General features: G+C 71.3%; 510 protein-coding genes, 14 tRNA genes, 1 other RNA gene, 6 pseudogenes and 1 riboswitch (1 of these 532 running past the window's edge). Of the genes and pseudogenes, 232 read left to right on the top strand and 299 right to left on the bottom strand.

Translation table 11 applies throughout. The annotated features are described in order from the left end of the window. Window positions 1-232 (top strand): annotated as a pseudogene (locus AB0I83_RS06250) (4-hydroxy-3-methylbut-2-enyl diphosphate reductase); the annotation flags it as partial. A gap of 498 nt (window positions 233-730) precedes the next feature. Here AB0I83_RS06250 and AB0I83_RS06245 read toward each other — a convergent pair. The 3 genes from AB0I83_RS06245 to AB0I83_RS06235 all read right to left on the bottom strand — a co-directional run bounded on the left by AB0I83_RS06245 (window position 731) and on the right by AB0I83_RS06235 (window position 1,169). Then, window positions 731-807: transfer RNA gene (locus AB0I83_RS06245), tRNA-Ile, on the bottom strand. 211 nt (window positions 808-1,018) lie between these two features. Next, window positions 1,019-1,091 (bottom strand) — tRNA-Asn (locus tag AB0I83_RS06240). Between the two features lie 5 nt (window positions 1,092-1,096). Continuing rightward, window positions 1,097-1,169: transfer RNA gene (locus AB0I83_RS06235), tRNA-Asn, on the bottom strand. A 181-nt stretch (window positions 1,170-1,350) separates the two neighbouring features. Here AB0I83_RS06235 and AB0I83_RS06230 point away from each other — a divergent pair. From AB0I83_RS06230 to AB0I83_RS06215, 4 genes are all read left to right on the top strand, one after another. Further along, a complete protein-coding gene (locus AB0I83_RS06230; protein ID WP_356533466.1) occupies window positions 1,351-1,653 on the top strand; it encodes a YtxH domain-containing protein in 303 nt (100 codons plus the stop codon). Window positions 1,654-1,769: 116 nt separating this feature from the next. Continuing rightward, entirely contained in the window at window positions 1,770-3,206 is a 1,437-nt protein-coding gene (locus tag AB0I83_RS06225; RefSeq protein ID WP_363303789.1) for an FGGY family carbohydrate kinase, read from the top strand. Window positions 3,207-3,330: 124 nt separating this feature from the next. Beyond that, a complete protein-coding gene (locus AB0I83_RS06220; RefSeq protein ID WP_363303788.1) occupies window positions 3,331-5,064 on the top strand; it encodes an ABC transporter ATP-binding protein in 1,734 nt (577 codons plus the stop codon). After that, window positions 5,064-6,989 (top strand): ABC transporter ATP-binding protein, encoded by a 1,926-nt coding sequence (locus AB0I83_RS06215; protein ID WP_363303787.1) that lies wholly within the window; start codon window positions 5,064-5,066, stop codon window positions 6,987-6,989. Before AB0I83_RS06220 ends, AB0I83_RS06215 begins: the two co-directional genes overlap by 1 nt. 54 nt (window positions 6,990-7,043) lie before the next feature. Here the strand turns inward: AB0I83_RS06215 and AB0I83_RS06210 are convergent, their stop codons facing one another. The 4 genes from AB0I83_RS06210 to AB0I83_RS06195 form a co-directional block, all read right to left on the bottom strand. Then, a complete protein-coding gene (locus AB0I83_RS06210; RefSeq protein ID WP_356533458.1) occupies window positions 7,044-8,120 on the bottom strand; it encodes an RNA polymerase sigma factor in 1,077 nt (358 codons plus the stop codon). Window positions 8,121-8,280: 160 nt separating this feature from the next. Then, window positions 8,281-10,188 (bottom strand): DNA primase, encoded by a 1,908-nt coding sequence (gene dnaG / locus AB0I83_RS06205; protein WP_363303786.1) that lies wholly within the window; start codon window positions 10,186-10,188, stop codon window positions 8,281-8,283. 98 nt (window positions 10,189-10,286) lie between these two features. Next, window positions 10,287-11,546 (bottom strand): FAD-dependent oxidoreductase, encoded by a 1,260-nt coding sequence (locus AB0I83_RS06200; RefSeq protein WP_356533454.1) that lies wholly within the window; start codon window positions 11,544-11,546, stop codon window positions 10,287-10,289. A gap of 118 nt (window positions 11,547-11,664) precedes the next feature. Continuing rightward, window positions 11,665-12,996 carry a deoxyguanosinetriphosphate triphosphohydrolase gene (locus AB0I83_RS06195; RefSeq protein ID WP_363303785.1) on the bottom strand — a complete coding sequence of 444 codons (1,332 nt, stop codon included), beginning with the start codon at window positions 12,994-12,996 and terminating at the stop codon, window positions 11,665-11,667. Window positions 12,997-13,269: 273 nt separating this feature from the next. On the opposite strand from AB0I83_RS06195, the gene AB0I83_RS06190 reads away from it, so the two are divergent. Both AB0I83_RS06190 and AB0I83_RS06185 read left to right on the top strand, forming a co-directional pair. Then, a complete protein-coding gene (locus AB0I83_RS06190) occupies window positions 13,270-14,055 on the top strand; it encodes an ElyC/SanA/YdcF family protein (RefSeq protein ID WP_363303784.1) in 786 nt (261 codons plus the stop codon). A 67-nt stretch (window positions 14,056-14,122) separates the two neighbouring features. After that, entirely contained in the window at window positions 14,123-16,198 is a 2,076-nt protein-coding gene (locus tag AB0I83_RS06185; protein ID WP_363303783.1) for a molybdopterin oxidoreductase family protein, read from the top strand. Here AB0I83_RS06185 and AB0I83_RS06180 read toward each other — a convergent pair. Both AB0I83_RS06180 and cutA read right to left on the bottom strand, forming a co-directional pair. Further along, entirely contained in the window at window positions 16,161-16,709 is a 549-nt protein-coding gene (locus AB0I83_RS06180) for a gamma-glutamylcyclotransferase (RefSeq protein WP_356533446.1), read from the bottom strand. The genes AB0I83_RS06185 and AB0I83_RS06180 overlap by 38 nt on opposite strands. Further along, window positions 16,706-17,044, bottom strand: a complete 339-nt coding sequence (cutA, locus tag AB0I83_RS06175) for a divalent-cation tolerance protein CutA (RefSeq protein ID WP_363303782.1) — start codon at window positions 17,042-17,044, stop codon at window positions 16,706-16,708. The genes AB0I83_RS06180 and cutA overlap by 4 nt, the downstream gene beginning before the upstream one ends. 89 nt (window positions 17,045-17,133) lie before the next feature. On the opposite strand from cutA, the gene AB0I83_RS06170 reads away from it, so the two are divergent. The 4 genes from AB0I83_RS06170 (at window position 17,134) to AB0I83_RS06155 (ending at window position 20,150) form a co-directional block, all read left to right on the top strand. Beyond that, entirely contained in the window at window positions 17,134-17,928 is a 795-nt protein-coding gene (locus AB0I83_RS06170) for an aminotransferase class IV (RefSeq protein ID WP_363303781.1), read from the top strand. A 56-nt stretch (window positions 17,929-17,984) separates the two neighbouring features. Next, the gene (locus tag AB0I83_RS06165; RefSeq protein ID WP_363303780.1) at window positions 17,985-18,446 is read left to right on the top strand and encodes a DUF5990 family protein; all 462 of its coding nucleotides are present in this window, start codon (window positions 17,985-17,987) and stop codon (window positions 18,444-18,446) included. A 363-nt stretch (window positions 18,447-18,809) separates the two neighbouring features. Continuing rightward, entirely contained in the window at window positions 18,810-19,493 is a 684-nt protein-coding gene (locus AB0I83_RS06160; protein WP_363303779.1) for a hypothetical protein, read from the top strand. 24 nt (window positions 19,494-19,517) lie between these two features. After that, on the top strand, window positions 19,518-20,150 hold the full coding sequence (locus tag AB0I83_RS06155; RefSeq protein ID WP_356842827.1) for a class F sortase: 633 nt from the start codon (window positions 19,518-19,520) through the stop codon (window positions 20,148-20,150). Here the strand turns inward: AB0I83_RS06155 and AB0I83_RS06150 are convergent, their stop codons facing one another. Then, entirely contained in the window at window positions 20,151-20,942 is a 792-nt protein-coding gene (locus tag AB0I83_RS06150; RefSeq protein ID WP_356533433.1) for a TSUP family transporter, read from the bottom strand. Window positions 20,943-21,090: 148 nt separating this feature from the next. Between AB0I83_RS06150 and AB0I83_RS06145 the strand changes: the two genes are divergently transcribed. From AB0I83_RS06145 to AB0I83_RS06130, 4 genes are all read left to right on the top strand, one after another. Next, on the top strand, window positions 21,091-22,335 hold the full coding sequence (locus AB0I83_RS06145) for an FAD-dependent oxidoreductase (RefSeq protein WP_363303778.1): 1,245 nt from the start codon (window positions 21,091-21,093) through the stop codon (window positions 22,333-22,335). Then, window positions 22,335-24,917, top strand: coding sequence for a nitrite reductase large subunit NirB (gene nirB, locus AB0I83_RS06140; protein WP_363303777.1), 2,583 nt, complete (start codon window positions 22,335-22,337; stop codon window positions 24,915-24,917). Before AB0I83_RS06145 ends, nirB begins: the two co-directional genes overlap by 1 nt. Next, a complete protein-coding gene (gene nirD / locus AB0I83_RS06135; protein ID WP_363303776.1) occupies window positions 24,917-25,276 on the top strand; it encodes a nitrite reductase small subunit NirD in 360 nt (119 codons plus the stop codon). The genes nirB and nirD overlap by 1 nt, the downstream gene beginning before the upstream one ends. A 117-nt stretch (window positions 25,277-25,393) precedes the next feature. Continuing rightward, on the top strand, window positions 25,394-26,560 hold the full coding sequence (locus AB0I83_RS06130; protein WP_363303775.1) for an alkaline phosphatase PhoX: 1,167 nt from the start codon (window positions 25,394-25,396) through the stop codon (window positions 26,558-26,560). Window positions 26,561-26,612: 52 nt separating this feature from the next. Here AB0I83_RS06130 and AB0I83_RS06125 read toward each other — a convergent pair whose 3' ends face one another. The 7 genes from AB0I83_RS06125 to AB0I83_RS06095 form a co-directional block, all read right to left on the bottom strand. Continuing rightward, window positions 26,613-27,029: a VOC family protein gene (locus AB0I83_RS06125; RefSeq protein WP_356533423.1), complete on the bottom strand. Its 417-nt coding sequence runs from the start codon at window positions 27,027-27,029 to the stop codon at window positions 26,613-26,615. A gap of 137 nt (window positions 27,030-27,166) precedes the next feature. After that, a complete protein-coding gene (locus tag AB0I83_RS06120) occupies window positions 27,167-28,180 on the bottom strand; it encodes a winged helix-turn-helix domain-containing protein (protein ID WP_363303774.1) in 1,014 nt (337 codons plus the stop codon). Window positions 28,181-28,658: 478 nt separating this feature from the next. Then, window positions 28,659-31,370, bottom strand: a complete 2,712-nt coding sequence (ppdK, locus tag AB0I83_RS06115; RefSeq protein WP_363303773.1) for a pyruvate, phosphate dikinase — start codon at window positions 31,368-31,370, stop codon at window positions 28,659-28,661. A gap of 575 nt (window positions 31,371-31,945) precedes the next feature. Beyond that, on the bottom strand, window positions 31,946-33,094 hold the full coding sequence (gene dusB, locus AB0I83_RS06110) for a tRNA dihydrouridine synthase DusB (protein WP_356533417.1): 1,149 nt from the start codon (window positions 33,092-33,094) through the stop codon (window positions 31,946-31,948). 225 nt (window positions 33,095-33,319) lie between these two features. Next, window positions 33,320-33,523 (bottom strand): DUF6243 family protein, encoded by a 204-nt coding sequence (locus AB0I83_RS06105; protein ID WP_363303772.1) that lies wholly within the window; start codon window positions 33,521-33,523, stop codon window positions 33,320-33,322. A gap of 193 nt (window positions 33,524-33,716) precedes the next feature. Further along, window positions 33,717-33,920 carry a hypothetical protein gene (locus AB0I83_RS06100; protein ID WP_356533413.1) on the bottom strand — a complete coding sequence of 68 codons (204 nt, stop codon included), beginning with the start codon at window positions 33,918-33,920 and terminating at the stop codon, window positions 33,717-33,719. A gap of 93 nt (window positions 33,921-34,013) precedes the next feature. Continuing rightward, window positions 34,014-35,396, bottom strand: coding sequence for a glycine--tRNA ligase (locus AB0I83_RS06095; protein ID WP_356533411.1), 1,383 nt, complete (start codon window positions 35,394-35,396; stop codon window positions 34,014-34,016). Between the two features lie 193 nt (window positions 35,397-35,589). On the opposite strand from AB0I83_RS06095, the gene AB0I83_RS06090 reads away from it, so the two are divergent. The 4 genes from AB0I83_RS06090 to AB0I83_RS06075 all read left to right on the top strand — a co-directional run bounded on the left by AB0I83_RS06090 (window position 35,590) and on the right by AB0I83_RS06075 (window position 38,790). Then, a complete protein-coding gene (locus AB0I83_RS06090) occupies window positions 35,590-36,570 on the top strand; it encodes a metal ABC transporter substrate-binding protein (protein WP_363303771.1) in 981 nt (326 codons plus the stop codon). An 80-nt stretch (window positions 36,571-36,650) separates the two neighbouring features. Beyond that, on the top strand, window positions 36,651-37,391 hold the full coding sequence (locus AB0I83_RS06085; protein WP_356533576.1) for a metal ABC transporter ATP-binding protein: 741 nt from the start codon (window positions 36,651-36,653) through the stop codon (window positions 37,389-37,391). Next, a complete protein-coding gene (locus AB0I83_RS06080) occupies window positions 37,391-38,290 on the top strand; it encodes a metal ABC transporter permease (RefSeq protein ID WP_363303805.1) in 900 nt (299 codons plus the stop codon). The genes AB0I83_RS06085 and AB0I83_RS06080 overlap by 1 nt, the downstream gene beginning before the upstream one ends. A gap of 65 nt (window positions 38,291-38,355) precedes the next feature. Beyond that, on the top strand, window positions 38,356-38,790 hold the full coding sequence (locus tag AB0I83_RS06075; protein WP_356533407.1) for a Fur family transcriptional regulator: 435 nt from the start codon (window positions 38,356-38,358) through the stop codon (window positions 38,788-38,790). 70 nt (window positions 38,791-38,860) lie between these two features. Here the strand turns inward: AB0I83_RS06075 and AB0I83_RS06070 are convergent, their stop codons facing one another. The 4 genes from AB0I83_RS06070 to leuA all read right to left on the bottom strand — a co-directional run bounded on the left by AB0I83_RS06070 (window position 38,861) and on the right by leuA (window position 43,248). After that, a complete protein-coding gene (locus AB0I83_RS06070) occupies window positions 38,861-39,673 on the bottom strand; it encodes an isoprenyl transferase (RefSeq protein ID WP_363303770.1) in 813 nt (270 codons plus the stop codon). Window positions 39,674-39,695: 22 nt separating this feature from the next. Further along, on the bottom strand, window positions 39,696-40,442 hold the full coding sequence (gene recO, locus AB0I83_RS06065) for a DNA repair protein RecO (RefSeq protein WP_356533403.1): 747 nt from the start codon (window positions 40,440-40,442) through the stop codon (window positions 39,696-39,698). 102 nt (window positions 40,443-40,544) lie between these two features. Then, the gene (locus AB0I83_RS06060; RefSeq protein ID WP_356533401.1) at window positions 40,545-41,246 is read right to left on the bottom strand and encodes a TerB family tellurite resistance protein; all 702 of its coding nucleotides are present in this window, start codon (window positions 41,244-41,246) and stop codon (window positions 40,545-40,547) included. 202 nt (window positions 41,247-41,448) lie between these two features. Further along, complete coding sequence (gene leuA / locus AB0I83_RS06055) at window positions 41,449-43,248, bottom strand: 2-isopropylmalate synthase (protein WP_363303769.1); 1,800 nt, start codon at window positions 43,246-43,248, stop codon at window positions 41,449-41,451. Window positions 43,249-43,540: 292 nt separating this feature from the next. Here leuA and AB0I83_RS06050 point away from each other — a divergent pair, with 292 nt between their 5' ends. Both AB0I83_RS06050 and AB0I83_RS06045 read left to right on the top strand, forming a co-directional pair. Further along, the gene (locus AB0I83_RS06050) at window positions 43,541-44,617 is read left to right on the top strand and encodes a M4 family metallopeptidase (protein ID WP_356533397.1); all 1,077 of its coding nucleotides are present in this window, start codon (window positions 43,541-43,543) and stop codon (window positions 44,615-44,617) included. Between the two features lie 55 nt (window positions 44,618-44,672). Beyond that, complete coding sequence (locus AB0I83_RS06045) at window positions 44,673-44,939, top strand: protealysin inhibitor emfourin (protein WP_356842822.1); 267 nt, start codon at window positions 44,673-44,675, stop codon at window positions 44,937-44,939. A gap of 121 nt (window positions 44,940-45,060) precedes the next feature. Here AB0I83_RS06045 and AB0I83_RS06040 read toward each other — a convergent pair whose 3' ends face one another. From AB0I83_RS06040 to AB0I83_RS06010, 7 genes are all read right to left on the bottom strand, one after another. Beyond that, a complete protein-coding gene (locus AB0I83_RS06040) occupies window positions 45,061-46,089 on the bottom strand; it encodes a GTPase Era (RefSeq protein ID WP_356842821.1) in 1,029 nt (342 codons plus the stop codon). A 52-nt stretch (window positions 46,090-46,141) separates the two neighbouring features. Further along, window positions 46,142-46,495 carry a cytidine deaminase gene (locus AB0I83_RS06035; protein WP_356533391.1) on the bottom strand — a complete coding sequence of 118 codons (354 nt, stop codon included), beginning with the start codon at window positions 46,493-46,495 and terminating at the stop codon, window positions 46,142-46,144. A gap of 79 nt (window positions 46,496-46,574) precedes the next feature. Beyond that, window positions 46,575-46,928 (bottom strand): MmcQ/YjbR family DNA-binding protein, encoded by a 354-nt coding sequence (locus AB0I83_RS06030; protein ID WP_363303768.1) that lies wholly within the window; start codon window positions 46,926-46,928, stop codon window positions 46,575-46,577. Continuing rightward, window positions 46,925-48,208: a hemolysin family protein gene (locus AB0I83_RS06025; RefSeq protein ID WP_356533387.1), complete on the bottom strand. Its 1,284-nt coding sequence runs from the start codon at window positions 48,206-48,208 to the stop codon at window positions 46,925-46,927. Before AB0I83_RS06025 ends, AB0I83_RS06030 begins: the two co-directional genes overlap by 4 nt. Then, complete coding sequence (ybeY, locus tag AB0I83_RS06020; protein ID WP_356533385.1) at window positions 48,205-48,702, bottom strand: rRNA maturation RNase YbeY; 498 nt, start codon at window positions 48,700-48,702, stop codon at window positions 48,205-48,207. The genes AB0I83_RS06025 and ybeY overlap by 4 nt, the downstream gene beginning before the upstream one ends. 12 nt (window positions 48,703-48,714) lie before the next feature. After that, entirely contained in the window at window positions 48,715-50,817 is a 2,103-nt protein-coding gene (locus AB0I83_RS06015) for a PhoH family protein (protein WP_356533383.1), read from the bottom strand. 126 nt (window positions 50,818-50,943) lie between these two features. After that, on the bottom strand, window positions 50,944-52,047 hold the full coding sequence (locus AB0I83_RS06010; RefSeq protein ID WP_356533381.1) for a PfkB family carbohydrate kinase: 1,104 nt from the start codon (window positions 52,045-52,047) through the stop codon (window positions 50,944-50,946). 360 nt (window positions 52,048-52,407) lie between these two features. Here AB0I83_RS06010 and AB0I83_RS06005 point away from each other — a divergent pair, with 360 nt between their 5' ends. Next, the gene (locus tag AB0I83_RS06005; RefSeq protein ID WP_363303767.1) at window positions 52,408-53,766 is read left to right on the top strand and encodes an MFS transporter; all 1,359 of its coding nucleotides are present in this window, start codon (window positions 52,408-52,410) and stop codon (window positions 53,764-53,766) included. On the opposite strand, the gene AB0I83_RS06000 is transcribed toward AB0I83_RS06005, so the two are convergent. From AB0I83_RS06000 to hrcA, 6 genes are all read right to left on the bottom strand, one after another. Continuing rightward, window positions 53,730-54,722, bottom strand: coding sequence for an adenosine deaminase (locus tag AB0I83_RS06000; protein WP_363303766.1), 993 nt, complete (start codon window positions 54,720-54,722; stop codon window positions 53,730-53,732). The genes AB0I83_RS06005 and AB0I83_RS06000 overlap by 37 nt on opposite strands. A 10-nt stretch (window positions 54,723-54,732) precedes the next feature. Further along, entirely contained in the window at window positions 54,733-55,641 is a 909-nt protein-coding gene (locus tag AB0I83_RS05995) for a ribonuclease Z (RefSeq protein ID WP_363303765.1), read from the bottom strand. A gap of 16 nt (window positions 55,642-55,657) precedes the next feature. Beyond that, entirely contained in the window at window positions 55,658-56,017 is a 360-nt protein-coding gene (locus AB0I83_RS05990; RefSeq protein WP_356533574.1) for a histidine triad nucleotide-binding protein, read from the bottom strand. A gap of 94 nt (window positions 56,018-56,111) precedes the next feature. After that, the gene (locus tag AB0I83_RS05985; RefSeq protein ID WP_363303764.1) at window positions 56,112-56,858 is read right to left on the bottom strand and encodes a 16S rRNA (uracil(1498)-N(3))-methyltransferase; all 747 of its coding nucleotides are present in this window, start codon (window positions 56,856-56,858) and stop codon (window positions 56,112-56,114) included. Window positions 56,859-57,168: 310 nt separating this feature from the next. Next, window positions 57,169-58,308 (bottom strand): molecular chaperone DnaJ, encoded by a 1,140-nt coding sequence (gene dnaJ, locus AB0I83_RS05980; RefSeq protein WP_356533372.1) that lies wholly within the window; start codon window positions 58,306-58,308, stop codon window positions 57,169-57,171. Beyond that, window positions 58,309-59,325, bottom strand: a complete 1,017-nt coding sequence (gene hrcA, locus AB0I83_RS05975; RefSeq protein WP_356533370.1) for a heat-inducible transcriptional repressor HrcA — start codon at window positions 59,323-59,325, stop codon at window positions 58,309-58,311. A 165-nt stretch (window positions 59,326-59,490) separates the two neighbouring features. Here hrcA and AB0I83_RS05970 point away from each other — a divergent pair, with 165 nt between their 5' ends. Together AB0I83_RS05970 and AB0I83_RS05965 are read left to right on the top strand one after the other, a co-directional pair. After that, on the top strand, window positions 59,491-60,216 hold the full coding sequence (locus tag AB0I83_RS05970; protein ID WP_363303763.1) for an MBL fold metallo-hydrolase: 726 nt from the start codon (window positions 59,491-59,493) through the stop codon (window positions 60,214-60,216). A gap of 25 nt (window positions 60,217-60,241) precedes the next feature. Continuing rightward, window positions 60,242-61,060: a DUF3097 domain-containing protein gene (locus AB0I83_RS05965; RefSeq protein ID WP_363303761.1), complete on the top strand. Its 819-nt coding sequence runs from the start codon at window positions 60,242-60,244 to the stop codon at window positions 61,058-61,060. Window positions 61,061-61,096: 36 nt separating this feature from the next. On the opposite strand, the gene hemW is transcribed toward AB0I83_RS05965, so the two are convergent. The 4 genes from hemW to lepA all read right to left on the bottom strand — a co-directional run bounded on the left by hemW (window position 61,097) and on the right by lepA (window position 68,553). After that, window positions 61,097-62,329 carry a radical SAM family heme chaperone HemW gene (gene hemW / locus AB0I83_RS05960; protein WP_356533366.1) on the bottom strand — a complete coding sequence of 411 codons (1,233 nt, stop codon included), beginning with the start codon at window positions 62,327-62,329 and terminating at the stop codon, window positions 61,097-61,099. Window positions 62,330-62,386: 57 nt separating this feature from the next. Continuing rightward, window positions 62,387-64,306 carry an ATP-binding SpoIIE family protein phosphatase gene (locus tag AB0I83_RS05955; RefSeq protein ID WP_363303760.1) on the bottom strand — a complete coding sequence of 640 codons (1,920 nt, stop codon included), beginning with the start codon at window positions 64,304-64,306 and terminating at the stop codon, window positions 62,387-62,389. A 174-nt stretch (window positions 64,307-64,480) separates the two neighbouring features. After that, a complete protein-coding gene (locus AB0I83_RS05950; protein ID WP_356533362.1) occupies window positions 64,481-66,370 on the bottom strand; it encodes a long-chain fatty acid--CoA ligase in 1,890 nt (629 codons plus the stop codon). Window positions 66,371-66,678: 308 nt separating this feature from the next. After that, window positions 66,679-68,553, bottom strand: a complete 1,875-nt coding sequence (gene lepA / locus AB0I83_RS05945) for a translation elongation factor 4 (RefSeq protein WP_356533360.1) — start codon at window positions 68,551-68,553, stop codon at window positions 66,679-66,681. 215 nt (window positions 68,554-68,768) lie between these two features. On the opposite strand from lepA, the gene rpsT reads away from it, so the two are divergent. Next, window positions 68,769-69,035, top strand: coding sequence for a 30S ribosomal protein S20 (rpsT, locus tag AB0I83_RS05940; protein ID WP_356533358.1), 267 nt, complete (start codon window positions 68,769-68,771; stop codon window positions 69,033-69,035). 532 nt (window positions 69,036-69,567) lie between these two features. Here rpsT and holA read toward each other — a convergent pair. Next, window positions 69,568-70,557, bottom strand: coding sequence for a DNA polymerase III subunit delta (gene holA / locus AB0I83_RS05935; protein WP_356533356.1), 990 nt, complete (start codon window positions 70,555-70,557; stop codon window positions 69,568-69,570). Window positions 70,558-70,660: 103 nt separating this feature from the next. On the opposite strand from holA, the gene AB0I83_RS05930 reads away from it, so the two are divergent. Continuing rightward, window positions 70,661-70,906, top strand: a complete 246-nt coding sequence (locus AB0I83_RS05930) for a hypothetical protein (RefSeq protein WP_356533355.1) — start codon at window positions 70,661-70,663, stop codon at window positions 70,904-70,906. A 254-nt stretch (window positions 70,907-71,160) separates the two neighbouring features. Here AB0I83_RS05930 and AB0I83_RS05925 read toward each other — a convergent pair whose 3' ends face one another. From AB0I83_RS05925 to leuS, 7 genes are all read right to left on the bottom strand, one after another. Beyond that, window positions 71,161-72,045: a YceI family protein gene (locus tag AB0I83_RS05925; RefSeq protein ID WP_363303759.1), complete on the bottom strand. Its 885-nt coding sequence runs from the start codon at window positions 72,043-72,045 to the stop codon at window positions 71,161-71,163. Between the two features lie 226 nt (window positions 72,046-72,271). Next, complete coding sequence (locus AB0I83_RS05920; RefSeq protein ID WP_363303758.1) at window positions 72,272-73,144, bottom strand: arylamine N-acetyltransferase; 873 nt, start codon at window positions 73,142-73,144, stop codon at window positions 72,272-72,274. Between the two features lie 218 nt (window positions 73,145-73,362). Next, window positions 73,363-75,963 carry a ComEC/Rec2 family competence protein gene (locus AB0I83_RS05915; protein ID WP_363303757.1) on the bottom strand — a complete coding sequence of 867 codons (2,601 nt, stop codon included), beginning with the start codon at window positions 75,961-75,963 and terminating at the stop codon, window positions 73,363-73,365. Continuing rightward, window positions 75,960-76,982 carry a ComEA family DNA-binding protein gene (locus tag AB0I83_RS05910; protein WP_363303804.1) on the bottom strand — a complete coding sequence of 341 codons (1,023 nt, stop codon included), beginning with the start codon at window positions 76,980-76,982 and terminating at the stop codon, window positions 75,960-75,962. Before AB0I83_RS05910 ends, AB0I83_RS05915 begins: the two co-directional genes overlap by 4 nt. Before the next feature lie 573 nt (window positions 76,983-77,555). Continuing rightward, complete coding sequence (locus tag AB0I83_RS05905) at window positions 77,556-78,401, bottom strand: DegV family protein (protein WP_363303755.1); 846 nt, start codon at window positions 78,399-78,401, stop codon at window positions 77,556-77,558. 239 nt (window positions 78,402-78,640) lie between these two features. After that, the gene (locus AB0I83_RS05900; RefSeq protein ID WP_363303754.1) at window positions 78,641-79,336 is read right to left on the bottom strand and encodes a hypothetical protein; all 696 of its coding nucleotides are present in this window, start codon (window positions 79,334-79,336) and stop codon (window positions 78,641-78,643) included. Window positions 79,337-79,564: 228 nt separating this feature from the next. Further along, window positions 79,565-82,438, bottom strand: a complete 2,874-nt coding sequence (gene leuS, locus AB0I83_RS05895) for a leucine--tRNA ligase (RefSeq protein WP_363303753.1) — start codon at window positions 82,436-82,438, stop codon at window positions 79,565-79,567. A gap of 500 nt (window positions 82,439-82,938) precedes the next feature. Here leuS and AB0I83_RS05890 point away from each other — a divergent pair, with 500 nt between their 5' ends. Both AB0I83_RS05890 and AB0I83_RS05885 read left to right on the top strand, forming a co-directional pair. Continuing rightward, a complete protein-coding gene (locus AB0I83_RS05890) occupies window positions 82,939-84,261 on the top strand; it encodes a hypothetical protein (RefSeq protein ID WP_363303752.1) in 1,323 nt (440 codons plus the stop codon). Then, window positions 84,258-85,838, top strand: coding sequence for an NADH-ubiquinone oxidoreductase-F iron-sulfur binding region domain-containing protein (locus AB0I83_RS05885; RefSeq protein ID WP_363303750.1), 1,581 nt, complete (start codon window positions 84,258-84,260; stop codon window positions 85,836-85,838). The genes AB0I83_RS05890 and AB0I83_RS05885 overlap by 4 nt, the downstream gene beginning before the upstream one ends. Before the next feature lie 84 nt (window positions 85,839-85,922). Here the strand turns inward: AB0I83_RS05885 and AB0I83_RS05880 are convergent. From AB0I83_RS05880 to AB0I83_RS05840, 9 genes are all read right to left on the bottom strand, one after another. Then, window positions 85,923-85,995: transfer RNA gene (locus tag AB0I83_RS05880), tRNA-Ala, on the bottom strand. Window positions 85,996-86,142: 147 nt separating this feature from the next. Beyond that, window positions 86,143-86,376: a hypothetical protein gene (locus AB0I83_RS05875; protein ID WP_356534792.1), complete on the bottom strand. Its 234-nt coding sequence runs from the start codon at window positions 86,374-86,376 to the stop codon at window positions 86,143-86,145. Between the two features lie 424 nt (window positions 86,377-86,800). After that, window positions 86,801-86,873 (bottom strand) — tRNA-Ala (locus AB0I83_RS05870). Between the two features lie 116 nt (window positions 86,874-86,989). Next, window positions 86,990-87,643 carry a histidine phosphatase family protein gene (locus AB0I83_RS05865; protein WP_356534796.1) on the bottom strand — a complete coding sequence of 218 codons (654 nt, stop codon included), beginning with the start codon at window positions 87,641-87,643 and terminating at the stop codon, window positions 86,990-86,992. Beyond that, entirely contained in the window at window positions 87,640-88,071 is a 432-nt protein-coding gene (gene rsfS, locus AB0I83_RS05860) for a ribosome silencing factor (protein ID WP_356534790.1), read from the bottom strand. Before rsfS ends, AB0I83_RS05865 begins: the two co-directional genes overlap by 4 nt. Window positions 88,072-88,140: 69 nt before the next feature. Continuing rightward, window positions 88,141-89,898, bottom strand: a complete 1,758-nt coding sequence (locus AB0I83_RS05855; RefSeq protein ID WP_363303749.1) for an LCP family protein — start codon at window positions 89,896-89,898, stop codon at window positions 88,141-88,143. A 19-nt stretch (window positions 89,899-89,917) separates the two neighbouring features. After that, on the bottom strand, window positions 89,918-90,535 hold the full coding sequence (gene nadD, locus AB0I83_RS05850; protein ID WP_356842118.1) for a nicotinate-nucleotide adenylyltransferase: 618 nt from the start codon (window positions 90,533-90,535) through the stop codon (window positions 89,918-89,920). 38 nt (window positions 90,536-90,573) lie between these two features. Beyond that, window positions 90,574-90,735 carry a hypothetical protein gene (locus AB0I83_RS05845; protein ID WP_329228767.1) on the bottom strand — a complete coding sequence of 54 codons (162 nt, stop codon included), beginning with the start codon at window positions 90,733-90,735 and terminating at the stop codon, window positions 90,574-90,576. Window positions 90,736-90,819: 84 nt separating this feature from the next. Then, on the bottom strand, window positions 90,820-90,972 hold the full coding sequence (locus AB0I83_RS05840) for a hypothetical protein (RefSeq protein ID WP_356534783.1): 153 nt from the start codon (window positions 90,970-90,972) through the stop codon (window positions 90,820-90,822). A 111-nt stretch (window positions 90,973-91,083) separates the two neighbouring features. Between AB0I83_RS05840 and AB0I83_RS05835 the strand changes: the two genes are divergently transcribed. Then, window positions 91,084-92,232, top strand: a complete 1,149-nt coding sequence (locus tag AB0I83_RS05835) for a M48 family metallopeptidase (protein WP_356534781.1) — start codon at window positions 91,084-91,086, stop codon at window positions 92,230-92,232. Here AB0I83_RS05835 and AB0I83_RS05830 read toward each other — a convergent pair. The 5 genes from AB0I83_RS05830 to proB all read right to left on the bottom strand — a co-directional run bounded on the left by AB0I83_RS05830 (window position 92,165) and on the right by proB (window position 97,642). Next, window positions 92,165-93,286 carry a hypothetical protein gene (locus tag AB0I83_RS05830; RefSeq protein ID WP_363303747.1) on the bottom strand — a complete coding sequence of 374 codons (1,122 nt, stop codon included), beginning with the start codon at window positions 93,284-93,286 and terminating at the stop codon, window positions 92,165-92,167. The genes AB0I83_RS05835 and AB0I83_RS05830 overlap by 68 nt on opposite strands. Window positions 93,287-93,808: 522 nt before the next feature. After that, the gene (locus tag AB0I83_RS05825) at window positions 93,809-94,450 is read right to left on the bottom strand and encodes a hypothetical protein (RefSeq protein ID WP_363303746.1); all 642 of its coding nucleotides are present in this window, start codon (window positions 94,448-94,450) and stop codon (window positions 93,809-93,811) included. Between the two features lie 76 nt (window positions 94,451-94,526). Further along, complete coding sequence (locus AB0I83_RS05820) at window positions 94,527-95,810, bottom strand: glutamate-5-semialdehyde dehydrogenase (RefSeq protein ID WP_363303745.1); 1,284 nt, start codon at window positions 95,808-95,810, stop codon at window positions 94,527-94,529. 97 nt (window positions 95,811-95,907) lie between these two features. Continuing rightward, on the bottom strand, window positions 95,908-96,393 hold the full coding sequence (locus AB0I83_RS05815) for a hypothetical protein (RefSeq protein WP_363303744.1): 486 nt from the start codon (window positions 96,391-96,393) through the stop codon (window positions 95,908-95,910). Window positions 96,394-96,523: 130 nt separating this feature from the next. Continuing rightward, the gene (gene proB, locus AB0I83_RS05810) at window positions 96,524-97,642 is read right to left on the bottom strand and encodes a glutamate 5-kinase (protein ID WP_356534772.1); all 1,119 of its coding nucleotides are present in this window, start codon (window positions 97,640-97,642) and stop codon (window positions 96,524-96,526) included. A gap of 272 nt (window positions 97,643-97,914) precedes the next feature. Between proB and AB0I83_RS05805 the strand changes: the two genes are divergently transcribed. Next, window positions 97,915-99,339 carry a polysaccharide pyruvyl transferase family protein gene (locus tag AB0I83_RS05805; protein ID WP_356842127.1) on the top strand — a complete coding sequence of 475 codons (1,425 nt, stop codon included), beginning with the start codon at window positions 97,915-97,917 and terminating at the stop codon, window positions 99,337-99,339. A 34-nt stretch (window positions 99,340-99,373) separates the two neighbouring features. On the opposite strand, the gene AB0I83_RS05800 is transcribed toward AB0I83_RS05805, so the two are convergent. From AB0I83_RS05800 to rplU, 6 genes are all read right to left on the bottom strand, one after another. Next, window positions 99,374-100,609, bottom strand: a complete 1,236-nt coding sequence (locus tag AB0I83_RS05800) for a glycosyltransferase family A protein (protein ID WP_363303743.1) — start codon at window positions 100,607-100,609, stop codon at window positions 99,374-99,376. 229 nt (window positions 100,610-100,838) lie between these two features. After that, window positions 100,839-102,941: a hypothetical protein gene (locus AB0I83_RS05795; protein WP_356534767.1), complete on the bottom strand. Its 2,103-nt coding sequence runs from the start codon at window positions 102,939-102,941 to the stop codon at window positions 100,839-100,841. Between the two features lie 227 nt (window positions 102,942-103,168). After that, on the bottom strand, window positions 103,169-104,668 hold the full coding sequence (locus AB0I83_RS05790; RefSeq protein WP_363303742.1) for a bifunctional cytidylyltransferase/SDR family oxidoreductase: 1,500 nt from the start codon (window positions 104,666-104,668) through the stop codon (window positions 103,169-103,171). A gap of 291 nt (window positions 104,669-104,959) precedes the next feature. Continuing rightward, a complete protein-coding gene (obgE, locus tag AB0I83_RS05785) occupies window positions 104,960-106,396 on the bottom strand; it encodes a GTPase ObgE (RefSeq protein ID WP_363303741.1) in 1,437 nt (478 codons plus the stop codon). A gap of 139 nt (window positions 106,397-106,535) precedes the next feature. Then, complete coding sequence (gene rpmA, locus AB0I83_RS05780; protein WP_014045902.1) at window positions 106,536-106,793, bottom strand: 50S ribosomal protein L27; 258 nt, start codon at window positions 106,791-106,793, stop codon at window positions 106,536-106,538. Between the two features lie 14 nt (window positions 106,794-106,807). Further along, on the bottom strand, window positions 106,808-107,128 hold the full coding sequence (gene rplU, locus AB0I83_RS05775) for a 50S ribosomal protein L21 (protein WP_015577124.1): 321 nt from the start codon (window positions 107,126-107,128) through the stop codon (window positions 106,808-106,810). A gap of 362 nt (window positions 107,129-107,490) precedes the next feature. On the opposite strand from rplU, the gene AB0I83_RS05770 reads away from it, so the two are divergent. From AB0I83_RS05770 to AB0I83_RS05760, 3 genes are all read left to right on the top strand, one after another. After that, window positions 107,491-108,102: an acyltransferase gene (locus tag AB0I83_RS05770; protein ID WP_356534761.1), complete on the top strand. Its 612-nt coding sequence runs from the start codon at window positions 107,491-107,493 to the stop codon at window positions 108,100-108,102. 159 nt (window positions 108,103-108,261) lie between these two features. Further along, window positions 108,262-109,860: a hypothetical protein gene (locus AB0I83_RS05765; protein WP_363303740.1), complete on the top strand. Its 1,599-nt coding sequence runs from the start codon at window positions 108,262-108,264 to the stop codon at window positions 109,858-109,860. Window positions 109,861-109,972: 112 nt separating this feature from the next. Further along, a complete protein-coding gene (locus AB0I83_RS05760; protein WP_356534758.1) occupies window positions 109,973-111,145 on the top strand; it encodes an acyltransferase in 1,173 nt (390 codons plus the stop codon). Between the two features lie 74 nt (window positions 111,146-111,219). Here AB0I83_RS05760 and AB0I83_RS05755 read toward each other — a convergent pair whose 3' ends face one another. The 19 genes from AB0I83_RS05755 to AB0I83_RS05665 all read right to left on the bottom strand — a co-directional run bounded on the left by AB0I83_RS05755 (window position 111,220) and on the right by AB0I83_RS05665 (window position 141,375). Further along, window positions 111,220-112,503 (bottom strand): nucleotide sugar dehydrogenase, encoded by a 1,284-nt coding sequence (locus AB0I83_RS05755; RefSeq protein WP_356534757.1) that lies wholly within the window; start codon window positions 112,501-112,503, stop codon window positions 111,220-111,222. Beyond that, the gene (locus tag AB0I83_RS05750) at window positions 112,500-114,131 is read right to left on the bottom strand and encodes a glycosyltransferase family 2 protein (RefSeq protein WP_356534755.1); all 1,632 of its coding nucleotides are present in this window, start codon (window positions 114,129-114,131) and stop codon (window positions 112,500-112,502) included. Before AB0I83_RS05750 ends, AB0I83_RS05755 begins: the two co-directional genes overlap by 4 nt. Further along, window positions 114,128-115,714: a glycosyltransferase family 4 protein gene (locus AB0I83_RS05745; RefSeq protein ID WP_356534753.1), complete on the bottom strand. Its 1,587-nt coding sequence runs from the start codon at window positions 115,712-115,714 to the stop codon at window positions 114,128-114,130. Before AB0I83_RS05745 ends, AB0I83_RS05750 begins: the two co-directional genes overlap by 4 nt. 23 nt (window positions 115,715-115,737) lie before the next feature. Further along, window positions 115,738-118,326 (bottom strand): glycosyltransferase, encoded by a 2,589-nt coding sequence (locus AB0I83_RS05740; protein ID WP_363303739.1) that lies wholly within the window; start codon window positions 118,324-118,326, stop codon window positions 115,738-115,740. A 105-nt stretch (window positions 118,327-118,431) separates the two neighbouring features. Next, window positions 118,432-119,445: a Gfo/Idh/MocA family oxidoreductase gene (locus AB0I83_RS05735; protein WP_356534750.1), complete on the bottom strand. Its 1,014-nt coding sequence runs from the start codon at window positions 119,443-119,445 to the stop codon at window positions 118,432-118,434. Continuing rightward, the gene (locus AB0I83_RS05730; protein WP_363303738.1) at window positions 119,442-120,560 is read right to left on the bottom strand and encodes a DegT/DnrJ/EryC1/StrS family aminotransferase; all 1,119 of its coding nucleotides are present in this window, start codon (window positions 120,558-120,560) and stop codon (window positions 119,442-119,444) included. The genes AB0I83_RS05735 and AB0I83_RS05730 overlap by 4 nt, the downstream gene beginning before the upstream one ends. A 331-nt stretch (window positions 120,561-120,891) precedes the next feature. Continuing rightward, window positions 120,892-124,623: an Rne/Rng family ribonuclease gene (locus AB0I83_RS05725; protein WP_363303737.1), complete on the bottom strand. Its 3,732-nt coding sequence runs from the start codon at window positions 124,621-124,623 to the stop codon at window positions 120,892-120,894. 229 nt (window positions 124,624-124,852) lie between these two features. Continuing rightward, a complete protein-coding gene (locus AB0I83_RS05720) occupies window positions 124,853-125,632 on the bottom strand; it encodes a TIGR03936 family radical SAM-associated protein (protein ID WP_356842143.1) in 780 nt (259 codons plus the stop codon). A 475-nt stretch (window positions 125,633-126,107) separates the two neighbouring features. Continuing rightward, window positions 126,108-128,033, bottom strand: a complete 1,926-nt coding sequence (locus AB0I83_RS05715; RefSeq protein WP_356534744.1) for a TIGR03960 family B12-binding radical SAM protein — start codon at window positions 128,031-128,033, stop codon at window positions 126,108-126,110. A 50-nt stretch (window positions 128,034-128,083) separates the two neighbouring features. Continuing rightward, complete coding sequence (locus tag AB0I83_RS05710; RefSeq protein ID WP_363303736.1) at window positions 128,084-129,610, bottom strand: CYTH and CHAD domain-containing protein; 1,527 nt, start codon at window positions 129,608-129,610, stop codon at window positions 128,084-128,086. A gap of 52 nt (window positions 129,611-129,662) precedes the next feature. Then, entirely contained in the window at window positions 129,663-130,853 is a 1,191-nt protein-coding gene (gene rodA / locus AB0I83_RS05705; protein ID WP_356534741.1) for a rod shape-determining protein RodA, read from the bottom strand. Beyond that, window positions 130,853-133,030 carry a penicillin-binding protein 2 gene (mrdA, locus tag AB0I83_RS05700; RefSeq protein ID WP_356534739.1) on the bottom strand — a complete coding sequence of 726 codons (2,178 nt, stop codon included), beginning with the start codon at window positions 133,028-133,030 and terminating at the stop codon, window positions 130,853-130,855. Before mrdA ends, rodA begins: the two co-directional genes overlap by 1 nt. 73 nt (window positions 133,031-133,103) lie before the next feature. After that, window positions 133,104-133,766, bottom strand: a complete 663-nt coding sequence (gene mreD / locus AB0I83_RS05695) for a rod shape-determining protein MreD (protein WP_356842145.1) — start codon at window positions 133,764-133,766, stop codon at window positions 133,104-133,106. An 11-nt stretch (window positions 133,767-133,777) separates the two neighbouring features. Further along, entirely contained in the window at window positions 133,778-134,824 is a 1,047-nt protein-coding gene (gene mreC / locus AB0I83_RS05690) for a rod shape-determining protein MreC (protein ID WP_356534735.1), read from the bottom strand. A 99-nt stretch (window positions 134,825-134,923) separates the two neighbouring features. Continuing rightward, window positions 134,924-135,943, bottom strand: coding sequence for a rod shape-determining protein (locus AB0I83_RS05685; RefSeq protein WP_073746922.1), 1,020 nt, complete (start codon window positions 135,941-135,943; stop codon window positions 134,924-134,926). Window positions 135,944-136,234: 291 nt separating this feature from the next. After that, entirely contained in the window at window positions 136,235-136,648 is a 414-nt protein-coding gene (gene ndk / locus AB0I83_RS05680; protein WP_014156293.1) for a nucleoside-diphosphate kinase, read from the bottom strand. Between the two features lie 84 nt (window positions 136,649-136,732). Beyond that, window positions 136,733-137,101, bottom strand: a complete 369-nt coding sequence (locus tag AB0I83_RS05675) for a DUF4233 domain-containing protein (protein WP_363303735.1) — start codon at window positions 137,099-137,101, stop codon at window positions 136,733-136,735. A gap of 3 nt (window positions 137,102-137,104) precedes the next feature. Next, window positions 137,105-138,628 carry a folylpolyglutamate synthase/dihydrofolate synthase family protein gene (locus tag AB0I83_RS05670; RefSeq protein WP_356534729.1) on the bottom strand — a complete coding sequence of 508 codons (1,524 nt, stop codon included), beginning with the start codon at window positions 138,626-138,628 and terminating at the stop codon, window positions 137,105-137,107. Window positions 138,629-138,753: 125 nt separating this feature from the next. Then, on the bottom strand, window positions 138,754-141,375 hold the full coding sequence (locus AB0I83_RS05665) for a valine--tRNA ligase (protein WP_363303734.1): 2,622 nt from the start codon (window positions 141,373-141,375) through the stop codon (window positions 138,754-138,756). A 137-nt stretch (window positions 141,376-141,512) separates the two neighbouring features. Between AB0I83_RS05665 and AB0I83_RS05660 the strand changes: the two genes are divergently transcribed. Then, window positions 141,513-142,514: a hypothetical protein gene (locus AB0I83_RS05660; RefSeq protein WP_363303733.1), complete on the top strand. Its 1,002-nt coding sequence runs from the start codon at window positions 141,513-141,515 to the stop codon at window positions 142,512-142,514. Window positions 142,515-142,606: 92 nt separating this feature from the next. Here AB0I83_RS05660 and AB0I83_RS05655 read toward each other — a convergent pair whose 3' ends face one another. The 7 genes from AB0I83_RS05655 to AB0I83_RS05625 all read right to left on the bottom strand — a co-directional run bounded on the left by AB0I83_RS05655 (window position 142,607) and on the right by AB0I83_RS05625 (window position 148,125). Further along, on the bottom strand, window positions 142,607-142,912 hold the full coding sequence (locus AB0I83_RS05655) for a helix-turn-helix transcriptional regulator (protein WP_363303732.1): 306 nt from the start codon (window positions 142,910-142,912) through the stop codon (window positions 142,607-142,609). After that, a complete protein-coding gene (locus tag AB0I83_RS05650; protein ID WP_363303731.1) occupies window positions 142,909-143,313 on the bottom strand; it encodes a type II toxin-antitoxin system RelE/ParE family toxin in 405 nt (134 codons plus the stop codon). The genes AB0I83_RS05655 and AB0I83_RS05650 overlap by 4 nt, the downstream gene beginning before the upstream one ends. Window positions 143,314-143,392: 79 nt before the next feature. Then, on the bottom strand, window positions 143,393-144,691 hold the full coding sequence (clpX, locus tag AB0I83_RS05645; protein WP_356534724.1) for an ATP-dependent Clp protease ATP-binding subunit ClpX: 1,299 nt from the start codon (window positions 144,689-144,691) through the stop codon (window positions 143,393-143,395). A gap of 156 nt (window positions 144,692-144,847) precedes the next feature. Next, entirely contained in the window at window positions 144,848-145,531 is a 684-nt protein-coding gene (locus AB0I83_RS05640; RefSeq protein WP_019992624.1) for an ATP-dependent Clp protease proteolytic subunit, read from the bottom strand. Window positions 145,532-145,598: 67 nt separating this feature from the next. After that, window positions 145,599-146,204 carry an ATP-dependent Clp protease proteolytic subunit gene (locus tag AB0I83_RS05635; protein ID WP_327122356.1) on the bottom strand — a complete coding sequence of 202 codons (606 nt, stop codon included), beginning with the start codon at window positions 146,202-146,204 and terminating at the stop codon, window positions 145,599-145,601. Between the two features lie 273 nt (window positions 146,205-146,477). Beyond that, window positions 146,478-147,896 carry a trigger factor gene (gene tig / locus AB0I83_RS05630; protein WP_363303730.1) on the bottom strand — a complete coding sequence of 473 codons (1,419 nt, stop codon included), beginning with the start codon at window positions 147,894-147,896 and terminating at the stop codon, window positions 146,478-146,480. A 152-nt stretch (window positions 147,897-148,048) separates the two neighbouring features. Beyond that, window positions 148,049-148,125 (bottom strand) — tRNA-Pro (locus tag AB0I83_RS05625). 168 nt (window positions 148,126-148,293) lie between these two features. Between AB0I83_RS05625 and AB0I83_RS05620 the strand changes: the two genes are divergently transcribed. Then, window positions 148,294-148,367 (top strand) — tRNA-Gly (locus tag AB0I83_RS05620). 115 nt (window positions 148,368-148,482) lie between these two features. On the opposite strand, the gene AB0I83_RS05615 is transcribed toward AB0I83_RS05620, so the two are convergent. After that, on the bottom strand, window positions 148,483-148,677 hold the full coding sequence (locus AB0I83_RS05615; RefSeq protein ID WP_205020323.1) for a hypothetical protein: 195 nt from the start codon (window positions 148,675-148,677) through the stop codon (window positions 148,483-148,485). 494 nt (window positions 148,678-149,171) lie between these two features. Between AB0I83_RS05615 and AB0I83_RS05610 the strand changes: the two genes are divergently transcribed. After that, complete coding sequence (locus AB0I83_RS05610) at window positions 149,172-150,335, top strand: acyltransferase family protein (RefSeq protein ID WP_363303728.1); 1,164 nt, start codon at window positions 149,172-149,174, stop codon at window positions 150,333-150,335. Between the two features lie 48 nt (window positions 150,336-150,383). Here AB0I83_RS05610 and AB0I83_RS05605 read toward each other — a convergent pair whose 3' ends face one another. Further along, entirely contained in the window at window positions 150,384-150,884 is a 501-nt protein-coding gene (locus AB0I83_RS05605) for an HD domain-containing protein (RefSeq protein WP_363303727.1), read from the bottom strand. Between the two features lie 151 nt (window positions 150,885-151,035). Between AB0I83_RS05605 and AB0I83_RS05600 the strand changes: the two genes are divergently transcribed. Next, the gene (locus AB0I83_RS05600; RefSeq protein ID WP_363303726.1) at window positions 151,036-152,214 is read left to right on the top strand and encodes a cation:proton antiporter; all 1,179 of its coding nucleotides are present in this window, start codon (window positions 151,036-151,038) and stop codon (window positions 152,212-152,214) included. Window positions 152,215-152,333: 119 nt separating this feature from the next. On the opposite strand, the gene AB0I83_RS05595 is transcribed toward AB0I83_RS05600, so the two are convergent. Next, a complete protein-coding gene (locus AB0I83_RS05595; protein WP_356534715.1) occupies window positions 152,334-153,479 on the bottom strand; it encodes a PP2C family protein-serine/threonine phosphatase in 1,146 nt (381 codons plus the stop codon). A 105-nt stretch (window positions 153,480-153,584) separates the two neighbouring features. Here AB0I83_RS05595 and AB0I83_RS05590 point away from each other — a divergent pair, with 105 nt between their 5' ends. Then, window positions 153,585-154,817, top strand: a complete 1,233-nt coding sequence (locus AB0I83_RS05590; protein WP_363303725.1) for a GNAT family N-acetyltransferase — start codon at window positions 153,585-153,587, stop codon at window positions 154,815-154,817. A 25-nt stretch (window positions 154,818-154,842) separates the two neighbouring features. On the opposite strand, the gene AB0I83_RS05585 is transcribed toward AB0I83_RS05590, so the two are convergent. Next, window positions 154,843-155,664, bottom strand: coding sequence for a DNA-formamidopyrimidine glycosylase family protein (locus AB0I83_RS05585; protein WP_363303724.1), 822 nt, complete (start codon window positions 155,662-155,664; stop codon window positions 154,843-154,845). 80 nt (window positions 155,665-155,744) lie between these two features. Next, window positions 155,745-156,233, bottom strand: a complete 489-nt coding sequence (locus AB0I83_RS05580; RefSeq protein ID WP_356534710.1) for a ribose-5-phosphate isomerase — start codon at window positions 156,231-156,233, stop codon at window positions 155,745-155,747. Between the two features lie 248 nt (window positions 156,234-156,481). Here AB0I83_RS05580 and AB0I83_RS05575 point away from each other — a divergent pair, with 248 nt between their 5' ends. Further along, window positions 156,482-157,921 (top strand): amino acid permease, encoded by a 1,440-nt coding sequence (locus tag AB0I83_RS05575; RefSeq protein ID WP_356534708.1) that lies wholly within the window; start codon window positions 156,482-156,484, stop codon window positions 157,919-157,921. A gap of 197 nt (window positions 157,922-158,118) precedes the next feature. Here AB0I83_RS05575 and AB0I83_RS05570 read toward each other — a convergent pair whose 3' ends face one another. Further along, entirely contained in the window at window positions 158,119-158,712 is a 594-nt protein-coding gene (locus AB0I83_RS05570; RefSeq protein ID WP_356534707.1) for a biotin transporter BioY, read from the bottom strand. Between the two features lie 259 nt (window positions 158,713-158,971). Between AB0I83_RS05570 and AB0I83_RS05565 the strand changes: the two genes are divergently transcribed. From AB0I83_RS05565 to AB0I83_RS05555, 3 genes are all read left to right on the top strand, one after another. Then, complete coding sequence (locus AB0I83_RS05565; protein ID WP_363303722.1) at window positions 158,972-160,369, top strand: amino acid permease; 1,398 nt, start codon at window positions 158,972-158,974, stop codon at window positions 160,367-160,369. Between the two features lie 118 nt (window positions 160,370-160,487). Then, window positions 160,488-161,903 (top strand): amino acid permease, encoded by a 1,416-nt coding sequence (locus tag AB0I83_RS05560; RefSeq protein WP_356534704.1) that lies wholly within the window; start codon window positions 160,488-160,490, stop codon window positions 161,901-161,903. A gap of 36 nt (window positions 161,904-161,939) precedes the next feature. Beyond that, complete coding sequence (locus tag AB0I83_RS05555; protein WP_356534703.1) at window positions 161,940-162,587, top strand: CatB-related O-acetyltransferase; 648 nt, start codon at window positions 161,940-161,942, stop codon at window positions 162,585-162,587. Here AB0I83_RS05555 and AB0I83_RS05550 read toward each other — a convergent pair. Beyond that, a complete protein-coding gene (locus tag AB0I83_RS05550) occupies window positions 162,575-163,540 on the bottom strand; it encodes a helix-turn-helix domain-containing protein (protein WP_363303721.1) in 966 nt (321 codons plus the stop codon). The genes AB0I83_RS05555 and AB0I83_RS05550 overlap by 13 nt on opposite strands. 59 nt (window positions 163,541-163,599) lie before the next feature. On the opposite strand from AB0I83_RS05550, the pseudogene AB0I83_RS05545 reads away from it, so the two are divergent. Next, window positions 163,600-164,748: pseudogene (locus AB0I83_RS05545) on the top strand (MFS transporter); the annotation flags it as partial. A 37-nt stretch (window positions 164,749-164,785) separates the two neighbouring features. On the opposite strand, the gene AB0I83_RS05540 reads toward AB0I83_RS05545, so the two are convergent. Next, on the bottom strand, window positions 164,786-165,241 hold the full coding sequence (locus tag AB0I83_RS05540; RefSeq protein WP_363303720.1) for a GNAT family N-acetyltransferase: 456 nt from the start codon (window positions 165,239-165,241) through the stop codon (window positions 164,786-164,788). Between the two features lie 155 nt (window positions 165,242-165,396). Between AB0I83_RS05540 and AB0I83_RS05535 the strand changes: the two genes are divergently transcribed. Continuing rightward, the gene (locus AB0I83_RS05535; RefSeq protein ID WP_363303719.1) at window positions 165,397-166,038 is read left to right on the top strand and encodes a superoxide dismutase; all 642 of its coding nucleotides are present in this window, start codon (window positions 165,397-165,399) and stop codon (window positions 166,036-166,038) included. 124 nt (window positions 166,039-166,162) lie between these two features. On the opposite strand, the gene AB0I83_RS05530 is transcribed toward AB0I83_RS05535, so the two are convergent. The 3 genes from AB0I83_RS05530 to AB0I83_RS05520 all read right to left on the bottom strand — a co-directional run bounded on the left by AB0I83_RS05530 (window position 166,163) and on the right by AB0I83_RS05520 (window position 169,768). After that, window positions 166,163-167,635 carry an aminotransferase class V-fold PLP-dependent enzyme gene (locus tag AB0I83_RS05530; RefSeq protein ID WP_363303718.1) on the bottom strand — a complete coding sequence of 491 codons (1,473 nt, stop codon included), beginning with the start codon at window positions 167,633-167,635 and terminating at the stop codon, window positions 166,163-166,165. After that, window positions 167,625-168,998: an MFS transporter gene (locus tag AB0I83_RS05525; protein WP_363303717.1), complete on the bottom strand. Its 1,374-nt coding sequence runs from the start codon at window positions 168,996-168,998 to the stop codon at window positions 167,625-167,627. The genes AB0I83_RS05530 and AB0I83_RS05525 overlap by 11 nt, the downstream gene beginning before the upstream one ends. Before the next feature lie 119 nt (window positions 168,999-169,117). After that, window positions 169,118-169,768 (bottom strand): DsbA family protein, encoded by a 651-nt coding sequence (locus AB0I83_RS05520; RefSeq protein WP_356534692.1) that lies wholly within the window; start codon window positions 169,766-169,768, stop codon window positions 169,118-169,120. Between the two features lie 133 nt (window positions 169,769-169,901). On the opposite strand from AB0I83_RS05520, the gene pepN (AB0I83_RS05515) reads away from it, so the two are divergent. The 5 genes from pepN (AB0I83_RS05515) (at window position 169,902) to pepN (AB0I83_RS05495) (ending at window position 181,072) form a co-directional block, all read left to right on the top strand. After that, a complete protein-coding gene (gene pepN / locus AB0I83_RS05515) occupies window positions 169,902-172,493 on the top strand; it encodes an aminopeptidase N (RefSeq protein WP_363303716.1) in 2,592 nt (863 codons plus the stop codon). A gap of 169 nt (window positions 172,494-172,662) precedes the next feature. Further along, window positions 172,663-173,673, top strand: coding sequence for a hypothetical protein (locus AB0I83_RS05510; RefSeq protein WP_363303715.1), 1,011 nt, complete (start codon window positions 172,663-172,665; stop codon window positions 173,671-173,673). Between the two features lie 145 nt (window positions 173,674-173,818). After that, window positions 173,819-177,127 carry a S8 family serine peptidase gene (locus tag AB0I83_RS05505; RefSeq protein WP_363303713.1) on the top strand — a complete coding sequence of 1,103 codons (3,309 nt, stop codon included), beginning with the start codon at window positions 173,819-173,821 and terminating at the stop codon, window positions 177,125-177,127. 183 nt (window positions 177,128-177,310) lie between these two features. After that, entirely contained in the window at window positions 177,311-178,339 is a 1,029-nt protein-coding gene (locus tag AB0I83_RS05500; RefSeq protein ID WP_363303712.1) for an aspartate-semialdehyde dehydrogenase, read from the top strand. 156 nt (window positions 178,340-178,495) lie between these two features. Beyond that, window positions 178,496-181,072 carry an aminopeptidase N gene (pepN, locus tag AB0I83_RS05495; RefSeq protein ID WP_363303711.1) on the top strand — a complete coding sequence of 859 codons (2,577 nt, stop codon included), beginning with the start codon at window positions 178,496-178,498 and terminating at the stop codon, window positions 181,070-181,072. A 197-nt stretch (window positions 181,073-181,269) separates the two neighbouring features. Here pepN (AB0I83_RS05495) and alc read toward each other — a convergent pair whose 3' ends face one another. The 5 genes from alc to AB0I83_RS05470 form a co-directional block, all read right to left on the bottom strand. Then, complete coding sequence (gene alc, locus AB0I83_RS05490; protein WP_363303710.1) at window positions 181,270-182,418, bottom strand: allantoicase; 1,149 nt, start codon at window positions 182,416-182,418, stop codon at window positions 181,270-181,272. 93 nt (window positions 182,419-182,511) lie between these two features. After that, the gene (locus AB0I83_RS05485) at window positions 182,512-183,480 is read right to left on the bottom strand and encodes a LysR family transcriptional regulator (protein WP_363303709.1); all 969 of its coding nucleotides are present in this window, start codon (window positions 183,478-183,480) and stop codon (window positions 182,512-182,514) included. A gap of 77 nt (window positions 183,481-183,557) precedes the next feature. Then, a complete protein-coding gene (locus tag AB0I83_RS05480; protein ID WP_363303803.1) occupies window positions 183,558-183,770 on the bottom strand; it encodes a hypothetical protein in 213 nt (70 codons plus the stop codon). Window positions 183,771-183,808: 38 nt separating this feature from the next. Further along, a complete protein-coding gene (gene malQ / locus AB0I83_RS05475; RefSeq protein ID WP_363303708.1) occupies window positions 183,809-186,001 on the bottom strand; it encodes a 4-alpha-glucanotransferase in 2,193 nt (730 codons plus the stop codon). Then, window positions 186,002-186,313, bottom strand: coding sequence for a hypothetical protein (locus AB0I83_RS05470; RefSeq protein ID WP_363303707.1), 312 nt, complete (start codon window positions 186,311-186,313; stop codon window positions 186,002-186,004). 297 nt (window positions 186,314-186,610) lie between these two features. Between AB0I83_RS05470 and AB0I83_RS05465 the strand changes: the two genes are divergently transcribed. Beyond that, on the top strand, window positions 186,611-189,598 hold the full coding sequence (locus AB0I83_RS05465) for a beta-N-acetylglucosaminidase domain-containing protein (RefSeq protein WP_363303706.1): 2,988 nt from the start codon (window positions 186,611-186,613) through the stop codon (window positions 189,596-189,598). An 88-nt stretch (window positions 189,599-189,686) separates the two neighbouring features. Here AB0I83_RS05465 and AB0I83_RS05460 read toward each other — a convergent pair whose 3' ends face one another. Then, entirely contained in the window at window positions 189,687-190,223 is a 537-nt protein-coding gene (locus AB0I83_RS05460; RefSeq protein ID WP_356534674.1) for an HNH endonuclease, read from the bottom strand. Between the two features lie 318 nt (window positions 190,224-190,541). On the opposite strand from AB0I83_RS05460, the gene AB0I83_RS05455 reads away from it, so the two are divergent. From AB0I83_RS05455 to AB0I83_RS05370, 18 genes are all read left to right on the top strand, one after another. Further along, the gene (locus AB0I83_RS05455; RefSeq protein WP_356842177.1) at window positions 190,542-191,606 is read left to right on the top strand and encodes a mechanosensitive ion channel family protein; all 1,065 of its coding nucleotides are present in this window, start codon (window positions 190,542-190,544) and stop codon (window positions 191,604-191,606) included. A 205-nt stretch (window positions 191,607-191,811) separates the two neighbouring features. Continuing rightward, window positions 191,812-192,972 carry an ROK family transcriptional regulator gene (locus AB0I83_RS05450; protein WP_356534671.1) on the top strand — a complete coding sequence of 387 codons (1,161 nt, stop codon included), beginning with the start codon at window positions 191,812-191,814 and terminating at the stop codon, window positions 192,970-192,972. A gap of 108 nt (window positions 192,973-193,080) precedes the next feature. Then, window positions 193,081-194,421: an ABC transporter substrate-binding protein gene (locus AB0I83_RS05445; protein WP_363303705.1), complete on the top strand. Its 1,341-nt coding sequence runs from the start codon at window positions 193,081-193,083 to the stop codon at window positions 194,419-194,421. Window positions 194,422-194,432: 11 nt separating this feature from the next. Further along, window positions 194,433-195,431 (top strand): sugar ABC transporter permease, encoded by a 999-nt coding sequence (locus tag AB0I83_RS05440; protein WP_363303704.1) that lies wholly within the window; start codon window positions 194,433-194,435, stop codon window positions 195,429-195,431. 1 nt (window position 195,432) lies between these two features. Further along, on the top strand, window positions 195,433-196,332 hold the full coding sequence (locus AB0I83_RS05435) for a carbohydrate ABC transporter permease (RefSeq protein WP_363303703.1): 900 nt from the start codon (window positions 195,433-195,435) through the stop codon (window positions 196,330-196,332). Between the two features lies 1 nt (window position 196,333). Continuing rightward, window positions 196,334-197,599, top strand: a complete 1,266-nt coding sequence (locus tag AB0I83_RS05430; protein WP_363303701.1) for a 6-phospho-beta-glucosidase — start codon at window positions 196,334-196,336, stop codon at window positions 197,597-197,599. Next, complete coding sequence (locus AB0I83_RS05425; protein ID WP_363303700.1) at window positions 197,590-198,564, top strand: BadF/BadG/BcrA/BcrD ATPase family protein; 975 nt, start codon at window positions 197,590-197,592, stop codon at window positions 198,562-198,564. Before AB0I83_RS05430 ends, AB0I83_RS05425 begins: the two co-directional genes overlap by 10 nt. A 220-nt stretch (window positions 198,565-198,784) precedes the next feature. After that, entirely contained in the window at window positions 198,785-200,173 is a 1,389-nt protein-coding gene (locus AB0I83_RS05420) for a hypothetical protein (protein WP_363303699.1), read from the top strand. 11 nt (window positions 200,174-200,184) lie between these two features. Further along, window positions 200,185-201,219, top strand: coding sequence for a glutamate ABC transporter substrate-binding protein (locus tag AB0I83_RS05415; protein ID WP_363303698.1), 1,035 nt, complete (start codon window positions 200,185-200,187; stop codon window positions 201,217-201,219). Window positions 201,220-201,268: 49 nt separating this feature from the next. Then, on the top strand, window positions 201,269-202,606 hold the full coding sequence (locus tag AB0I83_RS05410) for a hypothetical protein (protein ID WP_356534658.1): 1,338 nt from the start codon (window positions 201,269-201,271) through the stop codon (window positions 202,604-202,606). After that, window positions 202,603-205,362, top strand: a complete 2,760-nt coding sequence (locus AB0I83_RS05405; protein ID WP_363303697.1) for a tetratricopeptide repeat protein — start codon at window positions 202,603-202,605, stop codon at window positions 205,360-205,362. The genes AB0I83_RS05410 and AB0I83_RS05405 overlap by 4 nt, the downstream gene beginning before the upstream one ends. Window positions 205,363-205,364: 2 nt before the next feature. After that, entirely contained in the window at window positions 205,365-206,729 is a 1,365-nt protein-coding gene (locus tag AB0I83_RS05400) for a PP2C family serine/threonine-protein phosphatase (protein WP_363303696.1), read from the top strand. A gap of 139 nt (window positions 206,730-206,868) precedes the next feature. Then, a complete protein-coding gene (locus tag AB0I83_RS05395) occupies window positions 206,869-208,230 on the top strand; it encodes a VWA domain-containing protein (protein WP_356534653.1) in 1,362 nt (453 codons plus the stop codon). Between the two features lie 108 nt (window positions 208,231-208,338). Continuing rightward, window positions 208,339-209,649 (top strand): FHA domain-containing protein, encoded by a 1,311-nt coding sequence (locus AB0I83_RS05390; RefSeq protein ID WP_363303695.1) that lies wholly within the window; start codon window positions 208,339-208,341, stop codon window positions 209,647-209,649. A gap of 79 nt (window positions 209,650-209,728) precedes the next feature. Beyond that, entirely contained in the window at window positions 209,729-210,133 is a 405-nt protein-coding gene (locus tag AB0I83_RS05385; protein WP_356536294.1) for a globin, read from the top strand. A 153-nt stretch (window positions 210,134-210,286) separates the two neighbouring features. Further along, window positions 210,287-213,613 carry an FtsX-like permease family protein gene (locus AB0I83_RS05380; RefSeq protein WP_363303694.1) on the top strand — a complete coding sequence of 1,109 codons (3,327 nt, stop codon included), beginning with the start codon at window positions 210,287-210,289 and terminating at the stop codon, window positions 213,611-213,613. 1 nt (window position 213,614) lies between these two features. Next, window positions 213,615-216,386, top strand: a complete 2,772-nt coding sequence (locus AB0I83_RS05375) for an ABC transporter permease (protein WP_363303693.1) — start codon at window positions 213,615-213,617, stop codon at window positions 216,384-216,386. Then, window positions 216,383-217,339, top strand: coding sequence for an ATP-binding cassette domain-containing protein (locus AB0I83_RS05370; protein WP_356536291.1), 957 nt, complete (start codon window positions 216,383-216,385; stop codon window positions 217,337-217,339). Before AB0I83_RS05375 ends, AB0I83_RS05370 begins: the two co-directional genes overlap by 4 nt. A 41-nt stretch (window positions 217,340-217,380) precedes the next feature. Here AB0I83_RS05370 and AB0I83_RS05365 read toward each other — a convergent pair whose 3' ends face one another. The 7 genes from AB0I83_RS05365 to AB0I83_RS05335 all read right to left on the bottom strand — a co-directional run bounded on the left by AB0I83_RS05365 (window position 217,381) and on the right by AB0I83_RS05335 (window position 226,295). Next, on the bottom strand, window positions 217,381-218,076 hold the full coding sequence (locus AB0I83_RS05365; protein ID WP_356843868.1) for a hypothetical protein: 696 nt from the start codon (window positions 218,074-218,076) through the stop codon (window positions 217,381-217,383). Next, complete coding sequence (locus AB0I83_RS05360) at window positions 218,073-218,495, bottom strand: thioesterase family protein (protein ID WP_363303692.1); 423 nt, start codon at window positions 218,493-218,495, stop codon at window positions 218,073-218,075. Before AB0I83_RS05360 ends, AB0I83_RS05365 begins: the two co-directional genes overlap by 4 nt. Window positions 218,496-218,500: 5 nt before the next feature. Continuing rightward, a complete protein-coding gene (ettA, locus tag AB0I83_RS05355) occupies window positions 218,501-220,165 on the bottom strand; it encodes an energy-dependent translational throttle protein EttA (protein WP_356536289.1) in 1,665 nt (554 codons plus the stop codon). A 196-nt stretch (window positions 220,166-220,361) separates the two neighbouring features. Continuing rightward, window positions 220,362-221,858: an LAETG motif-containing sortase-dependent surface protein gene (locus AB0I83_RS05350; protein ID WP_363303691.1), complete on the bottom strand. Its 1,497-nt coding sequence runs from the start codon at window positions 221,856-221,858 to the stop codon at window positions 220,362-220,364. 224 nt (window positions 221,859-222,082) lie between these two features. Continuing rightward, entirely contained in the window at window positions 222,083-222,508 is a 426-nt protein-coding gene (locus AB0I83_RS05345) for a single-stranded DNA-binding protein (protein ID WP_356843864.1), read from the bottom strand. Between the two features lie 98 nt (window positions 222,509-222,606). Then, window positions 222,607-224,655 carry a GTPase gene (locus tag AB0I83_RS05340; protein ID WP_363303689.1) on the bottom strand — a complete coding sequence of 683 codons (2,049 nt, stop codon included), beginning with the start codon at window positions 224,653-224,655 and terminating at the stop codon, window positions 222,607-222,609. After that, entirely contained in the window at window positions 224,652-226,295 is a 1,644-nt protein-coding gene (locus AB0I83_RS05335) for an ATP-binding protein (protein WP_363303687.1), read from the bottom strand. Before AB0I83_RS05335 ends, AB0I83_RS05340 begins: the two co-directional genes overlap by 4 nt. Before the next feature lie 318 nt (window positions 226,296-226,613). On the opposite strand from AB0I83_RS05335, the gene AB0I83_RS05330 reads away from it, so the two are divergent. Continuing rightward, window positions 226,614-226,686, top strand: a tRNA-Arg gene (locus tag AB0I83_RS05330). Between the two features lie 645 nt (window positions 226,687-227,331). Here AB0I83_RS05330 and AB0I83_RS05325 read toward each other — a convergent pair. The 5 genes from AB0I83_RS05325 to AB0I83_RS05305 form a co-directional block, all read right to left on the bottom strand. Then, complete coding sequence (locus AB0I83_RS05325; RefSeq protein ID WP_363303686.1) at window positions 227,332-228,450, bottom strand: 3-deoxy-7-phosphoheptulonate synthase; 1,119 nt, start codon at window positions 228,448-228,450, stop codon at window positions 227,332-227,334. 569 nt (window positions 228,451-229,019) lie between these two features. Continuing rightward, entirely contained in the window at window positions 229,020-230,045 is a 1,026-nt protein-coding gene (locus AB0I83_RS05320) for a HAMP domain-containing sensor histidine kinase (RefSeq protein WP_363303685.1), read from the bottom strand. 3 nt (window positions 230,046-230,048) lie between these two features. Then, on the bottom strand, window positions 230,049-230,729 hold the full coding sequence (locus tag AB0I83_RS05315; RefSeq protein WP_356536277.1) for a response regulator transcription factor: 681 nt from the start codon (window positions 230,727-230,729) through the stop codon (window positions 230,049-230,051). Between the two features lie 154 nt (window positions 230,730-230,883). Continuing rightward, window positions 230,884-231,615 carry a LuxR C-terminal-related transcriptional regulator gene (locus tag AB0I83_RS05310; protein WP_356536276.1) on the bottom strand — a complete coding sequence of 244 codons (732 nt, stop codon included), beginning with the start codon at window positions 231,613-231,615 and terminating at the stop codon, window positions 230,884-230,886. 539 nt (window positions 231,616-232,154) lie between these two features. Further along, window positions 232,155-234,914 carry an AAA family ATPase gene (locus AB0I83_RS05305; protein WP_363303684.1) on the bottom strand — a complete coding sequence of 920 codons (2,760 nt, stop codon included), beginning with the start codon at window positions 234,912-234,914 and terminating at the stop codon, window positions 232,155-232,157. Between the two features lie 276 nt (window positions 234,915-235,190). On the opposite strand from AB0I83_RS05305, the gene AB0I83_RS05300 reads away from it, so the two are divergent. Further along, window positions 235,191-237,605 carry a LuxR C-terminal-related transcriptional regulator gene (locus tag AB0I83_RS05300; protein WP_363303683.1) on the top strand — a complete coding sequence of 805 codons (2,415 nt, stop codon included), beginning with the start codon at window positions 235,191-235,193 and terminating at the stop codon, window positions 237,603-237,605. A 190-nt stretch (window positions 237,606-237,795) separates the two neighbouring features. Here AB0I83_RS05300 and AB0I83_RS05295 read toward each other — a convergent pair whose 3' ends face one another. Then, on the bottom strand, window positions 237,796-238,497 hold the full coding sequence (locus tag AB0I83_RS05295; RefSeq protein WP_363303681.1) for a response regulator transcription factor: 702 nt from the start codon (window positions 238,495-238,497) through the stop codon (window positions 237,796-237,798). A gap of 379 nt (window positions 238,498-238,876) precedes the next feature. After that, entirely contained in the window at window positions 238,877-240,124 is a 1,248-nt protein-coding gene (locus tag AB0I83_RS05290; RefSeq protein ID WP_363303680.1) for a macrolide family glycosyltransferase, read from the bottom strand. A 193-nt stretch (window positions 240,125-240,317) separates the two neighbouring features. Between AB0I83_RS05290 and AB0I83_RS05285 the strand changes: the two genes are divergently transcribed. After that, on the top strand, window positions 240,318-240,962 hold the full coding sequence (locus AB0I83_RS05285; protein ID WP_363303679.1) for a class I SAM-dependent methyltransferase: 645 nt from the start codon (window positions 240,318-240,320) through the stop codon (window positions 240,960-240,962). Window positions 240,963-240,991: 29 nt separating this feature from the next. Next, on the top strand, window positions 240,992-241,855 hold the full coding sequence (locus tag AB0I83_RS05280; protein WP_363303678.1) for a 1,4-dihydroxy-6-naphthoate synthase: 864 nt from the start codon (window positions 240,992-240,994) through the stop codon (window positions 241,853-241,855). 46 nt (window positions 241,856-241,901) lie between these two features. Here AB0I83_RS05280 and AB0I83_RS05275 read toward each other — a convergent pair whose 3' ends face one another. Together AB0I83_RS05275 and AB0I83_RS05270 are read right to left on the bottom strand one after the other, a co-directional pair. Further along, window positions 241,902-243,230, bottom strand: a complete 1,329-nt coding sequence (locus AB0I83_RS05275; RefSeq protein WP_363303677.1) for a macrolide family glycosyltransferase — start codon at window positions 243,228-243,230, stop codon at window positions 241,902-241,904. Continuing rightward, window positions 243,227-244,252, bottom strand: a complete 1,026-nt coding sequence (locus tag AB0I83_RS05270) for a Gfo/Idh/MocA family oxidoreductase (RefSeq protein ID WP_363303676.1) — start codon at window positions 244,250-244,252, stop codon at window positions 243,227-243,229. Before AB0I83_RS05270 ends, AB0I83_RS05275 begins: the two co-directional genes overlap by 4 nt. Window positions 244,253-244,653: 401 nt before the next feature. On the opposite strand from AB0I83_RS05270, the gene AB0I83_RS05265 reads away from it, so the two are divergent. Continuing rightward, on the top strand, window positions 244,654-245,874 hold the full coding sequence (locus AB0I83_RS05265; protein WP_363303675.1) for a nucleotide disphospho-sugar-binding domain-containing protein: 1,221 nt from the start codon (window positions 244,654-244,656) through the stop codon (window positions 245,872-245,874). Window positions 245,875-245,967: 93 nt separating this feature from the next. Here the strand turns inward: AB0I83_RS05265 and rfbH are convergent, their stop codons facing one another. After that, complete coding sequence (gene rfbH / locus AB0I83_RS05260; RefSeq protein ID WP_363303674.1) at window positions 245,968-247,278, bottom strand: lipopolysaccharide biosynthesis protein RfbH; 1,311 nt, start codon at window positions 247,276-247,278, stop codon at window positions 245,968-245,970. Then, on the bottom strand, window positions 247,271-248,272 hold the full coding sequence (locus AB0I83_RS05255; protein ID WP_363303673.1) for an NAD(P)-dependent oxidoreductase: 1,002 nt from the start codon (window positions 248,270-248,272) through the stop codon (window positions 247,271-247,273). The genes rfbH and AB0I83_RS05255 overlap by 8 nt, the downstream gene beginning before the upstream one ends. Window positions 248,273-248,486: 214 nt before the next feature. Here AB0I83_RS05255 and AB0I83_RS05250 point away from each other — a divergent pair, with 214 nt between their 5' ends. Continuing rightward, complete coding sequence (locus AB0I83_RS05250; RefSeq protein ID WP_356843844.1) at window positions 248,487-249,758, top strand: activator-dependent family glycosyltransferase; 1,272 nt, start codon at window positions 248,487-248,489, stop codon at window positions 249,756-249,758. Between the two features lie 61 nt (window positions 249,759-249,819). On the opposite strand, the gene AB0I83_RS05245 is transcribed toward AB0I83_RS05250, so the two are convergent. Together AB0I83_RS05245 and AB0I83_RS05240 are read right to left on the bottom strand one after the other, a co-directional pair. Continuing rightward, on the bottom strand, window positions 249,820-250,470 hold the full coding sequence (locus AB0I83_RS05245) for a response regulator transcription factor (protein ID WP_363303672.1): 651 nt from the start codon (window positions 250,468-250,470) through the stop codon (window positions 249,820-249,822). Window positions 250,471-250,472: 2 nt separating this feature from the next. After that, the gene (locus tag AB0I83_RS05240) at window positions 250,473-251,672 is read right to left on the bottom strand and encodes a histidine kinase (protein WP_363303671.1); all 1,200 of its coding nucleotides are present in this window, start codon (window positions 251,670-251,672) and stop codon (window positions 250,473-250,475) included. A gap of 179 nt (window positions 251,673-251,851) precedes the next feature. On the opposite strand from AB0I83_RS05240, the gene AB0I83_RS05235 reads away from it, so the two are divergent. Genes AB0I83_RS05235 through AB0I83_RS05225 form a run of 3 tightly spaced genes read left to right on the top strand, consistent with a single transcriptional unit; the run spans window position 251,852 to window position 254,145 of the window. Continuing rightward, window positions 251,852-252,364: a YceI family protein gene (locus AB0I83_RS05235; protein ID WP_356536261.1), complete on the top strand. Its 513-nt coding sequence runs from the start codon at window positions 251,852-251,854 to the stop codon at window positions 252,362-252,364. A 33-nt stretch (window positions 252,365-252,397) separates the two neighbouring features. Then, entirely contained in the window at window positions 252,398-253,339 is a 942-nt protein-coding gene (locus AB0I83_RS05230; protein WP_363303670.1) for an ABC transporter ATP-binding protein, read from the top strand. Then, a complete protein-coding gene (locus AB0I83_RS05225) occupies window positions 253,336-254,145 on the top strand; it encodes an ABC transporter permease (protein WP_356536259.1) in 810 nt (269 codons plus the stop codon). The genes AB0I83_RS05230 and AB0I83_RS05225 overlap by 4 nt, the downstream gene beginning before the upstream one ends. 107 nt (window positions 254,146-254,252) lie before the next feature. Here AB0I83_RS05225 and AB0I83_RS05220 read toward each other — a convergent pair whose 3' ends face one another. The 9 genes from AB0I83_RS05220 to AB0I83_RS05180 form a co-directional block, all read right to left on the bottom strand. Further along, the gene (locus AB0I83_RS05220; protein WP_363303669.1) at window positions 254,253-265,694 is read right to left on the bottom strand and encodes a type I polyketide synthase; all 11,442 of its coding nucleotides are present in this window, start codon (window positions 265,692-265,694) and stop codon (window positions 254,253-254,255) included. A 5-nt stretch (window positions 265,695-265,699) separates the two neighbouring features. Next, window positions 265,700-274,933 carry a type I polyketide synthase gene (locus AB0I83_RS05215; RefSeq protein ID WP_363303668.1) on the bottom strand — a complete coding sequence of 3,078 codons (9,234 nt, stop codon included), beginning with the start codon at window positions 274,931-274,933 and terminating at the stop codon, window positions 265,700-265,702. Next, a complete protein-coding gene (locus AB0I83_RS05210) occupies window positions 274,930-299,064 on the bottom strand; it encodes a type I polyketide synthase (RefSeq protein WP_363303667.1) in 24,135 nt (8,044 codons plus the stop codon). Before AB0I83_RS05210 ends, AB0I83_RS05215 begins: the two co-directional genes overlap by 4 nt. A 54-nt stretch (window positions 299,065-299,118) precedes the next feature. Then, window positions 299,119-313,047, bottom strand: a complete 13,929-nt coding sequence (locus tag AB0I83_RS05205) for a type I polyketide synthase (protein WP_363303666.1) — start codon at window positions 313,045-313,047, stop codon at window positions 299,119-299,121. Between the two features lies 1 nt (window position 313,048). Then, the gene (locus AB0I83_RS05200; RefSeq protein WP_363303665.1) at window positions 313,049-322,990 is read right to left on the bottom strand and encodes a type I polyketide synthase; all 9,942 of its coding nucleotides are present in this window, start codon (window positions 322,988-322,990) and stop codon (window positions 313,049-313,051) included. A gap of 59 nt (window positions 322,991-323,049) precedes the next feature. Further along, complete coding sequence (locus tag AB0I83_RS05195; protein ID WP_363303664.1) at window positions 323,050-342,378, bottom strand: type I polyketide synthase; 19,329 nt, start codon at window positions 342,376-342,378, stop codon at window positions 323,050-323,052. Further along, window positions 342,375-354,437 (bottom strand): SDR family NAD(P)-dependent oxidoreductase, encoded by a 12,063-nt coding sequence (locus AB0I83_RS05190; RefSeq protein ID WP_363303663.1) that lies wholly within the window; start codon window positions 354,435-354,437, stop codon window positions 342,375-342,377. Before AB0I83_RS05190 ends, AB0I83_RS05195 begins: the two co-directional genes overlap by 4 nt. An 18-nt stretch (window positions 354,438-354,455) precedes the next feature. Further along, window positions 354,456-354,698, bottom strand: coding sequence for a DUF5988 family protein (locus AB0I83_RS05185; RefSeq protein WP_356535952.1), 243 nt, complete (start codon window positions 354,696-354,698; stop codon window positions 354,456-354,458). A 197-nt stretch (window positions 354,699-354,895) separates the two neighbouring features. After that, window positions 354,896-356,275 (bottom strand): NDP-hexose 2,3-dehydratase family protein, encoded by a 1,380-nt coding sequence (locus tag AB0I83_RS05180; RefSeq protein WP_356535953.1) that lies wholly within the window; start codon window positions 356,273-356,275, stop codon window positions 354,896-354,898. Window positions 356,276-356,528: 253 nt separating this feature from the next. Here AB0I83_RS05180 and AB0I83_RS05175 point away from each other — a divergent pair, with 253 nt between their 5' ends. The 7 genes from AB0I83_RS05175 (at window position 356,529) to AB0I83_RS05145 (ending at window position 363,310) form a co-directional block, all read left to right on the top strand. Further along, entirely contained in the window at window positions 356,529-357,278 is a 750-nt protein-coding gene (locus tag AB0I83_RS05175; protein ID WP_356843641.1) for an alpha/beta fold hydrolase, read from the top strand. 82 nt (window positions 357,279-357,360) lie between these two features. Beyond that, on the top strand, window positions 357,361-358,611 hold the full coding sequence (locus AB0I83_RS05170) for a macrolide family glycosyltransferase (RefSeq protein ID WP_363303662.1): 1,251 nt from the start codon (window positions 357,361-357,363) through the stop codon (window positions 358,609-358,611). Further along, complete coding sequence (locus tag AB0I83_RS05165; RefSeq protein WP_363303661.1) at window positions 358,608-359,615, top strand: ATP-binding cassette domain-containing protein; 1,008 nt, start codon at window positions 358,608-358,610, stop codon at window positions 359,613-359,615. Before AB0I83_RS05170 ends, AB0I83_RS05165 begins: the two co-directional genes overlap by 4 nt. Continuing rightward, on the top strand, window positions 359,612-360,415 hold the full coding sequence (locus AB0I83_RS05160; RefSeq protein ID WP_363303660.1) for an ABC transporter permease: 804 nt from the start codon (window positions 359,612-359,614) through the stop codon (window positions 360,413-360,415). Before AB0I83_RS05165 ends, AB0I83_RS05160 begins: the two co-directional genes overlap by 4 nt. A 30-nt stretch (window positions 360,416-360,445) precedes the next feature. Continuing rightward, the gene (locus tag AB0I83_RS05155; RefSeq protein WP_363303659.1) at window positions 360,446-361,672 is read left to right on the top strand and encodes an aminotransferase class I/II-fold pyridoxal phosphate-dependent enzyme; all 1,227 of its coding nucleotides are present in this window, start codon (window positions 360,446-360,448) and stop codon (window positions 361,670-361,672) included. Window positions 361,673-361,736: 64 nt separating this feature from the next. After that, window positions 361,737-362,180: an FdtA/QdtA family cupin domain-containing protein gene (locus tag AB0I83_RS05150; protein ID WP_363303658.1), complete on the top strand. Its 444-nt coding sequence runs from the start codon at window positions 361,737-361,739 to the stop codon at window positions 362,178-362,180. After that, window positions 362,177-363,310: a DegT/DnrJ/EryC1/StrS family aminotransferase gene (locus tag AB0I83_RS05145; RefSeq protein ID WP_363303657.1), complete on the top strand. Its 1,134-nt coding sequence runs from the start codon at window positions 362,177-362,179 to the stop codon at window positions 363,308-363,310. The genes AB0I83_RS05150 and AB0I83_RS05145 overlap by 4 nt, the downstream gene beginning before the upstream one ends. 8 nt (window positions 363,311-363,318) lie before the next feature. Here the strand turns inward: AB0I83_RS05145 and AB0I83_RS05140 are convergent, their stop codons facing one another. Then, on the bottom strand, window positions 363,319-364,503 hold the full coding sequence (locus tag AB0I83_RS05140) for an alpha/beta hydrolase (RefSeq protein WP_363303656.1): 1,185 nt from the start codon (window positions 364,501-364,503) through the stop codon (window positions 363,319-363,321). A 135-nt stretch (window positions 364,504-364,638) separates the two neighbouring features. Here AB0I83_RS05140 and AB0I83_RS05135 point away from each other — a divergent pair, with 135 nt between their 5' ends. Beyond that, window positions 364,639-365,379 (top strand): FkbM family methyltransferase, encoded by a 741-nt coding sequence (locus AB0I83_RS05135; protein WP_363303655.1) that lies wholly within the window; start codon window positions 364,639-364,641, stop codon window positions 365,377-365,379. Window positions 365,380-365,508: 129 nt separating this feature from the next. Further along, entirely contained in the window at window positions 365,509-366,468 is a 960-nt protein-coding gene (locus tag AB0I83_RS05130) for an acyltransferase domain-containing protein (RefSeq protein WP_363303654.1), read from the top strand. Between the two features lie 79 nt (window positions 366,469-366,547). On the opposite strand, the gene AB0I83_RS05125 is transcribed toward AB0I83_RS05130, so the two are convergent. Then, complete coding sequence (locus AB0I83_RS05125; protein WP_356535964.1) at window positions 366,548-367,633, bottom strand: arylcarboxylate reductase; 1,086 nt, start codon at window positions 367,631-367,633, stop codon at window positions 366,548-366,550. A 274-nt stretch (window positions 367,634-367,907) separates the two neighbouring features. Here AB0I83_RS05125 and AB0I83_RS05120 point away from each other — a divergent pair, with 274 nt between their 5' ends. Further along, the gene (locus AB0I83_RS05120) at window positions 367,908-371,123 is read left to right on the top strand and encodes an FG-GAP-like repeat-containing protein (protein WP_363303653.1); all 3,216 of its coding nucleotides are present in this window, start codon (window positions 367,908-367,910) and stop codon (window positions 371,121-371,123) included. Window positions 371,124-371,258: 135 nt separating this feature from the next. Here AB0I83_RS05120 and AB0I83_RS05115 read toward each other — a convergent pair whose 3' ends face one another. Next, window positions 371,259-372,911, bottom strand: a complete 1,653-nt coding sequence (locus AB0I83_RS05115) for a beta-N-acetylhexosaminidase (RefSeq protein ID WP_363303652.1) — start codon at window positions 372,909-372,911, stop codon at window positions 371,259-371,261. Window positions 372,912-373,078: 167 nt separating this feature from the next. Here AB0I83_RS05115 and AB0I83_RS05110 point away from each other — a divergent pair, with 167 nt between their 5' ends. Genes AB0I83_RS05110 through AB0I83_RS05090 form a run of 5 tightly spaced genes read left to right on the top strand, consistent with a single transcriptional unit; the run spans window position 373,079 to window position 379,011 of the window. After that, window positions 373,079-374,446 (top strand): macrolide family glycosyltransferase, encoded by a 1,368-nt coding sequence (locus tag AB0I83_RS05110; protein ID WP_363303651.1) that lies wholly within the window; start codon window positions 373,079-373,081, stop codon window positions 374,444-374,446. Next, complete coding sequence (gene rfbA, locus AB0I83_RS05105) at window positions 374,443-375,324, top strand: glucose-1-phosphate thymidylyltransferase RfbA (RefSeq protein ID WP_356535968.1); 882 nt, start codon at window positions 374,443-374,445, stop codon at window positions 375,322-375,324. The genes AB0I83_RS05110 and rfbA overlap by 4 nt, the downstream gene beginning before the upstream one ends. After that, on the top strand, window positions 375,321-376,538 hold the full coding sequence (locus AB0I83_RS05100) for a macrolide family glycosyltransferase (RefSeq protein WP_363303650.1): 1,218 nt from the start codon (window positions 375,321-375,323) through the stop codon (window positions 376,536-376,538). The genes rfbA and AB0I83_RS05100 overlap by 4 nt, the downstream gene beginning before the upstream one ends. Continuing rightward, window positions 376,535-377,776 (top strand): macrolide family glycosyltransferase, encoded by a 1,242-nt coding sequence (locus AB0I83_RS05095; RefSeq protein ID WP_363303649.1) that lies wholly within the window; start codon window positions 376,535-376,537, stop codon window positions 377,774-377,776. Before AB0I83_RS05100 ends, AB0I83_RS05095 begins: the two co-directional genes overlap by 4 nt. Continuing rightward, a complete protein-coding gene (locus AB0I83_RS05090; protein ID WP_363303648.1) occupies window positions 377,773-379,011 on the top strand; it encodes a cytochrome P450 in 1,239 nt (412 codons plus the stop codon). The genes AB0I83_RS05095 and AB0I83_RS05090 overlap by 4 nt, the downstream gene beginning before the upstream one ends. An 86-nt stretch (window positions 379,012-379,097) precedes the next feature. Here AB0I83_RS05090 and rfbB read toward each other — a convergent pair whose 3' ends face one another. From rfbB to mqnE, 5 genes are read right to left on the bottom strand one after another with little or no spacing between them, the layout of a single operon-like run. Next, entirely contained in the window at window positions 379,098-380,048 is a 951-nt protein-coding gene (gene rfbB, locus AB0I83_RS05085; protein ID WP_363303647.1) for a dTDP-glucose 4,6-dehydratase, read from the bottom strand. Between the two features lie 15 nt (window positions 380,049-380,063). Further along, a complete protein-coding gene (gene mqnC, locus AB0I83_RS05080) occupies window positions 380,064-381,269 on the bottom strand; it encodes a cyclic dehypoxanthinyl futalosine synthase (RefSeq protein ID WP_363303645.1) in 1,206 nt (401 codons plus the stop codon). Window positions 381,270-381,312: 43 nt separating this feature from the next. Continuing rightward, window positions 381,313-382,218 carry a menaquinone biosynthesis protein gene (locus AB0I83_RS05075; protein WP_363303644.1) on the bottom strand — a complete coding sequence of 302 codons (906 nt, stop codon included), beginning with the start codon at window positions 382,216-382,218 and terminating at the stop codon, window positions 381,313-381,315. Further along, complete coding sequence (locus AB0I83_RS05070; RefSeq protein WP_356537828.1) at window positions 382,218-382,511, bottom strand: ferredoxin; 294 nt, start codon at window positions 382,509-382,511, stop codon at window positions 382,218-382,220. The genes AB0I83_RS05075 and AB0I83_RS05070 overlap by 1 nt, the downstream gene beginning before the upstream one ends. A 41-nt stretch (window positions 382,512-382,552) precedes the next feature. Beyond that, window positions 382,553-383,719, bottom strand: a complete 1,167-nt coding sequence (gene mqnE, locus AB0I83_RS05065) for an aminofutalosine synthase MqnE (protein WP_356537830.1) — start codon at window positions 383,717-383,719, stop codon at window positions 382,553-382,555. Between the two features lie 230 nt (window positions 383,720-383,949). Here mqnE and AB0I83_RS05060 point away from each other — a divergent pair, with 230 nt between their 5' ends. Both AB0I83_RS05060 and AB0I83_RS05055 read left to right on the top strand, forming a co-directional pair. Then, window positions 383,950-384,366: a DUF6069 family protein gene (locus tag AB0I83_RS05060; protein ID WP_363303643.1), complete on the top strand. Its 417-nt coding sequence runs from the start codon at window positions 383,950-383,952 to the stop codon at window positions 384,364-384,366. A 4-nt stretch (window positions 384,367-384,370) separates the two neighbouring features. Then, the gene (locus tag AB0I83_RS05055) at window positions 384,371-384,856 is read left to right on the top strand and encodes a hypothetical protein (RefSeq protein WP_363303642.1); all 486 of its coding nucleotides are present in this window, start codon (window positions 384,371-384,373) and stop codon (window positions 384,854-384,856) included. A gap of 66 nt (window positions 384,857-384,922) precedes the next feature. Here AB0I83_RS05055 and AB0I83_RS05050 read toward each other — a convergent pair whose 3' ends face one another. From AB0I83_RS05050 to AB0I83_RS05035, 4 genes are read right to left on the bottom strand one after another with little or no spacing between them, the layout of a single operon-like run. Beyond that, window positions 384,923-386,245, bottom strand: coding sequence for an aminotransferase class III-fold pyridoxal phosphate-dependent enzyme (locus AB0I83_RS05050; RefSeq protein ID WP_356537835.1), 1,323 nt, complete (start codon window positions 386,243-386,245; stop codon window positions 384,923-384,925). A gap of 47 nt (window positions 386,246-386,292) precedes the next feature. Further along, a complete protein-coding gene (locus AB0I83_RS05045) occupies window positions 386,293-387,291 on the bottom strand; it encodes a 3-oxoacyl-[acyl-carrier-protein] synthase III C-terminal domain-containing protein (protein ID WP_356537836.1) in 999 nt (332 codons plus the stop codon). Then, on the bottom strand, window positions 387,288-387,941 hold the full coding sequence (locus AB0I83_RS05040) for an SRPBCC family protein (RefSeq protein WP_356537838.1): 654 nt from the start codon (window positions 387,939-387,941) through the stop codon (window positions 387,288-387,290). Before AB0I83_RS05040 ends, AB0I83_RS05045 begins: the two co-directional genes overlap by 4 nt. Beyond that, the gene (locus AB0I83_RS05035; RefSeq protein ID WP_363303641.1) at window positions 387,913-389,664 is read right to left on the bottom strand and encodes a thiamine pyrophosphate-binding protein; all 1,752 of its coding nucleotides are present in this window, start codon (window positions 389,662-389,664) and stop codon (window positions 387,913-387,915) included. The genes AB0I83_RS05040 and AB0I83_RS05035 overlap by 29 nt, the downstream gene beginning before the upstream one ends. A 314-nt stretch (window positions 389,665-389,978) precedes the next feature. Here AB0I83_RS05035 and AB0I83_RS05030 point away from each other — a divergent pair, with 314 nt between their 5' ends. The 8 genes from AB0I83_RS05030 to AB0I83_RS04995 all read left to right on the top strand — a co-directional run bounded on the left by AB0I83_RS05030 (window position 389,979) and on the right by AB0I83_RS04995 (window position 398,758). Further along, the gene (locus tag AB0I83_RS05030) at window positions 389,979-390,899 is read left to right on the top strand and encodes a carboxyl transferase domain-containing protein (RefSeq protein WP_363303640.1); all 921 of its coding nucleotides are present in this window, start codon (window positions 389,979-389,981) and stop codon (window positions 390,897-390,899) included. 128 nt (window positions 390,900-391,027) lie between these two features. Further along, window positions 391,028-391,750 carry a futalosine hydrolase gene (locus tag AB0I83_RS05025; RefSeq protein WP_363303802.1) on the top strand — a complete coding sequence of 241 codons (723 nt, stop codon included), beginning with the start codon at window positions 391,028-391,030 and terminating at the stop codon, window positions 391,748-391,750. Between the two features lie 308 nt (window positions 391,751-392,058). Then, complete coding sequence (locus AB0I83_RS05020) at window positions 392,059-393,345, top strand: phosphoribosyltransferase family protein (RefSeq protein WP_356840863.1); 1,287 nt, start codon at window positions 392,059-392,061, stop codon at window positions 393,343-393,345. Between the two features lie 331 nt (window positions 393,346-393,676). Next, window positions 393,677-395,200, top strand: a complete 1,524-nt coding sequence (locus AB0I83_RS05015) for a sugar ABC transporter ATP-binding protein (RefSeq protein ID WP_363303639.1) — start codon at window positions 393,677-393,679, stop codon at window positions 395,198-395,200. Beyond that, window positions 395,197-396,249, top strand: a complete 1,053-nt coding sequence (locus tag AB0I83_RS05010) for an ABC transporter permease (RefSeq protein ID WP_363303638.1) — start codon at window positions 395,197-395,199, stop codon at window positions 396,247-396,249. Before AB0I83_RS05015 ends, AB0I83_RS05010 begins: the two co-directional genes overlap by 4 nt. Then, complete coding sequence (locus AB0I83_RS05005) at window positions 396,233-397,267, top strand: ABC transporter permease (RefSeq protein ID WP_363303637.1); 1,035 nt, start codon at window positions 396,233-396,235, stop codon at window positions 397,265-397,267. Before AB0I83_RS05010 ends, AB0I83_RS05005 begins: the two co-directional genes overlap by 17 nt. A 73-nt stretch (window positions 397,268-397,340) precedes the next feature. Then, window positions 397,341-398,426 carry a rhamnose ABC transporter substrate-binding protein gene (gene rhaS / locus AB0I83_RS05000; protein ID WP_356537852.1) on the top strand — a complete coding sequence of 362 codons (1,086 nt, stop codon included), beginning with the start codon at window positions 397,341-397,343 and terminating at the stop codon, window positions 398,424-398,426. Between the two features lie 17 nt (window positions 398,427-398,443). Next, window positions 398,444-398,758: an L-rhamnose mutarotase gene (locus AB0I83_RS04995; RefSeq protein WP_363303635.1), complete on the top strand. Its 315-nt coding sequence runs from the start codon at window positions 398,444-398,446 to the stop codon at window positions 398,756-398,758. A gap of 127 nt (window positions 398,759-398,885) precedes the next feature. Here AB0I83_RS04995 and AB0I83_RS04990 read toward each other — a convergent pair whose 3' ends face one another. From AB0I83_RS04990 to iolC, 9 genes are all read right to left on the bottom strand, one after another. Further along, window positions 398,886-400,484, bottom strand: a complete 1,599-nt coding sequence (locus AB0I83_RS04990; RefSeq protein WP_363303634.1) for a von Willebrand factor type A domain-containing protein — start codon at window positions 400,482-400,484, stop codon at window positions 398,886-398,888. 126 nt (window positions 400,485-400,610) lie between these two features. Further along, the gene (locus AB0I83_RS04985; RefSeq protein WP_356537858.1) at window positions 400,611-401,498 is read right to left on the bottom strand and encodes an ABC transporter permease; all 888 of its coding nucleotides are present in this window, start codon (window positions 401,496-401,498) and stop codon (window positions 400,611-400,613) included. Continuing rightward, on the bottom strand, window positions 401,495-404,236 hold the full coding sequence (locus AB0I83_RS04980; protein ID WP_363303633.1) for an alpha/beta fold hydrolase: 2,742 nt from the start codon (window positions 404,234-404,236) through the stop codon (window positions 401,495-401,497). Before AB0I83_RS04980 ends, AB0I83_RS04985 begins: the two co-directional genes overlap by 4 nt. Before the next feature lie 114 nt (window positions 404,237-404,350). Then, window positions 404,351-405,001 (bottom strand): DUF4291 domain-containing protein, encoded by a 651-nt coding sequence (locus AB0I83_RS04975; protein ID WP_363303632.1) that lies wholly within the window; start codon window positions 404,999-405,001, stop codon window positions 404,351-404,353. 114 nt (window positions 405,002-405,115) lie between these two features. Further along, on the bottom strand, window positions 405,116-406,624 hold the full coding sequence (locus tag AB0I83_RS04970; protein WP_356533790.1) for a CoA-acylating methylmalonate-semialdehyde dehydrogenase: 1,509 nt from the start codon (window positions 406,622-406,624) through the stop codon (window positions 405,116-405,118). 13 nt (window positions 406,625-406,637) lie between these two features. Then, entirely contained in the window at window positions 406,638-408,551 is a 1,914-nt protein-coding gene (iolD, locus tag AB0I83_RS04965; RefSeq protein WP_363303631.1) for a 3D-(3,5/4)-trihydroxycyclohexane-1,2-dione acylhydrolase (decyclizing), read from the bottom strand. After that, entirely contained in the window at window positions 408,548-409,432 is an 885-nt protein-coding gene (iolB, locus tag AB0I83_RS04960; protein ID WP_363303630.1) for a 5-deoxy-glucuronate isomerase, read from the bottom strand. The genes iolD and iolB overlap by 4 nt, the downstream gene beginning before the upstream one ends. Window positions 409,433-409,463: 31 nt before the next feature. Beyond that, window positions 409,464-410,321 (bottom strand): deoxyribose-phosphate aldolase, encoded by an 858-nt coding sequence (locus AB0I83_RS04955; protein ID WP_363303801.1) that lies wholly within the window; start codon window positions 410,319-410,321, stop codon window positions 409,464-409,466. 182 nt (window positions 410,322-410,503) lie between these two features. Next, on the bottom strand, window positions 410,504-411,559 hold the full coding sequence (iolC, locus tag AB0I83_RS04950) for a 5-dehydro-2-deoxygluconokinase (protein WP_363303629.1): 1,056 nt from the start codon (window positions 411,557-411,559) through the stop codon (window positions 410,504-410,506). Window positions 411,560-411,891: 332 nt separating this feature from the next. On the opposite strand from iolC, the gene AB0I83_RS04945 reads away from it, so the two are divergent. Together AB0I83_RS04945 and AB0I83_RS04940 are read left to right on the top strand one after the other, a co-directional pair. Next, a complete protein-coding gene (locus AB0I83_RS04945; RefSeq protein WP_356533795.1) occupies window positions 411,892-412,818 on the top strand; it encodes a sugar phosphate isomerase/epimerase in 927 nt (308 codons plus the stop codon). Between the two features lie 179 nt (window positions 412,819-412,997). After that, window positions 412,998-413,189 (top strand): MerR family transcriptional regulator, encoded by a 192-nt coding sequence (locus tag AB0I83_RS04940; protein WP_356533796.1) that lies wholly within the window; start codon window positions 412,998-413,000, stop codon window positions 413,187-413,189. Window positions 413,190-413,214: 25 nt separating this feature from the next. On the opposite strand, the gene AB0I83_RS04935 is transcribed toward AB0I83_RS04940, so the two are convergent. Both AB0I83_RS04935 and AB0I83_RS04930 read right to left on the bottom strand, forming a co-directional pair. Continuing rightward, window positions 413,215-414,267: a zinc-dependent alcohol dehydrogenase family protein gene (locus tag AB0I83_RS04935; RefSeq protein WP_363303628.1), complete on the bottom strand. Its 1,053-nt coding sequence runs from the start codon at window positions 414,265-414,267 to the stop codon at window positions 413,215-413,217. Window positions 414,268-414,490: 223 nt separating this feature from the next. Further along, on the bottom strand, window positions 414,491-416,731 hold the full coding sequence (locus tag AB0I83_RS04930) for an MMPL family transporter (RefSeq protein WP_363303627.1): 2,241 nt from the start codon (window positions 416,729-416,731) through the stop codon (window positions 414,491-414,493). Window positions 416,732-416,924: 193 nt separating this feature from the next. Here AB0I83_RS04930 and AB0I83_RS04925 point away from each other — a divergent pair, with 193 nt between their 5' ends. The 3 genes from AB0I83_RS04925 (at window position 416,925) to AB0I83_RS04915 (ending at window position 420,889) form a co-directional block, all read left to right on the top strand. Continuing rightward, window positions 416,925-417,617, top strand: a complete 693-nt coding sequence (locus AB0I83_RS04925) for a TetR/AcrR family transcriptional regulator (RefSeq protein ID WP_363303800.1) — start codon at window positions 416,925-416,927, stop codon at window positions 417,615-417,617. A 119-nt stretch (window positions 417,618-417,736) separates the two neighbouring features. Further along, on the top strand, window positions 417,737-418,042 hold the full coding sequence (locus AB0I83_RS04920) for a heavy-metal-associated domain-containing protein (RefSeq protein WP_363303799.1): 306 nt from the start codon (window positions 417,737-417,739) through the stop codon (window positions 418,040-418,042). Between the two features lie 330 nt (window positions 418,043-418,372). Then, window positions 418,373-420,889, top strand: coding sequence for a heavy metal translocating P-type ATPase (locus tag AB0I83_RS04915; RefSeq protein WP_363303626.1), 2,517 nt, complete (start codon window positions 418,373-418,375; stop codon window positions 420,887-420,889). 526 nt (window positions 420,890-421,415) lie between these two features. Here the strand turns inward: AB0I83_RS04915 and AB0I83_RS04910 are convergent. Both AB0I83_RS04910 and AB0I83_RS04905 read right to left on the bottom strand, forming a co-directional pair. Beyond that, the gene (locus AB0I83_RS04910) at window positions 421,416-422,714 is read right to left on the bottom strand and encodes a citrate synthase (protein WP_073746777.1); all 1,299 of its coding nucleotides are present in this window, start codon (window positions 422,712-422,714) and stop codon (window positions 421,416-421,418) included. Window positions 422,715-422,911: 197 nt separating this feature from the next. Further along, window positions 422,912-425,143, bottom strand: coding sequence for an ATP-dependent RecD-like DNA helicase (locus AB0I83_RS04905; RefSeq protein WP_356533804.1), 2,232 nt, complete (start codon window positions 425,141-425,143; stop codon window positions 422,912-422,914). 186 nt (window positions 425,144-425,329) lie between these two features. Between AB0I83_RS04905 and AB0I83_RS04900 the strand changes: the two genes are divergently transcribed. The 3 genes from AB0I83_RS04900 to AB0I83_RS04890 all read left to right on the top strand — a co-directional run bounded on the left by AB0I83_RS04900 (window position 425,330) and on the right by AB0I83_RS04890 (window position 427,732). Next, a complete protein-coding gene (locus AB0I83_RS04900) occupies window positions 425,330-426,349 on the top strand; it encodes a MarR family transcriptional regulator (RefSeq protein WP_363303625.1) in 1,020 nt (339 codons plus the stop codon). Window positions 426,350-426,393: 44 nt separating this feature from the next. Continuing rightward, window positions 426,394-427,128: a class I SAM-dependent methyltransferase gene (locus tag AB0I83_RS04895; protein WP_363303624.1), complete on the top strand. Its 735-nt coding sequence runs from the start codon at window positions 426,394-426,396 to the stop codon at window positions 427,126-427,128. 172 nt (window positions 427,129-427,300) lie between these two features. Then, window positions 427,301-427,732: a hypothetical protein gene (locus tag AB0I83_RS04890; RefSeq protein ID WP_363303623.1), complete on the top strand. Its 432-nt coding sequence runs from the start codon at window positions 427,301-427,303 to the stop codon at window positions 427,730-427,732. Window positions 427,733-427,992: 260 nt separating this feature from the next. On the opposite strand, the gene AB0I83_RS04885 is transcribed toward AB0I83_RS04890, so the two are convergent. Genes AB0I83_RS04885 through AB0I83_RS04875 form a run of 3 tightly spaced genes read right to left on the bottom strand, consistent with a single transcriptional unit; the run spans window position 427,993 to window position 431,131 of the window. Beyond that, window positions 427,993-428,844 carry a sugar phosphate isomerase/epimerase family protein gene (locus AB0I83_RS04885; protein ID WP_363303622.1) on the bottom strand — a complete coding sequence of 284 codons (852 nt, stop codon included), beginning with the start codon at window positions 428,842-428,844 and terminating at the stop codon, window positions 427,993-427,995. Beyond that, window positions 428,841-429,983 carry a dihydrodipicolinate synthase family protein gene (locus AB0I83_RS04880; RefSeq protein ID WP_363303621.1) on the bottom strand — a complete coding sequence of 381 codons (1,143 nt, stop codon included), beginning with the start codon at window positions 429,981-429,983 and terminating at the stop codon, window positions 428,841-428,843. The genes AB0I83_RS04885 and AB0I83_RS04880 overlap by 4 nt, the downstream gene beginning before the upstream one ends. After that, complete coding sequence (locus AB0I83_RS04875) at window positions 429,980-431,131, bottom strand: Gfo/Idh/MocA family oxidoreductase (RefSeq protein ID WP_363303620.1); 1,152 nt, start codon at window positions 431,129-431,131, stop codon at window positions 429,980-429,982. The genes AB0I83_RS04880 and AB0I83_RS04875 overlap by 4 nt, the downstream gene beginning before the upstream one ends. Window positions 431,132-431,241: 110 nt before the next feature. Between AB0I83_RS04875 and AB0I83_RS04870 the strand changes: the two genes are divergently transcribed. The 8 genes from AB0I83_RS04870 (at window position 431,242) to AB0I83_RS04835 (ending at window position 446,573) form a co-directional block, all read left to right on the top strand. Next, window positions 431,242-432,306 carry a LacI family DNA-binding transcriptional regulator gene (locus tag AB0I83_RS04870; RefSeq protein ID WP_363303619.1) on the top strand — a complete coding sequence of 355 codons (1,065 nt, stop codon included), beginning with the start codon at window positions 431,242-431,244 and terminating at the stop codon, window positions 432,304-432,306. Window positions 432,307-432,461: 155 nt separating this feature from the next. Further along, entirely contained in the window at window positions 432,462-435,578 is a 3,117-nt protein-coding gene (locus tag AB0I83_RS04865) for a type 2 lanthipeptide synthetase LanM family protein (protein WP_363303618.1), read from the top strand. An 11-nt stretch (window positions 435,579-435,589) separates the two neighbouring features. Then, entirely contained in the window at window positions 435,590-435,781 is a 192-nt protein-coding gene (locus AB0I83_RS04860; protein ID WP_363303617.1) for a hypothetical protein, read from the top strand. A 71-nt stretch (window positions 435,782-435,852) separates the two neighbouring features. Beyond that, the gene (locus tag AB0I83_RS04855; protein ID WP_363303616.1) at window positions 435,853-438,768 is read left to right on the top strand and encodes an AAA family ATPase; all 2,916 of its coding nucleotides are present in this window, start codon (window positions 435,853-435,855) and stop codon (window positions 438,766-438,768) included. A 185-nt stretch (window positions 438,769-438,953) separates the two neighbouring features. Beyond that, window positions 438,954-440,855: a BTAD domain-containing putative transcriptional regulator gene (locus AB0I83_RS04850; protein ID WP_363303615.1), complete on the top strand. Its 1,902-nt coding sequence runs from the start codon at window positions 438,954-438,956 to the stop codon at window positions 440,853-440,855. Between the two features lie 151 nt (window positions 440,856-441,006). Further along, entirely contained in the window at window positions 441,007-443,712 is a 2,706-nt protein-coding gene (locus AB0I83_RS04845) for an AAA family ATPase (RefSeq protein ID WP_363303614.1), read from the top strand. Between the two features lie 75 nt (window positions 443,713-443,787). Beyond that, window positions 443,788-444,576: a sugar phosphate isomerase/epimerase family protein gene (locus AB0I83_RS04840; protein ID WP_363303613.1), complete on the top strand. Its 789-nt coding sequence runs from the start codon at window positions 443,788-443,790 to the stop codon at window positions 444,574-444,576. Window positions 444,577-444,716: 140 nt separating this feature from the next. After that, window positions 444,717-446,573, top strand: a complete 1,857-nt coding sequence (locus AB0I83_RS04835; protein ID WP_363303612.1) for a glycoside hydrolase family 3 protein — start codon at window positions 444,717-444,719, stop codon at window positions 446,571-446,573. An 89-nt stretch (window positions 446,574-446,662) separates the two neighbouring features. Here AB0I83_RS04835 and AB0I83_RS04830 read toward each other — a convergent pair whose 3' ends face one another. The 7 genes from AB0I83_RS04830 to AB0I83_RS04800 form a co-directional block, all read right to left on the bottom strand. Then, on the bottom strand, window positions 446,663-448,135 hold the full coding sequence (locus AB0I83_RS04830; protein ID WP_356533824.1) for a S28 family serine protease: 1,473 nt from the start codon (window positions 448,133-448,135) through the stop codon (window positions 446,663-446,665). A 76-nt stretch (window positions 448,136-448,211) separates the two neighbouring features. Further along, entirely contained in the window at window positions 448,212-448,619 is a 408-nt protein-coding gene (locus AB0I83_RS04825) for a hypothetical protein (protein ID WP_363303798.1), read from the bottom strand. Window positions 448,620-448,763: 144 nt separating this feature from the next. Further along, window positions 448,764-452,456 (bottom strand): ABC transporter ATP-binding protein, encoded by a 3,693-nt coding sequence (locus tag AB0I83_RS04820; protein ID WP_363303797.1) that lies wholly within the window; start codon window positions 452,454-452,456, stop codon window positions 448,764-448,766. A gap of 282 nt (window positions 452,457-452,738) precedes the next feature. Beyond that, window positions 452,739-453,614 carry a serine hydrolase gene (locus AB0I83_RS04815; protein ID WP_363303611.1) on the bottom strand — a complete coding sequence of 292 codons (876 nt, stop codon included), beginning with the start codon at window positions 453,612-453,614 and terminating at the stop codon, window positions 452,739-452,741. Window positions 453,615-453,852: 238 nt separating this feature from the next. Further along, complete coding sequence (locus AB0I83_RS04810; protein WP_363303610.1) at window positions 453,853-455,535, bottom strand: thiamine pyrophosphate-binding protein; 1,683 nt, start codon at window positions 455,533-455,535, stop codon at window positions 453,853-453,855. Continuing rightward, window positions 455,532-456,500, bottom strand: a complete 969-nt coding sequence (gene speB, locus AB0I83_RS04805; RefSeq protein ID WP_356533829.1) for an agmatinase — start codon at window positions 456,498-456,500, stop codon at window positions 455,532-455,534. The genes AB0I83_RS04810 and speB overlap by 4 nt, the downstream gene beginning before the upstream one ends. A gap of 102 nt (window positions 456,501-456,602) precedes the next feature. Next, window positions 456,603-458,066: a sodium:solute symporter gene (locus tag AB0I83_RS04800; protein WP_363303609.1), complete on the bottom strand. Its 1,464-nt coding sequence runs from the start codon at window positions 458,064-458,066 to the stop codon at window positions 456,603-456,605. Window positions 458,067-458,199: 133 nt separating this feature from the next. Between AB0I83_RS04800 and AB0I83_RS04795 the strand changes: the two genes are divergently transcribed. From AB0I83_RS04795 to AB0I83_RS04745, 11 genes are all read left to right on the top strand, one after another. Then, window positions 458,200-459,708, top strand: coding sequence for a PucR family transcriptional regulator (locus AB0I83_RS04795; protein WP_363303608.1), 1,509 nt, complete (start codon window positions 458,200-458,202; stop codon window positions 459,706-459,708). Between the two features lie 106 nt (window positions 459,709-459,814). Continuing rightward, the gene (locus tag AB0I83_RS04790) at window positions 459,815-460,141 is read left to right on the top strand and encodes a hypothetical protein (RefSeq protein ID WP_363303607.1); all 327 of its coding nucleotides are present in this window, start codon (window positions 459,815-459,817) and stop codon (window positions 460,139-460,141) included. Between the two features lie 91 nt (window positions 460,142-460,232). Further along, window positions 460,233-461,573, top strand: coding sequence for a type VII secretion integral membrane protein EccD (gene eccD, locus AB0I83_RS04785; RefSeq protein WP_363303796.1), 1,341 nt, complete (start codon window positions 460,233-460,235; stop codon window positions 461,571-461,573). A gap of 48 nt (window positions 461,574-461,621) precedes the next feature. Beyond that, window positions 461,622-462,776 carry a MinD/ParA family protein gene (locus AB0I83_RS04780; protein WP_363303606.1) on the top strand — a complete coding sequence of 385 codons (1,155 nt, stop codon included), beginning with the start codon at window positions 461,622-461,624 and terminating at the stop codon, window positions 462,774-462,776. A gap of 77 nt (window positions 462,777-462,853) precedes the next feature. Continuing rightward, window positions 462,854-466,828 (top strand): type VII secretion protein EccCa, encoded by a 3,975-nt coding sequence (eccCa, locus tag AB0I83_RS04775; RefSeq protein WP_363303605.1) that lies wholly within the window; start codon window positions 462,854-462,856, stop codon window positions 466,826-466,828. Between the two features lie 43 nt (window positions 466,829-466,871). Beyond that, the gene (locus tag AB0I83_RS04770) at window positions 466,872-468,290 is read left to right on the top strand and encodes a DUF6177 family protein (protein WP_363303604.1); all 1,419 of its coding nucleotides are present in this window, start codon (window positions 466,872-466,874) and stop codon (window positions 468,288-468,290) included. Between the two features lie 120 nt (window positions 468,291-468,410). Then, a complete protein-coding gene (locus AB0I83_RS04765) occupies window positions 468,411-468,746 on the top strand; it encodes a hypothetical protein (RefSeq protein ID WP_322985134.1) in 336 nt (111 codons plus the stop codon). A 64-nt stretch (window positions 468,747-468,810) separates the two neighbouring features. Next, on the top strand, window positions 468,811-469,122 hold the full coding sequence (locus AB0I83_RS04760; protein WP_322985133.1) for a pore-forming ESAT-6 family protein: 312 nt from the start codon (window positions 468,811-468,813) through the stop codon (window positions 469,120-469,122). Between the two features lie 95 nt (window positions 469,123-469,217). Beyond that, complete coding sequence (locus tag AB0I83_RS04755) at window positions 469,218-469,646, top strand: DUF6507 family protein (RefSeq protein ID WP_322985132.1); 429 nt, start codon at window positions 469,218-469,220, stop codon at window positions 469,644-469,646. Continuing rightward, window positions 469,643-472,363 carry a hypothetical protein gene (locus tag AB0I83_RS04750; protein ID WP_363303603.1) on the top strand — a complete coding sequence of 907 codons (2,721 nt, stop codon included), beginning with the start codon at window positions 469,643-469,645 and terminating at the stop codon, window positions 472,361-472,363. Before AB0I83_RS04755 ends, AB0I83_RS04750 begins: the two co-directional genes overlap by 4 nt. A gap of 81 nt (window positions 472,364-472,444) precedes the next feature. Continuing rightward, a complete protein-coding gene (locus AB0I83_RS04745; RefSeq protein ID WP_363303602.1) occupies window positions 472,445-473,242 on the top strand; it encodes an immunity 49 family protein in 798 nt (265 codons plus the stop codon). Between the two features lie 250 nt (window positions 473,243-473,492). On the opposite strand, the gene AB0I83_RS04740 is transcribed toward AB0I83_RS04745, so the two are convergent. The 4 genes from AB0I83_RS04740 to AB0I83_RS04725 form a co-directional block, all read right to left on the bottom strand. After that, complete coding sequence (locus AB0I83_RS04740; protein WP_363303601.1) at window positions 473,493-474,620, bottom strand: tetratricopeptide repeat protein; 1,128 nt, start codon at window positions 474,618-474,620, stop codon at window positions 473,493-473,495. Further along, window positions 474,617-475,870, bottom strand: a complete 1,254-nt coding sequence (locus AB0I83_RS04735) for an ATP-binding protein (RefSeq protein WP_363303600.1) — start codon at window positions 475,868-475,870, stop codon at window positions 474,617-474,619. The genes AB0I83_RS04740 and AB0I83_RS04735 overlap by 4 nt, the downstream gene beginning before the upstream one ends. 59 nt (window positions 475,871-475,929) lie before the next feature. Then, on the bottom strand, window positions 475,930-476,265 hold the full coding sequence (locus AB0I83_RS04730; protein WP_363303599.1) for a hypothetical protein: 336 nt from the start codon (window positions 476,263-476,265) through the stop codon (window positions 475,930-475,932). A gap of 125 nt (window positions 476,266-476,390) precedes the next feature. Continuing rightward, the gene (locus AB0I83_RS04725; protein ID WP_363303598.1) at window positions 476,391-476,966 is read right to left on the bottom strand and encodes a CGNR zinc finger domain-containing protein; all 576 of its coding nucleotides are present in this window, start codon (window positions 476,964-476,966) and stop codon (window positions 476,391-476,393) included. 101 nt (window positions 476,967-477,067) lie between these two features. Here AB0I83_RS04725 and AB0I83_RS04720 point away from each other — a divergent pair, with 101 nt between their 5' ends. Both AB0I83_RS04720 and AB0I83_RS04715 read left to right on the top strand, forming a co-directional pair. Then, window positions 477,068-478,240 (top strand): epoxide hydrolase, encoded by a 1,173-nt coding sequence (locus AB0I83_RS04720; protein ID WP_363303597.1) that lies wholly within the window; start codon window positions 477,068-477,070, stop codon window positions 478,238-478,240. Between the two features lie 190 nt (window positions 478,241-478,430). Then, on the top strand, window positions 478,431-479,006 hold the full coding sequence (locus tag AB0I83_RS04715) for a M23 family metallopeptidase (RefSeq protein WP_363303596.1): 576 nt from the start codon (window positions 478,431-478,433) through the stop codon (window positions 479,004-479,006). A 105-nt stretch (window positions 479,007-479,111) separates the two neighbouring features. Here the strand turns inward: AB0I83_RS04715 and AB0I83_RS04710 are convergent, their stop codons facing one another. Then, window positions 479,112-482,006: a BTAD domain-containing putative transcriptional regulator gene (locus AB0I83_RS04710; RefSeq protein WP_363303595.1), complete on the bottom strand. Its 2,895-nt coding sequence runs from the start codon at window positions 482,004-482,006 to the stop codon at window positions 479,112-479,114. Window positions 482,007-482,245: 239 nt separating this feature from the next. Further along, entirely contained in the window at window positions 482,246-482,866 is a 621-nt protein-coding gene (locus AB0I83_RS04705; RefSeq protein WP_363303594.1) for a hypothetical protein, read from the bottom strand. A 130-nt stretch (window positions 482,867-482,996) separates the two neighbouring features. Here AB0I83_RS04705 and AB0I83_RS04700 point away from each other — a divergent pair, with 130 nt between their 5' ends. Next, entirely contained in the window at window positions 482,997-483,407 is a 411-nt protein-coding gene (locus AB0I83_RS04700) for a Rid family hydrolase (RefSeq protein ID WP_363303593.1), read from the top strand. A 276-nt stretch (window positions 483,408-483,683) separates the two neighbouring features. On the opposite strand, the gene AB0I83_RS04695 is transcribed toward AB0I83_RS04700, so the two are convergent. From AB0I83_RS04695 to AB0I83_RS04685, 3 genes are all read right to left on the bottom strand, one after another. Continuing rightward, window positions 483,684-483,926 carry a helix-turn-helix domain-containing protein gene (locus AB0I83_RS04695; protein WP_363303592.1) on the bottom strand — a complete coding sequence of 81 codons (243 nt, stop codon included), beginning with the start codon at window positions 483,924-483,926 and terminating at the stop codon, window positions 483,684-483,686. A 146-nt stretch (window positions 483,927-484,072) separates the two neighbouring features. Further along, complete coding sequence (locus AB0I83_RS04690) at window positions 484,073-484,420, bottom strand: hypothetical protein (protein WP_363303591.1); 348 nt, start codon at window positions 484,418-484,420, stop codon at window positions 484,073-484,075. A 407-nt stretch (window positions 484,421-484,827) separates the two neighbouring features. Beyond that, window positions 484,828-486,570: an endo-1,4-beta-xylanase gene (locus AB0I83_RS04685; RefSeq protein WP_363303590.1), complete on the bottom strand. Its 1,743-nt coding sequence runs from the start codon at window positions 486,568-486,570 to the stop codon at window positions 484,828-484,830. A gap of 91 nt (window positions 486,571-486,661) precedes the next feature. Between AB0I83_RS04685 and AB0I83_RS04680 the strand changes: the two genes are divergently transcribed. The 8 genes and pseudogenes from AB0I83_RS04680 to AB0I83_RS04645 all read left to right on the top strand — a co-directional run bounded on the left by AB0I83_RS04680 (window position 486,662) and on the right by AB0I83_RS04645 (window position 496,695). After that, a complete protein-coding gene (locus AB0I83_RS04680; protein ID WP_363303589.1) occupies window positions 486,662-487,489 on the top strand; it encodes a hypothetical protein in 828 nt (275 codons plus the stop codon). A gap of 83 nt (window positions 487,490-487,572) precedes the next feature. After that, a pseudogene (locus AB0I83_RS04675) lies at window positions 487,573-487,926 on the top strand (Scr1 family TA system antitoxin-like transcriptional regulator); the annotation flags it as partial. Between the two features lie 249 nt (window positions 487,927-488,175). After that, on the top strand, window positions 488,176-489,468 hold the full coding sequence (locus AB0I83_RS04670; RefSeq protein ID WP_363303588.1) for an ABC transporter substrate-binding protein: 1,293 nt from the start codon (window positions 488,176-488,178) through the stop codon (window positions 489,466-489,468). Between the two features lie 31 nt (window positions 489,469-489,499). Further along, the gene (locus AB0I83_RS04665) at window positions 489,500-490,444 is read left to right on the top strand and encodes a sugar ABC transporter permease (protein WP_363303587.1); all 945 of its coding nucleotides are present in this window, start codon (window positions 489,500-489,502) and stop codon (window positions 490,442-490,444) included. A gap of 14 nt (window positions 490,445-490,458) precedes the next feature. Beyond that, on the top strand, window positions 490,459-491,286 hold the full coding sequence (locus tag AB0I83_RS04660; RefSeq protein ID WP_363303586.1) for a carbohydrate ABC transporter permease: 828 nt from the start codon (window positions 490,459-490,461) through the stop codon (window positions 491,284-491,286). Then, window positions 491,283-492,335, top strand: coding sequence for a LacI family DNA-binding transcriptional regulator (locus AB0I83_RS04655; RefSeq protein ID WP_363303585.1), 1,053 nt, complete (start codon window positions 491,283-491,285; stop codon window positions 492,333-492,335). Before AB0I83_RS04660 ends, AB0I83_RS04655 begins: the two co-directional genes overlap by 4 nt. Window positions 492,336-492,387: 52 nt before the next feature. Beyond that, window positions 492,388-494,322, top strand: coding sequence for a cellulase family glycosylhydrolase (locus AB0I83_RS04650; RefSeq protein ID WP_363303584.1), 1,935 nt, complete (start codon window positions 492,388-492,390; stop codon window positions 494,320-494,322). 39 nt (window positions 494,323-494,361) lie between these two features. Beyond that, the gene (locus AB0I83_RS04645; protein WP_363303583.1) at window positions 494,362-496,695 is read left to right on the top strand and encodes a glycoside hydrolase family 3 N-terminal domain-containing protein; all 2,334 of its coding nucleotides are present in this window, start codon (window positions 494,362-494,364) and stop codon (window positions 496,693-496,695) included. Between the two features lie 64 nt (window positions 496,696-496,759). Here AB0I83_RS04645 and AB0I83_RS04640 read toward each other — a convergent pair whose 3' ends face one another. After that, the gene (locus AB0I83_RS04640; protein WP_356533884.1) at window positions 496,760-497,212 is read right to left on the bottom strand and encodes an Asp23/Gls24 family envelope stress response protein; all 453 of its coding nucleotides are present in this window, start codon (window positions 497,210-497,212) and stop codon (window positions 496,760-496,762) included. 541 nt (window positions 497,213-497,753) lie between these two features. Between AB0I83_RS04640 and AB0I83_RS04635 the strand changes: the two genes are divergently transcribed. Genes AB0I83_RS04635 through AB0I83_RS04625 form a run of 3 tightly spaced genes read left to right on the top strand, consistent with a single transcriptional unit; the run spans window position 497,754 to window position 500,797 of the window. Further along, a complete protein-coding gene (locus AB0I83_RS04635) occupies window positions 497,754-498,911 on the top strand; it encodes an acyl-CoA dehydrogenase family protein (protein ID WP_031092198.1) in 1,158 nt (385 codons plus the stop codon). A gap of 21 nt (window positions 498,912-498,932) precedes the next feature. Then, complete coding sequence (locus tag AB0I83_RS04630) at window positions 498,933-499,808, top strand: acyl-CoA thioesterase II (protein WP_363303582.1); 876 nt, start codon at window positions 498,933-498,935, stop codon at window positions 499,806-499,808. Between the two features lie 29 nt (window positions 499,809-499,837). Next, a complete protein-coding gene (locus AB0I83_RS04625; RefSeq protein ID WP_363303581.1) occupies window positions 499,838-500,797 on the top strand; it encodes a cation diffusion facilitator family transporter in 960 nt (319 codons plus the stop codon). A gap of 63 nt (window positions 500,798-500,860) precedes the next feature. On the opposite strand, the gene AB0I83_RS04620 is transcribed toward AB0I83_RS04625, so the two are convergent. After that, window positions 500,861-502,009 carry an epoxide hydrolase family protein gene (locus AB0I83_RS04620; protein ID WP_356840957.1) on the bottom strand — a complete coding sequence of 383 codons (1,149 nt, stop codon included), beginning with the start codon at window positions 502,007-502,009 and terminating at the stop codon, window positions 500,861-500,863. Between the two features lie 64 nt (window positions 502,010-502,073). On the opposite strand from AB0I83_RS04620, the gene AB0I83_RS04615 reads away from it, so the two are divergent. Then, window positions 502,074-503,036 (top strand): YafY family protein, encoded by a 963-nt coding sequence (locus tag AB0I83_RS04615; protein ID WP_356533892.1) that lies wholly within the window; start codon window positions 502,074-502,076, stop codon window positions 503,034-503,036. A gap of 17 nt (window positions 503,037-503,053) precedes the next feature. Here the strand turns inward: AB0I83_RS04615 and AB0I83_RS04610 are convergent, their stop codons facing one another. Next, window positions 503,054-503,848: a phosphatase gene (locus AB0I83_RS04610; protein ID WP_363303580.1), complete on the bottom strand. Its 795-nt coding sequence runs from the start codon at window positions 503,846-503,848 to the stop codon at window positions 503,054-503,056. A gap of 91 nt (window positions 503,849-503,939) precedes the next feature. Further along, window positions 503,940-504,554, bottom strand: coding sequence for a TetR/AcrR family transcriptional regulator (locus tag AB0I83_RS04605; RefSeq protein WP_356533896.1), 615 nt, complete (start codon window positions 504,552-504,554; stop codon window positions 503,940-503,942). Between the two features lie 110 nt (window positions 504,555-504,664). Between AB0I83_RS04605 and AB0I83_RS04600 the strand changes: the two genes are divergently transcribed. The 8 genes and pseudogenes from AB0I83_RS04600 (at window position 504,665) to glmS (ending at window position 514,627) form a co-directional block, all read left to right on the top strand. Continuing rightward, a complete protein-coding gene (locus AB0I83_RS04600; protein ID WP_356533898.1) occupies window positions 504,665-506,281 on the top strand; it encodes a carboxyl transferase domain-containing protein in 1,617 nt (538 codons plus the stop codon). Window positions 506,282-506,294: 13 nt separating this feature from the next. Beyond that, the gene (locus tag AB0I83_RS04595) at window positions 506,295-508,340 is read left to right on the top strand and encodes a biotin carboxylase N-terminal domain-containing protein (RefSeq protein ID WP_363303579.1); all 2,046 of its coding nucleotides are present in this window, start codon (window positions 506,295-506,297) and stop codon (window positions 508,338-508,340) included. Further along, complete coding sequence (locus AB0I83_RS04590; RefSeq protein WP_363303578.1) at window positions 508,337-509,287, top strand: hydroxymethylglutaryl-CoA lyase; 951 nt, start codon at window positions 508,337-508,339, stop codon at window positions 509,285-509,287. The genes AB0I83_RS04595 and AB0I83_RS04590 overlap by 4 nt, the downstream gene beginning before the upstream one ends. Window positions 509,288-509,295: 8 nt before the next feature. Next, window positions 509,296-510,462: an acyl-CoA dehydrogenase family protein gene (locus AB0I83_RS04585; RefSeq protein WP_356533902.1), complete on the top strand. Its 1,167-nt coding sequence runs from the start codon at window positions 509,296-509,298 to the stop codon at window positions 510,460-510,462. A gap of 164 nt (window positions 510,463-510,626) precedes the next feature. After that, entirely contained in the window at window positions 510,627-511,655 is a 1,029-nt protein-coding gene (locus AB0I83_RS04580) for an ABC transporter substrate-binding protein (protein ID WP_363303577.1), read from the top strand. Window positions 511,656-511,955: 300 nt separating this feature from the next. Then, window positions 511,956-512,291, top strand: a pseudogene (locus AB0I83_RS04575) (IucA/IucC family protein); the annotation flags it as partial. Window positions 512,292-512,465: 174 nt separating this feature from the next. Beyond that, window positions 512,466-512,741, top strand: a complete 276-nt coding sequence (locus tag AB0I83_RS04570; RefSeq protein WP_356533905.1) for a hypothetical protein — start codon at window positions 512,466-512,468, stop codon at window positions 512,739-512,741. 56 nt (window positions 512,742-512,797) lie between these two features. Continuing rightward, window positions 512,798-514,627, top strand: a complete 1,830-nt coding sequence (gene glmS / locus AB0I83_RS04565; RefSeq protein WP_356533966.1) for a glutamine--fructose-6-phosphate transaminase (isomerizing) — start codon at window positions 512,798-512,800, stop codon at window positions 514,625-514,627. Between the two features lie 72 nt (window positions 514,628-514,699). On the opposite strand, the gene AB0I83_RS04560 is transcribed toward glmS, so the two are convergent. Further along, window positions 514,700-515,221 carry a universal stress protein gene (locus tag AB0I83_RS04560; RefSeq protein WP_356533906.1) on the bottom strand — a complete coding sequence of 174 codons (522 nt, stop codon included), beginning with the start codon at window positions 515,219-515,221 and terminating at the stop codon, window positions 514,700-514,702. 825 nt (window positions 515,222-516,046) lie between these two features. Here AB0I83_RS04560 and AB0I83_RS04555 point away from each other — a divergent pair. The 3 genes from AB0I83_RS04555 to AB0I83_RS04545 all read left to right on the top strand — a co-directional run bounded on the left by AB0I83_RS04555 (window position 516,047) and on the right by AB0I83_RS04545 (window position 518,091). Next, on the top strand, window positions 516,047-517,276 hold the full coding sequence (locus AB0I83_RS04555) for a helix-turn-helix domain-containing protein (protein ID WP_363303576.1): 1,230 nt from the start codon (window positions 516,047-516,049) through the stop codon (window positions 517,274-517,276). 10 nt (window positions 517,277-517,286) lie between these two features. Beyond that, entirely contained in the window at window positions 517,287-517,898 is a 612-nt protein-coding gene (gene orn, locus AB0I83_RS04550) for an oligoribonuclease (RefSeq protein ID WP_363303575.1), read from the top strand. A 120-nt stretch (window positions 517,899-518,018) separates the two neighbouring features. Beyond that, window positions 518,019-518,091 (top strand) — tRNA-His (locus AB0I83_RS04545). 116 nt (window positions 518,092-518,207) lie between these two features. Here the strand turns inward: AB0I83_RS04545 and AB0I83_RS04540 are convergent. The 9 genes from AB0I83_RS04540 to AB0I83_RS04500 all read right to left on the bottom strand — a co-directional run bounded on the left by AB0I83_RS04540 (window position 518,208) and on the right by AB0I83_RS04500 (window position 531,188). Continuing rightward, the gene (locus AB0I83_RS04540; protein WP_363303574.1) at window positions 518,208-520,256 is read right to left on the bottom strand and encodes a TerD family protein; all 2,049 of its coding nucleotides are present in this window, start codon (window positions 520,254-520,256) and stop codon (window positions 518,208-518,210) included. 183 nt (window positions 520,257-520,439) lie between these two features. Then, window positions 520,440-521,489, bottom strand: coding sequence for a LacI family DNA-binding transcriptional regulator (locus AB0I83_RS04535; RefSeq protein WP_363303573.1), 1,050 nt, complete (start codon window positions 521,487-521,489; stop codon window positions 520,440-520,442). A 225-nt stretch (window positions 521,490-521,714) separates the two neighbouring features. Next, on the bottom strand, window positions 521,715-523,175 hold the full coding sequence (locus AB0I83_RS04530; RefSeq protein WP_356840966.1) for a GH1 family beta-glucosidase: 1,461 nt from the start codon (window positions 523,173-523,175) through the stop codon (window positions 521,715-521,717). Window positions 523,176-523,342: 167 nt separating this feature from the next. Next, window positions 523,343-524,263 (bottom strand): carbohydrate ABC transporter permease, encoded by a 921-nt coding sequence (locus AB0I83_RS04525; protein WP_363303572.1) that lies wholly within the window; start codon window positions 524,261-524,263, stop codon window positions 523,343-523,345. Window positions 524,264-524,277: 14 nt separating this feature from the next. Continuing rightward, on the bottom strand, window positions 524,278-525,279 hold the full coding sequence (locus AB0I83_RS04520) for a sugar ABC transporter permease (protein WP_356533916.1): 1,002 nt from the start codon (window positions 525,277-525,279) through the stop codon (window positions 524,278-524,280). A 169-nt stretch (window positions 525,280-525,448) separates the two neighbouring features. Continuing rightward, on the bottom strand, window positions 525,449-526,771 hold the full coding sequence (locus AB0I83_RS04515) for an ABC transporter substrate-binding protein (protein WP_363303571.1): 1,323 nt from the start codon (window positions 526,769-526,771) through the stop codon (window positions 525,449-525,451). A 654-nt stretch (window positions 526,772-527,425) separates the two neighbouring features. Beyond that, complete coding sequence (locus AB0I83_RS04510; protein ID WP_363303570.1) at window positions 527,426-528,892, bottom strand: cellulose binding domain-containing protein; 1,467 nt, start codon at window positions 528,890-528,892, stop codon at window positions 527,426-527,428. Between the two features lie 131 nt (window positions 528,893-529,023). Beyond that, window positions 529,024-530,487, bottom strand: coding sequence for a HAMP domain-containing sensor histidine kinase (locus AB0I83_RS04505; protein ID WP_363303569.1), 1,464 nt, complete (start codon window positions 530,485-530,487; stop codon window positions 529,024-529,026). Next, entirely contained in the window at window positions 530,484-531,188 is a 705-nt protein-coding gene (locus tag AB0I83_RS04500) for a response regulator transcription factor (RefSeq protein ID WP_356533922.1), read from the bottom strand. Before AB0I83_RS04500 ends, AB0I83_RS04505 begins: the two co-directional genes overlap by 4 nt. 78 nt (window positions 531,189-531,266) lie before the next feature. Here AB0I83_RS04500 and AB0I83_RS04495 point away from each other — a divergent pair, with 78 nt between their 5' ends. Continuing rightward, window positions 531,267-531,812 carry a hypothetical protein gene (locus tag AB0I83_RS04495; protein ID WP_363303568.1) on the top strand — a complete coding sequence of 182 codons (546 nt, stop codon included), beginning with the start codon at window positions 531,267-531,269 and terminating at the stop codon, window positions 531,810-531,812. A 6-nt stretch (window positions 531,813-531,818) separates the two neighbouring features. On the opposite strand, the gene AB0I83_RS04490 is transcribed toward AB0I83_RS04495, so the two are convergent. After that, window positions 531,819-532,706: a fused MFS/spermidine synthase gene (locus tag AB0I83_RS04490; protein ID WP_363303567.1), complete on the bottom strand. Its 888-nt coding sequence runs from the start codon at window positions 532,704-532,706 to the stop codon at window positions 531,819-531,821. 85 nt (window positions 532,707-532,791) lie between these two features. Next, on the bottom strand, window positions 532,792-533,154 hold the full coding sequence (locus tag AB0I83_RS04485) for a hypothetical protein (RefSeq protein ID WP_356533967.1): 363 nt from the start codon (window positions 533,152-533,154) through the stop codon (window positions 532,792-532,794). 249 nt (window positions 533,155-533,403) lie between these two features. On the opposite strand from AB0I83_RS04485, the gene AB0I83_RS04480 reads away from it, so the two are divergent. Next, complete coding sequence (locus AB0I83_RS04480) at window positions 533,404-534,759, top strand: tetratricopeptide repeat protein (protein ID WP_363303566.1); 1,356 nt, start codon at window positions 533,404-533,406, stop codon at window positions 534,757-534,759. A 77-nt stretch (window positions 534,760-534,836) separates the two neighbouring features. Here AB0I83_RS04480 and AB0I83_RS04475 read toward each other — a convergent pair whose 3' ends face one another. Next, window positions 534,837-535,433 carry a histidine phosphatase family protein gene (locus AB0I83_RS04475; RefSeq protein ID WP_363303565.1) on the bottom strand — a complete coding sequence of 199 codons (597 nt, stop codon included), beginning with the start codon at window positions 535,431-535,433 and terminating at the stop codon, window positions 534,837-534,839. 311 nt (window positions 535,434-535,744) lie between these two features. Between AB0I83_RS04475 and AB0I83_RS04470 the strand changes: the two genes are divergently transcribed. The 7 genes from AB0I83_RS04470 (at window position 535,745) to AB0I83_RS04440 (ending at window position 542,053) form a co-directional block, all read left to right on the top strand. Further along, a complete protein-coding gene (locus tag AB0I83_RS04470; protein WP_363303564.1) occupies window positions 535,745-536,692 on the top strand; it encodes a phosphatase PAP2 family protein in 948 nt (315 codons plus the stop codon). Beyond that, window positions 536,589-537,773, top strand: a complete 1,185-nt coding sequence (locus AB0I83_RS04465) for a hypothetical protein (RefSeq protein WP_363303563.1) — start codon at window positions 536,589-536,591, stop codon at window positions 537,771-537,773. Before AB0I83_RS04470 ends, AB0I83_RS04465 begins: the two co-directional genes overlap by 104 nt. Continuing rightward, on the top strand, window positions 537,764-539,368 hold the full coding sequence (locus tag AB0I83_RS04460; RefSeq protein WP_363303562.1) for a hypothetical protein: 1,605 nt from the start codon (window positions 537,764-537,766) through the stop codon (window positions 539,366-539,368). Before AB0I83_RS04465 ends, AB0I83_RS04460 begins: the two co-directional genes overlap by 10 nt. Then, the gene (locus AB0I83_RS04455) at window positions 539,365-540,699 is read left to right on the top strand and encodes an AAA family ATPase (protein ID WP_363303561.1); all 1,335 of its coding nucleotides are present in this window, start codon (window positions 539,365-539,367) and stop codon (window positions 540,697-540,699) included. Before AB0I83_RS04460 ends, AB0I83_RS04455 begins: the two co-directional genes overlap by 4 nt. Before the next feature lie 96 nt (window positions 540,700-540,795). After that, a complete protein-coding gene (locus AB0I83_RS04450) occupies window positions 540,796-541,137 on the top strand; it encodes a hypothetical protein (protein WP_356533938.1) in 342 nt (113 codons plus the stop codon). A 153-nt stretch (window positions 541,138-541,290) separates the two neighbouring features. Continuing rightward, entirely contained in the window at window positions 541,291-541,989 is a 699-nt protein-coding gene (locus tag AB0I83_RS04445; RefSeq protein ID WP_356840976.1) for a hypothetical protein, read from the top strand. Then, window positions 541,980-542,053, top strand: a tRNA-Lys gene (locus AB0I83_RS04440). The genes AB0I83_RS04445 and AB0I83_RS04440 overlap by 10 nt, the downstream gene beginning before the upstream one ends. Window positions 542,054-542,128: 75 nt before the next feature. Here AB0I83_RS04440 and AB0I83_RS04435 read toward each other — a convergent pair. From AB0I83_RS04435 to AB0I83_RS04425, 3 genes are all read right to left on the bottom strand, one after another. Next, complete coding sequence (locus AB0I83_RS04435) at window positions 542,129-543,370, bottom strand: M6 family metalloprotease domain-containing protein (protein WP_356533940.1); 1,242 nt, start codon at window positions 543,368-543,370, stop codon at window positions 542,129-542,131. A gap of 426 nt (window positions 543,371-543,796) precedes the next feature. Beyond that, window positions 543,797-544,897 (bottom strand): LLM class flavin-dependent oxidoreductase, encoded by a 1,101-nt coding sequence (locus AB0I83_RS04430; RefSeq protein ID WP_363303560.1) that lies wholly within the window; start codon window positions 544,895-544,897, stop codon window positions 543,797-543,799. Window positions 544,898-544,990: 93 nt separating this feature from the next. Next, window positions 544,991-545,755, bottom strand: coding sequence for a decarboxylase (locus tag AB0I83_RS04425; RefSeq protein ID WP_363303559.1), 765 nt, complete (start codon window positions 545,753-545,755; stop codon window positions 544,991-544,993). A gap of 236 nt (window positions 545,756-545,991) precedes the next feature. Between AB0I83_RS04425 and AB0I83_RS04420 the strand changes: the two genes are divergently transcribed. The 7 genes from AB0I83_RS04420 (at window position 545,992) to AB0I83_RS04390 (ending at window position 551,423) form a co-directional block, all read left to right on the top strand. Next, window positions 545,992-546,951, top strand: a complete 960-nt coding sequence (locus tag AB0I83_RS04420) for a D-2-hydroxyacid dehydrogenase (RefSeq protein ID WP_363303558.1) — start codon at window positions 545,992-545,994, stop codon at window positions 546,949-546,951. Window positions 546,952-547,215: 264 nt separating this feature from the next. Further along, window positions 547,216-548,118, top strand: a complete 903-nt coding sequence (ehuB, locus tag AB0I83_RS04415) for an ectoine/hydroxyectoine ABC transporter substrate-binding protein EhuB (protein WP_356533947.1) — start codon at window positions 547,216-547,218, stop codon at window positions 548,116-548,118. Window positions 548,119-548,137: 19 nt separating this feature from the next. Further along, window positions 548,138-548,872 (top strand): ectoine/hydroxyectoine ABC transporter permease subunit EhuC, encoded by a 735-nt coding sequence (gene ehuC / locus AB0I83_RS04410; RefSeq protein ID WP_363303557.1) that lies wholly within the window; start codon window positions 548,138-548,140, stop codon window positions 548,870-548,872. Next, window positions 548,869-549,513, top strand: a complete 645-nt coding sequence (gene ehuD, locus AB0I83_RS04405) for an ectoine/hydroxyectoine ABC transporter permease subunit EhuD (protein ID WP_356533950.1) — start codon at window positions 548,869-548,871, stop codon at window positions 549,511-549,513. Before ehuC ends, ehuD begins: the two co-directional genes overlap by 4 nt. After that, window positions 549,503-550,336 carry an ectoine/hydroxyectoine ABC transporter ATP-binding protein EhuA gene (gene ehuA, locus AB0I83_RS04400; protein WP_356533952.1) on the top strand — a complete coding sequence of 278 codons (834 nt, stop codon included), beginning with the start codon at window positions 549,503-549,505 and terminating at the stop codon, window positions 550,334-550,336. Before ehuD ends, ehuA begins: the two co-directional genes overlap by 11 nt. A 178-nt stretch (window positions 550,337-550,514) precedes the next feature. After that, a complete protein-coding gene (locus AB0I83_RS04395) occupies window positions 550,515-551,273 on the top strand; it encodes an IclR family transcriptional regulator C-terminal domain-containing protein (protein WP_363303556.1) in 759 nt (252 codons plus the stop codon). A gap of 76 nt (window positions 551,274-551,349) precedes the next feature. After that, a tRNA-Lys gene (locus tag AB0I83_RS04390) sits at window positions 551,350-551,423 on the top strand. 59 nt (window positions 551,424-551,482) lie between these two features. On the opposite strand, the gene AB0I83_RS04385 is transcribed toward AB0I83_RS04390, so the two are convergent. From AB0I83_RS04385 to AB0I83_RS04375, 3 genes are all read right to left on the bottom strand, one after another. Then, entirely contained in the window at window positions 551,483-552,073 is a 591-nt protein-coding gene (locus tag AB0I83_RS04385) for a lytic polysaccharide monooxygenase (RefSeq protein WP_356538218.1), read from the bottom strand. A 170-nt stretch (window positions 552,074-552,243) separates the two neighbouring features. Further along, the gene (locus AB0I83_RS04380; protein ID WP_363303795.1) at window positions 552,244-554,046 is read right to left on the bottom strand and encodes an SPFH domain-containing protein; all 1,803 of its coding nucleotides are present in this window, start codon (window positions 554,044-554,046) and stop codon (window positions 552,244-552,246) included. Window positions 554,047-554,521: 475 nt separating this feature from the next. After that, on the bottom strand, window positions 554,522-555,808 hold the full coding sequence (locus AB0I83_RS04375; protein WP_363303555.1) for a peptidoglycan-binding protein: 1,287 nt from the start codon (window positions 555,806-555,808) through the stop codon (window positions 554,522-554,524). Between the two features lie 168 nt (window positions 555,809-555,976). Here AB0I83_RS04375 and AB0I83_RS04370 point away from each other — a divergent pair. Next, window positions 555,977-556,050 (top strand) — tRNA-Lys (locus tag AB0I83_RS04370). Between the two features lie 144 nt (window positions 556,051-556,194). On the opposite strand, the pseudogene AB0I83_RS04365 reads toward AB0I83_RS04370, so the two are convergent. Then, window positions 556,195-556,602: pseudogene (locus tag AB0I83_RS04365) on the bottom strand (MarR family transcriptional regulator); the annotation flags it as partial. 117 nt (window positions 556,603-556,719) lie between these two features. Beyond that, window positions 556,720-556,923: pseudogene (locus tag AB0I83_RS04360) on the bottom strand (helix-turn-helix domain-containing protein); the annotation flags it as partial. Between the two features lie 222 nt (window positions 556,924-557,145). On the opposite strand from AB0I83_RS04360, the gene AB0I83_RS04355 reads away from it, so the two are divergent. Genes AB0I83_RS04355 through AB0I83_RS04345 form a run of 3 tightly spaced genes read left to right on the top strand, consistent with a single transcriptional unit; the run spans window position 557,146 to window position 559,576 of the window. Next, on the top strand, window positions 557,146-557,817 hold the full coding sequence (locus AB0I83_RS04355; protein ID WP_356535622.1) for a DUF4097 family beta strand repeat-containing protein: 672 nt from the start codon (window positions 557,146-557,148) through the stop codon (window positions 557,815-557,817). Window positions 557,818-557,831: 14 nt separating this feature from the next. Continuing rightward, on the top strand, window positions 557,832-558,794 hold the full coding sequence (locus AB0I83_RS04350) for an ATP-binding cassette domain-containing protein (RefSeq protein WP_363303554.1): 963 nt from the start codon (window positions 557,832-557,834) through the stop codon (window positions 558,792-558,794). Then, on the top strand, window positions 558,791-559,576 hold the full coding sequence (locus tag AB0I83_RS04345; protein WP_363303553.1) for an ABC transporter permease: 786 nt from the start codon (window positions 558,791-558,793) through the stop codon (window positions 559,574-559,576). The genes AB0I83_RS04350 and AB0I83_RS04345 overlap by 4 nt, the downstream gene beginning before the upstream one ends. A gap of 329 nt (window positions 559,577-559,905) precedes the next feature. On the opposite strand, the gene AB0I83_RS04340 is transcribed toward AB0I83_RS04345, so the two are convergent. The 5 genes from AB0I83_RS04340 to AB0I83_RS04320 form a co-directional block, all read right to left on the bottom strand. After that, a complete protein-coding gene (locus tag AB0I83_RS04340) occupies window positions 559,906-560,577 on the bottom strand; it encodes a class F sortase (RefSeq protein ID WP_363303552.1) in 672 nt (223 codons plus the stop codon). A 1-nt stretch (window position 560,578) separates the two neighbouring features. Further along, window positions 560,579-561,139, bottom strand: coding sequence for a hypothetical protein (locus AB0I83_RS04335; RefSeq protein ID WP_363303551.1), 561 nt, complete (start codon window positions 561,137-561,139; stop codon window positions 560,579-560,581). Between the two features lie 66 nt (window positions 561,140-561,205). Then, window positions 561,206-562,000 (bottom strand): HAD-IIA family hydrolase, encoded by a 795-nt coding sequence (locus tag AB0I83_RS04330; RefSeq protein WP_356535627.1) that lies wholly within the window; start codon window positions 561,998-562,000, stop codon window positions 561,206-561,208. Between the two features lie 142 nt (window positions 562,001-562,142). Further along, entirely contained in the window at window positions 562,143-563,012 is an 870-nt protein-coding gene (locus AB0I83_RS04325) for a hypothetical protein (protein WP_356840985.1), read from the bottom strand. Window positions 563,013-563,273: 261 nt separating this feature from the next. Then, window positions 563,274-564,404, bottom strand: coding sequence for an ROK family transcriptional regulator (locus tag AB0I83_RS04320; protein ID WP_363303549.1), 1,131 nt, complete (start codon window positions 564,402-564,404; stop codon window positions 563,274-563,276). A 56-nt stretch (window positions 564,405-564,460) separates the two neighbouring features. Here AB0I83_RS04320 and AB0I83_RS04315 point away from each other — a divergent pair, with 56 nt between their 5' ends. Both AB0I83_RS04315 and AB0I83_RS04310 read left to right on the top strand, forming a co-directional pair. After that, window positions 564,461-565,567, top strand: a complete 1,107-nt coding sequence (locus tag AB0I83_RS04315; protein ID WP_356535630.1) for a Gfo/Idh/MocA family oxidoreductase — start codon at window positions 564,461-564,463, stop codon at window positions 565,565-565,567. Then, a complete protein-coding gene (locus AB0I83_RS04310) occupies window positions 565,564-566,046 on the top strand; it encodes a heme-degrading domain-containing protein (RefSeq protein ID WP_356535631.1) in 483 nt (160 codons plus the stop codon). Before AB0I83_RS04315 ends, AB0I83_RS04310 begins: the two co-directional genes overlap by 4 nt. Window positions 566,047-566,123: 77 nt before the next feature. Here the strand turns inward: AB0I83_RS04310 and AB0I83_RS04305 are convergent, their stop codons facing one another. The 3 genes from AB0I83_RS04305 to AB0I83_RS04295 all read right to left on the bottom strand — a co-directional run bounded on the left by AB0I83_RS04305 (window position 566,124) and on the right by AB0I83_RS04295 (window position 568,306). After that, entirely contained in the window at window positions 566,124-566,984 is an 861-nt protein-coding gene (locus AB0I83_RS04305; protein WP_356840987.1) for a fumarylacetoacetate hydrolase family protein, read from the bottom strand. Between the two features lie 127 nt (window positions 566,985-567,111). Continuing rightward, a complete protein-coding gene (locus AB0I83_RS04300) occupies window positions 567,112-567,882 on the bottom strand; it encodes a YidC/Oxa1 family membrane protein insertase (RefSeq protein ID WP_363303548.1) in 771 nt (256 codons plus the stop codon). A gap of 88 nt (window positions 567,883-567,970) precedes the next feature. Continuing rightward, on the bottom strand, window positions 567,971-568,306 hold the full coding sequence (locus AB0I83_RS04295; RefSeq protein ID WP_356535634.1) for a DUF6412 domain-containing protein: 336 nt from the start codon (window positions 568,304-568,306) through the stop codon (window positions 567,971-567,973). Between the two features lie 252 nt (window positions 568,307-568,558). Here AB0I83_RS04295 and AB0I83_RS04290 point away from each other — a divergent pair, with 252 nt between their 5' ends. Both AB0I83_RS04290 and AB0I83_RS04285 read left to right on the top strand, forming a co-directional pair. Continuing rightward, window positions 568,559-569,566, top strand: coding sequence for an SEC-C domain-containing protein (locus tag AB0I83_RS04290; RefSeq protein ID WP_363303547.1), 1,008 nt, complete (start codon window positions 568,559-568,561; stop codon window positions 569,564-569,566). Between the two features lie 217 nt (window positions 569,567-569,783). After that, window positions 569,784-569,990, top strand: coding sequence for a DUF4287 domain-containing protein (locus AB0I83_RS04285; RefSeq protein ID WP_363303546.1), 207 nt, complete (start codon window positions 569,784-569,786; stop codon window positions 569,988-569,990). A 7-nt stretch (window positions 569,991-569,997) separates the two neighbouring features. Here AB0I83_RS04285 and AB0I83_RS04280 read toward each other — a convergent pair whose 3' ends face one another. Further along, entirely contained in the window at window positions 569,998-572,325 is a 2,328-nt protein-coding gene (locus AB0I83_RS04280) for a SpoIIE family protein phosphatase (RefSeq protein ID WP_363303545.1), read from the bottom strand. 414 nt (window positions 572,326-572,739) lie between these two features. On the opposite strand from AB0I83_RS04280, the gene AB0I83_RS04275 reads away from it, so the two are divergent. The 3 genes from AB0I83_RS04275 (at window position 572,740) to AB0I83_RS04265 (ending at window position 575,453) form a co-directional block, all read left to right on the top strand. Continuing rightward, the gene (locus AB0I83_RS04275) at window positions 572,740-573,192 is read left to right on the top strand and encodes a very short patch repair endonuclease (protein WP_363303544.1); all 453 of its coding nucleotides are present in this window, start codon (window positions 572,740-572,742) and stop codon (window positions 573,190-573,192) included. Continuing rightward, the gene (dcm, locus tag AB0I83_RS04270; protein WP_363303543.1) at window positions 573,189-574,145 is read left to right on the top strand and encodes a DNA (cytosine-5-)-methyltransferase; all 957 of its coding nucleotides are present in this window, start codon (window positions 573,189-573,191) and stop codon (window positions 574,143-574,145) included. Before AB0I83_RS04275 ends, dcm begins: the two co-directional genes overlap by 4 nt. A 66-nt stretch (window positions 574,146-574,211) precedes the next feature. After that, window positions 574,212-575,453: a DNA cytosine methyltransferase gene (locus AB0I83_RS04265; RefSeq protein WP_363303542.1), complete on the top strand. Its 1,242-nt coding sequence runs from the start codon at window positions 574,212-574,214 to the stop codon at window positions 575,451-575,453. Between the two features lie 85 nt (window positions 575,454-575,538). Here the strand turns inward: AB0I83_RS04265 and AB0I83_RS04260 are convergent, their stop codons facing one another. From AB0I83_RS04260 to AB0I83_RS04250, 3 genes are read right to left on the bottom strand one after another with little or no spacing between them, the layout of a single operon-like run. Beyond that, window positions 575,539-576,444, bottom strand: coding sequence for a DUF6339 family protein (locus AB0I83_RS04260; protein ID WP_363303541.1), 906 nt, complete (start codon window positions 576,442-576,444; stop codon window positions 575,539-575,541). Continuing rightward, complete coding sequence (locus AB0I83_RS04255; RefSeq protein WP_363303540.1) at window positions 576,441-577,418, bottom strand: hypothetical protein; 978 nt, start codon at window positions 577,416-577,418, stop codon at window positions 576,441-576,443. The genes AB0I83_RS04260 and AB0I83_RS04255 overlap by 4 nt, the downstream gene beginning before the upstream one ends. Further along, on the bottom strand, window positions 577,415-579,502 hold the full coding sequence (locus tag AB0I83_RS04250; protein ID WP_363303539.1) for a helix-turn-helix transcriptional regulator: 2,088 nt from the start codon (window positions 579,500-579,502) through the stop codon (window positions 577,415-577,417). The genes AB0I83_RS04255 and AB0I83_RS04250 overlap by 4 nt, the downstream gene beginning before the upstream one ends. Before the next feature lie 318 nt (window positions 579,503-579,820). On the opposite strand from AB0I83_RS04250, the gene AB0I83_RS04245 reads away from it, so the two are divergent. From AB0I83_RS04245 to AB0I83_RS04225, 5 genes are all read left to right on the top strand, one after another. Next, window positions 579,821-580,204, top strand: coding sequence for a hypothetical protein (locus AB0I83_RS04245; RefSeq protein ID WP_363303538.1), 384 nt, complete (start codon window positions 579,821-579,823; stop codon window positions 580,202-580,204). A 120-nt stretch (window positions 580,205-580,324) separates the two neighbouring features. Then, window positions 580,325-585,124 (top strand): DEAD/DEAH box helicase, encoded by a 4,800-nt coding sequence (locus AB0I83_RS04240; protein ID WP_363303537.1) that lies wholly within the window; start codon window positions 580,325-580,327, stop codon window positions 585,122-585,124. Continuing rightward, window positions 585,121-587,040: a UvrD-helicase domain-containing protein gene (locus AB0I83_RS04235; protein WP_363303536.1), complete on the top strand. Its 1,920-nt coding sequence runs from the start codon at window positions 585,121-585,123 to the stop codon at window positions 587,038-587,040. The genes AB0I83_RS04240 and AB0I83_RS04235 overlap by 4 nt, the downstream gene beginning before the upstream one ends. Continuing rightward, window positions 587,037-590,288 carry a helicase-related protein gene (locus tag AB0I83_RS04230; protein WP_363303535.1) on the top strand — a complete coding sequence of 1,084 codons (3,252 nt, stop codon included), beginning with the start codon at window positions 587,037-587,039 and terminating at the stop codon, window positions 590,286-590,288. The genes AB0I83_RS04235 and AB0I83_RS04230 overlap by 4 nt, the downstream gene beginning before the upstream one ends. A 3-nt stretch (window positions 590,289-590,291) precedes the next feature. Beyond that, window positions 590,292-592,148, top strand: coding sequence for a DUF1998 domain-containing protein (locus AB0I83_RS04225; protein WP_363303534.1), 1,857 nt, complete (start codon window positions 590,292-590,294; stop codon window positions 592,146-592,148). 135 nt (window positions 592,149-592,283) lie between these two features. Here AB0I83_RS04225 and AB0I83_RS04220 read toward each other — a convergent pair whose 3' ends face one another. Both AB0I83_RS04220 and AB0I83_RS04215 read right to left on the bottom strand, forming a co-directional pair. Further along, the gene (locus AB0I83_RS04220) at window positions 592,284-593,051 is read right to left on the bottom strand and encodes a glycosyl hydrolase (protein WP_363303533.1); all 768 of its coding nucleotides are present in this window, start codon (window positions 593,049-593,051) and stop codon (window positions 592,284-592,286) included. Window positions 593,052-593,716: 665 nt separating this feature from the next. Next, window positions 593,717-594,175: a MarR family transcriptional regulator gene (locus AB0I83_RS04215; RefSeq protein ID WP_363303532.1), complete on the bottom strand. Its 459-nt coding sequence runs from the start codon at window positions 594,173-594,175 to the stop codon at window positions 593,717-593,719. A gap of 63 nt (window positions 594,176-594,238) precedes the next feature. Between AB0I83_RS04215 and AB0I83_RS04210 the strand changes: the two genes are divergently transcribed. Continuing rightward, complete coding sequence (locus tag AB0I83_RS04210; protein ID WP_363303531.1) at window positions 594,239-594,607, top strand: VOC family protein; 369 nt, start codon at window positions 594,239-594,241, stop codon at window positions 594,605-594,607. Window positions 594,608-594,721: 114 nt separating this feature from the next. Here AB0I83_RS04210 and AB0I83_RS04205 read toward each other — a convergent pair whose 3' ends face one another. Both AB0I83_RS04205 and AB0I83_RS04200 read right to left on the bottom strand, forming a co-directional pair. Further along, complete coding sequence (locus AB0I83_RS04205) at window positions 594,722-594,913, bottom strand: DUF397 domain-containing protein (protein ID WP_356840999.1); 192 nt, start codon at window positions 594,911-594,913, stop codon at window positions 594,722-594,724. Further along, on the bottom strand, window positions 594,910-595,770 hold the full coding sequence (locus AB0I83_RS04200; RefSeq protein ID WP_356535653.1) for a helix-turn-helix transcriptional regulator: 861 nt from the start codon (window positions 595,768-595,770) through the stop codon (window positions 594,910-594,912). Before AB0I83_RS04200 ends, AB0I83_RS04205 begins: the two co-directional genes overlap by 4 nt. A 199-nt stretch (window positions 595,771-595,969) precedes the next feature. Here AB0I83_RS04200 and AB0I83_RS04195 point away from each other — a divergent pair, with 199 nt between their 5' ends. After that, the gene (locus AB0I83_RS04195) at window positions 595,970-596,548 is read left to right on the top strand and encodes an ATP-binding protein (protein ID WP_363303530.1); all 579 of its coding nucleotides are present in this window, start codon (window positions 595,970-595,972) and stop codon (window positions 596,546-596,548) included. Window positions 596,549-596,628: 80 nt separating this feature from the next. On the opposite strand, the gene AB0I83_RS04190 is transcribed toward AB0I83_RS04195, so the two are convergent. From AB0I83_RS04190 to AB0I83_RS04175, 4 genes are all read right to left on the bottom strand, one after another. Continuing rightward, window positions 596,629-597,234, bottom strand: coding sequence for a response regulator transcription factor (locus AB0I83_RS04190; RefSeq protein WP_356841004.1), 606 nt, complete (start codon window positions 597,232-597,234; stop codon window positions 596,629-596,631). Continuing rightward, window positions 597,231-598,448, bottom strand: coding sequence for a sensor histidine kinase (locus tag AB0I83_RS04185; protein ID WP_363303529.1), 1,218 nt, complete (start codon window positions 598,446-598,448; stop codon window positions 597,231-597,233). Before AB0I83_RS04185 ends, AB0I83_RS04190 begins: the two co-directional genes overlap by 4 nt. A gap of 76 nt (window positions 598,449-598,524) precedes the next feature. Beyond that, the gene (locus AB0I83_RS04180; RefSeq protein WP_356535657.1) at window positions 598,525-599,343 is read right to left on the bottom strand and encodes an ABC transporter permease; all 819 of its coding nucleotides are present in this window, start codon (window positions 599,341-599,343) and stop codon (window positions 598,525-598,527) included. Continuing rightward, the gene (locus AB0I83_RS04175; RefSeq protein WP_363303528.1) at window positions 599,340-600,302 is read right to left on the bottom strand and encodes an ABC transporter ATP-binding protein; all 963 of its coding nucleotides are present in this window, start codon (window positions 600,300-600,302) and stop codon (window positions 599,340-599,342) included. The genes AB0I83_RS04180 and AB0I83_RS04175 overlap by 4 nt, the downstream gene beginning before the upstream one ends. Window positions 600,303-600,590: 288 nt before the next feature. Here AB0I83_RS04175 and AB0I83_RS04170 point away from each other — a divergent pair, with 288 nt between their 5' ends. From AB0I83_RS04170 to AB0I83_RS04145, 6 genes are all read left to right on the top strand, one after another. Then, a complete protein-coding gene (locus AB0I83_RS04170; RefSeq protein WP_363303794.1) occupies window positions 600,591-602,801 on the top strand; it encodes a helicase in 2,211 nt (736 codons plus the stop codon). Between the two features lie 465 nt (window positions 602,802-603,266). Next, a complete protein-coding gene (locus AB0I83_RS04165; protein WP_363303527.1) occupies window positions 603,267-604,388 on the top strand; it encodes a MarR family transcriptional regulator in 1,122 nt (373 codons plus the stop codon). A 101-nt stretch (window positions 604,389-604,489) separates the two neighbouring features. After that, complete coding sequence (locus tag AB0I83_RS04160) at window positions 604,490-605,356, top strand: AraC family transcriptional regulator (protein WP_363303526.1); 867 nt, start codon at window positions 604,490-604,492, stop codon at window positions 605,354-605,356. A gap of 163 nt (window positions 605,357-605,519) precedes the next feature. Further along, complete coding sequence (locus AB0I83_RS04155; protein ID WP_363303525.1) at window positions 605,520-606,170, top strand: hypothetical protein; 651 nt, start codon at window positions 605,520-605,522, stop codon at window positions 606,168-606,170. Between the two features lie 199 nt (window positions 606,171-606,369). Next, entirely contained in the window at window positions 606,370-608,058 is a 1,689-nt protein-coding gene (locus tag AB0I83_RS04150) for a cellulase family glycosylhydrolase (protein WP_363303524.1), read from the top strand. Between the two features lie 104 nt (window positions 608,059-608,162). Further along, window positions 608,163-608,753 carry an isochorismatase family protein gene (locus tag AB0I83_RS04145; RefSeq protein WP_363303523.1) on the top strand — a complete coding sequence of 197 codons (591 nt, stop codon included), beginning with the start codon at window positions 608,163-608,165 and terminating at the stop codon, window positions 608,751-608,753. A 136-nt stretch (window positions 608,754-608,889) separates the two neighbouring features. Here the strand turns inward: AB0I83_RS04145 and AB0I83_RS04140 are convergent, their stop codons facing one another. Both AB0I83_RS04140 and AB0I83_RS04135 read right to left on the bottom strand, forming a co-directional pair. Continuing rightward, on the bottom strand, window positions 608,890-610,194 hold the full coding sequence (locus tag AB0I83_RS04140) for a DUF6596 domain-containing protein (RefSeq protein ID WP_363303522.1): 1,305 nt from the start codon (window positions 610,192-610,194) through the stop codon (window positions 608,890-608,892). Between the two features lie 5 nt (window positions 610,195-610,199). Continuing rightward, entirely contained in the window at window positions 610,200-610,550 is a 351-nt protein-coding gene (locus tag AB0I83_RS04135; RefSeq protein WP_363303521.1) for a YciI family protein, read from the bottom strand. 143 nt (window positions 610,551-610,693) lie between these two features. Between AB0I83_RS04135 and ligD the strand changes: the two genes are divergently transcribed. After that, complete coding sequence (gene ligD / locus AB0I83_RS04130; protein WP_363303520.1) at window positions 610,694-611,653, top strand: non-homologous end-joining DNA ligase; 960 nt, start codon at window positions 610,694-610,696, stop codon at window positions 611,651-611,653. A 183-nt stretch (window positions 611,654-611,836) separates the two neighbouring features. Here ligD and AB0I83_RS04125 read toward each other — a convergent pair whose 3' ends face one another. Together AB0I83_RS04125 and AB0I83_RS04120 are read right to left on the bottom strand one after the other, a co-directional pair. Continuing rightward, window positions 611,837-612,916: a Ku protein gene (locus AB0I83_RS04125; RefSeq protein ID WP_363303519.1), complete on the bottom strand. Its 1,080-nt coding sequence runs from the start codon at window positions 612,914-612,916 to the stop codon at window positions 611,837-611,839. Between the two features lie 185 nt (window positions 612,917-613,101). Beyond that, the gene (locus AB0I83_RS04120) at window positions 613,102-613,797 is read right to left on the bottom strand and encodes an SDR family NAD(P)-dependent oxidoreductase (protein ID WP_363303518.1); all 696 of its coding nucleotides are present in this window, start codon (window positions 613,795-613,797) and stop codon (window positions 613,102-613,104) included. Window positions 613,798-613,934: 137 nt separating this feature from the next. Between AB0I83_RS04120 and AB0I83_RS04115 the strand changes: the two genes are divergently transcribed. The 4 genes from AB0I83_RS04115 to AB0I83_RS04100 all read left to right on the top strand — a co-directional run bounded on the left by AB0I83_RS04115 (window position 613,935) and on the right by AB0I83_RS04100 (window position 617,886). Further along, entirely contained in the window at window positions 613,935-614,804 is an 870-nt protein-coding gene (locus AB0I83_RS04115; protein ID WP_363303517.1) for a helix-turn-helix transcriptional regulator, read from the top strand. A gap of 406 nt (window positions 614,805-615,210) precedes the next feature. Beyond that, on the top strand, window positions 615,211-616,062 hold the full coding sequence (locus tag AB0I83_RS04110) for an excalibur calcium-binding domain-containing protein (RefSeq protein WP_363303516.1): 852 nt from the start codon (window positions 615,211-615,213) through the stop codon (window positions 616,060-616,062). Window positions 616,063-616,237: 175 nt separating this feature from the next. Continuing rightward, window positions 616,238-617,080: a class II fructose-bisphosphate aldolase gene (locus AB0I83_RS04105; protein ID WP_363303515.1), complete on the top strand. Its 843-nt coding sequence runs from the start codon at window positions 616,238-616,240 to the stop codon at window positions 617,078-617,080. A 26-nt stretch (window positions 617,081-617,106) separates the two neighbouring features. Next, window positions 617,107-617,886, top strand: coding sequence for a DeoR/GlpR family DNA-binding transcription regulator (locus tag AB0I83_RS04100; protein ID WP_356535672.1), 780 nt, complete (start codon window positions 617,107-617,109; stop codon window positions 617,884-617,886). Window positions 617,887-617,937: 51 nt separating this feature from the next. On the opposite strand, the gene AB0I83_RS04095 is transcribed toward AB0I83_RS04100, so the two are convergent. Both AB0I83_RS04095 and AB0I83_RS04090 read right to left on the bottom strand, forming a co-directional pair. Then, a complete protein-coding gene (locus AB0I83_RS04095) occupies window positions 617,938-618,606 on the bottom strand; it encodes a TetR family transcriptional regulator (RefSeq protein WP_363303514.1) in 669 nt (222 codons plus the stop codon). After that, entirely contained in the window at window positions 618,603-620,081 is a 1,479-nt protein-coding gene (locus AB0I83_RS04090; RefSeq protein WP_356841028.1) for an MFS transporter, read from the bottom strand. Before AB0I83_RS04090 ends, AB0I83_RS04095 begins: the two co-directional genes overlap by 4 nt. A 147-nt stretch (window positions 620,082-620,228) precedes the next feature. Between AB0I83_RS04090 and argG the strand changes: the two genes are divergently transcribed. Further along, on the top strand, window positions 620,229-621,677 hold the full coding sequence (argG, locus tag AB0I83_RS04085; protein WP_356535675.1) for an argininosuccinate synthase: 1,449 nt from the start codon (window positions 620,229-620,231) through the stop codon (window positions 621,675-621,677). 140 nt (window positions 621,678-621,817) lie between these two features. After that, window positions 621,818-622,120, top strand: coding sequence for a hypothetical protein (locus tag AB0I83_RS04080; RefSeq protein WP_356535676.1), 303 nt, complete (start codon window positions 621,818-621,820; stop codon window positions 622,118-622,120). A gap of 149 nt (window positions 622,121-622,269) precedes the next feature. Here the strand turns inward: AB0I83_RS04080 and AB0I83_RS04075 are convergent, their stop codons facing one another. After that, window positions 622,270-623,787 carry a DUF445 family protein gene (locus AB0I83_RS04075; RefSeq protein ID WP_363303513.1) on the bottom strand — a complete coding sequence of 506 codons (1,518 nt, stop codon included), beginning with the start codon at window positions 623,785-623,787 and terminating at the stop codon, window positions 622,270-622,272. A gap of 189 nt (window positions 623,788-623,976) precedes the next feature. Here AB0I83_RS04075 and AB0I83_RS04070 point away from each other — a divergent pair, with 189 nt between their 5' ends. Continuing rightward, a complete protein-coding gene (locus tag AB0I83_RS04070) occupies window positions 623,977-625,239 on the top strand; it encodes an SGNH/GDSL hydrolase family protein (RefSeq protein ID WP_363303512.1) in 1,263 nt (420 codons plus the stop codon). 154 nt (window positions 625,240-625,393) lie between these two features. On the opposite strand, the gene AB0I83_RS04065 is transcribed toward AB0I83_RS04070, so the two are convergent. The 4 genes from AB0I83_RS04065 to AB0I83_RS04050 all read right to left on the bottom strand — a co-directional run bounded on the left by AB0I83_RS04065 (window position 625,394) and on the right by AB0I83_RS04050 (window position 628,856). Then, entirely contained in the window at window positions 625,394-626,110 is a 717-nt protein-coding gene (locus AB0I83_RS04065; protein WP_363303511.1) for a DUF1707 domain-containing protein, read from the bottom strand. 10 nt (window positions 626,111-626,120) lie between these two features. Further along, window positions 626,121-627,113, bottom strand: a complete 993-nt coding sequence (locus tag AB0I83_RS04060; RefSeq protein ID WP_363303793.1) for an ATP-binding cassette domain-containing protein — start codon at window positions 627,111-627,113, stop codon at window positions 626,121-626,123. A 68-nt stretch (window positions 627,114-627,181) separates the two neighbouring features. Next, window positions 627,182-628,048: an ABC transporter permease gene (locus AB0I83_RS04055; RefSeq protein WP_363303792.1), complete on the bottom strand. Its 867-nt coding sequence runs from the start codon at window positions 628,046-628,048 to the stop codon at window positions 627,182-627,184. 7 nt (window positions 628,049-628,055) lie between these two features. Next, the gene (locus AB0I83_RS04050; protein WP_363303510.1) at window positions 628,056-628,856 is read right to left on the bottom strand and encodes an ABC-2 family transporter protein; all 801 of its coding nucleotides are present in this window, start codon (window positions 628,854-628,856) and stop codon (window positions 628,056-628,058) included. A gap of 183 nt (window positions 628,857-629,039) precedes the next feature. On the opposite strand from AB0I83_RS04050, the gene AB0I83_RS04045 reads away from it, so the two are divergent. Further along, complete coding sequence (locus AB0I83_RS04045; RefSeq protein ID WP_363303509.1) at window positions 629,040-631,487, top strand: transglycosylase domain-containing protein; 2,448 nt, start codon at window positions 629,040-629,042, stop codon at window positions 631,485-631,487. Between the two features lie 19 nt (window positions 631,488-631,506). Here the strand turns inward: AB0I83_RS04045 and AB0I83_RS04040 are convergent, their stop codons facing one another. The 3 genes from AB0I83_RS04040 to AB0I83_RS04030 form a co-directional block, all read right to left on the bottom strand. Then, on the bottom strand, window positions 631,507-631,827 hold the full coding sequence (locus AB0I83_RS04040; RefSeq protein WP_356535681.1) for a multidrug efflux SMR transporter: 321 nt from the start codon (window positions 631,825-631,827) through the stop codon (window positions 631,507-631,509). Window positions 631,828-631,863: 36 nt separating this feature from the next. Beyond that, window positions 631,864-631,931: riboswitch (guanidine-III (ykkC-III) riboswitch) on the bottom strand. Between the two features lie 54 nt (window positions 631,932-631,985). Next, window positions 631,986-632,321, bottom strand: coding sequence for a co-chaperone GroES (locus tag AB0I83_RS04035; protein WP_051834804.1), 336 nt, complete (start codon window positions 632,319-632,321; stop codon window positions 631,986-631,988). A gap of 173 nt (window positions 632,322-632,494) precedes the next feature. Continuing rightward, on the bottom strand, window positions 632,495-632,815 hold the full coding sequence (locus AB0I83_RS04030) for a DUF3618 domain-containing protein (protein ID WP_356535682.1): 321 nt from the start codon (window positions 632,813-632,815) through the stop codon (window positions 632,495-632,497). 129 nt (window positions 632,816-632,944) lie between these two features. Here AB0I83_RS04030 and bcp point away from each other — a divergent pair, with 129 nt between their 5' ends. The 5 genes from bcp to AB0I83_RS04005 all read left to right on the top strand — a co-directional run bounded on the left by bcp (window position 632,945) and on the right by AB0I83_RS04005 (window position 636,741). Beyond that, window positions 632,945-633,412 (top strand): thioredoxin-dependent thiol peroxidase, encoded by a 468-nt coding sequence (gene bcp / locus AB0I83_RS04025; RefSeq protein ID WP_356535683.1) that lies wholly within the window; start codon window positions 632,945-632,947, stop codon window positions 633,410-633,412. Window positions 633,413-633,540: 128 nt separating this feature from the next. Beyond that, entirely contained in the window at window positions 633,541-635,037 is a 1,497-nt protein-coding gene (gene proP, locus AB0I83_RS04020; protein WP_356535684.1) for a glycine betaine/L-proline transporter ProP, read from the top strand. A 152-nt stretch (window positions 635,038-635,189) separates the two neighbouring features. After that, on the top strand, window positions 635,190-635,816 hold the full coding sequence (locus tag AB0I83_RS04015) for an HNH endonuclease (RefSeq protein ID WP_363303508.1): 627 nt from the start codon (window positions 635,190-635,192) through the stop codon (window positions 635,814-635,816). Further along, complete coding sequence (locus AB0I83_RS04010; protein ID WP_363303507.1) at window positions 635,813-636,658, top strand: HNH endonuclease; 846 nt, start codon at window positions 635,813-635,815, stop codon at window positions 636,656-636,658. Before AB0I83_RS04015 ends, AB0I83_RS04010 begins: the two co-directional genes overlap by 4 nt. Before the next feature lie 8 nt (window positions 636,659-636,666). Next, window positions 636,667-636,741: transfer RNA gene (locus AB0I83_RS04005), tRNA-Leu, on the top strand. A 53-nt stretch (window positions 636,742-636,794) separates the two neighbouring features. On the opposite strand, the gene rdgB is transcribed toward AB0I83_RS04005, so the two are convergent. From rdgB to AB0I83_RS03985, 4 genes are all read right to left on the bottom strand, one after another. Next, window positions 636,795-637,397: an RdgB/HAM1 family non-canonical purine NTP pyrophosphatase gene (gene rdgB, locus AB0I83_RS04000; protein WP_356535685.1), complete on the bottom strand. Its 603-nt coding sequence runs from the start codon at window positions 637,395-637,397 to the stop codon at window positions 636,795-636,797. Between the two features lie 21 nt (window positions 637,398-637,418). Next, a complete protein-coding gene (locus tag AB0I83_RS03995; RefSeq protein ID WP_356535686.1) occupies window positions 637,419-637,808 on the bottom strand; it encodes a hypothetical protein in 390 nt (129 codons plus the stop codon). A gap of 100 nt (window positions 637,809-637,908) precedes the next feature. Continuing rightward, window positions 637,909-638,646 carry a ribonuclease PH gene (gene rph / locus AB0I83_RS03990; RefSeq protein ID WP_363303506.1) on the bottom strand — a complete coding sequence of 246 codons (738 nt, stop codon included), beginning with the start codon at window positions 638,644-638,646 and terminating at the stop codon, window positions 637,909-637,911. Between the two features lie 199 nt (window positions 638,647-638,845). Further along, a complete protein-coding gene (locus AB0I83_RS03985) occupies window positions 638,846-639,118 on the bottom strand; it encodes a PTS glucose/sucrose transporter subunit IIB (RefSeq protein ID WP_356535688.1) in 273 nt (90 codons plus the stop codon). Window positions 639,119-639,300: 182 nt separating this feature from the next. Here AB0I83_RS03985 and AB0I83_RS03980 point away from each other — a divergent pair, with 182 nt between their 5' ends. Continuing rightward, complete coding sequence (locus tag AB0I83_RS03980; RefSeq protein ID WP_363303505.1) at window positions 639,301-640,560, top strand: PTS transporter subunit EIIC; 1,260 nt, start codon at window positions 639,301-639,303, stop codon at window positions 640,558-640,560. 242 nt (window positions 640,561-640,802) lie between these two features. After that, window positions 640,803-642,104: a PTS transporter subunit EIIC gene (locus AB0I83_RS03975; protein ID WP_356535690.1), complete on the top strand. Its 1,302-nt coding sequence runs from the start codon at window positions 640,803-640,805 to the stop codon at window positions 642,102-642,104. 73 nt (window positions 642,105-642,177) lie between these two features. On the opposite strand, the gene AB0I83_RS03970 is transcribed toward AB0I83_RS03975, so the two are convergent. Beyond that, window positions 642,178-642,930: an MBL fold metallo-hydrolase gene (locus AB0I83_RS03970; RefSeq protein WP_356533971.1), complete on the bottom strand. Its 753-nt coding sequence runs from the start codon at window positions 642,928-642,930 to the stop codon at window positions 642,178-642,180. 173 nt (window positions 642,931-643,103) lie between these two features. Between AB0I83_RS03970 and AB0I83_RS03965 the strand changes: the two genes are divergently transcribed. Beyond that, entirely contained in the window at window positions 643,104-643,577 is a 474-nt protein-coding gene (locus AB0I83_RS03965; RefSeq protein WP_356533973.1) for a type II toxin-antitoxin system PemK/MazF family toxin, read from the top strand. Between the two features lie 110 nt (window positions 643,578-643,687). Here AB0I83_RS03965 and AB0I83_RS03960 read toward each other — a convergent pair whose 3' ends face one another. The 7 genes from AB0I83_RS03960 to clpS all read right to left on the bottom strand — a co-directional run bounded on the left by AB0I83_RS03960 (window position 643,688) and on the right by clpS (window position 648,545). Further along, on the bottom strand, window positions 643,688-644,638 hold the full coding sequence (locus AB0I83_RS03960; protein WP_356533975.1) for a cysteine synthase: 951 nt from the start codon (window positions 644,636-644,638) through the stop codon (window positions 643,688-643,690). After that, complete coding sequence (locus AB0I83_RS03955; protein WP_356533976.1) at window positions 644,638-644,916, bottom strand: MoaD/ThiS family protein; 279 nt, start codon at window positions 644,914-644,916, stop codon at window positions 644,638-644,640. Before AB0I83_RS03955 ends, AB0I83_RS03960 begins: the two co-directional genes overlap by 1 nt. A gap of 113 nt (window positions 644,917-645,029) precedes the next feature. Then, window positions 645,030-645,143: a putative leader peptide gene (locus tag AB0I83_RS03950; protein WP_015577357.1), complete on the bottom strand. Its 114-nt coding sequence runs from the start codon at window positions 645,141-645,143 to the stop codon at window positions 645,030-645,032. Window positions 645,144-645,300: 157 nt separating this feature from the next. Further along, a complete protein-coding gene (locus AB0I83_RS03945) occupies window positions 645,301-645,735 on the bottom strand; it encodes a M67 family metallopeptidase (protein WP_356842278.1) in 435 nt (144 codons plus the stop codon). Window positions 645,736-645,846: 111 nt separating this feature from the next. After that, complete coding sequence (locus tag AB0I83_RS03940) at window positions 645,847-647,277, bottom strand: amino acid permease (RefSeq protein ID WP_363303504.1); 1,431 nt, start codon at window positions 647,275-647,277, stop codon at window positions 645,847-645,849. Window positions 647,278-647,599: 322 nt separating this feature from the next. Then, window positions 647,600-648,187 carry a DUF2017 domain-containing protein gene (locus tag AB0I83_RS03935; protein ID WP_356533981.1) on the bottom strand — a complete coding sequence of 196 codons (588 nt, stop codon included), beginning with the start codon at window positions 648,185-648,187 and terminating at the stop codon, window positions 647,600-647,602. A 49-nt stretch (window positions 648,188-648,236) separates the two neighbouring features. Next, complete coding sequence (clpS, locus tag AB0I83_RS03930; protein ID WP_356533982.1) at window positions 648,237-648,545, bottom strand: ATP-dependent Clp protease adapter ClpS; 309 nt, start codon at window positions 648,543-648,545, stop codon at window positions 648,237-648,239. 88 nt (window positions 648,546-648,633) lie between these two features. Here clpS and AB0I83_RS03925 point away from each other — a divergent pair, with 88 nt between their 5' ends. Both AB0I83_RS03925 and AB0I83_RS03920 read left to right on the top strand, forming a co-directional pair. Then, on the top strand, window positions 648,634-649,962 hold the full coding sequence (locus tag AB0I83_RS03925; protein WP_356533984.1) for a nicotinate phosphoribosyltransferase: 1,329 nt from the start codon (window positions 648,634-648,636) through the stop codon (window positions 649,960-649,962). 150 nt (window positions 649,963-650,112) lie between these two features. Then, window positions 650,113-650,697 (top strand): isochorismatase family protein, encoded by a 585-nt coding sequence (locus tag AB0I83_RS03920; protein WP_356533986.1) that lies wholly within the window; start codon window positions 650,113-650,115, stop codon window positions 650,695-650,697. Window positions 650,698-650,712: 15 nt separating this feature from the next. Here the strand turns inward: AB0I83_RS03920 and AB0I83_RS03915 are convergent, their stop codons facing one another. Together AB0I83_RS03915 and AB0I83_RS03910 are read right to left on the bottom strand one after the other, a co-directional pair. Then, entirely contained in the window at window positions 650,713-651,057 is a 345-nt protein-coding gene (locus tag AB0I83_RS03915; RefSeq protein ID WP_356533987.1) for a hypothetical protein, read from the bottom strand. A gap of 122 nt (window positions 651,058-651,179) precedes the next feature. Next, window positions 651,180-653,579, bottom strand: coding sequence for an immune inhibitor A domain-containing protein (locus AB0I83_RS03910; RefSeq protein ID WP_363303503.1), 2,400 nt, complete (start codon window positions 653,577-653,579; stop codon window positions 651,180-651,182). A gap of 381 nt (window positions 653,580-653,960) precedes the next feature. Between AB0I83_RS03910 and AB0I83_RS03905 the strand changes: the two genes are divergently transcribed. Then, window positions 653,961-654,257 carry a hypothetical protein gene (locus tag AB0I83_RS03905; protein ID WP_356533991.1) on the top strand — a complete coding sequence of 99 codons (297 nt, stop codon included), beginning with the start codon at window positions 653,961-653,963 and terminating at the stop codon, window positions 654,255-654,257. Between the two features lie 11 nt (window positions 654,258-654,268). Here AB0I83_RS03905 and AB0I83_RS03900 read toward each other — a convergent pair whose 3' ends face one another. Both AB0I83_RS03900 and AB0I83_RS03895 read right to left on the bottom strand, forming a co-directional pair. Next, a complete protein-coding gene (locus AB0I83_RS03900) occupies window positions 654,269-654,925 on the bottom strand; it encodes an RDD family protein (protein ID WP_356533993.1) in 657 nt (218 codons plus the stop codon). 114 nt (window positions 654,926-655,039) lie between these two features. Beyond that, entirely contained in the window at window positions 655,040-656,620 is a 1,581-nt protein-coding gene (locus AB0I83_RS03895) for an RDD family protein (RefSeq protein ID WP_363303502.1), read from the bottom strand. A 217-nt stretch (window positions 656,621-656,837) separates the two neighbouring features. Between AB0I83_RS03895 and AB0I83_RS03890 the strand changes: the two genes are divergently transcribed. After that, a complete protein-coding gene (locus AB0I83_RS03890) occupies window positions 656,838-657,314 on the top strand; it encodes an SsgA family sporulation/cell division regulator (protein WP_356533997.1) in 477 nt (158 codons plus the stop codon). Window positions 657,315-657,330: 16 nt separating this feature from the next. Here the strand turns inward: AB0I83_RS03890 and AB0I83_RS03885 are convergent, their stop codons facing one another. Beyond that, entirely contained in the window at window positions 657,331-658,698 is a 1,368-nt protein-coding gene (locus AB0I83_RS03885) for an FAD-linked oxidase C-terminal domain-containing protein (RefSeq protein ID WP_363303501.1), read from the bottom strand. A gap of 97 nt (window positions 658,699-658,795) precedes the next feature. Between AB0I83_RS03885 and AB0I83_RS03880 the strand changes: the two genes are divergently transcribed. Then, complete coding sequence (locus AB0I83_RS03880; protein ID WP_363303500.1) at window positions 658,796-660,469, top strand: tetratricopeptide repeat protein; 1,674 nt, start codon at window positions 658,796-658,798, stop codon at window positions 660,467-660,469. A gap of 53 nt (window positions 660,470-660,522) precedes the next feature. Here the strand turns inward: AB0I83_RS03880 and hppD are convergent, their stop codons facing one another. Next, window positions 660,523-661,668 carry a 4-hydroxyphenylpyruvate dioxygenase gene (gene hppD / locus AB0I83_RS03875; RefSeq protein WP_356534003.1) on the bottom strand — a complete coding sequence of 382 codons (1,146 nt, stop codon included), beginning with the start codon at window positions 661,666-661,668 and terminating at the stop codon, window positions 660,523-660,525. 123 nt (window positions 661,669-661,791) lie between these two features. On the opposite strand from hppD, the gene AB0I83_RS03870 reads away from it, so the two are divergent. The 8 genes from AB0I83_RS03870 to AB0I83_RS03835 all read left to right on the top strand — a co-directional run bounded on the left by AB0I83_RS03870 (window position 661,792) and on the right by AB0I83_RS03835 (window position 668,329). Next, window positions 661,792-662,265 (top strand): Lrp/AsnC family transcriptional regulator, encoded by a 474-nt coding sequence (locus tag AB0I83_RS03870; protein ID WP_031100141.1) that lies wholly within the window; start codon window positions 661,792-661,794, stop codon window positions 662,263-662,265. A gap of 16 nt (window positions 662,266-662,281) precedes the next feature. Further along, a complete protein-coding gene (locus AB0I83_RS03865) occupies window positions 662,282-662,929 on the top strand; it encodes an ABC transporter permease (RefSeq protein ID WP_356534005.1) in 648 nt (215 codons plus the stop codon). Then, window positions 662,922-664,193, top strand: a complete 1,272-nt coding sequence (locus AB0I83_RS03860) for a betaine/proline/choline family ABC transporter ATP-binding protein (protein WP_356534007.1) — start codon at window positions 662,922-662,924, stop codon at window positions 664,191-664,193. The genes AB0I83_RS03865 and AB0I83_RS03860 overlap by 8 nt, the downstream gene beginning before the upstream one ends. Then, window positions 664,190-665,044, top strand: coding sequence for an ABC transporter permease (locus tag AB0I83_RS03855; RefSeq protein WP_363303499.1), 855 nt, complete (start codon window positions 664,190-664,192; stop codon window positions 665,042-665,044). Before AB0I83_RS03860 ends, AB0I83_RS03855 begins: the two co-directional genes overlap by 4 nt. Continuing rightward, window positions 665,041-666,012: a glycine betaine ABC transporter substrate-binding protein gene (locus AB0I83_RS03850; RefSeq protein ID WP_356534011.1), complete on the top strand. Its 972-nt coding sequence runs from the start codon at window positions 665,041-665,043 to the stop codon at window positions 666,010-666,012. Before AB0I83_RS03855 ends, AB0I83_RS03850 begins: the two co-directional genes overlap by 4 nt. Before the next feature lie 187 nt (window positions 666,013-666,199). After that, complete coding sequence (locus tag AB0I83_RS03845) at window positions 666,200-666,820, top strand: winged helix-turn-helix domain-containing protein (protein ID WP_363303498.1); 621 nt, start codon at window positions 666,200-666,202, stop codon at window positions 666,818-666,820. A 14-nt stretch (window positions 666,821-666,834) separates the two neighbouring features. Continuing rightward, complete coding sequence (locus tag AB0I83_RS03840) at window positions 666,835-667,020, top strand: hypothetical protein (RefSeq protein WP_363303497.1); 186 nt, start codon at window positions 666,835-666,837, stop codon at window positions 667,018-667,020. A gap of 1 nt (window position 667,021) precedes the next feature. Beyond that, the gene (locus AB0I83_RS03835) at window positions 667,022-668,329 is read left to right on the top strand and encodes an MFS transporter (protein WP_363303496.1); all 1,308 of its coding nucleotides are present in this window, start codon (window positions 667,022-667,024) and stop codon (window positions 668,327-668,329) included. Here AB0I83_RS03835 and AB0I83_RS03830 read toward each other — a convergent pair. The 4 genes from AB0I83_RS03830 to AB0I83_RS03815 all read right to left on the bottom strand — a co-directional run bounded on the left by AB0I83_RS03830 (window position 668,259) and on the right by AB0I83_RS03815 (window position 673,694). Beyond that, window positions 668,259-669,047 carry a S16 family serine protease gene (locus AB0I83_RS03830; protein ID WP_356534019.1) on the bottom strand — a complete coding sequence of 263 codons (789 nt, stop codon included), beginning with the start codon at window positions 669,045-669,047 and terminating at the stop codon, window positions 668,259-668,261. The two genes, AB0I83_RS03835 and AB0I83_RS03830, sit on opposite strands and share 71 nt — an antisense overlap. A 65-nt stretch (window positions 669,048-669,112) precedes the next feature. Beyond that, window positions 669,113-669,754 carry a helix-turn-helix domain-containing protein gene (locus AB0I83_RS03825; RefSeq protein WP_356534021.1) on the bottom strand — a complete coding sequence of 214 codons (642 nt, stop codon included), beginning with the start codon at window positions 669,752-669,754 and terminating at the stop codon, window positions 669,113-669,115. Window positions 669,755-670,241: 487 nt separating this feature from the next. Beyond that, a complete protein-coding gene (locus tag AB0I83_RS03820) occupies window positions 670,242-672,023 on the bottom strand; it encodes a DEAD/DEAH box helicase (protein WP_356534023.1) in 1,782 nt (593 codons plus the stop codon). A 183-nt stretch (window positions 672,024-672,206) separates the two neighbouring features. Then, entirely contained in the window at window positions 672,207-673,694 is a 1,488-nt protein-coding gene (locus AB0I83_RS03815; RefSeq protein WP_363303495.1) for an MFS transporter, read from the bottom strand. A gap of 197 nt (window positions 673,695-673,891) precedes the next feature. On the opposite strand from AB0I83_RS03815, the gene AB0I83_RS03810 reads away from it, so the two are divergent. Then, window positions 673,892-673,966: transfer RNA gene (locus tag AB0I83_RS03810), tRNA-Cys, on the top strand. A gap of 117 nt (window positions 673,967-674,083) precedes the next feature. Here the strand turns inward: AB0I83_RS03810 and AB0I83_RS03805 are convergent. From AB0I83_RS03805 to AB0I83_RS03795, 3 genes are all read right to left on the bottom strand, one after another. Beyond that, window positions 674,084-674,719, bottom strand: coding sequence for a hypothetical protein (locus AB0I83_RS03805; protein ID WP_363303791.1), 636 nt, complete (start codon window positions 674,717-674,719; stop codon window positions 674,084-674,086). Window positions 674,720-674,832: 113 nt separating this feature from the next. Further along, a complete protein-coding gene (locus AB0I83_RS03800) occupies window positions 674,833-677,214 on the bottom strand; it encodes a hypothetical protein (RefSeq protein ID WP_363303494.1) in 2,382 nt (793 codons plus the stop codon). 19 nt (window positions 677,215-677,233) lie between these two features. Further along, entirely contained in the window at window positions 677,234-677,668 is a 435-nt protein-coding gene (locus AB0I83_RS03795; protein WP_363303493.1) for a hypothetical protein, read from the bottom strand. Between the two features lie 498 nt (window positions 677,669-678,166). Between AB0I83_RS03795 and AB0I83_RS03790 the strand changes: the two genes are divergently transcribed. Then, on the top strand, window positions 678,167-679,336 hold the full coding sequence (locus tag AB0I83_RS03790; protein ID WP_363303492.1) for a MarR family transcriptional regulator: 1,170 nt from the start codon (window positions 678,167-678,169) through the stop codon (window positions 679,334-679,336). Window positions 679,337-679,438: 102 nt separating this feature from the next. Next, entirely contained in the window at window positions 679,439-680,044 is a 606-nt protein-coding gene (locus tag AB0I83_RS03785; protein ID WP_363303491.1) for an RraA family protein, read from the top strand. A 45-nt stretch (window positions 680,045-680,089) separates the two neighbouring features. Here AB0I83_RS03785 and mycP (AB0I83_RS03780) read toward each other — a convergent pair whose 3' ends face one another. Together mycP (AB0I83_RS03780) and mycP (AB0I83_RS03775) are read right to left on the bottom strand one after the other, a co-directional pair. Beyond that, a complete protein-coding gene (mycP, locus tag AB0I83_RS03780; protein WP_363303490.1) occupies window positions 680,090-681,481 on the bottom strand; it encodes a type VII secretion-associated serine protease mycosin in 1,392 nt (463 codons plus the stop codon). A gap of 287 nt (window positions 681,482-681,768) precedes the next feature. Continuing rightward, window positions 681,769-683,145 carry a type VII secretion-associated serine protease mycosin gene (gene mycP, locus AB0I83_RS03775; RefSeq protein WP_363303489.1) on the bottom strand — a complete coding sequence of 459 codons (1,377 nt, stop codon included), beginning with the start codon at window positions 683,143-683,145 and terminating at the stop codon, window positions 681,769-681,771. An 841-nt stretch (window positions 683,146-683,986) separates the two neighbouring features. Here mycP (AB0I83_RS03775) and AB0I83_RS03770 point away from each other — a divergent pair. Next, entirely contained in the window at window positions 683,987-684,373 is a 387-nt protein-coding gene (locus AB0I83_RS03770) for a hypothetical protein (protein ID WP_363303488.1), read from the top strand. 296 nt (window positions 684,374-684,669) lie between these two features. On the opposite strand, the gene AB0I83_RS03765 is transcribed toward AB0I83_RS03770, so the two are convergent. The 10 genes from AB0I83_RS03765 to AB0I83_RS03720 all read right to left on the bottom strand — a co-directional run bounded on the left by AB0I83_RS03765 (window position 684,670) and on the right by AB0I83_RS03720 (window position 696,344). Then, the gene (locus AB0I83_RS03765) at window positions 684,670-685,161 is read right to left on the bottom strand and encodes a hypothetical protein (protein WP_363303487.1); all 492 of its coding nucleotides are present in this window, start codon (window positions 685,159-685,161) and stop codon (window positions 684,670-684,672) included. A 133-nt stretch (window positions 685,162-685,294) separates the two neighbouring features. Further along, window positions 685,295-687,628: a xanthine dehydrogenase family protein molybdopterin-binding subunit gene (locus AB0I83_RS03760; RefSeq protein ID WP_363303486.1), complete on the bottom strand. Its 2,334-nt coding sequence runs from the start codon at window positions 687,626-687,628 to the stop codon at window positions 685,295-685,297. 79 nt (window positions 687,629-687,707) lie between these two features. Next, the gene (locus AB0I83_RS03755) at window positions 687,708-689,243 is read right to left on the bottom strand and encodes a 2Fe-2S iron-sulfur cluster-binding protein (RefSeq protein ID WP_363303485.1); all 1,536 of its coding nucleotides are present in this window, start codon (window positions 689,241-689,243) and stop codon (window positions 687,708-687,710) included. Next, window positions 689,240-690,136, bottom strand: coding sequence for an FAD binding domain-containing protein (locus tag AB0I83_RS03750; protein ID WP_356534049.1), 897 nt, complete (start codon window positions 690,134-690,136; stop codon window positions 689,240-689,242). Before AB0I83_RS03750 ends, AB0I83_RS03755 begins: the two co-directional genes overlap by 4 nt. A gap of 249 nt (window positions 690,137-690,385) precedes the next feature. Next, window positions 690,386-692,026, bottom strand: a complete 1,641-nt coding sequence (locus tag AB0I83_RS03745; protein WP_363303484.1) for a beta-N-acetylhexosaminidase — start codon at window positions 692,024-692,026, stop codon at window positions 690,386-690,388. 1 nt (window position 692,027) lies between these two features. After that, window positions 692,028-692,876: a carbohydrate ABC transporter permease gene (locus tag AB0I83_RS03740; protein ID WP_356842247.1), complete on the bottom strand. Its 849-nt coding sequence runs from the start codon at window positions 692,874-692,876 to the stop codon at window positions 692,028-692,030. Further along, window positions 692,873-693,844 (bottom strand): sugar ABC transporter permease, encoded by a 972-nt coding sequence (locus AB0I83_RS03735; protein ID WP_363303483.1) that lies wholly within the window; start codon window positions 693,842-693,844, stop codon window positions 692,873-692,875. Before AB0I83_RS03735 ends, AB0I83_RS03740 begins: the two co-directional genes overlap by 4 nt. Window positions 693,845-693,846: 2 nt before the next feature. Next, window positions 693,847-695,151 (bottom strand): extracellular solute-binding protein, encoded by a 1,305-nt coding sequence (locus AB0I83_RS03730; protein ID WP_363303482.1) that lies wholly within the window; start codon window positions 695,149-695,151, stop codon window positions 693,847-693,849. Between the two features lie 299 nt (window positions 695,152-695,450). Next, a complete protein-coding gene (locus AB0I83_RS03725; RefSeq protein ID WP_042837321.1) occupies window positions 695,451-695,753 on the bottom strand; it encodes a DUF3039 domain-containing protein in 303 nt (100 codons plus the stop codon). 30 nt (window positions 695,754-695,783) lie between these two features. Continuing rightward, window positions 695,784-696,344, bottom strand: coding sequence for a YqgE/AlgH family protein (locus AB0I83_RS03720; RefSeq protein WP_356534056.1), 561 nt, complete (start codon window positions 696,342-696,344; stop codon window positions 695,784-695,786). A 297-nt stretch (window positions 696,345-696,641) separates the two neighbouring features. Here AB0I83_RS03720 and murA point away from each other — a divergent pair, with 297 nt between their 5' ends. Next, window positions 696,642-697,982, top strand: coding sequence for a UDP-N-acetylglucosamine 1-carboxyvinyltransferase (gene murA, locus AB0I83_RS03715; RefSeq protein ID WP_356534057.1), 1,341 nt, complete (start codon window positions 696,642-696,644; stop codon window positions 697,980-697,982). A 439-nt stretch (window positions 697,983-698,421) separates the two neighbouring features. Here murA and AB0I83_RS03710 read toward each other — a convergent pair whose 3' ends face one another. The 13 genes from AB0I83_RS03710 to AB0I83_RS03650 form a co-directional block, all read right to left on the bottom strand. Further along, complete coding sequence (locus AB0I83_RS03710; protein WP_003968811.1) at window positions 698,422-698,703, bottom strand: HU family DNA-binding protein; 282 nt, start codon at window positions 698,701-698,703, stop codon at window positions 698,422-698,424. Window positions 698,704-699,106: 403 nt separating this feature from the next. Further along, entirely contained in the window at window positions 699,107-700,540 is a 1,434-nt protein-coding gene (locus AB0I83_RS03705; protein WP_356534059.1) for an NAD-dependent malic enzyme, read from the bottom strand. Window positions 700,541-700,964: 424 nt separating this feature from the next. Beyond that, complete coding sequence (locus AB0I83_RS03700; protein WP_363303481.1) at window positions 700,965-703,337, bottom strand: UvrD-helicase domain-containing protein; 2,373 nt, start codon at window positions 703,335-703,337, stop codon at window positions 700,965-700,967. 129 nt (window positions 703,338-703,466) lie between these two features. Further along, the gene (locus AB0I83_RS03695) at window positions 703,467-704,354 is read right to left on the bottom strand and encodes a zf-HC2 domain-containing protein (protein ID WP_363303480.1); all 888 of its coding nucleotides are present in this window, start codon (window positions 704,352-704,354) and stop codon (window positions 703,467-703,469) included. Beyond that, a complete protein-coding gene (locus tag AB0I83_RS03690; RefSeq protein WP_356534063.1) occupies window positions 704,351-704,938 on the bottom strand; it encodes a sigma-70 family RNA polymerase sigma factor in 588 nt (195 codons plus the stop codon). The genes AB0I83_RS03695 and AB0I83_RS03690 overlap by 4 nt, the downstream gene beginning before the upstream one ends. 144 nt (window positions 704,939-705,082) lie before the next feature. Beyond that, on the bottom strand, window positions 705,083-705,670 hold the full coding sequence (locus tag AB0I83_RS03685; RefSeq protein ID WP_363303790.1) for a CGNR zinc finger domain-containing protein: 588 nt from the start codon (window positions 705,668-705,670) through the stop codon (window positions 705,083-705,085). Window positions 705,671-705,760: 90 nt separating this feature from the next. Beyond that, window positions 705,761-706,324, bottom strand: a complete 564-nt coding sequence (locus AB0I83_RS03680) for a GNAT family protein (RefSeq protein ID WP_356842243.1) — start codon at window positions 706,322-706,324, stop codon at window positions 705,761-705,763. Between the two features lie 73 nt (window positions 706,325-706,397). Beyond that, window positions 706,398-707,540, bottom strand: coding sequence for a uroporphyrinogen-III synthase (locus AB0I83_RS03675; protein WP_356534067.1), 1,143 nt, complete (start codon window positions 707,538-707,540; stop codon window positions 706,398-706,400). A gap of 130 nt (window positions 707,541-707,670) precedes the next feature. After that, window positions 707,671-709,002, bottom strand: coding sequence for a nitrate/nitrite transporter (locus AB0I83_RS03670; protein WP_363303479.1), 1,332 nt, complete (start codon window positions 709,000-709,002; stop codon window positions 707,671-707,673). A gap of 185 nt (window positions 709,003-709,187) precedes the next feature. Next, complete coding sequence (locus AB0I83_RS03665) at window positions 709,188-710,621, bottom strand: acyltransferase family protein (RefSeq protein ID WP_363303478.1); 1,434 nt, start codon at window positions 710,619-710,621, stop codon at window positions 709,188-709,190. Then, the gene (locus AB0I83_RS03660; protein WP_356842238.1) at window positions 710,618-712,816 is read right to left on the bottom strand and encodes a glycosyltransferase; all 2,199 of its coding nucleotides are present in this window, start codon (window positions 712,814-712,816) and stop codon (window positions 710,618-710,620) included. The genes AB0I83_RS03665 and AB0I83_RS03660 overlap by 4 nt, the downstream gene beginning before the upstream one ends. Continuing rightward, the gene (locus tag AB0I83_RS03655; RefSeq protein WP_363303477.1) at window positions 712,817-713,470 is read right to left on the bottom strand and encodes a hypothetical protein; all 654 of its coding nucleotides are present in this window, start codon (window positions 713,468-713,470) and stop codon (window positions 712,817-712,819) included. 165 nt (window positions 713,471-713,635) lie between these two features. Next, entirely contained in the window at window positions 713,636-714,607 is a 972-nt protein-coding gene (locus AB0I83_RS03650) for a LysR family transcriptional regulator (RefSeq protein ID WP_363303476.1), read from the bottom strand. 83 nt (window positions 714,608-714,690) lie between these two features. Between AB0I83_RS03650 and AB0I83_RS03645 the strand changes: the two genes are divergently transcribed. Then, entirely contained in the window at window positions 714,691-716,037 is a 1,347-nt protein-coding gene (locus AB0I83_RS03645) for an MFS transporter (RefSeq protein ID WP_363303475.1), read from the top strand. 79 nt (window positions 716,038-716,116) lie between these two features. On the opposite strand, the gene ssrA is transcribed toward AB0I83_RS03645, so the two are convergent. The 5 genes from ssrA to ftsE all read right to left on the bottom strand — a co-directional run bounded on the left by ssrA (window position 716,117) and on the right by ftsE (window position 720,172). Next, window positions 716,117-716,504: a transfer-messenger RNA gene (gene ssrA, locus AB0I83_RS03640) on the bottom strand. A gap of 262 nt (window positions 716,505-716,766) precedes the next feature. Next, window positions 716,767-717,255, bottom strand: coding sequence for an SsrA-binding protein SmpB (smpB, locus tag AB0I83_RS03635; RefSeq protein WP_356534079.1), 489 nt, complete (start codon window positions 717,253-717,255; stop codon window positions 716,767-716,769). A gap of 18 nt (window positions 717,256-717,273) precedes the next feature. Then, a complete protein-coding gene (locus tag AB0I83_RS03630) occupies window positions 717,274-718,461 on the bottom strand; it encodes a S41 family peptidase (protein WP_356534080.1) in 1,188 nt (395 codons plus the stop codon). A 68-nt stretch (window positions 718,462-718,529) separates the two neighbouring features. Beyond that, the gene (gene ftsX / locus AB0I83_RS03625; RefSeq protein WP_356534082.1) at window positions 718,530-719,447 is read right to left on the bottom strand and encodes a permease-like cell division protein FtsX; all 918 of its coding nucleotides are present in this window, start codon (window positions 719,445-719,447) and stop codon (window positions 718,530-718,532) included. 35 nt (window positions 719,448-719,482) lie between these two features. Continuing rightward, window positions 719,483-720,172 carry a cell division ATP-binding protein FtsE gene (ftsE, locus tag AB0I83_RS03620; RefSeq protein ID WP_014046319.1) on the bottom strand — a complete coding sequence of 230 codons (690 nt, stop codon included), beginning with the start codon at window positions 720,170-720,172 and terminating at the stop codon, window positions 719,483-719,485. Between the two features lie 259 nt (window positions 720,173-720,431). Between ftsE and AB0I83_RS03615 the strand changes: the two genes are divergently transcribed. Further along, window positions 720,432-720,623: a hypothetical protein gene (locus tag AB0I83_RS03615; protein WP_363303474.1), complete on the top strand. Its 192-nt coding sequence runs from the start codon at window positions 720,432-720,434 to the stop codon at window positions 720,621-720,623. 132 nt (window positions 720,624-720,755) lie between these two features. Here AB0I83_RS03615 and AB0I83_RS03610 read toward each other — a convergent pair whose 3' ends face one another. The 3 genes from AB0I83_RS03610 to AB0I83_RS03600 form a co-directional block, all read right to left on the bottom strand. Continuing rightward, window positions 720,756-721,622 (bottom strand): hypothetical protein, encoded by an 867-nt coding sequence (locus AB0I83_RS03610; protein WP_363303473.1) that lies wholly within the window; start codon window positions 721,620-721,622, stop codon window positions 720,756-720,758. Window positions 721,623-721,971: 349 nt separating this feature from the next. Beyond that, entirely contained in the window at window positions 721,972-723,078 is a 1,107-nt protein-coding gene (gene prfB / locus AB0I83_RS03605; RefSeq protein WP_356534088.1) for a peptide chain release factor 2, read from the bottom strand. A gap of 69 nt (window positions 723,079-723,147) precedes the next feature. After that, window positions 723,148-723,493, bottom strand: partial view of a serine/threonine-protein kinase gene (locus AB0I83_RS03600; RefSeq protein WP_363303472.1) — the 3' portion only. The gene runs 905 nt beyond the window's last position; 346 of the gene's 1,251 nt are visible here — the last part of the coding sequence; its start codon lies off the right edge, out of view; it ends in the stop codon at window positions 723,148-723,150.

Here is a 723,493-nt window from a genome sequence, read left to right as displayed (position 1 = left end):
CGACGAGGCATGGCTGGAGGGCGTCACCACGGTCGGCCTCACCTCGGGCGCCTCGGTGCCCGACGTCCTGGTCGACGGGGTGCTGGAGTGGCTGGCGGCACACGGATACAGCGACGTGCAGACGGTGCAAACCACCGACGAAACCATGACCTTCGCCCTACCCAAAGAGCTCCGCCGCGACCTACGCAACGAGATCACACAACGCTCCGCCCCGACCGACACGACGAACTGAACGAGCCTGCTGCCCACCGCAGCCCTCCGGCGCACAAGCCAGCCGCAACTCGCCCATCAGGAATGAAATGTTCCGGATTCGGTAGAGACGGGTCTTGGCCCCTGATCTTGATTGTCCGTCAAAAACGAACACGCTCGAGCCTCAGGCTCGACGCTCTCCAGGCGGTCCGCCACCTGCTTTCAAACCCCGCCCACCACGGTCAGGTGTCCTGACCTGCATGCCCAGAATCAGCCTGGCCAGGACGCCCTCGCGGGCCCCGACCAACACCACAGGTGCAGCGCAACCAGGAGCGTCCGGCCGGCCGTAAGCGGGAGCCGTGGGAGCAACCACAACGCGCCACTCAGGCCACCCCCGCAAAAGGCCAGGTCAGACGCGTCTAAGTGCGCTGACACGCCGCGGCAGCGGTTCAGCACCGCACGGCGCGCGGCGAATACCGCACGGAAAGCGGCCGCGAAAGCCGCGTTTCCGCAGCTCAGAACGTTTCCGCAGGATAAAAACTGGTGGGGCGGGTGGGACTCGAACCCACGGCCGACGGATTATGAGTCCGCTGCTCTAACCGGCTGAGCTACCGCCCCGTCTCGGCGTGGCGCGTACAAGTGTGCGCGCCGTCTGCCGCAGCATAGCCGGTCATACGATCTCCTGCTGCGGATGGTCGGCTTCGCGTGACCATGAAGACATCGCAGCGTGCTGCCCGGTTCCGGCCGCCGTGAAATGCCCCCGAAAGAGTCACGGGCGGCCTCGCCCGGGCACACGAAAAAGGACCCCGAAGGGTCCTCTTCCGTTCCGCTCCCCCGACTGGACTCGAACCAGTAACCCTCCGGTTAACAGCCGAATGCTCTGCCAATTGAGCTACAGGGGATCGCGCTCCCCCGACTGGACTCGAACCAGTAACCTGCCGGTTAACAGCCGGCTGCTCTGCCAATTGAGCTACAGGGGATTGCTGCGTTGCCTCGAATCGTACCTACCTGGCGGCTGCCGAGCGGCGCGCGTTCGCTGCGACACATACATTAGCGCAAGCAGGGGGGTGCTCCGCCAATCGGTATGTCCCTGGGTGATCTCGGGTGTGCGGGGGTAGGCGGGCAGCACACGTCGCACGGAGTGAAGGAAGGGTGGCAGCCATGCGGTACCGGCTCACGTTCATCGCCGGAGTGGCCCTCGGTTACGTGCTCGGCACGCGAGCCGGGCGCGAGCGTTACGAGCAGCTGAAGAAGTCGGCCCAGCGGCTCGCCGAGAATCCGGCGGTGCGCAACGCGGCGGAGTCCGCCGCGCACGGCGGCCGGGACTTCGCGGGGAAGGCGTACAACTCGGTGAGCGAGAAGGTGGGCGACAGGATGCCCGTCTCCGTCTCCGACCGCGTCCGCTCGCTGCGGGAGCGCAGTGGCCGCAACGGCAGTGACGACTGGGGCACGACCAACACCTGAGACCCCTTCCCGTACCGGGGGCACCCGGTACGGGAAACGTCCGCCGGTGCGGGTGAGGCAGCCCCGTGTCGGCACCCGGTGCGGGAAAGGCAGGCCGGTGCGGCAGACTCTTGGGTATGGGCATAGTCGCCGGCTTGGACAGTTCATCCGCCTTCACACACATCGTCGTCTGCGACGCGGACACCGGTGCGGTGCTGCGGCAGGGGTACGCCGCGCACCCCGTCGAGGCCAAGGCCTCCGAGGTGGATCCGCAGGCGTGGCTGCTCTCACTCGGTGAGGCGGCATCCGGGGGGCTGCTCGAAGGCGTGCAGGCCATCGGCGTGTCCGCGCAGCAGCACGGTCTGGTGCCGCTGGACCGCCAGGGCAACCTCGTACGTCCGGCCCTGCTCGGCAACGACCGGCGGGCGCAGGCCGCAGCGGCCGATCTGATCGACGGGCTCGGCGGGCGGCAGCCCTGGGCGGAGGCCGTCGGGTCCGTGCCGCAGGCCGCGCAGCCGGTGGCGAAGCTGCGCTGGCTGGCGCGGAGCGAGCCGGAGAACGCGCAGCGGGTCGCGGCCGTCCTGCAGCCGCACGACTGGCTGGTGTGGCAGCTGCTCGGCCGGCCCGCCCGCCGTACGACCGACCGTGGCGCCGCGTCCGGCACCGGCTACTGGTCGGCCGGCTCCGGTTCCTACCGCCCCGATCTCGTGGAGCTGGCGCTCGGTCACCAGGCCGCGCTGCCCGAGGTGCTCGGCCCGGCCGACGCCGCCGGGACCACCCCGGAGGGGCTGCTGATCTCGGCCGGCACGGGCGAGACGATGGCCGCGGCCTTCGGGCTCGGTGTCGCCGTAGGGGACGCCGTGGTCTCGCTCGGGGCCTCCGGCTCGGTGATGGCCGTGCACCACGAGGCGCTGGCCGACCCGACCGGCATGATCACCTCCTTCGCCGACGCCACTGGGATGCACCTGCCGGTGGTGCACACGTCCAACGCGGTGCGCGCGCTGCGCGGCACCGCCGAGATGCTGGACGTGGAGGGGCTGGACGAACTGTCCGCGCTGGCGATGAAGTCGACGCCCGGTGCGTCCGGGCTGGTGCTGCTGCCGTATCTGGAGGGTGAGCGCACCCCGCACCTGCCGCACACGGCGGGCACGCTGAGCGGGCTGCGGCGCGAGTCGATGAAGCCCGAGCACCTGGCACGGGCCGCATTCGAGGGGATGCTGTGCTCGCTGGCCGACGCGCTGGACGTGCTGCGCGGCCGGGGCGTCGAGGTCCGCCGGGTGTTCCTGCTCGGTGCGGCGGCGGAACTTCCCGCCGTGCAGGCGCTGGCGCCCGCGCTGTTCGGGACACAGGTCGTCGTGCCGCAGCCCGCCCAGTACGGGGCGCTGGGCGCCGCCCGGCAGGCGGCGTGGGCGCTCGGGGTCTCGCGGGGTTCGCTCGACGCCCGCACTCCCCCGGCATGGGACGGCGCCGCGGCGCAGGTGCTCGAACCCGGCGAGGAGCTCGCCGTCGGCCGCGCGGTGCGCCAGCAGTACGAGGCCACTCGGGACCAGATCCACCCGGGGGCGTTCGGCTGAGCCGTCTGAGGAGGGAGCCCGGTCCGGGATTTGACCCGGGCTTGAGCAAAAGTGTTGGCGGTCGCCGTGCGGCGTACCGGAGTATGGATCGGCCTGTGCCTTCCGCCGACACCGAGAGACTCGCGTGCTCATAAAAATCCTGCGGACCTACCTGGGCCCGTACAGACAGCCGATCCTGCTGCTGGTGCTGCTCCAGCTCCTGCAGACCTGCGCAAGCCTCTATCTGCCCAGCCTCAACGCGGACATCATCGACAACGGTGTCGTGCGCGGTGACACGGGCTACATCCTGCAGTTCGGCGCCGTGATGATCGCCGTCAGCCTCGTCCAGGTCGTCTGCAACATCGGGGCGGTCTACTTCGGTGCGAGGACCGCCTCCGCGCTCGGCCGGGACGTACGGGCGTCGGTCTTCGGCCAGGTGCAGTCGTTCTCCGCCCGCGAGGTCGGCCGGTTCGGCGCTCCTTCGCTGATCACACGTACGACCAACGACGTGCAGCAGGTCCAGATGCTCGTCCTGATGTCGTTCACCCTGATGGTGTCGGCGCCCATCATGTGCGTCGGCGGCGTGATCATGGCGCTCGGCCAGGACGTGCCGCTGTCGGCCGTGCTGCTGGCGGTGCTGCCCGTCCTCGGCATCGCGGTGACCCTGATCGTGAAGCGGATGCGGCCCCTCTACCGCACGATGCAGGTGCGGCTGGACGCGGTGAACCGGGTGCTGCGGGAGCAGATCACCGGCAACCGGGTCATCCGCGCCTTCATACGGGACGACTACGAGGAGGAGCGCTTCCGCGGCGCCAACACCGAACTGACGGGTGTCGCTCTGTCGACGGGCCGGCTGATGGCCCTGATGTTCCCGACCGTGATGACGGTGGTGAACCTGTCGTCGATCGCGGTCGTCTGGTTCGGCGCGCACCGGATCGACAGCGGCGGGATGCAGATCGGGGCACTGACCGCGTTCCTCGCGTATCTGATGCAGATCGTCATGTCGGTGATGATGGCGACCTTCATGTTCATCATGGTGCCGCGCGCCGAGGTCTGCGCCGAGCGCATCCAGGAGGTCCTGGACACCGAGTCGAGCGTGGTGCCGCCGAGCGCCCCGGTCACGAAGCTGCTGTCCCACGGCCGTCTGGAGATACGGGGCGCGGAGTTCCGCTATCCGGGCGCGGAGGAGCCGGTGCTGCGTTCGGTCGATCTCGTGGCGCGGCCCGGGGAGACGACCGCGATCATCGGGTCGACGGGCAGCGGGAAGTCGACGCTGCTCGGGCTCGTACCGCGGCTGTTCGACGCGACGGGCGGCGAGGTGCTCGTCGACGGTACGGACGTCCGGACGCTGGACCCCGTCCTGCTGGCGAGGACCGTGAGCCTGGTGCCGCAGAAGCCGTACCTGTTCTCGGGGACGGTCGCGACGAATCTGCGGTACGGAAATCCGGAGGCGACCGACGAGGAGCTGTGGCACGCGCTGGAGGTGGCGCAGGCGAAGGGTTTCGTGGAGGAGCTCGAACACGGTCTGGACGCGCCGATCTCCCAGGGCGGCACCAATGTCTCCGGCGGCCAGCGCCAGCGCCTCGCGATCGCGCGGACGCTGGTGCGGCAGCCCGAGATCTATCTCTTCGACGACTCCTTCTCGGCCCTGGACTACGCGACGGACGCCGCGCTGCGGGCCGCGCTGTCCCGGCAGACGGCGGGGGCGACAGTCGTGATCGTGGCGCAGCGGGTGTCCACGATCCGCGACGCCGACCGGATCCTGGTGCTGGACGAGGGCCGGGTCGTCGGCAACGGCAGCCACCACGAGTTGATGAGCGGCAACGAAACCTACCGGGAGATCGTGCTCTCCCAGCTGACGGAAGCGGAGGCCGCCTGATGGCAGGGCCGGGCGGACGGATGATGGCGATGGGCCCCACCGAGAGGTCCATGGACTTCAAGGGGTCCGGGAAGCGGCTGCTGAGACGGTTCAGCAGGGAGAAGTCCTCACTCGGGCTGATGCTGTGCGCCGGGACGCTGAGCGTGGCGCTCTCCGTGACGGGGCCGAAGATCCTCGGCGCGGCCACGGACCTGATCTTCGCCGGGGTCGTCGGCGGGCAGATGCCGAAGGGCGCGACGAAGGAGCAGGCCGTCGACGGCCTGCGGAAGGAAGGCAGCGACGGGCTCGCGGACATGCTGTCCGGGGTGGACTTCACCCCCGGCAGCGGTATCGACTTCGGTGCGGTGGGCAACGTCCTGCTCGCGGCGCTGGCGGTGTACGTCGGCGCGGGGCTGCTGATGCTGGTGTCGTCGCGGCTGTCGATCCGGGTGATCAACCGTGTCGTCTTCCGGTTGCGCGAGGACCTGCAGACCAAGCTGGCGCGGCTGCCGCTGTCGTACTTCGACAAGCAGCGGCGCGGCGAGGTGCTGAGCCGGGCGACGAACGACATCGACAACATATCGACGACGATGCAGCAGACGATGGGCCAGCTCATCAACTCGTTGCTGACCATCGTCGGCGTACTGATCATGATGTTCTGGATCTCGCCGCTGCTCGCGCTGGTGGCGCTGGTGACGGTCCCGCTTTCGGTGCTCGTCGCGACGCGGGTGGGCAAGCGGTCGCAGCCGCACTTCGTGGCGCAGTGGAAGGTCACGGGCAGGCTCAACGCCCACATCGAGGAGATGTACACCGGTCACACGCTGGTCACGGTGTTCGGTCGGCAGGAGGAGTCCGCCCGGGACTTCGCCGAGCAGAACGACGCACTGTACGAGGCGGGTTTCGCGGCCCAGTTCAACAGCGGGATCATGCAGCCGCTGATGATGTTCGTGTCCAACCTGAACTACGTGCTGGTCGCGGTCGTCGGCGGGCTGCGGGTGGCGTCGGGCACCCTGTCGATCGGTGACGTACAGGCGTTCATCCAGTACTCGCGGCAGTTCTCGATGCCGCTGACCCAGGTGGCCTCGATGGCGAACCTGGTGCAGTCGGGCATCGCTTCGGCCGAGCGGGTCTTCGGTCTGCTGGACGCCGAGGAGCAGGCGCCCGACCCGGATCCGGCCGAGCGGCCGGAGGAGCTGCGCGGCAGCGTGTCGCTGGAGAACGTGTCCTTCAGGTACGACCCGGAGAAGCCGCTCATCGAGGACCTCTCGCTGAGTGTGGAGCCCGGGCACACCGTCGCGATCGTGGGCCCGACGGGTGCCGGCAAGACGACGCTGGTCAACCTGCTGATGCGGTTCTACGAGGTGACGGGCGGCCGGATCACCCTCGACGGTGTCGACGCCGCGAGGATGACGCGCGACGAACTCCGCTCGGGCATAGGCATGGTGCTCCAGGACACCTGGCTGTTCGGCGGCACGATCGCGGAGAACATCGCCTACGGGGCGTCCCGCGAGGTCACTCGGGAGGAGATCGAGGAAGCGGCGCGGGCGGCCCACGCCGACCGCTTCGTCCGCACGCTGCCGGACGGCTACGACACCGTGATCGACGACGAGGGGGCCGGGGTCAGCGCGGGTGAGAAGCAGCTGATCACCATCGCGCGGGCGTTCCTGTCCGACCCGGTGATCCTGGTGCTCGACGAGGCCACCAGCTCGGTGGACACCCGGACCGAGGTGCTGATCCAGAAGGCGATGGCCCGGCTCGCGCACGGCCGTACGAGCTTCGTGATCGCGCACCGCCTCTCCACCATCCGGGACGCCGACGTGATCCTGGTGATGGAGAACGGCTCGATCGTCGAACAGGGCACGCACGACGAGCTGCTGGCCGCGGGCGGGACGTACGCCCGGCTGTACGCGGCACAGTTCGCGCAGGCGCTGGCGGAGGTCGACTGAGCCGGGGGGCCGGCCGGCCCGGAAGGCCGGTCGGCCCCCTGAGGCCCGTCCGGTTCAGTCGAGGTAGCCGCGGAGCTGGTCGGCGAAGGCGTGGTCCCGCAGCTTCGAGAGCGTCTTGGACTCGATCTGGCGGATGCGCTCGCGTGTCACGCCGAAGATCCTTCCGATCTCCTCGAGGGTGCGGGGCCTTCCGTCGGCCAGCCCGTACCGCAGCTGGACGACCTTCCGCTCCCGCTCCCCGAGCGTGGAGAGGACCGTCTCCAGGTGTTCTCGCAGCAGGAGGAAGGCCGCGGACTCGACGGGGGAAGCGGCGTCGCCGTCCTCGATGAGGTCACCGAAGGCGACGTCGTCCTCCTCACCGACGGGGGCGTGCAGCGAGACGGGCTCCTGGGCGAGCCGCAGGACCTCGCCGACGCGTTCGGGGGTCAGGTCGAGCTGGGCCGCGACCTCCTCGGGTGTCGGTTCGTAGCCCCGTTCCTGGAGCATGCGGCGCTGGACGCGCACGACCCGGTTGATCAGCTCGACGACGTGGACCGGGACCCTTATGGTCCGGGCCTGGTCCGCCAGGGCGCGGGACATCGCCTGACGGATCCACCAGGTCGCGTACGTGGAGAACTTGTAGCCCCGGGCGTAGTCGAACTTCTCGACCGCCCTGATCAGCCCGAGGTTCCCCTCCTGGACCAGGTCGAGCATGGTCAGACCGCGGCCGACGTAGCGTTTGGCCACGGAGACCACGAGGCGGAGGTTGGACTCGATGAGGCGGCGCTTCGCCATCCGGCCCATGACCACGAGCCGGTCCAGGTCGACGGCGAGCCGGGAGTCGGGGTCGGGGGTGCCGGCCAGGCGTTCCTCGGCGAACAGCCCGGCCTCGACGCAGCGGGCGAGCTCCACCTCCTCGGCGGCGCTGAGCAGGCGTATCCGTCCGATCTCGCGCAGGTACTGCCGGAAGAGGTCGGACGACGGGCCGCCTGTCTCCGGCCGGCTTCGTGACTCCGGGGCCCCGGGCGGCTCCACCGCTTCCTCCAGCACCGGTTCGGACGTGCCCGCCGTCTCCGGATGTCGTACGGCCCGGTTCTGCGCGGGAATCGCCGGGACGAGCTCGGTCGTGGGCGGCACGGTCCGGGTCTGCACGGGGGCGACCTCCAGGTGATCGCTGCCGGGTCGCGGGAAGGGGGGTTCCGCGCTCCGATGACTCAGGCACCGCCACCCAGTGTGGCGTACGACACACCACTGCCACGAGGGGCGTGCGGTGATTTTCTGCGCCCGGGGTGCGACAGGGCTCGGATCGGGCTCAGAGCGCGGCGGCGCCGTGGCTCCGCAGTGACTGGGCGTACTGCTGGAGGACCCACACCTCGTTCTGCGCGGCGGCGAGGTGGTCCGGGGCCACGTTGCTGCCGAGGCGGGCGAGGCTGCCCTGGACGTCGTCGATCCTGCGGTCGACGGCGCGCATGCGGACCTTGACCAGGTGCTCGCCCGCGTATCCCTCGTCGATGGACTTGCCGTGGAAGACCTCGACAGCGAGCTCGGTGACGAGCTTGCGCACCGTGTCGTCGGGGGTCGCGTCGAGCACCTGGACCAGGTACTCGCGGGCCTCGGCGACGCCCAGCTCCGCGCCGCCCGCCTCCGCGATGCACTGGCGCACCGCCGCGTAGGGCGGGGCGGTGAACTCGTCGACGCCGTACGCGTCGAAGGCCGGGGAGACCAGGGCGGGCTTCTGCAGGGCGAGCTTGAGCAGCTCCCGCTCCGTGCGGTGGGCCGGGCTGCGGAGGTTGAGGGCGGGGCCGGAAGGGGCGGTGGGGGCCTGGATCTGCTGGTTCGGCGCGCCGGTGCGGGAGGCGGCCGGTGCGGATCCTCGCTTGTCGCCACGCCCGCGGGACCACTGGGCGAGCTGGTTGACCCGGTGGACGACGAACTCCTGGTCGAGGATGCCGACGAAGCCGGCGAGCTGGACGGCCACCTCACGCTGGACACTGCTCGTCTTGATCTTGGCGACGACGGGCGCGGCCTCGTCGAGCGCGGCGGCGCGGCCCGCCGGGGTCTCCAGGTCGTACCGGCCGACGATCTGGCGGAGCGCGAACTCGAAGAGCGGGGTGCGGGGTTCGACCAGGTCGCGGACCGCGTCGTCGCCCTTGGCGAGCCGCAGGTCGCACGGGTCCATGTTGTCCGGGGCGATCGCGATGTAGGTCTCGGCGGCGAACTTCTGGTCGTCCTCGAAGGCGCGCAGGGCGGCCTTCTGGCCGGCCGCGTCACCGTCGAAGGTGAAGATCACGCGGGCGCTGCCGTTGTCCATCAGGAGCCGTCGGAGGATCTTGATGTGGTCGTTGCCGAACGCCGTGCCGCAGGTGGCGATGGCGGTGGTGACCCCTGCGAGGTGGCAGGCCATGACGTCGGTGTAGCCCTCGACCACGACGGCCCGGCTCGCCTTGGCGATGTCCTTCTTGGCCAGGTCGATGCCGTACAGCACCTGGGACTTCTTGTAGATCGACGTGTCGGGGGTGTTGAGGTACTTCGGACCGTTGTCGTCGTCGCGGAGCTTGCGGGCGCCGAAGCCGACGATCTCTCCGGAGGTGTCGCTGATCGGCCACATCAGCCGGCCGCGGAAGCGGTCGATCGGGCCTCGGCGGCCGTCCTGGGAGATGCCGGAGCTGATGAGCTCCTTGTCGCTGAAGCCCTTGCCGCGCAGATAGCGGGTGAGGTGGTCCCAGCCCGCCGGGCTGTAGCCCACGCCGAAGTGGGCCGCGGCGTCCTGGTCGAAGCCGCGTTCGGCGAGGAACTTCCGGCCGATCTCGGCTTCGGGGCCGTTCAGCTGCTCCCGGTAGAAGTCGGCGGCGATCTTGTGTGCCTCGACCAGTCGGATTCGCTCGCCGCGCTGGTGGGAGGGGTTGTAGCCGCCCTCCTCGTACCGCAGGGTGATGCCCGCCTTGGCGGCGAGGCGCTCGACCGTCTCCGAGAAGGTGAGGTGGTCGATCTTCATCACGAAGGCGATCGTGTCGCCGCCCTCCTGGCAGCCGAAGCAGTGGAAGAGACCCTTGCCCGGGCTGATCTGGAAGGAGGGGGACTTCTCGTCGTGGAAGGGGCACAGGCCCTTGAGGTTCCCGCCGCCCGCGCTCCGCAGTTGGAGGTACTCGGAGACGACGGCGTCGATCGGGACCGCGTCCCGGACCGCCTTCACGTCGTCGTCATTGATCCTGCCTGCCACGAGTGAAGTCTACGGGTGGGCCCGGCCATCCGGGACCGGCCGGCGGCGGGCGCCCCCGCCCGGGGGCCGGTCCTGCCGGAGGTCCGGGCCCCGCCGGGTCAGTGCAGGGAGTCCAGGGGCACGGACGGGTCGCCCAGGGCGTCCGGGTCGACCGGCCGGCCGCTCCTGATCAGCTGCTGGATGTTCTCGGTGACGTCCCACACATTCACGTTCATCCCGGCGAGGACGCGGCGGTCCTTCAGCCAGAAGGCGATGAACTCGCGCTTGCCGGCGTCGCCGCGCAGGACGACCTGGTCGTAGGAACCGGGCGGCGCCCAGCCGGAGTACTCCAGCCCCAGGTCGTACTGGTCGGAGAAGAAGTACGGCACCCGGTCGTACGTCACCTCCTGGCCGAGCATGGCCTTGGCCGCGGCCGGTCCGCTGTTGAGGGCGTTCGCCCAGTGCTCCACGCGCAGCCGGCCGCCGAAGAGCGGATGGTCCACGGACGCGATGTCCCCGGCGGCGTAGATGTGCGGGTCCGAGGTGCGCAGCGAGGCGTCGACGGCGACGCCGCCGCCCTGGGCCCGGTCGGCCATGGCGAGACCGGCGGCCTCCGCGAGGGAGGTGCGCGGTGCCGCGCCGATCGCCGCGAGCACGTCGTGGGCGAGGTGCTCCTCGCCGTCGTCGGTGCGGACGGAGAGGACCATGCCGTCCTGTCCGGTGATCTCGGTCAGGCGGGCGCCGAAGTGGAAGCGGACGCCGTGGTCGGCGTGCAGCTCGGTGAAGATCTGGCCGACCTCGGGGCCGATGACGTGGTGCAGCGGGGTCGTGGAGGGTTCGACGACGGTGACCTCGGCGCCGTAGCCCCGGGCCGCGGCGGCGACCTCGAGGCCGATCCAGCCGCCTCCGGCGATCACCAGGTGGCCGTTGTCCCGGCCGAGGGCGGCGAGGACGTTGCGGAGCCGGTCGGAGTGCGCGAGCCGGCGCAGGTGGTGCACGCCGACCAGGTCGGTGCCGGGCACGTCGAGGCGGCGGGGCTCGGCGCCGGTGGCGAGCAGGAGCTTGTCGTAGTGGACGACGGTGTTGTCACCGAGCTGGACCGACCGGGCGGCGCGGTCGACGGAGGTGACCACCTGGCCGAGGTGCAGCTCGATGTCGGCGCCCGCGTACCAGGCGGCCTTGTGGACGAAGACGGTGTCCCGCTCGTCCTTGCCCGTCAGGTACCCCTTGGACAGGGGAGGCCGCTCGTACGGATGGTCGCGCTCGTCGCCGATGAGGATCACCCGGCCGCTGAAGCCCTCCGCCCGGAGTGTCTCGGCTGCCTTCGCTCCGGCCAGTCCCCCGCCGATGATGACGAACGTCCGATGTGCGTCGACCACTTGATGCCTCCTCGGTACTGTGCTTCGCGGCGCCACCATCCGCGAGCGTCCCGCACGCGGCGTGATGGCGAAAGAGGGTGTGCCCCGATCGAGTCACAGCCGGAGGCGTGCGCCCCGATCATGGTCCAGTCTGCCCAACACCTGTGAGTGTCCGGTGAAGGGAACGCGCGGAGGCGTCCGTCAGTGCGGCGATCTGGTCGACGAGCACCCGCTTGCGTGCCCTGTCGTCGGGGGCCGTCGTGTACAGCGCGCGGAACTGCGGCTCCAGGCCCTCGGGCGCGCGGGCGGTGAGGGCGGCGGCGAGCTCGGCGATGACGATCCGCTGGTCGGCGCGGATGGCCTCCTGCTCGGCGCGCTGCATGACGTAGCGGTCGGCGACGGCCTTGAGCACGGCGCACTCGTTGCGGACCTCGCGCGGGACGACGAGCTCGGCGCCGTAACGGCCGAGCCTGCCGGGCCCGTACTCCTGGTGGGTCGCCGCCTCTGCGGCGAGGCAGAACCTGCCGATGAGCTGGCTCGTCGCGTCCTTCAGCCGGGCCTGGGCGACGGCGGTGCCGTCGTAGCCGTGCGGCCACCACTCCTGGGCGGTGAGGCGGTCGAGGGCTTCGGCGAGCTCCTGCGGGTCGGTGCCGGCCGGGACGTAGCGCCCGATCGCGACCTCCCAGATCTCCGCGCGCTCCGGCCCGGAGAAGAGGCAGCCCGGGTCGATGTGCCCGGCGTGCAGTCCGTCCTCGAAGTCGTGCACGGAGTACGCGACGTCGTCGGACCAGTCCATGACCTGCGCCTCGAAGCATCTGCCGTCCTGCGGCGCGCCCTTGCGGACCCATTCGAAGACCGGCAGGTCGTCCTCGTACACCCCGAACTTCGGTGAGCCGGGGTCCGCGGGGTGGGCGCCCCTGGGCCAGGGGTACTTGGTGGCGGCGTCCAGGGCGGCCCGGGTCAGGTTGAGCCCCACGCTGACGAGCTCGCCGCTGCGGGGGTCGCGGACGAAGCGCTTGGGTTCGAGGCGGGTCAGCAGGCGCAGCGACTGGGCGTTGCCCTCGAAGCCGCCGCAGTCGGACGCGAAGTCGTTGAGGGCCTGTTCGCCGTTGTGGCCGAAGGGCGGGTGGCCCATGTCGTGGGAGAGGCAGGCCGCCTCCACGAGGTCGGGGTCGCAGCCCAGCGCCGCACCGAGTTCCCGGCCGACCTGGGCGCACTCCAGGGAGTGGGTGAGCCGGGTGCGGGGGCTGGCGTCCCAGGCCTGTCCCCGGGTGCCGGGTGTGACGACCTGGGTCTTGCCCGCGAGCCTGCGCAGGGCGGCGGAGTGCAGCACGCGCGCGCGGTCGCGCTGGAAGGCGGTGCGCCCCGGCCGTTTGTCGGGCTCGGTGTCCCAGCGCTCGGTGTCGGCGGCGCCGTAGGGCGTCGTGCCGTGTTCCGGTGTGTCCGGGGTGTGGTGGTGCGTACCGTCCATGCTCCGACAGTAGACGGCCGGGCTGACAGGACGGCTCAGGCGGAGGCCAGGAGAGGCGCGTGGGGCGGGATGCCGTACGGCGTCCCATTCATGGACCGATCGTGCCGGGCGGACGTCGCCGGGCCGTCTCACACCCGTGACGGGTCTTCGCCTCGGCTTCACGGGGCCCGCGTCCATGGTGTCAGCACCTGTTCACACGTGGTCCGGCGAACCTTTCGCGCGCGTCGTTCGTCCCCTTCCTGAGGAGTTCGGTACGAGCGCGGGGGGCGCCGCATGCGGCTGGGGAGGACGGGGCGGTTCGCGTCCGGAGGACCGGGGCGGGTGGCGTCCGTGGGAAGGCTGGTCGCACGACCGGAGTGGCTTCGCTCGGCGCGGCCGGGGCTGCCGAGGACCCGGCGGGGGCGGCGGCGGCTGGTGCAGGCGCTGATGGTCGTCTGCGCGGTGGCCCTGGCGCCCATGGCGTGGCTGCACACCTCGGCAGACGCGCGGGTGCGGACCACGGCCGGCGCCCCCGCCCGGGAGGTCGCCGTGGTGTTCGGGGCGGGGCTGTGGGACGGCAGGCCGTCGCCCTACCTCGCGCACCGGCTGGACGCGGCGGCCGAGCTGTACCGGTCGGGGAAGGTGCGGGTCGTGCTGGTCACGGGGGACAACAGCCGCGTCGAGTACGACGAACCGGATGCGATGCGCACGTATCTCACCGCCCGCGGGGTGCCGGACCGCCGGATCGTCAGCGACTACGCGGGCTTCGACACCTGGGACTCGTGCGCACGGGCCAAGAGGATATTCGGCGTCGACCGGGCCGTCCTGGTAAGCCAGGGCTTCCACATCCGGCGGGCGATCGCCCTGTGCCGGTCGGCCGGGATCGACGCGTACGGGGTGGGCGCCGACGACGTACACGACGTGACCTGGTACTACGGCGGGACGCGGGAGGTCTTCGCCGCGGGGAAGGCGCTCCTGGACGCGGTGTTCCAGCCGGATCCGCACTTCCTGGGCCCACGTGAGGCCGGGGTCGCGGAGGCGCTCGCCGACGACCTCACGGCGGCCGGCGGGGCGGGCTGAGGGACCCGTACCGGCGGCGTAACCGGGCGCACCGGTCGGCGTAATACCCGGCTCGCACGCTGGGCGCATGGCCCGCACCGAGACGTCCACCCACTGCCCGTACTGCGCGCTCCAGTGCGGGATGAAACTGCGACCGGTCGCCGACGGCGGGGTCGTCGAGGTCGTGGAGCGTACGGAGTTCCCGGTCAACCGGGGCGCCCTGTGCGGCAAGGGGCGCACCGCGCCCGCCGTGCTGGCCGCCGGCGCGCGGCTGACCGGGCCCCTGGTGCGCGACGCCGGCGGACCGCTGGTGCCGGCCGGCTGGGACGAGGCCCTGGAGCGGATCGCCGACGGGTTGCGCGGGACACGTGCGGAGCACGGAGCGGACGCCGTGGGCGTGTTCGGCGGCGGCGGGCTCACCAACGAGAAGGCCTACTCCTTGGGGAAGTTCGCCCGGGTGGTGCTGGGTACTTCCCAGATCGACTACAACGGCCGCTTCTGCATGTCCTCGGCAGCCGCCGCGCACCAGCGGGCCTTCGGCCTCGACCGGGGGCTGCCCTTCCCGCTGGAGGACATCCCGCGGACCGGCTGCGTGATCCTGGTCGGCTCCAATCCCGCCGAGACGATGCCGCCCGCCCTGCGCTACTTCACCGAGCTGCGGGAGAACGGCGGCCGGCTGATCGTCATCGATCCGCGGCGCACCAGGACCGCCGAGCACGCCGACCTGCACCTGGCCCCCCGGCCGGGCACGGATCTGGCCCTCGCGCTCGGCATGCTGCACCTGGTCGTGGCGGACGGCCGGGTGGACGAGGAGTTCGTCCGGACCAGGACGCGTGGCTGGGACGAGGCGCGGGCGGGCGCGATGGCGCACTGGCCCGAGCTGGTGGAGCGACTCACCGGGGTGCCCGTGCCCCTGCTGCGTGAGGCCGTGGAGATGTTCTGCGGGGCGGAGGCCGGGATGGTGCTCACCGCGCGTGGGCCCGAACAGCAGGCGAAGGGCACGGACACGGTGGGGGCGTGGATCAACTTCTGCCTCGCCACCGGCCGGGCGGGCCGTCCGCTGTCCGGGTACGGCTGCCTGACCGGCCAGGGCAACGGCCAGGGCGGAAGGGAGCACGGGCAGAAGGCCGACCAGCTGCCGGGCTACCGCAGGCTGACCGATCCCGCCGCGCGCCGGCATGTGGCCGGGGTGTGGGGTGTCGACCCGGCGACCCTGCCGGGGCCGGGTCGCAGCGCGTACGAGCTGCTGGACGCGCTGGGGCGGGATGTGCGGTCGCTGCTGGTGATGGGGTCCAACCCGGTCGTGTCGGCGCCGCACGCGGGGCATGTGGAGGAGCGGCTGAGGTCCCTGGACTTCCTGGCGGTCGCGGACGTGGTGCTGTCGGAGACGGCGGCGCTGGCCGACGTGGTCCTGCCGGTGACCCAGTGGGCGGAGGAGAGCGGGACGACGACCAGTCTGGAGGGCCGCGTGCTGCTGCGGCGGCGGGCGGTGACGCCGCCGGACGGGGTGCGCAGCGACCTGGAGGTGCTGCACGCGCTCGCCGGCCTCCTGGGTCACGGGAAGGGCTTCCCCACGGACCCCGAGGAGGTCTTCGACGAGCTGCGGCGTGCCTCGGCGGGCGGTCCCGCCGACTACGCGGGTATCAGCTACGCCCGGATCGCGGCGGAGGACGGGGTGTTCTGGCCCTGTCCGGACGAGGAGCACGCCGGCACGCCCCGGCTGTTCCTGGAGCGGTTCGCGACGGACGACGGGCGGGCCCGGTTCGTCCCGGTCACGCACAGGGCCCCGGCGGAGGAGACGGACGCCGAGTACCCGGTGGTGCTGACCACCGGGCGGGTGGTGTCCCAGTACCAGTCGGGGGCGCAGACCCGCCGGGTGGCCGAACTGAACGCGGCGGCGCCGGGACCGTTCGTGGAGCTGCATCCCCGGCTGGCCGAGCGGATCGGGGTGGCCGAGGGCGAGCGGGTCGCGGTCACCTCCCGGCGGGGGCGGGCGGTGGCACCGGCCCGGATCACGTCGTCGATCCGGCAGGACACCGTGTTCATGCCGTTCCACTGGGCGGGCGAGGGCCGGGCCAACTCGCTGACGAACCCGGCGCTGGACCCGGTGTCGCGGATGCCGGAGTTCAAGGTGTGCGCGGTGCGGGTGGAGGCGGTCGGGTGAGCCAGTTCCCACCGGGCACCCGGGTGCCGCCGGTCCGCAGGGAGCGGGTGACGGCGGGGGCCGCGAGGTAGACCCAGGCACGTACGGGCTCACCGGGGGCGGATCCGCTGGACCGGGGTCCGGCGGATCGCCCGGCGCCCGGCCCGGTGGGCCCGGCGGATCGGACTGCGCCCGGCTCGGTGGGCCCGGCGCCCGGCCGTGCCTCGGGAACGACCCCGCGGGCCACCCGCTCGTACAGATTGCGCGGGTGGTCCGGCCCCAGGTACTCCTCCAGGTCGTCCAGCAGCCCGAGCAGTTCCGCGTACGCGCCGGGCCCGGCGGTGACCAGCGCGCCGTGGACGGTGCCGTGGCCCTCGATCGCGTACGGATAGCCGGGGCCTTCGTACAGCAGGGCGTTCGGCAGCGCGGCCGGGCGCTCGTCGCTCGTGCGGCCCCGGAGGAAGCGGTCGTGGTTGTGACAGCCCGGCAGCAGGGTGCCGTACACGAAGAACGGCAGCCGCACCTCCGTCACAGGTCCGCCTCGGGGGCCGTCTCCGCGCTCACCCAGGCGAGGTAGCGGCTGCTGCCGCGGACGACGGGTGTCGCGATGACCTCGGGCGTCGCGTAGTCGTGCGCGTCGACGAGGTGGGCCTCCAACTCGGCGTAGCGTTCCGCCGTCGTCTTGAACAGCACCTGCCACTCCTGCTCCGTCTCGACGGCGCCCCGCCACCGGTAGACCGAGGTGACGGGCGCGGAGATCTGGGCGCAGGCGGCGAGCCGTGCGGCCACCGCACCCCTGGCCAGGGCTCCTGCCTTCTCCTCGCTGTCCGTCGTGGTCATCACGGTCAGCCAAGCGGGCTCGGTCATCGTCGGCCTCCTCGTCGGGGTTCGCGGCCCCTCGATTGTCGGCCCCGGGACACGGCCGGGGTACGCCGTGGGGCGCCTACCGTGGGGCCATGACGACTCCCGCCGCTTTCCCGTACGCCGAGTTCGACGGCCGCCCCGCCACCGCGGACGATCTGCGCATCCCGGCCTTCGCCGGCTACGGCCACTTCACCGCGATGCAGGTCAGGGACCGTTCGGTGCGCGGCCTCGCCCTGCATCTGGGGAGGCTGGACTCCGCGAACCGGGAGCTCTTCGCGACACCGCTGGCCGGCGGGCGCGTACGGGACCTGATCGGGCACGCACTCGACGGTGCCGGGATACGGGACGCCTCCGTCCGGGTGCACGGCTTCATGCCACCGGGCAGCCAGGAGACGGTGACCATGGTGACGGTGCGGGAGCCCGCGCGCATGGGCGGCGGGCCGCGCGGCCTGATGTCGGTCCCCTACGCGCGCTCCGTGCCGCACGTCAAGCGCCCGGGCGAGTTCGGCCAGACCTACTACAGGGAGCTGGCCGGGCGTTCGGGCTTCGACGAGGCGCTGCTGACGATGCCCGGTGGCGTGGTCACCGAGGGCTCCGTCACCAACATCGGCTTCTGGGACGGCACTTCGGTGGTCTGGCCGGACGCCCCCGCGCTGACCGGCATCACCATGGCCCTGCTGGAGAGCGGACTGGCGGGGACGGACCGGCCGTCGGTGCGGCGGGCGGTGACGCTGGACGGACTGGGCGCCTACCGTGCCGCGTTCCTGACCAACTCGCAGGGCATCGCACCGGTGCGGCGGATCGACGGCACGTCCTTCGACGTCGACGAGGAACTGATGAAGCGGCTCGGGCAGGTCCTCGAGGACGCCCCGCGCGAGACCGTCTGACCCCGCCGCCCCGCGAGGCCCGCGGGGCCCGCTCCTCATGCGGGACCATGGGACCCATGCAGATCCACATCGAAGCCTCAGAACTCCCGGGCCGCACCTGCGGTCCCGGCACCGACTTCGCCGGTTTCGACGACATCCACGTCGGCGTGCAGCGCAAGGACCGGCCGGGCGAGCTGCTCGGTCCGCATCCGGGTGACGCGCCGCGCGCCGGATGGACCCTGGACTGCACCGCCGTGTCGACGGCGGAGGGCATCGAGGTCTCGGGGCCGTACATCCAGAACCGGCTCGGCGGGCGCTTCGTCTACCTGTCCTGGGGGACGGTGGACGGGTCCGGCGCCTTCACCATGTTCCGGCGCGCCAAACTGATGATCGCCGACATCGCCCCCGAGGTCGTCGAGGCGGCAGCACGGACGGGGCACCTCACCGCGCGGCTGCGTCTGACCGACGACAAGGGAGGGCCCCGATGCGGGCGTGTGCGTCCCCCGGACATCACGTGGTCGGCGACGGACGGTACGTGAGTCGGGTACCGGTGGCGGCACGACACCGCCCTCACCGGTCCCAGGGGGGTGTCGACCGGTGAGGGCGGTTGCCGGGGGGCCGGCGGGGGCTGCCGTCCCGTGGGGGGGGGTGTGATGCGTGTGCCCGACCCCCGCGAGTCCATACATGTGACGTGCGTCACACTCCGGAACCGGGGGCGTCACCCGATCGGCACCGGACGGACGGCACAACCACCGGCAGCGCCACGACCTGCACCGGGTGGGCGAGCAGGCCGCGCCACCCGGGCCCGTACGGGTGAAAGCTGACTACACGTCAGCAAGCAGCCGGCGTGCGCGACCCGTTACCTCGGAGGGAGGACACATCCGTCTGCCCGGAGGATTCCCATGCTCAGCCCCGCCCGTCTCGTGACCGGTACCGCAGCCGCGGCGCTCGCCGCCGCCGCGCTCGGCCTCTCCGCCGCCCCGTCCGCACACGCGGACGTGAACGGTTTCGGCAGAGAGCGCACGGCCGCCGTCTCGGTGGCCGGCAGCACCGCGGAGTGCGGGCCCGGGACCACCGAGACCTTCGAGGACTCCGGGAGCCCGGATCCCACGGCACCCTGCACCGGCGACGGGACGACGGCGGGTGGTCCGGCAGCGGCCGGAGACCTCTACGCGGAGGGGCAGCCGGAACCCACCGAGGGCCTGGACGCGGCCGGTGAGGCGCAGGCACCCGATCCCCTGGACGACGCCGACCAGCCGGCGGCGCTCTCCGGGTCCCTCTGGCCGGAGACCGATGAGGACCCGGCGGCCGAGGACCTCGGCGCCGGAACGGCGAAGCAGCCGGGCGACCGCCCCGTGCCCCCGCCCATCACCGACCCCGGACACGCGAAGCCGCCCACGGGCAGGCCATCGACGCCGCCCGCCACCCGGCCCGGCGAGCCCTCCGGGCACGTCAGGACAGGGGTCGGCGGAAGCGCCGCCCCCGACACCGCACAGATCGCCGCGGGCGCCGGCCTCGTCGCGGCGGCGGCCGTCGGCGGCGCCCTGCTCCTGCGCCGCCGGCGCGCGGACGGCGCGCACGGCTGAGGTCGGCGGGCGGAGGAAGACGACGTGGACAGGGCGTCGCTGAGAGCCAGGGCCTGGCTGGTGGGCATCGTCGCGCTGTGCGGCGTATGGCTGGTGCAGGAAGGTGCGGTCACCCGCGTCGTCGCCCCCCAGCCGTCCACCGGGGAGGCGTTCGCCGCGGGCCCCGAGGTGCGGCCCGGGACACGGGTCGCCGCGCCGCTGCGCCCTGCCGCGCCGGTCAGGATCCGCGTCCCGGACATCGGTGTGGACGCGCCCATGACGGGGCTCGGCCTGGGCGCGGACGGCAGCCTCGACGCCCCGCCGGCGGACCGCCGCAACCTCGCGGGCTGGTACGAGGACGGCACACCGCCCGGCGCCACGGGGACCGCGATCGTCGCCGGTCATGTCGACAACGCCCAGGGGCCGTCCGTCTTCTACTCCCTCGGGTCCCTGAAGAAGGGCGCCCGCGTCGAGATCGACCGAGGTGACCGCCGTACCGCGGTCTTCTCGGTCGACGCGGTCGAGCTGTACGAGAACGACGACTTCCCCGACAAGCGGGTCTACGGCGCCACGTCGCACGCGTCACTGCGGCTGATCACCTGCGGCGGCGGCTTCACCCGCGAGACCGGTTACCAGGGCAACGTGGTGGCGTACGCCCACCTCACCGGAGTGCGGTGATCACGCCGTCCACTGGTCGAAGCCGAGCTTGGCGACCAGCGAGAACACCACGACCAGCAGGACCCCGCGGACGAAACCGCTGCCCTTCCTGAGAGCCATGTGCGCCCCGAACATGCCGCCGGCCAGATTGAACACGGCCATGAGCGCGGCCAGTTGCCACAGGACGGTGCCCTGGTAGGCGAACATGGCGAGCGCACCGGCGTTGGTGCAGACGTTCACGATCTTGGCGGTCGCGGACGCGGTGACCAGGTCGAGGTGGAGCACGGCGGTCAGGGCCAGCACCAGGAAGGTGCCCGTGCCCGGCCCGAACAGCCCGTCGTAGAAGCCGATACCGCCTCCGACCAGCACCACGGCGGTGACCGCGCGCGCCCTGGTCACCTTCCGGCCCGTGCCGTCACCGGCCGCCGCCGTGCCGAAGGTCGGCCGCAGCATCACGAAGGCGGCGACCCCGAGCAGCACCACCATGATCACCGGGCGCAGTACGTCGCTGCTGATCCCGGCGGCGAAGAAGGCACCGGTCATGGAACCCGCGAGCGCCATGAGCCCGATGCGTACGGCGGTCGCGACCTGGACCGGCGCCTTGCGGACGTAGGTGACGGCGGCGCCCGAGGTGCCGACGACGGCGACCGCCTTGTTGGTGCCGAGGATGTGCGCGGCCGGGACGTGCGGCAGCCCGAGCAGCAGGGCGGGCAGCAGGAGCAGCCCGCCGCCGCCCACCACGGCGTCGATCCAGCCGGCCGCCGCGGCGGCGAGGCACAGCAGGACGAGGGTGGTCAGCGTTATGTCGGGCATGTACGCGACTTTAGGCAGGCGGTACGTGCCCCGTCCAACCAGTCGGCCGCGCCCTCACAGGCGCCGTACGCCGGTGCTGAGCGCAAGGTTCCTCCCGGGAAACAGGAGGGATCCGGCCGGGTAACACCGGCCCCGCAGTCTCTGCGTCATGAGGACACGGAGCGGGAACGCGGCGCGGGTGGTGGTGATCGGCGCCGGGATGGCGGGCGCGCGGCTCGCCGCCCGGGTGCCGGGTGTCACGGTCGTCGGCGAGGAGGAGCACGCGCCCTACAACAGGGTGCTGTTGGCCGAGGTCCTCGCCGGCCGGTACGAACCGGACGTGATCGCGCTGCCGCCCGCGGAGGTGCGGCGCGGGGTGCGGGCCGTGCGGATCGACCGGGCGGACCGCGAGGTCCTGTGCGACGACGGCGGCGTCATCGGCTACGAGCGGCTGGTGCTGGCCACCGGCTCCAACCCGGTGCTGCCTCCGCTGCGGGGTCTCGGCCGGACCATGCCGGACGGGGTGCATCCCTTCCGGACCCTCGACGACTGCCTGGCCCTGCGGGCGGCGGTACGTCCCGGCACGCGTGCCGTCGTCATCGGCGGCGGGCTCCTCGGGGTGTCGGCCGCCCGCGCGCTGGCCGAGTGCGGCGCCCAGGTGGTGCTGGCCCAGCAGGGCGAGCACCTCATGGAGCGGCAGCTGGACGCCGAGGCGGCCGGGCTGCTGCGGCACCACCTGGAGGCGCTCGGCGTCGAGGTGCACACCGAGTGCCGGGTGCGCGGGCTGCGCTGCACGGGCGGTGCCGTCCCGGCGGTGCGGGCCGTGGAGATGGCCGACGGCTACGAGCTGGAGGCCCAGGCCACGGTGCTGGCCTGCGGGGTCCGCCCCAGGACGGGCCTGGCGCGGGCCGCCGGACTCGATGTCCGCGAGGGCGTGGTCGTGGACGACGAGCTGCGCACCTCGGACCCGTACATCCACGCCGTCGGCGACTGCGCCGAGCACGACGGGACGGTGTACGGGCTGGCGGGTGCGGCACTCGAACAGGCCGACGTGCTGGCCGAGGTCCTGGCCGGGCGGCCCGCGCGCTACGGGGGCACCCGGGCACTGACCCGCCTCACCCTGCGCTCCCCTTCGGCCTCCCCCGTCGTCGCGGGTGCGTCCGGAGCCGGCGGTCTCGACCTGGCGGCCTTCGGCGACTCCCGCCCGTTGCCGGGCGACGACGTGGTCCGGCTGGCCGACGCCACGCGGGGCGCGTACCGCACGGTCGTCGTCCGGGGCGACCGGCTCGCGGGCGGGGTGCTGTTCGGCGATCTCGCCGCGGTCGGCACCCTCGCCCGGACCTGGCAGGACGACGAGCCACTCCCCGCCGACATGTCCCTGCTCCACCTGCTCACCAACGACGGAGGCTTCTGATGCCGGTGTCCACTCCCCCGACCGGCCCCACCCCGGGCGTGCCGACGATCGTGGTCGTCGGGCACGGCATGGTCGGGCAGCGGTTCCTGGAAGCGCTCGCCGACCGCGGCCTGACCGCCGGCGCCGGCACGGCCCGCGTCGTGGTGCTCTGCGAGGAGCCCCGTCCCGCGTACGACCGGGTGCGGTTGACCTCGTACTTCTCCGGCAGGTCGGCGGAGGACCTCTCCCTCGTCGAGCCGGGCTTCATGTCCGGGCACGGCATCGAACTGTTCGTCGGCGACCCGGCGGAGAGCATCGACCGGGAGGCGCACACCGTCACCGCGCGCTCCGGGCGGCGCTTCACCTACGACACCCTGGTGCTGGCCACCGGCTCGTACCCCTTCGTGCCGCCGGTTCCCGGCAAGGACGCCGAGGGCTGCTTCGTCTACCGCACCATCGAGGACCTGCTCGCGATCGAGGAGTACGCGAAGGGCGCGCGGACCGGCGCCGTGGTCGGCGGCGGGCTGCTGGGCCTGGAGGCCGCGGGCGCGCTGAAGGGCCTCGGACTCACCACGCACGTCGTGGAGTTCGCGCCCCGGCTGATGCCGGTCCAGGTCGACGAGGGCGGCGGCGCGGCCCTGCTGCGCACCATCGAGGACATGGGCCTCTCCGTCCGCACGGGCGTCGGCACCCAGGAGGTCACCGCGGGCCGGGACGGCCGGGTGAACGGCATGGCGCTCTCGGACGGCTCCTCGCTCACCACCGACCTCGTCGTCTTCTCCGCCGGTGTACGCCCCCGGGACCAGCTGGCCCGCGACTGCGGTCTGGCGGTCGGTCCGCGCGGCGGCGTCGTCGTGGACGAGGAGTGCCGGACCTCCGACAGCGACGTGTTCGCGATAGGCGAGTGCGCGCTGGCCTCGGACGGCCGGGTGTACGGCCTGGTGGCGCCGGGTTACGAGATGGCACTGACGGTCGCCGAGGTGATCGCGGGCCGCACGGCCGCCTTCACGGGCGCCGACCTGTCGACGAAGCTGAAGCTGCTCGGTGTGGACGTGGCCTCCTTCGGTGACGCGCACGGCGCGGCCGAGGGCAGTCTCGACGTGGTCTACTCCGACTCCCGCTCGGGCGTGTACAAGAAGCTGGTGATCGGCCGGGACCGCACGCTGCTCGGCGGGATCCTGGTCGGGGACGCCGACCAGTACGGGACCCTGCGGCCGATGACCGGCACGGTGCTGCCGGTCGCCCCGGAGCAGCTGGTGCTGCCGACCGGCGCGGGCGGTCCGGTCGCGCTCGGCCCGTCGTCCCTGCCCGACGAGGCCGTGGTCTGCTCCTGCCACAACGTGACCAAGGGTGCGATCTGCGAGCACACCACGCTGCCCGAGGTGAAGAAGTGCACCAAGGCAGGTACGGGCTGCGGCAGTTGCGTCAAGGTCATCGGGCAGTTGCTTCCGCAGCCGGAGGACCAGGGGCTGTGCGGCTGCTTCGAGTACTCCCGCAGCGAGCTGTACGAGATCGTCCGCACCCTCGGCGTCACGTCGTACGCCGAGCTGCTCGACTCGCACGGCCGTGCGGAGGCGCGCGGCGGTGACGGCTGCGAGGTCTGCAAGCCGACGGTCGGCTCGGTCATCGCCTCGCTGGCCCCGACGGTCGGCGCGAGCGGCTACGTCCTGGACGGCGAGCAGGCCGCCCTTCAGGACACCAACGACCACTTCCTGGCCAATCTCCAGCGCAACGGCTCCTACTCGGTCGTGCCGCGCATCCCGGGCGGTGAGATCACCCCGGAGAAACTGATCGTGATCGGCGAGGTGGCCCGGGACTTCGGCCTCTACACGAAGATCACCGGAGGTCAGCGCATCGACCTGTTCGGCGCCCGCGTGGACCAGCTGCCGCTGATCTGGACCCGCCTGGTGGACGCGGGCTTCGAGTCCGGGCACGCCTACGGCAAGTCGCTGCGGACGGTGAAGTCCTGCGTGGGGCGGACCTGGTGCCGCTACGGGGTGCAGGACTCGGTGCGGATGGCGATCGACCTGGAGCTGCGCTACCGCGGTCTGCGGTCCCCGCACAAGCTGAAGTCCGCGGTCTCGGGCTGCGCCCGCGAGTGCGCGGAGGCCCGCGGCAAGGACTTCGGGATCATCGCCACCGCCCAGGGCTGGAACCTCTACGTCGGCGGGAACGGCGGCGCGACCCCGCGCCACGCCGACCTGCTCGCCCAGGACCTGTCCGACGCCGAACTGGTCCGCCTCATCGACCGGTTCCTGATGTTCTACATCCGTACCGCGGACCGCCTGGAACGCACCTCGACCTGGCTGGACCGGATCGAGGGCGGCCTGGACCACGTACGGGACGTCGTCGTCCACGACTCGCTGGGGCTGTGCGACGAGCTGGAGCGGCTGATGGCCGACCACGTCGCCGAATACCGCGACGAGTGGGCCGAGACCATCGACGACCCGGAGCGGCTGCGGCGCTTCGTCACCTTCGTCAACGCCCCCGACGCGCCCGACCCCTCGGTCAGGTTCGTCCCGGAGCGCGACCAGGTCAAGCCCGACCTGGACATACTCGCGGGCCCGGTGCTCGCCGTCCGTACCCTCGAAGGGACCTCCTGATGACGACCACCACGACGGCGACGGCGCGGGACACCCGGACGATCCGGCTCGCGCACGGGGACGGCTGGCTGACGGTCTGCGACCGATCGCTGCTGACCCCGGGGCGCGGAGTGGCCGCGCTCCTCCCGGACGGCAGGCAGGTCGCCCTCTTCGTGGACCGGGCGGGGCGGGCGTACGCGATCGGCAACCGCGACCCGTTCACCGGTGCGTACGTCCTCTCCCGCGGCCTGCTCGGTTCGGCGCAGGGGCGGCCGTTCGTCGCGTCGCCCCTGCTGAAGCAGCGCTTCGACCTGGAGACGGGCGCGTGCCTGGACGACGACGAGGTGTCCGTGCCGGTCTTCCCGGTCCGCGCGGACTGACTCCACCCCGTTCACGAGACGTTGGAGCCACGTCCACCACACGCCCCTACTGTGCTGACGTTCGACCCGCCGGACCAACCGGACCGGCGGGCCAGCACGTCACCCCGTGGAGTGATCGTGGAACGTCGGACCTTCTTGCGCACAGCGGTGATCGGCTCGTCGGCCGCCGCCTTCGGCGGCACCCTCTGGAGGAGTGCCGCCATCGCCGCCCCCGCCCAGCCTGCCGCCGGGCCCTACGGAGCGCTGCGGGCCGCGAACGCCGACGGCGTCCTGCTGCCGAGCGGCTTCACCAGCCGGATCGTCGCGCGTTCGGGGCAGGCCGTCCCCGGCACCTCGTACACCTGGCACAGCGCGCCCGACGGCGGTGCCACCTTCACCGACGGGAGCGGCTGGATCTACGTCTCCAACGCCGAGGTGTCGTCGGGCAGCGGCGGCGGGGCGAGCGCCCTGCGCTTCGACGCCTCGGGGACCGTCACCTCGGCGTACCGCGTCCTGTCGGGCACGAACAACAACTGCGCCGGCGGCCGGACCCCGTGGAACACCTGGCTCTCCTGCGAGGAGGTCACCCGCGGACTCGTCCACGAGACGGACCCCTGGGGCGTGAACGCCGCCGTGCCGCGTCCGGCGCTCGGCCGCTTCAAGCACGAGGCGGCGGCGGCCGACCCCGACCACGGATACGTCTACCTGACCGAGGACGAGACGGACGGCCGCTTCTACCGCTTCCGGCCCGCCACCTGGGGCGACCTCGCGTCCGGCACGTTGCAGGTCCTGGTCGCGGGCACCGGGACCTCGGGCCCGGTGACCTGGACGACGGTCCCCGACCCGGACGGCTCCCCCACGCAGACCCGCTACCAGGTCACGGGCGCCAAGGTGTTCAACGGCGGCGAGGGCTGCTTCTACGCGGCCGGGACCTGCTGGTTCACCACCAAGGGCGACAACCGGGTGTGGGCGTACGACGCGAACGCCTCGTCCCTCTCGCTCGCCTACGACGACTCGCTGGTCACGGGCGGCGGCGCCCCGCTCACCGGCGTGGACAACGTCACCCGGTCCGCCTCGGGCGACCTGTACGTCGCCGAGGACGGCGGGAACATGGAGATCTGCCTGATCACACCCGCCGACACGGTCGCGCCCTTCCTGCGGATCAGCGGCCAGTCGGGGTCGGAGATCACGGGCCCCGCGTTCTCCCCCGACGGGAAGCGGCTCTACTTCTCCTCGCAGCGCGGGACGAGTGGCAGCTCCTCGGGCGGCATCACCTACGAGGTCACGGGGCCGTTCCGCACCTGACGGGTCCGTGCGGTGGCCGGGGAGTCGCCGCCCCGGCCACCGTGCGCGGGTGTCAGGCCTGTCCGCCGACCGCGGCCGGGTCCATCCACACGACCTCCCAGATGTGGTGGTCGGGGTCCTGGAACGAACGGCCGTACATGAAGCCCTCGTCCATGGTGTCGTTGGCCGGGGAACCGCCCGAGGCGAGGGCGGCGTCGGCCATCTCGTCGACCTTGGCACGGCTCTCGGCGCTCAGGGCGATGAGCACCTCGGTCGTCGCCGACGCGTCGGCGATCTCCTTCTTGGTGAAGTCCTTGAAGCGCGGCTCACTGATGAGCATGGCGAAGATCGTGTCGCTGATGACGAGACAGGCCGTCGTGTCGTCGCTGAACTGGGGGTTGAAGCCGAAGCCGAGCTTGGAGAAGAAGTTCTTCGACGTCTCCAGGTCCTTGATCGGCAGGTTGACGAAGATCATCTGAGGCTGCGGCATGTCGATCCACTCTTCCGTCCGGCACTCTGCGGTGCTCCCGCGCGCTCCGTACGAGCGCTTACGAGAGGTAGACGGCGGGGCGCCCCGAAACTCATCGCTCCCGGCGGTGGCGTTCCGGGGCTGCGCCGCCGTGGGGGTCAGGACAGGGCGAGCGGGGCCCCGCCCCTGAGCAGCGCGGCGCCCAGCGGGGTGAGCGTGTGCAGGACCGAGCTGCCGTGGCGCAGGGTCCGCACGAGGCCCGCCTCCCGCAGCACGCAGGCGTGCTGGCTGGCCGAGGCCAGTGACACCCCGGTCCTGCGGGCCAGCTCGCTGGTCGTACAGCCGTTGTCTATGGCGCGCAGGACCGCGGAGCGGGTGTGGCCCACGAGCCGGCCGAGCCAGGGGCCGGGTTCGGCGAAGGCCGGGGCGCGGGGGTGGGTGACCGGGTAGACGAGGACGGGCGGCAGGAGCGGGTCCCGGTAGACGACGGGAGTGCCCCGGCAGAAGTACGAGGGCTGCAGGAGCAGGCCCCGCCCGTCCAGGTGCAGTTCCCGGTCGACGGGGTAGTCCGCCTCCAGCAGCGGGGCGCGCCAACGGATCATCGGGGGCAGGGTGGCCAGCAGCTCGTCCGCCCCGCCGTCCAGCAGCGCGCGACCGCGCAGGGCCCGGTCCGCCTCGACGCTCGCCCTGATGTGGGGCCAGTAGGGCTCGACCGCGGCGCGGTGGTAGGCGCGCAGCGTCGATATGAGGCGGCCCAGCGGCTCCGTACGCCCCTCGGCGAGCACCTCCGGCCGGACGGTGCCGGTGGAGCCGCCCGACGGCCATCTCGCGAGGGGTGCGTTTTCGGCCAACAGTGCGATCTCCCCGTGGATCCGGTCCGCCGGGGTGTCGCGCAGCGCCTCCATTCCCGTGTCGAATCCGAATGGCTCGGCACCTTCCTGCGAAGGCGTCAGGAAGTCGGGGAAATAGCCGCGGGGCGGAACGATCGCGGACAGCAGACGTGCTTCACCATTCAACCGGGTCCTGGATTCCTTCCGCCATTCCCCGAACACCGTGGAACCCCGCCGGTCCCTCAGCCTGTGAAAACTGAGAACGGTTTCCCACATCGCGTCCGGCCTGGCGGCCATACGCACACGCGAAAGGTCCTCCCCGGACACATGGATACGCAGCACCGAACCCCCACCTGTTGCACGCGCAATTGCCCCCGTCGAAGGGTATACACAGCGTCACGGGTGGTCACCACGGGGTTTCGGCCACAGTTGAAACGTCTCGCCCGTATCCGCTCCAGCCGAAAGGCTGTACGACGTCGGGTACGCATCCGACGTCACCGAATGAGCGGGTGGAGGCCGTGGGGGGCTTTGCCTGTTCGGCGGCGGTGAGCGACGGTGCGGCTCCGTGCCCGGCAGCGGTAAGCGGGTGCGGCCCAGGGGTGGGGATCCCTGGGCCGCACCCGGCGCACGCGCCCTCGATTTGCGCACCGAACGGTGAAAAGAAACAACTTTGAACGGTTCGCCATTCAATTGACGAAGCGGCGGCACCCCCGCACAGGGTGCCGCCGCTTCCCGGTAATCCGGCTCCGCCGTCGGACCGATGAGGGTCCGTGTGATCCGTCGTCGGCGCCGGAGTCGTGGCGATCGTTCTCCGCGGCACTCAGCGGCTGTCGCTGCCCCTGGATTCGGCGGCGGCCCGGCCGGCTTCGAGCCGGGCCACCGGAATGCGGAAGGGCGAGCACGATACGTAGTCCAGGCCGGCCTCGTGGAAGAAGTGCACCGACTCCGGGTCTCCGCCGTGCTCACCGCAGATGCCGAGCTTGAGGTCCGGACGGGTGGCCCGGCCGGCCTCGACCGCACTGCGGACGAGGGCGCCGACACCGTCCTTGTCGATCGTCTCGAACGGCGACACCCCGAAGATGCCCTTCTCCAGGTACGCGGTGAAGAACGAGGCCTCCACGTCGTCGCGGGAGAAGCCCCACACCGTCTGCGTGAGGTCGTTCGTGCCGAAGGAGAAGAACTGCGCCGCCTCGGCGATCTGGCCGGCGGTCAGCGCGGCGCGGGGCAGCTCGATCATCGTGCCGATGATCAGGTTCAGCTCGGTACCGGTGGCCGCCTCGACCTCCGCGATGACCCGGTCGGCCTCCTCGCGGACGATCTCCAGCTCCTGGACGGCGCCGACGAGCGGAATCATGATCTCGGGGCGCGGGTCGCCCTTGGCGTTCTTGCGCTCCGCCGCCGCCTCCGCGATCGCCCGTACCTGCATCGCGAACAGGCCGGGGATGACCAGGCCGAGACGGACTCCTCGCAGCCCGAGCATCGGATTCTGCTCGTGGAGCTTGTGCACGGCCTGCAACAGGCGCAGGTCGTTCTCGTTGGCGTCCTTGCGGGACTCGGCGAGCGCCACCCGTACGGAGAGCTCGGTGATGTCGGGCAGGAACTCGTGCAGCGGCGGGTCGAGGAGCCGCACGGTGACGGGCAGCCCGTCCATCGACTCGAACAGCTCGGTGAAGTCGGCCTTCTGGAGCGGCAGGAGCGCTGCCAGCGCGGCCTCGCGCTCGTCGTCGGTGTCCGCGAGGATCAGCTTCTCGACCATCTCGCGGCGCTCGCCGAGGAACATGTGCTCGGTTCGGCACAGGCCGATGCCCTGGGCACCGAAGCGACGGGCGCGCGAGGCGTCCTCGGCGTTGTCCGCGTTCGCCCGCACCCGCAGACGGCGTACCCGGTCGGCGTACGCCATGATCCGGTGCACGGCGCCGACCAGTTCGTCGGCCTCGTCGGCCCCGGCGTGCATCCGGCCCTCGAAGTACTCGACGACCGGGGACGGCACCACGGGGACCTCACCGAGGTAGACCTTGCCGGTCGAGCCGTCGACGGAGACGAGGTCGCCCTCCTCGACGACCGTGTCCCCGACCGTGAGCCGACGGCGCTTGGTGTCGACCTCGATCTCCTCGGCGCCGCAGACACAGGTCTTGCCCATGCCCCGGGCGACGACGGCGGCGTGCGAGGTCTTGCCGCCCCGTGAGGTCAGGATGCCCTCGGCGGCGATCATGCCGTCGAGGTCGTCGGGGTTGGTCTCCCGGCGGATGAGGATGACCTTCTCGCCGGACCGCGACCACTTGACGGCGGTGTACGAGTCGAAGACCGCCTTGCCCACGGCCGCGCCGGGCGACGCCGCGATGCCCCGGCCGAGCAGCACACTGGCGGCACCGTGGTCGAAGCGCGGGAACATCAGCTGCGCGAGCTGGGCGCCGTTGACCCGCTGGAGCGCCTCGGCCTCGTCGATGAGGCCCTGGTCGACGAGCTGGGTGGCGATACGGAAGGCGGCACCCGCGGTGCGCTTGCCCACACGGGTCTGGAGCATCCAGAGCTGACCGCGCTCGATGGTGAACTCGATGTCGCAGAGATCCTTGTAGTGGGTCTCCAGCGTCTCCATGATCTTCATCAGCTGGTCGTACGACGCCTTGTCGATCGACTCCAGCTCGGCGAGCGGCACCGTGTTGCGGATACCGGCGACGACGTCCTCGCCCTGCGCGTTCTGCAGGTAGTCGCCGTAGACGCCCTGGTGGCCGCTGGCCGGGTCACGGGTGAAGGCGACGCCCGTACCGGAGTCGGGGCCGAGGTTCCCGAAGACCATCGAACAGATGTTGACGGCCGTGCCGAGATCGCCCGGGATGCGTTCCTGGCGGCGGTAGAGCTTGGCCCGGTCGGTGTTCCACGAGTCGAAGACCGCCTTTATGGCCAGGTCCATCTGCTCCCGGGGGTCCTGCGGGAAGTCCCGCCCGGCGTCCCGGGTGACGATCTCCTTGAACCGCTTGACGAGCTCCTTCAGGTCGGCCGCGTCCAGGTCCACGTCGACCGTGACGCCCTTGGCCTCCTTCGCGGCCTCCAGCGCCTCCTCGAAGAGGTCTCCGTCGACCCCGAGCACGGTCTTGCCGAACATCTGGATGAGGCGGCGGTAGGAGTCCCAGGCGAAGCGCTCGTCGCCGGCCTGCGCGGTGAGGCCGACCACGGAGGCGTCCGAGAGGCCGATGTTGAGGACCGTGTCCATCATTCCGGGCATCGAGAACTTGGCGCCGGAGCGGACGGAGACCAGCAGCGGGTCGTCGGCCTGGCCGAGGGTCTTGCCCATCCGCTCCTCGAGCGCGACGAGGTGTGCACCGACCTCGTCGCGGAGCGCCGCCGGCTCGTCACCGCTGTCGAGGTAGACCTTGCAGGCCTCGGTGGTGATCGTGAAGCCGGGAGGGACGGGGAGCCCGAGATTGGTCATCTCGGCGAGGTTGGCACCCTTGCCACCCAGAAGGTCCTTCAGATCCTTGTTGCCCTCGGTGAAGTCGTAGACGAACTTCTGGGGATCTTTGTTTTCCGACACGGGTCTCGACTCCTCGAGGACGCGGTGGCTGCCCTGACGGCGAGGAACATACCCAGATCGAAGGTGCCTGGGTACGGCCACTTGCGCGTCACCAGGTCTCAACCACCCGTCCGCCAGCAGATCGAAAGTGACGCACCGGTGTGACAAGGCGAGACCGCGCGTTCGCCTCTTGAACGAACAAATACCGAGAGTGTGCGATTCAACCCTTTTCAGCTACACGGAGTGCCGGATGATTTGATCGATCAAAGTAAAGTCGCCTGGCACCCAGTGCCACCATTTGAGAAGTACAGCATAGGAAAGACCGCTCATCTGAGCCCGTGAGGCCTCAGAGGTGGCGAGAATCACGCCGTCACGTCCGCTCAGATGCCACCATCCGGACGCCTCCACCGCGAGTGACAGTCACCCTGACGTCAAACGTTGCTCACCCGGGGTGACAATCGACCTCCGGAAGGCGGCACGAGTGCGCGCCTGTCGTCGATTCCCGGCCGAACTCGCCCGGATCACGCGAAACGAGCCCGCTCAATTGAGCGGGCTCGTTTCGGGGCACTCGGTGCCGCCGCCGGGCAGGCCGGCGCTCAGCCGCCCGAGGTGTCCAGCTCCGCGTCGGCGCTCACGCCCGCGCAGTCGTACGGGTCCTTGAGCCAGCCGTCCGGCAGCGCCACCCGATTGTTGCCGGAGGTGCGCCCGCGGGGACCGTCCGCGTCCGCCGGCCACGGCTGGTCCAGGTCGAGCCGCTGGAGCTGCCCGCCCAGTTCCTCGATCGACGAGGTGACCGCCAGGCTCCTGCGCATCTCCGAACCGACCGCGAAGCCCTTGAGGTACCAGGCCACGTGCTTGCGGAAGTCGATCACGCCGCGGCTCTCGTCGCCGATCCACTCCCCCAGCAGCGTCGCGTGGCGCAGCATGACGTCGGCGACCTCGCGCAGGGTGGGCGCCTGCCTCGTCGCCGTACCTTCGAAGGCGCTGACCAGGTCGCCGAAGAGCCAGGGCCGCCCAAGGCAGCCGCGGCCCACGACCACGCCGTCGCAGCCCGTCTCCCGCATCATCCGCAGCGCGTCGTCGGCACACCAGATGTCGCCGTTGCCGAGGACGGGGATCTCCGGGACGTGCTCCTTCAGGCGCGCGATGGCATCCCAGTCGGCCGTACCGCCGTAGTGCTGGGCGGTGGTCCTGCCGTGCAGGGCGACGGCGGTCACTCCCTCCTCGACGGCGATGCGGCCCGCGTCGAGGTAGGTGGTGTGGTCGTCGTCGATGCCCTTGCGCATCTTGATGGTGACCGGGAGCTCGCCCGCCTGCCCCACGGCCTCCCGGAGGATCGCGCGCAGCAGGGGCCGCTTGTACGGGAGCGCGGAGCCGCCGCCTTTGCGGGTGACCTTGGGGACCGGGCAGCCGAAGTTCAGGTCGATGTGGTCGGCGAGGTCCTCGTCGACGATCATCCGGACCGCCTTGCCGACGGTGACCGGGTCCACTCCGTAGAGCTGGATGGAGCGCGGGGTCTCGCTCGCGTCGAAGTGGATGAGCTGCATGGTCTTCTCGTTGCGCTCGACCAGCGCCCGCGTGGTGATCATCTCGCTGACGAACAGCCCCTTGCCGCCGGAGAACTCACGGCACAGGGTGCGGAAGGGCGCGTTGGTGATGCCGGCCATGGGGGCCAGCACGACCGGCGGCCGCACGGTGTGCGGGCCGATCCGGAGCAGCGGGAGGGCGGGAGCGAGCGTGGTCATGGCCCCATTGTCCCGCACGCGGACGACGTCGCGGATACGGGCCCGTCGGGCTGTCGGGCTGTCGGGCTGTCGGGCTGTCGGGCTGTCGGGCTGTCGGGCTGTCGGGCTGTCGGGCTGTCGGGCCGGAGGATGTCCCCGTGTTCCCTGCCGGGCGCCGCACGACGGCCACGGGCCCGGATCACCGAGGTGGTCCGGGCCCGCGGTCCTACGGGTGGCGCGGGACGGTCAGCTGTCGGCCTGCGCGTCCTGCGCCGGGGCGGCGTCGGCCGCCGCGGCACGCTCACGCATCTTGCGCACCAGCTCCTGCTTCTTGTCCTCGGCGACCTTGCGGTCGCCGTCGCGCGCGGGACCGGCGCCCTGCTGTTCGGCGCGGGACAGCTTCTTGCGCTGTCCGCCCACACCGAGGAGGTTGTTGCGGCTCTTGGCCACGGAGTTCTCCCGTTCGTGGTGAGAAGTGGGGTCCGAGGTGATCGGAGACCCCGGGGATCGGTTCACTGGGCGACGGGCGGTCGGCCCGTCGCGCGCTCACTCGTAGATCTGGAAGAACGAGGACATGCCGAAAAAGGTACCCCGGTACGGACACATCGCTCACCCGGTTTTCCGCCGGGCCCCCGGGGGCGGTTCAGGCCGCCGGGTCGACCGTCGCCTGGTGGGCCCCGGTCAGATGCTCCTCGGCCTTCAGCCAGGGCAGGAACTGCGTCCCCTTGCGCCATCCGCAGGTGTCGCAGGTCAGCTGCCGCTGCATCCCCGACTTCCTTACGTGTACGACGTGTTCACGGCCGTGCTGGTCCCATCTGCTGACCTTGCTCGTGGTCATGGACGGCATCCTGGCCTCCCTGTGGACGGGTGCGCCCAGTGTGCACGAAGCCCCCGGTTCCGTACGCCGGAACCGGGGGCTTCGTTACGAGGTCGACCGCTCTCAGCAGCCCAGCAGACGGGAGCCGAGGTAGCTCTGGATCTGGTCCAGGGAGACGCGCTCCTGCTTCATGGTGTCGCGCTCGCGCACCGTCACCGCGTTGTCGTCGAGGGTGTCGAAGTCGACGGTCACGCAGAACGGCGTACCGATCTCGTCCTGACGGCGGTAGCGGCGGCCGATGGCACCGGCGTCGTCGAACTCGATGTTCCAGTTCTGCCGCAGGTCGGTGGCGAGGCCCTTGGCCTTCGGCGACAGCTGCGGGTTGCGGGACAGCGGCAGGACGGCGACCTTGACCGGCGCCAGGCGCGGGTCGAGACGCATCACGGCGCGCTTCTCCATGACGCCCTTGGCGTTGGGCGCCTCGTCCTCGCTGTAGGCGTCCAGGAGGAAGGCCAGCATCGAGCGGCCGACACCGGCCGCGGGCTCGATGACGTACGGCGTGTAGCGCTCACCCTTCTCCTGGTCGAAGTAGGAGAGGTCGGTGCCGGACGCCTTGGAGTGGGCGTTGAGGTCGTAGTCGGTGCGGTTCGCGACGCCCTCGAGCTCGCCCCACTCGCTACCGCCGAAGCGGAAGCGGTACTCGATGTCGGCGGTGCGCTTGGAGTAGTGGGAGAGCTTCTCCTTCGGGTGCTCGAACCACCGCATGTTCTCCTCGCGCAGGCCGAGGCCGGTGTACCAGTTCCAGCGCTGCTCCATCCAGTACTCCTGCCACTGCTCGTCCTCGCCCGGCTTGACGAAGAACTCCATCTCCATCTGCTCGAACTCGCGGGTGCGGAAGATGAAGTTGCCCGGAGTGATCTCGTTCCGGAAGGACTTGCCCATCTGCGCGATACCGAACGGCGGCTTCTTGCGCGAGGTCTGCTGCACCTGGCCGAAGTTGGTGAAGATGCCCTGGGCGGTCTCGGGACGCAGGTAGGCGACGGAGCCGGTGTCCTGGGTCGGGCCGAGGTGGGTGGAGAGGAGGCCCGAGAACGCCTTGGGCTCGGTGAAGGTGCCCTTGTTCCCGCAGTTGGGGCAGTTGAGGTCGGCGAGGCCGTTCACGGGCGGCTTGCCGTGCTTCTCCTCGTACGCCTCTTCCAGGTGGTCCGCGCGGTAGCGCTTGTGGCAGGAGGTGCACTCGGTGAGCGGGTCGGAGAACGTCGCGACGTGTCCGGAGGCGACCCAGACGTCGGGGGCCAGGATGACCGACGAGTCGAGACCGACCACGTCCTCGCGCGCGGTGACCATGTAGCGCCACCACTGACGCTTGAGGTTCTCCTTCAGCTCGACGCCCAGCGGCCCGTAGTCCCAGGCGGCCCGCTGGCCGCCGTAGATCTCACTGCAGGGATAGACGAAGCCACGGCGCTTGCTCAGGCTGACGATGGTGTCGATCTTGTCGGCGGCCACGGTGCTCTCTTCATTACGACAACGGAACTGGACAGGGGCGGCGCGAAGCGCCGGGCGGGCGAATGGCCCAGATTACCGGCGGGCGCACCCCCCGGATCAAATCGGTGCGGCGCATAGCGGTCCCGGGGCGGCGATCCGGGCATCTCATCAGCCTTGTTGACAATCGTTTCCACTTTTGTTGAAAATGACTGTCATGAACGTACGCCGCCTCATACCCACAGCCGCAGTCGCCGGAGCAGTAGCCCTCGGCCTCACCGCGCTCTCCGCCTGTTCCTCCTCCGACGCGGCCGAAGGAGGAGGCGGCGGCAGACTGGACGTGGTGGCGTCCTTCTACCCGATGCAGTTCCTCGCCGAGGAGATCGGCGGATCGCACGTCTCCGTCACCACGTTGACGAAGCCCGGCGTCGAGCCGCACGACCTGGAGCTCTCCCCCCGGCAGATCGGCGGACTGAGCGACGCCGACTACATCCTGTTCCTCAAGGGCGTCCAGCCCGCGGTGGACGACGCCGTCGCCCAGGCCGGCGTGAAGGACACCGTGGACGCGGCGGAGCTGACCACGCTCGAGAGCCACGGCTCCGAGGTCGACGGCCACGACCACGGCCACGAGGAGGGCGAGGAGCACGAGGGCGAGGAGCACAGCCACGAGGAGGCGGGGCTCGACCCGCACATCTGGCTGGACCCGGTGAAGTACGCGGAGGTCGCCGAGGGCGTGGGCGCGTCCCTGGAGAAGGCTGACCCCGACAACGCCTCCGACTACCGCAAGAACACGGACACCCTGGTCGCCGAACTGAACGAGCTGGACACGGCGTACAAGACCGGGCTGAAGGACTCCGCGACCAGGACGTTCATCACCACGCACTCCGCCTTCGGGTACCTCGCCGAGCGCTACGGCCTCACGCAGGAGGGGATCGCCGGCCTCGACCCCGAGACCGAGCCCAGCCCCGCCCGGATCAGCGAGATCCACGACGCCGCCGAGAAGAGCAAGGCGACCACCGTGTTCTTCGAGACGCTCGCCAGCGACAAGACCGCCAGGACCCTGGCGAAGGACCTCGGCCTGAGGACCGGCGTCCTGGATCCGCTGGAGGGAATCACGGACAAGTCCGCGGGCGCTGACTACATCGAGGTCATGAAGTCCAACCTGGCCGCGCTGCAGAAGGCACTCGGCGCGAAGTGACCCCCGAAGTACCCGAACCAGCCGCAGCAGCACCGGAGGCGATCGTGCCCGAGCCCAGTACGCCCGAACCCGTGATCAGGATGTCCGGAGCCACGGCGACGCTCGGCGCGCGCCCGGTGCTGCGCGGTGTCGACCTCACCGTCCACCGCGGTGAGGTCGTGGCACTGCTGGGTGCCAACGGATCCGGCAAGTCCACCGCCGTACGCTCCGTCATCGGCCAGGTCCCGCTCACCGGCGGTTCCGTGGAGCTGTTCGGCACGCCGCTGCGCCGCTTCCGGCAGTGGGCCCGCGTCGGCTACGTGCCGCAGCGCACCACGGCGGCCGGCGGCGTCCCCGCCACCATCCGCGAGGTCGTCGCGTCCGGGCGGCTGTCGCGGACGAAGCTCGGGCTGCCGGGCAGGGCGGACCGGGCGGCCGTGGACCGGGCCATCGAGCTCGTCGGCCTCGCCGACCGGGCCAAGGACTCCGTGGACGCCCTCTCCGGCGGCCAGCACCAGCGGGTCCTGATCGCCCGCGCGCTCGCCTCCGAGCCGGAGGTGCTGATCATGGACGAGCCGATGGCCGGCGTCGACCTGGCCAGCCAGGAGATACTCGCCACCACGCTGCGCGAGCAGGTCGCAGGCGGGGCCACGGTGCTGCTCGTCCTGCACGAGCTCGGCGCCCTGGAGCCGCTGATCGACCGTGCGATCGTCCTGCGCGACGGCTGCGTCACGCACGACGGGCCGCCCCCCGAGGCGATGGGCCAGCACGCCCTGCCCGGCCACGACCACGTACACCCCCACGCGGCCTCCGAGCCCGTCCGGACGGGACTGCTGAGCTGATCATGCTGGAATTCCTGAACCCTCCCTTCATGCAGCGGGCCCTGCTCGCGGCCGTCCTGGTCGGCGTCACCGCACCCGCCATCGGCATCTACCTCGTCCAGCGCCGCCAAGCCCTGATGGGCGACGGCATCGGGCACGTGGCCATGACCGGTGTCGGCCTCGGCTTCCTGCTCTCCACCAACCCCGTCTGGATGGCGACGCTCGTCGCGGTGGCCGGCTCGGTCGTGATGGAGCTGATCCGCTGGTACGGGCGCACCCGCGGCGACATCGCCCTGGCCATGCTGTTCTACGGCGGCATGGCGGGCGGAGTGATGCTGATCAACCTCTCGGACACCGGCTCGAACGCCAACCTGACGTCGTTCCTCTTCGGCTCCCTGTCGACGGTCTCCGAGGAGGACGTCACGGCGATCGTCGTACTGGCCGCCTTCGTGGTGCTGGTCACCGTGGGACTGCGGCGGCAGTTGTTCGCCGTCAGCCAGGACGAGGAGTTCGCCAGGGTCACCGGACTGCCGGTACGGGTGCTCAACCTGCTGGTCGCGGTCACCGCCGCGGTCACCGTCACCGTGGCGATGCGGGTCGTCGGCCTGCTGCTGGTCAGCGCCCTGATGGTGGTGCCGGTCGCCGCCGCGCAGCAGATCGCGAAGTCCTTCAAGGTGACGTTCGTGCTGGCCGTCGTCATCGGCACGGCCGTCACGCTGGCCGGCACCGTGACCTCGTACTACCAGGACGTACCGCCCGGGGCGACGATCGTACTGCTGGCCATCGCCGCGTTCGTGCTGCTCACCGCGCTCGCCACGCCGCTGGCGCACAGGCGTGCGCGGGGACGCGAGGCGGAGGCCGCCCGGTGCACCCTTGAGGTACCGGCGGCCCGGCCGGCCGGGGACGACACACGGGTGTGACCGTGGCGCCGGGGCGGGCTGGCACAATGGCCCGACGTACGTACGGGCGACACGAGGAGGCAGCTGTGGCGACGGCGCCGATCAGTGGCACGAACGCGGCTCCGGTACGCGGCCGGTCCACCCGGCAGCGCGCGGCGGTCGCGGCGGCGCTCGACGAGGTCGACGAGTTCCGCAGCGCCCAGGACCTGCACGACGTGCTGAAGCACAGGGGCGACTCGGTCGGGCTGACCACGGTCTACCGCACGCTCCAGTCCCTCGCCGACGCGGGTGAGGTCGACGTCCTGCGCACCACGGACGGCGAGGCCGTCTACCGGCGCTGCTCGACGGGCGACCACCACCACCATCTGGTGTGCCGCGTCTGCGGGAAGGCCGTCGAGGTCGAGGGCCCGGCGGTGGAGCAGTGGGCCGAGACGATCGCCTCGCAGCACGGCTACGTGAACGTGGCGCACACGGTGGAGATCTTCGGGACCTGCGCGGACTGCGCGAGCGCCGGGAACTGACCCGGCGGGGCCCGGGACGACCGGCTCCGGAAGGGGGCCCCGGTGTCCGGGGCCCCCTTCCGCGCCTTCCTCAGCCCTCGGTGATCTCCTCGGCACCGCCGAACCGCCGGTCGCGCCGGGCGAACTCCAGGCAGGCGCGCCACAGGTCGCGGCGGTCGAAGTCCGGCCACAGGACGTCCTGGAAGACCATCTCGGCGTACGCGCTCTGCCAGATCAGGTAGTTGGACGTGCGCTGCTCGCCACTGGGGCGCACGAAGAGGTCCACGTCCGGCATGTCCGGGTAGTAGGTGTACTTCGCGAACGTCTTCTCGTTGACCTTCGAGGGGTCGAGCTTCCCGGCGGCGACGTCCCGGGCGATGCGCTGCGCCGCGTCGGCGATCTCGGCCCGTCCCCCGTAGTTGACGCAGAAGTACAGCGTCATCCTGTCGTTGTCCTTGGTCTGCTCCTGGGCGACCTGGAGCTCCTGGACGACGGACTTCCACAGCTTCGGCATGCGGCCGACCCAGCGGATGCGGATGCCGAGCTCGTCCATCTCGTCACGGCGGCGGCGGATGACGTCCCGGTTGAAGTCCATCAGGAACTTCACCTCGTCCGGCGAGCGCTTCCAGTTCTCCGTGGAGAAGGCGTACAGCGAGAGGTTCTTGACGCCCATCTCGATGCAGCCCTTGAGGACGTCCATCACGACGCCCTCGCCGACCTTGTGGCCCTCGGTGCGCGGGAGGCCCCGCTCCTTGGCCCAGCGGCCGTTCCCGTCCATCACGACGGCGACGTGCCTGGGCACGAGATCGCCGGGGATCTTCGGCGGGGTGGCGCCGGAGGGGTGCGGCTCGGGGGTCTTGTGGTCACGCCGGTTACGGCCGCCGAGCATCCCGCGTACTGCCATGTGCTTCTCTCGTCTCCCTGTGTCACTTCTCCACGTACCGCAGCGAGCGCAGACCGCGCTCAAGATGCCAGTGCAGGTAGGCGGACACGAGCCCGCTTCCCTCCCTGACATGACGCGCCTCGCACGCGTCCGCCGTCTCCCAGTCACCGGTGAGCAACGCGCTCAGCAGTGCGACGGCCTCCGCCGAGGGTACGACGCTGCCGGGTACCCGGCAGTCGGCGCATATGACGCCGCCCGCCGCGACGGAGAAGAACCGGTTCGGTCCGGGCATTCCGCACTTGGCGCAGCCGTCGAAGCTCGGGGCGTAGCCGTTGACCGCGAGGGAGCGCAGCAGGAACGCGTCGAGGATGAGGTTCGGCGCGTGCTCGCCGCGGGCGAGGGTCCGCAGCCCGCCGACGAGCAGCAGGTACTGCTGGACCGCGGGCTCGCCCTCGTGGTCGGTGAACCGCTCGGCGGTCTCCAGCATCGCGGTGCCGGCGGTGTACCGGCCGTAGTCGGAGACGATGCCGCCGCCGTACGGGGCGATCGTCTCGCTCTGGGTGCACAGCGGGAGGCCCCGGCCGACGAGTTCGCCGCCGCGCGCGAAGAACTGCACGTCCACGTGGGAGAAGGGTTCGAGCCGCGCCCCGAACTTGGACTTGGTGCGGCGCACCCCGCGGGCCACGGCACGCACCCGGCCGTGGCCGCGGGTCAGGATCGTGATGATCCGGTCGGCCTCGCCCAGCTTCTGCGTGCGCAGCACGACGCCGTCGTCCCGGAACAAGCTCATGCGCCCATTGTCGCCCACGGGAGCACCGGCCGGGGAAGGGGTTCCGAGCGAGGGCGGGCGCCTGCCGGTGGCACGCGCCCTCGCCAGGGCCCTCAGGGGCCCCTAGGAGGGCGTACGAGCGGCTGCCGCCAGCAGGGCGGCCGTGTCGGCGGGGCAGAGCCTCAGGGCGCTGCCCACCGTGGTCAGCACCTCGCGCTCCGCCTTGCAGTAGGGCCCGTCGGCGAGCGCGATCCTGGCCCCTTGCAGCAGGACCGCCTCACGGCCCGGCGTGGCCAGGTGCGGCGCGAGGGGCTTCAGTACCTCGTGGAGTTCGATGGCGAGGGCCGCCCCGCACGCCTCGGCCGCCGGATCGGCGCCGCCGGCCCCGGTCTCGGCCGCGAGCACCTCGACGATGGTGAAGAGCTGTTCCTGGGTGCAGTCGTCGAGTCCCGCGTCACGGACGGTGGCCACGGCGGCGTCCAGGACCGTGCGGGAGGTGGTGCCGCCCGCGGCGAGCACGGCGAGGGTGATCGTGTGCACGGCCTCCCGCAGCATGGCGGAGAAGCGGGTGGTGGTGGGGTGGTCGAGGGCGTCGGTCCCGAAGTGCGTCCGGCAGGCGGCGCATTCGACGACGGGTCCCGCACTGCCGCGGGCCAGCACCGGCAAGCCGAGAAGGGTCAGGCGGTGGCGGCCGGTGAGCCGCCGGTAGTTGCGGTCTCCCCCGCAGCCCGGGCAGAAGAACTCGCCGTCGCCGACGGCTTCCCAGACGGTACGGGTGCCGTAGACGCGCAGGCCTACGGCGCGTCGTCCTTTGACTGTCCGCACGTCGCGCACCTCCGTAACACCGCGGCAACATTGCCGCGTTGGACGTGATGTTAGCCACATGCGTGATGTGGCGTCAGTATCCCGGAGGTCACAACACCGGGAGATGGCCGAACCCCGCCCGCCCTCGGTGGGCGGACGGGGCTCTCGGACCGGAGGATTCGGCGGCGTACGGGATGTTCGTCCGGGACGGCGCGCGGTGGTGTCAGCGGGTCGCGCGGTTGACCGCGGAGACGACCGCCTTCAGCGAGGCACGCGTGGTGTTGGCGTCGATCCCGATGCCCCACAGCACCTTGCCGTCGATCGCGCACTCGATGTAGGAGGCCGCCTGGGAGCTCGCGCCCTCGCTCATCGTGTGCTCGGTGTAGTCCAGCAGGCGGGCGTCGATGCCGATGGCCTGCAGCGCTTCGAAGAACGCGGAGATCGGTCCGTTGCCCGTGCCGGTCAGCACCGTGTCCGTGCCGTCGACCGTGGCCTCGACGGTGATGCTGTCCTGGCCGTCGGAGCCGGTCGTCGTCTGGCCGGACCGGATCTGCACGCGCCCCCAGGCGTTCTCGGGGCTGGGCAGGTACTCGTCCCTGAAGGTCGACCAGATCTGGGTCGGCGTGACCTCGCCGCCCTCGGCATCGGTCTTGGCCTGAATGATCCGGGAGAACTCGATCTGCATCCGGCGCGGCAGGTCCAGCTTGTGGTCGTTCTGCAGGACGTAGGCGATGCCGCCCTTGCCGGACTGCGAGTTGACGCGGATGACGGCCTCGTAGGAGCGGCCGACGTCCTTCGGGTCGATCGGCAGGTACGGCACGGCCCACTCGAGGTCGTCGACGGTGACGCCCTCGCCCCGGGCGGCCGCGTCGGCCTCCATGGCGTCGAAGCCCTTCTTGATGGCGTCCTGGTGGGAGCCGGAGAAGGCCGTGTAGACGAGGTCGCCGGCGTAGGGGTGGCGCGGGTGGATCTCCATCTGGTTGCAGTACTCGCTGGTGCGGCGGATCTCGTCGATCTGCGAGAAGTCGATCTGCGGGTCGACACCCTGCGAGAAGAGGTTCATGCCCAGGGTCACCAGGTCGACGTTGCCGGTGCGCTCGCCCTGGCCGAACAGGCAGCCCTCGATGCGGTCGGCGCCCGCCATGATCGCCAGCTCGGCGGCGGCGACCGCCGTACCGCGGTCGTTGTGCGGGTGGACGGACAGGCAGACGTACGGGCGGCGGGTCAGGTTGCGCGACATCCACTCGAAGCGGTCCGCGTGGGTGGACGGCGTCGAACGCTCCACCGTGGCGGGCAGGTTGAGGATGATCTCGCGGCCCTCCTCCGGCTGCCAGACGTCGCAGACGGCCTCGCAGACCTCCAGGGCGAAGTCCAGCTCGGTGTCGGTGAAGATCTCCGGGCTGTACTGGTAGCCGAAGACCGTCTCGTCGCCCAGGATCTTGTCCGCGTACTCCATGACCAGGCGGGTGCCGTCCACGGCGATCTGCTTGACCTCCTCCTTCGTGCCGCGGAAGACCACACGGCGGAAGGTGGGGGCGGTGGCGTTGTACAGGTGGACGGTGGCGCGCCGCGCACCGACCAGTGATTCGACGGTCCGCTCGATCAGTTCCTCGCGGGCCTGCGTCAGGACGGAGATCGTCACGTCCTCGGGGATCGCGCCCTCTTCGATGATGGAGCGTACGAACGCGAAGTCCGTCTCGCCGGAGGACGGGAAGCCGACCTCGATCTCCTTGTAGCCCATGCGTACGAGCAGGTCGAACATCTCGCGCTTACGGGCCGGCGACATCGGGTCGATCAGTGCCTGGTTGCCGTCACGCAGGTCGGTGGACAGCCAGCGCGGGGCCCGCGTGATGCGGTTGTCCGGCCAGGTGCGGTCGGAGATGTCCACGGCCTCGTAGCCCCGGTACTTGTGCACCGGCATCCCGGAGGGCTTCTGCAGCTGCTTCGCGTTGGTCACCGGGGTGGGGCCACCGACGGGGGTGGGGGCGGCGTCGGTGTGCACGGGGGGGTTCACTGCGGTCATGGCGTACGGCTCCTCTGAGGTCCAGCAGGGGCGGCCGACTGTGTCGCTGCAACAGCGAACTCCGCGGGGAGGGAGCCGGCCTACGACTACAGGCCCTCGCCGCGGCAGCTAAGAAGGAGCAGCCCGAAACGCATGATGCGGCAACACTAACCGAGGGGCGCCCGATACGTCGGTCCGTATCAGTATGCGGGATCGGGGCCTTGTAAAGACCGAACGGTGATACATCACTCTATTTCGTCAATCACGATCGCAACCAGTGACAGACTCGTGACGGAGTGCCACAGTCGTTTGCATGCAGCCTCGACCGAACAACGGGCCCACGCCCGTCTTCTGCACCATCGTGCCGCCCCATCTCCTCGACAAGCTGTCCCAGGCCGACGATCCGGTCCTGGCCGGTCCCGCGCGCCGCACCCTGGAGGCCGACGGGGCCAGGCGCCGTCACCGGCAGGTGACCGCGCTGGCCTGGACCCCCGGCGCCGCGCGCACCTCCGACCCGGTCCCCACCAAGCCCCACCGCACCCTGTACGACTGCCGGCACGGCACCGACCTGCCGGGGGTCGAGGTCCGTGACGAGGGCGACGAAGCCACCCAGGACGCCAGCGTCAACCGCGCGTACGCGGGCCTCGGCGCGACCTTCGACCTGCTGCTCACGGAGTACGGCCGCAGCTCGATCGACGGCAGGGGACTGCCGCTCATCGGTTCCGTGCACTACGACGAGAAGTACAACAACGCGTTCTTCGACGGCGAGCAGATGGTCTTCGGGGACGGCGACGGCGAGATCTTCCTCGACTTCACCGTCGCCATCGACGTGATCGCCCACGAACTGGCGCACGGGCTCACCCAGTACACGGCGAACCTCGCCTACGAGGGCCAGTCCGGCGCCCTCAACGAGTCCGTGTCGGACGTCTTCGGGGCCCTGGTCAAGCAGTACTCGCTGGGCCAGAGCGCCGAACAGGGAGACTGGCTGATCGGGGCGGGACTGCTCGCTCCCCGCGTCAGCGGCGTCGCGCTGCGCTCGATGAAGGCCCCCGGCACGGCGTACGACGACGACGTGCTCGGCAAGGACCCGCAGCCCGCGTCGATGGACGACTACGTCGAGACGGACGAGGACAACGGCGGCGTCCACATCAACTCCGGCATCCCCAACCGTGCCTTCTACCTGCTGGCCACGGCACTCGGCGGCAACGCCTGGGAACGGGCCGGCCGGATCTGGTTCGACGTGCTGACCGGCGGCGAGCTGGCCCAGGACGCGTCCTTCACGGACTTCGCCAAGCTGACCGTCGCGGCGGCGCAGCACAGGTTCGGGGAGGGCGACGAGGCCGAGGCGGTGCTGAAGGCCTGGTCGGAGGTGGGCGTGCCGACCAGGTGACCGGGTAGGTAGGGGCGGGGCCGTCCGAGCGGGGCCAGGGCAGGAGCCAGCACGCATGCGCATTCAGGTCAGCCGGACCGGCGGGTTCGCCGGCATCGCCCGCCGCGGCGAGGTCGAGACATCAGGACGGCCGGACGCCGCGGAGTGGGAGGCCCTGGCCGAGGCGGTCGTCGCCGACGGCCGGGGCGGCCCGCACGCGGGGGTGCCGGACGGCTTCCGCTACCGGATCACGGTGGGCGGCGTGACGGTCGACTGCGCGGACCCGCGGCTGACCGAGGCCCAGCGGACGCTGATCTCCCGGGTCCTGAAAGAGGGCGCCTGAGGCCTCGTCCGGGTCGTGCCGGGCTCGTGGAGCCCGGGAACCGAACCCTGGTCCGGACCGCCTCGCGACCGGGCTCCGGCCCCGGACCGTTTCGCGGCCGGGGCCCGACCGGGCTCCGGCCTCAGAATCCCAGCTTGCGCAGCTGCTTGGGGTCGCGCTGCCAGTCCTTGGCGACCTTCACGTGCAGGTCCAGGAAGACCGGCGTGCCGAGCAGTGCCTCGATGTGCTTGCGCGACTTCGTGCCGACGTCCTTGAGCCGCTTGCCCTTCGGGCCGATGATGATGCCCTTCTGGCTGGGCCGCTCGATGTAGACGTTCGCGTGGATGTCCAGCAGCGGCTTGTCCGCCGGACGGTCCTCGCGGGGCAGCATCTCCTCGACGACGACCGCGATGGAGTGCGGCAGCTCGTCCCGCACGCCTTCCAGCGCGGCCTCGCGGATGAGTTCCGCGACCATGACCATCTCGGGCTCGTCGGTGAGGTCGCCCTCCGGGTAGAGCGGCGGGCTCTCGGGCAGCAGCGGGGCGATGAGGTCGGCGAGCAGGCCGACCTGGCCGGCCCCCCGTCCGCCACCGCCCTTGTTCGACGACCCGCTTCCCGCTTCCCGCTCCTCCGTGACCGCCGAGACCGGCACGATCTCGGCCCACTCGAAGCCGAGCTCGTCGGCCAGCGCGGAGACGGCGATCAACTGCTCGGCGAGTGCCCTGGGCTCGACCAGGTCGGTCTTGGTGATGATCGCGATCTTCGGTGTCTTCTTGATCCCGGCGAGCTCCTTGACGATGAACTTGTCACCGGGGCCGAGCTTCTGGTCGGCGGGCAGGCAGAAGCCGATGACGTCGACCTCGGCCCAGGTGGTCCGTACGACGTCGTTCAGGCGCTCCCCGAGCAGCGTGCGCGGCTTGTGGAGGCCGGGCGTGTCCACCAGGATCAGCTGGGCGTCGGGCCGGTGCACGATGCCGCGCACCGTGTGCCGGGTGGTCTGGGGGCGGTTGGAGGTGATCGCCACCTTCTGACCGACCAGAGCGTTCGTGAGGGTGGACTTGCCCGCGTTGGGCCGGCCCACGAAGCAGGCGAAGCCGGCCCGGTGGGGGGCGTTGTTCTCAGCCTGCTGCGAAGCGGCTTCTGTGTTCGGTCGAGCGCTCATGGCGCCCATTCTCCCCGATCCCGGCGGCTCCGTTGCACAGCAGGGCGCCGCCGCCCCCGAATCAGCCCGCGGTGACGGTGGACCGGAGCACGCCGTCGGGCCCCGCGAGCAGCACGGGAGTGTCCGGTCCGCCCAGGTCACGGACAGCGGCCCGGTCGGCGTCGGAGGCGGTCCCGGCCCCGGACACGACGGCGGCGGCCTCCAGTGACGTGGCACCGCCGGCCACCGCCATCGCGACGGCGGTCTGGAGCGCGCTGAGCTTCAGCGACTCCAGGGCCACGGTGCCGGCGGCGTAGGTACGCCCCGTCTCGTCACGGACCGCCGCGCCCTCCGGCACCCCGTTGCGGGCCCGGACGCTGCGTGCCAGCGTGATGATCTTGCGGTCCTCGGCGGCGAGCTCTGTGCTGTCGGTCATGCGCCGAGCATACGAAGGCGGTGCGGGTGCGCCGGACGACGGGGTCGCCGTGCACCCGCCAGGGGCGACGGGACAGCCTTCAAGGCCGGTCCAGACGCAGCCGCTCGGCCTTCGGGAGACCGGCCACGACCAGGTCGTAGCTGTCCTCCACGAGCTCCCGGACCATGTGGTCCGGGAGCTCGGAGACCGTCACCGTGTTCCAGTGCCGCTTGTTGAGGTGCCAGCCGGGGACGATGGCGGCGTGGTCCTTCCGGAGCCGGACGGCCTCGTCGGGATCGCACTTGAGGCTGACCTTCAGAGGCATCTCGTCGAGCACTCCGATGGCGAACACCTTTCCCAGGACCTTGAAGACGGAGGCCTCGGGACCGAAGGGGAACTCCTCCGTACTCGCGTTGAACTCCAGGCAGAACGCGCGCAGTTCCTGGGGCGTCATGCCACCTCAGCTCCCTCCGGTTCCACCAGCACCGTGACGATCTTGTTCCTGCGGCCCGCCGGGGACTCCGCGGTCAGTCGGAGCTTGCGCCCGTCGGGCAGGTCCACGATCGAGGAGGCTCCGGAGATCGGGACCCGCCCGAGCGCCTTCGCCAGCAGGCCGCCGACCGTCTCCACGTCCTCGTCGTCGTACGCGTCGAGGCCGAACAGCTCACCGAGGTCGCCGATGTCGAGCCGGGCGGTCACCCGGAAGCAGCCGTTCTCCAACTCCTGGACCGGCGGGAGTTCGCGGTCGTACTCGTCGGTGATCTCTCCGACGATCTCCTCGAGGATGTCCTCGATGGTGACGATGCCGGCCGTGCCGCCGTACTCGTCGATGACGACCGCGACGTGGCTGCGGTCCTGCTGCATCTCGCGCAGCAGGTCACCGGCGTTCTTCGTGTCGGGGACGAACGCGGCCGGGCGCATCGCGGTGGAGACCAGGTCGGACTCCGCGTCCCGGTTGACGTGCGTCTTGCGGACCAGGTCCTTGAGGTAGACGACGCCGACGATGTCGTCCTCGTTCTCCCCGGTGACCGGGATGCGCGAGAAGCCGGAGCGGAGCGCCAGGGTGAGTGCCTGACGGACCGTCTTGTAGCGCTCGATGCAGACCAGGTCCGTACGCGGCACCATCACCTCGCGCACGAGGGTGTCCCCGAGCTCGAAGACGGAGTGCACCATGCGGCGTTCGTCGTCCTCGATGAGCGACTCCTGCTCGGCGAGGTCGACCATCGCGCGCAGTTCGGCCTCGCTGGCGAAGGGCCCCTTGCGGAAACCCTTGCCCGGAGTCAGCGCGTTGCCGAGGAGGATCAGCAGCTGCGGGACCGGTCCCATGATCCTGGCCAGCGGCAGCAGGACGTACGCCGCGGCCGTGGCCGTGTTCAGCGGGTGCTGGCGGCCGATGGTGCGCGGCGAGACGCCGATCGCGACGTAGCTGACGAGGACCATCACCCCCATGGCGAGGGCGAGCGCCTGCCAAGTCTCGGTGTACTCCTGGAGGCAGGCGTAGGTGACGAGCACGCCGGCCGACATCTCGCAGGCGACGCGCACGAGCAGCGCCACGTTGAGGTAGCGGGTGGGGTCGGCGGCGACCTGTTCGAGTTTGGCGCTGCCGCGGCGCCCGGCCCGCACGGCCTCGGCCGCACGGAAGCTCGACGTACGCGCGATGCCGGCCTCGGCGCAGGCTGCGAGCCAGCCGACGACGATCAGCAGGACCGCGCCGGAGATGAGGGGGACGCTCACGAGACGGTGGGGGCGGGGGACGGACCGGTCAGGCCGCGCTCGCCGCGCCAGCCGTCGACGATCGCCGCCTGGAGGCCGAACATCTCGGCCTTCTCGTCGGGCTCCTCGTGGTCGTACCCGAGGAGGTGCAGCACCCCGTGGACGGTGAGGAGCTGCAGCTCCTCGTCCATCGAGTGCTGTGTCTCGGCGTCGTCGCCCTGCTTCTTGGCGACCTCGGGGCACAGCACGATGTCACCGAGGAGCCCCTGCGGGGGCTCCTCGTCGTCCTTGACCGGCGGACGGAGTTCGTCCATCGGGAAGGACATGACGTCCGTGGGACCGGGGAGGTCCATCCACTGGATGTGGAGCTGCTCCATGGCTGCGGTGTCCACCACGATCACCGAGAGTTCGGACAGCGGGTGGATCCGCATCCGGGCGAGGGCATAGCGGGCGATGTCGAGGATCGCCTGCTCGTCGACCTCGGTTCCGGACTCGTTGTTGACGTCGATCGACATGGTGCGCTGCGACTACTTCCCGTCGGGGCCGGTGCGGCCCTCTGCGTTGTCGTACTTCTCGTACGCGTCGACGATACGGCCGACGAGCTTGTGCCGGACGACATCCTGGGAGGTGAGCCTGGAGAAGTGGACGTCCTGGACACCCTCCAGGATCTCCTGGACCTGGCGGAGTCCGCTCTTGGTGCCGCTCGGCAGGTCCACCTGGGTGACGTCGCCGGTGACGACGATCTTGGAGTCGAAGCCGAGACGGGTGAGGAACATCTTCATCTGCTCGGCGCTGGTGTTCTGCGCCTCGTCCAGGATGATGAAGGCGTCGTTGAGCGTGTTGTGTGTCAGCAGGTAGTCCTGTGTGACGTACAGCGAGTCCTCAGCCGCCACCTGAATACACACGGCTTCCTCACGGCCGGCCGGTTCGATGCTGTCGATGAAGCGCATCGGGCGGCCGCCACCCCCTGCCGCGTGGTACTTCTCGGCCTTGCGGGCGAGCCGGAAGGGCTCGATGCCTTCGGGGAGCCGGATGTCAACGACGTGCGCGTCGTAGCGGTGATGGACCTCGCGGCCCCTCGCCAACCCTGGTGCACGCCCTTGGGCGGCCCTGCGACGCGTGTACGCCACCCCGCCGAGCGACTGCACGAGCGAGATCACATCGTCACGCAACATGATCGATGCCGTCCCGTACTGGATACGGCACGTTCGGTCCGCCTGGGTAACCGGTCCGCCGTCCGCGTCCAGCAGTCCCTGAAGTACGGCAAGACGGACATCGGCGGAGTTGGACAGGTAGACGTCCGGGACGAACTTGGAGTGCGAGCGGGTACCCAACAGGTCGAGTGCACGCAAGGAACGAGTGACCGGGTTCTCCAGGGTGATCACGTCTCCTGGCGACTTCACCCGGTTCAGCATGTAGTCGGGTCCACCCCTGTGCCGCACGGAGACGCCTGTCAGCGCTCCCTCCAGCGCCTCCGCCAGTTCGGGATCCTCAGTGGCGAACGAGGGGGTCGTGGAACCCGTCAGGCACCCGTCTCCCAGCAGCAGACCCAGCGCGTACGGGTCCATCGGGACTTCACGCTCGGGAAAGCTGACCGGTGCAGTGAGCATCGGCAGCTCATACCGCCGGGCGTGTGCCGCCCGAAGATTGCCGATCATGTCCTTGGTCTCCAGGACCCGCCATGGCTTGTCCCGCCGCTTGTCCGAGGCCGTGCGGACCGTCCACAGGTGCTCACCGCAGCACAGCGTCCATGAGCCGTCCTGGGCACTGACACGGTAGATGTCCTTCTCGCCCTGCGGATAGACGCCGAGGACCGGAGTCGGCTCGCCGTTCGACCCGATGACGAGGTCACCCACGCTCAGATCACCGATCGGGCGCCACCCGTCCGGGGTGAGGACGTTGGTGAAGAGCGGTTGGGCGCGGCCCCGCATGTACGCCAGCGGCGCGACCTCGATCGTGCCCGCGGCCATCAGCCGGGGGATCGAGTCGGGGTCGAGCATGTCGTGCAGGGCGTCGTAGAGCGGACGCAGATACGGGTCGATCTTGTCGAAGAGCGTGCCGGGCAGGAAGCCGAGCCGCTCCCCCGCCTCGACGGCGGGCCTGGTCAGGATGATCCGGCTGACCTGCTTGGACTGCAGGGCCTGGACCGCCTTGGCCATGGCGAGATAGGTCTTGCCGGTGCCCGCGGGGCCGATACCGAAGACGATGGTGTGCTTGTCGATCGCGTCGACGTACCGCTTCTGGTTGAGCGTCTTGGGGCGGATCGTGCGGCCGCGGCTGGAGAGGATGTTCTGGGTGAGCACCTCGGCGGGAGTCTCGGCACCCTCCCCGTCGCCGTTTCCGCTCGCCCTGAGCATGGCGATCGAGCGTTCCACAGCGTCCTCCGTCATCGGCTGCCCGGTGCGCAGCACCAGCACCATCTCGTCGAAAAGGCGCTGGATCAGCGCGACGTCCGCCGCGCTTCCAGTCGCGCTTATCTCATTGCCCCGGACATGGATGTCGACGGCCGGGAACGCCGTTTCGATCACGCGCAGCAGTGAGTCGCCCGACCCCAGGAGCATCACCATGGGGTGTCCGGCCGGAATGCCGATCCGGGCCTTCGCCTGCGGCTGTGTAGGTGTCTGAGTCATGGGCCGGCCCTCGGGCCTGCGCATACCTCCCGTTGCAGGGCCTTCGCTGCTCGACGGCCTCTGGAGTACCAGCGTACGACTCCGCACCGACATCGCAGAGGGATTTACCGCGTGATCATCAGCCGTTCACTGCCGGAAGCCGATGGTCGGGACGGCGCGGCGCAGCGGCCACGCCCGGCTCGCGGCGGGCAGCAGCTCCTCCAGGAAGGCGTAGCGCTCCAGTGCGGCGGGATCCTGGTCGGCGCAGGTGCGCACCTGCTGCCACCAGGCGGCGATCTCCGCCCATCCGGGGGCCGAGAGCGAGCCGCCGAACTCCTGCACCGAGAGGGCCGCGGTAAGCCCGGCGAAGGCGAGGCGGTCGGCGAGCGGCCAGCCGGCCAGCGTCCCGGTGACGAAACCGGCGACGAAGACGTCACCCGCGCCGGTGGGGTCGAGGGCCGCCACGTCGATGGCGGGCACATCGGCGGCCGTGCCGGCCGACCGGTCCACGGCGTACGCGCCCTCCGCGCCCAGGGTCACGACGGCCAGGGGGACGTGCTCGGCCAGGGCGTGGGCGGCGGCGCGCGGGCAGTCGGTGCGGGTGTAGCGCATCGCCTCCTCGGCGTTGGGGAGGAAGGCCAGGCAGTGGCCGAGGTCGGGCAGCGCTCCCAGATCCCAGCGGCCGGTCTCGTCCCAGCCGACGTCGGCGAAGACCATGGCGCCGTTCCGGGCGGCACCGGCCACCCAGGGCTCGCTGCGGCCCGGGGTCAGTGAGGCGACGGCGGCGCGGGCGCGCGGCGGGCAGGAGGGGAGCGTGCGGCCGGGCACGGGGGACGGCGCGGGGGCGGGCGCCTCATGGCCGTGCGAGACCATCGTGCGTTCACCTTCGTACGCCATGGAGACGGTGACGGGCGAGTGCCAGCCGGGCACCGTGCGGGACATGGACAGGTCGATGCCCTCGCCCTGTTCGAGGGCGTCCCAGCAGTACTCGCCGTAGTGGTCGTCGCCGAAAGCGGCGGCCAGGGAGGTGCGCAGGCCCAGCCGGGCGAGTGCGGTGGCCATGTTGGCGACGCCGCCGGGACTGGAGCCCATCCCGCGGGCCCAGGACTCGGTCCCGCGGACGGGGGCGCTGTCCAGGCCGGTGAAGATGATGTCCAGGAACACCGTGCCGGTCAGGAACACGTCGCAGGCCGGGTCCTGCGGGGCGCGCAGCCCGAGCAGCGGGTCGATGCCTGGTTTTCCTGTGCTCACCGTGCGCTCCCCGGCCGTGGCGGATCTGGACAGTTTCGGCCAGTGTGCCGGATCCGCCGCCCCGTCCGGCGAGTACGCACCGTATCGCGCGCATCCTCTCCCACCTGCATAAACCTGCGCAGCTACCCAGCCCTTTCGCGCATAAACATAAAGGTGACTCAGATCACATCGAGCCATCTTTCGGTTGTCAGTGCGTGCTTGATACAAATTGCCCCGCGAGCACCGATCAGGACAGCTGACGACGAGTGCCGCTCCTCCCGCTTCTTCTCGCCCCACCCTCCCCGGCTCCGCCCTGCCCTACCCCCGCTCCACCCTCCCCTGCCTTCCGCCGCCCCTGCGGCATGTTCTCCGGGAACGCCCATGTCCTCGCGCCCTCGCGCCGCGTGGCCCCTGGTAGCCGTGTTCACCTCCGGATACCTCGCCTCCTATCTGCTTCCCACCGTCGTCGGCCGCCTCACCACCTCTCTGGGGCTGAGCCCGGCCCAGGCCGGTCTGGTCGGCAGCGCCCTCCTGCTCAGCTCGGCCTCGGCCGGCTTCACACTGGCGGGCCGCGTGGACGGATACGGTGCCCGCGGACCGGCGCGCGCCGGTCTGCTGCTCGCAGCGCTCGGTTACGGCTGCGCGGCGAGCACCGCCTCCGTGCCGCTGATCGTGCTCGGCGTGGTGGTCGGCGGCTTCGGCTCCGGCACGGCCACCGCTGTCGCGGCATCCGGCATCGCCGCGCGCAGCGATCCGCACCGGACCTCCTCGCTCGGGCTGCTCAGCGTCTCGGCGGCGGCGGGAGTCATGTATCTGACGATCCCGCACCTGGGCGGCGGCCACCGGCTGCCGTTCGCGGCGATCGCGCTGGCAGCCCTGCTCGTCTGGCCCGTCACGTCCCGGCTCGGCGGCCCCACACCCGTGGGAGCGACGCCCTCTGTCCGGGGCAGGCTGCCGCACCGGCGGTCCGGTCTGGTGCTGGCCGGCGGAATGTTCGTCTGGTCCATGGCGCAGAACGCCCTGTGGGGCGTCAGCAGCAGCATCGGAGTCGTGCAGGCCGGGCTGTCAGAGGTGACCGTCGGCGCGGTGTTCGCCGCCGCGCTGGGGGCCGGGCTGCTCGGTGTCATGGGTGCGGGCATGCTGGGCGCCCGACTCGGCCGGGCGGTGCCGATCGGGGTCGGGACGATGATCATCGCGGGGAGCATCGTGCTCAGCTCCTCGGCCGACGGCCTCGGGTCGTTCGCGGCCGGGGAGATCGCGTGGAACGCCTTCTACCCGGTGGTCCTGTCCTACCTGATCGGCCTGGCTGCCTCACTGGACGTACGCGGCCGCTGGGCCGTCCTCGCGGGCTCGGCGTCGTCGATAGGTGTGGCCTGCGGCCCCGTGCTGGGGAGTGTGCTCTCCGAGCAGGCGGGTTACGCGGTGATGGGCCTGGTCCTGGGGACCGTCACGCTCCTGGTCGCCGCCCCGGTCACCGCCGTCGCGCTGCACGCCGGCGGACGTCCGCTGGTCTCCGGCTCGGTGCGGCGCAGGGGCGGCGCGCCCGCCGCGCTGCTCGCCGCCACGACCGGCGGCCTGCCCGGCGCGGTACCCAAGCTGGGTGCGCCGGAGCAGGCGGTCACGGAGATCAGTGTGCCCGCGCTGCGGCGGAGGCGGCTGGTCAGGAGCGCGATCCGGACCGCCGGCCCCGCCGACTCGGCCGGTCAGTCGAACGCGTACGCCTCGACCTCGGACAGGTAGCGCGCCCTGCGCTCCTCGTCGTGGTCGAGGAAGGCCGCCTCGAAGGAGTTGCGGGCCAGTGTGCGCAGCTGTTCGCGGTCCAGGCCGAGCGCCTCGCGGACGGCCCGGAAGTTGTCCTCGGCGTAGCCGCCGAAGTAGGCGGGGTCGTCGGAGTTCACCGTGCAGAGCAGTCCGGCGGCCATCATGGCGGGCAGCGGGTGCTCCGCCAGTACGTCGACGGCGCGCAGCCGCACGTTGGACAGCGGGCAGAGCGTGAGCGGTACCCGCTCGGCGGCCAGCCGCTCCACCAGGTCCGGGTCCTCCATGGCGCGCAGCCCGTGGTCGATGCGCTCGACGCCCAGGACGTCGAGCGCCTCACGGATGTAGGCGGGCGGGCCCTCCTCGCCCGCGTGCGCGACCTTGCGCAACCCGAGTGCGCCGGCCGCCTCGTACACCTCGCGGAACTTCGACGGCGGGTGGCCGGCCTCGGCCGAGTCGAGGCCGACCGCGCTGATGCGGTGGAGGTACGGCTTGGCGGCGTCCAGGGTCTCCAGCGCCGACTCTGCGGACTTGTCGCGCAGGAAGCACATGATCAGCTGGGTGGATACGCCGTGCTTCTCCTCGCTGGCGTCCAGCGCCCTGCCGAGCCCCTCGATGACGGTGCCGATCGGCACCCCGCGGTCGGTGTGGGCCTGCGGGTCGAAGAAGATCTCGGCGTGCCTGACGCCTTGGGCGGCGGCGCGGGCGAGGTAGGCGTCGGCCAGCTCGGCGAAGTCCTCCTCGGTGCGCAGCACCGCCATGAGAGCGTAGTAGAGGTCGAGGAAGCTCTGCAGGTCGTGGAAGAGGTACGCGGTGCGCAGTTCCTCGGTGTCCGCGTAGGGCAGGGTCACGCCGTTGCGTGCGGCGAGAGCGAAGGCCAGCTCGGGTTCGAGGGTCCCTTCGATGTGGAGGTGGAGCTCTGCTTTGGGGAGGTGCACGGTGTTCTCGTCACTGGTGGCGGGTGGGTACGGGGACCCTGATCAGGTCCTGGGCGATGGTCAGGCCGCCCTCGAAGCCGGCTGCCCTGGCCTGTCGCTCGAAGACTTCGGGGTCGTTGTAGCGCTGGGAGAAGTGCGTCAGCACCAGGTGCCGTACGCCCGACTCCTTCGCCACGCGGGCCGCCTGCCCGGCCGTGAGATGGCCGTGGTCGGCGGCGAGCCGGCCGTCCTCGTCGAGGAACGTCGACTCGATGACCAGCATGTCGCATTCCTCCGCGAGCGCGAACGCGCCGTCGCAGAGCCGGGTGTCCATGACGAACGCGAAACGCTGTCCGCGCCGGGGTTCAGAGACCTCCTCCAGCGGAACGCCGCGCAGGACTCCGTCGCGCTGGATGCGTCCCACGTCCGGCCCCGCGATGCCGTGCTCGGCGAGCTTCCCGGGCAGTATGCGCAGCCGGTCGGGCTCGGTGAGGCGGTAGCCGTAGGACTCGACCGGGTGGGAGAGCCGGTGGCTGTCGAGGGTGTACGCCGCCGTGGTGGCGAGGACCCCGTCGGCCGCGACAGGGACCTCGGCCAGCTCGACCGACTGACGGTAGGCGGTCGCGTACCGCAGCCGGTCGAAGAAGTGCTGTCCGCTCGCCGGGAAGTGGGCGGTGACGGGATGCGGGACCCGGTCGAGGTTGATCCGCTGGATCACCCCGGCCAGGCCCAGCGAGTGGTCGCCGTGGAAGTGGGTGACACAGATCCGGTTGATGTCGTGCGCCGCGACGCCTGCCCGCAGCATCTGGCGCTGCGTCCCCTCGCCCGGGTCGAAGAGGATGCCCTCACCGTCCCAGCGCAGCAGGTAGCCGTTGTGGTTGCGGTGCCGGGTCGGGACCTGGCTGGCGGTGCCGAGGACCACGAGTTCTCGTACGGACACGGTGTGCGGAACCGTTCTAGCCGGGAGGCCACTGCATGCCGCGTCCGCCCAGGACGTGGGCGTGCGCGTGGAAGACCGTCTGCCCCGCACCGGCGCCGGTGTTGAGGACGATGCGGTAACCCGTCCCGGAGAGCTTCTCGTCCTCGGCGACCAGACCGGCCTCGCGCAGCACGTCGGCGGCGATCTGCGGCTCGGCTGCGGCGAGCGAGGCGGCGTCGGGATAGTGCGCCTTGGGGATGACCAGGACGTGGGTGGGCGCCTGGGGGTTTATGTCACGGAAGGCGACGGTCGTCCCGCTCTCGCGGACGATGGTCGCCGGGATGTCCCCTGTAACGATCTTGCAGAACAGGCAGTCGGTCTGCGGCTCTCCCGCCATGGCCCGGCCTCCTCGGTCGTCGGTCCCGGTGATCAGTACACCGGCCATGCTATCCGGCCCGGCGGGCACGCCGGTGCCCCGAACGGACGGGTCCTCAGCTCCAGCGCCCCGTACGCCCCATCAGCAGTGCGGCGGCGGCCGTCCCCGCGGTCGAGGTGCGCAGCACGCTGGGGCCGAGCCGGTAAGGGGGCGCGCCCGCGTCCGCGAACGCGGCGAGCTCCTGGGGGGAGACCCCTCCCTCCGGTCCCACGACCAGGACGATGGTGCCCTCTTCGGGGAGTTCGGCGGTCGCGAGCGGCTCGCTGCCGCTGTCCCGGTCCTCGTGCAGTACGGCCGCGAAGTCGGCACCGGCCAGCAGCGCCGCGACCTGCCCGGTCGTCATGAGGTCGGCCACCTCGGGGAAGCGGACACGGCGCGACTGCTTCCCCGCCTCGCGCGCGGTGCTGCGCCACTTGGCCAGTGACTTGAGTCCCCGGTCGCCCCGCCACTGGGTGATGCAGCGTGCGGCCTGCCAGGGCACGATCCCGTCGACGCCCGTCTCCGTCATCGTCTCGACCGCGAGCTCACCGCGGTCGCCCTTGGGGATCGCCTGGACGACGGTGATCCGGGGCGCGGCCTCCGGTTCCTCGTGGACGCTCTCCAGGTCGGTGACGACGAGCCGGTCCTTGCCCTCGGCCGCGCGTACGACGCCTTCGGCCCAGCGCCCCCTCCCGTCGGTGAGGACGACGTCCTCGCCGGGGTTCAGCCGCTTCACGGAGACGGCGTGCCGCCCCTCGGGGCCGTCCAGGACGAACTCCGGCCCGCTGGGCAGGTGTTCGACGACGAAGACCGGTGCCGTCACTGGGCACTCCTCACGTTCACTGCCGCACGCGCGGCTTCCGTCTCGGCGGCGTCCGGGCCGATGGCCGGCTCCGGGCGTGGCGCACCGCCCGTCGTCCACGCCCGCACGGCCGGGTACCGGCGGAGGCCGGTGAGGGCCGAGGACACGACCGCATCGTGCCATGTCCGGTGAACCGTGCCGAAATCAGCCGTTCCACGACGTGAGCGGTTGCCCGGAACCCTGAGCGGCTTGTCCGGAACCGTGAGCGGCCGTCCGCGACACAGCGCACCGCCCGCCGGTACGAGACCGGCGGGCGGTGCGGTGACAAGGTTCAGCGGCCGTTGAAGGCGTCCTTCAGACGGGAGAACAACCCCTGCTGCCCTGGCTGGAACTGCCCCGTGGGCCGCTCCTCACCCCGCAGCTTGGACAGTTCCCGCAGCAGACGCTCCTGCTCGGGGTCCATCTTCGTCGGGGTCATGACCTCGACGTGGACGATCAGGTCGCCGCGCCCGCCACCACGCAGATGCGTGATGCCGCGCCCGTGCAGCGGGACCGACTGGCCGGACTGGGTGCCCGGCCTGATGTCGATCTCCTCCAGTCCGTCGAGCGTCTCCAGCGGCACCTGGGTGCCGAGTGCCGCCGCCGTCATCGGGAGGGTGACCGTGCAGTGCAGGTCGTCGCCGCGCCGCTGGAAGACCGCGTGCGGCAGTTCGTGGATCTCGACGTACAGGTCGCCGGCCGGGCCGCCGCCGGGGCCGACCTCTCCCTCGCCGGCGAGCTGGATCCGGGTGCCGTTGTCGACACCTGCCGGGATCTTCACGGTGAGCGTGCGCCGCGAGCGGATGCGGCCGTCACCGGCGCACTCGGGGCACGGGGTCGGCACGACCGTGCCGAAGCCCTGGCACTGCGGGCAGGGGCGCGAGGTCATGACCTGGCCGAGGAAGGACCTGGTGACCTGCGAGACCTCACCCCGGCCGCGGCACATGTCACAGGTCTGCGCGGAGGTGCCGGGTGCGGCCCCCTCGCCACTGCAGGTCGTACAGACGACCGCGGTGTCGACCTGGATGTCCTTGGTCGTGCCGAAGGCGGACTCGGCGAGGTCGATCTCCAACCGGATCATCGCGTCCTGGCCGCGCCGGGTGCGCGAACGGGGTCCGCGCTGCGACGCCGTGCCGAAGAACGCGTCCATGATGTCGCTGAAGTTGCCGAAGCCGCCGGCTCCGAAGCCGCCCGCGCCACCGCCACCGCCCGAGGCGGACAGCGGGTCGCCGCCGAGGTCGTAGACCTGCTTCTTCTGCGGGTCCGAGAGCACCTCGTAAGCGGCGTTGATCTCCTTGAACCGCTCCTGGGTCTTCGGATCCGGGTTGACATCCGGGTGCAGCTCGCGGGCGAGCCTACGGAATGCCTTCTTGATCTCGTCCTGAGATGCGTCGCGGCGCACGCCTAGTACGGCGTAGTAGTCCGTGGCCACTTACGAATCCGCCAGGATCTGTCCGACGTAACGTGCCACTGCGCGTACCGCTCCCATCGTTCCGGGGTAGTCCATGCGGGTCGGTCCGACCACGCCGAGTTTGGCGACTGCCTCGTCGCCCGAACCGTAGCCGACCGCGACGACGGACGTGGCGTTGAGGCCCTCGTGGGCGTTCTCGTGCCCGATCCGTACGGTCATGCCCGAATCCGTTGCCTCACCGAGCAGCTTCAGGAGTACGACCTGCTCCTCCAATGCCTCCAGCACCGGCCGGATCATCACAGGGAAGTCGTGCCCGAAGCGGGTGAGGTTGGAGGTGCCGCCGATGATCAGCCGCTCCTCCGTTTCTTCGACCAGGGTCTCGAGGAGGACGGAGAGCACCGTCGAGACGGTTCCCCGGTCCTCGTTCTCGAAGGACTCCGGAAGATCCTGCACCAACTGCGGGACATCCGCGAACCGCCGTCCCACGACCCGGCTGTTGAGCCGGGCCCGCAGATCGGCGAGAGACGTGTCACCGAACGGTGCCGGACAGTCGATCATACGCTGTTCGACCCGGCCCGTGTCCGTGATCAGCACGAGCATCAGCCGGGCCGGCGCGAGCGACAGCAGCTCCACGTGCCGCACCGTCGACCGGGTCAGCGAGGGGTACTGGACGACGGCGACCTGCCTGGTCAGCTGCGCGAGCAGCCGGACCGTGCGGCCCACGACGTCGTCGAGGTCGACCGCGCCGTCGAGGAAGTTCTGGATGGCCCGGCGCTCCGGCGACGACAGGGGCTTGACACCCGCGAGTCGGTCGACGAAGAGGCGGTAGCCCTTGTCCGTCGGAATGCGCCCCGCGCTCGTGTGGGGCTGGGCGATGAAGCCCTCGTCCTCCAGCACCGCCATGTCGTTCCGGACGGTGGCCGGGGAGACCCCGAGGCTGTGCCGTTCCGTGAGCGCCTTGGAACCGACGGGTTCCTCGGTGCCGACATAGTCCTGGACGATGGCGCGCAGCACTTCGAGTCTGCGTTCGCTGAGCACCGCGCACACCTCCAGCTGTGGTTCTCCGGTTTCTGCCTGGCACTCTGTGGGGTCGAGTGCCAGCAATCCCCCCGGTCAGTGTACGGGGGGAGGGTGGGGCGGGGGCAAGGCCGACCGGCCACGCCGTCGCGGGACCGCGCAGGTGGTTGCCGATAGCGTCGCCGTATGGACGTCTGTTGGGAAGAGTTCGGCTGGGAGCGGTTGGGCAACGGTTCGGGGCGGCGACGCCTGCCCGGCTGGGACGCGACCACCGCGCTGGTGGCCGGGGCCGACGGCGTGCTGCTCCTCGACACGGGTTCGACGCTCCGGGAGGGCGTCGAACTGCGGACCCAGGCGGAGGCGCTGCTGGGCCGGAGAGTGACGCATATCGCACTGAGCCATCCGCACTTCGACCATGTGCTGGGCACCGCCGCCTTCTCCGGTGCGGAGGTCTACGGAGCGGTCGGCACGGCGGAGCTGCTGGGGCGGCACGGCGCCGAGGAGCTGCGCGCGGACGCGCTGCGGCACGGGATGGGCGAGGCGGACGCGACGGCGGCCGCGGACGCCCTGGTGGCTCCGCGGCACCAGGTCAGCGGCGAATGGACGCTGGATCTCGGAGGCGGCCTCCAGGTGCTGCTGGCGAACGTCGGGCCGGGCCACACGGGACACGACCTCGCGGTGCTGGTGCCCGGCACGCCGGTCGTGGTGCTCTGCGGGGATCTGGTCGAGGAGTCCGGGGAACCGCAGGCGGGCCGGGACTCGGTGCCCTCGCACTGGCCGGCCGCACTCGACCGGCTGCTGGAACTGGGCGGCGAGGAAGCGCTGTACGTACCGGGGCACGGGGCGGTGGTGGACGCGGCGTTCGTGAGGGCGCAGCGGGACGGGCTGGCCGCCCGGTTCGGCGTGTCGTGACGGGGGGCGCGATTATCGTCGTGCCATGCGCAGCTACCAGCCGGACCTGACTCCGCCGTGGAAGAAGTCCTCCCCCGCCCCCGAGGTGCCGGCCGAACCCGATCTGGTCGTCGAGGAGACCGTCACCGGCTTCTGCGGGGCGGTGATCCGGTGCGAGAAGACGGCCGAGGGGCCGACGGTCACGCTGGAGGACCGTTTCGGCAAGCACCGGGTGTTCCCGATGACGCCGCGCGGCTTCCTGCTGGAGGGCAAAGTGGTCACCCTCGTACGTCCGGCGGCGGGCGGCACCGTACGCCCCGCGCGTACGGCATCGGGTTCGGTGGCGGTCCCCGGGGCGCGGGCGCGTGTGGCGCGGGCGGGCCGGATCTACGTGGAGGGGCGGCACGACGCGGAGCTCGTCGAGCGGGTCTGGGGCGACGACCTGCGCATCGAGGGGGTGGTCGTGGAGTACCTGGAGGGGATCGACGACCTGCCGGCGATCGTGCGCGGTTTCGCGCCCGGACCGGACGCGAGGCTCGGTGTCCTGGTCGACCATCTGGTGCCGGGCTCCAAGGAGTCCCGGATCGCCGCTCAGGTCACCGACGGGAACGTACTCGTGGTGGGTCACCCGTACATCGATGTCTGGGAGGCCGTGAAGCCGTCGTCCGTGGGCATCCCAGGGTGGCCGGTGGTACCGCGCGGCCAGGACTGGAAGACGGGCGTGTGCCGCGCCCTGGGCTGGCCGGAGAACACCGGCGCGGCCTGGCAGCACATCCTGTCCAGGGTCGGCTCGTACAAGGACCTGGAACCGCACCTGCTGGGTCGCGTGGAGGAACTGATCGACTTCGTCACCCTGCCCGCCTGACACGCCCCGGCGGAACCGTGCGGACCGGTCGTTCGCTCAGTCCACCAGGTCCCGCACCACCGCGTCGGCGAGCAGGCGGCCCCGCAGTGTGAGGACCGCGCGCCCCTCGTCGTACGGTCCCGGCTCCAGCAGCCCGTCGGCGACCGCGCGGCCGGCCGCCGCCAGGCCCGCGGGGGCGAGCAGCGACAGCGGGCAGCCCTCGACGAGGCGCAGTTCGAGCAGGATGCGTTCGACCCGCCGATCCTCGTCGCCCAGCACCTCACGGCCGGCGCCCGGCGAGCGGCCCTCGGCCAGGGCCTGTGCGTACGCGCCGGGGTGCTTGACGTTCCACCAGCGCACCCCGCCGACGTGGCTGTGCGCACCGGGCCCGGCGCCCCACCAGTCGGCGCCGCGCCAGTACAGCTCGTTGTGCAGGCAGCGGCCCTCCGGCGTGCGGGACCAGTTCGACACCTCGTACCAGGAGAAACCCGCCGCCGCCATCGCCTCGTCGGCGATCAGGTAGCGGTCGGCGTGGACGTCGTCGTCCGTCATCGGCACCTCGCCCCGGCGGATGCGGCGGGCCAGCTGGGTGCCCTCCTCGACGATCAGCGCGTACGCCGACACGTGGTCGGGCCCGGCGCCGATCGCCGCGTCGAGGGAGGCGCGCCAGTCGTCGTCGGACTCGCCGGGGGTGCCGTAGATCAGGTCGAGGTTGACGTGCTCGAAGCCGGCCGCACGGGCCTCCGCGACACATGCCTCGGGCCTGCCGGGTGTGTGGGTGCGGTCGAGGATCTTCAGGACGTGCTGCCGTGCGCTCTGCATGCCGAAGGAGACACGGTTGAAGCCGCCTTCGCGCAGCTCCTCCAGATAGGCCGGGCCCACGGACTCCGGGTTGGCCTCCGTGGTGATCTCGGCGTCGTCGGCGAGGCCGAACTCCTCACGGATCGCGGCCAGCATCCTGACGAGGTCCGCGGCGGGCAGCAGCGTCGGGGTACCGCCGCCGACGAAGACCGTGCGGACGGGACGGGGGTCGTCGCCGAGCACCTTGCGGGCCTGGCGGACCTCCTCGACGAGATGGGCCGCGTAGTTGTCACGGGAGGCCAGGGCGCCCCCGGAGCCGCGCAGCTCGGTCGCGGTGTAGGTGTTGAAGTCGCAGTAGCCGCAGCGGGTCGCGCAGTAGGGCACGTGCAGATAGAAGCCGAGCGGACGGCCGGCGGCGCCTTCCAGGGCGTGGCGGGGCAGTGCCCCGTCGTCGGGCACGGGCTCACCATCGGGCAGTACGGAAGGCATACCGTCCATTGTCGCTCGCCGTCGGAGCTGTCCCGCACATCCGGCCCCCGGCCGGTCTCAGTCCACCTGGATGACCATGAGGGCCAGGTCGTCGTCGGGCGGGCGCTCAGCGAAGGTGTGGACGGCCCGTTTGATCCGTTCGGCTATCCCGGCGGCGGACAGCCCCGCGCACTCCGCCAGCACGTGTGCCAGACCGTCCCCGTCGTCGAACATCAGCCGACCGGAGCGCCGCTCCGTGACCCCGTCCGTGACGCAGAGCAGGCTGTCACCGGGCGCCAGGTCGAAGCTCTGGCTCTCGTACGCCACGTCGTCGACGATCCCGAGCAGGATCTGGGGCTCGGCGGCCGGACGCACGGATCCGTCCGGGCGCAGCAGCAGCGGGAGCGGGTGACCGGCGCTGGCCACGGTGCAGCGCACACCGCCGTCCGGGAGGGGCACCAGGTCGCCGTACAGCAGGGAGAGGAAGCGGGACTGGGAGCCGTCCTGCATCTGCTCGCCGTCCTTGATCTGCTGGCCGCCCGCCGCCGCGACCATGAGGGCGGCGGCCTCGGCCGCCTCCATGGCGTCGTCCAGGAGGAGGCGGTTGAGCCGGTCGAGGACCTCGCCGACACGGAACCCCTCCCGGGACAGCAGACGCAGCCAGGGCCGGGCGAGACCCGTGACGACGGCTGCTTCGGGGCCGCTGCCCTGGACGTCACCGAGCACGAACGACCAGCGGCCGCCGGGGCACGGGAAGAGGTCGTAGAAGTCCCCGCCGACGACACCGTCGTCCCCCGGCTCGTACACCAGGGCGCTGGTGACGCCGGGTATCTCGGCGACCTTGCTGGGCAGCAGACCGCGCTGGAGGATGCGGCTGATGGTGGCCTGGCGGGTGTAGGCGCGGGCGGCGCCCACGGCGAGGCCGACGCGGCGCACGAAGTCCGCGAGGAGCGCGGCGACCTCGTCGGGGATGTGGTCGACGCCCTCGCGTCCCACGAGGACCGCGCCGAACGTGCGCCCGCCCGAGATGATGCGGTGGGCCAGCGCGGCACCCGTGACGCCCTCGTGCTCCGCGGTGGCGCTGCCGGGCCAGGGCATGGGCACGGGACCGGTGCCGACGCTGCCGGGCAGTCGCAGCGGGTCCCTCTCGAGCGCGGGGCGCAGCATGGCCGCACGCGCCTCGTCGCTGTGCCAGACCCCGGCGAGGCGGGGTAAGGCCGCCGGGCCTCCGTTGTCGCCCTCCAGCCAGATGGCGCACCAGTCAGCGAGCCGGGGCACCAGGAGCGGGCCCGCTATCGAGGCCACCAGGTCCTCGTCCAGCTGGCCGGCGAGCAGGCCGGACGCCTCGGCCAGGAAGGAGAGCCCGCCGCGCCCGGCCCAGCCCGCGTCGTCGCGCTCGGCCCTTCCGGCCGTGGGGGCGAGGACCCCGGCGGTGCGCGCACCGTGCCGTCCGGTGCCTTCCCCGGCGGGCGAGGCGTCGGCCAGTCCGTAGCGGTCGTCGCCGGGAAGCCGGGCCCAGACGGTCTTGAGGCCGGTCCGGTAGGTGATGCCCCAGGACTCGGCGAGGGTGGCGACGAGTTGGAGCCCCCGGCCGTACTCGGCCGGATCGGGCCGCTCCGCGCGGCCGTCGCGCACCGAGCGTGCGGGGTGGTGGTCGGTGATCTCCAGTACGAGCGCGGCGGGCTCGGGCCCGGCCGAGTCCTCCAGCCGGAGGAGGAGCTCGACCGTCGTACCGGCGTGCACGACCGCGTTGGTGACCAGTTCGCTGGCCACGGTCAGCGCGTCGTCGGTGAGCCGCTCGCCGAATTCGCCGGCCGTGGGCAGGCCGAGCCCGGTCCAGTCGGTGAGTGCCGCGCGGACGAATCTGCGGGCCGCGGACGAGGCCTGCGGGATACCGGGCAGGCTCGTGCGCGCGACCCGACGCGGATCGTCGGCCTGACCTGCGACGACGGTTGCGGGACGGTGCACGATGTCCCGCTGCAAGGGAATGGGCCCCACGGTGCGGCTCCTGAGGGTCTCGCGAAACGCCGCTGGTGTTCTACGACAGAGTGACAGACCGGCCGTTCCCATAAGCACCGAGTGACGGAAGTGGCGTGAGACGAACAGCAACGGGCCGGGGCCGGTGGACGCCTCCGCGTCCACCGGCCCCGGCCCGGAACCACTTCCCGCCGCTCACGCCTCGCGCGAACCCGCGTACATGTCGTCGATGAGGCCCTGGTACTCACGCTCGACGACCGGCCGCTTCAGCTTGAGGCTGGGGGTCAGCTCGCCGTGTTCGATGTCCAGGTCGCGCGGCAGCAGCCGGAACTTCTTGATGGTCTGCCAGCGCTGCATGCCCTCGTTGAGCCGCGTCACGTAGCCCTGGACGAGCTCCACGGTCTGCGGGGCCGCCACCACGTCGGCGTACGACCTGCCGCCCAGGCCGTTCTCCTCCGCCCAGCTGAGGATGGTCGGCTCGTCGAGCGCGATGAGGGCGGTGCAGAAGTTACGGTCGGCGCCGTGCACCAGGATGTTGGAGACGAACGGGCACACCGCCTTGAACTGCCCCTCGACCTCAGCCGGGGCGATGTACTTGCCGCCGGACGTCTTGATCAGGTCCTTCTTGCGGTCGGTGATCTTCAGGTAGCCGTCCTGGGAGAGCTCCCCGATGTCACCGGTGTGGAACCAGCCGTCGGACTCCAGCACCTCGGCGGTCTTCTCGGGCAGCCGGTGGTAGCCCTCCATCAGACCGGGGCCGCGCAGCAGGATCTCGCCGTCGTCCGCGATCCGGACCTCGGTGCCGGGGAGCGGCTTGCCGACGGTCCCGGTGCGGTACGCCTCGCCCGGGTTGACGAAGGAGGCGGCGCTGGACTCGGTGAGGCCGTAGCCCTCCAGGATGTGGATCCCGGCGCCGGAGAAGAAGAGGCCGATGTCGGGGGCGAGCGCGGCGGAGCCGGAGACGCAGGCGCGGAGCCGGCCGCCGAAGGCCTCGCGGATCTTCGCGAAGACGAGGGTGTCGGCGACCTTGTGCTTGGCTGCGAGACCGAAGGGCACCGAGGCCTTTCCGGTGCGCCGGAAGTTGTCCTGCGAGACCGTCGCGTACTCGCGGGCCACCCCCGCCGCCCACTGGAAGATCTTGTACTTGGCGCCGCCGCCGGCCCGCGCCTTGGCGGCGACCCCGTTGTAGACCTTCTCGAAGATGCGGGGGACGGCCGCCATGTAGGTCGGCTGGACGACCGGCAGGTTCTCGATGATCTTGTCGACACGGCCGTCGACCGCGGTGACGTGACCGACCTCGATCTGGCCGGAGGTGAGGACCTTGCCGAAGACGTGCGCGAGCGGGAGCCAGAGGTACTGGACGTCGCCCGCGGTGATCAGACCGGTCGCCACGGTCGCCTTGGCCATGTACGACCAGTTGTCGTGCGGTAGCCGTACGCCCTTGGGGCGGCCGGTGGTACCCGAGGTGTAGATGAGGGTGGCCAGCTGGTCGGGGGTGATGGCGGCGACGCGGTCGGTGATCGCGTCCGGGTTCTTCACCAGGTATTCGGCACCCCTGGCCTCGAGCTCGGCCAGTGTGAGGACCCAGCCCTCCGGATCACCCTCGACGGGCTCCACGCCCGCCGGGTCGATGACGACGACGTGGGCCAGGACGGGCAGCCCGGCCCTGCTCTCCCGGGCCTTCGCCAGCTGTGCCGCGTCCTCGGCGATGAGGACGCGGCTGTCGGAGTCGGCCAGGATGAAGGCGGACTCCTCAGTGTTCGTGGACGGATAGATCGTCGTCGTCGCCGCGCCCGCGCACATCACACCGAGGTCCGCGAGGATCCACTCGACGCGGGTGGAGGAGGCCAGCGCGACCCGCTCCTCGGGCAGCACACCGAGACCGATCAGCCCGGCCGCGATGGCGTGGACCCTCTCGGCGGCCTGCGCCCAGGTCAGCGACTTCCAGTCGTCGGGGCCCTGACCCGAGGCTGCCGGTACCGGATAGCGGTAGGCCTCCCCGTGCGGGGTGGCCGCCACGCGGTCGATGAAGAGGGTCGCCACGGAGGGCGGCCGGCTATCGATCAAGGTCTGTGTGTCGCTCACGACGTCCTCCGGGCCTGCGGCATTGCTACGACCGGCTTCTTGGGGCTGCTTGTGTTCCTGCTTCTCGTTCCCGCTGGGCCCGCTTGTTTAACTGGCGAGTAACAAGCGGGTGGTGATCAGAGTAGAGCGCGCGGGACCGTGGCGTAAGGGGCAACAGGCCGCCGCTTCATAACGAACCCGGCCCTTGTGCCGCGGACGTCCGCGGCACAAGGGCCAGTTGGGCCACCCCCGGGTACCTCCAGGTCGCCGCACCCCGGTCACGACCGGGACGGCGCTCCTGGGCGCACAGGGGTGGGGAGTGACGGGGATTACTTCTTGGCCTTGCCCTCGCCCGCCGACTCGTCGGTCGACAGCACGGAGATGAACGCGTCCTGCGGCACCTCCACGTTGCCGACCATCTTCATCCGCTTCTTGCCTTCCTTCTGCTTCTCCAGCAGCTTCCGCTTACGGGAGATGTCACCGCCGTAGCACTTGGCGAGGACGTCCTTGCGGATGGCGCGGACGGTCTCACGGGCGATGACCCGGGAGCCGATGGCCGCCTGGATCGGCACCTCGAAGTTCTGCCGGGGGATCAGCTTCTGCAGCTTGGCGACGAGCCGGACACCGTACGCGTACGCCTTGTCCTTGTGCGTGACCGCGGAGAAGGCGTCGACCTTGTCGCCGTGCAGCAGGATGTCGACCTTGACCAGCTGGGCGGACTGCTCACCGGTGGGCTCGTAGTCCAGGGAGGCGTAGCCGCGGGTCTTGGACTTCAGCTGGTCGAAGAAGTCGAAGACGATCTCGGCGAGCGGCAGGGTGTAGCGGATCTCGACCCGGTCCTCGGAGAGGTAGTCCATGCCGAGCAGGGTGCCGCGCCGGTTCTGGCAGAGCTCCATGATGGCGCCGATGAACTCGCTGGGCGCGAGGACGGTGGCCCTCACGACCGGCTCGTGCACCTTGTCGATCTTGCCTTCGGGGAACTCGCTCGGGTTGGTGACGATGTGCTCCGAGCCGTCCTCCATCTCCACGCGGTAGACCACGTTGGGGGCGGTGGCGATGAGCTCGAGGCCGAATTCGCGCTCGAGGCGCTCACGGACCACGTCGAGGTGCAGCAGGCCGAGGAAGCCGACGCGGAAGCCGAAACCGAGCGCGGCGGAGGTCTCCGGCTCGTACACCAGGGCGGCGTCGTTGAGCTGGAGCTTGTCCAGTGCCTCGCGGAGGTCCGGGTAGTCCGAGCCGTCCAGCGGGTAGAGCCCCGAGAACACCATCGGCTTGGGGTCCTTGTAGCCGCCCAGCGCCTCGGTCGCCCCCTTGTTCAGGGAGGTGATGGTGTCACCGACCTTGGACTGCCGGACGTCCTTCACACCGGTGATGATGTAGCCGACCTCGCCCACGCCGATGCCGTCGGCCGGGGTCATCTCCGGGGAGGAGACACCGATCTCCAGCAGCTCGTGGGTGGCGCCCGTCGACATCATCCGGATGCGCTCGCGCTTGTTGAGCTGCCCGTCGACGACCCTGACGTAGGTGACGACACCGCGGTAGGGGTCGTAGACCGAGTCGAAGATCATCGCGCGGGCGGCGGCGTCCGCCTGGCCGACCGGAGCCGGGACGTCCCGGACGACCCTGTCGAGCAGGGCGTCCACACCGACACCCGTCTTCGCCGAGACCTTGAGCACGTCCTCCGGCTGGCAGCCGATGAGGTTGGCCAGCTCCTCGGAGAACTTCTCAGGCTGCGCGGCGGGCAGGTCGATCTTGTTGAGCACCGGGACGATGGTGAGGTCGTTCTCCATCGCCAGATAGAGGTTGGCCAGCGTCTGCGCCTCGATGCCCTGAGCGGCGTCGACCAGGAGGACCGTGCCCTCGCAGGCGGCAAGGGACCGGGAGACCTCGTAGGTGAAGTCCACGTGGCCCGGGGTGTCGATCATGTTGAGGATGTGGGTCGCACCCTTGTCCCCGCCCTCGGTGGGCGCCCACGGCAGCCGGACGGCCTGGGACTTGATGGTGATGCCGCGCTCGCGCTCGATGTCCATCCGGTCGAGGTACTGAGCGCGCATCTGCCGCACGTCGACCACGCCCGTCAGCTGGAGCATCCGGTCGGCAAGCGTCGACTTGCCGTGGTCGATGTGCGCGATGATGCAGAAGTTGCGGATCAGCGCCGGGTCGGTACGGCTCGGCGCGGGCACGTTGGTGGGAGTCGCGGGCACGCAGGGTCCTGTTTCTTGAGACGCCGAACGCCGTGTCTCGGGTCGATGTCGGGTCGGACGGATCGATACGTAGCCTCCATCGTCCCACGCCTGCGGCACCGGGACCGGTTTGGGCCGGTCCCGTGGCGACTGCTAACGTGGGCAGCTGTGCCTCGTGGCCCTCAGAAGCGGCGTGGCGCACATAGGAGATCCAACGAACCTGAAAAGGCTCTTTCGTGGCGAACATCAAGTCCCAGATCAAGCGGAACAAGACGAACGAGAAGGCGCGCCTGCGCAACAAGGCCGTCAAGTCCTCGCTCAAGACCTCGATCCGCAAGGCCCGCGAGGCTGCCGCTGCCGGTGACGTCGAGAAGGCCACTGTGGCCGTCCGTGACGCGTCGCGCCAGCTCGACAAGGCTGTCTCGAAGGGTGTCATCCACAAGAACGCCGCCGCCAACAAGAAGTCGGCGCTGGCTGTCAAGGTTGCCTCCCTCCAGGGCTGAGCTACTGATGTGATCGCCGGAACGGACCCAGCGGGCCCTCTCTCCCGCTCCTGACCGGCACCCCGCGCCGCACACCGAACCTGCGTTCGCCACGCGGGTGCGGCGCACAAAGCTTTGTCCGAAGGCCCCGACCGATGTCCTCCCCAGGACGCCGGGCGGGGCTTTCGCGCGTGTGGCCGGCTGCGGGGGCTCGCGGCCGCTCGCAGCCGCAGGGGTGCGCCGCGGCGGGGCTTGCGGCCTTGGGGTGTGTTGCGGCGAGGCTTGCGCCTTGCGGTGTGCGCTGCGGCGAGGGCGCGCTTCAGCAGGGTGCGGGCCGACCGGGCGACAGCGTCCGGCGGCGCGTCGCAGGGTTGCTGCGGCCCGGGCTGCGGCAGCCCGTCGCCGGGTTCATGCCCGGAGCGCGGCGGTGCGTCGCAGGGTTGCGGCCCGGGCGCCTCGGGGTCGTCCCCACCATGCGTCTCGGTCCCGGGCAAGGTGCCTCTGGGGCCGGTAGCTGCCGCTGGGGGGATGGGCCGCGCGTGGGCGGAAGAACTCAGCGGCCTCCGGGGCGTGCGGCGCGGGCGACGGCGACCACGGCCTTCTCCAGGGCGTACTCGGGGTCGTCCCCGCCACCCTTGACGCCCGCGTCGGCCGCCGCGACCGCGATCAGCGCCGCGGCCACTCCGTCCGGTGTCCAGCCGCGCATCTGCTGGCGCACCCGGTCGATCTTCCAGGGCGGCATCCCGAGCTCACGAGCGAGATCCGCCGGTCGTCCGCCCCGGGCGGAGGAGAGCTTGCCGATCGCCCTGACGCCCTGCGCGAGGGCGCTGGTGATCAGGACTGGGGCCACCCCGGTCGACAGTGACCACCGCAGCGCCTCAAGGGCCTCAGCCGCGCGGCCCTCGACCGCACGGTCCGCGACGGTGAAGGACGAGGCCTCCGCGCGACCCGTGTAGTAGCGCCCGACGACTGCTTCGTCGATGGTGCCTTCGACGTCCGAGGCGAGCTGTGAGACGGCGCTCGCCAGCTCCCTCAGGTCACTGCCGATGGAGTCGACCAGTGCCTGGCACGCCTCGGGGGTCGCGGAGCGCCCGACTGCCCGGAATTCCGACCGGACGAAGGACAGCCGCTCGGCCGGCTTGGTCGTCTTGGGACACGCGACCTCTCGGGCCCCGGCCTTCCGCGCCGCGTCCAGCAGCCCTTTGCCCTTGGCCCCGCCCGCGTGCAGGAGTACGAGGGTGATCTCCTCGGCCGGAGCACCCATGTACGCCTTGACGTCCTTGATGGTGTCGGCGGACAGGTCCTGGGCGTTGCGAACGACCACCACCTTGCGCTCGGCGAAGAGCGACGGACTGGTCAGCTCGGCGAGCGTGCCGGGCTGCAGTTGATCGGGCGTGAGGTCGCGGACGTCCGTGTCGGCGTCGGAAGCGCGCGCCGTCGCGACCACGTGTTGCACGGCGCGGTCCAGGAGCAGGTCCTCCTGGCCCACGGCGAGAGTGACGGGGGCGAGCGGGTCGTCGGTGGAGTTGCGTCTGGTGGCCATCGCGCTCCAGCATCCCACGCCCCTGTGACAACGATGTGGGGCAGCCACGGCAGCTGCCCGCGCCCGTGCCACGGCAACAATGGGTGTATCGGAGAATGACCGGGTGAGCGATGTGAGACATGTGCTGGTCCTGCCCGACCGAGATGCCGCCGAGGCCGTCACCGAGGAGCTGCCCGACCGGTTCGGGGTGACCGAGGAGCCGCAACTCGTCCGGGACGCCCTGGCCGGGGAGGACGACGCCGAGGACGCCCAGTGGCTGGTGATCGTCGAGGACCCGTCCGGCAGGCTGGACCCCGCGGCGCTCGACGCGTTCGCTGCGGAGTACGAGGGCTGGCTGGAGACGCCGTAGCGGGAACTGTGCTGCCGCCCGATCGACCTGGACGCGGAACTCGGGCTTACGAGCCGGTCATGGCGCTTGGACACGGGCTCGACCTTGGTACGCCCAGCCAACAGTCCTGGCAGGCCGGTCGAGTCGGTTGGGGTCGGGTCGAGTCGGGCACTGTGGAGTCGGGTCCGGTCGTCCGGTCGGGTCCGGTCGGGTCCGGTCGGGTCCGGTCGGGTCCGGTCGGGTCCGGTCGTCCGGTCGGGTCCGGTCGGGTCCGGTCAGCCCTTGGGGACGATCTGGATGTCCATCTCGATCTTGATGCTCGGCCCGACCACCGCTATGCCACGCGCCAGCATCGTCTGCCAGGTGAGCGTGAAATCCTCGCGGTGCAGTTCGGTGGTCGCCCGGCAGGCGGCACGGGTCTCCCCCTCGATGCCGTTGCCGAGGCCCAGATACCGGGTGTCCAGGGTCACGGTGCGGCTCACTCCGTGCAGGGTGAGCGCACCGGTGACGCCCCAGCGGGCACCGCCGCGGTGGACGAAACGCTCGCTGTAGAACTCGAGTGTCGGGTAGCGCTCCACGTCGAGGAAGTCGCCGGAACGCAGATGATCGTCGCGCATCCGAACGTTCGTGTCGATCGACGAGGCGTCGATGACGACGTGCATGGCGGAGTTCTCCATACGGTCCGCGATCCGTACGGCGCCGGCAAAGGTGTTGAACCGGCCGTGGATTCGGGCCATGCCGATATGACGTGCGGTGAAGCCGATCTGCGTGTGCGCGGGCTCGATCTCCCATTCACCCGGGTCGGGGAGCTGTGGAGGCTGTGCCACCCGCAGGACCACGTCGCCGAGGCTCGTGTGTCCCCCTTCGGTCACCGGGACCGAGCCGTGGGAAGGAGTGAAGCCCTCGGCAGTCACGGCCAGGCGGTATTCACCCGCCGGTACCGTGGCGACCACGTTCCCGAAGGGATCGGTCTCGCCGCCGACGGCCTTCCGGCCCGAGCTGTCGGTGACGACGAAGTCCGCCCGCCGCACGGGTTCGGCCACGGGGTCGAGCACCCGGCAGCTGAGCATTCCGGCGCCTTGCGGGACCGGAAACCCGACTGGTCCGCTGCTCTGCTGGGTTCCGGACTTCGCTCTGCTGCCTAGCCAACGGCCGAACATGCGCACGTACTCCCGGGGCGGTGGTGACCTCGGACCCCTGGCAGTTGGACATCGTTGTCGGAGCAGCGGTCCGCCGACGAAGAGACATTCGATCACCATTGTGATGTTCGAGGCAAACACAGCAGCTCAGAGGCTGTTGTCCCGGACTGTGACGAGCTGTGCGCACCTGTGGATCCGTGCCATGGATGGTCCCTTTTCGTCCGTACGCCGTGCACCGGGCGTGTCATCACGTCAGGGGCTTCCGGACCTCGGGCACACGGTCAAGGTCCAGCCCGAAGTGGCAGCGATAGGCGCCGAGTACGTCGGAGTCGGCGGCCATCTCCGACGTGTACCGCTCACCCCGCACGGTCGTGATCAGAGTTCGGCCCCGGAGTGTCACCCGACCGTCCTCGGTGCGCCGCGAGCAGATGAGCGACCGGGTGAAGTGCGAATCGGGCGAGGTTCGGTGGAACCAGGAACCGACCCTGAACTCCGAGAGCGCGCGCGGCCGCAGATCCAGTCGGAACTGCGGCGTATCGTCCCGCCAGAGATCGAGGTCTCCCTCGGGCGCTCCGCCGAAGCGGAACCTGCCGCACGGATCGTCCTGGTCCGTGCGCACGTCCAGGGCGAGGGGCCTGAGGGCGTGGTCACCGAACCCCACATCGGCGAGCCACGGGCCCGTACCGTCCTCGGTGTCCACACGCAGCGCCATGTGGTCGTACGGAATGCCCAGCTCCCCGCCGCCGCCGCCGAAGACCCTGGCCTGGAGCAGGGTGACGCGGAAGCCGAGCCCGCGCAGCAGCGCGGCGAAGGCACCGTTGAGTTCGTAGCAGAAGCCACCCCGGCGGTCCGTCACGATCTTGTCGATGAGCTTCTCCTCGTCCAGGACGATGTCCTGGCCCAGGTGGATGGAGAGGTTCTCGAAGGGCACGGTCATCAGATGCCGGAGCTGCAGCTCTCGCAGAGCCTTCGCGTCGGGCCGCACCGGGCGGGTGGCCCCGATGCGCTCCAGGTAGGCGTCCACCCGTGCAGTGGCCGGAGCCGCGGGGGAATCGGCAGCAGGGGCAGTGGTGGTGGCGCCGTTGGGGGCGGGACACGACTGGGGCGGTTCCTCGTTCATACCGAAAGTCTGTCGCGGTACGCAGGACGACGCCATGCGCCACCGGCCTTGGGTCCACCGACGGAGGCGCGGCCCCGAGGACGAGCGACGTGATCGGCGTGCACGCCTTGACGAGCAAAGCGATCGTGGTGCAAGCCGTGAACCGAACCGGAGTCGGCATACGACCCCCGAACAGCGCGGGCAGACCACCTCATCACCTCTCACCTCATCACCTCTATTCATGATCGCCCCGCCGCGCGAAGCCCTGAACCGGCGCCCGAGACCGTGATGGCACCGTGGATGTCGGTCCGCAGAACCTCCGCCCCCGCGGCCTCCAGCGCTTCGATCGTCCGGGCAGCCGGATGGCCGTAAGGATTGTCCGTGCCACAGCTGATCAGGGCGAACCGCGGGCTGACGCTGCGCAGCAGAGCCGGATCCTGGTGGGCGGAGCCGTGGTGCGCGACCTTGAGTACGTCCACCCGGGGCAGGGCCGGATAGCTGCGCAACACCCCTTGCTGTGAGGGCGGTTCGAGGTCGCCGAGGAGAAGCAGGGTCAGCCCTGCGGACCGGACCAGAAGTGTGACGCTGGAGTCGTTCGGTTCCTCGCCGACGAAGATCGGCACCGCTCCTCGCGGGTCTGCCGCCGGCCAGAGCACCTGCCAGTCGAGAGGGCCCTCACGACGTCGCTCACCCGGAACGGCACGGACCGTCGGCACGTGCGCCGCTGCGGCCGTTCGCTTCACGAAGGCCGCCTGCTCCGGAGGTTCGTCCAGAACCGTCGTCTGGATCGCACCGACCTCCCGGCCCCTCAGCACGCCAGGGAGACCCCGCACATGATCTGCGTGGAAGTGGGTCAGCAGCAGGAGGGGCACGCGGGTGATCCCCAGCTCGCGCAGACACCGGTCCACGAGCCGAGGTTCGGGGCCCGTGTCCACGACCACACCCGTACCGTCCCCCGCGGCAAGCACCATGGCATCGCCCTGCCCCACGTCGCACAGGGCTAAGGCCCAGCCCGGGGGCGGCCATCCCGTGACGAACCGAGTGAGCGGTACCGGTCTCAGGATCGCGAGCACCAGCAGCAGCGCGGCGGCGGAGCAGATCCACGGGTGACGGGCCAGGCGGCGGGCGGAGAGCACCAGCGCCAACGTGAGGGCGGCGAGGAGGGCGGCACCGCGCCAGCCGCCCGGCCAGGAGGCCTCCGCCCCCGGCAGAGCGGCTCCGGAGCGGGCCACGGTTGCGATCCAGCCGACCGGCCAGCCGGCGACCGTGGCCAGGCCTTCCGCCGCCGTCATCCATGCCGGGGCGACGGCGAGCGCGGCGAACCCGAGGACCGTCGCGGGCGCGACGGCGAACTCGGCCAGCAGGTTGCAGGGAATGGCCACCAGACTGACCCGCGAGGCGAGGACCACGACCACGGGCGCGCAGACCGCCTGGGCCGCGCCGGCGGCGGCCAGTATCTCGGCGAGCCGCGCCGGGACACCACGCCGCTGCAGAGCACCGCTCCACCGCGGGGCGAGGACGAGGAGTGCCCCGGTCGCGAGCACCGAGAGCAGAAACCCGTAACTGCGGGCCAGCCACGGGTCGTACAGCACCAGCAGCAGAACGGCCGCGGCCAGAGCCGGGATCAGCGATCTGCGACGGCCCGTACCGATCGCGAGCAGTGTGATCAGCCCGCAGGCCGCCGCGCGCAGCACACTCGGTTCGGGACGGCAGACGATCACGAAGGCGAGTGCGATCCCGCCGCCGGTCATGGCGGTCATGCGCAAGGACAGGCCCAACCTGGGCGCCAGGCCTCGGCGTTCACTTCGCAGGGCTGCTCCCGGCGGCCCGATGAGAAGAAAGAGAAGAATCGAGAGATTCGCGCCCGAAACTGCCAGCAGGTGTGTGAGATCGGTGGCTTTGAAGGCGTCGTGCAGATCGGGCGGGACTCGGGAGGTGTCTCCCACCACCAGGCCAGGCAGGAGTGCCCGCGCATCGGTGTCGAGCCCGTCGGCGGCCTCCCGCAGGCCGGCACGCAGCCGTCCCGCACCACGTTGGAGGAGGGTGGGCCGCGACACCACTTCCGGGGGCTCGTCCGCACCGGTACCGAGTACGGCGGCGATGCGCTCCCCCTCGTGCCGCGGTGGCGCAAGCCGCCCGCTGACGTGGAGAGCTGTGGAGGGCAGCAGCTTCTTCCATCTCCCCGCCGCGTCGCCGGGAGCGACCATGACGAGGACCGGGGTACGGAGTGCGGTCGTCTTCCCGTCGGGGGCGGTCAGACGCGTGATCTCGGCATCCAGAAGCAGGGATGCGGGGGTGCTGTGGTCCCCCTGCACACGAGGCCTTGTCTGCCGCGGGTCGGACGTGACGGTCACCTCCGCTTCGACCCGGGCGTACGTCTGCGCCAGTCCGGGGACCGGACCGCTGCGGGCATCCGCGCCGTGCAGCGCGCCCGCCGTCGCCCCCGCCGCCGCGCACAGCAACACCGCGGCGACGGCGGTGCACGGCCGAGCGGGCCGCACACGCCATTCCGCGCTCGACACACTTCGCGCCCCCTCGGGGCCCGCCGCCCCCGGTGGGCTCCCGCACCGTGACGCCCCGCCGGTTCGGCCATCAGCGGCCCGGCCGTCGCCCGTCCGGCCGCCAGCGGTTCGGGATACGACGATCAGGCCCAGGCCCGCGCAGAAGCAGAGAAGGGCTCCCACTGCCGCCCAGCGGCCCGGCGCACCCAGCGCCACCACGGCAGCACCCCATACCGCCAGGGCGGGAGGAACCAGCCGGAGGTCGGCCGGGCCCTCCTGCCGCGGGTCGGCGTCACCCAACCGCTGACCTGAGTCCCTGTGCACGTCCGGGCTGTTCATGGCGTGACCAGCGCCCGAAGATCCGCGAACCGGCGATCACCGATCCCGTTGACCTCACGCAGCTCGTCGACCGAGCGGTAACCACCGTGCTCCGTCCGGTAGTCGAGGATGTGCTGGGCCAGGACCGGCCCGACACCGGGCAGGGTTTCGAGTTGCTCGACGGTGGCCGTTCCGAGGCTGAGCGGCGCCGACGGCCCGGCTTGCCCCGTCCCCGGGCTACCGCCGCCAGGCGGCGGCTGCGCGGCGGGCAGCCCCACCAAGACCTGTTCGCCGTCCGTCAGGACACGCGCACGGTTGAGTCCCGTGAGATCCGCGCCCTCACGCACGCCTCCCGCCGCATTCAAGGCGTCCGCGACCCGTGAGCCCGCCGGCAGATGCTGAATGCCCGGCAGCCGCACCTTGCCGCTCACGTCGACGACGATCCGCCCGCCCTGCGCCGAGGGTGCCGAGGACCCGGCGGACGGGCCGGAGGAGGTACCCGGCCCTTGAGCGCCCGAGGCTCCCGACCCGGCTGGTTGGACCGCGGCTGCTTCCGCCACCCGCTCGGGAGCACGTACGGCCTCGGGGCGGGCGGACCAGAAGTGGGTCGTGGCGAGAACCGCGGCACCCGCCAGAACGACGGCCAGAGCGATGAGGGCGCGTGGCTCCAGACCGCAGCGGAGTTGCACCCACAGGGGTAAGCGGTCGCGCAGCGCGGTCCCGGCTTCCCGCCACCGCCCCTGACGCACGGCGGAGGTGCCGGCCGGGCGAGGTGGGGCGAAGGTACCGGCCGCTCCGATGCCCACCGAGCGAGACACCGCGGAGGTTCCGGGCTCACTGATGACCGCCGAGCGGGACGCGGCGACCGTGGGCCCCGGAGCGGTCCCCGCGTCCGGGCGGGTGCGCGTCTCCGGACCGACGGCCCAGGAGGGCGCCTCGCGGCCGCGCCCGGGCTCGGACTCGCGCCCGGGCTCAGGCTCGGCCAGTGGCGTCCCTTCGGTGTTCGTCCCCCTGCCCGTCGGCGAGCGGCCGCCTGCCATCAGCGCGTTCGCCCGAAGCCGGGAGACCGCGGCGACTTCCGCTTCTTCACCGCGCGCGAGCCGCCGCCTGCGTCCATGACGGGCGCCGAGCGCGGTGCCGGGCGAGGTACCGGCCGCTCCCCCCGGGCGGACGCCGGACCTGTGGCGGGCACGCCCGGCCGGCCCCGCCCCGCTCACCGGACGGCGAGGAGCCTGGTGTGCACTGGTGTCGGCGTACGTGCCCGTGGCGGTGTACTCGTTCGCACCGGCGTACTCGTTCGCACCGGCGTAAGTAGCCGCGCCGGCTTGCCTTCCGGCACTCGCGTCCCTGCCCACACGTGCCTCGGTGTCGGCGTTGGCATTCGTGCCGGTGCGCGCGAACGGGGCGGTCTCCCGCTCGGCGGGGCGACCGGAAGCAACGCGCTTCGCACCGCTGGTCAGTTCCTGCGGGAGGGTCGGGCGGCTTAACGTGTGAAGTGTTTCGTAGGTCATGCCTCACGACGCTAGACACTTCTGCTGAAATTCGCCGACCTGCCCCATATCCGGTGGATAACTCGCCAGTTGTGAATATCTCCGCCACCCGCCGGAGTGAATTCAGCGCGGTGAGACCACCGCTCCCAGCAGCCCCGGACCGGTGTGCGCTCCGATGACGGCTCCGACTTCGCTCACGTACAGCTCGGCGAGCCCGGGCACCCGTCCGCGCAACCGGTCCGCGAGCCGCTCGGCTCCCTCAGGCGCGGCAAGATGGTGCACGGCGATGTCCACCGCGCCCGCACCCGCCCGCGCCGCGACGATCTCCTCGAGCCGCGCGATCGCCTTCGACGCCGTCCGTACCTTCTCCAGCAGTTCGATACGACCGCCCTCCAGTTGGAGCAGCGGCTTGACCGCGAGGGCGGACCCCAGCAGCGCCTGGGCGGCACCTATACGGCCGCCCCGGCGCAGATAGTCCAGGGTGTCGACGTAGAAGAACGCGGAAGTTCCGGCCGCACGCTTCTCGGCCGCGGCGACCGCCTCGTCCAGCCCGCCCCCCGCCTCGGCGGTCTCGGCTGCGGCGAGCGCGCAGAATCCCAGGGCCATGGCCACCATGCCGGTGTCGACGACGCGCACCGGCACGGGTGCGTCCTTGGCCGCGACCAGCGCGGCGTCGTACGTGCCGGAGAGCTCGGCGGAGAGATGGAGGGAGATGACACCGGCGGCACCGGCCTCCGCAGCCGCACGGTAGGCAGCGGCGAAGATCTCCGGGCTGGGCCGTGACGTGGTGACGGAACGACGCTTCTGCAGAGCCAGGGCCAAGGACCGCGCCGAGATCTCCGTGCCTTCCTCGAGCGCCTGATCACCCAGGACGACGGTCAGCGGCACCGCGGTGATGCCGTGCCGTTCCATCGTCTGGCGCGGCAGGTAGGCCGTTGAATCGGTGACGATAGCGACATGGCGGGACATGAGCCGGAGATTACCTTCCAGGGAGCGGACACGGCAGCCCGGGACCGACCTGCTGATCATGTCCGGTCGCCCTGAAAACATTCATCGACGCGGCTCGGACATGACTCGCCAGGTGGGGACATGTCCTGTCGTGTTCCGAAGGCTGCTCGACCCGGGTCCCGTACGGCGGGTGGTGGGCCGCTGTGGACCCGGCGTCCTGGCCATCGCCGGAGCACGGTGTCGCCCGGCTTCAGGTCGGCTCAGTTCGTGGTCTCCGGCTTGGCCGACTTCTGCCACGGGTAGCCGGTGCCCAGCCGCGGATCCGGAGAGGTGATCGCCTGCGGCGACGGCTCGTCGGCCGGAGCGCTCCAGTTGTGCCCGGCCCCGTCGCCGCCCGGCGTCTGCGGCTCCTCCGTCGTCCAGTGCCGCAGGGCACCGGCCTCCACGTCGATCTGCGCGTTGAGCGCGGCGAGGTCGTCGTCGGCGAACTGCCTGGCCCGGTCACGCGCCGCCCAGCGCAGCGACTCGGCCGAGTGCGTGATGCGCTGGGTGCGTTCCTTGAGGCCGGGCAGGAGGGTGGCCACCGTCGCCCGGTCCGGTTCGCGCTCAAGCCTCTTGAGGTCCTCGTCGAGCTCGCGCCCGTGGGCGCTCAGGCGCTGGAAGAGGCTCAGGGACTCGGACAGGGAGGCGTCCTCCGCCACCCCGGCGTTCAGTGCGTCCTGTGTGGCACGCATCGACGTCCGCAGGGCGAGCCGCAGCTGTGCGAGTTCCCCGGGCACACCCGGCTGACCGTAGCTCTTCGCCCGCAGCGTGGTGTCCTCCACGGAGCGGCGTGCCTGCGAGATCGTCCGGTCCACGCCACGCTTGGCCACTCGAACCGCCTTGACGCCGGCGTACACACCGAGCGCCATGAAAGCGACGAACAGCAGCGTCAGGATCAGGATCACGGTTTCCATGAACGCCCCTCGGTCTTCGGCTCGGCTGCCGTGTGCGGCCCACCCCTCCACGGTAAACGGAACGGGCAGGTTGGGGGTTCCACAGGAACCCCCAACCTGCCCGTAGGGGAAAGCCCCCGTAGGGGAATGCCCCCTTAGGGAGCGGGGCCCCCACCGCCCGGCCCGGGTGAGTGCGACGGACCGCCAGCGGCGGCCTCGCGCCCGGCGGCGCGGCCCGCCCCGGAGTGGTTACGCGGGCACGATGTTGACCAGCTTCGGCGCCCGGACGATCACCTTGCGGATCCCGGCCCCGCCCAGTGCGGCGACGACGTTCTCGTCGGCCAGGGCCAGTGCTTCCAGCTCCTCGTCCGTGATCGACGGGGAGACCTCCAGGCGCGCCCTGACCTTGCCCTTGACCTGCACCACGCAGGTGACGGTCTCGTCGACGACGTACGCCGGGTCGGCGACGGGGAAGTCCTGGTGCACGACGGACTCGGTGTGGCCCAGCCGGCGCCACAGTTCCTCCGCCACGTGCGGCGCCAGCGGTGCGATCAGCAGCACCAGCCGCTCGGCGACCGGCCGCGACAGCGGACCGCCCGTCTTCGTCAGATGGTTGTTCAGCTCGGTGACCTTGGCGATGGCCGTGTTGAAGCGCATGCCGGCCATGTCCTGACCGACGCCGTCGATGGCCTTGTGCAGCGCACGCAGGGTGTCCTCGCCGGGCTCGGTGTCGACGACGGTCACCTCACCGGTCTCCTCGTCGACGATGTTGCGCCACAGTCGCTGCAGCAGCCGGTACTGGCCGACCACCGCGCGGGTGTCCCACGGACGGGAGACGTCCAGCGGGCCCATGGCCATCTCGTACAGCCGCAGGGTGTCGGCGCCGTACTCTCCGCAGATCTCGTCCGGCGTCACGGCGTTCTTCAGGGACTTGCCCATCTTGCCCAGGACACGGCTGACCTTCTCGCCACCGTGGTAGTAGGCCCCGTCACGCTCCTCGACCTCGGTGGCCGGGACCGCGATGCCGCGGCTGTCCCGGTAGACGAAGGCCTGGATCATGCCCTGGTTGTACAGCTTGTGGAACGGCTCGGCCGACGAGATGTGCCCCAGGTCGTGCAGCACCTTGGACCAGAAACGGGCGTACAGCAGGTGCAGCACCGCGTGTTCCGCGCCGCCGACGTACAGGTCGACACCGCCGGTGGGCTGCCCCTCCCGCGGGCCCATCCAGTACTGCTCGATCGCCGGGTCGACCAGCCGCTGGTCGTTGTTCGGGTCCAGGTAGCGCAGCTCGTACCAGCAGGAACCGGCCCAGTTGGGCATGGTGTTCGTCTCGCGTCGGTACTTTCGGGGACCGGCACCGTCGCCCAGGTCCAGCGTGACGTTGACCCAGTCGGCGTTGCGGGACAGCGGGGTCTCGGGCTGGGTGTCGGCGTCCTCCGGGTCGAAGGTGCGCGGCGAGTAGTCCTCGACCTCGGGCAGCTCCAGCGGCAGCATCGACTCGGGCAGCGGGTGGGCGACGCCCTCCTCGTCGTAGACGATCGGGAACGGCTCGCCCCAGTAGCGCTGACGGCTGAACAGCCAGTCGCGCAGCCGGAAGTTGACCGTGCCCTCACCGACGCCACGTGCCTGCAGCCACTCCGTGATCTTCGCCTTGGCCTCGACTACGCCCAGGCCGTCCAGCGAGATCTCGTCGTTGGCGGAGTTGACCAGTTTCGCCTCGTACGAGGCGAACGCGTTCTCCCACGTCGAAGCGTCCAGGCCACGGTCGTCCGACGGCTGGACGACACAGCGCATCGGCAGCTCGAAGGCGCGCGCGAACGCGAAGTCGCGCGCGTCGTGCGCCGGTACAGCCATGATCGCGCCGGTGCCGTAACCCATCAGGACGTAGTCGGCGATGAAGACGGGAACCTTCTCGCCGCTGACGGGGTTGGTCGCGTAGGCGCCGGTGAAGACGCCGGTCTTGTCCTTGGCCTCCGCCTGGCGCTCGACGTCGGACTTGGCCGCTGCCTGCTTGCGGTATGCGTTGACGGCCTCGGCCGGGTTCGCGTGGCCGCCGGTCCACACCGGGTGCGTGCCTTCGGGCCAGGAGGCGGGAATGATCCGCTCGACCAGTTCGTGTTCGGGCGCCAGCACCATGTAGGTCGCACCGAACAGGGTGTCCTGGCGGGTGGTGAAGACGGTGATGTCCCCGGCTCCGTCGACCGGGAAGTCGACGCGCGCGCCCTCGGAGCGGCCGATCCAGTTGCGTTGCTGCAGCTTGATGGCCTCCGGCCAGTCCAGCCCGTCCAGGTCGTTCAGCAGCCGGTCGGCGTAGGCGGTGATCCGCATGTTCCACTGACGCAGTTTGGCCTTGAAGACCGGGAAGTTGCCGCGCTCGGAGCGGCCGTCGGCCGTCACCTCTTCGTTGGCCAGCACGGTGCCCAGGCCGGGCGACCAGTTGACGGGTGCTTCGGACGCGTAGGCCAGGCGGTGTCGCCCCAGGACCTCGGCGCGTTCGCCGGCGGTCAGCGAACCCCACTCCTGGCCGTCCGGGAGCTGGCGCTCACCGCTCTCGAACTGGGCGACCAGTTCGGCGATCGGGCGGGCACGGTCGGCCTCCGCGTCGTACCAGGAGTTGAAGATCTGCAGGAAGATCCACTGCGTCCACTTGTAGTAGTCCGCGTCGATCGTCGCGAAGGAGCGGCGATTGTCATGGCCCAGGCCCAGCCGACGGAGCTGGACCTTCATGTTCTTCATGTTGGCCTCGGTGGAGACCCGCGGGTGCGTGCCCGTCTGCACCGCGTACTGCTCGGCCGGCAGGCCGAAGGCGTCGAAGCCCAGCGTGTGCAGGACGTTGTGCCCGGTCATCCGCTGGTGACGGGCGTACACGTCGGTGGCGATGTACCCCAGCGGGTGGCCGACGTGCAGACCGGCGCCCGAGGGGTACGGGAACATGTCCATGATGAAGCGCTTCGGCTTGGCGGCCAGCTCCGGATCGTCCGCCAGGTCACCGGTCGGGTTGGGCGCCTCGTACGTCCCCTCGGCGTCCCAGAAGTCCTGCCAGCGTGCCTCGATGTCGGCAGCCATCGCTGCCGTGTAGCGGTGCGGCGCGGCCGTCTCGGCCGCGGTGTTCGTCTCGCTCATGATCCTCAAAGCTCCATCGATCGTCATCTGCCGGGCGCCCACGTCCACGGACACACGTGTAGGGACACACGTCTACGGAAACGAAAAATCCCCTCGCACAGGAGGGGACGCCGCGCCGATTCCGACCAGGCGTTCTCACCGGTCGGGAGTTGTCAGCGCGGCTCGCTAAGCAGAAGGCCTACGGCACGCATGGCGTCAGGGTACCGCAAGGGCCCGGCGCGGGGCCCGGCAGACGGCCTGCACGGGATCCGTCCGGGAACCGCCCGCTCCAGAGTTCCGATCGCACTCGACGGCCACGAACTCTCCGCAGGACCTACACACTCCGGAGGTTACTCCGCGTACTGCCCCCTATCGGGGCAACAGTTCAAACCTCGTACCGGCCAGTATGCGGCGACCTAGCATGCGGCAACGGGACCGCTTTGCCGAGCCATTCGGAGTCGCCCCCCATGAAGCCTCATCGCAGGATCCGCTCGTCCCCCTCCCTGAGCCGCAGCCCAGGCATGAGCCGCCCTCTGCAGGGCGGGGCCACCGTCGCGGCACTGATCCTCATTCCGCTGCTCGCCGTCGCGGGAAGCGACGGCATACGCGCCGCGTTCGACTTCACCACCGGCGTACTGACGCTGGTGTCGCTCACCGCGGCGGTCGCCTGGGGCCTGCTGGCCACCGACCGGCTGTTCCTCTCGACCCGTCAGCGGCTGCTCTGCCAGGGCATCCACCGGGCCGCCGCCGTCACCTCGCTCGGCTTCCTCCTGCTGCACGGCACGGTGAAGGTCGCGCTCGGCCATGTCGGGCTCATCGGTGCGCTCATACCGTTCGGCACCGGCGTGAGCGGCACCGCCGGTCTGATCGGCTTCGGCTCACTGGCCGGGCTGCTGATGATCGTCACCGCGGCCACCGGGGCCATGCGCAGCGCGTTCGCCACCCCTGGCAGGATCGCCGGCCGTTGGCGCGCCCTGCACGCCCTGGCCTACCCGGCCTGGTGTTCCGCCCTGGTCCACGGTCTCTACGCCGGGAGGCAGCCCGCGACCTGGGTCGTCGTGATGTACATACTCTGCCTGCTGGCAGTGGCTGCCGCGCTCTGCCTGCGCCTGCTCCCCGGCCCCGCCAAGCGGCTGGTGACCGAGCTGATCACCGACCTGATCGGCTCGGACGGTCCGCCGCAGACCTCCGACACGGTCGTACGCTCCTCACCACTCCCCGGAGCGGACCACACGCCTCCGCAGCCCCGCCGCGGTCTGCCGCCCGACGCCCCGGGCTGGGGCGACGACGACTTCCACGACCGAGGCGTGCGCGGCACCCCGGTACGCCCGCGGACACTGACCGCGCCCGCACCCTCATTCCCTACCTCCGGCACGGATGGGCACGAGTCCACGGCGTACGCGGCGAAGCCCTACGGGCAGCAGCGGTACGAGCCGGAGCCCCACACGCGGGCCCCCTACACGGAGCCCCTGTACGAGCAGACCCGGCCCGAGCAGCCTCCGTACGAGCCCCTGCGGCACGAGCCCCCGCCGTACGAACCACCGCCGCGCGGCTCCGACCGGCTCGGACCGGGCCCGTCCCCCGGTGCGGCCGCGGGCCCTCGGCCCGGCATATCGGCGGCGTACCGGGCCGTCTCCCGTCCGTCGGTCCGTCCGCCGGAGGGGGCGGACGGACGCTGGCCCGCGCCCTCGCCCGCGCCCCCCGCGCAGGCCCCCGGGCCCGGCCACACCCCCTACCCGCCGCCGCCCGCATCCGGCCAGGAGACCGAGCAGCTGCCGCCGGGACCGCTCTATCCGCCCCCGCCCGGGGCGCCCTGGCACGCACCCGCAGGAGACCGACCGTGAACGTCCCCCTCCCCGATGTACCCGAGGTCCGCGTCGTCGGCCTCCCCCAGCTGACCACCGGCTTCGACCTGGTGGAACGCCTCGATCTCGCCATGCACCTGAAGGTGCACGGCCCGCTCGAACCCATGACGGGCGAGCGGCTCGCAGAGCTGGCGGAGTCCATCTCGCTGCGCGGCCGCGGCGGCGCCGGATTCCCCTTCGGGAAGAAGCTGCGCGCGGTCGCGAAGGCGTCCATTCGGCGCGGGGTCCGGCCCGTCGTCGTGATCAACGGCAGCGAGGGTGAGCCCGCCTGCCGCAAGGACACCGTGCTGCTCAACCGGGCCCCGCACCTCATCCTGGACGGCGCGCTGCTCGCGGCCGAGGCGCTCGGCGCCCGCACCCTGGTCGTGGCCGTCACGCGCAATTCGACGGAGATCTCCGTCCGGACCGCCCTGGCGGAGCGCGGCCTGTCCGACCGGCGGGGGCAACACCTGCGCGCCCGCGTGGTCCGCACCCCGGAACGCATGGTCTCCGGGGAGGCCTCGGCGGTCATCCGGGCGGTGAACGGCGGTCCCGCCCTGCCACCGGGCCGCCGCGAGCGCGCGGCGGAGTCGGGGGTGGCCGGCGCGCCGACACTCCTGTCGAACGCGGAGACCTACGCGCAGCTCGCGGTCGCCGCCCGTATCGGCTCCCGCCGCTACGGCCACACGGGGCTGCACGACGAGCCGGGCACGGTCCTGCTGACCGTCTCCGGGGCCGTGGCGCGCCCCATGGTGATAGAGGTGCCCACCGGGGTGCCCCTGCGGTACGTCCTCCAGCTGGCCGGAGCCCCTCCGCTGCCCCAGGGCGTACTCACCGGCGGCTATCACGGCAACTGGATCGACGCGGTGGCCTCGCACGACGCCGTGATCTCCAGAGCCTCCCTGGCCGCGGTGGGCGGCGCTCTCGGCGCCGGGGCCGTCCTTCCGATCGGCCCCGAGACCTGTCCGATCGGTGAGTCGCTGAGAATCGCGAACTGGCTGGCCGCCGAGACCGCCGGGCAGTGCGGCCCCTGCAAGCTCGGGCTGCCGGCCGCGGCGGGCGGACTCTCGGACGTCCTGAACGGTGGCGGTCCCGCGGCGCTGGAGGCGTTGCGCGAGGTCACCCAGGCCGTGAAGGGCCGCGGCGCCTGCAAGCATCCCGACGGATCGGCACGCTTCCTGGCATCCACCCTCTCCGCGTTCACGGACGACCTCGCCGCGCACGTCCTGGACGGGAGCTGCGGGCGGGAAACACTCGGGGTGCTGCCGCTGCCCGCCCCTGGCTACGAGAACCTGGAGGAGTCCATCCCGAGCGGTGAGAAGCTCGCCGTGGACTGGACGCTCTGCCAGGGGCACGGCCTCTGCGCGGACATCGTCCCCGAGCTGATCAGGCTGGGTGCCGACGGCTACCCCGCACTCGCGGACGCCGCCGTTCCGATGCACCTGCGGGGCCGGGCCCAGCGCGCCGTACGCCGCTGCCCGGCGCTCGCGCTGCGCATCGAACAGGCGGCCCCGGCCGAACGCCCCGCGCTGCCCCGCAGCGCACCGCGCAAGGCTCTCGGCGGCGGCCGGAACTGACCGGCGGCTCCTGCCCGGCGAGAGCGGGACGAGCGGCACGACGAGAAGCGGGTCACCCGATGAGGATGACCCGCTTCTTCACTGTGGAGCTAAGGAGAATTGAACTCCTGACCTCCTGCATGCCATGCAGGCGCTCTACCAACTGAGCTATAGCCCCGTGTTGTCCGCCACCCGGTTTCCCTGGCGACATCGAGAACATTACACGGTCCCCCCGGCCCATCAAAAATCGTTTCCGGCCGGGCTGGGGCCTCTCGTTCGGATCATGCTGGGCTCCTGGGGCCCGGTCGGCTCCGGCCGGCCCTCGTCAGGCGGTGGCGAAGGAGTAGAACCGTTTGAGGGTGCAGTGCTCCTCCAGGAGCCGCCCGTAGATGGGTTCCCCCTCGAGCTCCCGGTACGTCTCGATGGCGTCGCCTTTTATGATCAGCGCCTGCGCGCACTCCTCGCACCAGTACTGGAACTCGGCGTTGACGGGGTCCATGTCCCTGACGATGGGCGTACCGCTGCCGCACCAGTCGCACTTCCGCCTGTGTGCACCCATACGGTCAGCTCCGACTGTGGCCGCAGGCCGTGCACGCGAAGGAGTTCATCCGATGGGTGACGGATCCGCCGGCCGCGATGCGGTCACGGGTCGCGACGGGGGCAAGAGGCAGGTCCGGGACCCGTACGCGGCTCTCAGGCATCGCGCTCCCTCCCGATCGGTCCGTCGCCCCCTCCGGCGCTCCGATTCTGCCATGGCCTCGCAAGGGGGTCAGCCCGACGACGGCCCCACCGCCCGCCTTTGGCCTGAAGGAAGGGCACCGGACCGGCCGACATGTCGGCGAGGAGGACCCCGGGCGCCCTGTCGCCCCTAGTGCCCAGCCGTGCAAGGCAGTTGCGGAGTTGCCCCCGCAGGGTGCCGTCGCCGTCCCCGCGTGACGGTAAAAAAAAGATCCCGCCCCCTGCCGGGGACGAGATCTTGACTGTGGAGCTAAGGAGAATTGAACTCCTGACCTCCTGCATGCCATGCAGGCGCTCTACCAACTGAGCTATAGCCCCGCTGTCCGCTGTGTTTCCCTGCGTTTCCGCGCTGCGAACAAGAGGAACTTTAGCCTGCGACCAGCCGGAAAGTGAAATCCGGTCCCTGCCACCCGCGGATGGCTCCCCGGCACCTGCTAGTCGTCGTCCCCGAGCACCGGTTCGGGGAGCGTTCCGGCGTTGTGTTCGAGCAGGCGCCAGCCGCGCGCACCCTCGCCCAGCACGGACCAACAGCAGTTGGAGAGTCCTCCGAGCCCTTCCCAATGGAGGGCCTCGAGTCCGAGCAGACGGCCGATGGTCGTCCGGATCGTGCCACCGTGGCTCACCACGACGAGCGTGCCCGCGTCGGGCAGCTTGCCGACGTGGTCCAGGACGACGGGAGCGGCCCGGTCGGCCACCTCGGTCTCCAGTTCGCCACCGCCCCGGCGCACGGGTTCGCCGCGCTTCCACGCGGCGTACTGCTCGGCGTACTGCTCGATGATCTCCTCGTGCGTGAGCCCCTGCCAGGAGCCCGCGTACGTCTCGCGCAGTGCCGAGTCATGTGCGACGGCGAGGCCGGTGACCGAGCCGAGCTCGGCGGCCGTGGCCGCGGCACGGCGCAGGTCGGACGCCACGATCGCGTCCGGCTGGAGCGAGGCGAGCAGCCGGGCGGCCCGGCGGGCCTGCCCGACGCCGGCCTCGGTCAGCTCGATGTCCGTGGAGCCCTGGAATCGCCGCTCCAGGTTCCACGCCGTCTGACCGTGACGCCAGAGGACGATCCTGCGGCCGCGGCCGCTTCCGCTGCTGTTCAGCTCTGCTCACCTTCCGCGCGACCGTTGAGCTGGGCGTGCTCCTCGGCCTTGCCCCGGGTCTTGAGCGCGTCCTCGGGAAGGGCGATCTCGGGGCAGTCCTTCCACAGTCGCTCGAGTGCGTAGAACACGCGCTCCTCGCTGTGCTGGACGTGGATCACGATGTCGACGTAGTCGAGCAGGATCCAGCGTGCGTCGCGGTCGCCCTCGCGGCGTACCGGCTTGGCGCCGAGCTCCGCCTGCAGCCGCTCCTCGATCTCGTCGACGATCGACTTGACCTGGCGGTCGTTGGGAGCCGAGGCCACGAGGAAGGCGTCGGTGATCGACAGGACGTCGCTGACGTCGTAGGCGATGATGTCGTGCGCGAGCCGGTCGGCTGCCGCCTGGGCAGCGGCGTTGATGAGCTCGATGGAGCGGTCCGTGGCGGTCACATGCAGGCTTTCGTCGGCGGTCAGATCAACCCCTAGGGTCTCACGGACCGCCGACAGCCCTGACGACGTCTACTCCGGGATCTTGTAGTTCTGTCCGAGTACGACGGACACGTCGGCGTTCGCGGCGGGCTTGCCCTTCTGCACGGCGCTGTCGGGCAGGCCCAGGGTCTTCGCGACCTCGACCGCCTTGGCCTTTTCCTCCGGTGTCCCGTAGACCACCGAGGACGACACCGCCGTACCCGCCTTGCCGCTGTCGACGAAGGCGTAGCCGCCGTTGACCAGCTGGACCCTGGCGCTCTCCGTGCCGCGGGTGCTGCCCGTGGCGTTCTTGATCCCGACGCGTACCGCGGCGCCCTGGTCCGGGGCCTTCACCTTGCCGCCCAGGACGTCCTTGACGACGCTCTCGGTGGCACTCTCCGTGAGGGTGCCGTCCTCCTGGACCGGGAGCACCTCCGTCTTGTAGTCACCGACCTTGGCGTGTCCGGCGAGCTTCGCCAGCGAGGCGCCCAGGTCCCGCTCCGGCAGGGAGGGGTCGAGGATCTGCGCCAGCGTCTCGATGGTGAGCGTCGCGGCCTTTGGGTCCTCCGACAGCTTGCGCAGGACGCTCCGCATGACCTGACCGAAGCGGGTGAGCTGCTTGGCCTCGGACTCCCCCGGCCCCTGGTAGGTGGCGTACGCGACGGCCATCTGGCCGCTCAGGGTCTGGGCCTCGCCCTTGTTCACCAGGGGCGCGGCGCCCTTCTCGGTGGCGGGTACGGCCGTGTCGGTGTCGACCTCGATGTTGCCCACCAGCTCGACGAGGTTCTCGAGATAGGGGGTGTCGAGCCGCCAGGTCCCGCTGATGCTGGTGCCGAGCAGTGTGTCGATCGCCTCGCGGGTACCGGTGGACCCGTCGTCGTCGACGGACTTCCCGAGGGTGGTGGTGGAACCGTCGTCCCCGGCCACGGCGAGCGAGTTGGGCAGCAGGACCGTGGTCCCCTGTCCGGTGGTGACGTTGTCGACGAGCAGCGCCGTGGAGGTCCCGCCCTTCTTGGTGTTGTGCAGATGGACGACTATGACGTCCCTCTTCTGCGGACCCGTCGCCGCGGCACTCTGCTGGTCCTTGCCCGCGACTCCCGGGATCTTTCCGGCGAACCAGAGGTAGCCCGCACCGCCGACGACCACGAGGGCCACGACGACTATCAGCGCAATCATCCGGTTGTGCCCGCGCCGGCGTGCCTCCTCGCGCCGCTCGCTGCGGCTCTCGGTGAACTTCAGCCAGTCGATGACGTCCTCGGAGTCCTCGTCGGGCTCCTCGATGAACGCGAACTGCTCGGTGCCCGGCTCGCCGTCGGCGCGGCGCGGGCCCGAGACGGCTGAGGTGTCGGCCTGCGGCTCGGGCTCGCGGCGCTGCTCCGGAAACGGCGGTGCCGCAGCGGCTGCCGGGGGTGACGGGGCAGGGGTGACGGCCTGGGCGGGGGCGGCGGCCCACTGCTGGGTGGAGTCGTCGACGGCGGGCTGCCGGCCGGTGTCGTAGCCGTATGCGCCGTAGCCGTACCCGTATCCCTGCCCCTGCCCCTGCTGGGCCGGCTGCTCCTGCTGGGTGTACTGGGCGGCGTACGGGTCGTACTGCTGCTGCGTACCGGCGGCGTACGGGTCGTAGCCGTAGCCCTGCTGAGGCTGCCCGGGCTGCTGCTGGGTGTACGGGTCGTACTGCTGTTGTTCCTGCTGCCCCTGCTGCCCCTGCTGCCCCTGCTGCTGATAGACCGGCTGCCCGTACTCGTCATAGCCGATGATCTGCGGCTGTTGCTGGTAGTACGGGTCGTACGGGTTCTGTCGGTCGGTCACAGGTGCCCCTCTCCGTGGCTCATTCGCCGCGGTACAGCTGGCGCTTGTCGATGTAGCGGACGACGCCGTCCGGCACGAGATACCAGACCGGCTCGCCCTGCGCGACCCTGGCGCGGCAGTCCGTGGACGAGATCGCCAGTGCGGGCACCTCCACCAGCGAGACGCCGCCCTCGGGAAGTCCGTCGTCGGTCAGCACGTGACCCGGCCGGGTCACACCGATGAAGTGGGAGAGCGAGAAGAGCTCCTCGGCGTCCCGCCAGGTGAGGATCTGGGACAGTGCGTCGGCGCCGGTGATGAAGAAGAGGTCCGCGTCGCCGTGGACCCTGCGCAGGTCCCTCAGCGTATCGATCGTGTACGTCGGACCGCCACGGTCGATGTCGCTGCGGCTCACCGAGAACTGCGGGTTGGACGCGGTGGCGATGACCGTCATGAGGTATCGGTCCTCGGCCGGGGAGACCTGCTTGTGGCTCTTCTGCCACGGCTGTCCGGTCGGGACGAAGACGACCTCGTCGAGATGGAAATGGGCGGCCACTTCACTGGCCGCCACCAGGTGTCCGTGATGAATCGGGTCGAAAGTCCCGCCCATCACGCCGAGTCGGCGCTTGCCGCGGCCGGTAGGCACTTCCTGCTCTCCCATGCGTGCAGACCCTACTGGCACAGCTGTTCGCCTCTGCCTCAGCGGTCTCGGTTGAAGCGGGTGGTGATCCACAGCAGGAGGAGCAGCACGACGAACGCGCCGCCACCGGTGAGGTACGGGCTGAGGCTTTCGTGGTTCCCACCCTGCTCGCCTTCGGCGGCGAGGGTGACCAGCTGGTGCGCGGTGCTCGAGAGGCTCATCTTCTGCGGGACCTATCCATCGGGAATCTGGAGGGAGACGTCGCGCACATCGTATGCGGGCGCCGCGGGCACGCTCACGCCGACTCAGTCGTTGTTGTCGTCGTTGCGGTATCCGCGCAGCAGGAACCAGGCGAGCAGGGCTGCTCCGACGAGCGAGACCAGGAGCACGACACGGAGCGTGTTGCCCGGCCCCTGGTCCTCGGACACGGCGGCGAGCAGTACGGCGGTGTGCGGCATTCCGGGCGCTCCTCAAAGTTATCCACAGCCCCCCGCACACCGTAGCGCCAGCACATACGCTGGCTTTTGTCAGGGGGACGAGAGACGTCTCGTACGAAACAGGGGGCATCCATGACCGACACCGGCCACGATGACGTGCCGAGCAGGCAGCGCAAGCGATTCCCGGGCATCTCGTCCCGGGCCTACGAGCACCCGGCGGACCGCTCGGCCCTGGTGGCCCTGCGCAGGCTGAGTGGCTTCGACACGGTCTTCAAGGCACTCAGCGCCCTGCTGCCCGAGCGCAGCCTGCGGCTGCTCTTCCTGTCGGACTCCGTCCGGGTGAGCGACGCCCAGTTCGCGCACCTCAACGACATGCTGCGGGACGCCTGTTACATCCTGGACCTGAAGAAGGTCCCGCCGATGTACGTCAGCCAGGATCCGCAGCCCAACGCCATGTGCATCGGTCTAGACGAGCCGATCATCGTGGTGACGACCGGGCTGGTGGAGCTTCTCGACGAGGAGGAGATGCGCGCGGTCGTGGGCCACGAGGTGGGCCACGCCCTGTCGGGTCACGCGGTCTACCGCACGATATTGCTCTTCCTCACCAATCTCGCGCTCAAGGTGGCGTGGATCCCCCTGGGCAACGTAGCGATCATGGCGATCGTGACGGCGCTGCGCGAGTGGTTCCGCAAGTCGGAGCTGTCCGCCGACCGGGCCGGGTTGCTGGTGGGCCAGGACCTGCGTGCGTCGATGCGCGGCCTGATGAAGATCGCGGGCGGCAACCACCTCCACGAGATGAACGTGGACGCCTTCCTCGCCCAGGCCGACGAGTACGAGAAGGGCGGCGACCTGCGCGACTCCGTGCTCAAGATCCTCAACGTGCTGCCCCGGACGCACCCGTTCACCACGGTGCGGGCGGCAGAGCTCAAGAAGTGGTCGGAGACGCGGGATTACCAGCGCGTCATGGACGGCCACTACCCCCGGCGCGACGAGGACAAGGACGCCTCGGTGACGGACTCCTTCCGGGAGTCCGCCGCCCACTACGCGGACACGGTGCGCACCAGCAAGGATCCACTGATGAAGCTCGTCGGTGACATCGCGGGTGGCGCCGGCGATCTCGGCGGCAAGCTCCGGGACAGATTCACCGGAACGGCCGGTGGGGGCACGGGCGGCGCCGGTGCCGCCGGGAAGAGCGGGGGCACCGCCTCGGACACTACGGACGGCTCGGAGGGGACCTGGCGGCGTCCGGACCCCGAAGAGGGTCCGGGGACCGGGAGCTGACCACCAGAGCGCCGCAGAGTGCCGCTTTGGGCACTCCCGTGGCGTAGGGATCGGTCCCGGCCGGCCCCCGGGTGTCCGCCCGCTCGCCCGCGAGGAGCGGGCGGAAGGTCCCTGCCATGTCGGCGGAGCAGGACTGCGGGCCGGCCTGGACGTAGGCGCTGCGGACCTCGAGCCGGTGGAGCCTGATGTCCTCCCGGTCGAGAAGGAAGCGCAGCACGCGGCGCACGGTGAACATCGAGGCTTCGTCGGCCCGGTGGGGGCCGGACACGGCGGGACGCAGCATGTACGTGAAGGTGTGGTCGGACACCACCTCCAGGGTGTCCGCCCCCGCCTCCGCGTAGGCGAAGGTGCCCTGGACGCGGATCTCGGGGTCCGCCAGTGCCACCTCGGCGGGGTCGAAGCGCACCAGCCAGCCGGTCGCCATGTGCTCGCCGTCGTCGGACGGTGAGTCCACGCTCCGGTCGAACTGGGCCGTCTGGTCCGGGTCGAGGAGTCGCCCGACCGGCCGGACGACTCCGCCGGTGAGCACGTCGGGGTCGAGCGAGGATCCCACCAGGTAGTCCTTGACCGTGGTCAGGGCGATGGTCACCTGGCTCTCCGAGAAGTTCTTCGTCCGCCGTACACCCGGGAGGTTGATCCCCGAGGCACCCGTCCGGAATCCCGCGGCCGGGCCGTCGTCGAGGAGCGTCTCGGTGGTCCCGCCGGGTACCGGACCCTGGGGGGCGAGCGGGACGACGGTCGTCTGCAGTGGTTCCGCCCGCCGTGCCACGGGGGTCGGGTAGGGGTTGCGGAAGCCCATGTAGACGGCGGTGGCGAAGGCCAGGGCGATCAGCACGACGAGAGTGATGCCGGCCCTGGAGCGGTGCCGTCGGGTGACCCGGCCGGGGCGGGAGCGTACGGCGCGAGCCGGTTCGCCCATGCGCTCCCGGGCAGAGAGCTCCTGCAGCCGGGCTGCGCGCACAAACGATTCGTCGAAGACGAGGGAGCGGTACTCGTCGTCCCCGCCCGAAGGGTTCTCGGGCGGCCCTTCCGGCGGTTCTCCACGGCCTCTCATGGCTTCTCCCGATCTCCGCGCCACCGGCGGCGAGCGGTGGGGACCCGCCTCAGCCGGGCGGCTGCGGGCGGACCTGTCCGTCACGGGTTCGACGCATGGCCCTCTCCCCGGAGACGGGGACGGGAGGAGGGGTCACAGGGTCATACCTTCAGATTGGGTCGATCCTCATCAAGGTAAACGCCCCGCAGGTGGGAGCGCAGTCGGAAGCCCCGCTGTTACGCCACCGGGCTCACGGTCCGGCCGCGCGCAGGCAGACGCCCGGCTACCCCGTGCCCGGCCGGGGTGTGACCCGCGCCCGGCCGCGGTGAGCGGCGTTGGGCCGTCCCACGTATCCCGGCACACCGGCCACCGCACCGCGCTCCACACGGCAGCCCCACGCACGCCACACACAGGCTGTTCCCAGGCACCCGACATGCCGGCGGCGCGCACAGGCATCATCCCGGTCGGCCGCATCCCGGCCGCGCCGAGCGGGCCGCACCTGGTGGCGCGGCACCCGCAGACCGGTCCCGCCGCGCTCGGAGTTCAGGGGGTGGGCGGGACGGCGGAGACAGCCGCGCGGGAGCGGTCGGCGGCGGTCGAGGGCAAGGCAGACGTCGAGGGCGAGGCAGAGGCAGAGGGGCCAGGCCCCGACCCCGGTTTGTCCACGCCGCTCGTCGCCGGGGGCGGCACCTGGTCCTGCCGGTTGTTCGCCGCACCGCGGTAGACGGCGCTGAAGGCCAGCGCCACCATCCCGATGCCCATCAGCAGGGCGAGCAGCCAAGCGACCGGCCTGTGCCACCGCGCCGTACCGCGGTAGGGGCGCAGGGCGCCGCCGTGGGGCCCGTAGGGGCCACCTGGGTCTTCGTGGGCGCCGTCCGGGTCATCCGGATCACCGAATCCGCCGAAGGCCCTCTCGCGGCCGTACGCGCCGTCCGGCCCGTAGCCGTCGTCGTAGAGATCGTCGTCCATGGCGCCGCCGCCCGAACGCGCCCTGCTCGCCTCCGCCTCGGCGCGGGCCTGCGCGGCTGCGAGGAGGCGCTCCACCGCGGTGGGCTCATGGATCTCGGCGGATCGCACGAAGTCCTCGTCGAACACCACGGAGGCGAAGTCCTCGTCCGCGCCCCCGCGGTCGTCGTCTGGCTCGCGGCCGTCCGGAAACGGCCTGCCCCCCACGTCGTCCGGCACGGATTCAGCGTAGCCGCGGCGGGGCGTTTTGGGCAGAGAGCCCACAAAATCACCCGCCCCGCCGTATGGAGTGCGGCTACCTGATGTGGCCGTCGCCGGTGACGATGTACTTCGTCGACGTGAGCTCCGGCAGCCCCATGGGGCCACGGGCGTGCAGCTTCTGCGTGGAGATGCCGATCTCGGCCCCGAACCCGAACTGACCCCCGTCCGTGAACCGCGTGGACGCGTTCACGGTGACCGTCGTGGAATCCACCAATTGGGTGAACCGGCGGGCCGCCGCCTGCGAGGTGGTGACGATCGCCTCGGTATGGCCGGAGGACCAGAGCCGGATGTGCGCCACGGCCCCCTCCAGTGATTCCACGACGGCTGCCGCGATGTCGTAGGAGAGGTACTCGGTCTCCCAGTCCTCCGGGGTCGCCGGCACCACGGTGGCCTTCGATCCCTCGGCGTACGCCAGCACCCGCTCGTCGCCGTGCACCGTCACGCCGGCCGCGCCCAGCGCGTCCAGGGCCAAGGGCAGGAACTCCTCTGCGATGTCCTTGTGGACCAGGAGGGTCTCGGCGGCGTTGCACACGCTCGGGCGCTGCGCCTTGGAGTTGACCAGGATCTCGACGGCCATGGCGAGGTCGGTCTGCGCGTCGACGTACACGTGGCAGTTGCCGGTGCCGGTCTCGATGACGGGCACGGTCGACTCCTCCACGACCGTGCGGATCAGGGAGGCGCCGCCGCGCGGGATCAGCACGTCGACCAGCCCGCGGGCCCGCATCAGTTCGCGCACGGAGTCGCGGTTCTCCCCCGGCACCAGCTGCACCGCGTCCGCCGGGAGGCCGGACCCGCCCACCGCGTCACGGAGCACCCGTACGAGCGCGCTGTTCGAGGCGTACGCCGAGGACGAGCCGCGCAGGAGCACCGCGTTGCCCGACTTCAGACAGAGCGCGGCCGCGTCGACCGTCACGTTGGGCCGGGCCTCGTAGATGATGCCGACCACCCCGAGCGGCACCCGGACCTGACGCAGGTCGATGCCGTTGGGAAGGGTGGAGCCCCGGACCACTTCGCCGACCGGATCGGGCAGTGCGGCCACGTCGCGGGCGTCCGCGGCGATCGCGCGGATCCGCTCCGGGGTGAGCGTGAGCCGGTCGACGACGGACTCGCTCGTCCCGGCCTCCCGGGCCCGGGCGACGTCTTCGGCGTTGGCCTCGACGATCTCGCTGGTGCGTACCTCGAGCGCGTCCGCGATCGCCAGCAGCGCGTCGTCCTTCGCCGCGCGCGGGAGTGGCGCGATGTCGTCGGCGGCGGCGCGTGCCCGGTAGGCGGCCTGGGCGACCGGGGACATGTTGTCGTACGGCGAAAGCGTGGTCATGCCCGCAGGGTAGTGCGCACACCGAGGGCGTCCGTCACGTATCCCGTGATGCGAGACGGGCGTCCCGGTGCCCGTGCACCCGGTCCGGTATGCCCGGTCAGTACGGGTGCACCCCGACCGGAGCCGCCGGTGGCGGACCGTACCCCTCGGCGACCCGCAGGTGGTACGTCTGCCGGTCGATGACCTCCAGGCCGACGATCTCCCAGGGTGGGAGCCCGGCACTGGAACGGTGCTCGCCCCACAGCCGCAGCGCCACCGCCGCGGCGTCGTGGAGGTCCCGGGCCTCCTCCCAGTAACGGACCTCGGCGTGGTCGTTGGCATACCTGCTGGTCAGCAGAAAGGGGTGGTCGTGCGCAAGCTGTTCCAGTCCGCGTCTGACCTCGCTCAGCGGCGTCTCGCGGCCGGAGACGCTGAGGGTGATGTGCCACAGCCTGGAGACGTTCCGTCCGCCGTCCGTCACCACCGGTTCCTGCTCGGTGGTCCGGTCGGCGGGCGCGTCGGCGAAGTCGGCTCCCGCTCCGACGCTGGTCAGAGCGCGGCTGCCCGTCCCGCGGGGGAACGCCCCCGGGCGCGGTCGTCTCACCGGCGGCCTCCTGTGAATGCGTAGCTGCACTTACCCCTTTGTGTCCCCGTGACAAAGTTGACCAGCCCGGAGCGGGGTATGGGGCGGTTTTCGTGAAGGTCTCCGCCCGAAGGCTGGACTTTCAGCCGATTCAGGTGCCCGGGTGGGGCATCAGGACGACGAGATCGTCCCTGTGTACGACCTCCCGCTCGTAGGCGGGGCCCAGCTCTCGCGCGAGGTCGCGGGTGGACCTGCCGAGCAACTGGGGGATCTCCTTCGCGTCGAAGTTGACGAGGCCACGGGCGACCGCACGGCCGGCGGGGTCGCGGAGCTCGACCGGGTCACCCGCGGAGAACTCTCCCTCGACCCCGCTGATCCCGGCGGGCAGCAGGGACGTGCGGCGTTCGACGACGGCGCGCACCGCGCCTTCGTCGAGGATGAGGGCTCCCTGGGGGGTCGAGGCGTGGGCCAGCCAGAGCAGCCGGTCGGCCGAACGGCGCCCCGTGCGGTGGAAGTACGTGCCGGTGTCCCGCCCCGCGAGGGCGTCGGCCACCCGACTGGCGGACGTGAGTACCACCGGGATTCCGGCGGCAGTCGCGATCCGCGCGGCCTCGACCTTGGTGACCATCCCTCCGGTGCCGACGCCGGACCTGCCCGCGCTGCCGATGACGATGCCGTCCAGGTCTGCCGGCCCGCTCACCTCCGCGACACGGGAGGTGCCCGGCGTGCTCGGGTCCCCGTCGTAGAGGCCGTCGACGTCGGAGAGGAGGACGAGGAGGTCGGCGTGGACGAGATGGGCGACGAGCGCGGCGAGCCGGTCGTTGTCACCGAACCTGATCTCGTCGGTGGCCACCGTGTCGTTCTCGTTGACTACGGGGAGTGCGCCCATCTCCAGGAGTTGGTCGAGCGTGCTGTAGGCGTTGCGGTAGTGGGCCCGCCGGCTCGTGTCGTCGGAGGTGAGCAGTACCTGCCCGACCCGGACGCCGTAGCGGGCGAAGGACGCGGTGTAGCGGGCGACGAGCAGCCCCTGACCCACACTTGCGGCGGCCTGCTGGCGCGCCAGGTCCTTGGGCCTGCGGACGAGTCCGAGTGGGGCCAGCCCGGCCGCGATGGCGCCGCTGGAGACGAGGACGACCTCACGCTCCCCGCCGCTCCTGACCTTGGCGAGCGCGTCGACCAGCGCGTCGACCCGGTCGGCGTCGAGACCGCCCGCGGCCGTGGTGAGCGAGGACGATCCGACCTTGACGACGATCCTGCGGGCCCCCGTCACGTCCGGCCTCGGCCCCGTGTCCTCACCGGAGGGTGAACGGAGTGCGCCTTCGGATTCCCTTGCCCCTGACACGTACGCCCGTCCCCATCACGTCGTCCTGCGCGGTTCCCCTCAATCTACGCGAGGGGCGGGACCTGCACCGAGTCGTCTCAACTGCTGTCACAGCAGGGATCCACTTCGGTCCGGGGACTCGCCTTCTCGTTCCGACATGCCCACGAATAGAGTCATTTACGTAATCTCCACGGACCGTTCATCGGGCTACCCTCTTTTACGTGACTGATGAACCCACCCGCCAACGGCGCATTCTTCTCCGATCAGGCAAAAGCCCCTTCGACGTGGCCTCGCTCGAACAGTCCCTCGACAGAGACGTCTTCGCCACCAACGCGGGCAACCTGATCTTCAGCGACGCGTCGCACAAGATCCTTACAACGCCGCGGGCGGAGGTCTTCTCCAACGGCATCCGTACGGATCCGTCGGCGGCAGGTCGCATCAACGAGGAGTTCGACGTGTTCGTCGTACCCCTGGCCAACGCCTTTCGTCCGACCTTCGAGCGGCCTCTGAAGCGGATGACGCAGCTGATCAAGAAGCTGCGCATCCCCGTGGTCGTGCTGGGTGTCGGCGCGCAGGCCGATCTGAAGTACGACGCGTCCCGGTTGAAGGCGATGGAGCCGACCGTCAGGGAATTCGTCACCGAGGTGCTCAACCGCAGCGCGTCCATCGGGGTGCGGGGAGAGTTCACCGAGCAGTACCTGAAGAGCATGGGCTTCCGTGACGTGGAGGTCATCGGCTGCCCCTCCATGTTCATGAACGGCGACACGTTCCAGCTCGAGAAGAAGTCGGAGTCGCTGACCGCGGAATCCCGCATCTCGGTGAACGGCTCGCACAGCGCCGTGCGTTCGCACGGTCTCGACGCCATCATCCGGCAGGCCCACGAGCGCTATCCGCACCTGCGGTTCGTCGGGCAGAACCTCCTCGAGGCACAGCTGCTGCACTGGCGCGAGACGGGGAACCCGATCGGCGCCCAGACCTCGATGCCGACCCATCCGTCCCACCCGATGTACCGCGAGGGCAAGGTCCGGCTCTATGTGGACCCGGCCACCTGGATCGACGAGCTACGCGCGTTCGACTTCTCGTTCGGCTCGCGCATCCACGGCAACATCGCGGCGCTGCTGGCCGGTGTCCCGAGCACCGTGCTCTGCAGCGACTCCCGGACGCTGGAGCTCTGCCGGTACTTCGGCATACCGCACCGCAAGATCTCCGAGACGCCCAGGAACATCGACCCCGCGGAGCTGTACGAGGCGGCCGACTTCGGCGAACTCGTGAACGGCCACAAGGAACGGTTCCTGCGCTTCACCGGCTTCATGGAGAAGAACGGGCTGGAGAACACCTTCCACCACGGTGACGGCGGCGCGGCCTTCGACGCGCAGCTCTCCAAGCTCGCCCTCCCGCCGGCCGTGCGCCCGTGGACCGACACCGATCCCGACTCCATGAGCAGCCGCTTCAGCTGGATGCAGAGCCGGATGGACGAGCTGGCCTCGCAGAACGCGCTGCTGCGCGGCCAGCTCGAGGCGAAGGCCGGTCATGTCGCCTTCAAGGTGCAGGCCGGTGAGGGCTCGGCGGCATGGCCCTCCGCCTACCGCCGCGCCCGGCGCGTGGTGGGACGTCCGGTCCGACGGCTGCTGCGCCCCGAGCAGTAGGGAGTGACAGTCCGCTGCCGCGGCGCGCACCGCCTCAGACCTTGTGGGCCCGCCGCGGCACGTGCAGGGTGGCCCGGGCGGTCCTGCGCGCCTTGCCGACCAGGCGGCGAGCGAAGGCGGCAGTGGACTGGCGCCCCGGCACCTCGACCCGCTTGCCGCCGATCCATTCGGTCACGGTGAGCTCGTACGCGGAGTACGGCAGGCTCTCGCCGAAGTGGGGGTAGACGAGGTACAGCCGGCCCCGGAGCCCCTTGCGGACCCTCCTGGGCTTCTTCTCGTCCTTCATGAACCGCAGGATGTCCAGCAGCAGGTCGAGCCTGCCCATCGACAGGCAGATGAGGCGCAGCCGCTCGTGGACCTTGAGGCGGCGGCCCAGCCCCGCCGACCAGTAGGCCTTGACCAGAGGGGCGGCCAGTTCCATCTTCTCCTGCCGCACCTCGTCGGACTGGCGCAGCAGCACGGGACCGAACTGCGGGAGGAGGGTGATGACGAACGGCCGGACCATGAGGGCGTCCCGCTTCGGGCCGGGCGGGACGTGCGTGGCGATCAGGGCCATGAGCGCCCGGGCAGAGTCGAAGCGCAGCCGGTAGCTGCCGCTCTTCGTCACGTGCTTGCCGTCGTCCCGGCCCACCAGGTAGTAGCAGGTGTAGTCGGCCACTACGGAGACGCCCGCGCCCCTCAGGTACGCCTCCATGGTGAAGAGCGCGTCCTCACCCGTCCTGAGCTCCTCGTCGAAGCGCATCCCGAGCCGCACGAGCAGGTCGCGCCGGAACAGCTTCTGGGCGCTCAGGGTGAACTTGATGTTGGAGGAGTAGAGATCGGCCCGCTCGGCCGTCTTCTTCCACATCGACTTCGCGGCACCGCGGTTGACTCCGACGACCTTGCCCAGCACCACGTCCGTACCGGCCCGGTCGCCCATCGCGACCATCCGTTCGAGGGCCTCCTCGCCGAAGTAGTCGTCCGCGTCGAGGAAGAAGACGTACCGGCCGCGGGCGAGCCCGAGACCGACGTTGCGGGGGCCGCTGGGACCGCCGGAGTTCTCCTGGCGGACGACACGCATGTCGATGGAGGTCCGGGCCGCGAACTCCTCCAGGTACTCCCCCGTACCGTCCGTGGAGCCGTCGTCGACGGCGACGATCTCGATGCGGCCGGCCGGGAGGGTCTGCGCCGCGACCGAGTCCAGGCAGCGGATCAGGTACGGCATCGCCTCGTAGGCACCGATGACGACGGTCACATCCGGCACGTCGACGTCTACTGCGTTACTGCTCATTTCTCCCCGGTTCGCACATTTCTGCATTTGTCAGGAGAAACGATAGAACGCAGAGGTCCACCGCGTTCTGTGCACGGACACGCCGAACGGCCCGTACGTTCCCCTCCCTGAGGAGGAGACGGACGGACCGTCGGAGAGGTTGCGTCGCCAACCGGACGACTTTCGAACAACTACGTGACAGCGGGATTACATCCGGCGTTCGCCGCCGTTCAGGTGCGGCTGGCGGCCGTCAGTGGATCGTGGAGGGCCCCGCACCGATCTCGGCGTCGGCCTCCGAGGTGGCCGGTACGTCGGGGTCCACCGCCGCCTCCGCCTCGGCGACGAGCTCCGCCGCACCGTCGCCGACACCGCTGGACGCGGCCTCGGGATCGGGCAGCGGCGCGGCCTGCTGCTCCCCCACACGCTGCGCGACGCCCAGGTTGCGCGCCTCGGCCTTGGCCGCGAGCGCGTGCACCGCGGCGTTGAACTGCTCCATCGAGGTCGGCTCGTCCGGCCCCAGCAGGTAGCTCTTCAGCTCGTGACGGGCCGCAGCCAGCGGGTCGGCGGCCGGGGCGGCGACGGCGTCCAGCAGCCCGCCGATCTCCTCGGCACCGTTGGAGAGGATGACGGCGGCCCGCACGGCGGTGTTCTGCCGCCTGAACTCGTCAGCGCCGAGCTCGGCCGAGTCGGTGACCGCGTACGGCTTGCCGCTCGCGATGAAGTCGGAGACGACACTGGAGATGTCCGAAACCATCGCGTCGGACTGGTTGAAGCAGTCGTACAGCTTGGGCTGAGCACCGGTCACGGTCTTGTGCTCCCACCAGCCGAAGGAACGCCAGTAGGCGTCGTTCCACTCGGCCCGCAGGGTGGCGGTCTCCGCCTGGCGGGCCGGGTCGGCGAGCGCGACACGCGACTCCTCCGACTCGTCGCCGCCACCGCGGCCGGGCTTCGCGAGCTCGGCCAGCCTGGCCTCGACACGGGCCAGCTCCGCCTTGGCCGCGCGCTGTCCGGCCACGGCGGCCGAGGCCTCCTTGACCCAGCGCGGGTCGGCGGCACGTTCCTGCGCGGCCTTGGTGAGCAGCGCCTGGATCCGGGCGTTGACGGCCTTGGCCTTCGCGCTGCGGATGCCGGTGAAGGGGTGCGGCTTGTAGATGACCCGGACCGGGTTCTCGGCCCTGAGCAGTCCGCGGACGATGTTCTCACCGGCGAGCAGCAGCGAGGTGTTGCCCGGGTTGTCGTCCCAGCCCTCCCAGGTGGGGGCGTACAGCACCGTCGGGACGGGGTTCTTCGTGGCGCCGGTCCAGCTCTCGATGGGCGCCAGCTGCGGGCGTCCGACCTCGACGATGTCCTCGTCACGGATTCCGACGTCGGCCAGGGCGTAGCGGTCCCGGCCCGCGCGGCCGGCCGTCCACACCTCGTCGTACACCTTGGAGAACGGGTTGACGCTGGCCAGCTTGTCGCTGTCGCCGTGGCCGATGAAGACGTGCTTCATGGTCGGGACGCGGAGCATGTGGATGTTCTTGCCGACGTTGGCCGGATACAGGCAGACCCGGACGGTGGAGAGGTCGAGGTTCATCAGGTGCGTGCCCGCGGGCACGCAGACCACGGGTACGGAGGTGTCCGCGAGCTGCGCGACGAGGTTCCGCTCGCGCATGACGATCAGCGGGCGCCCCTCGACGGCGGCCATGGTGTCGAGCCACATGTTGCCCTGGTAGGCGGACTCGTTGGAGCCGGAGAAGTAGAGCACGACCGTCGGCTGGTACTCGCCCAGCCAGGTGTCCAGGGCCTTCAGCACCGCGGGTGCGGAGGGTGCCCGCCTGTTCCGGCGCAGGTAGGGGATCAGCAGGGCGTTGTAGAGGGCGGCCAGCACCAGCGTGACTCCGGCGCCGACGTACCCGATGACGTCCTCGCCGGTGCCGGCTGCGATCAGGACGCCGATCACCGCGGGCAGGTCGAGGTGGAGCATCTTCTCGCTGGAGCGGTGCAGCAGTGCGCGCGGCGGCGCGTCGGGGATGCGGACGGCGTGCAGGTCCACGTTCCGGGTGACGATCGGCAGGGTGCGGCGCAGCCGGATCAGTGTCGTCAGCGCGCCGTGCGGGGCCTGCAGGCCGTAGAAGACCAGGAAGCAGGCGACCGCGGCGAAGAAGAGCGGTTCCTCCGCGAGGTCCAACCGGGCCAGCAGCAGGATGATCATCAGCTGGCGGAGCAGGAAGCGGATGGAGAGCCCCGCCCGCACCTTGCCCAGCCTGTTGATCAGGTAGCTGCCGCGCTGGTGGAGGAAGAAGTCCGCGAGGTACGTGACAGCCGTGGCCGCCGCGAAGAACCAGATGTCGGGGAGAAGCGCGGCGATCATGACGCAGGGATATCCCAGCGTCATCAGTATTGCCGCTGCCAGTTCTGACCGGCTGCCCACACGGGCCAGGCGAATGGCTGTCGAAATCACGAAGAACCTGCTCCAGGGGGTGCCGGTTGTTTCACGTATAGAGGGAAATGTGAAGGTGCGGCTTCACGCAGTCGGGCCTTTGCGCACGCCGAATGGCGCACACAAAGGCCCGTAAAAAGTGCATTTGTCAAGAATTATTACACATCTTCTTGACGGTCCAGAACCGAGGCCAACGCCTGCTCGAATCCCGAGGCTTCGGACACGTCACGCGTCGGATCCTGCTGCCGTACGTCGATGACGTGGCCCGTCATCGCGGACAGGAGCACGTCGAGCGAGGTGCGCGCCACGGCCTCGGAGGAGAGCAGCGAGCCCTCCGGCTCCTGGCCGAACGCCTTGGTGCGCATGGGGGTCGCCGTGCGCTCCGGGTTCACACAGTTCACCCTGACGCCCTCGCCCGCCCACTCGTCGGCCAGCGCCTGCGTGAGGTTCACCATCGCGGCCTTGGTGGAGGAGTAGAGGCTGTACTCGGCGCGTCCCCGGGTGTAGCTGCTGGAGGTGTAGAGCAGCAACTGCCCCTTGGTCTCCGCCAGGTACTTGTACGAGGCGCGGGCGATCTGCACGGGGGCCAGGTAGTTGACGTTCAGCGCTTCCTGGATCGTCGCGGTGTCCGTCTCGGCCAGCTTGCCGATGCGCAGCACGCCCGCGGTGTTGATGACGTAGTCGATCCGGCCAGTCTCCGCGTACGCCTTGGAGAGCGCGTCGTCGATGTGCTCCGGGTTCTCCACGTGCGTGCCGGTGGTGGAGCGGCCCAGCGCGTACACCTTGGCGCCGTACCGCTCGGCCAGCGTCCCGATGTCGGCACCGATGCCGTACGAGCCGCCGAAGACCACCAGGGTCTTGTCCGAGAGCAGTTCGCGGTAGGCGGCCTCGTCGGCGGGGCGCGGGGCGGCGGTCGAGGCGAGCTGGAAGAGCTTGTCGGTGATGAAGACGTCGACCGGCTGCGTCACCTTCATGTTGTACTCGTCGCCCGCGACCACGTAGATCGGCACGTCGGGGAGGTAGCGGAGTACGACCGAACAGTCGTCCGTGGCCTGGAAGTTCGGGTCTCCGGCCGCGACGGCGTAGGCCTTGCGGATCGTGGAGAGCTTGAACGCCTGCGGGGTCTGGCCGCGGCGCAGCCGGGAGCGGTCCGGGACCTCGGTGATGAACTCGCCGTCGTCGCCGTGGGTGCGGGTGACGATGATCGTGTCCGCGGACGGGATGGCGACGTCGACCGCCTGGTAGCGGCCGAGGGCCTCGACACAGTCCTTGATGACCCGCTGTGACAGGAGCGGACGGACCGCGTCATGGAAGAGGACGTTGCGGTCCTCGCCCTCCGCGAGCCCTTCGCCGAGGGCCTCGATGGCTCGCTCGGTGGTCTCGTTCCGGGTGCTGCCACCCTCGATGACCCTGATGACCTTGGTCAGCCCGGCCTTGGCGACGATCTTCTCGACGTCGGGCACGAAACCGGGCGCCATCAGCACGATGACATCGTCGATGTCCTCGGCGTTCTCGAAGATGGTCAGCGTGTGCTCGATGACTGCCTTACCGGCGATCTTCAGCAGTTGCTTGGGGATCGCCAGACCCACGCGCTGACCGGTGCCACCGGCGAGCACGACAGCTGTGGTCCGGGGCTTGGCTTCAGGCGGCACAGACACAGACGACCTACCTTGCGACGACAGGGGGGAACAGCAGGATCGTCGCACTCTCCGTGACCGTCTCGCAAGGCGGACGTTTACCACCGCTCGCCTGTGGGAAACCCGCAGTTCACCGCCTGGCCAGGCAGATTGCGCCCTGCCGGGCCCGGAGCCGGAGTGACGGACTCCACAGACGAGTTACGCAATCCGCACATCATCGGCCGCCATACCGCCCGCTACCTGGCAGTTCTCTGTGAATCCGGCCGCCCCCGCCGGTGCGGGGACGGCCGTTCGGGACCTGGCCGCTTCGCCCTAGAAGGGGTCGAACTCGTCGTACTCGCGCTGTGCGTCGTCCAGGTCTGTCTCACGGTCCCTGCGGCGCTGCGCGGCGGGGCGCGGAGCCTCCAGGCGGTGGTCCTCACCGCGACGGCCCAGCATCTCGGCACCGGCTGCCATGCTCGGCTCCCAGTCGAAGACGACGGCGTTGTCCTCGGCACCGATGGCCACGCCGTCGCCGGCCTGGGCGCCCGCCTTGCGGAGCCCGTCCTCGACGCCGAGGCGGTTCAGCCGGTCGGCGAGGTAGCCCACGGCCTCGTCGTTGTTGAAGTCGGTCTGCCGGATCCAGCGCTCGGGCTTCTCGCCGCGCACGCGGTAGATGCCGTCCTCGTCCAGGGTGACCGTGAAGCCCGCGTCGTCCACGGCCTTGGGCCGGATGACGATCCGGGTCGACTCCTCCTTCGGCTTCGTGGCCCGCGCCTCGGCGATGATCCCGGCGAGGGCGTAGCTGAGGTCGTTGAGGCCCTTGTGCGCGATGGCCGAGACCTCGAAGACGCGGTAGCCGCGCGCCTCCAGGTCGGGGCGGATGATGTCGGCGAGGTCCTGGCCGTCCGGGATGTCGACCTTGTTGAGGGCGACGATGCGCGGGCGGTTCTCGAGGCCGCCGTACAGACGGAGCTCCTCCTCGATCATGTCGAGGTCGGAGACCGGGTCGCGGTCCGACTCCAGCGTCGCGGTGTCCAGGACGTGCACCAGGACGGAGCAGCGCTCGACGTGGCGCAGGAACTCGAGGCCGAGTCCCTTGCCCTGGCTGGCGCCGGGGATCAGGCCCGGGACATCGGCGATGGTGTAGACGGTGGAGCCGGCGGTGACGACCCCCAGGTTGGGGACGAGGGTGGTGAACGGGTAGTCCGCGATCTTCGGCTTCGCCGCGGAGAGCACCGAGATCAGCGAGGACTTGCCGGCGCTCGGGTAGCCGACGAGTGCGACGTCGGCGACGGTCTTCAGCTCCAGGACGATGTCCCGGCTCTCCCCCGGCTCACCGAGGAGCGCGAAGCCGGGCGCCTTGCGGCGGGCCGAGGCCAGCGCCGCGTTGCCGAGACCGCCGCGGCCACCCTGGCCGGCGACGAAGGTGGTGCCCTGACCGACCAGGTCGGCGAGGACTTCGCCGTTCTTGTCGAGGACGACGGTGCCGTCCGGGACGGGCAGGACCAGGTCCTGGCCGTCCTTGCCCGAGCGGTTGTCACCGGCGCCGGGCTGGCCGTTCGTGGCCTTGCGGTGAGGGTGGTGGTGGTAGTCGAGCAGGGTGGTGACGGACTGCTCGACGACGAGGATCACATCGCCGCCGCGTCCGCCGTTGCCCCCGTCGGGACCGCCCAGCGGCTTGAACTTCTCACGGTGCACGGAGGCCACGCCGTGGCCTCCGTTACCCGCGGCGGCATGCAGCTCGACGCGGTCCACGAAGGTGGTCATGGTTGGTGCCTCCAGGTACAGCGGAAAAATACGGAATGTCTCTAGTCGTAACGCGCCGAGGGCGGACCCGCTTCCCCGGTTACCGGGAAAGCTGAGATCCGCCCTCGGAAGGTGCTGTGCCGTCTCGCCGTTGCCTGATTCAGGCAGCGACGGGAACGATGTTCACGACCTTGCGGCCACGGTGGGTACCGAACTCCACCGCACCGGCGGTCAGCGCGAACAGCGTGTCGTCGCCGCCACGGCCGACGCCCGTGCCCGGGTGGAAGTGGGTGCCGCGCTGGCGGACCAGGATCTCACCGGCGTTGACGGCCTGACCGCCGAAGCGCTTCACGCCGAGCCGCTGAGCATTGGAATCGCGCCCGTTCCGAGTGGACGATGCGCCCTTCTTGTGTGCCATGTCTCCTCAGTCCCTTACTTCGCAGCCGCGGGGATACCGGTGACCTTGATCGCCGTGTACTGCTGGCGGTGACCCTGGCGACGGCGGTAACCCGTCTTGTTCTTGTAGCGAAGGATGTCGATCTTCGCGCCCTTGTGGTGGTCCACGATCTCGGCCTGGACCTTGATGCCGTCCAGCACCCAAGGGTCGCTTGTCACGGCGTCGCCGTCGACAACGAGCAGGGTCGAGAGCTCGACCGTGTCGCCAACCTTGGCGGTGGAAATCTTGTCAACCTCAACGATGTCGCCGACAGCAACCTTGTGCTGGCGACCACCGCTGCGCACGATGGCGTACACGCGGATCTCTCTCTCACTCGGAACGGATCCCCTGATGCCAGCCGCCCGCGCAGGCCGGAGCCCACGACAGTCCGGAAGGATGAGCGGCCTCCCCCGGGGACGGATCACCGGGAGGGATGTGCTCAGGGGGTAGGCGCACAGAAACACGCCGAGGGTCAAGATTACGGGGCGGGGGTGCGGGGGGTCAAACCGGGTCCTGGGCCACGGTCCGCGCCCGGACGGCATGCTCGGGGTACGGGTACCCGTCGCGGCAGGGTGCGAACGGCGCTCGCGGCCGTGCGGCACGGGCCACCCACGGGAGCCGTGCGCCGCCGGACTCGTATGCTCTCCTGGCAAGTCCGCCCGCCAGGAAGGCTCAGCACGTGAACTACAGGGTCCAGCCCACCGCCCAGGTCTCCGAGAGTGCCGAGATCGGGGACGGCAGCAGCGTCTGGGAGCTCGCCCAGATCCGCGAGGGCGCCAGGCTCGGCGCGGGCTGCGTGATCGGCCGTGGCGCGTACGTCGGCACCGGCGTGCAGATCGGCGACAACGTCAAGATCCAGAACTACGCCCTGGTCTACGAGCCGGCCGAGCTCGGGGACGGTGTCTTCGTCGGCCCCGCCGTGGTTCTCACCAACGACCACAACCCTCGCTCCGTCGACCCCGAGGGCAAGCAGAAGCGCGGCGGGGACTGGGAGGCCGTGGGCGTGACGGTCGCCGAGGGCGCCTCGCTCGGCGCGCGGTCCGTCTGTGTCGCCCCCGTACGCATCGGACGCTGGGCCATGGTCGCCGCCGGCGCGGTGGTGACCAAGGACGTCCCGGACTTCGGACTGGTCGTCGGCGTGCCCGCCCGCAGGATCGGCTGGGTGGGCCGCAGCGGCGTCAAGCTTGTCGAGCGGACCGACGAGCCGGGTGTCTGGGAGTGCCCGCAGACGGGCAGCCTGCACGACGAGGCGGACGGTGTGCTCGTGGAACGCACCGCCAGGGCGGTCTGAGCGACGGCTCACAGCACGTTCCGCCCCGGTGCCCGTACCCTGGGGGCGAACACGCTCGGAGGAGGGCACAAGCCCACCGAGTCGGTGGGCAGCGACTCTTCCGTTACCCGTGCCGAGCCCGTACGGTCCAGGTTCCTGACTCGAACGTGGAGCTTCGCTGTGCAGACACCTCGCCTCTCCGACACCCGCCTGGTCGGAATCGCACGCTGGGCCACCAACCGGATGGCGCACGTCAAGAACCCGGTCCTCGCGGAGCGGGTGCTAGGCGTGGCGAGTCATCGCATCCAGGACTCCAGGACCCGGGCCGACGTGCTGACCGAGGCCGCCGAGGCGAGGCTGGGCCTGGGATATGCGCCCCGCCATCTGACCCAGGCCTACGCGGCTGAACTGGTGTGCGCCGACGAGCACCACAAGGCGGGCCGGCGCAAGGCTGCCGCGGCGTCGGCTGCCAAGGCCCTGATACTCGCCTTCCACCGCGTCGCGCACCTCGACGGGACAACCTCGCCCCTCGCCACCGATCCGGCCCGCTTCACGGCTCCGATGCGCCGCAGCCGGACGCTGCGCGCCCTGCGGGCACCGCGCGGGCGCTCGGCTCCGGCGGCGGTGCCCCCGGAGAACCGGCCGCTGCGGCTCCTCTTCGTGCACAGCGGCAACGACAACTTCCTGCCGACGGTCATGGACCGTTACCGGCAGCGCCCCGATACCGAGGTCCGCGTTCTGAACACCGCGGCCGACCCGGTCACGGCCCCGCTGGCCAAGGGCATGGGCCGGATGATCGCCTGCGGCCTCGGGGTCCGGTCGGGAGGTTACGCCGACCGGACGGAAGAGGCTCTGCGTCCGCATCTGGAGTGGGCGGACGTCGTGTTCGTGGACTGGTGCACGGCCGCCGCCGCCTTCCTGACCCTCGTCGACCCCGGCACGGCCAGGGTGGTCGTACGCCTGCACAGCTTCGAGGCGTTCAGCTACTGGCCGCATCTGGTGGACTTCTCCCGCGTCGACGACCTGGTGTTCGTCAGCGAACACCTGCGGGATCTGGCCGTCGCCACGCTCCCCCGGCTGCGGGAGCCGGACGCACCGGCCACGCATGTCATCGACAACGCGGTCGACCTCACCCGCTTCGCCCTTCCGAAGAAGCCCGAAGCACGCTTCACCCTCGGCCTCGTCGGCGTCGGCCAGGTCGCCAAGGATCCCCGTTGGGCCCTGGAGGTGCTGCGCGTCCTGCGACGGAAGGACGACCGTTACCGGCTGCGCCTGATCGGCGGCCCGATGAACCCGGACGCAGGTCCTGCCCTCGCCCGCTATCACGCGGCGTACGCCGAGGAGTTGGCCCCACTGGTCGCGGCCGGGGCCGTGCACATGAGCGGGCACACGGACGACGTACCCGCCGAGCTGACCGAGGTGGGGCTGATACTCAGCACCTCCATCCGGGAGAGCTGGCATCTCGGCCTGGTGGAGGGGGCCGCGAGCGGCGCCGTCCCGGTGGTCCGGGACTGGCCGTTCTTCGCGGACAAGCCGCACGGCGCCCACTCGCTGTTTCCCCGCGACTGGGTGGTGTCCACGCCCCAGGAGGCCGCGGAACGGATCCTCGCGGTGAACGACACCGAGGAGTCCTGGCTCAAGGCCGGGCACGAGGCCTCGGAAGTGGCGATCTCCAGCTGGGACTGGGGCACCGTCGGCCCGCTCTACGACCAGCTGCTGCCGGTCGCGGAATCCGTCGGGGTCCCGGCCCAGCGGACCCAGCGGACACCCGTGGAGTGAGCGGCGACGGCCTGTCGTCCCGGGCCCTGGTCCCTGCGTCCCCGCAGGCTCCTTAGGATGTCCGGGCACGGCGCCCTCTTGAGGTGCCCGGTACGAATCTGACGAGGCCGACATGCCCCAGACCGAGGTCCAGGCGCCGAGCCGGCAGGCAACAGCCGCTCCGGCCGCGCAGGAGCCCCCCTCCAGGGCTCCCGCGCCGCGGCTGCACGCCCTGGACGCGCTGCGGGTCGTCGCGGCACTCGCCGTACTCGCCTTTCACTTCACCGGGGTTGACGCCGCTACGAAGGCGAACTGGGGCGTGAATCCCAAGGAGCTGTTCCCCTGGCTCTTCCCGGTGACCTCCTACGGCTCCTACGGCGTCCAGCTCTTCTTCCTCATCAGCGGCTTCGTGATCTGCCTGTCCGCCTGGGACCGGACCCCGGGACAGTTCGTCCGCGCGAGGTTCCTGCGGTTGTTTCCCGCGTACTGGTTCTCCGCGGCCGCTGCCTTCGTGGTCTGGCGCACGCTGCCTGACGGCTCTCGCACGGGCCCCAGCATCAGCGACTCGCTGACGAACCTGACCATGCTCCAGGTCCCGCTGTCCGCACAGCACCTGGTGGGCGCGTACTGGACGCTGTGGGCCGAGCTCACCTTCTACCTGATCTTCCTGCTGGTGGTCTGGAAGGGGCTCGACTACCGACGTGTCAGTGTGTTCTGCTGGCTCTGGCTGTTGGCGAGCGTGCTGATCCAGCAGAAGGACAACCAGGTCCCCGTCCTCGGAATCTTCGCCCAGCCGCTCAACACCGCCCTCTTCGTCGGCGGCATCGCGATGTACCTGATGTACCGCTTCGGCCCCGACCTCAAGCTGTGGGGTCTGCTCGCCGCGAGCTGGCTGGTCATGCAGAGCGATCTGGTCGAGCACGCCGACGGACTGCGCCACGATCGAGGAATGGACCGCCAGCCCTACGTCGCGCTGGCCCTGGTCACCGTCTTCTACCTGCTCGTCCTCGCCGTCGCGCTCCACAGGCTCGACCGGATCCGCTGGACCGGATTCGCCACCCTGGGCGCCCTCGTCTATCCCCTGTACCTGCTTCACGAAGAGCTCGGCTGGGCCCTGATCCGGAACCTGTACGGGCCCCTCGGTGCCTGGCCCACGCTACTGGTCACCACTGGCGCCATCCTGCTGGCGGCCTGGCTGCTGCACCGGCTGGTGGAGCGCCCCTCGCAGCGCTGGCTGCGCGCACGTCTGGAGCAGGAGGCACGCCGGGCCACGGACAGGGACCGTGCCGAGCGGGCCGCCTCCTGACGCGGGCGGCGGCGCACACGGCGGAGGCCCTCACCCCGAGCGGGTGAGGGCCTCCGGCCGTTGCTGCGAAGCGGTCAGCCGCCGATGACGACGCGGCGCACGCCCGCCCAGTTGGCCGGGTCGGTCGTACGACGTCCGTCGACCAGGACGCGGACGTCCGGCAGGTCGGCGGAGGCCAGCTCACGGTACTCGGCGTGGTCGGCCTGGAGGATCGCGGCGGTGACGGCCTGGCCCTGGTGGGGCACGAGGTGGTGCGCCGTCAGTTCGTCGGCCGTGTACATGGGGTCCGAGACGAACGGCACCGCGCCGCGCGCCTTAAGCGCCTCCACGACTCCGAAGACGCCGGAGAAGGCGGTCTCCTTGACGCCACCGCGGTAGGCGGCGCCCAGCACGAGCACCCCGACGCCGTCCAGGTCGCCGTAGGCGGCGGCCAGCAGGTCGACGGCGTACTCGGGCATCGCGGCGTTGGCCTCACGCGCGGAGCGCACGACGGTCGCCTCGGGGTCGTTCCACAGGTACATCCGGGGGTAGATCGGGATGCAGTGGCCGCCGACCGCGATACCGGGCTGGTGGATGTGGCTGTAGGGCTGGCTGTTGCAGGCCTCGATGACCTTCTTGACGTCGATGTCGTTCTTGTCGGCGAACCGGGCGAACTGGTTGGCCAGCCCGATGTTGACATCGCGGTAGGTGGTCTCGGCGAGCTTGGCCAGCTCGGAGGCCTCCGCCGTACCGAGGTCCCAGACGCCGTTCGGGCGGGGCAGGTCCTCGCGGTCGTCGAAGTCGAGCACGGACTCGTAGAACTCGACGCCGCGCTGGGCGGAAGCCTCGTCGATGCCGCCGACGAGCTTGGGGTAGCGGCGCAGGTCGGCGAAGACGCGGCCGGTCAGCACGCGCTCCGGGGAGAAGACGAGGTGGAAGTCGCGCCCGGGGGTGAGACCGGACCCCTCGGCGAGCATCGGCGCCCAGCGGGTGCGCGTGGTGCCGACCGGGAGGGTGGTCTCGTAGCTGACGAGGGTGCCGGGCTTCAGGCCTGCGGCGATGGCCTTCGTCGCCGAGTCCATCCAGCCGAAGTCCGGGGTTCCCTCGGCGTCCACGAAGAGCGGGACCACGACAACGACGGCGTCGGAGGCCGCGACAGCGGCCGTGGTGTCCGTCGTGGCGGAGAGCAGGCCGGCGCCCACGGTCTCCTTGAGCTTGACGTCCAGGTCGTGCTCGCCGGGGAACGGCTCGGTGGCCGCGTTGACCAGCTCGACGACCTTCTCGTTGACATCCGCGCCGATGACCTTGTGGCCCTTGGCTGCGAACTGCACGGCGAGCGGTAGGCCGATCTTGCCGAGCGCGACTACACAGATGTTCATCGGATTACTTTCCTCTTCAGCCTGGACAGCATGTGGCGCAGCCGCTTGCCCGCACCGGGTTCGATGTCCCACAGCGGCGCCGTCGTGATCACGAGCCGGCCCTTGGGGTTCTGGTTCGCCGCGACCCTGTACGGGACGGCCTGCCGCCACCGGCGGGCCAGGGGGAGCGGCCTTCCGCCGGTCTTCACCGGGATCTCGTACGTCGAGCCTGCCACGTCCACGTACACACGGACACCGCGCTTGGACTTCACGGCATGGACCGGAACCCGGCCCCGCACCGTCGTGGCCCGGCCGTCGTCCGTGGTCCCGTACACGAACTCCCCTTCGACGGGGGGAAGTTCGTGGTCGGCAGGAAGCCGGCGCGCACCGGGCTTGTCCGCGCTCTTGGGCATGGCCCCCTTCGCCAGGCGCACGGAGAGGGAGCCCGTGTCACCGAGAACCCCGACCCGGGCCGTGAGCACGAGGTGAAGGTCGTCGCCGCTCTGGTCCCACTCCGCGGCGAGAAGCTTCGTGCCCTGGGCCAGCCGCCCGGGCACGGCCTCGCCGATCAGCTCGAAGACGCGGTCGGGAAGACCGAGGGCCTCGTCGCGGAAACCCGGGTACCGGGCGAAGGCCCGGCCGTCTTCGAGGTGGAAGGGCGGGGCGCCGTGCTCCGCCTCCTCCGTGACGGCCCTGACCAGTTCGTCGACGGCACCGGCCTGCGCGAGACAGATCCGTACCCGGCGCTTCACGTCCAGGGAGTCCCGGAGCTCGTCGGTGAGGTACTCGTCCGCGAGGGCGGCGACACCCGCGCAGACCTGTCGCCGGGTGTCGGCGTCGAGCGCGGGGAAGTCCTCCTGGACGAGCTTGGCGAGCTCCCACGTGAAGTGCCGCTTGAACAGCGCGTCCCGGTCGGGGCCGGCGTCGACGAGCGAGGCCGTGTGCTTCATGATCGCCGCGGTGCACCGCAGCCGGGACAGATGATCGGCCCGGTAGGTGATGTTGCTGGCGTCACCGCGCTTCACCGCGTAGTAGAACGTGTAGTCCGAGAGCACCGAGATCTTCCGGGCCCGGACGCACGCCTCGATGGTGAAGGGCTGGTCGCTGCCGACCGGAAGGTCCTCGGGGAAGCGCAGGCCGTGCCTCTCGACCAACTCGCGCCGGAAGAGCTTGGTGTTGGCCAGCGTGAACGGCAGACTCGAACGGTAGAGGCTGATGTCGGGGTCGTTGTTCTTGTACAGCTTCTGGTGCACGTAGCGGCCGTTGGTCCCGACCATCTTGCCGATGACGACGTCGGACTCGTGCTCGTCCGCGTAGCCCACCATGCGCGCGAGCGCTTCCTCGCCCAGGTAGTCGTCCGACCCTATGAAGTAGACGAACCGTCCGGTCGCCACCTCCAGCGCCCTGTTGCTGGGCGCGGCGGGGCCACCGGAGTTGGCCTGGTGAATGACCTTGACCGTGCCGGGGTAACGCGCGGCGAACCGGTCGAGCTCGGCGCTGCTCTCGTCCGTCGATCCGTCGTCGACCGCGACGATCTCGAGCCGTTCGAGACCGATGCTCTGTCCGACGAGGGAGTTCAGGCATTCGGTCAGGTAGGGCATCGTGTTGTAGACCGCGACAACCACACTGACGTCAGGAGCCGTCGTCATCGTCTGTTCTCCGCCTTCTCGCGGTCAGGGAGCAGGCCGGCGTACAGCCCGTCGAGGACCTCGGCCTGTGCTTCCCAGGTCCAGGTGTCCAGCAGCCCGGGCTTGTCGTACGCGGCGCGGTACTGCTCCGGGGCGGCCAGCACCTGCTTGATCGCACGGGCCAGGTCGGCGACGTCCTCGGCGGTGCAGACCTCGCCCTGCCCGGTCGAGCGCGTCACCTCGGACATGGTCTTCACATCGCTCACGACCAGGGGCAGCCGGGCGTGCGAGTACTCGAAGAACTTGGTGATCAGGGCGATCTCGTGGTTCGGCCAGTGGTGGATCGGGATGCAGCCGGCGTTCGCCGCGGACAGGAACGGGACGACCTGCCAGTGCGGTACGTAGGGCACCGCGTGCAGACGGTCCCCGGCTCCCAGCTCCTCGGCCCGGGCCAGCAGGCCCTTTATGTAGGCCGCGGCCGGATTCGGCACCACGAACGCCATGTGTACGCCGTCGAGCTGCGGCAGCGTCTCCACCATGTCCCCGAGGCCGCGCTGCGGACCAGGAGACCCGCTGTAGACCACCAGCGGGACGTCGGGACCGATGCCGCACAGCTCGCGCAGGTCCGGCACCTCGTCCGGGTCGGCCGCGCCGGACCGCTCGACGGGCTTGTCGGGCGCGTTGAGCACGACCGTGGGCTGCTCGGTGAGGGAGTGGCGCTCACGCAACAGGTCGGCGAGCCCTTCCGAGACGGTCACGACCGCGTCGGCGTACGGGGCGTACTCGCTCTCATGCGCCGTGTTGCCCGGAATCCAGTGCGCGTTGTCCTCCCAGGGGCGGACTCCGGGCAGGAACTCGTGGGCGTCCCAGACCAGCTTGACCTGGCGGCCGGCTGCCCTGGCCCGGACGGCCGCGCGGGCACCGACACCGAGCATCCGGAAGTCGTTGGCGTGGATCAGGTCCGGCGCGAGCGCGTCGATCTCCTTGCCGTAGGTCAGTTCGTAGTCCCACAGCGCAGGCTCGAGCCTGCGCCAGGCCCTCTTCCCCTTGGTCGCCTTCCAGGTCGCGGTGAAGGCCCGGTCCAGCGGACCCTGGAGCCTTCGACCCGCCTTCTGGGCCTCGGTGGACTGGCGGGACCGGAGCTCGATCCAGCGCTGCATCGCCTTGGACGCCGGTCCTGCCAGCGCCAGGCGAACCTGTTCCGTCTTGCGGAAGGCCGGCGAACCGACCGCGTCGGGCACCACCTTGAGCGCGGCACGGCGGGTCGCCACATCGGCGCGCCACGCCTTGGCCCACTGCCGCCGGTACGCGCCGAGCGGACCGGGCGGGTAGGCAAGGGGACGGCGCAGCAGCGAGCGGTGCCGCTCGGCATGGCGCTTCGCCAGTGGCGTCTTCAGCGGCAGCAGTCGCACATCGGCGTCGCCGAGCTTCCAGCTGCGGCCGTTGCCCGAGCGGACCAGTCCGAGCAACGTCACGTCCCAGCCGGCCGCAGCCATGGACTCCGCGGCCTTCTGTACTCGCGAATCACCTTCGACCTTGTTGTCGACGAGCATGACGACCCGGCCCCTGCGGGGCCGCTCGATGCCGGCTTCCTGCGTCTCCATGAACAACCTTTCCCCCGGACGCGTCACTTGAGGAATCCGCTCAGAACCTGCGCGGTCCATCGTCCGTCGTGGTACGTGCGTGCGAACTCCACCGAGGCGCGGCCGATGGCCGCAGTGCCCTCACGATCGTCGATCAAGGAGCCCAGCACTTCACGCAGAGTGGCGGGCGTGGCACCGACGATGGGCAGTTCGCCGTTCGTCGTGGCCTTCACCGCGTCACTGATGTAACCGATCACCGGCTTGCCCGCGGCCATGGCCTCGACCGCGAACGTGCCGTAACTGCCTGTGGTGAACTGGTCCAGGACCAGGTCGCTCTCCTTGACCAGTTCCTGCATCTGCGCCCAGGGGATGTCCTCGGCGAGCCTGAAGTCGATCACACCGCTGTCGTGCAGTTCGGTGAGTACGGGCATGATCCGGTCCGTACCCTTCGTCCAGCGCTTGGACGGGGCGTGCAGCACGATGGGCCGCTTGCGCTCCATCACCGGTGCGTCGGCCGCCCACGAGGCGACGTCCACCACCAGCGGGGCCCACTTTGCCGCGGGCAGGTCGTCCAGGAGGTCGGGGGTCGTGACGAACAGCGGGAGCCCGGACTCGTCGGCGATGCGCCGGTTGGTCTCGGCCTTGCTCCGGAGCTTGTCGGCGATGCCGTCGGGAGCGTCCCGGAACAGCGAGTACTCGTGCCGCTCCAGATGACGGTCGGGGTGGCGGATGTCGCTGCCGTGCGAAAGGAGCGCCACCTTCACGCGTGCCTTGCGGAGCGCGGCGAGGTCACCTGCGACGGTCTCGCCGTTGAGCCGCCCGAAGACCGGCATGAAGGCGTCGACGATCAGGTGGCTGTACCTGCCGACGATCCGCTTGACCTGCTCCAGCTGGATGTCGAGCTCGCCGAGCCGGGAGGCGTCCACGTAGACGTCGGCCGGGTAGTCGAAGGTGTCGGAACGCTGGTTCATGACGACTTCGACGGACACATCAGGATCTGCCTGCGACAGCGCCTGGGCGAAGGCCGCTCCCTGACCGGCGTAGTTGGCCGGGCCGATGCCCAGCCTGACCGGAGTGGAACCGAGAGGGGTCCAGACCGGAACGCCGGACTTGCCGCTGCTCGAACCGATCCGCGCCGCCCCCGGGGTCTCCTGGACGGTCCACGGGATCTCGGTGGCCGGCACCGGCGGTGTCTTCTTCGACAGGGTGCGGTAGAGCTCCAGCAGTCCGGCGCTCTGCTGCTCCCAGGAGAGCTCCTTGAGCACGTCCTCGGTGATGGCTTCGGCAAGCTCACCGCGCCGCTCGAGCGCGCGGGCCGCGGCAGCGGCGAAGGTGGCGGGATCGTCCCAGGTGAAGACCTCGCCGAGCCCCTTCTCCTCCACGTAGGCCTTGATGACCCGCACATCGCTGGTGACCAGCGGAAGGCGTGCCTGAAGGTATTCGGAGACCTTCGTAGGCAGCGAGACCTCACAGTTGGGCACGCGTCGGAACGGGGTCAGGCCGACGTCTGCCGAGGACAGGTAGTCGGCGACCTCGTGCTGGGAGACGTACGGCACCAGGTGGATGCGGTCGCGTACGCCGAGCGTCACCGCCGTCGCCAGCAACTGCTCCAGCAGGGGCGTCACCCGGCTGCAGACCAGGGCGAGATGAACACCGGGCAGCTCGGGGAGACCGTCGATGACGGCGTCCACACCGCGCTCCGGGCCGAGCCATCCCGAGTAGACCATGAGCGGGACCTCGGGTCCCAGCCCGCACATCTCGCGGACCGACGCCCGCACCGAGCCGGACCCGATGACCTCGCGGACCGGGGAGTTGCCCACCACGAGAGGAAGCTCGGGGAGCTTGTGGTCGCTCTTGAGGAGCTCGGCCAGCTGCGGGGACACGGTGACCACGGCGTCGGCCCGCCCGATGAACTCGGCCTCGGCAGCGGGCAGGGCGTACGCCTGCCGCGGGTTGGGCCACTCCACGCCACGGACGTACTCGTGGGCGTCGTAGAGCCACGCGCACCGGTGACCGCTGGCCCGGAGCCGGGCGGCGCTGCGGGCAGCCGTCACGATCATGGTGGAGTCGTTGGCGTGGATGACGTCCGGCGCGAGTTCTTCGATGACCGGGCCGAACGCCAGGTCCAGGTCGACGAGCTGGGGCCAGTCGAGCCGCCAGTCGCTGACCGGCTCCGGCTCCTTCGGCACCCTGCGCTGCTCCCACTTGAATGCGCGCACCCGCAGCTTGTACACGGCTCGACGTGCGCGCAGCACGGCCTTGAGCGACGCCCGCCGGGGAGCACCGGACCAGCTCGTCTCGGCCGACGTCTGACGCACCCACGCCCGGTAGGAGGCGCGGTAATGGCTCAGCGCCGTCTGGTCCTGGATGCGGAACTGCGTCAGCGCACCGCGCAGGGGGTGGGTCCTGCGGGCCTTCACCGAGCGAACGTACTCCGTGGTCACGGGGACACGGACCACCTCGATCGGGCCCATGCGCGACCGCTGGACGCGCTTGGTGTCGCTCCTGCCGATCAGCGTCACGTCCCAGCCGTCGCGGGCCGCGGCCACAGCCGTCTTCTGGACCCGCGAATCGCCCGTGATGCCGTTGGCCACGATCACGGCGAGCCGCGGTCGGCGGGCAGGGGATTTCATCCTGTACTTCCTCCGGTGGAAGACGAACGAGCCTTGACCTGTCGCGCACTCCCCCGGAGTGCGCGACAGGCCTGGCAGTGGAGCGCTATGTCCACTGCCAGGGATTCAGCCCGCCGCACGATCGGTGTCCAGACGGACGGTGGTGCGGCTCGCTGCCGACTCGAGCACGGCCGCCGCGACCTCAACGGTACGCAGACCCTGCCGCAATGTGCAGATATCAGCAGACTCGCCCAGTACGGCGTCCCTGAACAGCTCGTGCTCGACGAGCAGCGGCTCGCGCTTCGGGATCGCGTAGCGGACCATGTCGCCCTCGGAGACACCGCGGAACGCGCGCAGCGCCTCCCATTCGGTGGTCACCGACGCGTTCGAGTGGAACGTGAGGTCGGCGGTGAGCGTGTCGGCGATGTAGCAGCCGCGCTCGCCGGTGACCGAGGTGAAGCGCTCCTTGAGCGGGCTCAGCCAGTTGACCAGGTGGTTGACCATGGTGCCGTCGGAGAGCTGGCCCACCGCGGACACCATGTCCTCGTGCGGGCGGCCCGACTTCGACACGGTGTGGGCCGCGATCGAGGTGTACGTCTGGCCGGTCACCCAGCTCGTCAGGTCGATGTCGTGCGTGGCGAGGTCCTTGACGACGCCGACGTCCGCGATGCGGTGGGGGAAGGGGCCCTGGCGGCGGGTGACGACCTGGAACACGTCGCCCAGTTCGCCGGCCTCCAGGCGGCTGCGCAGCGAGCGCAGGGCCGGGTTGCAGCGTTCGATGTGGCCGACGCCGGCCACCAGGTCGCGCGACTCGAAGGCCTCGACGAGGCGGCGGGCGCCCTCGACGGTGTCGGCGAGCGGCTTCTCGATCAGCGCGCACACGCCGGCGTCCGCCAGCTGCAGGCCGACCGTCTCGTGCAGTGCGGTCGGGCAGGCGACGACCGCGTAGTCGACGCCGAGCGCGATGAGCTCCTCGACGGTCGACAGGACGGGTGCGCCCTGTGCCCAGCCGTTCTTGTCGCCCATCGGGTCGACGACGCCGACCAGTTCCACGCCTTCGAGTCCGGCGAGGACGCGGGCGTGGTGGCGGCCCATGGAGCCGAGGCCGATGAGACCGGCCTTCAGTACGGCGGCGCTCACAGACTCTCCCCCAGTGCGTTCACGGCGTTGACGATGCGCTCCAGGTCACCCTCGCCCAGCGACGGGTGGACGGGGAGCGAGACGACCTCGGCGGCGGCCCGCTCGGTCTCGGGCAGGTCCCAGTTGCGGCCGGCCTTCTGGTCCGGCTCCCAGTACGGCTTGAGCCGGTGGATGGGGGTCGGGTAGTAGACCGCGTTGCCGATGCCGGCCTCGGTGAGCTTGGCCATGGCGGCCTCGCGGTCGCCCTGCACCCGGATCGTGTACTGGTGGTACACGTGGCGGGCGCCGTCCGCGACCGGCGGCGTCGTCACGTTCGGGGCGGAGATGTGCGCGTCGAGGTACGCGGCGTTGGCGCGGCGCTGATCGGTCCAGCCACCGATCTTGGTGAGCTGTACGCGGCCGACCGCGGCGGCGACGTCCGTCATGCGCATGTTGGCGCCGACGATCTCGTTGGCGTACCGCTGCTCCATGCCCTGGTTGCGCAGGAGGCGCAGGGTGCGGGCGAGTTCGGCGTCGGCCGTGGTGACCATGCCGCCTTCGAGCGCGTGCATGTTCTTCGTCGGGTAGAAGCTGAACGTTCCGCCTTCGCCGAACGCGCCGACGGGGGTGCCGTTCAGGGCAGCGGCGTGCGCCTGGCACGCGTCCTCGACGACGGCGAGCTTGTGCTTGGCCGCGATCGGCATGAGCTTGTCCATGGCTGCCGGGTGTCCGTAGAGGTGCACCGGCATGATGGCGGCCGTGCGCGGGGTGACCGCCGCCTCGACGGCGGCCGGGTCGAGGCCGTAGCTGCCGGGCTCGATGTCCGCGAACACGACGTCCGCGCCTACCAGTCGGACCGCGTTGGCCGAGGCCGCGAAGGAGAAGGAGGGGACGATCACCTCGTCGCCCGGACCGACACCGAGGGCGAGGAGGAGCATGTGCAACGCGGACGTACCGGAGTTGACGGCGACGCAGTGGCGGCCGTCGACCAGCTCCGAGAAGCCCTCCTCGAAGGCCGCGACCTCGGGGCCCTGCACTACGCGACCGCTGCGCAGCACACGCACCGCGGCCTCGATCTCTTCTTCACCGATGACCGGGCGGGCAGCAGGAATCGGCTGCTCGTTGATGCTCGTCATGGACGTCCTCCTTGAACACCGCAAGAGCTCTTCGTCAGGCAGAGGTCCGGGGTGCGGGACGTCTTACAAGGCCGCGCACAACCCCACCGGCACAATGCCGACGCCCCACCGAGGAATCTGGGCCCGGTCTGTCCTGAACCGGGTCGGTCACTGACTGTGATTTCCATCCTGGAACCTCACGGGCAGCGACCGCCGTCACATTATCAGGGATTTCTCAGGTGATTTCAGGCCTGTTAACCGGCTACTGCATCGGTTCTGAAACAAAGCACGTGTCCCGCCCCCAAGGTTTAGGAGCGGGACACGAACAGGTGAACAGCGGATTACGAAATGCTCAGCCTGCGGCAGAACCGGAGTCGTCGGCCGGGGCGGAAGCCGTCACGGAAGGCGACGACTGCTCGGCTGCGACCGTCTTCTTGGACGCGGCCTTCTTCGTGGTCGTCTTCTTCGCGGCGGTCTTCTTCGCGACCGTCTTGGCGGGCGCCTTCTTCGTGGCCGCCTTCTTCGCCGTGGCCTTCTTGGCGGTCTTGCGCGCGGCCGCCTTCTTTACCGGATTCTCCGGTTCCGAAACTTCGGCACCGGGGGTGTCGGGCGTGTCGGCCTCGTCGTCCGTGACCACCACGACCGCCGAGTCCTCGGCGCCGGCAGGGGACCCGGCCGGAGCGGTGGCCTTACGGGTCGCCCTGCGACGGGCGCGCGGAGCCGGAGCTGCCGGAGCCTCGGGCTCCGCCGCCTCGTCCGAGGGAGTGGACGCCGGGGCCTCCACCACCGGGTCCTCGACCGCGACGGGCTCCGCAGCGGGTTCGGACGGCTGCGCCGGCGGTGTCACGTCGGCCTGCTTGGGCGAGCCCGCGGGTGCGGTCGCCTTCCGCGTCGCCCTGCGGCGGGTACGAGCCGGCGGCGCGGCCTCCGCCGGGGTTGCCTCCACCGGGGCGGCCTCCGTGGCAACGGCCGGAGCCTCGGTCGCGGCGGCGGGCTCGGCCTGCGGCTTCGCCTCGGCGACCGGCGCCGGAGCGGGCTCCGCCACAGGGGCGGGCGCACCGGCCGGAGCGCTGACCTTGCGGGTCGCGCGACGGCGGCCACGACCGCGCGACGCAGCCGCCTCCGCCTCGGCGGGGTTGCTGTACAGCTCCTCGTCGGCGACGAACTCCGGTTCCGGCAGCGCCACCGGAGCGGCGACCTCGGCGGCGACCTCGGCCTCCGTCTCCGACTCGTTGTCCGCCAGGTGCTCGGTGTGGTCGTGGTCGTGGTCGTGGTCGTGTCCGGCACCACCGCGGCCGCGCTTCTTGGACCGCTTGCCACCGCCACCACCGCCGCCGGCGGACGTCGGCTGCTCCATGTGGACGATCACGCCGCGGCCGTTGCAGTGGACGCAGGTCTCGGAGAAGGACTCCAGCAGACCCTGGCCCACCCGCTTGCGCGTCATCTGGACCAGGCCGAGCGAGGTGACCTCCGCGACCTGGTGCTTCGTACGGTCGCGTCCCAGGCACTCCAGCAGCCGCCGCAGCACCAGGTCCCGGTTCGACTCGAGCACCATGTCGATGAAGTCGACGACGACGATGCCTCCGAGGTCGCGCAGCCGCAGCTGGCGCACGATCTCCTCGGCCGCCTCCAGGTTGTTCTTGGTGACGGTCTCCTCGAGGTTTCCGCCCTGACCGGTGAACTTGCCGGTGTTGACGTCGACGACGACCATCGCCTCGGTCTTGTCGATCACCAGCGAGCCACCGCTCGGCAGGTAGACCTTGCGGTCCAGCGCCTTCATCAGCTGCTCGTCGATCCGGTACGTCGCGAAGACGTCGACCTCGGAGGTCCAGCGCGACAGACGGTCGTTGAGGTCGGGCGCCACGTGCGAGACGTAGCCGTGGATGGTCTCCCAGGCGTCGTCACCGCTGACGATGACCTTCGAGAAGTCCTCGTTGAAGATGTCGCGGACGACTCGGACCGTCATGTCCGGCTCGCCGTAGAGCAGCGTCGGGGCGTTGGAGCTGCTGGTGTTCTTCGACTTCTTCTGGATCTCTTCCCACTGCTGCTGCAGCCGCTCGACGTCACGGCGCAGCTCGTCCTCGCTCGCGCCCTCGGCGGCGGTACGCACGATGACGCCCGCGTCCTCGGGGACGATCTTCTTGAGGATGGTCTTCAGCCGGGCGCGCTCGGTGTCGGGCAGCTTGCGGCTGATGCCGGTCATCGAGCCCTCGGGCACGTAGACCAGGTAACGGCCGGGCAGCGAGACCTGGCTGGTCAGGCGGGCGCCCTTGTGGCCGATCGGGTCCTTCGTCACCTGGACGAGGACGGACTGGCCGGACTTCAGCGCGGTCTCGATGCGGCGCGGCCCATGGGCCATGCCGAGCGCCTCGAAGTTCACCTCACCGGCGTACAGGACGGCGTTGCGGCCCTTGCCGATGTCGACGAAGGCGGCCTCCATGGACGGCAGTACGTTCTGCACCTTGCCCAGGTAGACGTTGCCGACGTAGCTGGTGGCCTGCTCCTTGTTGACGTAGTGCTCGACGAGCACGTTGTCCTCGAGGACGCCGATCTGGGTGCGCTCGCCGCTCTGGCGGACGACCATGACGCGCTCGACGGCCTCCCGGCGGGCCAGGAACTCGGCCTCGGTGATGATCGGGACGCGGCGGCGGCCCTGCTCACGGCCCTCGCGGCGGCGCTGCTTCTTGGCCTCCATACGGGTCGAGCCCTTGATGGACTGGACCTCGTCGAAGCCCGTGCCGGGCTCGCGCTCGGCCGCTTCCTTCGCACGCCGTTCACGCGGCTCGCGGACCTTGACGACCGTACGCTCCGGGTCGTCCGCGCCGGAGCCCGCGCCCGTGTCCTCGCCGGAGGCGTCCCCGCTGCGGCGGCGACGGCGGCGACGGCGACGGCTGCTGCTGGATCCGGAGGAGGACTCGTGGTCGTCCTCGTCGTCGTCGTGCTCGTCATCGGAGCGGTCCGCGGAGTCGTCCTGCTGATCCGCGTCGTCCGTGTCGTTGGCCTCGCCGCGACGGCGGCGGCGTCCACCCCGACGGCGACGGCGCGAGGGCCGGTCGCCGTACTCGTCCGACTCGTCGCCCTCGTGCTCGGCGTCGTTCTCGGGCTCGGCGTCGTGCTCGTCCTCGACGGGGGCGGCTGGCGGAGCGGCCTGCTCGGCGGGGAGCGAGACCGGCGTCGCGGCCGGCTCGGTCTCGACGGTCTCACCGCGACGGCGACGGCGACGGCGCGAGCCACCCTGCGGCGCGGCCTCGGCGGGCTCGGCGGCTTCCGCCGGAGCCGGAGCGGCCTCGGCGGCCTGCCTGCCCTCGGCCCTGCGCGGCGCGCGGTCCGTGGTCCTCCGCTCCTGGACCTCGTCGCCCTCGTCGGACGACGAGGCGGGACCGGTGGCCGCCGCTGCCGCAGCCGCGGACTCCGGCGTCTGGAACATCGGCTCGGAGAAGACCGGGGCCTGGAACACGGCCACGGCGGGGCGCGTCGCGCGACGGCCCTTGCGGGCGGGCTCCTCGGCCTTGCCGGTGAACTCGGGGCGGCCTGCGGCGGCGGTGGCCCGACGGCGCTGGCGGCCTCGGGGCGCGGCCTCCTCGACCTGCTCGGTCTCGGTGGCGAGTTCCTCGGCGACGGCGGCGGGAAGGCTCTCGCCGGTCTCGGCGGCCTCCGCGTCGGCGATCTCCTCGACGGGCTGGGGAGCGCCTGCGGGGGCGGTCGCCTTGCGGGAGGCACGACGGCGGCCACGCGGGGCCTCGACGACAGGGGCCTCTTCGGCCTCTTCCTCGGCCGGGATCTCCACGGCGGGCTCGGCGACGGTCTCCACGACCTCCGCGGCCTGCGGCGCACCCGCCGGAGCGGTCGCCTTACGGACCGCACGACGACGCGCACGCACCGGCGGCGCGGCCTCCGCCGGCTCGGGCGTCTCCTCGGCAGCGGCCGTCGGCGTGACGTCCTCGGGGGCGGTCGTACCCTGCTCGCCCGAAGGCGGGCCGGCGGGCCGGGACGCCGCGCGGCGCCTGCGGCGCGGGGGCAGCTTGTCCCCGGGGGCGTTGTTGTCTTCGGTGTTTCCGGTCGTGCCGGATGCGTTCTCGGGCATGCGGGCGGTTCTCCCGTCGCGCTCCCGGGCGCCGCGCCTGGTTCCGGTCCGACGCGATTCGCGTGATGTGCGCGATACCGCCGTCCGGGGCGCGGGCGCCGCACGGGAGCTGATGTCTGGCTCGCCGGTTCCGTACGCGCTACGCACGGCCTGGCGAAAGTCTTATGGGGCGGTGCGCGGCCCGACCCAGGTGGCTCCCGAGTCAGAGGGCTGCGCTACAACGACCGCCTTACGCGGAACCTGCACCTTCCGGCGCCGTCGCGGCGGCGGCCGGATCAGCCGTGGAAACGGCCGGGGCTGCCTCGCGGTCGGGCGCGAGCGGGTCGGTCACCGTGCCGGACTCCTCGTCGAAGAGCCCCTGCGCCAGCCTGGTCACCGCTGCGGGGACCGGCGGCGTTAGGTCGGCCACAGCTCGGAGACCGGACAGGACGTCGTCGGGTCGCACGGCAGGTGTCACGTGCCGCACTACCAGCCGCAGTATCGCACAGGGCGTGTCCCCGGACCTATCAGGCTGTGGATCAAGGGCCTGAAGATCAGCCACGGCCGCGCGGGCGTCGAAGGTCCTCATGCCGTTCTTGGCACGGCGCTGGACCTCGACGGTCTCGGCCTCCAGGAAGGCGGCCACGGCCTTTCGGGCGTCCTGCACGGCGACGCCGTCCAGCCGCATCTCCCACACGGAGGCGGTGAGCCGGTCGGCGAGGCCCGAGGTACGGGCCTCCACCGCGTCGATCACGTCGAGGCCCTCGGGCATGGACGCGTCGAGCAGCTCGCGGAGGGTGCCGGGATCCCGCGCCTCGGTGAGGGCGATCTCCAGGAACTCGGCCTCGCTGCCCGTGCCGGTGGGCGCCGCGTTGGCGTACGACACCTTGGGGTGCGGGGTGAAACCGGCCGAGTAGGCCATCGGGACCTCGGAGCGTCGCAGCGCCCGCTCGAAGGCGCGCTGGAAGTCTCTGTGACTGGTGAACCGGAGGCGGCCCCGCTTGGTGTAGCGCAGTCTGATGCGCTGCACCGCCGGTGCGGGCGGCGGGCCTTCGGGCTGTCGCTTGCCCAGTGGTTCTTCTCCTCGGTGCGGGGCGAACGCGGTGGCGTGCCGCCCACGAAGTACAGGATGCCCCGGGGTGCCGCTCCGGCTCACCCCCGCCGGACGGTTCTACCGGCCTTCGGGGAGATCTCGGGCGCGGGCGCCGCGCTGGGGACAGTCGTTGTCCTACCCAGGGTACGCGCAGCGGACCCTCAGAGTTCCCGCGCGTCCCTGACCTGCGGCGCGCCCACCGACGCCCGCCGGAAGTCACGACGCCCGCGCGCTCCGTCCCCCGGGTGGCCGACAGCGCGTCCCGGCTGCCACGGACCGCCCCGGGCCCGGCCGCTTTCGCCCGGTGGGAGGTGTGCGGTGCTTCCCGAGGCCCATGCCGTGCGGGACGCGAACGCCCGGTCCGGTAGATCCCGGACCGGGCGTTCGTCAGCGGACTCCCCGCCAGGTGTGCCTACTTCACGACCGTGAGCGGCAGGAGCTTCTTGCCGGTCGGGCCGATCTGGATGTCCAGGTCGAGCTGCGGGCAGACGCCGCAGTCGAAGCACGGCGTCCAGCGGCAGTCCTCGACCTCGGTCTCGTCGAGCGAGTCCTGCCAGTCCTCCCAGAGCCAGTCCTTGTCGAGGCCGGAGTCCAGGTGGTCCCAGGGCAGGACCTCCTCGTACGTCCGCTCCCGGGTGGTGTACCAGTCGACGTCCACGCCGAAGGCGGGCAGCGCCTTCTCGGCGCTCCTCATCCAGAGGTCGTAGCTGAAGTGCTCGCGCCAGCCGTCGAAGCGGCCGCCGGACTCGTAGACCTCGCGGATCACGGCACCGACGCGGCGGTCGCCCCGGGAGAGCAGGCCCTCGACGATGCCGGGCTTGCCGTCGTGGTACCGGAAGCCGATGGAGCGGCCGTACTTCTTGTCGTCGCGGATCTTGTCCCGGAGCTTCTTCAGCCGGGCGTCGGTGTCCTCGGCGCTGAGCTGCGGGGCCCACTGGAAGGGGGTGTGCGGCTTGGGGACGAAGCCGCCGATGGAGACGGTGCAGCGGATGTCGTTCTGCCCGGAGACCTCGCGGCCCTTGGCGATCACGTTGACCGCCATGTCGCCGATCTGGAGGACGTCCTCGTCGGTCTCGGTGGGCAGGCCGCACATGAAGTACAGCTTCACCTGCCGCCAGCCGTTGCCGTACGCGGTGGCGACCGTGCGGATCAGGTCCTCCTCCGAGACCATCTTGTTGATGACCTTGCGCATGCGCTCGGATCCGCCCTCGGGGGCGAAGGTGAGGCCCGACCTGCGGCCGTTGCGGGTCAGCTCGTTGGCCAGGTCCACGTTGAAGGCGTCGACCCGGGTGGAGGGCAGCGACAGGCCGATCTTGTCCTCGGTGTACCGGTCGGCGAGGCCCTTCGCGATGTCACCGATCTCGCTGTGGTCCGCGGAGGAGAGCGAGAGGAGACCCACCTCCTCGAAGCCGGTGGCCTTGAGCCCCTTCTCGACCATCTCGCCGATGCCGGTGATGCTCCGCTCCCGCACGGGGCGCGTGATCATGCCGGCCTGGCAGAAACGGCAGCCACGGGTGCAGCCGCGGAAGATCTCGACGGACATCCGCTCGTGGACGGTCTCGGCGAGGGGGACCAGCGGCTGCTTGGGGTACGGCCACTCGTCCAGGTCCATGACGGTGTGCTTGGACACGCGCCACGGCACCCCGGACCTGTTGGGCACGACGCGGCCGATGCGGCCGTCGGGGAGGTACTCGACGTCGTAGAAGCCCGGGACGTAGACGCCGCCGGTCCTCGCGAGGCGGAACAGCACCTCCTCGCGGCCACCGGGCCGGCCCTCCGCCTTCCAGGCGCGGATGATCTCAGTGATCTCCAGGACCGCCTGCTCGCCGTCGCCGATGACCGCGCAGTCGATGAAGTCCGCGATCGGCTCGGGGTTGAACGCGGCGTGGCCGCCCGCCAGCACGATCGGGTGGTCGACGGTGCGGTCCTTGGACTCCAGCGGGATGCCCGCGAGGTCCAGGGCGGTGAACATGTTGGTGTAGCCGAGCTCGGTGGAGAAGCTCAGCCCGAACACGTCGAAGGCGCCGACGGGCCGGTGGCTGTCCACGGTGAACTGCGGCACCTTGTGCTCGCGCATCAGCTCCTCGAGGTCCGGCCACACGCTGTACGTGCGCTCGGCGAGGACGCCCTCGCGCTCGTTGAGTACCTCGTACAGGATCATGACGCCCTGGTTGGGGAGTCCGACCTCGTAGGCGTCCGGGTACATGAGTGCCCAGCGGACGTCGCATTCGTCCCACGGTTTGACGGTGGAGTTCAGCTCACCGCCGACGTACTGGATGGGCTTCTGCACGTGCGGGAGCAGAGCTTCGAGCTGTGGGAAGACCGACTCGGCAGACATCTGAGGACCTTCGTAGCTGGCAGGGGTGACCATCAAGCGTAACCCGGTGCTCAGCCTTTCCACGCCGTGCGCGGTCGGGGGTGCGACGCCCTCGCCCACACATCGGGCAGTTCGCGTTCGCGTGCCCGTGCCGCCGACTCCTCCTGGCCGTACAGGAGCCCCCAGGTGAACGCGGACTCCCCCGCGGCGTGGGCCTGGACCGCCAGGGCGCGCAGGGCCTTCCGGGCCATGACGCTGTCCTGGTGGTCGCCGAGGACGGTCTGTACGGACTTCATCCGGCGGGAGAACCTCCTGGCGGGCTTGCCCAGCGCGGGCCTCGCCGCCTCCCCCGCGTACCGGACGCGCTTGGCGGCCTTGCGGGCCTCGTGCAGGGCGAGGTCGCGCTCGTGGCCGGGCGGCTGGTCGAGGGCTCGGCCGATGCGGGCGGCGAGCCGGTCGTAGTCCTTGAGGACCGCCCGGGGCAGGGCGTCCACCGGTTCCGCGGCGGCGCCGGGCCGCAAGGGCGGATCGGCGAGGAGCGCGTCGAGCGAGTCGAGGAGGTCGAGGTAGCGCCTCCCGTCGAGTACGGAGACGATCCGGCGCCGGGCCCCGCCGCGCCGGGCGGTGGACGCGACCTTCAGCCGTGCGCTCACCGGGCCGAGCACCAGGGTGCCGGGCAGCGCGTCGATCCTGGCCCGCAGCCTCTCGTCGAGCACTTCCCGGTCGCGGTCGACGCCGAGCTCGGCGGCGAGCCACCGCAACTCGTCGCCCAGGGGGTCGGTGACGGTCCTGTCGAGGATCCTGCGGTAGGTCCTGAAGGCGCTGCGCAGCCGCCGGGTGGCGACCCTCATGCGGTGCACGGAATCGGGCAGCTCACGGCGCACGGCCGGGTCGAGGGCGACGACGGCCGTGACCTGCCGGCGCACGTAGGCGAGTACGTGGTCGCCCGCGTCGCGCGGCGGGGCCGCGTCCTTCGGGTGCCCCGACTCCTCCGGGGCCGTCTCCTCCAGCGCCCTGGCCAGCTTGGAGGGTGCGGCGGCGGGCAGCACCCCGGCCTCGCGCAGCCCGCGTTCGACGGCGTCGAGGACGGCGGGGTCGCGGTCGTCGGCCAGCTCGACCTCGAGCTCGGTCCAGGCGGCCGTGGAGCCGCGACCGGCATCGGTGAGGCGCTCGGCACGGACCTCGTCGACGCTCAGTTCGGCGAGCAGGGCGCCGTCCTCGTCCAGGAGGTGGTGGACGTCGCGGGCGGAGCGGAGCCGCACGACGGGGATCACCGGGCTGTCCCGGACCCGGGAGCGGATCAGCCCGGCGAGGTCCTCGGGCAGGGTGTCGTTCAGCGGGGCGTGGATCTCGTCGCGGATGCCCGTGGAGACGGGGAACTTGAGGTGCCAACCCTCGTCGGACCCGCCCGTTCTGCGGCGCAGCGTGATCGAGTCCGCGGCCAGCCGTAGGTCCTCGGTGTCGTGGTAGACCGCGTCCAGCTCCATGAGGCCGCGGTGCCGCACGGCCGAGACCCCGGCCGCACGGGTCAGGTCGGGCAGCCGGGTTTCGGGGGTCGCCTCGTACTTGCGCTCGATCTCACGCTTCGAGTCCGCCATACACCGAATCTAGACGGATTGCCGTCGGATGGGCAGGGGCCCCGCTTCCCGCTCAGGCCGTTATCGGCCGTTGCACCCGGATCGACTGGAGCAGTCCGATGGCCACCCAGACGGCGAACATCGAGGATCCTCCGTACGACACGAAGGGCAGCGGGAGCCCGGCGACTGGCATGATCCCCAGCGTCATTCCGATGTTCTCGAAGGCCTGGAAGGCGAACCAGGCGATGATCCCGGCGGCCACGATCGTCCCGTACAGCTCGGTCGTCTCGCGGGCGATCCGGCAGGCGCGCCAGAGGATCACACCGAGCAGGACGATGATGAGTCCGGCTCCGAGGAAGCCGAGCTCCTCGCCCGCGACGGTGAACACGAAGTCGGTCTGCTGTTCGGGGACGAACTGGCCCGTCGTCTGGGAACCGTTGAAGAGGCCGGTGCCCGTGAGCCCGCCGGAACCGATCGCGATGCGGGCCTGGTTGGTGTTGTAGCCGACGCCGGCCGGGTCGAGCGCCGGGTTGGCGAAGGCCGCGAAGCGGGCGATCTGGTAGTCGTCGAGCACACCCAGCTGCCAGACGGCCACCGCGCCCGCGGTGCCCGCGCCCAGGAGGCCGAAGATCCAGCGGTTGGAGGCACCGGAGGCGAGGAGCACGCCGAGCACGATGACGGCCATGACCATGACGGAGCCGAGGTCGGGCATCAGCATGACGATCGCCATCGGGACGACGGCCAGGCCGAGCGCCTTGCCGACGGTCCGGTGGTCGGGGTGCTGCTGGTCGCCGGCGTCGACGCGGGCGGCGAGCAGCATCGCCATGCCGAGGATGATCGTGATCTTGGTGAACTCGGAGGGCTGGAGCGAGAAGCCGCCGGGAAGCAGGATCCAGGCGTGCGCGCCGTTGACGGTCGCGCCGAGTGGCGTGAGGACCGCGAGGACGAGCACCACCGAGAGCCCGTAGAGCACGGGCACCGCCCCTCGGAGGGTGCGGTGGCCGAGCCAGATGGTGCCGATCATCAGCGCGAGGCCGATACCGGTGTTGAGGGCGTGGCGGAAGAAGAAGTAGTACGGGTCGCCGTGGGTCAGCGACTCGCGCCCACGGGTCGCCGACCAGACCAGGAGCGAGCCGACGAACGACAGGGCGACCGCCGAGCCGAGCAGGGGCCAGTCCAGCCGCCGCACGACGGAGTCGCGTGCGGTCAGCTTGGCCCAGGTGGATCGCTCGGGGGCGTACCGCGCGACGGAGAAGCCGGCCATCAGTCCCGCCTCCCCGGGGCCCCGGCGAGCGGAGCGGCGAGAGCCTGTGTGCCGTCGTCGGCGGGCGGCTCGGGGGTGTAGGGCTTGATCTTCGGCGACTCGATCTGACCGTCGGGCTTGATCTTGGGCAGCGCCTTCTGGGGCTTGGGCAGCAGGGCCTTCTTGAGGTCCTGCTTCCCGGTGGCGTCGAGTCCGTAGAGCGCGTTGTAGATGTTGCGGACGGCGGGACCCGAGGCCCCGGAACCCGTACCACCCTGGGAGATCGTCATGACGATCGAGTAGTCCTTGGTGTACGTGGCGAACCAGGAGGTCGTCTGCTTGCCGTAGACCTCGGCCGTGCCGGTCTTGGCGTGCATCGGGATCTTGTCCTGGGGCCAACCGCCGAATCGCCAGGCGGCGCTGCCCCGGGTCGCGACTCCCGCGAGGGCTTCGTCTATCTCGTCGCGGGTGTCTCCCTTGAAGGGCAGCTTGCCGTGCGCCTGGGGCTTGATCTCCTGGACGTTCTGTCCGTCGCCGCTGACGACCGCCTTGCCGACGGTCGGGTCGTACAGGGTGCCGCCGTTGGAGATCGCGGAGTAGATGGTCGCCATCTGGATCGGGGTGACGAGGGTGTCGCCCTGGCCGATCGAGTAGTTGACGGAGTCACCGGCGCGCATCTTGTAGCCCTCGAGGCAGCCTTCGTACGCGATCTTCTCGACGTACGTGCCGTCCTTCTTGCCCTGCTTGCACCACGAGGTCTTGTTGGCGTCGTAGAAGCTCTGCTTCCACTGGCGGTCCGGGACACGGCCGGCGACCTCGTTGGGGAGGTCGATGCCCGTCTCCTTGCCGAGGCCGAACTGGTGAGCGGTCTTGTAGAACCAGTCGCCGGGGCTCTTCTTCGGCTTGTTGCCGCCGTCCTTCTGCCACTCCCTGTGCGCCAGGCCGTAGTAGACCGTGTCGCAGGAGACCTCGAGGGCGCGGCCGATGCTGATGCTGCCGTAGCCCTGGGACTCGAAGTTCTTGAAGGTCTGGCCGCCGATGGAGTACGAACTCGGGCACGGGTAGTCGCCGTCGAACGGGTACCCGGCGTTGACCGCCGCGGTCGAGGAGACGACCTTGAAGATGGAGCCGGGTGCGGCGGTGCCCTGGATGGCCCGGTTCAGCAGCGGGAAGTTCGACTTCTTCCCGGTGAGCTTGGCGTAGTCCTTGGCGGAGATCCCGCCGATCCAGGCGTTGGGGTCGTACGTCGGCAGCGACGCCATCGAGACGATGCGGCCGGTCTTGGCCTCCATGACGACGACCGCGCCGGAGTCCGCCTTGTAGAGCTCGTTGGTGTTGCGGTCCATCTCCTTGCGGGCCGTCTCCATCGCCTTGTTGAGCTCGTACTCGGCGACGGCCTGGACCCGGGCGTCGATGGAGGTGACGACGCTGGCGCCGGGCTCCGCCTCGTCGTTCTGCGCCTGCCCGATGACGCGGCCGAGGTTGTCGACCTCGTACCGGGTGACACCGGCCTTGCCGCGCAGTTCCTTGTCGTAGGTGCGCTCCAGGCCCGAGCGGCCGACCTGGTCGGAGCGCAGGTAGGGCGACTCGGTGTCCTGGGCCTTGGTGACCTCGTCGTCGGTGACTGGCGAGAGGTAGCCGAGGACCTGGGCGGTGTTGGCCTTGCCGGGTGCTGCGTACCGGCGGACGGCGGTGGGCTCGGCGGTGATGCCGGGGAAGTCCTCGGCGCGCTCACGGATCTGGAGGGCCTGCTGGGTGGTGGCCTCGTCGGTCACCGGGATCGGTTGGTAGGGCGAGCCGTTCCAGCAGGGCTGCGGGGTCTTGGCGTCGCAGAGCCGGACCTTGTCCAGGATGTCCTTGGGCTTCACGTCCAGGACATCGGCCAGCCGGGTGAGGACGCCGACGCCGTCGTCCTTCATCTTCATCAGCTCGGTGCGGCTCGCGGAGACGACGAGGCGGGTCTCGTTGTCGGCGAGCGGCACACCGCGCGCGTCGAGGATGGCTCCCCGGACGGCGGGCTGCACGACCTGCTGGACGTGGTTGTTCTTGGCCTCGTCGGTGTACTCCTGCCCGTTGCGGATCTGGAGGTACCAGAGCCGCCCGCCGAGCGTCAGGAGGAGGGAGAAGACGAGGACCTGGATGACGACGAGACGGATCTGGACCCGCTGGGTCCGTCCGGTCTCCGGAATGTTGCTCACAGGCCACCCCCGGTGGCGGTTCGGTCGAGGCCGCGGGGGTCGTCCCCGGTGCTCGTCCGGTGCCGGTACAACCTCACAGTCGCTTGACCCCCTTGATCCTTCCTGCGCGTGCGGCGCGGCCTCGGGCCGCCCGCAGGCGCATCCCGCCCCGCTGGCTGCCGATCCGCAGCCCGGTCCCGGAGGCCAGCCAGCCGGCGGCGACGTCACCGCTGCCGGAACTGTCGGCCACCGGGTCGTTCTCGGTACGTCTCGCGAGCGCCATGATCAGCGGAACGGTGAACGGCGCGAGGAGCAGGTCGTACACCGCCGCGGTGAACAGCAGGCTGCCCAGGCCCACGTGGCGGGCCGCGGTGTCGCCGACGAGGGCGCCCACCCCGGCGTACAGCAGGGTCGATCCGATCGCGGCGGCGACCACGAAGGCCATCGGGGTGAAGGCCGACTTGATCTGGCCGTTCTCCGGCCGGGCGAGTCCGGCGACGTAGCCGATGAGACAGAGCACCAGGGCGTACCGCCCGGCGGCGTGGTCGGCGGGCGGCGCGAGGTCGGCGAGGAGGCCCGCGCCGAAGCCGATCAGCGCGCCGCTGACAGGCCCGTACACGAAGGCGAGTCCGAGGACGACGAGCAGCACCAGGTCGGGTGTGGCGCCGGGCAGTTGGAGGCGTGCGAGCACGGACACCTGGATGACCAGGGCGACCACGACCAGGGCGACGGAGAGCAGCATCCGGTTGATACGCATGGGGATCAGCTCTATTCCTGGTCGTTCGCCGCGTCACCGGCGGGTGTGTCGGCGTTCGCGGAGGGGCTCCCGGAGGCGTCGGCGCCGGGCTTCTCGTTGACGTTCCCGACGACCTTCCCGCTGCCGTCGACGAGGTCGCCGTTCGGCTGCACCGTGACCGTGACGGTGGGGGTGGGCTTGGGCTTCGCCGGCTTCTTGGGCTGCTTCGGCAGGACCATGTCACGGGGGTCCTCGCGGGGCGCCTGGACGACGACGCCGACGATGTCGAGCTTGGTGAAGCCGACGAACGGGCTGACGTAGACGGTCCGGGTCAGGTCACCGCCCGACGGGTCGACGCGGACGACCTCGCCGACCGGCACGCCGGGGACGAAGGGCTTGTCCTTGCTGGACCCGAAGGTGACCAGCCGGTCGCCCTTCTTCACGTCGGCCTTGCCGTTGAGGAACTGGACCGACAGGGGCCGGGACCCCTGTCCGGTGGCGAAGCCGAGCTCGTCGGTCTTCTCCAGCCGGGTGCCGACCGTGAAGTCGGGGTCGTTGGCCAGCAGGACGGTGGCGGTGTCCGGGCCGACGGTGGTGACGCGGCCGACGAGCCCTTCGCCGTTCAGCACGGTCATGTCGCGCTTGAGCCCGTCGTTCGTTCCGGCGTCGATGGTGATCGTCCAGGAGAAGCCCTGAGCGGCTCCTATGGCGATGACCTCGGCGCCCTTGATGCCGTACTGGCCCGCTCCGGCGCTCTTGAGCATGGTGTCCAGCTGACGGACCTTGCTGGTGTTGCGGTCGTCGCTGCCGAGCCTGGTCTTCAGCGCGGCGTTCTCCTGCTCCAGGGCCGCGATCCGGTCGTGCCGGTCACCGGAGTCCCGTACGGCGCCGATGGCGTTGCCCACCGGGTCCACCGCCGCCGCGACACCGTTCTCGACCGGTCCGAAGACCGTGGCCGCGGCCTGCCGGGCTCCGTCCACCGGTGACTCCTCGCCACCGCGGATATCGACCGTGATCAGGGCGAATGCGATGGCGATCAGCAGCACCAGGAGCAGCCGGCTCTCTCGTGTGTCCCTCACGTGCGGCGGCCGTGCCTTCCTCGTCGGAATGTTCGTGCCTTGATAGCGACGTTCCGCCGTACGGGCGGCTTGCGCGCGTACGGCGGAACATCGTCGGTCCTACCTTCGGGGCTGGGCGTCGAGCACCTGCTGCAGTGCCTCGAACTCCTCGACGCACTTGCCCGATCCGAGCGCCACGGAGTCCAGCGGGTCCTCGGCGATGTGGATCGGCATGCCCGTCTCGTGGCGCAGCCGCTCGTCGAGGCCGCGCAGGAGCGCGCCGCCGCCGGTGAGGACGATGCCGCGGTCCATGACGTCGCCGGAGAGCTCCGGCGGGCACTTGTCGAGCGTCGTCTTCACGGCGTCGACGATCGCGTTGACCGGCTCCTCGATGGCCTTGCGGACCTCGGTCGCCGAGATGACGACGGTCTTGGGCAGGCCCGAGACCAGGTCGCGGCCGCGGATCTCGGTGTGCTCGTCCTTCTCCATCTCGAAGGCCGAGCCGATCGTGATCTTGATCTGTTCGGCGGTGCGCTCACCGAGGAGGAGGGAGTACTCCTTCTTGATGTGCTGGATGATCGCGTTGTCCAGTTCGTCACCGGCGACCCGGATCGACTGGGCAGTGACGATTCCGCCGAGCGAGATCACCGCGACCTCGGTGGTGCCGCCACCGATGTCGACGACCATGTTGCCGGTGGCCTCGTGGACCGGCAGGCCGGAGCCGATCGCCGCAGCCATGGGCTCTTCGATGATGTGCACCTGGCGCGCACCGGCCTGCGTCGACGCCTCGATGACGGCGCGTCGCTCGACCCCCGTGATGCCGGAGGGCACACAGACGACGACCCGCGGGCGGGCCAGGTAGCGGCGCTTGTGGATCTTGAGGATGAAGTAGCGGAGCATGCGCTCCGTGATCTCGAAGTCGGCGATCACGCCGTCCTTCAGCGGGCGCACGGCAACGATGTTGCCCGGTGTGCGCCCGATCATCTTCTTGGCCTCGGCACCGACCGCCAGGATTCCGCCGGTGTTGGTGTTGATGGCCACGACGGACGGCTCGTTCAGTACGATGCCGCGCCCCCTGACGTACACCAGCGTGTTGGCAGTCCCGAGGTCGATAGCCATGTCACGGCCGATGAACGACATTGAGTTCCCCTTGTTCCCCATGAGGATGCGTCGGGCCTTCCCAAGAAGCGGAAATGGCTTGTTCAGGTAGGCGAGGGTCGGCGCTGCGGGCGTGGAAGCTTCCATCGTAGTGCCGTATGCACGGACACAGCGCGAGGGTCCTTCGCCATAACGGGTGGAACGGCTGCCCGCTCCACCCATGCTGACGTTACGTCGGGGTGATGCGTTCCCGCGACACCTGACCCTATGCCGAAGGGCGGCCGAATTACTTCGGTCGCCCCAGGTCATGAGCGCTGTTTGGCGGAGCCGAAGTCAGGAAAGTCCGGGAAAGAAAAGCTTGAGTTCCCGCTCCGCGGACTCCTCGGAGTCCGAGGCGTGGATGAGGTTCTCCCGGGTGATCGTACCGAAGTCGCCACGGATCGAGCCGGGCGCGGCGGCGATCGGGTCGGTGGGGCCGGCCAGGGCGCGGACGCCCTCGATGACGCGCTCGCCCTCGGCCACCAGGGCGACGACGGGGCCGGAGGCCATGAACTCGACCAGCGGCTCGTAGAACGGACGGCCCTTGTGCTCACCGTAGTGCTGTTCCAGGGTCTCTTGGTCGAGGGTGCGCAGTTCCAGCGCGGTGATCGTCCAGCCCGCCTTGCGTTCGATGCGGCCGACGATCTCGCCGATCAGCCCGCGCCGGACGGCGTCGGGCTTGAGAAGGACGAGGGTGCGCTGGGTCATGTGCGGCTCCTTGCAGACTTTCGGTGCGGGTGAGGCGAGATTACAGGGGCACGCGAACGGCTCCACCGCCGGGCTCACGCTGCGTCATCCTCGGGCCGGAGCCTGAGTGCCTTCCTGCGCCCCGGCCTGGGCCGCCCACCGCGCCTTCGCCTCGTCGATCTTTCGGCCGTAGTGCACCGACGCCCACCACAGGGCGCCGAAGGCGACGCCGAGGATGTACATCATCGGGACGAAGAAACCACTCAGTACGAGCGCGACCTGGAGCGCCCAGCCGAGCTGCACCCCGCCGGGCCGGGTGATCACACCGCAGAGCAGGACGGACAGCAGCATGCCGATGCCGCAGACCGTCCACACCGTAGCCATGGACATGCCGTCCAGCTTCATCGCGACGAGCCCGGCGAAGCCGATGACGAAGAACTCACCGATCAGCGTCGATGCACAGAGCGTACGCACAGGTCAGCGCCTTCCCAGGAGCAGTCGGGCCTCGCCGACCGTGATCACGGATCCGGTCACCAGGACTCCGGCGCCCGCGTATTCGGCCTCTTCCTCCGCGAGGGTGATGGCCGCCTCCAGGGCGTCGTCCAGACGGGGTTCGACCTGGACGCGCTCGTTGCCGAAGACCTCGACGGCGACCGCGGCCAGCGCGTCCGCGTCCATGGCCCGCGGGCTGGAGTTCTGGGTGACGACGATCTCGGCGAAGATCGGCTCGAACGCTTCGAGCAGCCCGCGGACGTCCTTGCCGTCACTGGTCCCGACGACCCCGATGAGCCGCGAGAAGCTGAACGCCTCGCTGACGCCCGCGGCGGCCGCACGGGCACCGGCCGGGTTGTGCGCCGCGTCCAGGACGACCGTGGGGCTGGACCGCACCACTTCCAGGCGGCCCGGCGAGAGCACCGAGAGGAACGCCTTGCGGACCGCCTCGACGTCGAGACTGCGGGCCTGCTCCGCGCCGATACCGAAGAACGCCTCGACCGCGGCGAGCGCCACGACCGCGTTGTGCGCCTGGTGCGCGCCGTACAGCGGCAGGAAGATGTTGTCGTACTCGCCACCGAGACCGCGCAGGGTCAGCAACTGGCCGCCGACAGCGATCTCCCGCGAGACGATGCCGAACTCCATGCCCTCGCGGGCCACCGTGGCGTCCACCTCGACGGCCTTCTTCAGCATGACCTGCGCGGCGTCGACCGGCTGCTGGGCCAGGATCACCGTCGCGTCCTGCTTGACGACGCCCGCCTTCTCCTCGGCGATCTCGGCCGGGGTGGTGCCGAGCCGGTCCGTGTGGTCGAGCGAGATCGGGGTGATCACCGCGACCGAACCGTCGATGACGTTCGTCGCGTCCCAGGTCCCGCCCATGCCGACCTCCACGACCGCCACGTCGACCGGCGCGTCGGCGAAGGCCGCGTACGCCATGCCCGTCAGCACCTCGAAGAAGGAGAGCCGGTAGGGCTGCTGGGCGTCGACCATCTCGACGTACGGCTTGATGTCCTCGTACGTCTCGATGAAGCGCTCGGGGTCGATCGGGGAGCCGTCCAGGCTGATCCGCTCGGTGATCGACTGGACGTGCGGGGAGGTGTATCGGCCGGTACGGAGTTCGAAGGCGCCGAGCAGTGCCTCGATCATCCGGGCCGTGCTGGTCTTGCCGTTCGTCCCCGTGATGTGGATGGAGGGGTAGGCGCGCTGCGGCTCGCCGAGCACGTCCATCAGGGCCGCGATCCGGGTCACCGACGGCTCGAGCTTGGTCTCGCCCCAGCGGCCTGCGAGCTCCTGCTCCACGGCGCGCAGCGCCCTGTCGGTCTCGGGATCGGCGGGGCGGTCGGGGGCCGCGTCGCCCTGGGGCGCGCCCGACTGGGTGCGCAGCGTCCGGCTCCCGGCCTCGATCACCGCCAGGTCGGGGTCGCGCTTGGTCTCTTCGTCGACGATCTCCGCGAAGGTGTCGTCGGGATCTGACGCGTCGTGCCGGTCTGAAGGGCGGGGATCACTCACAGGGCCCAGTCTACGGATGGCCGCGGACATCGCGCGCAGCGCCCGCTGGGGGGTGCGCCCGCGGACACCGTGAAGCCCCCGCGCTCCCGGTCGGTCGGGGGCGCGGGGGCTCCGTACTCAGGGCATCAGCCCTTCGGCAGGTTCGCCAGCTGGGCGGTGATCCGCTCGATGTCGGTCTGCGCCTTCGCGAGCCGGCCGCGGATCTTGTCGACCACGTTGTCCGGCGCCTTGCCGAGGAACGCCTCGTTGTTCAGCTTGCCGTCGGCCTGCGCCTTCTCCTTCTCGGCGGCGCCCAGGTCCTTCGTCAGGCGCTTGCGCTCGGCCTCGATGTCGATGGTGCCGGACAGGTCGAGGGCCACGGTGGCCCCGGCCACGGGCAGGGTCGCCGTGGCGTGGAAGCCCTCCCCGGCGGGGAGCAGGCGCAGCAGCTGGCGGATGGCCGCCTCGTGCGGGGCGAGCACCGTGCCGGTGACCGTCAGCTCGGCCGGGACCTTCTGGCCGGGCTGCAGCCCCTGGTCGGAGCGGAACCGGCGGACCTCGGTGACGACCTGCTGGACGAGCTCGATCTCCTTCTCGGCCGCGTCGTCGCGGAAGCCGCTGTCCTTGGGCCAGTCCGCGACGACGACCGACTCCTGGCCGGTGAGCGTCGTCCAGAGCGCCTCGGTCACGAACGGGACGATCGGGTGCAGCAGCCGGAGGGTGACGTCGAGGACCTCGCCGAGGACCCGTGCGGAGACCTTGGCCTGCTCGCCGCCGGCGAAGAAGGTGGTCTTCGACAGCTCGACGTACCAGTCGAAGACCTCGTCCCACGCGAAGTGGTAGAGCGCGTCGCTGAGCTTGGCGAACTGGAAGTCCTCGTAGAACGCGTCGGCGTCGGCCACGGACTTGTTCAGCCGGGACAGGATCCACCGGTCGGTCGCCGAGAGCTGCTCGACGGGCGGGAGGTCGCCCTCCACCGTCGCGCCGTTCATCATCGCGAAGCGGGTGGCGTTCCAGATCTTGTTGGCGAAGTTGCGCGAGGCCTGGACCCAGTCCTCGCCGATCGGGACGTCGGTGCCGGGGTTGGCGCCCCTGGCGAGGGTGAAGCGGACCGCGTCGGAGCCGTAGGTGTCCATCCAGTCCAGCGGGTCGACGACGTTGCCGAAGGACTTCGACATCTTCTTGCCGCGCTCGTCACGGACCAGGCCCGTGAGGGCGATCGTCTTGAACGGGACCTCGCCGTCCATGACGTACAGGCCGAACATCATCATCCGGGCGACCCAGAAGAAGATGATGTCGTGGCCGGTGACCAGGACGTCGGTCGGATAGAACTTCTTGAGGTCCGGGGTCTCCTCGGGCCAGCCGAGCGTCGAGAACGGCCACAGGCCGGAGGAGAACCAGGTGTCCAGGACGTCGGTGTCCTGGGTCCAGCCCTCACCCGTGGGCGGCTGCTCGTCAGGGCCGACGCAGACGACCTCGCCGTCGGGGCCGTACCAGACGGGGATGCGGTGGCCCCACCAGAGCTGGCGCGAGATGCACCAGTCGCGGAGGTTGTCGACCCAGTCGAAGTACCGCTGCTCCATCTCCTTGGGGTGGATCGCGACCCGGCCGTCACGGACCGCGTCACCGGCGGCCTTGGCGAGGGTGTCGACCTTGACCCACCACTGGAGCGAGAGCCGCGGCTCGACCGTGGTACGGCAGCGGGAGCAGTGGCCGACCGAGTGGACGTACGGGCGCTTCTCCGCGACGATCCGGCCCTGCTCGCGCAGTGCGCCGACGATGGCGGAACGGGCCTCGAAGCGGTCGAGTCCCTCGAACGGGCCGGCGACGGTGATGACGCCGCGCTCGTCCATGACGGTCATCGACTCCAGGCCGTGACGCTGACCGATCGCGAAGTCGTTCGGGTCGTGGGCCGGCGTCACCTTGACCGCGCCGGTGCCGAACTCCGGGTCGACGTGGGCGTCCGCGACGACGGGGATGGTGCGGTCGGTCAGCGGGAGCTTGATCCGCTTGCCGAGGAGGTGCGTGTACCGGGCGTCGTCCGGGTGGACCGCGACCGCGGTGTCACCGAGCATCGTCTCGGCACGGGTGGTGGCGACGACCAGCGTCTCGTCGCCCTCGCCGTACTTGATGGAGACGAGCTCGCCGTCGTCGTCCTGGTAGTCGACCTCGATGTCCGAGATGGCCGTCAGACAGCGCGGGCACCAGTTGATGATGCGCTCGGCGCGGTAGATCAGGCCGTCGTCGTACATCTTCTTGAAGACGGTCTGGACGGCGGCGGAGAGGCCCTCGTCCATCGTGAAGCGCTCACGGGACCAGTCGACGCCGTCGCCGAGGCGGCGCATCTGCCCGAGGATCCTGCCGCCGTACTCCTCCTTCCACTGCCAGACGCGGTCGACGAACTCCTCGCGCCCCAGGTCGTGGCGGGACTTGCCCTCCTCGCCGAGCTGCTGCTCGACCTTGTTCTGGGTGGCGATGCCGGCGTGGTCCATGCCGGGCAGCCACAGCGCCTCGTAACCCTGCATCCGCTTGCGGCGGGTGAGGGCGTCCATCAGCGTGTGCTGGAAGGCGTGGCCGAGGTGGAGGGAGCCGGTGACGTTGGGCGGCGGGATGACGATCGTGTACGGAGGCTTCTCGCTCTCCGGGTCGGCCGTGAAGTAACCGCGCTCTACCCAGCGCTCGTACAGCTTCCCCTCTACCTCGGCCGGCGCGTACTGGGTCGGCAGTTCGGGGGTGCTGGCTGGCTGCTGCGCTGCGTTCTCGGTCACGGCAGACAGTTTAGGGGCGTCACAGTCCTGCACTGAAACCGGTTTGTGTCGTAACGGTCTACCTCCGGATGTCCTATGCGGACGCCGCTTCCGTCAGGATGTTCGGAACGCATAAGCATTCTGGAGGGGACAGCGCCATGAGCTACAACCAGCCGGGCCCGTACGGCGGTCAGCCGCCGCAGGGCCAGCCCGGACCGTACGGCCAGCAGCCCGGTCCGTACGGCGGCCCGCCGCCGCAGGGGCCGCCGCAGGGCCAGCCCGGCTACGGCTACCCGCAGCAGGCCCCCCAGGGCGTCCCGCCGCAGCAGCAGCCCCCACAGCCGGGCTACGGTTACCCGCAGGGCCAGCAGCCGGGCCCGTACGGCCAGCAGCCGCCCACCCCGCCGTACGGCGGTCAGCAGGCGTATCCCGGGATGCCCCCGCAGCCGGGCGCCCCGAAGAAGAAGACCGGCCTCATCGTCGGCGCGGCCGTGGTGGCGCTGGCCGTCGTCGCGGGCGGGGTGTACTTCTTCACGTCGGGCGGAGGCAGCGGCAACGGCGGTGTGGCGGACGCCACCAAGGGCTACAAGCTGACGCCCGCCGCCTCGGTGGACGACTACAAGAAGGACACCTCCGGCTCCTCGGCCAAGACCGGCCCGGTGACGGGCAAGGACAAGGCCGAAGCCGAGGCCATGGGCATCAAGAACCCGCAGCAGGCGGGCGCCCAGTACGTGAGCGGCGACATGAAGCAGAACCCGCTCACCGCGAAGATGCTGATCCTCACGGGCATGTGGGGCGAGATCGACGACCCCGCCAAGGCACTCGACAACGCGTTCGCGAGCGCTCAGCGCACGATCTCGGAAGAGGACGACAGCGAGGTGTCGCTCGTCGACAGCCCAAAGGCCGTCGAGCCTGCCGGGTTCAAGGGCGCGCTCATGAAGTGCCAGAACCTCAAGACGGTCAACAAGGAAGCCGACGGCTCTGTGCAGAAGGGGCCCAAGGAGTTCCTCACTCCGGTCTGCATCTGGTCCGACTACAGCACGGTCGGAATCGTGGTGGGCGTGGACATCGGTGCGGCGCTGACCAACAAGGCCATGCCGCAGAGCGATGTGGCCGCCCTCGCCGCCAAGCTCTACAACACCTCACGCACGAAGGCCTGACCCTGCCTCACAACATCGAAGGGGCGCCCGGCCATTGGCCGGGCGCCCCTTCGGCGTGCGTGCGCGGCTCGCGCGGGTAGTTCAGTCGTCGCTCAGAGCTTCACGGACACGTTCCCGACTGTGGCCAGTATCGTCAACTCGCCTCCGATGGCATGCAGATAGGCCGACATCGTCGATGTGTCCAACCGCACGCCGCCCCGCTCGATCTGGCTGATCCGCCCCTGCGTCACACCCATGACCTTCGCCACCTGCACCTGGGTCATCCCCTGCGCCTTCCGGAGAGAGGCAAGCTCATGACCTCGTTCCGCATCGACCATGTCGCTCTTGAGCGCGTCGATGCGCGCACGCTTGTCCGGTGTGATGTCAGCCGTCAGGTCGGCCATGCTGCCGAGATTCATCCGCTGTCCTCCTCCTTCAGGGCTTCAAGGTATGCCATGTACTTCGCGTCGGCTTCTTTGATCGCCTTGGGATACCAGGTCGCCCACTGCCGCCCGGTCGCCTTGTTTCCTGCAACGAGGAACACCGCTCGCCGCAGCGGGTCGAACACGAAGAGCATCCGGATGCTCACCGTGCTGCCGCTGCGTGGGCGGAGCTCGCGCATATTGCGGTATCCGCTGCCTTCGACAGCCCCCACCGTAGGGCGCCTCAACGCAGGACCGACTTCCTGCAAACGCTCCAAGGCGGCTATCACATGATCATGGCTGTCTGGATCCTCCTTCGCCAGCACATGGATCCACTCCAGGACATCTGCAAAGAATCTGATCTCGTACGGACCGTCCACAATGAAGAATATTAGCATTGACTAATATTCATGAGCAAAAGAAGGGGCGCCCAGCCAGTGGCCGGGCGCCCCTTCGGCGTACGCAGTATCGCCGCCGCTACGCCGACTTCTCGTGCCGGCCGCCGTCGTTCTTGCCGATCGTGCGCGGCTCGCGCGGGACCAGCGTCGGGTTGACGTTGTTGCGGACGACGTCCGGGGTGATGACGACGCGGGCCACGTCCTTGCGGGACGGCACCTCGTACATCACGGACTGGAGGACCTCTTCCATGATGGCGCGCAGACCGCGCGCGCCCGTCTGGCGGAGGATCGCCTGGTCGGCGATGGCCTCGAGGGCCTCGCGCTCGAACTCCAGCTCCACACCGTCGAGTTCGAACAGGCGCTGGTACTGCTTCACGAGTGCGTTGCGCGGCTCGACCAGGATCTGGAGCAGCGCCTCGCGGTCCAGGTTGTGGACCGAGGTCAGCACCGGGAGACGGCCGATGAACTCGGGGATCATCCCGAACTTCACCAGGTCCTCAGGCATGACCTCCTGGAACTGGTCGCTCGCCTGGATCTCCAGCTTGGAGCGGATCGTGGCGCCGAAGCCGATGCCCTTGGCGCCGGCCCGCGACTCGATGATCTTCTCCAGGCCCGAGAAGGCACCGCCCACGATGAACAGGACGTTCGTCGTGTCGATCTGGATGAACTCCTGGTGCGGGTGCTTCCGTCCGCCCTGTGGCGGGACCGAGGCGGTGGTGCCCTCCAGGATCTTCAGCAGGGCCTGCTGGACGCCCTCGCCGGAGACATCGCGGGTGATCGACGGGTTCTCGCTCTTGCGCGCGACCTTGTCGATCTCGTCGATGTAGATGATCCCGGTCTCGGCCTTCTTGACGTCGTAGTCGGCGGCCTGGATCAACTTCAGCAGGATGTTCTCGACGTCCTCGCCGACGTATCCGGCCTCCGTCAGCGCCGTCGCGTCCGCGATGGCGAACGGGACGTTGAGCATGCGGGCCAGCGTCTGCGCCAGGAGCGTCTTGCCGGAGCCCGTGGGGCCCAGCAGCAGGATGTTCGACTTGGCGAGCTCGATGGCGTCGTCGCGGTTCGAACCGCTGCCGTTCTCGCCCGCCTGGACCCGCTTGTAGTGGTTGTACACCGCGACCGAGAGGGCCTTCTTCGCGGGCTCCTGCCCGACGACGTACCCCTCGAGGAACTCGTAGATCTCGCGCGGCTTGGGGAGTTCCTCCCACCGGACCTCGGAGGTCTCCGCGAGCTCCTCCTCGATGATCTCGTTGCAGAGATCGATGCACTCGTCGCAGATGTACACACCGGGTCCCGCGATGAGCTTCTTCACCTGCTTCTGGCTCTTTCCGCAGAACGAGCACTTGAGCAGGTCGCCGCCATCACCGATGCGTGCCACGAGGTGCTTCCCCTTCGCCTGGGAGTCGCCTGGTTCAGCGGCTCCTGGTGCCTCTATCCGACGGTACCTTGCCTGGCCCCCCGTTCGGGCCCCCCTTGGCACGGTTCACACGGCCGTGGCCGTGCGGTTGGAATGTGCCAAGGGGAAAGACCGACGTCAGACGGACGCGCCTGCTGTGGTCTTACGGGTGGAGACGATCTGGTCCACAAGACCGTACGCGAGTGCGTCGTCGGCGGTAAGGATCTTGTCGCGCTCGATGTCCTCGCTGATCTTCTCCAGCGGGGTGGTGGAGTGCTTGGCCAGCATCTCTTCGAGCTGGGTGCGCATCCGCAGGATCTCGTTGGCCGCGATCTCCAGGTCGGAGAGCTGCTCACGGCCGGTCTGCGAGGAGGGCTGGTGGATCAGGACACGGGCGTGCGGGAGCGCCATGCGCTTGCCCGGGGTGCCCGCGGCCAGCAGGACGGCGGCGGCGGAGGCCGCCTGGCCCATGCAGACCGTCTGGATGTCCGGCTTCACGAACTGCATCGTGTCGTAGATCGCGGTGAGCGCGGTGAACGAGCCGCCGGGGCTGTTGATGTAGATCGAGATGTCACGGTCCGGGTCCATCGACTCCAGGCACAGCAGCTGCGCCATGACGTCGTTGGCCGAGGCGTCGTCGATCTGGACGCCGAGGAAGATCACGCGCTCCTCGAAGAGCTTCGCGTACGGGTCGTACTCACGCACACCCTGCGAGGTGCGCTCCACGAAGCGCGGGACGACGTAGCGGTTGTCCACCTGCGGGCCGGTGTAGAGGCCGCTCGCGGAGGCGCCGGGGAAGTTGTTCATGTGGGTGTTCACCATCCTGGTGGCGGATCTGTGGGCTGGAGGTCTCGGCGTACGAGAAGGTGCGGGGCCGTGCACGCCCGGATCAGGCGCCCGTGCCGCCGCCGCCAGGGATGCCCGACGCGAACGTGATGATCTCGTCGATGAGGCCGTAGTCCTTGGCCTCCTCCGCGGTGTACCAGCGGTCGCGGTCGCCGTCGCGGATGATCGTCTCCACGGTCTGCCCGGAGTGGTGGGCGGTGATCTCGGCCATCCGCGTCTTCGTCCGGAGGAGGTACTGCGCCTGGATCTTGATGTCCGAGGCGGTACCGCCGATGCCGGCCGAACCCTGGTGCATGAGGATGTCGGTGTTCGGGAGCGCGAAGCGCTTGCCCGCGGTGCCGCCGGTGAGCAGGAACTGGCCCATCGAGGCCGCCATTCCCATCCCGATGGTGACCACGTCGTTCGGGATGTACTGCATGGTGTCGTAGACCGCCATGCCCGCCGTCACCGAACCGCCGGGGCTGTTGATGTAGAGGTAGATGTCCTTGTCCGGGTCGGCGGCAAGGAGCAGGAGCTGCGCGGTGATCTTGTTGGCGATGTCATCGTCGACCTGCTGACCGAGGAAGATGATGCGCTCGCCGAGCAGTCGGCTGTAGACCTGGTCACCGAGGCCTCCACCGAGGGACGGCTCTCCGGCGGCGTAGGGCATCAGATTCGTCACGTATCCACCTGCTCGTCTCTGACGGCTCCGGCCGTCTCAGCGTCTTCGTACCGGGTGGGCCGGGACTACCCGACCCTTCCTCTTCATGGACCCTAACGCGCAGGTGGGACAACGCCATCCCGGTTCCCCAACTGTTCGCTGGGAGCGCAAGGTGGGCAGTCCGCACAAGGGTTCCCCGGCGCGGGCCGATACGACGACGGGCCCCGGACGCGGAACGTCCGGAGCCCGTCGTGCGGATCAGATCAACGATCGGAACGAGGCTCAGGCCTCGGTCTTCCCGTCCTTCTCCTCGTCCTTCTTCTCATCGGCCGCCTCGGTGTCACCCTCGGCCGCCTCGACCGTCCCGGCGGTCTCGTCCGTCACCTCTTCGTCGTCCTCGAGGTCGACGACCTCGCCGTTGGTGTCGACGACCTTGGCGGCCTCGACGACGACGGCGAGCGCCTTGCCGCGGGCGACCTCGCCGACGAGCATCGGCACCTGGCCGCCTTCGACGACGGCCTGGGCGAACTGGTCGGGGCTCATGCCGGAGGACTGCGCACGCCGCATGAGGTGCTCGGTGAGCTCCTCCTGGTTGACGTTCAGCTTCTCCTTGTTGACGAGCTCGTCAAGGATGAACTGGGTCTTGATGCCCTTGACGGCCTGCTCGGAGGTCTCGGCCTCGAACTCCTCGAGCGTCTTGCCCTGGATCTCCAGGTACTTCTCGAGGTCGAGACCCATCTGGCCGAGCTGGTGGTGCTCGAGGTTGTGCTTGCGGGTCTGGACCTCGTCCGCGAGGAGCTTCTCGGGGATCGGGACCTCGGCCAGCTTCAGGAGCTCGTCGAGGACACGCTCCTGGGCCTGGGTGGCCTGGTCGTACTGCTTGGTGTTCTCGAGGCGCTTGCGGCTGTCCTCGCGCAGCTCGGCGAGCGTGTCGAACTCGCTCGCCATCTGCGCGAAGTCGTCGTCCAGCTCAGGCAGTTCGCGGGCGGCGACGGCGGTGACCTTGACGGTGACCTCCGCTTCCTTGCCCTCGGCGGAGCCGCCCTTCAGCTCGGAGGTGAAGGTGGCCTCGCCACCGGCCTCCAGGCCGGTCACGGCGTCGTCGATGCCTTCGAGGAGCTCGCCGGAACCGATGGTGTACGAGACACCCGCGGCCACGCCGTCCTCGAGGACCTCTCCGTCGACCTTGGCCTCCAGGTCGATCGTCACGACGTCGCCGTCGGCGGCGGCGCGCTCGACCGGGTTGGTGGACGCGAAGCGCTCACGGAGCTGCTCCACCGCCTTGTCGACTTCCTCGTCGGTGACCTCGAGTGCGTCCACGGTGACCTCGATGCCGGAGTAGTCCGGGATCTCGATCTCGGGACGGACGTCCACCTCGGCGGTGAAGGCCAGCAGCTCGCCGTCCTTGAGTTCGGTGATGTCAACCTCGGGCTGGCCCAGAACGTTGAGCTCACCCTCGTTGACAGCCTCGGTGTAGAACTTCGGAAGGGCGTCGTTGACGGCCTCCTCCAGCACAGCACCACGGCCGAACCGCTGGTCGATGACGCGGTTGGGGATCTTGCCCTTACGGAAGCCCTTCACCGTGACCTGCTGGTTGATCTTCTTGTACGCCGCGTCGAGGCTGTCCTTGAGCTCCTCGAAGGGCACCTCGATGCTGAGCCGAACCCGAGTCGGGTTCAGGGTCTCCACGGCGCTCTTCACGGTTCGGTCTCCTTGGGGCTGACATCTTGGGGTTCTGCTGGGCCGCCGAGCGGCGGCTTCGCGGATCGGGCCCGGCACATCAGAAGACACACGGGCACGCAATTTGCATAGTAACGGCAAGGGGGATGACTCCCACAATGCGATCTTGCTGGTGGTCGGGGTGGCCGGATTCGAACCGACGACCTTCCGCTCCCAAAGCGGACGCGCTACCAAGCTGCGCCACACCCCGTCGGTGCGAGACGTAGGGTACATGCAGACGGGCGGCGCATCGGCCGCATTACGCGGTCCGTGACCGAGGCCGCCACGGGGGCACAGCGATACGGGTGTGCGCGCACCGGTCCGGACCGGCTACGATGCTCTCCGTACCGCGGTCCGAAAGACCTGCGGTGCGGCGCTTGCGGGCGTAGCTCAATGGTAGAGCCCTAGTCTTCCAAACTAGCTACGCGGGTTCGATTCCCGTCGCCCGCTCCACACGAAGAACCCGGTCCGGCGGTCATCCGCCGGGCCGGGTTCTCTCGTATGCCCGCAGACCCGCCGGGCCCGCTCCGAGCTTCCGGGGGCCAGGAGCCCTCGGGGCCCGGGACCCTCAGAAGCTGATCTGGTTGATCGTGTCGGCTATCGAGTTCATGAATCTGTTGATCGACGGCGCCATGCCCGTCGACGCGAGGAAGAAGCCGAAGAGCACCGCGACGATCGCCGGCCCGCCCTTGATGGAGCCGCCGCGGATCAGCACCACCAGGACGATCCCCAGCATCAGCACCACAGACAGTGAAATGGCCACGACTGATCACATCCTTGGTCGGTCCGCCTTGCCGGCCCGGTGGCGTGCGATCCCCGCACGCCTCCGTCGCGCCCATCGTGCCACCAACTCCCCCGCGGGGGCTGCCGGGTGACGGAGGGGAGTGACCGGATCGCGCCATCCTCGCGCCCGCGCGCGCCCGGGTGCGAGACGCCGGAGTGCGCGGTGCCCCCCAAGGCCGGCACGGTGATTCCGGGGAAAGCTGTGCGTCCGCTGTGCGCAAGGCGGTTCGGATATCGGCCCGATGTGATCGTTTCCGTATCCCCACACTTCATTCACCGTGATTCACCGCGATTCACCGGGTGTTCGTGCGACGAAATTCACTCCCGCCAACTACCCGCCGATATGCGCCATTTAAGATGGATGAATCATCACAGAACGGGCACCCTTCAGTGGTTTCGCTTTCGAATGTCCGGGAACACGCGTTATCTCATGGCGTTTTACGCATACCGATCGACGGGTCTAAGGTGCATGAGATGTCCAAAGCTCCGAGCGATATTCAGCGGGCCCAGTTCACCCCGGACGGCCGGGAGTCGGAGCCCGGACACGAGCAGACCCGGACGGTGGCCGGGGCGCACTCGGCCGGTTCGGCAACAGCCCCGGCCCGCGCCGCGCCGCCCGTACCGGCCAAGCGGCGGGACGCGTACTTCGACAATGTGAAGTACCTCGCCATCGTGCTCGTAGCCGTGGCCCACGCCTGGGAGCCGGTGATGGACGGCAGCCGCACGGCAAGGGCGCTGTACATGGTCGTCTACACCTTCCACATGCCGGCGTTCATCCTCGTCTCCGGTTACTTCTCCCGTTCGTTCGACATGAGCGCGCCCAAGGTGAAGCGTCTGGTCACCGGGGTCGTCGTGCCCTACGTGCTCTTCGAGACGGCGTACTCGCTCTTCAAGCGCTTCGCCGGGGGCGTGGACGACACCCCCATCACCCTGCTCGACCCGCTGTTCCTCACCTGGTTCCTGATCGCCCTCTTCATCTGGCGGGTCACCACCCCCCTGTGGCAGTCCCTGCGCCACCCGCTGCCCGTCGCACTCGCCATCGCCGTACTCGCCTCGGTGACACCCGGCATCGGTGACGACCTGGACCTGCAGCGCGTCTGCCAGCTCCTGCCGTTCTTCGTGCTCGGCCTGCTGATGAAGCCCGAGCACTTCCAGCTGGTCCGCCGGCGCGAGGTACGGCTGCTGGCCCTTCCGATGTTCGCCGGCGCCCTGGTCTTCGCCTACTGGGCCGCGCCCCGCATGCAGCTCGGCTGGTTCTACCGCAGCAGCGCCGCCCAGGAACTGGACGCTCCGTGGTGGTCCGGGGCCGTTATGACGCTGGCGATGTTCGGCTGCGCGCTGCTGCTCACGGTCGGTTTCCTGGCCTGGGTCCCGCGCCGCCACATGTGGTTCACCGTGCTGGGCGCCGGGACCATCTGCGGCTACCTGCTGCACGGCTTCCTGGTGAAGGGCGCGGGCTACTACGACCTGTTCGACCGCTACGAGTGGCTCAAGGGACCGGCCGGACTGGTCGTCGTCTCCCTCGTCGCGGCCGCCGCCGTGACCGTGCTGTGCACCCCACCGGTCCGGCGCGCCCTGCGCTTCGCCACCGAGCCGGACATGAACTGGGCGTTCCGCCGGAACCTCGTCAAGCGCTGAGCCCGTCCGGGGCGGGCCCGCCGGACCTGGGCCCGCCCCGTGGGCGCGTCAGCCCTCGGCGGGGTTGGCTTGATCCCGCCGTTCGACGGGCCCGAGTGCCCCGTCGAGCCCCAACAGCCCGCGTACCTGCGCATATTTAGCGGTCAGCCGGGTACGGGTCGCCGGCTCCAGGACCGCGAGCCGGTCCGGATCCCCGTTGTGGGCGAGGTCCGACTCCTTGATCAACAGCGCTCCGGGTGTGGCGAGAATCCGCCCGGTGTACGCGACCAGGTCCTCGCCGTCCCGCTTGGTGACGGCGAGGACCATTTCCTTGACCCGCCGGGGCAGCGGAGCGTCCTCCAGCCACCGCGCGGAGAGCACGCCGTCCTCCACCGCGTCGTGCAGCCAGGCGGCCGCTATCTGGTCCTCGCCGCCGCCCCGGACCCGTACGCCGTCGGCGACCGCGGCCAGGTGCTCGGCGTACGGCCGCCCGGCCTTGTCGGTCTGGGCCCGGTGGGCCTCGCGGGCGATCGACTCCACTTCGGACAGGGTCAGGTACGCGTTCGGCATGAGCCGAATGTACGCCGCGTCCCGGCCTCCTTCGCAGGGTTCAGAGAGACCACTCAAATCGTTCGGTAAACTAATTACTGACGATTCCTTGACGCTCTCTTGACCGAAAGAAGGAGACAGGCTCATCGGACACGCAGACACGCTCATCGCCATGGGGGGCGCGTTCCTCGCGGCCGCCGTACTCGCCCGCGTCGGCGGCCGCATCGGCCTGCCGACCATCCCCCTGTTCATCCTCGCCGGGATCCTGCTCGGCCCCCACACGCCCGGGGTCGTCCTGCTCGACGACCCCCATGACCTCGAGATGCTCTCCGCGCTCGGCCTGGTGCTGCTCCTCTTCTACCTCGGCCTCGAGTTCCACCTGGACGACCTGAAGAAGGGCGGGCGCAAGATGGCGCTCGCCGGCGGCGCCTACCTCGCCCTGAACGTCGGCGCGGGTCTCGGCTTCGGCTTCGCGCTCGGCTGGGGCACCTCGGAAGCCCTGGTGCTCGCCGGTGTGCTGGGCATCTCCTCGTCGGCCATCGTCACGAAGGTCCTGGTCGACCTCGGGCGGATCGGCAACCCGGAGACACGGCCGATCCTCGGCATCATCGTGGTCGAGGACGTCTTCCTCGCCCTCTACCTCGCCGCGCTGCAACCGATCCTGTCCGGTGCGGACAGCCTCGGTGCCGCGGTGATGGACGGCGGCAAGGCCTTCGGCTTCCTGCTGCTGCTCGCCGTGGTCGCCCGCTTCGGTACGAAACTCATCAGCAAGCTGATCAACACGAGGGACGACGAGCTGCTCGTCATCTCCTTCCTGGGTGCGGCCGTCTTCGTGGCCGGGGTCTCGGAGTGGTTCGGGGTCGCCGACGCGATCGGCGCCTTCATGGTCGGCCTGATGCTGGGCAGCACCACGTCGGGGGCCCGCATCCTGAAGCTGGTGCATCCGCTGCGGGACGCGTTCGGCGCGATCTTCTTCTTCGCCTTCGGACTGTCCATCAACCCCGGCGATCTGCCGAGCGTCGTGTGGCCGGTACTGGCAGCCGTCGCGGTGACCATGGCGATGAACGTCTTCGCGGGACTGGCCACCGCGAAGATCTACACCTTCGGGCCGAAGGCCACGGCCAACATCTCGACCACCCTGCTGGCGCGCGGCGAGTTCGCGCTGATCCTCGCCACCATGGCGGCGGGCGCGGGGCTGGACGAACGCCTCTCCCCCTTCATCGCCGGGTACGTGCTCGTGCTCGCGGTCCTCTCCCCCTTGGCGGCCGGCCGTTCGCACTGGCTCGCCCGGATCCTGCCCGGGGGCCGGACGCCGGAGCGGGAGGCCGACAAAGAGGCGGTACCGGTCTGAGGGGGCGGACGGCCCGGGTGCGCGGAGTCAGGGCCTGCGCACCCGGGATGACCTCACGTTCGGGTGACAGCGCGGGCACCCCTTTGACGTCCGTACCGTTTGGGCCGGTTGCACATGGTTCAGGGGCGGCGGGACAGCAACAGCAGCGCGCGGTCGTCGTTGACGTCCTTCGCGCAGGCCTCGATCAGATGCCAGGCCGCACCCTCGAAGCCCGTCGCCACGTAGCGGTCGGCCTCCCCGGTCAGCCGGTCGATTCCCTCGGCGATGTCCCGGTCGGAGGCCTCCACCAGTCCGTCCGTGAAGAGCATCAGGACGTCGCCGGGCGCCAGCGAACCCTTCACCGCGTCGAACTCGGCGCCGTCGTACACCCCGAGCAGCGGGCCCTCGGCGACCATCTCCTCCCACCGGCCGCTCCCGGCGTGCAGTTGCAGCGCGGGGGGATGGCCGGCCGAGAGGAGCTCGTAGTCGCCTGAGTCCAGGTCCAGGACGAGGTGGATGGATGTGGCGAAGCCCTCGTCCCAGTCCTGGCGAAGCAGGTAGCCGTTGGCCGCGGGGAGGAACCCGTGCGGTGGCAGGGATCCCAGGAGGCCGCCGAAGGCGCCGGACAGCAGCAGGGCGCGGGAGCCGGCGTCCATGCCCTTGCCCGAGACGTCGGTGAGCACCACTTCAAGGGTGCGCCCGCCGTTCGTGCGGGCGGCGACCACGAAGTCGCCGGAGAAGGACTGCCCGCCCGCCGGACGCAGTGCCATTTCGCGGTGCCAGCCCTCAGGCAGCCGTGGCAGGGCGCTCTGGACCCGGATCCGCTCGCGCAGGTCGAACAGCATCGTGCCGCCGCGCCGCCAGGGCACTCCGACCCTGGCCCTGAACTGGGCGAGGACCAGGCCGAAGAACCCGCAGGCCGCGACCACCAGGACGGTGCCGGGCGTGACCCGGGCAGGTCCCTCCGCGTAGGGGCCGAGGGCGATGGACTCCACGATCAGGGCAGCGGCGGCGGTCGCGTAGAGACTCAGCAGGCTGGCCGGCCGCAGCAGCAGCCCGCCCGCGACGATCGGCAGGGCGAGTGCGGTGGGCGAGCTCCAGACCGGGTTGAGCAGCGTGGTGCAGGTGATCACCGGAATGAGGATCAGCAGACCGGCCAGGGCTATCCAGTCGCTCCCGTCACCGCGGAAGTAGTCGACGCCGGATCTGCGCAGCGCGATGCGCGCCCGATGCATGGATCTTCGCCACCGGGCGGTGTACGTGTCTACTCCTCTGCGACTGGCCATTGCCGGGACCTTATCCACCCGGAGGCCTCCGGTGCAGGGGTACCCCTGTGCCAAGGTGTTCGAAACCCGGTCGCTCCGGGGGCACGGCCCTGGTAGGCAGGGCGCATGACCACTGAACTGCGCGTGCTGTCGGGCTCGGAGTGGGACGTCTGGTTCGGCTGCCTCGAGTCGGCGTTCGGCGGCGTCCCCATCGCGCCCGAGACCCGCGAGATGTACGCCGAGCTCACCGAGCCGGACCGCGCGCTCGGCCACTGGGACGGCGCGGACTGTGTGGGTACGGCCGGGGCTCACAGCTTCCGGGTCGCCGTGCCCGGCGGGGCGGTGGTGCCGGCCGCGGGCATCACGATGGTGAGTGTCGCGGCGACGCACCGCAGGCAGGGGCTGCTCACCGCGATGATGCGGCGCCAGCTGGACGACGTCCGCTCCTGGGGCGAACCGCTCGCGGTGCTGCTGGCCTCGGAGCCCGGTATCTACGGGCGGTTCGGCTACGGCGCGGCCACCTCGGAGATGAACCTGCGGATCGACAGCTCCCGGGTCCTCCTCTCCTCGCCGCCGGGCACCGACGGGGTCCGGCTGCGGCAGGCCTCCCCGGCACGGGCCCTCGACGCCTGCGAGGCGGTGTACGGGCGGCTGGCCGCGTCCCGGCCCGGCACTCCACTCCGGCAGCCCGGCTGGGAGCGGGTGCCGGTCAACGACCCGGAGCGCGGCAGGCAGGGCGGGTCCGCCCTGCAGTGCGTCCTCGCGGAGCGGGACGGCGAGGTCACGGGGTACGCCACCTACCACCTCAGGCCCGCCTGGGACGACGCCGGGCCCAAGGGCACGGTGGCGGTACGGGACCTGATGGCGCTGGACTCCGCCTCGTACGCGGCCCTGTGGCGTTTCCTGTTCGGGATCGACCTGATGTCGGTGGTGGAGTGCCGCAACCGGCCCGTCGACGACGCGGTGCTCCGGCTGGTCTCGGACGTGCGGCGGTGCGAGGTCCGGCTGCGGGACGGGCTGTACGTCCGGCTGGTCGAACTGGGCGCGGCGCTGGAGGCGCGGACCTACCGCACTCCGGTGGACGTGGTGATGGAGGTGGAGGACGCCTTCTGCCCCTGGAACGCGGGGCGTTGGCGGCTCACGGCGGACTCGAAGGGCGCGGCCACCTGCCGGCGCACCCACGATGATCCCGAACTGGCTCTCTCGGTGAAGGAGTTGGGGGCCGCGTATCTGGGCGGGGTGTCGCTCTCGACGCTGGCGGCGGCCGGACTCGTGCGGGAGCTGAGGCCCGGCGCGCTGGCCGGGGCCTCCTCGGCGTTCTCCTCGGACATACAGCCCTGGTGCCCGCACGGCTTCTGAGGCGGGCCGGGTACGCGCCCGGTCCCTACCGCCCGCCCGTGGACGGCTGGCAGCCCGGGCACCAGAAGAGGTTGCGGGCCGCCAGTTCGGCCGTGCGGATCCCGGTGCCGCAGACGTGGCAGGCCTGCCGGGCCCGCCGGTAGACGTAGACCTCGCCGCCGTGGTCGTCGACCCTCGGCGGCCGGCCCATCGCCTCGGGCAGGTGCTCGGGGCGGACGGTGTCGATCCGGTTGTTCCGGACGCCTTCGCGCATCAGGACGCCGAGATCGGTCCAGAGCGCGTCCCACTCGCCGCGCGTCAGGTCCTTGCCGGGCAGGTACGGGTCGATGCCGTGCCGGAAGAGGACCTCGGCGCGGTAGACGTTGCCGACTCCGGCGACGACCTTCTGGTCCATCAGCAGGGCGGCCACCGTGACACGGCTGCGGGAGACGCGTCGCCAGGCCCGCTCGCCGTCCTCGTCCGTGCGCAGCGGGTCGGGGCCCAACCGGTCGTGTATCGCGCGCTTCTCGGGCCCGGTGATCAGGGCGCACGTGGTGGGACCGCGCAGATCGGCGTGGTGGGCGTCGTTGAGCAGGCGGAGCCGGACCGTGCCGGTGGGCGGTGGGGCCGGGGTGGTACCGAAGCCGAGCTTGCCGAACAGGCCGAGGTGGATGTGGACCCAGACCGATCCCTCGAAGCCGAGGAAGAGGTGCTTGCCGTGGGCGTCCACGCCGGTGAAGGTCCGGCCGTCCAGCAACTCGGCGCTCCCGGCGAACGTGCCCTGCGGGCTGCTCACGCGCACCGGGCCGCCCGCGAAACGCTCGTGGTGGTCCGCGGCGAGGCGGTGGATCGTATGCCCCTCGGGCACGGTATGTCTCCTGGGAACGCGCGTGTGCCGCCGGGCCTGGCCCGGCGGCACACGGGAGAGCGGGCAGGGGCGGAGGCTGTTCAGCCCTGCTGGGGGTGGTGGGCCGGGACCGGGGGGAGCTCGCCGGTGTTCTCGTACGCCGAGAGCATCTCGATACGGCGGGTGTGGCGCTCCTCGCCCGAGTACGGGGTGGCCAGGAAGATCTCGACGAACTTCGTGGACTCCTCGACCGTGTGCATCCGGCCGCCGACGGCCACGACGTTGGCGTCGTTGTGCTCGCGGCCGAGGGCGGCGGTCTGCTCGCTCCAGGCGAGCGCGGCACGCACGCCCTTGACCTTGTTCGCGGCGATCTGCTCGCCGTTGCCGGAGCCGCCGATGACGATGCCGAGGCTGTCCTTGTCCGCGGCCGTCCGTTCGGCGGCGCGGAGGCAGAACGGCGGATAGTCGTCCTGGGCGTCGTAGATGTGAGGACCGCAGTCGACGGGCTCGTGGCCGTGGGCCGTGAGCCACTCGACGAGGTGGTTCTTCAGTTCGAAGCCGGCATGGTCGGAGCCGAGGTACACGCGCATGGTGCGAAGTGTGACACGTGGCGGGCGGGGTAATGGTCAGCGGGGTCGGGACCCACCGGGCCGTCCGGGGGTGTCTTTCGGCACGCGTCCTGTGGGCAACGCCACTCCGGCAACGATCGGGTCAAGGAACCGGATGAAGGGGTTCCGCTTTTGGTGCCGGGCGGGCTTGAATGCGTGGCCTTGCCTTCGCACCACCCCCGCACAGGCAACACCGACACACGTGATCAGAAAACGTAAGGATTCGATCCATGACGTCGCAGACGACTCTGGCCGGACCGGGCCAACAGCCCGGCGAGCCGGGTAAGCCGGACTCCCCGGACGGGCTCCAGGCCGGTCTCAAGAACCGTCATCTCTCGATGATCGCCATCGGCGGCGTGATCGGAGCCGGCCTCTTCGTCGGCTCCGGCGCGGGTATCGCCGCCGCGGGACCGGCCATTCTCCTGTCGTACGCGCTGGTCGGCCTGATGGTCGTCTTCGTCATGCGGATGCTCGGCGAGATGGCCGTAGCCCGGCCGAGCTCCGGCTCCTTCTCCGCCTACGCCGACCAGGCCCTGGGACGCTGGGCCGGCTTCTCCATCGGCTGGCTCTACTGGTTCTTCTGGGTCGTGGTGCTCGCCGTCGAGGCCACGGCGGGTGCCAAGATCCTGGAGAGCTGGGTCCCGGGCGTGCCGCAGTGGGCGTGGGCCCTGATAGTCATGGTGGTGCTGACGGCGACCAACCTGGTCTCCGTGGGCTCCTACGGCGAGTTCGAGTTCTGGTTCGCCGGCATCAAGGTCGTGGCCATCGGCGCGTTCGTCGTCGTCGGCCTGCTCGCGGTCTTCGGCGTGCTGCCGGGATCGGACCACGAGGGGTCCGGCCTCTCCCATCTCACGGACACCGGAGGGTTCTTCCCCGAAGGACCCGGAGCAGTGCTCACCGGTGTGCTGATGGTCGTCTTCTCCTTCATGGGCAGCGAGATCGTGACGCTGGCGGCGGGCGAGTCCGAGGACCCCCAGCGCGCCGTCTCCAAGGCAACCAACAGCGTGATCTGGCGTATCGCCATCTTCTACCTGGGCTCGATCTTCATCGTGCTGACCCTGCTGCCGTGGAACGACCCGTCGATCGTCAAGGACGGTTCGTACGTCGCCGCGCTCAACGTCATCGGCATCCCGCACGCGGGCCAGGTCATGGACGTGATCGTGCTGACGGCCGTGCTGTCCTGCCTCAACTCCGGCCTCTACACGGCCTCGCGCATGGCCTTCTCGCTGGGGCAGCGCGGGGACGCGCCCAAGGCGTTCACCAAGGTGAACAAGCGGGGCGTGCCGCAGGCGGCGATCCTCTCGTCCGTCGTGTTCGGCTTCGTCGCCGTGTTCTTCAACTACCAGTGGCCCGACACGGTGTTCGCGTTCCTGCTGAACTCCTCGGGCGCGGTCGCCCTGTTCGTCTGGCTGGTGATCTGCTTCACCCAGCTGCGGATGCGCGGCATCATCCTGCGCGAGTCGCCCGAGAAGCTCGTCGTACGGATGTGGCTCTTCCCGTACCTGACCTGGGCGACGATCGCGATGATCTCCTTCGTCCTCGTCTACATGCTGACCGACGACGCCGGACGCGAACAGGTGCTGCTCTCGCTGCTGGTGGCGGCGCTGGTGGTCGGCGTGTCGCTGATACGCGACGCCCGCAGCCGGAAGGCGGCGGCTCCGGTCGAGTGACCTGAGCCCCTGCCTGACCGCGGATCGGAATCCGGAGGCCCTCCCCCGTATCGCCCCGACGGCGAGCGGACGGAGGGCCTTCCTCGTCCGTGTACGTCTCCGCATGTCCCCGCCCGCACCCGGACACGCGAGAGGCCCGCCGGTCTGGTGTCGCGTCACGCGATCCGGCGAGCCTCCTCGGTGGTTGCCTGGCGGCGTCAGCCGCGGCGCCCCGCGAGCTTCCAGGAGGCCGGGAGCGCCCCCATGGCCAGTGCGGCCTTGAGCCCGTCGCCGATCAGGAAGGGCACCAGGCCCGCCGCGACGGCGGCGCCCAGCGACATGCCGGTGGAGAGCGCCAGGTAGGGCACGCCGACGGCGTAGATGATCAGCGAGCCGACCGCCATGGTGCCCGCGGTGCGCAGGACGGAGCGGTCACCGCCGCGGCGGGCGAGGCCGCCGACGACCGTGGCGGCGAGGAGCATGCCGAGCACGTAGCCGAAGGAGGCACCACCGGCACCGGAGCTGCCCTCGGAGAACCACGGCATTCCGGCCATGCCGACGAGCGTGTACAGGGCGAGGGAGAGGAAGCCGCGGCGGGCACCCAGGGCGGTGCCGATGAGCAGCGCGGCGAAGGTCTGTCCGGTGACGGGCACCGGGGAGCCGGGTACGGGAACGGCGATCTGGGCGGCGATGCCGGTGAGCGCGGCGCCGCCGACGACCAGCGCCGTGTCCACGGCGTAGCGGTGCCGGGCCGCGGGCAGCAGGTCGGCGAGGACCGCTCCGGATCGGACGGGGGCGGCAGCAGTACTCATCAGGACTCCGCGGGTGAGATCGGCAGGGCAGGGACTGATGGTGACGTTAGCCGACTGAATATCGCTCGATCACCATCAGCCGCCCACAAAGCGTTGGTTGAGGGTTTGGTCGGGTTCACACAAAGCCTGTTCCGCAGTCTCTCCTCGACGTGACACTGGTCACTGAGGTGAGGGTGCACCCGGTGCTCGGTTCGGGAGCAGGCGTGGCGCCGTGAGACTGTAGGTTCCCCATAAATGATCCGAGAGTGACCAGCAGCTCATGCACGACGCGCCCCCCACGCACTCCCCCGTACGGTCCGAGCCCCTGGCCCATGGCCTGAAACAGCGCCATCTGACGATGCTCGGCCTGGGCGGCGTGATCGGAGCGGGCCTCTTCGTCGGGTCGGGTGCCGGGATCGCGGTCGCCGGACCCGCCGTCGTCGTCTCGTACCTGATTGCCGGCGCGCTCGCGACGCTGGTCATGCGGATGCTCGGTGAGATGTCGGCGGCGATGCCCGCGTCCGGCTCGTTCTCCGTCCACGCGGAGCGCGCGCTCGGCCGCTGGGCCGGGTTCGGTGTGGGCTGGCTCTACTGGTTCATGCTCGTGGTGGTCCTCGCCGTCGAGGCGACGGCCGCCGCGCAGATCGCCCACGCCTGGGTGCCCGCGGTGGCCCGGTGGCTGTGGGTGCTCCTCTTCATGCTGGTGTTCACCGCGGCGAACCTGACGGCCGTGAAGAACTTCGGTGAGTTCGAGTTCTGGTTCGCCACGCTCAAGGTGGCCGCGATCGTGGCCTTCCTGGTGCTCGGGGTGCTGGCCGTGCTCGGCCTGCTCCCGGACACTGATCCGGTGGGGCTGACGAACCTCACCGGCCGGGGCGGCTTCCTGCCGAACGGCTGGAGCGGGGTCGTGTCCGGTGTGCTCACGGTGGTGTTCGCCTTCGGCGGGCTGGAGGTCGTGACGATCGCGGCGGCCGAGACCGACGACCCGGCGCGCGCGGTGGGCCGTGCGGTTCGGAGCGCCGTGGTGCGCGTCCTCTTCTTCTACGTCGGTTCGATGCTGGTCATAGTGACCGTCCTGCCGTGGACCGCGCAGCGGGCGGGACTGAGCCCGTACGTGAAGGTCCTGGACTCCGTGGGCGTGCCGTCGGCCGGACAGGTCATGAACATCGTGGTGTTCGTCGCGCTGCTCTCTGCGCTCAACGCCAACCTGTACGGAGCGTCGCGGATGGCCTTCTCCCTGGCCGAGCGCGGGGAGGCGCCGCGCGGGCTGCTCAAGGTGTCGGGCGGGCGGGGCGACGGGAGCGGTGTCCCCCGGCGGGCGGTGCTGGCCTCGGTGGCCTTCGGCTTCGTCTCCGTACTGCTCAATCTCCGGTGGCCGGACACGGTGTTCCTCTACATGCTCAACTCCGTCGGCGCGGTGCTGCTGTTCGTGTGGGGCCTGATCGCGGCTTCGCAACTGCGGCTGCGGCGACGGCTGGAGCGCGAGGCGCCCGGCGGCCTGGCACTGCGGATGTGGTGTTTCCCGTACCTGACCTGGGTGACGCTGGCCGGGCTGCTCGCCGTCCTGCTGCTGATGCTCACGGACGACGCGGCGCGCCCGCAGGTGCTGTGGTCGGCGGGAGCCACCGGTGCCGTGCTGCTGGTGGCCGCGGTGAGGGAGTCGCGGGCCCGGCGGTAGGCGCGTGCGCACGATGTGTGAACCCGGTGACCGTATAGCGGACAGCCGTTCCCCGTGGGCGGGGCTCGTGCCCAGACTGTGGGCCGTCCCCTGTCCCGACCAGTGAACAGAGCCGTCCATGTCCCGGACCTCCGCGCCGCCCCCCACGGACGACGCCGGCCCCAGCGCCGACTCCGCCCTCACCAACGGCCTCAAGCAGCGCCACCTGTCGATGATCGCCCTCGGGGGTGTCATCGGGGCCGGGTTGTTCGTCGGCTCGGGCGCGGGCATCGCGGCGGCCGGCCCGTCGATCGTCATCGCCTACGGCATCTCCGGGCTGCTGGTCATGTTCGTGATGCGGATGCTCGGCGAGATGTCGGCGGCCAATCCCGCGTCCGGCTCCTTCTCCGTCCACGCGGAACGGGCGATCGGGCCGTGGGCGGGCTTCACCGCCGGGTGGTCGTTCTGGGTGCTGCTCTGCGTCGCCGTCGGGCTGGAGGGCATCGGCGCGGCGCAGATCGTCACGGGCTGGCTGCCCGGCACCCCCGAGTGGGCATGGGTGGCCCTGTTCATGCTGATCTTCCTCGGTACGAACCTGGCCGCCGTGAAGAACTTCGGCGAGTTCGAGTTCTGGTTCGCCGCGCTCAAGGTCGTGGCGATCACGCTCTTCCTGGTGCTCGGCGTACTCGCCATCCTGGGCGTACTGCCCGGGACGGACTCTCCCGGCGCCTCCAACCTCACCGTGGACGGCGGGTTCCTGCCCAACGGGTCGAACGGGTTCATCATCGGGCTGCTCGCCTCCGTCTTCGCGTACGGCGGTCTGGAGACCGTCACCATCGCGGCGGCCGAGTCCGAGAACCCGGTGCGGGGGGTCGCCAAGGCCGTGCGTACGGCGATGTGGCGCATCGCGGTCTTCTACGTCGGCTCGATGGCGGTCATCGTCACGCTCGTCCCGTGGGACGACCCCCAGGTCGCGGAGGTCGGGCCGTTCTACGCGATGCTGGACCACCTCGGCATCAGCGGCGCGGCCGAGATCATGAACGTGGTCATCCTGGTCGCCCTGCTCTCCGCGATGAACGCCAACATCTACGGCTCCTCGCGCATGGCGTGCTCCCTCGTCGCCCGTGGCCAAGGACCGAGGATCCTCGGCAGGATCTCGTCCGGCGTCCCGCGCAACGCCGTGCTCGCCTCCTCGGTCTTCGGCTTCCTGTGCGTGCTGCTCAGCTACTGGCGCCCCGACGACGTCTTCCCTTGGCTCCTGAACATGATCGGCGCGGTCATCCTGGTCGTCTGGATCTTCATCGCCGTCTCGCAGCTGATCCTGCGCAGGCGGACGGAGCGCGAGGAGCCGGACCGGCTAGTCGTCCGGATGTGGCTCTTCCCGGTCCTGACGATCGTGGCGCTGGCGGCCATGGCGGGCATCTTCGTGCTGATGCTGCTGCAACCGGAGACGCGTGACCAACTGCTGGCGACCGGCGCACTGACCGCGGTGCTGATCGTGATCGGCCTGGTCCGCCAGAAGCGGGCGGGGCGCGGCACGCCGGCCCAAAACTGAGTGCGTGCGGCACGGCCGTTCTGCGAGGGTGCCTCCATGAGCCCCCTCCCCGCAGACCCGACCGTGCTGCACCCGATGCCCGGCCAGCCACGGGTGGTACAGCTCAAGCCGCTGGTCACGTCGCCGCTCATCGAGGTCGGGGCCTACTCCTACTACGACGACCCCGACGACGCGACGGCGTTCGAGACCCGCAACGTGCTGTACCACTACGGCCCGGAGAAGCTGGTCATCGGCCGCTTCTGTGCGCTGGGCACCGGGGTGCGGTTCATCATGAACGGCGCCAACCACCGGATGGACGGCCCGTCCACGTTCCCGTTCCCCACCATGGGCGGGTCCTGGGCCGACCACTTCGACCTGCTGACGGGGCTGCCCGGCCGGGGCGACACGGTGGTCGGCCACGACGTGTGGTTCGGCCACGGCGTGACGGTGATGCCGGGCGTACGCATCGGGAACGGCGCGATCGTCGCCACCGGGTCCGTCGTCACGGGTGACGTGCCGGACTACGGCGTCGTCGGCGGCAATCCGGCGAAGCTGATCCGCACGCGCTACGACGACGCGGACATCGCCCGCCTCCTCGCCGTCGCCTGGTGGGACTGGCCGGCCGAGCACATCACCGAGCACGTCCGCACGCTGATGTCCGGCAGCATCGACGAACTGGAGGCGGCGGCCCCTCAACCGGGCTGAGCCCGCAGGAGCGCCTCGCCCGCGTCCGTTCGGAAGTAGAGGACCGAGCGGCCCGAACGTCGTCGCCCGGCAAGGCCGGCATCCAGCAGCACCCTCAGGTGCCGGCCCACCGATCCGAGGCCCTGCCCGGTCAGTGCCACCAGCTCCGTGGTGCTCCTCGGCCTGCCGAGCAGCACGAGGACACCGGCCCGCGCGGTCCCCAGCAAGCGGCCGAGGCTGTCGGGCACCGCGGGCCGGTCCGCCTCGGACAGCACCCCTGAGCAGGCGTAGACGACTGCGTACCGTTGCGCCGGCGCGTCCCAGGAGACCCATCCCTGGCGAGGTGTGACGGGAATGAAAACCAGTCGTACGCCCGCGAGTTCGCGTGGCGGGTAGTCGCGCGGATTCACCTGGAGCCTGTTGCCGCCCAGCCAGCGCATGCCCGGGTTCAGGGCGTCCAGCGCCTCGGCCCAGCCGCCCCGGCTCAACTGACCGGCTCGCGCGACAATGTCCGCCTCGATGATCCGGCGGCGACGTGGCCAGTCGGGGTGCACCACCCGGTCCCACAACCATTCCAGCAGGTCCGCAGCCCTTTCCGACAGGTCCGCCCGGTGCAGGGCGGCCGGCAGCGGCCCTCCCCTCGACACCTCCAGATCGGCGCGCGCCTCGTCCGGCGGCGTCGCCCTCACCCGGTCCAGCTCCTGGGAGAACGTGGTGCCGCCGGCCGGTGTGGGAGTGAGGAAGTCCGCGTTCCAGTGGCCGCCGAGCCCGATCCGTACGAGCCGCGCGGCGACCGGATCTTCGGCGAGGCGCTCCCGGTAGGCCGGTCCGTACCTGGCGAACCATGCGCGTTCGGCCGGGTTCGCGGCCGTTCCGCGCTCCAGGAACTGGAGGGTCGCGGTCACCTCGGCCAGCTCCGACACGACGAACCGGCCGGCGGCCAGCGTGTCCGCGTTGACCTGCCACCACCCCATGCTTTCGCCTCCCCGCGAAACAGTAACGGCCCCACGTGGCGCCCACCGAGACTCCCGGCATGCTCACCTACCGGGATGTCTTCCGCGTGCCGCAGTTCGGGGCCCTCTTCGCGACCGGTGCTCTCCAGGGCGCGGCCTCGACGACCGGAGCCCTGGCCCTGGGAGTCCTCGTCTTCACGACGACCGGGTCCCCCCTGCTCTCCGCCCTCTCCATGTTCGGCTCCTCACTCGCCCAACTGGTCGGCGCGACACTGCTGATGTCGGCGGCCGACCGGCTCCCGCCGCGCGCGGCGCTGAGCTGGGCCGCGCTCGCCTTCGGGCTCGGAACGGCAGTGCTGGCGGTCCCCGGCCTGCCGCTGCCCGCGGTGTTCTCAGTCGTTCTGGGCGAGGGGGTGATCGCGGCGGTGATCGGTGGGGTGCGGTACGGGCTGCTCAGCGAGGTGCTGCCCAAGGACGCCTACCTGCTGGGTCGCTCCGTGCTCAACATGTGCGCGGGCACGACGCAGGTGTGCGGGTACGCGGCAGGTGGCGTCCTGATGGCCGTACTCTCCCCGCGCGGCACGCTGCTCGTCGCCGCGGCACTGTACGCGGCCGGCGCCGCGGCAGCCCGGTTCGGCCTCGCGCACCGCTCACCCCGGGTCACCGGCCGGGCATCGGTCGGCGAAACCCTGCGGACCAACGCACTGCTGTGGTCCTCGGCATCCCGGCGGCGTGTCTATCTCGCGCTGTGGCTGCCCAACGGGCTGGTCGTCGGCTGCGAGTCGCTCTTCGTCCCCTACCACCCGGAGCGGGCGGGGCTCCTGTTCGCCTGCGCGGCACTCGGGATGCTGATCGGGGACACGGCGACGGGGCGCTTCGTGCCGACGCGGTGGCGGGTCAGGCTCGGCACGCCGATGCTCCTGCTGCTCGCCGGGCCCTATCTGCTGTTCGCGCTGCGGCCGGGGCTGCCCTGGGCTCTCACGCTCGCCGCCCTGGCCTCGACCGGGTTCTCGGCGAGCCTGCTGTTCCAAGAACGCCTGATGACCCTGACACCGGACTCGATGGCCGGTCAGGCCTTGGGCCTGCATGCTTCCGGGATGCTCGCCATGCAGGGCGCCGCGGCGGCGCTCGCGGGCACGGTCGCGCAGTGGGTCTCCCCCGCGACGGCTGTCGCCGTGATGGCGGCGGCCTCCGTCGCGGTGACACTGGCCCTGGCCCCGGGCCTGCGACACGACCGGGCACGAGCCGCCGCGCCCCTGCTGCCCGTCAACCGAGACCGAGCTCCAGCAGCGGCAGTTCACGGCCCGGCACCGAGCCCGACGGCGTCACTCCGATCCGTACCGCGCCCATGGCCGTGTAGAAGGGTTCGGCGTTCGGGTCGGCGTCGATGGTGAGGCGTACGAATCCGAGCCGATGGGCCTGGGCCGTCATGTGGGCGAACAGCAGCCGGCCCACGCCACGGCCCATGGAGTCCGGGTCCACGAACATCATGCCGAGCACCCCTTCGGGCGGGCTCCCGTCGAGCATGGTGAAGCCCAGAGGCCTGCCGCCCAGCTCCGCCACCGCCGTGCGCCGGGCGGTCACATCCGCCGGCCGGACCGCCAGTTCGTCCCGGCAGACCGCCAGGAACTCCTCGTCGTAGCCCCAGTGCGCCTTCGACCGCAGGGCCAGCCCGGTCAGTGCGGCGGCCTCCTCGGGCCGCCCCGCGCGTACGAACGTCATCTTCTCCCCCTCCGTCGGTGTCGTCCCGCGTGCCCAGGATGATCCGAACGGGGCCCTAGGACCAAGGACTGATCACTTCCGCGGCTTCCTCCTGCTAGCCTGCAATTGCGAGTAGCTCGCAATAACAACCATGCAGCAGTTGGAGGGTTCGACCCATGGCCACGTACACGCTTCCGGAACTCCCGTACGACTACGCGGCGCTGGAACCGGTCATCAACCCGCAGATCGTCGAGCTCCACCACGACAAGCACCACGCGGCGTACGTCAAGGGCGCCAACGACACCCTCGAGCAGCTGGAGGAAGCCCGGGACAAGGAGGCCTGGGGTGCGATCAACGGGCTCCAGAAGAACCTCGCCTTCCATCTGTCCGGCCACATCCTGCACTCGATCTACTGGCACAACATGACCGGCGACGGCGGCGGCGAGCCCCTCGCGGCAGACGGTGTCGGCGATCTCGCGCACGCGATCGCCGAGTCGTTCGGCTCGTACGCCGGCTTCAAGTCCCAGCTGACGAAGGCCGCCGCGACCACACAGGGCTCCGGCTGGGGCGTCCTCGCCTACGAGCCGCTCAGCGGCAGGCTGATCGTCGAGCAGGTCTACGACCACCAGGGCAACGTCGGCCAGGGCTCCGTCCCGATCCTGGTCTTCGACGCCTGGGAGCACGCGTTCTACCTCCAGTACAAGAACCAGAAGGTGGACTTCATCGAGGCGATGTGGCGCGTCGTCAACTGGCAGGACGTGGCGAAGCGCTACGCCGCCGCCAAGGAGCGCGCGGACGTGCTGCTGCTGGCCCCCTGAGCCACCGGATGCGTCCTGCCTCGTGATCGTCTTCTCAACCTTCACCGGGCAGGCGGATGAAAGGAGGGCCCCCGCGAGGACATGACTCGCGGGGGCTCTCCCATGGGTCGGGCGCCGGTCGTGGTCAGATCCGGAAGACGGAACCGACGAACTCGGAGAGCAGCCGCTCCTTGAGCTCCCCGGGCAGCGCGTCCAGCAGGGCGAGTACGGGTGCCATCCGGTCCGGCAGCCCGGCGCCGTCGCCGAGTCCGGCGAAGGCGAGGACCGCGGCGATCTCCTCCGGTCCGAGGGCCAGGGGATCGAGCCCGGCCGCGAACGAGACGAGGGCCGGATCCACCGTCACCGGCTCCAGGGCGCGGGCCTTCGCCAGCGCGGCGCTGAGGTCGTCGAGCAGCGCGCCGACCTGGCCGACGGTGGCGGGCGTCAGGGTCAGGTGGAGGTTGGGCGGCAGGCCGCCGAAGGAGAGCTGCGGCTGGAGGTACCAGCCGAGTTCACGCATCTCGTCGGCGAGGTGGAGGAGCAGGCTGAGGTCCGGGGCCCTCCCTGCGCCCTCCCCCAGGACGGTGAACGCGACGAGCCCGGCGGCGGGATCGCCCAGGACCTGTACGCCGTCGATGCCCCGCAGCCCGGCGAGCAGCCGGTCCGAGGCCTCGCCGACCCGGCCGGCGAGCGCGGTGTAGCCCTCCTCGCCGACGTGCCGGAGCACCGCCCACGCCTGGGCCAGCAGACCGCCCGGCTTGGTGCCCTGCACCGTCGGGTTGACGACCGGGTACCCCGGCCAGCCGGCGTGCGCGAAGTACTGGTGGCGGCGGAGCTCGGCGTCGCGGTAGAGGACCACGGAGGCGCCCTTGTCCGCGTATCCGTACTTGTGCAGGTCCACGGAGAGCGAGGTGACACCCGGCACGGACAGGTCGAAGGGTTCCACCTCCCGCCCGGCGCGCCGCAGATACGGCAGGAGCCAGCCGCCGATGCAGGCGTCCACATGGCAGAGCACCCCGCGCTCGGCCGCCGCCGCCGCGATCTCGGCGACGGGGTCGATCACCCCGTGGGCGTACGAGGGCGTCGAGGCGACCACCAGCACGGTGCGGTCGTCGAGCGCGGCGGCCATGGCGTCGGCGTCGGCCCGGAAGGTGGCGGGGTCGACGGGTACGACGACCGCCTCGACGCCCAGGTAGGCGGCGGCCTTGTGGAAGGCCGCGTGGGCGGTGGACGGCAGCACCAGCCGGGGCTCGGTGATCCCGCGCACCGACCGGGCGTGGTCCCGGGCCGTCTTGACCGCGAGCAGGATGCTCTCCGTGCCGCCGCTGGTGAACGTGCCCTGGGCGCCGGGCGCACCGAGCAGGGCCGCGACGGCCGCGACCAGGTCGTTCTCCAGGCGGGCGACACTCGGGAAGACCGTCGGGTCGAGCGCGTTGACCGTCGCGAACGCGCTGTACGCCTCGGCGGCCAGCTCGTCCAGGCCCTCCAGCCCGGCGTCGTAGACGTAGGCGAAGGTGCGGCCTCCGCGCGTGGGCGCGTCCGCCTCGCGCAGGGCGCGCAGTTCGGCGAGCACCTCGGTGGCGGGGCGGCCCTCGGGCAGGGCGGGTTCAGTCGGCACGGGCGGGCTCTTCCTGGAGGGAGCGGGGCGCGGTCGGGGTCGCGCGGTAGCGGTGCAGCAGCAGGAGGCTCGCCGCGGCGAGCACGGCGGGCAGCACGCTCATCCCCGCGGTGATCCCGGTCAGCGCGGCCTCCGGCTGCTCCACCTGGTGCGCGGCGTCGGAGGACCGGAAACCCGTCACGGCCAGGACGAGGGCGAACACTCCGGCGCCGAGGGCGAAGGCGAGGGTCTCGGCCGCCGTCCACAGTCCGGTGAAGGTCGCGGCCCTGCGCCTGCCGGTGGCGGCGGCATCGGCGGCCAGGGTGTCCGCGAGCATGGTCAGCGGCAGCAACTGCAGCCCGGCGTAGGCGATTCCGACGAGGACGACCGCCGCGTACCCGACGGCGGGGCCCAGGACACCGGTGAGGGCTAGGAGCGCCGCGCCGGCGGTGTAGAGCAGCGACGCGCACCACTGGGCGTACGTCACGCCCTTGCGGCGGGCCAGCCTGTTCCACAGCGGCATGAAGAGGACCAGCGGGCCGATCAGGCAGACGAACAGCGGGGTGACGGCGCCCGCCGAGCCGAGGGTGTACGTCGCGAAGTACTGGACGCCCGCGAGCATCACGCCGATGGCGAGGGCCTGGAGCGTCCACATCCCGGCCAGGTGGAGGAACGGCCTGCTGGAGCGGGCCGCGGCGAGCTGCGCCCGGAGGGAGGGTTCGGCCTCGCTGCGGGCGACGGCCGGGGCACGTCGGGTGGCGGACCACGCCCCGAACATGCCGACGGCGAGCAGCACGGCGACGAGGGCTCCCATGAGCCGGTAGCTCTCCGGGGTGTCGCCGTCGGCGTGCGCGATCGCCGGGGCCAGCGCGCCGGACAGCAGGATCGCTGCGCCGAGGAATCCCACCCGCCAGCCGAGGACGCGCCCGCGTTCGTGCGGGTCCTCCGTCATCTCTGCGGGCATGGTCACGTACGGCACCTGGAAGACGGCGTACGCGGTGGCGGCCAGCAGGAACAGGACGCTGACGTATCCGGCGGCCGGGGCGCCGCGCAGGGGCGGCGCGGCGAAGACCAGCGCGAAGAGCGGCGGCAGGGTGCAGGCGCCGGCCAGCAGGAAGGGCCGGCGTGGCCCGCCGCGCAGCCGGCTGCGGTCGGAGAGCGCTCCGACGAGCGGGTTGATCAGGACGTCCCAGGCCTTGGGGAGGAAGACGGCGGCGCCGGCGACCGCGGCGGGCACGGCGAGGACGTCGGTGAGGTAGTAGAGGAGGATCAGACCGGGCACGGTCGCGAAGGTGCCCGTGCACAGGGAGCCGAGCCCGTATCCGATCCGCACGGTGCGCGGCAGGGGCGGGGCCGCGGGTGGGTCCGGGACGACAGCTGGCATGCGCAGATCATGAACGACGGTTCACGCGGTCGGCAATACCCGGGGGCGCCCACGACACGTGATCGTCGTGCCCCGGACCGGGCCGGACATGGCGGCCGGGCCCGGGGCACGGTGCGAGGTCAGTCGAAGACCGGGCCCTGTGTGCGGGTGCGCTTGATCTCGTAGAAGCCGGGGATCGACGCCACCAGCAGCGTACCGTCCCAGAGCTTCGCCGCCTCCTCGCCCTTGGGCGCGGGGGTGACGACCGGGCCGAAGAAGGCGATCTGCTCGCCGTCGGCGCCGGGCACGGCGATGACCGGGGTGCCGACGTCCTGGCCGACCTTGTCGATGCCCTCCTGGTGGGAGGCGCGCAACTCCTTGTCGTACGCGTCGGAGTCGGCGTACTCCAGGAGGTCGGCGGGCAGGCCGACGTCTGCCAGGGCGCCCGCGATCGCCTCGCGGGTGGGGCCCTCGCCGTTGTTGTGGATGCGGGTGCCGAGGGCCGTGTAGAGCGGGCCGGTGATCGCGTCCCCGTGCTTCTGCTGCGCCGCGACGACGACGCGCACCGGCGCCCACGCCTGCGTGCGCATCATGTCCTGGTACTCCTCGGGCAGCTCGTCCAGCCTGGGCTCGTTGAGTACGGCGAGGCTCATCACGTGCCAGCGGACCTCGACGTCGCGGACCTTCTCCACCTCCAGCATCCAGCGGGAGGTCATCCAGGCCCAGGGACAGAGCGGGTCGAACCAGAAGTCGGCGGGGACCTTGACGCCTGCCGTGCTGTTCTCGGGCATGTCTCTCCTCATGAGGTCGGTCTGCTCCTGGTTTCCAGAACACCGCGGGGCGCGCCCGCCATTCCCGTGCGAGGGCGCGTACGGCCGCATGCGAGGATCAAAGGTGTTCGAATGAGACACGAAGGAGTGTTCAGTGCCCGGTGAAAACCTGTCCCGCGACGAGGCCCGCGAGAGGGCCGAGCTGGTGACCGTCGACGGTTACGAGGTCGCTCTCGACCTGCGTTCCGCCGTCGGCGAGCCCGGCGGGGGCGACGGGGAGGCCGGTCCGCGCACCTTCCGCTCGCAGACCACGATCCGCTTCCGCGCCGGCCGAGCCGGGGCGTCGACGTTCGCCGATCTGCTGGCCCCGGCAGTGAGCGCCGTGACGCTGAACGGCAAGGACCTGGACCCGGCGACCGTCTTCGACGGCGCCCGGATCGCGCTGGACGACCTCGCCGAGGGTGAGAACGTCCTGGTGGTCGACGCGCGGTGCGCGTACAGCCGGACCGGCGAGGGCATGCACCGCTTCGTCGACCCGGAGGACGGCGAGGTCTACCTCTACACGCAGTACGAGCCGGCCGACGCACGGCGCGTCTACGCCAACTTCGAGCAGCCCGACCTCAAGGCGCCCTACCGCTTCGAGGTGACGGCGCCGGAGGGCTGGGAGGTCCGGAGCAACGGCGCCGAGGAGTTCCACGAGGGCGAGGTGTGGCGGTTCGCCGAGACTCAGCCCGTCTCCACGTACATCACGTCGGTCCTCGCCGGGCCGTACCACTCGGTGAGCGACGTCTACACGCGCACGCTGGACGACGGTTCGAAGCTGGAGATCCCGCTGGCGGCGCTGTGCCGCAAGGGCCTGGCGCGGCACTTCGACGCCGACGACGTCTTCCTGGTCACCAAGCAGGGGCTGGACTTCTTCCACGACCACTTCGACTACCCGTACCCCTTCGGGAAGTACGACCAGGCGTTCGTGCCGGAGTACAACCTCGGCGCGATGGAGAACCCGGGCCTGGTCACCTTCCGCGAGGAGTACATCTACCGCGGCAAGGTCACCACGGCGTCCTACGAACGGCGCGCCAACGTCATCCTGCACGAGATGGCGCACATGTGGTTCGGCGACCTGGTCACCATGCAGTGGTGGGACGACCTGTGGCTGAAGGAGTCCTTCGCCGACTTCATGGGGACGTTCTCGATGGTGGAGGCGACCCGTTTCACCAACGGCTGGATCACCTTCGCCAACAACCGCAAGGCCTGGGCCTACCGCGCCGACCAGCTGCCGTCCACCCATCCGGTCACGGCCGACATCCGTGACCTGGAGGACGCCAAGCTGAACTTCGACGGCATCACGTACGCCAAGGGCGCGTCGGTGCTGAAGCAGCTGGTGGCCTACGTGGGACGGGACGCGTTCCTGGAGGGCGCGCGCCGCTACTTCAAGCGGCACGCCTACGGGAACACCCGGCTCGGCGACCTGCTCTCGGTGCTGGCCGAGACCTCCGGGCGCGACATGACGGCTTGGTCGCGCGCGTGGCTCCAGACGGCGGGGGTCAACGTCCTGACGCCGGCCGTCACGTACGACGGCGAGGGCAGGATCGCGGAGCTCGCCGTGACCCAGGAGGCCGCCGCCTCGCACCCGGAGCTGCGACCGCACCGGGTCGCGGTGGGCCTGTACCGGCTCACCCCGGAGGGCACGCTGGTGCGGTACGCCCGCGCCGAGACCGATGTCGCGGGCGCGCGTACCGTCGTCACGGAGCTGGCCGGGGCCGAGCGGCCCGACCTGGTCCTGGTGAACGACGACGACCTGACGTTCTGCAAGATCCGCTTCGACGAGGGGTCCCTGGCAACCCTGCGCGAGCACCTCGGCGGCGTCACCGACCCGCTGGCGCGGGCGCTGTGCTGGTCCGCGCTGTGGAACCTGACCCGTGACGCGCTGCTCCCGGCCCGGGACTTCGTGTCCCTGGTGCTGTCGTTCGCAGGCCGGGAGTCGGACATCGGGGTCCTTCAGATGCTGCACACCTGGGCCCGGTCGGCCCTGGAGCACTACGCCGCGCCGGCCTGGCGCGAGGAGGGCGGCCGGGCGCTGGCGGAGGGCGCGCTGCGGGAGCTGCGGCTCGCGGAGCCGGGGAGCCAGCACCAGCTGACGTGGGCACGGTTCTTCGCCGCGGTCGCCACGTCCGACGCCGACCTGCGGCTGCTGGGAGAGCTGCTCGACGGCTCGGCCGTGATCGAGGGCCTGGAGGTCGACCAGGAGCTGCGCTGGGCGTTCCTGTCGCCACTGGTCTCGCACGGCGCGGCCGACGAGGCGGCCGTGGACGCCGAGCTCGCCCGCGACGACACGGCGTCCGGCAAGCGGCACCACGTGAGGTGTCTGGCCTCGCGCCCGTCCGCCGCGGTCAAGGCGCAGGCCTGGGCGGCGGTCGTGGAGTCGGACAAGCTGTCCAACGCCCTCGTCGGGGCGACGATCGCCGGCTTCGAGCAGCCCTCGCAGCGTGAGCTGCTGGCGCCGTACACGGCCTCCTACTTCGAGGCCATCGAGCGGGTGTGGGCCGAGCGCTCCATCCAGATCGGCATGGACGTGGTCAAGGGCCTGTTCCCGGGGCTGCAGGACGACCCGGCGACCCTCGCCGCGACGGACGCGTGGCTGACCTCGCGCCCGGACGCGGCACCCGCGCTGCGTCGCCTCGTCCTGGAGGCGCGGGACGATCTGGCCCGGGCGCTGCGGGGTCAGGCGCACGACGCGGGGGCGTGAGGACACGGCGCGCGCCCCGCAGGCACGGAGCGCGCGCCGTCCGCATACCCCGTCGTGACCACTCTTTTCGTCCATCGAACTGGCGTGCTTTGGGGCGGCCTTGTCCTGGAATGTCGACGGACGTGTAACACGAGTCATGGCCTGGCGGGCCTGCGGGAACGTCCCCGGCATGACCCACAACATCCCGCTGTCCCCCGACACCGCCCACGACGTCCGTCACCGCGTGCAGTCCGTCGCGCAGCTGCGCGCCCGGGGCGTGACCTCGGCGCAGACCGCCGCCCGGTGCCTGCCCGGCGGCCCGTGGCAGCAGCTGCTGCCCGGCGTCTACCTGCTGCACTCGGGGCGGCCGTCGGACGAGGAGCGCTTGCGCGGCGCGCTGCTCTACGCCGGGCGACCCGCCGCCGCGCCCGCCCGCCGCACCGTGCCCGTCCAGGCCGGACACGGCTACGGCGAGGCGATGGTCACCGGCCTGGCGGCCCTGGCGCTGTACGGCTTCGCGTCCGCGCCCCCGGCAATCGCGCTGCACCGCGTCGACGTACTGGTACCGCGCACCAGGCGGCTGCGCTCCACCCGGTTCGTGCAGGTGACCAGGGCCGCGGTCCTGCCCCGGCCGCAGCGCCGGCTGGGGCTGCCGCTGGCGCCGGTGGAGCGGGCCCTCGCCGACGCGGTGTCCGCGCTCGACGACGCATCGACGGTGCGCCGGCTCCTGACGGAGGCGGTGCGCGGCGGGCACTGCGAACCCGTCGCGGTCGTCCAGGAGTTGAACGCCGCCGAACTGCTGGGCCGCGCACACGTGACCGACGCCGTCGACGCACTGCTCATGGAGGGCCGGGCGGTGGCCGAGGGCCGGCTGTACGAGATGGTGCGCACCCACGGACTGCCGGAACCGCTGTGGAACGTCGAGCTGTCGCTGCCGGGCGGCCGCCTCCTGGGCGGGGTGGACGCCTACTGGCCGGAGCAGGCCGTGGCGCTCGAACTGGGCGTCCGCTCACCCCGGGAGCAGCACGTCGTCTTCGCCGCGGAACGGGAGCACCTGGAGCGCCTCGGGGTCACGGTGGTGCGGGTGGGTTCGAAGCAGTTGCGCGAGGCCATGTCCCAGCAGGCGGTGGTGGTGCGCACGGCGATGATGGCGGCCGAGGACCGTGAGCCGGCGGCGTACGTGGTGGCGCTGCCCCGTTGAGTGGCGGAATGGGGCCAGTGGCGGATCTGTGCCATGTCCGGTTCTCGTACCCGTCAACTCTCCACAAACCCCTGTCATTTACGAAAGGCTGAGCGGTCATCGGGTACCGAATTCCGGACTCTCTCTTTCTTTCACAAAAACAGGGATGCTGATGACCAAGGAATCCCCCAGCTCCATACCCGGGGCGAGACGCGCGGCGCGCATCGCGGCCGCAGCCGGCCTGGCGGCCGCACTGGCCGCCTCCGGCGCCGCCCCGGCCTTCGCCGCCGACGACCCGGCCGCCTCTCCGGTGAAGCCGGCCGCGGCGAGCGCGAAGGGCGACAAGCTGGGCGAGGCCGACGCCGGTGTACTGGCGAAGGCCGAGGCCAAGGGCGAGAAGAACATCACGATGATGGTCGCCACCGAGCCCGGTGCGACCGAGAAGGTCGCCGAGCAGCTGGACGCCGTCAAGGGGTCCGTGGTGGGGCAGACGTACGACAAGCTCGGCTACGTCCGGGCGACCGTGCCGACCGCGACCGCCGAAGCCACCATCAAGGCGGCGCAGAAGCTCTCCTCCGTCCAGGGGATCGATCTCAAGCAGGAGATCGAGCTGGACGACCCGACGCCCGCGGGCGACCGCGTCGCCGGGGTGAAGCAGCCGAAGGCCACGGGAAGTTACCCGGCGCCCGGCAAGAGCACGCCCGCGAAGAACCCGTACAACCCGTCCTTCGAGACGGGCGCGGTCGACTTCGTGAAGCAGCACCCGAAGGCCGACGGCCGCGGGATCACCATCGGCGTCCTGGACTCCGGTGTCGACCTCGGCCACCCCGCGCTGCAGAAGACCACCACCGGCGAGCGCAAGATCGTCGACTGGGTCACGGCGACCGACCCCGTGAACGACGGCGACGGCACCTGGCTGCGGATGACCGCCGCCGTGGCGGGTCCGACGTTCACCATCGGTGGCCGCACCTACTCGGCACCGGAGGGGTCCTACAAGATCCAGCTCTTCTCCGAGGCCGCCACCAAGGGTGGCGACATGGCCGGGGACCTGAACCGGGACGGCGACACCACCGACGTCTGGGCCGTGCTCTACGACCAGGTCGCCGGCACCGTGCGCGTCGACCTGGACAACGACGCGGACTTCCGCGACGACGCCGTGCTGAAGCCGTACAAGGACAAGCACCAGGTCGGGTACTTCGGGACGGACAACCCGGCGACCCAGATCGTCGAGCGCATCCCGTTCGTCGTCGAGACCCGCAAGGACGTCGTCTACAACGCGGCCGGCGCGAAGGCCGACTACGTCAACATCGGCGTCATCGAGAGCGAGCACGGCACCCACGTCGCGGGCATCACCGCGGCCAACGGCCTGTTCGGCGGCAAGATGAACGGCGCGGCGCCCGGCGCCAAGGTCGTCTCGTCACGTGCCTGCACCTGGTCCGGCGGCTGCACCAACATCGCGCTGACCGAGGGCATGATCGACCTCGTCGTCAACCGCGGCGTCGACGTCGTCAACATGTCGATCGGCGGTCTGCCGCCGCTCAACGACGGCAACAACGCGCGCGCCGAGCTCTACAAGCGGCTCATCGACATCTACGGCGTGCAGCTGGTCATCTCGGCCGGCAACGAGGGGCCCGGCCTGAACACCATCGGTGACCCCGGCCTCGCCGACCACGTCATCTCGGTGGGCGCGTCCATCTCCAAGGAGACCTGGGCCGCCAACTACGGCTCGAACGTCACCAAGAAGTACGACATGCTGCCCTTCTCCTCGCGCGGTCCGCGTGAGGACGGCGGCTTCACGCCGACCCTGACGGCACCGGGTGCGTCGATCAACACCACGCAGACCTGGTTCCCCGGTGGTCCGGTCAAGGAGTCGGGCTACTCACTCCCCGCCGGCTACTCCATGCTGCAGGGCACGTCGATGTCCTCGCCGCAGGCCGCGGGCGCGACGGCGCTGCTGCTGTCCGCCGCGAAGCAGAAGCACATCGAGCTGCCCCCGGCCGATCTGCGGACCGCGCTGACCAGCACCGCGACCCACATCGACGGTGTGCCCGCGCACGCCCAGGGCTCCGGTCTGATCGACATCGTCGGCGCCTGGAAGCAGATCGAGAAGCAGGGCGCCCCGGCGCACGAGTACACGGTGAAGGCCCCGGTCGACACCGCGATCGACTTCGCGCTGAAGGACCCGGGCTTCGGCACCGGACTGTACGACCGTGAGGGCGGCCTGAAGGCCGGCCAGAAGAAGTCGTACGACGTCACCGTCACCCGCACCACGGGACCGGACAAGGCCGTCAAGCACAAGCTGTCCTGGAAGAACAACGACGGCACCTTCTCCCTGACGGGTTCGAGCACCGTCTCGCTGCCGCTCGGCAGGCCGGTGACCGTCAAGGTCCAGGCGAAGCCGCGTACGGCGGGCGTCCACAGCGCGATCCTGCGGGTGGACGACGCGAAGACCAGCGGCGTGGACCAGCAGATCCTCTCCACGGTGGTCGTCGCCAAGGAGCTGGTGAAGCCGGGTTACGCGTTCTCGACGACCGGGTCGGTGAAGCGCAACGGCACCACGTCGTACTTCGTGAACGTGCCGGAGGGCGCCGAGACCCTCGAGGTCGCGCTCAGCGCCCTGCGCTCGGGCAGCCAGACGCGGTTCATCTCCATCCACCCCTACGGGGTCTCGGTGGAGGACAGCTCCACGATCTTCTGCTACCCGAACTACGAGAACCCGGCCAACACCTGCCGCCCGGACACGCGCTCGTACAAGGCGCCGCAGCCGGGCGTCTGGGAGATCGAGGTCGAGTCCCGCCGCACGTCGCCGCTGCTGGACAACCCGTACAAGCTGGACGTCTCGCTGCTCGGCGCCACCTTCGACCCGGCGGTGCAGACCATCCCCGAGGCGAAGATCGGCACCCCGGCGGCGGTGGACTGGACGGTCACCAACAACGCCGGCGACCTGGAGGGCAAGCTCAAGGGCGGCTCGCTGGGTTCGGCCGACGTCGAGCGTCCGTCGATCTCCACGGGCGGCGAGTACACCAAGACGATCACCATCGGTGAGGGCGTCGAGAAGCTGGACGTCGCCGTCGGCAACACGTCGGACGCCAACGCCGACATCGATCTGTACGTGTACAAGGGCGCCACCCAGGTGGGCGCCTCGACCACGGCGGGCTCCGAGGAGTCCGTCAGTCTGGTGAAGCCGGCGGCCGGCACGTACACCGTCGTCATCGACGGCTACTCGGTCCCGGCCGGGACCACCGAGTACGACTACCGGGACGTGTACTACGCCCCGTCGCTCGGCGAGATCAAGGTCGACGAGTCGAAGGCCGTGAACCTGGTCAACGGCGCGTCCGCCGAGGTCGGCGCCGAGGTCGTGGTCGCCGGAGCGGCTCCCGAGGGCCGGCAGTTCTTCGGCGAGGTCCAGCTGGTGAACGCCCGCGGCACCGCGGCGGGCACCGGCAGCGTGGTGATCGAGAAGGTCGCGCCGTAGCCGTCACGGCGGTGTGATCCGCACGACACCGCACGACCGTGGGGCGGGTGCTGTCAAGGCACCCGCCCCACAGCTCTGAGCGCACCCGGCCCACCTGCTGGACAATGGATTGGACAACGGGACCCCGGACATAAGCATCATGGACCGGCAACCGTGCCCGTTCGCATCCGTGAGGGAGTCTCTGTGAAGGTCGGAATCGTCGGCGCCACCGGTCAGGTCGGCACAGTCATGCGCAGCATCCTGGCCGAGCGGAAGTTCCCCGTCGCCGAACTGCGTCTCTTCGCCTCCGCGCGCTCCGCGGGCTCCACCATCACGTACGAGGGCACGGACATCACCGTGGAGGACGCCTCGACGGCGGACTACACCGGGCTCGACATCGTGCTGTTCTCCGCAGGGGGCGCCACGTCCAAGGCGCTGGCCGAGAAGGTCGCCGCCCAGGGCGCCGTGGTGATCGACAACTCCTCCGCCTGGCGCAAGGACCCCGAGGTCCCGCTGGTGGTCTCGGAGGTTAACGCGCACGCGATCCGCAACCGCCCCAAGGGCATCATCGCCAACCCGAACTGCACCACGATGGCCGCCATGCCCGTGCTGCGCCCCCTGCACGACGAGGCACGGCTCGACGCGCTGACCGTGGCCACCTACCAGGCGGTGTCCGGTTCCGGGGTCGCCGGTGTCGCGGAGCTGCACGGCCAGGCGTCCAAGGTCGTGGCCGACGCGGACAAGCTGACGCACGACGGTGCGGCCGTCGACTTCCCGGAGCCGGCCGTCTACAAGCGTCCGATCGCGTTCAACGTGCTGCCGCTCGCCGGCGCCATCGTCGACGACGGTTCCTTCGAGACCGACGAGGAGCAGAAGCTCCGCAACGAGTCCCGCAAGATCCTGGAGATCCCGGAGCTCAAGGTGTCAGGCACCTGTGTCCGGGTCCCGGTCTTCTCCGGTCACTCCCTCCAGATCAACGCCCGCTTCGGCCGCCCGATCAGTGTCGAGCGCGCCTACGAGCTGCTGAAGGACGCCGAGGGCGTCGAGCTCTCCGAGATCCCCACCCCGCTCCAGGCCGCCGGCAAGGACGCCTCGTACGTGGGCCGCATCCGGGCCGACGAGACCGTCGAGCACGGCCTCGCGCTGTTCGTGTCCAACGACAACCTGCGCAAGGGCGCCGCACTGAACGCGGTCCAGATCGCGGAGCTGGTCGCGGCGGAGCTCAAGGGCTGACCCCTCACCCGCTCACCCGCGAAAGGGCGGCCTCCTGCGTCAGGGGGCCGCCCTTTCGCGTGCCCGGACCCGCCGGGCCGGGCGGAAAACGGACGCGCCGCGCCTGTCCCACGTGGAAGGATGGCCAAAAACATCGCATATCAAGGAGATGACCGCGTGCCTGGCACGAATCTGACCCGCGAAGAGGCACAGGAGCGGGCGCGCCTGCTGACCGTGGACGCGTACGAGATCGATCTCGACCTCTCCGGGGCGCAGGAGGGCGGTACCTACAGGTCCGTCACCACCGTGCGCTTCGACTCCGCCGAGGCCGGTGCGGAGACCTTCATCGACCTGGTCGCCCCGGCCGTGCACGATGTGGTGCTGAACGGCAAGGACCTGGACATCGCCTCCGTCTTCCGGGACTCCCGGATCACGCTGAAGCACCTCCAGGCCGGCGCCAACGAGTTGAAGGTCGTCGCCGACTGCTCCTACACCAACACCGGCGAGGGTCTGCACCGGTTCGTCGACCCGGTCGACGAGCAGGCCTACCTCTACACCCAGTTCGAGGTGCCGGACGCCCGCCGGGTGTTCGCGAGCTTCGAGCAGCCCGACCTGAAGGCGACCTTCCGCTTCACCGTGAAGGCACCCCCGGGCTGGACCGTGATCTCCAACTCGCCGACGCCCGAGCCGAAGGACGACGTCTGGTCCTTCGAGCCGACGCCGCGCGTCTCGACGTACATCACGGCCCTGATCGCCGGCCCGTACCACGCGGTTCACAGCAGCTACGAGAAGGACGGCCAGTCCGTTCCGCTCGGCATCTACTGCCGGCCGTCGCTCGCCGAGTTCCTCGACGCGGACGAGATCTTCGCCGTCACGCGGCAGGGCTTCGAGTGGTTCCAGGAGAAGTTCGACTACGCCTACCCGTTCGCCAAGTACGACCAGCTCTTCGTCCCGGAGTTCAACGCGGGCGCGATGGAGAACGCGGGCGCGGTCACCATCCGCGACCAGTACGTCTTCCGCTCGAAGGTGACGGACGCCGCGTACGAGACGCGGGCCGAGACCATCCTCCACGAGCTGGCCCACATGTGGTTCGGCGACCTGGTCACCATGGAGTGGTGGAACGACCTGTGGCTGAACGAGTCGTTCGCCACGTACACCTCCATCGCCTGCCAGGCGGACGCCGAGGGCTCGAAGTGGCCGCACTCCTGGACCACCTTCGCCAACTCGATGAAGACCTGGGCCTACCGCCAGGACCAGCTTCCCTCGACGCACCCGATCATGGCGGACATCCAGGACCTCGACGACGTCCTGGTGAACTTCGACGGGATCACGTACGCGAAGGGCGCCTCGGTCCTCAAGCAGCTCGTGGCGTACGTCGGCAAGGACGCGTTCTTCAAGGGCGTGCAGGCGTACTTCAAGGCGCACGCCTTCGGCAACACGCGCCTCTCCGACCTGCTGGGCGCACTGGAGGAGACCTCCGGCCGTGACCTGAAGACCTGGTCGAAGGCGTGGCTGGAGACGGCGGGGATCAACGTCCTGCGCCCGGAGATCGAGACCGACGAGAACGGCCACGTCAGCTCCTTCACCGTCCTCCAGGAGGCCCCGGCCCTGCCCGCCGGCGCGAAGGGCGAGCCGACTCTGCGCCCGCACCGCATCGCGATCGGCTGCTACGACCTCGACGAGGCCGGGAAGCTGGTCCGTACGGACCGGATCGAGCTGGACGTCGACGGCGAGCGCACCACCGTGCCGTTCCCGGCAGGTACCGCCCGCCCGGCGGTCGTCCTGCTCAACGACGACGACCTGTCGTACGCGAAGGTCCGTCTCGACGAGGAGTCCCTGCGGGTCGTCACCGCGCACCTGGGAGACTTCGCCGAGTCCCTCCCCCGCGCCCTGAGCTGGGCCTCGGCGTGGGACATGACGCGTGACGGCGAGCTGGCGACGCGTGACTACCTGGCGCTGGTCCTCTCCGGCATCTCCAAGGAGACGGACATCGGCGTGGTGCAGTCGCTGCACCGCCAGGTGAAGCTGGCCCTCGACCTGTACGCGGCGCCGGAGTGGCGCGAGGCGGGTCTGAACCAGTGGACCGAGGCGACGCTGGCCCACCTGCGCGCGGCGGCGCCCGGGGGCGACCACCAGCTGGCCTGGGCACGCGCCTTCGCCACCACGGCGCGCAGCCCGCTCCACCTGGACGTGCTCCAGTCGCTGCTGAACGGCACCCAGGTGATCGAGGGGCTGGCCGTCGACACCGAGCTGCGCTGGGCGTTCGTGCAGCGCCTCGCCGCGACGGGCCTCCTGGACGAGGAGGAGATCGCCGCCGAGTACGAGCGCGACAGGACGGCGGCGGGCGAGCGCCACGCGGCGTCCGCCCGTGCGGCCCAGCCCACGGAGGGTGCGAAGGCCGAGGCGTGGGCGTCGGTCGTCGAGTCGGACAAGCTGCCGAACTCCCTCCAGGAGTCGGTCATCGGCGGTTTCGTGCAGACCGACCAGCGTGAGCTGCTGGCTCCGTACACGGAGAGGTTCTTCACGGCGGTCAAGGACGTCTGGGACACGCGGAGCCACGAGATGGCCCAGCAGATCGCGGTGGGCCTGTACCCGGCCCTCCAGGTCTCCCAGGAGACCCTGGACGCCACGGACGCCTGGCTGGCATCGGCGCAGCCGAGCGCCGCGCTGCGCCGGCTGATGTCGGAGTCCAGGGCGGGCGTGGAGCGCGCGCTGAAGGCCCAGGCGGCGGACGCGGCGGCGGCTACCGCGTAGCCTCCTCGGCCGGACCGGGAGGGGGCGCTCCCGCCGGGGGCGCCCCCTCCCGTGCGAGCGACCCGGCACACAGCACGGCCCGGCGCACCGGCACGGACAGGCCCAGCCCGCCGAGCCGCCATGGGGCGACCTCTGGAAACCGCCCGGCGGGCAGGCGCTGTTCGCGCAGCCGTCCGCCGGGCGGAGCTCGTGCGGTGCTACGCGACCGACTCCCGGAAGCGGCGCACCAGTTCGGCCGCGCCGGCCTCGGTCGGCGAGCCGTGCAGGCGCATCCGGGCGACTCCGCCGTCGGGGAAGGCGTCGAGGCGTACGTGGGTGACCACGGCCTCCGCCTCCAGGACGAAGCGGTGCGGGGTGTCGGGCTGGAGCCTGGTGCGGGGGATGATCTCGAACCACTCGCCACTGTCGCCGTCACGGCCCTGGAGGCCGATCCAGCCGGCGGAGTTGCCCTTGAGGTAGGCGGTGTCGATCTCGACGGCGCGCACCGCGCCCTGGGCGGGCAGCCGGAAGCGGACCCAGTCGTTGGTGTCTCGGACCCGGCGGCGGCGGTTCTCCCAGCCGTCGTCCATCTTCCGGGACGTGCCGGGCAGGATGATCTGGGCGGGCGAGGAGTAGAAGCGGTCCGACGCGTCCTCGTACATCCCGCCGTTCAGGATGGAGATCAGGTCGACCGTGCCCAGCGCGGCGAGCCAGGCCGGGTCCGGGACGACCTCGCCGTGGACGCGCAGCCGGGCGATGCCGCCGTCGGGGTGCTGGCAGAGGCGGACGTGGGTGTAGCGGCGGCCGCCGGTGACCTCGAAGGCGTTGGCCGCGTGGCCGCGTACGGGGGTCGGGGGGATGATCTCCTCCCACTTCACGTCGTCCGCGAGGAGCCGCTCGGGGCTGGGGGCGCCCTCGACGGCGGTCGCCTGGACGGAGACGCGCTGGGGGTAGTTGCCGCGGAAGTGGGCCGTGTCGACGACGATGCCCCGGATGATCCCGGGAACGCCGAGACGGACGATCGCCCAGTCGTGGTCCCCGGGGGCGGGGAAGGGGTGGTCCGCGTCCGCGCCACGGCGGCGGCGCGTCTCCCAGCCGTCCATGATCTTGCCCTTGTGGCCGAAGCGCTCGGGGTCGAAGACGGCGGGTTCACGGATCAGCAGGTTCTCGCGTTCGGCGAAGAACTCGTCGTTGGCGGCGATCACACCGGCGCCGAGGCGGCGGTCCGCGAGGTCGACGAGGTCGGTGAAGGAGAGACCGGTGGCGGCCCGGTAGTCGGCGTACGGGTCGCCACCGCCGTAGGGGGCGGCGTCGTTCGCGTGGGGGTCGGTGTCCTGGAATACGGTCTCGCTCGCGTCGGTGGTCATGGCACGACTGTCGCGCACGCGAACCCATCAGGTCCATCGAAAGTTTTCGTACAGTTCTTTCAGTTCTGCTTAAGAGTCAGTCCTGCTCAAGAGTCAGTCCCGCTCAGGAGTCGGACCCAACGGTTCCGGCTGGGTCCGGCGTTCGGATCCGCCCGCCGTGTCGGTCACCCGTCGCAGCGCCGCCAGCACCCGTGCGACCGCGGGACCGCCCTCGGCACCCTGCCGTACCGCCGCCACCACATGGCGGTGCGGCCGGTCCGCCTCCAGGACCCGCATGGCCACTCCGTCACCGGACCGGTCCGCGGCCGACGCCATCCGGGGTACGAGCGCCACGCCCATCCCCGCCTCCACCATGGCCAGGATCGCGGTCCAGCCCGAGGCGCTGTGAGCCTGCTCGGGCACGAACCCCGCCGCCTCGCACGCGGCCCGCGTGATCTCCGACCAGGGCCCCGAGCCGCCGAAGATCCAGGGCTCGGAGGCGAGATCGGCCAGCCGCAGGCCGGGGACGGCGGCGAGGCGGTGGTCCACGGGCAGCGCGACGTCCAGCGGGTCGGCGAGGAGCGGCACCAGGGTGAACCGCGGGTCCACGGCCGTCGGGGCGTGCGCGGCCAGGGAGAGCGCGAGGTCCACGTCCCCGGCCGAGAGCAGCTCGTACGCCTCGGCGGCCTCGGCCTCCCGCACCCGGACGTCCGGGCCGGGGCGGTCACCGTCCCGCAGGAGCCGTACGGCCGGCACGACGAGGGCGGGCACGGCCGTCGAGAAGGCGCCGATCCGGACCTGGCCCGCCTCGCCGCGCAGGTAGCCGGTCAGCTCGGCGTCGGCCCGCTCCAGCTGGGCGAAGACCGCCTCCGCGTGGCGCAGCACCAGGTGGGCCGCGTCGGTGAGACGGACCCGGCGGCCCTGGGCCTCCAGCAGCCGCACCCCGAGCTGTCCGGCGAGATTGCTCAGCTGCTGCGAGACGGCGGACGGGGTCATGAGGAGGGCCTCGGCCGTCGCGGTCACCGTGCCGCGGTCCCGGAGCGTGCGCAGGATGCGGAGCTTCTTGACGTCCCACTCGGTCATGGCCGCGACCTACCCGGGTCCGGACATGCCGGTGCGCCGCGCGGTACTCCGTACCGGCGGCGCACTCGGGAGAACCCTCAGGCCTGCTTCTTGGACTTGTCGAGGACCATGACGAGGCCCGCGATCACCAGGAAGAGGACGATCGGCAGCGCGACGTAGAGGCCGAGGGTCTCCAGCACGCTCAGGCCGGGCCCCGGGTCGTCACCGTCGTCGCGGGTGAGCGCGAGCGCGGGGGACGACATGAGCAGCATCATCAGCGTCGTACCGGCCGCGACGGCGCCGGCGCGCATAGCGTTCTTCTTGTCCACGGTGCAAACGTAGCGAACGCCTACGAGGGGCGCGCGTCCGGGGGTGCCGTACGGGCCCGGGACGCGCCCCGACGCTTCGGCGCGCCCCGGCCGTTCGGCCCGTCCGAGGCGCCCTGGGACTGCGTCAGTACGGCCATCAGCCTGTGCAGCCGGGGCGACGCGGCGATCTCCTCCAGCGTGACCGGGTGTCCCTCAGCGTCGGCGACGGGCAGGCGCCAGTTGGGGTACTGGTCCCAGGTGCCGGGGAGGTTCTGCGGGCGGCGGTCACCCACGGTGTCCGGGAGCCAGACCCCCGCCATCCGGGCCGGGGTGCGCAGCAGGAAGCGGTGGACGGCGCGGACGGCGGCCTCCTCGTCGCCCTCGCCCTCGGGCAGCAGCCGCAGCCGGGCCAGGTAGGCCAGCCACTCCGCGGTGTCGGTGGCGTCCGCGGCCAGTTCCTCCTCCAGGCTCCGGGTGAGCAGCCCGAGGCGGTGGCGGAGTGTCACATGGTCGCCCGTCAGCCGGGCTGCTGTGGACGGCAGGTCGTGGGTGGTCGCCGTGGCGACGCAGTCCGCACGCCACTTCTCGGGGGCCAGCGGCCGTCCGGTGCCGTCCCAGTCGCGCTCGAACCAGAGCACGGAGGTGCCGAGCACCCCGCGCCGGGCGAGCGCCTCCCGCACACCGGGTTCGACGGTGCCCAGGTCCTCCCCCAGGACGACGGCGCCGGCCCGGTGCGCCTCCAGGACGAGCACGGCGAGCATCGCATCGGCGTCGTAGCCGACGTAGGTGCCCTCGGTGGGCGGGCGGCCCTCGGGCACCCACCAGAGGCGGAAGAGCCCCATGACGTGGTCGATGCGCAGCGCCCCGGCGTGCGCGAGGAGGCCGCGCAGCAGGTGGCGGAACGGGGCGTAGCCGGATGCCGCGAGGGCGTCCGGGCGCCAGGGGGGCAGGCCCCAGTCCTGGCCGCGGGCGTTGAAGGTGTCGGCGGGCGCGCCGACCGACATGCCGTGCGCGAAGGCGTCCTGCCGGGACCAGACGTCGGCGCCGTCCGGGTGCACGCCGACCGCGAGGTCGTGGACGATCCCGACCGCCATGCCCGACTCCCGCGCCGCGCCCTGGGCGGTGGCGAGCTGGGAGTCCGTGAGCCAGGCGAGCCGGCAGTGGAAGTCGACCCGGTCCATGAGCTCGGAACGGGCACGGGCGCTGCGCGGGGAGCGCGGGTCACGCAGTTCCGCGGGCCAGGTGCGCCACTGCGGTCCGTGCACCTCCGCCAGGGCGCACCAGAGGGCGTGGTCCTCCAGGGCTCGTCCCTGTTCGGCGAGGAAGTCGCAGTAGGCGGCGCGCCGGCCGGGCGTCAGGGGGACCTGGTGGATCAGCTCCAGGGCCTGCCTCTTCAGCTCCCACACGGCGTCCCGGTCGATCAGGGCGCCCTTGTTCAGGACGGCCTCGCGCAGTGCGGCGGCCTGCTGCCGCAGGTCGTCCAGTGCGGCCCTGCCGGGCTCGGGGACGTGGCCGTACTCCGGGATCGACTCGATGTGCAGGTGGACGGGGTCGGGGAAGCGCCGCGAGGAGGGGCGGTACGGGGAGGGGTCCGTCGGCCGGCCGGGTACGGCGGCGTGCAGGGGGTTCACCTGTACGAACCCGCTGCGCAGGGTGCGTCCCGACCAGGCGGCGAGGTCGGCCAGATCTCCCAGGTCGCCCATGCCCCAGGAGCGGGCGGAGAGCAGGGAGTAGAGCTGGACGAGGAAGCCGTGCGTCCGCCCGGGCGGCTGCGGCACGCGGTCCGGGGCGACGACGAGGGTGACGGTTGTGTGGTGGTGGTCCGGGGTGCGGACGGTCAGCCGGTGGACGCCCAGAGGCGGTCCGGTCCACCACGAGGGCGTCGCCGTACCCGGCGCCGGGGCCGCGGTCACCCGCATCCGCAGGGGCGAGGGCGCTCCGGCGGTACCCGGCTCGGGGTCGAGCGTCAGGACCGCTCCGGGCGGCAGCGCGGTCAGCGCGGCGGGCAGCGGCTCTCCCGACCAGATCACCACCGTCGGGGGGAGCAGGCGGGAGGAGGCGGCGGATTCGGCCGCGGCGAGTGATCTCCCCACCTCCGCGGGGGTGGCGGCGTCGACGCCCAGCGCGGCGAGCACGGCCGTGACCGTGTCGTCGGGGACGGACACCGTGACGTCCGCGGACGGGGAGAAGGAGGTGGCGACGCCGTGCAGTTCGGCGAGCCGGGACAAGCCCATTCAGACTCCTGGGGACTCCATGCCCCCTGCGGTGCCAGGTGCTGTCGGCTCGCTGGTCAGAGGGGCGACGGCGGCGAGCGGAGGCTCGCTCGTGAGAGGTGTGGCGTCGGCGAGCGGAGGCTCGCTGGTGAGCGGCGCGTCGGCGAACCCGGTTTCACCCGTGAGGTCGGAGACGTAGGAGAGCGGCAGCTCGCTGATCATCGGAGGGGCGGTGGCGGTCCAGGACGTCTTGCCCGAGACGGAACCGGAGGCCTTGGGGCTCGGTACCTGTTTGGAGAGGGCGGAGAGGAGAAGTTGCGCGGAAGCGGGCATGTCGGCCTCCTGGCCGTGGACAACAGGACAGAGCAGACCTACCCAGCCGACGCGGTCACAGGCGTGGACGTGACATAGGCGTTATACCAACGAGCTCAACGTGCCGTGGGTCACATTCCGTTCCCCGCGTGCCGGGTATGGGTGGTTTTCAGCCACTCGACATCACACCACTCACAACCGGACACCTAACCGTGCGACACATTCGGCATATCCGACATAGCCCCCACGCGCATTGACACCCTCGCGCCCGGGTGGTGGGCTCGGACACCACTGGCGGGGCGGGAACGAGGAGACGGCGTGCAGCTCGGGCGTAAGAGGCACGTGACGGCGCTCACCGTCGCCGTGATCGGTGGACTGCTGAGCCCCTTCGCCCCCGCGGCGACCGCGGCTCCGGCCGAACCCGGCGGCCCGGCCGCCACGACCGCCGACCGCACCGGCACGGCCCCGCTGCCCTCGGTCTGGCCCCGGCCGCAGTCCGTCAAGGCATCCGGGCAGGCGGTCCCGCTCGGCACGGAGGTCACGCTCCTCGCCGACGCCGGGACCGATCCGTACGCCGTGGAAGCGCTTCGGGCGGTCTTGCGGGACGCCGGCGTACGCACGGTCCACGAGTCCCTGCCCGGCCGCGGTCCGGTGATCCGGCTCGGCGGTACGGACGCGGGACGGTCGCTGAGGGCCCTTCGCGCACCCGAGCGGGCAGATCTGCCGTCCGGGGGCTACCGCCTCGCCTCGGGAAGCGTCGAGAGCCGGCCCACCGTGGCCCTGGACGGTGTCGGCGAGGACGGCCTGTTCCACGCGGTCCAGACCCTGCGCCAGCTCGTCTCCGGAGGCACCGTCCCAGGAGTCCTGGTCCGGGACTGGCCGGGCACCGCCGTGCGCGGCATGGCCGAGGGCTTCTACGGACAGCCCTGGACCCGCGAGGAGCGGCTGGCACAGCTCGGATTCATGGGACGTACCAAGCAGAACCTCTACCTCTACGCGGCCGGGGACGACCCCTACCGGCAGGCCCGCTGGCGCGAGCCGTACCCGGCGGACCGGCGCGCCGACTTCCGCGCGCTGGCCGCGAAGGCGCGGGCCGAGCACGTGACGCTCGGCTGGGCCGTCTCGCCGGGGCAGGCGATGTGCATGTCGTCCGACGCGGACGTGCGGGCGCTGACCCGCAAGATCGACGCGATGTGGGCCCTGGGGGTGCGGGCGTTCCAGCTGCAGTTCCAGGACGTGAGCTACAGCGAGTGGCACTGCGACCAGGACGCGGAGACGTTCGGCAGCGGCCCCCGGGCGGCGGCGAGGGCGCAGGCCCGGGTCGCGAGCGCGGTCGCCCGGCACCTCGCGGACCGGCACCCCGGCGGGGAGCCGCTGTCGGTGATGCCGACGGAGTACTACCAGGACGGCGCCACCGACTACCGCACGGAGCTGGCGGCCTCGCTGGACGACCGGGTGCAGGTCGCCTGGACCGGTGTCGGCGTCGTACCGAAGACGATCACCGGGCGGGAGCTGGCGGGCGCACGGGCCGCCTTCCGCCGCCCCCTCGTCACCCTGGACAACTACCCGGTCAACGACTACGCGCAGGACCGGATCTTCCTCGGCCCGTACACCGGCCGCGACCCGGCGGTGGCCGGTGGTTCCGCGGCGCTGCTGGCCAACGCCATGGAGCAGCCCTCGGCCTCGCGCATCCCGCTGTTCACCGCGGCGGACTTCGCCTGGAACCCGAAGGACTACCGGCCGCAGGAGTCGTGGCAGGCGGCCCTGGACGACCTGGCGGACGGGGACGCCTCGGCGCGGGCCGCCCTGGGAGCGCTCGCGGGCAACAGCGCCACCTCCTTGCTGGGCGGCGACGAGTCCGCCTACCTCCGGCCGCTGCTGACCGCGTTCTGGGAGTCCCGCCGGGCGACGGACACGAAGGCCCGGGCCGAGGCGGTACGCGGGCTGCGGGACGCGTTCGGCGTGATGCGGCGGACACCGGAGGGACTGGAGAGCCCGGCGGGTGGACGGCTCCGGGACGAGGTGCGGCCGTGGACCGAGCAGCTGGCCCGGTACGGCCGGGCGGGCGAACTGGCCGTCGATCTGCTGGAGGCCCAGGAGCGCGGCGACGGAGCGGCCGCCTGGCAGGCCCAGCTGGCGCTGGAGCCGCTGCGTGAGGAGATCGGCGCGAGCGCGGCCACGGTCGGCGAGGGTGTCCTGGACCCGTTCCTGAAGCGGGTCGTCAAGGAGGCCGACGCCTGGAACGGCACCGACCGCGCCGCGGGCAAGGTGACCCGCAGCGCGAACAGCTACACGGTCCGGCTCGGCAGGACCCGCCCCCTGGACGCCGTCACCACGATGACCGGACCGGGCGCCGGCGCGGCGGGCACGGTCCTCCAGGCCCACGTGCCCGGCGAGGGCTGGCGATCTATCGGCTCCCTGTCGGAGACCGGCTGGACGCAGACGGAGGTGAAGGGCCTGCGCGCGGACGCGCTCCGGGTCACCGTGCCCTCGGTCCGCCCGGACCTCGTCGGCCCCCTGGCCCCGGGTGTCACCGGCGCGCCGTCGGCCGGCGGCGCGCCCGAGGTACGCGCCCTCGTCCCGTGGTTCGACGACGAGCCCGCGGCCCGCCTCGCGCTGGTGCGCGACAGGACGGACGCCGTGATCGGCGGCGGCACGCAGCGGGTCGAGGCCCGGCTGGCGGGCGGACGCCCCGCCGAGGTGGAGGGCACGCTGACGGCCAAGGCACCCGAGGGCATCGAGGTGAAGGTGCCGAAGCGGACGACGGTGCCCCGCGGCTCGCGCACCCGTGTCCCGGTCGACATCACCGTGCCGGCGGACACCCCGGCCGGCGAGTACCGGGTACCGCTGAGCTTCGGCGGTGAGGAGAGCACGCTGACCGTGCGGGCCTTCCCCGCGACGGCGGGCCCGGACCTGGTGCGTTCGGCCACCGCCTCCTCCTCGGGTGACGAGACCCCGGACTTCCCCGCGTCCGCGGCCTCGGACGGCGATCCGGCGACCCGCTGGTCCTCACCGGTCGAGGACGGCGCCTGGTGGCAGGCCGAGCTGCCCGAGCCGGTCCGGCTGGGGCAGGTCGTCCTGCGGTGGCAGGACGCCTACGCGTCGAGCTACCGCGTGCAGGTATCCGCCGACGGCCGCACCTGGCGTACGGCGGCGACGGTGCGGGACGGCGGCGGCGGGCGCGAGTCCGTGCGGATGGACGCGAAGGACACCCGCTTCATCAGGATCCAGGGCGACGGCCGCGCGACGCAGTACGGCTACTCGCTGTGGTCGGTGGAGGCCTACGCCGTCGCCGCGAAGCCCTGACCGGCGCGGACCGGCACGGCGCGGACCAGCGGGAGGACGCGAGCCCCGGCGGACGCGGGCCGAACGGGCCGGACCAGGGCCCGGCCCCTCAGGCGGAGACGCCGTCGATACGGGCCATCACGTCCTCCGCGCCGAACGGCTGCAGGTAGGGCAGCCAACGCGGGTCCCGGTGCCCGGTCCCGATGATCCGCCAGGCGAGCCCGCTGGGCGGCGCCGGCTGATGACTCAGCCGCCATCCCAGCTCGGGCAGGTGCCGGTCCGCCTTGACGTGGTTGCAGCGGCGGCAGGCCGCCACCACGTTGTCCCAGGCGTGCTGACCTCCGCGACTGCGCGGAATGACGTGGTCGACGCTGGTCGCGGCGGCCCCGCAGTACATGCAGCGGCCTCCGTCCCTCGCGAAGAGCGCCCGGCGGGTGAGGGGGACGGGCCCGCGGTAGGGAATCCGTACGAACCGCTTGAGGCGGACGACGCTGGGCGCGGGCACGGCACGGGTGGCACTGTGCATGAAGGCGCCGGACTCCTCGAGGCAGATGGCCTTGTTCTCGAGGACGAGGACGAGCGCGCGGCGCAGAGGTACGACGCCGAGCGGCTCGTACGAAGCGTTGAGAACCAGGACGTGCGGCACGTGGATGCCTCCTTGTACGCCGGCGACGCGTGGCTCGCGCCGGGACGATCCGTTTCTCAGTCTCTCCTCATGCCTGGTCCGAGCGCCACCACGTGCGGGTAACGGGCCGGAGGGATTTTTCCCGCCCCCGGGACCCCGGTGCGCCCGGGACACGCAGGAGAGCGGTGCTCCGGCAGGGCGGCCGGCCCCGTGTGGGATCGGCCACAGACCAGGTATCCCCGGGTGAGACGTGTCTCTCCCCCTTCCACGGCAACGAACCACTCCCCCGGCTTCGTTAGTGTTGTTGGTCTGCTGTCGCCCCACCTGGAGGTCCCCGCCGTGCCCCTGTCCGCCCTCCTGGCCGCGGCCTCGCCCCCCGGGACCGCCGGCTCGCTGGACGAAGCCGCCGAACGCGCCGGGAACGCCGCAGGCTGGGTCGAGGAGAACTGGTCCACCTGGCTGAACACCGGTCTGCGCATCGTCCTCATCGCGGCCATCGCGATCGTGCTGCGGTATCTGATCCGGCGCGCCCTCACCAACCTCATCGACCGGATGAACCGCAGCGCCCAGGCGGTGGCGGGCACGGCCCTCGGCGGCCTGCTGGTCAACGCCGAACGCCGCCGTCAGCGGTCGGAGGCCATCGGTTCCGTCCTCCGCTCGGTCACGTCGTTCATGATCCTCGGCACCGCGGCGCTGATGATCCTGGGCGCGTTCCAGATCAACCTGGCCCCGCTGCTGGCATCCGCCGGGGTCGCCGGTGTGGCGCTGGGCTTCGGCGCGCGCAACCTCGTCACCGACTTCCTCTCCGGCGTCTTCATGATCCTGGAGGACCAGTACGGCGTGGGTGACCAGATCGACGCGGGCGTCGCCTCCGGCGAGGTCATCGAGGTCGGCCTGCGGGTCACCAAGCTGCGTGGCGACAACGGCGAGATCTGGTACGTCCGCAACGGTGAGGTGAAGCGCATCGGCAACCTCAGCCAGGGCTGGTCCACGGCCGGGGTCGACGTCACCGTCCGTCCCTCGGAGGACCTGGACCTGGTGCGCAAGGCGATCGCCGGGGCCGCCGAGACCATGACCAAGGAGGAGCCCTGGTCGGAACGGCTGTGGGGTCCGGTGGACGTGCTCGGCCTGGACGCGGTGCTGCTCGACTCGATGACCGTGCGCGTCACGGCGAAGACGATGCCGGGCAAGTCGCTGGGCGTGGAGCGCGAGCTGCGCTGGCGGATCAAGCAGGCGCTGGACTCGGCCGGTATCCGGATGGTCGGCGTCCTGCCGCTCCAGGCGGACCCGGGCTCCGCGGCGGACCCGACGGCCGGCGTCGCGGCACCCTCGGCGTACGCGTCGGCGACGTCACCGCAGTCCCTGGCGGCGACCCCGATACCGCCGCCGAACCTGACGAAGTAGAACCGATTGAAGGGGCGCCCCGCGAGACCTGCGGGGCGCCCCTTCGGCGTTGCTGCCGAAGGCCGAGCGGTCCGCGCGCCCACCGGCCGCCGGTAAAGCTTCGGTAGAGGCCTTGCCTCACCCCATTGACGATCCGGTGACGCGGGTCCTACCTTCCTCTCAATTGATTAGGAAAGTTTCCTAACAGAAGGCGAGTGCGTCACTCATGGCCGGAACCACACCGGGTACCCCGCGCGTCCTGCGCGCCATGAACGACCGGGCCGCCCTCGACCTGCTGGTCACCCAGGGCCCCCTCACCCGTACCCGAATCGGCGAGCTGACCGGGCTCTCCAAGCCCACGGCCTCCCAGTTGCTGGCGCGGCTGGAGGAGGCGGGCCTGGTCCGCTCGACCGGCAGCCAGAGCGGGCGCCCCGGGCCGAAGGCGGTGCTCTACGAGATCGACCCGTCCGCGGCGCACGTGGCGGCGCTCTCCGTGGGGCCCACCGGCATCAGCGCCGTGGTCGCCGACATCACCGGGACCGTGGCCGGCTCCTGCCGCGTCGAGGCCGAGGCGATCGCGGAAGACGTACGCCACCGCACCGCACAGCTCGTCGCGGAGGCGGTGGACGGCGCCCTGCGTCCGACCGGCCTCGGTCACGGCGACCTCGCGGCCGTCGTGGTGGGCACACCGGGGGCCATCGACCCGCAGACCGGGCAGTTGCGTTACGCGCCCCATCTGCCGGGCTGGCACTCCCGCAGCCTGCTCGCCGACCTCGCCGAGGTGGTCGGCAGGCCCGTCGTCATCGAGAACGACGTGAACCTGGCCGCCGTCGCCGAGCAGTACGAGGGCGCCGCGCAGGACCACGACCACTTCGTGCTCGCCTGGCTCGACGAAGGCGTCGGCGCCGCGATCGTGCTGGGTGGCGCCCTGCTTCGCGGCGCCACCGGCGGCGCGGGGGAGATCGGCTACATGCCGCTGCCCGGTGCCCCGCTCGCCCGCGGCGGCGAGGCCGACCGGGCGGGCCCGGACTCGGGGGGCGGCTTCCAGAGCCAGGTCTCCTGTCACGCCGTGCGCGAGCTGGCCGGGGGCCGGGAGCTCACCGAGGCGCTCGCCGACGAGGCCGTGTGCGCCGAGGTGGCCCGCAGACTGGCCACCGGCCTGGCCGCCGTGGTCGCCGTGCTGGATCCCGAACTGGTCGTCCTGTCAGGCCTGGTGGCCCAGGCAGGCGGGGAGGAGCTCCGCAGACGGGTGGAGGCCGAACTGACCGGCCTGGCGCTGCCCAGGCCGCTCATCCGCATCAGCGACATCGACGGCGATCCGATCCTGACCGGAGCCCTGCGGACCGCACTCGCCCAGGCGCGCGACAGCGTCTTCGACACCGTCTGACCCCCGGTCGCCGCCGTGGCGACACCCCGCACCCGGTGGGCCGTACGGCACCTCCATGCCCCGCCGCACCCCCTTCCCGTCCGCCCCTCCCCGTTAAGGAAGTCCGACATGGCGCGATGGCACATCAGTACCCGTGTCCCCGTGGCACTCGGCGCAGCCGCTCTGCTGCTGGCCGGCTGCGCCAACCCGAGCACCGGCAGTGACACCGACGACCCCACGAAACCGGTCACTCTGAAGTTCTGGCACGGCTGGTCGGCGCCCGGCGAGGTCAGGGCGATCAACGAGAACATCGCCCGGTTCGAGAAGCTCCACCCGAACATCGACGTCGTCTCCACCGGCAACGTCAGCGACGAGACGATCAACCAGGCGCTGCGCGCCGGTGGCGGCGACGCACCCGACGTCGTCACGTCCTTCACCACCAACAACGTCGGCCAGTACTGCTCCTCCGGCATGTGGGTGGATCTGGACCCGTTCCTGAGGAAGAGCGGGATCGACAAGACGAAGGTCTTCCCGAAGACCCTGCTGGACTACACGCGGTACGAGGGCGTCCAGTGTGCGACGCCCCTGCTCGCCGACGCGTTCGGCATGTACTACAACAAGGACGCGTTCAGGGAGGCCGGGATCAGCCGGCCCCCGCGCACCATGTCCGAGATGAAGGCCGACGCGGTCGAGCTGACGCGGAAGAACAAGGACGGCACGCTGAAGCGGGCCGGCTTCATGCCGAACTTCCAGCTCTACCAGAACTCCCCCGACCGGATGTTCGCGCAGTGGGGACCGGAGTACTTCGACGGTGACGGCAAGGCCGCACTCGCCGAGGAGCCCAAGACCGAGGACTTCTTCACCACCATGCGCGGTATCGCCGACGCGCAGGGCGGCTACGACGCCATGGAGCGGCTCCGGTCCGGCTTCGGTGACGAGATGTCCTCCCAGAACGGCTTCCTGACCGGCAAGCTCGCGATGCATCTGGACGGCGAGTGGCGCGGGCTGATGCTCAAGGAGGCCAAGGCCGGATTCGACTGGGGTGTCGCCCCGCTGCCGGTCCCCGACGACCAGGCCGACACCTACGGGCGCGGCTATCTCACCGGCACCGTCGCCGGCATCGCACACAGCAGCCGGCACCAGAACGCGGCCTGGGAGCTGGTCAGGTACCTGACGACCGACACCGACGCGGTCGTCCACTTCGCCAACGCGATCCACAACGTGCCGTCCACCTTCGACGCGCTCAAGTCGCCCGGGCTGGATGCCGATCCGTCCTTCCTGGCCTTCCTGAAGATCGCGCAGAACCCGCACAGCCAGGCGGTTCCGCCCTCGAACAACGGCGGTCAGTACATCAACTCGTTCGGCGACTTCTCTCAGTCCGTCGAGTCGGGCAGGACCAAGGACCTGCACCGCGCCCTGCGTGAACTCGACGACCAGATCGACGCCGACAACGTCCAGTCGGAAAACTGAGGAGCCGAGTCATGGCACTTTCCCTCCCCACCTCGGCGAAGCCTGCCGGGCGGGCGGCCGAACCGGCCCCCCGCGACTCCCCCCTGCGGCGCAAGCGGAACCGCGAGCGGCTGCGCACGCTGGGATTCCTCTCGCCCTGGCTGGTCGGCTTCTCGGTCTTCTTCGGCTATCCGCTGATCGCGACCGTCTACTTCTCGTTCATGCACTACAACCAGATCAAGGCGCCCACCTACGTCGGGCTGCGGAACTGGCGGTACGTGCTGGAGCAGATGCCGCTGTTCGGCCCGGCGCTGTGGAACACGCTGTGGCTGGTCGTGGTCATGGTCGCGCTGCGTGTGGTGTTCGGCCTCGGCATCGGGCTGCTGATCACGAAGATCAAGACGGGTGTCGGGCTGTTCCGCACCGCCTTCTACATCCCGTATCTCGCTCCGCCGGTCGCGGCCACGGTCGCCTTCGTCTTCCTCCTCAACCCGTCCACGGGCCCGGTCAACGAGATGCTCTCGTGGGTCGGCCTGCACGGGCCGAGCTGGTTCAACGACCCGAACTGGTCCAAGCCCTCGCTCGTGCTGCTGTCCCTCTGGGGCATCGGCGACCTGATGGTCATCTTCATGGCCTCGCTGCTGGACGTACCGAAGGAGCAGTACGAGGCGGCCGACCTGGACGGCGCGGGCTCCTGGACGAAGTTCCGCTACGTCACCTGGCCCGCCATCACCCCGATCGTGCTGTTCGCCGTCGTCACCGGCGTCGTGCAGACGATGCAGTACTACACGCAGGCCCTCGTCGCGGGGAAGCTCGCCTCGGGCGTCTCCATCGGCCCCGGCACGGTGATCCAGCCCGGCTATCCGGACCACTCCACGCTGACGGTGCCGCAACTCGTCTACTCCATGGGCTTCCAGAACTTCAACACCGGTGCCGCGTGCGTGCTCTCACTCGTGCTCTTCGCCATCGCCATGGCCGTCACCCTTCTGCTGATGCGCAAGAGCGTCGGCCTCATTCCGGCGGAGGACTGAGATGACCACCACCCTGACCAGGCCGGAGACGGCCCTGCCGAGCCGTCCGAGCGGCGCCGACGCGGCGCGGCACCGCCGCAAGCGCGTCCTGAACTGGATCGCGGTCCACTCCGTGGCCGTCGCGCTGGCCCTCTTCTTCGTCCTGCCCTTCGTGTTCGTCCTCCTCACCTCGGTGATGAGCGACGGGCAGGCGATGAGCGGCGACCTGTGGCCGGACTCCTGGAACTGGTCGAACTACGCGACCGTCTTCCACACCCCCGGCTTCCTCGACTGGTGGCGCAACTCGCTGGTGTACGCGCTGCTGGGCACCGTCTTCACGGTGTGCTCCTCGGTACCGGTCGCCTACGCACTGGCCAAGTTCCGCTTCCGTGGCCGGCGTACGGCGATGATCCTCGTCATCTCCACGATGATGCTGCCGCCGCAGGTCATCATCATCCCGATGTACCTGGTGTGGTCGCAGCAGTTCCACCTCTCGGGCTCGCTGTGGCCGCTGATCATCCCGATGGCGTTCGGCGACGCCTACTCGATCTTCCTGCTGCGGCAGTTCCTGCTGACCATCCCGCAGGAGTACATCGAGTCCGCGAAGGTCGACGGGTGCGGTGAGTTCCGCACGCTCCTGCGGATCGTCGTACCGATGGCCAGACCGGGTATCGCCGCCGTGGCGCTCTTCCAGTTCTTCTACTGCTGGAACGACTACTTCGGACCGCAGATCTACGCCGCGCAGAACCCCGGCGCCTGGACACTGAGCTACGGCCTGGAGTCCTTCAAGAGCGCGCACGCCGTGAACTGGAACCTGACCATGGCCGCGACGCTGCTCGTCATGGCGCCGGTCATCATCGTGTTCTTCTTCGCACAGAAGGCCTTCGTCGAAGGCGTCACACTGACCGGAGTGAAGGGCTGAAATGAAGCTCGCAGTAGTGGGTGGCGGGTCCACCTACACACCCGAACTGATCGACGGTTTCGCACGCCTGCGGGACACACTGCCGGTCGAGGAGCTGGTGCTCGTCGACCCGGCCGCCGACCGGCTGGAGCTCGTCGGCGGCCTGGCCAGGCGGATCTTCGCCAAGCAGGGCCACCCGGGGCGGATCACCACCACCGCCGACCTGGACGCGGGGGTGGACGGCGCCGACGCGGTGCTGCTCCAGCTGCGCGTCGGCGGGCAGGCCGCGCGCAACCAGGACGAGACCTGGCCCCTGGAGTGCGGCTGCGTCGGCCAGGAGACCACCGGGGCCGGCGGCCTCGCCAAGGCGATGCGCACGGTGCCGGTCGTCCTGGACATCGCCGAGCGCGTCAGGCGCGCCAACCCGGACGCCTGGATCATCGACTTCACCAACCCGGTCGGCATCGTGACCCGGGCCCTCCTCCAAGCCGGGCACAAGGCCGTGGGGCTGTGCAACGTCGCGATCGGCTTCCAGCGGAAGTTCGCCCGCCTGCTCGACGTCGCGCCGCACGAGGTGCACCTGGACCACGTCGGGCTCAACCACCTCTCGTGGGAGCTGGGGGTGCGTCTCGGCGGCCCGGAGGGCGAGAACGTCCTGCCGCGGCTGCTGGCGGAGCACGGCGGCACGATCGCCGGCGACCTGCGCATGCCGCGGCAGCTCGTGGACCGGCTCGGCGTCGTCCCCTCGTACTACCTGCGGTACTTCTACGCGCACGACGAGGTCGTCCGGGAGCTCGGTACGAAGCCGTCCCGGGCGGCGGAGGTCGCCGCCATGGAGAAGGAACTCCTGGCCCTGTACGGCGATCCGGCGCTGGACGAGAAGCCCGAACTGCTCGCCAAGCGCGGTGGTGCCTTCTACTCGGAGGCGGCCGTGGACCTGGCGGCCTCCCTGCTCGCCGGGGGCGGCTCGGCGGTGCAGGTGGTCAACACGGCCAACAACGGCACGCTGCCCTTCCTGCCGGACGACGCGGTGATCGAGGTACAGGCCCGGGTGGACGGTACGGGCGCCTCCCCGCTCGCGGTCCCGGCCCTCGACCCGCTGTACGCGGGGCTGGTCGGACATGTGACGGCGTACGAGGACCTGGCGCTCGACGCGGCGCTCCGGGGCGGCCGTGACCGGGTGTTCAAGGCGCTGCTCTCGCATCCGCTCGTCGGCCAGTTCGAGTACGCCGAGGCCCTCACCGACAAGCTGATCGCGCACAACCGGGAGCACCTGCCGTGGGCGTGAACGCATCGGTCCTCGCCGTCGACGCGGGCAACAGCAAGACCGACGTGGCGCTGATCGGCGAGGACGGCTCGGTCCTTTCGACGTCCCGCGGCGGCGGCTTCCAGCCGCCGGCCGTCGGCGTGGAGACGGCCGTGGACGTCCTGGCCTCGGCGATCGGGGAGGCGTTCGCCTCGTGCGAGGCGGATCCCGGGGGCGTGATCCATGTTTCGGCCTGCCTGGCCAACGCCGATCTCCCCGTCGAGGAGGCCGAGCTGACCGAGGCTCTGCTGCGGCGCGGGTGGGGCCGCACGGTGGAGGTGCGCAACGACACCTTCGCGATCCTGCGCGCCGGGGTGGACGAGCCGCGTGGCGTGGCCGTCGTCTGCGGCGCCGGGATCAACTGCGTGGGGATGGTGCCGGACGGCCGCACCGCGCGCTTCCCCGCGATCGGGCGCATATCGGGGGACTGGGGCGGCGGTTCGGGACTGGCCGAGGAGGCGCTTTGGTTCGCCGCGCGGGCCGAGGACGGCCGTGGGGAGCCGACGGAGCTGGTCCGCACGCTGCCGGGGCACTTCGGGCTCGGCACGATGTACGAGCTGATCGAGGCGCTGCACCGGGGGCTGATCCCCGACGGGCGCAGGCACGAGCTGACCCCGGTGCTGTTCGCGACGAGCGCGGCCGGGGACCCGGTCGCGGGCGCCCTGGTGGACCGGTTGGCGGACGAGGTCGTCGCCATGGCGTCGGTGGCACTGGGCACGCTCGGGCTGCTGACCGAGGACGTCCCGGTGGTGCTGGGAGGCAGTGTGCTGGCCGCGCGGCACCCCCGGCTGGACGACCGGATCGCCGGGCTCCTCTCGGAGCGCGCCCCGAAGGCGGTCGTACGCGTGGTCGCCCAACCCCCGGTGCTGGGGGCCGCGCTGCTCGGCCTGGACCACACGGGGGCGGCCCCTGATGCCCACCGGAGGCTGCGCTCGCACTACACCTGACACACTGGGCCCGGAAGGTGGGGGCGTCGCGTGGCCCCGGCGCCGCGCGGCGCCCCTTCCGCACGGGAACCGATCAGATGCCCCGAACGTGTTCATGGTGGGGAGATCGATCCGGTGGTCGCTGGTGCATACCGGTCCCTGCCGCCATACTTCTGGCCGGGCACGCGTCCCCCTTCGGCGGGGGGCCAGGGCCGTCGTCAGTGACCGAGGGGGAGGTCAAGTGACATACCCGCCGAGCGGGTCCGCGCTGCGGGAGTCCGCGCCGGATCCGCGGGCCGCACCCGTGACCGTACCCGCGCCCCGGCGCGGTGTCCGGTCCGTCGCCGCCGAGCGGCTGCGCACCGCGGCGACGACCGAGCCGGGCCGGTTGCAGATCGCCGGCGCCGTACTGGCCCTGCTGGTGGTGGTGTTCGGAGCGGTCACGTATCTGGAGATCGCCGGACGGGCCTCGGCCGCCCATGACGTGGTGACCCGCAGTCAGCCGCTGAGCGCGGACGCGGCGAGCATCTACCGCTCGCTGGCCGACGCGGACACGATGGCGGCGAGCGGCTTCCTGGCGGGCGCGCAGGAGCCCGAGGACGTGCACGACCAGTACGAGAAGGACGTCAAGGAGGCTTCCCGGCTCCTGGTGAAGGCCGCGGCGAGCACCGACGCCTCGACCTCCTCGCACCGGGAGATCACGACGCTGGGTGAGCTGCTCCCCGAGTACACGGGACTCGTCGAGCGGGCGCGGGCCAACAACCGGCAGGGGCTTCCGCTCGGCGGCGCCTACCTCCGGTACGCCAACCAGAAGATGGCGGACGAACTCCTCCCGGCCGCCGAGCGCCTGTACACGGCGGAGACCGGCCGTCTGGCCACCGACTCGGCCGACGCCCGCCGTTGGCCCTTCCTCGCGCTGGCCGCCGGGGTCGTGGCGCTGGGCGCACTGGTGTGGATGCAGCGGCGCAACTACCGCATGACCAACCGCGTCCTCAACCAGGGGCTGCTCGCCGCGACGGCGGCGGCGACGGTGGTGCTGCTCTGGCTGGCGGTGGGACACACGGTGGCCAGGGCCGAGCTGCGTGAGGCGATGGTCCACGGGCAGGAGTCACTCGACGTCCTGAACAAGGCCCGGATCAACTCCCTGAAGGCGCGGGCCAACGAGAACCTCACCCTGGTCGCCCGTGGTGCGGTGCTCACCCCGGACGGCACACGGGACCAGTACGAGAGCGACTACACCACGGGCATGAGGGCGCTCTCCGCACAGCTCGTGAGCGCGGAGGAACTCGCCGACGACGCCCGTGGGAGCGATCCGGTGGCGAGCGCCATCAGCAGTGTGTCCGAGTGGCAGGACCGCCACAGGAAGGCCCGGGCGACGGACGACCAGGGTGACTACGACGGCGCGCTGAAGCAGATCATCGGCCCGGAGGGCTCCACGGGTGAGTCCTTCGAAGAGGTCGACGGCGCGCTCCGGCAGGCGCTCGCCCATGAGCAGGGCGAGTTCGACACCGCGGCCAGGAGCGGGCGCGGGGCGCTGGACGGGCTGCCGATCGGGGCCGCCGCCCTCGCCCTGCTGGGGGCGGTCGCCGTCGTCGTCGGGGTCAACCGCAGGCTCTCGGAGTACCGGTGAGGGGACGAGCGATGACCAGGGCGAATGGCTGGGCCGCGCGCGGCAGGCTGCGCGGCTGGGGCGGCGTGACGGGCATGGCGGTGGCCTGCGCGGTCACCGCCTCGCTCACCCTGCTGCCACTGGCGCGCGGGGACGGGACGCTCGGCGGGACGAGCACCGGGCACGGGGCCACCACGGCGGTGCCCGCGAAGGCCGACACCTGTGAGGATCCGGAGGCCAGTCTCCCGCCGTCGGGCGCCGACGGCCCGAACATCGCGAAGATCAAGGAGCGCGGCAAGCTCATCGCGGGTGTCGACCAGAACAGCTTCCGCTGGGGGTACCGGGATCCGGAGAGCGGCACCCTCGAAGGGTTCGACATCGATCTGGTCAGGGCCATCGCGAAGGACGTCCTCGGCGATCCCGACGCGGTGATCTTCCGCGCCATACCCACCAACCAGCGCATCACCGCCCTCGAACACGACAGGGTCGACGTCGTCGTGCGCACGATGACGATCAACTGCAAGCGCCTCGACCAGGTCGCGTTCTCCACGGCGTACTTCCAGGCCGGTCAGCAGGTGCTGGCCCCCGAGGACTCCGACATCACCGGGTACGACGAGTCGCTGAAGGGCAAGCGGGTCTGCACGGCGGAGGGCTCGACGGCGTTCGAGGCGCTGGAGAGGCAGTCGTACGGTGCGGTGTTCCAGGACGAGCACGAGGGCACCGACCGGGACCTGGACCAGCTGACCGTGCCGAACCAGCTGGACTGCCTGGTCCGGTTGCAGCTCGGCGAGGTCGACGCGGTGGTCACGGACAACGCGCTGGCGGCCGGCCAGGCGGCGCAGGACCCGGCGGTGGAGCTCAAGGGCGATGCTCCGTTCACCACCGAGTACTACGGCGTAGCGGCGAAGCTCGGGGCCGACGACCTGGTGGCACGGGTCAACAAGGTGCTGGTCGACTACCGCCAGGGCGGTGGGAACAGCCCCTGGATGGTGTCGTACCGCGAGTGGCTGGCGGCGGGACTGCCCGGCGTCACGGGCCCCCCGGCACCCAAGTACCGGAGCAACTGAACCTGTCCGGGCCCCAGCGGCCCGGACGACTCGAACGGAGAGGTGGTCGATGGGCGTGGCGGGATCCTTCCCCGGCTTCGCGGGGAAGCCCCCCGGCCCGGTCATGGACCGGGACGAGGCGGACCGTGCGCTGGCCCGGCTCGGCGCGGAGCACGAGGCCATCGAGACCTCGCTCCTCGCCCTGCAGGACCACGCCGGGCGCCGGCTCCTGGAGGGCGCCGATCTGACCGGTGTCACCGAGGAGCGCTGGGCCGCGGCCGAGCAGTCGATCACCCTGTTGTGGGGGTACTTCGACGCCTACGCCGGCGCGCTCGCCACCGCCCGGAAGCTCCGGTCCGGCCGCCGCAACCCGGGCCGGGACGATCTGGTCGCCCTGACCGACCTGCTGCGAGGCGACAGCGTGACGGTCGCCAACCCGGGTGCGGTCAGCCCCGGGCCGTCGACGGGCGCTCCGGCCAGGCTCTCCGAGCGGTTCACGCTGGAGGAGCTGGTCGACCGGATGAACGGTCTGTACGCACGCTCGCTGGACATGGTCGTCGCCGCGGACTCCGTGTGGTCGGCGCTGCCCGCCCGGATAGACCTGCTCGCCGCCGAACTGCGCCGCACCCGCTCGCTGGCGCACTCCGTGGGCGTGCGGCCCGGGGAGCATCCGTCCGGGGACGACCTGGAGTCGATCACCGAGGAACTGACCACGCTGCGGGTGCAGGTGATCTCGGACCCGCTGGCGTTCTGGCTGCCGGGGCCGGGCAGCGCGGCCCCCGGCGGCGGACGTCCGGACACCACGCGCTACGACCGGGCCGCCCGCGCGCTCGACGACGTACGCCGGGAGGTCGAGGCGGTGCTCCTGGTGCGGCAGGACGCCGAGCAGCGCCTGGTCCGGCTGCGTGATGTGCTGTCGCGCGCGGACCGCACGCTGGCCGAGGCCCGTTCGGCGCGCGGCGAGGTACTGGCGAAGATCGCCGCGTCGGAGGTGCCCGCGGTGAGCGGCCCGCCCACCGCCCTGCACGAGCGGCTGGCCGCGGCCTCGGAGCACCGCAGGCACGCCCGGTGGAGCCGGCTTTCGCCACTGCTGGACTCGCTGGAGCGGGAGGCCGAGGACGAGCTGATGCGCGCCCGGGACTCGCTGACGTCCGTCACGGCGCCGCTCGCGGTCCGGGCCGAGCTGCGCGGCAGGCTGGACGCCTACAAGGCCAAGGTGGCCAGGCACGGCCTGGCGGAGGACCCGCTGCTGATCGAGCGGTACGACGCGGCCCGCCGGGTCCTGTGGAGCGCCCCGTGCGATCTGCGCGTCGCCGACCAGGCGGTGCTGCGCTACCAGCGGGCCGCCACGGATCTGCTGACACCCGGCAGCCGGGGCGAGCACGACGGACAGGGGGAGACATCATGAGTACGCAGTGCCAGCGCCCCGGGTGCGAGGGCGCTTACGAGGACATGGGCGGCGGCGAGCTGTACTGCGACACCTGCGGCCTCGCGCCCGTCGTGTCGCCGACGGGCATGGTGAGTTCGCCGCCCACCGGTATCGCGGGCGGCGGCAGGACCGGCAGCCGCGGGAGCGGCAGCACCTCGCAGCAGGCAGGTTCGCGCGCGTCGTCGCGGGCCTCATCCCGCTCGTCTACCTCCCGGCGTTCGGTGTCCGGGCGGCTCTCCCACGCCCTGTCCGGATCCTCCACGTCCCGTTCGGTCTCGGTGCGCTCCTCCGGCTCCTCGACCGGTTCCACGTCCGGGCGCGGCAGGCTGGGCGTGGGGCTGGTCCTGGTCCCGGACGTGCCGAGGCCCGACCCGCGGACCGCGGTGATGGAGAACCCCGAGGTCCCCGAGCGGAAGCGGTTCTGCTCCCGGTCCGACTGCGGCGCCCCGGTGGGCCGCTCACGCGGCGCACGGCAGGGCCGCACCGAGGGGTTCTGCACCAAGTGCGGCCACCCCTACTCCTTCGTGCCCAAGCTGCGCGGCGGCGACGTCGTGCACGGGCAGTACGAGGTGGCGGGCTGCCTGGCGCACGGGGGGCTCGGCTGGGTCTATCTCGCGGTGGACCGCGCGGTCTCCGACCGCTGGGTGGTCCTCAAGGGCCTGCTGGACACCGGGGACCAGGACGCCATGGCCGCCGCGATCTCCGAGCGGCGCTTCCTCGCGGAGATCGAGCACTCCAACATCGTCCGCATCTACAACTTCGTGGAGCACCTCGACCAGCGGACAGGTTCGCTCGACGGCTACATCGTCATGGAGTACGTCGGCGGCAAGGCGCTCAAGGAGATCGCCAACGAGCGCCGGACACCGGCCGGGAAGCGGGATCCGCTACCGGTCGAGCAGGCGTGCGCGTACGGCATCGAGGCGCTGGAGGCGCTGGGTCACCTGCACAGCCGCAACCTGCTGTACTGCGACTTCAAGGTCGACAACGCCATCCAGACCGAGGACCAGCTCAAGCTCATCGACATGGGCGCGGTCCGCAGGATGGACGACGACGAGTCCGCGATCTACGGCACGGTCGGCTACCAGGCACCGGAGGTGGCCGAGACCGGCCCGTCCGTCGCGTCCGACCTGTACACGGTGGCGCGGACGCTGGCGGTGCTGACCTTCGACTTCCAGGGTTACACCAACGTCTTCGTGGACGCGCTGCCCGACCCGGACAACATCGAGGTCTTCCGGAGGTACGAGTCGTTCTACCGGCTGCTCGTGCGGGCCACGGACCCCGACCCGGCTCGCCGGTTCTCCTCGGCCGCGGAGATGGCCGAGCAGTTGACGGGTGTCCTGCGCGAGGTCGTCGCCCTGCAGACGGGACGTCCGCGCCCGGCTCTCTCGACCCTGTTCGGCACGGAACTTCGGGTGACAGATACGGAGTTGTTCGCCGAGCCGACCCACGAGGTGTCGCTGCTCGGTGCCCGGACGGAAAGGGCGGCAGGCAGGGGACGCTTCGCCGGCCGCCGTACGCGGGTGCCCGCGCTTCCGACCGCGGTTCCCGCACCGGCGTTCGCTCCCGCCACGGCTCCCGCACAGGCGTTCCCCCCGGCTGTGGCCTCCCCGGCCCCTCCGCGGGAGCCTCCGGCGGGCGCCGCTCCGTTGCACGCGCCGGACACGCACGTCCGGGGCACGGGGAGCGGCCGACCGGCCCGGACCCCGGCCGCCGTCCCGGCTCCACGCGCCCCGGTCCCGGACCCCGGGCGGATTCCCGCCGCGCACGCGGGTGCCGGGCCCCGGCTCGCCGCGTTCGACGCCCGGGCGACCTCGCTGGCCCTGCCGGTCCCACGGGTCGACCCGAACGACCCGAACGCGGGGTTCCTCGCCGGGGTGATGACGTCGGCCCCCGCGGAACTGATCGCCGCCCTGCACTCCGTGCCCGCCTCCTCGCTGGAGACGCGGCTGCGGGAACTGCGCGCCCGCCTGGAGATGGGCGAACTCGACTCCGCGGTGACGGCGTTGGGCTCGGTGGAGGGGCAGCACCCGGACGACTGGCGGGTCGTGTGGTACCGCGGGATCACCTCGCTGGTGACCGGCGACCGGGAGAACGCGGCCCTGGCCTTCGACGCGGTCTACGACGCCTTCCCGGGCGAACCCGCTCCGAAGCTGGCCCTGGGCGTCTGTGCCGAGGTGCTGGGGCAGCTGGACAACGCGGCGGAGTACTACCGCCTGGTGTGGACGACCGACCCGGGCTTCGTCAGCGCGGCGTTCGGCCTGGCCCGGGTGCAGATCGCCGCCGGGAACAGGGACGGGGCGGTGCGCACCCTGGAGTCGGTGCCCGAGTCGTCGATCCACTACACGGCGGCCCGGGTGGCGGCGGTGCGCGCGCGACTGCGCGAACGCGCCCCCGACGAGCCGCTGTTCGACGACCTGTCGGCGGCAGCCGACCAGGTGACGGCGCTGCGGGAGTACGGCCTGGACGCGGTGCGCCGTGAGCAGTTGTCGACCGAGGTGCTGGGTACGGCGCTCGACTGGGTACTCTCCGGTAGTCCCACGGCTCAGCCGGCCGCTCCGTCCTCCCCCGCGGCTGCGGGTGCGAGGTCGGTGCTGGGCAGCGAGCTGGACGAGCGGGGCCTCAGGTTCGGTCTCGAACGCTCGTACCGGATGCTCGCCCGGCTCGCGCAGCGGGGCGACGAGAGGATCGAACTGGTGGAGCGGGCCAACCGTTTCCGCCCCCGGACCTGGGTGTGAAGATGTCACAGATCCACCAGCAGGCCTCCTTGCCGGGGTGCCCGAGCTGCGAGGAACCGCTGGAGTCGGGCGACCTGTTCTGCGGGGCGTGCGGATACGACCTCTCGGCCGTGCCCGCGCCTCCCGGTGACCGTCCGACGGTAGCCATCACCGTACCGGCGCAGGGTGCGGCGACGGCCGCCGACGGTTCTGTGCGGTGGCCGGCCGCGGCGGAGACCGGCGGCTCCGACCGGCAGGTGCCCACGCACCGCCCTGCCGACGTCCCGGGCGTGGACTCGGGCGGCAGGCCCCTGTCCACCGCGGCCCCGGCGGCCGTCCGCTTCGACGAGCCGGACGGACCGGACGGACCCGCGGGCGGAGGCCCGGCCGGCGCCTCGGGCGACTTCGAGCCGGCGGCACCGGACCCGCGGACGGTCGAGCACGCCGCAGCGGGCGTGGCTGCCGGGGGCAAGGTGTGCGTGGCCTGCCGCTCGGGCCACGTGGACACCGACGGGTACTGCGAGAACTGCGGCCACGCCCAGCCACGCGAGCGGGACCACATGGAGCAGGAGCTCGGTTCCGTGGCCGCGGTCAGTGACCGGGGTCTGCGCCACCACCGCAACGAGGACTCCTTCTCGGTGTCCTCGACCGCCCTCCCGGACGGTTCGCCGGCCGTGGTGGCCATCGTGTGCGACGGGGTCTCGTCGGCGAGCCGTCCGGACGAGGCGTCGGCCGCTGCCGCGAGCGCCGCCGGCGAGGCCCTGCTGGAGTCGCTGCCCAGGGGCACGCATCCGCAGCAGGCGATGCACGAGGCGATCCTGGCCGCGTCCGAGGCCGTCAACGCGCTTGCGCAGGGCACCGGCCAGGCGCTGGAGCGCGATCAGCACCGCCATCAGAACGCCCCGGCCTGCACCCTGGTGGGCGCGATCGTGGCGGGCGGCCTGCTGTTCGTCGGCTGGGTCGGCGACAGCCGTGTCTACTGGGTGCCGGAGGACCGCTCCAGCCCGCCGGCCCGGCTCACGGAGGACGACTCCTGGGCCGCGCAGATGGTGGCGACGGGCCTGATGAACGAGGCGGAGGCGTACGCCGACGAGCGCGCCCACGCGATCACGGGCTGGCTCGGGGCCGACGCGTACGAACTCGAGCCGCACACCGCGACCTTCAAACCGGACCGGCCCGGCCTCGTGGTGGTGTGCACCGACGGTCTGTGGAACTACGCGGAGGCGGCGGCGGAGATGGCCGCCGCCCTGCCGGACGACGCGTACGAACGGCCGCTGCGCGGCGCCCAGGTGCTGGTGGGGCACGCGCTCGACGGCGGGGGCCACGACAACGTAACAGTGGCACTGCTGCCGTTCGCCGTGGTGGCCGAAGGGGCAGGATCGGCCTGAGTCCCGCCCGGTCCGTCCCGGCGGGCCCGATCCCCGGCCCCGGTCCCCGCCGCCTTCCCCGCTTCCCGTCCTCCGTCCTGAACTCTGTCCGCACGCCTGTCTTCTTCTGACATACGTGGAGCCTCAAGGAGCCGATCAGATGGCCAACTTCTCCAAGTCCAACGTGCCGCAGTTCTCCGTCGAGGTGTACCAGAACGCGTACCTGCCCGAGGGCGGACGCGAGGTCAACGCGATCGTCACCGTCACGTCCACCGGCGGAGGGACGACCGGCGGTGTGCCCCTGGGCAACGCGGTCCCCGCGCCCAGGGACTCCTCGGGCCGGGCGCCCGACGCGGCCGTGGTGCTCATGGTCGACTGCTCGGGTTCGATGGACTATCCGCCGACGAAGATGCGCAACGCGCGCGACGCGACGGCGGCGGCCATCGACACCCTCCGGGACGGCACCCGTTTCGCGGTGGTCGCGGGTACGCACGTGGCGAAGGACGTGTACCCCGGCAACGGGCGGCTGGCGACGGCCGATCCGCGGACCAAGGGGCAGGCCAAGGAGGCCCTGCGCCGGCTGAGCGCGGGAGGCGGCACGGCGATCGGCACCTGGCTGCGTCTGGCGGACCGGCTGCTGGGCGCGGCCGACGTCGACATCCGGCACGGCGTCCTCCTCACCGACGGACGCAACGAGCACGAGGCCCCGGAGGACCTGCGGGCCGCTCTGGAGTCGTGTGCGGGCCGGTTCACCTGTGACGCGAGGGGTGTGGGTACCGACTGGGAGGTGAAAGAGGTCACAGCGGTCGCCTCCGCCCTGCTCGGCACCGCGGACATCGTCGCCGATCCCGCGGGTCTGGCACAGGACTTCACGCGGATGATGGAGAACGCGATGGGGAAGGAGGTCGCGGACGTGGCTCTGCGGCTCTGGACGCCCGTCGGTGTGGAGATCGTGTTCGTCAAGCAGGTGGCGCCCTCGGTAGCCGACCTGACCGGCCGCCGCACCGAGGCGGGGCCCCGCGCGGGGGACTACCCCACCGGCTCCTGGGGCGACGAGTCCCGTGACTACCACGTGTGCGTGAGGGTCCCGGAGGCCGGGGTCGGCCAGGAGATGCTGGCGGCCAGGGTTTCGCTGATCCTGCCCTCCACGCCGGACGGCGGTGCGCCGCAGACCCTCTCGCAGGGTCTGGTGCGGGCGGTCTGGACGGACGACATGACGGCGTCCACCTCGATCAACCCCCAGGTCGCGCACTACACGGGACAGGCGGAACTGGCGCAAGTCATCCAGCAGGGACTCGATGCGCGCAAATCGGGAGACTTCGACGGCGCGACGGCGAAACTGGGCCGTGCGGTGCAGCTCGCGTCGGCCTCCGGGAACGCGGATACCGCCAAGCTGCTTTCAAAGGTGGTCGACGTCGTGGACGCGGCGACAGGTACTGTGCGACTGAAAGCGAGGGTCGCGGAAGCGGACGAGATGACACTCGAAACGCGCTCGACCAAGACAGTTCGCGTCAAGAAGTAGCCACCCGAACGACATCGACAGAACCGTACGGAGAGCCGCCCGACCGGACGGCGCACCGACAACGCATGGCGGCCTCCGGGCCGGACGAGGAGAGGGGGAAGCGCCGACATGCCGACATGCCCGAACGGACACCAGTCGGGTTCCGAGGACTGGTGCGAGGTCTGCGGACATCGCATGGCCGGGACGGGCGCGGTCCCGTCGCCGCCTCCCCCGCCGCCCGCGCCCGGTTACGGCTACCCGCAGGGTCGCGGCGGCGAAGGCCCGCCGACCGCCCAGGCGGAGCTGTGCCCGCAGTGCCGCACCCCGCGTGAGGCGATGGCGCCGTACTGCGAGGAGTGCCGCTGGAACTTCCTCACGAACACGGCGACGTCCTACACCCCGCTCGCCCCGCAGGCCGGTGCCGGTGGACCGGTGCCGGGACTGAACCTACCGCCCGGCTTCCAGGCCCAGCAGGGTCCGCCGCCCCAGCAGCGGGACCCCTTCGAGTACCAGGGCTCGCGGCCTTCGCAGATGAACCGGCCCGCCGAGCCGCTCTCGTCCGAGCAGGGGAGCCCGCCCGGACCGCCTCCCCCATCCCCCTTCCAGCAGGATCCCCCGGTACCGCCGTCCTTCCAGCAGGGACCGCCCCCGCCGCCTTTCCAGCAGGGGCCCCCGGCACCGGGGTCGTTCCAGCAGCAGTCGCCGTCCCCGTTCGAACAGCGGGGACAGGGGCAGCACGGCGGCCAGGGGCAGGGCCCGCAGAATCCGGCCGGTGCTCCGTCTCCGTTCGAGCCGCAGCGGCAGGGGCCGCCGCCCCCGCCGTCCTTCCAGCAGCAGTCGGCGCCGCCCGCTCCCGCTCAGCCGCAGTCTCCGCAGACCGGCGGGGACGACGACTGGATGCTTCCGCCGCCCTCACGGCAGCAGTCACCCCAGGGCTTCCCGCAGGCTCCGCAGCAGCCCCAGGCCCCGCAGCAGCAGTTCCCCGGCCAGGGACCTTCCCAGGGTTCCGCGCAGGGCGGCCGTGACCGGGGAACGGGCAGTTGGACGGCGGTCATCGCCCCGGACCGCGACTACTTCCTGGCGATGATGCAGCGCAGCGGACCCGAGGCGACCGGGCTCAACCTGCCCGCGTACTCCCCGGAACAGCATCTGCCGCTCACCGGAAGCCAGATCACCATCGGCCGTCGCCGGCACAGCACCGGCGAGTCCCCCGACATCGATCTCGCCGTGCCGCCCGAGGACCCGGGCGTATCGCACCAGCACGCGGTGCTGGTGCAGCAGCCGGACGGCAACTGGGCCGTGGTCGACCAGAACTCCACCAACGGCACGACCCTGAACGGCGCCGAGGACCCGATCCAGCCCTACGTCCCGGTGCCGCTCCAGGACGGCGACCAGGTGCACGTCGGGGCGTGGACGACCATCACGGTCCGCCGCGACTGATCCGGCCTCCCGGCGGCGGGCCGGGGGCCGGGGTCCTAGGACCCCGGTCCTCAGTCCGCGCGTCTGCGACGATGGACAGGTGACAGAGATTCCGCGCGACACGCTTCAGGAGCAGACCTTCTACGAGCAGGTCGGCGGCGAGGAGACCTTCCGGCGCCTGGTCCACCGCTTCTACCAGGGCGTCGCGGAGGACCCGCTGCTGCGCCCGATGTACCCGGAGGCGGATCTGGGTCCCGCCGAGGAGCGCTTCACGCTGTTCCTGATGCAGTACTGGGGCGGCCCGCGCACCTACAGCGACGAGCGGGGTCATCCCCGGCTGCGGATGCGGCACGCGCCCTTCCGTGTGGACAGGGCGGCCCACGACGCCTGGCTCGCCCACATGCGGGTGGCGCTCGACGAACTCGGCCTCGCCCCGCAGCACGAACGGCAGTTGTGGGACTACCTCACCTACGCCGCCGCGTCGATGATCAACACCGCCGGCTGACCGGCCGTGTGCGGAATTCGGCGCTCCGTAGCCGTATAGCGGTCACGATCTCATCAAGCTGCGACCACAGGCGGTTTCCAGGAGCCCGTGCAATCTGAAAGCATCCTGAGCACGCCGGGGGGGCGTGCGGCTGCTCAGGGTTCGGGGGATCAGGTGACGGGGTTCGTCCTTCTGCGGCTGCGCGCGCACCGGCTCCTGCTCACCGCAGCCCTTCTCACCGTGCTGCTCACCACCTGTGTGCTGGCCGCGCTCACCGCCTTCTCCGGTTCGACGGGCGATGCCGCCCTGCGGCACACGCTCACCGACCGCGCCGCCGCACGGTCCTCGCTCGTCGTCTCCGCCGATGTGGACCGCGAGAAGCGCGAGGACGCCGACGCCGCGGTGCGCCGGGCGGCCGGGGACACGTTCGACGGGCTTCCGGTGACCGTGCGGAAGCTGGAGAGTTCGGGTCCGTACGCGCTGCCACGCGATACTCGCACGGCGGCGGAGCGACACGGTGAGCCCGATCTGACACATCTCGCGTCGCTGGACCGCAGCCGTGTGCGCCTCACCGCCGGGCGCATGCCCCGTGCCGGAGCGGCGGGGGCGGAGGGGCCGGTGCAGGTGGCGCTGCCGCGAACCGCCGCCGAGGTCCTGAAACTGGGGCCGGGATCCCGGATCACCCTCACCGACCGGTTGAGCGACACCCGGCTCCCGATCGAGATCACCGGCCTGTACGAGGCGTCCGACCTGTCCGATCCCTACTGGCGGTTGGACCCGCTGGGCGGGCGGGGCGTCCGCGAGGTCGTCTTCACCACCTACGGCCCGTTGCTCGCGGACCCCGGCGTGGTCGGATCCGGACGGCTCAGTGCCGGTCCGGTGTCCTGGCTCGCCACCGCCGACTTCCGCACGGTGACCACGAGCCGGACCGGCGCGCTGCACCGGGCGTCGACGGACGGGCCCGAGTCCCTTGCCTCCTCCGGGCTGTTCGGGGAGGGGGCGACGGTGCGGACCTCGCTGCCGACCGTCATCGAGCAGGTCGAACGGGCGCTGCTGGTGTCGCGTTCGACCATCATGATCGTGGCCGTGCAACTGGTCCTGCTCGCCGGATACGCCCTGCTGCTCGTGGCCAGGCTGCTGAGCAGCGAACGGGGCGGCGAGACCGAACTCCTGCGGGCCAGGGGTGGTTCGCGGGGCCGGATCGCCACGCCGGCGGCGATCGAGGCCCTGCTGCTGGCGCTACCGGCCGGAGTCGTCGCGCCGCTGCTCGCCGGGCCGCTGACCGGGCTGCTGGCGCGGTGGAGCGAGCTCGGCCGGATCGGGCTGCGGCTCGACGGCGGGGTGGACGGCACGGTCTGGCTGGTGGCCGCCGCCGTGGCGCTGATGTGCGCGCTCGCGGTGGTCGCGCCCGCGCTGGCGGCGGGGGCGGGCGGAGACCGGGGCGCCCGCGCCTCCGCGCTGCCGGCCGTGGTGCGGGCCGGCGCCGACATCGGACTGCTCCTGATCGCCGGGGTGGCGTACTGGCAGCTCGACCGGCAGACCGGAGCGTCCGGCGGTGGTGCGCTCAGCGGTGACCGTGGGGGCGAGCTGGGCATCGACCCGCTGCTGGTCGCCGCCCCCGCTCTGGCCCTGCTCGCGGGCACCGTGCTGACACTACGGTTGCTCCCGCCCGCGGCCAGGCTCGCGGAGCGGCGTGCGGCGGGCGGGCGCGGCCTGTCCGCGGCTCTGGCCGGCTGGCAGTTCAGCCGTCGCCCGCTCCGGAACGCGGGGCCGGTACTGCTGCTGGTCCTCTCGGTCGCCATGGGCATGCTGGCGATCGGCCAGAGCGCGTCCTGGGACCGGTCGCAGGGCGACCAGGCGGACTTCAGGTCGGGCGCGTCGGTGCGCATGGTGGGCGGGCTGTCCGGCGACCCGGCGAAGGCAGCCCCCTACTCGGATCTGCCGGGGGTGCGGCAGGCGGCTCCGGCGTTCCGTACGACGGCCGATCTGTCCGGCGGCCGGACGTCCGAGGTGCTGGCTCTGGACACCGCGCACGCCGAGGAGCGGATGCTGTTGCGCGAGGACCTCTCGGGAGACTCACCCCGGCGGCTGTTCGAGGCGATCGCCCCGCCGAAGACCGCGCGGACCGGTGTGGTGCTGCCCGGGGGCAGCACCCGGGTGCTGTTCGATCTGCGGATCAGCGACACCTCCGCGTCCGGCGGCAGGTCGCCGTCCGGTTCGGCGCCGCTGGTGAGTGTGCTGCTGGAGGACCGTTACGGCATCGGCTACCGGACCGGTGTGGGGACGGTCCCGGTCGACGGCGGCACGCACACCGTGTCCTTCCCGGTGTCGGCGGCGGGCGAACTGTCTCTGACGGGATTCGAGTTGGACAGCGACGTACCCGAGAGCCGCCCCGAGCGGCGCCTGGTCGCCCTGACCCGGCTCCGGGCGCTCACCACGGGCGGCGCCGAGCAGCCGGTCACCGGCGCGGACGGCGTTCGCTGGCAGGCGGGGACGACCACGGCCGCGGCCGGGGAGGAGCAGGCCGGGGAGACTCCGGAGGAGGTGGCGGGCACGGGCGCGTCGCCCGCCTTCCGTTACGAGACCGGCTACACGCGCCCCGACAGCGCCTACTACGGCGACCCGGTCGACACCCTCCGGATAACCGCCGGACGTCCGCCGGCCCCCGCGCTGAAGGCGGTGGCCACGGACGCGTACCTGAAGTACTCGGGGGCGAGGCAGGGCCAGGAGGTCGACCTCGTGCTGGCGGGCAACACGGTCCGGGTGACCCTCGTGAAGTCGGTGCGGCAACTGCCCGCCACCGGACCCGGCGCGGCCACAGCCTCCACCGCGGGCGGCGTCGCGGACGTGTCGGCGAAGCCTGGCGGGGCCCTGCTGCTCGACCTCAGGGCGGTGTCCGAGGTGCTCGCCCACCGGTCGGGAGCCACGCTCGCGCCCACCGAGTGGTGGCTGAGCACGGCGCCCGGCGACGGCCCGCGGGTGGCGGCGCGGCTGCGCGGGCTGCCCGGCACGGACCCGGCCCAGGTGCGGGTACGCGACGAGGTGGCGCGGGATCTCGCGGACGATCCGCTCGGGGCCGGCCCGCAGTCCGCGCTGCTGGCGGCGGCCGTCGTGGCGACCGCCCTGGCCGCGGTCGGCTTCGCGGTGGGCCTCGTGGGCTCGCAGCGCGAGCGGTCCGCCGAATTCGCGGTGCTGCGCGCCCTGGGCGCGTCGCGTCGCCGGCTCGCCCGGATGATGGCCGCCGAGCAGGGCGTTCTGATCGCCCTCGCCCTGCTGATCGGGCTCGCCCTCGGAGCCGTGCTGACCAGGGCCGTCGTGCCGCTCGTCGTACTCACCGGGCAGGCGGCGCGGCCCGTGCCGGAGGTGTTGGTGCTGCTGCCCGCGGGGCAGGTCGGCGTCCTGCTGGCCTCGGTCGCCGCACTGCCGCTGCTGTTCGTCGCGGCGATCACGCTGCGCCGCGCCGATCCGGCGGTGTCGCTGCGCCACCAGGGGGACAACTGACATGAGGACCACCAGGGTTCCGGCCGCCTGTGCCCCCTGGGTGCGCACGAGACTGCGCACCGCCCCGGGGATCTCCGCCGCGCTCGCGGTGCTGGTGCTTCTGACCGCCTTCCTGGCAGCCGCGTTCCCGCGCGCGGTGGACGCGTACGAGACGAGGGCGCTGCGCCACGACGTCACGACCGCCCAGCCGGGGCAGAGCGTGCTGGAGGTGACCACACCGCCGCCCGCGCTCGGGCAGCCCGCCGCGGTCCGGGAGCGGGCGATGCGCGAGGACGCGCTGTCACGAGCCGGCAAGGCGCTGGTGGGGACGCTGCCCGCTCCCCTGCGTGCCGACGTGCCGCGTTCGTCGTACGGGGTGCACACCACGAAGCCCGTGGTGGCGGACGAGCCCTGGCTGCCGCGCCCCGACGCGATGCCGCCGCAGCTCGGCTACGCCGCGCCTTCGGCGCTCGCCGCGCACAGCACCCTGCGGTCGGGGCGGTGGCCGGTGGTGCGCGACGAGGTGACCCTGGAGTCCCGTGAGGTGGAGGCCGCCGTCACCGAGGAGACCGCGGCCGCGCTGCACATGAGGGCGGGCTCCACGATCACGGTCCCGACCCAGCGGGGGAAGCCGCTCACCGTTCGGATCACCGGTGTCGTCACGCCGCTGCGGCCGGAGAGCGGCTACTGGGCGGTCGAGCCGCTGTACCGCTCCCCGTCCCTGGTCCGGGACCCGGGATCGCCGACCCCGGTCTTCTACTGGACGGCCACGCTTCTGCTGCCACCGGGCGCCGGACCGGCACTGCTGGCGACCATGAGCGAACCGGAGCTCTACTGGCGTCTCGCGCCGGACGCCTCGCATCTCGCCGCCTCCGACGCCTCGCGCCTCGGGACCGCGGTGGCCGAGGTGGAGAACGGCCCCGGGCTCCTGCGGCTGCGTGACATCGCCGGACCGAACACCACGCTCACCACCGACCTGGACGCGATCCTCGACGCCCAGCTGGGGATGCGCGCCGCGATCGACCCCGTCGTCACGGTCGCCGCGGTCGGGACGGGCGCGGTGGCCGTCGTCGTCCTGCTGATGACCGGCGGGCTGATCGGCGCCCGCCGCCACCACGAGCTCGCGCTGCTGCGCTCGCGCGGCGGCTCGCTGCGGGGCATCGGCCGGCGGCTGCTCGCCGAGACCGCGGTGGCCGTACTGCCCGCGGCGGCGCTCGGGCTGCTCCTGGCCGTCCTGCTCGTCCCGGAGGCCCGGTTCCCGCCCGCCGCGGCCGGTGCCGCGGTCGTCGCCGCCCTGGTCTGCGTGGTGCTGCCGCTCCGCACCACGCTGCACCACCGCAGGCCTCTGCTGCACGGGGCCCGCGACGACGTGGCGAACGCCCGGCCCAGCCGCCGTCGTACGGTCGTCGAACTGACCCTGCTGGTCCTGGCGGTCGGCGCGGTCGCCGCGCTGCGCCGCCGCGGCACGACGACGGGGTCGGGAGCCGATCTGCTGGTCAGCGCCGCCCCGGTCCTGGTGGGTCTGATCGCGGCGCTCGTGCTGGTACGGCTGTACCCCCTGCCGCTGCGGCTGGCGTCCCGCCCCCTCGCGAGGCTGCGCGGGGCGGTCGGGTTCCTGTCGCTGGCCCGCGCCGGCCGCGCGTCGTCGAGCAGTACGCTGCCCCTGCTCGCCCTGCTGGTCGCACTGACCACGGCGGCGTTCGGCGGCTCCGTCCTCGCGGGGGTCGCCGACGCGCGTGACGACGCGTCACTGCGGGCCGTCGGCGCGGACGCCAGGATCAGTGGCGAGGGCGCTCTCTCCCCCGTCCCGGAGGACGTCATCGACCGGGTACGTGCGGTGGACGGCGTCGAGGACCTCGCAGCCGTGCGCATCGAGTACGGGACGCCGCTGGCCGCCTCCAGGGACGTCAGGTCGGACACGAAGCGCGCGACCCTGGTGGCGGTCGAGCCCGAGTCGTACGCACGGCTGGCCCGCGCCACCGGGCTGCCCGCCTTCCCCGCGGGTGCGCTGGCGGGCGGGGCCGGCCCGGACGGGGTACTTCCGGCGGTGGCGTCACCGGGCCTCGCGGAACGGCTCGGCGACGGCCGGCACACCGTGCGCTCGCAGGCCGGGGACATCACCGTGCGGATCGCGGCGGTCCTCGCGCGTACGTCCGCGGTGGGCGACCCGGGCTTCCTGATCGTGGACGCGACGGCACCCGCCCTGCGGAAACCCACGACTCTGCTGATCAGCGGGGCCGCACCCGACCCGGCCCAGCTGCACGCGGCGGCGCTCGACGCCGGTCCCGAGTACGCGGTCCGTACGCGGTCGGCGGAGCGGGGGACCTTCGCCGACACCCCGATGCAGTCGGGTGCGGAAGGGATCTACGGGGCGGCGATCGTGGCGGGCGCGGGGTACGCGCTGCTCGCCGTGCTCCTCTCCCTGCTACAGACGGCGCCGGAGCGCACCACGCTCCTCGCCGGGCTGCGCACCATGGGGCTCACCACCCGGCAGGGCAGGCGGCTGCTCGCGTTCGAGGCGATGCCCCAGGCGCTGCTGGCCGCGTTCGGCGGGCTCCTCGTCGGCTGGGCGACCATCGTCCTGCTGGCACCCGGCGTCGACCTGGCCGCCCTCGCCCTGGCCGGCGGGGACCCGGGGACACCGCGCACCGCCTCGCTGCGGGTGGACCTCAGGTCCCTGGCCCTTCCCGCACTGGGCGTGGTCGTCCTCGCAGCCGCCGTGGCCGGCACCCAGGCGTGGTGGGTGAGCCGCCGTGGCTCCATCAGAGAACTCAGGGCAGGAGACACCCGGTGACATCCTCGACAGAGACCACGCTGGCGGAGCTCGAACAACGGGCGGCGGCGCGCCGCGACCGGCCGTCGTACGGGCACGACGCCCTGATCGCCTGCGACCGGCTGGTGCGCATCTTCTCCGCCGACGGGGTGGAGGTGCAAGCACTCCAGGGGCTCGACCTACTGGTGGCCAAGGGCGAGTTGATGGCGCTGGTCGGTGCCTCCGGGAGCGGGAAGTCGACCCTGATGAACATCCTGGCGGGTCTGGACGTCCCCACCGCAGGTTCGGCGAAGGTGGCGGGCCGCGACCTGCTCGCGATGGGGCAGAAGGAGCGGCTGGGCTACCGGCGGGACGTCGTCGGCTTCGTCTGGCAGCAGACCTCGCGGAATCTCCTGTCGTATCTGACCGCCGCGCAGAACATCACGCTCCCGATGCAACTGCGAGGGGGCGGCAGGAAGCGCGAACGGGCCGCGCGTGCCGAGTCCTTGCTGGCGATGCTGGAGGTCGCGGACTGCCGCGACCGGCGGCCCGCGCAGATGTCCGGCGGACAGCAGCAGCGGGTGGCGATCGCGGTGGCCTTGGCCAACAACCCCTCGGTGCTGCTCGCGGACGAACCGACCGGGGAGCTGGACTCGGCGACGGGTGAGCAGGTGTTCGCGGCGTTCCGCAGGGCCAACGAGGAGCTCGGTACGACGATCGTGATCGTCACCCACGACCAGGCGGTGGCGGGCGAGGTTCGCCGTACGGTCGCGATCCGGGACGGCCGGACGTCCTCCGAGGTGCTGCGGCACACCGAGGTCGACGCGGCGACGGGTCAGGAGTCCCAGGTGGCGCGGGAGTACGCGATGCTCGACCGGGCGGGCCGGCTACAGCTCCCGGCGGACTACACCGAGGCACTGGGGATGGAACAGCGGGTGATGCTGGAACTGGAGCAGGACCACATCGGCGTATGGCCGGACGCCACCGGGAAGTGACCCGGTGGAGCACCGGCGGGGCGAGGGAGGAAGGCCGGTGGTCAGGCGGTCCCGACCGTCACAGCGAGCGGGCCGAGGCCGCCGCCGGCGCCCCGGAGGGCGATCGAGCCGTACGGCGTGCGCAGCCGCATCCAGGAACCGGCGGTGAGCAGCGCCACGGGGAAACCGGGCGCCGGGCGCAGGAAGCCGAGCGACTGTGCGGCGTGCACGGCACGCAGCGGAAGTTCCGTGTCCCCGACGGTGCGGGACCAGATGCCGCGGCCGATGAGATCACGTTCCGCCCTGGTGCGCCGTTGCTCCGGCAGTGCCGCGTCGCGGGATCGGAACTCCGACACGGCTTCTTCGAGTGCGGTGCCCAGGTCGACCGGTCCCGGAAGTCCGGTGCGTTCCTGCCAGCCGCCGCGCGGCGGCAGCACCCCGGTCCACGGTGGTCCGGTCACGGCCGCCGGCAGTGCGCCCACGCCGGCCGCCCCGTCCGTCGCATCCGTGTCCAGCGCTTCGAGGAGTTCCCCGGCCGACACGGTGACGTCGAGGTCGTGCGTCCCGGACAGCCGGGCGGTTCGGATCGCGAGGACGTCGAACGACGGCGGCCGGCCGAAGACCGCGAGCGCGCCGCCGCCCGCCTGGAGGCGGACGGCGGCGGCCCGGTCGTAGTGGAGCAGCCGGCCGAGGAAGGCGGCGAGGTCCGCCGCCTCCCTCGCGTCGGCGAACCGCAGCGACCGTACTGGCACTGTCATACGACGACGGGCTCCTGGTCGAGGTACTCCTGCAGGAAGAGCTTCTCCTCGGCAGTGATCCGCCGGGGCCGCTCCTCGGCCAGGTTGTAGGGCACGACGACCGTCGACGCCCGGACGTAGACCTGCTCGGGGTCCTTGACCTCGTAGGCGATGGTCAGGGACGCGGCCGTTATCTTCGTGACCCAGGACTCGATGGTCACCGGCGCGTGCCGGTGGACCAGCGGGCGCACGTAGTCGATCTCGTGCCGGGCCACGACGGAGCCGCCCGAGAAGGACGGCGAGCCGTCCCCCGGCGCCAGCCGGAACATGAAGTCGATGCGCGCCTCCTCCAGGTAGCGGAGGAAGACCACGTTGTTCACGTGGCCGAAGGCGTCCATGTCCGACCAGCGCAACGGGCAGCTGTAGATGTGACGGGCCAACTCGATCAGCCTCGCGTGAGCTTCTTGTACGTGGCACGGTGCGGGCGGGCCGCGTCGGCACCGAGACGCTCGATCTTGTTCTTCTCGTACGACTCGAAGTTGCCCTCGAACCAGTACCACTTGGAGTCGCCCTCGTACGCCAGGATGTGCGTGGCGACGCGGTCCAGGAACCAGCGGTCGTGGGAGATGACCACAGCGGCTCCGGGGAACTCCAGGAGCGCGTTCTCGAGCGAGGACAGGGTCTCGACGTCGAGGTCGTTGGTGGGCTCGTCGAGGAGCAGCAGGTTGCCGCCCTCCTTGAGGGTCAGCGCCAGGTTGAGGCGGTTGCGCTCACCACCGGACAGGACGCCGGCCGGCTTCTGCTGGTCCGGGCCCTTGAAGCCGAACGCGGAGACGTACGCCCGCGAAGGCATCTCGACCTGGCCGACGTTGATGTAGTCCAGCTCGTCCGACACGACGGCCCAGAGGGTCTTCTTCGGGTCGATGTTGGCGCGGGACTGGTCGACGTAGGAGATCTTGACCGTGTCGCCGACCTTGATGGCGCCGGAGTCCGGTGTCTCCAGGCCCTGGATCATCTTGAACAGCGTGGTCTTGCCTGCGCCGTTCGGGCCGATGATGCCGACGATGCCGTTGCGCGGCAGCGTGAACGACAGGTCGTCGATGAGGACCTTGTCGCCGAAGGCCTTGGAGAGGTTCTCGACCTCGACGACGATGGAACCGAGCCGCGGGCCCGGCGGGATCTGGATCTCCTCGAAGTCCAGCTTCCGCATCTTGTCCGCCTCGGCCGCCATCTCCTCGTAACGGGCGAGACGGGCCTTGGACTTGGTCTGACGGCCCTTGGCGTTGGAGCGGACCCACTCCAGCTCTTCCTTGAGCCGCTTCTGCCGCTTCTCGTCCTTGCGGCCCTCGACCTTCAGGCGGGCCTGCTTCTTCTCCAGGTACGTGGAGTAGTTGCCCTCGTAGGCGATGGCGCGGCCGCGGTCGAGTTCGAGGATCCACTCGGCGACGTTGTTCAGGAAGTACCGGTCGTGGGTGACGGCGATGACACAGCCGGCGTACTTCGAGAGGTGCTGCTCCAGCCAGTTCACCGACTCGGCGTCGAGGTGGTTGGTGGGCTCGTCGAGGAGGAGCAGGTCCGGTGCCTCGATGAGCAGCTTGCAGAGCGCCACACGGCGCTTCTCGCCGCCGGAGAGGTTGTTGACGGGCCAGTCGCCGGGCGGGCAGCCCAGGGCGTCCATGGCCTGCTCCAGCTGGGCGTCCAGGTCCCACGCGTTGGCGTGGTCCAGGTCCTCCTGGAGCTTGCCCATCTCGTCCATGAGCGCGTCGGAGTAGTCGGTCGCCATGAGCTCGGCGACCTCGTTGAAGCGCGTGAGCTTGCCCATGATCTCGGCGGCGCCGTCCTGGACGTTCTCCAGGACGGTCTTCGACTCGTCGAGCTTCGGCTCCTGCATGAGGATGCCGACGCTGAAGCCGGGCGAGATGTACGCCTCGCCGTTGGACGGCTGCTCGAGGCCCGCCATGATCTTCAGCACCGTGGACTTACCGGCGCCGTTGGGCCCCACGACACCGATCTTCGCGCCGGGCAGGAAGTTCAGGGTGACGTCGTCGAGAATCACCTTGTCGCCGTGCGCCTTGCGCGTCTTGCGCATGGTGTAGATGAACTCAGCCAAGAGAAACCGTCCGGCAGCAATAGAGGTGTGGGCAGATACACCCATCTTGCCTGACGTCCGCACCCGGAAGGAAACCCGTCCGGCCCCCGGTACGCTCCCGGCGCCCGCGACCGGGCACCCGGAACCCGAAGGACCCGGTACGGAATGTCCGTACCGGGTCCCCGACCGGCGCTTTCGCGCGCTGCGCCGCTATCGGTCACTCAGCGCTGTTCTGCGGCTTCCTCCGGCGGAGGAGGAAGACCGCGCCGCCGCCGACGACCACGAGGGCGATCGCGACACCCGCGATGACGGGGGTGGCGCTGGATCCGCCGGTCTCGGCGAGGTCGCCCTCGGCGCCGGCGGAGCTGGTGCCGGTCTGCGCGGGCACCGGCTCGGAGCCGCTCTGCGTACCGATGCCGTCACCCGGGGCGGGGGCGCCGGCGGTCAGGCAGTCGAGGACACCCTTGAAGTTCTTGCTGAAGCCGCCGGGGCCGGTGATCGTGAAGTCGTAGGCCTGGTCCTCGGCCACCGGGATCGTCACCGTGCGGGTCTCGCCTGCCGCGATGGTGTGCTCGGCACCGGCCAGCTCGAAGGTGAACGGCTCGTCGCCCTTGTTGGCCGCGGTGATGTCCACACCGCCCTTGGCGCAGTTCTTCTGCGCGGTGAGCGCGGGGGCCGCGCCCTTCTCCGACCAGGTGGCGCTCGCCGAGGCGGTCACGGTGGACTCGCTGGAGCCCGCGAGGATCATGGTCTGGCTCTTGGTGAGCCCGGCGAAGACACGGCCGACGGGCACCGAGGTGGTGGCCTGGACGCCCAGCGCGGCGGAGCCGTCCGCGGCGTCCGCGGGGACGTCGAAGTAGAGGGCGGCGCCGTCGGCGGCCTCGGTGACGGGCTTGCCGTCCTTGTCGGTGACCTTGACCCCGCCGGCGGCGGCGTCGGCGGGCGGGGTCACCGAGACCTGGCCCGCGTCGGTACGGACGGTGACCGGGCCGACCCGCTCACCGGCCTTGCCGGACACCGCGGCGGGCTCCAGTGCCACGGACGCCTTGGGCTCCGCGACGTTCTGCGCCTTCTTCTCCAGCCAGTCGGCCAGCTTCTCGGCCTGCTCGTCCTTGGCCTCGACCTCGGCCTTGTCCGAGAAGCGCCAGATGGCGACCTGGGTGCCGGCGGCCGCGGTCTTCGCGGTGAGCGGGCCGGTGCCCGCCTCGCCGGCCAGGGCCGCGAGGTCGTCCACCTGCGGGTAGGAGTGCTGCAGGATCCAGCGGATCCTGCCGGCGTTCCCGTTGGCACCGAGGGAGGTCTGGTCCCAGGGGGTCTCCAGGTACTTCGCCCGGTCCTGGGTGGGGTTGTGGATGTCGACGCAGTACGTCTTCAGCTGGCCGCCGCCGTCGACGTCGAGCTCGAACAGGCCGGCGGGGAGATCCTGAGTGGTGGCCGGACCCCCGTCCTTGCCGTCGACGTGGAGCACGGCGGTGTCATAGGTCTTCAGCCCGTCCAGCACGGCTGTGGCACCGCCCTGGTGGGCGCCGGTCTCGTCGGCCGTCGCCGCGGTCGCCGCCGTCGCACCGACGAGGGTGCCGGCGGCGACCAGGCCTGCGGTCAGCACCGCGGCCGCCACCCGGGCGATGCCCCGGCCCCGCCCGGAACCGGCCGGCTCCAGGTCGCGGTGCCCGCCTCCGTTCCGACTCCCTGGGGAGTGTTCCGCCGCCGTCATCGACGGCGGGGTGGACGCTGAAGAACCAGAAAACACAGAATTCCCCTCCGGGCGAGGCCTTCACGCCTGTATGCACGTGTGGGAGGTGCCTCGCCAGCAAACTCAAGTGCCGCATGAGTACTGGGGAATCGTAAGGAGCGAGCGAAGAGCAGTCCCCCGTCATACCTTCAGATAAGCATTCCGAATCGCAATCGTTACAGCTTTCACCGGCGCGCCCCCGTTGTTCAGGACATCGATGCCGCCTCCGTGGCCGGATTCTGACGATGCGTGGGCGCGGTGAGCGCCGGATCGCCTCTGACGATCCTCCGGAACGCCGCTGTTCCCCTGGTCAGGTCGTGTCCGATCGCCACGGCCTCGACGTCCACCGAGGACTTGCGGACCCCGTCGCGCTCCTCCTCGCGTACCTTCAGGCGGCCGTGCACGACGAGCGGCTCCCCCACCGAGACCGAACCCGACAGGTTCGCCGCGAGTGTCCGCCGGGCCCACACCGTGTAGAAGCTGGTGCGGCCGTCGGTCCAGCTCTGCCGCTCGCGGTCCCACCGCCTGGGGGTGACCGCCAGGCGGAATCGCGCCGTCGCCCCTGTCTCCGTCTCCCGGTAGTCCACCGCGGTCGCGGAGTTCCCCACCAGCGTCACCCAGGTCTCACTCATTCTTCCGTCCCCCGTCCACGCGACGTCCGGCCGGTGCGTCCGACCGGTCCGTGCGCACCATGGTGGCCGGAATCCTGGAATCCCGCGGGGCCTGTGGATCACCCGCCGGTTGTGGAGAACTCCGTCACCGCCACGTACCGTTCGCGCACCTCGCGGTAGCGCGCCAGTTCCGCCGCCACCGGGTCGAGGACCCTGGCCCGGCCGCAGCCCGCCGCGGCCTCGCGCAGCCGCCGCTCGGCCTCCTGCCCGTATCGGCGGGCCGGACCGCGCGCCGCGGCGAGGCAGGACCACTCCACGAGCGGCCCGCCGATCACACCGGCCAGCATGAGCAGGGCGGGAACGGTCAGGCCTGGTTCGAGTACGCCGACGATCTGCCCCAGCAGCCACAGGCCGCCGAAGATCTGAAGCAGGGTCATGGATGCCTGCGCCAGCACCGCGGCGGGCCACCAAGCGGGGCGCGGCGGCCTGGCCGCGCGGACTCCCGGCGCCCCCGCGAGTCCGCCGGCCGCCCCGGCGGACGTACCCGTCCCGCGCGGGTACGCGGCCTTCCCGCCCGGGGCCGAACCGCCGGAACCGGAACCGCCCGCCCCCGAAGTCCCGGAACCACCGGAAACCGAGCCGCTCGACGCCGTGGCAGCGGAACCCCCCTTGCCGGCGCGGCCCCGGCCGCCCGCCCCCGACTGCGCGCTCCTCGACAGCTCGTCGAGCGCCTCCGGCAGCCCGTGCGCCCCGTTGACCGCGGCCTCCCGCACCGCCTGTGCCCAGGGTGTCGGCAGGCCGTCCACCGCGTCGTCGGCCAGCGTCCGCACCGCCTGCTCCACACGCTGACGGGCCGTGAGCTCCTCCTCCGGGGGCGCGAGGGCCTGCGCCATCAGGTCGAGGCCGCCGAGCTGCCGGGTGGATTCGTACCAGCGCCACAGCCGCAACCACGGCGTTCCGCAGGCCCGGCCCGCGTTCCTGCGCCACTCCCGCTCCGCCGCCTGCCCGGCCGCAGCCGCGCCGACCGCTTCGGCCAGCCGGTCGGTGAACTCCTCGCGGGCCCGCTCGTCGAGCCCGGGGCGGCCGTCGGCGACGTACACCGGGCGGAGCCGGGCCGCCGCGGCGTCCACGTCCGCCGAGAGCCGGCGCGCAGCCGCCGTACGGTCCTGGACGAACCTGCCGAGCAGCTCGCGCAGATCGGCCACCCCGGCCCCGGTGAGGGCGGACACGGACATGACGGTGGCGCCGGGTTCGCCGTGCTCGCCCACCGCCATGCCGTCCTCGTCGAGCAGCCTGCGCAGGTCGTCGAGGACCAGGTCGGCGGCCTCGCCGGGGAGCCGGTCGATCTGGTTGAGGACGACGAAGGAGATCTCGGCGTGCCCGGCGAGCGGCCGCAGATAGCGTTCGTGCAGGGCGGCGTCGGCGTACTTCTCGGGGTCGACGACCCAGATCACCGCGTCGACCAGGGCAAGCACCCGGTCCACCTGGTCCCGGTGGCCCGTCGCCGCCGAATCGTGGTCGGGCAGGTCCACCAGGACGAGCCCCTGCAGCGCCTCGTCGGTCGCCGTGCCGCCCTGGACGGGCCTGCGACGCAGCCGGCCGGGGATGGCCAGCCGGTCGAGGAGGCCGGCGGCACCGTCGGTCCAACTGCAGGCGATCGGTGCGGAGGTGGTCGGCCTGCGCAGCCCGGTGTCGGAGATCTGGGCCCCCGCGAGCGTGTTGAACAGGGTCGACTTGCCACTGCCGGTGGCCCCGGCGATGGCGACGACGGTGTGGCGGGAGGACAGCCGCTGGCGGGCCGACGCCTCGTCGAGCACGCGCCCCGCCTCGGCGAGGGTCTCCCCGTCGAGGCGTGCGCGGGAGAGGCCGACCAGCTCACGCAGCGCGTCGAGCCGGGGCCGCAGCGGGCTGCCCGGCAGTCCGTACGCCTCGACCTGGGGCCCCGCATCGTCCTCCGGCGTACGCTCCCCCTCGCCCCGCTCCTTCGACGCCTCGGCGGCACGGCGGGCGATGAGCCCGTCGTCCCAGCGGCGCCCGTCGGTCCTCCCGGTCCCCTCGGGGCCCTCGGGGTGCTCCGGGTTCACGGGTTCCGCGGGGTCGCCGGGGCTCCCGCTCTCCGGGCCCGGTCCCTGTCCCTGCTCCCGGCCCTGGTCAGTGACGGCAGTCATCGCTGCTTCCTCTCCCTCTGCAGTACGGACAGCGCGGCGATGAGCTCGGCCTGCGGTTCGGGGGCCACTTCGAGCGCGTCGAGCGGGGCGAGCCGCCGGTCCCGTTCGCCGTGCAGGACCTGGTCCAGGCAGGTGGTGAGCAGCGCCCCGCCCTTGTCGCGGAGGCGCAGCGCGCTCTGGGCGCCGATGCGTTCGGCGAGCTGCTCGCCCGCGCCCCTGGCACGGCGACCGCCGAGCAGGGCGGCGGCAAGCAGCGCGGCGACCGTCTCGGCGTCCGGCGCGGCGTTGCGTTCGAGCAGCCGCGCCTCCTCCTCGGCCAGCTCTTCGAGGACCCTGCGCCAGCGCCGTACGGCCATGCCGATGCGGCCCTGGATGTCCTCGGCGGGGCCCCATCCACCGGCCTCCCGGCCCGCGTCCTCGAACCGGAAGCCCGCGGCGGCGGGTTCGCGCTGCCAGGTCGTGCGGACCTGCTCGTCGGCGGCCGCCACCGCGCACTGCAGAAGGGCCGTCAGGCTCTCCACGAGTGCGTCGAGCAGCTCTCCCGCCGTGCTGTAGAGGGGGTAGCCGCGCCATCGGGTGCGGGCGCCGCCCGCGAGCACCGTGCCGTTGCCGAGCCGTCGCCTGACGCGCGACAGCTCCTTGCCGTAGGCCTCCTCGACCACTCCGGTCAGCCGGACGGCGGCCGCGTACTGCGCCGCGACGGACGCCGCCAGCTCGGGCATCCGCACGTTCAGCGAGTCGATGACCCCGGACGCCGTACGCCCCACGGCCTGCTGACGGGCCGCCGGGTCCTGTGCCCGGTGGGTGAGCCAGGCCCGCAGAGGTGCGACGGCGGTGGTGGGGAGCAGTCCGCTGCCGCCGCCGGCGGACTCGGGCAGCTCCGGAATGGTGAAGCGGGGGACCTCGCCGAGGCCGGCCCGGGTGAGCAGGGCGGCGTACTGGCGTGACACCTCACCGATCACCTGGTGCGGTACCCGGTCCAGGACGATGACCAGGGACGCGTCGTACTCCTTGGCGGTACGCAGCAGATGCCAGGGGACCGCGTCGGCGTACCTGGACGCCGTGGTCACCATGATCCACACGTCGGCCGCGCAGATGAGTTCGCCCGCGAGGACCCGGTTCCGTACGACCAGGGAGTCGATGTCGGGGGCGTCCAGGAGCGCGAGCCCCCTGGGCAGGGTCGCCGCGGTCTCCACCCGCAGCACCATGTCGTCCTGGCCCCCCTCGGCTCCGAGGTGGTCGAGCCCGTCCGGGTCAGGGGCCTGCCCCGGAGGCAGCCACACCCGGGTCAGCTGCGGCAGCACGCGCACCCCTGCGAACCAGTGGTGGTCGTCCGGGTGGCAGACGAGCACCGGGGTCCTGGTCGTCGGGCGCAGCACCCCGGCCTCGCTGACCCGGCACCCCACCAGCGAGTTGACGAGTGTCGACTTGCCCGCACCGGTGGATCCCCCGATCACCGCGAGCAGCGGCGCCCCGGGATCCTTGAGGCGGGGTACGAGGTAGTCGTCGAGCTGGGCGAGCAGTTCGGTCCGCGTCTGCCGGGCGCGCGGGGCCCCCGGCAGCGGGAGTGGAAGACGCACGGCAGCGACACGGTCGCGCAGGGCGGAAAGTGCGTCGATGAGCTGGGGCCGTACATCCATGGTTACCACATGCGAAGAATGCCCAATTTTGGCGCCTTTTTGAAGCGTATAGGCCCCCCTGCGCGGCGGATCCTCTCCGGGGGACAGAGGGGACGAGTAGGGCGCAGGCATAACGAGTGCACAACACCCGGGGCGCGAGGCGCCAAAAGCGGTGCACGAATCGCACCTACCTGCGATTATCGTTTCGCTTCACCGAACCTCCACATCGTGCCACGCAGGTGAAGCAACCGGGACAGGGTGATCTGAGCCCTATCCTTGTCCCGGCAACGTCGCGGATGGCTTGAACCAACGCCTTCCGGGACACCTGGCCGACACCCGGCCCCCGTAGCTCAGTGGATAGAGCAGGCGCCTTCTAAGCGCTTGGCCGCAGGTTCGAGTCCTGCCGGGGGCACATACGGCGCACCACAGCGAGGCCCTCCGACCCGGAGGGCCTTTTCGCTGGTCAGGGGCACATTAGCGGGCAGGGCGTAGCAGGGACGTAAGCGCCGGACCGGCCCCATGTGGCCACGGGGGCGGTCCGACGCTGTCCGGTCACCCCGAGTTCCTTCGGGTGGCCGAGGAGAGGCCGGGGGGAGGTTCTCCACGCCATACCGGCCCGCGCCGAGCAGGCTCCGGGAGGTCTCCCCCGCCCCGCCCTCTCACCGAGTTCAGGGAGCCGACCGGACACACAACGGGCCTGGGTGGACAGCAGATCCGGCACTCCACTCACCCACCTGGCAGGCGGAATGCCGTCGCCGCCGCGTCGCTGACCGAGTGTGCCGCAGCTCGGCGAAGAGCGGAGTCGCGAGGAGCCCGCCCTCCCTGTACTCGAGCTCTGGAGCCCTGGACCAGCAGGTCACCCGGTCCCGCCTTCTCGGCCGCGGCGCGCCCACGCAAGATCTTCGTGCGCGACCGTCGTCCCGGGACGACTCGGACGCCGCCTGCGACTCGCCCCTTCGAGTGAGTTGTGAAGATGTCCACATGCGGCTCGGCCTCGTCGGGGGCCGTCGATCCGGGGACACCCGGCGCGGGGGCGCGAGGGTCGATGGGACGAGGGTCAGCAGGAGGCCGTACCAGGCGCGCGGCAGAGTTCCGCGACGAGGAAGGCGAGGTCCAGGGCCGCCGAGGAGTCCGGGCCCAGGGCCGTGGCCAGGCCGCCGGGGTGGGTGCCGAGCGCGTGGTGCACCTCGAAGAAGGCGGCGACCTCGGCCAGTACGTCGCCGAAGCGCCGTGTGCCCCCTCTCTCCCCTCCGGCCGGTGCGGGCGCGCAGATCCAGGCGACCCGGTGGTCCTCCGCCGTGACCTTCTCGACGAGCGCGGGCAGGGTGTCGCGCAGCGCCGCCGAGTCCATCCGCACCAGGAAGGCCGTGCGGCCGGCTTCCCTCAGCGGGTCGAGCCGGCCGAGGAGTTCCAGTACGTCGTCGGGGCCGTCCTCCGCGCCGAGCCGGACACCGACGGGGTTGCGTACGTCGGCCAGGTGGTCCACGTACCGGGTGGGCGCGCCTCCGGTCCACACGAAGTGGCCCGAGGTGTTGTAGCGGCGGCCGGTCCGCGAGTCGACCCGGGTGAGCGCGGAGTCGTAGGCGGGCGAGCGCGCCTCGTGGGCGGCGAAGAACTCGACGGTGGCCAGCTGTGCGGGGTCGGGGCCGCAGGCGCGCATGAAGGCGAGAGCCCGGCCGATCTCGTCCGCCAGCGCCGAGTAGCGGTGCCCCGCGGACGACGCTGCCACGAACTCCGTGTTCCACCGGTGTACTTGGCGCAGGTCGGCGTAGCCGCCCGTGGCGAGGGCCCGTACGAGGTTCAAGGTGGCCACGGAGAACTCGTACCGGCGCGTCATGGCCGCCGGGTCCGGTTCGGCGCCCTGCGCGGGGTCCTGTTCGTCCGGGCCGATCTGGCCGAGCTTGACCACCGGTACGGAGGCCGCGTAGGTGAGGATCGCGGACATCTGGAGGAGGGTGCGCAGACGGGCCCTGACCGCGTCGGCGGTCACCCCGTCGAAGGACCTCGTCCGGTCGGCGCCCCACAGGACCAGCGCCTCGCCGCGCGCGACGCCTGCCAGCCGTTCGGTGAGCAGGTCGCACTCCCCCGCGAACACCAGGGGCGGGACCGCGCCCAGGCGGGCGGTGCCACCCGGTGAAGCGGAGGCCGGGACGCGCCGTGCTCCGGACTCGGTCATGTCCACCACCCCGCAGCGCGGACACCTGCCGCGCGTCTCGCCTGTCGGCTGCCTGTGTTCCTGTACCTGTGCCTCAGCGTAGGCGGGCGGCCGCTCACGCAGGACGCGCACGCGAGGCGTTCTATAAGATTTCCCAGGCCTTGCGGGGGAACAGCGATCGGGTGTGCCGCCGGCCATTCATCCGCAATGGAATAGGGCTGCGGCGTTCTCCGCGTCGCCAATCCCCTTAATCGACGCGGAATCCTCCGCAATGGAAGTCGTCGGCCGACCGCCGCACCATGCCGGGAGCCGGCCGATTCGCCTGTGCGGCACCACACTTGGCGCACTCGGTGCCGAGTCGGCCGCTTGGTGTCGGAGCGGCGGGGAGATTTTTCGGAGGTATAGACCCAAGTTGTGAACGCTTCAACCAAATCCATCGGTCGTCGGATTTCACGGGTTCCGCGCACGGGCGGCCCGGCACGCGGGAACAACCCTGCCGACGGGAAAGCGAATTGTCCGGGCCCGCACCTGTCATCAGGTGCTGCCGCGTGGAAAGCGACCGGCCGCGGAACGCGGGAAACGGCGCCCGCTCACGCGTCCTGCGGCCGGGGAATACTCAACCTCACGCACAGGCCGTGCGGCCGCACGGCGGCGAACGTCAGCTGGGCGCCGATCGCGGTCGCTATCTCACGGGCGATGCTGAGCCCGAGCCCGGTGCCGGGTGCGTCCTGGGTCGCGGGGCCGCGCCAGAACCGGTCACCGAGGCGGGCGAACTCTGCCGGCTCCAGCCCCGGTCCCTCGTCCAGCACCTCGATGACCGTCGCGGGCCAGGCGTCCCGGAGGCGTACGGTGATCCGGCCGCCCTCCGGGCTGAACTTGATCGCGTTGTCCAGCACGGTGTCCAGGATCGAGCCGGCCAGGGCGGCGTCGACCCGCACGACGGCGGGTATCTCGGCGGTCACGGCGAGCTGGATCGACCGGCGCTCCGCCTGCGGCCGCCACGCGGTGACCCGGTCGCCGACCAGGCCCACCGCGTCGACGGGACCCGGCAGTGTGGGGAGGGGGCCGCGGGCGGAGGACAGCTCGAGGAGCCGGCCGAGCATGACGACGAGCCGGTTCATCTCCTCCCGGATCAGCTCCACCTCCTCCCGCCGCGTTCCCTCCAGACTCATCGAGAGCATCTCCATGCGGAGGCTCAGCACGGTCAGCGGATTACGCAGCTGATGGGAGGCGTCGACCACGAAGGCCGACTGCTTCTCCATCAGGACGCGCAGCGAGTCCGCCATGTCGTTGAACGCGGTCATCAGGCGGCGTACCTCCGCGGGCCCCTGGCCCGACGGCAGCACCTCGCCCGTCAGGTCACCGTCCGCGAACTGCCTGGCCGCCCGCTCCAGCCTGGCGAGCTGGCGCTGGAACCGCAGGTAGCGGAACGCGAGCAGCGCGACAGCGATCAGCACGCAGCCGTCCACCAGCAGGTCGCCCAGGACGTGCCGGCAGGTCGCCAGCACCGGCTCGCCCTTCGACATGACGCTGTCCAGCACGACGGACAACAGGACGAGCAGCAGCAGGGCGGAGAAGACCTCGGCGCACGTGATCGATTTGAGCAGGCGCTTCATCGGTTACGCGGATCCGGTGGTGGACAGCCGGTAACCCGCCCCGTCCGCCGCCTCCACCAGGTCCGGTACGTCGAGCCGTTCGCGCAGGGAGGCGACGTGGCGCCGCACCGACGCCTGTAGCGTGATCCGCTGGTTGCGCAGGATCTCCTCGACGAGCCGGTCGACGGCCAGGGTCTCCCCCGGGTGCAGGGCGAGCGCGACGAGGATGCCGAACTCCTCGTCCGGCAGATCCGTCGGCGCCCCGTTGACCAGGACGACCCGCTCCCGCAGGTCTATGCGCACGGGCCCGGCCAGGACCAGCCCGTCCGAGGGCAGTTCGGCCGGCTCGGGCTCGGGCGGACGCTTGCGGCGGAGCACCGCCCGCACCCGGGCCAGCACCTCAGCCAGGTTGTAGGGCTTGACGAGGTAGTCGTCGGCGCCGAGGTCGAGTCCCCGTACGCACGAGGCGTGGTCCGCCCGCGCGGTGGTGACCAGGATGGGCACGGAGCTGACCGCCCGGATCGCGGTGCACACGGCGAAGCCGTCGTAGTCCGGCAGGCCGAGGTCCAGCAGCACGGCGTCCGGGCGGGTCTCCTCGAGGAGTTCGATCGCGGCCTTGCCCGTGGTGGCACAGACCGCTTCCAACCCCTGCTGGGCCAGGGCGGCCTGTAGAGCGGCCGATACCCGCTCGTTGTCCTCAACCACCAGAAGTTTCACATTTCCCCCGCGAGTGTTACCGAGCCCCGTTGCAGGCCGACGCAGCGGTATGTCCGGTGGTCACCCGCACACTGCGCCGTCGTGGTCGTGGTCGCCGATCACTCCACAGCGTTGCCACGATAACCATCAGTACGATCAACGTCTACGAACGGCGACCTTCCGCCTTCGCCTCGCCCCGTCCACGCTCACCCGTCTGACGACCAGGGCGGATGTAGTCGGGGAGCACCTTCGGCGGCCAGCAGCCGATGCTGAACATGCCCATCGAGTACGCCTTCGCCGCGAGGGCCGTGCGGTTGGGCACCTTGAACTGCCGCAGCAGGATGCTCACGTGGTACTCGATGCCCTGACGGCTGAGGAACAGCTTGGCCGCGAGGCGGACGGTCGGGTCCCCCGCGGCGACACCCTCGAGGACCTTCGCCGTGAGCGGGGTGAGCTTCCACTGCGAACCCACCAGCGCCTGGTGGTCGTCGGTCGTCTCCTCGGGCGTGAACTGGACCAGGATCATCTTGACCTTGTCCGCCGCGTCCTCCACCGGGAACGCGGTCAGCTTGCCCGAGACCGCGGTGTCGTGGAACCACATGGTGATCGACCGGCTGACGAGGCGCGCCTGGTGCCCCTGGACGAGGCGGCAGAACTGCCGCAGCACGTACTGCCGCACGCTCGGGTGCAGGAACTCCGCGAAACCGCGCTCGCAGATCTCGTCGTGGTGCCGGCCGCACTGGGTGCTGAAGGCGCTGTTCACGGAACGCACCCGAAGTGTGGGATCGAGGATCGCGAGCCCGATACCGGAGCGTTCGAAAAGAGAGAGAACGACGTCCCCGTATTCGTCGCCCCCGATCTCCGTACGGAACAGGGAAGCGTCGATGTCGCGCAATTCCTCGGTGGAGCGGGATTGTTGTCTCGGAATTAGGGATATTCTTCCGGTCTTCTCCCGAAGCCCGTTTTCCGTAGCACTCTCTGCATGGATCATGTAAGCCACACCTTCCCCGTTGAGATTGTCGGCGGGCAGTCGGCAGCCTAATGACGCCAAACCCGGATGGGCAATGTGATCCAGTGCCGTAACCCAACACTGTGGTCGGCAGCAGAACGGTTCGGACGGAGTGACCGGATGGGCACCCGGAGTGGATCGACGCGACCTCTCACCAGCCGCGCCGACCTCCGCTACCGGCAGTAGTACGTATCACCCACCGGACATATACCCAATTACCGCGGGCGCCCGCCCCGTTTACCGACAGGTAACCCGGGTGGTGCACCGGTCGGGGTGCACCACCCGGGCACCGAAAGGGAATCCCGCAAAGGCACATGCGGGCACCGCCGGCGAAGAACGGCAAGTCCGGTAGATGCCGGATGGGCACAAATGGGGTGCGGGGACTCCGGGCGATCGACCGAACACTCAGCGTGTCCGCCGTCCGTTCAGAGTTTCGTGGAGAGCGCCCCCGAGGAGAATGCGGCCGCACCCGCCATACGGCGGACGACGGGAATGAGTTCGGCCCGGCCGGCGACGTCGAGGCGCCGGTACAACCGGGTGAGGGTCTTCTCCACGGCGCGCCGTGTGACGCCGAGTGCCTCCGCCGCCTCCTGGCTGGTGTGCCCGAGAGCGACCATCGCCGCGACCCGGCGTTCGGTGTCGGTGAGCCGACCGCTGCCGGGAGGTACCGCTCCGTGCTTGTGAGCGCCGAGCGCCCGGGACCAGCAGTGCAGCACGGGCACGCCCATCTCGTCCGCGATCCGGTCGGCCTCGGCGAGGAGCTCGTCGCCCCCCGGCCTTCCGGCGGCCCGCAGCCGGGTCCCGTACGCCGTCAACGACCGCCCCAGCTCCAGGGTGTTGGCGCTCTCCCTGAGGACGGCGACGGCCTCGGCCAGGAGGGACAGCGCGTAGCGGCCCCGTACCACCGTCCCCCACAGGCGGAGCACACGGCCGAGCGCGGTGGGCGAGCCGAAGGCGCGGGCCCTGTCGCAGGACCGGGCGAGGAGTTCGAGCGCGACCTCCGGTTCCGCGACGCGCAGCAGGAGGGGTACGCAGATCAGGTCGACCGGGAACAGGGTCTGGTTGCACCAGCCCTCCGCCTCGCCCTGCTGGGCGGCCGCGAGTATCTCGCGCACCATCTCGGGCAGGGCGTCCTCGGAGGCGGACGGGGCGTCCATGACCTTGAGGGCGAGGTCCCTCAGCGGCATGCCGGTCTCCGGTTGCGCACGCAGCAGGATTCTCAGCCGGTCCGCCTGCCAGGGGGCGTTCGTCGCCGCCGCCACGCTGGCGAGGCCCAGCAGGGACAGCCAGTCGTCGTCCCCGAGTGTGCCGGGCTCCGCAGTGCACGCCTCCAGCGCGTCCGACCAGGCCTCCGTCACCCGCCCCGAGTGCAGGGCCGCCAGCGCCCGCCAGCCCAGGATCCGGATCCGCTGCCGTTCGTCGCCGCGGCGCCGGGCCGCCTCCAGCGCCGCGTCCAGCCATGCACGCACCGGGCCGTGGGCCTCGGCGGCGATGCCGGAGGCGATCAGAAGCGCGGTCGCGCCGTACCCGGTGGTGCCGGCGACGGGTTCGTGTTCCAGCAGGCGGCACACCAGCCCGGCGGCGTCCACGGCGGGGAGGCCGCCTCCGAGGGTCCCGGCGAAGACGTGGACGACGGCGAGTTCGCGCTGTGCGGCCGTACCGGGGTCGGGGAGGTGGCGGAGCGCGGGCAGCCGTCCGATCTCGCCGGCCGGCGCGGCGCCCCCTCCGGCGCCGAACAGGAGGGCGCGGGCCTCCAGCCGCAGCCTCAGCTCCTCCGGCTCGGTTCCGGACGTCACGGCCCCGTCCGGCTCACGGACGGAGTCGAGGGCCTCGGACGCCACCTGGCGGGCGGAGACGAACAGGGCGAGCGGCATGCTCCCCACCACTTCGCGGCGTTCGCGGACGGACCGCAGCAGCGGGATCGCCTGCCGGACGTGCCGCAGCATGGCGGGGACGTCGGTGTCCTGTTCGGCGCGGGCGAGGGCGGCCAGGAACTCGCCGCGCTCGGGGCTGTCCGGGAGGAACTCCCGCAGGGCGCGGCGCAGGTAGCGGATCGCGGAGACGCTGTCCCCCCGGCGTCGCGCGCTGTCGGCGGCGGCGCGCAGCACCCAGGGTGCTCCGCTCCATTCGCCGGGCCCGATCTCCAGGAGATGGGGGGTGATGCGCTCGGCCGGGGCGCCGGCCTCGTGGAGGAGTTCGGCCGCTGCGCGGTGGAGTTCGGCGCGGCGGTCGAGGGGCATCCCGTCGTCGGCGATCTCCCGCACGCAGTCCCACAGGACAGGCGGCAGACCTCGGCCCGGTGCCCATCCGAGCCGCCTGAGCGCTCCCTCGGCGGCTTCCGCCTCTCCGGTGTCGAGCCGGGCGAGCCGGGCGAGGAGACCGGCCTCGGGCGCGCCGCCGAGGAGGGCGGCGCAGTGGGCGAAGTGCCGTACGTCCTCCGGGAGACCGCTCAGTGCCGCGGAGACCCTGGCCCGCAGGCTCCAGGGAGCGTCGTGGGAGCGGGCCACGGCGAGGAGCGTCTCGGGGGCGAGGCGCTGCGGCTCCCGCAGGCGTTCGAGCAGGGACACGATCAGCGCCGGGTTGCCGCCCGTCGCACGGGTCCAGGCGCGGGCCTGCGCGTCCGTGAGGAGCACTCCCCGTTCGCGGAGGAGGGCGCGTACGCCTCCGTTGCCGAGCGGGCCGGTCCGCACCACCGTGTCCGCCGCGTCGAGCAGGGGCCGCAGGGCGGGCCGTCCGGAGGCGCCCTCCCCCTCGCACACGGCGTACACCAGCAGGAGGGGTGCGCTCTCCTGGCCGGCCGAGAGCCGGGCCAGCCTGGCCAGGGACTCCTCGTCGGCCCACTGCAGATCGTCGAGGAGGACGGCGACCGGAGCCGTGTGCGGGGCCTGTTCGGCCGTGACGACCGCGCGTACGACATCCGCACGGGTCGCGTCGCCATCAAGTGCGGCCCCTGGCAGGAGCCGACGGGCGAGATCGAGGCCGAGTCCCTGGTCCAGGCGGCTGCCCCGGGCCCGACGGACGACGAAGCCGTCCTTCTCCACCAGGTCCCCGATCGTGTCGAGGAGGAACGAACGGCCGGTGCCCGGCGGGCCGGTGACCGCCATCTGGACCGTCGCGCCGTCCCGCACCCGAGCCGTGGCCGAGTGGAGCGCGGCGAGCCCGGACGTCCGGTCGTACAGCGGCACGGGTGTCTTCCTTCTCGCGTGAGCCGAAGCGATGCCGTCGATCGTGTCGGGCGGCCACGAGGCGCCGCCGTCAAACGGTCTCTCCATCCTCAACAAGACTCACAGGATTGTCATATCGTAAGCACTGTGAGCTCATATCGATCAGAGCACATGTGCCCAGCGGCACCGTCGGCGCTACGGTCCGCTTCCCCCCTCGGCGCCTTCTTCGATCGCTCACCACGAGCGGGCCGGCCCTCCCGGGCCTCCGTGGGCCCTGGCGGCGCACGCTGCGTCCTCGTGCTCGGATCCGCCGGTCAGGCAGCTCTGGACGGGATCCTGCGGCACATCGGAGAGGTGTGCGGACGGGACGCGAACCAGCGGCGCGTCAGCTGCCGACGCGAGGAGGCCGGTACCGAACACGCCGCCCTGCGACGGCTGCTCCCCTCCCTCGGCGAAGGACCGCCGGGCCCCGAGGAGATGCGGCGGTCCGCACTGGCGCGGGTCGAGGGCCTGCTGGAACAGGGTCCGCTCCTGCTCACCGTCACCGAGGCCCAGTGGTGCGACGAAGGAACCCTGCGGTGCGTCGACCATCTGGTCCGCCGCACGGACGGGCGACCCCTGACCGTCCTGCTGAACGTCCCGGCGGGCGGCCTCGCCGCCGCGGGGGCCTCGTTCCACGAACTGGCCTCGCGGGACTACTGCACGGTCACCGATGTCGCCGATCCGTGGCTCTCCGGCCTCGGGCGGCCGCCGGGCGAGGACCTGGACGAACTCGCCCGGCGTGACCCCGGGCTGCTCCGGGTCGCACAGGCGGCGGCGATGCTCCGCAGCGGCGACGCCGACCTCGTCGGAGCGCTCGCGGGCCTTCCCGCCGGTCCGGCGGGCCGGGCGCTGAGGTCCTCGCGGGTCCTGGGGCTGCTCCCGGAGACGATGCCGGCCGGGGGCTCCTCCGCCCAGCTGGACCGGCTCCTCGACGCCCTGCCCGCCGAGCGGGGGGCCCTGATGCGCGTACAGGCCGCCGAGATCCTCAACGACGCGGCGCGGCCCGCCGTCCAGGTGGCCGACCTGCTGCTGGGGCAGCCCGCGCCGGTCCGTCCCTGGATGGCCACCATCCTCAAGGAGGCCGCTGTCGCCGCCCGGCGGGACCGGCCCGCTTCGGTGGTCTCCTACCTGACCCCCCTCCACGAGACGGATCCGCAGGACGCCACGGTACGGACCGACCTCGCCACCGCGCTCCTGGACATCGACCCGGCGACCGCCCTGCGGCACCTGGACGGCTCGCCCTCCCGGGGCACCGATCCACGGATCCGGGCACGTGCGACCGCGTCGCTCCGGCTGGCCTCGCTCATGACGCACCGCACGCCGGCCACCCCCGACGCCCTCGGCGGCGTACTGCGCGAACTGGAGGCCGCGCACCCGGACGACGTGCCGTACGACCGGACGCGGCCCGCGCCGGTGGGATCCGCGGCCCTGTCCTCAGGGGCGTCCGGGGGTTATCTCGCCCTGACCGTCCGGGCGGTGCGGTCCGCTCTCACCGGGGCGGGGAGCGACTCACAGCCTGCCACGGTCGTCACCGACACCATGGGCGACGCCCGCCAGGTCCTGGCGGCCGAGCCGCCGCGCCCCGCCTGGGAGCGCGTCGCCGCCGCCCGGGTCCTCGGGCTGGCGGACGACACCGCCGCGGCTCTGGACCACCTGGACCGGGCCGTCGCCGACAGCCGCGGGCGGGACGAACCGTGGGCGGAGGGCCATGCCCGCTCGGCCCGTGCCCAGATGCTGCTCGAGTCCGGGCGGGCCTACGAGGCGGCCCAGGAGGCGCTGGCCGCCTCGCGTACGGCGGGGGCGCAGGGAGCCAGGCCGGCGCCGATCACCCTGGCGCTGGCCCTGCTCTCCCGCTGTGAGGTCGACCGGGCCGAGGCCGTGCTCAGGCGGCTCGACGGCCGCGACTTCGAGGACGCCGTCTGGGAGCACCACCACCACCTGGTGGCCCAGGCGCTGCTCGCACGAGGACGCGGGCACACCGAGAGGGCCCTGGAGCTCATGGAGCGGTGCGGAGCGGGTCTGACGGCAGCGGGGATCGGCAACCCGGTGTTCACCGCCTGGTGGATGGGCAGCACGGAACTGCTCATGGAACTGGGACTGACCGGCGCCGCCCACGAACGGGCCGCGCTGGGGCGGCAGCTGGCCGACCGGTGGCCGACGGCCCGCAGCACCGGTCTGAGCCTGCTGGCGGAGGCCGCGGTGGCCGAGCCGCCGGAGCGCGTGGACCTGCTCACCGAGTGCGTACGGCTGCTGGGCGCGTCCTCCGACCGCTTCAGCCACGCCCGGGCCGAACTGCAGCTCGGACGCGCCTACCTGCAGCGGGACGACGACAAGGCGGCACGCGGCCACCTGCGTGCGGCACAGGCCATGGCCATGCGGGGCGGCCTGACGGCGGTGGCCCGGCAGGCCAGGGACGCGCTCGCCGCGGCGGGCGGCCGGCCGGCCCGCGTCGTGCTCACCAGCGCGGAGCGGCCGGTGGCGGAGCTCGCGGCGGCCGGCGCGACGAACCGCGCCATCGCCGACGCCCTGTACCTGACGGTACGCACCGTGGAGTACCACCTGACGAACGTGTACCGGAAGCTCGGCGTCACCGGTCGCTCCGGACTCGCCGCGTACTTCCCGGGCCGGGGCCCGCACCCGCCCGCGCGCCCCCTCGACGAGGGGAACTGACCCCCCTGCGGCGGTCTGCGACCCGCCGGGCCGAGGGACGCACGCCGGCATCCGATTCACGCCAGAACGGCGCAACCGCGCTCCGCGGCACGGCGATCGATTCTCGCCACGCGGCGGAGCCGGGGGCGAGGGCCGGTGCGGCGCGTCCCGGGGGCCGCGTGCCTCCGCCGGAGAGCCGGTGGCCGGCCTCCTAGACGTGCGGCTCCACCCCGGCGCTCACGAGCCCCTCGCGGAGGGCGGTCACCACGGCCTGGGTGCGGTTGGGGCAGTCGAGTTTGGACATCATGACCGCCACCGCGCGCTTGGCGGCGTGTTCGGACACCCCCAGGGCGTGCCCTATCTGCTTGTTGCTCAGGCCCTCGACGAGCAGTTCGATGATCTGCCGCTCGCGCTCGGTCAGCAGACCGGCCCGGGTCCCGGCGGGGTGCGAACCCTCCGGGGCGGGCGTCCCGGCCCCCGTGCGCGCGGTCGGCTGCGGCAGGATCCGCTCCCCTCCGGACAGCCTGCGCAGGGCGTCGTCCAGACCGCGGGTGGTCAGCGCGTTCTGGTCCAGGACCCCGTCACACGGCACCCCCTCGCCGGAGGCCGCTCGCTGCACCTTGGCCCCGGGCAGGATCAGCACCACCCGGATGCCGTTGCGGCGGGCGACCGCCGCCAGTTCGTCCGCCCACGCGTCCTCCTCGGGACCCGGCCCGGTCACGCACCACAGCGCCAGTACGTCGCAGGAGAGGATGAGCAGCTGGATGGCGTCCTCGCGTGCGGAAGCCGTGAACTCCTCGGGCTCGAAGACGGAGTACTGCCGGACGTGGGAGGCGTCCTCGAGCATCCGGGCCAGCCCGCTCCGGGCCACCTCGCTCCTCGCCACGACCGCAACTCTGACCGACGCGTTCATACGTGCTCCCCCGTTCAGACCGCGCGTTCGACCGCCCGTCACGATTCAGCCACATGCAGACGCATCGCACTCATGGCGATTATCGCTCGACAACGAGTCTTCGCCACCCTTCATCAACTTCTGCCAACATCCAGCCACCACACACCTCTTGTGACGCGCGTAGAATCTCATGCGGGGCAGGAAAAGAATGTGAACATGGCGTAAAGACGTTCCCGGCACCCTTGGAAACCCGGACGAAGCGGTCCAGTACCTACCGCTGCTCCCGACCTGTCCGGCGTCCACCCCGACACCCGGTCCGGCCCCGTCGGTCCAGGACCCGTGCGGCGCGTGGGCCCAGCAGCGCTGTCCGGGCCCACGGGACGGGCATCAGCGCCCCGGATCAGGCCGGGTTCGCGGTGTCCGCCCGGCTCGCGGCACCCGCTCCGTTCGCGGCCACCTTCTCGACGTAGTCCGCGGCGAGCTCGGGGCCGCCGGCCGAACGCAGCGCGGCGCTGAGCGCGCCGACGCGCTCGCGTGTGCGCCGGTCCCCGGCGACCCGGTCCACCGCCTCGCGCAGGCCCCGGCCCGTGGCCAGGTCCGGCGGCAGGTGCACGCCGAGGCCGAGTTCCTCCAGCCGGGCCGCCACGAGCCGCTGTTCGGGCATGTGCGGCACGGCGACCACGGGCGTACCGAAGTACATGGCCTCCATCACGCTGTTCATGCCCGCGTGCGACACGAACACGTCGGCGTGGTGGAGCACGGTCAGCTGGGGCACCCAGCGCAGCAGCTGGATGTTGTCCGGGATCATCGGGAAGGCGTCGCCGTCCGCCCAGGCCCCGGCGGCGACGACCACGTGCCACTCGGTGTCGGCGAAGGTCTCGACACAGGTGCGGACGAAGTCCTTCTGGTGGTCGAAGCTGAAGCTGCCCATGGAGACCAGCAGCAGCGGACGGCCGTCGCCCGGCGGGTGCCAGGGCAGCTCGTCGGCCCGGTCACCGATGGACGCGCCGACGAAGGCGAACCGCTCGTCGAAGGTGTCCTCGGCGGGCTGGAACTCGCGCGGCAGGAAGACGAGGTTGGCGTCGTCGGCGGGAGCGTTGAACTCCTCCAGCGTCACGTCGTGCAGCCCGTGGTCACGCAGCAGCTGGGCCTGCTTCACGAAGAAGTCGACGAGCGCGGGATGCTCCCGGTCGATCTCGCCCTCGTACAGGGCACCGATCTGCTGGGTGAGCGAGTAGTGCTCGTTGGAGGCGAACGTCGCGAAGAGCTCGATCGCGGGGCGCCCCCACTTGCGGGCCAGCACCCGCCCGGCGGCGAAGGTGCTGACGTCGTAGAGCAGCACGTCCGGCAGGTCGTCGGCGAAGCCCTCCTCGTAGACCGGGACGGTGGCGATGGCCTCGTCGATCGAGCGGACCGGCTCCCGCACCATGTAGTCGGCGTCCACGGTCTCCGGCAGTTTGCGCGAGGCCAGCCAGGACTCGTACTCCAGCACCTCGGCGCCCGCCGCGGCGGCCAGTGGCGCGAAGCGGGCATTGGTCGCGAAGGTCACCCGGTGCCCTCGGCGCACCAGCTCCGCCACCACGGGCAGCGCCGTGTTGATGTGTCCGAACGCGGGAAACGGCATGAACGCCACGTGATACGCCGACATGCACGGCAGCATGCCAGCGGGCTGCCCGACCGCCCGGAACGGAGCTCGAACACTGGGTGATTCACCAGTCGATTCCGGCGGCCCGGCGCGCAGTTCGGAAGAACACCTGGTCTCTCGCGCCGGTTGTGGTTGCGCGCACGGTCCGCGTGCTCCCGTGGGGCCGACAACCGGCCCTGACCGAGAGCGAGATGCCGTGAGCAACCCAGCAGGTCGCACCGACGCGCAGGAGCAACTCCAGCACAACCCCGGCCTGGATGTGTTCTCACGGGGGTGGCCGGACCAGGCCCCCGACACCGTCTGCGGCTGGGGTTCCAGCGAGCCGCACACCCAGCTCGTACGCAAGGGGCTCACGACGATCCTCGACACGTACGGGGTGAGGACGCTGAACGACGCCGGTTGCGGCGATCTGGCGTGGATGAGCACGCTGGACCTCGACGCGATCGACTACGTCGGCTACGACGTCCACGAGCGGGCGACCTGGCCCGAACTACGCGGGCGCGGCTACCGGCTGGAGGTCGTCGACATCACGTCGGACGAACTGCGGCCGGCCGACATGCTGATCTGCCGCGACGTCTTCATCCACCTGCCCAACGACATGATCCTGCCAGCCCTGGAGCGGTTCCGCCGCGCCTGCCGACTGCTGCTCACCACCAGCTACACGAGCGATCCGACGACGGAGCGCGGCGAGTTCTCCAACCTCCAGCGGATCGGCGAACCGAGCCTTCGCCACGCGAAGCTGGACCTGTCGCTGGCGCCGTTCGGCCTGGGAGAGCCGCTGGAACGCATCCCGGAGGACTCACCGAACAAGTACCTCGGACTCTGGGACCTCTCCCGCTGAGCGCCCTCCCACCGAATCCAGGAGCCGCCATGGCAAGCCCTGTGAGCCTCGCCCACTCCCCGTGCCCCAACGACACCTTCGTCTTCCACGCGTGGACGGCCGGGCTGCTGCCCGGGAGGCCCGTGCCCGCGGTCACCATCGCCGACATCGACGTCACCAACAAGGCTGCCGTGCGCGGCGGTTCGGACGTGCTGAAGATCTCGTACGCCGCACTCCCCTACGTCCTGGACCGCTACGAGCTGCTGCCGGCCGGCGGCGCCCTCGGCCATGGCTGCGGGCCGCTGCTCCTCACCCGGCTGCCCTGCGCGCCCGAGGCCCTGGAGGGGCGGGTCGTCGCCATCCCCACGGAGCTGTCGACCGCGTACCTCCTCTTCCGGCTGTGGGCCGAGCGGGCGCTGCCGGGCGTGAAGGTGCGTACCACGGTGCTGCCCTTCGACCGGATCATGCCCGCGGTCCGGGACGGCGAGGTGGACGCGGGACTCGTGATCCACGAGGCCCGCTTCACGTTCCACGAGTACGGGCTGCACCGGCTCGTCGACCTCGGCGAGGCCTGGGAGGAGCGGACCGGTATGCCCATCCCGCTCGGTGCCATCGTCGCCCGGCGCTCTCTGGGCGCCGGGGCCGTCTCGGAGGTCACCGCCGCAGTCCGCGAGTCCGTCCGGCACGCGTGGGCCGACCCCGCGGCCTCCCGCGACCATGTGCGGTCGCACGCACAGGAGATGGCGCCCGATGTGCAGCGGCGGCACATCGATCTGTACGTCAACCGGTACACCGAGGACCTCGGTCCGCAGGGTTACGTCGCCGTCCGCACGCTCCTGGACGAGGCGGCGGGGGCCGGCATCGCCCCCGCGGTCCCCGCGGAGGCGCTGGAACCGTCGGGCTCCGCGGGTTGAACGCAGCGGCTGTCCCGGGGTGTGTCCCGGGACAGCCGCCCGCGCGCTACGCGGGCTCGGGCACCTGGCCCGCCCCGCCGGCAGGGACGTCCTCCGGCCCCGCGACACCGGTGGGCCGGGCGGCGGCTTCGGCGGCTTCGGCCATGACGGCCTCAAGCCGGTCGGCGACCGCTCCGGCGCCGGGTGCCGCCCGTACGCGGACGCTCAGCTCGGCCACCCGGCGCCGGACCCCGGCGTCGGCGGCCACCGCTTCGACTGCGGCCGACAGGGTGCGGCCGTCGAGTTCGTCGGGGCGGACCGACAGGCCGAGCCCGAGGTCGGCGACCTGCTGGGCGATGGCCCACTGGTCCTGCTGCTGCGGCACGACCACGACCGGGACCCCTTGGTGGAAGGCCTCCATGAGGCTGCCGGTGCCTCCCTGGCAGACGAACGCGTCGGCGTGTTCGAGGACGGCCAGGTGCGGAACCCACGCGTGCGCCTCGACGTTGGGCGGCAGCGGTCCCAGGGACGCCGGGTCGACGCCGCCGCCGAGTGTCATCACGACGTGCCACGGGGTGCCGGCGAAGGCCTCCGCGCACTGCCGGAAGAATCCGGGGCGGCGGTTGGCCGAGGTGCCGAGCGACACCAGCAGCAGGGGCGGCGACCCCGGCGGGGGCGACCAGGCTCCGGCGAAGTCCGCCGCGCGCAGACAGGGACCGGCGAACAGGTAGTCGTCGCCGAAGGTCTCGCCCCTGATCTGGAACTCCCGTACGACGAAGGAGATGCTGGCCGCGGCCTCGTCGCCCCCGGGCGGCCCGGCCGCGAACAGGTCGGCGACACCTGCCGCCGTGACGCGGGCGGTCAGCTCCTCGCCCAGGTCGCGCAGTCGTACGTCCGCCAGGTCCACCGGGGCGCGTGCGGGGTCGTGCTCGGTGCCGTTCTGCGGCACGTGCTCGTTGCTGCCGAATCCGGCGTAGGTACGCACGGTGGGCACTCCGTGGAGCCTGCTCACCGCCGTCGCCGTCTCGGAGGCGAGCACGTCGTGCACGACCAGGTGGGGCGGATCGCCGGCGACGGCCGCCAGGGTCGTCTCCAGCGGGGCGAAGCTCTCCCGCAGGAAGGCGAGCAGCATCGTGGTGGCGGTCTCGGCGGGGTCGATCGACGCGGGGAACACCGAGGTGTAGGTCACCACCCGGGCGCCGGTGCCCGTGGCCTGCTCCGCGAACCTGTCCGCCACGACGTAGGTGACGCGGTGGCCGCGGCGTACGAGCTCCTCGACCATGCCGAAGGTCGCCTTGACGTGCCCGTACCCGGGAAAGCCCAGCCACAGCACGTGTCTTCGCGACGGTTCGGCGTCAGCGCCGGCGGAGGCCACAGGAGGTACCCGTGTGGTCATCGGCCCTCCTCGGCGGCGTGGCCGCGGTCCGGGGCCGGGGGCCGGGTGGCGGCGTCGCGTGTCACGACCGACTCCAGCAGCGCGGCCTGGCGGACCGCGTCGTCGGTGTGCGACTCACGGGCCGCCGGATCGGCGCATGCCGAGGCGAAGGCCGTCACGGCACCGAGGAACTGGTCGGCGGCGGGCAGCACCCGCTCCTCGCGGTGGTCGGCCCGGAGCAGCCGTAGCACGGGGCGGGCGTCCGGGGGTGGGGTGAAGGCCCGGTCGAGTTCGATGCGGCCTTCGCTGCCCCAGACCGCGTACGTGTTGCGGTAGGCGTGGTCCAGGCCGAAGTCGCACTGGGCGGTGACACCGGCGGCGTCGGCGAGCAGCGCCGATCCGGCCATGTCGACCCCCAGGTCGGCGTCGAACCGCAGCCGGGAGCCGATGACTTGGACGTCGGCGCCGAGGAAGAGCTGCGCGGCGCGGACCGGATAGCAGCCGGTCTCCCGCAGGGCCCCGCCGGCCAGTCCGCGGCTGTAGCGGATGAGCCCGTCGTCGCCCCGCGGGATCCCGAAGGACGCGCTGAAGAGCTGGGGTGTGCCGATGGCGCCCTCGGCGACGAGGTCGGCGACCGTGCGGTGCTGCGTGTGGTGGAGGAAGGCGAAGTTCTCCATGAACGCGAGTCCGCGCTCCCGTGCCGTGCGGGCCAGTTTCAGGGCGGCGGCTCCGTCCGCGGAGAGCGACTTCTCCACGAGTACGTGCTTGCCCGCCCGCAGCGCGGCCTCGGCCCATTCCTCGTGCAGGGCGTTCGGCAGGGGGATGTAGACGGCCTGGACGTCCTCGCGGGCGAGGAGGCGCTCGTAGCCCGTCACGGCATCGCAGTCGAACCGCTCCGCGAAGGTGCGGGCCTTCTCGGGAGTGCGGCTCGCCACGGCCACCAGGCGCAGTCCCTGGCAGCGGCCCACGGCGGGGAGGGTGCGCCGCCAGGCGATGTCGGCGGCACCCAGGACGGCGATGCCCAGCGGTTCGGCGTCAGTCACGGCCGGCTCCGGGGGACGGTCTCGCCGCGCGGGCGGTCTCGTGCGTGCGTGGCCTTGGCTGCATGGGGTCCCCCAGCGTGGATCCGTGGGCCGGCCGCGACGGTCCGGCCCGAGGCGAATCCCATATGTCTCACAGGGAGGTGACCGCTGCGACGCGGCTGCCGGGAGTCTGCGAATTCCCCCAGTGTGCGGCCCGGGGAAGCCGGGGGCGCGCTCGCGGCCGGGGGGATGCGGCAGGATCGCCGTACGATCCGCTCCCGGCCCGTGGCCACCCGTCGGGGTGCCGGGCTGCCGTGCCGCCCGAAGCGCTGCCCGGTCGCCGTGATGCCGTGATGCCGTGATGCCGTGATGCCGTGATGCCGTGATGCCGGCAACGATCCAGCCGTCGACAGGGGTGCCCCGTGCGTGTGCTGTTCTCCGTGTCCTCCTGGCCGACGCACTACGCCTCGATGGTTCCGCTGGGCTGGGCGCTGCGCGCGAGCGGGCACGAGGTCGCGGTGCTGTGCGCGCCCTCGCAGACGGACGCGGTGATCCGCGCCGGGCTGCGGCCGGTGCCCGTACTGGACGGCATGGAGGTGGCCGTGCGGAACCGGATGTCCTATGTGCGGGAGGCACTGCGGGGCGAGTGGCCGTACCCGTGGCTGCCGCTGCACCCGCTCACCGGCGCCGTGATGACCTCGCTCGACGACTTCGACCTGGCGGAGTACCGGCGGACCACCGAGCGGGAGTTCGCGCGGCGGTCCGCCGAGGGGCACGACAGGGCGGTGGGCTTCGCCCGGCGCTGGCGGCCGGACCTCGTCGTCCACGACCCGGTGAGCACTGAGGGTCCGCTCGCCGCCCGGGTGCTGGATGTGCCGGCCGCCCTCGCGCTGTGGGGTCCGGTCGGTACGCACGAGCCCGACGGCCCGGACATCCTCCCCGAGGATCCGGGCCGGTCGTTCGAGCGGTACGGGCAAGCCCCGTTCTCCGCCGACTCCGTCGACCACGTGGTCGACCCCTGCCCCGGATCGCTGGAACCACCGGTGAGGGCGAGCCGTCTGCCGGTGCGGTTCGTCCCGTACAACGGGGGCGGTACGGCACCGGAGTGGCTCGACGCACCGGGGCCGCGGCCGCGGATCGCGGTGACGTGGTCGACGGCCCTCACCGCCATGTCTGGCCCGCGCTCCTACGTGCTGCCGGTGATCGTGTCGGCTCTCGCCGGTCTGGACGCCGAGGTGGTGCTGACCGCTACGCGGGAGGACGTCCTGGCTCTGGGTACGGTGCCGCCGTCGGTGCGGGTACTGGAGCGCTGCCCGCTGGAGGCGCTGCTCGCCCACAGCGATCTGGTCGTGCACCACGGTGGCGCGGGCAGCGCGATGACCGCCCTCGCCGCGGGGGTGACGCAGCTGGGCCTCACCTTCGCCTCCGAGCAGGCCCGGGTCGCCGGGCGGGTGTGCGAGGCCGGCGCGGGCCTGCATCTGCCGGGACACCTGGCCACGCGGGAGGCGATCCGCTCGGCGGCCGAGGACCTGCTGTCGGGGAAGGCCCGTCGTGTGGCGGCCTGGAGCATCCGCGAGGAGAACCTGCGCCGGCCCACCCCGGCCCGCCTGGTGGACCGGCTGCTGCGACTGGCCCGGGGCTGAGCCGCCGCGCTGTCCCACGGCCCGTCCACGGGCCGGGAACGGACCGTTCAGGGGCCGTTCCGGAGCCGCCGTCGCGGCTCCGGAACCCGCCGGTCAGCGGTGCTTGGCGACGAACTCCTTGATGGAGGCGACCATGTAGTCCGTCATCTCGGCCGTCACGCCCGGGTACACCCCGAGCCAGAACGTGCGCTCGGTGACGACGTCGCTGTTGGTCAGGTCTCCACTGACCCGGTGCTCGACGTCGCGGTAGGCGGGGTGGCGCAGGAGGTTGCCCGCGAACAGCAGGCGCGTGCCGATGCGGCGGGCCGTGAGGAAGTCGACGAGCTCGGGCCGCCGGAAGGGCGCGTCGTCGGTCAGGGTGATGACGAAGCCGAACCAGCTCGGGTCGCTTCCCGGTGTGGCTTCGGGCAGGAGCAGACCGGGGACTCCTTCGAGGCCTTCGCGCAGCCGAAGCCAGTTGCGCTTGCGGGCGGCCACGAAGTCGGTGAGCTTGGTGAGCTGGCTCAGCCCGAGTGCCGCCTGGATGTCGGTGGCCTTCAGGTTGTAACCGACGTGCGAGAAGATGTACTTGTGGTCGTAGCCGAGCGGCAGGTCACCCATCTGGTAGTCGAACCGCTTGAGGCACTTGTTGTCCTCGCCGGGCTCGCACCAGCAGTCGCGCCCCCAGTCCCGCATCGACTCGGTGATCCGCGCCAGCTCCAGGGTGTTGGACAGTACGCAGCCGCCCTCGCCCATGGTCAGGTGGTGGGCCGGATAGAAGCTGACCGTCGAGTAGTCGCCGAACGTGCCGGTGTTGCGGCCCTGGTAGGTCGACAGGACGGCGTCGCAGTTGTCCTCGACGAGGAACAGGTCGTTGTCCGTGGCGAGTTGGGCGATCTCGGCGGCGGGGAAGGGGTTGCCGAGTGTGTGGGCCATCATGATGGCCTTGGTACGTGGCCCGATCGCCTTCTCGACCCGCTCGACGGTGGTGTTGTACGTGGCGAGGTCGACGTCGACGAACACCGGCACCAGACCGCACTGGATGATCGGGTTGACGGTGGTGGGGAAGCCCGCCGCGACGGTGATGACCTCGTCGCCCGGGCGCAGCCGGCGCTCCTCCAGTTCCGGCACCGTGAGCGACGCGAGCGCCAGCAGGTTCGCGGACGAACCCGAGTTCGTCAGATGTGCCTTGCGCACACCGATCGTCTTCGCGAACAGCCGCTCGAAGCGCAGCGCGGCGGCGCCGGAGGCTATCCGCATCTGGAGCGCCTGCTCCACGAGCGCGGCCCGGTCGTCCTCGTCGAGGACCGCGCCCGACGGCAGGATCGGGGTGACCCCGGGGACGAACTCCTGCTCGGACGCCTCCAGGTCCCGGTGAAGTTTCCGGGTCTGTTCGAGAATGGACCGCACGTCCGTGTCAGCCATGAATGCTCTCTCCGTCCACTGCGACAGTCGATGGTGATGCTGTGGTTGGGCCCCCGACGCTGTCCCACAGGCCCCGCAGCGCCTCCGTGAGGGTGCGGGCCGGGACCCAGCCGAGCTCTCTGCGTGCCAGGCCGATGTCCAGGGGCTGTTCGCCGATGCCCGCGTCGCGGCGTTCCGACGGCTCGGGGCCGCGCGCGGCCGTGCTGACGGCCGGCCCCGCCCCGGCGACCCGGAACAGCGTGTCCACCGCGTCGACCAGGCGGACACCGGTCCCGGAGCCGATGTTGACCACGGGTGGGACCCGGTGGGCGCGGGCGGCGTCGAGTACGGCGGCCGCCACGTCGCGGACGTCGACGATGTCCCGTACGCCGCTGATCGGGGGCAGCCGCACCTCGTCGGGCCGGCCGGCGAGGTCGCGTGCGATGCCGCCGAGCAGGCTGTGCCTGGAGGCGTGGGGTCCGACCGCGAGGCCGATGCGCAGCACAACCGCGTCGATCCGGCCGGCGTCGACGGCGTCGGTGATGATCCGTGTGCCGGCGAGCTTGCTCCGGGCGTATCCGCTGACCGGGCGGCCCGGCAGCGTCTCGGCCAGTTCCCGCCGGCCGGGGTGGGGTCCGTACTCGTAGGCCGATCCGATGTGCACCAGCCGCACCCGGCCCGGCAGCGCGGACACGGCGCCGACCAGCCGCTCGACGAACGTCACGTTGGCCTCGGCGAGTTCGGTCTCGTCGACGCCCCACAGGGCGCCCACGGTGTTCACCACCACGCCGGGCCGCAGGTCCGCGAGTTCGGCCCGGATCACGTCCGGATCGGTGTGCAGAACGTCGAGGAGGACGGTTCGGCAACCGGCCGGCAGGGCCGGTTCCGGGGTGCCGCGCACCACCGCGGTCACCTGCCGGCCGGCGTCGCTCAGCGCGGTGCACACGGCGCGGCCGACGAAGCCGCCGCCGAACACGACGGCGGTCGGGCTGACCGCGGATCCAACCGGTTCCATCGGCGACTCCCTGGGTCGGGCCGAAAGGGCGAGGCCCCGTCCGGGCGCCCCTCGCCGCCACTATCCACACGCTGCGGGGATGCGCACAGCGACGGCCGGGACATGCGCGCAAACTCTGGGTGTTTCCCCCGAGACCCGGGTGCCCGCCCCCGGTGGGTGGGGGCCCGGACGAACCTGGAACGGCACCGGACCACTCGCCACCCAGGAGCCCACCGTGCGTGTGCTGTTCACGACCATCCCGGAGAAGTCCCACCTGTTCTGCCTGACACCGCTCGCGTGGGCGATGCGCGCCGCGGGTCACGAGGTGCGGGTCGCCAGTTGCGCGGAGCTGGTCGACGTCATAGCCGCCACGGGCATGACTGCGGTGGCGACCGGCAGGAACGACGGCATCAGCGAGGCGATGACCGCCAACCGCCAGTCGCAGGAGGAGTGGGAGGCGGCCAGCTGGAACGAGCTGGACCCGGCGAAGCTGACCTACGAGGGCGAGCTGGAGCGGATCCAGCTCGCCGCGTACGGCAGCGCCATGTACAACGAGCCGATGCTCGACGACCTGGTGGAGTTCGCCCGCTCGTGGCAGCCCGACCTGGTGGTCTGGGACCCCCTGACCTATGCCGGGCCGATCGCCGCAGGGGCCGTCGGGGCCGCGCACGCCAGGTCGCTGTGCTTCGCCGACGTATGGGTGATGAAGCGTCAGCTGTTCCGGAAGCTGGCCGCGGACGTGGCCGTCGAGCAGCGCAGGGACCCGCTCGCCGACTGGCTGGGGGCCCGCGCCGAGGAGCTCGGGGGGACCTTCACGGAGGAGTTCGCGACGGGGCAGCTCACCATCGACCCGCTGCCCGACAGCCTCGCCATCGCGACCGACGCGCGGCGCACGCCCATGCGGTTCGTGCCGTACAACGGCCCCGCGGTGGTGCCCGACTGGCTGCGGGCGCCGCCCGAGCGGACCAGGATCTGTATGAGCCTGGGCGCCTCCAACACCGAGCGCTACGGCGGGGACTACGTCTCCAAGGGCTCCATCCTGGAGGCGCTGGCGGAGCTCGACGCGGAGGTGGTCGCCGCGCTGCTGCCGGCCCAGACCGCCGAGCTCGGCCCGCTGCCCGACAACGTCCGCGTGGTGGAGTCGGTGCCCCTGCACGCACTGCTGCCGAGCTGCTCCCTGCTGATCCACCACGGCGGCTTCGGCTCCTACGCGAACGCCCTGGTGTACGGCGTCCCGCAGCTCACGGTCACCACACCGGTGGCCGACCAGCTCTACCGGGGTGCCGGTCTGGAGGAGCAGCGGGCGGGTCTGCTGCTGCCGCACGACCTGGCTACCCCGGACGCGGTGTTCGACCGGGTCTCCACGATCCTCGGGGACGCGGACTTCCGGCAGCAGGCGGGCCGGCTGCGCGACGAGGCGGTGGCCCGCCCGGCGCCGGCCGAGGTGGTGCCCGTACTTGAGGAGCTGGTCGAGGAGCGGCGTACGGCACCGTGGCGGACCGCCTGAACGCGCGGAGCCGGCCGCACCGCGAGGCCACGCCCGCCGGGGCCCGCGCCTTCCGTCCGGGTCAGGACCCCACGATGCCCGCGTCGTGGGCGAGGAGGCCGGCCTGGGTGCGGTTGACGCACCCCAGTTTCTCCAGGGTCCGTGACACGTAGCCCTTGATCGTGGCTTCGGAGAGGTGGAGTCCGGCCGCGATCTGCGCGTTCGCCAGGCCTTCGCCGAGACCGGCCAGGACCTGCGCCTCACGTTCGGTCAGGGAGGCGACCAGCTCACGCGCGCGGTCGCGTGCCGACAGGGTGTCCGTCGACGCGGCGATGAGCCGGCGGGCGGCGGAGGGCGAGAGGACGGTGTGGCCCTGGGCGGCGGTGCGCACCAGGCCGATGAGTTCCTCCGGCGGGGTCGACTTGACGAGGAAGCCGGTCGCGCCGGCCCGCAGGGCCCGCAGCACGTACTGGTCGGCGTCGAAGGTGGTCAGCACCACGATGTTCGGCGGGTCCGGCAGGGCGTTGATACGCTCGATGGCCGTCAGCCCGTCGGTGCCGGGCATACGCAGATCCATCAGGACGACGTCGGGCCGGCTCCGCACGACGGCCTCGACTCCGGCAGCTCCGTCGTGTGCCTCGTCGACGACCTCGATGTCCTCGGCCGAGCCGAGGATGGTGCGCAGGAACACGCAGACCATGGGCTCGTCGTCGACCACCACCACGCGGGCCATGCTCACACCATCGATTCGGAGGTCGGGACGTAGGCGGGGAGCGTCGCCTCGACGCTGAACCCGCCGTCGGGGCAGGGGCCGGCACGCAGGGTGCCGTGGACGAGTTCGATGCGCTGCCGCAGATGGGCGATGCCCAGCCCGGAGCCGGTGGCCGCGAGGGCGCCGGGCCGTCCGGCGGGCGGGGTGTTGCGGACGGTGAGCCGCACCTGTGCCTCGCCGTACTCCACGCGGACGGTCACCCGGGTGGCCGGGGCGTGCTTGTGTACGTTGGTGAGCGCCTCGCGCAGGACCCGGTAGGCGGTGCGGCCCACCACGGGTGAGGCGAGGGCAGGGTCACCGTCCTCGATCAGTTCGGCCGGCACCCCCACGGCGACCGACTCGGCGATCAGTCCGGCGAACCCGGTGACGGTCGGCGTCCGGTCGTCGCCGTGTTCGGGCGCGGTGCGCAGGATGCCGACCAGGTCCCGTAGTTCGTCGAGCGCCTGGCAGCCCGCGGCGCGCAGCTCCTCCGCCGCCTGCCGGGTCGTCTCGTCCTCGGCGGTCACGCGCAGGGCGCCGGCCTGGAGGACCATGAGGCTGACGCGGTGGGTGACCACGTCGTGCATCTCGCCGGCGAGCCGGGCGCGTTCCTCGGCTCTGGCCTGCTCGGCCAGCAGGTGGCGTTCCCGCTCGGCGCGCTCGGCACGCTCGATGAGGGCGTACACCACGCGGCGGCGGGCGTCGAAGTACAGGGCCAGCAGCGGCCCGACGGCGGTGCGCAGCAGTCCGATCGTCATGATCGTGACCGATGGGTCCCAGGGGCGCATGACGACGAGGGTGAAGGCGGCGAGCGCCAGGAACGCCGTGCGGCGGTTCTGCTGGTAGAAGAGCGGGCCGTAGGCGGCCAGGACGGTCGAGTAGGGCGCCCAGACGTTGCCGTCGTTGGCGGGGGTCAGCGCTCCGGCGGGTGAGACGAGCAGGGTGACGGCGAGCGTGAAGGCACCGAGTACGGCGACGACGGCGAGCGGCGCGACCCGGCGCACGGCGAGCGAGGCGCAGGCCAGGGCCTGTACGCCGAGCATGGTCCAGGCCAGGGTGTCCGGGTGCTCCGGCCACCAGCTGGCGCCGACGAGGGTCGCTCCGGTGTCCAGCAGCACGGCGGCGGCCGCGATGGCCGCGTCCAGGGCGACCGGGTGCCGGCGGTGCCACGGTCCGTCAGTCATGGCGCTTACCGTAGGGCATGCGGGTGACCGTACGCCCGGCACCGTGATCGTCCGCGACCTCTGCCATGGTCCGACCCTACGAAAGTCGTACGCCGCCCCCGACGGCCCACCGTTCGTCGTACGGGGTACCGCCCGCCCGCCCCTTTCGCGGCGGGGCCCCGGAGGCGTGGAATGGGGGCATGGATGCGACAGGAAACACCACCAGGACGACTCCCAGGCTCGGCCGCTGGACGATCGACACGAGCCGTTCGTCGATCACGTTCCGCAGCAGACACCTCTTCGGGCTGATGCCGGTGCGTGGCACGTTCGCGATCCGCGGGGGCACGGTCGACGTGGCCGAGCCGCTCGCCGAGTCGAGTCTGCGCGTCGAGGTCGACGCGGCGAGCATGGACACGGGCAACGACCACCGGGACGGTGACGTGCGGTCGGCGAAGTTCCTGGACACCGAGCGGTACCCGCTGTTCACCTTCGTCTCCGACCGGGTGGACACCACCGCCGTCTCCGGGACGCTCACCGCGTGCGGCGTGGACCGGCCGGCGACGCTGGAGGTGGTGGAGTCGACCGTGGCGGCCGAGGAGTTCACCGTCCGCGCGACGACCCGCGTCGACCGCACCGAGTTCGGTGTGACAGCCGCCCGCGGGATGGCCGGACGGTACCTCGACCTGACGCTGGAGGTCACATGCGTGCGCTGACGCAGCCTCCGGGCGGCTCCGCAGGGGCCTGCCATGTCTAGCGCCGTCGTGGTGGAGGACCTGGGCAAGAGCTACGGCTCGGTGCGGGCCGTGGACGGGGTGAGCTTCGCCGTCGAGCACGGGGAGATCTTCGCCCTGCTCGGCCCGAACGGCGCGGGCAAGACGACCACGATGGAGATCCTGGAGGGCTTCCGCTCCCGGGACTCGGGACACATCGACGTGCTGGGCCTCGATCCGGGCGACCGGGCCACCGAACGGGTGCTGCGCGAGCGGATCGGGCTGGTCCTGCAGGACATCGCCGTGGAGCCGTACCTCACGGTCCGCGAGACGATCGCGCGCAACGCGGGGTACTACCCGGCCCCCCGCGACGTCGACGAGGTGATCGGCCTGGTCGACCTCGGCGGGATGGAGAAGAAGAAGGTCCGCTCGCTCTCCGGCGGCCAGAAGCGCCGCCTCGACCTGGCGCTGGGCATGATCGGTGATCCGGCGCTGCTGTTCCTGGACGAGCCGACGACCGGTTTCGACCCGAACGCCCGCCGCGGCGCCTGGGAGTTGGTGCGGAACCTGCGCGATGCCGGTACGACCATCGTGCTGACCACGCACTACATGGAGGAGGCCCAGGAGCTCGCCGACCGGGTGGCGGTGATCGCCGCCGGGCGGATCGTGGCGGAGGGTACGCCCTCGACGCTGGGCGGCCGTGACACGGCCAGGACCCGGATCCGCTTCGCGCTGCCGGAGGGGTGCCCGGTCACCGATCTGCCGGTGGTCGCGACACCGCCGGAGGACGGTCTGGTGACGGTGGAGTCCGCGGAGCCGACCGGCACGCTGAACCTGCTGACGGACTGGGCGCTGAGGCGCGGCACCGTGCTGGCGGGGCTGACGGTGGAGCGGCCGAGCCTGGAGGACATGTACCTGAGTCTGACCGGCCGGGACGAGAGTGAGCCGGACCGCCCGTTGGAGAGGACCGCATCGTGAGCATCGCCAGTACCGCCGCCCCCGCCCGGCAGCTTCCGCGCCGCCCCGGACCCGCTGTGCTGTGGCACCAGATCCGGTACGAGCAGCTGACGTTCTGGCGGAACCCGCAGAGCGCATTCTTCACGTTCGTCTTCCCGGTCGTGATCATCGCGATCTTCGGGGGCCTGTTCGGCGGCATCGGGGAGAGCGAGTTCTACTTCGGCCGCTCCGCGCTCCAGTACTACGTGCCGACGATCGCCGCACTGTCCGTACTGGGCGCCTGCTACAGCCAGTTGGCGATCGTGCTCGCCTCCCGGCGGCAGACCGGCATCCTGAAGCGGGTCCGGGCGACACCGCTGCCCGCCTCGGTGTACTTCGTGGGTCTGCTGGCGCACTGCGTCCTGGTGAGCGTCATCGACGTCCTGCTGATCACCGTGGTCGGCGGCCTGTACGGGGTGCCGCTCCCCGCCGTCTCCCACCTGGCCGGGCTCGCGCTGACCCTGGTGCTGGGGGCCGCCGCGTTCTGCAGCCTGGGGGTCGCGGTGGCCTCGCTGATCCGCAACGCCGAGGCCGCGCCCTCGGTGGTGCAGTTCGTCCTGTTCCCGCTGACCTTCGTCTCGGGCACCTACATGCCGATCCACTCCGGGCTGCTGAGCGGAATCGCGGACGTGCTCCCGGTGAAGCCGTTCAACGACGCCCTGCTCGCCGTCTTCGCACCGGGCGGCACGGGAGTGCCGTGGCAGGAGTACGGCGTGCTGCTCCTGTGGGGGGCGGCCGGAGCGGTCGTCGCCGTGCGGCGGTTCCGCTGGGACCCGCGCCCCGAGTGACGTGCCCCGCCGGCCGTGGGCCGGCCCCTCAGCGCTGTGACCCTGCCCGATCCCCCGGGGCAGGGTCACAGCCTTTTCGGCGGGCGGCCTCCGGAGGGCCGGGCCGCTCAGGACCGCAGTTCGCCCAGCCAGGCGTCGACGGTCGCCGCGGTGCTGCCCGCCAGGTCCTCCATCATCGTGAAGTGGTTGCCGGGTACGTCGACGACGTGGTCCGCCTCGCTCCAGCCGGTCTGCCACAGCTCGGGGGCCAGTTCCTCCCCGCCGGGCATCGGTTCACCGGCCCGCACGAGCAGGACCGGGGCGTCGAGCTTGCCGGGCCGCCAGCCGCCGAGCAGGTTGAAGTACCAGCTCATCGCCGACAGCCGGGCGGCGTCCATGCGGGCGAAACTGGCCTCGCGTTCGAACATGCCGCCGAGCAGCTGGTCCTCGAACTGGCCGAGCGAGTCGTCCCCGGGCACGTAGGTGTCCAGGAGGACGACGCCCGCCGGGCCCCGGCCCTCCCGCTCCAGGCGGGCGGCCGTCGCGTAGGCGAGGATGCCGCCGGAGGAGGAGCCGAGCACTGCGTACGGCTCGTCACCGACCTGCTCGCGCACCATACGGGCGAGGAGGTCCAGCAGGGCCTCCTCCGTCGCCGGCAGGGGTTCGCCGGCGGCGAAGCCGGGCACCGCGAGCGCGCTCACGTCCCGGACGTCGCGGAACGCGGAGGCGAAGCGGGCGTACTGGTGCACCCCGGCGAGTGCCACCTGCGAGCTGAAGCAGACCAGCCTGACCGGTCGGGGGCCCCGGGCCAGCCGGACCGAGACGGGTGACTCGGGCACGTCGGCGGCGCCGGCGAACGTGGGCCGCAGCTGGGCGACGCTCTCCAGCAGGGCGAACCCCTCGCGCAGCCGCCGCTCCTCGCAGGCGCGCCGGAACAGCGCCCCGATCGTGTCGTCCACGCTGCCGACGGCACCCGGCGACGACGCCGCTGGGGTGTCCGGCGCGGCCTGCGCACCGAGCAGGTCGTCCAGGTGGCCGGCCAGGTCGAGCGGCGAGGCGTGGTCGAAGGCGACGGTGGCCGGCAGCCGCAGTCCGGTCGCCGCGGCCAGGGCGTTGCGCACCTCCACCGACGTGAGGGAGTCCAGGCCGAGTTCGAGGAAGGGCTGCTCGGGCCGGACGGCTTCGGCGGAGGGGTGCCCGAGCACGGACGCGGTGGCCCCGCGCACGAGGTCGAGCACCGCCTCCCTGCGGGCCTCGCCGCCCAGGGACCGCAGCCGCTCCGCCGTCGTGGCACCGGCTGCCTCGCGGGCGGCGGCCCGCCGGGTCCCCGGCCGGACGAGGCCGCGCAGCAGCGGGGCCGGGTCGGCGCCGATGGCCGCGAGGTCGAGCCGGACGGGCACCAGTGAGGCGGCGTCGACGCGCAGCGTCGCGTCCAGGAGTGCGAGCCCCTGCCCGTCGCCGAGGGCGAGGACTCCGCCGCGTGCCATGCGGTCGCGGTCCGTCTCGTCGAGGCGCCCGGCCATGCCGTGCTCCCAGGCGCCCCAGGCGAGCGAGCGGGCGGGCAGGCCGTCGGCCCGGCGCTGCTCGGCGAGTGCGTCGAGGAAGGCGTTGGCGGCGGCGTAGTTGGCCTGCCCCGGGGTGCCGAAGGTGGCGGCCGAGGAGGCGAACATCACGAAGTCGGCGAGTTCGGCGTCGCGGGTCAGCTCGTGCAGGTGCAGCGCGGCGTCGGCCTTGGCACGCAGCACCGCGTCGAACCGGTCCGGCGTCAGCGAGGTGACCACACCGTCGTCGAGTACGCCGGCCAGGTGGACCACGGCGGTGAGCGGATGCGCGGGGTCCACCGAGGCCAGGGCGGCGCCCAGTCCGGCCCGGTCGGACGCGTCGCAGGCCACCAGGTCGACCTGTGCGCCGAGTGCGGCGAGCTCGTCCCGCAGGGCGGGTGCGCCGGGCGCGCCGGGTCCGCTCCGGCTCAGCAGGAGCAGACGCCGTACGCCGTGCTCGGCGACCAGGTGCCGGACGACGAGACCGCCGAGGGCGCCCGTGGCACCGGTGACGAGGACGGTGCCGTCCGGGTCCCAGGTGGTGCCGGGGGCGTCGGGAACGGCGACGCGGGCGAGCCGGGCCGCGTGCGGACGCCCCTCGCGGACGACGAGTTGGGGCTCCCCGCTGTCGAACGCCGAGGGGAGTGCGAGGACCGAGGCGGGCGCCCGGTCGACGTCCACGAGGACGAACCGGCCCGGGTTCTCCGACTGGGCGGTACGCACCAGCCCCCACAGCGGCGCGCAGGCCAGGTCGTCGGGGCGGGTGCCGCCGTCGCCGAGCGCGGTACGCGTGACGAGGGCCAGCCGCGCCCCGGCGAAGCGGTCGTCGGCGAGCCAGGACCGTACGGTCCGCAGAGCGGCGGCGGTGACGGTGCGCAGGGCGGCGGTGGGTTCGGCGGACGGGTCCGAGCCGAAGGGGACCAGGACCAGTTCGGGCAGGGTCATACCGGCCGACACGGCGGCCGAGAGGGCGTCGAGGTCGGCGAAGGACTCGGTCCAGACATCGGCCCCGGCCAGGGTGCCGGTCAGATCGAGGGGGTCGGGCCCGACGAGCGCGCAGCGGCGGAACCCCTGGTTCGCCTCCCGCTCCGGCAGTGGCGTCCACTCCACCCGGAACAGCGGGTCGACCTGGCGTGCGGCGGGTGCGGCGCTCCTGGCGAGGGGCCGGAGCGTCAGCGCGTCGACCGTGGCCACGGCCTGCCCGGCGGGGTCGGCGGCGCTGATGGCCACCTGCCCGGATCCGGTCTCGGTCAGCCGTACCCGCAGGGTGGAGGCGCCCTGGGCGTGCAGCGTCACGCCGCCGAAGGCGAAGGGGACGAGCCGGCCGGCTGCCCCGGGGAGCAGGTACGCGACGGCGTGCAGGGCGGCGTCGAGGAGCGCGGGGTGCAGTCCGTACCGCGCGGCGTCCGTCCGGACAGGTTCCGGCAGGGCGACCTCGGCGCAGATCTCGCCGTCCAGCCGCCAGGCCCGGTCCAGGCCCTGGAAGGCGGGACCGTACGCGACCTCGCCGCCCCCGGCGCCGGGGTGTTCGGGGTGTTCGGTGTGTTCGCCGTCTTCGGCGTAGAGGCCGTCGAGCGGCACCTCCACCGCGCCGGGCGGCGGCCAGTCGGCCGTGTCGAACGGATCGGCCTCACCGCCCGCGGTCAGCGCCCCGGACGCGTGCAGGGTCCAGGGCATCCCCTCGGGCGCGTCGGCGGGCCGGGAGGAGATCCGCACGGCGCACTGCCCGGAGGTGTCGGCGGGCCCGGTCACCACCTGGAGCTGCCGCTCCCCCGCGTCGAGGGCCAGTGGCGCCGACAGGACAAGTTCCTCGACGCGCCCGAGGCCGGCGTGGTCGCCCGCGTGCACGGCCAGTTCGAGGAGCGCCGTGCCGGGCAGCAGGGGCGCCCCGCCGGCACGGTGGTCGGCGAGCCACGGCTGAGCCGCCGTGGAGAGCCGGCCGGTGCAGACGTGACCGCCGTCGGCCAGCGGCACGCAGGCGCCCAGCAGGGGGTGTTCGGCACCGGTGAGTCCGGCCGCCGTCAGGTCGGCCCGGGGCGCGCCGGCGTCCGCCCAGTACCGCTGCCGCTGGAAGGCGTACGTCGGCAGCTCGACGCGGCGCGCACCGGTGCCGGCGTAGAGCTCGGCGCCGCCCGCCGGTGTCCCGTGGGCGAGCAGCGGGGCGAGCACCGCGGCGAACGTCTCGGTCTCGGGGCGGCCACGGCGCAGTGCCGCGCCGGTGAACGGCGCCGGTTCCGGCCCGGCCGTCCCGGTGCCGTCGCCCGTGAGGTGTTCCTGGACGGCGGCCGTGAGGACGGGGTCCGGGCCGAGTTCGACGAGGACGTCGGCCCCTGCGGCCCGCAGCCGTGTCACGGCGTCGTGGAAGCGCACGGTCTCGCGGACCTGGCGCACCCAGTAGCCGGGCTGTTCGAACGCGGCGGCGTCGGCGTCCGCGCCTCCGGTCGGCACGACCGGGATGCGGGCCGGGTGGTACGTCACGGACTCGGCGACGCGGCGGAAGTCCTCAAGCATCGGGTCCATACGCGCCGAGTGGAAGGCGTGGCCTACTCGCAGCAGTTTGGCCGAGCGGCCCGGGAAGCGGTCGGCGACGGCGCGTACGGCGTCGTCCTCGCCCGACAGCACGACGGACGACGGGCCGTTGACGGCCGCGAGGTCCACGCCCTCGCCGAGCAGCGGGGCGACCTCGGCCTCGGACACCCGCAGGGCGAGCATGGCTCCGCCCTCCGGGAGCGCCTGCATGAGCCGGGCGCGGGCGGCGACCATGCGGCAGGCGTCCTCCAGCGTCCACACGCCCGCCACATGGGCGGCGGCCAGTTCGCCGACGGAGTGGCCCACCAGGTGGTCCGGGGTGACTCCGGACGACTCGAGCAGCCGGTAGAGGGCCACTTCGAGGGCGAACAGCGCGGGCTGCGCGAACCCCGTTCCGGTGAGGGCCTGTTCGCCCCCGGCCATGACCTCGCGCAGGGAGGTGCCGAGTGCGGCGTCGAGGTGTTCGCACGCGGCGTCCAGGGCTTCGGCGAAGACGGGGGCGCGGTCGTACAGCTCCTGTCCCATGCCGACGCGCTGGCTGCCCTGACCGGTGAACAGGAACGCCACACGACGCCGTGCCGCGCGGCCGTGGGCGACACCCGGGGCCGGGGTGCCGGAGGCAGCCGCGTCCAGAGCGGTGAGCAGCCCCTCCCGGTCGGCGGCGGCGACGACCAGGCGGTGGTCGAAGAGCGCGCGCGTCGTGGTGAGCGAGTGGCCCACGTCGAGCGGGTCCAGTCCGGGGTGCTTCGCCAGATGGTCGCGCAGGGCGGCGGCCTGGCCGCGTGCGGCTTCCTCCGTACGCCCCGAGACCAGCAGCGGCAGCACGGGCGGGGCGGACACGGGCCGGGCGGCGGGAGCGGACACCTCCGGGGCCGCGGCTTCCAGGATCACGTGCGCGTTGGTGCCGCTGATACCGAAGGACGAGACTCCCGCACGGCGTGGCCGGCCGGTCTCCTGCCACGGGACGGCCTCGGTGAGCAGCTCCACCTGCCCGGCGGCCCAGTCGACCTGTTCGGTGGGCCGGTCGACGTGCAGGGTCGGCGGCAGCATGCCGTGCCGCATGGCCTGCACCATCTTGATGACACCGCCGACACCGGCGGCCGCCTGTGCGTGGCCGATGTTGGACTTGATCGATCCCAGCCACAACGGCCGCCCGTCGGGCCGGTCCTGGCCGTAGGTGGCGAGCAGGGCCTGCGCCTCGATCGGATCACCGAGGACCGTGCCGGTGCCGTGTCCCTCGACGGCGTCCACATCGGCGGCTCCCAGCCCGGCACGGTCCAGCGCCTGCCGGATGACGCGCTGCTGTGCGGGACCGTTGGGCGCGGTGAGGCCGTTGGACGCACCGTCCTGGTTGACGGCCGAGCCACGCACCGTGGCGAGCACCCGGTGCCCTTTGCGGCGGGCGTCGGAGAGCCTCTCCAGGAGCAGCATGCCGACGCCCTCGGCCCAGCCGGTGCCGTCGGCCGCGGACGCGAAGGACTTGCACCGGCCGTCGGCGGCGAGCCCGCGCTGCCGGCTGAAGTCGACGAAGGTGCCCGGGGTCGCCATCACGGTGACTCCCCCGACGAGCGCCGAGTCGCACTCGCCCTCACGCAGTGACTGGGCCGCCAGGTGCATGGCCACCAGTGAGGAGGAGCACGCGGTGTCGACGGTGACCGCGGGTCCTTCGAGGCCGAGGAGGTAGGCGACCCGGCCGGTCGCGACACTGCCCGCCGAGCCGGTGCCCAGGAAGCCTTCGGCGCCCTGGGGCACGGTGTGCAGACGGGCGAGGTAGTCGTGGTACATCACACCGGCGAACACTCCGGTGCGTCCGCCGCGCAGGGTGGCGGGGTCGATGCCGGCCGACTCGACGGCCTCCCAGGACGTCTCCAGCAGCAGCCGCTGCTGCGGGTCCATGACGACCGCCTCACGCGGTGAGATTCCGAAGAAGCCGGCGTCGAACTCGGCTGCCTCGTGCAGGAATCCGCCCTCGCGTACGTAGCTCGCCCCGCCGGTGTCCGGGTCGGCGTCGTAGAGCCGCTCCAGGTCCCAGCCCCGGTCGGACGGGAACGGGGTGACCCCGTCGGCACCGGAGGCGACCAGGTCCCACAGCTCGTCGGGATTGCGTACGCCCCCGGGATACCGGCAGGCCATGCCGACGATGACGACCGGGTCGTCGGTGGTCCCGGTCCTCCGGACGGTACGGACGTCGGTCCGCTTGGGTGCCTCCCCGTCGAACAGCCGCTCCAGGAGGTGCCGGGCAACGGCCTCGGCGGAGGGGTGGTCGAAGACCAGGGTCGCGGAAAGCCGGAGGCCGGTCACGGAGTTGAGGTGGTTGCGGAGCTCGACCGCGGTCAGGGAGTCGATGCCGAGGTCGCGGAACGGCTGGTCGACGGCGAGATCCTCCGCCGTGTCGTGGCCCAGCACGGTCGCGGCGCGCTCCTGCACGAGCCGGCGCAGGGCGGCCAGACGGTCGTCCACGGACATCGGGGTCAGCCGGTCGGCAAGCGACGCGGCCGCGGCCTCGTCGGCCTGCGCGGCGCGGCGTCGCGGCGCGCGGACCAGGGAACGGAACACGGGCGGCAGATGGTCGGCGGTCTCCCGCAGCGCGGCCAGGTCGAGACGTACGGGCAGCACCGCGGCGTGCCCTGACGAGGGCGCGAGGTCGAACAGGGCGGTGCCGTCGGAGTCGGTGAGCGGCACCAGACCGCCGCGCGCCATGCGGCGCCGGTCGGCCTCACCGAGCCCGCCGGTCATCTCGCCCGGCCCGCTCCACAGGCCCCAGCCGAGTGACAGCGCGGCGAGCCCGGCGGCGCGGCGGCGTACGGCGAGCGCGTCGAGGAAGGAGTTGGCGGCGGCGTAGTTGGCCTGCCCCGGCGCGCCGAGCGCGGCCGACACCGAGGAGAACAGGACGAACGCCGACAGGGGTGCGTCGCGGGTCAGTTCGTGCAGGTTGAGCGCGGCGTCCACCTTGGGCCGCAGCACCTGCCGTACCTGTTCGGCGTCGAGGTGCGTGACGGTGGCGTCGGCCAGAACGCCCGCGGTGTGCACGACACCGGTCAGCGGGTGCTCGGCCGGGACCTCGGCGAGTACCGCCGCGAGCCCGTCGCGGTCCGCCGCGTCGCAGGCGACCAGGGTCACCCGGGCACCGAGTTCCGTCAGCTCGGCGACGAGCCCGGCCGCACCCGGCGCCTCATGACCCCGTCGGCTGAGCAGCAGCAGGCGGCGTACGCCGTGGACCGTGACCAGGTGCCGGGAGATCACTCCGCCGAGCTGCCCGGTGGCACCGGTGACGAGGACCGTGCCGTCCGGGTCCCAGCTGGGCGCCCCTGCCGTGGCCGGGGCCGCCGAGGTCAGGCGGCAGGCGAGCAGGACGCCGTCCCGTACGGCGAGCTGCGGCTCCGTGGAGCACAGCACACCGGCCGGCACATCACGCGCGTCGACGAGCTGGAGGCGATCGGGATGCTCGGACTGCGCGGACCGTACGAGGCCCCAGACCGCCGCGCCGGGCAGGTCCACGAGCTCGTCCCCGCGCCCGGTGGCCACCGCCCCGTCGGACAGCAGGATCAGGCGGCTCGTCTCGAACCGCTCGTCGGCCAGCCACTCCTGGACCAGCGCCAGAACCCGCAGCACCTCGTCATGGGTGGCCTGCGCCGACTCCGCGCCCGGCAGGCCGCAACGGGCCACCACCACGTCCGGTACGGGAGCCCCGCCGTCGACCGCTTCGCACAGGGCGGCGAGGGAGCCGTACGGGGTACCGCCGCCGGGGAGGCCGTCGGCGGATAGCCCGGCGGGTGAGCCGTGGATGTGCGAACCGGGGGCGTGTGAGCCGGCGACGTCTGCGTCTGCGTCTGCGTGACCGTCGCTGAGCACCGCCCAGTCCGGTGCGGCGGCGCCCGGCGCCGGGACCGGCATCCAGTCGAGCCGGTAGAGGGCGTCGCGGAGGGCCGGGTCGCCGTCCCCTGCCGCCAGGGCGCCGGTGGCCATCGGCCGCAGCGTCAGGGAGGCCACCTCGGCGACGGGCCGGCCGGAGACGTCGGCCACCTCCAGGGCGAGGCTCTCGGGCCCGGTGGGTGTCAGGCGCGCGCGCAGCGCGGTGGCGCCCAGAGCGTGCAGGGACACCCCGCCCCAGGAGAACGGCAGCCGTCCGGGGCCGCCGTCTCCCTCCCCGGGGCTTCCGGCCCCGGGAGCGCCGAGTGCCATGGCGTGCAGCACCGAGTCCAGGACGGCCGGGTGCAGACGGAAGGAGTCGGCGTCGGAGGCCGTGTGGTCCCCGATCAACGCCTCGACGAACAACTCGTCCCCGCGCCGCCAAGCTCGGTTCAGCCCGCGGAACACCGGCCCGTATCCAAGACCGATGGCGGCCAGACCGTCGTACAGCGCCGTGGTGTCCAGCTCGTCGGCACCGGTCGGCGGCCAGTCGGTAAGACCCTCCGACGGGTCTTCGGCCGGGTCGGGTGCGAGCAGACCGGTGGCATGGTGCGTCCACTCGTCGGCCGGGTCGTCCTCGCGTCGGGAGGACACCTCCACGGCACGGCAGCCGGTGGTGTCCGGGGCTGCTACCAGGAGCTGCAGATGCACGACGTCGGCCGCCGGGATCACCAACGGCGTGGTCAGGGTCAGTTCCTCGACCCTTTCGCAGCCGACGCGTTCGCCCGCGCAGAGGGCGAGTTCCAGGAACCCGGTACCGGGGAACACGATCCGCCCTGCGACCTGGTGGTCGGCCAGCCACGGATGCGTCTGCACCGACAGACCGCCGAGCAGCAGGACGTCACCGGTACCGGCCAGCGTGATCACACCCTGGAGGAGCGGATGCCCCGCCCTGGTGGACCCGAGCGGCAGGGTGCGGATGTCGGTGCGGGTGGTGGGCCAGTAGCGGCGGTGCTGGAAGGCGTAGGTGGGCAGGTCGGTGACACGGGCACCGGTGGGAGCGAAGAAGGCCGCCCAGTCGACGTGCCCGCCGGAAACCCAGAGCTCTGCCAGGGCGGACACGACGGCGGTGGACTCCGGACGCTTACGGTGCAGAACCGGCACCGCGAGTACGTCCTCACATGTCTCATCGATCGCCCCGACCAGACTCGCATCGGGACCCAACTCGACGAACCGGGTCACGCCCAGGGCCTTCAACCGGGTCACGGCGTCGGCGAAACGCACCGTGCCCCGCACCTGGTCCACCCAGTACGCGGCCGTGAACTCCTCGACGGATTCGCCGGTCAGCGTCGACACGATCGGGATCCGGGGACGCTCGTACGACAACTCCCCTGCTGCTGAACCGAACTCCTCCAGCATCGGATCCATCAACGCCGAGTGGAACGCGTGACTGACCTCCAGCCAACGCCCCCGGCGGTCGGAGAGCCCGGACACCACGGCTTCGACGGCCTCACGCACACCCGACAGGACCACCTGCCCCGGAGCGTTCACCGCCGCCACCGACACACCATCCACCAAGTGCGGAGCGACCTCCTCGGGGGTCGCGCGTACCGCCCACATCGCACCACCCGAAGGCAACGCCCCCATCAGCCCGGCCCGCGAGGCGACGAGCCGACAGGCGTCGTCCAACGACATCACACCAGCAACATGCGCCGCCGCCAGCTCACCCACCGAATGCCCGACCAGATAATCCGGCCGCACACCCCACGACTCCACAAGACGGAACAACGCAACCTCGACCGCGAAAATCGCAGGCTGCGCCCAACCCGTGTTCCTCAACGCGTCCGCATCACCGGACAACACCTCACGCAGAGGACGGTCCAGCAACCCGTCGAACCGCGCACACACCTCGTCCAAAGCCGCCGCGAACACCGGGAACGCGGAAGCCAACTCCACGCCCATACCGACCCGCTGACCACCCTGACCCGAGAACACGAACCCGGTCAGACCAGGCCGTGCCACCCCGGCCAGCGTCTCCTGCGTTGGCTGCCCGTCAGCGAGTGCGCCCAGTTGCCTCCGCAGTTCACTCGCGTCCGGTCCCAGCACCACCACTCGGTGTTCCAGGGGCGACCGGGTGGTCGTCAGCGACAGCCCGACGTTGGCCGCGTCCACGTCCTGTGCGACGGTCAGCAGACGCCTCGCCTGGGCGGCCGTGCCCACGGCCGACTGTGCGGAGAGTGCCCAAGGCACCACCGGCAGGTGGAGACCATTGGCGCCCGGCGTGCCTGACGGGGATTTCGCCTCCTCGGCGGGTGCTTCTTCCAGGATGACGTGCGCGTTCGTGCCGCTGATGCCGAACGACGACACGCCTGCGCGGCGGGGCCGTTCGCCGCGCGGCCACCCGCGCGCCTCGGAGAGGAGCTCCACAGCTCCGGCCGACCAGTCCACGTGCGAGGACGGACGTCCCACGTGAAGCGACTTCGGCAGCAGCCCGTGCCCCATGGCCAGGATCATCTTCATGACGCCCACGACGCCCGCAGCCGCCTGGGTATGACCGATGTTGGACTTGACCGACCCCAGCCACAACGGCCGGCCTTCGGGTCGGTCCTGCCCGTACGTCGCCAGCAGCGCCTGCGCCTCGATCGGGTCGCCCAGTCTGGTACCCGTACCGTGCGCCTCGACCGCGTCCACCTCGGACGAGGCAAGACCCGCATCGGTGAGTGCGGACCGGATCACGCGCTGCTGCGACGGGCCGTTCGGTGCCGTCAGACCGTTGGACGCGCCGTCCTGGTTCACCGCGGAACCCCGCAGCGCGGCCAGCACCCGGTGCCCCTTGCGCCGCGCGTCCGACAGCCGCTCCAGGACCAGGACGCCTACGCCCTCGCCCCAGCCCGTACCGTCCGCGTCGTCCGAGAACGCCTTGCACCGGCCGTCCCCGGCCAGGCCGCCCTGACGCTCGAACTCCACGAAGGCGCCCGGCGTGGACATCAAGGTGACGCCACCCGCGAGGGCAAGATCGCACTCACCGGAACGCAGGGAGTGCGCCGCCAGATGCATCGCGACGAGGGACGAGGAGCACGCCGTGTCGATCGTGACCGCCGGGCCTTCGAAGCCCAGCGCGTACGACACCCGGCCAGACAGCACGCTCGCGGAACTGCCTGTCCCGCCGTAACCCTCCGCAGACTCTCCCGCCAACGCCAAAGCAGTCGGATAGTCCTGCCCGTTCGTACCCGCGAAGACACCCACCGGCAACCCACGCAGGGAGGCCGGAGATATACCGGACCGCTCCAAGGACTCCCACACGACTTCGAGCAGCAACCGCTGCTGCGGGTCCATCGCCAACGCCTCACGCGGCGATATCCCGAACAGACCGGCATCGAAATCCGCCGCGCCCTCGACGAAGCCACCGGTGCCGGGACCCACGGCCCAACCACGATCCGCCGGGAAGGGGCCCATGGCGTCGACGCCTTCGGCCACCAGGCTCCACAGATCCTCGGGCGAGCCGACCCCACCGGGGAACCGGCAGCCCATGCCCACCACGACGACGGGATCGGACCCGGTCGACTCCACGTCCCGAAGCCGCTGCTTGGTCTCGTGGAGTTCGAGCGTGACCTTCTTCAAGTAACCGAGAAGCTTGTCCTCGTTGCTCATCAAGCTCACCGCGTCCCGATCTCGTTGTCAATGAGGGCAAAGATGTCGTCGGATGTTGCCGCTTCGATCTTTGCCGAGAGGTCGGCGGCATCCTCGTCGTCGGCTGCACCGTCCAGGCGTTTCATTAGCTGTTGCAGGCGTGAGGTGATCCTCAGCCGTGCGATCTCCTGCTCGGGCAGGGCGAGCAGAGCCGCTTCCAGACGGTTCAGATCTCCGTCGGCGTCTCGCACCTCATGGGGCGAGCCGTCGGAGAGCCCGCCCAGCAGGAAATCGGTGAGCGCGAGAGTGTTCGGATGGTCGAACACGAGCGTCGAGGGCAGTTTGAGTCCGGTCTGAGCCGCAAGGGCGTTCCGCAGTTCCACAGCGGTGAGCGAGTCGAAGCCGAGGTCGCGGAAGGCCTTCGACACGTCCACGGCAGTCGCATCGGTGAAACCCAGCACGGCCGCGACCTGGGTGCGTACGACGTCGGAGACCATGGCCCCGCGGGCGGCCCCTGAGACCCCGGCCAGTCGGCCCTTCAGCCCGCCTGTCTCCTGGCCGCTCTCGACCGGGGATGCACTCGGCGGGGCAAGTTCGGCCCACAGACGGTTGGCTCGGAGTGCCGTCACTGAGGGGACGAAACGCTTCCAGTCCACGTCGGCGACAGCCAGCGAACCGGAGGCGGAGGCGAGGATGCCGAGCGCGGCATCGGGATCCAGCGGTCGGACGCCGCCTCGACCGAGGCGTGCGAGGACGGCCGCGTCGTCCGCCATCCCGCCCTCGGCCCACGGACCCCACGCCACCGACGTACCCACCAGACCCTGAGCACGCCGAAACTCCACCAACGCGTCCAACGCCGCATTCGCCGCCGCATACGAACCCTGACCCGCACCACCCCACACACCCGCAGCAGACGAGAACACCACGAACGCATCCAACCGCCGACCAGCCAACGCCTCATGCAGAATCCAAGCCGCACCAGCCTTCGGACCCCACACACCACCAACCCGACCAGCCGTCAGACCACCAACAACCCCGTCATCCAACACACCCGCCGCATGAACCACAGCCGACACATCAAAACGCCCAACAAGCCGCGCCACATCAACCCGCGAACCCACATCACACGCCACCACATCAACCTCAGCACCGAGCGCACACAAACCATCACGCAACTCACGCGCACCGTCAGCCTCCAAACCCCGACGGCTCACCAACACCACACGCCCCGCGCCCCGCTCCACCACCCAACGCGCAACCCGAGCACCCAACACACCCGTTCCACCCGTGACCAACACCGTCCCCGACGGCGACCACGTCTCCACACCGGACCGCACAGGCGACCCAACCAACCGGCGCCCCAAAACCGCACCACCACGGACCGCCAACTCGTCCTCGTCACCCACACCCCCCGCCAACACCTCGACCAGCCTGCCGACAGCCGACCCCTCCGCCAGCACCGGCACGTCGACCAGACCACCCCAACGACCCGGCTCCTCCAACGCCACCACCCGGCCAAGACCCCACACACCGGCACGAACAGGCCGCGTCACCTCGTCCCCGGCCCCCACCGACACCGCACCCGACGTCACCGACCACACACGGCCCTCGAAGTCCACATCACCAAGCGCCTGCACCAACACCACAGACGCCACCAACCCACCAGGTGCACCCGAAGCGTGATCACTCTCGTCCTGACCCAGGAACGACACCACACGAACACAGCCCGCGAACTCCGCCAACCGCCCGGCGAGACCCTCCCGGTCCAGATCCCCGGCCGCCAACCGCAGACGACTCACCCGAGCCCCACGCACCGACAACTCATCAGCCAACGCATCCGCCCAAGCATCCTGGCCGGCAGCCGACTCCACCAGGAGCCAGCCACCCGAGACGCTTGGAGCACTCGGAAGTCCCAGGGGGGTCCACGTGATCTCGTACCGCAGCCGGTCGGCCGCCGCGCGGTCCAGGCGTCGGCGCTGCCATGCAGATAGCGTCGGGAGGATGTCGCGCAGAGGGGCTTCCGGGTCGACGCCGAACTCGGTGGCGAATCCGTCGGCGTCGCCACGCTCCACCACATCCCAGAACGCGGCGTCAGCATCTGCCGGTCCGGCACTGACGGCCTGTCGGCGAATGCTCGGCCAGTACCGGTTGCGCTGGAATGCGTACGTGGGCAGTTCGACGACAGCCGCACCGGTCGGGGCGTAAAACGCCGCCCAGTCGACCCGGCCGCCCTCCGCCCACAGGCCGCTCAACGCCGCAACCGCCGTACCCGGCTCCGACCGGTCACGGCGCAGCAACGACACCGCGAACACCGCGTCGTCACACGTCTCACCGATCGCCCCGACCAGACTCGCATCAGGACCCAGCTCGACGAACCGCGTCACACCCAGGGACTTGAGTCGGGCCACGGCATCCGCGAAACGGACCGTGCCCCGCACCTGGTCCACCCAGTACGCGGCCGTGAACACCTCGACGGATTCGCCCGTCAGCGTCGACACGACAGGGACCTGCGGACGGTCGTAAGCGATCCCTGCGGCAACCTCGGTGAACTGCTCAAGCATCGGGTCCATCAACGCCGAGTGGAAAGCGTGACTAACCTCCAGCCAACGCCCCTGACGCTCGGAAAGTCCGGACGCCACAGCCTCGACGGCCTCAAGCGCACCGGACAGGACCACCTGCCCCGGAGCATTCACCGCTGCCACCGACACACCATCCACCAGGTGCGGAGCGACTTCCTCAGGGGTCGCGCGTACCGCCCACATCGCACCACCTGCGGGCAACGCCTGCATCAGCGCAGCCCTGGCAGCCACCAGCCGACACGCGTCCTCCAGCGACAGCACACCAGACACATGCGCCGCCGCCAGCTCACCCACCGAATGCCCGACCAGATAATCCGGCCGCACACCCCACGACTCCACAAGACGGAACAACGCAACCTCAACCGCAAAAATCGCAGGCTGCGCCCAACCCGTGTTCCTCAAAGCCTCCGCATCATCGGACATCACCTCACGCAGAGGCCGGGACAGCAGGCCGTCGAACCGCGCACACACCTCATCGAGCGCCTCGGCGAACACAGGGAAGGCATCCGCCAACTCCACGCCCATACCGATCCGCTGACCACCCTGACCCGAGAACACGAACCCGGTCAGACCACCCCGCACCTCGACCGGCACCACATCCCCGGACACCAGCCCGGCCAACCCCTCACACAACTCACCCGCATCCGCACCCAGCACCACCGACCGGTGCTCCAGACCCGACCGAGCCGACCCCAAGGACAGACCCACATCCGCCACACCAAGACCCGCGACAGCCCGCAACAACCGACCCGCCTGAGCCGCCACCCCGGCAGCGGACCTGGCCGAGACCGGCCACGGAACCAGCGGGAGTCGCAGACCGCCTCCGACGTCCGGCACCGACGGCTGGGCCGGGGCCTCCTCGATGATCACGTGCGCGTTGGTACCGCTCACACCGAACGACGACACACCCGCCCGCCGAAGCCCATCCGCACCAGACCAGTCCCGCGCCTCGGACAGCAGCTCCACCGCACCCGCCGACCAGTCCACATGCGACGACGGCGTGTCCGCGTACAGCGTCTTCGGCAGAAGACCGTGCTCCATGGCGAGGATCATCTTCATCACGCCCGCGACACCCGCAGCCGCCTGCGTATGGCCGATGTTCGACTTGACCGACCCCAGCCACAACGGCCGCTCCTCGGGCCGGCCCTGGCCGTACGTCGCCAGCAGCGCCTGCGCCTCGATCGGGTCACCGAGCTTGGTCCCGGTACCGTGCGCCTCCACCACGTCGACCTCTGATGCGGCGACACCCGCGTTCGCCAGTGCCTGCCGGATCACGCGCTGCTGGGACGGGCCGTTCGGCGCCGTCAGACCGTTCGACGCACCGTCCTGGTTCACCGCCGAACCCCGCACCACCGCGAGCACCTGGTGCCCGTTACGACGCGCGTCCGACAGACGCTCCAGCACGAGGATGCCGACACCCTCGCCCCAGCCCGTCCCGTCCGCGTCGTCCGAGAACGCCTTGCACCGCCCGTCCCCGGCAAGACCGCTCTGACGCTCGAACTCCACGAAGGCGCCCGGTGTCGACATCACCGTCACACCACCGGCCAATGCCAGAGAGCACTCCCCCGACCTCAGCGACTGCGCAGCCATATGCATCGCGACGATCGACGCCGAACACGCCGTGTCGATCGTCACCGCCGGCCCCTCGAAGCCCAGCGCGTACGACACACGACCCGACAGCACACTGCCCGAGTTCCCGATTCCGGCGTACCCGTCCCCCGACTCACCGGCCAAGGCCAACAGTGCCGGATAGTCCTGCCCGTTGGTGCCGGCGAAGACGCCGACCGGCAGGCCGCGCAGAGACAGCGGTGCGATACCCGACCGCTCCAGCGACTCCCATGCGACTTCGAGGAGCAGCCGCTGCTGCGGGTCCATCGCCAACGCCTCACGCGGCGATATCCCGAACAGACCGGCATCGAAATCCGCGGCGCCCTCCAGGAAGCCGCCCACGCGGGCGAAGTCCTCTCCACCGTCGGCGATCACGTCCCAGCCCCGGTCGACGGGGAAGGCCCCCACCGCGTCGACACCGCCGGCGATCAGCCTCCAGAGGTCTTCGGGCGACGCAACACCCCCGGGGAAGCGGCAGCCCATGCCGACCACGACCACCGGGTCGTCGCCGGTGGACGATGCGGTGGGCACCAGCCCTTGGGCGGCGGCAGACGCGTCCTCACCGAACAGTTCAGTGACGAGGAAGTCGGCCAACACCTCGACCGACGGATAGTCGTACACAGCCGTCGAGGGCAGTTTGAGTCCGGTCTCCGCCGTAAGGGCGTTCCGCAGTTCCACGGCGGTGAGCGAGTCGAAGCCGAGGTCGCGGAAGGCCTTCGACACGTCCACGGCGGAAGCGTCCGTGAAGCCGAGTACGGCAGCAACCTGGCTACGCACGGAGGCTGTCACAGTCGAACGCCGGGCAACGCCTGAGGCGCAGGCCAGCCGTTCTCGCAGACCGCCCATCTCCGGCGCCGCACGCTGCACGGCGGCTACTCCGGGTGCGATGACGTCCCACAGCCGGTTGGTACGCAACGCGGTCATCCCTGGAACGAACCGCGCCCAGTCCACATCGACAACCGTCACACACCCGACAGCCGACCCCAGAAGCCCCACCGCAACATCCGGATCCAACGGAGACAGACCACCCCGACCGAGGCGTGCGACGACGGCCGCGTCGTCCGCCATCCCACCCTCGGCCCAAGGACCCCACGCCACCGACGTACCCACCAGACCCTGAGCACGCCGAAACTCCACCAACGCGTCCAACGCCGCATTCGCCGCCGCATACGAACCCTGACCCGCACCACCCCACACACCCGCAGCAGACGAGAACACCACGAACGCATCCAACCGCCTACCAGCCAACGCCTCATGCAGAATCCAAGCCGCACCAGCCTTCGGACCCCACACACCACCAACCCGACCAGCCGTCAGACCACCAACAACCCCGTCATCCAACACACCCGCCGCATGAACCACAGCCGACACATCAAAACGCTCAACAAGCCGCGCCACATCAGCCCGCGAGCCGACATCACACGCCACCACATCAACCTCAGCACCCAACGCACACAGGTCATCACGCAACTGCGGCGCGCCATCAGCCTCCAAACCCCGACGACTCACCAACACCACACGCCCCGCGCCCCGCTCCACCACCCAGCGCGCAACCCGAGCACCCAACACACCCGTACCACCCGTGACCAACACCGTCCCCGACGGCGACCACACCTGATCAGAGCCACTCACCCGCGCGGACACCAAGCGGCGCCCCAAGACCACACCACCACGAAGGGCGAGTTCATCCTCGTCACCCACACCCCCGGCCAACACCTCGACCAACCGGCCGACAGCACCGCTCTCCAGCAGCACAGGCACGTCAACCAGGCCACCCCAACGACCCGGCTCCTCCAACGCCACCACCCGGCCAAGACCCCACACACCGGCACGAACAGGCCGCGTCACCCCGTCCCCGGCCCCCACCGACACCGCACCCGACGTCACCGACCACACACGGCCCTCGAAGTCCACATCACCAAGCGCCTGCACCAACACCACAGACGCCACCAGCCCACCAGGTGCGCCCGAAGCGTGATCACTCTCGTCCTGACCCAGGAACGACACCACACGAACACAGTCCGCGAACTCGGCGAGCCGCGCGGCGAGACCCTCCCGGTCCAGATCCTCGGCTGCCAACCGCAGACGACCCACCCGAGCCCCACGCACCGACAACTCATCAGCCAGCGCATCCGCCCAGACGTCCTCAACAGCAGCCGACTCCATCAGGAGCCAGCCACCCGAAGTGTCGGAGACCTCGTCGGCAAGCACCGGCCGCCAGTCGAGCTCGTACCGCAGCCCGTCGCCCACGGCGCGCTCCCGTGGCTGTGGCAGCGCGCCATCGGGGTTCTGCATCCAGAAGCGTTCGCGGGCGAAGGGATACGTGGGCAGGTCGGTGAACCGTGCGTCGGTAGACCCGAAGAAGTCGTGCCAGTCCAGCGGGTAGCCGTCCGTCCACAGACGGGCCAGTGCCGTGACAGCTGTGGCCGGCTCGGCTCGGTCGCGCTGCAACAACGGGACCGCGAGCGCCGTGCTTTCGGTCGTCTCCTCGATGGCGCCGACCAGACTCGCATCGGGGCCGAGCTCGACGAAGCGAGTTACGCCCAGGTCCTTGAGCCGGGTGACCGCGTCGGCGAATCGGACCGTGCCCCGCACCTGGTCCACCCAGTACGCGCCGGTGAACTCCTCGACGGATTCGCCCGTCAGCGTCGAGACGACGGGGATCCGGGAACGCTCGTACGACAGCTGATCCGCCACGGCCCTGAACTCGTCCAGCATCGGGTCCATCAACGCCGAGTGGAAGGCGTGACTGACCTCCAGCCAACGACCCTGACGCTCGGACAGTGCGGACGCCACCTGCTCGACAGCCTCACGCACACCGGACAGAACAACCTGCCCTGGCGCGTTCACCGCTGCCACCGACACACCATCCACCAGGTGCGGAGCGACCTCCTCCGGGGTCGCCCGTACCGCCCACATCGCACCACCTGCGGGCAACGCCTGCATCAGCGCAGCCCTGGCAGCCACCAGCCGACACGCGTCCTCCAGCGACAGCACACCAGACACATGCGCCGCCGCCAGCTCACCCACCGAATGACCGACCAGATAATCCGGCCGCACACCCCACGACTCCACAAGACGGAACAACGCCACCTCAACGGCGAAAATCGCAGGCTGCGCCCATCCCGTATTCCTCAACGCCTCGGCATCACCGGACATCACTTCACGCAGAGGCCGGGACAACAGCCCGTCGAATCCCGCACACGCCTCGTCCAAAGCCGCCGCGAACACCGGGAACGAGGAAGCCAACTCCACACCCATACCGACCCGCTGACCACCCTGACCCGAGAACACGAACCCGGTCCGGTTCCTGGAGCGCCCCGCTCCCCCGCGTACCGTCCCCCGCACGACCTGGAGAGAGGGCTCGCCCGTGGCCAGTGCCGTCAGGTCGGGGAGGGCGGAGTCCACGTCCGACGCGAGGATGACGGCGCGGTGCTCGAAGGCGGCCCGGCCGTTGGCCAGGGTGTGCCCGATGTCGTGGGGCCGGGTGTCGGGGTGCGGTCCGGCGAGCTGCGCCCGCAGTCGGCCGGCGAGCTTCGGCAGGGCCTCGGGCTGCCGGGTGGACAGGGGCCAGGGTACGACCGGCGGGACCGTAGTCGGCTTCGCCGCCGGACGGGCGGGCTCCGCGTCCGGCTGCGGTTCGGCGCCCGCGGGGGCGGGCGCCTCCTCCAGGATGATGTGCGCGTTCGTGCCGCTGATGCCGAAGGACGACACCCCCGCACGGCGGGGGCGGTCCTCGCCGGACCATGCCCGCGCCTCGGACAGCAGCTCCACCGCACCCGCCGACCAGTCCACGTGCGACGACGGCGTGTCCGCGTACAGCGTCTTCGGCAGAAGACCGTGCCGCATCGCGAGCACCATCTTCATCACGCCCGCGACACCGGCGGCGGCCTGCGTGTGGCCGATGTTCGACTTGACCGAGCCGAGCCACAGGGGGCTGCCATCGGGCCGCTCCTGGCCGTACGTCGCCAGCAGGGCCTGCGCCTCGATCGGGTCGCCGAGCGTCGTACCCGTACCGTGCGCCTCCACCACGTCCACCTCGGACGGGGCCAGGCGGGCGTTCGTCAGTGCCTGCCGGATCACCCTTTGCTGCGACGGGCCGTTCGGGACGGTGAGGCCGTTCGAAGCGCCGTCCTGGTTGACCGCAGAGCCCCGCACCACCGCGAGCACCCGGTGGCCGTCGCGGAGGGCGTCCGACAGCCGGCCGAGGACGAGCAGGCCGGAGCCCTCCGACCAGCCGGTGCCGTCCGCGTCGTCCGAGAACGCCTTGCAGCGGCCGTCGGCGGCGAGGCCCTGCTGGCGGCTGAACTCGAGGAACATGCCGGGCGTCGACATAACGGTGACGCCGCCCACCAGGGCCAGTGAGCACTCGCCCGAGCGGAGCGACTGCACTGCCATGTGCATGGCCACCAGTGAGGAGGAGCAGGCGGTGTCCACCGTGACCGCCGGTCCCTTGAGGCCGAGGGTGTAGGCGATGCGCCCTGAGGCGACGGCCATCGAGTTGCCGGTCAGGAGGTAGCCCTCGACCCCCTGCGGCAGCTCGGTGAGATGGGAGCCGTACCCGGTGGAGGCCGCGCCGACGAAGACGCCGGTGTCGGTGTTCTTCAGGGTGGTGGGGTCGATACCGGCGTGCTCGAAGGCCTCCCACGACGTCTGGAGCAGCAGCCGCTGCTGCGGGTCCATGGCGAGTGCCTCGCGGGGGCTCATCCCGAAGAACGCCGGGTCGAACTCGGTCGCGTCGGGTACGAAACCGCCTTCACGGGTGTGGCTCGTGCCGGGCCGGGCGGGGTCGGAGCCGTGGAGCCGTTCCAGGTCCCAGCCGCGGTCGAAGGGGAACCCGGTCATCCCGTCGCCCTCGCCTTCGAGGAGCTCCCACAGGTCCTGCGGCGAGCGGACCCCGCCGGGGAGCCGGCAGCTCATGCCGATGATCGCGATGGGCTCGGTGCTCGCGGCCTCGATGTCGCGCAGCCGCCGGTGGGCCTGGCGGAGGTCGCCGGTGACCTTCTTGAGGTAGTCGAGCAGCTTCTGCTGCTCGCCGCCGTCAGCGCTGCGCACGATCCGGTTCTCGCTCAAGACGTCCCACCAAATTCCCCGTCGATCATTTTGAAGAGTTCGTCGGCCGTGGCCGACTCCAGCGCGTCGGCCTCGTCGTCACCGTCCGACGGTGCGCCGGGCGCGGCCCACTTGGCGGCGAGGCTCTGGAGACGCCGGTTGAGCACGTCGTCCAGCGTCCCGCCGGATGTGGCCCGCTCCAGCGCCCGTTCCAGCCGTTCGATGTCCTCCAGCGCCGCGTGTGCGGATGGCGCGGTGGCGCCACCGCCCGTACGGTCCCGGCCGCCGCCCAGGCCTCCCGTTCGGCCTTCGCCCTGGTCGTCGTCCGGTACGAGCTCGGTCAGCAGGTGCTCCGCCAGCGCGGCCGGGGTCGGATGGTCGAAGACCAGGGTGGCGGGCAGCCTTGACCCGGTCGCGGTGCCGAGCCGGTTGCGGAGTTCGATCGCGGTGAGCGAGTCGAAGCCCAGTTCGTTGAAGGCTTGTTCCGGATCGATCTCCTCGGCACCGCCGTGCCCGAGGACCGCCGCGGCCTGGGAGCAGACGAGGTCCAGCAGGTGGTCCGCCCGGTCGGCCGCCGGCAGCGCGCGCAGCTGGTCCGCCAGGGCGACGGCAGGTGCGACGGCCGCCGAGGCGGCGGTACGGCGCGGGGCGGGGCCTGCGAGGAGGCGCAGCAGCGGTGGCACGGCACCTTCGGCGAAGGTCCCGGGCGAGGTGTCGAGGCGCATCGGCAGGAGCGCCGCCTCGTCCACGGAGAGGGCGAAGTCGAGCAGGCCGAGTCCGGACTCCTCGGAGAGCGGCCTCAGTCCGGCCTGTGCCATGCGTGCCAGGTCCGTCTCGGTGAGGTGGCCTGTCATGCCTCGGTCGGCTGTCCACGGCCCCCAGGCCAGCGACACGGCGGGGACTCCGCGGTGCCTGGCCCAGCGGGCGAACTCGTCGAGGAAGGCGTTCGCCGCGGCGTAGTTGGCCTGTCCCGCACCGCCGAAGGTGCCGGCGGCGCCCGAGAAGAGGACGAAGGCGGCGAGGCCGGAGTCCTTGGTCAGCTCGTACAGGTTCAGTGCGGCGTCGGCCTTGGGACGCATCGTGTTGGCGAGGCGGTCCGGGCCGAGCGACAGGATCATCCCGTCGTCGACGACCCCTGCGACGTGGACGACCGCGGTCAGCGGGTGTGCCGCCGGGATCGTCCCCAGTGTTTGTGCGAGCGCCGCGCGGTCGGCCGCGTCGCACGCCTCGACGCGCGTGGTGGCGCCGAGGCCCTCCAGCTCGGCGACGAGTTCGGCGACGCCGTCGGCCGCCGGTCCGCGCCGGCTGGTGAGGAGCAGGTGCCGGACGCCGTGGTGCCGCACGAGGTGGCGGGCCACGTAGCGGCCCAGGCCGCCGGTGCCGCCGGTCACGAGCACGGTGCCGTCCGGGTCGGGCCGGGAGGGGACCGTGAGGACGACCTTGCCGATGTGCCTGGCCTGGCTCACCTGGCGGAAGGCCTCGGGTGAGCGGCGCACGTCCCAGCTCGTCAGCGGCAGGGGGCTCAGCGTTCCCGCTTCCACGAGGTGGAGCACCTCGGTGAGCATCTCGCCGATGCGCTCGGGTCCGGCCTCGATGAGGTCGAAGGCCCGGTATCCGACTCCCGGGTGCTGCGCGGCGACGTCGTCGGGGGTACGGACGTCCGTCTTGCCCATCTCCACGAACCGGCCGCCGGTGCCGAGCAGCCGCAGCGACGCGTCGACGTACTCGTGGGCCAGGGAGTTCAGGACCACGTCCACCCGGCCGGCCCGGGCCACCGTGCGGAAGCTGTCCTCGAAGTCGAGGTCGCGGGAGGACGCGATGTGCTCGTCGTCGAGTCCCAGTGCGCGCAGGCTGTCGTGCTTGCCCGGGCTCGCGGTACCGAACACCTCGGCGCCGAGGTGGCGGGCGAGTTGTACGGCGGCCATTCCCACGCCGCCGGCCGCCGCGTGGACGAGCACCGATTCGCCCTTCGCGACCTTCGCGAGGTCGACGAGCGCGTAGTACGCGGTGAGGAACACCACCGGTACGGACGCGGCCTGTTCGAAGGACCAGCCGTCCGGTATGCGGGCGATCATCCGCCGGTCGGCGACCGACACGGGCCCGAACGCCTTGCCGAACATGCCGAGGACGCGGTCGCCGGGTGCGAACCCGGCTGTGTCCGGGCCGACTTCGGTGACGATCCCGGCCCCTTCGACTCCCATCGGACCGGGCTCGCCCGGATACATGTCCAGGGCGTTGAGCACGTCCCGGAAGTTGAGTCCTGCGGCGCGCACCGCCACCCGGACCTGCCCGGACCCGAGCGGTTCGAGCACCTGCGGGTCGGCGGCGAGGGTCAGGTTGGCGAGGCTGCCGCGGCCGGTGCTGTCCAGCCGCCATGCCTCGGCGTCCGCCGGGGGCCGCAGCGTGCCGTCGGCGGTGAGCCTGGCGAGCCTGGCCGCGCGGACGGCACCGTCACGGACGACGGTCTGCGGTTCGCCGGAGGCGAGGATCCCCGGCAGTGCGGTGGCGGAGCTTTCGGCGTCGTCCAGGTCGACGAGGACGAAGCGACCCGGTTCCTCCGACTGGGCGGAGCGGACGAGGCCCCACACGGCGGCTGCCGCCGGGTCGTCCGGGCCGTGCGGGTCGCCGGCCGTGACCGCGCCCCGGGTGACGAGGACGAGTCGCGACGAGTCGAACCTGCGTTCGGAGAGCCACCGCTGGACCAAGTCCAGCACCTGCACGGTGAGCGCCCGTGTGTCGGCCGCCATGCGGCCGGCGGCCGTGCCGTGGTCCCCGGACGCCCCGGCGCCGAGGCACGGCACGAGCAGTACGTCCGGCGCGGGTACACCGGCGAGCGCGTCCAGGTCGGCGGCCCGGCGGGCGTCCAGCGCGTCCGCGAGTCCGAGCGGGTCGGTGCCGAGCACCGCCCATCCGCTGGTGCCGCCCTCCGGAAGGTCTCCGCCCGTCGCGGCCGGGGCCCAGTCGAGGCGGAACATGTCGTGCGGGTACTCGGCGGGCGACGGCCGCAGTTGCGCGGCGGACACCTGGCGCATCGCCAGCGAGTCGACGGAGGCGACCGGCCGGCCGGTGCCGTCCGCGATGGACAGGCCCAGCGCGTCCGGCCCCACCTGCGACAGCCGTACGCGCAGGCTCGACGCGCCCGAGGCGTACAGGGAGACTCCCGACCAGGCGAACGGCAGCCTGCTGCGTCCGCTGCCGTCGAGCGCGACGAACGTCAGGGCCTGCAGAGCGGCGTCGAGCAGCGGCGGGTGCAGCCCGTAGCCGGCGGCCTCGGTGGCGTACGGCTCGGGCAGCGTGACCTCGGCGAACACGTCGTCCCCGGCCCGCCAGACGCGGCGCAGGCCCTGGAAGGAGGGGCCGTACGCGAATCCGCCCTGGCGGTACATCTCGTAGAAGTCGGAGACGTCGACGGCCTCGGCTCCCGGCGGGGGCCAGGCGGCGAAGTCGTACGCGGGCTCCGGGCGTCCGGTGCCGACGGTGCCGGCGGCGTGCAGCGTCCACGGGGCGTCCGCAGGGGCGCTCTCGGGGCGCGCGTGGAGTCGCAGGGGCCGCAGCCCGGCCTCGTCCGGTGCGCCGACGACGACCTGGAGTTGTACGGCGCCGTCGTCGGGCAGCACCAGCGGCGCGGCCAGGGTGAGTTCCTCCACCCGGTCGCAGCCGGCCTCGTCGGCCGCGCGTACGGCCAGTTCGAGGAAGGCGGTGCCGGGGAGGAGGACCGTGCCCATCACCTCGTGGTCGGCCAGCCACGGCAGGTCCCGTACGCCGATCCGGCCCGTGAACAGGTACCCGTCGTCGCCGGCCAGCGGGACCGCGGCACCGAGCAGCGGGTGTCCTGCGTCGGACAGACCGGCCGCCGCCACGTCGCCGGGCCGGCGCACCGGCGGGGTCGGCCAGTACGGCTTCCGCTGGAAGGCGTAGGTCGGCAGCGGGGTAACCCGGGCTCCGGTGGGGACGTGGAACGCCGCCCAGTCGACGGCCGCGCCGGACACCCACAGGTGCGCGAGTGCCGTGACTGCGGAGGCGGCCTCGGGGCGCTCACGGTGCAGGACGGGCACGGCGAGCGCCTCTTCGCAGGTCTCGGAGATCGCTCCGACGAGGGTGGCGTCGGGGCCGACCTCCACGAAGCGGGTGACGCCGAGGGCGGCCAGGCGGCTGATCGCGTCGGCGAACACCACCGTGCCGCGCACCTGGTCGGCCCAGTACTCCGGGGTGAACTCCTCGACCGGCTCGCCGGTGAGCGTGGAGACGATCGGAATCCTCGGCCGCTCGTACGCCGACGATGCGGCGGCGGCGGTGAACTCGGCGAGCATCGGTTCCATCAGCGCCGAGTGGAAGGCGTGGCTGACGTCCAGCCGGCGGCCCCGCCTGCCGGGGAGCGCCGCCTCGACGGCCTCGACGCCCGCACGGGTTCCGGAGACGACCACCTGACCGGGTGCGTTGACCGCGGCCACGGAGACCTCGTCACCGAGGAGGGGTGTCACCTCCTCCAGGGACGCGCGTACGGCCCACATCGCGCCGCCGGGCGGCAGCGCGCGCATCAGGCCGGCCCGTGCGGCCACGAGACGGCACGCGTCGTCCAGGGACATGACTCCGGCGACGTGGGCGGCGGCGAGTTCACCGACCGAGTGGCCGACGAGGTAGTCCGGGGTCACGCCCCACGACTCGTACAGCCGGAAGAGGGCCACTTCGACCGCGAACAGCGCGGGTTGTGCCCAGCCGGTGTTGTCCAGCAGTTCGGCGGGGCCGGTGAGGGCGACCTCGCGCAGCGGCAGGTCGAGCAGTGCGTCGAAGTGGGCGCACACCTCGTCCAGTGCGGTCGCGAACACGGGGAAGGTGTCGGCGAGTTCGCGTCCCATGCCGACCCGTTGGCCGCCCTGCCCGGAGAACACGAAGGCGGTCGCGCCGGTGCGCGCGGTGCCGGTCGGGGTGTCGGGTGTCGGCTCCCCGGCCGCGAGGGCCGTGAGCCGGGTCCGGAGCTCGGCGGTGTCGGCCCCGAGGACGACGGCCCGGTGTTCGAGGGCTGCCCTGGTCGTGGCCAGCGAGAGTCCCACGTCCACCGGTTCGGCATCGGAGACCGCGGGCTCCAGGCGCAGGGCCTGCTCGGCCAGCGCGGCGGACGTCTTCGCGGCCACCGGCCACGGGACGAGCGGGAGGCGTACCTCGGGAGTGGCGGCGGGGGTCTCCGCGGTGGCCGGAGCCTCCTCGATGATCACGTGTGCGTTGGTGCCGCTGATGCCGAAGGACGACACACCGGCACGCCTCGGGCGGTCGCCGCGCGGCCACTGCCTCGGCTCGGAGACCAGTTCCACGGCACCGTCCGACCAGTCCACGTGTGTGGACGGCGTGCCGGCGTGCAGGGTGCGGGGCAGCAGCTCGTGCCGCATGGCCAGCACCACCTTCATCAGCCCGGCGACACCTGCGGCGGCCTGGGTGTGGCCGATGTTGGACTTCACCGAGCCGAGCCACAGCGGCCGGTCCTCGGGCCGGTCCTGGCCGTACGTCGCCAGCAGGGCCTGCGCCTCGATCGGGTCGCCGAGCGTGGTGCCGGTGCCGTGCGCCTCGACGGCGTCGACGTCCCGCGCGGACAGCCCCGCACTCGCCAGCGCCTGCCGGATGACCCGCTGCTGGGACGGCCCGTTGGGCGCCGTCAGTCCGTTGGACGCGCCGTCCTGGTTGGTGGCACTGCCGCTCACGAGCGCGAGCACCGTGTGTCCGTTGCGGCGGGCGTCGGAGAGCCGCTCCAGCACGAGGACGCCGACGCCTTCCGCCCAGCCGGTGCCGTCGGCCTCGTCCGAGAACGCCTTGCAGCGGCCGTCGACCGCGAGGCCGTGCTGGCGGCTGAAGCTCACGAACGGCGACGGTGTGGACAGCAGTGTGACGCCGCCCGCCACCGCGAGCGAGCACTCGTCGTTGCGCAGCGCCTGCGCCGCGAGGTGCAGCGCGACGAGGGAGGACGAGCAGGCCGTGTCGACCGTGACCGCGGGGCCTTCCAGCCCCAGGGCGTACGCGACGCGGCCTGACAGGACACTCGCGGCGTTGCCGGTCATGAAGTAGCCGTCCGCACCCTGTGCGGAGGCCAGCAGCAGGCCGCCGTAGTCGGATCCGTTGCTCCCGGCGAACATGCCCGTACGGCTTCCGGCCAGTGACAGCGGGTCGATGCCCGCCCGCTCGGCGGCCTCCCAGACGCTCTCCAGGAGCAGCCGCTGCTGCGGGTCCATCGACACGGCTTCACGCGGGTTGATGCCGAACAGCGTGGCGTCGAATCCTCCGATGCCGTCGACGAAGCCACCGTGCCGGGTGTACGTCGTGCCGGCCTTGTCCGGGTCCGGGTCGTACACCCCGTCCACGTCCCAGCCGCGGTCGGTCGGGAACTCGGATATCGCGTCGGTGCCGCTGGCGAGCAGGCGCCAGTACTCCTCGGGTGAGGAGACTCCGCCCGGCAGCCGGCAGCTCATACCGATGATGGCGATCCGGTCGTCGTCCGCCCCGGTGGAGCCGGGTGTCCTCCCCCGCGCCGGTGCGGCGTCCGTCGCCGGGAGCGGTTCCGCCGCGCCGACGAGTTCCTGCCGGAGCAGGCGGACCAGGGCGTTCGGGGTCGGGTGGTCGAAGATCAGTGTCGCGGGCAGCCTGAGGCCGGTGACCAGACCGAGCCGGTTGCGCAGCTCGACCGCGGTGAGCGAGTCGAAGCCGATGTCGGAGAACGCCTGGGCGGGCTCCACATCGGTGGGAGCGGCGAAGCCCAGCACCGCGGCGACGTGCCTGCGGACGAGGTCGAGCAGCTCCCGGTCCCGCTCGGCCACGGTGAGCCCGGCGAGGCGGGCCGCGAGCGAGTCGGGGCTCCCGGCGGGTCCGTCGCCTCCGTCGGCGTCGAGCGCCTCACGGGCTTCCGGGATCGCGTCGAGGAGCGTGCTGCGGCGGCTCGACGTGAAGGCGGGTGCGTAGGTACCCCAGTCGATGCCGGCCACGGTGAGCGTGGCCTCGCCGTCGCCGACGGCCTGCTGGAGCACGGTGACGGCTGATCCGGGGTCCAGCGAGCGGACACCGCCCTTGCGCTGCCGTGCCTCGATCGCGGCACTGTCCGCCATGCCCGCGTCGGACCACGGGCCCCACGCGAGGGAGGTGGCGGCGAGTCCGTCGGCCCGCCGGTTCTCGGCGAGCGCGTCGAGAACCGCGTTCGCGGCCGCGTAGTTGGCTTGGCCGGGCCCGCCCCAGACGCCGGCCGTGGAGGCGAACATGACGAACGCGTCCAGTTCCGTGCCGAGTTCGCGGGTCACCTCGTCCAGAAGGAGCGCGGCGCGCGCCTTGGGTGCCATGACACCGGCGATACGTGACGGGCTGAGCGCGTCGAGGATGCCGTCGTCCAGGACACCCGCGGCGTGCACGACTGCCGTCAGCTTCGCCGTATCGCCGGACGTCAGTCCGGAGAGGAGCGCCGCGAGCTGATCGCGGTCCGCCACGTCGCAGGCCGCGAGGGTGACTCGGCCACCGAGGGACTCCAGCTCGCGGGCGAGCTCCGGAGCGCCCGGGGCGTCCGCGCCGCGCCTGCTCGTGAGCACCACGTGCTCGGCGCCCTGCTCGACGGCCCAGCGGGCGACCCTGGCACCCAGGGCGCCCGTGCCACCGGTGATCAGGACGGTGCCGGACGGCGTCCACCGGCCGTCCGCGCCCGTCGGGCGGGGCGCGCGGACCAGGCGTCGCCCGAAGAGGCCGGAGGCGCGCAGCGCGATCTGGTCCTCGTCCGCCGCGACGATCGCGTTCACCACACGGTGTGCGGCACGCGCGTCGGCCTCCGCCGGTACGTCGACGAGACCGCCCCAGCGGTCGGGGTGCTCGAGCGCGGCAACACGGCCGAGGCCCCAGACCGCGGCCTGTCCCGGGCGGGTCACCGCGTCCCAGCGGGCGACCGACACCGCGCCGGACGTCAACGACCACACCGGCGCGACGAGTTCTCTGTCCCCGAGGGCCTGCAACAGGAGGGACGTCAGCCCGAGGCCGACGGCCAGACCGGGGAGCCCGCTCTCGTGCTCGTCCCAGGCCAGGAGGGACACGACACCGGCGAGTTCTTCGAGGTCGGCGAGCCGTTCTCCGAGCGCCGTACGGTCCAGGTCGGTCTCACCGAGCGACAGCCGGAGGGAGGTACCGCCCCTGGCGGCCAGTTCCTCGGCGACCGCCTCGGCCCAGTGCTCGGCCGCGTCGTCAAGGGGCGTCACTATGAGGTACGTACCGGTCACGGTTGCGGAGTCCGCCACGTTCAGCGGCGTCCAGTTGACGCGGTAGCGCCAGGAGTCGGTGGCGTTCTGCTCGCGCTGACGGCGACGCCAGTCCGCGAGTGCCGGGAGCAGCGGCTCGAGGACGTCCGTCCCGGTGCCCAGCGTGCCGGCCAGCGCACCGGCGTCCGCCCTCTCGACGGCTGCCCAGAACTCACTGTCCGCTGCGGTGCCCTCGTCGGCGACGGCCACGGGCGCCCAGTCGAACTCGGGCCAGTAGCTGTGCCGTTGGAAGGCGTAGGTCGGCAGGTCGACGTTGCGGGGGTGGGCACCCTCGAAGGGGACCGTCCAGTCGACCTGGACTCCGCGCACCCACAACTCGGCGGCACTGGAGAGGAACCGGTCCAGACCGCCGTCGTCACGACGCAACGACCCGGTGACGACGCCCTCACCGGACGCCTCCACGATCTCCTGCACGGCGGTGGTCAGCACCGGGTGCGACGACACCTCGACGAACGTCCCGAAACCCTCCGCAACCAGCCTCTCCACAGCCTCCGCGAACCGGACCCGCGAACGCAGATTCGTGAACCAGTACTCGGCGTCCATCCCCGAACCGTCGACGAACTCACCCGAGACGGTGGACAACAACGGCACCGAACCCGCACGCGGAGCTACATCACCCAGCGCCTCGGTCACCTCGTCACGCAGCACATCCATCGCCGCCGAATGCGACGCGTAATCCACCGCTATCCGACGCGCACGCGCCCCGGAACGCTCACACTCCGCGACCACGGCCTCCACCGCGGCGACCTCACCCGAGACCACCACCTGCGACGGACCGTTCACCGCAGCCACCGAAACCCGACCCGACCAAGGAGCCAACAACTCCTCGGCCCGCTCCACCGAAACTCCCAGCGAAGCCATCGTCCCCCGACCACCCGACAACGCCGCGATCGACGCCGAACGAGCCACCACCACCCGCACGGCGTCCTCAAGTGACAACGCACCCGCCACACACGCGGCAGCGATCTCACCCTGCGAATGACCCACCACAGCGGCAGGCTCCACACCGTACGAACGCCACAACGCCGCCAAGGCGACCATCACCACGAACGACGCCGGCTGCACCACATCCACCCGATCGAACGACGGCGCACCCGCATCACCACGCAGAACAGCCGTCACCGACCAATCCACCAACCCGGACATCGCAGCCTCGCACTCAGCCACCACACCCGCGAACACCGCCGACGACTCCAGCAAACCGGCACCCATACCGGCCCACTGAGCACCCTGACCCGGGAACACGAACACAGTCCGCCCCACCGGACCCACCACACCCGACACCACACCAACCGCCGGCTCACCCGAAGCCAACGCACCCAAACCAGACGCAAGCGCACCAGTCACCACGGCACGGTGCTCGAACCGCGCACGCGTACTCAGCAACGACCAACCCACATCAACCGGATCAGCCCGGCCCACAACCCCAGCCAACGACGCAGCCTGACCCCGCAACGCAGCACCACTACGCCCCGACACCACCCACGGCACCACCGACGGAACCCCGGACTCCACACGCACGACCGGCTCCTCAGCCGGCGCCTCCTCCAGAATCACGTGCGCGTTCGTACCACTCATCCCGAACGCCGACACCCCAGCCCGACGCGGACGCTCCCCCACCGGCCACTCACGCGCCTCGGACAGCAACTCCACCGCACCCGCCGACCAGTCCACATGCGACGACGGCGTACCCAGATGCAACGACTTCGGCACCATGCCGTGCCGCATGGCCTGCACCATCTTGATCATCCCGGCGACACCGGCCGCCGCCTGCGCGTGGCCGATGTTGGACTTGATCGAGCCGAGCCACAGCGGACGGTCCTCGGAGCGGTCCTGGCCGTACGTCGCCAGCAGCGCCTGTGCCTCGATCGGGTCGCCGAGGGACGTGCCCGTGCCGTGCGCCTCCACCACGTCCACGTCAGCAGAGCTCAGCCGCGCGTTCGCCAGCGCCTGACGGATCACCCGCTGCTGCGACGGACCGTTCGGCGCCGTCAGACCATTCGACGCACCATCCTGATTCACCGCAGAACCACGCACCACAGCAAGCACCCGATGACCGTTGCGCTGTGCGTCCGACAGACGCTCCAGCAGCAGCATTCCGGCGCCCTCGGCCCAGCTGGCCCCGTCGGCGTCGTCCGAGAAGGGCTTGGAACGGCCGTCCACGGCGAGCGCGCGCTGCCGGCTGAACTCGATGAGCGAGATCGGGGTCGACATGATCGTCACGCCGCCCGCGAGCGCCATCGTGCAGTCCCCCTCGCGCAGCGCCTGGCAGGCGGAGTGCAGTGCGACCAGGGACGACGAGCAGGCCGTGTCGATGGTGAGCGCGGGTCCTTCGAGCCCGAAGGAGTAGGCGACCCGGCCGGAGAGCACGCTGGGCGAGTTACCGGTGCCGAGGAAGCCCTCGAAGCTGTCCTTGGCCGCGGCGAGCAGACCGCCGTAGTCCTGGTAGGTCACTCCCGCGAAGACGCCGGTGCTGCTGCCGCGCAGGGTTCGCACGTCGAATCCGGCGTGCTCCATCGCCTCCCAGGAGATCTCCAGGAGCAGTCGCTGCTGCGGGTCCATCGCGACGGCCTCACGCGGGGAGATGCCGAAGAAGGTGGCGTCGAACCGGCTGGCGTCGTGCAGGAACCCGCCCTCGTGGACGTAGCAGGTGCCCGGGTTGTCCGGGTCCGGGTCGTACAGCGCGTCCAGGTCCCAGCCTCGGTCGGTCGGGAAGCCGGAGACCGCGTCGGTGCCGTCGGCGACGAGTTGCCAGAGCTCTTCCGCGGTGCTCACTCCGCCGGGGTACCGGCAGCTCATGCCGATGATGGCGATGGGCTCGTCGAGAGCCGAGGCGTCGGTGGGCCGGCCCGCCGGCGCTGCGGCGGACTCTGGTGCGCCCAGCAGTTCCTCGCGCAGGTGGTCGACCAGGGCGCGCGGGGTCGGGTAGTCGAAGACGAGTGTCGCGGGCAGCCTCAGCCCGGTCTCCTCGCTCAGTGCCTCGCGCAGTTGAACCGCGGTGAGGGAGGTGAACCCGAGTTCGCGGAAGGCGAGGTCCTCGTTCACCGCCTGTGCGGCGGGCTGCTCCAGCACGATCGCCGCCCGGCGGCTGACGATCTCCAGCAGGGCGCCGCGCTGCTCGTCCGACGGCAGCGCGGAAAGCCGGTCGCGAAGTGCCTGCCCGCCGCCCGAGACGGCGGCAGCTGCCTTGCGGCGTACGGGGCGGCGCTCCGTGGCGGTGGTGTCGTGGCCGGCCGTAACGGCGTCGGCCGGGGCGTCCGCGGTGACGGCATCCGCCGGGGCGGGGGCAACCGTGAACGGTGTGCCGTCGTACGGGCGAAGGGTCAACGCGTCGGCGGTCAGGACGGGTTCGCCGGTGGTGTCCGCGACGGTGACGACGTAGCTGCCCTCGGCCGCGCCGGGTGTGAGGGCTGCCCTCAGCATCGACGCGCCGGTGGCGTGCAGGGTGACGCCGCTCCAGACGAACGGCAGGCGTGCGGCACCGGCGGACCGTACGTCGTACGACAGGGCCTGGAGCGCGGCGTCCAGGACGGCCGGGTGGAGGCCGTACCGGTCGGCCTCGGCGCGGAACTCGTCCGGGATCGCGACCTCGGCGAAGAGCTCACCGTCCCGGTGCCACACGGCTGTGAGCCCCTGGTAGACGGCGCCGTACGCGAATCCGCGCTCGGCACGGGCCGGGTAGTGGCCCTCGATGTCGACCGGGGTGGCTCCCGCGGGCGGCCACGTGCCGAGAGCCGTGGCCCGCTGCCCGCGGGCGGCCCCGAGGACACCGCTCGCGTGTCGGCTCCACTCCGGGGTTCCCTCGGCGCGGGAGCTGATGCGGAAGGTGCGGGCGCCGGCGGCGTCCGCCGGCTCGACGAGCACCTGGACCTGGACCGCCTGCCGCTCGGGCAGCACCAGCGGTGTTTCGAGGACGAGTTCCTCGACCCGGTCGCAGGCCAGTTCGTCGCCGGCCCGGACGGCGAGTTCGATGTATCCGGTGCCGGGGAAGACGGCCTCGTCAGCGACCCGGTGTTCGGCCAGCCAGGGATGCGTGCGGGCGGATATGCGGCCGGTGAAGACGTGGCCGCCGCCGTCGGAGAGTTCCACGACGGCGCTCAGCACCGGGTGTTTGAGGGGGTCGGCGCCCATCGCGCCGGCGTGCAGCGGTCCGGTGCCTCCGTCCAGCCAGTGGCGGCTGCGCTGGAAGGCGTAGGTCGGCAGGTCGGCCGTACGCGCTCCGGTGCCCGCGAAGAGCGCTGCCCAGTCGACGTCGGCGCCGTCGCACCAGAGCCTGGCCAGGGCCGTCACGGCGGTCCTGGGCTCGGGGCGATCGCGTTGGGCCAGCGGTACGGCGACCGCGCCGTCGTGCGTCTCGCCGATCGCGCCGATGAGGCTCGCGTCCGGGCCCAGCTCGACGTAGCGGGTGACGCCGAGCGATGCGAGGTGGGTGATCGCGTCGGCGAACGCCACTGTGCCGCGCACCTGGTCGCTCCAGTACCGCGCGTCGAACCGCTCGACCGGCTCGCCGGTCAGGGTGGAGACGACCGGGATCCTGGGGCGTGCGTAGGCCACGGTCGCCGCGACTTCCGCGAACGCGTCGAGCATCGGGTCCATGAGCGCCGAGTGGAAGGCGTGGCTGACGTCCAGCCAACGGCCCTGGCGGTCGGAGAGTTCGGCGGCGACGGCTTCGACGGCCTGCCGCGTTCCGGACAGCACGACCTGGCCCGGGGCGTTCACCGCGGCCACCGACACCTCGTCGTCGAGGTACGGGGCGATCTCGTCGGCAGTCGCGCGTACGGCCCACATCGCGCCGCCGGACGGTAGCGCCCGCATCAGCTCGGCACGCGCGGCGACGAGTCGGCACGCATCCGGCAGGGTGAGGACACCGGCGACGTGCGCGGCGGCCAGTTCGCCGACCGAATGGCCGACGAGATGGTCCGGGACGATCCCCCAGGACTCCAGCAGCCGGTACGAGGCCACCTCGAACGCGAACAGCGCGGGCTGTGCCCAGCCGGTGTTCCTCAACCCGTCGGGGTCATCGGCCATCACCTCGCGGAGCCCCTCGAAGTGTGCGCACACCTCGTCCAGCGCGGTCGCGAACACCGGGAAGGCCTCTGCCAGTTCGCGGCCCATACCGGCCCGCTGACCACCCTGCCCCGAGAAGACGAACCCGGTGAGCCCGCGGCCGGTCACTCCGGACACCAGCCCCGGGGCCGGCTGTCCCGCACCCAGGGCTTCGAGCCGAGTGCGCAGCTCGTCCGTGTCGGCGCCGAGCACGACCGCCCGGTGTTCGAGGGCGGCCCGGGTCGTCGCCAGCGACCATCCGATGTCCACTGCGTCCCGGTCCGGCAGCCCGGAGGCCAGCCGCGCCGCCTGCGCGGTCAGGCCGTCCTCGGAGCGCGCCGACACCGGCCAGGGCACGACCGGCAGCACGGCGTCGACGGCCGGTTCGGCGGGTTCGCCGGAGGTGGGTTCGGTGAGGGCGGGTTCGGCGAAGGCGGGCGCCTCCTCGACGATCACGTGGGCGTTCGTACCGCTGACACCGAACGCGGAGATCCCCGCCCGGCGCGGCCGGTCCTCGCGCGGCCAGTCGCGCGCCTCGGACAGCAGCTCCACCGCACCCGCCGACCAGTCCACGTGCGACGACGGCGTACCGGCGTACAGGGTGCGGGGCATGAGCCCGTGCCGCAGTGCGAGGACCATCTTCATGACACCGGCGACACCGGCGGCGGCCTGCGTGTGCCCCAGGTTCGACTTGACCGAGCCGAGCCACAACGGACTCCCCTCCGGCCGGTCCTGCCCGTACGTCGCCAACAACGCCTGCGCCTCGATCGGGTCGCCGAGGGACGTACCCGTACCGTGCGCCTCCACCACGTCCACGTCAGCAGAACCCAACCGCGCGTTCGCCAGCGCCTGACGGATCACCCGCTGCTGCGACGGACCGTTCGGCGCCGTCAGACCATTCGACGCACCATCCTGGTTCACCGCGGAACCACGCACCACAGCGAGCACCTGGTGCCCGTTGCGCTGTGCGTCGGACAGGCGCTCCACGAGGAGCAGGCCCACGCCCTCGCCCCAGCCCGTGCCGTCGGCGTCGTCGGAGAACGCCTTGCAGCGGCCGTCGACGGCGAGGCCGCCCTGGTGCGCGAAGTCGATGAACGCGTCCGGGCTGGCGATGATCGTCGCACCGCCGGCCAGCGCGAGGGAGCACTCCCCCGAACGCAGTGCCTGCACGGCGAGGTGGAGCGCCACCAGCGAGGACGAGCAGGCCGTGTCGACGGTGACCGCCGGGCCCTCGATTCCGAGCACGTACGAGATGCGGCCCGAGAGCACACTGCCCGAGTTGCCGGTGATGAGGTGACCGCCGACGCCGTCGGGGACGTCGTGCACGTTGCTGAGGTAGCCGGAACCGCCTGCGCCGACGAAGACGCCGACCTTCTCGCCCCGCATGGAGAGCGGGGCGATGCCCGCGCGTTCCAGGGACTCCCAGGCGACCTCCAACAGCAGGCGCTGCTGCGGGTCCATCGCCAGCGCCTCACGCGAGGAGATTCCGAAGAAGCCGGCGTCGAAGCCTGCGGCGTCGTCGAGGAACCCGCCCTCCCGGCGGAACGACGAGCCGGACGCGTCGAGGCCGTCCAGTTCCCAGCCCCGGTCCTCGGGGAACGGGCTGATGGCGTCGACCGAGCCGGACAACAGCCGCCACAGGCCCTCCGCGTCGGTGACCCCACCGGGGAAGCGGCAGCCCATCGAGACGATCGCGATCGGCTCGTCCGGGACGGCGCGATCGGGCGCGAAGAGATCGGGCGCCCGCTCGGTGCCTGCCTGCCCGTCGACGAGGAAGTCGGTGAGCGCCTCCGCCGTCGGGTGGTCGAAGACCAGCGTGCTCGGGAGGGACAGTCCGGTGACCGTCTTCATCCGGTCGCGGAACTCGACCGCGGTGAGCGAGTCGAACCCGAGGTCACGGAAGGCGCGTGCCGGTTCGATCGCGGCGGTTCCGGAGTGGCCGAGAGCGGCCGCGGCCTCTCCGCGCACGAGTTCGAGGACCTTGCGGCGCCGGTCCCGGTCGTCCAGGTCGCGCAGCAGCTCGCCCAGCGCGCTGACGGTGCCGCCCCGCTCCTCTTCGTCCTGCTGTACGTCTCCGAGTCCGGCCAGCAGCGGGCTGGGCCGCCGCACGGTGAAGGTGGGCAGGAACCGGTCCCAGTCGACGTCCACCACGGTCACGCAGGGAGCGTCGCCGGTGAGGGCCAGTTCCAGCGCGGCCATCGCGTCGTCGGGCGACAGGGCGGGCAGACCACGGCGCAGGAGGTCGTCCTGGGCCCCCTCGGCCGCGGCCATGCCTCCGCCGCCCCACGGGCCCCAGGCGATCGACGTGGCCGCCTTCCCCTGGGCGCGGCGACGGGTCGCGAGGGCGTCGAGGCAGGCGTTGGCGGCGGCGTAGCCGCTCTGGCCTCCGCTGCCCCAGGTGGCGGCGATGGAGGAGTAGAGCACGAAGGCGTCGAGGTCCCGCTCGCCGAGCAGCGCGTCGAGGTTCACCGCACCGGTGACCTTCGCGCCCAGCATCGCGGCCAGGTCGTCCGCGGAGGTCTCGCGCAGGGCGACGGCCTGGGTGAGACCGGCGGTGTGGAAGACGGACCGGATCGCCGGGCCTTCGGACTCGATCATCGCGACGGCCGCCGCGAGGGCGTCCCGGTCGGTGATGTCGCAGACGGCGAAGGTGACGGTCGCACCGCGCTCCTGGAGTACGTCGCGGAGCTCGGCAGCGCCGGGCGCCTCCGCACCACGCCGACTCACCAGGGCGATATGCTCCGCGCCCCGGTCGACGGCCATCCGCGCGATCCGCGCGCCGAGGGCGCCCGTACCGCCGGTGATCAACACGGCGCCGGACGGCGTCCAGGCCGCGCCCGTGGTCCGCAGCGAGGCGGGAGCGAGCCTGCGGCCCATCACCGCACCGCCACGCAGCGCCAACTGGTCCTCGTCCCCGGCGCCCCCGGCCAGAACCTCCATCAGCCGATCGACACCGGAACCCTCGGGCTTCTCCGGTACGTCGACGAGACCGCCCCAGCGGTCCGGCTCCTCCAGGGCCGCGACCCGGCCGAGTCCCCACACGGCGGCCCGCACCGGATGCGTCAGTTCGTCACCCGGTCCGATGGACACCGCGCCCGATGTGACAGCCCATACGCGGGAGTTCAGATCGGCGTCCCCCACGGCCTGGCACAGGGCCGCCGTGGCCGTCAGGCCGAGCGCCGGTCCGGCGTGTTCCGGGTGCCCGGTCTCGTCCTGGCCGAGGAACGACACCACCCTGCCGCAGTCGGCGAACTCCGCCAGACGCCCGGCCAGGGCAGCCCGGTCCAGGTCCCCGGCACCGAGCCGCAGCCTCGTCACCCTCGCGCCGCGCGCCGCCAGTGCACCGGCGAGAGGCTCGGCCCAGGGCTCATCGCCCTCCACGGGCTCGACGATCAGCCAACCGCCCGACACGTCGACGGCGTTCGCGGGGCCGGTCGGTGTCCAGTCGGCGCGGTAGCAGAGCCGGTCGAGTCCGGCCGACGCGGACTGCCTGCGTTGCCAGGTGCCGAGCGCCGAGAGGACGTCCTCGGGTCCGGCCTGGGTGGAGACCCCCAGCGCGGTCGTGAATGTCTCGACGTCCCCGCCCGCGACGATGTCCCAGAGCGCGCCGTCGGTGGCAGGGCCGGAGATCGTGCGGCTGTCGGTGCGGGTGGTGGGCCAGTAGCGGCGGTGCTGGAAGGCGTAGGTGGGCAGGTCGGTGACACGGGCGCCGGTGGGTGCGTAGAAGGCCGCCCAGTCGACGTCACCGCCGGAGACCCACAGCTGGGCCAGGGCGGACACGACGGCGGTGGACTCCGGACGCTTACGGTGCAGAACCGGCACCGCGAGCACGTCCTCACAGGTCTCACCGATCGCCCCGACCAGACTCGCGTCGGGACCGAGCTCGACGAAGCGCGTCACGCCCAGAGACTTGAGCCGGGTCACGGCATCCGCGAAACGGACCGTACCCCGCACCTGCTCCACCCAGTACGAAGCAGTGAACTCCTCCACGTCCTCCCCGGTCAGCGTGGAGACGATCGGGACCTGCGGACGGTCGTACGAAAGCTGATCCGCCACGGCCCTGAACTCGTCCAGCATCGGGTCCATCAACGCCGAGTGGAACGCGTGACTGACCTCCAGCCAACGCCCCTGACGGTCGGAGAGTGCGGACGCCACCTGCTCGACGGTCTCACGCGCACCGGACAGGACCACCTGCCCCGGCGCGTTCACCGCCGCCACCGACACACCATCCACCAGGAACGGAGCGACCTCCTCCGGGGTCGCCCGCACAGCCCACATCGCACCGCCCGAAGGCAGCGCCCCCATCAGCCCAGCCCGCGAGGCGACGAGCCGGCACGCGTCGTCCAGCGACAGCACACCAGCCACGTGCGCAGCCGCCAGCTCACCGACGGAGTGACCGACCAGATAATCCGGCCTGACATCCCACGACTCCACCAACCGGAACAACGCCACCTCGACCGCGAAGATCGCAGGCTGCGCCCAACCCGTACCCCTCAAAGCCTCGGCATCACCGGACATCACCTCACGCAGAGGCCGGTCCAACAACCCGTCGAACCGCGCACACACCTCGTCGAGCGCCTCGGCGAACACGGGGAACACGGAGGCCAACTCCACGCCCATGCCGACCCGCTGACCACCCTGACCCGAGAACACGAACCCGGTCAGACCTGTCCCAGCGAGACCCGAGACCTGGGCGGGCCCACCTGCCGCCAGTACCGCCAGCCGCTCGCACAGTTCGTCGGAGTCCGCACCGAGGACGACCGCCCGGTGCTCCAGACCTGCCCGGGTGGTAGCCAGCGACAACCCCACGCAAGCGGGGGCGAGTTCACCGGCGGCGGGCAGCAGTCGCGCCGCCTGCGCGGACACGCCTTCACGCGACCGCGCCGAGACCAGCCACGGAACGACCGGCAGCTCCCGAACGTCCTCGGCCTCCGGCACCGACGGCTGGGCCGGTGCCTCCTCGATGATCACGTGCGCGTTGGTACCGCTCACACCGAACGACGACACACCCGCCCGCCGAAGCCGATCCGTCCCGCGCCACTCGCGCGCTTCGGACAGCAGCTCCACCGCGCCCGCCGACCAGTCCACATGCGAGGACGGCGTGTCGGCGTACAGCGTCTTCGGCAGAAGACCGTGCTCCATGGCGAGGATCATCTTCATCACGCCCGCGACACCCGCAGCCGCCTGCGTGTGACCGACGTTGGACTTGATCGACCCCAACCGCAGCGGAATGCCCTCGGGCCGGTCCTGCCCGTACGTCGCCAGCAGCGCCTGCGCCTCGATCGGATCACCGAGAGACGTACCCGTGCCGTGCGCCTCGACCGCGTCCACGTCGGCGGGGCTCAGCTGGGCGTTCGCCAGCGCGGCCCTGATCACGCGCTGCTGCGACGGGCCGTTCGGCGCCGTCAGACCGTTGGACGCACCGTCCTGGTTCACCGCGGAACCCCGCAGCGCGGCCAGCACACGATGGCCATGACGCCGCGCGTCCGACAGCCGCTCCAGGACCAGGACGCCTACGCCCTCGCCCCAGCCCGTGCCGTCGGCGTCGTCCGAGAACGCCTTGCACCGCCCGTCGCCGGCAAGACCACCCTGACGCTCGAAGTCGACGAAGGCGCCCGGCGTGGACATCACCGTCACACCACCGGCAAGCGCCAGAGAGCACTCGCCCGACCTGAGCGACTGTGCGGCCATATGCATCGCGACGAGAGACGAGGAGCAAGCCGTGTCGATCGTGACCGCCGGGCCCTCGAAGCCCAAGGCGTACGACACACGACCCGAGAGGACACTCGCGGAACTGCCTGTCCCGCCGTAACCCTCCGCAGACTCTCCCGCCAATGCCAACGCGGCCGGGTAGTCCTGCCCGTTCGTACCGGCGAAGACACCCACCGGCAACCCACGCAACGAGACAGGCGATATCCCGGACCGCTCCAGCGACTCCCACACGACTTCGAGGAGCAGCCGCTGCTGCGGGTCCATCGCGAACGCCTCACGCGGCGATATCCCGAACAGACCGGCATCGAAATCAGCCGCGCCCTCCAGGAAGCCGCCCACGCGGGCGTAGTCACCGGTGGCGGCAAGGGCCTCTATGGCCGCCCAGCCTCGGTCGGCCGGGAAGGGGCCCATGGCGTCGACGCCGCCGGCCAGCAGTCGCCACAGATCCTCGGGCGAGCCGACCCCACCGGGGAACCGGCAGCCCATGCCCACCACGACCACCGGGTCATCCGCGTCGGCCGGCGGGGCAGTCCTGTCCGGGGTGAAGGCAGCGTCCTGGGCGGTGCCGAAGAGGCGGGTCAGCAGTTCGTCGGTCAGCGCCTCCACGGACGGGTGGTCGAACACGATGGTCGAGGCGAGGGTGAGCCCGGTGACCGTGGCCAGTGCGTTGCGCAGTTCCACGGCCATCAGGGAATCGACGCCCAGCTCACGGAAAGCGGTGGCGGGCCCGATGGCCACGGGGTCGGCGAAGCCGAGTACGGCAGCCGCCTGGGCACGCACAGTCCCCAGCAGGGTGGCGCGGCGGGCGGCGCCCGTCAGTCCGGCCAACCGGTCACGCATCCCGTCACCGGGAGAGACTGCTCGGTCAGGACTCACCGCCGCGCCGGGTGCGATGACGTCCCACAGCCGGTTGGTACGCAACGCGGTCATCCCTGGAACGAACCGCGCCCAGTCCACGTCGACAACCGTCACACACCCGACAGCCGACCCCAGAAGCCCCACCGCAACATCCGGATCCAACGGAGACAGACCACCCCGACCGAGGCGTGCGACGACGGCCGCGTCGTCCGCCATCCCACCCTCGGCCCAAGGACCCCACGCCACCGACGTACCCACCAAACCCTGAGCACGCCGAAACTCCACCAACGCATCCAACGCCGCATTCGCCGCCGCATACGAACCCTGACCCGCACCACCCCACACACCCGCAGCAGACGAGAACACCACGAACGCATCCAACCGCCGACCAACCAACGCATGATGAAGATTCCAAGCAGCCCCAGCCTTCGGACCCCACACACCACCGACCCGACCAGCCGTCAGACCACCGACAACCCCGTCATCCAACACACCCGCCGCATGAACCACAGCCGACACATCAAAACGCTCAACAAGCCGCGCCACATCAGCCCGCGAGCCGACATCACACGCCACCACATCAACCTCAGCACCGAGCGCACACAAACCATCACGCAACTCACGCGCACCGTCAGCCTCCAAACCCCGACGGCTCACCAACACCACACGCCCCGCGCCCCGCTCCACGACCCAGCGCGCAACCCGAGCACCCAACACACCCGTACCACCCGTGACCAACACCGTCCCCGACGGCGACCACGTCTCCACACCGGACCGCACAGGCGACCCAACCAACCGGCGCCCCAAGACCGCACCACCACGGACCGCCAACTCGTCCTCGTCACCCACACCCCCCGCCAACACCTCGACCAACCGGCCGACAGCACCGCTCTCCAGCAGCACAGGCACGTCAACCAGGCCACCCCAACGACCCGGCTCCTCCAACGCCACCACCCGGCCAAGACCCCACACACCAGCGCGAACGGGGTACGTCACCTCATCCCCGGGCCCCACCGACACCGCACCCGACGTCACCGACCACACACGGCCCTCGACACCGGCATCAACCACCGCCTGCACCAACACCACAGACGCGACCAGCCCACCGGGTGCCCCCGAAGCGTGATCACTCTCGTCCTGGCCCAGGAACGACACGACACCAGTGCAGTCCGCGAACTCCGCCAACCGCCCGGCGAGACCCTCCCGGTCCAGATCCCCGGCCGCCAACCGCAGACGACTCACCCGAGCCCCACGCACCGACAACTCATCAGCCAGCGCATCCGCCCAAACGTCCTCAACAGCAGCCGACTCCACCAACAGCCAATGGCCGGTCACTCCGGGACCCGTGGTGAGGCCGACCGGCGTCCACGAGACCTCGTAGTGCAGTCGGTCGATGTCGGCGCGCTCCTCCCTGCGCCGGCGCCAGGCGGACAGTGCCGGGAGGGCGTCGCTGAGCGGCACCCCGGGCTCGATGCCGAGTTCGGCGGCGAGCGCGTCGGCGTCGCCACGACTGACGGCGTCCCAGAGTGCGGCGTCCGCGTCGGTCGGCGTGACCGCCGCGACCGGTACCGGCCGGGGCCAGTACCGCTCGCGCTGGAAGGCGTACGTGGGCAGCTCGACGACAGCCGCACCGGTCGGGGCGTAGAACGCCGCCCAGTCGACCCGGCCGCCCTCCGCCCACAGGCCGCTCAGCGCCGCAACCGCCGTACCCGGCTCCGACCGGTCACGGCGCAGCAACGACACCGCGAACACCCTGTCGTCACAGGTCTCACCGACCGCCCCGACCAGGCTCGCATCAGGACCCAGCTCGACGAACCGCGTCACACCCAGAGACTTGAGCCGGGTCACGGCATCCGCGAAACGGACCGTGCCCCGCACCTGGTCCACCCAGTACGCGGCCGTGAACACCTCGACGGATTCGCCCGTCAGCGTCGACACGATCGGGACCTGCGGGCGGTCGTACGAAAGCTGATCCGCCACGGCCCTGAACTCGTCCAGCATCGGGTCCATCAACGCCGAATGGAACGCGTGACTGACCTCCAGCCAACGACCCTGACGCTCAGGAAGCGCGGACGCCACGGCTTCGACGGCCTCACGCACACCGGACAGGACCACCTGCCCCGGAGCATTCACCGCCGCCACCGACACACCATCCACCAGGAACGGAGTGACCTCTTCAAGGGTCGCCCGTACCGCCCACATCGCACCACCCGAAGGCAACGCCCCCATCAGCGCGGCCCTGGCAGCCACCAGCCGGCACGCGTCCTCCAGCGACAGCACACCAGCCACATGTGCCGCCGCCAGCTCACCGACGGAGTGCCCCACGAGGTGGTCGGGGACGACGCCCCACGACTGCGCCAACCTGAACAACGCAACCTCGACCGCGAAGATCGCAGGCTGCGCCCAACCCGTGTTCCTCAAAGCCTCCGCATCATCGGACATCACCTCACGCAGAGGCCGGGACAACAGGCCGTCGAACCGCGCACACACCTCGTCCAACGCAGCCGCGAACACCGGAAAGGCATCCGCCAACTCCACACCCATACCGACCCGCTGACCACCCTGACCCGAGAACACGAACCCGGTCAGACCACCCCGCACCTCGACCGGCACCACATCCCCGGACACCAGCCCGGCCAACCCCTCACCCAACTCACCCGCATCCGCACCCAGCACCACCGACCGGTGCTCCAGACCCGACCGAGCCGACCCCAAGGACAGACCCACATCCGCCACACCAAGACCCTCGACAGCCCGCAACAACCGACCCGCCTGAGCGGACACGCCGGCAGCCGACCTGGCCGAGACCGGCCACGGAACCAGCGGGAGTCGCAGACCGCCTCCGGTGGTGTCCGCGCCGGTCTCGGAGCCCTCCCCAGGTGTCTCGTCGGGCGCTGCCTCGGGCGCCTCCACCGGGGTTTCCTCGATGATGACGTGCGCGTTCGTGCCGCTGACGCCGAAGGCTGAGACGCCCGCACGGCGGGGGCGGTCCTCGGCGGGCCAGTCGCGGGCCTCGGACAGCAGCTCCACCGCGCCCGCCGACCAGTCGACGTGCGACGACGGCGTGTCCGCGTACAGCGTCCTGGGCATCTGGCCGTGGCGCAGGGCCTGCACCATCTTCATGACGCCGGCGACACCGGCGGCGGCCTGGGTGTGCCCGATGTTCGACTTGACCGAGCCGAGCCACAAGGGCCTGTCCTCGGGCCGGTCCTGCCCGTACGTCGCCAGGAGCGCCTGCGCCTCGATGGGGTCGCCGAGCGTCGTACCCGTACCGTGCGCCTCCACCACGTCCACGTCGGCGGCGGTCAGCCGGGCGTTCGCAAGCGCGGCCTTGATCACGCGCTGCTGGGACGGGCCGTTCGGCGCCGTCAGGCCGTTCGACGCACCGTCCTGGTTGACTGCGGAACCCCGCACCACCGCGAGCACCTGGTGCCCGTTACGACGCGCGTCCGACAGACGCTCCAGCACGAGGATGCCGACACCCTCGCCCCAGCCCGTCCCGTCCGCGTCGTCCGAGAACGCCTTGCACCGCCCGTCCCCGGCAAGACCGCCCTGGCGGGCGAACTCGATGAAGGCGGCCGGGGTGGTCATGACGGTGACGCCGCCGGCCAGGGCGAGGGAGCACTCGCCTGACCTGAGCGACTGCGCGGCCATGTGCAGGGCGACGAGCGACGACGAGCACGCCGTGTCGACGGTGACGGCGGGGCCTTCGAGGCCGAGGGCGTACGACAGCCGGCCGGACAGGACACTGCCCGAACTGCCGGTCATCACATAGCCCGCGACTCCGTCCTCTCCCGCCAGGAGGGTGTCGTAGCCGGACGGGGAGCCGCCGACGAAGACGCCGACCTTCTCACCCTTCAGGGACAGCGGGGCGACGCCCGCGCGCTCCAGCGACTCCCAGGCGACCTCCAGCAGCAGGCGCTGCTGCGGGTCCATGGCCATGGCCTCGCGGGGGGCGATCCCGAACAGTGCGGCGTCGAAGTCCGCGACGTCCGGAAGGAAGCCGCCCCGGGTGTCCGCGGCGACGCCGGGCAGGTCGAGGTTCCAGCCGCGGTCCGGCGGTACGGGCCCCATGGCATCCGTACCGCCGGCCACCAGCCGCCACAGGTCGTCCGAGGACCGGACGCCGCCCGGGAAGCGGCAGTTCATCGCGACGATGGCGATGGGCTCCCGGGCCGCGTCCTCCACCTCACGGAGTCGCTGACGCGTCTCGTGAAGATCGGCCGTCGTCCACTTGAGGTAGTCGCGAAGCTTGTCCTCGTTCACTTACGGACCGTCTCCTGTTGGCGTCGCCACGGAGTCGGCAGCTTCGGCTTCCGGTCAGGAAGACTTACCGAACTCCCGGTGGATGAATTCGAACAGCTCGTCGTCGGTCGCTGTCTCCAGCTTTCGGGTCACGGGAACCTCGTCCTTAGCGGACTGCCTGTCCCCCAGACTCGACACTAGGCTCCGGAGCCGAGCCTGTACGGCGTCGAGATCGTGGTCTGGGGAAAGAGCTGAAATTCCGGCTTCGAGCTTGTCCAGTTCCTGAAGGACTGCCTGGTCCGGCGTGAGTTGACCGGGCTGGTCACCCCCGAGTCCGGCGCAGAGCAGACCGGTGAGGTCCAGTGGCGTCGGGTGGTCGAAGACCAGCGTGGCGGGCAGGCTCAGGCCTGTCGCGGCGGTGAGCCGGTTGCGTAGCTCGACCGAGGTGAGGGAGTCGAAGCCGAGGTCCTTGAAGGCCCGGCCGACTTCGACGGATTCGGTGCCGTCGTGGCCGAGTACGGCGGCCACGGCGGACCGCACCAGGTCGAGCACGGCCGCGTCGCGTTCCGCGGCGGGCATGGCCCGGAAGCGTTCGCCGGGCGCGGCGCCGTCCGTGCCCGTCTCCTCGGGGCCGTCCTCCGTCCGGGGCCTGCGAGCGGCAGGGATCTCGGCGAGGAGCGGACGGGGCCGGGCGGCGGTGAACGCGGTCGCGAAGCGCGCCCAGTCGACGTCGGCGACGGTCAGTACGGTCTCGTCGTGCTCCAGGGCCCGGCCGAGCGCGGCGAGGGCCCGCTCGGGCGGCATGGCGAGGACACCGCGTCGGCGGAGCTGCTCCTCGGCGGCCGGGTCGGCGGCCATCCCGCTGCCCGACCACGCGCCCCAGGCGACCGAGGTGGCGGTACGGCCCCGGGCCCTGCGGTCCTGGGCGAGGGCGTCGAGGTAGGCGTTGGCCGCGGCGTACGCGGCCTGGCCGCCGCTGCCCCAGACCCCGGCGTTGGAGGAGAACAGCACGAACGCCTCCAGTTCGTCCTCGTCGAGGATCTCGTCGAGGAGTTCGTCGAGGTGGGCCGCGCCCAGGGCCTTGGCCGCCAGGACGGCGGCGCATTCGGCGAGGCTCATCCCGGTGAGCGGGGTGGCCTGTACGACGCCGGCGGCGTGCACGACGGTGCGCAGGCGTTCGCCGTCCGCGCGCAGTCCGTGCAGCAGGGCAGCGACGGCGGCACGGTCGGACACGTCGCAGGCCGTGATGGTCACGCGGGCCCCGAGTGCGGTGAGTTCGGCGCGCAGTTCCTCGGCTCCCGGGGCTTCTGCCCCACGTCGGCCGGTGAGCACCAGGTGCTCGGTTCCCGCCTCCGCCAGCCAGCGCGCGATGTGGGCGCCCAGCCCGCCGGTTCCGCCGGTGACGAGTGCGGTGTCCCGGAACCGGAGGTCGCGGGCGGGGGCCTTGTCGCCGAGCGGCGCCGGAACCAGGCGCCGGACCAGGACGCCGTTGCGCCGGACCGCGATCTGGTCCTCGTCGCCGTCGTCGGCGAGTACCTGCCGCAGGCGTTCCGCCGTACGGTCGTCGAGCTCGGCCGGGAGGTCGACGAGGCCGCCCCACCGGTCGGGGTGTTCGAGTCCGAGCACCCGGCCGAGGCCCCAGACCTGCCGTCCCACCGGGCTGTCGATCCGGTCGCCGGGAGCGGCCGTCTCGGCCGCGCGGGTGGCCAGCCACAGCGGTACCGGGGCGCCGGTGTCGGCCATGGCCTGGGCGAGGAGAAGGGTTGCCGCGACGCCGCCGGGGAGTGCGGGGTGCAGCGGGTGCGGTCGTTCGTCGGTTCCCAGAAGCGAGAGGACCCCGCTGACGGCACCGGCCCGCGACAGGTGCTCCCCCAGCTGTCCCGCGAGCGTGTCGCGGGTGACCGTGGCGGTGTCGACGGGTACCGGCACGAGCTCCACGCCCGCGACGTCCAGGGCCCGTTCGACGGCGGCGCACCAGTCACGCCGCGTGGCGTCGGACGCCGTCCCGCCCGTTCGGGGGGTGAGGAGCAGCCAGGTGCCGGACAGCCGCGCGGGCCGAGCCGGGTTCAGGGGGCGCCATTCGACGCGGTAGCGCCAGGCGTCCTGCGCGGCTTCCTCGTGCCGGGTGCGGCGCCAGGCGGAGAGCGCGGGCAGCACCTCGGCGAGGGCCGAGGTGCCGACCCCGAGGGTGGCCGCGAGGTCCTGTGTGTCCTCCTGCTCGACGGCCGTCCAGAACGAGCTGTCGACGGGATCGGTCGTGACCGTGCCGGTGCCGGGAGCGGCGGCGCGGGGCCAGTAGGCGCGGCGCTGGAACGCGTACGTCGGCAGGTCGGCGGGCGAGGGCCCGGCTTCGGCGAGGACGGCCGTCCAGTCGACGTCGACTCCGGAGACGTACGCCTCGGTGAGGGACGTCGTGAAGCGGCGCGGACCGCCGTCGTCGCGCCGCAGGGAGCCGCCGACGAAGATCCGGCCCGAGGTCACCCCGAGGTCGTCCAGGGTCTCGCGCACGGGGACGGTCAGGACCGGGTGCGGGCTCATCTCGATGAACGTGCGGTGGCCCTCGCCGGCGAGGGTGCGGACCACCGGGTCGAGGGAGACCTGCCGCCGGAGGTTGTGGAACCAGTAGTCGGCGTCGAGCTCACCGTCCTCGGCCCATGTGCGGGTGACGGTGGACAGCATCGGAATGGCGGGCCGCCGGGGCCGGGTGGGGGCGAGGGCGGTGCTGAGTTCGTCGCGGATGCGGTCGACGTGGGCGCTGTGCGAGGCGTAGTCGACGGGGACGCGCCTGGCCCGGATCCCGCGGTCCTCGCAGGTGGCCATCAGGTCGTCGAGTGCGTCCGCGTCTCCGGAGACGACCACCGAGGCGGGCCCGTTGACGGCGGCCAGGGAGAGCCGCCCGTCGTGCTCCGCGACCAGTTCGGCCGCCGCGTCGGGGGCGAGCATGACGGACACCATGCCGCCGCTTCCGGCGAGCGCGGTCAGGGCGCGGCTTCGCAGGGCGACGATGCGGGCGGCGTCACGGAGGGAGAGGGCACCCGCCACACACGCGGCGGCGATCTCGCCCTGGGAGTGCCCGATCACGGCGTGCGGTCGGACTCCGCAGGCCTGCCACAGCTCGGCGAGTGCCACCATCACCGCGAACAGTGCGGGTTGGACGACGTCCACCCGGTCGTGGCCGGGGGCCCCGGGCGCGCCGCGCAGTACGTCGACGAGTGTCCAGTCCGTGAACTCGGCCAGTGCTTCACCGCATTCGTCGATCTTCGCGGCGAAGACCGGTGACACGTCCATCAGTTCGGTGGCCATGCCGACCCACTGGGCGCCCTGGCCCGGGAAGACGAAGACGGTCCTGCCGGGCGAACCCGCGGTGGCGGTGACCACGCCCGCCGCTTCCCTGCCGTCGGCGATGGCGGCCAGCCCTGCGGCCAGTTCGCCGGTGGTGGCGCCTGTGACGGCGGCGCGGTGGTCGAGGGCCGCCCGTCCGGTGGTGAGGGTCCAGGCGATGTCGGCGGGGTTCGGTGCGGAGTGCCCGCTGACCGCGGTCAGCAGGCGTGCCGCCTGCCCGGCGAGTGCCTGGGGCGACTTGCCGGAGAGCGGCCAGGACACGGTGTGCGGGACGAGGCCGGGGGCCGGCGCGGCGACCGGCTGCGGCGCCGGGGCCTGTGGGGCGGGCGCCTCCTCGATGATCGCGTGGGCGTTGGTGCCGCTGACCCCGAAGGCAGACACGGCGGCACGGCGCGGGCGTCCGTCGCCCGGCCACGGCCGTTCCTCGGTGAGCAGCCGGACGCCGCCCGTGGTCCAGTCAACGTGCGAGGTCGGGGCGGACACGTGCAGGGTCCTCGGCAGAGTGCTGTGCCGCAGCGCCAGGACCGTCTTGAGTACGCCGGCGAGACCGGCGGCGGCCTGGGTGTGGCCGATGTTGGACTTCACCGAGCCGAGCCACAGCGGCCGGTCCTCGGGCCGGTCCTGGCCATACGTGGCGAGGAGCGCCTGCGCCTCGATCGGGTCGCCGAGCGTGGTGCCGGTGCCGTGCGCCTCGACGACGTCGACGTCCCGCGCGGACAGCCCCGCACTGGCCAGCGCCTGCCGGATGACCCGCTGCTGGGCGGGCCCGCTGGGGGCGGTGAGTCCGTTGGACGCACCGTCCTGGTTGACCGCCGAGCCCCGGACCACCGCGAGCACGGGGTGCCCGTTGCGACGGGCGTCGGAGAGCCGCTCCACCATGACGACGGCGGCGCCCTCACCCCAGCCGGTGCCGTCGGCGTCGTCCGAGAACGCCTTGCAGCGGCCGTCGGCGGACAGGGCGCGCTGCCTGCTGAACTCGATGAACGCGCCCGGGGTGCTCATCACGGACGCACCGCCCACGAGCGCGGCCTCGCACTCGCCGGCCCGCAGCGCCTGGCAGGCCAGGTGCAGCGCCACCAGGGAGGCGGAGCATGCGGTGTCCACGGTCATGGCGGGCCCTTCGAGCCCGAACGTGTAGGAGATGCGGCCGGAGAACACACTGGCCGAGCTGCCGGTGGCGATGTAACCCGCCACGTTCTCGCCGGAGTTGTGCAGGGCCGCGGGATAGTCCTGGCCGTTGGTTCCGGCGAACACGCCGATCCGCCGGCCGCGCACCGCCTTCGGGTCGATACCGGCGCGTTCGAGCGCCTCCCAGGAGCACTCCAGCAGCAGCCGCTGCTGCGGGTCCATGGCGAGCGCCTCGCGCGGGTTGATGCCGAAGAGGTCGTTGTCGAACTGCCCCACACCGTGCAGGAAGCCGCCCTCGCGTGCGTACGAGGTGCCCTCGTGGTCGGGGTCGGGGTGGTGGAGCGCGGTGGTGTCCCATCCCCGGTCCTCGGGGAACGGTCCTATCGCGTCGTCGCCGTCGGTGAGCAGGCGCCACAGGTCCTCGGGGGTCTGCAGGCCGCCGGGGAAGCGGCAGCTCATGCTGACCAGGGCTATCGGCTCGTCGTCGGCGAGCGGACCGGCGGGCACCGGCAGGAGTGTGTCGTCGGTCCGCTCGCCGGACAGCTCGTCGAGCAGGTGCCGGGCGAGCGCGTCGGCCGTCGGATGGTCGAAGGCGAGGGTGGCCGGAAGGGCCAGGCCGGTGAGCGTTCCCAGCCGGGCACGCAGGTCGAGGGCGAGCAGCGAGTCGAAGCCGAGCGCGGAGAACGGGGTCTCCGGCTCGACCGGTTCGACGGACGTGTGCCCGAGCACCTCGGCGGCCTGGGCGCGCACCGCGTCCAGCAGCACCGCATGGCGTGCGTCCGCGCGCAGGGCGAGTACTTCGAGCCGCAGCGCGGCGGCACCGCCCGGGACACCGGCGGTGGCAGGATCGGCCGGTGCCGCGAGTTCCGTGAGCAGCGGGCTCGGGCGGGCGGCGGTCAGCCGGCTCCAGTCGACGTCCGAGATCACCGTGCAGGACGCGTCGCCGGTGAGGGCGGCTTCGAGTGCCCGGAGCGCGGCACCGGCCTCCATCGGGATCAGTCCGGTTTCCCGCATCCGCTCGGCCAGGTGGCCGTCGGCGGCCATACCGCCGCCGTCCCAGGGTCCCCAGGCCACCGACAGGGCGGGCAGCCCGGCCCGGTGCCGGGTCTCGGCGAGGGCGTCCAGGTAGGCGTTGGCCGCCGCGTATCCGGCCTGGCCGACGGCGCCCAGGGTGCCGGACAGCGAGGAGAACAGCACGAACGCGGACAGCTTCCGCCCGCGCAGGAGCTCGTCGAGGTGTGCGGCGGCCGTGGCCTTCGCCGCCCATACGCCGTCGAGCTGCTGCCGGGTCATGGTGTGCAGCAGCCCGTCGTCGACCACCCCGGCGGCGTGTACGACGGCGTCGATGTGGACGCCGTCGGCGTCGAGTCCCTCGATGAGCCCGGCGAGCGCGCCGCGGTCCGAGGCGTCGCACGCCGCGACCGTGACCCGGGCGCCGATGCCGGTGAGTTCGTCGTGCAGAGCGGCAGCGCCGGGCGCTTCGAGGCCTCGCCGGCCGATGAGCACGAGATGCCGGGTGCCCCCTGCGGCCAGCCAACGGCAGACGTGGGCCCCCAGGGCCCCGGTCCCGCCGGTGACCAGGACGGTACCGCCGAGCGGCCGTTCGCCGTCGGCGGGGACGGCGGGAGTCTCACCGGAAGGGGCTTCGGCCGCCCGGGCCGCGCTGGACGGGGCAGCGCTGGACGGGACCGCGCCGCGTTCCAGCCGGCGGGCGGAGAGTCCCGCGGGACGGATCGCGATCTCGGCCTCACCCGTGGTGCCGGCGAGCAGGCCGATCAGCCGGTCGATGTCCCGTGCCGCCGTCTCGGCCGGCAGGTCGACCAGACCGGCCCAGCGGTCCGGGTGCTCCATCGCGGCGACTCGCCCGAGGCCCCAGACAGCGGCCTGTTCGGGGGACGGCGCCGCGTCACCGGCGCCGGTCGAGACGGCACCCCGGGTGACGCACCACAGAGGTGCGGCCACGGAGGCGTCGCCCAGCCCCCGCACCACATCCGCGACCCACGCGGACGTGGCGGCCCCGGGACCGGCGGAGTGGGTGGGCAGGCAGATCACGCCACGCACATCGGCGTGGCCACGCAGCGTCTCGGCGAGTTCCGCGCGCTCCGTCGCCGGGACGACGACGGCGTCCGTACTCACGTCACGGGACCGGAGCGCGTCGGTGAGGGCGGTGACGACTGCGTCGTCGGCATCGGGCGCCAGCACCAGCCAGCGGCCGGACGGCCGGCCATGGCCGTCGGCGATCCGCCGCCATCCCACCCGGTACCTCCAGGGCTCCCCGGTCGTGTCCGCTCCGGCGCCGAGCCAGTAGCGGCGCCGCTGGAAGGCGTACGTCGGTAGCTCGACGGCCCGCGCGCCGGTGGGAGCGAAGAACGCAGCCCAGTCGGCCTCGGCCCCCGCAGTCCACAGGCTCGCCAGAGCGGCGACGGCGGTGACGGGCTCGGGCCGGTCCCGGCGCAACAGGGATACGGAAAGGGCCTGTTCGCAGGTCTCGCCGATGGCGCCGATGAGGCTTGAGTCGGGGCCGAGCTCGACGAACCGGGTCACGCCCAGGTCTTTGAGCCGGGTGACGGCGTCGGCGAAGCACACCGTGCCCCGCACCTGGTCCACCCAGTACGCGGCGGTGAACTCCTGGACCGGCTCACCGGTCAGCGTCGAGACGATCGGGACCTGCGGACGGTCATGGACGACCCCGGCAGCAGCCTTGTCGAACTCGTCCAACATCGGGTCCATCGAAGCCGAATGGAACGCGTGACTGACCTCCAGCCAACGCCCCCGGCGGTCGGACAGGGCGGACGCCACCTGCTCGACAGCCTCACGCGCACCGGACAGGACCACCTGGCCCGGCGCGTTCACCGCCGCCACCGACACACCGTCCACCAGGTGGGGAGTGACCTCCTCGAGGGTCGCGCGTACCGCCCACATCGCACCACCTGAAGGCAACGCCCCCATCAGCCCAGCCCGCGAGGCGACGAGCCGGCAGGCGTCGTCCAGCGACAGCACACCAGCAACATGCGCCGCCGCCAGCTCACCCACCGAATGCCCGACCAGATAATCCGGCCGCACACCCCACGACTCCACCAACCGGAACAACGCCACCTCGACCGCGAAAATCGCAGGCTGCGCCCAACCCGTGTTCCTCAACGCCTCCGCATCACCGGACATCACCTCACGCAGAGGCCGGGACAGCAGGCCGTCGAACCGCGCACACACCTCATCGAGCGCCTCGGCGAACACAGGGAAGGCATCCGCCAACTCCACGCCCATACCGACCCGCTGACCACCCTGACCCGAGAACACGAACCCGGTCAGACCCTCGCCGGCAAGACCGGACACCACACCCGGCACCGACTCACCGGCCGCCAGCGCCCCCAGCCCCGCACCCAACTCCGCCGCATCCGCCCCCAGCACCACGGACCGGTGCTCCAGACCCGACCGCGCCGTACCCAACGACAGAGCCACGTCCAGGGCGTCGAGCCCCTCCACACCGGACAGCAACCGCGCCGCCTGCGCGGCCAGTCCCTCGCGGGACCGCGCCGACACCGGCCACGGCACCACCGGCAGCACGACCTCCCGCGCAGCAACCGGCTCCCCGACCTCCTCCGGAGCCTCCTCCACGATCACGTGCGCGTTCGTACCGCTGATACCGAACGCGGACACACCGGCCCGCCTCGGCTGCTCACCCCTCGGCCACTCCCGCGCCTCGGACAACAGCTCCACCGCACCCGCCGACCAGTCCACATGCGACGACGGCGTATCCGCGTGAAGCGTCCTCGGCAGAACCTCGTGCCGCAGCGCCAGCACCATCTTGACCACGCCGGCGACACCGGCGGCGGCCTGCGTGTGCCCGATGTTCGACTTCACCGAGCCGAGGAGCAACGGCCGTTCCCCGGGCCGGTCCTGCCCGTACGTCGCCAGCAGGGCCTGCGCCTCGATCGGGTCGCCCAGCCTGGTACCCGTACCGTGCGCCTCCACCACGTCCACGTCGGACGGGGCCAGACCGGCGTTCGCCAGCGCCTGCCGGATCACCCGCTGCTGGGCCGGCCCGCTCGGGGCGCTGAGGCCGTTGGAGGCACCGTCCTGGTTGGTCGCGGTACCCCGGATAACGGCGAGCACCTCGTGCCCGTTGCGCCGGGCGTCCGACAGACGCTCCAGCACCAGAACCCCGACACCCTCACCCCAGCCCGTACCGTCCGCATCATCCGAGAACGGCTTGCAGCGGCCGTCGGCGGCCAGCCCGCCCTGGCGGCTGAACTCGGTGAAGCTGTCCGGGGTGATCAGCACCGCCACACCGCCGGCGAGTGCCATCGTGGACTCGCCGGTGCGCAGTGACTGTGCGGCCCAGTGCAGGGCCACCAGCGAGGACGAGCACGCGGTGTCGAGCGTGACCGCGGGGCCCTCCAGGCCGAGGGTGTAGGCGACGCGGCCGGACACGACACTCGTCGCGTTGCCGACGAGAAGGTGTCCCCTGACCTCCTCCGGCACGGTCGTCAGACCACTGCCGTATCCCATGCTGTTGCAGCCGATGAACACACCGGTGCGGGTGCCGTGCACCGACGACGGGGCGATGCCGGCGTTCTCGAAGGCCTCCCAGGCGGCTTCGAGCAGCAGCCGCTGCTGCGGGTCCGTCGCAAGCGCCTCACGTGGGCTCATGCCGAAGAACTGGGCGTCGAAGTCGATGGCGTCGTAGACGAATCCGCCTTCGCCGACCCCGCCGACGACGGACGGCCAGCCCCGGTCGGACGGCAGCGGCGACAGCGCGTCCGTCCCGTCGGCGAGGAGCCTCCAGAAGTCCTCCGGGGAGCGCACGTCGCCGGGGTAGCGGCAGCTCATGCCGACGATGGCGATCGGCTCGTCGTCCGCCGGGGCGTCCTGCGCCACGGTGTCCTGCCCTTGGTCGTCACCGAGCAGGAGGGCCCGCAGGTGGGCGGCGAGCAGGCGGGGCCGGGCGTGGTCGAAGACCAGAGTGGCGGGCAGCCTCAGTCCGGTCGCGGCGGTGAGCCGGTTGCGGAGTTCGAGGGCGGTGAGCGAGTCGAAGCCGAGTTCACGGAAGGCGCGGCCCTGCTCGATGGCGTCTTCGCCGTCGTGGCCGAGGACGGCGGCGGCGTGGGCGCGTACGAGGTCCAGGAGTTCCCGCTGCTGCTCGGCCGGTGTCCGGCCGGTCAGGCGACGGAGCAGGTCGGAGCCCGGCCGGCCGGACTCGGCCGCCGGGTCACCCGTGGGGCCGGCCTCCAGTGCCTGCCTGGCCTCGGGCAGTTCGGCGAGCAGGGGCCTGGGACGTGCGGCGGCGAACACCGGCGCGAAGCGCTCCCAGTCCATGTCGGCGATCACGGCGACCGTGTCGTCCGCCTCGACGGCGCCCCGGAGTGCGACCAGGGCCGAGGCCGGGCTCATCGCCCGGATACCCCGGTCCCCGAGGTGACGTGCCATGCCCGCGTCGGCGGCCATGCCGGCGCCTCCCCAGGCGCCCCAGGCGATGGAGGTGGCGACGAGACCACGGGACCGGCGTACCAGGGCCAGCGCGTCGAGGTAGGCGTTGGCCGCCGCGTACGCGGACTGACCGCCGCTGCCCCACACGCCGGCGCTGGAGGAGAAGAGCACGAACGCGTCGAGCGGCCGGTCGCCGAGCAGGTCGTCCAAGTGTGCGGCGCCCCGCGTCTTGGCGTTCAGGACGGCCGCGACGTCGTCCAGGTCGTGATCGGCCAGCGGGGCGAACTCGCCGACCCCTGCGGCGTGAATCACCCCGGTGAGCGGGTGTTCCCCCGGAACCATGTCGAGTACGGCGGCGAGGGCTGCCCGGTCCGCGACGTCGCAGGCGGCAACGGTCACGCCGACGCCCTGCGCCGTGAGTTCGGCCCGCAGGTCCTCCACCCCGGGCGCGTCGGCGCCGCGCCGCCCCGTGAGGAGCAGGTGGTCGACGCCCTCGGCGGACAGCCAGCGGGCGAGTTCCGCTCCGATGCCGCCGGTACCACCGGTGATCAGCACCGTGCCGCTCGGCCGCCAGGGGCGCACGCGTGTGCCGACGGGCCGGGCGTGGACGAGGCGGCGTACGAAGGAGCCGGATGCGCGGAGGGCGATCTGGTCCTCGCCCCCGTCGGCCAGCACGGCGGCGAGACGCTCGGCACCGCGCGCGTCGAGGAGTTCGGGCAGGTCGATCAGACCGCCCCAGCGGTCGGGGTGTTCAAGCCCTACCACCCGGCCGAGACCCCAGACGGCCGCCTGTTCCACGCTGTGCAGCGGGTCCGAGGGGCCGATACCGACAGCGCCCCGGGTGGCGATCCACAGCGGCGCGGTCACATCCGCGTCGCCGAGCGCCTGCACCAGGGAGACAGTGGACGCCAACCCGGCCGACACCGCGGGTTGTCCGGGGTGCGGACACTCGTCGAGGGCCGCGAGGGAGAGCACCCCGTCGACGGCCGCGATCCCCCGCAGCAGGCCGGCGAGTGCTTCCCGTCCGCCCGACAGCTCCAGTGTGTGCACCTGCGCACCGTGGTCGGCCAGTGCCGCGGTGACGGCGGCGGTCCGCTTCGGGTCCGCCCCGTCCTCCGGCAGGACCAGCAGCCAGGTGCCGGTAAGGGCCGGCCGCGCGTCAGTGCCGCCGCGCGGGCGCCACTTCACTTCGTAGCGCCAGGAATCGGCAGTGTCCTGCTCGCGCTGCCGGCGGCGCCAGTCCGCGAGTACGGGCAGCAGCGGATCGAGGACGGCAGTCTCCGTGCCCAACGTGTCGGCGAGCGAACCCACGTCGGCCCGTTCGACGGCCGCCCAGAACTCGTCGGCGGCGGGGCCGTCGCTGTCGGCCGTCGTGAGCTTCTCGGCGCTGGGCTCGGGCCAGTACCCCTTGTGCTGGAAGGCGTAGGTCGGCAGGTCGACAGTGCGGGGGTGGGCACCCTCGAAGGGGACCGTCCAGTCGACCTCGACACCGCGCACCCACAACTCGGCCACGCTGGAGAGGAACCGGTCCAGACCGCCGTCGTCACGACGCAACGACCCGGTGACCACACCGTCCTCGACAACCTCCAGAACCTCCTGCACCGCAGTGGTCAGCACCGGGTGCGAGGACACCTCGACGAACGTGCCGAAACCCTCCGCAACCAGCCTCTCCACAGCCTCCGCGAACCGGACCCGCGAACGCAGATTCGTGAACCAGTACGCGGCGTCCATCCCCGAACCGTCGACGAACTCACCCGAGACGGTGGACAACAACGGCACCGAACCAGCACGCGGAGCAACATCACGCAACGCAGTGGCGATGTCCTCCTCAAGCACGTCCACCGCCGCCGAATGCGACGCGTAGTCCACGGGAATCATCCGCATCCGCACATCACGCTCCGCGCAGGTACGGGCGAGGTCCTCCAGCGCGTCGCGGTCACCGGACAGCACCACCGAGGCGGGACCGTTCACGGCGGCGACGGACAGCCGCTCACCGTAAGGCGCCACCAACTCCTCGACCCGCCCGACCGGCGCAGCCACCGACGCCATACCACCCGAACCGGCCAACGCCGTGATCGCCCGACTCCGCAGACACACCACCCGCGCCGCGTCCTCAAGTGACAACGCACCCGCCACACACGCGGCAGCGATCTCACCCTGCGAATGCCCCACCACAGCCGCAGGCTCCACACCGTACGAACGCCACAACGCCGCCAACGACACCATCACCGCGAACGACGCCGGCTGCACCACATCCACCCGATCGAACGACGGCGCACCCACATCACCACGCAAAACCGCCATCAACGACCAGTCCACGAAGCGCGACAAGGCGGTCTCACACTCAGCCAGCCTGTCGGCGAACACCGACGACACCGCCGCCAACTCCACCCCCATCCCGGCCCACTGAGCACCCTGACCCGGGAAGACGAACACCGTCCGCCCCACCGGACCTGCCACCCCTGACACCACACCAACCGCAGGCTCCCCCGAGGCCAACGCACCCAACCCGGCGGCGAACCCGCCCACGACCACGGCACGGTGCTCGAACCGCGCACGCGTACCCACCAACGACCAACCCACATCAACCGGATCAGCCACCCCGGCCAAACCCGCCAACGCAGCAGCCTGACCCCGCAACGCAGCGTTCCCCCGTGCGGAGAGCACCCACGGCACCACCGACGGAACCCCGGACTCCACACGCACGACCGGCTCCTCAGCCGGCGCCTCCTCCAGAATCACGTGCGCGTTCGTACCACTCATCCCGAACGCCGACACCCCAGCCCGACGTGGACGCTCCCCCACCGGCCACTCACGCGCCTCGGAAAGCAGCTCCACCGCACCAGCCGACCAGTCCACATGCGACGACGGCGTACCCAGATGCAACGACCTCGGCATGAGGCCGTGCCGCATCGCCAGCACCATCTTCATGATGCCCGCGACGCCGGCCGCGCCCTGGGTGTGGCCCAGGTTCGACTTGATCGAGCCGAGCCACAGCGGACGGTCCTCGGAGCGGTCCTGGCCGTACGTCGCCAGCAGGGCCCGTGCCTCGATCGGGTCGCCGAGTGTCGTGCCGGTGCCGTGCGCCTCGACCGCGTCGACGTCGGCGGTGGAGAGCCCCGCGTTAGCCAGGGCCTGCCGGATCACCCGCTGCTGGGCGAGTCCGCTGGGTGCGGTCAGGCCGTTCGAGGCGCCGTCCTGGTTGACGGCGGTGCCACGGATCACGGCGAGCACACGGTGGCCGTTGCGTCGCGCGTCCGACAGGCGCTCGACGAGGACCATGCCGACGCCCTCGCTCCAGGCTGTGCCGTCCGCGTCGTCGGAGAACGGCTTGCAGCGGCCGTCCGGAGCGAGTCCGCGCTGACGGCTGAACTCCCGGAAGGTGGAGGGGCTGGCCATCAGCTGGGCGCCGCCGGCGAGGGCCAGCGAGCACTCCCCGGAACGCAGCGACTGCACGGCGAGGTGCAGGGAGACCAGTGAGGACGAGCAGGCGGTGTCCACGGTCACGGCCGGGCCCTCGAGCCCGAGGACGTAGGCGATACGGCCGGAGGCGACGCTGGTGGCGCAGCCCGTCGCGAGGTAGCCCTCGGTGTCGATGCCGCACTGGTCGACGTAGGGGCCGTAGTCCTGTCCGGTGGCTCCGGCGAAGACGCCGGTCGCGGTGGCGCGCAGGGAGTCCGGGGAGATCCGGGCGTTCTCGAAGGTCTCCCAGGCGACTTCGAGGAGCAGCCGCTGCTGCGGGTCCATCGCGAGCGCCTCGCGCGGGGAGATGCCGAAGAAGCCCGCGTCGAAACGGTCGGCGTCGTGCAGGAAGCCGCCCTGGCTGACGTATGTCGTGCCGCGCCGGTCGGGGTCCGGGTCGACGAGGGTGTCGAGTTCCCAGCCGGGCCGGTCGGGGAAGCCCGTGATCGCGTCCTCTCCGCCGGCGAGCAGTTCCCACAGCCGCTCCGGGCTGTCGACGCCGCCGGGCAGGCGGCAGCCCATACCCACGATCGCGATCGGTTCGCGTACGGCCTGCTCCAGGCGCCGACTGTGCTGCTTGAGCCGCTCGTTGTCCCGCATCGCTGCGCGCAGGGCATCGACGATCTTGTCCGAAGGTGCGGTCATGTCAGCTTTCCGTTACGTCGTTGTCGGTGCCGAGCGCCAGCTCGACCAGGTCGGCCAGGTCCATGTCGCCGATGCGGTCCGCGGTGCCGGACGCGCCGTCCGGTTCCTGCGCGGCACCCTGGTCGGGTGTGGCTGCCAGTTCCAGGAGGGTGTCGAGCAGTCCCGTCTCGCGCAGCCTGTTCAGCGGGATGGCGCGCAGGGTCGACCAGGTGGCCTCTTCCTCGGGGCTCATCGCGGGGGTGGCCGCGCCTGTTGCGGGGGCGAACAGCAGGCCGTTCAGGTGCCGGGCGAGGTCGGGGAACGTGGGATGGTCGAAGACCAGGGTGGTGGCCAGCTTGAGACCGGTGAGCGCGGACAGCCGGTTGCGTAGCGCGACGACGGTCAGCGAGTCGAAGCCGAGGTCGCGGAACGAGCGGTCGGACCGGAGTTCGCCGTCGGAGTCGTGGCCGAGGGCGACCGCCGCCTCGCGGCGGACCCGGTCGAGCATCAGCCTTTCCCGTTCGGCGGGTTCGGCGGCGGTCAGTTCGCGGACCAGGGCGGTGGGGCCGTTGTCGTGTCCGGCGGCCCCCTCGGATTCGGTCAGGGCTTGTCGTGCCTCGGGTACGCCGAGGAGCAGTGGCCTGCTGCGGGCCGCGCTGTAGGCGGGGGCGAAGTCCTGCCAGCTGATGTCGGCCACGACCAGGTTGTGCTCGGCGCCGCCGACCGCGTCGGCGAGGGCGGTGAGGGCTAGGTCCGGGGCCATCTGCCTGTTCCCCAGCCTGCTGAGGCGGGCGGCGGTGTCGGCGTCGACCATGCCGCCGCCTCCCCACGCGCCCCAGGCGATCGACAGCACCGGGTGGCCCGCCGCGCGCTGTGCCTCCGCGAACGCGTCGAGGTGGGCGTTGGCCGCGGCGTATCCGATCCGTCCGGAGTCGCCCCAGGTCCCGGCCCCGGATGAGAAGAGGAGGAACGTGTCGAGGTCGAGCCGCTCGGTGAGTTCGGCGAGGTTGCGGGTTCCGGTGACCTTGGGGGCGAGTACGGCGCCCAGTTCGGCGGTCGTCAGCTCGGCGAGGGGCACGTCGCGTCCGCTGGTTCCGGCGGCGTGCAGCAGGGCGCGGATCGGCGGGCCGTTCGATTCGATCTTGGCGAACAGGTCGCCGAGCGCGTCGAGGTCGGCGAGGTCGCAGGCGGCGACGACGACGTCGGCGCCCAGGTCGACCAGTTCGTCGCGGAGTTCGGTCATCCCGTCGGCGGCGTCGCCCCGGCGGCTCACCAGTACGACGCGGTCGGCGCCCGAGTGCGCCGCCCAGCGGGCCAGGTGGCCGCCGATCGCTCCCGTGCCGCCGGTGATGACGACGGTGTCGCGGGGCTTCCACGGGGTGGCGGGGTTGTCGGCGGGCGCCCGGACCAGTCGGCGGGCGAGCGGTCCGGACGGGCGGACGGCGAGCTGGTCCTCGTCGGTCGCGCCGCCGAGCAGGGCGGCGAGGTGCCGTGCGCTGTCGGTGTCGAGGACGGCGGGCAGGTCGATCAGGCCGCCCCATGTGCGGGGCAGGTCGAGGCCGAGCACGAGTCCGCCGCCCCACAGGAGCGCCTGGGCCGGGTTGCGGGGCGGGTCCTCGGCGCCGGTGCCGAGTGCTCCGGTCGTGGCGAACCACACCGGGGCGCCGAGGTCCAGCTCGGTCAGGCCGCGTACGACGCCGAGGCCGGTGGCGAGCCCGGTGGTCACCGAGGGGTGCTCCGGGTGGGGCGTCTCGTCGAAGCCGGTGAGGCAGAGCACGCCTGCCGGGGTACGGCCGTCGAGGAGGTCGGTGATGCGCGGGCCCAGCCGGGTCCCGTCCGGGTCGTCGGCCTCCGAGGGGAGTTCGGCGACCTCGGCGCCCGCGGCGGCGAGCGCCCGTGCCACGGCGTCGGCTAGGTCGTCGTGGGCGCCGGGGGTACGCAGCAGCAGCCAGGTGCCCGGCAGGTCGACGGCCCCGGCGACCGGCAGGTTCTCCCACCGGGTGCGGTAGCGCCAGGTGTCCAGCGTGGTCGCGACCTGGCGCCGGGTGTGCCAGCGGGACAGGGCGGGAAGGACGGGTTCCAGTTCCGCGCGTCCCAGTCCGGTGTCGCGGACGAGGGTGTCCAGGTCCTGGTGGCGTACCGCCTGCCAGAACTCGTCCGCCACCGGGTCGGCGCCGGTGCCCAGGGTGCCGGCCCCGGTCTCGGGCCAGAAGCGGCGGCGCTGGAAGGCGTACGGGGGCAGATCGGTCCGGCGGGCGCCTGTGCCCTCGAAGACGCGCTGCCAGTCGACGGTCGCACCGGCCGTGAACGCCTCCCCGAGGGAACGCAGGAACCGGGCCGGTCCGCCGTCGCCCCGGCGCAGCGAGCCGAGGGCGACGACGTCGTCGCGGTCGGCGAGGGTCTCCTCGACCGCTGTGGTCAGCACGGGGTGGGCGCTGACCTCGATCATCGGTCCGAAGCCCTGTTCCGCCAGTGCGCGCACGGAGTCCGCGAAGCGCACCGGGTGGCGCAGGTTCCGGAACCAGTAGCCGGCGTCGAACACCGGCCCTTCGGCCCAGTCGGCGGTCACGGTGGAGAGGAACGGTACGTCGGTTCCGGTGGGTGCGATCGGTGCGAGGACCTCCCCGAGGCGTGCCTCGACGGCGTCGGCGTGCGGTGAGTGGGAGGCGTAGTTGATCGGGACGACGCGGGTGCGGATGTCCTGCCCGGCGCATTCGGCGGCGAACTCCCGCAGGGCGTCGGCGTCCCCGGAGACGATCACGGCACGGGGGCTGTTGACGGCGCCGACGTGGAGCCGGTCCTCGTAGGGCCGCAGCAGTTCGTCCACGCGCGCGGGTTCGGCGGCGACCGAGAGCAGGCCGCCGAGCCCGGCGAGTGCCACGACTTCCCGGCCGCGCAGGCAGACGACGCGGGCGGCGTCGCGCAGGCTCAGGCCGCCGGCGAAGCAGGCCGCGGCGATCTCGCCCTGGGAGTGGCCGACGACGGCTGCGGGTTCCACCCCGTGGGAGCGCCACAGTTCGGCGAGGGACACGGTGACGGCGAAGGTGGCGGGCTGCACCACGTCGTCGCCGTCGAGACCGGGTGCGCCGTCCGCGCCGCGCAGGACGTCGGTGAGCCGCCAGTCCACGAACTCCGACAGGGCCTCCTCGCAGCGCGCGATGCTCTGCGCGAACAGGGGTGAGCTGTCCATGAGTTCGGCCGCCATACCGGCCCACTGGGAGCCCTGGCCGGGGAAGACGAAGACCGGCCGGCTCGCCGGTCGGGCGACGCCCTCGACGAGGTTCGAGGCGGTGTCCTCGGCGGCGAGGGCGCGCAGGCCGTCGAGCAGTTCCTCGCGGTCGGTGCCGACGACGACGGCCCGGTGGTCGAGGTGGGACCGGGTGGTGGCGAGAGTGATCCCGATGTCGGCGGGGTCCAGGGTCCCGGCGGCGGGCAGCAGTCGCGCGGCCTGGGCGCGCAGACCGGCCGCTCCGGCCGCGGACAGGGTCCACGCGACGGGGGCGGGCGGCCTCGGGTCGGTGGTCGCGGCCTCTGCGGCCGTGACCGGGGCCTGTTCCAGGATCACGTGGGCGTTGGTGCCGCTGATGCCGAAGGAGGACACGGCGGCGCGGCGCGGGCGCCCGGTGTCCGGCCAGTCCTGGTTGCGGGTCAGCAGGCGTACGGCGCCGGTGTCCCAGTCGACCCGTGAGGACGGTTCGTCCAGGTGCAGGATCTTCGGCAGGACGCCGTGGCGCATGGCGAGGACGGTCTTGATGACGCCGGCGACTCCGGCGGCGGCCTGGGTGTGCCCGAAGTTCGACTTCAGCGCGCCGACCAGCAGGGGCGCGTCGGCCGGGCGACCGCTGCCGTAGGTGGCGAGCAGTGCCTGTGCCTCGATCGGGTCGCCGAGGGCGGTGCCGGTGCCGTGTGCCTCGACGGTGTCGACCTCGGCGGCGTCCAGCCCCGCGGACGCGAGCGCCTGGCGGATGACCCGCTGCTGGGAGGGGCCGTTGGGCGCGGTGAGGCCGTTCGAGGCGCCGTCCTGGTTGACGGCGGAGCCGCGTACGACGCCCAGCACGGTGTGCCCGTTGCGGCGGGCGTCGGAGAGCCGCTCCAGCAGGAGCAGGCCGAGGCCCTCGCCCCAGCCGGTGCCGTCCGCGCCCTGTGCGAACGGCTTGCAGCGGCCGTCGGCCGCGAGCCCGCGCTGCCGGCTGAACTCGATGAACACCGTGGGTGTCGACATCACGGTGACGCCACCGGCCACGGCGAGCGAGCACTCGCCGGAGCGGAGGGCGCCCATCGCCATGTGCAGGGAGACCAGGGAGGAGGAGCAGGCGGTGTCGACGGTGACGGCCGGGCCCTCCAGGCCGTAGGTGTAGGAGATCCGGCCGGAGGCGACGCTGCCCGCGGTGCCGGTGCCGAGGTGGCCCTCCAGGTCGTGGGGGCGTCCGTGCAGCAGGGCCGAGTAGTCGGTGTACATCAGCCCGATGTAGACGCCGGTGCTGCTGCCGCGCAGTGAGCGGGGCGGGATGCCCGCCCGCTCGAAGAGCTCCCAGGAGGATTCGAGCAGCAGCCGCTGCTGGGGGTCCATGGCGAGGGCTTCGCGGGGCGATATCCCGAAGGGGGCGGGGTCGAACCGGTCGGCGCCGGTGAGGAATCCGCCCTCGCGGGCGTAGCTCGTGCCGGGCCGTTCGGGGTCCGGGTCGAACAGGGTGCCGAGGTCCCAGCCCCGATCGTCCGGCATCGGTGTGACGGCGTCGTCGCCGCGCAGCACCGACTCCCACAGCTCTTCGGGGGTCTGTACGCCGCCGGGGAGCCGGCAGGCCATGGACACGATCGCGATCGGGTCGTCGTCCCGCGCGGCGGCGGGCCGTGCGGGTGTCGCGGACCGGGCGGTGGCGGGCGCGGTGGTCTCCTCGGCCAGGGACTCCAGGTGCGCGGCGAGCGCGGCCGGGGTCGGCTGGTCGAAGATCACCGAGGCGGGCAGGCGGAGACCGGTCTCCCGGCTGAGGGTGTTGCGCAGTTCGACCGCCATGAGTGAGTCGAACCCGAGCTCCGAGAACGCCTTGTCGGGGTCGACGGCGCTCGCCGAGGAGTGCCGGAGCACGGCGGCGACCCGGGACCGGACCAGGTCGCCCATCCGGGCGGGGCGGGCGCTCCGGCGGGCCGCCGCCTGCCGGGGGTGGCGGACCAGACCGCGCAGCAGGGCGTGCAGGGCGTTCTTGCCGTCCTGGCCGCGCAGCACGGCGAAGTCGAAGGCGGAGGGCACCAGATGGGCTTCCGGGCGGCCCAGCGCGGTGTCGAAGAGTGCGAGGCCTTCGGGGCCGGTGAGGCTGAGTACGCCGATTCCGGCGGCACGCTGCAGGTCGACGTCGCTGAGGCCGCCGACCATGCCGTCCTGGCCCTCCCACAGGCCCCATGCCAGCGACAGTCCGGGCAGTCCGTCCCGTTGGCGCTGCCTGGCCAGGGCGTCGAGGCAGGCGTTGGCCGCGGAGTAGTTGCCCTGTCCGGGGCCGCCGAACGTGCCGGCGGCCGAGGCGAACAGGACGAACGCCGAAAGGTCCGCCCCCGAGGTGAGTTCGTGCAGGTTGAGCGCTCCGGCCACCTTCGGGGCGAGGACGGTGTCGATCCGGTCCGGGGTCAGCGACTGGATGATGCCGTCGTCGAGGACGCCGGCCAGGTGCACGACGGCCGTCAGGGGGTGCGCGGCGGGGACGGTGGCGAGCAGAGCGGCCAGTTCGGCCCGGTCCGCCACGTCACAGGCCGCGAGGCGTACCTCGGCGTCCAGTCCGGTGAGTTCGGCGGCGTCGGCGGAGCGCGGGCCGGACCTGCTGGTCAGCAGCAGGTGCCGGACGCCGTGCTCCTCGACGAGGTGCCGGCACAGGGCACGGCCCAGTCGGCCGGTGGCTCCGGTGACCAGGACCGTGCCGTCGGGGTCGAAGGCGCGCCGCGGCTCCTCGGTGCGGGCCGGCGGCCGGGCGAGGCGGGGCACGTACCAGCGGCCGTCCCTGAGCATCAGGCAGGGCTCGTCGCGGGGCAGGTCCGCCAGGGGTACGTCCGGGGCGTCGTCGGTGACGTCGACGAGGACGAACCGCTCGGGGTTCTCCGACTGGGCGGAGCGGACCAGCGCCTGGACGGCGGCGGCGACCGGGTCGACTGCGCCGTCCTCACCGGGCAGCCGGGCGGCGGCGCGGGTGCGCAGCACGAGTGGGGTGTGGTCCTCGGGCGCGGGTGCCGCAAGGTGTTCCTGGAGCAGCGCGAGGGTGCGGTGCAGGGCCGCGCGGACCGCCTCGTACGGGTCTTCCGGGAGGTCGGCGCGGACCGGCAGGTCGACGATCTCCGGTGCGCTGCCGGGCAGTCGGTCGGGGGCGGCGGATCCGGCGGGGGTCTCCAGCCACTCCAGGTGGAACAGGGCGTCGCGGTGGCGCGGCTGCGAACTCGGGCGGGCGCCCGGCAGGGGGCGCACCAGCAGCGAGTCGACGGAGACGACGGGCGTACCGGCGTCGTCGGTCGCGGTCAGCGTGAGTTCGTGCTGTCCGGCCCGGCTCAGCGTGACGCGCAGCCGGGTGGCGCCCGTGGTGTGGACGCCCGCACCGGTCCAGGTGAAGGGGACGGCACCGGCTGAGGCGTCCGCGTCGAGGGCAGAGGCGTGCAGGGCGGCGTCGAGCAGGGCCGGGTGCAGTTCGAAGCGCTCGGCGTCGGTGTGCAGGGAGTCGGGCAGTTCGACGTCGGCGTACACCTCGTCGCCGAGCCGCCACGCGGCCCGCAGGCCGCGCAGCAGCGGGCCGTACTCGAGTCCGGCGGTGGCCAGTCCGTCGTAGAGGTGGCGGGTCTCCAGCGGGGTGGCGCCGGGCGGCGGCCACTCGGCGGGACCGGGTTCGGGGGCGTCGCGGTGGGCGGCGAGGGTGCCGGTGAAGTGGAGGGTCCACGGCTGCCCGTCGGTGCCGGTGTCCGGCCGGGAGTAGCCGGTCACGGTCCGGTTGCCGGCGCCGTCGGCGGCTCCGACGACCAGTTGCAGCGCGACGCGGTCCGCCGGTTCCAGGACCAGGGGTTCGGTCAGGACCAGTTCGTCGGCGCGGGGGCAGCCGATCCGGGTGCCGGCGCGCAGCGCGAGGTCCAGGAAGGCGGTGCCGGGCACCAGGACGCGGCCGGCCACCCGGTGGTCGGCGATCCACGGGTGGGTGGCGACGGAGAGCTCGCCGCCGAACACGAAGCCGTCCGCGTCGGCGCGTTCCATCCGTACGCCGAGGATGGCGTGCCCGCCCGTCATGTCGCGCCGTGAGACGGTCGCGTCGAGCCAGAAGCGGCGGCGCTGGAAGGCGTGGACGGGCAGGTCGGTGCGGCGGGCGCCGGTGCCCTCGTAGAAGGCGGTCCAGTCGACCGGCACGCCGCACGCCCAGAGGTGGGCGACGGTCTCCGTCAGCGCCTCGGTCTCCGGCCGGTCCTTGGCGGTCACGGGCCGTACGAGGCAGTCCGCCGGCGCGTCCTCGGCGACGGCGGCCGACAGCGGTCCGGACGGGCCGAGTTCGACGAACCGGGTGGTGCCGAGGGCGCGGAGCCTGGTGATGCCGTCGGCGAAGCGGACGGTCTCGCGGACGTGGCGCACCCAGTGGTCGGCCGTGAACTCCTCGACGGTCTCGCCGGTCAGGTTGGACACGACCGTGATCTGCGGCCTGTGGTGCTCGACGCTCTCCGCGACGGCGCGGAACTCGTCGAGCATGCCGTCCATGTGCGAGGAGTGGAAGGCGTGGCTGACGGTGAGGCGACGGGTGCCGCGGTCGGCGAACTCGGAGGCGACGCGCAGCACGTCCTCCTCGTCGCCGGACAGCACCACGGAACGGGGGCCGTTGACCGCCGCGAGGGACACCGTGCCGCTGAGCAGCGGGACCACCTCGGCCTCGGTGGCGCGTACGGAGACCATGGCGCCGCCGCCGGGTAGCGCCTGCATGAGGCGGGCGCGCGCCGCCACGAGACGGCAGGCGTCGGGGAGGCTCAGGGCTCCCGCGACGTGCGCGGCGGCCAGTTCGCCGATGGAGTGGCCGATGAGGTGGTCGGGCCGTACGCCCCAGGACTCGAGCAGCCGGAACAGCGCCACCTCGATCGCGAACAGTGCGGGCTGGGTGTACTCGGTGCGGTCCAGCGGGCCCGTGGCGTCGGACATGACGGCCTTGAGGCCGAGGGCGGCCCCGGTGTCGAAGTGTGCGCAGATCTCGTCCAGGGCCCGCGCGAACACCGGGTGGGCCGCGTACAGCGCGGTGCCCATGCCGGCGCGCTGGGCGCCCTGGCCGCTGAACATGAAGGCGACGCGGCCGTCGAGGCCACGCCCGGTGACGACGCCGGGCGCCTCGTGGATCCCGTCGGCGAGGGCGGTGAGCGCGGCCGTGAGCTCCTCGGGGCCGGTGCCGACGGCCACGGCGCGGTGTTCGAGCTGGGCGCGCGTGGTGGCCAGCGAGAGGCCGACGTCCCGGGGTGCTCGTCCGTCCACTCCGGACAGCAGGCGCCGGGCCTGTGCGGCGAGCCCCTCGGCGGTCTTGGCGGACACCACCCAGGGCACGGCGGGCAGGTCGCGGGCGGGCAGTCCGGCGGCCTCCGTCTCCGGCTCGGGCGGGGACTGTTCCACGATGACGTGCGCGTTGGTGCCGCTGACGCCGAAGGCGGAGACACCGGCGCGGCGCGGGCGTCCGGCTTCGGGCCACGGCCGGGCCTCGGTGAGCAGCCGTACGCCGCCCGCCGACCAGTCGATGTGCCGCGAGGGCTCCGTCACGTGGAGGGTCCTGGGCAGGGCGGCGTGACGGATCGCCTGCACCATCTTGATGACGCCGGCCACCCCGGCGGCGGCCTGGGTGTGCCCCAGGTTCGACTTGAGGGAGCCCAGCCACAGCGGCCGCTCCCGCGGGCGGTCCTGGCCGTACGTGGCGATGAGCGCCTGGGCCTCGATCGGGTCGCCGAGGCGGGTCCCGGTGCCGTGCGCCTCCACGGCGTCCACGTCTGCGGGGGTGAGGCCCGCGTTCGCCAGCGCCTGCCGGATGACACGCTGCTGGGAGGGGCCGTTGGGCGCGGTGAGGCCGCTGCTGGCACCGTCCTGGTTGATGGCGGTGCCCCGGATCACCGCCAGTACCGGATGACCGTTGCGGCGGGCGTCGGACAGCCGCTCGACCGCGAGGAGGCCCACGCCCTCGGCCCATCCGGTGCCGTCGGCGCCGTCGGCGAAGGACTTGCAGCGGCCGTCCGGGGCGAGGCCCCGGTGCCGGCTGAACTGCACGAAGGTGGCGGGCGTGGACATGACGGTCACACCGCCGGCGAGTGCCAGGGTGCACTCCCCGGACCGCAGCGCCTGGCAGGCCAGGTGCAAGGCCACCAGCGAGGAGGAGCACGCGGTGTCCAGTGTGACCGCGGGCCCTTCCAGGCCCAGGGTGTAGGCGATGCGACCGGAGGCGATGCTCGGCGAACTGCCGTTGCCGATGTAGCCCTCCAGGCCGCGCGGCGGCTGGTCGACGCGGGAACCGTAGTCGCTGTACATCACGCCGACGTACACGCCGGTACGGCTGCCGCGCAGTGAGCCCGGGCTGATGCCGCCGCGCTCCAGCGCCTCCCACGAGGCCTCCAGGAGGAGCCGCTGCTGGGGGTCGGTGGCCAGCGCCTCGCGCGGGCTCAGTCCGAACAGCTCGGCGTCGAACTCGGCGGCGTCGTACAGGAACCCGCCCTGTGTCGAGTAGCAGGTGCCGGGCTGGTCCGGGTCCGGGTCGTACAGCGAGGCGAGGTCCCAGCCCCGGTCGGTGGGGAACTCGGAGACGGCGTCCCCGCCGTCCGCGAGGAGGCCCCACAGCTCGTCCGGCGAGGCGACGCCGCCGGGGAGCCGGCAGCTCATGCCGACGATCGCGATCGGCTCGGAGTCCTTCGCCTCGTGCTCGGTCAGCTGCTGCCGGGTCCGGTGCAGGTCGGCGGTCGCCTTCTTCAGGTACTCGCGCAGCCGTTCCTCGTTCATCGCTGTTCCCCTCGTCCGCGCCTGGCCATCGTTCACCGCCTGGTTCTCCCCTCGCCCGCTCATGTGTCCAGCCCGTCGAGGAACCGGAAGATGTCGTCGTCGCTGGCCTCTTCGAGGTTGTCGATCACCGAGTCGGGTGTGCCGGGCGCCGCCTCGGCCGGGGCGCCGACCTTGGCGAGCAGCTCCCGCAGCCGGGTCCCGACGCGGTCGCGCAGCACGTCGTCGGCGGTCGTGTCGGGCAGGTTGGCGCCCAGCTTCTCCAGCTCCAGGAGGATCGGGGCGAGGACGCGTTCGCTGTCCGACGGGAAGATCTCGTCCAGGTGCGCGGCGAGCCCGGCGGGCGTCGGCCGGTCGAACAGGAGCGTGGCGGGCAGGGTGAGCCCGGTCGCCCTGGCCAGCCGGTTGCGGAGCTCGACGGCGCTCAGCGAGTCGAAGCCCATCTCCAGGAAGCCCCGCTCCACGTCGACGCGAGTCGACGGCGGGTACGCGAGCACCAGGGCCGCCTCCTCGCGGACCAGGTCCAGCAGGGCGCGCCCGCGTTCGGGCCCGGTCATCCCGGCGAAGCGGTCCGCCGGTGCCGGAGCGTCCTCGCGCCTGGCGGTCGCGGCGGCCGGGCGGACCCGGCCGCGCACCAGGCCGCGCAGCAGCGGCGGCACCTGGTCGGGGTCGGTGAAGCCGGCCAGCGACAGCCGCACCGGCACGAGGACGGCCTCGTCGCGGGCGTGGGCGGCGTCGAGCAGGGCGAGTCCCTCCTCCGAGGAGAGGGACTCGATGCCGCCCCGGGCGTACCGGGCGTGGTCCGCGGCCCCGAGCTTGCCGGTCATCGTGCTGAGTTCGGCCCACGGGCCCCAGCACAGCGAGAGTCCGGCGAGCCCGAGTGCGCGCCGGTGTCCGGCGAGGGCGTCCAGGAACGCGTTGCCGGCGGCGTAGGCGGCCTGCCCCGCACCGCCGAACGTCGACGCGACCGAGGAGAACAGCACGAACGCGCCGAGGTCCATGGAGGCGGTGAGCTCGTGCAGGTTGTACGCCGCGTCCACCTTGGCCGCGAGGACGCCGTCGACGCGCTCGGCCGTGAGCCCGGTGACCACTCCGTCGTCGACGATGCCCGCCGCGTGGACCACCGCGGTGAGCGGGTGCTCGGCCGGGATGTCGTCGAGTACCCGGCGCAGTGCGTCGCGGTCGGCGGCGTCGCAGGCGGCCACGGTCACGTCGGCGCCCAGCCCGGTGAGTTCGTCGCGCAGTGCCTCGGCGCCGTCGGCGGCGAGACCGCTGCGGCTGACCAGCGCCAGCCGCCGGACGCCGTGTGCGGTGACGAGGTGGCGTGCGACCAGCCGGCCCAGGGTGCCGGTGGCGCCGGTGATCAGTGTCGTACCGGCCGGGTTCCACCCGGGGGCCGCGCCTTCGCTGTCCCGGCCGGGGGTGACCCGGGCGAGACGGGGGACGCGTACGACGCCGTCGCGGAGCGCCGACTCGGGCTCCTCGCCCGCGATCGCGGCGGTCACCTCGGCTGCCGAACCGGTGAGGCCGGTGCCGGGTTCGGTGTCGAGCAGGGCGAAGCGCCCCGGATGCTCGGTGATCGCGGCCCGGACCAGGCCGTGGACGGTGGCGCCGGGCAGGCCGGTGACCTCCGCACCGGGATCGACGGCCAGCGTGCCACGGGTGACGAAGACCAGCCGGGAACCCTCGAAGCGTTCCTCGGCGAGCCAGCTCTGCACGAGGCCGAGGGCCCGGTGCGCCGCCGCACGCGCCGCGTCGGCGGTGTCGCCCGGGAGGGTCGGTACGGCGACGACGACCCGGTCCGGGACCTCCGCCGCACCGGACGCGATGGCGTCGGCGAGCTCCCGCAGCGTCGGGTGGGTGCCGAGTGTGCCGAGACCCGACAGCGCCGCCACCAGGTCGGCCGGGGCGTCGGTTCCGACGACCGCCCAGGTCCGGCCGGCCGGGGCCGGGGCGGCCTGGACCGGTGTCCACTCGGTGTGCAGGAGCAGCTGGGAGTGCGCCGGGCGCGGACCGGCACCGGCGACCGGCCGGAAGGCCAGCGACTCGGCCGACGCCGCGAGGGCACCGGCGGCGTCCCAGGCCCGGAAGGACACGGTGTTCGCACCGATGTCGGTCAGCCGGACCCTGAGGTGCGTGGCGCCGGTGCTGTGCACGGTCACGTGCCGCCAGGAGAACGGCATCACGCTGCGCCCCGCGTCGCCGACCGCACCGAAGGTGACGGCCTGCAACGCGGCGTCGAGCAGCGCCGGATGGACACCGAAGCCGGCCGGGTCCGTGCCGTCGGGCAGGGCCACCTCGGCGTACACGTCGGTGCCGTGCCGCCAGGCGGCGTCCAGGCCCTGGAAGACGGGGCCGTAGACACTGCCCGAGTCGGCCAGCCGGGCGTAGAAGCCGTCCAGGTCGACGGGTTCCGCGTCGGCGGGCGGCCAGACGGCGGGAGCCTGTTCGGCGGTCGGCACGGCGGGCAGCAGGGTGCCGCTCGCGTGCCGCTGCCAGGGTTCGTCCGGCCCTTCGTCGGGCCGCGCGAACACCTCGACCGGACGGACACCGTCCGCGTCCTCGGCACCCACCCGCACCTGCATCCGCACCGCCTGCCGCTCGGGGACGACCAGCGGCTCCTGCAAGGTCAGTTCGCCGACGGTGTCGCAGCCGACGTGGTCGCCGGCGCGGACGGCGAGGTCGAGGAACGCCGTGCCGGGCAGCACGACCCGGCCGGCGATGGCGTGATCGCCCAGCCACGGGAGGCGCCGGCGGGAGAGCCGGGCCGTGAACAGCGCGCCGTCACCGTCCGCGAGGCTCACGGCCGCGCCGAGCAGCGGGTGCACCACGTCGTCGAGGCCCGCCTCGCGCACGTCACCCGCGTCCTGCGGGGCATCGAGCCAGTACCGCTCCCGCTGGAACGGATAGGTGGGCAGGTCGAGCGGTGCCCCGCCGGGCAGGAAGGCGGACCAGTCGCAGGACGCGCCGTGGACGTACACCTGGGTCAGCGCCCCGAGGACACCGGCCACCTCGTCGTGGCCGCGCCGCAGGGCGGGCACCACCACTCCGCGGGCGTCCTCCGCACGGCATTCGGCGGCCATGGCGGCGAGGACGGCGTCCGGGCCGAGCTCCAGGAACCGGGTCACACCGGCCCGGTCCAGGGAGCGGACACCGTCGGCGAAGCGGACGGCGCCGCGGAGCTGCGCCACCCAGTACTCAGGTGAGCACAGCTGCTCGGCGGTGGCCGTCCCACCCGTCACCCCGGAGACGACCGGGATGCGCGGCGCAGCCATCGGTACGCTCCTGGCGATCTCGGCGAAGCGGTCCAGCATGGCGTCCATGTGGGCGGAGTGGAAGGCGTGACTGACCGTCAGCCGCTTGGTCCTGCGGCCCAGTCCGGCGAAGTGCGCGGTGATCCGCTCGACCTCGTCGACATCGCCGGACACCACCGTCGCCTCGGGCCCGTTGACAGCGGCCACAGCGATCCGGTCGTCGAGGCCCGCCAGCAGGGGCAGGACCTCCTCCTCCGCGGCGGCAAGCGCGGCCATCGCGCCGCCGGTGGGCAGTCCGGCCATCAGCCGGCCGCGGGCCGCCACGAGGCGGCAGGCGTCGGGGAGGGTGAGGACGCCCGCGACGTGCGCGGCGCCGAGCTCTCCGACCGAGTGGCCGATCAGGTAGTCGGGCGTGACGCCCCAGGACTCGAACAGCCGGAACAGGGCGACCTCGACGGCGAACAGCGCCGGCTGGGTGTAGTCGGTCCGGTCGAGCAGGGCCGCCTCGGGGGTGCCGTCCACGGCGAACACCACGTCGCGCAGTGGTACGGGCAGCTCCAGGTCCACATGGGCGCAGACCTCGTCGAAGGCGTCGGCGTACACCGGGAACGCCGCGTACAGCTCCTGTCCCATGCCGGCCCGCTGGGCTCCCTGCCCGGAGAACAGGAAGGCGGTACGGCCGCCGCTGGTGGCGCCCGCTGCCGACGGCGCGGTCGTACGGCCGTCCAGCCAGGCGGTGAGCTGCTCGCGCAGCGCGTCGCGGTCGGTGCCCCAGCAGACGAGCCGGTGCTCGAACCGGGAGCGGGCCGCGAGTGTGCCGCCGACGGCGGCGGCCTCGTGATCGGGCCGCGCGTCGAGTGCGCCCAGCAGGTTCTCGGCCTGCTCGGTGAGCGCGGCGGCGGTGCGCGCGGACAGCGTCCAGGGCAGCGGACCGGTGGTGGTCCCGGAGCCCTCGGGGTACTGAGCGGCGTCGGCCGGCTCCTGCTCGATGATCACGTGGGCGTTGGTGCCGCTCACACCGAACGAGGACACGGCGGCGCGACGGGGACCCTCACCTTCCGGCCAGGCGCGCTCCTCGCCGAGCAGGCGCACGGCGCCGGACGACCAGTCGACGTGCGGTGTCGGCTCGTCGGCGTGGAGGGTGCGCGGCATGGTCGCGTTCCGCATCGCCAGTACGGCCTTGATGACCCCGGCGACGCCCGAAGCGGCCTGGGTGTGACCGATGTTGGACTTCACCGAACCCAGCCACAGGGGCCGGTCCGCGGGCCGGTCCTGGCCGTAGGTCGCGAGCAGTGCCTCGGCCTCGATGGGGTCACCGAGCGAGGTGCCCGTTCCGTGCGCCTCCATCAGGTCCACGTCGGCGGTCGTCAGCCCGCCGTTGGCCAGCGCCTGCCGGATCACCCGTTGTTGGGCGAGGCCGTTGGGCGCGGTCAGGCCGTTCGACGCGCCGTCCTGGTTGACGGCGCTGCCCCGCACCACCGCAAGTACGCGGTGGCCCTGGCGCCGCGCGTCCGACAGCCGCTCCACGAGGAGCATGCCGACGCCCTCGGCCCAGCCGGCCCCGTCCGCGTCGGCCGAGAACGCCTTGCAGCGGCCGTCGGGCGACAGGGCGCCCTGCCTGCTGAACTCCACGAAGGTGTCCTGCGTGGACATCACGGTGACACCCCCGGCGAGCGCCATGGAGCACTCACCGGACCGCACCGACTGCGCCGCCAGGTGCAGGGCGACGAGCGACGAGGAGCACGCGGTGTCGACGGTGACGGCCGGGCCCTCCAGACCGAAGGTGTACGCCACCCGGCCCGACGTGACGCTGGACGCGCTCCCGGTGGCGATCTGTCCTTCGAACTCCGCGGCGGCCCGGCCGAGCCGGTGCCCGTAGTCGTTGTAGTTGGAGCCGACGAACACGCCGACCGGACTGCCCTTCACCGCCGCGGGCTCGATACCGGCCCGTTCGAACGCCTCCCACGCGGTCTCCAGCAGCAGCCGGTGCTGCGGGTCGATGGCGGGCGCCACCCGGGGGGAGATGCCGAAGAACACCGGGTCGAAGGAGCCCGCGTCGTAGAGGAAGCCACCGCCCCGGGTGTAGTGCGTGCCCGGGTGGTCCGGGTCGGGGTGGTAGGTGCCGTCGAGGTCCCAGCCCCGGTCGGCGGGGAAGTCGGCGACCGCGTCGCCGCCCTCGGCCAGCAGGTCCCAGAACTGCTCCGGAGTGCTGATGCCGCCCGGGAGGCGGCAGCTCATCCCGACGATCACCACCGGGTCGTCGTCGGAACCGGTCGTCGCTGCCGCCGGTGCCGCGCCGGCGGGCACCAGGGCCCGGGAGTCCGGGGCACCGTGCTCGTCGAACAGCCTGGTGCACAGGTGCCGGGCCAGCGGGCCCGCCGCCGCGTGGTCGAAGACCACGGTGACGGGCAGCCGCAGTCCGGTGGCCGCGTTGAGCCGGTTGCGCAGTTCGACCGCCGTCAGCGACTCGAAGCCGAGGTCGCGCAGCGCGCGGTCGGCGTCGATCTCGTCGGGTCCGGACAGTCCGAGCACGGCGGCGGACTGCGTGCGGACGAGGTCGAGGAGTGCCTCCTCGCGCTCGGCCGGCGTCCGCCCGGCCAGACCGGCGGCGAATCCGCTGTCGGCGGTCTCGGCGGCGGGGGTGCCGGGCTCGGGGCGCGCCTCCGGCAGTCCGGCGAGCATGCGCCCGGAGCGGCCCGCGGTGGCAGCGGGGCCGAACACGGGCCAGTCGACGTCGGCGATCAGCACATGCGTGAGGTCGTGGTCGAGTGCCTGCCGCAGCGCACGGAGCGCCGATTCGGCGGGCATCCGGCGTATGCCGCTGCGCCCGAGCCGTTCGCCCATCTCGCCGGTGGCCAGGCCGACACCGGCCCAGGCACCCCAGGCCAGTGCGACGGCCGGCAGTCCCGCGGCACGGCGTTCCGCGGCCAGGGCGTCCAGATAGGCGTTGGCCGCCGCGTAGCTGCCCTGTCCCGCGCCGCCGAGCGTGCCGGCCATCGAGGACAGCAGCACGAACGCGTCGAGTTCCAGGTTCTTCGTGAGCTCGTGCAGATGGCGCGCCGCGTCGGCCTTCGGACGCAGCACGGTGCGCGCGCGTTCCGGGGTGAGCGCGTCGAGCAGGCAGTCGTCGAGGACCGCCGCCGCGTGCACGACCGCGGTCAGCGGCTGCTCCGGGTCGATGCCCGCCAGCAGCAGCTCGACCGACCGCCGGTCGGTCACGTCGCAGGCCGCGATGGTCACCTCGGCGCCGAGTGCGGTCAGCCTCTCCCTCAGCTCCGCCGCGCCCGGGGCCTGCTCGCCCCTGCGGCTGGTGAGCAGCAGGTGCGCGGCGCCGTTCGACGCCAGCCAGGCCGCGATCTCGCCGCCGATGCCGCCCGTGCCGCCCGTGACGAGCACGGTGCCGGCCGGCCGCCAGTCCCGCACCGGGGTCCGGCCGGACAGCGGCTTGCGCTCCAGTCGGGGCACGTACACGCCGCCCGCCCGGACGGCCAGCTGGTCCTCACCGTCGGGGGCGGTCAACGCCCGGACCAGCCGTTCGGCCGCCCGCGTGTCCGGCTCGGCCGGCAGGTCGACCAGGCCGCCGAACCTCTGCGGGTACTCCAGGGCGGCGATCCGCCCCATGCCCCACAGCTGGGCCTGCTCGGGGTCGACCGTCCGGTCCGAGGCCGTGACGGAGACGGCGCCCGTGGTGACCGGCCAGAGCGGCGCGTCGATGCCCGCGTCGCCGAGGGCCTGGAGCACCGTCACCGCGAGGTCGAGCGAGGCACCGTCGCCCGGCGCGGCCCTCTCGTCCAGGGCGAGGAACGACAGTACGCCGGTGGGCTCGGCGGCGATGTCACGCAGCCGCTCCGCCAGGGCGGCGCGGCCGGTGTCCGCGACCTCCAGCATCCGCACGTCCGCGCCGAGCGCGGTGAGTGCCCCGCTCGCGGCGGTCGCCCAGCCACCGCCGGCGGCCGGGACGAGCAGCAGCCAACGGGAGGCGTCGACGCGCGGCGCGGCGGCGTGCGCGAGGGGCTGCCACCGGACGTCGTACAGCCAGGAGTCCACCTCGCCGTCCTGGCGCCGGCGGCGGCGCCAGTCCGCGAGGACGGGCAGCAGCGGTTCGAGCGACGTGGCGTCCTCGACGCCCAGGGTCGCGGCGAACGTACCCGCGTCGTCGCTCGCGACGGCGGCCCAGAACTCGGCGTCCATCACGCCCGGTTCGCCGTCGCCGCTCCCGGGGGCCCCCTCCAGCCAGTAGCGGTTCCGCTGGAAGGCGTAGGTCGGCAGGTCGACGGTGCGGGGACGGGCACCGTCGAAGGGCGCCGTCCAGTCCACGTCGACTCCGCGCACCCACAACTCGGCCACGCCCGACAGGAACCGGTCCAGGCCGCCTTCGTGGCGGCGCAGCGACCCGGTGACGACGGCGTTCCCGGCCGCCGATTCGACGATCTCCTGCACGGCGGTGGTGAGCACCGGGTGCGAGGACACCTCGACGAAGACCCCGTAGCCGTCTCCGGCCAGCCTCTCCACCACCTCCGCGAACCGGACCCGGGAGCGCAGGTTCGTGAACCAGTACGCGGCGTCCATCCCGGAACCGTCCACGAACTCGCCCGTCACCGTGGACAGCAGCGGCACCTGACCCGCGCGCGGCGCGATGCCTTCCAGCGCGCCGGCGACCTCGCCCCGCAGTTCGTCCATCGCCGCCGAGTGCGAGGCGTAGTCCACCGCGATCCGCCGTGCCCGTGCGCCCGACCGTTCGCACGCCGCGACGACGTCCTCCACCGCGGCGACCTCACCCGAGACCACCACCTGGGAAGGCCCGTTCACAGCGGCCACCGACACCCGGTCCGCCCAGGGGGCCAGGAGTTCCTCGGCCCGCTCGACCGGCACGGCCAGGGACGCCATCGTGCCGCGTCCGCCGGCCAGCGCCGCGATCGCGGCCGACCGCGCCACGACCACGCGCACCGCGTCCTGGAGCGAGAGCGCCCCCGCGACGTGGGCGGCGGCGATCTCACCCTGCGAGTGCCCCACCACGGCGGCGGGCTCGACACCGTACGACCGCCACAACGCGGCCAGGGCGACCATCACCACGAACGAGGCGGGCTGCACCACGTCGACGCGCTCGAAGGACGGGGCGTCCTCGTCCCCTCGGAGCACGGCCGTCACCGACCAGTCGACCCACTGCGACATCACGGCCTCGCACTCGGCCACCACACCCGCGAACACCGGCGACGACTCCAGCAGCCCGGCGCCCATGCCGGCCCACTGCGCACCCTGCCCGGGGAAGACGAACACCGTCCGCCCCGGGGAACCCACCACACCCGAGGTCACACCGGACGCGGGCTCGCCCGAGGAGAGGGCCGACAGTCCCGGACCGAACGGGCCGGTCACCACGGCCCGGTGCTCGAACCTGGACCGCGACGTCGCCAACGACCACGCCACATCGACCGGATCGGCCGACTCGGCGATCTCCGCCAGGGCCGCGGCCTGGCCGCGCAGTGCGGCGCCGCCGCGTCCGGACAGGATCCACGGAACCACCGGGGCCGGCGCGGCGGGCTCCCGCTCCGCCGGTGCCCCGTCGGGGATCCCGGCAGGCGCCTCCTCCAGAATCACGTGCGCGTTCGTCCCGCTGATCCCGAACGCCGAGACCCCTGCCCGGCGCGGGTGCTCTCCGTCCGGCCAGTCGCGCGCCTCGGACAGCAGCTCCACCGAACCGGCGGACCAGTCCACGTGCGTGGACCTGGTCTCGGCGTGCAGCGTCCTGGGCATGAGCCCGTGCCGCATCGCCAGCACCATCTTCATGACACCGGCGGCACCGGCGGCGAGCTGGGTGTGCCCGAGGTTGGACTTGGCCGAGCCCAGCCACAGCGGCCGGTCCTCCTGCCGGTCCTGACCGTAGGTGACCAGGAGCGCCTGCGCCTCGATCGGGTCACCGAGCTTGGTCCCGGTGCCGTGCGCCTCCACCACGTCCACGTCGGCGGCGGTCAGCCGGGCGTTCGCCAGGGCCTGCCGGATCACCCGCTGCTGGGACGGGCCGTTCGGCGCCGTCAGACCGTTCGACGCACCGTCCTGGTTCACCGCCGAACCCCGCACCACCGCCAGCACCTGGTGCCCGTTGCGGCGCGCGTCCGACAGACGCTCCAGGACGAGCACGCCGACGCCCTCGGACAGCCCCATGCCGTCCGCGTCGTCGGAGAAGGCCTTGGACCGGCCGTCCTCGGCGAGACCACGCTGCCGGCTGAACCCGATGAACCCCTGGGGTACGGAGCCGATGGACGCCGCCCCGGCGAGGGCGAGCCCGCACCGGCCCGACCGCAGCGCCTGCGAGGCGAGGTCGAGGGCCACGAGCGCCGAGGAGCATCCGGTGTCGATGGTGACGGCCGGGCCTTCGAGCCCGAGGGTGTACGAGATCCGCCCTGAGGCGATGCTGGTACCCGTCCCGGTCAGGAGGTGGCCCTCCATCCCCTCCGGGAGCTCCCGGAGCTCCGAACCGTAACCGCCGTTGCCCACACCCAGGTAGACGCCGCAGGAGCTGCCGCGCAGGGTGTGCGGGTCGATCCTGCCGTGCTCGATCGCCTCCCATGAGGTCTCAAGCAGCAGTCGCTGCTGCGGGTCCATCGCCAGCGCCTCACGCGGCGAGATCCCGAAGAAGGTCGGGTCGAACGATCCCGCGTCCCGCACGAATCCGCCCGTACGGACGTAGGTGTGGCCTTCGTCGTCCGGGTCGGGGCTGTAGAGCCGCTCCAGGTCCCACCCACGGTCGTCGGGGAAGGGGCTGATCACTTCCTCGCCACCGGAGATGACCCGCCACAGGTCCTCGGGGGTCGAGATCCCGCCCGGGAAGCGGCAGCCCATGCCGATGATCGCGATCGGGTCGTCGTCGTCCGCCGTGCCGGCGAGGACCGGCCCGGTCAGCGGCTCGGCGGTGGTCGCGTCCTCGCCGAAGAGGGCACCGTGCAGGTGTTGGGCGAGCCGGGTGACGTTCGGGTAGTCGAAGACCACGGTCGTCGCGAGCTTCAGGCCCGTCGCGGCGCGCAGGGAGTTGCGCAGCGCCACCGCGAGCAGCGAGTCGAACCCGAGCTCGCGCAGCGGCCGTTCGACCTCGATGGCCTCGGGGCCTTCGTGTCCCAGCGCCGTGGAGGCGTGTGCCCGGACCAGGTCGCGCAGGGCGCTCTCACGGTCCTGCGCGGAGAGCGGACGCAGACGCGCCCGCAGGGGGTCCTCCTCACCCGCCTGTACGTCGGCCTCGCTTCCCGCGTTCCTCTCCAGGTAGGCGCGGACCTCGGGTACGCCGTCCAGCAGCGGCCGGGGCCGCATGGCGGTGAACGCCGCTGTGAAGTCTTCCCAGTTGACGTCCCCGATGGCGAGGAACGTCTCGTCGTCGGCCATGGCCTGCCGAAGTCCGGCGATGGCACGCCCCGGTTCCATGAAGGACAGGCCGCGCCAGTTGAGCGACCCGGGATCGACCTTGTCCCCCATGCCGCCGCCCTCGGCCGCCCACAGCCCCCAGGCGATCGTCGTACCGGCGAGGCCACGCGCGCGCCGGCCCCGGGTGACGGAGTCGAGGTAGGCGTTGCCCGCCGAGTAGGCGGCGTGCTCGCCGGCGCCCCAGACCGCGGCGACGGACGAGTACAGGATGAAGGCGTCCAGGCCGCCGCGGTCGAAGGCCCGGTCGAGGTTGGCGGTGCCGAGCAGCTTCGCCTCGGCCGCGGACTCGAACTCGGCCAGGTCGGTGCCGGTGAGCGCGGCGAGCCTGCCGACACCCGCGCAGTGCACCACGGTCCGGATCGGCGGGCCGTCGGACTCCACTTCAGCGACGAGCCGTTCCAGCGCGTCGTAGTCGCACACGTCGCACGCCGCGACGGTGACCTTCAGCCCCTGGGAGGTCAGCTCGTCGACCAGTGCGCGTACGCCGGGGGCATCCGCCCCGCCTCCGCGTGAGGTGAGCACCAGGTGCTCGGCACCGGCCTCCGCAAGCCAACGCGCCGTGTGCGCGCCCAGGCCCCCGGTCCCGCCGGTGATCAGCGCCGTACCGCTCGTACGCCACGGTTCGGTAGCCGGTCCGCCGGTCAGCGGGCTGCGGCTGAGGCGGCGGAGCAGCGGGGCGCCGTCGCGGATCGCGATCTGGTCGTCGGGGGCGGAGGAGGCGAGGACCGCGGTCAGGCAGTCGACGTCACCGGCCGTGAGCGTCGCGGGCAGGTCGACGAGGCCGCCCCACCACTGCGGGTACTCGAGGCCGAACACGAGGCCGAGACCCCAGGAACCGGCCTGTACCGAGTTGCGTACCGGGTCGTCGGAGCTCGCCGACACCGCGTCCTGGGTGCCCAGCCAGACGGTGACCCGACGGTCCCAGTCGGCCAGTGCCTGCATGAACAGGAGCCCGAGCGCCAGCCCCGTGGTGAGCGCGGCGCGCTCGGGGTGCGGGCTCTCGTCCAGGGCGAGGAGGGACAGGACCCCGGTCACGCCGGTCTGCTCGGCGAGCATCCCGCCGATCAGCTCCCGGTCGAGGCCGGGGGTGAGCACCATCTCGGTCACTTCCGCGCCGTGCTCGCGAAGCCCCCGCGCCACCGCCGCGACCGTGGCCTCACGGTCCGGCTGCCCCGCCGAACTCACCAGCAGCCAGTGGCCGGACAGCTCCGCCGTGCTGTGTACCTGACTCGGTGTCCACTCGATGCCGTAGCGCCAGGAGTCGAGAAGGGACTTCTCGGCCCGGCGCGCCCGCCAGGCGTTCAGTGCGGGGAGAACAGCGCTCAGCGGCGCGTCCTCGCCGACGCCCAGTTCACCGGCGAAGGCATCCGCGTCACCACGGCCGACGGCCTCCCAGAACTCGGCGTCCACCGGGTCCTGTTCACCCCCGGACTCCGTGCTCTCGTTCATCAGCCAGTAGTGCTGGCGTTGGAAGGCGTAGGTCGGCAGGTCGACGGTGCGGGGGTGGGCACCCTCGAAGGGGACCGTCCAGTCCACGTCGACACCGCGCACCCACAACTCGGCCACGCTGGAGAGGAACCGGTCCAGACCACCGTCGTCACGACGCAACGACCCGGTGACGACGCCCTCACCGGACGCCTCCACGATCTCCTGCACCGCACTGGTAAGCACCGGGTGCGACGACACCTCGACGAAAGTGCCGAAACCCTCCGCAACCAGCCTCTCCACAGCCTCCGCGAACCGGACCCGCGAACGCAGATTCGTGAACCAGTACTCAGCGTCCATCCCCGAACCGTCGACGAACTCACCCGAGACGGTGGACAACAACGGCACCGAACCAGCACGCGGAGCAACATCACGCAACGCAGTGGCGATGTCCTCCTCAAGCACGTCCACCGCCGCCGAATGCGACGCGTAGTCCACGGGAATCATCCGCATCCGCACATCACGCTCCGCGCAGACACGGGCGAGGTCCTCCAGCGCGTCGCGGTCACCGGACAGCACCACCGAACCAGGACCGTTCACGGCGGCGACGGACAGCCGCTCACCGTAAGGCGCCACCAACTCCTCGACCCGCCCGACCGGCGCAGCCACCGAAGCCATACCACCCGAACCGGTCACAGCAGTGATCGCCCGACTCCGCAGACACACCACCCGCGCCGCGTCCTCCAACGACAACGCACCCGCCACACACGCGGCAGCGATCTCACCCTGCGAATGCCCCACCACAGCAGCAGGCTCCACACCATACGAACGCCACAACGCCGCCAGGGCGACCATCACCACGAACGACGCCGGCTGCACCACATCCACCCGATCGAACGACGGCGCACCCACATCGCCACGCAACACCGCCATCAACGACCAGTCCACCAACCCGGACATCGCAGCCTCACACTCGGCCACCACACCCGCGAACACCGCCGACGACTCCAGCAAACCGGCACCCATACCGGCCCACTGCGCACCCTGACCCGGGAACACGAACACAGTCCGCCCCACCGGACCCACCACACCCGACACCACACCAACCGCCGGCCCACCCGAAGCCAACGCACCCAAACCAGAAGCAAACGCACCAGTCACCACTGCACGGTGCTCGAACCGCGCACGCGTACTCAGCAACGACCAACCCACATCAACCAGATCAGCCCGGCCCACAACCCCAGCCAACGACGCAGCCTGACCCCGCAACGCAGCGTTCCCCTGTGCGGAGAGCACCCACGGCACCACGATCGGCGTCCCGGTCTCGTCGTGCGCGGTCGGCTCGTCGGTGTCCGGCGCCTGCTCGACGATCAGGTGCGCGTTCGTGCCGCTCACGCCGAACGCGGACACGCCCGCGCGGCGGGGCCGGTCCTCGCGCGGCCAGTCTCGCGCCTCGGACAGCAGCTCCACCGCACCCGCCGACCAGTCCACGTGCGACGACGGCGTGTCCACGTGCAGCGACTTCGGCATCTCGCCGTGGTCCATCGCGAGGATCATCTTCATGACACCCGCGACACCGGCGGCGGCCTGCGTGTGCCCCAGGTTCGACTTGACCGAGCCGAGCCACAACGGACTCCCCTCCGGCCGGTCCTGCCCGTACGTCGCCAACAACGCCTGCGCCTCGATCGGGTCGCCGAGGGACGTACCCGTACCGTGCGCCTCCACCACGTCCACGTCAGCACAACCCAACCGCGCGTTCGCCAGCGCCTGACGGATCACCCGCTGCTGCGACGGACCGTTCGGCGCCGTCAGACCATTCGACGCACCATCCTGATTGACCGCCGAACCACGCACCACAGCAAGCACCCGATGCCCGTTGCGGAGGGCATCCGAGAGCCGCTCCACCACGAAGACGCCTGCGCCCTCCGAGATGCCCATGCCGTCGGCGTCGTCGGAGAAGGCCTTGGAGCGGCCGTCCTCGGCCAGACCCCGCTGCCGGCTGAACCCGATGAACCCCTGGGGCGAGGAGCCGACGGAGGCGGCACCGGCGAGGGCCAGCGAGCACTCCCCCGCTCGCAGCGCCTGAGCGGCGAGATGCAGGGCGACCAGGGCCGAGGAGCAGCCGGTGTCCACTGTGACGGCCGGACCTTCGAGTCCGAGCGTGTACGAGATCCGTCCGGAGGCGATGCTGGTGACCGTGCCGGTGAGCAGGTGCCCTTCCACGCCTTCCGGCAGCTCGCGCATTCCCGCGCCGTAGCCGCCGTGGCCGAGGCCGACGAACACACCGCAGGCGCTGCCGCGCAGGCTGTGCGGGTCGATCCGACCGTGCTCGATGGCCTCCCATGAGGTCTCCAGCAGCAGCCGCTGCTGCGGATCCATCGCCAGCGCCTCACGCGGCGAGATCCCGAAGAACGCCGGGTCGAACGATCCCGCGTCCCGCACGAAACCGCCCGTACGGACGTACGAATGGCCTTCGTCGTCCGGGTCCGGGCTGTAGAGCCGCTCCAGATCCCAACCACGGTTGTCCGGGAAGGCACTGAGCACTTCCTCGCCACCCGAGACGACCCGCCACAGGTCCTCGGGGGTCGAGATCCCGCCCGGGAAGCGGCAACCCATGCCGATGATCGCGATGGCGTCGTCGCCCTCACCAGGGCTGACGTGTGCGGCGGTGGCCTCGGCGGCGGTGTCCGCGCCGAAGACGAGTCCGTACAGGTGCTGGGCGAGCCGGGTCACGTTCGGATGGTCGAAGACCACGGTCGTCGCGAGCTTCAGCCCGGTCTCGGCACCCAGGACGTTGCGCAGCGCCACCGCGAGCAGCGAGTCGAACCCGAGCTCACGCAGCGGCCGCTCGACATCGATGGCCTCCGGACCGGAGTGTCCGAGGACGCCCGCCGCGTGTGTACGCACCAGGTCGCGCAGGGCGGCCGTACGGTCCTCGACGGAGAGCGGGCTCAACCGCTCCCGCAGAGGGTTCGCCTCGGCCGAGGGCGCGTCGCCGTCGGCCTCACGGGCCTGGTCGAGTGCGGCGCGTACCTCCGGTATGCCCTCGATCAGCGGGCGGGGGCGGGCCGCCGTGTAGGCAGGGGTGAAGGCGGACCAGTTCACGTCGCCGACGGCGAGGAATCCGTCCCCGTCCGCCATCGCCTGCCGCAGTCCGGCGAGTGCGACGTCCGGCCGCATGGATGACAGACCACGCCAGTTCAGCGAGCCGGTGTCGATCTCGGCACCCAGACCGCCGCCGTCGGCCGACCAAAGGCCCCAGGCGATCGTCGTACCGGCGAGACCGCGGGCGCGCCGGTTGTGGGTGATGGATTCGAGGTAGGCGTTACCCGCCGCGTAGGCGCCATGGCCGCCGGCGCCCCAGACGGCCGCGACCGAGGAGTACAGGATGAACGCGTCCAGCTCCGCGCGGCCGAAGACGAGGTCGAGGTTGGCGGCTCCGGCAAGCTTCGCCGCTGTGTCGGCCTGGAACGCCGCCAGGTCCGTCCCGGTCAGCGGTTCGGGCCTGCCCATGCCCGCACTGTGCACCACTGTCCGGATCGGCGGGCCGTCCGCCTCTGTCTGTTCGACGAGCCGGGCCAGGGCGTCGTGGTCGGAGACATCGCAGGCGACGACCGTCACCTCGGAGCCCAGAGCCTCCAGCTCGGCGACGAGTTCCTCGGCTCCGGGCGCGTCGGGTCCACGCCGGGAGGTCAGGACGAGACGTTCGGCGCCGGCCTTCGCCAGCCAGCGCGCCGTGTGGGCACCCAGGCCCCCGGTACCGCCGGTGATCAGCGCGGTACCGCTCGTACGCCAGGGCTGCGCGCCCGCAGCCGACGCGGGCTCGCGCCGCAGCCGGCGCAGCAGGGCGGCACCCTCGCGAATGGCCACCTGGTCCTCGTGACCGCCTGCTCCCAGCAGGACCGCGAAGCGGTCTGCGTCGGCGGTGGTGAGGGTGCGAGGCAGGTCGGCGAGACCGCCCCACATGTGGGGCAGTTCGAGGCCGAGTACCAGGCCGAGACCCCAGGTGCTCGCCTGCACGGGCCTGCTCACCAGGTCGTCCGGGACCGCCCGGACGGCGTCCTGGGTGCAGAGCCACACCGGAACGTGCCCGTCCCGGTCGGCGAGGGCCTGGGTGAGCAGGACGTTGAGGGCGAGCCCGGTCGCGAGAACGGGCTGCTCGGGGTGGGGCGCCTCGTCGAGTGCGAGCAGCGAGACGACACCGGCGGCTGCCGGCTGCTCCGCGAGCAGCGCGCCCAGACTCCGGCGGTCGAGGCCTGCCGGAAGCGTCAGTTCGGTGACCTCGGCGCCGTTCCTTCTCAGGCCTTCGCCGATCGACCGGGCAGTGGCGCAGTCCTGGCGACCGGCCGAGGTCACCAGGAGCCAGTGGCCGGTGAGCCCCGACACCGGGGCTTCCTCACTGCCCCGCGTCCATTCGATGCCGTAGCGCCAGGACTGGAGCGCGGAGCTCTCGTGGCGCCGCGTCCTCCAGTCGTTGAGCGCGGGGAGTACAGCGCCGAGCGCCTCCTCTCCGACGCCCAGTTCAGCGGCAAGAGCGTGGGCGTCCCCGATGCCCACGGCTTCCCAGAAGGCGGCGTCCGCCGGGTCGGTCTCGGGGGCGGAGGAGTCCTCGAGCCAGTAGCGCTCGCGCTGGAAGGCGTACGTCGGGAGCTCGACGGGCCGGGCACCGGTCCGGGCAAGATACGCGGCCCAGTCCACCTCGGCGCCGTCCGCCCACAGGCGCCCCAGGGCGCCCACGGCGGTCTCAGGCTCGGCACGCTTGGCCCGCAGCAGGGGCACGGCGAGCGCGTCCTCGGAGGTCTCGCCGATGGCGCCGATGAGGCTTGAGTCGGGGCCGAGCTCGACGAACCGGGTTACACCAAGGTCCTTCAACCGGGTGACGGCGTCGGCGAAACGCACCGTGCCCCGCACCTGGTCAACCCAGTACGCGGCCGTGAACTCCTCGACGGATTCGCCGGTCAGCGTCGACACGATCGGGATCCGGGGACGCTCGTAGGACAACTCCCCTGCTGCTGAACCGAACTCGGCCAGCATCGGGTCCATCAACGCCGAATGGAACGCGTGACTGACCTCCAGCCAACGCCCCCGGCGGTCGGACAGGGCGGACGCCACCTGCTCGACGGCCTCACGCGCACCCGACACCACCACCTGGCCCGGCGCGTTCACCGCCGCCACCGACACACCGTCCACCAGGTGGGGAGTGACCTCCTCGAGGGTCGCGCGTACCGCCCACATCGCACCACCTGAAGGCAACGCCCCCATCAGCCCAGCCCGCGAGGCGACGAGCCGGCAGGCGTCGTCCAGCGACAGCACACCAGCAACATGCGCCGCCGCCAGCTCACCCACCGAATGCCCGACCAGATAATCCGGCCGCACACCCCACGACTCCACAAGACGGAACAACGCAACCTCGACCGCGAAAATCGCAGGCTGCGCCCAACCCGTACCCCTCAACGCCTCCGCATCACCGGACAACACCTCACGCAGAGGACGGTCCAGCAACCCGTCGAACCGCGCACACACCTCATCCAGCGCAGCCGCGAACACCGGGAAGGCATCCGCCAACTCCACGCCCATACCGACCCGCTGACCACCCTGACCCGAGAACACGAACCCGGTCAGACCCTCACCCGCGACAGCCGACACCACACCCGGCACCGACTCACCGGCCGCCAGCGCCCCCAGCCCCGCACCCAACTCCGCCGCATCCGCCCCCAGCACCACGGACCGGTGCTCCAGACCCGACCGCGCCGTACCCAACGACAGAGCCACGTCCAGGGCGTCGAGCCCCTCCACGCCGGACAGCAACCGCGCCGCCTGCGCGGCCAGTCCCTCGCGGGACCGCGCCGACACCGGCCACGGCACCACCGGCAGCACGACCTCCCGCGCAGCAACCGGCTCCCCGACCTCCTCCGGAGCCTCCTCCACGATCACGTGCGCGTTCGTACCGCTGGCGCCGAACGCGGACACACCGGCCCGCCTCGGCTGCTCACCCCTCGGCCACTCCCGCGCCTCGGACAACAGCTCCACCGCACCCGCCGACCAGTCCACATGCGACGACGGCGTATCCGCGTGAAGCGTCCTCGGCAGAACCTCGTGCCGCAGCGCCAGCACCATCTTCATCACGCCGGCGACACCGGCGGCGGCCTGCGTGTGCCCGATGTTCGACTTGACGGTGCCCAGCCACAGCGGCCGGTCCTGCGGGCGCCCCTGGCCATACGTAGCCAGCAGGGCCTGCGCCTCGATCGGGTCGCCCAGCCTGGTGCCCGTACCGTGCGCCTCGACGGCGTCGATCTCGGGCGCGGTGAGGTCGGCCCCGGCGAGGGCCTGGCGGATCACCCGCTGCTGGGAGGGTCCGTTGGGGGCCGTCAGGCCGTTGGAGGCGCCGTCCTGGTTGGTCGCGGTGCCCCGGATGACGGCGAGCACCTCGTGCCCGTTGCGCCGGGCGTCCGACAGACGCTCCAGCACCAGAACCCCGACACCCTCACCCCAGCCCGTACCGTCCGCATCGTCCGAGAAGGCCTTGACGCGGCCGTCCCGGGCGAGCCCGGACTGCCTGCTGAACTCCGTGAAGTTGCGTGGGCTACCCATCACGGTCGCCCCGGCCGCGAGGGCGAGGGTGCACTCGCCTTCACGCAGCGACTGCACCGCGAGGTGCAGGGCGACCAGGGACGACGAGCACATGGTGTCGACCGTGACGGCCGGGCCCTCCAGGCCGAGGGTGTAGGCGATCCGCCCGGACAGGACGGCTCCGGAACCGCCGGTGAGCAGGTGCCCCTCGACGCCTTCGGGCGCCTTACGCAGGGACGCTCCGTACCCCTGGTTGCTCGCACCGACGAAGACGCCCGCCCGCTCGCCGCGCAGGTTGTCGGCGTCGATTCCGGCTCGCTCGACGGCTTCCCAGGCGGTTTCGAGCAGGAGGCGCTGCTGGGGGTCCATCGCCAGGGCCTCGCGCGGCGAGATCCCGAAGAATCCGGCGTCGAACGCGGCGGCGCCGTCGAGGAACGCACCGTGCCGCGTGTACGTCGTGCCGGGGTGGTCGGCGTCGGGGTGGTAGAGCCGCTCAGGATCCCAGCCCCGGTCGGTGGGCAGCTCTCCGACGAGATCGGCGCCGTCCGCGATCAGCTCCCAGAAGGCCTCGGGAGTGTCGGCACCCGGGAATCGGCAGCTCATCGACACGATGGCGACGGGCTCGCGCCGCTGGTCCTCCAGGTCGCGGAGTCTCCGGCGGGTCGTCTGCAGATCGGCCGTGACCCGATTCAGATAGTCCCGCAGCCGCTGTTCGTTCGCGCCACTGCTCATCGGATGCCCAACTCCCGGTCGATCAGGTCGAAGATCTCATCGTTGGTCGCCGCCGCGAGGTCCTCGCTCGGGTCGGCGGATTCTGCTGTCGGTTCGGCCCGGCGCAGTAGCGCCCGGAGCCGTTCGGCCACGTCCAGGCGGGCCCACTCCTCGTCCGGAAGAGCGGACAGGCCGGCCTCCAGCCGGTCCAGTTCGGCCAGTACGTCGTTCGTCCCGCCGGACAGTTCGTCCCGCAGACGGCGGGCGAGCGAGGCAGGGGTGGGATGGTCGAAGACGAGGGTCGCGGGCAGCCGGAGTCCGGTCGCCGCGTTGAGCCTGTTGCGGAACTCCAGGGCCGTCAGGGAGTCGAAGCCGAGTTCCTTGAAGGCACGGCGCGGGCTGATCTCCTCCGGCCGCCCGGCCTTGAGGACGGCGGCGGCCTCCCGGCGTACGACGTCCACGAGGGTCGTCTCCCGCTCCTCGGCGGACAGTCCGGCGAGCCGGCCGGCGAGTGCCGTCGTCCGTTCGGGCCCGGACTCACCGACGGCCTCGCCCAGCTGCGGCGCGGGCTGCGCAGCGGCTAGATCCGCGACGAGCCGACGGTCCCGCGTCATGGTGTAGAGCGGCAGGAACCGGGCGAGGTCGAAGGAGGCGACGGCGACGGCCGCGTCTCCGTTGCCGACCGCGAGGGCCAGGGCGCGGACGGCCGACTCCGGGCGCATCAGGCGCATGCCGCGCCGGGTGAGCAGGTCGGCGACGTCGCCCTCGACCATGCCTCCGCCGTCCCAGGCGCCCCAGGCGATCGATGTGGCGACCGCGCCGCGGGCGCGGCGGGTGTGCGCGAAGGCGTCCAGGTAGGCGTTGGCTGCGGCGTAACCGGCCTTGCCCGCGTCGCCCCAGGTGCCGGCTCCGGAGGAGAACAGGACGAAGGCGTCCAGGTCGTGGCCCGCCGTGAGGACGTCCAGGTTGCGGGCGCCCTCGGTCTTCACCCGGATGATCCGGGCGAGGTCGGAGGCGGACATCTCGCCGACCGGGATCTCCGGCTGGGTGACGCCCGCGGTGTGTACGACGGCGGTGAGCGGCTCGGTGTCGTCGAGCGACGCGAGGAGCGCGGCGAGTTGCTCCTTCTCCGCGACGTCGCAGGCGGCGATCGTCACCCGGGCACCCAGCGCGGTCAGTTCGTCGTGCAGGGCGGCTGCCTCCGGCGCCTCCGCGCCACGGCGGCTGGTCAGGACGAGGTGTGCGGCACCTCGGCTCGCGGCCCATCGGGCGACGTGGGAACCGAGGGCACCGGTGCCGCCGGTGATCAGGACGGTTCCGCGCGGGCGCCAGGGCTCGGCCTGCGGTGCCGGTGCCGGGACCAGCCGCCGGGCGGACGCGCCGCCCTCGCGCAGGGCGACCTCGTTCTCCCCGGGGGCACCCGACAGGATCAGGGCGAGGCGGGTGGCGGAGTCGTCGTCGAAGGTGTCCGGCAGGTCGATCTGCCCGCACAGCCGGCCGGGCTCGTCGAGGCCGAGCACCACGCCGAGCCCCCACACCTGGGCCTGCGCGGGGTGGCGTACGGAGTCGTCCGGCGAGGTGCCGACCGCGCCCCGTGTCGCCAGCCACAGCGGCGCTCCGGGGGCGCGCGCCGCCAGGACGCGTACGCAGGTGAGTGTGTCGGCGAGGCCGACGGTGACGTCGGGTTCCCCGCGGCCCGGCCTTTCGTCGAGGGCCGCCAGCGACAGGATGCCGTCGATCCGGTCGGGCAGGACGAAGTCCTCCCGGGCGAGTTGGTCCGCGGTCAGCGGGTGCGGGGTGGCGCCGTGCCGGGCGAGCCCGTCGAGTACGGCGCGCACGAGGTCCGGGCGTACCGCCCCGTCCGGGGTGACCACGGCCCAGTCGCCGGTGAGTTCCGGGGTGCCGGTGTCCGGTACCGGTGTCCAGGACACCCGGTAGCGCCAGCTGTCGACGAGGGCGTCCTCCTGGCGTGCCAGGGCCTCGGCGGGTGCCTCGATCCAGTGGCGGCGGCGGCGGAAGGGGTAGGTGGGCAGCTCGACCCGGTGTCCGGGGCCGCCTTCGACGGCTCGGCCGAAGTCGGCGGGGCCGCCGTGGACCCAGGCCTCGGCCAGCGACAGCAGGAAGCGGTCGTGGCCGCCGTCGTCGCGGCGCAGCGAGCCGACGGCGCAGGCGTCGTCGTGGTCGGCGAGGGTCTGCTCGGTCGCTGCGAGCAGCACCGGGTGGGGGCTGCACTCCACGAACAGTCCGTGGCCCTGGTCCGCCAGCGTCCGTACGGCTTCGGCGTAGCGGACGGGGCGGCGCAGGTTCGCGCACCAGTAGGCGGCGTCGAGGGCCGGGCCGTCGATCCACTCCCCGGTGACGGTGGACAGGTAGGGCACATCGGGACGGCGGGGCTCGACAGGGGCCAGCAGCCCGGTCAGTTGGTCGAGGATCTTCTCCACGTGGGCGGAGTGCGAGGCGTAGTCCACGGGGATCGTCCGCATCCGTACGTCACGCCGGGCGCAGGTACGGGCGAGGTCCTCCAGTGCGTCGCGGTCGCCGGACAGCACGACCGAACCGGGCCCGTTCACGGCGGCGACGGACAGCCGCTCACCGTAGGGCTCCAGCAGCGCGGTCACCTGCTCCTCGGGGAGCGTCACCGTGGCCATGCCGCCCGAGCCGGCCAACGCCGTGATCGCCTGGCTGCGCAGGCACACCACCCGCGCCGCGTCCTCCAACGACAACGCACCCGCCACACATGCGGCAGCGATCTCACCCTGCGAATGCCCCACCACAGCCGCAGGCTCCACACCGTACGAACGCCACAACGCCGCCAGGGCGACCATCACCGCGAACGACGCCGGCTGCACCACATCCACCCGATCGAACGACGGCGCACCCTCATCACCACGCAACACCGCCATCAACGACCAGTCCACGAAGCGCGACAAGGCGGTCTCACACTCAGCCAGCCTGTCGGCGAACACCGACGACACCGCCGCCAACTCCACCCCCATCCCGGCCCACTGAGCACCCTGACCCGGGAAGACGAACACCGTCCGCCCCACCGGACCTGCCACCCCTGACACCACACCAACCGCAGGCTCCCCCGAGGCCAACGCACCCAACCCGGCGGCGAACCCGCCCACGACCACGGCACGGTGCTCGAACCGCGCACGCGTGCTCAGCAGGGCGTCGGCCATGTCGTGGGGGTGTGCCAGGTCCACGAGCGGGAGCAGCGCGGCGGCCCGCTCGCGCAGGGCCTCGGGCTCGCGGGCGGAGAGGATCCACGGGACCACGCCGGTGGGCGCGGTCCCGTTCGGGGCCGCCGGTCGCGGTGCGGGGTCGGGTGCCTGCTCCAGGATCACGTGGGCGTTGGTGCCGCTGATGCCGAACGCCGATACGCCGGCGCGGCGCGGGTGGTCCGTGGGGGGCCACGGCCGGGACTCGGTCAGCAGCCGTACGGCGCCCGACTCCCAGTCCACCCGTGAGCTGGGCTCGGTGACGTGCAGGGTCCTGGGGAGGACGCCGTGCCGCAGGGCCTGGACCATCTTGATCACACCGACGACACCGGCCGCCGACTGGGTGTGCCCCAGGTTGGACTTGACCGAGCCGAGCCACAGCGGCCGGTCCTCGGGCCGGTCCTGGCCGTACGTCGCCAGCAGCGCCTGCGCCTCGATGGGATCGCCGAGCCTGGTGCCGGTGCCGTGCGCTTCCACCGCGTCCACGTCGGCGGCGGTGACGCCCGCCCGGGCCAGCGCCTGGCGGATGACGCTCTGCTGGGCGGGACCGTTCGGCGCGGTCAGGCCGTTCGAGGCACCGTCCTGGTTGACCGCGCTGCCGCGGATGACGGCCAGGACCTGGTGCCCGTTGCGCTCCGCCTCGGAGAGGCGTTCGACGAGCAGCACGCCGACGCCCTCGGCCATACCGAAGCCGTCGGCGTCCTCGGCGAACGACCGGCAACGGCCGTCGGCGGACAGTGCCCGCTGCCGGCTGAAGCTGATCAGCGGGGTGGGCGTCGACATCACGGCGGCCCCCGCGACGAGGGCCAGGCCGCACTCGCCGGACCGCAGCGCCTGGGCGGCCGTGTGCAGGGCGACGAGCGAGGACGAGCACGCGGTGTCGACGGTGAGGGAGGGCCCGGTGAAGCCGAAGTGGTACGACAGCCGTCCGGAGGCGACGCTCGGGGCGCCGCCCGTCACCTGGTAGCCCTCCAGCTCGCCGGGCATCCCGTGGGGCCGGCCGTAGTCCGGTGTCAGTACGCCGGCGAACACCCCGGTGTCGCTGCCCTTGAGGTCGGCGGCCACGAGCCCGGCGTTCTCCAGCGCCTCCCACGCGGTCTCCAGCAGCAGCCGCTGCTGCGGGTCGGTGGCCAGCGCCTCGCGGGAGGAGATACCGAAGAACTCGTGGTCGAACTCCGCCGCCCGGTACAGGAATCCACCGGCCTGTACGTAGCTGGTGCCGTGCCGGTCCGGGTCGGGGTCGTACAGGGAGTCCAGGTCCCAGCCGCGGTCGGTGGGCAGGGCGCCGGTGGCCTCGGCCTCGTCCATGAGCAGCCGCCACAGCTCCTGCGGGCCGGTGACGTCGCCGGGGAGCCGGCAGGCCATGCCGACGACGGCGAGCGGTTCGTCGGACACCGCTCGGGCCGTGTGCGGCGCGGTACCGGTGGGCTGTTCGCCGTATGCCTCGAGCCTCAGGTACTCGGCGAGCAGGGCGGGGGTGGGGTGGTCGAAGACGAGGGTGGTGGAGAGCCGTGTCCCGGTCGCGGCCGCCAGCCGGTTGCGCAGTTCGACGGCGGTCAGCGAGTCGAAGCCGAGGTCCCGGAAGGCGCGGTCGGCGGCCAGGGCCCTCGGTCCCCTGTGGCCGAGGACAGCGGCGGTGTGCTCGGCCACCAGCTCAAGCACAAGCTCGCGCTGTGCGTCCTCGGAGAGGCCGGCGAGCGTCGTGCCCAGGGCGGAGCCTGACCGTTCGGCGGGCTGCGGGGCGGCGGGGGCGGCGACGAGTTCGCGCAGCAGGGGGCTGGGCCGGGCGGCGGTGAAGACCGGGCCGAACCGCTCCCAGTCGACGTCCGCGACGGCGAGGGCCGTCTCGTCGTGGTCGAGGACGAGTCCCAGGGCGTCGAGCGCACGGTCCGGATCGAGGACCGGCAGCCCGGTGGCGGCGAGGGTCGCCCAGCGGTCCTCGTCGATCATGCCACCGCCGCCCCACGGGCCCCAGGCGATCGACGTGGCAGGGAGGCCGCGTGAGCGCCGCCGCTCGGCCAGGGCGTCCAGGAAGGCGTTGGCGGCTCCGTAGGTGGCGTGGTCCGCGACACCCCAGGTGGCCGAGATGGAGGAGAACAGCACGAAAGCGTCGAGCGGACGGTCCGCGAGGAGCGCGTCGAGGTGGGCCGCGCCGGCCGTCTTGGCGGCGAGCAGCGACGGGAGGTCCTCGGTACGTACGTCCTTCAGCGGAGCCAGCTCGCAGACACCGGCCGCGTGGAAGACGGCGGACAGGGGCAGGTCGGCGGGGATGCCGGCAAGGAGCGCGGCGAGCGCGTCCCGGTCGGTGACGTCCCCTGCGGAAACCGTCAGATCGCAGCCCAGTGCACCGAGTTCGGACCTGAGCGTCTCGGCTCCCTCGAAGTCTCCGCCCCGGCTGAGCAGGACGACGTGGCCGGCGCCGCCCTCGGCCAGCCGGCGCGCGAGCCGACGGCCGAGTACCCCGGTGCCGCCGGTGACGAGGACGGTGCCCCGCGGCTCGTACGAGCGCCGGGCGGTGGCCGGGCGCCGGGCGCGGACCAGTCGGCGGACGAACACACCGGCGGGGCGGACCGCGGCCTGGTCCTCGTCCCCGGTCAGGACGGAGGCCAGCCGGGCCCGGACACGCGCGTCCCAGCCGGCGGGCAGGTCGACGAGGCCGCCCCAGGTCCGGGGCTGCTCGACCGCCGCAGCCCGTCCCGCGCCCCAGACCGCGGCCTGCGCCGGTTCGGGCGCGGAGTCGGACGGGCCGGTGGACACGGCGCCGCGGGTGGCGCACCAGAGGGGGGCGTCGATGCCGGCCCGGTCGAGGGCGCGCAGCAGTGTGGCGGTGGCGGCGACACCCGCTGCGGGATCGGTGGTCCCGCCGACCGCGCGCAGGGACAGCACGCCGGCCACCCGGCGGCCGTCGGCCACCCGGGCGAGCGTGTCCGCGTCGCATTCGCCGTCCGGCAGCACGCACAGGACGACGTCCGCCCCGGCGGCCCGCAGCGCGTCGGCCGCCTCCCGGTGGTCGTCACCCTCGGTGGTCTCCACCACGAGCAGCCAACTACCGGACAGTGCGGCGGTGGTGGTGTCCGGCACGGGCCGCCAGACGACGTCGTGCCGCCAGCCGGCCGCCGGGTGCGCGTCGGCCTGTTCGGCCGGCGCTTCGGCCGGCGGCGTCCACCAGTACCGGCGGCGCTCGAACGGGTAGGTGGGCAGGTCCACGCGGCGGCTGTCGACACCCGCGAAGACCTCGGTCCAGTCCGGCTCGACACCGTGGGCCTGCAGCAGGGCGAGGGACGTACCGAGCCTGCCGAGACCGCCGTCACCGCGGTGCAGCGAGCCGACCGCGACACCGTCGTCGGCGCCCTCGTGCTCCAGGGTCTGCTGCACGGAGATGGTCAGGGTCGGGTGCGGGCTCGCCTCCAGGAACACCCGGTGCCCCGACGCGGCGAGGCTCCGTACGGTCTCCTCGAAGCGCACGGTCCCGCGCAGGTTGCGGTACCAGTAGGCGCCGGTCAGTTCGGTGCCCTCCAGCACGGTCCCGGTGACCGTGGAGTGGAAGGGCACGTCGCCGTGGCGGGGCGCGACCGGTGCGAGCAGCAGCGCCAGTTCCTCCTCGATGGACTCGACCTGCGCCGAGTGCGAGGCGTAGTCGACCGGAATGCCACGGGCGTGGATGTCCAGCCGGGCGCACTCCGCGAGGAGTTCCGCGACCGCCTCGGCCTCTCCGGAGACCACGACGGACCGGGGGCCGTTGATGGCCGCGACGGAGACACGGCCCTCGAAGGGCGCCACCAGCGCGGCCACCCGGTCCACGGGCTGGAAGACGGACGCCATCGTGCCGTGCCCGGACAGGACCAGCAGGGCCCGGCTGCGCAGGGCGACGACCCGCGCCGCGTCCCGCAGGCTCAGCGCACCCGCCACACAGGCCGCCGCGATCTCGCCCTGCGAGTGGCCGACCACCGCTGCGGGCCGGATGCCACGGGACCGCCAGAGCTCGGCCAGGCAGACCATCGTCGCCCAGAGCGCGGGCTGGACCACGTCGACACGGTCCAGCGACGGGGCACCTTCGGCGCCCCGCATGACGTCGGTGAGGGACCAGTCCACGAACTCCGCGAGGGCGCGTTCGCACTCCTGCGCGCGGGCCGCGAAGACCGGCGAGGTGTCGAGCAACTCCTTTGCCATACCGGCCCACTGGCCGCCCTGACCGGGGAAGACGAAGACCATGCGGTCGTCGCCCGCCGCCGACCCGCGCACCAGCCCGGCCGTCTCGCCGCCCTCGGCGAGTGCGCCCAGGGCACCGTCCAGCTCCTCCTGCCCGCCGGCGAGCAGTACGGCCCGCTCGGCGAACCGGACCCGGCCGGTGGCCAGCGTGTACGCGACGTCGGAGGGCCGCGCCGCGGTCTCGCCGCGCAGTGCGCCCCGCAGCCGTCGGGCCTGTTCGCGCAGGGCGTCCGGGGTGCGCGCGGACAGGACGTACGGCAGGACCGGACCCGTGGTCCCGGCGCCTGCCGCGTCGGTGTGCGTCGGCCCGGCGCTCGTCGCGTCGGCCGCTTCCGGCTCCGGCTCCGGCTCCGCGAGGATCACGTGTGCGTTGGTGCCGCTCACGCCGAAGGCCGACACGCCGGCGCGGCGCGGTCGGTCCCCGCGCGCCCACGGCACGGGGTCGGTCAGCAGCCGGACCCCGCCGGACGACCAGTCGACGTGCGAGGTCGGGGTGCCGGTGTGCAGGGTGGACGGCAGCAGTCCGTGCCGCATCGCCAGCACCGTCTTGATGACGCCGCCCAGCCCTGCCGCTGCCTGGGCGTGGCCGATGTTCGACTTCAACGAACCGAGCCACAGAGGCTGTTCGGGCGAACGCTCGCGCCCGTAGACCTCGATCAGCGCGGCTGCCTCGATCGGGTCGCCGAGCCTGGTGCCGGTGCCGTGCGCCTCGACGGCGTCGATGTCGTCCGGACGTACACCCGCATTGGCGAGGGCCTGCCGGATGACCCGCTGCTGGGAGGGTCCGCTCGGAGCCGTCAGGCCGTTGGAGGCACCGTCCTGGTTCACGGCGGTGCCCTCGACCACGGCCAGGACGGTGTGCCCGTTGCGGCGTGCGTCGGACAGCCGCTCGAGGACCAGGGTGCCGACGCCCTCCGCCCAGCCGGTGCCGTCGGCGTCGTCCGAGAACGCCTTGCAACGGCCGTCCGGTGCGAGCCCGCGCTGCCGGCTGAACTCCACGAAGATGCCCGGCCGGGACATCACGGTCGCCGCTCCGGCCAGGGCCAGGGTGCATTCACCGCTGCGCAGGGACTGGACCGCCAGGTGCAGTGCGACCAGTGACGCCGAGCAGGCGGTGTCGACGGTCATCGCGGGACCCTCAAGGCCCAGGACGTACGAGATCCGGCCGGACGCGGTGGAACCGGTGGTCCCGGTCAGGGCGTAGCCCTCCAGGCCGTCCGCCGCCTCGTCGAGCCTCGGCCCGTACTCCTGCTGCATCGCACCGACGAACACGCCGGTCCGGGTGCCACCGAGCCGGGACGCGTCGATTCCGGCCCGCTCCAGCGCCTCCCACGCGGTCTCCAGCAACAGGCGCTGCTGGGGGTCCATGGCCAGGGCTTCGCGCGGGCTCACGCCGAAGAACTCGGCGTCGAATTCGCCGGCGTCGTAGAGGAACCCTCCCTCCGCGACCGTGGAGCCGCCGGGTGCGTCGGGGGCGGCGAGCAGCCGGCCGAGGTCCCAGCCCCGGTCCGCGGGGAAGGGCGCGACGGCGTCCGTGCCCGAGCGCACCAGCTCCCAGAGATCCTCCGGCGAACGGACCCCGCCCGGGAACCGGCAGCCCATCCCGACGATCGCGACCGGCTCGTCGTAGGCCGGCCGGCCGTGCGGTGTGACCGTGTCCCGGGCGGTCGCGGCACCTCCGGATACCTGGAGGTGCGCAGCCAGCTTGGCCGGGGTGGGGTGGTCGAAGAGCACCGCGGTCGGCAGGTCGACGCCGAGGGCTTCGCAGAGGCGGTTGCGGAGCAGCACGGAGGACTGCGAGTCGAAGCCGAGCTCCTTGAAGGACGTCCCGGCCGGTACCGCCGCGGCCCCCTGGTGCCCGAGCACCGCTGCGGCGTGTGCCCGTACCAGCTCCAGCAGGATCCGCAGGCGCTCGCTCTCGTCCCCGGTGGCCGCCAGACGGATGGCTGCGGCGCTCGTGGCGGCCCCCGCGTCGTCGGCGTCGGAGGCGGCCAGGGTGTCGAACCAGTGGCGTCGGCGTTGGAAGGCGTAGGTCGGCAGGTCGACGGTCTGCGGACGGGCACCCTCGAAGGGGACCGTCCAGTCCACGTCGACTCCGCGCACCCACAACTCGGCGGCACTGGAGAGGAACCGGTCCATGCCACCGTCGTCACGACGCAACGACCCGGTGACGACGCCCTCACCGGACGCCTCCACGATCTCCTGCACAGCGGTGGTCAGCACCGGGTGCGACGACACCTCGACGAACGTGCCGAAACCCTCCGCAGCCAGCCTCCCCACAGCCTCCGCGAACCGGACCCGCGAACGCAGGTTCGCGGACCAGTAGGCGGCGTCCATCCCCGAACCGTCGACGAACTCACCCGACACCGTGGACAACAACGGCACCGAACCAGCACGCGGAGCAACATCACGCAGCGCAGTGGCGATGTCCTCATGCAGTACGTCCATCGCCGCCGAATGCGACGCGTAGTCCACCGCGATACGACGCGCACGTACACCCAGCCGCTCACACTCGGCGACCACCTCACCCACCGCAGCAGCCTCACCCGAGACCACCACCTGCGACGGACCGTTCACCGCAGCCACCGAAACCCGACCCGACCAGGCAGCCAGCAACTCCTCGACGCGCCCGACCGGCGCAGCCACCGACGCCATACCACCCGAACCGGCCAACGCCGTGATCGCCCGACTCCGCAGACACACCACCCGCGCCGCGTCCTCAAGTGACAACGCACCCGCCACACACGCGGCAGCGATCTCACCCTGCGAATGCCCCACCACAGCCGCAGGCTCCACACCATACGAACGCCACAACGCCGCCAACGACACCATCACCGCGAACGACGCCGGCTGCACCACATCCACCCGATCGAACGACGGCGCACCCACATCACCACGCAAAACCGCCATCAACGACCAGTCCACGAAGCGCGACAAGGCGGTCTCACACTCAGCCAGCCTGGCGGCGAACACCGACGACACCGCCGCCAACTCCACACCCATCCCGGCCCACTGCGCACCCTGACCCGGGAAAACAAACACCGTCCGCCCCACCGGACCCACCACACCCGACACCACACCAACCGCAGGCCCACCCGAAGCCAACGCACCCAAACCAGACGCAAACGCACCAGTCACCACAGCACGGTGCTCGAACCGCGCACGCGTACCCACCAACGACCAACCCACATCAACCGGATCAGCCCGGCCCACAACCCCAGCCAACGCAGCAGCCTGACCCCGCAACGCAGCGTTCCCCCGTGCGGAGAGCACCCACGGCACCACCGACGGGGCCTCGCGCGCAGTCTCGTCGTCGGCGACCATGGCGGCCGGGGCCTCGGACAGGACCAGGTGGCAGTTGGTCCCGCCCATCCCGAAGGCGCTGACCCCGGCGATACGCGGCCGGTCGGCGTCAGGCCACTCGACCGGACGGCGCGCGACCTCCAGGTTCAGCGTGGTGAGAGAGATGTCCGGGTTCGGCAGTTCGAAGTTGAGGCTCGCGGGGATACGGCCGTGCGAGAGCGCCAGGACCGTCTTGAGCAGGCCGGTGGCGCCCGCGGCGGCCTCCAGGTGGCCGACGTTCGTCTTGGCGGAGCCGACCAGGAGCGGGCTCGTGGTGTCGCGGGCGCTGCCCAGGACCGCGCCCAGCGCGGCGGCCTCGACGGGGTCGCCCACCGGGGTTCCGGTGCCGTGCAGTTCGACGTACTGGACGGCATCGGGCCGGATGCCGGCGGAGGCGTACGCCTGTCGCAGGACCTCGGACTGCGCCTCGACGCTGGGGGTGGTGAGCTGTTCGGCGGCTCCGTCGTTGTTGACGGCGCCCCCTCGGATGACGCCGTGGATGCGGTCGCCGGCGGCGACGGCGTCCCGGAGAGGCCGCAGGACGAAGACGACGCCGCCCTCGCCGCGGACGAAGCCGTTGGCCCGGTGGTCGAAGGCATAGGTGCGGCCGTCCGGGGACAGGCCGCCGAACTCCTCGGCCACGAGCCCGGTCTCGGCGGCCAGGTTGAGGTTGACGCCACCCGCGAGCGCGAGGGTGCTCTCGCCCCGGCGCAGGCTCTCCACCGCCGTGTGGACCGCGACGAGTGAGGACGCCTGGCCGGTGTCGATGACGAGGCTGGGTCCGCGCAGGCCGAGGAAGTGGGAGACGCGGTTGGCTATGACCCCGCGGCTCACGCCCGGCATGGCGTGGTGGTTGACGGCCTCGCGGCCCGCCCTGCCCAGGAGAAGGGCGTAGTCGTCACGCATCGCGCCGACGAACACCCCCGTCGCGCTGCCGTGCAGGTCGTGCGAGGGGATACGGGCGTCCTCGAAGGCCTCCCAGGCCAGTTCGAGCATGAGCCGCTGCTGCGGGTCGAGTACGCCGGCCTCCCGCGGTGTGATGCCGAAGAACCCGGCGTCGAACTCGTCCACTCCGTCGAGGAACGCGCCCCAGCGCCCGCCGGCCGCCTCGCGTCCGGCGGGCACCTGGGTGACCGCGCACTCCTCGCCGCACAGGAGCCGCCAGAAGGCGTCGGGGTCTGCGGCGCCGGGCAGCCGGCAGGACAGCCCGACGATCGCCACGGGGTCGTCGTCCGTGCCGGGGCGGGTCCGGGCGGGGAACGAACCGTTCCCGTTGCGGGGCGTGTTCTTGGGCCGCGAGCTGTCCATTGGGCGCGTTGCTCCCGTCTACTCCGCGATCTTGGTGAAGCCGGTCCAGTGGTAGATCCTCGGCTGCGTGCCGTCGGTGTCACCGGACTCGGCGGAGGGCTCGAAATGCTGGTAGCCACCCCAGTACTTGATCTTGATCTTTTCCCGCGCGCCATCCATGTCGACGCGCATGGACCGCCGGTCGTCCGGGAAGTGGTCCGGGCCGCCCACCAACCTGACGTCCACCATGCGCTCGCCGGTCTCCTCGCTGATTCCACTCATGGGATGCCCCTTCTGTGTTTCGCGGTGTGAAGCCGATGCGATGTGAAAGCCGATGCAGTCGTTGAGCCAATGCAGTCGTGAAGCCGATGCGGTCGTTGAGCCGGTGCGTTCGTGGAGTCGGTACGGGGCGCGCTGCCGCGTCGCGATCACGCACCCGGGATACGGGCGGACCGCCGGTGCCCGCGCCTCCCGACCGGTCAGAGGGTGCAGGCGCGCAGACAGGCGATGAGGCTGCGGGCCTGCACATTGAGGTAGTGCCGGTGCTGGAGCAGCCACGTGATCTGCGAAAGGCTCACCCACCGGAAGCCGGGCGGCTCCTCCTCGGGGTGGTCGTCGCCCGCCTCGATGATCATGTAGCGGCTGCGGGAGTGGTAGAAACGGCCGCCCTCCTCCGACATCTCCACGTCGAACAGCACGCGGTCGGTGTACTGGCGGCGTTCCAGGTCGTGCAGCTGCTGCTGGAGGGGGCCGGGCAGGTGGGCGTGGTTCTCGGGGGTGCCCTGGACGGTCGGGGCGAGCTCGATGGCGTCGATGTAGCCGGGTTCGATGCGGGCGCGCAGCAGGACGTGCGGCACACCGTCGAAACGCTTCACGAAGAGGGCGATCAGCCCGATTCCGTACGGCTCGATCAACGGCTGGGTCCATCCGCCGACTTCGCGGCTGTTGGCGACGATGTCGACCGCGTTGACGCTGAAGAAGAGGCCCTTCTCGTGCGAGATGGTCCAGTCGGTCTGCTGCCAGCCGGGCAGGTTCCGCAGCCCGACCACCGTGGTGTTCACGTCGTGGACGGCCTGATTGCTGGTGATCCAGCTCAGGAGTTCGGTGTCGGTGTGCAGGCCGCGCTCGCCGGTGTCGAGGCCGGGGAGGCAGGACAGCACCGTACGGGCGTCCATGTTCACCCGGTGGTCGATGCGGAGTTGCTCCTGCACCTGGCCCAGCGTCATCCAGCAGAAGTCCTCGCCGGCCTCGACCTCGGGCCCGACCTCGACGACCATGTTGCGGTTGCGCTTGCGGTAGAACCAGGCGCCGTGCTCGGACTGGAGCACGTCGGCGATGACGCTGTGCGGTTCCGCCCGTGCGAAGTGCTCGACGTAGGGCACGGTCCGGCCCTGGTGCACGCCCGTGTAGTTGCTCTTGGTGGCCTGCACGGTCGGTGACAGCTGCACGCCGTTCGGGTTGCCCGGCTCGGCCTTGGCCTGCATCAGCAGGTGCAGGACGCCGCCGATCTCGCGTACGGCGATGCCGAGCAGCCCGATCTCGGGTTGCAGGATGATCGGCTGCGCCCACTCGCGTACGGGGCCCTCGTCGACCTCCACCTTCAGCCCGGCCACGGAGAAGAAGCGGCCGCTGTCGTGCACGAGCGCGCCGGTGTCATCGGCGAACGACCAGTTGCGCAGCTGGGAGAACGGGATCCGGGTGACCTCGTGGACCTGGGCCGCGCTGCGGGCGGCGAACCACTTCTCGAACTCCTCGGGCCCGGTCGCGACGCCGCCGGTGGCGCGCGCCGACTCGGTGATCCGCTCGGCAAGACGCAGGTCCTGGCGGCGGAGAGCGCCGGCTCCGGTGGTCTGCGGCATGGTTTCTCCCCCGGATCATCAATCGGTGGGGCACTCCCGCCGGTCGGTGCGACCGGGGCCTGGCCCGTTGCGTCGCGTACCAGGTGACCACGGCGGTGGTGACTGGCCCAGCGGGGCAGGGACCGATCTAGGTGTTCACTCAGATCCCCACCACGGAACCTGCCACGGGGCCTCCCGGCGAACTTCTCTGGAGTCCTGCGGCCGACACCTCCCTTCCCCACCTGCGGCCGTGCTCGCGACCAGAGAGGCCGACATGAACGACTCCGATGTGTGGATCCGGCGCTATTTCCCGAGCGCCGGAGCGGCGGTTCAGCTGATCTGCCTGCCGCACGCGGGCGGCTCGGCGCCCTTCTACCGGCCGGTGGCCCAGGCGCTGAGCCCGCGCGTCGAGGTGCTGGCCGTCCAGTACCCGGGGCGTCAGGACCGGCGGCAGGAGCCGCTGATCGATGATCTCGGCACGCTGGCGGACCAGGTGTGCGAGGCGGTGCTGGCCTCCGTGGACCGGCCCTTCGCCCTGTTCGGCCACAGCATGGGCGCGACTCTGGCCTTCGAGGTGGCCTCCCGGCTGGAGCGGGAGCGGCGGGTGCCGCTGCGGGTGTTCGCCTCGGGCCGCAGGGCGCCGTCCCGGCACCGTGACGAGCAGGTCCACCTGCGGGACGACGACGGGCTGGTCCAGGAGCTGCGCGGACTCAGCGGGACCGACCAGCAGGTGTTCGGCGACGAGGAACTGCTGCGCATGGTCCTTCCCGCCATCCGCAACGACTACCGGGCGGCGGAGCGGTACCGGTACGCACCCGGCCCGCGACTGCGGTGCCCGGTCACCGCGCTGGTCGGCGACAACGACCCGAAGGCGACCCTCGACGAGGTCGACGCCTGGCGCGACCACACCGACGGGCCGTTCGAGCTGAAGACGTACGCGGGCGGCCACTTCTACCTCCTCGAACACGCCGCGGACGTCATACGGGTCATCGACGAGCGGCTCGGCGAGCCGGCCCTGCGATGACGGGACCGCTGGTACACGCCGGATCGCGTCCGGAGGCCCACCGAACGACGAACGTGTCCGCCGTGCCGGACGAGGAGGGGTCATGACCACGAAGCACGTGGCGATCTTTGTTTTCCCGGGGTACGGGCACGTCAACCCGACGCTCGAGTTCAGTCGGATGCTCATCTCGCAGGGACACCGGGTCACCTACGTCCTGGACGAGCGCCTCGCGGGGCCGGTGGAGGCCGCCGGGGCAAGGATGGTCGGCTACTCCTCGCGGCGCGGGCGGCTCGCCGCGGGGTCCGGCACCGTCACCGGGGAGGAGATCGGGGCCCTGGGGCTCTCGTTCCTGCGGGAGTCGATGGAGGTGATCCTGCCGCGGACCGTCGAGGCTCTCGACGACGACGTGCCGGATCTGCTCCTGTACGACCTGGAGAGCTTCTTCACGGCGCGGGTCGCCGCGAAGCGCTGGAACAGGGGCACCGCCCAGCTGTTCCCGTACATCGCCACCAACGACCACTACTCGCTGAACATGGAGGTCTTCTCCGGCGCGAGCGAGAACCTCCACAAGTGCGTCGAGCTGGTGGCCCGCTACCTGGCGGACGAGGGTGCGGAACCGGAGGCCGTCTGGCCGCTCCTGGCCAATTTCGACGACCGCAACATCGTGCTGCTGCCGCGGGAGCTGCAGCCGCTCGGCGAGACCTTCGACGAGCGGTACACCTTCACCGGGCACAGCCTTCCCGCGGACCGGAGCGGCACGGGATCGTGGTCCCGGCCTCCCGGCGACGGACCGGTCGCGCTGATCACGCTCGGCACCGAGGTGAACGACCGCCCGGAGTTCTTCGCCACCTGCGGGGAGGCGTTCGCGGACGGCGGCTGGCATCTGGTGGTGACGGTCGGACCGGGCAACCTGCCCGCCGACGGGACGGTGGCCGGGCATGTGGAGATGCACGAATGGCTGGCGTTCAACACGGTCCTCCCCCATGTGTCGGCCGTGGTGTGCCACTCCGGGATGAGCACCATGCTGGAGGCGATCTCCTTCGGCAAGCCGCTGGTCCTCATCACGTACACACCGGAGGACCGGGTGAACGGCGGGCGCATCACCGAACTCGGCCTGGGCGTCGAGGTACCCGGTGCGGAGGCCACCGCCGAGCGGATACGCACCGCCGTGGAGACCGTCGCCGGCGATCCGGACATCCTGCGCCGGGTCGCCCGGATGCGCATGGACATGTTGTCCGCGGGCGGACCGGCCCGGGCCGCGCGGCAGATCGAGGACTGGCTGAACGACCCCATCCCTACGTCTGGAGAACACATGAGGAACACGGCCCCGCCCGAGAGCGCGGGCGCCCGATGACGTACGCCATCGAGACCGAAGGCCTCGTCAAGAACTTCGGGAAGGTCGCCGCGCTCAGCGGGCTGGACCTCGCCGCGCGCACCGGGACCGTGCTCGGCGTGCTCGGCCCCAACGGCGCGGGCAAGACGACGGCGGTGCGCATCCTGGCCTCGCTGATGCGGCCGGACGGGGGCACCGCCCAGGTCTGCGGCTACGACGTGACGCGCCACCCGCACGAGGTACGCCGGATCATCGGCCTCACCGGCCAGTACGCGGCCATCGACCAGGAGCTGACCGGCTCGCAGAACATCTTCATGGTGGCCCGGCTGCTGGGCTTCAGCAGGTCCGGTGCCAGGCGCCGGGCGGCCGAGCTGCTGGAGAGGTTCGGGCTCGGCCACGCCGCCGGGCGCAAGGCGCAGACCTACTCCGGCGGGATGCGGCGCCGGCTCGACCTCGCGGTCAGCCTGGTGGGCGAGCCCCGGGTGCTGTACCTCGACGAGCCGACCACCGGGCTGGACCCGGAGAGCCGGTACGAGCTGTGGGACATCGTGCGCGGTCTGGTCACCGGCGGCTCAACGGTGCTGCTGACCACGCAGTACATGGACGAGGCCGACCGGCTCGCCGACGACATCGTGGTGATCGACGGGGGCGTGGCCATCGCGACCGGCACCCCCGAGGAGCTGAAGACCAAGATCGACCAGCAGACCCTGGAGATCCAGCCCGCCGAGGTGGGCCGGCTCGAGGACACCCTTCGGATCGCGGAGGAGCTCGGCGGGAGTCGGCCGACCGTCCACGGCAACCTGCTGCGCACCCAGGTCAACGACTCGTCGCTGCCGGCCACCCTGCTGCGCCGCCTGGACGACGCCGGTATCGAGGTCACCGAGCTGGCGCTGCGCCGGCCGAGTCTGGACGAGGTGTTCCTGTCGCTGACGGGGCGCCGGGGCAAGGAGGCCCGCGACACGTCCGCGGGCGATGACGCCGTGGGCACCTCGCGTGCGGACGAGACGGAACGGAGCAGCGCATGAGCGCGATCGCCCAACCACCGCTGAGGCACCGGCTGGGGCTCGTGACCACGGTCAGGCACTGCCTGACCCTGACGGGACGCAACCTGCTGCACCTGAAGGCGAACCCGGGCGAGATCATCGGGTTCGCCATCGTGCAGCCCCTGCTGGTGATCGCGCTGCTGGTGTACGTCTTCGGCGGCGCGATCTCCGGGGACACCGAGTCGTATCTGCAGTACGCCCTGCCGGGGCTCCTCGTGCAGTCGTCGGTCACCTCCGTGCTCGCCGCCGGCGCGGGGCTGCACCAGGACATCACCAACGGCGTGTTCGACCGGCTGCGCAGTCTGCCCATCGCGAGGATCGCACCGCTGATGGGGCACCTTCTCGGCAACATGGTGCGGGTCACGGCGGGTCTGCTGATGCTGCTGGTCGTGGGGGCCGCACAGGGCTTCGACATCCGTACCGGGTTCTGGTCCACGATGGGAGCCGTGCTGCTGGCCACGCTCTTCGGCACGGGGCTGGCCTGGATGTCGATGCTGGTGGGCCTGGCGGCGAAGTCCGCGACCACGGTGCACATGTTCAGCGGTGTCCTGCTCGTGCCGCTGACGTTCTGCAGCAACATCTTCGTGCAGACCGAGACCATGCCGGGCTGGCTCCAGGGCTGGGCCGACATCAATCCGATCTCCTACGAGGCGTCCGCGCTGCGCGCGTTGATGACGGGCGGGCCGGTCGGGGACTACGTGTGGTGGACGCTCGGCTGGACCGCCGTCCTGACCGTCGTCTTCGCCCCGCTTGCCATTCAGGCGTACCGGAGACGGGTCTGAACAGACCCGCATGGCAGAGAGAGACATGGGATGAAGAACGGCACGGGGGACCTCGCACTCTTCGGCGGGTCGCCCGCATTCCTGCAGAACCGCCGGGTGGGCCGGCCGAACCAGGGTGACCGCGAACGGTTCCTGGAGCGGATGACGAGGGTCCTGGACAACGAGTGGCTGTCCAACATGGGTCCCCTGATGTACGAGTTCGAGACCCGGGTCGCGGAGCTCGCGGGCGTCCGCCACTGCGTATCGCTCTGCAACGCGACCGTGGCCCTTCAGATGCTGGTGGGCGACACCGCCACCGGCGGGGAGCCAGGCGACGAGGTGATCATCCCGGCACTGACCTTCCCCGCCACCGCTCACGCCGTGCGCTGGCGCGGTCTGCGCCCCGTGGTCTGCGACGTCGACCCGGTGACCGGGCTGATCGACCCCGACCTGGTGGAGGCGCTGATCACCCCGCGTACCCGTGCGGTCATCGGCGTCCACCTGTGGGGTCAGGCCTGCGACGTCCGCCGCCTGGAGAAGATCACCGAGAGCAACGGGCTGCGTCTGTACTTCGACGCGGCGCCGGCCCTGGGCTGCACCTACGGCAGCACGCCGATCGGCGGTCTCGGCCACGCGGAGGTCTTCAGCTTCCACGCCACGAAGGTCGTCAACTCCTTCGAGGGCGGGGCGATCGTGACCGACGACGACGCACTGGCCGAACGGATGCGCGCGGTAAGGAACTTCGGCTTCGGCCAGGACGGCCTCGTCGAGGAGGTGGGCACCAACGGCAAGCTCAACGAGGCGGCGGCGGCGATGGGCCTCACCTCGCTGGACGGGCTGGAGGACACGATCGCCCACAACCGGGCCAACTACGAGACCTACCGGGCGGCGCTCTCCGGCATCCCCGGTGTGCGCCCGGTGGAGTACGACGAGCGGCACCGCAACAGCCACCACTACATGATGATCACCGTGGACCGGGCCGCCGCCGGCCTCCACCGCGACCTGCTGCTCGACGTACTGCGCGCGGAGAACATCCTGGCCCAGCCGTACTTCCCGCAGGCCATGCACCAACTCGCTCCGTACGCGGCCGACTCCCCCGGCCGGCTGCCCCACGCCGAGTCGCTGTGCGAGCAGTTGCTCGCCCTTCCCACCGGCCCGGGGGTCAGCGCGGCCGACGTCGGCATCATCAGCGACGTCGTCCAGGCGACCGTCGCCCACGGACAGGAGGTGACCGGGCTCTGGCACGCCCGGCCCGCCGAGACCGCGGCCACGCGGTAGCGGCACAACGACCAGCATCGCCCGTGCCGGAGAGCACGTCGGACAGGAGCAAGGAGAGGCTGCGATGGCAGCGAACACCACCGGGACGCCCGTCGGAAGGGTCAGGCCCAGTCGGCTCGTCGATCTCGAGCAGCACAAGGACGAACGCGGTCTCATCTCGGTAGTCGAGACGCAGCGGACCGTCGAGTTCCCGATCCGGCGCGTCTACTACCTGCACGACGTGACGAGCGGCTCCGCCCGGGGCGGCCACGCACACCGCGAGCTGGAGCAGCTGTTCATCGCGATCAGCGGCGGCTTCACGATTCTCATCGACGACGGTTTCCAGCAGGCCGAGCACCGGCTGGACTCCCCGGGGACCGCGCTGTACGTCGGCCCGATGGTGTGGCGGACCCTCAGCGACTTCACGCCGGGGGGAGTGTGCCTGGTCCTGGCGTCGCACCACTACGACGAGTCGGACTACTACCGCGAGTACGGCGACTTCCTGCGCGAGAGCCGGGGGCCGGCGTGAACAAGGTCCCCTTCTACGACCTGCGTGAGCTGCATGCGGCCACCGGGACACAGGAGGAGATCGACGCGGCCGTGCTGCGTGTCGCCCGCTCGGGTGTCTATCTGCTGGGACCCGAACTCGACTTTTTCGAGGGGGCGTTCGCGGAGTACTGCGAGAACTCGCACTGCGTGGCCACCGGTAGCGGCCTGGCGGCGCTGGAACTGGCCCTGACCGCGATGGGGGTGGGTCCGGGCGACGAGGTGATCGTCCCCGCTCACACCTTCGTCGCGACCTGGCTGGCCGTCTCGGCGACCGGAGCCCGTCCGGTGCCGGTGGAACCGGGCGATGATTCGTTCCTGCTCGACACGGACCGCCTGGAGGCGGTGCTGACACCGCGCACCCGCGCGGTGGTGCCGGTGCACCTCTACGGTCATCCCGTCGACCTGGACTCGGTGAACCGGTTCGCCGGCCGGCACGGCCTCGCCGTGGTGGAGGACGCGGCACAGGCGCACGGCGCCCGCTACCGGGGGCGCCGCGTCGGCAGCGCCCACGCCGTCGCGTTCAGCTTCTACCCCGGCAAGAACCTCGGCTCCCTCGGCGACGGAGGCGCCGTCGTCACGGGCGACGCGGACCTCGCCGAGCGGCTGAGACTGCTGCGCAACTACGGGGCGCGGGAGAAGTACGTGCACGAGGTGAAGGGAACCAACTCCCGCCTGGACGAGATGCGGGCCGCCGTGCTCGCGGTGAAGCTGCCCCGCCTGGACGGCTGGAACGAGCGGCGCCGCGCCGTGGCCGGGCGCTACACGGAGGCCTTCGCCGGGCTGCCCGGTCTGCGCACCCCGGACGTGGCTCCCTGGGCGGAACACGTCTGGCACCAGTACGTGCTGCGTACCCCGCACCGTGCCGCGATGCGGGACCGGCTGGCTGAGGCCGGCGTGGACACCCTGCTGCACTATCCGGTGGCCAACCACCTCACCCCGGCCTATGCGGGGCAGGGTGTCGAACCCGACGGGGGTCTGCCGCGCACGGAGCGGCTGGCCGGTGAGGTGTTGAGCCTCCCCATCGGTCCGCACCTGCCGGACGAGTCCGTCGAACTGGTCGTCGACGCCGTTCGGGCCGCCGCGCTCGACCTGGCGGCAGCGGCGGTGTGACGGGGCGCTCAGAGGTCACGGGCGTCCGTGCGGGGGCTGTTCCGAGTCGCCAGCACCCAGGCCGCGAAGGACTCGACGGCGTCGACGACCGCCTCGAAGCGCAGCGAGTGGAACAGGTCGAAGGAGTGCTGAGCGCCGGGGAGTTCCGCGTAGACGACCGGCCCGGACGAGGCGTCGGCCAGTCGGCGGGCGAAGGTGCGGGTGTCCTCGACCGGCACGAGGGTGTCCTTGTCGCCGTGCGCCAGGAGGATAGGGGGCGCGTCGGGGCGCAGGTGGTCCGCGGGCGACGACGGCCGTCGACCGTCGTCGGCGACCGGGCCGTGGTAGCCGTAGAGGGAGATGGCCGCGGTCACGCTGGTGTCCGCCTGCTCGAAACCCGGCTGGTACGCCGGGTCGTTGGGCGTCAGGGCCGCCATGCAGGACATGTGGCCGCCCGCCGAACTGCCCGCGACGAACAGGGCTGAGCCGTCCGTGCCGTAGGTCCGGCCGTGCTCCCGTACCCAGGCGATGACCTTCTTGGCGTCGACGAGGGGGGCCGGGAAGCGTGCCTGAGGGCTGAGGCGGTAGTTCGCGCTGACGCACACCCAGCCCTGGCCGGCCAGCCGGTACAGCAGGGGGAGGGCCTCCCGGTCCTTGCGGCCGCTGCGGAAGCCGCCGCCGTGGAAGTAGACGAGGACCGGGGCGCCCTCGGTGATGTCGCCCCGTCGGTAGACATCGAGCAGATTGCGCGGGCCCGCGTCTCCGTAGGGGATGTCCGGGAGGTGCTCGACGTCTCCGCCGCGCACGAGGACGGGCCCGAACAGAATCCGGCCGAGCGGCGGTCTGCGGCGCAGTCGTGCCGCGGTGTCCGGACCGAGATCGCGGCGCCAGTCGACTCCGAGACCGTCGCCCAGGGCGGCTTCCAGGACCGGTCGGGCGCGCAGGGACCGCCGGACGGACAGCACGAGCCCGGCAGTCGTCGCGGCGGCCACGGCCAGCACCACCTGCCCGCCGGCCGAGGACAGATCGTCCTGCGCCGCAGCCAGGAGGGTGGCACCGAGGGTCCAGTAGAGACCGAGGAAGGGCAGTTCGTTGAGCGCCAGGCCGAAACGGAAGCTCATCGCGGCCAGCGCCGGGGTGCCACGCGGGGCGGCAACGGCGAAGAAGGTGCACCACGCGACGAGCGTGATCGCCAGCAGGTAACCGAACGGCATGCCCGGCACTGTACCAACGCGGTCGTCCGACGGGGTTAGAGGTTTTACTAGTCGATCCGAATCGGCCGCCGGCAGGACCTTCCCGGTGGTTAGGATTCTTCAGCCATTCATCATTCGGGCGTCTGAGGGGCGATTGTGGCGGAGCTTGTCGAACTGGGCGACGGCGCCCTGACGGTCTACACGCAGAGCACGCTGGAAGCGCAGTACATCTACGACGAGATATTCGAGCAGGGATGTTACGACACGCTTCGCCTGCCCGAAAAGCCACTGGTATTCGATATCGGCGGAAACATCGGCATGTTCGCCCTGTACATAAAGAACAGGTACCCGGACGCCGAAGTGGTGTCATTCGAGCCGATGCCGGAATCGGTCGAGCTCTTCCACAGGAACGTGGCACTGCACGGCCTCGACGACGTCACTCTGCACACGAAGGCCCTGGGCAGCGAGCGGGAGTCGGATGTCTCCTTCTCGTTCTTCCCGATGCTGCCGGCGAACTCCACCCGGTATCCGGAGATAAAGGAACTGCCCAAGGCGCAGATGGCGGAGAAGGTCGACCAGGCACTGGTCGACCAGATCTACTACGCGCGGAACGTGACGGCCGACGTCGAGCGGCTCGCCGGGTTCCTGCCGGAGGACCGGGACGTCGATCTGCTCAAGGTCGACGTGGAGGGCGCGGAGGCCGACGTACTGCTCGGAGTCGACGCCTCACAGTGGCCGCGCGTCAGGCGCGCGGTCGTCGAGGTCGCCGATCTCGACGGCCAGTTGGAGCGGGTGTGCGACATCCTCCGCACGGCGGGGTTCGACGTCACTCCCGAGCGCGCTCCGCTCACCGAGGAGGAGAACCACTACTACATGGTGCACGCCGAGCGACCCTGAAATCCGGGGTTCCGGTACCGGGACGGGAACCGCACGCGGCCCATTCCCCTGCGAAAGCGCGCAGGAACAAGCACATTCGGGGCCGGCGCGGCGTCGACCGCAGGTCCTTTCCCCTATCGAGGTGACAGCGTGGCCCTGGCATCAATATTCGGAACCAATCTCTTCCACTACGAACCCGACGGTGTCGTCGAGTTCTACGAGGCGTATCCGGCGGTACGCGACTCCTTCGCCCAGGCGTCCAGGTGGACGGGGCTGGACGTCGAGCCGTTGCTGTACCAGAACGGCGCGTACGAGGACGAGTCCGAGCGCATCCAGGCGGTCTCCGTCGGCCTGGCCGCCGCCCAGCTCGGCATCCAGGACGTCCTGGTGGAGAAGGGGCTGCGTCCGGACGTCGTCGGGGGGCTCAGCCTCGGAGGACTGGTGGGCAGCTGTGTCGCCGGCTCCGTGGCGCGCGAGGACCTGATGCGGCTGCTGGTGGCGTCCGACCACAACCCCGAGCGGCCCGACGCGAACCGGGCCGAAGGTCTCGCCGCGTGCTATCTGGGCCTGGACTTCGAGCCCGACCACTACTACGGCGACGGGCGCGAAGGGGTCTTCCTCAGCGCCGACTTCGGGTGCGATGCCGAGGGCAAGGTCCGGATCGCCATGCTCAGCGGATACCGCGACGCGCTGGAGAGGCTCGCCGCCGAGGTGCCGGAGGGCCTGGTCAACGTCACCGAGGGTGCGGACCTCGCGGTGCACAGCCCGCTGCGGGAGCACTCGCGGTCGCTGCTCAGGGCCGAGGTCGCCCCGCTCACGTTCGCCGATCCGCGGCTGCCGCTCTGCTCCTGTCTGGAGCAGCGCACGCTGCGCACCGCGGAGGAGGTGCGCGAGATGTTCGCGGACAACGTGGTGAAGGCGATCAGCCTCGTGCACGTGAACGAGGAGATGCGGCTGCACGACACCGAACTCGCCCTCGTGGTGGGCCCGTCGCCCGTGATGAACGTGCTGCGGTACCCGTTCCCTACGGTCTTCGTCGACTCCCCCGCCGCGGTGCCGCAGGCCGTCGCGGCCGTCTTCGAGCACGGCGTCCGACTGCGGCGGGCCTGACACCACGGGTGTGGGGAGGGCGCCCGCGCACTCCCCACCCCGGCGCGCTCCCCGCCTCGGGGCCCTTCCCCGCTCAGGCTCAGTAGAGGCCCTCGGGCCGGTCGGCGGAGACCTTCAGGGGCTGTACGTTGGCGACGCCGTCGCAGGGCCATTCGGGCCCGGTGCGGTAGCGGATCGCCTGGTCGCGTTCGAGGACGTTGGGCAGGAACAGGTCCTCCTGGAGCACGGTCAGCCGCACCTGTCCCACCTCGCCGTACTCCACGGTCCGGGTCGGGTCGTTCCTGTCGACGACGGCCGTGGTCGTGTGCGGGAAGCCCGGCACGTAGGGAAGGGTGGCGCCGCCGTCGGGCGAGGGCAGCCCGTAGTTGTTGCCGAAGGTGTTGCCGTAGATGGCGCCGATGATGCCGTTCGGCATGGCCTCGGCGATCCTGCGGTAGCCGTCCGGGGTCAGCTGCGTGCCGCCGAGGGCGACACCCGAGAGGCGGGCCACCAGGTCGGGGCGGTGGTTGATCAGGGCCTGGACGGTGGCGGGGGTGGTGCGCAGGTAGTCGACGTGGCGGGTGTCCAGCACGTCGACGATCTGCTGGGTGACGTGGTCGACGTACTCCTGCATCTCGGCGAGGCGGCCGCCCCGGATCAGCGTCTTGATCCACCGGGGGTCCATGTCGATGGCGTACACCGTGGCGCCGAACAGCTGCGCTATGTGGTCGAGTTCCTGGCCGACGACGTGCGGGCCGCTGGGGCCGGCGTCCAGCCAGACCCGGCCGGGCCGGAAGCCGGCGGCCACCCGGTTGCGGTGGTGCCAGGCCGTCCAGTGCAGAGCCATCGCCTCGGTGTAGTGGACGCGGCAGGGCCTGCCGGTGGTGCCGCCCGACTCGAAGATCCTGCCGTTGAGCGGCCGGGGCACGGCCTGCGGCACGAGGTCGGCGGGGTCGAGGTCCCGCAGCAGCGTCAGGTCGAAGTTGCCGAAGGCCGACAGCTCGTCGTAACGGGTGATCTCCAGGGGATCGAAGTCCAGCTCCCCGCGCTGCTTGAGCCAGTACGCGGAACCGTCGTCAGGGTCGAAGTGCCGCCGCAGCACGTGCCGCGTCCAGGCGTCCAGGTCCTGCGCCAGCCAGCTATCGGTCAACGCCTTGAGCGTCTCCATGCGCATCTTCACCAACATGGGCGCCAGTATCCGCACGGCACGGTGAGGGAATCCCTAGTGTGACTCACCCGGAATCACCGGCATGGCCCGTAGTCGGCGGACAGCCCTCGGCGCCCCAGGAACACGGCACGATCCGACGGCCGGGAGCGGGCGGACGTCACGCCCTTGAACAGGTTCGAAACTGGATGTCGCCTGGTGATCCATCCTGGTAATGTCGCCCTCTCGCGCGGGGACGAGCGGCGGTTCCACGGGCGCCTCCCCCGCGTCGATCGCCTTGGGGAGGGGCTCTTTCGTGATTCGTCCGCTCTACAGACGGGCCACGCGCAGGCAGCGCGCGCTCGGTCTCGTCTCTCTCGCCGTCACGCTCGTCGTGACCTCCGGGATCGGCACCGCTGCGGGGGCGGCCGCCGCCGATCCCGTTGGCACGTCCGCCGATCCCGTGGTAATCAGTCCGGGCGCGCGTTTCGTGCCCCGTGCCACCATCGTCCTGAACGCCGGTGAGACCGGGTTCCTCACGGCCCAGGAGGGAGACGACCGCCTCCGCTGGATCGACTACGACACCGGTGCGACGGCCGTTCTGGAGAACCGGCTGCCTGAGCCCCTCACCTACGACGTGGACGAGTTCCGCTTCGGCAAGTACCCGTCGGACTTCGGCCATGGCTCAGACACCGTCGCCCTCTACGCGGAGTCCCCGGCCCCCCACGTGACGCTGCAGCAGCGGGCCGGCGGCGGACCAGTGGCCAGGGTGCCGATCCCGGAGGGCCAGACCTACGCCGCCACCTACGGCGACACCGTCATCACCCGGACCGGTGCCGAGAAATCCACCACGAGCCTGCACCTTCTGCGGCTTGAGGACGGCGAGGTGCGGGATCGGAAGCTGGAAGGTATGCCGGAGGGGTGGAATCTCACCGTCGGCGAGGGCGACGCCCGGTCCGTCGCGGTGCGTGGCATCAAGTGGGAGGACACCACGATGTCCCAGGGGTGGTGGGTCGTCGACCTCGCCACCGGCAGGACCAAGGCCCTCTCCACGCAGGGCGAGAGCGTCTCCTTCGACCGTGACAGCGTCTTCCACCTCGGTGCCCCGTCCGGCGACGCCGCACAGGTCTACCGCCGTGACGACCTGGACGCGGAGCCGACGACCCTTGACCTGCGGGACGTGGCCTCGTACGACGACGTCGTGAGGCGGCTCGGCGACGACTTCGTCACCGTCACCCCGCCCAACCCCGGCGACAGCGAGTACCGAGGCAACGACCTGGTCCTGCGCGACGCCACGGGAAGCTGGAATTCCCTGCTTGCCGTCGCCTCTCCCTCGGTGCACCGCACGCCCGACGGTTCACTGCTGGTGGCCGGCGCCGAGGCGGACACCACCTACGGCGCGCTCGAGTGGGGGTACTACCTCTTCACCCCTGCCGAGGACGGCACCGTCATCCGCAAGCGTGTGGCGGACATCGCGGACCGGGAGGCCGAGCCGGCCGGTATCTCACTGGGCAGCGGCATCCTGACCACGTCCGACGACTCGCTGCACTATGCCCCCGGCACCACCATCGGCGGCTACCGGAGCACCTGGTTGAAGACATCCGGCCGTCCTGAGGAGCTGAACTCGACCGTCGACGGCGTGGTGTCCGGCCGGGACGACGACTGCGGCTCGACGGAAAGCGCCTACTGCGTGTCGATGTTCGCCGGCGGCGACGGGCACCACGGCCGCAAGGCGGCGACCGAGCAGGACGTGACCATGCTCTACCGCAACGGCGCCGAGGACTGGGGCCCGAGGGTGAACTCCGGACTCGGCAGCCCGCAACTGATCGACCTGTCAGGCCGGTTCGGCGTTGTGAACCAGGCGTGGGGCGGCAAGCAGGCGGTCCTCCACTTCAAGGACGCCGACTCCGGGGGCGTGCTCCTCAACCGCGAGCCGGTCGCGTCCTCCGTCTGGGGCGACACCTTGTGGAGCGCCCTCGGCCGATGGGACGACACCGGTTCCGGTGTGCCCACCGGAGTGGCGACGAAGAACCTGTCGACGGGTGCCGCCGGCGAGTCCTTCGACCCGGGCTGCGTCCCCAGTGACCTCCAGGCCGTCGGCCGCTGGGTGTACTGGCGGTGCAGTGACTACTGGCATGACTTCAAGGGCGCAGGCGTCTACGACCGGCAGGCCAAGCGATCGCTGAAGCTCGGGCCCGACGAGACGCTCCTCGCCGACGGCTACCTGGTCCGCCGCTCCGACGCGGCCGGTCTCACTCTCGTCGACCTGCACAACGGTTTTCCGGCCGGCGGCAAGGAGGCCGACCTGCCCCAGCGGGTGGTCGCCACCTCCACCGACCTCGGCGACCGGACCGTGCGGCGTTCCGGGTGGACCGTCGACCGCTTCGGTGGTCACGTCGCCTACACCGGCGGGGACCGCCGGGTGAGGATCGTCCCTTCCGGCGTTCCGGCCTCCCAACTCGCCGTCATCGACGCCGATACTCCTGCTGTGGATATCAAGGCGGCTGAGTGGAAGCCGCGTTGGTGGCTGTCGAAGCCGGCTGGGTCGTGGTCACTGACGCTGAGGAACAAGGCGACGGGCGAGACCGTACGGGCCATCACCGGCGGGGAGGCCCGGGGGCTGGTCGCTCCGTCATGGGACGGGAAGGACTCGGCCGGGAGGTACGTCGTGAACGGGCCTTACACCTGGACCCTGGCCGCGAAGCCCGCCGACGGCGTCCAGCCGGACCTCTCTTCGACGGGAACGGTACAGGTGACCGGCGGTGCAGCCGTGCGCCGCGACTATGTCGGTGCCGACGGATACCCGGACCTCTACGCCCGAGGCACCGACGGCTCCCTGCTCGTCTACCGGGGCAACGCCTCCGGCACCGTGTCGGCGAAGGCCGACGGCGGGATCTGGCCCACCACCTCCACCCTCGTGCCCTTCGGCGACCTCGACGGCGACGGTGCCAACGACACCCTGGTCACGGACAAGGACGGCTTCCTGTACCGCTACTCCCCCGAGCGCGGGGCGGTCGTCACCCCGGGCACCCCGTCGGCGAAGTTCGGCGGCGGGTGGACCGCCTTCGACGGCCTGACCTACTCGGGCGACCTGACCTACGACGCCATCCCTGACCTGGTGGCCCGGCAGACCGCGACCGGTGACCTGTACCTGTTCGCAGGCACCAGGACGGGCGGCCTCACCCGCATCGGTCGGATCGGCACCAGTTGGAAGAACCTGACCATCGTCGGCGCGGGCGACCTCAACGGCGACAAGCACGGCGACCTAGTGGCCCGCACCACCAACGGCGACCTCTACCGCTACTACGGCACCGGTACGGGCACCATCTCCTCCGGCACGAAGATCGGCACCGGCTGGGGCGGCATGGCCGACTTCGTCGGCATCGGCGACCTCACCGGCGACGGCAAGGACGACATCCTCGGCCGCACGACGGGCGGCGACCTCTACCGGTACGCCGGCAACGGCACCGGTGGCATCGGCTCAGGTGCCAAGATCGGCACCGGCTGGAAGAGCTTCGCGAGCGTGCGCTAGAAAACGCGGCGTAGGGCCCGCCGGACTCCGGTGGGCCCTACGCCTTCTCATCGATCCACGACGGCTGCCCGGGCATCCCGGGCAACGTCAGCAGCACCGGCCGGGACCTCCGCCCCGGATCCGGTCCTTGGTCGCTCAGCTGCCGAGCGGCCAGGGCACGTCCGGTGCCTGGTAGTAGTTCACGCGTGCCTCACGCAGTCGCGGGCCCTGCGCGGCGAGGCGCTCCCTGAAGGTGTTCCAGTCGTGCGCGGAAGCCTTCGCCCAGCCGATCTCGGCGACCGAGAGCAGGCGCGGGAAGGCGAGGTCCTCGGCCTGGCGGATGCCGAAGATGGTCTCGGTCCACAGCGCGGACTCGACTCCGGCGATCGCGTTCTCGGGCAGACCCGCCAGCTGCTCCTCCGGCTTCCAGCCGTAGGAGTCCTCCACCGTGGAGGTGCCGGCCCAGGAGTTGCCGATCGGGTACTCGGGTGCCGTCTCGTCGTACTTCATGTCGAGGTAGGTGTGGGCCGACGGTGCCATGACGACCTTGCCGCCCGCCTCGGCCGCCGCGATGACGCGGTCGTCGTTGATCCCGGCCGCCCAGAACCCGGTCATGGAGCCGGCGGCGGGCATCGAGCCGGCCGCGTCCTGCCAGCCGTAGATCTTCTTGCCGTGCTTCTCCACCAGCTTGGCGATCTTCGTGAAGTAGGCGTCCCGGTCGGCCTCCGGGATGTCCTGCGTCTCGTCACCGCCGACGTGGATGTACGGGCCGGGTGTGAGAGCGGCGACCTGGCCGATCACGGCGTCCATGAGCTCGTACGTGTCGGGGTCGTCCAGGCAGAGGCGCCCCTCCGGGCTCGGTACGAAGCCGGTGTAGGGCTCCAGCGCCTTGCCGTCGCAGTTGAGCTTGCCGTAGGAGGCGAGCGCCGCGTGCATGTGCGCGGGACCCTCGACCTCGGGTATCACCGTGACCCCGCGCGCCCAGGCGTACCGGACGATGCTCGTGTACTGCTCCTGCGTGAAGAAGCCGCCGTTCATGCCGCCGACGCCGGACGCGCCGCCGGTCTTGGTCAGCTCCGGCCAGTCCTTGATCTCGAGGCGCCAGCCCTGGTCGTCGATCAGGTGCAGGTGCAGGTAGTTGATCTTGTAGCGGGCGATGGTGTCGATGTACTTCCTGACGTCGGGCTCCGGCAGGAAGTGCCGGGCCACGTCGAGCATCGCACCGCGGTAGCCGTAGCGCGGCTGGTCGGTGATCCGGCCGCCCTGGACACGCCAGGGACCGGCCGTCCGCTGCTGTCGCTCCACCTTCGCCGGCAGGAGCTGGCGCAGTGTGGCCACGCCGTTGAACAGGCCCGCTCGTGCGTCGGCCTGGATGGTGACCGCCTTGGAGGTCACGTCCAGCTGGTACCCCTCCGCGTGGGTGACCTTGTTGGCGCCGCCGAGCGCCAGCACGATGCCCTCGGGCTTCGCACCCCCGGTGAGGGTGCGCACCGGCAGGGCGAAGCCGGTGGGCTTGCGCAGCAGTCCGGCGACGAACTCGGCGGCGGCCTTGGCGTCGGCGGAGCCTCCGGTCGCGTACACCGCGTCGCCCCTGTCGAGGTCGAACGCGACGTTGCCCGTGGTGCGCACCGAGACGGGCTTCGGGACGACCTGGGTGAGGGGGGTGGCGCCCTCGGCCCCCGAGGAACTGCCGAACGACGCCGTCGCCACCGTGACGCTGGCCGTGATCGCGACAGCGACGCCGACGATCGTGACCTTCATGCGCCGGCTGCGGAGGCGGTGGCCCGGCGGACTCTCGCTTGCGTTCATCTCTGACCGTGTCTTTCTTCCGAGGCTGTTCCGATGTCCTGAATCCATCGCCACCCAGCTTGGTCAAGACTCTCTAGAGGGAGACCTAGTCTTCGGGGTCCAGCAAGAGACCTAGTCCTGCGTCCGGCCGCTCGATGGGGCCGACGGGGCGTGTACATACTCGCGCCGTGAATGGACGACCGGAGCAGGACGCAGCCCGAGAACCGCGACCCCGGCACGGACCGGAGCACGAGGGGGAGCGGCCGTACGCACCCCCGCACGACCGTGGTGGACGCGCCGGTCACATCGGTGTGTTCACCTTCCCCGCGTACGCGCACATCGCACCGGCGGTGCCGATGCTGGCCGAACTGGTGCGGCGCGGGCACCGGGTGACCTGCTTCGTCGCGGACCGCTTCGCCGATCTGGTGCGGGAGGCGGGTGCGGAGGCCGTCGTCTATCCGTCGGAGTTCCCCTGGTCCGACGGGGCGACCGGGTCGGTGCTGGACGGCATCCTCGACTTCTTCGCGGAGTCGATCGCCCCGCTGGAGACGGCCGTGGCCCGCTTCCGGGACGACCCGCCGGACCTGCTGGCCCACGACCTGGCGGCGTCGGAGGCGGCGCGTCTGCTGGCCAGGGCGTGGGACGTCCCGGTGGTGCAGCTGTGCCCCACCATCGCCTCGAGTCCCGGCTTCTCGATGTCGGAGTGCCAGGCGCGCGAGGTGACGGGCCCGCCGCCGGGACCGGTCGACCCGGAGAACCCGGCCATCACGGACTTCGTCGCGCGCAAGCGGCGGCTGCTCACCGGGCTCGGCATCGACGGCGCGCCGCTGGACGGCTTCGGGGCGGAGGACGGCGCCAACATCGTGTTCCTGCCGAAGGCGTTCCAGGTCGCCCCGGAGACCTTCGACGACCGGTTCGCGTTCATCGGCCCGTGCCTCGCCGAGGCGCCGGCCAAGGACGAGGGGTGGCAGCCCCCGGAGGGCCGGGAGGTGCTGCTGCTCTCGCTGGGCAGTTCGTACACCCCCGACCAGGCCGACTTCCTGCGCTCCTGCGTCCAGGCGCTCGCCGACTCGCCCTGGCACGTGGTGGTCACCCTGGGCCACCGCGTCACGCCCGACGAACTCGGCCCGCTGCCGGACAACGTCGAGGCACACCGGTGGCTGCGGCACCCCGAAGTCCTGCGCCACGCCTGCGCGTTCATCACGCACGCCGGCATGGGCAGCGTCATGGAGTCCCTGTCGTACGGGGTCCCGATGGTGCTCGTGCCCTATCACATCGACCAGCGGGTCATCGCCCGGCAGGCGGCGGACCTCATGCTCGGACGCGTCCTGCTGCGGGAGGGGGACACCGGCGCCGAGGCGCTGCGTGCCGCGGTCGGCGACGTCACGACCAGCCCCGGTGTCTCGGCCGCCGTGGCCGAGATGCGCCGGCAGGTGCGGGAGGCGGGCGGCGCGGCGCGCGGCGCCGACGCCGTCGAGTCCCTGATGCGTCTTCCCGGAACACCCACGCGCCCACGCACCCACGAAGCGCCACCTACGGAAGTGACTCACCCATGAAGGGCATCATCCTCGCCGGGGGCGCCGGAACACGCCTGCACCCCGTCACGCTCGCCGTGTCCAAGCAACTGCTCCCCGTCTACGACAAGCCGATGATCTACTACCCGCTGTCCGTGCTCATGCTCGCGGACATCCGGGACATCCTCATCATCTCGACGGCCGAGGACCAGCCTCTCTTCCAGCGCCTGCTGGGCGACGGCTCGGAGCTCGGCCTGCGTCTCTCGTACGCCGTGCAGACCGAGCCCAACGGGTTGCCCGAGGCGTTCGTCATCGGCGCCGACTTCATCGGCGACGACTCGATCGCGCTGATCCTGGGCGACAACATCTTCCACGGCCCGGGGCTGACCGACCTCCTGCGCACCAGCCGCGAGAACCTGGACGGCTGCGTGCTGTTCGGCTACCGCGTGTCCGATCCGGAGCGCTACGGCGTGGGCGAGGTCGACGACCAGGGCAGGCTGATCGCCATCGAGGAGAAGCCGACGGCGCCGCGCACCAACCGCGCCATCACCGGCCTGTACCTCTTCGACAACCGCGCCCTCGACATCGCGAAGAACCTCACCCCGTCGGCACGCGGCGAGCTGGAGATCACCGACGCGATCCGGCCCTACCAGGAGGAGGGCCGGGCCAAGGTCATCGACCTGGGCCACGGCTTCGCCTGGCTGGACACCGGGACCCACGACTCGCTGATCGACGCGGGCCAGTACGTGCAGGTCCTGGAGCGGCGCCAGGGCGTACGCATCGCCTGCATCGAGGAGATCGCGCTGCGGCGCGGGTTCATCGACGCCGACGCCTGCCACCTGCGCGGGGCGCGCCTGCCGAAGTCGGGTTACGGCGAGTACGTCATGGACATCGCCAGGAAGCACAGGGAGCTCGCATGACCGCCCCGCACATCGCCTTCTTCAACTACGCGGCGCACGGCCACGTGAACCCCACTCTGCCCGTCGTCGCCGAACTGGTGCGCCGCGGGAACCGGGTGACGTACGTGGTGGCCTCCCAGTTCGCGGACGTCGTTGCCGCGACCGGCGCCGAGGTGCTCGCCTACGAGTCCGTCGTGCCGAAGTCCTGGAGCACGGTCGCCATCCCCGCGAAGATCACCGGCGACGACATGGCCGAGGCCGCCGTGGGGCACCTCTCCGAGGCGTTCGCACCGCTCCCCCAGGCCGTACGCAGGTTCGAGGACGACCGGCCGGGCCTGATGGTGTACGACGCGTTCGGCTTCGCCGCCGGGCGGCTGCTGGCCCGCAAGTGGGAGCTGCCCTCGGTGCTGACCGCGACGACGTTCGTGGTCGGCGACCACAGCAATCCGTACGCGGAACTCGCGGCGACCATGACCCCGCCGGACCCGGGCCACCCCGCCCTCGCCAAGCACCGCGAACTGCTGCGCGCCACACTGGACGAGCACGGTCTGCGCGACCTGTCGAACGAGGACTTCCTCGGCGCGGCCGAGGAGCGGACGATCGCCTTCGTGGCACCCGAGTTCCAGCCGGGCTCCGAGACGTTCGACGAGCGGCACGTCTTCGCCGGGCCCTGCATCGGGGACCGGGCGCACCAGGGTGAGTGGCAGCGGCCCGACGACGGACGCCCGGTCGCGCTCGTCGCACTCGGCAGTTTCGGGTACGAGAACCAGGCGGCCTTCTACCGCGACGCCGTCGAGGCCCTGGGTGACCTGCCCTGGCACGTGGTGATGTCCGTCGGCGGCCTGGTCACCGCCGAGGACCTCGGCCCGCTGCCGGCCAACGTCGAGGTGCACCCCTGGGTGCCCCAGCTGTCGGTGCTCAGGCACGCGTCGGCGTTCGTCTCGCACGCCGGCATGGGCAGCACCATGGAGTCGCTCTCCTTCGGCGTGCCCCCGGTCCTGGTGCCCCGCACGGGCGAGCAGGACCTGGTGGCCGCGCGGGTGGCCGAGCTCGGTCTGGGACGCGCCATCGCACCGTCGGACCTGACCCCGCAGGGGCTGCGGTCGGCGGTGCTCGACCTCCACGCCGACGAGGCGACCCGTGGCAGGGTGCGGGAGCTGGCGGCGAGCATCGCCGCGCGTCGCGGTCCCTCGCTCGCCGCCGACACGATCGAGGCCCGGCTGGCCGCGTCATGACGCCCGCGTCCGGCGGCCCCCCGCCGGGGCGGCCCCTGCACCTGGCCTTCCTGCCCTATCCGGCGTACGGGCACATGATGCCGGTGCTGCCGGTGGTGGCCGAACTCGTCGCGCGGGGGCACCGGGTGACCTGCTTCACCACGGACGAGTTCACGGACCGGGTCCGCGCCACGGGCGCCGACGCCCGCCCGTACGAGCCGCCGCTGTCCTCGGCGCCTCCGCCGGACGTCATCGACGCCGACGAGTGCGCGCGGGCCCCGCTGAAGCTCCTCGAAGCGAGCACCGACGTGCTCCCGTCGATCGAGAAGTGCTTCGAGGACGCGTCGCCGGACGCGGTCGTCTACGACACCACGCTGTGGCTGACGGGCAGGCTGCTGGCCGCCCGTCGGCGTCGGCCGAGTGTGCAGCTGTCGCCGACCTTCATCTCCAACGAGCACTTCGACCTGTCAAGCCGGCACCAGGAGTTCGCCGGACGCATCGACCCGGCGCACCCGGCGATCGTCGAGTTCGGTCGGCGGCTGACCGAGATCGTGCGGGGCAGCGGCCTGGCTCCCGAACAGCAGGCCGAACTCTTCTACGGGCGGGAGGAGTTCACCGTGGCGTTCGTGCCGCGCGAGCTCCAGTTCGCCGGTGACACCTTCGACGGCCGGCAGGTCTTCGTGGGTCCGACCACCGGCGCGGGCGACGAGTCCTGGGAGCCCCCCGCGGACGGGCGGCCGGTCCTGCTGGTCTCCCTCGGCACCACCGTGAACAACCGGCCGGGCTTCTTCCGCCGGTGCGTCGAGGCCTTCGCCGATCTGCCCTGGCACACCGTGCTCGCCCTCGGCAACCGGGTCTCCCCCGAGGAACTCGGCCCGCTGCCCGCCCATGTGGAGGCGCACAGCTGGGTCCCGCTGCCCGCCGTACTGCCGCACACCTCGGTCTTCCTGTGCCAGTCGGGCATGGGCAGCATCCTGGACGCGCTGCGCGCCGACGTACCGATGGTCGTGGTCCCGCACCACCCCGAGCAGCACGTGAACGCGGCCCGGCTGAGCGAGCTCGGCCTGGCCAGGACGGTGCGGCGCGAGGACGTGTCGGCTCAGGCGCTGCGGGACGCCGTGCTCGGGGTCGCGGACGACACCGCGCTGCGCGAGAGGGTGCGGGCGATGGGCCGCCACGTCCGCTCGGCCGGCGGCGCGGCGAAGGCGGCGGACGCGATCGAACAGCGGCTGCTCGCCGCTCCACCGGAGGTGTCGTGAACCAGCCCCCCGCAGAGGACGAACGGATACCGGTCACCCTGCCGGTGGCCCGGACCTGCCCCTTCGATCCGCCGCCCGAGTACACGGCGCTGCGCGAGAGGTCCCCGGTGGCCCCGCTGGAGCTGACCGTCGGCCCCGGTGACGGCCGGGGCTGGCTGGTCACCCGGCTCGCCGACGCGCGGGCGGTGCTCAGCGACCGCAGGTTCAGCCACCGCAACGAGCTGATCGGCCTGCCGATCCCGCCGCCGTTCCCGATGGACGCGTACGCGCCGCCGCCCGCGGGACCGGGTGCCTTCATCAAGATGGACCAGCCGGACCACTCCCGCTACCGGCGCTTCCTCACCCGCCGGTTCACCATGCGGGCCGTCGCCGGGCTGACCCCGATGATCGAGAGGGCGACACGGGAGCACCTCGACGCGATGGCGGCCTCCGCGCCGCCCGCGGACCTGGTCGCCGTGTTCGCCGAACCGCTCCCGGTCCTCGTCATGTGCGAGATGCTCGGCGTGCCGGCCGCCGTACGTGAGCCGCTCGCCCGGCACTTCGCCGTGCTGTCCCGGATGCGGTACGGGGTGGAGGAGCTGATCACCGCCTGTACGGCCATCGCGGAGGCCCTGCGGGAGCTGGTGGAGACCAAGCGCGCCGAGCCGGGCGCGGACCTGCTGAGCGACCTGGTCTCCGGCGGTGGGCTCACCGACGAGGAGATCGTGAACATCGCCTGGGCACTGCTCGGCGGCGGCTTCGACACGACGGCGAACATGCTGGCCCTCGGCACGTTCTCGCTGCTGGAGCATCCCGATCAGCTCGCCCTGCTGCGGTCCCGCCCGGAGCTGACGGACAACGCCGTCGAGGAGCTGCTGCGCCACCTGACCATCTCCCACCTGGGGGCGAGCCGGGCCGCTCTGGAGGACGTCGAGCTGAACGGCACCCTGATCAGGGCGGGCGACACCGTCGTGGTCGCCCTGCCGTCGGCGAACCGCGACCCCGCGCACTTCGCCGACCCGGACCGGCTGGACATCACCGCTCCGACGCAGGGCCACGTGGCGTTCGGGCACGGTGAGCACCAGTGCGTCGGCCAGCACCTGGCGCGCAGCGTGCTGCGCATCGCCCTGCCGGCGCTCTTCGACCGCTTCCCGGACCTGCGGCTGGCCACCGCCGCCGAACAGGTGCCGCTGCGCTCCGACATGCTGCACTACGGCGTCCACGAACTGCCGGTCACCTGGGGCACCGGGCACTGAGTCCGGCGGGCACGCGGAAGCGGCGGTGGTGCGGACTTCCCGCACCACCGCCGCTTCCGTGTCCGGTGCCCCGGTCGGCGCTCCCGCTAGGTCCAGCGTTCCTGATGGTCGCGGTACCACTGCACGGTGGCCTCCAGACCGGTCGTGAACCCGATCGAGGGCGTGAACCCGAGATCGGTGATCCTGCCGAAGTCCAGGGAGTACCGCAGGTCGTGGCCCTTGCGGTCGGCCACGTGCCGGATCAGACCCTCGTCGGCGCCGCACAGCTCGACCAGACGTCGCGCGATGACGCTGTTGGTCACCTCGACGCCGCTGCCGATGTTGTAGACCCCGCCGGGCTCGCCCTTGTCCAGGACCAGTTGCAGCGCCGTGCAGTGATCGGCGACGTGCAGCCACTCGCGGACGTTGCCGCCGTCTCCGTAGAGCGGCACCGGCCTGCCGCGCAGCAGGTTGGTGATGAACAGCGGGATGAGCTTCTCGGGGTTCTGGTAGGGCCCGTAGTTGTTGGAGCAGCGGGTGATCCGCACGTCCAGGCCGTGGGTGCGCCAGGCGGCACGGGCGACGAGGTCGCTGCCCGCCTTGGAGGCCGCGTACGGGGAGTTGGGCAGCAGGGGTTCCTGCTCGTCCCAGGAGCCCGAGGCGATCGAGCCGTACACCTCGTCGGTGGACACGCACAGCACCGTCGGCACGTCGTGCCGCCCGCACGCGTCCAGGAGCATCTGGGTGCCGAGCACGTTCGTCGACACGAACGCCCCGGCCCCCGTCAGCGACCTGTCGACGTGCGACTCGGCGGCGAAGTGCACCACCACGTCATGGCCGGGGACCCACTTGGCGAGCGCCTCGGCGTCCCGGATGTCGCCCTGCACGAATGTCAGGCGCTCGTGCCCGAGCGGCAGGTTCGCCGTGTCACCCGCGTAGGTGAGCAGGTCGAACACCGTGACCTCGGCGTCCTCGTACCCGGCGTACTCACCGGCGAGCATCGCGCGCACGTACTGCGAGCCGATGAAGCCGGCCCCGCCTGTGACAAAGACCTTCACGTCGACCTCGTCCCCTCAGCCGACCGGCAGGACCTTGAGCGTGCGGCGCTGTACGCCGTCACCGGTGTCCGCCGTGGAGGACAGGTGCGAGACGACGCGGTCCTCGACGGGGTCGTTCGCCGGGTCGTCGTGCGACCGCAGGATCTCGTACGTGGTGCTGCGCTGTGCCGGTACGCGGTCGGCGCCCCGGATCAGGTCGAGCAGCTCCGGCAGGTTGGAGCGGTGCTTGGCGCCGGCCGAGGAGACGACGTTCTCCTCCAGCATGACCGAGCCGAGGTCGTCCGCGCCGTAGTGCAGGGACAGCTGGCCCATCTCCTTGCCGGTGGTCAGCCAGGAGCCCTGGATGTGGGCGACGTTGTCCATGAACAGCCGGGCGATGGCGATCATGCGCAGGTACTCCAGCGGCGTCGCCTGCGTCTGCCCCTTCAGCTTGTTGTTCTCCGGCTGGTAGGTGTACGGGATGAAGGCGCGGAAGCCGCCCGTACGGTCCTGGACGTCGCGGATCATCCGCAGGTGCTCGATGCGCTCGGCGTTCGTCTCGCCGGTGCCCATCAGCATCGTGGAGGTGGACTCGACACCGAGGCCGTGCGCGATCTCCATGATCTCCAGCCAGCGCTCACCGGACTCCTTGAGCGGGGCGATGGCGTTGCGGGCGCGGGCCGGGAGCAGTTCGGCACCGGCACCGGCGAAGGAGTCGAGACCGGCGGCGTGGATGCGGGTGATGGCGTCCTCGACGGACACGCCGGACACCTTGGCCATGTGCTCGACCTCGGAGGCGCCGAGCGAGTGGATCACCAGCTGCGGGAACGCCTTCTTGATCGCGGAGAAGTGCTCCTCGTAGTACTCGACGCCGTAGTCCGGGTGGTGGCCGCCCTGGAACATGATCTGCGTGCCGCCCAGCTCGACGGTCTCCGCGCAGCGGCGCAGGATGTCGTCGAGATCGCGCGTCCAGCCCTTGGCGGTGTCCTTGGGAGCCGCGTAGAAGGCGCAGAACTTGCAGGCCGTGACGCACACGTTGGTGTAGTTGATGTTGCGCTCGATGATGTACGTCGCCAGGTGCTGCGTGTCCGGGTACCGGCGTCGTCTCGCGGCGTCCGCGGCCGCGCCGAGGGCGTGCAGCGGTGCCTCCCGGTAGAGCAGCAGCGCGTCCTCGGGCGTGAGGCGGCCTCCGGCGGCGGCGAGTTCCAGTGCAGCGGTGAGGTGACTGGTCGGGTTGGCCACGTCGGGCCACCTTTCTGGTTCGAGGGGTTCGAGGCTCGCGGTCCTACGCCGCTCGCCCGGTGTCCAGCAGGCGGATCAGGACGTCCGGGGGGAACCCGGCGCCGTCGCCGCCGACCCGGCGGGCGAACTCGCTCAGGCCCGCGAGCTGCCGGTCCCCCAGGCTGAAGTCGAGCGCCGACATGTAGTAGCGCTTCAGGGTCGTGGCGTCGAACTCCGCCCAGCGGGCGGCCTTGTGGCACACCTCGTCGATCTCGGCCAGGAAGAGGGTGCGGGAGGCGAGGAATCCTTCGTGCACCTCGTGGACGAGTTCGGCGTTGGCGGCGAGGAAGTCCCGCCGGGCGGCGAACACCGCGAAGACGAAGGGCAGTCCGGTCCACTCACGCCACATCTCGCCCAGGTCGTGCACCTCGAACCCGAAGGTGCCGGCGTCGAGGAGCGAGGCACGCAGGGCAGCGTCGCCGATCACCACGGCCGCCGGGGCGCCGGCCATCATGGCGGGCAGGTCCGGCGGGCAGGCGTAGTACTCGGGCCGCACTCCGACGGCGTCGGTGAGCAGCAGCTCGGCCAGGCGCACGGAGGTGCGGCTGGTGGTGGTGCAGGCCACCGGTACCCCGTCGAGGTCGGCGAGCGGCACCTTGCTGACCAGCAGGCAGGACATCACGGGTCCGTCGGCGCCGACGGCGATGTCGGGCAGGACCACCAGGTCGTCGGCGTTGCGCAGGTACTCCATGACGCTGATCGGGCCGATGTCCAGGTCGCCGCGGACCAGGGCGTCGCTCAGCCGCTCCGGGGTGTCCTTGTGCAGATCGAGGTCGAGCAGGCTGCCCGTGCGGGCGAGCCCCCAGAACAGTGGCAGGCAGTTCAGGAAGTCGATGTGGCCGACACGTGGCCGGGTGGCCACGGGTCCGAGGCCCCGGCCGGCCGGCGGGCCCTCCGTGATCGCCGTCATCAGGCGTCGGCCGCATCCGGCCCGAAGACCTCGGTGCCGTCGTCCACCCTGCGGACGTGGATGCACTCGCCGGGGCACTCCTTGGCCGAGTCCTCGATGTCGCGCAGCGCGATCGTCGGGACGAGTACGGCGGCGCCCTCCTCCTGCCGGAGCTCGCCGTCCGCGCCCTTGACGTACGCGAGGCCGTCGACGTCCAGCTCGAAGACGTCGGGCGCGTACTGGCAGCAGATGCCGTCGCCCGTGCACAGATCCTGGTCGATCCAGACCTCTAGGGTCTCCTCCTGCGCGGTCATCGCGCACACCTACCGATCGTTGTCGTGGTTGGGGGCATGAGTCAGACGCGCATGGGCTGCGGGGACTCCCGGCGTGCCGGGTCCGGGCCGTCGTACTCACGGATGATCTCGTAGCGCGTGTTGCGCTCCTTCGGCTGGAAGCCGGCGTCACGGATCAGGTCGAGCAGGCCCTCGCGGGACATCTTGTCCGGGGTGCCGTAGCCGTCCGCGTCGTGCGTGATCTTGTACTCGACGACCGAGCCGTCGATGTCGTCGGCGCCGTGGTTGAGCGCGAGCGCGGCGGTGTCCAGGCCGTGCATCACCCAGAACACCTTGACGTGCGGGACGTTGTCGAACAGCAGCCGCGACACGGCGAACGTCTTCAGCGCCTCGGCCGGGGTCGCCATCTTGGTCCTCGCCATCAGCCGGTTGCGCACCACGCCGTCCATCGAGTCGTGGAAGTCGTGCTGGTAGCGCAGCGGGATGAAGACCTGGAAACCGCCGGTCTCGTCCTGGAGTTCACGGAGCCTGAGCACGTGGTCGACACGGTGCCGCGGCTCCTCGATGTGCCCGTACAGCATCGTGCAGGGCGTCTTGATGCCCTTGGAGTGGGCCAGCCGGTGGATGCGCGACCAGTCCTCCCAGTGGGTCTTGTGGTCGACGATCTGCTGCCGGATCTCCCAGTCGAAGATCTCCGCCCCGCCGCCGGTGAGCGACTCCATGCCGGCGTCGATGAGTTCGTCGAGGATCTCGCTCGCGCTGAGCCCGGAGATCTCCTCGAACCAGTGGATCTCGGTGGCGGTGAAGGCCTTGATGGCGACGGTCGACGGCAGCGCCTCCTTCAGCGCCCTGATGGAGCGCGGGTAGTAGCGCCACGGCAGCGTCGGGTGCAGGCCGTTGACCAGGTGGAGCTCGGTCAGCTGCTCTGCCTCCATCGCCTTGGCCAGCTTCACGGCCTCCTCGATGCGCATCGTGTAGGCGGCCTTCTCGCCCGGCTTGCGCTGGAACGAGCAGTAGGCGCACGAGGCCGTGCACACGTTGGTCATGTTGAGGTGCCGGTTGATGTTGAAGTGGACGACGTCGCCGTTCTTCCTCGTCCGCACCTGGTGTGCCAGGCCGCCGAGCCATGCCAGGTCGTCCGATGCGTACAGCGCGATGCCGTCCTCACGGCTGAGCCGCTCGCCGGCCGCGACCTTCTGCTCGATCTCGCGTTTGAATCCTGCGTCCACCCGTGCCATCTCCTCGATCGTGTTTGCGGCATGAGACCGGTCTGCTAGGCCGCCAGCACACCAGTCGCGGGTGGCGCAGGCCCATGCTGTGCGGCGTACCTGTAAGGGATTCCCTACAGCTCCGCGCGGAGTGCGCGTGCGCGTTCCCGGCCGCCGTCGGCTGGCCTAGCGTGCATTCCCCAGAGGGCTCCCGCCCCCAGACACACGTATCGGCGTAAGGAAGTTGACGCATGTCGAACACCGGGACCGCACCCCCCACACGGCGCACGGCCGTCGCGCGGTTCGTTTCCCTCCTGCTCGCGACGGTTGCGGCGGTGGCCGTCTGGTTCGTCGCGGACTCCCTCCTCGACATAGGGCTCAGAGCGAAGACCGGCGGCGACAAGGCGCAGGAGATCGGCGTGGCCTCGGTCATCGGCGCGACGGTCGTCGTGGGCCTGCTCGGCTGGGGCCTGCTGGCCGTGCTCGACCGGTCCACCGCGTCGGCGCGCACCGTCTGGACGGTGATCGCGTCGGTCGTGCTGTTGCTGTCGCTCCTGGGCCCGGTCGGTGCCGAGGGCACGTCGGCGAAGGCCGCTCTGGCGGTCATGCATCTCGTGGTCGGGCTGATACTCATCCCCGGCTACGCCCGTACGGCACGGAAGGGCTGATCACATGGCGACCACACTGACCCTGGACAAGCGGGACGGGGCCTTCGTACTCGACGGCGTCGGCACGCCGAAGGCGTCCCTGGAGTTCGGCCGCGGCATGCGCACCGGCACGATCACGGTGGCCGGGAAGCAGCTCCCGGTCGCGTCGTCGGGCAAGGTGCGCGAGACGGTGACCGTGGGCGCGGGCACACCGGTCGTGCGCCTGTCCCCCGACACCTCGTACGTCGGGAACCCGGCGGCCACCGCGGAGTGGAGCTTCAGCCGCGGCTTCCGCGACGGCTACCACGCGACGCTCATGCGGGGCAAGCACCGCCTCGACTTCGCCCTGCCCCGCATGAAGGGCAAGTCCGTCGAGGTGACCGTCACCGGTAGCTGGGACGACCTCGAACTCGTCGCCCTGACAGGCTGCTTCGCCCTGCTGGCCAGCCGCAGGGGCGACGCCTACCGCACCATCACCGTGGTCGGCGCGATAGGCCCGCACGCCCGCTGAGCGGACGTCACCGGCACGCCGGGCCGCGGGTGCCCTCCGTCCAGGAGGGCACCCGCGGCCCGTTCCTCACTCCCCCGGCATCCCGGCGGCGGCCTCCGCGCCGGAGCACACCGCGTCGACGATGCGGTCCACCTGCTCGGCGGTCACCACGAGCGGCGGGGCGACGGACATCACCGTGCCCTCGCTGCGCACCACGACCCCGAGCTCCCTGCACTCGTCGGCCACCCGCCCGGCCCGTGGGAACGAGTCGAACTCGACGCCGGCCAGCAGACCGACACCGCGGACCTCCTTCACACCGGTGACGTCCTTCAGCCGGTCCGTGAGCTGTCCGATCAGCCGCTCGCCCATCGCGGCCGCGTGGTCCACCAGCCCTTCCTCCTCGATGACCCGCAGCACCGCCAGGGCGACGGCCGCACCGAGCGCGTGACCGCTGGTCGTGTGACCGTGCCGCAGCCCTCCGAGCATCGGGTCACCGGCGAACGCGCCGGCCACCGCACCCGTGGTCGTGACGGCGGCGAAGGGCACGTACCCGGCCGCCAGGCCCTTGCCCGTGGTGACCAGGTCCGGGCTGACGCCCTCACGCTGGTGCGCGAACCACGCCCCGGTACGCCCGAGCCCGGTCGTCACCTCGTCGACGACGAGCAGGACGCCGTGCCGGTCGCAGATCTCCCGCACCTCGCGCAGGTAGCCGTGCGGCAGGGGCCTGATACCGCCCACGCCGAGCACCGGCTCCACGAAGAAGGCGGCCACGGTCTCCGGTCCGGCCGCGAGCACGGCCTTCTCCAGCTCCTGCGCACCGTGCTCCGGCCCCTGCGAGGGCCCTGGGATCTGCACGAAGCCCTCGGGCCGCGGGCCGCACCCCGCCCAGGCCAGCGGGGTCGCGGACATCCCGGCGGTGGCGAGCGTCGTGCCGTGGTAGCCGTCGGCGAGCGAGATCACGGTGGTGCGCTCCGGCCGGCCCTGAAGCGCGTGGTACATCCGGGCGATCCGGATCGCCGCCTCGGACGCCTCCGAGCCGGAGTTGCAGAACAGGGTGTGGGTCAGCGGTTCGCCGAGGAGTTCCGCGAGGCGGGCCGCCAGGCGTACGGCGGGCTCGTTCGACGATCCGAGCAGCGCGTACGTCATGAGCTTGCCGGCCTGCTCGGAGAGCGCGGCCAGGACCTTCGGGTGGCCGTAGCCGAGGGTGGCGTTGAACTGGCCGCTGCGGCCGTCGAGATAGGTGCGCCCGTAGGAGTCGGTCACCTCGCAGCCCTGTCCGGCGACCAGGACCAGCTGGTCGCCGCTCCCCACCGGGGTCCAGGGGTGCAGCAGGTGCCGGCGGTCGAGCTCGGCGAGTTCGTCGCCGGCGCTTCGCGGCGGCGCGGTCGGGTTCGATGCGGTGTCGGTCATCGGCACGGCTCCAGAGAGGGGTCGGGGCGGGCTGGGGTGATCGCCGGCTACCAGCGCACGGCGGCTGCGCCGGCGAAGTCGCCGGCGTGGGCGAAGCCGGACAGCACGACGAGGTCGCCCCGCGCGATCCGGCCCTCGTCACGGGCCTCGGCCAGGGTGACGGGGATTCCGGCGCCGAAGAGGTTGCCGTACTTGTCGAAGGTGTCGAGGTGCCGTTCCGGCTTGAGCCCGAGGGCCTCGTGCCAGTTGGACAGGAACATCCGGTTCGGCTGGTTGGTGATCAGCACGTCGATGTCGGTGCTCGGGGTGTCGAGCCGCTCGCACAGGTCCCTGGTGACCTGCGGCACCAGCTGGTTGCCGCGCTCCACGATCGCCTTGACCTTGCTGTCCGTGAAGCCGATGTCGATCTCGCCCTCGCCGGGCTCCCAGTACCTGCGGGAGTCGACCCCGAGCGTCATGTCGTTGGCGTACTCCACGCCGTGGTAGCTCACCACGTCCAGGATGGGCGACTCGTCGCCGGCCGTGAGGAAGCCGACGCCGGCGCCGTCCCCGGGCACCGCCGCGTGCTTGCGGCCGCGGACCTCGGGGCGGGCGAACAGTTGGCCGGCCATGTTCTGCACGCAGCAGATCAGGGCCGTGCGCGCCTGTCCGGAGGCGATGAGGCTGCGGCCGATCTTCATCAGGTAGACGAAGGAGGCGCAGCCGCTGTTGTGCACGTCGAGGATCCACTCCGGCGCCGGGTCGAGGCCGAGCCTGGCCACGATGTCGGCCCCGGCGCCCGTGAAGGCACGGTCCGGGAGCGCGACGTTCGTGAGGACGACGTCGACCGGACCGTCGCCGTTCGCCCGCCGGCGCTCCAGCATCGGCCGGGCCGCCTTGACGACCATGTCGGTGGCGGTCTCCCCCGGGGCGGCGTGCCGCCGCAGGGCCGGCGGCCCGAACATGGCGCCGTCGGTGCCGGGTACGGCCTCGCCGGTGTAGAAGGACGTGTCGACGCTGCGTTCGGGCAGGTAGCTGCCGACGTCGGTGAGGCTGACGGGGATCACGCGCCGGCCTCCGGGGTGGGCGCGACGCCGACCGGCAGACCCCGGCCGCTGCGGTACTCCAGGATCTTCTTGAGGTTGTCGAGCTCGATGCGGTGACCGGCGAAGAACAGCGGCCACAGGTCGCCGACCCACATCCGGTCGGGGCTCGGCGCCAGCTCCGGGTGCGGGTTCTTGTCGTAGTACGGGTGGCGGCAGTTGGTCCAGATGACCACGGAGCCGGGCTTGTCGAGGACGACCTGCGCGTCGACGATGCGGAACAGGTAGATCATCCACAGCTTGTCGCCCTGGTCCCAGGCGCAGTGGTAGTCGAGGGTGAGCGCCTCGCGGTTGGGCTCCAGCCGCGCGTAGATCCTGGTGTCGGGCGCGAGGGTGTCGTAGCCGGCGTACAGCCCGGGCGTCCCGGTCGGCTCGAAGGCGCGGGTGCTGACGGAGTACTCGTCCAGGCTGTTGATGTCGCAGAGGTAGTCGAAGACCTCTTCCGGCGGACAGTCGATGTACTCCTGGAGCGTGCAGAACTCCCCGTACACCTCGTCGTGCGGATACACCGGCCGGGTCCCGGCCGTGGCCTGCGCGAGGATCTCCTCCGTGGGGGTGGTCTCGCAGCGGATGAGGCCGGGGATGTCAGCCAACTGGTGTGCCGCGGTACTCATGGGCGTCTCCTGGGGTGCTGGAAAGGTCGTCGATCAGACGGAGGAAGGGAACGAACGGTGGTGTCTCGTCCGGGTCGGACTCCACGCAGACCAGCGCCGGTCCTGCGGTGGCGTTCGTCTCGGCGAGGGCCCTGGCCAGTTCGGCCGGGGTGCTCGCCGAGGCGGTGGTGAGCGTGGGGAACATGGCTCCGGCTCCGGCCGCGATGTCGGAGGGCCGGAAGGTGTTGTACGTCGTGGAGGCGTCGTACAGCAGGTGCTCGCGCATCACGCACATGGCGTGGGCGTTGTTGTTGAAGACCACGAAGGTGACGGGCAGGTCGTACTCGACGGCCGTGTGCACCTCCATGCCGTGGGCGTAGAAGCCGCCGTCGCCGGACAGCACGTAGCTGCGGCGGCCGGTGGCGAAGGCGGCCCCGATGCCGGCACCGAAGCTGTGCCCCATGCCGCCCATGCCGAGGGCGAGGATGAACTGCCCCTGGCGGGGCACGGCCAGGTGGTGGATGGCGGCGGAGCTGGCGTTGCCCGCGTCGGACACGACGGTGGCGCCCTCCGGCAGCGCGGCCTGGATCGTCCGGACCGCGTCGACGAGTGGCACACCGGGCCCCTGCGACGGCGGCGCGACGAGGTACTCCAGCTCACCGGCGAGGCCCTGGCCCGCGGAGGGCCCGTGGGGCAGGGCGGCCAACCGTGCGTTGAGGGAGCGGAGTTCCGCCGTGAGGTCGCCCGCCACGTGCACGGCGGGCGGCCCGTCGGCGCCCGGGCTCGTGAAGGGCGGCTCGGGGTCGTAGCCGATGACCCGGGTACGCGCGAGGGCCGGCTCCAGTCCGGTGCGGGCCATCACCGGCAGCCGGGTGCCCACCAGCACGCAGAGCTCGGCCTGTTCCAGCAGGCGCAGGACCGTGGGGTGCCCGATCGCTCCGGCCACCCCGGCGTAGCGCGGGTCGTGGTTGTCGAAGACGTCCTTGGCCTCGGGGGTCACCGCGACCGACGCACCCGACCTGCGTGCCAGTTCGGCGAGTTCGGTCCGGGCGTCGCGGCGTCCGACGCCGTCCCCGGCGATGATCACGATGCGGGCCCCGCGGGTGACGGCGGCGGTGATCAGGTCGGCGGCGGCACCACGGCCGGCCGCCGCGGGGGCGGTCCCGCCGTCCGCGAGCAGCGCGCCCAGATCGGGCAGCGGACCGGTCGGGACCTGCTGGACGTCCTTGGGCAGCAGCAGGACCGCGGGACCGCGGCAGGGCCCCTTGGTCGCGGCCACCGCTTCGGTGAGCAGCTTGCCGAGATCCGCCGGATCGTCCACACGGGCGCAGAAGCGGGAGATGTTCCGGAAGAGTCCGACGGCGTCGAAGGCACCGGCCCGGCCGCTCGAGTCCTGGAAGGCGCCGCGCCCCTCCAGGGCCCGTGGCGGCTGGCCTATCAGTGCGAGCAGGGGGAGGCGGGCGGCATGTGCCTCCGCGATCCCGGGCACCATGTTCATCGCGCCGGCCCCCGACGTGGCCATCGCGACGGCGAGCCTGCCGGTGGTGCGGTGGTATCCCTCTGCCATGGTGACGGCGGAGAATTCGTGTTTCGCGACGACCGCGGTGACGCGTCCGCCGGAATGCTGGGCGGCGTCGTAGATGTCCTCGATGTTCGCGCCGGAAACCCCGAAGAGGTGGTCCGTCCCCAATTCCGCCAAGGCGGAGACGATGCGGTCGGCGACCCGTGGCTGTCCGTTTCGCAAGTGATTCGCTCCCCTGGGTCCGCTGGTCCGTCCCCGTCAACGGATGCTGGAATTCGTCACATGTCGTCGAGTGCGGTCCGGGGCCTTCGCCGGAACCGGCCGTCGAAGGCCCCTTCCGCCGAATCCGGGGACGGGGGATTCCCCGGACTCCATGGCCCCGAAGGCCCGTTGGTCCCGGGCAGGAGGCCGCTGCGGACACAACGTAGCCTCGGCGGCTATGGGGAAGCGCCCCTCGATCCCGCCCACTGGAACCTTCACTAGTGTTGGCACCCGGCTGCGGGCCGGGCGGGAAATTCGAGGCCCACACTTCCCGTATGACATCAGTCGAGCCGACGACGTGGGCGCGTGCGGCGGAGCTGGTCGCGTTGCGGGAGCGGATCCGCCGCGGACCCGGCGCCGAGGCCGCCGAAGCCCGGTGCCCGAAGAGCGGGTCGTCGGTCCGCGACCGGACGGAACCCGTCCTCGACGAGGGGCGTTCCCCCCGGACCGGGGTACGGCGCCGGTACCGCGCGCCGGGTTTCGGCCCGAGGAGCCGCGGGCCGCACACGGGCGGTGCCGTCGTCGGACGGGGCCCGGCGCGCGTGCGGGCGGGCTCGCATAACGCGGAATCAGGTGCGGGGGCATTCCCGTACGACGCCGGGGGGACGGGCCTCGGAGAAGTCCGCCTCCCGCCGTCGACGCTTTCCCGGGAAAGGCGCGAACTGCCGCCCGCAGTAGGGTGCGATGATCCGCGGGAACGCGGTGGCGAGGCCGCGCACGATCCGGTTCCGGCGAATCCGGCGCGCGCCCGCGTGACGCACGGCGCAATCGGGGAACCGGCCTGCTCAGGCGAATACTCCGAGGTCTCCGCGGAGTGGGCGCGTGACGTCGTGGGCGTACTGGCGCGCACGGGCGGAATCACGACCGGCGTGGTCGCGAACCGGCTCCGGTATCCGGCGTACGCATCCGGCTGGGACGCCGGCCGGAAAGCCGCCCGCCCCGGCGGAAAGGCCGCTCGATTCGCCGGGTTACGCGATGCGTTCGGTATCCCGCCGGTGACCCCGGCCGGTGCTCCCGGATTCCTCGCGGGCACGGCCGGGGCACAGCACACCGGTGCCGTCCGGACCGGCGCGGAACTCCGCCACGCGCACGGCGACGCGAGGGTGCCACGGATCCGGGTGGTCGAGACGGTCGGGGCCGAAGGGGCCGAAGGGGCCGAGCCGCCGATCCGCACGCACCGCAATCCGCCTCAGTGACCGCACCGCCCGCAGGAAGGCTGAACCACGTGCCCCAAGGTGCGCCCCCGGTACGCCCGTCTCCGGACGACTCCGGGCCCCGGTCCGCGCGCCACCGCGTGCAGTGCCCCACCCGCGCTGGTCGGCGCATCCTCCTCGTCACCGCGGTGGCTGCGGAGCGGGACGCGGTGGCACGGGCCCTGGACGGGCCGGGGTTCGACATCCCCTTCGCCGCGGGGACCCTCCACCGGGTACGGACGCACCGCTGCACCGTGGACCTGCTCGCCGCCGGCGTGGGACCGGCCGCGGCCGCCGTCTCGACGGCGACCGCCCTGACCACGGCCGCTCTCACGTCGGTGGCGTACGACCTGGTGATCTGCGTGGGCATCGGGGGTGGTTTCCAGCCGGGGGCGCCGGTCGGGTCACTCGTCGTAGCGGACGAGCTGGTCGCCGCGGACCTGGGCGCGGAAACGGCGGAGGGCTTCGTACCGCTCAGCGAACTCGGCTTCGGCACGGTCGCCTACCTCCCGGACCCCGAGCTGGTCCGGGAGGTGGCCTCCGTGACGGGCGCGCGCCGGGGCTGCGTACTCACCGTCTCCACCGTGACGGGCAGCGAGCGGCGGGCCGCGGAACTGCGGTCGGCGCACCCGCTGGCCCTCGTGGAGGCCATGGAGGGATTCGGGGTCGCCGAGGCGGGCGCCGCAGCCGACTGCCCGGTCCTGGAGCTCCGCGCCGTCTCCAACCCGGTCGGCCACCGGGACCGCGCCTCGTGGCGCGTCGCGGAAGCGCTCGGCGCCCTCACCGCGGCCGTCGGGAGTCTCGCGCCCGCGCTGGAACGGCTGGCCTGCCGCGCCGCCCGGCCGGCCGGCTGAGCGGGCGGTCAGGCGGGAGCGCTCCTCCGGTTCCCCCGTGCGGGAGGTCCCCCCGGGTTGCCCGGCACCCGCCCATGCGCTTGTTTCGAAGGGTAAGGGCTGTCCCGTGATCGCTGGTGGATCAGCGCGCGGCGTCAGATGCGGTGCCTCGCAAGGCGGAGGGGCGTCCGCGTACTGGCCGTATTCGGGCGTCCCGACAGCGAGGTGCCGCAGCTGTCGTCGTGCGCCCGCCAGGGCTTACGGGACAGCCCTTGAGGAGCGCCCGGGGCGGCCGGGGCCCCTGCACCGATTCATGGAGGCGAACCGCGGTGCTGTTCTCCGACCGAACGGATGCCGGGCGGCGGCTGGCCGTGGCCCTGCGACACGTGGAACGGCGCGATCCGGTGGTCCTGGGGCTGCCCCGCGGCGGAGTTCCCGTCGCGTACGAGGTGGCGCGGGCCCTGGGGGCGCCGCTCGACGTGATCGTGGTCCGCAAGCTCGGGGTGCCGTACCGCCCGGAGCTGGGATTCGGCGCCATAGGCGAGGGCGGGGTCCGGGTCATCAGCGACGAGATCGTCCGCCACGCCGGCGTCCGGGAGACGGAGCTGAGAGCCGTCGAGCACGCCGAGGAGGCGGAACTCGTACGCCGGGCGAGGGCGTACCGGGCGGGCCGGGCTCGCCTGCCGCTGAGGGGCCGCGCGGTGATCGTGGTGGACGACGGTGTCGCCACCGGGGCCACCGCCGGAGCGGCCTGCCAGGTGGTCAGGGCACAGGGTGCCGCCCATGTCACGCTGGCCGTGCCCGTGGCGTCGCCGGATGCCGCCGCGCGGCTGGGTGAGGACGTGGACGAGCTCGTGTGCCTCTCCACGCCGAGCCTCTTCTCCGCGGTGGGTGAGTGGTACCGGGACTTCTCCCAGACCTCCGACGAGGAGGTCGTGTCGCTGCTCGCGCGGGCCCCGGCGGACGGTGCCACGGTCGAGCGGGTCGAGGTGGACGCGGGCGGGGTCCCGCTGGCGGGAGATCTCGTACTCCCCGCGGACGCGGGTGCCGTGGTGGTGTTCGCCCACGGTTCCGGCAGCAGCCGCGACAGCCCCCGCAACCGGGCGGTGGCCACGGCCCTGAACCGCGCCGGCCTGGGCACGCTGCTGTTCGACCTGCTCACGCCCGGGGAGGAGGTCTACCGTGCGAACGTCTTCGACATCGGGCTGCTGTCCACCCGGCTGGCGGACACCACCCGCTGGCTGCGGAGCCGGGTGCCGCTCCCGGTCGGTTCGTTCGGGGCGAGTACCGGGGCGGCGGCGGCGCTCCGGGCCGCGGCCGCGCCGGACTCGGGCGTCGGAGCGGTGGTCTCGCGCGGCGGCCGGCCCGACCTGGCCGGGGTGGACCTCTCCGGGGTGCGGGCGCCGACGCTGCTGATCGTCGGCGGTGAGGACACCACGGTGATCGACCTCAACCGGCAGGCGCAGGCGGCGCTGTACTGCGAGAACCGCCTGGAGGTCGTCCCGGGCGCCACCCATCTGTTCGAGGAACCCGGCGCCCTGGACAGGGTCGCGGACCTGGCACGGGAGTGGTTCACCGCTCACCTGCTCCGGGCGGAGCCGGACGGGCCGAGCTGAACAGGCCCTGCCGGACGGGCGGTTCGGTACGGGCGACCGGGAACGGCGCATCGGAACAGGAGAGCCGGCGTCCGTGGTGCGCGGTCGTGAGGGGCGCGATACCCGACCGTTGCGTGAATCGATTCAAAAACGGGAAGATAGTGGGCTCCCCCGAAGACTGTCAAGGGCGCCCGGCCATTCCCCCCACTCAGGTCGCACATCGCCCCTCCTCCGGGAACTTCTCGCCATCAACCCATTGACTGTGCCCGCAATCCCCGTTTAGCTTCCGAGCAACCTCATTGAAACCTTTCACGGCGCGTGGAGCGACCAGGTCCGCCGCTGAGGAGCTCCCATGAACCAGTCCGCCCCGGACCCGGCCCCGGTCCTGGCCCTCAAGGGCGTGAGCAAGTCCTTCGGTGCCGTACGCGCTTTGCAGGACGTCTCCCTGCGCCTGTTCCCAGGCGAGGCCCACGCACTCGCCGGTGAGAACGGCGCGGGAAAGTCGACCCTGATCAAGGCGCTCGCCGGAGTGCACCGGCCGGACAGCGGCGAGGTCCTCCTCGACGGGCAGCCCGTCGTCTTCCACGGCCCGGCCGACGCGCGTGACGCCGGCATCGCCGTCATCTACCAGGAGCCGACGCTCTTCCCCGACCTGTCCATCGCGGAGAACATCTTCATGGGCCGCCAGCCCCGGCGGTCCCTGGGCAGGATCGACCGCAGAGCGGTCCACGAGACCACCGCGGGCCTGATGCGCAGGCTCGGGGTCGACCTGGCGCCGGACCGGCCGGCCCGTGGCCTCTCGATCGCCGACCAGCAGATCGTCGAGATCGCCAAGGCGCTCTCCTTCGACGCCCGCGTCCTGATCATGGACGAGCCGACCGCCGCCCTGACCGGCAGCGAGACCGCACGGCTCTTCTCCGTCGTACGCGCGCTGCGCTCAGAGGGTGCGGCGGTGCTCTTCATCTCGCACCGCCTGGAGGAGATCTTCGCACTGTGCCAGCGCGTCACGACCCTGCGCGACGGGCGGTGGATCTCCTCCGAGCCGCTGGAAGGGCTCACCGAGGACGACCTGGTCCGCAGGATGGTCGGCCGTGACCTCGGTGACCTCTACCCGAAACAGGCCGCCGAGGTCGGCGAGGTCGCCCTGTCCGTGCACCGGCTGACCCGCGAGGGCGTCTTCCGCGACGTGTCCTTCGACGTCCGCCGGGGCGAGATCGTCGCGCTCGCCGGACTCGTCGGCGCCGGGCGGACGGAGGTCGCCCAGGCGGTGTTCGGCGTGGACCGGGCCGACGCGGGCGAGGTGAAGGTCGGCGGCACGGTGCTGCGCCCCGGCTCGCCCACCGCCGCGATGGACGCCGGGCTCGCTCTCGTACCCGAGGACCGGCGGCAGCGCGGCCTGGTCATGGATATGTCCATCGAGCGCAACATCGGCCTCACCGGCCTGGGCGAGGTCCGCAAGCGCGGGCTCGTCAGCCGTGCCCTGGAGCACGAGCGGGCCGCCGACTGGGCGGTGCGCCTCCAGCTCAAGTACAGCAGGCTGGCCGACACCGTGGGCGTGCTCTCCGGAGGCAACCAGCAGAAGGTCGTGCTGGCCAAGTGGCTGGCGACCGGCCCCGGCGTGCTCATCGTCGACGAGCCGACCCGCGGGATCGACGTCGGCACCAAGGCCGAGGTCCACCGGCTGCTGTCCTCGCTCGCGGCGGACGGCCTCGCCGTCCTGATGATCTCCTCCGACCTCCCCGAGGTCATCGGCATGGCCGACCGGGTGCTCGTGATGCACGAGGGCCGGCTGGTGGCGGAGATCCCGCGCGCGAGCGCCACCGAGGAGTCGGTCATGGCGGCGGCCACCGGACGCGACGAGAGGGCAGCGGCATGACCACCACCATCGAGAGTCCCCCGGACACCGGGAAGGCGCCGGAGCGGAGTGCCGCCTCACTCGTGGACGCGGTCTTCCGGGCCCGTGAGATCTCCATCGCGGGCGCGCTCGTCCTGCTGGTCCTCGGGACCTACCTCGCCAACCCGCGCTTCCTCTCCGACCAGGGCATCAAGGACCTGCTGCTCAACGCGTCGATCCTGGTACTGCTCGCGGTCGGCCAGTCCGCCGTCGTGATCACCCGCAACATCGACCTGTCCGTGGGCTCCGTGGTCGGGCTCTCCGCCTTCGCCTGCGGCAAGTTCGTGGCGGGCAGCGACCACGGCGTGGCGACCGTGATGCTGCTCGGTATCGCGATCGGTGTGGTCTGCGGCCTGGTCTCGGGCGCCCTGGTCAGCTTCGGCAAGGTCCCGGCGCTCGTCGTGACGCTGGGCATGCTCTACATCATCCAGGGCGTCGACTACTGGTGGGCGCAGGGCGAGCAGATCAGCGCCTCCGACGTACCGGAGGCCGTCCTGGGGCTCGGCAGCGGCAGTGTGCTGGGCGTCCCCTACCTGCCGCTGCTCGCGGTCGTCCTGCTCGCGGCGACGGCGTACTTCCTGCGCAGCTACCGCTCGGGGCGTGAGCTGTACGCCATCGGGTCGAGCCCCGAGGCCGCCCGGCTCGCCGGCATCCCGATCCGCCGCCGGGTGCTCGCCGCCTACGCCTTCTCCGGGGCCGTGGCCGGTTTCGCCGGGGCCCTGTGGCTGGCCCGCTTCGGCACCGTGGTCGCGGACAACGCGCACGGCTGGGAGCTGACCGTCGTCAGCGCCGTCGTCGTCGGCGGTGTCGCCATCACCGGCGGCACCGGCACCGTCTGGGGCGCCGCGCTCGGCGCCCTGCTGCTCACCACCATCGGCAGCGTGCTGGTCGTGCTGAAGGTGGACTCCTTCTGGCAGGGCGCCATCACCGGTGCGCTCCTGCTGCTGGCCATCAGCGTCGACCGGATCGTGAACCTGCGGATGACCGCCGCACTGAGGAAGAGGAGCGCCCGCCATGACCACGGCGCCTGACACAAAGACGGCTTCCGCGCCGCGGGCCTCGCTCGTCCGCGGCCTGGCGCTGCGCTGGGACACCGCGGTGGGCGTCCTGCTGGTGGCGGTCCTCGTCGTCGGGCTGGGCACCACGGAGGGCTTCGGCTCCGGCGAGAACCTCGCGTTCGCCTTCAACGACATCGCCGAAGTCGCGCTCATCGCCCTGCCGATGACCCTGCTCGTCGTCGCCGGACAGGTCGACCTGTCGGTGGCGTCCATGCTCGGCCTGGGCAGTGCGCTGACGGGTTCGCTGTGGGAGGCGGGCTGGGCCTTCGAGCTGATCGTGCCGGTGGTGCTCCTCGTAGGCGTGGCCGGCGGCCTCCTCAACGGCTGGCTCGTCACCCGGGTCGGCCTGCCCTCCCTGGCCGTCACCATCGGCACCCTGGCGCTCTACCGGGGGCTCGCCTCGGTGGCGCTCGGCAGCGACGCGGTGACGGACTTCCCTCAGACGTACGCGGACTGGGCCGTCGACACGACGACCGTCCCCGGCACGTTCATCACCTATCCGGTGCTGCTCTTCGCCGTCCTGGCCGTGGTCACCGCCGTGGTGCTGCACGCCACCGGGCTCGGCCGCTCGCTCTTCGCGATCGGCGCCCAGGAGGAGGCCGCGTACTTCGCCGGCATCCGGGTCAAGCGGATCAAGTTGCTGCTCTTCGTCGTGACCGGGCTGTTCTCCGCCTTCGCGGGCATCGTCTTCACCCTCAGGTACGGAAGTGCCCGCGCGGACAACGGACTCGGCTTCGAGATGCTCGTCATCGCCTCCGTCCTGCTGGGCGGCATCGACTTCGACGGCGGGAAGGGCACGCTCTTCGGCGCGGTCGCCGGTGTCCTGCTGATCGGCCTGCTGAAGAACCTGCTCACCCTCAACGACATCGCCAACGAGGTCCAGGTCATCGTGACCGGACTGCTGCTCGTGGCGTCCGTCCTCACCCCGCGGGTCATCGCCACCGTCGTCGAACGCCGGCACCGGCGGGCCGCCGGTGCTCCCGCGCCGTAGGAACCCCCGCCCCTCGTCGTCCTCGTTCCAGCCCCCGTACAGCCTCGCCCCTCCTCGAAAGGCACACGCCGCCATGATGCTCCGCAATGCCGCCGGGCGCCGCGCCGTCGCGACCGCAGCCACCGCCGTCTCCCTCGCGCTCGCCCTCACTGCCTGTTCCGGCACCACGAAGGACAGCAAGGAGAGCGGCGGCGCGAAGGCCGGCAGCTCCGCGAAGGCCGACCCGGACGCCCCGCTGAAGAAGGGGCTGAAGCTCGCCTTCCTGCCGAAGCAGATCAACAACCCGTACGAGAAGATCGTCGACGAGGCGGGCATCGCGGCCGCGAAGGAGTACGGCGGCACGGGCAAGGAGGTCGGCCCCTCCGACGCGAACGCCTCCTCTCAGGTCTCGTACATCAACACCCTCATCCAGCAGCGCCAGGACGCGATCCTCGTCGCGGCGAACGACCCGAACGCGGTGTGCGGCCCGCTCAAGCAGGCCATGAAGAAGGACATCAAGGTCGTCGCCTACGACTCCGACACGGCGAAGGACTGCCGCCAGCTCTTCATCAACCAGGCCAGCTCGGAGGAGATCGGCCGCAGCCTGGTGCAGCACCTCGGCGAGCAGATCGGCTACAAGGGCAAGGTCGCGATCCTGTCCGCCACGCAGAACGCGACGAACCAGAACACCTGGATCGAGTTCATGAAGGAGGAGCTGAAGCTCCCGAAGTACAAGAACATGCAGCTGGTGAAGGTGGCGTACGGCGACGACGCGGACCAGAAGTCCTTCCAGCAGACGCAGGGCCTGATGCAGGCCTACCCCGACCTCAAGGGCATCATCTCCCCGACGACGGTCGGTATCGCCGCCGCAGCGCGCTATCTCAGCGACTCCTCGTACAAGGGCAAGGTCGTCCTCAACGGGCTGGGCACGCCGAACCAGATGCGCAAGTACGTCAAGGACGGCACCGTCGAGCAGTTCTCGCTCTGGAACCCCGAGGAGCTCGGCTACCTCGGCTCGTACGCGGCGGCTGCCCTGGCGTCGGGGCAGATCACGGGTGCGGAGGGCGAGAAGTTCAAGGCGGGCAAGCTCGGCGAGTACACCGTCGGCAAGGACGGCGAGGTCATCCTCGGCGAGCCGACCGTCTTCGACTCCAAGAACATCGACACGTTCGACTTCTGAGCGGAGGAGCCGGCTCCATGCAGCGCGTCTGTTTTCTGCTGAAGGTCCGCGAGGACCGCAAGGACGAGTACCGCGAGCGTCACGCCACCGTATGGCCGGACATGCTGGCGGCCCTGTCGGAGTCCGGCTGGCACAACTACTCGCTGTTCCTGCGCGAGGACGGCCTGCTGGTCGGATACCTGGAGACGGAGGACTTCGGCGCCGCCCGCGAGGCGATGGCGGCGACGGAGGTCAACGCACGGTGGCAGCGGGACATGGCCGGATTCTTCGAGCAGCCGGAGGCCGCGGACGAGGCGATGGTCCCGCTGACCGAGGTGTTCCACCTGGCTTAGCGGGTGTTCGCCCCGGCCGTCGTGGGCGGCCGGGGCGAACGGCACTCGGGAGACTGCGGGCGGACCCCGGTACCCCGGGTGGAACCGCCGACTCCCCCTCCGGTGGGGAGGCGGGGTCGGCGGGCTGTCAGCCGACCTCGCCCTCGCCCTCGTCACCCGGCGGTTCGTCGCCACCGCCGTTCCTGATCCGGTCGGCCTGCTCGATCGCCGTGGCGAGCTTCTCCACCGAGCTGTCCTCGGTCGACGCGGCCAGCTTCCCCGCCCGGTCGGCGAGTTCGCCGAGCGCGGGTGTTCCCGGCAGGTCGCCGCCGCGCAGCGTGTCCGCGAAGTAGGCGGCCACCGCGGCCACCTGGAGCCGTGCACCGCTGCCGCCCCAGAGCTTCCCGTCGATCGCGCCGGTCTCCACCGAACCGGTCTCCTCGTGCGCCTTGCGCGTGCCGGGGTCCAGCCAGCGCACCGTCGCCGACGCCACGCGGCCGGAGGCGCCCTCGCGGAGTCGCACGGCGTAGAGCGCGGTCACGGTGTGGCCGGGGCCGACCTCGCCACCGTCGACGCTGTCGTCACGGAAGTCCTCGTCGGCGACCTTGCGGTTCTCGTAGCCGATGAGACGGAACTGCTTGACGGTCCTGCGGTCGAACGCGACCTGGGCCTTGGCGTCCCGGGCGCGCAGTTCGACGTGTGCGGGCAACTGGTCGACGAACACCTTCCGGGCCTGGGCCTCGTCCGCGATGTAGGTCGTGTTGCCGTCGCCCTTGTCGGTGAGGCGTTCCATCAGCTCGTCGCCGTAGTCACTGCCCACGCCGACTCCGAACAGCGTGATGCCGTACTCCTCGCGCGCGTCGCCGATCCGCTCCAGGATCGCGTCCGCGTCGGTCTCACCGGTGTTGGCGAGCGCGTCCGAGAGCAGTACGACCCGGTTGTTGGCGCCCTTGCGGTGGCCTTCGACCGCCTCGTCGTAGCCACGCTCGACGCCGGCCGCGACATTGGTGGAGTCGGCGGGTTCCATCTTCTCGATGGCGTCCCGGACCTTGGTGCGGTTGCCCTGGAGGCGGGTCATCGGCAGCCTGGTCTCGGCCTCGTCGCTGAAGGTGACCAGCGAGACGGAGTCGTCGTCGCGCAGCTCGTCGGCGAGGATGCCCAGCGAGGTCTTCGCCAGGTCCAGACGGCCGGGCTCCGCCATCGACCCGGAGATGTCGACGACGAAGGTCAGTGCGGCGGGCGGGCGTTCACCGGTGGCGGCGGCCGGCCTGGTGGCCAGCCCGACGCGTACGAGCGACCAGTCGGACGCCCCGGCTCCGGGCCGGGCACCGTCGACGGAGACCGAGAAACCGTTGCCCTCCGGGGGTTCGTAGCCCTGCCGGAAGCTGTTGACGAACTCCTCCGGGCGCACCGTGTCCGCCACGGGAAGCCGCCCGTCACCGAGAGTGCGGCGGGCGTATCCGTAGCTGGCGGTGTCCACGTCGAGCGCGAAGGTCGAGAGGTAGTCGGGCGCCACGCCCTCCCGCTCGCCGCTGTCCTTCGGCGCCCCGTCGGGGGCCTCCCGCTGCTGCGGCGCGGCGGATCCGCCGGCCGGAGGCTGCTTGCCCCCGGCCGGTCCCCCGCCTCGGGCGCTGCTGTCGGCCGACGACTTGGCGCCGTCCGAATCCGAAGCGCCGCACCCGGCGATCAGAACTCCGCCCAGGAGCAGGGCCAGCGCTCCCCGGTACGTCCTCGTCCTGTGTCCCATCCGGACCCCCCACGTAGTCGACATCTGTGGATGTGACGTGCGGGACGGCCCGGCGGAGTCGTCGGAAGCGTTGCGGAACCGTCTCGATGGCGCAACGACGGGCGTCGACGCGGCGGAACATCGGCGTCAGGACACGATGTCCTTGCGGCTGAACCCTCGGAAGGCGAGGGCGAACAGGATCAGGGCATAGGTCACCGACACGGCCGCGCCCTTCACCATCCCGCCCCATTCGAGATCGGGCTGGAGCGCGTCCGCCCAGGCGAACTGCCAGTGCGCGGGCAGGAACTCACGCCAGGAACCGAGCGCGGTGACGGCGTCGAGGACGTTGCCGACGATCGTCAGCCCGACCGCGCCTCCCACCGCGCCCAGCGGCGCGTCCGTCCTGGTCGACAGCCAGAACGCCAGCCCCGCGGTGACGAGTTGGGAGACGAAGATGAAGGCGACGACGAGTGCGAGCCGCGGCACGGTGTCCGCGGTGCCGAGCGCGCCCCCGGTGGGCAGCTTGAGCGGCCCCCAGCCGTACGCCGCCGCTCCCGCGCCCAGGGCGACGAGCGGCAGCAGCACCATCGCGGCCAGGCTGAAACCGAGCGCGACGACGAGCTTGCTCCACAGCAGCCTGGCGCGTGGCACCGGCGCCGCGAGCAGGTAGCGCAGGGAGGACCAGCTCGCCTCCGAGGCCACGGTGTCCCCGCAGAAGAGGGCCACCGGCACCACCAGCAGGAAGCCCGCGGAGACGAAGAGGCAGGTGGCCGCGAAGTTCGCCGCGGACTCCGTGGCCACGTCCATGAGGTTGATGCGCGAACCGCCCCCTCCCCCGCCGCCTTCACCACCCGGGGTGCCCCCGATCGCGAAGGCGGCGATCAGGATGAACGGCAGGGCGGCCAGCACCCCGCCCATGAGCAGGGTGCGGCGCCTGCGCAGCTGCCGCATCGCCTCCACGCGCAGCGGCAGGGTGCGACGGGCGCGGTAGCCGGGGGCTTCTGCGAGGGCCCGGATCTCTGTTGCGGAGCTCATGCGGATCCTTGGGAGATGAGGGTGAGGAAGGCGTCCTCCAGGCGGCGGTGCGGTCCGACACCCGTCACCGGTACGTCGAGGCGCACCAGGTCGGCGACCAGTTGGGCGGCGGTGGCGCCGTCGAGCCGGACCAGCAGACCGCGGCCGTCGTCCAGGCGCGCGGCGGAGCCGATGCCGGGCAGGGCCGCCACCTTGTCCACGAGCGGCTCGGCGACCTCGGACCCGGTGGTGACGAGCAGCATGTCGCCGGATCCGGTGATCTCGGCGACCGGACCGGCCTGGACGAGACGGCCGCGGTCCATGACCACGAGGTGGGTGCAGGACTGCTCGACCTCGGAGAGCAGGTGGCTGGAGACGATCACGGTCCGGCCCCCGGCCGCGTACCGGATCATCACGTCACGCATCTCACGGATCTGGGGCGGGTCCAGTCCGTTGGTCGGTTCGTCGAGGATGAGGAGGTCCGGCATGCCGAGCATGGCCTGGGCGATGGCGAGCCGCTGCCGCATGCCCTGGGAGTACGTGCGAACGGCACGGGCCAGGGCGTCGCCGAGTCCGGCGATCTCCAGGGCCCCGTCGATGTGCGCGTCCTCGGCGGGCCGCCCGGTCGCCGCCCAGTACAGCTCCAGGTTGGAGCGGCCCGACAGGTGGGGCAGGAACCCGGCGCCCTCGACGAAGGAGCCGACTCGGGACAGCACGGGCGCTCCGGGGCGGATGGCCTGCCCGAAGACCCGGATCTCTCCGGCGTCGGGGGTGATGAGCCCCATCAGCATGCGCAGGGTGGTGGTCTTTCCCGCGCCGTTCGGCCCGAGGAGGCCGAGGACCTGCCCCTTCTCGACCCGGAAGCCGAGATCCCGCACGGCGTACGCGTCACTGGACCTGGCGTACTTCTTGGACAGGCCGGTGATCTGCAGCGGTACGCCGGTCAGCTCCGGATCGGGGGCGGGGGTCGCGGTACGCCGGCGCGCGGTGAGCAGGAGCGCCGCGGCGATGGCCACGGCGGCCGCCGGGAGCCCCCAGGTCCACCAGGGCAGGGTGGCGGCGGCGGTCTTCACCGCGGGTGCGGTGGGGACGGTCAGACCCCCTTCGAGGGAGACGGTGTACGTCGCGGGCTCGGCGGGTGAGGCGTAGCCGAGGTCGGTCGCGGAGAGCACGAGGCGCAGCCGGTGCCCGGCGTCCACCTCGTGGTCGACGGCGGGCAGGGTGAGCTCGACCGGCCTGCCCTGTTCGTCGGGTGTGATGCGGTAGGGGGCGACGAGCTGGGAGGGCAGCACCTGCTGCTTGCCGTCCGGTGAGACGTCGTACACCTTGCCGAACAGCACCGCGTCGCCGTGGTCCGCCTTCACGTCCACCCGGACGGTGGGTGAGCCGGTGACGCGTACGGCGCTGCCCAGCGGGGCGGAGTCGTAGCGGGCGTACTGCCCTGGGAAGTCGACGGAGAGCCCGACGCCCAGGGTGGACAGCTGGGAGAGCCCGCCGCCGACGCCGGGGACGGCGGAGATGGACGGCGGGCCGGCCCCGGCGGGGTTGCGGAACGTCTGTGTCGCTCCGTCCGCGGCCGCCTTCCGGCCGCCCGTGGACGGGGTGCCTTGCCGGGCGCCCTGCGTGGCACCGCCCATGGCGGGCTGCTGTCCCGCGCCGGACAGCGGGATCTCGCGTCCGCCGCTGGTCAGCCCGGGATACGTCGCGCTGCTCGCACCGCGCTTGAGCGCGGCACCGTCGGTGGAGTCGACTCCGCCGGTCCGGGTCACCCGGAATCCGGGGCCGGTGTCGGCGCCCTTGTCCTCCTTCAGATACCGGTCGAACCAGGCGCCGACCCGGCTGTGGAGGCGATCGCCCTCGTCGTCACCGCCGTCGTGTCCGCCCGCGATCCAGTCGACGGACACCGGAGCGCCGTTGGCCTTGATTGCCTTGGCCATGGCGTCGGACTGGCCCAGCGGGAAGAGCGAGTCGCTCTGCCCCTGGATGATCAGGGCGGGTACGTCGATACGGTCGGCCACGGCGACGGGGGAACGTTCCGTCAGCAGTGCGCGGGCGGCCGCATCGGGCTTGCCGCTGACGGCGACCCGCTCGTACATGTCGCACAGCTGCTTCTGGAACTTCTGGCAGCCGCCGCCGGAGGTGACGAAGATGCCCGCCCAGAGCTTCTTGAAGACGCCGTCCGGGAAGAGCGCGTCGGCGAGGTTCCAATAGCTGATCACGGGTGCGACGGCGTCGACCCGCTCGTCGTACCCGGCGGCCAGCAGCGACACCGCTCCGGCGTACGAGGCGCCGGTGACACCGACCCGCGGGTCGCCCTTCGCGTCGAGCTCCACCTCGGGGCGGTCCGCCAGCCAGTCGATGAGACCGGAGACGTCCTTGACCTCGCCGTCGGGCGCGTTGAGCGTGATCTCGCCGCTGGTCCTCCCGAAGCCCCGGGCCGACCAGGTCATGACCGCGTAACCGTCCGCGGCCAGCTTCTCCGCCTGGGCGCGCACATCGTCCTTGCTGCCGCCGAAGCCGTGGCCGATGAGGACGGCCGGACGGCGTTGGGAGCCCCCGGACGTGAAGTACGACGTGTCGACCGACACCCCGTTCATCTTCATCATCCGGTCCTGCCGGTGCACGGTAGGCGCACTGTCGCCGGCGACGGCCGTCCAGGTGCCGGCGCCCACGATCACGGCGAGGGCGGCGACGACCGCGGCCCACCGGCCTGGGGTACGGGGCAGCCGGTGCCGCCACCGGGAAGTCGGTTTCTCCATGACTCGACCCTAGACGGAGCGCCCCGCCGGCCGAGGAGCCCCCGGGCGGAGCTGACCGGCATCCCTGAGAGGTACACCACGGCCCGCCGTACTCCGGATGCGGTACGACGACCGTCACGGAGCTCCGGGGGCGGGTGGGGAGCCGCCGTCACCGTAGGGCGTCTCCAGGGGCAGCAGCGCGGTGGCCTCGTCGTGACGTCCCTCCCTGACCAGGGCGCGGACGTCGTGCGCGAGCGGCGTGACGTCGCGTACGGAGACCAGCCACTCGTCCGCGTAGCGCCGTGCCGCCTCGCCGCCGAGTCCGAGCTGGAGCGAGCGGTAGGGCAGCGGGGCGAGGCGGATGTCACGTTCGGGGTCCCATTGGACACGGGCCGGGCTGCGGCTCAGGCTGCGCCGCCAGGCCGCCTGGTCGGGGTGCGCTCCCGGCACGTAGTGGGACAGTTCGGCATTCGCCAGTGCCCAGGCGAACCCGTCGCGGGTGATCTCGACGGCCAGGACGGTCTCCTGGCCCTCCTTCGTCCCCCAGCCGCAGCGGTACATCATCCAGAGGAAGCTCGGCTTGATCCAGGTCATGCGGTCGCGCTTCCAGGCCGCGGGGAAGCGTCCGTCGCGGGCGGCCGGGAGGCCGATGGCCGGCGGGTACGCCTGGTAGACGGTGACGGTCGTGGCGGTGTGCCGGGCGCGGATCTCCTGGCGCGGTGGGGTGACGGGTGCGGTCTCGCGCGGTGCGGTCGTGTGCGGTGCGCTCGCCTGTGGTGCGGTCATGTGGTCAGGATGGGGCGGGTGTTGTGCCCCGGGCCACCGGTTATCGGTCGCGTCCGCCGGTCCGCCGCCGGCCCCCGCCCGGATGGGGGCGGGGGCCGGCGGCAGGGGAGGCGGTCAGTGGTTGCGGGGGAAACCGAGGTCCACGCCGGACGGGGCGTCGGCCGGGTCGGGCCAGCGGGTGGTGACGACCTTGCCGCGCGTGTAGAAGTGCACCCCGTCGTTGCCGTAGATGTGGTGGTCGCCGAAGAGGGAGTCCTTCCAGCCACCGAAGGAGTGGTAGCCGACCGGCACCGGGATCGGCACGTTGACGCCGACCATGCCGGCCTCGATCTCCAGCTGGAAGCGGCGGGCAGCACCGCCGTCGCGGGTGAAGATCGCGGTGCCGTTGCCGAACGGCGAGGCGTTCATCAGGGCCACGCCCTCCTCGTACGTGTCGACGCGCAGGACGCACAGGACCGGGCCGAAGATCTCGTCGCGGTAGGCGTCGGAGTCGGTGGAGACGTTGTCCAGGAGGGACAGGCCGATCCAGTGGCCGTCCTCGAAGCCCTCGACGGTGTGGCCGGTGCCGTCCAGGACGACGTCGGCGCCCTGGGCCGCCGCCCCGGTGACGTAGGAGGCGACCTTGTCCCGGTGGGCGGCGGTGATCAGCGGGCCCATCTCGGACGTCGGGTCGGTACCGGGGCCGATCTTGATCTTCTCGGCGCGCTCGCGGATCTTGGTCACCAGCTCGTCCGCGACGGAACTCACCGCGACGACCGCCGAGATGGCCATGCAGCGCTCACCGGCGGAGCCGTACGCGGCCGAGACGGCGGCGTCGGCCGCGGCGTCCAGGTCGGCGTCGGGGAGGACCAGCATGTGGTTCTTGGCTCCGCCGAGCGCCTGGACACGCTTGCCGTTCGCGGAGGCGGTGGCGTGGATGTATCGGGCGATGGGGGTGGAGCCGACGAAGGAGACGGCGGCCACGTCGGGGTGGGCGAGGAGCCCGTCCACGGCGACCTTGTCACCGTGCAGGACGTTCAGCACACCGTCGGGCAGGCCGGCCTCGGTGGCCAGCTCGGCCAGCAGGTTGGCGGCCGACGGGTCCTTCTCGCTGGGCTTCAGGACGAAGGTGTTGCCGCAGGCGATGGCCAGCGGGAACATCCACATCGGCACCATGGCCGGGAAGTTGAACGGCGTGATGCCCGCGACGACGCCGATCGACTGCCGGATCGAGGCGACGTCGACCCGGCTGGAAACCTGGGTCGACAGCTCGCCCTTGAGCTGGGTGGTGATGCCGCAGGCCAGTTCGACGATCTCCAAGCCGCGGGCGACCTCGCCGAGCGCGTCGGAGTGCACCTTGCCGTGTTCGGCGGTGATCAGCGCGGCGATCTGGTCGCGGTGGGCGTCGAGCAGCGCGCGGTAGCGGAAGAGGACCGCGGTGCGGGCGGCGAGCGAGGAGGTGCCCCAGCTCTCGTAGGCGCTCTTCGCGGCCGAGACCGCGGCGTCGACCTCCTCGGTGGAGGCGAGCGCGACCCGGGTCGTGACGGCGCCGGTCGCCGGGTCGGTGACCTGACCGTAGTTGCCCGACGTGCCCGCAGCCCGCTCGAAGGTCCTGCCACCGATCCAGTGGTTGACGGTCTTCATGACGGAGTCTCCTTCACAGGTGGCGGCGTCGGGCTGCGATCTGCCGGTCGTACTCTTTCCTGGCCTCGACCGCCGGCGGGCGGGTCGCGGTTGCGGCTACGGGAACATCCCACCACGCCTGGGCCGGAGGAGGGCCCGACACAGTGTCTGCCGTTTCGGTCTCGACGTAGACACAAGTGGGACGGTCCGCCGCGCGCGCCTCGGCGAGGGCCCGGCGCAGCTCCCCCACCGAGCCGGCTCTCAGCACCCTCATGCCGAGCGAGGCGGCGTTGGCCGCGAGGTCGACGGGCAGCGGGGTTCCGGTGAACGCGCCGTCGGGGGCGCGGTGCCGGTAGGCCGTGCCGAGGCGTTCGGCGCCGACGGACTCGGAGAGGCCGCCGATGGACGCGTAACCGTGGTTCTGCAGGATGACGAGCTTGACGGGGAGGTCCTCCTGCACGGCGGTGACGATCTCGGTGGGGTTCATCAGGTACGTGCCGTCGCCGACGAGCGCCCAGACGGGCCGGTCCGGTGCCGCGAGCTGCACTCCGATGGCGGCGGGGATCTCGTATCCCATGCAGGAGTAGCCGTATTCGACGTGGTACTGGCGCGGGGAGCGGGTCCTCCACAGCTTGTGGAGGTCACCGGGGAGCGAGCCGGCCGCGTTGATCAGGATGTCGTCCCCGGTGACCAGTTCGTCGAGCAGCCCGAGGACCTGGGCCTGGGTGGGGCGGGCGTCCGGGTCGGCGGCGGCGTACGCGCTGTCGACGCGCCGCTCCCACTGCTCCTTGGCGTCGGTGTACTCGCTCTCGTACGCCTGATCGACGCGGTGCCCGCTTGTGCCGAGGGCTTCACCGAGCGCTTCGAGGGAGGTGCGGGCGTCCGCGACGAGGGGCAGGGCGGCGAGCTTGTGAGCGTCGAACCCCGTGATGTTCAGGTTGAGGAAACGGACGGCCGGGTCGGCGAACAGGGTGCCGGAGGCGGTCGTGAAGTCGGTGTAGCGGGTGCCGATCCCGATGACCAGGTCCGCCTCACGGGCGAGTGCGTCGGCCGTGGCGGTGCCGGTGTGGCCGATTCCGCCCACGTCGGCGGGGTGGTCGTGGCGCAGGGAGCCCTTGCCGGCCTGGGTGGAGGCGACGGGGATGCGGGTGGCGGTCGCGAAGGCCGCGAGGGCTTCCTCGGCGGCGCTGTGGTGGACTCCGCCACCCGCGACGACGAGCGGGCGTCGGGCGGCGCGCACCGCGCGGACGGCCTGGTCGAGTTCGTGACGGTCGGGGGCGGGCCTGCGCACGTGCCAGACGCGCGTCGCGAAGAACTCCGCCGGCCAGTCGTACGCCTCCGCCTGCACGTCCTGCGGCAGCGCGAGCGTGACGGCGCCCGTGTCCGCCGGGTCGGCGAGGGTGCGCACGGCCTGGAGCGCGGCGGGGATCAGCGCCTCGGGGCGGGTGATCCGGTCGAAGTAGCGGGAGACGGGGCGCAGGCAGTCGTTGACCGACACGTCGCCGGTGTGCGGCACTTCGAGCTGCTGGAGCACGGGGTCGGCGGGGCGGGCCGCGAAGGTGTCGCCGGGCAGGAGCAGCACCGGGATGTGGTTGACGGTGGCGAGGGCCGCGCCCGTGACGAGGTTGGTGGCGCCGGGACCGATGGAGGTGGTCACGGCGTGTGCGGAGAGCCGGCCGGACTGGCGGGCGTATCCGACGGCGGCGTGCACCATGGCCTGTTCGCTGCGGCCCTGGAGGTAGGGCATCGCGGGGCCGGACTCGACGAGGGCCTGGCCGATGCCCGCGACGTTGCCGTGGCCGAAGATGCCCCAGGTGGCGTCGACCAGACGCCGGCGTCGGCCGTCGCGCTCGGTGTACTGCTGGGCGAGGAAGGCGATCAGGGCCTGCGCGGTGGTGAGCCTGCGGGTGGGCGCTGCCGTGTCGGACGCGCGGCGTGGTGTGGTCACCTGACGGCCTCCGGACCGTGGAGGGGGAGTCGTGGGTCGACGGGCCGGCCCGGCCAGGTGTCCCGGATCCAGCGGTGGTCGGGGTGGTCCCGGATCAGCCATTCGCGCTGTTCACCCGGGCCCGCCATGACGTTGAGGTAGTACATGGTGCGGCCGGGCGGGGCGATGGACGGGCCGTGCCAGCCGTCGGGGATGAGGACGGCGTCGCCGGTGGAGACCTCGGCGAGCACGTCGGTCCCGCCCGCGTGGGAGGGCGACACCCGGTGGTAGCCGAGACCGTCGCCCTCGACCTCGAAGTAGTAGATCTCCTCGAGCTCGCACTCGGCACCCGGATGGTGCTCGTCGTGCTTGTGCGGCGGGTACGACGACCAGTTGCCGCCGGGGGTGAGTACCTCGACGGCGATGAGGCGGTCGCAGTCGAAGGTGTCGGCGGCGGCGAAGTTGTTGACCTGGCGCGAGCAGGTGCCCGCGCCGCGCAGCTCTACCGGTACCTCCGGCGCGGGGCCGTAGCGAGCGGGGAGTCGTCGCTCGCACTTCGCTCCTGCCAGGGCGAAGCGGCCTCCTGCGCCGGAGGCGATCTGGGCGCGTGCGTCGCGTGGGACATAGGCGAAGTCGGTCACCGCGCTGAACACGTCTTCCCTGCCCAGCAGTTCAAAGATCTCACCTGCCGCCTGCACCGTACAGCCACCGGACAACGGCAGAACGATCCATTCGCTCTCCCCGGTTACCAGCGTATGAACACCACCCGGCTCGAGCTCCAGCACACGCAGACTCGACCGGTCCCAACCCGCACGCTCCGGGTCGATGTCGAGGGCGTAGGGTCCGCTCGCGGCGTGGCCGGCCCTGAGGTGGTACCTCTGCTGCTCGCTGGGCGTCGTCATGGCTCCATCCCTACCCACCGTCAGGTCTCGTTCACAGAAGTCCCACGGCCGTGTCGACCGCACCCGCCACATCGCCGTCGGCGGGGTAGAGCAGCGAACGCCCGACGACGAGCCCCCGGACGGTCGGCTGGCGCAGTGCGCCGCGCCAGCGCTCGTACGCCGCGTCAGGGTCCCCCGCGACCTCGCCGCCGAGCAGGACGGCCGGGAGGGTCGAGGATCTCATCACCCGCTCCATGTCGTCGGGGTTCTCGGTCACGGGGACCTTGAGCCAGGTGTACGCGGAGGTGCCGCCCAGCCCCGAGGCGACGGCGATGGACGTCGCGACGGCGGCGGCACCGAGATCGGTGCGGATCCCTTCGGGCGTACGCCGGCAGAGGAACGGCTCGATGAAGAGGGGCAGCCGGTGGGCGGCCATGGCGTTCACGGTGCGGGCTGCGGTGTGCAGCGTGTCCAGGGAGCCGGGGTCGCCGTGGTCGATGCGCAGCAGCAGCTTGCCCGCGTCGAAGCCCTGGCGGGAGAGATCGACCGGGCGGTGGCCGGTGAAGCGGTCGTCGAGCTCGAAGGCGGCTCCCGCGAGCCCACCGCGGTTCATGGAGCCGATGACGACCTTGTCCTCCAGCGCGCCGAGGAGCAACAGGTCCTCCAGGACGTCGGCGCTCGCGAGCACTCCGTCGACGCCGGGGCGGGAGAGGGCGAGGCAGAGGCGTTCGAGCAGGCCGAAGCGGTCGGCCATGGCCAGGTCGTCGTCACCGGCGCCGAGGGCGCCTCGGGCCGGGTGGTCCGCGGCGATGATCATCAGGCGGCCACCGGGGCCGAGCAGCGGGCGCCTACGCCGGGCGGCGGCGGCTTCCTCGACGGCCTCGGGGCGGTGTGCGCGCAACCGGACCAGATCCGAGACGTCGGCGGCGGCGGCGGGGGACGAGGCGGACGACGGGGGCGGGTTCGGGGCGGGCGGGGCCGAGTTCGCGGGAGGGAGCGCGGAGGACGGGGGTGGGGACGGCGCAGGAAGTGGGGGCGGGGTCGGAGGTGGGGGCGGCGTCGGCTCGGGCGAGTCGTGGGGCGGGGGTGAGGTCACGGGGCGTCTCCCGGGGCCGCTGCGGCTGCGGCCGGTCCTGCCCTCGTCGGGTCCGGTGCGCGGACGGCGCCCTCGGCGAGGGCCAGTTCGACCTCGGCCGGGAACGGCATCGCGGACGAACAGGCCAGGCGCGAGGCGACGATGGCCCCCGCCGCGTTCGCGTACCGCATCACGCGTTCCGTGTCCCAGCCGGAGAGGAGCCCGCGGCAGAGGGCCCCGCCGAACGCGTCCCCGGCCCCCAGGCCGTTCACCACGTCGACGGGGAGAGGCGGGATCTCGGCGGTGGTGCCGTCGCGGTGGACGGCCAGGACACCCGCCGGTCCCATTTTGACCACGGCGAGTTCCGGTCCCGCGGCGAGCAGCGCGCGGGCGGCCGCACCGGGATCGCGCTCACCCGTGGCGATCTCGCACTCGTCGAGGTTGCCGACCGCCACCGTGGCGTGGGCGAGCGCCTCGCGGTAGTGGGCGGGCGCGGCGGAGTCGCGGTCCCCGCCGTCCCAGAACATGGGGCGCCAGTCGAGGTCGAACACCGTGGTGCGGGTGGTGGAGCCGGGCTTCGGCGGTGGAACGGCCGCGCTACGGGCCCTGAGTGCGGCGAGCGTGGCGGTGCGGCTCGGCTCGGCGCAGAGTCCGGTGCCGGTCATCCAGAAGACCCGTGCGGCCCGCACCGCGTCCAGGTCCAGCTCGTCGGCGCGGATCTCCAGGTCGGGCGCCTTGGGCTGCCGGTAGAAGTAGAGCGGGAAGTGGTCCGGCGGGAAGATCTCGCAGAACGTGACCGGGGTCGGGTACTCCGCCACGCCCCCCACCCACCGGTCGTCCACCCCGAACTCCCCCAGCGCCTGGTGCAGGTAGTCGCCGAACGCGTCGCGGCCCGTCCTGGTGATCACGGCGGTGCGGCACCCGAGCCGGGCGGCGGCCACCGCGACGTTGGTCGGCGAGCCGCCGAGGAACTTCCCGAAGGTCTCGACCTCGGCCAGCGGCACACCGGTCTGCAACGGGTAGATGTCCACCCCGATCCGCCCCATGGTGATCACGTCGTACGGCTCAGGCATACGCATCCCTTCGACCCGGCGCTCCGGCGCGGTAGTTCGTCCCGGGCGCCGGCCCGGTGCTTCGACCCGGCACTCCGGCCCGGTACTTCGATCAGACTCCGGGTACTTCGGTCCGGCTCCGGCGCGGTACTCCGATCCGGTACCCCGATCCAGCACGCCGGTGCGCGGTGAGCCGATCCGGTGCTCCGGCGCGGCGCTTCGGCCCGGGGGCCCGGCCACGGCCGGGCGGGCCGCTCCCAGGTCTAGCCCTCACCCGGAACCCTGTCAACACTTTGTCCGGACATTCGGACGAACTCTTGACACTCCTCTCCGAGGGCTGGAGGGTGGGCGATATGACCTCCTCCGCACCCTCCCCGGCCCGCATCCGCATCGGTTCGGCACCCGATTCGTGGGGAGTGTGGTTCCCCGACGACCCGCAGCAAGTGCCGTGGGGGCGTTTCCTCGACGAGGTCTCCGAAGCGGGTTACGAGTGGATCGAGCTCGGCCCGTACGGCTACCTGCCGACCGATCCCGCCCGCCTCGCCGACGAGACCGCCCGCCGCGGGCTGTCCGTCTCGGCGGGCACGGTCTTCACGGGATTGCACCACGGCCCCGAGGTCTGGGACCGGACCTGGGAGCATGTCGCGGGCATCGCGGCACTCACCCGGGCGATGGGCGCCGGGTACCTGGTGGTCATCCCGTCGTTCTGGCGGGACGACAAGACGGGCGATGTACTGGAGGACCGCACCCTCACCCCCGGGCAGTGGCGCGACCTCACCACCCAGACCGAACGCCTGGCACACGAGGTGCGGGACCGCTACGGGCTGCGGATCGTGGTGCACCCGCACGCCGACACGCACATCGACAGCGAGGACAACGTCAACCGCTTCCTCGACGCCACGGACCCGGACCTGGTCTCCCTCTGCCTGGACACCGGCCACTACGCCTACTGCGGCGGCGACAGCGTGAAGCTCATCAAGACCTACGGCGAACGGATCGGATACCTGCACCTCAAGCAGGTCGATCCCGCCGTACTCGCCGATGTGGTGGCCAACGAGGTGCCCTTCGGTCCGGCCGTCGCACGCGGGGTGATGTGCGAACCGCCCGGCGGGGTGCCCCCGCTGGAACCGGTGCTCGACGCCGCGCGCGCCCTGGGCACCGACCTGTTCGCCATCGTCGAGCAGGACATGTACCCCTGCCCGCCGGACAAGCCGCTTCCCATCGCCCGCCGGACCCGCGAGTTCCTCCGCATCTGCGGCCCGGCCCGGCCCTCCTCCTGACCCCTCGGCTTCTCGCCGGTCGGGCCAGTCGGCTCCCTCCCTGCCCAGCAGTCACTTCTCTGTCACGTATGTCCGCGTTCTGCTGGTCCTGTGTCACGGGCCGGCGACGCCCGCTGCCCAGCCCGGAACCCTCTCGTTCACGGAACAGAGGCGCGCCGAGGTACAGAGAGGTGTCATTCATGACGGACAGAACACTCTGGTCGTACAAGGACATTGCGGCACACATCCAGGTCCAACCGGACACGATCCGCTCGTACCGCAAGCACGGGCTCCTTCCGCCTCCCGACGATGTGCGGAACGGGAAGCCCTACTGGTACGTGGACACGGTCCTCGCCTGGATCGCGGCCCGGCCGAGCAACCGGGGCCGCTGAGACCGAGCGCATCCGACTCGAACGCTCATGCCTCCTTCGCAGGTTCGATGATCGTCACACCCGCCCCGGGCGCCGCGCCCATCGCGGCCAGCGCCGCCGGGGCGGCGTCGAGGGTGATGGTGGAGGTCACCAGGAGATCCGGGCGCAGGGTGCCGGCCCGGACCATGTCCATCATCGGCGGGTAGTCGTGCGCGGCCATGCCGTGGCTGCCGAGGATCTCCAGCTCGAGCCCGATCACCCGCGCCATCGGCACGACCGGGTCACCGGCCGCCGTGGGCAGCAGCCCGACCTGGACGTGACGGCCCTGTCGGCGCAGGCTCCGCACCGAGGCGGCGCAGGTGAGCGGGGAGCCGAGAGCGTCGAGCGACAGATGCGCCCCACCGCCGGTCAGTTCACGCACGACCGCGTCCGCGCCGGCCGGGTACGCGGAGGCGTCGACGCACTCGGCCGCGCCGAACGCCCGCGCCAGCTCCAGCGCGTGCGGCGAGACGTCGACCGCGACGACCCGCGCTCCGCACGCCACCGCGATCATCACGGCGGACAGCCCGACGCCACCGCAGCCGTGCACGGCGACCCACTCCCCCGGAGCCACCCGCCCCTGGCCGGCAACCGCCCTGAACGCCGTGGCGAACCGGCATCCCAGCCCGGCGGCGGTGGCGAAGGACATGTCCTCGGGCACGGCGACCAGGTTGACGTCGGCCTGCTCGAGCGCCACGTGATCGGCGAAGGATCCCCAGTGGGTGAAGCCGGGCTGGGTCTGCCGCTCACAGACCTGCTGGGCACCCGCCGCGCACGCCGCGCACCGACCGCAGGCACAGACGAAAGGCACGGTGACCCTGTCGCCCCGGCGCCAGTTGTGCACGCCGGGGCCCACCTCCTCGACCACTCCCGCGAGTTCGTGTCCTGGCACGTGCGGGAGGACGATGTCCGGGTCGTGGCCCATCCAGCCGTGCCAGTCACTCCGGCACAACCCGGTGGCACCGACCCGGACCACCACGCCCCCGGCCGGGGGCACCGGATCGGGAAGGTCACGGACCCTGGCTTCCCGCCCGAACTCCTCGAACACCACTGCCCGCATGCGCTCCGCCTCCCGTGATCCGTTCCCCTGGCCACCGGTTCCGGTGGTCCGCGGCCATGGTCCGCCCAGCCGGCCCGCTCCGGTGGTCCGTGGTCGTTACCGTCCCCGTGACCCGATCCGGTGGAATCCGGTGGTCTGCGGCCGTGACACGTCCCCGAGGGGCCCGTTCCCCCGGCCGGTTCCTCCGACCCGGCACGACCGCCGGATCGTCGGTCCGGTGAATCTACGCCCCGACCGTGATCTTGTCCCGCTCCTGTCCGGCGTCCGGTATCCGCTCCGCACCATGGTCCCCCCGCGGGGCCGGCTCCCCCTCGCTCAGCCCGAACCGTCCGTGGAAGGCGCGCAGCGGCGCGGGAGCCCACCAGGTGAAGCGGCCCGTCAGCTTCATCACGGCCGGCACCAGCAGGCTGCGCACCACCATGGCGTCCATCAGCACCGCGAGCGCGATCCCCAGCCCGAGCATCTTGGTGTTGGTCACGCGGGAGGTGCCGATGGCGACCATCACGACGGCCAGAATGACGGCGGCAGCAGTGATCAGCCCGCCGGTGTGACGCAGTCCGAAGGTCACCGAGTGCTCGTGATCGCCGGTGCGGTCGTACTCCTCCTTGATCCGGGAGAGCAGGAACACGCCGTAGTCCATGGAGAGGCCGAAGGCCACGCAGAACATCAGCACCGGCAGGGTCGTCTCTATGTCACCTGTGCTGGTGAAGGAGAGGAGCCCGGACAGGTGTCCGTCCTGGAAGACCCAGACCACCGCTCCGAACATCGCCGTCAGGCTCAGCGCGTTGAGCACCACCGCCTGGAGCGGGATCAGAACGCTCCCGGTCAGCAGGAAGACCAGCAGCAGTGTCACTCCGACGATGATCCCGACCGCCCACGGCAGCCGGTCGGCTATGGCGTCCTTGGAGTCGACCAGGACGGCCGCCGTGCCGGTCACCGAGGTGTCGAATGGAGCGGGCTCGGCACGGAGGTCCCGCACCAGGTCCTGAGCACCCTGCCCGACCGGCTCGCCGGCGGGTTGCACGTTGAAGTACGCCATTCCGTCGCCCGTCACGGGGCCGTCGACGCGCTGCACGCCGGGGAGCGAGGCGATCCGCTTCCGGTAGCCGTCGTACTCGCCGGGACTCGCCGGGCCGTCCGCGAGCACTTCGAGCCCTCCGCCCGGGCTTCCGGGGAAGCCTTCGCGTATGTGCTCCTGGACGACTCGGGATTCGGCCGTGGCGGGCAGCTGGCGGTCGTCCGCCGTGCCGAACCTCACCCCGAGGAAGGGGAGCCCCAGGAGCACGAGCCCGACCGTGGTGACGACGGCGAAGACGGGTGCTCTGCGCATGACGAGCACCGAGAACCGGGCCCACCCCCTGCTCGGCCGCTCGGCCCCGGCGGCCCCCGGACCCCTGCCACGGCGGCGCAGAAGCCGGCGCAGGTCCAGGGAGTTGACGCGGGGCCCGAGCAGCAGGAGGGCGGCGGGCAGCAGCACGAGGGCGGCCGCGGCTGCCAGAAGCACGACGGCGATACCGGCATAGGCGAAGGAACGCAGGAAGTACTGGGGGAAGACCATCATCGCCGCCAGCGACACCGCCACGGTCAGAGCGGAGAAGAGGACCGTGCGCCCCGCCGTACGCAGGGTGGTGCCGATCGCCGCTCCGGCGTCCGCTCCGGCAGCCAGTTCCTCGCGGAACCGGCGGACGATGAACAGCGCGTAGTCGATGGCGAGTCCGAGACCCAGTGCCGTGGTGAGGTTCTGGGCGAAGACGGAGACGTCGGTGAACTCGGTGATGCCCCTCAGTACGGCGTTGGTGCCGAGGATGGCGACGATGCCGACGCCCAGCGGCAGCAGTGCGGCGATCGCGCTGCCGAAGACCATCACCAGCAGCACCAGCGTGACCGGCAGAGCGATGAGTTCGGCCCGCAGAAGGTCCTCCTGGATGATGCTCTGCATCTCGTGCCGCACGGCGAGGGGACCACCCACGGACACCTCCACCGGGCCGTGCGTGCCCCGGAGAGCGGGAGCCGTCCGGTCGAGGATCTCCCCTGCGGCCTTCTCGTCGCCCTCGATGCGGGCGGCCACGAGGGCTTCGTGCCCGTCCTCGGAGCGCAGGGCTGGGGACTTCGTCCGCCAGTACGAGCCGACGCCCGAGATTCCCGGCTCCGCCGACAGTCGCTCCGTGAGTCGCTCTGCCTCCGCGACCACCGCGGGATCGTCGACGGAGGCGTCACCGCTGTCCAGGAGCAGGAGCAGATTGGGCTGCGAGTCGGGGAACTCCCGCTCCAGCGCCTGGGTCGTGTAGGTCGATTCGGCGTCGGGATCCTCCCAGCCGCCACTGCCCATCCGATCGGCGACCCCGCTGCCCGCGAACACGGCCAGCGCCGTGATCACCAGGGCGGCGAGCAGCGAGAGCCGTGGCCGCGCGGTGACGAGGCGCGTCCAGCCCCCGACCCGCTCCGGGCTGTTGACTTCGGACATGGTGCGGTGTCCCCTTCACCGGGACCCGGGCAGCGCGAAGCGGCATGGGTCGGTCATTGCCACGTACACTGGCAAACACGAGCCATCGCTCGTGTTTCATCAGAATGCGAGTACCCACTCGTGTTTGTCAACCGCGTCTTGAAAGCTGGGGATCGACGTGCCTGAGGCCAGGGCGGAGAACACCGCCGCACCCGTGCAGGGTGGCGAGGGCGGCGAGGGCGCGACCGCCGCGGAGGCCGGGGCACCACGGCCCCGCCGCCGCCAGGCGCGCGGGGAGGCCCGCATCGCCCAGCTGCTGGAGGCCGCGGCGAGCGTCTTCTGCGCCAGCGGCTACAACGGGGCGAGCACCAACGCCATCGCCCGGGAGGCGGGCGTCTCGCCCGGCACGCTCTACCAGTTCTTCCCCAACAAGGAGGCCATCGCGGTAGAGCTCGGCGACCAGCTCATGCACCGCTGGCGGGAGACGTACGGCGCCGCCTTCGTCGTCAGCCACCTGGAGCTGCCGCTCGACCGCCTGCTGGACACCGTCCTCGACCCGCTGATCGCCTTCAACCGCGAGAACCCGGCCTTCGCCGTCCTGACCCACGGCTCCGAGATCCCCGGCGTGATCACCCAGGAGCACGACGTACTGCACGCCACCATGCTCGAGCGGACCGAGCAGCTGCTCGGCGCCTACCTGCCGCACCTACCGGAGGGCCAGGTCGCGCGCGTCGCCGAGATGTCCTTCGTGCTCTTCAAGTCGGGGCTCGACCTCGTCATGTCCCACCAGGGTCCCGAGCAGGAGTCGTACGTCGAGGAACTCAAGACCGTGATGCGCCGCTACCTGGGCCCCCTGGCGTGCGACACGCCCGACGGGGTGACCACCGGACGGGCAAATACCCCCTAGGGGTATAATCGGTGAGCAGATGGCCGCACCGGGCGCACCCGCGCCCCCTCGTGCACCACCTGCACCACCTGCACCACCTGCACCACAGCATCCCGTGTGTCCGCGAAGAGGAGAACGCCATGACCGCCGAGACCGAGACCCCCCGGGCCGCCGACTCCTGCTGCTCGTCCACCGGTTCCTGCCAGGACGGGACGGCCGACGTCCGGGCGGGCGGGGTCACCACGGTGTACGAGGTGAAGGGCATGACCTGCGGCCACTGCGAGGGGGCCGTGTCCGAGGAGATCTCCGGGATCGAGGGTGTCACCTCGGTGAAGGCGGAGGCCGCCGACGGCCGGGTGACTGTCACCTCCGCCGCCCCGCTGTCCGAGGACGCCGTACGCGCAGCGGTCGACGAGGCAGGGTACGAGCTCGTGGGCCGCGCCTGACGGCGGCCGGCCCCGGCGGACCGCCCCGGGCACACCGGGGCGGTCCTGCCGCGCGCACCGCGCCCCGCACGCCCCGCCCCAGCGCGGGATGCACCTGCGCACACCCGCGCCCCGTACGGGAAGCACCCAGGAGCGTACGAGCCGCTCCACGGGTGCCCCCGCCGGAGGCCGAGACACAGCGCGATCGGCGCCCGGGCTCCCGCGCGGCCTCCGCGCACCGACCCGTCACCGATGCGCGCCACCATGCACCACCGGCGAGCGCTCCGCCCGCCCGGGAGGCAGATACTGGTGGGGAGAACCGGCCCGACTGCTCGACCCAGGAGTCCGCACATGGCCAGCACCACGGCAGCCGAGGCCTCCACGGCGGAGACCTCCGAGGCCGAGCTCACGATCGGCGGGATGACCTGCGCCTCCTGCGCGGCCCGCGTCGAGAAGAAGCTCAACCGGATGGACGGGGTCACCGCCACCGTCAACTACGCGACCGAGAAGGCCCGCGTCTCCTTCGGTGCCGGAACCGCGCTGGAGGATCTCGTCGCCACCGTCGAGAAGACCGGCTACACGGCGCGGCCGGTGATCCGCACCGCCCCCGCGCCGCCGCCGTCACTTGCGCCCGGAGAGAGTGCGGTACGGGGAACGAACACGGCGGGCCGGGGCGGCGGTAGCGGCGCCACCGAGCACCCGACCGGTACGGCCGACGCCCCCGGCACCAGGGACACGAGCACCCCCGACGGCGAAGGCGGCGCCCCCGGACCGGCCGACGGGGCCGTCGCAGCACTCCGGCAGCGCCTCCTCGTCTCCGCCGCGCTCGCCGTGCCGGTGGTCCTGATGGCCATGGTCCCCGCCTTGCAGTTCGACAACTGGCAGTGGCTGTCCCTCACCCTCGCCTCACCGGTGGTCGTCTGGGGCGGGCTGCCCTTCCACCGTGCCGCCTGGACCAACCTGCGGCACGGCGCCGCGACCATGGACACGCTGGTCTCGATCGGTACGCTCGCCGCCTTCGGCTGGTCGCTGTGGGCTCTGTTCCTCGGCGACGCGGGCATGCCGGGCATGCGGCACGGGTTCGATGTCGCGGTCTCCCGGTCCGATCCGTCCGCCACCATCTACCTGGAGGTGGCGGCGGGAGTCACCGGCTTCATCCTGCTGGGGCGGTACCTGGAGGCGCGGTCGAAGCGAAAGACCGGTTCCGCCCTGCGCGCGCTGCTGCACCTGGGGGCGAAGGACGTCACGGTCCTCCGCCCCGGAGCGGAGGCGCCCCCCGGAACCACGGGACCTGGGACGCCCGAGCACCGGGCGCGAGGAGTGGACGGGACGCAAGGAGCATCAGCGGCACCGGCGGCACCAAGGACAGCACAAGGGACCACCGAGGTACGCGTCCCGGTCGGCACCCTCCTCGTCGGCGACCTGTTCGTCGTGCGGCCCGGCGAGACGATCGCCACCGACGGCACCGTCGTCGAGGGCTTCTCGGCGGTCGACGTCTCGATGCTGACCGGGGAGTCGCTTCCGGTGGACGCGGCCCCCGGCGACTCCGTCACCGGCGGCACGCTCAACACGTCCGGACGGCTGGTGGTCGAGGCGGCCCGGGTCGGCTCCGACACCCAGCTCGCCCGCATGGCCCGCCTCGTGGAGGACGCCCAGAACGGCAAGGCGGCCGCACAGCGTCTGGCGGACCGGGTCTCGGCCGTCTTCGTCCCCGTGGTCCTGCTGATCGCCCTGGTGACCCTGGTCGCGCAGCTCCTCGTCACGGATGACGTCACAGGGTCGTTCACCGCGGCCGTCGCCGTCCTGATCGTCGCCTGCCCGTGCGCTCTGGGCCTCGCCACCCCCACCGCCCTCATGGTGGGCACCGGGCGCGGCGCCCAGCTCGGGATCCTGATCAAGGGCCCCGAGGTGCTGGAGACCGCCCGCAGGGTCGACACGATCGTCCTCGACAAGACCGGCACGGTCACCACCGGCCGCATGACCCTCGGACGCGTCCACACCGCCCCCGGCACGGCCGAGACCGACGTACTGCGGCTCGCGGGGGCGGTCGAGCACGCCTCCGAGCACCCCGTGGCGCGGGCGGTGGCCGCGGGAGCGGTCGCTCGGACCGGCGGGGCGCTTCCCCCCGCGGTGGGCTTCACCAGTGTTCCCGGTCTCGGCGTGCACGGCACCGTCGAGGGGCGCGAGGTGCTTGTCGGCCGGCCACGCCTCCTCGGCGAGGCCGGGATCGCCATGCCGCCGCCGCTGTCCGACGCCCTGTCGGATGCGGCCCTCCAGGGCCGTACGGCCGTCGTCGTGGCCTGGGACGGACGGGCGAGGGGTGTACTGGAGGTCGCCGACGCGGTGAAGGAGGGCAGTGCCGAGGCCGTCGCGGAGCTGCGCGCACTGGGCCTCAGGCCGATCCTGCTGACCGGTGACAACCGCGCCGTGGCGGACGCCGTGGCACGCGCGGTCGGTATCGACGAGGTGCACGCGGAGGTGCTGCCCGAGGACAAGGCGGAGGTCGTACGGCGCCTCCAGGCGGAGGGCCGGTCCGTCGCGATGGTCGGTGACGGGGTGAACGACGCGGCGGCGCTGGCGGTCGCCGATCTGGGTCTTTCGATGGGAACGGGCACCGACGCGGCGATCGAGGCGGGCGACCTCACACTGGTTCATGGAGATCTCAAGGTGACCACTGCCGCCATCCGGCTCTCACGGCGTACTCTGTCGACTATCAGAAGCAACCTCTTCTGGGCCTTCGGCTACAACGTGGCTGCACTGCCTTTGGCTGCGTTCGGGCTGCTCAGCCCCATGATCGCAGGTGCGGCGATGGCGTTTTCGTCGGTGTTCGTGGTGCTGAACAGCTTGAGGTTGCGCTCCTTCACATAATTTCTACAAAGAGACTTAGATCACACCGATTCGAGGGTAACCATCTGATGGGTTGGTGAGTCTAAGAGTGCGATGCCATGGATGTCTTGGGGGACGTCCGATGGAGTGTCTTGGGGGACGCTCCTGGCAAGCGCCGGCCGGGGCACGTGCACCGGGGAGCTTTGAGCGGCCCTCCCGTGCGTACGTACCCCGGCAGATCGCACAGCAGGACCGAACCGAACAAGCACCACCGAAGAACAACGGGAGCTCCGGCTCCCTTCAGGCGCCCGGCCGGATCCCGTGGGGGGAATCCGCTCCGGGATACGGGAAACGCCCCGTCCGTCGACCCGTGGGGGGATCGGCAGACGGGGCGTTTTTCTCTTCCGCGACGTCCGGTGACCGGCTCCCCGGCTGCCTCACCGCCCGTCAAGCACCCGGAACGCCGAATCGCCCCGACACCGCGCTCCGAATGTTTCGGGCGCGGTACGCGGGGCGAAGGATGCCGACCGGATCGGCCGGGTACAGCAGCGGCTCAGCGGACCGTGGTTCAGCGGCCCTCGACCGGGACGAAGTCGCGCAGGACCTCGCCGGTGTAGATCTGGCGCGGGCGGCCGATGCGGGATCCCGGCTCCTTGATCATCTCGTGCCACTGGGCGATCCAGCCGGGAAGCCGGCCGAGCGCGAACAGCACGGTGAACATCTCGGTCGGGAAGCCCATGGCGCGGTAGATCAGGCCCGTGTAGAAGTCCACGTTGGGGTAGAGGTTGCGCGAGACGAAGTACTCGTCGGAGAGCGCGTGCTCCTCCAGCTTGAGCGCGATGTCCAGCAGCTCGTCGGACTTGCCGAGCGAGGACAGCACGTCGTGGGCCGCAGCCTTGATGATCTTGGCGCGCGGGTCGAAGGACTTGTACACCCGGTGGCCGAAGCCCATCAGGCGGACGCCGTCCTCCTTGTTCTTCACCTTCTGGATGAAGGAGTCGACGTCGCCGCCGTTGGCCTGGATGCCCTCGAGCATCTCCAGGACCGACTGGTTGGCACCGCCGTGCAGCGGGCCCCACAGGGCGGAGATGCCGGCCGAGATCGAGGCGAACATGTTCGCCTGCGATGAGCCGACGAGACGCACGGTGGAGGTCGAACAGTTCTGCTCGTGGTCCGCGTGCAGGATGAGCAGCTTCTCGAGCGCCGAGACGACGACCGGGTCCGGCACGTACTCCTGGGCCGGCACGGAGAACGTCATGCGCAGGAAGTTCTCGACGTAGCCGAGGTCGTTGCGCGGGTAGACGAACGGGTGGCCGATCGACTTCTTGTACGCGTAAGCGGCGATCGTCGGGAGCTTGGCGAGCAGCCGGATCGTCGAGAGGTGGCGCTGCTCCTCGTCGAACGGGTTGTGGCTGTCCTGGTAGAACGTGGACAGCGCGCTGACGACCGAGGACAGCATGGCCATCGGGTGGGCGTCGCGCGGGAAGCCGTCGAAGAAGCGCTTGACGTCCTCGTGCAGCAGCGTGTGCTGGGTGATCTCGTTCTTGAAGGCCGACAGCTCGTCGACCTTGGGAAGGTCACCGTTGATCAGCGTGTAGGCGACCTCGAGGAACGTCGAGCTCTCCGCGAGCTGCTCGATCGGGTAGCCGCGGTACCGCAGGATGCCCTGCTCGCCGTCGAGGTAGGTGATGGCGGATTTATACGCGGCCGTGTTGCCGTAGCCGCTGTCCAGCGTGACCAGGCCGGTATTGGCCCGGAGCTTCCCGATATCGAAGCCCTTGTCGCCGACGGTGCTGTCGATCACCGGGTAGGTGTACTCGTCATCGCCGTACCGCAGTACTACAGCGTTGTTGGTGTGCTCGCTCACGTCATCCCTCACCGACGTAGTGCCTCTTCTTCGAGGTGCCCTGACTGTCTCCACCCTCCCCCATTTGGCTCAGGAGAGTGCACTCGGGGTCGTCCATTGGACCTACTGGCGGCACTGAGTGCCGCCAACTTTCTCATCCTGCCCCCTGGATCACGGTTCCGGAAGAGCTCAGTGATGTTTCCCACCGTTTTGATCGATCATTTTTCCGGGAAGTCTTCGGCCGTACCGCCGCGGAGCCGGAAATCCAGTCCCGTACAGCGCCGGCCGGCGGAAACGGTGCGGACCGCCTGACCGATGGCCTTACGAGAACCGACCAGCACGACAAGCTTCTTGGCCCTGGTCACGGCGGTGTAGAGCAGGTTCCGCTGGAGCATCATCCAGGCGCTGGTCGTCACCGGAATGACCACGGCCGGATACTCGCTGCCCTGCGAACGGTGGATGGTCATCGCGTACGCGTGGGCCAGTTCGTCCAACTCGTCGAAGTCGTAGACGATCTCCTCGTCCTCGTCGGTCAGGACCGTCAGCTTCTGCTCGTCCGGGTCGAGAGCGGTGACGACACCGACCGTACCGTTGAAGACACCGTTCTCCCCTTTGTCATAGTTGTTGCGGATCTGGGTCACCTTGTCGCCTACCCGGAACACCCGGCCGCCGAACCGCTTCTCGGGCAGTCCCGGGCGTGCCGGGGTGATGGCCTGCTGGAGCAGGCCGTTGAGATGGCCAGCGCCAGCGGGGCCACGGTGCATGGGGGCGAGCACCTGGACGTCACGACGGGGATTCAGGCCGAACTTGGCGGGGATGCGACGCGCCGCGACATCGACGGCGAGTACCCCCGCGTCCTCCGTCTCGTCCTCCACGAAGAGGAAGAAGTCGTCCAGCCCCTGGGTCAGCGGCGGCACTCCGGAGTTGATCCGGTGGGCGTTGGTGACGACGCCCGACTTCTGGGCCTGCCGGAAGACGGTGGTCAGCCGGACCGCCGGGACGGGGCCGCCCTCCGCGAGCAGGTCCCGCAGCACCTCCCCGGCGCCGACCGAGGGAAGCTGGTCCACATCGCCGACCAACAGGAGATGGGCACCGGGTGCCACCGCCTTGACGAGCTTGTTGGCGAGCAGCAGATCGAGCATCGACGCCTCGTCGACGACGACCAGGTCGGCCTCCAAGGGGCGCTCCCGGTCGTAGGCGGCGTCCCCGCCCGGCTTCAGCTCCAGGAGCCGGTGCACGGTGGACGCCTCGGCCCCGGTCAGCTCGGAGAGCCGCTTCGCGGCCCGCCCGGTGGGCGCGGCCAGCACCACCTTGGCGTTCCGGGCGCGGGCCAGCTCGACCACGGAGCGGACGGTGAACGACTTCCCGCAACCGGGGCCGCCGGTGAGGACGGCGACCTTCCTGCTGAGTGCGAGCCGCACGGCCGCCTCCTGCTCGGGAGCCAGCGTGGCACCCGTGCGCCCGGCGAGCCAGGTCAGCGCCTTGTCCCAGTCGACGTCCTGGAAGGCCGGCATCCGGTCCTCCGGCGTACGCAGCAGGCGCTGCACCTGGGCGGCGAGGGCGATCTCGGCGCGGTGGAAGGGGACCAGGTACACCGCGGTGACGGGCTGACCGTCCTCGGGCCCCGGCACCTTCTCCCGTACGACGCCCTCCGGGTCCTGCGCGAGTTCGGCGAGACAGTCGATGACGAGTCCGGTGTCGACCTGGAGCAGCTTCACCCCGTCGGCGATCAGCCGTTCCTCGGGAAGGAAGCAGTGCCCCTGGTCGGTGGACTGGGACAGGGCGTACTGCAGTCCGGCCTTGACCCGCTCGGGGCTGTCGTGCGGGATGCCGACGGCCTGGGCGATGCGGTCGGCGGTGAGGAAGCCGATGCCCCAGACGTCGGCGGCCAGCCGGTAGGGCTGGTTCTTCACGACGGAGATCGAGGCGTCCTCGTACTTCTTGTAGATGCGGACGGCGATGGAGGTGGAGACGCCGACGGTCTGGAGGAAGACCATGACCTCCTTGATCGCCTTCTGCTCCTCCCAGGCCGCGGCGATCATCTTCGTCCGCTTGGGACCGAGCCCGGGGACCTCCACGAGCCGCTTCGGCTGCTGTTCGATGATGTCCAGGGTGTCGACGCCGAAGTGCGTGGTGATGCGGTCCGCCATGACGGGACCGATGCCCTTGATCAGACCGGAGCCGAGGTAGCGGCGGATGCCCTGGATGGTGGCCGGGAGGATCGTCGTGTAGTTGTCGACCAGGAACTGTTTGCCGAACTGCGGGTGCGAACCCCAACGCCCCTCCATCCGCAGGGACTCACCTGGCTGGGCACCGAGCAGCGAACCGACGACGGTGAGCAGGTCACCGGCCCCGCGACCGGTGTCGACGCGGGCGACGGTGTAGCCGTTCTCGTCGTTGGCGTAGGTGATGCGCTCCAGGACGCCCTCGAGCACGGCGGTGTGCGACATGGGACGACGGTATCGGGTGGGACTGACAGCGGATGATCGAGCCCAGGGGTGCTCGCCGCTCCGAACCGTACGCCGGGAGCCCGGGCCCCGAAGCTCGCGCTCCGAGGGCCGGGAGGCTCGCGCTCCGGGCGCCGGGACGGGCGGCTCACTCTTTCGTGGGTACGGGAGGAGGGGTCGGCTCGATGCTTGAGCGACGACTTCGCGCTCCTGCCGGAGCGGGAGCGGTATGTCGCCGGATACGTGGACCGGCTTCCCGAGGGCTGCGCCATGGACGTCGAGTCCCTGGCCAGGTCACTCCCGTTGTGCGGACTGATGGCTGTCGGCAGCGCGCTGCGGGCCCTGGGCGTGGCCGGTCATCTGCGGCGCGTGCGCTGCCAGGTCGTCGAGAGCGGCCGGAGCCGCTGGGTCACCCGCGCCTTCTGGTCCCGCACCGCCCACGACAGCGAATGGTGGGACACCTTCACCCGGAGCGGAGCCGGAACCGGAACCGCGACTTCCCCCACACCCGCACCCGCCCCCGGGAGCCACCAGGCGGCCCCGACGGCGGAGACGGCCTGCCCCGCACTCCAGGAGGATTCGGCTCCGCAGGCCGAGCCCTCGGAAGCTCCGCAGCCCGCTCCCCCGCCCGGCGCGAAGCCCGTGCCGCGACAGCGAACCGCCGGCGGGGGGAGGCCCCGCCGCGCCGTCACCCTCGCTCTCGCCCGACTCGGCCGCCTCGAAACACGCCTGGCCCTGTCCGCCGCCGACTGCACGGTGCTCGAGGAACTGGCTGCCACCTGGCTGGACCGGGGCGTGGACACGGACTTCCTCACCCGGGCCCTCGTCGCCGGACTTCCCCCGCAGATCGGCTCGCCCGTCGGTTTCGTACGCCGTCGTCTCATCGACAAGATCCCGCCCCGCCTCCCCGGTGCGGTCTCAACAGCCGTCCCGGCAAGGGTCGTTCGTCGCGTCCTGATGGAGTGCACCGAATGCGGTGTGCCCGGGCCGCCCGAAGCCCTGACCGAGAGGCGGAGCGGCCCGGGGCCCATCGCCGGGGATGCGTTCGGGAAACACCGCCGGGCGCCCCGCACAGCGCCCTGTCCAGGCTCGTCGGCGGATCGTTCGGGGCGCCTTCACGCCCGTCCGGACCCGCGAGCCCAACCCCCTCGCCGGCGGCGCGCAGCCACCCGTCCAGACGCCACGCAAACCGTCTCCAACCTGGGGTGATGGCTCGGTCCCGGCTAGAATCGGGGCCTCGGGAAGGGGTCTGGATGGACCGGAACATTCGCTCGGTGGACGACGTACTGAAGCTCATGGACAGCCTGTTCGCGCCGGAGGCGGACCGGTGGACAAAGGACGCGAGCGGCTGGTGGGACAGGTTCTACGAGGACCGGTCGAAGCCCGTGCCGTTCTTCGTGGCGAAGCCGGACGAGAACCTCGTCTCGTATCTCGGCCGTGGCCTGCTCACGCCCGGCCGCGCTCTCGACCTCGGCTGCGGTGCGGGACGCAACGCACTGCGCCTGGCCGCCTCAGGTTTCGAGGTGGACGCCGTGGATCTGTCACCCGGGGCCATCGCCTGGGCGGAGGAGCGGGCCCGTGAGGCCGGGGCGGACCTCCGTTTCCACTGCGGGGACGCGTTCGCAGCGGGCGCGCCCTCCGGGCCGTACGACCTGATCTACGACTCCGGCTGCTTCCACCATCTGCCGCCCCACCGGCGCGTCAGCTATCTCGGCCTCGTGGAGCGCGCCCTGGTGCCCGGCGGCCACCTGGCCCTCAGCTGCTTCGCCTCCGGCGCGATGGGCTCCGAGCTGCCCGACGCCGAACTCTACGGCTCGGGAGGGCTGGAGGGCGGTCTCGCCTTCACGCCCGAGTCGCTGCGCTGGATCTTCGCCGGGCTGGAGGAGGTCGAACTGCGCCGGATGCGGGACGAACCGGAGGACTCCCACTGCTTCGGCGAGGGGTTCCTGTGGACCGCGCTGTTCAGGAAGCCGGCCACCCCGGCCTGAACTCCCCGCCGCACGGAGGGGCGCGGCGAGGCGAACCGCTCGGCGCCCAGGGGCGTCTCAGGTGCGGAGGCCCGCACTTCGGGCGACCCCAAAGGCCGGAACCAGAGCCGGAACGAGGGCCGGGAGCAGAGCCGGGAGCAGGGCCGGATCGAGCTGTGGAGGGGGAACCCGGATGACCGGTACGGGCGACGCGGACGGCCACAACTCGGGCGGGGAGGCGGTCGTCCCCGGCTCGCGCCTCCGCGCGACACGGACGTCTTTGGCCTCGGCGGCCCGGAAGACCGCCGTCATCGCACCCGCTGCACTGCTCGTCTCGTACACCGACGCGCGGTTCGTCCGCGCGAGCACCGGGGAACTGGGCTGGTTCTTCGGCATCGAGTTCTGGCTCATGACGCTGGTCCTGGGCGGGCTGTGGGTCCGGGGGCGGACGGCCGACGACGACAGCTGGGTGGGCGTATGCGGACTGGCGGTGCTGCTGGCGGGTTTCGTCGCCGGTCCGCTGCTGGTCCTCCACCCCGTCTGGGCCGGTCCTGCGGCGGCCGGTGTGCTCGTCATGGCGGGACCCGTGACGGCGATCGGGCGGGCCTGCGGTTTCTGGCGGTGAACCACCGGCTCGCGGGCGTTCGACCGGTCCGGGAGCGCTGGACCCCGGTGAGGAAGCGGAAGCGGAGTCGGCGCCGCTGCCCGGACGACGAAATGGGGCCCGACCACAAGGCCGGACCCCCCTCGCTTACCCCCTCCGTCGGGCTTCCCGAAATCCCCCCGGACCCCTCCCCGGAAGTCCCGACGCAGAGTGTGACCGAGGAGGGTGCGAGAAGGTTGTACGCCTTGACCTTCTCTTTACCCGAGCCCCCGGCGACGCTCTCAGCAGGCATGTTCCGTGTAGCGGGCGGCCACTTCGGCGACCACCTCGACACCGTCACGGGCCCACAGCTCCTCGTTGAAGATCTCGACCTCGATCGGCCCCTCGAACCCGGCCGCCTCCACCTGGGCCCGGAGCCTGCGGAAGTCCACGCTCCCGTCACCCAGTTGGCCACGGCCCACGAGCACACCGGCCGGAAGCGGAGTGATCCAGTCGGCGAGCTGGAAGGAGTGGATCCGCCCGCCCGCGCCGGCCCGTGCGATCTGTGCGGGCGCCTGGTCGTCCCACCAGACGTGGTACGTGTCGACGACCACCCCGACCTGCTCGGCCGGGAACCGCTCCGCGAGGTCCAGCGCCTGGGACAGGGTGGAGACGACACAGCGGTCGGAGGCGAACATCGGGTGCAGCGGCTCGATGGCGAGGCGCACACCCCGCTCCTCGGCGTACGGGGCCAGCTCGGTCAGGGCGTCGGCGATCCGCTCCCGTGCGGCGTACAGGTCCTTCTCGCCGGCGGGGAGTCCGCCCGAGACCAGGACCAGGGTGTCGGTTTCGACGCCGACGGCCTCGTCCACCGCCGCCCGGTTGTCCTGGAGGGCGCGGGCGCGCTCGGCGGGGTCGATCGCGGTGAGGAAGCCGCCACGGCAGAGGCTGGTCACGGTGAGGCCCGCGTCCCTGAACAGCCGTCCCGCGCGCTCGACGCCGTACTCCTGCACGGGTGCCCGCCAGAGGCCCACCTGCCCGATTCCGGCTTCGGCGCAGGCCTCGGCGAGCTCCGGCAGGGACAGCTGGCGGACCGTCTCCTGGTTGACGGAGAGGCGGGACAGGTGGGACCGGCCGGACGGATCGGCGCTCATCGGCTTCCTCCGTGGACGGCCAGCAGCGCGCGCATACGCGACTCGGCCAGCTCGGGGTCGGGGAACAGGCCCAGCCGGTCGGCCAGTTCGTAGGCCTTCGCCAGGTGCGGCAGAGAGCGGGCGGACTGCAGGCCCCCGACCATCGTGAAGTGGTCCTGGTGGCCGGCCAGCCAGGCGAGGAGGACGACACCCGTCTTGTAGAACCGGGTCGGGGTCTCGAACAGATGGCGCGACAGCTCGACCGTGGGATCCAGGAGCGTACGGAAGCCCTGGGCGTCCCCCGTGTCCAGGACGCGCACCGCGTGGGCGGCCAGCGGGCCCAGCGGGTCGAAGATGCCGAGCAGGGCGTGGCTGAAGCCGCGGTCGTCGCCCGCGATCAGTTCGGGGTAGTTGAAGTCGTCGCCGGTGTAGCAGCGCACACCGCTGGGGAGCCGGCGTCTGACGTCGATCTCGCGCCGGGCGTCCAGGAGCGAGATCTTGATGCCGTCGACCTTGTCCGGGTGCTCCGCGATGACCTTCAGGAAGGTGTCGGTGGCGGCGTCGAGGTCGGCGCCGCCCCAGTAGCCCTCCAGCGCGGGGTCGAACATGGGCCCGAGCCAGTGCAGGACGACCGGCTCCGTGGCCTGGCGCAGGAGATGGGCGTACGTCTCCAGGTAGTCCTCGGGGCCGTTCGCCGCGGCGGCCAACGCGCGGGAGGCCATCACAATGGCCTGGGCCCCGCTCCCCTCGACGAGGGCGAGCTGCTCCTCGTACGCGGCGCGCACCTCGGGCAGGGTGGCGGGGCCGGTGAGCTGGTCGGTGCCGACACCGCAGGCGATCCTGCCGCCCACGGACTTCGCCTCGGCGGCCGAGCGGCGGATGAGTTCGGCCGCCCCGGCCCAGTCCAGGCCCATACCGCGCTGCGCGGTGTCCATGGCCTCGGCGACGCCCAGGCCGTGCGACCAGAGGTGGCGGCGGAAGGCGAGGGTGGCGTCCCAGTCGACGGCGGCGGGGTCGTCGGGGCTGACGTCCGCGTACGGGTCGGCGACGACGTGGGCGGCGGAGAAGACCGTGCGGGAGGCGAGCGCCGCACCGGACGGCTTCAGGTCGAGGGGCGTGGTCCGGGGCTCGTACGGTCCCTGCGGGAGCTGGATGGTCACAGGCTCAGCTCCGGTACGTCGAAGCGGCGGCCCTCGGCCGACGACCTGAGGCCGAGTTCGGCGAGCTGGACGCCGCGGGCGCCGGCCATCAGGTCCCAGGTGTAGGGCTCGTCGAGGGCGATGTGGCGCAGGAAGAGCTCCCACTGGGCCTTGAAGCCGTTGTCGAACTCGGTGTTGTCGGGGACTTCCTGCCACTGGTCGCGGAACGGCTCGGTCACCGGCAGGTCGGGGTTCCAGACCGGCTTGGGGGTGGCGGAGCGGTGCTGGACATGGCAGTTGCGCAGTCCGGCGACGGCGGAGCCGTGGGTTCCGTCGACCTGGAACTCGACGAGCTCGTCGCGGTTGACGCGTACGGCCCAGGAGGAGTTGATCTGGGCGACGGCGCCGCCGGCCAGCTGGAAGGTGCCGTACGCGGCGTCGTCGGCGGTGGCGGCGTAGGGCTTGCCCTGCTCGTCCCAGCGCTGCGGGATGTGGGTCTGCACATGCGCCGACACGCTCGTGACCTGGCCGAACAGCTCGTGCAGGACGTACTCCCAGTGCGGGAACATGTCGACGACGATGCCGCCGCCGTCCTCCGCGCGGTAGTTCCAGGAGGGGCGCTGGGCGTCCTGCCAGTCGCCTTCGAAGACCCAGTAGCCGAACTCGCCGCGTACGGAGAGGATCTCGCCGAAGAAGCCGCCGTCGATGAGGCGCTTCAGCTTCAGCAGGCCCGGCAGGAAGATCTTGTCCTGGACGACGCCGTGCTTGATCCCGGCGTCGCGGGCGAGGCGGGCCAGTTCGAGGGCGCCCTCGACGTCGGTGGCGGTCGGCTTCTCGGTGTAGACGTGCTTGCCCGCGGCGATCGCCTTCCTGATCGCGTCGACACGGGCCGAGGTGACCTGGGCGTCGAAGTAGATGTCGATCGACTCGTCGGCGAGCACGGCGTCCAGGTCCGTGGACCACTCGGTCAGACCGTGCCGAGCGGCGAGCGCCTCCAGCGCGTGGGAGCGGCGGCCGACGAGCACGGGCTCGGGCCACAGCACGTCGCCGTCGCCGAGGTCGAGGCCGCCCTGCTCGCGGATCGCGAGGATCGAGCGCACCAGGTGCTGCCGGTATCCCATGCGCCCCGTGACGCCGTTCATGGCGATGCGCACTGTCCTGCGTGTCACGAAAGTTCCTCCATACGACCGTAGCAAGCGCTTTCTATCGGCTATGACGCTAGCCTGCCGACAGCGGCCTGGACAAGAGGGGCAGCTCCACAACTCCTCGGAGGAGCAAGATGACAGTCACCCTGGCGGACGTGGCGGCCCGCGCCCGGGTGTCCCCGGCCACCGTCTCCCGTGTCCTGAACGGCAACTACCCGGTGGCGTCGTCCACCCGGGAACGGGTTCTGCGCGCGGTGGACGAGCTGGACTACGTGCTGAACGGCCCGGCCAGCTCGCTCGCCGCCGCCACCTCCGACCTGGTGGGCATCCTGGTCAACGACATCGCCGACCCGTTCTTCGGGATCATGGCCGGAGCGGCCCAGAGCGAGATCGGCGGGCCGGGCGACGGATCCGGCCGCGCGGGCGGCGAGAAGCTCGCCGTCGTCTGCAACACCGGCGGCTCCCCCGAGCGCGAACTGACCTATCTCACCCTGCTCCAGCGCCAGCGCGCCGCGGCCGTCGTCCTCACCGGCGGCGCCCTGGAGGACCCGGCGCACCAGGCCGCGATGGCGGCCAAGCTCGCGAAACTCGCCGACGCCGGAACCAGGATCGTCTTCTGCGGGCGCCCTCCGCTGCCGGAGGGTGACGCGCTGCTCGCGGCGCTGGCCTTCGACAACAGGGGCGGCGCCCGGCGCCTGACCGAGCACCTGATCACCCTGGGACACCGCCGGATCGGCTACGTCGCCGGCCCGCTGGAGCGCACCACGACGCGGCACCGGCTGGAGGGCCACCGCGAGGCGATGAAGGCGGCGGGGCTGTACGGCGACGAGGAGAACGTCACCGTGCACGGCCCGTACGACCGGAGCTCCGGCTACGACGCCACGCTCGAACTCCTGCGCCGCGAGCCCGCGGTGACGGCCGTGGTCGCCGCGAACGACACGGTGGCGCTGGGCGCCTGCGCAGCCCTCCGGGACCGCGGGCTCCGCATCCCCCAGGACGTCTCGGTCGCCGGATTCGACGACCTGCCCTTCTCGGTGGACGCCGTGCCGGCGCTGACGACCGTGCGGCTGCCGTTGCACGAGGCGGGGGCGCGGGCGGGCCGGCTGGCGATGGGCAAGGAGACACCGCCGCCCGGCGGGGTCGCGACGATCGAGGCCGAACTGATGGTGCGGGGCTCGACGGCGGCACCGACGCTCTGACCCGCCCCCACGGCTCGGGCGTCGGCCCCGCCCCCACTGCTTCGGCGTCACGGACGGAAAGATGGGGGCTACTCCCCCATGTGCCCGCTCCACCCGCGCTCCAGGATGGGTGCGGGAGGCCGACCGGGGCTCCCGAGGCCGGGGAGGTGAACGCGGTGGTGGAGCTGAACGCGGTTGGCGGTGCGGGCAGGACGGCCGAAGCGGGCGCCCCGGCCGCGGACCACGACCGCCCGGAGCACGCAGATGTGCCCGCCGCGGACCACGACCGCCCGGAGCACGCACACGTGCGGGACGACGCCTCCCCTCTCCTCGACTCCCCTGTGACCGGGGGCCCTTGGTGGGTTCCGGGCGTCGTCGGACCGCACCCAGGTACGGAGCCCGGCTGGGCCGCGTTCGTCCGGGAGGCCGTGGCGGGCGCGCCGCCGGAGGCACTGGTCGCGGACCGGGCCTATCCGGATCTGACCGGCTTCGAGGTGGTCGTCGCGCCGTTCGCGGTCCGTGCCGCCGATCGGCTGGTGGACGCGGTGGCCGGGGACGGCGCAAGGCCGGGGACGGCCGTCTGCCCACCGAGCGTGCTGGAGGGCTTCCGGCAGGACGTCGCTCGTCGCCTGGCCCTGCTGGCCGCCAGGACCCTCGTCTCCGAACTGCACGGGGTACGGCAGGGTGCCGGGTTGAGCGGGGACGGGCCCGAGGAGCGCTTCCGGGACTTCCTGCGGCTCACCGCGGGCCGGGCCGGCCTCACCTCCCTGGTCACCGGATATCCCGTGCTCGCCAGAGTGCTCGCCCAGGCCGCGATGAACGCGGCCGACGCCTTCGCCGAGATGCTCCGCAGACTCGCGGCCGACCGGGACCTCCTGGCCTCCTCCACGGTGTTGCAGGGCACGGGCACGGCCGGGTCCGCAGCTCACGGGCCGATGTCCCTGACCGGGGTCACGGCCGGCACGGGTGACAGCCATCGCGGGGGCCGGTCGGTGATGCTGCTGCGGTTCGCCGACGGCACCCGGCTGGTCTACAAGCCGCGTCCGCTCACCGCGCACCGGCACTTCGACACCCTGGTCGAGTGGTTCAACTCCCATGCGGGGACGCCCGATCTGCGGGCTCCCGGGGTGATGGACCGCGGTGCGTACGGCTGGGCGGAGTTCGTCGAGGAGGCACCCTGCCTCTCGGCCGCCGAGACCACGCTCTTCTACCGGCGTCTGGGTGCGCTGCTGGCGCTGCTGCACGTCCTGGACGGCACCGACCTGCACCACGAGAATCTCATCGCCTGCGGCCCGCACCCCGTCCTGGTCGACGTGGAGACGCTGTTCCACCCGCCCCTGACGCAGGCGCCGCCCGCCGATCCGGCCGCCCGTGCCCTGCACGCCTCCGTCCACCGCGTCGGGCTTCTCCCGCAGTTGCTGATCGGGGACACGACCGCGCTCGACATGTCCGCCGTCGGCGGCGGCCGGGCGGACCGGTCACCGCTGGAGACGGCCTCCTGGGCCGGGGCCGGCACCGACACCATGCACCTGGTGCGCGCGGCGGGCCGGTTCACCGAATCGGCCAACCGCCCGACGCTCGACGGGGAACGGGCCGATCCGTTCCGGTACACCGACGCGCTGTGCGAGGGATTCCGCGCCGCGTACACGGCCGTCAGCGACTCGCGCGAGGACCTGCTCGGCGAGAAGGGCCTCCTGCGCGTCTTCGCGCGGGACGAGATCCGCTTCGTACCCCGTCCGACCTGGACGTACGCCACCCTGCTGCACGAGTCGACCCATCCCGACCTGATGCGGGACGCCACCGAACGGCAGCAGGTGTTCGGGCTGCTGCGCACCGGAGCCCTGGGCACTCCCGCTCTGCCCGGTCTGGAGGACGAGGAGATCGCTGAGCTGTGGCAGGGCGACGTACCGGTGTTCACCACACGCCCGGACTCCAGGTATGTGTGGAGCGGTAACGGGCGCAGGATGCCGGGCCCTGCCGGGGCGACCGGTCTGGCACGGGTGGAGTCGAAGATCCGGGCCCTGGACACCGTGGACCGGCAGGACCAGGAACGGATCATCCGTACCGCCATGGTCAGCACCTCCACCGAACCCCCGCACCGTGCGGCCGGTGGCGGCAGGGCACGGGCCGAGGCGACGGCGCCGGAACCGGAACGACTGCTCTCCGCCGCGCGCTCGGTGGGCGACCAGCTCGTCTCGCTCGCCTACCACGGCGGGGGCCGGACCAACTGGATCGGTCTGGAGCTGCTCGGCGAACGCTACTGGCGTCTCACACCGATGGCGGCGGATCTCGCCGGCGGCTACACGGGTCCGGCACTGTTCCTGGCACAACTGGCCTCACTGACAGGCGCCGCCAGGTACGCCGACGCGGCGCGCGCCGCGCTGGCGCCCGTACCGGGCCTCCTGGACACCCTGCACCAGAACGGTGACGACCTGGGACTGCTCGGCTCCGGCGCCTTCTCGGGCCTCGGCGGCATCGCCTACGCCCTGGCCGAGATCGGGAAGCTGCTCGACGACCGCCAGGTGTCGGAGTGGGCAGGACCCGCCACCAGGCTCAGCTGTGCGGCGAGTTCGGCCGAGGAAGGGATGGGGGTACGCGGCGGGGCGGCCGGCGGCCTGGTGTCGCTGCTCGCCGTCCACCGGGCCACCGGCCGTACGGAGGCGTGGCGTGGCGCCGAACGCTGCGCCGAGCGGATCGCATCCGCGGCGCTCCCCGCGTCCGAGGGCTTCGCGGAGGGGGCCGCGGGCGTCGGCTGGGCGCTGCTGCGGTTCGCCGGGGCGGGCGGCGGTACCCGCTACCGGGACGCCGGGCTCGACGCCCTGCGCCGTGCCGTGCTCGCCGGACACGACGGGCCGGCCTGGTGCGAGGGCGGCACGGGGATCGCACTCGCGGTCGCCGACAGCCCCCAGGCGGTGGCCGATCCGGAGCTCCGCGACTGGCTCACGGCACGGACGGACGACCTGGCCCGCGCGACGCCCCCCGGCGACGACAGTCTCTGCCACGGTGAGCTGGGCGTGCTGGAGCTGCTCGGCCACGGAGCCCTGCCCCTCCTCCGCCCCCACTGGCTGCGACGGACCGGCACCCTGCTGGCCGCCGCCGACCGGGCGCAACCGCACTGCGGTACGCCCGCACACGTACCTCACCCCGGGCTGCTCACCGGCCTGTCGGGCATCGGACACGGGCTGCTGCGGGCGGGGTTCCCCGACCGGATCGGCCCGGTACTGCTCATGCGCCACTCCGTGGGGGGCGAAGGGTCCTCCGTATCCATGACGTTGTCGACCAACGAACAGTAGATGAGGCAGAGATGACGCAGATCAGCGAATCGGCCGGATACGCGGACGAGACGGCGCACGGGAGCGGGCCGGAGCACCCCGCCGGCCTGATATCGCTCGGTAACACAAGCAGACTGGGCCTGCGCAGCAGACTTCTCAGCGCCGCGGGGGGCGAGACGGACCCCGGCGGCGACTTCCCGTGGACCACCTTCACGATCGTATGACCGCAGACGAGCGTTCATGAGTGGGAATGTGCCTACTGCCGCGCTCTGTACGGTTCAAGTAGCCTGCGGCCATGCGTGCGAATTCGCCGGTCACCATCGGGCGTGACGAGGAGATCGGCCTGCTGAGCAGCGCCCTGGACGCCGCACGACGGCGTTCGGGGCGCGCTCTGTTTCTCGCCGGGGAGGCGGGGATCGGCAAGTCCAGGCTGGTGGGTGAATGTGCCTACCAGGCCTACGGGCTCGGCATGCCGGTGCTGCGCGGCCGGGCGGGCTCCACCGGCCTGGTCGTACCGTTCCGCCCCCTGATGGAGGCGCTGTCGTCGCACTTCCGGGCGGCCGGCACACCGACCGACCCGGAACTGGTGCCGTACCACCCCGCGTTGGCCAGGCTGGTGCCCGAGTGGCGGAACGGGGCCTCCCCGGGATACACGGAGACCGTGGTCGAACTGGCCGAGGCGCTCCTGAGGCTGCTGTCGGTGCTGGGCCGGGACACCGGCTGCGTGATGCTGCTGGAGGACCTGCACGACTGCGACACGGAGACCGTCGCGGTCGTCGAGTACGTCATCGACAACCTGGCGGACCTCCCGGTCCTGCTGCTCGGGACCCTGCGCCCGGAGCCCGGCACCGCGCTGGACCTCGTACGCTCCGCCGAGCAGCGTCACACGGCGACGGTGGTGGAGTTACGGGGCCTCGGCGACGCGCAGGTGCGGACCCTGACCGGTGCGTGCCTGGAGACCCCGCCCGACGCGATACCCGCGTCCGTCCAGCAGCGACTGGTCGAACGCGCGGCGGGCAACCCGTACCTGGTCGAGGTGCTGTTGGACGATCTGCTGGAGACGGGCAGGCTGCGGCGCACCGAGAGCGGCTGGGAGGCGGCGGAGCAGCCGGACTGGGCCTTGCCCTCGCGCATCCTCCGGAGCTGGTCCCTGCGGCTGGACCGGATGGACGAGCCGGTGCGTGACCTTCTGCTGACGGCGGCGACCCTGGGCAGCCAGTTCTCCGTGGCGGTGCTGCAGACCGTCACGGGCCTCGAGGACCGGGCCCTGTTCACCCATCTGAGATCCGCCGTCGAGACCGGGGTGATCGCCCCGGACGGAGCGGCCCCGGACCGCTACACCTTCCGGCACACACTCACCGCGGAGGCGTTGGTCTCCTCCCTGGCACCGGCCGAGCGCGCCGCGCTGGCCCGGCGTGCCGCCACGGCCGTCGAGCAGTCCGGGGAGCCGCTCGACGAGGATCTCCGCCAGCTGGTGGCCTCCCTGGAGCTCGCGGCGGGCAATCGCGCCGGCGCGGCCCGCCAGTTCGCCGAAGCGGGACGGCGGATGCTCGCCGCGGGGTCGCACGGCTCGGCAGTGGTGCTGCTGGAGCGTTCCCGCTCGCTGGCCGGCGAGCTCGACCTGGCTGCCGTCACCGAGTCCCTGGCGGTGGCCAGGGCAGAAGGCGGCGACCTGGACGGCGCGCTCGCGCTCGCCGAGTCCCTGCCCCCCGTCCCCGCCCGCTCCGAGGCGGCCGCACGACGCGGGGACGCCCACATCAAGATCGCCTGGGTGGCCGTCATGGCGGAGCGGGCCGCCGACACGGCTCGTCAGATCGCACTGGCCGAGAGCCTGTTCGGGCCGTCCCCGTCACCCGCCCGCCAGGCGTCGCTCGCGGTCGTCGACGGCCACCTCTCGCTCCTCCCGGGTGAGGAGCGGCGGGATCCGGAGACGGTCGAACGGGCCGCCCGCTCGGCCGCGGAGACCGCTGAGGCACAAGGGCTCCCGGTAGTCGCCTGCCAGGCTTGGCAGTTGCTGGCGCTCCTCTCGCGGGAGACGGGCTTCGACGCCGCCGACGCGTGCCTGGAACGGATGCTCGCGCTGTCCACCGAGCACTCCCTGCCCCTGTGGCGGGTTGAGGCGCTGGTGCGCCTGGGGGTGAACGGCTTCATGCGGACCGGTGACGCGGCCCGTCTGCACTCCGCGCGGGCGGCTGCCGCGGAGCTGGGTTCGCTGCTGCTGGCCCAGACGGTCGACGGGCTCCTCGCGATGAACGCGGTGATGTGCGGCCGATGGGACGAGGCGGAGGAGATCACCGGCCGGTCGGTGGAGGCAAGTGCCAGGATCGGCAACCACGGCGCCCACCGGTACCTGCTGCTGGCCAGGGCCGCGACGGCGGCGCACCGTGGCCGCCGCCGGGAGACGGAGCGGTCGCTCGCCGCGTTCCGCAGGGCCGGGGGCGACGAGTCCGCGCTGGTGCCCCTGCGGCTGGGCTTCTGCGGGGCCATCGGCGCGCTCCTGGACGAGGACCGCGTGCGGGCCCTGCGGGACCTGGACGCCGTACTCGCGTGGGAACGGGACCACCCGAGCTACTACTACCTCAGTGGTCGCTACGGGCTGCGCCCGCTGCTGCGGGTGCTGGGCGGTGAGGCGTCGCGCGACGAGTACGAGGTGGCGGCCGGAGCGCCCGGAGCCGCCTTGGCCTGGAACAGCCAGTTCCTGGAGCTGGCGGAGGCGGTGCTGCTCGGCCGGGAGGGGGACCAGGCGGGGGCCGCCAGGCGCATGACGGCCTTCCACGCCCGCTCGGCGGCCTTCCCGGTGGCCAGGCACCTCGGTCTGCGGCTGGTCGCCGAGGCGGCGTTCGCCGACGGCTGGGGAGAGCCGGTCGTGTGGCTGCGCACCGCTGAGGAGTTCTTCCACGGCGCCGGGGTGCAGCCCGCGGCGGCGGCGTGCCGGGCGGCCCTGCGCCAGGCCGGGGTGAGCGTCACCCAGCACCGCGGCGGCCGTGACCGGATTCCGCCGCCGCTGCGGACGAACGGGGTGACTCCTCGCGAGTACGAGGTCTTCGTGCTGCTGGCGGAGCGGCCGGGCAACCAGCAGATAGCGCAGCGGCTGTCCATCTCGCCGCGCACGGTGGAGAAGCACCTGGCCAGTCTGCTCAGCAAGACGGGCCGGGCGAACCGTACGGCCCTGTGCGAGTTCGCCGCGGAGTGCGTCGTCGACCAGCCCTGAGGACGTGGGGAAGTCGCTCCCGGGGATGGGGGAACTTCAGCTCGGCATGGGGGAGTTGAGCGCGGATGGTCGGGTGCGCGCCCGGGAAGATGCGGGGCGCGCACCGATGTGACCCGCCCCACATCGCGACAGGATCGGCGGAGTACCGCAGCTTGTCACCCATCCCCCGACCAGGAGGCCCGCTGATGACCCGAACCCCCGCCCCCACCCGCCACGGCACCGCAGGTGCGGTGTACTTCTCGCTGCTCGGGCCGCTCTCGGCGGTGATCGACGGCAGGCCTCTGCCGCTCGGGCCGCGCAAGCAGCGGCTGGTGCTGGCCACTCTGCTGTCCCGCCCCAACACCCCCGTACCGGTCGACGTGCTCACCGACGTGGTGTGGCCCGAGGGGCCGCCGCGGACCGCGCGCAAGAACCTGCAGGTGTATGTCAGCGCCGCCCGTGCGCTGTTCGGGGCCGTGGACGGCGACGACCGGGGCCGGGTGGTGCACGACTACGGCGGCTACCGGCTGCGGGTGGAGGAGGGCGAGCTCGACACGCTGCGCTTCCGGACGCTGGCCCGTGCGGGCCGGGCGGCCGGGGAGCGCGGGGACCTGCGGACCGCCGCCAGGCTGCTTCGGGAGGCGCTGGACCTGTGGGGAGAGCGTCCGCCGCTGCACGACCTGCGGGACTCCGCCGGGGTGGCCGAGGAGGCGGAGCGGCTGGAGTCCCGCTGCCTCACCGTCTACGAGGACTGGGCCGAGACGGAGATCGAGACGGGCCGGGCCGGCGTGGCCCTGGACGGTCTGCGGGACCTGGTGGAGCGCCACCCGTTCCGGGAGCGGCTCCGGGCCGCGTGGATGAACTCCCTGCACCAGAAGGGGCGGCAGGCGGAGGCGCTCGCGGTGTACGACGACTACCGGCAGCTGCTGGCCAGGGAGCTGGGTCTGGAACCCGGCCCGGCGATGGCGGCCGCCTACCGGGCGATGCTCGGCGGTGGTCGCACGTCCCGGCCCGCCGCTCCCCGCAACGCCGCGTGCGGTGTGTCGCTGCCCGCGGACAGCCGGCACTTCACCGGCCGGGACGGCGAACTGGCGCGGCTGCTCGACGTGTCGGGCGCCCCGGACGGGGCCGTGCTGATCGTCTCCGGTCCGGCCGGGGTGGGAAAGTCGGCACTGGCCGTCCGGGCGGCCCACCTGCTCGCGGACCGGTTCCCCGACGGGCGTGTTCACGTACGGGCCCGGCGCGAGGACGGCACGGCCCGCGGCCGCGACGGCATGCTGGACGAACTGGGGCGGCTGTGCGACGCAGGCGGGCCGGGACGGCCGGATCCGGCGCGGGCCGAGAACGACTGGCAGGACTGGCTGTCGCGGCACCGGGCGCTGATCGTGCTGGACGACGTGGCGGACGAGGCGTCGGTGCGGGGGCTGCTGCCCCGGTCCGGACGGTGTTCGGTGGTGCTCACCGCGCGCGGTCAGCTGGCCGGGCTGGAGGACGCGCACCGGACGGCGCTGGCCGTGCCGGAGGACGACGAGGCACTGGAGCTGCTGGCCACGCTGATCGGGGAGGACCGGCTGCGGACGGACCCGCCGGCGGCGCTGCGCATCGTACGGGCCTGCGGGGCACTGCCGTTGGCGGTGGCGGTGAGCGGGATGCGGCTGTCGGTCCTGCGGCACCTTCCGCTGGCGGAGTACGCGGACCGGCTCGACGACCCGACCGCGGCGCTGGACGAACTGGTCGCCGGAGACGTGTCCGTGCGCTCCCGCCTCGCCGCGGGCTGGCGGGACCTGGGTGCCCGCGACCGGGGGACGCTCGTGCGGCTCGCGGGGCTCGGGCGGGGCGGATTCACGCTGGACCGCGCGATGGCGGCGCTGGAGCGAGACGAGCGGGGCACCATACGCGCGGTCGAGGCGCTCATCGACAGCGGTGCGGTGACCTCGCCCACCGGTGAGGTCACCGCACACGCCGCGCTGTACGAGGTCCCGCGGCTGCTCTGCCTGTACGCCCGCGAGAGCGCGGCCACCGAGCGGGACGCCGGTGCTCCCGGCCCGGTAAGGGAGCGCGTCCGGCCCCTCGGCGGCGGCGCTTCCCTGGTGCTCGGCCGAGGGTGAGCAGGTCGAGCGGGCCGGGAAGTCTTCCCTACCCGCCGGACGGCCCGCCGCCGAGGCCCGGCCGCGGGCGCCGCCGGACGGCCCCGTGCGGGATCGGGCCGGGCCGTACCCGCGAGGCAGCACAAGCACCGACCCCCAGGAAGGGATCGTCATGACCTGCCCCACGTGCCGTCAGGACCTGCCGGAGGAAGCACGGTTCTGCTCCTCGTGCGGAACACCGTGCGCCGTCGCGGCCACCCCCGTGGAGGGCGGACGCGAGGTCGGGCCCACCGGGCCGCTCCGGCCGAAGGCCGAGCAGGACAGTTCGGAGACCTACCGGCTGCCCGCCGTGGGCGCGGACGGTCCGGCGCTGATGCGGCGCTTCGACGTCCCCTTCGTCGGGCGTCTCGCCGAGCAGGACGCACTGGACGCGGCCCTGTCGGACACCGCGCGCGGCGCGCGGCCCGGTCTGCTGCGGGTGACCGGGGAGCCCGGTATCGGCAAGACCCGGCTGGTACGCGAATGGCTGACGCGGCGCTCCGGCTCGGGCGCCCTCGGCTACGGCGCGGGCAGGTGCGGGGCGCTCGGGGACCAGGGCACGCTCACCCCTCTCGCCGACGCCCTGCGCACCCTGCCGCCACTCGCCCCCGCCGCGGACCGGCCCGAGGACGGCGGTCCGGGTGCGGGCACGGCGTACGACGACGCGATGGCCCTGCTGTCGGCGGGACTGCTGCGCGACGGCGCCCCCAACGCACCGTTCGAGGACATGTGCGCCGCGCTGACGACGGCGCTGGGCAGGGCCGCCCGTGACAGGCCGTTCGTCCTGGTGCTGGACGACTCGCACGAGGCGGCGCCGCTGCTGACGCGCACGTTGGAACGGCTGGCGGGAGACTCGGGGCCCGCGCGCGTGCTGGTGGTCTGTGTCGGGCGCCCCGACGGGACGGCCGACACCACGGGCTGTCTCCACCTCACGGGACTGTCGCGGGAGGACAGCGTCCGGCTCGCCGGGCGGCCGGCCCTGCTCGACGGCGGGGACGGACCGGTGGACGAGCGGCTGCTGTCCCGCGCCGAGGGCAACCCGCTCCATCTGGAACAACTGCTGGTCGGGGGTCGGGCCGGCGGAGCCGCCGACGGCTCGGCCGCCGGGCCGCCGCCCACCCTCAAGGCCTTGCTGGGCACCCGGATCGGGGCGCTGGCCCGGAGCGAGCGGACCGTCCTCGATCTCGCCGCCGTGATCGGCCGTGAGTTCACCTCGGTGGAACTCCTGCTGCTGGAGGCGTCCGCGCTGCCGGCGGCGCGGCGGGGATGGGCGGCGGTGAACGTCCACTCCCCCGACCGGACCCGTCACCTGGGCCGCATCGAGGACGTACTGGTGGCGCTGAGCCGGCGGCGCCTGGTGGAGCCGGTACCGGCGAGCGGCCCGGAGGCGGCGTACCGGTTCAGCAGCGGGCTGGTGCACGAGGTGACGTACGCGTCGCTGTCCGAACGCGCCAAGGCGGACCGCCACGCCTGGGCGGCCGAGTTGCCCCGGGTGCTGCGGGCCGGGGACGGCGCCGTCGGCGGCCACCTCGAACGCGCCTTCCGCTACCGGACCGAACTCGGGCTGCTCGACGCCGGGACCGGACTGTTGCGCAGCCGCGCCGCGACGGCGCTGGGCAGAGCCGGAGCCCAGGCCGCCGCCAGGTCCGACCTGGACCGGGCGCACAGTCTGCTGGAGCGGGCGGTCGGGCTCGACCCGGACGACGCGGGCTCGGTGCGCAGGCTCGGTGAGGTGCGGGTGGCCCTCGGGCAGACCGGGAGCGGGGCCCGCCTGCTGCGCCAGGTGCGCGACATGGACTCCGCCACGGTGGAGTCCGCGCACGCCGGGCTCGCGCTCGCCGCCTTGGACCCGGCAGGTCCGGGCGCGGGGCTGACCGCGACGGCGCGGGCCGTGCTGCCGGTCTTCGAGGCGGCGGGTGACGCGCTCGGCCGGGCCCGGTCGCACCTGAGGCTCGCCCAGCACCTCCAGCAGGCCGGCCGGCACGAGGAGGCGGAACGCGACCAGGCGTGCGCCCTGGAGCAGGCGGTACTGGCCGGGGCCGAACCCGAACGGGCCGGTGCCCTCGGGGCCATCGGCGTCTCCCTCTGGCGCGGCCCGGTGCCGGCCCCGGAGGCGGTGGCCCGCTGCCGCGCGCTGCTGGACGCGCACGGAGAGGGCCGCCCGACGGTCAGGCTCACCCTGAACCGCCCCCTGGCCGTGCTGTACGCCCTCCAGGACCGGCCGCGCGAAGCACACGCCTGCCTCGCCGAGGCCCGGGAGCTGGCCGGGAGGCTGCGGTTCGCCGAGGCGGAGGTGTTCCTGCCGGTGTTCCGGGCCGCGGTGGAGACGCTGCTCGGGCACGCCGGCGCCGCGCTGGACCTGCTGGCGCAGGCGGAGGAGGCGGCCCGGCACGCCGAGGCGGGAGGGATGCGGTCGGCCGTGGCGCTGGACGCGGCCCGGATCGAACTCGACGAGGGCCGGACGCGTCCGGCGGCGGCCTGGATCGCGGGCGTCGGGGACGCGGCGGAGCTGAGCCGTGCGGACGCCGTCGGCCTGGACGGACTGCGGGGCCGGCTGGCAGCCGCCGCCGGGCGTCCGGTGGAGGCGGCCGACCACGCGGAACGCGCCGTGCGGGCATCTCTGCTGACGGACTCCCCGCTGGTCATGGCGACGGCCGAACTGGACCGGGCCCGGACCCTGTTCGCCCTGGGGCGGCGGGCTCCCGCCCTCGCCTCGGCGCGTTCGGCACGGGAGCACTTCGCGAGCAAGGGGCATCTGCCCGGGGTCCGCCTGGCAGCCGGCTGCGTCCCGGCGGACGAGGCCGTGGGCACCCGTACGCTGGGCGTCGCGCGGGAGTGACGGCGGGAGCGACGGGCAGGAGCCGAGGTGGCACCAGGCCGATCCCGTGCCGGGACCCCAGCGGAAGGACACATCGTGAAGCTCGCTCTCTCGACCCTCGGAGTGCCGGGGATGCCCGTCGCGGACGTGGTGCGGCTCGCCGCCGGGCACGGCTACCAGGGGGTCGAGCTGCGCGCCCATCCGGAGGAGCCGGTGCACCCCGGCCTCACCCCGGCCGAACGGGCCGCCGTGGTCGCTGAGTTCGAGCGCGGCGGGGTCGAGATCCTGACCGTCGCCGGGTATGCGAAGGTGGCGGCCGAGGGCGCGGACGAGCCGGTGCTCGCCGAGCTCGCCGAACTGGTGGAGCTGGCGCACGACCTGGGCGCGGCGTACGTCCGGGTGTTCCCCGGGGGTGGGGACCAGGACCCCGCCACGGCCGACGCGGTCGCCGCCCGCCGGCTGGGGGCCGCCGCCTCGCACGCCGCAGACATGGACGTACGCATCCTGCTGGAGACGCACGACTCGCACCGCGCCGGGGCCGATGTGGCCCGTGTGGTGGGCACCGTGGGGCACGGGCAGATCGGCGCGATCTGGGACGTGATGCACACCTGGCTGGCGGGCGAGGACCCGGCGGCCAGTCACGCGGTGCTGGCCCCGCACCTCGGATACGTACAGGTGAAGGACATCGCCTCCGCCGAGGACACCACGCCGCTGGCCCTGGGCGCCGGGGTGCTGCCGCTGAAGTCCTGCCTGGACGCGCTCGCCCCCGACAGCTGGGTGTGCTGGGAGTACGAGAAGCGCTGGTACCCCCGGGCCGCCGCCCTTCCGGAGCTGCTGGCCCCGGGACGGGAGCACATCCTGCGGCTCGGCGCGCCGAAGCAGTAGGCCGCGCCCGCTCGGGACCAGGGGCTCCCGTCCACTCTCCACGTGTACTCCTCTTTCTCGGGCCGCCCCCTTGACTGGTAGTTACTTTCCATATATCCGTACCTTCTTGGAAGTTTCTTTCAGTACCGGAAGGGGCTCACGTGCACCACCGCACCTCCAGACGCACCATCCTCACCGCCACCGCGGCCACCGCGGCAGCCGCCGTGACCGGCATGGCCGCGGTTCCCGGCACCGCACAGGCGTCCGCGTCCGGCGCCGCGTCGGACAGGCACCTCAAGCGGCTCATCGCCCGGATGAGCCTGGAGGAGAAGGTCGGCCAGCTCTTCGTGATGCGGGTGTACGGGCACTCCGCCACCGCGCCCGACCAGGCCGACATCGACGCCAACCTCGACGAGATCGGGGTCCGTACGGCCGCCGAGCTGATCTCGACGTACCACGTCGGCGGGATCATCTACTTCGCCTGGGCCCACAACACCCGCGACCCGCACCAGATCGCCGACCTCTCCAACGGCATCCAGCGTGCGGGGCTCGCCGGGCGCACCCCGCTGCCGCTCCTGGTCTCCACGGACCAGGAGCACGGCATCGTGTGCCGCGTCGGGGAGCCGGCGACGCTGCTGCCGGGTGCGATGGCGCTGGGTGCGGGCGGCTCGCGCTCCGACACCCGCAGGGCGGGCCTGATCGCCGGGGCCGAACTGGCCGCGATGGGCATCAACCAGAACTACGCGCCGGACGCCGACGTCAACGTGAACCCGGCCAACCCGGTCATCGGCGTACGCTCCTTCGGCTCCGACCCGGAGTCCGTCGCCGGCATGGTGGCCGCGCAGGTGAAGGGCTACCAGGGCGCCGGGATCGCCTCGACCGCCAAGCACTTCCCCGGTCACGGCGACACCAGCACCGACAGCCACACCGGCCTGCCCGTCATCAGCCACACCCGGGAGCAGTGGGCACAGCTGGACGCCCCGCCGTTCCGGGCGGCCGTCGCCGCCGGCATCGACTCGATCATGACGGCGCACATCGTGGTGCCCGCCCTGGACGCGTCGGAGGACCCTGCCACGCTGTCCCACCCGATCCTCACCGGCATCCTGCGCGAGGAGCTCGGTTACGACGGCGTCGTGGTCACCGACGCCCTGGGCATGGAGGGCGTCCGCACGAAGTACGGCGACGAGCGCGTCCCCGTCCTGGCGCTGCTGGCCGGGGTCGACCAGTTGCTCAACCCGCCGGACCTGAAGGTCGCCTGGAACGCCGTGCTGAACGCCGTGAAGGGCGGCGAGATCAGCGAGGCGCGCATCGAGGAATCGATCCTGCGCATCCTGCGGCTGAAGACGAAGCTCGGGCTGTTCCGCGACCCCTACGTCACCCACCGGGGCGTCGACCGCACCGTGGGCGTGCGGTCCCACCTGGCCGCCGCCGACCGGATCGCCGAGCGGACGACCACGCTGCTCGCCAACGAGGGCTCGCTGCTGCCGCTCTCGCGCCGGTCCCACCGCAACCTCCTGGTGGTGGGCGCGGATCCGGCCTCGCCCTCCGGCACGACGGGCCCTCCGACCACGACACTCGCCGACGCCTTCGAGGAGCTGGGGTACACGGCCACGGCCCTGTCGACGGGCACGGCCCCGACCGCGGCGAAGATCGCCGAGGCGGTGGCCGCCGCCGAGGGCAAGGACGCGGTGGTCGTGGGCACGTACAACGTGTCGGCGACGAGCTCGCAGCGCACCCTGGTCGCCGCACTCACCGCGACCGGCGTCCCGGTGATCACTCTCGCGATCCGGAACCCGTACGACATCGCCCAGTTGGCAGGTACGGGCTATGCGGCGAGCCTCACCGCGTACTCCTGGACGGACGTCGAACTGCGGGCGGCCGCACGGGTGATCGCGGGCCGCGCCGAGCCGGTGGGCAGGCTCCCGGTCCCGGTGCAGCGCGCGGACGCACCCGCACAGGCGCTGTACCCCGTGGGCTACGGACTGTCGTACCGGTCCTCCACCCGGCCCAGGACGTAAGTCACCCGTACGGAGCGGTGGGCCGCGCCCGCCAGGTGTCGTTCACACCTGGCGGGCGCCGCCCTTCCTCCTGTACCTGCCGACAGCCGTTACGGGCGCAGCGTGCCCTGGTCCCGCCGGAGTTCGGCGTCCCGCTCGTCGAGGCGGGCGTCGAACTTCGCGAGAGGCTTCGCCTTCGCCGGGTCGGCCTCCACGGCCGCGGGCGCGACACCGGCCCAGCGCAGGATCGCCGCGGTGGCCTTCGCCTTCTCGTCGGTGACCAGGCCGGCGACCTTCGAGCCGTGGTTGCCGCCGGGCACCGTGTAGACGTGGCTGTCACGGGCGCCGCGGCCGAGCCGGAAGGGCTCGGCACCCCACGGGTCGTTCTCGCCGTAGACGTACAGCATGTTGCGGGCGTTGTTCCTGACCCAGCTGTCCACGTCGCGCATCGCCGAGGGCTTGAACTTCATCGGGATGGAGCGCGGCACGAAGGTGCGCGGCGGCTGGTAGCCGTAGCGGCTCAGGTTGCCGAGCCAGGGCTGCCGGATGTCGGGCGAGCCCAGCTGGGTACCGGCCTGGTAGTAGTACGGCGTGTAGGTCTCCAGGCCCTGGTCGGCGTAGGCGGAGAAGCCCGAGATGCCGTCGACGGAGTCCCAGATCTCCTGGTCGGTGGCGTTCGGGGCGTCGGCCGGGACGGACTCGCAGTCGGCGAGCAGGCTGTACTGCCAGAACGCCCAGACGTAGTCCATGACGACGGCCTCGTACGCCTTGTCGAGCGTGCCGACGGTGTTGAACGTGTAGCCGTTCTCGGCGGCGTAGGCCTCGAGCTTCTTCTCCAGCGGCTCGCGCCGGACGAGGGCCTCGCGCTGGACGCCGCCCAGCCGGTCGCGGCACTCCTTGGTCCCGACGCGGGCGAAGAAGCGGTCGTACGCCGAGTCCTCGTCGTTGACCACGTCGTTGGGGGCGACGTAGGCGACCACGCCGTCCATGTCCTTCGGGTAGAAGCGCTCGAAGTAGGTGGCGGTCATGCCGCCCTTGGAGCCGCCGGTGGTCAGCCAGTTCTTGGAGTAGATCTTCTTCAGCGCGCTGAAGACGCGGTGCTGGTCGCTGGCGGCCTGCCAGATGTCGAGCTTCGACCAGTCGGCCGGGGCCGGGCGGGACGGGGTGAAGAACCGGTACTCGAGGGAGACCTGGTTGCCGTCGATGATCTGGGTCGGCTCACTGCGGCTGGGGTTGGTGGAGACGTTGTAGCCGCTGGTGAAGAAGACCGTCGGCCGGGTCGTGTCCTTGTGCAGCAGCGTGACGCGCTGCTGGAAGGTGCCCTTGGACGGGTGCTTGTGGTCGACCGGCTGGGTGTAGTTCAGGACGAAGTAGCGGTAGCCGGGGTACGGCTTCTCCTCGATCAGACTCATCCCGGGGATGGCCAGGATGCGGTCCTTGATGTCCTTGCTGCTGGTGGTGGAGCCGTTGCTCTGCTTCGCGGTCGGTTCCGCGGCGGTGGCCGCACCGGCCGAGGCACCGGTCGCACTCACCGTGCCTATGAGCACCGCGAGCGACAGAACGCCTCTGAGCGCCTTGCGCATGCACCCTCCCCTTGATTCACGACGGACGCCGTGAACCTAGCGGGGTAGCACTCGCCACGCCAGACCCGGTCGCCTCTCAGCAGAGGATCCAGCCCGTGGAGCCGGAGGATCTGCCGACCGAACCGGAAGCCCTGACGCAGCGGTTCAACGCGTGCACCGTGACCGGGCCCGCCAGCTCGGTGAACTTCCCGCGGTCGACCACGGCGCTGCCTCCGCGGGGCTGGAGCGACACCCGCATCGCCCGGCGCGCCCCCGGCTTCCTGGCCACGGTCACGGCGCACGCGTAGGAGCGGCTCTCGTAGACACGCAGCGAACCGGTGGCGAACCTCACCGTCTTCGCCAGCCGCCCGGAACAGCCCGACGCGGCCTCCGCCGGGGCTCCGGCGGGGCCGAGCACCAGGCCCAGGGCACCCAGAAGCGGCAGGACGAGCATCGCCGCCGCTGCCCGCCCCGTACGCCTTGACGTCTTCGGCACACCGTGCATCCCGTCCACCACACCAGCCCCTTCGAACACACCGGCCATCATTCGCTACCCGCACATACGGGTGTACGACGCACGGAGAAGGCTGTCGGGTTCCGGACCGGTGGGAAGCGGGGTCCGGGCCGGCGGCGCGCCGTACCGGGGACGTCACACACCCGCCGGGGCGCCCTCCCCTATGTCCTCCCCTATGAAGGTGCGCCACAGCCGTGCGTACATCCCGTCCCTGGCCAGCAGCTCGTCGTGGGTGCCGTCCTCGGCGACCCTGCCCCGGTCCATGACCACGACCCGGTCGGCACGCGCGGCTGTCGTCAGCCGGTGTGCGACCACCAGCGTGGTGCGCCGGCCCGCAAGCCGGTCGGTGGCCTGGTTGACCTGCGCCTCACTGGCCAGGTCGAGGGAGGCGGTCGCCTCGTCGAGCAGGAGGATGTCCGGGTCGACCAGCTCGGCACGGGCGAGCGCGATCAGCTGGCGCTGGCCCGCCGAGAGGTTCCGGCCCCGCTCGGCGACCTCGTGCAGGTAGCCGCCCTCCAGGGTCGCGATCATGTCGTGCGCGCCGACCGCCCTGGCCGCCGCCTCCACCTGGGCGTCCGTCGCCTCCGGGAGCCCGTACGCGATGGCGTCGCGGACCGTGCCCTCGAAGAGGTACGACTCCTGGGGCACGACCCCGAGCCGGTGCCGGTACGCCGTCCGGTCGAGCCGGCGCAGATCCGTGCCGTCCGCCGTCACCCGCCCGCCGGTCGGGTCGTAGAAGCGCGCGACGAGCTTGACCAGCGTGGACTTGCCTGCGCCCGTCTCCCCGACGAAAGCCACCGTCTGGCCCGCCGGGATGCGCAGATCGACACCGGTGAGGGCCTCCTCGTCACCGGCGTACGCGAACGACACGTCCTCGAAGGCGATCTCGCCGCGCAGCGACGTCACGTCCAGCGCATCGTCGTGGTCGGCCGTGGAGGTCGGTTCCCGCAGGAGTTCCTGGATCCGGCCGAGGGAGACGGTGGCCTGCTGGTAGCCGTCGAAGACCTGCGACAGCTGCTGCACCGGGGCGAAGAACAGGTCGATGTAGAGGAGGTAGGCGACCAGTGCGCCCGTGGTCAGCGTGCCGTTGTCGACCCGGCCCGCGCCGACGATCAGCACGGCCGCCGCGGCGACCGAGGCGAGCAGCTGCACGAACGGGAAGTAGACGGAGATCAGCCACTGCCCGCGGACCCTGGCCTGGCGGTAGTGGTCGCTGCGCGCCGCGAACCGTTCGGCGCCGTCCGTCTCGCGCCGGAACGCCTGCACGATCCGCAGCCCGGCGACGGACTCCTGGAGGTCGGCGTTGACGACGCTGATGCGCTCGCGCGCGAGCTCGTACGCCTTGACGCTCCTGCGGCGGAAGAAGACCGTGCCGACGATCAGCACCGGCAGGGTCGCGAACACGACCAGCGCCAGCTGGACGTCGAGGACCAGCAGCACGACCGTGATGCCGAAGAAGGTGACGACGGAGACGAAGGCGGTGACGAGGCCGGTCTGCAGGAACGTGGACAGGGCGTCCACGTCCGTCGTCATCCGGGTCATGATCCGGCCGGTCAGCTCGCGCTCGTAGTAGTCGAGGCCGAGCCGCTGGAGCTGGGCGAAGATCTTGAGGCGCAGGGAGTACAGCACGCGTTCACCGGTACGCCCCGTCATCCGGGTCTCACCGATCTGGGCCGCCCACTGCACGGCGACGGCGAGCAGACCCAGCCCCGCCGCCGCCCAGACCGCGCCGAGCGCCATCTTGGTGACGCCGTCGTCGATGCCGTGCCGGATCAGCACGGGCAGCAGCAGTCCCATGCCCGCGTCGACCGCCACCAGCCCGAGGCTCACCAGCAGCGGGAGCCCGAAGCCGTGCAGCAGCCTGCGCAGGCCGTACGACTTCTCCGGGCGCACCGCGCTCGCCTCGTCGATGGCGGGGACGTCGGTGGCCGGCGGCAGCGCGTCGACCTGGGCCAGCAGCTCGGGCGTGGCGGGCATACCGGCCGCAGCCGGGTCGCGCTGCTCCTCCTGGCGGACCCACAGGCCGGGGGTGACGCCCTGCTCGGCGTCGAACTCGGCGTCCAGTTCGTCCTGGAGCGCCCGGTCATCCTCGGGCGCGTCCACCACGGCGGGCCGGTGCCCCGGAGAGGTGCCGCCCAGCTCGTCCGGGTCGGTGAGCAGACGCCGGTAGAGCGCCGAGCGGCGCTCCAGCTCCGCGTGCGTGCCGATGTCCGCGAGCCGCCCGCGGTCGAGTACGGCGATGCGGTCGGCCAGGCCGAGTGTGGAGCGCCGGTGGGCTATCAGCAGGGTGGTGCGTCCCCGCATGACCTGGGCCAGGGCGTCGTGGATCTCGTGTTCGACGCGGGCGTCGACCGCGGAGGTGGCGTCGTCGAGCAGCAGCAGACGGGGGTCGGTGAGGATGGCCCGGGCGAGCGCGACGCGCTGGCGCTGGCCGCCGGACAGGGTGAGCCCGTGCTCGCCGACCTTGGTGTCGTAGCCGTCGGGCAGCTCGGAGATGAAGCCGTGCGCCTGGGCGGCGCGCGCGGCCCGCTCGATCTCCTCCTGGGTGGCGCCCGGGTATCCGTACGCGATGTTGGCGCCGACCGACTCCGAGAAGAGGAAGCTGTCCTCGGGCACGAGCCCGATGGCGGCCCGCAGCGAGTTCTGGGTCAGCTCCCTGACGTCGTGACCGCCGACCAGGACGGCGCCGTGCGAGACGTCGTAGAAGCGGGGCAGCAGGAGCGAGACGGTGGACTTGCCGCTGCCGGACGCGCCGACGACGGCCACGGTCTCGCCGGGCTCGATCGTGAGCGAGAAGCCGTCGAGCACGGGGCGGTCGTCGGTATAGCCGAAGCGGACGTCGTCGAACTCCACGCTTGCGGGGGCGTCCGCCGGGAGGTCCTTCGTGCCGTCCCGCAGGGAGGGCTCGGTGTCGATCAGTTCGAGGACCCGCTCCACACCGGCCCGGGCCTGCTGACCGACGGTGAGGACCATGGCGAGCATCCGGACCGGGCCGACGAGCTGGGCCAGGTAGGTGGAGAAGGCGACGAAGGTGCCGAGGGTGATCTCCCCCCGGGTGGCCAGCCAGCCGCCGAGGGCCAGCATGGCGACCTGGCCGAGCGCGGGGACGGCCTGGAGCGCCGGGGTGTAGCGGGAGTTCAGCCGGATGGTGCGGAGCCGCCCGGCGAAGAGCCTGCGGCTGACCTCGCGGAGCTTGCCGGTCTCCTGTTCCTCCTGGCCGAATCCCTTGACGACCCGGACCCCGGACACGGCCCCGTCGACCACGCCCGCGACGGCGGCGGCCTGGCTCTGGGCGTACCAGGTGGCGGGGAAGAGGCGGGCCTTGGAGCGGCGAGCGATGAACCAGAGCGCGGGCGCGACGGCGACGGCGACAAGGGTCAGGGGCAGCGAGAGCCACGCCATGATCACCAGGGAGATGAGGAAGAGCAGGACGTTCCCGATGGTCATCGGGAGCATGAAGAGGAGCCCCTGGATCAGCTGGAGGTCGCTGGTGGCCCGCCCCACGACCTGCCCGGTGGACAGCTCGTCCTGCCGCTTCCCGTCGAGGCGGGTGAGGCTGCCGTACATCTCGGTCCGCAGGTCGTGCTGGACGTCGAGGGCGAGCCGGCCGCCGTAGTAGCGGCGTACGAAGGTGGCGGCGTAGACGAGGACGGCCGCACCGATGAGCAGGCCGGTCCACAGGCCGAGGGAGCGGGTGTGGCTGCCGACGACGTCGTCGATGATCACCTTGGTGATCAGCGGGACGAGGGCCATCACGCCCATGCCGGCGAGCGACGAACCGAGGGCCAGCACGACGTTGCGCCGGTAGCGCCAGGCGTACCCGGTCAGCCTCCGGCCCCAGCCCGGCGCCTCCGTGGCCGGTGCCCCGGCACCCGGTGCCCCGACGCCCGGTCCCTCCGCGCGCGCCGCCTCCGCGTGTGGTCCCTCCACGCCCTGTTTCTCCGCGCCCGCCACCCGTGCCTCCTGATTTCGCCCCGTCCGACCTACCGCAACTCCCCAACGCGGCCAGTAGCGGATTTCATCCTTCCGCAACAATTCTCGGCCCATGGGCGGAGACCGGGCACCCTGTGGTCCTAGGACCGGGTACGCCGACCGGGCAGGGAGCCGGGATCAGCCGTGCGTGGGGCGGGCGGGCCCGATGTCCTTGTGGACGGCCTCGGAGACGGCCTGGATGGTGTCGACGCCGTCCTCCATCGTCTTGTTGTCCTGCGTCAGCACGGTGATCACGTAGTCGTGGCCCTCACCGCTGAACGCCCCGACACTGTGCACCCGCCAGCCGTGCGTGGACCGCTCCAGCCAGCCGTTCTTGAGCTGGACCGTCGCGTCGCCCGGGGCGCCGGCCGGAACGCCCCAGCGCTGTTCCGGCACGACCTCGCGCATCCGCTCCAGGACGAAGGACCGCGAGCTGTCGTCGAGGACCTTGTTCCTGGCCGTGACCAGGGTCAGCAGACGCTGTTCGTCGTGGGCGGTGATCTGCGTCAGCCCCCATGCGCCCCCGGGGTCCAGCGCCGTACGGGTCATGCCCGCCGCCTTGATGAACCCCTTGACCTTCGCGGGGCCGAGCCAGTCCCACAGCTCGGTGGTCGCGTCGTTGTCGGACTTGGTGATCATGGCCGTGGCGAGCTCACCCTCGCGCGCGGTGATCGGCCGGTCCGTCCGCTGCGCGTCCCAGAGCAGTGCGGACAGGACCGTGACCTTGACGACGCTCGCCGAGTCCACGTGCTGGGTGGGCCGAAGCGCGCAGCTCGTACGTGTGCGGTGGTCCCGCACCGCCAGAGCGGTGGTGGACTTGTGCCCCTTGAGGGCCGCGGTGATGTCCCTGGTCAGCTTCGCGGCGAGCCCCGGCCGGTCCGAGACGCAGGAGACGGCAGGGGACGGGGCCGCGGTGGCGGGCGACGCCGCCAGGGCCGCGGGGGCGAGAACGCAGCCGATCAGGGCGGTTCGGCACGCCAGGCGCGCGTACCGGGAGATTCGCTGGTCAGTCATGCCGTCCTCCGCACCGTCTCGCTGGTTCGCCCCGACGGAGCACCCGGACATGATGCATGGAAACGGACAACTCGCCTATGGCCTGGAGCACAGCGGGGCAGCCTCCCCGGCACCGGCCGCGCCACGCCTGACCTCCGGGCCGGGCGCGGTGACCGACGCCACGCCGTCGCCCTCGCCCGGTCCGGGCGGGAAGCCGGTCCTGGCCGGAAGCCGGTCCGGACCCGGCGAGGGGCGAGGCTCAGAGGTGCGTCGGCTCGAACATCCTCAGCAGCGCCGGGAGCACCACCACCGACGGGCCGGGTGCCGCGAGGGCCTTGCCGAGGTCGGTGGCCAGGGACTCCGGCGTCGTGAGGACCGCGGGCACGCCGAAGGACTCGGCGAGGGCGACGAAGTCCGGGCGGGAGAGCTCGGTCGCCGTGGCCTCGCCGAAGGCGCCCGTCATGTACTCCCGCAGGATGCCGTACCCCCCGTCGTCGACGATCAGCCAGGTGACGGGCAGGTCGTACTGCCGGACGGTGGCGAGCTCGGCGATCGAGTACATCGCGCCGCCGTCACCCGAGACCGCGAGCACAGGCCTGGTCCGGTCGGCCGCCGCGGCGCCGATGGCGGCGGGGAAGCCGTAGCCGAGACCGCCGGCGCCCTGCGCCGAGTGCATCGTGTTCGGGTGGCGGGCGTCGAAGGCGGACCAGGCCCAGTAGGCGAGGATCGTCATGTCCCAGAAACTGGGCGAGGTGTCGGGCAGCGCCTCGCGGACGGAGGCGAGCACCTGCCGCTCCAGCGTGAGGTCCTGCGCCGCGATGCGGTCGCCGATCTTCCCGAGCAGCTCACGGACGCGCTCCGCCGCGCCCTCGTCCTCGCGTGGCTCCACCGCGTCCAGGAGGTCGGCGAGGGCCTCGCGGGCGTCGGCGTGGATGCCGAGCGCGGGGTGGTTGGACTCCAGCTTCCCGGCGTCGGCCTCGATCTGCACGACCCGGCCGCGCGGGGCGAACGTGTGGTAGTTCGAGGAGAGCTCGCCGAGCCCGGACCCGACGACCAGCAGCACGTCCGCGGACTCCAGGAAGTCCGTGGTGTAGCGGTCCTCCAGCCAGGACTGGAGCGAGAGCGGGTGCTCCCAGGGGAAGGCGCCCTTGCCGCCGAAGGTGGTGACGACCGGGGCGTCGATCTTCTCCGCGAGCGCGAGCAGCTTGCCCGCCGCGTCCGACCGCACGACTCCGCCGCCCGCGATGATCGCCGGACGTTCGGCGTTCGACAGCAGGTGAGCGGCCACCAGGGTGAGCTCGGGGCGCGGGTACAGCTCTCGCGGGGTGGCGTCGAGGGCGCTGACGACCGGCAGGAGCGTCTCGGCGAGCAGCACGTCCTGCGGGATCTCGACCCAGACCGGCCCGTGCGGGGCGGTCAGCGCGGACTCCCAGGCGGCGGCGATCGCGGACGGGATCTGCGACGCCGTGCGCACGGTGTGCACGGACTTCACGACGCCGCGGAAGGATGCCTGCTGGTCGCGGAGTTCGTGCAGGTATCCGTGGCGTCCGCCGCCGAGCCCGGCCGTGGGGATCTGGCTGGAGATCGCCAGCACGGGCGCCGAGGCCGCGGCCGCCTCCTGGAGCGCGGCCAGGGAGGTCAGCGCGCCGGGGCCGGTGGAGAGCAGCAGCGGGGCCACCTCGCCGGTGATCCGGCCGTAGGCGTCGGCGGCGAAGCCCGCGTTGTTCTCGACGCGCAGTCCGACGTACGAGAGCGAGGAGCGGCGCAGCGCGTCGAACATGCCGAGGGCGTGCTGTCCGGGCAGCCCGAAGACGGTGGTGGCGCCGAGCCCCTGGAGGGTCTCGACGACCAGGTCGCCGCCGTTGCGCCCTGCCGGGGGCCTCAGGGCCGCCTCGGCCTGCGCGGCGGTGAGCTGCGGTCGGTCGTCGTGGTCGTGACTCACTTGGTGCGGCCTTCCGCGATCTGGCGGGACATGATCGTCGTCAGCTCGTACGCCGTGTGGGAGGCGGCGACGGACGTGATCTCGGCGTGGTCGTAGGCCGGGGCGACCTCGACCAGGTCGGCGGAGACGAGGTGGCAGGAGGACAGCCCGCGCAGGATCTCCAGGAGTTCGCGCGAGGTCAGGCCGCCCGCCTCCGGGGTGCCGGTACCGGGGGCGTGCGCCGGGTCGAGCACGTCGATGTCGATGGAGATGTAGAGCGGCCGGTCGCCGATGCGCTGCCGCAGCTGGTCGGCGATCTCGTCGACGCCGCGCCGCATGACGTCGGCGGAGGTCACGATGCCGAAGCCCATCCTGGCGTCGTCGGTGAGGTCCTTCTTGCCGTACAGCGGCCCGCGGGTTCCGACGTGGGACAGCGCCTCGGTGTCGAGGATGCCCTCCTCGACGGCCCGGCGGAACGGGGTGCCGTGGGTGTACTCCGCGCCGAAGTAGGTGTCCCAGGTGTCCAGGTGGGCGTCGAAGTGGAGCAGGGCGACGGGGCCGTGCTTCTTCGCGACCGAACGCAGCAGCGGCAGCGCGATGGTGTGGTCACCGCCGAGCGTCATCAGCCGGGCACCGGTGGAGAGCAGACCGTCGGCCGCCGCCTCGACGGTCTCGACGGCCTCGTTGATGTTGAAGGGGTTCGCCGCGATGTCACCCGCGTCGGCGACCTGGGCGAGGGCGAAGGGCGAGGCGTCCTGCGCGGGGTTGTACGGGCGCAGGAGGCGCGAGGCCTCGCGGATGGCGTTGCCGCCGAAGCGGGCGCCGGGGCGGTAGGAGACGCCGCTGTCGAAAGGCACGCCGACCACGGCGACGTCGGCGGTGCCGACCTCGTCGAGCCGCGGCAGCCGGGCGAACGTCGCGGGTCCGGCGTACCGCGGGACGCGGGAGGAATCGACGGGGCCGCGCGGCGCTTCGTTGCTGCTCATGGGTGCGGGTGCCTTTCGTTGGGCTGTGCACGCCTTGTGGGCGTTCATACGGTATTCGGTCTACCAGGGGGCCGGCTTCCACCGGCCCCCCGATGGCCGGGATCAGACGGTGACCGGGTCCGGGGTGGCCGGTTCCTCGGCGCCCCGGCCGGCCAGGCGTTCGCGCCAGGCGGTCAGCACGGCCGCGTCGGTGGGCTTCGTCGCCAGCGAGACGACGACGTACACGGCGAGCGAGGCGAGCAGCCCGTAGTAGACCGGTTCGTTGGCGAGGATGCCGTATCCCGCCATCAGCCCGATCACCGCCGTACCGCCGACCGCCACGGCGGCCAGGGCGCCCGCCGCCGTACCGCGGCGCCAGAGCAGGCCGCCGAGGATCGGCACCAGCAGCCCGCCGACCAGCAGGTTGTAGGCGACGGTCAGCGCCTCGACGACGTTGTTGAGCGCGATGGCGATCACGATGACGGCCACGCCCATGATGAGGATGAAGGCCCGGTTGCCCCTGACCTCGTCCCGTTCCCCGCCGTCCTTGGACGCGACCGCCCCCCGCAGCCGCGACCAGATGTCGTTGTTCGCCACGGTCGCACAGGCGATCAGCGCGCCCGAGGAGGTGGACATCACCGCGGCGAGCGCGGCGGCCAGCACCAGTCCGCGTACGCCGACGGGGAGTTCGTCCTTCACGATCGTCGCGAAGGCCGCGTCCGCGCTGGGCAGCTTCGGGTACATCACCTTGGCCGCCGTACCGATGACGGCGCCCGCTATCGCGTACACCAGGCAGTAGGTGCCGGCGACGGTGCCGCCCCAGCGCGCGGTCCGGTCGCCGCGGGCGGTGAACACGCGCTGCCAGATGTCCTGGCCGATGAGCATGCCGAAGGTGTAGATCAGGACGTAGGTGAAGATCGTCTCGCCGCCGATGCCCAGCGGGTCGAAGTACTCCGTCGGCAGCTTCGCCTTCATCTCGCTGAAGCCGCCCGCCTTGACGACGGCGATCGGCAGGAGCAGGAGCAGGACGCCGATGGTCTTGACGACGAACTGCACCATGTCGGTGATCGTGATCGACCACATGCCGCCGAGCGTCGAGTACGCGACGACGATGGTGCCGCCGAGGATGATCGCGACGGTCCGGTTGATGTCGAACAGGACGTCGAAGATGGTGGCGTAGGCGATGGTCGAGGTGACCGCGAGCATCAGGGTGTACGCCCACATGACGACACCGGAGATGAGCCCGGCCCGGCCGCCGTAGCGCAGGTCCAGCATCTCGGAGACGGTGTAGACCTTCAGCCGGGCTATGCGCGCGGAGAAGAAGACGGACAGGGCGAGCAGCCCGAGGCCGATCGCGAAGACCATCCAGGCGCCGGAGAGGCCGTACTGGTAGCCGAGGCCCACGCCGCCGATCGTCGAGGCGCCGCCGAGGACGATCGCGGCCATGGTGCCGGAGTACATCCAGGGGCCGAGCCTCCGTCCGGCGACCAGGAACTCGCTCTTGGACTTGGCGCGGCGCATGCCCCACCAGCCCATGGCGAGCATGCCGACCAGATAGACCACGATCACCGCGTAGTCGACAGCCATGGGCTTTCCTCCGTCTCGGTTCCACTGGGGGCGGGGGTGCTTCGGGGTGGTCAGGAAGACGCTAGGTGGCCGAAAGCCGCCGCTGAAGTGTACGTTTCCTCCATCCTTGACCCATTGAGTGGATGGACCGTCCATGCCGGACTCCCCCGCCGGGCCCCCCGCCCCTCCGATCCCGCTGGCCGAACTGCTGGCCCGGGAGGAGCTGGGCCTGCGCCGGATCGCCGGCCCGGTCCACGCGGACCTGCTGTGGGTGCACACCTCGGAGATGGCCGACCCGTACCCGTACCTGCTCGGCGGGGAGCTGCTGCTGACCGCCGGGGTCCAGCTCACCGACGCGGACACCTATGTGGCCCGGCTGGTCCAGGCAGGGGCGGCGGCACTGGGTTTCGGGGTGGCGCCGGTGTACGACACGGTGCCCGACGCACTGGTGGAGGCGTGCGACCGGCACGGCCTGCCGCTGGTAGAGGTGCCCCCCGAGACCCGCTTCACCACGATCGCCCGGGCCGTGTGGCGGCTGATGGCCGAGGCGCGGCACCGCGAACTGCGCCGGGTGACCCGGGCCCAGCAGGCCCTCGCCACGGCGGCGGCCCGCCCGGACCCGGTACCCGCCGTGCTCCGGCAGCTGGCCGTACAGCTGGAGGGCCGGGTCGCGCTGCTCACGGCCGAGGGCGCCGAACTGCACGCGGCGGGCGTGCGGCCGGCACCGGACGTGTCGGCGGCGCTGGCCCGGCTGGCCCGGGTGGTGGCCCCGCCCGCACCCCCTGGAGGCACTCCCGCTCCGGGCGCGGCCCGGGGCTCCGCCCCGGTTGCCGCGGCGGGCCGTAAGCCGAGCCCCTCGTCGGCGACCGACACCCGGGACGGCACCCAGCTGTCGGCGTACCCACTGGGCGGATCGCAGGGCCTGGCCCTCGTCCTGGCGACGCCCCGGCGCGACTCCGGCGACCACACCGTCGCGGGGATCGCGGCCGTCCTGCTCTCCCTGCTCACCGCCCCGCACCAGGGGGCCGACGCGGCGGGCCGTTCGGCGGCGCTCGTACGGCTGCTGCTGGGCGCTCAACCCGCCGAGGTGGCCCCGCTGCTGGGCGAGGCCGACAACTGGACGGTGGTCCACGCCCGCCGCGCCGACGGCACCGCGGCCGACCCGCTGACCGCGGGGGCCCTGGGCGCGGCCCTGGGTTCGGCCCTGTCGGACGTGGACCGCGAGACGGTACGCGTCCTGCTCCCCGGCCACCGCGAGGTGAGCCCGCAGCCCGGCTGGACCCTCGGCGCCTCCGAACCCGCCCAAGCCGGCGCCCTGCCCGCCGCCGACACCCGGGCGGCCCGCGCCCTGGGCCACGCCGAGGCGACCCGCACCCCACTGGTCACGCACCGCCCCGGCATCGGCGGCCTGGCCGGCCTGATCCCGGCCGACCGCGCCGAGGCCCACGCCCGCACACTGCTGGCGCCGCTGACCGAGCCCTTGGCCGAAACCCTGCGCTGCTGGCTGAGCCTCCACGGCAGCTGGGACCGCACGGCGGTCGCCCTCAAGGTCCACCGCAACACGGTCCGGCAGCGCATCGCCCGGTGCGGGACGCTGCTGGACGCGGACCTGGACGACATGGACGTACGGACGGAGTTGTGGTTCGCGCTGCGGCAGGGATGACCGGATTCCGGCCGCCGGAGGGGGTCGAACGGATTCCTCACCCGTCTGTGCCATAGGTTCGAAGCGACCGACTGACGCGACGAACGACCGGGGCGACGGACTACCGATGGCACGGGATTACGACAGCCAGCTGCTGGAGTCGGTGGGCGTACGCCGACGCAGGATGCGCGACGCGTTGCTGTTCGGCGCGCAACGCGCACGGCGCACGGCGGACGAGCGGCTCGGAAAGGTGTTCGCGGGAATCGCCATCGCCGCCGTACTGTGCGCGGGCTGCGTCGGATGGTCCTTCCTCCAGCACACGTTGGAGAAGCAGAAGGCCGAGCAGGAGAAGCAGCAGCGCCGGACACAGCAGTACGACCACGCCGGCCAATTCGCGGACGTAGGAGTTCCGGTGAAATCCCCGAGTGAACACAGGGGGATTCAACCGACATGAGAACAGAAACGGCCAACGCCGTACGTGCCCGATCGGCGCCGGAAGATCGCAAAATCGTGATGATAGGTTCCCGCAAGTGGTGAGCACAGCAATGACCTCCCGGACGGAACTGAGCCGGGTGACCCTGGTCGGCGAACGGCGCCGGGCCGACATCGTCCTGCCCTCCGACACACCGATCGGTCAGTTGCTGCCGGACATCCTGCAGTTGCTCGACGACCGGGTGGCTTCGCGGCCGCTGACGCGGCAGTTGATGACATCCGACGGCTCCGCGCTGCCGCAGGACAGCACACTCGCGTCCGCCGGGATCGCCGACGGCGCGGTACTTCGACTCGTGCGGACCCACGCCGCACCGCCCGCTCCCGTGGTGCACGACGTCACCGATCAGGTGGCAGACGACCTGGGGGTGCAGGCGTGGCGCTGGCGCCCCGCGGCACGCCGGGCCGCTGCGGGCCTGGCGACGGTCGCCTTCGCGGTGATCGCCGCACTGCTCGCCCGCCGTGAGTTCCCGCTCGACGCCCTGGCCGGCGCCCTGTCGGCCGTCACCCTCGTGCTGCTGGCGGCCGGTGCGGTCGCCTCGAAGGCAGGACAGGGCAACCGCGGCCTGGCGACCGCGCTCCTGCTCCTCTCCGGCGTACTCGGCGTCCTCACCGCGTGGACCGCCGCCGACGCGTACGACTGGCCGGGGACCGCGCGCCTCGCGGCTGTCGCGGGCGCCCTGGTCCTCACGTCGGTACTGCTCGGCTACTTCTCGCCGCTGGGCCGCGGGGGGCTCATCGGCGGCGCGGCCACGGCCGCGCTGACCGTCGTGTGGGAGGGCGCCGCCGCCGTACAGGGTGACCCCGCCCGGCTGGGCGCGGTCATGGCGATCTTCTCCGTGGTGCTGCTCGGTGTGCTGCCACGGCTCGCGCTGATGGCGTCGGGGCTCACCGCACTCGACGACCGCCGCTCGGTCGGTGTGTCCGTCAGCCGGTACGCGGTGGGTGACGCGCTCGCGGCCACCCACCGAGGTCTGGCGCTGGCCACCTTGGCGACCGCCGCCTCGGCGTCCGCCGCCGGCTGGCTGATCACGCAGGCCGGGAAACCGACGGCCTGGACGGTGGTGCTGGCCTCGCTCGTGGCCGTGGTCCTCCTGTCGAGGGCACGGGCGTTCCCTCTGATCGCGGAGGTGGTGGCGCTCCTCACTGCCGCGGCCGTCCTCGTCGTGCGTCTGGTGATGCTGTGGATGCAGCACTCCGGGGGCGCGGGTCCGATCATCCTGCTGTGCGTGGCGGCGCTACTGCCGCTGCTGGTTCTGGCGGTGGAGCCGCCGGAGCACGTCCGGGTCCGGCTGCGCCGCACCGCCGATCTGGTCGAGTCCGTCGGCATGGTGGCGCTCTTCCCTCTCGCCGTCGGTGCGTTCGGCGTGTTCGGGCAGCTGCTCAACAAGTTCTGAGTCAACGCGGGCGTCCCGGGGGACGGCGCCGCGGAGGAGGGGGCAGTCATGCCGAACGCGGACAACTGGCAGGGCGATGTGCTGCGCGACCTGAGAGGCTCCGCCCAGCCGGGCGGGCAGGCGGCCGGGGATCCGCCCCGCGGTCCGGGCGGCGGCGCCACCGTGCCGGGCCAGGGCCTTCCCGCACCCGCCGCCCCGGTTGAGTCCGAGGCTCCCGGGCGCCCGGGAGGCCGGGGCCGGGAACAGCAGTCCTACGTTCCGGGTTCAAGGCCTCCCCGCAACACCCCTGACTCCCGGCCCGTGGTGAGCGACGGTCTGGCCGCTGCGGCTCGTGGACCACGCCACGGGGAGCCGGTCGCGTCCCGTGCCGTGCGCGCCGTGCGCCGAATCATTTCCTCCTCGGCGGCGCGCGAGGTCGCCGAGATCACCCGTGCCGCCGAGCTGCTCCAGCAGCCGGTGACGACCGGCCGGCAGATCGCCGTCACCTCGATCCGGGGCGGCGCGGGCAAGTCGACCGTCGTCGCGCTCCTCGGCACCACGTACGCGCACTACCGGCGGGACCCGGTCCTACTCGTCGAGGCCGATCCCGCGCTCGGCTCGCTGCCGCTGCGGCTCGGCGCGGAGAGCCTGCGCTGGACCACCGGCGACGTCGCGGACATCGTCGAACCGCAGATGTCCCTGCTCGACGTCACCGGCTACCTCGTCCAGCTCCCCGACAACGCCTGGCTGCTGCCCGGCAGTCAGGGCCGGATCGGCGCGATGCTGGACACCAGGGCCTACGAGCGGGTCATGGTCTCCCTGCGCCGCTACTTCGGTGTGACGGTCGTCGACTGCGAGACCCTGCCGGCCGAGGTCGCCCGGGTCGCGCTGTCCGCCTCCCAGGCCCGGGTCCTGGCCGCCCCGGCCACGCTGGAAGGCGTGACGAGCACGTACAACGTGCTCGAGTGGATGCGGGGACTGCCTCCGTACGTCATAGAGGGCACGGTCGTCGTGCTCACCGAACAGGCACCCCGGGCCGGCATCGACCTCGACAAGGCCGCACACGAGCTCAGGTCCACCGGAGCGAGCGTCCAGGTCCTCCCGTACGACCGGCATCTGGCCGCCGGCGGCGCCATCCACACCGCACTGCTGGCCCGTCCGACGCGGCTGGCCGCCACACGTCTGGCCGCGGACGTCTTCCAGCTCTCCCAGCGGCGTCGCTGATTCCCTACCGCGCCGACCCCGACCGTGACGGACGAAGAGTGCCGACGACGAGTGACGACGATGAGTGACGGACGACGATGAGCACCCGACTGATACACCGCCCGGCCAGGACCACCAGGCCACCGGCCGCTTCCCCCGCACGCACCATCGAGGCGCCTCCCAACCTTCCCGAGGGGAAGGCGGGAAACATCGCGATGTCGCTGCTGCCGGTCGCCGGGGTCATGTCGTCCGTCGTGATGATGACGGTCGTGCGCAACAGCCAGTTCGCCGCGCTGGGCGCGATCATCCTGGTCGTCACGGTCATCGGCTCCGTCGCACTCCTCTTCTCCCAGCGCGGGAAGGCGCAGCGCACCCGCCGCACCCAGCGCGAGGCCTACCTCACCTACGTCGAGGACCTCCGCGAGGAGCTCTCCGCCGAGGAACGCGCGCGGCGGGCACGCGCCGACGTCCTCAACCCACCGCCCCACGCCCTGTACGACATCGTGCGCGATCCCGCACGCCTCTGGGAACGGCGCCGCGTCGACGGCGACTTCCTGCGCGTGCGCGTCGGCACCGGCGAGATGCCGGTACGCGACCTGAAGATCGGCGACCAGGGCTCGTCGGCACTGACGCCGCCCGACCTCTTCATGCTCAACGAGGCGTCCGCGCTGATGACCCGGTTCCGCACCGGCACGGAACTCCCGCTCACCGTGCCGCTCGACCGGGTCGGCAACATCAGCGTCATCGGCCCCCTCGAGGACTGCCTGCGCGTCGTACGCGCCCTGTTCGTGCAGGCCGCAGCGGCACACGCGCCCGACGACGTGGCGATGGCACTGGCCGTGCCGGGCGACCGGGTCGCCGACTGGGACTGGGCGAAGTGGCTGCCGCACCTGCTGGACACGGAACAGTTCGACGGCCCGGTCGCCGCCCGCCGCATCGCCCCCTCCCTGCCCCAGCTCGCCAGGCAGCTCGGTCCCGAGCTGCGACGCCGCGCCTCCTACGCCGCCGAGGTACGCCGTGGTCTGGCCGGCAAGGACGCCCTGTCCATGACCTCCCGGCTGCTCGTCGTCGCCGACGGACACGGCGAGGACGCCGTAGACCTGCCGCGGCCCGATGACGCCGTGGGCCTGAGCGAGATGGGCGTCACGGTCCTGCACCTGCTCGAACAGCGAGTCCACGAGCCAGGACACGTCGGCATCCGGGTCACCGTCGACGGCCCTGACGTACTCATCGAGGACCTGCGCGAGCAGGAACCCGTCAGCGCCCACGGCACCGTGGACGAGGTCGGCATCCCGTTCGCCGAGGGACTGGCCCGGATGCTGGCACCCCTGCGCCTGTCGGCCGAGTCGCTCGTGGACGCTCCCCTGACGGGGGCCGTCGACTTCGCCGGCCTGCTCGGCGTCGACGACGTGGCGCACCTGGACCTGGCACGCCTGTGGGCGCCGCGCGGTGAACGTGCCTTCCTCCGTGTACCCATCGGCATCAGCGACTCCCACCAACCGGTGCTCCTGGATCTGAAGGAGTCCTCGGAGCTCGGCATGGGCCCGCACGGACTGTGCGTCGGCGCCACCGGTTCCGGAAAGTCCGAGCTCCTGCGCGCGCTCGTCCTGGCCCTGGTGATGACGCACCCCCCGGAGGACCTCGCGCTGGTCCTGATCGACTACAAGGGCGGTGCGACGTTCGCACCGTTCGCGAACCTGCCGCACGTCGCCGGCGTCATCACCAACCTGGAGAACCAGGCGGGGCTCGTCGAGCGGGTCCACGCCTCCCTCGCCGGTGAGGTGAAGCGCCGCCAGCAGGCGCTCAAGGACGCGGGCAACGTCGCAGACATCGGGGACTACGCCGCGCTGCGCGCCGAGAGGCGCCCAGACCTGGAGCCGCTGCCGCACCTGTTCGTCGTCATCGACGAGTTCGGCGAACTCCTCACCGCGAAGCCGGACTTCATCGACCTGTTCCTGTCCATCGGCCGCATCGGACGCTCCATCGGCGTACACCTGCTGCTGTCGAGCCAGCGCATCGAGGGCGGCAGGCTCAAAGGCCTGGACACCTACCTCTCCTACCGCCTGGGCCTTCGTACCTTCTCCGCCGACGAGTCGCGCACGGTGCTGGACACCACGGACGCCTTCCACCTGCCGCCGCTGCCCGGCTTCGGTTACCTCAAGGTGGACACCAGCCATTACGAGCGCTTCAAGGCCAGTTACGTCTCGGGCGGCTACCGGGGCCCCGTGCGGGACGCGGACGAGGAGGAGACAGGACCTCTCGCCCTGGAGTACGAGGCGTTCAACACCCTCTCCGCACCGGACGACGCGGGCTCCCGGGAGCCCGCGTCGCGGCGACGCGAGACGGGACCGACCGAGATGGGCGTCGTCGTCGGACAGCTGGAGGGCGCCGCCGGACCGGTGCGGAGCATCTGGCTCTCGCCGCTGCCCGGCGCGATCACCCTGGACAAGGTCGCGGGACCCCTGGACGCCGGGCCGCGCGGTATGCAGCTCGCCAAGCGGCGCGGGCCGCTCCAGGTACCGCTCGGGCTGCTCGACGACCCGACCAGGCAGTGGCAGGGCCGCTGGTACCTGGACCTCACGGTGGCGGGCGGTCACGCCGCCGTCATCGGCGGTCCGCAGTCCGGCAAGACGACGCTCCTGCGGAGTCTGGTCCTCTCCCTCGCGCTGACCCACACCCCGCAGCAGGTCGGTGTCTACGGCCTCGACCTGGTCGGCGGCGGGCTCCAGGCGCTGGCCGGCCTGCCCCATGTGGGCGGTATCGCCGGCCGCGCCGACCGGGAGCGCGCGGGACGCACCGTCGAGGTGGTGCGGAGCATGCTCGGTGCGCGGGAGCAGCTCTTCCGCGACCACGGCATCGACTCCGTCGAGCAACTGCGGTCCCTGCACGCGTCGGGGCGCCTGCCCGAACTGGCCTCCGCGGAGATAGTCCTGGTCGTCGACGGCTTCGGCGCACTGCGTGACGACTTCGAGGAACTGGACGACGCGGTCACCGACATCCTGAAGCGCGGGGGAGGTTACGGCATCCACGTGGTCGCGGGCATGCTCCGCTGGAACGACGTACGCATCGCCACCCAGTCCGCCTTCGGCACCCGCGTCGAGCTGCGGCTGAACGATCCCGGCGAGTCCAGCATCGACCGCAAGCTCTCCGGGACCCTGTCACCCGAGGACCGCGGCCGCGTGCTCACCGACGGCAGACTCTTCGCCCAGGCCTCACTGCCGCGTACCGACGGACTCACCGACACCGCGGACCTGGGCGCGGTCCTGGAACGCACGGCCCGTACGGTCCGTGCCAACTGGAGCGGAGAGGTCGCCCAACCGGTGAGGGTCCTGCCGTCCGTCCTGGAACCGCGTCTCCTGCCGGGTCCGGTGGCCGAGCCGCACCGGGTGCCGATCGGACTGGACCAGACGGCGCTCGCACCCGTACTGCTCGACCTGTTCCACCACGACCAGCACCTGCTCGTCATGGGAGACAGCGAGTGCGGAAAGACGAATCTCCTCAGGAGCGTCGCCCACGGACTCATGGACCGCTACGGCGAGGACGAACTGGTCTTCGCCGTGATGGACCCGAGGCGGAGCCTGCGCGGCGCGATCCCCAAGGAGTTCAACGGCGGGTACGCCTACAACACCAGGCTCTGCGGGGGCCTCGCCGCCGGAATCGCCACCGAGCTGGAGAAGCGTCTGCCCGACGACAGCACACCCCCCGAGGACCTCGAACCCGGCAACTGGGGCACCGGCCCACGGATCGTGGTACTCGTCGACGACTACGACGTACTGACCACCGCCGGCCAGTCACCGCTCGCCCCCTTCATGCCCTACATCCCGTCAGCCGTGGACATCGGTCTGCACTTCGTCCTGACCCGCCGGGTCGCGGGTGCCTCGCGTGGCATGTACGAGCCCCTGGTGCAGGGTCTGCGCGAGTCGGGCGCCTCGGCCGTCCTGATGGACGGTGACCGCAGCGAAGGCCAGCTCTTCCCAGGTGTGTACGCGAGCAGGCAGCCGGCGGGCCGCGGTGTGCTGGTCCGCCGGGGCCAGTCGAACCGCCTGATCCAGACGGTGTACACGCCCGAATGACCCCTGGCGTGCCGATACGAACGACGAAGGACCGGACGACCCCATGACGAAGGACGTCATCGCCCTCACCACCCGCATGCCCGACCCGTGGACCGTGCTCGTGGGGCTGCTCTCCGGCGGTCCCGACAAGCTGGTGGACACCCACGGCGACGGTGCCGTCGTGCAGCTCTGCGACTCGGAGGGCCGTCCGCTGGTCGCCGTCGAGGCCTCGCTGCTCGTCCAGGTCGCCGGCGAGGCGGAACGGCTGCTCGGGGCCACCTCGCCGCCCGTCCCGTTCTGGTGGACGGAGGCCCGGGCCACCACCGGGGTCGCGGAGGCCGAACTGCTCGCGGGCACGTTCGCCGCCCGGCTCGCGCACCTGGCCGGTGGTTCCGCCTGGCCTCCGGAGGCCGCCCGCTCGCTCGCCGTGGTGGCCACCGAGGGTGTAAGCGTCGCGCCCACCCCGGCCTCCGCGGTTCCCGCCGTCGACGTACTCACGGAGAAGGTCGCCGTCGTCATCCAGGACCGTCCGGTGGTCGCCCTGACGGCGTGGCTCTCGGACGCCTACCAGGCAGCCGCCGAGGCCGGTCTCGGACTCCAGGTCGTCACACCGCCCGGGACGACACTCTCCCCCGCCGTACGCCACCTCCTGGCCACATGGCCGTCCCGCTGGGTCGTCCAGGACGAACGGGACGGCTACTACGACGGGCTGTCGGGAGCCGTGCTGCGCTGGCAGGACGGCCTCTTCGCGCCGGTCGGGGCCCCCGGGTCGACCCCCGAGGACACGCAGAACCTGGTCGCCGCGTCGTACGGAGAGGTGTCGGACACCGGCGAACGCCAGCTGGCCCTGACGTTCCGCTCGGTCCACCCCGCGAACGACGGGCTGGTGCTCGGCGGCGGCCTGGAGGCGGTGTGGCGCGAGCTCACCGGTGCGCCCCCGGCGGGCTGGGGGACGGCGGAACCCGCGAACCTCCCCTGGTCACCGCAGCGCTTCACCGACCTCGCCTTCGAGCGGTCCCCCCGGCCGACCTGGGCCGTGGTCGTCGGCAGCCCGGAGCGCCCCGGGCTCGCCACCGTGCGCGTCACCCGCACGACGGCGGGTGTGGAGGAGGAGGTGACACTGGCCTTCGGTTACGGAGCCGACGAGGAAGTGCCGCTGGACGCGCTGCCCGGGGTCGCCGAGGTGCTCGCCACCCGGCACCGGCTCCAGTCGATGCTCGTACAACTCCGCAAAGCGCGCCGCGATCTCGCGGTGCCGCCGCGCTTCGAAGGTCCCGGCGTCCCGCTGGCCTTCGTGCTCGGCACCGAGGAGGTCCGGGCGCTGCCGGGCGACCGCGCCCGGCGTACTCCCCTGGCAGCGGCACCTGTTCAGCTCGGTCCCAGGGCACGTCCGGCGCTGTACTACCCCATGCCGGGCGACCCGTCGGACCTGTCGGGCTGGCAGGACCTCGAACGGCTGACGCGGCATCTCAAGGGGACCTGACGCGGCCTGCCGGACTGTCATGGGACGGTCACAGTGACCTGATTGCTGATTGCATCAGCGATGTCCGGGTTGATAGACATGGGCATTCGTACGGTTGTTCAGTCTGGCGGGGGGAACCTGATGAAGTTCGATATGGGGGCATCGGTTCTGTCGAACCTGATGTCGCGTTCCACGGAGTCGAGCACGGACCTGGGCACGCTGATCAATCATCTGATCCAGGCGGCGCAGCCGCTGGAGGGCAAGTTCAACGGTGCCGGCAAGGTGGCGTTCGACTCGTTCAAGTCGCGTTCGGACGAGATCACCGCGGCGCTGAACGGATCGCTGTCCGCGCTGCTCGGTGGCCAGTCGGGGATGGACGCGGCGTTCGGCGAGGGCGACCAGGAGCAGGGCGAGAACGCCAAGTCGCACATGGCGGCGGCGAACTTCGACGCGGCCCGCTTCTCCGGTCGCGGCTGACCGTCCCGCTCTTCTCTCTTCTGCACGGCTGGCTCGGATCTCATTCCACGGGGAGTAATCGACTATGGCCACGGACAGTGACCGCCGTTCGTACGACACGGGCGCGTCCACGGAGGCGCAGGGCAACATCCAGGCGGTCATCGCCCGCCTGGAGCAGGTGATCGCGGCGCGTGACGCCCAGGTGAAGGCGGCGATGGCCGACTTCGCCGCCGACGGGGTCGCGGACGAGTACCACGGCAAGGAACTGCGCTGGAACAGCACCTCGAACGAGGTCAGGAACATCATCCGGCTGTTGAAGACGACGCTGGAGAAGAACGACGGCACCGCGCAGCAGACGCTCTCGCGCGCGAAGGCCGCGGTCGACAACATCGGCTGATCCACTGCGCACCCGTACCTGGAGGAACGTTCCTCCGGGTGGTCGGGGCAGTGGCACGTGCGGTGGGAAACGGGTACGGGGGGGGTGGGGCGGTCATGACGGCGTGGGACATCAAGCCGCAGGGAGTCCAGGGCCAGTTGCAGGTCACCGGCACACACGCGGGTGACCTGGAGAAGGCCCTGACGGCTCTGGTCACGACGATGTCGGAGGCGGCGACGGCTGCGGGGACGGCCGTCCCCGGCACGGAGGCCTCGTTGCCGGTGCAGGGTCCGGTGCCGGTGGGAGCCGCCCCGCTGTCGACGCCCACGCTCGGGCCGGTGGCTTCGGCGCTGAGCCAGTACATGGAAATGCGCCAGGGCTACCTGAAGTCGATGGCGGAACGCATCCAGGCCGCCGTACTGGGGGCGGCGAAAGCCACCAACGAGTACGTGGCGGGCGACCTGGACGCGGCGAAGCACGCCCAGGACGCCGCAAAGGCCGTGCGGCTGGACCTGCTGAAGGACGCTCCCGGGGGGCACAAGTGAGCAACGACCAGCCGATCCCCCTGGAGGGCATCCCGGTCTTCACCGGAAACCTGGCGACCCTGGACGTGAAGGTCACCGAGCTGACCTCGGCCGGGACGACCATCGCGACGACCACCGGTGACGTCCACAGCAGTTTCGGCGGTCTCCAGGCCTTCTACCAGGCCCCCGAGGCGGAACAGCTGTTCGCGACGACGAAACCGGTCGCGGACAGCGGGAAGACGCTGCAGTCCGACCTCAAGACCATCGCAGGCGCCCTGAGCACGTACTCGGACGAGGTCCATCCCCTGGTCGAGAAGCTCAAGGAGATCAAAAGGGACGCCGGCGCGTTCCTCGTGAAGGTCAACGCCGATGACAAGTGGCGCGAGGACGGCGACCTGATCGAAGAGAACAACCACCGCCGCGACGAGATCGCCGAGACCCTGGCAGCGTTCCAGGACGCCGAGATCGCCTGCTACAACAAGATCGTCGCCCTGGTCTGCCTCCTGCCCCTGAAGAAGAGCGACGGCTCCGACGGCACGCACCAGTACGGCTACGACGCCGAGACCCTCAAGCAGGCAGAAGGGCTGCCCTGGGGTGATCCACTCGTCGAGTCCACCCCGGGCTGGCAGGTGTGGGAGCACGCCTGGGACTTCACCAAGGGCTTCTTCGTCGACGGGGTCTGGGGCACGGTCAAGGGCCTGGGCACCCTGGTGGGCTTCGACGGCTTCGACGCGGCCGGCCAGGCGTGGAAGGGACTGGCCCAGCTCGGTACCGGCCTCGTGCTGACCGTCGCCGCGGGACCCGCCTACTGGACGGCGAAGGACGAGGACCTCCCCTCCTGGCTCCGTGAGTCCCGCACGGCGATGAAGGAGACCGGCAAGGCGCTGATCGCCTACGACCAGTGGGGCGAGAACCCCTCCCGGGCAGCCGGCGCGGTCACCTTCAACGTCGTCACCACCGTCTTCACCGGCGGCACCGGAGGCGCGGTCGCCGGCGGCGGCAAGGCGGCCCTCGCCGCCAAGGCCCTGTCCACGGCGGGCAAGGTGAGCCGGTTCGTGGACCCGATGACGTACGTCTTCAAGGGCGCGGGCTTCGGCCTGACGAAGATCGGCGACGCCATGACCGGCCTCAAGGGCCTGGGCGCCGTCGAGATCCCGCCACTCCCGGACAACGTCTTCACCCTTCCGGAGGGCGCCGTACGCCTGGCCGACGGAACGGTCGACCTCCCGGCGGGCGCGGCGATCCCGGAGGGAGCGGTCCGGCTCGCGGACGGCACCGTGAGACTCCCGGAGGGAGTGATCGCCCTCCCAGAAGGCACGGTCAAGAACCCCTTTGACGAGGGCGCGGCGTACGCGGACCGCGAGGGCAACCTCTACGACGAGAACGGCAACGTCGTCCAACGCGCGGAGGACGCCCGCAAGGAAGCCGGCAAGGCCGACGCGGACACGGAAACCCCGGACCACGCACGGGTGGAAACCCCGGCCCGGCAGCCTGTGTTGGTCGGCGCAGGGGGACGGGTGGGCGACGACCTGGGCGATGTCCGCCGGGCCGAGGGCGTTCCGCCTGGAAACGGGGCTGCGGACCGCGCCCCCAGCGGCCGTATCCCGGACCACATGCCCACGAACAACCTGGACAGCACCCACCGCAGCGGCGGCCACGCCGAAGGCCCGTCGGGTACCGGCCACGGCGACACCCCTTCCGGTACTGGCAGCCACGTGGATGGCCCCGAGGGTGGTGGCCACCATGAGCCCCCGCCTACGGGCGGCGGCACCCACCTCCCGCAGGCTCCGGGGGCAGGCAGCCTGGACGCCGCGGCGCACGGCGCGGATGATGCAGCCCAAACGCACCCCTCAGGCGACCGACAACTGACCGCTGAGGAGATCAAGGTCAAGCAGGACGAGTTTGTCCGGCTGGCGAACAGCCCTGACAAGTCCTGGTTCGATCTGTACTACCGGTCGGACGGTCATCGCCTTAGCGTCCGCGCCAAGATCGACGGGGTCGAGCTGCCCATTCTGGCGAAGGACAGCAACGGATCCTGGATTTCTAAGCACGACCTGCCTTCGGCACCGTCTGAGAGCAGGTTCGGCCGTGACCCGCTGACCCGCGGGACCACCCCGGTCGACCAGATCGACCATCTCGACGATGTCGCGAAGGACCGCAAGGTCTCCGTGGACCTGTCCAACGCCGAGCGGGCGCACAAGATCGCACCGACCGAGCAAACGTTGGCGGAAGTGCAGCGTACTCGGCAACAGTTCATTGATCACTTCGACGATCAGACGTCCAACAACAGCAGCTATTCGGAGCGGCTGGGGGAGGACGCCGCGCGACTGCACGTGGTGTCCGAACGGTTCAAGGGTGCGGTGGAGCAGCCGCTTCCGAAGACACCGAACGGCGCCAACATGTTCGACCAGCTGTACCGGCGGCCGAATGGCAAGCTCGTGATCATCGAGGCGAAGGCACCAGGTTCGGGACTCATCTGGCGCAGGGGCAAGGGTGCCGCCGCAGACCTGATGGTGCAGCAGGGCACCAGGCACTACCTGGAGACCATCCTCGCCGAAATGGAAGCCCGCCCTTTGCTTTCAGTGACCGACGGGGCAGGGAAAGTCTGGACTAATGCCGAACTGGTGGCCGAGCTGAGACCGGCACTTGAGAGCGGAAACTTGGAGTATGCGATGGTGAAGGCCGCCGAGGGCAAGGGCTCGTACGCCGGCGCGGTCCTCGAATACTTCAAAATCTGAACTTGACAGGGGAGATCAGTGGTCACGAGCGTGTCCCGACAGAGCTATCCGACGGCTGCGATGGAGACAGTCCTTCCTGTCATGGAGAAATCCCTGGCCAGTTCGCTGCAAACCATCGAGACCTCACACGGCACCAGGAGCGCGTCGCTGACGACATCCTTGAACGTGGCGCGCATCCGCTGCATCGGCGACCCGGACGCGGTGATGGTGGAGACCTGGGAGTCCTGGCTGTTGACTATGCAGGTGCACTCGGCAGTCTTCGCCGCCGCGTCCACCGATCAGGATACGGTGACCTGCAAGATCCGCCAGACGGAACGAGAGCTCACCGCTACCGGCCCACAGCTCTACCTCAATGCGGGGACGTGGATCAACGCGTTCTGCCTGGCGCTGATCTGCCGGGAGACAGCCCGTCTCGACATGCTGGCGCGAGTGCCCATGTCGCTGCTGCGTGACTGCGGTGGCGTGTTGGACGAGTACGTCTACTCCTGGGTGGCTACTCTTCAGAGCTTCTGGCTGCGGCGGGACGATGTCAGCCAGCACCTGGTGAAGGCGGTGGACCTGAGCGCTCCGGAGGCAGCTCGCATCCTCGACACCGAGACCATGGGTAAGCTGAAGTACCCCCCGATCATGATGTTCTATCGCTACCTGCATAACGACGCGGAGGGCTTCAACCAGGCCCTGAACGACGCTCTGCGCTGGCACAAGGCGTACTGGACGGCCAACGAGGACCGCACCCAGAATATCGAAGGCGTCGTGGCCATCGCTCCGCTGGCTGTGGCGTGCCTCGCAAAGGCCGAAGGCATTCCGATCGAGGTCAAGTCCGGCTATCTGCCGGATGCACTGCTGGACTTCGCCTGGCGCGGCGAATTTGACGCCTAGTCCGCGGGCAGTAGCGCCGTAGACGCGATCGTTCCCCGTTCCACAGGGGGCGGAAGCAGGGTGCCGTCGTGCTCCAGGCGGGCGCCCAGAAACCTGTCTATGAGCTCGAGGCCGCCCCCTGCCGACTTTGCCGTACCAGCACACCAGACCCAGCGGCCCAGTGGACATCGAACTTCCCGGCATGAGCTTCCTGGATGCACCGCCTCCAGCGGCATAGGGAGTACCGGATCCAGGAATGCCGGCGCTGGGCTCAGCCGGTCTTCCTCCGGTCGAACCACATCGTCGCCACCGTCGGCACGATGCCGGCCCAGAACAGCACGAGCGGGAGCGTGCGTTGCGTCCAGGGGATCTGGGTGATCAGCAGCGCACAGAGCATGGCCCACGCCGCCTGGCCCAGGACGATGCGGGGCCAGGTACGGCGCCGGATGAGCGAGAGTAGGTTGACCTGGATACCGGCGCGCAGGCGGCGATACCGCAGCAGGGCTCCCAGGCCCCAGATGGCGGCCATGGTGACGAGGTCCCAAAGCCGCTGACCGAGCACCAGCGGCAGCTCCCGCTGGGTCTCCCCGTCCGTGGCGAACAGGTCGATGCCTGTGGCGGCAAGGCCCAGGCAGAGCAGGGCCAGCCAGCGGACGCCGCGCAGCAGGCGGTAGGAGGCCTCGTCCAGGCCGCCCTGCATCAGCGTCGAGCCAGGGGCGGAGGACAGCGCGTCGGCGTACAGGGTGGCCGCCTCAGTCGCCTTGACGCCGGGGGCCGTCGCCGCCTTCTTCGCCTTCCGGGTCAGGGCCTCCTCGTGCTGCGGGTCGATCCGGAGGATTGCCCCCTCCCATATGTCGGCGGCAGCCCGGTCGCCCGCCATGTCGGCGATCAGCAACGCCACTTCGTAGGCGTACACCTCCTCGGGGCCCAACCGGATGGCCTCCCGGACGAGTTCGTCGGACTCCCGCAGGCCGGCCGTCATGTCCTCGCGCCGGACCGTGCCGCCGTTGGCCTGTCCGGAGGTGATCATCCTGATGCGCCACAGCCAGTTGGCGAGCAGCGCATGACCGTGCCAGTGGTCAGGGTCCAGGCGGATCACCTCGCGCAGCACACCTTCGGTCTCCGGGAAGCGGCCCGACGCCCGCAGGGCGTGGGCGCGAATGGTAAGGGCCCCGATGTCCTCGGCATCCAGGGCCAGCGCCCGGTCGGTGGCTTCCAGCGCCTTCGCGCCCTCCTCCTTGTCTCCGAAGAGGTGGCTGCGGGCAAGCTTGACCCAGGCCCGGACGTCCTCGGGATCCTCCGCGAGCCGCCCGGCCAGCAGCTCCCTGGCCTCCTCGTACCGCTTGAGGTCGATGAGCAGGTCGGCCCGCTCCACGGTGGGGTGCAGGGTCGCGGTCACAGCTTGCGCCTCTTCTTCAGATATGCCACCAGGTCGTCGTACATGCCGCCCTCGTTGGCGAACATCGCCACGTTGCGCGCGGAGGCGAACCACGGTTCGGCGGATGGTACGGCGTCGTGCGCGGCGGCCAGCAGGTCCTTCATGCCGATCATCCGCACGGTACCGGTGCGCGCCGAGTCCAGCAGTGCCCGCTCGGCCGCGGCCTCGCAGACATGGGCCAGGTCCGCGCCGGACAGTCCGTCGGTGATCTTGGCCAGCTTGCCCAGGTCGATGTTCTCGATGGGCCTGTCCCGCAGGTGGTGACGGAGGATCGCCTCCCGGGCGGGCCGGTCGGGCGGCAGGACGAGGATCGTCCGGTCCAGGCGGCCGGGACGGCGCAGAGCGTTGTCCACGTCCCAGGGCACGTTGGTGGCGGCCAGTACGAACACGCCCTCGTTCGCTGCCGAGTCGATGCCGTCCAGCTCGCTGAGCAGTTGGTTGACCGTGTTACGCATGCCGCTGTGCGCGGTGCGGCTGCGCTTGGCGCCGAGGGAGTCCAGTTCGTCCAGGAAGACGACGCAGGGCGCCTGGCGGCGGGCGGTCTCGAAGATCTCGTGCATGTTGCGCTCGGAGTTGCCGATCCACATGTCGAGGACGTCGTTGACGGACACGGACAGGAACGCGGCGCCGAGTTCACCGGCCACCGCCCGCGCGACGAACGTCTTGCCGCAGCCGGGCGGCCCGTACAGCAACAGCCCGCCGCGGAGGCTCTTGCCGTACAGCTTGCGCAGCTCGGGGTTGCGCAGTGGGGCGAGGAAGGCAGCCTCCAGACGGTCCTTGACGTCCTGCATGCCGCCGACATCGGCCAGCCGCAGGGAACCGGGCTCCTCCACGTCCCACGCCTCGGCATCTGCGGAGTCGTCCTGTCCGTCCGCGCGGACCGGCGTCTCGGCGAACCGCGGCGGCACGGCGTCCCCGACCTGTTCTGCGGCGGCCTTCCAGTCGAACCCGGTGCGCAGGCGCGAGGGTTGCTCCGACTGCGGAGATTGCTCCGGCGACAGGGGCTCCGCGCCCATCGCCCGGGCCATCAGGGCCCGGGCTTGGGTGTCACCCGGTGCGTGCTGCAGGGCTACGGCTGCTTCGGCGACGGCGTCATCGAAGCGTTCCGCCTCCAGCAGGAGCTGGGCCAGATGCAGCCGCAGGGGTACATCGGCGGGAGCGGCGGCAACCGCGGCACGCAGGCTTTGTATGAGAGGGGAGGCGTCCGGCATGATCCTCAGACTAACGCCGCCGTAAGACATCTCAGGATACGTTCGGCATCCGGGGCGTCTTACCCATGGCTGAGGATCACCATCAACGCCGCTCCCTCTCCCAGGAGTTGCGCACCCAGCGCGATCCGCCGCACCCGCACCGCAGATGCTGCCAGCGCGACGACGAAGGCCACGGCACCCAGCCCGAGGCTCCACGGGAACAGCCATCCGGGCAGCGAGGAGCCGCAGCCCTCCCCGTAGGTCAGGCAGCGGCCGGCCCGCTCGGAGGTGAGGGTGAGTAGCCCGAGCACCAGCGCTGCGGGCACGAAGAGTAGAGCGGACAGGACGGACCGGAAGCGGGTGCGGTCCGTGAACTCTTCGGTCGCGGGCTTCAGCAGCGGGGCTATTTCCTTCATGCCCCCACCCAACGCCCTGCCCGGAGGCGCCGCACCGGCGGGCGTACTCAAGGCAGGCGGCGCGAGGTACTCATACTGCGAGGCTCCCGGGCATGAGCCCCCTTGGACGACACCGAGGGGAACGGTCACTCCGCCGGTCCGGGGCTTCCTCGTCGGCCGGCATTGAAGCGCGCCTTCTTCTGGCGGTTCCCGCACGTGTTCATGTCGCACCACCTGCGGCTGCGGCTCTGACTGGTGTCGAAGAAGGCGGCTCGACAGGTCGGTGACGCGCACAGGGCCAGTCTCCCGTCCCGTTCACCCGCGATGACGCTGATCGCGTCGGCGGCGATCACGCCGAGGGCGTCTTCCACGCGGGAAGCAGAGCCGAGCCGCCATCGTCGGCGGCCCTCGGGCGTCAGGATCGCGGCGGCCCGACCCCGGGCGCTGCGGTCGTTGATCACTTGGACAGCAGACGCGGGGAGAGCTTCCTGGATCGCGGCCGCTGTCGCGGCGGCGTGGATCGCCTCTCTCAGTTCCCGCGCGAGGTCTAGCTGGGCAGTGGTGCAGGAGTCCACGGCGAGGCCGTTCACTGCCAGCCAGTCGACCAGCCGGTGCGGCACGGGAATGCGCTCCACAGGGTCGCCACGGCGCTCCGACAGAGTCCCCGTGAAGCTGGTCGCCAGCACAGTACCGAGGCGGAAGTCGGGGAACGCAGCAGCCATGGAACCACCTTAGACGGTTGCAGCATGGTTCGGAGAACTGCTAGAACCGCCTTAGCCGGTTCACAAGGTCAGCGCCGGTTCCGCGATGGCCAGGAGGTCTCATGCCCCGTCCGACCAGCGACGTGCGAGCGTTTGAAGCCCACGCGACCGATGCCGAACTCGACGACCTGCGCGCGCGACTGGCCGCAGCGCGGCTGCCGGAGACCGAGACGGTCCACCGCGCCGCGCCCGGCCCTCGCCGATGGGAACAGGGCGTTCCTCTCGCCGACCTCGTCGAAGTCGTGAACTACTGGCGCACCGGGTACGACTGGCGGTCGTTCGAGGAGCGCCTCAACGCGATCGGCCAGTTCCGGACGACCATCGATGACCTGGGAATCCACTTCCTGCACCGCCGATCCGCGCGGGCGGATGCCACTCCCCTGATCCTGACGCACGGCTGGCCGGGCAGCATCGCCGAGTTCACCGACGTGGTCGCCCAGCTGGCAGATCCTGAGGATGCGGACGCGCAGGCGTTCCACGTCGTGGTCCCGTCACTCCCGGGCTTTGGCTACAGCGACAAGCCGGCCACCACCGGGTGGGGAACGGAGAAGATCGCGACCGCATGGGTGGAACTGATGGAAAGGCTCGGCTACAGCAGGTTCGCAGCCCACGGAGGCGACTGGGGAGGCAATATCACCACGGTCCTCGGCGGCAGGTTCCCGGCGCACGTTCTCGGCATCCACACCACGTTCGCGGAGGCGCCGCCCGGGTTGACGACGGACGGGCTTACGCCGTCCGAACGCAGGTGGACCGAGGAGACCCGCGACTTCTGGCGCCACCGCGCGGCGTACGCGAAGCAGCAGGCGACCCGGCCGCAGACCATCGGCTACTCGCTCGTCGACTCACCGGTCGGGCTCCTTGCCTGGATCCTCGACAAGTTCGCCGAGTGGTCGGACACCGAGGACAGCCCGTTCGAGACGATTCCCATGGACCGGGTTCTCGACGACGTCACCTTGTACTGGCTGACGCGGACCGGCGCGTCGGCGGCCCGCATCTACTACGAGAGCCACAACTCACTCGACCCCGAGCTCCGGGTCGACGTGCCGGCGGCGATCACCATGTACCCGCGCGACATCGAAAAGAGCCCGCGGACCTGGGCGCAGGAGCGTTACCGCCGGATCGTCCGCTGGAACTCACCCGGAAGCGGCGGGCACTTCCCGTCGCTGGAGGTCCCCGAGTACTTCGTCGGAGACCTACGAGCGGGACTCTCGGCAGTGCTGGCCGCACGTCGGTGAACTCGCCGGATCAGGCGGTGCTCGACCACCACCTGATCCGGCTCAAGGCGCTGCCCGACGGCTTCGGACCAGCCCCGCACACGTCTCCCCCCGCCTGCCGGGGACGGAATGTATCCGCCGTGTATGCCCGCCTCCTTGAATCGGCCGTGGCACCCGACGACGTGTCACCCGACGACAAGGGGAGAGAACCATGCACAGGATTTTCCGCCGGTCGCTGACCACCGTGACCGCGTTCGCCGCCGTCACGCTCACCGCTCCGGTCGCCGTCGCGGCACCGGTCGTGGGCTCTTCGGAGGCAGCCGTGGCCGCTCGGCCCGCCTTCAAGATGCCCTTCGAGTGCAACCAGACATGGCTCGGCAGCAACTGGTCGGGGCACAGTCCCGCGCACTCGATCGACTGGAACCACTACGACGCGAACGGCACCCCGGACGACCTGGGCCGCCGGGTGTTCGCCAGTGCCGGTGGCACGGTTCTCGAGTCGTACTACTCGACGGGCGCCGGGTACGGGAACACGATAGTTATCGGCCACGGGGGCGGCTGGCAGACGCGGTACGCCCATCTGAAGACGCGTTCAGTGAACGCGGGCGCCACGGTGAACGTGGGCCAGAAGATCGGCGAGGTCGGCGCCACGTCCGCCCTCTACGACATCACCCCGCACCTCCACTACGAGCAGAAGCTCAACGGGGCAGTCGTCGTCGCCGTCGTCCAGGGTGTCACCTGGAACGACTACCTCAAGCGCAACCAGGTCAGCAACAACAGATGCTGACCTGCCGTCGGGTGCCGGCGGGAGGGCCCAACCACACCCGGTGACCCTCTGTACCGGGTGCGGGTGCGACGGCGGTCGCACCCGCACCCTCTTCGTCGGTGCCGCTCAGCGCATCGAGCGGAGTCTGGCGTCCACCCGTCCCGCTTCGTCCGGCAGGCCCAACCGGCGCCAGGTCGCGAGGGACCGGTGGAAGTAGTGCCGCGCGGTCTGCCTGCGGCCCGTCGCGTCGTGCAACTCGCCAAGCAGGCCCGCCACCCGGGCCTCCGCGCGGCGGTCCCCGAGCTGCTGCTGCACGGCGAGCGCTCCGATCAGCAGCGCCGACGCCTCACCGGCGTCGCCCTGACGCAGGCACAGTTCCGCGATGCTCTGCTGCACGTAGGCGGCGCAGTGCAGGTCGGCAAGCTCGTCGAAGATGCCGAGGGCGCGTTCCAACTCGTGCCGTGCCGCGTGCGGTTCGCCACGCAGTTCATGCATCACGGCAACCCTGCGGCGCACCTGTGCCTCGCGGTGCCGGTCCCCGCCGGCGCGGGAGAGCTCCAGGGCCTCGCGCAGCCAGCCGGACGCGGTCTCCGGGTCCCCGCGCTCCAGCCAGACCGACGCGATCGCGTTGCGTGCCACCGCCTCGCCGTGCCGGTCGCCGACCTCGGCGAAGTCCTGGAGCGCGGATGTGAACCTCCCGAGCGCGGTGCCGAGATCGCCCGTGACCCGGTGGACCGAGCCCGACCCCACCGCGGCGACCGCCTCTCCCGTCCGGTGGCCGAGCTGGGCGAAGAGCGCCCTGGCCCGGTCGAAGGAGGCGAGCGCGTCCCCGTACCGGTCCTGGTAGAGGTGGAGCTGGCCGAGGTTGCGCAGCAGAGCCGCCGCCCTGACGTCGTCGTGGCGTGGCATGGCGTCGAGCACGAGCCGGTGGGTACGCAGCCAGTCCCCGTAGGAGCCGCGCATGTCGAAGAACCCCGCCAGCTCGATCGCGAGGTCGGCGGCACGGTCGGTCCGTCCCAGCCGGACGGCCGCGTCGACGGCGGAGACGAGGTTGCGGTGCTCACTCTCGAACCAGTCCACGGGCCGGGCACGCACCGTGGCGGCGACGGCCTGTGCCGGTCCGTCGGGCAGGCCACCTCCGTCGGGCTCGCCCAGCACACCGAGGAAGCGGGTGGGCATGGCGGCGTTGGCCGCGCGGGCGAGGGCGATGAGCGTGTCTATGACGTGGAGGCGCCGCCGCAGCCGCACTTCCTGATTGTCCGTCAGCACCAGTTCCCGGGCGTACGACCGCAGCAGGTCGTGCATGCGGTAGCGGTTGAGCCCGAGATGGTCCCTGCCCACGACTTCGACGAGGTGTTCGTCCAGCAGGGTCGCCAGGCCTCCCGCGATCTCGGTGTCGCACCCCGTCGCCGCGGCGACGAGCCAGCCCGGCACGGCGTCGTCGGGCAGGTCACCGAAGGCGCGGAAGGCTTGGGCGGCGGGCTCGGGCAGGTGACGGTAGCCGAGTTCGACTCCGGCCCGCACCTCCAGCTCGCCCGGCCGGACGGCCCCGAGGCGACCGCGCTCGTCGCGCAGCGAGTCGGCCAGCGTACCGACGCTCCAGCCGGGCCGGTTCACCAGCCGTGCGGCCGCGATCCGTACCGCCAGCGGCAGTGACCCGCACTCGGCGAGTACCCGGTCGGCGTCGGCCCCCTCCCGGCGCAGCCGGTCCGCGCCGACGATGGCCCCGAACAGGGCGCGGGCGTCGTCGTGCCGCATCAGCCCGAGCGCGCAGGCGTACGCCGGCAGGCCGGGCATCCGGCGCCGGGAGCTGACCAGCACGGCCGAGCCGCCGGTACCCGGGAGCAACGGGCTCACCTGTGCGCTGCCCCGTGCGTCGTCCAGCACGATGAGGAACCGCCGCTGCGCCAGGCGGGCGCGGAACATCGCGGCGCGTTCGCCCGGTTCACCGGGTATCGCACTGTCGATGACGCCCAGACCACGCAGCATCTCGGCAAGTACGTCCGCCGGCTCACGGGGGCACTCGCTCGTTCCGGCCAGGTCGACGAAGAGCTGCCCGTCAGGAAAGGTGTCACGCACCCGGTGGGCGACATGCACGGCGAGCGTGGACTTCCCGGCACCCGGCGGCCCGGACACCGCCGCGACCACGGGCTGCCGGCCGGCGGTGGACAGCAGCTTCTCCAGGTCCGCGACCTCGACAGCCCGCCCGGTGAAGTCGGGTATGTCCATGGGTAGTTGGCACACGGGGGCGGCGGTCGTCGCCGCGCGGTGGCGGTCGGCGTAGCCGTTGACCTCGGCACCGATGGCCCGCAGTGGTTCGCTCGGCTCGATCCCCAGCTCGGTGGCGATCACCTGCTCGGCCTCGGCGTACGCGGACCGCGCCTCGGCGCTGCGGCCCGCGTCGTTCAGCGCGTGCACCAACATCCGCCACAGGTCCTCCCGCAGAGGGCTCTCGGTCAGCCGGGACCGCAGGCCGGAGACCAGGTGGGCGTAGTCCCCGAGCCGGAGCCGTAACTCCAGGCACTCGTCGGCCGCGACCGACCGCAGTCCCTCCACACGTGTGATGGCCGGGTCCCACACCACGCTGGAGGGGACGTCCTGGAGCACCCCGCCACGCCACAGCCCCAGAGCCGATTCGTATGCGCGCAGCGCGGTGGTGTCCTCTCCCCGGGCGCGAGCGGCACGGGCGGCCGCCAGCTGCTGCTCGAAGAGCAGCACGTCCACCTCTCCGGGTGCGACGTCCAGCGAATAGCCGGAGGGCTCGGTACGCAGTGCCTCGACCGCCTCGGGGGGCAGCCGCTGCCGCAGGGCCCGCACATAGGTACGCACATTGGCGACGGCGGACCGGGGCGCGCCACCGGGCCACAGGACCTCCGTCAGGAGATCCAGCGAGACGAAGCCGTTCGGCTGGAGCAGCAGAGTCGCCAGTACGGCCCGGGGCTTTGCCCCACCGATCCGTACCGGAACACCCTGCGCCCTCACCTGGAGCGGCCCCAGGACCCCGAATGTCGGCTCCCCCACCGCAGGCCTCCGAGTTCTCGGCAACTGCGTTGCAGCGTAACGATGTTCGAATCCCCTCGATGTGGAATCCGACTGACGGCCCCCGCCCGAACCGTGCCGCGCTCGACGGGAACCCGGCGTCCGAGAACTGCCGAACCATCGCCGAGTGGGCGGGTTCCCCCACGGCATCCGAGCCGGACGGCACCGGGCGGGTTCGGCCGACTCCTCGGCGCGGCCCGCCCGGGCGCTCCTCCTCGACTTCAGGAACGGAAGCCGATGATGCCGTGTCCCGGTCGCGCTTCCGCACGTCGCATCCAGTCGAGACACTGCGTGACGGCCTCCACGACCTCGGGCTCCAGGGACGGGGCCGGTCCCGACTCGTCCGCCGCGCACCTGGTGGCCTCGAACTGGCTGAGCGCCTCGGTGATCGCCTCGGGCCCCCACTGCCCGCAGCCCGGAGTGTGGGCATAGGGCAGGGGAGCAGGCGGAGCACCGTGGCCGAACGCGTCCAAGGACACCGCGGTGACTCCCATGGTCCGCAAGCCCTGATCGACTGTCGACAGCCAGTCGCCCCTGTGCGGAGTGAAGCAGTCGTTGGGCAGGAACGAACCGCTGAGCTCGCACAGCCGCCTGTAGGCGTAGCCGTACTGAAAGGCGTGTTCGCGGTCCTCGCTGAAAGGTCCGCCGTGAACGACCGCGCGCAGTGCCTCGGCCGCGGTGGGAGCACCCTTCTCGATCTCGCGCCGGTGGTACTCGTCGTCGCGCACCAGGTCATCCGCGAATCCACCGCGTACCGCCGTCAGGAAGTCGTCGTCGCGACAGCCGATCAGGGCGTGCGTAGCGGCCACGTCGAGCAGGTAGACGCTCAGGGAGGAACTCATGGGACCACGCTAGGCGATGCGACGGATCGTCCTGCGAGGTGCTCCGGCTGCGCGGGGAAAACGGGGAGGACGCCCCGCGAGGGGTCTGCTAGATATACGGAGTCCCCCCACTCGCCAGGACTTGGATGCCATGCCCACCGCTGTCACACTCATCCGCTCCACCACCCTCTCCGACGTGGCCGAGTACGCCTACGCCGCCACCGCCCCCGCCGACGCCCGGCTGATCTTCCTCGCCGGTTCGTGCCCGCTGAACGAGGACGGTTCGACCGCGGCGGTGGGCGACTACGCGGGCCAGGCGGCGAAGGCGTTCCAGAACATGCGCACCGCCCTCGCCGACGCGGGCGCCTCACCGGAGGACGTCATCAGCACGCGGGTGCTCGTCGCGTCCTCACGGCAGGAGGACCTGGTGACCGCATGGAACGTGGTCCGGGCGGGCTTCGGCGACCACGACGCGCCGAGCACCCTGCTCGGTGTCACGGTCCTCGGATACAGCGATCAGCTGGTGGAGATCGAGGCGGTCGCTGCGGTGCTCGACGCCTGAGAGCCGTTGCCCGCTCAGCCCTCCGGGCCGGCACCCGGAGCCGCAAGGCGTTCGCCCCTGCTCTCCGCGATCCGGTGTACGTCGCGCAGCGCCTCGGCCGTGCGGGCCACGACGTGACGCAGGTTGATCGAGGTGCGGCGAAAGGCCGTGGTCTTCTCCGCGAAGGGGAGCGATCGGTGACAATGCGTACGCGTCTATCGAGGCGGAGAAGACCACCCACGGTGTCGCGTCCCTCCACGGTGTACGAGACGTGGAACAGCCAGCCGGTCACCGTCTTCACGCGGGCAGCATCCATCGCTGGTCGGCCCACCCGTGTGCCAGAGGACCGCGCTCCAACTCCCTCTCCAACCTGGCTATCCGCGCGTCAGATAGTCGGGGTCGACCTGGTGATCCCTTGGAGGCCACTCCGGCGTGGCCGCCCTCGCGCCACTGGCGTCGCCAACGCTCCACCGACCGTTCCGAGACCCGCAGCGTGGCAGCGATCTCCCGGTTCTTCCCGCCAGCCTCGAAGCACGTCACGGCCTGGCGCCGGACCCGCTCCGCGCGTCTCTCTCGACGTCGGTCAAGCCGCCGCCCTGCGGATATCTCACCGAACGAGGACTACGAGGACTACCGAGGCCACCTTCACGCTGTCTGGCGAACAGCCCGACAGCACCCGATCAAGTTCAGTAGCCGAGGACGAACGCCGCCTCATCGCCGCCGCTCGCCGTAAGAAGGTCACCTGGGCGCGCCTGGCGGATGCACTGGAACTGCGGAGCAGACAGGCAGCTGAACGCCGCCATCTTCAGCTCCGCACCGACATGGACGAACTGAACGGCTCTGCGCTGACGCAGCAGGAACGCATCGAGTACGTCCGAGATCAACGCGATCGGCGCGCTGAACGCGCATGGGTGGTCAGCAACGCAGCCACGATCCATGAGCTTTCCAAGCGGCTGCTGAACGTCCCCGGCCTCCAGGCCAGAGCAGACCACTCCCTCAACGCGCACGCAGCCGCAAAGCGCGGTGCCATGCACACCGGCATGGCCCCGCCGGAAGCGGCGGCCAGCGTGCCCTGGCCCAAGCGGCTCCAAGAGGCTTACGACGCCGACGTGGCTGTGCAGGAGGCACCGGCCGTTCACAGCGCCTCCGACCTCAACCCGGCAAGGTTGAAGGCGACGAGTGTGGCCAACGTGATGCATCAGCTGTCCGGGCTCTTGGCCAATGCTGCCAACCCTGAGAACGTCGGGACCTGTCCCCGAGTGGTGGACAGGTCCCGTCCCACAAGGCGTTTTCATACCTGCGTTGAATCCCACGTGCCGCTCTCTCGAGCGATCGTGACCTGCTCGGCTTCGCCGCCTCATCAAACGCCCCTTGGCGGAACAAGACGCTCTTTGACCCTCACTGCCATCGACACCGAACCGAGAGATCGCACCTTGATTCCTCACGCCTCGTCGAAGGCCTCGATCAAGCGCTTGTACGCCGGCTTCGGCCGCAGGGCCGCATCCCAGGGCAGGGAATCGGCCGTGCGCGGAGGATAGATCTTGGTGTCGGCGGTGGATCCGTACCGGTCGGTGATTCCCCATGTGGAGAACGATGTGCAGTTCGGCTCCTCCAGGCAGACCCGCAGCTTCCCCGCCATCTCATCAGCCTGGCTCTGCTGCCCGTCCTCCTCGTCCTCACCTATGGGGACGTCCATCTCCGACACCCGCGCCTGAATCCCGAGCTCCGCCAGATCCCGCACGTGGCTGCGGAAGGTCTCCGGGTCGACGCGGTCGCCGGGTGCGTACTCATGGTTCTGGAAACCGACGCCGTCGATCGGTACGCCCCGTTCCTTGAGCCGCTTGACCAGATCGTAGAGGGCGTCCCACCGCTCGCCTTCCTCCTCGGCCCCGTACTCGTTGAGGAACAGCCGTGCCCTGGGATCGGCCCGGTGGGCGGCCCTGAACGCCTCGTCGATGTACTCCTCGCCCATGGCCTCGAACCACGGGCTCTGCTCGGAGCGCAGACCGAGATCCCCGTTGGTGTAGCTCTTCTCGTCGTCGGACATGGGCTCGTTGACCACGTCCCATTCCGCGACCTTTCCCTTGAAGTGGCCGGCGACGATGGCGATGTGCCGGAGCATGGTCCGGCGCACCTCCTCGGGGTCGTCGTTCTCCCGCATCCAGTTGGGCAGAGCCTCGTGCCAGACGAGGGTGTGCGCGTGCACCTTCATGTCGTTTGCGCGGGCGAAGCGTACGAGTAGGTCCGCGTCGCGGAAGTCGTAGACGTCCCGGCGTGGATGGAGGAACTGTGGCTTGAACGCGTTCTCCGGAGTGAGCATGGAGAACTGGCTCCCCGCGAGCGCCCGGTAGCGTGAGTCCGTGAGCAGCGGGTTCTCGGCCAGGGCGGCGCCGACGGCGAACGGCCGCCCCACGTCTGCGGCCCGTGCGCGCAGCGAGTCGTCGGACTGCTCCTGGCGTAGCTGCGGCGCCTTGATCACGCGGAGCGAGTCACCGGTCTCCGCCCGTGCGATCAGCTGCGTCAGACGCCATCCCTCGCGGCGCTCGTCTTCGCCCTCGTCCGCCTCCAGACCGAACCAGACAGTGCCCTCGGCGAACACCCCCGGGTCCTGCAGGGTTCCCAGCCGCCGCCCGTCGGCTTTCACGCGGAATGTGTCACCGATGCTCGACACGGCGAGCGTCACCGTCCCGGAGCAGCCGCAGTCGAAATCCTTGGAGGTGGCCGGCTCATCGCCCTCGCCGTCCCATATCTGTACCTTCACCTGTCCGCCAGCGGTCACGCCGACGCGGAGTGAGGGCCGCTCCTGTCGCCACTCGTCGTAGATGACCGGTACCCGTCCGTACAGCCGCAGCCATGAGTCGCCGTCATCGTCACCCACACCGGACATGCGCGCGGTGACGGTGAAGTCGCCATCGGACCTGAGATGCGGGCCGGCCAGATTCAGCGGGGGGTTGGGCTGGCCGCCGGAGGAGTCCTGCTCCACGATGTGCCGATCCAATGCGCTGATCCGCAGGATGTCGTTCCGCGCGGTGGTGCCCGGCATCTGCGTCCAGTCGTGGTTCCGCAGTAGGTCTTCGTCGTTTCCGCCGCCCGCGCCTTCGCCCTGCCCCGTACACCCGGCCGCCACCGCTATGACGAGCGCCACTGCGGTCAGTCGCTGCCACGTCCCCCCACCAAGGCCCACGACCCCTCCCGTTCTTTTGTTTGAGACAAGATCAACGTCTCGAAACCGGGCCACAGTTCATCACACGTGAGGTGGGGCGGCCTTGTGCGGCATGTCCCCGCTCGTGTGGCGGAGCGGGCTCGGGCAGGCCGACTCGCTGGGTGGGTATCTGACCGAATTGGCCGACACGCTTGAGCGCGGCCAGGAGGCTGGTGCCGTCACCTTCAACGGCCGACTGTTCTGGGAGGCGCCTCTGCCTGCCAGGCCGGACTGCAGTGCCGACGAGCCCCTTCCCGGACCGGATGAGCAGCTGCCAGAGCTGGGTCTGTCCTACAGTCCCACCGACCTGCTCCACGTGAGCCACGGTTTTCGCGGGGGATGTGGCGTTGTCGCGCCAGGTCTTCTCTGCTTGCACACTGGTGATCGTGACGCCCGCCCTCCCGGCCGAGTTCTCCGCGGGAACCCGGACTCGGGCAGCTTCACCTCGAAGATCACCTCGGCATCGGGCAGGACCCTGTCGTTCACCAACGACGGCAAGCACGTCACGAAGGTCACCGACAACACCGGCCGGACGGTCGGCTACACCTACACCGGCAACCTGATCAAGACGTTCACCGACACCGACGGCCAGACCACCATCTTCGACTACGACACGTCGAACCACCTGGTCAAGGTGACCACGGCCGAGGGACGGCAGACGAAGCTCACCTGGGACAGCGACAAGGTCGCCTCCCTGACCCGCGTCGTCACCAACACCACCGGAGCCGGCAACACCACCGCCTTCCGCTGGATCCTGCCCGCCGACAACACCAACGCGGAGGGAGTCGTGCAATCCCTGGTGGATCAGCGCGCGGCGTCAGATGCGGTGCATCGCAAGGCGGAGGGACGTCCGCACACTGGACGCATTCGGGCGTTCCGACAACGCGGCGAGGTGCCGTAGCTGTCGTCGTGCGCCCGCCAGGGATTGCGGGACAGCCCTTGAGGGCTGTCGGTGACAGGAGGTTCGCCACAAGGGAGTTGACGGTGAGTAACGGCCATGGGGACTGGTTCAGGGAACAGCACCTGGCGGCAGGGCTGGCCCAACAGAAGCTGGCCGACGCGGCGGTGATGCCCCGTTCGCTCATCGCGCACATCGAGGCGGGACGCCGGATTCCGTCGAAGGAGGACGCGCGGCGGCTGGACAAGGCCCTGAATACGGGAAATGCCCTCAGCAGCTTCCTACCGGACAGCGATGTGGCGGTTGCCGACCATTTCGAAGTGGCACGCCTGCTCGAACAGCAGGCGGTTCTCATTCGCAAGTTCACGTTGTCGTACATCCCCGGCATTCCCCAGACGGAGACGTACGCACGTGCGGTTGCGGGCGCGTCACTCCCTCCCGTCGGGCGCTTCCCGATTGCCCGAGCCGCCCCCTGTCGCCTTCACCCGGCGCCCGCGGGAGCCGACCGGTAGCACAGGCGGACTGCCGGAGGCTGCGGCACTTCCACCACCGAACAGGGGGAAATGTCCAACTTTCCAGCATGCGCAACCGGGGGTTGACCATTCGCGGAACCGCCCCTAGGTTTCTCGCAACCTGCTGGTACATCGATTAACCACTCCGGTTAACGTTCTGGTTGGAGACACCCCTCTGTGCGCTCACCCCTGAGTCGGCGCGGTTTCATAGCCGCTGGTTCCGGCCTCGCCGCCGCTACCGCGCTGCCCGCAATGTCCGGCTGCTCCTCGCTCGCCTCGGCCGATTCCGACCCCGGCTCCCTACTCGTCCACACCCAGCTCGGCACCACCGCGCCGGGCTCCCCCACCTACACCGCCGCCGTGAAGGACTTCGAGAAGGAGAACCCGGGGATCCGGGTCAAGAACCTCGTCAACGGCGACGACCTCCCCCAGGTGTACGAGACCTCGCGACTGGCCCGCAAGGAGCCGGACGTGGTCATGGTCAACCTGTACGACAAGACGCTCGCCTGGACCGACGTAGGTGCCACCGTCGACGTCAAGGGCTACCTCGACGACTGGGGGCTGCGCGAGCGTGTCCTGCCCGCCGCCCTGACCGAGTGGACCGACGACAAGGGCAGGCTCCGCGCCTTCCCGTACTTCGCCACCAACTGGCCGGTCGCCTTCAACACCCACCTGCTCGACCGGGCCGGTGTCGGGTCCGTCCCCACCACCGGGGACCAGCTCATCGGTGCCGCCCGGAAGCTGCGGGCCAAGGGCATCGCGCCCGTCACCGTCGGCGGCAACGACTGGACCGGGCAGAAGCTGCTGGCCCAGATCATCCAGACCTTCCTCACCCCCGAGGAGGCCCGGCAGGTCTACACGACCGGCGACTTCAGCGGCAGCCGGGGCGCCCGCGCGGGCATCGACTACTTCGTGTCGCTGCGGGACGCCGGTGTCTTCGCCGACAAGGCGCAGGGGCTGACCTCCGACACGATGACCACGCAGTACAACACGGAGTCCGCGGCCATCCAGTCCGCGATGTCCTCCGCGCTGGCGAAGGTCCCGGCCAAGGCCGCCGGGCACACCGAGATCGGCGGCTGGCCGCTCGCGCCGGGGGCCGCACACGAGAAGCCGACGATCCTGCGCTCGTACACCCTCATCGGCTTCTGGATCAGCCCCAACGGTGTCAGGAAGCTCTCCTCCGTGGAGAAGTTCCTCCGCTTCATGTACCGCCCCGACACGGTGTCCCGCTTCATCACCGAGAGCGGCCGGGACATGGCGCTCGTGACCGACACGGTCAGCAAGGACTTCCCGCTGGTGGCCGAGGCGCAGCGGCTCGGCGGCCGGGTCGGCCAGGCGCTCCTGCCCGACCTCTACGTCCCGCCGACCGCCACCCAGCCGCTGATCACCGCGACCAGTACCGCCTTCACCCGTGGTACGAGCGCGGCCTCCGTGCGCTCCGCCCTGGAATCCGCCTACCGCACGGCCTGATCCGCGCGCCCGAGCCTTTGCGAGTCCTCCCATGACGATGCTCTCGTCCGCCCCGGGCGGCGCCTCGGTCCGCGGACCGGCCGACCCCCAGCCATCCACCGCCGCCACCACGAAGCGCCGTACGCAGGGCGGGGTCGTCCTCGCGGTGCCCGCGCTGGTCTGGTACCTGGTCTTCATGGTCGGCCCGCTGGTCGCCATCTTCGTCATCGCCGCCCTGCACTGGCCCGGGATGCTCCAGCCGGTCACCTTCGCCGGCACCGGCAACGTCACCGCCGTGTTCGACGACCCGGTCTTCTGGGACGCGGTACAGAACACCGCCGTACAGCTCGTCGTGGCCGTACCGCTGATGATCATCGGTGCGTACATGCTCGGGTACTACGTCGCACAGAAGCCGCCTGGGCACCGCGTCCTGCGCTATCTGCTCTTCATACCCGGGCTGATCTCCACCCCGGCCAAGGCGATGGTGTTCTACGCGGTGCTCTCCCCGGACGGCCTGCTCAACGGCGCGCTGGACAAGGTCGGCCTCGGCTCGATGACCGACGCCTGGCTCGCCTCGCCGTCCACCGCGCTCGCCTCCCTCATCCTCCTCGACGTGTGGAGCGGCATCGGTTTCACCGCCGTGCTGTTCGCGGCCCGGCTGGGGAGCGTCCCGGACGAGATCGGCGAGGCCGCGCAGCTCGACGGCGCCGGGCACTGGCGCGCCATGTGGCGCATCCACTTCCCCGTCATCCGGGACTTCGTCGGCGTCGTGACGATGCTCCAGTTCCTCTGGACGCTCTTCGGTTCGGCGCAGAACGTGCTGCTGCTGACCCAGGGCGGACCGGGAAGCTCGTCGACGACGTTGTCCTTCCTCGTCTACCAGAAGGCGTTCATCGCGGCCGACCTCGGCTACAGCCAGACCGTCGGCGTGGTCCTGTTCCTGGTCGGCCTGGCCGGGCTGCTGACCATCCGTCGCGTCTTCCGCCAGAACTACTGATCGGAGCTGGTCCCATGAAGTTCGGAAGGTCCTGGCTGCCGGCGCACATCTTCGCCTGGCTGTACATGGTGCTGCTGGTCGTCCCCCTCTACTACCTGCTGGTCTCGGCGTTCAAGACGAACGACCAGATCTTCGGCAGCCCGTTCTCCCTGCCCACCTCCCTCTCCACCGCCAACTTCACCGAGTCGTTCTCCTCCGCGCACCTCGGTCCGGCCGTCCTCAACTCGATGCTCGTCACGGCGCTGGCGCTGGTCCTCACCCTGGCGCTCGCGATACCGGCGGCCTTCGCGATCGCCCGTACCGAGGGGCGGCTCGGGGCCCTGGTGGAGCGGGTGTTCTCGCTAGGCTTCCTGGTCCCGACGTTCGCCGCGCTCTTCCCGACGTTCCTGCTCGCCGCCGCCACCGGCCTCTTCCACACCCGCGCGTTCATGGTCCTGTTCCTGCCGGCCACCGCGATGCCGCTCTCCGTCGTGATCCTGGTGCAGTTCATGCGGACCATCCCGCGCGAGATGGAGGAGGCGGCGCGCATGGACGGGGCCTCCACCTTCGCCGTCCTGCGGCACGTCTACACACCGATGTGCATGCCGGGCATCGCGACGATCCTGCTGCTGAACTTCCTGACCTTCTGGAACGAGTACCTCTACTCGCTCGTCATCATCGGCCCCGACCCGGACCTGCGGACCGTGCAGGTCGCCCTGCCCACGCTCAAGTCCCTGACGGGAACGGACTACGGCATCCTTACGGCGGGCACGGTGCTGACCCTGGTCCCGGTCTGGGCGGTCTACACCGTGCTCCAGAAGCGGATGCAGCAGGCACTCGTCAGCGGAGCGGTGAAAATGTGAACAAGCCCATCGAAGGGCGTACCGCCGTACGCCCCACCATCAAGGCCGTGGCCGCGGCAGCGGGAGTGTCCACCGCGGCGGTCTCCCAGGCCGTCAACGGCACCGGCCGGATCTCGGAGGCCACCCGCCGCCGGGTCATGGACGCGGCCACGGAGCTCGGCTGGTCCCCCAGCGCCTCCGCGACCGCGCTGCGCAGGGCCCGTACGCGTACGATCGCGCTCGTCGTCCGGCGGCCCACCGACGTGCTCGGCTCCGACCCGCACTTCAGCGAGCTGATCACCGGCCTGGAGGGCGAACTCGCCCCGCGCGGTTACGGTCTGCTGCTCCACCTGGTCGCCGACATGGCCCAGGAGAGCGCGCTGTACGAACGCCTGGTCGCCGAGGGCCGCATAGACGGCGCCGTCCTGACCGACGCCCGCGCCGACGACCCGCGCCCGGACCTGCTGCGCGGCCTCGGGCTGCCGGCCGTCCTGCTGGGCGCCCCCGACGCCGCGTCGCCCGTGCCCCTGGTGGGCCTCGGGCAGCAGGGGGCGGGCGTCCGGGAGGCGGTCGCCCATCTGCTGGGGCTCGGGCACCGGCGCGTCGCGTACGTCGCCGGGCCGGCCGAACTCCTGCACACCCGGCTGCGGTTGCACGCCTTCGAGGAGGCCCTGGCCGATTCCGGTCTGCGCCCCGTCGCCGTACGGCACAGCGACTTCACCGAGCGGGCGGCCGTCGACGTCACCGAGGAGCTGCTCGCCCTGCCCGACCGGCCGACCGCCCTCGTGTTCCCCAACGACTCCATGGCGGTCTGCGGCATCGGCACCGCCCAGCGCGCCGGGCTCCGGGTGCCCGGCGACCTCTCCGTCATCGGGTACGACAACCTCTCGCTCGGCCGCTGGGTCCATCCCCGGCTCACCACCGTCGACCAGCAGGTGCAGCGCGTCGGCGCGGCCGCCGCCCGCACCCTGCTGGCCGGCTGCGGCGAGGACGTGTCCCCGCCCGTGCTAGACGGCCGCCCCCGGCTGGTCGTACGCGAGTCGACCGGCCCCCTGCCGTCCCCGACCTGAACCACCGCACCACCCCGGCACCCCCCGCACATCGAAGAGGACCTGTAGAACGATGCGACGCCACAGCGCCCAGCTCACCCACGACTCCGCCGTCCTCCCGTGGCTCGGCGCCAACTTCTGGTCCCGTACCGGCGGTCCGCTGATGTGGCGGAACTACGAGCCGAAGACGGTGCGCGAGGAGCTGGCGGTGCTCCGGGAGCACGGGCTGAACATGACGCGGTCGTTCTTCTACTGGCCCGACTTCCACCCCGAGCCGGGAAGGATCGACGAGGAGCTCTGCGACCGGTTCCGCGACTTCCTGGACGCCCACCACGAGGCGGGGATGGGCACGGTCCCCACGTTCATCGTCGGCCACATGTCGGGCGAGAACTGGGACCCGGCCTGGCGCGGTGACCGGGATCTGTACGAGGACGTGTGGCTCGTCGGCCGGCAGGCGTGGTTCGTCTCCCAGATGACCCGCCGCTTCAAGGACCACCCGGCGGTCACGGGCTGGCTGATCACCAACGAGATGCCGGGCTACGGCCGGATCTACCAGGTCGACCCGCCCTCCAGCGATGTCGTCACCGCCTGGGCGCAGTTCATGTGCGACGCCGTGCGCGCGGCGGGCGGCACCCAGCCGGTGTCGCTGGGCGACGGCGCGTGGGGCATCGAGGTGACCGGCCGGGACAACGGCTTCTCGCTGCGGGAGACCGCCGAGTACGTCGACTTCGTGGGGCCGCACGTCTACCGCTCCGACACGGACCGGGCACGCCAGCACTACCGCGCGGCCTTCGAGTGCGAACTCGCCGCCGTCACCGGTCAGCCGGTCGTGCTGGAGGAGTTCGGGCTCTCCACCGACACCGTCTCGGCCGGGAACGCCGGGATCTTCTACCGGCAGACCCTGCACAACTCGCTGCTGGGCGGGGCCACCGGCTGGATGGCCTGGAACAACACGGACTACGACGACCTGTGGGAGCAGTCGCCGTACGACCACCACCCCTTCGAGATGCACTTCGGGATCACCGACAGCGCCGGGCGCCCGAAGGAGCCGCTACGTGAACTGGCGGCCTTCGCGAAGGTCCTGGAGCAGGTCGACTTCCCGCGCTGCCGGCGTACCGACGCGGACGCGGCCCTGGTCGTGCCGGCGTTCCTGGAGCGGGGTTACCCGTACAGCAGGCCCGCCGACCGCCCGTTGATCTTCACCTCGCTGCACCAGGGGTACGTGGCCGCGCGCGGCGCGGATCTCCCGGTGGCGCTCGCCCGGGAGGCGGACGGGCTGCCGGAGGACGCGTCGCTGTACCTGCTCCCGTCGACGCGCCAGCTGACCACGCGTACCCGCCGTGCGCTGGAGCGCCGGGCCCGGGAGGGGGCGACGGTCTACCTGTCGTTCTGCTCGGGCGAGTACCCGACGACCCGGGGGCCGTGGTTCCACGACCTCGACGGGTTGTTCGGGGTGGAGCTCCAGCTGTCGTACGGGGTCGCCGAGCCGATCGAGGACGACGTCCTGGAGATGGCGTTCACCGAGGACTTCGGTTCGATATCCGCGGGCGAGGTGCTGACCTTCCCGGTCGCGGGCAACGAGGACAGCCGCGCCTATCTGCCGGTCGTCCCGGACGGCGCGCGGGTCGTCGCCACCGACGCGCACGGCCGCCCCGCGCTGCTGCGCCACGAGACGGGCGCGGGCCGCACCGTGCTGGCGACGTATCCGCTGGAGCACATGGCGGCCCGCACCGCCCGCGCCAACCCCGAGCAGACCCACCGGCTCTACGCGGCCCTGGCCGAACTGGCGGGCGCCGCACGACCGGTGACGGTCACCACCCCGTACGTCAGCGCCGACACCCTGGTCCGCGAGGACGGCGCCCGGTTCCTGTGGCTGGTGAGCCAGTCCGGCGAGGAGCTGACCGTGTGCCCGGCGGTGGACGGGGAGCTGCGCGAGCTGACCGGCGGGGACCCGGTGCGGGACGTGACCCTGCCGCCGTACGGCGTGCGCGTGCTCGAACTGCGCTGACCGCCCCGCCCTTCCCGACCTCCCGAGGTGAGACGCCCCATGTCCGAGCCGCTGTTCCGCGAACCCGAGGCCCCCGTCGCCGACCGGGTCCGCGATCTCCTGTCGCGGATGACGCTCACCGAGAAGGTGGGCCAGGTCAACCAGCGGATGTACGGCTGGGACGCGTACGAGCGGACCCCGTCCGGCCACCGGCTGACGGACGCGTTCCGCGAGGAGGTGGCGGCGTTCGACGGCATGGGCGCGCTGTACGGACTCCAGCGCGCCGACCCCTGGTCCGGGGTGACGGCGGAGACCGGAATCGGTGCGGCGGACGGGGCGCGGGTGTCCGACGCCGTGCAGCGTCACGTCGTCGAGAACACCCGGCTGGGGATTCCCGTCCTGCTGGTCGAGGAGATGCCGCACGGCATCCAGGCCCTGGACGGGACCGTGCTGCCGGTGAACCTGGCGGTGGGCGCCACCTGGAACCCGGAGCTGTACGAGGAGGCGGCCTCCCTCGCGGCGGCCGAGCTCCGGGCCCGGGGCGGCCATGTCGCGCTGGTCTCCGCGCTCGACCTGGTGCGCGATCCTCGCTGGGGCCGCGCCGAGGAGTGCTTCGGCGAGGACCCGTATCTGGCGGCGCGGTTCACCGAGGCGCTGGTGCGCGGGGTGCAGGGGCCGGCCGGCGACCGCATCGGGCCGGACCGGGCGGCCGTGGTCCTCAAGCACTTCGCCGGGCAGGGCGCCACGGTGGGTGGCCGCAACAGCGCGGCCACCGAGCTGGGCGCGCGGGAGCTGCACGAGATCCATCTCGTGGCGGCGCTGGCGGGCGTACGGGCCGGCGCGGCCGGTGTCATGGCGGCGTACAACGAGTTCGACGGACTGCCCTGCGCGGCGAGCCACCGGCTGCTGACCGGAATCCTGAGGGAGGAGTGGGGCTACGAAGGTCTGGTGATGGCCGACGGCCTCGCGGTCGACCGCCTGGTGCGGCTGACGGGGGACCCGGTGGCGGCCGGTGCGCTGGCGCTGCGGGCGGGTACCGACCTGGGCCTGTGGGACGACTGCTACCCGCGGCTGGCGGAGGCGGTGCGCCGTGAGCTGGTCGACGAGGCCACCCTCGACACGGCGGTGGGCCGCGTCCTCGCGCTGAAGTTCCGCCTCGGCCTCTTCGAGCATCCGTACGCCTCCGGCCGGGCGCCCGGCCGACGGGCGGACCCCGCGCGGCTGGAGCGGCTGAGCGAGCGCGTGGCCCGCGAGTCGGTGACCCTGCTCGAACACGACGGGGTGACGCTGCCGCTCGCGGGCCGCCGTGTCGGGACGGTCGCGGTCATCGGGCCGAACGCCGACTCGGTGCCGCAGCAGATCGGGGACTACACCGCGCCGCAGCGGCCCGGCCTCGGCAGCAGCGTGCTGGCCGGTGTCCGGGCGGGGGCACCCGGGGGCACCCGTGTGACGTACGCCAGGGGCAGCGGCCTGGTCGGCGCCGACCGGTCAGGCGTGCCCGGGGCGGTGGCCGTCGCCGCCGCGGCGGATGTGGCGGTGCTGGTGCTCGGCGGATCGAGCGCACGCGAGCCGGACACCCGATTCGACGCCAACGGGGCGGCGGTCGTCGCCTCCGGGAACCCGGTGGGGATGACGTGCGGCGAGGGTGTCGACCTGGCCGAACTCGCTCTGCCTGAGGCCCAGTCGGCCCTGCTGGACGCCGTCGTCGCGACCGGGACCCCGGTCGTCGTGGTGCTGGTCCAGGGCCGCCCGCACGCCCTGGGGGACCTCACCGGCAGGGCGGCGGCGGTGCTGAGTGCCTGGTATCCCGGCCCGTGGGGCGGCAGGGCGGTCGCGGACGTGCTGTTCGGAGCGGCGGAACCGCGGGGGCGGCTGCCCGTCTCCGTGCCCCGGTCGGCCGCCCAGCTGCCCGTGTTCTACAACGGGAAGGACCACGGCTACCGGGGTTACGTCGACCAGCCCGCCACGCCGCGTCACCCCTTCGGCCACGGACTGTCGTACACGACGGTCGAGTACGGCGAGCCCCGGCTGACCAGGGCGGCGGTGGCGGTGGACCGGTTCGGCGGTCCGGCACCGGTGGACTGCGTGGTGCGCGTCTCCAACACGGGCGACCGACCGGTGCGGGAGACCGTCCAGCTCTACGTGCGCAGGGTGCGGGGCGGCACGTCGTGGCCGCGGGTGCGCGAGCTGCGCGGTTTCGTCCAGGTGGAGTTGGCGCCCGGCGAGAGCACCGAGGCCACCTTCCCGCTGGATGCGCGGACGATGGCCTCCTTCACGCACGCCGGGTCCTGGGCCGTGGAGCAGGGCGAGTTCGCCATCGAGACGGGTCCGTCCTCGCGGGACACGCGGGCGGCCCGGCTCACGGTGACGGCGGAGCCCCGACCGGCACCCTGAGCGCGGCCGACCGGTCGTGGAGGGTGCCGTGGTGGTGCCGGGGCTCACCGCTTCCGGCGGCCGCTCACTGCACGCGCGAGGACTGACCGCGCGAACTCTTGTCGTCGTCGTCATCGTCGTCGTCGCCCGGTACGTGGACGTCGAAGACGTTGATGTTGACCTCGACCACTTCCAGGCCGGTCATCGTCTCGACCGCGTCCTTCACGTGGGCCCTGACCCGGTCGGCGAGTTCGTGGATCCGGACTCCGTAATCCACCTTGATGTCGACGTCGATCGCCGTCTGCTTCTCGCCCACCTCCACCTTGATGGAGCGTCCCGCCTCGGAGGAACCGGACATCCGGCCCGTGACGGCGCCCAGGGCCTTGGACGCTCCCTTGCCCACCGCGTGCACACCGTCCGTCTCCCGGATGGCGATTCCGGCGATGGTGGCCACCACGTTGTCGGCGATCGTGGTCGTGCCACGTCCGGTCCGTCCCGCGTTGCCGCCTGTCGTCGAGCTCCCGTCCACATCAGCCATGACTGCCTCACAGAGGGTTGGTACGACGGGCCGGCCCGGTTCGCGCCGGCCCCTCGTCTCACTGTGCGCCTGCCCGTCACCTGCCGCCATCGGGGTGACACAGCGGTCCGCGCCGGCACTCTGCGTCATCTCCGCCGCTCGACCAATCCGGGCCCTGACCGGCTCCGAACGACCCCTGAGGGCCCTGAACCAGCCCTCACCTCCACTGTCCGGGGGCGTGGTCCGCCCACGCCCCCGGACAGCACCGCGTCCGGGCCCGCCCACGCCCCCGGACAGCACCGCGTCCGGGCCCGTCCACGCCGGTCCGCGTCCCGCTCCCCCGCGTCCCCGAAGCGTCCGGGCGGACGCGACAGCCGCCGGGCCGACGCGACGAATCGCGGGCCCCGCCGCCTCCTCACGGGCCGCCGCCCCGATCCGGCCGCCCGGCGTGCTCAGCATCACCCTGGACAGTCACCGTGACCGCCGGGTAACTTTTGACCAGGACTGAGCAAGCGCTTAGCCACTCGCGACCGAAGCCGAAGCTGACACCAGGAGGCACCCCGTGCGCCGTACGGTTTACAACGAGGACCACGAGGCGTTCAGGGAGACCATCCGCGCCTTCATCGAGGCCGAGGTCGTTCCCGTCTACGACGAGTGGTTCGCGGCGGGCCAGGCGCCCCGCGACTTCTACTACAAGCTCGCCGAGCTGGGCATCTTCGGCATCGAGGTGCCCGAGGAGTACGGCGGCGCGGGCGAGGAGTCCTTCAAGTTCGAGGCCGTCCTCTACGAGGAGACCGCGCGCGCGGGCATCTCCTTCGGCGGCTCCGGGGTGCACGTCCTGCTCTGCCTGCCGTACCTCAAGGCGTACGCCACCGAGGAGCAGAAGAAGCGCTGGCTGCCGGACTTCGTCTCCGGCAAGTCGATGTACGCCATAGCCATGACCGAGCCGGGCACCGGTTCGGACCTGGCCGGCATGAAGACGACCGCCAAGCTCTCCGAGGACGGCACCCACTACGTCCTCAACGGCGCCAAGACCTTCATCACCGGTGGCGTCCACGCCGACAAGGTCATCGTCTGCGCCCGCACGGACGCCCCGAAGGCCGACGACCGCCGCCACGGCATCTCCCTCCTGGTGGTCGACACCAAGTCCGAGGGCTACTCGGTGGGCCGGAAGCTCGACAAGCTGGGCCTGAAGGTCTCCGACACGGCCGAACTGGCCTTCGTGGACGTCAAGGTGCCCGTCGACGACCTGCTGGGCGAGGAGAACAAGGGCTTCTCCTACCTCGGCCAGAACCTCCCGCAGGAGCGGCTGGGCATCGCCGTCGGCGCCTACGCGCAGGCCGCGGCGGCCGTCCGGTTCGCACAGCAGTACACGCAGGACCGGACCGTGTTCGGCAAGACCGTCGCGTCCTTCCAGAACACCAAGTTCGAACTGGCCGCGTGCAAGGCCGAGGTCGACGCCGCCGAGGCGGTCTGCGACCGCGCGATCGAGGCACTGGACGCCGGGGAGCTCACGCCCGCCGAGGCCGCCTCGGCGAAGCTGTTCTGCACCGAGGTCGCCCACCGTGTGATCGACCGCTGCCTCCAGCTGCACGGCGGCTACGGCTTCATGAACGAGTACCCGATCGCCCGCCTCTACACGGACAACCGGGTCAACCGCATCTACGGCGGCACCAGCGAGGTCATGAAGTCGATCATCGCCAAGTCCATGGGCCTCTGAGAACGGCTACGTTTCTCCTTCATGAGCGCAGCACTCGACTCCCTGCTCGATCTGCTCGACCTGGAGCGGATCGAGCAGGACATCTTCCGGGGCACGAGCCGTTCGGCGGTCGTGCCCCGCGTCTTCGGCGGCCAGGTCGCGGCCCAGGCCCTGGTCGCCGCCGGGCGCACGGTCCCCGGGGACCGGGGCGCCCACTCCCTGCACGCCTACTTCCTGCGCCCCGGGGACCCGGGTGCGCCGATCGTCTACAGCGTGGACCGGATCCGCGACGGGCGGTCCTTCACCACCCGCCGGGTCGTCGCCGTCCAGCACGGCAAGCCGATCTTCCACCTCTCGGCCTCCTTCCAGGTGCACGAGGAGGGCATGGACCACCAGGCGGTCGTGCCCTCGGCGCCGGACCCGGAGACGCTGCCGACGGCCGCCGAGATGCTGCCCGGGTACGCGGACCGCTTCACCGATCCGCTCATGGTCGACCGGCTGCTGGAGGCCCGGGCCGCGGTCGACCTGCGGTACGTGGACGCCCCGCCGTTCGCCACCGCGGGTGAGCCGCGCGAGCCGCGTTCCCAGGTGTGGTTCCGCACCCACGGCAAGCTGGCGGACGATCCGCTGCTGCACGTCTGCATGGCGACGTACGTCTCCGACATGACCCTGCTCGACTCGGTGCTGCTCGCCCACGGGCGCGGCGGCTGGTCGGTCGGCGACGTGGTGGGGGCCAGCCTGGACCACGCGATGTGGTTCCACCGGCCCTTCCGCGCCGACGAGTGGCTGCTCTACGACCAGCAGTCGCCGTCCGCGTCCGGTGGCCGCGGTCTCGGCCAGGCGAGGATCTGGACCGCGGACGGGAAGCTGGCCATCACGGTCATCCAGGAGGGCCTGGTCCGCGTCCCGAGGGACTGAGACAGCCCGTCCGGGACATACTGCGCACCATGAGTGACGAGCAGACCGGTGGCAGCGAGTCCACGTTCACCGTCGTCGTCGCGGCGGTCGCCAACCTCGGGATCGCCGTGGCGAAGCTGGTGGCGGGGCTGATCAGCGGTTCGAGCGCGATGCTCTCGGAAGCGGCGCACTCGGTCGCCGACACCGTCACGGAGGTCATGCTCCTCACCGCGCTCAAGCGCAGCGAGAAGCCCCCGGACGAGGACCATCCGCTGGGCTACGGCCCCGAGCGGTACATCTGGGCGATGCTAGCCGCCGTCGCGACGTTCGTCGGCGGCGCGGTGTTCTCCCTGTACGACGGCATCCACACGCTGCTGCGGGGCGAGGACCTGGGCGATCCGCTCGTCTCGTACCTGGTGCTCGTGGTCGCCTTCGCGCTGGAGGGCTTCTCGCTGCGCACGGGGCTCCGGCAGGTGCGCGGGGAGGCCGCGCGGCTGCGGATGCCCGCGCCGCGCTATCTGCGCCGGACCCCGGACACGGCGGTCAAGGCGGTGGTGATGGAGGACTCCGCGGCACTGGCCGGTCTGGTGCTGGCCGCCGGAGGCCTGCTCGGCGGGCAGCTGACCGGGTCCGGGGTGTGGGACGGCATCGCCTCGATCCTCATCGGCGTACTGCTGGTGTACGTGGCGTGGGTGCTGTGCCGGTCCAACGCCCAGTTGCTGATCGGCAGGCCGCTGCCGGCTGGGATGCGGGCCGGGGTGCGCGAGGAGCTGCTGTCCGTGCCGCACGTCGTGGAGGTGCTGGAGCTGACCACGCTGATCCAGGGGCCGTCGGAGATGCTGGTCGCGGCGAAGGTCGACTTCCGGGACGCCTCGACGGCCGCGCAGATCGAGTGGGCGTGCGAGGAGGCGGAGCAGCAGCTCCGGGAGCGCTATCCGTCGATCCAGCGGGTGTACCTGGATCCGACACCGGGTCGCGCGCAGCGCGCGGAGGCGGACACCGGCGGCTGAACCGCGCGGAGGTGCCGCCGGCCGCCGCCTCCCCAGCGGGTCACCCCCTCGCAGGGGCACGCGTCAGCCGAGGTCCGCGAAGAACTCGCGTACGTCCTCGGTGAGCAGCTCCGGCTGCTCCATGGAGAGGAAGTTGCCCCCGCGGTCGAACTCGGTCCAGCGGACCACGTGGTGGTCGCGCTCGGCGAAGCGGCGGACGGCGACGTCGGACGGGAGGGCGACCGCCACGGCGGTGGGGACGGTGCCACGCTCCCTGGGAGCCCGGGCGGCCGGGTCGTGGGCCATCTCGTAGTAGAGGTGTGCGGAGGACCCGGCGGTGGCGGTGAACCAGTACACGCTGACGTTGGTGAGCAGGGTGTCGCGGTCCACCGCGTCCTCGGGCAGTTCCTTCGCCGTGTCGGTCCACTCCTTGAACTTCTCCACGATCCAGGCGAGTTGGCCGACGGGCGAGTCGTTCAGCCCGTAGCCGACCGTGTCGGGGCGGGTCGACTGGATGATGTTGAAGCCCATCTTGTCGTCGCGGAACCGCTGCAACCGCTCCAGCCGGACCTGCTCGGCGCCGGTCAGCCCCGCGAAGTCCGCCGGGTCCTCCGAGGGGAAGGTGACCAGGCCGTTCACGTGGACGCCGATGATCCGGTCGGGGGCGATCCGGCCCATCTCACCGGCGATCCAGGCACCGCCGCCGTTGCCCTGGACGCCGTAGCGGTCGTGGCCGAGGCGCGCCATGAGCACGGTGAACGCCCGCGCGATCCTTCCGGTGTTCCAACCGGCCGACGTGAGCGGGCCGGAGAACCCCACACCGGGGGTGGACGTGACGACGACGTGGAAGTCCCGCGAGAGCGGCTCGATGACGTCGACGAACTGGACGAAGGATCCGGGCCAGTCGTGGATCAGGAGCAGGGGCGTGGCGTCGGGGTTGTCCGAGCGGACGTGTGCGAAGTGGATGTCCTGGCCGTCGATCTCGGTGACGTACTGCGGGAAGTCGTTGAGCCGGGCCTCGGCCTTGCGCCAGTCGAAGCCGTCCGCCCAGTAGGCGGCGAGCTCCTTCAGGTAGTCGGCGGGGACCCCTCGCGACCAGTCGTCCACGCCCTGCACGCCGGTGTTCCAGCGGGTGCGGGCGAGGCGTTCGCGCAGGTCTTCGACGTCCGCCTGCGGGATGTCCACCCGGAAGGAACGGATGCTCTGAGCTGCGGTGTTGCTGCTGTTCTCCATGAGTGGAATTCTAGGATCCATATAGGCACGGTCCATTCCTAAAGAGACGGCAGGCCGCTCCCCCATGCTGGAAACCTCCGCCCGGCTCCTGCGGCTGCTGTCGCTGCTCCAGTCCCCCCGCGAGTGGCCGGGCACGGAGCTCGCCGAGCGTCTCGGCGTGAGCGGCCGGACCGTACGCAACGACATCGAGCGGCTCCGCACGCTCGGCTACCCGGTGGACGCGACGCGCGGTTCGACGGGCGGCTACCGGCTGGCGGCGGGCAGCGCGATGCCGCCGCTGCTCCTGGAGGACGACGAGGCGGTCGCGGTGGCGGTGGCCCTGCGCAACGTCGCCCGGAGCGCTCTGGCCGGGACGGAGGAGACCTCGGGCCGGGCCCTGGCCAAACTGGAGCAGGTCCTGCCGTCGCGGCTGCGCCGACGGGTACGCGCCCTCCAGCGGTACGCCGTGCCCGTCCCCGCCGACGGGCCCGCGCCGAGCACCGACACGGAACTGCTCATGACGCTGACGGCCGCCTGCCGTGACCACGAGCGCCTGCGCATGGACTACCGCGACCACTCGGGCGGGACGGCACGCCGCCTGGTCGAGCCCCAGCGTGTCGTGAACTGGGGCCGGCGCTGGTACCTCGTCGCATGGGACGTGGACCGCGACGACTGGCGCACCTTCCGGGTGGACCGGCTCACGCCCGTGCTGCCGGCCGGCCCCCGGTTCGCGCCCCGGGAGGACCCGGAGGGCGACGCGGCCGCCTACGTCGCCGGCAAGGCATCGGCCGCGGCCTGGCGCCACCGGGCCCGGGTGACGGTCCACGCCCCCGCCAGGGCCGTGCTGGAGCGGATCAACCCGGCGGTGGGCTCGGTCGAGGCCGTCGGCACGGACACCTGCGTCCTGGACACCGGGGCCGACTCCCTGGACTCACTGGCCGTCCACCTGGGCATGCTGGGATTCGACTTCACGGTGACACAACCACCGGAACTGGTCGGCCACCTCAGGGAGTTGGCGGCGCGCTACGCCCGGTCCACACAGGCCTGAGCCCGGCCCGCGGCCCGTCAGGCGACCTCGGCGGGCAGCAGTCCGGCCGCGTCCAGCAGGTAGTCCGTCATCGGGTCGTAGAACCGCGGGTCGGCGACGTGGTCGTCGAGCGGCACGGTGACCTGGAGGGTGCCCTCCGCCTCGCCCAGGAAGAGCGCGGGGTCGTTGCAGTCCGCGTAACCGATCGAGTCGATCCCGCGCTGCCCCGCGCACCCGGCCCAGCCGTGGTCGGCCACGACCAGGTCGGGCATGGGCCGGCCCTCGCGCTCCAGGCCGTCCAGGATGGCGGCCATCGGGACCGGCGAGTGCGTGTGCCACAGGGTCGCGCCCCGCTCCAGCACGGCGACGTCGGCGAACTGGAAGACCATGCCCTCGTCCGCCATCAGGCCGCCGGGGATGCGTACGATCTCGCATCCGGCGGCCCGCAGGGCGTTCGCGGTCTGCCGGTGGACGTCGAGCAGTCCGCCGGGGTGGCCGGTCGCGAGCAGCACCCGCTCCCCGTCAGCGGCTGCCTTGCGCAGCCTGGCGGCCATCCGGTCCAGGGCGTCGACGGTCAGTTCGGGGTCGATGGTGTCCTGCCCCTGCCGGTGCTCCGGGTCGTCGACGACACCGCACCTCTCGGCCATCACGGCCAGCACGTCCTGCTCGTCACGCCAGCGGTCGCCGAGCTCCAGCCCCAGCCAGAAATGGCGGTTGCCGTTGGACAGCTGACGGTAGTGGGAGAGGTTGTTGTCCCGGGGTGTGGCGACATCGCCCGCGATACGCGTGCGGACGAGGTGTTCGACGAGGGCGGCGCGGCTGGGTATCGGCATCCACCCATTGTGCCGCGAGGGGCGCGCCGCGTGCGCGGCGTCTTGCACCGCGGGATCCGCGGCGCGCCTCCACGGCCCGGTCGGGGCCCGGTCAGACGGCCGCCGCGGCGAACGCGCCGCGCGCGAGCCGGTGCAGCAGGGCCGCCGTGGCCGTGCGGTCCGGGAGCGCCTCGGGGCGGGCGAGGTGCGGCGTGGAGTTCAGCAGGCCGAACACCGCGTGGACGGTGACGCGGGCCTCGCTCTCCGCGAGGGCGGGGTAGAGGGCGCGCACGGCCTCGACCCAGACCTCGACGTACTGCCGCTGGAGCTGGCGCACCCGCTTGCGGTCGGTGTCGCGCAGCCGGTCCAGTTCGCGGTCGTGGAGGGTGATCAGGGGGCGGTCGTCGAGGGCGAAGTCGATGTGGCCCTCGATGAGGGCGTCGAGCAGGGCCTCCGGGGAACCGTCCGGAGAGGCGCCGCCCTCGGTGACGCGCAGCCTGCCGCCCGCCAGCAGGCGCTCACTGATGCCGACGAGGAGTTCGGCGAGCATCGCGTCCTTGCCCGGGAAGTGGCGGTACAGGCCGGGCCCGCTGATGCCGACCGCCGCCCCTATCTCGTCGACCCCGACACCGTGGAAACCGCGCTCGGCGAAGAGGCGGGCGGCCTCCCGGAGGATCTGCTCGCGGCGGGTGGGTGCCGCGACGCGGGCGGCGGCATGGGTGCTCATGGGGATTCATTCTAGACAGGCGGGTTAGCGCTCGTTAACCTGGGCGCAACGCGTTAACGCTCATTAACTCTCATCCGACTACTGCGGTACGGGCAAGGGGGCTCGACAGGATGCAGCAGGCACCGGTCCTGGTGAGTGCGGCCGATCCCGCCTCGGAGGCCTGGCAGGCCAACGAGGCGGCGCATCACGCACTCGCCGAGGAGCTGCGCACGCGGCTCGCCACAGCACGGCTCGGCGGGGGTGAGAAGGCCCGCGCCCGGCATGTGGCGCGCGGCAAGCTGCTGCCCAGGGAGCGCGTGGACGCGCTGCTCGACCCGGGCTCGCCCTTCCTGGAGCTGGCACCGCTGGCGGCCGAGGGGCTGTACGGGGGCGCCGCGCCCGCGGCCGGGGTGATCGCCGGAATCGGGCGGGTCAGCGGCCGGGAGTGCGTGATCGTCGCGAACGACGCCACCGTCAAGGGCGGCACGTACTACCCGATGACGGTGAAGAAGCACCTGCGCGCCCAGGAGGTGGCCCTGGAGAACCGGCTGCCCTGCCTGTACCTCGTCGACTCGGGGGGCGCGTTCCTCCCCATGCAGGACGAGGTGTTCCCCGACCGGGAGCACTTCGGCCGGATCTTCTACAACCAGGCGCGGATGTCGGGCGCCGGCATCCCGCAGATCGCCGCGGTGCTCGGCTCCTGCACGGCGGGCGGGGCGTACGTCCCGGCCATGAGCGACGAGGCCGTCATCGTCCGGAACCAGGGCACGATCTTCCTGGGCGGCCCGCCGCTCGTGAAGGCCGCCACCGGCGAGGTCGTGACGGCGGAGGAGCTCGGCGGCGGCGAGGTGCACTCCCGCACATCCGGGGTCACCGACCACCTCGCCGAGGACGACGCGCACGCGCTGCGGATCGTACGGAACATCGTCGCGACGCTCCCGGACCGCGGGGCGCTCCCCTGGTCCGTCGAGCCGGCCGAGGAGCCGAAGGTGGACCCGGCCGGACTGTGCGGCGCGGTGCCGGTCGACTCCCGCACGCCCTACGACGTCCGGGAGGTCATCGCCCGGGTGGTGGACGGCTCGCGCTTCGCCGAGTTCAAGGCCGAGTACGGCCAGACGCTGATCACCGGCTTCGCCCGGATCCACGGCCACCCCGTCGGCATCGTCGCCAACAACGGCATCCTGTTCTCCGAGTCCGCCCAGAAGGGCGCCCACTTCATCGAGCTGTGCGACCAGCGCGGCATCCCGCTGGTCTTCCTCCAGAACATCTCCGGTTTCATGGTCGGCCGTGACTACGAGGCCGGAGGCATCGCCAAGCACGGCGCCAAGATGGTGACGGCGGTGGCGTGCACCCGGGTGCCGAAGCTGACCGTGGTCGTCGGCGGGTCCTACGGCGCGGGCAACTACTCCATGTGCGGCCGGGCCTACTCACCCCGCTTCCTGTGGATGTGGCCGAACGCCAAGATCTCCGTCATGGGCGGCGAGCAGGCCGCCTCGGTACTGGCCACCGTCAAGCGGGACCAGATCGAGGGACGCGGCGAGGAGTGGCCCGCGAAGGACGAGGAGGCCTTCAAGGATCCGGTCCGCGCGCAGTACGAAGAGCAGGGCAACGCCTACTACGCCACCGCCCGCCTCTGGGACGACGGCGTGATCGAGCCGACGGAGACCCGCCAGGTGCTGGGGCTAGCCCTGACCGCGTGTGCCAACGCCCCGCTGGGCGAGCCCAGTTTCGGCGTCTTCCGGATGTGATGTGAGGACTTCCATGTTCAGCACTGTTCTGGTCGCCAACCGTGGCGAGATCGCCGTCCGGGTCATCCGGACCCTGCGCGAGCTCGGCGTACGGTCGGTGGCCGTCTTCAGCGACGCCGACGCGGACGCCCGTCACGTACGGGAGGCCGACACGGCGGTACGGATCGGCCCCGCGCCCGCCGCGGAGAGCTATCTGTCGGTGGAGCGGCTGCTGGACGCAGCCCGCCGCACGGGTGCCGAGGCCGTCCACCCCGGATACGGCTTCCTCGCCGAGAACGCCGGCTTCGCCCAGGCGTGCGCGGACGCGGGACTCGTCTTCATCGGCCCGCCCGCCCCGGCGATCTCGCTGATGGGCGACAAGATCCGCGCCAAGGAGACCGTCGCCGCCGCCGGGGTCCCGGTGGTGCCGGGCTCCTCGGGGAGCGGTCTCACCGATGACCAACTGGCCTCATCCGCACGGAAGATCGGCATGCCGGTCCTGCTGAAGCCTTCGGCGGGCGGCGGCGGCAAGGGCATGCGGCTGGTGCGCGAGGAGGCGCTGCTGGCCGACGAGATCGCGGCCGCGCGGCGCGAGGCACGCGCCTCGTTCGGTGACGACACGCTCCTGGTCGAGCGGTGGATCGACCGGCCCCGGCACATCGAGATCCAGGTCCTGGCCGACGGGCACGGCAACGTCGTCCACCTCGGCGAGCGCGAGTGCTCGCTCCAGCGGCGCCACCAGAAGATCATCGAGGAGGCTCCCTCGGTCCTGCTGGACGAGGGGACGCGGGCCGCGATGGGCGAGGCGGCCGTCCGGGCCGCCCGTTCCTGCGGATACGTCGGCGCGGGCACGGTGGAGTTCATCGTCCCGGGCAGCGATCCGGCCGCGTACTGCTTCATGGAGATGAACACCCGGCTCCAGGTCGAACACCCGGTGACCGAGCTGATCACCGGCCTCGACCTGGTGGAGTGGCAGCTTCGGGTAGCCGCCGGCGAGCACCTCCCGTACGCCCAGGACGACATCACCCTCACCGGGCACGCCGTCGAGGCGCGGGTCTGCGCGGAGGACCCGGCACGCGGCTTCCTGCCGTCCGGCGGCACCGTGCTCGCACTGCACGAACCGCAGGGCGGTGGGACGCGGACCGACTCGGGGCTCAGCGAGGGCGTGCCGGTCGGCAGCACCTACGACCCGATGCTGTCCAAGGTCATCGCGTACGGCCCCGACCGGGCCACGGCCCTGCGCCGGCTGCGCGCCGCACTGGCGGACACGGTGGTGCTGGGCGTCCCGACGAACGCCGGCTTCCTGCGGCGGCTGCTGGCCCATCCCGCGGTCGCCGCGGGTGAGCTGGACACCGGGCTCGTCGAACGCGAGGCGGACGCCCTGGTGCCGGACGGCGTGCCGGAGGAGGTGTACGCGGCGGCGGCGCTGCTGCGGCAGGCTCCGGTGGCGTCGACCGGCTGGGTCGACCCGTTCTCGGTGCGGAGCGGCTGGCGGCTGGGCGGCACCCCCGCCGAGACCTTCCACCACTTCCGGGTCCCGGGCCACGAGCCGGTACGGGTCGGAGTGCGTACGACGGCGGAGGGCACCGCCGGGCTGACGTTCGGCCACGTCGGCGACCGGGAGGGGACGGCGGACGCGTGCGGCCCGCTGCCGTCGCCGCCGGGCGCCGGTCGGGCCAGGCTCGTCGAGGTGTCCGGACGGCGCGCCGTCGTCGAGGTCGACGGCCTGACCCACGCGTTCAGCCGGGCCACGTCCCGCGAGGGCGTCTGGCTCGGCCGGGACGGGGACACCTGGCACGTGCAGGACCACGATCCGGTGGAGGCGTCCCTCGGCGGGGCCGGCCGCTCGGGTGCGGACACGCTGGCCGCGCCCATGCCCGGCACCGTCACCGTGGTGAAGGTGGCCGTGGGCGACGAGGTCGTGGCCGGACAGAGCCTGCTGGTCGTCGAGGCGATGAAGATGGAGCACGTCATCTCCGCCCCGCACGCCGGGACCGTCACCGAACTGGACGTCACCGCGGGCGCCACGGTCGCCATGGACCAGATCCTGGCCGTGGTGGCGCCGAGGGAGGAATCATGACCGACACAGGACTGCCCATGACGGTGCCGGCGACGGGGCTGCCGGCCCGGGTCCGCATCCATGAGGTCGGCGCCCGCGACGGCCTGCAGAACGAGAAGACCGTCGTGCCGACCGAGGTGAAGGCGGAGTTCGTCCGCCGGCTCGCGGAGGCGGGGCTCTCCACGATCGAGGCGACCAGCTTCGTGCACCCCGACTGGGTTCCCCAACTCGCCGACGCGGAGCAGCTGTTCCCGCTGCTCGGCGAGATCGCGGATGTCGGGGACGTGGCGCTCCCGGTCCTCGTGCCGAACGAGCGCGGGCTCGACCGGGCGCTCGCGCTCGGCGCCCGCCGGATCGCCGTGTTCGGTTCGGCGACCGAGACGTTCGCCGCCCGCAACCTCAACCGCACGGTGGACGAGTCGCTCGCCATGTTCGAGCCGGTCGTGGCCAGGGCCAGGGACGCCGGGGTGCATGTGCGCGGCTACCTGTCGATGTGCTTCGGCGACCCGTGGGAGGGGGCGGTGCCCGTCGCGCAGGTCGTCCGCGTCGCGAAGGCGCTGATGGACCTCGGCTGCGACGAGCTCTCCCTCGGTGACACGATCGGCGTCGCCACACCGGGGCACGTGCGGGACCTGCTCTCCCGGCTGAACGCGGAGGGGGTGCACACCGACACCGTCGGGGTGCACTTCCACGACACCTACGGCCAGGCGCTCTCCAACACCCTGGCCGCGCTCCAGCACGGGGTGACGACGGTCGACGCGTCGGCGGGCGGCCTGGGCGGCTGCCCCTACGCGAAGAGCGCGACCGGAAATCTCGCCACCGAGGATCTCGTGTGGATGCTCGACGGCCTCGGTGTGCACACCGGGGTCGATCTCGGCGCACTCACCGCCACAAGCGTGTGGATGGCCGAACAACTGGGCCGCCCGAGCCCGTCCCGTACCGTCCGTGCGCTGTCCCACGAGGAGTGAAGCACCCCATGTCCCTTGACCACCGGCTGACCGCCGAGCACGAGGAACTCCGCCGCACCGTCGAGGCGTTCGCGCACGACGTGATCGCCCCGAAGATCGGCGACCTCTACGAGCGCCACGAGTTCCCGTACGAGATCGTGCGCGAGATGGGGCGGATGGGCCTGTTCGGCCTGCCGTTCCCGGAGGAGTACGGCGGCATGGGCGGCGACTACCTCGCCCTCGGGATCGCCCTGGAGGAGCTGGCCCGGGTCGACTCGTCCGTGGCGATCACGCTGGAGGCGGGGGTGTCCCTGGGCGCCATGCCCGTCTACCGCTTCGGCACCGAGGAGCAGAAGCAGCGGTGGCTGCCGAGGCTCTGCTCGGGCGAGGCGCTGGGCGCGTTCGGGCTGACGGAACCGGACGGCGGCTCGGACGCGGGCGGCACGCGTACGACGGCCGTGCTGGACGAGGCCACCGACGAGTGGGTCATCAACGGCTCCAAGTGCTTCATCACCAACTCCGGTACGGACATCACGGAGCTGGTGACGGTGACCGCGGTCACCGGCCGCAAGGACAACGGCGCCCCCCGCATCTCCGCGATCATCGTCCCGTCCGGCACCCCCGGCTTCACGGTGGCCGCCCCGTACTCGAAGGTCGGGTGGAACTCATCGGACACCCGTGAGCTGTCCTTCTCCGACGTACGCGTCCCGGCGGCGAACCTGCTGGGTGAGGAGGGCCGCGGGTACGCGCAGTTCCTGCGGATCCTGGACGAGGGCCGGATCGCCATCTCGGCGCTGTCGACGGGGCTGGCGCAGGGCTGTGTGGACGAGTCGGTGAAGTACGCCAAGGAGCGGCACGCCTTCGGGAAGCCGATCGGCGCCAACCAGGCCATCCAGTTCAAGATCGCCGACATGGAGACGCGGGCGCACATGGCCCGGATCGGCTGGCGGGACGCGGCCTCCCGGCTGCTGGCGGGCGAGCCGTTCAAGAAGGAGGCGGCGATCGCGAAGCTGTACTCGTCGACGGTGGCGGTGGACAACGCCCGCGAGGCCACCCAGATCCACGGCGGCTACGGCTTCATGAACGAGTACCCGGTGGCCCGGATGTGGCGCGACTCCAAGATCCTTGAGATCGGCGAGGGCACGAGCGAGGTCCAGCGGATGCTGATCGCGCGGGAACTGGGGATGGGCGCCTGACGGACGGGTCCCCCGCCGGCGCGTCGGACGAGCGCGAGCCGCCCTCCCACAAGACGGGAGGGCGGCTTTCCCTTGCCCCGCCCCCGTTCCGTATGTGAGGTTAGGCTAGCCTTCCCTCGAATCGTCAGCGGGCGCCCTCGGCGCGTACGAAAGCAGACCCACTCATGCCCAACCTCCGGACCAGCCCACTCTCCCGCCGCGGCCTGCTGGCCGCCGGTGGCGCCGTCGGCCTCGGTGCCGCCCTCGCAGCGTGCGGGGACAGCGACGCGAAGAGCTCCGACTCGGGTACGGGCGCGGAGAAGTCCGGCCCCTGGTCCTTCAAGGACGACCGCGGCAAGACCGCCGAGGCCGAGTCCACGCCGAAGAACATAGTCGCGTTCATCGGCGTCGCCGCCGCGCTCCACGACTACGGCGTCCAGGTCAAGGGCGTCTTCGGCCCGACCAGGACCTCCGACGGCAAGGCGGACGTGCAGGCCGGCGACCTCGACATCAGCAAGGTCGAGGTACTGGGCAACGTCTGGGGCGAGTTCAACGTCGAGAAGTACGCCGGCCTCGCGCCGGAGCTCCTCGTCACCGCCATGTGGGAGAAGGACGCCCTCTGGTACGTGCCGGACCAGTCCAAGGACAAGATCCTCAAGCTGGCCCCGAGTGTCGCGCTGTGGGCCGCGCAGACCACGGTCCCCAAGGCGATCCAGCGCCACGAGGACCTCGCGGCCTCCCTCGGCGCCGACGTGAAGGCCAAGAAGGTCACCGACGCGAAGGCCGCGTTCGAGAAGGCCGCCGCCCGGCTGCGCGCCGCCGCCAAGTCCCAGCCGAACATCAAGGTCCTCGTCGGATCGGCCAGCCAGGACCTCTTCTACGTCTCGCTCGCCAAGACGTCCGCCGACACCCTGTACTTCCAGGAGCTCGGCGTGAAGTTCGTGGAGCCGAAGGTCAACGACGCCGGCTTCTTCGAGGAGCTGAGCTGGGAGAACGTCGACAAGTACGACGCGGACATCATCATGATGGACAACCGCTCCTCGGCCCTCCAGCCCGACGCCCTGACCTCGAAGCCGACGTGGGCACAGCTGCCCGCGGTCAAAGCCGGTCAGGTCGTTCCGCGTACGACGGAGCCCATCTACTCCTACGACAAGTGCGCCCCGATCCTCGACGCCCTCGCCGAGGCCATCGAGAAGGCCAAGAAGGTCGCCTGACCTCTCGCACCGACCCCCGGCCCGGCGCGGAGCGACTCCGGGCCGGGCCGTCCGCGTCCCCCGACTTCCGGGGAGGATCCCTCGCATGACGACCGGACACCGTCCACGTCGGACCTGGTGACGACGGTCGACCGGGCCTCCCCGTGCGACGACTACCGCGGCTGGGCCGCGGCCCAGCCGAGCGGTGCCAGGTTCAACAAAACCGTTCAGTCGGTTACGTACGAACTGGCCATCGACGGCGGCGGCCCCCGCACCGTCCACACGGCCGACGGCGCCCCCACCACCCACGCCCGCCACCCGGTCGACGCGGCGTCGGCCACCAGGCACCGGCACCGCTCGGAGATCCCGCTGGACGGACTGGACTCCTTCGTCGAGCCGCGCTCCACGCTGGCCGGAACCGCCTACGAACCGACCGAGGAACCGACCACGTCGGCACAGCTCGCCGTGGCCGGTTTCCTGGCCGTCGAGACGGGCATGACCGAGGGGCGCCCCTGTTTTGTCGCCAACAACGGGCGGCCCGGTTTCGGGGTGGACGAATACCGCGCCCGCGCCCGCGAGGCGGCGGCCGGAATCAAACCGGTCCGGCCGGCGGCGCGGCGTGATCGCGCCAGGTTCACGGCGGGCGCCGGGCTGGATTCACGTCGGCCTGATCGCGGACGAGCCGAGTAAGGGGACCTCGCTCGGCGGACCGACCCGAGCGGATGCGAACCTAGCAGACATTTCCACCATACGGACCTCACTCGGCGGGATTCCTGCCCGCTTTCGGGCAGATTTCTTGCGTAACGAGCCCACTCCACGCAATATCGACGAGTGCTCGAACGCCGCCCTCCGCATGACGACCTCATCGACCACCTCGTACGCTCCACCGCGCTCCAGCGCGGCGAGGCCGCCCGGGTGATCCTCGACGTGCTGGCGTACTTCGACGAGACGACCGAGACCTTCGTCCGGCGCCGCCACCGAGAACTGCAGTCGGGCGGCCTGGTCAACACGGAGATCTTCGAGCGGATCGCGGCCGAACTGCCGCACCGCGCGGTGGCACCGCAGGAGCTCTCGCTCCGCCAGCTGCGCCGCATCGTCTACGGCTGAGCGGGACGCGCGGTCGGGCACGGAACTTTCGTACGTCGATGGAGGGGCAGAAACCCATGTGCGGGATCGTCGGATACATCGGGAAGCGTGACGTGGCTCCACTGCTGCTGGAAGGCCTGCAGCGGCTGGAGTACCGCGGTTACGACTCCGCGGGCATCGTCATCACGGGCAAGGCCGCCGCGGGCAGGCCGGGCGCCCTGAAGATGGTCAAGGCCAAGGGCCGGGTCCGCGAGCTGGAGGCCCGGGTGCCCAAGCGGTTCGCCGGCACCACAGGCATCGCGCACACCCGCTGGGCCACGCACGGCGCCCCGAGCGACGAGAACGCGCACCCGCACCTGGACGCCGAGAACAAGGTCGCCGTCGTCCACAACGGCATCATCGACAACGCCTCCGAGATCCGCGCGAAGCTCGTCGCCGACGGGGTCGCCTTCCTCTCCGAGACCGACACCGAGGTGCTGGTCCACCTGATCGCCCGCGCGCAGGCCTCCACCCTGGAGGAGAAGGTCCGCGAGGCGCTGAAGTCCGTCGAGGGCACGTACGGCATCGCCGTCCTGCACGCCGACTTCAACGACCGCATCGTCGTGGCCCGCAACGGCTCCCCGGTGGTGCTGGGCATCGGTGAGAAGGAGATGTTCGTCGCCTCCGACGTGGCCGCCCTGGTCGCGCACACCCGGCAGATCGTCACGCTGGACGACGGCGAGATGGCCACCCTCAAGGCGGACGACTTCCGCACCTACACCACCGAGGGTTCGACCACGACGGCCACGCCCACGACCGTGGAGTGGGAGGCCGAGTCGTACGACATGGGCGGCCACGACACCTACATGCACAAGGAGATCTCCGAGCAGGCGGACGCCGTGGACCGCGTGCTGCGCGGCCGCATCGACGACCGCTTCTCCACCGTGCACCTGGGCGGCCTGAACCTGGACGCCCGCGAGGCCCGCGGTGTCCGACGGATCAAGATCCTCGGCTGCGGCACCTCGTACCACGCGGGCATGATCGGCGCCGGCCTCATCGAGGAGCTCGCCCGCATCCCCGCGGACGCGGAGCCCGCGTCCGAGTTCCGCTACCGCAACCCCGTGGTGGACCCCGACACCCTGTACGTCGCCGTCTCCCAGTCCGGTGAGACCTACGACGTGCTGGCCGCGGTCCAGGAGCTCAAGCGCAAGGGCGCCCGCGTCCTGGGCGTCGTGAACGTCGTCGGCTCGGCGATCGCCCGCGAGGCGGACGGCGGCATGTACGTCCACGCCGGCCCCGAGGTCTGCGTCGTCTCCACCAAGTGCTTCACCAACACCGTCGTCGCCTTCGCGCTCCTCGCGCTGCACCTGGGCCGCATCCGCGACCTGTCGGTGTCCGACGGCAAGCGGATCATCGAGGGACTGCGCAAGCTGCCCGAGCAGATCGGTCAGATCCTCGAATCGGAGGACGAGATCAAGAAGCTGGCCGAGGAGTACGCGGGCGCGCAGTCGATGATGTTCATCGGCCGTGTCCGGGGCTACCCCGTCGCACTGGAGGCCTCCCTGAAGCTCAAGGAGATCTCCTACATCCACGCCGAGGCCTACCCGGCCTCGGAGCTCAAGCACGGTCCCCTCGCGCTCATCGAGCCGGCGCTGCCCACCGTGGCGATCGTCCCGGACGACGACCTGCTGGAGAAGAACCGCGCAGCGCTGGAGGAGATCAAGGCCCGCAGCGGACGCATCCTCGCCGTCGCCCACCGCGAGCAGGAGAAGGCCGACCACACGATCGTAGTCCCGAAGAACGAGAACGAGCTGGACCCGATCCTGATGGGCATCCCGCTTCAGCTCCTCGCGTACCACACGGCTCTGGCCATGGGCCGTGACATCGACAAGCCGCGCAACCTGGCGAAGTCGGTCACCGTCGAGTAGCGGACACCGGCCGCCCAACCGCGGGAAGGCACCAGAGAGGCCCCTGACTGCGCGTCAGGGGCCTTTGCCCGCTCAGGGGATGACGATGACCGGGCGCTGGGCCCGGCGCGCGAGACGGCCCGCCACGGACCCGAAGATGCGGCCCACGATGCCGTGCGTGGAACCGACGACGATCGCGTCGGCCGAGTACTCCCGGCCGACCTCCTCCAGCTCGTGGCAGATGTCGCCGCCGCGCTCCACGAGCACCCAGGGCACCTCGGCGAGGTAGTCGGCGCAGGCCAGCTCCAGGCCGAGGACCTCGGTGCGGTGGTCGGGCACGTCCACGAAGACCGGCGGCTCGCAGCCCGCCCAGACCGTGGTCGGGAGCCGGTTCGCCACATGGACGATGATCAGCCCCGAGCCGTGCCGGTGGGCCATGCCGATGGCGTACGCGAGGGCGCGCTCGCTGGACATGGAGCCGTCGAAACCGACTACGACGCCATGCCGGAAGGCGGGATCGCAGGAAGGGCGCGACTCTGCGACCGTCAGGGGCTCCGACCCTGGGTCGGCTACCTGCTTGCGGTCTGCGGGTTCAGGGATTTCGTGACCGGCCATCGGTGTCTCGGCGAAGAGAGTCCTCGTGAGGAGAGAGCGGTTCTGAGTCGTGCCTGCGAGCGGGGAGGCTGTGTCCGGGAAACATCTTCCCAACCCCCTACCCCCAAGGGTACGGCGCCACTCCTCCACCGCCCAGTTCTCGCGAAGCGCGCGTGCGGCGATGGAGGGAGCATGCCGGAGACCGCCTCGTATGGCAACGCCGGTTGTGTCCTACATGCAGCTCGCGGGGTGTCCGTCGGCTTTCGGCCCGGCCCGATCCGCCGATCCGCGCCGCGAACCTTGAAACGTGGACTAATGCGCCACCCGACCTCGCGCCCCGAGCCGTCACAGCCGGCCATCACGCGACCGCAGATCGTTCACGCGTGGCGTCAGGGAGGCCCACAGAGACTCCTGAGGCGTGCGGAAGCTTCCGGAAGCAGGGGGCGTGCGCCGGTCGTATGACTGGAATCCGCGCAGGCGACCATCACTTTTCAGCCAACTTCACCGACACCCGCTTCCCTTGGCGTCATGGCTGCCCAACCCACGTGCCAGCAGGCAGGAATAGACCGCGCGGTACGCTTTGACCCTATGGGGACGGGCCATGATCGCGAGGCGCACTTCCCTGAGGGCTCCGCGGGTGAAACGCTTCGTGATCGAACGCTTCGCGCCAAGTTGCCTTGTCGACATAGTGCCGGTGGGGGAACGTGTCACGTCGGCACCACGGAACGCAGTAGATTCGATCATGAGTCGAAGACTGGGGACGCGTGCAAGACCGAGGGGAAACGTGCAGGAGCGACAGGCCCGTAGGGACCAGGAAGACGCGAACACCGAGGGGGGCTTAGCGTCATGAGCCAGGACTCCGCCACCGCAACGGAGGCCGCACGGAAACTGACCGGGCGGCGACGCCGGGAAGTCGTAGCCGTACTGCTGTTCAGCGGCGGCCCTATCTTCGAGAGCTCCATTCCGCTCTCGGTTTTCGGAATCGACCGGCAGGACGCGGGAGTTCCGCGATACCGCCTGCTGGTCTGCGGGGGTGAGGAAGGACCGCTGCGCACCACCGGCGGGCTCGAACTCAGCGCCCCGTACGGCCTGGAGGCGATCAGCAGGGCCGGCACCGTGGTGGTGCCCGCCTGGCGGTCCATCACCTCCCCACCGCCCGCAGAGGCCCTGGACGCGCTCCGTCGCGCCCACGAGGAGGGGGCCCGCATCGTCGGGCTCTGCACTGGGGCCTTCGTCCTCGCCGCGGCCGGCCTGCTGGACGGCCGCCCGGCCACCACGCACTGGATGTACGCACCGACGCTGGCCAAGCGCTACCCGTCGGTGCACGTCGATCCGCGTGAGCTGTTCGTCGACGACGGTGACGTGCTCACCTCGGCCGGCACCGCGGCCGGAATCGATCTGTGCCTCCACATAGTCCGTACCGACCACGGCACCGAGGCCGCCGGGGCGCTGGCGCGCCGGCTCGTCGTACCGCCGCGGCGCAGTGGCGGCCAGGAGCGCTACCTGGACAGGTCTTTACCGGAGGAGATCGGCTCCGACCCGCTCGCCGAGGTCGTGGCCTGGGCGCTGGAGCACCTCCACGAGCAGTTCGACGTGGAGACGCTGGCCGCGCGCGCCTACATGAGCCGGCGGACCTTCGACCGCAGGTTCCGTTCGCTCACGGGCAGCGCACCGCTCCAGTGGCTGATCACCCAGCGCGTGCTGCAGGCGCAGCGGCTGCTCGAGACCTCCGACTACTCGGTCGACGAGGTCGCGGGCCGCTGCGGCTTCCGCTCGCCGGTGGCTCTGCGGGGGCACTTCCGCCGCCAGCTGGGCTCCTCCCCCGCCGCGTACCGGGCCGCCTACCGGGCCCGTCGTCCGCAGGGCGGGGCACTGGAGAGCGTCAGCGTGGTGGAGACGTCCGTGCCCGTCCAGGGCACGGCAGGGGGCCGGCGAGCAGCCGCGGCGGCCTCTGCCGGTCCGTCCCAGGTCACCGCCACGACGGCTCCGGGGGTCGGCGTGGATCGCTTCGGTCCGGGTCCCGAGGCGTACGCTCCGGGTCGCCCGGCCCTGCCGGGGCAGCGCAGCGCCCCGTAGGGTGGTGCGCATGAACGACCGCATGGTGTGGATCGACTGCGAGATGACCGGGCTCTCACTGACGGACGACGCACTCGTCGAGGTGGCCGCACTGGTCACCGACTCGGAACTGAACGTGCTCGGCGAAGGGGTGGACATCGTGATCCGCCCGCCGGACGCGGCCCTGGAGACGATGCCCGAGGTGGTGCGGCAGATGCACACCTCCTCGGGCCTCCTCGACGAGCTGGCCGGGGGCACGACCCTGGCCGAGGCCGAGGAGCGGGTGCTGGCGTACGTGAGTGAGCACGTGAAGGAGCCCGGCAAGGCTCCGCTGTGCGGAAACACGGTCGGAACCGACCGCGGCTTCCTCGCGCGGGACATGCCGTCGCTGGAGGGCTACCTCCACTACCGGATCGTCGACGTGTCCTCGGTCAAGGAGCTGGCGCGCCGCTGGTACCCGAGGGCGTACTTCAACAGTCCGGACAAGAACGGCAACCACCGGGCGCTGGCCGACATCCGGGACTCGATCACGGAGCTGCGCTACTACCGGGAGGCTGTCTTCGTCCCCCAGCCCGGTCCGGACTCGGCCCGTGCCAAGGAGATCGCGGCACGCCACACGCCGCCCGCCGGACAGCAGCGGTAGATCGCCTGGTCACGGGCCCTCCGGGGCCCGTGGGCCACTCCTGGAGAACTCGGGCGCGAGCACCCTCCCGGACCCTGTACACTTTTTCTCGGCCGGTCAGGAAACGGACCGGGCGACATGGTGGGTATAGCTCAGCTGGCAGAGCACCTGGTTGTGGTCCAGGATGTCGCGGGTTCAAGTCCCGTTACTCACCCTGATAGACGAAGGCCCGACCTGTGGGAACAGGTCGGGCCTTCGTCATGTCCAGGAGCTACCCCGGGAGCGGTCCGGGAGCGCTGCGGGCACGCTCCCGGGGCGGGCGGCCGGCGGTCACCACTCGGCGGCTCCGGCACGGCGGGCCGTCCCGCGGACCTCCAGCTGCGCGATCACCCCGGCGTGGAACCGGTCCACGGCGTCGTCGACACTGCGGATGAATCCGGTCTCGGCACTGCCGCGGCCGTTGCCCATGCCCTTGAACAGCGAGAGCCGGAAGCCAACCACCTCTCCGCCGTCCTTGGGCAGGAGGTCCCCGGGCTCGGGCCGCAGGCGCTCCAGGGTCCCCCGGGGGCCGGTGCCGTCGCCCTCGACCAGCGTCTCGATGTGCAGGTCGGCCGGGGCGGCCTCCAGGCGGCGGATCAGCCGCTTCACTCTGCTGAGCTGGTAGCCCTTCTCGGTCGCGGGCACCTCGATCGAGGTACGTAGCTTGCCGGTGCGCAGGTCGGCGGCCATCGCGAGGATTCCGGGGGTCCCCTCGATCCGGAGCTCGGCGTGCAGCCTCCCCTGGGAACAGAGCTGGTCGGCGAGGTCGGCCCGGCGGGCCCGGGGGTCGGATCCACGTCTGGCGCGCTGGACGGGCAACACCTTCCGACCCAGCTCGCCGCCGAGCCGGAGGCAGACCTGGCGGACCAGCCTTTCCCAGCTCTCGATGACCTCCATGGCGCGTGGATCGCCCTGACAGAGGGTCTCGTCGTCGATCCCCTTGCGGACCGGCACCCACGCCGATCCCATGTTCTGGAACCCGTGACAGCCCGAGTGCTCGTGCTGGAGGTAGTGCAGCAGCTCCTGGAGCAGCCATGCGTGCGCCGCCGACCCCACCCCCTCGTGGCGGATCAACATCTGCGCCTGGTGGGCGACTTCGGCCCAGGAGAGGTGCCAGAGGGCGACCTTGTGCTTGCGGCGGCCGTCGATCCTGACGTCCACGAGGGGGGTGCCTTCGAGGGCGACGTCGTTGGACAGCGTGATGACGGCCTCGTAGCCGCGCCGGGCGGCGATGTCCATGTACGCCTGCACCTGCTCGGGCTTGAGCGCGTTGCCGTTCGTCTTCGTCTCGACCAGGGCGGTCCACAGCTTGCCGGCCCGCTCGACCCGGACGACCCCGTCGGGCCGTCGGGGGGAGTCCCCGTGCGGCAGGGAGACCTCGGTGAACGTCTCCATGCGCCCGGCGGGCGCTCCGAATCCGGCGGTGAGGCGCCTGCCGAACTCCGGCACCTGGGCCATCACGGACAGGAGGACCGAGGTCGCCCGTGTCTCGCGCTCGCGGTCGTTCTTGAGCGCGGACAGGGGGAACAGTCTGGCTGTCCGCCAGGAGTCGTTCTCGGCAAGGGACTTCTTGGCGATCCTGGCGAGTGTGACCTTCTTCCTGGCCGTGCGCGGCCGGGCCCGGGGGCTCGGCTCGGCGGGCCCCTCCCCGGCCCGGGCAGGCGGCGGCACGGCCTCGGGCGAGCGCTGTGCCGGGATCGCCCCGACCAGGGGTCCGGCACGCCGGTCCGCCTCCGCTTCGAGGGCGGCGGGCGCCGCCTGGTCCTGTTCCCGTTCCTGCTCGTGCTCCTCGGCGTCGTCGTCGATGTCGACACCGAAGTCGGTGGCGAGTCCCGCCAGGCCCGACTCGTATCCCTGGCCGACGGCCCGGAACTTCCATTCGCCGCCGCGCCGGTAGAGCTCCCCGAAGATGAAGGCGCTCACCGCTCCGGCATCCTCCGTGGCGAACCGGACCAGGCTGTCACCGGAGCTGTCGGAGAGCGTCAGGTGCAGGTCGTTCAGGTCCCCGAACCGGGCTCCCGCGTAGCGGCTGGCCGCCACGACGATCCGGTCGACCTGTGCCGGAACGGCGTCCAGGTCGAAGCTGATGCGGTCCTCGTTGCCGTCGGCGGTCGGGGTCTTCCCGAGCAGCTGCACACTGCCGTCACCCGCCACCGGGTTGTTGTAGAAGCAGAAGTCGGCGTCGGCACCCACCTTGCCGTTCCCGTCGAGCAGGAGCACGGAGACGTCCGCGTCCCCCTCCCCGGTCGGGCTGCTCCAGCCCAGGCTCATCACCACCGAGCCGACGTCCTCGCTGAGCGCGGCCAGCCCGACGTTGGCACCCTTGATCATCTTTTGCATGCGGCCCCCCAGAAAAACGCCGCCGGGCCGGCCCACGGTCCCGGCGGCTCATCACCTGACGCGTGTGAGGCAGATCACAGATGCGTCGCATTCAGGGGGACTCTAGCGTTCGGCGACTCCGTTTATGGAGAAGTTGTGAAACCCTTTGCCCGACGTGCGAAGGGGCGGGCCGCTCGCCCCGCCTCAGGAGGACTCCCGCACCACCAGTTCCGTCGGCAGGACGATCCGGGGGCGCTCCTGGATCCCGTCTCCCCCCTCCGCGCGGTTCGCGATCTCCTGGAGCAGGACGCGGGTCATCGTGCGGCCCATCTCCTCGATCGGCTGGCGGACACTCGTCAGCGGGGGATCCATGTGGCGGGCCACCGCGGAGTCGTCGAAGCCGATGAGCGCCACGTCGTCGGGGATGCGGCGGCCGGACTCGCGCAGGACCTGGCGGGCGCCCGCCGCCATCACGTCGGAGGCGGCGAACACCGCGTCGACGTCCGGGCGGCGGTCCAGCAGTTCACGCATGGCACGGGCCCCGCCCTCCTCGCTGAAGTCGGCCGGGGCGATCAGCCGCTCGTCGGGGTCGAGGCCGGCCGTCGCGACGGCCTTGCGGTACCCGTCGAGGCGGCGCTGGGCACCGTACACGTCGAGCCGTCCGGTGATGGTGGCGATGGTGCGCCGGCCCCGCGATATGAAGTGGCCGACGGCCGCGCGAGCACCCTCGAAGTTGTCGGAGTCGACGGAGGGCAGCGGCTCGGCCGCGTGCCTGCGACCGCTGATCACCGCGGGCATACCGAGCTGTTCGAGCAGGTCGGGCAGCGGGTCGTCGGCGTGCACGGAGACCAGGAGTACGCCGTCCACCCGGTGCGCGGTCAGGTACTGGGCGAGCCGGCGGCGCTCGCGGTCGTTGCCGGCGAGCGTCAGCAGCAGCTGCATCTCGGTGTCGGCGAGGGCCGCCCCGACCCCGCGCACGATGTCGGAGAAGTACGGCTCGGCGAAGAACCGGGTCTCGGACTCGGGCACGACGAGGGCGATGGCGTCCGTCCGGTTCCCAGCGAGTGCGCGGGCCGCGCGGTTGGGTACGTAACCCAGCTCGGCCACGGCCGCCTCGACGGCCTCCTTCGTCTGGGCGCTGACCCGCGGCGAGCCGTTGATGACGCGTGAGGCCGTACCCCGCCCCACTCCGGCCCGCGCCGCCACCTCTTCAAGCGTGGGCCGCCCGCCACTCCGTACTCGCGCTGCCGCCATGGCTGCCTCCCGTTCGCGGTCAATTTCTCACAGCGCCCTGGCCAAACCAAGTCCCGCTGTCCGTTCCCCCGGCGCCCGTCAGGACAGCGCGGCCCCTCCGCCGCACCACAATTTCTGGGAGCGCTCCCAAGCGTACGGGGCCACTGTGGCGGGCGGGCCGGACGGGGCACGCAAAAAGCGGGACCCGGCGGTGTGCCGGGTCCCGCTGTTCGTGCTGGTCGGAGCTCAGACGGTGCCGTCGCCGGCGGGCAGCGCGTGGTGGCGGATCACCTCGGAGTACCAGTGGGCACTGGACTTGGGGATGCGGCGCTGGGAGGCGTAGTCCACGTACACCGCACCGAAGCGCTTCGAATAGCCGTACGCCCACTCGAAGTTGTCCATCAGCGACCACAGGAAGTAGCCGCGGACGTCCGCGCCGTCGGCGACCGCCCGCCGCACGGCGTCGAGGTGCCCGTGCAGGTACGCCACGCGCTCGGGGTCCTCCACCTTGCCCTCGGGCGAGACGTAGTCGTCGAAGGCGGCACCGTTCTCGGTGACCATGAGCGGGAGGCCCGGGTGGTCCCGGTGGGTGTCCATCAGGAGGTCGTAGAGGCCCTCGGGGTCGATCGACCAGTCCATCGCGGTACGCGCCTTCCCCTCGGCGAGGTGGAAGGCGACGTGCTCGGAACCGGGCCACGGGGAGTGGTCGCTGGCGCCGTGGGCGTCACTGCGCGCGTAGTCGGCGCCCTCGACGGGGTTCGACACCAGCGTCGGCGTGTAGTAGTTGACGCCGAGGGCGTCGACCGGGCGGGAGATGGTGGCGAGGTCGCCGTCCTTCACCAGCTTCGACCAGTCCACCAGGTGCGAGGTGTCCGCGATCAGGTCCTGCGGGTACTCCCCGCGCAGCATCGGGCCGGTGAAGACGCGGTTGCCGACGGCGTCGATGCGGCGGGCCGCGTCCACGTCGGCCGGGCTGCCGGTGAGCGGGCGCACCTGGTGGAGGTTGAGGGTGACCGAGGTCTGCGCGGCGGCGGGGAGTCGGTCGCGCAGGACCTCGATCGCCCGGCCGTGGGCGAGGTTGAGGTGATGGGCCGCCTGCAGCGCCGCCGCGGGCTCGGTACGGCCCGGGGCGTGCACACCGGAGCCGTAGCCGAGGAAGGCCGAGCACCACGGCTCGTTGAGGGTGGTCCACATGCCCACCCGGTCGCCGAGGGCGCCGGACACGATGGCGGCGTAGTCGGCGAACCGGTCGGCGGTCACGCGCTCGGGCCAGCCGCCGGCGTCCTCCAGCTCCTGGGGCAGGTCCCAGTGGTAGAGCGTGGCGACGGGCATGATCCCGGCGTCGAGCAGCTCGTCGACGAGCTTGCGGTAGAAGTCCAGGCCGCGCTCGACGCCCGGGCCCCGGCCGGTGGGCTGGACCCGGGACCAGGAGACGGAGAAGCGGTACGCCTTGAGGCCGAGCCGCTTCATGAGCGCGACGTCGTCGCGGTAGCGGTGGTAGTGGTCGGCGGCGATGTCACCGGTGTCGCCGTTGCGGACCTTGCCGGGGGTGCGGCTGAAGGTGTCCCAGATGGACGGCGTACGGCCGTCCTCGGCGGCGGCGCCCTCGACCTGGTAGGAGGCGGTCGCCGCGCCCCAGACGAAGCCCGTCGGGAACTGTGCCTCGGAGGCCTGCTTCGGGGTGGTGTCGGGTCGTACGGCAGTCATGCGGGAGCGCTCCCATGGGTGGAGGGACAGGACAGGAAGTGCGAGGCCCCGGTCCCGTACGGCCCGCGGTCAGGTACGGGCCGTACGGGACGGCGGGGGCCGGACCGGGGAAGCGGACCGGGGCGGAACCCGGGGCCGGGTGGGACCGGATGCAGCGGCGTGCCGGGTCAGCCCTTGACCGCGCCGGACATGATGCCGCCGACGATCTGCTTGCCGAAGATCACGAAGACGACCAGCAGCGGCAGGGTGCTGATCAGGGCGCCCGCCATGACGATGCTCTGGTCGGGCACGTAGGACGCGCTCAGCTGGCCGAGGGCCACCTGCAACGTCGGGTTCTCCTGGTTCAGGGCGAGGTAGGGCCAGAAGAAGTCGTTCCAGGCCTGGACGAACGTGAGCATGCCGAGCACCATCATGGCCGGTCGGGCCACGGGGAGCACGATGCTCCACACGATGCGGAGGTTGTTCGCCCCGTCCACCCTGCCCGCCTCGATGAGCTCGTACGGCAGCGCCTCCAGGAGGTACTGGCGCATGAAGAACACGCCGAAGGCGCTCACCAGGGTCGGGAAGATCACCGACTCCAGCTGACCGCCCCAGCCGATGTCGGACATCATCATGAACAGCGGTACGACGCTGAGCTGCGGGGGGATCGTGAGCGTGGCGATGACCGCCGTCATCAGTGCGCCGCGTCCCCTGAAGCGCATCTTGGCGAAGGCGTAACCGGCCAGGGTGCAGAAGAAGAGGGTCGCCAGGGTGATGCTGGCGGACACGATCACCGTGTTGACGATGGCCTTGCCGAGGTGGGCCTGCTCCCAGGCCGCCTCGAGGTTGTGGAACAGGTTGCCGCCCGGGATGAGCGGCGGCGTGGTGTCCAGGATCTCGTCCTGGGTACGGGACGCGGCCACGAGCGTCCAGTACAGCGGGAACAGCGAGCCGACACCGACGACGGCGAGGGCGAAGTAGGCGAAGGGGCCCGCGTGGTGCTGACGGCCGGCGCCGGGCTTGAAGCGGCGGCGCGGGGGTTCGTCGCGGACGGCGGCCTTGGACACGCGCCGGTGGTCCGACGCGGTGATGGGACTTGTGGTCGTCATGGATATCGCTCCCGTCAGGCCGCGGTCTTGCGCCCGAGGCGCCCGATGAGCCAGTTGATCGCGGCAATGAGCAGCAGCAGGACGAGCATGGCCCAGGCGACTGCGGCGGCCGTACCGAGGTGTCCGAGGTTCCAGCCGTAGTTGTAGAGGTAGATGCTGAGCGTCTCGTACTGGTGCTCGGTGCCGCCCTGCGCACCGTTGGTGCCTCCTTCGAGCAGGAGGGGCTCGCCGAACAGCTGCATGGAGCCGATGGTCGAGATGACGATCGTGAAGAGGATCGTCGGTCGCAGCGCGGGGATCGTCACGTTGCGGAACTGCTGCCAGCGCGAGGCACCGTCGAGCGAGGCGGCCTCGTAGAGATCGGACGGCACGGCCTGCATCGCGGCGAGGTAGATCAGGGTGTTGTAACCCGTCCAGCGCCAGATCACGATGACGGCGATGGCTATGTTGGACGTCCAGTGGCCGTTGACCCAGTTCGTCTCGCCGGCGCCGAAGAAGCCGAGGACCCAGTTCAGCAGGCCGCCGTCGGCACGGAACACCAGGGCGAAGACGAGGGCCGCCGAGGCCACCGAGGTGGCGTAGGGGGTGAGGATCACCGTGCGCCAGAAGGTGCTGGCCCGCAGCTTGTAGTTCAGCAGGTGGGCGAGGCCCAGCGCCACCATCAACTGCGGGACGGTCGAGATGACGCCGATGACGAACGTGTTGGTGACCGCGGTCCAGAACTCGGAGTCCTGGAGGATGGTGCTGAAGTTCTCCCAGCCGACCCATTCCATCTGGTCGAGGCCGGTCATCTCGACCTTGTGCAGGGCGATCCAGCCGGTGTAGACGAGCGGGTAGAGCCCGAAGGCGCCGAAGACGAGGAAGAACGGCGCGATGTAGGCGTACGGCGACGCCTTGTCGTCGAATCGCCACAGTCGGCTGCGCCACGCCTGGCGGCCGGGAGTCATGGGCTTCGGGGCACGGCCGCGGCTGGGCCGGGAGCCTTGCGCGCCCCGCGTGGGGGTCGTGGTTGCCACAGGTGGGAGTCCTTCCCTGGGGTGTGCCGACACCGCAGGGGCAGACCGGTCCTCTGGTCAGGTCCGGCGGAGGTGTCGGAGAAGGTGCGCGGTGCCGGTGGAGGATCCGGCACCGGTGCGGGCGGCCGGGACGCGTGGAAGTCGCCCCGGCCGCCCGCGACGGCGATGGTCAGCCGACCACCTTGTCGATGTCCTTGATGGCGGCGTCCCAGGCGGCGTCCGGCTTGGTGCCCCGCTGCTCCATGTTGTTGATCTGCTTGGAGAAGGTGTCCTTGATCACGCCGTCCTTCGGGCCGAGCACCGCGGCCGGGATGACCTGAGCCTCTTCGGCGTAGATCTCACCGATGGGAGCGTTGTTGAAGTACTCGAGCTTGGCGGTCTTCACGTCGGGGAGTTCGTAGGCGCCCTTGTTCGACGGGAAGAGGCCCGCGGCCTTGAACACTGCGGCCTGCTGCTCGGGAGCGGTCAGCCACTTGACGAGCTCACCGGCCTCCTTGACGTGCTTGCCCTTCGCGGGCACGGAGAGGAAGGAACCGCCCCAGTTGGCCGCGGTCTCACCCGGAGTGCGGGCGATGTCCCACTTGCCCTTGTACTTGTCGCCGGAGTACGTGGCTATCTGCGCGGCCATCCACGCGGGACAGGCCACGGTGGCCATGGTGCCCTGGCGCAGGGCCGCCTTCCAGGGGTCCTGGAACTGGGCCAGGCCCTGGGTCAGCTTCTTGTCGACCGCCTGGGAGGCGAGCCTCCAGCCCTCCTTGACGCCGGCGCTCTCCTTGTAGATCGGGTCGCCGCTCTTCGCGTAGTACTGCTCCGAGCCGGAGCTCACCACGCCGTTGTACATGGCGCTGGCGGAGTCCATGAAGAAGGTTCCCTCAGGGGCCTTCTTCTTGTACTCCTCACCGAGCTTGAGGTAGTCCTCCCAGCCGCCGGCGAGCTTCGCGGCGACTTCCTCGCGGTCGGTGGGCAGTCCGGCCTGCTCGAACAGGTCACGGCGGTAGCAGATGGACATCGGGCCGATGTCGGTACCGGCGCCGATGACCTTGCCGTCGTCGGTGGTCGCCTGCAGTGCCTTCCAGTTCACCCACTGGCTGGTGTCGATGACCTTGGAGAGGTCGGCGAACGCGTCCGCCTTGGTGTCGACGAGCTCCTTGGCGCGGCCGACCTCGATGCCCTGCACGTCGGCCAGGCCACTGCCCGTGTTGAGCTGCTGGAGGAACTTGGTGTAGTAGACCGGCTCTTCGGCGGCGGTGTTCGCCTTGACCGTGATGTTCGGGTGGAGCTCGTGGTACTTCTCGAAGAGCTTCGCCTCCTTGTACCCGAACTGTCCGAAGTCGGCGAGGGTCAGGGTGATGTTCCCGTCCGCGTCGGCCTCATCGGAATCCGAGCCGGAATCGCCGCAGCCGGTCAGCAGCAGGGCGGCGGCCGTGAGGCCCGTGGTAGCCAGGACGGCTGTTCTGCGGCTTCGACCTGCGACGGTGCGGGTGATGCGCATTCCACTACTCCTTGTTCCAGGGTGGGACTTGCGTTCGATCTGCGGCATACGCGCTGGTGGGCACGGGTGCCGGTGGTACGGAGAGGCCATGGGCGGTGCCGTCCCGTACGAGCGAAAAACCTCGTTCGACATGGGAGCGCTCCCATGCGCTGATGCCGGAAGGTTGCTGCCTCAAGGGGGTGGGTGTCAAGAGTTGAAGACGCTTCTGTGTCCCGAGCGTGTCCTGCAAGTCACGCGAACGTGTCCGACCGAGGACTTGCGTTTACACCCACGCCCTGCGTACGCCACCCGTGATCGACTCAATAACCCCAGCTCAGTGGGGTGTTGGGGATGCGATGGCGCCCCGGACCCCGGAGCGGCGGGTGCCCGGCGAGGATTACCGCTCCGGGCCAGGAAGGGTGCCGCACGCACCCGTCGGCCGGAGAAGGCCCGCCGGAAGATGAACGGGACGGGGCGCTCCGGGGGTGCGAAGAGGGGTCGGCGGGCGTTTCCGTGTTCTTTCCCCGAACTCCACCGCGGGGACCGGAGGTTCCGCCGCGGGACGGCCCCCGGTGGGCGGGGGCGGGGACAAGGGGGCGCGCGCCCTGGCCGGGTGTGGGGGGTGTGGGGGGCCGGCCGGGGCGCGCGCGTCGAGGTGTTGGTCCTGTGGGGCGGCTACTTGAACGCGCCGAACGCCTTCGTGAAGGCGAGCGGCTCCTGGAGGATCGAGCTGCAGGTCGCGTCCGCCGTGGGCCGGGCCCCGCCCGCGCACTGCGCGTCGCGGGTGCCGGACCACATCGCCAGCCGGCCGATGCCCTTCTCCTGAGCGAACTCCACCAGCTGCGTGGCGTCCTCGACGGTGAAGATCTCGGTGGCGACGTCGTTCACGCCGATCATCGGGGTCACCGCGACCGCCTTCCAGGCCGCCGCGTCCGAGAGCCCGAGCACGCCCTTGAGCTGGGCCTGCGTGGCGGTGGCCGCCTGGGCGGCGTAGTCGCCCATGTCGCCGCTGTACGAGGCGCCGTAGTCCATCGCCATGATGTTGACCGCGCCGATCGTGACGCCGTTCTTCTTCGCGTCCGCGACGAGGTCCACGCCCGGCTGCGTCAGGCCCTCGGGCATCACGGGCAGGGTGAAGGAGACGTCGAGTCCGGGGTGCTCCTTCTGGAGCTGGGCGATGGCCTCCGAGCGCCGCGAGTTGGCCGCGGCGTCGGGCAGCGCCCCGCCCTCGATGTCGAAGTCGACCTTGGTGAGCCCGTAGGCGTCGATGACCTTGCCGTACGCCGAGGCGAGCTCGGCCGCGGAGGAGCAGTGCAGCGCGAGTTCCGCACCCGCCGCGCCGCCGAAGGAGACCCGCACGTCGCCGCCCTGGGCCCGCAGGGCGGTGATCTGGGCGGCCACCTTGTCGTCGGCGAGCCCGGTGACCCCGCCCCACAGCGGGGCGCAGCTGCCGCCCGACGTGATGAACGCGAGGTTGAACTCCTTGACGCCGGTCTTGGACGCGGTGTCCAGCAGGTCGTAGGCGGGGTAGAGGGAGGTGTCGACGTACGGGGCGAAGCCGGCCCCGGTGGCCGTGCCGCCGCTGTCCCCGCCGCCGGGCGTGCCCGAGGGTTCGGGTTCGGTCGTCGCGTCCTCCGTCGGGGTGGCCGTCGCGGTGGGTTCCGCGGATCCGGTCGGGCGTCCGCTGGGCTCCGGGGTGGTGCCGGCGTCGGCGGAGCACGCGGTGTCGTCGATGACGCAGCCCACCGGGTCGGCGGCGGTCGCGGCGGAGGTGGTGACGAAGCCGACGGTCACGGAGCCGCCGGGGGCGAGGTCCTTGTTCCAGCTGGTGGGCTTCACGGTGACGTGGCCGCCGCTGACGGTGTACTCACCGTTCCAGAGCGAGTCGATCTTCGTCCCGGCGGGCAGGTCGAACTCGAGCGTCCACCCGGAGCGGACCGCCGTGGTGTCGTTCGTGACGACGTACTGCCCGGTGTATCCGCCGGTCCAGCCGCTGGTCCTCGTGTACGCCGCACCGACCGCCGCCGCCTGGGCCGTGCCGGTGAGTGCGAAGACCGTGCCGCCGACGGCCGCCGCGGCGACGAGGGCGCCGAGCGCCTTCATGCGGGTGCTCGTCGTACGGCGGTGCGTGCTGGTGCCCATCGCGTCCTGCCTCTGTCCTACGGGGGGTGGTGATTGCGTCTGCACGCTAGCCGCCCCGAACCGGACAAACAGCGCTCTTCGGAAGTGAGTTGATGTTCTTAGGGTTGGCTTAAGGAGCTCATCGGCACCGGTTAAAGATCGGGCCCTACGCCGGAGGAACTCCGGAACTCTGTGTTCCGCCCCATCACTCCGCGTCGCTTCCGCTTGCCCACCCGTCCGCCCACCCGGTGCCCCCTCCGCGCCCGCTCGGCCGGGCCTCCGTCGAGCCCGATCCAGATGCGTACCTCCGTGCCGCCGAGCACCGAACGCCCGATCCGCAGGTCACCGCCGGTCGACTCGGCGACCCTGCGCACGATGTCGAGGCCGAGCCCGGTCGAGCCCACCGCGTCCGGCACGGCGTCACCGCCGCTGGCGCCGCGGGCCAGGGCGGCCTCCGGGTCGGCGATGCCCGGCCCGGCGTCCGACACCAGCACGAGCACCGCGTCGCCGCTGTGGTGCACGTCGACGGCGAAGGCGGTCCCCTCCGGGGTGTGCCTGAAGACGTTGCCGAGCAACGCGTCGAGCGCGGCGGCCAGTTCGGGCCGGGCGACCGGGATGCGTACGGTGCGGTCCACGCCCGCCAGGCGCACGGTGCGCCCCTCGTCCTCGGCCAGGGCCGACCAGAACCCCATGCGCTCCAGGATGACCTCGGACGCGTCGCACCCGGCGCCCGCGCCCGCCTGTCCGCCCTGGGTCTGCGGGCGCTGCTCCCGCGCGGTGCGGATGATCGTGTCGACCTCGCGCTCCAGCTGCTGCACGGCGGACCGGGTCTGGTCGGCGGCCGGGCCCTCGCCCAGTGAGGCGGCGTTCAGGCGGAGCACGGTCAGCGGGGTGCGGAGCCGGTGCGAGAGGTCGGCGGCCAGCTCGCGCTCGTTCGCCAGTAGCTGGACCACCTGGTCGGCCATGGAGTTGAACGCGACTGCGGCGGAACGCAGTTCGGTGGGCCCCTCCTCGGGGACCCTGGTCCCCAGCCGGCCCTCCCCCAGGTCCTGCGCGGCGCCCGCGAGGCGCTGGGCGGGCTCGACCATCCGCATGCCCAGCCGGTCGGCGACGGCCACCGAGCCCACGATCAGCGCGATACCGACGCCGGCGAGCACCAGCCAGGCGGTACCGACCCCGTTCGACACGTCCTCCTCGGCCACGAAGACCTCGACGACGGCGATCCCGCCGGAGCCCAGGGCGGTGGGCTGGAGCAGCACGGAGCCGCCGGGGACCTCGGCGATCGAGGCGCGACCCGAGGCGCCCACGGTCTCCACGTCCTGGCGGGTGGCCCGCCGGGTGCCGATCTCCAGGCGCCGGCCGCCCGGTTCGACGGCGGGGACGTGGACGGCGAGCCTCCCCCGGCCGCCGGGGTCGGTGGACAGGACCGCGCGGGTCAGCTCCTCGCGGTCGGTGGTGATGGTGAGGGTGGGGCCGATGGTGGCGGCCTGCCGCTCGGCGTCGGAGAAGGCCCGGTCGCGGGCCATCTCCTTGATGACGAGGCCGAGCGGCACCGCGAACGCGATCACGACCATGGCGGTGACGGCCAGGCAGACCTTGACCAGCGCCCATCTCATGCGGGCTGTCCCGGCACCGGTGGTTCGAGTTTGACGCCGACCCCCCGCAGGGTGTGCAGGTAGCGCGGCCGGGCCGCCGTCTCGCCCAGCTTGCGCCGCAGCCAGGAGAGGTGGACGTCGATGGTCTGGTCGTCGCCGTAGGACAGCTGCCAGACCTCGGCCAGCAGCTCACGGCGCGGTACGACCACTCCGGGGCGCCCCGCGAGGTAGGCCAGCAGGTCGAACTCGCGGCGGGTCAGGTCCAGTGCCGCGCCGTCCAGTTCGGCCTGGCGGCGCAGCGGGTCGATGGAGAGTCCCCCGACCTGGATGACGCGTGGGGGCGGTGCCTGGCCGGCGGCCCCACGGGTGCGGCGCAGCACGGCGGCCATCCGGGCGGACAGGTGCTCCACCGAGAACGGCTTGGTCAGGTAGTCGTCGGCACCGTAGTTGAGCAGCCGCACTATCTCGGCCTCGTCGTCGCGCGCGGTCGCGATGATCACGGGTACGTCGGTGATGGATCGCAGCATCTTCAGCGCCTCGGCACCGTCGAGGTCCGGCAGCCCGAGGTCGAGGACGACGACGTCGAAGCGGAAGTGCGCGACCTCGCGCAGCGCCTCGAGCGCGGTGCCGACGCTCCGTACGGTGTGGGAGGCCTCCGTCAGGTGCCGGATGAGGGCGGAACGTACGAACTGGTCGTCCTCGACCACGAGCACACTAGGCATGCGCCGCACCGTAGCCCATACGGAGGAGGCCGGTCCCGTCCGGGACAGCACCGGGGCGGGTGGGGCAGGATGTGCCCGATGCAACGAGGATTCGTACACGCGGTGGCGTGGTCGCTCGCCACGGGCGCGGCGGTGACCCTGTCGTGGTGGGGCGTGCACACGGTGATGTCGGGGACGGCGTACGACCCTCCGCGCGCCGTTCCGATCTCGGTGGGCGCGCGGGGCGGGCAGGCCACCGGCGAGCCGGTGTCGTCCTCCACGCACCGCTCGCTGCCGTCGCCCTCGCCCAGCCCGACGGCCACGCGCGCCTCGCCCCCGGCCTCTCCCCGGCCGTCCCGGCAGCCGTCCTCCCGGCCGCCGGCCACGGCGCCGGGCCCGGCCAGGTCCTCGGCGGCGGCGGGCGACGTGAAGAGCTATCCGACGCGCGGCGGCCGGGTCGTGCTGGAGCTGACGGACCACGAGGCGAAGCTGGTGTCGGCCACACCGGAGCAGGGCTGGTCGATGCAGGTGTGGACGAACCCGGAGTGGATCCGGGTGGACTTCAGCGACGGGGCGGGCGCTACGGTCTCCGTCTTCTGCACGTGGAACGGCCATCCGCCGACCGTGGAGACCGTCGACCAGTGAGCCGGCTCAGGAGAAGGCGTCGGGCGGCGGGGCCGGGGAGGGCTTGGCGACGGCGTCGGTGACGACGGCCGCGCCGCCCGTGAAGTCGGCGAGCGCCCGCCCGTGTTCGACCCGGCCGGGGTGGGGGTCGCTCGCGACCCTCCGGGTCAGTTCGGCGACGGCGATCGGCAGGTCCGAGGCGACCAGGACCGCGTTGCCGAAGCGGCGGCCCCGCCAGACGGACGGGTCGGCCGCCAGGGCGAGCTCGGGGAAGAGCGAGGCGGCCGTGGCGATCTGGCCGCGCAGGTGGGCGAGCGGCGGGCCGTCGGCGAGGTTGGCGGCGTACTGACCGCCGGGCTTCAGCACCCGGCGTACCTCGGCGAGGAACTCGGCGGAGGTGAGATGCGCGGGGGTGCGGGCTCCGCCGAAGACGTCGGCCACGACCAGGTCGGCCCAGCCGTCCTGGATCTTCCCGAGCCCCTCGCGGGCGTCCATGGAGCGGACCCGTATCCGGGCCTGGGGGTCCAGGGGCAGCTCACGGCGGACGAGCTGGACGAGCGGCGCGTCGATCTCGACGACCTGCTGGGTCGAGCGGGGCCGGATCGCCGCGATGTACCGGGCCAGGGTGAAGGCCCCGCCGCCCAGGTGGACGGCCTGGAGGGGGCGGCCGGGGGCCGCGGCGAGGTCGATGACGTGGCCGAGCCGCCTCTGGTACTCGAAGGAGAGGTGCGCGGGATCGTCCAGGTCCACATGGGACTGCGGGGCACCGTCGAGCAACAGCGTCCAGGCGCGCGGGCGTTCACGGTCGGGGACGAGCTCGGCCGTACCGCCGTCCACCGCGGCCGCCACCGGCTCCTGCCGGCGCTCGGACCGCTTGCGGTCGCCCGCGCCCCCGGCCGTTCCTCGACGTGCCACGCGTGCTCGCCCTCACTCACCGGTCCTGCCGGTCACCCGGGGGGCCGGCGACGGCGGTAACTCCGCCCACCTGGCCATTATGGCCTCAGCGGCAGTTGTCGGCCGCCTCGATGAGCCTGGCCGCCTGGTCGAGGGCCGCCCGCAGGACGGCGGGGTCGGTGACCGGGGCCTCCGCGGCGGGCGGGAGGAGCCAGCCGCCGCCGGTGACGGGCGGCTCGGCGGGGATGCGCAGCCCGCGGCCGTCCGTCCGCGTACAGGCGCTGCCGGGTACGTCCCACGCCTCGGCCGTCCCGGGCGGCACGAGGAAGCCGAGGACGACGCAGGCCCCGTCGTGCAGGACCGGGCCGACGACCTCGCGGTCCGAGCCCCGGCGCAGGATGTCCACGGCTTCGAGTCCCTGGCGTGCCGGGACGGTCACCAGGTCGCACGGTGCGGTTTCCGGGCCCATGTGCGGCAAGGGAACCCCTCCTTCTCGTCTCGAGACCGGGCCACGCCCCGTCTCCCTATGGACCAACGCGCCAACGGCGTCAAGGGCTACGGCGGCACGCCGCCGCAAAGTGTGGCAGTTCATGGCGAATCACAAGTGAGATGTCCGCTTTGTAGGCAAACGAAGCGTGTGTGCCGTGTGGCAACAGGTACGTTCTTGCTCCGCCGGGACCCTGGAGAAGGAACCCGGCGCACCAGAGAGGGCTCCGCCATGGTGTCGACACGGGCAGTTCCCAACCTCGCCTTCCGGCGGCTGCGCGCACAGCGCTCCGCGGGGGAGTTCGCGGCCGCGGTCCGCAGGTCCGCCCGCGAGATCGGTGAACAGGTCGCGTGCGACGCCCGGTACATCGGGCGCGTGGAGTCCGGCGAGATCCGCTGTCCCAACTACGCCTACGAACGGGTGTTCCTGCACATGTTCCCCGGGATGACCCTGGCGGACCTGGGCTTCCTGGACCGTGAGAGCGTGCGCGGCCGGGGGGCCCGCAGTACGTCCGTGCCCCCCGTCGGCCACACCCCCACGCCCGACAGCGAGATCCACGAGGAGAGCGACGTGCTGCGTCGCGTGTTCATGACCAGCGGTACCGCCACGGTGGCAGCCGCTTCCCTGGGCCTGGGCGGCCGGTCCGCCGCGTCGGACCCCCCGGCCGTCCCCGCACAGCGCCGGATCGGTGAGGCCGAGGTCGGCGCCGTCGAGGAGGCGGTACGACAGATCCGGCTGCTGGACGACCGGCACGGCGCGGACGGGCTCTACCGGCGGGCGTCCCAGCCGCTGCGGGCCGCGTACGCCCTGCTCGACTCCGGGGCCGCGACCCGGCGCAGCACGGCCGACCGGCTGCACGCCGGCGCCGGTGAGCTGGCGATCTCGGTGGGGTGGCTGGCCCACGACTCGGGGCGCTTCGACGACGCGCGCTCCCACTACGCGGAGGCCCTCGCCACGGCCCGGCTGGCCGGGGACGCCGCGCTGGAGGCGCACGCGTTCTGCAACGCCTCGTTCCTGGCCCGCGACACGGGACGGGCCAGGGAGGCGGTCCGCGCCGCGGAGGCCGGTCTGCGCGCGGCCCGGCCGCTCGGCTCGCCCCGGCTGCTGGCCCTGCTCGCGCTGCGGGAGGCGGGGGCCAGGGCGTGGCTCGGGGACCGCACGGGGTGCGAGCAGGCGATCGGCCGGGCCCGTACGTCGTTCGAGCACGGGCCGTGCGACGCGGACCCGGAGTGGATGACCTTCTTCCGCGAGGCGGAGCTGGAACTGCTGGAGGCCCAGTGCTGGTCGGCGCTGGGCGACTGGCCGAGGGCGGCGCGGCACGCCCGGCGGGCCACCCGGCTGCAGGACCCGCACTTCACCCGGAACCTGGCGCTGTACCGGGCCCAGCTGGCCGGTGACCTGGCGCGCGCGGGCACGGCCGACGAGGCCGCGGCGGCGGGCCACCAGGTGCTGGACCTGCTCGACCGGGTCCAGTCCTCGCGGATCAGGGGGATACTGGCGAGCGCCGTACGCGTGCTGAGGCCGCGCGGGGGTCCCGAGGTCACGGCCCTGCTGGACCGGTACGAGGAGCTCCCGGCCGGCGCCTGACCACCCTGGCCCGCCGATCACCCGGACCGCCGCCGGGAAACGGCCCGTGGGCGCCGGGTCCCCGGTCCCGGGTCGCGCTAGCGGTCCAGGTGGCCCGTGTCGTTCCAGCGCTCCAGCGCCGGGAGGCCGTACGCCCAGCCGAGCACCGACAGCGACGTCGGATCCAGTCGGATGCGCGCGGCGAAGGACACGTCCTCGCCCAGCCACCGCGCACCCAGCGCCCGCAGGATGTGCCCGTGGGCGAAGACCAGCACGTCCCGGTCGGCGGACCGCGCCCACCCGACGACCTCGTCGGCCCGTGCGGTGAGCTCGGCCAGGGTCTCGCCCCCGGGGACCCCGTCGCGCCAGATGAGCCAGTCGGGCCGGTCGGCCTTGATCTGCGCCGGGGTCAGCCCCTCGTAGTCGCCGTAGTCCCACTCCATGAGCGCGTCCCACGGCTCGGCACGGTCCCCGAAGCCCGCGATCGCGCAGGTCTCGGCGGCCCGGACGAGCGGGCTGGTCCGCACCTCGGCTCCGGGCAGGCCGTCCCAGGGCTCCCGGTGCAGCCGCTCGCCGAGGAGCCGGGCGCCCGCGCGGCCGGTGTCGAGGAGCGGGATGTCGGTCCTGCCGGTGTGGTTGCCCTGGACCGACCACTGTGTCTGGCCGTGCCTGGCGAGCAGGATTCGCGGTGCCATGACGGCTCTCCCTGAAAATACTGAGATCCGATGATCCGGGGACCCTGGGATCTGACGGGCCCGGGACGGCGGTGTCCGGGACTGCTTAGGGGCGGCGAACGCGGGCAGCCGGTTGGGGACCGGTGCGGGCAAATGCCGCGCTCCATCATCTCCCACCTGCTCCGCGGGCAACCTGCGGGGCGTCGCCCGCGTCCCACTCAGGGCATGAGGGGGTCGTTCGCAGGGACGGCCCCCGGGCGAGAACGGGGCCCACGACCGCCGTACGGTTGAACGCCCGCCGTCGACCGCATGAACATGGGGAGAGCCACCGGATGCCGCACGCCACCGCCGCGACACCCTCCTCCGTTCACCGGCCGCGCTGGTGGACCGAGCTGCCGCTGATAGCGGTGGTGTACGGGCTGTACTCGGTGGGACGGCTGCTGGTCAGGGAGGACATACCCGCGGCCGTGGAGCACGGGCTCGCGATACTCCGCCTGGAGAAGGCACTCCACCTCAACGCCGAGCACCCCCTCAACCGGCTGCTGACCGATCATCCCGCCCTGGGCATACCCGCCGACTTCGCGTACGCGTCACTGCACTACCTGGTCACCCCCGCCGTGCTGGTCTGGATGTTCCGGCGCCGCACCGCCGCCTACCGCGCCGCCCGCACCTGGCTGATGACCTCCACGCTCCTCGGCCTGATCGGCTTCACGCTGATGCCGACCTGCCCGCCCCGGCTGCTCGACGCGCACCACGGCTTCGTCGACACGATGGCCCAGTACAGCGCGTACGGATGGTGGGGCGCCGGGGCGAGCGCCCCGCGCGGGCTGAGCGGGATGACCAACCAGTACGCGGCGATGCCGAGCCTCCACGTCGGCTGGGCGCTGTGGTGCGGGGTGCTGCTGTGGCGCCACGGGCGCCACCCCCTCGTCCGGGCGGCGGGCGTCGCCTATCCGCTGATCACCGTGCTCGTCGTCATGGGCACGGCCAACCACTATTTCCTCGACGCCGTGGCAGGCGCCGCGGTGATCGCCGCGGGGGCCCTGCTGACCAGGCCGTTCATGCGGATCGCGGACGGCGTCAAGGACCGGATCAGGTCCGTGTCCGCCCGGACCCCCGTGGCCGTCACCCCCGTGGGATCCACGATTGTCGGTGACGGATGCAAGACTTCGGCGGGTGAGCGAATACCCGGCCGGCGGACCTCCTCCGCAGATTCCAGCGACGCGGGCACCGACACCGCGGCCGAAGTCAGCGACGACGCTCCGGCAGCGGCTCGCTGAGCTGCGCGGTCCGTCCGTCGCGCCGCATCCGCTCGACGCACGCGCACTCGCCGCACTCGCCGCCAACCCGGGGTGCAGGCGACGCGCCCTGCTCGACGGCGCCGGTGTCGACAAGGCCGGGCTGGCCACCGCGCTCGGCTCCCCCGCCGCGTTCGGCCAGTCGCAGTTCGCGTTCGTCCGGGGGAACGCCTTCGAGGCGAAGGTCAAGGCCGACGGCGGCACGCAGCTGCTGAGCCTGCTCTTCGAACGCCTCGGCGGCGGAGCGGACTCCCCCGGCGAGGCAGCGGTACCGGACCTGACGGCCGCCGGCCCCGAGGGGCGCGCCGCCCGCACCGCGCTGGCGCTGCGCGAGGCCACCGCGTCGGGCGGCTGGGCGCTCCTCGACCATCCGATGTTGGCCCTGGAGGTGGCGGGCTCACCCGCCTACCTGGAACCGGACGCCGTGGTGGTGCACCCGGACGGGACCTGGACGGTCGTGGAGATCAAGTCGTTCCCCATGATCGACAGTTCGGCGGACGCCGCGAAGGTCGGCGCGGCAGCCCGCCAGTCCGCCGTCTACGTCCTCGCGCTGGAGCGGATCGCCGCGGTGACCGAGGGCGCCCGGGTCGGGCACCGGGTCCTGCTGGTCTGCCCGAAGGACTTCTCCAACCTGCCCACCGCCTCGGTCGTCGACGTACGCAAGCAGCGTGCCGTCACCCTCCGCCAGCTGACCAGGCTGACCCGCGTCGAGGACATCGCGGCGGCCCTGCCGGAGGGTACGAGCTTCGCGCCGGACCGCTCCCCCGAGGATCTGGGCAGCGCGGTGGAGGCGGTGCCCGCCGCGTACGCGCCGGAGTGCCTGGCCGCCTGCGAACTGGCCTTCCACTGCCGGGCGAAGGCCCGGGCGCAGGGCGCGGTGGAGTCGCTGGGCCGGAGCGTGCGGGGCGAGCTCGGGGGCCTGACGACGGTCGCCGGGGTGCTGGCCGCGGCGGCCGGCAAGGAGGGCGACCCGGCCGACCCGACGGTCGCGGCCCTGCGCCGGGCCGCCGCGCTGCGGGCCGAGGCCCTGGAGAGCGTGCGGGGCGGCGTCGTATGTCGCTGATCACCACACTGGCCCGGCTGGAGGCGGTGGACAGCGGGCGGGCCCAGCCGCTGGCCACCGTCCGCCACCGGCATCTGACCGACGGGCCGCTCGTGCTGGTGCCGTTGACCACCGCGGGTGAGGCGGGTGCCCCGCTCGGCGCGCTCGTCGGCACGGACCGCACGGCGCCCCGGCTGCTGGTGGTGCCCCAGCCGCGCGACCGCGACCTGCGCTTCGCCTTCCTCGCCGAACTGGCCGAGGCGGTGCTCCCGCACATCGAGTCGTACGCGGACGTCGTCGAGACCGCCGAGCGCGCGGAGACCGACCCGGAGACCGGCAAGAAGGTCAAGGTCGAGGTCGAACTCTGCACGGACGCGGCCCAGCTGGTCGTTCCCGGCCGCGCCGGCATCGACTTCGTAAGGCTGCTGGGGCGGTCCATGCGGTTCCGGCGCACGGTGGAGGACGACCCGGACACGCCGTATCCGGCACCCGCCCGGGTGCCGCTGCTCGGACGCTGGCTGACGCACTACGGGGAGCGGGCCAGGGTCCCCGGCTCCTCGCTGCTGCTCGCCGTGACCGATCTGGTGAACCGCCACTGGGCGACGGGGCAGAGCAGCCTGGAGGACCAGCACCTGGGCGCGCTGCTGGCCTGGGTCGACCCGCCGGTCGGCGGGTCCGGTGCGGAGGCGGCGCTGCGGGCTGAGCTGGAGCGGGACCGCGACGGTCAGCTGGTCTGCCCGCCCGCGGGGCCGGCGACGGATCCGGCGTTCGACAACAGGCTTCTGGCGCCCGCGATCGAACGGTTCGACCGGGCGCGCACGGCCCTGGCCGCCGCGGAGGACGGCCTCGCCGCCGACGCACGGCTCGGCGAACTCACCGCCGCGGAGCGGGACATCAGGTCACTGCTCGCCGGGGTGCTGCGGCCCACCTGGGACGCGGTCTGGCGGGGACTCGACCTGGTGCGGGAACTGCCGGAGGGGCCCAGGGCCGAGGACCGCTGGACCCGGGACCGCTGGTCGTTCACCTCGCATCGGGACCGCGTGCGGTCCGGCGAGCCCCCGCAGCCGCGCCGCGACGACGCGGTGACGGCGGCGCAGAAGCTGGCTTCGCGGGAGGCCGCGCAGGCCCAGCTGGACGCCCAGGAGGCACTGGACGACCCGCTGGTGCTGGCGGGGCGCCGGCTCGCGGGCGAGGCGTTCGTCGGGGAGGTGACGGAGGTGGAGATGGCGTACAGCGAGTCGAAGCGGCCCTCGCCCCGGCCGCTGGTCACCGTGCGCACGGCCGAGCGCCCCCATCTCGGCGACCTGACCAAGGTGTACCGCTCGCTGGAGGGCAAGCCGCAGACGGCGGAGTTCGCGGGATACGCGGGACAGGCGGCCGACGACGACGCCGTCCACCTCGTCCTCCGGATCACCGACCGGATGGGCCGGGGCAAGGAGCCCGCGCCAGGCTCGGTGCCGGAGCCCGGCGACCGGATCGCCTGGACACTGTTCGAGCACGACCAGCGGGGCGGGGCGAAACTGCCCGACCGGGACGACACCCCGTGGACCCACGGCGGCCCGCCCGGCGAAGCCGCGGAGCAGCCCGATCCCGTCACCGCGGAGGACCTCCTGTGACAGCCGTTCCCGACCCGGGCGCCGCGGCGGCCCGGGCGACCGACGCGATCCTCGGCGACACCCTGCGCGGCACCGCGCGCGGCATCGTGGTGGACTCCCCGCCGGGCGCGGGGAAGTCGACGCTGGTGGTGCGTGCCGCGCTGGAGCTCGCCGCCGCGGGCCGCCCCCTGATGGTCGTCGCGCAGACGAACGCCCAGGTGGACGACCTGGTGCTGCGGCTGGCCGAGAAGGCTCCCGAGCTGCCGGTGGGCCGCCTGCACAGCAGCGACTCCGACCCCTACGACAAGGCGCTGGACGGCCTGGACAACGTACGAAAGTCGGCGAAGGCGGCGGAACTGGCCGGGCTGGACATCGTGATCTCGACGGCGGCCAAGTGGGCCCACGTGAAGAACGTGGAGCCGTGGGGGCACGCGATCGTCGACGAGGCGTACCAGATGCGGTCGGACGCGCTGCTGGCCGTGGCCGGGCTGTTCGAGCGGGCGCTGTTCGTCGGGGATCCGGGCCAGCTGGACCCGTTCTCGATCGTGGGTGCGGACCAGTGGGCGGGGCTGTCGTACGACCCGTCGGCGAGCGCCGTCTCGACGCTCCTCGCGCACAACCCGGAGCTGCCTCAGCACCGGCTGCCGGTGTCGTGGCGGCTTCCGGCGTCGGCGGCGCCGCTGGTCTCGGACGCCTTCTACCCGTACACACCGTTCCGCAGCGGTACGGACCACGGCGACCGGAAGCTGTCGTTCGGCGTGCCGTCGGACGGGTCGGGCCCTGACCGGGTGCTGGACGAGGCGGCGGAGTCGGGCTGGGGGCTGCTGGAGCTACCGGCCCGGCACACCCCTCGCACGGACCCGGAGGCCGTCCGGGCGGTGGCCGTGGTGGTCCGCAGGCTGCTGGACCGCGGCGGCGCGGCGACGAGCGAGCGCGGTCCGGACCCGGTCCCGGTGACGGCGGAGCGGGTCGCGGTCGGCACCGCCCACCGCGACCAGGCGGCGGCGGTGCGGGCCGCGCTCGCCGAGCTGGGGGTGACGGGCGTGGCGGTGGACACGGCGAACAGGCTGCAGGGCCGCGAGTTCGATGTGACGGTGGTCCTGCACCCGCTGTCGGGCCGCCCGGACGCCACGGCGTTCCACCTGGAGACGGGCCGCCTGTGTGTGCTGGCCTCGCGGCACCGGCACGCGTGCGTCGTGGTGTCCCGTGCGGGGGTGGCGGACCTGCTGGACGAGCACCCGTCGACGGAGCCGGTCCAGCTGGGTGTGACGGTGAAGTTCCCGGACGGCTGGGAGGCCAATCACGCGGTTCTGGCGCACCTCGCGGAGCATCGCGTGCATTGGGCGCCCTGATCCTGGGCAGCGCTCTTACGACTTCGTGAGCGAGGTCGTCACGCCGGGCCGGACAATGGAAGGTGGCCGTCCGGCCGCACGAGAAGGTAGGACCACATGGCACAACCCGAGCGGAACGAGCGGCAGAGGCTGCGTCCCGCGCCGCTGCTCTTCGAGCCGTCGGCTGCGGCAGCCGATCCCGAGCACTTCTTCGACCTGGAGTCCATGGACGATCCGCAGGAGCTGCTGGCCCGTGCGACGGAGCTGACGCTCGCCTTCCGGGCCGCGACCGACCGGGCCGTGGAGTTCCAGGCCGTGGCGGCCGCCCAGCTGGCGGACCCGCGCAGGTTCGACCGGCTCACCGCCGCCGAGATAGCCGAGCGCGCGGAGTGGACCGAGGACTACGCCAAGAAGATGATCGAGTTCGGCCGGTCCCTGCTCCACGACCCCGCGCCCTGATACCGGCGCGGTGGCGCCGCGGGAGCCCCTGACCGTCACGGCGGGTACACCCGTGGCATATGCCGCCGGGCAGGCTACTCCGTCCTGGTCCGCCCTGTCCGGCTTTCGGCAACTCTCGGGAACAGTAGCGTCACGGCCGGTAGACATGACGCCATGAGTGCCTGGCTGAAAGACGAAACGACCCTGCGGACCGGTGCCGCCCCGCGCCAGGGTGTGGACATCTTCACGCTGCTGCGGGACCGCACCGACGACCGCGCGGACGACCGGGCCGCCCAGGTCACCGCGTCCGGTGCCGCCTGGCTGGCCGGCGCCTCGGCGTACCCGCGCAGCACGCTCTCCCAGTGGGAGGCGAGGCCGGGCTCTCCCGGCGTCCTGCCGTGCGGGTCCTCGTTCGACGTCGTGAACGTGCCCGCCCTGTTCGGCAGGCGGATGCTGGAGCGGCTCTGGGCCGAGGGCCCCGGCTCCGGCCCGGTCGCCACGCACCGGGGCAGGATGCTGCTGTTCGCCGCCCCCGGAACCGCGCAGCGGCTGCCGTCCCTGCTGGCCTGGGAGGAGTGGGGCACGGGCACCGCCGGGGGCCGTGGGGACCAGCGGGGCGCCCTGCCGCCCGTCCTCTGTCACGGCACGGGCGACGCGGTCACGGTCCCGCCCCTGACCTGCGGCGCGAGCACCGGCGGCCCGCGCTGGGTGGTCGCCCCCGACACCCGGAACCCCTGGCTGCCGGGGCCGGACGTGCTGCTGTGGGCCTGCGTGCGGGTGGGCAGGTCGGCGGCTCCGTCGACCACCGGGAATTCGATTTTTCCTCCCGCCGATCCGGGTGCTAATGTCTACGACGTCACCAGGCGCCGTTAGCTCAGTTGGTTAGAGCAGCTGACTCTTAATCAGCGGGTCCGGGGTTCGAGTCCCTGACGGCGCACAGACGGAGGAAGCCCCCTCGCTCTCGCGAGGGGGCTTTTTCGTGCGTCCGGAAGCGCCCGGACGCCGGTGGTGCTCAGGTGCCGGTGGTGACGCGGACGGTCCACGCTCCCGACCTGGTCCGGTCGGCGACCTCGATACGGATGCGCTCCCCGGGCACGGTGTAGCGCTCGCCCTCCCGGAGCGGGGCGTCCGCGAGGGGCGGGTAGACCGACCGGTCCCAGCAGGCGTCGGAGTCGGGGTGGGTGTCCAGCACCTCGACCGGGCCGCCACCGGACGCCGTGGCGTTGCGGATGCGGTAGATGAGCACACCCTCGGTGCAGGTCGTCCGGTCGTTGCCGATCGCGCTGCGGGCCTCGATGGCCAGCGCGCTGCCCGCGCCGGTCCTGATGACCGCGAGCCGGGTACCGATGGACGCACCGGGCGCGGGGACCTCGGCCATGGGCTCCAGGGTGAGGTCGGCGGCGCCCTGCACGCACACCACCTCCTCGCCTTCCAGCCAGCCGAGCTTCCACTTGTGCCAGCCGAACAGATCGGGCGAGAGCCCGAACTGACTGCCCATCACATCCCAGTCGCCGACGTAGGTGTCCCAGTCGCCCTTGCCGTCCTCGGGCCGGTGGTAGAGGTCCGCCAGGTCGAAGACGTGCCCGGTCTCGTGTGCGAGGACGTTCCGGTCCGGCGGGTGCTCCTCGAAGACGGTGACCACGCGCCTGATGTCCGTGCCGTCGGCGCGCAGCGGCCGGTCGAAGTTGACGACCTTCGTGGCGTCCGAGTCGACGCCGGGCGCGTCCGGGTCGGCGACGAGGTAGACGATGTCGTACTCCGAGAAGTCGATCTGCCTGTCGGCGGCCCTGACCGCGTCGCGCAGATAGGCGCTGCGCCGCTCGGAGCCCCAGTCGCGCTGTATCCCGTACCAGGTGGAGGGGTGCGGCATGCGGATCCACCGCCGCTGCGGGTGGGCGCGCAGCGTGAACTTGCCGTACGAGGCGCGCTGGAAGAAGCGCGTGGTGGAGGGGAAGTGGTCGGCGGCCAGCACCTCGGGCGGCACCGCCGGCTCGGAGTCCGGGAACGAGAGGAAGACCATGACCGCGTCGAGGCTCCGGTCGGGGCGCGGGTAGGAGCGGTTCCAGGTGTCGAGGCCGAGGGAGTGGTGGGCGCCGGTCCTGGGCAGTGCGCACGGTCCCGCGTCGCGCGAGGCCGCCACGGCGGGGCCTGCCACGAGTCCGGTGGCGGCGAGCGCCAGGAGGGAGGTGAGGGCGGCCGCCGCACTGCGCAGGCTCGGCCTCCCCGCTCCCCGGGGTCCGTGCTGACGCGGCACATCTACCTCCGGGTGGCGAATGCGGGACTTCCCCCTCACCCTGTGCCGATTCGACGGCGTACGCCCTGTTGTGCTGCCCCACACGGGTCAGCGGACGGCATGACCGCAACTCGAACCACTCACGGAAAGTCACAATCGCTCACGCCGGAATCCGGACCGGCCAGATCACCGCGGAGTCGATCATCTCCCGGCAAAAGCCCTGGTGGTGCCACGCGGGGACCACGCGTGCCCTGACGGTCACCGCGGAGTGCGTGGAGACCTCGGGCCAGGCGGAGCGGCTGCGCCGGATCGGCTGCGACACGGGGCACGGCCGGCTGTACTCGCGCGCGGTGGCGCCGGAGCGGATCGCCGAGCTGATCGGCACCCGGCCCCCGGAGGGCTGGCACCGGACCACCCGGGGGCGGGCCGGTGCCCCGGCAGGGTCGGTCAGGCCGCCCCGGGCATCCCGTAGGCGTCCGCGATCAGTTCGTACGAGCGCAGCCGCGCCTCACCGCCGTGCGCGTTGGCCGTGATCATCAGCTCGTCCGCGCCGGTGCGCTTGGCCAGGTCGTCCAGGCCGCTGCGGACCTCGTCCGCGGTGCCGTGGACGATGTCCTTCAGCCAGCCGTCGACGAACTCCCGCTCCATGGGGCTGAAGTCGTGCGCCTCCGCCTCCTCCGGGCTGGGCACGAGCCCCGGGCGGCCGGTGCGCAGCCGGACCATGGACAGCGCGCCGGTCAGCACCTGGCGCCGCGCCTCGCGCTCGTCGTCCGCGGCCAGCGCCGCGACGCCGATGAGGGCGTAGGGGGCGTCGAGCACCGCGGAGGGCTTGAAGGACTCGCGGTACAGCTCCAGGGCAGGCACCGTGTTCCGGGCCGAGAAGTGGTGGGCGAACGCGAAGGGCAGGCCGAGCACACCGGCCAGCCTGGCGCTGAAGCCGGAGGAGCCCAGCAGCCAGACGGGCGGCCTGCCCTTGGACTGGACGCCGCCGGGCGAGGTGGCCTGCACCGGGCCGGGTACCGCGTGGATGCGGGCGTAGGGGTGGCCGTCCGGGAAGTCGTCGTCCAGGAAGCGGGTCAGTTCGGCCAGCTGCTGCGGGAAGTCGTCGGCACCCTCGTTGAGCCGGTCGGTGCGGCGCAGGGCCGCCGCCGTGGCCCCGTCCGTGCCGGGTGCGCGGCCCAGACCGAGGTCGACGCGGCCGGGGGCCATCGCCTCCAGGGTTCCGAACTGCTCGGCGATCACCAGCGGTGCGTGGTTGGGCAGCATCACTCCGCCGGAGCCGAGCCGGATGCGTTCGGTGTGGGCGGCCGTGTGGGCCAGGATGACGGCCGGCGACGAGGAGGCCACGCCCGGCATGGAGTGGTGCTCGGCGACCCAGTAGCGGTGGAAGCCGCGGCGCTCGGCGAGCTTCGCGATGTCCACGCCGGTGCGCAGCGCCTGGCTCGCGGTGCGGCCCTGGCCCACGGTCACCAGGTCGAGTACGGAGAGGGGCACGGAAGCCGTCCCGCTCACGGTGCCGCGAATCTCGTCGCCTCGGTTCTCGTCCACGTGTTTCGGCCTCTCCGGGTGGTGCGTCTGCGTATCGGAGAGTGCAAACAGGAGGTCGGCTCCGCTTATTCCCCCGCGATCACCCCGCGGCGCCTACTCCCGCACCTCGATGCCCCGGGGCTCGGAGGCACCGGGCGGGGGCTCGCGGGTGGCGAAGAGCGTACCGAGGGCGGGTGCCCAGATCCGCCGCTCGGCGAGCCGGAGCCCTTCCCAGACCGCCACCTGGTTCGCGGTGAGGACCGGCTTGCCGAGGAGCTCCTCCAGCTCGGGCACGAACGCGGAGGTGTGCAGCGCGTTGTCGGGGAGGAGCACCACCTCGGCGTCGGGATGGTCGCCGGCCGCGGCCAGTTCCTTCACCCGCTCCGTGTCCGCCGCGGCGGCGTCGGACGCGTTGATGATGCCGGCGCCCCGGGTGGCGACCACCTCGACGCCCCCGGCCGCCAGGAAGCCGGCGAAGAGGGCGGCGATGTCCTCGGGGTAGGTCGCCGCGACGGCGACCCGGGAGGCGCCCAGTTCGTGCAGGGCGTGCACGAAGGCGAAGGACGTGCTGGACGCGGGGAGGCCGGCCGTCCTGGCGAGCTGCGCGGTCTGCTCGTGCGCGCCGTCCCAGCCGTAGGCGAAGCTTCCGCCCGAACAGGCCCAGACCAGCGACTCGGCACCCGCCAGACGCAGCTCCTCGACGCCGGCGGCCAGGCGGTCGGGGGTGCCCGCCTCGCGGAGGGACTCGGCCCTGCGGGCGTCCTCGTCGATGTCGGTGTGGAACAGCGGCACTCTGATGTCACTGTCGAGCATGACCTCCATCCGCGGGAAGTCGTCCTCCGCGGAGTGGCCCGGATAAAGAAGTCCTACGGTCGTCATGTCCATCCTTCCCGTACGTCCGGATGTCTTGCGGCACCGCTGCGCCTGCCTCAGGGCTGTCCGGCTGATCCACCAGGACCGCCTGACCCACCAGGGACCCGGGACAGCCTTTCGGACAAGTATTCCCCTTCCGGCCGCATACCGTCGCCCGCAACGGCTGTGACCTGCGGGTTGCCCCGTGGCACGGCAGGCCGTGTTGACGAGCGTGTGCCCCGGTGCGAGCGTGGTCATTCCTGATGACAACTCCCCTGATCCTCGTCCTGGACACCGACCCGCCGCCGCGCCTGGGCCGGCTGACCGGGCGGGCCCGCGTCCGTCACGCCGACGAGCGGACACTGGCGGGACTGCTGCCCGAGGCGGACGTGCTGCTCGTCTGGGACTTCACCTCCGACGCGGTCCGCGAGGCATGGCCGGGCGACGGCCCACGCCCCGGCTGGGTGCACACCGCGAGCGCCGGGGTGGACCGGCTGCTGTGCCCGGAGCTGGCCGCGTCCCCCACCGTCGTCACCAACGCCCGGGGCGTCTTCGAGCTGCCGATCGCCGAGTACGTCGCGGGCCTCGTGCTCGCCTTCGCGAAGGACCTGCCCGGCACACTGGCGCTCCAGCGCGAGCACCGTTGGCACCACCGCGAGACCCGCGCGCTCGCCGGCAGCCGCGCGGTCGTGGTGGGCGCGGGCCCCGTCGGCCGGGAGATCATGCGGCTGCTGCACGGCCTCGGCGTCCGGGTGGCGCTCGTGGGGCGTACGGCGCGACGCACGATCCACGGGGTCGAGGACCTGGACCGGCTGGCGGCCGGTGCGGACTGGGTGATCTCCGCAGCCCCCCTGACGGAGGCGACGCGGGGGATGTTCGACGCCCGGTTCTTCGGACTGCTCCAGCCCTCGGCCCACTTCGTGAACGTGGGCCGGGGCGCCCTGACCGTCGAGGACGATCTCGCCGAGGCACTGCGCAGGCGGTGGATCGCGGGTGCGGCGCTCGACGTGTTCCAGGAGGAGCCACTGGGCCCGTCGAGCCCGCTGTGGGAGGTGCCGGGCCTGGTGGTGTCCCCGCACATGAGCGGCGACACCGCCGGCTGGCGCGACCGGCTCGGCGAGCAGTTCGTCTCGATGTACGAGCAGTGGGCGGCCGGGGAGCCGTTGCCCAACGTCGTGGACGTACGCCGGGGTTACGTCCCCTCGCCGGACATCGCGCTCTGACCTCCGGACACTCCGATCCGGCACAACCGCATTCCGGCACAACCACATTCCGACATATCAGTCAGTCATGAACGTCTCACCGGGGGTCGACACGCCCCGCGCACCCGCCGTCGCCCTCCGCCCGCGACGAGACACGGGAAGGTCACCCTCCGGCCACCGTTCGATTACATGACTGCGCTTCCTGCATAGACGTCCGGAATCGGGCAGGTACCCACCCTGTCCGGACTGTTCGACACCCCTATTTTCTCCAGGAGATCGCGAACCATGGCTGACTTCCCTCACCTGTCCCGTCGAGGCTTCCTCAATCGAACGGCTGCCGTGGGAGGTCTGCTCGTCGTCCCGGGCCTGCTCTCCGCGTGCAGCAAGACCGACGCCGGCGCCGCGGACGGTGAGGGAGCCCTCGACAAGCTCCGCAAGCAGGGCTTCGTCCGTGTCGCGTACGCCAACGAGGCCCCGTACGGCTACATGGAGGGCAAGGAGCTCAAGGGCGAGGCGCCCACCCTGCACCGGGAGATATTCAAGGCGCTCGGTGTCGACGAGCTGAAACCCACCCTCTCGGAGTGGGACGGCCTGATCCCCGGTCTGCAGGCCGGGAAGTACGACGTCGTCAGCGCGGGCATGGCCATCACCCCCGAGCGCTGCGCCAACGCCCTCTTCTCCGAACCGGAGTTCATCTCCCCCACCGCCCTGATGGTGAGAAAGGGCAACCCGAAGAAGGTCACCGACCTCGCGTCCGCGAAGGCCGCCGGGATCACCGTCGGCGTCATGTCGGGCGCGGTCGAGGCGTCGTACGCCAAGGGCGCCGGCATCCCGGAGGACCGGATCAAGACGCTGCAGAAGCCGCAGGACGGTGCGGACGCCGTGAAGGGGGGCCGGGTCGACGCCTTCCTGCTCACCGGTATCTCGCTGCGCTGGCTGGCGAAGACCAACCCGGACACCGAGGTCACCGAGGCCTTCGTGCCGGAACTGGACGGCAAGCAGCAGTTCTCGCCCGGCGGCGCGGTGTTCCGCCAGGGCAACGAGGACCTGAGGGACTCCTTCAACCGCGAGCTCAAGAAGATCGTCTCGGACAGGTCGCGCTACGTGGGCCTGCTCCAGGAGTACGGCTTCGGCGCCACGGAGGTCCCGCCGGCCACACTGAAGACCGCCGACCTGTGCAAGGGCTGACGGGGGCGGACCACACCGTATGAGTGACTTCTTCTCCACCTTCCTCGATGAACTGCCGCAGATCAGATCGGGTTTGTGGGTGACGCTGGAGGCAACGGTCCTCGGCTCCCTGCTCGCGCTGCTGCTCTCGTTCGTCCTCGGCCTGACGGCGGGCAGCAGGCTGTCGCCGGTGCGCGGGGTCTCCCGGACCGTCGTGGAGTTCTTCCGCGGCACCTCGCTCTACGTCCAGCTGTTCTGGTTCTACTACGCGATGCCGCAGCTGACGGGCTACGAGCTGACGCCCCTGCTCTGCGGTGTGGTGGCCTTCGGCCTGAACTTCGGGGCCTACGGCTCCGAGGTCGTGCGGGGCGCGGTCAACTCCGTGCCGCGTGCGCAGTACGAGGCGGCCGTCGCGCTGAACATGACCCCGTTCCACCGGATGCGGAAGGTGATCCTGCCGCAGGCCTGGGTGCAGATGATCCCGTCCTTCACCAACCTGCTGATCCAGCTGCTGAAGGCGACACCGCTGCTGTGGCTGCTGTCCGCGGCCGACCTGATGACGGCGATCGAGCACGTCCGCAGCCTGACCGGTGAGAGCCTCTCCGCGTACCTCCTGCTGCTGGCCGTCTACTTCGTGCTCGCCTACGCGCTGACACTGCTGATGAACCTGCTGGAGCGGACCGCCAAGCGGCGCCTCGGCCTGCACACCGGCGCCGCGGGCCTGTTCAGGACCCGCAGCGCCGAACCCGTCACTACGGCCGGAGGCACCCGGTGAACCAGACATTCGACTGGGACGCCGCCGGTGAGGCCCTTCCCCTGCTGCTCGAAGGCTTCCGGGTCACACTCCTCGCGACGCTGCTCGGCACACTGCTCGCGGCGGTGCTCGGGCTGGCCATCGCGGTGGCCGGACGGGCCCCCTCCCGCTTCGTCACCGTGCCCGTGAAGGCGGTGATGGAGTTCGTGCGCTCCACCCCGCTGCTGGTGCAACTGGTCGGCGCAGCAGCCGTCTTCACCTCGGTGGAACCGCTGACCGTGGGCATCGTGGTCCTCGGCGTCCACTACGCCACGTACACCTCCGAGGTGTACCGGGCCGGGATCGACGGGGTGCCCAAGGGGCAGTGGGAGGCCTGCCGGGCACTCTCGCTGTCGCCCCGGCGGACCTGGCAGGCGGTGATCCTGCCGCAGGCGGTGCGCAACGTGCTGCCCGCCCTCGGCAACTACGCCGTCTCGATGTTCAAGGAGACCCCGTTCCTGGCCGTCATCACGGTGCAGGAGATGGTCTTCGAGGCCCGGAAGTACGGGGCCGACCACTTCGCGTACACCGAGGCGTGGACGCTCGCGGGTCTGATCTTCCTGGTCGCGAGCTACCCGACCTCGCTGCTGATGAGAAAGCTGGAGAAGCGTCTTGGCCACTGAATCCGCACCCATCAAGGAACCCGCGGACGCGGCTCCGGCCACCGGGACGACCGGTGTGGAACCGCTGGTCCGCTTCGACAAGGTCGTCAAGCGCTACGGCGACCACGTGGTCCTGGACGAGCTGGACTTCACCGTGCGGCGCGGCGAGCACGTCACGCTGATCGGGCCGAGCGGCTCGGGGAAGACCACCATCCTGCGGCTGCTGATGACGCTGGAGAGGGTCAGCGACGGTGTGATCTGGGTCGACGGCTCCCCGCTGTCCCATGTGCGTACGCCGTCCGGAGCGCTGAAGCCGGCGGGCGAGAAGGACCTGCGCACCTCCCGGAAGAAGATCGGGATGGTCTTCCAGCAGTTCAACCTCTTCCCGAACATGAAGGTCCTCCAGAACATCACGGAGGCGCCGGTCAACGTCCTCGGCATGGACAAGGACGAGGCGGAGGCGCGGGCCCGGGAGCTGCTGGACCTGGTCGGGCTCTCCGGGAAGATCGACGCCCACCCCTCCCAGCTCTCCGGCGGGCAGCAGCAGCGCGTCGCCATCGCGCGGGCGCTCGCGATGCGGCCGGAGATCCTGCTGCTCGACGAGGTGACGTCCGCGCTGGACCCGGAACTGGTGGCCGGCGTGCTGGATCTTCTCGTCGACATCGCGAGGAACACCAACATCACGATGCTGTGCGTGACCCACGAGATGAACTTCGCCCGGGACGTGTCGGAGAAGGTCCTGATGTTCGACGCGGGGCGGGTCGTGGAGTCCGGTTCACCGGAGAAGATCTTCACCGATCCCGAGCACGAGCGCACGCGGGAGTTCCTCAACGCGGTGCTGTGACCTGGCTGCCGGGACGACCTCCTTGCCCACGGCATATACCCGGGCAGGTGCGCCCCGGCCGATGCGGCCGGGGCGCACCAAGAAGTCGTCAACGCCTCATCCCGTCAAGCCACTTGGCGACTATCGTGGAGCGCCGGTGTGTGGTCGTCAGCCGGCGGAGGACCTGAGGGGGGAACCCGTGGCGTTGAAGCCGGAACCGAGGGCGTCGTTCCATTCGGTGCAGTACGCCCTGCGTGTGCTCGAATCGGTGTCCACGCACGGCGACGGGGTGACCGGCGCCCAGCTCTCGCGCGAGACGGGACTGCCGACCGGGCATCTCACGCCTCTCCTGCTCACCCTGCGCCGCGAGGGGTACGTCGAGCAGGTGGCCGACGGGGCGTACGTCATCGGACCCTCGCTCCTGGAGCTGGACTCCGGCGCGGCCCGCCGGCAGGCCCTGGAGGCGAGGCTCCAGCAGACCCTGGTGGAGCTCCGGGACTCGGTCGGCGCGGCGGTCTACCTCAGCCGGTACGTCGACGGCGAGATCCGCGTGACGCAGATGGCGGACGGGCCGAGCACGCCGGCCGTCAACGAGTGGGTGGACTTCCGCTCGGCGGCGCACGCCAGCGCGATCGGCAAGTGCCTGCTGACGCAGCTCGACCAGAACGGCCGGCGCGACCACCTCTCCCGGCACCGGATCGCGCGTCTGACGTCGCGGACGATCACGAACGAGAAGGTGCTCTTCTCGAAGCTGGACAGCCAGCCGGCGACCGTCCCGGTACTCGACCTCCAGGAGTACGCCGTGGGCACGGTGTGCGCCGCGGTTCCGCTGACGGCGGGCTCGGCCGCGGGATGCCTGGCGCTGTCCCTCCCGATCGAGGACGCGCACCGGCTGCGCGCCGCCGCGGCCGCGCTGAACCGGCGCGCGGCACCGCTGCTCCTGTCGCTGGCGCTCTGAACCGGTCCGGGCGGGTTGCCGGGGCGCGCGCGTCAGCAGCACCCCTGGGGACCAGGTATTATTTTCGAGTCGACCGGCGCCGTTAGCTCAGTTGGTTAGAGCAGCTGACTCTTAATCAGCGGGTCCGGGGTTCGAGTCCCTGACGGCGCACAGACACCACAGTGGGCGGTCTCCCTCCGAGGAGACCGCCCACTGTGCGTCGTACTGGATCAGAACTGCACGTCGGAGCACGCATAGAACGCGTTGCTGGTGTCCGCGACGTTCCAGACGGCCAGGATGATGTGCTTCCCGGTCTTCTGGGTGGGCATCGAGCCCTGGTGGGTCAGTGTCGCCGGGGGCTGCTGGTTCCCGTACGGCACCGTCATGAAGGGCTGCGACTCCAGGGCGGCCCTGGTGAGCGGCTTGCTGGAGTCCCAGCCGTTCTTGGTGATGTAGTACCGGAAGTCACTCGTGGAGTGCCGGGCCGTGAACTGCCAGCGGAAGCTGTACCCCTGCCCCGAGGTGACCTTGGTGGCGGGCCAGCCGCCACCGCGCGGGTCGTCGAGCTGGGCGAAGGTGCTGTTGCCGCCGGCGCAGATCTTGCCGTCCGCCGGCCCTGCCGCCGGGAAGCCCTTGGGGCCCTCGACGCTCTGCGGCTCCCACTGGATGTTGCCGCAGTTGGTGACGGTGCCGTTGGCGCAGAGTTTCTGCCGGCTGATGGGAGTGTCCGTGTAGCCGTGGCTGCTGGCGCTGCCGGTCGCGAACATGGAGACGCCCGCTATCGCCAGGCCGATGACGGCCGCACTTGCTCTTTTCCGCATGCTGAGTCGCTCCTCGAGAACGTGGGGGATGTTCTGGGGATGTTCTGAGCTGTGCTGCGCGCGCATCACTGTTGCGGTCTAGACCAAGTCCAGATTATTGACGCTGCATGAACATGTCCAGACCAATGTGGCTCGGGTTTCAGCGCGCTCCCCGGTGCGGGCGGAGGCGGTCAGGCCCCCTCCGTACCGCTGCGACCCGTGTAGAAAGCCACCGTCAGATCCCTGACCAGCGCCTTGTGTTCGTAGGCATCGAGCTCGACGATGCCGCGCGCGGTCAGTCGGCCCACCGTGTCGTCCACCGCGTCGACCACGGAGGTGAGCACCCCGTCCCGGTGCTTCGCGTCGATGGCGGCCACCCTGCACCGCTGCATCGCCGCCGCGACCTCCGGGGCGTACTCGATCCCGGTCGGCTGGGCGGAGTACACCTCGATGCCCACGGGTTCGCAGTCCGCCCTCAGCACCCGGGTCAGCGCGTCGCCCACCGCCTCCGCGTCGCGCAGGGTGCGGGTGTCCTCGTGGAAGGCGTCGGCCGGCAGCTGCGAGAGCACCCGCGCGAGCGCCGCCTCCACCTGGTCGCGCAGATAGCACTCGTGGTCCGCGACTCCGAACGTGGCCCGCACCGTGTCCTTCACCCGCCAGACGACGAGGACGACGACCCGCAGCGAGGTGCCGCTCGCGTCCACGGCGGGCAGCGGCTCGCTGCGCCAGTGCCGCAGCCGTACGTCGACGCGCCGACGCAGCAGGAGCGGCGAGATCCACAGCAGGCCGGTGCGCCGGACACTGCCCCGGTAGTCCCCGAAGAGCGTCAGCACCGAGGCGTACCCGACCCGTCCCCGGCCGAGGCCGCCGAGCGCGAACAGGGCGACGGTCACCAGCAGGGCGATGAGCGCCCAGGCCCCGGTGCCTACACCTTCGTACGCACGGGCACCGATCCCGAGCCTGTCGGTCACGGCTGCCGGCAGCGCGCCGTGCCACCACAGCACCGCGACCCCGGCGGCCGTGCCCGCCGCCGCGGTGAGCAGTGCCGCCCAGCCGGGCAGTACGGGTCCGGGCCGCTCGGCGAGCCGGGGGTCGGCGAGCGGCGCGGGCCGGCCCGTCGTACGCATCCGGGACGAGCGCGGCACGGGCGGGCGCCCGGCACCGGGCCGCTGCACGACGCGGGGCGCGGCGGTCCCGCCGCTGTGGTCGTCGTCGCGGAAGAGCAGGTGGACGGGGATGGGCGCGGTGGTCTCGGTGCTGATGACGGGCTGCCGTCGCCCGGCACCCCACCAGGCGACGGGATCGGCGGCGCCGACGGTCATGGTCACCGGGGCTCGCTCCTCCTCCTCCTCGGGCGGCCGGGGCGTGCTCACGGGAACCCGGACGACGTCCTCCGGCAGCCGGGACACGCCTTCGGGCAGCCCGCCACCGTCGGGGCACGGCTTCCGGAGCCCGACACCGTCCCGGCCGACCGCCGACTCCCGGTCGAGCACCGGCCCCGCCTCCACGACCGGCGCCGCGTCCGGGTCCGACTCCGTGTCCCGCTCCGGGTCCGGGTCCGTATCCGACTCCGCGATCGGCGTCGGCATCAGCTCGGGCTCCGTCGCGCGGTCGACCGGGGTCACCGGGGCGGGGTGCGCCGCGGGTTCCGCGTCGGCCGCGATGTCCTGCGCGACCAGGTCGACCGTGGGGTCCGGGTCGGGTGAGGCCGCGGGGTCCGCAGTCGGCTCGGCCTCCCGTGCCGGCGTCTGCCCGGCGACCGGCTCCGCGTCCCGCGCCTGGGGCAGGTCGGCTTCGGGCTCCACCCCCCAGGCGGGCCTCGGTTCCGCCCATGCCGGCTGCCCCGTGCCCCAGCGCTGCTTCGGTCCGGTCGGAGGCTCGCCGCCCCACCACGGCTCCGCCTCCGGCACGGTTTCGACCACCGGCCCCGCACCCCACCTCGGTCCCGGTGCCTCCACGTGGGCCACGGGGGCCACGGGCTCCACGGAAGACAGGGGCTCCACGGACGACACAGGCTCTACAGACGTCAGGTCGAACTCCGCTACGAGGCCCAGGGGGTCGCTGCCGCCCGACGCCCTGCCCACACCCGCCACCGCGTCCAGCGCCGGCCCCAGGTCGGCCGGGATGTCCTCGACATCGACCGCGTCCACCACGTCCACCGCGGCAAGGACCGCCGTGCCCTCCGAGGGTGCCACGGCACCCCACGCGGGCTCGGAGACCGTTGGTACCTCCCTCAACTGCTCCGGCACGGGGGCCGGTTCCGGCGTCCACCACTCCGGGAGCGCGCCCTCCCCCGCCTCCTCCCGCACCGGCGGTTCCCCACCGGGTGCCTCGACCGCCGTGTCCCTCGGGCCGGGTCCGGGTACGACGACCCGCGCGCCCCTCTCGCCCAGCTCGTCCCACTCGCCCCGTACGTTTTCGGTGGATCGCATTCCCGCCTCCGTCATGTCCGTTCCGTCACCTCAGCCGTCACGCGAAGAGCCGTCGCCATGTCTCCGGCCCCGGGTATCCGTCCGCCGCGCCGCCGCTCCAGCCCTGGGCCCGCTGGAAGGCCTCGACGTTGCGGCGGTCGGCCTCGGTCCAGCTCCGTCCGGGGCCCGTCACGTAGTGCTTGCCGTATCCCTTCTTCACCAGCTGCGTGCCGAGCGCGAGTACGTGGCCGTTGGACCGACCGGGCCGGAAGGAGCTCGGCCCCGGATACGCCTCGGCCGTGCTCGGGCTGCCGCCCGCACCGGCGGCGGGGATCTTCCGGCCGGTTCCGTCGACCAGCAGCCGCCAGGTGTGCGGCCCCGGGACGCCGTCGGCCTCCTTGCCCTTCCACCCCTGGGCCAGCTGGAACGCCCGGGTCGCCCGCTTGTCCGCGTCGCTCCAGCGCGGCCCGGCGCCCTCCTTGTAGAAGCGCTTGCCGCCCTGGGCGATGAGCAGCTTCCCGAGCCGGGTCACATGCGCGTTGTTCGCGCCGGGGCCGAACTTCCCCGCCCCGGGGAACGCCGTGGCCGAGCCGCTGCCGCCCGCCCCGCTGACGACGCCCTTGTACCGGTAGGCCACGTACTTCGACGAGTTGCTCCAGTACGCCATCGGAGTCGTCGCCTTGCGCGCGTGCGGGCGGGTCAGCTCGTACGCGAGGTAGTGACTGTGCGTGTGGTCGCTCCACCCGCCGAAGACCGTGACATGCGAGCCCGCCGCGGGGTCGGCCAGGTTGTGGAAGAGGAGGATGTCGCCGGGTTGCAGATCGGCCCGGGCGATCTTCGTACCGTGGGCGGCGAGGCTGCCGGTCCATTCGTTGCCGCCGAGGTTCCAGGCCATCGACACGAAGCCGGAGCAGTCCTGCCGGTACCCGTCCGACCAGTACGCCGCCATGTCGTAGGGGACCTTCGCGGTCACCCATTTCTTGGCGCGGTTGATGATGTCGGCCCGGGTCGTCGTGCGCTGGGCCGTGCTCGGCGCGGAGGGAGGCCCCGAGGCTCCGCCGCTGTTCAGGGGCCCAACGGTGCCCTGCGGGGTGACCGGCTGGGGGTCGGCCGACGTGTCGGCCAGGGCTCTCGGGCCGGCGGCGGCCGCGGCGGCCTGGTCCGCCCCGCAGGACAGGACCACCCCCGCCGCGGTGACCAGCACCAGGGCCCGCCGCGCGCCGTGCGCGGCCGGGTGCCCGCCGTACCGCACGGGCAGGGCGGCGGCGGTGCGCCGACCCTGGGCGCAACCGGTGCACCCGCAGTCGGCAGCGGGTGCGTACTCCTCGAAGACCGGCACTGTCATGCGAATCCTCTTCCCATCGGCAGTCGTCCAAATCTTCCGTATGTCAACTTTCACGGCATATCTCATGTTGACTGACTAAATGGAAAAAACGACCATCCGACAGGCCGTGGGGGCGGGAATTGGTCAGGAGCACCTCCGCCCATCGGGTAAAGTTCTCCAGGTCAGCAGGCGCCGTTAGCTCAGTTGGTTAGAGCAGCTGACTCTTAATCAGCGGGTCCGGGGTTCGAGTCCCTGACGGCGCACGCAACAGTAGGGCCCCTTCACTCAGCGTGAAGGGGCCCTACTCGTGTTCCGTGCGGCGCGCAAGCCCCCGTGAGGGCGCCTCCCGCCACCCCAGTGCGCCCGCTTCACTCAAACCCGTGGACGTCCGGCGAGCTCGGCTCCCCTCACGCCTCCTCGGGGGTCGCCCCCGGCTTCGTGAAGAGGACCTCGCGGGCCTGCTCCGCGGCGCGGGCGGTGCTCTCGGAGACGAAGTCGAGGAAGCGGGCGATGTTCTCCAGGCGGGTGGCGGCCTCCGTGCCGGGGCCGAGGACTCCGACTCCCTGCCGGGCGGTCTCGACGACCTGGGCGGCCGCGCGGGCACTGGCCGTCATCGACTCGTACCAGATGTCGTTGTCGACGACGTAGCGCTCGCGGCGTTCCTCACGCTCCCGGCGGATGAAGGCCTGGCTGTCCAGGAACGCGACCGCCTTGGAGACGGAGGCCGGGCTGACCTTGAGCCGCTCGACGAGTTCGGCGGCGGTGAGGCTGCCGGAGTCGGTGATGGTCAGGGCGGCCAGCACCCGGGCCATCATCTTGGGCATGCCCGACTGCATGAAGACCTGGGTGAGCGTCTCCTCGTAGTCGCGGACCGCCCCGGCGTCGCGTCCGTGCGCCTGTGGCACAGCCCTGGCGTCCCGGGGTGCGGCCTGTTTGCCGCGGTGGGCGCGCTGCTCGGTGGCACGGTGGGCGCGGTCGGCGCGGTAGGCGGTGGGTCCGCCGTTGCGCATGACCTCGCGCGTGATCGTCGAGGTCGGGCGTTCGAGGCCTCTGGCGATCTCGGCGTAGGCGAGACCGTCGGCCAGCCCCAGCGCGATCCGCCGGCGTTCCTGCTGGGTGAGCCTGCCTCCGGGCATCGCGGTCTCCTTCATGGTCCTCGGGGTCTCCAGCATAGCGTTCACCTTCATTTCATTGCAACGAGCAGGACGATTTCCGTTGCAATGAAACTCAAGCCGAACGCAATGAAATAGCGCCAACAGCCTGCCATTTAAGGGTTTTCGCTCGACAACCTGATTGCCGACCTACTGAACGCAACGTAGCGTTTCTTATGTCAGAAACACACGGCGAAGGAGAGCACGATGCAGAAGTACGACAGCCCGGCCCCGGTCACCGTCGCCCTGGACGTCCCCGCGGGACGTATCCGGTTCATCGCGGCCGACCGGTCCGACACCACCGTCGAGGTCCTGCCCGCGGACGCCTCGAAGGGCCGCGACGTGAAGGCGGCGGAACAGATCGAGGTCGCTTACGGCGACGGCGTCCTGCGGATCGAGCACTCGGCCGCCAGGAACCGGGTCCTCGGCCCTTCGGGAGGACATGTCGAGGTGACCGTCCAACTGCCCGTCGGCTCCCGAATCGAGGCGAAGGCGGCCGACGCCGAGTTCAGGGGTGTCGGCCGGCTCGGCGACGTCGCCTTCGAAGGCGCGCGGGCCACGGTCAAGATCGACGAGGCCGAGGGCGTCCGGCTCACCGTCCTGGCCGGCGACATCTCGGTCGGGCGCCTGCGCGGCACCGCGGAGATCAGCACCAGGAAGGGCGACCTCCACATCGCCGAGGCCCTGCACGGCACGGTCACCCTGCGCACCGAGCAGGGCGGCATCTCGGTCGGCGCCGCCCCTGGAGTCTCCGCCTCACTGGACGCGGGCACCGGCTACGGCCGGATCCACAACTCCCTCAGGAACACCGACGGCACCGCCGCCCTGAACATCCACGCGACCACCGCCTACGGCGACATCACCGCCCGCAGCCTCTAGAAGGAGCTCCTCCCATGACCGACCTGGCCATCGCGGCGAACGGGCTGCGCAAGTCGTACGGCGACAAGACCGTCCTCGACGGAATCGACCTGGCCGTCCCCCGCGGAACGGTCTTCTCACTCCTCGGCCCGAACGGCGCCGGCAAGACCACCGTCGTCAAGATCCTCTCCACCCTCGTCACCGCCGACGCCGGGGACCTGCGTGTCGGCGGCCACGACCTGGCCACCGACCCTCAGTCGGTACGGGCCGCGATCGGGGTCACCGGGCAGTTCTCCGCCGTGGACGGCCTCATCACCGGCGAGGAGAACATGCTCCTCATGGCGGACCTGCACCACCTGTCCAGGCACGAGGGGCAGCGGGTCGCCGACGGACTCCTCGAGCGTTTCGACCTGTTGGAGGCCGCGAAGAAGCCCGCCTCCACCTACTCCGGCGGCATGAAGCGCCGCCTCGACATCGCCATGACCCTGGTCGGCGGCCCTCGGATCATCTTCCTCGACGAACCCACCACCGGTCTCGACCCGCGCAGCCGCCACACCATGTGGCAGATCATCCGCGAACTCGTCGACGACGGCGTCACCGTCTTCCTCACCACCCAGTACCTCCAGGAGGCGGACGAGCTGGCCGACCGTATCGCCGTGCTGAACAACGGCACGATCGCCGCCGAGGGCACCGCCGACGAGCTGAAGCGGCTCGTCCCCGGCGGACACGTCCGGCTCCGCTTCACCGACCCGGCCGCCTACCGGTCCGCCGCGTCCGCCCTGCGCGGGATCACCGCGGACGACGAGGCACTGTCCCTGAGCATCCCGAGCGACGGCAGCCAGCGCGATCTGCGTTCCGTCCTCGACCGCCTCGACGCCGCCGGCATCCAGGCGGACGGACTCACCGTGCACACACCCGACCTCGACGACGTCTTCTTCGCCCTGACCGGCTCCACCGTGCCGGGCCAGGCCAACCAGCCCAAGGAGGCTGTCCGATGAGCTCCTTCTCACTCGCCGTCCGCGACTCGTCCACCATGCTGCGCCGCAACCTGCTGCACGCACGACGCTATCCGTCGCTCACGCTGAACCTGCTGCTCACCCCGATCATGCTGCTGCTGCTCTTCGTCTACGTCTTCGGCGACACGATGAGCGCGGGCATCGGCGGCGGCGACCGCTCCGACTACATCGCCTACATCGTCCCGGGCCTGCTGCTGATGACCATCGGTTCCACCGTGGTCGGGGCCGCGGTGTCCGTCTGCACGGACATGTCCGAGGGCCTCATGGCCCGCTTCCGCACCATGGCGATCCACCGGGGCTCCGTGATCATCGGGCACGTCGTCGGCAGTGTGCTGCAGTCGATCGCGAGCGTGGTCCTCGTCGGCGCCGTCGCCGTCGCCATCGGCTTCAGATCCACCGATGCCACGGCCCTGGAGTGGCTGGCGGCGTTCGGGCTGCTCACGCTGTTCGCCCTGGCGCTGACCTGGGTGGCGGTGGGGATGGGAATGGCCAGCCCGAACGCCGAGGCCGCCGGCAACAGTGCGATGCCGCTGATCCTCCTGCCGCTCATCTCGAGCGCCTTCGTACCCCTGGACTCGATGCCCGGCTGGTTCCGGCCGATCGCCGAGTACCAGCCCTTCACCCCCGCCACCGAGACCCTGCGCGGACTCCTCCTCGGCACCGGGATCGGCGACAACTGGTGGATCGCCCTGGTCTGGTGCGCCGCCCTCACCGCACTCGGCTACCGCTGGTCGACGTCGCAGTTCACCCGCGATCCCGAGTAGGCGGGATGTGCACGGGCCACCGGTCCCCGTCGGTCCTGGCGCCGGGCGCCCCGCCCGGATCCGGACAACCTGCCAGAAAATCACTGAGCCGCTCGGCCCGGCCGGCCTACAGTGTCGTGTCCGTACGAACGGCTCCGCCTCCCGCACGGTGCCCGGGTCACTCCCGCGGCCCGGCCCGCGCGGTCGAGGACCGGCCCGGCCGGCGGCTCCGAGGGGGAGCGGGCGCCGACCGGGCCGGGCAGTCCTCGCAGGACACGCGACTCGGGACTCGGGACGGACTCAGGACTAGGCACTCGGCACTCGGCACTCGGCACTCGGACCGAGTGCGTTCAGGCGCGGCTCCCGGCTTCGCCCTCGCCCGTCAGGTAGGCCGAGACGACGACGTTGGCCGTGTACGCATGGGCCTTGTGGTCGTACGTACCGCCGCAGGTGATGAGCCGGAGCTCGGCCCGCCCGTCCTCGCGCGGCCCGTAGGCCTTCTGCGCGTCGAAGCGTTCGCGGGTGAAGACCTGGACGTCGTCGATGGTGAACTCGGCGACCTTCCCGTCGGACCGGCTCACCCGGACCTTCTCGCCCGGCCGGGCCGCGCTCAGCCCGTAGAAGACGGCCGGCTTCGTCTCGGTGTCGACGTGTCCGACGAAGAGCGCGGCGCCCCCGGTCCCGGGCTCGGTGCCGTCGGCGTACCAGCCGACGGCCTTCGGTGTCGCGAACGGCGGTGGCTCGATGGCCCCTTCGTCGTCCAGACCGCGCCGCACGACGGCCGCGTCGATCCCGACGGAGGGGATCTCGACCCGTTGCGGCGCGGCCCCGTCGAGCGGGTCGTGGGCCGGGGGCAGCGGGACGCCCAGGGGGCGTCCGACCGCGGCGACGTCACCGGTCGTGGGGGCCGAGTTCCCGGCGGTGGCCGCACGGCCCCACAGCCAGAGGCCGAGCAGGAGTACCGCCCAGGCGACACCGGTCAGCAGCCGTCCGGTCCCGGTGGGCCGGTCCGTGGCGGTCATGTCAGTGGTGCGCCGGGCGGCGGCGGCGCGCACTGCGGAACGCGACGGCGACGGCCGCGACGGCGCCGAGGCCGAGGCCGATCACCGCGTGGCGGGTGCCGGGGCCCTGGGAGGCGGCTTCCTCGGCGAGGGCCGCGGTGCCTCCGCCGCCGGCCCGCACGGGGGCGACGGGCGAGGGACGGCCGTGGTGGAGGACCGTGACCGTGCCGGTCGCCTTTCCGTGGCCGTCCTTGCAGGTCACCCAGATCTCGTAGTCGTCGGGTGCGGCGTCGGAGCGGATCCGGGCCCGGGCGAAGAGGCCCTTGCCGTCGGCCGGGGCGAAGTGCGCCTCCGAGGCGAACGCCTCGGAGTTGCCCCGGGCCGCCCTGCCCTTGCCGCAGACGTCGACCCGGAGCTCCACCTCCCCACCCGGGGAGACACGGGACGGTTCGACCGAGACCGTTCCCGAACGCCGCTCGTCCCCGGAGTCGTCGGCTTTCGACTCGGCCAGGGCGGCGGACGCGGGAAGGGCTATCGTCGCGGCCGCCACGGCGGCACAGAAAGTGATGGACAGTGAGCGCATCGTAAACCTCCTGAGGGAAGGTTCACGCGTGGGGCGGCGTCCCGCATCCGCTGTCGGCCGGTCGGGTTACGGCGTGGGGAGGTCCACCAGGTCGACCAGGTCGGCGATGGACTCGACGACCGTGGAGGGCCGGAAGGGGTAGCGGTCGATGTCCGCCTCCGTGGTCAGGCCGGTGAGCACCAGGAAGGTCTGCATCCCCGCCTCCAGACCGGCGAGCACGTCGGTGTCCATCCGGTCGCCGATCATGGCGGAGGTCTCGGAGTGGGCACCGATGGCGTTGAGGCCGGTCCGCATCATCAGCGGGTTGGGCTTGCCCGCGAAGTACGGCGCCTTGCCGGTGGCCTTGGTGATCAGCGCGGCCACCGAACCTGTCGCGGGCAGCGGGCCCTCGGCGGACGGACCGGTCTCGTCCGGGTTGGTGCAGATGAAGCGCGCACCGCCGTTGATCAGCCGGATCGCCTTGGTGAGGGCCTCGAAGCTGTACGTCCGGGTCTCGCCGAGGACGACGTAGTCGGGCTCGTGGTCGGTGAGGACGTAACCGATGTCGTGCAGGGCGGTGGTGAGCCCGGCCTCGCCGATGACGTACGCCGTGCCGCGCGGCCGCTGGTCGTCCAGGAACTGGGCGGTGGCCAGGGCCGAGGTCCAGATGTTCTCCACGGGTACGTCCAGACCCATGCGCTTGAGGCGCGCGTGCAGGTCGCGGGCGGTGTAGATGGAGTTGTTGGTCAGGACCAGGAAGGGCAGACCGGAGTCCCGCAGCCGCTTGATGAAGGCGTCGGCCCCCGGGATCGGCGTGCCCTCGTGGATGAGGACGCCGTCCATGTCGGTCAGCCAGGATTCGATCGGCTTGCGCTCTGCCATGTGACGGGCTCCTGCCGTACGCACTGTGCACTCGAGGTGCCGGACGCCGGCGGCACCGCGCTGTGCAGCGCCGACGCCCCGATTTTAGGCTGCCCGTTCCGCCCGGAGGAACCGTTTGATCAGGGGGAACCTCCGCGACGGGTCAGCGGCTTCCCGCGCGCAGCCGTCTCGCGAGGACCATGGCGGCGCCTCCGGCGAGGACGAGCGCCCCCGCGGCGAGGCCGGCCGGCAGCGCGCGCGCCCGGCCGGTGCGGGCGAGTTCGGGCACCGGATCGCCTGCGGCGTCGCGCATGCCCTCGGTGTCGGCCGGCGCCTCGGTGCCGCCGTCGACGATGGCGAAGTGGTACGGGGCCGACTCCCCCACCCAGTCCCCGTCGGCGGCCCCGGCCTCCCCCTCGGACGTGTCCCGCGCGGTGCGCCGCTGGACGATGGCCGCGTGGGCCGTGACCTGGCCGGGGAGGGTGTCGGAGGTGAACGCCATCCGCACCTCGACGGTGACCGTCCTCTTCGCCGGGACGGTGAAGCCGGGGAAGTCGTCGTCCTGCTCCCCGCTGCCGAAGACGCCGATCTGCTCGTCGCGGTCGGTGGACTCCCAGTTGACCCGGTGCTCCTCGTCGGGGTGCGAGCGCTCGGTGAACTGAAGCTGGATCTGTTCGGCGGTCAGCTTCCGGTCCTCGTCGGTGAGCACCAGCACCGGATGGATGGAGCGGCACGGCTCGGCCGTGGCGTTCGTCAGGTCCAGGTACCAGGTGCCGTAGCCGCCGCCGGAGGCGTAGGTGTCGGGGCCGCCGTGGATCCGGGTCTCGATGGGGAAGTCCGCCGCGCCCGGATCACCGCAGGCGGGCAGCTCGGGTCCCGCGACCACGGCGCCGGTCACCGCCGGGGCGGTGACCGGGATGGCGATGGCGGCCGGGACGCCGAGAAGACCTGCCGGGACGGCGAGTCCGGCGGCGAGGCCGAGGCGGGTGAGCGCACGGCCGTCGCGCAGCCGTGCGGGGGGTCTGGTGGGCATGTGGCTCACCCTTCGCTGCTCGCGAGCGGTCGGGGCGGGGGCCACCGGCCGTGGAGGCGACGCTGCCGTGCGCGGCCGGACGCCGGGGCGTCGCCCCGTGGGTCGGTGCCCGACGCTGCCACGCGGGTACGGGGCGAGCCACCCGCCCGCGCCCGTTACCGCCCGTTCGGGCGTCGAAGTCCGCTCGACCGGCCCTGCGGGGGACCGGCACGCTCGGGGAGGGGCGGCCCGTGGAGGGAGGGGCAGGGGCCGCGTCGTCCGTCAGCCCCCTACGCCGCCGTCCTCGCCCGCCCGCCCGAAGAGCGGGGCAAGGACCAGTTGCGCGGCGCCCTCGGCGACCGGGCGGTCGCCGCCGCCCGCCACGGTGACGGGTACGGCGGTCCCTGTGCCCTCCCGGCGTGCGCGCTCCTCGATCACGGCGCGCACCCCGCTGACGTAGGTGTCCTCGTCGGCGGCGACCGTGCGTCCACCCAGGACGACCCGGTCGATGTCGAGCAGCCCGACCAGGTTGGCGGCGCCCGCCCCGAGGATCCTGGCCGCCTCGGCGACGTCCCCGCGGGCGGCGGCGGAGAGGCAGAGCGCCTCGACGCAGCCGCGCCCGCCGCAGTCGCACGGCGGTCCGTCGAGCTGGAGGGTCTGGTGGCCGAACTCCCCCGCACCGGTACGGGCCCCTCGGTGCAGGGTGCCGCCGAGGACGAGCCCGGCGCCGAGACCGGTGCCCAGGTGCAGGTACGCGAAGTCGGCCTCGGCGCGGTCGCGCAGGGCGAGGCCGAGGGCGGCGGCGTTGGTGTCCTTGTCGACGACGACGGGCAGTCCGGTGTGCTCGGCGAGGGCGTCGCGCAGGGGGTAGCCGTCCCACTGGGGAAAGCCGGTGACCCGGTGCAGCACGCCGTCGCGGTGGTCCAGTGGGCCGGGCAGGGCTGCGCCCACGCCGAAGACCCGGCGGTCCTCGGCCAGGGGGCCGTCGGCACGCACCGCCCGCACCGCGTGGGCGGCCGTCGCGAGGACCTCGGCGGCCGGGGCCCCCAGGTCGAGCGGGAGGGTGCGGGTCGCGACCGTGGTGCCGGCGAGGTCGGCGAGGACCGCGGTGAGCTCGTCGCGGTCCAGGTGGAGCCCGACGGCGTATCCGGCGTCGGGGACCAGCCGCAGCACGGTGCGCGGTTTGCCGCCGGTGGACGCGCGGCGGCCGGCGTCGGCGGCGAGGCCCTCCGCGCGGAGCCTGGCGGTGATCTTACTGACCGCCTGCGGGGTGAGTCCGGTGTGCTCGGCGAGCTCCAGCCTGCTGATGCCACGCTCACCGGCCACCCGCAGCAGGTCGAGGACGAGCGACGCGTTGTGGTGGCGCACGGCCGGCAGGTTCGCCCCGCCGCTTCGGCTGTTACTCCTGTTCACGGCTCCATTGTCCTCATCGCTTGCACTTTGGCAACAGCGTTGCTTAAGTGGATCGCATGACTGCGAACGCTCCTCTGCGCGTCGGTCTCGTCGGCTACGGCCTGGCGGGTTCCGTCTTCCACGCCCCGCTGGTCTCCGCGACCGAGGGCCTCGTCCTCGACACGGTCGTCACCTCGAACGCCGAGCGGCAGGCGCAGGCCCGCGCCGAGTTCCCCGATGTACGGTTCGCGGCCTCGCCCGACGAGCTGTGGCCGCGCGCGGACGAGCTGGACCTGATCGTGATCGCCTCGCCGAACAGGACCCACGTGCCGCTCGCGAGGGCCGCGCTCGAGGCGGGGCTGCCGGTGGTCGTGGACAAGCCGATCGCCGGTACCGCCGCCGAGGCCCGCGAACTGGCCGCGCTGGCCCGGGAGCGGGGGCTGCTGCTCTCCGTGTTCCAGAACCGGCGCTGGGACAACGACTTCCTCACGCTGGCCGGTCTCGTCGAGGACGGCGCGCTCGGCGACGTACAGCGCTTCGAGTCGCGTTTCGAGCGGTGGCGTCCGCAGCTGAAGGGCGGCTGGCGCGAGTCGGGCGACCCGCAGGAGATCGGCGGGCTGCTCTACGACCTGGGCAGCCATGTGGTGGACCAGGCGCTCACCCTGTTCGGGCCCGCGGTGCAGGTGTACGCGGAGTCCGATGTACGCCGTCCGGGTGCGGCCGCGGACGACGACACCTTCATCGCGATCACGCACGCGAACGGCGTCCGCTCCCATCTGTACGTCAGCGCCACCACGGCCCAGCTCGGCCCGCGCTTCCGGGTGCTCGGCTCGAAGGCCGGCTACGTGAAGTACGGCCTGGACCCCCAGGAGGCCGCCCTGCGCGAGGGGGTGCGCCCGGCGGAAGGCGAGCCGTGGGGCGAGGAGCCGGAGGAGCTGTGGGGCCGGATCGGCTCCGGCGAGTCGGCGCTGACCGGGGGCGGCGATCCCGTCCGCACGCTGCCGGGCGACTATCCCGCGTACTACGCCGCGGTCTCCGCCGCCCTGCACGGCAGGGGCGGGAATCCGGTGACGGCCCTCCAGGCCGCCGCCACGCTGGACGTCCTCGAAGCCGCGCGCCGCTCGGCCCGCGAGGGCACGTCCGTCACCCTGATCCCCCACCACGACGAGGAGCGGCACGCATGAGCGCACCCGGTGTTCCGACCATCTCCGAGCTGATCGCGCAGGAGCGGCGCCTGACGCTGCCGCGTTTCGGCTACGACGACGCGTACACGCTGGGCGGCCTGCTGGTCACGCTGGCCCGCGAACGGCACGCGCCCGTCGCCATCGACATCAGGCGCGGTGGCCAGCAGCTGTTCCACGCGGCCCTGCCCGGTTCGAGCGCGGACAACGACGCGTGGATCGACCGCAAGCGGAAGGTCGTGGAGCGGTACGGCGAGAGCTCCTACCTCGTCGGCACGCGCTTCCGGGCGAAGGGCACCACGTTCGAGGAGTCCTCCCGCCTGGACCTGGATACCTACGCCGCGCACGGCGGGTCGTTCCCGATCGCGGTGGAGGGCGCGGGCGTGATCGGGACGGTCACCGTCTCGGGTCTCCCGCAGGCCGAGGACCACGCGCTGGTGGTGCAGGCCCTGGAGCGCTTCACGGCGCGGCCCCAGGAGTGAGGACCGGGCGCGCGAACGGCCGCCGGGGGTTGTCCCCGGCGGCCGTTCGCGTACGGGCGTAGGCCTCGGGACAGCCCTCAGGCGTCCTTGAAGTCCTGGCGCTGGCGGCCCAGCCCCTCGACCTCGAGCTCCACCACGTCCCCGGCCCGCAGGTACGGCTTGGGCTCGGGCGCGCCCATGGCGACGCCGGCCGGGGTCCCGGTGTTGATGACGTCGCCCGGGTAGAGCGTCATGAAGTGGCTGAGGTAGCGGACGACCTCACCGACCGGGAAGATCTGGTCGGCGGTGGTGCCGTTCTGCTTCAGCTCTCCGTTGACCCACAGCCTCAGGGGCAGCGCCTGCGGGTCCGGGACCTCGTCCGCCGTGACGAGCCAGGGCCCCAGCGGGTTGAACGTCTCGCAGTTCTTGCCCTTGTCCCAGGTGCCGCCGCGCTCTATCTGGAACTCCCGCTCGGAGACGTCGTGGGCGGTCGCGTATCCGGCGACGTGGCCGAGGGCCTCCTCCGCGGAGTCCAGGTACCGGGCGGTGCGGCCGATCACCACGGCGAGCTCGACCTCCCAGTCGGTCTTCCGGCTGCCGCGCGGCACGAGCACCGTGTCCTCGGGGCCGACGACGGTGTCCGGCGCCTTGAAGAACAGGATGGGCTCGTCCGGGATCGCCGCGCCGGTCTCGGCGGCGTGGTCGTGGTAGTTCAGCCCGATGCACACGATCTTCCCGATCCTGCCGACCGGCGGCCCCACCCGCAGACCGGCCGCGTCGAGCGGGGGCAGCACCTCGGGTGTGCGGGCCGCCTCCCGTACGCGCGCCAGTGCCGAGGCGTCGGCGAGCAGTTCGCCGTCGATGTCGGTGACGAGGCCCGAGAGGTCGCGCAGGGTCCCGTCCCGGTCAAGCAGTGCGGGGCGTTCCGCGCCCGCCGTACCCACTCGAAGCAGCTTCAACGGTCCATCTCCCCTTGGTCGAGGTCGAGCCCGCCGATGGGTTGCGGCCAGCGAAAGGCTCGTTCGATCCTCCAAGACATCGGATCACCCCGCAAGACCCTGTTCACACACTGGACCCCCGGGGGCCTCAGACGGCCGGGGCGAGGGCGACCTCCGGGGCGGGGGCCACGCGGTAGAGGAAGGCCCTCTCGACGGCGGTCCAGGTGGTGCTGGTGACGATGTACAGAGCGGCGGCGAGCGGCACGTAGGCCACCGAGAAGAGGGTCAGGAAGGACATCAGCGGCATCACCTTCGTCATCGCGCCCATGCCGGGGACGGGCTGTCCGTCGGGGCCCGTGGCCGGTGTGACCGGGTTGGCCGCCATCTGCCGCTTGGTGCGTCCGTAGTTGAACGTGGCGACGACCGCGACGACCACGAAGAGTGCCAGGTAGACGAGCCCCTGCCCGCCGAAGGGACCGCCGTCCGCGAGCGCGTCGTGCCAGCGCTCGCCGAGGGGAGCGCCGAAGAGTTCGTGGCCGAGCAGCGAGTTGGGGTCGCCGCCGATCCGCCGGCTGGAGAAGAGGTGGTACAGCAGGAAGAAGGCGGGCATCTGGAGCAGGCTCGGCAGGCAGCCGGAGAGCGGTGAGACCTTCTCCTGCGCATGGAGCTCCATGAGCGCCTTCTGCATCTTGTCGGGGCTCTTGGCGTGCTTCTTGCGGAGCTCGGCGATCTGCGGCTGGAGCTTGGTGCGGGCCTTCTGCCCGCGTGCCGCCGCCCGCGACAGGGGGTGCACGGCGAGCCGCACCAGGGCGGTGAACAGGACGATCGCGGCGGCGGTGGACGCGCCGTGGAAGAGGGGCTGGAGCAGGTCGGCGAATGCGCCGACCAGGCTCGCGAAAGCGGACATGAACGCGGACATGGGTGAGCCCTCCGGGGGGGTCTCGTCGTGCCGGGGAGTGTGGAACTCGGCAGGACGACCCGCGCAGAAGGGTCGTGAAGGGTGCCCTCTACGCGGCCGTCAGGAGGGCGGTCCCGGGCGCTCGGGGCCTGGTGCGGCCTCGGGCGTCGGGGTCGCGTTGCGGCAGGAACGCGGTGCGCTTCGCACGGTCGCGCAGGGCCGTCCGCACTCTCGTACGGGGCACGGGGCAGGCGCAGCGCGCACTGATGACGGAGCAGACGAGGAGTCCCGAGCCGGCGGTCGCGGCGAGCGCGACGGCGGCGGAGAGGCTGCCGCCCTCGGCGAGGGGCACATCGGTGAGGAAGGTGAGGAAGAGGACCAGGAAGGCGGCGGGGCGGAGCAGGCGGGCGACCGCGCGGCGTGCACGGTCCATGCCGTCGCTCATCGTCCCTCCCGTTCGCTCCGAGGCCGTTCGTGTCCTCCAGCCGTTATACACGATCGGGGTCGAGCGGCCGAAGCGGTCGCCCGGCCCCCGCAGGGTGCGGCTCACGGCGCCGCCGGGAGCGGGTCGGGCGCCGGACCGGGCCGCGTCCTTCCCGACACCGACGGACGTGCTCCGGGGTGGTCCTCGGCGCTCCACCGGCGCTCGTGCACGCACCCTCTCACCCCGGCCCGGTCCCGCAGTACCGTGTGCTCCATGCGCCCCGACACGCCTGCCGACCACACCACCGAAGCCGAGCGCCTGCTGCGCACCGCGGCGCAGTACCCCGAGGACCGCGAACCGCTGTTCCTCCAGGCCGCGGCCCATCTGGAGCTCGCCGGTGACCGCGCCCGCGCGACCACCCTCTACGACGAACTGCTCGGCTCCACCGAAATCACCATCGAGCACCCGCACCTGGTCAAAGCCCTCAAAGCGGCCAACCTCTGGGAGTACGGCCACGAGGCGGAGGCCCGCGCGATCATCGACGGCATCCGTACCGCGGGTCCGCTCGACGCGGCCCCGTGGGAGATCGCCGCCGAGACGCTCGAAGCGCACGACGAGCTGGAGTCCGCCCACGACTTCTTCTCCACCGCGTTGAAGCTGCTCCTCGCGCCGGGCGAGGAAGTCCCGTACTCCACCGAGTCGTTGCTGATCGGGCGGCACCGGGTGCGCAGGCTGATGGGTGTGGGCCACGACGCGTGGGACGAGCTGGCCGACGCCCTGCACACCTCCGCCGTACCGCTCGACGAACTGCACGACCCGAAGCGCCTGTGGTCCCTCGGCTCCTCGGATCCGGGCGAGCTACAGGCCGAGATCACCCGGCTCCGCGCCGAACTGGGCACCTACCGCACGGCGTTGTCCCGCCCGTTCCCGGTGGCGGTGCTGCGCTGGTCCGAGGCGGAACTGCGCGAACTCCTCGTCGCCTACCCGGAACTGGGCCAGGAGTACATCTCGCACCAGGACCATCTGGCGCGCCTGGAGGCCGCGTTGCGGGATCTGCACGCCGCGGGCACGCCGAATCTCGGCATCGTGACGGGCACGGTCCCCTCGTACGAGGCGTTCGCCGCGTCGGAGGCCGCGTCCCCGTCCGATCCGGACCTGCTCCCCCAGTACGCCACGACCCTGGCGGCCCGCGGCCGTGCGGTCCCGTGGCCCCCGGCGCGCAGCGCGGCGTGCTGGTGCGGCTCGGAGCGTACGTACCGTGACTGCCACGGGGCGGCCTGAGGAGCGCGCGTCCCCCCTCTCCGACGGGTGGGAGGCCGGGCGCCGACCGTCCTCCCACCCGCGGCCACGTCGCGCAGCGCGTTGCCCGACCCGTCGGGCGCCGCGGTGTCGTACCGCCGATGAGTTTCGCGCCGTCCGGCGGTCATACCCGCCGACGGATTCGACGACCGGCCCGTGGTACCAACCACGGCGGTCTCCACGGACGGGACACCACGACATGGCAGAGCCGGTGAAGGGCCCCGCGAGCTACTTCCCCTCCATCGAGAAGAAGTACGGCCGCCCGATCGCGGAGTGGAAGGACCTCATCCGCGTATCCCCGCTGACCAGGCACATGGAGATCGTCGCCTGGCTCAAAACCGAACACGGCATGGGCCACGGCCATGCCAACGCCCTGGTCGCGCACACACTCGCCGAGGGCAGGTAGCCCCGCCTCAGTCCTCGTGCCCGGGCAGCGTCTGCTCCGACCAGACGGTCTTGCCGTCGGGGGCGTACCGGGTGCCCCACAGCGAGGCGAGCTGGGACATGATGAAGAGTCCCCGCCCGCCCTCGTCCACCGCTCCGGCGTACTTCATGTACGGGGCGGTGGTGCTGCCGTCCCGGATCTCGCAGGTCAGGCCGCGGTCGAGAATCAGGCGCAGTTCGAGCGGCGGGCTGCCGTGGCGCACGGCGTTGGTCACCAGCTCGCTGACGATCAGTTCGGTCGCGTCACCGGTGTCGCCCTCCAGGTGCCAGTCGGCCAGCGTCCTGGAGGCGAGGCGGCGCGCGGTCGCCGGGGCCGTCTTGTCGTACGGCAGCTCCCAGGCGGCGTAGCGCTCCGGGGGCATGGCGTGGGTCCGGGCCAGGAGCACCGCGGCCCCCTGGAGTTCGTCGCTGTCGGGCAGGACGTAGGCGACCGCGTCGCACAGCTCCTTGAGCGGGCGGTCCGTGGGTGTCAGCGCCTGCCGCATCGCACCGGAGGACGGCTGGGAGTACGCCCGCAGCGCGTTGGTATGCAGCGCGAGCAGGCTGCCTTCCGGCAGCGAGAAGGAGACCGAGGCCACGGGGGCCCGGTCCGCGGTACCGAGCGGCGGCCCCACGGGCAGGCCGACGACGAAGGCCGCGCCGTCGGGCTCCACCACCAGGGGCGCGGGGTGGCCGGCCGATGCCAGGGTGCACTTCCCGGTGAACGGGTCGTACACGGCGTAGGAGCAGGTCGCGGCCAGCGGCTCCCGGTGCAGCGGGTCGCTCTGCGGCAGCTGGGTCCGCTCCTCGGCCAGCCTGGCCGCGGTGTCGTACAGCCGGGCCAGCAGCTCGTCGGGCTCCAGGTCGAGTGCGGCGAGGGCGTGCACGACGGTGCGCAGCTGCCCCATGGTGGTGGCCGCGTAGATGCCCCGCGTGGCGACCTCCCCGATGACGAGGGCGGTACGCGCCCCGGACAGTGCGATCGTGTCGAACCAGTTGCCGGCGCCGCCCCCGGGCAGCAGCAGGTGGTCGGTCTCCACGGCGGGCTGGGGCACCGGGCGCTGCGGCAGCAGCCGGCGTTGGAGGGCGCTGGCGATGGTGTACTCGTGGACGTAGCGGCGGGCGTTGTCGATGCCGAGCGCGGTACGGGACGCCATCGCGAGCGCCGCGGGGATGTCCTCCTCGGTGAACGGCTCGGAATCCCCGCACCGGTAGAGCGTCACCAGCCCCAGGATCGCCCCGCGCACCGTCAGCGGCACGAGCAGGAGCGTGTGGGCCCCGACGCGCTTGATGGAGGCCGCACGCGCCGGGTCGGCGTCGGCCCAGGGGATGTCACCCAGCGGAAGGACCCGGGCCCGCAGATCGGAGGCGGCCCGCTGGAAGGGGGTTCCGTGCGGCACCTCGCGGATGTCTCCGACCGGGTGGGCGGACTCGCTGCTGCCCGCGTACGCGGCGCGGCGCAGGGGAACGCCCCGGCCGAGCGGACCGGGCTCCGGTGTCGCGCCGCGCAGGACCTCGTCGACGACCTCGACCACGCCGACGTCCGCGTAGTCCGGGACCAGTGCTTCGACGAGGTCCCGGCAGGTGGCCTCGACGTCGAGCGTCCGGCCCACCATGTCCCGGACCGCGGTGAGCGCCGCCTCCCGACATCGCCGCCGCACGCGTTCGCTGACGTCGACGACGGCCACGGCGACCCCCAGCACCCGGCTGTCGGCGCTCTGCCGCGTCGGCCCGTGCTCCTGTAGCCGGAACGCCGTCAGGGAGAGCGTGCGGGACACCCCGGGCACACCGGCCGGGCGGGCCCGGAACGGCTGCTCGACACCTGGTACGCCGGTACGCAGGACCTCCCGGACGAACGCCTCCGCACGCTCCGGCTCCTCGAAGTCGCACACATCGAGGAACGGCCGCCCTCGCAGTCCCGTGGTGTCCTCCGCGTCGGCGGACGGGTCGCTGATCCGCAGGACGTCGAGCCCGGGGTCGAGCACGTGGACCCGCACGCGCGCCTGCGTGAACATCACGTCCAGCAACGCGGTCCCCACACCGCTGTCGACCTCGCCCACGCCGTCGCCGTCGCCGGACACCCTGCGCCCGTCGGTCTCCCAGAAGCCCCAGCCGGACCCCGCGAGCGGCGCGAGCCGCAGCCCCACCGCCGCCCCGGCGGCAGCGTCCGCAGCGCGCCGCCGGTCCCCCGCAAGTACGTCCATCACGTGCAGGCCCAGCGCATCCGCGGTCGCCGGACCGAAGCGCCGCTCGGCGGCCCGGCTCCACCCGGTGACCACTCCGGCGCTGTCCACGACCATCAGGGGCGCATCAGCCATGAAGCCAGCTCCTTCGCACCCTCACGGAGCCCGGGACGGGACCTCCCGCACTCGACAACGCCTACCGAGGCCTACCGAACCAGCATCGGCCCACGCCGCTGGGGCCGCGACCGGAGGGCGGGCGGGGGCGGGTGTGGTTCGGAGGACCTTGCTCGGAGGTGTGCGGGCGGCCTATTCGAGTTCGCCAGGCGGCCGGCCCGCAGGGTCACTTATCGGCCCCTGGCTGAATTCGCCAAGGATTCACCTATGTCGCATCTTTGCAATACGATCACATTCAACTACCAGACTTCGGGCCGCCTCCCCCACGTAGGCCCGTTCCGCAGGTGCGAGAACGCCTTCGTGCACGGCAGGAGACAGAGGGAATCCGGTCGTTGTCGATCGCGAGGAGACAGGGGCGTAGGAGACTTGAAGGTGATGAGCACCGCCGAACCCTCCTCCCCTGGCGTATCCGCGCGGATGAGCCGCCAGGCACGCCGCGACACCGCTCCCGAGGTGGCGGTCCGGAAGCTGCTGCACGCTTCTGGCTATCGCTATCGACTCAACGAGCGAGTGCCCCACATGTCCCGCCGGACGATCGACATCGCCTTCACAAAAGCCAAGGTCGCGGTCTTCCTGGACGGCTGCTTCTGGCACGGATGCCCCGCACATGCCACGCAACCGAGATCGAATGCGGAGTGGTGGCGGCAGAAGCTCGACCGCAACATGGCGCGGGACGTGGAGACGACGGCACACCTGGTAGCCGAGGGGTGGACGGTTCTGCGCTTCTGGGAGCACGAGCTCCCGGCGCAGGTCGCCGAGCAGGTTGCGAACGCCGTCGACAGCGAGAAGTCCGCGAGGCGGACCAGGCGAAAGGGTGGGGGCTCGTGAACGGATTGCGGTTCGTGGACGTATGCGCGGGGGCGGGTGGTCTGGCCCTGGGGCTCGAGCAGGCGGGCTTCGATCCGGTGCTACTGCTGGACAACAAGCCCGTGGCCTGCGAGACGCTCCGCCTGAACCGGCCGAAGTGGAACGTCCTTCAAATGGATCTTCTGGACTTCGACCCCGTCGAACATCCGAAAACCTATGACGTGGACCTGCTGTCAGCCGGTCCCCCGCGGGTGAGGTCGAGCGCAACCGTGGCCAGAACCGAGACGGACGAGGAGAAGCGGCTCCTCGAGGCGGCGGTTCTCCTCGCGCACGCCGTGCAGCCGCGCGCTCTGTTGATCGAGAACGTGCCCGGTCTGGTCGATGCCGAGGCGTTCGGACCGCTGCGCACCTTTATCCGTGAGGAACTGGAGCACCTCGGCTACCGGTTGCGTTGGTTCGTACTGAACGCGGCCGACTTCGGCGTTCCCCAGGATCGTAAGCAAGGGGTACTCGTCGCACTCAAGGCCCGACACTTCGATGCCTTCCGGCCGCCGACGCCCACTGTCGAAGCCCACGTGCCGGTGGGCAGGGCTCTACGACGCTCCATGTCAGCCCGTGGCTGGCAAGGCGCCGACGAGTGGGCGGCCCGGGCGATCAACGTGGCACCGACCCTTGTGGGCGGCTCCGACAATCGAGGAGGAGCCGATCTGGGACCGACGGGAACGAAGCAGGCGTGGGCGCGCATGGGGGTCAACGGAGCTGCTCTGGCCGATGAGGTACCGGGGCCCGATCGCGACAACAGCCTCGACATGGTCAAACTCACGGACTCGCAGGCCGCACTTCTGCAAGGGTTCCCGCACGAGTGGCAGTTCGCCGGCAGAAAGACGGCACGGTACCGCCAGATCGGACACGCTTCGCCTCCGCCCGTGGGCAGGGCGCTGGGGGGCGCCGTCGCGGACGCCCTACGCGCCTGATCGCGGGCACATCCCTCCGAACTCCAGGTGAAGTCGATCTTGAATCGCCGGCTACACTCCAACCCCATGACCCATGCACTCCACCCACCGGTTCGACGTGCGGATTTCCGCATCGTGGACTTGTTCGCAGGTCCTGGCGGCCTTGATATCGCGGCCACGGTCATGGGACTGGAAAGCATCGGGGTCGAGTGGGACGACGCGACCCGCGCGACGCGCAGGGCAGCCGGACTCCTGACCACTGCCGAGAAGGACGTCGCCGTACTGAGTGCGAGCGATCCACAGGTGAAGAACGCGACGGTGCTCACAGGCGGGCCGCCGTGTCAGTCCTTCTCCGTGGCCGGCAGCCGGAAGGGCCACAAAGCCCTGGAGGACGTGAAGCGTCTGGCAACCCGCCTGGTCGATCACGAGGATCTCGGTTCCTTCGAGGCTGCTTGGAAAGAGGTCAAAGCAGAGACCGACGAGATGTCGGACGAGCGCACCGGTCTCGTGCTCCAGCCGCTGCGCTGGGTCATGGAGGCCAAGCTGAAGCGGAATGATCCCTACGAAGTGGTTGTACTGGAACAGGTCCCCACCGTCCTGCCGGTATGGAAGCACTACGTCAAGCTCCTCAAGCGGGTCGGCTACGCCGCAGACGCCCATGTTCTGCACGCCGAGGACTTCGGCGTCCCACAGACCCGCAGGCGTGCCGTGTTGATCGCTCAGTGGGACCCGGAGAACGTGGAGCGGCCGGTGCGGTTTCCCGGCGCGACGCACCAGCGCTACCGCAAGGGAGTCGCTCGCCTTCCCACGGAGAACGATCCGCAGCGCGAGGCACAGGGGTTGCTGTTCTCTCCGGCCCGCAAGGGGAAGAGTGCGGTCGAGCCCTGGGTGGCCATGCAGGACGTTCTCGCCGGACGTCCACGCGACTTCGAGGTGGTCTCCAACTACGGATCGGGCGGTGACCCCAAGAACAGGGGCCGCCGCACATCCGAACAGCCTTCCGCGACGATCACGGGCAAGGTGCGGCGCAACCGTGTCTTCCTTCTGAAGGAGACGAGGTCCGGGCGCAAGGAGATCGGCGAGGAACTCGAGCGGCTGACCTTCGAGGAAGCAGGTCTGCTCCAGTCGTTCCCGAGGAAGTACCCCTGGAGGTCCACGGATGTGGCCCAACAGATCGGGAACGCGATTCCACCACTGCTTTCGCTGCACATCCTGTGCAGCGCGCTCCGACTCGGGCCCCCGAGCGACGACTTGATAAACAAGTTGGCTGCTTGGGAGCCTGAGCACACGAACGCTTCAACGGGCGAGATCTTCGCCGAGACCTCGTGAACCGACCCGGACTCTCGTGACAGGACCGACCGGATCCACCGATTGACGGTCATTCCTGGGATCTGCAGCCTTTCCGCGACGCGCTTCAGTCCTGTGCGGCCCCGGACCGAGTTCGGTCACGCAACGGTGCCTCTGCGGCGAACCGCTCGAACATCGCTGTGAGGACATCGCAGGAGGCGCGCCGAGCCGTGCCGTCGCTCGGACCTTCGGGAAGGCGGTCCCACGGCACTGCCGGAGCCGATTCCGCCGCATCGATCCAGTCGGCGAGGGCGAGGTGATCGGGGGCATCGTCCGGAGCGATCACCTCGTACATGAGTGTGCTACCAGCCACGTTGGCCGCTGTGCAGAACGCGTTGACCCGGTCTCCGAGTCGCGTGGCCCCCGTATCGGCGAGCCTTTCGAGGACCCGCACCAGAGCCAGGGCGGTGGGCTTGTGGTCGATGGCGGAGAGCCTGAGCGCGGTGTTGATCATGTCCTGATTGCCGCAGGCAATTTCCGAAGGGGTGTAATCGGAGCCGTCGCGGAACATCTCGGCGGCCCACCAGAGCCGGGAGAACGCCTGGCTGTAGTGGGGCCCTACGAATCTGGCACTGTTGACCTTCCTGGACACGCCGTCATCCAGCCCTCCACGCGGAAGATGTCGCCACAGGACGAAGTCCGGTGCCACGGCCAGAGCCAGGAAGTTCCACAGGCCGGGGTCAGCGGCCTCCGCACGGGTCATCCGCAAGGTCGCGTGCAGGCGAGGCGCCAGCCAGGCATCGGCATCGGTCCTCGCCGCGTCGAACCGCCGTATGGCCTCGTCGAGCAGCTCCCGTACCGGATCGACGCTCCACCGGGCGGACTCGCTCTCGATCGCGATGCCGGCCCGGAGTATCGCAACCTGCGGCAGGCCGTCCCGGCCGGCGCGTACCCCGTGGGTGAGGAAGGCCGTGGCGAGACTGCTCGGGAGCAGCGCTAGACGTTCCGGGGGCTCGATGTGGTAGCGGCTCATCGATGCGGACCTTCCTGGCTACGGTTGAGGGCGCGGATGGCCGCCGTCAGGTTCTTGGGCATCTGGCCTCTTCTCCCGGCCGCGTAGTGGATCCGCGACTGGATCTCCGCCCAGCCCCGACCGTCCCCTCGACGGTTGTGTGCCTCTGCCAGAGCCTCTGTGAGGGGCAGTCCGGGAAACACCTCAGGAAGCATCGAGCGCAGTACGGACTCCCGCCATCCACCGGGAAGGTGCGGCGTACCGTCCTCGTCGAACTCCAGCTCGCTCAGCGCGGAGTGGAACATGGTCGCCCACGCCTCGGCGGCGATCTGCGCGGCCACCAAGCCGGCGGTCGCCTTCTCCAGGGGACCACGGGCGCCGGACAGCAGCGCGGGAAGCCCTTCGAAGGATGTGTTGATCAGGACGGACGGCAGGTCACCGGTGGTATCGATCAGCCAGGGTGCGTCCATGAACTGACGCAGCCATTCCTGCGGCCCGTCCCGGAAGTCCCTCTCCAGGATGTCCAGATCGCGTTGTCTGGTGGGTGTGCGGGCAAGCAGGTCGACGACCCAGGGGGTGTCCGCCTTACCGAGGACCCGCCCGTCGACCCCTCCGTGGCTGCCGACCACACTCACTTCGAGGAGGGCCCGTGCCACGTGGCTGGAGCGGCGTACTCGCACCTCACCTCGCCAGTGGGTGTCGCCTCGCCGACGTTCCAGACGAGTCACCGTCCGGGTGTTGGTGGCCCCCTCGGTCAGTACGGCGACGCAACTGACCGCGGACCACGGCCCCTCGTCCAGTTCATCGGTGGGCAGCGAGACTTCCAGATCGAGGACGCCCTCGGTCCAGTCGTCCCGTTCGACCTGGTGGAGGGCGACCACCTGATCACGCTGGGAGATCAACGAGAGCCGCAGAGGCTTGCCGTCCATGCTCGCCCCTCGAACAGTGACCTCGATCTTTCCCACCAAGGTCGGGTACGCGTACACAGTGCTCACGCCGAAGTCTCCCGTGCCTGCTGGATGTCCACGATCACACCGGCCATGGCCGCGGCCACAGGGTGACTTCGGACGGCCGTGACTCCTCCGAAGCGTGCAGATCTCACGTCTGGATCGATGATCAGGCGGCCGTCGACGATCTGGCAGTTCTCCTTCGCCGACAGCTCCGCCCACTCCAACGAAGGGCGCCCACCTGATCGCACATCGAATTTGACCACGGGCAGCAACTGCCAGTGGTTGTCGCGCCGTGGAACGGTCAGTGTCACGTCCAAGGTCCAGGCCCCGTCGATGTCCACCTTCCCGGAGATCCGGTCCACGATCGGATGCCCCTGCCCACGGCGACCGCTCGCCACGGCGGGCGCATCGATACGCAGCAGCTTCCGAAGAACTTCAGGGCCGGACGAGTCCTGGCCGGAAGCCCGCCGACCGATCACGCCCCGCAGCGCCGCGTCCATCGCCGCGTTGAACTCGGTCAATCGGCGGGGCGCGTTGGCATAGGCGGCCGTGAGCTCCTCGGTCGTCCCCCACCTGTCGTGCTCCGGCGGCTCGGCGGCTCGAAGGAACGCCTCGGCGGCGCGTGTCGCCGGACCGTCGTCCCCTGTGGCGAAACCGGCCAGGAGAACGGCTTGGAAAGGGTCGACCCCCACGCCGACGCCACGGGGGGTGCGGGCCGTTACGGACATACGAGTACCGCGCATGCAGATGATGCGGCTGTGCCTCTCGTCCATGTCGGCAGCGGGCGTGACCAGGAGTACGGCACGGTGGTCGTGGCCTGCGGATCCGCGCCCGGCGGCCCGTGGCGGCGGAACGACGAAGGCCACGTCCGCGGCAGCGACCTGACCGGCCGCCGTCAGCTCTTCGACAGTCTCGCCGTCGATGTACGCCCGCAACGCGTGCACCAGTGCCGGGTGCCGGTCGAGCGGATCGACCCGCTGCTCGGGAACTACAACTTCACCGTTGCGAAGAGATTGGACGGATGCCTCGAGCATCGCCGAGGTCGAACGGCCCGAGGTCATGGCAGCCCAGAAATTGTCGGACAACGCCCGGCCCAGGGCCGCGTGCAGGTCCTCCAGGGTGTCGTTGCTCCCGGCCGCATCATGGGCACCGACGACAAGGAAGGAAGTTCCCGGATCGTCGCTGTCCCGTTCGAGCCGCAGTTCCGCGACCACTCGTTCATCGGCCCACCACGAGCGAGAGACACCTTCGTGCTCCTTCTCCGTGTCCGGCTCGCCGAGCCAGGCGGGGCCCGCGTAGGCAACTCCGTCGACCTCACGCCAGGGAAGGTCGAGCCGACCGACCACCCGTCGGGCCGTTCGCCCCTCGTAGGTTTCGGAGAGGGTGCTGTTGATCAGAACCAGTCCGAGCCGGCTGGCCGCCCACAGGGTGGCCTTCCCCAATCCGTAGGAGCCGCCTGCCCGATCACTGCTTTTGTGACTGTCGAGCTGCCGGCGAACCACGGCGGCGTAGCGACCGTCTCCGTACTCGGGTCCGGTCAGCCCCGAGGCGTTGTAGTCGTCAACCCGGAGTAGCAGGAGTGAAGACCCTTCACGTAGCGCGCGCAGCCCTTCGGCGAGAGCGCGACCGACCTTGTGCCGGGCCTGCGCAGCCGCCGCGTAGTGCGGCTCGAGCTGCTCCCATCTCAGTGCGGAGAGGAATGACTGGAGGTGCTCGCCGGTCAGTTCGTGCAAGGTGAAGCGCACCCGCACGGGGCGTTCCGGGTCAAGCCGCTCGTCCAGGGAGTTCTGTGTGACCTCTCGGGCCAGCACGGCCAAGTTGGCGTCGAAGGCGAATACGGCCGCGTTGCCGTACTCCCGACCACCGTCCTGATGAGCGACCCGGTGATACCAGCCGATCGGCCGATCCGATCCGGCATCGGCGTCCCTGGTGATCAGGGTGGCGACATCCGTTTCCAAGATCTTGGCGATCTCGACCATCAGCTCCGGCCTGGGTAGCGACCTACCGGTGACCCAGGCCGACACGGCGGCGCGCGTCAACCCCAGTTTCTTGGCGAAGTCCGCCTGCGATATGCCGCTGCGACGCAACTGGCGACCGAGCCAGACGCCGAAGCCCTCGTTGTCCTCCATCGAACCCACTCCCCTCGGTTCCGGGCAGAGCCACGGTAGCACTCGAATTTGACGCGAGGCGATTGTCAAAGGTTACTTGACATGAGACTCCGACTGGTGCGCCAGCATGGGGAGTTGAAGTCAAAAGATCATGACTGTCGGACCGTCAGATCCGGCGGATCGCGTGCTAGCGTTCAGCTCCACCAACTCCTGTTGCAACAGGGGCTGTTGAAGGAAGCGACCGTTCCGGGCAGGCCAGAGCTCTGCCCTCGGGTCGGTTGCACAGCACGCCATCCGGTCAAAGAGGACTCGTTGGCGTGACAAGGGAGGGGAACCCGCATGAGCAATGATGGTGACGACTGGATGGCATGGTTCATCGAGAAGTACGACAACGAGGAGGACCCTGACCTGCGGGCGGAACTCCTGATGTGTTTCGGCATCCACCCCCAGCTCCTGGCATCGGAGCGACAGCGCATCGCTCGCAACAAGAAGTCGTCCCCCACGGAGCAGCCCACCGCTCCCTCCGAACCTCGAGTGCCCCGAATGTCCCGTGCCACCCGACGCCCCGTCTCCCCTCGACACACCGGGAGGCCTCGCAACCATCAGGGCATCCGCAGTCGGAGGACCCGTACCACCACCACGCGGACCGTGACCGTGACGAAGACGACCGTCACGGGGACCACCGTCAATACCGTCACCACGGTCATCACCATCAACAGCTGATTCCCCTCGGCCTTCCCATCAGCTGCCCCACTGCTTCACCAGGGGTGCCGGCTCCACGTCGGCACCCCTGTTCCCCCCGCGCTTCCTCGGTTCGTTTCTCTCATTCGAGACAGGTGCCTCATGGCCGACGTGCAGTTCGCCGATACTTCGCTCCAGCCCGTGATCGACACAGTGATCCGTCAGTCCTCGGTAGTCCTGAAGACGTACCAGGTCGATCCGGGGCTGGTTCAGGAGCATGCCAACGGCGAGCGTCGCATCACGCAGGGGGGGTACGGCGAACGGCAGTTGCTCGAACTCGTACAGAACGCGGCCGACGAGATCGCCGATCAGCCGGGCGGCAAACTGCACGTCGTTCTGACTGATGGCCATCTCTACTGCGCGAATCAGGGCTCCCCGGTAACGCCGGAGGGCGCTGAGACGATCCTGCGCATGAGTGTCTCCCGCAAGCGCGGGGGCCAGATCGGCCGATTCGGTGTCGGGATCAAATCTGTACTTTCAGTGTGTGATTCTCCGCAGTTCTTCAGCGGCAACGGCGATTTCGGCTTCGGCTTCGACCGGGACTGGTCGGCCAGCGAAATCGCCCGCGCCCTCGGTCGGCACGGTGACATCGGTATGGACACCCCCGTGCTCCGCATGGCTCGGCCTCTCGATGTCGACAAGGAACGCGGCGATGACCGCGTGCTGGACAAGCTCCTTGGTTGGGCCACGACCGTCGTTCGCCTACCTCTGCTGCCCGGCGCCGCCGAACGTCTGGGTCGGGACATCAGCGGTTACCGGAGTCGCGACGGTCGGGTGACAGATGCCTTCCCCGCTCACTTCCAACTGTTCTCCTCCCACGTCGGCCAGGTACTCCTGCACGACGAACGCACAATGCCGCCCGCGCGCAGGGAAATCTCGATCGAGCCCCAGGGCAGCCTCCGCACTCTCAAGGAGGTGACGCGTGGCGCAAAGCAGTCGATCGAGCAGTGGAAGGTGTTCTCGGCTTCCTACTCGCCCACCGGCGAAGCCGCGGACAGTGCGGGCGAGCTGCACGGCCGGCCGGTGCTCGAGGTCTCCTGGGCCGTGCCTGAGTACACCGTCCGCAACGGCCTGCACACCGCGCCCGTCGGTAAGGGATCCTTCTGGGCGTTCTTCCCGACCAAGTACGAGGTGTCGCTGACCGGCATCCTGAATGCACCGTGGAAGACGAACGAGGATCGCCAGCACCTGCTGGACGGCAGTCCCTTCAATCGGGAGTTGCTCCAGGTCGCAGCCCGGTTGGTGATCGACACTCTGCCCGAACTCATGCCCGACGAAGACCCCGCCGCGTATCTTCCCCTGCTGCCTGGCCGCACGAAGGAGAAGCTGAACTGGGCGGACGAACACTTCCTCCGACGGGTGTGGCAGATCGCCGCCGAACGCCCCTCTCTTCCTGACCAGAACGGCGAACTCCAGCTTCCGAAAGACCTGTTCATAACTCCGGCCAACCTGGACAAGGAATGGGTTCAGATCTGGTCGGAGTACAGCGGTCGCCCCACCAACTGGGTGCACGCATCCGTCGACGCATCCGACAGTTCCGTCCGCCGGGGCAAGATGATGCACATCTTGGAAGCTGCGGGGAAGTCTCCCGAAAGTGTCAAGGACTGGCTCGAGGCTCTCGTCTCCGACGGCTCCGCGGAAGCCTCGTCGAACGCAATCGAAATCTTGTCTCTCATGGTGCTCAAGGACCACAGCGTTCGGCTGCGCGGAGACTCTCCACTCACCGCGGAAGCCCGCAAGGCCCGGATCATCCTGACGGAAGAGCACGGGATGGTGGCCCCCATAGCCGGGGAGATCTTCCACCGAACCTCCGCCGATACCCTCCGTGACGACATGGTCTATGTCCACCCGAAGATCTCCGAGCGCCCGGAGATGGCACGCCATCTACACACCATCGGCATCAGGGTCGCCGATGCGCAGGGGCGGTTCGAAGGTGTCCTCGATCAGGGATTCGGCAACTACGACGACGACGCGTGGTCGAACTTCTGGGTGCTACTGCGCAGCGCCGGCGGCAGCGTGCAGGTCGAGCGAGTCCGCAGCAAAGTACCCAAGCCGCTCGAGATGCTGCACGTCCGCTCTCTGGACGGTCGCTACCGGCCGATGCGCGAGTGTCTCCTACCAGGCCCGGTGGTGCCTGGCGACGGGAGCCGTGACAAGGCCATCACTGTGGACATGGCCTTCCACGAGAGTGACAAACCGGTCTTCCGCGACCTCGGGCTGGTCGATCGGCCCACCGGCGGGCACCGACCTGCCGAGGAAGGGTGGTTCCAGGAGTACCGGCAGGGCATTCATGATCAACACCTGCGCAGTCTCGCCAGCGCGGCTCCGCGACCCAGCATCTCCCGGCTTTCGGTCACGGGTGCAGCGACGCTGGGACCGTTGCATCTGTTGCCCGCGCTGTCCGATGAGGGGCGCGCCGCGTTCGTGGCGGCTCTCCCCGCATCCGACATCTCGCAGAACTGGCAGATGCAGTATGGGACCGTCGCCAACACCCGCAAAGCCGTTGTGTCGCCACTGCTGTGGATGATCAACAAACATGGTCTGGTCAAGACCTCCATGGGCCTGACTCGCGTGTCCGAGGCGGTCGGTCCCCAGCTCAAGAGCTTCAGCGCGGTGCTCCCCGTCGCCGAGATCTCGGAGGAGACGGCACGGAGGCTCCAGATGCCCACGACCGCCGACGCAGTGCCCACAAAGCGCTGGGGCAAGCTGTTCGACCTTTTGCTCAAGAGCGAGGACGACGCGTTCATCGGACGCGCGTACGCCCAGTTGCACCGGGTCGAATTCGAGTTCCCCGAGGGTGTTCCCACCCGCTGTCGGGTCGGAACCTCCTGGGAGGGACGACCCGACAGCGAGATCGCTGTTGCTACGAACGCGGTGGAGTTCAAGGAGCTCATCCGTGAGCGGCTCCCTGCCCTCCTGGTCACCGACAAGGCGGATGCGGCTACCGCGAAGGCGATGATCGAGGACTGGGGGATGCTCAAGGTCTCGGATGTCATCAGCAGAGAGATCGAGCCCGTCAAAACCGGGCGGGCGTCATCTCTGTTCGAGGAGTTCCCGACGGTCAAAGCCCGTCTCGGTCAGGCAGGCAGTAGTCACAAGATTCAGCGCTGCTCCCAGCTCGAGCAGGTGATACGGACTCCTGCGGGCAGCAAGCGGAAGCAGCTCCCGTTCGCGAGGAAGGGCCAGACCCTCTACGTACTGGACTCCCTCGATCGGTTGCAGGTGCTACGGGCCGCCGACGAGGAGTTCAAGTGGGGCTTCGGGGTGGCCGGCTGCAGCCAAGCTCTCGCGCTCCAGGAGAGGCAAGAGCATGACATGGCTCTCCTGGAGAAGCTGAGTGCCGTGCGAGATGCCGAAAGTGTCATCGACAAGATCGACCTGCTGATCGGCGAGGAAGCGCTCCGCGGGGAACTCCCCCCTGGGCTCATGGAGAGCGAGATCCACGAGCACGGCGCCGAACCGAGCTCACGACGCGTCTCGGAGATGGCCTTCAACGCCCACGGTGAGGCGATCCTCCGGATCCACTCCCGCGATCTCGCGCTGGACTTCCCCACCCGTGCCCCCAGCTCTTTCACCGGGAGCCCCAAGGCGCTGCGCTTCGTCACCGACCTCGGGTTCCCCGACTCCTTCGCCGGTGCCCAGGTGCCCTCGCTGGAGCCACGTCTGGAAGTGGACGGACCATCAGAGTTTCCCGCCTTGCACCCATATCAGGAGAAGCTCGCACAGGCACTGCTCGGCCTGCTGATGAACCCGATGCCGCAGCGCGGCATGCTCAGTCTGCCGACCGGAGCCGGTAAGACGCGTGTCACGGCCGAAGGTGTCATCCGCTGGATCCGCGACCGATCGAATCTCCCTGGCCCGATCCTGTGGATCGCCCAGACCGAAGAACTGTGCGAGCAGGCTGTACAGAGCTGGAAGTTCGTCTGGTCGAAGGTCGGTCCCGAACATCCACTGGTCATCAGCCGACTCTGGTCCTCGAACGAGGCCACCCCGGTAGACGGTCGTCCCCACCTGGTCGTCGCCACCGACGCGAAGCTCGACAGCTGCCTGAAGAACGAGAGTTACACCTGGCTGAGGGACGCTGCAGCGCTCGTCATCATCGACGAGGCACATACCGGGATGTCCTCGCGCTACACGCGCATCCTCGAGCAGTTCGATCTGACGCATCGTCGCACCAGCCGTCACCTGATCGGTCTCACCGCGACGCCCTACAAGAACAACGAGGAACTCACTCGCTTGCTGGTGCAGCGGTTCGGCAGCCGCCTCGACACCGGGGTCTTCGACGGGGATCTCTCGGTCGCCATCAAGGAATTGCAGCGCATCGGCGTTCTGGCTCAGGTGAAGCATCGGGAACTTCCAGGTGCAGACATAGCGCTGACGGCAGACGAACGAGCCCAGTCCGAGAAATTCGCCACCCTACCGAAGGGGGCCGAGCAGCGTCTTGCCGAGGACCATGGCCGAAGCCAGCGCATCGTCGACGAGATCGCCTCCATGCCTACGGACTGGCAGGTTCTGGTGTTCGCGACCTCTGTTGCCCACGCCAAGCTGCTCGCCGCCAAACTCGGCGATCGGGATATCAAAGCCGCAGCTATCGACTCGACCACGCCGCCGAACGAGCGACGTAAACGGATCAACGACTTCCGCAAGGGTGAAATCCAAGTCCTGACGAACTACGGCGTGCTCACCCAGGGTTTCGACGCACCTGCCACGCGTGCCGTGGTCGTCGCCCGGCCGACGTACAGCCCGAACATCTACCAGCAGATGATCGGACGAGGTCTGCGTGGACCCAAGAACGGCGGCGAGGAGAGCTGCCTGATCCTGAACGTGCGGGACAACATCACCAACTACGGCGAGTCTCTGGCCTTCACCGAGTTCGAGTACCTGTGGAACGGCGACCAGTGACCCTCGCTCCCCTGACAGAGCACCGGCTCACCGACTCACAGCGCGCGGTGGTGGAACAGCCCTGGGACGCTCGGGTTCTGGTCACGGCCGGTGCCGGTGCCGGAAAGACGCACACTCTCGTACGCCGGCTCGACGTGTTGGTCGAGCGGGAGGAGTTGGAGGCCGGTGAGATCCTGGTGCTCAGCTTCTCCCGCGCCGCCGTGCGCGAGCTCACGGAGCGAATCGAGCGGCACGCCGCCGCCGCGCAGCGCATTCGTGTCCAGACCTTCGACGGCTGGGCAGCGGCCCTGCTCAAACGTGCCTACCCTGAAGTGGACTGGGGGACGTACACCTTCGACGGTCGTATCGAGGCTGCCACCGAGGCGATCGACAACGGGGCGGTCGAGGGCGGCGAGTACATACCCGCTCATGTGGTGATCGACGAGGTCCAGGACCTCGTCGGCGTCCGACGGGAGATGGTCGAGGCGTTGCTCGACCGATTCCAGGAGAACAGCGGGTTCACCGTGGTGGGCGATTCGGCTCAGGCCGTGTACGGGTTCCAGGTGTCCGATCCGGATCAGCGCGCCGCGGAGACCGACCGCTTCCTGGAGTGGGTGCGTGCAACCTTCGGCGAGGACCTGGTGGAGCTGCATCTGGGGGACAACTTCCGGGCCCGTAGCGACACGGCGCGGATGGCTCTGCCTTACGGTTCGACGTTGCAGCGGCTGCCCCGCGATCGAGCCACGGCCGGCGGTGAGGCGGAGCGTATTCACGGTGATCTACGTGCGCTGTTGCTGTCGACGCCGAACTTCGGGAGCTTGGAGGACCCGTTCGTGCTCGCGGCCCTCCGGGACTACCCCGACACCACCGCCATCCTGTGTCGCGACAACGGCCAGGCACTGACACTGTCCGGCATCCTGGCCGCCGCCGACGTTCCGCACACGCTCCAGCGTTCGGCCCGCGAGCGGTCCGCCCCTGTCTGGATTGCCGACCTTCTCGCCTCGACCGGTACGACCGCCCTCGGTCGGGAGCGGTTCGAGGAGCTTCTGGTCGACCTGCGTACCCCGCTGGGTAGCGAGCCGGAAGCGCTTTGGCGGTCACTACGCAAGGTAGCGAGGGGCCGAGGCCGAGGAACCCTCGACGTCGTCGCACTCCATCACGCGCTCGCCGAAGGCAGACTGCCTGATGAACTCACCGCCGCGCAGCCGTCCTCGCTCGTGATATCGACCATGCACCGGTCCAAGGGCCTGGAGTTCGACCGTGTGCTGATCGTCGAACCACGCGTGCTGAAGGAACCGGTGCCGGTCCGGAAGAAGAAGTACGACTACGACCCGGCAGCGGAGGCCCGACTCCTGTACGTGGCCATGACTCGGGCCCGGGACGATCTCTATGTGCTGGACGCGCCCAATTCATGGACTCTCCGGAAGGACAAGAGGATCGATCGCTGGTACCTGGGCGGTCGCAGCACCTGGGCACGAAACGGAATCGAGATGATCGGTTCGGACGTGTCCCACGAGCAACCACCGGGCACAGAGGGGTTTCAGGAGGACGCCGCAGCGCTCCGGCAGCATCTCTTGGCAGATGTCGGAGCGGGAATCGCGGCGGAGTTGGTCCTGCTGCACGGCATCCCTGTCGCCTCGGACCAGTCGCCGCCCTACGCGGTAGTGGCCGGGGGGCGACAGATCGCGGTGGTGTCCGCGCGCTTCCGGAACGACCTGTACCGCATGCTGCGCCGCACCTCGCACTCCGAGGTCGATCGATGGCCGGCGCTGATCACCGGCCTCAGGGTCGACTGTGTGGAGAGTGTGGCGGGCAGCCCTGCCGCCAGCGAAGCAGCGGGGCTGGGCACCCACGGTGCCTGGGTCGCACCCCGGTTGTGCGGCCTGGGACGCTTCCGCTGGTACGGGGACGAACCCGAGGGGAGTGAAGAAGGATGAGCGATTCGGCCCACCAAGCACACTACGAGATGCGTGACTCCCTCCTCGATGCGCTTCGGCGGGACCTGCTCGGGCCCGTAGGTGGCTCGGAGGAGGTACTTACGGATGACGCGCCGATCACCATGTACCCGGTCGGTGTGCTCTTCCCGCGCTCACGCCCGGACCGGTCCGACGGCTCGTCCCGGACCGGGGCCATCGAACAAGGGGAACTGGAGTCGGAGCGGGACGGGCTCGACGCGGTGCCGCTCGGTGTCCGTCGGGACGTCGAGGAAGGGCCCGGCGATCTGGGCGTCTCCTTGGCGAACGTCCGGATGCCCTCTTCCATCGGCCTCACATTCGCGGTGAAGCCGACCGAGTCCACCCGGCTTCGGCTGAACGTAAGCACTGCCGTGTACCTACCCGAGGATGCCGAGGGAAAGCCGGTTGCCGCGAAGCGGACCGAGGCGCGCAGCACAAAGGCCCAGCGGGAGCATTGGCGGCGCTCGCCTCTACGGATCGATGCCGTCTCCGTGGATGTCACACAGCCGGGCCTTCTCGATCCCTTCGTTCTCCACCAGGGGCTGGAACTGCGTGTGCTGGTCCGTCCCCGGTCCGCGTCGGACGGGACTGTGACTGTTACAGCCACGGTCGTCAACAGTCTCGAGGTCGGCCGGTTCGACCTCCGAGACGCGCACTGCTTCTACCAGCCGGTGCTGACCGTGACGGCGGAGAACGGCATCAGCCCGGTGTTCGTGGTGCGACCGACTCCTCGGGGCGCGGTCGACTCGGAGCAGGCATTGAGCAGGCTCCTGCATCGTCATGTGCCGACCTTCGCCACCGGCCACGGCTGCGCGGCGCAGTGGGATTGGACACCACCTCCGGTGGGGTCCGTATCGGTGGAACCTCCGACGGTCACCACTCTGCGGACCGAGTTCGTGCCCGCCCACGAGGTGTTGTTGACCGACTCCAATCCCGGGATCGACGACAGGCAACTGACCATGTACCGGCTGGGAACCGACCCCGCCCACGAGGTCGTGGCTGCTCTGCGCGCCCTGCTGGAGGGGTACGCGCGGTGGATCGAAACCCAGGAGGACCAGGCTCGCCTGCTGAGCGGCACCGAAGACGGCGAGGTAGCGGCCGATCAGGTCATGCAATGCCGGCGAGCTCTGCGCCGGATGTGTGAAGGCGTGGAACTACTGGAAGACACCGAGCAACCGGACGTCATGCACGCGTTCCGGCTGGCGAACCTGGCGATGGCCGACCAGCGGGCGCGTACCGCCTGGATCAAGGACGGTAAGCCGGGCCGACCGGACGAACAGGCAGGACGGTGGAGGCCCTTCCAGATTTCATTCATCCTTCTCTGCATCGCCGGGATCGTGGATCGGGACCACAAGGACCGGGAGGTATCGGACCTGCTGTGGTTCCCAACAGGTGGCGGAAAGACGGAGGCGTACCTCGGGCTGATCGCCTTCACCACCTTCCTACGGCGGCTGCGGGACGGCGAGGAGGGGGGAGGCGTCACGGTGCTCATGCGGTACACACTCCGGCTACTCACCCTCCAGCAGTTCGAGCGCGCCGCGGCACTGATCTGCGCCATGGAGCTACTGCGGGACGCCGACACGGTGAGACTCGGGCGCGAGGAGATCTCCATCGGCATGTGGGTGGGCCGTTCGGCAACCCCCAACACGTTGGCCGTCACCGAAGCCAAACTGGCCGACCTGCTGCGCAACGAGAACCTTCAGCTACAGACGGAGAACCCGGTCCAACTCCGCAACTGCCCGTGGTGCGGCGAACCCCTGCGCCCCCGGGACTACGCAGTCGATCACGATGCCGAACGCATGACGGTGAAGTGCCCCTCCGTCAGCTGTGACTTCAACCGGGGATTGCCCGTGCACCTCGTCGACGAGGCGGTCTACGCCCATCGTCCGACCTTGGTGATCGCGACGGTCGACAAGTTCGCCTCGATGCCATGGCGACCCGCATCGGCGGCGCTGTTCAACCGGGACATGGACGGGGTGCGCCCACCCGAGCTCATCGTCCAGGACGAGCTCCATCTCATCTCGGGCCCGTTGGGCACGCTCACCGGCCTGTACGAGACAGCCGTGGACACCCTCGCCGAACGTCCGAAGGTCATCGCCTCGACCGCCACCATTCGACGCGCCGCCGAGCAGGGAACCCGGCTGTTCGACCGCAGGGTGGAGCAGTTCCCTCCAGGCGGCCTCGACGCACGCGACTCCTGGTTCGCCGTTGAGACGCCCCGCGAGCGCAAGGCTGCCCGCAGCTACGTAGGCCTGCTGACCTCCAGCACCAGCCAAGCCACCTTGCTGATCCGGGTCTACGCCGCTCTGCTCCACCGGGCAAACACCCACGACGCCCTGCCTGAGGTGAAGGACGCCTACTGGACTCTGGTTGGCTACTTCAACAGCTTGCGACTGCTTTCGGCGGCAGAACTCCAGGTCCTCGACGACGTCCAGGAGCGACTGGGCCACCTCTCGGCGCGGGACGGCCTAGAGGCGCGCCGCGCGGACGCTCTCACGGAACTGAGCAGCCGGGCGAACGCCAGTGACATCTCCCGCCGGCTCAAGGACGTGGAACGACGGTACCCGAGCCCGCAGACGCTGGACGTACTGCTCGCCACGAACATGATTTCCGTAGGGGTAGACATCGACCGGCTCGGGCTGATGGCTGTGATGGGCCAACCTCAGACCACTGCCGAGTACATCCAGGCTACGAGCCGGGTCGGCAGGCAACACCCGGGCCTCGTGGCGGTCATGCTCAATTCGACGAGGTCGAGGGATCGTTCGCACTACGAGGACTTCCAGGGCTTTCACTCCGCCCTGTACCGCGAGGTGGAGTCCACGAGTGTCACCCCGTTCTCGGCCCGGGCCCGTGACCGTGGTCTGCACGCCGTGGTGGTGGCCCTGGCCCGGTTGATGTTGCCCGCCGCACGGGCCAACGAGGCTGCAGCTCAGGTGGAGGACTTCCTTCCCGACCTCCTCGAGAAGGTAGGGAAGGCCCTGCTCCGCCGGGTTTCATCGGTCGAACCGGATGAACTCGAATCCACCGCTGCCGCCTTCGAAGGGTTCGTGGGCTGGTGGAGGGACGAGGCTCGGGAACGGCCGAACCTCGTGTACGAGGCTCGACGCGGCAACAGAAGTCCCGCTCTGCTGGCCAACTACGACGACGAGTCGACCGACGTGTCGCAGTGGAGGACACTGTGGAGTCTGCGCGATGTAGACGCCTCGTCCACCTTCTTCGAGGAGCGCTGAACCATGGGCCCCGTCCAACCCCGTGCCCGTCGCCGCGGCCTCCCCTCCGCTCCGGCGCGTACCGCCCGCAAGCTCGGCGAGATCCGGCGCGCCCAACTCATCACGACGTACGGCGTCGGAGCCATGATCGCTGTGGAGAACGAGTCCTTCCTCGTCCGGGGTATCGACTCGTGGGACATTTCTGAGGCACCGTTCATCTCGGAGCCCCGCCTCGCCTGGCAGCTGGGTGTCTCCGGATTCCGGATGCCCCCAGCCCCCGATCCCGACTCTGCCCGGGACGGAGTGAGGGCGGTGCGGTTCCCGGAGATGTACTCATGCCCTCACTGCCATCAGTTGCAGCCCTTCCGGAAGTTCAACTCCCCGGCCGGACGAGCCGAGTGCTCGACATGCCAGGAGAACCTGGTCCCGTCCCGTTTCGTGGTCGCGTGCACGGACGGCCATCTGGAGGACTTCCCGTACTGGAAGTGGGTCCATCGGGGCAACCGGACAGGTCCGGGAGCCTGCGGGGGCCGGCTGACGTTCCACGCCGACGGCTCGACCGCTTCACTGCGCGCCGTGCTGATCGGATGCAGTTGTGGGGTGGAAAAGGTCTCCATGGAGGGGTCGTTCCGACGCAATGCGCTCCGGGACCTCGGCATCCGGTGCAGCGGTCGCAGTCCGTGGTTGAAGGACGCACCTGCCGAGGGCTGCCAGGAATCGCCGCGCACGCTGCAACGTGGTTCCTCCTCGGTCTGGTTCCCCGTCATGCACTCGGCACTGTCCATCCCGCCCTGGAGTCAGGGCATCGCCAAGCTGGTAGCGCCGTTCTACGAGGGCTTCAAGGAGGAGGACCCCGCGTCCATCAAGTCGTTCGTGCGCATCGGGAAACTGTTGCATCACCACCCGAGGTACACGGCGGACGACGTGGTGGCGGAGGTCGAGCGGAGACGTGCGGCTGAGACGGCCGCTGCGGAGCAGGTCGATGACACGGAGGTTGTCAAACGGGCCGGCGACTACCGGCGGAAGCTCTACGAGGGCGAGTATCAAAGTCTGTCGAAGCCGCATCCTGAAGACCCCGAAGAGGAGCAGGAGTTCGTCTGCGAACCACCTACGACTCCTGTCGACGCTCTGCGCTCGTCGTACGGGCTGACCCAGGTGATGCTGGTCAAGCGTCTGCGTGAGGTTCGGGCGCTTCAGTCCTTCCGACGCGTGGAGGAACCGAGCCCCGCTGACCACTCGAAGCGCCACGCGGCGATTGCGCTCGTCAAACCGAGTTGGCTTCCGGCCTTTGAAGTGAGCGGCGAAGGCGTGTTCCTTCGGCTCGACCCGCAGCGACTTCGGGTCTGGGAGGAGCAACCGGAACAGGTCGCTCGCGCAGCCCGGGTCCGTGAAAACCACGAGAAGCTGCTGTCCACGCGTGCCGGCGCCCCTGACAAGCCGGTTCCACCCTCACCGGCCACTCCCCGCTTCCTGCTTCTCCACGCCTTGGCCCACGTGCTGATCAATGAATGGAGCCTGGACGGTGGTTACCCGGCGGCTTCCCTGCGCGAGCGGCTCTACAGCGACGAGGACATGGCGGGCGTGCTGATCTACACCGCCACCAGCGACTCCGCCGGCAGCCTCGGCGGCGTCGTCGCGCAAGGTGAACCGGACCGTCTCGCGAGGACCCTCCGAGCGGCTCTACACAGGGCGAGTTGGTGCTCGAACGACCCTCTGTGCATGGAGTCGGAGACGAGTGGTGCGGACAGCTTGAACGTGGCCGCCTGTCACGCCTGCATGTTGCTCCCGGAGACGAGTTGCGAGAACAACAACATCCTGCTCGACCGGGCAGCCCTGGTCGGGACACCCGATGGTCGGGCGCACGGCTTCTTCACTCTCTGACGCTCGGGGCCGCGCGCCCGGACGGTCCGGCTGCCGCAGTCCCCAGCAGCCGGATCATGCCGTCTCAGCCTCGAAGTGCATCTGCGCCCGCCCCAGCAGGTCGTCCGAGATCACCACCGCGACGTGCTGCTGCCTTCAGAGGTTGAGGTAGGGGTCTGCCGCCATCTGTCGGTAGGCGGCGAGGGTCTCGGGCGATGAGTTGATCTGCCAGTGTCGCTCCTTGTCGACGTCGAACCACACCAGGGCCTTGATCAGGGGGAATTCTTCTTTCAGGCTCGGGATGACTCCCTGGATCCACTCAGCCTTGCTCCCCCCGGTCTCGTCGGAGCCCGTCTCGCCGATGATGATCGGCTTGCCCTTGCCGGCGAGCTTGCCGTAGATGTCGCGGAAGCGGTCCGTGAAGCTCTGCCACTCGAAGTCGGGCTCGGACGTCCCCCAGTTGTATCCGTCGACACCCGTCCAGTCCACGTACCGGTCTCCGGGGTAATAGGCCATGGTGGCAGGAGCGTCCGGGCTGTCGGTGACGTTCGGTGCCCAGACCCAGACGACGTTCGAGGCGCCACGGCGATCGAAGACGTCGTGGATATGGCGGTAGGCGGCGACGTACAGGTCGGGGTCGTGCCCGCCCCAGCCTTCCTCCTCGTTCATCTCCGCGGCGAAGTCGAGGAAGAACGGCTTGCCCAGCTCCTTCGCTCCATCGGCCTGCTTCTCGATGGTCGAGTCAAGCGATCCGTCGATGATGTCGTCGAAGTCGACGTCGAACGGTTCCCAGTTCACCAGGGGGAGACGGTTGTCGGCGAGGTCGTCCCGAGTGGCCTCGGACGCTGCCCAGTCGTCTTCCCAGCCGTAGTAGGTGAGGTGGATTCTGGGTGTCGTTCCGATTCGAGCGTCGGTCTCCTCCACGCCTCCGTCACCGTAGTAGTGCCCCAGCAGAGCGCCCTTCGCCGGTTGGAGTGGGGCGGTGGAATGAGACTCGGGCGCTTGCTCCTCGCCTGCGGCGGAGCAGGAAGTGGCGCCGAGCGCCACCGCTGTGGCCAGGACCGCACTCGACAAGCCGGTGCCGAGACGGCGGAAGGCCGGTGCCGGCAGCGTGGCGCTCCCGCCCCCGGATCGCGCGTGCGTGTCCTGGACATGCCGCCGCTGCCGTAGCCGGCCGAGTGGGACTCCCCTGATTGTCATGCTGTTGCTCCAGCGCCAGAGCTGACATTCACTCAGCTACGGGCGTACGCGAGTCGGGCTGTCCAGGCTTCGGTCGAACAAGCAGAGAGCGCTGCCGACCCGCAGAGGCGGGCCCGGCCAGGGGGGCTGTCCGCCGCAAGGAAAGAAGCACTCTTCAGATGGAGAAGCGTAGCGGGTCACATCGGCGCGTCCGTATCGAAGGGCAACGGCCGAGCCCTGCACACCCAGGGGCGAGCGATCCTGTCCGGAATGACATCCGGACGGCAAGCCCACCGCCCCGCGCCGCAGGACGAGAGATGGGTCGCAGGCTTCTTCGGTAGAACGCCCCGAACCCCCACCCTCGGCCGGACTGTCGACCGGATGCGGTGAAACGTGCGTCGAGGGACGGGCTACGTATCTTCGTTGCCCCTGCGTAGGGATTGGCTCATGCTCTGCAGGGCCCGGAACGCGCCTGCCTGCTCGGCCTCGGTCATGCCGGCCAGCATTCTCACCTCGACGGACCGGACCGCTACGGTCGCCGTCTCCAGGCTCCGTCGACCGCGTGGTGTGAGCCGCGCGGGAAGAGCCTTACCCACGGGCGCCTCCGCCGGCCTGGTGACGTAGCCGTCTCGTTCCAGCGCCTGGAGCAGCACGTTCATCGACTGCCGTGTCACGAACGCACCACGCGCGAGCTCGGAGTTCGACAGGCCCGGCCGTTGGGCCAGCAACTCGAGGCAGGAGTAGTGCGTCACGCTCATCCCGAGTGGCCGCAGCACCTCCTCCATGGCCGCACGCAGGGCGCTCGAAGCCTCTTTCAGCAGGTAGCCCAGCGATTTGTCCAGATCGACGCCGAAAGCCTTTTGACTCATGTCAGAAGTCTGACATACCTTGGTCCGTGTCAGGAATCTGACACGCTAAGAAGGAGCAGCATCATGCCCGTCACCGGCCCCGACTTCATCTCGCTCCAGGCGCGCGACCTCGACGCTTCGCAGGCGTTCTACGAGCAGTACCTCGGCCTCGTCCGCTCGCAGGCCGGGCCTCCGCACGCCGTCGTCTTCGAGACGAAGCCGATCGCATTCGCACTGCGCGACCTCGTGCCCGGCACCGATCTCGCATCCGTTTCACAGCCTGGCATCGGCGCTGCGATCTGGCTCCACGCCACTGGCGTCCAGGCCATCCACGATGCTCTCGTCGCGGGCGGTCACACCATCGTCTCCGAGCCGGTTGACGGCCCCTTCGGCCGGACATTCACCTTCGCCGACCCCGACGGCTACCGAATCACTCTCCACGACGGGGCCTGACAGCCAAACGCCACCAGCGATCACCGTTCCCCGAAGACCGCCGATCGCGACCGATCCGCGAGCGTCCGGGCGATCTCGATGTCTCTTCGCAGCGAAGAGACAGTCAGAGGCCGTTCAGACGTGTGAGTCGGCGGCGAGCACCGTGAACGCGGACCATGCGCGGGGAGAGACCGCCAAGGCGTGCCTCTGCGTGTCCTTCGAGTCCCGGACCAGAACGACCTCGGAACGTACGGCGATCTCCACGCAGTTGTCGCCGCCGCCGCCGCTGTAGGTGCTCTTGAACCAAGCACGTTCCGTGGTGCTCATAGCGCTCCTCGCATCCGTTCCAGCAGGCTTGTGGTCGCCTGATGACTCAGCGCCTGCGAGCGCATCTTGCCATAGCGCTGGAGCATGTGACTTGCGGCCTTCGGATCGCCGATGAGCATGCTCGTGCCATGGCCCTCGACGTATCCGGCCCACCGGTGGTCGGCGGTTTCCGCGAGGTACATCTCGCCCTCGAAGCCGGCGTGGTCCTCCTGCACCAGTGGCATCACCTGGATTTCCACGTTCCTGTACCGCCCCACGAGAAGCAGGTGATCGAGGAGGGCCTTCGTCACTCGGGGGCCACCTAGCCGCCTCTCCACCAGAGCTTGTTCGATGATGAAACTGAACGTGGTGTTCGGACGATCATTGAGTAGTTGCTGACGGGCCAGTCGGGCCGCCACCTGGCGCTCGAACTGCTCCTGCGTGAGTGGCGGCAGGTGACGATCGAAGAGTGCCTGGATGTACGGCTCCGGCTGAAGCAGGCCGGGAATGACCCGGCATTCGTACGCGTAGAGCGAGGTCGTGTCCTCCTCGATCGCCGCCCACTGCAAGAACCACGACGCCAGCCCCACCTTTCGCGTCAGGCTCTTGGCCGCCGCCGCCAGCACCCGCGCCGCCGTCGCCCCGAGCACCTCCTCCGAACGGTCCAGCAGTTCCCTCGGCGGGAATCGCTTGCCCTGCTCGATCTTGGCGATGTACGCCGCCGAGTACTGCACCTGGGGCGCGAACTGCTCCTGGGTGAGGCGTGCTTCGTCCCGCAGCGCCTTGAGTACCGCTCCGAACGTCTTGAGGCTGTCCGACAGTTCCGGCTCCCCGCAGCTGCCGCCGCCCCCGGCCCTGCCGCCGATGTCCATAGCCATTTACGGCCGCCTCTCCCTGTGCCGGACCCGCCCGCAGGCCCACTCGTACCGCGCTGTGCGTCGTCCGCGTCGCCACACCTGACACAGACAGATGGTTACGCAAAGTGACTCCCCCGGTCCAGCGGGTCAGCCGGTACAAGCCAATCTGTATCGGTGCCGTGCCTGCCGCCGGTCGCACGCCTTCTCCAGGCTGGGTGCCATGCCAGCCACTGACACCCGGACCGCCGCCTCGGCAGGTGTGTTCGTCCAGCAGTTCTCCGCCACCCGCCGTGGTGCCCGTCTCGCGCGCCTGCTCGCCTCGCTTCAGCTCGTCGAGTGGGGCCACGCTCGCCGGACGGACAGCCATGACGCGATCACGGTCGTCGTAGCCGAGCTCACCACCAACGCGGTACTGCACGGACGCGTCCCCGGCCGGGATTTCGCGCTGCTCCTTCGTCGCGACGACGACCGGGGCGTCATCCGCATCGAAGTGTCCGACACCCATCCCGGCCGGCCCGCCCACGTCGTGCCGACGTCGGAGGCGGACCACGGCCGCAGGTTGGTCCTGGTCGACGCTCTCACCGTCCGGTGGGGTGTCCGCGACCGAGTCGGGCCGGGCAAGACGGTCTGGGCCGAGTGCGCCGCGGGCACGAGGCCCGTGACGCGCGTGCACGGAGAAGCGGACGACGTGGATGAGGTGGATGAGGTCGATGAGGTGGATGGGGTAGCCGACGCGGCAGACGTAGCCGACGCGGCCGGTGTGGACGATGCAGCACCGGCAGCGCGCGAGATGACCTGATGACGGCCGTGCGCGGCACTCCCCCGCTCAGGCCACGCGGCTCCCCGTCGGCCCCGCGCCTGCCGGGCCCGGCCGCCCCCTCACAGCCACCCGTTCTCCCGAGCGATACGCGCCGCCACGTGCCGGTTCTCCGCGCCGAGCTTCATCGCCGCGGCCGAGAGGTAGTTGCGCACGGTTCCGCTGGACAGTGAGGCGCGGGAGGCGATGTCGGCGACCGGGGCGCCGTCCTCGGCGTACGACAGGAGCTCCGCCTCGCGTGGGGTCAGGGGGGACTCGCCCGCGGCGATGGCGTCCGCCGCGAGTTCCTGGTCGACGTACCGGCCGCCGGTGTGGACGGTGCGGATGATCTGCGCCAGCTGGTGCGCGGACACCGTCTTGGGTACGAAGCCGCGCACCCCGACGCTCAGCGCGCGTTTCAGGGCTCCCGCCCGGGCGTGGCTGGTGACGATCATCGCGGCGCACGCGGGCACGGTGGTGCGCAGCCGCTCCGCGACCTCCACACCGTCGAGGCCGGGCATCTGGAGGTCGAGGACGGCTACGTCGGGGTGGTGCGCCCTTGCCATGGCGAGGGCTTCGTCACCGGTGCCGGCCTCCGCGACGACGGTGATGTCGTCCTCCAGGGTGAGGAGGGAGGCGAGCGCGCCCCGGATGAGGTGTTCGTCGTCCGCCAGCAGGACCGTGATCATGCGGCTTCCTCCCAGGGGATGCGTGCGGTGAGGCGGAAGGTGCCTCCGGGGTACTTCTCGGTGGTCAGGGTGCCGTCCAGGCCGGTCAGGCGTTCGCGCAGTCCGGCCAGGCCGGTGCCGGCGCCTGGTTCGGCGTCGGACGCGCCGTCGTTCTCCATCACCAGCAGGGCCTCGGTCGGGCCCGCTGTGCGCAGTGACATGGTGCAGGTGGACGCGCCCTGTGCGTGGCGGAGCACGTTCGTCGTCCCCTCGCGCACCACCCAGCCGAGGGCCGACTGGACGTCCGCGGGCAGGCGGTCCGCGGGGCCGTACTCGATACGGCTCTCGATGCCTGCGGCCTCCAGGACCGAGCGGGCTCCGGCGAGTTCGGTGTGCAGGTCGGCGGTGCGGTATCCGCGTACGACCGACCGGATCTCGCGCTGCGAGTCCCGCGCGATGCGCTGCACCTCCACCATGTGATCGACCGCCTCGGGCCGGCCGCGCTGCGCGAGTTGTGCGGCCAGTTCGCTCTTGAGCGCCACGACGGCGAGGTTGCGGCCCAGTACGTCGTGCAGGTCGCGGCCGAAGCGCAGTCGTTCCTCCGCGACGGCCAGGCGGGCCTGGGTCCCACGGGCGGCGGCCAGTTCCTCGACAAGCCGCACGCTCCAGCCTGAGGCCATGGACGCGGTGGCCATGAAGGGCACCATGAGCACGATGGAGCCGATGGCGAGGGCCAGGGGCTCACCTGCCAGCCCGGCCACGACGGCTCCCGCCAGGGACCCGATCGTGACGACCGCCACGAGTGCCGCTCCGGAGCGGAGCTTCATCGCCAGCACGGGCGGTCCGGCGTAGTACATCAGCAGCCACAGCAGATACGCCGTCAGGTCGCCGTCCTCGATGCGCCCGGACGACAGGAGCACGCATCCCAGAACGGTCATGGTCACTGTCACGACCGTGTACAGGGCCACGAGGCCGCCGGGCCGGGGCCCGGCGCCGAGATAGTGCATGAGCGCGGCCCGCCACAGCAGGACCTGGATGACGGCGTGGGCGAGGCCAAGCGCGGCGACGGACGCCAGCACGGGCGCTTCGGTGTCCGTCCGGACCACCCAGACCGTCCAGAGCGCCACCTCGCCCAGGGCGAGGAAGCCGACGCTGCCCACCGCGTACCGGCGGTAGCGGTCGGGGCCGTCCGGGCCGCCGAGTCGTTCCACCCAGTCCTCGACGCTCGTGTTCATGATCCCAGCCTTCCCTGTACGACGGCCCTCGCACGTAGCGGCGCGGGCCCCGGCGGCAGCGCGGGGCCCTGCCCGCTCAGTGTCGCGGGCTCCACCGGAACCACCGTCGTACGCCGAGGGCCGCCGCCCCCGTCCAGGCCAGGGCGGTGAGCAGCAGCCTGCCCTGGTCCATGAGGCCGAGGTCGCCCGTCCAGCCTCCCCGCAGGAGGTCCATCACCGGTGAGAAGGGCAGCCACGCACTGATGTCCCCGACCACGCCGGGCAGTACCTCGCGCGGCAGGAAGAGCCCGGATCCGGCCATGGTCACCAGCATGAACGGCAGGAACGTCAGCTGCGAGCTCTCCGCGGTGCGGGTGACAGCGGCTGTCAGCGCGCCCCCGGCCACGAGCAGCGCCAGTCCCGCTAGCAGGCCGAGGATCACCAGGTGCGGGGCCTCGGGCAGGGGTGCGTCCAGGACCACCGTCAGTCCGACGGCCATCAGCAGGCACTGCACCAGCGCGAGCACCACGGCGGGCAGGGCACCGCCGGCGAGGATCTCCCAGTCGCGGACCTCCCCCGCGCGGAGCCGCTTGAGCACCAGGCTCTCGCGACGGGTGACGTAGACGCCGACGAGGTTGGTGTAGACGGAGAAGAACAGGGCCATGGCCAGGATCCCCGGCAGGAGGACGGTCGCGATCGACAGGCCGGTGCCCGCCAGGTCGAGGCTCTTGACCAGGCCGCGCATCGAGAAGGCCATGATGGCGGGCACCATGAGCGCGGTGAACAGGGCCGCCTTGCTGCGCAGGAGCAGGGTCAGCTCCGCACGGCCGAGGGCGGCCATGCGGGACGCCGGACCGCTCCGGGCGGACGGGGGGGTGGTCGCCGGTCGGGCGGGGGCGGGGGCGGTCGTCGTCATCGTGACTCCTCCTTGTCGAGGCCCCTGTCGAAGCCCTTGGGCGTGTCCTTGTCGAGGTCCTTGGCGATCTCCATGAAGGCCTCTTCCAGCGATGCGGACCGGGCGTCGAGGCCGTGCAGTGTGACGCCGGTCTGCTGGGCCCAGCCGAGCAGTTGGGTGGCCGTGCGCTGTAGGTCCCTGGTCTCCAGGCGAACCGTCCCGCCCTCGGTGGTGTGCCCGGTGACGCCCATCGCCGGGAGCGGCGGGAGTTCACCGACGAAGCGGTCCTGGGGCAGTCGGAAGCTGATCCGGGACGGCCGCTCCGCGACGACGTCGGCGACCCGTCCGGTGGTGGCGATCAGCCCCTTGTGCATGATCGCGAGCCGGTCGGCGAGGTGCTCGGCCTCCTCCAGGTAGTGCGTGGTGAGCAGCACGGTCGTGCCCTGGAGCTTCAGTTCGCGGATCAGTTCCCAGGTGTCCCGGCGTGACTGGGCGTCGAGGCCGGTCGTCGGCTCGTCGAGGAACAGCACCTCGGGCCGCCCCAGCAGGGCCAGTGTGAGGTCGAGGCGGCGGCGTTCGCCCCCGGAGAGCTGCTTGACCCTGACCGAGCGCCGGTCGGACAGGCTGGTCAGGTCGAGGGCCTCGTCGACGGAACGCGCGCCGCTCGTGCAGCCCGCCCACATCCGCACGGTCTCCAGGACCGTCAGCTCGGGCGGGAAGCCGCCCTCCTGGAGCATCACGCCGATCCGGTGGCGTACGGCCGCGCGGTCGTGGAAGGGGTCGCTGCCCAGCACCCGGACGGTCCCGCCGGTGGGGGTGGCCTGTCCTTCCAGGAGTTCGAGCGTGGAGGTCTTTCCGGCGCCGTTGGTGCCCAGCAGGGCGAAGAGCTCTCCGCGGGCGACCGTGAAGTCGATGCCGCGTACGGCGTCGAAGCCCTGGTAGCTCCGTTTCAGTCCGACGGTTTCGATGACTGTTTCCATGCACTCCACACTCCCTGCGCCGCGGGGCCGGGGGCAGTGCGGTGTGTCATCGGGTTCGTATGACGGCTGTCATGCCCGGCCGTCGGCGGCCCGGTCGCCGCCGCGCGCCCGGCCACTCGTCCTTGGCGCCCCCGGACGCGGGAAATCCCCGTCCGCAATTGCGGGACGGGGATTTCCTGACGTATATTGAGTGTTTCTGTGCGCCCACAGAAAAGGCCCCTCACCGGGGGCCACAAGAATCACCTTATCCGGCAGGGAGCGGTTTTGTCAACTCGCGAAAACGTCGAATTGCATAAGGAGCAGGAATTCGTCGACCGGCTCCACGCCCGTGTCGACGCGCTCCGCGGCGCCACCGCGCAGAGCGTCGACGACGCGCAGACCCCGGTCGGGAACGGCCTACAGGCCCGCCATGAACGCGATGTGCTGGTCTCCGAGCGTTCCGGTCTGCTGGCCGCCCTCAATGCGGTCGAAGGGTCACTGTGTTTCGGACGCATCGATCTTCGCGACGGCGACGCACACCATATCGGCCGTATCGGAATTCGTGAGGACGACACCGAGCACACGCCCCTCCTGATCGACTGGCGCGCGCCGGTCGCCCGGCCTTTCTATCTCGCGACCGGACATACGCCGATGGGGCTGCGACGACGCCGGCACATCACCAGCGAGGGCCGCACGGTCACCGAGCTGCACGACGAGATCCTCGACCTGGGGGACCACGAGCGCAGCGGCTTCGAGGACCCGACCGGTGACGCCGTGCTGCTCGCCGCGCTGGACTCCGCCCGCACGGGCCGCATGGGCGACATCGTGCGGACCATCCAGGCGGAGCAGGACCGCATCATCCGCGCCCCGCACCGGGGGGTCCTCGTCGTCGAGGGCGGCCCCGGCACGGGCAAGACGGCGGTCGCCCTGCACCGAGCAGCCTTCCTCCTCTACGAGCACCGTGAGCTGCTGGCCAAGCGCGCGGTCCTGGTGGTGGGCCCCAACCCGGCCTTCCTGCGCTACATCGGCGAGGTGCTCCCCGCCCTCGGCGAGACCGGCGTCCTGCTCGCCACCCAGGCCGAGCTCTTCCCCGGTGTCCACGCCCGGGGCACCGACACCCCCGGTGCGGCGGCCGTGAAGGGCGGTGCCGCCATGGCGGAGGCGCTCGCCACGGCCGTGCGCGACCGGCAGGTGCTTCCCGAGCCCGGCGCACCCGTCGTGATCCCGCACGACGACGGGGACCTGATCCTGGACTGGGAGATCGCCTACGAGGCCCGGCAGGTCGCCCGCGACACCCTCCTGCCGCACAACCTGGCCCGCCCCTACTTCGCGTTCCAGGTCATCGACGCCCTCACCGCGCAGCTCACCGAGCGCATCGGCGCGGACCCGTACGGCGGGCCGAACTTCCTCGGCGCGGACGACGTCGCCCAGCTCGGCAAGGCGGTCGCCGCGAGCGAGCAGGTGCACGCCGCCGTCGCCGAGCTGTGGCCGATGCTCACGCCGGAGGAGTTCCTCGCCGACTACCTCGCCGAGCCGGTGTACCTGCCGGACGAGGACGCCGACGCCATCCGGCGCGCTCCGGGCGCCGGGGAGTGGACCCCGGCCGATGTACCGCTCCTCGACGAGGCGGCCGAGCTGCTCGGGTCCGACGACAGTGCCGAACGGGCCGCCGCCGAGGCCGAGCGCCAGGAGCGGGTGGCCTATGCGCAGGGCGTGCTGGAACTGTCCCGGGGCTCGGAGTCGTACGAGTTCGAGGACGAGGAGTCCGAGTTCCTGGCGGCCCACGACATCATCGACGCCGAGCGGATGGCCGAGCGGCAGGAGGAGGCCGACCACCGCAGCGCCGCCGAACGGGCCGCCGCCGACCGGACCTGGGCGTTCGGCCACATCATCGTGGACGAGGCGCAGGAGCTGTCCCCGATGGCGTGGCGGCTGCTGATGCGCCGGTCCCCGACCCGCTCGCTGACGCTCGTCGGTGACCCGGCGCAGACCTCCGAGGAGGCGGGCGTCGGATCCTGGGAGAGGATCCTCGAACCGTACGTCGGCGACCGCTTCGAGCATGTGCGGCTCCTGGTCAACTACCGTACGCCCGCCGAGATCATGGACCTGGCAGCCAGGGTCGTACGGGCCGAGGACCCCTCCTTCGAGCCGCCGGGGTCGGTGCGGTCCACGGGCGAGAGGCCGTGGACGCGGGACGCCGGTGCGGATCTGGCGGGCGCGGTGGCACGCGCCGTCGCCGAGACGGCACCGGAAGAGGGACGCCTCGCGGTGATCGCACCGCGCGCGCTGCACGAGGAGATCGCGGCCCGGCTCGACGGGGTCACGGCCGGCGCGGAACCCGACCTGACCCGGCCCGTGGTGCTGCTCGGCCCGCGTGAGGCCAAGGGGCTCGAGTTCGACAGCGTCCTGGTCGTGGAGCCGGGGCGTTTCGGGACCAGTGATCTGTACGTGGCACTGACCCGTGCCACGCAGCGCCTGGGCATCGTCCACAGGGAGGAACTGCCCGAGTCGCTGCGCTGAGGCCCCGGCGGGGGCGGGGGCCCGACGGGGAGCGACTGGGGCCCGGTCGGAGCCCGGCTCGGGTCCGAGGCCCGCACTCCGAGGTCCGAACTCCGGCGCTCGGGTCCCGACTTCCGGATCACGGGTCCCGAGACCCGGGTTCTGAGATCCGAGCTCCGGAACGGCGGTTCATCCTTTCGAGGGCCGGAATCAGGGCCTCCGCCCGGCGCCCGAGCTTCGGGACCCGGGCGTCGGGATCCGAGGGCCGGGATCCGAGCGATGCCTTCAACCGGTAGGGAAAGAAGGGTGGTTGGGGATACCTCCCCCACCTCCCTGACCCGTCACGGCCAGCAAGTATGACTAATGGTGACCGACTTGCGGCGCAGCGTGGCAGCTGCTTACGGTGCGAGAACCAAACGACCCCGAACCGGTGTTGGAAGCACCAGGCCGGGGTCTCACCGCAAGATCGACGAAGGACCCGATCCCGTGGCTACCCAGCACATTAGCTCCGCCCCGCACGCCCCTGCATCCCCGCGCCCGTACCCGATGGCCAAGCCCGGCTACGGCAAGCGCTCGATGCCCGGACAACTCCCCTGTCGTGTCGACGACTTCGCCCTGCTACCCGCTCGCGAGCGGTACGTCGCCGGGTTCATCGACCGGCTGCCCGACGGGGCCTCGATGGACGTCAAGAGCCTCGCCAAACAGCTGCCGCTGTACGGCCAGCAGGCCGTCGGCTCAGCCCTGAAGGCACTGGCCACCGCCGGGTACCTGCGCCGTGTGCGGTGCCTGGTCGGCGAGCTCGGCCAGGTCCGCTGGGTGTCCAGGACGTTCTGGTCGCGTACCGCCCGCGACAACGAGTGGTGGGCGGCCAGGACCGCCGAGGTGCCCGCGGTGACGCAGGCCGGACCCGCAGCGACCGCCCAGGCGACGCCCCCGGCCGCAGCACCCGACGCACTCGCCGTACCCGCCGCGTCGGCCGCACCGACGGCTCCCGGCGCACCCGTCGGCGCGACGGCCGGGGCGGCTCCCGCAGGGCCCGCCGCCCGGACCGATCCCGCACCGCCGACCGCGCCTCCCGCGACCGGCGTCCCTCGGCAGCGGACCCCGGCACCCGCCTCGGCCCCGGCGCCGGAACCGGCACCTGAGGTCGGCCCCTCCCCCGCCTACCTCGCGCTGGCGCGGCTCGGGCACGTCGACTCCCGGCTGGCCCTGTCCGCAGCCGACTGCGCGGTGCTGGAGGAGCGGGCCGCCGAGTGGCTCGCGCGCGGTGTGGACACCGACCACCTCACCCACGCCCTCACCGCCGGACTCCCCGCGAAGGTCGGCTCGCCCGTCGGCCTCGTCCGCCGCCGCCTCGCCGACAAGATCCCCCCGTGCGTCGACAGGGCCCCGGCCCCGCCCGCACCCGGCGCGCTCGTGCACCGCGTGATGCTGGAGTGCGCCAGGTGCGGGGCGCCTGGGCGCGCCGAGGCCCTCCCCGACGGCCTCTGCCGCCCCTGCCGCCGGCCCGGACCGGACACCGCACCCGAGGCGCCCGTGGCCCGACCGAGCGAAGAGGATGTCCGCACGCTCGTCGCCGGGCTGCGCGACCTGCTCAAGTCACCCTGACCGCAGGCGCCTGAGCGCACCCGATCGCATCGGGCACAGGATGTCGGGTCCGACTGGGCCGCGCGTCCCTAGCGTGAGAGGCGAAAGGGAAGGAGTCCGGGATGCTGGACCGGCTGAATCAGGCCATGGAGCACATCGAGTCCGACCTCGACCGGCCGATCGACGTGGCGGGGCTCGCGCGCATCGCGATGACCTCGGAGTACCACTTCCGGCGGATGTTCTCCGCGCTCGCGGGCCTCCCGCTGTCGGAGTACATCCGGCGCAGACGGCTGACCGTGGCGGGCGCCGAGGTCCTCGCCGGCGAGCGGACACTGCTCGACATCGCCACGCGCTACGGCTACGGATCGGGCGAGGCCTTCGCGCGCGCCTTCCGCACCGTGCACGGCGTGGGACCGGGCGAGGCCAGGCGTACCGGTGCGGCTCTGCACTCCCAGCAGCGGATGTCCTTCCGCCTCGTCGTCGAAGGGAGCAGCAGCATGCGATACAGGATCGTGGACAAGCCGGATTTCCGAGTGGTGGGCAGGAAGGCCCGCGTACCGCTCGTCCACGAGGGGATGAACCCCGCGATCGCCGACTTCATCAGGAGCATCGACCAGGACACGCTGGGGCGGATCGCCGCACTGGCCGACCAGGAGCCGACGGGGATCGTCGGGGTGAGCGACCAGCTCGATCCGAGCCGGGCGGAGGGGACCGAACTCGACTACTACCACGGGGTGGTGACGGACTCCGAGGCCCCGGAGGACCTGGACGCACTCGCCGTGCCGGCGGGCCTGTGGGCCGTCTTCGAGAGCTCCGGCCCCTTCCCGCAGGCCCTTCAGTACCTGTGGCGGGACGTGTTCACCCAGTGGTTCCCGTCCAACCCGTACGCGAGCCGGCCGGGGCCCGAGATCCTCGGCGTGCGGCTGACGCCGGACGGGGAGCGGGCCGACGCGGAGCTGTGGATTCCCGTCGAGCGGTCCGCCGCCTGACGCACCGGAAGGGATCAGGGCGCTCGGGCAGCCGCTCCGATCCCGGCGAAGCTCACACGACGGCGGGGAACCAGGGCTCACCTCCCCGCCGTCCTCACGCGCGAACGGACGCGCGGTCATGAGGGTGCCGCGTGGAACAAGCCATTCGCATCCAAGGAGCAGCATGACCGCCTACGGCACCACGAGCCCCCGGAACAACCGCCCCGGGAGCGAAGCCCGTTCGTCGTCCGGGCTTGGTGCCCGCAGGGTCGTGCTCGACTCGGCGAAGGCCGTTCTGGCGCTGGCACTCGTGCTCGGAGCCGCCACCGCCTGCGGTCAGACGACGGAGAGCGGCAGCCAGAAGGCCAAGGAGTGGAAGGTCGGCGACTGCGCCGGACCCGACAAGAGCAAGACCAAGGACTCGTTCAAGGCACTCGACTGCGACGACGCCGGGGCGACCCTGAAGGCGCTCGCGGTCAAGGACGGCGAGATATTCGCCGGGGCCGTCGAGTGCCCGGCCGGGACCGACGAGATCATCTCCGTCAAGGTCTCCTTCGGTGGGGACGCCTCCACCACCGGCCTCCCCAGCAAGACCGTCTGCGGTCGCAACCTCTCCGGTGACCACCCGGGTGACGCCGGCGCGGGCGGCGGGCAGCTGGTGGTGGGCGACTGCGTCGACGACCAGGCGAAGGAGGTCGCCTGCGCGAGCGGCGGGAACAAGGTGCTGGCCCTGACCAAGACCGCCGACACGTGCCCGGCCGAGGCGGACAACCCGATCGAACTCTTCCCGAGCCCCGGCCGCCCGTACGACGCCATCTGCACCAAGAAGGCCTGACGCGGCGACAGCCGGCCGCCGCGCCCGCACATGGGACCGCGCGTGCTCCGCCCCGCACGGACGGGACGGAGCGCGCGCGGTCCCCCGGGCCCGGACTGTGCGCGACGTATTGACGTGCCCCTGACTAGGTGGCTTCATGGGAGCGCTCCCACGTCCATTCGATGTGCGCGTCACCCGGCACCCACCTTCTGGAGTCGCAGTGAGATCAGCAACAGGTACGGCACGGAAACGAACGAGCCCGTCGGGCGTACTGAAAGGCCTGGCAGCCCTTCTCGGCGTCGTCCTCCTGGCCGCGCTCGGCCCGGCCGCCGCACAGGCCCAGCCACTGGCCGGGCGGGCCGAGGCAGCCGCCACCGGCCTGCACATCAGCGACGGCCGCCTGCTGGAGGGCAACGGCAACGACTTCGTCATGCGCGGCGTGAACCACGCCCACACCTGGTACCCGGGCGAGACGCAGTCGCTGGCCGACATCAAGGCCTTCGGCGCCAACACCGTCCGCGTCGTGCTCTCCGACGGTCACCGCTGGACGAGGAACGGCCCGGCGGAGGTCGCGGGCATCATCGGCCAGTGCAAGGCCAACCGGCTGATCTGCGTACTCGAAGTGCACGACACCACCGGTTACGGCGAGGACTCCGCGGCGGGCACGCTCGACCACGCGGCCGACTACTGGATCAGCCTCAAGGACGTACTCGCCGGTGAAGAGGACTACGTCATCGTCAACATCGGCAACGAGCCCTGGGGCAACACCGACCCCGCCGGCTGGACCGCCCCCACCACCGCGGCCGTGAAGAAGCTGCGCGGCGCGGGACTCCAGCACACGATCATGGTCGACGCCCCCAACTGGGGCCAGGACTGGCAGGGCGTCATGCGCGCCAACGCCCGGACCGTGTACGACGCCGACACCACGGGCAACCTGGTCTTCTCGATCCACATGTACAGCGTCTACAGCACGGCCCAGTCGGTCACCGACTACCTGAACGCCTTCGTGGACGCCGGACTCCCCATCGTCATAGGCGAGTTCGGAGGCCCCGCCGACCAGTACGGGGACCCGGACGAGGACACCATGATGGCCGCCGCCGAGCAGCTGGACCTCGGATACCTGGCCTGGTCCTGGAGCGGCAACACCGACCCGGTCCTCGACCTGGTCATCGACTTCGACCCCGGCCGTCTCAGCTCCTGGGGCGAGCGCATCTTCCACGGCGCCGACGGCATCGCCCGGACCGCGAAGGAGGCGACCGTCTTCGGTGACGGCGGCGGCGAGGACGACACCCAGGCCCCGACCGCACCCGGCACCCCGGTGGCCTCCGCGGTGACGGCCACCTCCGCCACCCTGACCTGGCCGGCGGCCTCGGACAACGTCGCGGTCACCGGGTACGACGTCGTCCGCGTGAGCGGCGGGACCGAGACCCCGGTCGCCTCCACCACCACCACCGGCGTCACCGTCACCGGCCTCATCGCGAGCACGGTGTACACCTTCGCCGTCCAGGCGCGGGACGCGGCCGGAAACCGCTCGGCACGCTCCGCCACGGCGAGCCTGACCACCGACGCGAGCGGCCCCACCCCGGGCGTGGGCTGCGCCGTCGGCTACCGGGTCGTCGGCCAGTGGCCCGACGGGTTCCAGGGCGAGATCACCATCCGCAACACCGGTGCCGCCGCCATCAGCGGCTGGAACCTCGCCTTCGCCTTCGCCGACGGCCAGACGGTCGGCAACATGTGGGGCGGAACCCCCACCCAGACCGGCTCCTCGGTCAGCGTCGCCCCGGCCGGCTACACGGCGGCGATCCCCGCGAACGGCTCCGTGACAGTGGGCTTCACCGGCACCACGGGCAGCAGGAACACCGCCCCGACGGCGTTCGAGCTGAGCGGCAACACCTGCACGACGGCCTGAACCGGACACCGACCCGCGTCCGTCGGCCGGCGGGGCACCACTCCTGTCGGCCGACGGACCGCACCCACCGGCGCCCAGGACGCCGGCCGCGTCATCATGAGCGCATGACCACTCACACAAGTCCGGTGCAGGCACTGCTGGTTGTCGACGTACAACGGGCCTTCGTCCGTGGTGACGGAGCACTGCCCGAGGCGGCGCGCCTGGTGGACCGGACGGCCGATCTGATCACACGGGCGCGGGCCGCCGGGGCGCTCGTCGTGCACATCCAGAACGACGGGGCCACCGGCGGGGACGACGAGCCCGGCACGCCCGGCTGGGAGCTCCACCACCACGTGGAGGCGGGACCCACGGAAGTGGTGATCCGCAAGACGCACGACGACGCGTTCCAGGAGACCCCCCTGGGCGGCCTGTTGACCGCGTCGGGGGTGGCCTCGGTGGCCGTCTGCGGCCTGATGTCGGAGATGTGCGTACAGGCGACGGCACGCACGGCCGTGGCGCTGGACCACCGGGTCGTCCTGCCGTACGACGCCCACGCGACGTACGACATCCCGGCGGAGCCAGGCATCAGTGAGGCGGTCCCGGCGGCCGTCGTCTCGCGGGTCGCCGCATGGCCGCTCAGCAGGGACGCCGATGTCACGGCACGAGCCGCCGACGTCACGTTCACGGCCCCGACGGCCCCCGCGGCCCGGGGCTGACACGGCACGGTGCACCGGGAGCGGGGGCCTGGTCCCCGCTCACCGGGGCCGGGGCGGGCGCGCACCGAAGGACACGACCAGGGTGTGAGCACCCGCGGGGCGGAGAGCCTGGATCGGGATCCACCCCTCGCGGGGCTCAGGGCCCGGATGCCGGACCCGCCTGGGACTCCGACTCCCTCAACTTCGCCAGCAAGTAAGCGCGTTCGGGATCACTGCCTGCCAGGCCCAGCGCCTTGCGGTATGCCGCCTCGGACTCCGCCCGGCGGCCGAGGCGGGCCAGCAGATCGGCGCGGGCGATCGCGTACGGGTGGTAGGCGCGCAACCGGGGCTCGTCGGCCAGCCCGTCGAGGAGAGCGAGGCCGGTCTCCGGCCCGTCCCTCATCGCGACGGCAACCGCCCGGTTGAGCGCGACGACGGGGGACGGCGCGAGTGCCCGCAACACGTCGTAGAGCGCCACGATCTGCGGCCAGTCGGTGGTGGCGACCGAGTCGGCCTCGTCGTGCAGGGCGGCGATCGCGGCCTGCACCCCGTACGGGCCGGGCGGACCGCCCTCCAGTGCGGTGACCACCAGTCGGGTGCCCTCTTCGATCATCGTGCGGTCCCAGCGGTCCCGGTCCTGGTCGTCGAGCAGCACGATCCCGCCGTCGGGCCCGGTCCTCGCGTCGCGCCGGGCGTGGACGAGCAGCATCAGCGCGAGCAGTCCGGCCGTCTCCCGCTCGGTGGGCAGTAGGGCCCGCAGGATCCGGGCCAGCCGGACGGCCTCCTCCGCCGGTCCGGACCTCTGCAACTGCGGGCCCGAACTCGCGGCATATCCCTCGGTGAAGATCGAGTAGAGGACCTGGAGGACCCCGGGCAGGCGGTCGGGCAGTTCATCGGCGCCCGGGACGCGGAAGGGAATGCGTGCCTCGCGGATCTTCCTCTTCGCCCGCACGATCCGCTGCGCCATCGTCGCGGTCGGCACGAGGAAGGCCCGCGCGACCTCGGGGGTCGTCAGGCCGGCGAGGCAGCGCAGGGTGAGGGCGCTGCGGTCCTCGGCCCCGAGCGCCGGGTGGGCGCAGGTGAAGAAGAGCTGAAGCCGCTCGTCGGGGAGCCCGCCGTCCGCGTCGGCGGGTGCGGCGGGGACGGCCCGTTCCGCCTCGACCTGGAGGACGGCCAGCCGGGCGGCGTACGCACGGTCGCGGCGCAGCCGGTCGACGGCCTTGCGCCGGGCCGTCGTCAGCAGCCAGGCGCCCGGCCTGGCCGGTACGCCGTCGACCGGCCAGTGCACCAGGGCCGCCTCGACGGCCTCGGAGGTGACCTCCTCAGCCAGGTCCAGGTCGCCGTAACGGCGGACGAGGGAGGCCAGCAGCCGGCCGTGCTCCTCACGGAAGACCGAGGCGACGGACGCCAGGGCGGAAGACTCGGGCCCCTGCCCACCGGTACCGCCGCTTCCCTCGCCCACAGCCGTCAGGCCCCGAAGTCGGCGACCGGGCGCACCACGACCGCGCCACTTCCGCGCGCCCCCGGGCATCGGGCCGCCCAGTCGAGGGCGACGTCGAGGTCCGGTACGTCGATGACGAGGAATCCGCCCAGGACCTCACGGGTCTCGGCGAACGGCCCGTCCGTGACGGTCCGGTCCCCGGCGCAACCGACCCGCACCGTCGTCGCGGTGACGAGGTCGGCGAGCGACTCCCCGGAGACCAGGATCCCGGCGTCCCTGACCTCCTTGTCGTAGATCATCCAGTCCTCGACCGTGCACTCGGCCGCTCCACCGTTCTCGTCGGTCGCACCGCTGTGGATCAACAGCATGTACTTCATGGTCCGGCTCCTGTCCGTTTCCGTCGTTCGGCACGCGTTTCCCGCGTACACCATGACGACGTACGGGACACGCGCGTATCGACACGCCTCCGAGGATTCTTCGTACCGGCCTCTTCCCGCGGGTCTGCTGAGAGGGTTCCGACATGACCACTCTGCCCCGTATCGCCCCGATGCTCGCGACGCCCGGCCACCTGCCGCCCGCGGCCACGGACGAGCAGTGGGCGTACGAGGTGAAGCAGGACGGCCAGCGCGCCATGGCGTACGTCCAGGGGAACGGCTCGCTGCGGCTGCTGGCCAGGTCCGGCGCAGACATCACCGCGGCGTATCCGGAACTGGCTCCGCTCGGGGCGGCCCTCGGCGGCGTACCGGCGGTGCTGGACGGCGAGATCGTCGCACTCGACGACCAGGGGCGCAGCGACTTCGAGCGCCTGCAGTCACGGATGGGACTCGCCGGGTCGCCGCTGAAGGCCGCCCGCATGGCCGAGCGGGTGCCCGCCCAGCTGGTGCTGTTCGACGTCGTGTTCCTGGACGGCACGAGTCTCCTGGCGCGGCCCTACGCCGAGCGGCGGGGCGCGCTGGAGCGCCTGGCGCTCGAAGGTCCGCACTGGTCGACGCCCTCGGTGGCGGTCGGGCACGGGGAGAACGCCCTGGCCATGACACGGGAGGCCGGGCTCGAAGGCATCGTCGCGAAGCGTCTGACCTCGGCGTACGAGCCCGGGGTCCGCGCCCGCAGCTGGATCAAGATCCGGCATGTCCGCACGGTCGACGTGATCGTCGGCGGCTGGGTGCCCGGACGCGGCCGGCTGGGCGGCCTGCCGGGCGCGCTGCTGGTGGGCGAGCGGCACGCGGGCGGGCTTCGGTACGCGGGCAGCGTCGGCACGGGGTGGAGCGACGCCGAGCGGACCAGGCTCGCCGAGCTCCTGCGCGTCGCCGCAGTCGACACGTGCCCCTTCGACGAGACACCGCCGGTCGCGGGCGCGCGGTGGGTGCTGCCGCGCCTGGTCGGCGAGGTGCGCTACGCGACCCGCACGAAGGCGGGGCGGCTGCGCCAGCCGTCGTGGCACCGGCTGCGGCCGGACCTGGCACCTGACGACACCGGCTGACGGGGCGGGCCGGGAGGCCCTGTGCCGAGAGGCCCTGTGCCGAGACGACAGACCGGGAGACGGGCCGCGGGCCGCCAGGGAAGCGCGGATCAGGAGGCTGCCCGCCGAGGGAAACGCGGGCCAAGAGGTGGCGCGCCGGAGGAACGCGCGGATCAGGAGATGGTGCACCGAGGGAAGCGCGGATCAGGAGGCCGTGCGTTTCCTCGCCGCCGTCTTCCTGGCCGGCTGCTTCTTAGCCGCCGTCCTGCCCGCCGCCGCCTTTCCCGCAGAAGCCTTCCCCGTAGCCGCCTTCCCCGTCGCGGCCTTCCCGGTAGCCGCCTTACCCGAGGCCGTCTTCCCGGCCCCGGTCTTCCTGGCCGCCGCTCCCGCCGCCGTCTTCTTCGAGGCCGGGGCGGCCTTCTTCCGGGCGCGGGTCCTGCCGGGTGTCATCTCGTGCACGGTGGCGTCCCCGCCCCGCGCCTCCCCGGCAGTCGCCTCTTCGCCCCGGGTCTCCTTGGCGGCCTTCACCGAGGCGTTCAGCGCGGCCATCAGGTCCATGACCTTGCCCGGCTCCTCCTCCTCGCCGCCCGGGGCCGCCGGCAGCGGCTTGCCCTCGGACTTGGCCGCGATCAGCTCCTCCAGGGCCTCCCGGTAGCGGTCACGGAAGCCCGAGATGTCGTCCAGGCCCATGCTGTCGGTGAGCTGGACCGCCCGTTCGATCTCGTCCTCGTCCAGCTCCGTCTCCCTGGGTGCCAGGGACTCGGGGCTGCGGATCTCGTCCGGCCACCGCATGGAGTGCAGCACGATCGCGTCGTCCCGTACCCGCAGCAGCCCCAGCCGCTCACGGTTGTGCCAGGCGAACTTCGCCACGGCGACCTTCTCGCTCCGCTCCAGCGCCTTGCGCAGCAGGGTGTACGGCTTCGCCGCGACCTGGCCGTCGACCGCCAGGTAGTAGCTGTCGCCGATACGCACGGGGTCGATGCTGTCGGCGTCGACGAACGACACGATCTCGATGGCCTTCGCCGTCGGCAGGGGCATCCGGTCGAGTTCCTCGTCCGTGACGGGCACGGTCCGGTCCTTGGCGACCTCGTAGCCCTTGCCGATCTGCTCCTGCGTGAGGACCTCGCCGTCGATCTCGCACACCTTGCGCGTACGGATCCGCCCCATGTCCTCCCGGTGGTACTGGTGGAAGGAGATCGAGTGGTCCTCGGTGGCGGACACCACCTTGATCGGGATGGTGACCAGGCCGAAGCTGATCGCTCCGGTCCACAGGGGCCGCGGCATCCTGTACCTCCAGACCCCCCTGGTGGCTGGGCCGGGAGGCGGACCGGAGCGCCTGGAAGGGAGACCGGCCCGAGAGGGCCGAGGCGCGACCGGGCCACCGCCCGTAGTCCCGATCCTCGCGCCCCGGCCACCGGACCGCATGTGGATCACCGGGCCCGGTGCCGGGAGCACGGGCCGCGCGCGGTTCACCAGGCCGCGGGTCCGGCCTCGTCGAAGAAGCCACCGGTCGGGCCGTCGGCGTCGACGAGCGCCATACGGACGATGATGTCCGCGCCCTCCTCCACGCTCCTGGGGCCCGAGTGGGCGTTGAGGTCGGTGGCGGTGTAGCCGGGGTCCACGGCGTTGAACCTGATGCCCGGGTACGCCTTGGCGTACTGCGAAGTCACCATGACCAGCGCGGTCTTGGACGAGTTGTAGTCGAGGGCCGCCACGGTGAACTCGACCCGGCTCGGGTCGTTCGTAGCCGCGATCGACCCGAGACCGCTGGCCACGTTGACGACGACCGGGGCCTTCCCGGACTCCAGCAACGGCAGGAACGCCCTGGTCACACGTACGGCGCCGAAGACGTTGGTCTCGTACGTGCTCCGCATGTCCTCCCCGGTCACCTCGCCCACCGGCTTGCGGACACCGCTGATCCCGGCGTTGTTGACCAGGACGTCCAGGCTGCCCGCCTCCTTGCGGACGAACTCGGCGGCGGCCCGGACGGAGTCCTCGTCCGTGATGTCGATGCGCACGAAGCGGGCTCCGAGCCTCGCGGCGGCCTCCTCCCCGCGCCGGGTGTCACGCGCCCCGGCGTAGACGGTGTGTCCCGCCTGGATGAGACGGCGGGCGGTCTCGAAGCCGAGGCCCTTGTTGGCTCCGGTGATGAGGGTGGTGGTCATGTGGGCGCTCCCGTGTCCGGCGGGCGAATGGGTCGTGCCTCACCGTCCTCGAAACCGCCGGGCACAGGCAGTACCCGCCTCAGCCGGTGGACTGCCGGTACCAGGCTGTTCAGCGGCCACGCCCGGATACTGGAGGGGTGAGCACCTCCGATGACGCATCCACCCGCACACCGGGCTCGAACGACCTGGGCAGGGCTCTGCACGGCTGGCGCGACCGGCTCACCCCCGAGACGGTCGGGCTGCCCGCGGGCGGGGTGCGGCGCGCGGCTGGGCTACGGCGCGAGGAACTGGCACAGCTCGCCGCCCTGTCCGTCGACTACATCACCCGCCTCGAACAGGGCCGGGCCACCTCCCCCTCGCCGCAGGTACTGGCCTCCCTGGCCCGCGCCCTGCGCCTCTCGGACGCGGAGCGCACCTATCTCCACCTCCTCGCGGGACAGCCCGAACCGGGGCCCGGCCACATCTCGACGCACATCACGCCCGGACTCCGCAGACTGCTCGACCAGTTGGACGGCGCCCCGTTGAGCGTCCACGACGCCGCCTGGAACCTCGTCGAGTGGAACCCGGCTTGGGCCGCCCTGTTCGGCGACCCGTCCGCGCTGCGCGGGCGCGAACGCAACCTGGTCTGGCGGCACTTCGCGGGGCTGCCCGGCCGGGTCCGCCAAACCCCGGAGCAGCGGGCCGACTTCGAGGCGACGATGGTCGCCGACCTCAGGGCGGCCACCGCCCGCTACCCCGCCGACGCGGGGCTGCGCTCCCTGGTCAAGGACCTGCGGGAGACGGGCACCGCCTTCGCCGGCCTGTGGGACTCGGGCATCGTGGGCAGCCACCGGTCGGGCGCCAAGTCCGTCACCCACCCCGAGATCGGCACGATCACCCTCGACTGCGACGTACTCGTCGCAGCGGGGAGCGACCTGCGGGTCGTCGCCTACACCGCGGCGCCGGGCAGCGAGGCCTCCGAGCGGCTCAGGCTGCTCGACGTCATCGGCACCCAGGCCGTCACCTGACCGGCCCGAACGAGACTCGGTGAGGCCTGTCCCGTTCCGGAGGGCGGCCCGGCTCCGCTCCGGAGCGGAGCGGAGGCCGTACTCGGATCGCGGCCCCTGACGAGGCCCTCACGCACCCTCACGCACCACCGATTCGCCACGCGGGCTTCTGCCGCTCGGCGCACGGTCGGCCGTCACGCACCGGTACGGGCGGGATCGAACCCGCCCGTTCCAACCGCACGGGCGGGTCTGCGACCAGACCACTCCCCCTCTTCTTCATGATTTCTTCACTCCTTCGTCACAATTCAGTTTCCTTCCCCCGAATCCCGCATCCGGGCCGCAGCGCCGCTGCGAGCATCGCCCCTCAGCAGCACCGAACCACCTTGGGGGACACATGGACACACGAAAGAGGAGTGGCCGGCTCGGCATGGCAGCCGGAGCCGCATCTCTGACACTGGCCCTGGCGGGGTGCGGTGGGGCCGAGGGGAGCGCCGCGGGCAAGGCGGAGCCCGTCGCGGCCTCCGCCTCCGTAACGCCGTCCCCGGAACCGGAAGCCGAAAGGGAACTCGCGCTCGTGGACGACGAGGCGAGCGCGGACGCGGGCCAGGAGATCGCGATCGACGTCCTGGCCAACGACTCCGTGAGCCTGGAGGACGGCACCGACGCCCCGCTCACGGACACCTACGAGGTCGTCGAACTCACCCTCACCCCGCAGAGCCCGACCCAGCACGGCACCGTCACGGTCGACGGCGGCTCGCTCACCTACACCCCTGCGGACGGATACGCGGGCGAGGACGAGTTCACGTACGAGGTCTCCGTGAACAGCGGGGGTCCGGCCGGAGGCAGCGCCGTCGTACGCATCACCGTCTCGGCGCCCGAACCGACCCCCAGCCCGACACCGACGGCAGCGCGGACCCCGAAGGCGAAGGCGAAACCCGTCGAGCCGTCGGTCCACTACGCGAACTGCGACGCCGTGCGGGCCGCCGGCGCAGCCCCCGTCCGCCGTGGCGACCCCGGGTACGCCGCGCACCTCGACCGCGACAACGACGGCGTCGGATGCGAGCCGTACGGGTCATCGGGATCGAGCGGCGGTTCCTCCTCGGGCGGCGGGTCGTCCTCGGGCGGATCGGACGGCGGGAGTTCCGGCGGCGGGGGCGGCAGCGCCTACTACGCCAACTGCACGGCCGTGCGCGCGGCGGGCGCCGCTCCCATCCACCGCGGGGATCCGGGGTACGGGTCGCACCTCGACCGTGACGGCGACGGGGTCGCCTGCGAGTAACACCGGGCACGCTTCCGCACCCTCACCCACGCCGCCACTGCCCACGCCCACTGTCGCCTCCGGCTCTCGCCGGGGGCGACAGTTGTTTTCAAAGCTGCTTGATACAAGCTATAAATGAGCAACTTCGAGCATCACTCGCCGACGTTCACGCAACCCGCATCCGCGAAGGAAGCCCATGCCGCTCATATCCACCGGTGACATCACCCACGGCGCCCGTACCGGCGCGACCGGCGTCGGGGCCTTCAACGTCGTGCAGATCGAGCACGCGCAGGCCATCGCGCGCGGGGCGGACACGGCCGGACTGCCGGTGATCCTCCAGGTCAGCGAGAACACCGCCCGCTACCACGGTGCGCTCGAACCCATCGGGCTCGCCTCGCTCGCCGTCGCGCGGGCGGCGGACGTGCCGGTGGCCGTGCACCTCGACCACGCCGAGTCGGCGGGGCTGGTGCGGGAGGCCGTCCGGCTCGGCTTCACCTCCGTCATGTTCGACGCCTCCAAGCTCCCGTACGACGACAACGTGGCCGCGACCCGCGAGATCACCGCGTACTGCCACGACCACGGGGTCTGGGTGGAGGCCGAACTCGGCGAGGTGGGCGGCAAGGACGGTGCGCACGCCCCCGGTGTGCGCACCGATCCGGACGAGGCGCGCGCGTTCGTCGCGGCCACGGCCGTCGACGCCCTCGCGGTGGCCGTCGGCAGTTCGCACGCGATGCTGACCCGCGACGCCGCCCTCGACTTCGCGCTCATCACCCGGCTGCGCGACGCGGTGGACGTCCCGCTCGTCCTGCACGGCTCCTCCGGAGTGGGTGACACGGGGCTCGCCGAGGCGGTCGCCGCTGGCATGACCAAGGTGAACATCTCGACGCACCTGAACAAGCTGTTCACACGCGCCGTCCGCACCCATCTGGACGCCCACCCGGACGCCGCGGACCCCCGCGCCTACCTCGGCCCGGCCCGCGACGCCGTGGCCGCCGAGGTGGCCCGGCTGCTGCGGATACTCGCCGGGCCCGGACGATAGGGTTCGCTCCGAGCAAGGAGGCCCCGGTGGCGGCACACACCCGATGGACCCGGCTGCTGGAGATCCTCGGCGACCAGGGCCATCTCGACGTACTCGAAGCGGCCGAACAGCTCGGCTGCTCCCCCGCCACGGTCCGCCGCGACCTCGACGAACTGGCCCGGCAGAACCTGCTGACCCGCACCCGGGGCGGCGCGGTGGTGAGCAGCGTCGCCTACGACCTGCCGCTGCGCTACAAGGCGGCCCGCCGCGCCGACGAGAAGCAGCGCATCGCGAAGGCCGCCGCCGAGCTGATCCCCTCGGGCTCGACCGTGGGCATCAACGGCGGTACGACGACCTCCGAGGTGGCCAGGGAGCTGGCCGTACGGCCCGAACCGGCGGGCGGCGGCACGGCGCTGACCGTCGTGACCAACGCGATCAACATCGCCAACGAGCTCGCGGTCCGCCCCCAGGTGAAGATCGTCGTCACCGGCGGGGTGGCCAGGCCGAACTCGTACGAACTCGTCGGCCCGCTGGTCGACTCCGTCCTGCGCACCCTGGCGCTCGACTACACGATCCTCGGCGTGGACGCGGTGCACCCGCGCTTCGGCGCGGCGACGCACGACGAGTCCGAGGCCGGCGCCAACCGTGCCCTCGCCGAGTGCGCGGGCCGGGTCATCGTGGTGGCCGACTCCTCGAAGCTCGGCCGCCGGGCCTTCGCCCAGGTGTGCGAGACGGCGGCGGTGTCGGTCCTGGTCACGGACCTGGACGCACCGGAGGACGTGGTCGGGGAGTTCACCGGCCTGGGGATCGACGTCCTGCGGGTGTGACCCGGCTGCCGGTCGCCGGAAGCCCTCAGGTGTGACCCGGCCACCGGTGGGTCAGCCCGCCACCAGGCTCTGCAGCGCGGGTGCGTACAGGTCCGCGAGGTGCTCGGGCGTCGCGCGCGAGCCAGCGCCCTCGCGGTGGAGGCTCAGCGTGGCGCCCAGACCGATGAGGTGACCGGCGATGAGCTCGGCGCGCAGGGCCCGCTCCCGGCCGGGGAGCCGGGCCGTCAGGCGTGCCGTGACCTGCTCGTGGAAACGGTCGCGGAGCAGGGAGCGTTCGTCGTGGTTGCCGAGGGAGAAGACCACCCTGAGGAGCGGGTCCCCCTTCTGCTCCCTGCGGCGGCGGACGAGCGTCAGCACCATGTGGCGGCCGAGCCCGTCGAGCGGGGCGTCGAAGAGCTCCTCGGCGGCCGGGCCGAAGTCGGCGACCGTGTTGAAGAGTTCCTCCTTGCGGCCGAAGTGCTTCACCACGAGGGACGCGCTCACCCCCGCGTCGGCCGCGATGCCCCGGATGGTCACCTCCGCGTACGGCCGCTGGGTGAACGCCCGGCGCGCGGCGAGCAGGATCGCGTCCCTGCCCGTGGCCGCCGACCCGGGTGCGGCCGTCCCGGGAGCGGTCGTCCCCGGTTCGGCCGACTCGGGAGCGGCCGAATCCGGTCCTGCCGAATCCGGTTCTGCCGTCTCCGGCGCGGTCGGCGGTGCGGTGGCTCGGGCGGCGGTCATGCGCCCTCCTGGATCGGCACCGCCCGCGTACGGCCGCTGCTCCTGCGTTTGCGTCCGACCGTACCCGCCCCGGTGTCCGCGCGGCCGCCCGGCAGGCACAGGGTCACCCCGAGGGCCAGCAGTGCCGCACCCGCCGCGATCAGGAAGACCAACTGGTACGCACCGAGGGTCGGGGCCTCGCGCCCGGCGGCCAGGAAGGTCATGTTGGCGAGCACGGCGGCGACCGTGGCACTGCAGAACGCCTGGCCCACCGAACGCATCAGGGTGTTCAGGCCGTTGGCCGCACCCGTCTCGCTGACGGGAACACCACGCATCACCAGCGCCGGGAGAGCCGAGTACGCGATCGCCGTACCGGCCGCGACGACCGTGGCACCCGCGATGATCAGCCACAGGCTGTGGCTGGTGAAGTACCGCACCACGTAGCCGACCGCGATGATCCCGGCGGCCAGTGCCAGACTGGTCCTCGGGCCGTGCTTCGCGGAGATCCTGGCCGACACGGGCGAGAGCGCCACCATCGTCACACCACCGGGCAGCAGGCACAGGCCGCTGACGACGAGCGAGGCGCCGAGACCGTAACCGGTGGCCTTCGGCTCCTGCACCATCTGGGCGGTGACCAGGGAGTTGGCGTAGAACGCGAAGCCGATCAGCAGCGCGGCGATGTTGGTGAGGAGCACGGCCGGGCGGGCCGACACCCGCAGGTCGACCATGGGCGAGCGCACCCGGAGCTCGTAAGCGCCCCAGACCAGGGCGATCACGACCGCGGCGGAGAGCAGGCCGAGGGTGCGTGCCGAGGCCCAGCCCCATCCGCCGCCCTGGGTGACGGCGAGCAGCAGGCAGACCAGGGCGGCGGTCAGGCCGAGCGCGCCGAGCACGTCGAACCGGCCGCGGGAGCGGAGCGGCGACTCCGGCACGAAGCGGAGCACCAGGGCCACGTCGAGGAGACCGATGGCGCCGGAGACCCAGAACATGGTGTGCCACTCGAAGTTCTCGATGACGACCGCCGCGACGGGCAGCCCCACGGCCGCGCCGATGCCCAGGGTCGAGCTCATCAGGGCCACCGCCGACAGCACCCGCTCGGGCGGCAGTTCGTCACGCAGGATGCTGATGCCCAGCGGCACGACGGCGATGGCCGCCCCCTGGAGCGCCCGCCCGGCGATCAGTACGCCGATGTGGGAGCTGATCGCGCACAGGACGGACCCCACGACGAGGACCCCCAGGGAGGCGACGAGGACGCGCCGCTTGCCGTACATGTCGCCGACCCGCCCGAGCACGGGGGTGAAGACCGCACCCGTGAGGAGGGTGACGGTGACCAGCCAGCTCGCGGCGGCGGGGGTGGCGCCGGTGAGCTCAGGTATGTGGGGGAGCAGCGGGACGACGATCGTCTGCATGATCGCGACCACTACGCCGCAGAAGGCCAGGACGCCGACGGCGAAACGGGGGTGGTCCGGGGCGGCGGCGGGTGCGGGTGCGGTCATGGGATCTCCGTACGCAGAGGGGTGCACAAGCGTTCACCCTCAGGGTAAACGCTTGTGCACCCCTGAACCGCCGACCGTGCGGGACCGGCCCCATGGGCCCTACCGGCGCTATTTGCATATACATGCGATCGAGTGCATACTCTTCCCATGTCTAAGGTTCTCACCTCCCTGCCCACCGGCGAGCGCGTCGGCATCGCCTTCTCGGGCGGCCTCGACACGTCCGTCGCGGTCGCCTGGATGCGCGACAAGGGTGCCGTCCCGTGCACCTACACCGCCGACATCGGTCAGTACGACGAGCCCGACATCGCGTCGGTGCCCGGCCGTGCCAAGGCCTACGGCGCGGAGATCGCGCGCCTGGTCGACTGCCGGGCCGCACTGGTGGAGGAGGGCCTGGCAGCACTCGCCTGCGGCGCGTTCCACATCCGCTCCGGAGGCCGCGCGTACTTCAACACCACGCCGCTGGGCCGTGCCGTGACCGGGACCCTGCTGGTCCGGGCGATGCTCGAGGACGACGTACAGATCTGGGGCGACGGCTCGACGTTCAAGGGCAACGACATCGAGCGGTTCTACCGCTACGGCCTCCTCGCCAACCCCCACCTGCGCATCTACAAGCCGTGGCTCGACGCCGACTTCGTCACCGAGCTCGGCGGGCGCAAGGAGATGTCCGAGTGGCTGACCTCCCACGGTCTGCCCTACCGGGACAGCACCGAGAAGGCGTACTCCACCGACGCCAACATCTGGGGCGCCACCCACGAGGCGAAGACGCTGGAGCACCTCGACACCGGTGTGGAGACCGTGGACCCGATCATGGGCGTCCGCTTCTGGGACCCCTCGGTCGAGATCGCCCCCGAGGACGTCACCATCGGCTTCGACCAGGGCCGCCCGGTGACGATCAACGGCAAGCCGTTCGCCACCGCGGTCGACCTGGTGACGGAGGCCAACGCCATCGGCGGACGCCACGGCCTGGGCATGTCCGACCAGATCGAGAACCGCATCATCGAGGCGAAGAGCCGCGGCATCTACGAGGCCCCGGGCCTCGCTCTGCTGCACGCCGCGTACGAGCGCCTCGTGAACGCGATCCACAACGAGGACACCCTCGCGCACTACCACAACGAGGGACGGCGCCTCGGCCGGCTGATGTACGAGGGCCGCTGGCTGGACCCGCAGGCCCTCATGGTCCGTGAGTCCCTCCAGCGCTGGGTCGGCTCCGCCGTCACCGGCGAGGTGACCCTGCGGCTGCGGCGCGGCGAGGACTACTCGATCCTCGACACCACCGGCCCGGCCTTCAGCTACCACCCGGACAAGCTCTCGATGGAGCGCACCGAGGACTCGGCGTTCGGCCCGGTGGACCGGATCGGCCAGCTCACCATGCGCAACCTCGACATCGCCGACTCCCGCGCCAGGCTGGAGCAGTTCGCGAGCCTCGGCCTCGTCGGCACCTCGCACCCCGCGCTGATCGGCGCGGCCCAGGCCGCGGCGACCGGCCTGATCGGCGCCATGCCCGAGGGCGGCGCCGAGGCCATCGCCTCGCGCGGCGAGGTCTCCGAGGACGACCAGCTGCTGGACCGCGCGGCGATGGAGTTCGGCACCGACTGACGCGACGGACCGGGCCGGCCACGGCCCGTTCGGCCGAACGGCCCGCCCGGCCGAACGGCACCGAGGACCCGGGAACTACTCTCGGGTCCTCGGCACGTGCCGGCCGGAGGCCGGCGCACGGAAGAGCGAAGGTGGCGGCAATGGCGAAGGTCCCGGCAGCGGCAGTGGCGGCGAGCGGTCTCGTCGGCGGATACGCGATCGCCCGGTGGACCGGGAAACGCCCGCTGGGCGGCGTCGCCCTGGCCGCCGCCGGCTCGGTGGCGGCGTACGAGTGGAACCGGCGCGCCGGGGCCCGCGCGGCCACCGCCCTGACCGTCGCCTACGTCGCCGCGTTCGCCGGATCGCACCCCCTCGCCAAGAAGGTCGGCGCCTGGCCCGCGGTGTTCACCGTGGCGGGCGGCGTCGCCTCCGCGTCCTGGGCGGTCACCCGGCGCACCGCCTGAAAACCACGCGGCGCCGAAGAAAGCCGAAGAAAAGCCGAAGAAAAACCGTGCCAGGGGATTGAACACGGGCTCTGCGGGGTGCGTACTGAACAGCAACTCCCCGCGTCACCCGGGGGCGTGTCCGTACGACAGGACGGGCGCGCCCCCGGTCAGCCCCCCAGCGCCCGCGACACCGTGTAGATCACCAGACCGGCCAGCGCCCCGACCACGGTGCCGTTGATCCGGATGAACTGCAGGTCACGGCCGATGTGCGCCTCGATCTTCTTCGACGTCTGATCCGCGTCCCAGCCCGCGACCGTGTCACTGATCAGCGACGTGATCTCGGTGCGGTACGTCGTGACGACGTACGCCGCCGCGTCCTCCAGCCACCCCTCCAGCTTGGCCTGGAGCCGCTCGTCCGTGGACAGCCTGGCGCCCAGGGCCATCAGCGAGGCCCTGGCCCGCAGCCGCAGCTCGCTGCGCTCGTCCTCGGCCGCCGCCAGGATCATCGCGCGCACGGAGGACCACGCGGAGGCGATGACGTCCTGGACCTCACCGCGCCCCAGGATCTCCGACTTCAGCCGGTCCACCCGGGCCCTGGTGTCCGTGTCCGTCTGGAGGTCGGCGGCGAAGTCGGTCAGGAACGTGTCGATCGAACCGCGCGCCGGATGCCCCGGCATGTCCCGCATCTCCGTGACGAAGCGCAGCAGTTCCTTGTAGACCCGCTCCCCCACCCGCTTGTCGACGAACCGGGGGGTCCAGCCCGGGGCCCCGCCCTGCACCGCGTCCATCACGGAGTCGCCGTGCATCACCAGCCAGTCGTGCGCCCGCACGCAGACGAGGTCGACGACCTTGCGGTGGCCCCCGTCCGTGACGATCTTCTCCAGCATCTTGCCCATGCTCGGGCCGACCTCGGCGGCGTCCGCCCGCCGGGTGATCGCCTCGCCGACCACCGCCTGCACGTCCGAGTCCCGAAGGACCGTCAGCGCGCCCCGCAGCGCCGTGGCGAGCTCGGCGGTGACCCGGTCCGCGTGGGCCGGCTCCGCGAGCCACGAACCGAGCCTCGCACCTACGCCCAGCGCGTGAATTCGGTCACGAACCACGTCTCCGGAGAGAAAATTCTCGCCCACGAAGGAACCGAGTGACGTCCCCAACTGGTCCTTCTTGGTGGGGATGATCGCGGTGTGCGGGATGGGCAGGCCGAGCGGGCGCCGGAAGAGCGCCGTGACGGCGAACCAGTCCGCCAGCGCACCCACCATGCCGGCCTCGGCAGCCGCTGCGACGAAGCCCGGCCAGCCGCCCACACCCGAGTTCTCCGCCCACGTGGCGAGGACGTACACGAGCGCGACGAGCAGGAGCAGACCCGTGGCGGTGGTCTTCATACGGCGCACACCGCGCTGCTTCTCCTCGTCGGCGGCGGTGTACGCGAACCCGCCCAACGGCGGCCCTGACCGCCGCCCACCGGGGCTCCCGGGCGCTCCGCGCCTGCCGGGCCCTGCGGGCTCATCGGGGCCTCCGGGCTCTCCGGACGGCAGGCCACGCGGCCCCGGCTCCGGAGCGGCCACCGGCTCCAGCTCCGGCTCCGGCCCCTCGGCGGGCGCGGCACCGACGCCCTTCGCCGCGATCCCCGGCCGCCCGGATCCGTGCTCCGGCCCGGGTCCCGCTGCCTGCCCCGCGTCCTGTTCCATCCGCTCCACCCGTCCGCGTACATGCCACTGCGTGCCGTACGCATTGTCCCTACCCCACCTACTCCCGGGCCGCATGTCGAGTTCCCCGGGGAGTGCCGCATCATGAGAACAGCTCGAACACCATCCCGAACGCCGGACCGTACGCCCTGTCGTGCGCCGCGTCGGACACCGCAAGGAGAAACACCGCAGATGCCCAGGCGCCAGGGGTATGCCCTGCTCATCGCCCTCGTGGCAGGCACCGCCGCACTCGCCGCCGCCGTGGCGTTCGGTACGTCGCTGATACCGGAGGACCGGACGGTGCCCGGCACCGGACCCGAGACCCACGCGGCGGTCCGCAACCAGGCCGCACCGGCCAACTCCACCGGCACCTGGACCGCCACCTGGACCGGAGCACCCGTCAGCGCCGAGCCGGACTCACCCCACGGCTACCCCGGCCGCACCATTCGCAACATCGTGCACACCAGCATCGGTGGGGACGCGGCCCGCATCACCCTCTCCAACCTCTTCGGTGCCGTCCCGCTCGTCGTGGACCAGGCCACCGTCAACACCCGCCGGGTGACCTTCCGCGGACTGCCCACCGTCACCGTCGCCGCGGGCCGACAGGTCGTCAGCGACCCGGTGGCCGTGCCGGTCAGCCCCGACGCCGATCTCGTCGTGACCCTGCGCACCCCGCACGCCGCCGGGGCCGTCACACAGCACCCCAACACCCACCAGACGTCTTACCTGGCCGACGACCACGGCACCTGGAGCACCACCCGCTGGCGCTACCTGACGGCCGTGGACGTCCACAACAGCACCTCGACCGGGGCGATCGTCGTGATCGGCGACTCACTGACCGCGGGCAGCGGCTCCACCACCGACGCCGACGCCCGCTGGTCGGACGTCCTCTCCGACCGGCTGCGGCACCGCTTCGGCGTGGCCAACCAGGGCATCGCCGGCAACCGCGTCCTGCTCGACAGCCCGCTCTCCGCGGGCGGCGTGAAGAGCCTGGGCGGCCCGAGCGCGACCCACCGCTTCGAACGCGACGTGCTCTCCGTCGCCGGAGCGAAGACCGTGGTCATCGCGCTCGGCATCAACGACGTGCAGCAGGCCCCCCAGGAGGCCGACCCCCGGCGCATCACCGCCGGGCTGCGCGCCCTCGCCGAGCGGGCGCACGACCGGGGCCTGAGGGTCGTCGGAGCGACGCTGACCCCCTTCCAGGGCTACGGCACCTGGACGCCCGAACGCAACGCCGTGCGCCTGGCGGTCAACGAGGAGATCCGCTCCGGCCGCGTCTTCGACGCCGTCGTCGACTTCGACCGGGCCGTCCGCGACCCCTACGCGCCGAACAGGATCCTCCCGGAGTACGACTCGGGCGACCACCTGCACTTCAACGACACCGGCTACCGCACCCTCGGGCACGCCGTCACGCTCGACGAGGTGGACGGAACACCGAAGAGCGACGCGTTCTGACGACGCGGTCGTCGGGACCCGGCAGAGCTCCGGGCCGCGTCCCGACGCCGGCCGTCCCGACGTGGACCGTCCGGACTCGGCCCACCTCTGAGGGACGCGTCCCGGACGGCCCGGCCGGGCTCCGGGGGCCGCGTCCCCGCACGGGCCGCCCGGATCAGCCGAGCTCCTTGCGCGTCTCCCCCGCGTCCGGCCGCGACAGGCGCAGCCGCTCCTGCTCCTGCTCCTGCTCCTGTAGTCGCCGCTTCGCCGCCTTGCTCCGCTTGCGCTCCACACCGACCCCGCCCATCAGGGCGAACCCGGTGATCCGCACCCGCGGGGAGCCCGGCGCCGGGTCCTCCTCCTCGACCTTGGAGTGCTCACCGAAGCCGCCCATGATGCCGAGGCCGCTGACCTGGACGTCGAGGTCCGGCTCCACCGTCACCTGCATACCGCCCATGACGGCGAAGCAGCGGATCACCACGTCGCGCTCCGCGAATCGGGCCTCACGCAGGTCGATCTCACCGCCGCCCCACATCGCGAACGCGGTGAAGCTCCGGCCCACCGTCCAGCGGCCCTTGCGGCTGAACCCGCCCCAGAAGGCGAACGCCCCCGACGAGGTGGCGTTCCCGCCGATCCGAGCCGGCCAGCCCCCCGACGTCTCGTTCCGCCCGGCCACCGGTCCCGCGACGGGCCGGGAGGCCGCGCCCGGCACCGGCAGGTCGCGCACGAGCGGCTCCAACTCCGCGTGCGTACGCGCCTTGAAGGTCGCGTCCAACCGCTGTTCGAACTCGTCCATCTCCAGCCGGCCCTCGGCCACGGCCTCCCGCAGGGTCTCCGCGATCCGCTCACGTTCGGCGTCGGAGGCGCGCATGTCAGGGCGTTCACTTGTCATACCGCGCACCCTATAGAGCGATCGGAGGGACGTCCTGGAGAGCGGCACCCGAGACGTACATCTTCGCGATGACGGACTCGATGTCCGGCTCGCGCACCGACAGGTCCACGAGCGGATAGTCCGCCGCGATGCGCGCCACCAGCGGGGCCGCCGACGCGGCGGCCGGGAACGCCAGCCACTGCCGGGGACCCTCGACCTTCACCACCCGCACCGAGGGCTCCGACACCAGCTCGATCGGCGGGAGTTCGCGCTCCAGATCCACCACCAGCGTCCGCTCGCTCTCCCCCACCCCGTGCAGGCCGGCGAGCGCACCGTCGTACACCAGACGCCCGTGGTCGATCACCATCACCCGCTCGCAGAGCTGCTCGATGTCGGTCAGATCGTGCGTCGTCAGCAGCACCGTCGTCGAACGCTCCGCGTTCAGGTCCCGCAGGAACCCACGCACCTTGGCCTTCGAGATCACATCGAGCCCGATCGTCGGCTCGTCCAGGTACAGCACCTCAGGATCGTGCAGCAGGGCCGCCGCGATGTCGCCGCGCATCCGCTGCCCCAGGGACAACTGACGCACCGGCACCTCCAACAGCGCCTCCAGGTCGAGGAGTTCGACACAGCGCTCCAGGTTCTCCCGGTAGCGGCGGTCCGGGATCCGGTACATCCGGTGCATCAGCCGGTACGAGTCGCGCAGCGGCAGATCCCACCAGAGGGTCGTGCGCTGCCCGAACACCACACCGATCCGGTGCGCCAGCTTCGTACGCTCCTTGGAAGGATCGATCCCCGCGACCCGCAGCCGGCCACCGCTCGGCGCCAGAATGCCCGTCAGCATCTTGATCGTCGTCGACTTGCCCGCCCCGTTCGGGCCGATGTAGCCGACCATCTCACCGCGCGACACCCGGAAGCTGATCCCGTCGACCGCCCGCACCTCGCGCCGTTCACGACGCAGGAATCCAGTCCTGCGCCGCACGTCGAAGACCTTCTCGACACCGTCGAGCTCGATGAAGTCCATACCGTCCACGCCCACTCCCCGGCCTCCCGTACCGCTCGGCTTCCGTACCGCTCGGCTTCCCGTACCGCTCAACTTCCCGTACTGCGGTACGACCGCAGCCCCACCCGCCACGCCAGGCCCGCCAGCACCCCGCAGCAGCCCGCCACGACCGGCGACAGGAAGGCCACCCACTCGGGCAGGTCCAGCGGATAGTCCCGCCCCAGCACGTACAGCGCGGGCAGCCAGCTCACGAACGCCAGCGGCACCACGAACGTCACCCCGCGCACCAGTTCCCTCGCGAACACCGACGGCGGGTACTGGAGCAGCGTCGTGCCTCCGTACGTGAACGCGTTCTGCACCTCCGAGGCGTCCTGCGTGAAGAACTGGAACGCCCCACCCACCACGAACACCGCCCCGAAGATCGCCGCCCCGCTGAGTACCATCACCGGCAGCATCACCACCTTCAGCGGCGTCCACGCGATGTCCAACGTCACCAGCGCGTACCCGAGCACGAGCAGCGCCTGCGTGAGCCGGCCCAGGCGGCGCAACGCGAACCGGTCCGCCGCCACCTGCGCCAGCACCGGCACCGGGCGCACCAGCAGGGTGTCGAACGTCCCGTCACGCACCCGCTGCCCCAGCCGGTCCACGGACCCCAGCAGCAGGTCGCACAGCCCGAACGCGGTCGCCGCCACCCCGTACAGCAGCGCGATCTCCGCCAGCGTGAAGCCACCCAGCGCGTCCACGTGCGAGAACATCAGCATGATCGCGACGAAGTCGAACCCGGTCATCAGGAAGTTCCCGACCGTCGTCATCACGAACGAGGCCCGGTACGCCAGCGTCGATCGCAGCCACATCGCGACGATCAGCCCGTACGCCCTGACCCCCTCGACCATCCGCGACCGGTCGGCGAACTCGATCCCCGGAGGCTCCGCCCCCCGCGCGGCCACCGGCTCCAACCCGACCTCAGCCACCCTGCACCACCACCCTCCTGGTCGCGACGGACTGCAACAGGCGCCCCGCCAGCAGCAGTACGAACGCCCACCCCGCCTGGAACGCGTACGCCCGCATCAGCCCCCACCCCGTGTACTTGCCGAGGAACACATCGGCCGGGACCTGGAGGAGCGACGACCACGGCAGGGCCCGCGCCACCTCACCCAGCACACCCGGGAACAGCGTCAGCGGCAGCAGCATCCCCGAGAAGAAGAGCCCCGCGAGCATGGCCATCTGCAGGGCACCCGCCCCGTCCATCAGCCAGAACGCCGAAAGGGCGATCAGGAAGCGCAGCGCGAAACTGACCACCACCCCCAGCAGCACCGACACCAGGAACGCCGGCCACGTCCACGGCGAACCCGGCAGCGCCAGATCGAAGGCCAGCGCCCCCATCACCATCGGCACGATCCCGCGCCCCAGCAGATGGAACGCCGCCCGCCCGAGGTCTCCGGCCAGCCACCACAACTGCAGGTCGGCCGGCCGGTACAGATCGACGGCGATGTCGCCCGTGCGGATGCGCTCGGTCAACTCGCTCTCGAAGCCGCCGCCCATCATCGCGCAGGTCATCAGCAGCGCCTGGCCCAGCCACACGTACGTCAGGGCCTGGGACTGGTCGTACCCGCCGAGCTGCGGCCGCTCGTCCCACAGGGCCACATAGGTGTAGGCCATGATGAAACCGAAGACGGTGTTCGTGAACACACCCGCCGCCGTCGCCGCCCGGTAGGTGGCGTGCCGCCGGAACCCCCCGGCCGCCACCACCGCGTAGAGCCGCACCGAAGCCCCTCCCCCACACGTCTTCCGGAACCCGGACCAAAGCGCACGACGCTAGTCCACGGCGCCGAACGGCCGCGACCCCTTTTCCCGGAGCGGTCCGAATTTCCTTCGAGGGATCCAAGGGATATCGGTCCGAAAAGTGCACTATGGGAAAATCGTCCGCAGCCGAGGAGCCTCCACGACATGAGCCACGAGCCACCGCAGAACAGCGGAGACCCTGGTCAGCAGAGCTCCGGGGGCTGGACCCCCCGGGACCCCTCGGCCGGGACGCCCACACCACGCACAACACACCCGGACGGCGCGCGAGGCCGCAAGGAGCGCACGAAACGCCCCAAGCGGCCCAAGCGCACCGGCTGGCGGCGCGCCGTACCCACCTGGCGCATGACCCTGGCCGGCCTCCTCCTCCTGGCCCTGCTGCTCGTCGGCGGCTTCACCGCCGGCTACCAGCTCGTCGACATCCCCGCCGCCAACGCCAGCGCCACCGCCCAGTCGAACGTCTACCTCTACGAGGACGGCACCGTCATCGCCCGCGACGGCGAGATCAACCGGGAGAACATCCCGCTGCACCGCATCCCCCGCACCATCCGGCGCACCGTACTCGCCGCCGAGGACCGGGACTTCTACTCCGAGGACGCCATCGACATCAAGGCCACCTTCCGCGCCGGCTGGAACACCGTCACCGGCAAGGGCAGACAGGGCGGCTCCACGATCACCCAGCAGTACGTCAAGAACTACTACCTCGGCCAGGAACAGACCCTCGTCCGCAAGGCCAAGGAACTCTTCATCTCCATCAAGCTCGACCGCGAACAGAGCAAGGACGAGATCCTCGAGGGCTACCTCAACACCAGCTACTTCGGCCGCAACGCCTACGGCATCCAGGCCGCCTCCCACGCCTACTACAGCAAGGACGTCGACGACCTCGACGCCGCCGAAGGCGCCTACCTCGCCTCCCTCCTCAACGCCCCCAGCTCCTACGACGTCGTAGCCCACCCGGAGAACAAGGCCGCCGCCCTCGCCCGCTGGAACTACGTACTCGACGGCATGGTCAAGGAGCACTGGCTCACCCCCGCCGACCGTGCCGCCATGAAGTTCCCCGTACCCGGCAAGGCCAAGCCAGCCACCGCGCTCTCCGGCCAGCGCGGCTACATCGTCCAAGCCGTCAACCAGTACCTCGCCGCCAACCGGATCATCGACGAGGACACCCTCGCCACCGGCGGCCACCGCATCACCACCACACTCCAGAAGAAGAAGCAGCACGCCCTCGTCCAAGCCGTCAAGGACAACGTCCTGTCCAGGACCAGCGACGACCGCAAGGCGGACCGCGACGTCCGCGCGGGCGGCGCCTCCGTCGACCCCGCCACCGGACACGTCGTCGCCCTCTACGGCGGCATCGACTACACCAAGCAGTACGTCAACAACGCGACCCGCCGCGACTACCAGGTCGGATCCACCTTCAAGCCCTTCGTGCTCGCCGCCGCCGTGGCCAACGGCTCCACCACCCAGAACGGCCGCGCCATCACCCCCAACACCCGCTACGACGGCACCAACGAACGCACCGTCCAGGGCGCCGCGGGCTCCACCGGCTACGCCCCCGCCAACGAGGACGACGTCGACTACGGCTCGATCACCGTCCGCGAAGCCACCGACAAGTCCGTCAACGCCGTCTACGCGCAGATGGCCCAGGACGTCGGGCCCCAGGAGGTCAAGGACACCGCGATCGCCCTCGGTATCCCCCGGACCACCCCCGACCTCACGGCCTCCCCCTCCATCGCGCTCGGCCCCGCCACCGCCAGCGTCGTCGACATGGCATCCGCCTACGCCACCCTCGCCGACCACGGAAAGCAGCGCGCCCACACCCTCGTCGCGAAGATCACCAAGAACGGCAGCGCACTCCCCCTCCCCGCCAGGAACACCCGGCGAGCCGTCAGCCGCGAAGCCGCCGACACCACCACCTCCGTCCTGCGCAGCGTCGTCGACGGCGGCACCGGAACCGCAGCCCAGGGCGCGGGCCGCCCCGCCGCAGGCAAGACGGGCACCGCCGAGGAGGACAAGGCCGCCTGGTTCGCCGGCTACACACCCGACCTCGCCACCGTCATCGCCGTCATGGGCCAGGACCCCGACACCGGCATCCAGAAACCGCTGTACGGCGCCCTCGGCCTGGCCCGCATGAACGGCGGCGGCGCACCCGCCCAGACCTGGGCCGCCTACACCCGGGCCGCCCTGGAGGACAGCGAGGCCCAGGACTTCGAGCTGGAGGCCGAGGAAGGCCCCGAAGAGCCCGACCCGGACGAGAGCGCGGAAGCGGAAGAGCATGACGAGGACACCGGCGCCACCGGCGACACCGGCGACACAGAGGAAACCCCGAGCCCCGGCGAATCACGCGAGGAACGGGACGACACCCGCACCGCCGAACCCTCCGGCACCAGCCCCGACACCTCCCGCGCCCCGCAGGCACCCCGCACCGCCACCCCCGCCGACGCCACCACCCGGAACCCCGGACGGGACTCCACGGGAAGAGAGCCCCGAGACCGGGAGAACAGCGGACAGGATTCGGAAGACGGCCGCCCCGCCGAGGACCGGAACGGAAACGCCAGGCCCGTGGAGCGCCGAACGGGCACCACGGGCCCCTGAGAGGCTGCCCACCGAACGGTCAGTGCCCGGAAGTCGCCTTCAGCCCCACCACAGCGACGAGCAGCAGGCAGACGAAGAAGATACGGGCGGCGGTCACCGGCTCGTGCAGCACGACCATGCCGAGCACCGCCGCACCCGCGGCACCGATGCCGACCCACACCCCGTACGCCGTACCGATCGGCAGCGTCTTCGCCGCCTGCGACAGCAACAGCATGCTGGCCACGATCCCCAGACCCGTGAACACACTCGGCCACAGCCTGGTGAAACCCTCGGTGTACTTCATCCCGATCGACCAGCCCACTTCCAGCAGACCGGCGACAACCAGCAGAACCCAGGCCATGACGGCACCTCCACGACGAAACACGCGAACAACACGGGTGCGTCGTCTTTGCGGAAACCCGGTACGGCGCATCTCGTCGGGGTCCCACCACCCTAGCAAAAAACAGCCAAAAGGCCTGGTGACAACCGCCACCAGGCCCGCACACCACACACAGCGTCCTACAGGTAGAGCCCCGTCGAATCCACCGATCCCTCGAACCGGTCCGCCGCCACCGCGTGCAGATCCCGCTCCCGCATCAGCACGTACGCCACACCCCGCACCTCGACCTCCGCACGGTCCTCCGGGTCGTACAGCACCCGGTCCCCCGGCTCGACGGTCCGCACGTTCTGACCCACCGCGACCACCGCGGCCCAGGCCAGACGCCGGCCGACCGCCGCCGTCGCCGGAATCAGGATCCCGCCACCGGAACGCCGCTCGCCCTCCGGCGAATCCGACCGGACCAGCACCCGGTCGTGCAGCATCCGGATCGGCAGCTTGTCGTCGGTGGTGCTCATGCCGTTGTCGCTCACCCGCAGAAACCTACCTGCCCCGAACCGCACCACACGCCCCAGGGCCCACCGGGAAAGCACCCCCGGCGCCCCAGCGGCACGTGGGCATCAGGCCCCGGCGCTCCTCCGGAGCACCGGCACCCGGCCTCGCGCACCCCTCGGCACGCAGGTGCCCGCCCTCAGCGCTTCCGGCGCGTCGTCGACACCGTCAGCAGCGCCACCGCGCCGGCCACCAGCAGCGCCGCCGGAATCACCCGCTCCAGCCGCGGCGAACCGTCCTCCGACACGAACTGCGCCTTCACGTCGGAAACCGAACGGTTCACAGCGACGAAGGCACGCCCGGCAGTCCGGTCGACCGTCGACGCAACCTTCGCCTTCGCGTCACCCATGATCGTCTTCGGGTGCACCCGCACCCCGATCTCGTCCAGCACCACCGCAAGCTGCTGACGCCTGCTGATGATGTCCGCCTCGATCTGCGCAGGGGTCCTCGTATCCGACACTGCGCCGCCTCCGTGCTCGTCGTCCGGTAAACCTTCATCGACAGTCTGTCAGCTCGGCCGCCCCCACACCCGGCGGCACCCCCTATTACGCTCGGTGCCACACAGCCCGCGTGCCACTCGAGGAGAACCATGAGCGAGCGACTGCAGACCGGCGACACCGCCCCCGCCTTCACCCTTCCGGACGCCGACGGCAAGGAGGTCTCGCTCGCGGACCACAAGGGCCGCAAGGTCATCGTCTACTTCTACCCCGCGGCGCTTACCCCCGGCTGCACGAAGCAGGCGTGCGACTTCACCGACAACCTGGAGCTCCTCACCGCCGCCGGGTACGACGTCATCGGCGTGTCACCGGACGGGCCGGAGAAGCTCGCCAAGTTCCGCGACAAGGAGAACCTCCAGGTCACACTGGTCGGCGACCCCTCGAAGAAGACCCTGGAGGCCTACGGCGCGTACGGCGAGAAGAAGCTCTACGGCAAAGTGGTGACGGGCGTCATCCGCTCCACGATCGTGGTCGACGAAGAGGGCAAGGTGGAGAAGGCCCTCTACAACGTCAAGGCGACCGGACACGTAGCCAAGATCATCAAGGACCTCGGGATCTGACCCCGGTCCGGGCGATCCCTGGCGAAGATCGTGTGACCGAGATCGCAAATTGCCGTGGATTCGGTTTGCGACCGCCATGACTGCGCAGAAGCCTTTCTTGGAACACCGTTCGACGAAAGGAACCGGCCATGGCGGCCTCCGACCCCCACCAGGCGGCCGACCCTGATGCGGTCAAGCGGCATCCGGCGCTCTTCCGAGCCATCCGGAAACGCCAGAACCCCCGGCTCCGTCGGACGGACATCACCGTCACCGACGACCAGGCGGTCAAGCGCGCGGTGAAGGCGGCGTCGCTCGGTAACGCCATGGAGTGGTTCGACTTCGGCATCTACTCCTACCTGGCCGTCACCATCGGACACGTCTTCTTCCCGTCCGGGAACGACACCACCCAGCTCCTCTCGTCGTTCGCCACCTTCGCCGTGGCCTTCCTCGTCAGGCCGCTCGGCGGAATGTTCTTCGGCCCCATGGGCGACAAGATCGGCCGCAAGAAGGTCCTGGCCCTCACCATGATCCTCATGGCGATCGGCACCTTCGCGATCGGCCTCATCCCCTCCCACGACACCATCGGCGTCTGGGCAGCGGTCCTGCTGATCTTCTTCCGTATGCTCCAGGGCTTCTCCACCGGCGGCGAGTACGGCGGCGCCTCGACGTTCATCGCCGAATACGCCCCCGACAAGCGCCGCGGCTTCTTCGGCAGCTTCCTGGAGTTCGGCACCCTCGCCGGATACGTCGGCGCCGCAGGCCTCGTGACCCTCCTGTACGCCCTCCTGGACACCGGCCAGATGGAGAGCTGGGGCTGGCGCATCCCGTTCCTCGTCGCCGGCCCCCTGGGCCTCGTAGGCCTCTACCTGCGACTCCGCCTCGACGAGACCCCGGCCTTCCAGAAGCTGGAGGGCGGCACCGCCCACGCCTCGGAGGCCGCCGACCACGTCGAGTCCACCGCCAAGGGCGACCTCGCCAAGATCTTCCGCCAGTACTGGCCGACGCTGATCCTCTGCATCGCGCTCGTCGGCGCGTACAACATCGCCGACTACATGCTCCTGTCGTACATGCCGACGTACCTCTCGGACGAGCTCGGCTACAGCGAGACCCACGGGCTGCTCATCCTGCTCGGCGTCATGGTCGTCCTCATGCTGATCATCAGCCAGTTCGGCAAGCTCTCGGACCGCTTCGGCCGCAAGCCGCTCCTGATGACCGGCATGCTCGGCTTCCTGTTCCTCTCGCTGCCGTCGTTCCTCCTGATCCGCCAGGGCAGCATCCCCGCGATCACCATCGGCATGCTGATGATGGGCCTCTCCCTGGTCTGCCTGCTGGGCACCATGTCCGCGGCGCTCCCGGCACTGTTCCCGACCAACGTCCGCTACGGCTCCCTGTCGGTCGGCTACAACATCTCGGCCTCCATCTTCGGCGGCACGACACCGCTGGTGATCACCGCCCTGATCAGCTGGACCGGCTCGAACCTCATGCCGGCGTACTACGCGATGGCCGCGGCCCTGGTCGGCGTGATCGCGGTGGCCTGCATGAAGGAGACCGCCAACCAGCCCCTGGCCGGCTCCCCGCCCTCGGTGGAGACGGCGGAGGAGGCGGCGGAACTGGTCCAGGCGCAGAGCCCGGAACCGAAGTTCTGACGCACGCACGGCTCCTGCCGGAAGGGCCTGTACCGCTTCCATGAAGCGGTACAGGCCCTTCCGCATCTCATCGCATTACGGACGTGACCATCCGATTAGCGGTTCGTTACTCCGTACGAGGCCGCGAACGCGCGGCCGGACACGGAGGGGGCATGCCGGCTCGGTACACCCGTGAGCTGCTCGAAGAGGCAGCTCACAGAACGACCAACTGCAACGACGCGGTGCGGTGGTGCGGGGGCACACCGACTCCAGGGAGCAGGCGCTACCTGAGAGCCAGAATGTCCGAGGCGGAGATCGACATCTCGCACTTCGCCGATACCAGAGTGCGCCATACAGACGAGTTGCTACGCGAACTGGTCTCCCGCTCCAACAGTGTGGCGGAAGTTGTGCGACGACTGGGTATCAACCCGGTGGGCGGCAACCAAGCGCACATCGGACGCCGGATCGCAAAACTCGGCGTCGACACGTCGCACTTTCTGCGCGCTCCCCGAGGTCGACCAAAGGGCACCTTGGGTAGCCCACTGGCTCTACGCACCCCCTCGGACGGCAGGATTCCCGGCGAACGGCTGCACCGGTCACTGCTCCAAGCGGGCGTCGCCGAGTCGTGTGCCATGTGCGGCAACGGCGCCGAATGGAACGGCAAGCCGCTACGGCTTGAGGTCGACCATGCAAACGGCGAGTGGTGGGACAACCGCCCAGCAAACCTACGCCTACTGTGCCCAAACTGTCATGCAGTTACGGACACTTATCGTGGTCGCAATCGACGAAGGCCCACATGAGCAATCAGAGAAAATACCCCCGCGACCTGTTGACCCGGACCGCAGCCGCTTCCTCCAGCCTCGTCGACCTGCTTGACCGATTGGGCGCGCCCCTGGGCAGCAGGCCCCTCCGCTACATGCGCGACCGCCTGAAGCACTACGGCATCGACACTTCCCACTTTGTTGACAACCCCCTACCAGAACGCACGAAGCGGTCCTACACAAGGGAGCTTCTCGCGACGGCCGCCGCCCATTCGCACAGCATCCGGGAAATACTGGAGTACATGGGCGTCCCACCCAGCGACGGACCCTACGGCTACATCAGGAAGCAGCTCGACCGATTTGGAATCGACACCTCCCACTTCACCAGCGGCCGCAGATACGACCGACCTCTCGCTCCCTACCGCGAACTGGCCTCCGCCGTCGCTAATTCCAAGAGCATGGCCGGGGCTCTGCAGTTTCTCGGCCATGCAGACAACGGCGCAGTGCGAGCTCGCCTGAAACGGAGCCTGAATGCGTACGGCCTCTCCACCGCTCACTTCACGGGGCAAGGCCACGCCCTGGGCACCATCTCTCCTCACCGCAAGGCCGCATCCGAGATCCTTCAGCTCCTGGACTCCGGCTCCGTACGAACCCGGACCACACTCCTGCGCCGCGCACTCGATGACATCGGGGTCCCGCACATGTGTTCTGCCTGCGGCATCGGCGATACCTGGCAAGGCAGGCGCCTCGTGCTTGAGATAGACCACGTCAGCGGTGATCACCTGGACAATCGGCGCGAAAACCTCCGCTACCTCTGTCCGTCCTGTCACAGCCAGACCGAAGCCTTCTCCAAGCGGCGAAGGCTCACCCAGTACAGTTAGCGACACGCGGGCCCGTACCCCAGCAGGCTAGAGGGCGCCGGCTTAGAACCGGTGTGTCGTGGGTTCAAATCCCACCGGGCCCACAGTTCAGATGGGGTCGTTTCCTTCATTTCAAAGGTAGCGACCCCATCCTCGGTCAGCCCACCAGCTCCCGCACCACCGGTACCAGCGCCCGGAACGCCTTGCCCCGGTGGCTGATCGCGTTCTTCTCCGCCGGGGTGAGTTCCGCACAGGTGCGCGTCTCGTCGTCCGGCTGGAGGATCGGGTCGTAGCCGAAGCCGTGCGTACCGGCCGGGGTGTGCCGCAGGGTGCCGTTCAGGCGGCCCTCGACCACGCGTTCCGTGCCGTCGGGCAGGGCCAGCGCCGCGGCGCACGCGAAGTAGGCCCCGCGGTGGGGGGCGTCGATGTCGGAGAGCTGGGCCAGGAGTAGGCGCAGGTTGGCCCGGTCGTCGCCGTGGGTGCCCGCCCAGCGGGCGGAGAAGATGCCGGGCGCACCGCCGAGCACGTCGACACAGAGGCCGGAGTCGTCGGCGACGGCCGGGTGGCCGGTGGCGCGGGCCAGGGCGTGGGCCTTGAGGAGGGCGTTCTCGGCGAAGGTGACGCCGGTTTCCTTGACGTCGGGGATGTCCGGGTACGCGTCCGCGCCGACGAGGTCGTGGGTCAGACCCGCGTCGGCGAGGATCGCGTGGAGTTCGGTGATTTTCCCGGCGTTGCGGGTGGCGAGGATCAGGCGCGTCATGCGTCGATTATCGCCGCCTGTTCACGGGGTGCAGACCTTGCCGATCTCGGTGGCCGCGTCCGTGACGGGGGTGATGTCGGGGGTGGCGTCGCCCTTGTCGATGGAGTCGCGGACGTTGGTCACGCCGGCCTGGAGGTCGTCGACGGCCTTGCTCAGGTCCGCGTTGTCCGTGGTGTCGCCGAGGTCCTTGAGTTCTTTGTCGATCTGGTCCAGGGCTTCGGACGCCTGGGTCGGGTCGTCGGAGGCGCTGGAGACGGCCTGCTGGAGGTTGTTGACGCTGGTGGCGATGGCGTCGGCGGTGCGTACGCAGTCGAGGGCCTTGTCGACGGCTCCGCAGCCGACCGCGGCTGTGAGCGTGAGCAGGGTGGCCGTGACGGCGAGTGCGGTGCGGTGGTGGCGGCGCGAGGCCATGGTGCGTCCCTCCCCGGAGCGGATACGTGGACGGACGCACGGTTCGACCCGTGCGCCCGTATCCCTTACGACGCTGTGCGCTGCGTACTTGGTTGCTTCTTTACTCGCCGAGTGTGCGGGCGAGCGCCTCTTCCTGGAGCTTGGCCAGGTCGGTGCAGCCGGCGGTGGCGAGGTCGAGGATGGCGTTGAGTTCGGCGCGGTCGAAGGGCTCGGCCTCCGCGGTGCCCTGGATCTCGACGAAGCGGCCGTCGCCGGTGCAGACGACGTTCATGTCGGTGTCGGCGCGGACGTCCTCCTCGTAGCAGAGGTCGAGGAGGGGGATGCCGTCGACGATGCCGACGCTGATCGCGGCGACGGTGCCGGTGAGGGGCTTGCGGCCGTGCTTGATGATCTTCTTGCCCTGGGCCCAGGTGATGGCGTCGGCGAGGGCGACGTAGGCGCCGGTGATGGCGGCGGTGCGGGTGCCGCCGTCGGCCTGGAGGACGTCGCAATCGAGGACGACGGTGTTCTCGCCGAGGGCCTTGTAGTCGATCACGGCGCGCAGGGAGCGGCCGATGAGGCGGCTGATCTCGTGGGTGCGGCCGCCGATCTTGCCGCGTACGGATTCGCGGTCGCCGCGGGTGTTGGTGGAGCGGGGGAGCATGGAGTACTCGGCGGTGACCCAGCCTTCACCGCTGCCCTTGCGCCAGCGGGGGACGCCTTCGGTGACGGTGGCGGTGCAGAAGACCTTGGTGTCGCCGAAGGAGATGAGTACGGAGCCTTCGGCGTGCTTGCTCCATCCGCGTTCGATGGTGACGGGGCGGAGTTGTTCGGGGGTGCGGCCGTCGATACGAGACATGGCGCCGAGTTTATCGGCTGGGCGGTCGGGTCCGTTCGGGTGCACACAGGCCCCGCTCCGGGCCGGTCGGGGACGGAGTGGGGCCTGCGTGCGGTACGCGGGTGGGCCGACCGGGCCTTTCGTCCGAGGCCGGGCCGGGTCGAGCCGAACGGTGCCGGATCGGGCCGGGGCGTGGAACGAGAGGCCGTGGGTCAGTCGGTCACATCATGTCTTCGATGTCGGCGGCGATGGGGTCGGCGTCGGTGCCGATGACGACCTGGATCGCGGTGCCCATCTTGACGACGCCGTGGGCTCCGGCGGCCTTGAGCGCGGCTTCGTCGACCTTGCTGGCGTCGTGGACCTCGGTGCGGAGGCGGGTGATGCAGCCTTCGATCTCGTCGATGTTCTCGATACCGCCGAGCCCGGCGACGATCTTCTCAGCCTTGCTGGCCATGTCCTTCTCCCTGGTCTGTGCGTGCGTGGGGCGGCCCACCGTGGGTCGATTTCGTCACGGTAACGCACGGTTGGCCCAACTTCGCGGGCGGGTAACCGCACCGTCCCCAATGATGACGATCACCGGCACCCCGCCTTCCGGCGGGGCTCCGCACCGTACCGCAACTGGTCTACACCAGTTTGCAACGACCCCCAGACCAGGCCTGTTCCGGGAGGATGCCGATGAGTTCGAGCGCGGCGGCCGCACCACAGCGCAAGTGGTGGAACGGACCGGTCCAGGGCTTGCAGAAGGTGGGCCGCAGCCTGCAACTGCCGGTGGCCGTACTGCCGGCGGCGGGACTCCTCGTCAGCCTCGGCAACCTCTTCGACTCCTCGCTGCACGGCGCCTTCTGGGACAAGTTCGCGAAGGTGCTCCTCAACGGGGGCACGGCGATCCTCGACGGCGAGGTCGGCCTGCCGCTGCTCTTCTGCATCGGCGTCGCGATCGGGTTCGCGAAGAGGGCCGACGGCTCGACCGCCCTCGCCGCCGTCGTCGGCTTCCTCGTCTACCGGGGCGTACTGGCGGCCTTCCCCGTCGACGACACGGTGACCAAGGCGACGCCCGACGGGCTGCCGCAGAACCCGGGGGTCCTGGGCGGCATCCTCATCGGCCTGCTGACCGCCGTCGTCTGGCAGCGCTACCACCGCACCAAGCTGGTCGACTGGCTCGGCTTCTTCAACGGCCGCCGGCTGGTCCCGATCCTCATGGCGTTCCTCTGCGTGGTCCTGGGCGTGCTGTTCGGCCTGCTGTGGCAGCCGGTCGGTGACGGACTGACGTGGTTCTCCAAGCAGCTGATCGACCTGGGTGCGTGGGGTGCGGCGATCTTCGGTTTCGCGAACCGCCTGCTGATCCCGATCGGCATGCACCAGTTCCTGAACACGTTCTTCTGGTTCCAGGCGGGCGAGTTCACCGGCGGGGACGGCGGCACCGTCCAGGGCGACATCTCCCGGTTCTTCGCGGGGGACCCGTCGGCGGGCCAGTTCACGTCGGGGTTCTTCCCGATCATGATGTTCGGCCTGCCGGCCGCCGCGCTGGCCATCGCCCACACCGCGCGCCCGGAGCGGCGCAAGGAGGTGTCCGGGCTGATGCTGTCCGTGGCGCTGACGTCGTTCGTGACGGGCGTGACGGAGCCGCTGGAGTTCTCGTTCCTCTTCGTCGCACCCCTGCTGTACGGGGTGCACGCCGTGCTGACCGGCGTGTCGATGGGTGTCACCTGGGCGCTCGGCGTGCACGCGGGGTTCAGCTTCTCGGCCGGGCTGATCGACTACGTCGTCAACTGGCATCTGGACACGAAACCGTGGCTGATCATCCCCATCGGGCTGTGTTTCGCGGTGATCTACTATGTGATCTTCCGGTTCGCGATCACCAAGTTCGACCTCCAGACCCCCGGGCGCGAGCCCGCGGAGGAGGAGAGGAGGACGGAGGAGGACCTCACGAAGTAGAGGCTCCCCCGCTCCCCGAGGCCCCCGGACCCACCGGTCCGGGGGTTTCTCGGCGTCACCGAGGGTGGTGGGTGCACTACGGGGCAAATTGAAGGTTCCTTATCTAACCCTCACCGTGCTAAAACTGGTCTACACCACTGAGTGGTCCAGACCACGCGGCTGTTCTCTCCGCCGCGTTCCTCGAGTCGTCGCCTCCCCGGTAACCCGTCCCCGGCGACGCCTTGCCTTACCGGAGGAAGTTCATGAGTACGGACACCGCTGCCCCGGCGGCTCCCGCGAAGAAGCGGGGTGCCGGCGTATTCCAGGGCCTGCAAAAGGTCGGGCGCAGCCTCCAGCTGCCGATCGCCGTCCTGCCGGCGGCGGGCATCCTGCTGCGCCTCGGCCAGCCGGACGTCTTCGGTCCGGACGGGCTCGGCTGGGACCAGGTCGCCAAGGTCTTCGCGGGTGCGGGCGGCGCGCTGCTCGACGCCTCGTTCGGTCTGCCCCTGCTGTTCTGCATCGGCGTCGCGATCGGGTTCGCGAAGAAGTCCGACGGGTCCACGGCGCTCGCCGCGGTCGTCGGCTTCCTCACGTACTACGCGGTGATCCACCAGTTCCCGATCGAGGTCGAGGGCGGCACCTACATATCCACCGGCCTCTTCGGCGGCGCGTACCAGAAGGGCGAGGAGGTCACGGCCGCCGGGTTCCAGAACCCGGGCGTGCTGGGCGGCATCATCCTGGGCCTGCTGACCGCGGTGCTCTGGCAGAAGTTCCACCGCACGCGGCTGGTCGACTGGCTGGGCTTCTTCAACGGCCGCCGGCTCGTCCCGATCATCATGGCGTTCGTCGGTACGGCGATGGGTGTGCTGGTCGTCCTCGGCTGGGAGCCCATCGGGAACGTCATCACCAGCTTCGGTGAGTGGATCACGGGTCTCGGCGCTGCCGGTGCGGGCCTGTTCGGCCTGATCAACCGCGGTCTTCTGCCGATCGGTATGCACCAGTTCGTCAACACGGTGTCCTGGTTCCAGATCGGTGACTTCACCAAGCCCGACGGGTCGATCGTCCACGGTGACCTGACCCGGTTCTTCGCCGGTGACCCGGATGCCGGACAGTTCATGTCGGGCTTCTTCCCGATCATGATGTTCGGTCTGCCGGCCGCCGCGCTGGCCATCGCCCACACCGCGCGCCCCGAGCGCCGCAAGGCGGTGACCGGCATGATGATGTCGCTCGCCCTCACCTCGTTCGTCACCGGTGTGACCGAGCCGATCGAGTTCGCGTTCATGTTCATCGCACCGCTGCTCTACGTGATCCACGCGGTTCTCACGGCGCTCTCGATGGTCGTCACCTGGGCGCTCGGTGTGCACGCCGGCTTCACGTTCTCGGCCGGGTTCATCGACTACGCGCTCAACTGGAACCTGGCGACGAAGCCATGGCTGATCATCCCGATCGGGCTGGTCTTCGCGGTGATCTACTACGTGGTGTTCCGGTTCGCCATCACGAAGTTCAACCTGACCACCCCGGGCCGTGAGCCCGAGGAGGAGGTCGAGGACCTGACCAAGGCGTAAGCCCTGGCAGTCGTACGACTGGGCCCCCACCTCCCGCGCGGGAGGTGGGGGCCCAGTCGTACGCGGTGAGCCGTCAGACCTCGTACACCGCGCCCGGGGCCGCCAGCTCGACCCGGCCGTCGTAGACCTCGCGGGCGTCGGCGAGGTTGCGTTCGGCGTCCGTCCACGGCGGGATGTGGGTGAGGACGAGGCGTCCCGCTCCGGCGCGTGCGGCGTACTCGCCCGCTTCGCGGCCGTTGAGGTGGAGGTCCGGGATGTCCTCCTTGCCGTGGAGGAACGATGCTTCGCAGAGGAACAGGTCGGCGCCCTCCGCGAGTTCGGCGAGTGCCTCGCAGGTGCCCGTGTCCCCGGAGTACGTCAGGGCGCGGCCCTCGTGCTCGACCCGGATGCCGAAGGTCTCGACGGGGTGGCAGAGCTTCTCCGTGCGGACCGAGAAGGGGCCGATCTCGAACGAGCCGGACTTGAGCGTGTGGAAGTCGAAGACCTCGCTCATCGCGTGGTCGGACGGGGTGTCGGCGTGAGCCGTGGTCAGCCGCCGCTCGGTTCCCTCGGGTCCGTACACGGGGATCGCGGCCGGGCGTCGGCCGCCGAAGGGGTAGTAGCGGACGACGAAGTACGCGCACATGTCGATGCAGTGGTCGGCGTGCAGGTGGCTGAGGAAGATGGCGTCGAGGTCGTAGAGACCTACGTGGCGCTGCAGCTCTCCGAGGGCGCCGTTGCCCATGTCGAGGAGCAGCCGGAAGCCGTCGGCCTCTACGAGGTAGCTCGAGCATGCCGAACCCGCGGACGGGAACGAGCCGGAGCAGCCGACGACGGTGAGCTTCATGAAGCGTGAACCTCCGAGGCGTGGGAACGGGGAGGGTTCGTGCGGTCCGTCGAGCGTAAGGCGCGAAACACCTGGTCGCTCCTCCACGGCCTGCCGTTGTGGGGGAACTCACCTGCACTGTCACCGGTTCGATGGAAGCCGGGGTGTCGTGGGGCGCCCGGTACGGTCGGGTCATGAACTCGTGGTGGTGGGCGGCACTGGCCGTCGTTGTCCTGTTGGCCGTGCTGGCGACGGTGTCCGATGCGCGGGGCCGGGGTGGGCGTGGTCCCCGGCGTCCGGGTGGGCGGACGCGTCCTGCGGGGCGCGCTCCGGTCCGGAAGAAGAAGGGGCGGCCGCACGGTGAGCCGCGGCCCGGGGAGATCTGGTGGGCGGACGTGCCGTACGAGGACGGGCCCGGGTCCAAGGACCGGCCGTGTCTGGTGTTGTCGGTGCGGGGTGGTACCGCGGTCGTCGCGAAGATCACCAGCAAGCACCACGAGGAGCGGCCGGGGGTGATCGCGCTGCCCGCGGGGGCGGTGGGGGACGCGCGGGGCCGGCGCAGTTTCCTGGAGACGGACGAGTTGCGGGATGTGGCGGTGTCGGATTTCCGCCGGAAGGCCGGTGAGGTGGACCCGGGGCTGTGGGACCGGGTGCGCGGGCTGGGGTGAACGCGCGGGAGGCGTGGGGCGGGATGTTCTCCCGCCCCACGCCTCCTGGTTTCCGGGCCGGGGCCGGCCTGGGTTCCGTCACGCGTGCACGTGGTCGCGCGGTCGGGCGGTTACGCCCAGAGCTGGCCGTGCAGGGTCTCGATCGCGGCCTCCGTGGTGGGGGCGGTGTAGACGCCGGTGGAGAGGTACTTCCAGCCGCCGTCGGCGACGACGAAGACGATGTCGGCGGTCTCCCCCGCCTTGACGGCCTTGCGGCCGACGCCGATCGCGGCGTGGAGCGCGGCTCCGGTGGAGACGCCGGCGAAGATGCCCTCCTGCTGGAGGAGTTCGCGGGTGCGGGTGACGGCGTCCGCGGAGCCCACGGAGAAGCGGGTGGTGAGTACGGACGCGTCGTAGAGCTCGGGGACGAAGCCCTCGTCGAGGTTGCGCAGGCCGTAGACGAGGTCGTCGTAGCGTGGTTCGGCGGCGACGATTCTGACGTCCGGCTTGTTCTCCCGGAGGTAGCGGCCGACGCCCATGAGGGTGCCGGTGGTGCCGAGGCCGGCCACGAAGTGGGTGATGGAGGGGAGGTCGGTGAGGATCTCCGGTCCGGTGCCGGCGTAGTGGGCGCCCGCGTTGTCGGCGTTCCCGTACTGGTAGAGCATGACCCAGTCGGGGTGCTCGGCGGAGAGTTCCTTGGCCACGCGTACGGCGGTGTTGGAGCCTCCGGCGGCGGGGGACGAGATGATCTCGGCGCCCCACATGGTGAGCAGGTCGCGCCGTTCCTGCGAGGTGTTCTCGGGCATGACGCACACGATGCGGTAGCCCTTGAGCCTGGCCGCCATGGCGAGCGAGATGCCGGTGTTGCCGCTGGTCGGTTCCAGGATCGTGCAGCCGGGTGTCAGCCGGCCGTCCTTCTCCGCCTGTTCGACCATGTGGAGTGCGGGGCGGTCCTTGATCGAGCCGGTGGGGTTGCGGTCCTCGAGCTTCGCCCAGATCCGGACGTCCTCGGACGGGGACAGCCGTGGGAGGCGGACCAGGGGCGTGTTGCCCACGGCCGCGAGCGGGGAGTCGTACCGCATCAGCGCATGCCGCCGGCGACGGCCGGGAGGATGGTGATGTTGTCGCCGTCGGTGAGCTTGGTGGAGATGCCGTCGAGGAAGCGGACGTCCTCGTCGTTGAGGTAGACGTTGACGAAGCGGCGCAGCTGGTCGCCGTCGACGATGCGCTCACGGATGCCGGTGTGGCGGCTCTCCAGGTCGACGAGGAGGTCTGCGAGGGTCTCCCCGCTGCCTTCGACGGCCTTGGCGCCGTCGGTGTAGGTGCGGAGGATGGTCGGGATGCGGACCTCGATGGCCATGGCGTGGGCTCCTGTCGAAAACGGGGAGGTGGCGTGGGGCGCGCGTTCGTCTGCCCCCGCGCGGGGGTGGTGCGTACGTGATGGCGCTCGGACCGCGGCTCAGGCCGTGCGGTTCACGGGCAGGCTGCGGCGGGACACATCGCGCTGGACAGCCTGCACAGGTCGACGTGCAGGCGCGCGACGAGCAGCATGCCCGGCGTCTTGTCGCTCACGTCATGGGGAACCATGGGCTCATCGTATCGATTCCCCACCCGGAACCCGGAGTGTGATCCCACATCGTGGATGCCGGGCGTTCGCCAGTCGGACACCGGGTTGCGGGGGCGGTCCTTCCGGGTGCCGTGCCGGGCGCCGGGCTGCTGTCCGGGCTGCCGCTCCGCCGCCGTGTCAGACGTCCGCGGGGTGGGCCTCGACGATCTCGACGTCCTCCTCGGTGATCTCGCCGTCCACGATGCGGTACGAGCGGAACTGGAAGGGGCCGGCGTCGTCGGTGTCCGCGGTGGAGACCAGCACGTAGTGGGCGCCGGGCTCGTTGGCGTAGGTGAGGTCGGTGCGGGAGGGGTAGGCCTCGGTGGCGGTGTGGGAGTGGTAGATGATCACCGGCTCCTCGTCGCGGTCGTCCATGTCGCGGTAGAGCTTCAGCAGGTCGCCGGAGTCGAACTCGTAGAACGTGGGTGAGCGCGCGGCGTTCAGCATGGGGACGAAGCGTTCGGGGCGGTCCGTTCCGGCCGGGCCCGCGACCACTCCGCACGCCTCGTCGGGGTGGTCGGCGCGTGCGTGCGCGACGATCTGGTCGTGGAGGGCCTGGGTAAGGGTCAGCATGGGCCCAGAATAGGCGGACGGGCCCCCGCGTACCGAGGAGTGGTACGCGGGGGCCCGTATGCCGGACAGTGCCGTTGGGGCGGCGGTGTCCCGGGGCTGCCGTGGCGCGGGTCAGCGCTTGGCGAAGGCCTTGTTCTCGGGGTTGCGGGCCTTGAGCACCAGGAAGGAGACGCCCAGGATGAGGCCCCACAGCGGTGCGCAGTACAGCGAGATCCTGGCGTCCTTGTCGATGGCCATCATGACGATGACGAGGCCGATGAAGGCGAGGGCGAACCAGCTGCTGTACGGCGCGCCCGGGGCCTTGAAGGAGGACTGCGGCAATTCGCCCCGGTCGGCCTTGGCCCGGTAGCGGATCTGGCAGACGAGGATCATGATCCAGGCCCACATGCCGGAGATGGTCGCGAAGGAGACGACGTAGTTGAACGCGTCGCCCGGCCACTGGTAGTTGATCCAGACGCCGACGAGCATCAGCGCGGCGGAGAAGGTCGTGCCGGCCAGCGGGAGGCCGTTCTTCGTGAGCTTGGTGAAGGCCTTGGGGCCCTGCCCGTTGATCGCGAGGTCACGCAGCATGCGGCCGGTGGAGTACATGCCGGAGTTGCACGAGGAGAGCGCGGCGGTGAGCACGACGAAGTTGACGATGGCGGCTCCGATACCGAGCCCCATCTCCTCGAACGCGGCGACGAACGGTGAGACGCCGGGCTTGAAGCTGCTCCACGGGACCACGGAGAGGATCATGATCAGCGCGCCGACGTAGAAGACGGCGATGCGCCAGGGCACGGTGTTGATGGCCTTGGGCAGGACGGTCTTGGGGTCCTTGGACTCCCCCGCGGTGACGCCGACGAGCTCGACGGCGAGGAAGGCGAACATCACGATCTGGAGGGTCATCAGCGTGCCGCCGATGCCCTGCGGGAAGAAGCCGCCGTCGTTCCACAGGTTGGAGACGGTCGCGGTGTCACCGGCGTCGGAGAAGCCGATCGTGAGGACGCCGGCGCAGATGAGGATCATGCCGAGGATGGCGGTGACCTTGACCATCGAGAACCAGAACTCGAGCTCGCCGAAGAGCTTCACCGAGATCAGGTTGGCGCCGTACAGGATGACCGTGAACACCAGCGCGGACAGCCATTGCGGGATATCCCACCAGTACGTCATATAGGTGGCCGCAGCGGTGACTTCGGTGATTCCGGTGACGACCCAGAACAGCCAGTACGTCCAGCCGGTCACGAATCCGAAGAAGGGGCCCAGGAATTCGCGCGCGTACTCCGAGAAGGAGCCGGACACCGGGCGGTACATGAGGAGTTCGCCCAGGGCGCGCATGATGAAGAAGATGACGAGGCCCGCGATGGCGTACGCCAGGATGAGGCTGGGCCCGGCCCTGTCGATGGCCTTGCCGGCGCCGAGGAAGAGCCCCGTGCCGATGGCTCCGCCGATCGCGATCATCTGGATCTGGCGAGCTCCCAGGCCACGCTGGTAGCCCTCGCCCGCCGGGGCGTCGACGGCCTGCGGGCCGTCCGCCTGTCCGTTGTCGACCTGCGCCGATGTCATGGTGGTGCGCCTTTCTCCACGCCGATCCGCGCCGTCGTCGGCGTCGGATCAGGTCCTGATCCCCCCGGATATGGATGGAGTGCCGCCGGCGTTCGGCCGGCTCGTAGCGCCCCCGGGGACAGGGGTGGCGTCCCCGGGCGGTCGTGAAGATTTATCACGGCCGCCGGGAGGCGTCGACGGACATTATGTGGCGCACGCCACAGGAAAAAGCGGACAAGCGTTTCCAGGCGCTGCAAAGAAGGCCATTCAGGTGACGGGATCGTTATTCGGATTTGAGCATCCGTTGAGCGAACCCGTATGTGCCGGGCGAAGCCGTAGGCCCTCAGCCGGGCATGAGCGTTTCGACGAGTGTCTCCTGGAGCGCGCCGAGCCAGAGATACGCCATCACCATCGGCTTGCGGGGATCACTGTCGGGCAGCCGGTAGAGCGAGCCGTCCCTGCCCTCGTCCTCGTCGGACACCTCCAGGCGGGTGCCGATGGTGAGCCGGAGGTCGTTGAGCGAGCCGAGCCAGTGGCGGCACTCGTCGGCGGTGAGGGTCAGCACGGCGCCGCCGTCCGCGACGGGCGAGAGCGCGTCGATCGAACGCACGACGGCGAGGGCGTCGTCGCGCTTGCGGGTGCGCAGGTCGTTCTCGGTGAAGCGGCGGAACTCGGCGGACGCCTCGCGCAGCTCCTTGTCCTCGTCGCCGTACGCCTCGGGGAAGAGCCGGGCGAGGGCGGGGTCGGAGGGCGGCTCGCTGGGCCCCTCGGCGAACAGCGCGGCGAGCGGGTCCTCGCCCTCGGCCGGTTCGTCACCGGGGCCGATCAGTTCGAGCAGCTGGACGGCGAGGGAGCGCAGGATCGCGATCTCGACCTCGTCGAGCGCGACGGACGCGCCGCCGCCTGGGGTGGCCTCGAAGTGGCCGGCCATGGATTCTCCGATGGTGGGTCGGACGGAGGGCGGGAGGGGAAGCGGCGGGTCAGTTCCGGTCCTGGGTCAGGGTGGCCCAGAGTCCGTAGCCGTGCATGGCCTGGACGTCGCGTTCCATCTCCTCGCGGCTGCCGCTGGAGACGACCGCTCGGCCCTTCTGGTGGACGTCGAGCATCAGCTTGTGCGCCTTGTCCTTCGAGTAGCCGAAGTAGGCCTGGAAGACATACGACACGTAGCTCATGAGGTTCACCGGGTCGTTGTGCACCAGCGTCACCCAGGGGACGTCGGGCTCTGGGACGGCGAAGGTCTCCTCGGCCGATTCGGGACGTTCGATCTCTACGGGGGCAGCAACGCTCACCTACCCCATGCTGCCACCAGGAAGGGCCTCGCGCATAAACGGAGGCCCCATCTCGTCACTTTGACGAATAGGGGGTAGCATCGCCGTCATGAACTCAGCGGACCTTGGGCGACGGGTCGGTGTTCCGTCGACCGCGCTCTTCACCGACCAGTACGAGCTCACGATGGTGCAGGCCGCACTGAAGGCGGGCACCGCCGACCGGCGCTCCGTCTTCGAGGCCTTCACCCGCCGCCTGCCCGAGGGCCGGCGCTACGGCGTGGTGGCGGGAACCGGCCGGGTGCTGGACGCGGTGGAGAACTTCCACTTCGACGACGAGATGCTCGCCTTCCTGCGCGACCAGAAGGTCGTGGACGCCGCCACCGTCGACTGGCTCGCCGACTACCGCTTCAGCGGCGACATCTGGGGCTACCCGGAGGGCGAGGTGTACTTCCCCGGCTCTCCGCTCCTGCGGGTCGAGGGCTCCTTCGCCGAGTGCGTGCTGCTGGAGACCGTGATCCTGTCGATCCTGAACCACGACTCGGCGATCGCCGCCGCCGCGTCCAGGATGTCGGCCGCGGCGGCGGGCCGGCGGCTCATCGAGATGGGTGCCAGGCGCACCCACGAACTGTCGGCGGTGGCGTCGGCCCGCGCGGCGTACGTCGGCGGCTTCCACACCACGTCGGACCTCGCGGCCGGCTTCCGCTACAACATCCCGACCGTGGGGACGAGCGCGCACGCCTTCACCCTGCTGCACGACAGCGAGCGCGACGCGTTCCAGGCGCAGGTGGACTCGCTGGGCCGGGGGACCTCGCTGCTGGTCGACACGTACGACGTGACCGAGGCCGTGCGCACGGCGGTGGAGGTCGCGGGGCCGGAGCTCGGCGCCGTCCGGATCGACTCGGGTGATCTGCTGCTCGTCGCGCACCGGGTCCGGCAGCAGCTGGACGAGCTGGGTGCCACGGAGACGAGGATCGTGGTCACCTCGGACCTGGACGAGTACGCCATCGCATCGCTGGCCGCCGCGCCCGTCGACGCCTACGGGGTGGGTACGCAGCTGGTCACCGGCAGCGGGCACCCCACCTGCTCGATGGTCTACAAGCTGGTGGCGCGTGCGCGGTCCGCCGATCCGGCCGACCCGCTGCTGCCGGTGGCGAAGAAGTCGCTGGGCGCGAAGTCGTCGAGGGGCGGCCGCAAGTGGGCGGCCCGCCGGCTGGACGAGTACGGGGTGGCCGAGGCCGAGGTGATCGGCACCGGTGAGGTCCCGGCGGAGCTGGCCGACAGGCAGCTCCTGGTGGAGCTGGTCAAGGGCGGCGAGGTGGTCGCCCGGGAGCCCCTGGAGGCCGCCCGTGAGCGGCACGTCGCGGCGCGCGCCGGGCTGCCCATGTCGGCGATGCAGCTGTCGCGCGGGGAGCCGGTGCTCCCCACGGAGTACGTGTGAGGTCCACGGGTACACGCAATGCCTGCCCGGCCGGGGAAGAAGAGCCCGTGTACCCCCTCCCGCGGGGTGCGGCGAGTCCCTAGGCTCGTCGGCATCCCCACCGCCCCAGTCCGCGGAAACCGCCGGACCCCCCACCGAAGGACAACCGTCATGCATCGCGCCTTGATCGTCGTCGACGTTCAGAACGACTTCTGCGAGGGCGGCAGCCTCGCGGTGGCGGGCGGCGCAGATGTCGCCGCAGCCATCACCGACCTGATCGGTGACGCCGGGCCCGGATACAGCCATGTGGTGGCCACCCGGGACCACCACGTCGATCCCGGCGACCACTTCTCCGCCTCGCCGGACTTCGAGCACTCCTGGCCGCCGCACTGCGTGGCCGGTACGGAGGGGGTGGGCTTCCACCCGAACTTCGCTCCCGCGGTGGCCTCGGGCGCCATCGACACCGTCTTCGACAAGGGCGCGTACGCCGCGGCGTACAGCGGCTTCGAGGGTGCCGACGAGAACGGCACCGGGCTCGCCCAGTGGCTGCGGGACCGGTCGGTGACCGCCGTCGACGTCGTCGGCATCGCGACCGACCACTGCGTACGGGCCACCGCCCTGGACGCCGCCCGGGAGGGCTTCGTCACGCACGTCCTGCTGGACCTGACCGCCGGTGTCGCCGAGGGGACCACTGAGCGGGCCCTGGCGGAGCTGCGGACCGCCGGCGTCCAGCTGTCCGGCAAACCGGTCGTCTGACCCCGCCCCGCGGGGTCAGGCCGCCGGGCGGGCGGGGCCCGCGTAGCCGGAGGAGCCCAGCAGGGCCCGGATCGGGTGCCAGAGCTCCTGGCCGGCCTGCGGTGCGGTCCGCCACAGCAGGCCGTCCGGGTGGTGCAGGACCGCCGTGATCTCGTCCGGGGTGGGCGGCTGGGCGTTGCCCCGGAGGTAGACGGCGCGCAGTCCGAGATTGCGCAGCCTGGTCAGGGCGCGCGCCCGGTTCGCCGCGTGGACGAGCACCCGCACGGGTGCTCCGGGTCCGGCTCCGTCCGCCGGACTGTTCAGGGCCAGTGCCACCACCACCGTGCCGTTGGGCAACCTGCAGAAACCTCCGCCTGCCATGCTTCGCGCTCCCCCGTGAGACTTCGTGTCAATAAGGATCCGGTAGGACGCACCTAAACACGATCGGCCGCCGCCCGCTAGAGGGCGACGGCCGATCATGTCTTGACCTGGTGTTTTGCCTACTACTTGCCCGAGGGCCCGACCTTGACCGTCATCGTCGAGCCGCTGAGCGGCTCGTTCACGATGGTGAGCCGGGTGTTGGTGTCAGAAACCTTGACACTTCCCGTCGGGTTCTCCTCGTACCAGTACGTGCCCTTGCGGTCGTCGAAGACCGGGACGCCCAGCGAGGGCTTGATCTTCAGCGCCACGTCCGCGTTGTGCAGCGTGAAGCCCTTGTTCGGGTACCAGCTGAACGGCGCGTCGAAGGGCTGGATCTTGTTGCGCAGGAGCGAGCCGTTCGTCCACTTCAGCGGCTTGGCGTGCGAGTCCACCGGGAGGATCAGACCCTGGCCCGGGTGGACCGAGGTGTTGTTGTCCTTCTGGGCGGTGTCCCAGAGCCAGACCATCAGGCCGTTCTGGTACGAGTAGTGCTCGACCCAGTCCGGACGGCTGGCGGAGAAGCCGAAGTTGTACGGGCCGACCTCGAGGGTCTTGTCGTACGAGACGTACTGGCGGTTCTCGGCGATGTAGTACTGCGGGTAGTCGTTGGTGAACGACTCACCGATCCGCGAGAAGCCCTTGGCGGTCCAGCCGTTGTCGTCGCCCTCGGCGTTGTCCGTGAAGAGCACGGCGCCGTCGGCGGTGACGGTGATGGCGTCGGCCGTGAAGCCCTTGCCGCCCGCGCCGCCGTCCGTCTGGTAGCGGAAGCGGAGGTCGATCTTCTTGCCCGCGTAGGCGTCCAGCGGGAAGGAGAGCTTCTTGATCGCGCCGGAGACGTCGGTCAGGGCCGGCTTGTCGCTGGCGTCGCGCGGGATGGCCTTGCCGTCCGCCGTGCCGTCGAGCGCGGTCCAGCTGGTGCCGCCGTTGTCCGAGACCTCGGTGTAGAGGTAGTCGTAGTCGGCCTCGATGTCGTACCAGCCGGACAGGTCCAGCGAGGCGGACGTCTTGCCGGTCAGGTCGACCGAGCGGGTCAGGGTGTTCGACAGGTCGTCGCCCATGTCGCTCCACCACTGCTTCGAGCCCTCGGCGGGCTTCGTGACGGTGGTGGTGACTTCCTTCTCGGGCAGCTCGACGACGAGCGCCTGCTTGTCCTTGGTGTTGTACTCCGAGACGCCCAGCTTGTGGGTCGACCTCGTCGCGGCCTTCGCCTTGTCGTAGTCGAGCCAGCCGAGCTGGAGCTTGTCCCAGGCGGTCATGTCGCCGGGGAGGTTGCCGATCTCGCCCTTGCCGGTGCCGAGCCAGGAGCCCGCCGACATGAGGGACCAGAAGCCGACCGAGTTCTCACCGCCGCCGGAGGTGTCGTACAGGTCCGGCAGGCCGAGGTCGTGGGCGTACTCGTGGGCGAAGACGCCCAGTCCGCCGTTCTCGGGCTGCGCGGTGTAGTCGCCGACCCAGATGCCCGTGTCGCCGATCTGGGCGCCACCGGCCTTGTTGTTGGCGGGGCCCGTCGCACCGGCGTTGGTGCCGTAGGCGTACCAGCGGTGCGCCCAGATGGCGTTGGTGCCCTCGACGCCGCCGCCCGCGGACTCGTCCTCGCCGGCGTGGACCAGCTGGAAGTGGTCGATGTAGCCGTCGGGCTCGTTGAAGTTGCCGTCACCGTCGAAGTCGTAACGGTCCCACTGGTCGTACTGCGCCAGGTCGGCCTTGATCTCGGCCGGCGTACGGCCCTTGGCCTTCTGGTCGGCCGCCCAGGCGTTGACGCCGTCTCGGACGGTGTCCCAGACGTTGGCGCAGTTGGTCGAGCCGCAGTAGTTGGAACCGTAACGGGCCTCGTTGTACGGGACCTTGACCCAGTCGGAGACCTCGCCGTCGACCGAGTAGCGCCCGGAGGACGTCTTCTCGTAGTAGGTCTTCAGCGAGTCCTTGCCCTTGCCCTCACCGAAGTAGAGGTCCTGGAAGTGGGCCTGGTTGTAGTCGGCCTGCCAGGCGGTGCTGTTGTCCTTCGCCGGGTCCGGCTCGGCTATCTCGTTGTGCTGGGGGCCGGGCGTGCCGCCGTACTTCTTGACGGGCGGCTTGGGGCCGTCGCCGTCCGGGTCGAACATCGTGGTGTCGTCGACCTGGTCGCCGAACTCCACGAGGATGGTGAAGATCTTGTCGGTCTTCTCGCGGCCGAGCTCGACGTACTTGCTCTTGCCGAGCTTGACGACCTTGGAGCCGCCGCGGGCGGTCACCTTCTTGTCGCCCGACAGGACCTGCTCCAGCGCGGCCTGCCGCTGGGCGTCCTGCTCCTTGCTGAAGGGGCCTTCGAGGTCGTGCTCGTGCGCCTTGGCCGGCGCGGGGTCGCGCCGGTCGACGATGGAGGCGCCGGATCCCGATGCCTTCCCGTCGGCCTGAGCGGTGGCGAAGGCGGATGCCGTCGCGGCGCTGGCGGCCAGGGCCACGATCACGGCGGTGGCGCGTAGCGCCCGTCTCTGAGTGGTCACTTGATGCAGTCCTCCCCGGCGTTCGCGTCCGCGGCCAGGGGGTAGTTACGGGGCCGCGCGCGTTTAACGCGTCACAAGTGACGACATTCGATCGGAGTTATGAGAGAAAAGACAGATCTTGACTTGGACAGGCCAAGTGCACTATGTGGGAGCCAAGTCCCGCTATCCGGACGAACATTCGAGCCGGTGGGCCGCCCGACCGGCGCGCCGAAACTCGTTGCCGTCGACAACGTGACTCCGTGCGCCCCCTGTGCACCGGTACCGTGGGTTAGGTCACGCTTACTACCCGTTCCTCACGGGCATCCACCGTCTTAGAGTCGATTGACAGTGCGAACGAGTCGAGAGACTTCCCCATCCGACGCCCCGAGGACGGATAACGCCATGCCGCGTCCGACTGCCGCACAGTTCTTCTACGGTTCGGCCACCGTCGTCTTCTCGGCGCTCGCCATGCTGCTCCTGTCCCGCACCGAATCGGGCCCCGGCGTGGCCGCCGTCTGCGCCGCGGCGCTGGCGCTGGGCCTCCTGGTCGCCATGACCGTGCCGCTGCCCGCCCGTACGAAGAAGCCGGTGGAAGCCGCGTCGCCGTCCGCCGCGGCCCGCGCGCACCGCACGATCGCGGACATCGAGCTCGCCGCCGCGCAGCGCGAACGCATCGGCGAGCACTCGCTGCGCAGCTGAACGGCCGGCCCTCATCGGGTGCTGACGACCACGGTCTTGCCCGCCTTGTCCTGGAGGCCCTGCCGATAGGGCTTGTCGGTGAACATCAGCACGATGTTGATGAGCCACCACAGGCACGGGCAGCAGAGCAGCGCCGGGAGCCAGAGCACGACGGCACGCATCAGCGAGGAGCTCGTGTCGGGCACGGAGCCGTCGTTGAGCATCGCGACGCGCAACTTCAGCAGCCGCTTGCCGAGCGTCCTGCCGTCCTTGTGCGTGAAGTACGTGTCGTAGGCGACGTACACCACCAGGCCGATCAGCGACCAGACCAGCTGATGCCCGGTGTAGGTGTTGCCGATCGCGCTGCCGAAGTCGTCGCCGTCGTCCGAGACGTCGACCGCCCCGCCGAAGGGCAGGGAGATCAGGTACAGCGGGATCGAGATGATGAGGAAGTCGATCAGCCGCGCCAGGATCCGCTTGCCCGGCTCGGCCAGCGGAGGCATGCCGGCCAGCGGATCGGCACCACCGTAGGGGCCCCCGCCCCCGTACGGGTCGTTCGGCGGAGGCGGCGGAAGGGGGCCACTGCCGTACGGCGAACCGCTCGGCGGGGGCCCCTGCGGCGGCCGCTTGGAGAAGGGGTCGTCCTCGGGAGGCTGACCGGGCGGCGGAGGCGGTGGTTCGTTGCTCATGGGGGCAGTGCACCCCGGCCCGTGGGGGCCCGCAACGGCTGAGGTGCTTTCGGGGGACGGAGCGTCAGCACACGGGGGACGGTCCGTCAGCACACAGGTGTACGGGAGCCGCCCTCAGCCCGCGACGAAGGTGTGGGCGGCCTTGTCGTGCCAGCACTGGCGCCACGGGCGGTCGACCAGGCACCAGAGCACGTTGGCCACGCCGACGACGGCCAGGCCGAGCACGCCGTAGACCAGCCAGCGGCGCAGCGCAGCGCCCAGGGAGGGTGAGTCGTGGGACTCGATGTCACGCACTTCGAGACCGCACAGCCTCTTGCCCAGGGTGCGACCCCACTTGGCGGTGGGCAGGGCCTCCAGGAGGACGCCGAGCACCAGGAACACCGCGAGCACCCCGCCGAACAGGCCGGCCGTCGTGGAGTCCAGCAGCCAGACGGTGACGGTCTCGCCGGACTGCTCGGCCGCCTCGATCTTCCGGTCGATGTGCTCCAGCGCCCGGGTGACCAGCGGAAGGCCGGCGGCGCCGACGAGCGCGCCGAGGACGACCGTGTCTACGAGCCGCGCGATCAGCCGCCTGCCGAGCCCGGCAGGCCTGGCGGAGGCCTGGGCGCGCGCCAGTTGCTGGAAGGGGTCGTCGACCGGCGGCTTCCAGGGCACGACCGGCTGCTGCTCGGGCCGGGCACCCGGCTGCGGGGACGGCGTCGGGCTCTGCAGCGGGGACCGCTGCTGGCTCACGTGCCGGGGGCTCATCTGCTGCGCCCCGGGATGGTGTTCGGGCCGGGCGAGCTGGTGCGCCTGCTGCGCCCAGGACGCGGAGCCGCCACCGGAGCCGGGTGTCAGGGGCGTGTTCAGCTGTGGCGCCTGGGCCGCCGGAGCCGGCTGAGCCTGAGGGGCCTGCGCCCGAGGTGTCTGCGGGCCCTGCGGTGCGGCGGACTGCGGTGCGGGGGACTGCGGTGCGGGGGCGGCGGGCTGCTGGGCAGCGCCGGGTCGCACGGCGCGGATCGCCATCGTGCCGCCGGCGGGGGCGGGGTCTTCCTCGCGCGGGGGGCGGGTCGCGCCGCCCGGCCCCACGGCGCGGATCGTGACCGTGCCGTCGGTGGGCGGGCGGTTGCCGTCCCCTGCGGGGGTGTCACCGGGCCGCCCGGCCCGCACCGCGACAGCACCGCCGGCGGCCCCGTCGTCGCCGTCGCGCATACCGGGCAGGGCGCCGCGCGTAGGGTCCGGTACGGCTGCGGCACGGGGGTCGGCGGACGGCGCGGTGGACTGCGCCGGAGCGGAGTCGGGGGTGCGCGGATCCGGCCCGCCCCACGAGACATGGCGGTCCCGGTCACCGCCGAAGCCGGTCTGCCGGGAGGTGTCGGCCTGCCAGGCGGCAGCGGACCTGGGGCGCCCGGGGGCGTCGGACTCACCGGTGCCGGTGCCGGTCCCACGTGCGCCGTCGGTGTCGTCGGGTGCCTGGACCTCGTCGAGGTACATCGGGCCGGTCTCGTCGGCCCGGGCGGCCGGCGGTGCCGCGTCCGCCGGAGGGACGGGCGGCGGCACGGCGGCGGCGGCTCCGCTCTGCCGGGGGGCGGGCCGGCTGGTGCCGGGGACCCAGGAAGCGCCGTTCCAGTACCGGACGTATCCGGGAATGGACGGGTCGGGGTAGTACCCCTCGCGGGGGTGTTCGTCACCGGGTGCCGGGGTTGGGGCGCTCATCACCGTGGTCCCGTATCTCTTCGAGGCCTCAATACAAGGGTCCACATCTATCAGAACACCGGGCACCCCCGGGCCTGTCCTGTCGTTTGGACCACTTTCCAGGTCGGGGGAAGTTTTTCTGGGAAGTCGCGTCATAGACGTACGGGAGGGCGGTCTCTCCTTGTGCGGGCCGGTCACGGGACCGGACCCTGTGAGCATCGGAAGGTCGTGCACCGTCATGCAGAACGCCGTGGAACGCGAACTCGAAGTGAAGCTGGTCCTGTCGCCGGAGCGCTCCGTCCCGGTGCCCGCCCGCCTGTCCTACCTCACCGACGATCCGTACGCCGTGCACATCGCCTTCCACATCGGCTCCGAGTGCCCCGTGCACTGGACGTTCGCACGGGAGCTGCTGGTGGAAGGGGTGTTCCGGCCCTGCGGACACGGGGACGTGCGGATCTGGCCGACCAAGGTCGGGGACCGGGCCGTCATCTGTATCGCCCTCACCTCGCCCGACGGCAACGCCCTGCTGGAGGTGCCGTCGGTCGCCGTCGCCGCCTGGGTGGAGCGCACCCTGCGGGTGGTGCCGCCGGGGACCGAGAGCACCCTGCTCGGACTGGACGGTGCACTGGCCGAGTTGCTCACCCCGCTGCCCGCCGACGACCTGTGGCTGAGCGACCCCTGGTCCCAGGACGAACCCCAGGACGGTGAGGCCTGACAGGCGTGCGGGCGGGTCAGAACAGCTTGCCCGGGTTGAGCAGCCCCAGCGGGTCGAAGGCCGCCTTGACCCCCCGCTGCACCTCGACGCCGACATCGCCCAGTTCACGGGCGAGCCACTCCTTCTTGAGCACCCCGACGCCGTGCTCACCCGTGATCGTCCCGCCCAGTTCGAGGCCGAGCGCCATGATCTCGTCGAAGGACTCCCGGGCCCTGCGGGACTCGTCGGCGTCGGTGTGATCGAAGCAGACGACGGGGTGCGTGTTGCCGTCGCCCGCATGGGCGCACACCCCGATCGTGAGGCCGTACTTCTCGGCGACGGCGGCGGTTCCCTCGATCATCGCGCCCAGCCTGGAGCGCGGCACGCACACGTCGTCGATCATCGTGGCGGACTTGACGGTCTCCAGGGCGGGCAGGGACAGCCGGCGTGCCTGGAGCAGGAGTTCGGACTCGGCGGCGTCATCGGCGGGCACGACCTCGGTGGCGCCCGCTTCGGTGCAGAGCTCTCCGACGGCGGCGAGGTCGGCGGCGGGATCGGGCGTGTCGAAGGCGCAGAGCAGCAGCGCCTCGGTCGATTCGGGGAGGCCCATGGAGGCCATGGCGTTGACGGCACGCACGGTCGTACGGTCCATCAGTTCGAGGAGTGACGGGGTGTGTCCGCGCTCCATGATCCGGCACACCGCGTCGCAGGCGGCCGACGCGGAGGGGAACTCGGCGGCGAGCACGAGCTGTCGCGGCGGCCGGGGCCGCAGCGCGAGGACGGCTTTGACAACGATGCCGAGGGTGCCCTCCGAACCGACGAAGAGCCGGGTGAGGTCGTATCCGGCGACGCCCTTCGCGGTACGGCGGCCGGTGTTCAGGAGCCGCCCGTCGGCCAGGACGACCTCGAGCCCGAGGACGTACTCGGCGGTGACGCCGTACTTCACGCAGCACAGGCCGCCGGACGCCGTGCCGATGTTGCCGCCGATGGTGCACATCTCCCAGCTCGACGGGTCCGGCGGGTAGTACAGCCCGTGCTCGTCGACGGCCCGGGACAGCGTGGCGTTGACGACGCCCGGTTCGACCACCGCGATCCGGTCGACCGGACTGATCTCCAGGATCCGGTCCATCCTGACCAGGGAGAGCACGATGCAGCCGTCGGACGCGTTCGCCGCGCCCGACAGTCCGGTCCGGGCGCCCTGGGGCACCACCGGCACCCTCAGCTCGGTCGCGGTCCGCATGACGTGCTGGACCTCCTCGACCGTGCGCGGCAGCACCACGACGGCGGGGGTGCCCGCGTCGCAGAAGCTCGCCATGTCGTGGGCGTACGAGGCGGTGACGTCCGGGTCGGTGATCAGGGCCTCGGCCGGAAGACCCGCGCGCAGTTGTTCGAGAAGAGCGTCCATGATCCAAGCGTGACACCCAGGGCCAATGGTGTGAACCCGTCTGCGTCAGCGTTCCCGCAGCGCGATGCGATCTTCGTACTGACGCAGAGTGATGGCCATGGATGCCAAGCCGCAGCAGAACCAGGAGCCGCCCACCTCCACCCTGCCGCCCCAGGGTGCGACGTCCGTCCCGCCACCACCGGCCACGATGCGCACCACGCTGCGCAGGGCGGCGTTCGGCGCGATGGCCGGCGCCGTACTGGTGGCCGGTGCGGTGATCGCCGTACCGGACGACGCCGAGGAGAAGGCGGCGCCCGCACCGGGGCCCGTCGCGCGGGCGGAGACCGCGGCGGCGGCCGGCTCCCCCGCGTCCCTGTCCGACCTGACGGCGCTGATCGGCGACCGGCAGAAGTGGGTGGAGACGCATCCCTCCGACGCGCAGTCGTGGGCGGTGCTCGGCACGGCGTACGCGGAGTGGGGGCGACGGTCCGCGGACGCGGCGTACTTCACCCGGGCCGAGCAGGCGCTGCGGCGCTCGCTCGCCGCGCAGCCCGGTGAGCGCGGGAACTCGGCGGCCTGGGTGGGGCTGGGCACACTGGCCAACGCCCGCCACGACCACCTCGCCGCGAAGAAGTGGGGTGAGACCGTGCGCGCGCGGCAGCCGAGGACCTGGACGGCGTACCCGGTGCTGATCGACGCCTACAACGGCCTCGGCGAGTACGCGGCGGCGGCCAGGGCGACGGAGAAGTTCGGGACCCTGCGCAAGGGCGCCCCCGCACTGGCCAGGACGGCCGAGATGTACCGCAACCAGGGCTGGCGCGAGGACGCGCTGGCGACCGCGCAGGAGGCGGCGGACCGTGCCTCGTCGCCCGCCGAGAAGGCGGCTTCCCTGCACCGCCTCGGCGACCTGGCCGCGGAGCGCGGCGAGCCGGCCGAGGCCCTCGCGCAGTACGAGGCCGCACTGCGCACGGACCCCGGCCACCTCGCCTCCCGCGCGGGCCGGGCCCGTGCGTTGACGGCGCTGGACCGCACGGACGAAGCGCTGGCCGACTACCGGACGGTGACGTCGAAGCTGCCCCGCCCCGAGTACGTGCTCGAACTGGGCGAACTGTACGAGTCGATGGAGCTGGACGGCGACGCCCGCACCCAGTACGCGAAGCTCCGCGAGCTCCTCGCGCAGGCGAGGACGGCCGGGGTCGACGAGTCCCTGACCGAGGCCCGCTTCGAGGCCGACCACGGCGACCCGGAGGCGGCGGTGGAGCTGATGCGCACCGCGTGGGCCTCGCAGCGCCGCAGCGCCGAGGTCGCGGACACGCTGGCCTGGTCGCTGCACCGGGCGGGACAGTCGGAGGAGGCGATGCAGTACGCGGACCAGGCCGTGGAGACGGGCGTGCGGGACGCCTCGTACGCCTATCACCTGGGCGCGATCGAGGCCGCGCTCGGCCAGGACGGGCCGGCGCGCGGCCACCTGGAGGAGTCGCTCCGCACCGACCCGGAGTTCTCGCCGCTGGCCGCTCCGCTGGCGCGGCAGGCCCTGGAGGCGCTGGGTGATCCGGCGTCGGGCGGCCCGGAGGACCTGCGTCCGCCGCCCGAGCCCTCGGCCCCGTCGTCGCCCCAGGCCCCGTCTCCGTCTCCGTCTCCGTCGTCGTCTTCGTCTTCGTCGGCGGGGCCGGAATCCCCAGCGAGGCCGGAGCAGGCGGCGGAACCCCGGCAGGAGCCGGAGAAGGAGCCGGGGCGGTCGGCGGCCCCGTCACCGCAGACGACGAAGTCCGGCGCCGCGGCGAACGTGTAAGGGCTGTCGAGAGGGGCCCTCCTCCCGGCCGGGAGGAGGGCCCCTCAGCAACGCTAGAGGTTGCCGCGCTTCTCCTGCTCGCGCTCGATCGCCTCGAACAGCGCCTTGAAGTTGCCCTTGCCGAAGCCCATCGAGCCGTGGCGCTCGATCATCTCGAAGAAGACGGTCGGACGGTCCTGGACCGGCTTGGTGAAGATCTGCAGCAGGTAGCCGTCCTCGTCGCGGTCGACCAGGATCTTCAGCTCGCGCAGCGTCTCGACGGGGACGCGGGTCTCGCCCGCCCACTCCCCCAGCGTGTCGTAGTACGAGTCCGGGGTGTCGAGGAACCGCACACCGGCCGCGCGCATCGCCCGCACGGACGCGACGATGTCGTTGGTGGCGAGCGCGATGTGCTGGACGCCCGCGCCGCCGTAGAACTCCAGGTACTCGTCGATCTGCGACTTCTTTTTCGCGATCGCCGGCTCGTTGATGGGGAACTTCACCTTCAGCGTGCCGTCGGCGACGACCTTCGACATGAGGGCGGAGTACTCGGTGGCGATGTCGTCGCCCACGAACTCCTTCATGTTGGTGAAGCCCATGACCTTGTTGTAGAAGGCCACCCACTCGTTCATCCGGCCGAGCTCGACGTTGCCGACGCAGTGGTCGACGGCCTGGAAGGTCCTCTTGGCGGCCGGCTCTACGATCGGGTCCGCCGCCTCGTAGCCGGGGAGGTAGGGACCGTCGTAGCCGGAGCGCTCGACCAGGGTGTGGCGGGTCTTCCCGTACGTGGCGATGGCGGCCAGCACGACCGTGCCGTGCTCGTCCTTGGCCTCGTACGGCTCCGTGATTCCGGTGGCGCCGTGCTCGACGGCGTAGGCGTACGCCTTGCGGGCGTCGGGGACCTCGATGGCCAGGTCGACCACGCCGTCGCCGTGGGCGTGCACGTGGTCGGCGAGGAAGGTGCCCCACTCGGTGGACGCCTTGACGACGGAGGTGAGGACGAAACGGGCCGAGCCGTTGGTCAGGACGTAACTCGCGGTCTCGCGGCTGCCGTTCTCCGGTCCGGAGTAGGCGACGAGCTTCATGCCGAAGGCGGTCGAGTAGTAGTGCGCCGCCTGCTTGGCGTTGCCCACGGCGAAGACCACCGCGTCCATTCCCTTGACCGGGAAGGGGTCGGCCTGCCTGGCGGTGTCGGGGCTGGTGTGCAGAGTCTCAGTCATGACCGAAGGTTCCCGCCGCTCCGCAAGGTGCGCAACAGTTCGCGCATCCGCTGGTCAATGTGTTCAGCGTGGCGCGAGGATGGGCGGGCTATCTGTACAGGCTGACCATCGGGGAGACGGATCGTGGCGATCGATCATCTGGACGGCCGGCTGATCCTGCTGCTGGCCCGCGAGCCGCGCATCGGAGTGCTGGAGGCCTCACGGCGGCTCGGGGTGGCGCGCGGGACCGTGCAGGCACGGCTGGACCGGCTTCAGTCGAATGGCGTCATCCGCGGCTTCGGCCCGGACGTGGACCCGGCCGCGCTCGGCTACCCCGTGACCGCGTTCGCGACGCTGGAGATCAAGCAGGGGCAAGGCGCGGACGTAAGGACCCACTTGAGCGGCGTGCCCGAAGTGCTGGAGCTGCACACCACGACCGGGCACGGGGACATGTTCTGCCGGCTGGTCGCCCGCTCGAACGCCGATCTCCAGCGGGTGATCGACCGCGTGGTCGGCTTTGATGGCATCGTCCGGGCATCTACGGCCATCGTCATGGAAAACCCGGTACCGCTGCGTATTATCCCGCTGGTTGAGCAGGCTGCAGAGGACACCGACTGAGCCTACGGAGCAACATGTGAACTTCTGGGAGTATGTGGGCACCCGCCACCAACAACTGCTCAGCGACACGTATCAGCACGCCAGCGCCGTGTTCCAGTGCATGGTCATCGCCACGCTTCTCGGCGTCCTGATCGGTGTCGTCAGCTACCGGAGCGGCTGGGGCGGCTCGCTGGCCGTCACCTCCACCTCGGCGATCCTCACGATCCCCTCGCTCGCCGCGATCGGTCTGCTGATCCCGCTGGTGGGCCTCGGGGTCCCGCCCACCGTGATCATCCTGACGCTCTACGGGCTGCTGCCCATCGTCCGCAACTGCATCGTCGGGCTGCGCGGGGTCGACCCGTCCCTCGTCGACGCGGCGAAGGGCATCGGGATGTCCCGGATGCGGCGGCTCCTCAAAGTGGAACTGCCCCTCGCATGGCCTCCCATCCTCACCGGTATCCGGGTCTCCACCCAGATGCTGATGGGGATCGCCGCCATCGCCGCCTACGCCTCGGGCCCCGGACTCGGCAACGAGATCTTCGGGGGCCTCGCCTCACTGGGAAGCGCGAACGCCATCAACCAGGTCCTCGCCGGCACGATCGGCATCGTCATCCTCGCTCTGCTCTTCGACGCCGCCTACGTGCTGCTCGGACGGCTGACCATCCCTAGGGGGATCCGTGCCTGAGACCGCCACCGGGTCGACGGAGTCGGCCCCGCCCCGCCCCGCCTCCACCTCGGGCGCCACCATCCAGCTGGAGAACCTCAGCAAGTCCTACCCCAACAGTCCCTCTCCGGCCGTGGACAACGTGTCCATGGACATCAAGGCCGGTGAGACCGTGATCCTGGTGGGCCCCTCGGGGTGCGGGAAGTCCACCACCCTCAAGATGATCAACCGTCTGATCGAGCCGACGTCCGGGCGGATCAGGATCAACGACGAGGACGTCACCGACATGGACCCGGTGAAGCTGCGCCGCAAGATCGGTTACGCCATCCAGTCCTCCGGTCTCTTCCCGCACATGACGGTCGCGGAGAACATCGCCCTCGTCCCGAAGATGACCGGCTGGTCGAAGTCCGGGGTGAAGGACCGGGTCGAGGAGATGCTCGACCTGGTCGGTCTCGACCCGCGGGAGTTCCACGGGCGGTACCCGCGTCAGCTCTCCGGCGGGCAGCAGCAGCGCGTGGGAGTGGCGCGGGCACTGGCCGCGGATCCCCCGGTGCTGCTGATGGACGAGCCCTTCGGGGCGGTCGACCCGATCACGCGCGACCACCTCCAGGACGAACTGATCCGGCTCCAGCACGAGCTGCACAAGACGATCGTCTTCGTCACCCACGACTTCGACGAGGCCATCAAGCTCGGCGACCGGATCGCGGTGCTGCGGGAGCGTTCGCACATCGCGCAGTTCGACACCCCCGAGGCGATCCTCACCAACCCGACGGACGACTTCGTCTCCGGCTTCGTGGGCGCGGGCGCCGCGCTGAAGCGGCTCAACCTCACCCGTGTGCGCGACGTGGGGATCGCCGAGTTCCCCACGGTGACCGTCGAGGACCCGCTCCAGTCGATCTTCAACAAGCTGCGGGACGGCCAGCACAACGAGCTGCTGATGCTGGACCGCCGCAACCGCCCCTACAAGTGGCTGAGGCGCGGCGACCTGATGCGGGCCAAGGGCTCGCTCGCCAGGGCCGGGCAACTGGTGCACGACACGGTGACCCGTGACGCGACCCTGCACGACGCGCTGGAGGCGGTCCTGACCGACAGCGGCGGGCGGGTCGCGGTGACGGGGCGGCGCGGTGAGTTCATCGGCGTCGTCGACATGCACACCCTCATGAACTCCGTACAGGAACTCCTGGAGGCCGACCGCCTCGCCGCGATGGAGCACCGGCACGACCTGGAGGAGCTGCGCGTCCATCGGACGGAGCAGGAGCAGGAGGGTGGTGACGGCGGGCTATGACCCCCAGTCATCAGGTCCCCTCCAAGGGGGCCCGACCGCCCGGAGAGCACGACGTGGGCGGCCACGCCTTCCGTGACGAGGAGGCGGAGCCCTCCGCGCCGCCGTCGGGTCCGGCACGCAGGATCACCTGGCAGAAGCTCGTCCTGGTGCCGGCCGTACTCACGGTCGTCCTGGTCGCGACGTACCTGTGGATCTCCAACGTCGAACTCGACTCGATCGCGAAGAACTCGCTGGCCGGGGACATCGTCGAGGTCCGCTGGTGGCAACACGTCAAGCTGACCGCGATCTCCACCTTCTGGGTGCTGGTCATCGCGATCCCGCTCGGCATCGCGATGACCCGGCGCGGCCTGAGGAAGGCGGCACCCGGGGTGACGGCCGTCGCGAACATCGGGCAGGCCACACCCGCCATCGGGCTGCTGGCACTGCTGGTGATCTGGCTGGGCATCGGACCGTCGACCGCGATCATCGGCATGGTGATCTACGCGGTGCTGCCGGTGTTCTCCAACACGGTGGCGGGGCTGAACGCCATCGAGCCCACCCTCGTCGAGGCCTCACGGGGCATCGGCATGTCGGCGATGGGGACCCTCGCCAGGGTCGAACTGCCGCTGGCCGTGCCGCTGATCCTGGCGGGCGTGCGCACGGCGCTGGTACTCAACGTGGGCACCGCGACCCTCGCCACCTTCGGCGGCGGCGGCGGGCTCGGCGACCTGATCACCTCGGGGATCCAGACGCAGCGCATGCCCGTGCTGATCCTCGGATCCGTACTGACCGTGGTGCTGGCACTGCTCGTGGACTGGCTGGCCTCGCTGGTCGAACTGTGGCTGACGCCGCGCGGACTGGAGGAAGCGTGAGGGTACGTACGGGCCTGGCATCGGCGGCCGCGCTCGCCCTCCTGCTCACGGGGTGCGGGCTGAAGAGCGGATCGCCGCTGGTGGACGAGGTGGTCCCGGGGTCGGTCGGGAAGGGACAGCCGCTCAAGGGCGCGTCCATGACCGTGACCTCGAAGAACTTCAGCGAGAACATCATCCTCGGCAACGTGATCGGCCTGATCTTCAAGGCGGCCGGTGCCGAGGTGCTCGACCGCACGAACCTCCCGGGGTCGATCAGCGCGCGCGAGGCGGTCGCCCAGGGCGAGGCGGACGCACTCTACGACTACACGGGCACGGCGTGGATCACCTATCTGGGCCACGCCGAGCCGATCGTCGACCCGCAGAAGCAGTGGAAGGCGGTCCGGGACGAGGACCTGGGCAACGGGGTGACCTGGCTTCCGCCAGCCACCCTCGACAACACGTACGCCCTGGCCATCAGCAAGAAGAACAACGCCAAGTACCACCTGAAGACGCTCTCGGACGTGGCCGCGCTGGCGAAGAAGGACCCGAAGGCCGTGACCGTCTGCGTGGAGAACGAGTTCGCCTCGCGCGACGACGGACTCCCGGGCATGCAGAAGAAGTACGGGATGAACCTGCCGGCCGCGAACATCCAGAAGATGGACGCCGGGATCATCTACACCCAGGTCTCGAAGAGCAACTCCTGCCTGCTGGGCGAGGTGTACACGACCGACGGCCGGATCAAGGCGATGAACCTGGACGTCATGGAGGACGACAAGCAGTTCTTCCCCAACTACAACGCGGCGCCCGCCATCCACACGGCGACCCTCGACAAGTATCCCGAGATCGCGGAGATGCTGGCTCCGGTGACGAGGAAGCTGACGACGGAACTCGCCCAGGAGCTCAACTCCAAGGTGGACGTGGACGGCCAGGACCCGCACGAGGTCGCGAAGGACTGGCTGCTGAAGGAAGGATTCATCAAGGAGGGCTGAGGGAGCACCGCGGCTCTTCCGGCGCCGGGGCCTCCACCGCGAGTCGCGGTGGAGGCCCCGGCGTCCGCGTGTCCGGCCCTGACCACCCTGGGACACGCCTGCCCCGGCCACACTTGGCCCAGACGTGCAAAAGAATCTATGCAAAGAACATGTTGCAAAACTTCCTTTGCAACTCTACAGTCATGGCATGCCACCGAACGAGCCCGAGGGCCGGCCCACCCCGCAGACGGATGACCCGAAGATCCGCCACATCGACGCGCACAGCCTGCGCGGGCTCGCGCACCCCCTGCGCATGCGGCTGCTGAACGCCCTGCGGGAGTTCGGCCCCGCCACGGCCTCCGGCCTCGCCGACCGGCTCGGCGAGTCCAGCGGGGCAACCAGCTACCACCTCCGCCAACTCGCGGCGTACGGCTTCGTGGAGGACGACCCGGAGCGCGGCAAGGGGCGCGAGCGGTGGTGGAGGTCGCGCCACTCGGGCACGGCGTTCGGGGACAACATGACGGACTTCATGGGGCACGCGGATCCCGAGGTGCGCGGCGCCATAGGGGTTGTCCTCCACGAGGTCGCGACCACGCACGCCCAGGAACTGAACACCTGGCTCGGGACGATGCACGAATGGCCCGAGGAGTGGCTGCGCGGCTGGGACGTCAGCGACTTCAAGGTACGCCTGACCCCCGAGCTCTCCCTGGAGCTCGCGGAGAAGATCCACGCCCTGGTGAACAGCTACCGGGGCCGCGTCCCCGACGACACCGAGGGTTCGGCGGTCGTCCGCACCCATCTTCACCTTTTCCCGCGCCCGACCGACTAGAGGGGATCACCGTCATGCACAGCGACATCCACTCGCTGCTCCACGCCTACAGATCTACCGAACTCCACCGTGAAGTTGTCGAGTTCACCCCCGGCGGTCGCCCCCCGCTGCGTCAGCGCGCGGGCTGGGTGATGATCGAGCTGGGCCTGCGGCTGACGCAGGCCGGTCCGGGCCCGGCCCACGCGACCCGCGCAGCCTGAGATGGACCGGGGGAGAACCACACCGCTCGCCGCCGTCCTGGCGGCGAACGCGGTATCCACCGCGGGCACGTCGCTGACGCTCATCGGCGTACCGTGGTTCGTCCTGGAGACCACCGGGAGCGCGGGGCGCGCCGGTGTCGTCGCCTTCTGCGCGACCCTGCCCATCGTCGTCGCCGCCCTGGTCGGCGGGCCGGTCATCGACCGGCTGGGGCGGCGGCGTGTCGCGGTCGCCTCGGACACGGTCTGCGCCGCGGCCGTCGCCGCCGTCCCGCTGCTCCACTTCGCGGGGGCGCTCGAATTCTGGATACTGTGCACGCTGATGGCGCTGAACGGGCTGGCCCACACCCCCGGCAACACCGCGCGTTACGTGCTCGTGCCCGATCTCGCCGACCACGCGGGCACCACGCTCGCCCGCGCCGCGAGCCTGTTCGACGCGGTGTCGCGCGGTGCCCGCATGGTCGGCGCCGCGCTGGCGGGCGTACTGATCGCCGTCGTCGGCGCCGAGAGCGTACTCCTGCTGGACGCCGCCACGTTCGCACTGTCCGCACTGCTGGTGGCCGCGGGCGTACGCGGGGTCCGCGCGGCCGAGCCCCGCAAGGCCGACGCCCCGGTCTCGCCGCGCACCTACCGCGCCGAACTCAGGGAGGGCTACGCCTTCTTGCTGGGCAACCGGCTGCTGCTCGCCGTCGTCGTCATGGTGATGTTCATGAACGGCACGGACCAGGGGTGGAACGCCGTCCTGCTGCCCGTGCACGCCGAGGGGGAGCTGGGCGGATCCACCGATCTCGGCCTGCTCACCGCGCTGTTCGGAGCGGGCGGGCTGACGGGCGCGCTGCTGTACGGCTCAGTGGGGCACCGCTTCTCACGGCGGACGGTGTTCACGGTGTGCGTGGTGCTGTGCGGCGCCCCGAGATTCGCGGTCGCCGCCCTGACCGGGACGGCCCTGCCGCTCGCGGTCACGATGGCGCTGGGCGGAATCGCCGGCGGCATGCTGAACCCGATCCTGACGACGGTGACGTACGAACGCGTCCCCGAGGAACTGCGGAGCCGGGTGTCGGGCGCGCTCACGGCGGGCTGCGAGCTCGCCATGCCGGTCGGCGGCCTGGCGGCGGGCCTGCTGGTGGAGACCATGGGGGCGACGGGGGCACTGCTGTCGATGGGCGGGGTCTACTTCCTGGCGACCCTGAGCCCGCTGGTCTTCCCCGCGTGGCGCTCCATGGACGTACCGGAACCGCAGGTCAGCAGCTCGGGACCTTGCCTCCCTGGTCAAGTGCGCGCAGCGAGGACACCGCGTTCTCCAGCGTCGTGACGGGGACCAGCCGCAGGCCCTCGGGGCGGTCCGCCTTCGCCTGACCGCACTCGGCCTTCGGGACGAGGAAGACGGTCGCGCCGTCGCGCCGGGCGGCCTGCGTCTTCAGGGAGACCCCGCCGACCGCGCCGACCTTGCCGTCGGCCTCGATCGTGCCCGTACCGGCGACGGTGCGGCCACCGGTCAGGTCGCCCCCGGAGCCGTTGCCGGCCAGCTTGTCGATGATCCCCAGCGAGAAGAACAGACCCGCGCTGGGGCCGCCGACATCGGCGAGGTGCAGCGTGACGTCCACCGAACCGAGCGGCTTGTCAAGGTAGTTCAGGGCCGCGTCGACGGCGACGTTCTGCGACTCCTCCATGTCCTTGAGGTTGTGCCGCTCGATCTCCTTCTCGGATCCGCCGGTCGGATAGACCGAGTCGCGCGGCATGACCACGCGGTCCGTACGGAACCAGCCGTCGATCACGCTCCCGACGCCGACGTCGGCCGCGGGCCCGGTCGCGAGGATCGTCGTCATCCGCAGCTGGCCGTCGGTCCTGCGCGTCGGGGTGCCCTTGATCGTGATGACCGGCTTGCCCTTGCTGTCCCCGAGGACGTCGGCCGTGGTGCCGGGCTGCGCCAGGGTGAACGGCAGCGGCGCGAAGGCCGCCGTGCCGAACAGCGCGAGGACGGGCAGCGCGCAGAGTGCGATGACGCGGGGGCGTGAGAGACGAATGGCCACCCGCCCAATCTAACCGCCGCGCGCCCCCGGCTCCGTACGCCCCGGTGTCCTCGGGGCGGCACGGCTCACCGGAGGGCGTCCGCGACCTCCCGGGCCGCGTCGAGCACCCTGGGCCCGACCCGCTCGGGTACCGCGTCCGCGAGCATCACGACGCCTACGCTGCCCTCGACCCCCGACACCCCGACGAGCGGGGCGGCGGCTCCGCAGGCACCGGCTTCGAGTTCGCCCTGGGTGAGGGTGTAACCGGGGTGGTCGACGGTCTTCTGCCGGGCGTTGAGGATCGCCCGGCCCGCGGCCCCCCTGTCCAGGGAGTGCCGGAAGCCGGCCCGGTAGGCCACGTGGTAATCGGTCCAGGTCGGCTCGACCACGGCGACCGCGAGAGCCTCCGCCCCGTCGACCAGGGTGAGGTGGGCGGTCGCCCCTATGTCCTCGGCCAGCGAACGCAGCGCGGGCAGCGCCGCCTCCCTGACGAGCGGGTGCACCTGCCGGCCCAGCCGAAGCACGCCCAGCCCGACCCTGGCCCGGCCGCCCAGGTCACGCCGTACGAGGGCGTGCTGTTCCAGGGTGGCGAGCAGCCGGTAGACCACCGTGCGGTTGACGCCGAGCTTGTTCGACAACTCGGTGACGGTCAGGCCGTGATCGGTATCGGCGAGCAGTTTGAGGACGCGCAGTCCCCGGTCGAGCGTCTGAGAAGTCTCCGCGGTCACGACGCCCTCTCCCTCTTGATGAGCGAGGCGGTTGTCTCTCCGGGATGCCGACGCCGGTCCCACGGCGACGCACCGAGAGGCCGCCGACTGGTCATGGCACCGGCTGCGCCCCGACGGCGACACTGCCGGCGGGGCATGCATTGTTTCGGGGACATTAGCGAGCGGGTCCGCTCAGCGGAAGACCTCGTCCAGAATCCGGTCTCCCTCCGGAACGCGGTGGCATAACCGCCGGTCAGCGGGAAACCGTCCGGAACGCGAACATCTACGCGCGTTCAAGTCGGGTGACTCCCCCGCGACGCTCCGTACAACACCCGTGAACGCTTGTTAACTCACCGTGAAATTCGTGCCACAAAATTTTTCCGCACCGGGCACACGCGCGGCGCCCGCGCCCACCCCGCACGCCCCCGGCGGGAGCACTGCCCACAGGAAAGAGCCCGGCGCGGGAGGTACCCCGCACCGGGCCCGAACTTCCCCGGCGGTCTGCCGGTCAACGCATCCTGGTGGCCCACTCCTGGACCTTCCTGATCCGGTCCTGGATCTGCCCGGCGGTCGCCTCCGCGCTCGGCGGACCGCCGCACACCCGCCGCAGCTCGGTGTGGATCACGCCGTGCGGCTTGCCGCTCTGGTGCGTGTACGCCGACACCATCGTGTTCAGCTGCTTGCGGAGCTCCAGCAGCTTCTTGTGCGTGACGACGGGCCGGTCCTCGGCCGCCTTCTCCAGGAGGTCGGCCTCCGAGGCGGGCTTCTGACGGCTGTGCGCGATCTGCCGGGTCTGCCGCTTCTGGAGCAACATCTGCACCTGGTCGGGTTCGAGGAGCCCCGGAATGCCCAGGTAGTCCTGCTCCTCCTCGCTCCCCGGGTGCGCCTGCATGCCGAACTCGGCACCGTCGTACAGCACCCGGTCGAAGACCGCGTCGGACTCCAGCGCCTCGAAGGGCAGCTGCTCCTCGGTCTCCTCGTCCTCCAGCTTCTCCGCGTCGGCGAGGAGCTGGTCCTCCTCGGCGAACGGGTTCTCCTCGTCGCTGCCCTTCTTGGGCTTGTCGAGCACGTGGTCGCGCTCGACCTCCATCTCGTTCGCGAAGTCGAGGAGCATCGGGATGGTCGGCACGAACACCGACGCGGTCTCACCCCGGCGCCGCGACCGCACGAAACGGCCGACGGCCTGGGCGAAGAACAACGGTGTGGAGATGGTCGTCGCGTACACACCGACCGCGAGGCGCGGCACGTCGACGCCCTCCGACACCATCCGGACGGCGACCATCCAGCGCGAGTCGTCCTGACTGAACCTGTCGATGTTCTTGGACGCGGCCTTCTCGTCGGAGAGGACGACGGCCGGCTTCTCCCCGGTGACCGACTTGAGGATCTTGGCGTAGGCGCGCGCCGACTCCTGGTCCGCCGCGATGACGAGCCCTCCCGCGTCCGGAATGCCCTTGCGCACCTCGGTCAGCCGCTTGTCGGCGGCGGCCAGCACGTTGGGGATCCAGTCACCGGTCGGCGAGAGCGCGGTGCGCCACGCCTGCCCGATGGCGTCCTTGGTCATCGGCTCACCGAGCCGGGCGGCGATCTCGTCTCCGGCCTTGGTGCGCCAGCGCATGTTGCCGCTGTAGCTGAGGAAGATCACCGGGCGGACGACCCCGTCGGCCAGCGCGTTGCCGTAGCCGTACGTGTAGTCGGCCGACGAGCGCCGGATGCCGTCGTTGCCCTCCTCGTACGCCACGAACGGGATCGGGTTCGTGTCGGACCGGAACGGCGTACCGGTCAGGGCCAGCCGCCGGGTAGCCGGGTCGAACGCCTCCTGGCAGGCCTCACCCCAGGACTTCGAGTCACCGGCGTGGTGGATCTCGTCGAGGATCACGAGCGTCTTGCGCTGCTCGCACCGGTTGCGGTGCAGCATGGGGCGCACGCCGACACCGGCGTACGTGATCGCGACCCCGTGGTACTCCTTGCTCACGGGTCCCGCGCTGTAGTCGGGGTCGAGCTTGATGCCTATGCGGGCGGCGGCCTCCGCCCACTGCTTCTTGAGGTGCTCGGTGGGCGCCACGACGGTGATCTGCTGCACCACGTGGTGGTGCAGCAGCCATGAGGCGAGGGTCAGCGCGAAGGTGGTCTTCCCCGCGCCCGGCGTCGCGACCGCGAGGAAGTCGCGCGGCTGGTCCTGGATGTACTTCTCCATCGCACCCTGCTGCCAGGCTCGCAGCTTCCCGGCGGTGCCCCAGGGGGCGCGGCCGGGAAAGGCGGGTGAGAGGTGGTGGGAGGCGGTAGTAGTCACGGTCTCCGGTTCGGGGCACTCGGGTACGTGGGGCGCTGCCCGCACGGGCCGGAAGCAGCCCGCACGCGATACGACAACCGGGCCACCCTACCGGCGGGCGGCGCGGAACCCCGTACGAATCCGCCGTGGCCCGGCACCGCTGAGACCCGCTTCACAGGAGCCGTTCCGCGACACCACGCGGTGCTACGCGTCCGTCCGCACCCGCGTGGCCACCCACACCCCCACCAGCGCCACCGCCGCCATCGGCAGGAAGACCACGGTGAACGCCCCCGGGTGCGACGTCGCCGCACCGCTCCCCACGGCCCCATGGGCCGCCGCGCCCACCGCGCCGCCACCGAGCGCCGCGAACGCCGCACCGCCCACGGCGAGCAGCAACGCGTTGGACAGGCCGTCCGAGATCTGGAGGGCTGCCGAGTTGGCCCCGGCCTCCTCCGGTGCCGACAGCTGAAGCAGCAGCACGCTCGTCGAGGCGATCACGATGCCCATACCGAAACAGCCGACGCCCCAGACCGCGGCCAGCGTCCACACCGGTACCGCCTCGATCAGCACGCTCGGCGCGGCGACGATCGACAGCGTCACGAGCACCATGCCCGCCACCATCAGAGCCCCCCGGTGGGGCTCCAGCCTGGGCCGGGCCAGCACGTACGCCCCGAGCGCCCAGGTCAGACCGCCGGCGGCGAGGGAGAGGCCGGCCAGCGTCGGTGACAGCCCGCGCTGCGTCACGAGCATCAGCGGGACGAAGGACTCGGCGACGATGAACGACCCGGCCGCGATCCCGCGCAGCAGGATCACCGCGGGCAGCCCCCGAGCGGCCCGTACGGTCCCAGGGGGCAGCAGCCCCCGCACCGCGGGGACGAGCAGCGCGGCACCGGCCAGCGCCGGAACCAGCGAGAGCCACCGCAGCTCCTGCCCCGCGTACTGGAGCAGCCCCGCGCCCGCCGAGATCCCGAGCGCGAGCCGGATGCGGCGCCCCCCGAACGGCTCCGCCGCCGCCCGGCTGTCCGCCGGCCCGCCCGCCATCCGCCGGATCGCGGGCAACGCGAGGCCCAAGGGCAGGAGGATGAGCACCGGGATGCCGACGAAGACCCAGCGCCACCCGAGGTGCTCGGTCACGGTCCCCGAGGCGAGCGGCCCGACGACGGACGGGACGATCCAGGCGGCGGAGAACCCGGCCATGATGCTCGGCCGGATCCGTTCCGGGTAGGCCCGGCCGATGACCACGTACAGCGCCACGATCACCAGCCCGCCGCCGACGCCCTGGACGGCCCGCCCCAGGATGAACGTCCACATGTTCCCCGCGGTCCCGGAGAGCAGCAGCCCCGCCCCGAACGCACCGATCCCCGTGGCGAGCGGCGCGAGCGGCCCGCGCCGGTCGGCCCACTGCCCGGAGAGCACCATGGCGAAGAGGCTGGTGGTGAAGTACGCGGAGAACGCGAACGCGTACAGCGGGATGCCCCGCAGCTCCCGCGCCGCGACCGGCATCGCCGTACCGACGGCGGTCGCCTCGAAGGCGATGAGCAGGACGACGGAGACGATGCCGATGCTGAGCGCCCTGTACGTACGCCCTAGAACGCCCTCCGCCGGGTCGACGGCTTCCTTCGGGGTGGGGGCAGAGGTGGTCTCTACGAGAGCGGCGGTGACCTCGGCGTCACGGGGTTCCAGGGCGGTCATGAGCTCCAGAGTAAGGGCCGTCGCACCGGGTGACCCCTGTCGGTGGGCTCTACCCGGCCGGTCCCTTGGTCGTAGGACCACGGCCCGCCCCATCCGTGAACGTGAACGCGGTATGGCAGTCGTGTTGCGGGGCGCCCGCGGCCCTTGAGCCCGGTCGCACGGGCGCCGTACGGTCGACAGCAGATCAGGAAACGCACGGCCGTGTGCCCGAGAGGCTCAGGGGCTCGACTGCAACTCGAGTTACACCGGTTCGAATCCGGTCACGGCCTCCAGCGGAGGAACCCGAAAGGGAACGGCCGCCCCCATGGTGCGGGGGCGGCCGTTTCCGTGTGCGCTACGCCCGAAGGACCGCCGGACCGGGCTCAGGATGACCGGCCCGGCGGTAGCAGCTACTTCGGCGTCAGTACGGGAGACTTCGGCAGGCCGCCGTTGTTCGCGCAGTCGAGTTCCTTGACCAGCTTGAGCGCCATGGTGTGCAGAATCTGCATGTTCATGTTGCGGTACTCACGCGTGTCGGGTGCGTCGCTCTTCCCTCGCCCGAAACCGGCCCGGATCCTCAACGGCGTCCTGTCCGACCCTTCCAACTGGGGGCTCACGCACTCGAAGTAAAGTGAGGCACCACCGCGCCGCACCGAAGACTGCAAGCCCATGGTGTACAGCTCGCCACCGGCCGGGAGCCGCTCGTCCTCGACGTCCTGTGGCTCGTAGATGGAGAACGAGATGCCAGCCTTGTCACCCAGATTCCCACCCTTCGGGTCGGGTTCACACAGGTCCGCTCCTCGGCCCCACGAACGATCGGACGCGTAGCCTTCTTTGAGGGCCGCCACGACCTTCTCCATGCCGTTCCCGCTCGCCCAGCCGAAGACCTTCTTCCCCGTCACCTTTTCGAGCATCTCCGCTGACGGGCCGGCGAACAGACCGCCGCACACCTCCTCGGCCCCGACGTAAGCCTGGTGTTCCTCCTCCGGTTCCTTGCCCGGAGCGCATGCCCCGCCTCCCGCTCCCAGGGCCAGAACCACTCCCACAGCCGTCAACAATCGCCGCACCCTCGCACACCCACGTCCCTTGTCTCGCATTCGGTTCGTTTCATACGCCTTCACCGCCATTCGATGGCCCCGACAAACACCACACGCACAAATCAAGCCTCGGGCCCAGCGCCTTGGACACGCGCACGAAGGTTCCCGTCCCCGTAACCGACGAGCCTGGACATATACAGGTCCTCAACCAAAGATCCCTCCGTCCTCGCGTCCAACCTGTTGATCTCCTCCTTATGACGCGATACAAAATCTTCGACCGGTGTTTCCGTGTAGATCTCTCCAGCGGTGTAAACTGCGTATTTTTCGGTGTCGGTAAGGTCGCCCATCTCCTCTTTCTTCTCGTCGATCACCTTCTCACCCATGCCCCCCAGCACATCTCCCATGACCTGCTCGACGGCTCCGGTCGCTGTGTCGGTGAAAATAGGTACCAGGAGTGCGCCGACGCCGATGACCGGCGCGGCAGGCAGGAAGAACGCGGCTGTTGCCACTCCGGCGCCTAGTGCCGCGGTGCTACCGAACTCCACCCATCCAGCGCGCTTCTCTGCGGCCTTCTCGTAATCCTCGTGGGTCTTGAGGTTCGTCGCCTCGATCTGATCTGCACGGGACTGATCCAGGATGCCCTGCACCCCGGAACCGATCCTCACTGCCCTGCGGGCGTCACCCGTATCGATGTCGCCGTCTGCATTCACCTGCGCCTCCAGCACGCTGCTCGTGTACAACTGCTCGGCAGCACTCACCGACGCGTATGCGTCCGGATGCTGGCCCAGAACACTCAGGAACTTCCGTGCGATTTCCCGGCCTTCACCTTCCGTGCTGTCAGCAAAACTTATATGCCCGTCTAGGTTGTTAGCCGGGGCGAAGAGGCTGTCATCCTCGCGCTTGTCCAGTGCCCAGTTGATGTCGTCGATGTAGCTGGCACCCATAGTGCCCAGACTGTCGGCCATCGCCTCGTGGGCCTTGAGCAGTTTGGCGTCCTCGCCGTACTTCTGCATGACCTGTTCCATCACTGTGGCATTGCCCGCATCCCGCACCACGCCCGCGTCCGGGTGACCGGCCGGATAGCCAAGCGTCGCCGCCTCCAAGGCATGGCCCAGCGCATCCGGCATGTAGCCGAGTGATTTTTCGTGCTTGTCCTCGCCCACTTGGTCGACGTCTCCGAAGGACTCCCACTTCTCACTGCCGAAGAAGTCGAGATAGTTCGTGATCGCACTTCCCCCCTCTCCTTTCCCGAGGTTTACCTCGCCGCCCTTGTTGACCGTGCCGTTTTCGTTGTACGCGGTCGGGGCATCGTGGAAGAAGTGCTTGGCTGCGTCCGGGCTGTTACCGAGTGCTTCCAGCATGGAGACGGTCGGATCGTATCCGGATCCGTTCACACCCGAAGGGTTGTACGGATTCAGGAGTGAACCGTTGGCCGCCTTGTTGCCGCCAAACCTGAACGGATCCTTCTGGTGCAACTGCGCGACGTGCTCGGCGATGGGATTGAGGAACTTCGCATCGTAGTTCCCGTACCGCATGATGCCGCCGAGCAGTTGATATCCGAAGGGCCCGCCGTAGTCGTACTTCGCCAACGGAATGCGCTCCGCACCAAGCTTGCGCAACTCGGGTCCCCACTCGGCGGTGAACGCCTTGTCCTGAGAGGCGCTGGCAAGATTGAGCCCCAGGTTTTTCTGCAGCGACTGAACATCCTTGAGTCGCTCTTTGTCGACGTTGGGGTACACATACGTACTCATCGAGAGCTGACCAAAGAAGGTGAGCGACTTCTCCGGGCCCAACTTCTCATAGAAGTTCTTGGAGAAATCGACAGATTTGCTGTTGTCCCGAAGTAGTTCGTTGAGCGCCTGGAGTTCGGTGTGCGTGATATCGCGGCCCTTTTCCGCCAACGCAGCGGCGCGGGCGGCCTCCTCCTGGTCCATCTTCGTGTACTTCGGAGCGCTGAAGCCCTTGCCCTCGGTCGCGTTGGCTTCGAGGGTGTTCCTGAAGGTGACATCGGTGTCGTCGCAGGCCTCGACGATGGCGTCGATCTTCTTCTGCCATGAGGCGATGTTCGCCTTCTGCCGGCGCGCCATCTCCGGATAGTCCGGGTCGTGATGGCGCTGGGCAGGCGGGATGTCCTCCACCGGGTGCCGTGCGGTTACCTTGCCCTTGGCATCGACGTGCATGCCGGCCGCAGGCCCCTCGTGGTCCCGGATGTTGATCAGGTCGTCCTTGGCCTTCTTGAGGGCGGTGTGGGCCTCCTCCAGAATCTGCCTGACGCCCTTGGCCTCGGCGGCGGCGTCCTTGAACTCCTTGGCCGTCTTACCGATGAACCCCTTGGTGACCCCGGCGTTCACACCGTCCCACTCGGCCTTCTCCGCCTTGGCCTTCATGCCGTCGTTGGCGTCGTCGGCCAGCCGGTCCAGCTTCGTGACCATGTCCGCCCAGTCGTCGGCTGCGGTCTTCAGCTTCGCGACAGGTGCGTCGACGATGTCCTCGTAGTTCAGCATTCCTGCGCTCCCCCGGAAGCTACTTCAGGTAGCCATTGAGCTTGGAGACGGAGATGAGATCGCCGCCGATCTGCACGTCGTCCTTCGAATGGGCGGCCTTGGTGTAATCCAGGTGGTTCGAGATCTGCGCACACGCGTCGAGCAGAGTCTTCATGTGCGTGTTCCAGCGGTCGTGCACCTTGAGCAGGGCGGAGCCACTGGAGAAGTTTCCGTTGGTGAGCGCGATGGCGGCGTCGAAGGTCGAGGGACGGGCGTGGTCCCCCTCCTTGGAGAGCCGGGTCCGCAGACCGTACGCGTCATGCCCGATGGCGCCGATGTTGTCCTGGTTCACGGCGAGATCGGCACTGCTCGGCCCGCTACTGCCGCCGCCGTCCGCCGGGGTGCTGTTGAGTCGCATGTCGACCCGCTGTGTCGACTCCGCGCGAAGGGCTGCCCATTCTGCGTCGAACGTCACGAATTCCCCCGTACCCATTCCTGTACACCGCCGGGGTCACGAGCTCCGGCTTCGCTGACACCCTCACGCTAGCGGGTCGGATTCCATCGGTGCGGGCCGGAAGGATTTCGCACTTCGCCCGCACCGAGAGAAAGCGGACCAAGGGCGGAAGCTCAGGACGCTCGGATCCCGAAGCTCGGGAACCGGGCTTCCGAGCCGACCTGTTCACTCTTTCAGGGGACACGAGACGAGCACCGGACCCGGCGCTCGAGCTTCGGGATCCGAGAGTTGGGATACGAGCACCGAGACCCGAGCGCTTCAGTACCCGGTAGGGAAAACCTGGGAGGTAGAACCCTCCCCACCCTGACCATGCCCGCGTCACGGCCAGCAAGTATGACTAATCGTGACCAGCTTGCAGCGGACTGTCGCGCCTGCCTACGGTGCCCACAACTGAACGACCCCGACATGGTGTTGTAGCACCGGGCCGGGGTCTCACCCCAAGATCGAAACGGCGACCTCGTGGCTACCCAGCACCCTAGCTCCGCCCTCCGCAGGCCCGCACCCTCGCCTGCGTACCCCAAGGCGAACCCCGGTTACGGCAAGCGGTCCGCACGGGATCAACGCCCTGCGCGTGAGGACGACTTCCGGCTTCTGCCCGAGCGGGAGCGCCATGTCGCGGGCTATCTGGACCACCTCCCCGACGGGGCGGCGATGGACATCAAGTCACTGGCCAAGTGCCTCCCGCTCTACGGGCAGATGGCCGTCGGCAGTGCGTTGAGAGCGCTGGGCGTGGCCGGTCATCTGCGGCACGTACGCTGCCTGGCGGGTGTCGGGGACGGTCAGCTCCGTTGGGTCACGCTGACCTTCTGGTCCCGCACGGCCCGGGACAACGAGTGGTGGAGCGCCTACCTCGACGCAGCTCAGGCCGATGCGGGCGCCGGGACGTCAACGGGGACGGCAACCGGTACGAAGGCGGCGGCAGTTGCGCCCTCCAGCCCCGCCTCCGTACCGCGACAGCGAACGTCGCGGAGTACCCCACCGGTCTCGGAGCGGGCACCGGAACCGGCCGAGGGCCCAGCCTCTGGCCCGGCCGCCGCGCCTGCGCCTGTCGCTGCTCCGACCGGTGCCGCTGCCGCCATGCCCCGGCCTGCCCCGGCCCCGGAGGCGATCCAGGTCGCTGCCACAGGCCCGGCTTCCCTCACGGTCTCGGCACCCGAAGCGCGCGGAGGGCACCAGACGGAGCCCTCCGCCGCGTACGTCGCACTGGCCCAACTCGGCCGCACCGAACCGCGTCTGGCGCTCTCCGCAGCCGACTGCACCGCCCTGGAGGGGCAGGCCGCCGCGTGGTTCGCGCGGGGCGTGGATGCGGCGTACCTGACCCATGCCCTCACGTCCGGGCTCCCCGCGCGGGTCGACTCACCGGTCGGCCTCCTCCGGCGCCGCCTCCACGACAAGATCCCGCCACAACTGCCGGCTGCGGCAGCCACTCCTGCTCAGGAACGGCCGGTCCGCCGCCTCATGGTGGAGTGCACCGACTGCGGCGCTCCCGGGCGCCCGGAAGCCCTCCCGGACGGCCTGTGCCGCAACTGCCGCACCGCTCCGCCGGCAGAGCCGGTGGAAGCCCCGCCCGTCGTACGGGACGTGGCTGCCCACGTCGGCGCACTCCGCGAGCTGATGCGACTCCCCTGACCGCGACCGGGCCGCCCCTGAGCGGAACATTCCTTGTGACGGCACCGAGCCCGTGGAACGATCGCCACGCGTACGACCTTGCCGTCCGAGCGAAGGATGACCGTGAACCACGCCACCGGCTTCGAGGAGATTCCCCCGACGACCCTCGCCGACCTCCTGGGCCGGGAGCAGGTCATGGACATCGGCATACGACCGTTGTGGCCCTCGACGCAACGGGTCGCCGGCCCCGCGTTCACGGTGCGATGCCCACCCGGCGACAACCTCATGCTCCACGCGGCCATTTACCGCGCCGAACCGGGCTCGGTCATCGTCGTGGAGTCGGGCGACGTGGACCACGCCCTCGCAGGCGGCAACGTCTGCGCGGTCGCACGACGCCGAGGTATCACCGCGATCGTGGCCGACGGGGTGATCCGGGACCTCGCCGAAGTACGCGAGATGGGCTTCCCCGTATTCGCTCGCGGCGTCATCCCGATCCCGGGCACGAAGGCTGCGGTGGAGCCGCTCGACGTACCGGTGCGCTGTGGCGGCGTACTCGTGAATCCGGGGGACATCGTGGTCGCCGACGAAGAGGGCATCGTGGTCACCCCGCGAGCCCGCCAGGACCAGGTGCTCAGCGACGCCCGGCAGAAGCTGGCCGAGGAGGCCGCCGAATCCCTGGAAACCTGGGAGGCCGCGCACCGGGCCAGGATCGACGAGCTGCTGGGCTGAGAGCCCTCCCGCCCCGCCGCCCGGACCGCGAACCGGCCATCCACCTCAGGCGCCGGGTCCCTGCGCCGGAGGTCCGGAGTACGGCCCCTGCGAACCGGGGGCGCCGGGCGGGGGTCCGTAGGCCGGGTACGGCGGCTGAGCCTGGCCCTGCGCGGGCTGGTATCCGTACGGCGCGGCAGCGGGGGCGGCTGCGACGGGCGCGTTGATACGTCGACGGGAACGGACGACCGCGACAGCCACTGCGACTGCGATGGCGGCTGCTGCCGCACCGATGCCGAGGCCGATCCAGAGGCCAGTGCTGCCGCCTTCGTCATCAACCGCCGGGGCCGCAGCGGCCGGCTTGTCGGTCTCCTCGGAACCGCCAGCGGCCTTCGACGGCTCGGCCGAGGGCGCCGGAGACTCGGCCGCCGCGAGGTCGGGAAGCGGGTACTCATCGGCGGGACCGGGATCGCCGGGGGTCTTCAGCGCGATTCGGGGACGGACGATGCCGTATCCGATGTCGTCGGCACGCTCCTCGCCGGTCGTTGGGCCACCGGCCGTGTTGAGTAGGACTCGGAGAACCTGGTTGTTGGTCCAGTCCGGGTGCTTGGACCAGATCAGAGCGGCGGACGCGGAGGCCAATGCTGAGGCATCACTAGTTCCATGTGACTCGCAGAACCCCGTGTCGCCGCCGCAAGCATGAATCATTTCTTCACCCGGCGCAGAAAGGTCTACCTGAGAGCCGAACTGCGATTCATCGGTCTTCTGCAGGCCTTGCCCAATGGCCCCAACTCCCACGACGCCAGGCGCTCCTGCCGGGTACTCAACCAGGTTTGCACCGTCACCACTGTTTCCGACTGCAGCAAAGATGAGCGACCCATTAGTTAGCGCATAATTGACTGCGTCGTTCAACTCATCAGACCCGGCTGTAGCTCCCAAGGATACGTTGATGACCTTGGCATTGTGGTCTACGGAGAAGCGAATCGCTTTCGAAAGATTCTCGTTGAATCTCTTCTCCCCAGCAGCCTGGGTCACACCCCCTCCCCCCTTCGGCATGCGAATCGGGAGGATCTTGGCACCCGGAGCCAACCCGAACGCGCCGTTCCCCCCAATGGCTTTGCCGGTACCGGAGATCAGGCCAGCCATGCCAGTTCCATGACCGCTGTAGTCATCGAGTTCATCGCCAGGAAGAGTCGCTTCGAGGTTCAAGCCCTTGAGGACACGGCCGACCAGATCCGGACTAGTCGCGTCCACCCCCGAGTCGATAACCGCCACAGTGACTCCCTCACCGGTGCTGACCCGCCACATCTGCTCCGCCTTCATGGCATCGAGATGCCACTGTTCAGAGCGGGCCGAATCCGCAGAAGCAGCTGTAGAAAGGCCCGCGCCAAGCAACAGGCCCAGCACGACGGGGAAAATTCCTCGACGGGGGAAGCGCGCGGTGATGTTGGTGCACATCCGATTCCTCTGTTGTCTACGCCTCAGTCCGTTACTGGCGGCACGACTCGCCGAACCCTTTGCTGCCAGGTCTCTTCGTCCTCGACTAGCTAGTCGAGCCGTTCCAGTCCGCGTCACGCCGGGATTCGCGCGATCGAGGGTCGCGTCACGCAGTATTCTGCCCGTCCGCTCTGCTGTGCTCTGCCGATGAAGCCGCCGGACTCGGTCGCCAACAGACGGCCTCCGGAGATGCCATCGACGGACGCCCAGAACCCGGCTTGTGCAGTCGCCTTTACCTGCTGCTTGGCTCAAGCGCCAGGGCCTTGCACGGGCGGTCCTCCATAAGGCCCAGGTGAACTGGGGGCGTTGGTAGGGGGGGTGCAGCCCGAGTACGGCGGCTGATCCTGAACATGGGGAGGCTGATAGCCGTACGGTGGCGCAGCGGGAGCTGCGACAGCCGCATTGCGTCGCCGGGAACGAGCGAGACCCGCCGCCACCGCAGCCGCGATGACAACTGCCACACCGACGCCCAGGCCGATCCAGAAGCCTGCGCTGCCACCCTCGTCATCAGCCGCCGGTGCGGCAGCGACCGGCTTGTCGGTCGCTGCCGCACCACCAGCAGCCTTCGACGGCTCGGCGGAGGGCGCCGGAGACTCGGCCGCCGCGAGGTCGGGGAGCGGGTATTCGTCGGCAGGACCGGGATCACCGGGCTTGGTCAGAGCCGCCCCCGGACGGACTGCGCCATAGCCAACGTAGTCATTGCGTTCAGCTCCGCTCGTGGGGCCACCTGCGGTGTTGAGCATGACTCGGAGAACCTGGTTATTGGTCCAATCGGGATGCTTGGACCAGATCAGGGCAGCAGACGCCGAGGCGAGGGCGGTGGCGTCGCTTGTGCCACTGGTTTTGCACAATCCGGTCTTCCCACCACAGGCATGAATCATGTCCACTCCAGGGGCTGCGAGGTCGACCTGGGGCCCGAACTGCGAAGACTCCGCCTTTTGTAGGTCCTTACCAATCGAACCAATGCCGACGACTCCGGGGGTACCCGCCGGATATTCGACAGAGTTTTCCTCATTGCCCGTATTTCCAACGGCAGCAAAGACCAAAGCCCCTTCTTCAAGGGCATACTTGACGGCCCCAGAAAGCCTGACCGAGCCAGCACTGTTACCTTGAGAAATACTAATAACCTTGGCACCATTATCTACGGCGAAACGAATCCCCACAGAAACGTCGTCATTAAAATTTTTGCTGCCCGTAGCTCCATTCACTTTCCCGGTGTCGTCGCGCAGCCTGATCGGAAGAATTTTCGCACCCGGAGCCAGGCCGAAGGCGCCGTCTCCGCCGCCGGACTGGCCAGTCCCTGCGATCAGACCAGCCATTCCCGTACCGTGGCCCCCGTAGTCGTCCCTTTCATCGCCAGGAGATTCGGGTGCTAGATCTTTCCCCTTCAGCACCTGTCCACTGAGGTCAGGGTTGGAAGCGTCGACACCCGTGTCGATGACTGCGACCGTAACATCGCGGCCAGTACTGATCTCCCACATTCGCTCGGCCTGCATTGCGTCCAGGTACCACTGCTCGGAACGCACTGAATCCGCCAAGGCAGGAACTGACCCCAACATCAGCAGCGCCAATGCAGCGGAAGCTACGATTCCACGACGCGCGGCTTCCGCACTGCTGATGCTCATTGGATTCCCTTGCTGTTTTCCTGTGGGTCAGTCGATGACTGGCGGGACCACACGACGGCTACCTTGCTGCCAGGTCTCCTCGTCTTCAACGAGGTAATCGGGGCGTTCGCTTTGCTCCCTACGCGTCTCACCCAGTCTTTGGGGTGATCCGCCACGTCCTCCTGGACCGACGCTGCGAGCAGCACCCTCCGGGGATGCAGGACTGCGCACCAGCCCTGTCCCCCCGGGGGTGAAGGGACGAGCGCTGGACCGACCAGCCTGCTGAGGTCGGCCGCCCACCATGCCTCCGGCTTCGCCTGCCAGACGACGGCCACCGACGACCCCGCTCTGGCTGCTGCCTCCAGCTCCGCCCAGCCCTGCGCCGTTACCGATCGGTCCACGACCGGCGTGCGTACCCTCACCGCCGACAACGGTCCCACGTGGTAGCCCACCGGTCGGGCGACCGGCAGTCTGAGCCACGGGTCGACCGCCGGTAATACCACCGTCGCGCGGCATCCGGCCCGTAGCGCCGGCCCCCAGCCCACTCTGGCCCGGTAGGGCAGGGGGGCGCGCCCCAGTCCCGGTGAACCTTCCGGTCCCAGTAGAGCCGTTCACTCCCTTGGCTCCTCCACCAAACACTGGGGGCACCGGAGACGCGACAAGAGAGGGACCCACATCCGGCTTGCCTGCGGCTGACAGACTCGGTGGTGTGCTCGTGGGTGCCGAGGGAGACTGCGGAAGTGTTGCGACGCCGTCAATCTCCATACCCACCGAGGTTCCAGGGCGAGTGGACGCGTGGACGCCTGAGGTGGCCACGGCGCTCGACGCTCCAGAGTCGGCTGGCGGCGTTGTCGAATAGTGCGTGGCAGAGCCGAGGTCGACAGAGGCGCCACCACGTGAATGGTCCTCCCCGGCTGAATCCCGATCGGCGACCCGCTCAGGAACAATCGTCCCCGGCGGCGGCGGAAACACCGGCTTCTCCAGCCCGTCCATCTGTGACGCGGAGAACTGGTACGACTGCGCCAGCTTCCGCATCTGCGCCGCCGCCTCCTGGCGGTTCGACTCCTTCGCGGCGAGCAGCGTCTCCAGGGACTTCTTCTCGACCGCAGAGGCGTCCGGGTCGTTCCGTGCGGCCTTCGCCGCGTCCAGGTTCGCCTGTGCACCCGCGTCGGTGCGCGGGATGGCCACCTGGGCCGAGGCCAGCGCGTCGGAGGCCTGTGCCAGCCACTTCGACGCGCCCTCGCTGTAGTCGCCGAGACGCAGCGTCGCGTTCGCCAGGTCCGCGCTCCAGGTGCGGAAGGCGTCGGCGCCCTCGCCCTTCCACTCGACCGTCTGCGGGCGGACCTTCAGGTCTTCCGCGATCTTGCGGATCTCCGTGGCTGCGCTGATCAGTCGGTCCGACGCACCTTGGATCGCCCCGCTGTTGGCCTTGTCCAGCCAGGCCAGCATGGTCTCGTGCGTCATGTTGTCGAACGGTGTGCCCTGTCCTGCTTCCCTGTGGTCCATCCCCAGCCCCCGTCTATCCCCGCGTCGTGCCGGTGTTCGTCAGTCCCATGAGAGACCTTCAGCGCCCGCTGTGTCACCCGTCGGCTTAGCCGGAGGCGCTTCGCCCTGCCCGGCCGGCTGCGTCGGGTCGTACTCGCCGCCGTACTGCTTCTTCGCATCGTCCGAGATCGCGAGCATGCGGCGCCGGATGTCGATGTCCAGGTTCTCGTAGCCGTTGTGCGAGGCCAGGACCGCGATGCTCATGCCCTCTATGGAGTCCGAGAGGCTCTTCGAGAGCGTTTCCAGTTCGGTGATCACCGTCTGGTACGACATGAACAGGCTCGCCGCTTCCGCCCATTGGTTGTCGCCGCCGCCGAACTGGGTTCGCTTCATCGGGTCTTCGCCGAGCTGCGTGGCGCCGGCCGGGGACTTCTTGAGGTCCACCAGTATCTCGTCGATGCGGTTGCGGAACTTGGTGAACGACGTCAGCTCGGTGGCCAGTTCGACGGCGGCTGCCGCCGTGGTGACCCCCATGAACGGCACGGCCGCCATACCCGCTACGGCTCCATCACTCGGCAGCACAGCACCCTCCCCCTATCCGGCCCGCCACGACTTCAGGCATCACTGTAGTCAGCACCGGTGACACTCCGCATCCCCGGGTTGCAGATGCAACGCGGATCACACGTCAGGCCCTGGGTGCGGCCACCGCCGCCTGCGGCCGGATCGGGAGGCGGTTGACCGGGCGGCCCGTCGCGGCGCGGACGGCCGATGCGACGGCTGCCGGGGAGGTCACCACCGGTACCGCGGATGCGGGCTTGGCGCCGAAGGGTGCCACGACGTCACGTTCCTCGACCAGTTTCACGATGCGAATGTCCGGTGCGTCCAGGGACGTCGGCAGCGCGTACCCGGTGAGGTCCGGGTGTCGGATCAGGCCGCGGGCGCTGCGGAGGTTCTCGGTGAGGGCCGCGCCGATCCCCTGGGTGACGCCCGCCTCGATGCGGGTCGCCAGTTGGGACGGGTTCAGGATCCGGCCGACGTCCTGGGCGACGGCCATCTCCACCACGCGGACCGAGCCGAGTTCGATGTCCACGTCGACCACCGCGCGGACCGCGCAGAACGCCAGGCCGACGAACGCGTCGCCCTGGCCGGACTCGTCGAGCGCCTCGGTGGGGTGGGGGCGGCACTGGGCCGTGGCCCAGAGTTCCTTGCCGTCCATCGCCTCCGTGACCGTCGTGGACAGCACGCCGTCGTACGAGGTGATCTTGCCGTCGGCGATCTGGAGGAGCTCCGTGGACATTCCGAACTTGTGGGCCAGCGGCTGGAGGAGCTGGGTGCGGACCATCTTGGCGGCGCGTTCGACCGCGCCGCCGGAGACCCAGGTGTGGCGGCCGTGCGTGGCCGGACCTGCGGGCGGCTGGTCGGTGTCGACCGCGGCCACGTGGACCTCTTCGATGCCCAGGGTCTCCTGGACGATCTGGCGGGCGAGGGTGGTGAAGCCCTGGCCGGTCTCGACGGCCGCGCAGATGACGGTGGCGATGCCGTCATGGACCCGGACCGTGGCCGTGGAGACCTCGTCCGTGCCCTCGGCGCCGAGCATGTGGACCATGCCGAGCGCGTAGCCGACCCCTCTGCGTACGGCTCCGGGCTCGCCGGCGCCCTCCGGGCCCCCGGGGAGCAGCCAGTCGTCCTCCGGGGCGTCCTTGGGCAGGGTGGGGAGCGGGAAGTCGCGCAGTTCCCCCAGGAGTTCGGCGACCGGCGCGGGGCAGGTCACGGTCTGGCTGGTGGGCAGTATGTCGCCGGTGGAGAGGACGTTGCGCAGGCGGAGCTCGACCGGGTCGATGCCCAGCTTCGCGGCCAGCTTGTCCATCTGGCCCTCGTACGCCGCGCAGACCTGCATGGCCCCCTCGCCGCGTACGTGGCCGGAGGGCGGGTTGTTCGTGCGGACGGCCCAGCCCTCGATGAAGGCGTGCGGTACGACGTACGGGCCGCAGGCGAAGGCCACTGCGGCGGCGAGCGATTCGGAGGAGGCGTCGGCGTACGCGCCCGCGTCCAGGAGGATCTGGGCCTCGACCTTGACCAGTCGGCCCTCGGCGTCCGCGTGGTGGCGGTAGCGCAGCAGCGTCGGGTGGCGGTGGGCGTGGCCGAGGAAGGACTCCTCGCGGGTGGCGGCGAGTTTGACCGGGCAGCCGGTGCGCAGGGCGAGCAGGCCGAGCGGGATCTGGAAGCCGGGGTCCTCCCGGTCGCCGGTCGCTCCGGGGACGCCGGTGACGACGACCTTGACGTGCTCGGGGTCCAGGCCGAAGCAGGCGGCGGCCAGGTCGCGGTCGGTGTGCGGATCGGTGGACGCCGTGTAGAGCTCGACCCCGCCGTCGGGGCGGGGCACCGCGAGACCGGCCTCCGCGCCGATCGGGGCGGGGTCCTGGCGGCCGATGCGGTACAGGCCCTCGACGATGACCTCGCCCACGGCGTCCGGGTCGCCGTAGCGCAGCGGGATGTGGCGGATGAGGTTGCCGTCGGGGTGCAGCGGTTCGGCGGCGAAGGCCTTCTCGGGGTCGGTGACCGGTTCGAGGACCTCGTACTCGACGGCGATGGCGGCTGCGGCCAGCCGCGCGGTGTCGGGGTGGTCGGCGGCTACCGCGGCGATGGCCTCGCCGTGGTGGCGCACCAGTTCGGAGGCGAACACCGGCCGGTCGACGACGCTTCGGCCGTACGCGCCGTCCCCGGGGATGTCCTCGTGCGTGACGACAGCGCGGACGCCGGGCATCCCGGTGGCGGCCGAGGTGTCGATCGACAGGATGCGCGCGTGCGGGTGCGGGGAGCGCAGCATCGCGGCCCACAGCAGGCCCTCGGCCCAGAGGTCGGCCGCGTACGGGTACGTGCCCTCGGTCTTGGCGCGGGCGTCGGCGGGCGGCAGCGACGTGCCCAGGCCGAGTGCGGGCGGCTCCTGGCCCGGGTCGGCACCCTCGGACCGCGGTGTGGTGCGCGTGGTGCTGGTCGCGGTGGCTGCGTCGCTGGTCACGCCGCCTCCTTGTCGTTCGCTCCGCTGCGGCGGCTGTTGGTGGTGGTGGTGACCGGTCGTGCGGGGGACGGCGCGGAATTCACCGGACGTCTCCCTCGTGCGTCTGTACGCCGCCCTCGCCGGGGGCGGCCTGGTGCGGGATGCGGGGCTCGGCGTCGTCGTGGGCGGCGGCGGTCGCCTCGCGGCCCTCGACGACCTCGCGTACGGCGTCGAGCACACCCCGGTAGCCGGAACAGCGGCAGAGGTTGCCGCACAGGGCCTGCCGCGTCTCCAGCTCGCTGGGGGCGTGGTTGCCCTCCAGCAGGTCGTGGACGGTCATGGCCATCCCCGGGATGCAGAAGCCGCACTGGACGGCCCCGCACTCGGCCAGGGCGCGCTGGACGTCGGACGGCTCACCGTCCACCGCGAGGCCCTCGACGGTGCGGACCTCGCTGCCCGCCGTCGTGGCGGCGGGCACCAGGCAGGAGGCCACGAGACGGCCGTCGACCTGGACGTTGCAGGCACCGCACTCACCCTGCGAGCAGCCGTCCTTGGCACCGGCGAGGCCGAGGCGCTCGCGGAGCACGTACAGCAGCGACTCGCCGATCCAGGCGTCACCGACCGGGCGGTCCACGCCGTTCACGTGCAGCAGGTACGAGGCGGAGGGGTGCTGGCTCGGTACGTCCATGGGCGTGGTGGCCACCGGCTCGTCGGAGAGCGCGTCCTCCGCGTCCTGGGCCGTGGGTGCTTCGGCTTCCTCCGGGTCCTGCGGGGCCTCCGCGGCTTCCTCGGGCTCGCCGGGGGTCTCCGTGTCCTCCTCGGGGGCCTGGGCAGCCTCCTCGGTGTACGGGGTGTCCTCGGTGTGCTCGGTGTGCGCGGTGCCCTCGGTGTACCCGGCGTCTGCGGCTTCCTGCGGGTCCGGAGGGGTCTCCTCGGCAGCGGTGTCGGACTCGGACCGCTCGGACGCCGGCTCGTGGGGCTCCGGAGCATCGTGCGGCTCGTGCGGCTGCTGTGTCGCCCACGGTGCCGCAGCACCCCCCGGCAGGGTGGCCGGGGGCACGTCGGCGTACCACCCGGAGGCCATGGCCGAGGCCGAGAACTCGCCGGACTCGTCCGGGAGGTCGCCGTCCGCCACCGGGATCGTCCACCGTCCGGTGTGTCCGGCGGGCTCGGGGGACGGTTCCGGCTCGGGTTCCGCGGGCGGGACGGACTCGGTGAAGTTCCACTGGGCCGTCGTCGACGACGTCTGCCCGTACTGCGACGAGTCCGGGTACGGCTGCCGGTACTGCTCCTGCTGCTCGTTCGGGTCGGGCCAGTGCACCGCGTCCGGGGCGCTCCCGGTGTCCGTGGAGTGGTCGGCCGCACGCTCCTGCTGGCTCTGCGTCTGCAGGACCCAGCTGCCCGTCACCGCGGGGTCGAGCCCGGCGGCCGGGGTCAGCGGCAGGATCATCGGCGGGACGTAGTTGTGGCCGGGGGCGGCCAGCGGGTCGTTCCCGAGGCCGGCGAGGTCCTCCGGTGCCAGGTGGACGAAGGCGGTGGCCTCCGCGTCGTACTCACCGCCCTGCGGGGTCGGCTGCCAGCCGGCGTAGGGGTCGGGCTGCCCGTGCCCCTGCTCGGGGTTCTCCTCGTTGCTCACGACAGTGCCCTCCCCAGCGCGCGTCGGGCGAGCGCGGCGACGGTGCGCCGCAGGTGCAGGACCGCGGGCGACAGCGGTGGTGCCTCGCCCCCGTCCTCCGGTGGTTCGTGGTCCGGGATGCAGGCGGCGGCCACGTACTCGCCGAAAGCGGCCAGCGCGTCGGGGGCCAGGCCCCGTTCGGCGTCCCAGTCGATCAGGGAGGCGATCCAGCGCTCGGCCTCCAGGGGCCGCAGCGGCATCGGGGCGATCGCGCCGACCGCGCAGCGCACCCCGCGCCGGGCCGGGTCCAGGACGATCGCGACGGAGGCCGTGGCGCGGCCGGGGCCGGTACGGCCGGTCGCCTTGAGAAAGACCTGCGGGGCGTGCAGCAGGGGCACGCGGACGAAGCCGATCAGCTCGGCGGGTTCGAGCATCTCGCGACCCGCCAGCAGGTGTGAGACGGGGATCTCCCGCCGGGATCCCCCGGGGCCCGCGATGACGAGTTCGGCCTCCAGGGCCGCCAGGACCGGCAGCGCGTCGCCGGTCGGGGCCGCGGTGGCGATGTTGCCGCCGAGTGTTCCGGCGTTACGGATCTGGGGAGGGCCGGCTGCGCGTGCCGAGGCCGCCAGCGCGGGGATGAGGGCGGCGAAGTCGGGCCGCCCCATGCGCGCGTGGGTGAGGCCGGCTCCGAGGAGCGCGTGGCCGTCCTGGTAGTGCCAGCCGCGCAGCTCGCTTATCCGGCCCAGGCCGACCAGTCCGGAGGGCCGCAGCAGGCCCTTGTTGACGGCCGACATGAGGTCCGTGCCACCGGCCACGGGGACGGCGGCGGGCATGGCGCCGAGAGCCGCCACGGCCTCGTCGAGCGAGGCCGGCAGCGTTACCGACCGCATCGCCTGCGGTGCGTGCGTGGTCAACCCAGCTGCCCCTTCCCGGTGTCCCGGCAGTCCCGCCTGTCCGCCGTACGGTACGTGCTCACGGCCGGGACGTGGCAACTCTGGCACATCTTCCGGGCTGTCCGACGCGAGGGTCCACGAAGGGTGTTTCCGTCCGCGACCAGGGGAAAAGTCGTCTTTGGCAGGTGTTCTACCCAGCGCACGAATTGCCACTCTTCAGCTTGTTCGTACGACTTCGACGGTTCCCCCGGCCGGAGCGCGGGAGGTGGGTCACACGGTCGGCGGCGGTCCCTCTATCGGGCGACCGAGGACACCGGGCCGGCGTTGCCACGGCTGGGGGCCGGTGGGTGGCCGGTAGTCGACGCCGAGGGCGTCGAGCCGGGCGTAGTGGGTGCGCATCCGGCCCTCGAAACCGGCGAAGTCCCGCTCGCCCGGCACCGGGAGCGGCGACCAGGCGACCTCGGCGAAGGCCGCGAGCCTCGGGAAGACCTGGTAGTCGACGCGGGACCGGTCCTGCATGACCTCCGTCCAGACGTTGGCCTGGGCGCCCAGGATGTGCCCGGCGGCCTCGTCGGAGAGGCCCGGCGGGACGGGCTCGAAGCGGTAGACGTCCTCGAGCGTGCGGACGAAGCCGATGGGCATCGGCTCGTCGGGGCCGCCGTCCTGACGGTGGTCCAGGTACACCTGCTGCTCCGGGCACATGACGACGTCGTGGCCGGCCTCGGCGGCGGCCACACCACCCGCGTACCCCCGCCACGACGACACCGCGGCACCTTCCGGGAGGCCGCCCTCCAGGATCTCGTCCCAGCCGATCAGGCGCCGGCCCCGGTCGGTGAGCCAGCGGTCGAAGTGGCGGATGAACCAGGACTGGAGCCCGTCCTCGTCGGCCAGGCCGAGTTCGGCCATGCGGGCCTGCGCCGCGGGCGACTCCTTCCACTGGTCCTTGAGGCATTCGTCACCGCCTACGTGGATGAACGGCGAGGTGTCGGCGGGGAAGAGATCGAGCAGCTCCTCGAAGACGCCCTCGAAGAATCGCAACGTGTTGTCAGTGGGGGCGAGTACGTTCGGATTGATCCCCCAGGTGTCCCAGACGGAAAGGGCGGAGGTATCGATGACGTCGGTGTTGCCGAGTTCCGGATACGCGCTGATGGCTGCCTGCGAGTGGCCCGGGATGTCGATCTCGGGGACGACGCGGATATGCCGCTCGGCTGCGTACGCGACGATTTCCCGGATGTCGTCCTGCGTGTAGAAACCGCCGTGCGGCTTCTCGTCCCAGAGTTCGGATGCGCGGTGGCCGTATTTGGTCCGTGCACGCCAGGCACCGGTCTCCGTGAGCCGGGGGTGGCGCTTGATCTCGACGCGCCAGCCCTGGTCGTCGGTGAGGTGGAAATGGAAGACGTTGAGTTTGTGGGCGGCCAGCAGGTCGAGCATGCGCAGCACGCCGTCCTTGGGCATGAAGTGCCGGGCCACGTCGAGCATCAGGCCGCGCCAGCCGAAGCGCGGGCCGTCCTCGATCTCGGTGAGGGGGACGCGCCTTTCGGCGCCGGGGTGCGCGGGGGCCCTGCGGAACGCCTCGGGACCCAGGAGCTGACGGAGGGTCTGCGCCCCCCAGAAGACCCCGGCGGAGCTGCCGCCGGTGATCCGCACGCCCCGGACCGGCTCCACACCGAGCCGGTAGCCCTCGGGTTCCAGCGCGGGATCGATGCGCAGCTCGACGGTGTTCGTGCTGCTCGGGGCATCCGCGGGAGCGGGCGCGAGCGGCAGCCCGAAGGCGCCTGCGAGGGTGGCGCGCAGCCAGCGCTCCGTGTCCTCGGTGCCGGGGCCCGCGGTCAGCGTCGTGGCACCGTCGAGGACGAAGGCGCGGCTGTCGTCCCCACCGGTGCGTACCGGCGCGGGGATCAGGTCGTCCATGTCAGTCCTTCACCGCTCCGCCGAGTCCGGAGACAAGGCGTCGCTGTACGAGGACGAAGAAGACCAGGACGGGAACGGTCATCACCGTCGAGGCGGCCATGATCCCTCCCCAGTCGTTCTCGTCCGGTTTGAAGAAGACCAGCAGAGCCATGGGCAGCGTCGACTGGGAGGTGTCGCTGATGATGAACGACTTCGCGAACAGGAAGTCGTTCCAGGTCGAGATGAACGAGAAGACGCTGGTCGCCACGAGGCCCGGGAAGACGAGCGGGAAGAGGATCTGCCACAGGAAGCGGGTGCGGCTCGCCCCGTCGATGTAGGCGGCCTCCTCCAGTGCGTCCGGAACCGCCTTCACGAAACCGCGCAGCATCCAGATCGCGAAGGGCAGCGAGAAGGCGAGATGGGGCAGGATCAGCGATCCCAGGGTGTTCAGCTGGCCGAAGTCCCGCATCAGGAAGAACAGTGGAATGGTCAGCGCCTCCACCGGCACCATCTGCGCCACGAGAAACATGATCAGCAGGGTTGTGCGGAACTTGAAGCGGAATCGGGTCACCGCCGTCGCGGCGAGGAACGCGATCAGCGCTGAGAGGATGACGACCGTGCCGGCGACGGCCAGGCTGTTGAGGAAGTAACGGCCGAAATCCTGCTGTTCGAACACCCGGCGGAAGGAGTCGAGGGACGGCGCGAGGGTCCAGGGGCGCGGGTCCGTGGACTGGATCTCACCCGCCGGTTTGAACGCCGAGAGCACCATCCAGTACAGCGGGAAGGCGACGGCGACGGCGATGAGCAGGGCCGCGGCCTCGGCGGCCAGCCTCCCGGGCCGCCGGACGCGCAGAAGCGTGCGTGTGCTCACAGTTCCTCCCCCTGGCGCCTCATCAGGCGCAGATAGACGAGCGTCACGGCGAGCAGGATCACCAGCATCACGACGCCGATCGCCGACCCGAGGCTGTACTGGGAGGAGGCGAACGCCTTCTGGTACGCGTAGACGTTCAGCACCAGGTTCTGGCCGGCGATGCCGCCGCCGTTGGTCATGACGTAGATCTGCGTGAAGACCTTGAAGTCCCAGATCACCGACTGGATGGTGACGACGACGAGGATCGGCCGCAGCATCGGGGCCATGACCGACCGCCAGATACGCCACTGCGACGCCCCGTCCAACGAGGCCGCCTCCAGCACCTCGCCGGGGATCGCCCGGATCCCCGCGTACACGGTCACCATCACGAACGGGAAGGAGCACCAGAGCACTTCGAGGAGCACCAGGGCGAAGGCGCTGTAACGCCCGTACGTCCAGGAGAAGTCGCCGAGCCCCAGCACCCGGTTGACCGGTCCGAAGTCGGGGTCGAAGAGGAAGACCCAGACGGTCGAGCCGGTGATCGCCGGCGTGGCCCAGGCGCCCAGGGCCGCCATCATGAGCGCCAGCCGGGGCAGGGCCCTGATGCGGGTCAGCAGCACGGCCAGGGCGCAGCCGACGAACAGGGTGGCGAGCACGCAGGCCGTGGCGAAGAGCACGGTCGCGAGGAGCACCTGCCAGAACTGGCCGTCGCCGAAGAGCGTGGCGTAGTTGCCGAAACCCTGGAAGGTGGTCGGCTCGCCGCCGCTGACCTGGGCCTGGGTGTACTCCAGGAAGGAGATCAGGCCGAGCTGGTAGATCGGGTAGACGAGGAGTGCGCCGAGCATGACGAGAGCGGGCAGCAGGTACAGCCAGGGGGTCCAGCCCGGCCGCCGGGCGGACGCCGCCGGGCGGCGCCGGGGCGGAGGGACGGCCTCCGTGCTCGCCCCGGGCCTTTCGGCGGCTTTGCGCACCGTGGTGTTCGCGGTCATCGTCAGCCCGCTTCGGCGAACGCCGCGTCCATCTTCTTCGCCGCGTCGTCCGAGGCGGCAGCCACGTCCTTACGGCCGCTGACGATCTCCTGGAACATGTTCGGCAGGACCAGGGAGGCGTCGATCTGGCCCCAGGCCGGGGAGGCCGGGACGAACTTGGCTCCCGCGTCGAGCGTGTCGACGAAGGGACCGACGAACGGCTCCTTCTGCGCGACGTCGGCCCGTACGTCCGAGTACGTCGGCAGGAAGCCCATCGCGTCGAACATCTCGGCCTGCGTCTTCTTGCCGGTCAGCGCCTTCATCAGGTCGACGGCCAGCGTGCGGTGCGAACTGCTCTTGAGCACACCGATGTTGTTGCCGCCCGCGAAGGCCGGAGCGATCGACCCCTCCTTCACCCCGGGAAGCGGCACGACCGCGTACTTGCCCTTCACGGCGCCCGCCTCGACCGCGGCGTGGCTGAAGTCGCCGCCGATCGCCATGGCCGCCTTGCCGGACGCGAAGGCGGTGACGGTGGCGTTGCCGCCCATGGCCGCGCACTTGGCGGCCGGGCAGTTGTCGTCCCCGAAGAGCGAGGTGTAGGCCTCGATGCCCTTGCGCGCCTTCTCGCTGTTGACGGCGGACCGGTAGCTGACCCCGGTCTCCTCGGCCAGCTCGCCGCCGTGCGCCCAGATGAAGGGCATCGCGCCGTAGGTGTACGCGCCGCCGACCGCGAGGCCGTACAGGTCCGGCTTCTCCTCGTGGACCTTCCGGGCGGTGGCGATCAGCTCGTCCTGGGACTTCGGGGGCTCGATCCCGAGGTCGTCGAAGACGTCGGTGCGGTAGTACAGGGCCCGTACGCCGACGAAGAGCGGCGCCCCGTAGACCTGGCCGTCGACCGTCACGGACTGCTTGGCGGTCGGGTCGGTGTCCTTGGCGTCTTCCCAGGCCGCGAACTCCTTGCTGACGTCGGCGAGTCCGCCGTCCTTCACGTAGCCGGCCGTGTCGGTGTTGCCGTACTCGATGAGGTCGGGGGCGCTCTTCGGGTCGTTGAAGGCGGCCTTGATGCGCTGGGCCCGGGTGTCGACGGGTATGTACTCGACTTCGACCTCGGCGCCCTCGTGGGACTTCTCGAAGCCGGCGACCGCGGCGTCGACGACCTTCTCCTTGGGCTTGTTCCCGACCTCCTGGAAGAGCCAGACGCGGAGGGTCCCGGTCTTCTCGTCCCCCTCCGCACCGTTGTCGGAGGTCTGCGGCGCGCAGCCGGTGGCGGTGACCCCGGCCAGCACAAGGGCCGCGGCCGGGACGGCAATTCGGGCAGAAAGCTTCATCCGGGACCCCTACCGGTCAATCGTTGCATTCCATGCAACGCACGTTTCGTTCTGCACAACTTGCAGGAGACTAAGGGCGGGCCGGTACGCCGACAAGTGGTCTCAACCACTCTGTGACCACTCGGTGCAGCCCGTGCAACGCGACCCGGGCAACGGCGCGGTGCGGTCGGCGCGCGGTCGGCGCGGTGCGGCGTCCGCGGTCGAGGGCCCGTGGCACGCGAACGGCCCCCGGGGCGCGCGTCGCCGCGCGCCCCGGGGGCCGTGGTCGGGGTCCGGAGGGAGGAGGTGGGGCCGGAGGACTACTTCTTGCCGCTGTTGTCCTTACCGCCCTTGCCCTTGTCCTTGTCGCCGCCCGCGCCCATGGACTCGTAGATCTCCTTGCACATGGGACAGACCGGGTACTTCTTCGGGTCGCGGCCCGGGACCCAGACCTTGCCGCACAGCGCGACCACGGGAGTGCCCTCCAGGGCGCTCGCCATGATCTTGTCCTTCTGGACGTAATGGGCGTAGCGCTCGTGGTCACCGTCGCCGTTCGACACCTGGGGTGTCGGCTCTACGAGGGTCCCCGTACCTGCCCCGCGCTCGGGCTCAAGAGTGCTCATAACTGCCAAGCGTACTGAAAGCCAGGGACATCAGTTCAGCGAAGGGTCGTCCGGATACGTCGCGATCATCGCCAGCTCGCTGCGCTGGCGCCGCAGAACCGCCCGCCAGAGGTTCTCCGGGCGCGGGGACGAGACGTCACCGGGCTCGGACTCGACCACGTACCAGGCGCCGTCCTTCAGCTCCCGCTCCAGTTGGCCGGGCCCCCAGCCGGCGTACCCGGCGAAGATCCGCAGCGAACCGAGGGCCGCCGCGAGGAGCTCCGGCGGGGCCTCCAGGTCCACCAGGCCGATCGCCCCGTGCACCCGCCGCCACCCCAGAGGCCCCTCGCCCCCCGGGATCACCGCCACACCCAGCGCCGAGTCGAGCGAGACCGGGCCGCCCTGGAAGACCACGTCCGGCTCACCGGTCAGACCGGCCCAGGACGCGAGGATGTCACCGACGCCGACCGGGGTCGGGCGGTTGAGGACGACACCCAGCGAGCCCTCCTCGTCGTGGTCGAGGAGCAGCACCACCGCGCGGTCGAAATTCGGGTCCGCCAGGGCGGGTGCGGCCACGAGCAGCCGCCCTGTGAGCGAGGACACCTCCGTCATGGCACAGATGATCCCGCATCCGCGCCCTCCGCGGGGGCCGAGTGGCGCTCCCGGTCCCGGCGCGCGCCCCGCCCGCAGCTCAGGGCGCACGGGCGGGGCGCGGGCGCACGGGGAGCGCACGAGCGCGGCCGTTCGAACGGGCCTCGCGGCCGGTGACCCTCCGCGAGGAGACAGGAGCGGAGCGTGTTGTGGCGGATTCCTGACGTCCCGATGTCCCCCGGTGCCTTACTGAACGGGGGCCGGGGGCCATTACCCTTTTGATGGCCCCCTGCCCGACCACTCCGGAACGCGAGATACATGACCGGCACAGACGATGTCCTGCTTGTCCACGGCGGCACCCCGCTGGAGGGCGAGATCCGCGTCCGAGGCGCCAAGAACCTGGTGCCGAAGGCAATGGTCGCCGCGCTGCTCGGCAGCGGGCCCAGTCGGCTGCGCAACGTGCCCGACATCCGCGACGTGCGGGTGGTCCGAGGGCTGTTGCAGCTGCACGGCGTGACCGTGCGCCCGGGCGACGAGCCGGGCGAACTCATCCTCGACCCGTCGCACGTCGAGAGCGCGAACGTCGCCGACATCGACGCGCACGCGGGCTCGTCGCGCATCCCGATCCTCTTCTGCGGCCCGCTGCTGCACCGCCTGGGGCACGCCTTCATCCCCGGTCTCGGCGGCTGCGACATCGGCGGCCGGCCGATCGACTTCCACTTCGAGGTGCTCCGCCAGTTCGGCGCGACCATCGAGAAGCGGGCCGACGGCCAGTACCTCGAAGCCCCGCAGCGGCTGCGGGGCACGAAGATCCGGCTGCCGTACCCGTCGGTGGGCTCCACCGAGCAGGTGCTGCTGACCGCCGTGCTCGCCGAGGGCGTCACCGAGCTGTCCAACGCGGCCGTCGAACCGGAGATCGAGGACCTCATCTGCGTACTGCAGAAGATGGGCGCGATCATCTCCATGGACACCGACCGGACCATCCGGATCACGGGTGTCGACAGGCTCGACGGGTACACCCACCGGGCGATCCCGGACCGCCTGGAGGCGGCGTCCTGGGCGTCGGCCGCGCTGGCGACCGGGGGCAACATCTACGTGCACGGCGCCCAGCAGCGCTCGATGATGACCTTCCTCAACACCTTCCGCCGGGTCGGCGGGGCCTTCGAGATCGACGACGAGGGCATCCGCTTCTGGCACCCGGGCGGCCCGCTGAAGGCCATCGCGCTGGAGACGGACGTGCACCCCGGCTTCCAGACCGACTGGCAGCAGCCGCTCGTGGTCGCGCTGACGCAGGCCGCCGGCCTGTCGATCGTCCACGAGACGGTGTACGAGTCGCGGCTCGGCTTCACCTCGGCGCTCAACCAGATGGGCGCGCACATCCAGCTCTACCGCGAGTGCCTGGGGGGCTCCGACTGCCGCTTCGGGCAGCGGAACTTCCTCCACTCGGCGGTCGTGTCCGGCCCCACGAAGCTCCAGGGCGCGGATCTGGTCATCCCCGACCTGCGCGGCGGGTTCTCGTACCTGATCGCCGCACTGGCGGCCCAGGGCACGTCCCGGGTGCACGGTATCGACCTGATCAACCGCGGCTACGAGAACTTCATGGACAAGCTCGAGAAGCTCGGCGCGAAGGTCGAACTGCCGGGCGGCTCACTCGTCTGACGGTCCGCCGGACACGCTCCGGCGCACGCACAGTGCTGCCGCACACAGCATTGCGCACCCTCGCACCACAGTCCGCCGCCCCGGTCCCCCGTGAGTCACGGGGGACCGGGGCGGCGGACTTCTGCGTACGCGGACGGCACCCGGACGGACGTACGCCGCGCGGTGCCGGACGGCCGGGCGTACGGCGCGGTTCCGAGCCCGTATGCCCCGCTTCACCCGGGAGGTACCGGGACCGGAGCCACAGAACGCCCGTACAGCGCCGAACCGGCGGGGCGCCCCTCCCCTGGGCCTCCCCTCGCCGCCGGGGCGCCGCAGGGCGTCTCACAGCGCCCGCACGGGACGTTCGCGTCCCGCGGGGGCCGCGGGGTCGGCGGCGCCGGGCATGACGAAGGGCGGCCGCCCCGGTCGGGACGGCCGCCCTTCTCGATGCCTCGGGGACCTACTTGCCCTTGGCGGCTTCCTTGAGCTTGGAGCCCGCGGAGACCTTCACGCTGTAGCCGGCCGGGATGTTGATCGGGTCGCCGGTCTGCGGGTTGCGAGCGGTGCGAGCGGCACGGTGGGTGCGCTCGAAGGTCAGGAAGCCGGGGATGGTGACCTTCTCGTCGCCCTTGGCGACGATCTCGCCGACGGTCTCGGCGAGCGCGGCCAGAACGGCGTCGGCGTCCTTGCGGGTCACCTCGGCACGGTCGGCCAGGGCGGCCACCAGCTCACTGCGGTTCATGTTTGTACTCCCGTGTTCTTCTTGCCTGTGAGGCGTGAGATCGAAGCCGATGCTGCCAGGGCCCTCTGACAGTCCCCGGACCCGGGTCTGATGTCAGACCCTCGCGCCCGAATACGCATCCTGCCCCCACCTGCGGCGCTAACGCCAATCCGGAACCCCTCGACGTCACACGAAACGCACCACCGAACGGCTGTGATGACGTTCCGTCGACTTGTTGGAGCGGTCCGCAGCGGATGCCGGGCCTGGGGGCTCGCTGCCCGCCCACCCTAAAGGGGCGTTTGGGACGCCGCGACCCGCGACGCGCCGTGGGAAGCGGCCGGACGTGAGCTACGGCACCGTCCGCGGGAGCCGTGGCCGACCCCCGCGGGTGACGTGCGACAGGGCCGTCCGGACGAATGTCCGCTTACGCGGGACCGGTCGCGGCGGCGGCGGTTCCGGCCGCCTTGGCCGCGTCCCGGACCGCACCGGCGACGGCGCCCGCGACCTTGTCGTTGAAGACGGACGGGATGATGTAGTTCGCGTTCACCTCGTCCTCGGCGACCACGTCGGCCAGCGCGCGCGCGGCGGCGAGCATCATCTCCGTGTTGACGGTGCGGGACTGGGCGTCCAGCAGACCGCGGAAGACACCCGGGAAGACCAGCACGTTGTTGATCTGGTTCGGGAAGTCGGAGCGGCCGGTGGCCACGACCGCCGCCGTCTCGCGGGCGATCGCCGGGTCCACCTCGGGGTCGGGGTTCGCGAGCGCGAACACGATCGCGCCCTCGGCCATCGCCGCGACGTCTGAGCCGTCCAGCACGTTGGGCGCCGAGACACCGATGAAGACGTCGGAGTCGACGACGGCCTCCTTGAGGGTGCCGGTGACGCCCTCGGGGTTGGTGTTGTCGGCGATCCAGCGCAGCGGCGAGTCCGGGGTGGCGTCCACCAGGTCCTTGCGGCCCGCGTGCACCACACCGTGGATGTCGGCGACGACCGTGTGCTTGACGCCCGCGGCGATGAGCAGCTTGAGGATCGCCGTACCGGCCGCGCCCGCACCGGACATGACGACCCGTACGTCACCGATCGCCTTGCCCACCACGCGCAGCGCGTTGGTCAGGGCGGCCAGGACGACGATCGCCGTGCCGTGCTGGTCGTCGTGGAAGACGGGGATGTCGAGGGCCTCCCGCAGCCGTGCCTCGATCTCGAAGCAGCGGGGGGCGGAGATGTCCTCCAGGTTGATCCCCGCGAAGCCGGGGGCGATCGCCTTGACGATGGACACGATCTCATCGGTGTCCTGCGTGTCCAGGCAGATCGGCCAGGCGTCGATGCCGGCGAAGCGCTTGAAGAGGGCCGCCTTGCCCTCCATCACGGGGAGGGACGCCATCGGACCGATGTTCCCGAGGCCGAGCACGGCGGAGCCGTCCGTGACCACCGCGACGGAGTTCCGCTTGATGGTGAGACGGCGGGCGTCCTCGGGGTTCTCCGCGATCGCCATGCAGACCCGCGCCACACCCGGGGTGTAGATCATGGAGAGGTCGTCACGGTTGCGGATGGGGTGCTTGGACGCCATCTCGATCTTGCCGCCGAGGTGCATCAGGAACGTACGGTCGGAGACCTTGCCGAGGATGACGCCCTCGATGCCGCGCAGGCCCTCGACGATCTCGTCCGCGTGCGAGGTGGAGGAGGCCGCGATGGTGACGTCGATCCGCAGCTTCTCGTGGCCGGAAGCGGTCACGTCGAGGCCGGTGACCGAGCCGCCGGAGGACTCCACGGCCGTGGTCAGGTGGGAGACCGCGGTGCCGCTCGCGGGCACCTCCAGCCTGACCGTCATCGAGTACGAGACGCTGGGCGCCGTTGCCATGGCCGAGTCCTTCGCTTTCCTGAGCTTCGTTGCCGCACGCAGACGGGGCCGGGCCCCGTACGTGCGTTCCGATCGTCGCACCTACCGACTGGTAGCCGGTAATGACCGATGATTTTCGGAAACTTTTTTCCACCATACGAGAAGTGCCAGCTGCGCGTAACCCCGGCCGGCTGTGAATCGGGCGGCCCGGGGCCACCGGGCCGCCGAACCGCGGGGAAGTGCCGGAACCACCGGAACCACCGGAAACGACAACAGACCCGCGCCACCAGCAGGTGACGCGGGTCTGTCTTCCAACTGTCAGGTGGCACCGGCCCGCCATGCTCGCCTCGCGGCAAGTGGTCGCTCGAAGCGACGAAGGTTGGGCCCGGGGGCTTGGATCGAGCCGGTGCCGACTCCAGGCTAACAAAGACCCCGGAAAAGCGCCTCAGTCCCGCAACAGGTCCGGCACACCGTCCTCGTCCGGCACGTCGCGCTCCCCCGAGACGACGGTCAGCTGCTGCGTCGCGCGGGTGAGAGCGACGTAGAGCACCCGCAGCCCGGCCGGTGACTCGTCGGCGATCTCCGCGGGCGAGACGACCACCGTGGCGTCGTACTCCAGGCCCTTCGCCTCCAGGCTGCCCAGCGCCACCACCCGTTCGCCCAGCTCCTCCAGCCAGGCACGGGCCTCGGCACGGCGGTTCATCGCCACGACCACACCGACGGTGCCGTCCACCTCCGCGAGCAGCCTGCGCGCCTCCTCCCGGACGGTCGAGGCGAGGTCCCCGCCCCGCACGGTCTCGAAGCGCGGCTCCACACCCGTGGAGCGGACCGCGGACGGGGACTCCATGCCCGGCATCGCCAGCGCCAGCACCTTCGCCGCGAGCTCGGCGATCTCCGCCGGGTTGCGATAGTTCACGGTGAGGGTGAACTGCCGCCGGGGCCGGTTGCCGAGCGCCTCGTCGCGCGCGGCGGACGCCTCGTCCGGGTCCGACCAGGACGACTGCGCCGCGTCGCCGACGATCGTCCAGGTGGCGTGCCTGCCCCGGCGCCCGACCATCCGCCACTGCATCGGTGTCAGGTCCTGCGCCTCGTCGACGATGACGTGGGCGTACTCGGTGCGCTCCGCCGCCAGCCGCTCGGCACGTTCGCGCTGCGTCTCCTCGCGCCGGGGCATAAGCTCCTCCAGCCCCGTCAGATGGTCCAGCGGGTCGAGCTCGCGCCTCCGCTTCGGCCTCGCCGGAGTGCCCAGCAGGGTCTGCAACTCGTCCAGGAGCGCCACGTCGTGGACGGAGAGCGGGCCCTTGCCGTCCTCGTCCAGCCGCTTCAGCGAACGCGCCAGGCGGCGCGTCTCGCCCTGGTTCAGGATCCGGCGGGCCCACCGGCTCAGCCGCCGCTCGTCGGCCATGGCGGCCAGAACCTGGCGAGGGGTGAGTTCCGGCCACCAGGCGTTCAGGAACGTGAGGAACGGCGTCTCGGTGGACACGTCCTCGTCGAACGACGAGCGCAGCTCGGCGACCAGTTCCGGATCGGTGTACCGGCCGCGGCCCGACGACTTGCTCCACAGGGCGTCCAGGAGCAGCTTGCGGGCGCGCGGGCGCAGCAGGTTGACCGGGGCGGTGCCCCCGAGGACGTTGTGCCGGATGCGCCGGAGCTCGTCCGCTTCGAGCTCGACCCGGGCGCCGAAGGCCACCACCCGCAGGCGGGTGGGAGTGCCGGCCTCCGCGGGGGCCGGCTCCCCGAACTCCAGCTGCCCGTCCTGGGCGGCGGGCCGGGACGGGGGCTGTTCCAGCGCCCCGCGGGCCGCCTTGCGCAGCACGTGGAGCATCCGGGAGGAGCCCTTGATCCGGGCGACGGCGGGCTCGTCGTACGTGGTGGCCCCCTCCACCCCCGCGGCCTCGTCGGAGAGCGAGCCGACCGCGCGGATCGCGACCTGGCCCTCCTCGCCGAGCGAGGGCAGCACCCCTTCGGTGTACGCGACGAGCAACGGGGTCGGCGAGACGACGAGGATGCCGCCCGAGTACCGCCGGCGGTCCTGGTAGAGCAGATAGGCGGCCCGGTGCAGGGCCACCGCCGTCTTGCCGGTGCCGGGGCCGCCGGAGACCTCGGTGACGGACGCGGCAGGGGCGCGGATGACCATGTCCTGCTCGGCCTGGATCGACGAGACGATGTCCCGCATCGTGTGGCTGCGGGCCTGGCCCAGTGCGGCCATCAGGGCACCGTCGCCGACCACGGGCAGCCGGTCGCCGCCCAGGTGGGCGGTCAGCTCCGGGCGCATCAGGTCGTCCTCCACCCCGAGGACCCTGCGGCCCTTGGAGCGGATGACCCGGCGGCGCACGACGCGGCCCGGGTCCTTCGGCGTCGACCGGTAGAACGGCGCGGCGGCCGGCGCCCGCCAGTCGATCACCAGCGGCGCGTAGTCGGAGTCGAGGACTCCGATGCGGCCGATGTGGAGCGTCTCCGCGATCTCCGCGGTGTCGTCCTCGCGTACGGCGTCGTCGGCCGCGTCCACGGAGGTGAACGCACCGTCCGGGCCGCGCTCACCGTCCTTGCCGCGCAGCAGGTCGATCCGTCCGAAGAGGAAGTCCTCGAACTCGCTGTTCAGCCGATTGAGGTGGACCCCGGCACGGAAGACCTGGGCGTCACGTTCGGCGAGCGCGCCGGGGGTGCCGACCTGGCCCCGTCGGCCGGCGTCCCGCATGAGAAATTCCGCCTCGTCGATCTTCTCTTCGAGACGGTGGTAAACCCGGTCCAGATGTTCTTGTTCGACTCCGATTTCCCGGTCCCGCAACGAATCGACAGCGGCATCCTGCGCGGCCACCGAGGCCCCCTTCTGACGTGCATCAGGCAGCCGTCAACCGTACGCGAAAGGGAGCCCCGAGCGCACCTGCGACCCGTGGCGAGTTCTGGGCGCTTCGTCCGGATCGGACCGGATCCGGACGAGCGGCCCTCAGGCGCCGATCTCCACCAGCCGCTCCCCGTCGAAGGTGCGCACCTCGAAATGGTCGATGTCGTCGCGGGCCATCGCCGCACCCCCGTGCACGTAGAGCGGCTGCTCCGCGCTCTCGTGGGCGGAGCCCGGGATCCCGTATCCCCACTTCGGCACGGACCAGGAGGTGACGACCTCCTCCTCACCGCTCCTGGACACGGCGATCAGGCTGCACTTCTGCGGGCCCCTGACGTTCTTCAGCTCCAGGACCGTGTGCGTGCCCCAGGCCTTGGGCTCCATGCCGACCGTGGCGTCGACCCGGGTCACGGGATCGGTCGCCGACCTCTTCTCCGGCATGTGGTTGAAGAAGGCGTCCTCGGCGGGGCTCGTGGGGTGCGGGTCGGCCGCCTCGATCCTCCTGCCCGAGTCCTCACCGGCCGTGGCCGTGACGGCGACCACCGGGCCGCCGATCACCAGGACCGCCGCCGCCGCGATCAGGTACCCGGCGCGCCGCCGCCGCCGGGAGCGCTTGCGCGCCACCTCGTCGACGAGACCGCCCAGCAGCCGCGGTCCAGGGGGCTCCGGCACGTGCGGGACGGGGCGTGCGCCGGGGTCGGCCGCCGGCGCCTCGGCGAGCATGGCCAGCACGGGTTCCATCCCGGCGAACTCGTCGAGATGCGCGGCGCACAGCGCGCAGCCCGCCAGATGGGCCTCGAACGCGCTCGCCTCGGCGTCGTCGAGGATGCCCAGCACGTAGGCGCCGGCGGCGTCGTGGCCCGCGCCCTCCACGGGGAGCTCCACCGGGAACCCGAAGGGGCCGCCGGACGCGCGTGGCGGGCCGGGCGGGCCCGAAGGCCCACGGGGACCGGGCGGCCGGTCCCCGAACGGCTGCCATCCGTCGTCGCTCATGCCGTGATCCCCCTTTCCTCGAGTGCGAGCTTCATGGAGCGGAGTGCGTAGAACACCCGGGACCGCACGGTCCCGCTGGGGACACCCAGCACCTCGGCGGCCTCGTTGACCGTACGGCCCCTGAAGTAGGTCTCGACCAATGCTTCCCGGTGTGCCGGGGTCAAATCGTCGAGCGCGTCCGACAGCGTCATCAGCCACAACGCCTTGTCGATCTCGTCCTCCGCGGGAATGACCTCCAGCGGCGACGGATCGACCTCGCGCGGCCGGGCCTGCCGGCTGCGGTGGCCGTCGATGACGATCCGTCGGGCGACCGTCACCAGCCAGGGGCGGACGGAGCCGGTGGCCCGGTTGAGCGAACCGGCGTTCTTCCAGGCACGGATGAGCGTCTCCTGCACCACGTCCTCGGCCCGTTGGCGGTCACCCGCGACGAGCCGGAGTACGTAGGCGAGCAGCGGACCGGCGTGTTCGCGGTACAGCGCCCGCATCAGCTCCTCGTCGGGGACGTCGGAGGATGAACGGGACGGTGCACCACGATGTCGGGCCCGGTGCGGACGGTCATCGGCCACGGCCGCATCCTTGCGCACACGAACCTCCCGGTCGAGACCCTGTAGAGCTCTGTGCCCATCGATACGGGAACGGGCACCGGTTCACTCAGCGTCCGGGCAACTTTCTTTCGGGACAGGGGATTTGCGGGTTGCCCGATCCGTTCGCCACCAGGTGACGCGGCTCTACGACACGGCCCGCACGCGGCGCCTGTGCCTCGCCACCCGCTCCCGGTTGCCGCACACCTCGCTGGAGCACCAGCGGCGCCGCAGCCCCCTCGACGTGTCCAGGTAGAGCCGCCGGCAGGCATCGCCCTCGCACCGGCGCAGCGCCGCCCGTGCCACCGGGTCCGTCAGCAGGTCCACCGCGTCCCGGGCCACCGCGGCCAGCAGTTCACCGCACCCGGGCTCGGCGCTCAGGGCCCGTACGAGCACACCGCCCTGCCCGCGCACGGCCCGCAGGCCCGGCGGCGCCCCGGCGGCCAGGGCGTTGACCTGCTCCAGGGCCGAGTCCGCTCCACCGGAGCTGAGTTGAGCGGCCATCAGGCAGTCCACGTACGAACGCAGTTGACGGAAGCGCGCCACCCAGGTCTCGTCCACGGCCCCCAACGGCGTCCCGTGCGGGACCAACCTTGAGGCCACCAGCCACTCGGCGAGGCCCGCCGGGCGGTCGATCCGCTCCCGGTCCCCGGAGTCCGCCCCCGTGGCAACCAGGTCCAGACAGACGCGCCCGGAGTCGAACCGCCGGTCGTGGACGCCCGTACCCGCCGCCATGAGCCAGTCACCGCCTCGGGGGTCACCTGTGGGGGAAGCCACCACCAGAGTGCCGCTATCCGGCCCGGCCGGGAACCCTCCCGGCACCGTTCAGCGCTGCGGCGGACCGTCGTGCAGGATCCGCTGGAACATCCGGTGGTCCTGCCACTCGCCGTTGATGTGCAGATAGCGGGGCGCCGTGCCGTAGAGCTCGAATCCGCACTTGGCCAGCACCCGCTGCGAGGCGGCGTTGTCCAGGACCGTGCCCGCCTCGATCCGGTGCAGTCCGAGGCCGTCCCGCGCCAGCTCGCAGGCCCGGGCGACGGCGTTCGTGGCCAGGCCCCGCCCGGCGCTGTCGACGTCGATCCAGTAGCCGAGCCGGGCGTTGCGGAACGGCCCGCGTTCGATCGACGAGAACGTCAACGCCCCCACGACGCGGTCCTCGTCGTCGGCCAGCACCCAGGGCATCGCGCGCCCGGCGTCCTGGTCCGCCAGCAGCGCGGTCAGCCGCTGGTGCTGGCCCTCCGGGGTGTAGAAGGCATCGGGGCGCACGGGGTCCCATCGCCGCATGTAGGCGCGGCTCCGGGTCAGGCTCTCGGCGAAGGACTCGGCGTCGTCCAGGGTCGCGGGCCTCAGCCGGACGTCCTCGGTCAGGGGGTGGATGTCGTGGGTCATCCCCGCACCGTAGCCGCCGGGCGACCACCGTCCGTGGCCGCCTCCCAGGTCCGCGTACGCGGTGGCCGCCCGCTCAGGAACCGTCGTACTTGGTGTCCGCCGAGGGGTCCAGCGCCAGCCGGTAGCCACGTTTGACGACCGTCTGGATCAGCCGCGGCGCCCCGAGGGCCGTCCGCAGCCGGGCCATCGCCGTCTCCACCGCGTGTTCGTCGGTGCCGCTGCCGGGCAGGGCGCGCAGCAGGTCGGCCCGCGATACCACCCAGCCGGGCCTGCGGGCCAGCGTGTGCAGCAGGGCCATGCCCGCAGGCGGTACCGGGCGCAGGGCGCCGTCCACCAGCACCGCGTGGCCGCGGATCTCGACCAGGTGGCCGGCGACCGGCAGCGCGCGGACGCGGGCGGGCAGTTGGGCGCAGAGCACCTGGACGAGCGGGCCCAGCCGGAAGCGCTCCGGCTGGAAGGTGTCGATGCCCTTGGCCTGGAGCGGCAGCGCGGTGACCGGCCCGACGCAGACGGTCAGGACGTCGTGGTTCAGGGCGTCCAGCACCTCGGGGAGTATCCCGCGGGCCTCCGCCCGGTTCAGGTACGAGGCGGCGGCGGGAGCGCTGGTGAAGGTGAGCGCGTCCAGCCCCCGGGCGACCGTGACGTCGAGCATGCGGTCCAGCGGCGCGATGTCCTCCGGCGGCATCCACCGGTAGACGGGTACGCCGACGACCTCGGCGCCCGCCGCCCGGAGCGACTCCACGAAGCCGGGCAGCGGTTCGCCGTGCAGCTGGAGCGCGACCCTGCGGCCCGAGACACCCTCCTCCAGGAGCCGGTCGAGGACCTCGGCCATGGACTCGGACTGCGGCGACCACTCCTCGGTCAGACCTGCGGCCCGGATCGCACCCTTGACCTTGGGACCGCGCGCGAGCAGTTCGACGCCCCGGAGCAGGTCGAGGAGTTCCTCCCCGACGCCCCAGCCGTCGGCTGCCTCCACCCAGCCCCGGAACCCGATGGCGGTGGTGGCGATGACGACGTCGGGTGCGTGTCCGATCAGCTCCTTCGTGGCGGCCAGGAGTTCGCTGTCGTCCGCGAGCGGCACGATCCGCAGTGCGGGCGCGTGCAGGACAGAGGCACCCCTGCGCGTGAGGAGCGTCCCGAGCTCCTCGGCGCGACGGGCTGCGGTCACCCCGACCGTGAAGCCCGCGAGGGGCCCGTGCTGTGCGTCGTCCTGCATGGCCTGATACCCGGCTCTCGTCCCGCTGTTGCTCGATGATGCGGAGAGCCGAGACTGTCAACACCGCGTGACAGTCTCGGTTCTCCCGTATTTCCCGCCCGTTACGTCGCGCGACGCGCTATGGCCATCCTCACACCTCGGCGTAGCTGAGCTGGGGCTTCGAGGCCGCCGCCGCCGGGCGGCGAAGGTATACCGCCCACGTCAGGGTGAAGCAGACGGCGTAGAAGGCGAGGAAGGACCAGAACGCGGCCGTCCCGCTGCCCGAGGCCGCGAAGGACTGCCGGAACGCGAGGTTGATCGCGAGCCCGCCCAGGGCCCCGACCGCCCCGATGAGCCCCATGGCCGCGCCCGAGAGCCGCCTGCCGTACGCCGCCGCCTCGTCGCCGCCCAGGCCCTTGCCGACCCCCTGGGCGTGGAAGATGCCCGGGATCATCCTGAACGTCGAGCCGTTGCCGAGTCCGGTCAGGACGAACAGCGCGACGAAGCCGACGAGGAAGACCGGCAGCGACTCGGTGCCGGAGGCGTGGACGACGACCCCGGTCGCCCCGGCCATGGCCGCGAAGGTCCACAGGGTGATCCGGGCGCCGCCGTACCGGTCGGCGAGCAGGCCGCCCGCGGGCCGGACCAGGGAACCGAGCAGCGGACCGACGAAGGTGAGCGAGGCAGCTTGCAGGGGGGTCCGGCCGAACTGGGTCTGCAGGACGAGGCCGAAGGCGAAGCTGTAGCCGATGAACGAGCCGAAGGTGCCGACGTAGAGCACCGACATGACCCAGGTGTGCGGCTCGCGTACGGCCTGGAGCGCGGCCCCGGTGTCGTTCCGCACCGGCCGGAGGTTGTCCATCCGGAGTACGGCACCGAGCGCCGCGACGACGATCAGCGGCACGTACATCCCGAGCACGAGCCTCGGATGGGCGGCACCGGCCGTGCCGATCACGAGCAGGCCGACCAGTTGGACGACCGGTACGCCGATGTTGCCTCCGCCAGCGTTGAGTCCGAGTGCCCAGCCCTTCCTGCGCAGCGGGAAGAAGGCGTTGATGTTCGTCATCGACGAGGCGAAGTTGCCGCCCCCGATGCCGGTGAGCGCGGCGACGACCACGAACGTGGTGTACGAGGTGCCGGGCTCCATCACCACGAAGGCGGCGACGGTCGGCACCAGGAGCGACAGCGCGCTGAAGACGGTCCAGTTGCGACCGCCGAACAGCGCCACCGCGAAGGTGTACGGCACCCGGACGATCGCGCCGACCAGGGTGGCCGTGGAGATCAGGAAGAACTTCCCGGCAGGGTCGACCCCGTACTCCGGTCCCATGAAGAGGACCATGACGGACCACAGGGACCAGATCGAGAAGCCGATGTGCTCCGAGAGCACGGAGAACCAGAGGTTCCGGCGGGCGGTCCGCTCGCCGGTCTCCCGCCAGAACGTCTCGTCCTCGGGCTCCCACTGCTCGATCCAACGACCGGCCATCACGCGCCTCCACAGGGGTCGGGGTGTTGTGGGTCCGACGCTAGGGAGTCCGCGTTTCGGGGCGGTGCCGTGAGGTGACCGGTGCGCAACCTTGCTCTCACTCGGACCGCGCGGGTGCGGTGAGCCGGGGGTGTACCGCGCGACGGGTGTGCGGCGGGTCGGGCCGCCGCACACCTCCCCGGGGGTCAGGCCCTGCGCCGCCGGTCAGCGCCGTTCGGCCACAGACGCGGCCGGCGCTTCGCGGCCACGTCCTCGACCCAGCCGAACGCCACGATCGCCAGCCCTATCAGCGGCCAGACGGCGATCAGTACGAGCACCTCGTACGACTTCTCTATGTACGTGCCGAACGTGTCGCCGAACCACGGGACGGACCAGAGCTGGTCCACCAGGTGCAGGGCGGCCATCAGCAGCAGGTTGTGCCACAGGTAGATCGTCACGGCCCTGTTGTTGGCCAGCGTGACCAGGCTGTCCCACCCCGCGAGCCTGCCGGGGAGCTTCTGCCAGGACGGCGCGTACACGAGGAGGACCGCGCAGAAACCGAGGGACCAGGTGGCCTGGGCGAGGGGGATCTCGTCGAGGTTCCAGCCCTCCTCTGTGAGGTGCCCGGACGCCCACCAGAGCCCGAAGCCCATGACGATCGCCGCGGAGGACACCGCGATGTAGCGGGGGATCTCCTTCAGCAGCCCGTCGTTGTGGGCGAAGCCAAGGATCCAGCAGGAGCCGAACACGGCGAAGTCGACCAGGCCCTCGCCGAAGGTGCCAGGCACCGTCACGAGGCCGGTGCCGATCACGGCGGTGAGGGCGACCGGGGCGAGCAGCGTCGCCCACGGCAGCCTGCGGAACGCCCTGAGCAGCAGCGGCGAGGCCAGCACGAACCAGAGGTAGGCCCTGATGTACCAGAGCGGCCCGGCCGCCTGGTCCGCCCAGCTCAGCTCCAGCCACCCGCCGTCCGAGCCGCTCTCCTCGGGATACGGGGGCGAGCCCAGCGGGAAGAGGTAGCTGCCGAGCTTGACGAACCACCACAGCCCCTCCTCCCGGACGGGCTTCCAGCTCAGCGCGAACATCACCGGCACGACGACGAGCGAGAACGCCCACATCGGGGGGAGCAGTCGGCGCAGCCGGCCGCGTATGACGCTCACCGCCGGGCGGGCCAGCGAGCGGGCCATCAGCGATCCGGCCAGGGCGAACATCACGCCCATGGACGGGAAGAGGACGGTCAGCCAGGCCCAGCCGAACAGGTGGAAGACCACGACGCGGACGAGGGCCACGGCCCTGAGCAGGTCGAGGTAGCGGTCGCGGCCGGGCTTGGCCCGGGGCGCGGGGGCCCCGTCCAAGGCGTCCGGGGCCTTCGGCACCCGCTCCGGACGGACCGCCGGGGCGGGCACGGAGGAGGCGGCGGGGACGGGAGGAGCGGACAGCGCGGCGGTGTACGCGGCGCCGGCGTGCGCCGGTTGGACGCCGGCGGGCTGCGACGGTGCCCGGTCGGCTGCGTCCGGGGGCGGCCAGGCCCCGTCGTCGTAGGCACCCCGTGGCGGCCAGGAGCCGTTGCCACGGGCGTCGCGGGACGGCCGGGACCCGTCGTCGTGGGCGTCCTGCCGAGGTCGGTCCGGATAGGTCATGCCACCGGCCTCCGGTCCTTGTCCGATTCCTTGCGACGGTTCTGCGTACCGCCCGGCGCCTCCACCACGCCGGTACGCCGCAGCTTCTGCCAGCGCAGCCGGCCACCGGTGAGAGCGGTGATCCAGGACTGGAGCAGCACGACGTACATCAGCTGCCGGTAGAGGACCTGCTGGAGCGGCAGGGAGATGAGGTGGGTCATGCGTTCCTTGTCGAGCCGGAAGGCGTACGCGGCGCAGACGGCCTGCACCAGCAGGACCCCGAACCAGGCCGCGACCGTCTTCCCGGTCGGGCCGAAGACCAGCCCGTACAGGAGGAAGACGTCGATCAGGGGCGCCAGCAGCGGGGCGACGACCATGAACAGGGAGACGAACGGAAGTCCCACGCGTCCGAAGCGGCCCGAGGGCCCCCGCTCGATGACCGCGCGGCGGTGCTTCCAGATGGCCTGCATCGTGCCGTACGACCACCGGTAGCGCTGGGACCAGAGCTGTTGCACGGACTCCGGGGCCTCGGTCCAGGCCCGGGCGTTCTCCGCGTAGACGACACGCCAGCCGTCGCGGTGCAGACCCATGGTGACGTCGGTGTCCTCGGCGAGGGTGTCCTCGCTCATGCCGCCGATCCGGTCCAGCGCGTCACGGCGGAAGGCGCCGACCGCACCGGGGATGGTGGGCATGCAGCCGAGCAGGTCGTACATCCGGCGGTCGAGGTTGAAACCCATCACGTACTCGATGTGCTGCCAGGCACCGATCAGCGAATCGCGGTTGCCGACCTTGGCGTTGCCCGCGACCGCTCCCACCCGGGGGTCCGCGAACGGCTGCACGAGTTCGCGCACCGTGGACGGTTCGAACACGGTGTCGCCGTCCATCATCACGACGATGTCGTAACGGGCGTTCGCGATGCCGTTGTTGAGGGCGGCCGGCTTGCCGGCGTTGCGCTGGCGCACGACACGGACGTTCGGGATCCACATCGCCTCGACGAGATCGGCCGTGCCGTCCGTCGAGCCGTCGTCGATGACGATGACCTCGATCGGGTAGTCGCTGGCCACCAGGGATCTCACGGTGGCCTCGATGCACTCCCGCTCGTTGTACGCGGGGACGAGGACCGACACCGGCCGGGTCAACGGCTCGCCCCAGCTGAAGTCCTTGCGGCGCACCTTCCTGGCGTGCAGGAAGGAGAGCAGCAGCATCAGCCCGAAGCGGACCATGACCAGGACGCCGATCGCCGCGAGGCCGACCACCATGACGCCGGTGATGTTCTCGGAGATCTCCACGGCCCCGACGAACGCCTTGCCCTTCCAGAGCGCGAGCCCGGTGACCGGGGTGTGCGCGCTGGGGGCGCCGAGCGCCGTCGTGAGGTTGGTGAAGTCGTAGCCGCGTTCCTGCATCTGCGGCAGGAACCTGCCCAGGGCGGCCACGGTCTGGGACCGGTCGCCACCTGAGTCGTGCATGAGGATGATGGCGCCCTTGCCCTTCTTGGGCGTGGCGCGCTCGATGATCGCGTCGACGCCGGGGCGCTTCCAGTCCTCACTGTCCGTGTTGTTGACCACGGTGAGGTAGCCCCGGCTGCCGATGTACTGGGTGACCGGCCAGGACTTGTCGTCCATGGCGTCGGAGAACGACGAGTAGGGCGGCCGGAACAGCGACGTACGGATACCGGCCGCGCCCGCCAGCACCAGCTGGTTCTGGGAGAGCTCCCAGTCGATGCGGCTGGTGGACTGGAAGGAGAGGTCGGGGTGGTTGAAGGTGTGCAGCCCGACCTCGTGCCCCTCGTCGACCATCCGCTTCACCAGGCCGGGGTAGCGCGAGGCCATGGTGCCCGTGACGAAGAAGACCCCGTGCGCGTGCTGCTTCCTGAGCTCGTCCAGGACCCGGGGCGTCCACACCGGGTCGGGGCCGTCGTCGAAGGTCAGTACGATCTTGCGGTCGGGTATCCGCAGCGTCTCGGCGGGCTCGCCCTGCGTCCGGGCGTCGATGACGGGACCGCCCTCCAGCACCTTGTCGGGCACCTGGGTGGTGGGAGCCGGCGGCTGGATCCGGTGGTCGGCGAGGATCTCGCTGTGCACGTATCCGCGCAGCATCAGCATGGCGAGCAGGGCCACAAGAAGGAGCGACGGAAGCAGATAGCGCATGGGAAGCCTGCGCCGGACGGTCCGCTTCTTCTTCCGGTTGTGCCTGCCCCGCGGGACGGGGGTTGTCATCTACTGAGCGCCTTCTTGTGGTTGCACCGGGGATTCCGTGGGGTCCGGGGACGCCGGCGGGCTCTCCTCGACGGGCGGATCGACGGTGGCCGGGGCGGACGGCTCACCGGGCGGCGGTACGGAGGCCGAGTTCCCTGGGGCGGGCACCGAGGAGGTGTTGTCCTTCGGAGGCCGGGCAGACGCGGAGGCGGAGGCGCTCGCGCCGGGCACGGCCGGGTCGCCGGAGGCGGAGGCACCCGACGACGGGCTCGCGCCGGGGGCACCGGAGACCGAGGCGGACGCGGTGGGCGTGGTTCCCGGACTGGCCGACACGGCTTCGCCGCTCGGCGCGGGCCGCACCTCGACCTCCTCCGCGTGCTTCTCGTCCTGCCGGGAGAGCGGCAGCCAGGGCGCCGCGGAGTTCCCGCCGAGCACCGCGACCACCAGCGTCACCGCGTACACGGCGCAGATCGTGGCGAGGACCCAGCCCACCCGCCGGTACGTCTTGCTGCGGCGGCCGCTCTCGTCGACGAAGACCGGCCCGTCGGAAGGATCGGGTGGACCGGGTTCGACAGGCAGTTCGGCGAGCTGACGTCCGAGCCCGTCCAGCTGGACGGTTACGTCGTTGGGCTCATGCGTGTGCCCGGTTCGGGTACCTTCGCGCCAATTTTCCACAGGTGTTCGCACTTCCCCCACTCAATGAAGCAGGTGCGCGGGAATGACTGGAATCTTGCCAACGAACCAGGCCCCCACCTCGTCCGCGCATCACTTGTCACCGTGCACCCGAAGCACTGAATGTAGCGCACAGCGCGGGTCGCCATGCCTCGTATCACCTGTTGTTCATGAACAGTGACGCATGAGTGACGTATCGGTTTCAGGCAACCACGACTTGGGTGGCCGTACCATCCATCCTTCCTTACCGGCGAGTTCGGCCGCCGCGGCGCGCAGCGCGGTCAGGCCCGGGTGGTCGAGACCCTTGCGCCACACCATCAGGAGCGGGGAGATCGGCACCGGCAGCACGAGCGGGCGCAGAACCGTCCCAGGCAGGGGCGGAAAGCCGACGACGGCCAGTACCGGGTTCCCGGTCTTGGCCATGACCCGTTGGAATTCAGCCACTCCCACCGCGAGTGGGGCCGGTGCGGCGAGGACGATGTTCCACTCCGCGAAGAGTGTCGTCGCCAGATCCGTCCACTCCAGCGTGCGCGCATTGCCCGCCCCCGCGTAGACGGTTTCGCCGGTCAGATCCCCCATGGCGACCGCATCCCGCCCGGCGAGCGGATGATCGTGCGGCAGGAGGACAGCCATCGGCTCGTACCGAACGGGCTGTACGGAGAGCCCGGCCAGCACCGCCGGCCCCAGTCCCGCGGCCCGCCCGAACGAGACGTCGAGCCGTCCGGCCAGCACCTCACCCGCCGCCCAGGTCAGTCCGCTCTCGAAGCGGGCCATCAGCTCGCACGCCGGTGCGAGCTCCCGGGCGCGGGCCAGCACCCGGGCAGCCGTCATCCCGTCGGTGTTCAGATCGACGAGCAGCGGGCGGTCCGCCGGGTCCGCGAAGGCCGCCGTCAGCGAGGTGTGCGCGTCGAGCACCCGCCGGGCGAGAGGAAGGAGCCGCTCCCCGTCCGGGGTGAGTGACACCTGGCGGGTGGTACGCACGAAGAGCTCCCTGCCCAGCTCGCGCTCCAGCCGGCGGATGTCCCGGCTCAGCGCCTGCTGCGCGACGTAGAGACCGGCGGCGGCGCGGGTGAAGTGCAGCTCCTCGGCCACCGCGACGAAGGCGCGCAGGAGCCGGGGGTCGGTGTCACGGGCGGGCACGCGGCCAATTTACAACGCGGCCGAGTGAATACGCTCCCAGCAGGTGTTGGACCGTGCGCACCGCGGGCCCCGAGGCTGGACGCGTGCCTCACGAAACCGTCGCCCCGGACTCCGCGCCCACCCCATCCGCGCCCCTTCCCCCCGCTTCCGTCGCCTCCGCAGCCGGGGCCATTGCTCCCGTCGCCCCGGGGGCCGAATCCTCCGCAGCCGTTCCCACCGGAACCGCCCCGCCCCCACCCGGCAACCCGTACGTCCGGCTCCTCGCCACCCCGGGCGCACGCGCGTTCACCGCGGGCGGGCTCCTCGCCCGGCTGCCCATGGGGATGTTCAGCGTCAGCGCCGTCATCATGATCGCCGACGCCCACGGTTCGTACGCCCTGGCCGGGGCCGTCACCGCGACCGGCCTGGCCGCGACCGCGGTGGTCGCACCCTGGACGGCGCGGCTGGTCGACCGGTACGGCCAGGCCAGGATCGCCGTGCCCGCCACCGCGACCGCCGCCCTGGGCTCACTCGCCCTGCTGCTCTGCGTGCACTACGACGCACCGGTCTGGACGCTCTTCGCCGCCTACGCCGCGACGGCCACCACCCCGAACACCGGCGGCATGTCGCGGGCCCGCTGGGCCTTTCTGCACCGCGGCGACCCGGCTGCCCTGCACACCGCGAACTCCTTCGAACAGGCCGCCGACGAACTGTGCTTCATGCTCGGCCCGGTGCTCGCCGCCTCCCTGTGCGGAGCGCTCTTCCCGGAGGCAGGCACCCTCACCGGGGCGATCCTCATGATGACCGGCGTCCTGGTCTTCGCCGCCCAGCGCTCCACGGAACCCCCGGTCGCGCCCCGCTCACGGGCCGCCTCACCCCTGCGCACCCCGGGGACACCCGCCCTGATGGCCGTCTTCCTGGCGACCGGTGCGGTCTTCGGCGCCATGGAGGTCGTCTCCATCGCCCACGCCGGAGGCGCGATCCTCGCACTCCAGGCCGGCGGATCCTGCGTGGCCGGGCTGCTGTACGGCTCGCTGCGCCCCGCCGTCGACATCCGTCGCAGACTGCTGCTCTGCCTGGCCGGGATGACCGCGCTGATGTCACTCCCCGTGATCGCCACGGCCACCACCGACTCCCTGCTCGTCCTCGCGGGCTGCCTGCTGCTGGCGGGGGCGGCCACCGCGCCCACCATGGTCACCGGCATGACACTGATCCAGCGGCTCACCCCGCGGGCCCAGATCAACGAGGGCATGACACTGGCCGTCACCGCACTGCTGGGCGGGATAGCGGTGGGCTCGGCGGGCGGCGGCTGGATGGTCGAGCACGCGGGTACCCGCACCGGCTACGCGGTGCCGATGTGCGCGGCGGCCCTGGCACTGGTTGTCGCGGCAGCCGGTACGCGCAAATCCAGAAAGTCGCGCACCCGGAGGGCACGTGTCGGAACAGCGTGATACGACCGGGAAGAACCGGGGCCGCACAAAAACGAGGACCCCGCTGCCTGGGGCAACGGGGTCCTCGTTCACATGGGAATTGTGGAGATGGCGGGAATCGAACCCGCGTCCAACGGTGCGGAACCAGGGCTTCTCCGAGTGCAGTTCGCTGCGCTTTTCTCGGCCCCGGAGGTCACGCGAACAAGCCTCCGACAGGCCCAGTCACTGTTAGATTTCCTTCAGAACCCCGTGACCGGGCTCAGAAGTTTAGATCCCTTAATGATGCCAGGATCCGGGTCGGGATCACCCCCGGGCTGACACTCCGCAGAGTCTTCGCTTAGCTGCTAATTAGGCAGCGAGGGCGAAGGCGGAGGAATCGCGCTTGGAATTGGCGATTATTGGTTGCGACATATGGTTAACGAGATCATTGCCGCTTCCTCGACTCGCTTCCCCTGCTTCGACATCCGCTGTCGAAACCGATCATCCCCATGTTGTTTTTTCAAATGCGCGCACCCGCTGTGAGGTGCACGGCCCATCGTACGTGACCAACCCACGCGGATGCCACCGTATTCCGGCGGCCCCGGCGCCAAGGGCTGTCCCGCAATCCCTGGCGGATCAGCGCGCGGCGTCAGATGCGGTGCATCGCAAGGCGGAGGGACGTCCGCATACTGGACGTATTCGGGCGTTCCGACAACGCGGCGAGGTGCCGTAGCTGTCGTCGCGTGCCCGCCAGGGATTGCGGGACAGCCCTTAGGCGCTCCGCTGGCGCCGGCGGACCGCCGAGATCGCACGGTTCGTCTCCCGCGTGTCCTGCTTCTCGCGCAGCGTCTGGCGCTTGTCGAACTCCTTCTTGCCCTTGGCGAGCGCGATCTCGACCTTGACCCTGCCGTCCTTGAAGTACAGGGCGAGCGGCACGATCGTGTGGCCGGTCTCCTGCGACTTCGACTCCAGCTTGTCGATCTCGGCACGGTGGAGGAGCAGCTTGCGCTTCCGCTTGGCCGAGTGGTTGGTCCAGGTGCCCTGGACGTACTCCGGGACGTGGATGTTGTGGAGCCACGCCTCGTGGTTGTCGATCTGGACGAAGCCGTCGACCAGCGACGCCCTGCCCATCCGCAGCGACTTGACCTCCGTGCCCATGAGCACGAGACCGCACTCGTAGGTGTCGAGGACGTGGTAGTCGTGCCGCGCCTTCTTGTTCTGCGCAATCATCTTGCGCCCGGTGTCTTTTTCCTTGGCCATAGTGCGGTCATTTTCGCACTAAGACCCACCCCCGAGGCCACTCAATACCGTCTCGCCCCGCTGCTGGGCCTCCGGACCCGCCCCGACGTCCGGTGTGATGCCGCCGCCCTCGACGCTCCGGCCCGCCGGAGTGCGGTAGTGGCCGACGGTCAGCTCGGCCACCGAGCCCCCCGGGAGCTTGCTGGGCATCTGCACGGATCCCTTGCCGAAGGTGCGCGACCCGACGGTCACCGCCCTCCCCCGGTCCTGCAGCGCACCGGTCAGCAGCTCGGCCGCGCTCATCGTCCCGCCGTCCACCAGGACGACGACGGGCCGCTCGGTGTCCCCGCCGGGTTCGGCGTACAGGGCCCGCTGGTCGCCGTGCACGTCGTAGGTGGCGACCAGCCCGCCGTCCAGGAAGGCGGACGACGCGGTGACGGCTTCGGTGACCAGCCCGCCCGAGTTGGCCCGGAGGTCCAGGAGGATCCCGGCGGCGCCCGGCGCTTCCTGCACGGCGTCGCGGACCGCGGCACCCGCGCCCTTGGTGAAGGCGGCGACCTTGATCAGCACCGGGGAAGAGGCGGCGCCGCCCAGCCGCCGGACGCTGACCGGGTCCGTGGTGAGCCTGGCCCGGTGCAGCACCGCGGTCCAGGAGTGCGCCCCGCGGCTCAGCCCGAGGACGACCGAGGTGCCCTCGGCCGCACCCGTGCGGTCGCCGCGGAGCAGCGCCACCACCTCGGCGACGGGCCGCTTCCCGACCGCTCGGCCGTCGACGGTGCGCAGCAGATCGCCCTTGCGCACGCCCTGCCGGTCCGCCGGACCGCCGCGCTGGACGGCCGTCACGGTGACCTCTCCGTGGGCCGAGCGGCGCGCGGAGATACCCACCCCGGTGTACGAGCCGTCCAGGGACCGCTCGAAGTTCTCGTACTCCCGCTCGTCGTACACGGCGCCCCAGCGGTCGCCGCTGCGGCTGACGACCTCCTCGGCGGCGTCCTTCCCGGACTTCCCGTCCGCCTCGGCGTCGGCGACCGCGTCGGCGATCTCCTCGCGGTCCACGGACCCGACGGTCGAGGAGACGGAACGGGCCTCTATCTCCGTGCCCGCGTCCTCCTCACGGGGCAGCGACCCGGTGGCCGCGGCGGTCGCCAGCACGCTCGCGAACACCAACGTCAGGGCCGCCCCTCGGCGTACACCGCGGGGTTTGAAATGGTGCGTAAGGCCCGGCATGTGGCCGAGTGTAGGACAACGCCCCGGTGGCACACGGCTGGTTCACCGCATGCCGAACGGGGCGCTCGTCACACCTTCAGGTACTTGCGCAGAGCGAAGAGAGCGGCAACGGCGGGCATCAGCAGCCCGATCGCGATGACCAGGGGCAGCTTCGTGAGCACCGCCTCCCAGCCGATGAAGTCGATCAGGTTCAGCTTCTCCTGAAGCGCCAGACCGCCGTCGATCAGGAAGTAACGGGCGGCGAGCAGGATGACGCAGGCGAGCAGCCCGCCGATCAGCCCCGCGAAGGCGGCCTCCATGATGAACGGCATCTGGATGTAGAAGCCGGAGGCCCCCACCAGCCGCATGATCCCCGTCTCCCGTCTCCGGCTGAACGCCGAGACGCGGACGGTGTTCACGATGAGCATCAGGGCAATGACGAGCATCAGCGCCATCAGGAAGATCGCGGCGACGTTCATGCCGTTCATCAGCTCGAAGAGGTTGTCCAGGATGCTCCGCTGGTCCTGAACGGACTGCACCCCGTCACGGCCCGCGAAGGCCGTCGCGACCACCTTGTACTTCTGCGGGTCGTCGAGCTTGACCCGGAACGACTCCTGCATCTGGTCCGGCGTGATGTTGCCGGCCATCGGCGAGTCGCCGAACTGCTCCTGGTAGTGCTTGTACGCCTCGTCGACCGTCTCGAACTGGACGCTCTCGACCGCCTCCATCTTCTCGAGGTCGGCCTTGATCTCCTTCTTCTGGTCGGCCGTGACGGCACCCTTGGCGCACTTGGGCACGTCCTTGGCGTCGTTCTTGTTGCAGAGGAAGATCGAGACGTTGACCTTGTCGTACCAGTAGGTCTTCATCGAGCTGACCTGCTCGCGCATCAACAGCGCACCGCCGAACAGGGCGAGCGAGAGGGCGACGGAGACCACGACCGCGAAGGTCATCGTGAGGTTTCGACGAAGACCGACGCCGATCTCCGACAGGACGAACTGGGCGCGCATGGCGTCCTTTCAGTACTCGATGCTCGTGCAGGTGCTCAGTGCTGGTAGCCGTAGACGCCACGCGCCTGGTCACGGACGAGGCGGCCCTGCTCGAGCTCGATGACGCGCTTGCGCATCTGGTCGACGATGTTCTGGTCGTGGGTCGCCATGATCACGGTCGTGCCGGTCCGGTTGATCCGGTCCAGCAGCTTCATGATGCCCACGGAGGTCTGCGGGTCGAGGTTTCCGGTCGGCTCGTCCGCGATCAGCAGCATGGGGCGGTTGACGAACGCCCGGGCGATCGCCACGCGTTGCTGCTCACCGCCGGAGAGCTCGCCGGGCATCCGGTCCTCCTTGCCCCCGAGACCGACGAGGTCGAGAACCTGCGGCACGGCCTTGCGGATCTCGCCGCGCGGCTTGCCGATGACCTCCTGTGCGAAGGCGACGTTCTCGGCGACGGTCTTGTTGGGGAGCAGCCGGAAGTCCTGGAAGACCGTGCCCAACTGGCGGCGCATCTGCGGCACCTTCCAGTTGGACAGGCGCGCGAGGTCCTTGCCGAGCACGTGGACCATGCCCTGACTGGCGCGCTCCTCCCGCAGGATGAGCCGCATGAAGGTGGACTTGCCGGAGCCGGAGGAGCCCACCAGGAAGACGAACTCGCCCTTCTCGATGTCGAGTGAGACGTCCCGGAGAGCTGGACGGCTCTGCTTCGGGTAGGTCTTGGAGACGTTGTCGAATCGGATCACGGATGCACCACGGTCGGCCGGGAGTAGGTGTGCGTGACCATACGCGAACCGAGCTCGGGCGTGCAGTCGCTGTCCCTCGATGAGGGATTTGTGGCGGAACGGGCTGCGGAACGAAACGGGGCGTGCCGGACCTTGTCCGGCGGGCCGCGCCGAAATCGCCCGGAGCTGGCACAGTAGTAGTGGGAACGGTTGCGTTTCCCTGAGCGTTGTGCGGAGTGGACGTGTAAGGCGGCTCCGCCGCGCGGGAGGAGGACTGCGCATGACCTACGACCGACTGGTGTGCGCGAACTGTGCGGCGCCCGTGACCGAGGGCCGCTGCCCCGTCTGCCGGGCGAGCCGGGAGCGAATGCAGGACCAGGGTCCTTTCGCAGGACTCAATCCGGCGATGCTGATCGCACTGATGGTGATCCTGGTGGCCGCTCTCGCACTGCTGGCGCACCAGGCCGTCTGAGCCGGGGACCGCTCCGCGCCGCCCGGTGGCCCCGAGGCGCGCCCGTATGCCCGCAGGAGCGGTTCCGGTACGCGAAAGGGCCCGGGAGGCCATGACGGCTCTCCCGGGCCCTTCACCGTGCGTGTGCGGACCTCAGGCGGTCGTACGCCCGCCGGCCAGCCGCGGCAGGAGGCGGAAGCCGATGCCACCCGCGATCATCGTCGCGGCGCCGACCAGCAGGAACGTGGTCTCTGCCGCACCGGTCTCGGCGAGCTCGTCCTTGCCCTTGCCCTGCTCGGCCGGCTGGTTGCCGAGACTGTCCGTGTCGGTGTTGTCGGCACAGGCCGCACCGTCGAGGTCGACGGTGCAGGTGCCGGCGTCGCCGTCCGGGCCACCGGTCGTGGAACCGGTGGTGCTGCCACCATCGGTCCCGCCGTCGGTGGTGCTGCCGGTGGTCCCACCGTCGGTGGTGCTGCCACCGTCGGTCCCGCCGTCGGTCCCGCCGTCAGTGGTGCTGCCACCGTCGGTGGTGCCGCCGTCGGTGCTGCCACCGTCGGTCGCCCCACCATCAGTGGCACCACCATCGGTCGCGCCACCGTCCGTCGCACCACCATCGGTCGCGCCGCCGTCCGTGGCACCGCCGTCGGTCGCCCCACCATCAGTGGCACCACCGTCCGTCGCCCCACCATCGGTCGCACCGCCGTCGGTCGCCCCACCATCAGTGGCCCCACCATCGGTCGCACCACCATCGGTCGCACCACCATCAGTGGCACCACCATCGGTCGTACCGCCGCTGTCGACGCCCCCGGCACCGCTGTCGCCGTCCCCGCCGCCGACCAGGCCGCCGATCACGCCGACCTCTGCCTCGGTGCTGGTGGAGGCCACGTCGGCGTCCACGCCGATACCGAGGTCGAAGGCACCCACGGCCTGAGCGGCGCCCGCCGCGGTGAGCGAGGCCCCTGCTGCGATAACCGCGCAAGCGGCTACGCGCGCGACGCGGATTCGCGTCTTCTTCGTCATATGTTGCTACCCCCAGTAGCTGATCTCGTCGTTGGAGCAGCCATATGCGGTCCACGGCCCTGCGGGGTCACATCCTCTGCAGGGCCACGCCGTACCGTGGTCATCCCGCCCGCCCCCGATCACACCTGTCCCAGACATACGCGTGCTGCTCTAGCACCCTGTCCAGAGACAAGGACTACGTCAAGGCGCTTCCGGGCGCTTTCACGCCGTTATAGGGGGTCTTGACGGCTATTCAGGGTCCCGACTGTGACCGATTCACCACAGCTCCCCCTCAAACCGACGTGCGCCCGGCGCACGCGAAGAGCCCGGGCGGTCTCCCTGCCCGGGCTCGACGACCGTACGGGTACGGCTACTTCTCGCTCTGCTTGCGCCAGCGGATACCGGCCTCGACGAAACCGTCGATCTCGCCGTTGAAGACCGCCTCGGGGTTGCCCATCTCGAACTCCGTACGCAGGTCCTTGACCATCTGGTACGGGTGCAGGACGTACGAACGCATCTGGTTGCCCCAGGAGTTGCCGCCGTCGCCCTTGAGCGCGTTCATCTTCGCCTGCTCCTCCTGGCGGCGGCGCTCGAGGAGCTTCGCCTGGAGGACGTTCATCGCGGACGCCTTGTTCTGGATCTGCGAGCGCTCGTTCTGGCAGGACACCACGATGCCGGTCGGCAGGTGGGTCAGACGCACCGCGGAGTCCGTGGTGTTGACGCCCTGGCCACCGGGGCCCGAGGAGCGGTAGACGTCCACGCGGAGTTCGGACTCGTCGATCTCGACGTGGTCCGTCTGCTCGACGACGGGCAGCACCTCGACACCCGCGAAGGAGGTCTGGCGGCGGCCCTGGTTGTCGAAGGGCGAGATCCGGACGAGACGGTGGGTGCCCTGCTCGACGGAGAGGGTGCCGTAGGCGTACGGGACCTCCACCGCGAAGGTGGTCGACTTGATGCCGGCCTCTTCTGCGTACGCGGTCTCGTAGACCTCGGTCTTGTAGTTGTGCCGCTCGGCCCAGCGGAGGTACATGCGCTGGAGCTTCTCGGCGAAGTCGGCGGCGTCGACGCCGCCCGCCTCGGCCCGGATGGTGACCAGGGCCTCTCGCGCGTCGTACTCGCCGGACAGGAGGGTACGGACCTCCATCTCGTCCAGCGCGCGCTTGACCGACTCCAGCTCGGTCTCCGCCTCCGCCCGCGCGTCGGCGTCGCCCTCGTCATCGGCGAGCTCGAAGAGGATCTCGAGGTCGTCGATGCGGCCACGCAGGGTCTCGGCCTTCCGGACCTCGGCCTGGAGGTGCGAAAGCTTGCTGGTGATCTTCTGCGCCGCCTCCGGGTCGTCCCAGAGGGACGGCGCCGCCGCCTGCTCCTCGAGCGCGGCGATGTCGGCCCTCAGCGCATCAAGGTCCAGTACGGCCTCGATCGACCCCATGGTCGAGGAGAGGGACTTCAGCTCTTCGGAAATATCGACGACTGCCACGGGTCCAGCGTAACGGCTGGACGAGTGAACCAGTCCCTCCCCGGGCTCCAGGCCGCACCGGGACGGTCCTCAGGGGGCGGCGGGCGCCGAGTCACGGGTGTCCTCCGGGGCCGTACCCGTGTCGTCGCCGCCCATGGCGAGCCGGCCGCCCACCCCGATCGCGGCACACAGCACGATCGCCGCGACACCGAGGGTGATCCGCCGCTTGCGGACCGCGGCGGACTTGTTCCGGGCGGAGCCGGGCCGGGGGCGGCCCGGAGCGCGTGGCGCGCGGGCGGTGCCGAGGGGACCGCCCGCCAGCTCGTCCGGCGCGGGGACACGCATGCTCGTATGCGTGTCCCTGTTGGAGTCCGGGGAGGAGGCCGGCACCAGCGGGACCGCGCCGCGGCGGCGCGGCTCCTCGGGGTCCACGGGG

It is taken from the genome of Streptomyces sp. NPDC049970, from assembly GCF_040660235.1.
In the GTDB taxonomy this organism is placed as follows: Bacteria; Actinomycetota; Actinomycetes; order Streptomycetales; family Streptomycetaceae; genus Streptomyces.
Note: the sequence above shows the minus strand (reverse complement) of the source record. Positions and strands in the feature narration are given on the sequence as shown.

Bases quoted from the DNA above. Each gene is read 5' to 3' on its own strand.
- AB0I83_RS06230 (WP_356533466.1), top strand. From the start codon at position 1,351: ATGCGGTACCGGCTCACGTTCATCGCCGGAGTGGCCCTCGGTTACGTG.
- AB0I83_RS06225 (WP_363303789.1), top strand. From the start codon at position 1,770: ATGGGCATAGTCGCCGGCTTGGACAGTTCATCCGCCTTCACACACATC.
- AB0I83_RS06215 (WP_363303787.1), top strand. From the start codon at position 5,064: ATGGCAGGGCCGGGCGGACGGATGATGGCGATGGGCCCCACCGAGAGG.
- AB0I83_RS06195 (WP_363303785.1), bottom strand. From the start codon at position 12,996: ATGGACGGTACGCACCACCACACCCCGGACACACCGGAACACGGCACG.
- AB0I83_RS06190 (WP_363303784.1), top strand. From the start codon at position 13,270: ATGCGGCTGGGGAGGACGGGGCGGTTCGCGTCCGGAGGACCGGGGCGG.
- AB0I83_RS06185 (WP_363303783.1), top strand. From the start codon at position 14,123: ATGGCCCGCACCGAGACGTCCACCCACTGCCCGTACTGCGCGCTCCAG.
- cutA (WP_363303782.1), bottom strand. From the start codon at position 17,044: ATGACCGAGCCCGCTTGGCTGACCGTGATGACCACGACGGACAGCGAG.
- AB0I83_RS06170 (WP_363303781.1), top strand. From the start codon at position 17,134: ATGACGACTCCCGCCGCTTTCCCGTACGCCGAGTTCGACGGCCGCCCC.
- AB0I83_RS06165 (WP_363303780.1), top strand. From the start codon at position 17,985: ATGCAGATCCACATCGAAGCCTCAGAACTCCCGGGCCGCACCTGCGGT.
- AB0I83_RS06160 (WP_363303779.1), top strand. From the start codon at position 18,810: ATGCTCAGCCCCGCCCGTCTCGTGACCGGTACCGCAGCCGCGGCGCTC.
- AB0I83_RS06150 (WP_356533433.1), bottom strand. From the start codon at position 20,942: ATGCCCGACATAACGCTGACCACCCTCGTCCTGCTGTGCCTCGCCGCC.
- AB0I83_RS06145 (WP_363303778.1), top strand. From the start codon at position 21,091: ATGAGGACACGGAGCGGGAACGCGGCGCGGGTGGTGGTGATCGGCGCC.
- nirB (WP_363303777.1), top strand. From the start codon at position 22,335: ATGCCGGTGTCCACTCCCCCGACCGGCCCCACCCCGGGCGTGCCGACG.
- nirD (WP_363303776.1), top strand. From the start codon at position 24,917: ATGACGACCACCACGACGGCGACGGCGCGGGACACCCGGACGATCCGG.
- AB0I83_RS06125 (WP_356533423.1), bottom strand. From the start codon at position 27,029: ATGCCGCAGCCTCAGATGATCTTCGTCAACCTGCCGATCAAGGACCTG.
- dusB (WP_356533417.1), bottom strand. From the start codon at position 33,094: ATGACCACGCTCGCTCCCGCCCTCCCGCTGCTCCGGATCGGCCCGCAC.
- AB0I83_RS06100 (WP_356533413.1), bottom strand. From the start codon at position 33,920: ATGCCGTCCATGACCACGAGCAAGGTCAGCAGATGGGACCAGCACGGC.
- AB0I83_RS06090 (WP_363303771.1), top strand. From the start codon at position 35,590: ATGAACGTACGCCGCCTCATACCCACAGCCGCAGTCGCCGGAGCAGTA.
- AB0I83_RS06085 (WP_356533576.1), top strand. From the start codon at position 36,651: ATGTCCGGAGCCACGGCGACGCTCGGCGCGCGCCCGGTGCTGCGCGGT.
- AB0I83_RS06070 (WP_363303770.1), bottom strand. From the start codon at position 39,673: ATGGCAGTACGCGGGATGCTCGGCGGCCGTAACCGGCGTGACCACAAG.
- recO (WP_356533403.1), bottom strand. From the start codon at position 40,442: ATGAGCTTGTTCCGGGACGACGGCGTCGTGCTGCGCACGCAGAAGCTG.
- leuA (WP_363303769.1), bottom strand. From the start codon at position 43,248: ATGACCGCAGTGAACCCCCCCGTGCACACCGACGCCGCCCCCACCCCC.
- AB0I83_RS06050 (WP_356533397.1), top strand. From the start codon at position 43,541: ATGCAGCCTCGACCGAACAACGGGCCCACGCCCGTCTTCTGCACCATC.
- AB0I83_RS06045 (WP_356842822.1), top strand. From the start codon at position 44,673: ATGCGCATTCAGGTCAGCCGGACCGGCGGGTTCGCCGGCATCGCCCGC.
- AB0I83_RS06040 (WP_356842821.1), bottom strand. From the start codon at position 46,089: ATGGGCGCCATGAGCGCTCGACCGAACACAGAAGCCGCTTCGCAGCAG.
- AB0I83_RS06035 (WP_356533391.1), bottom strand. From the start codon at position 46,495: ATGACCGACAGCACAGAGCTCGCCGCCGAGGACCGCAAGATCATCACG.
- AB0I83_RS06030 (WP_363303768.1), bottom strand. From the start codon at position 46,928: ATGACGCCCCAGGAACTGCGCGCGTTCTGCCTGGAGTTCAACGCGAGT.
- ybeY (WP_356533385.1), bottom strand. From the start codon at position 48,702: ATGTCGATCGACGTCAACAACGAGTCCGGAACCGAGGTCGACGAGCAG.
- AB0I83_RS06015 (WP_356533383.1), bottom strand. From the start codon at position 50,817: ATGACTCAGACACCTACACAGCCGCAGGCGAAGGCCCGGATCGGCATT.
- AB0I83_RS06005 (WP_363303767.1), top strand. From the start codon at position 52,408: ATGTCCTCGCGCCCTCGCGCCGCGTGGCCCCTGGTAGCCGTGTTCACC.
- AB0I83_RS05990 (WP_356533574.1), bottom strand. From the start codon at position 56,017: ATGGCGGGAGAGCCGCAGACCGACTGCCTGTTCTGCAAGATCGTTACA.
- AB0I83_RS05970 (WP_363303763.1), top strand. From the start codon at position 59,491: ATGGACGTCTGTTGGGAAGAGTTCGGCTGGGAGCGGTTGGGCAACGGT.
- AB0I83_RS05965 (WP_363303761.1), top strand. From the start codon at position 60,242: ATGCGCAGCTACCAGCCGGACCTGACTCCGCCGTGGAAGAAGTCCTCC.
- hemW (WP_356533366.1), bottom strand. From the start codon at position 62,329: ATGCCTTCCGTACTGCCCGATGGTGAGCCCGTGCCCGACGACGGGGCA.
- holA (WP_356533356.1), bottom strand. From the start codon at position 70,557: ATGGCCACCAGACGCAACTCCACCGACGACCCGCTCGCCCCCGTCACT.
- AB0I83_RS05925 (WP_363303759.1), bottom strand. From the start codon at position 72,045: ATGTTCGGCCGTTGGCTAGGCAGCAGAGCGAAGTCCGGAACCCAGCAG.
- AB0I83_RS05920 (WP_363303758.1), bottom strand. From the start codon at position 73,144: ATGAACGAGGAACCGCCCCAGTCGTGTCCCGCCCCCAACGGCGCCACC.
- AB0I83_RS05915 (WP_363303757.1), bottom strand. From the start codon at position 75,963: ATGAACAGCCCGGACGTGCACAGGGACTCAGGTCAGCGGTTGGGTGAC.
- AB0I83_RS05910 (WP_363303804.1), bottom strand. From the start codon at position 76,982: ATGGCAGGCGGCCGCTCGCCGACGGGCAGGGGGACGAACACCGAAGGG.
- AB0I83_RS05905 (WP_363303755.1), bottom strand. From the start codon at position 78,401: ATGTCCCGCCATGTCGCTATCGTCACCGATTCAACGGCCTACCTGCCG.
- AB0I83_RS05900 (WP_363303754.1), bottom strand. From the start codon at position 79,336: ATGGAAACCGTGATCCTGATCCTGACGCTGCTGTTCGTCGCTTTCATG.
- leuS (WP_363303753.1), bottom strand. From the start codon at position 82,438: ATGAGCGAGACGAACACCGCGGCCGAGACGGCCGCGCCGCACCGCTAC.
- AB0I83_RS05890 (WP_363303752.1), top strand. From the start codon at position 82,939: ATGAGCCGCCCTCTGCAGGGCGGGGCCACCGTCGCGGCACTGATCCTC.
- AB0I83_RS05875 (WP_356534792.1), bottom strand. From the start codon at position 86,376: ATGGGTGCACACAGGCGGAAGTGCGACTGGTGCGGCAGCGGTACGCCC.
- nadD (WP_356842118.1), bottom strand. From the start codon at position 90,535: ATGGGAGAGCAGGAAGTGCCTACCGGCCGCGGCAAGCGCCGACTCGGC.
- AB0I83_RS05845 (WP_329228767.1), bottom strand. From the start codon at position 90,735: ATGAGCCTCTCGAGCACCGCGCACCAGCTGGTCACCCTCGCCGCCGAA.
- AB0I83_RS05840 (WP_356534783.1), bottom strand. From the start codon at position 90,972: ATGCCGCACACCGCCGTACTGCTCGCCGCCGTGTCCGAGGACCAGGGG.
- AB0I83_RS05835 (WP_356534781.1), top strand. From the start codon at position 91,084: ATGACCGACACCGGCCACGATGACGTGCCGAGCAGGCAGCGCAAGCGA.
- AB0I83_RS05830 (WP_363303747.1), bottom strand. From the start codon at position 93,286: ATGAGAGGCCGTGGAGAACCGCCGGAAGGGCCGCCCGAGAACCCTTCG.
- AB0I83_RS05820 (WP_363303745.1), bottom strand. From the start codon at position 95,810: ATGACCACGCTTTCGCCGTACGACAACATGTCCCCGGTCGCCCAGGCC.
- AB0I83_RS05800 (WP_363303743.1), bottom strand. From the start codon at position 100,609: ATGAGCAGTAACGCAGTAGACGTCGACGTGCCGGATGTGACCGTCGTC.
- AB0I83_RS05795 (WP_356534767.1), bottom strand. From the start codon at position 102,941: ATGATCGCCGCGCTTCTCCCCGACATCTGGTTCTTCGCGGCGGCCACG.
- obgE (WP_363303741.1), bottom strand. From the start codon at position 106,396: ATGACCACCTTCGTGGACCGCGTCGAGCTGCATGCCGCCGCGGGTAAC.
- rpmA (WP_014045902.1), bottom strand. From the start codon at position 106,793: ATGGCACACAAGAAGGGCGCATCGTCCACTCGGAACGGGCGCGATTCC.
- AB0I83_RS05760 (WP_356534758.1), top strand. From the start codon at position 109,973: ATGCCCCAGACCGAGGTCCAGGCGCCGAGCCGGCAGGCAACAGCCGCT.
- AB0I83_RS05755 (WP_356534757.1), bottom strand. From the start codon at position 112,503: ATGAACATCTGTGTAGTCGCGCTCGGCAAGATCGGCCTACCGCTCGCC.
- AB0I83_RS05750 (WP_356534755.1), bottom strand. From the start codon at position 114,131: ATGACGACGGCTCCTGACGTCAGTGTGGTTGTCGCGGTCTACAACACG.
- AB0I83_RS05745 (WP_356534753.1), bottom strand. From the start codon at position 115,714: ATGGAGACGCAGGAAGCCGGCATCGAGCGGCCCCGCAGGGGCCGGGTC.
- AB0I83_RS05740 (WP_363303739.1), bottom strand. From the start codon at position 118,326: ATGAAATCCCCTGCCCGCCGACCGCGGCTCGCCGTGATCGTGGCCAAC.
- AB0I83_RS05730 (WP_363303738.1), bottom strand. From the start codon at position 120,560: ATGACGAGCATCAACGAGCAGCCGATTCCTGCTGCCCGCCCGGTCATC.
- AB0I83_RS05725 (WP_363303737.1), bottom strand. From the start codon at position 124,623: ATGCCCGAGAACGCATCCGGCACGACCGGAAACACCGAAGACAACAAC.
- AB0I83_RS05715 (WP_356534744.1), bottom strand. From the start codon at position 128,033: ATGTCTGCCGAGTCGGTCTTCCCACAGCTCGAAGCTCTGCTCCCGCAC.
- AB0I83_RS05710 (WP_363303736.1), bottom strand. From the start codon at position 129,610: ATGGCGGACTCGAAGCGTGAGATCGAGCGCAAGTACGAGGCGACCCCC.
- rodA (WP_356534741.1), bottom strand. From the start codon at position 130,853: ATGGCCGGCTTCTCCGTCGCGCGGTACGCCCCCGAGCGATCCACCTGG.
- mreD (WP_356842145.1), bottom strand. From the start codon at position 133,766: ATGCGTATCAACCGGATGCTGCTCTCCGTCGCCCTGGTCGTGGTCGCC.
- AB0I83_RS05685 (WP_073746922.1), bottom strand. From the start codon at position 135,943: ATGTCGTTCATCGGCCGTGACATGGCTATCGACCTCGGGACTGCCAAC.
- ndk (WP_014156293.1), bottom strand. From the start codon at position 136,648: ATGACCCAGCGCACCCTCGTCCTTCTCAAGCCCGACGCCGTCCGGCGC.
- AB0I83_RS05660 (WP_363303733.1), top strand. From the start codon at position 141,513: ATGAGCTACAACCAGCCGGGCCCGTACGGCGGTCAGCCGCCGCAGGGC.
- AB0I83_RS05655 (WP_363303732.1), bottom strand. From the start codon at position 142,912: ATGAATCTCGGCAGCATGGCCGACCTGACGGCTGACATCACACCGGAC.
- AB0I83_RS05650 (WP_363303731.1), bottom strand. From the start codon at position 143,313: ATGCTAATATTCTTCATTGTGGACGGTCCGTACGAGATCAGATTCTTT.
- AB0I83_RS05640 (WP_019992624.1), bottom strand. From the start codon at position 145,531: ATGGTGAACACCCACATGAACAACTTCCCCGGCGCCTCCGCGAGCGGC.
- AB0I83_RS05635 (WP_327122356.1), bottom strand. From the start codon at position 146,204: ATGCCCTACGCCGCCGGAGAGCCGTCCCTCGGTGGAGGCCTCGGTGAC.
- AB0I83_RS05610 (WP_363303728.1), top strand. From the start codon at position 149,172: ATGTCCAAAGCTCCGAGCGATATTCAGCGGGCCCAGTTCACCCCGGAC.
- AB0I83_RS05605 (WP_363303727.1), bottom strand. From the start codon at position 150,884: ATGCCGAACGCGTACCTGACCCTGTCCGAAGTGGAGTCGATCGCCCGC.
- AB0I83_RS05600 (WP_363303726.1), top strand. From the start codon at position 151,036: ATGGGGGGCGCGTTCCTCGCGGCCGCCGTACTCGCCCGCGTCGGCGGC.
- AB0I83_RS05595 (WP_356534715.1), bottom strand. From the start codon at position 153,479: ATGGCCAGTCGCAGAGGAGTAGACACGTACACCGCCCGGTGGCGAAGA.
- AB0I83_RS05590 (WP_363303725.1), top strand. From the start codon at position 153,585: ATGACCACTGAACTGCGCGTGCTGTCGGGCTCGGAGTGGGACGTCTGG.
- AB0I83_RS05580 (WP_356534710.1), bottom strand. From the start codon at position 156,233: ATGCGCGTGTACCTCGGCTCCGACCATGCCGGCTTCGAACTGAAGAAC.
- AB0I83_RS05575 (WP_356534708.1), top strand. From the start codon at position 156,482: ATGACGTCGCAGACGACTCTGGCCGGACCGGGCCAACAGCCCGGCGAG.
- AB0I83_RS05570 (WP_356534707.1), bottom strand. From the start codon at position 158,712: ATGAGTACTGCTGCCGCCCCCGTCCGATCCGGAGCGGTCCTCGCCGAC.
- AB0I83_RS05565 (WP_363303722.1), top strand. From the start codon at position 158,972: ATGCACGACGCGCCCCCCACGCACTCCCCCGTACGGTCCGAGCCCCTG.
- AB0I83_RS05560 (WP_356534704.1), top strand. From the start codon at position 160,488: ATGTCCCGGACCTCCGCGCCGCCCCCCACGGACGACGCCGGCCCCAGC.
- AB0I83_RS05555 (WP_356534703.1), top strand. From the start codon at position 161,940: ATGAGCCCCCTCCCCGCAGACCCGACCGTGCTGCACCCGATGCCCGGC.
- AB0I83_RS05550 (WP_363303721.1), bottom strand. From the start codon at position 163,540: ATGGGGTGGTGGCAGGTCAACGCGGACACGCTGGCCGCCGGCCGGTTC.
- AB0I83_RS05540 (WP_363303720.1), bottom strand. From the start codon at position 165,241: ATGACGTTCGTACGCGCGGGGCGGCCCGAGGAGGCCGCCGCACTGACC.
- AB0I83_RS05535 (WP_363303719.1), top strand. From the start codon at position 165,397: ATGGCCACGTACACGCTTCCGGAACTCCCGTACGACTACGCGGCGCTG.
- AB0I83_RS05525 (WP_363303717.1), bottom strand. From the start codon at position 168,998: ATGCCAGCTGTCGTCCCGGACCCACCCGCGGCCCCGCCCCTGCCGCGC.
- AB0I83_RS05520 (WP_356534692.1), bottom strand. From the start codon at position 169,768: ATGCCCGAGAACAGCACGGCAGGCGTCAAGGTCCCCGCCGACTTCTGG.
- AB0I83_RS05510 (WP_363303715.1), top strand. From the start codon at position 172,663: ATGACCCACAACATCCCGCTGTCCCCCGACACCGCCCACGACGTCCGT.
- AB0I83_RS05505 (WP_363303713.1), top strand. From the start codon at position 173,819: ATGCTGATGACCAAGGAATCCCCCAGCTCCATACCCGGGGCGAGACGC.
- alc (WP_363303710.1), bottom strand. From the start codon at position 182,418: ATGACCACCGACGCGAGCGAGACCGTATTCCAGGACACCGACCCCCAC.
- AB0I83_RS05485 (WP_363303709.1), bottom strand. From the start codon at position 183,480: ATGACCGAGTGGGACGTCAAGAAGCTCCGCATCCTGCGCACGCTCCGG.
- AB0I83_RS05480 (WP_363303803.1), bottom strand. From the start codon at position 183,770: ATGCGCGCCGGCGCCGTCGCGGCCGGTACGACGCTGATGATGCTGCTC.
- malQ (WP_363303708.1), bottom strand. From the start codon at position 186,001: ATGGGCTTGTCCCGGCTCGCCGAACTGCACGGCGTCGCCACCTCCTTC.
- AB0I83_RS05470 (WP_363303707.1), bottom strand. From the start codon at position 186,313: ATGCCCGCTTCCGCGCAACTTCTCCTCTCCGCCCTCTCCAAACAGGTA.
- AB0I83_RS05450 (WP_356534671.1), top strand. From the start codon at position 191,812: ATGGCCGGAACCACACCGGGTACCCCGCGCGTCCTGCGCGCCATGAAC.
- AB0I83_RS05445 (WP_363303705.1), top strand. From the start codon at position 193,081: ATGGCGCGATGGCACATCAGTACCCGTGTCCCCGTGGCACTCGGCGCA.
- AB0I83_RS05440 (WP_363303704.1), top strand. From the start codon at position 194,433: ATGGCACTTTCCCTCCCCACCTCGGCGAAGCCTGCCGGGCGGGCGGCC.
- AB0I83_RS05435 (WP_363303703.1), top strand. From the start codon at position 195,433: ATGACCACCACCCTGACCAGGCCGGAGACGGCCCTGCCGAGCCGTCCG.
- AB0I83_RS05430 (WP_363303701.1), top strand. From the start codon at position 196,334: ATGAAGCTCGCAGTAGTGGGTGGCGGGTCCACCTACACACCCGAACTG.
- AB0I83_RS05415 (WP_363303698.1), top strand. From the start codon at position 200,185: ATGACCAGGGCGAATGGCTGGGCCGCGCGCGGCAGGCTGCGCGGCTGG.
- AB0I83_RS05410 (WP_356534658.1), top strand. From the start codon at position 201,269: ATGGGCGTGGCGGGATCCTTCCCCGGCTTCGCGGGGAAGCCCCCCGGC.
- AB0I83_RS05405 (WP_363303697.1), top strand. From the start codon at position 202,603: ATGAGTACGCAGTGCCAGCGCCCCGGGTGCGAGGGCGCTTACGAGGAC.
- AB0I83_RS05400 (WP_363303696.1), top strand. From the start codon at position 205,365: ATGTCACAGATCCACCAGCAGGCCTCCTTGCCGGGGTGCCCGAGCTGC.
- AB0I83_RS05395 (WP_356534653.1), top strand. From the start codon at position 206,869: ATGGCCAACTTCTCCAAGTCCAACGTGCCGCAGTTCTCCGTCGAGGTG.
- AB0I83_RS05390 (WP_363303695.1), top strand. From the start codon at position 208,339: ATGCCGACATGCCCGAACGGACACCAGTCGGGTTCCGAGGACTGGTGC.
- AB0I83_RS05375 (WP_363303693.1), top strand. From the start codon at position 213,615: ATGAGGACCACCAGGGTTCCGGCCGCCTGTGCCCCCTGGGTGCGCACG.
- AB0I83_RS05365 (WP_356843868.1), bottom strand. From the start codon at position 218,076: ATGACAGTGCCAGTACGGTCGCTGCGGTTCGCCGACGCGAGGGAGGCG.
- AB0I83_RS05350 (WP_363303691.1), bottom strand. From the start codon at position 221,858: ATGACGGCGGCGGAACACTCCCCAGGGAGTCGGAACGGAGGCGGGCAC.
- AB0I83_RS05345 (WP_356843864.1), bottom strand. From the start codon at position 222,508: ATGAGTGAGACCTGGGTGACGCTGGTGGGGAACTCCGCGACCGCGGTG.
- AB0I83_RS05340 (WP_363303689.1), bottom strand. From the start codon at position 224,655: ATGACTGCCGTCACTGACCAGGGCCGGGAGCAGGGACAGGGACCGGGC.
- AB0I83_RS05335 (WP_363303687.1), bottom strand. From the start codon at position 226,295: ATGGATGTACGGCCCCAGCTCATCGACGCACTTTCCGCCCTGCGCGAC.
- AB0I83_RS05325 (WP_363303686.1), bottom strand. From the start codon at position 228,450: ATGACCGAGTCCGGAGCACGGCGCGTCCCGGCCTCCGCTTCACCGGGT.
- AB0I83_RS05320 (WP_363303685.1), bottom strand. From the start codon at position 230,045: ATGAAGCGCCTGCTCAAATCGATCACGTGCGCCGAGGTCTTCTCCGCC.
- AB0I83_RS05295 (WP_363303681.1), bottom strand. From the start codon at position 238,497: ATGAACGCGTCGGTCAGAGTTGCGGTCGTGGCGAGGAGCGAGGTGGCC.
- AB0I83_RS05290 (WP_363303680.1), bottom strand. From the start codon at position 240,124: ATGTCGGCGTATCACGTGGCGTTCATGCCGTTTCCCGCGTTCGGACAC.
- AB0I83_RS05280 (WP_363303678.1), top strand. From the start codon at position 240,992: ATGGCAAGCCCTGTGAGCCTCGCCCACTCCCCGTGCCCCAACGACACC.
- AB0I83_RS05275 (WP_363303677.1), bottom strand. From the start codon at position 243,230: ATGACCACACGGGTACCTCCTGTGGCCTCCGCCGGCGCTGACGCCGAA.
- rfbH (WP_363303674.1), bottom strand. From the start codon at position 247,278: ATGGCTGACACGGACGTGCGGTCCATTCTCGAACAGACCCGGAAACTT.
- AB0I83_RS05255 (WP_363303673.1), bottom strand. From the start codon at position 248,272: ATGGAACCGGTTGGATCCGCGGTCAGCCCGACCGCCGTCGTGTTCGGC.
- AB0I83_RS05245 (WP_363303672.1), bottom strand. From the start codon at position 250,470: ATGGCCCGCGTGGTGGTGGTCGACGACGAGCCCATGGTCTGCGTGTTC.
- AB0I83_RS05240 (WP_363303671.1), bottom strand. From the start codon at position 251,672: ATGACTGACGGACCGTGGCACCGCCGGCACCCGGTCGCCCTGGACGCG.
- AB0I83_RS05235 (WP_356536261.1), top strand. From the start codon at position 251,852: ATGGATGCGACAGGAAACACCACCAGGACGACTCCCAGGCTCGGCCGC.
- AB0I83_RS05230 (WP_363303670.1), top strand. From the start codon at position 252,398: ATGTCTAGCGCCGTCGTGGTGGAGGACCTGGGCAAGAGCTACGGCTCG.
- AB0I83_RS05220 (WP_363303669.1), bottom strand. From the start codon at position 265,694: ATGAGCAACGAGGACAAGCTTCTCGGTTACTTGAAGAAGGTCACGCTC.
- AB0I83_RS05205 (WP_363303666.1), bottom strand. From the start codon at position 313,047: ATGACCGCACCTTCGGACAAGATCGTCGATGCCCTGCGCGCAGCGATG.
- AB0I83_RS05200 (WP_363303665.1), bottom strand. From the start codon at position 322,990: ATGAACGAGGAACGGCTGCGCGAGTACCTGAAGAAGGCGACCGCCGAC.
- AB0I83_RS05195 (WP_363303664.1), bottom strand. From the start codon at position 342,378: ATGAGCAGTGGCGCGAACGAACAGCGGCTGCGGGACTATCTGAATCGG.
- AB0I83_RS05190 (WP_363303663.1), bottom strand. From the start codon at position 354,437: ATGGACAGCTCGCGGCCCAAGAACACGCCCCGCAACGGGAACGGTTCG.
- AB0I83_RS05185 (WP_356535952.1), bottom strand. From the start codon at position 354,698: ATGAGTGGAATCAGCGAGGAGACCGGCGAGCGCATGGTGGACGTCAGG.
- AB0I83_RS05180 (WP_356535953.1), bottom strand. From the start codon at position 356,275: ATGCCGCAGACCACCGGAGCCGGCGCTCTCCGCCGCCAGGACCTGCGT.
- AB0I83_RS05175 (WP_356843641.1), top strand. From the start codon at position 356,529: ATGAACGACTCCGATGTGTGGATCCGGCGCTATTTCCCGAGCGCCGGA.
- AB0I83_RS05170 (WP_363303662.1), top strand. From the start codon at position 357,361: ATGACCACGAAGCACGTGGCGATCTTTGTTTTCCCGGGGTACGGGCAC.
- AB0I83_RS05165 (WP_363303661.1), top strand. From the start codon at position 358,608: ATGACGTACGCCATCGAGACCGAAGGCCTCGTCAAGAACTTCGGGAAG.
- AB0I83_RS05160 (WP_363303660.1), top strand. From the start codon at position 359,612: ATGAGCGCGATCGCCCAACCACCGCTGAGGCACCGGCTGGGGCTCGTG.
- AB0I83_RS05155 (WP_363303659.1), top strand. From the start codon at position 360,446: ATGAAGAACGGCACGGGGGACCTCGCACTCTTCGGCGGGTCGCCCGCA.
- AB0I83_RS05150 (WP_363303658.1), top strand. From the start codon at position 361,737: ATGGCAGCGAACACCACCGGGACGCCCGTCGGAAGGGTCAGGCCCAGT.
- AB0I83_RS05140 (WP_363303656.1), bottom strand. From the start codon at position 364,503: ATGCCGTTCGGTTACCTGCTGGCGATCACGCTCGTCGCGTGGTGCACC.
- AB0I83_RS05125 (WP_356535964.1), bottom strand. From the start codon at position 367,633: ATGTTGGTGAAGATGCGCATGGAGACGCTCAAGGCGTTGACCGATAGC.
- AB0I83_RS05115 (WP_363303652.1), bottom strand. From the start codon at position 372,911: ATGAACGCAAGCGAGAGTCCGCCGGGCCACCGCCTCCGCAGCCGGCGC.
- rfbA (WP_356535968.1), top strand. From the start codon at position 374,443: ATGAAGGGCATCATCCTCGCCGGGGGCGCCGGAACACGCCTGCACCCC.
- AB0I83_RS05100 (WP_363303650.1), top strand. From the start codon at position 375,321: ATGACCGCCCCGCACATCGCCTTCTTCAACTACGCGGCGCACGGCCAC.
- AB0I83_RS05095 (WP_363303649.1), top strand. From the start codon at position 376,535: ATGACGCCCGCGTCCGGCGGCCCCCCGCCGGGGCGGCCCCTGCACCTG.
- AB0I83_RS05075 (WP_363303644.1), bottom strand. From the start codon at position 382,218: ATGACGGCGATCACGGAGGGCCCGCCGGCCGGCCGGGGCCTCGGACCC.
- AB0I83_RS05070 (WP_356537828.1), bottom strand. From the start codon at position 382,511: ATGACCGCGCAGGAGGAGACCCTAGAGGTCTGGATCGACCAGGATCTG.
- AB0I83_RS05060 (WP_363303643.1), top strand. From the start codon at position 383,950: ATGTCGAACACCGGGACCGCACCCCCCACACGGCGCACGGCCGTCGCG.
- AB0I83_RS05055 (WP_363303642.1), top strand. From the start codon at position 384,371: ATGGCGACCACACTGACCCTGGACAAGCGGGACGGGGCCTTCGTACTC.
- AB0I83_RS05050 (WP_356537835.1), bottom strand. From the start codon at position 386,245: ATGACCGACACCGCATCGAACCCGACCGCGCCGCCGCGAAGCGCCGGC.
- AB0I83_RS05040 (WP_356537838.1), bottom strand. From the start codon at position 387,941: ATGAGTACCGCGGCACACCAGTTGGCTGACATCCCCGGCCTCATCCGC.
- AB0I83_RS05030 (WP_363303640.1), top strand. From the start codon at position 389,979: ATGACATCAGTCGAGCCGACGACGTGGGCGCGTGCGGCGGAGCTGGTC.
- AB0I83_RS05015 (WP_363303639.1), top strand. From the start codon at position 393,677: ATGAACCAGTCCGCCCCGGACCCGGCCCCGGTCCTGGCCCTCAAGGGC.
- AB0I83_RS05010 (WP_363303638.1), top strand. From the start codon at position 395,197: ATGACCACCACCATCGAGAGTCCCCCGGACACCGGGAAGGCGCCGGAG.
- AB0I83_RS05005 (WP_363303637.1), top strand. From the start codon at position 396,233: ATGACCACGGCGCCTGACACAAAGACGGCTTCCGCGCCGCGGGCCTCG.
- rhaS (WP_356537852.1), top strand. From the start codon at position 397,341: ATGATGCTCCGCAATGCCGCCGGGCGCCGCGCCGTCGCGACCGCAGCC.
- AB0I83_RS04995 (WP_363303635.1), top strand. From the start codon at position 398,444: ATGCAGCGCGTCTGTTTTCTGCTGAAGGTCCGCGAGGACCGCAAGGAC.
- AB0I83_RS04990 (WP_363303634.1), bottom strand. From the start codon at position 400,484: ATGGGACACAGGACGAGGACGTACCGGGGAGCGCTGGCCCTGCTCCTG.
- AB0I83_RS04985 (WP_356537858.1), bottom strand. From the start codon at position 401,498: ATGAGCTCCGCAACAGAGATCCGGGCCCTCGCAGAAGCCCCCGGCTAC.
- AB0I83_RS04980 (WP_363303633.1), bottom strand. From the start codon at position 404,236: ATGGAGAAACCGACTTCCCGGTGGCGGCACCGGCTGCCCCGTACCCCA.
- AB0I83_RS04975 (WP_363303632.1), bottom strand. From the start codon at position 405,001: ATGACCGCACCACAGGCGAGCGCACCGCACACGACCGCACCGCGCGAG.
- AB0I83_RS04970 (WP_356533790.1), bottom strand. From the start codon at position 406,624: ATGAAGACCGTCAACCACTGGATCGGTGGCAGGACCTTCGAGCGGGCT.
- iolB (WP_363303630.1), bottom strand. From the start codon at position 409,432: ATGACGACGCCCAGCGAGCAGCAGAGGTACCACCTCAGGGCCGGCCAC.
- iolC (WP_363303629.1), bottom strand. From the start codon at position 411,559: ATGCCTGAGCCGTACGACGTGATCACCATGGGGCGGATCGGGGTGGAC.
- AB0I83_RS04945 (WP_356533795.1), top strand. From the start codon at position 411,892: ATGACCTCCTCCGCACCCTCCCCGGCCCGCATCCGCATCGGTTCGGCA.
- AB0I83_RS04940 (WP_356533796.1), top strand. From the start codon at position 412,998: ATGACGGACAGAACACTCTGGTCGTACAAGGACATTGCGGCACACATC.
- AB0I83_RS04935 (WP_363303628.1), bottom strand. From the start codon at position 414,267: ATGCGGGCAGTGGTGTTCGAGGAGTTCGGGCGGGAAGCCAGGGTCCGT.
- AB0I83_RS04930 (WP_363303627.1), bottom strand. From the start codon at position 416,731: ATGTCCGAAGTCAACAGCCCGGAGCGGGTCGGGGGCTGGACGCGCCTC.
- AB0I83_RS04920 (WP_363303799.1), top strand. From the start codon at position 417,737: ATGACCGCCGAGACCGAGACCCCCCGGGCCGCCGACTCCTGCTGCTCG.
- AB0I83_RS04915 (WP_363303626.1), top strand. From the start codon at position 418,373: ATGGCCAGCACCACGGCAGCCGAGGCCTCCACGGCGGAGACCTCCGAG.
- AB0I83_RS04905 (WP_356533804.1), bottom strand. From the start codon at position 425,143: ATGTCGCACACCGCCGTGCTCGAGGGCGTCCTGGAGCGCATCACCTAC.
- AB0I83_RS04895 (WP_363303624.1), top strand. From the start codon at position 426,394: ATGGACCGGAACATTCGCTCGGTGGACGACGTACTGAAGCTCATGGAC.
- AB0I83_RS04890 (WP_363303623.1), top strand. From the start codon at position 427,301: ATGACCGGTACGGGCGACGCGGACGGCCACAACTCGGGCGGGGAGGCG.
- AB0I83_RS04885 (WP_363303622.1), bottom strand. From the start codon at position 428,844: ATGAGCGCCGATCCGTCCGGCCGGTCCCACCTGTCCCGCCTCTCCGTC.
- AB0I83_RS04870 (WP_363303619.1), top strand. From the start codon at position 431,242: ATGACAGTCACCCTGGCGGACGTGGCGGCCCGCGCCCGGGTGTCCCCG.
- AB0I83_RS04860 (WP_363303617.1), top strand. From the start codon at position 435,590: ATGACGCAGATCAGCGAATCGGCCGGATACGCGGACGAGACGGCGCAC.
- AB0I83_RS04855 (WP_363303616.1), top strand. From the start codon at position 435,853: ATGCGTGCGAATTCGCCGGTCACCATCGGGCGTGACGAGGAGATCGGC.
- AB0I83_RS04850 (WP_363303615.1), top strand. From the start codon at position 438,954: ATGACCCGAACCCCCGCCCCCACCCGCCACGGCACCGCAGGTGCGGTG.
- AB0I83_RS04845 (WP_363303614.1), top strand. From the start codon at position 441,007: ATGACCTGCCCCACGTGCCGTCAGGACCTGCCGGAGGAAGCACGGTTC.
- AB0I83_RS04830 (WP_356533824.1), bottom strand. From the start codon at position 448,135: ATGCGCAAGGCGCTCAGAGGCGTTCTGTCGCTCGCGGTGCTCATAGGC.
- AB0I83_RS04825 (WP_363303798.1), bottom strand. From the start codon at position 448,619: ATGCACGGTGTGCCGAAGACGTCAAGGCGTACGGGGCGGGCAGCGGCG.
- AB0I83_RS04815 (WP_363303611.1), bottom strand. From the start codon at position 453,614: ATGACTGACCAGCGAATCTCCCGGTACGCGCGCCTGGCGTGCCGAACC.
- speB (WP_356533829.1), bottom strand. From the start codon at position 456,500: ATGAGCAGCAACGAAGCGCCGCGCGGCCCCGTCGATTCCTCCCGCGTC.
- AB0I83_RS04800 (WP_363303609.1), bottom strand. From the start codon at position 458,066: ATGGCTGTCGACTACGCGGTGATCGTGGTCTATCTGGTCGGCATGCTC.
- AB0I83_RS04795 (WP_363303608.1), top strand. From the start codon at position 458,200: ATGCCGGACTCCCCCGCCGGGCCCCCCGCCCCTCCGATCCCGCTGGCC.
- AB0I83_RS04790 (WP_363303607.1), top strand. From the start codon at position 459,815: ATGGCACGGGATTACGACAGCCAGCTGCTGGAGTCGGTGGGCGTACGC.
- eccD (WP_363303796.1), top strand. From the start codon at position 460,233: ATGACCTCCCGGACGGAACTGAGCCGGGTGACCCTGGTCGGCGAACGG.
- AB0I83_RS04780 (WP_363303606.1), top strand. From the start codon at position 461,622: ATGCCGAACGCGGACAACTGGCAGGGCGATGTGCTGCGCGACCTGAGA.
- eccCa (WP_363303605.1), top strand. From the start codon at position 462,854: ATGAGCACCCGACTGATACACCGCCCGGCCAGGACCACCAGGCCACCG.
- AB0I83_RS04770 (WP_363303604.1), top strand. From the start codon at position 466,872: ATGACGAAGGACGTCATCGCCCTCACCACCCGCATGCCCGACCCGTGG.
- AB0I83_RS04765 (WP_322985134.1), top strand. From the start codon at position 468,411: ATGAAGTTCGATATGGGGGCATCGGTTCTGTCGAACCTGATGTCGCGT.
- AB0I83_RS04760 (WP_322985133.1), top strand. From the start codon at position 468,811: ATGGCCACGGACAGTGACCGCCGTTCGTACGACACGGGCGCGTCCACG.
- AB0I83_RS04755 (WP_322985132.1), top strand. From the start codon at position 469,218: ATGACGGCGTGGGACATCAAGCCGCAGGGAGTCCAGGGCCAGTTGCAG.
- AB0I83_RS04745 (WP_363303602.1), top strand. From the start codon at position 472,445: ATGGAGAAATCCCTGGCCAGTTCGCTGCAAACCATCGAGACCTCACAC.
- AB0I83_RS04735 (WP_363303600.1), bottom strand. From the start codon at position 475,870: ATGCCGGACGCCTCCCCTCTCATACAAAGCCTGCGTGCCGCGGTTGCC.
- AB0I83_RS04730 (WP_363303599.1), bottom strand. From the start codon at position 476,265: ATGAAGGAAATAGCCCCGCTGCTGAAGCCCGCGACCGAAGAGTTCACG.
- AB0I83_RS04725 (WP_363303598.1), bottom strand. From the start codon at position 476,966: ATGGCTGCTGCGTTCCCCGACTTCCGCCTCGGTACTGTGCTGGCGACC.
- AB0I83_RS04720 (WP_363303597.1), top strand. From the start codon at position 477,068: ATGCCCCGTCCGACCAGCGACGTGCGAGCGTTTGAAGCCCACGCGACC.
- AB0I83_RS04715 (WP_363303596.1), top strand. From the start codon at position 478,431: ATGCACAGGATTTTCCGCCGGTCGCTGACCACCGTGACCGCGTTCGCC.
- AB0I83_RS04705 (WP_363303594.1), bottom strand. From the start codon at position 482,866: ATGAGTTCCTCCCTGAGCGTCTACCTGCTCGACGTGGCCGCTACGCAC.
- AB0I83_RS04700 (WP_363303593.1), top strand. From the start codon at position 482,997: ATGCCCACCGCTGTCACACTCATCCGCTCCACCACCCTCTCCGACGTG.
- AB0I83_RS04680 (WP_363303589.1), top strand. From the start codon at position 486,662: ATGTCCCCGCTCGTGTGGCGGAGCGGGCTCGGGCAGGCCGACTCGCTG.
- AB0I83_RS04665 (WP_363303587.1), top strand. From the start codon at position 489,500: ATGACGATGCTCTCGTCCGCCCCGGGCGGCGCCTCGGTCCGCGGACCG.
- AB0I83_RS04660 (WP_363303586.1), top strand. From the start codon at position 490,459: ATGAAGTTCGGAAGGTCCTGGCTGCCGGCGCACATCTTCGCCTGGCTG.
- AB0I83_RS04650 (WP_363303584.1), top strand. From the start codon at position 492,388: ATGCGACGCCACAGCGCCCAGCTCACCCACGACTCCGCCGTCCTCCCG.
- AB0I83_RS04645 (WP_363303583.1), top strand. From the start codon at position 494,362: ATGTCCGAGCCGCTGTTCCGCGAACCCGAGGCCCCCGTCGCCGACCGG.
- AB0I83_RS04640 (WP_356533884.1), bottom strand. From the start codon at position 497,212: ATGGCTGATGTGGACGGGAGCTCGACGACAGGCGGCAACGCGGGACGG.
- AB0I83_RS04630 (WP_363303582.1), top strand. From the start codon at position 498,933: ATGAGCGCAGCACTCGACTCCCTGCTCGATCTGCTCGACCTGGAGCGG.
- AB0I83_RS04625 (WP_363303581.1), top strand. From the start codon at position 499,838: ATGAGTGACGAGCAGACCGGTGGCAGCGAGTCCACGTTCACCGTCGTC.
- AB0I83_RS04620 (WP_356840957.1), bottom strand. From the start codon at position 502,009: ATGGAGAACAGCAGCAACACCGCAGCTCAGAGCATCCGTTCCTTCCGG.
- AB0I83_RS04615 (WP_356533892.1), top strand. From the start codon at position 502,074: ATGCTGGAAACCTCCGCCCGGCTCCTGCGGCTGCTGTCGCTGCTCCAG.
- AB0I83_RS04610 (WP_363303580.1), bottom strand. From the start codon at position 503,848: ATGCCGATACCCAGCCGCGCCGCCCTCGTCGAACACCTCGTCCGCACG.
- AB0I83_RS04605 (WP_356533896.1), bottom strand. From the start codon at position 504,554: ATGAGCACCCATGCCGCCGCCCGCGTCGCGGCACCCACCCGCCGCGAG.
- AB0I83_RS04600 (WP_356533898.1), top strand. From the start codon at position 504,665: ATGCAGCAGGCACCGGTCCTGGTGAGTGCGGCCGATCCCGCCTCGGAG.
- AB0I83_RS04595 (WP_363303579.1), top strand. From the start codon at position 506,295: ATGTTCAGCACTGTTCTGGTCGCCAACCGTGGCGAGATCGCCGTCCGG.
- AB0I83_RS04590 (WP_363303578.1), top strand. From the start codon at position 508,337: ATGACCGACACAGGACTGCCCATGACGGTGCCGGCGACGGGGCTGCCG.
- AB0I83_RS04585 (WP_356533902.1), top strand. From the start codon at position 509,296: ATGTCCCTTGACCACCGGCTGACCGCCGAGCACGAGGAACTCCGCCGC.
- AB0I83_RS04580 (WP_363303577.1), top strand. From the start codon at position 510,627: ATGCCCAACCTCCGGACCAGCCCACTCTCCCGCCGCGGCCTGCTGGCC.
- glmS (WP_356533966.1), top strand. From the start codon at position 512,798: ATGTGCGGGATCGTCGGATACATCGGGAAGCGTGACGTGGCTCCACTG.
- AB0I83_RS04560 (WP_356533906.1), bottom strand. From the start codon at position 515,221: ATGGCCGGTCACGAAATCCCTGAACCCGCAGACCGCAAGCAGGTAGCC.
- AB0I83_RS04555 (WP_363303576.1), top strand. From the start codon at position 516,047: ATGAGCCAGGACTCCGCCACCGCAACGGAGGCCGCACGGAAACTGACC.
- orn (WP_363303575.1), top strand. From the start codon at position 517,287: ATGAACGACCGCATGGTGTGGATCGACTGCGAGATGACCGGGCTCTCA.
- AB0I83_RS04540 (WP_363303574.1), bottom strand. From the start codon at position 520,256: ATGCAAAAGATGATCAAGGGTGCCAACGTCGGGCTGGCCGCGCTCAGC.
- AB0I83_RS04535 (WP_363303573.1), bottom strand. From the start codon at position 521,489: ATGGCGGCAGCGCGAGTACGGAGTGGCGGGCGGCCCACGCTTGAAGAG.
- AB0I83_RS04530 (WP_356840966.1), bottom strand. From the start codon at position 523,175: ATGACTGCCGTACGACCCGACACCACCCCGAAGCAGGCCTCCGAGGCA.
- AB0I83_RS04525 (WP_363303572.1), bottom strand. From the start codon at position 524,263: ATGACGACCACAAGTCCCATCACCGCGTCGGACCACCGGCGCGTGTCC.
- AB0I83_RS04515 (WP_363303571.1), bottom strand. From the start codon at position 526,771: ATGCGCATCACCCGCACCGTCGCAGGTCGAAGCCGCAGAACAGCCGTC.
- AB0I83_RS04510 (WP_363303570.1), bottom strand. From the start codon at position 528,892: ATGGGCACCAGCACGCACCGCCGTACGACGAGCACCCGCATGAAGGCG.
- AB0I83_RS04505 (WP_363303569.1), bottom strand. From the start codon at position 530,487: ATGAGATGGGCGCTGGTCAAGGTCTGCCTGGCCGTCACCGCCATGGTC.
- AB0I83_RS04500 (WP_356533922.1), bottom strand. From the start codon at position 531,188: ATGCCTAGTGTGCTCGTGGTCGAGGACGACCAGTTCGTACGTTCCGCC.
- AB0I83_RS04495 (WP_363303568.1), top strand. From the start codon at position 531,267: ATGCAACGAGGATTCGTACACGCGGTGGCGTGGTCGCTCGCCACGGGC.
- AB0I83_RS04485 (WP_356533967.1), bottom strand. From the start codon at position 533,154: ATGGGCCCGGAAACCGCACCGTGCGACCTGGTGACCGTCCCGGCACGC.
- AB0I83_RS04480 (WP_363303566.1), top strand. From the start codon at position 533,404: ATGGTGTCGACACGGGCAGTTCCCAACCTCGCCTTCCGGCGGCTGCGC.
- AB0I83_RS04475 (WP_363303565.1), bottom strand. From the start codon at position 535,433: ATGGCACCGCGAATCCTGCTCGCCAGGCACGGCCAGACACAGTGGTCG.
- AB0I83_RS04470 (WP_363303564.1), top strand. From the start codon at position 535,745: ATGCCGCACGCCACCGCCGCGACACCCTCCTCCGTTCACCGGCCGCGC.
- AB0I83_RS04460 (WP_363303562.1), top strand. From the start codon at position 537,764: ATGTCGCTGATCACCACACTGGCCCGGCTGGAGGCGGTGGACAGCGGG.
- AB0I83_RS04450 (WP_356533938.1), top strand. From the start codon at position 540,796: ATGGCACAACCCGAGCGGAACGAGCGGCAGAGGCTGCGTCCCGCGCCG.
- AB0I83_RS04445 (WP_356840976.1), top strand. From the start codon at position 541,291: ATGAGTGCCTGGCTGAAAGACGAAACGACCCTGCGGACCGGTGCCGCC.
- AB0I83_RS04425 (WP_363303559.1), bottom strand. From the start codon at position 545,755: ATGACGACCGTAGGACTTCTTTATCCGGGCCACTCCGCGGAGGACGAC.
- AB0I83_RS04420 (WP_363303558.1), top strand. From the start codon at position 545,992: ATGACAACTCCCCTGATCCTCGTCCTGGACACCGACCCGCCGCCGCGC.
- ehuB (WP_356533947.1), top strand. From the start codon at position 547,216: ATGGCTGACTTCCCTCACCTGTCCCGTCGAGGCTTCCTCAATCGAACG.
- ehuC (WP_363303557.1), top strand. From the start codon at position 548,138: ATGAGTGACTTCTTCTCCACCTTCCTCGATGAACTGCCGCAGATCAGA.
- AB0I83_RS04385 (WP_356538218.1), bottom strand. From the start codon at position 552,073: ATGCGGAAAAGAGCAAGTGCGGCCGTCATCGGCCTGGCGATAGCGGGC.
- AB0I83_RS04375 (WP_363303555.1), bottom strand. From the start codon at position 555,808: ATGACAGTGCCGGTCTTCGAGGAGTACGCACCCGCTGCCGACTGCGGG.
- AB0I83_RS04355 (WP_356535622.1), top strand. From the start codon at position 557,146: ATGCAGAAGTACGACAGCCCGGCCCCGGTCACCGTCGCCCTGGACGTC.
- AB0I83_RS04350 (WP_363303554.1), top strand. From the start codon at position 557,832: ATGACCGACCTGGCCATCGCGGCGAACGGGCTGCGCAAGTCGTACGGC.
- AB0I83_RS04345 (WP_363303553.1), top strand. From the start codon at position 558,791: ATGAGCTCCTTCTCACTCGCCGTCCGCGACTCGTCCACCATGCTGCGC.
- AB0I83_RS04340 (WP_363303552.1), bottom strand. From the start codon at position 560,577: ATGACCGCCACGGACCGGCCCACCGGGACCGGACGGCTGCTGACCGGT.
- AB0I83_RS04335 (WP_363303551.1), bottom strand. From the start codon at position 561,139: ATGCGCTCACTGTCCATCACTTTCTGTGCCGCCGTGGCGGCCGCGACG.
- AB0I83_RS04330 (WP_356535627.1), bottom strand. From the start codon at position 562,000: ATGGCAGAGCGCAAGCCGATCGAATCCTGGCTGACCGACATGGACGGC.
- AB0I83_RS04325 (WP_356840985.1), bottom strand. From the start codon at position 563,012: ATGCCCACCAGACCCCCCGCACGGCTGCGCGACGGCCGTGCGCTCACC.
- AB0I83_RS04315 (WP_356535630.1), top strand. From the start codon at position 564,461: ATGACTGCGAACGCTCCTCTGCGCGTCGGTCTCGTCGGCTACGGCCTG.
- AB0I83_RS04310 (WP_356535631.1), top strand. From the start codon at position 565,564: ATGAGCGCACCCGGTGTTCCGACCATCTCCGAGCTGATCGCGCAGGAG.
- AB0I83_RS04300 (WP_363303548.1), bottom strand. From the start codon at position 567,882: ATGTCCGCGTTCATGTCCGCTTTCGCGAGCCTGGTCGGCGCATTCGCC.
- AB0I83_RS04295 (WP_356535634.1), bottom strand. From the start codon at position 568,306: ATGAGCGACGGCATGGACCGTGCACGCCGCGCGGTCGCCCGCCTGCTC.
- AB0I83_RS04290 (WP_363303547.1), top strand. From the start codon at position 568,559: ATGCGCCCCGACACGCCTGCCGACCACACCACCGAAGCCGAGCGCCTG.
- AB0I83_RS04285 (WP_363303546.1), top strand. From the start codon at position 569,784: ATGGCAGAGCCGGTGAAGGGCCCCGCGAGCTACTTCCCCTCCATCGAG.
- AB0I83_RS04280 (WP_363303545.1), bottom strand. From the start codon at position 572,325: ATGGCTGATGCGCCCCTGATGGTCGTGGACAGCGCCGGAGTGGTCACC.
- AB0I83_RS04275 (WP_363303544.1), top strand. From the start codon at position 572,740: ATGAGCACCGCCGAACCCTCCTCCCCTGGCGTATCCGCGCGGATGAGC.
- AB0I83_RS04265 (WP_363303542.1), top strand. From the start codon at position 574,212: ATGACCCATGCACTCCACCCACCGGTTCGACGTGCGGATTTCCGCATC.
- AB0I83_RS04260 (WP_363303541.1), bottom strand. From the start codon at position 576,444: ATGAGCCGCTACCACATCGAGCCCCCGGAACGTCTAGCGCTGCTCCCG.
- AB0I83_RS04250 (WP_363303539.1), bottom strand. From the start codon at position 579,502: ATGGAGGACAACGAGGGCTTCGGCGTCTGGCTCGGTCGCCAGTTGCGT.
- AB0I83_RS04245 (WP_363303538.1), top strand. From the start codon at position 579,821: ATGAGCAATGATGGTGACGACTGGATGGCATGGTTCATCGAGAAGTAC.
- AB0I83_RS04240 (WP_363303537.1), top strand. From the start codon at position 580,325: ATGGCCGACGTGCAGTTCGCCGATACTTCGCTCCAGCCCGTGATCGAC.
- AB0I83_RS04230 (WP_363303535.1), top strand. From the start codon at position 587,037: ATGAGCGATTCGGCCCACCAAGCACACTACGAGATGCGTGACTCCCTC.
- AB0I83_RS04225 (WP_363303534.1), top strand. From the start codon at position 590,292: ATGGGCCCCGTCCAACCCCGTGCCCGTCGCCGCGGCCTCCCCTCCGCT.
- AB0I83_RS04215 (WP_363303532.1), bottom strand. From the start codon at position 594,175: ATGAGTCAAAAGGCTTTCGGCGTCGATCTGGACAAATCGCTGGGCTAC.
- AB0I83_RS04210 (WP_363303531.1), top strand. From the start codon at position 594,239: ATGCCCGTCACCGGCCCCGACTTCATCTCGCTCCAGGCGCGCGACCTC.
- AB0I83_RS04205 (WP_356840999.1), bottom strand. From the start codon at position 594,913: ATGAGCACCACGGAACGTGCTTGGTTCAAGAGCACCTACAGCGGCGGC.
- AB0I83_RS04200 (WP_356535653.1), bottom strand. From the start codon at position 595,770: ATGGCTATGGACATCGGCGGCAGGGCCGGGGGCGGCGGCAGCTGCGGG.
- AB0I83_RS04195 (WP_363303530.1), top strand. From the start codon at position 595,970: ATGCCAGCCACTGACACCCGGACCGCCGCCTCGGCAGGTGTGTTCGTC.
- AB0I83_RS04190 (WP_356841004.1), bottom strand. From the start codon at position 597,234: ATGATCACGGTCCTGCTGGCGGACGACGAACACCTCATCCGGGGCGCG.
- AB0I83_RS04185 (WP_363303529.1), bottom strand. From the start codon at position 598,448: ATGAACACGAGCGTCGAGGACTGGGTGGAACGACTCGGCGGCCCGGAC.
- AB0I83_RS04180 (WP_356535657.1), bottom strand. From the start codon at position 599,343: ATGACGACGACCGCCCCCGCCCCCGCCCGACCGGCGACCACCCCCCCG.
- AB0I83_RS04175 (WP_363303528.1), bottom strand. From the start codon at position 600,302: ATGGAAACAGTCATCGAAACCGTCGGACTGAAACGGAGCTACCAGGGC.
- AB0I83_RS04160 (WP_363303526.1), top strand. From the start codon at position 604,490: ATGCTGGACCGGCTGAATCAGGCCATGGAGCACATCGAGTCCGACCTC.
- AB0I83_RS04155 (WP_363303525.1), top strand. From the start codon at position 605,520: ATGACCGCCTACGGCACCACGAGCCCCCGGAACAACCGCCCCGGGAGC.
- AB0I83_RS04145 (WP_363303523.1), top strand. From the start codon at position 608,163: ATGACCACTCACACAAGTCCGGTGCAGGCACTGCTGGTTGTCGACGTA.
- AB0I83_RS04135 (WP_363303521.1), bottom strand. From the start codon at position 610,550: ATGAAGTACATGCTGTTGATCCACAGCGGTGCGACCGACGAGAACGGT.
- ligD (WP_363303520.1), top strand. From the start codon at position 610,694: ATGACCACTCTGCCCCGTATCGCCCCGATGCTCGCGACGCCCGGCCAC.
- AB0I83_RS04125 (WP_363303519.1), bottom strand. From the start codon at position 612,916: ATGCCGCGGCCCCTGTGGACCGGAGCGATCAGCTTCGGCCTGGTCACC.
- AB0I83_RS04120 (WP_363303518.1), bottom strand. From the start codon at position 613,797: ATGACCACCACCCTCATCACCGGAGCCAACAAGGGCCTCGGCTTCGAG.
- AB0I83_RS04110 (WP_363303516.1), top strand. From the start codon at position 615,211: ATGGCAGCCGGAGCCGCATCTCTGACACTGGCCCTGGCGGGGTGCGGT.
- AB0I83_RS04105 (WP_363303515.1), top strand. From the start codon at position 616,238: ATGCCGCTCATATCCACCGGTGACATCACCCACGGCGCCCGTACCGGC.
- AB0I83_RS04095 (WP_363303514.1), bottom strand. From the start codon at position 618,606: ATGACCGCCGCCCGAGCCACCGCACCGCCGACCGCGCCGGAGACGGCA.
- AB0I83_RS04090 (WP_356841028.1), bottom strand. From the start codon at position 620,081: ATGACCGCACCCGCACCCGCCGCCGCCCCGGACCACCCCCGTTTCGCC.
- argG (WP_356535675.1), top strand. From the start codon at position 620,229: ATGTCTAAGGTTCTCACCTCCCTGCCCACCGGCGAGCGCGTCGGCATC.
- AB0I83_RS04080 (WP_356535676.1), top strand. From the start codon at position 621,818: ATGGCGAAGGTCCCGGCAGCGGCAGTGGCGGCGAGCGGTCTCGTCGGC.
- AB0I83_RS04075 (WP_363303513.1), bottom strand. From the start codon at position 623,787: ATGGAACAGGACGCGGGGCAGGCAGCGGGACCCGGGCCGGAGCACGGA.
- AB0I83_RS04070 (WP_363303512.1), top strand. From the start codon at position 623,977: ATGCCCAGGCGCCAGGGGTATGCCCTGCTCATCGCCCTCGTGGCAGGC.
- AB0I83_RS04065 (WP_363303511.1), bottom strand. From the start codon at position 626,110: ATGACAAGTGAACGCCCTGACATGCGCGCCTCCGACGCCGAACGTGAG.
- AB0I83_RS04060 (WP_363303793.1), bottom strand. From the start codon at position 627,113: ATGGACTTCATCGAGCTCGACGGTGTCGAGAAGGTCTTCGACGTGCGG.
- AB0I83_RS04045 (WP_363303509.1), top strand. From the start codon at position 629,040: ATGAGCCACGAGCCACCGCAGAACAGCGGAGACCCTGGTCAGCAGAGC.
- AB0I83_RS04040 (WP_356535681.1), bottom strand. From the start codon at position 631,827: ATGGCCTGGGTTCTGCTGGTTGTCGCCGGTCTGCTGGAAGTGGGCTGG.
- AB0I83_RS04035 (WP_051834804.1), bottom strand. From the start codon at position 632,321: ATGAGCACCACCGACGACAAGCTGCCGATCCGGATGCTGCACGACCGG.
- bcp (WP_356535683.1), top strand. From the start codon at position 632,945: ATGAGCGAGCGACTGCAGACCGGCGACACCGCCCCCGCCTTCACCCTT.
- proP (WP_356535684.1), top strand. From the start codon at position 633,541: ATGGCGGCCTCCGACCCCCACCAGGCGGCCGACCCTGATGCGGTCAAG.
- AB0I83_RS04015 (WP_363303508.1), top strand. From the start codon at position 635,190: ATGCCGGCTCGGTACACCCGTGAGCTGCTCGAAGAGGCAGCTCACAGA.
- AB0I83_RS04010 (WP_363303507.1), top strand. From the start codon at position 635,813: ATGAGCAATCAGAGAAAATACCCCCGCGACCTGTTGACCCGGACCGCA.
- rdgB (WP_356535685.1), bottom strand. From the start codon at position 637,397: ATGACGCGCCTGATCCTCGCCACCCGCAACGCCGGGAAAATCACCGAA.
- AB0I83_RS03995 (WP_356535686.1), bottom strand. From the start codon at position 637,808: ATGGCCTCGCGCCGCCACCACCGCACCGCACTCGCCGTCACGGCCACC.
- rph (WP_363303506.1), bottom strand. From the start codon at position 638,646: ATGTCTCGTATCGACGGCCGCACCCCCGAACAACTCCGCCCCGTCACC.
- AB0I83_RS03980 (WP_363303505.1), top strand. From the start codon at position 639,301: ATGAGTTCGAGCGCGGCGGCCGCACCACAGCGCAAGTGGTGGAACGGA.
- AB0I83_RS03975 (WP_356535690.1), top strand. From the start codon at position 640,803: ATGAGTACGGACACCGCTGCCCCGGCGGCTCCCGCGAAGAAGCGGGGT.
- AB0I83_RS03970 (WP_356533971.1), bottom strand. From the start codon at position 642,930: ATGAAGCTCACCGTCGTCGGCTGCTCCGGCTCGTTCCCGTCCGCGGGT.
- AB0I83_RS03965 (WP_356533973.1), top strand. From the start codon at position 643,104: ATGAACTCGTGGTGGTGGGCGGCACTGGCCGTCGTTGTCCTGTTGGCC.
- AB0I83_RS03960 (WP_356533975.1), bottom strand. From the start codon at position 644,638: ATGCGGTACGACTCCCCGCTCGCGGCCGTGGGCAACACGCCCCTGGTC.
- AB0I83_RS03955 (WP_356533976.1), bottom strand. From the start codon at position 644,916: ATGGCCATCGAGGTCCGCATCCCGACCATCCTCCGCACCTACACCGAC.
- AB0I83_RS03950 (WP_015577357.1), bottom strand. From the start codon at position 645,143: ATGGTTCCCCATGACGTGAGCGACAAGACGCCGGGCATGCTGCTCGTC.
- AB0I83_RS03945 (WP_356842278.1), bottom strand. From the start codon at position 645,735: ATGCTGACCCTTACCCAGGCCCTCCACGACCAGATCGTCGCGCACGCA.
- AB0I83_RS03940 (WP_363303504.1), bottom strand. From the start codon at position 647,277: ATGACATCGGCGCAGGTCGACAACGGACAGGCGGACGGCCCGCAGGCC.
- AB0I83_RS03935 (WP_356533981.1), bottom strand. From the start codon at position 648,187: ATGGCCGGCCACTTCGAGGCCACCCCAGGCGGCGGCGCGTCCGTCGCG.
- AB0I83_RS03925 (WP_356533984.1), top strand. From the start codon at position 648,634: ATGAACTCAGCGGACCTTGGGCGACGGGTCGGTGTTCCGTCGACCGCG.
- AB0I83_RS03920 (WP_356533986.1), top strand. From the start codon at position 650,113: ATGCATCGCGCCTTGATCGTCGTCGACGTTCAGAACGACTTCTGCGAG.
- AB0I83_RS03915 (WP_356533987.1), bottom strand. From the start codon at position 651,057: ATGGCAGGCGGAGGTTTCTGCAGGTTGCCCAACGGCACGGTGGTGGTG.
- AB0I83_RS03905 (WP_356533991.1), top strand. From the start codon at position 653,961: ATGCCGCGTCCGACTGCCGCACAGTTCTTCTACGGTTCGGCCACCGTC.
- AB0I83_RS03900 (WP_356533993.1), bottom strand. From the start codon at position 654,925: ATGAGCAACGAACCACCGCCTCCGCCGCCCGGTCAGCCTCCCGAGGAC.
- AB0I83_RS03895 (WP_363303502.1), bottom strand. From the start codon at position 656,620: ATGAGCGCCCCAACCCCGGCACCCGGTGACGAACACCCCCGCGAGGGG.
- AB0I83_RS03890 (WP_356533997.1), top strand. From the start codon at position 656,838: ATGCAGAACGCCGTGGAACGCGAACTCGAAGTGAAGCTGGTCCTGTCG.
- AB0I83_RS03885 (WP_363303501.1), bottom strand. From the start codon at position 658,698: ATGGACGCTCTTCTCGAACAACTGCGCGCGGGTCTTCCGGCCGAGGCC.
- AB0I83_RS03880 (WP_363303500.1), top strand. From the start codon at position 658,796: ATGGATGCCAAGCCGCAGCAGAACCAGGAGCCGCCCACCTCCACCCTG.
- hppD (WP_356534003.1), bottom strand. From the start codon at position 661,668: ATGACTGAGACTCTGCACACCAGCCCCGACACCGCCAGGCAGGCCGAC.
- AB0I83_RS03855 (WP_363303499.1), top strand. From the start codon at position 664,190: ATGACCCCCAGTCATCAGGTCCCCTCCAAGGGGGCCCGACCGCCCGGA.
- AB0I83_RS03845 (WP_363303498.1), top strand. From the start codon at position 666,200: ATGCCACCGAACGAGCCCGAGGGCCGGCCCACCCCGCAGACGGATGAC.
- AB0I83_RS03840 (WP_363303497.1), top strand. From the start codon at position 666,835: ATGCACAGCGACATCCACTCGCTGCTCCACGCCTACAGATCTACCGAA.
- AB0I83_RS03835 (WP_363303496.1), top strand. From the start codon at position 667,022: ATGGACCGGGGGAGAACCACACCGCTCGCCGCCGTCCTGGCGGCGAAC.
- AB0I83_RS03815 (WP_363303495.1), bottom strand. From the start codon at position 673,694: ATGACCGCCCTGGAACCCCGTGACGCCGAGGTCACCGCCGCTCTCGTA.
- AB0I83_RS03800 (WP_363303494.1), bottom strand. From the start codon at position 677,214: ATGCTGAACTACGAGGACATCGTCGACGCACCTGTCGCGAAGCTGAAG.
- mycP (WP_363303490.1), bottom strand. From the start codon at position 681,481: ATGTGCACCAACATCACCGCGCGCTTCCCCCGTCGAGGAATTTTCCCC.
- mycP (WP_363303489.1), bottom strand. From the start codon at position 683,145: ATGAGCATCAGCAGTGCGGAAGCCGCGCGTCGTGGAATCGTAGCTTCC.
- AB0I83_RS03765 (WP_363303487.1), bottom strand. From the start codon at position 685,161: ATGGCGGCCGTGCCGTTCATGGGGGTCACCACGGCGGCAGCCGCCGTC.
- AB0I83_RS03745 (WP_363303484.1), bottom strand. From the start codon at position 692,026: ATGGACGACCTGATCCCCGCGCCGGTACGCACCGGTGGGGACGACAGC.
- AB0I83_RS03735 (WP_363303483.1), bottom strand. From the start codon at position 693,844: ATGACCGCGAACACCACGGTGCGCAAAGCCGCCGAAAGGCCCGGGGCG.
- AB0I83_RS03730 (WP_363303482.1), bottom strand. From the start codon at position 695,151: ATGAAGCTTTCTGCCCGAATTGCCGTCCCGGCCGCGGCCCTTGTGCTG.
- AB0I83_RS03725 (WP_042837321.1), bottom strand. From the start codon at position 695,753: ATGAGCACTCTTGAGCCCGAGCGCGGGGCAGGTACGGGGACCCTCGTA.
- AB0I83_RS03720 (WP_356534056.1), bottom strand. From the start codon at position 696,344: ATGACGGAGGTGTCCTCGCTCACAGGGCGGCTGCTCGTGGCCGCACCC.
- murA (WP_356534057.1), top strand. From the start codon at position 696,642: ATGACCGGCACAGACGATGTCCTGCTTGTCCACGGCGGCACCCCGCTG.
- AB0I83_RS03710 (WP_003968811.1), bottom strand. From the start codon at position 698,703: ATGAACCGCAGTGAGCTGGTGGCCGCCCTGGCCGACCGTGCCGAGGTG.
- AB0I83_RS03705 (WP_356534059.1), bottom strand. From the start codon at position 700,540: ATGGCAACGGCGCCCAGCGTCTCGTACTCGATGACGGTCAGGCTGGAG.
- AB0I83_RS03695 (WP_363303480.1), bottom strand. From the start codon at position 704,354: ATGAGCGACGACGGATGGCAGCCGTTCGGGGACCGGCCGCCCGGTCCC.
- AB0I83_RS03685 (WP_363303790.1), bottom strand. From the start codon at position 705,670: ATGGCGGCGGGTACGGGCGTCCACGACCGGCGGTTCGACTCCGGGCGC.
- AB0I83_RS03680 (WP_356842243.1), bottom strand. From the start codon at position 706,324: ATGACCCACGACATCCACCCCCTGACCGAGGACGTCCGGCTGAGGCCC.
- AB0I83_RS03675 (WP_356534067.1), bottom strand. From the start codon at position 707,540: ATGCAGGACGACGCACAGCACGGGCCCCTCGCGGGCTTCACGGTCGGG.
- AB0I83_RS03670 (WP_363303479.1), bottom strand. From the start codon at position 709,002: ATGGCCGGTCGTTGGATCGAGCAGTGGGAGCCCGAGGACGAGACGTTC.
- AB0I83_RS03665 (WP_363303478.1), bottom strand. From the start codon at position 710,621: ATGACCTATCCGGACCGACCTCGGCAGGACGCCCACGACGACGGGTCC.
- AB0I83_RS03660 (WP_356842238.1), bottom strand. From the start codon at position 712,816: ATGACAACCCCCGTCCCGCGGGGCAGGCACAACCGGAAGAAGAAGCGG.
- smpB (WP_356534079.1), bottom strand. From the start codon at position 717,255: ATGGCCAAGGAAAAAGACACCGGGCGCAAGATGATTGCGCAGAACAAG.
- AB0I83_RS03630 (WP_356534080.1), bottom strand. From the start codon at position 718,461: ATGCCGGGCCTTACGCACCATTTCAAACCCCGCGGTGTACGCCGAGGG.
- ftsX (WP_356534082.1), bottom strand. From the start codon at position 719,447: ATGCGCGCCCAGTTCGTCCTGTCGGAGATCGGCGTCGGTCTTCGTCGA.
- AB0I83_RS03615 (WP_363303474.1), top strand. From the start codon at position 720,432: ATGACCTACGACCGACTGGTGTGCGCGAACTGTGCGGCGCCCGTGACC.
- AB0I83_RS03610 (WP_363303473.1), bottom strand. From the start codon at position 721,622: ATGACGAAGAAGACGCGAATCCGCGTCGCGCGCGTAGCCGCTTGCGCG.